The sequence below is a fragment of the Chitinophaga oryziterrae genome, from assembly GCF_009758125.1.
GTDB classification, from domain to species: Bacteria; Bacteroidota; Bacteroidia; order Chitinophagales; family Chitinophagaceae; genus Chitinophaga; species Chitinophaga oryziterrae.
The window spans coordinates 1-922,746 of record NZ_WRXO01000001.1 but is presented as its reverse complement, the minus strand read 5'-3'; the positions used below and the strand labels follow the sequence as shown (position 1 = coordinate 922,746).

The following is a 922,746-nucleotide window of genomic DNA, read 5'->3' as shown; positions in this document are numbered from 1 at the left end:
AATCGAAAAAGGCTTTGTTGATTATAAAGCATATGGTAAGTCTCACCAGTATTTTTCCCTTATCAGCAAAGACGATTACAGCCGGAATACCATGAAGCATTTTGTAAAAGGTTATTTCGCCGGTTCCTTCAGTGAAATGGTATCCTTTTTTGTAAAAGAAAAAGATATCAGCGTGAATGAACTCGAACAATTACTGGATCAGATAAAGGACGCTAAAAACAAAAAACAATGATGTTGCTTAGTATTTATTTTATCAAGGTATTTATCTGTTCCGGCGTATTGTATGCCTATTATGCGCTGGCATTGAGAGACAATCATTTTCATCAGTGGAACAGGTATTACCTGTTGCTGGCGCCTCTTTTATCACTGGTACTGCCGCTGCTTAAAATTCCTGTGTCATTGTATCCTTCTGCAGATACCCCGGCGCCACTGATCACCATGCAGGAATTTATTATTAATAATAAGCCTGTTGCTGACTTCTTTGTAACTCCGGGTCTGCTTATAGGTATCCTTTACGGACTGGTTGCAACCGGATTGTTATGCAGAATAGCATATAACTGCCGGCGCGTGTACCTGCTGCTTAAGAAGAGCCGTGTGAATAAACTTACAGGCTATCAGCTGGTAGAAAATCAAGAGATAAAGTCTCCTTTTTCCTTCTTCAGGAACATATTCCTGCATAATGATTTTAATACAGACAGCAAAGAAGGACAACAGATCCTGCGTCATGAACTGGCGCATATAAATGGTCATCATACTACAGATAAACTGTTGATGGAGGTACTATGCGCTATGTGCTGGGTGAATCCTTTCTTTCACCTGTTTAAACGGGAACTGAGTATGGTGCATGAGTTTATAGCCGATAAAGCAGCGGCTGAAAAGGATGCTGCGGATTATGCAGAAACTATCCTGTATATGACCCTGGATAGTAAGCTGCTGGCCACCGTCAACAATTTCACACACAAGCCGGTTAAGCGGCGCATCAATATGCTTTTTAACACTCATAAAAACCACTCACTTATGAAGAAGATGATTGTCTTTCCGGTGCTGACCGCACTCGTTGTATTCATCAGTTGTCTGCAGAAAAACGATAGCGTTGCACAAACAACTGATAAAAAGGATACCACTGTATACACTTTCGTTGAGAAACCACCTACCTTTCCCGGCGGAGAAAAAGCACTGATGGAGTTCCTGTCGGAACAAATACATTATCCCAAAGAAGCTGTAAAGAAAAATGTAAATGCCACTGTGTTCGTAAATTTTGTAGTAGCCGCTGATGGTAGCATACAGCATGTAAAAACAGTTGGTGCGGCTAAAGGCTATGGCTTCGAAGATGAATCTATCCGGGTGGTAAAAGCTATGCCCAACTGGATACCTGGTACGCAGGAAGGAAAGTTTGTAGCGGTGGAATTTAACCTCCCTATAAGATATCAGATAACGAAATAAAAGTACCCTGTTCTTTATCTCCTTATTGCTGGCTTAATTAGTTTATTGCCAGCCCGTTAACTCATACTCTCATTATTTATTTCACACTGTTTTACTACGGACTGAAATCCGAAGGGGCTTTGTGCAGGGTATACCAGAGGTATATAAGGGTTGTATGGGGGGGATAAAAAGAGAAGAGGCCGGTATGTTACGGGCCTCTTCTCTTTTTATTTAATGATATATAAATTCTCCTTTTTCGCTTTTCACCGTCACCTGTTTCTTCTCTGCTGCTTCTACCCTTCCTACTATCTGCGCATCAATATTAAAACTCTTACTGATCTTAATGATCTCCGCTGCTATGTTCTCAGGTACATACAACTCCATGCGGTGCCCCATATTAAATACCTGGTACATTTCCTTCCAGCCGGTACCGGACTGCTCCTGGATCAGGCTGAATAAAGGAGGGACCGGGAACAGGTTATCTTTGATTACATGCAGATTATCTATAAAATGCAGCACTTTCGTCTGCGCTCCACCACTGCAATGTACCAATCCATGTATCCGGGAACGGTAGCCTTCCAGTACTTTCTTAATCACCGGTGCGTAGGTACGTGTAGGTGATAATACCAGCAGCCCCGCATCAATAGCGCCAAAACCAGGCACCTCCACCTTATCTGTCAGGGATTTTTTACCGCTGAATACCAGGTTAGCCGGAATACCGGGATCAAAACTCTCCGGGAACTTTGCAGCCACCTCTTTATTGAATACATCATGACGGGCAGAGGTAAGGCCATTACTGCCCATACCGCCATTATAAGACTTTTCGTAAGTAGCCTGCCCTGAAGAAGACAACCCAACGATCACATCACCTGCCTGGATAGTATGATTAGAGATCACCTCAGATTTCTTCATCCGGCAGGTAACCGTAGAATCTACGATGATAGTCCGCACCAGGTCACCCACATCAGCCGTTTCACCACCGGTGGAATAAATACTGATACCATAACTGCGCAACTCTTCCAGGATCTCTTCCGTACCATTGATAATGGCAGCAATCACTTCTCCGGGAATCAGTTGTTTATTACGGCCAATAGTAGATGATAACAGGATGTTCTCAGTAGCGCCCACACATAACAGGTCGTCCAGGTTCATGATGATGGCATCCTGTGCAATACCTCTCCAAACGTCCAGGTTACCGGTTTCTTTCCAGTAAGTGTAAGCCAGGGATGATTTTGTACCGGCACCGTCTGCATGCATAATATTGCACCATTCGTCCTGCCTGCCCAGTATATCGGGTACTATTTTACAAAATGCCTTCGGAAAAAGTCCTTTGTCGATATGCTTAATGGCATTGTGTACATCCTCTTTTCCTGCCGAAACACCGCGCTGCGCGTAGATATTCTGATCCACTGAGTAATTTTAAAATGAACAATCAAGTGCAAAAGTAACAGATTAGTGTCTATTTTGGACGGGTAGCGCGTAAACCCGGACTATTCTCACACGTAAATGTTGTATTTTGCATATGAATACAGATCGTTTTTAAGGCGTTTTATGCAGATACACAGGGACCTGGCCCACTTGCCGGCTTTAAGGCGGGCAGTTATTACTATCGGAACTTTTGATGGTGTTCATACAGGACACCGTTATATTATACAGCAGTTACAGCAGGCAGCAGCAACATGTGAAGGCGAAACAGTGATCATAACTTTTGATCCGCATCCCAGGGAAGTACTGCAACCCGGTACCAATCCCGTACGCCTGCTTACTACCCTCGGCGAAAAGATTGAACTGTTATCCAAACATGGCATAGACCACCTCGTCATCGTTCCTTTTACAAAAGCTTTTTCTGAACTGTCTGCCCAGGCCTACCTGGAAGACTTCCTCATAGAAAGATTCAAACCACATACCATCATCATCGGCTATGACCACCGTTTCGGGCATAACCGGGAAGGCGGACTGGAACTGCTGGAAGTGGAACAAAGCCGCTATGGCTTTCAGTTGATAGAAATCCCCCAGCAGGTAGTACATGACCTCTCCGTAAGCTCTACCAAGATCCGTAAGAGCTTACAGGAAGGAAATATTCACCTGGCCAACGAATTACTGGGATACGATTATTTCCTGGAAGGCACTGTGGTGCATGGGGATAAAATGGGCCGTCAGCTGGGTTACCCTACGGCTAACATGCTGTTGCCTGATCCGCGCAAGCTCATCCCGGCGCATGGTATTTATGCTATCCGGGTACATCTGAAAAAGCATGCGCTTCCTTTAAAAGGCGTAATGAGCATAGGCACCCGCCCCACTTTCGATGGTACGGACCTCAGACTGGAAGCGCATGTGTTTGATTTCAGTGAAGACATCTACGACCAGCTGATAAGGGTGGAAATAATCGGCTTCATCCGCGCCAGCCAGAAATTCGATAACATAGAAGACCTGATCGTTCAGATGGATAAAGACAGCCTGATCGCCAGGGAAATGCTGGCTTAATACATCATCTTATATACCAGCTCCTTCATCAGCTCACCATCCTCTACCCCACTGTCATTGATACCAATGCTGCGTAAGTTATAGGCATGCAGTAAAAGGATGGCCTTTTCAGCCCCTTCCGCCCCATATTGCTGGGCAGCCTTTATATAATCCTTTACAAAGAACGGATGTACCCCAAGGGCAGCGGCAATCTCTTTTTCACCCCCTTTTACGCCAAACACCATATTCATCTTGCTAAAGAAATTATACAAAGCAGGGAGGACCATTTGTATAGGGCCTGCTTTAGGATTAGAGGAAAAGTAGTGGATGATACGCATTACTTTAGTGATATCCTTCTGACCTATAGCATTTTGTAACTCAAATACGTTGTATTCTTTACTGATACCTACATACTTCTCGATATCATTCTCGTCTATCTTTTTCCCTTCCGGCAGGTTTACCAGCAGTTTATCTATTTCATTGGCCATACGGGCCAGGTCGTTCCCGATATGATCTACCAGCAGGATACCTGCTTTCTGGGAAATAGCCCTGCCTAATCCATGCACATAAGCTTCAACCCAGGCAGGCAGCTGGTTATCGTACATCTTCTTGGTACTCAGCAGCACCCCCCTGTCTTTAATCAGCTTGGCCATTTTGCTGCGGCCATCTATTTTGCCTTGTTTATGGGCCACTACCAGGATGGTAGATTCCAGGGGTTTATCTATATAGGACTCCAGTTTGAGGATATCCTTCATTGCCTGCGCCTCTTTGATAACGACTACCTGTCTTTCTGCAAACATGGGATACCGTCGGCAGGCATTCACAACGGTACTCCAGTCGGTATCTTTACCGTATAGAACGGTGAGATTGAACCCTCTTTCGGATTCATCCAGTATATGTTCCTCCGCATAGTTACTTACCTGGTCTATAAAAAAGTCTTCTTCACCTTCCAACCAGTACAGAGAGCGGAACTTCTTTTGTTTCCATTCTTTTATAATATCCTGATAATCCATCCTTTATTACCTATTTAATATATACTACATCGTCTGGTTGCAGCAGGGGTACGCCCTTAAAACGTGTTAATAACTGTGCAACGGCTATTACATCCTTCTGACAATAACTGGCGATCCGCTCCAGGTCCCGCTCCTCCCAGTATACTTTCCCTACCATGCTGCCATCTATATCATCCTTGGGTGTTGGAATGTCCAGGACAGCGGTCAGCAGTTTCAGTGAAGTATAGTTCTTAAAGTCCCCAAAACGCCATAAGTGCATGGTATCCAGCATGGGGAGTTCCCAGGGTTTGAAGCCATGTACCTGTAAAGGAAGGGGCAAAGATAGTTGATGAATAACAGACCTCCTGCAAATAAAAGGAATATCAAACTCCTTTATATTATGTCCGGCAAACTGGAAACGGGGGAATTTTATATGAAATTTATTTATCAATTCTAAAAAACTGTTTAATACAACCTTTTCATCATCATCGCAGAAAGATTTTATACGTAATTGATAACGATTGTTTTCCACACTGAAGTATCCCGCTGAAATGCACACTATCTTGCCGAATTCGGCATAAAGTCCGGCCCTGTCTGCGTATGCTCCTTCCATATCAGTTGAATCTGGCGCAGTTTTTGCAATTTTGTCCAGCCATAGTGCTTTCATCCTTTCCTGCAGATGGTCGAAGGAGGAAACACCCGGAGTTGTTTCAATGTCCAGGAGTAAAAGTTGATCTAGCGATATATTTGGTAACACAGTTATTAACAGTTTATAATTTTTCTAAATTAAACAATTCTAACCTTTAACTTTGTATAGCAAGTTTTAACCATATAAGAATTTAACTATAAAAAACAAAACAACTATGACTGAGAACACTTTTAACAAGCCTGCTCCGGGATCTCCCGGATCTGAAAAACCAAGAAGCCGTAATGGCCTCATATATGGTATTCTGATCGCAGCACTGGCCGGTACATGGATCTACATGTTGTATGATAAGAACAAGACCACTGATACCATCGCTCAGCAAGGTATGCAGATAGATTCCATCTCTTCTTCCAGGGATGCATTACAGCAGGAATACAATGCTGCCAACGCACGTCTGGATGATCTGATTTCTCAGAACAGCCGCATGGATAGCCTTGTTAAAACAAAAGACAAGGAACTGGCTGATATGAAGTCCAGGATCCAGAGCATCCTGAGCAACAAGAATGCAACTCAGGCAGAACTGGCACAGGCACGTAAGATGATTGAACAACTGAAAGGTAACATCGAAGGCTATACTCAGACCATCGAACGCCTGGAAGGTGAAAAGATCGTCCTCACCGGTGAGCGTGATTACGCACGTAAAGAAAGGGATTCCCTGGGTGTACAGAAACAAAACCTGGATAAGAAAGTTAGCCTGGGTTCCGTACTGCATGCTTCCAACATCCACTTACTGCCGATCAATGTGAAGAAGAATGGTAAGGAAGTAGAAACGACAAAGGCTAAACGTGCAGATATGATGCGTATTACCTTTGACCTGGACGAAAACAGGATTGCTGAAACCGGCGATAAAGAACTGTATGTAGCTATTTCTGCTCCGGATGGTTCTCCACTGGCTGTTGAAGCACTGGGTTCAGGCAGGTTTACATTGTCTGACGGTACAGAAAAATTATATACCGCTAAGAAGACTGTCAGCTATACTCAGGGTGAAAAACAAACCGTTAGTATGGACTGGAAACAGAATTCCGACTTTAAACCAGGTGATTACAGCGTTGAGATCTATCATGATGGTTATAAAATAGGTTCAGGTAAAGTTACCCTGAAGAAAGGCGGACTGTTCTAGTAGTCTCTGCCGGATCTCAGATCCACCTCCCAGATTCTTTATCCCTTGTGGATCAGGAATCTGGGATTTTTTTTGCCCGGGCATGTTAGGAATCCTCATTATCTGCAACTATTAAATAGACAATAATAAAGTCATTTTGTTAATGATTAGTTATTGTGAAAAACTCATATATAAAAATATGTTTAATTAGTGTTTCTTTGCATGTAACTTTATTACAGGGATGATCATCCGCGCATCTGGAAAGTTCGTAGTTATGTGAATCGGGGTATGCATACGTTTGCATATACTAAGTGACCCCTTGCTCTTTTGAATGTTATTATCAGAGATAAAATACAGGAAGCAAATTATGCAGGAAAACTCTAAGCAGGTGTACGTTGTAGACGACGATGAAATATTTCATTTCATCCTGAAAAAGATGCTTGAACAACAGACCGAGCATCTGGAAGTGACTTCATTTCTTTGTGCGGAGGATGCTATAGAGCAACTACAACATCTGCCATTGTGTTCACTTCCCTCACTGATCATCCTCGATATGAATATGCAGCGGATGAACGGATGGGACTTTATTGATGCCTACCGGGGCATCAAAGGCACCCTGCAGCAACAAATCCCTATCATAATGTGTTCTTCTTCAATGGATATGAGGGATATGCAAAAGGTGAAACGTACGCCAGAACTGATGGCATACATTACCAAACCGCTGGACCCTGTTAAAGTGAAACAGATCACCGACTGCCTGGTATAAATGAAAATGGCCAGTTGCATTGCTGCAATTGACCATTTAGTATTTTGTTTTACTGAATTATTGTACCGGTACTCTCTCTCCGTACATTTCCTCTCTCAGGGCCCTTACTCTGTCATCAGCCAGGTATTCATCAAATGTGGTCAGCCTGTCTATCACCCCTTTCGGCGTAATTTCTATTATACGGTTAGCCACAGATTGCATAAAGGTATGGTCATGCGTTGTAAACAGCACCACCCCTTTAAAGTTGATCATACTTTCGTTGAATGACTGGATAGATTCCAGGTCAAGGTGATTCGTAGGTTCATCCAGGATCACTACGTTAGGGTCCTGCAGCATCATGCGGCTGGTCATACAACGTACTTTCTCACCACCGCTCAGTACGCTGGTCTTCTTCATGATCTCTTCCCCGCTGAACAGCATCTTACCCAGGAACCCACGCAGGAATGGCTCATCCACATCGGTTACGTGTGGCGGAACGAACTGGCGTAACCAATCCATCAGGTTCACTGACTTATCCTCGAAGAACTTCGCATTATCATTAGGCAGGAAAGCAGTCGTTACGGTAGTTCCCCACTCGTATTTACCGCCATCAGCCTTTTGTTCGCCATTGATGATTTCAAAGAAAGTGGACAGCGCCAGGTGATCTTTGGACAGGAAAGCGATCTTATCGCCCTTGTTCACGCTAAAGCTCACATTGCTGAACAGCTTCTCCCCATCTACTATCTTTTCCAGTTTCTCCACATTCAGGATCTGGTTACCTACTTCACGCTGTTGCTTGAAGATGATACCAGGATATTTACGGTTGGAAGGCTGGATATCTTCAATAACCAGTTTTTCCAGGGCTTTCTTACGGGAAGTAGCCTGCTTACTCTTGGAAGCGTTGGCACTGAACCGGGCGATAAAGTCCAGCAGATCTTTACGCTTATCTTCCATCTTCTTGTTCTTATCAGCTACCTGGCGGGCCATTAACTGGGAAGTTTCATACCAGAAGGTGTAGTTACCGGAGAAGATCTGGATTTTGGTACGGTCAACGTCTGCTACGTGCGTACAAACAGCATCCAGGAAGTGACGGTCATGGGATACAACGATCACGATGTTCTCATAATCTGCCAGGAAGTTTTCCAGCCAGCCGATGGTTTCCACATCCAGGTGGTTGGTAGGCTCATCCAGCAGCAGGATATCCGGGTTACCGAACAGGGCCTGTGCCAGCAGTACACGCACTTTCAAACTACCACTCAGGTCCTTCATTAAAAGCCCGTGCAGCTCCTCACTTACGCCAAGGTCACCCAGCAGCACTCCGGCATCACTTTCGGCAGTATAACCGCCCATTTCGCCGTATTCTGCCTCCAGTTCACCTGCACGCATCCCGTCTTCCTCTGTAAAGTCCTCTTTTGCGTATATAGCGTCCTTTTCGTTGGCTATATCCCACAGTTTTTTATTACCCATCAGCACGGTATTGAGTACCGTAACTTCATCGAATTCAAAATGGTTCTGTTTCAGTACGCTCATACGCTCACCGGGGGTGATTTCCACACTACCTTTACTGGGTTCGATTTCCCCTGATAAAATTTTCATGAAGGTTGTCTTACCGGCGCCATTGGCTCCGATAACTCCATAACAATTGCCTTTGAAGAAATTGAGGTTAACTTCATCAAACAATACCCTTTTTCCGAAAGAGAGCGATACGTTTTTAACACTGATCATGCTAGCTAAAGAAATTTAAGGCGCAAAGTTACGAAATGTTTACTAGTTTATAGATAGCTTCCATATTCCTTATCTTTAACATATTGAATGTTCACTAAATCACACCCATGACCGATTATAACGAGATTTTTGAGAATAATAAGCGCTGGGTAGCTACCAAAACAGCGACAGATGAGAAATTCTTTGAGAAACTGGCCCTGGAACAAAAACCGGATTACCTCTATATAGGCTGTAGCGACAGCCGGGTACCGACCAATGAGATCATGGGACTGGATGCAGGGGAAGTGTTCGTTCACCGGAATATCGCCAACCTGGTAAATAACGTGGACCTGAATGTAATGTCTGTGATCAATTATGCCGTCCGCCATCTGCAGGTAAAGCACATTATCGTGTGCGGACACTACAATTGCGGTGGTGTAAAGGCAGCCATGGAATCTGCAGACCTCGGCCTGCTGAACCCCTGGCTGCGAAATATCCGGGACGTTTACCGCCTGCATAAGGAAGAACTGAATGCCATCGAAGATGAGCATGCCCAATACAACCGCCTGGTAGAACTGAACGTACAGGAACAATGCGTAAATGTGATCAAAACAGCTGCTGTACAGCAGTCATACCTCGCTGACCACTATCCTACCGTACACGGCTGGGTATACGATATTCATAACGGAGAACTGATAGACCTGAAGATCGATTTTGAAAAGATCCTGCATGAAATACAGGAAATCTATGATCTGACAGGCACAGGAAGACTCATGAAGAAAAAAGGCAGCAAATGACAGGATTAAAGTCTGAACAATTGACCGGACCCATTGGTGTATTTGACTCCGGTTATGGTGGATTGACAGTTTTGAAAGAGATTATTGCGGAACTTCCGCAGTATGATTATATCTATTTAGGGGATAATGCCCGTGCGCCTTATGGCAACCGGGGGTTCGAAACCATTCATTCGTATACTTTAGAGTGCGTGCAGCATCTTTTCCGCATGGGCTGCCCATTGGTAGTACTGGCCTGTAATACGGCCTCTGCCAAAGCCCTGCGTACTATTCAGCAGAAAGACCTGCCGCATATTGCGCCGGACAGACGCGTATTAGGCGTGATACGCCCTACTACCGAAATGGTAGGTACACTGACACAGACGGGAGAAGTGGGCATTCTGGCGACCCAGGGGACTGTTACCTCCGAATCTTACCCTATAGAGATCCGGAAATTCTTTCCGGAAGTAAAAGTGCATCAGCTGGCCTGCCCTATGTGGGTACCTTTGATTGAGAATAATGAAGCGGATAGTGACGGGGCGGATTATTTTGTAAAGAAGTATTTAGATCAGATACTTACTGAGGCTCCAAATATAGATACACTGGTATTAGCCTGCACACATTATCCTATCCTCACTAAGAAAATAAAACAGCATTTACCGGGTGGTATTACTTTACTATCTCAGGGTAAAATAGTAGCGCATAGTCTGAAAGACTATTTACACCGACATCCTGAAATGGAAACACGTTTAAGTAAAAACGGGGAACAGAAATTTTATACGACTGATGATCCGCAGATATTTGAGAAGCTGACGAATATATTCTTCGGCGCTACTGTGAAAACAGAAAAACTGGATGTAGCGGGCGGAGTTAATTGCTGATTAAAACTTTTTTATGATGGTGCTTCGCACCATCATAAAAAAGTATAGGTTTTTGCAGGGCTTCGCCCTGCACCCAGATTATTTTCCTTCCAATGTTATCAGGAATGCATACTGCATCGCTATTTCTTCCAAAGGCTTAAACCTTCCGGAAGCCCCGCCATGCCCGGCTTCCATATTGGTGTGTAATAACAGCAGATGATGATCTGTTTTTACTTCACGCAGCTTCGCTACCCACTTTGCAGGCTCCCAGTATTGCACCTGTGAATCATGCAAACCTGTTGTTACCAGCATATTCGGATATGCCTGGGGAGTGACGTTATCATAAGGGGAATACGACTTCATATAATCGTAATACTCTTTCTTCTTAGGATTACCCCACTCATCAAATTCACCGGTTGTCAATGGGATACTTTCATCCAGCATGGTAGTTACTACATCCACAAAAGGTACCGCTGCAATCACCCCATTCCATAAGGTCGGACGCATATTCACTACAGCCCCCATCAGCAGGCCACCGGCGCTGCCTCCCATCGCATATAAATGTGCACTGTCTGTATAATGCTGTGCTACAAGGTAATCAGCACAATCAATAAAATCAGTAAACGTATTCTTCTTTTTAAACAGCTTGCCATCCTCATACCACTGTCTTCCCATTTCCTCTCCGCCCCTGATATGCGCAATAGCATAAGCAAATCCCCTGTCTAACAAACTAAGGCGGTTAGAACTGAATACAGGATCTATACTATGCCCGTAAGAACCGTACCCATAAAGCAATAAAGGCATCTTGCCATTCTTCTCGAAACCTTTTTTATACACAATTGATACCGGTACTTTGGCTCCATCTCTTGCTGTTACGTATATGCGTTCCGTTATGTAGTTCTTAGGATCATAACCACCCAGTACTTCCTGTCTTTTACGCAGTTCGTTTTGTTTCGTATCCATGTTATAATCATAAGTGGACACAGGCGTAGTCATGGAAGTATACGAGTAACGCAGCACCTTTGTATCAAACTCAGGATTGACAGAAGTAGACGCCACATATGCCGGTTCGTCGAAATGAAGGTAATGGTCTTCATGTGTGCGGGTATTGATCACACGCAGTTGTGTAAGACCTTTTGAACGTTCACTCAACACCATATGGTCGCGGAAAAGGTCCAGCCCTTCCAGTAATACGTCCGGACGGTGGGCGATCACTTCCTTCCAGTTACTGCGTTCTGTTTTATCCAGCGGACATTGCATCAGCCTGAAGTTCACAGCATCCCAGTTGGTAACAATATAAAACTGGTTATCCTGATGATCGATATGATACAGCATATCCTTCTGCCGGGGTTGAAATACCTTAAACGCGGCAGTAGGTTTGGAAGCATCCAGTATGCGGTATTCAGAAGATAAAGTACTGCCGCTTTCTATCATGATGTACTTCCCGGATTTACACCTGGTAACACCGGCAGAATATGTTTCATCCTTCTCTTCATACACCAGCTGATCATCGCTGGCTTTAGTGCCGGTCAGATGTCTGAAGATCTTATTCTCACGTAAAGTGCTCGTGTCTTTCGTTGTGTAGAAGAACGTTTTATTATCACTGGCCCAGGCAACATTACCGGATGTTTCGCTGATCAGTTCCGGTTGTAATTCACCTGTCTGCAGGTTCTTGATATGGATCACATACCTGCGGCGGCTCACTGTATCCACGCCATAAGCGAGCCATTGTCCATCCGGGCTCACCGTCATTCCACCTACCTGGTAATAAGCATGTCCTTTAGCAAGATCATTTACATTGAGAATGATCTCTTCCGCAGCTTCTGTACTTCCTTTCTTACGGCAATAAACAGGATATTCCTTTCCCTGCTCATAGCGGGAGTAATAGTAGTATCCTTCCTTCAGGTAAGGCACGCTCACATCAGTTTCCATGATGCGGCTTTTCATTTCCTCGTATAGCTTTGTACGTAATTTTGCGGATGAGCGGGTCATCGTATCCAGATAGGCGTTTTCAGCCTTCAGATAAGCGATCACTTTCGGATCTTCCCTGTCATTCATCCAGTAGTAATTATCTGTGCGGGTATCTCCGTGAATCGTTAATTCCTTATTTACTTTATCCGCCACAGGGGGCGCAATCGTTACAACTTCCTCTGACATAACTCGTTTTTTTTCCTTACAGGCAAACAGGCTTACGCCTGACAGCATTATGCAAAATGCAGCGGATCTCCTCATAGGTGCTTATTAGTTAAGGTTACGAATGTACTACACTATCTTCATTTTAACAGGGTCCCAGTCAATTGCTTTCTTTCTGAAATAACTTTCATTGGTAAGTAATGCCGGTCCTGCTGCACGCAACCCGAAAGAAGCATCTTCCACAATGGGTTTACCACCGCGCATGGCCTCAAAGAAATTGACGAAATGGTCGTAGCGGTCATCATAACCATTAGGCGCCGCATAACTGCTTTCAGATACCTGTGCCGGTTTACGTTGTTCCTCGGTATACTTCGCGTTGTATTGTTTTACATATTCTTCCTGCATCGTCTTTGGAAAGGTATTGTAGGTATCCCAGCCACCATAACCGGGAGCAGCAGACAACTTATGTTTTTTGATCCTGAAATCATTCCAGCCCAGTTCCATCACACCATCGGTACCTATCAGGCGGGTAAATTCACCACCACCGCCACCATCTGCGAAATTCACGCGAAGGGTCATCTGGAAGGCAGCGTGTTGTTTGGTTTCCGGGTAATCGAAAATAGCGACAACGACATCCGGTACGTCCCGGCCATCTTTCCATTGCACCAGGTTACCACTGGCATACACACGTTCCGGCCCCATAGAACCAGTGATGAAGTGCAGGCCGGAGATCAGGTGTACGAACAGGTCGCCCGGAATGCCGGTACCATAAGCCCGGTAGTTACGCCAGCGGAAAAAGCGGGTAGGATCAAAAGGCACTTTGGCCGTATCTTTCAGGAAAGTATCGAAATCAATGGTTTTAGGTGAAGCATCCGGAGGGATAGAGTATTGCCATGCACCCAGCGCATCGTGACGGTCCATACGGGCCTCTACGATGTTCAGCTGCCCTATTTCACCAGCCTGGTACCGTTTACGCGCTTCTGCCAGCATTACACTGCTTACGCGCTGGCTGCCTACCTGGAATACGGCTTTAGTACGCTGCTGGGCGGCTATCACCTGATGTCCTTCTTCTATCTGCTGTACCATAGGTTTTTCGCAGTAAACGGCCTTTCCTTTTTCCATGGCAGCAATGGCAATCGTATCATGCCACAGGTCGGGCGTTGCGATGATCACAGCGTCTATATCTTTCCTGTTCAGCAGTTCGCGGTAATCGCGGGTAGTAAAGACCTTATCGCCATACAACTCTTTTACTTTTGTAAGATGCCCATCATAGAGGTCTGCTGCAGCAACGAACTCCACTCCCGGGACTTTAATGGCGGTCTGTACATCGCCAAAGCCCATGATACCCATGCCTATACAGCCCAGGCGGATATTATCAGTGGAAGAAGGTGGTTTGCCGGGTTGCAGGATGTGTACCTGTTCTTTGCCTTTTCCTAAAGCGGCCAATGAGCCGGCACCCAGCAAAGCTGCAGTACCGCCTAGATTGCGGATGAATTTTCTACGGGAATTATTTGTCATAACGTTATGGGTTGAGAACTGTGGGTTTTTATAACAATATAAACACTTTAACGCAAAAAGCAGAACGCCCGATGCGGTTTGCATCAGGCGTCCTGCTTTCAATATATTGTGTTCAACAACTATTTCTCATATGTGAACCCGGCGGAGATAAACTCGCGGTTCAGACGTGCGATGTTGGTGAGGGAGATCTCTTTAGGACATTCCGCTTCGCATGCACCGGTATTGGTACAGCTACCGAACATTTCCTTGTCCATCTGTGCGATCATATTCAGTGCACGGCTCTTTCTTTCAGGCTGTCCCTGTGGCAGTAAAGCCAGCTGGGAAACTTTAGCAGATACGAACAGCATGGCAGATGAATTCTTACAGGCAGCTACGCAGGCACCACAACCGATACAGGCAGCAGCAGCGAAAGCTTCGTCCGACTGATCTTTTGGTACCAGAATGCTATTAGCATCCTGTGCATTACCGGTATTTACAGACACATAACCACCCGCTTCGATGATACGGTCAAAAGCGCTTCTGTCTACGGTCAGGTCCTTTACTACCGGGAAGGAACCAGCTCTCCATGGTTCTACGGTAACAGTATCACCATCCTTGAAAGCACGCATATGCAGCTGACAGGTAGTAGTACCAGCCCATGGACCATGAGCACGGCCATTGATGTGCATGGAACATGCACCACAGATGCCCTCGCGGCAATCATGATCAAATGCGATAGGCTCTTTGCCTTCATTGATCAGTTTTTCATTCAGCACATCAAACATTTCAAGGAAAGACATTTCTGATGAAATTCCCGAAACCGGGTATGTTTCAAACTTTCCCTGAGCATCTGTATTTTTCTGCCTCCACACCTTGAGTGTGAGATTCATATTATAATGTTCCATAGTTGGACAATTATTGTAGTGAATAAACCGGTATCTTATTTATAACTGCGCTGTGTTGGCTTACATTCTTCAAACACCAGCTCTTCTTTATGCAGCTCGAACTGGCTTGGGCCTTTATATTCCCATGCAGCTACGTAGCTGAATGCTGCATCGTTACGTAAAGCTTCTCCTTCATCGGTCTGAGACTCTTCACGGAAGTGACCACCACAGGATTCGCGGCGGTTCAGTGCATCTACGCACATCAGCTCACCCAGTTCCAGGAAGTCAGCCACACGGCCGGCCTTTTCCAGTTCAGGATTGAATTCGTTGGCAGTACCTGGTACGCGCACATCTTTCCAGAATTCTGCACGCAGTTGCTGGATTTCAACGATGGCTTCTTTCAGGCCTTTTTCGTTACGCGCCATACCGCACTTGTCCCACATGATCTTACCAAGCGCTTTATGGAAATGGTCTACAGACTTGGTGCCTTTGATGTTCATCAGCTTGTCAATATCTGCCTGCACCGCTTTCTCTGCTTCCACAAATGCAGCGTGATCGGTAGGGATATCCTTTGTCTTGATATCATCTGCCAGGTAATTACCCATAGTGTAAGGGATAACGAAGTAACCATCTGCCAGCCCCTGCATCAGCGCAGAAGCACCCAGGCGGTTTGCACCGTGATCAGAGAAGTTAGCTTCTCCCAGTGCGTACAGACCGGTAACAGTTGTCATCAGTTCATAATCCACCCACAGGCCACCCATTGTATAGTGCACTGCAGGATAGATACGCATTGGCACTTCGTAAGGGTTCTCACCGGTGATCTTTGCGTACATATCGAAGAGGTTACCGTATTTCTCAGCTACCACTTCTTTACCCAGTTTCATGATATCTTCATGAGACGCGTTGGAGATCTGTCTTTTGCTGACTTCAATCTTACCATAACGTTCCATGTTGAAAGCGAAATCCAGGTACACCGCCTGTTTAGAGCTACCTACACCATAACCGGCGTCACATCTTTCTTTAGCAGCACGGGAAGCCACGTCACGTGGTACCAGGTTACCAAAGGCAGGATATCTCCTTTCCAGGTAGTAATCCCTTTCGTCTTCAGGAATATCAGAAGGCTTGCGGTTGTCGTTTTGTTTTTTAGGTACCCATATACGACCATCGTTACGCAGTGACTCAGACATCAGCGTCAGCTTAGACTGGTGATCACCGGAAACAGGGATACAGGTAGGGTGGATCTGCGTAAAGCAGGGGTTACCGAAGAAAGCACCTTTACGGGTAGCTTTCCAGGCAGCTGTTACGTTAGAACCCATCGCATTGGTAGATAAGTAGAATACGTTACCGTAACCACCGCTGCATAATAACACAGCATTACCGGAATGACGTTCCAGCTTACCGGTGATAAGGTCACGCGCAATGATACCGCGGGCCTTACCATCTATCTTAACGATGTCCAGCATCTCATGACGGCTGTACATTGTTACGTTACCCAATGCGATCTGGCGTTCCAGTGCAGAGTAAGCGCCTAATAATAACTGCTGACCTGTCTGGCCTGCAGCATAAAACGTACGCTGTACCTGTGTACCACCGAAAGAGCGGTTACTGAGTAATCCGCCATATTCACGGGCAAAAGGAACACCCTGTGCCACGCACTGGTCTATAATATTGCCACTTACCTCTGCCAGGCGATGCACATTGGCTTCGCGTGCGCGGTAGTCGCCACCTTTTACAGTATCGTAGAACAAACGGAACACGGAGTCTCCGTCGTTCTGGTAGTTTTTAGCAGCATTGATCCCTCCCTGTGCAGCAATACTATGTGCACGGCGGGGACTATCCTGAAAACAGAAAGCTTTTACTTTATAGCCTAATTCTGCAAGAGAAGCTGCAGCTGAAGCACCTGCCAAACCTGTACCCACAATGATTATTTCCATGTTGCGCTTGTTAGCCGGGTTTACCAGCTTACAATGCCCCTTATAATCTTCCCACTTCGACCCTAATGAACCTTTAGGAATTTTTGAGTCCAACATATATCCTTACTTTACTGAATTATTTGAAATAGATTACCACGGGAATAATAGCAAAACCTACAGGGATAAGTATCCCGAACAGCCATACTCCTACAAAACTGATAAGACCATTGTACTTTACGTGATTCAGACCAAATGTCTGGAAAGCACTCTTAAAGCCATGGATCAGGTGAAAGGACAGCGCTATCATACCGATCACATACAGTACAACTATCCACAATTCTTTAAAAGCTACCTGTACGACAGTGTAGAGATCTTTCAAAGGTTCTTCTCCGCCATAATTTTGTGTTGGGATCTCTCCAAAGTGGAATTTCCACCAGAAATTAGCCAGGTGGATAACAATGAAGATCAGCAGGATACTGCCCATAATAGCCATCTGACGGCTGAACCAGGAAGATGTCTGATTACCGGGATTAACAGCATACTTTACAGGACGTGCAGCCCTGTTGCGGAAGGTAAGCTGTAAAGCGATGAAAGCGTGGAGAAGGATCGCGATCTTAAGGCCCCAGGCAATAAGCTGGATAAGCTCATTATGCCCCATGAAGGCAGCATACGTGTTGAAAGCCTTACCACCATCGTTGTAAAGCAGTTGGAAATTACCAGCAAGGTGTACAATTATAAAACTACAAAGGAACAGGCCGGTAGCACCCACTAATAATTTCTTACCGATAGAGGTATTAAAAAACTGTGACCACTTCATAACTAAAATTCTAAGCTTCCTAAAAGATGATATGATAATATTTCGAATATATCGGGCAAATTTAACGCAGGAAAAGTAAAAAGCAAATGATATTTCTCAGTTTTTCAACACATGTAACTACTCTAACCTTCTTATCATAAGGTTATCTACCAGGTTATATAGGTGCTGGGGCTGGAAAGTACGCCATTTATCAACATCCAGCAGATTTACATAATTATCGATACGTGCCCTCTCGAATTCCTGCCGGGTGTGTTCCGGCATGTTCAAACTGACAATCCATCCGCCTTCATCGCGGATATCATCCCACCACTCCTCATAATAACAATCATCCGAAGAGTGAAAGTTCATTACATTCTCAGTAATTAATATAAACTTATTGATGCCGCTTGCAGTCATGATATCAATAACATCCCTTTTCAGGGTCATGATATCATTCTCTATACAATCATTCCACTCTCCCAGTAATTCAATAATGGCAAAATTGAACTGATAGTCTACAAACAGGATCTTACTATACAAGGTACGGGAGCCAAACTCATCCCACTGAGGATGGATATAATAATTATAAACAGTATTGACATACTGAAACTCACTGTACTCTCTCCCAAAGAAAGGTGATTGCTCATCTTCCTCCGATGTATATAAATGACGCCAGTTATAAAATGGTTCTATATTATGCATGAAAATCATATTTATCCGGGAAATCGGCCTCCCCGGATGTATGTTTTCACAAATTTCAATATAAAAATCAAAAAATAGTAGTGCGGCGTTTCTGAAAAAATTCGTACCTATATATAAGCTTCGATGGCCTTTCTCACACTGCCCGCTTTCAACAGCATATTTTTCGCTTCTTCATAATCTGTCAGTGACAGTTTCTCCATCAGCATCTTCACACCTCTGTCTACCAGTTTATCATTACTCAGCTGCATATTCACCATCTTATTATCCTCTACCCTTCCCAACTGTATCATCACTGCCGTAGAGATCATATTCAACACCAGCTTCTGTGCAGTACCGCTTTTCATACGGGTGCTGCCGGTAATGAATTCAGGACCTACCACCACTTCTATCGGAAAATCTGCTTCATCAGACAAGGGTGCTCCCGGGTTACAACAGATACTGCCGGTGATAATGCCTTCCCTTCTGCATCTCTTTAAGGCCCCTATTACATATGGAGTGGTACCGCTGGCAGCAATACCCACTACCACATCCTTTTCGGTAATGTTACATTCCTGCAGGTCTTTCCAGCCCTGCTCCCGGTCGTCTTCCGCAAATTCAACTGCCTTACGGATGGCAGCGTCGCCACCGGCAATCAGGCCTATTACAAGCCCATGAGGTACGCCAAAAGTAGGCGGGCATTCAGAGGCGTCCACAATGCCCAAACGGCCACTGGTACCTGCTCCCAGGTAAAATAAACGGCCACCGGCCAGCATTTTATCTGAAATGGCGGATACCAGCTTTTCTATCTGAGGCAATACTTTTTCTATCGCCTCCGGTACGGTTTTATCTTCTTTATTGATATTGCTCAGGACTTCCTGCACACTCATTTTCTCTAAATGACGGTAGTGTGAGGTTTCCTCGGTTACTCTCGTGAAAGACATCAGGTATAAATTTGGATTATTGATGATATGCGATCAATCCTTCCATGGGGCTGCGCAATATCTTGCCCAGCTGCAGTTCATACAGTTCACATAGTTCTTTCAATACGTCCCGGAAATTCCAGGCTATGCTACCGGTAAAGTGCAGTGGGTGCGTCCAGCTTTCGCTGTACTTATAAATATGGTTAAAGAAGAATTCATTGAAACTGTCTTCCAGGATATTTTCGATCAGATAATGTCCCCTGTTTTCCGAAAGAAAAGGCGCAAAGCTTGCCAGATAACGGTTCGCCATTGGCTTACGGTACACATTCTCCAGGATTTCGTCATTATTGGTATTGTACTGGGCGTCAAAACGGGCTCTCAGCTCTTCGTCGAACGACTTATACATATACAACTGCAGCAGTTTTTTACCCAGATAAGCGCCACTGGCCTCATCCCCCAGGATAAAACCCAGTCCGGGATTGTTCTTCACGATCTCTTTCCCATCATAATAACAGGAATTACCACCTGTGCCCAGGATACTGGCTACACCTGGTTCCCGTCCGCACAATGCCCTGGCAGCTCCCATCAGATCGTGCTTTACGTCCACTGCGGCCGATGGCCACACTGCTTTTAAAGCCGATTGTACGATCTCTACGCTCTTGGGCTGCAGGCAGCCGGTACCATAGTAAAATATTTCTTCTATCTGAAATGCCGGGGGTAATTGTGGCAGGAGTTCCTTTTCCAGGAGTTCCTGTATCTGCTTTGCATTCAGGAAATAGGGACTTATTCCCAATGTTTTATAGTGCCAGCTTTGATCGCCTGCCACCAAACACCAATCCGCCTTACTGCCTCCGCTATCCGCTATAAGTTTAATTTTCATGACACATCTGTTGTAGGTGAGGTTTAACCCTTAAATGTTCCGTATTTGCAATTTGAAGATACGTTATTCAAACATCCAATGTCAAACTTCAATCCATAAACTTATTATACTATTTTTGCCACAAGTTAAACAAAACGGGATTACATATACAAATGCTGCCAAAATTAGCCACAGGTTACTTATTGCAGGCTATTTTTCAATACTGATACTATGTTGAACAGGAAACTGAATGTTTTTTTACCTCTTTTATTTGCAATAGTGCTGGCGCTGGGTATGTACCTGGGACATCAGATGCCCGGTTCCAACTCAGGTGCGCAGACGCTGCTGTTCAGCAGAGCTCCTCAGGGTCCCCTGCAGGAAGTGATGGACCTCCTGAAAGTGAAATACGTAGATACCTTAAAGGTAGCAGACCTCCAGCAGGAAGCCATCGAGGGCCTGTTAGGTCATCTGGACCCTCACTCCATTTACATCCCGCCTTCCAACGTGGAAGAAGTGAATGAAGACCTGGACGGTGCTTTTCAGGGTATCGGCGTAGAATTCAATATTACTGCGGATACCGTGAACGTGATTTCTGTGATAGCTGGCGGCCCTTCAGAAACCGCTGGTGTAAAAACAGGCGATAAGATCATTAAAGTGAACGATTCCCTGGTGGCCGGCAATGGCATCACTGCTGACAAGATCCGCAAATTGTTACGCGGACCAAAGGAATCTAAAGTGATGATCAGCATGTTACGCCAGCAGAAAATACAGCAGATAGAGATTACCCGCGGCGTCATCCCTTTATACAGCGTAGACGCCAGCTACATGATCACGCCTGAAATAGGTTATATCAAAATCAGCAAGTTTGCAGGTACTACCTACCAGGAGTTTATAGAGGCAATGCGTAAACTGCAAAAGACGGGCATGACCAAACTCGTGATAGACCTGCGGCAGAATCCCGGTGGATATCTGGATGCGGCTACCCGTATTGCAGATGAACTGCTGGACGATAATAAACTGATCCTCTACACCAAAGGTAAAAGCTATCCACGTACAGACTACGATTGCGAAAAACCAGGTCTCTTTGAGAAAGGTGCATTGGCCATTCTAGCTGACGAAGGTTCAGCCAGCGCCAGTGAAATATTAGCCGGTGCAGTGCAGGACTGGGACCGTGGTACGATCATCGGTCGCCGTACTTTCGGAAAAGGACTGGTACAGGAACAATTCGATCTCAGCAACGGCGGTGCATTACGCCTTACGGTAGCGCGTTACTACACCCCTTCCGGCAGAAGTATTCAGAAGTCTTATGCAAATGGTCGTGTAGCATATGATGAAGACATCATGAACCGCTTCAATCACGGTGAGTTTGTAAACAAAGACAGTATCAAACAACTGGATACCGTACGATATAAAACTGCAAATGGCCGCGTTGTGTATGGTGGTGGTGGTATCACACCGGATATTTTTATTCCTTTTGACACCAGCCGCTTCTCTAATGTAATTGCTAACATGTATGCACGCAGTACTTTCAGCAACTTTGCTTACCAGTACTATAACTCACACAGAGATGAGTTCAAATCATATAAAGATGCTACCGCATTCACCAAAAAGTTTGAGCTGAACAACGATATCTATAATGCGTACAAAACCTTTGCGGCAAAAGATAGTGTACGCGGTATTGAATCTATCAAACCGCATGATGAAGTAGAAATCAGGACCCGTCTGAAAGCATTATTAGCTCGTCAGATATGGAGTTACGAAGGTTTTTATGAATCGATGAATAAGGATGACGAAATGGTGAAGAAAGCTGTAGGGATTTTACAGACAGAGAAATAATAAGATATCAAAATAGAAAGGGGCTGGTCAGATGATCAGCCCTTTTTTTTATTTCATACTATGAAAAAAACTACTGATCGGATACATACATAAAATAAAAAAGCCGCACCGTATAAAACGGTGCGGCCAATAACTTGACAAAACAGATTAGTGTTTTGCTTCAGTAGCAGGAGCAGCAGTAGTATCAGCTACAACAGCAGCTGAATCAGCTACAACAGATGCAGTATCAACAGCTGGAGCAGCAGCTACAGTGTCAACAGCAGGAGCAGTAGCAGTAGAATCAGCAGTTGATTCTGAAGAACCACCGTTACAAGCTACAAAGAAGATACCAGCAGCAGCTGCTAAGAAGAATAATTTTTTCATGCTTTAATGTTTTAAAGAAGCGCAAAGGTATATAGATATTTTTAATTATGAAACCCCTGGCGCTGACAATATGGCAATATTTTTATTTTTTCCTGAAAAACAGCCTCACAGGCACTCCTTCGAAGTCAAAATTCTCACGAAGTTTATTTTCCAGGTAATTTTTATAAGGTTGTTTTACATCATCTGGCAGATTACAGAAGAATGCAAAGGCAGGTGTATGCGTAGGTAACTGCGTTACATACTTGATTTTAATAGCGATACCTCTTACTACCGGCGGATGAAATGCTTCAATTGCTTTCAGCATTACCTCATTCAGTTTGGAAGTAGCTATTCTGCGCTTCCTGTTCTCATATACACGCAACCCTTCTTCAATAGCTCTGAATATGCGTTGTTTTTCTGTAACAGAGGTAAAGATGATAGGTACATTACTGAATGGGGCCAGCCGGCTTCTCAGTTCCTTTTCATAATCACGGGCAGTGTTGGTACCCTTATCATCTATCAGGTCCCATTTGTTCACCAGTACTACCAGTCCCTTTCCTTTGCGGCCTGCCATACTGAAGATGTTAAGGTCCTGCCCGGTAATTCCTTGTGTAGCATCCAGCAGCAACAGACATACATCTGCTTCATCCATTGCCTTAATGGCGCGGATAACGGAATAAAACTCCAGGTCTTCATGTACTTTCGCTTTACGGCGGATACCCGCTGTATCTATCAGTATGAATTCTTTCTGGAATAATTTATAGTGGGTGTGAATGGTATCGCGTGTAGTACCGGGAATATCGGAAACGATGTTACGTTCCGCTCCTATCAGTGCATTCAGCAAAGAGGATTTCCCTACGTTCGGCTGACCGATGATCGCGAATTTTGGTACTTCATCATCACCAGGTAATGCCTGTTCGTCTTCAGGGATAATGGCAGCTACTTCATCCAGTAATTCGCCGGTGCCACTGCCGCTCATAGAGGAGATAAAGAATACTTTGTCGAAGCCCAGGCTGTAAAACTCTGTTGCTTCCAGCATGCGGTTGCTGTTATCTACTTTATTGATCACCAGGTAAACCGGTTTGGAAGAACGGCGTAATACATGTGCCATTTCCTGGTCCAGATCAGTAATACCTGTAGCCACATCACAAATGAAAAGCAGCAGATTGGATTCCTCCATCGCTGTCTGCACCTGCTTGCGTATTTCGCGTTCAAATATTTCTTCGCTTCTCGGCACAAATCCGCCGGTATCTATTACGTTGAACGATTTCCCGTTCCAGTCAGCAATACCATACTGCCGGTCGCGTGTTACACCGCTGACATCATCCACAATTGCCTTACGCTGTTCCAGCAAACGGTTGAACAGGGTAGATTTACCCACATTAGGACGACCAACGATTGCTACTGTAAATCCTGACATAAAATTTAAAAATTGCGAATGATCAATGACAGGCATTGATCATTGAAAATTGACTAATAACCGTATTCCTTCAAATAAATATCATTGTCGCGCCACTTGCCGCGCACTTTCACAAACAATTCAAGGAATACTTTCTGACCCACAAACTTTTCGATATCCTGGCGGGCTAAGGTTCCTATCTTTTTAATAGAAGACCCTTTATCACCAAGTATAATTGCTTTCTGTGTTTCTCTTGTAACGATAATTTCTGCTGTTATTTTGATCAGCGTTGTTTTCTCCTGATACTGTGTAACGGCTACGGCAGTATGGTAGGGAATTTCTTCATCAAAAAGATGAAAGATCTTCTCCCGGATCATCTCTGCAACAAAGAACCGTGTAGACTTATCAGTTAACGTATCATCCGGGTAAAACGCTTCGCTTTCCGGTAACAGACCTACTATGCGTTCGAGCAACGCTGGTATTCCGTCTTTCTTTAGTGCAGAAATAGCCACCACTTCGGCTTTCCCCCATGCTTCACATTGCTTTACCACTTCATCCAGGGCTTCTTTTTTCAGAAGGTCCGCCTTGTTTACAACAAGGATACAGGTAGCTTTTAATCTTAATGAGCTAAACAATTCCAGGTTCTCTGCAACGTTGTCCCTCGCGTCCATTATCAGCATGGCGATATCTGCATCTTCCAGCGCAGATTTTACCGCACCCATCATCTTTTCGTGTAGCCTGTATTTGGGATCAATGATACCGGGTGTATCAGAAAAAACGATCTGGTAATCTACTGTGGATACCACTCCGGTAATACGATGCCGCGTGGTTTGCACCTTTGGAGACACAATAGCCAGCTTCTCACCCACCAGAGCGTTCATCAGGGTGCTTTTGCCTGCATTAGCCTTACCAAAAATATTTACAAATCCTGCTTTGTGCATGTATTCTACCTTTTATAGCAACCCTCACAAATTTCCGGAACTTCCTGAAATAAAAAAAGCCGAATCACTTCGGCTCTTTTAGTGCTATGTTTTTGTAGCGAGGAGGGGATTCGAACCTCTGACCTTCGGGTTATGAGCCCGACGAGCTACCTCTGCTCTACCTCGCAATGAGGGTGCAAAGATAAGGGAAATAATATTCCCACCAAATCTTTTTAAGAAAAATTAAAAGCAGGCCCCGCTATCAGCCACCACAGCAGCTGTAGCGAGGTCTGCCTGTTTTTGAATGGAAGGTCCTCTGTCTCAGAAGCAGTTTCATTTGTCACGGCCATGTCTTGCCGAGGCGTGAAATCTGCTGTTTCAGAACGGTAAATCCTCTGCAGCATTCTCCCCGGTCACCTCATCGGGCTTTTGAGATTCGTCGTTTGCCCTCCCTAACAGTTCCAGTCTTGTTACATGCAGTTTTAATCCTGCCATAGGTTCCCCTGCATGACTAACATAAGATTCCACACTGGGTACCCCTTCCAGATACACCTGCTTGCCTGTAGTAAGATAAGGAGCCACATTTACCTGCTTCCAGCAGGTACAATCTACCCAGGTAGTATGTTCATGCTTTTCTCCCTGTAGATTTGTGAACCTGCGCGTATGCGCAGCCCGGAAACTTAACAATGGTGTGCCGTTTACTTCCTTCCGGACAGCATCATGCCCCAGATAACCGATGAACTGAAGTTTGATCATACTGATTAAATTGAATAATGGTTAACGATAAAAAGCGGAAGTTCGAACGGGGAGATATAGATGGATCAATAAATCCATTTGCATATGGAAATTAGATAATTTTTTACACCCGCAAAAATATTTTCTCTTTTTAACAGCAGCAGCTATACCTTTGCATTGGAAACCGGAGTTGCGTACGTAACGCAAATATTACTACTGCCGGCTTCACCTCGGGGTGCCTTACTATCAGGCTGAGATCAGACCCGTTGAACCTGACCAGGTAATGCTGATCAGGAAAGGTAAGCGAACAATCTCTTCCTTACCCGGAAAATAAATAAGCAACAAGCCGCCGGCTATAAGCATGTTTCATTGCTTACAGTCTGCCAATTGCTGCCGATAATTTGTAGCTATTAAATTACAATAGTCCATGAGACAACTTCTATGCTTATTGCTGCTATGCAGCACCGGGATGCTACACGCACAAACCATTCTTACCGGTACCGTCACAGATAAAAAAAGCGGCCATCCGCTGGAAGGCGTATCTGTTACCCTGCTGCCCAATAACACAGGTACACGTACCAATATCAACGGACACTACCGCCTTGCCCTGCCAGCTAAAGGTCCCTATACACTACAGGCAAGTTATCTGGGATATAAAACGTTCAGCACTGCTGTCAACAGCGATACCCATATTGATATCATACTGGAAGAAACCGGACTATTCGTGAAGCCAGTTGAAATCACCAGCTTACGCGCCGGTGAACACGCTCCCTTTACACAGTCTACGCTGACAGCTGAAGAAATCAAAAAACAAAACCTCGGACAGGACCTTCCCATGCTGCTCAACCAGCAACCAGGAGTAGTTGTAAACTCCGACGCCGGTACCGGCATCGGTTACACCGGTATCCGTGTAAGAGGTTCTGATATTACCCGTATCAACGTTACCGCTAACGGTATCCCCGTTAACGATGCGGAATCACAAGGCACTTACTTCGTAGACATGCCCGACTTCGCCTCTTCCGTTAGCAGCATCCAGCTACAACGTGGTGTTGGTACTTCTACCAATGGTGCAGGGGCTTTCGGAGCTTCCCTGAACCTCAGCACCAACGATTTCAGAGATAAAGCCTACGGCGAAATCAGCAGCAGCTTCGGCTCTTTCAACTCATGGAAGAACACCGTAAGAGCAGGTTCCGGTTTGATTAACGGCCACTTTACCATAGATGCAAGACTCTCTAAAATATCCTCCGACGGATATATAGACCGCGCTTCTTCAGACCTGAAATCCTTCTATACCTCCGCTGCTTACATTTCCAAAAACACAGCTATCAGGTTTAATATCTTCTCCGGTACGGAAAAGACTTACCAGGCCTGGAACGGCGTGCCACAGGATTCCCTGAAAACACACCGTACCTATAACTCTGCCGGCCAGCGTTCCGACGGGACCTACTACAATAATGAAACGGACAACTACCAGCAGGATAACTACCAGTTATTCCTGAACCAGTCCCTCAGCAGTAAATTAAACTTCAACGTTGCACTGCATTATACCCGTGGTAAAGGTTATTACGAACAATACAGGGAACAGGATACCTATGCAGCTTACGGTATAGCAGATCCTGTTATCAACGGCACTCCTGTGACCAATACAGATCTTATACGCCAGCTATGGTTAGACAATAATTTCTACGGTAGCATCTACTCCATCAATTATAAAGGAGATCGCCTCAACTGGAGTTTAGGTGGCGGCTGGAACCGTTATGAAGGCGGCCACTACGGTAAAATTATCTGGGCACAATATGCCATAGATAAAGACCATAAATACTATGACCTGAATGCAACAAAAAGAGATGTGAACGTATACTGGAAAGGAGAATACAAACTCACCAGCGCATTACGTTTATTTGCAGACCTGCAATACCGCAATGTGAAATATAACATCGATGGTTTTGAAGATAATCCTACCCTCATTCAACACAACAACTATAACTTCTTCAATCCTAAAGCAGGTATCACATACTCTCTCAACGATCAGCAGGAAGTATACGCTTCTTTTGCTATCGGTAATAAAGAACCTAACCGTGATGATTTCGAAGCTGCTTTACAACAAACACCTAAAGCAGAAACATTACGCGATGTAGAAGCCGGTTATACCTTACATGGTAATAATGTAGTATTATCTGCCAATGTATATTACATGGATTACAAAAACCAGTTGGTACAAACCGGTAAGCTCAATAATGTTGGTGCATACACCCGTACTAATATTCCTAAGAGCTACCGCACCGGTATAGAGTTACAGGGCAGTACACGTTTAGGGAACATTTTTGTATTAGGATTGAATGCAGCGCTGAGTCAGAATAAAGTAAAAGACTTTACTACCTATATTGATAATTATGATACAGGCTTACAGGATACTGCTACCTATAAGAACAGTACCATCGCCTTCTCTCCTTCTTTCGTTGGTGGATATACCTTAACAGCGAAGCCTGTTAAACATCTAGAAATCAGCTTACTGGGTAAATATGTAAGCAGACAATACATGGATAATACAGGAGTGAAAGAACGCAGCCTCGATGGGTATTATACCAATGATCTTCGTTTCAATTATGTAGTACCTCAAAAACTGTTTAAAGAGTTAGGATTATCCTTTATGCTTAATAATATTTTTGACAAGAAATATTCTCCTAACGGATATACTTATATGTATACAGAGAGTGGGAAATTAGTGAATAGCAATGGTTATTATCCAATGGCAGGAACGAACTTCTTTGCAGGGATTAATATCTCCTTCTAAACCAAAAGAGGTAGTATCAAAAATAAAAATAGGGACTGATAATCGTTTAAACGATTATTAATCTCCACCAGGTATCCGAAAAATAGCCTGTATCGTACTTATGATACAGGCTATTTTTCATTTAAAATACTATCTGTGAGGCACCTTAAGAACTAAACTAATAGCTAAAACTACATGCATAAGAAGCGTTACAGCAATTAACCATCTATATACATTTTCTTTATTGCTTTTAATACTGAATAAATAGATGGTGTAAATAATATTTAAACCAAGCACATATAAAATCAAAAAAGGCAACATAAAAAAGTTTACAGATGCACTGTTAAGCTGCTTCATTATTACTAAGCATACAATCATACCGACTATCACAACAAGGTTATATAAAAACCTTCTACCTTCCCACCACCGTATAATCTCTTTTCTTAAAATTTTATACATGTTCATACTTTAAGCTTATTAATCAAATGGTTTTAATGGCAAGTAATGATAATTCCCTGCTCCCCTAATTTCCGTGGTTCCAACCTTATAAAAGAAACCAGTTTTAATCGCTTGTTGATCGGCAGCCGCATCCTTGAACCATTCATGTCCATCTGATCCAAGTTTCCCACTTGAATAATCAAAACCTAATATATTCATTGTGTTAGTAGAATGTTACCGCACTGTTACGCACTCTATTTACGTAATAAAAAAGAGAGGAATACCATATAAAAACAAAAGGCTGCATCAATGTGCAGCCTTTTCTAACTTACTAATTTCTCTATCGCCTTATCCACTTTCTCAAAAGGAAAACCTGCAATTACCTCTTTCATCATCCTGCTCACTTCTTCATTACCAGGATTACCGATACTTCCTTCATGCGTATGTTTCACCTCTTTTCCCGGAGTAAAACTACCGCGTTCAATATCCAGCCCTACCTGCTTATAAGCCTCTCTGAAAGGCACACCGGACAACACTAAATCATTCACCACTTCCACACTGAACAAATACTGGTATTTCGCATCATCCAGAATATTCTCTTTAATACGGATATTATCCAGCATCAATCCCGTCATGCGTAAACAATCTTTCAACGACTGAAACGCAGGGAATAAATTCTCTTTCAGCAACTGCAAATCCCTATGATAACCACTTGGTAAATTAGTGATCATCATCGCGATCTCATTCGGCAACGCCTGTAACTTATTACCATGAGAACGGATCAACTCCCATACATCAGGATTCTTCTTATGCGGCATAATACTGGAACCTGTTGTCAGCTCATCAGGGAATGTAATGAACCCAAAATTCTGGTTCATGAACAGGCATGCATCCATCGCCATTTTAGCCAATGTAGCCGCAATACCCGCTAATCCAAATGCAACGATCTTCTCCGTCTTACCACGTCCCATCTGTGCATACACCACATTATAATTCAGGTCATCAAAACCCAACAACGCTGTAGTCATGGTACGGTTAAGCGGGAAGGAAGAACCATACCCCGCAGCAGAACCCAGGGGATTTTTATTCACTACTTTATACGCACTCTGTAATACCGTAAGATCATCCACCAGGCTCTCTGCGTACGCACCAAACCACAATCCGAAAGAGGAAGGCATCGCTATCTGCAAATGTGTATACCCCGGTAAAAGATGGTCTTTATATTCAGCGCTTTTCTTCTGTAATAATTCAAACAGTACATTCACTTCCTGCACCAGCGTCTGTAACTCATGACGCAAAAAAAGTTTCAGGTCTACCAAAACCTGGTCGTTCCTGGAACGGCCACTATGGATCTTCTTACCCACTTCACCCAGTCGACGGGTCAGCAACAATTCCACCTGGGAGTGGATATCCTCTACCCCTTCTTCCAGCTCAAAATCACCGGCAGCGATCTCTTTATAAATCTGTTTTAATTCTTTCTGTAAGATGACCAGTTCATCTGCAGTCAGCAGTCCAATGCTTTCCAGCATAATAGTATGCGCCAGGGACCCCAGCACATCAAACGGCGCCAGGTAAGCATCCATCTCGCGGTCTTTTCCCACTGTGAACTTATCCACCTCAGCCAGCGCGGCTTTATCCTTTTGCCAAATTTTCATAATTACAAGATTTCTTCCAGCAATTTAATATAACTGTCTATACCCTGACGAATTTCATCCAGGTAAATATATTCATCTGCTGTATGTGAACGGGCAGAATCACCTGGCCCCATTTTAATAGAAGTAGCAGGTATCAGTGCCTGATCTGAGGTAGTAGGTGAACCGTAACATGTTTTACCATGTTTAATGCCACCCAGTACAAAAGGATGATCTAAAGGAATACCGGAAGGACGCATACGCATAGAGCGTGGCTTCACTTCACATTGTACATGCTCCTTAATGATCTCCAATACCTGTTCTAAAGTATATTGTTCCGTTACCCGCACATCCACCACGAAGGTACAATCTGCCGGTACTACGTTATGTGCTTTATTGGAAGTATTGATCACCGTCACACTCATCTTTACCGGTCCTAATGTTTCAGACACCTTAGGATAACGGTAAGTACGGAACCACTCAATATCCGGTAATGCTTTATACAACGCATTCTCTCCTTCATCACGTGCAGCATGCCCCGCTTTACCATGCACCGTACAATCCAGCACCATCAGTCCTTTTTCAGCGATCGCCAGTTGTGTTTGTGTAGGTTCACCTACAATAGCAAACTCAATAGCCGGTAAAGAGGCAAGGATACTTTCTATGCCATTTACACCACTGATCTCTTCTTCAGCGGTAGCTGTAAGGATGAGATTATACTTCAGGTCATTACGTTCGTAGAAATGCAGGAAGGTAGCGATAAGGCTTACCAGGCATCCCCCGGCATCATTGCTGCCAAGGCCATACAGGCGGCCATCCACTACATCAGGAGAAAAAGGGTCACGGGTGTATTGCGGATTAGGCTTTACAGTATCGTGATGAGAATTGAAAAGGATTACGGGTTTGGCAGGATCAAAATACTTGTTCTTTGCCCATATGTTGTTTAAGTGCTGCTGGTACGGGATGTCTCTTTCTTTAAGGAAATTGCCAATCAGTTGTGCCGTACCCTGCTCTTCCCTGCTGATGGAAGGGGTAGCAATCAGCGACTGTAAAAGTTTTACTGCATCATCATACAATTGTTGGTTCCACATAGGTCAGCGTATTAAAGTACCCGCTACTGTATCAGAAGTATTACTCAGTACATCATCTGCATGTCCTATCAGCACTTCTTTTACCCCACTTTCAATAGCAGCAAAAGCGTTTTCCAGCTTAGGCAGAATCCCATCTGTCAATACCTTGTCTTCCAGCAGCTCCTGGTATATTTGACGATCGATCAGGTTAATCACAGCATCATCATTGTTCGCATCATGCAGTACTCCCTTCTTCTCAAAACAATAGATCAGTCTTACTTCATAATATGCTGATAAAGCTGTTGCTAACGAAGAGGCAATAGTGTCTGCATTCGTATTCAGCATCTGCCCTTTACCATCATGCGTAAGCGGAGCAAACACAGGCGTAAGACCTGCTTCCAGCAATGCTTTCAGCGGGGCTGCCTGCACAGTGGAAATATCTCCTGCAAATCCATAATCAATCTCTTTCACCGGGCGTTTCACCGCCGGGATAATATTCGCGTCTGCACCGGTTAATCCAATAGCATTACAGCCATTCGCCTGTAATTTAGCTACCAGTTGTTTGTTGACCAGGCCACCATATACCATCGTCACTACGTCAATAGTTTCCGCATCTGTAATACGGCGTCCATTCACATATCTGGATTCGATACCCAGTTTATCTCCTATGCGGGTAGCTATCTTGCCACCTCCATGGATCAATATCTTCTTACCGGGAACTGCTGCAAAGTTCTTAAGGAAACGTTGCAGCAGTTCCGGATTGTCAATTACATTACCACCTACTTTAATAACAAAGATCATAAATTGCTTTTTAGGATCTCGCTCAACACGGCCTGTGCGGCCCATGTACGGTTACCTGCTTCTTTGATAACGATGGACTGTGGTCCGTCCAGCACTTCATCCGCTATCACCACATTCCTTCTTACCGGTAAACAGTGCATTACTTTTGCCTGGTTAGTACCACGGAGTTTCTCGTTCGTCACCATCCAGTTACTGTCTGTACAAGTGATTTTACCATAATCTTCATAAGAAGACCAGTTCTTCACGTATACAAAATCAGCTCCTTCCAGCGCTTTATCCTGGTCGTATTCTATCGGTGCATTACCGGTGAATTTTTTATCCAGGTCATACCCTTTCGGATGTGTAATCACAAAATCTGCTTCACCCCATGCATTGATCCACTGTGCAAATGAGTTCGGCACTGCCTGTGGCAATGGCTTCACGTGCGGGGCCCAGGTCATTACCACCTTGGGACGACGGGCCTGCTGCCACTGTTCTTTGATAGTGATCACATCTGTCAGGCTCTGCAACGGGTGCAGGGTAGCGCTTTCCAGGCTCACCACCGGAACGCCGGCATATTTAATGAACTGATTGATATATTTCTCCGTATAATCAGCTTCTTTATCTTTTAATCCCGGAAAAGTACGGATCGACAGGATATCAAAATACTGTCCCATAACAGCAGCTGCTTCCTTTACGTGTTCCGTCGTATTTCCATTCATTATAGCGCCATCATTCATTTCCAGCTGCCAGCCTTCCTTATCTATATTAAAGACCACAACTTCCATCCCCAGGTTTTTAGCAGCCACCTGCGTACTTAATCGTGTTCGCAGGCTTGGGTTCAGGAATATCATGCCCAGGGTTTTGTTTTCACCCAAAGTTTTGTCTTTGAAAGGTTGCTTTTTGTAGTCCAGTGCAGTCTCCACTAAACGCGGGACACTCGGTACATCATCTACGGAAATAAATTGTTTCATTGTATATATAGCGCTGTAATGATGAATTTAATTGTTTTCCAGTTCCTTTTTGAATGCTGCCAGGAACTCATCTGCATGCTCCCTGGTAAGCGCCAGTGAAGGTAACAGCCTTATTACATTTGGCTTCGCTTCCCCGGTAAAGATCTTATGTTTGAACAGCAGTTCCTTTTTCACATGGGCCAGTGATTCCGGTAACTCAATACCAATCATCAGTCCTCTTCCTCTTACTTCCAGTACCTGCGGGAATTTCTTCAGCTCTTCCATCAGGTAAGCGCCTACTTCAGCCGCATTCTCTATCAGGTTATCTTTTTCAATCACTTCCAGTACTGCCAGAGCGGCGGCGCAGGCCAGGTGATTACCACCAAAGGTAGTGCCCAGTAAACCATAAGAAGCCTGGATATGTGGCGCTATAATGATACCACCTATAGGGAAACCATTACCCATACCCTTGGCCATCGTATAAATATCCGCATTTACATCTGCATAGTCATGAGAAAAGAATCTGCCGCTTCTGCCATAACCGCACTGTACGCTGTCTGCAATGAATACTGCCTCATATTTATTACACAGTACCCTGATCTTTTGCAGGAAAGAGAAACTGGCTACCCTGATACCACCTACACCCTGTATACCTTCTATGATCACAGAGGATATGTCGTTTTCTTCAAATGCTATTTGCAGCGCTGCTTCATCTTCCCATGGAAGAAATATCACATTATCTGTTTCATTTACCGGCGCTACGATCTTGGGATTGTCCGTCACCGCTACTGCCAGAGAAGTTCTGCCATGGAATGATTTCCTGAAGGCAATCACTTTCTTCCTGCCATTATGGAAAGAAGCCAGTTTTAATGCGTTCTCATTGGCTTCTGCACCGGAGTTACACAGGAATAACTGGTAATCTTCCTTACCGGAGATCTTACCCAGTTTTTCTGCTAACTGCTTCTGTAAAGGAATATGAATAGAGTTAGAATAAAATCCTACTTTATGGAGCTGGTCTGTCAGCCGTTTTACGTAATGGGGATGTGTATGACCGATAGAAATAACGGCATGACCGCCATACAGGTCCAGGTATTTGGTACCTTTATCGTCCCATACATTAGAACCCAGGGCTTTCTCTATAGTGATATCGTTAACGGGATATACGTCAAATAGTTGCATTTGTTATTAAGTTGCGGGACCATCCTGAAGATTATTGGTCCATCTTGTGATGAAAGAGATACTTAAAATACGATCGACTTCAACTTAAGTCCTGCCGTTTCTTCCAGTCCGCACATGATGTTCATATTCTGCACCGCTTGTCCTGATGCACCTTTCAGCAGGTTATCTTCTATAGAATGAATCACCAGTTTATTACCTGTTTTTTCCAGTTGGATCAGGCATTTATTAGTATTCACTACCTGCTTGAGGTCTATTTGTCTGTCGCTTACATGTGTGAACGGATGACCGGCATAATATGCTTTATACAGTTGTTGTGCTTCTTCCAGGGAAAGATCACTTTCCAGGTAGGAAGTCACCCAGATCCCTCTGGCGAAATCCCCGCGTACCGGTATAAAGTTGATATCGGCGGCAAAAGAAGGCTGCAACAACTGCAGGCTTCGTCGTATCTCTTTCAGATGCTGATGAGTGAGTACTTTATAGGTGGATACGTTATTGGCCCTCCATGTAAAATGGGAAGTAGATTGCAGGCTCTGACCAGCGCCTGTAGAACCGGTGATACCGGTCGTATGCACTTCTTTCAGCAGCCCTGCTTTGGCCAGTGGTAATAATCCAAGTTGTATAGCTGTAGCAAAACAACCCGGATTGGCAATATTTTTCGCTGTAGCTATCTTTTCACGTTGCATCTCGGGCAATCCGTACACAAACTCCCGGCCCTTCACGCTTTCGCCCAGTCTGAAATCCTGACTCAGATCTATCACCTTCACAGCCGCTGCGATCTCATTGGCTTCCAGGAATTTCTTTGCTTCCCCATGTCCGAGACACAGGAAGAGGACGTCTATCTCATTACTCAGCTCACCTGTAAAGGTCAGCTCTGTTTCCCCTAATAAATCTGCATGTACGGCATACAGGGGATTACCGGCATTACTCCGGCTATGAACAAAAGAAATAATTACATCAGGATGATTTAATAAGATACGGATCATCTCTCCGCCTGTATACCCTGCACCACCGATGATCCCTGCCTTTATCTTTTTATCGTTTGCCATTTTATAGTCTATTTAGCGCTTTCAGATACCTGGTGCCAGATCATGGTCTGGTTACCGAATATCTTGCTGAAGCCTCTTACGTCTTCACCACTCCAGCCGTTATTCATTTCCCCGTACTTACCAAATTTGCTGCTCATCAGATCATAAACAGACTCGATACCTGTTACCTGGAACCGGTATGGCTGTAATGTTACAAACACATCGCCTGTAACATGCTGCTGGCTATTCTGCAGGTAAGCTTCAATGTCGCGCATTACCGGGTCCATAATCTGACCTTCATGCAGCCAGTTACCGTAGAACTGTGACAGCTGATCTTTCCAGCTTAACTGCCATTTTGTAAGTACGTGTTTTTCCAAAGCATGATGTGCTTTGATGATCACTACAGGAGCGGCAGCTTCAAAACCAACGCGGCCTTTAATACCAATGATGGTATCCCCCACATGTATATCACGGCCAATAGCAAATGGTCCTGCCAGTGTTTGTAAATACTGGATAGCGTCGGTAGGATGTGCAAACGTCTTATCATTCACACCGGTCAATTCACCTTTCCCGAAATGCAGTTTCACCTGTTCAGCATCCGTTCTGGATAACTGGGTAGGCCATGCTTCTTCCGGCAGGAAACCGTTGGAGTTCAGTGTTTCCTTACCACCTACAGAAGTACCCCAGATACCTTTATTAATAGAGTATGCAGCTTTTTCAAAGTTCATCTGTACCCCTTTACCCTTGAGATAGGAAATCTCTTCTTCACGGCTCAGTTTCAGATCACGTATAGGAGTAATAATTTCAACACCGGGGATCATGATATGAAAGATCATATCAAAACGCACCTGGTCGTTACCCGCACCGGTACTGCCATGCGCCACCGCAGTAGCACCTACTTCCTTCACATGTTCGGCAATGGCAATTGCCTGGCTCATACGCTCAGCACTTACGCTCAACGGATAAGTATTGTTTTTCAGTACGTTACCGAATACCAGATACTTAATTACATTATCATAATAAGAGTGTACTGTATTTACAGCTTTGTGGCTCTTTACTCCCAGGTTATAAGCGCGTTTCTCGATTTCCACCAGTTCTTCTTCTGTGAAACCGCCGGTATTTACAATCACGGAATGCACTTCATATCCTTTCTCTTCTGTCAGATATTTTACGCAGTATGATGTATCAAGACCTCCGCTAAAACCCAGTACTACTTTTTTCATTTATGATAATATTTTAAAATTAAAACAGATTGAATAAAAAGAACTTCTTCCTGCTGGAAGAAGCAGCGCCACCGCCATTGTCTTTTCCACTTTTCAGCAGCACATACCTTTTAAAACGGATCCACCGTTCGAATAACTTAAAGTTTCCTTTAAAGGTCCTGTCCTTCTTTTTATGATGCATCTGCCCGTTGGCAGCTACCAGCATCTGAGGTTGTACGTCTGTCAGCAGGGTGATAGAAGATGCTCTCATATTAGCGGCCTTCTCTTCAGCTTCCTTCGCTTTCTCTGCCGGATCGTACAGCATAGCAGTACAGAGGCAGTTCTTACGACCTTTGCTGGTTAGTACGTCGAAGTTCACACAGCTTCTGCATCCTTTCCAGAATTCTTCGTCATCTGTCAGCTCTGAATAGGTAACCGGCTCATAACCAAGCTCTGAGTTAATCTTCATTACTGCAAGACCGGTCGTTAGACCGAAGATCTTGGCATCAGGATATTTTTGTCTGGATAATTCGAACACACGCATTTTAATAGCCTTGGCCACACCATGCCCCCGGAAAGCCGGGTTTACGATCAGCCCGGAGTTTGCCACGAACTTCTCATGACCCCATGCCTCTATATAGCAGAAACCTACCCATTCGCCTTTGTCTGTTACCGCAATTACGGCCTTACCTTCTTCCATTTTCAACTGCACATATTCCGGAGAACGTTTGGCAATGCCTGTTCCACGTGCCTTGGCAGAAGATTCCATCTCATCGGTGATGGTTTTACCGTAATGCTGATCGTCAGCGGTCGCAACCCTGACAATGATATTTGGATTTTCCAATTTTGTCAATTGAAAATGTAAATCAATAAATAATAAGTCTAGAAATCCATCGCTGGATAAAATCACCATATGTGATAAAGGAGTATCACGGTGCGATAGCGTGCATTTTGTAAGCGGACACTATCAAATACGAGGTCGTCGGGAAAGGAATCTACAGACGTTGAAGGCAACAGAGTACACACCTTCCGTTAAGGAAGGATGATAAGCGGAAACGTTAGTATGATTTGAAAAGTTTTCCAACTTCTGTTCAACATTAAATTGTTAAAAACTGTCTAAATTAAATTCAAACGCAAAGTTATAATATTATTTTTTTATAACGCTGAAAAAAATTAAGACGATACGTTAAATTATAATCACCTATTTGCAAATTATGGGCCAAATATTGAATAGTATTCATTATCAATGACTTAAATATGAAAGGCTCACTACCAGCCCAACGGAGACCCTCAAATGAGTATCCGGCCTTCCATCACTTTTTGCAGAAATCATTATAAAAGAACAATCTAATTCTCTATTTTTAAACACCAGCTACTCATACACCACCAGCAATCACGTTATCGGCAGGAGTAAACCAAACAAAGCATGAAAAAGCAGCAATTACACAGGAGAAACTTTCTCAAAACCACTGTGGCCGCAGGTGTAGGACTTTCGCTCCTGAACACGCCGGCCCGGCTATTCGCTAATGTCAAAAAAGAAAAGGTAAGAGTAGGCCTTATCGGGGTAGGCGCCCGTGGCCAGGGTCATCTCAGCCTCTGCCTGCATCGGGATGATGTAGACGTTGTTGCCATCGCGGACCCCGACGTAAACTTCGCTATTCCTCAATGCCGCGAACTGATCACAAAGATCTACGGCGGCAAAAGAAAAGTGGCAGAATATACCAACGGTCCGGAAGATTTTTACAACCTGTTAAAAAGAGATGACATTGATGCTGTCATCATTGCTACCCCCTGGGAATGGCATACCATCCAGGCCGTTGCCGCTATGAAAGCGGGTAAAACACCTGCCGTGGAAGTATGCGGCGCATCAGATGTACAGGAATGCTGGAACCTCGTAAACACCAGTGAGGACACAGGCATTCCCCTCTTTGGTATGGAAAACGTTTGTTACCGCCGGGATGTGATGGCAGTGCTGAACATGGTCCGCCAGGGCTTATTCGGAGAAATCACCCACTTACAGGGCGGTTATCAGCACGATCTTCGCCCTATTAAATTCAATAACGGGAAACAGATTTCCGGTGGTGGCGTGGAATTTGGCGACAAAGGCATCTCCGAAGCCAAATGGAGGACCAATCACAGCGTACACCGCAATGGCGACCTCTACCCTACTCATGGCCTGGGACCCGTTTCCAACATGATCAACATCAACAGGGGCAACCGCCTGCTGTCACTTACATCCGTAGCTACCAAAGCACGCGGATTACACAAATACATCGTTGAGAAAGGTGGAGCAGACCATCCAAACGCAAAAGTGGAGTTCAAACTGGGCGATATCGTCACCACACTGATTCGCACCAACAATGGCGAAACCATTATGCTGTCTCATGATACTAACTCTCCCCGCCCTTATTCACTAAATTTCCGCGTACAGGGGACTAATGGACTTTGGATGGACGATAAAGCATCCGTTTATGTAGAAGGAAAAAGTCCTTATGATGAATGGGAAAAAGCAGGCGATGAAAAAACTGCCGGCAGCTATATGGAGAAATACGACCATCCGCTGTGGAAACGCTTTACAGCAAGCGCTGCAGGTGCAGGGCACGGCGGTATGGACTGGTACGTGATGAATTCATTTATTGAAAGCGTAAAACGGGGAGCACCATATGCACTGGATGTATATGACCTTGCTACCTGGTACGCCATCACCCCACTCAGTGAACAATCTGTAGCCGAAGGCGGTAATGTGCAGTACATCCCGGACTTTACCCGTGGCCGCTGGATGAACAGAAAGCCGATCTTTGCGCTGGACGACCAGTATTAATATTTTATCAATGTATAAAAAAGGGGCTATCTCAGTATATGAGGTAGCCCCTTTTTAATGTATGGCATAAGGTACTGAGATCCTGCTCTTAAAAAGGTATAAGCCCCCTATAAGTCCCATACAATCTCACCTTATTTAGAGGGGCTTGTATAGAGGTTATTATCAGTTTAAGTATATAAAAAAAGGAGGGGCTCTTCTGGTGAAAAGCCCCTCTTAAGTATAATAAGATATTTAAGATTATCGTAACCCTACTTTATGACCTGCCATAGCATAATACAGGATATAAATATAACCGGGGATCATACAATAAAAGAACGCATGTGTGAAGTTAATGTGATTTGCCAGTGCACCATAGATCTGAGGAAGAACACCACCACCTACGATACCCATTACCAGCATGGCAGAACCGATCTTGGTAAAACGTCCCAGTTTGGAAATAGCAAGTGGGAAGATAGCAGGCCACATCAGGGAGTTTGCCAATCCTAATAAAGCGATAAAAGTAATAGCTGTGTTACCTGTTGTAAGAAATGCACCGGTAGTAAAGAGAAGGCCGAGTATCGCACAAATCCTTAAACTTTTTTCCTGAGAAATATATTTAGGAATAGTGACGATGCCTATTACATAACCTACCAGCATTGCGACCAGTGTAAATGAAGTAAAGTACTTTGTTTTATCCAGGCTCATACCCAGTGATTTACCGTAGATACCAATAATGTCTCCAGCCATTACTTCAACACCTACATACATGAAGATACAAAGTACACCCAACAGAAGATAAGGAAACTGGAAAATGCTGGTACGTTTAGTAGTAACAGCAGCACCTGTTTCCGCCGGCTCTTCAGTTGTATCTATTTCAGGAAGCGAAGAACGGTTGATCAGGAAAGCGATAATAATAAGAACAATAGCCAATACCAGGTAAGGCATAATTACTCTTGAAGCAAGATTATTCAGCAATACCGTTTTCTCTGCCAGATCTGTAGTTTTGTCTATCTGAGTTTCCAGTGCAGTTGCATTTTTCAATACAATAGAACCTATTACATAAGGGCTGATAGCCCCGGCAATTTTATTACAGATACCAAGAATACTAATACGCTTTGCAGCACTTTCTATAGGACCAATTATACTGGCGTAAGGATTAGAAGCTGTTTGCAGTAATGCCAAACCGGCACACTGTACGAAAAAACCGGTAAGAAACAGACCATAACTGCGGCTGTTAGCAGCAGGAATAAAAATCAGGCATCCAATAGCAACTATTGCAAGGCTCCATGCCATACCTGCTTTATAACCTGTTTTATTAATTACCACAGACGCCGGTAAACCGAAAACAAAATAGGCAACAAAAAACGCCAGTGTAACCAGCAAAGCCTGAGAAGTGCTCAGCTCACAAGCTATTTTCAGAAACTGGATCATTGTCCCGTTCACCCACGTAATAAATCCCATCAAAAAATAAAGGATACCAAGAATACTCATGGACTGCACGAAACTGGCCTGCTTAGGGATGGCAAGTGACGATGACGCGGTGTTTGTCATACTGCTGCTTTAATGTTTTTTACTGATTTGATTGATACTTGCGAACATACTCAACAAATTCCGCATTTCATAATGATTAACGATCAACTAACACTTAATAATAGACAGATGCTAATTTTATATGGTAAATAGCTCAAAAAGTACACCTTAAGAATGCCATTTTAGGATTTAATCAAATTTCATTTGGTTTAGATAGAAATTTTACAACATATTAGCTAAAACGTTTTTGCATCAGAAAAATACTCAATAATTATTTGAAAATTTAGGAATTGTCGAAAAATAATTTATACATTTAACACGCAAAAATTACAGTAATTTAACACGTTTATGGCTCAACAAACAAAGCAAAGTACACATCCTTCTTTCTTTGTACTGATACTTGTATTTTTTTTCTGGGGATTTGTTGCTGCTTCCAACAGCATTTTCATCCCCTTCTGTAAGGCCCACTTTCATTTGAATCAGCTGGAATCCCAGTTGATCGACTTCTCATTCTATGGCGCTTACTTTATCGGCTCGTTACTGCTGTATCTTTTCTCAGCAATACGTGGCGTAGACATTTTAAACAAGATCGGCTACCAGAAAGGAATTATTTACGGCCTGCTCATTTCGGTGGTAGGTGCAGTTGCGTTAATCGCAGCAGTGAATATCGGTAACGGCATGGCCAATACCACGTATGCCTTCTATCTTATTTTAGGAGCCTTCTTTATTGTAGCACTGGGCTTTTCCCTGCAGCAAACCGCTGCAAACCCTTTCGCCATCTTATTGGGAGATCCGGCAAAAGGTACACACCGCCTCAACCTGGCGGGTGGTATCAACTCTTTCGGTACAACTATCGGTCCGCTGGTAGTAAGTATCCTGCTTTTTGGCAGCGCCAAGAATGCCAGTGATGCTGCACACACAGACATCAGCAAGATCAACAGTCTGTATATACTGCTGATCGTACTGTTCCTCATCGCTGCAGTGATCTTCTGGTTCTCTAAAATGCCTAAAGAAACTTCCGACGAACCTTTCGAAACCTCTTCCAAAGCCAGCGGTGCCCTCACAGCTATATCAGCTATGTTCATCCTGATCCTGGTAGGTATCGGTCTGCACCAGGAACTGCCATTCTTTATCACCGGTATTGTAGGTATCCTCGGTATCCTGTTCTATGCAAAGCTCACTTCACAGAAGAACAGCGAGGGCTGGGGCGCTATGAAGTATCCGCAGCTGGTACTCGGCATGATCGCCATCTTTGTATATGTAGGCGTGGAAGTGACCATTGCCAGTAACATGGGCGCCCTGCTGAAACATCCCGGTTATCTTACACCATCAGGTCTGTCTGAATCAGAGATCGACCCTTATGTTTCCCTCTTCTGGGGAAGTATGATGGTGGGCCGCTGGACAGGTGCTATCACCGTATTCAACTTTTCAAAAAGAACCAACAAACTGCTCTCCGTTATAGTACCATTCGTGGCTTATGGGGTAGTATTGGGGGCAAACTCACTGAAAGGGACTGATGTAAGTGTGTTATATCCTTATGCCGGCGTATTGGTTGTCCAGATCATCGGCTTCTTTGCCGGTCAGGATAAACCAGCTAAAACATTAATGATATTTGCGCTGTTAGGTATATTGGCAATGGTAACCGGTTTATTGTCTACCGGTTCTGTTTCGATTTTTGCTTTTATCAGTGGTGGTTTATTCTGCTCTGTAATGTGGTCCTGCATTTTCGCATTATCCATCGCAGGTTTAGGCAAATATACCAGCCAGGGATCTTCTTTCCTTATTCTTATGATCCTCGGTGGCTCTCTCATTCCTCCCGTACAGGGCGGTCTGGCAGATATTCCTTTCATAGGAATTCACCATTCTTATATAATACCGGTCGTATGCTTTGCGTACCTGGCATTCTTTGCATTTAGAGTCAAAAACATATTAAAATCACAGGGCATTGATTATGAGTCAGCAATTAGCGGTGGGCATTGATATAGGAGGCACCAATACGAAGTTCGGCATAGTAGATCGCAGAGGTAACATTCTGTGTGATGGGCGTATGTTGACAAACCAGCATGAAGAAGTAGATGCTTTCCTGGACGAATTACACGGACATCTTTCCGTACTGATCAACCAGGTAGGTGGTATTGAAAACATCAGAGGTATCGGCGTAGGCGCGCCTAACGGTAACTTTTATACAGGTAACATTGAATATGCTCCTAACCTTCGCTGGAAAGGGGTTGTTCCCCTGGCAAAATTGCTGGAAGCCAAATTTGGCGTACCGGCTATTCTTACCAACGACGCCAATGCTGCTGCATTGGGTGAATTCATGTACGGCGCAGCAAGAAGCATGAGAGACTTTATTGTTATCACCCTGGGTACAGGCGTAGGTAGCGGTATCGTTGCGAATGGTCAGCTGATTTACGGACATGACGGTTTTGCAGGTGAACTGGGTCACTGTATCGTGATCCCCGGAGGTCGTCTGCACACCGGCACCGGCGCACACGGTTCCCTGGAAGCATACGCTTCCGCTACCGGTGTTACCAACACAGCATACGAATTCCTGGAAGCCCGCCCTGATACCAAAAGTATCCTGCGCGAATACGCGAAGGAAGATATCAACTCCAAAGTAATATATGAGGCTGCCATGAAAGGCGATCCGCTGGCCATGGAAGTATATGAATTTACCGGTAAGATCCTGGGTGAAGCCCTGGCCAACTTCGTTATGTTCTCCAGTCCTGAAGCAATCGTGCTGTTCGGTGGTCTTACAAAGGCCGGCGACCTGATCATGAAGCCGGTACGTGAACATATGGAAAAAAACCTGCTTCCGATCTTCCAGAATAAGGTAAAACTGGTCTTCTCCGAACTGCAGGAAAGCGATGCCGCCATCTTAGGCGCCAGCGCCCTCGCATGGGAGATGAAAGACTAAAATCATAAATAAAAAAATTATGCAAGATCGCAGACATTTTTTAAAAGCAGCGGCCCTCAGTGCCGCTGCTTTATCTTTAGATGGCGTTAGCAAAGCTGCTCCATATGTAAAGCCAACCAAAGCCAAACCAATGGTCCTCTCTACGTGGGACTTTGGCCGTGCTGCCAACCTTGCTGCCTGGGAGATCCTGAAGAACGGCGGCCGTGCACTGGATGCAGTGGAAGCCGGGGTGAAAGTACCGGAAGCAGACCCTAACAACCATACCGTAGGGTACAGTGGTTTCCCCGACCGTGACGGTCGTGTTACACTGGATGCCTGTATTATGGACGAACTGGGTAACTGCGGCTCTGTAGCTGCCCTGGAACACATTACCCATGCGATCTCCGTAGCCCGCCTGGTGATGGAGAAAACGCCACACGTTATGCTGGTAGGCGATGGCGCTTTGCAGTTCGCACTGTCTCAGGGATTCAAAAAAGAAAACCTGCTGACACCGGAATCTGAAAAGGCCTGGAGAGAATGGCTGAAAAAGTCTGAATACAAGCCCGTAATGAACATAGAGAACAGTTCCTACGGTGCAGAGAAGGAAACCACCTTTAACCCGCTTAAACTGCCGGGTAATGTGTACAACCACGATACCATCGGCATGGTGGCAATGGACGCAGAAGGTAACCTTTCCGGCGCCTGTACCACCAGTGGTATGGCGTTTAAATTACATGGCCGCGTAGGAGACTCCCCTATCATTGGTGCAGGATTATACGTAGATAATGAAATAGGCGCCGCTACCTCCACCGGTGTAGGTGAAGAAGTGATCCGCATTGTAGGCAGTCACCTCGTTGTAGAACTGATGCGTCAGGGTTACTCTCCTGAAAACGCCTGTAAAGAAGCGGTTACCCGTATCGTGAAAAAGAACCCTGCCAGGGCCAAAGGCTTACAGGTAGGTTTCCTGGCAGTGAATAAGAAAGGACAACACGGTGCTTACTGCCTGCAGAAAGGCTTTAACTATGCCGTATTATCCAACGATTCCAACAACGTGCTGATAGACGGTAAAAGCTACTTCCCCGGATGATAACACTTGAAATATGCGCAAGCTCTGTTGCGTCCTGCATAGCGGCGCAACAGGGTGGCGCAAAACGGATAGAACTGTGTGATAACCTGCTGGAAGGCGGTACCACACCCAGCTATGCAACCATCGCGCTGGCCAGGGAAAAGGTGGATATTGATATCTACCCTATCATCCGCCCCCGTGGGGGAGACTTCCTGTATGACGACCTTGAATTTGCCATCATGCAGAAAGATATCGCCATGTGCAAACAACTGGGATGCAATGGCGTAGTGATCGGTTTACTTACAGCAGACGGACAGGTGGATGTCGAAAGGACCAAAATACTGGTGGAGCAGGCCTGGCCTATGGGCGTTACCTTTCACCGGGCCTTTGACATGACAGCAGATCCTATACAGGCGCTGGAAGATGTCATCAGTACGGGCTGCGAACGCATCCTCTCTTCCGGACAGCGGAATACCGCTCCTGAAGGCACAGAGCTGCTGAAAACACTGGTACAACTGGCGGAAGGACGTATTATCATTATGGCGGGATCCGGCGTAAGGGCTAACAACATCACAATGTTGGTACAGGAAACCGGCGCTACCGAGTTTCACACCACCGCCAGATCATATGTGGAAAGTAAAATGGTCTATCGCAACCCCCATGTTAGCATGGGTGGTATCCCCGGCGTACCGGAATATGGCATCTCATTAACACAGGTTGATGACGTAAAACTCATTCTTGAACTGGCCCAACAGGCAAAAGGCTGAATATCAATTGATATTCAGCCTTTCAGCATCAAGCATTCATCTTCTATTTTCTACATCATCAAATGTCATTTGTTATTATCCCCTTCACATCTCTACTATTATAAACGTTATTTAACCCTCCCCGGTTTTCATTCTAAAGTGAATGTTTTGTTAAACGTACCTTATACATTTATAGGAATTTCTGGTTTATTCTTAACCAAAGTATAAAGTTCTATTAGATTAGAGAGATTTTTTTTAATTTTCCGTTTCGTTTTTAAACCGCATCTAATTCAAAACACTAATCATGACGCTTAATCATCAGGAAATTGAACTGATTGACAGTTTCGAACAGATAGCCGTGGATATACATCCTACAGCTAAAGAGGGTTCCAGAGCAGTTGCGCAGGAAATAGCAGCACTAATTAAATCAAGACAAGCCACCAATCAGAAAGTGGTTTTAGGTCTTGCAACAGGCTCAACTCCCAAATACCTCTACGCAGAACTGATCCGGTTACACAAGGAAGAAGGGCTAAGCTTTAAAAACGTAGTTACCTTCAATCTGGATGAGTACTATCCCATTGAACCAGATGCGCTGCAAAGCTACAACCGGTTCATGAGGGAACAGTTGCTGAACCACATCGACATTCCTGAGGGTAACTATTTTATCCCGGATGGTACTGTGCCAAAGGAAAAAGTAAAAGAATACTGCGCAGATTACGAGCGCCGTGTGGAAGAAGCCGGTGGTATTGATATCCAGATCCTGGGCATCGGTACGAACGGGCATATCGGGTTCAATGAGCCGGGCTCCAGCCTTAGCTCACATACCCGCCTGGTAACCCTGGACAACTCAACCAGGATGGCAAATGCATTCGAATTTGCCAATATGAGCCAGGTTCCCCGTCTCGCTATCACAATGGGTCTCAGCACTATCTTCAAGGCTAAACGCATCGTTTTGCTGGCCTGGGGTACGCACAAAGCCAAGATCGTTCGCAGAGCAGTAGAAGGACATTCTACCGACCAGGTACCTGCTTCCTTACTGCAACAACATCCCGACTGCAAATTTGTAATCGATGAGCAGGCGGCTGAAGAGCTGACACGCTTTAAAGAACCATGGCTCACCGGAGATTGCGAATGGACGCCTAAAATGCGCCGTAAAGCAGTAACCAGCCTGGCGCTGAAACTGAATAAGCCCATCCTGATGCTGACCGACAGCGATTACAATGAGAATGGTTTAAACGACCTGATCGTTCAGTACGGTTCTGCATATGAACTGAATATCGAGGAATTCAACGGCATCCGCGATACCATCACCGGCTGGCCCGGTGGTAAACCAGGCGCTCAGTTACCCAGTCACCCGGAACGCTCCGAACCGCAACATAAACGTGTTATCATCTTCTCTCCCCATCCTGATGATGATATCATCTCTATGGGCGGTACTTTTATACGCCTGCACGAACAGGGCCACGATGTACACGTTGCTTACCAGACTTCCGGTAACATCGCCGTTACAGACGAATTCCTGCTCCGCTTTATCGACTTCGCCGTAGGTTTTGAAGGGATGTTCGACATCGACCGCAGCAAAAGCTCTCAGATCCTGGAAGACGCTAAAGCCTTCCTGAGAGTGAAAAAGCCAAGTCAGAAAGATACCCCTGAAAACCGCGCTATTAAAGGTCTGATCCGTCGCGGTGAAGCTAAAGCTACCTGCCGCTACGTGGGTATCCCGGAGGAAAATATCCACTTCCAGAACCTGCCTTTCTATGAAACAGGACTGGTAGAAAAGAAACCAATGAGCGACGCGGATGTTGATATCACCGTAGAACTCCTGCGCCAGGTGAAACCTCAGCAGATCTTCTGCGCCGGTGACCTCGCAGATCCACATGGTACCCATAAAGTATGTCTGGACGTTATCTTCGCGGCACTCGAAAGACTGAAACACGAAGATTTCATGAAAGATTGCTGGGTATGGCTGTACAAAGGCGCATGGCAGGAATGGAACATCCATGAAATCGAAATGGCTGTACCAATGAGCCCCGACCAGGTATTACAGAAACGTCTCGGTATCTTCATTCACCAGTCTCAGAAAGACGTTATTCCATTCCAGGGTACCGACGTCCGTGAGTTCTGGCAGAGGGCAGAAGACCGTAACGCTAATACCGCTCAGATGTACGACCACCTTGGATTACAGCAGTATGCTGCGATGGAGGCTTTCGTAAGATATCATTTCATTTAGCATTACAATACTCACAAAATAATTATACCGGGATGAGTACAATCATCCCGGTATTTTTTTTAACCCCTACCTATGAATATGAGTACCCAAATATTGTAATCAAAATATTCGTTACATTTATAACTTATAAAGTTTCAACCAATATCGTTAGCACGTTTATCAGTGTGATTGTCAAACCTCAATTTTCTTCATACTCATTTTTAGTAAACCCGATAATTTTATGAAAATGGTCACCGCCAGCAAAGCTGCGGCCTATCTGGCACTGCTACGTGCAGTTGCCTCAAATGTTCCACTCAAAGAAAGGTTGTTTTATGACCCTTACGCTAAGCTATTTCTCCCACCCCATCTGAAACTGGTAGAATGGCTGTCGAGAGTTACTTTTCTCAATCGCATCATCTCCTGGTACATCGATCAGCGCTGGACCGGCGCCCTTACTTCCTGTGTAGCCCGGAACAGGCTCATAGACGTGATGACCACCAATCTAGTCAAAGATGAAGGCATCAACCAGGTCATCATATTCGGCGCAGGATACGATTGCAGGGTACACAGGCTCAAAATGAAAGAAAGAGTGATGTTTGTAGAGATAGATGATCCTGTTAAACAGGAAGCCAAACTGGCCATCCTGGAAAATTCTCCGCTTAAACCTGTTATACACGTGGATTCTATCTCGGTAGATTTTCACAAACAACGCCTGGAAGATGTACTGCCAGGCCTGTTCCATAACACACATTATAAAACCATGTTCATATGGGAAGGCGTTACCAATTACTTTACCGCTCCCATAGCAGACAAAATCTTCCAGTACTTTAAATCATTCCTGCCCGGTACCTTCATCATCTTTACCTATGTAGATGAAAAAGTATTGTCCAATCCCGAACTCTTTGTAGGCGCGGCGAACGTCACCAAACTCCTTCAAAGTAATAACGAGTTCTGGAACTTCGGAATAGACCCCGCAAAAATCAGCGAATTCCTGGCAGGTTATAACATGAAATTAATCTATGATGAAGGGGCCGATGCCTATCGCGAAATATACTTCGGAAAAGAACGCGCCGCTAAAATGAAAGGATATGAATATTACAGGGTAGCAATGGCCGTTGTTCAATGAGAATAGTAAATACGAATGATCATTCGTATTTTTATAGCCATGGAAACATATGATATACTGATCATCGGGGCCGGACCAATTGGATTGGCATGTGGACTTGCAGCACAAAAAGCAGGACTGAATTACCTCATCATTGAAAAAGGTTGCCTCACCAACTCTCTGTACAACTATCCACTCTATATGACCTTCTTCTCTACTTCAGAAAAGCTGGAAATAGGTGGTGTTCCCTTTGTATCCATCAGCGCTAAACCGATACGCCCGGAAGCCCTGGAATATTACAGGCGCGTGGCTGTTTCCAACCACCTGAATACACATCTTTTCGAAGCCGTGGAAACAATAAAACAAACAAACGGTTCATATACCGTCACAACAACAAATACCTCTTACACCACAAAACATGTCATCATCGCCACCGGCTTCTATGACATTCCCAATATGCTGAATATACCCGGCGAACATCTTCCTAAAGTAAACCACTATTACAAAGACCCTCACTTCTACGCCATGCAGAAAGTACTGGTAATAGGAGCGAATAATTCTTCTGTGGACGCTGCCCTGGAAACATATCGCAAAGGCGCAGCCGTGACCATGGTCATCAGGGAAGAAGGGATCGGTAAACGCGTAAAATACTGGGTGAAACCGGATATAGAAAACAGGATCAGCGAAGGAAGCATCAAAGCCTACACACATTCCACCGTACAGGCCATCAGAGAGCATGAAGTAGATATTCTCACGCCTGATGGTATCATAACCCTGGAGAATGATTTTGTACTGGCGCTCACCGGTTATCAGCCTAATTTCAGCTTCCTCGAAAAAGCAGGGATAAAACTTTCTGAAGATGAAAAGAAACATCCCTCCTATAATCCGGATACCATGGAAACAAACATGCCAGGCATATACCTGGCCGGAGTCGTTTGCGGTGGGATGGATACCCACGTATGGTTTATTGAAAACTCAAGAGATCATGCAGATAAGATCATCGCACACATAAAGGCTACACGATATTAACCTCTCTTTCCAGGTCTACCCCGAATTTTGCATGTACACTGTCCAGCACCTGCTGCGATAAGCGGTAGATGTCCTCTCCACTGGCATGCCCGTAATTCACCAGTACCAGGGCCTGTTTGGCATGCACACCTGCATCTCCCTCACGGTAGCCTTTCCACCCGCACTGCTCTATCAGCCAGCCTGCGGCCAGTTTATAATGACCACCCTCTACAGGATAGGCAACAATATGCGGGAACGCTGTTTTCAGACGCTCATAGGTAGTAGCATCAATGGTCGGATTCTTAAAGAAACTGCCGGCATTGCCAATCTCTGCGGGGTTAGGCAGTTTGGAAGAACGGATATTGATGACGGCCTGACTGATTGCCTGAATAGACAATTCATGCACGCCCATCCTTTTCAGTTCCTCTTCAATAGCTCCGTATTTAATATTAAAATGAGGGTTTTTATTCAGCTTAAATGTAACTGACAATATCGCGAACTGTCCTTTGTATTTCCTTTTAAACACACTCTCCCGGTAACCAAACTCACACTCCGGGTTATTGAACGTCACCGTCGTAAAGTCCTCCAGGTTAAAAGCCTCTAATTCATAAAATGTATCCCTGATCTCTACCCCGTACGCACCTATGTTCTGCATAGGACTGGCCCCCACATTACCCGGAATCAGCGACAGGTTTTCCAGTCCTGCACGGTTATGTCCGATACAGTCCATTACAAAGCCATGCCAGTTCTCTCCTGCCCCTGCTTTCACGTACACATGAGCATCATCCTCTTTTACCACCGTAATCCCCTTTATTTCATTCTTCAGGATGATCCCGTCAAAGTCTTTCGTGAACAGCATATTACTGCCTCCACCCAGAATCATATGCGCTAATCCCCGCCGTTCCGGAGCAGACAAGATCTCCTGTAGTGCTGCCGCAGATGAAAATGAAGTAAAATAACGGGTATGGGCTGCGATACCAAACGTATTATAGGGCCGGAGTAAAACATTTTCAGATATCAGCATATGATCGGACAAAACTTTAGTAAATTTATCAAACAAAGATAATAATAAAAGCATGCCGCTAACAGCTGTTGTATTAGGAGCCACCGGTCTTACAGGCAATAGCCTGGTAACACTGCTTTTGCATGATAACCGTTTCAGCAAAGTAAAAGTACTGCTGCGCTCACCATCGCTCAAACAACGCCCGGGACTGGAACCCATAATCGTTGATTTTGACGATGAAGAAAGCCTTGCATCAGCACTGCATGGCGATGTATTATTCTGTTGTATAGGTACTACCATCGCAAAGGCCGGAAGTAAAGAGAGCTTCAGGAAAGTGGATTTTGAGATACCCGTTCGCTGCGCTACCATTGCCCACCGGCAAAATATGCAGCAGTTCCTGCTCGTCTCTGCTGTTGGCGCCAATCCTTCATCAATTAATTTCTATGCACGCACCAAAGGAGAAACAGAACAGGCGATAGAAAAAATCGGTTTTCCTGCGTTACATATTTTCCGCCCTTCCGTATTGCTGGGTGCCCGGGAAGAATTCCGGCCGGGCGAATGGATCGGTAAATTCCTGATACTGGTATTTTACTACTTTTTGCAGGGCCGCTGGAAGAAATACCGCCCCATAAAAGCCGTGAATGTAGCCAGGGCGATGATCAAAGCCGCTATCAACATACCTTCCGGCACACACGTTTATGAATTAGATGCCATTAAGGAGTTGGCTGGTAAATAATTTATGAGAGTACCTATATGCACCTTGCTGTGCCTTCTATGCTGTACGTTAGCCTTCTCACAGATAAACCGTTATGTAAATAACACCTGGGAGACACAGCCACAACTTCATCATCAGACAGACACCAGCGTACCCGTTACCCTGCTTAAATTCATCGTGGCCAGAGACTTTAACCGTCCTACATCAGATGGTTCCCATTGCCGTACCATCTACAAACGGATACATATTAACACCCAAAAAGCAGCAGACAGTATTTCTCAGCTCATCATACCACTGGAGCCTTACGAAAGTATCAAATCCGTAGATGCAAGGGTCATCTATCCTGATGGTCATATACAGGGAGTGCCCGTATTAAAAATATATGCCGGCGGCAAAGCGGAAACGATAAGAATAGCGCCGTTAAAACTCGTGCCCGGTTGTGAAGTGGAATACGATATGCTGATATACGAAGCCACTACATGGGCAGGCTTTGAATACATGCAAAGTACTACTCCCTGCAATGAAGCTACCTTCATGCTGGTATTACCACCGAACGTACTGTTCCGCACAAGGGGAAGCAACGGCTTCCCCGATGTAAGGGACAGCATTGCATCAAACGGCATACACTATTTTCATGCTACCGCATACCATATCCCGGCCCTCCTTCCCGGCGATCTGTTTTACTATAATACATGGTTGCAACGCACGGAATTTTCCCTGCGCGAAACAACCTGGGAACAACCCGCTAAAGATCAGTTCCTGCAATATGTATATATAGAAAAACCGGAGTATAAAAAACTGGAAAAAGAAGTAAGCAGATGGGAATTCCTGAAAACCCGTTCGCCCCTTCCGGTACTTATCTACCAGGTAGAACAACAGATAAAATCACAATATAAACTGATAGACGATCCGGATAATTCTGACCTGTCTGATATCAATGCTATTCTAAGAACAAAGACATGCAATGAAACAGGCATCGTAAAGCTGATGGCATCCGTCTATTACCTGCTGGGCATTCACACCCAGATCCTCTTTACATCGGGTAAAGAATCGGTTCCGCTGGACAGCAGTATTGTGAATATAGAACTGGCCAGTAACGTACTCATTTACTTTCCTGAACTACGCCAGGCATTAGCACCCGCTGCTGCCGATACCCGTTTCCCCTTTTATCCTGCCTCCTGGACAGGCATAATGGCGCTGCGTTGCCGCGATACACTGATAGATAAAAAAGCAGAAGTGCTGGTCGACTTTATCCGTACACCTGTCTCCGATTACACAAAGAATAATATCAGCCTGGAAGCAAATATAGATATCAATAACCTGGGCGTTAACGATGTAAAACTCAAACAAACGGCAGGCGGCTATCCGGGCATGGCCATTAAGACCATTATAGGCAATACGCTCATTGCTTCCCTGGACGAACAATATAATTCCATGTTGCCTACAGGCCCCATCAGGGTATCCGGCCTTACGCATAAAATGCAGAATGGTTACTGGGACCAGCCGGTTGCTGATGCCCCCTTTATCCTTGAATCTTCTTTTAAAACGGACTCTATCAATATAGGTATGCTGATAAACGGACTGGTACAGCAATACGTATCTATGCCGCCGGTGAACATACCCGTTGAAATGGCCTTCCCTTTTTACCAGGAAAGCAGGATTTACATTACAGTACCTGAAGGGTATAAAATGGCGAACACGGCCGACTATATAGTGGATATTCCCGGTACTTCCCTGGGGTATAAAATCACCTGCAAACAGGAAGGTAATAAGATCACTATCTACGCGCTGAAATGGTTTAAGAAAAGCAGTTATAATAACGAAGAAAAGAAAGTATTCGGGATGATCCTGCAAGCAGATAATGAAATAAAAAACAAAAGACTGTACATCTCTAAAAGCTAACACTACGTTCAGTACTATCAGCACAGAACAATAACATGTCTCTGCTACACCGGATCTACGTCCGGTACTATCAGCACGGAACGGTACTGTTTCTCTGCCTGTAACTTAGTGAAATGTTCACGCAGCAGTTGCTTTGTTTGCGCAATGACTTTCGTATCCCGGGGTAACTTGATCAGCATCTCCTGCAGGTAATAAGTACGCACGCGCCCTACCAATGGGGCCGCAGGCCCCACCAGGTTAGCGCCTATATGCGGCCTTAACCAGTTACTGAGGATATGCGCTGCCTGTTCCACCACCTGTTGCTGCTTATGCTTCATCGTGATCTTTAACAGCCGGTAAAAAGGAGGATAACCAAAGCGCTGCCGCTCTGCTACCTCAGCGGCATACATGCCTTTATAATCGTGTGTAGTGACAAAATGCAATATAGGATGACGGGTATTACTCGCCTGTATGATCACCTTCCCCTGCCCGTCACGGCGACCGGCACGCCCTGCCACCTGTTCCATCAGTTGGAACGCACGCTCATTCACCCTGAAATCAGGAAAACTCAGCAAGCTATCCGCACTTAAAATCCCGATGAGGTTTACATTATCAAAGTCAAGTCCTTTCACCACCATCTGCGTTCCCACCAGTATATCTATCCCCTGCTGTTCCAGCAGCTGTATCATCTTATTATGACTATCCTTATTCCTTACGGCATCCATGTCCATACGGGCAATACGCGCCTTGGGAAACACCTGTATCAGGTCATCCTCTATCTTCTCTGTACCAAAGTTTTTAGGGACCAGCGTATTACTGCTTCCGCAGGCAGCACAGGTATGTACGTAAGGATAACGCGTACCACAGTAATGGCACTGTAATTTATCCTGGTTACGGTGATACGTCAGCGATACATCACAGTTCTGACAGTTAGGGATCCATCCGCAGGTAGTACACATCAGGAAAGGCGCATAACCACGTCTGTTCTGGAACAGGATCACCTGCTTATTATCGGCCAGGCTCACACCGATAGCATTACGAAGCTGTGGTGTAAAGTTCTCCTGCATCGTCTTTTCTGCCTGCTCCTTCTTCAGATCTATGATCTCTATGGCAGGCATCGCCACTCCTCCAAAACGTTCTGTTAACTCTACCAGTCCATACTTCCCCTGCTGCGCATTAAAATAAGATTCCAGCGCAGGTGTGGCGGAACCTAGCAATACTTTAGCGCCAAACAACCCGGCATAATAAATAGCCGAATCCCGCGCATGATAACGCGGGGCGGGGTCCTGCTGTTTAAAGGACGCATCGTGTTCCTCATCAAGGATAATCAGCCCTAAATCCCTGAATGGCAGCAACAGGCTGGAACGTGCGCCCAGTACTATCTGTAACTCGCCGGTCTTTACTTTATTCCATATCTCCACACGTTCATTATTACTGAACCGGGAATGATAAATACCTATTTTCTTACCGAAATGTTTCTGCAGGCGTCGTATGATCTGTGCTGTCAACGCTATTTCCGGTAACAGGTACAATACCTGCTTACCGCTGTTCACATGCTCCTCTATCAGCTTCATGTACAGCTGCGTTTTACCACTGGAAGTAATCCCGTGCAGCAACGTTACCTGTTTGCTTTCAAAGCAGTGATGCAGCTCCGCTAAAGCCTTCTCCTGGGCAGGACTCAGCACAAAATCCACCTGTGCATCTGCTTTCCCTGCACCTGGTACACGGTCTACCGTCCTCTTTTCTATCCACACTACGTTTTTATCTACCAGTCCTTTCAACTGTGCGGCCGAAGCACCTGATTTCTTCAGTAATTCACTCTGCAATACACTGCCCTGCGTTTTTAACAGGTGCAGGTACGCCAGCAGTAATTCCATCTGCTTAGGCGCTTTCCCCAGCTCATTGAATAACCCTGCCAGTTGTTCTTCCGCTGCATAGTGCTCATGCAGCTGCACATAATTTTCCTTCTTCTCTTTGTATACTTCTTTCAGTTCCTCATATACCAGCAGCACATTCTTTTCTATCAGTTTTTTTATCACGGAATACACGTCCGACTTATCGAGGATCAGCTGTACTTCCTCAATGCGTAGTTCCTTGCGTATATGTAATGCTTCTGCTATGAGATATTCGCTATCATCCAGCCCGGTGAAATCATCCCCGAAAGCATCATTGAACAACAGTAACGTTTCGCTGGACAATTTAAGGTGGGCAGGTAAAGCCGCATTCAGCACTTCCCCTTCGGTACACATGTAATAAGACGCCAGCCATTGCCATAATAAAAGCTGGTTGGGATATACGACCGGGTCTCTATCCAGCACGTCCAGCAGGGGTTTGGTCTTATATTCCAGCGGAGCCATTCCATGCACCGCCTTTACAATACCGGTATATTTTTTTTGCTTGCCCAGTTGTACGGCAACACGGCTTCCCACCTGCACGGCATCTTCCATTTCCGGAGGTACAGCGTAAGTGTAATTCTTTGGCAGCGCCAGTGGCAGTATAACATCGGCAAATTTCATTATTTCCAGCTTATCAGTTCTTTCTCCATAATATCAAACACCTGTTGCTTCAACGCCGGCAAATCATCCATTCCCAGTCCTTTTACAGGCACAGGAGGCAGGTACACGATCCTGCAACGGCCCGGATTGATCTTAAAAAAACCGGTATGTGGTAAACGGGCCCCGTTATCCAGATATAATACCGGCTGAATAGGTGTCTGTGTTTCTATCGCTATCCGGAAAGCCCCGTTATGAAAAGGCTGTAAAGGTCTGTCAGTATCGTTGGTAGTCCCTTCCGGAAATATCAGGATAGACACTCCTTCCTTCAGGGTATTCATCATTTCACGTACACTACGGGAACGTGCTTTGGCATTGGCCCTGTCTACCAACACCACAGAGTTTTTATAAATAAACCCGAATAATGGCACCTTCTTCAGTTCTATCTTCCCCAGGGGACGGAACGGCAAACGCATTACACCCACGGCGAGGGCCGCATCCAGGTAGGAACGGTGATTCACCACATAGATACAGGGCTCGTTATCCCTTTCACATTTGTAGATCCTTTTCACCCGCATACCCACCAGTGGGAACCAGGAATTTGACCAGAACCAGAGAAAGTAGAAGATGATATTTCCACCCTTTATCCTGCCAAAGAGAGAGGCCAGGAAAATAGGCGGAAGAATAAGCAACATGATGCCTAAGAATAAGATAGAAGCGTATATAGCGTATACGAATTGTAATGGTTTCAGCAGTAACTTCATAAAATAACGACGGTAGCAAACCTGAAAATTACTGCAAGTGACCGTAAATACCTAATAAGTGCTAATTACAGTTGCAACTCCATTCCTTATCGAGGTCGATACAGGTAACTACCCGGGTGGTACCATCACAGGGGGCAAAAACAATACGAAGGTGTTGCCCCTCTTCGGAATAACCTTCCAACGCAAATGTTGGACAAGGCTGGTCGCGTGGATTGGACTTCTCCGTGTTTATACGGCCATCTGCCAGTATTTCACTCACCTCTGCCTCGGTAATATGACGGCATTCCATCCGGCAACGGGCATGAACAGTATATTCCAGCCGGGCATGACGGTTCAGGACAGCAGGATCATTCACCGTGCTGCGTGGACTATGACCTGTTTTGGTATATGGTGGTGTTACTGGCCGTGGTCCCTTCCACCACTGCTGGCGCCAGGCCATGAATAATAATAAAGCCAGTAATATGACAGGTATGTACTTACCCTTTGATTTCATAGTGGTTACTCAGTATAACACGTTAGTATTGCTCAAGCGACGGCAATCTATGTAATTTTGCCAATATAAGCGGTATTAAATTAGCATATGAAGGCACATTGCAAAAAGATGTAACTTTGCGGACTTTATGACAACAGGTAAAACAGTAGCATTTCATACCCTCGGCTGCAAGCTGAACTTTTCAGAAACCTCCTCTATCAGCAGGTTACTGGAACAGGATGGTTTTGTGAAAACAGATTTTGACGGACAGGCCGATGTGTACGTAATCAACACCTGCTCTGTTACAGATAATGCCGACAAGGAATGCCGGCACCTGGTACGCCGTATCCAGCGGCGCGCACCGGAAAGTATGGTAGTGATCACCGGTTGTTATGCACAGCTGAAACCAAAGGAGATTGCCGAAATTGAAGGAGTAGACCTCGTACTGGGCGCTGCGGAAAAGTTCAACATCGTTGAACACCTCAAAACCCTCACCAAAGGAGACAGTACCAAAATATGCTCCTGCGATATCGAAGACGTCAATACCTTCCATGCGTCTTATTCCATGAACGATCGTACCCGCACCTTCCTGAAAGTACAGGATGGCTGCGATTATACCTGCTCCTTCTGTACCATTCCCATGGCCCGCGGTAAAAGCCGTAGCGATAGTGTTGCCAACGTAATACAGCACGCTAAAGACCTGGCAGCTACGGGAGTCAAAGAAATCGTATTGACCGGCGTAAACCTGGGCGATTTCGGAAAAGGATTCGAAGGGGGTAAAAAGAGAGAAGAAAGCTTTTATGAACTGATACAGGAACTGGATAAAGTAGAAGGCATAGAACGTTACAGGATCTCTTCTATCGAACCTAACCTCTTAACGAACGAGATCATTGAATTCGTAGCCAACAGCCGCAAATTCATGCCTCATTTTCATATTCCCCTGCAAAGCGGCAGTAATGATATCCTCGGATTAATGCGCCGCCGTTATCGCCGTGAATTATATGCAGAGAAAGTAGCATTGATCCGCCAGTTCATTCCGCACTGCAGCATAGGTGTGGACGTGATCGTGGGCTTCCCTTCTGAATCAGAAGAGCATTTCCGCGAAACGTACGATTTCCTGCACGCGCTGGATGTATCGTACCTGCACGTATTCACTTACTCAGAACGACCCAATACAGGCGCAATAGAAATAAAACCGATCGTACCTGTTCACATCCGCAACGAACGTAATAAAATGCTGCGCAACCTGAGCCTTAAAAAGCTACAGTATTTCACAGAACAACACCTGGGACAAACCCGTAAAGTATTGTTTGAGATACAAGGGAAAGATGGGATGATGGAAGGTTACACAGATAATTATATCAAGATTACCACTCCCTTCCGCCAGGAATGGGTCAACAGTATTGTTGAGTGGGATTTAAGATAAAAGACATGCTCAGAGGATAACTCAACAAAACAGTTAAAAGTACCACTCTATAAGCTAGCGGAGCTTTACAACAAAAAAAAAGGACAAGTGCAGTATTACCTGACTTGTCCAATTTACTGTGGGAGCTACTGGATTCGAACCAGTGACCCTCTGCTTGTAAGGCAGATGCTCTGAACCAGCTGAGCTAAGCTCCCTTGAAAAAACCAATAAAGTAAAAAGAGTGGGAGCTACTGGATTCGAACCAGTGACCCTCTGCTTGTAAGGCAGATGCTCTGAACCAGCTGAGCTAAGCTCCCTTTTTACATTTTCATCAAACCGTTTGTCTGATGGGATTGCAAAGGTAAAAACTATTTTTATTCCACCAAATTTTTTTCAGAAAAACTCATCCGTAAACCTATAATCGCCCGTCAGCACAGCATAAAATTATTTATTGCCTTTGAAGATGCGCCTCACGGCTTTACTTAATTTATTCAGATTCGCTAATTGTTCCTGTATAGGAGCCAATGTAAGATCTTCCGGTTGTAATCCGGCTTCCACATAATCGATCTCCGTTTGCTCAGGAAACAGCAGTATCACATTGTTATCACTGAAGTGCCTGTTTAACCTTGCAGACATCCCTTCGAAATAAGGCCTGTAGGAGATCGTTCCCTTACGTGCAGAAATCACTACGATCAGGTCATTCCCCGTGATCTCACGCGACAGTAACAGTAACTCCTCTATCTCATCAAACTGCTTGAAAACAATATCTACACTTTGTTTTGATTGTAACAGCTTTGCTTCTATCACCGCCTGCGTTTTATGATGACAACATACCAGCAACCTCGCTCCTACCTGTTTACTCAGCAGGATGATCTTTTGCAGGTAATGTGAAAACCCGATCTCGTACTCTGCATTCTTAGGCATCACCAGCACCAGTTTCCTCGTTGCATTCAGCGGATAATTAAAATCACATACATACACCGTTTCCCATACACTATGCAACACATTATCCAGCGTAGTACCAAAGATAGAACCGAATAAACGGTCTGTGGTGCTGGTCTTGTCTGTGCGTCCCAGTATCACATCCGTAATCATCAGCTCCTTTGCAGCACGTGCAATACCATCAGATACATTCAGGTCTATACGCGTTACCACCTGCACATTACTCTCCGTAGCAGCAGCATGCACCACTGCTTTTTCCATGATCCTGTTCGTCAATGGGATCTTCTCTTTCGCTTCTTCATCATCCTGTACAACTGCCAGCGGATAAATAGGCGTAGCCGATTTCGGGTCTTTCAGCATCACGGCAAAGTCCAGCATGGCTTCAATACGGTCTGCTCCCGAAATAGGTATCAGAATGCGCTCCTGGGTATCTTCTGCTGCGGGTTTACGCTCTGCTTCCACAATAGCCAGTTTACGGCCTGCACTCTCTGTTACGAAGGAACTTACCAGGCAGGTGATCAGTATCAATACCACAGTACCATTCAACACAGCTTCGTCGATGATCCCCATATTAAATCCTATCAGTATTACAGCAATAGTGGCGGCAGCATGTGCGCTGCTCAATCCGAATATTACATTCCGCTGTACGGGTGTATATTTAAAAGAGATCTGTGTAAAGTAAGCGGCCAGCCATTTACTGGCAATTGCCATGATAGTGAGAGAACCTGCTACCAGCAAAGCTTCCGGACCTTTCAGCAATACCCGCAGATCAACCAGCATGCCTACACTGATCAGGAAAAAGGGGATGAATAAGGCGTTGCCGGTAAACTGTATCCTGTTCATCAACGGAGACGTATGCGGAATCAGTTGGTTCAGTGCCAGTCCTGCCAGGAAAGCGCCGATAATTCCTTCCACTCCTGCCAGTTCTGCCAGGAAGGCGGCAAGAAATACAAGCGCCAGCACAAAAATAAAATGCGATGTTTTATCGTCCTTTATCTTCTTAAAAAAACAACGCCCTATCATGGGGAATATCCATAGGATAATTGCGGCAAATACCACCAGCGAAACGCTCAGCCGTATCCAGAAATCACGGTTAAGATTGCCCGCTGCGGCCCCTGTAATAATAGCCAGTATCACCAGTACCGCTGTATCGGTAATGATGGTGCCTCCTACCGCAACGGTGACCGCCTCATTTTTGGTAATCCCCAGTCTGCTGGCCAGCGGATAAGCCACCAGCGTATGTGTGGCAAACATACTGGAGACCAGCAATGTGGCCATAAAATTGAAATGCAGCAGGTACGTACATACAAAATACCCAAGTATCAGCGGGATGAAAAAAGTAAAGGCGCCAAACACCATACTCCGGTTCCGGTTCTTCCTGAATTCCGTCATATCCAGTTCCAGACCCGCCAGGAACATTATATACAATAATCCTGCTTTTCCAAAAAGATCAATACTCCCTTTTTCAATAATCTTAATTCCGTGATCTCCTATAAACATACCTGCCAGTATCAATCCGATAATACTGGGGATCCGGAACTTTCTTAAGATGATGGGAGCTAAAAGAATGATAAATAATACCAGTGAGAAGATAGGTACAGGGTCCTTCAACGGTAAGCTGATGTCTATTAATAATTTAATTCCATTCAATACACTCATAAGCTTGATTCTAGCAATTACAATAATAATGAATATCAGCCAATGGTTATAGAATATGTTAATTAAATGATTATCAAAACTATACTCTGACGTTTTTGTTAAAACTTTCCTATTTAATTTAACGATTATTAACTGTAATTTCGTGTAAAGTTTTTACCTGATATGAGCCAGCGGAAGCAAACAGGCACGCAAACTAAGGAATGGGAAGATGTAATGGTAGCCGAAGACGAACAATTCCCATTCAGTCTGATCGTTTGGAACGATGAAGTCAACACCTTTGATTGGGTTATCCAGTCACTAATGGAAGTATGTAGCCATACGCAGGAACAGGCCGAGCAATGCGCTCTTATTATTCATCACAATGGGAAATACGCTGTAAAACAAGGCGAGTTCACCAAATTACGCCCCCTGTGCGACGCGTTACTGGACAGAGGTATCAGCGCTACTCTTGAAGAAGCCATCGCCCACTGATGCCCGTTTCCCGCATTACTTCAAAATTAATGTTTCCACCCGTTGAGTCGGCAGAACCAGATGGACTGCTGGCTTATGGTGGCGATCTTTCTACTGAAAGATTACTGCTCGCTTACCGTGAAGGGATCTTCCCCTGGTATAACGAGCCACCAATACTATGGTGGAGCCCGGATCCCCGCTTTGTATTATTTCCCAATGAATTGCAGGTGACCGCCAGCATGAAACAGGTGCTGAAAAAGAACCTGTTCACTATTACTTTCGACCAGGACTTTCCCGGTGTGATTGCCGGCTGCAAAGAAACCTACCGCCCCGGACAGGATAGTACCTGGATCACAAATGAAGTGGAAGCGGCCTATACCAAACTGCATAAAGACGGCTGGGCACACTCTGTAGAATGCTGGATGGATGGCAAACTCGCCGGTGGATTTTATGGTATCCGGCTGGGAAAATGCTTTTTCGGAGAATCTATGTTCGCGAGAGTCAGCAACGCCTCAAAAGCGGCTTTTATTACGTTTGTACAACGTGCTGCAAAAGAAGGAATTGAAATTATTGATTGCCAGGTATATACAGATCACCTGGCTTCTTTCGGAGCAAGATTTATCACCAGGAAAGACTTTATCGATATTATTAAGAAATACCAGTTTTAACTACCCTGCTTCCACTCTCCGTCCTCTCTCCTTCATACCTGAAAGCATGGATGAAGTTCTTCGCGCTGGCAATCTACCCATTCAAACTGAGTTACTGCTTCTTCTTAAAACTGCCTTCAAAGAAGCATCTCACTCCCCTGTAAGCGCCACATCCCCCTATCTCTTTGATACTCAGATGCCCGGCTGAGAACTGAAAGGAAATACCGCAGTCTGAATCCTTATCCTTGTATTCTCCCTTATTAGCGCCTGTAAAATGACCTGTACCGGATAACTCTCCTTTACATCCACTTTCCTTGGCGAAAGAAATAAAGAACTGGAACGACTTTGCATCCTTACCATCCCTGACAGATACAATGCTCAGCTCACCGGCTTCATAATCGCCGGATAATTTATGTTTACGGGGCAGGGTATCTATCGGATTGAAGATCTGTCCTGCAACAGCATCCCCGCTGGAATTCGTCATTACCAGCATGGCCTTGCCATCTGCTGCCACATCATAGAACTCTTCTTTGGTAGCCGTACGGCCCGGGCCCAGTTGCTGCTCTTCTGTTATCTTAACGGCCCGCTTATTATCTATAGAAAAATACTTCGTACTATTTCCGTTATCAACCAGCTTGCCCACCTGTAACCGGTTCAGGTAATGGCCCTTTTTGTCTATTATACACAGATAGGCCATCCGGGTAGTTTTGCCCGTTGCCTTTACCACAAAGTAATTGATCTTATCCCCTTCCAGGTAAGCCAGTGGAAAATACTGCACGGCACTGCCTGCCTGAAAATCCCTGGTGGCCAGCGTATCCGTCAGGAATTGCTTCATCAGTTCCGGTTCAATGGCGCTGGAATCATCCTCTTCCGCCTTCAGGGAATCAAGTGTCAGCTTATAAGGCAGTTGGGTAGTGGTGAATAAATCACGAAAATCTTCAAATGTAAATTCATCCCCTGCTACCTTTTTATGTTTCGACTTACAGGCACCCAGTAAGCAGATGGCCAATAGCGCTAACACTATCTTATTCATGCGTATTTGCTTGTTTATTACGGCCGAAAAGTTAAAGAAAAAATTGATATGAAGTGTAAAAAATGTAAAGATGGTCACCGGCCCCCTCTCTCACACTTGCAAATCCGCCGATTATTATTTAGATTTACCTAAATATTATTTTAAGAGTTATGAACTTGTCTGTTTCAGAAGAGAATTATATAAAGTCGATATACAAGCTGGAAGAAGGACAGGATTCCGTTACCACAAATGCACTTGCCTATGAACTGGACACAAAACCAGCTTCAGTAACGGATATGGCTAAAAAGCTCAAGGAAAAGAAGCTCATTGCATATGAAAAATATCAGGGCATCAACCTCACGCCGGAAGGCAAAAAAGCGGCCCTGCAAATCGTACGCAGACACCGCCTGTGGGAGTGTTTCCTGGTAGAAAAACTGGCTTTCAGCTGGGAAGAAGTACATGAACTGGCAGAAGAACTGGAACATGTGCGCAGTGAAAAACTCACCAACCGCCTCAGCGAATTTCTTGGAAATCCGGCAATTGACCCCCACGGCGATCCTATTCCTGATGCACAGGGTAAAATGGGTAAACCCCGTACGCAAACCTCTTTACATAAATCTCAGGCTAAACGGCTGGAAGTCATGGCCGTATCAGATAAATCCGCCGCTCTCCTGGAATTCCTTACTGCCAAAGGTATCCGGCTCGGTACACAACTGGATGTTATAGAACGCTACGCATTCGACAATTCGATTGAAATCAAGATCCGTAATCAACCTGCCTTCACCATCAGTGAACAGGTGTCAAAGAATATAATGGTTAAAGCAATATGAATCATCAGCACACATCTCTTGGCGACGTTCATCAAAGTGTAGATATGACCGGCTCCGGCGGGGCCCGCTGGAGGAAACTCCTTGCTTTCTTCGGACCTGCATACCTCGTCAGCGTGGGATACATGGACCCGGGTAACTGGGCTACCGATCTGGCGGGTGGCAGCCAGTACGGTTACAAACTATTATGGGTACTGTTAATGAGCAACCTGATGGCGCTACTCTTACAAAGCCTCAGCGCACGCCTGGGTATCGTAAGAGGCCGCGACCTTGCACAGGCCAACCGTGAAACCTACCCCGCTCCCGTCAATTTCATCCTTTACATCCTGGCAGAAATAGCCATCGCAGCTACCGACCTTGCAGAGGTGCTGGGGATGGCCATCGGTATACAGTTACTGACCGGCCTGCCCCTGGAATGGGGCGTAAGCATTACCGTTTTTGATACCTTCCTGCTTTTAGTATTACAACGGTACGGTATCCGGAAAATGGAGGCCTTTATTATCGCTTTAGTGGCCATTGTAGGCATTTCTTTCCTCATAGAGCTGATCATGGCCAAGCCGGCCTTAAATGAGGTCGTAGTGGGCTTTATCCCCTCTATTCCGGATAACGCGGCGCTCTATATCGCCATTGGTATCATAGGGGCTACCGTGATGCCGCATAACCTCTATCTGCATTCAGCATTAGTACAGACACGCAAAATAAAACGCGATGATGCCGGCATTAAACAGGCACTTAAACTTAACTTTATAGACAGCGCCGTTGCCCTCAACCTGGCATTCCTTGTCAACGCGGCCATCCTCATCCTTGCAGCATCCGTCTTCTTCAAAGCCGGTCATACCGACATTGCAGAAATACAGGATGCGCATAAACTGATGGAAGGCCTGCTGGGCAGTAAACTGGCTCCTATGTTGTTTGCAATTGCGTTGATCGCTGCGGGACAAAGTTCCACCGTAACAGGTACACTTGCCGGACAAATAGTAATGGAAGGTTACCTTAGCCTGCGTATCAATCCATGGCTGCGCAGACTTATTACGCGCCTGCTGGCTATTATTCCGGCATTACTGGTCATCCTCATCGCAGGCCCGGACAAAGTAGGAGACCTGCTGGTATTCAGCCAGGTGTTATTAAGTATGCAACTCGGCTTCGCAGTGATCCCTCTCATTCATTTCGTAAGTGATAAAAAAACAATGGGTAAGTTCACCATTAAACCAATAGTGAAAGTGGCTGCCTGGATCATTACCATCATACTGGTATACCTCAATGGACGTATGGTATATACCGAAGCTGCCAAATACATCGCCGGTAACAGCAATGTATTCGTTGACATCATTATCATAGCTGCAGGAATTGGATTCATTACGCTGCTGTTCATCACCATCATTTATCCAATGATGAGCCGCTCCTGGCCAAAAGCTTCTGCACAGATCCATCATACCCACGAAATCACACTGGGAAAATTACAGGTCCCTGTGTACTACCGTATCGCCATGGCATTGGATTTCAGTAAGGATGATGAAAAGATCATCGCCAATGCACTGGCTCATGGTAACCCGCAGACGGAATATCTCCTGATACATATTGTAGAAAGCGCATCTGCCAAATACCTGGGCCGTGAATCAGACGATTTTGAAACACGGAAAGATCAGGAACAGATGGATAAATATGTCACCCTGCTCCGCTCCAGGGATATCCGTGCAAAAGGATTACTGGGCTACAGGCACAGGGCAAAAGAAATTGTACGTCTTGTAAAAGAAGAGAAAGCAGATTTCCTTGTATTAGGTGGCCACGGCCACACCGGTATTAAAGACTGGATCTATGGTGAAACTGCCAACCAGGTAAGACATCAGGTAAGAATTCCGGTACTGGTAGTACAATAAAAAGAAAGCACCTGCCAAACGACAGGTGCTTTTCTTCTATGAAAAAAGCAAAATATACTATAGTCCCAGTGCAGATTTTAATCTCGGATAGCCTGTCTTACTCACCGGTATTTTAGCCCCGGAACGCAATATCGCCAGGTGGTTTTCCTTTTCATAAGGCTCTATACGGGTTACCTGGTTCACATTCAGCATATAAGACCTGTGTACACGCGAAAACTGTTGTGCATCCAATGTCTGATCAAAAAAGGCCATTGTTTTATTTTTCAGGAAAGCCCCCTCGGAAGTAATGATTTTCACATAGTCATCCGCAGCTTCCAGGTAATGAATATCCGCCACAGGAATAATCTTGATCTTCCCGTTTATCTTCACTACAATACGGTTATTCTGTAAAGGAGAACCGGCAGCGGTTTCCAGTAAGGCCGTTGTTTCCGCTGGCGTATCGGCAGCATGGCGGTCCAGCCATTTCTGCAATGCTTTATCAAAACGTTCTTTAGAAAAAGGCTTTAACAGATAATCCACTGCGTTCACTTCGAATGCACGTATCGCATGCTCCTCAAAAGCAGTAGTAAATATAACCGCAGGCAACGCTTCCACCAGTTCCAGCATTTCAAAGCCGGTGATCTTAGGCATCTGCACATCCAGGAATACAATATCCGGCTGATGTTGCTGTATCGCTTTTAACCCTTCAAACCCATCATTACATTCCTGTAAAAGCTGCACCTGTGTATATGACTGCAGGTACTCTTTTACAATCTCCCTTGCCAGTGGTTCATCATCAATTATTATCGCTTTTATCATATAGTTGTGGCACTTTAATGAGTGTGGTATAAATGTTATCTTTTGCTGTGGTCTCCAGCAGATCATGCCGGGCAAACAGCAGGTATAAACGCCTGCGTATGGACGTAAGACCGAATCCTGTCCCCGTCTGGGGTTGCTGTAATGTTGAGTCAAACGGGTTCTGCACCTGTACATATAACAACTCATCCTGCACCCATGCTTCTATCGTAATGGTAATCGCATCCGTTGTATCATATAATCCGTACTTAATCGCATTTTCCACTACCGGTTGTAGTAACATGGGCGGAATTTTCAGATCAGCCGTAGCATCAGTAGCAGTAACGTTAGTGCTTAAACGGTGTCCGAACCTTACCTTTTCAATATCCAGGTACCATTGCAGGTATTGCAGTTCATCCGGTAATGCGATCCAGTGCTGGTCTTCTCTTTTCAATGTTCCTCTCAGGAAATCACTCAGCTTCAGTACCATCTCACGTGCCTGTTGCGGACGCAGCATGATCAGTGCATTGATAGAATTAAGACTGTTAAACAGGAAATGTGGTTGCAGCTGTTGTCTCAGCTTATATAACTCTGCTTCACGGGCCAGTCTTTCTGCTGTATCCTTGCGTAACAACTCTTCCCGCTGTGCTTCAATATCATGCCACCACAGGCTCCTGAAGGCTAAAAAACAGATGATCAGCCAGCCTATTACGAAACGCGCGGGTAAAGCTTCATGTGCCCAGTCTAAATATGCCTGTTCTCCCGGGAAATAGCACTGCATCATGCTGGTACTGATAAACAGCCATAGTGCAGCCTGAGCAATCGTATAAGTCAGCAGAAAGGTATACTTTCCCCTTGCCGGTCTGTAATACGCCAGACTAAAACTGGTAGCTCTTGAAGACAGCGCAAGCAATATAATATGTACCGCACTGTCTGTCCAGGCCACGCCATTACCCAGTTTGTACCAGTATAACAGTACCGCTGCATGCACCACCAGGAAAACATAAGTTGTTCCAATGAACGTCCGGCGAAAAGGTTTATCAGTGAGTAATTGTTTGGCCAATTAATGTTGGATTAAAAGTCAATGTTGTTTAGCTAACTAAACAATATTTTATTAAGAATGAATATCAATATACTCCTGACCTCTCAGACTGGCCGCTTTTACCTGCAGCCATGAGATATAAGCATCTGCATCACTGGGCTCTTCTATACGTGAATACAGTTCCATGCCATCTCCCAGCATTTCCAGTGTATTCATTTCCGGTACATTGATAAAGCGCCACTGCACCAGTTCCTGCCGTTGATTATTAAACGAATACTGTCCCTGTACACCTATCTCATAAGCTCTTTTCCAGGCTTCTTCTCTGTCTGAAGCGCTGATCAGGCGCAGTTGTTCATCGAACTGTGGGGCATGATTGCCATTTCCACAAATGATCTGGTAAACTATTTTGGTCACAAACCATTGCATATAAATAAAATTAATCGGGTTAATTATAACTTTTGATTTCTACTCCACCGAATACACAGGTGCCTTTAATAACAAGGACCTTGTCGGGATCGTTAGACATCATCTCTACCGGACGATTATCTTCCACACCGCCAAAGACGGTGTCCATTTTTACTTTTACATTCCAGTTGGCAGGCACAATAATTTCCACACCACCAAAAACACAGTTAGCCTCTATTTCAATGGTACCGTTAAAATCTGCCTGGGTCAGGTTGATATCAGAACCGCCGAAAACGGCCGTAGCTGTTCCTCCTTTAAATTCTTTGGAAACCACTACCCTGTTTACACCACTGAATATAGCCGTAACATCCAGGAAGTCATCAGATACGGATGAATAGGAAAATGCGTGGTACTTCTCATCTTTACGCATGGTGTCATCGGGGAAAGGAGTGGAATGAGCCGACCAATCTGATTTGTCCCTCTTCTTTTTGAATATCAGGGCAATACCAATGAATATAAGACACGCCGGCCATATAAAGCGTGACAGATCAAAAGGCCATGCGTAAATATCTTTTGCCAGGAAAGCACTACCGACCAGCATCAGTATTATACCTGCATTGTTTTTGAAATTACTGCTGAACCATATAATGGCACCTATCCCTATCATCAGCACTTCCCAGGAACCTGCCCATTCCGGAATATCAAGATCCAGACTTCTTAATAAAAAGAATGCTCCTACTATCAAAAAGATAAATCCTTTTCCGATCGTGGACCTTGAATTTCTTGTAATATCTTTCTTGCTCATTTGTATGTTTCATTTACGATACAATATTAGCAAGACCACACTGCTTATAAAAGCGCATTTAGGCTAAAAAAGGGAGTGTTCCGGTAAACAGCAGGAAACTGCCGGTAAAAACTATTTAATGGAGGATACCTTTGAGCGTATCGGCCAGTTTATGGGCCCAGAACGCCATTTCCTTGCCGGAATAATGCAGGCCGTCACTGGCTACCAGACTGGGGTCACTGGCTGCTTTAAGCGTACCGGGGGTTATATCAATATAATGGACTTTCATTTTCTTCGCAATCTTCCTGTTGGCGTTATTATACTCATCTATCTCCGCTGAGATCCCATCCCGGTCCCGCCCCTCCGCAAAAGGGACCTTGCTCCAGTCGGGGATAGACAACACCACTACCCTGTCGGAATGCCCGCCCGCAAAGGCAATAGCCTGTTGCAGCAACATTGTGAAACCGGGCTTGTACGCATCCACCGGCCTCCCCCTGTACTGGTCATTGACCCCTATCAGCAGGGTCACCACATCATAGGTGCTGCCTGTAATGCCGGCTTCCTGTATCCCGGTGTTCAATTCGTCGGTAGTCCAGCCGGTACGGGCCACTATTACGGGATCAGCCATGGCTACCCCACTTTCTCTCAGCAGCTTTGCTGCCTGCACCGGGTAACGGTCAGATTCGGGTACACTTTGCCCGATCGTATAACTATCTCCCAATGCCAGGTAAGTAAATCCTGTGTCTGTGCTCAAATTTGTACCGGGAATCATAGGGACCTCTTTATTTTTGCAACCAAAGAATATTGAGCAAATTAAGATTAATCTGAACATAGGAAAAAGTTTTTGCCGCGCAACAACTACCCACTTGGACTAATAATACGTACCTTTGCGCTCGATTATACTATAATTAATTACGAAATACGTAACGAAACTGTTTTTTATGCCGGCAGAAAAAATATCAATGACCAATGGCCAGTTACAGGTGCCAAACCATCCTATTATTCCTTTTATAGAAGGCGATGGCATAGGACCTGATATCTGGCGGGCCAGTGTGCGTGTATTTGACGCCGCTGTGGAAAAAGCCTATGGTGGTAAAAGAAAGATAGAATGGAAAGAAGTGCTTGCTGGCGAAAAAGCCTTCCAGCAAACCGGTGAATGGCTGCCTAAAGATACCCTGGATGCCTTTAAGGAATACCTGGTATCTATCAAAGGTCCGCTGTCTACCCCGGTTGGTGGCGGTATCCGCTCACTGAACGTGGCTATGCGCCAGGAACTGGACCTCTACGCCTGTATCCGCCCCGTACGCTGGTTCAACAAAGTACCTTCCCCGGTGAAACACCCGGAAAAGGTAGACATGGTCATCTTCCGTGAAAACACAGAAGATATCTATGCCGGTATCGAATATATGTATGGTACCCCCGAGGCTACCAAACTGCTCAATTTCCTGCAAAATGAAATGGGCGTAACCAAGATCCGCTTCCCGGAAACCTCTTCCCTGGGTATCAAACCAGTATCCAAAGAAGGTTCTGAAAGACTTATCCGTGCTGCTATCAAGTACGCACTGGAAAAGCAACTGCCTTCCGTTACACTCGTTCATAAGGGTAATATCATGAAGTTCACCGAAGGTGGATTTAAAACATGGGGTTACGAACTGGCGCTGCGTGAATACGGTGAACAGGTATACACCTGGGAACAGTGGGAAGCTACCAAAAAAGCAAAAGGTGAAGACGAAGCCAACAAAGAAATGAACGTGGCCATCGCTCACAAAAAACTCATCATAAAGGATGTCATTGCGGATAACTTCCTGCAACAGATCCTCCTGGCGCCACAGGACTACTCCGTAGTGGCTACCCTTAACCTGAACGGTGACTACATCTCCGATGCACTCGCTGCTGCCGTAGGTGGTATCGGTATCGCTCCCGGCGCCAATGTCAACTACTCTACAGGTTATGCTGTATTTGAAGCTACACACGGTACTGCTCCGCGCTTCGCCAATACAGATACCATGAACCCCAGCTCCGTTATCCTCAGTGGTGTAATGATGCTGGAATACATGGGCTGGAAAGAAGCCGCAGACATCATCGTACACGGCCTCAGTACCGCCATCGCACGTAAACGCGTTACCATCGACTTCTACAAGCTCATGGACGACGCTACCCTGGTTAAAACCAGCGAGTTTGCAGATGAAGTGATCAAACACCTCTAAACTATTCTACACCAAAAAGCTGAATGCATGTTAAAAACTGCATTCAGCTTTTTGTGTCTTATATTGTAAATTGTGACCCATTTTGTATATTTCACGTTTACAAGCAAGCATTTGTAACTTATTAAAACTCAAACCTGAAAATGGCTGCAAAAATTAAAGTCGCTAAACCGGTTGTAGAACTGGACGGAGATGAGATGACAAGGATCATCTGGAAATTCATTAAGGATAAACTGATACTTCCCTACCTGGAAGTGGATATCAAATACTATGACCTGGGCATGGAACACCGCGATGCTACCAATGACCAGGTTACAATAGACGCCGCTAACGCTATCAGAGAAGTAGGCGTTGGTATCAAATGCGCAACTATCACTCCCGATGAAGACCGCGTAAAGGAATTCAACCTGAAACAGATGTGGAAGTCACCAAACGGTACTATCCGTAACATCCTCGACGGTACCGTGTTCCGCGAACCTATCGTAATGAGCAACGTACCACGCCTGGTGCCTAACTGGACTGCCCCTATCTGTATCGGCCGTCACGCATTTGGCGACCAGTACCGTGCTACCGACTTCGTTACAAAAGGTAAAGGTAAACTCACTATCAAATTCGAAGGAGAGAACGGAGAAGTGATAGAACATGAAGTATACAACTTCAAAGGTGATGGCGTTGCTTTAGCTATGTACAATACAGATGAATCTATCATCGGTTTTGCACGCGCCTGCTTTAACCAGGCCCTGCTGAAAAAATGGCCTTTATACCTCAGCACCAAAAACACCATCCTCAAGAAATACGATGGCCGTTTCAAAGATATCTTCGAAGACATCTACCAGAAAGAATTCAAAGCTGAATTCCAGAAGAACGGTCTTACCTACGAACATCGCCTGATCGATGACATGGTGGCCAGCGCACTGAAATGGCACGGTAACTTCGTATGGGCCTGTAAGAACTACGATGGCGATGTACAGTCAGATACAGTAGCACAGGGCTTCGGTTCTCTGGGTCTCATGACTTCCACCCTGGTTACACCAGATGGTAAAACCATGGAAGCAGAAGCTGCTCACGGTACTGTTACCCGTCACTACCGCGATCACCAGGCTGGTAAACCAACCTCTACCAACCCTATCGCGTCTATCTTCGCATGGACCCGTGGACTGGAATTCCGTGGCCGTCTGGATAACAACCAGGAGCTGATCGATTTCTGCCAGGCCCTGGAACAAGTGTGCATCGAAGTCGTTGAAAGCGGCAAAATGACAAAAGATCTGGCTGTATGTATACATGGCAACAAAGTTGAACATGGAAAACATTACCTTTACACTGAAGAGTTCCTCACAGAACTGGACAAGGCTTTAAAGGTAAAGCTGAACAAATAAGACCACGATTGCAATACTGATATGAACAAAAATGTCCCGGACTTCCGGGACATTTTTATTATAATCTCATTAACTTCCTCATCACCTTATCCTCTCCGTAAATATCTTCATGAAACACGATCTGTCCGTCCTTCCCCTCTGCTGTAAAATACCTTAAAAAGATAGGTACCGGACGCTGTATATCCACCATCCTCTTCTCTCCCCTGCTCAGCCACGCACGAACGCTATCCCTCGGATGTCTTGTATCATTCTTTATAAGGTACATTGCCAAACTATCCCACTGCTGCAGTCTCACACAACCATGGCTCATTGCCCTGTAAGTATTCCGGAACAACCCGTGGTTATTCGTATCATGCAGGTATACGCTATACTTATTAAAGAAGTTAAACTTCATGATCCCCAGGGAATTCTCCATCCCATCCATCTGCCTTAACACATAAGGAAAGTAATTCTTACTCATCCTGTTCCAGTTAACACTATCCGGGTTCACCGCATTCCCATCCCTGTCTATCACTTCCAGGTTCTTCCTGGTCAGATATCCGGGGTCTTTCTTGATAGCCGGCAGCATCTCCTTGATAGTAATACTGAACGGTACTCTCCAGAAGGGGAACATCACAAAGTTCGTCATACGGGAGTTCAGCAATGGCGTACGTGTACGCGGCGCACCCACGATCACGCGGGATTCCAACACCACCCTTCCGCTATCCCACAACTCCATCCTGTACCCAGGTACATTCACCAGGATAAACCGTGGCGGCAGGGTATCCGGCAGCTTACGCCAGCGGTCCATATTCACCGCTCCCTGTATCATCCAGTCGCGAAACGGACGATTCAGCGTCTGCACCGTTTTCTTACCGGCAAGACCATCCTCATACATATTAAACTCCTTCTGAAAAGCAAGGATGCCTTTCTTCAGTAACGAAGTATCGGTGGCATGTCCTCCGGAAGTATCCAGGTGATGCGTTTGTACAAGACGGTTGATTAACAGCTGTCTGAAAGCAATCGTATCTGTATAGCTGGTAGGTAATGTATCCCATCTCAGGGGTGCGTACTTTCTTTCAAATGCCCGCATGGCTATTTTAAGCTGTACATACCCGGGATGTTGTGGTTCCAGCTGATGTAACACCTTCCCTACATTGTTTTCCTGCAAGGAAGTCCGTAACAGACTGGTCAGCAAAGTATCTGTGAACACGGAGTCTTTCCTGAAAGTAATACTGTCGCGCGGGGCTATTCCATAGTGCAGATCGGAAGCCATCTTCATAAAAGCATCCGTCATCATTATATCCAGCTGTGCCAGCAAAGCAGCATCTTTTTTCGCCGTTTCATCGGTTCTGAAAAGCTGGAAAGCTGCATTCAATGCAAGGAAATGATAATCGGCAGGTTGCAGTCCTTCCTGTTCCGCATTCAGAATGAAGTTGAACAGGGTATCTGCCGAAGGGGTCAATATTCCCCGGGACGACCATCCGGGGGCATTACCGGTTTGCTCATAAAAATATTGCAAAGCTGATAAACGTAATACCGGAATCTTATCTTCCATCTTACTATCATTATCAGCGATGTAATTTAAGCGCTCTGCAATATTTTCCGGTATAACTTCCTGTAATTCTGCTACATTCTTCACTACCTCTCTTTCCCGGAGTACTTTTTTTCTGTGACAAGCGAACAATACAAATAAAACCGCTATATATAGCAGATTGCCCCTTTTATAATTATACTTCATTGGCGATACAAAACAATTCCTTAAAGATAAGGATTTCGCCTTCACTTGCAGCAGTTCTTCTTAACAAAAAGTGACTGAATAAACTTTAATACGGTCACGACTACCTTTTTCATCTCTTCTTCTTTACAACATTAAAAATATTATGCTCAAACCTTACCATAAAAGTATTGAACACATTCCTCTGCATATTCCCAAACAACTGCGTCCTGTAAGACAGGTCCAGACGCGTAGCACTATTGAAAATGAACTGAATGGCCGGAGCGATATCCACGTAATGATTACGGCTCACAGCATCCGTATTCGATTTTCCCAGCAATTCCACATACAGATTCAGATTCGTTTGCTCAAAACTGCGGTAAGTACGTGGCAATAATAAATACCCTGCAGACAGACTGTAATTTACTGCATTTGCAGACATATTATCCGGCAGCTTGTCCTTCGTGTTGTTCATGTACCTGTTGTAACCCAGTGAACCGGAAACAGCCAGTTTATGAATTAACTGTGTGGCTATCACACCGGTAGTTATTCCGGACGTTCCTCCATCCAGGTCCATATCTGCATTATGATAACTTTCGGGGTAATAGGGATTGTTAATTAACGCTCCCTTCACATAAGCGGCCATACGAAAATGTGAATGCAAGTCATCTTTTGAGAAAAATCTGTATTTCGCATAAATACTCCCACCTTCCGGCTCTATGGATGGCTGCATCTGATTAGAAGCATATGCAGCCACATGTACCATCAGTTTTTTAGAAACACCCCACATCAGTTCCGGCTCAAAACGCGTTCCGGTAATCCCTTCATGTTCCATCTTAAAAAACCGGCTGCTCATCCTGATGCCCAGGGAATTAGCCGGCATATTACTTGCCGGCTCTGTAGATACATATAATTCCTGCGCTCCTGCGTACAAAGACAGCAGCAGCGGTATAAACAATATAATTCTTTTCATTATGATCAGATAGTTACGTGATAGATCCGGTGAGAAGTTGCATTCGCTTCCATCTTACAGCAATTCGCCATTACACCTGTCTGATAACAGGGCATAGCCGTTTGCGTACTGAACTTCTTAAACTGCTTCGCAGATACGAAGTCCTTGTCTATCACAGTAATATCTCTATCACCAGACAAAACCTGGTTCCGGGCATTGATAAAATGAAACGTGCTGCCGGCATAATTTATATGCGTGTCATTTTGCACGGACACCTTATCAAAATTGGCGGTAAGCACCAGTTTGGCGACAGAGAACCCGGCATCATCCACCTTCTGTTTTATCTGGTCGATATCAACAGGTACACCTGGTTTAAAGGAAAGGAGAAAAGTAGTGCTGTTGAGATCCGTATCGATCTTGTCTACAAAAGGAAGTGTCTTCAACGCTTCCAGCGTGGCCCTGGAACACATGGCACAGGTTAATCCTGCTGCCTGAAGAGATGCTTTTTTAATCTGGGAAAATGCAGAGAAATGCAGGCCGGTGGCCAGTAATATAATAACAGATAATTTCTTCATGATCTGATGAATTAAATAAATGTAAAAGATTGATTACAAGAGATGTAATTCAAATCAGATCAGATAAGTGCAATATTGAATATAAAGGGGATGATCTCCGGAAGGCGGAGCATGATCACGATAAATGGTAAATGGAGTAGAAATATTAACAGCAGGAACCGGTAAAATGATCACCGGTAAGCTAAGATCTTTGGACGCAGGGACAATGGTTTGCTGTACATTAACGGTTTCATGCTGCACAGTTACCTTGCAGAACCTGTACTCATCATGACAGCATTTGCCAGTCTTACCGCATTTGCCGCAAACATCAGAAGACGCTTTGAAATTTACCTCTGCCAGCTTGCCCATACAGTAATGCGCATGCAGGGTGAACCCGCTGGTCATAGCAGTATATAATAAGGCGATTATTATAGTGGTAAATTTCTTCATTTGTTACAGGATGCAAATTTACAACATTGTATCCTTTCAAAACTAACTTCTTTCGGTCTCTTCAATTTTATCCGCCAATGCCATCAATAAAGATGTACTTACTCCATTCGTCATTTCGGCACGTACATGACCATCGGTATCATGCTCAAAATACACCGCCGTTCCATCAACATCTACCTTAAATCTCTGAGAATGACCGCTTAGTGGTCTTACATCATATCTGTTTGCGTTATACAATACTGTGAAGGCCTTCATAATGTTTATGCTTTATACCAAACTTAAACAAATGCCACGCCAAAGGACAGCAGTTACAAGGCAAAAATTAATTGATGAACCACCAACGGATACCCAGTCTGAAAGAGAAATTGTTGTAAGGGTAGAGTGGTGCTGCAAAGTTGTTTTTCGAGAAGAAAGTATTCAGGTTTTCTCCTCTTATAAAAGCAGAAAAAGATTTAATTCTGAAATGCACATAAGCTGCCAGGTCCGGGAAATAATACTGTACTTTTTGGGTAGTCTGATACACAAACTGACCTGTTACCGGAGAGTAATCATCCGCATAATAACTCGTATTGTATTTAGCTTCAATACCGATCATTAAATTCAGATTATTAAACAGCCTGTTTTCATAAGCAAGCCTGTGCCTGGTCCACAAAGTAGGGATATTAATACGGCCATCCCCGTGTACCTGCTGGAAAGCAAAATCCGCGTACCAGTTATAATGCCCGGCCCGGAAATGTTTGCTCACAATCACCTGCAACAGGTTAAATACAGCAGGCGCCTGCGCACTCTGGTAATAATCCTTGAAGTAGGTATAATTGCCTATAATGAAATAGTTCACCGCGAAATTATATTTCAACTTTCTGTTGTCCGCCGCAAACTGTAACTGGGTGATATTTTCTTTCCCTAAAGTACTGTTGTACCAGGAGTCATACGTACTGCTGAAATACTTGTATACATACGATGCCTCACGGTTCACATTACTGAAAGACAAATGAATGTTACCCAGCGTTTCATTCAGGTAACGGCTCAGCATTCCGCTCACATTGTAATCCCCTATATTCTGCCCTGCTACATAAAACTCTCCTTTGGCAGAGAAGTCCCATAGCTTATTACGGGTCTTATTCCGGTATTCCCCATGCAGGGCAAGATTGTTAAAACTGATCTTAGAATCCAGGAATGTACCGCTGATATTATCATATCGTGCACCCACATTAATAAAATGCGCCAGATTACCCCTTATCGGGAACTGGATCAGGGAGAAATCATTGGATAATGTACGCCAGTTATGACGGGCGGCCACCGTATCTCCGTTAAAAGCCCAGCCATAATGTTTTGTATAGAAAGTAGTATCCGGCTGACCGTCCGTGAACCGGTAGTCGTCATTGGAATATTTAAACGTATACTGCACCCGGAACAGCGGATCAAACTTGTAATAGTCTGTAGTATCATTCACATGAATGGTATCCCCTTTGCCCCAGTCGTACGACTGCATCAGCAAAAAACCCGACCTGCCATAAGCCGTTTTCACCGGGATGGTAGTACTGAAAAGACTGGAGGTAGTAGTAGCACTGTTTCCCAGGTTCACGTCCAGCGTCTGACGCTGCTTGTACCGGGAATTCGTAAGGTCTTCCTCCCGCTTGATACCACCATTCTCCCCGTTCTGATCTTTATTATAGAAATAACTTAAAGTAGCATTATAGCGCTGGTTCTTACTGATAAACCGGGACGTCAGCCTGTAGATATCATGAGCCGCCGTCTGCGCACGGAAATATCCCGGAGCATAGATCTTCTGATACTCAAATCCGAAGTTAAAACGGTCGGTACGGTTCTGCGTATGCATCACGCCCAGCTGTTGTTCCTTCTGGCTGCCTACCATGTACAGCATTTCTGTATACGGACGGTTGGAATTGTAAATCCGTGCATTTTCATGGGAGAACCCATAGGCATCAAAGCTGTGAAAACCAGCATCGAAACCCGACTGCATCCTTGGTGCAAAAGTAATACTGCGCGCAGGAGACCCGTTATTACCCAGGAAAACATAGTTAGCAGGCAACCGCAGGAAACTACCATTAAAATCCGCGATGGAAGAATCTAACCTGAAATCAGTAGGCTCTCCCAGATGGCGGTAAGTAATGGTGATCGTGTCCACATCATGCGTGTGCTTGGCAGTATCCCTGGTCATCTTGGAGGACCCACCTCCGCCACTGCCAAAACTGTTCAGGCGGTTGCTGATCTGCGCATGTAGCTGTTGAACACCAAACAACAAACAACATATTAAAATAAATGACCTCATCCTTTGATATATTTCCTGCTTCTTTTCTTCTTATTATAAAACACTAATCAATTCCCTGAAAATAAGGGTTAATTTCGGTTCAGCAGCGTTTGCTGCCTCCAGCACCTCTTCATGGGTGATAACATTCTCCTCGTCTCTTATACCAATGTCTGTGATCACGCTCATCGCAAATACCTGTAAACCACTGTGTATGCCCACAATTACTTCCGGCACGGTACTCATTCCCACAGCATCCCCACCTATCGTATGCATATACTTATACTCCGAACGGGTCTCAAAGGTTGGACCCTGTACGCCCACATAGACGCCCGTATGTACTTTAATATTGTTGGCGGCCGCAATTCCTTTGGCTTTGACGATCAGTGCTTTGGAATAAGGCTCACTCATATCCGGGAACCGGGGGCCCAGTTCCGCAATATTAGCGCCCCTTAAAGGATGTTCCGGTTGCAGGTTAATATGGTCCCGGATAATCATCAGGTCACCCACCTGGAAAGCGGCATTCATGCCGCCCGCCGCATTGGATAACAGCAAAGTATGCACGCCCAACGCTTTCATCACCCGCACAGGAAAAGTCACCTGTAGCATGGAATACCCTTCATAATAATGGAATCTGCCTGCCATGGCTACCACGGGGCGGCCATTCATTTTCCCCAGTATCAGTCTTCCTTTATGCCCTTCTACAGAAGCAACCGGGAAATGCGGGATCTCCTCATAAGGGATCTCTATACTGTCTTTAATCTCACTGGCCAGATTTCCTAATCCGCTGCCCAGTATAATACCAACTTGTGGCGTTTCAGACCACAATTTCTTAATATGGTCCGCAGCAGCAGCTATTTGTTGTAACAGATCACTCATTATTATGTCCTTTAGTCAGGTTGCGCAAAGTTATTTTTAATTCACAAAACACTGCTGTTTTATATTTAAATCATAATGACCTATTTTAGCGCAAATTTTTATCAGATGAACTTACATGAATACCAGGCTAAAGAACTGTTGAAGAAATATAACGTACCGGTACAGGAAGGGATTCCGGTAGAAACTCCGGAAGCGGCGGCAGAAGCTTACAAGCAATTGAAAGTGCAATATGGTAATGAATATGCAGTGGTAAAAGCGCAGATACATGCGGGCGGACGTGGAAAAGGTACCATTCGTGGAAAAGATCAGAGAGGTGTCGCTGTTGGTAAGAATGCTGAAGATGTTAAAAGAATTGCCGGAAATATCCTGGGCGGTGTCCTGGTTACTATCCAGACCGGAGAAGCCGGTAAACTGGTAAACAAGGTACTGGTAGCACAGGATGTATACTACCCTGGAGCTCATCCCGTAAAAGAATTATACCTGTCCATCCTGCTGGACCGTGCAAAAGGTGAGAACGTTATCATGTACTCTACCGAAGGTGGTATGGACATCGAGGAAGTTGCACACAACACACCAGAGAAGATCTTTAAGGAGTGGGTACAGCCTAACACTACCCTTCAGCCATTCCAGGCAAGGAAGATCGCTTTTAACTTCGGTTTAAGTGGTGAAGCATTCAAAAACATGGTGAGGTTCGTAACCAACGTGTACAATGCTTACGTAGGATTAGATGCAGGTATGCTGGAAATCAATCCATTATTCAAAACCAGCGATGAAAAGATCATTGCGGTTGACTGTAAACTGAGCCTGGACGATAACTCCCTGATGCGTCATCCGGAACTGGAAGCGCTGCGTGATACTTCTGAAGAAGACCCTACCGAAGTAGAAGCAGGTAAACACAACCTGAACTTCGTAAAACTGGACGGTAACGTAGGTTGTATGGTAAACGGCGCTGGTCTGGCTATGGCTACCATGGACATGATTAAACTGAGCGGCGGTGAACCGGCTAATTTCCTGGACGTAGGAGGTAGCGCAAACGCACAGACAGTGGAAGCAGGTTTCCGTATCATCCTGAAAGATCCTAAGGTGAAGGCTATCCTCATCAATATCTTTGGTGGTATCGTTCGTTGCGACCGTGTTGCACAGGGTGTAATCGATGCTTACAACTCCATCGGAAACATTAACGTTCCTATCATCGTTCGTCTGCAGGGTACCAACGCAGAAGAAGCACAGCAACTGATCGCTGAAAGCGGCCTGAAAGTACAGTCTGCCATCCTCCTCAGCGAAGCTGCTGCACTGGTAAACAAAGCAGTTAATTAGATTTTTACAGATAGATATAGCGCCCCGGACCATGGTCCGGGGCTTTTTATTTTGGGTGCAGGGCTTCGCCCTGCAAAACCCCTTCATTTTTTTGTGGTGGTGCGAAGCACCGTCACAAAAAAATTGCTCTTTGATCAGAATAAATCAACCTGAATTTATCTGTCACTTTTTTCAGCCCTTCGGTCACTTTTCCCGTTTTTCTCAGGGGAAAAACCTACCTTCATAATCCATCCTTATTATGCACCTGCGGCCCGCGGGGACTACTTTTTTTATTATTTTAAAATGTATGCTGAAAATGAAGCGCATTCGCGATTTCTTCCTTTTTTGTTCGGGGGCTCATATTCCTATGCTTCGGCGCGCACCATCGGAAACCAATAAATACGGCGGTATTGGCGCCACTATCTTTTTTACAGGATTACTGGCCGCCCTCTCCGGCGGCTATGCACTATGGACCGTATTCGGGCAGATATGGGCCGCTGTCTTATTCGCTACCGTCTGGGGACTCATGATCTTCAACTTAGACCGCTACATCGTTTCCGGCATGAAAAAACGGGACGGTTTCGGGAAAGAATTAGCACTGGCCATGCCACGTATAGTCCTGGCGGTATTAATCGCCATCGTCATTTCCAAACCATTAGAACTACAGGTATTCAACAAAGAAATTCAGCAGGAACTGATCATCATGGAACAACAGGTGTTCAAAACCCAGGAAGACAAGGCTAAAGAACGTTATCAGCAACGCATCAACGAGCTAAACGCTGATATCGCCCTGCTAAACAATGGTATCCAGCAACAAGCCATTAAAAGGGATACCCTGCTGCGTATCGCCCAACAGGAAGCAGATGGTACGGGGGGCTCCCGTAAACAAAACCTGGGGCCTATCTACAAGGTTAAAAAAGCAGATGCTGACAGCGCCGCTGCCCTGCTGCTCACCATCAGCAATCAGAATGGTACGCTCATCAGACAAAAACAACAGGAACTGCACGCCATAGACTCTACCTTCAAAAGCACCATCCGGCAGATGGACCGCAGCCATATAGACGGCCTGGCCTCACGTATCGACGCCTTAGGGCATCTTACAGACCGGAGCGACTCCGTAAAATGGGCTAACTGGTTCATCACCCTGCTGTTCATCACAATAGAAACAGCGCCTGTATTTGTAAAGCTCATCTCTCCGCGCGGGCCATACGATGACCTGCTGGATGTACATGAACATAGCTTTAAAATCTATAAAAGGGAACGTATCGAGAAAATGGAAAGGGCTTATGAAGAAAGAATGGTGATAGGCCGTCCGGCCACGAATGCCTAAAAACTAATCAGAGGGCTACCTGCTCATAGCAGGTGGCCTTTTTAATCACCTACGCAGCTACTACTTCCACCTCATATACAGGACTGAACAGATAAACCCTCTTCGTCGCTACTTCCTCACACCGGTACCGCTTACGGATCTTTTCTCCTTTCCTGAAAACCCTTCCGTCCCTGGTCCGGAAAAGCTGATGCAAAGGTAACTGCTCCACCAGGTAATGATTCTCCTTTTGCAGGTCATACCTTTTCAATACCCGCATCAGGTCATCATCCGCACAGGAACTCGCCGCAGGGTTCTGAATACTCTGCCTTACGGCAGCTTCCACATCATGCGGTAAAAAGCCTTTGCCTACAAACTGTTTAAGGATACCTGAGAACTGTAATTTCCACTCCTTCCCATGAGAAGCCACCGTATTGCCGAAATGCATATAGGTAGTGAGATGGGAAATCTCGTGCAGAAGAGTAATAAGGAAAGCATACCTGTTAAGGTTGCCGTTAATACTGATACGATGCCCGCCTTTCCTGTCCGGATGGCGATAATCTCCCAGTATACTCTGCCGCTCACGTGTAACGGTAAGATGTACTTTATATTCTGTAAGGTAAGCCATCACCTGCTCAAAGGTTCCATCTGGCAGGTATCCGGACAATGCATGTAAAGGGGCCTCCTGCTTCACAACCAGTTCAACTTTTTTTCTTTGTCACCCGTTGAAGGCTTAACGTTTCTACTACCGTATAAGCCACATATAAAAACATCAGTATAAAAATGGTAACCCTGCTTGTATCCGCCCTGTTGATGATTACATACACAGCGATACCTACCAGGCACAACATCAGTTTGCTGAGCGTAGAAGCATATACCATTCGCACAAAGGCGTTATTATTGGAAGATTGTAACCCCTTCCGGTTCATATAATATGATAAACCAGAGATAAGGGCCAAAGCCAGGTTGCCAATAAGCAGCACATTATGATGAGCTCCCGTTTCCAGCAACCGGACTTTCAGAAAAATAAGAGTACCGTTAATTATGATAAAAAGGCCAATTAGCCTGATATAAAACCTGTCAGTCATTCCTGCGGGTGTCTTTGATGATTTGCCACAAAATTAGGGTTAATGCCAGTAAAGAAAAAATGATCATGAAAACAGGAAATTTCCAACCTGTTAACTTGTCAAGTTTATAACCGGCAAATACACCCAATCCTAATGCGGCCATCATCTGAAAAGCCAGGCCTGCATAGCGTAAGAGCTGATTAGGCTTCTTCTGTTGCTTGTGCTGTGATTGTGGATCTTCCATTTTTTTCTTTCTGACTGTCTGGAGCAGATGCTACATCTTCAGGCTCCATATAACAACGGCCATTGAATTTTGCAGATGGTTCCATCTCAAAATGAGCGGTGTATACGTCCCCTTTTACAAGCGCACTTGCCTTCAGGAAAAGCAAATCCTCCACTTTAATGATACCGGTCACTTTGCCCAGGATATCTGCACTGTTGCATACCAGGTCGCCGGTGATTTCTCCTTCTGGTCCTACTACGATCTTTGCTTTTGTAGATACCAGGCCATTTACTTGTCCGTCAATGCGAATGTCCCCTTCGCATACAATGTCCCCCTGAATAGATGTACCACTGCCAATGATGTTTACATTGGAAGTAGGCATTACTGATTTGCTTTCATTTCTGGCATTGCGGTTGTTGTTGCTAAACATAGGATTAAGGTTTTTCAGCGTTAGTGTTTACAAGATAGTATTAATAGTTTACATATTATTAAAGATTGGCTATCACTTCTTTCCAGAAGTTGTCCACATCCCCCATAACGGTAAATTGTCCCTTTTATTGAATCGTTAATTAATAAGTACTGTTATCTACTTTAGGTATTGGAATAGTCGTTGTATCTAATTTGCTTGTCGAAAATTCTCCGTTTATCACCTGTTTGATATTATTTAAATACTGATCACGTGCATTAATAGCGGTCTCCAGCGAATCCGTCCGCATCTTCAGCCGGATAAACTCCCGCCGTTGCTTCAGGTCACCATACCCCGGAATATAATATCGTAACGGCGTAAATACCACTGTTGCCACAGTAATTGTTACCAGTAACACAAAAAGAGTGCTCAACGCTACGTACACACTCATACGCGATAATTTGAAAGACGTTACCTCTTCATAGGTGTTGTCATTCATAATTACCAGGCGGTACCTGTTGCCGATCTGACCTATACTCCTGCCTTTGCTATCGCGCTTTTTAGCCATATCTGCTATAAAACTTAAAAAAGATTTCTGATTATCAACTGGCTAAAGTTAAACATTTATATTATTTCGTATTTAAAAAATTACAAGGCGCATTCTTACCCCTCTCCCTGCCCCCTCAAAAAATTTATCCTATCTTTAAAAATAAATTATCAACATATAAGTTATATAGGTAAGCCTATACACCCTGGCATCCATGAATCATTACAGATCTGTTTTTACACATATATCATATATCTGCCTGGTTAGTCTTTTTTTGTGCTGTACCGTCATTACCCGTGTTAATGCCCAGAAACGGGATACGACCAGTACCAACCGACCACGTGGTAATAGCAAGTTTCCTCAGCAGCGTACCATGCAAAAGCCGCTGGTCACTCCTGCGCCAGTTAAGGTAGACGACCGCAGGCCGCCTTCTGAAAAAATGCTGGAAAAAAAATGGACCATCAAACGACGGATCGTCCAGAATATCCTTGCCCGCTATAATTACTACTACCACGCCAATAAGAAATTACACGATATCAGTCATACAGTAAGCCGGCAGGGTATTGATAACTACAATTACCTGCTGCCCTTCTACCCTTACAGCCTGCAAAGCCTCGGCCTTAGCAAAGGCGACCTGGACTCTGTAATAGAAAAGGCTTCTATCAATATCCAGATCCGCGATCCCCGCAGCAAATGGATAGACGATAGTTATCTCGTGATTGGCGAGGCCTACTTCTACCAGGGTGAATGGGACAAAGCCAACAGGACCTTCCAGTTCATCAACACCACCTACGCGCCTAAAAAGAAAGACGATTATAAAGCAGTGGTAGGCTCCAGTCAGAACGACCAGCTATCCATCGCTTCCCGCGAAAAACGCAAAGGCATTATCGGCTTTTTCAAACATACCTACGCCCGTAACGACGCTTTCATATGGAGAGCGAAAACATTACTGGAACAAAAGGAATTCGATGAAGCCCGTTCCATGCTCAACATCCTGGAACATGACCCCTTCTTCCCGAAAAGACTGAACGGACAACTCGCTGAAGTACAGGCTTATACCCTCTACAAACAGGAACGTTTCGCGGAAGCGGTCGCTCCCATGCAGATAGCCCTGAAAAAGAAAAATAACCGCGATGAAAGGGCCCGTATGTCCTACATCCTCGGTCAGATCTATACCAACTACAATAAGCCGGACTCCGCCCTGCTGATGTTCAAAAAAGTGATCGCTGCCAAACCGGACCCCATGATGGAATTCCAGGCCCGCATACAGATCGCTAAACTGAACGTATCAATACCCGGCGGATCTCTCGATAAAAGCCTGGCCGTACTACAGAAAATGGCAAAAAAAGAGAAGTATATCCTTTTCAGAGATGCTATTTACTATACCATGGCTAACCTGGTACTGCCCAAAGACCCCGATGCGGCAATGGGATACCTGCACCAGTCCTTAAAAGCAGAAAGCAACAATACCCTTCAGAAGGCACTGACCTACAAAGCCATTGCCGATATTTATTATACCCAGCGACAGTACCGCTTTGCCAAAAACTTCTACGACAGTACCGCTTCCGTAATGCCCAAAGAATTCCTGGACACTGCCGTGGTAAATACCCGCAAACGGGTACTGACAGATGTTGTGGTGCGCGTAGAAGCCATCCAGCGCGAGGACAGCCTGCAAAGGATCGCTGCTATGCCGGAATCCGACAGGAACATATTCCTGGAAAAACTGGCGGCTAACATCCGTAAAGACGCAGAAGAAAAAGCGAAACAGGCTAAACTGAATGCGGCTAATACCGATCAGGGACTCGCCAACAATCCTTTTTCAACAAATAACAACAACAGCAACCTGGGCCCTAAAAAAGATGATGCAGGCGACTGGTACTTCTATAACAACGCCAGCAAAACATCCGGTTACTCAGAGTTCAAAAAACGCTGGGGAAACCGTACCCTTTCAGATAACTGGCGCAGAAGCCAGAACAGCACTGCCAGCCTCAATCAGGGTACTCAACCTGAAGATGATGAAGGCAATCCTTTAGGTGTAGCCGGTAAAGGCAAAACCAAAACAGTGCCTGCCGACAGCGCCACTGCCAAAACACTGGCGGCCGGTCTTCCGCTTACTCCGGACGATCTGCTCAAATCCAACATCATCATCGAAGACGCCCTGTTTGATCTCGGTAAACTCTACCACGACAAACTCGATAATGCAGTCCTTGGCATCGAAACATACGATACGCTCCTGCAACGATACCCACGCCATCCGCGCAAACCGGAAGTGATGTACTCGCTGTACTTATGGAATAACCAACTGAACCACACCGCATTAGCTAACAGCTACCGCGAAGGTGTGGTGAACCAGTACGGAGATTCCAAGTTCGCCAGCATGATCAAATACGGCGGCTTACAGGATGCCAACAAGGCGAAAAAGAAAGAGATTTCCGCGGCATACGGCGAAATGTACATGGCTTACCTCGACTGTAACTACATGGGCGCCCTGGCAATGAAGAAGGCGGCAGATACCACCTTCGGACTCAATTTTATGCAGCCGAAATTCGACCTGCTGGAAGCCATGATCCTCATGAAGATAGATACCTGCGAATTCGGACGCCAGGCTATCACCGATGTGCTGCATAAATATCAGCAGGATGAAGCCATCCATGCAAAAGCACAGTCATTACTCGACGCGCTGAACGACAGGCCGGCGCTGGTAGTATACCTCTCTATGCTGGAAGTGGACAAAAAGAAAAACAACCAGGATACACTGGATGAAAACATTTCCATCCGCTACCCATGGCAGAATCCGCAGCCCGCATTCGATTCCCTTAAACTGAAAACGGCTACCGCAGATTCTCTGAAACTCGTTAACAACAATCTCAAGATCGCTCCGCTGCCTCCGCCGCTGAAACCGGTCACGCTTTATAAACTGAATGCTGCCAACCCTCATTTCGTGGTACTCTCCTTCAACCGTGTGTCCAAAGCACTCACAGAAGAAGCGCTGAACCAGTACACCCGTTACAATGCGGAGAAACATGCAGGTGAAAATGTGCAGGTGGCCAGCTTTGTGCTCACACCAACAGAAGTGATGATCATCTTCCGCCTGTTCACCAATGAAGATAAAGCGCTCGACTATTTCGATGATATCAGAACATCGGCAGAGAAAATAGCGCCGAAGATCAGACCATCTGACTACAGCTTATTTATCATATCCAGGGACAATTTCATTCAGTTAAACAGCACAAAGGACCTCGACGGCTATAAAAAGTTCTTTAACGACAACTATATCACGCAATAATGAGACAAAAACATATTAATGGATTTGATCAAATTAATATGCCTTTTAACATTAATTGAAGGAATTCGCCGGGATTTTTTTAATATTTTTGCCCGGCTGTTACACTATGTATGGGCAATAAGGCCCGTAAATTGCTATAATCAGGAAAGCCAATTCAAAGGTAAGTATGAAAAAATCTGTTAAAATATTGTGGATCACGGTGTTGGGGGTGATGGGGATATTCATTTTAATGTTATTACTGATCAATTTCCGCATTATTGGCAATATGCCATCCATGGAAACCCTGGAAAATCCAAGGGCTGCCCTGGCTTCAGAAGTGATCGCGGAAGATGGGACCATCCTCGGTAAATATTACCAGGTAGACAGGTCCAGTTCTGACTACAATGAGATTTCAAAGAATGTGATCAATGCCCTCATCGCTACAGAAGATGTGCGGTTCTACGATCACTCCGGTATAGACCCTTATGGTACCATGGCCATTCCTTTTTACCTGGCCATCGGTAAAAAAAGAGGTTCCAGTACGATCACACAGCAGCTGGCCCTGAACCTTCAGGCAGATAATAACGGAACGCTCCGTGCTTCCAATATTATCAAAAGGGGCTTCCAGAAAATGCAGGAATGGCTCATCGCCATTAAGCTGGAACGCAATTTCACCAAACAGGAAATCGTTACGCTCTACTTAAATACAGTGCCTTTCGGCGATAATGTGTACGGTATCGAAAATGGTGCAAGGACCTTCTTCAGTAAAGATGCGGGTCATCTTTCCATTGAAGAAGCAGCTACCCTCATCGCTATGCTGAAGGGTACCAACCTATACAATCCCCGTCGTAATCCTGTAATAGCACGCGATCGCCGTAATACGGTGATAGAGCTGATGCAGAAGAACGACTTTATCACGGAAGCAGAGGCCAATGCAGCCAAGAGCAGCCCTATCGTACTGAGATATAATAAGATAGATCATAATAAAGGATTAGCGCCTTACTTCAGGGAAGTATTGCGTGATGAACTTAAAACCTGGTGTAAAGACCACAAAAAAGCAGATGGCGCAGAATACAACCTGTACCGCGATGGTCTGAAAATTTACACCACCATCAATCCACGCATGCAGATGTATGCAGAGGAAGCTGTAGATCATCACCTGAAAGACCTGCAGAAAACATTCTCCCAACAATCTAATATCAAATCCGGCAGCGCATGGAAGAACTGGCAACAGTACATCGACCGCTACATGAAGGAATCTGACCGTTATAAGGCGATGAAAGACGAGGAGCTCTCTGATGAAGAAATCACCAAAGCTTTCAATACCCCTACCAAAATGAAGGTATTTTCCTGGAGAAGTTATACTGAACCAGACCTGAACGAGATAGATACCGTGATGACGCCTATAGACTCCATCAAATACATGCGCGCTATCTTACAGGCGGGCTTTATGGCTGTGGACCCTGAGAGCGGTGAAGTGAAAGCTTGGGTAGGCGGACCAGATTTCCGTTATTTCAAGAATGACCACGTCATGAAAACAAGACGTCAGGTGGGTTCAACTTTTAAACCATTCCTGTACTGTTTCGCTATCATGAATGGTATGTCTCCAAACACTATACTACCCAACGAACCGGTTACTTTCCCTAAAGAACACTGGACACTTACGCATAACTCAGAAGGTAGTGTAGGCGGAAGTATTACCATGGCAGGCGCACTGGCCAAGTCCCTGAACCTGGTATCAGCTTACCTCATCAAGCAGTTAGGCGCAAGGGCTGTAGCCGATTTTGCAAAGAATAAAATAGGTTTCACCAGCGATATTCCTCCCTACCCTTCTATCTGTCTGGGTACACCGGAAATATCCCTGTATGAAATGTTACGGGCATACACGATGTTCCCTGCAAGGGGTATCATCTCCAAGCCTATATATATTACCCGTATAGAAGACAGGAATGGTAACATCCTGCAAACATTTGCACCGGAAAAGAAAGAAGTGATCAGTGAGAATGAGTCTTACACTATGGTGAAAATGATGCAGGGCGTAACAGGTCCCGGCGGTACAGCAGCCCGTCTGCGTTTCCGTTATAACATCACGGGTGAAGTAGCAGGTAAGACCGGTACGACCAACGATAACACGGATGGCTGGTTCCTGGGTTATACGCCACAACTGCTGGCAGGTGCCTGGGTGGGTTGCGAAAACAACTTCCTGCACTTTTCTACAACCGCAAACGGTCAGGGTGCCAGTACAGGCTTACCTATCTGGGCTTATTTCTTCCAGAAGGTATTTGCAGATAAATCGCTGAAGATTGATGAGAAAGCTACCTTTGCCATCCCTGCCTCTATAGAGAACAGTTATACTCCTTATGAGGATAACATCAAGCCTGGTGCTGAATCAGAAGATCAGGGGAACGGTGCTGCGAGTGATTATTATGATGTGAATAAACTGGAAGAAGAAGCGAATAAAGAGATGAAGGAAAAGGAGAAAGAAAAAGCGCCGGCACAACCGGCACAAACACCCAAAGCGGTGCTTCCTCCTAAGAAAGATAATTAAACAAAAAAATCCCCGAACGTTCCGTTCGGGGATTTTTTTGTTTAAGGGATTTTGCAGGGCTTCGCCCTGTACCCAAAAATTACTTCTTCTCTTCTCCTACATAATGTAACGAATCATACTTCATCGCATTCGCTACCAGTTTTATCCCCAGCTGTAATACCAGCGCTTCTTCCTTCGGTTCTAACTTATCCGCATCATCCGTAGGCTTATGATAATCATCATGAGGGCCTGTATGCAGGAATATTACCGGTATTCCGCTCATATAAAAGTTATGGTGATCAGATGCTCCTTTGCTGCCGCCATCCGTGAAATAGTGAATCCCCGGCTGCTGCACATCTTTAAACACGGCAGGCCATTCCTGCGCAGAACCATAACCACCGATACCCAATCCCCTCGTATCATTATAACGTCCTATCATATCCATATTCAGCATCAGGTGAACACTGCTCAGCGGAATAACAGGATGATCCACAAAATATTTAGATCCCATTAGACCCGGCTCTTCAGCCCCCATCGCAATAAACAGGAAGTTAAAAGGTTCTTTCTCCCCGTTCTGGCTATAATAACGGATAAATTCCAGCAAACCGGCTACACCGGAAGCATTATCATCTGCTCCGTTATGAATGACATTGAGCGGATATTTACCGTCATACAATGTAGCTAGCCCCAGGTGATCGTAATGTGCGCCTATGATGATCGTACGGGCAGCGCCATTATCTAAAAAACCGATCACATTACGACTGGGAACGTTCTTATGGGAGTTCTTGTCAAAAGTAAAGTCCTGGTAATAACTACCATTATTAACCGGCTTCAGTCCCAGTTTCTTAAACTGCCTGGCCACATATTTACCGGCCTTCATACCGCCTTTTTCATCAGATCCCCTGCCTTTCAGTTTCTCAGAGGCCAGGTAGTTCACCGTGTGCTGGATACGGCTGGGAGAAGGAATGTAATCCTGTGCATAGGAGGATAAATACAAAGTGCTGGCCGTTGCCAGTAACAACAATTGTTTCATGTTTACGATTAAGCCCTGTAAATAAAGAAGGCTCCCATCGTGGGAGCCTTCTATCAAATATAATAATAATAAGTTACTTCTTTTTCGGTTGTACACCCTGCTGCCTTTGCTGCATCTCTTCCAGCTTTTCCTGCCATTTGGATTTGCTCTTAGGTTTCTTCTTGTTCTCCTGGATCTGTGCGTGGATCTTGTCGTGGTTGATGATAAACTTCTGTATCACCCACTGTAACAGGATACTGATCACGTTAGACAGGAAGTAGTAGAATGTCAAAGCCGAAGCAAGACGGTTGAATATCCCTAACAGCATTACCGGGAATACGTAAGGCATATATTTCATTACCGGGTTGCTCTGATCGGCCATACCGCGGTTGTTGAAAGCCAGCATCAAACTGGTAGCCGTCATCAGCAAGGTGAAAAGACTCACGTGATCACCATAAAAAGGAATGGTAAACGGCAGATGGAAGATAGAATCGTAGGTCGAAAGGTCTTTCGCCCACAGGAAACTCTCCTGGCGTAACTCAATAGAGGACGGGAAGAAGCTGTACATCGCTACCAGGATAGGTAACTGCATCACAGCAGGTAAACAACCTCCGAGAGGGTTTACACCGGCGCTCTTAAAGAGTTTCATCTGGTCCATACCAAAAGCCTGCTGGTCATCACCATGTTTCGCACGCAATGCATCAATTTCGGGCTTTAACACCTTCATTTTAGCAGACGATACATAACTCTGATAAGTGAACGGCGCTATCAGTAAGCGTATAAATAAGGTGAGCAGGATGATGATGATACCATAATTGTGAATAAATCCACTCAGGAAGTTAAACACAGGGATGATCACCCATTTGTTCACATACTTTACGAAAGCAAAAATACCGGAACCCAGCGGGATGATATTTTCCAGGCCTATACCAAAAGATTTTAACGTCTTATAATGGTTAGGACCGTAATATATTTCTATCGGGAATTTGAAATCATGTGCGCGGGTGTAAGGGATAGACAGGGTGGTGAAGGTCTGTCCGACAATATTACCGCTTTCAGGCACTTTGGTATTGATATCAGCTCCTGCGAAGTTGTTATCTTTTTGGGAGATGAAGGTAGTGTTGAAGAACTGTTGTTTCACACTTACCCATTGCAGTTTGTTCTCCAGTTGCTGATGACTGGTACGCTGCAGGGTGAAATAATCGTGTTTACCCTCACCGGACTCATAATGGACCTGGTTGTTGAGACGTTCATTCTGCATATCCTGTTCCTGTCTGTCGTTCTGGTTATCCCATTGCAGGGCCAGCGTTTTCTGGGAAGCAGGCAGCACATTTTCAAGTCCTACCGCATGAATGTCAAAGTCAACCGCATAACCATCCTGTTTCAGTGTATACACATATTCCAGGAACTGTTCAGGATTAGAGGTAGAGAGGCGGTAAGTAACAGCCTGACTGCCATCTGCCAGTTTCTGAACGGAACCACCGGTGAAGAACAGGTCTGCAGTATTTAATAAGGTATTGTTATTAGCAGGTAACTGCATGGAAATACGGTTGAAAGAACCGTCTACCAGCATTAAAGGACCGCCATCAAAAGTTTTGAATTTTTTCAGCTGAACAGTAGCCGGCTGTCCACCCTGGTTGGTAAAAGTGATTTTTACAACGTCGTTTTCCAGTACAGCAGTTTGAGCAGTACCTTTCGCTGCATTCGCAAAGGCGCCATATTCACCTGCCAGACGGGAGGAATCCTGGGTACCGGTAGTGCCGGCAGCAGCATAACCTGTTGTATCTGTGGGTACTTTAGGCTTGTTGATGTTTGCGATGGAATCCTGACGGGCTTTCTCTTTCCGTGCTTCTACCTGTTGACCTTGGTTATAGAAGATATATCCTACCAGTAATACTCCCAGCAAGATGAAGCCAATGACCGAGTTTCTGTCCATGAAATTCTAATTGAAATTTAGGCTGCAAAGGTATGTAAAAGCCGCAAGCTTTTAGCTGTCAGCGACAAGTATCATCCCAATATTCTGTTAAGTTAATATTGAAATGTTGCTTGCAGGGTGCAACTAATAGCTTGCGGCTACTAATTATTTATTACTGGTGGGCGATTTTCTCTTCCGCCAGTTTTGCATTGTTTGTCTTAATTTCTGCATATTCTTTGGCAGCAGCTATGAAATGAACAAACAGCGGAGCCGGTCTTTCCACGGTACTTTTCAGTTCCGGGTGAAACTGGCATCCTACAAAGAAAGGATGATCAGGCAGTTCTACCACTTCTACCAGTCCACTTTCCGGGTTCTTACCGGAAGCTACCATACCTGCTTTCTCGAAATCTTCCAGGAACTTACTGTTGAATTCGTAGCGGTGACGGTGGCGTTCAGTGATGCTGGTCCCTTCATAGATAGAAGCAGCTCTGGAGCCTGGCTCCAGTTCGCAGGCATAAGAGCCTAAACGCATGGTACCGCCTTTAGCCGTAATTTTCTTTTGTTCTTCCATCAATCCTATTACCGCATGAGTGGTTTCAGGATTCATTTCAGTAGAGTGTGCATCCTTCCATCCTATTACGTTACGTGCATATTCCACTACGCTCATCTGCATTCCCAGGCAAATACCAAAGAAAGGCAGGTTGTTTTCACGCGCATACTGGATAGCCGTTATCTTTCCTTCTATACCACGATGTCCAAAACCGGGAGCCACCAGCAAACCATCCAGGTTGCGGAGCTTCTCAGCCACGTTCTCAGGAGTAAGGAATTCAGAATGAATATTTTGCACTATTACTTTACACTCATTCATCGCCCCTGCATGGATAAATGACTCCAGGATGGATTTGTAGGCATCCTGCAGTTCCACGTATTTACCAATGAGACCGATGGTCACTTTGGATTTAGGGTACTTCAGTTTGTCCAGGAATCCTTTCCATTTGGTCATATCCGGTTCCTTCTCAATAGGGATATGCAGTTTCTTCATCACAATGACATCCAGCTTTTCGCGCAGCATTTCCAGCGGCACTTCATAGATGGTACTCATGTCTGTTGCTTCTATCACAGCATCCACCGTAACATTACAGAACAGTGCAATTTTCTTCTTCAGATCATTGTACATAGGTTCTTCTGTACGGCAAACGATCACGTCCGGATGAACGCCGTTCTCACTCATCATTTTCACAGAGTGCTGTGTTGGCTTGGTTTTCAGTTCTTTAGCTGCACGCAGGTAAGGAATGAGGGTCAGGTGTACCACCAGGCAATCCTGCTCTTCCAGTTCCCATTGTAACTGACGAACCGCCTCTATATAAGGCAGTGATTCGATATCACCCACTGTTCCGCCTAATTCAGTGATCACGATATCATAATTACCATCTTTACCCAGCAGCAGGATCCTGCGCTTGATCTCATCTGTAATATGCGGAACTACCTGAACGGTCTTACCAAGGTAAGCCCCCTCACGTTCCTTGTTAATTACAGTCTGGTAAATACGACCGGTAGTCACATTATTAGCCTGGGACGTAGGTGTATTAAGGAAACGCTCATAGTGCCCCAGATCGAGGTCAGTTTCAGCACCATCTTCGGTTACATAACACTCTCCGTGTTCATAAGGGTTTAATGTCCCCGGGTCCACATTGATATATGGATCAAACTTCTGAATAGTCACTCTAAAACCGCGCAACTGCAATAATTTTGCCAGCGAAGCAGCTATGATTCCTTTACCCAACGAGGATGTAACACCTCCCGTAACGAAGATATATTTTGCCATAAGATCTAATTCTGTAGAATACTTGACCTAAAGAGGAAGTGCCGGACGACATAAATGGTGTAACCAGTCAAGTAAAAACTAACTTCCGAAGGTCAGGCAAAGTTACAAAAATTTGCTACCCGCCCAAAAGGCTTTTTAAGATTGTATATTTATTACATATATAAAGAAATAATATAAAAATATTTAACCCGTTTTTGAGGGCTTATAAATTTATCCTGAAGGCTGCCACATTTTATTTCTTACCAATAGCATCAAACTTCTTACTAATTTTGCCGCCGAACAAACAATAACATGACTATAACGCCCAAGCGCACGCAGGACTCGGTTATCCAGATGACGGAACTGGTACTGCCCAATGATACCAACACTTTTGGCAACCTGATGGGCGGCCGTTTAATGTACTGGATGGACATCGCCGCTGCGCTGGCGTCTATGAAACATTGCAGCGCACCGGTAGTAACGGCATCTGTAGACAATATCTCTTTCGAAAATCCCATTAAGCTGGGCAACGTCGTACATATTGAAGCAAAGGTGAGCAGGGCGTTTACTACCTCTATGGAAGTACACCTGCGGGTATGGGGCGAAGATCCTGTACAGCAGTACCGTTATAAGTCAAACGAGGCGTTCATGACTTTCGTGGCCCTGGACCCTAATGGCAAGTCCCGGATAGTACCTCCCATTATCCCCGATACAGAAGATGAGAAGAGCTTATATGACGGTGCTTTACGCCGCCGCCAGCTTCGTCTTATCCTTAGTGGCAAGATGAAGCCGCAGGATGCGGAAGAACTGAAAGCATTATTTGCATAAAAGGTTGCTGATGTGTGAAAGGATCTCTTTCACACATCAGGATATCCCCTCCCACTCTTTATAAAACCTTTCCAGGAACTGCTCCATAAACAAATGCCTTTCTTCGGCCAGCTTTCTGCCGGTAGCAGTATTCATCCTGTCTTTCAGCAATAACAACTTCTCGTAAAAATGATTGATCGTAGGGGCCGTGCTATGCTTGTACTGTTCTTTGGTCATCTGTAAATCAGGAGAAATCCCCGGATCATAAATGGCCCTGTTCTTAAAACCGCCATAGTTGAACGTCCGGGCAATACCGATAGCGCCCAGTGCATCCAGGCGGTCAGCATCCTGTACCACTCCCAGTTCCGGAGAGTAAAATTTACCTGCCTGGTGTCCGCCTTTAAAAGAAATGTGTTCGATGATATTAGTCACGTGTTGCACCACACCGGCCGGTACCTGGATAGATTCCATGAACTGGCGGGCCTTTGCCGGCCCTATGCTTTCATCTCCGCCATGGAATTTGGCATCTGCAATGTCATGCAGCAGTGCGCCCAGTTCAACTACCAGCATATTCACATCTTCCTGTGCAGCAATGTGTTTAGCCAGTTGCCATACCCTGTAAATATGCCACCAGTCGTGCCCGCCTTCGGCGCCTGCCAGTTCTTTTTTAACGAATGCTTCTGTTTGGGAAAGGATCATGGGGGCAAATATACAGCTACAAAAAACGAAGAAAAAGAGAAACGGTTAAGGACGCATAGCCTGCAATGAACCGTTTCCCTTCCCTGAATTCCGGCAGCATGCAAAGAATATTACAGGGGATCTGCTTCACTAGATTTTCTTCGTTTTTCTCTTTTATTAATCGACAGATTAGTTTGGTGCAGCTTAGTAATGGTTGATAAAATGAAATAGTGAATAGTCAGGATACAATTCAGATTTTGGTTGATAAACGGTCTTAATTCTTTATGATACCTCAGCGAGGCCCCTTTCAGGCCTCCGGCGTAAGGTATATACTTCAGGGAAGCGGGAAATCTCTTTGTAATTGGCGCGGCATAAGGCGGGGATACGATAACTATCCGAAACTGCGAGGTCAAGAACTTTGCTGGCCTTTGCTGACCCTAGCCCCGGAAGTTCCCCGCCTGTAACCGCTACTTACTTTATCTTCGGGCATATACTTGCTATATGCCTCAATATTTTAGAGAGCAGAGCCAGCTATTATCCGCCGATCATAGGTTGACACTGCTCCTTTGGCTGGTTTTATGACTGTGTGTGTTTTGATATCTGATGTATTGGATTTCGTGACAGAAACCGAATTAATATAGGGTGATTTCTTAATAACTACCCTGCTGAACCTGTTTTTCGAAACATTACGCATAACAAGAGACTAATGACACATTAAAAATAAATATATTTTAACCAGTAATCTGAAAATCTCTACCAAAACAGCAAATACCTTCTAATTTTCTATAAAAATAACAAGCCTTGTTGAATTTTTACATACAATGATACTAAATTATAAATATATTTTTATTAATCATGTAATATAAAAAGAAAATTAAGCACAAAATGAAAGATAATTTTATCCAGAGATGGTTAAAAAACTATCTATTTCTAAGAAAATATGCTGAATTATTCCGTTGGTGGGTGGAAAATGGGGCTGTTTTGCAGTAAAAATGGAATATATCGATAATTTATAATTTTTAGTCTCTCTTTACCAGTACCTCAGTAATCTGGTTCAGTTGTTTCACCTTCTCGGTAAAATCACCTTTCAGCCTGTCACGTATTGTCTGTAACTTATCCAGCACCTCATTAATGGATCCTGGTATGGCTTCCTGTAATACTTCTTTTAAACGTTTCGCAACGGTGGGAGATTTACCATTGGTAGAAATAGCTATTTTGAGATTGCCCTTCTGTACAACAGAACCTAAATAAAAATCACATAACTCCGGTGTATCAGCCACATTGATCAGCACCCGGCTGCCCTTCGCCTTTTCCCAGATGAAACCGTTCAGTTCTTTGTCGTTAGTGGCAGCAATAGCCAGGTCTTTACCCAGCATATCCCCGCAGGAGAAAGGTTTTTGAACTAATGTAACATTGGGCGCGGTTTTGGCCAGCGTTACCAGTTCCGGTAAGAACCAGGTAGCCACCACTGTTATGTTGGCGTCCAGGCAATTGCTGAGGATAGCGCTTACTTTTTCATGCCCGATATTACCGCCGCCAACTACAAGCAGTTGCAGACGGTTTACCTTGAAAAATACCGGAAACAGATTATTCTCTTCCATATGGGCACATTTATAAAAAAGACTGACTTAAAAGTTACTCAAATATCAGCAGATAAAAGAATCTCACTTTCAGGGACTCAGTTTGATTTATTTTGATCAAAGAGTAATTTTTTTGTGATGGCGCTAAGCACCATCACAAAAAAATTGAAGGGATTTTGCAGGGCGAAGCCCTGTATCCAAAAATCAAACTGATTATACGGCTATTTTAAATCCGGCGGCCAGCTTCTCCTTCACGGACTGGAACGCTTCATGGAAACGTACCACCTCTCCTACAACAATAATAGCGGGATTACGGAGGTCTCCCCTGCTGGCGATCGCTGCCAGTTCTCCCACGGTACCTACGCCCACTTTCTGGTTAGGCAATGTACCATTCTGGATAATGGCAGCAGGGGTATTACCTTTTCCCTGCGCAATATATGCGGAAGATATCTCTTCCAGCTTACTCATTCCCATCAATATCACAACGGTCGTTTTCACCTGAATAGCATGATCCAGGTCTCTTGCCAGGTTACCATTCTGTGTGGTACCGGTCAGTACCCAGAATCCCTCACTCACGTTACGCGCCGTCACCGGAATCCCGTTAAAAGCCGGCACCGATATCGCGCTGCTGATACCGGGAATGACTTCCGTATCTATATTAAACTGCTGGGCAAAAGCCAGTTCTTCCTGTCCGCGCCCAAACACAAAAGAATCTCCTCCTTTCAGGCGTACCACATTCCCATAAGTCAATGCGTACTTCACGATCATGCGGTTAATCTCATCCTGAGAGTACACATGCATACCGGCACGTTTCCCAACAAAACGCTTTAAGCAGTTGCAGGGTGCATGCTCCAGCAGTTCATTGTTAGACAATGCGTCGTACAGAATTACCCTGGCCTGTTGTATGGCTTTCAGCCCTTTTACAGTGATCAGCTCAGGATCACCAGGACCAGCGCCTACCAGTATTAATTTTGGATGTATATTTTGCATAGTGTACTCTTTTAAAGATTAAGACGCAGGTACTTCAGCGCTTGGCTGCTGCCTGAGGGCATGTGCCTGCTGATAAAAGTCTGCCGCCTGTTTGTGATATGCTTTCGCAAAGCTTTCTGATGGTTCGTGCTGATTGATTTGTAACACCAGTTCCTTGAAACCTCCGTCGATTGGCCACTTGCCTGTTTCTATGAAATGTTTGTCAAAGTCATTGATGATGCCGGTCTGTGTATTACAGTTTACGCCTTCTCCTAACAGTAACGCTTTCGCTGTCTGTATAAAAGTGGAGTAAGAATGATAGATACTGTCTGCGAACTGATTGCTTTCCAAAGCTACGATAGATGACTGCAGCTTTTCTTCCCCTTCAAATAACAGGGTAGCTACCAGGTCTATTACCACGCTTGCGCACTCACCCACACCAATAGCAGTCGCGAACTTGTCGCCCTGTCCCCAGTCGATGAAATCATCGTTCTGCAGGGTAGTCAGGTCTGTCAATGGTTTCAGCAGGTCGTAGAAGTATTTTTCTCCCTGACGATCGTAGTAATCATTGAATTTTTCGCTTTCCTGCGCATTGGCTTCGTAGTCGTTCAGCAGGGAGCGTAGTACATCCGGGCCACGTTTACTTGGCACCTTGATCACCTTATCTGCTACACGGCCCACGCCATCTCCAACAATACCACCACCCAGCAATACCTGCAGGGCTGGCAATACCTTACCGCCACTCTTCACGGAACTGCCATGGAAGCCGATAGCGGCAATACCATGCTGACCGCAGGAGTTCATACAACCACTTATCTTGATCTTAATATCTTTATTATATACCAGGTCCGGGAATTCTTCCTGAATCACCAGTTCCAGTGCAGTAGCAATACCGGTGCTGCTGGAGATAGCCAGGTTACAGGTATCAGTACCAGGGCAGGCCGTGATATCGGCAACACTGTCAAAGCCGGGTTCCGCAAAACCTGCCGTTTCCAGCACGCTGAACACGTAAGGCAGGTGAGCCGGTAATATATATTTCAGCAGTAAACCCTGGTTGGCTGTTACACGCACATCGTTGCCGATAGCTGGTTTCAGCCCTTCAATGATCTGGCGGGAAATAACGGAACTGATGTTACCCAATGGCACGCGCACATAAGCGGCATAATAATCTGCCTGCTTCTGACGGAAAGCGTTGGTAGCCTTCCATATTTCGTATTTCTTAGGGTCCTTAATCGTGTAAGCCGGTAATACTGCATCTGCTGCAGGCAATTCCGGTTCTTCCCATACATCAGCATCTACATGGAAAGTCTTCACTTTGTTGGCAAGGCGTTCTTCCTCTACCAGTCTGGAGAATTCTTCAAACCCGAGTTTCTGGATCAGGAACTTCATACGTGCTTTATGACGACTGGCCCTTTCACCATTTCTGTCAAATACACGCAATACGGTCTCTATATATGGGATCAGCTGATCTGCTTCCAGGAATTCGTAAGCAATGTGTGCCAGGTAAGGCTGTGCTCCCAGGCCACCGCCTATCATCACTTTAAAGCCGCGTACCTGCTGTCCGTTAATTTCGCGGATCTTAGGTATAACGCCTATATCATGCATGAAAGCCCAGGCGGTATCAGCATCACTGCTGGAGAAAGCTATCTTGAATTTACGTCCCATGTCCTGGCATACAGGGTTACGCAGGAAATAGCGGAACGCAGCATCAGCATAAGGGGTAATATCAAATGGTTCGGCAGGGTCTATACCCGCTTTATCAGAAGCGGTAATATTTCTTACGGTGTTACCGCAGGCTTCACGAATGGTAATATCATCGAGGTCCAGTTTGGTCCACAGTTCAGGTGTCTTTTCCAGACTCACGAAGTGGATCTGAATGTCCTGACGGGTGGTCAGGTGCAGGTTACCGGTAGAATATTCGTCAGAAACGTCAGACATACGTTTCCACTGTTCCAGGGTCATTTTACCGTAGGGCAGTTTGATACGTATCATTTGAACTCCCGGCTGTCTCTGTCCGTAAATACCTCTTGCGAGACGCAGACTACGGAATTTCTCTTCCGGTATCTGTCCTTCACGGAATAAACGAATCTTTTTCTCCAGTTCTATTATGTCCTTCTCTACAACAGGATTTTCCAGTTCTGTTCTGAAGCTTTGCATATCAATTATTTTCTTGGGTGGTGGTAAATTATCAGATTAAACACTTCCTTATTAAGCCTATATAAAGCACAAAACCTCCGTAAGAACGGAGGCTTTGTATATCTTGTTTGATTCTTGATTGATCATCAGTTGGTATACATCTACGCCTCCGCTTTTACCTTTGCATTACAGCAACGGCACTCAAAACTCGCTATCATCAGATTACTATCCATATTTCCCATCGTTTTTGTAGACTATAGCAAAGTTATAAATCTAAGTGAGATTTCCAAAGGAAATTTTCATAAAAAAAGGGGGTGAATATTAGAATTTATTTAAAGGTCAGGGGGGATAGATCCCGGATTTTTCTATTGTCATTGGAATGATAATGTAACTTTGCCGCGCAAAACAAACGAAAAGAGCACATGATCAATACGGTGATTTTTGATATGGATGGATTGTTGATTGACTCCGAACCCCTATGGGGGCGGGCGATGCGGGAAGTGTTCGCTACTGTTGGAGTGGAATTGTCAATGGAACAGGCTAGTCATACTACGGGCTTACGCACAGCAGAAGTGGTGGAATACTGGCATAATTTCTTCAAATGGGAAGGAAAAAATTCAGAACTGGTGACTTCCGAGATTATTGACAGCGTTACCGCCAAAATCGTGGCAGAAGGTGTGATAATGGAAGGACTGGAATACATTCTCGACTATTTCGAACAGAAGAATTTCAAAATAGGACTGGCATCCTCCTCTCCTATGCGCCTGATCCTGGCTGCGGTAACGCATTTCGGTATTAAGGACCGTTTCCAGGTGATCTCTTCAGCAGAGTTTGAGACACATGGTAAACCACATCCGGCAGTTTACCTTTCCTGTGCAAAGGCACTGGGCAGTACGCCATTGCAATGCATTGCCTTCGAGGATTCCGTTACCGGTATGACAGCCGCCAAAGCTGCCCGCATGAAGGTAGTGGTGGTCCCGGAGCCACATAACCGCAATAACAAGCGTTATGCCCTGGCAGATGTACAGTTAAACTCCCTGACCGAGTTCAACGACGGGATCTTGGCGAAACTATAAAACATCAACATACTATAAAACCCGGCCCGGAATGAGTTAAACTGATTCCGGGCCGGGTTTTGTATATCTGTATACGGGGCTTTTATATACCGGTACAGGCTCTTAACAAGGTGCGGACTAGTCCTCTTAAATTTATTTATTGCATTAATAAAACAGCTATAAAGCATATATAAAGCATACCTCTAGAAGTATAGCTTATATATGCTTCATATATGGTTTACATATGGCTTATATATGGATTATACTCCTGATCACAAGCCTGTTAAGGCCTTTCAGGGATCCTTCTTAAAAGGGCTATCAGTGATGGACTATGGAGTTTTTTACTTAATTGACTATAAATCAATTATATATACAAAGAAGGCCCCTGACGGAGCCTCATTAAATCTATGTATCTGATGAAAAAACAACAGGGGCCGTTCCTTTCGAAACAGCCCCTGTATTATTTCAACCTAAAAAAGTTATTACGCTTTTTTCTCTTCTTCACCACCTTCAGACTGCTTCAGTTTTTCTCTCAGTTCAGCTAAAGCACCCAGATCACCTAAAGTAGCTTTTTCTACTTTGCTCTGAATGGTTTTAACTGCTTTGCGAGTGTTATCAGCATCTGCTCTCTTTTCTTTCGCAACTACAGCTTTCTCTTCGTTCTTCACCTGTTCCCAAACTCTTGTATGAGAAACCAGGATACGTTTTTCGCTACGATCGAATTCAATGATCATGAATTCTTTCACATCTTCAACGCTGATTGGTTTATCATCTTCAGTGCGCAGGTGACGGGCAGGAGCGTAAGCTTCCAGACCATATTGTAACTGAACAGTAGCACCCTTGTCATCTTTCTTCACTACAGTACCTTCATGGATAGAACCAATCGGGAAGATAGTTTCAAAAGTGTTCCATGGATCTTCTTCAATTTGTTTGTGGCCCAGGCTCAGTTTGCGGTTATCCTTGTCAATACCCAGTATCACTACTTCGATTTCGCTACCTACTTTAGTGTACTCACTTGGGTGATTGAAACGTTTGATCCAGCTCAGATCAGAGATGTGGATCATACCACCGATACCTGTTTCCAGCTCAACGAACACGCCATAAGGAGTAATGTTCTTCACAATACCTTTGTGACGGCTTTCCAGCGGGAATTTAGTTTCGATAGTAGCCCAAGGATCTTCAGTCAGTTGCTTGATAGACAGGCTCATTTTACGCTCGTCTTTGCTCAGGGTAACTACCACTGCTTCGTACTCTTCTCCTAATTTGAAGAATTCCTTAGCATTGATCGGGGTGGAAGCCCATGAGATTTCAGATACGTGTACCAGTCCTTCCACACCAGGCAGAATTTCCAGGAATGCACCATAATCTTCAATGTTCACTACTTTACCTTTCACGCGCGCACCTTCTGTGATGTTAGCTGGTAAGGTATCCCAAGGATGGGGAGTGAGTTGTTTGTAACCAAGGCTGATACGTTTTTTCTCGTCGTCGAAGTCCAGTACAACCACATTGATCTTCTGATCCATCTGCAGTACTTCGCTTGGGTGAGAAATACGGCCCCAGCTGATATCGGTGATGTACAGCAAGCCGTCCAGACCACCCAGATCGATGAATGCACCGAAGTCTGTGATATTTTTGATAGTACCTTCCAATACCTGGCCTTTTTCCAGTTTGGAGATAATATCCACTCTTTGCTGTTCGATATCGCTTTCGATAAGCGCTTTGTGGGAAACAACTGCGTTTCTGATGGCTTCGTTAACCTTAACCACTTTGAATTCCATTGTTTTACCAACAAACTGATCGTAATCAGTAACAGGTTTAACGTCGATCTGTGAACCTGGTAAGAATGTTTCCATACCATAAACGTCCACGATCAGGCCGCCCTTAGTTTTGCTGGTAACAGTACCAGTAACAACTTCGCCTGTTTTGTACACTTCCACGATTTTTTCCCATGCACGCTGTTGACGAGCTTGTTTACGGCTCAGGTGCAGGTTACCATCCCGGTCTTCTTTTTCTACAACCAGTACTTCTACTTCATCTCCTACTTTCAGGCCCTGCAGATCGCGGAACTCGTTCAGAGAGATAAGACCATCTGATTTGAAACCAATGTTGATTACAACGTCCGTTTTGGTTAAGCCAACCACGGTACCAGTAAGCAAACCGTTTTCTTCAATCACCTTGAAAGTGCTGTCGTAAGTCTGGTCATACTTAACTTTCTCTTCCTGGCTATAAGAAGATACGTTACGTTTGTCCACGCTCCAGTCAAAATCATCGTGAGCGGTCTGTACTGCAACAGGTGCATTTTTTGTCGCTGTTTCTGCCTGGGCACTAACTGCCGCAGGAGCCTGCTGTTCAGCGTTTTGTTCGTTAATAATGTTGTTTTCTTCCAAAATTTTGTTATTACTTTTTGATAAAATATCCCCCGGAGATTAAGCCGGAAGTTTTAATTGGACGGCAAAGATACTGAATAATCATAAAAAAACCTTCAAAATCCTCGTCCCTGCCACTTGTAAAAATGTAGCCAAAATAGATTTAGGAATGCAGATTTTGTACTAATTTTCAAGTATGAACGGAACGTCTTTCAGATCTGATATTCGCTACTGGCTGAGACAAGGAAACACAATTAACCATTTACTTTTCTGGAACATTGTTGTATTCCTCCTGCTGGGAGTAGTGCATGTGGTGGGATGGATATCTCCTGCCGCAGGTTTTATACCTACCTTTTTATATGAGCAGCTGTCCCTGCATTCAGCATTACCTGCTTTTATAATTAAACCCTGGGGGTTATTTACCTATATGTTCACCCATGTTGCCATTTTTCATATATTCTTCAACATGTTGAACCTCTACTGGTTTGGTAACCTCTTCCGGTCATTCCTCGGCAATCACCGCGTACTGCCCCTCTATCTGCTGGGCGGTATCACAGGCGGACTGGTATTCCTCTTAGTCTATAATCTCATTTACCCCGGCCTCGATGGTACCCTTATAGGTGCCTCTGCTTCTGTAATATGTTTACTGGTAGCCTGTGCTACCAAGATCCCCAATTACGAAATAGGCTTGCTCTTCCTGGGTTCCATCCGCTTAAAGTGGCTGGCCCTGGCCATCGTGGTACTGGACGCTATTGCCATTCCCGATGGTAACACCGGTGGTATCGCGGCTCACCTGGGTGGTGCATTAATGGGTTTTGTATACGTGAAGCTCCTGGACAATGGTACCGATATCTGCCAGCCTTTAATATGGCTGTTCAACAGACGGGTACGTGTAGAAGCTACCACCAGACGTAAACGCATGTTCAAACCCAAGAAATCCCCGCTGAAAGTGGTGAAGAACGGACCGGAAGAAAACAGGCAGCTTCGCCTGGACCAGCTCCTGGACAAAATCAATGATAAAGGCTTCGAAAGCCTGAGTCCTGAAGAAAAAGCCTGGTTAAAGAGAATGAGCCAGGAATAACTGGCCTTCAAAATTTGTAACTTCGCCTCCAGATGAAAACATTCAACGTCCCTGTTATATATCGCAGTCCGCTGATCACGGCTATCAAAAACAGCCGCAAGCAACTGGACCGCATGAAGAAGGATTTTACACCGACCGTACTGGATTTCGGTCCGCTGAAAGTATTACTGGCCCGTCATTTCGGCTTCTGCTTCGGTGTGGAAAATGCTATAGAGATAGCTTTCAGAACACTGGATGAGAACCCGGACAAAAGGATCTTCCTCCTCAGTGAAATGATTCACAACCCGCACGTCAACAATGACCTGCTGGCAAGAGGGGTACAGTTCATTATGGACACAGCAGGCAAACAGCTGGTCCCCTGGGAATCACTCAACCCGGAAGATATCGTTATCATCCCTGCCTTCGGTACCACCCTGGAAATAGAAGCGAAACTAACATCCCTGGGCATTGCCCCCCTTCAATATAATACCACCTGCCCCTTTGTGGAAAGGGTATGGAACAAGGCAGAACAGATCGGGCAACAATCCTACACCGTCATCGTACACGGTAAACCTGGTCATGAAGAAACCAGGGCTACCTTCTCCCATAGTACCAGCAGTACACCTACCGTAGTCGTAAAAGACATGGCAGAAGCTCAACTACTGGCTACATTCATCACAGGAGAAAAACCTGCGGCGGAGTTCTACGAACTCTTTAAAGGACAATACTCCCCCGGTTTTGATGTGGTAAAAGACTTACAACGTGTAGGAGTAGTGAACCAGACCACCATGCTGGCCACTGAAACCCAGGCCATTGCGGACTATATCCGCAATGTAATGATGGACCGCTACGCATTGACCGCCGCCACTGCAGGTGAACATTTCGCAGATGCAAGGGATACCCTCTGCTATGCCACAAACGATAACCAGAGCGCCGTAACCGGCCTGCTCCAGGAAGAAGCAGATCTTGCCATCGTAGTAGGTGGCTATAACAGCTCCAACACCTCTCACCTGGTAGAACTCTGTGAAGAGAGGCTGCCTACCTTTTTCATCTCCTCAGATGAGAAGCTGGTATCAGCCAATGAAGTGGAACACTGGGATTTTCACCATAAGCAGGAATTACACAGCTTTACCTTTCTGCCTCAAAAAGAACAGGTAACTATTATGCTCACAAGCGGAGCTTCCTGCCCGGACGCATTAGTAGAAGCAGTAATACGGAAACTACTCTCCTTCTACGGACTGGAACATAAAATTGAAGAATTAGCGGCGAAATTCAAGTAGTCATAAAACACAAAAGACACCACGTGGTGTCTTTTGTCTTTGGGGCTAATCAATGCTAGTAATGCAGAGAAAAAAATTCATATATTGTAATAAGGTAGAATCTGATCCAAAAGTACTTTTTACCTTTTCAGCCAGCAACCAACAATTATTATCTGGTGGTCAATTTCCTGTAAGTGGCATAAAACACCTTAAATCTGGTTAGAACTGCATCGCCTTTTTCAGGAAATCTGCCTTACGTCTTCTCGAAACTTCTACCTGCGTTCCATCACTCATGAGTGCAAACCCACCTTCTCCCTGTATGTAAGATTGCATCTGCTGAAGATTAATAAGATGTGAGTTATGTACACGGAAAAAGTCTACATCAGTAAGCAGCTCTTCAAACTCTTTCAACGGACGGGATACCATCAGGTTTTTCTTGTCTGTAAAGAATATCCGGGTATAGTTACCGGTAGATTCACACCGTACGATATTCTGTACCGGCATAAATACCAATCCGTTAATGGTAGGCAGTGCGATCTTCTTATGCGTCTGATGCAGTGTTTTCATGTTCTGCAGGAATACTTCAATAGGGGAATGCTGTGTTTCACCCGCCGGTCCGTTACGCCTGCCCACACATTTCTGAATAGCATCCTGCAGCTCTTTTACACTAAAAGGCTTTAACAGGTAATCCAGCGCATTAAACTTAATCGCTTTTAAAGCATACTGTTCGTAGGCAGTAGTGAATATCACGTCGAAATTGATCTTATCAAACAGTTTCAATAATTCAAAACCATTCTGATGAGGCATTTCTACGTCCAGGAATACTACATCCGGCTGTAATTCGGAGATCATATCCTTCGCGTCTTTTACACTGTTCACGCTTCCCACTACAGTTACTTCGGGGCATTTCTTTTGCAGCATTGTATGAAGGGCTTCAATACAGTGCTGCTCATCATCAACGATGATGGCTCTTATTTCGCTCATGCTCTTAATGTGTATTAAAAAATAAATTCTACCGGTAAGACGAGTTTAACCTCTGTACCGGTGGCTGTTCCGGCATCGTCTTCCAGGTCTGTAATGTTAACGTTTGCTTCTTTTGTATTGTTGATCTTTCTGATCAGATCTATCCGGCCTTCCGTTACCTTCATTCCCATCGAACGGTGCGTTTGTCCCTTTTTTTCTTTTATTTCTATCGCTTTTTTCCTTCCTATTCCATTATCTGTAACGATGCAGGTCAATACACGCCCTTTCAGCGTTACGTTTATTTCCAATAGTCCTTTGCCGGATTTATGTACCAGCCCATGCCAGATAGCATTTTCAACGTAGGGTTGTATGATCATGGGCGGGATCATCGCTTCTTCTTCATTAATCTCTTCCGATACATTGATCTGGTAATCAAAAATACCATTACAACGCAACTTTTCAAGATCGAGATACAAACGTAACGATTCCAGTTCTTTATTCAGAGAAATAAAGGTGTACTGTGTATTATCCAGGATCATACGCATCAACCGGGAGAATTTGGTGAGGTAGTCTGATGCTTCTTCCTGGTTGTTGCTCCAGATAAAACGATGTATGGAACTGAGTGAGTTAAATATAAAGTGTGGGTTCATCTGCGCACGTAATGAGCGCAGCTCCAGTTGTAAGGTCTGTTTCTTGGTTTCCAGGTTCCTGTGGCGGATATAAAAGAAGCCACCTACGGTAAGCATCAATAAAAACCCTGCCAAGGATATGATATACACTACATTACGTTTGGTACGCAGTTCACTTAGCTGTTTATCATGTTCCAGTAGTTTGATCTGGTTGTCTTTCCGGTCTACTTCATAAATGGCCTGTGTCTGCGCCAGTGACTGGGCCGAGTTTTCATCCAGCAGGCTGTCTTTGTACAATAACGACTTATCCATTGCTCCCAAAGACTTTTCAAAATCCCCGCTGGCCTTATAATCCTCCGCCAATGCTTTATAGGCATCCTTCAGCATCAGCTTGAACCGCCATAAAAGGCTCAGATCGATAGATGCCTGGATATTTTTGCGTGCTTCCTCATGTTTACCCTGCAGGCTCCATAACTTGCCGATGCTCAGGTAACTCTCTGCCTCATGCACTTTATCTTCCACTTTGCTATTCACTGCCAGGGCTTTATGCAGGTATTCCAGTGCACTGGCATAGTCCTTCTTTTCCTTATAGGCGCCCCCCAGTGAATTATAACAGATCGCCAGTCCGGTACTGTTATTCAGTACCTGATTAACGGCCAGTGACTTCTTATAATATTCTATGGCCAGGTCAAGCTTACCTAATCCCTGGTAGGCATAACCTATATTTCCAAGATTGATGGCCGTACCCAGACTATTCTTATTCTCCCGTTCCAGCAATAAGGCCTTATTGAAATGGGCAATAGCCTCATCATACTTTCCGGAAGACAGCTGAATATTACCTATACTATTGATAGCCACGCAGATATTACGAACATCATTAATCTTTTCCGCCAGTTGTAATGCACGGAAATGATAGCCAAATGCTTTTTCCAGCTTTTCCTGCCGCCGGTAATCCACCCCTGTATTATTCAGGGCAATAGCCAGCATCAGGTCGTTTTTTGCTTCTTCGGCATATTTAACGGCCTTCTCATGGTAATCTGAAGCCAGGATATATTCTGATTTATTTCTTTTGGAGATGCCCAGTTCATTGTACACACTGAACAGGCCACGGAAATACCGGAGATGCTGGGAAGTAACGATGGCTTCCTGAAAGAAAGGGTTCTCTGCTTTATGTTTATCAAAATAACGGCCCATGGCCTTACCCTTGTCTATCAGCCAGTTCACCTTATTGGTATCGCCGGGCAATAGTCTGGCGGAATCCAGTGTATGGAAAACAAGGATAGAATCCTGTCCGTAAATGTCCCCTTTTGTTAAACAGAGCAGGATAAGTAATAAGTAACAGCCTTTAAACATGCATCAGCAAGGTATAAGCACAAGTTAGTTAAAAAAGCGAAAGGGCGAAAGAATTCGCCCCTTCTTCCTATTAACCGAATACACCTACTGAAAATATGGACAAGTACAGGCGAACCCGCCTTACCCACATTAAGTTTAAATATTACTAGCCACAACGCTATATATTAAGTGTCGAATGTTCTTACGGTTAATAGCAGGTTTCCGGATACAGCTATGATAAGACCTCAAAGATCCTACAAGATGTCTCTTGACCCCTTTGGGAAATATATATGTTGATTTTGAAAGTGCTTATTGGCAGTATTCAAAAAAATACGGTAATAATAAAATGCAGGAAATTCTGGAGGATGTGGAAAATTATAAGGGTCTCTCACCCGCAATAAAACCGGGAATTAAGCAAATTTAATAAAGGTTTTTCTGATATTAAAATAAAATCTGAAAGATTGTTCTATAATCGGGTCTTTTCCTGGTTAAGATTGCACCATAATCGCATCCTCAACCCATTGCATCACAAGTTTAAGTTGCTCATCCGTACTTAACTGACTGTTATCCAATATGATAGCATCTTCTGCCTTACGAAGGGGGCTAATCTCCCTATTGGTATCGATATAATCGCGTAATTCCAGGTTCTCTTTTATTTCGTGCAGGGTGATGTTTTTGTTCTTGGCATACAGTTCTTTGTACCTGCGTTCCACACGGATGGCAGTATCTGCCGTCATAAATATCTTCAATTCTGCATGGGGGAATACGGTGGTCCCTATATCACGTCCGTCCATCACAATACCACGCTGCTTTCCCATCTGCTGTTGCTGCGCCACGGCAAATTCCCGTACTTCTTTTATGGCTGCCACTTCGCTTACCTTTTCGGCTACCAGCATTTCGCGGATCATATGCTCTACGTTCTCTCCGTTCAGGGTCATCTCCGATACGTTGGTAATGGGGTTGTACACAAACTCCAGGGAAATATTACCCAGGGCCTCGTTTACCTCATCCGTATCGTTCCAGTCCACACGGTTCTGTATGAAATACAGCGTGATAGCACGGTACATGGCTCCGCTGTCTATATACACATAGTCCAGTTCTGCGGCCAGTTGTTTGGCCAGCGTGCTTTTCCCACAGGAAGAGTAACCATCTATTGTGATAATAACTTTTTTCAAAACCAGGTAATTAAATGAACAAGGGTAAGAATTGACGGTGTAAAGTTAAAGGAAAAATGGAAAAATCAACCCAGTAATTATGTTAAACTCAGTTGAATGTTATGAATGCGTAGATTGGCAGATGTTGTTGGCATAAATACACTGCATCTGACTGTTTAGCTCTCCGATTTAGCTTTGGAATATGGGTTCGGGATTTGTTTTCAATTTAACTTCACCTGATATTCACGTCAGATAAGGTGTATTTATGCCCAACAACATCTGGCGCGAAGATGGTGTAATCAAACTGAGGCACTACCTTAAAGTGGATTAGCTGTTGATATGATATACCAGTAAGTACCGTCCGATTGTACTGTAGCACTTTCACCATTGGTGAGGTTAAAACCGGTGTTACTGTCATCTCCGTCAAAACTGCTGCCACTGGCATTTACAACTACGTCCGATGCGCCTTTGGCCAGTTTTATGATGAATATCCTGCCCGTGCGGCCATTAGCCGCTGGTAGCGTAATGTTAACTGCTCCACTGCTTCCACTTCTTATCACAGTATAATCATCATCTGTGATGCCGGTGGAAGTCGTTACCACTCTTACAGGCAGTGTTTGTGCGCTGGCGCCTAACCGTTTCTTCCATACTTTCCCCTGGTCTACCAGCAACACAGTGTCTTTTGTGTCATCCACCTGGATATGCGGCAGGTACAGGTCCTGTGCAATAGTAGTCCCTGTAGCGCTTCCGATAGAGACCGATGTCCCATATATTTCAGTAATATCCCCACTGATCAGTTGTATAGGCTGAGATGCGGACGTAATAATATTCACGGCGCCAGTGGTGGATGTCATCCCGTTATTGAGGATGAAAGAACCATTGGCAATAACAGCGCTGTTGAATACTTTGCTGCCGGCGAATGTCTGGGCACCGGTGCTCATAAACCCGTTTGTAGTAGCAGTAGCGTTGGGAATATTGAGAGTGTGATTACCTGCTGTTGAAGTAATTGCATATGTGCCTGCCACGTTAGTTGTTTTCAGTAACTGCGTGGAGACCGTTTGCCCGTTGAGGGATGTGATGGTATTCCCTTCCGGCAACAGTTTTACCCATGCGTTGTTGGCATGGATATACAGACTTTTATTTGGTATAAAGTAGATGATCATCCCATCGGGTGAATTTTTAAGTGTGGTCTGTGTGGTATCTGCTATACGCGGCAATAATAATCCCTGGGATTTGCTTTCCAGTTCAAGTAAAGCAGACTTTTGTATGTTACCAGGATTATCTCCCAGTTTCAACTGGGCATATGTAAGCGTGGACATAAACAATAACAGTATGAATATTACATACAGTTTCAGTTGTGCATTCATGGGTAGGTCTCTTAGGTATAGGTATGGTATAACCAGGTTTGTATAAAGTTAACAGGAAAAAGGGGGAATTGGGAAGAGAGAAAAGTAGAATAGAGGGCTTGTACTCAAAGTTGTAGTAAAAAACCAGCTTCTTTTAAATGTTTTTGACATAAAACATTTAAAAGAAGCTGGTTTGAATAAATTAACTGTATTATTTAATTATAAATAGGAAGAAATAACATACCAATATGTACCGTCCGACTGAAATGTGTAAGTTTTCAAAGCAGTGGATGCCATCGTCATCGTAGTCGTGGCGGCGACACCTTCAAATCCACTGCCTCCGCCGTTAATTGTAACTGTTCCTGTTGCAGAAATTCGTTTTATCACAAAAATTCTTCCCTTACGGCCACTAGCAGAAGGTAGTGTTATTGTCGCAGTACCATTCCCTGTTTTAATAACTGTATAATCATTATCTGTCACAGTGTAACTGCCATTGGTAGATGTTATAGCCATGGAAATACCACCATCTATACTAACTGCTGCTACAGGAGTATTTGTTCCAACCCCTAATCTCAGGTTTGTATTATCCCAGAAAAGTTCGGCATTATTTTGACTTACCTCTGCTGATGCATCACTTGTCTTGTAACCAAAAAGTATAGATCCGACTGCAATATTGTTATTACCGTTTGTTGAGATCATCTTATACCAGCCATTACCTGTATTCGTGGCAAGCGGTGCTGTATTGCCTCCCCACTCTTTTACTGCCAGTGTATTCTTGTCAAAATACAACTGCGTAGTAAAACCACTACCTCTGAAGGCCAGCACGCTCCATGCATAAGCGGATGTACCTAAAGGACCGTTAACCACGGTACCAGTTGTTCCACTATTCCATATTTTCATACGGGTAGTAGAACCAGCTACGTCCGCAGTAGCAGCATCGTTTGTATTATCAACAGTACCATAAGTAGCGCCACCATCATTATCTGTATTGGACTCCCAGTTAGTACCGTTCCATTTTAACACTTCACCGGTAGCCGGTGCTTTTGGAGATACTGCAAGTCCGAGAATTCTGCTGGCATTCCAGATAGCCAGGGAGCTGTCGGCATATAATGTACCTGTTGTCGTCAGTTTTAAGGAATTATCAAGAGATACTTCCTGTGTACTACCTGCCGTTGCAGCATATCTTCCCAACAATTTCTGAGAGGTAACGTTCTGTATTTTAGCATAAGTAACTCCCTGATCAGGAATATCAGCAGTGACCATAGAACGGAAGGCAGGGGCCGCAGCTGCACCCGTACCAGGACCAGCAAAGAGCGTATTGGCAGTCTGTGTTGCCAATGTTGTAGCAATAGTACCATTCGCCGTTAACGGTGAATTAGTAACCGTAAAGATGGAAGGCATTGTTAAACCTACAGAAGACAATCCCGCGCTGTTATCATCCGCGGCAGGAGCCCATGTTGCTCCATTCCATTTTAATATCTGTCCTGTGGTTGGCGCAGTAGGAGATAATGATCTTCCTAAAAATTTACTTGCATTCCAGATAGCCAAAGAACTATCTGCATACAAGATCCCTCCTGTAGTTAACTTCAATGAATTATCCAGGGATACTTCCTGCACACTACCTGTACTCGCTGTGTATCTTCCTAATATTTTCTGTGTGGTTACGTCTTGTATTTTAGCATACGTCACCGCCTTTGCAGCAATTGTATTCGCTCCACTTGCACCGGTAACATCTCCTGCTAAGGTAACAGATGGCGCTGTATAAGTAAGACTCGTTCCGTTACTCGTCAGTACAGTACCTGCTGCACCTACAGCACTTAATGCTGTACCGCCCTGTGAAATTGGTACAACACCTGTTATCTTAGAAAAAGGCAGGCTGGGAATATCCGCAGCAGCTAAAGTACGGTAAGCAATTGAGGTACCATTACTGGTCAGGAAAGTACCGTTAGCACCAACAGCGCTTAATGCCGTTCCACCCTGTGCGATAGGTACAACACCTGTAATATTACTGAAAGGCAATGCAGGAATATCTGCCGCTGCCAATGCACGGAAAGCAGGTGTACCTGCGGCTCCGTCAGGCGCTGCAAATACGGTATTCGCTGTTTGTGATTGTAGTGTTGCCGTTATACTTCCATTTGCTGTAAGCGGTGAATTCGTAACTGTAAAAAGAGAGGGCAGTGTTAAACCAACAGAAGATAAACTGCCGGTATTATCATCCGCAGCAGGTGCCCAGGTAGTGCCATTCCACTTTAATACCTGTCCGGTAGTTGCGCCAGCCTGAGCCATTTTGGCTCCGGTTACCGCACCTGCGGCTATAACAGGGTTAGGATATGTTCCTGTAAGATCTCCACCGGCAGTGCCTGTTGGAGGCAGACCAGTTAACTGTTTCTTCCATACTTTACCACTGTTAATCAGCAGCACACTATCCTTTGTATTATCTACTGCAATGCCTGTCAGGTAGAAATCCTGATTAGCTGTCAGATTACCATTGAATGTTTTGTCGCCCGCAAAGGTTTGTATGCCAGTTCCCATAAACCCGCTGTAAGATGAACTTGCATCCGGCAGATTTACGAAATGATTACCAGCTGTGGTAGTAATCGATGCAGGTGCAGCATTACTGGTGGCAGTAATCGTTTGTACAGGAACGGTAGACCCGTTCATGGAGGTAATTGCCTGTCCTTCCGGAATCAGTTTTTGCCAGGCACCGTTTGCACGGATACATAAACTGTTGTTCAGGGTAAGGAAAATGATCATCCCATCAGGTGATGCTTTAATGGTTGCCAGCGTGGTATCTGAAATACGCGGTAATAACAAACCCTGAGATTTACTTTCCAGTTCAAGCAAAGCAGACTTCTGCAGATTACTTGGATTATCACCCAGTTTTAACTGCTGTGCAAATAATACTGTAGGCGTCAGGTATAAAAACAATGTAAATAATCGAATGTAAGATGTTGTCTTCATAAATATAACTTGGTTAGTCAGGACGGTATAAATGAGGGATGAAGAAGAGCGCAGGTGGCAAGTCCTGCGCTTTTCTTCAGTTTTTATTATATGTCCCTTTCTAATATTTCAAAAGTCGTCATCGTAATTATCAATGATCTATCACAATTACTTTGCACACATAGGCCTGTTTCCTGGAATCTTTATACGTTAATACCAGGAAGTAAGTGCCCGCCGGCATATCTGTTATCTGTACTTCTCCGCTCTTCACCACTACCTGTGAACGGACTACCTGTCCCCATGTATCGATCATCTGTAGTACCAACGGAACCTTGATACCCTTGATATCTACCTTGAACTGACCAAAGTTCGGGTTCGGATAAACAGTTACTTTTATCAGTGGTGGTACTTCTCTTACATCTGTGTACAGGTATTTACCTGATATAGACACTACCTTAATGCGATAGTAAGTCCATCCATCATAGCTGTTCGGATCTTCATAGAAATAATCCAGTCGGGAAGTACTGTTTCCTCCCGGTGCTTTTGTTGGTACAGTTGCAATTTTTGTGAATGAAGTTTCATTATCATACATCCGCTCTATCTCAAATACTGCGTTGTTGGTTTCACGGGAAGTTGTCCATACCAGGTCTGCCAGTGCATAACTTACGCGATAAGCATTAAAGTGTATGATATCAGCAGGCAGATAATATGCGATTGAAGCAAACTTGGTCAGATATGTGTTCATACCCAGGTCGGCAAAGGTGCGGGCATGCATAGTAGCACCGGTGAGTGCACCACTGTAAATCAGTGTACCGGGTCCCATATTATCATTCACACCTGTGCGTCTTTCCCAGTTACCACTTACAAACTGACTGATATAGCTGCTATCCCTGTTGGCCACATAATCCACTCCTTCCTCTGTATCCATATGTTGCAGGGTCATAGTCACAGGGCCCTGACCCGGGTTTTCCTGTCCTACATTCCAGGTTTTATACACTACGCTGTCGTTAATGGTGTAACCGGACATCGCAAACTGATAAACACTGTCAAACACTCTTGCTTTAAAATCATCTGCGGGACCACCATATACTACACCTGCGGGAGCATAGTTGGTAGCAGTAGTACCTATAGGAAATACGATGGGGCCTGTTGATGTTGTTAATTTCGAACGGTATAAAAAACCGCCTGAGCTACCGGTGCCGGTAACTACAAAACGTGACTGGTTATAACCGGTAATGTTGCCTGGGTTATTCTGGCCTACCTGCAAGTTCCATCCATTCAGGAAAATGCTGCCATTGGTGAATTTGAGGGTGTCCCTTACTTTCAGATCATTCAGGTCTGCCAGCAGTATACCGTTTGGGTTACTTACTTCCAGGTTGGGGAAACTGGCACCGGACCTGGATGCCACGTTATAACCACCTGCAACGGTTTGCTGACCGGTAATACCGGCAAAGCGGAAGATACCACCGATACCGTCCACACCTGAAGCACTTTCGTCTTTCAGTAAAGCAGCGAAACCATTGGTCCACTGCTTACCAATAAAATACAGAATGGATGAAGGATTTGAACCTAATAATCCGTCATTGGTAACATCACCAAAAAACGCAACGTTGCCATAACTCCATACCTTACCGTCCGAAGCGATGTAAGTCGCCTGCTGAGCGAAAGCATTTGTGAAAGAAATAAGGAAACATAATAAGAGTAAATATCGCTTCATGTAATTATTATGTTTTTACCATATTAAATCGATTTCTGTTATGTCAACATTTATAAAGTAGTTGATGTAATAATCCATCTGGCATCTGCTGCGGAATAGATCATTGTTACAGTACCTATTCCAGTAGTCACAATGTTAGCACCAGTAGTACTTATAATCCTGTTAGCTGCTGTACTCGATGCATTCTGATTTGCGATAGTCATATTACTAGTTGTATTATAGATGGTAATCATTTGCCCATCTACACCTGCCGCAATACCAGTAACTGTATAATTGCCGGTACTACTCGTAAGCCTGATAAAGGAATAATTTCCGATTGCCAGGTCATTATTAGTATTTGAAGAAATAGTTATAGAAGTACTTGCACCAGCTAATGTAGTAAACGCGCCTGAGGCCCTAGTAGTCGCTCCAACAGTCACACCATCCAATGCCGTTGTTTGTTTAATATCACCTGAAGAATTTATTACTAATGGATTACCTGTACCACTACTTGCCAGATTAACGATACGGATCGCATCGCTATTGGCATCAATATGTAAACGCTTCACAGGAGTAGCACCTGCGAGGCCAATACCTACGTTATTATTCTGCAGCCTCATTATTTCAGTGAATGTTGGGCCCGTATAATTATAACTTTTGAATACGATAGGCTCATCTCCATCATCTCCGATAATGAATTCAAAACCTCCGTTATTACTTGTACCTGTAGCGCCAAACTCAAAATAGTCAGTACCAGCGGAAGGTCCTTTCATTCTGAAATTACCATCTGAGGTAGTCCACATTTTAGGTTTATAAAAACTCACTGTTGCCGGTACTTCGAATTGTAGCGCAGAACGTACGTACGTTACTTTTTCATCCGGGTCGGTATAGTCTGTATAACTCTGAACAAGACCCAGAGTTTGTCTGCGTGCGAATTCCAGATAGGATAAGTTATTGGATTTGATGACCATTGCCTTGTCATCTGTGTTTCCAAGGAATGCAGTACTTGCATTACCGGTATTACCAGTGAGCAACCAGTTATTGGCAGCAGGATTACTAGTAACGATCACATCCCCGGTGGCGTTTACGGCCAATACATTCGGAAGTGGTGATTGCAATGTTGCGGCCCCCATTCCTGTAAGGCGCAACCCGGATAAACCGGAAGCGGCAACTGTACCCCCTACTTCCAATGTGTTGTTTGGACTGTTGGTACCAAGCCCTAAGCGGTTATTGGTATTATCCCAGAAGAAATTAGTGTTGTTCTGAGAGACTAACCCACTGGCACCTGTGAATAAAACAGAACCGGTAGTCAGTGATGGCAGGCTAAATGTTCCACCTACATTTCCGTTCCCACTCACAGCAAAACTGGCCGTTTGTGTGCCCGAGCTAATATTCTGAATATAATTCGTTGAACCGGAAGGGATATCCAGGGGATCTAATGCCCTGAAAGAAGGAACTCCGTTTGCGGCAACAGGTGCAGCAAATACGGTCCTTAATGTCTGTGAAGCAAGAGCTCCTGTTAATGTACCCGTTGATGTTACAGGACTACCACTTACAGTAAAAATGGATGGCAATGCCAATCCTACGGAAGTAACGGATCCGCTTCCGCTTGCAACAGCTTTGGGTAACCATGTGCTGGTGGCATTATCCCAGGAAAGCACATCGTTATTAGCAGGAGCATTGGTGGATATATTACGGCCCTGGAGCTGTGAAGCATTCCAGAGAGCGGAAGTATTTAAAGCTGAGATAACGCCTGCACCAGATAAGTTAATACCGGTACCTGCGCTGAATGCTGCTCTTGCCCTCGTATCAGTATAATAGAGGTTGACAGATTCAGAAATATTGTTAGTGGTTAAGTTAACAACCGGACCAGTTTGTCCGTTTACGGATGTAATGCCATTTGTTTCGTCTATCAATTTTCTCCAGATGCCATTCTTTCTTATATACAATAATTTATCAGTTACAGAGTAGATAAGCATGCCATCAGGGGCTGTACTTAAAGGCGCTACCGTGTAATCACTGACACGGGGTAATAATAAGCCTTGTTTATCACTGTTCAGATCTAATAAAGCAGATTTCTCAATTACATTAGGAGCCGTGCCCAGCTTAAGTTGCTGTGCGTTTACAAACGGGGTTAACAACAAAAACAGGCACATCAGCGCTCCACTGCATTTCATTGTTTTCATAGGTAATAATTGGTTTCAAGAAATATCATTTATAAAGATTAACAGGAGTGGTATAATACCACTCCTGTTATCTCATTTCTTATTATTTCTTGACGATATACCAATTAGCACCATCTGTCTGAACTGTAATATAAGTCCAGTCATTATAGATGATATAGCTGGCACCACCTTCAATAGTACCACCACCTGGCATTATAGTAACTGCATTATCAATATCACCAGTTCCGATTTTCTTAATAGTATAAATGCGGCCGGTAATAGCTGCTGAAGGAGCAGGTAAAGTAATAGTGAACCCTGCTGCAGTAGCATCAGCCAGAATTGTATTATCAGTAGCTGTGATCGTGTAAGCAGCAGTAACAGATTTGATCGCCATTGATACAGAACCCGCTACCTGTAAGGTAGAGTTGGCAACTGTATTTGCACCTACTGCAACATTTGCAGTGAAGCTCTTGTTACCGGCAAAAGTCTGGTCGGCAGAAGAAACAACACCTCGTTGAACAGCAGTGTGAGTAGCATCAATACCACTCGCATCCGGCAGATTGAAGGTTACTGTTTTAGCGGTACCATCGGCAACGATATTGAAATCTGCACCGGTAGTTCCACCCTGGAATTCAACACTTGTACCGCTTGTAGAAGCAGTTGCACCACCAGTAGTGATGAACTGTACAGCAGTAGTCAGTGCATCTAAATTAAATGCTTTCTTTTCAACAGCATTAGTTCCTGAGTTCTTAACCAACAGGTCGTAAGAAGGAGCAGTTGCAGTTGCCGCAACTGAACCTAAAGTAACAGCACCACCTAAAGTAGAAGCGCCAACTACATTCAATGTGCTGTTAAGGGTAGTAGCACCTGTTACACCTAATGTACTACCAACAGTAGTCGCACCGGTTAAGGTAGAAGTACCGGCAACACTCAGGTTATCTGCTAAAGTAGCAGCACCAGTCACACCCAATGTACCACCTACAGTAGTATTACCAGTTACATCTAATGTGCTGTTAAGCGTAGTAGCACCGGTTACACCTAATGTACCACCAACAGCAACCGCACCAGTAAAGGTCTTGTCGCCACCGAAGGTTTGTGCAGTAGTGGTAACGATACCAGCTAATGTTGCGCTGGCAGCTACTAATTCCAGTTTATAACTTGCAGTAGCGGCATTGTATGTAATCTGACCACCTCTGTTTTCCTGACCAGCAGCAATAGTGGTGATGAAATCTGCGATGGTGAAGTTACCACCAGCAGACAGTGCCTGTAATTTATCCCAGTCAGCTTTTGTTATAAAACCATATGGAGCGGTTGAAGACGCAGCCATAATAGGTGTGTTAATAGTGATCGCTTTTGTTGTTGGATCTTCTGTTACGTTCATGGTGGCAAAAGCAGAATCAGCTTTTACGGCAACATTGCTTAACAGAGAGCTAAAAGCGGTGATAGGTAATGTTCTTTTGGCAACAGTACCGGTAGTAGGATCAATCACCATTACATCAAATAAGGTAGCACTTGCAGCAACCTGTTTCAACTGTACGCTACCATCTGTCTGGATACTGATACCTTCCGTAGCATTAGAACGGAGAGACAACGGCATTGCGTCGGTAGTTCCAACATAATTAGCTGCCGTAGTACCGGTGTTACCAAGAAGGCTCCAGTTAGAAACCGCATCAGCAGCGCTGGAGATCTTTACCCAGGCACCCGCTTTACGCATGTATACCCCTTCAGTAGCAGGTACACCACTGGCGAGATAAACGATCATACCATCTACGATATCGGTTCCGATAGCCGCATCAATGGCTGTAAAATCTGCTAACCTTGGTAATAACAGACCCTGTTTGGTAGTTTCCAGATCCAGGATGGCTGATTTTTTAATTACAGAAGGATTATTACCTATTTTCATCTGGGCATTAGCCGCAGTTGCAGCCAGAGAAATAGCTCCGGCCATAATTAGTGTGCGCGAGACATTGCGTATAACTGCTTTCATAGTATAGGGATAGATAGATTTAATTGTTAATTGATTTATATAATATTTAACCGTTTATTAAAAAATATCAAAAGCGTCGGTTAAAAAAGAAGTGGATGTATATCGTTCACGTATTGTCATTGTCCACGAACCTGAAGTATCTGATTATAATTGTATTGTACAAATGTATAATATTATTAAACTTTATAAAATGACATCAATGTATCATTTTGGGAATCAATACATTTGTATATATAATTGATTATCATAGGTTAATAGTTATAATGCAAAAAAAGGGGGATAAGGATAGGATTGAAACAATACAATTTTTCATTGTAAATGATGGAGTTATGTAATATACTCCCTGAATTCATCTAACACATTAGTGCTATAATATGAATTGTAAATGACTTGTTAACCGATATTTTAGTACTTACAGATGTTAAAATAATACCATTATTGGTATTTTGAGTAAAGTAGAGTAACACGTTTGTAGAAATGGTACTACAAGGGAAATGGGATATTTTCTTTATTGCAGACTGGCGGGGATGCATGCACTTCTTAAAAGAAAAAGTTAAAATGAGCGGATAAGGTCAAAAACAAAAAAATAAGTTAAAATTTAAAACTATCTAAAATAACTGGTAGATCATAACACTTAAGGGTAAGCAAAACAACAAAAAAAATCCCGGGACAATGCCCGGGACCTTCTCAAAAACTATTTTATTGACTTAAATAAATTTCAGCACTTCTTCTCCCATTGCCGCCGTACCTAATATTTTGTCAGCAGGTGTTTGAGCATTGGCAATATCTCTTGTCCGGAAGCCTTCTTTTAATACATTCTCTACCGCTTTAATAACAGTTTCTGATTCGGCCTTCATATTAAAGGAGATGTCGAGTAACAAGGCTGCAGATAAGATAGAGGCTAATGGATTAGCCACTCCCATACCGGTAATGTCGTGAGCCGAGCCATGAATAGGCTCATATACACCCGTGCCATCGCCTATTGAAGCAGAGGCCAGCATACCCATAGAACCTGCTATCTGTGATGCCTCATCAGTGAGGATGTCACCGAACAGGTTTGCTGTAACGACTACATCAAAACGACGCGGATCTTTTATCAGCAGCATAGCTGTAGCATCAACGAACTGATGTTCAACTTCTACATCAGGATATTCCAGGGCTACTTTCTGTACTACTTCCCTCCACAGCCTGGATGTTTCAATCACATTGGCTTTATCTACAGAACATAATTTCTTTCTTCTGGTCCTGGCAGCGTCAAATGCCTTGCGGGCGATACGCTCTACCTCATAACGGCTGTATTCTGCAATATCATAGGCGGTATCACCATTATTCTTCCTTCCTTTTTCACCAAAATAAATATCGCCGGTCAGCTCGCGGAAAAATAAAATATCAGCACCTTTTAATATCTCCGGTTTGATACTGGAAGCTTCCAGTAATTCATCAAACAATTTGATAGGACGAAGATTCGCGTACAATCCCAGTTCTTTGCGCATTTTCAGTAAACCCTGTTCCGGTCTTACTTTAGCAGAAGGATCGTTATCGTATTTCGGATGGCCTACAGCGCCAAATAACACCGCATCAGACTTCCGCATTTTCTCAAGCGACTCGTCCGGTAAAGGGTTTCCTGTAGCCTCAATTGCCACATGACCGATCAATGCTTCATCGTAAGTAAATGTATGTCCAAATTTTACAGCGATTTTGTCCAAAACTTTTTTACCAACTGCTGTTACTTCCTGTCCTATTCCATCACCTGGAACAATTAAAATATGCTTGGTTGCCATCCGGTTATTTATTGAAATGAAGCGTGTTTTATATTAAATTAAGCATTTTTTGTGTGGCCTTTATTGCCGATACGGTCTGATCACTGTCAAGGCCTCTTGTTTTGAACTCTTTGTTACTATAGTTCCAGGTAATAATTGTTTCGCATAAAGCATCAGTTTTACCACCTGGGGGTATACGAACAGCATAATCCGTTAATGTGGGCAATTCCTGCTTCTTTTTCTTATACACTTTCTTCAGTGCATTCATAAAAGCATCATATTGCCCGTCACCTTGCGCATGTTCTTCAAACAGTTCACCATTAATAACGATCTCCACCGTTGCGGAAGGTCTGAGCCTGCTTGCATGAGTAAGCACATAGTTCTCTATCCTCACTTTGTTCTCAATCGTATTACTGTCCAATATATCAGAAATGATATAAGGAAGATCAGCCTGCGTAACGACTTCTTTCCTGTCTCCCAGTTCAATGATCCGCTGTGTTACTTTTTTCAGGTCAGGTTCGGAAAGCTGTATGCCCAACTGTTGTAAATTGTTTTCAATATTGGCTTTACCGCTTGTTTTACCTAAAGCATATTCGCGTTTACGGCCAAAACGTTCCGGCATCAGGTCGCTGAAGTACAATTTATTCTTTTTGTCACCATCAGCATGAATACCGGCCGTTTGTGTAAACACATTCTCTCCCACTACCGGTTTATTAACCGGGATACGGAAACCGGAAAAGGTTTCTACCAGTTTGCTTACAGTATATAATGATTTTTCCGCCACTGAAGTTTTTACAGAAGGCATAAAATCATTCAGTACGGCGATCGCACTGGCTAAAGGTGCATTACCGGCCCTTTCTCCCATGCCGTTAATGGTAAGATGGATACCATGCGCACCCGCCTTTACTCCTTCCAGCACATTTGCTGTACCCAGATCATAGTCATTATGTGCATGAAAATCGAAATGAATACCAGGATAGCGTTGTACAATCTCTGAAATGTATGCATACACTTCAGAAGGAATGAGTACCCCTAAAGTATCCGGTAGCATAATCCTTTTTACAGGCTGATGCTGTAAAAAATCCAGGTATTGAAAAACATATTCCTTAGAGTCGCGCATACCATTGCTCCAGTCCTCCAGATACACATTACACTCCAATCCCTTCTTCTTTGCCAGCGCAATAACGGCAGCGACTTCCTCAAAATGCTGTTCAGGCTTTTTCTTTAACTGGTGTGTTAAATGATTAAGGGAACCTTTCGTCAGCAGGTTCATTACTTTGGCCCCTGCTTTCTGCATCCATTGAACAGAAACATCCCCATCAACAAACGTCAGTACTTCTATCCTGTTTAAAAAACCGTTTGCCTTTGCCCATTTGGTAATAGCTTTTACAGCAGCAAATTCTCCCTCAGATACACGAGCCGACGCAATTTCGATCCTGTCCACTTTTACTTCAGTTAATAAAAGCTGGGCAATGGTCAATTTTTCGATCGGAGAGAAAGAAACACCGCTGGTTTGTTCACCATCACGAAGGGTGGTATCCATTACTTCAATATAACGCTGGCTAACTGACATAGTAGTTCTGAGCTGTTTTTTTAATACATGCTTTTTTCAGCAAATAATTGGATTTCGCTTTTCATGGCCTGCAGATAGTCAATATCATCATAGCCATTCGTCATGTTATGTTTTTTATAGGTATTGATATCAAATGATTCACTTTCCCCTGTTGTGAGGATGGTAATCTTCTGCTCAGGAAGGTTCACTTCAAGTTCTGCCGCAGGATTTGCTTCAATAGCCGTAAATATCTTGTCTAAAAATACAGCGCTTACCTGTACGGGTAATATGCCGATGTTCAGAGAATTGTTCTTAAAGATATCAGCAAAGAAACTGGATACCACACAACGGAAGCCATAATCATATATAGCCCATGCCGCATGTTCACGGCTGCTGCCACTTCCAAAGTTCTTGCCGCCTACCAGTATTTTGCCTGAATAAATAGGGTTATTCAGCACGAAATCTTTTTTCTCTGATCCATCTGTGTTATAGCGCCAGTCGCGAAAAAGATTATCACCAAACCCTTTACGCTCGGTTGCTTTTAAAAAACGGGCGGGAATGATCTGATCAGTGTCCACATTTTCAATCGGCATAGGAACCGCTGAACTTTTTAATACTGTGAATTTATCGTAAGCCATTTTTTAATTATATCGTCGTTTATAATTTTTTGTTTCACTATTATTCAGCCATTAATGCTCTCGGGTCTGTTACAACACCGGTTACGGCTGCTGCCGCTGCCACCAGCGGACTTGCCAGCATTGTTCTCGCTCCAGGTCCCTGTCTTCCTTCAAAATTCCTGTTGCTGGTACTTACTGCATACTTACCTGCAGGAATTTTATCATCATTCATTGCCAGGCAGGCAGAACATCCGGGCTGACGTAACTGGAATCCGGCTTCAGTCAGGATATCCAATATCCCTTCCTCTTTAATCTGTTGTTCCACGATATGAGAACCGGGTACTATCCATGCCGTAATGTGTTCGGCTTTTTTACGACCTTTTACTATAGATGCAAATGCACGGAAATCTTCAATACGTCCATTGGTACAGCTACCGACAAATATATAATCCACCTTTTTCCCAAGCATTCCGTCTTCTTCATGAAAGCCCATATATTCAAGTGACTTTTCATAACTGGCTTTACTACCACCGGTTTCCGCCGCAACAGGGATATGTCTGGTGATTCCCATACCCATACCCGGATTGGTACCGTAAGTGATCATAGGCTCTATATCTGCCGCATCAAAATTATATTCCAGGTCAAAACCTGCGCCTTCATCGGTCTTCAGTGTTTTCCAGTAGGCAAGCGCTGTATCCCAGGCAGCATCTTTCGGTGCTTTTTCCCGGCCTTTGATGTAAGCAAAAGTAGTTTCATCAGGTGCGATCATACCACCACGGGCCCCCATCTCAATACTCATATTACAAACAGTCATACGGCCTTCCATACTCATGTTCTCAAATACTTCTCCTGCAAATTCAACAAAATAGCCGGTAGCACCCGCTGCAGTCAATTTAGCAATGATATAGAGTACCACATCTTTCGGAACGATGCCTTTACCCAGCTTACCATTCACATTTATGCGCATTTTCTTTGGCTTGGGCTGCATAATACATTGTGAAGAAAGTACCATTTCCACTTCGGAAGTACCAATACCAAATGCGATAGCGCCAAATGCACCATGAGTAGATGTATGTGAATCTCCGCAAACAATTGTCATACCTGGAAGTGTGATCCCGTTTTCGGGACCAACCACATGTACAATACCGTTCTTTGGATTACCTAAGCCCCAGTGCGAAATACCATATTTTGCCGAGTTGGTTTCCAAAGCCTTCAACTGATTGGCAGAAAGCGGGTCCTGTACAGGCAGGTGCTGGTTGATGGTAGGTGTATTATGATCAGCCGTAGCAAATGTTTTTCCGGAAAACATTACTTTAAGTCCCCGGCTTTCCAAACCCAGGAAAGCTACCGGGCTGGTTACCTCATGAATAAAATGCCGGTCTATAAAAAGTACATCAGGGCCATCTTCAATTTTCCTGACCACGTGGGAATCCCATACTTTATCAAATAATGTAGTTGGTATCTGGCTCATTTGTCATAATTTAAAAGTGAGTGTAAAATTCTTAAAATATATCCAGATAATCACCATTTTATCTGAATTATTTCTAACAATAACAGAGATCCCTTACAAATCAAGGCCATAAGAATAGCCAAAATCCCCTGTCAGGCAGGTCATAATCATAAAATAAATATTTAATTTATTTTATAACTAATCTATAAACAGCAGAATATTAACACTAAAGTGCTACTTTTTAGGGCAAAAAAAATCCCGGGACGATGCCCGGGACTTTCTCAAAAACAATTTTTATCAACTATGGCTTACTGTTTATGCTTCTTTCTGATCAGAGATCGTGTTCTTTTCTTCTGAATTCTTCAGGGTGAAAGTCAATTTCTGATTTTCCTTGTCGAGGTCAGCGATCAGAATATCTCCGTTGTGAATATTCATATTCAGTATCTCTTCTGCCAAAGGATCTTCCAGGTATTTCTGGATGGCCCTGTGCAGCGGACGTGCACCGAATTGCTGGTCGTATCCTTTCTCTGCGAGGAAGCCTTTCGCTGCTTCTGTCAGTTCCAGGCTGAAGCCCAGGTTTTCAAGGCGTTTCAGCACGCTCTTCATAGTGATATCTATAATGGTATAGATATGTTCCTTGCTGAGTGAGTTGAATATGATCACATCATCTATACGGTTCAGGAATTCAGGAGAGAAGGTACGTTTCAGTGCTTTTTCAATCACTGATTTGGTGTTCTCGTCTTCATTGCCTGATTTAGCAGCGGTAGTGAAACCAACACCGGCTCCGAAGTCTTTCAACTGACGGGCCCCGATGTTAGAGGTCATGATGATCAGTGTATTCTTGAAATCCACTTTACGACCAAGACCATCTGTGAGGATACCATCGTCCAGCACCTGTAACAGGATATTGTAGATATCCGGATGTGCTTTTTCGATTTCATCCAGCAGGATCACGGAGTAAGGTTTACGGCGAACTTTTTCAGTCAGCTGACCACCTTCTTCATATCCTACATAGCCCGGAGGCGCTCCGATCAGACGGCTCAGGGAGAATTTCTCCATGTATTCCGTCATATCGATACGGATCAGTGCATCTTCGGAGTCGAACATGTAGCGTGCCAGCGATTTAGCCAGCTCGGTTTTACCCACGCCTGTTGGTCCGAGGAATATGAAGGTACCGATTGGTTTCTTAGGATCTTTCAATCCTACACGGTTACGCTGTATTGCTTTGGTTACTTTGCTGATAGCATCATCCTGTCCTACAACAGCACCTTTCAGGTCATCGCCCATGCGGCGCAGTTTCTCAGTTTCGGCCTGTACCATCCTTTTAACAGGGATACCGGTCATCATGCTTACTACTTCAGCAATCGCTTCTTCATCAATCGGGTAGCGTTTGTGCTTCACTTCTTCTTCCCACACTGCTTTTGCACGTTCCAGGTCTTCACCCAGTTTCTTCTCAGTGTCGCGCAGCGCCGCTGCTTCTTCGAAACGCTGGCTCTTTACAACTTTATTCTTTTCCTGCTTGATATCTTCGATCTGTTTTTCCAGGTCGAGGATGTTGGTAGGAACGTTGATGTTCTTTAAGTGTACACGGGCACCTACTTCATCCAGTACGTCTATCGCCTTGTCGGGCAGTAAACGGTCTGTCATGTAACGGTCGCTCAGTTTCACGCAGGCATCGATTGCATCCTGAGAATAGCTCACGTTATGATACTCTTCATAGCGGGGCTTGATGTTGTTCAGGATCTGAATGGTTTCTTCTACGGTTGGAGGTTCTACCATTACTTTCTGGAAACGACGGTCTAAAGCACCATCTTTCTCGATGTACATGCGGTATTCATCCAAAGTAGAAGCACCGATGCATTGCAGTTCTCCGCGAGCCAGTGCCGGTTTGAAGATGTTGGAAGCATCCAGCGAGCCGGAAGCACCACCAGCACCTACGATCGTGTGGATCTCATCAATGAACAATATCACATCCCGGTTCTTCTCCAGTTCATTCATGATAGCCTTCATCCTTTCCTCAAACTGGCCACGGTACTTGGTACCAGCCACCAGCGCTGCCAGGTCGAGGCTTACCACGCGCTTGTCAAAAAGCACGCGGGATACCTTACGCTGCACAATGCGCAGTGCCAGGCCCTCCACGATAGCGGTTTTACCCACTCCCGGTTCCCCGATGAGGATAGGATTGTTCTTTTTACGGCGGGACAATATCTGCGATACACGCTCAATTTCCTGCTCGCGACCCACGATCGGATCTAAGCTGCCACTCTCGGCCAGCTTGGTAATGTCCCGGCCGAAATTATCCAGCACGGGGGTTTTAGACTTTGTATTAGTTTGTTTGGCTTTCGAGGCAAAACTCTTGCGTTCATCTTCAAATTCTTCCTCTCCAGGATCATCAAACTCTGCTTTGGGATCAGCAGATTTTACAAAGCCCAGTTCGTTTTTAAAAGTGTCGTAATCCACGTCAAACTGTTGTAAGATTTGTGTACAAACGTTTTCTTTATTCTTGAGGATAGAAAGCATTAAATGCTCTGTCTCTACAGTAGGGCTTTTCAGCGCCTTTGCTTCAAGTACGGTTACCCGTATGACCTTTTCTGCCTGCCTTGTAAGCGGGAGACTATTGATATTGGCGATGTTTTTTCCTGTCTTGTCTTTGACGGCCAATTCAACCTCCTTACGCAGTTCATAAAGGTCTACATTTAAAGCCTGCAGAATTTTAACAGCTGTCCCTTCCCCTTCTCTTATAATGCCGAGCAGCAGGTGTTCTGTGCCGATGAAATCATTCCCTAAGCGAAGAGCTTCCTCCCTGCTGAACGAAATAATTTCCTTTACTTGCGGTGAAAAATTCTGGTCCATTGTGAGAATATTAAATTATTAAAACCCTTACGGGGACTTGCTTATACAATATTAGCAAATAATTTTGATTTACCTTTACCCTAACACTTTAATAGTATAGGTGAGAGCGAAGTAAGAAGAAGGCTGTTTTTCGGCAGGATTCCAGATTACTTATTTACTAATTTATAAAACAAAATCTTGCTAATGAAATTCAAAATTGATACCAAAGAAAAAATAGTGGTAATAAGTCCGGAAATTAGTGAGTTGAATGCTAATTTGGCAGCCCCCTTTATCACCGGCATCTCTGAATTACCTGAAATGGAAGGACGTAACCTTATACTGGACATGGCATTAGTGGAAAAGGCCGACGATATTGGGATTCAAGCCATATTAACAGTCTATCACCAGCAGTATGACAGCGCCCTCTCCTGCGCTATCACTGGCCTTAACAGCGCTTTAACACTTCTCATCAAGCAAGCAGACGAAACCGTGTATAACCTTGCTCCTACTATGACTGAGGCGATTGACCTGGTGATGATGGAAGATCTTGAGAGAGAGTTGCTGCAGGACGAAGAATAATTTCTCTGTGTATCAATCTGATGCCAAATGTTATTCCCAAATGTGGATTTATGTTCCATTTTACGGAAAATGATTTCTAATTATTTATTTTAGCGCATGTTTGCGGTAACCATCTTAGGTAATAATTCAGCTATCCCCACGTTAGACAGACATCCGACGGCACAGATAGTTACGTGTAATGATCAGTTGCTGCTCGTAGACTGTGGTGAGGGCACCCAGCTGCAAATGGCCCGTTACAAAATCAAAAGAAGCCGGTTAAGGTACATCTTCATCAGTCATCTGCATGGGGATCACTACTTTGGACTCATAGGGCTCCTCAACAGCCTTAGCCTGTTAGGCAGAACAGAGACTTTAACCGTATTTGCTCCTCCAGAACTGGAAACGATTCTCCTTCTCCAGCTCGAGTGCTCCGGCACTACCCTGCAGTTTCAGTTGCAATTTGTCCCCTTAACAGCAGAGAACCAGGGTGTTATCCTGGAAGATAAGGACCTGTGCGTCAGCTTCTTCCCTACCAGACACCGTATTCCCTGTTATGGTTTCATCTTCGAAGTACAGAAACGTAAACGCAAGATCATCCCGGAACAAACCAGGGCATATGAAATCCCGGCGGCTTATTTCTCCAAACTGCAGGAAGGTGCTGATTACCAGCGTAAAGATGGCTTGCTGGTGAAAAACGACTGGGTAACATTACCGCCTTTACCAGGCAAAAGGTATGTGTACTGTGCAGATACGATGTATACGGAGGAACTCCTGCCCCATGCTGAAAAAGCCGATCTTCTTTACCACGAAACAACTTATCTCCATAATCTGGCAGAAAGAGCCGCAGAACGTTATCACAGCACCAGTGTGCAGGCAGCTACCCTGGCGCTGAACGCAGACGCAAAACGACTGATAATCGGACATTTCTCCTCCAAGTATTCCGATCTGGAACCTTTCCTGGAAGAAAGCCGTCCTGTATTTGAAAATACAGACCTGGCCGAAGAAGGGGTAACATATCTGATTTAAAATATTTCTGTATAAAAAAATCCCCGTCTTTTGGACGGGGATTGATATTTTAAAAGGCAAATGCCCCATTTATTTGTAATTCTTAAAGAAAGCACTGATCCGGCTCTTTAAGCCATCACTTACCGGTACTACCGGTAAACGGAACACGTTTTCACTAATTCCGGCGTCATGTAAGAACGCTTTTACCCCGGCAGGGTTATTCTCTTCAAACATCAGATCAAATGCTTCCTGGAGCTTATAATGCAATTTACGGGCTAATGGCATATCGTTCCCCAGAGCGGCTTTAATCATACCAGATACATCTTTGGCAAAATAGTTCGCTGCTACTGAGATCAGACCATCCATACCGGCAGCTACCTGCGGCATTGCCAGTGCATCATCCCCGCTGATAACGAGGAAGTCTTTCGGCTTGTCTTTGATGATCTGCATACACTGCACCATATCCCCGCTGGCTTCCTTCATAGCTACGATGTTCGGCACCTCGTGAGCCAGTCTGAGCGTGGTCTGGGCACTCATATTGCGGCCCGTACGGCCGGGAACGTTATACAGGATGATTGGCTTCGGGGAAGCCGCAGCAATCGCTTTATAATGCTGGAAGATCCCTTCCTGACTAGGCTTGCTGTAATAAGGCGCAACGCTCAGGACCGCTACCGCCTGGTCCAGGGGGCAGGTTTCCAGTCGCTTCACCACATCACGGGTGTTATAATCACCGATGCCTACCACTACAGGAACACGCTTGCTTACTTTTTCGAATGTGAATTTCATAAGTTCCAGCTTCTCATCTGCGCTGAGAGTGGGTGTTTCTCCGGTGGTACCCAGGGGTACTACATAGTCTACCCCGCCGGTAATCACATGATCAATCAATCTTTCAAAAGCATTCCAATCGATGCTTTCATCCTTTTTAAAGGGCGTAACCAGCGCAACGCCGGTGCCTCTTAATTGTTCCATATCTTATTAAGTTCCAGATAACAAATTCCAAATTACCTCTTTCCGTTCCCCTAAGGAGCTGCAAAGATGATAATTTGAAATGTGATGTTGCAAATATTTTTAGCGCTCGTCGTAAAAACCCATGCGGCTGAACTTGTCAATACGTTGTTCAATGCGGGTTTCAGGGTCAATCTTTCGTAATTCTGCCAGCGTATCCTTAATGGTTTGCTTCAGAATGACCGCCATTTCATCAGGATTCACATGAGCACCGCCCAGAGGCTCCTTGATTACGCCGTCTACAAGGCCAAAACGGCTCATATGATCAGAAGTAAGCTTCAGCTCTTCAGCAGCCTTTTCCTTGAAATTCCAGCTACGCCACAGGATAGTAGAGCAGTTTTCCGGAGAGATCACGGTATACCAGCTGTTTTCCAGCATCAGGATCCTGTCGCCGATACCAATACCCAGCGCACCACCGGAAGCACCTTCCCCTATGATAATGCAGATAACAGGTACCCGCAGCTTCACCATTTCGAAGATATTACGGGCAATGGCCTCGCCCTGTCCCCTTTCTTCCGCTTCCAGACCCGGATAAGCACCGGGAGTATCAATCAGCGTAACGATGGGCTTATTGAACTTCTCGGCCAGTTTCATGAGGCGCAGGGCCTTACGGTAACCTTCAGGATTGGCCATACCGAAATTACGGATCTGGCGCATTTTGGTATTAATACCTTTCTGTTGACCAATAAACATCACTGTTTCGCCATCCAGTTCGGCAAATCCGCCTACCATGGCCTTATCGTCCTTTACGTTCCTGTCGCCATGCAACTCAACGAAATTGGTACACATCTTCTCGATATATGCCAGGGTGTACGGCCTTTCCGGGTGTCTGCTTAACAGTACGCGCTGATAACTGGAGAGGTGGTCATACACATCTTTCCGGGTATTTACTATCTTTTGTTCATACTCCCTAACAGTTGCGGTTACATCCACACCTGACTTCTCCCCGTTTTCTTTCAGTTTTTCCAACTGATCGTACAGGTCCGCAATAGGTTTCTCAAAATCCAGGAATTGCATATTTTAGTATAAATTGGTTAAAGAACGATGTAAAGATAAAGCTGTAAAAACTTTTTTTAAAAAGATTTGTGAAATTGCTTCGTCTTTCCCTATCTTTGCAATCCCAAAACGGGAAGGATCAGTAGTTCAGTTGGTTAGAATGCCGCCCTGTCACGGCGGAGGTCGCGAGTTCGAGTCTCGTCTGGTCCGCAAGAAAAGGGACAAATTATCGAAAGATGATTTGTCCCTTTTTCATTAAAGTTCGTGTTGCCTGACAGGTTTGGTATTTTTGGGATCAAGTTGAATACTTGGGGGGAATGATAAAAATTTGTTTTTTTGCAGCTGAATTAAGCAACATCAGCATTGGATCAAGACTATCGACAGTTAACAGAATTAAGAAACATTTGGATGACAGTCCAGTTAGCTCATTTCTTCCAACTAGATGGCAAGCAATTACAAATCAAACTGAATCACTACATGGTGATTGAGAAATCTCCTTCCGGTTAGATAATTAATAAATTTCTTCGCAAAGAAAGCCGTATTCTTCCAGTATGCTGATGACACTAACTGAAACGTTTGTTGTACTTTCAATCCGCAGAATATTGTCACAGTCTTCCAGATCAAAATTCCACGCGATGATGGTATGTAATTGATCCAGGTATGGCTTAATATTTTCTGCCTGTTCGCTGTTTATAACCGAGGTTTTAAATATGGCGATCATGGTATTATAATTAAGGTTGTTTTTTCTTTTTAAGCGAAGGGTTAAATGAAAGGCCAACACTGAAATAGCCGGCAGCTCCAGCTGTGGTGGAAAGAACGTAGTTTTTGGAAGACTCTCCACGTGCTGATAACCTTGAACTGAAAACATTAGATACACCGGTTTTGAAGGTTGCAATGATAAAACTGTTTAACTTATGTTCGTAGGTAATACCTGATCTGAGTTCAAGTTGCCTGTAATCATATACTTTCGATTTAAATAAAGAGGAATTCGGGTATGTATAAAAGTTGTCGTTAGCAAGTTCGGAACCAATAGATAAGCGGCCATTTTCAAATATGGGTCTTTTAAACAAGAGTCTTTGGGGAAGGATCAAGTCCATTGTCCAGACAGCGTTCCTAAACTGGTGTTCAATCATAATAATCGGCGCAAAAGGAATCTGCATGGCAGGGTCAATAAATGCCATTACTCCAACACCAATGCGTGTCTGCCGGTTGCGTTTGAGAAACATCGTTGCACTGACAAAACCATTGAGCCTTTCGATATCCTTTTCGCTACCATCGACTATAATACTGGCAGTATAAATCACTGGCTTTTTGAAGAGTACAGAAAAATAGGTAGCGCTTATTGCGCCGGAAAAATAATGGAATTCATGCTTATTATTATCTAACCCGGCCTCAGCGAAGTTGGGTGCTGCCTCGACATCTTTGAATTTAAATGCCTCATAGCGATAGTTTGCAGATCCCGTTATACGCCACTTTTTTGTTTCCAGCAATGGAATGTTAGCGGCAACCTTAAGTCTGTAATGGGTTTGAATTTTGGCCTTGCTAAAATGCCGGTCATATAGTTCCGAATCAAAATTACCTGGCAGGTATTGCTGGTACTGGATATCAAAAGTGCGGGTAACCGGAAACTTATCTGTGATAAGTGCCATTGCTCTTTTTTTGAAAGTTGCTGTATCCTGAGCATTCACAAAATGGCATAGCAATGCCAATGTAAAGAATGATAATGTTCTTTTCATGAGTGTTGTCTTATAGGTTATGCTGTTTTAGAGCTCGTTCAAACCCTTTTTACCGAGATATGATTCGAGGAATTTCTTCCTGTAGATATCTCCAATAGGAATTTCATTATTCCTGATGTATATGGTATGGTTATCAAATGAATCAATATGACTGTTGTTGACCAGATACGATTTGCTCACGCGAAGGAACTGATCAGGCGGCAGCTGCGCGGAGATTGTCTTTAAATTCATCGCTGTGATTCTACGTGTATCTCCGATGTAGATCACCACATAATCTTTAAGTCCTTCGATATAGAGAATATCATTGAAAAGGAGTTTATAGTATTTCCTGTCAGCCTTGATGAGCATATAATCATCGGACAGATTTTCCAATGTAGACTGGCTGGTCTTATTCTCCCGCAGTAGCTTATGATAACCGGATGCTTTCTTAACTGCTTTCTCCAGGCGTTCTTTTATGATAGGTTTTACCAGGTAGTCGATAGCATCTACCTCATAACTTTTCAGTGCATATTGCGAAAAAGCGGTGGTAAATATGACCAGTGTTTCTCCTGAAATGGTTTCGGCAAACTCAAGCCCATTGGTACCGGGCATCTCGATGTCCAGGAAAATGAGATCCACCATATTACTGAGCATAAAGTTTTTTGCTTTCCCCACGGTATTGAAAGATCCGGTAATGACCAGCTCCGGAATATCCTGTATCAGTAACAATATGCCTTCACGTGCTAATGGTTCATCATCTACAATGATACAATTCATAAGGGCAGTGTTAAGATTATAGAATAGGTTGTTTCAGTATCTTTAATATCAAGTACAAAAACCGTTGCATACAACAACTCAAGTCTTCGTTTTATATTGGTCAATCCAAGGCCACCACTTCCTGAATAAACAATAGGTTGTCCGGCTTTTGTATTGCGGCATTCAAAAATAAGCCGGTCGCGGTAGATTGTAAATACAACATTAGCCTGTGAAGCATGATCCGGATCAAAACTATGCTTTACGGCATTTTCCACAAATGGTATAAAAAGATTGGGTGGAAGCTTCAGTGTTGCCAGCCTGTCCGGATTGCCACTTTTATTATTGGTTATTATATCGAAGCTGAATTCATCCCGTCTGATTTTCTCCAACGCCATAAAATCACCCAGAAAAACGATTTCAGCAGAAAGTAATACCTCCTGTTGATTATTTCCGTAAAGCTGGTGGCGCAGGAAATCAGACAATTTCAAAATCACCTGGGAAGCTTTTCCGGGATCTTTCTTAACCAGCACATTCACATTATTGAGCATATTAAAAAGAAAATGTGGGTTGATCTGGTTCTTTAGTTCCCTTAGTTCTGATTGAAGCGAACTCTTCTCCAATTCATTGATACGGTTGCCATCTTTTGCCCAGCGCTGGAAAAGCTTGATAGATGTTGAGCTAAATACCATTAAGAAAATCTTGTGTACTGAAAGTAACAATTCGTTGATGTTATCAAAAGGGAATGACATCCCTTCTACAAACTTGTAACCATCGAGGGCGCTATTGGTAATTTTTGCTACAGCAAGGTAACAGCCCACCACCATAAAGATCATCACAAACAGATAGAACGCATATTTAGCCTTGTATAAAAATACAGGAATCAATACGTACATATTGATGTAGAACATTACCAGGAAATAACTATTCCAGACTAATTTCCTTAAAATAGTATTCCCCAAGGTTTGCTCAGGGTCTTTGGGGATTATTACAAACATGCATGCTATATAGAGGAGGACCAGCAAATGCCGGTAGACCCGGAATTTAGGTTCGATCAGAAATCTAATAATGCGGTTATTGTCTTGCGCCTTCTCCAATGACAAATGCTTTAATTGAATATCTGCTAAATAACACAAAACAAATAAAGCAGTTGGAATAATTATATCAAACAGGGGATATCCAAGACAAAAGGGGCAATCACCGGATTATTTTCAGTCCTCCTGCATCATTCTAAAACCAGCGTCGTTATGGCTAAATTAACCGTCTGCTAATACTATGTTAAAATAGATGGATATAGGTATCATTTTTCAACTAAGGTTTGACCTTTTGATTGAAGGGCTATTTTTGCAATATTACCTATGATCGTAAAAGATTTACAGTGCCGGCATCTTTGAGTATCTGTCATTCTCATAGATATCTGTCCTGAAGCCTGTAATTCAGTAAAGTCCAGGCATCAATAACAAACGGCTTGGTTTATCTATCCAGCCACGCCTTTAAGAGGGGCGCTTTTTCTCTACTCACAATTACCTCTCTGGTTTTATTTTTTTTTAAGATTATTTTCAGTTTTCCGTTAAAACTGTTCTGTATACTTCCGATGCTATTGATATGAACAATCAGTTGTCTATTCGCCCTGAAAAAAACATCGGGATCCAGTTCTTCTTCCAGTTCTTCCATACTTTGCGGAAGTATTTCAACTCTTCCATCTTTTAATACTACATGAGTTGTTTTAAATTCAGAATAGATAAATTCAATTTCTTCCGTGAGTAACGTCTTATACCCGTCGTAGCTTGGTAGCAGGAAACGTTTCCGAAACATCAGTGTACGTTGATTAAGAAGTTCCGAGAGTTGATTAACATTAATATACTGGGGAATATTATTGTTCACCTTTACTTTTCCTAATGCGGTTATCAGCTCATTCTTTTCTATTGGTTTCAGGAGATAGTCGATGCTGTTCACTTTAAATGCTCTGACCGCATATTCATCATAAGCTGTGGTAAAAATAATCGGACACTTTACGGTCACTTCTGAAAAGATATCAAAACTTAAGCCATCAGAAAGTCTGACATCCATCAATGCCACATCGGGGGCAGGATTATTCTTAAACCAGGTAATGCTATCCTTCATTGTTTCCAGTAGTCCCACCACATCAATCCTGGCGTCTATCTCCAGTAATATCCTTTGCAGTCTTGCCGCATTATGTTTTTCATCTTCTATTATTAAGATTTTCATTGTGGGCGGATTATAAATTTAAAACTGGTAGTGCTACATAAAAAGTAGTATCCGTTTCTGCAATTACGGGTTCACGTCCTGACAGAATCCGGTATCTATCTGTAATATTTCGTAGTCCCATTCCAGTAGATGGTATAGTATGCGCTATTCGCTGCAGGTTGTTAGTAATCGTGATATATCCTTCTTTACAGATAATATGTATGACCAATGGACTATTGCCTGTTGCTATGTTATGTTTGATGGCGTTCTCTGTCAGCATCTGTAATGTAACAGGCGGAATTGCACTATCCATGACATTTTCATCTAACTGAATGATTACCTGCATATTATCATCATGGCGAATTTTCATTAAATAGATATAGGATTTCAGGAACTCGATTTCTACTTTCAACTGTACCAGATCCTTTTTTAAATTCTGAATCATATAACGGTATACGCGGGAGAGATTATTCAGAAACTCCGAAGCAACAGCAGGATCTTCATTAATTAATTCAGATAATGTACTGAAATTATTAAACATAAAATGAGGGTCGAGCTGCAGTTTAAGCGACTGCAATTCAGCCTGCATAGCTATTTCCTTCAGCTCTGCTGTTTTTAGTTTAAGTGCTGTTGCTTCAGACATGGAAAGCTGCCATCTCTGCAGAAAAAAGTAGCCGGTATGCACGGCACTGACAATCACAGATACAAAAATGGAAACCCAGACGAACCGCCATACATTCATATTCTGACTCTCAGTTAACTCTACATCTCCATATATAAAATAGAATACCAGATGTTGAAGGTAAAGTACACATCCAACGGTTACGATAGTCAGAACGGTTTGCAGAATAAAACGCAGAACAGGAGATCTTGTCCACTGGAATCTACGTTCCAGCGCATGTGATATACCTACACTAATCTCTAAGATAGCCCAACTCAGGAGCAGGTCTATAAAGACTTCTAATAAGATGCATTTAACTTCTCCGTTTTCGAATTCACTCCATATATCACTATATGGATCTATCATATATGTAAAAGAATAAATTAATACAAGCACCACTGGTATAAATACCAGTTTTAACGAGAGATTATATCTTTTATCTAAAAGGCTCACCAATATTAAGTTTTAGCGTTTTTTCCCTGCGTAATGCAACATCTATTTCGGAAGATATGACATTACTTATTTTCCTCCTCCCAGCGCTCTGTAGAGTTCTATCTTTCCTCCTGCTATTTCTCGTGAAAGCTGAGATTCATTCAGACTGGATTGAAGATAATTATTCTGTGCCACTATTATTTCCAGGTAATTAGCCATACCGGTTTTGAACAGCGTGTTCGCCGAATTTACGGCCTGTTCCAGCGACTGATTCCTGTTTCTGGCGGCCTGATATTGCATAGCTAACTGCTGATTACTGATCAATGCATCCGATACGTCGGCATACCCTTGTAGCACCGTTTGCCGGAATTCTATCACTGCTTTCTCCCTGTCTATCTTTGCCTGTTCGTACTGTATCCTTAATTTGCGACGCTGAAACACCGGCTGTGCCAACCCTTCTGCAATATTACCGAATAATGAGCCGGGGATAGCAAACCAATTGGATGATTTAAATGAATTCAATCCTCCAGTACCGTTGATCGTTAGGGCCGGGTACATGGCTGTCTGCGTTATACCTACTCTGGCATTTGCAGCTCTCAACACCTGCTCAGCGGCCATGATATCCGGTCTTGATGCTAATACGGCCACCGGATAGGCCTTTTTTATCTCTTTATTAAAGTCGTTCCCATCATCTGCAGTACGTTCTATTTTGTGGGCGTAATGTCCGCAAAGCAGACTTAGCGCATTTTCCTGTAATGCGATACTGCGTTCCAGATCAGGCAATAACTGACGGGCTACTTCCAACTGTGCCTTTGCCTGCTGCAATGCAAGGTTATTGGCCTCTCCTACCCGGAACAGCACAGTAGTTATCTGTACGGTACTGTCACTAAGTAAAATGCTTTTCAATGCCACTTTCAGTTGTTCATCCAGCATCAACAGGTTGTAATAACCATTTGCTATATCAGCTATCAGCCTTGTCTGAATACCCTTTTTTATTTCCTCTGTCTGTACGAGATTGGCCAGACTCTCTTCCTTTTCTCTTCTGATGCGGCCCCACAGATCTATTTCCCAGGTAAGCCCCATCGATGCGGTATAATCCGGTATACCGTATGAACCTGCGAACTGTGAATTTCCGATTCCGGCCAGGCTATTATTGGACGATCGTGTATAGCTCCCTGTTACCTGCGCAGTTAGTTCCGGCATGTAATTGAGTTTTATCCTTTTAAATACCAATCTGGCAGACTCAATATTTTTAGCAGCAATCTGCATATCCCTGTTTTGAAACAGGGCACTATCAATCAGAGCGACCAGTTTTTTGTTATTAAAAAATGTTTTATATCCGGGTATCGTAGATGTATCATTTACCAGAACGGTGTCACCACGGTACTGCGCAGGCATACTCAGTTCAGGACGCACATAGTTTTTTCCTGTCCTGCATGCGGCAAATGATATAATAAATATTAACAGGACAATATATTGTTGTTTCATTGATTTTATTTTAGACAGTCTCATTTTCAATCTTACTGTTTTTTACACCACTGGCTTTTTCCTGCAAATGTTGAAAAACGATAAAAAGAACGGGGATGATAAACAATCCAAGCAGTACACCAGTGAACATGCCTCCGGCAGCGCTGATACTGATAGAGTGGTTACCTACTGCTGAAGGGCCTGTGGCGAACATCAGGGGTACCAGTCCTGCAATAAATGCGAGGGATGTCATCAGAATAGGCCTCAAACGCTGTTTAGCGCCTTCCACCGCTGCCTTCAGAAGCCCCATACCTGATTGCCTTGCCTTCAATGCGAACTCCACAATCAGGATGGCGTTTTTCGCTAACAGTCCGACGAGCATAATCAATCCTACCTGCACATAGATATTGTTGGTGATACCTGCCATACCAATAGCGAGATAAACACCCAGCAAACCTGTAGGAATAGAAAATAAAACTGCTAGCGGAAGTATATAACTTTCGTATTGCGCTGCCAGCAGAAAGTAGGTAAAGAGGATACACAAACCGAATATAAAAATCATCTGATCTCCTGATTTCTTTTCTTCCCGGCTTAATCCGCCCCACTCATATCCGTATCCGGCCGGCAGGGAGGTAGCCATAATCCTTTCCGCTGCAGCCATTACTTCCGAATTGCTTCTTCCTGGTTTTGCCATGATATTTATGGTGATGCTATTAAAAAGATTATAGCGGTTCACTACTTCCGGGCCATACACTTTATGCAGGGTAACCAATGTACTGACAGGCACCATTTCATTCCGGTTATTCTTCACATACACCTGGTTAAGGGATTGTTCATCCATACGATACAATCCTTCTGATTTGATGTTGACCCTGTAAAACTTCCCGAACCGTACAAAATCACCTGACTGTGCCCCTCCATAGAAAAGCTGTAGGGTATTCATCACATCCCTGGGTGTTGTTCCTAGCTGGCTGGCTTTATCTTCGTCTACCAGTACTTCAAACTGAGGAAAATCATTCCTGAAAGTGGTGAACGCGACTGATACCGCAGGCTCCTCAAACAATTTCCCTGTAAGCTGCTGCGCCACTCCGCTGAATTTATCAAGGCTGCCTCCTGTTTTATCCTGTAACACTAATTCAGCTCCATTCACTGTTCCAAAACCGTCCACGGGAGGATTCCGGAAGATCGTCAGACTGCCCTCTTTCACGTCTTTTAACCGTTCCGTCATCACTTCTATCAGCTGATTCATATCTTTGACAACTCCCCGTTCTTTTTCCGTTTTTAAGCGGATAAAACCCATGCCGTAAGATGGACCCGCACTGCCACTGAGCAGATTGAATCCGGATACGCTGGTAACCGATTCTACCTCCGGCATCTGTTTAAGTGCTTTATCCAGTTTTGCCATGGCAACTGTCGTGAATTTCAGGTTTGTACCAGAAGAGAGCCCGATGGCGTAAGTCAGAAACCTGTCATCTTCTGACGGCACAAACTCTTTCGGAGCACGATTCATCATCCAGAAAGCAATACCACTCATGAGGGCCAGTACACCAAGACTCCACCATTTTTTGGAGATCAGAAAACGAATACTGTATACATATCTTCTGGTTAAGTTGTCAAAGCCGGCATTAAAGCCTGTAAAGAAACGTTGTTTGAAGCCCTCCGTTTCATTTGTATGCGCATGATCATTTTTCAGAAACAGTGCACATAATGCAGGGCTAAGGGTCAATGCGTTTAATGCGGAGATAATAATCGCGATAGCCAGTGTAAATGCAAACTGTTTGTAGAAAATACCTGCGGGACCATCCATAAATCCTATCGGCAAAAATACAGCGGACATGACCAAAGTAATAGAGATAATAGCTCCCGTAATTTCACCCATTGCTGCAGTAGTAGCATGCTTTGCGTCAATATTAAAACGCTTCATCTTTGTATGAACGGCCTCCACGACAACAATCGCATCATCGACGACAATACCTATTGCGAGTACGAGTGCAAACAGCGTCAGCACATTAATTGTAAATCCAATAAGATTTAAAAAGAAAAAGGTACCGATGATGGCGACAGGCACAGCGATTGCCGGGATAAGTGTTGAACGGAAATCCTGTAAAAATAAATATACGACAACGAACACCAGGATAAATGCTTCTATCAGGGTGTGTTCGACCTGTTCAATTGACTGATCCAGCCTTTCCTTCACACTATAGATAATATGGGTACCAATTCCTTTGGGAAAAGTTTTATCTGATTCGGCCAGTGTACTACGTACCTGCTCTTCAATCTCATTAGCATTGGATCCGCTTGTTTGCTGAATACCGATGGTGACTGCCGGTTTACCATCTTCATTGCCATCGCCGCCATAAGAAGCGGACCCGAATTCGATCCTGGCAACATCTTTTAGTCTGAGGATGGAACCATCTGTATTGGACTTTACAACGATCTGTTCAAACTGCTGAGGTTCACTGAGCTTGCCTTTATATTTAATCACATACTGCATAGGGGCATCGGACTCCTCACCTAATCTACCGGGAGAAACCTCAAAGCTATTGTTACTAATTGCATTCTGGATATCCAACGGTACCAGGTTGTTTACTGTTAACTTCTGGGGATCCAGCCATACACGCATGGAATAATCCTTCTGACCAAATAGCTGTACATTACCAATACCCGGAATTCGCTTGAGCGTCGGTATTATATTTATCTTGGAATAATTCTGAAGGAACAGTTCGTCGTACTTCTCTCCATCCTCACTGATCACATTAAAAAACATAATATTCCCGTTCTGCTGCTTGCTGGTGGTAATACCAGCAAGCACCACTTCTGCCGGGATCTGACTGTTTACCTGTGCCACCCTGTTCTGTATATTAACGGCAGCCTGATCGGGGTTTACGCCCAGTTTAAAAACAACCTGTATCGAAAAGGAGCCATCACTACCGGCAGTGGATGACATATACTGCATGTTTTCCACCCCGTTGATCGCTTCTTCCAGCGGAGTAATCACTGAACGGGTTACGCTTTCGCTATTACCTCCGGGATAAGAGCCTGCCACACTGATGGTAGGTGGTGCAATATCAGGGAACTGTGTCACCGACAGTTTAGTAAAGCTGACAATACCGAGCAGGACCAGTACAATAGAGATAACCGTTGCCAGCACAGGCTTATTGATAATTTTCTTGAGCATGGCCTAGTTGGTTTTAGATTGTTGAATTGGCGCTACTATCGGTTGGATACTTTCACCTTCTATCACACTGCTCACTTCTTTCGCTATGATCCTGTCTCCGGCTTTCAATCCTTCTCTGATCACATAGTCATCACCGCTGGTAGCACTAACAACAACCGCCACACGTTCTGCTTTGTTATCCTTTGTCAGACGGTATACAAAAACTTTATTCTGCATATCCACAGTGGCACTAACAGGTACAAGTAATGCCTTTGATGTTGTTTCGGGAAGACTAATACGACCGGTATTGCCAGAGCGCAAAAGCAGCTTTGGATTTCTGAACATCGCCCGGAGGCTGATCGCACCGGTACCTGTATTAAATTGTCCGTCTACGATCTGTATTTTCCCAGGCTGCCCGTAACGATTTCCATCTGCCAGCAACAAAGACACATCCGGCAGCGCTGCAATGATCTGCGGAACTGTTTTTCCCGCATGTGTCAGGTTAAACTGCAGGAAGTCTTTTTCCGTCATTGAAAAGTAAGCATATACTTCGCTGATATCTGACAGGGTTGTTAATGCGGTAGCATCCGATTTGGAAGCCAGGTTACCTTTCCTTTTCGGGATCCTGCTGATCATACCATCTACCGGCGCTTTAATCAGGGTAAAGTTCAGGTTGATTCTCGCAGCCTCTACGATGGAGGTTTGCAGTGCCACATTTGCCTGTGCGGATTCAAATGCTACGCTGGCTGTTTTAAGAGGGAAGTCAGACGTCACCTTACTGTTATTCAGTTCTGTTTGTTTTTCTACTTCCAGTGCAGCAGATTTCATTGCTGCGCGGGCTATTGACAGGTTAGCCTGCGCATTGTTCAATTGCTGTATATACACAGCGTCCTCAATTTTAAATAAGGGAGCTCCTTTCTTCACCGCAGCACCTTCTTCCACATAAATCTTTTCTATGTAACCATCTACCTGTGGTTTAATATCTACGTTTACCTTCCCTTCAATATGAGCGGGGAAAACCACTTCACCAGTGACGGTCCTTTCTTCTAATGTAAGAATAGCCAGCTTCTTTACTTCAGTAGCAGCTACTGCTTCAGTATGATTAGATGAACAACTACTGATAAAAAAGGTGATAATTGCTACAGCGGAAAATGTAAAGATGTTTTTTGTTGGATACATTTTGAGTAATTAGGGCGCAAAGATGCAACGGGAATGGATTATCTGATTGAAATCCCGACCCAAACGGCATAATCCGGACCTGAAACGCTCACATACATTTCCTGAAAAGACTGGCCTGTCTATCCTGCCTGGAAAACAGCAGCAATATACTGTCAGGGCCGAAGACCAGAACGGGCACCCCAGCAGATCAATTTAGCGAATTGAAAGGTGTTGACCTCGTGAAGATGAAAGTGAAGCACCTGGTATGTATGGGAGGCAGATATCCGGCTGACCTGGACCCAAGGCCCTGGGGGAACTGACCATGCAACCGGTTGATTCCCTGAAGAAAAGTGGTCTCCACTGGGGTGAGTGTCATTGCTTTCCATTCATAATTTCCCGGCATACTATAGATAGAGGGTGTCAAATTACTTTTGACACCCTCTTGATTTTTATCATTTATTTCTCCGTAGTAATGTTGTAGAAAAATCAAGCATAAATATTCTTGCAGTCGGCCAAATACAATTGCCGGAAGAATATTGAATTGCTTTACAAAACTTCTGATATCTTCTTCGCTAAAAGGCTGCTGCTAATATTTTCACATCTTTATCTTACAACGTCCATCTTGTGACAGTAAAGTATATCTATACAGTTTTTTAAAACAGGTAGGTAAGATGCACCATTCCTCTGTTACCTGCTTTAATACGTTTATCCGCCAACTGTTGTGAAATAACCGGTTGAAAGTTACCTCCCAGAGAAATAGGACCAAAAGTTGCTTCAATACCTGTAGTAGCCATCAGCGAATGTCCTCCCGAGATATCTACTGCATACTTTTTATCTTCCTTGTCTTTTACAGCAGTTTCATATAGAATTCCGGCATTAGGTGCTACAGTCATTTTCTCTGCTACCCTGAACTTGTAATAAGCCAGGATGTTGGCAGAGAACTTATTGCCATAACGGTAATCGTATTTGTTAGCAGTATTGATTTTATAACTCATATTGGTGTTAACCCCAAAATCCATAAGCCTTACATCATACATAACGTTTAACGTAAAGTCTGTACTGGCTGTACCCAACTGAAAATTATTAGGAGTATCCTCATTTTCCTGCCTCTCAGTTGGTTCGTATTTACCGGTAGGCACCTTAATACCTCCGCCAATCCATAAAGATTGCACCAGCAGCTTACTGTTAAGTATGGTTTGCTGTTTATCCAGCAGCTGATAATATCCTATGATGGCGATATCACCAATACCTGATTTGCTCATGGTAACTCCCTGATTCTCCCGACTGTTAAAGTTAACGGGTACAAAGCCCAGTACCCGAAAGTGTTTGCCAATATTCCAACCTCCCCATAATTCAGTTGTTTGGTAAGTCTCATCCGTAGTAAGGTAAGAGGTTGTTCCTGCTGGTCCCAGGTGAGATCTTAATGTTTTATACTGGTATCGCAGTCCAAGGAAACGTTTTTTAAAATCCGGTAAGATGCCTATGTAATAACTGCCTACGCCACAACCACAAATATCGCAGGCATGTGCTTCATAGAGACCTGTTAGCAGAAATATCAATAATATCATTATCCTTTTCATATACATATACTACTGTGATTCTTCAGAGAATCTTTTATCGGTAATAAAATTCCTGTCGTTCAGGGTGTTCAGAAAAGCCAGCAGCTTTTGCTGTTCATTTGTAGTTAGCGCTATTCCTAACCGACCGTTTTGTTTTAATAAAGGGTCCAGCGTTGCGCCATCCTGTACTTCTGATGTGTAATGATTAAGCACGGCCTGCAGTGTGTAAAACCGCCCATCATGCATATAGGGAGCTGTATAGGCAAGGTTTCGCAGGCCAGGTACTTTAAACTTGTACTTATCGTCGGGATTAAGGGTGATTGCATAACGGCCTTTGTCATTATTGGGTCCTACACCGATACCGTTATTACGAAAAGAGTGATCCGTAAATAAAGGCTCTTTATGGCAACTGCTGCATTTTTGCTGATATAGCTCATACCCCTGCTCCTCTTCTGTTGTAAAACTGACGCCTTGTTTACGGGTGACACTATCGTACTTCGACTGATCACTGACCAGCATCAACATAAATTGCGATAATGCTTTCATCATATGAGCAGTAGTGATTTCATCCGAGCCAAATGCCTTTTTGAACATGGCAGGATAAGGCGGTGTATTACGTAACTTATTCAGCACGTTCTCCATCGTTTCATCCATTTCCACAAAGTTGGTAATAGGCGCTATGGGCTGCAAGTCCATGTCAAATACACCACCATCCCACATAAAAGTGGTATTCCATGCAAGGTTCATGATAGGTGGAGAATTACGACTGCCCAGCCGGTCATCTATACCATGACTAACATCATGTCCATGATGGGTAAAGGCAGAGGTCTGTAAATGACAAAAACCACAGGAGATAGTGTTATTACGGGAAAGCCGCGATTCATAGAACAACTTTCTTCCAAGTTCAAACCCTTCTTTTGTAACAGGGTTATTTGCCAGGTTATATGCAGGAGCCGGAAATGTTGCCGGTTGCTGGAAACCGATAAATCCTGCTATCTGTTCACTTTTGCTACAGGCAAAGATCAAGAAGATAAAACCTGATAATATCAGCCATTGTAATTTGCTCATAGTACTTAATTCTCTGTATGATCATGATGGAACATATTCACATAGTTATTAGCTATGTTCACACTGAAATCGCTGAACATGACAGTGGGGTTGGTCGCAATGCTTATATTAGTACTACCATTGAACATTTTCAGGATATCCACCATCAGGTGTATATTAGATTCACGTCCGGTACGTACTTTTGCTACGCCACCAGCTGTAAGATCTACTGTAATCGTTTTTATGTTATTAAGGGTAGGCGCATTATATCCGCCAAATCCACCAATATGATAACGAAACTTATTCTGACCACTGGGATCAACAGGTGCAACATTGGACGTACCTTCCATTTTAAAGAAAATATAGCCACTATTCCAGCCCCAGTACATCCCATCATCCATTCCGGCAGATGGGTCCAGTACGCCCGTCCTTTTGCTAATATCCATTGTACAGCGCAGACTGTCTACCCCCAATACAAAACTAACTGAACTATATTCTCCTTCAGGTACGCGCACTTTTACGAACTGAGAAGCTGCATCCGCCTCGGATACAAGAAAGTAACTACTATCCTGCGGTACAGTATACTCTACTCCTGCTGCATTCTTTACTTTTATATTACTTATGAAATACTGTAGCAGGGAGATATTGAATACTTCTCCAACAACATTGGTATAGCTTCCTGTATTTAGTTGTACATTCTTATCACCCGCGATGTTATCAAACTGAATAGATAAAGTTGATTTTATACTGGTATCTCCTGAAGGCGTTACAACATCCTTGCTACAGGAAGAAAAACAAATGATAATAAGTATTATTGCTATTATATTTTTCATGTTTTACCGTTAAGGGATCACTGGTTCGCTGAGATCCTTATTATGAATAAATGTGCTGTCTGTTAAAGTATGCAGGAAGGCGATGATAGCGGTTTGCTCATTTGCGCTTAACTGTGTGTTTCCCAGCAATAGTGTATCTGTTGTTGCAGATACTTTAATGCCATTGCTGTAATGTTCCAGCACACTTTTGAGATCTGGCAATCTTCCGTCGTGCATGTATGGTGCTGTTAAAGCAATGTTTCTTAAAGTCGGTGTTTTGAACTTACCCAGGTCTGCTGCGTTATAAGAGATACGAAAGCGGCCCTGGTAAATTCCCTGGAGGGCATCATTGCTGAAATCGTTATCAATACCGTTATTATGATAGTTATTATCTGTAAATAATTCTCCTGTATGGCAACTACGGCAACGTGTATTGAATAACACCAACCCCTGCAATTCTTTCTCACTGAATACTCCACCCGTTTCCTTACGTACATATTTATCATACCTTGAATTACCGGATATCATTGTACGCTGGAACTGTGCCAGCGCCCTGACAATGTAAGCAGCCTTGATGGTATCATTAAACATGCTTTTGAAGCGGTTTACATATTCAGGTACCTGGTTTAATTCGGACACCAGTTCTTCAAGGTTCTGATTCATCTCATCTGCGTTCGTAAGCGGGCCGAAAGCCTGTGATTCAAGGTTAGTAGCCCCGCCATCCCAGAACAGCCCATTATTTGCCCATGCAAGATTGATCAGTGCAGGAGCCGTACGGGGAAGCATTTTACCAGATGCGCCTTGGGTACTCAATGCAAGTCCGTCTGTAAAAGCCAATGACTGACCATGACAGCTTGCACAGGAAAGCTGATTATTACCGGATAATCTTTTATCATAGAATAACAATTTACCTAATGCGATACCCTGTTTCGTCTGTGGATTGTCTTTCATTACTGCTGGCACAGGGAAATTCCCCGGAACCGACAGACTATAATCCTGTGGTTCCGGAGAAAGATCTTTATGCTGGCAAGCATATAACCCCATTAATAACAGCAAAAGATATCTGTTAATGCCCATAATTATTTAGATGCGGTGGATGATGCAACAATTGCTTTTGTACTGTAATTATCTGCAACCATTGTCATCTGAGTAGCCTGTGCCGCACCGATAACTGGTGTAGTTGACAGATCCAGTCCATCAATGACCTTAGCTACATCTACATTAAATTTAATAGCGGTAGCTGCAGAAGCACCAATATTTACTGAAGCAGGGAAATCAATACTTAAAGTGCGGTAATTCTTATTCAGCCCTGTTTCAACAGTTATAGCTGTAGAGTCCACACCCACTTTCATTGAACCCTTCAGTGAAGAGAAGATATAGCTTGTATGCCACATCCATGAGATGTTGGTCATACCATTTAACTGAGAGAGTTCGCCTGCCTGCAGGCTCAGGTTATTATTATAGATCGAGTCTATACCAACTGAGAAGGTGATCCTTTTATAAGTACCAGCAGGTATCTCATTAATAATTACATCTTCTCTTTTGTGAGCAGGGTAAGTAAAGCTACCATCCTGTACCGCAATTGCGTTATTCTCTTCCAGCAGGAAATAAGAGTTTGGCACTTTATAAGCTCCCCCTTTATCATTGATCAATGATATGTTACTTACCCAATAACGCAACTGGGTGAAATTATATGTACTGCCATTAATGGTAAAGTCTTTATTAAGCGAAAAATCTGCTGTACCTACAGTTGAATTAAATGTTAAGGTTGTTTGTCCTCCAAGTTCAGTAGTGGATATCGCATTATTATCATCTTTGCTGCAGGAAGTCAGGAATAAGGCGGCAACAGTGGAAAGCAATAAAATATGTTTCATATGAGTAAATCTGTTTATCAGGCAATAAAATTTCATCTGCCTGCAATGATGCAGGCATGTTATAGCAATTAAATACATAGCAGTACTATATCAGTTGATAAAGCACATAGCTATCATTACATAAAAATGCATTGTAAAAAAGGTACGATATGAAACTTATGCCATTGGAGGGTGAAATACCGCAGAAGGCTGATCTATAGGAGTTCCTATACAGTGAGGATATTGATAATTTCTGATAATATTAATAAAAAGAGGAAGGATTGAATTTTGATAAAAGCTGGCAGCATAAAATATTTCACTTCTGTTATCTGTTCTACGTTCGGGGCTTTCCTGCTCTTTCTTCTCTTCTTCTGTTAATCTTCTTTTAAGCTGACAATGACCGTTACAATGCATACCGGGGTTATTCCGGTTAATACAAAGATTCTTAGCGATAAACTCCTGATTAATGTAAAAATCGAGCATAACAAAATAACGGCCTGACAGCTGGCTAAGCCAGATCAGCATTAAAAAAGCCATTATTAGTTGTTTGCGCATCCCTTTACAGCGGTTTATTAAATTCTTTGCAAAGTTATTAATAAAACCTGACTAATAATTTAAAGTGCCTCTATGTATTTTATCAGATAATTGTACCTACCTCAAACCTGCATCGAAATTTCCCTGTAACCAACAGCTTATTTTATCCAGATTATAAAATTCCGGCAGGATCGACATTTAATAAGGATCATTCTTCATTATGACGGCGGACATTGCAAGGAAAACCTGAATAACTCATCTTTATGATTGTGGGTTAAAAAACTGAAGCTAAACCCGACTGACCTGCAGCACTAAAAGTAAAGCTGTCGGTATTCCGGGAAAAGGATAACGCTTTGGTTCAATACTTTCCTATCAGATATTATAAACTAAATAAAAATAAAATCATGGCTATTCAAACAGTTAATCCTTTTAACAACCAGGTTGTTAAAACATTTGAGGAGATGACTCCACAGGCAGTTGATGCTGCCATTACCCTTGCTGAAAAAACGTTCGGAAGCTGGAAACATACCAGCTACGAAGAACGTGCTGCCATCCTCCACTGCGTTGCCGATCTCATGCGGAAAAAATCCACTCAATTAGCGCAGTTAATAACCCTGGAAATGGGTAAATTATTTGCTCAAAGCAAGGGCGAGATCTCATTGAGCGCTGATATCATAGATTATTATGCCACTAATGGTGCGGCCTTTTTAGCAGATAAAAAACTTGAACCGGAATATGGGGAAGCTTATATAACCAGTAGTCCCATAGGCGTATTACTAGGGGTTGAGCCCTGGAATTTCCCTTTCTACCAGGTAGCTCGTTTTGCCGCGCCCAATATTATGGTGGGAAATGTTATACTGGTAAAACATGCGTCTAATGTTCCGCAGTGTGCAGCAGCTATAGAAGAGTTGTTTAAAGAAGCCGGAGCGCCTGAAGGATTGTATACGAATCTTTTCCTTTCAGGAAGCAGTGTTTCTGCATATGTTACTGACGACAGGATCAAAGGTGTATCTCTGACCGGAAGTGAAAAAGCGGGCGCAAGTTTAGCCGAAGCTGCAGGAAAATCTCTGAAAAAATCAGTATTGGAACTTGGCGGAAGTGATGCCTTTATTGTGCTCGAAGATGCGAACATAGATCAGGCTGTGGAATGGGGAGTTATTGGCCGGATGAACAATACCGGGCAATGTTGTGTGGCCGCTAAAAGATTTATTGTTGTTGAGGCGGTTGCAGATGAATTCCTGACCAAATTCAAAGCAAAACTGACTGGTTTAAAGGTTGGTGACCCCATGGATGAAACCACCGAGTTAGGCCCATTAAGCAGCGAAAGCGCGGCAGTTGAGCTGGCAGACCAGGTTAAACGTTCCGTTGATGCAGGGGCAAAAATCGTATTGGGCGGAAAGCGTATCGACCGTCCGGGTGCATTTATGGAAACTACTATCCTGACTGATATTAAGCCCGGCATGGCGGCCTACCACGAGGAACTCTTCGGGCCTGTCGCTTCTTTCTACAGGGTTAAAGATGAAAAAGAAGCCATTAAACTGGCTAACGATTCACCTTTTGGCTTAGGAGGTTCTGTATTTACCTCTGACAAAAACAGGGGCAAAAACGTAGCTGCGCAAATTGATACCGGGATGGTATTTATCAATCACCCCACCTGGACACAACCAGACCTTCCTTTTGGAGGTACTAAACATTCTGGTTACGGACGTGAACTGTCAAGCCTGGGCATCGAAGAATTTGTGAATAAAAAACTGGTAAGGTTCAGTGAATATGCTGATCCGTTTTAAAAATAAGATTGTCAGATCCGCAAGCGTAGACCAAGCAATTCCGTCCCCACTGTAACGGACAAATCATTACAAGTATGATTTGTCCGTTTTTCATTAATATCCTGATTACCGCTTTCTCCCTACAAATCTCACTACAGAGCCATTCCCGGTATGATACCTGCCCTCATCTAAAAGAATTTCTTTCTCCTCCAGTATTGATACATCATAATTTTCAAAGTCAGCTTTTATTTCTGCTATAGAAAATAACATATCAATATCTTTTGGTCCACCGACTTTAGGATTAAGATTGATCAGGTGTAAATGTTTTTTACTGAAAGCCTCCAGAATAATTATCCCTCCGGGTTTGAGATAACTATCTAATTTTCTATGCAACAAAGACTTCTTATCAGCTGTAAAATGTGCGTAGATAAGTCCAATCGCGTCAAATGACTCTCTTTCAAACTCAAGTTGTTCCAGATCTCCAACAATATAATCTAAAGTAACATGGTTCTCTTTTGCCAGTTCCAGCGCCTTTGACTTTCCCTCTGTACTTAGATCAAATGAAGTTACTTCCCATCCTGATTTTGCAGCAAACACCCCATTACGCCCTTCACCATCTGCTGGCATCAATATAGACCCGGGTTCAGATTTCTGCAACCATTCTTTAAAAAACATATTAGGCTCTTTCCCATAGGCATGCCCCTCTTCTTTATATCGATTGTCCCACATATTTTTGTATTGTTCATCCCTCAACTGATTCATAGCTGTTTGTTTTAAATTGTTACGATTATAATGCAAAAATAATTGCTGCAGTAGACTGAAGGATGGGACAAAAATGTAGTTGTACAGGACTTATCTGAAGTTATATCTAAAGGTCTCAGGCGAATGCCCGGTATGCTTTTTAAAGAACCTGATAAAATAGGAAACATCTTCGTATCCCAAATGATCTGCTATCTGATTTATCTGATTAGATGTTGCCAGCAGGTATCTTTTGGCCTCCAGGATAATATGTTCATTAATAAGTTCTGAACAGGTTTTGCCCAGGGTTTCTCTTGTGATTGCATTAAGCTGATACATGGAAAGATTCATCATAGCAGCATATTCAGATACTGGCTTATGGTTAAACACATGCGTCTCCAAAAGTGATAATAATTCCTCAAGCCTCTCCTGCATATAAAGGTTGACATTTCCGGAAGGATCGCTGCTGTACTGCCGGGCAAGCTCTATAGAGAAAATATTCATATTTGCCTTAATAACCTCCCAATACCCTTCTTGTTTCTCTTCATATTCCTGAAAGATATAAGTCAATATAGTGAGCAACTTTGAAAACCTGTTGGCACTAAGTTGATAATGGTTGATTTTACTTGCCTTACGTAATAAGGGGTTTGAAAAATCATCTCTGAATTGTATCAGATATCCAGTACTTTCTGCCTTCAGTACAAGTTGGTGTACCTGCCCGGGACGCAGGAAGAAAACAGCATTGTCGCAAACCGTATAAGGAGTAAAGTCTATATCATGATTACCTGCTCCTTTTTCTAAAACCAGAATATAAAAAAAGTGGTGCCTGTGCAATTCCTGAACCATGTCTTTTCCAGCAAGTAAAGTCCCAATATCCCTTATGCTAAAGCTTTCAGAAAAATCCTGCTCTTTTTGTGTTCCGTGAATATGTCTTATTGGTATTCTGTCCATTTGGATAACTGTTATCCAAATCTAGTTACATTTTACACAACAATTGATTGGATTGTCCGGTATCTTTACATAAACTGTGCAGTATTCAAACAAATCCTGTTACAAATTAATTTACAGGTAAATTTGTGATTATTAAATAATAGGAAATGGATTTTACAGGCTACCAACTATACTTTCAGACCGTATTAAATGGCGAACAGACCATCCATCCATACGAAAATCCGGCATACGTGAACTATACCAGGCTTAATTGGGCCAGGCAGCAGCGTTGGTTTAAAGTGGGCGAATTAAATAATGAGCTGGCAGGATTAATTAAAAGTATTAAATCCGGGCAGCAGTGGGTTGTTATTACCGAACCCTGGTGTGGGGACGCTGCGCATACCCTGCCATTCATTCACAAGCTTATCCAACTGAATCCTTTCATCAGACTGGACCTTCAGCTTCGCGATACTCCACCACTCCTGATAGAACATTATCTCACCGGCCCAAATCAAAGCAGGTCTATTCCCAAACTGATCATCAGAAACGACGATGGTAATGATCTGTTGGTCTGGGGGCCCAGACCACTGGCCTGTCAGCAACTTTACAATCGCCTGAGGGCAGAACAGGCGGAGGACGAGGAAACAAAGCTGCAGTTGCAAAACTGGTATAATCATGATAAAGGAAAAAGTTTTCAGCAGGAACTGCTGACCGCACTCACTATCATCTCCCGCGCAGATGCTGACAGCACTTTATAGCCTTCGGCACTTACCCAAGTACCCATGTGGTGAGTTTTGAGAACGATCAGATAAAATTTTCTGATGGAGAAGTCATTGAAGCCCAAACACCGCGGTAATTAATCTAAATGTATACTATATGAAAAACTATACGTCTTATTCTGCGGCCTGCACCTGGGATGAACTTTATACTACCGGAGCCGGACCGTACAGGGACTGACTTAATTCACCCGCTTCAATAACTCACTGTTATAAATACTTACCGGTGAAATAACATTTTCATCAAGAGGGATATGGTCACCATATCTCTCTTTCATTTTTTGTTTTACCGCTTCACTACTCAGATCAAAATTCCTCAGTTTCTCTAACTGACCTACTTCTAATCCTGTTGTTTCTTTATATACTTTCCAGACTAATTCAGAACAATAGATATTGTCATCTGACCAGTCAAAATAAATATCATAATGTTTTCCGGCAAAGCGGTCCTCTACCTGTTTCATCTTCTCCAATACCGCAGGCGTCAGTATCTGCTCCCGTTTTTTCAACCGCCTTATTTCAAATTTACCTCCTTCTCCCCTGGCTATCCATTTACTTAAAGGTGTTAGCTTAACAGGTCCTACCGCTTCAAAAACAAACAACTCATTGCCCTTTTTGTACACGATCCCGCAATGACTGTACTTTGAATGCGTAGCCAACTGGATAGCCTTACTTTGCCCGGACGAAGATGTCTGGAAAATAATATCGCCATCCTTTATTTTATGATGACTCATCCTGTTGACAGCATATCCCGTTATACCAACAAGTAACAAAAAGACAATAACCAGTTTTGTTTTCAATGTTTCATCTTTTTAAGTACATCACACATCACTTCTATTTCCTCTTCTGTATTATAATAATGTACGGAAGCCCTTACAACATTACTCAGCTGATTTTTATTCATGTATATCAATGTTGACCTAGCTATTCCCACAGAAACATTAATATTATTTTCCGCCAGTTTGCTTTTTACAGTGCCACTCTCTGTTCCGTGTAAGGAGAAGGTCACTATCCCACATTTCTGGTCTCCAATATCATGCACTGTGACCCCTTCCATCTCCCCCAGCCTAAGACGCATTATACCAGCTAAATATTGTATACGCTGCCAGATTCTGTCTATACCAATGTTAAGCGCATACTCAATTGCCTTCCCCAAACCAAGGGTCAATGCGCGGCTCTTTTCATATAATTCAAACCTGCGGGCATCATCCCTTAATTTATAATCATCCTCACTTATCCACTCTATGCTATGCCCATCCATAAATAATGGCTTCACTTTATCCTGGGCCGCTTTCCTTATAAATAAAAAACCGGTACCCCGTGGCGCACGCATATACTTACGTCCTGTTACTGATAACATGTCGCAATCGATCTCCTTTACATCTATAGGCACATGCCCCGCACTCTGACAAGCATCTACCAGATAAAGGATATTGTTTTTACGGGCGATCTTACCGATTTCTACAATCGGCATCATACCACCCGCTGAAGAAGCGATATGGGTGATAGCGATCAATTTCGTTTGGACTGAAATCGCCTCTTCCAATGCTTTTAATGAGAAATTCCCCTTTGCATCATTCGGTATCACCTTAAAGACAATGCCATGCACTTTCTGTGCATGTAAAAATCCTATCAGGTTACTCACATACTCCATCTCTGAAGTAATTACCTCATCCCCCTTTTTAAAATCAATCCCGTTAAATAATATGCCCCAGCCCACACTGGCATTCTCGACAACAGCCACTTCACTCACATCGGCATTGATCAGTTTAGCGATCAGGGTATAAGTGTTTTCCAATGCCACACTGTACTTATTCTCAGCTTCATATCCACCCAATAAGGCTTCGTCTTTCAGGTATTCGATCACCGTGTCAACGACTATATCCGGGTTCAGGGAAGAACCTGCGTTATTAAAGTGGATTTTTCCGGCTGTTCCTTTAGTTTCAGCCCTGAATTGCTGTATTTCCCGGGGGTTCAATGCTGTAGTTTCCATACCGCAAAGTAAAACCATATATCCATATTAAAACAGATGCAGAATTGTTTTTTTTGACCAGATCAGATTTGGGCAGATTAGCCACTATGATACATTCCCCTTCAATTCCCCTCATGCATTACAGCCCTGAAAATTCATTAACAGGCCATTTAAAAAGTTCTCTGATGGCTCATTCTATCATCATTCCTTTATCACACCTATAGCACTCCTATATCATTCTACTGGCATTCCTATATCCAAACGATATAGGAATGATGAAAGAATGCTGAAGGAATGAGCTTTCAGCGATGAAGGGATATAGGATTTATACTCAAACCACAGTCTAATAAAGCATAGAGCACGATATTTTGAGACTTTTGTCTCAGGTAGGGTTTACAGACCTGCTTTACCTTTATGGAATGGAATGGTATCACTATTTATCCGGCTTCTTCGCAGGCGTTTTTTTGACCAATGCACTCCCTCATTTCGTGCATGGCATTTCCGGCAACAAATTTCCTACTCCCTTTTCCAAACCGGGAGGAATAGGATTATCGTCTTCCACGACGAATGTTATATGGGCTTTGTTCAATATGGTTGTGGGATATCTCCTGCTGACTGCCGGGCCTTTAAATATCCCCGTTTTCTTTGCAGGAATTGCGGTGATAAGCATCTTCTCAAGTATCCATTTCCAGCGCAAGCATAAAGAAGATTAAAACCACTACTATACGGTAATATTCCTTCAGTTCTTTCCGGAAGACGGAAAGCGCTAAAGGAATATTTTTTTTGATTCAGAAAAATTGTATAACCTTTGTATAGCAATTAAAAATAAAATGGACACTGATTCATTTAATCTTACAAAGTTTTTTTACCATCCCTTCACCATCTTTAACACTTCTCCTCCAAAGATCTAGTTAAACTACCTATACAACTCCTTGTACATGATTGTACATGGTCCAATACCTATTACTTCAACAAAATACATATGGAATCAACTGTTTTAATTAAGTGGCTGATAATCATCGGCCTGCCCATTCTATGCCTGGTTCTTTACCGCATTATCCTCCGTACTTTCTTCGGTGTTATTATTGTTCCTGAAGATAAGATCGGACTTGTTACCAAAAAGTTCGTATTAGTAGGTAACCAGTCGTTACCCGAAGGCCGTATCATCGCTACGGACGGTCAGGCTGGTTTCCAGGCACAGACACTTGCTCCCGGTGTTTATTTCGGGAAATGGTTCTGGCAATATGATGTTACTTTCCAGCCCTTCACCATCATTCCTACCGGTAAAATCGGTCTTGTACTGGCCAAAGATGGTACAGAGCTGCAACCGGGCGCCGTATTGGCCCGTCGCGTAGATTGCGATGCCTTCCAGAATGCCAAGCATTCCTGCGCAATGGCGGACAAAAAGGACGTCAGACAGCTATTATGACACCAGGTTCTTATCGTATTAACACGTTCATTTTTGAAGTGGAAATAACGGATATGATCAACGTACCTGATAATGCGGTGGGTATTGTGACCACCATGGAAGGTAAAGCCATCGAAAGCGGACAGATTGCCGGTAAGATGATCCCTAACCATAACAACTATCAGGATACGGATACCTTCCTTGCTGCCGGTGGTTACAAAGGTTTACAGGAACAGGTGATCCTCTCCGGATCTTATTTCTTAAATCCCTGGTTTGCGAAAGTGGAAATGCTGAAGATGACCGAGATCCCTATCAGCCATGTGGGTGTTGTGATCTCTTATGTGGGTAGTGACGGGGAAGACCTGAGTGGTGTTGAATTCAAACATGGTAACATCGTTGGCAAAAACCATAAAGGTGTATGGGCAGAGCCACTGGGGCCAGGTAAATATCCTATCAACCCTTATATCATGAAGGTAGAATATGTGCCTACTACCAACCTGGTTTTAAACTGGGCGGCATCACGCAGTGAAGCACACCAGCTGGATAAGAACCTTTCTACTATTACAGTACGTAGTAAAGATGGGTTTACCTTTAACCTGGATGTGGCACAGATCATTCATATTCCTGCCATAGAAGCGCCTAAAGTAATTGCCCGTTTCGGTAATATGGGTAACCTCGTCACACAGGTACTGGAACCTACCATCGGTAACTATTTCCGTAACTCCGCACAGGATTCCGATGTCATCGACTTCCTGAAAAGCCGTAAAGAAAGACAGGAATCTGCCAGAAGTCATATCGGCACCGTGCTGGAACAATACAACGTATTCGGTGTGGATACACTGATCGGAGATATCGTTCCACCTGAAAGTCTGATGAAAACACTGACCGACCGTAAAATTGCGGAAGAGCAGAAAGTGACCTACGAAACGCAGATGCGTGCGCAGGAAACAAGACAGGCGCTTGAAAAGGAAACAGCGATCGCAGAGATTCAGAAAGAGATTGTAAAGGCAGATCAGGGCGTATTGATCGCTGAAAGAATTGCAGATGCTACCGTGAAGAAAGCAACCGGTGATGCCAACAGTATGCGTTTACAGGCCAATGCGGAAGCCGACAGGATGAAGCTGATGGCAAGTGGTGAAGCAGAAAAAGTACGTCTGTTAGCAATCGCTGAAGCAGAACGTACAGAACTGGTAGCGAAAGCGGATGCAGAGAAAATCACTTTAACGGGTAATGCAGAAGCAGGAAAGATACTGGCTATCGGTAAATCCAGCGCTGAATCTTATAAACTGGCAGTGGAAGCAATGGGAGGAAATAACTTCACTCAACTGAAAGTGATGGAAGCGATAGGTGAACAGCATATCAAGATCATGCCTGATGTACTGATCAGCGGTGGAGATGGCGCTAATGGCCCTATCAGTGGCTTATTAGGATTAAAATTGCTGGAAGAGTTAGGGAATAAAAAGACCAATGAATCAAAAGCTGATAATCTTTAATGCTATCATAAAAAAGGAAAGCTGCCCCATAAAAGGGCAGCTTTCCTTTTTATATTAATACCGGTATAAGACTTATTTTTTAGGATAAACCGGGTTAATTCCGGCTGCTTTTAATTTTTTGATCACGCCTTCTGCCAGCTGCCTTCCCTGTGTTACACCATTCTCAATAGCATCGCGATAATGGATGCCACCATACAGGCGGGAAATAGCAGCTTCCTGTGAAGCCTGGTTAAAAGAGGTAAATGAACGTGCAGGGATTTCGAACATCTCTTCGGAATTATCAGTAAAGGAGAAGTTATCTCCCAGCATATAAGTTAATACGGTCGATTCCGCAGTAGATGCAATACTATGTCCGCTCACATACTCAGGGAATGGGGGTGTTTGCAGCAGTGGCTTCCATTTAGCATCAATATTCTTCTGGATGAACGTTTCAGGACGAACACGGTTAGTGGAATATTTCGTATCCCAGCAGGCAATAAAAGCATCCATCATGGTAGTAGCAGAGATAGCATGTAAGATGATGGTATGATCAAAATCAAGGTTTGCTTTTCGTGCAGCGATCCCTGTTACATTCATCCAGTGACCACCTGGCGTAATCTTCTTAAAACCAATGGCCATATGACCATAAGTGCTTACTGCAAAAGGATTACAATCCCAGAAGGAAGCAATGTTCAGATATTCCTGGTTATCTTTCAGTGCGGCACTGGTACGATATACTTCCATGTTTAACTTATAAAAATCACTGCTGGTATCTTTGCTGAACGGTGTAGGTGGCAAAGCCGGATACTGATTACAGGAATCAATGATCATAGGCCTGATGGTACGCCAGTGTGGCTCTACCGCATCCATGTAGGCAGGCGGAGTAGGATACCAGTATGCGTCTCCTTTTAACGGAGTATAACGTAAACGGGTACTTAACTTACCATAACCATCTCCTTTAGACCATTTCACAATCTGTGCAGCTACCTCTGTAGCTGCAGCCACAGAATGTTTAATGATACTATCAGGTACTTTATCTTTCTTAAATAACGCTATCAGTTTTTCCTCATCCTGTTGCAGCATAAAACCGGAAGGCAATAATTGTTTACCGGCTTCCAGAATAGCATATACCGCGGCAACATGGTAATCATATTTACCCACCGTATCGCTGATAGTGATAACAGGATATGATTTAATGAATCCTTTAGGCGAAGGAATGTCTTTATTATTCATGGCTACTATCTGGTAAGCAGCCAGGGTGGCATAACTATAAAAACGGGTAGCCGCCGGTGGATTGATTACATCATGCATCATCACCATCGTCAATGAAAAAACAGAAGGCTGAATATAATCAACGATACCCCGATTCTCTTTCTGCTGTGCGTATCCAAACTGACAAAATAATAATAGTCCTATGATAAATCTTTTCATGGTTTACTTTTCTTTATAGAGTGATACACCTTCATTATTAACACCTACGATCACATACTTCTTACCGCCAATCGTGATAGCGGTAGCTGACTTCACATCGCCCTTTACAGAAAGACCCGCATCCGGCTGATCAACATAACTGAAATCTCCTTTACCATTGCCTTTGAGCAGACAGCCATAACAGGCGTCTATACTTCCCAGTTTTAGTCTGTTATCGCTGTGATTACCGAACAATAAGAGGTCCGCTTTACCATCATGGTCAAAATCTCCTGTCACTATTTTTGAGACCACAGAGAATTGTGCCTGTGACGGTAACGGATCAGGAATAAATTTTCCGTTTTTATACAACAGGCATATTGTTCTTGTTTCATTGACCGTCAGCTTACCTGCTTTTGCAAGATCTTCCGGAGCGATAATTTCCTTCATGGTAGCATTCGCATAGTTCTTATAAGAACTGAATTTCCGGCGCATCGGATAAATCTGGTCATTTAGTTCATCCCGGCTAACAAAAGGATAACTCACTCCCTGTATATAAAAGTTCAGGAATGGATCGATAGAACCATTCTTATCGAAATCTGCATAGTATAATTCAGCAGGTTCTTTTGCAGACACATGGATCTGTGTATTATTACCCAGATTACCTGCGATGATATCATCATGCCCATCACCATCTACATCTGCCAATGATAAGCTGAACCAGAAGCCACCCAATGGCTGATCAAAGTATGCTGCTGTTTTATCTGTGAACCCGGTAGCCTTATTGGCAAATACCATTACAGGCATAAACTCTCCGCAGATCACGAGATCTTTTCTGCCGTCATTATCGAGGTCCGACCATTGTGCATCTGTGATCATACCTGCTTTGGCAAAAGGCACGTCCGCGACGGTAAACTGACCTTTGCCATTATTCACCAACAGGTAGGAAACCGGTGCTACAGGATACTGGCCAGGGATTACGCGGCCCCCTACAAAAAGGTCTATATCACCGTCATTATCAAAGTCACAGGGACGAACACAGGATTTACTATTGGCACTTAAATCGGGTAAAGCCTGCTTTGTACGGTAGAAGTTTCCCTTTCCGTCATTAAGGTATAGCTGATCCTGTAATGAAGGCGTATTAGGGTCTATAATGCCATATCCACCCATAGCCAGATAGAGATCAGGGAAACCATCCCCATTCGCATCAAAGAATGCCGCATCAGCTACCATCGTCTCCGTCTCATCTTCCAGTGTCACTTTATCGTTCGCAGCAAAACTGCCATCTTTCTGTTGCAGGTAAATCTTTCCGGGCTTCTCCGTATCTCCGCTGATAAAGAGATCTTCCAATCCATCCTTGTTCACATCTGCTTTTGCTATTACAGGTCCTGCTTTGGAATACATAAACATCATCAGTAACTGGCGTTTAAAATCGTTCCTGCCGTTATCAGTATGTTTATAGTCTATGATGCCATTTGTTTTGCTGAAGATGCCTTTTGGAGAAGGAGTAACGGTAAAGGTAGCATCAGGAGCATAATCTACTTTCAGCAATTCGTTGGCTGCCACTCCTTTCATGTGCTGCACCTTATTATCCGGCCATATGATACGAACAGAATCTATGGTAGTAGCATTGCCCAGTCCAAACAACAGTTGAGTAGATACAGCAGAGAGATACCCTCTGTTGGGATTTACTTCCTGGAATTGTGACAACCCGTTTGAATACACATATACTTTAGCGCCGATAGCATTGGTATTAGCACCGTTCCCTTTTAATTTAAAGGCGATATAAGAAGTATGATTGTTCTCCCGGCTCATATTCTGATAGATGGACGCTTCATCATCAATGTTATTCACTACAAGGTCCAGGTCTCCGTCGTTATCCAGATCGGCATATACAGCGCCACTGGAAATACCGGATTTATTCATGCCCCAGTCTGCCTGCATATTGGAGAAGGTGAGGTCATGTTTATTTTTGAAGATGTAGTTTTTAAGTGAGGTAGAAGGCATAGAAGAAACCAGCTCCATGAGCTTCACAGGCTCGCGGTCAATGGCCTTTTTCACTTTATAGTCACCCCAGTATTTAAGGAAATCTTTGTTGGTATAATCGCGGAGATAGCCGTTTGTAACGAATATATCCTTAAAGCCATCGTTATCAAAATCTGCTATCAGCGGGCACCAGCTCCAGTCGGTATTGGATATCCCGGCCATCTGCCCTATTTCGCTGAATGTACCATCTCCGTTGTTCAGCTGCAACATGTTGCGCATGTACTGCTTGTAGAGGTTCTGTGACTGCATCAGTTCAAAGGTTTCGTAGCTCTCCTGTAGTTGCAGGAGTTTCTGTCGCTGGTTGTCTTCGGGCAGCATATCCAGGGTCATGATATCCGGTAAGCCATCGTTGTTGAAATCTGCGATGTCCACGCCCATTGAAAACTGGGAAAGATGCCTGAAGCAGCTTTTGGAATCTTCGTTAAAAGTACCATCATGATTATTGATATAACAATAATCAGGTTCGTTATAATCATTGGTTACATAGATATCCTGCCAGCCATCCTGGTTCACGTCCGCAATAGCCACCCCCAGTCCAAAGGTGAGCGGGTTTTGTATAATACCTGCTTTCCGGGATACATCTGTAAAATGATTGTTATCGTTCCTGTACAATTTATTACCGGCCAGGGAATCGGTTTCATTCTTTAACTGGGCAAAGTCTATGTTATCGATTTTCTTCACATTATGGTTTAGCAGGAACATGTCCAGGTCACCGTCATTATCGTAATCAAAGAACACCGCATTAGTGCTATATCCCGGATCGTCCAAACCATAGGCTGCTGCTTTTTCTTCAAACTTCGCGTTGCCTTTATTGATGAACAATTGGTTTCTGCGCAGTTCATCACTGAATTTGCCGGAGTAACATACGTAAATATCCAGCAAGCCATCCCCATTCACATCCGCCATTGTTACCCCTGTTTTCCAGCCGCCCTGTTTGCCTTCAAGGCCTTTACCGGCCTCTTTGGTAATGTCTTTAAATTTCATGTTGCCCATGTTGAGATATAACTTATCGGGCATCATATTGGCGGTGAAATAAAGGTCCTGCAAGCCGTCATTATTAATATCGCCTACGGCAACGCCGCCGCCGTTATAGAAATATTCGTAAGCCAGTACATTGAGTTTTTCTGTCTCATTGAGTGTGTTACTGAACTTTACATTTGTTGTTTTGGAGGGGAGTAACTGAAAAAGCGCTTGTGCTGTAGTGATACCGGGAAAGATGAACAGCAGTAAAATAAGTAATCGTGTTGTGGTAGTGGAACAATTCATTGAAGGAAGTTTTTTTTAGAAACGCACTACAAAAGGAGAAGGCAAAAAGGTAAAAGTTAATGCAGCCGAAGCCACATTAACTTTTACACATGTTCAATAGTCAAAAAGCTCTTACAAATTATTTATTGTGCATCCCACCATATTCTGGAAGTCCATGTATCACCACCGGATAAACGGCCTACAGCAGTATTGTAGTTTACAGTGTTAAGCGTCGCTTCTGATGGTGGATAAGGCTGCCTTCTCGGAATAGTACCATTGGAGAAATTACCAGAGTATACTACCGGAGTCAGTACGGGATAATCTGATCTTTTCCAGTTAAGGTATGACTCAATATAATTAAACGCCAGTCCGGTAGTAGCCCAGTATTGCTCATTGATCTGTTTCAGGGAAGCAGTAGTAGAACTTATATCCAACGGATGTGCAGCCGCAAAAGCCGTAGCAGTTGCAGAGGAAATCGTAAGATCTGTACCAAGTGAGGCCAATTCGGTCTGCGCTGCCATTACACCATTTGCATAATGTACTGCAGCAGTACTACCCACATTCCATCCTCTTGCAGCAGCTTCAGCCAGCATCAGTTCTGTTTCTGCATAAGTCAGTACAAAAATGGGAGCATTGGTATTAGCGTATACCGTGTAACGTGGACGGGAATATTTGCCAATCGGGCTACCGGTAGTAGCACCCGGATAAGTAGGATTAGTAAGCAGATTACTGATATCTGTTGTGCTACCATTCAGGTCAAACCCATTGGGCATACCAATTTGTTTAGACGAATCTACGATACCAGCAACAGCATTTCCGTTTGTTTCTGCATCAGTAGATATTTCCGCGCATACAGTCAATCTGGGATCGTTATTCTTTCTAAGATAATTGATCAATGTTCTACTCCATTTTGTCTGATAAATATCTACACCATATACCCTGTTCTGTGCATTATCATGTCCGTTGGAATTTTGCACAGCCAGCACTGCATTATCAGCATTACTTGCGAAAGTTCCACCGGCAGCAGCTGCCTCTGCCCATTTCTGTGCAGTGGTGGCATCTATTTTAGTTAAGCGCATAGCCATGCGTAACATTAACGAATAACCGAACTTCTTCCATTTGGCAACATCTCCTTTATAATACATATCACCGGTAGCTACTGTTTTACTTGCATCTAACATAGCGATAGCAGCAGTCAGTTCTGTAAAGAAGGAATTATAGATATCCTGTTGTTTATCGTATACGGGCAGTGTGATCCCTTCTTTTCCCTGGAAAGCCTGGGAATATGGAACGTCTCCATACACATCTGTTACCTGCTGCATGATCATCAGTTTCATGATTGTACTAACAGCAGTTACATTTGCCTTGGTAGCATCAGCTGAAGTTAACTTGATCGCTTCAGCTACCAGGTTACCTGCACCGGTATAGTACTGGTCAGTAGCACCATAATCAGTATTCCATATACGGCCCTGGTAATCGGGGGTAGACCCTGATGCCACGTATTTATCCGGGTTGGACAAATAGTTGGACTGCAGAGAAGAAGTGGAAGCCAGTGTTTGCGCCCACATACTGGAGAACAGGAATAAATTATATCCCTGTGAAGAAAAAGCCATCTGACCACTTGTGATCAGGTAATTCGGATCGAGCAGATCTGCACTGGTTGCCTTTGGATCCGTATTAATTGCATTAAAATCTTTGGTACATCCCACCTGTAGAAGAGCAGAAGCAATACCAATATATAAGAGTATTTTTTTCATGTCTATACTTATTTAAATTTGATATTAACGTTCACTCCATAAGTCCTGGTAGAAGGAACACTTGTACCTTCGATACCTGCATATCTAACCAGGGTAGAGAATCCTGCTTCAGGATCGATGTTATCTGAATGTTTCATGATTGTCCAGAGGTTACGTCCAACCAGGGAAATCTGGGCACTGCGTATCAATGGTAAACCTGACAATACTTTTTCAGAAATAGTATAGCCAAGTGTCACCTGACGTAACTTGATGTAATCTCCGTTCAGCACACTTGTAGATGTGATACCGGTTGCAACCTGCTGGAAGTATGCTTTTGGCGTAACAGCTGTAGTATTTGTGGTACCATCTGCATTTACACCTACAGTTATCGCATTTGCATCCCTGCCTACCAGTGTTGATTTATTCAGACCACGTAAAATGGTGTATGCCTGGGTTGCGGAAAGGATTTTATTACCATAGTTATAATCGATCAGGAAAGACAGATTAAACCCTTTGTAGTTAAAATCATTGTTCAGACCACCATACAAAGTAGGTAATACAGAACCCCAGTTTTTCAGTGCACCTCTCACAGGTAAACCACTCGCTACAATCATCTCACCTTTTGCATTATAAGAGTAATCATATGCCTGGATCTGTGGACCTGCCATACCTTTCACGAATGCGGTTACACCGGATCCGGGAGCAGCACGGTAAGTACCCTGGCTTACGGTATTACCATTCTGATCGGTTTCCAGGATCTTATTCTTCACTGAAGTAAGGTTAAAGGAAACATTCCATCCAAAGTCTTTTGACTGTACAGGAGTACCGGTCAGCAATACTTCCAAACCTTTATTCTGGGTACTACCGGTAGGTACATATCCCTGGGAATAACCAGTTGAAGTACTGAAAGAAGACTGCATAATTTCATTCCTTGTTTTGCGGTCAAAGTAGGCGATATCCAATCCTAAACGGTTATCAAAGAATTTTACTTCCGCACCTACTTCTATTTCTTTCACCTTGAATGGTTTCAAAATACCACTTGGTAAAGAATTGCTGAATCTGGCAGTAGGATAACCATTAACGGTACCTTCCAGAGAATAATAAACAGAAGTTTTGTAAGCATCAGCAGGTTCACCACTTGTTTGTGCATAAGAAGCACGTACCTTACCATAACTCATATGAGGTATATGTGCTACTTCGGAGAATATAAAGCTACCTGATACAGATGGCGTAAATATGTGTGTCTGACTGCTTGGTATTCCAACACCTGCAAGAGTAGAGAATGCATCATACCTGCCTGTAGTATTTAATGTGAGGAAGTTTTTATAACTCAGATCCACTGTGTAATACCCGGAATGAGATTCTTTCTTATAATAATCATAATTCCTGTTATAGGAATACACGTTGGAAGGTGTATAAAAATTATCAATAATGAAAGGACCACCACTGATGGTAACATTATCAAATCCATTCTTCAGAATGTTAGCACCTGCTACAACATCCAGATGAAGGTCTTCAGTCAGCTTAGTACTGGAACCCAGGAAAAAGTCACCGTTTAACTGGTAATACTGAATCGTCTGCATGTTAATGCTACCTGAATGGCCCGGATAAGTAGAACCAAAAGTATAATCAGTTCCGGAAGGCTCAATTTTTAAAATACGGTCGTTTGACAGATCATATCCTAAACGTCCCTGTGCATATAACCAGCTTGTAAGGTCATAACGTGCAGTAATCGCACTGATAAAGCGTTTCCTGCTGATATTATTTACATACTTATTTATTACGAACCATGGGTTGGTAACATAGTTATCATCACTGAATACTATTTCACGACCAGTCGCTGGGTTGAAACCTGGCTTCAGGATGTCTTCGTTAATGTTAGGAGCGAGGAACAATCCATTATTTGCGTTCAGCGGTCCGTCACTCAACTGTGGTTTATTCTGTTGCTGTTCATCCACATAGTTTGCCATTACCTTCACATTCAACTTGTCAGTGATTTTCTGATCCACATTCAGGTTGATGCTTTTCCTGGTAAGACCACTGTTACGAACAATAGACTGGTTGTCCAGGTTCGACATTGACAAACGGAAAGTACCTTTTTCTCCGCCACCGGATACAGAGACTGTATTAGTGAAAGAAGGCCCTTTTCTATAGAAATTAGCAATATTCTTTTTATAAGGAGAGTAAGCATAAGATTTACCATCAAACTGGGTAAAGGAAGAACCATCCATTTTGCCACCGAAAGCAAACCTTGCAGCTCCCTGTGCATCTGCAGCATTCACTGGTTTCACACCGTTCAGGCCCTGACCATATGTATACTGGTAATCTGTATAATCTATCGCTTTATCTATTGCGTAGTTCATGTTATACTCAACAGTGAAAGCACCTTTTTTACCAGACTTGGTAGTGATCTGGATAACACCGTTAGCTGCTCTTGCACCATATAAAGCAGATGCTGCCTGACCTTTCAGTACAGTCATGCTTTCGATATCATCCGGATTGATATTACCGATACCATCACCGGCATCAGCACCACCCCACTCACCAGCAGCACCACGCTGTGTATTGTCCATAGGTACACCGTTAATTACAAATAACGGAGAACCTGCCTGGTTCATACTTGGCATACCTCTTAACAGGATACGGGCTGATGAACCCGGACCGCCGCTTGAACCATGCACACTCACACCGGCAATACGGCCTCCGAGAGAAAGTGCTACGTTACTTTCCCTTGCCTGAGTCATCAGTGATCCATCAATTTTAGAAACAGAGTAACCTACTTTACCTACATCTTTAGTAATACCCAATGCCGTTACCACCAACTCTCCCAATTGAGTGGCAGATTCGTCCATCAACAGATCGAGTGAAGATTGATCGGCAGTAACCTGCATAGATTTAGTACCATATCCTACAAGTGAAACCTGCAATGTAAAAACACCCAAGGGGGCATTTAATGTGAAAGAACCATCATTACCTGAAACTGTAGCGAGATTCTTTCCTTTAGCCAAAATAGTTACACCTGGAAGTGGTGCCCCTGATTTTGCATCTTTGACAGTTCCTTTCAACTGTCTTGTTTGGGCAAATGCTACTGAAGACAGTAGCAGCGCAATAACCAGCAAACGAAGTTGTCTCATTATCGATTTAGTTTTTGGTTTGAAAATAAACGAGCGCCTTGCACTCTCTCTGATTCACGGGCAAAGAGCTCCGGATTGGTCCTACATTTCATCATTGTTCCTGTTTTTCTGTTTTATAGTATTTAATGAGCAATACGATGTCAGCTCGCCTTTTAGGCAAGAATTTGGTTGAGTATTCTGAAATGATTATTTAATTAAGTAGAGCTATTTTTTCATTGTTTTTGTTTTATAGAATTAAAAAATGAGCAATACAAATCCTGCTCGCCTTTTAGGCAAGAATTGGTTGATCATCCTGAAGATGATTATTTATTAAGTGGTGTTATTTTTTTTCATTGTTCAACTGCTATAACACACACGAATTATCACTAAGTTCAAAACCAGATACAGGCTATCAGCCTGTTATATTTATCTCAATAAATTTTCCATAATTGAAGACGGCAAAATGAGGCAGTATATCTCTCAGATTACTAATGTCTCATACCGTATTATTCCAAAAAAATGAAGTGTTTTTCTATTACGTGATTAAAAGATTATTGGTTACTTCCCGAAAATTCAATTGTTCAATAATTCACAATGACAAGTACTATTAAATTACAATGTCCCACACACCGTATTATCCTAAAAAATGAAGTTTTTTCTGTTACGTGATTACAAGATTAATTGGTTGCTTCCTAATAAAAATTCAATAGTTCAATAAATCCAATGATAAGTTCTCTCGAGATAATACGTTTAACACAACAAGCTCTATTCTGCGTTCTTAATACATTCACTGTTTACGTTCACTGTTATTCTAACACAAAGTACTAAATTTTAACATTTTGTACAATAGCCAAGAAGTTCCACATAGTTATAACCTATTAAGAGTTAAAACAAATACTATTTTAACAACTACTGGCAGTATATACGCTTTACTCCATTTTTCTTTGTATCACCAGGGCTTTTCTTTACCCAATAGCTTAATTAACCAAAAAAAACTTGTGAAATAAAGGTTAAATTTTTAGTCTTATGCAAGTTAATATTATTAAATATTTATTCCACCCATATTAGTAATAAATATGTTATTAATTCCTATATTGTTTAAAGACCCAATTCACTAAATCCTTTAACCCATTATCATATAAAGGAATAAAACGCATTCTATGCTTCCTCTCCCTCATAAATAACACCTGACAGTACCCAAATGTTAAATGCTCCCGGGGGCAATTCAATACCGCACCATTCTTATTTTAGTTTATCTGCTTTTACGCCTTCTTTGGTAATCTTTACCGGGATAATAAACCCATTCTCATCAAAATGCATTTCATCTATACAGAGTACCCTGTTATTGGCAGCTGTCTCTGTTAAAGGCCGTCTGTGGTAAACAATATACCAGCGATCCGTACCTGGTACATTAATCACAGAATGATGCCCGGCGCCGGTTGCCACGGCTGTATCCTGTTGTAAAATCTTACCTATCCTCTTAAAAGGACCGGCAGGAGAATCTGCGATAGCATAGGCCACAGAATAATCCGGGCCACCCCATCCCCCTTCAGACCACATAAAATAATATTTACCATTCCTGATAAACATAAAGGGTCCTTCTACATAACCGGATGGTGTAATCTCATTAAAAACAGTATCTACCGTTTTAAAGTCAGCACTCAGTTTTGCAATGTTGCAATGCTGCCAGCCACCGTAAATGATATAATACTGTCCGTCTTTATCATGAAATACAAACTGATCTATAGGTTGCGCCCCATTGTGGAACTTATCTATCAATGGTTTACCAAGGTAGTCTTTATAGGGCCCGGCCGGACTATCTGCCACTGCTACGCCAATCCCGCCTTTAGCGTCATTATTCTGGATATCATTTGCTGCAAAGAAGAAATAGAACCTGCCTTCCTTTTCCACGATAGCGGGCGCCCACATAGCCCTGTTGGCCCATTTTACAGCAGCCGTATCCAGGATATGGTCGTGTTTGGTCCAGTTTACCAGGTCGCGGGAGGAGAAGGCATCAAAAAATACCTGTTTCTCATATCTGTCTGAAAAAGTAGGGTAAATCCAATATTGCCTGCCGAAAATAGCAGCCTCGGGATCGGCATACCATCCCTGGATAATAGGGTTGCCGGACCTCTTTTTTTGCTGTGCATCAGCAGAATACCATAAACCAATAAGTAGCAGCAGCATTAGTGCCTTCCTCATAATATTTCCAGTTTAGGCCTACAAGATAGTAATAGCAGTTTTCTTTTCCCAACACCGTCTGTCATTACAAATGCGGGCTGTATTGAAATTTGTGCTTAATTTTATTTCAGCATTCAAAAATAAGGACTATTGCCAGAGGAGCGGGAATTGATGAAGCAGATCGCCAGAGGGGATGAATCTGCGTATACACTTGTCTTTAATAAATACAGCAAACAGGTGTTTGATGTGGCTATGCTTTACGTAAAAGACACCATTACTGCACGTGAAATAGTACAGGAAGTCTTTCTTAAAGTATGGCTGAAGAGGGAAACTATGCCTTCTATCAACAATTTCGAAGATTACCTCTTTATCCTCACCAGGAACCATATATATGATTCCTTTAAAAAACAGGCCGTACGCAGTAAAGCCTATGATTACCTGTTCCATCACCAGCCTACCGCTGTAGATGATGCCGATTACCGCCTCCAGGACCATCAGTATGAAAATCTGCTGGATAAAGCTGTTTCCCATCTGCCCCCGGAACGTAAAAAGGTATATGTAGCCAGAAAAGAGGGTTTCAGCAATGAAGAGATCTCCCATCACCTTAATATTTCTATCCATACTGTAAAGAAACAGATGCAACTCGCGATGTCCTCTGTACGCACTTTTATCAAACAACGCCTTTCTTAAAAATATTTTCTGCCCCAATACTCCTTTTGATTTTACCGCTCGTCTTTACTCCGTATCTACCGCTGCCAAATGTATCGTTTATGACAACGTCAGAAATTAAGCTATTACTTGAAAAGTATAAGAATAACGAGATCAGTGAGGAGGAATGCCTTCACCTGCTGCGGGAAGTAGCAGATGATGAGCATGCGGAAGCTATTAAAGCAGACATCCTTGCTGCTTTACATAGTAAAGTACCTGATGCAGGCTGGAATGAAGAAGGGATGTTAATGTCCATCTTCAGGGCGGAAAAACCGCGTAGCAGAAAAAGGGGTTACATCGCCCTTGCTGCCGTACTGGCAGGGGGAATGATCATCGTGGGGATCTATACTTTGCCGGAGAAGAAACCGGTAGTTACAGCCAGGGTTGAACACCATGCTTTAACTCCCGGAGCCACAAAAGCAATGCTGACCCTGGCAGATGGTACAGTCGTGCCCTTAGACAGCGCCAGTACAGGCACCCTCGCCCAACAGGGTAATACACAGGTGTTGAATGCCAATGGCCACCTTAGTTATAAGACACAGGGCAATACAGCGGAAGTGATGTATAACAAAGTGATGACGCCTCATGGTGGCCAATACCAGCTTACGCTTGCAGATGGCAGCCGGGTATGGCTCAACGCCGCCAGCAGCATCCGCTTCCCTACAGCCTTTACCGGTAGTGAAAGACAGGTAGAGGTGACTGGTGAAGTGTACTTTGAAATTGCGAAACAGGCTAGTCAGCCCTTTAGTGTGCGGGTGAATGATATAGACATAAAAGTACTGGGGACCAGCTTTAATATCATGGCGTACAGCGATGAACAGGCGGTGAAGACAACCCTGGTGGAAGGCGTCGTACAACTGACACATAACGGTCAGAGCAGCGTACTTAAACCAGGATTACAGGCAAGCCTGTCGGTACAGGACAAACAATTTGTGATTACACCGGCAGATATGGAACAAACCCTGGCATGGAAAGACGGAAAGTTCCGTTTCAGGAACACCAATATCAAAACCATCATGCGGCAGTTATCACGCTGGTATGATATGGACGTGACTTACCAGGGAGATGTTTCTGATATAGACCTTACCGGTGTGATATCCAGGCGGGAAGAGGCAGACAAACTGCTGAAAGCTCTGGAAACCACGCAAAGGGTACATTTTGAAGTGAATGGGAATAAAATTACAGTAATACCACATTAACAATTAAAATTTTCCAGTTATGACCACGTAAGAAATAAATCCACGGCCTGGAAAAAACCGGACCCCGACTGCAATCAGGGCCCGGCAAAAAATGGCTCCAATTTCCTTAACGTTTGAAAATCGATTATTAAGCCAAGAACACAAAAGTATGGAACTACGCGTTACATGCAAATCCCCTGAAAGGAGTGGATTTGTACACAGTAAACTATTGATGGTTATGAAATTAACTGCCATTCTCACGCTGGTATTCTCATTAAACCTGAGCGCCAGATCTTTTTCTCAAACAGTTACCATTACTGGTAAAAACCTTTCCCTCTATGAGGTGTTCAATACCATCAGTAAACAAACAGGATACGAGTTTGTTTACGACGAAAAACTCCTGCAGGGTACCGGTACAATCAGCCTTGACGTAAAAAGCGCTGCTTTACAGGAAGTACTGGACAAATGTCTGAAGAACAAGCCTCTCGCCTATTCTATTGTAGACAAAATAATAGTGATCAGCCCCAGGGCGGTGAAAAAGGAAGTAGCCGCAGTACAACCTGCTGCCCCTGTACAGGGTAAGGTGACAGATGCTGCCGGTCATCCGCTGGCTAATGTAAGCGTGCAGGTAAAAGGGACTACCCGCGGTGCGCTGACAGATGATAATGGTAATTTCTCTTTACAGGCTGAAAGTACAGATATACTGGTGTTCAGCTACCTGGGATTTGAAACGAAAGAAGTACCGGTAGGCAGTAATACCACTTTGTCCGTTGCACTGACCGAATCCAACAAACAACTGGGCACAGTGGTAGTAACAGCACTGGGTATTAAACGTTCTGAAAAATCCATCACCTACGCTACCCAACAGGTAAGCGGTGTGGAACTCACCAAAGCAAAAGATCCCAACCTGATCAATACCCTGAACGGTAAAGTAGCAGGTATGACGATCTCTTCCAGTTCTTCCGGTGTGGGAGGTTCTGCGAAAGTAATTCTGCGTGGTAATAAATCAGGATTAGGAAGCAACCAGGCCTTATACGTGATAGATGGCGTGCCGATGAACAATACGCTCAGTACTCAGCCTAACAGTGCTTATGGTGGTAGCGGCTCTTACGATGGCGGAGATCCTATCTCCAACATGAACCCGGAAGATATCGAAAGTATCTCTGTGTTAAAAGGTGCTTCTGCGGCAGCATTGTATGGCAGCCAGGGTGCAAACGGTGTAATCCTCATCACTACGAAAAGTGGCAAAGCAGGTCGTACGCAGATCAATTTCTCTTCCAGCCTCACCCTTAACCAGGCGGCTTATAAACCTTCTTTCCAGAATAGCTACGGACAAACGGATATAGGTAAAACACAAAGCTGGGGAGCTAAAATTTCCGGGGCCCAGGATAACCTGTCTTCTTTCTTCCAGACAGGTTCAACCCTTACCAACTCTATCAGCCTGGCCGGTGGTACAGATAAAATGCAAACGTATTTTTCTTATGCCAATACGGCTGCCAAAGGCATTGAACCAAAGAATAAACTGGGCAGGAACAACCTTAGCTTCAAAGAAACCGGACATTTCCTGAATGATAAATTAACGGCTGAAGCGGATGTAAACTATGTGACACAGACGATTGATAACACCCCGCTTACAGGTCTTTACTTTAATCCGTTAACAGGATTGTACCTGTTCCCACGCGGACTGGATATGCAACAGTATAAAAATAATTACGAGGTGGCAGATCCTGCCCGTAATTACCTGAAAGTGCAGAACTGGCCTTTCAATGAAGACGTACAGCAGAATCCATGGTGGATCGTAAACCGTAATCCTAACTCATTAAACAGGAACCGCCTGCTGATGAATGCCAGTCTGAAATATGAAGTGACCCCATGGTTAAGCATTCAGGCAAGAGGAAGCATAGACAGGATCAACGATGTGTACGAGCAGAAAATATATGCCGGTACCATCGCGACCCTCTCTCCTGCCAATGGTGTATATGTGTACAGTAACACAACTACCAATCAGCAGTATGGTGATTTATTGGCCAACTTTAATATACCCGTAAATAAAGATATCAGGGTTACCGGTGTTTTAGGCGGTAGTATCCGCGATGTAAAAACCGGTGGTGAGAAATTCAATTCCGGCCAGGACGGGCTTTACTACGCTAATATCTTTACCATCCAGAACTTCAAAAATATCAATGCCGCCAATTCAGGCACCTTACAGGAAAATCATAGTCAGTTCCAGTCTGTTTTCGGTAGTGCAAACATTTCGTATAAAGAATGGGCATTCCTCGACCTGACTGCCCGTAATGACTGGTCTTCCAACCTGGCGTATACGCCTAACAAGTCGTACTTCTACCCTTCTGCCGGTCTTAATGTCATCCTGAGTCAGTTAGCCCATCTGCCTTCAGCGATCAGTTTTGCCAAAGTACGTGGTTCTTATGCACAGGTGGGTAACTCCCCACTGGCCTACCAGACCTTCCCTGCGCAGAATACTATCGGTGCAGGTGGTGGCATCATAGGTAATAATGTAGCGCCTTTTACCGACCTGAAACCTGAGAAAACAGTGTCTATAGAATTTGGTACAGAATGGCATTTCTTTGAGAACCGCCTGAGTGCAGATGTTACCTACTATAAAACCAATACCAAAAACCAGACGTTACAGATCGCGGCCAGCAATGCCTCCTTCTATGATTCTTACTACATCAACGCAGGTAATATCCAGAACCAGGGTATTGAAGCTGTCATCAAATATGATGTGCTGAAAAACACTAAACTGAAATGGAATACCGGTATTAACTATGCGATGAATGATAATAAGATCCTGGAACTGGCGCCTGGTATCAACAGCTTTACATTAAGCGGTGCTTCCGGTTCCAACTATGCTTCCAAATTCTCGGTAGGTGGTTCTTACGGTGATATTTATGGTACCGTATTACAACACGATGCACAGGGCCGTGTGAAGATAGATGCCAATGGCAACCCTATCAAACAGGGTGGTGACTTCGTATATCTCGGTAATGCCAACACGAAATGGCAACTGGGATGGAATAACAACCTGGCTTATAAAGATTTCACCTTGTCATTACTCATAGATGGCAAATTTGGTGGTAAAGTAATGTCTGTCACCCAATCCATGATGGACCAGTACGGTGTTTCCAAAGTAACCGGGGATGCCCGTAATGCAGGTGGTGTAAAAGTAAATGGTGTAGATCCTAACGGTAATGCAGTAAGTACTGTAGATGCGCAGAAATGGTATACTACTATCGGCGGACGTGAAGCGGCTTCCAGTGAATACATGTACAGCGCAACCACGGTACGTTTACGCGAAGTAGCACTGGGTTATACCATACCGGTAAAGAACACCTTTGTGAAAGCATTAAAGCTGTCTCTTGCAGGACGTAACCTGTTTTACTTCTCCAAGAAAGCACCATTTGATCCGGAACTGACCATGTCTACAGCGAACGGACTTTCCGGTGTAGACATCTTCATGCCACCGGCTACACGCAGTTATGGACTGACACTGAATGCTACTTTTTAATTTGCTAAAACGAGAAAAATGAAACGCTATTATATATCTCTTTGTGTTGTAGGACTGGCCTTGCTGCTGGGTGCCTGTACAAAAAACTTTGAACGATACAACACGGATAACACCGGTCTTTCCAATGGTCAGCTGGGTGCTGATTTTAACGACCTGGGTGCTTATCTTAAAACTGCGGAAATGTCTATCATTAACTTCTCCGGCGGTGGTGATCCCAACTCTTACCAGTTACAACAGAATCTGAATGCTGACTGCTATTCAGGTTATATGATGTCTCCTACTCCTTTTAACGGTGGGTTGAACAATCTGAATTATTTCCTGGTAAACGGATGGAACGGGGAACCGTTTAAAGTAGGTTATCTCAATATCATGTCGCCTATCCGTAAGCTGCGGAACAATGGAGTAAATAAGAATTTCCCTGCGGTATGGGCAGTGGCACAGATCGTACAGGTGGCAGGCATGAGCCGTCTTACAGATATCTATGGTCCTATTCCTTACAGCCAGGCTGGTGGCTCCAAAACAGATGTAGCATATGACAGTCAGCAGGATGTTTACAACCGTTTCTTCCTGGAACTGGATTCTGCTACTACTAATCTTCGTACTTATCTCAGCGGAACAGATACCCTGCCTTTCAATTTTGCCAACTTTGATCTTGTTTACAGTGGTAATTTCAATAAGTGGTTACAGTTCGCCAACTCATTACGTCTGCGTTTAGCCATGCATATTGTGAGGGCAGATCCTGCCACTGCTAAAGCTCAGGCAGAGAAAGCGCTTGATCCGGCTAATGGTGGTGTGATCACATCTAACGATGGTAACATGACAGTTAAAATGTCCGGTGCCGGCCTTACCAACCCATTGGTATTTATAGCGCAGAACTGGGCTGATACCAGGATAGGCGCTTCTATTATATCTTATATGACAGGATATAATGACCCGCGTACCAGCAGGTATTTTGATAAATCTACAGATGCTGCCTTTCCTGCTCAATATATAGGGATCCGTATCGGTAGTATTACGGGATCCAATTCCAAAGATGATTATGTAGGTTACTCCAGCATCAATTATAAAAATGGAAGTCCTTCTTTTTCGCTGACAACTCCAGTGCAGATCATGACAGCAGCAGAAGTATATTTCTTACGTGCAGAAGTTGCGGTGCGTAACTGGGCGAATGCAGGCAGTACAGCACAAACACTGTATGAGCAGGGTATTAATACTTCAATGACCCAGTGGGGTGCTACTGTTGGTAATTATGTAAGTGATACCACCGGTAAACCTGCTGATTATAAAGATCCGAAGAATGCAGCGAATGATATCAATGCGCTCTCTGATATCAGGATCCAGTGGGACGATGCGGCTGATATAGATCATAAAATGGAACGTATCATTACACAGAAATGGATCGCGATGTTCCCTGAAGGACAGGAAGCCTGGACAGAATATCGCCGTACTGGTTATCCTAAACTGTTCCCTGTTGTAAACAACAACAGTGGTGGTACGATCAGTACTGATGTACAGATCAGACGTTTACCATTCCCACAGAATGAGTATAACACGAATGCAACTGAAGTGAATAAAGCGATCCAGTTACTGGGTGGTGCAGATAATGGAGGAACGAGACTGTGGTGGGATAGTAAACAATAGTTCCTCCTTATATCATAATAGGCTCCGTTAGGAGCCCCGTGTTTGTAGAAAACATTGATATTCTCCTTAATTGACTCCGTAGGAGTCCCCTATTATTCGCGATTTAGGGGACTCCTGCGGAGTCTGTGTTTTGTTGGATAAATTGTTGACTACAAACACGGGGCTCCTGGCAGAGCCTTTTTATTCTACTACCAATGTAGCTATTGAATGCGGTAAACTAACGGTAGGCGCTGCCTTGCCTTTAATCCACAACTGATAAGGTATTTCCTTATCTGTAAGATTTAATACAACTACCGCCAGTTTTCCGTCTTTATTGAGGAAGGCTGTAGTCTGTAACTGTGTTCTGTTGGAAGAACTGATCACACGTTTTGCACCAGGACGGATGAACTTTGAAAAGTGTCCCAGATAATAATAAGCGTTTGTATAAATCAACTCACCGGTTTTAGTATCTGCATGTACAGGTGCAAAACAGAAGTTACCTACGTGATTAGGGCCTCCATTTTCATCTAATAGAATATTCCAGTCAGTCCACGCAACTGTACCACTATTAAAGTCATTCACCATCGAATAACCATATCTCTCACCTATAAACCATTCATTGATACGGTCCCGTTTAAAAGATTCTATACAACCTTCTGTAAATAAGAGGTTCTTGGCAGGAAAAGATTCCTTTACTTTTTGTACGTTACCGAATTGCATATCGCTGCCTGTCCAGGTTTCATACCAGTGATAACCAATTCCCCATACATATTTAGCCGCAGCAGGATCTTCGAGAATCGTGCTTGCACGCTGGAATACCAGGTCCCTGTTATGGTCCCAGGCAATGAGTTTCTTGCTGCTCATCCCCTGCTTCTGCAAAGTAGGGCCAAGATAACCTTTGATAAAATCCCGCTCTTCTTCCGCGGTATAGATACAGGACTCCCATTTCTGTTTGGCCATCGGTTCATTCTGCACAGACAAACCCCATACAGGAATACCCAGTGCCTCATATGTACGGATGAACTTCACGAAGAAGTTAGCCCAGGCCTGGTAGTACTTAGGCAGCAGTTTACCACCCTGCAATACGTTGTTATTGTCTTTCATCCAGGAAGGAGGGCTCCAGGGACTCACAAACAGCGTTAATTTACCCCCTGCTGCAGCAATAGCAGCCTTAATGAAAGGAATGCGGTATTGCTGATCATGTTGTACGCTGAAAGTCTTTAACAGGCTGTCATGCTCTGCAACATAACTGTAAGTATCACTGGAGAAATCACAACTCTGGATGTTGGTCCTGGCCAGTGTATACCCTATACCTTTTACCGGGTTATAATAAGCCTGTAATAATTCCTGTTGTCTGTCCTTTGGCAATTTGGCAAAGGTTTCCGCAGAAGCGTCTGTCAGCGCACCACCAATACCGGTTAAGGTCTGAAAACTTTTAGCAGGGTCTACAAAGATACAGACCTCCGTTTCCATAGGTTGTTTAGAGGGTTTGAAATGCAGTTTACCTGTTTCAGTGAGTCTTAATTTGGTATTCTCCGCGGTTGTAAAAACGGTGATGGTCGTATCTGCCGGGTTCATGCCTTTAGCAGCAGAGGAAGCGAGCAACAGCCCTAAAACAATCTTTCTCATAATAATTACCAGATATATGTGCCTACGGCACCGTTATTCAGTGTAGTGGTTACTATCTTACCGTTAGACTGGATATTAAACGTTTGCGGAGCAGCAGCGCTGTTTAATACGATCAGTACTCTTTTTCCGTCTGGTGTTTTGAAAGCAACGTTTTCCAGCTGGCTGGTAAACTCCGATCCAATCCTTACGGAACCAGGACGAACAAATTTAGCGGCATGCGCAATGATGTAATAAGAAACATTGCGGGAAACAGCGCCGGTGATTGTCAATGCACCCAGACAGGTACTGCAGCCTCCATCTGTATGTGGTTTATAAGCCGGGTCAGCAGCGAGGTTCCATTCCAGTACGTTTCTGCTCCAGTTGCGGGTTGCTCCAATTATTAATGTGCTTACATGCCATTTCAGGTCGCTGGCAAATTCGCCGGGCCCACCTACCCATTGCTCTGTAAAATACACATTCTTGTCAGGAAATGCATTATGGACCTGTGTTAATGCGCTGATATCGCCTCCGTACAGATGGAAAGCAGAGCCATCCACAAAAGGATAGGCAGCTGCATCACCCAGCACAGCTGCAGGGTAATCCGGACGATCTGCATTATGATCGTAAGCGATGATCTTTGTGCCGATACCTGCTGTTTTAAAAGCAGGCCCCAGGTTATTTTTGATAAAGGCGGCCTGTTCAGCAGCCTGCATCACCATACTGGGGTTATTACCGCCATGTAAGGGCTCATTCTGCGGAGTGATGGCATCTATTGTAATACCTTCCGCCTTCATCGCCTGTATGTACTTTACAAAGTATTGTGCATAGGCCGCATAATATTCGGGCTTCAGGCTACCACCTATAAAACTACCTCCTGTTTTCATCCATACCGGAGCAGACCAGGGAGAGCCTAGGATTTTAATATCCGGCGCCAGGGCAATGATCTTTTTCAGTATGGGTATCAGGTCGGTCTTTTCTTTTTCAATACTGAATTGTTGCAGTGTAGTATCTGTTTGCCCGGAAGGTATATCATCATAGGTAAAAGTCGTTGCACTCAGGTCGGAAGCGCCGATACTGATGCGCAGGTAACTAACCCCAATGAATGTACTGTCTGCCTGAAAGAGTTCTTTCAGCAAAGCATCCTGAACGGCAGGCGCCAGGGAATTTATTAAAGAAGCGCTGCCACCGGTGAGTGTATATCCGAAACCATCCATAGACTGAAACGTTTTTGTTTCATCTACTTTGATAGTAGGGTAAATATTCACCGTGTCTTTAAATATCAGGCTGACCGTTTGTTTTTTTAATAGTGCTGATTTATCAGGGTTGGTTAACCAGAACGCTACATCAGAAGCTTTTGCCGGTGGGTCTATTGGTGTAACAGGTCCATTACTACCACCTTTAGAACTACATGCTAAAAACAGGGTTGCTATGCAGGCGATGAATTTATTGTTCATTTATCAATCATTTTATAGACTCTTACATAATCTACCTGCATAGTGGTAGGGAAAATCGTATCATCCACACCATTAGCACCACCCCAGTCTCCTCCTACTGCTACATTCAGCAACAAATGGAATCTTTTATCAAAAGGCCATACTGTATATCCTTTGCCTTCATTGGCAAACTGAAAAATCAACTGATCGTCTATGTATCCGCGCAGGGCATAAGGCGTCCAGTCCATCCGGTATAAATGGAATTCAGTAGTAGCGTTTGCTATCTTCTTAGTACTTGTTTTCTGTGTATTGATCTTGAAGTAATATGCTTCAGTGTGAGAGCTGATATGGATCACATCCGGATCATATCCTACATGCTCCATGATATCTACCTCACCGGACCTGGGCCAGTCTCCGTATGCCCAGTCCGTAGGCAACATCCAGATAGCCGGCCATGTACCTCTGCCTGCCGGTAATTTTGCTTTTACCTCTATACGGCCATAGAGGAAATCGCCTTTGTTCGTTGTTACTAATCTTGCCGAAGTATAATTCTTTCCTTCTTTCGCTTCTTTTTTAGCAGTGATGGTCAATACTCCATTCGCTACTCCTGCGTTATCTATGCTATTGGTATAATATTCCAGCTCATTATTTCCCCAGCCACGACCGCCTATATCATACCCCCATTTTGTACTGTCAGGTAAACCTGTATAGTTAAATTCATCCGCCCATACCGGCGTAGTTTCAAAGGTCCAGCCTTTATCTACAGGTCCTTGTGGTGCTATTGTATCAGTACCGGTAGCACTGCCGCCACCTTTACCTGAACAGGATGTTATTATGCTCAATCCCAGCAACAGAAATAATACTCTCATATTGTATCTTTTAAAAAATGAAGCTGACCACAATATTAGTGATCAGCCTCATAAATGTTGTGAAAACTATTGTTCTTCCATGAACTTCACATTATCCAGGGTAATACCTGTTCCCATGTTACCACCGGCACTGCCCGCTTTGATCACCATGTAAACCGTGGTATCGCTGCCAGCGAATACCATTGTACCACCTTTTCCCTTACCATCGCCATCGCAACCGATCTCTGCCAGGTTACCATCAAATGGTACCAATCCGCAACCAGACCAGGTATTCAAAGCAATGTACTTGGTTACACCCGTACCGGAATAATCAGAACCCTGTGCAGGAGCCTTTGTACCGAAGTATACTTCAAACCAGGTGTTAGTAGCGCCGGTACCTTTTACATCACCGGAGAAAGTGTATTCCCTTCCAGGGATTACCTTTAATTTCTGGTAGATCGCACCGTTAGAATCGCCTGTATTACCAAACTGCATCACACCATTTGTAACCTGGATAGATGTTTGCGTACCACCGGTATTTAATAATGTCCAGTATTGTCCGCTGCCGGCTTCCATATCACCCCCTTTCAGGATATCAGCCACAGGAGCATCTGCGGTAACGGTCACATTCTGGGAAGTAGTAGCATAACCACCATCTGTAAATACAGTGAACTGAATAGGATATTCACCTTGTTTAGCAAAACTCAGAGTATCCGTTTCACGGACTGCTACTTTTGTATCGCGATAGTTCCAGCGCCATAAGAATCCGCCATTGGTAGTGCTTTTTACAATCATCTTGTAAGGCTTACCTTCCATCGGCGTTACTGTAAAAGATGCCGTTGGCAAAGGGCCCAGTTGTTTGGATGAAGACTCCGGTGAACAAGATGATATGATTGCAGCTATTGCCACGAAGCAAATATTTTTCATTCTGAATGCATTAATTGTTAAAGACATTATTTAGTTCCACCCCACTCCTTGCTCTGTTCCAGCTTGGTATTTTCCAGCTCTAATAATGGAATAGGCAGGATTTCATTTTTACCGGCAACGAATCCTTTAGCTGCCAGTACGGTCGCAGCTCTTCCTGTACGTACCAGGTCGAACCAGCGGTGTCCTTCACCTGCCAGTTCCAGGCGTCTTTCATTGAAGATGTTATCGTCTGTAGCCAGTTCCGGTGTAAGTTTAACACGAGCCCTTACTGCATTCAGCAATTGATAGGAACGGGTACCCGGAGCGCCGCTTTCTCCGCCTTTTACGAGGGCTTCGGCTTCCATCAGGTAAGTATCCGCCAGGCGTATTTCATAAAGGTTCTGCGGATAGTTGAGTTCCTTAGTACCGCCACCTGTCGTTGTGTTAGCGGAATGTCCTGCAAATTTTGCCAGGAAATAGCCGGTATTTTTATACCCTTCTTCATAGGAGGCTATACCATTTGCCTTCAGGCTGTCCAGGTTAAGGACGGTCGCATTATAACGGGGATCAAAATGGATAGCATTAAACAGGGATGGTGTCACCACCAGGAAGCTCCATCCGGATACCAGATCGGGCGCAGTAGGTTTTAAGATCTTGTAACCTCTTGGGCCAGTCATGATGTTCAGTACATTACCTTCTGTACAGGACACGCAATCCCAGGTACCCGCAGAAGTAGAGGTGAATGCTACTTCCAGGATAGATTCGCTGTTGAATTTGCTGGCATTATCAGATCTCCAAAGATTAGGGAAGCTATCCAGTAATTTATAACCGTACTGCGCATTTGTTTGTCCGGGTGTTGCTCCATTCACCAATGCCAGTTCAGCTGCTGCTTCAGAATGTTTCTTTTCATATAAATATACCTTACCTAACAAAGCATGTACGGCGCCTTTTGTAGCACGGCCACCTTCTGTAGCTACCGGTACCTGGTCCGGCAGATTGGTTTCTGCAATCGCATCTTTCAGGTCTGTTTCTATCTGGGCATATACTTCTTCAGGTGTTGCCTGTAAGACATTATACATATCAGCAGTAGAAATAGTGGTAGTAGTCAGCGGTATATTTTTAAACAAACGTACCAGGTCGAAGTAAAAGAAAGCACGCAGGAATTTAGCTTCCGCAACAAATCTCTTCTTCTGATTTTCATCCATAGGAACATCGGGGAGTTTTTGCAGCAATACGTTTGCGCGGAAGATACCTGAATATCCTTTTGACCATAAGTCGCCCTGCGGGCCAACATCCGGTGTTAATGTATAATTGGAGAATACCTGGAAAGCGGTAACATCACTTTGTCCGCCGCCACCTGCCAGATGATCATCTGAACCAGCATCCATGGCGCCTACTTTTGTTACGTAACCATTACTCTGCCATCCCATCACATCATATACTGCTACCAGGCCATTAAAGGCTTCTGTAGCATTCTTGTAATAGTTTGTTTCGAGGTCTGTACCTTTTGGTTTTACCTCAAGGAATTTATCACTGCAACCACCTGCAAGCTGTAAGCCTGTAGCAAGGGCTATTATATAAATGTGTTTTCTCTTCATTTTAATCAGCTTTAAATTGTTAGAAACTGGCGTTTACACCCAACATGAAAGAACGTGCCTGAGGATAGATCCCCCTGTCAATACTAAATACGCCACCACCTATTTCAGGATCATAACCGGTGTATTTGGTGAATGTCAGCAGGTTTTCGCTCATCAGGTAAACGCGGAATCTATCTACACCTACTTTCTTTGTGAGGGTGTTGGATATGGTATATCCCAGCTGCAAAGATTTGATTCTGCAATAGCTGCCATCTTCCAGATAAAAATCAGAAGGGTTAGTGAAGTTTCTGTTCTTATCATCAATGGTTAACCTTGGATAGTCATTGGTAGAACCGGCGCCAGTCCAGCGTCCCAGTGCTTTTGTCTGCCAGTTGGCATTCTGGATATCCAGACGGCGCAAGCCCTGGAATATTTTATTACCGGCAGCGCCCTGTATGAATACTACCACATCAAATCCTTTGTATCCTGCATTGGCAGTAAAACCGTATGTCCAGCTTGGCGTTGGGTTACCAATGAACTGACGGTCTGTTTCTGTGATCTGACCATCTCCATTTGTATCTTCCCAACGGAAATCACCAGGTACTGCATTCGGTTGAATCTTCTGACCTGCCTTATTTGTATAATTATCTATATCTGACTGTGTCTGGAAAATGCCTTTTGTCTTCCATCCAAAGAAGCTGTTCAGCGGCTGATTCAGCGCTGTACGGGTAATAGGATAACTGGTTGACTGGAAGTTTTGTCCACCTGACAGGTAGCTCACTCCTCTACCTAAATTTGTCACTTTATTCTTCAGATAAGAAACGTTACCATTCAGGGATAACGTTACATCCCCTAAAGTTTTATGATATCCCAGTTCCAGTTCCACACCGGTATTATCCATATTGGCTACGTTGGCAGCAGGATTGGAAATAGCGCCTACATAAGCAGGGATACGCGGGTTCTGCAGAATGTCTTTGGTCGTTTTCTTAAACCAGTCGAAAGCTACGATGAAGTCGCGGTAAACAGTAGCTTCAAAACCGACGTTGGTCTGACTGGTAGATTCCCATTTAAGGTCCGGATTGGAAGGTGCATTAGGACTGTATCCTATCTGGTAACTACCGGAGTTGCCGAAAGCATAGTTTCTGCCACTGCCTATGGTTGACAGGTAGGCGAAGTCACCGATATTATCGTTACCAACCACACCATATCCACCGCGGATTTTCAGGAAACTCACGATGTCTGTCTGCGGGAAGAATTTCTCACGGGAAGCAACCCAACCCATGGAGAAGGAAGGGAACACACCGTATTTGTTATTGGCACCGAAGCGGGAAGAACCATCACGGCGCATAATACCTTCAAACAGGTATTTCTCATCATAGTTATAATCGATACGACCGAACAGGGAAGAAATCCTGTGGTCAGCACCTTCACTACCATCAGAGACACGTTTGTCTGATGCCACTTTAAAGTTAAGGGAAGCATCATCAAAATTATCTGCCGGAACATCATTGAAGGTAACGTTGATAGCCTTGGTACGGTTATCCATGTACGCACCCTGTCCTAACAGTAAAGTAAAATTATGTTTCCGGAATCCTTTTGTATAGGAAACGATATTTTCCAGGTTCCAGTTGTAACCCTGGTTCGTACTACGGTTAAAAGAAGTACGGGAAGAGATCGTAGATGAGTTAAGGTAAGAGATGGGAGTATATGATTCACCACCCCAGAAAGCGATCTTGGAGCCAATGGTGGAACGCAGTTTCAATCCTTTGACAGGCGCTATTTCAAGGTAAGCATTACCTACGATGTTGTGCGACCAGTTATAGTTGCCCAGGCGGGTAGAAATATAGGCCAGGGGGTTAGTGATCTCCTGTCCTACTGCACTGGAAATACCATAAGGATTGCCATTTGCATCCCTGCGAATGCCTGCATTGTTATAAGGAGCCGCTGCCGCAACAGCAGGATCAGTGACTACTACCGGCGTAATAGGATCGAGGTTGATAGCGGAACTTAAAGGGCCACCAAACTCACTGTTGGTGTTACCTACACCTAATGCCTTATCATAAGCGTATCCTACATTCTCACCGAAAGTAACGTATTGCGACAGTTTATGCGTTGAGTTCAGGCGCAGGTTTACTCTTTGATATTTAGAGATATCAGTAGCTACGATACCATCCTGTTTCAGGTAACCGAAAGAGCTGTAGAAGGTAGATTTATCATTACCACCACTTACGCTCACTTCATGGTTCTGTCTCATGGCACTGTTGTTGAAGATTTGTGCCTGCCAGTCGGTCCCCTTACCGTATGACTTTGGATCTGCATAAACGATGCCACCACCGCCGGCAACAGAGGCTTCATTCCTCAGTGTAGCGTACTGGGTAGCATCCAGCAGTTTCAGTTTACGGGCAGGTTCGGAAGTACCGTAGTAGCCATTATAGCTTACGGTCAATTTACCCGCTTTCCCTTTTTTGGTAGTCACCAGGATAACACCGGCAGCAGCACGTGCCCCATAAATAGCCTGGGAAGCAGCATCTTTCAGTACTTCTATAGATTCGATATCGTACTGGTTCAGGTAGCCTATACCGCCATTATCAACCACCACACCATCTATCACCCACAAAGGATCGTTATTGTTAAAGGTGGTAATACCTCTTACCCTCACGGAAGAACCGGAACCTGGCTGGCCGGAGCTGGAAGCAATGGTCACGCCGGAAGTACGGCCCTGCAATGCCTGTTCCAGGCGGGTAACGGGCTGACTTTCCAGGTCAGAAGCTTTTACGCTGGAGATAGCGCCGGTCACTACACTTTTCTTTTGCACACCATAACCTACCACAACAGTTTCTGTTAAGGCGGTCTGGGAGATTTCTAATTTAACGTTGATAATACGGTCATTTACAACGCGGGTGAGGGTGGTGTACCCTACCGCGCTGAACACCAGTTCAACGCCGGTACCCGCTACCCTGATGCTGTATTTACCGGCAACATCGGTTACAGTACCGCTAACGCCACCTTTTATACGCACGGTAGCGCCGGGTAATGCCCCACCGCCTTCGTCCGTGATACGGCCGGTAATCGTGATGGTAGTATCAGCAGCCGCTTTCCTGTCTTCCGCCAGGCGCTGTACAATGATCCTTGAACCGTCTATAGAATAAGATAAAGGCAGATTTGAAAGACAAAGGTCCAGTACCTCCTTCACACTTGCATTTTTCACATCTATAGTTACAGGACGGGCGCCTGCCAGTAAGGTCTCATCATATATAATAGAAACCCCGGCCTGACGGGATACTTCCCTGAGAATCTTTCTGATAGGCACCTTTTTCTCAGAGATAGAGATTTGCTGTGATACTCCTTTTGCGCTGATTTGCAAGCAAACTGCAAGCAACAAAAAGGTTGTCAGTTTCATAACGTGGACAATTTTGGTTGATAAGCACTTCCGGTAACAGGAAGTCCTACCACTAAAGTTTAAATACATACTTTTGTAGTGTTTGGGAATTAGAAGATCAATAATTCTAACGGGTTGTGGGTTTTCAGTATGACCAGGCTATTACGCCGGAAGTGTTGCAAGCGCTTCCGGTTTTTTGTGGACACACTGCTCCTTTAATTTGTATCAGTTGTTTTTACCATAACGTTTTACTTTTTTATTAATTAATATCCCTGCCCCCGCCGTACGTGGATCCAGCGTAGTACAGATTTTATTTCACAATAAGTTTTCTTCCTGACAATAAGAATTTAGGTCCGTTTGCTTCCAGCATATGCAGAATATCGGACAGCGGAAGGCTTCTGCTGATACGCCCCCCAAAAAGCCGGCTATCATTCGCCTGATTATAGTTGACATCGATATCGTACCATCTTGAAAGCTGACGCATAATATCTGACAGCGGTGCATTATCAAACTCAAAGAAGCCTGTTTTCCAGGCAATCACCTGGTCTACATCTGCCGGATGCACGGTGATAGCCCCTGTAACCGGGTCTAACACGGCCTGCTGACCAGGCTGTAAGCGCTGGGAGATACTCCCCTGGTGTACATTTACGGCTCCTTCCACAAGCGTAGTATTTATGCTTTTCTCATCGGTGTAGGCCATTATGTCGAAGCTGGTACCCAGCACCTGCACTTCCATATTGTTTACCCTCACAAAGAAGGGTTGTTTTGTATTTTTAGTCACTTCAAAGTATCCCTGCCCCTGTATTTCCACCTTGCGCTGTGTACCATTAAAAGCAGTAGGGTATTTAAGGCTGGAGGCTGCATTTAACCATACATGGCTGCCATCCGGTAATACGATATTAAACTGGCCGCCCCTTGGCACTGTCAGCGTATTATATACCACCGCATCTCCATTGCTCTGTGCAGCATATTGCAACTGACCGTTCTTCTGCCTTACAACTGTTTTCCCCTGTGTAATCACCCTGTTACCGGTACTGTCCAGCGTAACCACATCCCCATTGGCCAGGGTGAGTATAGCTTTATTGGTACCCGGGGCCACATCTTTAGATGTATTTAATGCAACAGGGGGAATTTCCGGAGAAATAGAAGTAGTGGAGCGTAAAAAGTAAATCCCCCCTATCAGGAGAACGACTGCCGCAGCAGCGACCCAGCGCCAACGGTTGATTTTGACGATCTTATGATGGGTGATTTCTTCCAGCAGGCGCTTTTCAATCCTGTCACTCAGTTCCGCCGGTATTTCATGACGGTTGTTCATGGCCTGTTCAAATTCGCGCTGCATGGTAACCAGCAGGGAACGATGGGAGGAAGAGGTCTGCAGCCAGGCGTATAACTCTTCAGTTTCAGCCATACTACATTGACCATCAAGGTACTTCTGCAATAATTTTTCGTAATGCTCCGTGGATTGAGACATAGGTGACAAGTATCTGTATATATAATATCCGGAAATAAGGAGATAGGGTACCCTCTTCTTAAAAAAAAGTTAAAAAAACTTTCTGACCAGGTATACGGCCAGGAGGATATCACCATAGCGGTGTACATAATCGTATATAAAACGCATACTCAGGACCATGTGTTTTTTGATGGCATTGCGGGAAACGCCCAGGATTTCAGCGGCCTCCTCATAACTTTTTCCTTCCTGCCGGCAGAGGGTAAATACTTTCAGGCGTTGGGGAGGCATATGTGTAAGCGCTTCATGAAAGAGGCGGTCGTATTCTTTCGCTCTAATGAGTTGTTCAGGATGAGCATCAGCAGGTTCATCGAGCTGACTAAACAGTTGTTCTCTCAGTAGCTGGTCGGTAGCGAGTTTATCGATCGTTTTAATGACATGATTACGCGCAATGCGGTACAGGTATCCCGTAAAGGACAATTCAGGGTTAATGCGGTCCCTTATCTCCCATACTTTCAGAAAAACGTCATGAACAAGATCTTCTGCAAGGGAAGGGATCTTGCAAAACCGTAACAGGTATATATAAAGCGAAGAGTGATAATGCCGGTAAATAGTTGTGAATGCTGACTCATCCCCCTGCTTCATCCTTAACAATACCTCTTCCTCCAACGGCATACGATCCATATCAATTGAACATTTAAGCTACCCCAGGCTGTAAAACTAAAGAAAATGTCCCTTACAGCTGCTTTTCCCATAACTGCATGTATTATAAATGTACAGTTTTGACCTTGTCAATTACAATTTTTACATGCTCTTTTAAAAGGAAATAAATTTATTTGCGTGATTGAAATATTTATCCAATATTTGCAATCCCAAAACGGGAAGGATCAGTAGTTCAGTTGGTTAGAATGCCGCCCTGTCACGGCGGAGGTCGCGGGTTCGAGTCCCGTCTGGTCCGCAAGCTTTAAGCCTTCAAGTCGAAAGATTTGAAGGCTTTTGTTTAGTCTGATCGGATTATCACTTTGTTGGATCAAGTTGAAAGCGGTACACTATAATGTCAGAAATATCTAAAAAACGCTGAGCAACTGGCAGCTATTTCAATGTTCACCGCAGAAGTAAAACTTGGAATTTATACTGTGTATTTGATATTCGAACTCGAAAGCAGTGACCATAAGAAAGAGTATAATAAGCATTTATTACTGTCACTGTCATGCGAAAAGAGTTATAGTATATGACCCTGTAAAAGATTTTGCAAAGTAAATCAAAATCAGAGGCTTATCCGACCATCATAAACGAATGTGTTATTGCATTCATCAGGAAGGATAAATATTTTTGCCCTGTTGGCTATGTACAACTTTTAGATTGACAGTTTTGCCCTATATTCTAATCAGTATGTTCCTTATTATACCTGCATTGTTCGTTGCCTATATCTTTTTATGTGTAACTCATCATGTCACTTCAATTAAGAAGAGAAATTTTCCAATTTCAATAACTGCTGCATTTCATCATAAAGATGATCAAAAGGCTTCGCGTATAAAAATTTCAATAATGATAATTAACAGAAAATATAAATTGGCATGAAGACATTTGGTTTAATGGTTTTTAATATACTCATCATAGCCATTTATAGTTATGGTCAGAAAGGGGATGATGGTACTCCTAATAATATAGTAGTAGTTCCCCCCACTCCTGATGTAGCAAAGATTGCGGAATATGGAGATATTCAGTCAAATCTCTTTAATGGGGTGCCTAATATAGGTATACCCATATATACGATATCAGTTGATAATTTTTCATTGCCGATATCACTCAAATACAATGCATCGGGGTTTAAGGTAGATGAAATGTCAAGTGCTGTAGGACTAGGTTGGTCATTATTCGCAGGCGGTAATATTGCAATAAGTGTGAGAGGAAGATCCGATAACCTCGCTAACCGTTATGTCCTCGCGAATTATAATGATTTTTCTCCTGATGATCAGACATTACCCACAGGTGGAGGTAGAAGTGATTATGAATGGGCCAAATTTATGATTGACAACAATTATGATACAGAGCAGGATATTTATTATTACACGGTAGGTGATTATTCGGGAAAATTCTTCATGAACAATGATCTTACAAGAATAATTCAGGTTCCTTATAGCAACCTAAAAATAACAAAACAGAATGGATACCGTATCCGGGATACTAAAGGTGTAGAATATGTTTTTGCTGATCCGGAAACGATCTCTACTACACAACGTTGCTCTGTAGGAGTTAGTAATTTAAGGGGCTCCAGCACTAATAATATCACTGGCAGCAGTCTATCTCAGATTACAACTGCAAATGGCAGGAAGATTAACTTTTCTTATGAATCTATTGATCTAAAATATCCGGTAGGCATGGATGAGACAAGATATGTATCTCCTGCCAGCCAGCCCAGTGGTCAATGTTCCCTGCTTGATTCTAAAGACAGACTATGTCAAATGATCAGCTTAAGTCAACAGCGTCGACTTAAGACAATTACATTTGATGATAGTTCGCTCGTTATAAATTTTAATTATGATATAACAACAAGAGAAGACATCGCTCTTGACAATATAAGATATGGTAACAGGCTGAAAAGTATTGAGGTTTATTGTAATTCCGTATTGCAAAAACGGTTTACATTGAGTCATGATTACTTTAGAACTCAGGCTTATAATACTACTCAGTCAATTGACGATCAGTCTCTAAACTCAAGATTGAAACTCACTAGTGTGAGCGAAGAAGGTGTAGGAAGCTATGTTTTTAATTATAATGAACGCGAGTTGTTACCTGCACGTTTGTCTTTTGCACAGGATTTATGGGGATATTATAATCAGAAAAATGCAAATACCTCTTTAATACCCAAAGAACTTTATCCCGATGGAAGGGGAGCCAACAGAACATCTATCAGCAACTTCAAAACTGCATTTTTACTTGAGAAAATGATGTACCCTACAGGGGGAAGTACATCATTTCGTTATGAGCCTCATACCGATTCTCAGTTTGTACAGCATACAGCCGCGGTGACAAAAACGCTATACCTCGGGTATACTGGAACAGGGCTGGGAAGGTCTTTCAGAGATACTGTCGTACTTAGTGGTATCAGCAGAAATTGTACTATATCCTACTATGTTTCCGAAAGCAGTACAGATCGTTCTACAGGCAGTATTCAATACCCTGATGGTACGATATTATCTTTAACAACCCCAGGGTTTAATAGCCTTTCCCGGGCACTTAACAATGGTACTTATATAATTGCTATCAACAACACTAATGCAAATGTTGTTAAATCAATTGGCATCAGTAGCACAGTTGATAGTACTTATAACACGAAAGAAGTTGTTATTGTTGGTGGAGTCAGGATTGCCAAAATGACAGATATAAGCACCACCGGAGCTGAAAAAAGTACTTTTTATGATTATAATATTCCCAACACGACTAAGTCAAGTATAACCTATACACATAAATCGCCAGGTCTTATTAATTCTTTTTATACCAGGACGGCGAGTGCTTCATCTTTTACAGAGTGCTCTTATAATGTGCTGTCTTCCTCCTCTTATCCGGATCTTGGAACTGATCTCAATGAAAATCCTATTGGATACCAATACGTAACGGTGAAAAAAGATTCATTGGGATTGGTAGGCAGGAAGAAATATAAATTCTCTATTAAACCATCTGACTTAATTGGAGATATTTCTGTACCTGGAACTCCTGAATGGTGCAGAGGGAAACAAATTGAAAGCATAACAGAACAGTATAATCCAGCTACAACCAGCTGGATCGTAGTAGAAAAAGAACAAGCTGTTTATAAAACAAATTTTCATCCACAGGCAATGTTAACACCAGGGTATCCCCAGGAACATGAAGAATTAGTGCCTAATTTCAGATTAAGATACCTTAAGACGGAATTATCAAATGCGGGACTTACATTTCCGGCAGAATTTATTTATGAGACTTTTGAGTGTAAAAGCACATGGGTAAGGCTGGACCAGCAAAAGAAGTTCTATTATGGCGGTAATAATCAAACTTTAATTGATAGTGTTCAATATTCCTATGCCAATCTTGATCATGTACAGCCAACTACAATTGCATCTTTGGACAGTAAAGGAAGATTAATTCAACTATTGAGAAAATACCCCCAGGATTTTGCAGGAACGCCAGTTTATGATACTATGGTCAGCAGAAATATACTTCCAATTATTCAGGAGGATCAATATCGAAGCAATCAGTTCGTTAAAAATGATAAAACAAATTACTTACTTTTTGGGCAGCTTCCATTACCTTCTTCCGTAGAAGAAAAGTCAGGTACATCTAATTCTATTATTAAAACAACTTATCAGAAATATGATACGTTCGGTAATCTTCAGCAACTTGTAAAAGCCAATGGAGTAGTCGAATCCTATATATGGGGATACAAGAACAAATATCCCATAGCGAAGGTGGTAGGCGTGAACTATGCAGACGCTATATCTTATCTCAATACTAACCTGGTAAATAGTGCACTACCCTCAGATCAGACAATTAAAGATGAAGTGACCAAAGTGCGTAACGGCCTTGTAGGCAGAGGCTTTGTGAATACCTATACTTTCATACCGTGGATAGGAATGACAACTTCTGTAAATTCAAAAGGAAGAGCACTTTATTATCTATTTGACAGCCAGGGCAGACTGAAGGTCGTCAAAGACAATGACGGCAAAATCCTTAAGTTTTATGATTATCAGTATCAGGTTCCTGTCAATCAATAATTGAAGATTATTTTATGAGATATCATATGTTATTCAGGCTTACAAGCACTCTTATTCTGTACAGCCTTTCTATTGTTACTTATGCACAGATTAAGCCCAGAGATACGGTAAAGATTTCGGCTGCACCTGTAACGCTTCCTTCCCCCTATACTAATACAACCGTTAACTATGTAAGGACATGGACTCCATATAAGCCGTTGACCGATACCTCTACTGTAAAATCAGCGGGTACAACTGTTGCGGATGTAAAACAATTGACGCAATATTTTGATGGATTGGGACGGATATATCAAACAGTTTCCAAGGGTATAAGCGCAACAGGAAATGACCTGGTAGAAACTGTGTTATATGACACTTACGGACGGATACAATATAAATATCACCCATATGCTCAACAGACAGGTAATACAAACGATGGGAAATTCAAATCCACTCCATTTGTTAATCAACGTTCCTTTTATAAAGACGCTGGCCTTAATCCAGGAATGACAGGAGACAGCATTTTTTATGAGGAAACAGAATACGAACCATCCCCGCTAAACAGAGTATCTAAAGTGTATTCACCTGGGAACAGCTGGGCAAAAACAGGCGGAAACCGTCCAGGAACGAAGCAGTATCTCATAAACGATGCCTCAGACTCTGTAAGAGTATGGAACATTGTTAGTAATACGATTAGTGCGGGAGGAATTTATGCTGCAGGAACATTATTTAAGAATGTGATAACTGATGAAGCAAATAACCAGGTGATAGAGTATAAGGATAAGGATGAGCATGTAGTACTAAAAAAAGTGAAATTATCTAATACCCCTGGTAACGCTCACGTCGGCTGGTTAAATACTTATTACATCTATGATGATATAGGAGAGTTACGTTTTGTAATTCCACCTCTTGCAGCTGAGAAATGCATGGTAGCAGGATGGGTTGTAAGCGCAGCCATTATATCCGATCTGTGTTTCGAGTACCGGTATGATGACCACAGGCGTATCAACTGGAAAAAATTACCAGGAGCAGCAGAAAATTATATGGTATATGATACACGCGACAGATTAGTATTTGCACAGGATGGTGTACAAAGATTAAAAAATCCCCAGGAATGGATGGTTAATTTCTATGATGATTTTAACCGGCCTACAATGACTGCAATTTACAAATCAAATACTACGCAGACGGCATTGCAGACGAGCTTAAATACAGTTAATTCCGGTACACAGAATATTGGTTATACATTTCCGGGAATAGCGGACCTGGTCCTTGCAAATTATGATGGCGGTGTAGCTTATACAGCTACCTCAAGTATTACTTTCCAGGACGGATTTGATTCAGGGGAAGGAGCCTCATTTACTGCTACAATTGATCCTGCCAGTACACAGGGAAGCACTACACTAACTGTCACAAATCCTCTACCAGCACTGGACCCTAACTTACTTACTCCTCTTACTTATACATTTTATGATAATTATAATTATGCCGGGGTTTTCAGCTATGAAAATGGAGATATTAACAAGCCTCAGGCGGGTAATAATCCATATCCAGAGTATCTGTCTTCTGCTCCAGGCAATTTAACAAATGGTTTGTTAACGGGAACAAAGGTGAGGGTACTTGACTCGGATCAATGGATAACGACAACAACTTATTATGATGATAAGGGTCGTGTGTCGCAGGTTATTGCGGACAATATTGCCGGAGGCAAAGATATTGTAACTAATCTGTACGACTTTAACGGAAAGCTACTTAGTAGCTATCTGCGCCATAAAAATCCGCGCAGTGGAGTAACCCCCCAGACAACCCTATTAAGCATGATGTCTTACGATTTTGCAGGACGATTGCTAGAAACAAAAAGGCAATTGAATGATGATTCTACTCAAAGGAAAACAATTACATCAAATTCCTACTATGAACTTGGTCAACTTAAGCAAAAACGAATAGGAGTGATAGGTAGCTCCCAAATAGATTCACTAACTTATGTTTATAATATGCGGGGTTGGTTACTTGGTATAAACAGACCATATGTAAATACACCAGGTAGCAGTACAAACTGGTTTGGCGAGGAGCTGAACTATGACAATGGATTTACTTCGAATCAGTACAATGGTAATATCGCTGGTACTAAGTGGAAGAGCAGGGCTGATGATATAGCCCGTGCATATGGTTACAACTACGATAGTACCAATCGAGTAGTAATAGCTGATTTTACCCAGCAAAATACCAATTCAATTGCCTGGACACGGGATACAATAGATTTCTCCGTAAGCAACCTTCAATACGATGCTAACGGGAATATAAAAAACATGACTCAGAAAGGAATGAATGGAATCAGAATCAGCGCAATTGATCAACTCACTTATTCTTATTCATCCGGAAATCAGTTAACAGCTGTAGCAGATTCAGATACAAGTAGTACAGCGGCAACAAAACTTGGAGATTTTTTAGATCTGAATCGTAGTGCCAACGATTATAAGTACGACGTAAATGGAAATCTTATTCAGGATTTGAACAAGGGAATCGGTAATATTACCTATAACTATCTGAACCGGCCAACAACCATCAGTTTTATTGGTAAGGGTAATATTAGTTATCAATATGATGCTATTGGGACTAAATTAAAAAAGATTGTTACTGACAGCACATTTAGTGTTCCTAAAGTCACAGTTACAAATTATATAGGAGGGTTTGTCTACGTACAAGACAGTTTACAATTAATTGCCCAGGAAGAAGGACGAATAAGGCCCGTTTATAAAACAGGGCTGCCATTAAGTTTTACTTATGATTATTTTGAAAAAGATCATCTGGGTAATACCAGAGTCGTGTTAGGAACACGAAGTGATACCAGCCTGTACGCCGCAACCATGGAAACAGCTGTGTCCGGAATGGAAAATGCACTATTTAGTAACATTGAATCAACAAGAGTACCATTACCTGCAGGTTACCCAGCTGATAACACAACAAGTTCTAATCAAAGTGTGGCTTTATTGAATGCAAATAATGGCCAGAAAATAGGACCTTCACTGGTATTACGTGTAATGGCCGGAGATACTATTCAGATAGGTGTTACTTCTTTTTACAAAAGTGGAGGTACACAGAGTAATGCCTATGCAACACCTGAACAGATGCTGAACTCTCTATTACAGGCTATAAGCCGAACAGGCCTGAATGATGGTGCACATAATGCCACAGGGGCCAACTCGGCTATCAACTCCCGTTTTAACAGTAGTATTTATCAGGCAATAAAGAATAATAATGCAGATCAGAATAATCCGTTGAAACCTAAAGCTTATTTGAACTATGCCATGTTTGATGATCAGTTTAATATTGTGAATGAAAACAGCGGTGTGAAACAGGTTCAGCAATCTCCTGATGTTTTGCAGATGCTTGGGACATCGAGAATGGTGATGAAAAAGACAGGATTTATTTATATTTATACCAGTAATGAAAGCGGAGATAATGTATATTTTGACAATTTGTTAGTTGCGCATACTACCGGACCGCTACTGGAAAACACACATTACTACCCCTATGGATTGACAATGGCAGGTATCTCTTCAAAAGCGCTTAAAAGTGCCACTTATCCTGAAAACAAAATTAAGTATAACGGAAAAGAATTGCAGATTGGAGAGTTTAAAGATGGGAGTGGTCTGGAATTATACGATTATGGCGCAAGAATGCAGGACCCTCAGTTAGGCCGTTGGTGGGTATTAGATCCATTAGCTGACAAAATGAGAAGGTTTAGTCCGTATAATTACGCTTTCGGTAACCCTATCAGGTTTATTGACCCGGATGGTATGGATCCTGGAGATTTTTATGACATGAACAATACTAAACTGGGGTCTGATGGAGTTGATGATGGTAAGATATATGTGGTTACATCGGAAAAAGATAAGGCAGTCATTAGTGTTAGTAACAGAGAAAATGGTGAAGGACATGTCAATAAGGGTTCACTTAATTCAGCTGTAGAAATTCCGGGAGAAAATGTAAGAGAAGAGATGAAAGCAGCTATTAAACGATCATCCTTGCCAAGTAAAGATGATAAATATGGTGGGTTTCATGAGGAAGGGGGTATGTATGGCAAAAGACTTGGTGTACAGATTGCTATCCCGGCAAAACCAGGGGCTTATGCCGATATGTTAGTAGCGAAAGAGGCCAACGTGGATCCATATAGTGGAGAAGATCCCAATGGTTTATTTTTAGATGAGGTTGAAGGAACGTACCATGTACATCCTGAAGGTGTAGTCTACCATTATAATTCAGATCAAGCGGAATTCAAGATATATCGTTTTGACCAAGAGCCAAGTAATATTCGCGATGAGGATGCTTCAAAGCCTAATCATGGAGACCTGCCTACTGCAAAAGACATGGAAAATCGATCGGGAGCCGCTGCAGTAAAAGGGAATCATTTTGTGCTAGGTGCCAGAGATCAGCATGTAAGAATATATAACAGTGGGGGAACGATTCTCACTATTTCATTTGAAGTATTTTTTAAAATTGGTATAAAATGAGACTTACAGAAATGATAAAATTTTTACTGGTTTTCATTATTTTATTCAAGGCTGTTCCTTCTAGGGCAGTTTCGCCTAATGATTCAAGTATTATAACTCGTCATCCATATAAATTGATGATAAAAGACATTCAAGTGTTTGTAGAGCAGCGCTTCAACCAAGTTGACGAAATCCGCTTTCTCAAAACAGGGTTTCTTCCTAAAAGAGTTAGGAGTAAAAAGAACCAGGCACGGGTAAGATTTATAAATGGAGATTTTATTGCTTCCCATTCATTGATTGGTCATCATGTAATTGAATTTCTTCCTATCCAGGAAGTAGACGGAAATTATCGGATTGGTGTAATATGTAATAAAATTGAAAAAGTAACTAAAGGTTCCTTAGAATTCCAGTATGTATACGGTTTTTCGTATACTTTCCGGAAAGTACCTCAAGGTTTTCTTGTTGTGAAAAAACAGATGGGACTTCCCGCGGATTTCCAATAGATAGGTTAAAGCTCCTGGCTAAGTCAGGAGCTTTTAACCTGTTTTAAATCAATTTCTCCAATAAATACCTGAATTTCAGATAAATCATCTACAAACCGGTTCGAACTTCGTCCCCGGTAGCCCGCAAGCTTTAAAGCCTCTAAGTCGAAAGATTTGGAGTTTTTTTTGTTTAGCATTAAATGAAGTTGGGATCATAAAAAACTTTCCGAAACGCAGCCATTAATCTTTCTTTTCATATAAAAAGTATTCTCCCATGTTCATCTCGTTAGAATACCATCCAACTATCTTTTCTGCTATTAATGGATACCCTCTCCTGATCAACCTTACATTCTTATTATCAATAAACCTTCGTCCGGTCTGACCTCTTAATACAATAAATGTCAATGAATCCGGCACATTTCCATTAAGGGAAGTAACCGATGAGTCATTCAGGATGATACTTTTTATATGTGGATTATAATAAAAGGACTGGCTCAGAAATGAAAAAGGCTCGTAAGGATTTTCTTCTTCCATTCCCAAATGGAATAACCTGATATTCTTATTTCTATAATTATCGTATACAAATTGGGTAATCCCGATTCTTCCTCCGGATGGAGGGGTATAAGTCATGACTATAAGCGCTGTCAGATTTAACATTAATAATGCCGACCCAACTGTTATCAGCGGCTTACGATAATGATGAATAAATGATCGATAGATCCTTTCAACCGCCTCCATTCCCCTTACAATTATAAAAGGTAACAGGTTCAGAATAGGAAAGATAAAACGTAGTTCCTTATGCGGGATCAATAAATGGATCAGTACAAAAGGCAGCGTTATCCATAAGAACATCGCACCCGGATAAACGGCTGCATAAAGTATATAAAAAATAATAACAAAGATTCCTACTGGTATTACAGAAGCATATACAATATCCTTCACATACAATAACCAGAAGGTGGTGCCAAACTGGGAAGCTACATCGTTAATAATATTTGCCCTCACATAGTTCCATGGAGCAAAGGTCCATTGATTGTAATAAAGTTTATCCAGAAAAGTTCCTCCCGCAATGATCAATAAAAAGGGAAGGTAAAAAATGAAGATATACCCTGGTTTGATCTTATTTAAAACAAGCCAGATGGATAAGGATAATACGATAATACCACATTGGAATCTGCATAAGAAGGATATTCCGCACAGTAAACCACATCCCACTATATTCAGGTGCTTCATTTCACGATCGGGTGGGATAAGAGATACTCCCAGCAGGATAAAGATGCCAGACCAGCTTTCGGAATTAAACCTTACATTAATATAGGGCAGAAACCACAGGAACAGGAATAACAATAGGAACACATCTGCCCACTTACCTTTAAATACTGATTTATACCGGTTAAAAAATAATGCAATGGCTGTTAACGAAAGGGTTGCAGTAAAGACACGCAATATTAATGTTATCAGATAAGGATCGCTTACATGAAAACTACGGCATACTACGATCAGGCAATAAGCGATCCATGGCTGAAAAGAAGAACGCATCATTTCCAAATGTTCCCAGGGCATTCGTTCTATTCCATTTCCCGGTATTTTTAAAGCTGCAAACTCAAAAATCTGGAAATGTTCATCAGGATTATAATAACCTGTGGCATTGAACGCCGTTATGTAATAAATGATGGCAGCTATTATAAAATAAAGAGTTCTCCTTTGAACAGTATTCATTTTCGGGTTAATTAGCGTTTAAGAGATATTTATGTGTTACTTCCTCCATGGCCACTTTAGGGAAGAACAGATCTTCCAGTTTCTCGGTCTCATCTATCTTAAAAAAGAAAGAAATTTTAACCCGTTCAATATTAACAGGAAGATCTCTGAGAAGAACAATGGAAACAGGTAGATACGCATCTATTAGCTTTATCTGTTTTAAAAAATCAGCGGAAAACTTATCAAGCAGAACCGTAATCTTTCTATTAGAATGGATGATTTCATCTAATAGTTGTTTTGCTAACACGGTGTCCTGCATATTTGCTCCAAAATGACATCTGAAAAATAATATATCCCTTTTATGAAGTATGATACTATCGTCTACCCCTATCTCTGCAAGAGTTCCATTATCCAATGTAACCCTTCTGCTCCCAATTACAAGATCTGGATAATTATCCCATAACTTCTCATTCTTTTTGACCAGATCAGGGCTTAAGGTATCCTGTGACATTCTCACTACAACAGGAGCAGTAGCTCGCCCCCTCCCAAGAAAACCAGCAACTGCCATCATAGTGGCGATAATGGATATACCTGACAAAACAGTGATTAGCTTTTTATCTTTACTCATTTTACAATATTGAATTGTGACCAGTTAAATACCAACTGCTCACTGTATGTAACAAAAAAGAAAAAAAGGATAAGTACAAACATCAGAAGCAACCTTTTGGGAAGAAAATGGTGAATCTTCTTGTACAAGCTGTTTACACTCCAGGAAACAGCCAACAGGATGAGGCTAAAGGATGGCAGGTACATATATCTGTCTGCCATGATAGCTGGCCTTGTCATAGGAATGATCTGTAATTCCAATGACAGTTGTATCAGTAATATTCCTACACAAAGAAAAATGAATGGAAAATTTTTGCTTTTCCAGATATAAAGAATAAGGCATATAAAGAACAGTACAAACATCAAAGGGAAGGCGTAAAAGCTTAGTGGCACTGGATCGTAAGGTCTTATAGGAAATGGATAATGATAATGAAGATTAACAGGAAAGATCAGATTAACCAGGTAAAACCTTAAACAAAAGAAACATAATAAGATCCGCTGAAGCAACGGATAAGTAGCGATAGGTTTGAAATTGCTGGTCTCAACTTCATTAACCTTGAAGACGGTGAACAAACAAAATGTAACTGACATAACAATCAGTATGAAATAAACCGGATAAGATTTGAATAATACGCTCCATTGCTGATCGGGAAATCTCAATTTATAGGCCAGGATAAAAAGTATGAACATGTAAGGAGTCATCATTCCTTGCTCCTTTATGAACATGGATATAATGAAACAGACTATACAAATCAGCCAGTGTATAGACTTTCCACGGGAAAAAGCCAATAGGAAACCATAAAAAGAGAGCAGCGAAAATAAGGTACACAACAGAATCTTGGAACCTGATACCCATATCACTGGTTCTACATTAATTGGATGTATACACCAAATCATAGCTGTGATAATGCTAATGATTTTACGATGATCTATATCAAACAATTGAAGGATTCTTTCAGACACTAATAAGATCATCAAAGCATTGCACAGATGGAGAACAACATTAAATAAATGAAAAAAATAAGGATCAAACTTATTAACGCGATAGATCAGTGCATAGTACAACGTATTAACGGGAGAATATTGTATATCATTAATCCTTGTAAAAACCGCCTTAAAATACTGTGCTCCGAAGTCAGCAGGATGCGTATATTTATTTACCAATAGCATCCAGGGGTCATCAATGATCGAGAAACTCATATGCATGATGGGATGATATATGTATGCAACAGCCAGAAAAAAAATGCAGCAGCAGGCTACTTTAAGAGGTGGCATATAGTTCATGGTCGGGTTATTTATAATGATCATTTTCCAAACTTCCGTGGGAAGTAAGAAACCGTTAGCATAAAATATTGTTGAAGAACGTTATTAACTGTCTGGGTTACAGTATAACTATTACCATAGTTAGCAACATTTTTATTCTGACCTAATATGTCCAGGGCTGCCAGTTTAAGTTCAAGGTTACTCCCCTTCAACAATCGGTAACTTGTACTGGCATTCCAGATATTAAAATTAACAGGGGCCGCCGCTGAAGAAGAGAACCTGTTACTGGTTAAATTACTGCCGATATACCATTTCTTTGTCAGGTTATAGCTGGCACTTAGTACAGTATTCAAAGAAAGGTTTTTTATCCTCGCATTATCTAAGCCTTGCTGGACAGAAGTATAATGAGAAACATTCTGAGATAAATTAAGCGCGAGTTTATCCAGATGACTGAAATAAAGTGTCACCTTGTTGCTTAACATATCCGTAATGGAAGTATTTAATACATTATTCAGATAATTGGGTATACGATCATTAGAATAAACAGCTTCATCAGAGACCTGTAACTGGTTAAGTTTACTTAATTTAAAATTCTTTTTCGCTACCCCGTTCACTTCAAGTCTCCTTCTTCCATTTAAATTGACTGTTTTATTGACAGTCATACCACTCTCATTGACATAGGAACTACTACCCAGGTAATTGCCGGTCACAGTCTCTGTTACATTGAATGTATAATCAATTTTCTTACTGGTGTGATCATACTTTAATGACAGTACATTATTATCTGCCGGCTTAAGGGATGGATTTCCTTCGGTACGGTAATAAAAATTAGTGCTATCTACTATAGGGTAAAGCATATCAGTCGTAGCATATTGATAACTACGCTTGATGTCCATGTTAATACTGTTTCGGTGCCGCCCAAACTGATCATTTTCATAACGAAATCCTAAGTAAGGTACAAATGCGTTATAATCCCTTTTATATTCCTGGAACGAATGGGATGAGTGATTTTGTTGAATATAGAATTGCACTGTAGCAATTAAAACGACTTCCAAAGACTTTGAATACCTATCGGCTAATATCCTGCTAAAAGTTTTGGCTATCCTGATGTTTGGATTTTCATTAATAACATTAAGCCTGTTATTATAAGTCAGATAGGTATTTGCCAGGAAGTTCTTCGTCAGTGTATCTTTATCATTTACATGGTTATCATTGGACTCAGTTGTCTGGTATAGTTCATTATACAGATCAATATTTACTGTAGACATAAAATGTCCATATCCGAAAATAAGCGGTGAAATGTTTTGCCAGGTTACATTCAGTTGCTGCTGCAAATTGGATGTAATGTATTTTGCACTACGATCAATCTGCTGATTGGCAGATTGATTAGTGTAAGATTTAAATGATGATAAAGAGGATAGTGTATTATCACTATGCTGATAATTGACAGAATGATATACCAACAGCTCTGAACCATTTTTCAGTTTGTCATTAAACTGAGTGTTTGCTGTATAGCGGCCGGATCCGGTATGGGTGTTCGACGTTGTATTGCTGATACTTAGCAGATCATTCTTATTCGACGTACTGGAAGCCGAAGTATTGTAAGTATTATCATTCTGTGTAATTGAAGCGCTGGGAGTAAATTCCAGACCAATCTTATTTCCTTTATGAATCTTCAGCTTATGTAATGAAAGGTCATGTGTGATCTGCAGGCTTTCATTGGTTCCATTTGATTTTTGGGTGAGCGTACTATCAGCGCCAAACGTCATCAATGTGGTACTTGCGGACCGGTTGTTGGTGCGGTTATCTCTGAAGGAATAATCTCCCCCAATGTTATCCATCAATATATGAGGTTTATCAGTAAGTATGTGCGTAAAATTATGGTTATATGTTAAACCACTGGCGATTGCCTTATTAACGCCACTTCTACTGAAATCCGGCTGATAGTCGATGTTCGCCTGACGTCCTTTGAAAGTACTGTTCTCCATTAGCTGTCCAACACTACCTGCTGTTTTATTGGTATTATTGGCTGCTCCTATGATCCCGAATTGCGTAGCAGGCGAAAAGAAATTCATACTTAAGTCACCTTCGTAAGTATCTCTGGTTCCATACCCTGCTGACACTTTTCCAAACCGTCCTGCTTTCTTATCTGCTTTAAGCTGTATATTCATTTCTGTAACAGAATCAAAAGGATTAGGATTGTCTTCACGTTTATTTTTCTGATAGACCTGGATTTTATCAATCGCATCTTTAGGTATATTCTGGGTTGCAACAACGGTACTCCCACCGAAGAAAGGTTTTCCCTCTACCAATACGTGGGATACAGTTTTACCATTTACTGTGATTGTACCATCTCCCCACAAGGTTACACCAGGTAAACGGGTGAGCAAGTCTTCTGCCACTGCGTTCTTGTCCAGGTGAAATGCATCTGCACTGAACTCCAGGGTATCTCCGTTCATTCGCACAGGGGGAATTCCGGCGATGACTATTTCATGCAGGTTGTTATCGCCTGGTATTACATTTAGATAGTGAAGGTCTATAGTATCATTTTTCCTATTCAGAAACATTTCCTTTATAAAAGGTTGATATCCGACATAAGAAATGACAAGCCTGATATTTTGATTAACGGGTAATTGTTGCAATACGAATTCACCCAGGTTATTACTCATTGTAAAGGTAATAAGTTCCTTATTGCTATTGTAAACAGCAATACTGGCGTTCTTCAGTACATAGTTATGAGAAGAATCAAAAGCAATCCCTGAGATCTTTCCTATATGCAGGGAATCTTTGCTTTGCGCATGCACAGCACAGCTAAATAATATTCCAACAATAACCCACTTTATAGATTTCATTCTAAATGCCTTGTTTGGGTTTAAGTCTGATTATTATTGGATTGTCATAATTCCCAAAAGATGTATATAAGCGCCTAATTTTATCCGGATAGGCCGCCTTTCTGTTCTTCAGGTTATCGTTGTAGCCTGATTTAAAATAATAAACTGGTATATGTGAATAGAAATAATTCCTATCTGCTGCATAAATATTACCTCCATCAGAAATAACAGGTAGGAAATAATGTGCACTGTCTGTATTTATATTCCCCATTGAATAAATATTCTGCGAAGAGGCGCTATAAATATAGGAAGGGTGTCCAAACCCTATATGCATCAGGCTGAATGTAAGGAAATTGCCGGAAGTGTGTATATCTAAAAAGCCCATTAGCATTTTAGGGTTCACCTCATGAGTGTATTTTATCTGGTTTTCATAACTGGTACCATAGATTTCTTTTGGAGGAGTATAGATAACAGGAAATATAAATTTAATCTTATTTTCAATACCTGTTATACCTATTTTATAAATAGAAAAGTCGAATGCACCCGCATAAATTACTTCTTTTTCACCTGGCACTTTATCTACTACCTGCCCTGAGCCCATCATGCCAGGCACAATTTTCACCAGGCTTTTTTTTATGACTTTTGTCGAAGTATCAGTGATTAAACAATTGGCCCGTAGTCCAGAAGCGCTATCAAGTATATCTCCATTTGCTGCCATCAAATAATTGTGTTGATCGAGATAACCAAAATTACTCCATTGTTTCCCTACAATGGTCTTTACCAGATTTCCCTGATAGTTAAAAAAGTACAATACGTCAGGTTTCGTATCGTTGTTCACGATCACCCACTTTTTGTCCTCATCTACCATAAAGCTACTGATCCCCTGCTGCGTCGTAGACTTTACATATCGCTGCATCTGTATCTTTGACTTATATTTTCCATCCTTCTTAAAGATCAGGACCTGATCGGAACTCCTGTCAAGTATAAAAAAGAGGTCATCGGCAACCTGCAACCGGTCAATCCTGCCAAAAAGGCTTTCCTTTGTCGTTTGCAGGGGAATATACTCTACTGAATCAAAGAGCTGAGAAACACTTCCTCCCAGTACGTTATCAGGATCCATACGTATCGTTACAGAATCCTGAGCGTACAATGCTCCTGATAAAAAAATGATGAACAATATGATCTTAATACTTTTCATTGTCAAAATATTTATTTCCTATAGCGTACAAATATTCTCTTGTTCTTAAAGGATTTTCCCTAAGGGGAAAGAAAAGGTCATTTAAGGTGTTTCTTTTAGGAAGTAACACAAATAAATAAGGAATATTATAATTCTCAAAATGACCCAGTGAATCATATTGCGGTATGGAATAAGTTCTATACGCAATATTGTTCACGTGCTCGAACCTGTTTAAATTCTCGATATTGTCGTAGGTCAGCAGCAATATAATATCCTCTTTTTTTATGCCTCCTTTTATTCCCTTTAGCACATTCAGAATTGTATCTACACAAACGTCGCAGCTAATATAAGAGAAACGCAATATCAGTTTAGGAGAGGTTATCTCTTCTGCATAACGAAACAAACTGGTAGTTTCACTACCGTTTGTCAACGCTACGTCTTTTCGAACAGGAAGATTTCCAAAAGTGATAGCAGATGCATTTAATTTCCGTTCCTGCTCTACATTAGAGGCCGCTATGTTATATAAGTCTATCTGGTCCTGTAACCCGCTCAGGGATTGTTGTTGTGCCTTTAACCGGTAAGACAAAAAAAAGAACATGCCAATCACCGACAAAGTAATAATGATCGTTATGATATAATAAACAGACTTCATTTTATTGTAATTTGGGCCAGAATGGGATTATCCAGCTTCTTCAGTTTTTTACACAATGCTAATAATTCTTTAACATATTTATTGTTTGCTGCATCTTTATGTGCAGCGGCCCATTCCATTAGCAAATAAGGATAATAATATACAAGCGCCTTATCCTTTCCTATTTGCTGTATAGTATTCATCGGAATTTCCAGGTCCAGGTTATGTAGTTTACACCGGGCCGCATTTGTAACCATTTTGTTGGCCTGTTTATCCCATATACCATAAAACTTTATACCACTGACAATATCTCCAAAAATAATGTTTGATCCAAATTCCATGAAAGGGCCCATAAAAAAAGAATATCTATGATCACATGCGGAGATCAGGTAATACACGATATCCGGATCATTAATATAATTCTTTGGAAGAGGGTTGTCAGTAAAAGAGATATAATATTTCGGGTAAAGGTCTGTAGTTTCCTTATCATGGAATAAAGTAAATATAGTATCGCACAAAGGAAAACATACATTCAACTGATCAGGAGCAATAGCATAAAAGGGATACATGTTCAGGGTTCCCGTATTCCCACCTATTTTGGCAGTTATCGGGAAGAATCCATCGCTGAGCTCATTAAATCTATCGTACACCAGCATCCTGTAATAGCCATCTTTATTCAAAGTAGTACCGGACCAGAAAGCATAGCTCTGATTATCCAGATGTTCCATCTTTGTTGCCAACAAATTCCTGCTAAGCATCTTTGACTGGATGAAATGGCCTGTCAGATCAAATATATCTATCTTTCTGTCCAACTCCAGATACACTTCTAACTTATCGTTATTTACTACAAAATCGGTGATCTTTTTCTTTTCCTGATAAGTAATGGTTTGTAATATTTTTCCTTTATCACTAATAATTTTTATACTACCATTGCCCAGATTATCCAGCAATACAAACTTATCTCCTGCTATTGATATCTTTTCAATGTTCCCAATCAGATTGGTATCACTTGTTCCTATAGGGATGAACTTAATGTCTGATATGATATTATCAATTGAATCCATTGACCTATAAGAAGATGGTTCTATCTTTATTGTTACAGCCTTACTATGAATATGCGCTTTTTTCTCTTTACAGGATGTAATCGCCAGCAACGCCAGGCTTATAGTTAATAGATATTTCATTGGTAAAAGTAAATTGGGAAACCTGCTTAGAAGAATACCATCTCTTACACTCATAGTCTCCAAATGTTAATAATGATCCTTACAGCACTTTACAAGGCTTAAAGGAATCTCCTGGTTTTAATGATTAAAAAATTGTTGTTACAGATGAGCTAGTGCTGGTACCAGGATCTGCGCAAGTGTAAGTTTGTAAATTGTTGCCTTTACAATCGATGGTGGCACAAGCTTGTCCTCCTGAAGTTGCTGTTTTGCAAACAATTTGATAACTACTTCCAATGGTAATTGTAACGGTATAAGTTGACCCGTTTGAGTCTGTCACAGTAGTAGTAGTTTTTCCGGATCCTACAGGTATAGTGATTTCCTGTCCAAAAAGCGAGATCTTAAATCCACCATTGGCAGTTGGGGTCAGCGCAACTGTCTGACTAGAGGAACCTGTAATAGTTACAGTAGCTGTCGTCTGGGCAGGACAAGTCATGCTATAATTAGGAGTATAGCAAGGTGCTGTTACCGCCGCTGTGGCAGCGTTGGCTGAACCATAAGAAGAAAAGGAAATGCTCACTCCGATGAGGAATGCAGCAAGGCCTAAACCAATGGTAATGTTTTTGAGATAGTTCTTTTTCATGATTTTTTTGATTCAATGGCTGAAAATTATCAGTGTATAGTGATGGTATCCTATCAGATTAGTATTGCATAGGTTAAACTGTGTGCAGGTGTAGAACAGGGAAGCGTGCCATGATCACGGGGTATGGGTTGCAACACTTTAAGATTGGATTATGATCTTATTTTACAAAAATATTGTCGCAAGTGTAACGCCGGTTATTCTTACTTTAATAGTGGTTCTTTTCATATTGCTTTATTTAAAAATTGGTTTGATACAATTCAACGTAGCAGGTCATATATTGAACTAAATAGCTAACATTCTCAATAATAGTCACTTTACAAACAATTACATTATGTATGAGTTTCCTCCCTTCATTCAGATTTCGTTATCGGTTCGGGTTATTGGATTAAACGCTACATCGTCCGATTGTTTGTCTAAAGTAAAGCTAAATTTTAAAAAAAAGGAAAAAAGATTCATGGATAATTTCATATTCTAAAACGTTAAATGAACTGTTAATAGCAACGTTAAATCTTAAACGAAATGTTAACATTGCTCATACACTTTAACTGTAAATTTGGAAATCAGTTTGGAAGAAATCATCTCTTACGTGGATAATTTCCAAATGTTAATTATAAGTCTTACCATATAATAAAAAAACTGTTGTTACAGATGAGGTAGAGTTAGTGTCTTTTTTTGCAGAAGTAAGTCTGTCCATTCAATCCTTTACAATAGACATAGATACACGATTCTCCTCCTGAAGTTGCAGTCGATAGTTAATTGAATAATTAATTCAATTCAACATGCATCTGGAAGTTACTCCAGGCTAATTTACTTTTACTCTTGAGCTCATTTATGCAGTTTTTGTGCATCAACAACTCAAGTTATCCAACTATCTAAGGCAATTGAATGATAGGCCGACAGTCGCCATTTGAAACAATGTCCGTAAGTCCTGCAATCTAAAACGGGAGGTAAACGCTAAAGACTAACTCACATTCTATTTTCCAATTGTACCAACCTCGAACTTTTTGCATACTAAATTCACTCATTCGGCCTAAACACCTCCCAAACCCATCCAATCCTGCATAATCTGGTTCGAGTTTACGATACCTGGGGCCGCAAGTTGAATGGGAATAATTAAGTATGATTATGCTTGATTATTCCCATTAGTTTTATGTAAACTTGATAATTATCCCTCTTTAATTTTTTCATAGTCGATCTGGATCGAGTAGATCTTCAATAAAACAGATCGAGCTGAACTTCCTGGGAAGACACCACGGTATTTAGTCTTTAAATAAAGCCTCCATAGTAATTTCTTTCTGTATAAGATTAATGTAGTTATTGTTTTTTTTTGCGCCATAGGTGGTGATAAGTGTAAGAAAAAGCGTTTTACGGGTTTGGGTTCTCTCACGAAATATAGCTTCTTTTTGTTTTAATACCGCAGCGTAGTTTTTATCTATAATAAATTCGGAAAGAGTAAATTTAATCTCACATAGATTGATACAATTATCTTTTCTGTCAAACAGAAGATCTATTTGGGCCCCTTGCTCCTTCTTTTTGGAAGCATAACGCCATGGAGATACTTCGGTATACACATCAGCTATTCCTATTGCTTTTTTAATCTGCTGAGCGTGTTTAAGACATATACTTTCGAATGCAAGGCCACTCCAGCTTTTCCATGATGTGCTTTCTGATAGCCTTAACCAGGTACCGGCCCCTTGCGATTTGATATTTTCTATGAATTTTATGTAGAAAAGTGAATATTCATCCGTAAGCTTATATATGCTGTCCCTGACAGTTTTATCAAAAGGTATATAGGGAGTTATAAATCCTGATTCCGACAGTTCTTCCAATAATTGTGTGGTTCCCCCTCCGGATGTAAGCGAGCAGGCTTCAATTATTTCATTTCTTGTAAGCCCGCCGGATTTAGCCGCCAATGCTCTGACCACTTCTATATGATATATGGCTTTTTCAAATAATGAATGATAAAGTATTTTGAATTCATCATGCAACAAACCGCTCTTTTTAAAACATGTTCTATCTAATACCTGTGCTGCGCTTTCTCCGGTATTCACTTCTTTAAGATATAAAGGAACACCACCCATTGCCATGTAAAGCTGCAGCAATTGATATTGATCCAGGTTTATCTTTCTACTTTTCAGATAGGCTGCCGTTTCACTAAGATTAAAAGGTAGCAGGCGAATTCTTTTTGTTACCCTGTTATGAAGTCCACCGCGGTTGTTAATTACTTTCTGAATCATCCAGGACGCAGCAGATCCGCAGATTACTACGACCAGATTTTTTTGCCGGGAGGCCCACATATTCCAGAAATATTCAAATGCCTGCATAAACCCTGATCTTGGTGTTTGTATCCAGGGAAATTCATCAAAGAATAAAACTCGCTTTTGCTTTTTTATAAGAGGACCTATACATTTTTCCAGCATGTTAAAAGCCTGCCGCCAATTAACCGGGGTTTCTACAGGCAAACTTTTCATAGAGAGTGTCAGCGCCTGACCGAAATTGGCCAGTTGGTCACTCAGCGTTGCATTATGGATGCCCGAAAATTCAAAAATTATTTGCTTCTCAAAGAACTTCCTGATTAGAAAAGTTTTCCCTATTCTTCGACGGCCGTATATGGCCACCAATTCAGCTTCATTAGAGTCCAAGGCCCTCTGTAATAGTAGCTTTTCTTCTTCTCTTCCTATAAGTTGTTCCATCTAGGTATAATTTATATTTCGCCACAACTGTTCAAAAATAAACACTTGTGGCAGAATATAAAAATTTATATTTCGCCATAACTGCTGGTAAATAATGCATTATGGCAGCTTATGCTATGCTTATTATAAATGAGCCTGCCTAATAAATGAGTAAATACCAGATAAATCATCTGTAAACCGGTTCGAAAGTTGTAACCTACACCCCGCAAGCTTTAAAAGCCTTCAAGTTCAATAACTTGGAGGCTTTTAAGTTTAAATAATTAGATGATCAAAACCGATCAATTCTACACAAGAATTAAGATTACATATAACGAATCGGCATTTGCAATGACAGGATATTCATGAGAAAATTATGCCCCATTTATTCAAACCCTCTGAACCTTTTCTGAGCCGGTTCCTGGTCATCCGGTACATATGTAGGCATGATGGGCTGGACTGTTTCTCCATTATCACCAGGATGTTTTAATCCAAAACTAGACCACCCCGAACTCCAATACAGCATTAATTCCTTCCAATAAGGAATATCTTTACCTGGTAACTTCTGTTTCGCAAGGTCAAATACTTCCGTTAATTCATCTCTGTACTCAGCATAATAGCATTGATCTTCTTCGTCAAAAACCGGTACGTAGAGATCTAGATGGTCCGTGATCTCATTCAGCAAATATAACCGGAGATCCCATCCATACACAATGGTATCAGACCCATAAACAGATAACACAGGACGGTCGGCCAGATCATCCCGACTAACTAAAAATCTATGTGAAGTAAGCGGCAGTAATTTAGGTGCCTTCGCATACCAGTCTGCAAAGATACGCTCCTTCTCTTCTACGGACGATGGTCTTGTGCCCCAGGACTTTAGCCATACGCCCTGAGGTGGTGATACATCCTCAAACACGGTCCGGTAAGGCCAGTTCAGTCTAGAAACGATTTCATCCTCATCTTTCAGCCAATTATAGAAGAAAGATGTTTGATAAGTTTGGGTTTCTCTTTCTTCTTCATACTCACTTACCTTTTTCCTGTCTATAGTATGCAGGATACGTAAGAAGGCTCTATGCTCCGGCATAAACTTGATGTCATACTTTGCCTCGGTGGCATCAATCTGTTCATCGGTCATTCCGATCCATTTTGCCCCCTCTACCCATTGAGGACAGGGATATGCCTCAGTATTGCTGGAGGATTTGCTTTTGCTCCAGAATGTTTCCGTTCTTTCCTTCACCCAGTACAAAAACTCGGTATAGTCTTCAGGGATGAGCAATGTTTGCTTTTTGTGCATAAAGGACTTAAAAAAGGCTAGGATATTGATAGAGATCAATTTAGTATAGCTGCAAATTAATATATTATCCTGAATAGCAATGTTTTTCCCTCCGCCTGTTTTCTTTATGCTGACGGTATCGGGCAATTTAATCCAACCACATAAAGTATTCTGGTTTGAAAAATCCGCCTATCTGATTCCTTTGAAGAATGGGGGGAAATGCTGATTACCTTGAACGAGATACTATATGAAATGCAATAATTGATAGATTAACTACGTAGTATAACCATAGTGTTCAAACATTTAAAAAATAGTCCCAAAACGGAAATCCATTTCATTTCATAATAAAGGACAGAATTGCAGATAATCGAGTAGACCCAGGGAACCTCCCCCTGAGTCCCTCACAGATCCGTACGTGATACTTGCGCATCATACGGCTCCTATTATTCAGCCCCTACGGTGTGTTTCAACCATAGGCGGTGTGATTCCAAACTTCCAGTGCGCAAATAAGGTCGGATGAGCCTGCATTGATTATTGTGGGAGATAAAGATACCAGTACACCTGTTGCCTCAGTCTATGCGCTTGCAGAAGCATTAAGAACAACAAACGTTCATATCATTATCATTCCGGATGCATCCCCATCTTACAAATTTAGAAGCACCAGAAGCTGTAAATAAATTGTTGATAAACTTCCTGTAAGAAAGGCTGCCCTATCGGGTAGCCTTTCTTACAGGAAGTTTATCTGATAATTCTTTAAATACACCTGCATCTTTCCATAAGTTGCGATTGCCCACCACATACATCACTTCCTTCGCTCTGGTGACTGCTACGTTAACAAGATTTGGCTTACCACCAGCCCATGCCTATCAATACCCGCAATCATGATATTCCAAAACTTCCCACTCTCCGTGTTCGTAATTATACCATGATAAAGTCCTTCTGCAGATTCTTCCACTGTTAATGGCGCATGTTCACCACCTGATTTCGCCTGCAAGTAACCTTTATATTTTTATTCGCTACTCTTGTTCCTAACATTGCTGCATACATATTAACTGCGGCCTTTGATAAACGATAACCGGAGCCATTCTATGCAGCATTACGAAGCAATCCCATATTGCTGGAAATAAAAATTACCTGTCAGCCATCATTGACACGTTTTAACAATATTTGTATTAATCTTTTCAGTGATAGAAACAAACATTATCAATGAAATGAATACCTATTTAAAGTAAATTGCCGGGATTTTTGTTCAGGAATAAGACTGTTCAGTGGCAGATAAAAGTAGCAAATCCGAAACACACCAACACGTATAAATAAGATTTTATATTATAAAATTATAACTAAAGCTCAAACTTCATGCTATACCAACCTCGAACTTTTATTATATTATATTCACCTTCCAGGCCCTAAACACCTCCCAAATGGATCCAATCCTGCATAATTTGGTTCGAGGTTCCGATACCTGGGGCCGCTAAGAAAAGGGACAAATTATCGAAAGATGGTTTGTCCTTTTTTCATTGGTGCTTATCTCGCCCGAAAGAGGATCAAGTTGAATTGGATCAAGTTGAATTCTTGGGGATTGAGTTTTGTCATGTATTAAGTTTAGTTAGTCTAAAAAGAAAGAATTGGATATCTCTTACTCCTCTCATCACATTTCTAAAAGCCTTACTTTTGAGTATAAAATATTCTGTTGCGGCATTTTAAATGTTTATTCCCTGCTGGTATATACACGGTATAGTCTCCTGATCTGAAAGATAATTGAGAAGCCTCCTTTTTTGCCAAATGGCAAATCGTATCATTTTTTTATAAGAGACCTTTGCCTTATTCTTTAACTTTTAAAATCGAAGAAATGACAAAGACAGTGTTAGTTACAGGTGCGTCTTCAGGGATCGGTCAAGCAACAGCTATATACATGGCCCAAAAGGGTTACAAAGTTTATGGTGCAGCGCGCAGAATTGAAAAAATGCAGGAATTGAAAGAATACGGTATACAGCCTATTGCGCTGGATATTATCAGTGATGACAGTGTCGTTGCCTGTGTTGATAAAGTATTAGATGAGACAGGGAGCGTAGATATCCTGATCAATAGTGCAGGACTTGGTTCTTATGGTGCACTGGAGGACGTACCAATAGCCGAAGCAAAAAAACAGCTGGAAATAAATCTGTTCGGTGTAGCGCGACTGATACAATTGGTGTTACCCGGAATGCGGGAAAAAAAGTATGGAAAGATCGTTAATATCTCCTCTGTAGGAGGTAAAGTTGGCTTGCCGATGGGCAGTTGGTATCATGCCAGTAAATTTGCTATAGAAGGCTTGAGTGATTCACTACGAAATGAAGTAAGACAATTTGGCGTTGATGTAATTGTAATTGAACCAGGTGGTACAAAATCTGAAATGACTACTATAGGCGCCGACGATATGATGCGTGTTTCAGGCAATACAGTTTACGGTAAACTAGCAGCCGCCATTGGAAAAATGTATTCATCGATGGAAAAGAATGCTGTCGATCCTATTGTTATTGCTAAACTGATTAAAAAAGGTATCGAGGCGAAACATCCGAGGACAAGATATATTGGTGGTACTATGGCAAAGCCAATGTTATTTATTAGAAAAGTGTTATCGGACAAATTATTTGATAAGATGTTGATGAGCCAGATGAAATAATGTATCCATGGAACAACTGATTAATTATTTACTCCAGTTCGGGCAACTGAACCAGCAACAGATCGATCTTATCAAAAGCAAAGCTGCGATAAAGACCATAAAAAAAGATCAATATTATCACGAAGCCGGAAAGATATCTCGTGCAGTCATTTTTCTGACCGAAGGGGTCATGCGGGTGTGCTATTATAACAATAAAGGCGACGAAATAACTAAGTACTTTTTTGACGAGAATCACTTTATTGCAGATATAAACAGCTTAAATCTGGCTATTCCATCAGTCGAATATGTTCAGGCTGTTACTGATTGTCAATATATTGTGTTGTCAAAAAATGTTTTGGAAGAATTGTCGATGACGATCATCGGTTGGGATGCCATAGTTGCGAAAATAACTGCCAAAGGTATGATAGATAAAGTCAATCGAATCAGCCCGATGATGGCACATGATGCAAAAGAGCGGTATCTTAGTTTTTTGGCTAATTTCCCTGCCCTGGCAAACAGGATACCCCTGTCATATCTGGCGTCTTATCTTGGCATCACTCAGTCGTCACTGAGTAGAATAAGAAGGGATATTCGCGGATAGGGATCGTTATGAACGAGCGTCTGATGGAGTAGACCCAGGGCCCCCCTGAGTCCCTCACAGATCCGTACGTGATACTTGCGCATCATACAGCTCCTATTATTCAGCCCCTACAGTGTGTTTCAACGATAGGCGGTGTGATTACTCAAAATTACGGAAACCAAGCGCCTGGTCGACATCACTTGCAATCGCGCATCCAATGGGATTTACTACATTGGGGCCACGATTATTGGAAGGCTTTCCGCAACCATAAGTAGTTAATAAGCCACACAGCAGTAAGGTGGCAAGCGTAGATTTGTCAATGCTTATGCCGGATTTTTCTACAATAAGTTTTTGTGATGTACTACCTCGAACTTTTAGTATACGCTATTCACTCATTTACCCTAAACACCTCCTAAATCTATTCAATCCTGCATAATTTGGTTCGAGGTTACGATACCCGGGTCTGCAAAATCCGACTTCTTGAGAGTAATCTGAGAAAGTCGGGTTTCTTTTTTCTCCGAAACACCTGTTAGCTCTGCAACGAAGGCGAACAATTTATTCATGTATGCGTTTTCTTGTTATAAAAAATCCTCAATTGTAATCTTTGTTTTTCTACGTAGTTACTGAGAACCCACATCGACGTGGGTTCTGTAACACGGATAGCCGCCAGTTCAATGTACATTACGGGAACATTTACTTCCATTAAATTAATAACTTTGTCAGGACCAAATGAATTGTCATGCATGCACAAATCACCCCATTCCTGCTGTTCAATACCGAAGCGGAAAAAGCAGCCCACTTTTATGTGTCCTGCGGCTGGCTGAAAGATAAATACGATTTGACCTGGCAGGTTGCGCACCAAATGCTTCCGCGTCTGATGAACGATCCGAATTCCCAAAAGGCATCTGCGGTTATGAAGGCCATGATGAAAATGAAGAAAATTATCATTAAAGATATACAGGAAGCTTATGACAAAGCCTGAAATTGAACCTTATCATAAGTTTTATTTGTATCGTCGTATTGTGCAGGCCAAATTGTTCATCGACCGGCACTATGCACAGCCGATCGATCTCCATCAGATTGCTGATGAAGCATACTTCTCTAAGTTTCATTTTACGAGGCTTTTTAAACAAGCTTATGGCAAAACTCCACACTATTACCTTACACAGGTACGCCTTGATCAGGCCAAACGCCTACTCGCAGATGGTGAACCGGTGACGCAGGTCTGTTTTAGTGTGGGTTTTGACAGCTCCACGTCCTTTGCCGCTTTATTTAAAAAACACGCGGGTATGGCTCCATCAGTTTATCAGGCAAAACAGTTGCAAAGGAAGGCGCTTTTCAACCACAATCCGCTACATGCGGTACCTAATTGCTTTGCCGAAACTTACGGCTGGAAAAATAGCAATATCCGATAGGTTAATTTGGCGTGATGCAATTAGTTTTGAATAAAAATAATCGCATGATTACTAAAGTCACCCACATGTGCATTTATGTTCTTGACCAGGACAGTGCCTACGATTTTTATATTAACAAGCTTGGCTTTAAGGTACATACCGATGTACCTATGGGAGCAGATTCCCGCTGGCTGACTGTCACCCCACCCGATCAGCCTGAACTGGAGATCACGCTGTTTCCGGTCAAAGAAGGCAGCATGTTCAATGCGGAAACTTCAAAGACTATGATTGAACTGATAAAGAAAGGCACTTTCGGCGCAGCCGTATTTACCTGCCAGGATTTGATGGTTACTTACGAAGAATTGAAAGTCAAAGGTGTGGTATTTAAAAAGCCGCCAACTAAAGAGTTTTACGGTTTTGAGGCTTTGTTTAGTGATGATTCCGGCAACTGGTTTTCCCTTTCACAGTTAGATATCGAAAAATGAAGACACTATTTGACACCGCACAACGCCAGAAGTTTGTACAGCGGCTAGAACAACTAACACCCGACAGCCAATCATTATGGGGACAAATGACGGTAGCACAAATGCTCAGACACCTTCGCCTCTGGGAAGAAATGATTCACGAAAACAAAATTTATAACCGCACGCTGATTGGTAGGCTCATTGGCCCGTTAATCCTAAAACAGGTATTAAAAACGCCCAACTTCCGCCGCAATAGTCCAACTATATCCGAAATGCGGATCACGGAAACCGGGATTGATATGACCGAAGAGCGGCGCAAGCTGATCTCATTGCTTGATCGCTATGCAAATTACGATAAACCTGATTACAGTTTTATTCATCCTTTTTTTGGTCGCATGAGCAGGGAGCAGATCGGCCAACTGGCCTATATACATCTAAATCATCATTTACAACAGTTCGGTATCTGATGTGAATAACCAGCTTATGATCGACTAATGCATTGAATCTGCAAACCAAACAAAAAAGCGTGCATTTGTGGAAATGCAATTCGATGCAATTGTTCTCAATAAAAGTTATACCAACCTCGAACTTTATACATACCAAATTCGCTTTTCTGACCTAAATAGTTCCTAAATCCACCCAATCCTGCATAATTTGGTTCGAGGTTATGATACCTGGGGCTGCAAGCTTTAAAGCCTCTAAATCGAAAGATTTGGAGGCTTTAAAGTTCGAAGAAGCTTAATGAAAGCTTCTAACAAATCCTTTTATCGTTTGTCGCCAATGACACTATTGGAGAAAACAGAAGTTGATTAAGAATTGTCCTTTTTTCTGCTCTTAGATGATATAGTAATTTTTTGTATCTCTTTATCAAAATCGCTTTCGAAATTTTCATCTTGTGTTATCCGGAACTTTTCGTATTCTTTCTCTGCTAATTTAATAGCTACTGCATGGCTTACTGTGCCGGCATCCTTGAGTATCTGGTATTCGTTAAATTGCAGGAAGGCATCCAATCGACTAATCCAATCTGTCATTTTCATAGATATCTGTCTTGATGCCTGTAAAACCTTTAACAATAAACTCCCGTAGACTTTTGGTAGCCCAAATTCTGAACTGAGTAGCCTGCATCGAATTTACTCTGTAACCAACCGCTATTATTGCATCCAGATTGTAAAATTCCAATTTACGTTTTATCTGCCGTGCTCCTTCCTGTTGAACTGTTTCCAAAATGGAAATTGTTGAATCTTTATCCAGCTCCCCAGACTCATATATATTATTCAGGTGTTTACTAATCGCAGGTACTTCTACCCCAAATAATTCCGCCATCCGTTTCTGAGTAAGCCAAAATGTTTCATCATTAAAGATTACTTCTATCCGTATATCTCCGGCAGGTGTATTGTAGAAAACAAACCTTATGATCGCCGAACTGTTTTTTCTCCTGCAGCTAACTTGCGACCTGTTGATAAGGTCGTTTCTTTCCCTGAAAGCACGCTTTTTACAGCTTTCAATTTTCCCTTAATACTATACTTCATAAAAAAGCCCCCAAAAAGTGTCTAACTTTTTGGGGGCAGGCCAAAAGGAACGGCTCTCATAATAAATGTTTACAGAACTACAGCAAATGGCGAACAAACAGGAGGGCATGGCATCCCACCATCTATAATCGGTGGATCAACGAACAGCATGCCTGCGCTTGTTGTCAACTGACATTTGCCAATTGCATTTTGTGCAGCATCCACAGGTACCAGCACAAATTTATGATCTCCATCTTTAGCAATACCATTGAACAAACGAATGCCTGCACAACCAGGAGCACTCAGTAATGTCTCAAAAGCTTCTCTGCCATATAAATTTGACTTGATAGTACCCGGGTTCAGATCCTGGTATGCTTTGATCATATCAGTAGCAACATCTTTACTGATAAAGTCACCTGTTTTATCAACGATATAATTACTCTCCCAGGGGTTATAATAAGGACTGATGCTTCCCTTACCTGCTATCACAGTAGTGATGTTTACGTTGCGATTGTCTACAGCTACCAGCACTATTGAGTGATGACCTTCATGCATGGCATTTACTAAACGTATGCCTGCACAACCTGGAACGTTTAGTAACTTATCAAACAGTTCCCTGCGGTATAGAACAGCTCCGATACCATCGGGTATCTGATGTTGATAAGTTGCCATCATTTCAAGGGCTTCGGTCATCGTAATGATTCCGCCGATTTTTTCAATGTTGGACAAGAGGAGTTTCCTTTTCTGTGTAATCATAATGAGGATGTTTAGGAGGGTAAATAATAATTTGTCTTCTTCTTGGCATTTCCTTTATAGGGGCAATTACAGGTATCACCATTCTTTCGAGGAATGGTAATATGTTTATCTCTTTGGGATAAGATACTTATTTTCCTTTATATAAGCAAAAAGAAATCCCAGAATTGTTTGTTAAACAACTCTGGGATGATCTATAATAACGTAATACTAGCTTTTTCGCTATGACTCATCTTACAAACATACTTACCTGTAATGGTATGTTTGCTGTATTTAAGATTCTAACTTACTCCATAAACATCGTCTGTCTTTTTAACAGGATTGTATCCTACAGAGTCTGTACTGGAGTAGGTGTAAGTCTGGCCATCGGCCAGAATCATGGAGTCGAGGTGAATATATACCTGACTGGCAGTACATGTAAAAGTACTCGTTACGGCATCTGAAAAGATAAATTCATTTGAATATTCACTTCCGAGAGTAGTAACTATGGTGGTATCACCCTTGCCTTCACCCATTCACCCATAGTGAATGACTTAGTTTTTTTAAACCAGCGCTGAAAATTAATAGTTGACCCTAAAGAAAGCTATTCAGGAATACCTATCGAGACAATCTAAACAAATTGCCATCGTATCAAACCCTGCAAACGTTAAAAAAGGGTATCAGGTGTTCGATTGTAAAAATCACCTGTAATTAATTCTATTCCCTTCTGCATTCTTTAAATGAGCCACCACACTGACAGGAAGCTCCTTGCTTTCCATGAGAAAGCTTACAGAATCGGCAACAAAGTTTTTTGTATTTTTCACCTTTTGGAAAATTTCAAACAGAGCAATAGGTTCCTGGTTAAAACTGATACAGGTACTGATAAAATGCATCTCACTTAATTTATAATCCGGTTGTTTGAGTTTTTCATTAATATCTTTCAGACGCGAAATAAAATGCCGTTGCCGGATAAAGGTATTGCTATTCATAATAATGAAAACATAATCCGCATAAGCTGTTATTTTGCCATAATACTTATGATTGTCTCCTCCACTTCTCTCTATCAGATATTCGCCTGAAGCTTCTGATTTGTATATTTCCACTGATGAGCGCCAGATTCGTTCTTCATTAATTTTGTCCGGGTTATCGGGCAGGTTGCGGTTAAAGGAATACCAAAATCCAATTAATTCATCCAATAGTTTAGTATTCACCGCTACCTTCGGAATTTCGATTTTTAAATCATTAAAACTGAATGTCTCTTTATGTGAATTAATAAAATCAAAGTAGTTATCATACCCTAATACCTGGACAATCCGGCTTAATTTACTCAGGTTAGGTTTACTGGCCCCAGCCATGTTTTCTTTCCCTTCGTATGCTTTTAACTTATTAATAATAAGATGTTCGTAAAGATAGTTTGTACCCAGTAAATCTGCGTCCTTCCTTATTTTATGCCTCCTGTTCTGTTCCTCCAACAGTCTGTTTAGCTCCTCAGCAATATGCGTCCACTCCGATTTTGAGACATCTTTCCAGGCATTCTTCCTGACAAAATGAGCAGACAGAAAATTCATCAGTTTTTCAAGATGTACTAAATCCTCTTTCTTCATAAGACGAATATAAGATAAAAATAGAGTCAAATAATACTAATATAAGACTTTTATATTTTAGCATTTTTAGAAGTTTACTATTGAAAAAAAAAAGCGATGAAACCTCTACATTCAAATATTCTGCTAACTGACGAACATATAAATTACCGGGAAAACGCGCTTTGGATACGGATTGAGAATTATGCTATTGACGATGCCAATGCTGTCATTCCGTTTTCTAAAAAAATTGCACAAACAGAGAATTGGACTGATGATTTTACCAGAGATGCCATTCAGGAATATAAGCGCTTTGTTTACCTCTGTTGCATAGCTAAAAACGGAGCATCCCCATCTGTTGTAGTAGATAAGGTATGGCATATGCATTTATTGTATACTACCGAATACTGGAAAAAATTTTGCCCCAATATCCTGCAACGTGAACTTCATCATTTCCCCAACGTAGGTGGCATTATAGATTATAAAAAACATCATGATTGGTACCTGGAAACTCTAACCTTATACATACAGGTGTTTAAGCAAAACCCACCTGCAAAATTCTGGCGCATTCCTCCGGCATTAACACCTTTCTTATACCCTGATAAAATTTATGCCACAAAACAAGCACTCAGTGCTTCCGGCAGCAAAACAGCTCCAGCGGCTTATTATCTGACAATAGTGATCCCATTTATAGTCACCTGGTTATTATTTGGTGAATTGCCACTTTCCGATCTTTCCGTATTCCAATACTTTGTTCTTTTTACACCATTGCTCTTTATCATCAGGAAGCTTGTCGCAATGAATGAGGAGCGGCATCTAAAACCCGTCATCAGGAATTTGCCACTTTACAATCGCTATCAACTGGCCTATTTATCCGGTGGCTATAACAATGCGTTTTTATTATTGACAAATGATCTCGTAGAAAATAACTGGATTAAGATACGCGATACCAAAAAAGAGTTCTCAAAAAAATACTTTTCACTTATAACAGATCAAACAAGTGCTTTCGAAGATCAAAATTTCATCCAGCCTGAAGTGTTGTTTCAATCAATGGATCACCTCTACAATAAATCAAAATTCAGTCTTCCCCAGTTGGCATCTGCACTAAGTGAATACCTGCATCCCATTTCCACCGTACAAACAGCGCCTCCTGAAAAAGATGCCATACTTTATCCTGTTTGGCTGGCGTTTTCGGCAATGATCATCTATTGTTTTCCTGCTGAAGAAGTTAATTTGATTAGCGGTTTTTTATATGGTATATTTTTCTTCCTGTGCCTGATTTCAATCGTTTCCTGGCAGACTCCGGACAGCGATCATACTATTATGGGAAGAGCACTAAAAAAACAGATGGGTGTTCTTAACGACATCAGGACCTTACACCAGCAGGCAATCATTCTGAATCGTTTCAACGGTGTTTCTGATATTCCCTTATTCCAGAAAACAGCCAACTTTTTCAGCGCCGGAGATGGTTGTGGAGCTGCCCGTCCAAGCTGTGGCTGTGGTTGCTGATAAATCATCTTATAAACAACCGGATGGAAAATAGATATATAAACTTCACATTTGAAGCCCTTCTGAAAAATTTCCTTTTTTATCTCTCCAGTTTCATGACTTCGGCTAATTTATTTCTGAAATTAGTTAACTGCTCCTTTAATGTGGTATTGTGAACCCCCGAAAATTCCAATATCATTTTGCTGTTGAAGACTTCCCTTATCAAGAATGTCTTACCTACCCGCCGTCGTCCAAAAACTGCAATTAATTCAGCTTCATCTGACGCTAAAGCTTTTTCCAGAAGATTCTTCCCATCTTTACGACCTATAAGCGGCTTCATTAATATGCCCATACACTGGAACCTATTATAATGGCCCTTCCAGCGGCCTCGGGAGAAAGGGCTACTATAGGAATACATAGCGCCGCCATAGGGGGCCTGGAACGAAGTAAAATAGTTGCAGAAGTTATCAGCGGGAACGGCGAAGTTCTACGATCAATGATAGATATACCATCCGGATACATGCCAACGGTTACTTCTTCGATAGAGATCGTTTCCAGGGCACTGAACGGAAGTTATAAAACTGGATTTCAGTCTCCGGCTTCTGCTTATGGCGAAGAATTACTGGATACATTATTAGATATCCGCATTACAGATTATTAAAATTAGCCGCAATTCGTGTACGAGTTCCAGGATGCAACACTGGTGTTTTCTTCGCCCAACGTGATATATGGATGGGAACAGTTGGGCGTACAGGATACCTGCTATTTGTGGAGTTAATGTTACCGTTTAAACCAATAAAATTTCAAATGATAAATCTTCAGGAAACCGCAGACAAATTTGCCGTTATTGAGACGCTCTACCGTTTCGCCGCGGGCATTGACCTACGCGACAATGATCTTCTTTCATCTGCTTTTGCAGCTAATGCCATATCTGATTTCAGACCTGCCGGAAAAAAAGCCGGCTTTGAGTATCCGGTATTGGAAGGCAGGGAAAATATCATCGCAGCACTTATGGGTTCATTAAACCAAATTGACACTACTCATTCCGTAAGCAATCCGCGGGTAAGTATCGATGGAGATAAGGCAGTAATGGACGCGCTGGTAGAAGCGCAACATTTGCCTTTAAACAACCACTCTCGTCACTATCTCATGAAAAACAGGTATGATGTCGAACTGGTAAGACAGGACGACGTCTGGGTTATTCAAGGCGTCACAATCGACAATGTCTGGCGTACGGGAGATCCAACAGTCCTTACTGGTATCTAAAACGTTGGCTGATACCTCGCAGAGATGCATCTGTATTAATAACTAAGAGGGGCCGCAAAGGGACAAATTATCAAAAGATAGTTTGTCACTTTTCATTTGCATCTGTCTTACCCGTATACTACAGTAAATTAAAAGAGAGACTCCCCAATTAAAAACTCATTCCAAAATCGCTTATTAAAAAACCTTGAGCGTTGTTACCTTATATGTTGCCTTTGAGACCTCCACGTACACACCACCCGTATTCCCGATATTTCCATTCGTTGCCAACCGCTGGATTAATACCAGACTATCATTCTCAATGATCTCAGTTTTAAAGTAGCCATCTGGTATCTTCTTTCTTTTATCCTTTTTTAAGACAAGTTCACTTTGCTTTCTTATTGAATAAATATCACATCCTTTTGATTTTGCCTGGCCATGATTATTTCTCTTTATGATAGTTTACTATTTCGTTAACTTCTATTCCTCTAATCTCCGTCCAAATATATATTGACCATGTTCGTTGGTGGGAATTGGCTTCTCGTGAGGAGTAAACACCAGCCTGTAAGATTGGTCCAGGTCATATTTCATATAATTGCATTACGAGTTAAATAATAACATGCCTGTTTTTCAACATTTTAAATTGAACTAAAGCATAATTATATTGATACATCTATTGTTGCAACGCCTGTGCAGGAAGGCTTTCTGGGAAAATACCTTTTTTCAGGGATATAGAGAATAAAATACATCTGTTACTTTTGTATCGAAATGATGAATACAACTAAGCAATAACACACAACTATTTCAATCAACATTATTAAGAGAGCGATGCAGGAAACCTGCAAAACTATTTCCTATTATTTTAGCCCTATCTTTATTGAAAACCTGAATGTTAACCCCCCTTTTTTTCTTTCATTTACATTATCAATAAACACACTTTATATTTTCAGAGATAGTTCTTCGCACCATCTCTGAAAAATAGGGGAAGATTCCCATACCAAAAATTCAAACTGCAACTATTAAGAATTATTACATAGCTTTGATTTGCCAGTAACAACTTTAGTTCAGTCATGTAACTGAGAAAAAATTCACGTGAGAAAATCTCTCCCATATAATTCATTGAGTGATCTGGAATTGATGGATTTGCTGAAATCCGGCAATCAGCATGCGTTTGCTGAAATATATGAGCGCTATTTCGGACCACTTTATTTACATGCCTATAAGAGAATAAGAGATAAAGATGAAGCCAGGGACCTGGTTCAGGAACTCTTTTCTCATCTTTGGTCTAAACGCGACACCCTCGAACCCCGGACCAGCTTCTCCAATTACCTTTATACCTGGGTAAGGAACAGTATACTAAATATCATTGCACATAAGGCCGTTGAAGAAAAATACCTGTCATCATTGCCTGGCTGGACCAATGATGCAGAGTCCCTTACAGACCACCGCGTGCGTGAGCGGCAATTAGCAGCCATCATAGAGAAGGAAATTGATGCTTTACCCCCCAGAATGAGAGCCGTCTTTGAACTGAGCAGAAAATCAAACATGAGCTACAAAGAAATTGCAGAAAAATTAGACCTGACTGAACAATCAGTACGGAGCCATGTAAAGAATGCCCTTAAGATATTAAGAATGAAACTCGGTGTGCTGGTATACCTCTTTTATATTTTTTATAAATAATTTAGATTTTTATTACCCCCATGACCTTTATCTTCCTTGTCTATATATAAATGGACAAGCTAAACATACAGGATTTATTACAAAAATACAGGGACGGTAGTATAAACAGCGAGGAACTGGCCTTGCTGGAAACCTGGTATCTGCAATGGCAACCGGAAGATCTGGACGTATCATATGAAGAATTGCTGGCGGTTAAGGAGGAGGTCTGGCAGGCTGTGGCTCCGTTGCCGGCAAATACTACCAGGATCAGGCTATGGCCGGGAATTGCAGCAGCAGCATCCCTACTTCTGTTGCTCTCCGCATCTACCTATTATTTATTACGCACACCAACCAGGAAACCTGAAACCGCTATAGTAAATAGTCCCGCTTCCGACATCAAACCCGGCAGTAACAAGGCTTTGCTAACATTGTCCAATGGAAAACAAATTGCACTGACTGACGTACAAAATGGTACAATAGCTAATCAGGGTTCTGTAGTAATCAGTAAAAAGACTAACGGGCAACTGGTATATGGCACCTCCAATACCGGAAGTACAGCGGATGAAATACTTTACAACACGATCACTACCGGCAGAGGAGGCCAGTACCAGATTGTCCTCTCAGACGGTACACAGGTCTGGATGAACGCTGAATCTTCTATCACATACCCCGTGAGGTTTTTACATGAAGAAAGAAAGGTTGTAGCCAGTGGTGAAGTATATTTTGAGATTGCCCACAACGAAAACCAACCTTTTAAGGTAATGAGTGCCAATCAGGAGATTACGGTATTAGGAACCCGTTTCAATGTGAATGCATATGCAGATGAAACCGCAATCAGCACTACCCTGCTTACCGGTAGTATTAAGATCAGGAATTTAATATCCGGAAAATCAAGTTTATTAATCCCGGGGCAACAATCCACCATTATTAAAGACAAGGACCAGATCAGTATAAAAAAAGTCAACGCCGAAGCTGCCATTTCCTGGAAAAACGGGTACTTCCTGTTTGACGGTCAGGACATCAAAAGTATAATGAAAACAATGAGCAGGTGGTATGATGTGGATGTAGAATACAATTATCACAATACAAGCGAAAGATTTGGCGGAACCTTCTCGCGTTCCTCAAACCTATCGGAAATCTTACACAATTTAGAACAGGTGGGACATATACATTTCAATATTCAGGCTAAGAAAATCACAGTAACAGATTAATGTACGTTATGGAATCTTTATATCACCAATAATCAAAAAGGAGGAATATATCAACAAAAAATTCAGGCAATCCAGTATCTAATGCCAATCGGAAGTGTCCCTGGTATTCTGCCGTACAACAGGCCAGGTAATGTAGCTAATCAACAGATTTAATTAAACATAACAACCAAATGCACAAAAAAATTCTTGAACCACGTTTCAGGGGGGATACCTATGTACATTCCAGTTTCTTACTAAGAATGAAGCTCATCCTTCTTTTATTGACCATCCTCTTTCTACAGGTAAAAGCCGAAACTTTTGGACAAAAAGTTACTGTGATTGCTGATAAGGCAACGCTGGTGGAGATCATTGCACAGATAAGGAAACAAACAGACTATGATTTCCTTTATAACAACCAGACACTGAAGGATGCTAAACCCATCACTTTACAGGTCAGAAATATGGATATTATTAAAGTGCTGGATCGTTGTTTCGAGGGTCAGCCTTTTGAATATACCATAAAGAATAAAACAGTCTTAATCCTCGCAAAAACAAATGAACGGTCAGTAAAATCTGCCGGCGGGCATCAGACAAGAAGAATATTGGGATCGGTCAGAGATGGCAGCAACGGTGAGCCTTTGACGGGTGTAATCGTTGGTGTTGAGGGTACAGCGACGGGGACCAGTACAAATGACAAAGGAGCATTCTCTTTAGAAGTGCCGGGACCAAATTCAATATTGGTATTTTCCTATATCGGCTTCTCAACTCAGAAAATAACGGTGAATGACCAGACAAATATTGAAGTAAAAATGGTGAGGACGGACACGAAACTGGATGAAGTGGTAGTGGTGGGCTATGGCACTAAAACAAAAGGAGCTATTACAGGCGCTATTTCTACCGTGAAGGCGGACGTCTTTGAAAACAGACCATTAAACAACAGTTTCGATGCATTGCAGGGGACCATACCAGGGTTAACTATCACAAAGGGTAGCGGACAACCCGGCAACCAAAGTTATGGGCTGCAGGTTCGTGGCTATTCTTCAATAAACGGGAGTCAGCCATTAGTATTGGTGGATGGTATACCCGGTGATATGAATACCATCAATACAAATGATATTGCGGAAATCTCTGTGCTAAAAGATGCGGCAGCTTCCATTTACGGTGCCCGTGCCGCAAACGGGGTGATTATTGTAACAACTAAAAAAGGTAAAAAAGGACCACCTGAAGTTGCTTATAGCGCTAATGTCGGTATTAAAAACCCTACTTACCTTAGAAAGATACAGAACACCTTGCAATTTGCGGAATTTATGGATGAGGGACTTCGTAATGCCGGCATTGCAGGGTTCTCGCCCGATGTATTTGACAAGATCAGGGCCAATGCGGCAGCTGACCTTAGCGGAGGATGGAATTATGGTATCACAAACTATCCGGGCTTTTACGGGTATACCAACTGGAATAAGGTCATATACAAAAATTCAGTGCAGCAGATGCATAATGTGGCTGTTTCCGGTGGTAGTGAAAATAATAATTACCTGATATCGCTTGGATACAATCGCGATGAAGGTTCCCTCAAATTCGGAGAAAACAAATCTGAACGATACAATCTCCGGCTGAATTATGATTTCCGGCTGAGTAAAAAGTTAAGTATTGAAACCCGCAACAGTTTTGAGAGCCAGGCCACTGTAACACCAACAATGATTGGTAATGCTTTAAGTAATGTAACCCGGCAATTTCCATATCAGCCGGTATATAACAGTGTAGGTAAGTTTTATGGGTATCAGGGCTATGAAAATCCGGCGCAGTCGCTGGAAGAAGGCGGCTCACAATTGAGTAACTTTTCAAGGATAAGCACCAATTTCAAAGTGGATTACAGCATTATACCTTCATTGAAATTAACAGGACAGGCTGCGATCCGAATGGATTATAACAATGACAATGGTAATACCCGTACGTTTACGCGTTATAATTATGTGGGTGAAATACAGGACGTCCGTAATACCCCTAATTCGGCTTTTTATGCGAATCAAAGGCTCTTAAATAAATTGTACCAGGTGTACCTGGACTATAACAAACAATTTGGACAGGATCACAGTATTAACTTTACAGGTGGTGCATCACTGGAACAAACTAAAGTAGAAAGACAATCCACCACCGGATACAACTTTATCGGGAATAATATATTTACACTGAACCTTGCAGATCGTACAAAAGCAGCATATGCTGACTTTACAGGGAATCTCAACAACCAGGCGCTCGGTTCCTATTTCGGCAGGTTAAGCTATTCTTATAAAAACAAACTCATATTAGACCTGACCGCCCGTGCAGATGGCAGTTCAAAGTTTGCTCCCGAAAAACGCTGGAGCGCAGTGTTCCCATCCGCAGCGCTTGCCTATAATTTATCTGAAGAAAGTTTCATCAAATCTTTGCACACATTTGAGTTATTAAAGCTCAGGGTATCATATGGGAAAATGGGTAACCAGGAGCTTGGAAATTTAGGTCTTTACGATTATATTCCACTGATATCTATCGACGGCAATTATCCGCTGGGATCTCCCAATGTAGGGGTAACCGGTGCGAATGCCAATCCTGCATCTGCCAGTCGTACATGGGAAACCATTGAGAACAGGAACATTGGTATCGACGTATCTGTATATCGGTCAAGACTAAGTTTCTCATTTGATTATTTCAACAAGATCAACAATGATATGTTGGTCAATATAGCAGTGCCTGCAACTTTTGGCGCTACGCCGCCATCTACCAATCAGGGTAAAGTGTTCACCAAAGGCTTTGAAACATCCCTGACATGGAAGGATCAGATCAATGATTTCAGATACAGCATTTCCTTACAGTTAAGTGACAGCAGGAACAAACTGGTGGAATTGAAAAACAATGATAGTTATGGTGAAGGGCTGAATTATACCAGACAAGGATATCCTATCTACTCTTACTTTGGGTATGTATATGATGGAATCATCAGAACTCAAAAGCAGCTGGACGATTACAAACAGTTGCAGGGAATACCGTCCAGAATTGGCATCGGAGATGTGATGTATAAAGACGTTGACGGAGATGGTAAGCTCACTGCTTTTGGAGATAAATCAAAAGGGCTTGCAGGTGATATGACTTACCTGGGCAATCTGACACCAAGATATACGTATTCATCAAATATCACTGTTGGCTATAAACAATTTGACCTGCAGGTATTTCTACAAGGTGTCGGAAAAAGAGATGTTATCTATGAAGGTGCAATCAGCAGACCTAATGCATTTTACTGGCCAACATTAGCCTACTATTCAGGTAAGACCTGGAGCCCGGAAAGACCGGATGCACAATATCCAAGATACCTTCCCGGTAGTGTTGGGTACGATGATATCAGAAGCTATGATTACCGTGCATCAGCATTGACGATGCATAATGTAGCTTACCTGAGATTTAAAGTCATTACGTTAGGCTATAACCTGTCTGCAGGTATGCTCTCCCGTATCAGGATCAAATCAGCAAGAATTTTCTTTAGCGGACAGGATCTGTTCACTATATCCAAAGGAACATTGGGTGGAAACTTTGATCCGGAAGACGGTTATCGGAATGAAGGTACTTATCCGTTTAACAGAGTTTTTTCACTGGGTCTGAATGTTAAATTTTAAATGAACTTACGATGAGAATTATATATCTTTTATCATTATCCATAATCTGGACCAGTTGTAAAAATGATCTAAACCTTGTTTCCAAAGATAGTATCACCGATGCTACCTTCTGGAAAACAGGCAGTGATTTTAAACTGGCTGCTAACAATCTTTACAACGGATTGGACAGGTTTGGATCTGAAGATACAGAATCTGACATTGCTTTCAATTTTCCAAACTCTGTCAGCAATGGTAACTTACAGCCTTCAGAAATATCCGATCAGTGGAACAGCAGTTATGGCTATATCAGGTCTGCCAATAACATCCTTGAAAAAGGTGCAGCCAGTACAGATGCAGAAATCAAAAGGTATATGGCTGAGGCGAAATTCTTCAGGGCCTGGTATTACTGGAAGCTGTTAAGAATTTACGGAGGAGTGCCATTGATCACAAAAGTTTTATCTGCTGATGATCCTGCTTTGTTTACAGCAAGATCCAGCCGTACTGAAACCGCAGACCTGATACTAAAAGATCTTGATGAAGCAAAGAATGATCTGCCGGTTCAGTCTGATTTGCCGTCTTCTGATATCGGAAGAATTACGAAAGGTGCAGCGCTTGCGCTTGCGGCCAGGGTTGCCTTATTTGAAGGAAGCTGGGAGAAATCAAGAGGCGGCGCCAATGCAACCATATATCTTGACATGGCTATCACAGCATCTTCAGTGTTAATTAACAGCGGCACCTATGATCTTTATACAGGAAGTGCTTCACAGAGTTATCGCTATTTGTTCCTGGAAGCCGGTGATGACTCCCGGGAAACAATACTGGACAGAAGATACGCCCGAAATATCATAGGTCATGATACACCTTATCAATATGACCAGGACGGGTATAATCCAACCCGGAAACTGGCAGATTTGTACCTGGATAAAAATGGTTTACCTATCACTTCAACAGGTACCCTTTTTCAAGGTTACAATACTTTTAGTTCTGAATTCCAGGACCGGGATCCAAGAATGACAATGACGATGATTATACCAGGTACATTGACTAACCGTGTGTTTTTTCCGGTTACCAAAGTAGCCAATTGGCCAGATAAACCTCAGCGTAACTTTAACACCGGTTATATTCTTTATAAGTACATGTCTGAAGACCCTGTAGCAAACAACTCCGGACGCTTAGGTGACGAAAGTTTATTTGATTACGACAGACACTTAATCCGTTACGCAGAAGTTTTGCTAATTTATGCGGAAGCAGTGTATGAGAAATCCGATGCTATCAGTGATAATGACCTCGATCTTTCCATTAACAGACTGAGAGACAGGGTGAACATGCCACATCTGACAAATACTTTCGTTACGGCAAACGGCCTCAATATGCGGACTGAAATCAGAAGGGAAAGAACAGTAGAACTGGCGCTGGAAGGATTCAGATACGATGATATAAGACGGTGGAAGACGGCTGAGACCGAATTGCCACAGGATGTTAAAGGTATTAAAATAACCGGCACGGACTGGGCTACAAGAGCCCCGTACAGTGATCCCAGTTATCTGAATAAGGTAGATGCAAATGGTTTTCTGATTGCTGAAACAGGAAGGAAATTTGATCCAAACCGGGATTACCTGCAACCACTGCCTACAAAGGAAGTCGCATTCTATAGTGCCAATGGTAAAACATTGGAACAAAATCAAGGATGGTAGTGACTGGAGTTTATGTAGAATTTATCTTATCGTAAATTGCCGGATGTTGCTGATTATATAATTAGATTGAGTTAGTAGCTAAAATTTCGTACAAATGAATAAAAGTATAAGGGTATCGGTTTTTATGATGGCAGGCTTGTCATTCATGATCCTGTTTTCTTCGGCTAGCTATGCTAAGGACGGTCCTAAGATCGTAAACATTGTGAACTTTATCCGCTTACTTGAACCAAGGGACCCTAAAATCACAGAAGATGTATTATATCAGACTGTTGTAAAACAGGTGGAGATCATGAGAAAATACAAGCTCCCGGGAACATTCCTGTTACAATATGATGCTTTGATAGATTCAAGATATCAGCAACTTTTAGCCGGGTTGCCCAAAGACTCATTTGAGATTGGCGGATGGTGGGAAATACCACAGCCGCTGGTTGAAAAGGCCGGCCTTCCATGGCGGGGCCGCTATCCCTGGGACTGGCGGGCGAATATTGGATTTTCAACCGGTTATACTCCTGCAGAACGGGAAAAACTGATAGATGTTTATATGGCCGACTTTAAAAAGGTTTTTGGCTATTATCCTAAATCAGTGGCTTCATGGTTTATTGATGCGCACAGTCTGAATTACATGTATGAGAAATATCATATCATAGCCTCCGCTAATTGTAAAGATCAATACGGAACAGATGGCTATACGCTATGGGGTGGTTACTGGAACCAGGCCTATTACCCGAGTAAAATCAACTCTTATATGCCCGCACAAAATGCGCAGAATCAGATACCTGTTCCCATCTTCAGAATGCTGGGAAGCGATCCCATCAGACAATATGATAATGGATTAGGTACAAACCGGCAGGGAGTTGTTACCCTCGAACCTGTTTACGAATTCGGCGGCGGAGATTCACTTTGGGTAAACTGGTTCTTTAAAGTTTTTACAGATGACCCCTCTTTAGGTTTCAATTATACGCAGGCCGGACAGGAAAATTCTTTTACCTGGGATCCAATGGCTAAAGGTTTTGAGATTCAAATGCCGCTAATAGCGAAATTACGTGCAACAGGAAAACTCAGGGTTGAAACATTGGAGCATTCAGCTCTCTGGTTCAGGAAGAACTATAAGGTAACACCCGCTACTTCTTTCTCTGTTTCAAAGGATATAGCAGGCAGTAACCTTAAAACGGTCTGGTATAACAGCAGGTTTTACAGGATTAATATGTTGTGGGAAAACAATCATCTGCGGATTCGTGATATTCATTTATTTGATGAGAGTTTTCCGGATATCTATACTACACAAGTGGCAACCTCCAACGAGTGCTCATTTTTCACACTTCCGGTGGTTGATGGGTATATCTGGAGTAAACAGGATCAAATAGCCGGATTACGTCTAAAAGCAGTAATAGATGGCAAAGAAATCTTACCGGAGGGGAAAGATCCAACATTTACACAAAATGGTGTAAGTAATGTGCATATATCATGGCCACTCACTTCTGTAAACGGTTCATTGGAATTTGATCTGGATGAAAAGACCGTTAACATTAAACTGATCAGTAAAACGGCTGTTAACTGGTACCTGGACTTAAATACAGCCAGCGGTGCTAAACTGCCTTTTAATCAGATTAATTTAAAGCAAATTGATTGTAGTTTTGAAGGGATGAATTATAAGTTACAAGCGACGAAGGGTTCGTTTTTAAAACCGGATACCGGAGCTGTTTTACGGTTAAAACCGCAGACGAATGTTATTGCTCTAAACCTTGCAGATATAAAAGTTCGTTAAGATTGCATGTAAAAACAGACCCGCTACAGAAGCGGGTCTGTTTTTAAAATCTATGGATTACGGCTGTACGGCCATAAATCTACTTTTCATTGTTTTATTCAAATGTTGATTAAAACGTCCATTTCCTCCTTACTCAGTCAGCGGATCCTGCCCCAATAACTTTGTTCCCATTTCGGCTGAGTGACGAACAACATTAAAGCCATATTCAGTCATTTCCCTTTCATAGTCTGCCAAAGAATTGACTAACTCTTTTTTGCCCAAGGCTACTTCAATAAGCTCCTTTCCAAGAAGCACGGCATCCTTTAGGGCTACATTGGCCCCCCTTCCCAAACTGGGTGTCATATTATGAATGGCATCTCCCAAAAGAGTAACATTATGGTGAGGTTTTAAATCAAAAGGAATGCTGGAATTCATTTCAATATAAAAAAAAGAACCTTTTTCACCGGCTGCCGGAACAGATGATGCTTCGCTTGGCCAGTCACTTAAAAGTTCAATAGCCATTTGTTGTAACTCGTCGCTTGTTTTCTTTCTTACTTCTGTATCATCAGAACCAAAAAATTCTTTACGCCCCGAAATAATACATCCTACGTAATCGTGTTGTTCGTTTAATGTTCTATCAAGACCTAAACTTTGAGCTGCAGATTCCGGACGTACTGGAAAAATGATCGGCCCTACACCTAAAATCAATTTACGGGCATCTGAGGCTGCAGTGAAAACATCTGCAATACATAGTTGTGGTAATACTTTTCTCGCATCCTCTAATTTAATACGTCCATAGATAGCTCTGGCACCCGAGTCCATAAGTTTTGCTTCAGGGGCTCTTTGTTTCCTTACGACAGATCCTGCTCCATCTGCACCAATCAGCAAATCTCCTTTTATAATTCTTCCATCTTCAAAAAATGCTGTTATTCCTTTCTCATCTGCCTCATAATGATCTAATTTAGCTCCATAATAGCAAATGTCATCTAATCCAGTCAGTAATATTTCCCTTAATGTGGCTCTATTTACATTGAGGTGTCTGGCAACTCCCCTCTCAATATGGTGTTCTGTCTTACTGTATTCATCAATGGGGAATCGTCTCTTCAATTTTAACGCCGTATCCAGAATTGTTGTATATGCTAATGGATTTGTTGATGTTAGCTCAAACAATTCAAATAGCTTTTCAGGTAATGATTCCTTAATAGCTGAAATACCGTCTGCATCAAGGTGAAGCCGATAACCTTGAGGCCTGTCAGAAGCATTTGCATCTCGTTCAAAAACCTGAACATTCATTCCATTTTTCTTCAACATTTGTGCAAGACATAATCCTCCAATACCTGCACCAATAATTATTATCGTCATTTTATTCTGTGCTAATTTTTTGTAAAAAATAGAATTCACCGCTAAGATTAAGCGATATAACTTTCTTGATCGGTAGAATAATTATGGAGGAACTTTCTGTCGAAGAATAATAAAGGCATATAAAGGCATCACATGATCTTTTAGATTATGATAGCCGTTTATGCCCGCAAAAAGATTTGCTAAAACATCGTTACGGAAGACGTAGAACTATCTATAGATATAGATAATTCAATATGCACAAATATAGCTTTTTTGTATAAAATGTCGCGTAAATTATTCTTTTATTAGTGGTTAGCATATACAATAACCCCTGGGAATAACTACCCTAAAAAATCAATCAGTAGATACAATAGTTAATGCTACAGTCATTTTTTGTAATTTAGTCCTCCCTCATTAGTAAAATTATTTTCCCGAACTAATACATATAACATGAAAGCAAACACAATAGATACTGAAGCTATATACAAAGCTATTTTTGATGTAGTGCGTAGCATACCCAGGGGCCGGGTTAGCAGTTACGGCGCGATAGCTAAGGCCGTAGGCCTGAAATCGGGGGCAAGAATGGTAGGTCGGGCAATGGGTCATACGATGGGCCTGAAGCCCGCTGTACCCGTCCAAAGGGTAGTAAACAGTACGGGGGGCCTGAGTGGAGATGATGGGCGACGGCAAAAAAAACTCGAAGCAGAAGGTATAACCGTAAATGCCGGCAAAATAGCAGACTTCAAAAGAATATTCTGGGACCCGATGAAAGAATTGTGATTTTAAAGAATGTTCTTTGCTAAGTATCAGTTGATCATCTGCTGCGTAAAATATGGGTATCAAAAATCTGTTTAAAAATGAGTTTGCCCAATGAATACGTGAATTTCAGGTAAATTATCTGCAAACCTGATATCGGTTCCTTACTCAGACAATGGCTTTCTTCTGCAGATATTTAGTGAACCAGCCAACAGCCAAATCCATCACTTCGTCCATTGCGCCTTCTTCCTCAAACAGGTGGGTAGCGCCTTCCACGATTGCCAATTTCTTGGGACATTCAAGCCAGTCATAGGCTTGTTCATTTAAACGCAATACCTCAATATCAAGCCCGCCGACTATCAGCAGTGTAGGCGCCTTCACTTTATCCAATGCTTCCATTGCCAGGTCAGGACGGCCGCCCCGGGATATTACCGCCGATATCTGCGGCAGACGGGCTGCTGCTTTTAATGCCGAAGCCGCTCCTGTGCTGGCGCCAAAATATCCTAAAGAGCAATCTGTTGCCGGCGCGAACCTTTCGAGCCATTTCGTTACGTGCACCAATCGAACAGTCAGCAATTCTATATCAAAGCGATTCTCATATTCCTGATCTTCCAGGGGTGTTAGTAAATCAAATAGTAAAGTGCCGATACCAGTCAATTGCAACCGTTCTGCCACCGCCTGATTGCGCGGACTAAAGCGGCTACTTCCGCTTCCGTGCGAAAAAATAACAATCGGGGCTGCTCTTTTAGGAAGCACAAGCCTGCCTTCCAGGACAACCTTGTCCAATGAAATTCCTATATTATCTTCGAAATAGTTGTTCATTTCTGTCTTTTTAATATCGTCATCGACTCTCCAGCTATACGGATCTCCGGTTCTTTTGGTACCAGTTGCATACCACATTCAGGGCATATACCAGGTCTGTCCATTACAACTTCCGGATGTATTGGACAAGTGTATAGCAGCCTTTCGTTTTGGACTACATGATCTATCATTTCATGCCGGATGTAAGTTGATATTTGACGCCTTTTACTATGCATATTCCCTTTCTTTTTATGCTGCTTGAAATTTAATCAATCACATAGAATTATTTTTGACAGAGTCGCTTTCAAGAACTTTCTTAGACTCCTCATACTCTGCTTTGGTTATTTGTCCTGAGGCAAATCGCCTCTTCAGAATGTCAAGCGGAGATTCGCTTTTTTTATTTCTACGCTCACCGGGAATATCGTATGGCAAAACGAAAATCCAGAATAAAAATATAAACCAGATGAACCACCACATTGCGTGCATTCCCCAAAAGTAATAACCGTAAAACATGGTTTTAGTATTAATTATTGATAATTGCGTACATCCCGCGTTTTTCTTTATACTACTACATATACAAAGGATGTAAAGCCTTTGTTCGATCCAGGCAAATAAAGGGACTATAACGCCTGATAAGACAAATTCCGCTTCTTTCTCCTGCCGGTAGTCATGAGGCGGAATGATGATTTTTTTACCCAAATTTCCCCATTCCATTTTGCTGTTAAAAGAGGAAAGAAAGGATACGAACTCTGCGCTTACAGCGCACAATTGTCGTACCAACACCCATATCACCTGGCCAAAAACCCATTATGCAGCATGATCTCTTGCATTCAGCTCTTTTAAAAGCACCATCACTTCTTCATCAGTAGTCTGGCTAAAATCAGTATAAAACTGGCCTACACCATAAAAAACAGAAGGTATATAAAGACAAATAAAATCATCCACTTCCTGTTTAATACGCAAGGCCGCTTCCTCGGAAGCAACCGGAACAGCTACCACCAACTTTGCGGGATGCCTGCTCCTGAGCATTTTTATGGTAGCTAAGATCGTTCTCCCGGTTGCTACACCATCGTCTACAATGATCACTGTTTTACCCCGGAGGTCCGCTGGTTGTTTGCTTCCCATAAATTTTTTGTATCGTTCTATTAATTGCCGGCGAATGTGTCTGATTTCCCGCTCAATGTATTCCGGCGGTATACCTGCCGATTGTTCTACTATACTGTCTTCAATCCCAACAGCGCCGATGGCATATTCCTTCTGTGAGGGATGCCCCAATTTTTTTGTCATTAACAGATCCAATGGCAAATCAAGATGTTTGGCCAGGTAATAGCCAATCGGGACTCCGCCCCGGGGCACCGCGAGTATTACCCCTTCTTCATGTTTGTATTTTTCTAAAGGTATTGCCAGTTGCCTGGCAGCATCATACCGATCTAAAAAGTACATAATTACAGATTTTATAATTCGTTTTAAAAATCATCCTGCTTTACTTTGGACTACAGCAGCCACACCCGGAACCCATAAAATGATCTGGTAAGTAAGAATGATAGAGAATGAGCCTTTTCAGAAACTTCTTATTTGAAAGCCTAAAAAATCATGCCGATGTTACACATGCTTCCCGTCCTCACCAGCTGAAAGTTATGACGACGTGGCCTGCTTTATTTAACCTTTTTACCTGTGGCCTGATCTGTCTTTTAAGATCCAATACAACCCTCTTACGTCTGCTTTCCATTCCCGCAACAACAGTACAAGTACAATTTCTTCGGCCAGATCAAGGGCAGTTAACACAACCGCTGCATAAAAAAGCAATCCCGAAACCGCCGGCCAAAAAAAGAAGGTGAGCAGGAATGCCGCCTGGAGAATGGCCGCTCCTTTAGCCAGAACAGTGTGAAAGGCCGTCATCTTACCATATCGGTACAGGGCTAGTACCAGTTGCAGAAGATAAAGCCCTCCCAGCAGTAGCAGCAGGGTGAGTTCCTGCCGCACAAAGCCGGGATGAAAAATCAGCATACCGACAAAAGCTGCAAAGACGGTCAGGTCATCTCCGATGGAGTCTAGTTTCGCCCCCATCTTACTGGAAATATGATACCGCCTTGCCAGTATTCCGTCAATGGCGTCAGTCAGGAAACTAATAGCAAGGAACCATTTGAACAGCTCCCCATCACCACGTATAGCCAGAAAGATAATCACCGGCGCCATCAGGATCCGCCATAGAGTAATACCATTAACAATATAATAGGGTATTTTTCGCATGAACCGCCGTTTCTGTTGGTAAAAGCAAGCGAGCTTCGCTTTTGCTGTCCCAACCATTTAAAGCAAACCATAAGCCAACACCGTACTTTTCTAGCGCCCATTTCGTCTTGTCAGAAATGATTTATTTATTTATATTTGAAATACGTTGAATACATTATATCCTTAACCCATGCGAACAATCTATTAATGAACGCTTGTATTATAACCCGTCTTCCCTCATCATTCTAAATCATGTAAACATGAAAAAAAGGCTAGTTTTTATTGGTATTGCAGTAACAGCAGTTGTCCTCTTTGTATCAGGAACTTCCCAGGGAAGTGCTTGTGCAGATGATCACCACGGGCTGCGTGGAAAATGCAGAATCACGCTTGTTAACGGTGTGTACCACTATGATTGCGTGTCCGCCATTGACCCGGAAATTACTGATTGTACTTATTATGTAGAGTAAATTAATAAACAGGGCAAATGCCCTGTTTTTCATTACAGCCATTATCCATTTGCTTATGCCGGAAAGAGTAGTGTTATTGTTGATAACAATAATCTGTTTCAGTAGCTGCCATAACGGAACAGCACCTCCTTATTCAAACTGTACAACTACCCATGATACAGCCTCTCCATTAATGATAACACAAAGCGATACGCTCAATCTTTATCTGGATAGCCTGATGGTAATGGGCATATCTACGCCTGTTGATTATCACGAAAAAGACAACAAGTTATATGCGTTTGATAATTACAATAACCGCTTACTGGAGTATCCCCTCAGTGTTACAAAAGAAATAATACATCCGGGAAATATCCACCCGGTTAAGATTAAAAAGAAGATCTCCTATTTCAGGTATCTATCTCCGGATAGTCTGATATTGTATTCCTATACAGGCGCAGAATTGCTGTATTATGATATCACCAGTGATCAGATCAGCAAAAAGCTGACGTTTATAAATAAGACAACCGGTAACCATGCAGCTCCTCCATATGCGAATGCGGCATCTCCTCTCCTTTTCAATAGCAGTACCATCATCGGCTTTGGATTCCTGATAGGAGAAAGTGATAATGAAAATCCCGTTGGTCGTACCATCTGTTCTGTCATTCATCTTCCTGAAGAGAATGTCCGCAACCGGATACCTTATTCGCGTCTGTACTGGTCTCATAACTGGGGAGGATCGCATATGCGGACTCCTTATACAACCTACAATGAACAAACAAAGAACATTCTGTTAAGTCTTCCGGCAGATCACCATATTCTCGTAATTGATACGAACTGGCAGGTAAAGGAAATATCCGCAGCTACCAGAAAAAATATCTGTATTACATCCATGGAGTTGTCAAAGAATAACAAGAAGGTATCAGATGCAGAGTATACACTACAATACTTTATCAATACCCCCTCCTATCGCAATATTATTTATGATCAATATCATGACCGGTATTACAGAATATTGGAATTACCACCAGCAGCACATCATCAAATGGCTGACAAAGAATCCAGTCTGATCGCCTTTGATAAAGACTTTAAATATCTTGGAGAGGCTTCCCTTCCTAAAGCCCTGGCATTAGATAATTTCTTCATTACCGCTAATGGGATCTATTTTCTAAATGCACATAACAAAGATCAAAACATCGCCCAGTATGTACAATGTAAGATTGAACTATAGCCTGCTTTTCTTATGTCTGTTTTTTTTCAACGCCTGCGCTGAAGATCATGCATCTCTGCGTAAAAGCATTCATTCACTGGACGCCGATATGCTTTCAACAGGAACTTATGTAATAATCCCTAATCAGGGTTGCGAAGGATGTATCAGTCAGGCTGAAGCTTTTGTAAAAAAGAATATAACGAAGGACAATATCAGATATGTATTTACAAGAATACAATCCACTAAATTATTGAAGATAAAATTAGGGAATGATATTATGAGCAGCAGAAAAATATTGCTTGATACGGCAAATACTATTGAATATCCTGATAAAAAAAATGATATATATCCGATGATTGTAACCGTCTCTGATCATAAGGTTAGCAGGATCACTTATCAAAGCCCCACCACCGGTGGACTCACAGAGTTGTTGAATGATAAATAGCTATAGTATAGGAGACATCGGGGAGTGTTATGGAATTGGCGATACTTTGAACATGGGTTGAACATACCTGGGGCATTTCCGAAGCATCAAAGTATGTTCAACCTATCTCCCAGCTATGTTCAAAGTATGTTCTACTCTCAGAGACTCCCCGAACTCTCCCCGAACATTCTCTAAAAACCGATTAACAAAGAGCGCCCATTTCAATTTTCACTAACTAGAAAACATAATTATAAAAACTATAAACTTCTTTTTGAAGTATTAAATGCTACATTTTCTCAGCAGCATCTTATATATTGACGCAATTCACCCTGTAATTTGGCGTATTTAGCACCTATGATATTAAGTGTTTAGATGTAAGTTTGTCCCGGCCATTAAGTTGTCTTATTTCCAACTATAGGGGCAATAAACATTTTACTATGCAAACATCTAAGAAGTCCGCAATCGGCTTTATATTTATTACATTATTGATTGATGTTATGGGCTGGGGATTGATTATCCCGGTAATGGCCGATCTGATTGCCCGGTTAAAAGGGATACCAGTTAACCAGGCCAGCACCTATGGTGCCCTGTTATTATCAGTATTTGCTATTACACAGTTTTTATTCTCACCTGTAATCGGGAACCTGAGCGACAGGTTTGGCCGCCGCCCTATCCTGCTGTCATCCCTGTTAGGCTTTGGTATAGATTATATTATCCTTGCACTGGCCCCCACTTATGGATGGCTGTTTGTAGGACGCATTATCGCCGGCATTACAGGCGCCAGCTTTACCACCGCTACCGCCTACATTGCTGATATCAGCACAGATGAAACTTCTAAGGCTAAGAATTTCGGTATGATAGGCGCAGCCTTCGGTCTGGGTTTTGTACTGGGACCTGCTCTTGGTGCATTACTGGCCACCTGGGGCATCAGAGCGCCCTTTTATGCGGCAGCAGCACTTTGCCTGCTCAACTGTTTATATGGCTACTTTTTACTGCCAGAATCCTTAAGCAAAGAAAACCGCCGGGCTTTCGACTGGAAACGTGCCAACCCATTTGGCTCACTGAAATTCTTAACCCGGCACAAAGAGATAGGCGGACTCGCAGCCAGCTTCTTCCTCATCTATCTTGGCAGCCAGGCTGTACAGGGTAACTGGAACTTCTTTACCATTTACCGCTTTAACTGGAGTGAGAAAATGGTAGGTATTTCCCTGGCAGTAGTAGGTGTGCTGGTGGGAGCCGTTCAGGCAGGGTTAACCAGAGTGATCATCCCGAAAATCGGGAATGAAAAAAGTATATACCTCGGTCTCTCACTATATACCATGGGCCTGGTACTATTTGCTTTTGCCACTCAGGGCTGGATGATGTTTGCTTTTCTGATCCCTTATTGCCTGGGAGGTATCTGCGGCCCTTCGCTCCAATCTGTTATATCAGGTCATGTACCACCCAATCAGCAGGGAGAACTGCAAGGCGCACTCACAAGCCTGATGAGCCTTACTACCATCATCGGCCCACTGATCATGAACAGTACATTCAGCTACTTTACTACAGATAAAGCACCCTTTTATTTCCCCGGAATACACTTCCTGATTGGAGCTGTATGTATGTTGTCAAGTGTCATTATTGCCTACAAAGTATTGAGCAGGGAAAAGAAAGAACACCCTGAATTATTGGAAGTAATAACCAGCACTCCTATGCATTAAAACTAATACATGGAAGTTACACATACGACACATTTTTTAATTCTTTTGATAATACCCGGGTAGTAATACCCGGGATATTCCGTTGCAGGTCCCTAAACCTGCATTATAATAAATTATTACCCCCAGGCAACCCTTTCCCACATTCTCCGTATTAAGGTATTGATACAACAATAACGTGCTTTAAATAAAACCTTAAGAAGATGAAATATCAATTTAAAATTGCGGCATTTGTCGCGATGTGCTTTATCGTGTCTGTACTTTCAAGCTGTTCAAAGGATGATAACCCTTCGGTAGATAATACGCCCAAAGGAACGACTGTCAAGCTGGCTAACACCACTAAATTCGGTAGTGTAATGACAGACAGTCTGGGACAAAGCCTGTACTTCTTTTCACTGGACGCAAATGGTACATCCGGTTGTACAGGAGGTTGCCTTGCTGCATGGCCTGTGTTCTATAAAGAACATCTTACTATCGACACTTCACTGAAAGCTGCTGACTTCGGAGTAATTACCCGTGCTGATGGTTCAAAACAAACTACCTATAAAGGATGGCCCCTGTATTATTATGCAGGTGATGTAAAAGCAGGAGATATTAATGGAGATGGTGCTAATAATATCTGGTTCATAGCTAAACCCGACTATACTGTAATGCTCGCTAATCAGCAGTTAACCGGTAATGACGGTGTGCAGTACAACAGTCAGTTGCAACCAGGACAGGAAGTAACACAGTACATTACAGATGCTTATGGCAGAACGTTATATGCATTCTCTCATGATCATAACAATACCAATGTTTATACAAAAGCAGACTTTAGTAATAACGCCACATGGCCTATTTACGAAGTAGATAGTATTAAAAGCATTCCGTCCATACTGGACAAAGCATCGTTCGTAAAAATCAATGTTTTCGGAAAATCACAGATCACTTATAAAGGATGGCCTTTATATTATTTCGGTCCTGATGCACAAACAAGAGGTAATACAAAAGGTGTAAGCGTACCAACACCTGGCGTATGGCCATATGTAAACCTGAGCACAGCGGCTGCTCCTATGCCATAATCAGTGAACAGTGAATATTGCCTGCCTGTATTATTTACAGGTGGGCAATATTTCTATCATCAGGATAATAGCATTGTTCGATAACGCCTCCAGCTCTACTTCCTCGATCTCAGATAACCCCAGACTATCCCCTGCATGCAACAACCGGTACTGCACTTCAAATACGCCCTCTATTACAAAAGCAAACATACTGTTTCCGGGGCCTGAAAGCTTATACACTGCTTCTTCTCTGCCTCCGAACTTTCCTATCATTACGCCCTTACATAATTCAAGGAGCTGATTTTTTTCTGCATCCAGATCAAAATCAATCAACCTTGAGGAGGTCGTGCCCTTAATCCATATCTGCAGAAACTTAACCAGCTCCGTTTCATAAGGATTGGCTACTGAAAAAGAAGTTCCGGCTTTCATACTTAACAACTGTATCTGTCCGGCTGTAATAACATCATTATCACAGGCAATGGCCCCCACTACAGGAATTAAAATAATATCCGAATCTTCTTCCACATTCATCGTAATAACATGCCCTCCGGCAAGGGTATCTTCATTTAAAACATATAAGGCTCCAAATGGTGTTTTATGTTCATTATAATATCTGCCGAAATTAAAGGTATTGTAACTCCTGAACCAGGATAGTTCATTCAAACCACGTTCTGCTGCCAGGAATATTTTTCCTTTGGATTGAGGTACCATGATTATTTAATTTCCTTTAATGAACAGATGCTGAGAAAAGGTTGCATCGCAAACTGCTCTGTCAGTATTTCATCATTTACAGGTGTTGTATCAAGAGCAACCAGTAACTGGTTACCTATAGTATCATACCATGTAAGCGGCTCTGACATGAAGTTAACAGCCACCTGATGTTTACTCTTATCCTTAATATCAGAATTGATGATCTCAAACTTATAATTTGAAAAGGGCAGAAAAAGTTTCCCTGAATTATTCAGGATATCTGGCACTTTCCTGTTCAGTTGTTTCAAATATCCAACCACAGATCCGCTCACAAGAAAATGTAATTTCTCTGCATTTGGTACATACGCGATCAGCTCACCAAATGTGATGTATTTCTTCTCCTGGTTATATAGCTGTGCCTGCATTATGAACTCAGTATAGGAGTCATTGAATACCAGTTTCTCCCAGGCGGACTGGGAGCTGGCATCAATGATCTTCCTATACAATAAGCGAATAACTCTCATCAGGCACTTACATAAATAGTGTGAGTAAGGGTATAGCCCGCAGACACACTGCCTGTAACAGTAGACAATTCAGTCGCCAGTGAATCACTGAAAACCATGTCTGCCGTATTGGCCGTATCCTGTGTACCATGTGCCTTATAATCTGTTGCAGTTGTGTACACTGTATTACAAACATCCGTAGGGAATGCGATCTGTGTTACCAGTAAAGAGGTACCTGCAGAATTGTAAACATGCACATGAATATGCGGAGCTCTGGGAGAATACCAACCAGGGAAAATACTGGTAAAAGTAACCAGTCCATTCGAATCGGTCGTTTGTCTGCCACGCAGGAAATGCGATGCTGTATAGTCTATACTGGCATAACTGCCGCCGGGCGTATCTACATACTCTGAATAATATCCCACGGCAGTACAATGCCAGATATCCACCAGTGCGCCGGAAAGCGCCGCGCAACTGTTGTTTTTATTATTAATCGTGATCTTAATGGTTAATGGTACCCCTGATTGTCCGTCAACAATATTGCTTCTTACATAAGAAGAAGGCGTTATTGTAGGATAAGGGCCTGCCGTTTCAGAAGAAGTAGCCGTGCAGGAGCCGGAACTGGAACTCCCGGTAGAAGTACTATCGGTAGTGGTGTTAGTGGCAGCGGTTGTATCATTGTCCTTGCCGCAGGAACCTGCCAGTGGGGCTATTGCGGCAAGCCCTAAAGCTGCCAGTCCGCTTTTCAAAAAATGTTTTCTTTCCATTGTTCGCCGTTTTTAAAGATGAGTGGTCGTTGCATATAAATTAACCGTACTATAAATATATCGCCGGAAACAGCCCTTTATTGTATTTAAGCGGTAAATCGCCCTTTTGTTGCGGTGAATATTCTTTTTTACCGGTAATCCGTTTTTTTTGCAGCCGGAAGGTAAACGTATGTAAATTTGAATTATATTCGGTTTGTAAACCCGATCCTCTGGAGTCTATCAATCTCTCTCCCGGTGAAATCAACCCTCAAGATAGATGCATGAGTCAACTCAAATCTGTAACAAATGAAAAAGCTATCAATTTTATTAGCCTGCGGAATTATCTTTATTACATCGTGTTCCAAACCAGACAAAAATTCATCTGAAAAACCTGTAACGGGCAACACGACTACCGCTGTAAGAGAGAGACATTGCGGCACTATGGAAGTATTAAATGAGCAACTAAAAAATGACCCGGCCCTGGCATCCCGGATGGCTGCAATAGAAGCCAATACAAACCGGATCATGGAAAACAAATCACTTTACCGTCTCCTGCCGGATGGTAGTATTATGATCCCTGTTGTTGTAAATGTGTTGTATAAAACGACCGCACAGAATATTTCAGCGGCACAGATACAGTCACAGATCGACGTATTAAACAATGATTATAACGGACTTAATTCAGAATTCAGCACTGTACCTGCCCTGTTTTCATCTGTAAAAGCAAGCGTAGGGGTGCATTTCGTACTTAAATCAGTAGTACGCAAGTCCACAACAGTAACCACCTGGTCTACCAACGATGCCATGAAGAAAAGCACGTCGGGTGGTATCAATCCAACTACGCCCGACTCAGTGTTAAACCTCTGGGTAGTAGGTGCTATGAGCGGCGGCGTAATCGGTTATGCACAATTCCCCGGTGGCGCCAGCGCTACCGATGGAGTAGTGATTGCATATGACTGTTTCGGTAATACCGGTACTGCAACAGCTCCATTTGGCCTGGGCAGAACCGCCACACATGAAATAGGTCATTACCTGAACCTCCGCCATATATGGGGAGATGCGACCTGTGGTGATGATCTGGTGGGCGATACCCCACTGCATAATGCCGCTAACTTTGGTTGCCCTTCTTATCCGCACCTCAGTACCTGCACAGGTACTCCTGTGGAAATGACCATGAACTACATGGATTATTCCGATGATGCCTGTATGTATATGTTCACAGCCGGACAAAAAACCAGGATGCTGGCTACCTTTGTTTCCGGTGGTGGCCGTTATGGCTTTGCACATTAAATAAAAACTCCGGGAGAGAGTTTTATTTGTATTTTTCAGGCATGAAAATAAGGGGATGTTTACTAACTATAATGATCGTATTTATTGTATGTCAGCTACATGCACAAACGATCTTATCTGCAACAGAAACAACTGCAATCTTCACAGATAGTATTAAAGCTAAAAACGGCATTAAATTCCCTATCCGCAGGACTTACAGCTACAGCGATAAAACAGGGAAATACTACCTGGCATTGTCAGAAAGCATTGATTCAATAGCAGCCGGTAACGACACTTTACATTATACCATTAAAGGGACCTGTTTGCAGGAAACACGGGAAGGACTTGTAAAAAAATGGGAACTGAATGATCATAAAAGACCAGATAAAGATGAAGAATCTTCCATCTGGTTCTGGACAAAATTCTGTGAAGTAAAAGATCTTGACGGTGATGGTATCGCAGAACCTCTTATTATATACGGTAGCGCAGGGTTAAATGGTACCGATGATGGAAGAATAAAAATACTGCTCTATTATAAGGGACAAAAAACAGCTATCAGACATCAGAATTCTGTAATGGACGGTGCAAGAATTACCGATATAGATGCATCCTTTTATACCTTACCTCTCCCCATACAACAACATATCAGGAAACTGATTAAAACCATCACAGATAAAGGCTTCGCCATTTTCGCCACAGATTATGAGGTAAAGATGAACAGAAAAGCAGTACATATAGAATAACTGATCGATACTGATAAAAAATACCTAATTATGTTTTAATTTCAGCAAAATTTATCACTCATGATCAGTAAGCCACAACCCGGCGAATATGTAGATTACCAGGGAACATACATTAACATGGTAGGTGACCTGCCTGTGCTGGATGTATTGACAGCATCAAAGTCAAACACACATGCACTGTTATACAGCATCCCTTTAGAGAAGGAAGAATATGCTTATGCACCAGGTAAATGGACCGTTAAAGAAGTCGTGAATCATATGATAGATACAGAGAGGATCTTCGCATACCGTCTCTTAGCTTTTGCCCGTGGTGAAAAACAGGGATTACCCGGATTTGAACAGGACGACTACGCAAAGCAGTCCTTTGCCAACGAACGCCTGTTGCATGACCTGGCCGACGAATTCAGGGCCGTACGTGAATCCTCACTGTACCTTGTACGCAATCTGAATGAACAGCAACTGGCTAATATCGGCAAGTCCAATAACAACCCGCTTTCAGCAAGAGCATTGGTATATATGATGGCAGGACATGAACTGTATCATATCAAAATCCTGAAAGAAAAATATCTATAATTTAAAAAATATCTGCTTCTTATATAACCAGTAGCACAGGTACCATTCCAGGAATAAGGTAACCAGCGCGGATAATATTTTTATTGGTACAAAGATCGCTACCACACCATTTACCCATTGTCCTCCGACTGTTTCAAAAAACAGGTACAGGAATATAGCGTTCATTCCTACCACTACGGCTATCCAGGTATACCTGCTGTGTTCCTTTACGTCTATCCACCAGTACAGCGCTGCCAGGATCAACAATACCCATCCTGCAGAGGCGAGTACAAAACCTGCGGTACTGATACGTTTGATGATAGGCGAAATATTACTGATGTCTGCGCCAAAACCAAGTATCAGCGCAATCACTCCTGCTATTAACAGCACCCCCGTTTTCTTATTACCACTACTGGCTGTCATCAGGAATTTACCTGCTGTCATCCCCCATATTGTATGGGCGGCAGTAGGAATAATGTTAATAGCTACCCAGCCATCAGGATTGATCTTTCCCATCAGCAACGTATCCATGTAGGCTCCAAAATTATGGTACTCAACAAAGGGTTGATCATATCCCGGCATTAATACTGTTCTGTATAATACATCGCTCAGAATAATTAATAATAACCCTGTTACAATCTGAAAAGTAATGGAGCGGTCTATGATCAGGTAAGCAATAATAGTGGTAACAGATAACTGTGTTAATACATTCCATAGTTCCCATACCATCTTACCGGAATAGATACAATGTAAACCGGTGCCTAATAAGAATAGTTTAGCACTTCTTATCAGGATATGTTTAAAGTTCTGTTTCCAGGTAATGCCTTTCTTTCTTTTGCTCTCAAAAGAGATGTACATGGCCGTTCCTGCCATGAACATAAAGGCTGGCTGTACAAGGTCCCAGAAATGTAATCCGTGCCAGGGATGGTGGAAAAACTCATTAATGAGAATGTTATTATCCAGATGTCTCAGGGATTCATATACCAGGCAGCTTTCTCCTGCCAGCAGGATCATGATCACACCGCGCATTACATCCAACGACAATAAACGTTTGTTACTATTTAACAGTGATTGCATAGTTGAGTTTGTTATAACCTGTTGTTTCTTCCCATACATTCTCATTGGCCAGTCGCACACTATACAGAGGTTTCGTATTTAAAGACGTGTATTTATCCGGTAAGTTCAGCAGCAGATCGTAAGTACCTGCGGGTGGCAGGACAAATGATTGCTGTAAGGTAACAGCGCCTGTTAACCACTTGCGTATTTCTGTGTTGAACGTATAGGGATATACCTGTTTGGTAGCCGTATTACGTAATAACAGTTGCACAGGTCTTGGATTATAGGGCGCAGCATACCCGGTATTTTGCAGGTGTATCAATACGGAAAGGGAATCGCCCTGCTGGAAAGAAGCATCCTTTAATACCAGCCGGTAGCCCAGTTTACGTTTGATATTATCCAGGCATCCACCGGTTTGCCAGTCGTTGTTTACATCAGGATTGTAATCGGCATTCAGGAAGCTGTAATGCATATCACCGAATTCCTGTTCTGCATGTCCGGCAGGTTCACAATCATTCTGCGGACTGTACTCATCGCTACAGGTCTCTCCTCCTACTACTACGTATTTGCTGTCCATGCTGTAATAATTACGGAAGGCGGTAGTGGCTTCTTTGGGTGAAGAGGAAGAGTTACCATAGTCGGCATAAGTGCCATAGTCATTGGCACTGGCCAGAAAGCAGTCGTTATGAAATCCTATCCTTGCCTTATCTGTACCCAGTGCTGCTTCGTCCTGTGTTAAAGCAGCTGAAGAAGCAGGTGCATTCACACCGTACACAAAGCGCTGTTTGATCTGCGGATAACGTACCTGCACCATCCTGTCGGCAGGCAGTGCATCCAGCATGGCTTTTAGCACTTCTGCCCTGTCATTCCAGTTATTATCATACAACAGTTTTTGCCCGTTGGAAGAAGCATCGCCGAAGTAATCGGTATAATAGTTCTCTCCCCAGGTACCGATGAAACCCAGTTGTACACAGGCAATGACATCTGCATTTGCCTGTAATACAGGTTTTAACTGGCTGATATGATTCAGCACAATACTTTTAGGGGCATCTCCGTAAGGAGTACAGATAAACTGCTCAGGACAGCTACCTGCTGTTACAGAAACGGTATACGTAAAACGGGGTATGAGTTTGAAACCTGCTGCCCGGGCGGTAGCACAATCTTTGGTTATATTAGTAAGGAAAGATGCAGGTAATGCTTTTCCTGTATATCCATCCAGGATAAAATACCGGAACACCAATGTGCTAAGGACATTATAAACTGTACCGGAGACGCTTTGACCCGCGCGGAAACCTGCAAGCGTTTGTGCATCCAGTGGGTCATAATTATCTACAGTTGTTTCGGAGTATCTGTAGAAACCACGTTCCGGGTTGGGAAAATCGGTAGTACTTTCAGTATAGGTAACTTTTGTGGCGCTTTGCTGTGTGGAAGCAGTATTATCACTGCTGCTGGTTTTGCCACAGCTCATTATTACCAGCGCGGATATTAACATTAACCAGGGTCGCATAGGTGTAATTTTATAACAGGAGACCCCTGCATGAAGTCTCCTGTTTATAATACTATTCAAAATTAACTAAAATAGATGATTGATTTGCATTTGGCATGTTTCCCAATGTAGCAGACCAATCGCTCTTCGTAGTCTGTATACCTACCCTGAAGGCCTTAGTAGCCGCCAGTCCTTTGATCTTCGAACGGACTAACCTCATTTCAAATTTCAGCGTAGTACCGTCCTGTACGACCGTACCCACCGTATAAAATTCGGCCACACCGGTGGGTTGAAAGCTAAACGCATCCTGCGCACCGGAATGATTGTATACATCAAACCAGTTTGCCAGCACTCCACCTTCCAGTAACACATCGTATCCTCCATCAGGAAATGTACCTGTCAGCAATCCGGTAGTCGCATCATTATCAGTATCCAGATAAAAATCGAAGATGTCCCCATTATTCTTATTTGAATTCATCTCGAAATAAAAATAAATATAGTTCGCATCGTAATCGATCTTCGACTTCTTAAAATAGGTCTCACCTGCACCGGAAATCGTTTCAGAGGTGGTTACATTATCCCAGTCAGACAACGTACTATCATCCAGTTTTACAGGTGATGATTTAGCAATATACACTACGGTAGATGCTTCTGTTACGCGTCCTTCTTTGGTTGTAGCATACAGTGTAGGCACATACTTTCCCTTACCGGGATAAGTATGTACAGGACTGGCTTCCGTAGAGGTAGTACTGTCCCCGAAATCCCATTTATAAGATACGGCACCTGTAGTGGTATTCGTGAATGTAACATCATATCCACTAATGCTTACAGCATAAAAGACATCCGCTTCCGGCGTATTGTTATCTTTTTTACAGGCAGCTAATACCGTTACCAGTAAAAAGAAAGAAAATATATGTTTGAGTTGCATGATTGTACTGCATTAAAAGATGAATAAATAACTAATCAGGGATTCTGCTGACATAACTTATTTGTCTGCACTTCATCTATCGGAATAAAATAGATGATCCTGTTGTTATCCCAGTTAACGATCTCGTTCGCATAGTTACCAGGCTGCGTACTCAGGTCTATATCAGATTCCTTTAATCCGGGAAGATGATAACCCCAGTAAGTACGGTTCATCGACAGCTTATTGCGGTATACATCTGCAGAACGGTGTCCTTCAAATGCCAGTTCAAGACGTCTTTCTTTCAACACGGTTTCCAGTACTGTCTTACCGGCCGGTGCAGTTCCCTTGTACAGGTAATCTTCCAGTCCCCGGTTCTTACGGATCATATCCACATCATTCAGCGCGGCTGTTGCATTATTTGCTTTCGTTTCTGCCTCTGCTTTATTCAGGTACATTTCAGACAAACGGAACATGATGGGTGAACTAAGTGTAGGTTTACCATCCTGGAAAGAGAACTTGGTGATATAATAGATCTCTATACCGTTCTTCTTTTGCATGTTACCATCTGCATCTTTCAATGGTACAATATAAGACCAGCGCAGATCTTCCGGATGTTCAGACATCGTATCCCTCAGTGAGGCAGAAGCATATTCTTCTCCCCAGCCGGAGTTACCATCAGAATAGATCATAGAAGCAATAGAGCCTCCCTTACCATAATCATCTACCTCTGTAAAAGCTACACACAGAATTGTCTCCGTACTGGTTGTTGCATTGGCAAACATGGCAGGATAATTAGCAGCGGTCGCAATACTGAACTTCCCTGAGTTAATTACTTTGTCTGAGTAGTAAATAGTGCTGTCGTTATCTCCTTTATACAGGAACACCCTGGATAACAAAGCCCAGGCGGCTTCCTGCGAAGCATACTGCACGCCACGTGAAGCTGTCATCAGTGCGGCTCCTTTCTCTGCATCTGCAATAACAGCCGCATATACTTCTGATACGCTGGCCCTGGCTTTATCTGCAGGATCGCTGGTGGAAGTACGTAATATAACACCACTGGCAGCAGGGTCCTGCGTATAAGGCCTTGCATAAAAACGTGCCAGGTTAAAATGACAGAAAGCACGCAGAAAATAACACTCCCCTATCAGTTGCTGTATATTGGCATCAGGATTACTGATACTTTGTGCAGCTTCAATCACGGTATTCACGTCATTGATGATCTTATAGGAGATATACCAGAAATAACGGCTATTGGTCTGTGTAGGCGTATGATTCAATGTGAAGCTGTAATACAGCGGATCGGTAGTACTTTGCCCGCATACAATATCATCACTGGCAAAATCACTCATCTGGAAGTACTGACGCAGGTACATATTGTTAAGGTCCGTGGTACCGTTAAACTCCGTATGATCTTTAAACAGGGCATATGCACCATTCAGTGCATTCTTCAATCCCTGTGTCGTATTCGTTAAAGTACCGGTGGTTAATGAATCGCTTGGCGTCACATCCTTTAAGCAACTGGTAATAAGCAGCGGCAAGGCTAGTATGATGATGAAAAATCTTGTTCTCATGGTCTGATCGTTTTAACTAAAACCTGATGTTGATGTTAAACAGAAACTGGCGGTTGTTCGGATATTTGAAATCCGATACACCGGGCATTACATAATCACCGGCAGTGATCGTTGTACCGGGGTCCTGTCCCAGGAATTTCGTGAACGTGTATACGTTGTCCGCCGTGAGCGCAAACGTAACACCATCCATATGCCAGTGACTGATCAATGTTTTAGGCAATGCATACGATAATGTAATATTGCGGATAGACAGGAAACTACCATCCTTTAAATAACGGGTAGATGTTTCTGTAGAGTTGGCAGCATTCTGCGGACTAGGCTCTGTTGCTATATCTCCTGGTTTTGTCCATATCGAATATCCCTTTGGTAATACGATCTGGTTATAGTATGGTTCATTACCATCGTTCATCACAAAACGTAATGTATTACTGAACACTTTGTTACCTGATAAGAAATAAGCATTCACACTCAGGGAGATATTTTTATACGTCCACGCTGAATTAAATCCACCCTGGAACTTTGGCAAGGCAGATCCTACTTCCTGGTAAGTAGCTTTTGAATAGTCAGATGTGGCTTCCCTTGAGGTTACTTTACCGTCTGCGTCCTTATTCACTATTTCCCACTGTGGTGCGCCTGTTTGTGTATTTACGCCCAGCCATTTAGGCATATAGAATTCATACAGGTTTCCGTCATTGCGATAGATCTGTGAAATGCTCCATGTCGGCTGTGTACGGGTAATATCAGTGGGTAACTGCTTTAACTTGTTGCTGTTAAAGCTGATATTGAAATCTGTGGTCCACTCAAAGTCTTTCCTTTTTATATTCACCGTATTAATACCCAGCTCTATACCATTATTGATCACCTGACCCACATTTTCCCAACGCTGTTCAAACCCTACAGACAAAGGCTGAGGTACCTGTAACAACAATTTCTTCGTTACGTTATTATAAGCATCCACGGTAAAATTGATCCTGTTTTTTAATACAGTAAGATCTACACCCACATTGGCCTGCTGCTTGCTTTCCCAGGTAAGGTCAGGACTGGGCAACTGTAAAGGAGTAGCCACTGTTCCACCGTTATACTGGCCATTCAGTGAATACAATCCCAGGTAACGGGAAGAGCCTATATCCTGTGTACCGGTTACTCCGTAACTGGCTCTCAGTTTCAGCGTATTGATGAACGGATTATCCTGCAGGAAACCTTCATTGCTTATCAGCCAGGCTGCTGATACCGCAGGGAAAGAGCCATACCTGTGACTGGAAGGAAATGCGGTAGAACCATCCACACGATAAGACCCTGTAAGGAAGTAGGTCTCCTTATAACCATAACTCACCTGGGAAATAAATGACTGGATGATAGCGGCATCCGTAGAGCCAAATACCAGTTTATTATTAGACGCTACATTCAGCACCGACAATCCTTCCGGTAATCCTTTACCTGACCCTCCCAATACTTCTGTCTTGCTGTTTTCTATGGCAATACCAGCCAGACCGCTAATGCTATGATCTCCTTTTTTGAAATTAAACTTTAACAGATCGTTGGAGATAATACCATAAGATAATGTACTCTGCTCATTCAGGTAACCAGTACCACTGTATTGCCCTGCTACTACCGGAGAATAATATTCTTTAGACTTGTTATAATTTGCAGCTACACGATTGTTACTGGAAAATGACAGCCAGTCAGTGATTTTTACATTCAGTCCCAGGTCATAGTTCACATCAAAACTCTTGTACGGATGACTGGAATTTTTAATAGTATGGATAGGGTTCGTTTTATCCCGGGACCACCACTTGAAAGTAGAATTCCCATCTACGTATACCGGCTGACCTTTACTATCATAAGGATTATCCCAGGGCAGATTCAGGTACGCATAATATACATCTTCATAGTTATAGCTCTTTCCTGAAGATCCGCTGAGGTTGATATTGTTGGTAACACTCACACTCTTTGAAAAATGATAGGTAGAGTTCGCACGCAGATTCACCCGCTGGTAACCTGTATTCATGAAAGTACCTTTCTCATTGTAATAAGAGATACCGGTATAATACTCGTTCTTCTCGGTACTGCCGCTGGCAGACAGATAGACATTCTGCATAGGAGCTGTCTGGAACATGGTGGTTAGCCAGTTGTTATTCTGACCCTGTAATGTCTTTGGACGTTCGCTATAAAACTTCAGGATATCTATCTTGTAGGAGTTATTGGTAGTTCCCGGAATATAATCACGGTAATATTCTTTCTGGCGGTCGTACAACTGGCTGCCATTCATCATCTGCATCCTGCCAAAATCAGGTGTACGGAAACCGGTGGTTACTTTTGCTTCAAAACGGGTCTTACCCAGCTTTGCTTTTTTGGTAGTAACGATGATCACCCCGGCATTAGCCTGCGAACCATACATAGCGGTAGCGCCTGCATCTTTCAGTACGGTTACGCTTTCCACATCATTAGGATCATAATTGCCACCGATGATACCATCTACGACAAACAGCGGGCTTTGCGAGGCATTTACGGAAGAAACACCACGCAACCTGATCTCTGAAGTAGTACCCGGTACACCGGAGCTGTTCACTACCTGCAAACCGGCTACCTTTCCCTGTAACATGGAACCCACATCGTTGGTGGTCACATCTTTCAGTTTATCAGCAGAGACCACACTTACGGCGCTGGTCAGTTCACTCTTCTTTTTATCACTGTATCCCACCACAACCACTTCGTTAAACTTGCGGGTATCTTCTTCCAGCGATATACTGAGATTATCCCTTGCAGGCATCTCTCTGGTAGTATAACCGATATTACTGATCACCAGGACAGCTTTACTATTCAGGCCACGCAATATAAAGTTACCCTGTGCATCCGTCTGCGTACCCTTGTGTGTACCTTTTACAATTACCGTAGCTCCGGGTAACGGGGTACCGCTGGCGGTACTCACTTTTCCACTGATAGTGATCAATGTATCAGCCGGGGCCGTTACAACTACTGCCGGTTTAATAACAAAGTTATTCCCTTCATGAGAATACATCACCCGCTGGTTCTTTAAGCAGAGGTCCAGCACTTCCTGTACACTGGCATTTTTTACGTTTAAGGTGACAGGGCTGGTGTTGGACAATGCTTTCTCCGAATACACAATAGACACGCCTGTTTGTGTAATAATCTCTGCAAACACCTGTTGCAGCGGAACATCTTTCACGGCTAAAGTAACCTTCTGGGAATAACCTGCCGCACATACATGCAGACAGGTGACTAACAGAACAAATGCGGTCAATTTCATAACCAGGCAAATTTTGGTTGTTAGCCCGCGCGCACGACGGGCCATTACATTACAATCGAAATGCATACTTTTGTAGTGTTTGGTAGTACTAAAATGGTCTTACAGCGATTATTAAAGGATACCAGATAAATAGCCGGAGGTGTTGCGAGCATCTCCGGTTTTATACAAGTCCTTTTTCCCCCTGATAGAATTGTCTGATTGAATTGCCGGTGCTTACCGGACAGCTGCTTAAATTCTGGTTTAATTAATTTCTACTGATTTTGATCTTCTACTACCCTTATGGCAGAACTATTACTTTTCTTCCTTCTATTCTGAAATGATTATAGCCATTGCCTTCTAACAGGTCCAATACGCCGGAAAGGTTCAGGTTCCTGCCTATTCCACCGCCATAAAGTTCTTCACTGGGTTTGGCAGCATATACGATGTCTACATCGTACCAGCGTGCTACTTCCCGGAGGATAGCGGGCAATGCCATATTATTAAAAACAAAAAGACCGTTTTTCCAGGCTGTTACTTTTTTAAGGTCAGCATTCCTTACCGTAATCGCATGATGCTGGTTGTCCAGTACCGCCTGCTGACCCGGCTGTAACAATTGCAGTGCAGGTCCTTCCTTTACCTGTACACTACCTGCCAATAACGTGGTGTTCACCGTAGTTTCATCCGGGTAGGCCATTACGTCAAAGTCGGTACCCAGTACCTGTACTTCCATATTGCCAACCATCACCCGGAACGGTTGTGATGCATTTTTTGCTACTTCAAAATATCCCTGTCCTTCCAGCTCCACGGTTCGCTGTTCCCCGGTAAATGTGGTCGGATACCGGAGTGTGGATGCTGAATTTAACCAGACTTTCGTACCGTCTGGTAATACTAATTTGAACTGCCCTCCCCTGGGCGTAGTTAACTTATTATAATGTACGCCGGCCCCGTCTCCCTGGGCGGCATACAGTAATTGACCGTTCTGTTTGCGGATAGTGGTATGCCCCTGGCTGATCACCTGATTACCGGCACTGTCCAGTGTTACTGTAGAACCATCTGACAAAGTAAGGATGGCCTTATTAACCCCCGGTGCTATATCGGTATGCGATTTTTCCTGTAAGGCAACAATAGCCTTCTCAGGGGCCTTACGCTGCAGGAAGAAATAAGCGCTGCCGGCCAGCAATAATACAATGGCTGCCGCTGCCATCCGCCGTAATGAAAAAATCCCTGCACGGGCAGCGGGTGCCGGTGCAAGGATCTGTGCATATATTTCGTTGAAATCTAAATCCGGTGCAGTATGATCTCCCTCATAAACGGTTGACATGAAGTGTTGTAACACTTCGCGGTTGCGTTCTTCTCCTATGTAGCTGAATAATTCCTCCAGTTCCTCACGGGTGCAGGATTTATTCACATAACGTTCCAGGAGATATTGTATTCTTGATGGATAATCAGGCATATTATTATAAAGACGATTGCTACGGCAAATAGGACCGTCAAAAAACAATATTTTTTTTAACCTACGGTTTTAGCCATCTGTTGATAGTATTTTGACTGGTTTCCAACACAATTTTATACATTTCAGCGGGTAATTGTTGTACATCTACCAGGGCATGTCCCATTTTCACCGGTACCTCTGCCAGTAATTTATAGGTATCAGTTCCCCCATTCTTAAATTCATTGGTGGTCGTTACCCATATTTTAACTTTCCCGGTATCCTGCAAAGGCTGCCATTTGATATCAATATTGCCCTGGATATAGTTCACCACAGCATTGGCTACTGCTACTTTACCGATTAAAGGCACCCCATCGACCTCACGGGCAGTGTTTACAGGAATCGTCACATTCAGGAACCTGGCCATGGTGGGCATAATATCCACGATAGCCGGTTCATAATACCGGGCATAATTGTTCAGGTCTTTGTAATTGGTCACCATCCAGGTGCCACGCTGCCTGGCTGATTGACCTCCATGATTTCTGCCGGTCTTTTCATCACGGCCATGATCCGTAGTGATGATGATCATCCAGTCCTCGGGGAAGTTCTTCTGACGATAGGTGATCGCATCCCAGAGTTTACCCATCTGCTTGTCCATCATCTTCACCGCAGTATAAAACTCCGGACTGTCACCATGCATATGCCCCATATCATCCGTATACTCCAGGTACACCCAGGAAAGATCGGCCGCGTCGTTCAGCATCCCTGTCACCGCTTCCGACACAACTTTCTCATCAATGGCATGCATGAAATCCCTTTCTTTATCATGTTTGAACTGAACGGTGTCCAGTTCATAGCCATCTGCATAAAAATTCACATACGCATTTCCTGCCAGTTTAGTACGGTTATCCTGCCAACTGGAATAGATGGCCGTTCTTTTAGCCGGATACTGTTCTTTAAACAGTCTGAAAATATTGAAGTAATGATAGTCAGGCGCAGTAATATCGTTATCCGGTACATTGTGTTTGTTCACCCATACACCGGTCAGCAGACTATTATACCCAACCGCTGAAATAGTAGGCGTCTCAGAGTAGGTACCTTTATCACCGCCTACATGCATGCGGGTATAATTACCCACCGCTTTGATCTTATCTATATTAGGCGTAGCCAATTTCTCGATCACGTCAGCAGGTATCCCGTCCGCAATAACAAATACCACCTTTTTAGTTCTCTGTGCAGATAAAGAACCTGCTATTAAAAGGCATCCGGCAAATACAATAAATCGCTTCATACGTTCAGATTAAAAAGCTCCCTGTTTAATGAATAATAAACAGGGAGCCAATATACAGATAATTATTATTCAGCTTTCAGTAACCACATCAATGCATTGATATCATCCCCGGCACTATACTGACGGGAGATCGCTTCATTCACATGCTGCTGGTTATTCTGCAACTCCGTTTCCGGGTACATCCAGCGTACAGGGATCTTTTTGTTGTTCAAAACACCTGCTCCTGATACATCAAATACCGGCATACCTGTACGGCGCTGCTCATAAAACATCTGCCATCCGCCACTCAGGAAAGAAGACAGGTATTTTTGTGTCATCACTGTTTGCAGGCTGTTGGTAACAGGATAAGGATTCAAGGTAAGATAGGCATCAATGGCAGTCTGACTAATCCCGTAAAACTGCATGGACGCTGTTACTCCTTTGTTGTAATAGTCGGCAGCATTACCGCCTGTCCAGCCACGGATCACCCCTTCGGCAAGGATGAATTGCAGCTCAGGATACCCCAGCGCCACACTTGGCTCGTTCACCGGGTTATTGAAATAACGGGACTTGATTTTAGATGCTTCTCCGGCTACTACGCGGTCGTTATTTTCACTGATAGGCGCACTTCCTTTTACGCCACCATAAGCACTGAAATCATTATCCGGTAATGAAGAATACTTAGGCGCTTTCTCTGCAAAGGTGAATAACCTCGGGTCTTTTAACCCTTTCAGTAAATCGATGAAGGTCTCTTCCATATAATAAGCCGTTTGCAGATCATTATCATTATAATGCGTGTAACGGTTACCCTGCAGATCATAAAACGTCAGTTGCCCTGCATCCGCATTTCCTGTCATCAGGGGATAAGTATCAGGATTGTTGACAATATTGGCAAACTTCGCTTTTATGTTCAGTGTCGTATTACTTTCTTTTAATGATAAACTCATTAATACACGCAGAGAAAGGGAATTGATCAGTTGTTTCCATTTGATCATTTTACCACCGAATACAATGTCACCCTGTACAGCGGCAGTACTGGAAGTAATTGCGGCATTGGCATCATCCAGATCTTTCAGGATAGCGATGAAGATATCTTCCTGTTTGTCATATACCGGTGATGAAACACCCCCATCCCCTTTCAACGCTTCCGTATATGGAACATCCCCGAAAGTATTGGTTAGTTTCAGGAAGTACCATGCCTTAAAGAACTTTACAAGAGGAAGATATTCCGGCTTGCCCAAACGGTTCGCTTCCTGTTCCATTTTTACAACCTGACGCAGGTTCGAATAAGTATTAAAAGTTGCTCTTGTCCATCCATAGTACTGTTCGTTGGAAACAGAGTTGGTAAATACCATTTGTCTTGTTGCCAGTGCAGCACTCAGGTCTAATACAGAAAAGGCGTTCTGTTCAACGGTATTAAGCAACAGGTCTGGTGTAGCTGTGGTGGATTTATTTGGATCTGTCTGAAAATCTTCGAATTTCTTACAACCGGCGGCCATTATCAGCAGCAGGGTTGCTACAGTATATATCTTTCTCATGATTAGAATTTAAGATTGACATTGAATCCCATACTTCTGGTAGAAGGTGTCTGTAAATTATCTGCACCTGCATCCGGATCAACGTTGGGCATTTTAGAAAACAGTAACAGGTTTCTGCCAACTGCTGATACATCTGCACTATGGAAGAAGGTACCTTTCAGCCATTTACCGGGTACTTTCCAGGTAAGCGTTACTTCTCTTAACTTCAGGAATGTCTGTGAAAAATAGTTATAGTTATTGTTGGCACCATTGCTGGTATTGGTCATGTAATCAATGTAGTTAACAGCCTGCGTGTTGGTGGCGAAGGTGCGTGTATCACTGGTGATATCACCGTTTGCATCATAGGTAGCAGCTCCTCCGGTTACCACTACTCCCTTACCTACGTACGTAGATTTACCTGCATTGGCATCATCCCTGAATGAATTTACTGTACCTCGATTGGTTCCTCCCCACCACATTTTCTGGTTGGTTGTTGAATAGATCATACCACCAATACGGCCGTCTACTAAAAAACGTAAACTGAAATTCTTATAGCTGAAGCTGTTCTCTATACCATAGATCCAGTCGGGGTCCTGATTGCCTACAAAACGCTGGAAGTTATCCGCTAAAGGGAATCCGTTCGTATTATAAATCACATTACCGGAAGGGTCCTTCTGATAAACGTCTGTAAAGATGCGGTCAGTTCTGTCGCCTGCTTTCAGATAGTTCAAACGGCTTGCACCGCTTGTAATTTTTTTCAGGTAACGGCGATAAGTACTCAGGTTCAACATAATATCCCATCTGAAATCACCTTTACGGATAGGATTTGCATTCAATACTATTTCCACACCTCTGCGCTGGTATACGTTGCCATTTTTTAATATGCTTCCAAAACCACTACCTAATGAAACAGGCACGGAGTCAAGGTTGTTATAATCCTTTGTCTGGAAGTAAGTAAATTCAACGCCCAACCTGTTACCAAAGAACTTGGTATCCACACCTGCTTCCCAGCTGTCTGATGTTTGCGGACGCAGAGAGGCATCATAGATTTTATCTCCGTATGTCAGGGATGGCGTATTATTCCAGATAGTTCCCTTGCTGTAAGATGGCAGGTAACTATAGGTATAAGTATTATCATCCAACGTTCCACTGGATACTCTTGACAACGATCCTCTTGCTTTCAGGAAAGAGAACCAGTCTGGTAATTTAACCAGTTGAGAAATAACCACTGCACCAGTTAATGAAGGATAGAAGAAACTGTTGTTAGCAACGGGTAATGTTGAGATCTTATCATTACGTCCTGTTACAGAGAAGTATAATGCGTTATACAACTCAACATCTACCAACCCATAGAAACTCCTGGTCCTGCGTTCTTCTATTCCATTGGTAGCTAATACAGGACTGGCCGAATTGCTTAGGTTATAAAAGCCGGGAATAGTTAAACCATCTGTATTGCTGGTGCCATATTTAAAGTTGCGGTAGTAGTTGGAACCCCCTACCTGTGCACGGACCTTAAATTTGCTGCTGAAAGTATGGTTATAATCAACCACAAGATCAGACACAATATCAAAGTAATTACCTGTTGATACCGTATACTGTCCTCTTGATTTATTACCATAACCGATATAACTCTTAGGCTCGTTATAATTGCGGTTAAGTCCGTACTCATTAATACCGTTACGGAATTTCGCACTAAAAGATGGACTGAACTGGTAATTCAGGTCCACCGATCCGAAGGTATTATCTTTATTATAACCACGCAGATATTCATATGCCTGGAAATAAGGGTTGTTATAATAAGAAGTATTATAATGTCTTTGCTGTACACCTTCTTTTCCTGGTACCCAGTAATTACGCAGGTCACGTACATCAATATCCGGCCCTGTCCACAGGATCAGGTTATACAGGTAATTGGTAGGTCCATAACCCGTTTCCGGGAAGTTATGCGTATACTCTTTGTTATAGCTGATCCTCGCATTCATGCTGAATGCATCGCTGAGATTGTAATTACCGGCCATGTTAAAAGAAGTATTCTTCAGATCCGTATTAGGAACAATACCCTGCTGATAAATATGCGATGCAGATGCTCTGAAACTTCCTTTCTCACCGGACTTGGTAAAGCTGATATTATTACTGGAGATAACACCGGTACGGAAGAAGTTCTTCACGTTGTCCTTCCCTCTTGATAAAAATGGTAATGGCACCAGTTTACCCGTGGTAGGATCAACAGGGCTATTGAATTGTGGTGTTTCAAAATAACCACTTGGGGTTGTAGGATCTTTTTGATCCAGTTTAGGACCCCAGATCCAGCCGGAACCTTCCGGACCGCTACCGGAACCATCAATATAGGTATACTGACCTTTAAATCCATTACCATAAGAACTTTGCACTTTAGGTATACGGATAAAGCTGGTCTGGAACTGTGTGGATGAATTAAACTCTACACTCAGGTCTTTTGAACCACCTCTTTTAGTAGTGATCATGATAGCGCCGTTCTGTCCGATAGAACCATACAGTGCAGAAGCAGAAGCACCTTTCAGTACGGTCATGCTTTCCACATCATCGGCATTGATCTTAAAAAGGTCTGCCGACTGATCGGGAATACCATCAATAACGATCAATGGTTTTCTGCCACGTAAGGAGATCTCAGGGTCCTGGAAAAGGTCTGTGGTATTATGGATAGTTAAACCGGCAACCTTACCCGTCAGAGAACTGATCACATTTGATTCACGGGCTTTTACAAGATCTGCACCTTTTACCTCCTGCGCAGCATAACCCAGTTTTGCTTTTTCTTTTTTGATACCTAAAGCGGTTACTACTACTTCGGATAATTTCTTCTCATCTTCCAGCAGTGTTACCTGGAAGTTAGCGGTTTTGCTGACTGCAATCTGTTGTTGTACATAACCTGTAAAGGAGATGGTGAGTATATCACCTTCCTGCACCTTTATCTGGAAATCCCCGTTATCATTGGTGACAGTACCTCTCCTCGTTCCTTTTACCATAATAGATACACCTGGTAATGGTTGTTTCTTAGCGTCCGTTATTTTACCGGAGACCGTTCTTTCTTCAGGTGCTTCTGCTGGTTGTGCTACAGCCGCACGAATGATAATATTATTGTCCAGGCATTTGTAATTAAAAGTAGCCTGTGTAGCCAGTAGCTGCAATACTTTCTCTAAAGTGGCATTGGGTGCATTTACATTTACTTTTCTGCTCATAAGGCCCGACTGGTCCATACAAACAATAGAATAATGTGTTTGTTTTTCTATTATTTCAAACACTTCTTCCAGTGGTTTATTCTGTACAGAAAGTGAACAGGGTACCTTTTGAAGATCTATTCTTGCAGGAGCTGCAAAGCCCTGCAGGAATACATGACAGAACAGGATACATAGCAGTATCTTGCCATGTTTTGGCATTAAATTCTTGTAAAAAAGAAACATATATAGGTGTTTAGCGTGAACGAGTTCTGGTTAATTTTATTTTATTCCTGAGATATATACAGTCTTTCCTTTAATAGTATAATCAAGATTATCTGATGCTTTAATTACATCCAGCACATAGGTCAGCGGCTTATTGCTAAACTTTGCAAACAGCCTGTGAGTTGCAGTTTCAGGGTCAGAAAAAATGATCTTTACATCATACATCTTCTCTATTTTAGCGGCTGCCGACGCAAAACTTTCGTTCCTGAATACGAGCAATGCAGACGCCCATCCGGTTACATCATCTACATCATATACCTGCTCATAATAACGGCCATCTTTATAACGCAACTGACGGCCCGGTGTTAACGTATAGGCTTTTTCATCTACGGTTACCTGTACTTTACCATCTACCAGTGATACAGCGGTATCAGAAACATTAAATCGTGTGCCCAGTACATTTACAGACAGCTTGCCTGCGCGTACAGAAAACGGGTGATGTGCATCTTTGTTTACCTCAAAAAATGCTTCTCCTTCCAGGATGATTTCCCGGCCTGCTTTCGCAGGATAACGGATCGTACTTTTTGGTGCCAGGTGTACCAGTGTACCATCTGGTAAACGCAGGTGTAATACCTGTCCTGCCAGGCTGGTCTGCGCTATATAACTACTACCCGGTCTGTAAAACAATAACGCACAGGAGATCACCATCACCGCTACCATGGCGGCGGCAGCCATATACCTTACTCTTCTCCGCGAAGCGGTTATCTTATATTTAACCTTCTTTAACCCGGCAGTAATTATTTCATTATCCTGCACTTTATCTGTTGTCCATATTTCCTGCAATACAGAAAAGGTCTCCCTGTTCTCTGCTGACTGCTGTAACCAGTCTGTTAAAAAAGTCTCTTCTTCAGTAGTGGTTTCCGCATTAAAATGGCGTGCGATCAATAAATAAATGTCCTGCTGTTCCAATCAGTTCGTTGTTTAATAGCAGTAAGACGTATTTCAGGAGAAGGATCGTGACAGGGAAAACGGAGTTAACAGTTTGGTAATATTGGAGGGTAATTGCTTAACAGTTTGGTAATATTGCATAGGATGCTTTCAGTGATTTCATCGCGCGGAACATATGTGTTTTTACAGAGTTTACGGATATATTCAGCAATCCTGCAATCTCTTCATAACTGAATCCCTCATAGCGGTTCAGTTGAAATACCAGTCTCATTTGAGGGGGGAGCTGGCTGATAAGATATTGAATACGATGAGTGACATCTTTGTACATCAGCAGATGGTCCGGTTGCTGGTAACCCGCAGCAACAGTATCATTCTCTTCAGGAATATGAAAGATAATTTTACGTTTACGGAAATAATCAAACACCCTGTTTTTAACAGCAGTATATAAATAAGCGCTTAATGTATTATTGATAGTGATATGTTTGCGGTTATGCCACAAGGTGCAGAACATCTCTGCAACAATATCTTCTGCTTCATCAGTGGGATAGGGTATTAAGACCTTCGCAAAGTTCAGCAGCCCTTCATAATATCTTTTGAAGATAGTATCAAAGGCATCTTCACTGCCGGAGATGAATAATTGCAGGTATTTGTCTTCATCAAAATGATCCTGGGCCATTACAGCACGAAACTAAATAATAGGCCCCGCTTTGAATGTTAGCTTTTCATTAAGGATGTTACTACGAATAATACACCGAGAGGCCCGGCATATTGTGCAAGAAATTGTCTGATATAGCGGAGTGTTTCTACCTGTACATTCTTTACCCTGCTTTTGGAAAGACGCAGTTGCTGTGCAATCGCTTCATGGGTCATTCCTTCCTGGCGGCTTAATCTGAAAATAGTCTGTTGCTGTTCAGTGAGTTGTGAAAAAGCCTTATTGATCAGTTGCTGGCTTTCCCGGGCATCCAGTTGTTGCTCAATACCATCTGCGGGTGCGCTGATATTTGCCCATACACGGTCCAGCAGTTTTTGTTGCTGGGCTATTTTGCGCAGGTGGTCCAGTGTTTTATTCCTGGCTATCATAAAGACATAGTTACCGATATTGTCTATCGGGGGGAGTTGTTCCCGGCTGGTCCAGAGCTTTAAAAAGGTATCCTGTAAGATATCCTCGGCATCTACGGCAGAATGGGTAAGGTGATATACAAATGCAGATACCGTCCTGCTATGCCGGTCATATAGCTCCCGGAAGGCTGTTTCATCCCCTTCCCTAAGCTTTTGTAACAATTCGGTATCGGTAGTTGACTGCATGAGTTTTCTCCTCAGGTCTCCCCTTTAGCTGCTTTTTGGTGAGTGTTCTGCTAAAAATACAAAAAAAAGGTTTCATGAAACCCTGATAGTGCTTAATATACTTAAAATACTTATAACCAATTAATTAAAGTAAACATTCCGTAAAAATTCTTTTAGGAATAAATGTATAACTGACACTAAAGTAGTATTAGAGATATGGAAACAGAAAGATACATTTATAATATAGTCATTGTCATGTACCATAAAAAAGACAGACTCTAATATAATAAGTTCTACATGTGTTCGTAAGTATTGTTCCTTTTATTTGTTGAAGGCATATTATATTCCTGCACATTGATTGCATCACAAACATCCCCACGTAAATAACTGTTGAAATAATATATATGAAGCTATTTTTTAGTGTAGTCATCTGCTGTTTTTCGGTATTGAATGTTTTTAATGCAGGGGCACAGGATAAAGTCTTTGATTTACCAATCGTAATCCCCCCATCCCCAAATGCAGCATCCCTGGGCAAATTTGGAGATATATCGATTGGCGGATATACAGGCATCCCGGATATCTCAATTCCCATATATACGGTTAAGTTAGGCTCATTCTCTTTACCTATCTCTTTGCGATATCATTCACAGGGATTAAAAGTGGAAGAAATCTCAAACTGGATAGGTCTGAACTGGTCACTCAGTACCGGAGGTGTCATCACAAGATCTGTTCATGGCAATCCTGATGAAGGGGGGACCAGATCGGGCTACTGGAACGCTGCAAACTGGACCATGGATAGCGTTATGACAGACTTTCCCAAGTTGATCAACTTTTGCGACGGGGTGTATGACATGGAGGTCGATATGTTTTATTACAATTTCGGCAATAAAAGTGGAAAGTTTATACTGGACCCCAAAGGGACACATGATGCACATCTTATCCCTTTTGATAATCTTAAGATCACTCATAGCTCAAAGCTGGAACAATTTGAAGTAACAGATGATCAGGGAATCAAATATTTATTTGATGCAAAAGAAACAACTGTATCTGATAATGTGGCTCCGGCTATCAGAACGTTCACGTCTTCATGGTATTTATCAAAGATAACTACTCCTGAAGGTGATATCACATTTACGTATGCTTCTGAAACCAATACCTCCATTCAGCTTTCAGAAGCGCAGCATTTGCCATCAACATACTACGATCCTGTTCACTGTGCGGACTTATATAATTCAAGTTCGCTTACCTCTTATATTGATGTCGATTCAAAAGTATTAACAGAGATCAATACACCATATGAGAAAATCGTATTCAATCTTACGGGTAACAGAACAGATATGCCATCTGCCAATATGCTGGAAAGTATTGAGGTAAAAGATCTGAACAATATAACAAGAAATAAATGGAAATTAATCCATAGTTATTTTGGTAACACCGCCTCTTCTGCTCCGGAAGATGTAAGATTAAAATTGGATGAACTTAGACAGGTATCTATATTAAATGATAACGATTATGTCCGTCATCTGTTTGAATACTATGATCCAACCCTTGTACCTTCTCTAAAGTCAAAGTCCCAGGATTACTGGGGATTTTTTAACGGAGTATTAAACTCTTCTCTGCTTGAATATGTAGATCCGACAATTTACGGAGACTATGCAGCTAACAGGGCCAATTCTTTTTATGGAAACAGGCAACCGGTATTTGAAAAGTCGAGAGTAGGTACAATAAAGAAAATAACATATCCTACAAAAGGTACTTCGGAATTCATATATGAGTCTAATGATTATGGGAATGTTGGAGGGACATCTGTAAATGAATTAAAGCATATTCAGAACACTTTCATGGTGCAGGCGGTACCATCAGCTCCCAGCATGACAAGGGCATTTACAATTCAGAGCCCTCAGTCAATTACCGTTGTTATCCAGGGTAGTTATGGAAGTCCACCGCCAGTAGATAATGGACCATCTATATTGCTGAGAAAAGTAAATAGTGACGGTACTTATACGACCGTTATTCAGCAATATATGATTAGTGTTACTTCTACTCAATATCCTGCGCTGGCTGTGGGGAACTATGAAATCATAGCAAGTGTGGATGGAACAGGTCAGACAGCTACCGCCAATGTAACTTATTTTTCACTGGGAGATTCGGTTAAAACGAAGATTACTGGTGGTGTACGCATAAAGCAGATCATTGATACTGACCCGGAAACCGGGTCCCAGTACTTTAAGAATTTTAAATACACGGCCGAACTGGACTCTACGCGCTCATCAGGTTCTTTAGGTGCACTGGTCTCTTTAATCTATTCTATACCTACTGGTAAGCAGGATTGTAACTGTGGTGCCGGACTGGATAGAAGTTCCAGTTCTAATAATTATCTTGGTTTAACACAGGGTAGTCATATCGGATATACAAAGGTGATAGAAACCGATAGTAATAAAGTAAGCTATCTGGGGCAAAAGGTATCTTATTTTACTTCGTCACAATGGGGAACTCCGGATAATCAATATTATTCTGATGAGTATTATTTTAACGAGGTATCTTCTACCAATAACACTGTTATTGCGATATTAAATGGCAAATCCGGCAGGTATCTGACTGCATATGACTTTTACAGGGGAATGCCATTGAAGGAAGTATTTTATACCGCCTCCAATGTTAAAATTAAAGAAAAAGATATCTCCTATAACTATCCTGCACTATTAGATGTCAGTTCCGGCAATTATTTTGAAATCAATTGTAAAGTCGGTTACAAACATCCTGTTTGCACAGTGGGAAATACTGATGGATCTAATACCACCGTATTTGAATACAGGCTTGCCAATTATAAAGTAATTTGCCCATGGGTATATAAAACAAACACTGTGGATAGTGTATTTGATAGTGAAGGCCTTAATCCCATTACGACTACTACCAACTTTTATTATGACAATCCGGCACATGGCTTACTTACAAGAACAACTAACTTAAACAGTAAGGGAGAACTGATCACAGTCGTTAATAAGTACCCAAATGATAAAAGCCAGATTACGGACCTTTCTTCCTCTGCTGGTATTGCATTGGATACAATGGTTGCTATTCATAAAATCGGACCTGTAATACAGGTTGATCAATACAAAAATCAAACTTTACTCAGCACTACCCGTACAGATTATAAAGTTTGGGATACCCAACAGAAAATCGTTAAGCCAGAATCTGTGAATTATCAGACCACAGGTGGTAATATGGAGCGGAGATTATCTTTTTACCGGTATGATGCGGCATCGAATATTCTTGAAATGTCGAAAACCAATGATATGCATACTACTTACGTGTGGAGTTCAAAAACAGCTTCTCCAACAGCCGAAGTAAAGAATGCTAATCTTGCAGATGTTGCATACACTTCATTTGAAATTGATGGAGATGGTAACTGGACTATCGCATCCTCTGTAAGAGATGCAACCCGGGGAATCACCGGCAGCAGCTCATATGCATTAACAAATGGGGCAATCAGCAAGTCCTCGTTAAATACGACTAAAAGTTATATCGTTTCCTACTGGAGTAAATCCGGTACGGCTACGGTAAATGGTTCAACAGCTACATCTACACTCAGTAAAATGGGCTGGAATTATTATGAACATAAAATCCCTGCAGGAACGTCTGCTATAAATATCAGTGGAAGTGTAACTATAGATGAACTACGACTGTATCCCTCTGATGCACTGATGACCACTTATACTTATAGTCCGCTTATTGGTGTAGCTGGCCAGTGTGACGCCGTCAATCATATCGTTTATTATGAATATGACGGGATAGGAAGACTGAAGACTGTCCGGGATCTGGATAATAACATCATCAAGACATTTGAGTACCATTACAAAAATTAATCTGGCCCCTTATTCTATGATTATGCAAACAATTATTCATTTTATATATACATTAAATAAGGCTTGCATCACTACTATGCGAAAGGGAAAGGTTGTCTTACCTGTTGCTATCATGTGTATGTTTTGTCAAACAGTTTTTTCAGCTACTGCCATCCGTTTATTTACCACAGGGAGCATCAGTCCGCAAACTCAGAGTGTTTTTTCTGGTACTTCTGCAGCCACGATCTCCTTGGTTGGGCCAGATGTTACCGGTTACCGGTATCAATGGCAGATCTCTACTAATGGTTCCACTTTTTACAATATATCCGGTGCCACCAGCATTTCTTACTCACCCGGAGCTATTTCGCAGACGCAGTATTACCAGGTATATATGACCAGCACTACTACTGGTCAAAGCGTTTATAGTCCTATCGCCACAGTAAATATAAGTGCGCATCTGGCTGCCGGAACAGTGACTCCTGCATCATTAACGATTAATTACAATATCAGTCCCGGGCAACTCACCAGTACTACTCCAACAGGGGGTATTGGCAGTTATGTGTATCAATGGCAGCAAAGCGCTGATAATTCTACCTTTACGGATATCTCGGGCGCGACGGCCCTGACTTACACACCAGGGAGTTTAACAGCTAATACCTATTATAAACTGAAGATAACCTGTGGTACAGAGGTGGTATACACAAATAGTGTATTAATAACTGTTTATCCGCAATTAGTTGCCGGTAGTATCAGTCCAACAGCTATTACAATTAACTATAGTAGCACTCCTGGTCAGCTAACGGGTACTGCAGCCACAGGTGGTAACAGTACTTATGCATATCAATGGCAAAGCTCTTCAGATAACAGCACGTGGACTAACGTCAGTGGGGCTACTTCACAGAACTATACACCAGGGAGTTTAACGGCTACGACTTATTACAGGCGAGCTGTTACCAGCAATGGGGTTACATCTTATACAGCAAGTAGTAAAGTGACAGTATATCCTCAACTGGTTATGAGTGTAAGCCCTTCTACTATCACTATTAATTACAACGCAAACCTGGGTCAGTTTGTAACTACCACCAGCGGTGGCGATGGAACCTATACTTACAACTGGAAAAGCTCAACAGACGGGAGCACCTGGACAACTATCAGTGGGGCCACATCATCGACATATTCACCAGGCAATTTGACCATCAGTACTTCTTATCGTGTTACTGCTATAAGTAACAATGCGTCGACTAGCATTTTTGCGGTAGTAACCGTATATCCACAAGTGATCGCCACTATCAGCCCTGTAAGCTCCAGTATTAATTACAATAGCAGTCCTGGTCAGTTGACCAGCACAGTGAGTGGTGGTAACAGTAGCTATACCTACCAGTGGCAAAGTTCAGTGGATAATAGCACCTGGGTAAACATTAGTGGCGCTACTTCTCAGAATTATACGCCGGGTAGTTTAACCGCGACTACTTATTACCGGGTCGTTACCACCAGCAATGGAGCATCTGTTAATAGTAATACAACTACTATAACAGTGTATCCGCAATTGACCTCCAGCATAACTCCAACAAGTACCACTATTAATTATAATACCAGTCCCGGTCTTTTAACAAACACAAGGAGTGGTGGTAATAGTACCTATACTTATCAATGGCAGAGTTCTGCGGATAATAGCACCTGGACAGCCATCAGTGGTGCTACTTCCCAGAATTATACACCAGGTAGTTTAACCGCCCCTGCTTATTACAGGGTGATTACCACTAGTAATGGTGTATTTGTTACCAGCAATACAGTTACTGTAACAGTGTATCCACAATTGACCACCAGCGTAAGTCCAACAAGTACCAGTATTAATTACAATACAAGTCCGGGGCTTTTAACAAATACCAGGAGTGGCGGTAGTGGAACTTATACCTATCAATGGCAAAGTTCAATTGATAACAGTACCTGGACAGCCGTGAGTGGGGCCACCGCACAAAATTATACACCAGGTAGTTTAACAGCTACTACTTATTACCGGGTGGTTACAACCAGTAATGGTGTATCTGTTACCAGTAATACAACTACCATAACAGTATATCCTCAATTGGCCACCAGTGTAAGTCCAACCAGCGCTAGTATTAATTACAATACGGGCCCCGGACTTTTGGCAAATACCAGGAGTGGTGGTAATGGGACCTATACTTACCAATGGCAAAGCTCAGTTGATAACAGTACCTGGGTGAATATTAGCGGGGCTACTGCCCAGAATTATACACCGGGTAGTTTAACCGCGATTACTTATTACAGGGTGGTTACCACCAGCAATGGTGTATCCGTCACCAGTAATATAAGTACCATAAGCATTTATCCGCAACTGGTTGCCGGTAGCATTAGTCCTGTATCCCTTAATATTAATTATAATACCAGTCCAGGCCAGTTAACTGGTACAACCGCAACAGGTGGTAATGGCACTTATACTTACCAATGGCAAAGTTCAGCGGATAGTAGTACCTGGACGAATATCAGCAGCGCCACAGCTCAGCAGTATACACCAGGAAATTTAACCAGTAAAATTTATTACAAAAGGGTAGCTACCAGTAATGGTGTAAGCCTGAACAGCAATGTAATAACGATCTTTGTTTATACGCAGTTAGTAGCTGGAACTGTAAGCCCAACTGTTCAAACGCGTAATAATTACGGAGCAATATCTGATAGTTTAACAGCATCTCCGGCTACCGGTGGTAACGGCATTTATACTTATCAATGGCAAAGCTCTACAGATAACAATAGCTGGACTAATATCAGTGCAGCTACCTTACTTAGTTACCTCCCTGCAACCGTTACCTACAATAGCTATTACCGATTGTCAGTAACCAGTAATGGCGTCATTGCGTATAGTAATACAAGTATAATATACGCGCCGTTAAATGGAGGTGAAATCAGCGCCAGTGCAGCGATTGTAAGTAGTGGGAGTGCTGCTACATTGAATAGCGTAAGTGCGGCAACTAATGGTAACTGTACTGTGTATAGTTATCAATGGCAAAGCTCTCCGGATGATTATGACTGGACAAATATCCCAAGTACCAGTATTACCAATCTTACTACAACTACTTACTTCAGAAGACAGGCATCCTGTAACGGGAATATAGCATATTCCAACATCATAAGAGTGAAAGTACAGGCTACTGTCACTTCCCAGTTACCCGATCTTACTACAGCACCGGCAGCGGGTACGCAACAGGTAATAACCATGCCTGCATACAGTAGTAGCCTCGATACCACAAATATGAACTATATCAGGTTAAGGATTTATGCAAAGCCAGGTATTACAGATACAGCTCTTGCTCGTACTGAAGCAAATGTATATGGTGTACAACAGGTGACTGATTATTTCGATGGATTGGGAAGACCACTGCAAACAGTTGCGAAACATGCATCTCCCGATATGTCTGATATGATCGGCACTAATTTTTATGACTCATACAGCAGACAAACACAGGTATACCAGCAATACTCAGATGCTAAAGCCACCGGTAACTTCAGAATAGATCCTGCTACAAAACAACCGGCGTTTTATAACGCTTTCTTTAGCAACCAGGAGAGTTATTATTACTCGAATAATACTTTCGAAAATTCTATGCTGAATCGTGTACAGAAAACAACAGCTCCTGGAAAAAGCTGGACAGGCCACAATGTTGGTATAAAACAAAAAGACCGGGGAAATACGCTGCAGGACTCTGTCGTGATCTGGAATATCGATACATCCATGAGTAGCCTGCCACAGAAAGCTGGTTACTATTCACCAGGTACTTTATACGTTCATGAAACAACCGATGAACACGACAATAAAATCATCGAATACAAAAATTTTGATGAAATACTGGTATTGAAAAAAGTGCAGCTTACAGATGCGGGATATCCTGCTTATGACAACTGGACATCTACTTATTATGTATATGATGATCTGAACAACCAGCGATATATATTATCTCCAAAGGCGGTACAATATCTTAGCCATAACAGCTGGATAATGACACAAGGTATATCAGATGAACTCTGCTTTAAATACAGTTATGACAAACGGAAAAGGCTGATACAAAAGACAGTACCAGGAACTGGTGTAGTAAATATGGTATATGATGGAAGAGAACGACTGGTAATGACACAGGATTCATCCCTTCGCAAAAATGGCCAGTGGCTGGTAATGACGTATGATAGCCTTGACAGAGCGGTGAAAGTGATCTTATGGAATAATACCGGTACCATAGCATATCATCAGGGGATTGCCTATAATAGCAATGCCTATCCCGTGCTTAGTGGTACTTACAGTGTTCAGACAGAAGTATTCTATGATGATTACAGCTGGCAGAGTAATTATACTGATATAGGTACTACACATACTTTTAGCAGTACTTTTAATAATGCAACAGATCTGCCCATCATACAGGATAATAATTATGCATTGACCGCGTCTGCCGTGAGTCCGCAAACAAGAGGGCTCGTAACAGGAATGCGAACAAAAGTACTTGATCCGGACAACGCAAACCTCTACCAGTATGCTGTCAACTGGTACGATGATCATAACAGAATTTTACAGATGCAGTCTAAGAATATAACTGGTGAATGGGATACATTAACCATCCGTTATGATTTCGGGGGCAAAATATTAAGTACCTGCGAAACACATTCTATAGCAGCTATTGCCGGAACTGTTAAATATAGTAAACTTGTTACTGCTCATAATTATGATGCAAATGGCATCGAACTACTGGTTAAAAAATATCTCAATGGCTCTTCCTCAGGCACAACCATTGTTTCCAAAACATATGATCAGTTAGGACAGTTAAAGAGTAAAGTGCTTGGCAATTCCCTGGAAACCCAGAACTATACTTATAATATCCGCGGATGGATGAAGAGTATTAATAAAGATTTTGTAACAACTTCTGCTAGTAGCAGCAATTGGTTTGGACAGGAAATGAGTTATGATTACGGCTTTAGTAAAAGCCTGTACAATGGGAATATGGCTGGTATAAAGTGGAAGAGCCTGTCAGATGGAATAGCCCGTTCATACGGATATTCCTACGATCCGGTGAACAGGATTACGTCTGCTGTATTTAATCAGCAAAATAGTGGAAGTACTGCCTGGACGCAGGATAAAGTTGACTTTTCAGTAGATGGACTTACCTATGATGTAAATGGAAACATCAGTACCATGACTCAAAAAGGTATGATAGGTATTACTCCAACAGTGATTGATAAATTAACTTACAGCTATCTTACCAACAGCAATAAACTATCTGCTGTAGCTGATACCGCTAATAATGCGGCCGCCAAACTGGGAGATTTTATCAATGGTGTCAACAGTGGTAATGATTATAGCTATAATGGAAACGGAAGCCTCATATCAGATCAGAATAAAAAAAGCACTGTTTCCTATAATTATCTCAATCTTCCCGATACAATTAAAATAAACGGTAAAGGAAATATTCATTACATATATGATGCTGCCGGTATTAAGTTAAAGAAAATAACAACAGACAGTACTGTTACTCCTGTTAAAATAACCACTACAACTTACACTGGCGCTTATGTTTACCAGAATGATACTTTACAATACATAAGCTTTGAAGAAGGCCGTTTAAGAGCAAAACGTATTGATACCAGCGCTGCCTGGACGTCTGCGAATACCCGGTATTATTATGATTATTTTGTGAAAGATCATTTAGGTGATATTCGTATGATATTAACAACACAAACGGATACTGCAGTGTATGCAGCCACTATGGAAAATGCGGCCACAGCAAAAGAAAATGCATTATTCAGTAATATTGATAATACACGAACGGCTTTACCTGCAGGTTATCCCGTGGATAATACCACAAACCCCAATGAGTATGTAGCTGGGTTGAATGCTTCAAATGGACAGAAAATAGGCCCTTCACTGGTATTACGTGTTATGGCTGGTGATACGATTCAGTTAGGTGTAAAAGCATTCTATAAAAGTACGGGGGCCAGTACATCCACTACTACCAGCAGTAATATGCTAATTGCTTTATTACAGACATTTAGTGGTACAGGAGTAAGTGAAGGTGTTCATGCTGCCACCGGCACAGCTTCTCCTATCGCTACGAATTTTAGTAGCAGTGATTATGATGCCTTAAAACAAAAAGATCCAACACAAAATCTTTCAGATAAACCCAAAGCATACCTGAACTATGCATTGTTTGATAACAGCTTTAGTATGGTAAATGAGAATAGTGGTGTTAAACAGGTGCAGGGTAATCCGGATGAATTACAAACACTTGCGACAGATAAAATGGTAGTAAAGAGGACCGGTTTTTTGTATATTTATACAAGTAATGAGAGTTCGGAGAATGTATACTTTGATAATCTTGTGGTAGTACATAATAATGGGCCATTACTGGATGAAACACATTATTATCCATTTGGGCTCACTATGGCAGGCATAAGTTCTTCAGCGCTTAAAGGTTCAGATTATGCAACTAACAGGTTGAAGTATAATGGTAAAGAGTTACAGAGCGGAGAGTTTAAAGATGGAAGTGGATTGGAACTATATGATTATGGTGCAAGGTTTTATGATGCACAAATTGGTGCATGGCATACGATAGATCCACATAGTGAAAGATATAACGCTTATTCCCCTTATGTATATGTTGGGAATAATCCACTCTTATTTACTGATCCGGATGGCAGAGATTGGTTTTATTATTCTAAAGATGGGAAAAGCCCTCCTACCTGGAACTGGCATGATGGCAGCGAATATAATACCGGCGTAAAAGATGAAAATGGTGAAGATATAGTTTTACATGGTACCGAAGCTGTGGTCGTTTTTGAAGGCTCAAAATCAGAGCATTTAGGAACACTAAATAAGTCGCCGGGGTTTATCAATGGAGAAGAAGGACTTATTGCTAATGTTACCGTATATGGACCAGATGGAGAAGATGATATACATCATTACAATGGATACACAATGAGTTCAAACCCAAAAAAATATGGTGTTGTAAGAGATGGTATCTATGATGGAAATTTTGATGTGGCTGGAAAATCAGGAGCTTTAAAGTCTCACTGGACTATTAATAAAAGGGGCCATGTACCTGATGATGATGGATGTGATCCATTAACAGGAGAAGGTTATCTGGAAGGTGTTTTTATTCACTCAAGCAATCAGAGTGGATTCGCAGGCGAATATTGGAGCAAGAAGTCAAAAAAGATGGAAGGTATTTCTGAAGGTTGTTTATTAATACATCCTAACGACTGGTCCTCCTTTAATAAGACAATGCAAGGCGTTCAAAATTTTAAAGTGCAGGTATATAGAGATACCTTCGCTATTCCACAATACCTGCAACCGCCAAACAGCGGAGGGTATTATTATCTGGGAGATATACTTATGATAAATATAAATTAAGAATATGAAATTTACTTTTTTGTTATGCCTGTTTGTTCTGAGCTTAAAATTACAAGCTCAGAACATTTATATAAGATCAAACTCAGAACAAAATAAATCTGCTACAGATTTCATCATAAAGAATCTGCAGACTAATCAGAGTAAAATAGTTAATTGCTCTTATGCCATTCTGAAGGGAACAATGATAGACTTCCTGACAAAATGGGGAGTAGGAGATGATCATACGATTTATTGGACAAACAATGAGAACATTTATAAATTCAATCCTGCAAATGGAAAAAACACAGTGGTTACTACCGGCCTGTATTATATACTTGAATTTGTAGTACGGGATAGCACTATATTTGTTGCTTATAATAATGAGAAGAACGTTGTTAATGAAGCTGATAAACGATATTCTAACAATGGAATAAAACTGATCAAAATCAATATTCACAATGGATCTAAAGAAAATATCCATCTTCCTTTCAAAGTAAATATCACGAATTTAAATTTATCTGATAATTGTAATCAGATTAGCTTTGTTGATACAAAAAATATCGATAATGAAAAGCTAACGAGTTTTTTTTTAAGAGTCTATAATTTAAAAAACAAGACGATAAAAACTATTGATAGTGCTAAGTTAATAAATTATGGATTTTTAGGAGATGCAGATAAATTTAACGTCAGTCAGTGGACTGATACAAACATATTAGTGTATTATAAGCATACAACTCTCAATGACAATGGTGGTATCTTCGAATACGATCTCAAAACGAATGAACGAAAATTGCTTTTAAAAAAGATACCCGAACGCGATTTCGACTGGTTTATTTATTATAAAGAAGCTTTCTTTTTCTCTCATCGTGGCGTATTGTATTCTACAAAAGATGGAATAGAAAAGAAAACAATTTATTCAACCACAGATAAGATACATAGTTTCATAAATGAGGCAGTATTGAAATAATTACAAAGGCCTGGCTTCCAATGATGGAAGCCAGGCCTAAAAGGTAATATAAATGTGATTTAATTAGCCGTTTCATCAGCGCCTATATCCACACGACCACCCTGTTTGCGGGTTTGTTTATCAATATCAAGCTCCTGGTATCCAAGTACAAAGGCAGGGTCTCCGGTATTAATACAGGCAGAACCACTGGCCAGATGCAGGTTAGGTGTTGTACTGCTTACAAATGAAGGAATTCCGTAAGTAGAATGGGCATCCAGTCCTGTGGCGGTCGTGAAATCAGCGAGTGAGCCATATCCGGTCCCGGTAATACCACCCCAGTCGAAAGCAACATTGGTCGCAACACCTGAAACAGAATAATACCGGTTGTAATCCATAGACAGATTAGTAGTAGTATAACCGGATAATGCAAGCACCTCTAAATTATTAGCATTCCCGGATTGCATGATATTGTTCTTAATACTTAAATAATCTGTATTCTGAATATGGATTTCGGCTCCCCATCCACCTTTTGTATAATTATTAAAGAAAGTATTATTCATAATAGTTGAATAGGTTACTTTACTGTTAGCCGCGTTGGCGCCAACATAAATGCCCGCATCAATATTATTATAGATAAAATTGTCGCGGATATTAATACCGTTTGCAACAAATCCATTGTTCTCACAACCAACACTTACCCCTACACCATTCTGATAAATAGTGTTCCCTTCTACATTCACGTACTGTGCACCATCCACATAGATACCTGCACTGACAGCCGCCAGCGATACGCATTTATATACAATATTATATTTCACATTTCCATTGCGTGCATAGTTCACGCTGGCAGGTGCGCCTGTCCAGGAATAATGACCGGCTATATCTATTCCGATATTCCTTACGTTGTGAATAATATTGCTTTCAATCAGGAAGTTTTCAATATTACCATTCAGTGTCATTGCCTCACTATAACCTGTATTACAACTATATACCTGGTTACTGCCGATATAGATCTTATTGTAGGAAGAATCCAAAGAACCAACCACCACAAAAGGATTTGCATTTTGTGAGGAAGTAGGGATAGCGGTAGAATCGGTGGTATAACCTACATTATAAATTTTGCAGGATGTTACCTGTACATCTGTACCGGCGCCACTTATATAAATACCGGACGCATTCTGACGGATGTTGTTAGCAATGCTGATGTTGTTGATGCGTATATGACTTTTGCTGGCCACAGTGATCATTGCATTTGCTGTACTGCCGGTGGTAGTGCTGCCATCAAGGATAACGGTACCGCCGGCATAATTTGTCAATGTAATAGGCGCGGTGGAATCGGCGCCGGAGTTGGGCCATGTAAGCCTTTCACCATAAGTACCTGCAGCTACATAGATGGTACTGCCTGCACCGTTCGTGGTCTTATTGAGGGCTGCCTGGATGGTTTTCAGTGCCGTAGCTGAAGAGGTACCTGCATTCGTGTCATTACCTGTAGGGCTTACATAATAATTCGTGATGGTCAATGTGGTAACGGCCAATGCATCTTTGTTGGTAAGCTTGGTTACATTTTCTTTATTACAGGCCGTGGCCGCAATAATCAGCAGGCATGCTGCAAGGGTGTTTTTCATCGCAAAACTACATTTAAAGGTGAGTGGGTTTGGGTATTTCATATTAAAGACGAACGCGCGAAGAAGTAGGACCGTGGAAAACTGTTTTTTTATAATAATAAAAAAAGCCGCTCCTGATAAAAGAGCAGCTTCCTATAATAAGAATTAACTATTATGCCGGTAAGACCTTCAATACAAGTGCAATATCATCCTGTTTACCTTCCGGCAATTTCACCACCAGGCCATTACTGTTACGTTCAACGGTCAGCCGCTGACCCAATAACTCCACTCCTGCAATCTCTCCCGGATAATGTTTACTACCGGCAGCAAGGGACTTCACGACTACCTGCCCGTTCGCAGGAGATCCCAGCACAATACAGTACAGCACATCCCCTTTCAGCGTAAAGCGTATATCTTCCGCACCAAAAGGTTTGCCCTTTCCTTCATTGAATCCCTGTGCGGACAATGGCGCTGCTTCTTCCATGGCTGGCCCTTCCCCAAAAATCTTCCAGGGGGTAGTGTCATAGATCGCCTCACTGTATTGAGACATCCAGGCTGTAATACCGGCTACTACCGCCTGTTCATCACTGTCTATAGTACCATCTGCACGCACCGGTACGCTTAACAGGAGATTCCCGTTTTTGCTCACTACATCTGCGAGTGTATGAATGACTGTCTTCGCACTCTTATAATAATGATTATCATAGATAGAGCGGTCGTAGTGCCAGCTACCTATACAAGTGTCTGTCTGCCATACAAAAGGTTCTATACGGTTGCTTTGCCCTCTTTCTATGTCCCATACCATACACTTGCGCTGTTCTTCATCCAGTATTTTCCCATTCAATACTGCTTCCAGCTTGCCATGTTTTTTAATGCTGCTGTTATACAGATGCGCAGCAATACGCAAACCTGCATCGCTGATAGGATAGAGCGGCAATACCGTATCGTCAAAATAAATAAGGTCAGGAGAATATTTATTGATCAGATCTGCAGTGCGGTTATAAAACTTTTCACAATATTCCTTATCAGGAATACTGGCTCCCTGTGCGGCGTCCCAGCCCCATATTTTATGAATGGTACCATTGTCTTCTGAATTCTTACTAAGCGCGTGGTCCTGTGCATACAGCGCCTGAGGGTCCATGCCATCCCACCAGGTACCTTTACCGTCTGCTTTTGTCAATTTACCATCGTAGGGGATACCTGCCATAGGGCCTGTTTTATCCGCACGCTGCGCCACCTCGTACCAGGTCCAGGCATGCGCAGCATGCACGCTTACCCCAAAATGCATTCCCTGCTTACGGGCTGCTTTGGCCCATCCGCCGATGATATCTTTTTCAGGTCCCAGTTTAGTGGAATTCCATGGCTGGTACTTACTATCGTAATTATCAAAGTTGTCGTGGTGATTGGCCATTGCCACAAAATACCGGGCGCCTGCTTTTTTATATAGCTCCAATAGATGATCAGGGTCCCATTTCTCCGCTTTCCATTTAGGAATAATATCTTTAAACCCTGATTTGGAAGGATGTCCGTATTCTGCTATATGCGACTTATAATCCCTGCTCCCTTCCTGGTACATTTCCCTGGCATACCAATCCCCATGTTCCGGTTGACATTGTGCCCCCCAATGCGCCCATATACCGAATTTTGCCCGCTTATACCAGTCGGGTACCGCATATTGCTTTAAAGAGTCCCAGGAAGGCTTAAAAGGGCCTTTTGCAACAGGTTCTCCCGGCTGCAATGTTTCTACCAGTCCGGCGCCCAACGCCCGGGATAACCATAGTGCAGGTAAGGTACCCGCCAACCCTTTTATGACTGTTCTTCTTTCCATGATTAATAATTGTCATAAATACAATAAAAAAGGAAGATAATAAAAAAAAGCGGATGGAGATCATCCGCTTTTTTTTATTATCTTCTATCTATAGTATACTTCGGCATCACCAGGTAGCGTACAATGGTATGTGCTGTGAAAGACAGTAACAATACTAGGCCGATAATCAGCAATTGCTTTACCGGTGTATCAAATACGTCCACGATACCTGATACCTGTTTCCCTGCATACAATGAAGCCAGTAAAAAAAGAAGGCCCCCGCAGATCCAGAGGGTAATGTGCGAATACAGATATCTCGTTTTCTGATACCCGTTTTTTCCGAATGAGGTAAACAGCAATACTACGTGTGCTAAAAAAAAGACCAACGCCAGAATGACAAGGGAGTTAAATGCGGTCATAACAATCAATTTAAGTTGTGGTTCTAATGATTATCTGATAATATAGTGGAATTCTATTATTATAAAGATAATTTTTTCCTCCAAAACGAGAAAAAAATATCATTCTCTCCACTCCTTAATTAATGGTCATGTGGCGCATCTCCATGAGGAGCCCCTTCCGGTCCGCCCACCGGCAGCTTCTTTGGCTCTGCTTCTCCGTTGTGACAAGTATAACAGGATACCGTCATAATACGCTGACCACTCTCATCTTTACCTGACCTGAAGAACTTCTTATTGATCCGGTTGGTCATCTTCATCATCTCCCTGGTCGTTTCCTTCTCTTCCTTCTCATCACTGGCAAAATCCATCTTCTGCGGATTATCCTTGGACTTTGCATGGCAAAAATCGCACTTCACACCTAAAGCCTTGTTATAGAAGTGCATGTTTTTCATCAGTTCTTCGTGACTGATATTCTTAGGTAATACCTTAAGGTTCTTCGCCTTTTCTTCCTCTGGGGGTAGGGCTAGGGAACACAGCATCGCTGCCACTACCAGTGACAACGGTACAGCAAGTGACTTTTTAAATTGCATTGACCATGGGTTTTGTAATAAATAATAAGCTCCTCAGATTATAAATTGAAACTTACAAAAAGAACATCAGATATTGCTCTTCGTAACCTTTATTTTATATAAACGGCATATCAGACATGCAAACAGCCCGCTCCGGATAGTTGTAAAACAGGAACAGGCTGTCGCTCAGTTGTAGGTATAAATAACTTTCAACCGTTAATATAGTGCTTTTAAACATTTCATCACCATACATTCTTTGGACAGGAATCATCATACCTGTTCCCGATAATAAAACCAAGAATGATCTCATGTGTCCCTTTCCCATAGGTGGCCAGTGCTGTAGTGGAATTGTCGTAAGAATACCCGATATTAAATTTGTTTGAAATATTTACGCCCATCATCCCGGCAAAGCTGTCTTTATGCCGGTAACTGGCCCCTACCCATATCAGGTCCCTGTATTGCAACTTGGTATTTACCTCTGCCTGCACAGGTAATGGGTTGATATATTTCACCATCAGGGAAGGGATCAGGTTAAAATCTTCTGTAATCAGGAAACGGTAACCACCCGTAAAGAACAGATGTGGCACCGTCTTTCCCGTTTCGGCAGTTACCGCATGATTGGAAAAGTTAAGCCGCGACGGTACGATCTGTTGTGCAGATACTCCCACAAAATAATCTGCTGAATAGAGATACAAACCTGCCGTCATATCAAACTTCGTCGTATTGACGATACCACTGGAATACACCACCGGATCGATGGTGGTATTCTCAAAATCCAGGCCCGAACTCTTCAGACTGAAACGACTGAAACCTGCTCCAAAACCTGCGGATAAACTGGTACGGGGTGTTAGACCTATATGATACGCATAGGTACCATACACACTTAGATTACTTAAAGGCCCCGTTGCATCATTGATGACCTGCAGACCTACTCCATGATGAGGTTCCGCAGCCGTATAATCTTCCCAGTAACGATGCCCTCTCGGGTTCTCTCCGGGTACCGCAAAGGAAGTGGCGGTAGTACGGTAGTCCTTTTTACCGATAGGCCCCTGTATAGTAAAATACGTGGTAACAGGTGAACCACTCAGTCCTGTCCACTGGTGCCTGTGACTGAGCTTGATATCCCAGTAGTTCTCTATACCGGAAAGAGCAGGATTGATGATATACTGGTTAAGGATATATTGTGTGTAATGCGGCTTCTGCTGTGCATAAGAACCGGCAGTAACGAATACGCACGCACACAGGATTATTACTTTATTCATCGTCTGTATTTTTATCGCAAAATCACTACCCAACCGGTAGGATTTTTTCCGAAACCGGTTTTGAGATCTATCACATAATAATAAGTACCTACCGGTAATGGCTTGCCATCATAAGTTCCCTTCCACTCATTGGCATATCCCCTGCTCTTGAATACCAGTTGGCCGTAACGGTTAAACACAGAAACATCTGCATCAGGATAGGTGTCCAGCTTTGCGATATGCCAGGTATCATTAATTCCATCGTTATTGGGAGAGAATGCATTTGGAATGATGATCTTCTTATACACCCTGATAAACACTTTATCAGATGCCGTCCCGCATCCGTCTCCGGATACTACCGTCAACGTATAAGTGGTATCACTGTCTGGTGTTACAATGGGATTTAAAATAGTGGCGTCCGTGATATTATATACCGGCGTCCATGCATAAGTGACATCTGTGCCTCCTGCAATACCGGCTAACTGTGCAGGGTCTCCTTCAAAGATCTTCTGATCAGGGCCCGCATCGGCTGTAGGTTTCTTCCATACAAATACTGACACCTCATCGTATGCCTTGCATTGCCCGTTGCTGACCGTTAATAAGTATGTGGTAGTATCAGCGGGAGAAGCAACCGGTGATGCGATAGATGAATCGGATAAGCTGGAAGCCGGAGACCATAAATAGGTACTGCCACCACTGCCCTGCAAAGTAACCGTACTGCCTTCGCAGATATTCACATCACTGCCTGCATCTGCTACAGGTGCAGGGTTTACATTCACCACCGTAGAATCTTTATTACTACAACCCAATGCAGTTGTCAGTGTTACATAATATGTCCCATTACCCGCTGATGTAATACCATTGATCACAGGGTTCTGAGATGTACTGGTAAATCCGTTGGGGCCTGTCCAGCTATAGGTAGCTCCGGTAGACGAGCTTAGTTGCAACGTATCGCCTTCGCAGGAAGGATTATTACTGCTGGCGGCAGGGTCCGGATTATCATCTACTGTGATAGTGATTACATTAGAGGCAACACGGCATGCAGAAGAGCCGATGTTGGCACTCTGTGCGGCAGCCATCCTGTACAGATAAGTACCGGGACCCGTAGGCAAACGTGCATAGGTGGTGCTGGTAGCGCCGGCAATATCCGTCCAGGTAGTTCCTGAATCCGTACTTACCTGCCACTGATATGCCGGACTGCTATATCCGCTGGAAACCGTTCCCGTTAGATTAAATACCGTTGCATCGCCTTTACACACTTCGGCAGATGTTGCGCCGCTGGTAATAGCTGCGCTTACACTGGGGCCACAGGGACGAAACGTAATGTCATCCAGCGCCAGGTCATTGGCTGGTGCGCCACCCGGACTGCTATTACTCATTTTGATGATCACGTCCGATGTACCGGCAGGTGTGGTAAAGTAAAACCCGAACTGCCGCCATACAGGGCCACTGCTGGTCCTGGCAATACTACCAGTGGTATAGGACTGAATAACAGTACTGCCATCTGATGTTAAAATAGAGAATGTAATATTGGGAGGGTTGTTATCAGAAGACCGCAACAGGTTCACTACCCAGGCGGCGAATTCATATGTTGTATTGGGACATAATCCTGATACTGATTTCTGATAGAAATAATCCGTTACAGAGGTACTGGCATTCACCACCATCATATAACCACCTGTATTCCCGGTGTGGTCTGTAGCAGACCACCAGACATTCCCCGCCCCCGCAGTAGTATTTTCTACGGTGTAAGACCCATCATAAGGGAAGCTCTGTGCCACATAAGAGTAAGTAGTGATACCAGTGCCTAATGCGCCGGCAAAGGTGGCCGTACCTGCGCCAAAGTTTAAACTTACAACGGGGTCACCCAAACTGCCCGTACATAACTGCGCCTCTGAGGTATATGAGATACACAGGAATAGCACAAGAAGGCAGCAATAGCCTTTAATGATTTTCATTGTTTCGATTGATAATGACAGGTATAGTGCTTCGCGTATGCTCTAGTGGGGAATAAAGGCTGACTGGTACAACAAAAATATCCTAATAGGGTAATTGGGGCAAAATAATATGCGAACGGGGATTATTTATAGACAGATAGCAATAAAAAAGAGTTGCACCGGCGGACCGGCACAACTCTTTCTCAAACAAACCTTCTTTATATATTAATACGCAGGATCGGTCGGGGTATTAGTATTCCCGTTACGTTCAACAAACGGGAAAGGGAAATAAGTGCGTTTGCGCTCCGCTACAGGGCGATCAAATCTGCGCTCGTCTTCCAGTGCCAGTCCTGCCATAAATAACTCAATACGACGGTGTTTGTAGATCTGTAAAAGCAGGTCTGCTTCTGTAGCAACGACTACTCCCGGTAATGCAGCGCCTACACCAACAGCATCAGTAGTCTTGGTTACTACCTTGTTCAGTTCAATCAGTCCGTTAGGTACATCATGCATACGAGCATAACACTCTGCTTTAATCAGCGTGATTTCTCCCGGCAGGAATACAGGTATTGACTGTGTGGTAGAAGCGTAAAAACCTTTAATTTTAAAGCGTGGACTGATGCCGCTACCTACATAAAAAGGCACCCTTTTGTCTGCTGCATCAGGCTGCAATCCTACAGGTAAACTCATTGATGAATCTACTACCTGGTAAATATTATTAGTAGCAGTTACCAGTGCAAAAATAGGATTAGTAGTAAGACTATTATAATTAAAAGTAGATGCCGTTAGCGTTGTACTGTTTGCAGCATCAAGTGCAGTTGCATAATCACCTGCAAATAATGCATAACGTGCTTTCAGCGCGTTCAACGTATTTACAATATCAATACCTCCTGGTATATTCTTCGTAAAAGTAGTACTGATAGGATTCGCAGATACTGTCGTTAATGCATTGTTCAGAACACCCACAGCTTTGGTATAGGCCTGCTGACTAGTAATAAACGGAACGTTTGTACCAACTGTATCCGGCACATGGTCCCAGAACATCGCCATATCACCAATCGCCAGTGCCTTGAAGATAGATGTATAGGCAATAACACCGCTGGCATAAGTCTTATCCGTTACTACCGCATTCGTATTATTCAATACGTTGTTGGCATCATAGATAATCTTGTTGGCAACAGTCCACATACCTGTCACTACTGTATTGGTATTCTGCACATTCACTCCACCCAACCCCAACTGGTTTTCATCTGTATTACCTGCATTCACTACATATGTTTCTCCCGTTAGCAGGCTGCTGGCAGTAACGGTGGTGTAAATAAGGCCGGTCCTGTTTGCGGTATAAAGATTCTGTAACCCTACAGCAACATCAGTCAATGCATTAGGAGAACTGAATGCTTTATCAGAAGAAGGCCCGGAAGGATCTGTATAATCCTTTTTACAGGAAGTAACAGAGAACAACAGCAATACCGCCATCATCGAACTGTTATATTTATTGATATACCTTTTCATAAATTTCTTTTTGATAGTTTAGAATTTGGCACGAAGAGCCACATTGAATGTTCTTGGAGCAGGCACCGTACCGAAATCAATACCACGAAGAACTGTACTCTGTCCGGCTGCATTCACCTCAGGGTCATATCCTTTGTATTTATCCCATGAATAAAGGTTTCTACCGCCTACACTTACTGTAAGATCACTGATGCTTTTTACCTTACCTATATTATAGCTTAATGATACTTCTCTCAGTTTCACAAAAGAGCCATCATCTATTCTCCATTCCTGGATACCATATACACCGGCAATGTAACCACGTGGAATCAATCCCCTGTCTTCCTGTTCTGCTACTTTTCCATTATCAACACCTTGTCTTGTTCTGAAGTCAGCATTAAATACACTAACACCCTGTACAGCATCTAACTGTGTATGCAGACTGAATTTTTTATAGTTAAAGTCATTTGTTAAAGTACCGGTCCACTCTGGATTAGGATCACCTATTTTCTTCTGTAAAGAAGCTCCTGTAGGTAACCCGTTTGCATCACGCTTTGTGGTATAACCTAAAGAACCGTTCTGTGTCCCCATTTCCGTTAACGGAATACCTGCAGCATTCTTCACTTCATTACCATTCGCATCACGTGCAAAGAAAGTACCGTAGAAGAACCCAATAGGCTGACCTGCTGCAATAGCAACAGGAGCGCCACTGTTAGTAGGATACAGTAAAAACGACTGTCCTATGCTGAGTGCTTTATTTCTGTTGCGGTTAAAAATTGTGGTCAGCTCCCAGCTGAAATCTTTTGTTTTAACAGGAGTAATGCCCAATACGACTTCAATACCTTTATTAGAGAGAGTACCCACATTATCCTGGCGTACTGAAAAACCTTGTGTAGGAGCAATGGCACTTTTTATGATAAGATCTTCTACTTTCTTAGTATAATAGTTTACGGATAAGTTAATTCTGTTATCCCAGAATGCCATATCTGTACCAAATTCAAATTCTTTCTGTTTTTCCGGTTTTATTTCCGGATTTGTATAGACAGTAGATGACAGGAAGGAAGCACTACCTATAAAAGCACTTGCCATATAGGTATTGTATCTGTCATATGCACCTATACCAGTAAGGTTACCAGACTCTCCATAAGCCGCACGCAGTTTAAAGAGGTTCCACCATTTGGATACACCTAAACGTTTCCAGTAATCAGTACCAGAAACAACATAACTACCACTTAATTTAGTGTATACCTGATTACGTTCATGTGTTCCGAATACAGAAGATCCATCCACACGCAATGCACCGGTAACAAACAATTGATCCCGGTACTTAAAATTCTGTTGAATGAATTCACCTGATATAGATAACTCTGTGCGCTGATCAGCACCTGTGATAGGCGTAGCTGCTCCGCTTACTACCTGTACAAAAGGAGGTAATCCACGACCTTGCTGCAATGAGTAATGCTGACGCTGATACTGCAAAGAGTAACCTACCTGCGTAACAGATGATAATGACTTACTGATCTTTGCATTATAGGTAGCATTCAGGTCATGATTGATCAGGAAGGAGTTATTATTACCTGCACTTGCATAACCATTCTGGGTAGGATCAAGTGTTGCACCACCGCCAAAGAAACCTAAGCTTACATTATAGGCATAAGGAGGAATGAAAGTAGTACCATCCTGGCTATAATTATCTATACCCATGTGATAATCTACTGTCAGGTTCTTTGTAGGCGTCAGTTTGATACCTGCACCTGCAATAATCCTGCTGGTTTGCTGACGTTGTTTGATATCTTCAATAACTGAAACAGGGTTCACACGTCCGCGTTCACCCACTGCCAGCAGATTACCCAATGCATCACGTTTCTGGATATCATAATAGTTACCAATAATAGTGACAGCATTTGTAGGAGAATAGAAGGTGTTGCCATCCGGTTTCTCGTTAGACTTGCTATATACATAGTTCATGGTAGCATTAAAGCTGATCCATTTATTCAATTCCTGGTCCAGGTTTAAACGGAAACTGTAACGGTTAAAATCAGTATTCTTTACAATACCCTGATTGTATAAATAACCGGCTGAAGCGTAATACCTCGTTTTATTCTGCCCCCCTACTACAGATACGTTATTATCAGAACCTACACCGGTACGGAAAATATAATCCTGATAATCGTACCGGTTTACTGCTGTCGTATTAGTAATGGCAGGACTCAGTATCGTTTGTGTAGATACATCCGGAGTACCACCAAATTTGGTAGGCGCCTCGTTTACATCCAACTTCTTACGCAGTGAGTTCACATTAAAGCTGGTAGAGAAACTTACTACCGGCGCGCCACCTTTCCCTTTTTTGGTAAAGATCTGCACCACACCGGCATTCGCTCTGGAACCATAGATAGCAGCGGCGGCCGCACCATTCAGTACTTCAATACTTTCTATATCTGCGGGATTGATATCTACCATACGGTTCTGCCCTACAGAACCTACCGAGTTACCACCATTATAACTCGCATCAGCATTTGTTACACGTGTAGTAGAGTTATCAATGATCACACCATCTATAATATATAATGGATCTGTAGAACCAGAAATAGTACTGATACCACGCAATTTCACAGAAATACCACCGGCAGGATCACCGGAGTTCTGTGTTACCTGCGCACCTGCAGTTTTACCCTGTAAAGCTGCCAGTACGTTACCGGTAGCGCCTTTTGTCAGTTCATCCGCTTTCACTGTGCTGATATAAGTACCCAGCTGTTTACGCGTTGTTCCTGCCGAAGTACCGGTGATCACCACCTCATCCAGTTTGGATACCGATGTACTTAGTGAAGCATTCAGTGTATAACTGCTTGCACTTGTAATAGTCAGCGGATTTTCTTTTGCAGAAAAGCCGATACCGGAATATACGACCGTATAATTACCCGGCTTCAGATCTGCATTCAGCACATAATTACCATCTACGTTTGTCTGCGTACCAAACTTGGTATTTTTAACAGCAACAGTTATACCTGGTAGTGGCGCACCTGTTTCATCAGTTACCTTACCTGACAGTTTAACCTGTGCAAAAGCAGCAGCCGTTAAACAATGCATGACAAGCAAAAGTAACAGATACCTGCACCTGACGCGCCGGAATAATTGATACATTCTCATAACTAAATTTTAAATAATTGAAGTTGATAAATGATGGCAGTATACTTCCCGAACTCTAATTGGTGTATACACCTATACTCTAAATAGTCCCTTTACGAATTAATTAATTACGATGTCCTTTAGCTAAGCTCCGTTAGGAGTCTGTTATGTTTTGTTATAAAAAACATTAAGCTTAACTGAACAATATTGAATTTATTACTGCTATTTGTTTGGCTGATAGGCAATAAGATACCCTAAAGCCCTGTGGGTACTTTATTCCCACCGATGACTTCAAAAATTATATTGGCTGTTATTTATAGTATTTGTATTCCCTTTTTCTTATACGGTTGTAACTTCTTAGAATTAGGTGGTAATTCGGTGATTAAAATATCTATCTCATTCACATCACAAATCTTTAATTGTTCAGAGGCATCAATCTTTTCTGAAATAGATAACACGATAACTTTCTTGGAAGTACTGATCATAGCGCGTTTCACCTGTACTACGTCCCAGTCGTTATCTGTTAACCCATCTTCCACATCTATGGCATTGTTGCCCAGAAAACAAAGATCTGCCTTGATCATTTTTATCTTAGAGATAGCTTCTCCACCTACTGTAATCTTAGATCCTTTAGATAACTTGTCTCCTATTACTATTACTTCTATATTCGGATGATTCGCATATTCAAAAGCGGCCGGTAAACTTACCGTGATAAATGTGGCCTGCAGGTCCTTTGGCAGAATACGTGCCAGTTCAGCGATAGTAGTTCCTCCCGTGGTCAGTACGAACATCCCGTCCTGTATAAGTTGTACGGCCTTTAACGCAATTGTTTTTTTGTCCTCTACTGCATATACGTCCTGGGAAGTAATGCCCAGATGAAATGAGTTTGATAACGCCCCTCCATGTACCTTTATGATCTTTCCATCCTGTGCCAGCTCCGCAAGATCACGCCTGATCGTATCTTCAGACACCTGTATCTGTTCACTCAGATGAGAGGACAACACCTTATTATGCAGGTTTACCTGATGTAATATATATGCGTGGCGTTCTTCCTTTAACATCTGATTTTGGTTGAATCTGATTGAAAATTGAATTTCGGCAAATAAACGCAGAAAACAAAATATAAACCCGCATTTTCTTGCTGTTTTTAGCAGATTTATGCGGGAAATGAAATCTTACCCATAGTAATTGCCGGCATACCCGGTTTTCCAAAGTCTATCCCCTCTCCTGCTATCGCCTCATTAGCCAGTATTGCAAATAATACGGCTTCTTTTGCATCTCCTGCTATTCCTATCTCTCCGGTACTGCGGATCTGTAAACGTGGCATCCGTTGTTTTATCAGGCTTATTAATAAAGGATTATGTGCGCCACCACCGCTTACATACACCGCATAATCTTTATCTTTATCTAATACACTTAATAACGCGTCCGTAATAGTATCCGCACTGAAATGCGTTAAAGTTGCCATAACATCGTAAGAAGAAATACCCTTCGTATTACTGCGCTCCTGCGCTTTTTCCACATATGTTTTATTGAATAACTCAGGGCCGGTGGTTCTGGGAAAAGGCTCTTTGAAAAAAGGATGGTCCTTTAATGCTGCCAACAGCGCTTCACTTACCTTCCCCTGTTTTGCAAACAAAGCATCCTTGTCGTATTCTTCATTGAAATAAACACGTGCAAAGGCGTCCAGTAAAGTATTGCCCGGCCCCGTATCCGTTACGTACACCGCAGAAGCATCTAATGTAGCAGGTAAAAAGGTGAAGTTGGAAATGCCTCCCATATTCAGCATGATCCTGTCTTCGCCATGCTTTGAGAAAAGACAGTAGTCGCCGTATAAAGCCAGCGGCGCCCCTTCTCCACCGGCAGCAATATGCTTCTGCCTGAAATCGCTGAGGGTGATGATACCTGCATCAACAGCAATATGATCTCCATCTACGATTTGTAAAGTAGCATTAGGGAATCCTTCCCGCTGATGTAATATCTTAGGACTGTGGTACACCGTTTGTCCGTGAGAAGCTATTAAATCAACTTCCTGCGGTTTTATGCCCCATTTATGCAGGCATTCCAGTATATAAGCAGCATGCAGGTTTGCCAGCCAGGGATTCAGTAAGCATAACTGCTCAAAACTGACCATCTCTTTCGCAAAGACTTTACGTATTTCATCTTTTACAGTAACAGGATAAGAGACCGTATCAAAATGCTCCAGTGTTACTTTGGTTTCCATCCCACTGCCACTGACAGCACATAGGGCCACGTCCAGCCCATCCAGTGATGTACCAGACATTAAGCCGATAATACGTCTCACCGGTTTATTGGAAATATCGAAGAGTTTACGCAGATTTTTATTCATGACTTTCCACTTTCAATTGCTGATCTGATGCTACCCTTTTCCTTTATCAGTTGCTTTGCAGTTTCTTCATCTACTGCTAATTCCGTCATCACCATCTTCACTGCGCGGCTGATCAGTTTTTTATTACTCAGCTGCATATCCACCATCTTATTCCCTTTCACATGTCCCAGCTGTATCATCACTGTAGTAGAAATCATATTCAGGATCAGCTTCTGTGCAGTCCCTGCTTTCATACGCGTACTACCGGTCAGGAACTCTGCGCCTACTTCCGCTTCTACAGGATATTCCACGGCAGCAGCCAGCGGACTGCCTGTATTACAGGTCACACATCCCGTAAGGATACCCTGCTTACGCAATGTTGTTACGCCTCCGATCACATACGGAGTAGTACCCGATGCTGCAATACCTATCACTGTATCTTTATCCGTGAGTGAGAACTGCGCCAGGTCTTTTACGGCCTGCTCCGCATCATCTTCAGCAAACTCCACCGCTTTGCGGATGGCGGTATCACCCCCGGCAATGATGCCCACTACCAGTTCATGTGGTACGCCAAACGTTGGCGGACATTCAGATGCGTCCAGGATACCCAGCCTGCCACTGGTCCCGGCGCCTATATAAAAAAGGCGGCCACCCTGTTTCATGCGTTTGACAATGGCAGTTACCAGCGGCTCTACCTGGGGAATGGCTTTTGCAACAGCCAGCGGAACAGTCATGTCCTCGCTGTTAATACCTTCCAGTATGGCCGTCACACTCATTTGCTCCAGGTTGTTAAAACGGGAAGACATCTCTGTAGTTAACATATCAGTATTACATTAAGATTATAGTAGCTTTTTTTCTGCCGGTTTTGAAAACAGTAATAACCCGGTAAACATCAGTAAACCATTTATTACCAGTAATTCCAATCCTATTTTATAATCGCCCAGTACCTTTGCCTGGTAAGTATCCAGGAAAAGACAGATCAGCGGTGCTGCCACGGCCAGCACCGGTACCACGGCATCATTCACCCTGCGCCGGGTAAGAATCCCGAAAGAGAATAATCCCAGCAACGGGCCATAGGTATAACTGGCCACCACAAGGATGACACTGATCATACTGGCGCTGTTGATATATTTAAACAGCAGCACGAACAGCAAAAAGATAAAGGACACCACCAGATGTACCTTCTGTCTGGTCTTTTTCTGCTGTGCTTCCGTAAGGTTGCCACGCTGGCGTATATCCAGTATATCTATACAGAAGGAAGAAGTTAATGCGGTGATAGCACCGTCTGCACTGGGGAACAGTGCGGAGATCAGTGCAATGATAAAGATGATGGACATATAGGCAGGCATATGCTCCAGCGCCAGTACAGGGAAGATCTTATCCCCTATGGCAGATACATGCAGGAAGTCGGCATACAGGTATAATAACCCACCCAGGAAAAGGAATAACAGAATAACCCCCAGCAACACGAATGACAGGGTTACCACATTCTTCTGTGCACCTTTCAGGGTCTTCACGGAGATGTTCTTCTGCATCATTTCCTGGTCCATGCCCGTCATGGTAATCGTAATGAACATCCCGCCTAAAATCTGTTTCAGGAAGAAGGACTTATCATCGGGATCGGTGAAAAATATCTGCGTCATATGCTTGTTGATCATAGCCGTAAAACTATCACCCAGACTAAGATTCATGGTATGCAGGATATAGATCACACAGATAACAAGGCCCAGCAGCATACAACTGGTTTGCATGGTATCCGTATATACGATAGTCTTTACACCACCTTCAAAAGTGTATAATAATATCATAATGAGGATGACCAGTGTAGTTACCCAGAAAGGGACATTAAACTGATTCATGATCGCTTCCTGCAGGATGTTTACTACCAGGTACAGGCGGGCAGTGGCCCCCAGCGTTCTTGATAATATAAAGAAAGAAGCACCTGTTTTATAAGAAGCTTTCCCGAAGCGGTCATTTAAATAATTATAGATAGAGGTAAGATGCAGCTTATAATATAAAGGCAGCAATACATAAGCGATCACCATGTATCCCAGGAAATATCCCAGCATTACCTGGAAATACGAGAAGGCTGTGGTGGCCACTCCACCCGGTACACTTACAAAGGTGACACCACTTAACGAAGTACCTACCATCCCAAATGCTACCAGCATCCAGTTACTGTTACGGTTGCCAATAAAGAAAGATTCATTACTGGAATTACGACCGGTATACCACGCTACCAGCAACAATACGGCAAAATAAATGATAACGATAGAAAACAGGAGGATTGGTGACATACTAGCTATTTGGTTGTTACAGTTATTAAAACTGCATAAAAACGCACATTCTTTCTTAAATGTAAATACAAAAACGCAGAAAAACTAAAAATATATGCAGAAAACCGAATAAAATCTTATTTTAGTACTGCTGCATATTCCACTAATTACAATCTTAAGTATGAAAACACTGCTCTTATGCTTGTTGTTTGCTTTTATTAATATTACTGCATCCGCCGACTGGATCCGTATTAACCAGATGGGCTATACTCCTGCTGGCAGTAAGGTAGCGGTATGGTGCAGTAAAGAACAAGATACATTAAAATATTTTGAGCTGATAGATGCGCGTACGCATAAAGTAGTGTACCATCATACGGCAGGTACTGCCTTTGGCGCATATGGACCATTCCGGCAAACTTACCGCCTGGACTTTTCTGCATTCCGGCAGCCGGGGCAATATTACCTGCAAACAAAGGTGATAAATGCCATGGGCACTACGACTACAGCCGGACTTAAGAGTTCGGCCATTGCTATGGGCATAACGGTATCCCCTGTGTTTACTATCAGCGACACCGTATATAAAGGGGCTGCGGATTTCTGCCTGCGCTATATGCGTCAGCAAAGAAGCGGGTTCAATCCTTTTTTAAAAGATTCCTGCCATACACACGATGGTTTTCCGGTTTACGGACCGGATAGCGTTTTTGTGCCGGTTTCAGGTGGATGGCATGATGCGTCTGACTATTTACAATATGTCACTACCTCTGCCAATGCTACCTGGCACCTGCTGGCAGCGTACCGCGATTTCCCGGGCGTTTTTACGGACAGCTTACAGGCAAATGGTCTCTCAGGCAACAACGGGATGGCAGACGTGCTGGATGAGGCTAAATGGGGCTTAGACTGGCTGATGAAAATGTACCCTGCGGATGACAGGATGTATAACCAGATCGGAGACGACAGGGATCACCAGGGTATGAGGATCCCTAAACAGGATACCAACTTTTATAATCACGGACTGGAACGCCCGGTTTATTTCTGCACAGGAACTCCACAGGGCTTATTGAAATATAAGAACAGGAGTACCGGTATTGCTTCTACTGCGGGAAAATTCAGCAGCTCCTTTGCACTGGGCTACCACCTGTTATCGCCATTACAACCGGCCTATGCGGATTCTCTGTTACACAAAGCCCGCGCGGCCTGGCAATTGGGAATAGCAAAACCAGGCGTTTGCCAGACAGCGCCGGGAAGATCTCCTTATTTCTATGAAGAAGACAATTATACAGATGATATGGAACTGGCAGCTGCGGCCCTGACCAATACTGCTGATGCGCTCTCCTTTGCCAGACAGGAACCTGTTACTCCCTGGCTGGGCAAAGACACCGCAAAACATTACCAGTGGTATCCTTTTATCAACGTAGGTCACTTTGAACTGGCCAGACAATTAAAAGGTCATAACAGGGATACCATTATCCAATATTATAGATCAGGCATCGAAAAAGTATGGAATAAAGCCTCCCACAACAGCTTCTACAGAGGTATCCCTTACATCTGGTGCAGTAACAACCTGACAGTCGCCTTCGCTATTCAATGTTACTGGTACCGCCAGTTAAGCGGTGACCAGACTTACATACAATTAGAGCAGGCCTGCTTCGACTGGATCTTTGGCTGCAATCCCTGGGGTACAGGCATGGTCTATGGATTACCCGCCAATGGTGATACGCCCTCAGATCCTCATTCTTCCTTATCACATTTAAAACATTATCCACTGGATGGCGGATTGGTTGATGGTCCCGTTTACACCAATATCTTCAGGAATCTCATAGGCATAAAATTAGAAGATGCAGATGAATATGCAGACTTCCAAAGCGATCTTGCCGTATATCACGACGACTTCGGAGATTACAGCACCAACGAGCCAACCATGGACGGTACCGCTGTAATGATTTACTTATTAGCTGCTAAAGAAGCAGAAGGAAAAACAATTACACAAGGTGCAATTACAAGAGCAGACAGCACCAAAAAAGAAATCGCATTAGTATTTACAGCGGATGAATTCGGAGATGGATTAACAACAATATCCAATACATTACAACAACAAAAAGTTAAAGCATCCTTCTTTTTCACAGGAAGGTTCTATAATACAAAAGCATATCAACTCCCTGTTAAAGCCCTGTATAAAGCCGGTCATTACCTGGGCCCTCATTCAGATAAACACCTGTTATACTGCGACTGGCAAAACCGGGATAGCCTGTTAGTGACACAACAGGAATTTGAAACAGACATGTCCCGGAATTTATCTAAAATGAAAAAATCAGGTATAGATACAACTGCTGTTAAATACTACATTCCTCCCTATGAATGGTGGAACAACGCTATCGCTACATGGTCTTATAAAATAGGGTTACAACTGGTAAACTTCACACCCGGCACGGGTAGCAATTCGGATTACACCTATCCCGGTATGAATAATTATAAAAGCAGTAAAGAGATTTATAACGGGATCATGCAATTTGATAAAAACAGAAAAGGGAATTTAAACGGAGTGATATTACTTATACATGCAGGTACTGATCCCAGAAGGACAGATAAGTTTTATAACAAACTCAATCAACTGATCAGCGAATTAAAAAAAGAAGGCTATCAGTTTAAAAAGATAAATGAGCTGGTAGGGAACTAATTCCTTACCTGCCCATTTCCTCTTATAAACCATTTCTCTGTTACCAGTTTTTCTAATGCAAATGGTCCGCGTGCATGCAACTTCTGAGTAGAGATACCAATCTCCGCACCTAGTCCAAACACGCCGCCATCTGTAAAACGGGTAGAGGCGTTGATATATACGGCTGCTGCATCTACTTCATTCAAAAACCGCTCACTGATAGCGGTGTCCGCAGATACAATAGCTTCAGAATGTTTGGAAGAATATTCCTGTATATGCTGCAAGGCTTCATCTGGCCCGGACACTACTTTCACGGAACATTTGAAGTCCAGGAACTCACGACCGAAATCTTCAGGAGCTGCATGTTGCAGTAAAGGATAATCCAGTTTTTTCAAAATAGCATATGCTGTTTCATCTGCAAAGATCTCTACATCATATGCTTTCAATGAAGGCGCTAATAAGGATAACAGCGCTTTCGCTACTTCTTTGTCCACCAGCACTGTATCCAGTGAATTACATACAGAAGGACGGGATACTTTTGCATTGGTAACAATAGCGCTGGCCATATTTAAATCTGCCGTCTTCTCCACATAAGTATGACAGACACCGGCCCCCGTTTCTATTACAGGCACACGGGAATTAGCACGTACATATTCTATCAGTTGCTGTGATCCGCGGGGAATAATGATATCAATATATTTCACCGCAGTAAGCATGTCTCCTATCAGCGCACGGTCTACCGGTAATAACTGTACAGCGTTTACATCTACATTAAACTCCCTTAATACATCCTGTATCAGGCTTACCAGTATGGTATTGGTAAAGAAGGCATCTGATCCTCCACGCAGTACACATACATTACCAGAGCGGATGCATAACGCAGCTACATCTAAAGTAACGTTTGGTCTTGATTCATAAATCACACCTACTACTCCCAGCGGAACAGTACGTTTCTGCACATGCAGCCCATTATCCAGCGTTCTTTCCAGCATGATCTGGTTAGCAGGATCAGGTAACAACGCTATCTCATTCAGGCTATCCGCCAGTTGTTTAATACGGGTTTCATTCAGCACCAGGCGATCCATTTTCGGGTCCTGTGCGGACATCTTCTCCACGTCTTTTCTGTTCTCGGCCACAATAGCAGCCGTATTCTCCACTACATGCACGGCCAGCCGCTGCAACAACTGCTGCTTCTGCTGATCAGGCAATCCCTTTACTGAACGGGTGGCTGCCTGTGCCTGTTCCAATAAACCCTGTATAGATTCCATGTTACTTTTTTCGTACTACTATAACAATACAATATCATCTGCATGTGCAATCTCTAAATTCTGCACTTTCCCATCTTCAGTTAAAATCTCTGAAGATACTTTCGCACGTGCCACGGCAATCACATTATGCTCTTCATCCACTATTTCAAACACCTCTCCGCATTCAAATTTCTCTAACACCGTCAACACACCTACTGCCAGCAAGCTACGCCTTTTCTGCAAGGCAGTAAGGGCACCTTCGTCTACCAGCACCCTGCCGGTTACCAGGCTGCCACTGGCCAGCCATTTTTTACGGGCGGGCATACTGCACTCCTGCGGTAAACACAGGGTACCCGTTTTCTCTTCGATCGCGTTGATAATACCATCAGGCGTATGAATGCCAAAGATCACCACTTTAATGCCCATGCGGGTGGCCAGACGGGCAAAGGTGAGTTTGGAGACCATACCACCTAACCCAAGACTTGATTTCTTTGTATCTGCCAGTGATAAGATGCTTTCATCGATCTGTTGTATCAGCGGCACTACCTTACCATCCTTATCCAATACCCCACCTACTGAAGTACTGAACAGCAATATAGATGCACCAAAGCCCACCGCGATCAGGGTAGCCAGTTCATCGTTATCGGAGAATTTCAGCTCCAGATCACTGACTACGTCATTTTCATTAGCTACCGGAATTACGCCGCTCTCCCACAACTCTTCATATGTTTTCTTTAACTGCAGGAATTGCGCACGGTTGCTGAAATGTCTGCGCTCGCACAAACTTTGGGCAATCGCGATATCGTAAGGTGCAAAATACCGTGCGTATTTACTCAGCAGCAAGGGGTTACCGATGGCTGCTGCGGCTTTACGCTCGCTGATAGTGCCGTTATAGTGCTTCAGGTATTTCTTGCCGGCGGCTACCGCTCCCGAAGACACCAGCACAATATTGTACTCCTGCTGCAAATCCGCTGCCTGCCTGGCTATAGATGCCAGTATCGTCTCATCCAGCTCACCATTTTCATGTGTAATAGATGCCGTCCCAAATTTTATAACTACAATCGGTTTGTTCACTGTTCACTGAATTTGCTGCCAAAATATTGAAAAAACAGCGTTTTTTCATGAAAAACACTATATAATAATCAATAAGAAAGCAATATTTTTAGTAGTAATTAAAATACAGCGCAAATCGTATGGTAATTTTAAATATCAGAACAGCAGTAATTGTAGTTAGTACCACGTTATTAAGCCTTGTTGTAAAGGCACAGGAATATTCCTGGTGGAACCCCGCCACTAACAGTTTCCCGGCTATAGAAGGCCAGGCATGGCCCAAAGAAGTGGGCTTGCCTTACGACCGCCTGCCGGCACGGGCGGAGAAAACCGTACAAACGAACGTATGGAACATTTCTCACCAGACAGCAGGACTGTCTATCCGTTTCAGAACACCTGCCAAAGAGATCATCGTCCGGTACACCGTATCCGGTAAATTCGAAATGCCCCATATGCCGGCTACTGGCGTTAGCGGGGTTGACCTCTACGCCATAGATCCCAACGGGGCCTGGAAATGGGCTTCCGGCAGGTACACCTTTGGCGATACGATCACCTATAAATTCTCCAATCTCAGCGACGAAGCAAGGGAATACCGGCTTTACCTGCCGTTGTACAACAATGTAAAGTGGATGCAAATAGGCGTACCGGGTAATACAGCAGTAGTTCCCCTGCAAACACGCAAAGAGAAACCTATCGTAGTATATGGTACTTCCATTGCCCAGGGTGGCTGTGCTTCACGTCCCGGCCTTGCCTGGACTAACCTGCTCGACAGGCAAATGGACAGACAGGTGATCGACCTGGGTTTTTCCGGCAATGGTAAACTGGAACCTCCGGTAACTGCGCTCGTATCTGAAATAGATGCGAAAGTGTATGTCTTGGATTGCCTGCCCAATATCAGTGAACTACCGCCTGCAGAAATACAGGAACGCGTCATTACAGCGGTTCATACACTTCGTAAGAAAAGAACGGCTCCTATATTACTCGCAGCAAATTCGGCAGCCTCTCTGCAATCACTCAATGGGAATGCGAGTAATGCTATCGCCAATAAAGCCCTGCAGGATGCTTACGAAAAGCTGCAATCAGAAGGCGTTAAAGAAGTATACATTTTAAACGCGGCCCAGATCAACTTCGACCTGTCTGCTACTGTAGATGGTGTTCATCCCGGTGATGCCGGTATGCTGGAATATACAAAAGCGTATGAAACCAGTCTGCGTAACATCTTACACGAACCTACCGGCACTATCAACACCACTATCCCCTGCCGCCAGTACCGGGAATTACACCGTTATGATTGGGACGCACGTCACAATGAACTCCTGACCATGAACGCTGCCAAAGCACCTAAAACAGTACTGATGGGTAACTCTATCACCCACTTCTGGGGAGGATTGCCCGCTGCTCCTATCGCAAGAGGCGCTGATTCATGGAAAGAAGTGATGGACCCTGTTGGCGCCAGGAACTTCGGTTTTGGATGGGACAGGGTGGAAAACGTATTATGGCGTGTATATCATGATGAACTGGATGGCTACAATGCGAATAAAGTGTATATCGCCATCGGCACCAATAACCTGGACATGAATACGGATGAAGAGATTATCACAGGATTAAGGGCTTTAGTAAAAGCCATCCGTCAGCGTCAGCCAAAAGCAGGTATATTACTCAGTGGTATACTGCCCCGCCTGAACATGGAGAAAAGAATAGTGGGTATTAACCAGGGCATTATGCAGATGGCAGGAGAGGAACAGGTGCAGTTCATTAACCCGGGAACAGTGTTGTTAAAACCTGATGCTACCATAGATGCCTCCCTGTTTACGGACGGATTACATCCCAATGAAACAGGCTACAACAAACTGGCGCATTTCCTGCAACCTTACCTGCAATAAGGGAATGCCCCCAAAGGGTCTAAACTTGTAGCAAATCAAAAGCTCCCATAGGAGTTCCCTGTTTGCAACAAAACATAATAGGCTCCTGCCGGAGCCTGTTATCGAGTACTTTTAATTGGTTTTTGGGTTACTCCTGCAATAAATTACTCTAATTTAAAATCCATTTAAACTCTTTTACCCAACGGTGACACTGGAAACCATATCGGGCCTGTATCTCATTAAATTTCGTTTATTTTTGACCGTCACAAAATCCGAACGCTTAAAATCACTTTAGACAATGGGTGTACGTTTCGCTTACCACCTTTCACTCTTTACCTTCATTGCATTATACGCAAATGCACAGGAGAAAAACCTGGTGCCATATGTAAAGCCTATCATCGGTACAGAAAAAATGGGACATACCTATCCCGGCGCTACCGTTCCTTTCGGTATGGTGCAACTGAGTCCTGAAACCGATACCATTCCCTACGAAGAGAATGGACACTATAACCCGGACGTATACAAATACTGCGCAGGTTATCAGTATGCAGATAAAACCATCACCGGCTTCAGTCATACCCACTTAAGCGGTACCGGTCACTCTGATCTGGGAGATTTCCTGATCATGCCTACCACTGGTAAACTGATGTTAAACCCCGGCACCGCTGCTCATCCTGAAAGCGGTTACCGTTCAACTTTCTCTCACGATAACGAAGTGGCAGAAGCGGATTACTACAAAGTAAAACTCGATAAGTATAATATCACTGCCGAGTTGACGGCCAGTAACCGCGTGGGTTTCCACCAGTACACATTTGCAGAGGCTACAGACCAGGCGCATATTGTACTGGACCTGATGGCAGGTATCTACAACTACGGTAACAAAGATGTGTGGACATTCGTAAGAGTAGAAAACGATACACTGATCACCGGTTACCGGCAGACTAACGGCTGGGCACGTACGCGTGTGGAATACTTCGCGATGTCTTTCTCCAAACCATTCTATCAGTATGGTCATCAGACCTATGCCAACGATGTATACAGAGGCTTCTGGCGCAAGTTTGATATCAATCATAACTTCCCGGAAATGGCAGGCCGGCAGGTCCGCGCCTGGTTCGACTTTAAAGCCACTGCAGGTGAAAAGATCAAGATCAAATTTGCCCTCTCTCCTGTAAGTACGGAAGGTGCATTGAAAAATCTGCGTAGTGAAATACCAGGATGGGATTTTGAAAAAGTGAAAGCTGATGGTCAGGCACAATGGAACAAAGAACTGCATAAGATCAATGCACAACTGAACAGCGAAGATGAAATGGTAAACTTCTACACTGCCATGTATCACGCATTCATCAGTCCTACTACCTATATGGACGTAGATGGCGGCTACCGTGGCCTGGACCAGAACAATCACAAAGCTGAAGGGTTCACCAATTATACTACTTTCTCTCTCTGGGATACTTACCGTGCATTACATCCGCTGTTCAATATCATACAGCCTAAACGTAATGCAGATATGATACAATCAATGGTAGCACACTACGATCAGAGCGTACAGCATATGCTGCCGGTATGGTCGCACTACGCCAATGAAAACTGGTGTATGATCGGCTACCACAGCGTATCTGTCATTGCTGATGCAGTAGTGAAAGGCAATGCTCCGTTTGATGCCGGTAAAGCGCTGGAAGCCTGTGTAACCACTGCCCGTCACCGTAGTTATGATGGACTGGGTTACTACATAGACAAAGGTTATGTGCCTGAAGATAAAAGCGGTGCTTCTGTTTCCAAAACACTGGAATATGCTTATGACGACTGGTGTATCGCACAGATGGCAAAGAAGCTGAACAGACAGGATATTTACGATGAGTTCATCAAACGTTCAAAGAACTACAGTAACGTATATGATGCAGCCAGCGGATATATGCGTCCCCGTTTGGATAACGGCACTTTCCGTAAGGAGTTCGATCCGCTGAAAACAGACAACCAGGGCTTCATTGAAGGGAATGCATGGAACTACAGTTTGTATGTACCACAGTATCCTGCAGAAATGATTGAACTGCGCGGCGGTAAAAAGAGCTTCTCCAAACACCTGGATTCCCTGTTCACCATGCATCTGCCGGACGAATTCTTCGCAGAAACAGAAGACATTACCCGCGATGGTATCATTGGTAACTATGTACACGGTAACGAGCCCTCCCATCATGCGGCTTATCTGTACAACTGGACCGGCGAACCATGGAAAACACAGGAAAGAGTGCGTATGATCCTGAAAAAGATGTACCGTCCATCCTCAGACGGATTAGGTGGTAATGACGACTGTGGCCAGATGAGTGCCTGGTATATCTTCACTTCCCTGGGCTTTTATCCTGTTTGTCCTGGTTCCGATCAGTACATCCTGGGCAGCCCTGCCGTAAAGGAAGCGACTTTAACACTGGAAAACGGCAAAACCTTTACCATAGAGGCTCCCGGACAAAGTGACAAGAACGTATATGTACAGAAAGTAACGTTGAACGGCCAGCCTGTAACGACGAATTCCATCACACATGCAGATATCATGAATGGCGGAAAACTGGTTTTCTATATGGGAGCCAAGCCAAAAAAATAAGTAAATACCAGGCTACGCAGAAGGTCAGCAGCGAATGGTTCATCCCATTTGTTGCTGACCTTCTGAGTTTTATGTGTACATTTATATATACTAACGTGTATATATGAAACCCACACCGCAACAGCACAGTTTCAGGTTTAACCACCTGGGCATTGGTGATATACAGCTGGGCAAAAGACCGGAACAACTATACGGCATGTTACCCTTTGATCATTTCATGGGTAGGCATACCTTCGACGTCTTTCCTGCCACTTCCCTTTACCATGTATTTGACGGCGATCTGAAATGCACCATAGAAAGCAGGGACACAGGTTTAGAGCTGCGTCACCTGTTTGCATCTACGAACGAAGAAGGCTTTATCAACCGCATTTTTCTTTATCCGAGAGAAGTGAACAAACACCTTGTCAGCAGGCTCAGTCAACTTTACGGAGAGCCTGAAATCTGTAAATCCACTGTTGCAGGAAAGCTGGTTGGGACCCAAAGCCTATGGGTTACAGAAGGCGAAACAGAAGTCTCTCTCTTCAGTCCTGTATACGAAACTTCCATCAACACTGTCATCTCTTTCCGCTTCTTCTACGACGTTCCTGCACTGAAAGATTACCTCATTGCTGTGAGTATATAGCAAAAGAAAAGGCCTGCTAAAAAGCAGGCCAGTTATGGTACTTTGGGGGGGACAATACAATTATAGGGTTTTCAAAGGGTACAATATTTTAAATCAGCATTCAGGCTTATTGCCTGCATCAATATTATTAAAAATATAGTTGCTGTAGTGCGGTGAGAAAAGTAAACGGACTGGACAAACGTAAACGGCAATATGCAAGTTACAACATCTTATTTGGGTCAAAACAGCCAAAACCCCTGTGCCTCATGGTAATAGCGTCATTTCAGCATGTAAATAATTGATAATTAATCCTCAGATCACAGGTTAGCAGGTGGAAAAAACCGGCAATAAATCAAGAGGAAATGTAGCTCTATGTGACAACAAACTGCGTGAATCACGGTATGTATTATCCCGGTATTTCACGGTAGGTTTTAGTCGCTCATTATAAAACACACGTGCGGGTATCATTATTCCGTCCAGGCTTGTCAGAAAATAGGATATCCTTCTCAGAATATTAATTTATGCCGATAAAATACGGCAAAATAGTACCGTTATTTACGCAGTTTTTTATTCATATTTACATGAATATTTATCAGGAAAGACCGGTTTTTAGATTAAAGAAAATTATATATGAACTGATTAGCTAGTAATTATGAATTTATCATGTTTGTAATGTTATGATTATTAATAACTTAGGGTAATTTATGTCCTCACATTAAATGTAGTTTTAGATTGTTAATGAGATCTAAAAACCTAAATTAATATCTTATGTCTGCCATTAAAATCATGAAAGCCGGTCAGTTTGTGAATGATAAGCATGTTACAATGCTGCGCGATAATTATAAAGAAAACAGGTGGAAAGCTAACTCCGAACGCCTGGGCAAAATGGATTCCCTGAGCGTATGGTATAGCCTTGAAGAGCTGAAGCAATACATAGAAACGGCTGAAACAGCTGGTGCAGATGGTATAAGGGTTTACTTTGGTGTGTATCCTTCTTCTTTCCCTGAAAACATCCTGCTGGAAGACAGACAAACAATTGTTTTTGTTGCTACCCAGCAGAAAACGAGCCAAACCGGTAAAACCGAAAATAAAGATCTGTATGTTTCTACACCTAAAGGAGCTGAGATCATAGCCTTTAATTATGGACTTCCTTGCCCTCCTGCGTGTGGCCCAGATGTAAAATCAACACCAAAACTCGCTCAAAAAGAAACCATCAATATATAAACATTTGCCCCATTTATATAAATGTCATCTAAACTGCCGGATACATATCCGGCAGTTTATTTTTAAACAAAAATTATTTAACCCCCAGTTTTCTTAATTTGCCATCCACTATAAATATCCTTGTGTCAGTGCTAAATAGTTGTTTTCAATATTCATCGTTCTGTGTAGGCCTACATGTCCTTGCTTTCGCGCATAATTCACTGTACAAACTACCTTTACATGTGGTCATTTATATTCTTTGTTTCATCATTGCCCTGTTTTCCAGGATAAAAAACCAACGTCCTCATTACTTCAACTCTTTCATCCTATATATACTACTGACGATCACTGTAGAGGTCATTGGCTGGTGGTACAGTCTGCATTGGAAAAACAACCTGATCTTCTATAATTTTTACACCATCATCAACTTTACCTATCTTATATACCTGATGAGATCTTTCCTGCAAAACAGGAAAGTGATGTCTATCCTCACCTGGGTAGCTGTTATATACCCTATCCTGGCGCTGATAAATGTGGTGTTCATACAGGGATTACACACTTTCAATACTTATTCGCTTATATGTGGCTGCACTTTAGTAGTAATGGCCAGTATTTCTTACTTCTATGAACGTATTAAATATCCCAGCCCTCAAAGCCTTTTGCATGATCCTACATTCTGGATATCAACAGGCATACTATTCTATAATACCTGCAGCCTGCCAATAAACGGAATTTTAAATGTTATTGCCAACATGCCACCCTATGTTTATAGGATTATTTATCCTATTAATGTTGTGATGAATATTATTCTATATTTATTATTCAGCATTTCGTTTGTATGCAATCTAATTTTCAGGAAGTCTTCATAGTTATTTTCACATCCATCTTCCTGCTTGTTTTGCTGGTAGGGTTCATCGTAATTATGTTGATACTCAACCAGAAAGGCAGACAGGCACAAACACAGGAATTACACCTGATGAAAGAAAGATACGAACAGGAGCTGCTGAAATCCCAGCTCGAGATACAGGAAAACGTGTTTGGACATCTTTCTCAGGAGATTCATGATAACATCGGGCAGTCGCTCACCTTCGTAGCCTTGTCCCTGTTAACAGTACCGGTGGAAAATAACAGCGAAGCACAGGAATATATTGAGGAAAGCAGGAAAGCTTTGCAAAAGGCCATTACTGAATTAAGAGATCTGTCCCGCAGTCTGCATACCGACCGCGTTACGGAAGTTGGATTGGCCAATTCCATCGAATTCGAACTCGAAAGACTGAAAAGGACCAATTTATACGAAACTTCTGTTAATTTTGTTGATATCCGGAACCTGCTTGACCATCAGACAGAGATCATCCTCTTTCGTATTGTACAGGAAATGCTGAACAACATTGTTAAACATGCCCGCGCAAGCAAAGTAGAGGTTAGCCTGTCCCGTAATGCCGACATCATCGTACTGGAAATAACAGATAATGGTATTGGGTTTGATCCCGAAGCATTATTTGCTGAACAGGAAAATCAAAAAGGTTTAGGACTAAGAAACATTCGTAAAAGGGCCTCTCTGATAGGTGGCACTTTCCATATCCATAGTGTAAAAAATAGTGGTACTGCTATCAGGATCACTATCCCAGTAAACAAACAGTCATTCCATGAGCATAACGAGGAAATCGAAATATAGTGTGGCCATTGCCGACGACCATGTACTGGTAAGAAAAGCACTCAGCAGGCTAATTAATACCTTCCAGGATTACTTCATTTTGTTTGAAGCCAGCAACGGAGAAGAAGTAGTGAAGATCATTAATAACCGTGAACTACAGCTACCGGATATCCTTATCCTGGACGTGAATATGCCCGGTATGAACGGATACGAAACTGCTACCTGGATCAATAACCACTTCCCTCAGATCAAAGTACTGGCCCTGTCTATGCTGAATGATGAATCTGTGATCATCAAGATGCTGAAATCAGGCGCTAAAGGCTATATCATGAAAAATGTGGAGCCGGACGATTTGCAGGAAGCATTTGATTCTATTATCAAAAAAGACTTCTATCTCCCTGATTATATCTCAGGGAAAGTGATTTCCGGCCTGCAGAAGGATGTATTATCACTCAATGAGAAGATAGAGCTGACACCTAAAGAGAAAACGTTCTTACAGTATCTCTGTACTGAATTATCCTATAAAGAGATCGCGCAGAAGATGTTCGTAAGCCCGCGTACCATTGATGATTACAAAAGCAGTCTTTGTGATAAACTGAAAGTAAAAACAAGGGTAGGACTGGTGATTTTCGGGATCAGATATGGTTTGATCGATATCAATACTGATTGATAATAAATAGCATTGATTCATTACAATGCATGGTCTTTAAAGACGGTCTTTCCTTTCCAGGCTCTCTGAGCTGTCCATTCCTCCGGCTTTCCCGCCCAGAAAGCATGTTCAGGAGGTAACCCAAGGGCCAGAAACCCGGTAGTGCATAGATATAAGCTACCGGTTGCTGTATATACATCTGCGATCTCCGGCTGATAACCACAAAAACCAGGTTGCAGCCAGCCTTTGTCATCAAAGGTCCCTTTTGTTTCAAAGATGTTCTTCATCACTGCTGTTAAGGCACAACGTACCTGTGCCGGGGACAATACTTCCGGTAGCTGCTCATGTAATGCAAGCTGTACCAGCGGCTGGAATGCCGCATTCCGGTATACCATTGACCTTCCGACTACAGGGAAGGTCCCCTCCGGAGAAATCAGTCTTTCCTGGATAACACCGTAACGTTGCATTCTTGTAATAGCAGTATCGTATTCCTTTTTATTGATTTTTCCTTTATCTGATAATACTTTCAGTATATCAGTCAACATGGGATGGATAACGAAAGCATTGTAATAATCGAAATGGAAGTCCGGCCCATCTCCATACATCCCATCTCCTTTATACCATTCTGCATGTTTCTTAACAGCGTAATCTACACGCATACCATCCCATTCCTCTCCGAATAATAATAAAGCAGCTTCTATAATAGCAGAGAATAATAACCAGTTGCTATAACCGGGGGTAATGCTGCGCAAACTTTTAAAACTACTGATCACCTGTTGCTTTACAGTGGCCGGCAACGGCGCCCATAACTGCTTTGGGGCGCGGATAAAGGCATGCGCCAGGAAAGCGCCATCTACTAATGGCTGCCCGTCATATTTACCTGTAAAGTTCATGTAATCCGGGCCATCCGGGTTCACTGCCTGCGCGGTTGCTTCCAGCGCATATTTTGTTAAGGTGGCCCGCATACTGCCTTCCATCGTATTATCAGCACCCAGTTCTAACCAGGGAGCAATACCTGCCATAGTACGGCCGAAGGCTTCCAAATAAGTGACCTTTTCTACCGGTTTGTTATACCCGGGTGCTGTCACCAGCGGCATCACCTGTTTTAACTGCCCTTTGCTGAGGTTCAGTAAAACAGGTGTTGCAATGCGGTTTAATAAGGAAGCCCAGTAGGCTCTGTCTGTATTTACAGGATCTGTGCTGGTATTTATCGCCTCTCCTTCGTTATCTGCTACAAAAACACGTTCTCCTTTTTTTACCACACCAGCCATGCCTACTAATGGAATAGCTTTTATGAAATTACGTCTCTGCATTATTTAGCCCATTGTTTATATCGTAACAATGCTTCTACAAAATAATAATCTGCATAAGTAAGTGGCACATCTACCTCTGAATTGTGGGGTAAAGAGCCTACACTATGCATCAGGATAAAATCATTATTCTCTCCTGCTTTGGCCAGATAAGCAGGGCTGCATAAACTCTCTAACATCTTCTCTCCTGCATTCCAGTAACGGGCAGAGCCGGTACCTTTTGTATAACGGCTTAACTCCAGTAAAGCAGAAGCTGCTACAGCACCGGCAGAAGCATCTCTCGGAGCAGACGGGATATCCGGTGCATCATAATCCCAGTAAGGGATCAGGTCTTTAGGCAGCCTCGGATGATTTAAGATAAAATCAGCAATATGCTGTGCCTGATCAAGATATCTCCTGTCCTTCGTTTCGCGGTACATCATGGTATAACCATATAATCCCCATGCCTGTCCTCTCGACCATGCAGAGCTGTCCGCAGCGCCCTGGTGCGTTTGTCTTTTCAGCACCGCACCGGTAGTGGAATCATACGCTACCACATGATAAGAGCTGTAGTCCTTCCGGAAATGGTGCAGCATAGTCGTATTCGCATGTGTACGGGCAATATGTGCAAAAGAAGTATCGTGCGTAACCCTGCTGGCCCAGGTAAGCAGCTCCAGGTTCATCATATTATCAATGATCACAGGAAACTCCCAGGCGCCATGGTCCCATGATTTGATACAACCTACTTTAGGATTAAAACGGGTGGAAAGGGAACGCGCACTGGTCAATAGCACTTCTTTATAAGCAGGATTATTAGTGAGACGATATCCGTTACCAAAACTGCAATACATCATAAACCCGAGGTCATGTGTATGCTTGTTATTCTTCTCTTTCTCTACAAGCGCATCGCGTTTAACGGCTTCCTCTTTTAAAGTATTGTCTTTAGTATATTGATATAAATACCATAAAGTACCGGGATAAAAACCAGCCGTCCACCAATCAGACTTCGCAGTGACCAGGCTACCTGTTTTACTGGTAGAGCGGGGTAACACGGTATCTGGTAAATGCTGCATCATTAACTTATACTGACTGGCAGCAAAATCAAGTGTCTTATCTGCCAGGGCTATCATCTGTTTTTTACGGGCAGGGGTCTGGGCAATTACCTGCATCACAAAAAGCAACACAAATAATGTGAAACTGAGTTTTTTCATCCGTGTATTTTTTAAATTATTACTTTTTCTTTCCGCGGACTTTCACTACAGGACCTTCCGTAGAAGCGCGGGCAATTAATTTAATGGGAATAATCTCTTCGTTATACTTCTGCTGCACAGGCTTAGACTGCTGTAACAATTCCAGCAGGGCCGCCGCTACCTTCTCTCCCATCAATGCAGGGTACTGATCAACAGAAGTAATGGAAGGCGTAATGATCTCCGTACGCGGGTCGTTGGAATAACCCGCTATTTTAATATCCTCCGGCACACGCAGCTTTATTTTCCTGCAATACTCCAGGATAGTAATGGCGGTGGTATCATTGGCAGCGAAAATGCCATCCGGGTACGGCTGCTGCGCGAATATTTTCTCGCAGGTCTGTAAGGCATTTTCGCGGGTTAGTTCATGATAAAAGATCCGCGATTTCTTAAAGGGGATCTTATGCTGCTGCAAGGCGCTTTTATACCCTGCCACTCTTTCTATATACAGGTTACAGGTAAGCGGACCTGAAATATGTACAATGTCCTTACATCCTCTTTCTATCAGGTGTTTGGTAACAGTAAGCCCACCCAGGTAATCATCCCCCTTAATCACTTTCACATTGTAATCTTTCGGTACCCTGTCGAAGAATACCAGGGGGATATTGTTCTCAATGAATACATCAAAATGAGAGAAGTCGGTGGTATATAAAGTAGTAGATACCGCCAGTGCGTCCACACGCGCGGAATACAATGTATCTGCCAGGGCTATCTCCTGTTCGTACGAATCATTGGATTGACAGATCAGCAGGTTATACCCATGCTCCTGCAATTTGTTCTGGATAACGGTGCTGATAGTAGCAGGGAAGAACATGGAGATACGCGGTACTACCAGGCCAATGGTCTTGCTTTTATTATTGCGCAATCCGGCAGCCATGGTATTTGGACGATAACCCATTTTACGGGCCATCTTCTTTACCTTTTCCTTTGTCTTTGCACTGATGTTGGGATGATCATTCAATGCCCGGGAAACGGTGGAAACGGAGAGATTTAACTCTTCTGCAATGTCGACAATTGTCTTTTCTGTTCTTTTGCTCATATATCAGTATTCAGGTGGAATTTTATCGTCCCATCCATCCCCCGTCTACTGTTAAGATGGTACCATGCACATAGTCCGATGCTTTGGAAGCCAGGAATACGGCCGGACCTTTAAAATCGTCCGGACTACCCCAGCGTCCTGCCGGTATGCGGTCCAGTATAGCAGCACTTCTTTTTTCATCTGCACGTAATGCTGCTGTATTATCCGTGGCAATATATCCGGGTGCAATGGCATTTACATTGATGCCTTTGCCCGCCCATTCATTGGCGAAGGCTTTCACCAGTGAACCTACTGCGCCCTTGCTTGCGGCATAACCAGGTACATTAATCCCCCCCTGGAATGTAAGTAACGATGCAGTAAAGATAATCTTTCCGCTGCCATGAGAAAGCATCTGTTTACCTATTTCACGGGTAAGTATAAAAGGACTATTCAGATTGATATCCAATACTTCATCCCAGTATTCATCCGGATGTTCGGCCGCGGGCTTTCTCAGAATAGTACCTGCATTGTTCACCAGTATATCTATAACAGGAAATCGTCCGGTTACTTCTTTAATGAAATTATATAAAACGGTACGGTCGCTAAAGTCGGCCTGGTAGGCATGAAATTGTCTGCCCAGCGCTGTTACCGCCTTTCCTATCTCACTGCCTTCTTTTTCCAAAGTAGCTGAAACACCGATGATATCGGCGCCCGCTTCTGCCAGCGCCAATGCCATCCCAAAGCCGATACCTCTTTTACAACCTGTTACCAGCGCTGTTTTTCCTGTAAGGTCAAATGATTGTAATACCATGATTGATGAGTTTATCGCAGGTCAGGAATTGCACATACATCCATATCTCCATAGTCCAGGTTCTCGCCGGCCATCCCCCATATAAAGGTATAGTTGCTGGTACCGGCGCCGGAGTGTACAGACCATGGCGGAGAAATGACTGCCTGCTCGTTCTGCATCCAGATATGCCTTGTTTCCTGTGGCTGCCCCCAGAAATGGCAGACAGACTGCCCCTGTGGTACTTCAAAATAGAAGTATACTTCCATACGCCTGTCGTGCGTATGTGCCGGCATCGTGTTCCATACACTGCCTGTTTTCAGCTCTGTCATACCCATCTGCAACTGGCAGGTAGGCAGTACGGTGCTGACTATCAGCTTATTGATGGTACGGTGATTGGATGTTTCCAGGGCGCCTAAAGTAACCACCTCTGCGTCTTTGCGGGTAACATGACGGGTAGGGAATTCTTTATGTGCAGGTGTGGAGTTCAGGTAAAACTTAGCAGGAGAACCGGCATCTTTACTGCTGAACAGCACTTCCTGTTTACCTCTTCCTACATACAATGCTTCTTTATAGCCTATTTCAAATACTTCTCCGTCTACGGTCACAGTGCCTGCACCACCCACGTTAATGATGCCCAGTTCACGCCTTTCCAGGAAGTATACAGCCTTTAACTGGTCCGGCGCTTCCAGCTTTACAGGACCGGCCACAGGCATGATACCACCGGTAATGAAGCGGTCGTAATGGCTGTATACCAGTCTTACATTATCCTTCTCAAACAGTTTATCTATTAAGAGTTCATTCCTTGTTTCTTCTGTATTCCAACGCTGCGCAGCAGCCGGACTGGAGGCATACCTCGTTTCTGCGGTCATAATCTCGACATATTAATTTTAGAAATGATGAAGGTATTCTTCATAACGGGATGGAAAGATAGAATATAATGCCGAAAATTGCAAACGTTTGCACTATAAATACAGCAAGGGCAAAAAAGGTAGGACAGTATAGGACACCCTCCCTTTTTAATGTTAAATTTTCCGCTAAACGGATTTAGCAAAGAAGTGAAGTCAAAATCTCATCATGGATTAAGATTTTAGTATTAACAGCGGGTTGTCTTATTTCATACTTTAGCCACCATGAATACGTTTCTACAAATACATCCCGACGACAATGTTCTGGTAGCCTTGCAGGATCTGCAAAGCGGCACTGAGATCGGGTTTAATGGTTCCACGATCAAACTGCTGAAAAACGTCCCTGCCAAACATAAATTTATGATCGCCGATGTACAGGCCGGTGACCCTATCATCATGTACGGTGTACTGGTGGGTAAAGCCAATGAGCCTGTTCACAAAGGAGAAGTGATCACTATATCCAATATCAGGCATGATGCCAATGCTTTCCACGAAAAAGAAGGCAATATAGAATGGAAAAAGCCTGATGTAAGCAAATGGAAAACACGCACCTTCAACGGTTTCCATCGTAAAGACGGACAGGTAGGTACTCGTAATTACTGGCTGGTAATTCCACTGGTATTCTGCGAGAACCGCAATGTGGGCGTGATTAAGACCGCTTTTGAAAAAGGACTGGGCTTCGCTCCTACTGAAGTTTACAACGAGCAGGTGCAGGACCTGGTTTCCTTATATAAACAAGGCAATGTAGCTGCTATTAAGGAATACAAGGCAGAAGCAATGGCTGCTGCCGGCAAACGCAACACCGTATTCTCCAATATAGATGGTATCAAATTCCTTACACATGAAGGTGGCTGCGGGGGTACCCGCCAGGATGCAGATGCGCTTTGCGCCCTGCTGGCAGGTTATATCCATCACCCCAACGTGGCAGGCGCTACTATCCTCAGCCTGGGTTGCCAGCATGCACAGGTATCTATCCTGCAGGCATCCCTGCAAAGACTGAACCCTGCATTCGACAAACCTTTACTGGTATTCGAACAGCAGAAAAGCGCTTCTGAATACGCCATGCTGTCTGACGCCATCAAAGAGACTTTCCTGGCGCTGATAGAGGCGGATAAAATAACCCGTCAGCCTGCTCCTTTATCCAAACTGGTAATCGGACTGGAATGCGGTGGATCTGACGGCTTCTCCGGTATTTCAGCTAACCCGGCCGTTGGTCATACTTCCGACCTGCTGGTGGCGTTGGGTGGCACCTCTATCTTATCAGAATTCCCCGAACTCTGCGGTGTAGAGCAGGAACTGATCAACCGTTGCGTGGAAAAAGATACTTCGGATAAATTCATCCGCATCATGCGTGCGTATGAAAGTAAGGCAGAATCTGTTGGCTCCGGTTTTTATATGAACCCTTCTCCGGGTAATATCAAAGACGGTCTGATCACAGATGCGATCAAATCGGCAGGCGCGGCTAAAAAAGGTGGTATCTCCCCTGTTACTGACGTACTGGACTATACGGAATATGTGAAGAAACCGGGGTTGAACCTGCTGTGCACTCCTGGTAATGATGTGGAATCTACCTCTGCGGAAGTAGGGTCCGGCGCTAATATCGTACTGTTCACAACGGGATTAGGCACGCCTACCGGCAATCCTATCGCTCCTGTAGTGAAACTGGCTACCAATACCAAACTGGCACAACGCATGCCTGATATCATCGATATCAATACCGGTACCATCATCAGTGGAGAAAAAAGTATTGAAGAGATGGGTGAAGAGATTATGGAGTTTGTGATCAGGACCGCTAATGGAGAAGTACATACCAAAGCAGAACTTTTAAACCAGGACGATTTCATTCCGTGGAAACGGGGTGTAAGTCTTTAGTACTATTCAAAAAGCTCCGTGTTTGTAGCAAATAAAAGAGAAGATTATTTTTGCTATAAACACGGAGCTGACGGAGCTTTAAATTTGCTACAAACAGGAAGTTTGGTTAGGCCCCTCCGGCCACCCCCATCTTTCCTCAGATGCTTACTCTTTCCATCTTCGGTGCGAACAGGTGCATCATACCCCATGCAATGAGATACGCGCAACCGCAGATAATGAACAGAATGTTGTAACCTGCGCCGATATTTCCTAATAATTTATAATGATTCAGTAACCAGCCTACTACCAGGGGAAACAAACTACCGCCTATGGAACCTGCCATGCCACCAATGCCTACGACGGAACTTACCGCGTACTTGGGGAACATGTCAGATACCGTTGTAAAGATATTAGCCGACCATGCCTGGTGAGCGGCCGCGGCCAGACCGATAATAGCCACTACTACCCAGATATTCCCGGTTTGCTTTACAAATATCACCGGCACTATGCACACCGCAAATAACAGCATGGAAGCTTTGCGGGCTTTAAACACCGGCCATTGCTTCGATTTGATCAGCCAGGAAGATAAGTATCCCCCGCCGATACTGCCAATTGTACTGGCGGTATAAATGATGATCAGCTGTATATTAGGCTTTGTAAAATCGAGGTGGAACGTAGTAGAGAAATAAGAGGGTAACCAGAAGAGGAAGAACCACCAGATAGGGTCTGTGAGCAGTTTCCCGAATACAAATGCCCAGGTCTGGCGGATCCCTAATAATTGCATCCAGCCGATACGTGGTTTTTCATCGGTGATATCCTTCACTTCATCATGATCGCTATGGATATAATCAAATTCTTCCGAGCTAAGCATTTTATGCCGGGCAGGGATTTCATACATGAAGATCCAGAAGATGAGCCATATGAAACCAAGCACGCCAGTCCAAATAAACGCCTGTTGCCAGCCATAAGTACCTGCCAGCCAGGGTACTACTATCGGGGCAACTACGGCCCCTATATTAGCCCCTGAATTGAAAATACCGGTAGCCAGGGCACGTTCCTTTTTAGGGAACCATTCTGCTACTGATTTAATGGCTACCGGGAAGTTGCCGGATTCACCCAGGCCCAGTAATACGCGGGCCATACCAAAGCCAATGGTGGATTTTGCCAGGGCATGTGCCATAGCAGCCACGCTCCATACGATAATGGAAAGGATATACCCCATTTTGGTACCGATCTTATCTACCAGGCGGCCAAAGAGTAACAGACCTATTGCATAGGAAGCGGAGAATGCGGTAACGATATGACCATAATCAACTTCAGTCCAGTTGAAATCCTTTTCCAACATAGGTTTCAGGAGTCCGATCACCTGCCTGTCTATATAGTTGATAGTAGTTGCAAAGAACAGGAGGGCACAAATGCGCCAACGATATCTGCCAATTGTTGTGGTATCCATGCCTTTCATTTTGGAATTTATAAAGTATAGTCAATTTACAACACTACGACCAATAATGCAAACGTTTGCATTTATTAATGCTTTCTAACACCTTAATATGATCGTTCTTTTATTTATTGATAGTTTTTGCAATATCCACTGCTTTGGATAACTGGGCTTTCAGTCCGGCCCAGTCTTTCTTTTCTATCAGGTCTTTTTTTAATAATCCTGATCCCATCCCTACACATACGACCCCGGCATCGAACCAGGCCTGCATGCTTTCTTTAGTTGCATCTACCCCACCTGTTGGCATAAACTTCATATTCGGGAAAAGGGGTTTGATGGCAGTCACGAAACCGGTGCCCAGTACATTGCCGGGGAACAATTTAGCAAACGAAGCCCCTGTTTTCTCTGCAACAGCGATTTCCGAAGGCGTCATACAACCGGGTATCCAGGCGATTTCTTCCTTTTTACAGGCGTCTGCGACAGACACGTCGGTGATAGGGCTTACTATAAAATCTGCGCCCATACCGGCAAACAGCTTTGCATCTTCCGCGTTTTTAATGGTGCCTATTCCCAGGAACATGTCCGGCATAGCAGCCAGTTTCTTATCGCGCATATAAGCAAAATTACGGCGTGCATTATCTCCCCTGTTGGTAAATTCAAATACACGGATACCTGCCTCATAACAGGCTTTCATCACTTCATAACATACCTCTTCTTCTTCGTGATAAAATACAGGTATGAGCTTACTTTTTTCAAATGCAGCAATGATCTCTGCGGTTGCTGGTGCCATATCTATATTAATTTTTGAATGTCTGCTTTAGCTGTTAGATTAAAATCTCCTTTCAGGAATAACTTGGACCAGGCGGCGGCGGCGGCAAATGAAACGGTTTGCTGTGCATTCATACCTTCCAGTTGCGCATGTATCAATCCCGCCATGAAACAGTCGCCACTCCCTACTCTGTCCACTACGGCATTTGTTTCATACTGCTTTGATACCACGTCTCCTTTTTCATCATGCCAGGTAGCGTAATATAAATTATGCGTAGGCGCATTTGAAAAGCGGAATGTAAAAGCTACTTTTTTGCAACGCGGATATTTCTCTCTTATTTCTTTCGCTACTTTACCGGCCTCCTCCAAATATACATCCTTTGTATCTGCGGTTAATGCGGCAGTGTTTAACGTGGTGTCCAGCATCTGGTGAGCGGCCCAGATATTGCCCATGATCACATCGCAGTACTGCGCCAGTTCAGGCATTACAGCACCAGGTTGTTTTCCGTATTGCCATAGTTTACTGCGGTAATTGAGATCTGTGGAGATGGTCAGTCCCTTTCTTGTAGCTGCTTCCAGTACTTCTTTGCAGATGATGGCCGCGTCTTCGTTCAGTGCGGGGGTGAGCGCGCTCCAGTGGAACCACTCCGCATCGCCCAGCAGGCTGTCCCAGTCTACGGTCCCGGGTTGCAGTTGGCTGAAGGAAGAATATTTTCTGTCGTACACTACACCGGCGTTTTTCAGGTCTTTCCCCTGTTCCAGGTAGTAGATACCGATACGGTCCCCGCCTTTCAGCATGCGGTCCGTTTCTACGCCTATCTCTTCCAGCTGTTGCAGTACCTGCGTTGCGATACCATTGTCCGGCACCCGGCTGATGTAAGTAACGGGCGTACCCCAGTTCGCCAGTGCAGCAGCTACATTTGCTTCTGCACCGCCTACATATATCGCAGCGCTATGTTGTGCGAACTCCGGCGACAGCCGAAGCAGAATTTCTCCGAATGAAATAACTTTAACTGGCTTCATTATCCTCAAACTTAAAATATGTTTTCGCATTATTGTAGCAGATATCCTGCACCATCTTTCCCAGCCACTTAATATCTCCCGGCAGTTCTCCGTTCTCCACATCGTTGCCGATGAGGTTACACAAAATACGTCGAAAATATTCATGCCGGGAAAACGACAGGAAACTTCTTGAATCCGTGAGCATACCTACGAACCTGCTCAGCAGGCCCATATTGCTTAAGGTATTCAGTTGTTTTTCCATGCCATCTTTCTGGTCCAGGAACCACCATCCGGAGCCGAACTGCATTTTACCGGGCACTGTACCACCCTGGAAATTACCGACCATCGTAGCAAATACCTCGTTGTAAGCGGGGTTTAAATTATACACGACTGTCTTGGCCAGCTTCCCTTTTTTGTCCAATCCATCTAAAAATGAGGACATGGCCTGAGCCACCTGCCAGTCGCCAATGGAATCTACCCCCGCGTCTGCCCCTACGGATTGTAATAAGCGGCTGTTATTATTGCGGATGGCGCCTACATGGAACTGCTGTACCCAGTTGCGTTCATGGTTCCACTCGCAGATAAAATGCAGGGTGCCTGATTTGAATTCTTCCGCTTCGGCTGTGGTGATGGTTTGCCCTGCACGCAGTTTAGTGTAGATCTTTTCCAGTGAAGCAGCCGTAAACGGGCTGCCGTAAAAAGTACTGATACCATGATCTGATAAGCGGCCACCTGCAGCGTGGAAATAATCATGTCTGCTACGCAGTGCATCCAGTAATTTGCTGTAAGTACCGGCTTCTGTATCAGCAGTGATGCTTAGTTTATCTACATATGCATTGAATGCAGTAACATCTTCTACCGCCAGGATTTTATCCGGCCGGAAAGTCGGCAATACCTTTACATTGAAAGCCGACTGCTGAATATTCTTATGGTGTTCCAGTGCATCGCAGGGATCATCTGTTGTGCATAAAGCATGCACTTTAAAATGTGTTAAAAGCGATTGTGTTCTCCAATGAGACAACTGCTCATTGCACTGGTCATATATAGCGGAAGCACTGTCTGCATCCAGCAATTGCTTTATACCAAAGGGGTTGAGCAATTCCATGTGCGTCCAGTGGTATAAAGGATTGCGCATGGTATAAGGTACCGTCGCCGCCCAGTGTTTAAATTTGGTAAGATCATCGGTATCGCCGGTGATATATTTTTCATCTACACCGTTAGCCCGCATGGCTCTCCATTTGTAATGGTCGCCTTTCAGCCACATAGCGCTAAGACTTTCAAATTGTCTGTTGCCCGCTATTTCATCAGGAGCCAGGTGATTATGATAATCGATGACAGGCATCTCTTTAGCATAATCGTGGAATAGTTGTTTTGCTGTTTCTGTACGTAACAGGAAATCAGCACACAGGAATTGCTTCATAATCTATAGTTCCATTAATCTAAATACGTTCCTGATCCATCCTGCAGCATGTTCTGCAAGTGCGTTGTTACGGATTCGCAGAAATTGGGAATAGCGCTCAGGTCTATCTCCCATAAGCGTTTATCTGCACAAATCTCTTTCACCATTTCTGCTGTATTTTTATTCTTCCAGCAGGCCGCAAAAATAGCCGCGTTATCATCTGTGATCGTGTAGTATTCTGTTCCGCGTAAACCGGCATACACCCCGTTCTCTTCCTTTGCAGGACGCAGGAAAAGCAGCATAGCGGCAAAGCCCAGCGCCATATGTGAAGGCACGATATGTTCGCGTTCGTAATAGCGGGCGATGGTGCGTACGTTCCGGGCGTTCATCTTGGAGCTTTCCTGGAAGGTAATGCTGATCAGTTTATGCGCGATGTAGGGATTGGCGAACCTGTCCAGTACATCTTCTGCAAAAACAGGCGCCTGCGGGCAGGTGTCTTTTATGGTAGGTACTATTTCTTCTGTGATCACCGTTCTGAAAAACGTGCGCATGTATTCATTACTCATGCTTTCATACACGGTGTTTAACCCTTTCAGGAAAGCCAGTGGTACGGATATCGTATGACTTCCATTCAGGATGCGCAGTTTCTGTTCTCTGTAAGGGGTGATATCCGGCGTGATGAGCATGCGGTCATCTGCCTCACAGAAACACAATGTATTACAGATGGTTTCATCTCCTTCGATAGCCCATAACAAGTAAGGTTCTGCATCTATCCATAACTGATCTGTATACCCGGCTTCTTCTTCCAGCGTCGCTAATTCTTTAGGCTTACCGGGAACGATACGGTCTACCAGCGAATTGCAGAACTGGTTATTGGCAGTGATCCAGTTGATGAAGGCTTCGGGCAGTTCGTTATAAGCAGCCAGTTTTAATATGATCTCCTGTAATAAGCTGCCGTTATTGACTACCAGTTCTGTAGGTACGATGACAAAACCGCTATGTGAGGCCCCTTTGAAATGAGTGTAGCGCTCGTGGAGGATTGCCAGCAATTTACCGGGGTAAGAAGCGGGTACGCCTTTGTCTATTTTCTCTGCAACATATTGAATACCAACCTCTGTTGTATTGGAAATGATGATTTGCAGGTCGGGTTGATGAACAGCTTCCAGTATTTTTGTCCATTCTGCATTCGATTGCAAAACCCGGCTAACAGAAGCATTGATTATCCGTTGATTCACCAGCTCTCCCTGGGCTACGCCTTTGATACTGGTAGTATACAGGTTATCCTGGGAAGCGAAATCCGTCGTTGGCCCGTCCGTAGATTTTACGATCACGATCCTTCCTTCGAAGAGGCCCTGTTTGTTGGCCTTATCAACCAGGTAATCTACCAGTCCTCGCAATAATACTCCTGTCCCGAACTGTAAGATCTTTTCAGGATAGTTTAAATAACGCTCTGTAATGCCAAAATCGGGATGCTTCAATACATGAGCCTTATTTAGTATAGGTAACATGTTAGTAATTTTAGTTATTCAGTGAAATTTGATCAATAAATATATAACTCCGGAAGAACTTTCCTCAATAATTTTTTACCCTTTCCTGCTATAATAATTTCTCTTATATTTTAATTCATTGTTAATCAGTAGTAAAAAAGCATCAAGATAATAGTTACTACTTACAACTAATTGATATTCTACCCTTTAGGATATATAACCCGTATATAAGCCCTATATAAGCCCTATTTAAGCTGTATATAAGCTGTACTTATATAGATAGGGCTTATATAGGGTTTATAAAGCAGTTATAAAGAATTTATGGGAGTGTTTCTGCTGGCAATCCCATACTTTCCCTCTTATTCAACCGGTTATCTCCCACGTTCGTAACACCCCCCGTTTGGTGATTTTTCAGTAATTTTGCAGCCTTAATAATATGCAACAATGAGCAGACATGGCAAAGTACTGGTAGCGATGAGCGGCGGTATAGATAGTACGGTAACAGCGCTGATGTTGAATGAACAAGGGTATGAAGTGGTGGGTATCACCATGAAAACCTGGGATTATGCGTCAGCTGGTTCCAGTAAAAAAGAGACGGGATGCTGTAACCTGGACTCCTTTAACGACGCGCGTGCGGCGGCTGTTCACCACGGCTTCTCACACTTCGTGCTGGATATAAGAGATGAATTCGGGGATTTTGTAATTGAGAACTTTGTAGACGAATATATAGCAGGACGTACACCTAATCCCTGTGTATTGTGTAACACACACATTAAATGGCGGGCGCTCATGAAAAGAGCGGACGCACTGGATTGCGCATTCATTGCCACCGGCCACTATGCACAGATCAGGGAAGAAAACGACCGCTTTGTATTAAGCAAAGGCATCGACGAACTGAAAGACCAGAGTTATGTGCTCTGGGGTTTACAACAGGATGTATTAAAACGCACCATGCTTCCCCTGGGTGGATACCGTAAACCGGCTATCCGCCAGATGGCAGAAGACTTCGGATATCCTGAACTGGCGAAAAAGGCAGAAAGCTATGAAATATGCTTTGTGCCGGATAATGATTACCGAGGATTCCTGAAACGCCGGGTAGACGGACTGGAAGAACGGGTAAACGGTGGCAATTTCGTACTGCGTGACGGCACGATCGTAGGTCATCATAAGGGTTACCCCTTTTATACCATCGGGCAGCGTAAAGGGCTTGAAATTGCCCTGGGCAGACCGATGTTCGTTACCGAGATCATTCCTGAAACCAATACCGTTGTTTTAGGCGGAGAAAATGAGTTAGACCGTAGCGAAATGTTCGTAGGCGGGATCAACATGATCAAATACGATCATATTCCTGAAGGCATGGAAGCTTTAACCAAGATCCGTTATAAAAGCACTCCTTCACTGAGCAACCTCTATAACGAAGAGGGTAAAGTGAAAGTGAATTTCTACGAACAGGTGAAAGGGATTGCACCCGGACAATCTGCCGTGTTTTATGATGGAGATGATGTGATCGGCGGCGGAATTATCCAGAGAGCAGGGATAAAATAAGTAGTTAAATAAAAAGCAAAGCGGCGCTGTCAGGATCCTGACAGCGCCGCTTTGCTTTTATTCCCATTCTTTTCATCAAACAGGCCAGATACGAATATTAAAATTTCACCATGTCATATGAAGTAAGTTTTTTTATCATTATATTACAAGAAGCCTTTAATAAATATTATATAATTTTTATTTACATATTACAACAAGCTGAACAATGTGATCCTTACATGGCCAACGCAACCTTTGACTTAAATAATTTACACGAAGATCAGGCCCTGATAACACAAATAAAATCAGGAAATTATGACGCGTTCACTCATCTCTACAATAAATATGTGCGGCAGTTAACACAATATGGACTTAAGTTCAATGTTGATCTCCCGGTTATACAGGATTGCCTGCATGATGTATTTGTATGGCTATGGACAAACCGGTATAAGTTAACGATTCATCACTCTGTCAAAAGCTATCTTTTCAAATCTGTCCGTACCTCCATTCTCCACACACTCGAGAAGAAAAATAAATTAAGACCGTTGCACCCCGAAGAAGGAAATGAATACAGTTTTGAACTGGAACTATCACCGGAAACCCTCATGCTGCAAAATGAAGACAGGAAGCAAACCAGAGAACAGATCGAAAGCCTCCTGCATAAACTCACCGCTAAACAAAAAGAGGTCATTTACCTACGCTATTACGAAGGACTAAACTTTGAAGACATTGCCCAAAACATGAATCTTTCTGTGAAAGCATCCTACAAATTAATGGGACGGGCTATTGCCACTCTCCGCGAAAACATGCCTGGTTCCCGGGTACTGCTGCTTGTATTACTTCACCTCCACTAAAGAAATACCGGATAAAAAAAGTTTTAAACTCATGGGGTAATTTCCGGGGCTTCCTCCTCTTGTATCTGATCCGCTGGTAATAATGGGTTGATGCAGGCCTGCAAACCATTACAATATACACTTGCGGTTAAAAAAAGCAAGCCCTCAAGGGGATGCCTGCTTTTTCGTTGTAAATACTCTTAACCAGAATCTATCTAAATTCTAAATCGTATGAATAAGTTCATTTATGCCATCCCTGTGATGGCTATACTGCTGCATGTCTGCACGTCTGCAGTTTCGCAGGGCATATTAAAGGGAACTGTAAAAAATGAAAAAGGCGAACCGCTGGAAAATGTATCCATCACCATCTCCGGACAAAAAGGCGGAACGTCTACAAATACCGGTGGCGCTTACCAACTATCACTCGCTGCCGGCTCCTACAAAATTTCCTTCACCAGTATAGGCTACACCCCTTCTTCCCTTCCTGTTAAAATAGAACATGCAGATATAACAAAGGATATTATCCTGAACACTGCTGCGGTCGACTTAAGCGAAATAATAGTAGCGGTGGGTAGCCGTGCCTCACAACGAACATCCACCAGTTCACTGCTTCCTGTTGACAATATCAGTGCATCAGAACTGCAGACCACCGGTCAGTTATCATTTGATAAAGCATTACAATTAAGAGTACCTTCTTTTAATACTGTGAACACACCGGTGAATGATGCATCTTCTTTACTGGACCCTTATGAGATCAGGAACATGGGCCCCAGCCGTACGCTGATATTGGTCAATGGTAAGCGTAAGAACCCCAGTGCCCTGGTATATATTCAAACATCGCCGGGACGTGGTGAAACAGGCGCCGACCTTGCAGCCATCCCTACGGATGCCATCAAAAGAGTAGAGATCCTGCGCGATGGCGCCTCCGCGCAATATGGCTCTGATGCCATTGCCGGTGTTATGAACATTATCCTGAAAGATAAGTTCGAGTACACCAACTTTAAAATAGCCAGCGGTATTACCCATAAAGGGGATGGTTTTTCACTATCAACAAGTCTGAACAGCGGCGCCAATATTGGCCGTAAAGGCTTCATCAATTATACCATTAATTTTCAAAGAGAGAATAAAACCAATCGCCCTGGTAAAGTAGATGCAGAACAGGATAACAAAGACCTGAGCGATGGCTCCGAAGCAAGTCTTGCGAATGTAAAGGCTTTCCTGGCACGCTTTCCGGATGCAAAGAATATCAATGGCACACCCACCAATACGGCTGCTAAATTCCTGGTGAACACCGGCCTTCCCTTAAACGACTATACGACCTTTTATGCCAATGCGGCCTATATATACAAGAAGGTGCAAAGCTATGCCAATTACCGTACCCCTTACTGGAAACAGGATTATGGATTGCTGCATGCTGCAGGAACAGAATACCTTGGCTATGGACCTACCTTTCAGGGCGATCTGAATGATTACAACGCCACCGTTGGATTTAAAACAGAAAAAGATGGATGGACACATGATATAAGCTTTACTACCGGAGGTAACAAGCAGTTATATACAGTAGATAATACCGTGAACCATTCTTTAGGCGCAAATAGTCCTATTTCTTTCAAACCCGGTGGTTTTTCTTTTAACCAGATGGTAGGGAATATTGATATCACAAAAGCGGTGGGTGATAAACTGTCTGTAGGTTTTGGCAGCGAGTTCCGGAGTGAGAATTTCCAGATCATTGCAGGGGATACTGCCTCATACTCCGGTGAAGGTGCTAACTCTTTTCCGGGTATCAGCCAGCCCAACGCACTGAAGGCAAACCGTTTTAATATGGGCGGATATCTGGACCTGAGCTATGATCTTTCCCAGGCCCTGCTTTTCAACGGCACCGTCAGAGAGGAATATTACAGCGATTTTGGTAGTGCCTTTGTATGGAAGATAAGCGGAAGAGCCAAATTAGCTGATGATATGCTCACCCTGCGTTCATCCATATCCACAGGTTTCCGTGCACCCAGCCTGCACCAGATAAACCTGCAGATTGCACAACAAAGTTTTGTTCCGGGCCAGGGGATCCAGACAAAAGGTATTGTAAATAACCACAGCCCCCAGGCACATCTGCTGGGAGTACCCGCTCTGAAGCCGGAGAAATCCGTAAACTTTACAGCAGGTTTGGGCTTCAAGCCATCAAGGAACTTCAGCCTTACTGTTGATTACTATAATATTGATGTTAAAGACAGGATCATCCTGAGTTCTAACATTACTCACACTGCCAGCGGAACTGCAGCGCTGGACACTGTATTGACCAACAACGGCATTGTAGGCGTTAGTTTCTTCACCAATGGTATCCGTACAAAAACGCAGGGAATTGATGTGGTGGCCACTTATAAGAACCTGTTGATCGGGACCTCCGGCAGACTTACCCTTAACTTTGCCGGTAACTATACCATTTCCAATAAACTGGATGGAGCCCCTACAGATCCAAAGCTCATTAGCGAAGCGGGGCAGTCGACCTTTGACTATATACAGGAAGCGCTGCTTTTGACCAGCAGGCCAAAATACAAAGCTATATTGGGTGGTGACCTGGATATCAACAAATGGAGCTTCAGTTTGAATAATACATTGTACGGGCCAGCCACTTTCCGCAATGACGGGCTGGATAAGAACCTGAAACTGGTTTTCAAAACCAAAGTGCTGACGGACATTAATATAGGCTACCGCTTTGGTAACCGGGTAAGTGCTTCCATAGCAGTAAATAATATCCTGAATATAACGCCGGAATATCAGTTGAAAGCATTAAACAGTGACGGACAGGCCGTTTTAAACGATCCTGTACAGTTGAAGAACAATATCAATGCCATCACTTTTAATGGCCGGTACAGCATGGTTACCTACGATGCTTCGCACTTCAGCCAACTGGGTACGACCTTCCTGGCCACATTGAATTTCAGATTGTAAAAGTGGTTGACCGGTGCAGTTGGTAAAAGGGGGCGGTAGTATCGCAAAATGCCGTCCCCTTTTAATAATTTTATAACTATATGATCATTTATACCACATCAAAAACGGACAAAGACCTGTTACAGGTACTGGAGCTGCAAAAGAACAACCTGCCGGCCGGCTTAACAAGTGAACAGATTGCAACACAGGGCTTTGTAACAGTATCCCATAGTTTTGGGGATCTGCAAAAAATGAATAGCATAGAAGAAAGTATCATTGCCAAAGACCATGACCACGTTATAGCCTATTTATTGGCGATGACGGAAAAGTCGAAACTGGATATACCTATACTAATCCCTATGTTCGAAGCCTTTGACAACATAGCATTTCGCAATAAAAAAATATCTGATTATCAGTATATCGTTGTCGGCCAGGTCTGTGTTGCAGCGGGGTACCGCGGGAAAGGCATTCTGGACACCTGTTATGCCGAATATAAAAAACACTTTGAAAATAAGTATGACTTTGCCATAACAGAGATCTCAAACCGGAATCAGCGTTCCCTGAATGCTCATAAACGGATCGGGTTCGACACCATTTACGAGTACCAGGCACCCGATGGTGAAACATGGAGCATTGTATTATGGGACTGGAAAAAGTAAACGCAATGTTATTAGCCGGAATGGAGTAATTTTTTTGTATTTTCCTCCTAACAATGGAACTGTAATGAAAAATGCTATGGACAAGTACCGGCTTTATCAAACCGAAGATTTTCTTCAGGATGAATCGTTTATCAACTGGGTACTGAACCCGGAAGAAGCGAACAACAAATCATGGGCCGCCTGGGTAAAATCCAATCCATATAAAAAAGAAACAGTCCAGAAAGCAATAGATATTATCCGCTCTTTTGATTTTAAGCAGGAACCGGTAGCGGAAAATTTTTATACTGATCTCAAACAAAGCATTGATCAGACAATCGGTTATCAAAACCAGGCGACTACCAAAGCGGCTACCTTATTCCCAAAATGGCTGAGCGTAGCTGCCGTTGTTACCGGTATACTATTGGGTGGCGCTCTGGTATACTATTTCATGAAACCTTCTTATACCGTTGTTGCTACTCCTTATGCAGCAACCAAAACGATATGGCTGCCTGATAGTTCTGAAGTAGTGCTGAATGCCCATTCAAAGATCAGGTACCTCAGCAGCTGGCAGAAGCATAAAAGAGAAGTATGGATAACCGGTGAGGCATTTTTCAAAGTAAGACATATCACTACTGCCGGGGAAACACCGCACTTTAAAGTATATACGGCCAATGCGGAAATTGAAGTACTTGGAACCGAATTCAATGTAAAAAGTACTGATAATACTACAGGCGTAATGCTGCAGAGAGGGAAAGTAAAATTCAGCGTTCCGGCGCTGAAGAAGCAAACGATCATGCAACCTGACGATTATTGCCAGTATGATGCATCACTTGGAAAAATTACTACCAGCCCTATAGATCCTGAGTTGTATACATCATGGATGAAACACAAATACAGGTTTGAAAAAACACCAGCCAGGGAAGTATGCCAGACCCTTACGGCCTATTTTGGTTATAGTTTCATTTTCCGGCGCGCGGAACTGTCAGAACAGCATATTTCCGGAACATTGGAGTTACAAAATGAACAATTGCTGCTGAACACTCTTTCTGAGTTGCTGAATGCTTCTATCACCAAAAATGGAAAGGATATTATTATAGAGTAAGTCACCTTTTTAGCAAGAAACTGTTATGAGCATATGATCCAAAACATGCTACGGGAATGGTTTATTGTGATAAGCCTGTTGACCTGTGCAGTAAATACACTGCAGGGGCAGGACTTTGTACAACTGATTAAGAAAGATAAGATCTCAACCTCCTCTCCTGACAATAAACAGGATGACAAAGTTCCGTTGAAAAATGTACTGGCAGCATTCGAAAAAAAATACAATATCAATATCCTGTACAGGGAAAGTCTTGTTCAGAATAAAATGGTGGATGTCCTCAAAACGGACAACTACAATACTGATACGGCCCTCTATATCCTGCTTACCCCTCTTGGGCTAACATTCAAAAAAATTACGGCCACACAGATCATCATTTCAGAAACGTCCGGATCAAAAACAGGAGGAGAAAAAGGACCCGGCTACATCAATGACCAGCAAAACCTGTTAAGAGGAACGGTGAGAAATGAAAAAGGCGAACCGATGCCAAATGCATCTGTGATCATCATGGGCATCCCCAAAGGAACTGTTACAGATGCCTACGGAAATTACCGGCTATTACTTGGTAGCGGGACGCATAAAATTCTCTTCAGCAGTGTTGGATATAACAGTCACGCCACTACGGTTAAAATTGAAAATGCGGACATAAGAAGAGATATAATGCTCAACAATGCTGTGGCGGACCTAAGTGGGGTAGTAGTAACTGTCGGCAGCCGTGCATCGCAACGAACGTTTACCAATACGCCACTTCCGGTTGACAACATCAATGCTGCCGAGTTGCAGACTACCGGTCAGTTGTCATTTGATAAAGCGTTGCAGTTGCGGGCTCCTTCTTTTAATACGATTAACATGCCTGTACATGATGCCACGTCTTTGTCAGATCCCTATGAGATAAGGAATATGGGGCCCAGCCGTACACTGATATTGATAAACGGCAAACGAAAGAATGCAGGTTCGCTGGTGTATATACAGACCTCGCCGGGACGCGGTGAAACAGAAACCGATCTCTCCGCCATTCCTACCGACGCCATTAAACGGGTAGAGATCCTGCGTGACGGCGCCTCTGCCCAATATGGATCGGATGCCATTGCCGGTGTCATGAACATCATTCTTAAAGACAGGTTCGAATACACAAATTTTAAAATAGCCAGCGGCATTACGCATGAAGGCGATGGTTTTTCGCTATCCACCAGTCTTAACAGCGGCGCCAATATCGGGGCCAAAGGATTTATCAATTACACGATTAATTTTCAAAAGGAAAATAAAACAAACCGTCCCGGTACAGTAGATGCAGAACAGGATAACAAAGATCTGGGCGATGGCACTGCTGCGGGTCTTGCCCAGGTAAAAGCCTACCTCGCACGTTTCCCCGATGCCAATAATATCAACGGAACACCCATCAACAGGTCGGCAAAATTCCTGGTCAACGCCGGCATTCCTTTAAAAGACAACACCACCTTTTATGGCAACGCAGCTTACGTGTATAAAAAAATTCAAAGCTTTGCCAATTACAGGACCCCTTACTGGAAACAGGACCCCTATAATTTATTACATGCAGCCGGAACTGAGTATCTCGGTTTTGGGCCTACGTTTGCAGGAGACCTCAATGACTATAATGCAACCCTTGGCTTAAAAAGTGAGGTAGGCAGCTGGAATACTGATATCAGCCTTACAGTTGGAGGGAACAGACAATTATATTCAGTGAACAATACCTGGAACCCTTCACTGGAAGGGCAAAGCCCCGTTTCATTCAAGCCTGGTGGTTACGCTTTTAATCATGTAGTAGGAAATATTGATATTACAAGAGCGGTCAGTGACAGGTTATCCATTGGTTTTGGCTATGAATTCCGTAATGAACGCTTCCGGATCATTGAAGGAGACACGGCCTCTTCTTCCGGCATTGGTCCCATTTCCTTTTTCGGCATCAGTGCAGCGAATGCCATTAAAGCGTATCGCTTTAATATCGGCGGCTACCTTGATGTAAGCTATGATCTTTCAAAGTCGGTACTGATCAACGCAACAGCACGACAGGAATATTACAATGATTTTGGGAGTGCTTTTGTGTGGAAGGTGAGTGGCAGAACTAAATTGATGGGAGATAAACTAACCCTGCGTTCATCTCTATCCACCGGCTTCCGTGCCCCAGGCCTGCACCAGGTAAACCTGCAGATCGCACAACAGATCTTTGTTCCGGGGCATGGCATCCAGACACAAGGAGTAATAAGCAATAAAAGTGTGCAGGCCCGTTTACTGGAAGTACCCGCCCTGAAACCGGAGCGGTCGCTCAACTTTACCGCAGGATTTGGTCTGAGACCATCAAAGGACTTTAGCCTTACGCTGGATTATTACAATATTGATATCAAAGACAGGATCATCCTGAGTTCCAACATCGGGCATACTCCCGGCGGTAATACGCAACTGGACGAAGTGTTAAGTACCAATGGCATTGTTGGTGTCAGCTTTTTTACCAATGGTATAAGGACCAACACACAGGGCATTGACCTGGTGGCTAATTACAGGAACATACAGATAAATACAGGTAGCTGGCTAACGGTTAATCTTGCAGGTAATTATACTATTTCAAACAAGCTGCTTGGTATGGTCTCAAACCCGAAACTGATCGCAAATGCAGGGCAGGCTGTTTTTGACTATACACAGGAAGCGCTGTTGTTAACGAGCAGACCAAAATACAAAGCCATATTGGGTGGGGACCTTACGCTGAACAGATGGGGCTTTTTCCTGAACAATTCACTATTTGGCCCTGCCACTTTCCGCAGCGAAGGGCTGGACCGGAACATAAAACTGGTTTTCAACAGCAAAGTGGTGACAGACATCCATATAAGCTACCAGTTCAACCACCGGCTGGGTGTATCGCTGGCTGTAAACAACATTTTGAATATCCTACCTGAATATAAGCTGAAAGCATTAAATGCAGAGGGCCAGGCTGTTTTGAACGATGCAGCCCTGGTTAAAAGGAACATCAATGCCATCACCTTTAATGGCCGGTATGGCATTGTAACTTATGATGGCTCACACTTCAGTCAGTTAGGCACTACCTTCCTCGCTACATTGAATTTTAAGTTGTGATCATACTTTTGTCAGCCTCACGGCAAACATACTGTCAGCCTTCTCCTCATAGCCCGTTATCACTCCTCCCTCCTGCTTTTTCAATCCTGTCTTTTCTTCTATGTACTGTACGACCTCTTCATTCTCCTTCTTAAAAACAGAACAGGTGATGTAGATCAATGACCCTCCGGGTTTTAATAACTGCACCACATTCTCCGCGATACGCTTTTGTAAATCCTGGTAAGTATCAATGCTTTCTTCACTGAAGTAATACAGGTTCTCCGGAGAACGGCCCCAGGTGCCGGAACCGGTACAGGGGGCATCGAGTATGATCTGGTCGAATCTACGGTCAGCGACCGGGGAATTGGTGACAGGGGATGTAAGGTCCAGTATAACATCCTCATAACTGCGGATATTAGCCTCTTTAAAGCGCTGATGTAAGTTTTGAAGGATAGAGGAGCGTACGTCACTTACCAGCAGCTTTACGCCCGGTTCCTTGTCCATTAACATGATAGATTTCCCACCACTTGCGGCGCAGCAATCCCACCATGTTTCTCCTGCTTTTGCATGGAACAGATTACCCACTTTCTGAGAAGAAAGGTCCTGGATCTCATACCAGCTTTTATCAGTGATAATAGTATCTATTTTGGTACTGTTAGACAAAGCAATCGCATCATTGCTGACTGCGGTGAATGTGGTATTTGCTGCTTCCAGCAGTTTGATAACGGCTCCTTGTTTTTTATTCCTTGTACGGATAAAAAGATACGGCTGTGTGAAGAAAGAATAAGCAAATTTATCTGCATCAATATCTTCAGAAATCAAAGATAACAGCGGAAAGATATCTTTTACATCCCCATCAAATGAAAGTATAGATAACTTCTCTGCCAAAGGCAGTTGTATCTTTTCATTCCATTCCGGGCGGAAGAACTGTAACAGTTCATTGGCGGATGATTCACATAAAAAAGTACCTTTTAATATTCTCTCCGGCACGGCCCTTTCATCTTTCCACAGATGTCCCAGGCGGTAATAATGATATACCAGTTGTGATACCCAGCGACGATCGCGGCTACCCATAAAAGGACGTTGTTTAAAGAACCCTTTCAGGAAATGATGCAAAGGCAGTTCTCCGTCGTAAACGAGTATGATTTCTTCTGCAGTAGATAAGTAATTTTCCCAGCGGGTCATACTAATAAGTGATGCTAAAAGCAAAACGCCCAATGTAACATTGAGCGTTTTACATTTACTATTAAAGCAACTTTTATAATTTCAATAATGCTTTCATCGGGTCCTTACCGAACAACAGTTGTTCAGGATTTTCCAGCATTTCTTTTACACGTACCAGGAAGCTGACAGACTCACGACCATCGATAATACGGTGATCGTAACTCAGTGCTACGTACATCATCGGACGGATCACTACCTGTCCGTTCACCGCCATCGGACGCTCCTGAATTTTGTGCATACCCAGGATAGCAGACTGCGGGATGTTGATGATAGGTGTACTTAACAGGGAGCCGAACACACCACCATTGGTGATAGTGAAAGTACCGCCGGTCATTTCTTCCATTTTGAGTTTGTTGTCGCGGGCTTTGGTAGCCAGTTCAACCACCTTTTTCTCGATACCGGCCATATCCAGGCTTTCTGCATTACGTATTACCGGTACTACCAGTCCTTTCGGAGCAGATACGGCAATAGAGATATCGCAGAAATCGTGGTACACCAGTTCTTCCCCATCTATATAAGCATTCACGGAAGGGAATTCCTGTAAACCAAAGCAGCAGGCCTTGGTAAAGAAGCTCATAAAGCCCAGGTTCACTTCGTGTTGTTTCTTGAATACTTCTTTGTATTTAGCACGCAGTTCCATGATGGCAGTCATGTCCACCTCGTTGAAGGTAGTGAGCATAGCCGTTGTATTCTTGGCTTCCACCAGGCGGCGGGAAACAGTCTTACGCAGGTTGCTCATTTTCTCACGACGTTCTGTACGGCCAAACAATTCCTGACCGATAGCCACGCCCGGGTTCTGCAATGCCGCGAATACATCATCTTTCAGGATCTTGCCATGAGCACCGGTACCTTTAATAGAGGACGGATCAACGTGTTTGTCGGCAATAACGGCCGCCGCTACAGGAGTAGCTTTGATATCGTTAGGGATAGCCGTAACCGGGGCCTGTTGTACCTGTGGCTGAGGAGCAGCTTCCGCTTTAGGGGCAGCCACTGCCGCAGCAGGTTGCGCTTTACCCGCAGGACGGGCAGCACTGGTATCTATTTTACAGGCGACATCGCCTATTTTTAATACGTCTCCTTCTTTAGCAAGGGTTTGTAACACACCTGCTTCTTCTGCATTCAGTTCGAAGGTGGCCTTTTCAGATTCCAGTTCACAGATCACTTCATCACGCTCTACGTAGTCACCATTGTTTTTGATCCATTTGATCAAAGTCACTTCACTGATAGACTCTCCCACAGTAGGCACTTTCATCTCTATTGTTCCTTTGTTGGGAGCAGGAGCAGCGGCTGGTGCAGGTTCCGCAACAGGTGCCGGAGCAGCAGTTGCTGGTTGAGCGGCCGGTGCCGGGCTACTGGTGGCTGCAGGTGCTGCAGCATCAGTGTCAATAGTACAAGCCACATCGCCTACTTTCAAAGTAGCGCCTTCAGGGGCCGCAATTCTCAGGATACCCGCCTTCTCTGCATTCAGTTCAAAGGTGGCTTTTTCAGATTCCAGTTCACAGATCACTTCATCCTGCTGCACATAATCTCCGTCTTTCTTCAACCACTTTGCAATTGTTACCTCGCTAATAGATTCTCCTACCGTAGGAACTTTGATTTCGATAGCCATATTTCTAATTTCTGTGTGCAATGTTAAAAAGTGAAATCATCCTTCACTTTTGTTCCTTTCTTAAATGTTAAAAGCTGTTTCAATGATCTCCAGCTGCTCACGTCCGTGAACCTTTGCATACCCTGTAGCCGTAGCTGCACTTGGATTACGGCTGATTACACCATAATTGATCTGCTTTAAGTTCATCTGAAGGTAAGACGCTGCGCCCATATTTAAAGGTTCTTCCTGAACCCAGAACCAGGTAGCAGCTTTATATTTCTGATTCAGCGCCTCCAATTGTTGTACAGGTAAAGGATATAATTGTTCCAGTCTTACGATCGCCACATCTTTCCTGTTATCCTTCAGTTGTTTCTCACTCAGGTCAAAATACATTTTACCGGTACATAACAATACTTTCTTCACTTTTGAGGCATCCTCTACAAATTCATCATCCAGTACTTCTTTAAATCCTCCTTCTGTGAAAGCAGATAAAGGAGAGTAAGAACCGATATGACGTAAGTTAGCTTTTGGAGCAAAGTTCACCAGCGGTTTGCGGAACGGCCAGGTTAACTGACGGCGCAACGCGTGGAAGAAGTTGGCAGAAGTAGTGATATTGGTAACAATGATGTTCAGTTCAGCACATGCCTGTAAGAATCTTTCAGGACGGGCATTGGAGTGGTCTGGTCCGCCCCCTTCATACCCATGTGGCAATAACATTACCAGCCCGTTTTGTGTCGCCCATTTCTGTTCTGCACTGGTCACGTACTGGTCTATTACTGTTTGCGCACCGTTGGCAAAGTCGCCGTACTGCGCTTCCCACAACACCAGGGTGTTGGGATTGGCCATTGCGTAGCCGTATTCAAAACCCAGTACTGCAAACTCGCTCAGTAAAGAGTTATAGATGCGGAACTGGCCTTGTTTTTCCTGTAAGTTGCCTAATCTGTTATAGGTAGCGTTCGTATTTTCATCGAACAGGATGGCGTGACGGTGAGAGAAAGTACCTCTCTTCACGTCTTCCCCGCTCATACGAACGTCTTTACCTTCTGTTAATAAAGTAGCATAAGCCAGGAGTTCACCGGTAGCCCAGTCGATCTTGCCTTCTGCTTCGAATAACTTGATCTTTTCCTGGAGCAGTTTCTCTACTTTACGTAAAGGCACGAATTCCTTCGGCCATTGGGTGAGGGCGCCAAACAGGCGTTTGATATCCTCTTCTTTTACGGCAGTAACAGGGGATTTTTCGAAATCCTCTGATTTGGATTTACGGAGGGAAGCCCACCATTCTTCCGGTTTCTGGTAAGTATAAGGAAGCGGGTGCTGCCTTACATCGTCCAGGCGTTCCTGGAGATCTGCCCAGAAACTCTTCTCCATTTCCTTGGCCATTTCCTGTGCAGCGGTCTCACCGTTGTTCAGCAGGTACTGGGTGTATACTTCCCTTGGATTAGGATGTTTATCTATCAGTGCGTACAGGCTTGGCTGGGTGAACTTAGGTTCATCACCTTCGTTATGGCCATGTCTGCGGTAGCATAGTAAGTCGATGAATATATCTGAATTGAACTCCTGACGGTAGCGGGTAGCTATCTCAGCCACTTTCACCACTGCTTCTGCATCATCTCCATTTACATGGAATACAGGAGCCTGTACGGTAGAAGCGATAGAAGTACAGTAGTCGGAAGAACGGGCATCGTCGAAGTCGGTGGTAAAGCCTATCTGGTTATTGATAACCAGGTGCATGGTACCGCCGGTGTAGTAACCTTTGAGGTTACTCATCTGCAGCAGTTCGTAGATCACACCCTGACCGGCAACCGCGGCATCACCGTGGATGAGGATAGGAAGGATCTTATCGTAGTCGCTGTTGTAGATGACGTCTGCCTTGCTGCGGGCGTAACCGGTCACCAGGGGATCTACCACTTCCAGGTGGGAAGGGTTAGGGATCAGCTGGAGATTCACTTTGTTACCGGCAGGGGTTTCTACGATAGAGTGGAAACCCAGGTGATATTTAACGTCACCGCTACCCATGGTAAGGTCTGGTACGGCATGACCTTCAAATTCGTTGAAGATCTGCTCATACGTTTTACCAAGGATATTTGCCAGTACGCTCAGACGGCCACGGTGAGCCATCCCGATAACCGCTTCCTGAACGCCTGCGCCGGCAGCGGTATTGATGATAGCATCCAGGGCAGGGATGGTGTTTTCACCACCTTCCAGTCCGAATCTTTTCTGACCTATATATTTAGTGTGGAGGAATCTTTCGAACATAACACCCTGGTTCAGTTTCAGCAGGATGCGCTTACGTTGTTCCAGGCTGAGTGGTTTCTGGAAAGTGGTTTCCATTTCACGTTGCAGCCATTCCACCTTCTTAGCGTCGTTAATATAGGTGAATTCGAGTCCTACAGGACCTGTATACACTGTTTTAACGCGGTTTACGATGTTTTCCAGGCTGGTCTTTCCAAGACCCAGTACCTGGCCGGCATAAAATTCGGTTTTGAGGTCGGCCTCAGATAAACCATAAAAAGAGATATCCAGGTTGGCTTGTCTGTCCTTCCTTTCACGGATAGGATTAGTTTTAGAGATCAGGTGGCCCTTTTTACGGTAAGCCTGTATCAACCGGTAAACATTCAGCTCCTTTGTTAACTGATCACTGCTCACTGGTAGCCCGGCCCCGGCTGCTGCCGGTGCCCCTGCCTTTCCATTAACGTTGTTTACCGCAAAGTCAAACCCTTCAAAAAACTTGCCCCATTCAGGGTCTACTGCCCCAGGGTCTTTACGGTAATCCTGGTATAAAGATTCTATGTAGGCAGGATGTGAGTTGGTAACAAATGAGAAGTCCTTCATTTACAACGAGTTTTGCTAAAGCTTCGATTCAAATTGCTATTCTGATGAATGGCCCCCACAATATAATATATGGGATTGCAAATATCGTTCGTTTTTTGATAAAGGAGAAGAGGAAAAAAGGATTTCATAGGTTGAATTTGTTAATATATGTTTAGTTGATTGTTAGCAATACACTTAAAGGAGTTTTTGATTACATTTGTGCTTTAGGCAAAATGGGATTATTTCGGAATTTTTTGTTTTCTAAGAAAGTAATAGTTACCTTTGCCGTCCGAAACTTGAAATTACAAAAATGGCAAACCATAAAGCAACGAAAAAAGACGTCCGTCAAAGCAACAAACGGAATGAGCGTAACCGTTACCACGGTAAAACTACCCGTAACGCGATCCGTGATCTGAAGAAATTGACTGAGAAGGCGGCTGCTGACGAGAAGTTGACTGACGTGATCTCTATGATTGACAAGTTGGCTAAACGCAATATCATTCACAAGAATAAAGCAGCCAACCTGAAAAGCAAACTCACTAAGAAAGTGAATGCTATCGCTTAAGCAGCTTTTGAATTAAAATATTTGATGCAATTGCTCTTCCTGTAACTGGGAAGGGCTTTTTGTTTTACCTATGTTAATAGGTTTGAATGTTATGACAACATAGATTGCCAGATGTTATTGATAAATACACTACATCTGACTGTTTAGTTCTCTGATTTAGCTTTGGAATATGGGCTCAGGATTTGTTTTTCAATTTAACTTCACCTAATATTCACGTCAGATAAGGTGTATTTATCAATAACATCTGACACGAAGATTACGTAATCAAACTGAGGCACTACCCTAACGGAGCTTATTGTGTCCTATTATTCGTTCTCTACAAACACGAGGCTCCTACAGCGCCCGGTTATGAGATTACAATATGCCAAAATCTTAGTCGCTCATTTCTTTGTTTATCTATTTTCCTCTATGAAACAGCTTATAAAGATAACTCTGCTGGTTTTGCTATGCTCTCCCGCTCTTGCACAGGACCTTACTACCCGGTATGAAAAGACGCAGGGGAAAGAAACCGTTACCTACACTGAATGCATTGCCTATTATCGTCTGTTAGTAAAGAAATTCCCTCAGATTCATATGTTGAAGATCGGGAATACTGATAGTGGCTATCCGCTTAATCTTGTGGTGTATTCTCCTTCCAAAGATTTTAATTTCACCAGCCTTCGCAGTAAAAATAAACGCATCATCCTCATCAATAACGGGATTCATCCTGGTGAGCCGGATGGTATCGATGCCAGTATGATGCTCTTACGCGATCTTGCACTTGGCAAAAAGAAGTTACCGGACAATGTTGTGCTGGCCGTTATTCCATTGTATAATATTGGTGGTGCATTAAACCGTAGTACGGATTTCAGGGTAGATCAGAATGGTCCGGATGCTTTTGGCTCCCGTGGCAATGCGAGGAATCTTGATCTTAACAGGGATTTTATTAAGGCAGACTCCAGGAACGCACGTGCTTTCCAGCAGATTTACCAGTTAACGGACCCGGATGTATTTATTGATAATCATGTGAGCAATGGCGCTGATTATCAGCATATCATGACCCTGTTATCTACTGAATATACCAAACTGGGCGGCCCAATGGGCGCCTTTCTGCATTCCACATTTGAGCCAGGTTTGTATAAACTGATGAAGACGAAAGGATATGATATCGTTCCTTATGTGGATTTTGAAGGAGAAACACCTGAGAGCGGCTGGATGACATTTGATGATAGTCCCCGGTTTTCCAGTGGGTATACTACCCTCTTCCATACTTTTGGATTTGTTCCTGAAACTCATATGCTGAAAGCATATCCTTTACGGGTACAGGCTACTTATGCGCTGATGGAATCTTTTATACAGTTTGTAAGCGAACATAGTGAAGAAATTAAATCGTTACGTGCGCAAACCAAAGAGCAAGTGAAAACACAGGCTACTTTTCCGCTGGCCTGGAACCTGGATACAACCCGCTATAGCTATCTGACTTTTTCCGGCTTTGAGGCAGAGCATCATCCCAGCGCCGTTTCCGGTTTACCTCGTTTGTATTATAACCGTTCAAGACCTTATACCCGTCAGGTAAAGTTTTATAATTACATGATTCCGGGGAATTTTGTGCAAAAACCAAGTGCTTATATTATCCCGCAGGGATGGTGGACCGTACTGGATATCCTGAAGAATAATAAAGTGGTGATGATACCGCTCTCCCATGATACTACCATCTTTGTAGAGACTTATCATATAGCTGATTTTAAAACGGCGCTTCGTCCTTATGAAGGACATTATCTGCATAATAGTGTGCAGGTGAATACCAGCGCTGATAGTATCCATTTTAGAAAAGGGGATTATTATATTCCTTTGAACCAGGTGGCGAACAGGTATTTAATAGAGACTTTAGAACCTACCGGTGGAGATTCTTTCTTTGCCTGGAATTTCTTTGATGCGATATTAGGCAGAAAAGAAGGGTATTCTGCTTATGTGTTTGAAGATGTGGCTGCGGAGTATTTATCTACTCATCCTTCTTTACAACAAGCATTAAAAGATAAGAGAGCAAGTGATAGCACGTTTGCTAAAAGTGCAGATGCACAGTTAAGATTTGTATATGAACATTCTGTTTATGCAGAACCAGGATATTTACGATACCCGGTTTTCAGGGTGAAATGATCTTCAATTTGTAATAAACTTATATCATAAAAACACAATAGGCTCATAACGCAGCCAATTGTGTTTTATTCAAATGGAGTGAGGGAATATCGAAGTGGTTTGTGGAAGATTTTGTGTGATTATGCACACATTAAATCTTGTAAAGAGATATCCACTCTAGTTCTCTCAGTACTCATTGTCAACACTGGCCATAACAATTACACAACCCAATTGGGTTAAAATCAGTATTTTTCACCTATTTAGCTAATTTGACTTTTCAAATATCAACTAATTAACTAATTAACAGTTAAAAATAATTTACTTATTTAGTTACTATTAAAAATTACAAATGAATTCTTGTTACCAATTTGAGGAAATTAGTAACAAATTTGTTACTAATTTGAGGATTCCAGTAACGAAACTAACCGCATTTAGCCTTATCTTTGTATCGGCATGAGTATACAAGACCATATAGAAAAAAAATTGCGGCATTATAAGAAAGGTACCATTGTTATCCCCGAAGATTTCAGGGGGATAGGTACGGCTGCGGCTATTAAAATGTCTTTGTCTCGCTTAGTCCAAAAAGAAAAAATTAAGCGCCTAGCTCATGGCATTTATTATATACCTAAAAAAGATCCATTATTTGGTGAAGTATATCCTTCCATTGAAAAAATTGCCATCACGATTGCTCAAAAGCATAAAGTAAGAATAAAACCTACTGGTGCTAAAGCCTTACATCAACTTGGACTTACGACTCAAGTTCCCACCAAACTTGTATATCTAACTGACGGAGAACGACGCCAAATCAGAATCGGCAAAACCCTTATCCAATTTAAACCTACTACTCCTAAAAAAATGTCATTGATGGGGCCATTGAGCACACTTGTCATATTAGGGTTGGATGATATTGGAACGCTTCATCTGGATGCAGAAATGAGAAAAAAAATCAAGACAGTGTTACTTACAGAGGACCCAGTGCTACTTAAAAAGGACCTAAGTATAGCACCAGCTCATATTTATGATTTTTTAATAACACTTCTAAACTCAGACAATGATAGGATGGCTTCAACTAACTCCGGAGCAAAGACGCATCGCAATTAACCAGGCAGCAATTCAAAGTGGCATTACGGCAAAAGCCATTGAAAAAGATTGGTGGGTCACATTGGTGTTGAAAGCATTATTTGAACTCCCCATATCATCTCACTTTGTATTTAAAGGAGGCACCTGTTTAAGTAAAGGGTTTAAACTCATACAACGTTTTTCGGAAGACATTGATATATCACTAGATCCACAAGCATTGGATCAGGAATATACAGTACAACCTTCAAAAACCTTTGTCAAACGATTGAAAAAACTAGGCTGTAGGTTTACAACCAACGAAATTCAACCAGCTTTGCGTCAACAACTGGCTTCTTACGGTGTAGGTGCCGATCTCGTAACAATTACCGCCAAACCTATCCCTGAAAAGATGCCTGATACTGACCCACAAACACTGTTTGTAAAATATCAGTCACTATATCTTGCCAATCCCTATCTGGCGGACGAAGTAAAAGTTGAATTTAGCATTAGGTCTTTACATGAACCAACGGAGCCAGTTGTTATTTCGTCCCTGTTATGGGAACACTTTTCCAACAACGCCTATCAAGAGACACCTTTTACTATCACTGCCGCCCACCCTCTTAAGACCTTAATGGAAAAAATATTTTTATTGCATGAAAAGTTTATAGCCTTAGGAGACAATCCCGAACAAACAGATCCTGCTTTGGCAGAAAGACAATCCAGACATTTGGGAGATATCATTTCATTAAGCCGGCAGGGATATGGAGAGCAGCTTTTACAAAATCCAACGTTATATCAACAAATAGTTGAACACCGTAGACATTGGATCTCTTACAGAGGACTAGAATATGATACTCTTTATCCAGCCTCTGTTTCTTTTTTACCACCACCCTCCTTACTAGAGAGATATAGATCAGATTACACTGTAATGCGCACTGAAATGATCTACGGTGAGTCGTTAGATTTTGATGAAATTCTTGAAGAAATTGCAGAACTTAATAAACGTATTGCTCAAATGGCCTTACAAGCACCAGCAAAACAACTACCTGCTGATAACTAATCTAAAACGGAATAATATGCTACCCGTATGAGGCGGATATGTACCTAAAAGTTTAGCCATAGCGGAGCTTTCTTGTTTATATACCCTTTAGCAACATGAACACATGTTGCTCTCCAAAGAAGTTATTGTAGATGAGAATATTACGCAGCTTCGCTGGTGTCTGATGCTGCATAGGGAACCACTGCAGCGGTAACTGTTGTGTTTTCAGCAACTGCGCTCCCAGCCATAAAGCAAAAGCGCCGGCAGTATCATATTCCCCGCACAGGTGTTTGAATGGTAATTGTGGTATACCGGATAACTGCTGATCTACTACCTGGTAGTATCGGTCGTAATTAATATCTGCATTACGGCCGGTCAATACCATATCAATCTCTTCATGGGATTGAAGGAAAGTTTGTAAAGAAGCCGCCAGTTTTTCCTGACTTGGTTTGTACAACATTTTCAATCCGGCCAGCTCTGCATAAGTGTTAGCTGTAGCTTCCGGGCCTAATACAAAAAACGCAGCACCTTCTCCTGAGATAGTGCCCGGGGAAAAATGCTGGTATAAAGTATCGTTAGAGATATCCTCTGACTTCCACTGCCCTACGCGGCTTTTAATATAAAAATGCTCTGCTGTAATTTCTTCAAAAGCACCAGCTAGTACATTCTCCTTTCCCTCATGTAGTAACAGCATACTATCCAGCAGCGCGTTCTCAAAAGAAAAACCACGATGCACAAAGGTGTTATTATACTGAGTACACTTCTGCTGTAAGGCTATCAGGCCATTCACTGCATTATAGGTAGATTGTATAAACGGAGTGGGATTGAGTGCAGTCTCCTTATAATCAAGGATCTCCTTAATAAATTTCTCGGTATCCTGTAAGCTGCCTTTGCCTGTACCGGTAACAATAGCCCCGGGCGTTTCAATACCACTGTCCTGTAAACAACGCAGTGCAGTAGTCAGCCCAATCTTTAAAATGCGGCTCATACGGCGCAGACTATTGCCGGGAATAAAGGCTTTATAATCCGGTTCCACGCAGGAAAGCATATTGCCGCTGCTGATCACCATAGGCTGCACAGAAAGATCTCCCTCAAACGTATGCTGAGGAGAGATAGCCGCCATACCTTGTATGTAACATTTACCCTTCATATTTGCTGATCATCAGGGAGGCATTATTACCCCCGAAACCGAATGAATTTGAAATAACATGGTGTACAGGATATCCTTCCTTCAACTGTGTTTCCGGAGTGATATACAATTCCTCCATCCCTTCTGTAAAATTGAGATTGGGAAACACCAGTTCGTTTTGAATAGCCAGTACAGAATAAATAGCTTCTATCGCTCCTGCTGCAGCCAGTGTATGCCCTGTGAAAGGCTTGGTACTGCTGAATGGCGGGACCGTAGTGCCAAACAAACGCTGCAATGCTTTCCCCTCGGACACATCATTGCTGAGTGTGGCCGTACCATGCACATTCACATACTGCACATCTGCAATCGTACGTCCGCTCATCGCCAGCGCATCCCGCATCGCGGCAAAAGCGCCATCTCCTTCCGGAGAGGGTGACGTAGGGTGAAAAGCCTCGTTGGTATTCGCATACCCGCTCAGCTCCGCTATCACTTTACTATTATTCTCTCTTACTAAAGACTCACTTTCCAGCACCATATAAGCAGCGCCTTCTCCGAGATTTAACCCGTTACGTTGCTGATCAAAAGGCCGGCAGGGCCGCTTGTCTATATTCTTGAGTGAATTAAAACCATTTAGCGTAAACCGCGTGAGCGCTTCCGTTCCTCCGCAGATGACCCTGCGTGTAAGTCCGGCCCTGATAAGACGGGCGCCATACATCAGTGCATTGGCAGAAGAAGAACAGGCCGTACTGATAGTGGCAATATGTTCTGTAATACCTACTGTATCAGCAATCCGCTGTGTACAGTCCGCACAATCAAGGGTATCAATAAATTTGAGGAAGTCGCCCGTTTTCTCCGGGTCTACGATATCGAAATAAACGTTTTCGGTATCACACATACCACCAACGGTAGATGCATTGATAAAGCCGGTAGGCTCCTGCTGCACGTCGGTGATACCTGCCTGTGCCAGCGCTTCACGCATGGCGATCAGTCCCAGTAAAGTGGTACGGGTATAACCGTCAATACCGGCTACACCAGCCATTTCACTGAGCTGTTGAGTAGTATATTTTACTTCCGCTACCGGGAGTATCGTTTTGTAAATGGTATCGAGGTGGCTGGTAAAACCCAGTCCACTCTGCTGTGAGCGCAGGCTGCGAAGGTTCCCTGCTACATCATCACCAATGGCGGTAATCATCCCCATTCCTGTTATAAACACACGTTCCGCCATACCAGGTTATTCTTATGCAGGTTGTTTAGATTTGATAAATTCTGCCATGGATTGTACTGACTGCAATATCTTACGGCCTTCACGGGGATCTTCCACTTTAATATGATAAGATCTTTCCAGTAATACCATTAATTCCAGGGAATCAATACTATCCAGACCAAGACCTTCTCCAAACAATGGCGCATCGTCTTTAATGTCTTCCGGACGGGTATCCTGCAGATTCAAAGCTTCGATGATCTGTTCTTTCAATTTCTGTTTTAATTCTTCCATATGTGTGTTGTAGGTTTATACTCTCCTTTGTTTATCCAAGAAAGCAAAGCCTGCCTTTTTGTGGCCAAACGGTCATAAAAATACAGTTTTACCTTCAATAGTCAATATCAGCTGATCCTTCTTTTCTCTATCCCTGCTGCTATACATAGCATCACAGCGGCACATACTACCAGCTTACTTACATCTGCGAGGATATGTTCCAGCCCCATATTGCGCAGATAGATATTATTAATAGCATCCAGTCCCCAGCTTAACGGCGACAGATGCCCTATATACTGCAATGTTGGCGGCATGATCTCCAATGGTATCCAGATACCGCCAATGGCAGACAGGATGACGATGGAGATAGCCCCGAAATTCAATGCCTGGTTGGGCGTTTTGAATACAGTACCTACCAGTATGCCGTATGCCGTGGCTGCCAGTCCTATGCAGGCAGCTACTATGAAAGTAGCCACATGACTATGTCCCAGTAATAGTTCAGGCAAGCCAAACAGCGGTAACAGGTAAATGCCCACCAGGATCATCAGGTAAAACTGTACCACGCAAACGCCTACAAAGAACAACATCTTGCCCGCCAGTATAGCGAGATAAGAACCTGGTATCAGTTTCATTCTCAACAAGCTACCGTCCTCTCTTTCACGGATCATATTCCCTCCAATCGGTATCACTATAAAGAACATCGCAAAAATGCTCCATGCCGGTACATTATGCTGAACAGAATTAGAGATCACATCTACCTGTTTTGATTCACCGGCAAACTGCTCTTTCAATCCTACAGCCTTTAACTGTATCTGCATGGTATCCGTTTCCTGAACGTCCTTTCTCTTTAACTGTTGTTTTATACGGTCCATCAGCAGATCTGTTTCCACCTGCGTAAGGAAATTATCCAATGCCTGGTGAATAGCGCTTTTGAACGCTTTTTTGGCTGCAGGATCAAAATAGACCGTTACATGTAACGAATCCGTACGTGTACTTACCGGTAGTGCAATTGACATGCCCATTCTGTGGGAAATGTCGTTCACTATTTTGTTAGCATTGCTTACAATAGCGCCGGTAGCCCCCTGCGGGATGATGATACAGATTTTGTAGTCGCCGGCATTCACCATTTCTTTGGCTGCCTGTTCTGTAACAGGATGGCCTTTCACGGAATCAACAATGTTGAACTGTCCGCTGGATTGCAATCCGTCCTGGATATATCTTCCTAAACGTCCATGATCATTATCTACGGTAAGAATATCAAACTTTACTTCCTGGTAATCCCTGAACGGTGCATCTTCTATCAGCGCCATCACGGTGATCAGCACCAGCGGCATTGCAAACAGCAGGGTGATCCCTGTTCTGTCGCGCAGTAACAACAGCCATTCTTTCCTTATGGTAGCCAGTAATCTTAACATGAATATTTTATAATTAATCCCTCACCGCATAACCGGTATAATGCAAAAACACATCTTCCAGGTTGCGACAATTGCTGTGTTTAGCAATCAGTGCATCCGGAGTACCCTGTACGATCAACCGGCCCTCATCGATGATGGCTACCTCACTGCAGATGGTCTGCGCTTCTTCCAGTAAATGTGATGTGTATACAATGCTCACCCCCTGCTTGTTGTATTCCCGCAGGAATTGCAGGATCATGCTGCGCGACTGTACATCCACACCGGCAGTAGGCTCATCCAGGATCAGCAATTGTGGCTGATGCAGGATGGCTGCTATAATATTTGTACGGCGTTTCATTCCTCCGGAAAAGCGGTGCACTTCTTTGTTACCGTTCTTTTCCAGTCCGAATAGCTGTAAGTATTCATCTATGCGGGACCGCAGTCCTTTTCCTTTTAATCCGTAGAGGTTGCCGAAATAAACGAGGTTTTCTATAGCGGTGAGTTCCGGGAATAAAGCGATCTGCTGTGGCACTACGCCTACCAGTCGTTTAATCTCTTCCCGGTGAGCGGCGTCCTGCGGCATATCAAATATTTTCACCTGCCCGCTGTCCGCTTTTACCAGTCCGCATAAAATAGAGATCGTCGTCGTTTTCCCTGCACCGTTAGGCCCTAACAATCCTACAATAGCATCCTTCTGAAAGCTAAAGGACAGTCCTCTGAGAGAAGGTTCCAACGCACCTTTGTATGTTTTATGCAGGTCCTTTACCGCGATGCTCGTCATTCTTTATAATTTTACTTTGGACAGGCGTTTGAACACCAGTTCTTCTTCCGCGGCACATTGCATCAGCATTTCACTCAGTTCTCCATAGGACACGTTATTCACGGCCCTGTTCTTGCATACCCTGCCGGCGTTGAAGGCAAAGTTGCGCCAGAGGTCTCCCACACGGGTAAGGTCCTGTGACAATACCCCCAGTTCCTCCTTCTGTAGCAGGTTAGCAGCTTCCTGTAAGAAAGCAGCATACATGAAACGGAATCCGGCGCCACCGGTACCTATTTCTTCCTGCATCCTGATGATATTTCCCAGGTATAGCACGGCTTTGCGTTCTCCTACTTTTTCAGGGTAATGCTTTAAACGTTTGGCAAGGTAGCGGATACCACTAACGCCAAACATAGGCAGGCGCAGTTTTAGCATATAATGACAAGACTGATCGATCCCTTCTTTAATAGGTTTCTGTAAGGATACCTGTTCGGGAACGCTCAGCGCATAATACATTTTACCTTTAGGAGCCGGAAAACCTTTCGCAAAGCGGGCTTCTGCCAGGCTTTTGGGGTCTATTTCCGTGATGTGGTCCATTACCGGATCACTGATCTGGTAGTTGTCCCCGCTCTTGCCAAATGCCAGAATATTATGAGCGTTGAAATGGAAACGGTAAGCAGCAGGTAAGTAGGGCAGGTAGTACACGCTGGATAACATGCCTACCGGTGTACCTTTTTCCAGTATACGGTCCAGCTCCAGCATGGCTTTTTCCGGTGTAGAGAAATTCTGCGACTGCATTTTAACTCCCAGGCGTTTACATACGCGCTGGAAGATAGCGCCCGGCCATATGCGGTAGGTAGTACCGGGAACACCGTTTACCTTCAGAAAAGGTAAATGCCCGAAGAAGATACCTGCACCAATACCGAAGGCCATTGGTTCGCTGATATGTAAGCCATAGTGACGGAAAATGTTTGAAATAACTCCGCTTTCACAATGCGCAGTTTGCACATGACTGAACTGTATATCGCTCATAATTACTATTCCTTAATATGCTTTAATTCATCAACAGTGATCTTAAACGCCGCAGCATAGCGCTGTAAGGTGCGTTCGCTCAGATTCTTAAATACAGCAGGTTTCATATGCCGTTTCACCTGCCATTGGAATTTGCTGACATAACTGGCCAGCAGTGCCAGGTCCATAATATTCTTTTCCATGTAGTAGCTGATGGGGCTTATTTCGCCGGACAGCACCAGTTGCCGCGCCTTTTCCACACGGGCATGTACCTCTTCCCAGGCCTGTTGCATGGCCACATTTTCGGGTTCCCAGCCTACACTGGTCACCGGTACATACTTTCCCTCATTATCTGTAGCATAGAATAACTGTTTGAAGGTACCTTCATGCATGTTATTACCATCCTGGGGAACTTCCTCTTTTTTCATGGTTTTTATTGTCTTTAAGTGATCTGCATCTTCACAAAAGCCAAATTTACATTAAAATAAAAGGAGCCGTGTAATAACACTAAGCTCCTTTATATAAGTTACAGGTTGCTCATTAAACAACCGTGAGGTATGCGTATGCGTATGTAAAACGGGCGCTTTCAGGCACCATCATTACAATGGTTTGTCCTTTTTTCAGCATCCCGGTATTCATCATTTCTTCCAGCATAAAATAAGGAGAAGCCGTACCGACATTCCCTACTTTCACCAGGTTGGTAAACCATTTTTCCTGTGGGATAGCAACGCCCAGACGGGTGATCTCTTCATCTATTTTAGCACGGAAGAATTCGGATGACAGATGAGGCAGGAAATAATCCACCTTATCAATATCTATATTATAGCGTTCTACCAGTTCTTTCCACATTTTAGCACCGGACGGAACAATGTTATTGCCCAGTAAACGGGTATCCTGTTTGAAAGCGAATACGCTTTGTTTCACCCATTGGTCCGGTTTCATGACGGACCAGCCGGTAACGGAACCATCTTCATTTTTCACAGAACCGGCATACATACAGGTTTCCAGCTCATGTGCATAGGAAGCGATCTCTACCCAGTCTACGCGCAGGGATAATCCGTCTTCATTAGGTTTATCCTGGAATAAAGCAGCGCAGGCACCGTCGGACAACATCCAGCGCAGGAAGTCTTTTTCAAAAGCGATGATAGGATTTTCATCCAGCAGTTTGAGGTTGTCTGTTTCAGGTTCGAATTTCTCTGCCTGCATCCAGCTGGACAGTTTTTCGGAACCTGTACTTACACCATTCTCAGAGTTACCACATTTGATGGACATCCAGGCGTATTTAAAAGCCTGCATTCCTGCAGCACAGGCGCCCGTAGCTGAAATCAGTTCTACAGGCTGGCATTTGAGCAGGCCATGGACCATTACGGCATGGTTAGGTAATAACTGGTCGGGAGAAGTAGTACCGCAAGCCAGCAATTGCAGCTTGCTGATAGGGAATTTATCGTCGAAAAGTCCTTTCACCGCCAGGGCTGTCATATCAGCATTGGTGTGGGTGGAGTTACCTTCTTTATCTAATGAGTAATAGCGGGTTTTAATTTTATTATTCCCCAGAATCCTCACACGCGCACGTGAAGGCTTTCCATTCACCATTCCCAGTATGCTTTCCATATCATCATTCCCGACTGGCTCGTTTGGCAAAAATTTAGAGAGCCTTGTAATATAAACTTCCTTCATTTGAATTAGGTTCCTATTTTTTTGTGTTTATTTTGATGCCGGACACCCTACCGGGCTGACTGGCGTTGTCCCTTCCCCCTTTTTCTAGTGCTATTTTAGCATAAAACTGCATACAAACGCCTGTAAATATAAAATACAATACGGATATAACCGTAAATAGCAGATAATACTTCCCCTCAATGTTAGCTAATTACATGACTGCCTGCGAAATTTAACGCAGGTGTATACCTTTAAAGTACTCAACGTCTTCCTGCAGTTTGGTTTTCCTGAAGGTTAACTTTATGATTGAAGATACCTTATCAATGGGTGTAAGGACAAAGATACCAGCTAATAACAATAAACGGTACATGGTTAACCGGCCCTTTCTTTCAGGTGCGCCCGGCCCACCTTTGGCACTTATGAATTTAGACCAGAAGCCAAAAGCACTGATCCCTCTCTGTTCAAGTAATATCAGGTTAGGTTTTAATTCAACGGCTTTGAGTTCCATCAGTTCAGGATGCAGGGCATCCCACTGTCCGGAATCCAGGGCTTTCTGCAAGGGTGCAGCAAAACGGGAAGATGCCATGATATCTTTCTCCTGTACACCGGCCGCGGGTAACCATTTAGTCGCTTCTTTCTGTCCTTTGAACTGCCAGCGTAATACGGTGAGCAACGCTATCAGGTTTGGAGAAGTATCTACCAGTACTATATTACCTACCAGTTTAGCACCAGCCTGCTGCAGGTAACCTTTTACCTTTTCCTGCGCGTTCAGCCACATGTTACGGCATCCCATCAGTGTAACTACCGGTTTATCTTTCAGTAAACGTTTCGCAGTTTCATTTTGCAGGAATGCAGCTGTTGGCTGTGACGGAGACAGGAACCAGGGTTGGTAGGCCAGTATAACAAGATCAAAATGTTCGTCCGGATCAACCTTTAACGGTTCTATTGCACGGGGTCTTCCCAATACTGTTTCAGGCATGGTATCAAAAAACACTTGCTTATCCCATGGGAACGTAAATGGCTGCACAGGCTTAATCTCCTCATACACAATAGTAGCCTTGTCTTGTAAAGGTCCTACCACATTATCGATGATTCTTTTCAGTTGCCCGGTTTGCGTATAATATACTACCAGGATCTTAGGTCGTTCAGTCATACAAGGAATAGGAGTTGAACAATTGTTCCTGTAAACATACAAAAAACAACTGTAGAGTAAAGATATTTTTTTGTTATATGATACGGGTATGGAGGTGTGATGGTGGCGGGAAGTAGTTCTTGTGCCTTAGCCAGGTACTGCTGCAATCCTCTGCATTTGTTTACAACAGTACCGTGGCCAAAGGACTTAATATTTTCCTTAAGAACTACAAAGATGCCGTTTGTATGATTAACCAAATGTTAAATACAACTTAAATTTTCACGCCCCGTATGCATATATTTTCCAGCTGCACCAGCCTGCTACCGTCAGCAGCCAGCTTTTCAGGCTCTATTGCACTGATGACTTCTGTTACGCGAAAACCATTTTCCTGTAGCAGTTTTGTGGCCGTTTCAATATCATACAATGTAAAACCGTTGTCGATAAAAGGCAGCAGTTGCATGGTAGCTTTAGAGCGGATCGCCAGTATCAGCTCTCCTTCCGGTTTTAGTACACGGGCAATTTCTTTGAGTGTAACGGCAGGTTGGTCCCAGAAGTACAATACGTTTACACCAAATACTTTATTGAAGCCAGCATCTTCTACCGGCATTTTTTCTGCTGTTGCGCAATGAAAAGTAATCCCTTCATTTTCACGGCGTGCTGCTTCCACCATTACATCGGATAAATCTATACCGGTGTAATGAACAGAAGGTTCTTTTTCTATCAGTTCCCGCACAAAATGACCATTTCCCATTCCTATTTCCAGAATGGCATCTTCTCTTTTCATCTGCAGGAAGTTCAATGTCATTTCGTATATCAGGCGGTTGGACTTATTCATCTGCTCCCCCATTTTCACGCCACCTTCACCTTCCGGCTGTCGTAGCTGTCGGGCCGCTTCCGCGAACTTCATATCCATATTTAACCTTTTTTGTGAACGTCACCGGATCCGGTCTTGTTGGAAGTCACCTGCGGATTGCCATAATAATTCACGTCTCCGGAACCGGTGGTATTAGCCTCCAGTTTTGCGCTGGCGTTGATGTCAGCATCGCCGCTGCCGGTGAGGCTTACTGTGGCATTCTCCGCCTTCAGTCCTTTTGCCCTGAAATCCCCGCTACCGGTACCTTCATACTCTATGTCCCTGGTTTCTCCGGTAATGGTCATATCGCCGGATCCTGTAATATTTGCCTTTACTTCCGGAGTATGGATATTTCCTTTGATTTCACCGCTGCCGGTTACGCTCAAAGTTACAGATTCCTCATTATCAATCGTATTTACCAGATGGATACTACCGGAGCTGGTCAGATTCAGCCCGGTGATATCAGGCGCTGTCAGTTTTATCTTAATGGGATGAGACGTACTATAAGAGGTATTGTTTTTTTGCCTGATAGACAATTCACCCCCATCCTCTTCAATTATGATATAAGGAATGATATTGTCCTCTGCCTCTATCACCACGGCAGCTTCCGGGCCCTGGGTCACGTATACGTCCACAGAGGAGTGTACTGACACTGTTTTATAACTTCCTACGTTTTTGGTTGCTGTAGTTACGTGGCCACTGCCTTTTATATGTCTTCCATCACAGGAAAACAGGGTCAGGGCAAACAGGATCAACGATGTAGCGTAAGATAAATGCTTCATTAGATAATATTTATGGGTCTTTAAAATGGCGGATAACGGCCCGAAAATACAAAACTGATTGACAATGCCATGCATAGTAATCATATTATTAAATTTTCGATTGTGTAAGACTATTCTTATTTTCAGACTTGGGATTTGATATTAGGCCTTTATCTTTGCACCACCATGACAGAAAAGATACTAATCCTCGATTTTGGCTCCCAGTATACGCAATTGATTGCACGTAGCATCAGGGAGCTGAATATTTATTGTGAAATCAAACCTTGTCTTCAACCGGTACAATGGGATGATACGATTAAAGGCATTATTTTATCAGGCAGCCCGTTCTCTGTGAACGATGCACAGGCTCCTTCGGTAGATATTGCAGCCATGGCGGCTAAAGTTCCGGTACTGGGGGTTTGCTATGGCGCCCAGCTGATGGCTAAAAATTTTGGCGGAGAAGTAGCTAAAAGTACTATCCGTGAATATGGCCGTGCTTTCATGGAGCACGACAACAGGGAAGAAAAGTTATTATACGATATCTCTCCCCGCAGCCAGGTATGGATGAGCCATTCAGATTCTATCGTGAAACTGCCGGCCGGTTTTGAAGTGATCGCCACTACGGATACCATTCCCGTAGCAGCCTTCAAGGCAGATAAAATAGCTGCAAATCCGCTGCTGGGCCTGCAGTTCCATCCGGAAGTAACACATTCCCTGGAAGGTAAGCTGCTGTTGCGCAACTTCCTGGTACATATCTGCGGTTGCAAACAGGACTGGACCCCTGCTGCTTTTGTACAGGAGACTATAGAAAAGATCAGGAACCAGGTAGGTGATAAGAAAGTAGTGATGGCCCTGAGCGGAGGGGTAGATTCTACTGTAGCGGCAGAACTGATCCACAAAGCAATAGGTAAAAACCTGTATTGCGTATTTGTGGATAACGGACTGCTTCGTAAAGATGAATATGCGACTGTACTGGACTCATATAAACATATGGGATTGAACGTAAAAGGAGTGAATGCACAAGAACTCTTTTACGGTGAACTGAAAGGGGTGAGTGATCCTGAAACAAAACGTAAGATCATCGGCCGCCTCTTCATTGAGGTATTCCAGCAGGAATCTACCCAGTTACAGGATATTTCTTTCCTGGGACAGGGTACTATCTATCCTGATGTAATCGAGTCTGTTTCTGTAAATGGTCCTTCCGTGACTATTAAATCCCATCACAACGTAGGTGGATTACCGGAAAAGATGAAGATGGGCCTGGTAGAACCATTACGTTTCCTTTTTAAAGATGAAGTAAGGCGTGTAGGCCGTGAGATAGGCATCAGTGAAGTATTCCTGGGCCGTCATCCGTTCCCGGGCCCTGGTCTGGCTATCCGTATTCTGGGTGATATCACGCCGGATAAAGTAGCGATGCTGCAGGAAGCGGACGCCATATATATAGACGGACTGCGTGATGCGGGACTCTACGACAAAGTATGGCAGGCGGGTACTATCCTTCTTCCGGTACAGAGTGTAGGTGTAATGGGCGATGAAAGAACGTATGAATTTACCATTGCATTACGTGCGGTAACTTCTACGGATGGAATGACTGCCGACTGGGCACATCTTCCATATGAATTCCTGGCAAAAATGTCCAACGATATTATAAACAGAGTGAAAGGTATTAACAGAGTGGTGTACGACATCAGCTCCAAGCCGCCTGCTACTATTGAGTGGGAATAGTTTTTGATATTACAAAGGAAGCTCCGGACGGGGCTTTCTTTGTAATATGTTTGTTGGGAATGATTTTTGTAATTTAATGATCGCTATGAGTAAATCCAAAATATGCAGCCATCTTATTGCTGCATGCGTGCTGGCTGTTTTGTTGTCTGCCTGTTCCACTACCAGAAAGAGCAGTAAAACGACAAATATGCCGCCGCCAACTGTATCGAAACCTGTTCAGGAAGTAAAGAAAGACAACGGTAAAAAAGAAGAAAAAGCAGCTCCGTTCAATGTGCCTGCTTTTGGTCGTGAAGTAAAAAAAGATGCCTACAACATTGCACTCTTTTCTCCACTGTATCTTGATTCCGTATTTTCCAATACGACCGAAATACCCGGGCGTACCCTGCCCCGTTATGTGTTACCCGGGCTTGACTTTTACGAAGGCGTACAACTGGCGCTTGACAGTCTGCAAATACAGGGTGTTAAACTGAATGTTGTTGTGTACGACAGCAAAGCAAGACAAAATAATCCCCAGACGTTATTTCATAATAAAGCACTGGATTCTACGGACCTGATCATTGCAGCTGTAGGAACTCCGGAACTGAAAGAGCTGAGCGATGTAGCCAGGGAAAAACAGATTAACCTGGTATCTGCTACCTATCCGAATGATGGTGGCATTAACAGCAATCCTTTCCTGCTCATTACCAACAGTCTGCTGAAAACGCATTGCGAAGCGATACAGCAGTACTTACAGGATGCTTTTGCTACTAAGAATATTCTGATACTCTCTCATAACACTCCGCTGGAAAAACACCTGGTAGCTGATTTCAAAGCAGACTATGAGAAGACCACCAATCCTAAGAAGTCCCGTCTGCGGGAAGTGATCTGGAGTGATGCAACAACGGACGCTGAATTAGCTCAGTATTTAATTGCAGACCGTCCGAATCTTTGTGTGGTGACCGCACTGGATGAAACCAGCGCTAAAGATATCATGCGTAAGTTAAGTGTGCAGATGCCCACTTACCCTATCCAGGTATTTGGTATGCCTACATGGGATATCATGAAGTTCAAAGAGCCTGAGTTTAAGGGTATGCAGATCTATTATTCCTCTCCTTATTTCAATGATAAAACCGATGCATACAGCCGTTATATCACTGATTATTTTAAGAGAGTGTATAAATCCCGCCCTTCTGATATGGCGTTTAAAGGCTTTGAGCTGACATGGTATTTTGTAAAACAGTTATCAGATAAAGGTGTTTATTTTAATAGCAATATCAATGATCCTTCAAAGAAAATATTCAGCGATTTTAATTATCAGCCTGTTTATCTGAAAGAAGGAGAACCAACTCCTGATTACTTCGAGAATAAGAATATTTACATTATTCAGAAGGGGGATAGCAATGACATCAAGATGAACGTGAAGAATTAATTATCTTATTATATTTTGAGAAGAGGGGCTTAGGTCCCTCTTTTTTTTTGCGCATGAAAATTGTGTGATTTATTTAAATCCTCCTAAAATTGCACAATTCTCCTCGGTAATTAGTATATTGTACTTATTTTTGCTTTATTATTGGAACATTATTCTATACTCTTATGAACCTGGGAAATAATAAAAAGGAAAGTACCACTGAGAACATCACACTGGACGAGAAGGACATTGCCATCCTGCAACTGCTGGAAGAAGATGCAAAAATGACGATCCGCGATCTGGCAGCACGTCTTAACCTGAGTGCTACTCCCGTTTATGAACGCATCCGTAAAATGGAACAGGCAGGCGTGATCCGTCAGTATGCAGCGATCATAGACCCCAGCAAGATTGATAAAGCCCTTACCGTACTCTGTTACATTTCCCTGAAGGAACATGGTAAAAAAGCAGGTGGAAAGTTCATCAAAGAGATCATTGCTTTTCCTGAAGTAATGGAATGCCTGAATATCTCCGGAGAGTTTGATTTCATGCTGAAAGTGCAGGTAAAAGACATGTATGCCTACCACGAATTTAACGTGAACAAACTGGGCGAACTGGATAATATCCGCCACATGGAAAGTGTGTTCGTGATGTCCGTGATCAAAGCTACCCACCGGGTAGTGTACTAGCGCTTTATGTATCCTTCATAACCCGGAAACTGGATATAAGTATTCATACTTTCTCCGCTTTCATGCACTGTTACTGCGGTACAAACCTTTCCCGCTATTTCAAACGCAATTCCTCCTTTAACATCATCATATAACTCAAGGCGTTTATGGCGCATTGTATCTTCATAAACAGCTGCACGGCTGATATGAGGGAATGCTTTCTTCACACTGGCATATGAGCTGCCTACTTTAATACCGGCCTTTGTTTTAAAAGAAGCGGTGTTAATACGGACCTGCTTTACGTGCATACCTTCATTACCACTACCTACTGCGCCTATCGATAAATATACCGCGAGGTAACGGCTGGAATCTAAACTATTGTCTGCTTTATGGCTATACCAGATACTCCATGCTTTTCCCATGGCAGCGTCACCACCGTCCGGGTGTCCCAGTTGTTTGCCTAATTCTTCTCCGGAAACCCCCAGTTTAGTGTTCCCTATGTATTTACCGGGTTCAATTCTCCACGCTGTTTGTGCAATGACCGGCTGTACGGCCGTTATCAGGAAAGTAAGTAAAAAATACAGGTTCTTCATGTAGGTATTAAGACAAAAAACAGGCCATTCATTTTTATATAAATAATGCTTACATTAATTGTATGAATCGTAAGTATTTCCTGTCTGCGCTGGCTGTTACGGGATTAGCATATCCTTCTTTTTCGAAAGTGCCTGCAATGGCAGCGCGTATAGGTATTCCCGAAGCAGCAGCCCTGATGCCCTCCTACCTGCAACCAGGTGACACCATCGGTATCACTGCCCCTGCCGGACATATTACACTGGAAGAAATCACACCGGCTATCCGCATCATGGAAAGCTGGGGGTTTAAAATACGTGCAGGCAGTACTGTGAATAAGCGCGATTTCTCTTTTGGCGGTACGGATACAGAAAGACAACAGGATTTACAGGCCATGCTGGATGACCCTTCCATCAAAGCGATCATGTGCGCCAGAGGCGGTTATGGCAGTGCGCGTATCATTGATCAGCTTAACTTCTCCAACTTTATACAATACCCTAAATGGGTGATTGGATTCAGTGATATTACAGTGCTTCATTGTCATATCAACCGCCTGTTTGGCATTGCTACTTTACATTCTAAAATGTGCAACAGTTTCCCGGATGATTTCAGCAAAGCAGAACCTATAGTACAGGAAACGATCTTATCTATCAAACAGGCCCTTACCGGACAGCGGATGCAATATTCCCTTCCTGCAGATCCCAACAACCGTATTGGCACTGCCAGCGGTATTTTAATAGGCGGTAATCTTTCTATGATACAAAGTATTGCCGCTACCAATTCCGAGCCGAATACCATTGGTAAAATACTGTTCCTGGAAGAAGTGGGTGAATATATGTACAACCTCGATCGTATGTTAAACAACCTGCAAAGATCTCACAAACTGGATAACCTCGCAGGACTGATCATCGGTGGATTTAACCGGTTGAGGCCAGATGATCCCGGAGAAGAATTCGGCAGGACTGTCGCGGATATCGTGATGGAAAAAGTAAAGGATTGTACATATCCCGTCTGCTTTAATTTCCCTGTAGGGCATCAGAAGAATAACTATGCACTGAAATGTGGGGTGATGCATAAACTGGATGTACAAAAGGATAATGTTATATTAAATGAGATAATAGTGTAGCGTTATTTCCCGCGCCACATCATATTGCTCGCTGATTTTTCATAATTTCATACACTGATGAAAAATAAAGCGCGCGGATGGCAAGTGATAACAGAATGGCTGGCTGCTCATGACAGGCAGCCCTTTGTATTCCAGGAAGAAGCCTGGGAACATTATATTCAGGGGCGGTCGGGCCTGGTGAATGCCCCTACCGGTTATGGTAAAACATTCTCTCTTTTCCTGGGTTCAGTGATCGACTGGATCAATCAACACCCAAAAGACTACAAACAAAAAACTAAGAATGGCCTGCAAATGTTATGGATCACCCCGCTGAGGGCGCTGGCCAAAGACATTGCACGTGCAATGATTGAAGTATTAGAGGAACTCGATATGCCCTGGCAGGTAGGTATACGCAGTGGTGATACACCTGTGTCTACCCGGCAACAGCAGAAAAAGCAGATGCCGGAGATCCTGATTATCACACCGGAAAGCCTGCACTTATTACTGGGACAGAAAGATTATCCCAAAGTATTTACAACACTGACCACTGTAGTGGCTGATGAGTGGCATGAACTGCTGGGTAGCAAACGTGGCGTGATGGTGGAACTTGGCCTCAGCAGGCTTCGGGGACTGGCCAAAGGCCGGGCGCCCTTGCGGGTATGGGGCATTTCAGCGACCATCGGGAACCTGGATGAAGCCCTGGACGTATTGCTGGGTAAACCTGATCCTACAGCAGTAATTGTGCGTGCAAGACTTGATAAGCAGATCGAACTGCAAAGCATACTGCCGGATGAAATTGAGAAGTATCCCTGGGCAGGACACTTAGGCACCAAATTACTGCCTAAAGCGCTGCCTATTATTCTCAACAGCAAGACAACGCTCATTTTTACCAACGTACGTTCTCAAACAGAAATCTGGTACCACGAAATATTACGGCAATGTCCTGAACTGGCAGGCGCTATCGCCCTGCATCACGGCTCTATAGATATGGAACTGCGGGTATGGGTGGAAGATGCCCTCCACGAAGGTATTCTCAAAGCAGTGGTATGTACTTCCAGTCTGGATTTAGGCGTGGACTTCCGCCCGGTAGATACTGTGATACAGGTGGGTAGTCCAAAAGGCGTTGCGCGTTTCCTGCAGAGAGCAGGGCGTAGCGGTCATCAGCCGGGAGCTGTAAGCAAGATATGGTTCCTGCCCACGCATAGTTTGGAACTGGTGGAAGCGGCAGCGTTGAAGGCTGCTATGAAGGAACAACTGGTAGAGAGCCGTATGCCGGTGCTGCTGGCGTTTGATGTGCTGATACAATACTTAATGACGCTGGGTATTTCAGATGGTTTTCATGGGGCTGAAATATGGGAAGAAATCACCGGCACCTTTTGCTTCCGTGATATGACGGAAGAAGAATGGCAATGGACCCTCTCCTTTCTTACTACAGGTGGAGAAGCGTTGTATAGCTATGATGAGTTCAAAAAGCTGGAAAGAGAAGATGACTTTTATATTTGCCGGAGTCGCCAACTGGCGTTGCGGCACCGCCTGCATATAGGGACAATTGTGAGTGATGCCATGCTGAAAGTAAAGTTCATCAGCGGTGGTTTCATCGGTGTGATAGAAGAAGGATTTATTGCACGGTTACAACCCGGAGATGCGTTTAGTTTAGCAGGGCATACGCTTGAATTTGTGATGATCAAGGATATGACTGCCCTCGTACGCAAATCCAAAGCCAAGCGGGCGATCATACCCAGCTGGATGGGCGGACGATTACCTTTATCCGCTAATTTAGGGAGTGTACTTCGCCGTACGTTTAGTGAGGCGATGTCCGGAAATACGACAGAGCCGGAGCTGAAGATCCTGCAGCCTTTATTTAATCTGCAGGAGAACCTTTCTCATGTGCCTAAAGATGATGAACTACTGGTAGAGAAGATTAATACACAGGATGGGTTCCATCTTTTTGTATATCCTTTTGAAGGGCGACTGGTACATGAAGTAATGGCTACTTTGCTGGCTTACAGGATCAGTAAACGTCAGCCGATTACTTTCTCCATTGCGATGAATGATTATGGATTTGAGTTGCTTTCTGATCAGGAAATACCGGTAACGGATGAAGATGTACATGAACTTTTCTCTCTGGAGAACCTGAGTACAGATCTGCAGACCAGTGTGAATGCGACGGAGATGGCAAGGCGTAAATTCCGGGATATTGCGGTGATTGCAGGATTGATATTTCAGGGTTATCCGGGTAAGCATAAAGCGAACCGGCATTTACAATCATCTGCATCTTTACTGTTTAATGTTTTCAGGGATTATGACCCGCAGAATCTCTTACTGCGACAAGCGTTTAGTGAGGCTTTCTTTTACCAGATGGAAGAAGCCCGTTTGCGGGAAAGCCTGGAGCGGATCTACAATAATAAAATTATCATTACAGAACCTGCGCAATTGACTCCTTTCTGCTTTCCTATTAAAGTGGATAGTTTAAGGGAGAGCCTGACCAGTGAGAAACTGGCGGACAGGATTAAAAAAATGCGGCCACAGTTTTAATATATGGAGGATGTGATTTACAATTTCCAGGAACAGACCTGGCATTTATCTGCCCACCGGGCCATCTTCTGGCAGGAAGAACAGGCGTTGATCGTATCAGATCTTCATCTTGGTAAATCTACCCATTTCAGAAAAGCAGGGATTCCTGTTCCTGCGAATATTGGTCAGGATGACCTTTATCGTTTGCAATTGCTGATTACCGCATATAATCCTGTACAGGTGATTATTGTGGGTGATATGTTCCATAGTTCCGAGAATAATGATGTGCCTTATTTTAAATTGTGGCGTCAGCAGTTTGCGCATATCAGTTTTAAACTGGTGAAAGGAAATCATGATATTTTAGGTGCGCATCTTTATGAGGCGATGAATGTAGAAGTGTACGATACGCTTTCTATCAGAGCAATACATTTTGTGCATGAGCCTTGCGATAGTTCGGATGGATATACTTTCTCCGGTCATTTACATCCGGGGATCGCAGTAGCTGGCGCCGGCAGGCAACGGTTACGGTTACCATGTTTTTATTTTGGCAGGAACTGTAGTATTCTTCCTGCTTTCGGGATGTTTACCGGTCTGGCTATGCTAGAACCGGAAGAAGATGAAGCGGTGTTTGTGATTGCTGAAAACACTGTTTTAAAAGTGAATTAATTTTATGCTGATAGCCTACGATCCGATATATGCACATCCTTTGCCTGAAGGTCATCGTTTCCCGATGGTAAAATATGAACTGATACCAGCACAGTTATTACGCGAAGGGATTATCACAGAGAATCAGATCATAAAACCCGCTCCACTGGAAGAAGATATTATTCTGCAAACACATACACTTCATTACTGGCGTCAGTTACAACAACAAACATTATCAGATAAAGAACAAAGACGGATAGGGTTACCACAATCCCCTGCATTAACATTACGTGAGATCACTATTTCCCGTGGTACAATTGACTGTGCATTACATGCACTGGAACATGGTGTAGCGTTAAATGTAGCTGGCGGCACACATCATGCTTTTGCAGACAGAGGTGAAGGCTTCTGCCTGCTAAATGATTTTGCCATTGCTTCCAATTATTTACTCTCTCAGCATCTTGTAAAAAAAATATTGATCATAGATTTAGATGTACATCAGGGAAATGGTACTGCGGCGCTTTTTATGGGTAATGAACAGGTGTATACTTTCAGTATGCATGGTGATCATAACTATCCTTTTCATAAAGAGGTTTCTGACTGGGATGTACCTCTCCCCGATGGGATGAATGATAATGATTATCTGAAAACTTTACAGGATTGCCTGCCTGTGTTGATTAATAAAGTGAAGCCTGATTTTGTATTTTATCTCTCCGGCGTGGATATTCTTGAAACAGACCGGTATGGGAAATTAAAAGTCTCTGCGCAGGGTTGTTTGCAAAGGGATGAACTGGTGTTTAACACACTGAAGAAGCATGGTATTCCCTGTGCAGTAGCTATGGGTGGAGGGTATTCTACCCGGATAAAAGATATTGTAAATGCACATTGTAATACGTTCAAAGCAGCGGGGGAGATATTTTAAGGAAAAGATTCAAAATCGGTGCAGGAAGTATTTATCCAGTTATGTCTCTTCTGGTTTTCGAACAAAAATATGTTGATTATTAATAAGTTAGGATCGTAAGATACATCAAACAACAATTATTATGATACAGTCTGTTCTATACCTTAACTTCTCCATTCCTTAACGATGTTTTCCGGTAACCCGCACTCGGCTAAAAGTGTTGAAAAGTCTTCAGGGCCTATGCTCCAATCTACTGAATAAGCCATAAATTTAGCGCCTGTAGTAACTTCATTATTCAGCTTACTGGCATTCAATAAACATGCTACTTTCCTGATCATAGATTCAGCCAGTGAAAAATCTTCGAGTTCTTCTACTTCTTGCATAAAAGCAACAAGTAAGCGTTCATGCGTATTTGCAGAAAGGTCGATATAGTAATCTCTTTCATCATTTGCAAGTAATTCCGTTAATCTGTCGGCTGATTTTTCTATTTTCTTTTGTTCTTTTTCTGAATAGATTGTCAACACAGGGCTATAATCCCCTATTTCCTGGTAGTTGATTTCTAAAATACCTAACGGTTCTTTTAAATCTTCATCTGCAAGTGTTTTAATAATATCCTCAGCAATTAATGAAGATACTTGCTCTGAGAGTTGCTGTAGTGTAATGTTTGATGGTATTTTTACATAATCATAAGAAGTACGTTTGTCACCAAATACATTTATTATTTCTTCCAGTTCGCCAGTAGAATTATAATTATATTTTTTACGCAGGGAATATTCACCTACGCCCGGCATGATATGCAGGCAATCAGCATTGATGATGCGGTCTTCTTTGTAATCATATGATTCAATTATACAGATTACTGAGGAGGCCTCTTTCAACAGTTTGGTCAGGATGGGCTTACCCGTCATTCCCGCGAACTGACGAGTATTTATATCATTCAGTATGATTGACTGAAAACCAACTTTTCTGTCACCTTCATATATCACGCGTTGTAAACTGGATGGAATGGGCGAATTCTGATTATACTCCACATACTCTATCAGTGAATCTGTATACGTGTAATAATTTTTCTGCTCTTCAAACATGGAAAAACAGGGCTTCCCTAATGCATCCAGTCCGTAAGCATAACTATGTTCCGGGCGCTCTTCTGCAGAAAGAGGGCCTTGTGCGGGGAATTTCTCTTTAGTATATTTATCTAAGCCAAATCGGATTGTTTCTGCATACACCATCTTCACAGATGTATCCTTCATCTCCTTTCTAAGTTCATATTCATCGTAAACAGTTAACCATCTGTCTATCAGATCTTGTTTCAGTGCAGGTAATGTCATTCCTAATATTTAAAACGCTAAAGGTAAGTTATTCCTGGCCGGAAATTATGACTACGATAAAAACAAGGAGGGGCAGTGCTTTTAATATATGGAAGAATAGTGTTTCTAATCGATAAGACACTTTAACAGGTATTCAGATTCTAAGAAGTATTGTTAAGAACAGGTATTGATAAGGTTCATCCTACGTTCATCCTACGTTGCGAACGTAGGATGAACCTTATCAATACCTGTTCAATGCTACTTTACATAGGGTTTTATTATAATCCGTGAAGGTGTATCATACTGTTCAACAGATCATCAACAACCTATTCTGTCCGGATTTTTCCTTTGGTGCACGGTGAATACAAGGAGGAACCTGACTTTCAGGATGATCAACCGCCAACCTCCATAAATGACCAAGGCCTAAGCTTATTGGACGTGCATTAGGTTTGGCCTGATAGTGTAGATCAAAGAAATTTTCACTTAAGAATGATTCAAATCCTTCATCTGCTCCATGATATAGCTTTTTGAGTTCATTACGTATTTCTGGAATAAGTACTTTCTTTTTGCCTTGTGAATTTGGCAATATTTCACTCGACTCGCCATAGTAAGTGCATAAAAAGGTATTGATTGGTATAGGAGAGCGATCTACATGAAAAGAATAAACATCGGTTGGAAAAAAAGGGTAGGTATCATCCCGATCATAGTATTTGATCACATTAAGGATTGGCGATGCGCCATGAGCGTTCAATACCTTCAGGTCATTTAAAAGAATTTCACGGGCAAGTTGCCCTTGTTCACTCAACTGAAGTTCACAAAGTTCCTCTGGTTCAATTGCCGTTATATTTCCGCTTAGGGCTACCTTTTTAACGATCTCAGAAAAATCACCTGTTAGTTTACGAGTCCAGCAAACCGCATTAATTTCTCCACTAAATGGCGTAGAAACAAGGTCTTGAAAATTCGTGACACAGTGAATTTGATTCTCAGCATGAGATAAATCTATCATGATAGTTAATATATCTTTCGCATATTTATGTAATTGCAAAGCTATGACATTTTACGAGGTCTGTGAATGTCGGCACTATGTGTCAGGTTGAACGACCCGCCAGATCTCCTAAGCAGTTGGCACTGATTTTTAACAAGTTATGTGACGCTGAGATTAAATTCACTGGTTAATGCGGCTATTATGTGGCGACAAACCAATTATGCAGGCCGTTAATTAAATCCTAAAGTTTGGAACACGATCTGGCAAGGCAGTTTGTAAAACTACCAGGTAGTTGGTATTTTTACAACTTCAGGGATTAAATGCTTGTCCAAAGTAAAACACCAGACGCTACTATTGGGTCTGCTTGTACAGCACTTATTTAATTCCTTTTTAACTAAATCTTATGAAGATGTACAAACTATTATGTGGATTCCTGCTGCTTTTCTGCCTGCAAACCAAAGCACAATCCAAAGATTCATTGAATGTAAAGCTGGCTGAAGCCAAACGTGAGATATTGGCGAATATCGTTATTAACGATAACGCGAATAAGGCGTTTGATTTCTTAACGCAGAAAGCAACAGAGGCGTACCAGCACGATGGATCAAGTAAAAATCTGGCTAAGATCCTTGAACGCTACCGGACATTGTTAACAGAAATCAAAGGTGCACAGACACCTAAAAGCAACAATACCGAAGAGTTTGAAGTTAGTTACGAATCTATCAAAAAAGCTAAGTTGAAACTCTGCCCTCTTTATCCTTTTTGCGATTAAGTTTGTAATAGCTCCGATTTGCGTCGACAGTCAGTTCAAACAATGGTTATGTCATAGAAAAATAAATTGGCTTATTGACCATTGATAAAATAAAGTAAAATAGCACAAAAAATGCAAAACCCGCTCTAAGAGCGGGTTTTGCATTTTTTGTGCCCGGTAGCGGTAAGTTTTCGAACCAATTGGTGTTGATTGAATGTGCAGGGTATGGTTAACCCATTAAAATAAGATCATACAAAAAACTAAGTAAGAGGGAGATATAGTGCCTCCTTTTTTTGCAATCAGGAAGTAAAATAACACAAGAGAATGTTCGGACTGTGAAGGATTTTTTTGCGGCAATGGGCCGCAGCGATAAGCAGGGTCTGCCGGCATTGTCTGCCGAAGATATTGCGCGGATCATTCCGGGCGAGGACTGGCAGATGTGCTTCCTTATGGGACGTTTAGTAGCCGGGAACCGGGGAATTAACCATAATACAGGCGTTGCCCAACCTGGATGGAAGTCTTCAAATATTGGCCAAATAGCTGATACGGGGTTGCCAGCAGCGATGGTTGGACGACACCCAATAAAGAACAAACATTATTTCCCGACAATTTTCTTTCGGTGTACATTTCCCCAATCTGTAAGATTGCTGATTATGGTTTGTAGCGTATTGCCGTGTTCCGTAAGTTCATACTGAACTGTTATTGGTTGAGTATCTAAAACGGTTCGTTTAACCAACTGGTTTATTTCTAATTCCTTTAGTTCTTTACTTAGCATTCTGTTGGAAAGTCCTTCTATATCATTCAAAATATCGGAAAATCGCCTTTTACCGTAACAGCAAATAGACGAAATAATCGGAATCTTCCATTTCCCGTTCAGCGCGTCCATTGAATCTTGTACGGCTCTCATTCTTTTCTTTTGTTCCTGTTGGAACTCTTCTATTTTACACCCCATAATGTTACCTGGTTACACCGATGTTACTGTTATTTTTCAGCACTAAGTTACTAAAAATAACCTTCAGAGACTACCTTCGTCACTCAATCTTAAAAAAAGAAATAATGAGTAGATTAAAAAATAAAGTAGCAGTTGTCACAGGTGGTAATAGTGGCATTGGGTTTGGCATTGCCCGGGAATTTAAAAATGAAGGTGCTAAAGGAGTTATTGTCGGCAGAAATCAGGAAACTTTGGATAGTTCAGTGGCTCAACTTGGAGATAATTTTATAGCCATAAATGCCGATGTAACCAGCCTTGCCGACCTGGAAAGAGTGTTTAAAGAAACATCTGAAAAATTTGGTAAAATAGACGTGATTGTAGCCAACGCGGGTGGTGGAGCTGTAGGAACTGTGGCAACTATTGGCGAAGCCGACTATGACAAGACAATGGATTTAAACCTGAAAAGTGTTTACTTCACTGTTCAAAAAGCATTGCCCTATATGAATGATGGTGGTTCTATTATTCTTATCGGGTCAAATGCTGCACATCGGGCATATGCGAATTTTACGCTTTATGGCGCTGCAAAAGCGGCTGTAATCTATTTAGCAAAAGGATTTTCAAGCGACCTTTTAGATAGAAAAATCAGAGTAAATGTAATAACACCAGGTACAACAGATACACCAGCATTTGAAAAGTTTGTTCCCGCAGAACAAATTGAAGCTGTAAAAACACACTTTGCAAGTGTAATGCCGACAGGCAGGATTGGGCAACCATCCGACATTGGTAAAACAGCAGTTTTCCTGGCCTCTGATGATTCCTCTTTTATGCTTGGTGCTGAGCTCCTCGTTGATGGTGGTATGACCTATTTGGCTAAGTAATTGAACCCACGCGGGGCACGAGTTTGTAACTCGAGCTGCTAATTAAAATAATTTTCAAAATGAGTAAAGCAGAAAACAAAGTAGCGAGCTACGCAATTGTCGGCTTCGGCAATATCGGCAAGGCGCTGGCCAAGGCGTTTGCCCGCAACGGCATCGAAGTATCGGTCGCAACCACGCGCGCACCGGAAAGCTTTGCATCCGCCGCGGCCGCGATCGGACCCGAGATCATTCCCACAACACTGGCGGAAGCTGTCAAGGCGGACGTCATCTTTTTGGCTGTGCGTTTTGAATCGCACCCGGATGTCGCAAAGGCACTGCCCACCTGGCAGGGGAAGACCATCGTCGATGTGACAAATGCCTACGGCGTACCCCCTGAGAAGCTGGGAGGACTGCCTTCTTCCAGGTTCGTCGCGCAGGCCTTCACTGGCGGTAGACTGGTTAAGGGCTTCAACCATTTAGTTGCTGCCGTCTTTGACAAAGATCCGGCCGTATACGGTGGCAGGAGAGTCGTGTTCCTGGCGAGCGACGATGACGGCGCAGCAGCGGAGATTGGTGCGCTTGCGGAAAATCTCGGTTTTTCACCAATCCAACTTGGCGGGCTTTCGGAAGGTGGACTGCTTGTGCAGGCGCGCGGAAACAGTTGGGGTCAACTGATCTTTAAGGACCTGGTCAAGTTCGGCTGATGAATAGTGATGAGCCCAGGTGTTTTTTCAAATTATAATACTTAGGTTAAAAGTCCCCGGACAGTGAGTGTCTGGGGACTTTGCTTTTCATAGCACATAATCAAAGAATCAAGTGCATTTTATGTCGTAACGCTCTTTAATAGAGGAGTAGATGGTACCTTGCGAACAGGACTCAGCCTAAAAGGGGGAAATCTTTTTATAGAATTAACGATAAAGAAATTCATTGTGGAATGATTAATTTAGAAAAATTGACGTTACAGAAATAAACAAAAAGCGAGCGCACAACAACGTGTATAAGAAATAGCGGGGGGCGTGGTAAATTGAAGGTCTTTACTCTAATGAAGTTTTGTACCAAACTAAAAGTGAAGTGCTTTTAAATCGCTACTTCTCATACATGAAGTAGTATGTTTTCAAACTAATTGATATTGATAATATGTAGATTAATATCTTCTTAGGAGTCCTGATACTATTTACTGGGTTTAACATCAAGTTAACTTACCGGAGTCAGCAGAGGATTATTTTTGCAGAATTCATCCAATTGTTTGACTATGAATAAAGAATATCAGGAATGGTTTTCGCAAATCAAATACAAGGTTCAGAAGGCTCAATTAAGAGCTGCTCAAAATTTCAACGTTGTTCTGATTGAACTTTACTGGGACTTGGGACGTGAAATTGTAGCACGCCAGAAAGATTTTAAGTGGGGAGATAACTTTCTTCAGCAGCTTGCAATTGACTTAAAATCAAGTTTTCCTCAAATAAATGGCTTCTCCCGGAGAAATCTATATACCATAAGGCAGTGGTACCTGTTCTTTTCACAACAATTTGAATTTGTGCCACAGGCTGTGGCACAATTACCCTGGTCATATCAAAGACTACTGATTTCCAAGGTTAAAGATATTGATATCGCTATTATTTACGCGAATTCCACTCATAAGAACGGGTGGTCCCGAGATACCTTGGAAGCAAATATAAATGGAAATTATCATTTGAGATTAGGTAAGGCAGATCATAATTTCGCGGCAACTCTTCCAAAACCACAATCAGACCTTGCAGTTGAAAATATAAAAGATCCTTATCATTTTGATTTTCTGGGATTGGAAGATGATGCACAAGAACGTGAAATCGAACAGGCCTTAACCCAAAGAATAACAGATTTTATGCTGGAGCTCGGAAAAGGGTTTGCATTTGTTGGCCGTCAGTACAAATTAGAAATAAACGAAGCTGATTATTTCCTTGATTTGCTCTTTTACCATCTGCATCTTCGGTGTTATGTAGTAATTGAATTGAAAGCGGGGAAATTTAAACCAGAATATGCTGGTAAATTGAACTTTTATTTATCTGGTGTAGATAGTCAATTGAGGCATCCTGATGATAGTAAGTCTATTGGTATTATTTTATGTCGGATGAAAGATAAGATAGAAGTAGAGTATGCTCTTCGTGACTTGAATAAGCCTATTGGAGTTAGCGCCTTTGAATTATCTGAGATTATTCCTGAAAATTTAAAAACGCAGCTTCCTACTATTGAGGAAATGGAGAATAGTTTGGTGGATTAATGTTAGATAGGATCAGAAAATTAGTATTCTACTTGTCATATCGAAAGAAGATCAGAAATATTTGTAAATGGAATAGCAGTCAATTATCTCCAAACAGAAATGCACTGAATCCTATAATAGGAGGAAGAAACCTTTTATATCTTGATACACGCAATTACACTAATAATTCCAGTGATATAGTCTTTTCAAAATCTGATAGTAACATTGCTGAAATCGTACGGATGTATTTGCAAATGAGAGTAAAGACCTTTATATGATTGAGGGGATCCGTTTTCCTGTAAATCAATTCCCCGTTTACAGTTTAAATCAACCAACTCATTCGAGTGAATTATTTTGTATAATTGCTTCATGAAAGTAACTATTATGAAACAATAAAGCGGTTGATTCGAAAGAGTGCTTATCAAAGTATTCCATTTTTTCAATACAGCTTATCTGTCGGGCAGTAAATCTGTACTTGGCAGAGATTGTCCGGTTCTTTCACCTATCTTGTATTAGTTCTGTAATCAAAGACCTATGCGTATACAAATAAAATGGAGTTTTTTTTTCGGCATGTTAATTTATGCAGTAACTGCTGCTGCGCAGCAAAAAGAAACTAATGCAAAAATAACTGCGGAGGAAATTGTACAGAGAGCTATAGACAATGCTGGAGGAGATAAAAAATTAAAAGCAGTTAAATCGGCTGAATTCATATCGCAAATTATAACCGGCGATAATGATACTTTATATTTTTCTGTAAAAAGAAAGGGATCTGATAAATACTATATCAGTGTTATGAGCTTCCGTTATGAGAATACAACGACCGTATTTAATAATGGCAATGCAGTTTTGATCAAAAACAATACTGCAGAAAGAATAACAGATCCCATAAAATTAGAGTCCCTGGCATTAAATTGCTATTCTTCAATTGATTATGGATACAAAAAATTGGGCTATAAGCTTAGTCGGATAGAAGACCTGCAGTTTTCTAACTTCAATTGTTACGGGGTACTTGCTGAATCACCATTAGGAAGTAAAACAGTCAACTATTACGATAAAGAGACGGGAAATTGTATTATGATCATGTATCCCTCCGGAAGCAGAACCATATTCAAAAGCTTTCTGCCTTACCAGGGACTTTTATATGGCAAGGACTTACTGCTAAGTGATGCAAAAGGTAATATCTCCACTTCCTTTCTTCGTGATATTAAAATTGATAAAAACCCAGATGATAATTGGTTCAACCTTCTGCCGATTGGTGATTGCAGACCTCCTGCTATTTTTAAAACGGGGCGTTTCCAATATGTTAACGGAAATGATATAACTGCTATCATGACCAGAGAGGAGAATAAACAGATCGAGTCAGACACAGAATATAAAATCGAATGGCTTTCGGACAGCGACTACCTGTTACATCGGCTAAAGTATGTATCAGCACCACCCATAAATGAGAACATAGAATATTTTAAAGTCAGGATAACATCGTGGCGTGGGAATAGGTACTATTGTCAATATATTACATCGGATAATCAAGCTGGCACCTGCGCATTTGAGAAGATTGAATAAACATAAATAGTAAACCCGCTCTATGAGCGGGTTTACTATTTATGTACCCGGTAGCGGTAGGTTTTCGAACCAAATGATATTGATTATAAAGATGTTATGTAGGAATTAAACTAATTTATTGGAATAAATCAATCATCTCTTTGTTTTCAGATGCTGCGGCCATCCTGTTGCCAAGCGCCCATATCTCTGCTTCCCATTTTTCCAGGAATCAGTATCAGGGTTATTGAGGCTTATAAATGTATCAATATTACGCCCGGATATTCTTACAGTATAACTTACTCCGTCTAAAGCTATTCCTTTGCTGCCTTCAAATAAATTGAAGTTGAAAATACCCCTTAAATCAGTAATACCGGGTTCAGTGTAGATTTGACTAATTTCATCTTTATAAATGAAAATCCCCTGTACCAGCCCTCCTGGATTTACCTTTTCACGAAATCTGCTTTCATTATACTTAATGGCAAAAATCCCGCCTTTCCCGAAATATAAATGGTCTACTGTTACCATCCAGATATAGTCGATTGAAATATCGTTTTCACGCCAGCCGCGTTCATTTCTTATTACCTGGGGACCACTCTTAAATGCTGCAAGGCCCAACTTGAGTGCAAGTGATTTTTCAAGTTTATGAAAATGTTCAGGACTACCAATCATTGGATTGTTTATTGGAAACGTTTAGGCTTTCTCTTAGTAAATAAATACCCGTTAATAAGAATTCCTTTATTTGTCACAGTGGCTACAAGCTGTCTTGTTCTTTTAACTTCCACCTCAGCACCATCGCTTTGCGTTATTACTTCTGTGGCACAATAATCACAACTAATTTCAGTGAAATTAATCGTTAATAAATCTTTGTTTCTGTTAAAGGCTCCTTTGTAATAGAAAAAAGCTCCATCCGATGCTGAATGCAAGGTGTCTTTTTTATAAACAGAAATGGGGCTTTGATCCCAGAATATACTGTCGCCATGAATTGTCATCTGCGTCAGGTGATACCACTTTCTTTCCGGATGTCCGGGATCGGTATAACATTCTTTAAGCCCTGCACTATCTGTTGAACACATTTCTTCCAATCCAATGTAGAAACCGTTTAACGAAGTTTGTGCAATAGATATTAATGGAAAGCAGCAAACCAGCATTATGAAAAGAATCTTCTTCATTAAGGAATTTTATTTTTAATCTCATCAATGCTCTTTTCAAAGAAATAACTCATCCAGTCGTGTAAGTCCGACTCTGACGTGACAGGTATACTGCGTCAGCCGGTTTGGGAAATTGCGCCGTGACTTTAATTTGTTTCAATCCGAATCCATTTGCTACAAAATGCCAGTTCCGAAGAACCTGTGTAATCAAAAAAATCTACAGCAACAGCTTTCCGTATTTTAAAACAAGTTACAAATCCATCACTGAGAATATCTATAACACCCTGGCCGTTTTTCAATATTTACTTTTATTTACAGAATTGCAGTTATTTTAGCATTTATTACCTGTAATTTAATCACAGTTCGCTTCTTGTTGTAATTGTCCATATAAGATACAATATATACGTCGTGCTTTTGGGCATCCTTACCTACAAACAATGTCCTTACCCAATCAATATCAGCATCCTGTGCATCTATAAAAGGATCACTATCCAGCTCTTCCTTATCTATTTTATTTAACAATTTAGCTGTACAATACCGCTTTTTGATTATATCCAGTTTTTTCTCCGTACCCTCGCTGCTTGCGACTTGAGTAATATAACTGGTATAAAACTGCTTTAACATAATAATGTTCTGATCCGGAGCTGCTTTGGTCTGCGCCTTACATGTAACGCTGAAAATAATTACTAAAAAGGAGATTAGAAGTTTTGATTTCATTCAATGCAATATTTGTATAAAAATACATATTATCTACTTTGCTGCCGCAGGTGGGACCTCCCCACAAGGAAATATAATAAAGGTCACCTCTGAAATTTTTGAATTTAGAATTAAATGTGATAACGGCTGCTGTTATTAATTTGCTTGTATATGAACAACTATAAAAATGTCTTTGGGTGACCACCCAATGAATCGTTTACGATAGTTAAATAAACGCAAATGTTCCGAGGTTTTTTGGGGTAGCAAACTATTTTTCTACTAATTTATCACCTCATCGGTTATTATTATATAATGAAGCATAGACAGCTTCCAAATTTAAATTAATTATGGCTATTAAAGTAAGCGTCCATTTTTAGGATGCTTCCCTTAAAGCCAGATATACAGATTTCATTATTGCGTCATCTATAGGAAATGATAGCTTATTCCTAGTGTTCTTTCTGATCTTAGGGTGGATCACAGGAGACAGGATCAAGGTGTCGGGAGGACTTCAATAAGTGCAGCATAAAAACAAAAAAGCCGGAGATAATATCTCCGGCTTTTCGCCAAGTGCCCAGTAGCGGTAAGTTTTCGAACCAATTAATGTTGATTATAAGTGCTTTGTGTAAAAAAGGTCTGTTAAAATAGTGAACATAGGAAAAGATCCTTTCCTATTATATCTTTGACGTATGTTTTCAAATCCTAAATTTCTCAGATCTATAGCACTGCTGATTATAATATTTGTAGCTGCCTGTGGCAAAGACAAAAATGATCACAGTGTTGATATCAGCACTAAACCTAATAGAGTATATTATGGTTTTTATCCAAATAATATAGCATTTTATACCTGGAGTGATAGTATTTATTACCTCTCTGATGGACGTATTGATAAGATAATATCTAAACGTCTGGATTACTTGTATGATAGTATTTATTCTCAGTTTGGATATAATACCAATGGGCGGGTAGAGACATTAACAATGAGATCACGTGGTGGTTTTTATAACGAGGATTATGATTTTCATTACGACGCTCTGGGCCGAATGGATAGTATGCACGTATTAGAATATGGTTCACTCACGGATACAATAAATGGCAAGTTTTTTTATGATAAAAATGGAAGGATCAGTGAAGTGAAGATGTTTGCGATACCAAAGGATACCCCTGTTGTATTTGCACATGTTTATTACTTTAGGGATGCTGCTGGAATATTGGATTCCAGCAGAGTTGTACGTGAGATTAATGCCTTCTCGTATACGGAGAGCTCTGCAACAATTACGTATAATAATGCTAAATCTCAGCAAAAAGCGTTTATAGACCATGATTATTTGTTGTTTCTGGCATTGAGAGATAACCCCCATTTGTTTTCCTCAAGTGGAGAGCAAAATATTAGCGATCAACTGTTGAATCCGGATCAGTTAATATTAAAGAGCTACTCCAGAAGTTGGCGCAATAGTGGTAATACAGCGAATAATGCGGTGGTCACTCCTTTTACGGCGGATTATTATTACTATCCTAATCAATTTGTAAAGACGCTCAGTATCTATTTTTCATCTAATGAACGGCTCAGGCTTGTGCTGAGATTTGAATATCCCGGGTACAAACTGGATTAAGAATGTTAGGGAGCCAACGGCAGGGCTAAAATGTTTAGTCATCACAACTTCGACATTCCCGAAAAAGCTGATTTTCTCAGAAAATAGCCTTCGAACTGTTCGTATAAAAATATCATGGCTGCAAATCTTTATAAACTTCAATGCATAACGGTTAATAAAAATGTATTTGAGGATTCGAACCTATTCTAAACATCAGAATGCCACATCAATAGTGTTGGCAAATTGTTACATGTTTGAGAATAATCACTAGATTAATATGCCCTATGCGAGATGACGAAATAAAACTAACAGTTCGCTTTACTACTGCAATGATCCGATGCCTGTTATATACCATGGCTTCAGTTTTAATATACATTTGCGGGGGACAAACGCGCTTAATGTGGATATTGCTAATTACTTCCTCTGTAGTGGCTTTATATAACTGGATTTGTTTATTAAGGGGAGAGGTGGTTTTACTCATCAGTAGCGATGGTATGAAATATGAAGGAAAGATGATGAGGTGGAATACAATAGTCGATTTTGAAACTGTTACTTATCATGATTCGGAAACTGGAAACTGTACCTATTTGATACTAAAACTTTCCAATAGTTATTTGAGTGTAAACATCGATATCAGTAGATTAAATGCGAATGAAGAGCAAATCAGAGAGTGGATAAAAATGTATACTACACTACCTGTTGATAAGGGGCATCATACTAACCCCATATGATATTCCTGTAATTTTAAGTGGGTTTTCCGATGATTCAAAGACGTTAGATATTTAAGAAAGCATCCCTTCCGCTGCGTTACGAGATCTTTATCATTCAACCGATATTCTGAAGGCCAATCAAGGATTCGAACTTACTTTGGGTTGATTAGGAAGGAGTTATAAGTTGAGTTAAACTGACTTAAATAGAAAATCCGCTAGTACAGCGGATTTTCTATTTAAGTGCCCAGTAGCAGTAAGTTTTCGAACCAATTATGTTTGATTATCAAACAATTAATAATCTCCCAATACACCAATCGCATCAAAATAACGACCTTTCTAAACTAATCGCGCATGCTCGTACAACGCTTTGCTTGGGAATATGCTATCAAGAGTTTACGACTACCTTGTCAGCAATCGAACTTGTATAGAATTAATGCTGGTTCTTCGTGAAGAATATGGATTATTTGGTGGGATAAAAACTATGGAACAGCTGAAGTAAAGGGAATGTTAGAAGATTGTTTTTATAGGAAAAATAAAAGCTGATTTTTTAGACCAGCTTTTATTTTTTGTCCTCGGGCTTGTTTTTCAACATATAGCTCAGACACTATTGCTGACCAATGATCAGCGGTTGCCTTTCTTTAGTTTTATCATATTCTATTTCTAAATAATAAACACCTGTTCTGAGTCCGCCGACATTAAGCTGCGCATTATTTACATTAGCGTATTTCTGTTTTCTTAACAGATTCCCCATCTGATCGTAAATACTTACGTTAGTAATCTGCGGAGCCACTGTTAGTTTTTGAGCCATTGGGTCTGTATTCGGTTTAGGCTGTATATTCAGGGTACTTACCGCAGGATTAGGGGATACAGCAAAAACCAGGGAACGCGGACAACTACTGTAAACCGTTACACCATCATGCACGGTCTCACCACAGGCATTCGTAGCTGTAATATTAACACCACCGCCACCATATACACTCACATAGGAGGATGGAGAAGTGGGACTATATACATTAATTGTACTGCCGGATGTAGTTGTGGTAGTCCAGACATAATTGTTAAGCGGCATATTGGGAGCGGTATTGACGTTCCAGCCCTGCCATCCACCGCTACATGATCCGCTCTGGTTATAGGTAACATTCATCATCGACATTGTACTTACAGCTTTTGTAGCAAAAATACAGTTCGGCAAACTGGCGGTAAGTGTAACATTGCCTGAGCCGGTCTTCGTTAAGGTTACAGAATTACCGGAAGGACTGATTGTAACGTACCCGGCAGGTGAGGCGGTCCATGTAACTGTTTGTCCGGCTGGTACACCACTTACTGTATAAGTGGAGGAAGAACAGAAGGCTGCCGCACCGGAAATTACCAGATTTGCATTAGGTGGCGCTGCACCTACACCTACAGCATACCAGGCATCGGTCACTGCTTTCACCTGACAACTACCCGCGCCATATAACTCAGTAGCGGCATTGATGGTAGCTGTCCGTGCATCAGCATATTGACTTTGGGGCTGTAGTTTACCGGTAGATTCTGCATTCCATATAATATTGGCAGCAATGGTTATTCCCTGAGCTGTTACGGAATAACTATTCCCAAGATCATTGGTGCCACTGCCACCCTGACTCAATAGGTAAAACCAGTGACTGATCACAGTACTGTTTTTATGTGGTTCATTATTGTAGTCCCAGTAGCTACCATGATAGGTATCGGGATAAGATAATGAATTTGGATCAACCATAGAGCGAAGGCAGGGTTGTCCGTTTTTCATGATTTCTTCTCCTATCAGCCAGGTTTGTTTGTAAGGCGATGCGTAGTATTCTATTACAGCTCCCCATATATCACTGAGACCTTCATTCATCGCCCCCGGTTCGCTGGCGCCACCTGCAAGACCGGCAGTATACTGACAGATACCATGACCTATTTCATGGGCGATTACATCAAGCGAGGTGACTGCTTTAAATTGAGTAGTTCCATCCCCGTAAGTCATACTATGCATGGTAGGGTCCCAGAATGCATTATCATTATTGGAGAACTGGCTGTTAATTCCATGCAGATCTGCATGTACATAACCAAATAATGTAGCGCCCAGATTATCATAACTATTCCGGCCTCTCACAGAGGCCCAGTAGTCAAACACTTTCTCAGTACCCCAGTGTACATCCTGACCGGCATTGGCGGTAGTCCAGCTGGTAGCTGCATTACTGAAGTCAACTGCTGCCGAATAGTTGCTTCCGTTTTGCATGTTCAGTGTCTGTATCTGTGCACTGAGTGCACCAACAGACCTGGTTTCCCTAAGACGGAAACCGCCGGTGTAAGAGTCGAGGGTAACACTTTGCGAACCGCTGTATAATGTTGCGACGGTTCCGGCGGTATTCGCGTCCAGGATCAGTTGCTCCCTTCCAATCACATTTCCGGTGATAGCATCTATATATACGTTGTTATCACTCAACGGCACTACTGCATAGATGTGAAATTTGTAAGCCAGCCGGAAGGAGTGAGTAATACTGTCATCCCTGCTGATTACCAGTTCTCCTTTAGGGTAAAGGGTTGCTTTGGGATCTTTAGTTACTTCCTGATATCTTTTTTGTGTGAATTCATCTTCCCATCCGTAAGTTCTGGCATGAATGAAATTAAGTGCATTTTTCAGGGCAGTTTTTTCATCCACTTTCACCTGGACAGACGGTTTGCCAATGTTCTGAAAGAAGCCATTTGCTGATTCGATGATACCGTTCTGTGAATGTACAGCATAGGTACCGGTGGGCACTTTGTACCCCTTATAATACTGCTGATACAGGAGATGATCACGGTCTTTGTCTGTAATCACCTTATCCAGCCGCAGACTATCATCTGATGACATTTTCAGGGTTTGCTTCATAAAACCCTGAGCATTGGCGACCGGTTGAGGACGTTGTTTTGTGTCCAGGCGCATAAATTTCACCTTACCGTTGCTGGCGGTATCAGTTTGCAGGATAACCTGTTGCGCCCATAAACTTGACTGTAACAGCATGAGGCATGCGAGGAGTGTAAATTTGCTCTTCATAAGTGGAAATATTCATTGAGGGTTAAAAAATACGCAGATTAAAAAGTGTGTTGAATATAAGCTACAAACAATAAGGTCCTAAGGCTTCATAAAAAGGTATAACAACAATCGCTAACGTGGCATAACACAACTAATATAACCGAATAAATCGGAATTACAATTTATTTCAATGGCTGGCACGGCGAGTAATAGAGTAATAACGACATCAATATATAGATATTTTTGTATGCCGTTACCATAGTGATTTCAAGAACCTGGCTGCATTAATTGCTGAACCTTTATAAAGACGATTTGTCTGGCAAGAGCAAGATTTTGAAGATACATTCCTGTTCTAGATTCAAACTCAACTCCCTGCTTCAAGCAGATTAAAACGTGTTTCACTAAAAGGATACGGGTTGAGTTAAATGATAAGAAATCTCACAATTTTGTGTGTCATTCTGTATGTCAATAATAGAGATAAAACCGCGACACAAATTTAACAACCCAGAAACAAAAAAGGTTGACTATCTATTGATAATCAACCTTTAAGTGCCCAGTAGCGGTAAGTTATCGAACCAAATGGTAATGATTGTTAACAAGTTAAATCTATTGCATATATGATTTAAGAGTATCGGTCCGGGAAGAACTGTCATCTTGAAATTGTCTTTAGTTAGATAAGGACTGCGTTATTTACTAACTCTTGTTTCGGAGACGCTGAGCAATTGAATGTTATTTGCAAAATATTCCAGTGCTTTTCTGAATGATCGGTTCATAAATGGCCTTCTTTAGATTTTTAGTCACCCCTAAAATATCGGAAAGTAATTATTTTGCATGTTTAAACATACAGAATTCGCCTTATTTTGTCGGATGCAACAGACAAAATGATTAATTATTGTACCTTTAAACTAGCAAACATCAATTATGGAACCACTATTTCAGTATCAGGATAACTTATTAAGAGGGGTAGACAACAAATTTAGGCGCTACCTGCATTCGGAAATAAACTGGAAACAAAGAATGATTGCCATTAAAGGACCAAGAGGGGCCGGAAAAACAACCTTGATGCTGCAATACATGAAATTTGATTTAAAAGAAGAAAAATCAAAAGCATTGTATGTTACTGCTGATCATACCTGGTTTTACAACCATACTTTGTTGGATACAGCTATGGATTGGTTTAAACATGGAGGTAGAATTTTATTCATAGATGAAGTACATAAATATCCTGCATGGTCCAGAGAGCTTAAGAATATTTACGATGGCCTGCCCGAAATGCGTGTTATTTTTTCTGCTTCATCGGCATTGGACATTTACCGTGGAGAAGCAGATTTAAGCAGAAGAGTGATCAGCTACTCCCTTGCCGGATTATCTTTAAGAGAATATCTTTCCTTTACAGAGGGGCTTACTTTTGATCCTGTAAGCTTAAATGATATACAGTCTAATCATAGGGATATTAGCAACAATATCCTGGAAAAAATTCAACCGTTACCAGCATTCAATAGATATTTAAGAAATGGTTATTTACCCATAATTGCAGAAGGTGAAGCAGAATATTTGCCTAAGCTGGAGCAGGTGATCAATGCTATTGTAGATACAGACCTCGCATATATTGCCAGTTATAATGCAGGTACTGCTGTAAAAGTAAAACGGTTGTTGGGTGTAATTGCAGAATCGGCTCCGTTCAAGCCTAATATGTCTGCACTGGCACGTAAGTTGGAAATAAATAGAGAAGCCCTGTATGAATATGTTTACCAGCTTAGAGATGCAAGATTATTAAATATCCTTTCTGCAGAAGGAAAGGGGGTTTCGAGGCTGCAAAAACCGGATAAGATTTTTCTGGAAAATACGAATCTTGCTTATGCAATAGATACCCACCCGGATAAAGGGAATATCAGAGAAACTTTTCTCCTGAATCAATTATTGAATACAGGAATAGATGTTACATCACCAGTAGAAGGAGATTTTTCAACTTCAAACCTTATAATAGAAGTTGGAGGCAAATCAAAAACTTCTAAACAGGTAAAAGATGCAGAAAATTATCTGGTTGCAGCTGATGATATTGAAACGGGCTTTGGTCCAAAGGTTCCTCTTTGGCTCTTCGGTTTTCTGTATTAATGCACTGCTATTTCTATTATAGGTTTTTAAATCAATTTTTGTGCTTATTCTCAGTAATGGTTCCGATCTTACAAATAAGGATGTGTATGTCAGAAACCTTTATATGAATGGAAAGCAGAAAGCAAGTCCAATAGAAAGGAATGATCTAAGTAAAGATGAGCGAAAGTTATATGGTGCGGCCAGGTCATCTGGAAGTAATGACCCAGACGTGGATAAGATCTTCTATGATTTTACTGATCAACGAAATGGGGCAGGGATAGTTTCAAATAAATTTGATGGGCAAATATTTGAATATAGGGAGGCCGAAAAAAGAATTCCTGTGATTAAAGATTTGCACCAATCTTTTTCCGGTGGTGTCTTTGCATTTACAGGTATAGCTGATATTGTTGGCAGTGGTGTTAAAAATGGGACATTGACACTTGATTATCCTGGTGGAGAAAAAATACTTAAGCTATTAAAAGATATAAAGGAGGATGGCGGTATTAAAACTGCGGAAATTACATTGACATCAAGTGTATCAGGAGCAAGTTTGGAGGAATTTGCAGCATATAAGCGAGGGTTAGAGTACGCCGGAAAGCAGTATCAGGCATTATTTAATAAAGCAGGTGTGAAAAATGTGAGAATTAATGTTAATGCGCTTCGTGATCAACCAGGAGGTTCTGGAGGAATTGATATAAAATTAAAACGTTAATATTTCAAGGATATGTGCAGATTAAATCCATCTTTTATGATAATAGTAACAGGCATACTTTTTACTATATCTTCTTTTGCGCAAGCTAAAAGATCAAATCAACGTGAAGCATTCTATATGCCTGAATATCATTGTTATTTCGAATCAGATAGCTGTTCCGGTGAAATAACAATGATTATCCGGGATATGAGATATGTGAGAATTAAATTACTTAATAACTGTAATGAAATAGATGTTCAATGCTTTAACCGGAAAGACAGTTCATTGATTGAATGTGGTAAGTATAAGAATGTTAATAACATAATAATCCAAAAAGCACTTGCCAGGGATGTCTCATTCAGCAAAAGCAGAATAGTCGAAACTAAAAGTAACCAATTGCAACGTATAGGGCAATGGAATATTTATAGTAAATCCGGTGAATTGATAAAGACTGAGCAATATTAGGAAGGTATGGCAAGAATAGTAATGGTTTTAAGTGTTTTCTTCTTATTCAACAATACCTCTTATGGGCAGTATTCTTCTAAGGAAATTTATGAAGAAGCATTTTTAAAAATTAGTTTGTTGTTGCAAACAAAAGATCCGACCTGTTTTAAAAAGGCGGTATTTATCACGGAAAACGTTTATTTAAATAATAGTATTACGTATGATGAATTTGAAGATGAAATTCAAACTCTTGTTAACCTTGCGTGGTTAAGGGTTAAGAATAACAGACATCTCCAATATAAAATGGAAGACAGTCTAAATCTGATAAAGAATCTAGCAATTTTCAATGTAATTAGCGATACTACAAGATTAAGTAGTATAATGGGGAAAGATTTAATTGTTTATCCATGTAGATATAACTTCCAGGATCCTCAAGGTGATAAAGATTGGACAAGTACATTTGTTATTTCTCTTCTGACAACGAATGAAGGTAATTGTCGTTCCCTGCCTTACTTATATAAAATTCTTGCCGATGAATTAGGCGCAACTTGTTGGCTTTCTTTTGCTCCTTATCACATTTATATAAAAAATCGTTGTAAACAAACAGGGTGGTATAATACAGAGCTTAGCAGTGGTCAGTTTCCTGTAGATGCCTGGATAACAGCATCGGGGTATATCTCAATGGACGCAATAAGAAGTGGTATTTATATGGATACCTTAAGTAACAAGCAGGCACTTGCAAATTGCATGTTGGATCTAGCTAAAGGGTATGAGCGAAAAACTCATAATTATACAGATAGCTTTATTGTGCGTTGTTGTGATTTGGTTTTGAAGTACCACCCTAATAATATTAACGCAATAGTCTATAAAGCGGAAGTCTTGAAAAAGGTCTATCAAATTTCTAAAAATTCCGGCGCGGAATTGGCCGTCAGTCTTTACCCCAGTATGGAGACTTTATATCTAAAAGCCATGGATTTGGGCTATAAGGAGATGCCAGAAAGAATGTATCAGGAATGGATACAGTCTTTATCCGATCAGAAGGAAAAATATTCGGATAAAAACCATATTCGTAACAGCCATTTGTAATTTTTTTTTCGCTGAAAATAAGATATAAAAGGCTATTCCACTTTTGGGATAGCCTTTTATATCTTATAGGACTTACACAAACGAAGTTATATCAGAATACGGCAGATGACTAATTGCCGCAGATTGATCTTTGGGTTTATGCCTTTTATATGTCTGCTGTACCTGCCTTGTAGTGGTATGTCCCATTAGGTAAGCAATGGTTACATCGTCCACATTCTGATCTTTCAATAAGATTGAAAAACTCAAACGGGCGCAGGACCAAGTAATATGCTTACAGATCTTTGCAGGTTTTACCCATTCATTAAGCACCTTATTACAGCCATTCGCCGTTGGAAGATTAAAAGCCTTGCTGCTTGCCCCGAACTTGCCCAGAGATAACCTTTTGATTTCTTCCAGGATGGCCAATGCAATAGGATGAAGGGTCAAGGTTACTGGCTTCCCAGTTTTCTTTTGGATAATCCGTGTTATCAATACACCTCCCTGAATATCCTTCCATTCCATTTTTTTGACATCTACCCATCTTAATCCTGTGTAGCAACTAAAAAGGAATGCCAACTTAACTTGCTGATTAAAACACGGTGTATTTAACAGGGCTATATATTCTTCTGCTTCCAGATGTTCTTTTAAAGATACACTAGGATTACTTACCGCTGGTATATCTTCGGTAGGGTTTATCCTGAAATAACTATCCCTGGAGGCGGCCTTTATCACCCATTTAAAACGAGCATAATAATTTGCTGGTGTTTCGCCTGTAAGTTTATCAAGGAGGTATCTACGGAACCGCTTACAGAAGTTCTCCGTGATATCAACCGGGGAAATGAAATCACTTTTTATGAACTCTTTAAATTTGGTAAGGCAGCAGGTTAGATGCCTGTTTCCTTCTCTTTTATTTAATTTGATATACTCCTCAAAATATTCGATGAAATTGGCCTTGAACTTATGGGTAGGAATAATGGACGTACCTATAGCTTGTTGCTCTATGGTTAACTGGCTTTTCTTTGTTTCCAGGATTTTTAACGCCTCTTTGTTGAAGTTTTTCTGTTCCTGGCCATTGGGCCTGGCATAAATAAAGATACCAGTAGAAGGGCGTTGTCCTGGTCTCCGTCCAAGGTCATAAAAGAAATGAATTTTATCTCCTTTCTTGTTTAGCTTTTCTCCAATGTTCATAAAAGTGTTTTTTTAATGGTGACAGCAGAAAGGCTCAATGAATGTGCCATGCCAATAAAAAAAGACCCTAGAGAAACAACGTCTAAGAGCAAACGAGAGTTCTTGTGAAAAGGTGAGAAAAAGAAACTTGAAATTAATTTTTGCAGCCAGCCTATAACTCTTGTCAGTACTGACATTACGGCTTTCGAATGACTGCCAAAACGGAGTGTCATTTGGAGTGTCAAATCGGGTGTTTTAGCCACATTTTTAAACATAATTCCCCTTGAATAGTGCCGGAGGTATTCCGGTTGGATGCCTGCAAAACTGAGTGTCATTGCGAGTGTCATTTGAGTGTCGTAAATAGTGGTAGAAAGGGTTAAAAAGCGTGATTTTTGACACTCAGCACATAAAAAAAACTCTGTAAATCAATGATTTACAGAGCTATAAAGTGCCCAGTAGCGGTAGATTATCGAACCAAATAATATTGATTATCAGTAAATTAGTGTTAAATGATGGATATTCTTAAGCGTTAATAAAAGCTAAAAACAATATTAGATACAGAATCAGTAAAGTCTATAATAGTAAATACTTTTTTCTCACAATGTCTACGACTGGCATTTTCCCAATATTTTAGAATAATTCGAATCTAATTGAAACATGCCGACAAATAACAACATTAGATAGTTCTTGATATTAATTCCAGTAGTTAACATATTTACAGATGTTAGTATTTGAGGACCATTATATGAAACACCTCGACATTATCTGACAGGTAACCGATCTACTCTGACAAGCTGTAAGCATTCACAAACAGGATAGGATATCCAAGATGTTATTGGACCTGTGATCCGATATAAGAAATTAGTTTACGGTGTTGCGGATTGATTAAATATGAGGTTGGCCATTAATCTTATAATTCTGTAGTATACTTTGTGAAAAAGTATGATAATAATAGCTACTAAAGCTTCCCCGATTGGTGTGAGAGTTTTAATAACTGGAGAACTCGTCGACTAATCATAATATATTTTTACACAAGCATGGCGGTAACGGAAGATGTAATTCACTTCTTGTCCAGTCAATTTAGCAACTTTACTTTAAGAGAAACGATCTAAAAATACAAACTTGTTGGTATTTTTAGGAAGGGGATAGATGACTAGCTTTGGCTTTTAGCTTAATCTCAAAGTATTATAGATGAATATTTATAATTTATCCCCTAGTTTTTTATTGCTTTTTGCATGTCTCTTGTTTAGTGAAATTGCGTTAGCGCAGAATCAACCGGTAGAACCTTCACCGCAACAACAGGATTCAATTACTGCACTGCGAAAAGCGGACAGTGTGTTGCAAAAAAGTCAGGCATCTATAAACGCGCAGCATACCACCGAACAAAACAAGCTTGATACCCTTCAAGCTGAGATAAAAAATGCTTTTCGTTTATTTGAAGTTGCAACTCAAAAGAAAACGGCTGCTAAATCAGAGTTAGACGCGTTGAGAAATAAAATTGACACTCTTAATAAAATAGCCGAAGAATATAGCAAAAGGAAGGATGAACTTGCGAGTGACGCAGCCCAGAAACAAAAGAGCTTGGATTCGATAAATGCTGTTATAACGAGTGTAGAAGATAAGAAAGCTAAACTTGATTCAGATCTTAATAAAACCAATGCAGAAATAGAAGCAGCAAATGACGAGTTGAGTATCAGAAAGGCTGAATTGTCGAAAGTTGAAGATTCACTGGAAGTGATTGCAAAAATCGAACTGGCTCCCAAAAGTTATATAGAGTTTGATCTTAAAAGAGCAAAGGCAGAACTAGTCAATATAAATCGAAAGACTTCACCGGATGAACAACGGGAAGCAAGAGCGGAAGTCCTTAAAGCATTAGATTCGACCGGATTTAAATGCTACCGCAGTACTTTACTGGATTCTATAATTAATACAGGACAATTTTTGGATTCTTTGTGCAAGCCTTGCAGGACGAATGCAAAAGTATATGAAGTTAATATAGATGTTAATGAGGGGATTATAAGAGAACTCATTGTCAAAACCAGTTGGGGAGTGTTTCGAAATCTGCAAAGTCCTATCGATCTGGTGCATATAGGCCGGAGACTAGATGATAGACTTTACAGGGATGGAGAAAATGTTTACAAACATGAATACATCAAGATTAGCCGGATCATCAAGTATACACCAACCAGGTCCTTTAATGATCTTCCTTACACTCAGTTTAATATCACACTTTTCAGGGATTCATCTCACAAGAATGAAAGTTATTGGATCAGAGAAAGTACATCTATTAATTCCTACTTCGATGTTGCATTGTTTACTGATCTAAAAGGAATTTCCGGAGACGCGAATGGTCTTGCACAACTAACTGGAAGTGCGAGGTTCATTACCAATACTGCAAATATAAAGGGCAGCGCGTGGATATTGTTTAACTATGTTGCCTTTAATGGAAATATCGCCAAATTCGATAATGAATTCAAAGGTACATTGCTTTTGCCGGGAGATAGTATCAATAGAAGAGATCTGCTGCAGAGGGCGAAGTATACATTAGGCATAAAAGCAAACCTTATTCATGGGGTTTTGTCTCCCTTACCTAAACGCCTTATACAGGATATGCAGCTTAATGCCGGTTATTCTTTCATTGGTTCGCAGGTACTGATAATCAAACCTAAGGATCCCTCTGCGCCTGCCATAATGGATTCTTCTTATCATACTGTTACACACAATCAACTATTTATAGAACCGCTTGTTTCCTTTACCCGCTACAGAAACTTTAATATGGCGTTGAGCCTACCCTTTTATTTTATTAATCTGAAGGAAAGTTCAGGCATTTCTAATCATGGATGGGAGCCGTGGGTTAAACCTTCAATTGAGTTAATGTATTACGCAAAAAGAACTTCGTCCAGCAAAATATTTTTCAGATATTGTCACTGGATTAATCTTAAAACTAAAGTAGATGCATTTACTCAGTTTCAGATGGGATATTCGGCGAATCTTACAGAGTTGTTTCAAAGTCATTAAAGATTGAAAAGGCAATTGAAAAACTTGGTAGATTAACGGATACTTTTTGAGGCCATAGATATTTACAAATTGAAATAGTATAACTGGCGCATCTATCAATACGTGAACACAGTAGTGTAAAACAGACGAGTATGTTCTGTCTGAGTATCTTTTCTATACCTAAACTACTTAAAAAAAATTCTTACTAATGAAAATAAATAGGTTGTACGCTTACCTAATCTGCTGCTGAGTACTGTGATCCAGGAATGGATGATAGAGATATGCCGTACTTGCTTTTCCGGTAGCTGGCACCTCAATTCTCCCCGACAATTCCGCCAACTTCATAGCTAGCTCCATAAAAGTTAGTCCGGCATCACCCTCCGGTTTTAGTAACCGGGCAATATCGACATGTGACTCCTTCAGGATTTTGTTGGCGCATCGAATTCAGTCACATCAGAGAAGAGAAAGAGCATCAGAAACGCTCGTCCTTTTGAGTTGATATTAAACCGCCAGTTGAAATAATTGTTGGGATCAGTTCCGAAAAAACTGGCATCTACATGCCAGCAGGTATCTCGGGATCATCAGTTGAAAGAAAACAAACAGGAAAGTACCCATGCTCATGCAGGGTATCCATTTGCCTTTCCCACTAACTGAACAAAAGCACCTGGAGTACATCTGTGTTAGCTGCTTCGATAAAAGGTAAATGATTGTACATACCTAGTTCTCTACATGCTGTTTCCATATTGCAGGGGCAAAGGTATTTATTTCCATTAAAATTCTTTGCAGCCCTTTCGGGTAAGTTATTGATGCAGCTTTGTAAGAGTAGTAGAAGATGTATGGAAAATGCCTGATACATGTTATCTGGTACAGTTACAGGGAAAAAAGTTCTAAACTTATTGTTATTTAATTTGTTATACAATGTGTTGCCTCTGCTATTTATTAGAAACCTCTTAATTATTAGTTTTTGCAAAATGAAGCTATGTTTTATTATTTGACTACCTAATAGATTAATTACAGTGTACCATGCACTTCTGTAATTAAGGTTAGTAATCAATAATATGACCTGAAAGCAACAAAAAAGGATAACCAATTTTCTGCAGTTGAGCTTTATGGGTAGTAGTCGATCTGTTGGTTGGTGAAAATAAATAAGAATTCGGCAGCATCTTCCTTAGCTGCAATAAGGATCGCTTGCGATCTAACTCAAAATCAAATCTTCTTACTTAGTTACTGTTAATATTTAATTTCACAAATGAATAATGGCAAAAGCAACAAGAATAAAAAAGATTGATTTGGAAAAATCACTGATGCTCCGGATACAAGGAGAAGCAGGAAAGTATAATACATTGCCATGGGATATGTTAAAGAAGGTAGGTGATTCATTGCAGGAATTGATAAGATCAATAGCAAAAAATGAAATTAATAATGACCAGGCTATTGATTTGGCAAATTTCGATATTGAACTTGCAGATTTCTTTAAAGGAAGCGCTGTTCCTAATTTTAAGCTGACTCCGCGAGTTAAACCAACTGTAAGTGATGTTTATGCTCAAAGAGAAGTGGTTAGCAGGCGCTTTTCTGTGTTGATGAATATTGCTGGCAGCGGTAGCTACTTGGAATTAAAGAAGCAATATACAAGTATAGTAGTTCGGAATGATATTGCAGAGAAAGTGTATGATTTTGTTTCCAGTTTTGGTAATTCTCCTGTTGAGATTGTTAACAAAAAAGGAAAGGGATTTTCGTCACTATATTCGATCAAAAAATTTAATCCCAAAATAAAAGAGGAACTTATAAGTAAGGTAGTAGAGTTGGAATTACCCAATTCAGCCGATGAATTATTAAATGGTGTGGCAACTGTGAAAGTGAAAAAAAATAAAAAAGGAAAATTAGTGCCAAAAATTTCTGAATATTACATTTCTAAAGAAGCCAGCTTGTCATTTGCTCCGGATATTATTAATGTGCCAGGGAGGCAGTATATATTGGATTTTCCTTTACGATCTTCCCTAAGTAAGGAAGATGGACATTTTATTATTGAATGCGAAATGCTGGATATTGTAGCAACTGGGCAAACTGAGGAGGAAGCTGAGAATATTTTTAATCAAGAATTTGATTATATATATACGCGTTATAATTCACTTCCAGAAAATCAACTATCAGTTCGCCTGCTCAAGGTAAAGAAATTTATCAATCTTCTCGTTAAACAAGTTATTGAAGTATAATATGTCTATATTAGATCCTAAAAGCACAATTTCAAATCTTTGTAAAAAAGGATTTGTAAAAGTTGATTCCCATCACCATGTCCTAGAATTTTGGTATGAAGAGAAGATGATTTTACACACTAGGACTAGTCATAATAATCAGGATATTAATGATTATCTTATTTCTCAAATGAGCAAACAATGCAAATTGTCAAAAAAACAATTTATGGATTTGGCGAATTGCCCATTATCTCATGATGAGTATGTGAAGATATTAAAACAAAATGGTCTAATTATATCTTCAAGTGCAGTGCTGGCCGGAGATAAAAAGGAGAATTGATGATTCAGAAGGTGTGATGTGTAAAAGTTAAAATTTGATAATACAGCTTTGTGTCCCTGGTTCAAACTTAATCTTACAAATCGCCCTCTTTGTTCCAATAAGTGGCGACCATATGTTTTAAAAGTCCGGTGTAAGCCTTTACCTGTGAAGGCTGGCTAAAAGCATAGAATTGGTCGTGAGTAGTATGAAAGCCCATGTAGAAAAGCCAGAATCCCAGAGAAAGGTAAGGTACGACAACCAATTCCTGATCATTTATAGGACGGTGTGTTCGATATCCATCCAGAAAAATGGAATAGGCGTCATCGGCATCCTGCTGCGTCATCCTTCCAGTATATACATCCAGGATAAGGTGTTGCCAAAAGGACATAATATCGTTCGCCAACCAGCCATAGCCCATAAAATCAAAGTCAAAAAAGGTAATCAAATCACCTTCAAAGTGAAAGTTTTTGGGGAGGAAGTCAAAGTGACAATAGCCTTTTGAGAAGTTGGATGTATTTAATTGCGACAACTTGTTCTCTACCTGCCTCGCCGCCTGTAGCAGCCAGCCATGCCCTTCAGGATCTTCTGCAAAAACGGGTTTCAACATTTCCAGGGGTTTAAATAGGGTTGTTTTGAGATCAAGATTCCACCTTTTTTCTCCCAGTCTGATTTCAGACGATACATTATGAAAGCGGGCCATTTCATGGCCCAGGAGACGAAGTTGATCTTTATTCAGCAGCTTTACAGCCTGGCCGGGTGCATAGCTAAATAGCACCGCATGCCTTTCTCCTTCAACTGCTTCAAACTGCTGAATAGCCTCTCCCCAAATATCGAAAATAGGATAAGACACGGATACATTCGCCTGCTTCAACGCCAAAAGCAATTCCACTTCCTCTTTTATTTGAGGCAAACTTCGATGTGATGAGCGATAAACCCGAAGTATAAAGCGGGCTTCGGATGATTGAACCAAGTAGGTATCACCTACTCCCCGAACCAAAAGTTGACATTTAACACTGCCTACTCCGTATTTTTCCTGGATCACCGAGGATAGCGCTATAGGGCAAAGGGTAGAGTAAGTTGCAGGGAAGACTGGTTTCATGTGATAAAGATATGATACCAAATATTTATTGTAAAATAAACTCGTAACCACCAGCAATCAATTGTCCGATTAAGTAGTAGCTATTACAAATCCAACTCTGTGATCCCACGGCGACTCACTAATGAAATGGTGCATGCGGTTATAGTCAACATCTGTTGTCTGTTCTGTCAGTCGCTCTATATTTCTTTTACGGCTTTGAAACAAGCTTCTGATATATTCAATCCCAAAATCCATCTTATCGTGAGTAAGGGTTTTAAAGACGGAACGGTTTCGCCGAATATATTTTTCAAGCCGATTGTTGTCGGCTGGTTGTGTCGGCGTTTGACCATGTTCTATATTTATATCATTGATTTACATTCTGCTAAGGTCTGATTTTTTCCCTATTTTAACATGCCAAAGTAGAATTAATAAGATATGTTTAATGGGATAAACAAAATAAATAATAACATGTATTAGCGAAACTGGGCACCTATTCTTTTGCCCAGTACAATATTTTCAATAAGCTCTCATATTGTGATTTGACAAAATCGGTAACACTTTCTGAATATTTCTCTGCCGTAGGTGTTACATTGATCACCAATGTCATCACGAAGGGATCTTCAACATTAAAGTGCAGAATTTGCTAGGGGCTATTTAAGCCGATTATTCCTCCATAAAAAACACCCGCCGGATTTCAGCTAAATTTGCTGCGGATCGTTGTTGTTCAACAACAAGTTCCTAAAGCTTTTGTAGAATGATGCTCCGGTCATGATCGCATATTCGTAGTAACCCTTTTGAATATTGAGAGACTCGATGGCTGACTGAATATCCTTGTTACCGAGTAAAAGAGTATAAAATTCTGTGAAGTTCGCAAGCAATGTTCTATTGGGAATTGGGTTTTTCGGGCCTACAATCGCCCACACTGGCGTTAGTTGGTAAAATCAAACATTTTGAAGCCATAGATGCCTTTGCAGACAGCAAGGGTTAAGAGCAATTAATTTTTCATTGAAATATTGATTGGCTCGAGAAGACTAGCGAGTTCGTCCCATTCTACCAATTCACCGCTGACTAAGCCAAGGCCATTATGGTTTACATGGATTTCGAAGTGAAGGATCGGCATATGTTCCCGCTTATTTACGCCTCAACGAGTTCCTTCAACAGAGAAAAGAAGTCGTGACGGTTGTCAGGGATTTTAAAGTATGCTAAAATTCCATCCCGGCCGCAAAACCGGGCGATGATGTCCTCATATAATTTCTGGCCAGTTTGTGGCTCCTCTATAGGCAACGACTGTACAACAATCAATGCATTATATTCTAAGTTGACTTTTATCAGGTAGTCCTGGTCTCTATTCATATTTGGCGTATACTTACTTGAAAACATTATTGCAATAGATTTTTTGCATTGACCTATTGATGATATTTATTTAAAATATTATCAATATTCCCTTGTTGCTCAAACATTTTTTTGCCATTCTCTCTTTTGTACATATTCACCATCGCTTCTTCATAAAACTCTGTTGGTTTTTTACCTAGAGTGGCAAGATCAAGGGGTACATTTTTAATGAACCGGTATTGGGTGAAAAGCTGGCTCCATTCTTCTTCGAACCACGTGGTCCCATTATAGAAAAGCATAAGTTGCTCATGATCGCTAAGCTGGGCTCTTAATGTTTTTAGATAGTTAAATTTCTCTTTTTCTCCTATTAAAGATGTGTCTCGAATATATTCAGCTGTCTGGAACAAATGTCTATAATAATGACCGAGTTTGTCGGAATGTCCTCCACATGGTTCAAAGTCTTGTTCCCGATACCATTCATCGAATTCAGGAATGCCTTGTGCAACACTATAGCCACTTTGAAAAAGGCCCAGGCGGATTGAAACTGCATTCTTATAAAATGCCTCTTCTTCAGTATTAAAGTCGTCCAGGTAACTAGCTTCATTTGCCAACCCATAATAGAAGGCAGGATATGCGATATTAAGAAGATTTACATTTTTGAGAGTTACACCGGTTTCCTGTTCTGTTTTGATTTTTGCTTCCTCTATGATGGCATAAATCATTTTGAGTTCCGCGAACATGGAAAAAAAGCAGCGCCTTCCTTTGGTCAACTGGTTGCGCAGATCCATTTCATTAACGTTTTCTTTATGGAGACGTAAAAGCTCAAAGAAGCGGCTTTCAAATCGCTCTCGATTGGCTTGTTTTTTCTGTTTTTTACTGGCATCGCGTTGTTCGGACATCGTCTGGTTGAATTGTCTTGCCTGTGCCCTAAAGGACGCTTCAAACTGCTCACGTTGGAGGAGATTGGCGCGGTATTGCACCATAAATGCCAGAAATGTAAGGATCGCTGCTATCAAAGCAATCCAAGGGCCGATCAACCCACCATAAGTATCGCCAATTACACCTGTCTTTGAGAATTTGTTATAGTAGTCATCACCCATTCGTAACATTCGATCCGGAGCTTCCATAATCCATATAGAAGCTCCAATGATTAGCATACCAAGGACAATAAAAATAATAGCATGCCAAATATTTCGCGTCCTTCTGCGGTTCTCATAAAAAAGATCTTCGGCCAGTTCTACAGCTTTCGGATCTTCAAGCCGGGATGTCATTTTTTGGCCGGCATTTTTAGTAGCTAACCATGCCCGTATTCCCCCAACGACGAGCGTAAGAACAATGCCGACAAGCAGGGAGATCAGTGGTAACCAATCGGTGAATAAGATGCTTTCTTTGTAATCTGTTTCCTTTCTTCGAATTCTTCTTGTAGAATCCCTTGACGAAAGCATCACTTCTTCAGCTCTTGCCTTTAGGTTAATTTTACCGGGGGCTATCTTATTTAGTGCCAGTTTTATGCTGTCAGCGTGGATAAGAAGGTAGTGAGATTGGTCTCTGGTAGCCCCGACAGGCACTTGTTGCGATGAAGCAAAGGATGGGACTAATATTACAATGTAAATGAGAAAATATTTCATAAGTATTAGAGAATAAACGAAAATACGGGAAAATTGTTCGTAATGTAATTGAGCCAAATGAAAAACTTAATAGATTTTGGCTGATATCCTCAACAAGCAATAGAGATTTTCCAAATTTCGAAGCCGGAAGGACAATTATTAGATTAATAGGTTACCTTTTTCCGCATAAAGTAACATACTACTGTTAAGGTCTAACATATTAGGAAAATGTCGAGTAATAATAGCGTGTGTATTTATTGCAGATTAAGGCCAGCTGGAAATTCGGAACATGTATTCCCGAAAGGGCTTGGAGGCCAGGATATCTACATGAGTAACATTTGTGACTTTTGTAATAACTACTTTTCGGGGCTTGAAGGGGAGCTGTTCCGGAATTCGCCGATTGCTTTGATGCGTAGTTCAGAGAATGTGTCCGGGTACGGCGGAAAGAAGCTGCGCGAAGGAGCGCTGACCTTTCCAGAAATGTTTCAGTACGTGGAGGCAGACAACGTAATTTATGAAATTGGTGTAGTACAGAGTACTCGAGGTTATACTCGGCCGCAGCTTATTCAGATACAGGGAGACATTTACGCTGAAGGGGCAAATCAGGGTGAAATGACAAAATTTATTACGGCAATTGAGAAATGGCGGCAGAATTGTGGTATCGTTGTGACTTACGTCAGCGAAGATAAACCGCCGACTTTAGGGATTGTTACTTTCAAATTGATTGATGGGCGGTATATATCGGAGATCGGCACCGCCCCCAAAGTAAAAGATGGGATTTCACTTATTCTTTTGCAGCCAGGTCATGAGTATTGGGAGGCCTTTGAGCCAAGGCTATTTTTTAGTGAAGAGCAACGACTAGTCTTACGATCAAGATCAAAGCAAGAGGCTTTGAAATTCCTTTGGCGGCTGCTCGATGGGTTTACTAAAGATAAGATGTACATCAAATCTTTTTCCGGGAAGGGAACAAAGGACAGGCTCAAACTTACAATGAAGGTTAATGTTGAGAAGATGCAGCAAGCTTTGGTAAAGATAGGTCTGAATGCTTTGCTGTTTTACTACCCTACGTCTAGCAAATCTCCAATGATTGACCCGGCGATTGAATACGTTATGAAAGGAGGAACCACATCCGGTTTGAAGATGGCCTTCGGTACGCCAATGGAGATGCTTGATACCGGCGAATGTAAACACCTTATAGTATTTACACAGTTAGAAGGTTATACACAAGTAAGGGTTAGCTTGTTTACGGGGGGATTTATTTTCGAGTTCTATCTGGATAATCTGATAATTTCTGACCAGAAAAGCCATTCCGCTATACTCCTGGTCGACTATAAGAACAGACGGCAAAAATTTTATGCAGATATGGCTGAGTTTATCGTTGATAATCTGCATTTGGGTGGAGAGCGCAGCCCTTCGGGTTTTTAGTGGTGGACGCTTGGGGAGTTACGAGAGCTGGAATGTATCATCGATTTATTTTCTGGAATATTTAAGGATAGAATAAGCTTTACCTGTCATAGCTAGCTCAATAGGTTTTGATCCTTCTGGTAGGGGGCGAAAAGCATGCACCAGCTGTAGCTTTTGCTAGTCCGGAATTTAGTTTACAGGGTAAAACAACCATTTATCAGAAAATCCGACAAGATTCGAGTATCTTTTTGAGAAAGCAAGCATTTCCGTGTAAATGAGGGAGAGTGAATTTTTGAGTGGCTGTATATTGACTTCTTATTTAATCATATGAGACATGAAGTCCAACGTCAGTTACTCACAAAGCCCTCAATCGAGGAAGCAAAACAAATCCCCCAGGCAGATCAATACGCTTATACAGACAAGGAAATTACCATAATAATAAACTTCATAGATCGTTTGGCTGCTACTGAGCTAAATATCTATGAACAATTACGATACAGGCGTAAAAGACATACTTTTTCAGTTGATGAAAATATTACATTTCAACCAGTTCTACCAGCATTGGAGGGCGCCGCCATACGATAACTGATTTTTCCGAAGGTGATTTTATTACTGTTTCAAAGGTGCACGTTGCCCTTGTGAAGGTTTGAGTAATTTTTTAATTTAATATTTTTCAAATGGGTAACGACAAAAAAATATTACTGGACATTCAGGATAGGCAGAAGACTTTTGAGTCTATTGCTAATCGACTGGAACTGTTAGACGAAGGTTTTCGAGCTCTTTATGCAGATTATTCGCATCATATAGAAGTTACAAATGGTAAACAACATGATATACTCAGGCTAAAGGAGAATATAGACTACAGGCTGTTTAGCTCTAAATTTCATCTTGAACTTTTGTTGAGGCAACATTTTGCAATTGAGGGTAGAATACAAGAAATTTTTCGAGATGATCCGGGGAAAGTTTTAAACCCCGTCTATCCTTCACATCCCTTATTTGATTATTGTGAAAGAGAAATAACGTCAGTATTTGATAGTATTATATTCCATTTAGCATCAGTTTATGACTATTTAAGTGCCGCCATAAACTTCATTTGTAATAAAAAAGATAAGTCGATAACGAAATGGTCACAACTGGCTAAGTCATGCAGGGACAGAGAAAATACTTATTCCGGGAAAAAGATTGCATCAGTTATTATTTCTGAGAATGAAAATTTCGTTGATAAGCTATATAGATATCGTTCGAGGGTTATTCATGAAAGGAGTGAGATAAATGCTATTTCACTTAGTTTGAAAATCGCTTCCAGCAAAGCTGTTGTGAAATTCATATCCACTGATGGTTTGATCAAGTCTTTTCCCAGTTTAAAGGAAAAGGCGAAAACTCATAACTTAACGGTGGCATTTACATCAGAATGGCTGATTCATGCTACCATTGATTCTATTGTAAACATTCTTTTTTCAATGAAAGAGGAAATGGAACAAATGTCTACTTTTCCTGATCACATTGCAGATGCCGATTTTATCCTTTTGTATACTGATCCTAAAACAGGACATGCTGGGCCTGCTTCTAAACCATTGTGGGAGAATCTAAAAAATAATATTAATAAGCGCTGAGGTATTGGAAATGCGACCTGTTAAGCGACTATTTCAAAAAGTGGGTAAGTTTTAAAAATCGAGGTTGGTAAAAATTAGATTTAACCGAAGATAGTCAAAAACTGATGGAGGATTTATATAGTAAGAGCCCAGGATTAAAGTTAGATAAAACAAAACAGCCGGAGATATAAAACCGGGTATTCCCTCATTGGATTGCCTTCTCGCCGATTCTGGAGTTGATGCCTGTGAGTCCGGTTTTCATGTATATGATTCTATTCAACTTATCTTAGGGAACTGCAGGATAAACAAGTATGTTCCAGCCTTTATTTTTCAAGTCCATGATCTGCAATTTGGACAAGAGAGTAACGTCGGAGACACAAAGTTTTTTTATACCTGAAAGATCATATAATTTCGGTTTATGGAGTCAACCATGTAATTTCTTCTCTATACTTTTCGGGCAAACAATGCTAGTCAACTATCACCAGTCAGGGCCGGCGACCTAGCTTGCCATTATTTCTCCCGTCAAATATCTGTATATCTCCCACCAGCTGTAAAGGATCTTCCTTTACAGCTGGTGGGTTAAGAGAGTTTCCGGAATTGACAGAAGCTTTAACCTGGCAGATAACAAACAGTAGCGTTACAGGGTATTGCACACAACGGCCTGAATAAATGAAGATAAGGATATTGAGTTCATCGTCTCTTGAAGTTCAAGGCAATCACCCAACGTACGGAGTGTACAAGATTATATCTATTCCAATTTAAATCATTTTTTAAATTTACTATATTCCCATTATCACTTATAAAATGACGACAACTGCTGTTTCAGATCCTGCAATAGTTGTTCATTTACTTTAGCCAGTCCTTCCATCAATCCGATATCTCTTTTCAACCTTTCAATTTCATATCTACTATAGGCGCCCTCTCTTTGTTGACTGTCTTGCTCTTCTGGATCACCAGCAAGCATTTGCAGCACCTGGATATCAACACTGTCAGGTATTGTTTCACTTGCGTTCAGAAATTGGCGAGTATGTTCATCATCTACAAGTTGCGCTGCCCGGTGTGACAGTTGTTTGATACAGGCCTTGGGGCCTTTATCGACAGCTGTAATTGCATTCGCATACTTCTGACCTTCGTCTTCTTCGGGTTCCTGAAGCTTTTTAGATACCCAATCAACGTCGAAGTATATAGAATAAAATGGCTGGCTGGCATCGGGCTCTAGTCTTTCCAGGACGGCGAGTATATGATCAAAATTTCTGAGCGGCTGTTTCCCTTCCGGATAATGCCACCGCTGTTCCCATAAGTTTAAAATGAGTTCAAAACATTCTTTACGCAATGCTTCTCTGTGCTCAACTGTGGTAACGGATTCCAACAATGTCATCTTTTCCGCCAGATAATGAGCCATCCAGCGGGAAAGCATATCGTTGTCATCATCGGCATCAAGCTGTTTCACAATCAGTTTCCCCAGTGTAAGTATCTGTTGTTGTTCTAAGTATTCCATCTTGAGAAAGTATAAAAATCTTTGCTAATGGTGATCTGTATTCTGCTTCGGAGGTCCTATACTCTCGGAGCGTATCTTTTCTAATTTCCACCTCGAATATGATATCGCATGCAAAAGTTTGACATACAAGCTGCAAAAAGGGAATGGAAGCCCTCAAACGCATCCCCGACTGACTGGGCTCTTTATCTCTCGTATCACGCCCACTACTCCATGCCTCGCAATAAAGAACTAACTCCCCAGTAGTTGGATCATGCCATTGGTGCTCTTTCTTTCCTGGAACTAATGCACAGGCAGTTATGATACTATCCGCCAATTGAAAGAATGGGTAATCTATATGATCTGCATACGGATCCTGTTCATCGATACCTTTCGAAATATTTCGGTCCAATATCCATCCTTTTAGAGAGAATGGCTCTGCATTGAAATCCATCGGGCTATCCTCATAAGCTGGAAGATGATAAAGATATGGGTTTGAATAAGTTGATAACGCCCTCATGAGCGCAGAGGATGTTTTGGGTGATACCAGCGCAGATGTAATGGATACCGATTGAGAGAAGGATTCAAAGCCTTCCTTCCATCCAGCTTTTACATTCAGCCATACGTCGTTCAAGTCCCCTCCTTTTATGCAGGTGACAAACTCCGTTTCCAACACATGGCCGAGCCAACGTTCGCTCGGCTTAGCTTCTAAGACAGTTTTTATAGGTAACGCCGTTCTGCCATCTGCAAGCCAACTACCGTTATTTCGCGTTAGCCAATGATGAGATAACCAATCGAGCCAGGTATCGCCATCGTATTCCTCTTTAACTACAGGCATCGTTTTGAGTAATTTGGCGGCTACAACTAACATTGAATGATACGATAGATAAAATGAAAGTGTGTCCGTCCGCGGGTATTCGCCATGGTGATGCCACACCTCTTCCTGATAAGAATGAGACTTCCAAACTAACCTACGAGGATCATCTTGAAAAGCCTTTTCATCACCCTTTGCCCAGTCGTTGATAATAACTTCTGTTGCTATTTGTTCCACCTGGGCTTCGGAGATGCAGAAAACATCTGCCAGTGGATCGAACCAGTATCTATCGAAGTCCCAATCAAAGTCAAATTTTAATGTTGTGTCAATGCTACCTTCTTGATGCAAAACGCTTTCGGTCATATAACCGCGCTCTACTATTTTGACTTCTACAGGTTTTCCAACATCGTTCAAGGACTGTAGCACAGGCAGGTCTATACTCCCCGGGAAGTACATTTCTAATGTTAACGCAGTATCTTTTGCAGCAGTTTGGATTAATATATGCTCCTGTGTAAGAGCTATATTTGAAAATATGCTGACATGCTGCTTAAGTTGGGCCGGGTATTTATGACTAATGCTGGCAAAAGCCATCAGTAGAAATTGCTTGGCATGTAAATGATAAAAAATGTAACCTTGCCCACCAAATGCACCGATGTTTTCCCCTGGGAGACATTGTATCAATTCTTCCAATTCGCTGGTGCAATTGAAATCAGCCAGTGTCCGCACGCAGTGGGCTGCACACCATCGCTCACTGGATTTTGGTGATCCCAGTACAGACCATATTAAATTAGCAATATTTCGTATGGGCGTACTATGAGGATACAACCATTCCGCCCATGGCCCATCTCCAAATTCTGCTTCCATATGCAATTCAAACCGCTCCAGGCAATAAGAGGCAACCTGTACAGCCTGTTGGGCTTCCAGCAAGGGAGTTATGACCTCAACGAAACCAAACAGCACGGTAGCATCATCCATTTCGGTTCCTGCTGCCATCCCATTTATTATACCAATTCTCAAATGCGCCTTTAATTCATCTGTAAGGGCTAACTCGCGGACAAATGACTTGAAAGCATAATTACTACATAGTTCTCGCGCATAACAACTACCACATTCTTGAATCAGTTGTTCCCATTTGTTTTTGAAGCTCACTCTTTTTTTCCAAGCCGTTGGAATGCCTGATAAAAATACTGATATCTCATAATAGTTGACGTCATCAGATTCCAACAGTATTTTGCTAACATCCCATAACTGCGTTTCTTTAATTCGGTTTATCAGTTCTTTATAAAAATCCGCTGGTGAAGTATAATTATTAGTTTCTTCCGCCGTTTCGTTTATACTTAGAAACCAGTCCAGTAATTCTGAGCTATTCTTAATTTCTACCCCCGAAAACACCTTATTCCAGTAATCCTTATTCGCATTCTCTTGGGCATCGTTTTGTCTAACATCGCTTGTAGTAAATACTCTAGGAGACTTTTGTTTTACAAAGTCTGTAACAGTCAAATTACATTTTTCTCCCAACATCAACATTTTCTGCCACAATTTTTCATTGGCGCCTTGTCGTGCTAGCTGTTCTATTGCATCATCATATATCTGTTGCTTTACGGCAGGCAAAAGATCCTGGCTCAGGCAAATGCCAAGATACTTTTCGATATCATAACCTGGAAGCAGACGGACCAATGACCAGCCTGTTACCGGAGCCATATATCCAGACTGTGTTAATTGTTTTAATAATGACATTAAATTATAGGGAAACCCGTATACGGCTCTATCCCTCCACCTGCTTAAGGCAGCGATAGCAATATCAGGCGAAATTTTTGCGCAAATACGCACTGCATCACTTCTGTCCCAGTGTTTCTCTCGACTGACATTGGCGCCAACAAGTTCCGCGCAACGAATAAACCGGTATGCCAGCTCGTGCATATGGTAATTTGTAGCCGATTGTTCGGCAACTTTACTTAGCGCTTCCCAACGCTGAATTAGTTCTTCACCAAACTTGGAAACGCTGGTTACCGCCTCGTTAAAATAAATGCCTGCATCATCAACGGATGTATTGACAACTGCACGGGCCAACGTTAGGTAATCGTCGGATATTTCATTGGGTCCTCGATCGTGCCCGGTTTTGAGCATTTCAAAGGTAGACAATTCCATTTCCTGAACAACATTACTAAGATGTGGTAACCGGTTGGCAGCATGAATGGTCTGTAATCGTATTTTAATATCAAATGCCGTTGCGTGTTGAAGAAATTTCTGATAAAATTGAAAAATCTCTTCTGATCGCCCCTGTTTAAAGTTTACTAAAATGTTAGATTGGACTGTAGCAATTTCCGTAGGCAGTGTATCATAGCTTCGGTAGCGATGCTCGATCCCTTTTTTTGACGCCGAATCCACATCAGTAACTAGCTCCAATACAGCAGTATTCGACTCATTAATTAACTGGGCTCTAAGGATGTACCAAGGCATTAGACCGTCAACTAACTCTGTAAACTCACCATAAGTCTGGCTATCGTACCCATCCATTTTCTGTAACCATTCCACTGGCTGGAGGTCTCTACTTGATATTGTTGAAATCTGTGACAATATACTCCTAATAGCTACTGCTTTAAAAAATACTGTTCTATCGTGTGTGTAGCTAGCACTGGCGACCATTGTGGAGGCTCTTGTAGGGACATATGCGCGCAAAACCCATAGTATTTTAACACTGGAAAGATGTGCCGCAAGGCAAGCTTCTAGAAAAGAAACAATTGCAGGCACGATTCTGTCACGGATAACAAAACCTGGTTTAATAATTCTTGTTGCTGAATGGCACAGCAGGTCTAAACAAGGAATTAGAGCGACCGGTTCTGGCTGGTGACCTAAGTCCATTAGCACTGCTGTAATCGCCACCGTGATATACGGTTCGCGTTCACAATAGAGAATTAATTCTTCTATTTCTGTATACCGCTCAAGGTCAATCAACTTTTTGGCCAAATCTTGCGATATTTGGAAACGGGCTTGCTCCGGAGTGATGCCGGATAAAAAATTCCAGCACGCATTAACACCATGAATATTCAAATACGCATAAGCAATTTCGAGTATATCCTTTTCTGAGACTTCCTGCTCTCGATTATATCCATCATCTTTGTCTCCGACTTGTTCATAGTGAATTTTCAACCACCCGCGCGCCGCCCGTAGAAAACCTGAAGCTTCACCGTGAAACTCCTTAATGCCTGACAACAGTGCTGCTGCATACACATTCTCGGAGCCGTTCCATGCGCCTCGCAACAATCGCTTAAACGCAATTTCCTGTATCTTCTCTTTGCTCTGTAGGCATACTAGCAAATCAATATTGTCACGCATGAGGAGGAATTGACGGTGATCCCCAGCCACTTCCTCACCCGCACGCATCGCCAACTTAGGAGCATCCTGATAGCGAGATAGCCTTAAAGCAGCCTTAAACGCGAATTGTAGACGATAAACACGCACATTTCGTGTATCAATTGGATTAGCCAAAGGCAGATATTGATCAGAGAGCGCTACTTCAATCAGTTTGCTATATTGCTTGGCGTTCAGGTATAGTTGCGGCAAAACGCTGGCGACGTAGGTGAATTGAGTGGCTATCGGCTCAAGTAACTGTACATACATCTCGTATGCTTTTGGGTCAGCCGTGAATGAGTTACGAAACCATGTTTCGGTTGGCTCATCCCTGAACTGCACGGAGCTATCTGTAATCCACAGAGGCCTTCCTATATCGGCAACAAAGCTGCGTATATCCTGCACGCCAATTCCAGAAACCGTGGCCAAAACTTCTATAGGAATATATGGAGGAAGACTGGCAAGCCCTAGACAAATCGCATTGACATTCTCATGGTACTGATGCGGCAGGCTATTTTTCAGCCTGCCAATGGCCTGATGCAATTGGTGGGCGATCTGTTCATCTACTGATACACCCGAGGGGCCAAGCGATTTAAGCAACGCATCCACACTTTCGAATCCTGTCTCTAAGGCATTGGCCTGCACACGCGGATTTCCAGATGTTAAACGATGAAATTCAGCGCCTTCAATTTCCTCGCAATCGGGAAACTGTTTCCGCAAATTTTGCAGAGATTCTGCCTGACTAAAGGAAACAAGTGATAATAAATGTATGGAATTTCCAGGCTGCAGCAAATGCACACGTTCAGTTCGACAAGAAAAAACCAACTTACATCCATCCGGCAAAACTTCTCTAAGTAGCTCCTTAGCAAAGCATGAGTCTCCAAGTTCACTGGCTGCCATTTCAGCATTGTCGGCAGCATCGAAGATAATAACCAGTTGTGCTTCTTTATGAGATCTACGCAGTGACAAAACGCTCACCTCTATTCTGGCAATAAAGGTTCTCATAATGTCTTTATCCTGACTACCGGAATGAACAATCATTGGAGCGCATAATCCGTGTGAAGCCAGTTCATTGGCGACCTGTACCAGTGCATCGCGATGTCTGTGCCGAGATGTACTCCGATTCCTGTAACCACCCGCGCCAAAGCAGTCATAGGCAATCCCAAACCAACCTTCGGGCAACATACGCAATAACTGTTGACAAAATACAGATTTTCCGATCCCTCCACCCGCATGGATGACTATTGGTTCGGAAGCCATTTGGATTTGAGGGATCAGTGCACTATATGCCTCCCTAACAATGATATTTTCGATAAGACTGAATACGGCAGGTGCAGGATACAGATCCCGCTCAGAGGTCACGCCGAATCTCAACAGTACATCCTCCCTTTTTATAATACCATCGGAGTCGGGCATTACCTTGTCTTGCATCAGTGTTGTCAGGTTGTTCATTTGCGCATTTTCAATACTACCTACTATGAGCTGATTCATCTCTATTCTCAGTTCATCCCGTTGCACGTTATAATTTCCATGACCATCTTCCAATCGCAACCTGCTACAAAACCTTCGCAAATCATCTTCGTTTAGCCCTTCGCCATATCTCCGTATGGCTTTTATAGTACGAAAATTAACGGTACGCCCCTCCGATATTGCCGTAATGTTATTCTTTACTGCAACCTCAATCGGTCTGTTAGTTAGAATCGTAAAGGTGATGTTACTTGGAATGATGTCGCCGTTAACAAGATGTTGTGCAAATTTTTTTGCAAAGCCGGTTAACGTTTTACTAAAATCTCCGAGTGTAAAAGGAGACTCAATCTGTACAGTAGTATGTTTGAGCTGATAATAGTGTACGTGTTCTACACCGTTAATAGTGGAATACTCAGCGAGATCAATGACATATTCCCCTTGGTGCACGGTTTCGGATGGCATTGCGCCTTCAATGACAATGCTATGTAAGACGGCATTTGGATAAATCAGGTGTAGACAACGTCTAGCAGCCCATCGATAGTGAAAAACATCTCCTGCTCTGGAGTAGGCAACTAAATCATTTGACATAACAACGTATCAGTTGATGAAAAAGCTGAACTAGTCTTTATATAGGTATTGCATAAAAATGATGCTCCAATTGTTCTCTACATGTATACGACCCACGAGTGCCTTGACACATAAGATACAATTATTTTCGGACCACATTTAGCTGCAATCTAATAATCATGACTTAGTTAATATTGAAACTTCCCAATAATCAATAAAATAAATTAGGCTCAGATTATAAAATACAACTTTTGCTATTGACAACAAGGGGTTGGTGGTCAATAACAATTTTATATATCGACTAAACATCGCCATCAAGAATTTCAATGCCCATTAGATTCTAAAAATTAGGAGGTAGAAAGTCATCCCATACTATTGAACGCAGTTTTGCTTTTCATCTCATAAACAGAGATGGCATGAAGAAATTCCATTTTTAATTAGTTTTTCATATACCATTTGGAACTAATGATTTTATTTAAATAATACAATACATATTTAGAATTCTAAATAAACAGACAATAATTTTGAAGGATAGCATAATATGTAATACCAATAGCCTTAAATAGCATTTAATTTAATCTTGATCAACTAACAACGTTGATGCCTTGACCCCCAGAAATTTCGCAATCTTAAACAACGTCGCTATATTGGGCTGACTATCATTAGTACACCAACGTGAAACCGTCTCGGGTTTATTTTTCAAGTAGGTCGCTAATTCCTTATTAGTCTTTTTCTTCTCGACCAGCACAATTTTTATCCTATTATATTCAACTTTTTTCATTTGCTATTAGGCTATAAGCAAATTTAACTAACTGATTTTTAGTCATTAAAGTGACTTTATTATCATTATAGTGATTTTATTAATCAAATAAATAACAATAAAATCAATAAATATGACTATTATTGTTATAAATAATAATAAAAAAGAAATATTCGCCTGTTTACTTAATTGAAAAAACAATAATATGAATATCGTTCTATTGAATAACACTTGTTAAAAAAGAAGTGTAATTTGCGAACACATAAAATATTATAAGCGTGTTTGCTTTATGTTCGGTGCTGAAAACTACGACCTTTCAACGACTCCGGATAGTAAGGTAAATCGCTCACATCACTGGTGTGGGCGTTCTTATTTGGAGTCACGGGGTGTCGTAGCCCTTCAGCACCAGTGAGAATAGCCTGCACCTTTTATTTTTGCCCGTTCCCACCCTGGATACTTCTCCAACAATTCCCAAGTATTTATCCTCTTCAAATTATCCCTCAAATGGGATACGGCAAATCTATGTCATTTACTCTCTAAATCCTTTTTATGTTAGCAGTACCCAACAACCCATCTAAAGCTATCCCTGCGGCTGATAGTCAAACAATGCAAACCTTTATGGGAATGCTTGCCCATGAGATGCGAACTCAGATAGCCGGTATCTGTACAGCAAGTAATCTACTCTTGCATGAGACAGAGAGCCGAAAGAATAAGAACTTCTATCTATCACACATTAAGTCAATGAGTATAAATGTCTTGCATGTTTTAAATAATATGATGGCAACAAGTACCATTGAAGATGGGAAACTGGCAATAAAGGCGTTACCGAAACGTATCCAAATTCGCGATTGGTTAAAGGAGCAGATTCTACAATATAAGCTCATTACCGCCATCCGTTCCGTAAAAATCAAAACCAATTTTCGACGTAACGTACCAGAATACATTACAACAGATGAAGTAAAGCTGGGGCAAATTTTAAAGAATTTAATAGACAATGCTTTGAAATTTGCCCCGGCTAACACGAATATTTGCATTTACATCTGTTCCCTGAGAGAAGACCGTTTGTTTCTCCAAATATCTGATTCTGGTCAAGGTATTCCCGCTGATAAGATTCCCTTTTTATTTCAACCGTTTCAATCTATTGATGAAGGGTTAGGTGGTATGGGATTGGGGCTATACATCAGTAAGTTATATGCCGCATCATTAGGAGGAGACCTTATGCTTGCTAAGAGCGATACCAGTGGCACCTCCTTTTTAGTCCTGATAAATACACAAGGATAAGCCTAACTCAATAACTAAAATTTAACTCTTTTATATGGATGCAACGGCTTTACAACATCTGCCCAAACAACAGGTAGCACAACTTGTACAGTTAATACAGAGGATAGTGCAAGCTATTTATCCAGTCAAAATTATATGTTATGGTTATCGCACCTGCACTATGGATGACTGGAGTTGTTTTTTTGATGGAGATACCCACAATAAAAGGATAAATCCTACCTATGACTTTTTGATTATAACGAATGACGAAGAAAAAAGAGCCCATTATGAAATAATTGAAATTGCAGAACAACAAGCGTTCCCAATGGGTTGTGATACCACTATTATTGTGCAACAACTGAACGAGGCTAACAAAGCATTGGAAAATGGTAGCCGTTTTATTTCTACTGTGTATCGTAAGGGCGTAATGCTATATAATGGTAACGGTTTACCCTTATCTACGCCTCCCGACGAATCAGATATATCTGTGTTGAAAAATTTATTGGAAGATAATTGGCACAGACGTTTTGGTATGTCACGTCGCTTTTTAAAGACAGCAAATTATTGTTTTGACAATGGTTGGAATGAACAGACAATCTTTGACTTACACCAGTCAGTAGAACATGCCTGTGTCGCAATAATAAGGGTATATACGGGCTTCCGGCCAACAACACATAATCTTTCCCGCTTATTGGACTTAATATGTAATTTCTCCCAGGAACTGGTAACGCTCTTTCCCCGCCAGACAAAAGAGGAAACAGACCTCTTTAATACATTGAACAGGGCTTATTCAGAGGCTCGATACAATGAGAAGTACACAGTAACTACTGAGATTGCGAAAATATTACTAGGTAGGGTCACGACTTTATTAGACTTGGCTGAAAAGTTTTACGACAGGAAGCAGCTTAGCCTGGAATCCAGTCAACCTATTAGCTTCCCTTTAAAAATAAATAATAAATGAGCCAGTCTGAATTTAATAAAAGTAATCTTAAGCAGAAATTGGACAATTTCCTGCAATGTATCGGGAAGGAAATGTCTGAATTGCGGAAAAGCCATAATAAAAGTTTAAAGACGGTCGCGAAGGCTACAAAAATGTCTCCCGGTATAATCAGTAAAGTGGAAAAGGGCCAATACGATAACCTTTGTTTAACAAGACTGCTCCGACTTTGTAAGTATTATGAGGTGCAGATAGCAGATGTAATAACGCGTGGTGAGAAATGTAATACTATTTAAACCTGCTTTCAAATGAAATTGAATAGAACGTAAATATTTTCAAAGATTTTCAACAGGTAATCAATGTGTAATCAATATGTAGGCCAATAGGTACACCTGGGTGGAGTCTCGTCCGGCTATAGGTTTACACCCTTGGTTAGATAATCCTGGTTTTAGTTTACAGTTTTGTCAATCCTGTTATTAGTTTACATTTCAAACATACGGCTAATTATTCGGTAACTATGTTTTTACACAATTTCTCATTATTCTGCACAACTGCGCACAAGTCTGCACAATTCTACATAAGTCTGCATAACTGGTAATTGGGCTTATTAGGCTGTAATATATTGCAGTAAAATAAATCTCATGTTGACAGTAGGCAGTAAATTTTGCATAAAACAACATTTCTTTGCAACTTTTGGAAACATTCGTACACGTTCGGGCACGATTGAGCACAAGTGTGAAAGTGAAATTTTACGTTGTTATATCTTCGTTTTATATCCAATTATATGAAACATGAAATCCAACGTCAGTTACCCGCTAAGCCATCTATGGAGGTATCCAAACGCTTACTGCAAGCAGATAAATATGATTATACAGATGAAGAAGTCTCCCTGATAATTGACTTCTTACATCGTTTAGCAGCTATTGATCTTAACATTTACGAAGACGCAATAAGAAAAGATACGCCAGTCATTCAAATTAAAGAGTATAAAGATGATCACTCAGCGAAAAGCATTCCTATATCCCAGGGTCAGCACAGACGAACAGGCTGACGGTTATAGCCTTGCCCATCAGGAAGATGTATTGATACGTTACTGTGAAAAAGAGAATATACAAGTCGTCGGTATTTACCGGGAGGATCACTCTGCCAAAACATTTGACAGACCTGAATTTCAGAAGATGTTGAATGTGGTAAGCAAGAATAAAGGCATTGTTAATTTGATTCTGTTCTCCAAGTGGGATCGGTTCTCTCGTAATGTAGCAGCAGCCTATGAAATGATAGGCAAGTTAAAGAAGTATGCTGTAGAACCCCAGTCTATTGAGCAGCCTTTAGATATGGAGATTCCAGAGAGTAAGATCATGCTGGCTATCTACCTGACTACACCCGAAGTAGAAAACGACAGGAGAGCATTAAATACCTTACATGGTATGCGACGGGCAAAGAAGGATGGCCGTTACCTGGGCATTGCACCAATAGGATATAATAATGGCAGGGATGCCCATAATAAACCTTTCCTCATTCCTAATGAAAAGGCGGCAACCGTGCTATGGGCATTTGAGGAACTATCAAGAGGTATATGGGATATAGATGCTCTCAGACGTATGGTAAACCGTATGGGGATTAAGGTTGGTCGTAGTCAGTTCTGGAGCTTAGTACGTAACCCTGTCTATTGTGGTAAAGTGTTTCTGGCTGCTTATAAGAACGAAGCCGCACATTGTGTAAAGGGTATTCATCAATCAATTGTATCGGAAGAGTTATTTGATGATGTGCAGGACGTATTAAAAGGTAAGAAGCGTAAGGTAAGAGTAAACTCCTTTACAGAGATTGATGAATACCTGCCACTTAGAGGTTTCTTGACTTGTCAGCGCTGCGGTAAGCCATTAAGTGGTAGTGGCTCCCGTGGTAACGGAGGAGTATATTACTATTATCATTGTCAATCAGTGAAATTATGTAAAGAGCGTTTCCGGGCTGAAACCGCCAACGAGGCGTTTGTAAAACAATTAAGCCAGATCGCAGCTAATGCTCCGATCATTGACTATTACTGTCAATTGATACGCACCTCTCTACAGAAAGATAATAAGAGGCAAGAGCAGGAATTAAAAGAGATACAGACCGAAATAGATAAGTTCTACCACAGAATACAAAACGCCCGGTCTATGAGGCTAGACGATGAATTTACAGCAGAAGAATTTAAAGACATAAAGACTGACCTTTTAAAAAAGATAGAAGCGCTTGAAAAGGAGAAAACGAAGTTACTATCCGCCAAAGATGATTACCAGGAATATCTGGCCCAAGGAGGGGAGATCATGAAAAACATAGCCACCCGCTATATCGCAGCTTCCCCAATCGGCAAAAAACAAATCATTGGTTCGATCTTCCCGGAAAAACTGATTTTCTCAGAAAACAAACTTCGAACCGCAGAACCGAATGTAATATTAGAATTGATAAGCAGGCCCGTAGCGGGCTCAGAAGAAGACAAAAAAAGAAAGGTCGGAGAATTCTCCGACCTTTCCACTAGTGTGCCCAGTACCGGATTCGAACCTGCACTTTTAATCTGGTATAAAATAATTTCAATAGGAGTTTTATTCACAAAACAAATAAATGATCTAATTCTTAATCCGCTTCTTCAGTAAACTTACCTGATCCTGTAAATGGCTGACCATATCTGCCAGGTGGTTTACGCTAAGGCGGCTCTGCTGCCCTGATTTGCTGATGACAGCATCTGACTGCCAGAGTTCCAGTACCTCGTCCATACCCACCGCATAAGGCTCAAACTGGGGGTTATCGGATACCAGGGTGATCTTTCCTTTAGTACGGTTACTCTTGAGGATACGTTTGTACACAATCCCTTCACGGGTAGTTACCACCACATACGCCTCGTTATTGCGGATCTCTTCCCATCCATCTACCTTATGACAAACGATCACAGAACCGGAAGGTGTAGGTAACATAGAGTCTCCGGCTATTTCAAAAGCACGGTAACTGCCTGCACCCATCATCGGTAAGGTAAATGTGTTCAGTTCCTCAATGAACTCATCATCATTATATCCCGCCAGGTAACCTGCAGCTGCTTTTACCGGTACAAACTCTATCTGCTGCCTGTCGTTAGACATTTTCAGCTGACGGCGCTTTTCCAGAAAATTTTCTTTCTGAGATCCCACATCCCGACGTAATAAATCGTCAATGGATACACGGAACATATCACTTACCAGTTCCAGTACTTCCGTACGCGGCTCTGCACGCTCTTCTTCATAAGCTCCAAGCAGGGAACGTTTAATCCCTAATTTATCAGCAAACTCTTGCTGAGTCCATCCTTTCTGCTTACGCAGGAACTTCAAATTGCGGCACACTACTGACATAATCTAAATATTTTAGTACATTACTAACAAAATTAGCATATAATTTTGGTAATAACCAAATATATTCCGGTTGGGTAGTACATCAGTTTGATTTATTAACCCCATCCGGGAGAGTTATGGAATTGAACATACGTTGAACATAGGTCGAACATACTTTGATCGTTTCTGAAGCATCATCAAAGTATGTTCAATCTATCTTCTGGCTATGTTCAAAGTATGTTCAACTCTCTAACTCTCCCCGAAGACATTCTTAAGAAGTATAAGTCCTGAATAGTACGGAGAGGGAAGCCATTATATCATGGCAAAACAGGTATACTATTCAAAAATCAACTGATTTACAATTATTTGGGATATACTTTCACGAAAAATCAAAACGGGTGCACTACCTTCGGTCAGGTGACTTATTTTTGCGCGGTAAATCCAACTCAATATTTATGCATAACACTTTGTTACTTATTCACTCGCTGTTAAGATGGGCTATTTTGCTGGCCGGCATCTGGGCCGTTCTTCGTGCTTTTATGGGCGTTAGCGGTAAAACACCTTTTACAGGCGCTGATAAAAAAGCAGGTCTTTTCTATATGATCTTCTTTGACCTGCAGTTAGTCGTGGGCCTGGTGCTTTACTTTGTAACCAGCCCCGTAGTACAAACGGCATTGCAGAATATGAAATTTGCGATGAAAGATAGTGTACTCCGCTTTTATGCTGTAGAACACATTACAATGGCAGTCATTGCCTTTGTACTGGTGCATATTGGCTATTCCAAAGTGAAAAAAGCATCTACTGATGCACAGAAACACAAAACTGCTCTCATATTTTTCGGCATTGCGCTGATCCTGGTATTCCTGCTTGTTCCATGGCCGTTCCGTATGGCAGGTGCAGGCAGAGGCTGGCTGTAATAAACCAGCACTAAAAGGGTGTATACTTTGAGGTACTTCAAAGTATACACCCTCTTTTATTTTACCCCTTGTCCGTATTAAATAAACGGTAAGAATAGATATAAGGCAATGCGGCCAGTATTGCCCCTAAGAATATCAGCAGGAACACGCCCGGTACCACCGGCATGAAGAACCCGGCGATAACGCTTGCAGCACCTGCACTGATCCACAGCGTACCTGCCATCTGATGCGTTTGCCGCCAGATATCAGTACTCTTTAACGTCCACGGTGTTCTTACTCCTACAAAATAATTAGGCTGTAATCTCCTCAGATAAAACCCTATCCCCACTATTAAAACGCCTACCCCGGGAAATACCCATCTCTCCATTACAAACGGCCTTCCCTGACTGACCATAAAAATGATCACACTGGTAAATACTGCCAGGTAAATATGGATCTGGAAACGGATCCGGTAATACTTAGCCTGCAATATCTTCAGCGGTTCGATACTGAGCGTAGGTTCTTCCACATGAGGAATATAACGGAAAAGGAAATATAACATCAGATTGGTCAGGAAAAGGAAAATCATCAGTAACAGGAAATCACTCTTGAGACCTACCCGTTCAGGAACACCTTCAATATTGAAATTTGTAGGGATGGTAGCAGGTAGTGATGGCCATATAACACCCAGGTAAACCATGGGCAAAAGTAATAACAACAATAACAGCAGCTCTTGGCCAATATCAGGCTTTTTCATGGAAAAGTGTTTTTGTGTAAGTAGATGAGATCAAATACTATACCCGCATCTATACCTGATTGTTCTAATCAGTTTGTTATTGTTTAGTTATATTACTAATATTTTTAGTTATTGCTAATAATATTAGTAGTTTTGACAAAAAGAGCCCCATCCCGGTTACTTGAGAAAGAACAGTAGAAACCATTTGAATCGCTTAACGTCTTCCCTGAAAAAACCGGGTGCTGGCCATATTTTACTTATGATCACTTTACAACACAGGTCCATCGCTCATTTCGATATGGATAGCTTCTTTGTGTCTGTAGAATGCAGGGAAGATAACAGTCTGAAAGGGAAACCACTGCTTGTAGGCGGCCTGGGCGACCGTGCAGTAGTAGCTGCCTGCAGCTATGAAGCCCGGCGATATGGAATTCACTCTGCCATGCCCATGAAAACGGCACTTAAATTATGCCCGCATGCACTGATACGCAGGGGCGATATGGAATTATACAGCAACCTCTCCCGGGAGATTACCGATATTATTGCGGAGAAGGCTCCTTTGTATGAGAAGTCATCCATCGATGAATTTTACCTGGACCTTACCGGCATGGATAAATTCTTCGGCTCCATGAAATGGACCATAGAACTAAGACAGCATATCATCCGTAAAATGAAACTCCCTGTTTCATTCGGACTGGCATCCAATAAAATGATTTCCAAAGTGGCTACCAACGAAGCCAAACCCAATGGACAAAAGGAAATCATTTTCGGTGAAGAGAAGTCATTTCTGGCGCCTATGCCTGTAGAAAAACTGCCCATGGTGGGAAAAGAAACTGCCGGACAACTAAGACGACGTGGCGTGGAAACAGTTAAAACGCTGAGTGAAATACCGGTAGCCCTGCTGGAAGCATGGCTGGGGAAAAACGGGATCTCATTATGGAATAAAGCGAATGGCATCGATGAATCCCCGGTAGTACCCTACCATGAACAGAAATCCATCTCTACAGAAAGTACCTTCCCTACAGATACGATAGACATGAAATTCATGCATGCAGAACTGGTACGCATGACAGAAAAGATTGCTTTTGAACTACGGCAGCAGGATAAACTGGCGGGATGCGTTACCGTCAAACTCCGTTACTCCGATTTTGAAACAGTGACCAGACAAATGACTATTCCCTACACAGGATCAGATCATATTTTACTGGAAAAAGTAAAAGAACTGTTCCATAAACTGTATGATAAAAGATTGCTCGTACGACTGATAGGCGTACGTTTCAGTCATCTGGTACAAGGGAATTACCAGATTAGCCTGTTTGATGATACACAGGAGATGATTGCATTATACCAGGCAATAGATCATATTAAAAACAGATTTGGATGGCAGTATCTGATGAAAGGGACCAATGCCATTCCTCCTGCAAAACAACCTAAAGCCGAAGTCACTCCATTCCCCAGGAAAACGAAATAATTATGTTCCTGAACTGTAAAACATTCTTTAGCCTGCGTTATGGTACTATCAGTACTGATAACCTTGTAAAACATGCCCGTGAAAACGGCATCACTTCCCTTGCGCTTACCAATATCAATATCACTTCTGATACCTGGAACTTCGTAAAAGAATGCCGGGATAATGCTATTAAACCTATCATAGGATTAGAGTGCCGCAATGAACATGATTTCAAATACATCCTCTTAGCACGTGATATGAACGGATGGTTTCATATCAACCGTTTCTTATCTGATCATCTGCATAAAAAAGAACCCTTCCCGGACCGCGCTCCTTTCTTCCCGGGAACATTTGTCATCTATGCCTGGGGCCGCATTCGTTTACCAGAACTGGCAGAGAACGAACTGGCAGGTATACGGCCGGGAGAGATCAATAAATTGTTCCGTGTAGATACACTCACACACAAAGATAAACTGGTGATCCTGCAACCAGTTACTTTTCAGGATGAAGCACATTATCAGCTACACCGGGTATTACGTGCGATAGATCAGAATATACTCATCAGTCAGCTATCTGATCATACTACTGCTAAACCGGATGAATGCCTGATCACTCCGGGAGAATTATTTGATAAGTATGAACAGTACCCTCATATTATCGCTAATACATTAAAGGTGATGGATGCCTGTGAAATAGACTTTAATTTCAAAGTACCACGGAATAAAAAATACTTCTTAAACAGTGAGGCAGAAGACCAGGCGAAATTACGTGAGCTGGCTTATGAAGGAATGCTGAAACGTTATGGTCCTGATAATGACGAAGCAAGAGAACGTATTGAAAAGGAATTAAAAGTAGTACAACAGCAACACTTTAACGGCTACTTTCTCATCACCTGGGATATCATACGGTTTGCACAGAAGAAAGGGTTTTTCTATGTAGGTCGTGGTAGTGGCGCCAACTCCATCCTGGCTTATTGCCTGGAGATCACAGACGTGGATCCTATCGAACTAAAACTCTATTTTGAACGATTCTTGAATCCATACCGCAGCTCTCCTCCCGACTTTGACATAGACTTTTCCTGGCGCGACAGGGATGAGATCATCGACTATGTATTTAAGACCTATGGCGATGAACATACTGCCTTATTAGGTACTGTTACTACCTTCCAGGAGAATGCGACTATCCGTGAACTAGGGAAGGTATATGGCTTACCTAAACATGAAATAGATAAGATACTGGATACCCCTTTTGCCATTGATCTGAAAGGAGATAATGTGCAGGCGCAGATTTTAAAATTCAGTCAGTTAATGGCTGGAAAAAAAGCATTCCCGAATCACCTGAGTATTCACGCAGGAGGGATACTGATCAGTGAAGCCCCTATCCATCAGCATTGCGCCACTTATATGCCACCCAAAGGGTTCAGCACGGCACAGCTGGATATGCACCAGGCAGAGGCCATCGGGTTATTTAAATTTGATATTTTAAGTCAGCGCGGGCTGGGACATATACGCGATGCCATTGGTATCATCAAAGAGAATCATGGAGCAGATATAGATATTCATGATGTAAAATCTTTTATGCGCGATCCGCTTATTAAAAAACAATTAAGCACCGTTAATACCATTGGTTGTTTCTATATAGAATCTCCTGCCATGCGGCAGTTGTTACTGAAACTGCAATGTGGGGATTACCTTACACTGGTAGCTGCCAGTTCCGTAATACGCCCTGGTGTAGCACAATCCGGCATGATGCGGCAGTATGTACATAATTTCCGCAACCAGGATAAAGTGACATATTTACATCCTATCATCAAAGATGTATTGTATGAAACATTTGGTATCATGGTATACCAGGAAGATGTGATCAAGATCGTACATGAATATGCAGATATGGACCTTGCAGACGCGGATATCCTGCGCAGGGCCATGGCAGGGAAATACCGGGGACAGGGAGATTTTCAGAAGATAGAAGACCAGTTCTTCGATAACTGCACAAGACTGAATCGTCCACCCGAAGTAACGAAAGAATTATGGCGGCAGATCGCCAGCTTTTCAGGCTTTTCCTTCTCCAAGGCACACTCCGCCAGTTTTGCAGTGGAGAGCTATCAGAGCCTCTTTTTAAAAACATATTATCCTGCAGAATTCATGGTAGCGGTGATCAATAACTTCGGTGGTTTTTATAACCGGGAATTATATTTCCGCGAACTGCAAAAGACGGGTGTTTCCATACAACCACCTTGTATGAATAACAGCGATTATTATACAAGAATAACAGGTAAAACAGTATATACAGGTTTCATACATATAGAAGGACTGGAACAAAAATGGATAGAGGATGTACTGGAAGAACGCGCTGCCTACGGTTTGTATAAAAGCCTGGAAGACTTTACCACACGTATCGCTCCTCCTCCCGAACAACTGGATATCCTCATCAGGATTGGTGCGTTTGGTTTTGATACCTATACCAAAAAAGAATTGCTGTGGAAGAGCAGCCTGCTGCTGAGGAGTAAAGTACCTGATCATGTGCAGCCCCTCTTTGTGGAACAGCTGCCCGACTGCCAGTTGCCTATGCTTTCTTATTACGAACATGAAAATGCTTTTGATGAAATTGCATTACTGGGATTTCCTTTATGTTCTCCTTTTAGTCTGCTGCATCATGAGCAAAATCATTATATCCCTGCAAGCGATTTTAAACAGTATAAAAACGAAACGATTTCCACTCTTGGTTACTTAGTATGCACAAAAGGTATTCATACCGCTAAAGGCATTCCTATGAGCTTTGGTACTTTCATGGACGCAAAAGGAGACTTTATTGATACGGTACATTTTCCGGATATACTGAGAACGTACCCTTTTCAGAAAGGCGGGTTTTATATACTACAGGGGAAAGTAACAGAAGAATATGATGTGTATACGATCGAGGTAAGTTATATGAGGAAGATCGGATACTTTGAGGATAAATGAAAAAGGATGGCAGATCGCCATCCTTTTTCAATATGATTATTCAAGATCAAACAACCCTTTGTTCAGGAGTTGTAATGTTTTGATTTTATGTTGTCCGCCTATCAGGATAGAAATGTTATGACGGCTGCCACCATAAGAGATCATTCTTAAAGGCACTTCATTCAGTGCATCAAATAATCTTTTCAGGATAGATGGTGTAGCAGCTACTTCATTACCTACAATCGATACGATTGTCTGGTGATGGTCCAGTTCTACTGTACCAAACGGCTGCAGTTCTTTCAGCAGCTGGTCCAGGTGCAGGGTACTTTCTATCGTCAGGGAAACAGCTACTTCTGAAGTAGTGATCATATCGATAGGAGTACGGTATTTTTCAAACACTTCGAAGATCTTACGCAGGAAACCATATGCCAGCAGCATACGGCTGGATTTGATTTTGATAGCAATGATACCGTCTTTTGCAGCGATGGCTTTTACGCCATCACCGTTAGGTAATTCGGTAATGATAGTACCTCTTGCTTCCGGCTGCATCGTGTTCAGCAATTTAACCGGGATGTTAAAATGCTGAGCAGGCCATATAGAAGCAGGATGTAAGATTTTAGCGCCGAAGTAAGCCAGTTCTGCCGCTTCATCAAAAGACAACTGCTCAATCGGGAAGGTTTTGTTCACTACCCTTGGATCGTTATTGTGCATGCCGTCGATATCTGTCCAGATCTGTATTTCGCTGGCCTGTATGGCAGCGCCGATCAGGGAAGCAGAGTAGTCGCTGCCACCACGTTTCAGGTTATCTACTTCACCTCTTGCATTACGGCAGATGTATCCCTGTGTAATGAAGATGTTCTGGCCGGGATGCTTTTCCAGCATAGTACCCAGTCTGATCTTAATACGGGGAATTTCCGGCTCTTCAAACTCGTCTATGCTCATGAAGTCGAGCGCAGGGATCAGCACAGCCGGAACACCGGCTTCTTCCAGGTATACGCTGAACAATTTGGTGGATAATAACTCACCCTGTGCCAGGATGTCTTTATTAAGCGCCTCGTTGAAAGAGATCTTAAGAATGATGTTCAGGAACTCAAAATGTTCATCTACAACAGCATTGGCTTTAGCACGGAAGGATGCCTGTTTCACCAGTGCTTCACAGAATGTTCTGTAATGTGCCTCCAGCTTATCTATCCGTTCCTTGGCCTGTTCCTTTTTTCCTTCAGACAATGATTGTCCAATCTCTACCAGTGAGTTGGTAGTGCCGGACAATGCAGACAATACCACTATTTTAGGGGAATTATCGGCAGTCACCAGTTCGGCTACGGCATGCATCCTTTCAGGTTTACCTACAGAAGTGCCGCCAAATTTTAAGATCTTCATTTGCTGTTGTATTGTTATGTTTACTGGCTTAAAAAGCCGCAAGTTCGGTGTTTAACCTTATTTTAAAAATTCAATTTAAATTTCCCGGCTACTTCCTGCAGATCTTTTACTACAGCTTCCAGCAATGGAATACCTGCTTCCCTCCTCTCCGTTTCCATTTCACGCTCCGGATCTCCCGGGATCAGCACCTTTTCTCCGGCTACCGGGGTAGCATTTCTGAAACGGGTGATCCAGTTGTCCATATGCGATTTAAACTCATCTGCCGGCCGGAATGCGTCAATGCGCATAGCGCCCAGGAAATGCCCGAGGCCCTGCCCTACAGGGTCTGGAGCCAGTGGTAAAAAGCTCACGAACGGAGGAGCCCAGGGGCCATAGTTGGCGCCCGAGAGAACAGCCGAGAATATATCCACGATGGAACCCAGGCAATATCCCTTATGACTCCCATGATCACGGTCGCCACCCAGGGGCAGCAAGGCTCCGCCATCTTTCAGTTCATGCGGGTTGGTGCTGGACTGTCCGTCTTTGTCCTGTATCCAGCCGGTAGGAGCTTCCTCGTGCTTGCGCTGCAGTATCTCCAGCTTGCCATTGGCAGCGGTAGTAGTGGCAAAGTCAGCCACGAAGGGCGGCTGCTCATTGGCAGGGATGGCTACCGCAATAGGGTTGGTTCCCAGCATACGCTCTGTAGCAAAAGTAGGCGCTACCAGCGGGCTGGCATTGGTCATGGCCATACCGATCATGTCCTTTTCGAGGGCCATCATCGCATGCTGACCAGCAATACCGAAGTGATTGGAATTCTTAACGCTTACCCAGCCGGTGCCTACAGCAGTGGCCTTCTGAATGGCGATGGCCATGGCAAAAGGCGCTACTACCAGTCCCAGACCGCTATCGCCATCTACAACTGCCGTGCTGGGCGTTTCGTGTACAATACGGATGTTGGGCTTTGTGTTGATACGTCCGGCTTCCCATAAACGCACATAACCGGTTAACCGGGCTACTCCGTGGGAATCGATGCCTCTAAGGTCGGCAGACAATAATACTTCGCTGGCTGTATCCGCATCTGCGGGAGAACAACCCATACGCACAAAGACTTCCCTGGTAAAATCCCGCAGGTGTTGATAGGAAACTATATGACTCATGATCCGATTATACGATTATGCCTGTGCTGTAGGTCCGCCAAAATTCATGGGCAGGTTTACCGGTTCCTGGTCCTGGATAGCGCCATGGACAGACTCATACTTCTTGATATTATCCACCATGGCTCTCATGAAGCGCTTGGCATGCTGTGGCGTCAATATAATACGGGACTTCACCTTTGCCTTTGGCAAACCGGGCATCACATTAACAAAATCCACTACAAACTCTGCATTGGAATGTGTAATGATAGCCAGATTGGCATACACACCTTCTGCTATTTCTTCACTTAATTCAATATTAAGCTGGCTTTGTTCTTCCTGCTGATTTTCCATATTATTTTGCTTTTGCGGTACAAATGTAAAAAAGAGACCTCAATATGAAAGGTCTCTTTTTTATAAGTATTGTATTATGTTCCCCTTAATTTACTCTACATCCCACCATACCCGGCGTGTGAGCGTAGTATTGGCCGGGGTATTTTTGTTATAACGGACCTCACTGCTGGGATAATATACGGAGCGGGGCAGCGCTCCGTTCAACGAATTGTTAGCAGGGGCCGTTAATACAGGATAGCCCGTCCTGCGCCAGTCTGTCCATACTTCCGGGTCCAGAAACAAAGCAATATATTTCTGTACCATAATATCCTTTAAAGTGATAGTAGCGGACGTTTTCATTACCGTGGCCAGATAAGTAGTGCTGCCTACCGTTCTTTGCAGGTTTGCCCTTACCGCTTCATTGTAGGATGCAGCAGCCGTTGTTTTATCACTGTTCCTGAATGCCACTTCTGCCTCAATGAACTTCAGTTCATCATAAGACATGAAATATACAGGGGAATTGGCGGAACCATACAAGGACCCCAACAGGGTACCGTCTGAAGGGTCATAATAAACACTGTACCGCGGATCTTCACTGTTAAGCAACAGATCATTCAGATATCCGTCAAATGTAATATCCGCGCGCTGATCGTTAAACTGAAACCAGGGAGCCTGGGTAGTGGCTGCACTGCTTCCTACAAACTTTACAAATGCACCTTCCCCATCGGCAAATCCGTCAGCGATCTGTGCCTTTGCTTTTGCCAGCGCAGTACCATCGACCTTCACCACATGCAGATAAAATTTGGCTTTTAGTGAATGCGCAAATCTGAGCCACAGCCCCAGATCTCCGTTAAATAGAAGATCATCCGAACTGCCGGGCTGGAAAGCACTGCCATCATCTGAGGATAAAGCTGTAATTGCCTGGTCCAGTAAACTCTGTAAAGTGTCGTAAAGCGCTTTTTGACTGTCGTATTTTGGTTGAGTGTTGTTTAACCCCTGGAATGCTTCTGTATAAGGAACATCTCCCCAGTAATCAGTAACCTCTCCCAGATCATTGGCCATCAGGATTTTACCCACTGCTGCATAATGTCCCTGTCCTTTGCTCTCAGCGATTCTTATGAGGGTATCTACATTGGTCATAATGGCTCCGTAAAAACCGGCATACCACATATTATCCACGTCATCCGGTGTTAATACATAGCTGTTATAACTGGCCGACTGATTAGCGGCACCTGTAACCTGCTGCATAAAGATGGAAGCAAAACGGGAGGCATCCCCACCCCAGGTGTAAGCGCTTGATAGAATGGCCCCTGGCAGTATGGCAGATGGTGTAGGCGCTTTTAACTGGGAAGGATCGTCATTAATGCCATTATAAAAGTATGCTTTCTTACAACCCTGCGTAACCAGCAGCAGGGTCAACATTGGTAGTATATATTTTATAGTACGTAACATGTCTTACTTTTTAACGGTTTAGAATTTAAACTTCAGGTTCAATCCATAACTGGAGGTGCCGGGCATATTAAAATAATCGATGCCCTGTGCATTGGTAGCTCCTGTAAGACTGGTTTCCGGATCTATCCCTTTATAGGGGGACCATAACAGGATATTACGGGCAAATGCACTGACGGATATCGTTTTAATGAATTTCCCGTTATCAAATTTTGACAGGTTAAAATCGTAAGCAAGACTTACCTCGCGCAGTTTAATATAAGAAGCATCATCTATAAATGATTCTGTCTGTGCGCCAAAGCCACCACCATTACCCTGGTACCAGGCCTGATCAAGAGGTACCGCTGTGGTATTGGCTGCTCCTGTCCCCGGTTTCTCTGCAGCGCCATCATTATGTACAATCTCGCCGGCATCATTCAGATGCCCCAAAACACCCTGGAAAAGATTGTTAGTACCACGGTTCAATGTATAGGCTGAAGTACCGATCGCCATTAAAGAACCACGGGTACCATTCCACATGTCACCCTTGTGTTTCCAATCTAACAATGTATACAGTGACAGCCCTTTATAGGTGAAAGTATTACCAAATCCCAACAGGAACTTAGGGTTGGGGTCCCCTACCTGTGTCTGTTGTGTTGATACTACAGGGTAGCCAAAATCTCCGCTCTGGTCACTAATCACGATGTTGCCATGACTATCCCTCAACCATCCATAAGCATAGATGATACCGGCAGGTTTACCCGGCAGATGTGAAATTGTAGTACCGGTAAACCCATTTACGGTGATCTGATTGATACCTGGTGCCAGTTTCAGGACCTTGCTCCTGTTCATGCTGTAGTTAACCACCATGTCCCAGGAGAAAACCTTCCCAACGATTGGTTTTGCAGTGAGCGACATTTCCAGCCCCTTGTTCTGAATAGAACCTGCATTAAGCGTAACATACTGGAACCCGGTAGACCCTGCTATAGGAGAGCGTACCAGCAGGTCCGTACCCTTGGAATAATAATAGGTTGCATCCAGTCCCAATCTGTTCTGTAAGAACTGTAACTGCAAACCGATTTCGTAAGAAACTGTTTTCTCTGGTTTCAGGTCAGGATTACCCAATACATTATTTAAACTGAAACTACCTTTGCCATTATACGGGAAAGTAACACCGGTAGTATATCCATCAGGATAAGTTGTAGGTGTAAAGAAAGAGCGGATATTGAAAGGACCAGGGTCTTTACCTACCTGAGCAGCTGATAAACGGAGCTTACCCATACTTAACACATCTCCACCCTTTAGACCTTCCAGCTCTGTAAACACAAATCCAAGGCTGGCAGAAGGATAAAAGAATGAATTGCTTTTTTTAGGTAAAGTGGAAGACCAGTCATTACGTCCTGTTATTTCCAGGTACAGCATTGACATGAAGTCCAGGTTAATATCAAAATAACCGGACGCTCTTCTGTATGGAGTGACGAAATTATATGACTTCTGTGCGGTTGCATTACTGATATTATCATAACCGGGAGAGGTTAATCCATCTCCCTGAACATATAATTCATCCAGTTTACGGGAGTAATAGTTGTTACCCACCTTGGCGTCCAGACGGAAATTTTTAGATAGCTGCTTACTGTAGCCAAGGATCAGATCAGAGTTCACACTTTTATAGGTGTACCTGTCATCAAACACTCTACCTCCAGAATAAGCACCAGACTGTATTTCATAATACTGGTGACGGTTATCACTATAGATATCCGTTCCTACGCGGTAAGTAAGGGTAAAGTCCTGCGAAATACCCCAGTCCATTTGCACATTCCCTATAATACGGTTCACCGCTGTAGTGTAAGGGTTCTGGTTAATTGTCCAATAGGGATTATCATAGATACCATTGCGGTAAGACCTTTGTAATCCATTGGAGAATAAATAGGTCTTAGGATTATCGGCTTTTAGTCCGCCATTGGAATTGTCAAAGGTAATAGGCGTTCTCGTTAATCCCAGCATGATACCGGAGAGGTTACTACCATTCTGAGGCATATTACCACCGGATGTCGTAAAGTTAACATTGCTGGATACTTTCACCTTTTCAGAAACCTTCAACTGACCTGCAAATGCCACAGAACTGCGTTGCAGGCTTTGCGTAGGTACAATGGAGTTCTGATAAAGATGGGATACGGACATCCGGTAGGTGGCAACGTCCGAACCTCCGGTAAAAGAAAGGGAATTATTGTAGGTAGTCCCTGTTCTCCAGAAGTCTTTTGTATTATTATAAGGACGGAAAGGTATTTTAGCGGAAGGATCAGACCTTCCCACTACATCTCCATGCTGATCATATTCATTTGGTACACCTGTCCAGGACAGCGTATCTGCTCTTGGTCCCCAGGAATAACGGTTGGTTGATGAAAATGGCAACAGTTTTCCTCCCGTACCTCTGGCGTATACCAACTGTATTTTGGGCAACCTGTTTACCACATCGAATGAAACGCCGGTACTGAATTCTACCTGTATTCTGCCGGATTTCCCTTTTTTAGTGGTAATGATAATAGCGCCGTTAGCAGCATCAATACCATAAAGAGCCGCAGCAGCCGGCCCCTTCAATACAGAAATACTTTCTATATCGTCCGGGTTAATATCTGCACCACGGTTCGTATTGGTAGCCCCCTGTAATACATTATTGGTACCATCCGAAGGGTCTCCTGAATAATTCTGTGAGTTATCTATTGGAATACCATCAATCACAAACAGCGGCTGATTATTGCCTGTAAGTGAATTGGTACCCCTTAACTTAACGTAGGTAGCTGCACCTGGTGTACCACCGGAACCTACTACCTGCAATCCGGCCACTTTACCCGACAATGCTCTTAAAGCATCGCCCTGACTGGCCTTTACCAGATCATCCCCCTTTACATCCTGAACAGCATATCCCAACGCTTTTTTCTCACGCCGGATACCCAACCCCGTTACGATTACTTCCTCCAGGTTGGTATTATCCTGAGCAAGCGTAACATTCAGATTGGAATTATCTCCTACGGCAATTTCCTTAACGGCAAAACCTATACTTCTGACTTGTAAAACAACATTATTGCCGTCCACCATTAAACGGAAGGTCCCGTTCTGACCAGCGGTAGTACCCCTGTTGGTACCCTTGATCTGTATAGTGGCATACGGTATTGGTGCACCATCGTTACCGGTCACCTTTCCAGTAACTTCACGTTGCTGGGCATAAATGTTGAGAGTAAGAAGAAAGAACGAAAACAGGATTAGTAGTTGTTTTAGCATAACGGTTCTGAGATTTATGCAAATGATTAAATGCACTGTAGTTGTATATAATAAAGTCCATTTATAAGAGTCCCATATACACTTTTAGCTAACATGATTCCGATTGTATTGTTCCTTTATTTGGGTCGGGTCTGTAGGATTAACAAAAAAAACTACTAAGGGTTCTATATTTAGAAAGATATTTTTGGGAAATGAGCGTTCAACCGCATTTTTAAGTGTACCAATAACAAAAAAGGCCCCGGCATATGCCGGGGCCTTTTAACAATTATTGTCCTGTTCAGGTTAGAATCTATCCCAGAATAACTTGGTAGTTACCTTATCTCCGCCTATTGCAGCTGCGGCTGCGTCATATTGTGTTTTATTCAGGTTCTGTTCACTGACAGGGTATGTCAGTCTTACAGGGATATTACTATACGAAATATCTACCGGAGCGTTTAAGATAGGATAATCCAGTCTTCTCCATTCCAGCCAGGCATCATATCCCCTGTTATATAAGGCGATATATTTCTGCATACCTATTTTTTGCTGCCAGGTGCCGGTCAATGTAGCGTAATCTACGGTTGGCTGTGCAATGAAAGTAGCTGCATCTGCCGCAGAACCACCCCAATAGGTAATAGAAGCTGCAATACCTTTGTTATAGTGATCAGCAGCTGTACCTGACACGGAAAATCCGCCGCGGGCAACTGCTTCTGCCAGTGCAAATTCTACTTCTGCGTAGTCCATCAGTATTGCTTCAAAATCGGGTGCGGTAATCTTTGCACTTACATGTGAGTAGCTGGAATAAACATTACCTGAGCCATACACACCACCAACATACGCACCTGATCCTGTTGCGGTGTAATAGAAAGGGCGTCTTGGGTCATTGGTAGCGTTCATTGGATCTACCAGTGTGGTAGGTATCACATAGTCTTTACGTTTGCTCTTTACCAGGTCCACCCAGATAGGGTTTGTATTTGGTTCAGAACTCAGGTATTTCAATATCGCATTGTCTGCATTGGAGGTAAAGACGTTTGTTGCTGCGTCATTTATCACTTCCACAGCTTTGGCATTGTCTATATCAGCAATCACCAGCCCCATTTTTAATCTCATGCTGTTGGCTAACTTAATCCAGGAAGCCACGTTACCCTGGTATATGAGGTCGGCGGTACCGAAACTACCCTGTGACACATCCAGTGCGGCAACGTCTGCCTTCAGACGGTCCAGCAGATCATAATACACCGTTTTCTGATCATCAAACTTAGGGTCCAGTTTATTGATATCCATTGTTTCGGTATAAGGGATATTACCATAGCAGGTTACCAGTATAAAATTGGTATATGCTTCTGTGATATCGATGATAGCCAGTTTATTCTTTTTAATGATCGCATCAGCGGGCAATAAAGCAGAATCAGCTTTGATGAGCGCTTTACCGGCAGAGAGATCTTTTAACACGTCTCTGTATAATGCCTGCCAGAAAGCCTGCGGAATGTTACGGGTACCCAGGTCATAACGGCTTTCGTCTATGTAGGTTACCTGTGCCTGATACTGTGCCAGCAACCTGAATACGTTCAGATTCACGCTGTTGGACGTCAGGTTATCATAGAGGTTTTTTTCTGCGGAAGAGAACAGCATCTCTCCGGGAACAACGGCAGCCTTTTTAGGATCGTCATTCAGACTGCTAAGTTTTGTACATGAAGTAGCAAAAACAAGCACTGATGATATAATTACGAATATCTTTTTCATGTCGAATATTTTCTTAACTGATAATTAGAACCGGAACCTTAAGTTCGCACCAAAAGTGCGGTAAGTAGGATACACACCACTCTGATAACCCTGGATGTTACCTGCGCTGAGGTTTTCTTCAGGGTCAGCCATTGGTAAGTTTTTATGAATGATCCAGAGGTTCCGACCTAACAGGCTCACATCAATTCCTTTAAATGCCTTTATATGGCTGATGAGGCTTACAGGCAAAGAATAAGTAAGAGATACTTCACGTAATTTTATAAAGCTGGCATCATAAATAAATGCTTTAGCGGGATAACCATTTACGCCTAAACCACGGGTACCACTTACACGAACTCTCTGGGTATTTACTTTTCCATCAGGAGTTACACCATCGAAAATGATACCACCACCATCTTCAACTGCGTCTCTGATAGATTTACCTTTGTCGTTCAGTCTTACGCTTTCAGCATAGATACCGGTAGACTGGCCATAATACTGATCGAGAGAGAATACATCTCCACCTTGTTTCATATCTACCAGGAATGCTAAAGACAGATCCTTATATCTTAAGGTATTGGTAATACCACCTATCCAGTCCGGAGTATAGTTACCGATTACATTGTTGGCAGAACCGGTTTTCTCATAGTAACCAGGACTGTCCCCATCTGCATCATACACTACTTTTTTACCTGTTGTTTTGTCATATATATAGTCTGTACCACGGATTACACCATATGCATCGTTCTTAGCATGACCAATGGTGATACCACCCTGTAAGGTGAAAGAACCCAACTGGATGAAGTCTACACCAGAAGGCAGGTCAAGTACTTTACTCTTGTTCTTAGACCAGTTTACACCAACAACCCAGGAGAAGTCGCGTGTTTTTACTGGTGTTACATTCAGGCTTACTTCCACCCCTTTATTGCTGATGGTACCTGCATTTATATAAATCTGATCATAACCGGTAGCCCTTGAAACGGGTAAACGCAGGATCTGATCAATACTTTTTGAAGTGTAGTAAGTAACGTCCAGGCTAACGCGGTTCTGGAAGAAAGATGCTTCCACCCCTGTTTCAAAACTCTTTGTCTGTTCTGGTTTCAGGTGAGCATTTGCTTTAGTAGCCGGTACTGAGAAAAGAGGAACGCTACCGAAACCACTTGGTTTGTCGTAAGCATCGATCAACGCCTGTGCAGGTGCACTGTTACCTACCTGTGCATAGTTCACACGTAATTTACCATAAGATAACCATGGAGCGTGTACTACTTCAGAGAACACGAAACCGAGTGATGCAGATGGGTAATAGTATGCATTATTCCCTTTAGGTAAAGTGGAAGACTGATCACGACGACCGGTCAGATCCAGGAATAACATTTTCTTATATCCTAATCCCACGCTGGCAAAAACTCCATTCACCTGCATTGCGCTATCCGCTTCAACTGGTGCCTGTATAGGATTTACAGAGTTAGATAAAGAATATAATTTAGGTACTACCAGTCCACCGTTCGTTTCTTCGCGAACATATTTTACGCGGGTGTTACGGACGTTACCACCTACCAGTCCTGTAAACTTGAAGTTGTTATTAATTTCCTTATCGATATTCAGTAACAGGTCGTAGTTATATTCACCAAACGTACCGTCATATCTTGAATAGGAAGAGGTGTTTTTACTACCTACAGCGTTTCTTTCTTCCTGAGACTGGGAGTAAGTATCCATACTCACTCTACCCAGCAAGTTCATCCAGTTAGTGATTTTATAGTTCAGCGCAACATTTCCGAAATAACGAACACGGTTATCTTTTTCGTAGTTTTCGTATCTCATGAAATACATGTTATCTGTATAGATAGGAACCGGATTGTCCGGGTCCTGCAGGTTCCAGCTTTTATTCAGTTTGGTTCTCTGATAATCTTCTTCCTGTTGTTTCATGTCTACGTTCATCTCCCACCACTGGCGGAAGCCCTGCATAGGGTTGTATTCGTCATAACCGGTACCATAACGGCCTTTACCATCTATCTTAGACATATTCACAGCAGCGCTGGCCGTTAATTTGCTGGTCAGATTATAAGAAGCACCGAAGTTCAGCATGTCCTTTGCCAGTTTGGCATTAGGGATCATACCGTTCTCAATGGTTTTTGTATAACCGAGTTTGAAATAACCCTGATCTCCGCCACCATCGATAGTAACACTGGTATTAGAAGCGGTTGTATTTTTGAAGAAGTAAGATGGATCGTGTTGTGCAGCCACCCAGGGGCTTGCTTTTTTATACTGGGGAGAGGTTGGATCGAATGAACGGTAGTTGTATACCATCAGGTTTGGATCGAATTTAGCACCGAAAGAAGCATCTTCTGACATTGGTACAACCAGATCGTTCTGACCGTCACCGTTAACATCCCTGTAAAGGAAATGGCCATCCGGAGATTCGTATGTATAATCGTCCTGATCGTAGTAACCAGCACCGTATTGTTTCTGATATTTAGGGAAGGTACTCTTGTCCATAGTACCTATTGTACCGCCTACATTGACAGTTACGCCCAATCCTTTTCTGCCTTTTTTGGTAGTGATCATGATCACACCATTTGCAGCACGGGAACCGTACAATGCAGCAGCAGCAGCTCCTTTCAGAACGTTGATTGATTGTACGTCATCAGGATTGATATCTGCAGCAGCATTACCGTAGTCGAAACCACCGCGGCCGGAAGCCTGGTCAGAGGTGTTGGTAGTAGAGTTATCGATAGGTACTCCATCTACTACAAACAATGCCTGGTTTGAGTTTTGAAAAGATTTATTACCACGCAGCACGATGTTGGTAGAACCCCCCATTGTACTGTTTCTGCGTACTTCCAGACCTGCAACTTTACCTGATAAAGAGTTTACAACGTTAGGATCACGAGTCCTGTTCAGCTCTTCTGCACTTACTGTTTGTGCAGAGTAAGCCAGCTCATTCTTTTTTCTGGCAATACCCAATGCAGTCACTACTACTTCCTGAAGATTTTTGTCTTCCTCTTTCAGTTTTATGGTAACAGCATTGCTACTTCCAAGGGTAATTTCCTGTGAGGCAAATCCTACACTTCTAATGGTGAGAACAGGATTACTTCCTGTTACTGTCAGTTTAAAACTTCCCTGCTGATCTGTTGTTGTCCCTGTTGTTGTCCCTTTAAGTTGTACTGTTGCGAAAGGTAAAGGAGATCCGTCTGCGCCGGTAACCTTACCCGTAATCTGACGCTGTTGGGCAAACGCCAGAGTTACGCTCACCATAAGCATAGTGAGAAAGAGTAACGCTCTTTTCATAAAACGATTTAGATTTAGTTGACAATAAAAAATTAAAATGAGTTACGCTCTTGCCGCAATAGCCAACCAACAGCCATTACAGCAAAAGCCTCATAAGCTTAAACCACAGTTTTTATAATAATAACTTTTTTGCTAAAAAAACCATCCGGGGTGAAGGCGGCAAGAACCTGGATGGCTGTGTGTGGCACAGTACATAACTCATTCCCTGCTGCGAAATGCATAGAACAGAACCGCTGTAAAAAGGTTGACAAAAGGTAATTCACAGCACAGCAGGAAAAAGAGATGTTGGCCTCTTTCATATTACGATTTAGATTTTGGTTGAGAAGCACAATTTATAGATTTTTTTTTCTCACTACCAAGAATATTTTAACTTTTTTTTAGGAGCAGATAAATTTTAAATATGTAATAATATTATTCACAATATTATAAGTACAAAAAAAGTGTTAGTTCTTTAATGTTATTTGTCCATTATATCTCTAGAATAACTGTTGCATCTGTAACGTGATAACATTTTTATTACTTTGTTCTGATGCAAAGGCTGAGTAGACTGTCTGCTGAAACCGCGCCCATAGCGATAACCGGGGCATTAAACGCCATCGGGTACAAAGTTGGTACTGGCATCCTCTACCATATAATTGAGACAACATATACTCATATAAGATACCAGATGTTATAACATACATTGTTGTTGCGGTACCTCCGGTGACGAATGTTATATATCTGCCTGAAAATGTAAATGATGTTTTTGGAAGTTGGTAAGCAGCGTCAAGAAATAATAAAAAACCTTGTTGATTGGCAGATCTGTTTACTTCTACCCTGCTCTTTATAATTAGTCCTTCTTTTAGCTGCATGGTTGTCTGGCATCGCCAGCTTTGTTTTTTAACCTGTACAGGCCATTTGATAAAGTTGTTATCGTTCTCTTTTTGTTGTTTGGTTGAATAGCTGTAACGGATAAATGCCTCGGTGTGTTTGTCCGGGGTATAAGTGAGGGAGAGCAATACTTCTTTTCCGTTAGCAGGTGTATTTATACTGTATGATAACCAGGGAAAACTGAATACATCTGCATAACCGTTTACTATTAAATACGGAGTGATTTTTAATGCAATAGCGGTATATAATCCACGTTCATTTACGGCTTTGTAATATTCTCCGAATGCATTGTTGTACATAGATTGGTAGGCCTGGTTGTAATGGCGGTATAATATACTGATATCTGCATTTTTTGCCACACTGGCCAGTATTCCGTGTACCATCCCTGTTTTGAGATTATCACTGATGGCTATTTCTCCGAAGAAATGCAGGTTCTTCCAGGTAGCGGCGTAGTCTATGCTGGCGTTGGTTAATTGTGTACCTGAGAATGCAAAAAGATTGTAGGGTTTGTTATCTTTTTGTAGCGGAACAGAGTAGTGATGCCGGATGATGTTAATACCTGCATGCCAGTTTTGTTTTATGAAGGAGAGATTGCCGCCTGTTGTAAATTGCTGTATCGCATTCCTTTTTTTCCGTTCTGTATCTGTACGATGATAACCACTGCTGTAAAGCGATGCCAGTAATGTATCTATTGTTCCATCTAATTGTCTTAATGAAATAAATGCTGTTCCCTGCCAGTTGTCGTGTTGTATCGTAATACCGGCACCTCTGTAGAAATAAAATTCTCCAGCCGAAGCATAGGGACGTAACAAATCGCTTTCTCTTTTTATCTGCATTACAGCGGGGCCTTTACCCAATGCCAGTGTTTGCCAGTTGATGAGGCCCTGCCCCATGTTTACGGTAAAATCTCCCAGTGCCAATGCTTTAATGTGTTTGTAGTTTTTTACGAACAGGTGCGCGCTGTTGAAATCGAATAGTCTTTCTCCTGCATCTTTTTCTGTCAGCATACCCCAGCTTATGTAATTAGGGTAATTATACCGGTAGCGGAGTAATAGTTTACCGGGATTGTTGTAGCGGCACAGGAATGCATGATCCCCATTGTGCGTATAGTCTTTTAAAGTATGGTGTGGTTGCAGGTCTTCACCTACCTGTACATAGGGCAGTAAACTGCGGATGAGGGCCGCATCAAAGCCTGGTATTGCCTGTAATTCATAGATACTTAACAGCTTACCCAATAACTGGCGGTATAACATGAAATTAGTGATCTGTAAAGGGCTTAATAAACCCAGCGATTGTAAGGCGGCAGCATCCGCAGTGTTTAAAGAAATCTTATGACGGGTGTAACCGTTTAGTAGTTGTAGCTGTGCATCATCATCTGGTATTGCCATATGATTTTCCAGCTGATTTTCTGCTGTTGCAGTTAATTCCTGTGCGTGTATATACTGGCTATATAACAGCAACAGTATTAAGCTTTTTTTAATTGCCATACAATGGATGTATTGGGTGTAAAGCCCAGTTGAGGATGATGAGAAGCGGAGAAGAAAATGCGCATTCTGCCAAGTGTAAAACTGGCGGCAGCATTGGTCGGAGAAGTGCCTAATTGCAGTGATAACTGCGGAATGATACGGTATTCACACATGACTTTTGTGACAGGTGATACATCATTTTCCTGTACTACTACAGTGCTGATCAGGAAGTCTTCGGAGACTTCGTAACCGATGCCTGCGGTGTAGATAACGGATAATGGTTCATCGCCCAGTTTTCTGTTAACAGGATTGAACAGGTGCAGCCCTGCGTGTAATTGTGGTGTGATATGCAGCAGGCATCCCAATTCGAAAGTAATGGTGGTTGCGCTGCCATATTGCCGGATGGCGCTGGAGAGGTAATCTATCTGCATACCTATGCTTAGTTTATTCCCTAACTGTCTGCCATAGGCAATGCCCAGTTGTTGCTGCTGGTAAGCGCTGTACCCTGCCTGCTGAATATTGAATGCAAAAGTTCCTGGCGGGGCTGGTAATGTGACCACAGCGCTGTATAAACTGAGCGCCTTTAACATGAACCTTCTTTCGGTATTTATACCGGCGGATGGCACAGTTATATAAGCCAGTGCAGCCTGGTTTTGCACAGCAGTAAATACCTGCTGAAAATGGCGGCTGTATGTGCCCGGGTACTGTTGCTTTTCTGCGGAAAGCCATAAATTTTGTGCGCACGAAAGCACACTGCACATTGTACAAACAATGGAAACAAACATCTTTTTCAAAACAACCGGTATTCGTTAACAAACAAAAAAAACTCCTCACCGGGAAGTGAGGAGGCAATATTAGGAAATTATTTTAATATCGATTAAAAAAGTCCGTGCAACTGAGAATCAATACGGGAGATAATCTCTCCCAGGTCTTCATCACTCTCAGGAAATTTATTCTTATCGATATCGATAATGAGTAGCGGTCCTTCTGTATATTTCTCTATCCAGTTGTTATAATATTCGTTCAGTCTTTTCAGGTAATCCAGGCGGATATTCTCTTCGTATTCACGTCCTCTTTTCTGGATCTGTGCAACTAAGGTAGGCACGGAAGCGCGCAGATATATCAGCAGGTCGGGTGGTTTTACCATCGACTTTAATGTTTCAAAGAAGTTGAAATAGTTATCGAAGTCCCTTTTGGTCATCAATCCCATTTCGTACAGGTTAGGTGCAAAAATGTGTGCATCCTCGTAGATAGTTCTGTCCTGTATAACAATATCCTTTCCGTTCTGGATTTCCAGCAGTTGTTTTAAACGGCCATGAAGGAAATATACCTGCAGGTTAAAAGACCAGCGGGGCATATCTTCGTAGAAGTCATTCAGATAAGGATTATGTTCTACATCTTCAAACTGGGGTGTCCATTTGTAATGCTTTGATAACAGTTCAGTAAGGGTGGTTTTCCCTGCACCAATATTACCGGCTATCGCGATATGTTTAATCTTATTTAGTTTTGCCATGACATTATCAGGGTCGTTAATCGTTCTTTTCGGCGGGGCCGGTTGTGGTAATAAGTAGCAGACTACAATCCCATAATTTACATAAAATTATTTGATTATCAATCTAAAAAACTTGTTACAGCAGGTAATTAATAGTAATTAATACCGATAAGTTTTCTGGCTTCATGCAAAGTCTGTGCCGCACTTTCCCTTGCTTTCTCTGCCCCTGCTTTCATTATACGGTTTAAATAAGCATGATCTTCCTGAAGCTCAAGGGCTTTCTCACGGATAGGTGTGATAAAACGCACCATATCTTCACCCAATTGTTTTTTCATATCACCGAAACGGATACCCTGATTCTGATATTGATCTTCAAAGAACTTAATTACATCCGGGGTAGATACCTGTTGCATTAACAGGAAGAGGTTCTGCACAGATTCGGGCATGGGAGCTCCTTCTACAGCAACACCGCTGTCTGATTTCGCTTTTTTTATCTTATTGAGGATCAGTTCATCACTATCAGAAAGATACAGCGTAGCCATCTGATTTTCGCTTTTACTCATTTTACCTGTACCGTCCAGACTAGGGACTTTTATCAGGTCATCTCCGAAGTTAAACGCTACCGGTTCGGGGAAAAGGTAACCATAACGGTTGTTGAAGCGCTGTGCAAAATTGCGGGCCATTTCCAGGTGTTGTTCCTGGTCTTTACCTACAGGCACTTTTACGCCGCGGTGAATGAGTATATCTGCACTCATCAGCACGGGGTAAGTGAGTAACCCGGCGTTCACGTTTTCCGGTTGCTGGCGTACCTTATCTTTAAAGGTAGGTACCTTTTCCAGTTCGCCTTTGTATGCCAGCATGTTGAGTAACAGGTATAATTCTGCTATTTCAGGCACGTCACTCTGTGCGTACAATGCTACCTTCTCAGGATCTAAGCCGGAGGCTATATTTTCTGCCAGTACGCGGAACACGTTGGCTCTAAGGTCTTTCGGATCAGGATGGGTAGTCAGCGAATGCCAGTCAGCCACGAAAAAATAGCAGTTAAAAGTTTCCTGCATCTTAATGTAGTTGCGGATAGCGCCAAAATAATTGCCCAGGTGTAAATATCCGGTAGAGCGAATACCGCTTACCACTATCTCTTTTGATGTAGCCATAATGGGGTGCAAATTAATAAATTCCTGCATGTTCATCTACCTTCATCATCTTTTGACTCTGGAGTATTTAAGCTAACTTTAACGCGAGCTATAATAAATATCACCTATATTTTATTATCTTTTCATCTAATTTGAATTATGGAAGTGAATGAGAAGCTGGTACAGCAACTGGCAGACCTGGCAAGACTGGAATTCAGCGAACAGGAAACAACGGAAATAAAAGGCGATCTGCAGCGGATGATCACCTTTGTAGAAAAACTGAATGAGCTGGATACCACTAATGTGAAACCATTATTACACATGACCGCAGACGGCAACGCGCTCCGTGAGGACCGGGTAGTGCCTTCCATAACCCGGGAAGAGGGTTTGAAGAACGCGCCTGCTGCGAGTGACCAATATTTCAAAGTTCCTAAAGTTATTAAGAAGTAACCCGTAATCTATCAATCTTATGCACCCACAGGCTGTCATCCATCTGGAAGCAATCCGTAAAAGCTACTTTATCGGCAAAAATGAGTTGCCCGTTCTGAAAGGTATCAACATGGACATTTTAAAAAATGAATATGTTGCACTGATGGGGCCTTCCGGTTCCGGTAAATCTACACTCATGAACATGCTGGGTTGCCTGGATACCCCTACCAGTGGTAAGTATATCCTGAGCGGCCATGATGTAAGTACCATGAAAGATGATGAACTGGCAAGGGTGCGTAACCAGGAAATAGGGTTCGTTTTCCAGCAGTTTAACCTGATGCCCCGTCTCAGCGCCTTAGAAAATGTAGCGGTTCCCCTTATTTATGCGGGTGTCAGTAAGAGAGACAGGGAAGACAAGGCCAGGGCTATGCTGGAAAAAGTAGGACTGGGAGATCGTTATAAACACAAACCGAATGAATTATCAGGTGGACAATGCCAGCGTGTGGCTATTGCCCGTGCCCTGGTCAACGACCCTTCGCTGATCCTGGCCGATGAGCCTACCGGTAACCTGGATTCCAAGACTTCTATAGAGATCATGGAAATCTTCGGTAAGATCCATGCCTCCGGTAATACGGTGGTACTGGTGACGCACGAAGAAGATATAGCCGACCATGCACGCCGTGTGATCCGTTTGCGTGATGGCCTGATAGAATCAGATAAACTGAATGCACATCATGCCGTAATGGTATAAAGCTGCTTCCAATGTCATTTAAGATTTACACCAAAACAGGGGATAAAGGTAAAACCGCATTGATCGGCGGTACCAAAGTATCCAAAAGTAATCTGCGCATAGAATCCTATGGCACTGTAGATGAATTAAACTCCTATATAGGGCTTGTAAGTGATTATCTGACTGATACTCCCACTATTAACTTTCTGAGGGAAATACAGGACCGCCTGTTCACTATAGGCTCCTCCCTGGCATGTGATCCTGAGAAGGAAACCAAAATGCGTATCCCGGACCTGCATGCAGGAGATGTTACTATACTGGAAAACAGTATGGACCAGATGAATGAGGTATTACCGGAAATGAAGTCTTTCCTGCTGCCGGGAGGTCATGTGGCAGTATCCACCTGCCATATTGCCCGCTGCGTATGCCGCCGGGCGGAACGCCTTTGCGTGGGCCTGCAGGAGCAGAACCAGTTTATAGACCCGCTGGTATTACAATATATGAACCGCCTGAGCGACTATCTCTTTGTATTGTCCCGTTGGATAGGACACCAGTTGCAGGTAGCGGAGATCCCCTGGAAACCGCGTATTTAACTGATGGTCTTCGCCGTCAGTTCTTCCGAAATTATTTTGCCATCCCGCATCACCAGCTGCCTGTCGCTTAATGGCGCCAGTTCTTCGTTATGGGTAACGATGATAAAGGTTTGCTGAAATTTATCTCTCAGTTCTATGAACAGGTGATGTAATTCCCGGGCGTTTTTTGAATCCAGGTTACCGGTAGGTTCGTCGGCCATAATGATGTCCGGAGCATTGATTAATGCCCTTGCCACGGCTACGCGTTGCTGTTCTCCACCAGACAACTGGTTGGGTTTATGCTCCATCCGGTCTGCCAAACCGAGTGTTTCCAGCAAAAAGGCAGCCCTTTCCCTGACAGCCGCTTTCTTTGATCCGGCAATAAAACCGGGAATACAAACGTTTTCCAGGGCAGAAAACTCGGGTAAAAGGTGGTGAAACTGGAAAATAAAGCCCATATGACGGTTCCTGAAATCAGCCAGTGCGTTCCCTTTCAGGGTCCCCAGATTTACATCACGAAGCCATACTTCGCCCGATGATGGCGTATCCAGGGTGCCAAGGATATGTAATAAGGTACTCTTTCCGGCACCGGAAGACCCAACGATAGTAACGATTTCCCCTTTACCTACTGTGATGTCTACACCCTTCAGTACGTGTAAATTGGAATAATTTTTGGTAAGATTGCGTGCGGTTAGCATACTCAAAGAAAAGTAATTAACCGATAAAATAGTAATAGTTGTTTATTTCAAATTAAATAATACTTTTGCGGAAATTTCAGAAAGTAAAAATTTCGATAACATGTACTGGACATTAGAATTAGCTTCATACCTGGAGGACGCTCCTTGGCCAGCTACGAAGGACGAATTAATAGATTACGCCATCCGCTCCGGTGCGCCAATTGAAGTGATTGAGAACTTACAGGAACTGGAAGATGAAGGGGAAATTTACGAGGGCATAGAAGATATTTGGTCTGATTATCCGTCGCAGGACGACTTCTTCTTTAACGAGGATGAGTATTAGATCAGACTATTTTCCATTGTAGCCTCAGCAATTCGCCTATGCTTAAAAAACTTAGCCGCTCCTTTTAATAAAAAGGAACGGCTTTTTTTGTGGCATATCGTCCGGATTATGGACCCGGGATTCCATAAAACACTGACTCCGTTAGAAGGTTGCCCTCTAACGGAGTCAGAAATAATATTACTACAGATCTATTTTTCCATCTGATTGATCACATCTGCTGTAACACCGGTAGCTGAGAAACCACCATCATGGAACAGGTTCTGCATCGTTACCATCCTGGTAAGGTCAGAGAACAGTGTTACACAATAATCTGCGCACTGGTCAGCTGTTGCATTGCCTAAAGGGCTCATTTTCTCTGCATAAGTGATAAAGCCATCGAAGCCTTTTACACCACCACCTGCGGTAGTCCTGGTTGGGGACTGAGAGATCGTATTCACACGCACTTTGTTCTTCATACCATAGTGGTAGCCAAAGCTGCGGGCAATAGACTCCAGCATGGACTTGGCATCTGCCATTTCGCTGTAGTCAGGGAATACACGCTGTGCTGCAATGTAAGTGAGTGCCACTACTGATGCCCACTCATTCAGTGCATCCAGCTGGTAAGCAGTCTGCAATACGCGGTGCAGGGACATAGCGGAGATATCCATTGTCTTGTGAGAGAAGTCATAGTCCAGTTCGGTATAAGACTTTCCTTTACGCATATTGATACTCATACCTACAGAATGAAGTACAAAATCAATCTTGCCGCCAAAATGCTCCATGGATTTAGTGAAAAGATTTTTCAGATCATCCATATTAGTAACATCAGCAGGTATTACAGGTGCTTTACACTGTTCTGACAGCTTATTGATCTCTCCCATACGTAAAGCAATAGGAGCATTGGTAAGCACTATCTCTGCGCCTTCTTCAACACAATGTAATGCGATTTTCCAGGCGATAGACTTTTCGTCCAACGCGCCGAATATGATACCTTTCTTTCCTTTTAATAAGTTATGAGCCATTGGGTTCAAAAATTAATTTTGGCAAAAATAGTTGTTATAGTTGAAAAAAAAAGATTAATTGAATAGCGGTTATTTTACCAGCTCTCTTGCATTCTCCAGCGCTGCTGCCGTAGGCTTCTCTCCACTCAGCATCTGTGCGATATGGTTGATACGCTCTTCCCTGCTCAGAATCCTCACGTTGGTGGTCACTTTACCGTCTTTGCTCTCTTTGTACACAAAGTAATGAGCATCTGCTTTACCGGCTATCTGTGGCTGGTGCGTGATACAGATTACCTGGTGTCTGCGGGCCATCGCCTGCATAATGATGCTCACCTGGCGGGCCGCTTCCCCAGAGATACCGGTATCGATCTCATCGAAGATCATGGTCGGTAATGCTACCGATTGTGCTACCAGGGATTTGATGCACAGCATCAACCTGCTTAACTCACCACCGGATGCCACCTTGCGGATAGGGCCAAAATTGCCGCTCTTATTGGCATCGAACAGGAATTCTATCGTGTCCTGACCATAAGGGTTCAGTCCACCCTGCATGATGGATGCCTTTAATTGTGCGTTGGGCATGCCTATCTGTGCCAGCAGGCCGTTCACATCCTTTTCGAATGGTATGGCCGCTTTTGCACGGGCAGCCGTAATAACTGCCGCCTGCTTCCGGAGTGATTCGCGCAAAGTTTCCTGCTCTTTTTCCAGCTGTGCCAGCTGTTCATCCATATTGAGCGCCCCTTCTACCTTAACGGAGAGGTCTTCTTTTATCGCTAACAGTTCAGCGGTGGTTTGTACACCGTGCTTTTTAAGCAGCTTATATCCTGTGGAGATACGCTCGTTCACAACTTCTATACGGGCACCGTCAAACTGAACCTGGTCGTTTACCTGTTCAATCTCTGCTGTGATATCCTGTAGTTCGAGGTAGGCTGACTGGAGCCTTGCAGCGATGGCCGGTGCTTCCTTATGGAAAGCGGAAAGTCCCTGTACAGAGGTCTGTATCTGCCTTAACTGGGATAAGATAGGCTGCTCATCTTCCTTTAACTGGAAATAAGCACGGGTGAGGGTGGTCCTGATCTCTTCCGCATGACTTAATATCTTCAGCTCTGCATCCAGTTCTTCTATTTCATTGGGTGCAAAGGCAGCATCGTTCAGTTCATCCAGCAGGAATTTATTATAGTCCAGCTCTTTGTTCGCGTTATTGCGTTGGTCCTGTAGCTGTTTAAGCTGTTTCTGTACCTGTACATAGCGTAAGAACAACTGGTGATATTGCTGATGCAGGGCTGGCTGATTCACCAGTGCATCCAGCACTTCTCTCTGGAAATCTGATTTTTCCAGGTCCAGTGTGTCAAACTGCTGATGAAGGTCTACCAGGTACTGACTTAGTTCTCCCAACTGGGAAAGGTTTACCGGCGTATCATTGATGAATGCACGTGATTTCCCGGCGGTACTGATCTCCCGGCGGATGATGAGCTGATCTTCCAGGTCCAGCTCATATTGCTGGAAAAAGCCGGCCACCTGTGTCTTCTTCACTTTAAACGCCCCTTCTATTACGCACTTTGACTGCTTATCATATAACACCCCCGGATCTGCACGCTCTCCCAATATCAATGACAATGCCCCCAGCAGGATAGATTTACCTGCCCCTGTTTCCCCTGTAATTACATTCAGGTTACCTGAGAAGTCCACTTCCAGGTGATCGATGATAGCGTAATTCTTAATCGTTAGTTTTTGTAGCATAAGGAGTATTGGAAATACGAATATATGACTTCGGATTATCCCGCAAATTAATACATGCAGCACGAACTGTATCTGCGTATTGACAACTCAGCTTCCATTTACCCGTTGAATACCGGCTTTGGCCCGCTGATCAAGTGAATTTTTGTAATCGTGTTCTTTCATATCCAGACAAGCCTGGTAACATTCAATGGCTTTTGCCTTCTCTTTACGTTTTTCATAAATATACCCCATTTGCAGGGAAGCCCTTGCTGCAAAATATTCAGGACGGCTGGCGCCTGTTCTGACAGTTACCTGGTACATAATGATGGCGTTATCATCCAAGCCTGTTTCGTCATAGATACGGCCCAGGCGGTAAGCGTATTCCAGCTTTTCTTCCATACGGTCGAAATCTGCTGCCTTTTTAGCCTGTAATAATCTCAGCGCTTCTGTAAAGAACCCGCCATCGCTTAACAGGCGTGCTTTCAGCAATAAAGGGTTCGGCCATTTGCCGCTCTTTGCATCTTTCAATGCCTGTTTATCTGCATCCGTTTCCGTGTTACCACGGGTGAGGATCATGTTCCGGTATTTATTGGCAGCATCCATATTTCCATGCAGGAAATAATACCAGCTTAAACGCTGCAAACATTCCTTCACAAAAAACCTGCCTTTGAATTTATCCAGGAATTTCTGGAGATAGATATTAGCATCTTCATCCTGCCGGGATAATTTCAGCTCTCCCATTAAATAATTACAATAAGGAATATCTGTGTATTGCACGCTGTCATTCCTCTCCGTCAATATTTTAATACCGATGGCAGCCTTCTGGTTATTCATGGAGATATTGGCGATCATCAATGCAAACAGGTAGTTATTTTTTGTATCTAACTGATGTTGCTGGACAAATCCCCATACGTCTTCCGGTTTGTTTTCTATGTATAATTTGAGGTAGCAGTAGTAATAATAGGCTTCCGGTTTAAATAATACAGCCACATCGGAGTTACTCTCTATTGCCTGCTGTACCTGTTGCATACCTTGCCGGATACTACCTTTCAGGCCCAGGATATTCGAGATCCAGCGGTAGCCTTCGGGGATGGTACCGAATACAGTTTGCATGGCGCCCGCCAGCATGTTGTTGGGCATAAACTGCGGAAACCTTTTCTGGTTATCCTTCAGCATAATATATGCCTTACGGACTTCCCATACGGCATCCCATTTCTCACTGAACTTCACTCTTACCATTCCCCACTGGAAGCGGATAGCGGCCTGTGTATAAAGGTAATACGGAGAGTTGGTGGGGCCTTCTTCCATCATGGCAAGGCGTTGTGCCCGCTGATCCTTACGCTGTGCATACAGGGAAGGATCTTCATTAAAGAACAATGTAAAAAAGTCAGCGTAATTATCCAGAAAGTAAGGGATCAGGTTATCCGGGTGTTCTTTTTTCTCCTGATCCAGTAAAGCTGTTCCGGCAGCAATGCGCAGCTGCATAATAGCTGCATATGCCTGTTGGCAGCGCGGGTTAAAGTCGTAGACTTTTTGCCGGCCAGTCACTGAAAAAGAGAAAGTCAAAAATAATCCCAGCAGAAATAGTATACGCATATCAATTTTAGATTCCGGGCCTAATCACCAAATTCCAAACCAAACTTTCCGCCGGCCCATCTGCTGAATATAAAAGTCCCGGGTATTTGCCCGGGACTCAATACATTATACAAGAAATTAAGCTTAGTGAGATCAGATGGTTACGGTAGCATCCAGATCGTTGTCCACCAGAACACGTCCGCAATGTTCGCAAACGATGATCTTTTTACGCTGGCGTATTTCAGCCTGGCGTTGTGGAGGGATGGCATTGAAACAACCACCGCAGGAGTCACGGGCAACAGTTACCACGGCCAGACCGTTACGGTAATTTTTGCGGATCTTTTCATAAGCGCCAAGTAAACGGGGCTCTACTTTAGTACGGGCTTCGTCACTCTGTTTACGGAAAGCTTTTTCTTCCTTGTCAGTTTCAGCAATGATCTTTTCCAGTTCACCTTTCTTATGTTTCAGGTTAGATTCCTTTTCTGCAATCGCTTTTTTAGCGGATTCCAGTAAACGGCTCTTATCCTTTACTTCTTCATTTGCGTCCTTGATATGCTTCTCTGCCAGTTTGATTTCCAGGGATTGCATTTCGATTTCCTTGGTGATAGCTTCAAACTCGCGATTGTTCTTCACGTTGTCCTGCTGCTTCTCATATTTCTTCATCAGGGCTTCTGACTCTTTAATTGCCGCCTTTTTATTGGTGACAAAGTCCTGAATACCACGGATTTCATCTTCCACATGGGCAAGACGCGTATTCAACCCTTCGATCTCGTCTTCGAGATCTTTTACTTCCATTGGCAACTCCCCTTTCAGCACCTGGATTTCATCCAGCCTGGAGTCCATCTTCTGTAGCCTAAGTACAGACGCCAATTTTTCTTCTACGGAGTATTCTTTTACAGTAGCCATGTATTTATAAATAATTTACCGGGTTTGTACGAATTGTAGATTTAAGAGGCGCAAAATTACGGAATTTCTCGGTCAATATATGATAAAATAATTCAACCGTGAACTGCTCGCTTTCAAAATGCCCTATATCCGCTACAACTATTTGATTATCAGCATCAAAAAACTCATGGTATTTAAAGTCGGCAGAAATATAAGCATCTGCTCCTGCTGCTATCGCCTTTTTTAAGAGGAAACTGCCTGCTCCGCCGCATAAAGCCACCTTTTGTACGGGCTTCCCCCTTAAAGGGGTATACCGGACGCAACCGGTGAGGAACTGTTCTTTTACCAGCTGCAGGAAGGCCAGCTCGTCCATGGGTTGAGGCAGATTGCCTATCAGCCCGGAACCGACTTCTTTATTTGCATTCCCGAGTTTTACCACATCATAAGCCACCTCTTCGTAGGGATGGCTTTCCAGTAATGCCTGGATCACACGCGATTCCAAATATAGGGGAAAAATCACTTCCAGCTTTGTTTCGGGTTCCAGATGGCGTTGCCCTACCTGCCCGATATAGGGTTGCGCGCCTTCTTCCGCTTTATAGGTGCCGGTACCGGTAACATTGAAGCTGGCCTCACTATAATTACCGATATGGCCGGCTCCGGCAGTAAATAAAGCATTCAGTACCGTTTCTGCCTGGGCATGAGGCACAAAGGTGTAGAGTTTACCCAGCAGTTCCCGTTTGGGGTCCAGTACCCTGCAATCTGTAAGTTTCAGCCTGCTGGCCATCATATCGCTTACTCCATTGCGCACATTATCCAGGTTGGTATGTGCGGCATATACCGCAATATCATTTTTGATAGCTTTGATAGCCACCCGCTCTACATAGTTATTGCCATTGATCTTTTTCAGTCCGCCGAAAACAATGGGATGATGGGCCACCACCAGATTGCAACCCTTTTCTCTGGCTTCTTCAATTACAGCCTCGGTAGCATCCAGTGTTAACAACACACCGGTCACTTCCCAGTCGGCATTGCCAAACAGCAAACCGGCATTATCATAGCTCTCCTGGTACTGGAGTGGCGCAAAGGCGGCAATAGCGTTAGTGATATCCCTGATCTTCATATTATTAACAAATATGAAAGGTTTTATTTAATTTTTAAAATCAGTGTTTGTTAACAACCATATTCGGTAGAATGCCCGGATCTAAAAAGCTAATCCAATCAGAAAGAACACTCATTGGTTTTAAGCAACAGGAAGAATAACTTTACCTTTGCAAAAAATCAATAGCATGGTACTTGCACAATCCACCGCGGAACTTTACGACCAATACAAAGCCAAAATGCAGCAGATAGCTGATGTTCGCAACGCTATAGCCGTATTGGGCTGGGACCAGGAAACTTATCTTCCCGAGAAAAGTGCCAACTTCCGCGGTCAGCAAATTACCACGCTCAGTTCCATTGCCCATGAAATGTTTACAGAAGAACCACTGGGGCATTTGTTGCAGGAATTGCATTCCAGGGGTGATTTAGACCCTGTATCTGCGAAGAATATCAGTCTTTCACTGGAAGACTATGAAAAGAATAAAAAGTATCCGGCCAGCTTTGTGGCAGAGATGTCACAGACTACCAACGAGTGTTACCATGCATGGATAAAGGCACGTAAATCCGGTACTTATGCAGACTTTGAGCCTGTGCTGGCGAAGATGGTCGCTTTAAAAAGACAGGAAACTGCCTTGCTGGGTTTTGAAGGACATTGCTACAATGCTTTGCTGAATGAATACGAGAAAGGCGCCACTACTACCATGCTGGACGCTGTATTCACCGATGTAAAGACCGCCCTCACCCCACTCCTGCGCCAGATAGAACAAAAGCCACAGGTAAATAAGGACTTCCTGCACCTGCATTACGACCGTGACCGCCAGTGGGAATTTGGTATCAACCTGCTGAAAGCGATGGGCTATGATATGAAAGCAGGACGGCAGGATATTTCCGAGCATCCGTTTACCACCAGTTTCAACCCCCAGGATGTACGTGTCACTACCCGCATAGATGAAAATGACTTCGGCAATATGACCTGGAGCTGTATTCACGAAGGTGGTCATGCTCTCTATGAGCAGGGACTGGATATCAGTGCATATGGATTACCTGCAGGAGAAGCAGCCAGTTTAGGTATCCATGAATCACAATCACGCCTATGGGAAAACAACGTAGGCCGCAGCCTTTCTTTCTGGGAGTCTCACTATGTCCCTTTACAACAGGCATTCCCCGAAAACCTTCAATCCGTTCCTTTACAGGACTTCTATAAAGCTATCAACCAGGTAAGGCCATCCCTTATCAGAACTGAGGCTGATGAACTCACCTACCATTTCCACGTGATGATCCGGTATGAAATTGAAAAGGGATTATTAGATGGTACTTACAGTACAAAAGACCTTAAAGAGATATGGAACCGATATTACAATGAGTATCTGCATGTTACTGTTCCCAACGATGTAGAAGGCGTATTACAGGACATTCACTGGTCGCATGGCAGTTTCGGTTACTTCCCTACTTATTCCCTCGGCAGTTTTTATGCTGCACAATTTTTTGCAGCTGCAGAACAGCAGATCCCGGGTTTAGAAACAGATATTATTAAAGGGAGTTATACAAATTTATTAACATGGCTGCGTGAAAAAATCCATCATTTTGGCCGTTTTTATACCTCAAATGAGCTGTGTGAAAAAGTAACAGGTAAACCCTTGGATTTCAAATATTTCCTCGATTACTCCACTAAAAAATACGGGAACATCTATACGTTATAATTTCTCATAACATATTGATATACTTATATCTATGCAGTTATCCAAAAGCGAAGAGTTTGGAATAACTTTTGTGTGATTTTGAATCCTGATAAGAACTATAGCCAAATTGATTACGTTTAGTTAATAAGACGTGGCATTAATAATCAAGCTTAATATATTATATTTATTTTTTTATCATTTTATTTCAACCTATGCTATATGTCCTCAATCAATGACATTTAGCCATATCGGAAATGAGACACCAATACCACCTACGCCGCAACTTATTAACCTGGCATACTATTTTATGCCTTCTTGGATTTTTGTTCTTTACAAGCACAAAAGCTCAGGCTCAGAATGTTACCGATTTTACAGCTGACAACTGGACCGGTTGTGGAACTGCTTATGTGCAGTTCATGAACAAGTCTACCCCTACGGGGGGAACTGCCTCCTGGGACTTTGGAGACGGAGGGGCTAAATCCACGCTGTGGAATGCTACCCGCTCTTTTAGTAAACCAGGTGTGTACGTAGTGACCCTGACGGTTAAATTCCCTGATGGGAAAACAGGAACAGTCAGCCATACAGTTAACGTCTACAAGAAGCCGGACGTAAAATTCGCTACCACCCCACTGGATGGATGTACTCCGTTGCAGGTAACTTTTACGGACCAGTCAACCGCAGGAGATGGTACCATTTCCAGTATTAACTGGGACTTTGGTGATGGTAATGGTGGCACAGGCCCAACAGCCTCGTACACTTACAACCAGGGTATGGATGTGATAGCCACCTCCATTGTTACTAACAGCTTCGGTTGTACAAACAGTGCGGAACAAGCAATAAAAGTAAAAGCTACCCCCCAGGTAGCTTTTACCAGTAATAACCAGGGTGGATGTAAATCTCCGGTAACTGTCAACTTCACCAACAATACTACGCTAAACACTACCTCTCCTGTAGCTGTTACCTATGCATGGGACTTTGGAGATGGCAGTACCAGTGCGGCCCAGGACCCTACCCATGTGTATACCACACAGGGGAAATTTACTGTTAAACTAACTGCTACTACTGCCGACGGATGTACGCAAACACTCACTCAGGCTGATTATATACAGGTCGCTACCATGCAGGCAGATTTTACCATACAGGAGAAACTCTGTAGTGGCGCCAATCTGACTTTCACCAATACGACAAAACCGGATCCGACTTCAGCTACCTGGACATTCCCTGATGGTGATGTACAAACTACCATCAATGCAGTAAAATCATTTCCTGCTGCCGGTGATTACCAGATCGTGATGAATGCTATTACGGTAGATGGTTGTCAGGCTACTGTTACAAGAACCATTCATGTTACAGATCCTCCAACAGCCAGTTTCACCATATTACCGGCAACTGCCTGTACCGTACCTGTGAACGCTACATTCAATACTAATACAACAGGTGCTATCGCATGGCAATGGGACTTCGCAGATGGAGGTACCTCTACCCTGCAAAACCCTGCTCACAAATACACTGCGGAAGGTACATATCCGGTAGTGCTGGTCGCTACCAATGCAGCAGGATGTACTGCTACAGCGAGAGATACCATTGCCATTCAGAAACCAATATTAACTATTGACGGCCCTACAGCAGGTTGTGTACCACTGGATGTTACATATACGCCTACTATCGGAAGTGCAGATCCTGTTGTTAAATACGCCTGGGATTTCGGAGACGGTGGTACTGCGACGACCAAAATACCTACACATACATTTGCTGCCCAGGGTAACTATACCGTAAAACTGACTATCACCACACTGGGAGGATGTACACAAACTGCTACACTGGCTGTGAGAGTAGGTGTGCCTGTAAAAGTGGATTTTACTGTTGATAAAACCAGCGGATGTCAGCCTACGGTATTCAACTTTACCAATAAATCCGTACCTGCAGGAGATGAATGGACCTGGCTGTTTGAAGAAAACGGCGCTGGTGTGGGGAGCTCTGCACTGGAGAATCCACCGTATGTATTTGCTACTACCGGTAAACATGATGTAACACTGATAGTTAACAATAACGGTTGTACACAGCAGCTTGTAAAAACAGACTACATTGAGATCTTCCCGCCTGCAGCTTTTTTTACTGTAATGTCTACGGATTGTGCAAACATCTTACAACGTGTTTTCACGGACCTATCGGATTTCGGCAGCAGCACGACCAGGCTATGGTCATGGGATTTTGGAGATGGTACCACTTCTAATCTGCAATCTCCTTCTCATACTTATGCAGCAGGGGGCGTGTACCCGGTGACATTAACTGTAGATAACGGAAGCTGTCAATCCAAATTCGCGACTACCGTAAATATTATTACAGACAAGCCGGTGATCTATCCCAGCAAAACGGTGATCTGCCGTGGTGATACCATTAAGTTCGCCATGGACCCTGTACAGACTAACAACTTTCAAACTTTTATATGGAGCTGGGGAAATGGCAGTACAACCCCTGTGGCTGGTAATTCAACAACAACCAATATTTATACTGTACCGGGTGTGTATACAGTAAATCTGACGCTCACGGATATTTATACTTGTCAGCATGTTTCCGATAATGCTACGATTACCGTGAATGGTTCTGTTGCCGGTTACACGATCAACCCAAAACAATGTAAAGACGAGCCGATCTCCTTTACAGATATTTCTACCACCCGCGCCGGTAATACGATCGTTTCATGGGTATGGGATTTTGGAGATGGCAGTGCGCCGGTTACCGTTACTACCAAACCTGCGAATGTTACACATACTTATAGTGTTATCAAGGATTATCCTGTAAAACTGACGGTAACCGATAATACAGGATGTACTGATACTTATACTGATATCGTTCATATTGCCAACATTGTGGCCAGCTTTGGCGCTAATGATTCTATCGCTTGTTTGAATACGCCATTCCAGTTTACGAATTCTTCCACAGAAGATCCGCTGACTTACGCATGGACATTCGGCGATGGCGGGACCAGCACCGATAAAGAACCTTTACATACTTATAATACACCGGGAGTATACAGCATCACACTGGATATTGTAGGCAGCACCGGTTGTACTTCTCATGCTGAGATCAAGAATTTCCTGCGCGTACCTAACCCGATAGCTGACTTCTCAGTTCCTGCCGTAGCAGCAGATGTTTGTCCGCCGGTAAAAGTCCAGCTGACCAACAACTCTTCTGATTATGTACGTTCTGTATGGACATTCGGAGATGGTAGTACCTCTACAGAAGATAATCCGCTGCATAACTATATAAGACCTGGTACCTTCCCTGTCAGCTTAACTGTTTATTCTGCCGGTGATTGCGCAAGTGCCCCTGCCGGTCCGAAAAATATAACGATTGCTGGTCCTGATGGTACATTCAGCGTTACACCTGAAACAGGTTGTTTCCCACTGACGACTACCATGACGGCTGTATCTCCGAATGCACAGAAATACATCTGGGATTTTGGAGATGGATATTCCGTTACGACCACTACGCCTACTTCTCCTGCTTATACCTATCCTCAGGAAGGCATTTACTTCCCGGTAGTATTACTGGAAGATAACAGGGGATGTAAAGTAGCGGCAATAGGTAATCCCAAAATAGTAGCCGATAAGATCCATGCAGACTTCAGTACGGACGTGAGCCAGGCATGTGATGGCGGTACTGTTTTATTCACAGACAAAACTACCGGCGTATCTGTAGATATGGGATCAGCCCCTTCTTTTGCATGGGATTTTGGTATCACCACCCGTACAGATGATGTAGGCACCGGCGCCACTCCTACTTTCGATTATCCAACACCGGGCACTTATAGCGTAAAACTCACCAGTACCAGTGTGTATGGTTGCGTGGACGATACCACTATGGATATCGTGATAGAACCTAAACCAGCTGCGGAGATAATAGCGGTTGCGCCTATTTGTGCAGGAACAACGGTACAGCTCCAGGGACGTGATAACAAGAACCTGCCTGGCACCAAATGGGTATGGACGGTTGCAGGTAAAGATTATAATGCAACAACTCCACCTCCTGTTGTCTTTAATAATGCCGGCAGTCAGCCGGTACAACTGGTGATTACAACCGCCAGCGGCATCTGTAGCAGTACAGATAACAAAACGGTAGAAGTATCGGCATACCCGGCACTGAAGCCAACACCTGCTACTGCCAGTATCTGCTTAGGAACTTCGGTGCAATTGCTGGCCAATTCAGATGCAGACGCCACCATTACCTGGACAGACTATAAGATATCAGATATACATAGCGCAAGTCCAATGGTGAGCCCTGAAAAAGACACCATTTATCATGTTACAGCAGTAAATGCTACCGGTTGTACAAGCAATGCAGATGTAACAGTGAAAGTTTCGCAGCCGTTCACATTAACAGTAAGTGATGTAGATATATGTGAAGGAAAATCAGCACAGTTACAGGCATCCGGCGCCAGTCATTACAGCTGGTCTCCGGCAACGGGGCTGAATGATGCTACAGCCGCTAATCCGATCGCTAATCCTACGGTAACTACCACTTACCAGGTAACGGGTACGGGTAATGATAATTGTTTTACAGATACAAAAGATGTAGTGGTGACGGTACATACGTTACCGGTCGTGAATGCAGGAGAAGATGTTGAACTGCCTGTAGGCTCTTCTATACAGATAGCAGCAACAGGTAGTGCTGATGTAACCAAATACGAATGGTTCCCGCCAAGCTGGCTGAGTTGCGTAGACTGTCTTACACCAACTGCTACTCCGAAACAAACCACTACTTACCGTTTAACGGCTACCAACCAGTATGGCTGTATTGCTTCGGATGAGATCAATATTAAGATGGTGTGCGAATCCGGTGTGGTATTCCTGCCGAATACATTCACCCCTAACGGAGATGGACAAAACGACATTTTTTATATCAGGGGTAAGGGTATTAATACGGTGAAGTCTTTCAGAATTTATAACCGCTGGGGACAACTGGTATTTGAAAGGTCCAATTTCAATATTGAAGACCCGGCTTTCGGATGGGACGGAAAAGCCAAAGGGGTACTGGTAAATCCTGATGTATTTATTTATGTGGCCGAATTGGTTTGTGATACCAACGAGCCATTCACCCTCAAAGGAAACGTAATGCTGTTGAGATAGCATTATCATTAAACATTGCCGCCATGAGAATGATTTGTAGAAAACTGTTATTGGCACTTAGCATCTGTAGCGTAGAGCAATTAGCAGCACAGGATATTCACCTGTCGCAGTTTGATGCGACGCCTATTTTGCGCAACCCGGCACTGATAGGTATTTTTAACGGCGACTATCGCGTACAGGCCGTTTACCGAAATCAGTGGAACAGTGTGACGATCCCGTATCAGACGGGAGCATTGAGCGCGGAACTTAAATTCCCGGTAGGAAAGAGTGAGGATTTTGTGACAACGGGTATCCAGTTTACATACGACAGGGCAGGTACTGCCAGGCTGCAATCGGTACAGGTATTACCGGCCATTAACTATCATAAATCCCTTAGCCAGAACAGGAACATGTTCCTCTCCCTGGGTTTTACGGGGGGCGTTGTGCAGCGTCAGTTTGATGCGACCAAGCTAACGTTCAACAACCAGTACATGAACGGGCGTTATGATCCTACACTGGCAACCGGAGAGGAAGGTCGCCTGGCATTGCGGGGGTATACTTACCTGGATGCAGGCGTAGGTATGAGTTTTAACAGTACGATCGGAGAAGATATTAACTACTTTATAGGGGCAGCGCTTTATCATTTTAACAGACCTAAAGTATCTTTTTATAAGGATAACAGTATTACGATGGACCGGAAGATCACTTTTAATGCAGGGATCACGATCCCGGTGGATGAAAGGGTAAAGATCATCGGTCAGTACAACGAATTGCATATGGGCAGCTATTCTGAGTATATTGGCGGCGCGCTGGTGGGTTACAGCCTGCTGAACCAGGGGCTGGAAAGTACCCATGCTGTATACGGGGGCGTATTTATGCGCTGGAATGACGCGATCGTACCTTCTTTCCGTATAGATATGGATACTTATGAAATAGGTATGAGTTATGATGCCAATATCTCTAAACTCAAAACTGCCAGTCAGAGTTTTGGAGGATTTGAGATATCACTGGTATTCAAAGGTTTCCTCAACAGCCGGAACAGTACATTAGAAAGCGTACATTGCCCGCGGTTTTAAACTTTTCACTAAATTAACCATCTAAAAAAAATATATGAGCGTAACAATTGGCAGTAAGGCACCGGCATTTACATTGGTAAATACAGAAAAACAGAAAGTTTCTTTGGAAGATTTTAAAGGACAGAACCTGGTGATCCTGTTTTTCCCGATGGCATTTACAAGTGTCTGCACCGCAGAGCTTTGCAGCATCAGGGATAACATTTCAACGTATAATGGTCTGAATACAGCAGTGGTTGGTATTTCTGTAGATTCACCATTTACCCTGGGTAAGTTCAAGGAAGAGCAAAAGCTGAACTTCCCTTTGTTATCTGATTTTAACAAGGAAGCATCCCAGGCTTATGGTGCTTTTTATGAGAATTTCGTTTTAGATCTGAAAGGAGTATCCAAAAGGGCTGCTTTTGTCGTAGATAAAGAAGGAATTATCAGATATGCCCAGGTTTTGGAATCCGCTGGCGATTTGCCTGATTTTGAGGCAGTTAAGAAAACCTTAGCTGGCTTATAATAAAACCAGGTTCAAAAGCGTTAAAATTTGTACAAAACTAGTGGCATGCCAACTTATTTGGCTTGCCATTTGTTATTTTTACAAGAGACATTTAGAAATAAAAATCAATTGATATTTGAAAAAATCTTTATCTTTATAATATGTGGAAAACCTTTACACTATTGCTAACATGCTTTATTTGTCTGATGATCTTCCAGGGGAAGGCACAGAGTAATAAACTCCCATTCACTGATGGTGGTAATAAAATCGTAAAGTTATATCCCAACCCTGCTACCAGCAGAATCAATTTTGAATTGCAACATGCTAATAACGATGAGGTTTATGATCTTATTGTATTTAATTTTTTAGGAAAGCGGGTTGATCAGATAAAGAACGTGAGTGCACGCACTACAGTAGAACTGGATAATTATTATAGTGGCATATATATCTTTCAGTTGCGTGACAGACAAGGTACGCTGATAGAGTCCGGCAAATTCAACGTGGTCAAGTAATTTTATACTTCTTCTCTTAACATAACTAAACAGGGCGAATGATAATCATTCGCCCTGTTCTTTTTTATATCTTACTGAACTTCTACTATTAAGAACTTCAGGTAGGTAGTATTTTCAATATTCCACATGATAGGATGGTCCTGAGCCTGGGTCTGGAAGGTAACCTGGCGTAGTTTCTTTTTGGCATCTTTTGCCGCCATATCAATGATTTCCAGGAACATAGATGGTGGTACCAGGTTAGTACAGGAGGCTGTTACCAGGAATCCACCCGGTTTCAGCAGCTTCATCCCTCTCAGGTTGATCTCTTTATAACCAGTGATAGCTTTATTGATGTTTTCCCTGCTTTTGGTAAAAGCTGGTGGATCGAGGATCACTACATCAAACTTCTTCTCTTCCCTTGTCCACTGTTTCAGTACATCGAAGGCGTTTACAGCCTGGAATTTACAGATATCATCCAGTTTGTTCAGTTGTGCATTGCGACGCGCAGTGTTTACGGCATGTTCGGAGATATCCAGTCCCATTACACTTTTAGCACCATAATGACCTGCATGGCAGGAAAAAGTACCGGTATAACAGAATGCTTCCAGCACGTCCGCTCCTTTTACTATATTTTTTATCTCGCGGCGGTTATCCTGCTGATCCAGGAAATAGCCGGTTTTCTGACCATTTTCTATATCTACATGAAATTGCAGGCCGTTTTCCCTGATGATAATATTGGTATCAAACGGGGCCGTAAGGAAACCTTTCTGCTGAGGCATGCCTTCCAGTTCACGAACCGGAACGTCGTTACGCTCATAGATCCCTTTTGGAGAGAAGATCTTTTGCAGGGCATCCACGATAGCGCCTTTCCAGCGGTCCATCCCTAATGCCAGGGTTTGTATAACGAAGTAGTCATTGAATTTATCTACTACCAGGGCGGGCATTTCGTCTGCCTCCCCGAATACCAGGCGGCAGTTTTCCACGTAGCCCAGTTGCTGACGGTATTTCCATGCTTTCAGCAACCGGCGGTAAAAGAACTGCTCATCGATGGTCTCGTCTTTATCGCGGGTAAGCAGGCGTACCAGGATCTGTGACTGTGGATTGATATATCCCCGGCCTACAAAAAAGCCCTGATGAGTGAAAACATCTACGATATCTCCTGCATTTACATCACCGTCAATCTGCCCTACTTCATTTCCAAATATCCAGGGATGACCCTGCAGCACGCGGTTTTGTATCTTTTTCTTTAAAAAAACTTTAGTCATTATCAATGTTTCGAGGCCGCAAAGGTAAGAAAAGCTCCTCTCTGTTCCTTAGATTTGTGTCAATTTGTCTTTTGAGAGTTGGTTGGCAGGCTAATTGACTATGTGACAACATTACATCATGATAGAAAACGATACTAATATGCAGACAAACGGACAGGACACCGAAAATGGTAAAGACATGCCGAATATAAATGCTGATGAGAACATGGCCGGCACCAATCACCTGAACGATGCCTTGGCTGATGATAGTGCTCAGGATAAAAAGCAACAGGAGCTGGATGAGATGAGGGATAAATACCTTCGCCTGATAGCGGAATTCGATAACTATAAGAAACGCACTGCCAAAGAACGTATAGAACTAATGCAAACGGCCAATAAGGAAGTAATTGTTTCCTTGCTGGACGTGCTGGACGATAGCGAAAGAGCAGCAAAACAACTGGAAACCGCCGCAGACCTCAATGCTGTAAAAGATGGCGTCATGCTGGTTTTCAATAAGTTAAAATCAACCCTGCAAAACAAAGGCCTTAAACCTATGGAGAGTTTGCACACGGACTTTAACCCGGACCTTCACGAAGCCATTACTGAAATACCCGCTCCTTCCAAGGACTTACAGGGTAAGGTAGTGGATGACATGCAGAAAGGTTATTATCTTAATGACAAATTGATCCGTCACGCAAGGGTGATAGTGGGGAAATAAGTGACTTTCTGACAGAAATGTTTTTCATTAACCGTGCCGGCACTATTGCCGGCTTTAGTGTGATATATGTCTACCAAAAGAGATTATTACGAAATACTGGTAATTGCCAAGACCGCATCCCAGGATGAAATTAAGAAAGCCTACCGTAAGGTGGCTATGCAATACCATCCCGACAGAAATCCTGATAATAAGGAAGCGGAAGAAAAATTCAAAGAGGCTGCTGAGGCCTATGAAGTTTTAAGTGATGCTGATAAACGAGCTCAATATGACCGTTTCGGTCATGCTGGTGTGAACGGTAACCGCGGTGGCGGCGGATACAGTGGCGGCAGCATGAACATGGACGATATCTTCTCCAACTTCGGGGATATCTTCGGGGATGATATTTTCGGCAGCTTCTTCGGTGGTAACCGCGGTGGCGGTGGTGGTGGTGGCGGCAGACGTACAAGGGGGACCCGTGGTTCCAACCTGCGTATCAAGATCCGCCTTACCTATGAGGAGATCGCAAAAGGTGCCAACAAGAAGATCAAAGTTAAAAAATACGTACCCTGTCAGCATTGTGGCGGACTGGGCGCTAAAGATAAAAACGCATTCCAGAATTGTGGTACATGCGGTGGTTCCGGCCAGGTAAGAAAGGTTACCCAGACTTTCCTTGGACAAATGCAAACCGTTACGACCTGCCCTACCTGTCATGGTGAAGGCCAGATCATTACCAGCAAGTGCGGACACTGTAAAGGTGAAGGCCGTATGTATGGTGAGGAAATGGTGAACATAGACATTCCGGCAGGTGTACAGGAAGGCATGCAACTGAGCCTTAGTGGTAAAGGAAATGCCGGTGAAAGAGGTGGCGCTCCCGGGGATCTGCTTATTCTGATAGAAGAAGAGCCACATCCGGAGTTACAGCGCGACGGACTGAATGTTGCTTATGACCTGTACATATCCTTCTCGGATGCTGTATTCGGTATGCAGCTGGAAGTGCCTACCATCGATGGTAAAGCGAAAATCAAGATCCCACCCGGAACACAGAGTGGCAAGATTTTCCGTCTGAAAGGAAAAGGGTTCCCTTCTGTTAACTCTTATGAGAAAGGTGACCAGTTGATACATGTAAATGTATGGACACCACAGCAGGTGAGCGCAGAAGAAAAGGCATTCCTGGAGAAAGCACAGTCTTCTGAGAACTTCAAGCCTAATCCTGAGAAGTCAGAGAAGGGATTCTTTGAGAAAGTACGGGATATTTTCAGCTGATAAATCATCTTATAAGATAGATATAAGAGGTAGTCAAATTAAAGCTCCTGACGGAGCTGCGTGTTTGTAGAAAATATTTATATCCTCTTTAATTGACTCCGGAGGAGTCCCCTTCTATTAGCAATTCAGGGGGATTCCTCCGGAGTCTGTGTTTGTTAGTACAAATAATACGGGGCTCCTAAAGGAGCCTGTTATGTTTTATTGAAAACACGTAGCTAATGGGAACTCCCCTTTTAATTTATTGATTATTTTTACAGGTTACATGTTCGATCCTTCCAAACTACAAATGCTAGAGAACAGGCTGGTAAAGGTGTTTAAGCATCTCCGTAAAGCAGCCCGCCGTCAAAATATCACCTGTTACCGGGTATATGATGATGATATCAATGAGTTCCCATTCAGTGTGGAACTGTATGAAGATCATGTGTATGTGGCAGAGTACCAGCGTCCGCATGGGATGGATGAAGATGCGCATGAGGATTGGCTGGATAACAGCCTGCTGGTGATCTCTAAAGTGCTGGAAATCGCGCCTGAGAAGATATGGGTGAAGCAACGGCAGCGGAAGGCCAGCCGGCAGGACCAGTACGAAAAGCTATCTTTTGAGAGTCATGAGATGATTGCACATGAGTCCGGGCTTTCTTTTAAAGTGAACCTTTCTGATTATTTAGATACCGGGTTATTTCTTGATCACCGTATTACAAGAGGGATGGTACGCGATGAAGCTGCCGGGAAAAAAGTACTGAACCTCTTTTGCTATACCGGGTCTTTCTCTGTGTATGCGGCGGCCGGCGGAGCTTCGCAGGTGGTATCCGTAGATCTTTCCAAAACCTATCTTGCCTGGGCGGAAGAAAATATGAAACTAAATGGGTTTGATGCCGGGAAACATCCTTTTGTACATGCTGATGTGTTGCAGTATTTAGATACGTTACCTGAAGATGAGTTTGACCTGGTTGTGCTGGACCCTCCTACTTTTTCCAATAGTAAACGAATGAAAGAGTTCCTGGATATTCAGCGGGACCATGTGAGCCTATTGAACAAAGTACTGCGTGCGACCAAACCAGGCGGGACGGTTTATTTCAGTAATAATTACAGGCGGTTTTCGCTGGAGGCTGATCAGGTAAATGCCACTGCGATTAAGGATATAACGGCACAGACGATGCCTTTCGATTTTCAGCAGAAACTGATCAGGAAATGTTATAAGATCACTAAATAACTATTCTTCCAAATGCCCTGATTTCTTCATCTCTTTTACCAGCTTCAGGAATTCTTTTCTATAATCTCCGGGGTCATCAGCCAATGATCTTTTAGCAATATCCAGCACCATTTTACTGTTGCCATTGCCTTTGTAGGCAGACTTTCGCAGTAACATGCCCAGCAGGGCTACGGCGCTGGAAAAGCGGAAGTCGGAACTGGCATCTGCGAAGGGAACGAGTTTACCGGGAACTTCATAATTGACCATATGTGATACCGTATCCACTTCTTTATAGTGCAGGGTGACCTCTGCCAGCGGGCCATCAACAATCGTTTTGGGAATGATATCCGTACCGGGCTGTGGTATGATCTCGTAAATGGCTACAGCGCAGTGACCAGGGCCAATGATACCCCCGGAAACCTTATCTCCGGATGTTGCCTCATCTTTTATTACTTTATTCTCATATCCTATCAGCCGGTAAGCTTTTACACGGGCCGGGTTGAATGTTACATCTGCTCTTACGTCCTTGGCAATTGTGAACAAAGTGCTGCCAAATTCCCTGGCAAAGATCTTACTGGCTTCTTCCAGGTTATCTATATAGGCGAAGTTGCCATTCCCCTTACTTGACAAAGTTTCCAGTTTTGAATCTTTATAATCTTTCATACCGAAGCCGAGGCAGGTTAATAAGACGCCGGTTTCCTTTTTTCCGAGGATTAGTTGCTCCATGTCCTGATCACTGGTTTGCCCAACGTTAAAATCGCCGTCTGTAGCCATGATAACACGGTTATTACCGCCTTGTATGAAGTTCTCGCCTGCTATCTGGTAAGCCAGTTTAATGGCGGCTTCTCCGGCGGTGGCGCCGCCGGCGCTGAGATAGTCGATGGCATTCAGTATTTTTTCCTTCTGATTGCCGGGGGTGCTGGGCAGTACTACTCCGGGAGTACCGGCATAGGCAACAATGGCCACGTGGTCATTTTTCCGCAGATTGTTGACCAGTATACGAAAGGCAGCCTGCAAGAGTGGCAGTTTGTTAGGCGTACCCATAGAGCCGGAAGCATCTATGAGGAATACGAGATTGCTGGGCGGAAGGCTGTCTATGTTTACAGCGGCGCTGCGTACTGCTATCTGTAGTAACTGGTGAGCCGGTTCCCAGGGACAGCCGGCGAAGCTGCTGTAGATGGCCAGTTTTTCTCCGGAAGGAGGTAATGGATAGTGATACTGGAAATAGTTCACCATCTCTTCTATGCGGACAGCATCTACGGGGATGCGTTCTTTTAGTTTTACAAAGCGGCGGATATTGCTGTAGGCAGCTCTGTCCACATCTACAGCGAAGGCGGAAGTAGTTTTGTTTTCTGTTTGGATGAATTTGTTCTCATAGAGGATACCGTACGTTTCATCGAAGAAGGCGCGGATCCCCATTCCTGAGTTACCGTAGTTGGGATTGGAACTGTTGGAAGAACGTTCTCTTGCAATGGCTTTAGCTTTGGAGATAGGATCATCTGTTCCATCCTGCATGTCCATGTCAACGAGCATACGGTCATAACTTCCCACTGCCACCTGTTTGGGGCGATATTTATTGTGCCTGAATAACAATACAGCATCTCTGGAGGGTACCGGGATACGGAAAAGACCATATTGATTGGTGGTCACTTTAGCCGTGTCATTGATCACTTCGACAGTTACTCCTGGTAAGGGGTTGTGGGAGATACTATCTTCAACAGCTCCGGTTATCCAGATTTTTTGTGCAATTGCAGGTACAAGGAATATTACGCTGACGAGCAGCAAAAAGAGCCTTTGCATTTAGTTATATCATATACGCGTTGTATAAATATAACAAAAAAGACTGTTATTTTTTAATAACTGACGGGGGAGTGAAGGGATCATGCTATTAAGATCCAACTCTTTATCTTCCTGGTTATCAGATTTAAAGATGCATTTTTTATTCTACCAACTGGTAGATCTCCGGCAGATTGCGTCCCAGACCATCATAATCCAGGCCATATCCCAGCAGGAACTTGTTGGGTACTGAGAAGCCCAGGTAATCGATGGGTATCTTGTATTGCAGTGCTTCCGGTTTGGTGAGCAGGGCTGCGATTACCAGCTTTTTAGGCTGCTGGTGCTCTAATTGTGGTAAGAACTGGCTGAGCGTTTTACCGGTGTCTACGATATCTTCCAGTATCACTACTGTACGGCCGTAGAGGTCTTCGTCCAGACCTATGGAGGTTACGACGTTACCGGTGGATTTAGTGCCTTTGTAGGAGACTAATTTAATGAAAGAGATCTCTGCTTCTATGGTGAGATATTTGAAAACATCTGCGGCGAACATGAAGGAGCCATTCAGGATAGCGATAAATAAAGGGCGTTCGCCCTGTAAGTCTTTGCTGATTTCAGCGGCTAATTCCCGGATACGCTGTTGCAGCTCAACAGCGTTTATGTAAGGTTGAAATTTCTTGTCGTGTACCTGTATAACAGACATGTGAGCTGGTTTACTATTTTGGATATATTCCTGTTAAAGCTGTGGTGGTTTTAGAAAGGCCCCGTCTCTGAAAGTTCTTGTTTGTTCTTTCAGATATCTACATTTTTCCTACTAAAAGGCGTTGCCCGATTTTAATATCAAAGGCGTCGATGTGGTTCCACTCCTGCAGTTGCACGATCGTTACATTGTATTGTTTTGCAATACCGTATAATGTTTCTTTAGGCTGTACTTCGTGGTAAAGGGGACCTTCACCGGTTTTTACAGGAGCAGGGGTATTATTTACCACCGGAGGTTTTACAACAGGGGCAGCCGGAGCCGGATTGTTCTTTACAACAGGAGCCGCCGGTGCAGGCGTTGTATTGCTTCCCGCTGGCTTCACGTCCGCTACTTTCTTCAGGTCATCCATCATACCGGCCGGCAGGTTATTCTGTGCCGGGGCAGGCGTTGCAGCCTGTTGTGCGACTTGCTGCTGTGCGGCTGCCTGCTGGGCAGCTTCCATCTGATCTTTCACATCCTTTACTATCGCTTTGGGAGAAAGGTCTCCTACAGTAGGATCTTCTTTGGGCGCCTGTTTAGCAAGACGTGGCGTGCTGCTGGCATATCCGCCAAGGGCGAGTTTCTCGCCGGCAGCAGGTTCCTGGCCTTCGTCCATCCTGTTGCGGCGACGCAGCCAGCGCAACTGGATACCTTCCGCCTGTGCAATGTCGTACATGGTTTCGCCCTGCTTTACGATGTGATAATCGTCCTTACCCTGTTTGCCTTTCTTCTGCAAATAGACGAACATATCTTTCGGGAGCGGATTATCATCCGGTAAATCATTATAACGGACCAGGTTACGGAGTTTTATATCACGGTCATTAGCTACCTGTATCAATGCAGTACCTGCCGGCAGATAAATTACTTTACGGCCATTGATCTCGAATACACCTTTGGGAATACTGGCAGTACCGGTAGCAGGTGATGGGGAAGAAGGATTGGCTGCAGTGGCACGGCCAGGCTGATAATCGCGGTTCTGAGCATCTTTCTCTGCACGGCTATCTTCAAATGTACCTGCTTTGGCTACACCTTCTGCCTGCAACGTATATTGCTGTAAGTTATAATCTTCAATGATCTTGATCAGTTGCTGAGGGTAGGTTTTGCTGGTAGCATAACCCGCCTGTTTAAGGCCATAGGCCCAGGATTTATAATCCTCTGACTGGAACTGGAACAGGAATGCATAACGCGGATTTGCTTTCAGGAATACAGAGTGATCGCGATAAGATTCTGCCGCATTATTGTATTTACGGAAACATTCCTGGCGGGCATCATCATCATAATTAACCGTAGCGCCCGTCCAGTTGTTCTTGCATTTTATACCGAAGTGATTGTTGGAATTCTGCACCAGCCAGCCATTGCCCGACTGAGTTTCCAGGACTCCCTGCGCCAGTGTAATGGAAGCAGGTATGCCGTTTGCCTTCATCTCATTAATAGCTACGTCCTTGTATATAGCTATATACTGCTCCGTACTCATGGTTTGAGCTTTCAGTAATGGCAAGCTGCCAATAAGAAAACTAACCACTAAAAAGCATCTCTTTAGTTGCATGTATATGAATTTAATGGGGATCAGCCAAGTTTTCTGATTATCAGGAGTCCGTCCCTGATCGTTAATAATAATTGTTCCGCTCTATCATCTGCGGCTACTTTTTCGCAGAAGCGGACCATTGCTTTGGCATTGTTGCTCTGCTGTGAACTTTCCAGCAATGTTTCCCCGTGATACAATACGTTATCTGCCAGTATAAATCCGCCCGGGCGTAATTTACTCCACACAAGATCATAATACTGTTCATAGCCTGCCTTATCAGCATCGATGAACACCAGGTCAAACACTTCATCCAGCTCAGTGATAATGCCTGCGGCTTTACCAATGTGCATTTTTATTTTATGTGATAGCCCGGCTTCTTCGAAATAACGCCGGCACATATCTTCCCGTTCTTCGTTGATATCTATCGTATGCAGGATCCCATTTTCTGTAAGGCCCTGCGCCAGGCAGATAGCAGAATACCCGGTGTACGTGCCCAGTTCCAGTATACGTGAGGGGCGCATCATATGACTTACCATACTCAGGTACTGACCCTGCAGATGGCCGCTTAACATATGCGGCTGCTCTATCTTTAAATACGTTTCGCGGTTCAAACGCTGTAACAGCCCGCTTTCCGGACTGGTATACTTTTCTGCGTATGCTTCTACCGCAACAGGTATTAGTTCCATGAGCTAAATTTGTGCAAACCTACGAATATTCCTCAACGCATAACACAGGTTTCATATTGCGCAGATCAGTTATCAGAAATTAGGCCGTAACTTATTGGTGGTATAAAATACTCTGAAATATTCTACTACTTCATCCGCGGTATCAAATAGTTTTAACAGTCCAAGATCTTCCGGGGCAATGTTGCTCTCTTTCTCCATCATAGTGCTGCGGATCCAATCCAGCAGCCCGCTCCAGTACTCCTTACCTACCAGTACCATGGGCGTTTCCGTCATCTTCTTGGTTTGTATCAATGTGGCTACTTCAAAGAATTCATCCATTGTTCCAAAGCCCCCGGGCATCATAATAAAGCCCTGGGAATATTTGGTGAACATTACTTTTCTTATGAAGAAATAATCGAAGTTGAGGTTTTTATCGTAGTCTACGTATGGATTAGGGTATTGTTCGTGAGGCAGTGTGATATTCACACCTACAGATTTCCCCTTCGCTTCCTGCGCCCCCCTGTTGGCCGCTTCCATTACTCCGGGACCACCACCGGTGATGATACCGAATCCTTCGTCAGACAGTCTGCGGGCGATTTCATGCGCCAGCTCATAATATTTGTTTCCCTGTTTGGTACGAGCAGAACCGAATACAGATATGCAGGGTCCCATTTTGGCAAGGGCCTCAAAACCGTCTACAAATTCTGCCATGATCTTGAAGATCTGCCAGCTTGAATGTGCTTTGGTCTCGGTCCAGTCTCTTTCCTTCAGATGCTTTAAACGATCATTCATTGCCGAAAGTTATTTGTTCGCTAAAATAGTGAAAAGAGCGCTGTGAACAACCTGTAAATTCCTAAAAGAAGCAGGTAACTCAAAAGAAACCTGCTTAACATTTAACACGTTATGAACATGCAACTGCCGTTTCCAGACAGCCGCATAATTTTAATCCATAGCATAACGTAACTTCAAAATATAGTTTTGAGAAATGTAAGCAGGGGCTTTCATTTAACGTGGATTATCATATGATTGCTCAGGTGACCATTGTAATATACAAAAAAAAGGCTCCATAAGGAGCCTTCTGTTTATAAGAATTTATAGATTTTATATCAATATCATTAAGTTAAGGCTTGCTTTAACAGGCATTGATCAGCCAATGTATCATATCAGGTAATCTGGCTCCTGACGGAGCAGGATTATATAGAATACTTGGTTAGCTTAACTTAATGACATTGGGGCGCAGTACAGCACCCAGCGTTTAACTTAATAACCCTGATTTTGTTTGTTGATACCGTTTGCGTCAAGTTTCGGATTATTATCAATCTCCTGCTGAGGTAATGGTAATAATTCATCCCTGTTCTTTCTGAAATAACTGATCGGCTCTGTTATGAAATAGTCTTTTTTGCGCCATCTCAGGATATCACGATTACGCACCTGTTCATCTCCGAGTTCGACTGTCTTTTCATGCATAATAGCTTTGGTCACCTGGTCTTTATTGGACACAGGGAATTGTGCAGTAGGATAATGTGGCATGGCAACAGAAGGCCTGTCCCTCACCTCATTTAAGTAATCTACGGCGACAGCAGTATTCCCCAATTCATTCTCACATTCAGCAAGCATCAATAACACTTCCGCATAACGGATCATGCGTTGGTTATTGCCTCCCGGATGATAGGAAGCAGTGGAAACACTTTGCTTATAGATAAGCATAAATTTACGCCAGCTCACCTTTTTTGTTACGCCATTCACGGTAGAGGCATTCCCGTTTTGCATACCATCTGTCAATACATCTGCATCATTATTGAACTTATCACCTGTTTCATAAACGGTTGCCTTATAACGAGGATCTGTTTTGGCAGCACCGGTTGCTGTATTCTCAAACTCATTCAGGAATTTGTCTGACGGAATAAGATTCCTCCACGAAAGCGGACAATACTCCTGATTGCGTATAGTGGATTGGGCAATACCCGCACCGTCATTTGTACCATTCCAATCAAAAGCGTTATCGCCTTTATCAATATAAACTGTTTCCCAGATGGATTCCGCATTGAATTCAGTTTCTTCCAGAAAATTATCACTGAAATTATCTATAAGATGATAAAGACCCGAGCCGGTTACCTTTAGCAATGCTTCTTTTGCTGCTGCATAATCTCCTTTTTGCATATATACTCTTCCAAGCATTGCATTAGCTGCACCAGCAGTAACCCGGCCTTGTTCTGCAGAAGAATAAGTTGTGGCTAACACAGCTGCTGCGTCTTTAAAATCCTGTATGATTTGTTCATAGACAACATCTTCTGCTGCTCTTGGCTGATATTCGTCAGACTTCTTTACTACCTCTTTATATAGTGGCACAGGGCCCCAAAGACTTACCAGTTCAAAATAAGCCCATCCTCTTAAGAACTTTGCCTGAGCAGCACACTGATCACGAACAGCATCATTGTCTGTAACATTCGGAGCACTACCGATTACTGTATTAGCGCGATGTATAACAGTGTAAAGACCATTCCAAACGCTATTCATAACCGAATTGTCAGCCGTGATGGCACCATTCAGAATTTGTGCACGGGGCACTTCAAGCTGACTACCCCCGGAACTTACATCATCACTTCTGAGGTCTTCCAGGAAAAACCACTCCCGTGCTACCAGGTAACCACCATGCACTGTAGAATAGATAGCATTGGTGCCACTCAGCAATTCATTGCTGTTCTTAAAGTAGTTATCAAGCGTAACATAACTTGGGTTTGTTTTATTTAAATCTTTATTACAGGCAAGCACCATTATTAAAAAGCCTGCTATAATTATATTATTTTTCTTCATGATTGTTCTTTTTTAAAAACCTACCTGCAGGCCAAACTGAAAAGACCTTGCGGACGGGTATTGTCCATAATCGATACCATTTGTAAGCGTTGTATTCTTCGAACCTATTTCAGGATCCCAGCCTTTATAGCGGGTAAATGTGAGCAGGTTCTGAGAAGAGATGTACATCCTGAAACTATTGATCGTCCCCTTTGTTAACGAACGCAAAGCCGACTGGGGGATGTTATATCCGATGATCACATTCTTTAGTCTCAGGTAGGAACCGTCCTCTATCCAGCGGTCTGATACACGGGCATTCTGATTAGGATCTCCGCTTATAGCTCTTGGAATATCGGTATTGGTATGATCAACCGTCCATGCATTCAGTACTTCTGTTCCGGCACCAAACAAGCGTGCCATTCCTTCCCGCAGTACTCTTGTACCGTTATATATTTTATTGCCCTGTACACCCTGAAAAAAGAGCGATATATCGAAATTTTTATACGCACCGCTGTAATTGAGTGCATAAGTAAAGTCGGGGACATAAGAACCCAGGAAAGTCCGGTCGTCTGCAGTTATTTTTCCATCTTTATTCAGGTCCTTGAACCGGATATCTCCTGCTGAGGTTGATTTTGCAGGATTAGTACCTGATAATTGCACAGGGGCTTTATTGACCTCATCCTGACTCTGGAAGATACCGTCTACTACGTATCCATAAAAGGACTGAATGGGCTGTCCTGCAATAGTACGTGTAATATTTCCATTGCCGAAATCTGCGTCTGATCCCGCATCAATGGTCGCACTGGATGTATTAAGGCTTAAAATTTTGTTTCTGATGAAGCCAATGTTCCCATTAAGATTCCATGTAAAGGCACCTGATGTTTTGTTATAACCCAACTGTATATCAATACCCGTATTTCTCATCGATGCAGCATTCTGATCTGAACCTGTGCCGGCAAAGCCAAAACTACCAGGTGTGGGAATCGTGAGGATAAGATTATCTGTTTGCCTGCGATACCACTCAGCCGTTAATGTTATTTTGTTATTGAACAAACCGAGGTCAAAACCAATATTCACCTGCTTCGTTTTTTCCCATTCGAGATCGCTGCTGGCCAGCTGGTTATAATACGAAGCATTTCCTGTGGTGAGGGTATTACCAAAAGGATAGCTGGCTCCATTGGCCTGAACGACTCCCTGCCATGGATATTCATTGTTAAGAATGGAGTTTTGCAAGGCAGGGAAAACGCCAATCGCATTTAAACCGGTAACGCCCCAACCGCCTCTTAACTTTAATTCAGATATAGCAGTAACAGGTTTGATGAAAGCCTCCTGGTCCAGTCTCCATCCTGCAGAAAAGGAAGGAAAACTTTGAATTTTACGACCTGGCGCCCATATGGATAAACCATCACGGCGGATTGCACCACTCAACAGGTATTTCCCGGCAAAGTCATAATTCAGTCTGCCGATATAAGACTGAATAAGCGATGCTGTTCTGGATGAGTAGGAAGACACATTGGTTGCACCCACAAATGTTTCTATATCATTTGTACTTTGATTTCCTTTTTGTGATTCACCGAAGTTCTGTGCACCTTGTCTTTCAAAAACAGCCACCGCATTTACATGATGCTTTCCAAATGTTTTATCAAAAGTTAATTGCTCCGTGAATAATAAGGTAGTTCTGTTAGCCCGCTGATCAGTGATGGTAGCAACGGTGGAACTCCTTCCCTTGTCATTATAGATAGGGAGAAACTCGTGCTGGAATTGTGTTACATAATCAGTACCGAAGGTGGATCTGAAATTAAGCCAGGGCGTGAAGTTTACCTGCGCATATACAGTTCCCAGCAGTTTAAACACCTGACGGTGTGCATCTCCTAAAAGCAATGCATCTTCAACGGGATTGGTGGGGTCAGCACCATCTACACTGTTCTCCGCATTCCGGTAACCACCCAGTGTGGTTGGATCATGCACCGGCAGGTAAGGAAGCGCTCTTACCACGTTTGCGATACGGGTTCTGTTACCCGAGGTATTATCATAGCGTTGTTTCGAATAGGACAGTAAGAGGTTCTGTCCTAATGTAAACACCTTGCTGAGATTATGTTCGGAATTGATCCTGAAATTACCCCGTTGGTAATTCACGCCCTCTGTGATACCATCCTGTTTAAAGTAACCACCGGAAATATAATAGCGGGACTTTTCATTGCCTCCATTCACGGATAAATTGGTTTGTGCAATAAGACCGCTCTTAAAATAGGCATCCTGCCAGTCGGTATTTGTTTGCGCATATGTTTGTGAAGCGCCCGCGTAAATGGGTTGATTAAAAGCAGCATCTTCCAGCCTGGGTGGTTTAGCAATACCGGCAGCACCATTCAGCGCTCTTTCATACAACAGGTACTGTTGTGTATTCAACAGGTCTACCTTTTTCCAGGCAGACTGCACACCGGTATAAGCATCAAAATTGAAATGTGGCTTACCATCCCTGCTGCCTTTTTTTGTTGTAAGAATAACCACCCCATTGGTAGCCCTTGAGCCATAAATTGCGGCGGCACTTGCATCTTTCAATACTTCAACAGACTGTACATCCTTGCTGTCGAAATTGGCAAGATTGGAAGTAGGAAAGCCGTCAATCACATACAGCGGATCCGATGCATAACTAATAGAACTGATCCCCCTGATTCTTACGATAGGGTCTGAACCCGGTGTACCGTTATTGGTAACGGTTACACCTGCTACACGGCCCTGCAATGCCTGTTGTACACTTGCTACAGGAAGTTCATTGATGGTTTTGCTACTTACAGACGCAACAGAACCGGTTAATGAACTTTTCCGCTGGCTGCCATAACCGATTACTACCATCTGCTCCAATAACTGAGACTGAGGTGCAAGACTGATATCATACTGAGAACCGGTGCCTACCGTGCGTTCACCCGTTGTATGCCCTATAAAGGTAAAAGTAAGTGTCTCACCGGCCGAAGCATTGATCTTATAAGTACCATCAGCAGTCGTAACGGTACCACGATTGGAATTTTTCACGGCTATCGTAACGCCTGACAGTGGTTGCCCGGTATCGTCAGTAACCTTACCCTGTATGGGTTTACTGCTTTGAGCGTTTACAATGATAAAGACCGGAAATAAAATTACGGTAAGCAAAAGTTTTTTGGGAGCCGAACAGATTCGAAAAAAGGCTCCTGGCAAAGGCTTCATAACAAGGGGAATTAAGAGTTTAAAAATAATCATGGAATCACGCAACCGATTGTATTAAAAACGGCATTATTACTCTTCTGTCTGGAAGAAAATATTGTTTTCAAACTGGAATATTATTAAATTCTGAATATGATAAAATACAGGCGTATTATCATATACTGGGCCTGACAAACTAGTCGCACTATTCTTTCGGGGGCTAAAGTAAGGACATTTTTGAAAAACGCAACCGATTGTGTAGATTTTTTTTAAAAAAAGTTTAGTTTAGCTTTATATGCGTCTAAATTCCAGTTATGACAAACGAGCGGGAGGTTACCATTTATGACATTACTAAAAATCTGAATCTCTAAAAAACACAACATATGAATTCCTTACGTTATCTATTTACCTTTATTGCAGCAGGCACAATTTACAGCTGCAATCAATCCGCTCCAAAGCAGACGACGGATACAACAACCGTCAAAAGCCCGGAAAAAAAATATCTTTCCCAACCGCTTGTCACGCATATTTACACTGCAGATCCATCTGCCCATGTATTTAACGGAAGAATTTATATCTATCCCTCACACGATACTGCTACCGGCGTACCTGAAGACGATCTTGGCAGCCATTTCGATATGAGAGACTTCCATGTGCTTTCTATGGATTCAGTTGGTGGGCATGTTACAGACCATGGAGTAGCGCTTGATATAAAAAATATTCCATGGGCACACCGTCAGTTGTGGGCACCGGATGCTGCCTTTGCCAATAATACTTACTACCTCTTTTTTCCTGTGAAGGACAGTCAGGATATTTTTCATATCGGTGTTGCCAGCAGCTCCAAACCGGAAGGCCCTTTCAAGGCAGAAAAAACACCCATTAAAGGCAGCTATAGCATTGATCCCTGTGTGTTCCGCGATGACGACGGGAAATACTATCTATACTTTGGTGGTATCTGGGGCGGACAACTACAACGTTGGAACAATAATCAATATGACTCATCAAAAGGCAACCGCAAACCCAATGATCAGGCCATATTACCCCGTATGGCTCAACTTTCGCCTGACATGAAAAGTTTTGCCACCCCTGTGAAAGAGATAAAGCTGGTCGATGAAAAGGGTGATCTCTTTAAAGAGAAAGATAATGATAAACGTTTTTTTGAGGCATCATGGGTACACAAATACAAGGGTAAATATTACTTCTCCTACTCCACAGGAGACACTCATCAACTGTGCTACGCCATTGGCGATAATCCTTATGGACCATTTACATATAAAGGCGTCATACTAAAACCTGTTGAAGGCTGGACCAGCCACCACTCTATTATTGAGAAAGACGGAAAATGGTACCTTTTTTATCATGATGTTCAGCTGTCCGGTAAAACGTACCTGCGTAATGTAAAAGTCACTGAGTTACATTATAATGAGGATGGCAGTATAGAGACGATTACTCCGTAAACTTCTTTACTGTGTTTTATTGTGATGGTGCGATGCACCATCACAATAAAATCAGGAATTGGCAGCAGCACTTCATGCACCGGCATCCGGTCAAACACGGGGCCTGTTATGTGTTGTTACTTAACTAAACAACATTGGATTTTATATGCCTAAACTGGCTCCTATCCTTAATATTAGTCCGTTCTGGTAAGGAGATCTGCTATCCTGCAATACATCATACAATGCCATGATGCTGAAAGCTGCACGGCCACCTACCGGTTGTGAATAACCACCACCCATCAACAGACTGGGTACACCGTAGTGATCCTTAACTACAGTCTTGGGATCGTAATAAGTGCTTTTCAGGCTTACTGCATTATACTCAGGTTGTACATGTATGAACAGGAAATCAACCGGGTATACACGACCCCATACACCTCCTCCAAAGATCGTATACTGGTTGCGTTGAATGGTTACATTGTTGTAATTGCTTAAGCGTTCTGAACCAAACTGTGCATTAATATTGATACCTGCAGCGAATAACTGGGAAATGCGGTATCCGATTAATGGAGAAATATTGATATTAGTATAATCTCCGAATGCCAATCCAAGTGATCCTCCTATGATAAGACGGGATGGATCGATTTTTTTCTTGCTGTTTGTAGTAGTAGTAGTAGTATCTCCTGTTTTATAATACTGAGCCTCTGCGAGATGTACTGCAGTTAACAATAACAAACATAACAATAAACGTTTCATACTTCTCCTTTTAAAATGGTTTTATTTCTTCTTTAATGCACGTTGTTAAAATGAAGGGCACAATGCAGCTCTCTTCGCATTGGAGAAACTGCGGTTAGGATAAATCCCTGTGTATACGATGCCTATTTCATAAGCACCACGCCGGTTATTGGCCTGGGCTATTGAGGAGGTGGTGACATCATAACTGAACATCAGTTTTACATTTGATAACTGGTAACCCACCAGGAATACTGCGGCGTCATGCATACGGTAATAGAGACCACCATATAACTGTTTATCGCCGTCTCCGGAAAGATTGTAGGCAGCATTACCACCAAATACTGTTTCATTGGAGTTGGCCTGTCTTGAGTAATACGCAGAAGGATTCAGGATCACTTTATCACTTACTTTCAGACTTGCGTTCAGAAAAACAATACCGCGACGTGATATCTGATTATCAGAAGCATAAAATGTTTCTCTTGGTTTGTTGATATGCTGTACCGACACACCGGCATTGATATAAATGTTTTCCGTAGGGAAATATGCGTAGTTCATCCCTACCTGCATATCGAAATAACTGACCTTTGTCTGGTCGAAAGGTTCTGCCGTAGGCACCTGCGCATCGAAGAACTTTCCATTCCACTGGTCGCCGAATGTGAGTTTTGTAACGTCTACCCTTTTACTGGCGGACCCCACATTAAAACCTAATGATAACAAACTGCTTTGTCCCAGCAACTGGTGATAGGCAACAGAGCCATATACCTTGGTGGAAGTAAGATTACCGGTACCCGCCACATCGCGCAGGATCACACCCCCAACACCTACCCAGCCATATTCCAGTCTGTCGCGGAACAACTGGAAATCTCCGAATGCAGACATCGTTTTATAAGGTACAGGAATGCTGGCCCACTGATCGCGGTAGTTGATACCGATCCGGTAATTACCATCCGGGATAAATCCTGTGTTGGCAGGATTGGTAGTAAGCGGCGAGTTGAAGTACTGCGAGAAATGCAGATCCTGGGCGCTGCCCTGCAATGCTGCAATGAGCAGCATTGAACAACCGGCTATGTATTTTACAATCTGCTTCATGTCCGTCATCTTAACAAGGTTACACTTCCGTTTTTGGTAGCTGTAGTGCCGTCACTAAACTCTACGTTGATTACATAGGCATATGCATCCATAGGCTGAAGGGCTCCCTTGGAGATCCCATTCCATCCTACAGCAGGATCATTTGATTCAAACATCAGCTGACCCCAGCGATTAAATATTTTCATACTAAACTTGGCAATACCAAAACCCTTCACCAGGAATACATCGTTCACTCCGTCCCTGTTTGGTGAGAAAGCGGAAGGGATATCGAACAAAGGTATTACAATTGCACTTACCTGTTTGTGTACGGTGTCCGTACATCCGGTACGGTTAGTAGCGATCAGGTATACATCATATACGCCTGTTTTGTTATACTGGTAAACAGGGTTGGTTTCGTGAGATCCGTTACCATCACCGAATTCCCAGATGTAGCTGACTGCATCAGGAGAAGACTGGTTAAGGAAACTTATTGGCGTATTCTCTACCGGCTTGGTCGGTGAATAGTTGAAGTCGGCCGTTGGTGGCGGGAATACGTTTATCACCTTCTTGATACTGTCTATTTTGTTACAGGTATTATTATCTGTTACGATCAGACTAACAGTATAAGCATTCGCATTCATGTAAACATGCGTAGGGCTTACATCTGTAGAGGTACTGCCATCACCGAAATCCCAGGCAAAGGTTTCACCGCCTTTACTGGTATTCTCAAATGTAATGGTGGCAGGTACGCAGGAACTGTCCGGTGCTACAAAGGAAGGGACCACATTAGCGGCTACACGTAAGGTAACCGTATCTGTTTGCGGTGCATTACAATAATTGCTGTCCACCAGTGTCAGCGTGGCATTGTATACTCCTTCCACTGCATATTGGTGTGCATATGGGAAGTTGGCAGGGCCTACTGTAACAGGCGCTGTATTATCCCCAAAATTAAGTACAAATGAATTGGACTGATAAGGTTTTGGCGGTGTACTGATAAGATCAAATAAGTAACTCAGCGACTGGCAGGGTGGTTGCCTGGTAGCCGTCATATTGAATTTCGCTTCGTCTGTACGGATACGCAGCAACAGTCTGGATGTATCACAACCATTACAACTGGCAGGATCACATTTTACCAGCATCACCGTATAATCCCCTGCAACAGCATAAGTATGTTTGATAGTATCGCTGGTACCGGATACAGGGGCAGAACCGTCCCCGAAATTCCATGTCCAGGTCACTGCAGGTGTTCCCGTAGTATCTATAAAAGTGATATCGGCAGGTACGCAGTAATTCGTTTTCCTGTCTATTGTTTTGATACCTGCTTTTACACCATCCAGGTTAAACGCAATTTTCAGACAGCCCAGGTTACAATCTTTAGGCTGGGTAGTAGAATACGCACCCGGTGTAGTCGGGTAACGGGGCCTGAATTCGGAGTTACCACTTGGACACCATGCACAGATTGCCTGGTATATTACACCGTTACGGTCAAAACGGCTCGTACCACCATCCACGTGTTCGTAAGTACCATTACCACCAAAGTAACTGGCAAACAGCACATCGGTAGCATCGCGCTGTAATACGAAAAAGTAGAAGTCCTGACTATCAGTTGTACTCTGCAAAGCGTTCTTTGTACGTAAACCGGCAGTATTGGAATTAGAATAATGTAAAGCAGTATTGATACCCCCACCCCATCCGGATACATACACGTTCTCGCAACGGTCTACCAGAAAGGCTACCGGAGAGATACTTGGCGTGGATGCTACCTTACCGAAGGTAGTGGTATATACAAATGCAGACAGGTCGGGTTGCAACTTGGCAATGAACTGTTTGGAATTATCGTTGTAAAAAGTAGTTGTGCCGGTAGGCTGCACACTCGGCCAGGAGCCTTCCGTTGTACCCATGATATAAACAAAGCCTTTGGCATCCATCTGTACGCCATATACCTGGTCTGCCGCAGCACTGCTGGAACCCATATAGGTACTCTGCAATAACGTTTTACCATCTGTAGAAATATGAGCAACAAAACCATCACAAACACCTCCGCGGTAACTGTTGTATATTGGACTGCCTTTTATCGGGAAGTCGCTGCTGGCAGTACCTCCTGCCACATATAAGCTGTTCATGCCATCCAAAGCAAGCACATAAGCCGCATCTTCTTTGCTGCCTCCGATATAACTGGCCCATACCAGGTTATTACAGGTAGGATCTATTTTCATCACTACACCATCCTGTGAACCACCAAAAGTTGGCTGGAAAACACCCGATGTTACCGGGAAATTAGCAGAACGTGTGCAACTGGCTACATAGATATTACCGGCACCATCGATGACCACTTCACTGCGGGCGTCATCCCCGTAGTTACGCAGTAATACGGAAGTACCTGTTTTACGGTCTTCGTTGATATTTACGGCATCATCATCCGGACTGGCAATAATCAGGGAACCGACAATACCGGAACCTGCTGCATTCAGTTTAGTGATGGCTATATCCCAGCGGCCCCTGGTACCTACAGTATTAGTAACCGGATAATTAGTTGAAGTTGTTCTTCCGGAGATCACTAACTCGCCTGCGGCATCCACGAACAGGCTATGCGGCTGTTCTGCGCCGTTACCACCTACGTAGGTAGCATAGAGCAGACTACGTCCGTTGGAAGAGAATTTGCTGATACCGATATCGAAACTGCCACCCTGATAAGTAGTTTGTAAAGCACCGGTAGTAGTAGGATAACCAACGTCAAAGACGATACCACCTCCATAGAGGCAGCCTTGTCCGTCATAAGTAGCGGTAAAACCCCAGTTATCCGCTTTGGAACCGGATACGGTGGAGAAGATATAAGAAGGATCTATGACCAGCGGATAGGCGTCATTATATTTACCAGACACCTTAAAATGCAGTTTATTACCACTTAACGCATAAGAAACCTTTACGGATACACGTTGATTATCAATATACTGGTAAGCAAAAGGCATTTGTTCCGTGATTGTACCTACAGAAGTAGTGATGACCAGCTGCTCTTTTTTGATCTCCATTTTATCTACACCTGTGTATTGCAGCAGGATCCGGGAAGGATCTGCACCAGGTTGCACGATGAGGTCATACTTCAATACAGATGATTCTGAATACACCTGCATATCTATACCAGGATATAATGATTTGTAATTAACGAGCTGATAAGATTTTACGTTAGAGGCCCATTTGGATTTATCATTTCCGATGAGATAATTGGCATAACTATCTGCCGCTTTATCAGGTATTATCTGCGGATTGGCAGCCGCGTTCAGGAATGTTACTTCATAAGCATGCCCTTTTACGTTTGGCATCACACCCGGCTGGGGAGCGGCTGCAGAAGCGGCAGTAGTAGTGACAGAACTGGCAGCTTTAAAGGAAGAACCACCTGACGGATCGAGGTGAATGATGGTATCGCTGAGATTTGCGTGACCATGTACTCTTTCTGTCAGCTTTTCAAAGTCGGCTTTATCCTGTAGTACAAATACAAAACCGGTACGCTTTAAAAAAGCGGCGCCGCCTCCCATATCTGTCTTGTATAAAAAGTCACCGCTCCACTGCCCTTTATTCTCTGTGAACTGCAAAGGCGTATTATCATAAAACGTCTGCGTTTGCGCCTGTGCCACAGCCTGTTCGCTGGTAAACAGCGAAAAAACGAAAGCTAAACAGCCTATAGGGAAAGTAAAATTCAACGGAATAGATTTAATTTTTGTCCTGGAAAACAAGTTATTATTACTTATAAACGCAGATGATGGTACAATTGTTACCGCAATAACAGCGCCAACCTTAGCATTATTTACGATTTAAAGACCCTGTAACCGGCCACCTGATTTTTAGATGCTTAAATCAGGCCGGAGTTTAAAGTTTGCGCTTTTATTATACCAGTTAACCGGGGTGGATTATATAATAAACGTAAAAAGAGGTTAGGAAATTTTACTCCACTGAGATTTTCCCAGCTGTGCAGCCAAAAATTGTTGTAAGGGCTGATTTTCCGGCATAGTAAGATCAGGATCTTCCTGTAAAATTTTCTCTGCGCTGGCTCTGGCGGCTTCCAGAATGGCCCTGTCGGCCACAATATCAGCCAGTTTCAGATCAAGTAGTCCACTCTGGCGGGTGCCTTCGATATCTCCCGGTCCACGTAATTCCATGTCCTTTTCTGAAATCAGGAAACCGTCGTTGGTTTGCACCATTACCTGTATACGTTCTTTACCATCATGACCCAGTTTGTTGCCTGTCATAAGGATACAGAAAGACTGTTCCGCTCCCCTGCCTACCCTGCCCCTCAGCTGGTGCAATTGGGAGAGGCCAAAACGTTCGGTACTCTCAATCACCATCACGGATGCATTGGGTACGTTTACACCTACCTCTATCACGGTGGTAGCCACCATGATCTGCGTATCTCCGGTCACAAAACGGTGCATGTTGGCTTCTTTCATGGCCACGGGCTGGCGTCCGTGTACCATGCTGATATAAAACCTGGGTTCCGGGAAGAAGGCTTTCACTTCTTCGTATCCTTTCATCAGGTTTTCGTAGTCCAGGGTTTCCGATTCTTCAATTAACGGGTATACGATATATGCCTGGCGACCTTTTTGAATTTCTTCCCTGATGAAGTCCATTACCTGGGGGCGTTGGAATTCTGTACGATGTACGGTAGTAATCGGTTTACGGCCGGGTGGCAGCTCATCGATCACGGAAACATCGAGGTCTCCGTAGACGGTCATGGCCAGTGTTCGCGGGATAGGCGTAGCCGTCATTACCAGGATGTGTGGTGGCATGACGTTCTTTTGCCACAGCCGGGCACGCTGTGCCACACCAAAACGGTGTTGTTCGTCCACAATTGCCATTCCCAGGTTACGGAATTCCACCTGGTTTTCCAGCAGGGCATGTGTACCTATCAGCAAGTGGATTTCTCCGGATGCCACGTCTTTGAGAATCTGTTTACGTGCTTTTCCTTTCACATTACCGGTGAGCAATGCCACTCTTACCGGCATTTTCTCCAATAGTTCTGAAATGCTTTTATAATGCTGCTGTGATAATATTTCCGTGGGGGCCATGAGACAGGCCTGGAAGCCATTGTCTACTGCCAGCAGCATGGTTAACAATGCTACCATTGTTTTACCGCTACCCACATCTCCCTGTATCAGGCGGTTCATCTGCCGGCCTGTTACGGTATCCTGCCGGATCTCTTTCAGTACGCGCTTTTGCGCACCCGTGAGTGTAAAGGGCAGGTGTTCGTTATAGAAGGTATTGAATGTATCGCCGACGAGGTTGAAGAGAAACCCGTGAGACGACTGCTGCCTTCTTATTTTAAGGCGGCAGATCCTGATCTGTGCCAGGAAGAGTTCTTCGAATTTCAGGCGACGCCTGGCCTGCTGTGCATCTTCTTCTCCCGCAGGAAGATGGATTTTGAAGTACGCCTTTGAGCGGTCCATCAGCCGGTATTGCTCTAATACCGGTTTGGGGATGTTTTCCTGGATTTCATTCGGCGACATCTGCTCCAGCAGGTTTTTGGAGAGCTTACCGATCGCTTTGGCGGTAAGGCCGCGGGCTTTCAGTTTTTCGGTAGTATAATACACCGGCTCCAGGAACTGTTTGCCGGTCACGGTTTCTCCGGTTAGCAGTTCCATTTCCGGATGGGACATCTGCAGGTAACCATTAAAGAGAGAGAGCTTACCAAACACAAGATAGGCCACATTCAGCTGTAATGATTTCTCCATCCACTGCCATCCCTGGAACCAGATCAGTGACATCTCCCCTGTTTCATCTTTGAGGGTAGCAACGAGTCTTTTAGCACGGTTCTCTCCCATCACTTCCAGACGGGTGATACGTCCTCTTATCTGTACGTAATCCATCTGCGCATGCAGACTGATGATCTTTTCCACTTTGGTACGGTCTACGTACCTGAATGGAAAATAATCCAGCAGGTCTCTGAAAGTATGCAGGTTGATCTCTTTACGCAGCAGTTCTCCTTTCTGGGGGCCTACGCCTTTCAGGTACTCTATCGGATTGGATAATATGGAAGTGACGGTTGTGATGATCGTATTATTCGGGTACAAAAATAAAAGGTAAATAGCATATGCCATTTACCTTTCTATAATTTGATAGTATATCAGTTATTCTGCTTCTACTTTTCCTTCTACGAACTGTTTCATCCATTCTGTAGTAACGGATTTAGGTCTTTCGAGAGAGAAACCTAATGCACGGTCCCAACAGAGGGAAGCCAGTACGCCCAGTGCGCGGGAAACGCCAAACAGTACGGTGTAGAATTCGTATTCTACCATTCCGTAATGTACCAGCAGGGCCCCGGAATGTGCATCTACGTTAGGCCATGGGTTCTTTACTTTACCCAGGTCTTCCAGGATTGGTGGTACTGTTTCGTATACCAGCCAAACGATGTTCACGAGTTCATCGTCTGCGAGGTGTTTTTTTGCGAACTCCATCTGAGCAGTAAAGCGTGGATCTGTTTTGCGCAGTACGGCATGACCATAACCTGGCACTACCTTACCTTCTGACAATGTTTTCTTTACGTAATCAGCGATCTGTTCTTTGGTAGGGATACCGCCGCCCAGTTCTTCGCGCATGCTAAGTATCCACTTGATCACTTCCTGGTTAGCCAGACCATGCAGCGGACCTGCAAGGCCGTTCATACCGGCTGCGAATGATAAGTAAGCATCGCTGAGGGCAGAACCTACCAGGTGGGTGGTGTGTGCACTCACGTTACCACCTTCATGGTCTGCGTGAATGGTCATGTACAGGCGCATCAGTTCTCTGAACCCTTCGTCTGAGTAACCCAGCATGTGAGCAAAGTTACCAGCCCAGTCCAGCAGCCCGTTTGGCTGAATATGATTACCACCTTTATATTTACGACGATAGATATATGCGGCTACACGTGGCAGACGGGCAATGAGGTCCATTGCATCGTCGTACATATAGCTCCAGTAGTCTTTTTTATTGATCCCTTCTCCATAGGCTTTTGCAAAAGCAGATTCTGTTTGCATGGCCATTACCCCTACTGTGAACATGGTCATAGGGTGAGTGGTTACAGGCAATGCTTCGATAGCATCAAAAACGTGGTTGGGTACATGTGAACGGCGGCCCCACTGGCTGGATAAATGCTGAACGTCTGCTTCAGTAGGTAATTCACCTATCAGCATCAGGTAAAATAAACCTTCCGGCAATGGTTCTGCACCATTTGGCGCCTTTGGCATTTTTTCACGTAATTCAGGAATGGAGTAACCACGGAAACGGATCCCTTCATTGGCATCCAGTAAGGATGTTTCTGTAACCAAACCTGTGATACCACGCATTCCCTGGTAAACCTGTGCAAGCGTAACGTCTTCTATCTTCCTGGTGCCATGGTTCTTCACGAGGTCTTTTACTTCAGCGTTGAGCTCATCAGCCTTTACCTTGAATTTTTCTTTTATATACCCCATTTTAAACTGTTGATTTGGTAATAGTAACAAAAAATCGATCGATTGTCAAAAGTAATGATTTGTTAATGAACTTAACAGTTCCCGATCATGTAAAAGAGGGATTGTACAGTCTGATAAAATCATAAGCAATTGGCTATCAAATTATTAAAAGATATGTTTATTGCGTAAGCAATGTATTAAAGAAATGTGAATTTTTATTTAGGCGCCCTGAAATACAACCAGAAAGCCAAGATCCCGAACATCACATTAGGGATCCACACTGCCAGCAGCGGGTTCAGCGAGGCCTTAATAGAAAACACCGTGGAAAACTGTAAAAAGATGATATAGCTGGCGCTGATCACGATCCCTACTGCCAGGTGCAGCCCACTTCCTCCCCTTACTTTCTTGGATGCGATAATGGCACCGATGAGGGTGAGGATGACTACGGCGGCAGCAGAAGAGGTACGGCGGTAACGTTCTACGTACAATACATTGAGGCCTTCAGCCCCTTTCAGTTCTTCCCTGTGGATGTATTTGTTGAGTTCCGGAGTGGTCATTGACTGCTCTTTATTCTTCTCTTCCTTCATTTCTTCCGGCCGGAGAGGGATCTTTATAGCCGTATCCGGGCTGTTGATCCAGTGTTCTTTCAGTCCGTTGATGGTACGGATGGTCACTAAGCTGAGTTTCCATTTTCCTGCGACGGAATCCCAGGCGATACGCTCGGCCTTCATTTTCAGGTCCATCTCCTGCCCGCGGATATCTTCCAGTAGGAAGTTTCCTCCGCTTTTATAGTTAGGATCGTAGGAACCGAAAGTTACATACGTGAAGCTGTCTATACGCATGGTTTTGTCATACAGGTTTTCCTGGGCCTTTTTCCTGTCTACATATACGTTTTCGAATTTGTTCCTTATACGGTTGGCGGTGGGTACGGTCCAGCGGTTACCGGCCCATAATAATCCACCGAATAAAAAAGCACCTACCCAGTAAGGGCGTAAGAAGCGGCGGAAGCTGACGCCGCTGCATAAAATGGCCACGATCTCTGTACGGTAGGCCATTTTAGAGGTGAAGAAGATCACTGATATAAAGATGAACAGGGGGAATAACAGGGCAGCTATATATGGGATAAAACCAAAGTAATAGTCTACCACTATCCTGTAAAAGGACAGGTTACTGTTCATGAAGTCATCGATCTTTTCAGTTATATCTATCACGATAGAGATAACCAGCAGGATTGACAGTGAATAAATGAAGGTACTTATGAACTTGCGTAATATATACCAGTCGATCTTAGTCATAATATATAGGCAAAATAATAAATAATATGAAAGGGTGGCCCTGAAATGCTATAAAGAAGAAGCTATTAGCAATTCTATAACATTTGGCCGGATGCCTACAGCCTTGTTTTCAGCTGGGGCACCATTTTTTCCTTCCATGGTGCAAAAGTACCTGCCAGTATCTGTTTTCTTGCTTCTTTCACCAGTTCCAGGTAAAAGGCCAGGTTATGGATGCTGGCCAGTTGCATACCCAGGATTTCCCCGGCAGCAAACAGGTGACGCAGATAGGCTTTTGAGTACTGGCGGCTGGCAAAGCAATCGGTACTTTCTGCTATCGGGGTAAAGTCGGTAGCAAATTTCTTATTCTTGATGTTGATGACACCTTCCCAGGTGAACAACATACCGTTACGACCGTTACGTGTTGGCATTACGCAATCGAACATGTCTACGCCCAATGCAATGTTTTCCAATATGTTCCAGGGGTTGCCCACTCCCATGAGGTAGCGGGGTTTATGTGCCGGCAGGATATCGCATACGAGGCCGCACATTTCGTACATATCTTCTTCCGGTTCCCCTACGCTAAGGCCACCGATCGCATTCCCGGCGCATTCGCGGGCAGCGATCTCTGTAGCAGAGATGGTACGGAGATCTTTATAGGTACTACCCTGAACGATGGGGAACAGGGTTTGTTCATGCCCATAGGCCGGTTCTGTTTCGGCCATGCGTTTGATGCAGCGGTCTAACCAGCGGTGGGTCAGCTCCATTGATTTTCTTGCATAGCGGTATTCGGAAGGGTAAGGCGGGCATTCATCGAAGGCCATAATGATATCGGCCCCGATGGTACGCTGGATATCCATTACATTTTCCGGTGTGAAAAGGTGACGGGAACCGTCTATATGCGACTGGAACATGCAACCTTCTTCCTTTATTTTACGGTTGGCAGCCAGGGAAAATACCTGGTAACCACCGCTATCGGTTAAAAGGGGACGGTCCCAGCCATTGAATTTATGTAATCCACCGGCTTTGGAGAGTACTTCCAGACCGGGTCTGAGGTATAAGTGATAGGTATTACCCAGTATAATCTGAGCATTGATGTCTGTACGCAACTGTTCCTGCGTTACAGCCTTCACGCTGCCTACTGTACCTACCGGCATAAAAATGGGTGTTTCGATAACGCCATGGCCGGTAGTGATCACTCCTGCACGCGCTTTGCTGCCGCTGTCTGTTGTTTTCAGTTCAAAAATCATCTCTTTACAAGTTCGGTAGTGTTCATTGCCCACCCTCTGGTGGGGTAAAAATGAAACACGCCCCTGTTTTCAGGGGGCAAAAATAAGGGAAAAGAAGTGGAATGCTGAATAGCAGTTACAACCTGCATTCCGCAATACACCTTTTGTGCATAATCTTTTTTTTCCACAGACACATACAGATAATCAAAATCATATATATTTGCTATGCTATGTTGTATAACTTGGGCTTAATGGCCTTTTACTGTTTTGCTACTATTGCAGGCTTACAGATACTGTATTACCTGATATTTTTCTCCCGGGTAGCCTTTTATCGCCGTACCTTCGATAATGACCACGAACCGGAGCAGAAATGCTCTGTTATCATTTGTGCAAAAGATGAAGAAATGAACCTGCAGCGGAATCTCCCTTCCGTATTGCAACAAAGGTTCCACGGTGTTAAAGACCCTGCCTTTGAGGTGATAGTAGTCAATGATAACTCGGAAGACGATTCCAAATATTACCTGCGCTCTATAGAACCCGGCTACCCTCATTACCGGCATATTGAGATCAAGCAACCTGCTAAATTCATTCCTGGTAAGAAATATCCGTTGTCTATGGGGATAAGGGGCGCCAATTATGAAAACCTGTTGCTGACGGACGCCGACTGCAAGCCTGCCAGTACTTACTGGTTGTCTTTTATGAGTCAGGGCTTTACTGATGGGAAAGAGATCGTACTGGGTTACAGTCCTTATACCAAGAAACCGGGCCTGCTGAATAAGGTGATCCGTTATGAGACTTACTTCAGTGCTTTACAATATCTTTCTTTTGCCCTTAGCGGGGTTACCTATATGGGTGTTGGCCGTAACCTGGCTTACAAACGTGAGTTGTTCTTCCGTTTGAAAGGGTTTACTGCCCATCACCACCTGGCTTCCGGCGATGATGACCTTTTTGTGAATGCTGCTGCCACCAGTAAGAATGTGGGTGTGGTGATCGACAAAAAGGCATTTACCTATTCGGAGCCTAAGACCAGCTGGCGCAGCTGGTTCCTGCAGAAAACAAGGCATATGTCTACCGGTAAGCATTACCGTTTCAGTCATAAGTTCCTGCTGGGCATGTTCTCTATGAGTCACTTCTTATTTTATCCGCTGTTTATTGCTGCGATGTTCTATCATCCTTTATGGATGTACACACTCGGCGTTTTCGTGTTTAAATTCCTGGTGCAGTCTGTGATCACTTTCCTGGCAATGCGTAAACTGGATGAGTCTGACCTGTTCAAGTTCAGCTGGTTCATGGACCTGTTTATGTTATTGTATTATCTTATCTTCACGCCCGCTTTATTGTTCAAATCAAAGAACAAGTGGTAAATATAGATGGAGATCGTACTTAAATACTTTTCGGATTTTACAGAGAAACAACTGCAGCAATTACAGGCATTAGGTGAGCTGTACAAGGAATGGAATGAGAAGATCAATGTGATATCCCGCAAGGATATTGATGCCCTGTACGAAAAGCATGTATTACATTCACTCAGTATAGCTGCAATAGCAGATTTTCCCGCCCGCACCCAGATCCTTGATTTAGGTACGGGCGGTGGCTTTCCCGGCATTCCCCTCGCTATCTTCTTCCCGGAAGTAAAGTTTCACCTGGTAGATTCTATTGGTAAAAAGATCAAAGTGGTGCAGGGAGTGGCAGAAGCCATTGGTTTACAGAACGTCACCACCGCCCATACCCGGGCAGAGGAGATTAAAGACCGTAAATTCGACCTGGTGGTATCCAGGGCAGTAGCACCCCTTAAAGATTTATGGTTCTGGAGCAAACCCCTGCTTAAAACCGCGCCGGCCCATGAACAACAACCCGGATTGATCTGCCTGAAGGGCGGAGACCTGACCCAGGAAATAGCTGATAGCACAGTAAGACCCAGGATCACCAATATATATAAGCTGTTCCCGGAAGAATTTTTCCAGGAAAAACATATTGTGGTAGTAAATAAATAACTGATTTTCAGCCCTTACACAGAAATAGCGAAAAAAATCCCACAAAAACTTCGTAAACTGTAAAATATCAGGTTTGTTTTTTCGTCTCCATAACTAAGATGAAAGAAATGCTCCTAAATAAAACACCACTGGCTATGGCTGCAGAACAAAACGAGCGCATACAGCAAACGGTGCAGCAGGAGCGTAAGCGCTTACTAAACTTCATCAAAAAAAGAGTTAATAACGTAGCGGACGCGGAAGATATTTTACAGGACGTGCTCTACCAGTTTACTGAATATTCAAGGGTAGGCAGCCATATAGATTCCATCACCGCCTGGTTGTTTACTGTTACCCGCAATAAAATCACCGACTGGTTCCGTAAAAAGAGGGAAACTACCTTCAGCGATCATACCCGGGAGTATGAGGGGGAAGAAACGATGTTCCTGGCTGAAATCATTGCAGATCCCTCTGCACAGAGTGATGCCCCCATGACCCGCAAAATCATGGCAGAAGCGATCATGGAAGCGATAGAGGAATTACCGGAAGATCAGCGGTATGTTTTTCTTCAGCACGAGATAGAAGGGAAATCATTCAAGGAAATGTCTGCCGAAACCGGCGTATCCGTTAATACCTTATTGTCGAGAAAGCGATATGCAGTGCTGTATTTACGGGAACGGCTGGCAGAACTATACCAGGAACTTTTAAAAAATTAAAAACATTAAGATATGCGTAGTAAATCAAAGATTTTTCATGTATTTAAGTTCCTGCTGCTGGGACTTATCTTCCTTACAGCATTGGGCTTTGGGGTAAGAGAATTATGGAACTGCCTGATACCAGACCTTTTTCACGGACCTGTAATTACCTTCTGGCAGGCACTGGGCCTTTGCCTTCTTGGCAAACTCCTGTTTGGCTGGCATGGTGGCGGTCATAAATTCGGACCAAGAGGGCCGGACGCATGGCGCCAAAAGTTCAAGGACCGTATGCAACATATGACCCCGGAAGAAAAGGAAAAGATGCGCGAACGCTTTAAACGTTGTGCAGGTGGCAGATTTGCCCGCTGGAACGACTGGAACGAAGAAGAAAAAGATGATACTCAAACCAAACCGGAAACTAATATCTAGCTGTTATGCTCTCTGCTGCTATTAACCATTCAACATTTTATGCTATGATAGGGATATTCAAAACTAATATAGCGACTCTTGAAGACAGACAAAACATTATCCATGCTATCCGTAACAGGTTTGAAGTAGGCAATTGCCACGTAGACCTGGAAGATTGTGATAAAGTACTGAGGATTACGGAAATGAAAGTAGAAGAAAAAGCTGTGATCAATTTTGTACAACAGCAGGGGTTTGACTGTGAGGTATTGGATTAAACAGGTTCAAAACAGATTCTGATCAGCTTATGAACAGGTTCCGATCGGCTTATGAACAGGTTCATCCTCCGTTTATCCTTCGTTCATGAACGAAGGATAAACGGAGGATGAACCTGTTTTGTTCCTGCTTTATTCTTGTTTTATTCCTGTTTCATTCCTCTTCAAAGACTATTTACTCAGTTCTAATTTATTGTTGCTCCTGTTTATATCTGCCATCCTAAGACTTGGATCTATTTCCAGGGTTTTAATCTCACTCACAGGCAGGTCTACTTCCACTTCATAAGTAGGGTTCGTCCAGGCCCAGTAATCATGTATTACCCGTGGCGCACTATCTTCTGCCGGTTTTGACCCGTACATCAGGGATAGAGGTATATAATGCATCACCTTTTTACCGTCTTTTGCAGTTACCAGCAGATCAATGGGCATAGGCATACGTTCTACACAGCGCAGTCTTACAATTGTTTTGCCGTTATTTTCATATACACTATCTATTCCATAATCGATATGTTTGGTGGTGTATACCAGGTATTGTTTGTACCAGTCCAACTGCAATCCGCTCTGCATTTCCATCTCTCTTACAAAATCATTCGGATTAGGGTGTTTGAAACGCCAGTTACGGTAGTAGCGTAACAGTCCTTTGTCACGGTTTTCCGTACCGATGATATAACCCAGTTGTTCCAGGAATACGGCTCCTTTGGCATAAGCAGTTAAGCTGTATCCGTAGTTGGTGTTATAATGGTCCGAATGGGTACTCATAGGTTCTTCGTAGCCGCTGTTCACGAGGGCGAAGTAGCCACCGTAAGCGCCTGACTGGGCAGAAGTATGGGTAGAATCCAGTGTATGGAAGATGATATTGTTCTCAGCGAAAGTGGTGAAGCCTTCGTCCATCCATGGATAGAGGCTTTCGTTGGTGGCCAGCATTCCCTGGTACCAGCTGTGCATCCATTCATGAGCTGCCAGGCCGTATAAACCTTCCAGCTTACCGTTACCCATGATTAAAGTAGCCATCGGGTATTCCATACCGCCATCTCCGCCTTGTATAAAAGAGTAGCTTTTATAAGGGTAAGGGCCGTAATGGGATTTGATAAAGGCATACATGCGGGGTATCATCTTTGCAAACTCCGGCCAGGTGTTCTTTGTGATATCATTTTCTATATAGAAGAAGTGGGCCCTGAAGCCATCTACTTCCTGGGTGATATGTTTATAGTCCGGATCTGCGGCCCATACAAAGTCGTGGACGTTTGGCGCATTGAAGTGCCAGGTGAGCTTCTCCCCCTTCGGGCGAACAACGCGGGTACCGGGCATTTCATAGCCATACCCTATCTGGTTGGGGTTTTGCAGGTAACCGGTAGCAGCTATTACGAATTTTTTATCAATAGCTATTTTAACGTCATAGTCTCCCCATACGCCGTAGAATTCGCGGGCAATATAAGGGGTCGGGTGCCATCCTTCATAGTCGTATTCACACATTTTAGGATACCACTGAGCCATGGAGTAGTCCACTCCTTCGGAATTATTACGGCCGCTGCGGCGGATCTGTACGGGCACCTGGGCTTCAAATTCCATATCAAACACGGTGGTACTGTGCGGAGGGATGGGCTTTTTTAGCGGCACTTCCAGGATGGTACCGATTACGTTATATGCCTGGGTAACGCCGTCCTGTTTTAAGGACAGGATTTTCTGATAGCCGATCTGGTCTGGCTGCAGTTTTGAGATACGATCGGTAACACGGGCATCCCAGTCATGTTTCTCATTACCGTTTTTATCCTTGTACAGCACGGTTTTCCCCAGCTCGCGGCTGCGGACGTCCATCATGCTGCCAGGCTGGAAAGCGTTCCAGTATAAATGATAGAATACTTTATACAGTGTATCAGGGGAATTATTGATATACTCTAATTTCTGTTTACCGCTGAAACGGTTGGTAGCTGCGTCCATATTGATATCCATGGCGTACTTTACTCTTTGCTGCCAGCGGTCTGACTGTGCCTGTGTGCCCTGCCAGCCGGTTGCCAACAGAGATACCAACAGGCATTTTATGACTGTCAATTTCTTCATTCAGAATATGCGTTTTATGATTAATTACCTTTAAGATACTCCTTCTACGATCAATACGATCTCTCCCTTAACACCTTTTTCTTTAAAGTAGTCATGTACTTCCTGTAAGGTGCCTCTTTTGTTCTCTTCGAACATTTTGGTAAGTTCCCTGCTGACGCAGCAGTTCCTTTCAGCCCCAAAGTAGCCGATCATGTCTTCCAGTGTTCGTACCAGTCTGTGGGGAGATTCGTAAAACACCAGTGTACGCTCGTCTGTAGCCAGTTGCGTAAACAAGGTATGACGGCCTTTTTTAAGGGGAGGAAAGCCTTCGAAGGAGAAGCGGTTCATGGGAATACCGCTGTTTACCAGGGCCGGTACGAAGGCTGTAGCGCCGGGCAGGCATTCTACCGGAACCCCGCCACGTATGCATTCACGTACCAGCAGGAAACCGGGATCAGAGATGCCTGGAGTACCGGCATCGGTGATGAGGGCCATGACTTTGCCTGACTGCATCTGTTGTAACAGGTGCTGTACAATTTTGTGTTCGTTATGTTGATGGTAGGGAGTGATGGGTTTGTTGATATTATAGTGCTTTAACAGCACTCCGGATGTGCGGGTATCTTCCGCCAGCACCAACGCTGCTTCTTCCAGCACTTTAACTGCGCGGTATGTGATATCGGCCAGATTGCCAATGGGAGAAGGAACGAGATATAGCTTCGACATGATGAATATTTAGCAACAGCCGCAAGCTACAAGCTACGTAGAAGCTATAAGATGACAAGCTACAAGATGCAATACACCTTGTAGCTTGTAGCTTGCAGCTTATTGAATGTGTACTTCAAAAGACTCCATTACCTGGTTTGCCAGTAATTTCTGACAGGCGTCAGACGCCAGTTTTTCTGCTTCCTCTTTGGTAGCAGCATCTATCTGCAGGGTAATGTGTTTACCTATTCTTACGTCTTGTACATGGCTGATGCCCAGGTTTTTTAAACCACTCATAACCGCTTTGCCCTGCGGGTCCAGTAATTCTTTCAGCGGCATCACATTGATATGTGCAGTAAACGTCATTTCCTAAAAATTTTGACGCAAACCTAATACTTTAATCCCAAAAAACAAGTCATTTTCCGGTGTTTCCCGTTGCAGGACGTGCTATTACGGACAGTAAAACATAACAAACGAACACTACCGGTACAGTCGCAAATCTGAGTAAAGGAGCGCCGGCTATGGCCAGTATGATCAACGCAACACGGGGCCAGTTCTCTGACATCGAGAGCGTTTTGAACTTAAGGCTCAGCATTGGTATTTCTGCTACCATCAGGTAGCATAATACCAGGATGATCGTGTACAATATCCAGAGATTCTGCAGCATGGGCGCCAGGTTAAAGGGATTGTACAGGACGATGAGCGGGAAGGAAGCTACCAGCAGTCCTACTGCCGGAGTAGGCATCCCTATAAAGTTTTCTGACTGTCTTGTATCCAGGTTGAACTTTGCCAGGCGGTAGGCCGCAAAGCAGGGTATTAATAACGCGGGCGCCAGGTTAATGTAAGAAACATCGAATACATCGGGCATGCGCATGTACGCACTACGCAGCAGGCGGAAGAAGATCATACCTGGTACGAGGCCGAAGCTGATTACATCTGCCAGGGAATCCAGTTCTTTCCCGAAGGGGGATTGCAACTTCAGCCAACGCGCAACCAATCCGTCCAGGAAGTCGAACAAACCTGCCAGTACTACCAGTGCAGAAGCCCAGTAAACGGGTTCCGGGTTGGTAATAGTATATTCTACCCCATTGAATTCCGCGATGTATTGCGGAGCATGCAGGATAAAGATAATGGCCAGTGAGCCACAGAACAGGTTGCCGAGCGTAAGGATATTTGGAAGTTGTTTCATTCTATTTTTATATGCAAACAGATTGTTGGCTTTGCTATCAGACGAAATTAATATTATAAATCCTTGTTATAAGCAGTTGGCTCCAATTATAATGGAACTTTAATCAGCCTTTAATATTAAGTAAATATATATACTATTTCTTCATCAATGTTTCAATCTCATCTGCGGTAATGGGAATATTTTTCATCAGGTCGATATTGCCTTTGGCAGTGATCCAGATGTTATTCTCTATACGAACGCCCATTTGTTCTTCTTCTATATAAATACCCGGTTCTATGGTCATTACGGAATCTTTCGGGATAGGCTGGAAGAAGGATGGTCCCAGGTCATGCACGCCTACACCCAGGTGGTGAGAAATTCCATGGTAGAGGTATTTACGGTAAGCAGGGGTTTCGGGGTCCTGATTTTTTATATCTGCTTCGGTAATCAGTCCCAGTTTTACGAACTCCTTCCCTGCTTCTATACCCACCATTTCATGGTATTTAGCGATGGTGATGCCTGGTTTGAGGATAGATCTGCAATAGTTATGCAGGTGCAGGCAGGCATCATATACCTGACGCTGACGGGCTGAGAATTTGCCGTTTACAGGTACAGTACGGGTAAGGTCTGCATTGTATCCGCCATAAGCAGCGCCAAAGTCCATCAGCACCAGTTCCCCGTCTTTACATTCCTGGTTGTTACTGATGTAGTGCAGGGTACGCGCACGGTCGCCACTGGCGATAATAGAAGTATATGCTTCCCCGTCTGAGCGGTTGCGGAGGAATTCGTGTACGATTTCTGCCTGGATCTCATGTTCCCACACGCCGGGACGGATGAAGGTCAATAACCGGCGGAAGGCTTTTTCTGTAATATCCATGGCCACCTGCATGATCTTTATTTCTTCCGGGGTTTTAACGGCACGGAGTTTTTTGAAGATCACGGCTGCACGCAGGTAAGTGTGCAGCGGGTAGCGGGCGCGCAGCTCTTCCGCATAACGGTAATCTCTTACCGGTACCAGGCTGGCCTTGCGGTTATTTTCATTTGAGTTCAGGTAAATGTTGGTGGCTTCATGGATCCATTGCTGTAACAGGGCATCCAATGCATCCAGCCATACTACGGTAGCAATACCGGAAACTGCCAGGGCTTCGTCTTTGCGCAGGCGATGACCATCCCATTTTTCTTTCAGCTCGTTAGGGCGTACCAGTACCAGTACTTCGCGGTATTTAGGATCCGGGTTATCAGGATATAAAATCACCATCGTATCTTCCTGTTCTACACCTGTAAGCCAATAGAGGTCTGCATTCTGTTGAAATTTATAGAGTGCATCGCCGTTCGCAGGCAGTTCATCATTGGAGTTGATGATAGCGATAGAGTGTGGCTGCATTTCTGCAATAAAGCGCTGACGGTTCTTAATGAAAGTCTGAGAGTCCAGAGGCAAATTTTTCATGTGCATGTTTTACGGTGGTGTCTTATATAAATGCGCGTCAAACCTACTGAAATTTCGCAATAAAGTGCGCGGTTAATATGGCTGAGATATGCTTCATCCATGCTTCAGGTATGACGGAGACATGAAGGAGACATGAAGGAGCTATGCATCAGGCATGGATGATCTCCCCTCTCGGGGTTATTTATTAAGTGTATTTATACCCTTTTATTCCTTGCTGTTTTCCATAGCTCATGCAGGCGCATTTTAGAAATATACTAAACAAACAACCATTTAGCATCGTGAAATTCTAAATTTATGTTAATCCGGGGCTAATAATTTGATAATATCAAAAAAGCACTAGATTTGCTTTTACACACCAAAACAATCTTACTATGCAAGCTAGCAGCGTAAGGGATTTCGTTGCCGACCTTTCAGCACTAGGTATCAGGCAGCCAGCTAATGTATACTACCAACTGGAACCTTCCGTGCTGGTATCGCAAACTTTATCACGCAGACAAGGGGCACTCACCAGCAGTGGTGCCCTATCTGTGAATACTGGTAAATTTACAGGCCGTTCTCCCAAAGACAAGTTTATTGTAAAGGACCATCTGACAGCAGATACTGTGAACTGGAATGATTTTAACATCCCTGTTTCTGCAGAGACCTTTGACAATCTTTATAAGAAAATCACCGGGTATTTTTCCGGGAAGGATGTATGGATAAGGGATTGTTATGCCTGTGCAAACCCGGCCTACCGGATCAATATCCAGGTGATCACCGACACCCCCTGGGCCAATCTCTTTGCCTATAATATGTTCCTGCGTCCTGCAGAGGAAGAACTGGAATATATGCATCCCGAATGGACAATCATACAGGCTCCGGGTTTCCTGGCAGATCCTGCTGTGGACGGTACCCGTCAGCCTAACTTTACGATGGTGAGCTTTACCCGCAAGACCATTATTATTGGTGGTACCGCTTATACCGGGGAGATCAAGAAAGGCATTTTCACTATACTTAATTATATACTGCCGCATGAGCATGGGGTATTAAGCATGCACTGTTCTGCCAACCAGGGAAAAGATGGCGATACGGCTATTTTCTTTGGTCTTAGCGGTACGGGCAAGACCACGCTGAGCGCCGATCCGCATCGTAAGCTGATCGGAGATGATGAGCATGGCTGGGCTGCTGACAGTGTCTTCAATTTTGAAGGAGGCTGTTATGCGAAATGTATAGACCTGAGCGAAGAAAAAGAACCGCAGATCTACCGTGCGATACGGGAAGGCGCTTTGCTGGAAAACATCACCTTCCATGAGAATACAGCTGTGGTGAACTATGCGGATAAAGTCATTACAGAAAATACGCGGGTATCTTATCCGCTGCATTACATAGATAATGCGATGATCCCTTCTGTAGGGTCAGTTCCGCAGAATATCTTCTTCCTTACCTGCGATGCGTACGGCGTATTACCACCCATTTCTAAATTAACGCCGGAACAGGCCATGTACCAGTTTATTTCAGGCTATACTGCCAGGGTAGCGGGTACGGAAGCGGGCGTAACAGAACCCAGCACTACTTTCAGCACCTGTTTTGGCGCCCCTTTCCTGCCATTACATCCTGTACAGTATGCTAAGGTACTGGGCGAGAAACTGCGTAGTCATAAAGTGCAGGTATGGCTGGTGAATACCGGCTGGACAGGTGGAGCTTATGGCATCGGACAACGTATTAAGCTGGGTTATACCCGGGCCATGGTAGCGGCGGCATTGAACGGGCAACTGGAAAAAATGTCTTATAAACATGATGTGGTATTTGGCTTTGCCATCCCTGAAGCATGCCCTGGCGTTCCGGAGCATATCCTGGATCCGCGCAATACATGGGAGGATAAAGAAGCATATGATGTACAGTCAAGGGAACTGGCGGCCCGGTTTGTGAAAAACTTTGAAAAGTATGCTTCCTTTGCCGATCATGAAATTTTATCTGCATCTCCGAATATTTAGTCTATATTAGGGACTCAATTCCTGCCTTTAAAATTTCCACTACTATTACAAGTTCTATCCTATACAGGTTTTGCCTGTAGCAAAACAAGTGACCTTATTCATATTTGAAAGCAGGAAACTTGTTTTGCAGAACTTGCACTCTCCCATTTTACAATTTTTACTGTACCTTTGCGCATGCAAATTTTAGACGGTAAACTTGTTTCAGCGGCTATCAAGGCCCAATTAGCAGATAAGGTAACTGAATTGAAGGCGATGGGCCAGAAGGTGCCTCACCTGGCGGCTATACTGGTGGGCGACAGCGCCGCCAGCGAAACGTATGTGGCTTCCAAGGTAAAATCCTGTGCCGAAGTCGGGTACCATTCCACACTATTGCGTTTTGATGCTCAGATTTCTGAAAAACATCTGCTGGATAACATTATCCTGCTGAATGAAAATCCGGATGTAGACGGAATCCTCGTACAACTTCCTTTGCCTAAACATATTAACGAAGAACTGGTGATCAACACTATTGATCCCAGTAAAGACGTGGATGGTTTTCATCCGGTAAATGTGGGTAAAATGGTGAGTGGACTGCCTACTTTTATTCCTGCTACTCCTTATGGTATTATGCTGATGCTGGAACATTACAAGGTCCCGACCAAAGGCAAACATGCTGTAGTAATAGGCCGCAGCCATATCGTAGGTACGCCGATGAGCATACTTCTGAGCCGTAACAGCTACCCTGGTAACTGTACGGTTACATTATGTCACTCACAAACGCCTAACCTCACAGAGATGTGCAAACAGGCGGATATCATTGTGGCTGCCATTGGCCGCCCTGAATTTGTGACGGCTGAAATGGTGAAAGAAGGAGCGGTGATCATTGACGTGGGTATCAACCGTATACCGGATGCGAGCAAAAAGAGCGGATTCAGACTGGTAGGTGATGTGAATTTTAATGATGTGGCTGATAAATGCAGCTATATCACTCCGGTACCGGGTGGTGTTGGTCCCATGACCATCGCAGCATTGCTGAAGAACACGTACCACGCTTCTATCGGACAAAAAGTAAATTTGAATTAATGACGACATCAGTAACATCTCTTTCAGGCACTCTCCAGCTGCCGGTAATGGAACGCTTTTACACCATACAGGGTGAAGGCTACCATCAGGGCAGAGCTGCGTATTTTATACGCCTGGGGGGCTGTGATGTAGGTTGTCACTGGTGTGATGTAAAAGACAGCTGGGATGCTTCCAGACATCCGTTGTTATCTGTAAATAATTTAGCACGCGATGCGGCCGAAAATCCCGGCCGCATTGCGGTGATTACCGGCGGAGAGCCGTTAATGCACGATCTGGACGCGCTGACTGAAGCGCTGCACCAGGAAGGATTTCATACACATATCGAAACATCCGGTTCCTCTCCGCTGAGTGGACACTGGGACTGGATTACTTTATCTCCCAAAAAATTCAAAGCCCCTTTGCCGGAAATATGTACGCTGGCGAACGAGCTGAAAGTAGTTATTTTCAATAAGTCGGACTTTGCATGGGCAGAGAAATATGCAGCCCTGGCGAACGCTCATTGCAAGCTCTACCTTCAGCCTGAATGGGATAAGGCGGCAGAAGTTACACCGCTCATCATAGATTACATTAAAGCGAACCCCCAGTGGCAGCTTTCCCTGCAGATCCACAAGTACATACACGTCCCTTAATACTCATTTAACACCTTACATTTACAGATTTTTTCATATATTGTCCAGCGATGACAATAGTATGTTATGAATAAAGTCTTATTACTCCTGATCTGTCTTGTGACGTGTGCCGGTTTGCATGCCCAGGTAGTGACATATGAAACTGCGAAAAAAAAGGCCCAGAAAAGTTTTGATGAAGCACAGATGGCTGTTCGGGAATATAAGCTGGAAGATGCGGTTTCACTCCTGCAGGATGCCATTAAAACTGAACCCGGATTTACTGATGCTTACGGACAGATGGTGATCACCTCTGTTGAAATGCGAAAATATAAGGAAGCTATCAATAGCTTTGAAGTACTGGTACGCCTGGACAGCGCTTCCACCAGACCGGCTATGTTGGCCTATTGTAAGGCATTGTCCGGGGTAGGTCGTTTTAAAGAAGCACTGGAACTGGTGAATGCTTATATCGCTACCAATAAAGTAAAAAGCGCCAAGGCCGAAGCCCTGAAAGTGAATTTGGATTTCGCGGTAAACATGGCCCAGCAGGCTGTTCCCTTTCAACCACATAATATGGGAGACAGCATCAACACTAAAGATCCCGAATACTTTCCTTCTCTTACAATTGATAATAAAACACTCATTTTTACCAGGCGTGTGAATGGCAGGAATGAGGATTTTTATGTGTCTGAAAAAGATGATAGTTCCAGATGGGGACCAGCAGTGAGTATTGGTCAGCCTGTGAACTCCTCTTCTTTTAATGAGGGCGCGCAGAATATTTCCCAGGATGGAAAAATGCTGGTATTTACCGGGTGTGATTTCCCCGGAGGCAGAGGTAGTTGTGATATCTATTACACATTAAAAACACAGGAAGGCTTGTGGATAGAACCGATTAACATGGGAGCGCCAATAAACAGCCGTGACTGGGAATCCCAGCCCTGCTTATCTCCTGATAAACAAACACTCTATTTTGCTAAAGAGACACCGGATGCCGGGTCTGATATTTTTATGAGTCAGTTGCAGCCAAATGGTAAATGGGGCGTACCGGAAAGGTTAGGCCCTAACATTAATACCAAAGGCAGGGAAACGACCCCTTTTATTCATGCGGATAACCAGACCTTATACTTTGCGTCCAATGGTTTGCAGGGGTATGGAGGCATGGATATATTTTACTCACGCCGTCAGGCGGATGGTAGCTGGGGACCGGCAACCAATCTTGGTTACCCTATCAATACGATTGATGAGGAAGCTAGTCTGGTAGTAGCTTCTGATGGTAAGACCGCCTATTATGCTTCTGACCGTGCGGACAGCAGGGGGGAACTGGATATTTACAGCTTTGAGTTGTATCCTGCTGCAAGACCTTTGAAGACGTTGTATGTGAGAGGTTTTGTGCATGATGCGAAAAATATCAACCGTCGTTTAATAGCGAATATAGAACTGACGGATGTGGCTACCGGCTTTAATATTGCCAATATTAAGAGTGATGAATATGGTAATTACCTGGTGACATTACCGGTTGGAAAAGACTATGCTTTTAATGTGAATAAGAAAGGGTTTTTGTTTTACTCTGATAACTTCTCTTTGAAGAACGCAGGGGACCAGGATTCTTCTTATGAGAAGAATATTCCTCTTCAGACGATTGATTCAGCAGCGGTACTGGTGTTGCATAATATCTTCTTTGACAGCAAGCAGTATGTGCTGAAACCACAATCCTTCCCTGAGCTTGACAGGGTTGTAGCGTTGATGAAAGATAACCCTATGATGACGACAGAAGTGGGTGGACATACAGATGATGTGGGGAGTGATTATGATAATATGCAATTGTCTGAACGCCGTGCGAAGGCGGTGGTACAGTATATGGTAAGTAAGGGAATTGAAGAGTGGAGATTGCAGCCGAAAGGTTATGGAGAGACGATGCCTGTAGCGCCTAATACTACAGAAGCCGGAAGAGCGGAGAACAGGAGAACAGAGTTCAAGATTTTGTGTTTTACTTATTAAGATCCTGATAAAGATTTTTATAAAAGGAATGGCCCGCAACTGCGGGCCATTCCTTTTATAAATGATAAACGTTCTCTAATAATCTTTCAGTTTGCTTTTTAATATTGAATCCATTTCCGGAGTGCTTCTTTTATAGTTGTACTGGAACATTGCCGGTAGCCAATCTCCGTACATGGGGTTGGGTAATACTATAAAGCGGTTACCAAAATCAGCTGCTGATCGTTTTGTTACCTGTTCCCTCTGATCTGAAGGCAATTTATCAAATATCACTGCAAAATCGCTGAGATTATCTCCCATCAGCAATGCAATATCATGTGTTGCTGCTACCTGTTGCCGGCGGCTTTCTTTGCCGGAAGTAGTCGTTTTTAATAACAGGTGTGCATTATCAGCATCCGGGAAATGCCAGTGCTGCAGGTTCTTTAAGGTAACTTCACGTTCTGTTTCTGCACGGTTGGTAATGTAAAATATATGCACTCCTTTTGATGCTGCAAACTGTAAAAAAGACAGCGCGCCAGGAACAGTATCAGCAGCAGTTTTTGCAGTCCATTCAAACCATGTTTTATCTGAGTATGATTGTCCGTGCAGAGAAGTATGCACCGTATAAGGACTGTTATCGAGAATGGTTTCATCAATATCTGTTACGATTGCCAGTGGCTTTTCATGTGCCTGTTGCAGGCGCTCATTCAGGCGTAATTCAGCGATATTATATGCCTGAAAACAGAGTGCTTTATACTCGGCAGACCGTTGTTGCCATAAAGCTGCGAATGCAGGCCCATAGGGAACTAACGTAGTTTTCGACACAGTTGGTTTTACTATTTTGCAGGCTGGCGTGGAAGCGAGCAGAACAAATGTTAATAAAAAGGTGAACTTTTGCATGGAAGACCGGGGGTAAAGTGATAAATTTGGAATGTTGACCACAAAAGTAAGGAATATGCAAGATGAGTTACGTTACCAAATTGCCCTCACTCAAATTTCACAGATAGGAGATGTTATTGCGAAGAAACTGCTTACCTGTTTTGGTACTGCCAGCGCTATTTTTTCGGCCGGCAAGCGGGAGCTTGCATGCATTGAAGATGTAGGCAGCAGCAGGGCACAGGCAATTAAATCATTTAATGATTTTACGAAAGCAGATAAAGAGATCGCTTTTATAGAGAAGTATAATATTCAACCGGTTTTTTATACAGATCCCAAATATCCGCAACGGTTGCAACAGTGTTATGACAGCCCGGTAATGCTGTATTTTAAAGGGACTGCCAATCTCAATGCATCCAGGATCGTAAATGTAGTTGGCACCCGTGCACCGGGAGAATATGGGAAACAGATGTGTGCCAGGTTAGTAGCAGCACTGGCGCCTTATAATGTGACAGTTGTAAGCGGGATGGCTTACGGCATAGATATTATTGCGCACAGAACTGCTGTTGAAAATAATATGCCTACACTTGGCGTGATGGCACATGGACTGGACCGTATTTACCCGGCTATGCATAAATCCACCGCCATGCAAATGATTAACAATGGTGGACTGATTACGGAATTTATCAGTGAAACAAATCCGGATAAACAGAACTTTCCCAGAAGGAACAGGATAGTGGCAGGGATGGCGGATGTCACTATTGTTATAGAGAGTGGCACTAAAGGTGGTTCACTGATTACGGCAGATATTGCCAATAGCTATAACAGGGATGTAATGGCCCTTCCGGGACGTGTAGGAGATCCTAACGCTGCGGGCTGTAATGAGCTGATTAAGGCGAACAAGGCCATGCTGATCACCAGCGCCAGTGACATATTGGATGTTATGGGATGGGCACCGCTGGTAAAACCCCTCCCCAATCCTCAAAAGGCTTTTTTTGTTGAGTTAAGTGCGGAAGAACAGCGGATCCTGTCCTTGTTTGCCGGACAGGAAGAGAAACATATAGACGAGATCTGCCGGCAGATACCCCTTCCGGGCAGCCAGGTAAACAGCCTGGTGATGCAGATGGAAATGCAGCATATATTAAAGAGTTTACCGGGTCGAAAATACCAATTGGTATAAAATTAGGCGGCATTGTCCTTTTTTTATCGTACATTTGCGTGCAATTATTTAATAACTGACAAATAGTTGCAACATGCCTGCCGGAAAATCAAAACCGAAATTTGTTGAAGAAGGACTCACCTTTGACGACGTGCTGCTGGTTCCAGCCTACTCTGAAGTATTGCCCAGAGATGTAAATCTTACAACGCAACTTACTAAAAACTTACGCATAAATCTGCCAATGGTATCTGCTGCCATGGATACTGTTACCGAAGCTGAACTGGCCATTTCACTGGCCCGCCAGGGGGGTATTGGTATTCTGCATAAGAACATGAGCATTGAAAAACAGGCAGAACAGGTGAGAAAGGTGAAACGCAGTGAGAGCGGCATGATCATCGATCCCATTACCCTGCGTGCCAATGCCACCATCGCTGAAGCCCTGAGGCTGATGAAAGAGAACAAGATAGGCGGTATTCCCATCGTTGACGAAAAAGACAAGCTGGTGGGCATCCTTACTAATCGTGATCTCCGTTTTGAAAAAGACCACAAACGCCTGGTACACGAGGTAATGACCTCTGAAAACCTGGTAGTAGCGCCTGAAGGGACTGACCTCAAGAAAGCAGAAAAGATCTTACAACAGAATAAGATAGAAAAACTGCCCGTTGTGAATAAACACGGTAAACTGGCAGGACTGATCACATACAGGGACATCCTTCAGCTTACCAGTTACCCGAATGCGGTTAAAGATGCATTTGGCCGTTTACTGGTTGGTGCGGCCTTAGGTATCACTCCGGATGTAATAGAAAGGGCACAGGCACTTATTAACGTAGGTGTGGACGTGGTTTGCCTGGATAGCTCTCACGGGCATTCCATCGCAGTACTGAACACCCTAAAGAAGCTGAAAAAGACCTTCCCTAAATTACAGGTGATAGCAGGCAACGTAGCCACTGCCGAAGGTGCACTTGCACTGGTAGAAGCAGGTGCAGATGCGGTGAAAGTAGGTGTAGGACCAGGTTCTATCTGTACTACCCGCGTTGTTACCGGTGCTGGTTTCCCTCAATTGTCTGCTGTAATGAATGCAGCGGAAGCATTGAAGAAAACAGGTGTACCCGTTATCGCTGATGGTGGTATCCGTTATACCGGTGATATGGTGAAAGCCCTGGCAGCAGGCGCTTCCTGCATCATGGCAGGTTCTATCTTCGCCGGTGTGGAAGAAAGCCCCGGAGAAACTATCATCTACGAAGGACGTAAATTCAAGTCTTACCGTGGTATGGGTTCCCTGGAAGCGATGATGGAAGGTAGTAAAGACCGTTATTTCCAGGAAGAAGATGATATCAGGAAACTGGTACCGGAAGGTATCGTGGGCCGTGTTCCTTACAAAGGCATGCTCGCAGAAGTAATCCAGCAATTTGTTGGTGGGTTGCGTGCCGGGATGGGGCTTACCGGTTCTAAAGATATTACTACCCTGCAGGGCGCTCAGTTTATCAAAATATCTCCGGCTACTGTGAAGGAAAACCACCCCCATGATGTGGTAATTACCAACGAAGCGCCGAATTACAGCAGATAATTATAATTAATTATAAATTAATAGGGCCTCTTGTCTATGACAAGGGGCTTTGTTATTTAAGGGATTATATATAACAGGCCGTGTTCGCTGTATGGAAGGGATATGGAGTATTGGTTGTGAAGTGTTATTTTTGGAAACCCGTCTTATCGGACGGGATTAATTAAGCTCATATAATATACCTAGTACAATAGAAATGGCAAAAAGAAGTGCGCAAAGATGGGTTCCGGTATTATTAAGTCTTATTGGCGGGGCCCTATTATGGGCAGCATGGCCCACCTCTCCCCTTACCTTTCTTATTTTCATTGCATTTATTCCCCTGCTGCGCCTTGCGGATACGGTGGAGTCTACCGGAAAATACTACGGCTGTATCTATCTTTCTTTATTTATCTGGAATGCGGGCAGCACCTGGTGGGTAGGTAATACGACCGTACCTGTCAGCGGACTGGCAGCCAATCTTATTAATACCACGGTGATGAGCGTCCCCCTGCTGGGATATTATCGTATACGCAAACGATTAGGTACGACCGCCAGCTATTTTGCACTCATCGTATATTGGATAACGTTTGAGTATGTGCATCTGAACTGGGAGTTCAGCTGGCCATGGCTGAGCCTGGGCAACGCTTTTGCTATGCATCCTTCCTGGATACAGTGGTATGAATATACCGGTGTAAGCGGTGGCACATTATGGGTACTGCTGTGCAATATTTCCATTTATCACGCCTGGCTGTTACGCAAACGCTATCCTGTACCCATCTCTACCTTTATCTGGAAAACAGGATGGATACCGGCAGCCATCATCATCCTCCCATTACTCTTAAGTTCCCTGGTACAATATACTTTCAAAACACCGGAAGGCCCTTCTACCCCCGTAGTCATCGTTCAACCGAACATTGATCCCTACGATAAATTTGCGGAGAACAACGCATCCATGCAACTGGATAAATTATTACAGCTCTCCAAACAAAAAACTGATAGCCAGACGGCGTATATCATCTGGCCGGAAACAGCCCTGTTCACCAATGGCGCCTGGGAAAATAACCTGGCTACCGAAGGTAGTACGCAAAGCATCCATTATTTCCTGCAGCAATATCCAAAAGCTACGCTCATCAGCGGCGCCATTACCCTTAAACATTACGGGAAACCGGATGAGATTCCATATACGGCACGCAGTATGGATGATAACTCTTCGTATGATGTATTTAATTCAGCGGTACAGATAGATACTTCCGGGACCGTACAGGTGTATCATAAGTATAAACTGGTACCTGGCGTGGAAATGGTGCCTTATGCCCGTTATATGTTCTTCATGAAATACCTGGCATTGGATATGGGTGGGATCACAGGTAGTTATGGCCGTACTCCAGATGAAAATATACTGACCAGTACAAACAAACATATTAAAGTATCTGCTGCTATCTGTTATGAATCTGTATATGGAGAATATGTGGCAGAGCATGTGCGTATGGGCGCCAATCTCCTCTTCATTATTACCAATGATGGCTGGTGGGGAAATACAGAAGGGCACAGGCAACATCTGCAATACGCCCGTTTACGGGCGATTGAAACAAGACGCTGGGTAGCGCGCAGCGCAAACACCGGTGTCTCCTGTATCATAGACCCTATGGGAAGGATACAGCAACCCCTGCCCTACTGGAAAGAAGGAGTTATTAAAGGAAATGTAACACCCGGTTACATTTTGACGTTCTATGTAAAATATGGTGATCTTATCTCAAAGGCTGCATCAGCTTTTTGTATATTGCTGATCATATATAGTTATTACCTGCGGTTCAGGCAGAAGAAGATATCATAACCCGTTTGGATAGTAAGTGATTGATTGCGGTTTACGCATATATATAATCTGAGTTACATTATTCGTTACTTGTCAGAGGCCTGTCAGCTATCTGGCAAGTTAACCGTGTTTTAAATAAATAATTTATAATGCAGACTAAACTTTCTGCCGGAAATAGTACTCTAAACAAAGTAAAAGAGCCCGCTGTCGTATTGATTCATGGGTTTGCAGAAAACAACCGGATATGGGAACAACAGCAGGCTTACCTAAGCGAACAATTCTACGTGATAGCTCCGGACTTACCCGGCAGTGGGCAAACACCGCTTACTGAGCCACTTAGCATTGAGAGTATGGCCGATTTTGTTCATTCTACTTTACAGGCGGACGGAATTGAAAGCGCGGTGATTATCGGCCATTCTATGGGTGGTTATGTAGCCCTGGCACTGGCTGAAAAATATCCGGCCATGGTAAAAGGGTTGGGATTATTCCACTCTACAGCGGCTCCTGATAGTGAAGAGAAAAAAGAAGGTCGTCTTAAATCCATCAATATTATAAGACAATACGGAGGAGAAGCGTTTATAAAACAAGCATTGCCGAATATGTTCAGTCCTGTTTATAAACAGCAACATCCCGAACAGGTGGATGCCTATGTGACAATGGGAATGCAATGTCCGCAGGCATCACTGATATCATATTATCACGCCATGATCGACCGTCCCGATCGTACGGCTGTGTTATCATCCCTGCAGGTACCGGTGTTGTTTGTAATAGGGAAAGATGATACGGCAGTTCCGCTGAAAGGTGTATTACCACAGGTATCTATGCCCTATACCAGCAGTATACATATATTCCCTGAGACAGGACATATGGGTATGTGGGAAGTCCCTGAAGCCAGCAATGGCCTGTTACAGGAGTTTATTCTTTTTTGCCAACAATACTGATTGTGAAACGAACCCTCATACTGCTTTTTATCCTTTCCTGCGGGCTCATATCCCGGGCTTCCCATATTATTGGGGGCGAGATGTCATACAAATATATAAGCGCTACCTCTACAGGTGTCACCTACCAGATAACGCTGAAATTATTCCGTGTATGTACGCATGCAGATAATTTAGCAGAATTACCAGCTTCGGTATATTTCGGGGTCTTCAGTAAAACAGATGGAAGCCAGCCGGCCGGATTTCCGGTGCTGGTGCCACGTGCCAGCAAAGAAGAAAAGACATTGGCGCAGGTAGATCCCTGTATAGTAAACCCTCCAACAGTATGTTTCCAGATAGGTATTTATATTACAACGATTACAGTACCCATTAACACAGCAGGATATACCGTATCCTTCCAGAGTTGCTGCAGAGATAACTCTATGGCAAATATAATTGATACACACAGAGCTGATGACCAGGATAATTATCCGGGTAATGGCGCTTCTTATTTTACAGAGTTACCGGGATCTAATCCTACGGGTAATTCAAGTCCCGTATTTGCAAAAGATGAAGCTGTACTGGTTTGTGCGGGTAAGAAATTTACGTATGATTTTTCTGCTACTGATATAGATGGTGATAGTCTTTCTTATGTATTCTGCGAGGCATATGGCGGCGGACAGGTAACAAAAAGCAATGATAAAGAAGCTACTCCTCCTGCTGCTGTTGCTCCTCCTTATACGTCCGTACCTTATAAAAGCCCTTATACCGGTGGAGGCCCGTTGGGAACAGGTGCAAACATAGATCCTAAAACAGGCGTTATTTCAGGGATCGCTCCGCCGGCAGGTAAATATGTAGTAACCGTATGTGTGTATGAATACAGGAACGGGGTGCTGCTTGGTATCCATCGTAAAGATTTTCACATGAACGTTACTACCTGTGTGAAAGAAGTAGTAGCTGCAATGCCTGATAAATACAATGACTGCTCCGGTTATACGATTACTTTCCTCAATAACAGCACAGAGGGTAAAACGTACGACTGGAACTTCGGAGATGGTTCTACACTTACTACCACAAGCACAGATCCGATTCAGCATACTTATGCTGCGGATGGTGTGTATACGGTGAAATTATATGTTGATAGTTTAAGTAATTGCGGAGACAGTGCAACAGCGACCGCCTATGTGTACCCATTATTGAAACCTGCTGTCAGCATCAGCGGATTTTGCAGTAATACGATTACTACTTTCGGGAATAACTCTACCACATCCGGGCAGAGTGATGCGATCAATTATTATCGTTGGGACTTTGGCGTTAGTAATGTCAGTGATGATACCTCGTTGTTAAAAAGTCCCCAGTATAAATATCCCGGACCGGGTAATTACCAGGTAGTACTCTTATTGAGAACACTCAAAGGATGCGAGCGGTATGATACAAGTAATATCATTGTGTACAATAATCCTCCACTTTATACTACCGGTGATACTTTGCTGTGTATACGCAACTCATTATCACTTTTTGCAGAAAGTAATGTAGATGGTAATGTGGTCAATGGTTCTTATGCATGGACGCCCAATTATAATATCACCGGCGCCAATACGGCGACTCCGGTTGTTACACCAAAGGTGGATACCACATATACCGTTACATTCACTGATGCCACCGGTTGTACAAATACAAAAAGTGTAGCCGTTGATGTACGAGATAAACTGACCGTAAAAACGAGTGCAGACAGTACTATCTGTACAGGAGATGAAGTACACCTGCATGCGACTGTAGATGGAGACTATCCGCTTACATGGTATAACCTGGGCAACAATGCACAGGTTGGTGATAGTGCGGACCTGTATATTACACCTGATCCTCCTTCCGCTACATATTCTGTCGTAGGAGAATTAGGCGACTGCAGTGGCAGTGATACGGTGCAGCTCACGCTGATAGATCCTCCTGTTCCTGATGCAGGAGCTGATAGTACGATCTGTTACGGAGACCAGATACTGTTACAGGCGTCAGGCGGTACTTATTACCAGTGGTCCCCCACCTTTACATTACTGACACCACAGCAGTCCAGTACGATTGCCAGACCAACAGATACCACGATGTACATCGTTACTGTTACAGATACAAAGGGTTGTCCAAAAGCAGTAACGGATACCGTATGGGTATCTGTAGTGCCGAAGGTACCGGCCTTTGCAGGCAATGATACGATCGCTATACTCAATCAGCCATTCCAGTTGCATGCCAGCGGAGGCGTGTCTTATGTATGGACGCCTGTAGATGGCCTGGATGATCCTACTGTTTATAATCCGGTCACTATTATCAATCATGATGTTACGTATACTGTTACAGCCTATACGATAGAAGGATGTTCCGGTAAAGATGATATTCGTATACGCTTCATTGCCGGCCCGGATATTTATGTTCCAACGGGCTTTACTCCTAATGGTGATGGTACGAATGACGTATTCCGTCCTTTGCCTGTAGGTATTCTGCAACTTGAGTTTTTCCGGGTATACGACCGCTGGGGAAAACTAATGTACAGCACCAATGAATACATGAAGGGATGGGATGGATACTACAATGGAGAACCTGCTGCCATAGGTACTTACGTATGGGTGGTACAGGGGAAAAACATCAATAATGAAACTGTTTTGCGAAAAGGAACAGTTACACTTTTGAGGTAAGTGATGATTACCAAACGGCTGTATATACTGTTTTAATTGATGTTGCAGGGGTATTTTTTTTTCAGTAAATTCCTATAGGAAATTACCATTTCTATTACTGTACCCCTGTTAATGCGCAAATCTTTCATTCTGGCCCTTTGCTGCATTCTAATCCACGTTACTGCAGCTGGTTACCATATTATTGGCGGCGAGATTTACTATGAGTATGCAGGAATAACTCCGGAACGTGATAAATACGTATACGTTATCACATTAAAGCTATACCGTAATGCAGACTTTACCTGCGGAGATATTCAGGGTTGCCTGGACCACTTTGAGAACCCGGTACCTATAAACATTTATAATGCCAGGGGAGAACGTGTTCAAAATGCTATCCTCATATATATCAAAGAAACAAAGCCCCTGCGTGATACCCTGAAGAATCCCTGCCTTGCACCACGCACTCAAAACCTGGAAGTAGTTTTTTATCGTGATACGATTGCACTGGCCCCTATCAGAGGTGGTTATTACATTACTTACCAGCGTTGCTGCCGCGGGCAGAAACTGGCTAATATCTACGATTCTGAACATGAAGGTTCTACGTTTTATACGATGATCCCCGGTACGGAAAATCGCCCTACCAATAACAGTGTACACTTTAATAAAGATGCGGCTATCGTCATCTGCTCCAATCTTCCTTTCAGGTATAATTATGCTGCTTATGATGCCGATGGCGACAGTCTTACCTATAACCTCTGCGATGCCCTTACCGGCGGAACTACCCGCAATGAAGTAGCATCTGCCGATCCTCCGCCTTATAATACTACCGTGAGCTATATTGCTCCTTATTCAGGCAGCAACCCCATGGGTGGTTCCCCGCAGATAAGTATTGATGAAAACGGGCTATTGTATGGCACCCCTACCAAAGAAGGGCAGTTTGTTGTATCTGTATGTGTGAGTGAATATGACCGTAAAAGTAAAATGCTGATAGGCACCCATCATAAGGACATCCTGCTTACTGTATTCAATTGTTCTACCAGTATCAAAGCAGGTTTCCCTTCGCTCTTACAAAATTGTGTGGCAGATGCTGACCTCAGTGTACTGATTCCCAATTCCAGTAATGCCGGTTTTACCTCTGCTTATTACTGGAGCTTCAGCGATGGTACAGATACGATCACCTATAACAAAACAGTATTCAGGCATCAGTTCCCTGATACCGGGATGTATAAAGTAAAACTGGTGGTGAACCCCGGCCTGGCGTGTACGGACAGTACTACAGGAACTATCAGTAATTATCCCGGGCTATCAGCAGATTTTAGTACTTCCGGCTTTTGTAAAGGGAGCCTGATACAATTTGATGACCACTCTTCCTATACCTATGGAAAGATAACAGACCGGCGCTGGGATATGGGCCTGGAAGATGATAGTATGCTGAACCGCGCCTATGGTCCGCATGTAGACTTTATTTATGATAAAGGCGGCTTATACACCGTGGCGTTAACACTGTATACCAACCATGACTGTATGACAACGCTTACCAAAGATGTAAGGATCTATGAAGTACACCCTTTTGCCGGCAACGATACCATCATTGCCAAGGGACAGCAATTCCAGTTACATGCCACGGGCGGGGATTTTTACAACTGGTATCCACCGGAAGGACTGAGTAATACCGGCCTGCCGGACCCGATGGTCAACTGGAACCAGGATATTACGTATACGCTGAAAGTAGCGGATGTACAGGGATGTGAAGGGTATGACTCTATACATGTTAAGTATTATACCGGGCCTGATATCTATGTGCCATCAGCTTTCAGTCCTAACGGGGACGGGCAGAACGACCACTTCCGCTTTATACCGGTGGGCATCACCGAATATAATTTCTTCCGCATCTTTAACCGCTGGGGGCAGCTGATCTATTCTTCCACTGATTTCCGTACCGGCTGGGACGGCACTATCAAAGGCGCTCCTGCGCCTGTAGACACCTATATCTGGATACTGGAAGGAAAAGATTTCACTGGTAAAACAATTTTACGCAAAGGCACTGTAACTTTGGTAAAGTAAATATTCATTAAATGGCTATAGTTCTGATTACAGGCGCAACATCCGGGTTCGGTGAAGCATGTGCAAAAAAGTTTGCGGCTAACGGTTACGATCTTATTATTACCGGACGCCGTGCCGAAAGATTACAACTCCTTCAGCAACAACTTGAACAACAACATAATATCAAAGTATTACCCCTGTGTTTTGATGTAAGGGATGAGAAAGCGGTAACGGCCACACTGAATGCCATACCCGAACAATGGAAGGCTGTGGATATACTGATCAATAATGCCGGCCTGGCAATGGGCGCCAGCAGTATTGACCAGGGTGAATTCTCTGACTGGGATGTCATGATAGACACCAATGTAAAGGGACTGCTGTATGTATCCCGCACTGTGATCCCCTGGCTGAAGGCACAGGGCAAGGGGCATATCATTAACCTGGGCTCTACCGCTGCCAAACAGGTATATGCCAACGGAAACGTCTATTGCGCTACCAAAGCGGCGGTGGATTCTCTTTCCCAGGCCATGCGTATAGACCTGCTGCCATATCGTATTAAGGTAACTGCGGTACATCCCGGGGCCGCACAAACGGAGTTTGCAGTGGTCCGTTTTAAGGGAGATGCAGAAAAAGCAGGTAATGTTTACAAGGGCTTTACTCCTTTAAGAGGAGAAGATGTGGCAGACACAATTTATTATTGCGCCACCCTGCCGGCACATGTTTGTATTAACGATCTGGTGATCACTTGTTTACAACAAGCCAACGCGTACTACTTTCAAAAAGAATAAAAAAATGTCAAAATACCACATAGATGTTATGTCATAGTCGATATAATTAACATATATTTGGATTGGTGATTTACATGTGAAATATTGGCGGATGATGCAGTTATTTTTATTGAAAACCATATTATCCCGGGGGAAAATGAATGCCGACTAACTAACGTATTGATGATGCTAACTATCTATCCTAAAACCGATAATCCTAATCCCTATGCTTACATTTGCAACACTGTATTTGTTGCGCCTTTACTATCCCAAGTGGAAAGCAGAATGGCGCTTCTACGCTGACAAATCCAAAAGGAATAACTACGGTCGCTGGGCTACGCGCCAGGAATGGGCCGGAGCTTTTAGCTACTAAGCAGAGAAATCAAAGTCCCAGGCAAAGCCCGGGACTTTTTTTATTTGAACCTGTATACTACTTCTTCCAGCTCCCCTGCCTTCTTTGTATAAGCTACCAGCACCCTGCTATCATCCATCGCCTTTATGACCGGGAATGTACTGTATGAGGAATCTGAGGTGAGCAATCCTGTTTCCAGCACTTCCCCTTCTTTGTTCCGTTTCTGGAAACCGATACGGTAGTTAAAGTTATTAACCACTTTCACCGGCTCGTCCCATACCATCATCACACTTTTATCTCCCAATGCCGTTATCTGCGGATGCTTTGCCATGGGAGCCGTACTTACAGGTTCCTTTTGCGTATATGTTTTTCCGTTATCCAGAGACCTGCAATAGAATACTCCTTGTCCTCCCCCCATAGTAAACCAGGCAAAATGCATGGCCGTACCGTTCCTTACCATAGCCGGGCCTGTGTGCGGACAACCACGCACTACCCAGTTATCGGCACTGATGCGGCTATGTGTACTGAAAGAAGCACCTCCATCTGTAGATACCATATGCACCATATCACGGATAGAATCGTTGATGATATCCCGGAACGCAATATGAATATCTCCTTTTGTATCCGTATACAGGGCGGTACGGCAACACTGACAAACTGTTTCTGCCAGCGGCTTTTCCTGCTTAAATCCATCATGACCATCTGTTACTGCATAATACAATGTAGAGCCTTCATCATTTGTATGTTTGCGGTTATCCAGCCATATTGCAGCGGCTTCTCCATTGGGGAGTATCGTCATATCAAAATAACGCTGATCGTAACTGCCGGTATCAGCTACCAGTGACTGTGGCGTCAACCATGTTTTACCACCGTCAGGAGAACGGGTGTACAACACCCGTCCTGCATATTTGTTACGTGCATCATTCTGCTCTACGCCATACATCGCTATCACCTCTCCATCGGGCTTAAATACCATCTTGGGCATATTCTCTGCATGTGGTAACACACCTGTTGACGTTGTTACCGGCAGCGGTGCTGAGAAGGTATCATTTGCGGATACTGCATAATACAACATACCTGTTTCCGCTCCCTTCTCTGTTTCTATCCAGCTGATGACTGTTTTTCCATCTGCCGTTCCCGTTATATGTGCACACGATGCATCTTTGCCTTTATTGGAAAGTATATGTTCTGAAACATCCTGTTGTTTACAGGCTGCTATCAGCATCATTGATAATATCCATCCTCTCATCATTATCATTTTTTACCTGTAAATGTATATGCCAGGCCAATATTAAAAGTGCGTTTAGGCCCTGGTCTGTAAGTAGTGCCGTAAGCGGTTTTCTCTGATGTAGTTGAATAGATAATGTCTCCGATATTGCGGCAGTTCATCCAGCATTCAATATTTCTCCAGGCATATCCTGTGCGTGCATTCAGCAGGTTGTAACCTTTGTAATATCGTGTATTCTGCGGGTCCATATAATAACGGCTGATGTGCTGCCACTCACCACTTAAACGGAACCCTTTTAATTTCCATGTGAGTTCCGTATTCATGATTACTTTAGGCGCACCGCTCATCTGGTTACCATCATATACGACTCCTTTTTCTATGTACTTATTGAAGAAGTGTTCTGCATAAGTACCACTGCTCCGAATCCATAAAGAACGTAAAACCGCATACCGTACATTCCATTCTATACCTCTGTGAGTAGTACCTCCGGTGTTACGGTTTTCATAAGAACCATCATTCAGTTTTACACTGATGATTTCATTGGTGCCATTCATTTTGTATACACTTACATCTGCATATCCTTTATCATTCGCAAAACCAAACCATCCACCTGCCTCATAGTTCCGATAAGTAGCAGGTTTTAATACAGGCACTTTCACACCATCGTATAATTCCGAAATGTTAGGTGGTGCAAACCCTACGCTGTAATTGGCATATAAACCGCGGCTTCTGCCAAAGTCGTATGTAAGGCCCAGCTTGGGCGTAAGCGCATTGAAATTATTACGGTCGTCCGGAGCACCGGTATATGCAGACGGGGGAAGATGATTATCAAAATTATAATCCATCCTGTCGTAACGTACTGCTGCCAACACTTTTAATCCCTGTACCAGTTCCATATCCAGTTGCGCATAAGCGGCTGTGTTTAGCAAGCCTGCATTATAGTCTGTTAATACGGAATCTGTTTTAGTGTAACCGGTAAAATAACCTGCGGAATTTTTAGTAACATCGATGTAATTAGCAAGGTAAGTAGCAGGGCTGTAATCTGCACTGACACCAGCTATCAGCGATGCATTTTTCCATGCGAACTGTTTCTTATGCTGTATAATAAGACCATAACTGTTAAAGCTGTCATCATTGATCTCACCGGCCGCTTTTAACGGATCTGTTGCTGAATTCTTAAGTGCATAAAAAGGATTCTGTCCTATGCTGTTATGCCGGAAGAATGCAGTAAGCGTAGTGTGATTCGTATTATCCCAGGTATGTTCCAGAGTACTTCTGTATCGTAGTGCATTTACTTTACGGTAGGAGAAGGTTTGAAAATTGCGATAATCCTTGTTGTAAAAATGTGTGCTGTCTAAACCGCCTACCTGGTCTGTATAATAGTTTACCAGTGTGGCTGCGTTGATCCATTTATTGCGTTCGTTGATCTGGTAATCTGCACGCAGTGTTAATGCCAGTTTATGAAAATCACTGTGGTCCATGTAACCGTTGCGCTGATCAGCATAATATCCGCCGATGGTAATGCCTGCTTTATTAAAAGTGTTGGATATATTGAAGTCGGTACGTTTGTACCCGCGGTCGCTGGCCTCTGCCTGTACTTTTACGGCAGGTTGTAAAGACGGAGCAGCCGTAATGAAATTAACTGCGCCACCTACTGCTTCGCTACCATATAAAGAAGATGCAGGACCTCTTATCACTTCAATATTTTTCAATGCAGCCATATTGATCTCTATCAGTGCATTGTGGTTAAAGTCGCCTATTGTACGGATAGGAATACCATCTTCCATATACAGGAACAAACTCTTATAGCCAATAGGCTGACGGATAGCCATAGTATGCTGTTCATTGCCCAGGTCTACCATGTATACACCACTTACCTTGTTCAGCAATTGTTCCAGTGAGGTAGCTTTTGTATCTCTCATTTCCTGTGTGGAAATAGTGCTGATAGCTACCGGTGCATCTGTACGGTTTTGCCTGTCGCGACTGGATGTTACAATGATCTCGTTCAGGCTGGCAGTTTTTGGGGTTAATGAAATGATGAAAGGTTGTTGTAATGTGAGTTTTCTTGACTGGTATCCGATGAAGGAAACCTGTACGGAATCTTCTGTTTTGCCGGTTGATAATATAAAATGCCCGCGAGCGTCTGTACTGCTGCCTTTTGACTGGTGCAGTAACTGAACGTTTACGCCTGGTAATACTTCTCCTGTTTGTGCATCGATTACGCTCCCATTTATTTGCGCGCGCGATTGCATGAACAGGAGTATGCCTGTTACAATTAATATAAATCTCTTCATGTTGATAGATCAGTTGTTGATAGTCGTGAGTGCACCCGCCGATATCGTTATCAGCGAATGAACATTATTCATCTGTATATCAACTAAGCTTGTGGGGGGCGAAAGAAAGAGAAGGAAGGGTTGTGCAGCGCAGGGTCCTGGTAAAAAGCGGTTACCCGTGTAAAAGGAGCTAAAGGCTCGAAGCTAAAGGTGATGAGATCGTCTATGAAGACTATCTGTTCCTTTGCTGAAGTGCTGTTACGCTCCTGTTGCTGATCTTTTTCCAGTTGCTTCCTGAGGTGACATTTACCGTTACAGTGCATTTCAGGTTTATCCCTGTTTTCGCACAGTACGTTCGCAACGTAGCTGAAATTGATTTTGTATTCCAGCATAATCACGAACTGGTTGAAGTTTTGCAACAACAACCCGGTCAGGACGGATATGAGGAAAAAATATTTCACGGCGTAAAGTTAGGGAACATCAATTAATTAGAAATGATAATTATCAGTGTAAAAAATGACAACTATCAGCATAAAAAAACTCCGGAGTTTTTTGCTCCGGAGTCTGATATTTATTGTGCCAGCATAAATCGTAGTGTGAGGCCTCCCCTTGTATTCGTAATCGGATAAGCGGTGGAGATAACCGGTATCGTCTGCCTTCGGTCATAGAAGAAGCGAAGGTTGAGCCGGTTATTGACCACATAATCTATAGATGGAGAGATACCTATTACTTTCTGTCCGCTGGTAGGGATTACCAGGTCGGCATCGAGCCTGTTGTTTACGGTCTTATCATCACGGAAGCTCATATCCAGTCTGAAGTTCATATCGTTCTGTACCTTCTTGCCATCTTTAGGTGGCCCCAGGAAGGCGAATTTAACGTTGCGTAAGCGGTAGCTACCGCCGATGGTGATTTCACTGGAGCGTAATTCCGTCAGCTGATAATCTATCAGACTAAGACTGAGGGAGCGGCTCTTTTTGAATTCTACTCTTAAGTTCAAACTGTTGGTAAGCGTCACATCCACACCCAGCAGCGGCGCAAACTGTTCTGTCATGGTGATGTTCGGTAACATGAAGTATGGAACATAGTTACCGGATACTGTATCCACGAAACCAGGATAACCAGCCAGGCGAGGATCTTCATACAACAGGTTGGTATTGTAAGAACTCATGCTCAGTGAACCTACATAAGCATGTGTTAAAGAGACATTGGTAAAGATACTTTTGAATGGTTCCAGTTTGGTGAGCCCATTATAAGTAATACGCCAGTTTGGTCTTGGAATATAGTTACTGAAAGGATTACTGCGTACGCTGGCTGCACCGCCATTCTTCAACAGGCCAATCTTCTCCGGGTCTTTACCGGTGTAGGCAGCCAGGAAGGCAGGAACCAGTACATCCTGTGCATAACGGCCATAACCATAGCGGTAGTTCGGATCTTTGGGATCATTAATGGGAACTCCCGGGTCTTTGTTATAAGGGTTTAGTGCACCAAGACGGGAAGAGATCGTCTGACGGTAACGTTGGAAATCCGAGAAGGTTTTCGTGGTCCCTGTTTCTGAATCTATTTTTCCGAAGATGGTTTTTACTGCCAGGTAAGAGATTTCAAATCCACCGGCGTCGTATGGACTAAGATGTTCAAAGCCGTCACCGCTGAGGTTCTTGAACAACTCTGTATGTGTTTTAGTAAATGATTTGGTAACATTCAGGTCTATACGCAGATCTGTTGCCGGTTCCAGTTGTGCCTGGATCTGCAGACGCTGTGTAAATTGCTGTTGATACTGAACGTTAAACAATGTATCCGGTGTGATCAATCCTCTCTTTGCAAAATTATCCAACCAGGCTTTGTCCGGCTGTTTACCTGCCACAAATGGAATACCCGGTGCCATGCTGGCCCAGTTCATACCCAGTATTTTGGTACTGTCTATATAACCCGGCAATCTTGTACCACCATTTTCAGAGTAGTCAACATTAATACGTTTGATAGACAACAACGGTTTCATTACAGCTTTCAGGATAGGAGAAATCTCCGGTGTAGTTTCCTGTTTGGCCGGTTGCTTGTTTGGCGGTTGTTTGTTGCCATTCATGCCTTGCTGGTTCTGTTGCTGATTAGGTTTATTCTTATTACCGGAGTTGTTGATCGCTCTTAAGAACTTAGAACGGTTGTACAGGTCAGAGAACTTAAACTCTGCCATGATCGTTTTCTGCTGGGTATTCTCTATGGCATTACCAAGGTATTGTGCCAGCAGGGAAGCGCCAGTCCAACGGTATTCCGCAGAGTAACCCAGTGCTATGTTCGTCCAGCTTAACAGCGGGAATTTCGAAGTAGGCAGTGTGTAGGTTGCGTTAAGCGTATGGAAGTAGTTGGTGGTCCTGCCCAGTTTGAAGAAGTTACTCCAGAGAGAATCTTTCTTCGCTTTTGTATTGAGTCTTCCGTTAGGTTCGTCGATACGGGCATTGTTCACTGCGTTGAAATCTATGCTCAGGCTGCGGGTAAGGTCCCATTTAAGGCCGTAGTAACGATCGAACGTAAAGTACTTATTATAGGTTTCCGGCAGTTTAAAGGTACCATCCCCACCCACGTTCCTGATACGGGTAGCACCAAACTGGCGGGTAACGTCTGCGCGGAAACTGATGAGAGAAGGTACATAGTTCACGTTAAAATCGCGGATCAGGTCCAGCCAGTGGGTTTTAGTTTTGAACAGTTTCTTGAACGGCTGATAGAATTTGCTCTGGCCGCTGAAATTGTACCCCAGCCCACCGCGATGTTTGGTGAGTACGTCGTTTTCTATAATAGGGCTATGCGTCAGTGTTTGAGTATATGAATAGCTGATATCGAAGTTTTCGATATCCCAGAGGTGGCTCTTTTTACGGTTCAGGTTCAGCTTACGTACGTTGGTAAAGTTCAGGCTTTTGATAGAGGTAAAGTCTTCTGCCGCTCTTCTGATAGAATCTCTTTCGTAGGCGCTTCTTGCCATTCTCAGTTTATCCTTCAGTTTAATATCCAGGTCGTAAGGATCGTATTCCGGACGGCTTACAGCCTGGGAATACCCGGCGTATACAGGGATGCTCAAGCCTGCTTTCTTAGGTAACAGTTTACCCAGGTCCAGGTTAGCAGCAGCATCGTATTGCAGGTAGTTATCGCGGAAGCGTTCATTCACGCGCTGGTCCAGGTTACCGAATCCGGCGGTGTGCATATTACCGGAGACGCTAACGGTACCCAGGTCGGCCAGTTGTACATCCACACGTCCCAAACCGGCATAACCACCTTTCTCATCCAGTCCGGACAGGCGCAGTTCATTGAACCAGACTTCACCACATTTGGGTAGTCCGTCATTTTTAGGATTGGTGATACCCAGCAACATGGTCCTTACATCTCCGAGATTAGGGTTACCAACCACACTAATAAAACCACCATTCGCATTCTGTTCGGTGTAAGGTTTTAAAGGGGAACAGGTATCGCACTGGTTACGGCGTTGTTTCAGTTGTGTAAGCGTTGACAGGTCCAGGTCTACATTATTGGCATCCGGCCAGATTACCTGGTTGTTAGTGCTACCCCATGGAGTCACTTTCAATGGTACCTGGTATTCGTAGTAGTTTTCAACGAAGTCACTACCCATGCGGATCACTGCACGCAGTTCACCGTCTTTCAGGGAGTTAGCATCATTCGCAGCCTCTGCGTGCAAATCTAATTGCAGTCTTTTATACTGGCGGAGGTCCATGTTCAGGTTTTTGGAAACACCGCGGGTATCGCCATCTTTCAGGTCGCATACCTGTAAGGACATGGATTGTTCATTCAGTTGCAGGGTGGTATTGTTGGTACTTACTGTATTCTGACGTACTACACCCGGAGGCAATACATATGGTATAGGCTTGCGGGAAGAGTTCTCTTCGATGTTTACAGCGGAAGTATTAAAAGAAGTAGCATCATCGTTTGGAATAGGATCGCCTGCCTGCAATTTATAGTTGTACTGGCGCCACTGGTTACGTACCAGTTGCAGTTTGGCGAAACGAACGACTACGGAATCTTCGAAACCGGTCAGGAACATACGCATGAAGCGGATGGATTTGAAATCCGGAATGCTGCCTACTTTTTTGTCGAAGCCATTCACCGGCACTTTGAACTGGTACCAGTTTTCGGTAGTCTTGGTACCGTTGGCCAGGGTCACATCTGCAACGATCTTGTCCACGATGTAGTTAGTACCCACCACCATGTTTGGTTTCAGGTTCACGCGGTACTGGAAGTATTCTTCTGTTTCGTTGAGGGTGTTATCCCTGTTCAGGTCTTCTGATTCCGGAATATTTGTAGCAGCGGTAGAATAAGCAGCATTGGTAGAAACCGGGGAGTTGCCTTCCGGATTGCTGTATTTCTTGTAACGCTGCAGAATAGGCGTGTTTGAATAATCCCGGTAATGTTTGTAATCGTCATTGGACGGATCCGCCTGTGCTTCTCTATAGATCTGGGAACCTATACCGAAGTTGGCAGCCAGTCTGTCCAGGTAACTCTTACGGAACACAGCCTCATCATTATCCTGTAAACCATCATAACCAATGTCCTGGTACTTACGGATTTCAGGGTCATTATCAAAGGCCTGGGTAATCTGCTGCTGGAATTTAGGAGTACGGCCCCAGATGGAAGTGTCTACTTTAGCCAGGTCCGTAGTAGGATTTGGCATCCCGTTCTCGAAGAACTTCTTGGAATCTTTCAGGATATCTTCAGAAACGTTACCAAGGTTAAAATAGAGCTGCCCACCGTTACTGTTAGGTTCTTTAATGAAAGGGTCCTGTATCCAGAATTCGATAAACTCTACGTTTTGTGTTTCAAAGTCACTGTTATCGATGGAGCGCATGATACCCGCCCATTTCTTTTTAGGCGAACGCAGTTTACCGTTTGCATCTATACTATCTGCGCCGGCCGTAAAGTTATAAGGGCCCCGTTCTGTTGGGTAATAGGCAAGGTCCAATGTACTCAGCTGGCTTTGTCCGAAATCGGTAGAGCGGTTGGCAAATACCTCTGTCTGGTATACCAGGCGTACACGGGGATCCGACTGATCATCCTTACTGATACCTGCCGGCAACCCTCCTGAACTGGGGATCTGTAAGGTAGGTTCAATAATATACCAGGCCAGTTTGGCCCTGTTTGTGCCGTAGGTAAGCTGGTCATTGGCATTCGCTTCCGGGAACAAAATGGTACCGGTGCTATCGGACGCATCTTTTGGAGTAGAAGCCAATGCCCAGCTGGTAGCCGGGAATTTGAGGTCGTACCCACTCTGCGATCCTTCAAAATCATCAATATAGATCTGTCCCTGGTTACTACCGGATGCATTTACCAGTTTACTGTGCCCCGGGAACAATTTCGCCACCTCACCGGTGAACATGATATTCGACGGAGTGGTGCTCTTATAGTTAGGTAATTTATTCAGTAAGCGGGTAAGCCCTTTCCACTGAGAGTTATAGTTTACGTCGAAACCTACCACGGTGTTCTTGATGGGGTCTTCCCCGTAGTTCACTTTCTGGTAGTAAGGACGTTCACTCATCCTGGCGATGGTAGATCCTAAGCTCAGTTTATCATTCACCACATAATCCAGGCGGGTACCAAAGTAATTTCTTACCTGTGTACCAAAGGCCGCATTATTTTCAAACTGTACGTTGATAGCCTGACCGGAGTTCAGGATACCTGAGTTGATGATTTTGATACGTCCCAGGTTATAATCTATCACAAAGTCCACATTCTCACGGAGTTGCTGCCCACCTGCTGTTACCGTTACGGAACCGGGAGGGATGTTATAACCTCCCAGTTGTATTTCAGAGGAGTTGCTGGATTTATAGGAACCTTTGATGATATATCTGTTCAATTGCGGGAACTGCTGCGCCACTACTTTGATGGAGTCGTACAACACTCTGAAGAGGTATTGTTTCTCAAGGGTTGCATCTCCTTCAAAAGCTTTTTGCACTCCACCGGCGAATGGTTCCAGTTGAGGGAACATGAGACGGCCGGTTTGAGAATTGATCGTATACCCTTCCACATAGTCAAATACCCCATCCGGTTGCGGGTCGTTCTGGTTATTCAGACGGTCCAGGTTCAGGATGGTAATCAGCGGCGCCCCGGTCCACTGACCTTTGGCATCCGGCAGATAACGTTTATCACTGGGAGCACGTGTTTCTGTACCCGGATCTTTATAATATACGTCCATTTTAAAGTCGGCCCGGTTAATCTGGTAGGCACCTGTAGAATAGATGTTCTTCATCATCAGGTCCCAGATGGGCAGATTAGGACGGGCAGAAGTAGCTTTCAGCAATTTCAGGAAGAGGATCTTCTGATTGGCGCTGTTATTCTGATCGGGCGGCACGTCCTGTGAGAACTCTCCCACATTATGTACACGTCCGTTATAAGTATACTGATACGCAACAGCCAGTACCTCATCGGCCTGTAGCTGCTGATTGAGGGAGATAAAACCTAATTGCCTGTTAACAGTATACTCTGAGGAGTCCAGTTTACGGGCAAATGTTTTTTCATAGTCCTGTACACCCTGGAAACCGTTGGCTTGTAACTGGCTGACTACCGTACCTGTATACCGACTGGCTGGACTGGCGGCCATAATACCATACAGGTTATTGGCACGGTTGTCTGTCAAGTGGTCGCTTGCGGATCCAGACGGGGTTACATTAGGACTATATGGTTTGTATTCACCAAGGTCCATCAGACCCACCACGTCTCTTGTATTGGTAGTAGCACCTGTTTTATTGGTTACCCATACCTCTATGCGGTTAATATATGCAAGGGAACGGATCACCGGCAGGTTGCTCATGGAGTAGTTGAAGGTATCGCGGAAGAACTGCCCCAGTAAGAAGTGGCGGTTATCCTCATATTCGTCTGCTTTTATGGAGTAATCCTGTACCTGGCTACCGCCTTTAATGAGCAGGTTTTGTTTCTGGGATTTCTGATTGGACAGTACGCTGGTCACTGTTAAACGGCCAAACTGTAACTGTGTTTTGATACCAAACAGGGATTGCACACCCGAAATAAGTGAACTGCGTAAAGGGAAACTCACGTTCCCCGCTTCTATCTTTTTAATGATTTCGTCGTCGTAACCGGTATATTCCAGTTTTACCTGGTTTTCAAAGTCGAAGGTAGATTGTGTATTATAATTGGTGATCAGTTTCAGTTTGTCTCCGATCTTACCGGTTACGTTCATATTGATATTCATATCGAACGCAAAGCCGCCGGTTTTACGGGCCTGTTCTGTCAGAACCGGGTTCTTGATGTTCTGGCCTTCGTAGCCGAAGGTCAGTTCCAGGCTACCTTGTGGTTTGATATCCACTTTGTTACCACCAAAGATCCTGTCGAACAGTTTACTTCCCTTGTAGAGTTCCGGACCATCACTTTTCTGGTTCAGGGAGCCTAGTGTGCTGGCCCTTTTCTGCCAGTAGTCCTGTTCACTTTTCTGGGATTGCAGTTTGTAAAACTCGTCGAAACTCAGGTAGGTAGGATTGCGGTAGTAGTGGTCTCCTATTTTTTCTGTGACAGTATATTCTTTGGTAATCGGATCGTAATCAACTGTTTTTGAGATACCGGCAGGATCTTTCAGGTCCATTTTATTTTGCACCGGATCTGTGATACTGGTACCATAGCGGTCTTTGATAGGATATTTCAAAGTATCCTTCTTTACAACGGTATCTTTAGCCGTGGTATCAGTCTTCAGTTTTGGTTGCCAATTGGTACGATCATTGTTGGTGTAACCCGAACGATTCCTTGCTGCAGTGTCAACAATAAAAAAAGATGCAACTCCTATTACTGCTATAGCACCGAAATATGTCTTTCTTGACAAGAGAAATAGGTTTTTATAGAGGTCAGGGTAAAGTTTTAAAGACCTTTCAGGGATTTTTTAATCAGCCCTTCCAGATCTTCCAATAGTGGTTCTGCTTTAAGTACTTTGGAAATAGCCTGTTCCGCTACATTTCGCGCAATTCCCAGTGTGACTAATGCATTTAACGCATCTTCCTGCATTGTATTGTTTGATGTAACAGATATTTGATATCCAATATCTTTTTGTTTCTTAAACTTATCCTTTAGTTCCAGTATTAAGCGTTTGGCCGTTTTAGCCCCTATCCCCTTAATGCTTTCCAGCATCTTTTCATTTTCCATTGTAATGGCCCGCTGGATATCTTCCGGTTGTAAAGAAGACAACATCATACGGGCGGTATTGGCGCCAATACCGGATACGCCCATGAGTAACAGGAACATACTACGTTCCGCTTCGTCAAAAAAGCCATACAGCGTATGGGCATCTTCCTTTATGTGGAGGTAAGCCAGCAATTTGCAGCTTTCCAGCGCCTGTATGCGTGAATAGGTGTTAAGACTGATCTGCACTTCATATCCCACGCCCTGCACATCGAGATGTACCATGGCAGGGGATTTATAGGACAGTTTTCCATTGAGGTAAGCAATCATACGGGTATAAAATGTTTGGCAAACCTAGTAAAAATTTAGCAAGAAGGAGGCAGGAACTACCCCCCTCTTTATTTCTTATCCTACGATTTCCAAATTCTTATGTATTTTTACGCCCTCGTTTAAAACATCTATATTTCTAATATGACTAAAATAACGGCCGCTATTACGGCGGTAGGTGGCTATGTACCCGACTACGTGCTTTCTAACAAAGAACTGGAAAAACTGGTTGATACTACAGACGAATGGATTATTACCCGTACAGGGATAAGCGAAAGAAGGATATTGAAAGGCGATAAGATGGGGACCTCTGAGCTATGTGTACCTGTTGCGCTGGAAATATGCCGTAAAAGGGGGATTAGCCCGGAAGAAATAGACCTGCTGATAGTAGCTACTGTTACGCCAGACATGGTATTCCCCGCAACTGCCAACATTGTAACTGATAAAATAGGCGCTAAAAATGCCTTTGGATTTGATATAGCTGCTGCCTGTTCAGGTTTCCTGTATGCACTGGACACCGGCGCAAGATTCATAGAAAGTGGCCGTTATAAGAAAGTAATGGTAATAGGAGCCGATAAAATGAGTTCCATTATTGATTACACCGACCGTACTACCTGTATCATTTTCGGGGATGGTGGCGCCGGCGTACTGCTGGAACCAAACGAAGAGGGATATGGCTTAATAGACAGTATCCTGAAAAGCGATGGTCATGGCCGCGAGTACCTTCATATGAAGGCGGGCGGTTCTGCACAGCCAGCTACCCTTGAAACTATTGCCAACAGGGAACACTATGTGTACCAGGAAGGTAAAATGGTATTTAAATATGCGGTAGGCAATATGTCTGAAGCAGCTCATGACATTATGAAGCGTAACGACCTGACTCCTGAAGATATCGCATGGCTGGTACCACACCAGGCCAACAAACGTATCATTGATGCTACAGCACACCGGATGGGACTGCCAGATGAGAAAGTGATGATGAACATCCAACGCTATGGTAACACCACTGCGGGCACACTTCCTCTTTGCCTGTGGGACTACGAAAAACAGCTTAAAAAAGGTGATAACCTGGTATTGGCTGCCTTTGGTGGTGGGTTTACCTGGGGAGCCAGTTATGTAAAGTGGGCATACGACAGTAAATAATCATCTGTATATAATTTCAAGCCGGCCTAGTAAGGAAACCCGCAATGAGAGCTACCATCTGGACACATTTTTTTTTCTATTTTTGAAATAAAATGTGTCCAGATGGTAGCTCTCATTGCGGGTTTCCCATTTGTCGTGCCCAGAACAGGTATGTGTTCTAGCCAGTTGGTATCGATTTTTAAGAAATTAGTATCTGATAGAGCAAAATTTCGTTTAAACAATTCTCAAAGTCCTCAGGCTAGTTTTGAAAGACAGCCTCCCTTTTATAAAGGCACTTTTTAAGCCTTCTTATAATGCATACATACGCCCCCATTGGCGAAGATCTTTGAGCCTACCAGTGTGAGCTGTGTTGTTTCGTGTGCATTTTTGAAAAGAGGCATACCCTTGTCCAGCAGAACAGGGTTTACAAACAGCCATAATTCATCTATTAAATCGTATTGCAACAATGAGTGTGTTGCTGAAGGGCTGCCCAATATAAGCATCTCTTTATCGGCCTGTTGCTTTAGTGCTTGTATGTGATGTTCTACTTCTTCACTAATGAAAACATTATCGGGCAACTGCTTGCCCTGCATGCTTTTAGAATAGAAACACATCGATACAAAATCTGTTCAATGAAAAAAAATATCCATATATTCTTATCCGCCGGCTGGCTGTGAATTTAAACAAAAACTCGCTACATATTTAGGCGATCAACAACAAGATTATATTCCTATAGACCCTCTAAATATAGATGGATAGGGCTTCATATTTTGGAGAAAACGAGGACATAGGTGAAATCAATAAATTGAACACCGGGAAACAATATTCAATCAACTCAATCGGTTATATTATCAATACACTGTATAATCTGATGATGAAGATTTTTATAAAGTAACGTGATATGTAAATATTGAGTTAATGAGCAGATCTGTAGCGGCTCAGAAGAGATAGAAAAAGGAAAGGTCGGAGAAATTTGAGGTGCACTAAAATCTTAGACAAAAGTTTAATAATTTAAGCGGTTTAAGTTCAGTATTGTACTGGGCTCAAGCCGTTTAGTTTTAATTGAGAGAGACTATAAAACATATTGTGTAAAAAAGTTTTCCGGTATTCGGATCAGCGCACACTTTTCTATCTTCCTGCCTTTCGCCAACTCATCCACTAACTATCCAAATATCGAACTTGTTCTGGTTAAAGGATCCTCGATTTCTTCTATACGATAACCACAAATACCCTGGTAATGAGATTTGCATTAGGGATTACCGATTGCATATATGCATTTGCCCGGAGGCTTACGTCATTTCCATTAACAGGAAACGAATATCATCGTTATTTGTAGTACTGTATTCTGTGAGGTATTTTTGATGTCAGCAAATGCAGCGACTTCATATTCTCAATCCTGCATATTAGCATGGTAAGTGTATCCGATTTTTTTACAAGTGCCTGAATGGCGTTATAGATTATACATCTGAATTGAGGTGTCTTAATGGCTCGCCTAAATTAAACAAACTTAATGTAGCTAAATGAAAATATTTCCTACATTTGATTGTTGTTTAGTATACCCAGAATGAAATAGAATAACCCGGTAATGATATTCCTTTTATTTTTTAACCCAGTTTTAAAATTCCTCATGCCATACCCATGTTAATTATTCACCTTCAAAAATAGACACCCTATGATTAGGAAAATTACCCTTTTACTATGCTTTTTAATTCCCTTTTTAATGCAGGCTAAGGCTCAGGATAATATCGCTGAAGTAGATGGCCCGCTCTCTGTTTGTGCTAATGTCCCCATAACATATAGGGTCATTTTCAACAATACCTGTTCAAATCCAAATGTTGTTGATATCAGGAAGTACAACCAGAATATGGGAGGTGGCAACCTGATCTCTCATACCTTTGTTACCAGTGGGACCCTTTCCGATGGTCGACTTTACCAGGATTTTAATCTGACCTTTAACATTAACTTTGGTTCCTTTCCCAATGGTGATTTGATCGGCATTGTGTTTCAGTCTGTCTGCAATGCAGATAATAATACAGGGCAACTAAAACCTCTTTCTATCAGCATTATACCTCCACCCACGGTAGAGATCACCGCAGACAATAATGTAATAATTACCCGTCAGATCTTTGCAGGTGTTTACTCAGGTAGTAAAACACTCAACGGTTATGTATCAACAGCCACAGCAAATACTACTTATAAATGGTCTGTAACTGGTAATTCATTCTCCGTTAGCGGAGCGGATAATCTGTCTACAGTAAGTATTTCTTCCAATACAACTGTTCCCACTTCAGGAACTGTTATGCTTCAAGCCGGGGTGAGTGGTTGCGGTACATTGAGCGCCTCTTTCAGTATTACTGCCAGGTCTGGCACTGCAAGGCTATCAAATGCCACAGCTACCAGTGCTTCCACTAAGCTATCTGCTGATGATCCAATACAGCTGGTGATTTATGGCAACCCTGTAAATGATAAAATAGTAGCAAAGATTACAAACATTCATGATCTTATGAAGAAGGATGTACTGATCTATGATGCCAATAACCACCTGGTTAAAATATATCGTGGTTATACGAATAACAGCACTATTAATGTAAATATCAGCGATTTAAGTAATGGTGTATATTTCCTTAATGTTGTTTCTCCCGGAACGGCTCTTTCACTTACTAAAAAATTCGTAATTCAGCGGTAATGCTGTAGGATTGATTTGAACAAGTGTGATCCAGTGGTCTCGCTACGTGTCGGCGCATGTTTTTGTCCAACACCAACACGTAGCCCGGGCAGCTCTTTTGATTTTTCATGCAATGTTGAATACCGCGAGTGCTTTCGTTAACCGGCATAAAAAATCCAACCGCTGCCCATTTCGTCCGCCACCTGCCAACTGACCCCGGTCTTCATCTAATTCTTTGTCCTTGCGCTGCGCTCAAGACTAAGAAAAATGACGAAGATGCGACTTGCTACAGCGGGGCCAGAATGGCGGCGGTGGCGGAAGACCTTTATGTTAAAGACCCTTTTGTTAGATGCCAGATAAGCAAATTGAAGAGAAAATATTAGTCAGTAACTTCCTGACACTTGTATTTATCCTGAAAGATGGTTAAACCAATTACAAGTAATCCAAATTGAACTATTTAATTCTTTTGAGAATTATAAACAATTATCAGGCTCAGGTGTAAAAGATAGAGAAACTTTGAGTTTCAACAATCCAAATCAGTGCAGTAAAGATCGATTAGTGCGTAAGTTCCCAGAGGAAGCCCAAAACCAATTGCATATTAACGGATAAGTCGCGTCTTTTTGAACATCTTTCCAGCCAACCACGGCAGGGAACCTACCAGGTTAAAATAGAGGGAGACAAAAAACGAAATACCAAAACCAGAACAACTACTCTTGAAGTACGTTTTAGCAAAGTTGAAATAAACAAACATTAATATTCGGCCCGAGAGCTTCCACATAAAGTAAGTTTATATGGTATTGAAGCTAAAGAAGAAGGCGATCAAATCCCCAATCCCATTCACTGGAGATTATTGACCACTAAAAAAGTAGAAGACTTAGAAGCCGCCCTGCTTTGTATAGAATGGTATACCTGTCGGTGGATCACAGAAGTATTCCGAATTTTAAAGAAGGAAGGCTTTGATATAGAAGCCAGTGAACTTTCTCAGGGTAAAGCTATCAGAAAGCTTTGTTTGATGATGCAGGAAACGATCATCAAGCTTTTTATTGTGCAAATTGCCTATGCAACAGAGACTAAAACAGACTCGCAAAGTTGCTTTTCAAGGGAAGAAGTGCAATGCATGGAATGGCAGGCCCCACAACTCGAAGGCAAAACTGAGAAACAGAAAAACCCATATAGATCGCCCGATTTGAAGCGATATATATGGGTTATTGCCAGATTGGGAGGATGGAAAGGTTATAGCTCCCAAAGAAAACCAGGTATAACCACCTTTGGGATAAGGCTACAAAAATTCTCTGCCATTATGCAAGGATGGTTGCTTTTTAGAGATGTGTCCACACGGTAGGATTATGGCCGGCTTTTTTAATTAAAAGACGGTAGTGTATATATCAACTGTAACTGCGTTCCTGTTTTTTCTGCCCATATCTGCCCTCCCATCTTATCCATAAAGTCTTTACAGATGACCATTGTGATCACCTCCTGATGTACGAATAAACGTGCCGCCATCTCTGCCGTAATCTGCGGAGCTGTAGAAGTAAACACGACCTTCACCCGGTGTGCTTCCTTTATAGCCATGATACCAATTGTATGATTATCAGGTGAGAACGAAACGACGTATTGTAAGAGGCTGCGGTTCACAAACTGTAACATTTCCGGCTCTCCTGCCAGCAGGATATCACCGGCAACATCGAGTCCGGCCGAGATCTGCCTGTTTATCAGTACCGGCGCCATCCCCTGTAGTATCTCTTCGAAAAACAGTAACAGCGGGCAGGCCATGGGGCTGTAAACGAACCCGGACAACTGGGACTTTATCCACCTTAATATGTTATCAAAAACAACCAGGGTATTACGGGAAGAAATATCTACCTGGTCTATCACTTCCTGCAATGCTTCCTTGCCGGCATTATTCCGGAACATCACCGCCACCTTTATAATGTTGTTGAGCGGCTCTCTGAAATCATTGGCAATGATAGCGATCAGTTTATTCTTAAAATCATCGTTGATCTGTAGTTGTTTGTTCTTTTCAGAAATGACTGCGTTCATATCTGCCAGCATCAATTCCTGCTGCCGCAGGTTGCGGTAAGAGCGGTAACGGGAGAATGTAAATCCACCCAATAATAAAAGCACGCCTGATAAAAGCCCGATCAGTATCTGCCGGTGCTCCTTTTTCATGTTGGTTTTTGCGATCTTCTCCTTTTGTACTTTATTGCTCAATTGCCATTCCGTCAATGCCTGTTCTTTAAGGAAGTAGTCGAGGTGATTCACCTGTATATTACTTTTCATTTCCTGGCGGCGGCGGACCAATTCGTACAGCACTTTTCCATAGGCGGCTGTTTTTGCCGCGTCTTTTTTATCTGCATAGTAGCGATATAAACTGGTAATGGTAGGTAACATCAGCTCTGTATACCCTGCCTGTTTCGCCAATGCGAATATCTTTTCTTTATAGGGTATTACATCTGCATAATGCCCGTTCTTAGTATAGGTTTCAATATGCTCCAGCATATCAATCCCAACGAAAATCAATCCTTCACCGATAGCCCGGTTGGCCAGTTGATTGATCTTTTTCACGGCTTTATCAGCTTCTCCCCTCTTCATCCATCCATCTGCTTCAAACGCTTCTATGTAATAATGATTCCTGCTTCCCGGATATTTTGCCAGTATCTCTTTTGCTTTTTGGATAGCCCATATTACGGAATCCTGCCGGAGAGTATCTCCGCCAAAATGGATAGCATAATTGATCAGTACTAATCCGTAGATAGAATCATTGGGCAGATGTTTGCCAATGTTCATCGCCTGTTGCAGGAATATTCCGGCAGCAGGTTTCGTGCCTTCATAGTTGTGATATATACTACTGTTCATCAGCACCTGGCAGACGTTAGCGGAATCACCTAAATAACGGTATAGTAACAAGGCTTTATAGTCGTATTCAATAGCCAGTTTCATGTTGGCCTTCAGTGCATAAAAGATACTGAGGTTATTGAGCGCATCGGCCATACCTTTTTTGTATCCCAGGCGGGTAGCTATATCACGGGCTTTTACGGTAAACAGGAAACAACTGTCTGCGTTGCTCAGGTGATACTGCATACCCAACTGGTTCAACACATTTACATAACCGATACTGTCTTTCTTTGCGGCAAGGGATTGTTTTAGTTCATGAATTACCTTGTCCTGCGCAGAGAGCGAACCGGCGAATATCAATAACAGGATCGATATGTAATGGAATATTCTCACCGTTTCTTATGTTTTATAACCGGCAACGTGTATGAAAATGTACATCCCTTATCCGGGTTATTAACAGCCTGTATCGTGCCATTCATCTTATCCATAAAATCTTTACAGATAATCAATGCCAGACCAGCGCCACCGTTGTTTTTCAGGGTGTCCTGATATTCGAATAAATGTGACAGTACTTCTGGTCGTATACCTTTCCCTTCATCTTTAAAAGATACCGTGAGTGTTCCGTTTTGCATTGTTGCATAGATGTAAATAGTACCTGAGGCAGGACTAAACTTTACAGCGTTATGCAACAGGTTACGATGTACAAATTGCAACATTTCCCTGTCTGCCAGCAAAAGGATTTCTTCGGGCAGTTGCATGTTTATCTGCAACGATTTTTCTTCACAACCCTCTTTCAATGCCTGTAACGCTTCCCTGATCATTGTTGCAGGGCGGCATGGCACAGGTGTATATACAAATCCACTTAGCTGGGAGCTTATCCAACGTAAAATATTATCAAATACGTGCAGTGTATGTTGTGAATTACCTTCCAGTCTTTTGAATAGTTTCGCTGCTTCATCAAATGTCAGCAACTCATCTTTTAACAGGGAAGTGATATCCGTGATATGGATCAGTGGCGCGCGGAAGTCGTGTGCTATCAGGGTTATCAGTTTATTTTTAAAGTCGTCATGTGTACGCAGCAGTACATTTTTCTCACTGATCTCCCTGTTCTTTTCTCCCAGGTCTTTTGCATTTTTTCCTGAGCGACGATAAGAGCGGTTGATATCCGCCAGTAATAAAACCGTTAACAGGAGCAGTAGGATGAGGGTGATAATGATGATGTATCTGTCGCGGTCCCCGGTCGTTTTTTTGTCCAGTAATTGCTGTTGATAATCATGTTGCAGTTGCAGTTCCCTTAACTGTTTTTCCTGCATATAGTAATCTACATAATCCAGTTCCCCTTGTGTTTTGCTCTTCTCCTGTTTCTCCATGATTTCTGCTATCACACTGCTGTAATGTGTAGCGGAATCTGCCGGACCATATTTCGCATAATATGCGTAGAGCTCCAGCGCCTCCGGCAATACCAGCTCCCTGTATCCTGCTGTCATTGCTATGTTTACCATATCCCGCCGATAATACAGGGAATCAGCCTGATGCTGTAAACTTTTATATTCTGCCATTTGCGACAGCCCGTATATAGCATGGTAGGCATATCCTCTGAGAAAAGATGCTGTTATCATGGCAGACAGCTGATCTATCGCTTTAGTGGTATCTCCTTTATCCATCAACTCATCAGCTTCCAGCATACCGGTATAAAGGATCATACTTATATCCCCGTATTTATGAGCCAGCCTGCCAGCAGTAAACAACGCATTTATAGCATCATTAGCATGTATACTGTCGGAGCGGTATATAAAGTAGTATCTGGCAAGTACGGAGAGATAGAGGCTGTCCTGGTGCATACGGCGACCAATATCCATCGCCTTCTTTATGTACGGCAGTGCCTCGTTGTGTTTGCCTTCAAACTGGTAATAAGTACCTATATCCATGTTCAACAGGCAGATACCGGCGCTATCGCCCAATGCTTCATAGGTTTTCAGTGCATCCTGGTAAAAACGGAAAGAGAGGTATCTGTCATCGCGGTAAGCATAATAACTACCCAGTGTGCGGAAAGCCTGCGCTTCTCCTTTTTTATATCCGCACTGGCGGGCGGCATTCCTGGCAGCAGACAGGTAAGAGAAACAGGTATCCAGCTGGCGATGCAGGTATTGCGATGCGAGCTTATTCAGGCTATCAATTTTTTGCTGCGCGTACAGATCCGGGCTCCGGGCAAGGCACCCGGAACAAACTATCAACCAAAAGAATAGTACGGTCTTTTTGATGCCTGACGTATTTGAAGTTAAATCTCAAAAACCAATCCTCTTCTTTTCAATTCTTCGTACTGTTGCTTATCGAAACGGTAAAGATAGGCCCCTTTCTTGGAAGTGGTTTTATCCTTCTCTTCCAGCTTTTCCAATATGTTCATAGATAAGATCTTCTTCCTGAAGTTACGTTTATCCAGTTCATGCTGATAAATTTCTTCATACAGACTACGTAGCTGTGAAAGGGTGAACTTTTCAGGCAGTAATTCGAAGCCAATGGGATGGAAATGGGCATTTTCACGGAGCTTTTTTAGTGCATCAGCGATCATTTGGCGGTGGTCAAAAATCAGTTCCGGTATCTGGTGTAATTCCAGCCAGTGGGCTGCATATTGCTGTGCAAGGAAGTGATCGTGCTCTGTGATGCGGATCAGTGCATAATAAGCCATGGAAATAACTCTTGCACCTGTATCGCGCCTTACATTTCCGTAACAGGCCAGTTGTTCCATGTAGATATTCTCCAGGCCGGTCGTTTGTTTCAGCACCCTTGCAGCTGCTTCATCAACGCTTTCTTCATTTTGTAAAAAGCCTCCCATCAAAGACCATTCTCCCTGCATAGGATCTACTTTCCGTTGCATGATCAATAGTTTCAGCTTTCCATTTTCAAAACCCAGAATTATACAATCTACTGCTACCAGGTGCTGAGGGACATTTGCATAAAATGATTGTGCACTCATTGAAATATTATTGTCTGCGTAGTTACAGTTTCCTGTTCTTCGCGAATTCACTGTAATCCGTAACGGGAATCTTGTTAATACCGGCCTGTCGTAACATAGTTACCAGCTGCCCCCGATGATAAGTGGCATGATTAAACACCTGCATCAGTATTTCTATAACGGTTGATTTACCATATTGTTTCCGTGTATCATAATAAGCTACCACATGTTCCAGCTTCAGCGGGGTTGCTTTTTTCACCCATTCCAGGAACAATTGTGATTGTTCCTGCCATAAGTGACAGGCATCCTGAAAAGATCCTTCAAAGCTGTCTGTAGGTTTTACAGCCTGCTCTGTAAGATGTAAGCGCTGGTACCAGAGGCTTTCCGCATCCCACATATGATAGGCGGTTTTGCGCAAACTACCAAAGCTATTACCTGTTTCATGATCCAGTTGGGACTCCGGTAACTTCTTTAGCACCTCTATCATCTTACCGTTTGCCCAAATATTATAAGCTGCATAACTAAGCAGGATATCCTTCATGGATATTAGTTTTGTTTACTACCTTCAACAAAATACCAAAAATTACTCACATACAAATAATCAAAAGAATATGTCAGCTGTTACCATCAGGGATGTACGAAGAGAAGACTGTCCCCGGTTACTGGAACTTATACAGGAACTGGCGGAATTTGAAAAGGCACCACAGGCCGTTACTGTGACCCTGGAACACTTTGCCAATGCTGGTTTTGGTGAAAAACCGGTATGGAAAGCATTTGCAGCCGTTAACACAGAAAACGGCATTGAAACCATTATCGGCTTTGCCCTTTATTATATCCGCTATTCCACCTGGAAGGGCAGCCGTATGTACCTGGAAGACATTATAGTAAATGAAAACTATAGAGGCAAAGGGATCGGCAGTCTGCTGTTTGAAAAGCTGATCGAAGAGGCCCGTGAAAAAGAATTAGGCGGGATAGCCTGGCAGGTGCTTGAATGGAATGAACCTGCCATCAATTTCTATAAGAAATACGGTGCAACATTCGACCCTGAGTGGTGGAACGCAAGTATTACAGTATAAAAAAAGGCTCCGGTACATGGAGCCTTTTCTATTATTAGCTGATTCCGCTTACCACGGCATCTTTCTGAATCTTACCGATAAGTCCCTGTAATACTTTTCCAGGACCCGCTTCTGTGAAGCGGGTAGCACCATCGGCCACCATGGCCTGTACAGACTGTGTCCATCTTACAGCACCTGTCAACTGATCAATCAGGTTCTGTTTGATAGCAGCCGGCTCGCTTACCGCTTTCGCTACCACGTTCTGGTATACCGGGCAGGATGGCGTACTGAAGGTAGTCTGCTCAATAGCTGCTTTCAGTTCTTCCTTTGCAGGAGCCATCAGAGGGCTGTGGAAAGCACCGCCTACAGGCAATACCAGGGCTCTTTTAGCACCCGCGGCTTTCATCCTTTCACAGGCTATTTCTATCCCTTTGACTGTTCCTGAAATTACCAGCTGACCCGGACAATTATAGTTAGCGGCAACCACTATTTCCCCTGTCTCCTCACTTACTGCGGCGCAGATCTCTTCTACCTTAGCATCTTCCAGTCCCAGTACAGCAGCCATCGTAGAAGGCTGTTTCTCACAGGCTTTCTGCATGGCTGTAGCCCTGATAAACACCAGGCGCAGTGCATCTTCGAAAGTAAGTGTACCATTTGCTACCAGCGCCGAAAACTCTCCCAGAGAGTGACCTGCCACCATATCCGGTTTAGCAGCGGGTTCTGCACATAAAAAAGCGATTATGCTATGCAGGAACACAGCTGGCTGAGTCACCTTTGTCTGCTTCAGGTCTTCCTCAGTACCGGTAAACAGGATATCCGAGATACGAAAGCCGAGGATTTCATTGGCCTTTTCAAAGAGTTCCTTTGCTTTAGGATTGTTATCATACAGGTTCTTTCCCATTCCGGTAAACTGGGCACCCTGCCCCGGGAAAACGTAAGCGTGTTTCATCTGGATTGATTTACGGTTGCCAATCAGACATATGCATTAATGTTTCTACATATATCTTCGTGATTGGATTGCAAATATTCATACTCTTTGTGATATATCAAAATAAAAAACCCGACGCTGTCAATAACAGCACCGGGTCTATAGTTCTGGTATGTCTTAAATTTTACTTGCCGATCAGATTAGCGCTGATCAACCGTAAAAATTCGCTTCTTGTGGTGTTGTCCTGGAATTGTCCGGAAAAAGCAGAGGTGGTAGTCGTAGAATTCTGTTTCTGTACACCACGCATCATCATGCACAGGTGCTGTGCTTCTATCACCACTGCTACACCTTCCGGCTGCAGGGTTTCCTGTATGGCATCCAGGATCTGGTGCGTTAAACGCTCCTGTACCTGTAACCTGCGGGAAAACACATCTACCACACGCGCCAGCTTGCTGAGACCTGTGATATAACCATTGGGAATATAGGCAATATGTGCTTTACCAAAGAAAGGCAACATATGATGCTCGCACATGGAATACAGCTCTATATCTTTTACAATAACCATTTCACTGTATGATTCAGTGAATTTCGCCCCTTCCAGTATCGCCTTTGCATCCTGCTGATAACCTACCGTCATGTACTGCATGGCTTTGGCTATGCGTTCCGGCGTCTTCAATAACCCTTCCCTTTCAGGATCCTCTCCCAGTAAATGTATAGCGTTTTTGTAATTCTCAATAAGCCCGGAAGTTACCTTCTCGTCATATGATTCTGTTTTACTATATGCCATCTTGGTTATTAAACTTGATTAACAAATCCTTACTTACTATTACCAAAATACTCCACATAAATGCGGGGAGTCTCATATAACTTGATACAATGCAAATGCACGCCAGCAGGTAGATGTGGCGTCAATTGCTCCCAGATGCCAATAGCCAGATTTTCGGCAGAAGTAAACTTCCCCGCCATGAAATCCACATCCATATTCAGATTCCGGTGGTCTATCTTTTCTGTTACCTCGTCTTTGATGATCACGCCCAATGTTTTAGCATTGAACACAAAGCCGGTCTCAGGATCAGGATCTCCCTTCACTGTTACGTGTAGCTCATAATTATGGCCATGCCAGTTCTCATTAGCACACTTGCCAAACACCTCTTCGTTCTTTTCCTTGCTCCAGGCAGGATTGGACAACTTATGCGCGGCATTGAAATTCTCCACACGCGTTAAATAGATCATTATTATCCTTTAATTTTCCGCAAAAGTACGACAATTAGACCAATAGTGGTTTGTACACTATCCCCCCTTACTAATCAAAAACCCCTAAATTTGCACCATGAAAATACTGGTTACGGCAGCCACTCCTTTTGAAATACAACCGTTTCTGGATCACCTGGCCAAACAAAACTACCCTGATTGTCAGATCACTACGCTCATCGGAGGCATTGGCATGATGCATACAGCTTTCCAACTGGGACGGCAACTCACAAAAATGCGTCCGGATATAGCGATCCAGGCCGGTATTGCCGGCTGTTTTGACCATTCCTGGGAAATCGGCAAGGTAGTGATCATTGATAAAGAACAGGTTGGCGACCTGGGTGTGGAAGATGATCATGCCTTTAAAGACCTGTTTGACATACAGTTATGGCAACCCGACATGCCTCCTTTTACCAATAAACAATTGGTAAATCCCCTTGATAACCTTCCTTTTATACCGGAATTACCCAGGGTATCAGGTGTTACTATTAATACCGTAAGCGGCAGCGAACGTACCCGTAACCTGCTGGTAGAAAAATATGCACCGGAAGTAGAGAGTATGGAAGGCGCCGCCTTTCATTATGCCTGCTTACTGGAGAAAATTCCTTTTTTACAGTTCCGCAGCATTTCCAACTACGTAGAAGTAAGGGATAAAAGCAAATGGAACATTCCACTTGCCGTCAGAACATTGAATGAATCATTGATTAAATATATTGAACAATGGAACTAACACTGGGTTTTTCACCATGTCCTAACGACACATTCATCTTCGATGCCATGGTGAACAAAAAGATCGATACGAAAGGCTTAACATTCAAGACACAGCTCGAAGACGTGGAAACACTGAACAAGCTGGCTATGCAGGGAAAACTGGCTGTTACCAAACTGAGTTTTGGTGTATACGCAAAAGTAAAAGACCAGTACGAATTGCTGAACAGCGGCAGCGCATTGGGAAGAGGTTGCGGACCATTACTGATTGCCAGGGAACATATTCCTGAAGAGAAGATCAAGGATTGCAAAATTGCGATTCCAGGTGAAAACACTACCGCGAATCTGCTGTTCTCTCTTGCCTATCCTGCGGCAAAAAATAAAGAGATCCTGGTATTTTCCGATATTGAAAATGCGGTGCTGGACGGACGTGTGGATGCTGGTGTAATCATTCATGAAAACCGGTTCACGTATCAGCTGAAAGGGCTGGTAAAGATCATTGACCTGGGTGAATACTGGGAAAATACTACAGGCAGTCCTATTCCTCTTGGTGGGATATTTATACGCAAAGATATTCCTGATCATATCAAACAGGAAGTTGATCAGCTGATTCACGACAGCTTACAATATTCCTATCAGCATTATCCTGCTCTTTCTTCTTATGTAACTGAACATGCACAGGAAATGGATGAAAAGGTGATGCGCCAGCATATAGATCTGTATGTAAATGATTTTAGTCTTGGACTGGGTGAAGCTGGTAAAGCAGCGGTAGACAGGCTGATGTCAGTTAATAAATAGACTTTTTAGTGTCTCCTGATACCCGAAAGAGGTTCAGAACGGCTTCAAAAGAGCAATATCCAATACTTGCCCGTCACTTAAATGCGAAGGGCAAGTATTGGATATTGCTCTTTTGAACCTTACCAGTTGTTGTTTTATTCCTCTTTGCGTAAATCAGATTCCCATACGCTATATTTATTTTTGTCCCTTTTGCATTGGTCTGTCCAATGCTTTTTTATATACTTCCAGTACCCGCTTCCGCGCATCTTCATGCACAACGATTGGTTTCGCATACGTAAGTTCTTCAAATTCAGGCACCCATGTTCTGATATACTTCAAATCCTTGTCGAACTTTTGTGCTTGTAATGCAGGATTGAATACCCGGAAATAAGGTGCTGCATCACAACCACAACCTGCGGCCCATTGCCAGTTTCCATTGTTTGCAGACAAATCGTAATCAAGTAATTTCTTCGCAAAATAGGCCTCTCCCCAGCGCCAGTCTATCAACAGATGTTTTGTTAAAAAACTGGCGGTAATCATTCGTACGCGGTTATGCATAAAACCCGTTGCATTCAGTTCTCTCATGCCAGCATCCACAATCGGATACCCTGTTTCTCCATTACACCAGCGTCTAAAATCCGCCTCATTATTGCGCCATTTGATGTTGTCATAATCCTTATGGAACGACTGATGCACTACGTGCGGGAAATGCCATAAGATCATCTGAAAGAAATCCCTCCATATCAATTCACCCAGGAATGTATCGTTCAGATGGGTTGCTCTTTCAGCCAGTTCGCGCACACTTACTGTTCCGAAACGCAGATGCAATCCAAGATGGGAAGTACCTGGCAGTGCAGGGAAGTCGCGCGTCTGATCGTATTTCTCTATCAGGCTATCCTTTACTTTTATTGGAGGGAAATGCCGTTCACCAGCCTGAAAACCGAGTGTACGCAATGCCGGGATTTTTTTAATTTTCTGTTTATAGAAGTTGCGGAAATATTTTTCTGTAGGATAAGGACGAAGGTAAAAATCGTTTAATAAGGTTTTCCATTTTTTACTGTAGGGTGTAAAAATTGTATAGGGATCTCCATTATCTTTCAATACCTCATTACGGTCAAATATTACCTGGTCTTTATACTGATGAAAAGAGATCTTCTTTTCTTTCAGCATTTTAGCGACAGCTGCATCCCGCTTAGTAGCGTAAGGTTCGTAATCTATATTGGTGAACACGGCCTTTACATCATACTGTTTTATATAATATTGAAAAGCTTCTGTGGGAGTACCGTAAAATACGTCCATTGTACTTCCTAGTCTGGCCAGTTGTTTCTGCATTTCCTCCAGGGTATCATGGATAAATGTGATCCTGCGGTCATGTTTATCTTCAAGATCATTAAGGATATCGGAGTCAAATATAAATACCGGCACTACAGGATTGCCGGACTTTAAAGCATGGTATAGCGCGGCCTGATCAAGCAGACGCAGATCACGGCGCAACCAGCATAAATTTACTGTTGCAGGCATAAAGTGGTTAGTTTTGCAGTTCTCGGTTACACGTACACAATCAACAGCAAGATAAGTCGGAAAAAATTAAAATAGTGGTACTAAAAGAATGCCACTGCGGCGCGTTTTCAGTCTTTATCAGTAGTCAGATTACGATATCCCTTCGTGTAATAATTCGTGGATAATTACTGCCGAAGCATTACCGTAACTACTGTCGCGAAACATTCCTACCCAGCGGATACCTGAGATGGCATTGGTGAGGAATATTTCATCCGCATTTTCAAGGTCTTCTATTGTTAATGGTTTTTCTATAACAGGGAAGGGCAGGTCCATCTGCAGCAGGTGTTTACGCATCACACCACAAACACCTCCTTCAGACAAAGGTGGCGTTATAAGTTGTCCGCGATGTACAATGAACAGGTTGGCGATTGTTGTATCAGCCACACGTCCATAAGGGTTCAGCAGAATAGTTTCGTTAATACGGTGTTGTTTTGCATACATGGCTGCCATTACATAAGGCAGGCAGTTATTTGATTTGATAGAAGAAAATTTATCACAGCTTATTTTTACGTCGGGGAAGACATCAATTTCCAGTCCTGTATCATTCAGCTCTAACACTTTTTTGTCAAGGTCCCAACTTTGAATAATGAAACAGGGTATATTATTAACCGGATCATATAAACCTCCATCTGACCGGAAAATGGTCAATCTTACCCTGGCCAGCTGATCGTGGTTATTCCTGGCACATAAGTCCATTACCAGCTTTGTAAAATAAGATCTGGTGAAATGTAAAGGAGGTGTAAAATGCAGGAGGTGCAGGCTGGCCATTAGCCGTTCAAAATGAAGATCTGCGAGTAATACTTCACCCTGGTATACCCTCATAGTTTCAAAACAGCCATCTCCATAACGAAAAGAGCGGTTATCTGCCGTTAAAACGGTCTCTGAGGCCGGCACGAATTTCCCATTGTAACATAAATACCCTGGTTGCACATCGAACACTTTAACTGTGAAAAGTACTGTTAAGTTACGGAAAATTAATGGGTTAAAAACAGGTAGCGGTCATCCCGGCAAGAGTCCGGGACAACCGCTTTTTTTAACATAGGACAGGGGTCCTTCCCTGGCCATGGCCGGAGATGAACACTTGTCCTTATCAATTATCTTTTAGCGCTGTACAATTGTCCAAATCTGAAACCGATGAATACATCAGCCTGTTGGGGATCGCCCATCAATGCACTCAGCACACTGCCTGCCCCCTCATACAACGGATCCGCCCATAAGCTAAATCCTGCATTGAATTTTGATAGGCTGTTATAACTTAGAGGAAGGAAGAAACCATATTTACAACCTTCATAACGCGAGGTTATTGCCCCCCCTGAATAATACGGTCCATTGTAAGGTTTGTTGGTCCCTTTGGTCAGTGCTATCTGACCGTCAGCATTAACATGCAAATGATAATCTACATCAATATCTAAAGTCGATGGCAAACTTACTGAATATTTAGTGGACACAGTTTTGGTCATATACACAGATTAAGGATAAATAGGACAAGGAAGGAGCAAAACTATTATATAATTTATATTTTAATAATATAAAATCCTATAATAATTTATTATCTTTTTGTCCCTTTGCTATAAAGGATAGATAGACACACTGTGTCGTGTCGCTAAAACGCTGTAAGATAATTCATTTGTTCACTGACGATCCAGATGCATTATGCATCATTAATATTTTAGTTTGGCCTTTGGTCCCCTTAGATACAATACTCCCGAATGCCCCTGATGACGATAGAATAATCCCTGACAACTGTTGACAGAACAAAGATGCTTTATTTGTAGCTTAATACAATAACCACTTATGGGTATTGCTAATTTCAAGCAGAATGCTTATAGGTGTAACAAAGACACTTGTATAAAAAAGGGCTGAATTAATTTCAGCCCTTAAAAAAGTCAGCGTTGCATTTCGGGTATGTCCCCTTCCACTATCAGCCGGCCGGCGGTTTTAGCGATGATCTCTTCCACGCTTACGCCTGGCGCACGTTCCAGTAACCGGAATCCCTCGGGAGTGACGTCAAGTACGGCCAGTTCTGTTACTACCTTTTTTACGCAGCCAACACCAGTAAGAGGCAGGCTGCATGCGGGCAATAATTTACTTTCCCCTTTGGGATTTGTATGCATCATGGCTACAATAATATTCCTGGCAGCAGCTACCAGGTCCATTGCTCCACCCATTCCTTTTACCATTTTTCCAGGGATCTTCCAGTTGGCAATATCTCCTGCTTCAGAAACTTCCATCGCTCCTAATACGGTCAGATCCACCTTTCCTGCCCTTATCATTCCAAAGCTTTCGGCAGAATCAAAATAACAACCACCTGGCAGTAATGTTACTGTTTCCTTGCCTGCGTTGATAAGATCAGCATCTATCTCATCCTCTGCCGGATAAGGCCCCATACCTAACAGTCCATTCTCGGACTGCAGCATAATGGAAATGCCCTGCGGTATAAAATTAGCTACCAGCGTAGGAATGCCTATACCTAAGTTTACATACATACCGTCACGCAGTTCCTGCGCTATTCTTTTAGCTATACTATATTTATCTAAAGACATATTGATTCTGAGGTTTAAGGTTGGGAACCGTTAATTCATTTTCACCGTTTTCCGTTCAATACGTTTTTCATAATCACTGCCCTGGAAAATGCGGTGTACATAAATACCGGGAACGTGTATATTATCGGGGTCCAGTTCTCCGGGTTGTACCAGGTGTTCTACTTCTGCAATGGTGATGGTGCCGGCTTTTGCCATTGAAGTACTGAAGTTGCGGGTAGTTTTACGAAAAACAAGGTTGCCCATTGTATCTCCCTTCCAGGCCTTCACCATTGCAAAATCGGCATGTAGTGCCAGTTCCATCAGGTAATGCTTGCCATTGAACACGCGTGATTCTTTTCCTTCGGCGATCTCCGTACCATAACCTGCAGGTGTAAAAAAAGCGGGGATGCCCATACCTGCCATCTGTATACGGGTGGCCAGCGTACCCTGGGGTATCAGTTCTACTTCCAGTTCACCGGAAAGCAGTTGTCTTTCAAATTCGGCATTCTCCCCTACATAAGAAGACATCATCTTTTTGATCTGTCTTGTCTGCAGCAACAGCCCCAGGCCAAAATCATCAATACCAGCATTGTTGGAGATGCAGGTTAACTGTTGTATACCTTTGCGTACCAACGCAGTTATACAGTTTTCCGGAATTCCGCAAAGGCCGAATCCACCCAGCATCAGTGTGGCCCCATCCCGGATGTCATGCAATGCTTCATCGGCATTTGCTACAACTTTGTTCATGTTTTGGTGTTTTGTGCAGAGAGCTTATCGTTTGAGTTCCACCCTCTTATTTTTCTTAACAAATGGAATAATAGTATCGCGTACGGCTGAAATTAGCACATTCTTACCAAATGGCAAAGGTGTCTGCGGATTGTTGATATACTCCTTTACCAGATTGCCATTCTCTATTGCATCCTTGTCTGCTGTGACTACATCTTTCATCATGTCATAGACCTCTTTAAACCTGTCCGGATGACTTTCATAAAAATCATAGCTTTTCCTGAACTGTTTTACAGTAATCTTATGCAGCTGTAATATCTGGGTATAATATATTTTCACTTTGCCCTGGCGTACAGAATCCAGCAACGGCATACCATGATCTCCGCTCTCACTGCTGTATACATCAGCCAGATTCATATCTATCAGCACATCCCTCATTTCTTCCTTGGAAAGGACTCCTTCAGGAACCCTGTCCGCCTGTCCGCAGGCAATAGTAAACAGCAAAAGAAAAACGATAACGGTCCTATACATAAAATATTTTCCTCTTAATACAGTACAAAGCTATTTCATCTGCTGGTATTTTGCAGCATTGGTTACGTCCATTTGTGCAAGTAACTGTGCTGCACGGGATTTTTCCTGTGGGGGAGCTTTGGAAAATATCTTCTGTAATTCGTCCGATTTGGAAGTGAAGAACGTTGCCATCAGCATAGAGTTAGGAATATCCTGGTACACTGCGTATAACATGTTCAGGCAGTTCATGATCGCTCCACGTCCTTTTGTCATATCATCATACATCACATCCAGCCCCTGCCTGTGGTATTGATACATCACATCATGAAAACGGCTAAATTTTACATTCAGCAGGTTATCCTGCAGCCAGTAGCGGTTACGGTTACCTTCAAAAGGTTTCCATCCGGCTATATCCTTGCCATCCGGTGCATTGCTTACAATGTTCAGTGCCTTTTTGAAAAACGCATCACCTCCACGGGGAGAAAAAGAGTCGTTATCCAGTCCCAGGATGATGTAAGCATAATAGGCCAGGGTAGCCGTTAAATTAGATGCCAGCGGATCATTCCCTACTACGCGGTTATCACTGAATTCCAATGGCTGGAATTCTACATAACGGAATACGATGTTATTATCCTGCATGTTAAGCAGGCTGCTTACATACCCGGAATTAAATACCGGACGTGTAGCCTGTATGGTGAGCGTAGCTTTGTATTGGTTCCCTCCCATGTCTCCTGTGATGTTGAGCAGGAAATTGCATTCTATCCGTTCAGCAGGTGTATATACATCATCAGACCAGCGACGGCCATTCAGGAACTCTTTGATAGAATTTTGCAGGGTGGTGAACATCTTCTTATCTGAACCGCTTATCTGGTTACTGTTAACGGTAACATTTACACGCAGTTCCTGTGCCTGTACGAACACAGTAGCAAACAGTATTATCAGAAATAAGAAGCCTGTCTTCAATTGTAGATTATTTACCATTATACAGATTTTCATACGTTCCGGCTTTGGAGAATGTCTGTTATTGCAGTAACAATGTCCTTTGCCACTTCCTGTTTGGATTTCAGCGGCAGGTCTTTTGCTACACCGTTACGATCAAACAGGGTTACTTTGTTGGTATCATAGTTAAACCCGGCACCCGGATCATTCAGGGAATTCATCACGATCAGGTCCAGGTTCTTTTCACGTAACTTCTTTAACGCATATTCCTGCTCATTATTCGTTTCAAGGGAAAACCCAACCAGTACCTGTCCTGCGGGACGGTCGGTCCCCAGGGTGCGCAGGATGTCCTGTGTTTTCTCCAGTTCCAGTGTCAGCTCATCTCCTGCTCCTTTCTTGATCTTCTTATCTTCCACGAATTTAGGCCGGTAGTCAGCTACTGCTGCGGCCATTACCACCACATCAGATGTATAAAAATGTGCCTTGCTGTTGTTTAGCATATCCTCGGCCGTTACCACCCTGATGGTGTTTACAGTAGAAGATAAGTGAGTAGGTCCCAGCACTAATGTTACTTCTGCACCGGCAGCTGCCAGTGCCTCTGCAATGGCAATACCCATTTTCCCACTGGAATGATTGCTTATATAACGTACGGGATCTAATGGTTCTTGTGTAGGACCGGCAGTAACCAGGGCTTTTTTCCCGGTTAATGGTTTTTTATCTTCAAAATGGGCATGCAGGTAGGTGATAATATCTGCCGGTTCAGCCATACGGCCTTCACCAAACAACCCGCTGGCCAGTTCTCCTTTCTCTACCGGCAGTTGTTTATGCCCGTAAGACAGGAGTTTTTCAATATTATGGCGGGTAGCAGTGTGATGCCACATATCTTCATCCATCGCCGGCGCAAAAAGCACGGGACATGTAGCAGAAAGATAAGTAGCGAGTAACAGGTTATCGCAGAAGCCATTAGCCATTTTGGCAATTGTGTTGGCAGAGGCAGGAGCTATCAGCATTACGTCTGCCCAGCGACCCAGCATGACATGGTTATTCCAGCTCTGGTTATCACTGATGGTGACAGGTACTTCGTGCTTTGATAAGGTAGCCAGTGTAAGGGGCGTAATAAAATCACAGGCGGCCGGGGTCATGATCACTTTCACATCAGCACCTTCTTTTACCAACAGCCGGACAATGGTAGCTGCTTTATAAGCCGCAATACTGCCTGATACGCCGAGTAAGATCTTTTTTCCTTGAAGCATATAAATAAAATGGCGGCAGAATGTTATTTCTGCCGCCATGAAGTTAGATATTTTTCAGTCATTACTTAACTATACAGGTCGTCATCATTTCTTCTGAAATAGATCTTGTCTTCCAGGAATTCCTGTGTAGCCTGGATAGCAGGATTAGCCATTCTTTCGTAAAAACGGGAAATCTCTATCTGCTCTTTGTTCTCGTGCACTTCTTCCAGGTTATCTGTATGGCTGGCAAATTCTTCCAGTTTGGAGTGCAGCTCTTCCTTTACAGATATGTTAATCTGATTGGCGCGTTTGGCTATTACGGCAATAGATTCATACAGGTTACCAGTTTTGCTTTTAATCTCGGTAGTACTTTTGGTTTCCACCATTGGATTAATACTACTGGTCAGGCCTCTTTTTATTTTGCTCATTCTCCAGGGAATTATATTGTTTATTAATTGATGTTGTCTAAGCTTGATCTTTTATGCTCGGGCTTGGTATAAGACTCGAGTGTTTTGATATTGCTTTGTGCTAAGTTATAGTATTTTTCGGCATCAGGCTTCAAATGGCTGTCCGGGTAGTGGTCTGCAAAGTCCAGGTATTCGGTTACAACGTCATCGTAGCGTTCTTTCTGCTTGTCCATGATGCTATGTTCTGCATATTTGAAATAAGCTTTGATAGCCATGTATTTATAATCATCACTCTTATCAGAATCCGGGTAGTTACGCATCAGGCTTTTGAATGAAATGGCAGCTGATTTGTAGTATCCCAGGTTATAATAGAGTTCTGCACTGTTAAATTCTTTCCTTTCCAGTTTCTTGCGGCATAATTCGATCACCAGGTTAGCTTCTGCCACTTTATCGGAAGTAGGATAGTTATTGATGAAGGTCTGCATAGCAGCAATAGCCTTTTGTGTATTGGTCTGATCCAGCGGTATTTTAGGAGATTGCTTATAGTAGCAATAAGCCTGCATATAGTCCATTTCGGTAGCGCGCGGGCTGTTCGGGAAGTTATCCAGGTAGTTCTTAAAATAGAACCCAGCCTGTACATAATCCTTTAATTTATAGGAGCAGTAGCAATACTTATAATATATAGGTTCGTACTTTTCAGTACCCTTATATACCTGGAACAGCGATTCGTATAATCCCTGAGCTGATGTATACTTCTTTTTTTCGTAAAGTTTATCGGCATAAGCAAGCTTGGCCTCGTAGTCCTTACTTTTTTCAATTCTGCGCAGCTCCACATTACAGGAAGAAGCTATAACCACTAATAAAAGACTGATGTATAAGAGAATTTTCCGCATAAATGTGGGCAAAGTTAAGAATTAAATGTAAATGTAAGATAGGGAAGGAATTGAAGCTGTTAAAATTTTGCAAAAACCGGATACCCCACTTTTTACCACAAAAGGTCATTTTCGATCTTTTATGCCTCTTCTTACATAATAGAGGGGTACTTTAACCGCGCATTTTTTGTCTTTAAGTGACGGGATATACCTGATGAAAGCAGCGAGCAATGAATCACATAGTAGTTTATAAACAAATTAATTACTGTTTTGAACAATTTGTCCACATTTACATTCACACTATCCACATTCAACACTGAAAAAAGCTGTCAGAACCCACTCCTATGGGCATAAAAGTGCTGTGGAAAAAATATATATTCCAATTCCTCGTTAGAGAGTGGGAAAAAGTGTTATTTTGTGTTAGGAAATGGAATTTAAGGACTTTCTCCCCCAAGTATGACAGGTTTTCTGGGTGAATACGAGGCTACGCTGGACGCAAAGGGGCGCTTTTTACTACCTGCTGGATTTAAAAAACAGCTGGCAGAAAGCGCCGGAGACCAGTATGTCATCAACCGGGGGTTCGAAAAATGTTTGTCTTTATATCCCATGAGTGAATGGCAGCCAATTTTTGAGAAGATCAGCAAGCTGAACGACTTTGATCCGAAAGTTAGGGAATTCCGCCGCTATTTCCTCAATGGGGCGACCATCGTTGAACTGGACAGTGCAGGAAGGTTATTATTACCCAAAGGCCTGATGTCGTATGCCAACCTTGAAAAAGACATTGTACTGGCAGCGGCTTCAAATAAAATAGAGATCTGGGATAAAGTAAAATACCAGGAGTTCTTTGAAAATTTTTCACCAGGATCGTTTAGTGATCTTGCTCAGCAGGTAATGGGAGGTGGAGATAACAATATTTCGATTTAAGAGTATGGGAGAACCTTCACAATATCACCTGCCCGTATTGCTGCAGGAAGTGATCACGCAGCTACAGATCCGCCCGGATGGGGTGTATGTAGATGCCACTTTTGGCGGAGGCGGCCATTCCAGGGCAATACTGGAACACCTGAATGAGAACGGGCAGCTCATCGTGTTTGACCAGGATGAAGATGCATATAAGAACCGGATAGATGACCCCAGGGTCACTTTTGTACAACATAACTTCCGGCATATGCAGCGTTTTCTGAAACTCTATAAAACAGCCCCTGTAGATGGTATACTGGCTGATCTGGGGGTATCCTCCTGGCAGTTTGATACTGCGGAAAGAGGGTTCAGCACCCGGTTTGAAGGTGCGCTGGATATGAGAATGGACCAGCGGGCAACCCTTACGGCGGCCCAATTGCTGCAAACCTATTCAGAACACCAGCTTCACCTGATGTTCCAGGATTACGGAGAAGTCACAAACGCAAAAACCCTGGCAAAAACAATTGTACAACAACGCAAGGCCCGGCCCATGCGCACCATCAATGAGTTTAAATCAGTTATACAACCTATAGTGAAAGGAAATCCGCAGAAATACCTGGCACAGGTGTTCCAGGCACTCCGGATAGCAGTGAATGATGAATTGGGAGCATTGAAAGATTTACTGGTACAGTCTGCCGAAATACTAAAACCTGGAGGCAAACTGGCAATAATCACTTTCCACTCTCTGGAAGACAGGCTGGTGAAGAATTTTATGAAGGCAGGACAATTTGAGATACAGGATGATCAGTATTCATTTGAAACTCCAGCCAAATTGTTCAGACTAATTACCAAAAAGCCGGTAACCGCCAGTGAGGAAGAACTGAAACGTAATACAAGGTCCCGGAGTGCGAAACTAAGGGTAGCCGAAAAGATATAAGACAGATTATGAATCCGCTATGCCAATGTGCTTGTTATGCGACAGGTACATTGGCTTATTAGCTAAATAAAAGACCGTGTTGCAGGAAGAGAATATACCAGACGAAGTAATGCCGGAGGAACCGGAACAAAAAAGGGAATGGCGCCTGCGCATCAATTACAGGGCCATCACACAGAACATGCCCTTCATATTGTTCCTTGCAGTACTGGCACTGATATATATCGCCAACAGCCATCTGGCGGAGAAAAAAGTTCGCCGCATCAATAAGCTGGGCAGGGAAATAAAAGAACTGAAGTGGGAATACCTGAATGTGAAGAGTGAACTGATGTTCCGCAGCAAGATGAGTGAAGTGAGCAGAGCTGTAGAACCGCTGGGACTGAAAGAACTCAGCATCCCACCCCAAAAAATAGAACTACAAAAAACAGAATAATCAGATAGTGGAAGTAAAGAAGGACATATTGTGGAGAGTGTATCTATGCTTCATCGGCATGGGGCTGTTTGCTGTGGCAATACTGGTGAAAGTGTTCTTTGTTCAGAATGTACAGGGCAACTACTGGCGTAGCATGGCAGACAGCCTGCACACCCGCTATGTATCCCTGGATGCTGACCGTGGTACCATTTATTCTGAAGAAGGCAGGATGCTCTCTACTTCCATCCCCTATTTCGATGTACGGGTGGATTTTGCAGCTGATAACCTGCGCGAAAAAAACGGAAAAGTTTTCAGGGACAATGTAGACTCGTTGTCCATTTATCTTTCCCGCCTGTTCAATGATCATACACCGGAAGAATATAAACAGATATTACGGGAAGGCTTCAAAAGCAAGGACCGTTATTTTCTTTTAAAACGTGATATACAGTTTAATCAGTTTCAGCAACTCCGCAACTTTCCCATGTTCCGGCTGGGCAAGAACAAAGGTGGGCTGATAGCTGAAACAAAGAATAAACGCATTAACCCTTTTAAACTGTTGGCCAACCGCACAATAGGACTGTCAAGGGAAAATGCACAGAACGTAGGGCTCGAAAGAACTTATGACGATTTCCTGAGAGGGGTAACAGGGAAAAGATTAATGCGCCGCATAGCAGGCGGCACCTATATACCGGTAGAAGGATATGATATCGAACCGGAAAATGGCAGGGATGTCATCACCACCATGGACGTGAATATGCAGGATATCGTTGAAACAGCCCTCATGAACATGATGGTGAGCAACGAAGCAGAACATGGCAGCTGCATCCTGATGGAAGTGAAGACCGGCAAAATAAAAGCTATCGCCAATCTGGGCAGACAACCGGACGGCAGTTATTTCGAAGATATGAACTACGCACTGCAGGTAGCAGAACCGGGTTCTACTTTCAAACTGGCCACCATCATATCTGTACTGGACGATAAATATGCAACCATGGACGATATGGTAAACCTGCATGAAGGTGAATGGCAGATAGGCAAAAGAACTGTATTCGATTCGGAACCACATCCCGGACAAACAAACGTGACTATCAAACACGCCTTTGAACTGAGTTCCAATGTGGGAATGGCTAAACTGGCTTACCAGTATTATTATAAAAAGCCGAACGATTTTGTTGCACATCTGAAAAAGTTAAAGCTGGACCAGCCTACGGGCATAGACCTGGTAGGTGAAGGAAAGCCAGTTATAAAATCTACCGCTTCTAAAACATGGAGCGCAACCAGCTTACCCTGGATGGCCTTTGGTTATGAGGTACTGGTTAGTCCGTTACAAACCTGCATGCTGTACAACGCTGTAGCTAACAACGGAAAAATGATGAAGCCTTACCTGGTGAATTCCATTGTGGAATATGGCAAACCTGTAAAGGAATTTGAGCCTACCGTTGTAATGGATAGCATTTGTTCCAGGAGTACTTTGAAACAGGTGAAACAGATGCTGGAAGGTGTGGTAATGAACGGAACTGCTAAAGGGTTATGGACACGCTATTACAAATTTGCCGCTAAAACCGGTACGGCCCTGGTAGCCAATGGCAACCGGGGTTATGCAGATAAGATATACCAGTCATCATTTGCAGGGTATTTTCCGGCAAATGATCCGCAATTCACCTGCGTGGTCGTGATCAAGAACAAAGCACATGCCGCTAAGTTTTATGGTGCAGCAGTAGCAGGACCAGTATTCCGTGAAGTAGCAGACAAGCTGTTTGCCATAGCAGTAGAAAAGCAACTGCCTATCAAAGCCGGCCTGCAAATGGATACGCTGATGGCTTTCAAGAACGGACAGGGCCATGAGTGGAAAGAAATACTGAACACATTGAACATCCCTATGCAGGGCAGTGTGAACAACAACAGTTGGGTAAGTGCAAAAGTGGATGACAAGAAAATCGCCTTTGCACAGGTGGCACAAAATAAAGGTGCTGTACCCAATGTAACAGGAATGGGATTAAAAGATGCGCTGTACCTGCTGGAAAATGCAGGTTTGCGTGTGGTTATAAAAGGTGCCGGCAAGGTAAAGAATCAATCTATACCCGGCGGCACTCAGTTATCAAGAGATCAGACAATCGTAATAGAACTTAGTTAAGAGATGAGGACACTGAGTGACATATTATACAACGTGAACATCCAGGCGGTGCATGGTAGTACAGATATTACTGTGAACGCACTGAGCATAGACTCCCGCGCCATTGGTGAGGGAGATGCCTTTATTGCTATCAGGGGAGTACACGCCGATGGTCATCTCTTTATTGATAAAGCATTGCAATTAGGCGCTACGGTAATCATCTGTGAAGAACTGCCTGCGCAATTATCCGAAACTGTATGTTATATACAGGTGGTAAACAGCGCTATTGCAGCTGGTACCATTGCAGGTAATTTTTATAACAACCCGTCACAGAAGCTGCAACTGGTAGGAGTTACCGGCACAAATGGTAAAACGACCATCGCTACTCTCCTGTTCAAACTGTTCAGCGAACTGGGATACCATTGCGGATTGCTGTCTACTGTGCAGAATCAGATCGGTGAGAAGATCGTTCCTGCTACACATACAACACCGGATGCCATTCATCTGAATGGATTGCTGGCGGATATGGTAGCGGAAGGATGTGAATACGTGTTCATGGAAGTAAGCTCGCATGCAATACACCAGCAACGCATTGCCGGGCTGAAGTTCGCAGGCGGCATCTTCAGCAACATTACACATGATCACCTCGATTACCATAAAACGTTCGATGAATATATAAAGGTGAAGAAAGCCTTCTTTGACGGACTTCCCAATACAGCGTTTGCACTCACTAACCTGGATGATAAGAGAGGTAGCGTGATGTTGCAGAATACAAAGGCAAAGAAAACGACTTACAGCCTGCGTACTGTAGCTGATTTCAAGGGTAAAATCCTTGAGAACAATCTCACAGGGCTGATTATGGTAGTGAATGAAAAAGAAGTACACTTCCGCCTTATCGGAGAGTTCAATGCTTATAACCTGCTGGCAGTATATGGTGCAGCCATTATGCTGGGTCAGGAAAAAGATGCTGTATTGCAGGCGCTTAGTGGCTTGTCCGGTGCAGAAGGACGCTTCGATTACATTCTGTCCGCAGAACAGAAAATCATTGGTATCGTTGACTATGCGCACACACCGGATGCATTACTGAATGTACTGGCTACTATTAAGAACCTCCGTAAAGGTATTGAACAGGTGATTACTGTAGTAGGCTGCGGAGGCGACCGTGATACAACAAAACGTCCTGTTATGGCAGAAGTGGCAGCGGAACGCAGCGATAAAGTGATACTCACTTCAGATAATCCACGCTCGGAAGATCCGGCAGAGATTATCCGTCAGATGGAAGCAGGTGTTCCTGTGCATCTTAAAAAGAGAGTATTGTCTATCGTAGACAGGAAGGAAGCTATTAAAACTGCGTGTAGCCTGGCCAACCCGGAAGATATCATCCTGGTTGCGGGTAAAGGACATGAAAAATACCAGGATATCAATGGGGTAAAACATCCTTTTGATGATAAACAGGTATTACGTGAGATGCTGGAACTGATGGGAAAATAAGGAAATCTGAAACAACAAAACAGTCACGTGGACTGTCGATCCGAGACTAACTAACTATATGCTATATTACTTATTCAACTATTTGAAAACTTTGAATTTCAGCGGAAGCGGAATGTTTCAATTCATTACGTTCCGTATTACCATGGCACTTTTGTTGTCACTGGTTATATCTTTATTGTTGGGTAAGAGCATTGTAAGATTCCTGCAACGTAAACAGATTGGAGAAACGATCCGTGATCTGGGACTGGCAGGTGAGAATACAAAAAAAGGAACTCCAACTATGGGAGGTCTTATCATATTGTCTGCGATTGTAATTCCTACTCTCCTTTTTGCACAGATAAAAACGGTATATATATGGCTGATGCTGTTATGCACAGTATGGCTTGGCCTTATAGGCTTCCTGGACGATTACATCAAGGTATTTAAAAAGAACAAAGAAGGTTTAGCTGGTAAGTTCAAAGTCCTCGGGCAAATCGGCCTGGGCATTATTATCGGCAGCACCTTATACTTTAATGAGAACGTAGTCATCTCCCGGGAGATAATAGGTGCAAAGAAACTGGCTCCTTATGAGAGAATGATCAGCAGCAGTGAAAGGGTCACCAAAGACGGTCACCGTTTCGCAGATGTAAAAACGCCAATCACTACTATTCCATTTGTAAAGAACCATGAGTTCAACTATGCAAAACTCATTTCCTGGATGGGACCTGGCGCTGAAAAATACACTTACATTCTGTATATATTCATCGTGATCGTTATCATCACAGCAGTATCCAACGGGGCAAACCTTACGGACGGGCTGGATGGACTGGCGACGGGAGTATCGGCAGTGATCGGGGTATGTCTTGGGGTATTTGCTTACGTATCGGGTAACATACAGTTTGCAGAGTACCTGAACATCATGTACATACCCAACCTGGGGGAGCTGTCCATTTTCATTGCCGCCTTCGTAGGGGCATGTGTGGGTTTCCTCTGGTACAATGCCTACCCGGCACAGGTATTTATGGGAGATACGGGCAGTCTTGCACTGGGTGGTATCATTGCTTCCCTGGCCATTATTGTAAGGAAAGAATTGCTGATACCTATTTTCTGCGGGGTATTCCTTGTAGAAAACCTGAGCGTGGTGTTGCAGGTCTCTTATTTTAAATACACAAAGAAGAAGTACGGAGAAGGAAGACGCATTTTCAAAATGTCTCCGCTTCATCATCACTATCAGAAACTGGGATATCATGAAAGTAAGATTGCCGTGAGGTTCTGGATCGTAACGATCATGTGTGCAGTAGTAGCGATCGCAACATTAAAAATGAGATAAGTATGCAGAAAAAACTCGTCATACTAGGTGCCGGCGAAAGCGGAATTGGTGCTGCCCTATTAGGCAAGCAGCAGGGGTATGATGTATTCGTATCTGACGGTGGCGTGATCAAAGATATTTACAGGCAGGAACTGGCGGTAAATCATATTCCTTTTGAAGAAGGACATCATTCCTGGGATATCATCCTGAACACAGATGAAATTGTGAAAAGCCCGGGTATTCCGGAGAAGAATGAACTGATGAAGAAAGTGAGGGAGATGCAGGTACCTGTTATTTCAGAGATAGAACTGGCATACCGCTTCAGCAAGGATAAAAAGATCATTGCTATCACAGGCAGTAATGGCAAAAGCACCACTACTGCGCTGACGTTTCACATTTTTGAAACGGCAGGGCTCAATGTAGCCATGGTAGGCAACATTGGACTTAGTTATGCCAGGCAGGTTGCTACTGCCCCGGTAGATTACTATGTAGTGGAAATAAGCAGTTTTCAACTGGACGATATAAAAGAATTTAAACCTAACGTAGCTATTTTACTAAACATAACACCAGATCACCTGGACCGTTACGATTACAAAATGGAGAACTACGTGGCATCCAAATTCCGCATAGCGATGAACCAGGGGCCGGAAGATTACTTCGTGTATTGCAAGGACGATCCTGAAATCATCAAACATTTAGAAAAACAAACAATTTACTCAACAACAATACCCTTTACTATCATGGAACCATTAAAGCAAGGAGGATTTATGGCAAACGAACAAGTGAACATCCAGGTAAATGACGAGCCGGTGATCGTATCAATGTATGATCTTGCTCTTAAAGGCAAACATAATTTATATAATTCAATGGCAGCGGGTATTGCAGGACGCACCATGGACATCAGAAAAGAGAAGATACGCGAAAGCCTTACTTCCTTTAAGAGCCTGGAGCATCGCATGGAGTATGTAGCTTCTGTGCGCGGGATTGATTTCATCAACGATAGTAAAGCTACAAACGTAAACTCTCTCTGGTTTGCGCTTGAAAGTATGGAAACACCAGTGGTCCTTATCATGGGTGGAGTAGATAAAGGCAATGACTACAGTGCTATCAGGGAACTGGTGAAAGAAAAAGTAAAGGCGATTGTTTGTCTGGGTGTTGACAATGCTCCTATCAGGGAAGCATTATCAAATGATACCCCGCTGATGATAGACACACGCAATATGAAAGATGCCGTACAGGCAGCTTTTAAGCATGCGGCTAAAGGAGATGTGGTATTGCTCTCCCCTGCCTGCGCCAGCTTTGACCTCTTCAAAAATTATGAGGACAGAGGCAGGCAGTTCAAAGAGGCAGTAAGGGAGCTGTAACAATTAAAACAGATAAAATGGACGGTATACTTCAAAGAACTAAGGGCGATAAAGTGATATGGACCATCGTGGTCTTCCTGTCACTTGTGAGCCTGTTGGCTGTTTACAGCGCAACGGGATCACTGGCGTACCGTGAGCAGGGAGGGCATACCGAGTATTACCTGTTTAAACAATTGAGTGTGCTGGTAATGGGTTTGCTGATCATCTATTTTGCCCACCGTGTAAATTATACAGTCTACTCACGTGCGGCACAGATAGGGTTTATCATCTCCATTCCTCTTCTGATATATACATTGGCATTTGGGTCCAATCTTAATGAAGCAAGCCGGTGGATCCGGCTTCCGGTGATTAATCTGACGTTCCAGACATCCGATGTAGCCAAGCTGGCCATCTTTATGTATGTAAGCAGACAGTTATCCAAACGGCAGCATGTGATCACTGATTTTAAGAAAGGCTTTCTGCCTATTATTATTCCGGTGGGTATCGTTTGTGTACTGATCATGCCAGCTAACATGTCTACCGCATTGCTCCTGGGCGCCAGTTGCATGCTATTGTGCTTTATAGGCAGGGTGCCGGTTAAGTACCTGTTATCAATGATAGGCGCTGGTGTGGGATTAATCCTGCTGATGTTTGTTTTTGCAAAGATTACAGGCATAAAGATGCGTACAGAAACATGGGCGAAAAGGATTGAACATTTTACAAATAATGAAGATTCTGAAACACCCTACCAGGTGCAACAGGCAAACATCGCAATAGCAGGCGGAGGTCTATTGGGCAAGGGGCCGGGTAACAGTACACAAAGAAATTTTCTTCCTCACGCATATAGTGATTATATATATGCAACTATTATTGAGGAGTATGGTATCTTTGGCGCCTTTTTGATATTGATGGCCTATATGTTATTACTCTTAAGGAGTATACGCATATTTCGTCAATGCCCATACGCATTTGGTGCTTTTCTCGCAGTAGGACTGAGCGTCACACTTGTAATACAGGCACTTACGAATATGGCGGTGAACGTAGGGCTATTCCCTGTTACAGGGGTTACACTACCACTGGTAAGTATGGGAGGGTCTTCAGTAATATTTACCAGTTTTGCCATCGGTATCATATTGAGTGTATCACGAAATGTGGATGAACTGGAAGGCAAACGTATTGAACAGGAAAGGATTGCGAAAGTGATGGAACAACAAAATATGCAGACAGCTTAAAATTAAAAAGGATGCAACGCAAAATTATCATAGCAGGCGGCGGTACAGGAGGACATATCTTCCCGGCTATTGCTATTGCCAATGCGTTGAAAAAGATAGATGCCAATACGGAGATCCTTTTTGTCGGGGCCAAAGGCAAGATGGAGATGGAGAAAGTGCCGCAGGCAGGTTACCAGATAGAAGGATTGGAAATAGCGGGTTTTAACCGCAGCAATATGTTGAAGAACCTTTTGCTGCCGTTCAAAATATTAAAAAGCCTGGGGCAGGCACGCAGCATTATCGATCGCTTCCAACCACATGCAGTGGTAGGCGTTGGTGGTTATGCAAGTTTCCCCATGTTGCGGAAAGCACAAGGTAAAGGCATTCCAACATTGATACAGGAGCAAAACTCTTTTGCCGGAAAAACCAATATGATATTGGGAAAGAAAGCAAAAAAGATCTGCGTCGCTTACGATGGTATGGAAAAATTCTTTCCGGCAGACAAGCTCGTGGTAACCGGGAACCCTGTTCGCGGAAACATCACACAGTCGTCTGTTACAAAGGAGGAAGCATTGCAACATTTTGGTTTGCAATCAGGCAAAACGACTGTGTTTGCTGTAGGTGGCAGCCTGGGTGCAAAAGCAATCAATGAAGCATTACATCCTTTACTGCCTGCTTTTGTTGAAAAAGACATTCAGCTGATATGGCAAACAGGCAAACCATATTTTGATACTGCCAAAGCAGCAGCGTCTGCATATAGTTCGCATGTAAAAGTGTTTGACTTTATTAACCTGATGGACTTTGCCTATAAAGCGGCAGATGTGGTAATATCCCGTGCAGGTGCGCTGGCCATTGCTGAACTATGTGTAGTGAAAAAGCCAGTGATATTTGTGCCCTACCCTTTTGCGGCCGAAGATCATCAGACTTTCAACGCACAAAGCCTGGTAATGAAGAATGCTGCTCTTATCATCAAAAATGATGACGCAGCCGCCCAGTTAGGCAATACTTTATTCAGCCTTGTGCAAAACAAAGCATTGCTGGAACAACTGGAGCAGAATATCGGTAAGCTGGGAAACAGCAATGCTGATATGGTAATCGCAAAACAGGTAATGACATTAATCGGATAAATAATAAAATGGATCTGAATAACATACAACGTGTATACTTCGTCGGCATCGGCGGCATTGGCATGAGCGCCATTGCACGGTTCTTCAATGAAAAGGGCGTGCATGTGAGCGGTTATGACCGTACCGAAACAGGGCTTACCCGCCAGCTGACAAAAGAAGGTATGCGGATCCATTATTCGGAAGATATAACACTGATAGACAAAGATGTGCAACTGGTAGTGTATACCCCCGCTATTCCGTCTATACATGAAGAATTGAAATGGTATAAGGCAAACAATTATGAGGTAGTAAAACGCAGTGATGTACTGCAGGAAATTACCCGCGAAATGTTTGCTGTTACAGTAGGCGGTACACATGGTAAAACAACCACCTCTACCCTTATTGCGCATATACTAAGAGATAGCGGTTATGGTTGCAATGCCTTCCTTGGTGGCATTAGTGCCAACTACAATCAGAATTTCTGGAGCAGTGACAGAAATGTGGCCGTGATTGAAGCAGACGAATACGACCGTTCTTTCCTGAAACTGCACCCGGATATTGCTGTATTAACAGCTATGGATGCAGACCATCTGGATATTTACGGTACGGAAGAAGAAGTACAGGATGCATTTGTACAGTACTCTGCCAACATAAAACCAAATGGGACACTGGTGGCCAGACTGGGACTACAACGTGCAGCTGATCTGAAAGGTGATAACAAATTATGGTACCACCTGCAGGACAACAAAGCAGGTGTATATGCTGCCAATATTAAGCTAGAAGATGGTGGGTACAGGTTTGATGTAATAAAAAAAGACTGGACACTGCATGATATACATTTACCAATTGGAGGTACGCACAATATAGAAAATACGGTAGCGGCAGTGGCAGTGGCTCACCTGCTGGGTATTGGAGATGACAAAATAAAAGCAGCTATAGCTGACTTTAAAGGTATCAGGCGCAGGTTCGAATACCTTATCAGAAACGATTACCAGGTGTATATAGACGACTATGCACATCATCCTGAAGAGTTACGCGCACTCATCAGCAGCGCCCGTGAACTGTTTCCTGGTAAAAAGTGTACCGTCATATTTCAGCCGCATCTGTACACACGTACACGCGACTTTGCAGATGGGTTCGCAGAAAGCCTCTCGCTGGCAGATGAAGTATTACTTTTGCCGATTTATCCGGCCAGGGAATTACCGATCGAAGGTGTTAGCAGTGAAATGATAGCAGCGAAGATCACGAAAGTACCAGTGCAGGTGATAGAAAAAGAAAATGTGCAGGACTGGCTTAAATCTCATAATGTACCCCTGTTTATTACGGCGGGTGCAGGAGATATCGATCAGTTTAGAGAACCGGTGCAGGAGATCCTGAATGGAGAAAGAATTATTACAAACGAAAATTAGATAATGCAACCCAAAACCAAAAAGGCATTAAAACGGATAGGCACAACACTGCTATGGATGGCAGTGATGTGTGGTTTCGTGGTATTGCTGATGGCGGCGGTGCAGGATAAAGAAGCCAGCAAATGCAAAGGCATCGTCGTGAAACTGGCAGGTGATGAAAGCAATTTCTTTGTAGAAGAAAAAGATATTAAAGCCCTGATAGCATACGACAAGGCATTAAACCCTGTGGGAAAGCCTATCAGCAATATCAACATTGCCAACCTGGAAAAGATCGTATCACGCGATCCCTGGGTAAAGAATGCTGAGATATACATCGATAATCAGCGCAAGCTGAATATCAAAGTAACACAGCGGGAACCGGTAGCACGTGTATTTACTGTATCCGGCAGTAGCTTTTACTTTGATAAGGATGGAGACCGCATACCGGTATCTACCCGTTACGCAGCCAGGGTACCGGTGTTCACGGACTTCCCTACTGATGCAGTTAAGCTGCAAAAGGCAGACAGTGCGCTTGCATCACAGGTGATAGAGATGGGCAGCTTTATTATGGCAGATCCATTCTGGTTAGCGCAGGTTGACCAGGTATTAATCACACCACAACGTGAATTTGAACTGACACCAAAACTAGGCGATCATGTAATCGCATTTGGTGACGGTACTGATATAGAAAAGAAATTCAGCAAACTGTTGGCGTTTTATAAAGAAGGATTGAGTAAAGTGGGCTGGAATAATTATTCACGCATAGATGTTGCTTATGAGAACGAGGTAGTATGTACACGCAGAAATGCTGCAGAACAGCCTAAACCGCTGACAGCTGCAGACAGTGCAATGCTTGCGGCAGCGCATGACAGCACTGAACATGTACAAACACATGCGAAAGAAGTAAAGCAACCCGAAACAACAAAGGCAAAGACGAAGGTGGCAACACCCAAATCCGCGCCAGCAAAACCGAAAATACAAAAGGAAAAGGTACCCCATACGAAGGAACCGAAAGCTGTGTATAAGCCGGTGAAGAGATCTGTTAACACAACAAAAAACAATAGAACGCCATGAATCAGGAAGCTCCCATCATTGTAGGTCTCGATATTGGAACTACAAAGATTGCTGCCATTGCAGGAAGAAAGAATGAATACGGGAAATTGGAAATCCTGGGATTCGGTAAAGCCCCATCTTTTGGTGTTCAGCATGGCATGGTGCTGAATATCGACCAAACTATCAAGGCCATACGTCAGGCCCTGGAGAACTGCTATGCGTCCAATCCTAACCTGGAGATAAATGAAGTATACGTAGGTATTGCAGGACATCATATTAAAAGTTTGCAGACACGTGGCGACATCGTTCGCAGCGATACTGACGCAGAAATTTCTCAAAAAGATATTGATCAGCTGATCAATGACCAGTATAAAACAGTGATACCCGCCAGTGATCAGATCATTGACGTAATACCACAACAGTATATCGTGGATAGCCTGCAGAACATCACCTATCCTATCGGGATGTCTGGTGTGAAAGTGGGTGCTAACTTCCACATTATTACGGGCGATAAAAACGCCATCCGTAACATTAACCGCAGTGTGGAGAAATCCGGACTTAAAATACATGATCTGGTATTGCAGCCACTGGCGTCTGCTGCCGCTGTTATGTGTGATATGGACTTTGAAGCAGGAGTTGCCATTGTGGATATAGGAGGCGGTACTACCGACCTGGCTGTTTTCTACGAAGGTATCCTGAAACATACAGCGGTGATTCCTTATGGTGGAGAGAACATTACCAACGATATCAAAAACGGCCTGGGCGTATTAAAAACACAGGCAGAACAAATGAAGGTACAGTTCGGATACGCACTGGCTGATGAGGCTAAAAACAATGCCTACATCACAATACCTGGTCTGCGTGGTCAGAGCCCGAAAGAGATCTCTGTAAAGAACCTGGCACATATCATACAGGCACGTATGAGTGAGATCATGGACTTTGTAGTGTATCACCTGAAACAGATCGGTATGGACAATAAAATGCTGAATGGCGGCATTATCCTTACCGGTGGAGGATCACAACTGAAACACCTGATACAGTTAACAGAATATACTACCGGTGTAAGCGCCCGTATAGGTTATCCGAACGAGCATCTTGCCAATGGTCATATTGATGAACTTACAAGACCAATGTATGCAACATGCGTTGGTCTCATTCTCAAAGGCTACAATGATTATGAGAACGATCGCAGGGCATTAGAAGAAAACTATGTTAAAATAAATACCAGTTACCTCGCCAAAGAACAGGCCGCAAATGCAACTGTACAGGAGGAAAGTGGCTGGGAGCAAGAGCCTACTGTTGAACAGGCACAGGAAAAGAGAGTAAGGGAAAGAAACGCTTCTCTGAAAACATTCCTGGACAGGATGAAAACAAAGATCATTGATATGTTCACGGAAGAAGAAGATGCAAAGCTTTAACCCGTTTTTTATAGTATGTGGCTTAATTGTTGCAGCTTCAAACGGTTTTAAAATCAGGAATTAATACGCGAATAATTAATAACATAAGATAGACCATAGGATAAGTTGTTGTGGGCATTATTAATTATAACTAACTAACCCATAAAAGAATTAGAGTCATGATACATTTTGATCTTCCTAAAGAAAAATCCTCCATCATTAAGGTGATAGGCATTGGTGGTGGAGGAAGCAATGCGGTGAACCACATGTTCAACCAAGGCATTGAGGGTGTGAATTTTATCATCTGCAATACCGATGCACAGGCTATTGCTAACAGTCCCGTGCCCAACAAAATTCAGCTGGGACCGCACTTAACGCAGGGACTAGGTGCAGGTGCTAATCCGCGCATCGGAGAACAGGCGACGGAAGAGTCCTTTGAAGAAATCAAAAAGATACTGGAGGTAAATACAAAGATGGCCTTCATTACGGCAGGCATGGGTGGTGGTACCGGTACCGGTGGCGCTCCTATCATTGCTAAAATATGTAAGGAACTCGGTATTTTAACCGTGGGTATTGTTACCACTCCTTTCTCTTACGAAGGTAAAAAAAGGATGGCACAGGCTGATGAAGGCGTGAACAGGTTGAAAGACTATGTTGATACTTTACTTATCATATCCAATGATAAACTGCGCCAAAGATTTGGTGACCTGAAATCCAGAGCAGCCTTTGAAAAAGCAGATAACGTACTCGCTACTGCGGCTAAATGTATTACTGATGTGATCAACTCTACCGGTCAGATCAACGTAGACTTTGCCGACGTATGTACCGTTATGCGTAATGGTGGCGTGGCTATACTTGGTTCCGCTGTTGCAGAAGGCGAAGGCCGTGCACAGAGAGCTATCGAGGAAGCTCTGACATCTCCGTTGCTGAATGATAACGACATCCGTGGTGCTAAATGGATCCTTATCAACATCTCATCTGCTGAAGGCGACTTCGAGCATACACTGGATGAAATGGACTCTATACAGGCTTACGTACAAAGCCAGGCTGGTGAGGATTGCGATGTTATCCTGGGTATTGGTTATGATCAGTCACTTGACCGCAATCTGGGTGTAACCATCATTGCGACAGGTTTTGAACAGAGACCCATCCAGCAGCTAAGGCTCCCGCAGGATGCTGTGGAAGAACAACCTAAGATCGTAATGGAACTGGGTCGTGATGGTGATGAAAAAAAAATGAGTCAAAAGCCTAACCTTACGGTAGAGCCTACAGACCATATGGCACCACGACTGGTAGAACCGGTTGTGACACAACCTGTTACCTCTTATACTCCACCACAGCCAGAGAGGCAAAACTATACGCTCAATATTGAGCCTGTATCTGCTCCTCCATCTTCCCAATCTGCTGGTGGTATTAATGTGATTCAGCCAAATCAGTCTGCCAGGCCTTCACACATCTTCATAGAACCAGGCAATACGCCTCCTTCTGCAGATGATGCTCCAGCCATGAAGATGGTATTCCGTGAAGAAGACCAGCAGGCTCCTGATGCACATGCCGATCATCATCCTCAGCTGCATTACTTTGATGAGCAGATGGAAGAACAGAAAAGGAAGCAGGCTGAAAGAGTCGCAAAACTCCGTAGCATCAGCTTTAATGTGAAAGGCATAGACAATGCAACTGAATTAGAAAACGTTCCGGCTTATATCCGTCGCAATATCGATCTCGATAACGGCTCGGGTTCCGCGGAAAGTTTTTACTCTAACTATACTGTAACCGATAGTCATAATAACCAGGCAGAAATCAATACGATTAATACCTTTTTAGACGGGAAAAAACCCGATTGATCTATTCGATGTTTGATTGTTTTTTAGTTGTGTTAAAAAAAGTCCTCCGGTTCCCCGGAGGACTTTTTATTATCCTATAATTCTCCTCTGTTTATTCCTGAAATCACCTTCTCTTTAAAACTACTGCTTATCGGAATACTTATATTTTTCAGCCATACCTGCGTGGGTTCGATAGCAGTAACTTTCGCTTTGTTTATTGCAAAGCTTTTATGTGTTCTTACAAACATTCCAAGCGGCAACTCCCTGATTATTTCCTTCAGTGTACTTCTGCTTAAAATGAACCTGTTTGCAAAATATAGTTTAACGTAATTTCCTGCAGATTCAAGGTACAGGATATCCTGTGCATCTATTTTGTGTATAGTATTTCCTTGCTTTACCAATAATTCTGTGCTGACAAGCTGTGCATACCTGCTTAAAAACTTATTACATGCTGCTGCAAATCTTTTATAGCCTATGGGTTTTAACAGATAGTCCACTACATCCAGGTCGTAGCCCTGTAACGCATAATCAGTATGAGCAGTCGTAAAAATAATCGCATATTTATCCTTTAAAGAATTAGCAATGTCTACACCGGAAGCTTCTTTTAAATGGATATCCAGAAATATTAGTCTGATATCATTCACTTCTAAAAATGAATACATATCAACAGCATTAGTAAAACAAGCCGTCAGTTCAACTCCTTTAAATTCCTGGAAATGGTTTTTTATAACTTCCAGAGCAAGAGGTTCATCATCTATTGCTATTGCCTTAATCATTGACTAAATCTATTTCCAGCGAGACAATATATTTGTTGTTATGCCACTCATTCTTTAGTGCAAATTTTCCGGGATAAAACAGGTTCAGTCGTGCTCTGGTATTCTTTAGTCCGATACCTGATCCTTTGCCGGTTGCAGCCTGAATATCATTCTCAATATGCAGCAATAATTGCATGGACTTAACACGAAGATCAATCCTTACTTTAGATGGCTTGTTTGTTGCCAGTCCATACTTAAAAGCATTCTCAATAAACGGCAATAAAAGCATTGCATAGATTTTGCAATTATTGGCATCAAGGCTTACATCATACTCCAAAATATGATCGGCAAGCAAGCGTGTTCTATGAAGATTTACATAATTCGTTATAAAATCAAACTCCTGTATGATATCTCTTTTTTTATCATTATCATCAATGGAATATCTTAACAGATCAGAAAACATTTCGATGAGATGAGATGTTTTTCTGGCATCTTCCTGCAGGGAAGTACTGTAAATGCTATTAAGTGTATTGAACAGGAAATGAGGATGTATCTGTGCCTGCATAGCTTTTACCCTGGCTTCTGCCAACGCCTTCTCCATCTCAGCTCTGATTGTACGCTGGCGGATCCGCGAAATGAGTAAGGCATATACAAACGTTGCAGGATATACAATAATAAACTGTTGCATCATATTACTCCCGGTATCATCATAAATCAGGTAATCAGTTATAAAAAATGCAATGGATAATAAAAAAGAAAACAAAAGGTACTGTATCCACTTTTTCCTGCTGGCATATTTACTAAAAATAAACGCGTAATGTACATGGATAATTATGGCAAACAATAACGTAAAAGCGATAGTATCGCCATATAAATAATCCTGGTAAGAAAATGTAAACTTTCTTGTTATGACGCAAAAGGAAAGTATATAACCAGCGTATATAAGTCCGGTAATGGTTAACAGTTTCTTTAAATGATAAGTTAGCAAGGTTAATGGTTTTAATAGATTACGTCTCTATCCCTGCAAAATTGTGGCTTCATATAATAAGATATCTTTTTATGTGACCACCCATCCCCTTTTTGTGATAAAATCATCCATAAGAATCTTATAATAGTCCACCGCTCTTCAGCTGGACTCATTGTACCTTTATACTATGCAAAAAACAGTTAACAAAATCATAAATAATCATCCTGTCAGTGGTTCACTAAAATCTTATCATTTCTTTAATGCTTTACCCATGAAGAATGGTGATACCATAGATCCTTTTTTGCTGTTGCATCACCATGGACCAATGAACTTACCTCCGCAGAACAGCGGCATGCCTTTCGGACCTCATCCGCACAGAGGATTTGAAACAGTTACCTGGATAGTAAGCGGCCATCTTGTACATAAAGACTCTCATGGATTTCATAGTAAGATAGAAGAAGGTGGTGTACAATGGATGACTGCCGGGCGTGGATTAATTCACAACGAATTTGTAGAGCAATCTTTTAAAGAAAATGGCGGAGAACTGGAGTTATTACAACTCTGGATTAACCTGCCGGCAAAGTTAAAAATGCAGCAACCCCATTACACAGGATTACAGAAAAAAGATATTCCTGTGATTACTTCTGTTGATGGAAAATCAGAAGTCGCTGTTGCAGGTGGTAACTGGAATGGGAATAAAGGTGCGGTCAACTCACTTACCGGTATAAATGCCTTTTTGATAAAAGTAAAAGAAGGTGGGAATGTTGATATTGCTGTAGAGGAAACAAGGAACGTATTATTCTATGTTTTGAGAGGAAATGTAACAGTAAACGGGGCAGCCGCCGGAGACAGAAGCCTGGTACTCTTTAACAACGGAGGCGATGCGATCAATATAAAAGCCAGCAGTGATGCAATAATATTGTACTGTGATGGATTGCCTTTGAATGAACCTGTGGCCTGGCATGGTCCGTATGTGATGAATACACAAACAGAAATCATGGAAGCAATGCGGGATGAAAGAATGGGAAAATTCGGTTTTTATATAGACTAAATAAACAGGCAGGCTTTATAAGCCTGCCTGTTCTAATATCAGAATTCATTTAATCCCGCCTGTGCCTTTTGCACCATATCAGCCGCTGATCGCGTTTTTAGCGTATCCAGCTGAAAGGATGACAACAACGTTTCCAGTTGCTGCAGCTTTGCGGTATTATTCTCTTTAATAAACTGCTCCCGCAGTAGGCGTATCTTTTCATAATCCTGTATGCCTTCTTTCAGACGTTCAAAACGGATAGACGATCTCACACCGGGATATACAAAGTATGTGTCTCCGGCGGACCAGCTCCGGAAGCGGGAATCATGCAGGGGGTCTTTCACCCAGCTGTTATATGCCCAGCGCAGGTAACCATCAAAGCCTTTCATTGCTGCGTACCAGCTTAACCAGGTGGCTTCAGCAGGTGGAGAAAATGTAAAGGTGTTTGGATGTCCTTCGTGGCAATAAGTATAATAAGTGGTGATATCGCCACGCTTTTTTCTTTCAGCCAGTACTTCCGCAGGCATCACTTCCGCAGAAGCGATACAGAGGTCTACCAGGCCACTTTCTATTTCAGCATGATAACTACCCGCCAGTGATACTTTGAAGTCCTTATCAACGCTCTTTATAAGCGCAATAGTCCATTTCATATCTTCCATCGTACGCTCGTCCATCGCGATAGTAGTAATATTGAACCAGCCCTTTGTTTTAAGATGTTTTACAAAATCTGTAAGCATAGGTCGCCAGTGGGCATCATATTCTGCAGAACCCGGTTTGGCCACAATAAAGGTATCCTTCCCTGTTGCTGCATCATAATACCAGAACTTAAGATTCCAGGGTATCATGCTATAACAGTTTACTTCCTTACGAATTCCCAGGTCCAGCATAAATTGTACCCATTTGTCAAAAATGGTATAGTCATAGGACCATTTGCCATTGGACTGCCTTGTCCATTTGATCATGCTGCCATAGATATCTTCTGTTTGTCCATTCCAGGGATCATATATCAGCGTGGTGGTAATCACCTTTTGTCCTGCATCTGCCAACATTTTCATGTAAGGCTTCATTGCGGCAAAATGCGCGGGGCTCCAGTCTTTCACTTTGTGCATCCGGCTGATGGCATACGGGCTTTGCCACAAATCCAGGTGGTACTGCCATTTAGATGCCGGAGGGAGGGTATGCGCTGATACCTGCACCTGGTAAGGCAGGGTTATCGTCCCTATCTTCACCACGCCATGATAAATGCCCGCAGGAGCACCAGCGGGTACTTTTATACTTAGCCATACCGGCTGTGTAGTATTAGCTGCTATGTCCTGTTTCTTTACAATGTCTATAGCATCTTCCACCAGCGATGAATCATAATCGGTTGACTTCCGGTAACCGCAACCCGTGCCATCCTTATTTAGGCCGTCCGTCATCACATAACGTACAAAACTGGCTGTAGCAGGGATGGTATGCCCTTTGCCATCCTGTAAGGGTTGCGTGTTCACAGTGACCCCGGTCAAAGGCTTTGTGGTCCATATCAGCAATTGTGTATGTACCTGCTCCCCTTTCCAGGCTTTTGTCTTCCATTCAGATTGTAAGCCTGCATCCGGGGCTCTGCCCTTCTCATAGCGGATATCAGCACTGGCAAAACTGACGTGCAGGCCGGTAACGGTTTCCCAGGAAGTTTGGGGTGCCGGATCTGGCAGATCCCGGTAAGGCAAATTTACCTGTTGCGCATAGGATGCACAGGTTAGGGCCATTGGTATGGTGGCCCAATAAAGTTTACTGAACATAAAGTGGTTTTGGTTTTAGCTGCTTTCGACAGATAAAGTACAAACAATAGCGGGAAAAGTGAAGAAAAAAAGCAGACGGTAAACCGTCTGCTTTTTTAAGAGTGTATAATCCGCTTTAGCTGCAGATTGGTGACCGGCGCCACCACCAAAGGATATTTTTCAATTGTCACATAACTGGAATCCAGACCGAAGCCTCTTTCTTCCGAAAGACTAATCTTTTTCAGGAAGAAGTACATCCGCATAACCAGGCGCTCATATAGCGGAAGGTCATTATCATGGGAAAGGAATTTTTCCATTACAATAAACTGGAAGTCGCCTACCACGTTGTTCTTGCTCAGTGACTCGTAACGACTGGTGATATTCACTTCCTTGTTACGCACCATATCTTCCACCACCATGCGGAACATCAGGTTAATACGCTGTTCCACTTTAAATCCCAGCCTGAACTCTACACGGATCACTTCATTAGGAATGATTGTCTGCACAGAATATTCACTAAGGTAAGGCTCATCTACTACGTCCACATGCACAAACCAATAGATATCTGCCCGTTTAGGCTTCTTATTTAATATGGAGTAAATGATCTTATGTTCAATTTCTTTCGGGTTATCCGCACTACTCATATATACAAGGTGAGTAGCATACTTGGGGATCGTAGTATCGTTACTGAGTTCCTGCATGATAGGCAGATGATCTTCCAGACGCACAAATTCCACATACCGGTTTTTGATCTTACGGGATTTAAACCATACGATCATAATCAGGAAGAGGATGCCTGCAACTATTACCGTTACATAACCACCATGCATGAATTTCACCAGGTTGGCAAAAAGGAAGGAAAACTCGATAGTAAAATAGATAATGAGGTAGATGAGTATCAGGCTTAGCCGTACCCGTCGCGTATATAAATAGAACGCAAACAGGCAGGATGTCATGAGCATACAGATCGTTATGGACAATCCATAGGCCGCCTCCATCGCACTGGACTCTTTGAAGATCAGGACTATCGCCACACATCCCACAAAGAGCATGGTGTTAATACCGGGAATATATAATTGCCCACGCATTTCTGTGGGGTAATTGATCTTTAATTTAGGCCACAGATTCAGACGCATTGCCTCGGAGATCAGTGTAAAGGATCCTGAGATCAATGCCTGACTGGCGATGATAGATGCCAGCGTAGCGATGAGTACCCCAAAGATGACAAACCATTCAGGCATAATAGTGAAGAATGGGTTCTGATCTTTAGGGATGATCTGACCACGTTGTGTAAGTAGCCATGCACCCTGTCCTAAATAATTAAGGATCAGGCAGGTTTTTACAAATATCCAGGAAACCCGGATATTGCCTCTTCCGCAATGCCCCAGATCGGAGTAAAGGGCTTCGGCCCCGGTAGTACAAAGGAATACTGCACCTAATATCATGAATCCGCGTGGATAGGTAGTCAGTAACTCAATAGCGTAATACGGACTGAACGCCTTTAATATAGAGAGGTCATCAGCAAGATGCGACATCCCCAGTATACCAAGCATTGAAAACCACACGACCATGATAGGACCAAACAGTTTTCCGATGGATACGGTACCAAACTGCTGTACCACAAACATTCCTGTTATAATGGTAAGTACGATCTTAATAATTGTCCACTGACTAAGGTCCTTAAATATTTCCAGTGTACGTAGCCCTTCTATAGCGGAGGTTACCGTAATAGGAGGAGTGATGATGCCATCAGCCAGCAGAGCTGCACCTCCGATCATACCAAATATTACGGCCCATTTGGCATGTCTTCTTACGAGAGCATATAATGAAAAAATCCCGCCTTCGCCCTTGTTATCGGCACGAAGTGTCAGAATTACGTATTTGATGGTCGTCTGTAAAGTTAACGTCCAGATGATACAGGAGATACCACCTATTATAAGCAGATCGCTTACGGGGTTATTACCTACTATAGCTTTGAAAACGTATAACGGAGAGGTCCCAATATCACCGTAAATAATACCTAGTGCTACTACTAAGCCGGCAAGGCTTACCCTGTTAATGTCTTCTTTTCTCACAAGTATGCAATTGATTAAAAAAGCGACCAAAGGTAAGTCGAAATGTGGATATCTACAAATGAGTCTTTGACAGGATATACCCAAGTGAAAACCCCGTCCCGGCTAGCTGCCGGGACGGGGTTTTATATCTTCACCAGTGAAACACTTATTAGTTAGCAGGAGCTAAATCTACAGTGCTGGACTCACCAGGAGTGTTTTGTTTGATGAAGCGACCGCGATCGATACCTTGCTTGTCAGCCAGGTAATCAATAACTGCATCTACTCTTCTGCTGCTCAGATCAACACCACCTTTCTTACCCTTAGCACCAGCGTGACCGGTAACCAGGATATTACAAGATGGGCTAGTTCTCAGCGTGTTAGCTACGCTAGACAGAATTGCTTCGTTCTCTGCAGAAATCTTGGTAGAGTTACCTTTGAAAGAAGCGCTTGGCAGAACCAGGCTATTGCAATCAGTTTTAGCAACTATGTTCTTGCAACATTCAGGATCTGGGCATTTACCAACACCATCAGCATCAACTGGCTGGCAATAAGTAGGCGTGATCAGCTGTTTGTCTTTGAAGTCAGGAACACCATCACCATCGGTATCTTTAGCAACACCGTGTACATCTACAGGAGCACCTGCCGGAGTGTTAGGCTCACGATCGAATTGATCAGTTACGCCATCACCATCAGCATCAGGCAGTACCGGAGTAGGCAGCTTCATGTGACGAGGAGCGCTCAGTTCGTTGTAAGCGTAGTTCAGCGGGTTGATCCACCATAATGGTTCAACACGTTTAGCAGGGTTACCCAGGTTGAAGTTCAGACGAATGCTGGTGTAGCTGAATGCATCTTTGTGGCTGGTGTAAGGAGAGGAATAACCGTCCAGATAGTCATCAAAGTACATTGTGTATTTTTCTTCAACACCAATGTTGAAACGTTTAGACACTCTGAATGCAACACCAGTACCGAAGTCAGCACCGTGACGCAGCAGCTGGTTGTCGCTTTTACGACCAATGTTAGCCCTGTTACCCTGAGAAGGAGCGTTAGATTCATAATCTCCATCCTGCAAAGATTTCAGTTGACTGCGGATATCTTTACGGCTGCCACTAAAATTTATACCGCTATAATTGTAAGCAGTAGTACCGTTCAGTGCATCAACGTCAACGTCGATCAGACCGAGGCTATAACCACCAAATACATACCAGTTTACTTTAGGCTGGGCCTTGTAAAACAGAATGTTACTCAGAGAAGCTATCATGTCCAAAGACAGCTGGTGAGTTGCTGTTTTGTAGTTAGGAACGATCATACCACCATTCGCAGCAGCTGTTGCAGCCCATGCACTACTACCGGTAGTGATAACTGGTCTTAATCTGTAGTCCTGTCCTTTATCGAAAGAACCAGTGTATTCAGCTCTTACAGAAAAAGTGTGACCGAGTGATTTTCTCAGAGAGATACCACCACCAAATCCTGGTCTGGCAGGAACGGTACCGTTGATCACATGCAATCCACCGTGGAAACCTAATTCCCACATGTCGCGTGGTTTCGCAGGGAAATCATACTGGTGGTTGGAGAAATTGTTCTGTTGGGCCTGTCTTGAAGCTGGAACTTTGGTTGAATCCAAAGCGTCATAAACAGGGGTAACTTGTGCAAAACTGGTAGACGCCGCCAAGAGCATAGCGCCGCCCAGTAATAAGTACTTTTTGCTTGCCATAATTGTTTTCTATTTAAAAACTGTTAAAAATTTACTAATAACCCGTTTTTTTACCCAGCAAAGGTAAAATTCTCAAACGATAATTCAAATTTTTGTTGCAATATTATTTTCATTGATAACTACTTAACTATTAGCGCTTAGGCAAAACAAATGTCATACCTTAATTTGGTTTGGTATATAACGAATAAGCATATTTGTTATAACTAAAACAAAGTAATGTTAAAGTTATGTTACTCCCTTATATACAAATTAGGGGCCAAATTGTTAAAATTTGACTTTTAAAGCATAGCTTAGCAATCTTTTTAGTACACCTATGGACGAAATTAAACACCTGATCAGTAAGGAATTACGCGATTTTGAAAGCAAATTTGCAGACTCTGTAAAAAGTCATGTCCCCCTGCTGGACAGGATCATGCATTACATCGTTAAACGCAAAGGAAAGCAGATCAGGCCCATGTTTGTACTCCTTTCTGCAAAACTATTCAGTAACGACATACAGGAAGCTACCTACAGAGCCGCTGCACTTGTAGAACTTCTTCATACAGCCACTCTCGTTCATGATGATGTTGTGGATGATGCCAATGAAAGACGTGGATTTTTCTCTATCAACGCTTTGTGGAAAAATAAGATCGCAGTGCTTGTAGGAGATTATTTACTATCTAAAGGATTGTTATTGTCTCTTAATAATAATGACTTCAGATCTTTACAGATACTCTCCGAAGCCGTAAAGGAAATGAGCGAAGGCGAATTACTCCAGATAGAGAAAACACGCAAGCTTAATATTAAAGAAGATATCTACTTCGAAATTATCCGCCGTAAAACAGCCTCCCTGCTGGCATCTGCCTGTGCTGCAGGCGCATGGAGCACCACTGCAGATGAGGAAATCACAGAAAAGATGCGCCTGTTCGGGGAAAAGGTGGGAGTCGCCTTCCAGATCAAAGATGACCTCTTCGATTATGGTTCTGACAAAATAGGCAAACCTACCGGCATAGATATCCGGGAAAAAAAACTCACACTACCTCTTATTTATACACTCGAACATGCCACTACTGAAATCAGACGCCGTATTATCAATATTGTGAAGAATCACAACACAGATAAAGAACGTGTAGCTGAAGTCATAGAACTGGTGAAAGCATCGGGAGGTATTGAATATACCAGAGATAAAATGTTCGAATACAGGGACGAAGCCCTTGCAATCCTCCACAGTCTTCCCGAAAATGACATCCGGGCAGGGTTAGAAACGCTCGTTAGATATACAACAGACCGTACTTTTTAAAATATAAAACCTATCTTCCGACAAAAGAGACAATTTAACCTTCTTTAGATACTACAACTAATACGCCTTGATGCAAAAACGCTGGACAGTAAGATCTTATCAACCTAAACAGGAAACATTGCTACAGTCCCTACTGCGCATACACCCCCTGTTATGCAGGTTACTGGTACAGCGGGGAATGCATACGTATGAAGAATCCCGGTTATTTTTCCGCCCTACCCTGGCCGATCTTCACGATCCCTGGTTAATGAAAGACATGGACAAAGCGGTTTCCCGCATTGAACATGCCTTTTTCATGAAAGAAAAAATACTGGTATTCGGAGATTACGATGTGGACGGTACCACTGCCGTGGCTACTGTATATGATTTTCTGCACGCCTTATATGATAATATAGAATTTTATATCCCTCATCGCTACCGCGAAGGATATGGTATATCCACTCAGGGTATAGAATATGCACGTGATAATGACGTAAAACTTGTGATAGCACTGGATTGCGGCATTAAAGCCGTAGAACAGATCACCTGGGCAAAAGAAAATGGGATTGATTTTATAATATGTGATCACCACCTGCCGGATGCTATACTTCCTCCGGCTGTAGCGATATTAAACCCTAAACAATACGACTGTCCTTATCCATATAAAGAACTGAGTGGCTGCGGTATTGGCTATAAGCTGATCTCCGCTTTTGCACAGAAACAGAATGTACCTGAACAAAGCGTTCACCGTTATCTTGACCTGGTAGCTACCAGCATTGCAGCGGATATCGTTCCCATGACAGGTGAAAACAGGGTGCTGGCTTTTCATGGACTTAAAAAGGTAAATGAATCCCCCCTTCCCGGTATACAAGCCCTGATACAGCTGAGTGGACTGAAAGAACAACTCACCATCTCTAACCTGGTATTCGTAATTGCACCACGTGTAAACGCTGCCGGTAGAATGGATGATGCCCGTAAAGCCGTTAACCTTTTCGTAGAAACAGATATGGAAAAGGCTATGGAAATTGCGAAAGTATTACACGCAGATAACTTCGACCGTAAAGAAGTAGACAGCACTATTACTAAAGAAGCAGTTGCCATTATAGAAAATGATATAGAATTACAAGGACGCAAATCAACAGTACTCTATAAACCGGACTGGCATAAAGGTGTGGTGGGGATTGTTGCCTCCCGTCTTATAGATAAACATTATTACAGACCCACTATCATTCTGACACTCAGCAATGATAAAGTTGCGGGCTCGGCCCGCTCTGTGACCGGATTTAATGTATACGAGGCTATCCATAAATGTAAAGATCTTCTTGAAAACTATGGTGGTCACTTTTATGCTGCCGGCATGACGCTGAAGCCCGAAAATGTTCCTGCCTTCCAGGAACGGTTTGAGCAGGTAGTTGCTGAAAGCATAGACCCCGAGCTGCTGAAGCCGGAAATAGTGATCGACACAGAGATCACATTACACGATATTACACCCAAGTTTTTCAGAATACTCCAGCAATTTGAACCACTGGGACCCGACAATCTCCGTCCGGTTTTCCTGGTAAGAAATGTAATGGACAGCGGGTATTCCCGTCTCGTAAAAGATGAACACATAAAATTTTCTGTAAAACAGGGTAGATCATCTATCTCTCACACAGGTATCGGATTCTACATGTCCGAAAAATTCCCCATTGTATCCGGTCATCAACCATTTGATATGGTTTTTACCATTGATGAAATAGAATGGAATGGTAAAATGAATCTGCAGTTAAAAGTCATCGATATCAGAAGTTCGAATCCCTGAGATTGTAGAGCTATTATCACAATTTGCTTATCATTCATCATTTTGGGTAATTCTCACTTTCTCACATAAAAAATCCCGTCCGGGTTATATACCACAGACGGGATTTATACTTATACATTTATTATCTAGTTCCTTTTCTCACCTTCCATTAATTCCACACTTCTGTTCACAAAAGCAGTAAGGTCCGCACCTGTCAACAGGTTTTGTGATAACAACGCCAGATCGGCCAGGTTACGCACTTTCTTCTGTTGTCTTTCCTCATCACCTTCATTCAGGATCTGCAAATAAATAGGATGATTTGCGTTTACTGTCATATTGATCTCATCAGGCATACTGGCATACCAGCTCATTCCACTACCACCGGCTGCTGCCATATCTTTCATACGACGCATTAATTCCGGACGGGTTACGATTACCGGCTGTGCTTCTGCACTCAGCCCTTTGAGTTCTACTTTAACATGCAGCTGTGGCAGGTGACCAAACAACTCTTTCAGTTTTGTTTCCTGGTCCTGCGTAAGTACGCTGTCTGCTTTCTCATTCTGGTCAATCAGGTTATCAGCGATATCTGCATCCACACGGGTAAAGGATACTTTTTCCCATTTAGATTCCATTGTGTTGATAAACGCGGCGTCCACCAGCGTATCCATCTTCACAATTTTATATCCTTTGTTTTTAGCAGCCTGTATATAACTATCCTGTTGAATAGGATTAGTTCCGTACAGGATTACCAGGTTACCATCTTTATTAGTTTGCAAAGCGGCAGCTTCCTGTTTGTATTCTTCCAGTGTATAATATTTGCTGGCATCCACATCCTGCATGATCAGGAACTTGTTCCCTTTTTCCTGGAACTTGTCGTCTGTCATCATGCCATATTTGGCAAACAAACCGATAGATTCCCATTTTTCTTCAAAACCAGGACGGTCATTGCGGAATATTTCATCCAGCTTATCCGCTACTTTCCTTGTAATGTAAGCACTGATCTTTTTCACATTTGGATCTCCCTGCAGATAACTTCTGCTTACATTCAGTGGAATATCCGGACTGTCAATAACACCATGCAGTAACATCAGGAATTCAGGGACGATATCTTTTACTTCATCAGTTACAAATACCTGGTTGGAATAAAGACTGATCTTATCCTTCTGTATTTCGTAGCTCTTATTGATCTTAGGGAAGTAAAGAATACCTGTAAGACTGAAAGGATAATCCACATTCAGATGAATCCAGAACAGTGGTGGTTCTGAAAAAGGATATAATTCCTTGTAAAAACTCTGATAATCTTCAGTAGTTAATTCACTCGGCTTTTTAGTCCAGGCAGGACTTGTATTATTAATCTGTTTGTCGCCAAACTTCACAGGTACGGGCAGGAACTTACAGAATTTTTCAAGGATGGTCTGTATGCGATGCTCATCCAGGAACTCCTCACTCTCTTCATTGATATGCATCACGATGTCAGTACCGCGATCTTCTTTAGTCGTCTCTTCCAGTGTATATTCCGGACTGCCATCACATTCCCAGCGAACAGCAGCAACGCCTTCCTTATGAGATTTGGTAATGATCTCCACTTCATTGCTCACCATGAAGGAAGAATAGAACCCTAAGCCAAAATGGCCGATTATATTCGTTCCGTCACCCTGACCTTTATACTTAGTCAGGAACTCTTCTGCACCTGAAAAAGCTACCTGGTTAATGTATTTATCTACTTCTTCTGCCGTCATACCAACCCCACGGTCGGAAATAGTCAGCGTTTTTTTCTCTTTATCCAGTTTTACAGTTATTTCCAGGGCGCCCAGCTCGCCTTTGAACTCGCCAACACTGGCAAGGGTTTTCAGCTTTTGGGTCGCATCAACTGCATTGCTCACCAGCTCGCGGATAAAGATCTCATGATCCGAATAGAGGAATTTTTTGATAATGGGGAAAATGTTCTCTGTTTGAACACGTATTGCGCCTTTCTGCATGGGTGTCAATTTTTAAAGAAGGGGTTCCAAAGGACATGCCAGCAGACAGATAGCTGACAAACTGTCCGCCTTATCTTAACAAATAATTCATGCACAGACCTTTAGAACTCTAACACAAATATTGTAGTTTTAATGACCATTATTAGCTTGAATACATTATAGTCATTACCCACCCCTGATAAACTGTCTTTTTACATGAAGAAAACTCTACTCCCGTTTCTTGTGGTTATCGGTTTTTCCCACGCCTATGCGCAGACACAGCCGTCTCCACAACCGTTGCCTTACCAGCAGACATTTGATGCCCTGCCCTCCTCTTCCACCACCTACCCGGATGGCTGGCAGGGATGGACACTCACTGGTTCCCCTTCTGCCGTTTTTAACACCGCCACTCCGTCAGCAGATAAAGCGCTGGCTACCGGTACTGCTTCCAGCACTACCAATGGGGTATATAATTACAATGGTAAACTGGGGTTCCTCAATAGTGGCAGTGCAGACAATTCCCTGGTATTGGCCATTAATACAAGCGGACAGGTAAATATCTCTTTGCAATATGATGTGATGACACTGCGCAATCCCTACGATGGCACCAGTAATACCCGCATCAATGAGGTGATCCTGCAATACCGCATAGGTAGTACCGGCAGTTTTACCAACATCACCGGTACGGAATATCAGAATACGACAACCACGCAAACTACTTCCGGAGTGACAACTCCGCTGGACCCTGCGACTAAAACACTGGTATTACCGGCTGACTGTAACAACCAGTCTCTCGTGCAGCTCCGTTGGGTAAACAGGCAGGTAAGCGGTGCCGGCTCACGTCCTTCCTTTGCTGTAGATAACATAATAGCAGGAGGCAGCGGCGCGGATACAACTCCTCCTGCCATCATAACACTGCTGCCGGCAAATGGCGCTACTGACATCGCTCCGACTACACAGCCTGTTATTACCTTCACTGAGAACATACAGGCTGGCAGCGGACAGCTTATGCTACATGATGTTACGACAGGTACACAACAGGCATTTCCGGTAAGCGGCCTTACTATCAGTAACGCTGCCCTTACTTTAACAACAGCCCTTCACCCTCTGCACACCTACTTTATTACATTAGACAGCGCTGCCATACTGGACCTGAGCGGTAATGCCTTTGCAGGTATTACAGACAGCACAACATGGCGGTTCAGCACCGGCGCTCAACAACTTATTTTTGATTTCAATAACTGCACTTCCGGTACCGGTACCCTTAGCGGTTTCACCCAATATAGCCTGAGCGGCGCTCAGGTATGGGACTGTACCACATTCGGACAAAACAGCACTAATGGCGTACAGATCAACGGTTATAGTGGCGGACCGGTTGAAAATGAGGACTGGCTGATATCTCCGGCATTTGACCTCACCGGGTTCGATTACCCGCTGCTGGGTTTTGCCAGCCGGACTACCTTCGCCGGCCCTACCCTGCAACTGCTGGTATCTACCAATTACAGCGGAACCGGCAATCCTCACAATGCCACCTGGACTGCCATTAACGGGCGCTTCCCCCAGTTGCTGTCTGATGTATGGAAAACATCTGACAGTATAAATTTAGCCGCCTATAAGCAGGCCAGCGTGTATGTAGCGTTTGTATACACTGCTTCCCCTGCACTTGGCGCCGCCCGCTGGACAATAGATGACGTACATATTGGCAACAGCGCTACCGCACCGCTGCCTACAATCGATAAAAGCCCTGCCAGCATTGACTTCGACTATATACCTGCCGGACAGCAATCAGCTCCTCAGTCGTTTGCCTTCCAGGGCAACGACTTCACAGGTAACCTGACAATCACCGCTTCCACAGGATTCCTCCTGGCCAAAGACAGCAGCGGTTCCTACAGTCCGTCGCTGACTTACACCGCGGCACAGGCAGACAGCCTTCAGACTGCCTGGGTGAAGTTCCTGCCTGCAACCGCCAACCAGGCTTACAGCGGCAGTATCAGCTTCTCAGGCATCAGCACTCCTGATATTACACTTTCCGGTACTTCCCTCCGTTCACTGAAAGTGGTGAACTGGAACATAGAATGGTTTGGCAGCCCGGTACAGAACCCGGCCAACGATAGCCTGCAACAGGCCAATGTGACCACTATCCTCAAAAAGCTGGATGCTGATATTTTCGCCCTGGCAGAAGTTGTGGATACTGCCCGGTTCAGAACGGTAGTAAGCCAGTTGAACGGATATAGTTACATACTCTCCGACTTTGGCTCTTATGCAGACAGCATCGCAGATCCTGACTATATCTCTGCCCAGAAACTGGCCTTTGTCTATAAAACGTCCATTGTCAGCAGCCTTCGCGCTTATGGCATATTAAGAAAAGGGGGTAGCAGTAACGCCTATTATAATTGGTCTTCCGGCCGCTTCCCCTTCCTCATGGAAGCAAAAGCGAAGCTGAATGGTGACAGTGCGCTGATCAATTTTATACTGATCCATGCGAAAGCCAATACAGGCACCGCAGCAGAAAAGATCACTTCCTGGCAGCGCCGGAAAGACGGCAACCTGGAATTAAAGGATTCCCTGGACGCACAATACCCTTCCGGCAACTTCGTGGTCCTTGGTGATTTCAATGATGCACTGAATAAAACCATCACCACGGAAAAAGCACCGGATACTACGACCTCTTACATAGATTTCATGAATGATACCATTCATTATAAACCACTTACGCTGCCGCTCGCCCTGGCCGGACAACAATCCACCACCTCTTATAATACGGTGATAGATAATGTGTTAGCCTCAGATGAAATGGGAGTATCTTATGTACCTGGCTCTGCCCGTGTGCGTAAGGAAGTGGAAAAGCTGGTAGGCAGTTACAGTACCACCACTACAGACCACTACCCGGTACAAACCAGTTACAACCTGCATACCCTGGCGAATCCGTTGCCTGTTAATAACTTCACTGCTGTTGAAGATTCAGGTAATGTGAAAATCAGCTGGCAGACGCCGTACGAGATCAATGCTGCCTGTTTTGTGGTGGAACGCTCCCGTAATATGCGCAACTTTGACGCAATAGATACGATTACAGCACATGGTACTGTTAACCTGCCCAGCAGTTATCTTACTTATGATACCCGTCCGTGGCTGGGATTATCTTTTTACCGTCTCAGAATAGTTGGAAAAGATGGTACTGTTACTTATAGTGATACACAAAGAGTTGTAGTGACACTCAGGGATATCTGGAAAAAACTTTTCTGGTGTATCTTTGGTCACCAGTTGCAGATATGGCTGGACATGGAAAAATACGGACCGGCTCAGTTACAACTGATTGACTTACAAGGTCATATCAGGTATCAGTCTCAGATTACGGTCAACAAAGGCAGAAATTTTAAAACATTGGATATCAATAATTTACCAACAGGCATATACTTCCTTCGCGTACAAAGCCTGGAAGGGTCTCAGGTAAGTAAGGTTTTTGTAAACCACTAATCTTTTTTGAAAACCAAAGAGGCCGTTTCCATTCCGGGAACGGCCTTTTATTTGCTCGTCTCCACATTTTGAGTATCTTTGCACTCCAAATTTTTTTATTAACAATTTTCTAAAATCAGGGAAATTATGAACTACGAATTGATGGTGATCTTTACCCCTGTGCTTTCTGAGGAAGACTACAAAGTCGCCCAAAAGAAATTCGCCGATATCATTAAAGATAATGGTGGCGAAGTTACGCACGAAAATCCCTGGGGATTAAGATCACTGGCGTACCCTATTCAGAAAAAGACTACAGGTATGTATCTTGTTCTGGAATACACTGCGCCATCCGACCTCAATGAGAAGCTGAAAATTCAGCTCAACCGCGACGAAAATGTATTACGTCACATGGTTACCGCACTTGACAAATACGCTGTTATCTACAATAACCGCAAAAGGCATGGCGCGAACACTGATTCTAAAACCGTAGAAGCTTAAAATTATGGCAGTAAAACAAGAAATTAAGTACTTAACGGCCGTAAAAACCGAGAAACGTCAGAAGAAATACTGCCGTTTTAAGAAAATGGGCATCCGGTATGTGGATTACAAAGACGGAGAATTCCTGAAGAAATTCCTGAACGATCAAGGTAAAATGTTACCTCGCCGTATCACAGGTAACTCTCTGAAATTCCAGCGCAAAGTAGCCCAGGCTATTAAAAAAGCCCGTCAACTGGCTTTGTTGCCTTACGTTACTGACCTTTTAAAGTAAACCTCAGCGAATCCTGATGTAAATCGGGAAGTAAAAGGTGCTTAAAACCGACTAACAATGCAAGTAATCTTAATACAAGACGTAGATAACCTGGGCCAGAAGAATGAACTGGCTGCCGTGAGAAACGGTTATGCCAGAAACTTTCTGATTCCGCAGAAATTTGCGGTAGAAGCCAGTCCTTCCAACATGAAGCAACTGCAGGAACGCCTGAAGGTGCAGAAAGCCAAGGAAGAGAAAATGTTGGCTGAAATCGCCAAAGTGGTGGAAGTGCTGAAAGCAGGCCCTGTTAAAATTGGCGCTAAAACCGGTACATCCGGTAAGATATTCGGTAGCGTAACCGGCGTGCAGATTGCACGTGCTATTAAAGAGCAAAAAGGTTATGAAATCGACCGTCGCCGCATCCACATCCTGGATGATGTAAAAGAATTAGGTACATACAAAGCGAGACTGGATTTCGGTAAAGGCAATGAAGCTGAACTGGAATTTGAAGTAGTAGCTGAGTAAGACTCAAATATCTTTAGTTTAAAAGGTCCCGGGCTCCGTCCCGGGATTTTTTTGTTCCCCCCATGCCCACTATCTTTGTTCCGTCATATGAAAAAATACCTGCCGCTCCTACTGCTAACATTATCCATCGCTGCCTGCCATCAGAAAACGGCCAGCAATACCTCTATCGATTCTACAGCACGACCCAAAGCTCAACCTGCCGATATTGCTACAGACACATTTCAGATGGGGAATAAAAACTTTCTTGTATATGACATGGATCCGGCTGAATCCCCCTTTACCGAAGAACCGGCAATAGAGTCTGATAGTGCAGAACTTACCCTCCTGCGTCATGATAAAAACGGACATGTAAAGCGGCTCGGCGATTCATTAATCATTACACTGGAGAATGGACGCCATATAGTATTGGCCAGTAATGCACATCCTAAACATGATGACAGCTATACGGAATATACTTATACCGGTTACCTCCCGGATATAAAACAATACGGCATATTCGGTACTTATTATGAATCAACAGATTTCTTACTGGTAGATCAGACCACAGGTGTAACTACCCATACCTGGGGTGCTCCTATTATCTCTCCTGATAAAAAATACTTCCTCTGCCCTTCTTATGACCTGGAAGCCGGTTTCACTGCCAATGGTTTTCAATTGTATTCTTACGTGAACGGTACGATCACACCTGTAGGAGAAATAGAACTCGATAACTGGGGTCCCGGCCAGGTAAAATGGATAGATAATAACACATTCGTTGCCGAACATATCAGTCTGGATTCAACTATGAATAAGGTGATTAAACCTGTTAAAATAGTAATGCAGTAACTACGCTATACAGAACAAAATATTTTTGGGATGGGGTAAATAAAGTAACTTCCTGATAAAGTCCTTTTGTATGAAAACTATGTGGATCTCTGCCCTGATTGTATGCATTTTTGCGATCATTACCCCGGCGCAACAGAGTTTTGCCCAGGCGCCTATGCAGAATATTGAGGGAAATGTCAATGCCATAATGAGCAAACTCAATACAGCACTGACATTTACAGATGTACAAAAAACGAAGTTACCGGAAGTGATAACCGCTTTTCTCAACCAGCGCTCCCTTATTCTCCCGCTGGCCGGCAGCAATCCCAAAACCTACGATACAAAGCTGAATAGCATGCATAACGGGTTTTACAGGAAGCTGAAAAGTATTTTAACCGCAGATCAGTATGCCAGATTCCTGACATTGAAACCGGCAGATAATGATACTACCAATGTATTATCGCAATTGTATTACTGAGCCCAGGCCTTTCTCAAAAACCGCAGCCAGTTACCATGCATCACATTCTCCACATCGGTATCAGTATATCCTCTTTTCTTTAAAAGATCCGGGATCTTCTGCAGGTCTGCAATAGTTTCCAGGTCATAAGGACATTGCTCTTTCCCAAAAGCCCCGTCCAGGTCCGATCCAATCCCTACATGCAAAGTATTACCCGCCAACTGGCAGATATGGTCCATATGATTGATCACCACATCCAGAGAAGCTCCCATTGCCTTCGGCTCTGATACGCCTCTTACCCAGCCAGGTACCATCATCCAGGCATCCATCGCACCGCCTATCACGGCTCCCCGGCTAACCAGTTCTTTTATCATGTCATCAGAGAACTGGCGGTTATGGTTCACCAGCGCCCGGCAATTATTATGACTGGCCCATACTGGTCCGTTAAAATGTTTCAGTGCTTCCCAGAAACTATCATCGCATAAATGCGTAGCATCCAGGATAATGTTCAGGCGTTCCATTTCCTTTAACAGGGCATGTCCACGCTCTCCCATAAAACCGGTAGCATCCGTTCCCTGTGCATAACGGCCAGGGCCATAATGCGCGGGACCTACTGCCCGTAAACCATTCTTATACGCCCTTTCAAGATAGCTGACGTTCACGATAGAATCAGCTCCTTCCAGGCTGAGAATATAACCGATAGGTTTGTTGGTATTAGGTGTTCCATCATTCCATAATGCCAGGTGTTTTTCCAGAGATGCCAGGTCGGTGACAGGTGTAATCTCCCCTTCCTCTTCCATCGTTTTATACCAGGCAAGCTGTCCCTGCGTCTGTGCCCAGGCCTGCTCAGGAGAGAACCAGCCCGGTAATGGATTGTCCGGAGCTACATAGCGCGCGATTTGCGTTCCTGCTACCAGCCCGATATTACCTTTGCGCAACTCCGGGAAGGATACCACTCCTTTGGCCCTGTCCGGCTTATCTGTCATTCCCGCTTCACGCTTCCTGATATCATTTACAGGCAACCGCAGATCACGGTTCCATTCCATTGCATTCATACTAAGATCCAGGTGCGCATCTATAGCAAACATGTTATTATTTTTAGATCATGATCTTCCTGTCCCTCGCTACAACTTTCCATTGTGCAATGCAGGTATTGTTTTCGATTACATTTGCCCGTTCGTATAAAGCAACGGTAGGACAGATATGATAAGGTACCCCGTAGAAAACGGTACCTATCTGGTATAACGATGTATCTGCTACTTTCACTACCAGGTGTTCTTCACTTTGTGATACAATCTCTACACCCGGCACATTCAGAAAATGTACACGTGGCTGCGGATTTTCCGCTGCTATAGATTTATGTCCCAGATCCAGGCATAAACGTTCCTGATCTATGACAGAGATTACTCTTGTTATTACCAATGCAGCATATTCAAAACCCTGTTCCGGTATATGCTGACGGTATCCCCAGTCCCAGAAGATAAATGTACCGGGACTGCATTCCACACCGGGGCGTGCCGCATGAAAAAGATAGGTCGGTGTTCCTCCTGCAATGATTAAAGGGGCAGGTGATCCGCTGTCTGTGATAGCCTGCGCTAACGCCTGCACAGGCGTAAATGCGGCGTCGCATTTTTCCTTGCGCACAGCAGCATCCTCATCATGCAGATGACCATCATATGCATGCAGGCCCAGGGGATGGATACCCGGCAGATGCTCCAGTTCCTGGTATAATGCCAGGGCAGCTTCTCCCGGAACAATGCCGGTCCGGTTCATACCCACGTTCAGGTCCAGGTACACCGGCATCACCAGTTCCGCAGTTGCAAAACAGGCAGCAATAGCAATTGCAGCGGTACTGTTATCTGTTAAACAGGAGAATTTAGTATCCGGATATTGCTGTACAATATCCAGCAGCCTGCTTACTTTAGGCCCTACCGGCTGATAGGCCAGTAATACATCAGTTGCACCCGCAAGGCCAAGCATTTCTGCTTCGGCAATAGTGGCGCACTTGAACTTATGAATTCCCTCTTCCATCAACAACTGCACGGCCTCTGTCATTTTACTGGTCTTTACGTGAGGTCGTAAACGCTGTACATCATTTACTGTTGCTTTCAGCGCCAGGATGTTGTCGCGCATACGCTCTGTGTAAACCAGTAACGCAGGGGAGTCTACAGTGTTGATGTTATGAACTTCGTACCAATGCATAATTGTCAGATTAATATAACTCAAACAACGCTTCTACTTCTACCGGTATATTATCGGGCAATGAACCCATACCTACCGCGCTACGCACGCCTATACCATTCTCTTCACCCCATATTTTTGCAAACAGTTCACTACAACCATTTATTACATACGGATGGCGGCCAAAGTCAGGTGTACAATTCACCATTCCCAATACTTTGATCACTCTTTTGATTTTATCAAGACTGCCAATGTTGGCAACAATCGTAGACAACATCGTCAATCCTACCTGACGTGCAGCCAGCTTACCCTGTTCAATATCCATCTCGCTACCGATACGACCAATAATCAGGCTCTTATCATCCTGTACCGGACCATGTCCTGATAAATAAAGATATTTACCGTCTACCAGACATGGCTTATATACACCCAGTGGTGTTGGTGCAGGTGGTAATGATAATCCTAATGCTTTAAAATTTTCTGTAGCTGACATATAATTCACTGTTTTATAGACTAAAGATATAATTATACAAATAAACTAAGTAGCAGACAAACACCCAGCCCTACCACAGATACAATCGTTTCCATCACTGTCCAGGTTTTAAAAGTATCCTTTACTGATAAATTGAAATATTCCTTGAACATCCAGAAACCACCGTCATTCACATGAGAGAACATAAGACTTCCTGCACCTGTTGCCAATACCATCAGGGAAGGATTGATAGAAGAACTCGCTACAATAGGCGCTACAATACCGGCTGTTGTTAACCCTGCTACCGTAGCAGAACCTACACTTACACGGATCAGTGCAGCAATACTCCATGCCAGTAACAACGGATTCATATGCATATTCCGAAAGCCGGTTTCTATCACCTTACTCACGTTGCTGTCCAGTAACATCTGCGTCAGTGCACCGGAACCACCTATGATCAGGATGATCACAGATACATCCCTGATCGCTTCATCCAGCAAGCTCATTACTTTTTTTACAGGTGTGCCTCTGCGTAATCCCAATATGTAGATACCATTAAATACGGCCAGCAACATCACGATTACAGGATCACCGAGCCAGGTCGCTACTTTGAAGCAGACGCTACCGGGTGCTACCACCAGTTTCAGTAAAGCAGTACCCGCCAGCAAAATCACCGGCAGTAAGGCTGCAAGGATACTATTCAACATGGAAGGCAACTGCTCTTCCGGTAATGCGGCAATGTTAAAAAGCGGTGCAGGCTCCTGTGTATATTTCTTAAGAAAGCGACTGAATACCGGCCCTGCAAGTATAATGGAAGGAATGGCCACTACCATGCCAAGTAATAATGTGATACCCATGTTTGCATGAAAGGTACCTACCAATGCAGTGGGAGAAGGATGGGGAGGCAGATAACCATGCGTAACCGATAAGGACGCCAGCATAGGAATACCGAGATATACAGCCGGTAGTTTTGTACGGGCGGCTACCGTAAAAATAAGCGGCACCATCAACACAAAACCAATATTATAAAACAAAGGAATACCTACGATAAACCCTGTCAGCATCAGCGACCACTGCACATATTTACGGCCAAACACATGCATCAGTCCATTGGCTATACGCTGTGCTGCTCCGCTCTCTGCTACCAGTTTGCCGAGCATACTGCCAAACACAATAATGATCACCAGTGATCCCAGTGTTTTACCAATACCAGTCTGCACAGACTGGGTAATATCTGCGATCTTCATTCTCAACGCCAACCCCATGAACAGACATACGACCAGGAAGGCGATAAACGTATTTAGCCGGAGATAAGCAACGAGGAATACCAACAACAAAATTGAAAGCAGAACAACTAATATGGCCATGAATAAGTATTAAGTGTTGGTAACTGTTTTTATTCGTAACGTAATGCAACAATAGGATCCAGCCGGGAGGCTTTAATAGCAGGATAAATACCTGAAATCAATCCCACCGCGGCACAGGTAATAATACCAAGGAATATCCACAACCAGGGCACAATAAAGCTGGTTTTCAATAATACAGAAACAAGATTTCCTACCAGCATTCCCAGGAATACCCCCAGCATTCCCCCTAAAGTACTGATGATAATGGCCTCATATACAAATTGACGGCGAATAGTAAAACGGGTAGCTCCCAGCGCTTTATTAACCCCTATTTCACGTGTACGTTCTGCTACAGATACCAGCATGATATTCATCAATCCGATAGCTGAACCCAACAATGTAATAACACCAATTGCACCGGCAGCAAATGTCACTTTGCTTAAACTGCTGAACAGCATTTCTGCAATACTGTCACTCTTACTGATATAGAAATTATCATCTTCATTAAGATGCAGGTGACGGATGATCCTCATCAGACCCGTAGCTTCGCCCACTGCGGCATCCATCCTGGTAACATCTTTCACGGAAACGCCTACGTTGTAGGACATATTCGGCCTGTTAAAGATCCTGCGTGTATTATTCACCGTAGTGATCACTACATTATCTGCACTCATAAATCCACCGCTTCCCTTGACTGCCAGCAAGCCTACTATACGGTAACGCACATTCCCTACCCGTATACTGCTGTTAATAATGTTCTTTCGATTATCCCCAAATAGCTTTTTAGCTACATCTTCCCCTATGATGACCACATTACGGCCCGACTGCACATCCAGCTCATTCAGGTTACGTCCTTCCTTCAGCCCGTAACTGGACGATTCCAGGTAATTCTCATCCCCTCCTATCATGCGCACATTGGGATTTGTCTTTTTCTCTCCCCTGTATACAGTAGCGGAAGTGGTCGCCACCGTGGAAAGACTTACCGAGGCAGGGAAAGTAAACCGCTCTTTAAAATCCCTGGCTTCCACATAGGTAATAGGAATATTACTGTTGGAGGTTTTCACCTTCTTTACGTTCTTATTCCCTTTGGTAGGACCATCGTCCCTTCCCATACGGATCCTCAGAGCCCTGCTCTGTATGGAAAAGCTGTTAGCTCCCATATTGGCAAAGCTGCTGTAAATGCTGCCTTTCATACTGTCAATGGCAGTTAATATGCCCACCAGGGCCATAATACCAAAAGCTATAATAGCAATGGTAAGCCCTGCGCGCAAACGATTTGCACTTACAGAGCGGTATGCGAGGGAAAAGATGTCACGGGATTGCATGATTTAAAGTTAATAAAAACTTTTTTTCCGCTACTTTTATTACATAAAAGGCCCGACAACCATAAAGGAGATTGCAAAAAGGCTCAACCTGGCTAAATCTACAGTCTCAAGAGCGCTGCACGACCACCCAAGTATTGGGCTGAGGACCCGCATGCAGGTACAGGCACTGGCCAAAGAACTACATTACGAGCCTAACCAGACCGCCATCTTCTTCCAGCAAAAAAAGACGTTCACCATAGGTATTGTATTGCCAGAGCTGTCAGAAGCTTTCTTTTCCGCTGCCATCAGCGGTATAGAGGATACGGCAAACAAACATAATTACATGGTCCTTCTGGGGCAATCCCATGATGATGAATCCCGGGAAAAAAAGATCGTGGAGATAATGAAAAATCACCGGGTAGATGGCCTCCTGGTATCCATCGCCAAGAATACAGCGGATTATTCCCACTTTGAGATGCTGAAGCATTATGATATCCCGGTAGTATTTTTCGACCGTATCCCCAATCTTACTGATATTCACTACGTTGCCTGCAATATGCAGTCAGGCACACTGCAGGCGGTCTCTTTATTACTCGAACAGGGACACCGGGTAATAGGTATGATCAACGGACCGGAAAAACTGATTGCCAGTCAGCAACGCACCAGCGGCTATCAACAGGCCTTACAAAAACGCCGGTTAAAATTCGACGCCAGCCTGATCGTATCCTCAGACCTCACCAAAGAAGGCACCCGTGCTGCCATGCGGCAATTGCTGGCGCATAAAAGAAAGGTTACGGCCATTGTTGCCTTTAATGACTATGTGTCTCAGGATGCCGTGCAATATGCCCTGGAACAACACCTGGAAATCAACAAAGACATCACCTTTGTCAGTTACGCCAATCTTCCCCTCAGTAGTTACATGGCTTACCCTCCCTTCGCTTCTGTAGAACAATATCCCTATCAGCAGGGACAGAAAGCCACTGAAATATTACTGGAACTACTGGCGGCACCTGGTAAAACGGACACTTTCCACAACATTACCCTCGACTCCCGTCTGGTACTTGCTCCAGGGAGATAAAATTTGCGCAACCGTTTGCGTTTACTTTCTATCAATCTTCTTCATAAGTTTGGGATATCAGTAATCATTTCAACCAAAAACATGCAGGCTACGATACTAGCAGCTTACGGATTAGTGGAGGACGAATGTAATATTCAGCCTTTCGGAAGTGGCCTTATCAATACCACGTGGAAAGTAACGTGTGGAGACCGCTCTTATATCTTACAACGTATCAATCACCAGGTATTTAAAAAACCTGCGCTGATAGCACAGAATATTCAAAACATAGGAGACCACTTTAGCCTTCATCATCCCGGCTATTTCTTTGTAATGCCAGTACAAACACTGGACAACAAAGGGCTGGTAATTACAGAAAATGGGGAGTATTTCCGCTTACAGCCCTTTGTTTCAGACTCTGTGAGTTATGATGTGGTGATGAGTGAGGACCTGGCCTTCGAAGCTGCCCGTCAGTTTGGGAAATTCACCCGTCTGTTATCAGCAATAGATATCAATACGATACAGGTGACCTTACCGGATTTCCATAACCTCACCCTGAGATACGAACAGTTTGAACAGGCAGTAATAAATGGTAATCCCGAGAGAATAAAAGAGTCAGCGGCACTCATCCAGGCCATACGCCGGTATCAGTTCATCACAGCTACTTTTGAAACGATCAAGCAGCATCCTGGTTTCAAAACTAGGGTAATGCATCATGATACCAAGATAAACAACGTACTGTTTGATAAAGCTGGTAATGGCCTTTGCGTGATTGATCTGGACACTGTGATGCCTGGTTATTTCATCAGTGATTTCGGAGATATGATGCGTACGTACCTGTCGCCGGCGAATGAAGAAGAAGCGGATTTCAGTAAGATAGAAGCCAGAGAACCATATTTCAAAGCAATAGTAGACGGATACCTGGGAGAGTTGAAAGAAGAGTTAAGTCATGAAGAGATAAGACATATGATTTACGCAGGCCAGTTCATGGTATACATGCAGTGTATCCGTTTCTTAACAGATTATCTGAATAATGATGCCTATTACGGCGCAAAATATGAAAAACATAACCTGGTAAGAGCAGGGAATCAGCTCACGTTATTGGATAGAATCACAGAAAAAGAAGCAGAATTTTTTCAAGCGGTCGCCATGCACGGCAGCTCTGTTGCATGATAATCTTACAACGACCGTGTCGTTTGAAAAGCAGCACCACCAAAGAACAAAACCGGCCATGTGGCCGGTTTTGTCGTTTTATAACAATCAGGTTATAATCAGATAAGCTGTAATAATAATCCAGGGAATACACCCAGAATGATCACGATGGCAGCAGTCACCACCAGCATGAATTTAAACCCGCCGGTAATCTCCGACGTCTTCGGTTCGCCCTGTTTAAAGAACATGGCAATGATCACCCTGAAATAATAGTATACACTGATAGCCGCACAAAGCACCGCAACAATCACCAGCCAAAGCAGGTTACCCTGTTGTACGGCGGCTGTCAGCACAAAGTATTTCGCAAAGAACCCTGCGGTAAGCGGAATACCTGCCAGTGAGAACAGGAATATAGTAGTGGTAACAGCCAGCAGCGGTTGTGTACGTGCCAGGCCATTGAAACCATCAAAAGTATAATCTTTTAATTTGATCAGTACTGCAAACACACCGATCGTCGCTACGCTGTAAGCAGCAGCATACAGAATGATCCCTTTTGTAGCCATGTCATTCAGTGCAATAACAGACAGCAGCATAAATCCTGCCTGCGCGATACTGGAATACGCCAGCATACGCTTTACACTCTGCTGGAACACAGCGGTGAAATTACCAATGATCAGTGTTACAGCGGTAATGATAGACAACAGCAGTTGCCAGTGTGCGCTGAGGGCCCCTCCTGCAAATGCGACATGGAAAATGCGGATAAAAGCGATGAAACCACCTGCCTTCACTACAGTTGCCATAAAGGATGTGAATACGGAAGGAGAACCATCATATACATCCGGTGTCCAGAAATGGAATGGGGCAGCAGATACTTTGAAGGATAATGCAAAAGCCAGCAGAATGATACCACAAAGTGCCAATGGGCTCACTTCTCCTTCTCCCAATCCGAGGTCACTGATATTAAATGTACCTGTAGCACCATAGATGAGCGTTATACCCATCAGCAGGATACCGGTAGAGAAAGAACCCATCAGGAAGTACTTCAGCGAAGCTTCATTACTTTTCGGGTTCTTCTTATCGCTGCCTGCCAGTATGTACTGCGGAATAGACATGATCTCTATTGCCAGGAAAAGCATTAATAAACTGCTGAAAGAAACCGCCAGTGTAATACCGGACAGGATAAAAAAGATCAGCGCAAAATAGTCGGAAACATGTTCTCCTACTTTCTCAAACGCGCTACCAGATAACATGAAGTATAACAAAGTAGCACCAAATGCCACAGCATTAAACAATATGCTGAAATTACTGATAGTGATCATACCATATACGGTGCGGCTGCCTGCTGCGATGGTAGATAATTCTGCCAGGTTAGCGCCGAACGTAATGAGCAACGCCGCTATGGCAATAAACTTAATGTGCTGCTTATTGCGAACAAATAAACCCGCAAACATCATTACAACACCCGATAAAGCAGTAAATATTAATGCATTCATATTCCTGTGTTACGAAAACAACTTTTTAATAAACCTTATTAACCAATTCCGTAGTGCTGCTTACCAGATCCAGCATGGGTTTGGGATATACTCCCAATGCAATGATGAGTACTACTATTACAGTTAATACCAGTAATTCATTTCCCTTCAGATCTGTAGTAGTTTCTGTAAGCTGATTGCTCTGCCCGAAAATTACTTTCTGCACCATGTTGAGCGTATATACTGCTGCCAGGATAATACCGAGTCCGGCTACAGCCATAAACCAGGGATTAAACTGGAATAAACCGCTGAACATCAGGAACTCCCCAACAAAACCATTGGTAAGTGGTAAACCGATATTTGCAAGACTGATGATCACTAAGAAGATAGCCATACGGGGTGCATATTGTGCAATACCTCCCAGGTCGTTCAGGTTCTTTACCTTCAGACGGTCCTGGATGATCTCAACAATGATCCACAATCCGATAATGTTGATACCGTGATTGAACAACTGGATCAGCACACCCTGTAAGCTCTGTTCGTTATTGGCAAAAATAGCAGCACTCATTAAACCGATGTGCGCAATAGATGAATAAGCGATCAGGCGTTTGAAATCAGATTGAACGATAGCAATACAGGAGGCATAAACAATACCGATAATAGACAGTACGATCGCTGCATCTGACCACATATCAGCGCCTTTCGGCAATACAGGCAACAGCCAGCGCATCACCCCGAACAATCCCATCTTCACCATGATACCGGAAAGTACCATCGTAACAGGGGTCGGTGATTGTTCGTATGTATCTGGCTGCCAGGTATGGAATGGGAATACCGGCATCTTGATCGCAAAAGCGGCAAAGAATAACCAGAATAACCACGACTGTGCATGTGCATCAATATTACCGGCCGTGAAGCTGGCATAACTGAAAGATTTATCCGGCGATTGCAGGTAGATGTAAATGATACCTACCAGCATCAGCAGGGAACCTGTAAAGGTGTATACAAAGAACTTGAAAGTAACAGGAATACGTTTTTCCCCACCCCAGAGAGAACAAAGGAAGTATACCGGGATCAGTGCCAGTTCCCAGAAAACGTAGAACAGCATGGCATCATAAGCGGTAAATACGCCTGTAAGACCCGCCTGCGAAAGCAGCATCAGACCATAGAAGCTATTGGAACGCTCGTAATTCCGTCCATAAATAACAACAAAAATCAGCAGGAAAGAGATGGCTGTGAGTAAACAAAGCATCATGCCCATTCCGTCCAGACCTACACTAAACCGGGCTCCCAGCTGCGGTATCCAGCAGGCAGAAAACTGTACGCTTTCCGGAGCTGTCCGGTACTGGAATAAGGCGCCAACTGTTACTGCCAGCGAAGCCACAGATGCTATCAAACCCAGCGTTTTAGGGCCCGACCCCTTCAGACCAAATGTGACCAGGCCCGCAACCAGAGGAATTAATATGAGTAATACTGTCAACATAATTTATCTTACGCTTAGATCCTTTTATTTCAATAAAAACCCGATCACAAATAATACAACCATCCCTATCACCATGGCAAAGATGTAGAAACCAACCTGGCCGCTCTGTAACAAACGTACCTGCTGGCTGCTCCAATATACACTGCGCCCTACGCCATTTATCAACCGGTCTATTCCTGATTTTTCTATTGCCTCTTCAAAGAAACGGCTCAGTCCCATCAGGGGTTTTACGATGATAGCATCGTATATCTCATCCACATACCACTTGTTTTCCAGCACTTTGGCAAAACCGGTACGTTGTACACCGGTATCTTCATAGTTACGGAACCAGCTACGGGCAAGGAAGATGGTAATGATCACCAGTACGGAACTTAATCCCATCAGCAACCATTCAGTATTATGTTCCAGGTGATGCACTTCCGCAAATGGTGCAGAAGGTGCAAATACAGGAGCTAAGTATTCTGCAAGTAAGTTCTTTGCACCAAATACTTCCGGTAATCCAATGTATCCTGCAAATACGGCAAGAATAGCCAGTACGATCAGCGGGAAGGTCATTGCACCCGGACTTTCATGCAGGTGATGTTCCTGTTCATGCGTTCCACGGAATTTACCCTGGAAGGTCATGTAGTATAAACGGAACATATAGAAGGCTGTCATCAGCGCAGTGAGTAAACCAACCACATACATGATCTTATTTACTTCAAATGTGCTGGACAAAATTTCGTCTTTGGAGAAGAATCCTGATAAACCAGGTACACCGGCAATTGCCAGGCAACCGATCAGGAAAGTAATGTTGGTGACGGGCATGTATTTTTTCAGACCACCCATCTTGCGGATATCCTGTTCTCCACCCATTGCATGGATCACAGAACCGGAACCCAGGAACAATAATGCCTTAAAGAATGCATGTGTCATTACGTGGAACACAGCAGTGGTGTAAGCCCCTACACCCAGCGCCAGGAACATATATCCCAGCTGACTTACTGTAGAATAAGCCAGTACTTTCTTGATATCATCCTGCTTTAAAGCAATAGATGCTGCAAGTACGGCTGTAACCAGACCAATCACTGCAACAAAAGTTTGTATGCATGGGGCCAGTGTATACAGGATGTTACTGCGGGCGATCATATAGATACCTGCTGTTACCATCGTAGCAGCATGGATCAGGGCAGATACAGGTGTTGGACCCGCCATCGCATCCGGTAACCAGGTATACAAAGGCAACTGTGCAGATTTACCCATCGCACCTACAAAGAGCAGGATAGCGATAACAGGAATCACAGCGCTATGTGCGCCCAGGGCGGCGGCCTTTTCAAATACTTCAGGGAAAGTAACACTACCAAAATTCACGATCATCATAAAGATACCCAGCAGGAAGCCGAGGTCACCGATACGGTTCATGATGAATGCTTTCTTGGCAGCATTATTATAATTAGTGTTTTTATACCAGAAGCCGATGAGCAGGTAAGAACAAAGTCCTACACCTTCCCAGCCAATGAACATCATTACATAGTTAGCACCGAGTACTAATATAAGCATGGAGAAGATGAACAGGTTGAGATATGCAAAGTAACGTGCAAATCCTTCGCTGGTTTCATCATGCATGTATGAAGTAGAGTAAATATGGATCAGCGTACCAACGCCGGTAATAATCAGGAGGAACAAAGCGCTCAGCTGGTCTACCTGGAATGCAAAAGGTATATGCAGACTACCCGCTGAAATAAAATCGAACAGATTCACCACCTGGGCCTGGAATCCTGGCTGCCTTACTTCAAGGAAGATTAGCAGACTTATAACAAAGGCCGCCAGTACAGCCCCGCTTCCTATAATACCCGACAGAGATTTGGAGAGGTATCTTCTTCCCAATCCATTCACCAGGAAACCTAATAATGGTAAAAATGGTACCAGCCAAACGAGATTCATCATTTATACAATCTGATTTACGACGATTACAAGTTACAGTTACAATTAGCAATGAACTATGCTGCTAATTCTTCAGTCTGTTCATTATATTAATATCCACTGAATGGGAATTCCTGTACACCATCACGATGATGGCCAGTCCTACCGCTACTTCCGCAGCAGCTACCACCATGATAAAGAATACAAAGATCTGCGCGGAACCAGCATCCACACGACCGGCATCTGCCCACATTTTAGAGAAGGCGACCATCAGCAGGTTCACAGCATTCAGCATCAGCTCCACACACATGAATATAATGATGGCATTCCTGCGCATCAGCACACCCATAACACCTATACAGAACAGTGCAATGCTTAAGAAAATGTAATATTGAACAGGCATCTTATTTTGATTGTAAATTTCTGATGATAGAATTAGTTCTCTTTCTTTCCTATTACTACTGCACCTACCATGGCACTCAGGAACAGGATGCTACTCACTTCGAAAGGAACAACATACTGATTGAATAATGTTTTACCAAGATTGGATATCAGTCCTATTTCATTGGAACCTGGTAACAAAGCAGGCATACTTGCCTCACGAAGAGCAGCCAGTAACACTACCAGAAAAGCACCGCCGCTGATCGCGCCGGCATACTTCAGCCAGTTACGTTTCTGAGGTTCTATCTCAGCATTCAGGTTCATCAGCATGATCACAAAGAGGAACAGTACCATGATAGCTCCTGCGTATACAATAATATGTACCACTGCCAGGAACTGTGCATTCAGCATGATGTAATGCCCCGCGATGGTAAAGAAGGTTACTATAAGGCAAAGAACGCTGGTTACGGGATTCTTGCTAAGTACTACCCCCAGGGCAGATACAAGCGAGATAACTGAAAGAACCCCGAAAATTATTTGTTGTAAACTCATTCCCATTGCTATAATTGACTAGTAAGTTTTACTTTTTATGCTTTCTTCTTTTCACCAGGCATAGGGATCAACAGGTCCTCTTTACCATAGATAAAGCTTTCACGCTTGTAATTGGAAGGCGCAAATGTCTCTGTAAGATAAATAGCGTCTTTAGGACAAGCCTCTTCACAAAAGCCACAGAAAATGCAACGCAGCATATTGATTTCATAACGGGCTGCATATTTCTCTTCACGATACAGGTGTTCTTCCCCTGGTTTCCTTTCAGCACCTTCCATTGTAATAGCCTCTGCAGGGCAGGATACGGCACACAAACCGCAGGCAGTACAATTTTCACGTCCTTCCGCATCCCGGTTTAATACGTGCAGACCACGGAATACCGGGCTGAATTCACGTTTTTGTTCCGGGTAGCTCACTACTTCTTTCTTCTGGAAGATATGTTTGAATGTGATGGCCATCCCTTTAGCAATAGCCGGCAGATACATTCTCTCCACGAAAGTCATCGGCCTCCGGTCTACTGGTTTTGCCCTGTTAGTTAATGCTTGCATATAATGCGGTTATTTAAAAGTCTTTAATCAATGTCCCTGTTTCCATAAAATAGCAGCTCCTGTGAGCAACATATTTGCCAGTGCCAGGGGAATCATCATGTTCCATCCCAAACGCATCAGTTGATCATAACGGAACCTTGGAATGGTCCAGCGTACCCACATGAAGAAGAAAATAAAACAAATGGTTTTGAAGAATAATGCTGCGGTACCGAGTATTGTGAGCAGATTATGATCCAGTCCCAGCTTATCCATGAACGGAAAGCAATAACCACCGAAGTATAAACTGGCCATTACTGCAGAACTGATGAACATGTTGATGTATTCAGCAAACAGGTAGAAGCCCAGTTTCATGGAAGAATATTCCAGGTGATAACCACCATTCAATTCATTCTCTGCCTCTGGTAAGTCAAACGGAGAACGGTTACATTCTGCAAAAGAACATATCAGGAATAAGACAAAGCCAAGTGGCTGATAAACAAAGTTCCAGTAACCGTGGCGTTGCTGTTCCACAATCTCTTTCAGACTCAGCGTGCCGGTCAGCATTACCAGGGCAATCAGTGACAGCCCCATTGCCAGTTCATAGGAAATGATCTGGGAAGCAGCACGTACTGATGCCAGCAGGGAGTATTTATTATTGGAAGCCCATCCACCCAGCATGATACCATATACACCAAGGCTCACTACGCCGAAAATGTATAACATACCAATGTTGATGTCTGCTATCTGCAATGAAACGGTATGCCCTGCGATAATAAGGGTATCACCCCATGGGATCACAGCGCTGGTCATACACGCCACCATCATAGCGAGGGAAGGCCCTAATATAAACAGGAAGCGGTTAGAGCTTCCGGGAATGATCTCTTCTTTAAAGAACAGTTTACCACCATCCGCCAGTGGTTGTAATAAACCTATCCATCCGGCCCTGTTGGGACCCAGGCGGTCCTGCATAATGGCAGCTACCTTTCTTTCACCCCAGGTAGAATACATCGCTACTACCAGTGAGATTACCAGCACTCCTGATATCAAAAGGATCTTTTCCAGAATAAGCACCCAGTCTATTGTCATCTTTTAAAATATTGCTCGTTAATTTTTAAAATCATCAGAGTGCGCAGGGCCCTCTATTTTAGAAAGGTCTATTTCCGGGCGGTTCACCTGGCTGATACTGTGAATGTTCATCAGCAGTTTAGGCTGACGTCCCTCCAGTACATCAGGTAATGCATCATGTGGTTTCACCACACCTACATACTGACCCTGAGAGATAACGCTGTGACGATCGATCTTACGAGGTCCTTCCACGATCCAGTCTTTCGTTTCCTTCTTATCAAAACGGCAGGTATCACAAATGAACGCTTCCACTTCACCGTATTTGTCCTTGCGGGCAGTTACACGGAACACTTCATCACCACGCAGCCACAGTACTGTTTTACCACAGCATTTATCACAGTCGCGGTGAGCATCTACCGGTTTCAGGAACCATACGCGGTTTTTGAAACGGAAGGTTTTATCGGTCAGTGCGCCTACAGGACAAACATCTATCACGTTACCAATGAATTCGTTATCCAGTGATTTATGGATATAAGTACTGATTTCAGATACTTCACCACGGCCAAGGATACCGTGTTCGCGTTTTTCTGTCAGCTGATCTGCTGTATACACACAACGGTAGCAGAGTATGCAGCGCGTCATGTGCAGTTGTATCTTATCGCCGATATCTATCTTTTCAAACGTACGGCGTTTAAATTCGTAGCGGGTACCATCTGCACCATGTTCATAACCTAAGTCCTGAAGGCTGCACTCTCCTGCCTGGTCGCACACAGGGCAATCCAGCGGATGGTTCAGCAACAGGAATTCCACCACGCCTTTACGTGCATCCAGCACTTCCGGAGAGGTGATATTGGCTACTTCCATACCATCCATTACGGTAGTACGGCAACTGGCCACCAGTTTAGGCATAGGGCGGGGATCTGCTTCAGATCCTTTGCTTACTTTTACCAGGCAGGTACGGCATTTACCACCACTTCCCTGCAGCTTGGAATAGTAACACATTGCAGGTGGCACGATATCTCCTCCTATCTGGCGGGCAGCATTCAAAATAGTAGTGCCCGGCTCCACTTCCACAGGGATACCATCAATCTTAACCTTAAAAAGTTTCTTTTCTTCAGCCATTTTGCTTCGCTTAAACTTTGCTTACAATTACTATTGATTCTTACACTGCGGCAGGAGCAGCAATTTCCAGCGGATCTGCATAGTGTGCCAGCCCGAAGTTGCGCACCTGGCTCTCTTCCGGGTTCAGCACATGCCATTCAAATTCATCGCGGAAATGACGGATAGCAGCAGCTACCGGCCAGGCAGCAGCATCTCCCAGCGGGCAGATGGTGTTACCTTCTATTTTGCGTTGAATATCCCACAGCAGGTCTATATCACTCATTTTACCCTTACCCTTCTCAATGTTCTTCAGCACTCTTTCCATCCAGCCGGTACCTTCACGGCAGGGACTGCATTGTCCACAGCTTTCGTGATGGTAGAAGCGGGCGAAAGTAAGGGTGTTTTTTACGATGCACTGGTCTTCGTCCAGTACAATGAATCCACCGGAACCCATCATGGTACCGGTAGCAAAACCTCCGTCGGACAGGCTTTCGTAAGTCATCATACGGGTTTCGCCTTTGGCTGTTTTCAGCAGCAGGTTAGCCGGTACGATAGGTACGGAAGATCCGCCCGGGATACATGCTTTCAGGCGTTTGCCATTAGCTATACCGCCGCAATATTCTTCAGAATAAATAAACTCTTCTACCGAAATGTTCATTTCTATCTCATACACCCCTGGTTTGTTAATATTACCACAGGCAGAGATCAGTTTGGTACCGGTAGATTTACCTGTACCGTATTTGGCGTACTCTTCACCACCAATGCGCAGAATAGGCACAATGGCAGCCAGTGTTTCCACGTTGTTCACCACGGTCGGGCAATCCCACAGACCTTTGATAGCCGGGAATGGTGGTTTGATACGTGGATTACCGCGTTTACCTTCCAGTGATTCTATCAAAGCCGTTTCCTCACCGCAGATATACGCACCAGCACCACGCTGCACATATATTTCAAGGTCGAAACCGGTACCCTGGATATTCTTACCCAGCCAGCCATTCTTCTTGGCATCAGCAATGGCTTCTTCCAGGATATCAGGGATCCAGGCGTATTCACCACGGATATAGATATAACAGCTATTAGCACCCAGTGTATAACTGGAGATCAGTAAACCTTCTATCAGGAGATGCGGGAGGAACTCCATCAGGTAACGGTCTTTGAACGTACCTGGTTCAGATTCATCCGCATTGCATACCAGGTAGCGGGGTACGCCTTCCGGTTTTGCAATAAAGCTCCATTTCATACCGGTAGGGAAACCAGCGCCACCACGACCTCTCAGGCCGCTCTTCTTCACTTCGTCCAGCACCAGTTCAGGAGTCATTTTCAATGCCTTTTCAGCAGATTCATACCCTCCGTTGGCCCGGTACACATCGTAGTACCGGATATTTTCTATATGAGCCTTGTCCAAAAGTAGTTTGCGTCCCATCTTACTTTTATTAATTAGCGTTTACCCTGCATTCGTTAATAATCTCATCTACTCTCTCAGGAGTGAGGTGTTCACGGAAGTGTTTACCCAGTTGCATCATTGGTGCGTAACCGCAGGCGCCCAGGCATTCCACTGTTTTGAGGGTGAAGAGTCCGTCTTTGGTGGTTTCACCCACATTGATGTCCAGCTTCTTTTTGATATAGTCTACGATATTATCTGAGCCACGCAGCATGCAGGGACCTGTATGACATACTTCAAATACATATTTGCCTACAGGCTTCATGTTAAACATGGAGTAAAAGGTAGCCACCTCATACACTTCGATTGGCGTAATCTGTAACAGGGATGCCACGTAATCCATGGTTTCTGCACTCAGCCATCCGCCAAACTCTTCCTGTGCCAGGTGTAATACCGGCAGCAAAGCGCTCTTCTGCTTCCCTTGCGGGTAGCGGGCAATGATCTCTTTTACTTTATTCAGTTTCGCTTCAGAAAACATAACTATGAGAGAAAAAATTAAAAATTAAGCATCCAGTTCACCTGCAATCAGGTTCAGGCTACTCATACAGATTATTGCATCACTAAGCATGGCCCCTTTTACCAGTTCGGCATACGCCTGGTAATATATAAAGCAGGGACGGCGGAAGTGCAGCCTGTAAGGGCTACGGCCACCATCACTGATCAAATAATAGCCAAGTTCTCCGTTAGCGCCTTCTACCGGGTTGTATAATTCACCAGGCAGTATATCAGATTCACCCATGATTATCTTAAAGTGATAAATGAGCGCTTCCATTTTTGTGTATACATCGCTTTTTTCAGGCAGGTAGTAAGCAGGTACATCTGCATGCCATACATCAGATGGCAGCGTTTTCATCTTATCCAGCGCCTGACGGATAATGCTGAGGCTCTCCCACATTTCGGCGTTACGCACCAGGAAACGGTCGTAGCAGTCGCCGGTGGTTCCTACAGGAATAGTGAAGTCAAAATCCTCGTAAGAGCTGTACGGCTGCGCCACGCGCACATCGTAATCCACCCCTGCAGCGCGCAGGTTAGGACCCGTAAAGCCGTAGTTCAACGCTCTTTCGGCGCTGATAGCGCCTACACCCTGTGTTCTTTCCATGAAGATGCGGTTGCGGGTCATGAGTGATTCGAACTCTTTCAATGCAACCGGGAACTCTTTCAGGAACTTTTCTAATTTCTCAAATACGGCTGGTGTGAAGTTTCTTTCAAAACCACCTACACGACCAATATTAGTAGTCAGACGGGATCCGCATATTTCCTCATACACCTCATACGCCACTTCACGGTGCTTCATGAGGTACAGGAAACCTGTAAAGGCGCCAGTGTCCACACCAACCACACCATTACAGATCAGGTGGTCCGTAATACGTGCCAGTTCCATGATGACCACACGCATGTAGTCTACCCGCTTAGGTGTTTTCACGCCCAGCAGCTTTTCTACGGTCAGGTGCCATCCCATATTATTGATAGGGGACGAACAGTAGTTCAGACGGTCTGTTAAAGGAGTGATCTGGTAGTAGGGACGGCGTTCCGCTATTTTCTCAAATGCCCTGTGAATGTATCCTACTGTAGACTCTGAACTCACAATGCGTTCCCCGTCTATTTCCAGGATATTCTGGAATACACCATGCGTAGCAGGGTGGGTAGGACCCAGGTTAAGGGTTTGCGTTTGCCTTTCTATTGAGCCTTCCGGCAGTGTTATATGTTGCTGCTCTGACATGTTCAACGAATAATTTATTAAATGCCAATATGCCCGCCGCGGCCGAACATTTCATCGTCTTTATCTACACGGGATTGATCTTCCAGTGGGAATTCCTTACGCATGGGGAAATAGGTCATTTCGTCCACGTTCAGGATGCGTTTCAGGTTAGGATGTCCTACAAACTCTACCCCAAAGAAATCATATGTTTCTCTTTCCATCCAGTTGGCAGATTCATAGAGTTTGGTAGCTGTAAACACCTTAGGGTCTTCCACGCTGGCGTAAACCTTCAGACGAAGTCGTACCCTTTCCCTGAAATTGTAGAGGTGATAAACTACAGCGAGTTCCTCTCCTTTCCTTTCGGGGTAGTGTACAGCCGTCAGATCCGTTAAAAAACGAAATTGCAGTTCCTCATCATCGTACAGGAACTGCATTACTTTCAGGTTCAGGTCTTTAGGTGCTGCAAATGATAGCGTCCCAAAGGATTCTTCTACCTGGGAGATGGACTCCCCAAACTTTTCTGCCAATCTTTGCTTTATATAGTCGCTTGTCAAAGACATTACGATTTCAGATTTTCGATTTTTAAGGGATACTAGGTTACTGGATTCCGTAAGAGTTCAGCAGGTCCTTATACTTTTCAGAATTGCGGCGGCGCATACTTTCCTGGCCTATCAGGTCCTGGATACGCATAAAGCCATCAATGATAGCTTCAGGGCGTGGAGGACATCCCGGTACATATACATCTACCGGAATCACCTGGTCTATCCCCTGCAATACAGAGTAAGTATCGAAGATACCACCACTGCTGGCACAGGCGCCTACAGCAATTACCCAACGGGGTTCTGCCATTTGCAGGTATACCTGGCGTAATACAGGGCCCATTTTCTTGGAAATGGTCCCCATCACCATCAACAGATCACACTGCCTTGGCGTGAAAGCCATTCTTTCCGCACCAAAACGCGCCAGATCGTAAGTAGATGCCATCGTTGCCATAAATTCGATCCCACAGCAGGAAGTTGCAAAAGGCAACGGCCATATAGAATTTTTACGGGCAAGACCTATCACTTTATCGAAAGAGGTAGCAAAAAAACCTTCTCCGGAATACCCCTCAGGTATATCCACAGACTTCACTTTTTCATTATACTGAACCGGACGAGACATACCATTTCAGATTTAAAGATTTCAGAATCAGATTTGACTTACAAATTTTTGTATCAGTCTTCCCATTTTAGCGCACCTTTCTTCAGGATGTAGACAAAGCCACCCAGGAAGAAAGCAACAAAGAGCAACATAGCCATAAAGCCTTCCCAGCCCAACTCTCTGAAATTCACGGCATAAGGGTAGAAAAAGATCACTTCCACATCGAACAGAACGAACAAAATGGCGGTAAGAAAATATTTAATGGCTACAGGCTGGCGTGCGTTCCCTTGCTGCTCGATACCGCTTTCAAAGGTAACAAGTTTGTCGCTCGTTTTACGTTTTGGGCCTAAAAAGTGTGTTGCGAACATAGTAATGCCCACAAAGCCGAGGGCTGCAATTAGCTGTAACACTATAGGAAAATAGCTAAAAGGAGTAGTCGCCGACAATAATACTGTGTCTGTAAACATAAGCTTCCCTGATAAGATGAACATTTCTCCGAATGCGCAAAAATAGGCTAACTATACCAAATATCAAATCTATGAGTGATTAAAATATTATCTTTTTTTGCCAACCGGAAATAAAAAAACCCCAGCAGTTGCCGGGGTTTCCATATAAAGAACTCTTTATTTTATTTTTTATTGCCTGAAGCTGCCGGCTTAGCGGTTTTGGACCTGTTTGCCAGGTTTTCCTGTATCGCCTTCACAGTAGCGTTGTTAGGATCCATACTTACTACTTTATCCATCCAAAGCTTCATATTGGTCATATCATCTTTGTTGTAGTAGTAAATCATCAGATACTGGTAAGGGAACATCAGCAACGGAGTTTTTACCTTATCCTCTCCCTTGATTTCAAAGAAATGCTGGAAGTAAGGTAATGCCAGTCCCTGCTTAGCATCCGGGTCCTTAGCCATGTTTGCACGGCCTCTCCAGTAAGTACCTAATGCTTCCTGAGCAGGATATTTAGCTACGAAAGCACCAAAGGTAGAATCTGCCATATCGTACTCATGAGCATATATTTCCCAGGTTCCTTTGAAGAACTGGTCCTGGATTTTACTGCCGTTCTGCTCGTCAGTAAAGTCTGTTACCAGTTTACCATACCATTCTGCAGCACGTTTGAAATCGCGCATGCTTTTGAATGATTCAGCTACATTTCTGTATTTTTCAACATCCTTGGTAGTATCAGACAATGCATATTTCTCCAGATATAAAGATGCAAGAGAGTCATTGATAGCTGCCTGAGCTGCATCCGGAGTTTTAGCCTGGTAAATAGCGCTTAACAGTTTGTAATCGTTAGGCCCCAGTTTAGCTTCACCCACGCTCTTCACATAATCTTCAATGATTTGTTTACCGGTAGCAGTATCACCTTTCTGCAGATAGGCATCTGTCAGCAACAGGGTGAATTTATCTTTATAACCTTCTGTAGCAGTTGGCAATACAGCCTTTGCTTTAGAAATAGCTGCATCATAGTCTTTCTTGTAGAAAGAGATAGCTGCCAGGTTATATTCGTTTTCCAGTTTACCTGCACCTTCACCTACGATAGCCATGTAGCTTTCGAGGTATTTAGCTGCATTTTCCAGGGAAAACTGCGCTTTGGTTTTGGTGATATAGAACTGATACAGTTCATAGAAAGCAGGTGCATACTGAGGGTCCATGTTGGTAGCTTTGGTGAAATCATTCACCGCATCCTGCAACAGTTTGGCATTATAGTTAACCAGACCTTCTTTCATTACTGCTTCTGCCCTGTTTGGTTCCAGTTCCAGTGCTTTATCATAGGTTGCAATGGCTTTACCTCCATTTTCACCACCCAACTGACGGTAAGCGTCACCCAGTTCAATATAGTCGACCGCCTTAGGCGTGTATACCTCTTTCTTCTTACGACCTTCGTTATTCAGCAGTTTTTCCATTACGCTGAGTGCGTAACCGCGGTCACCACCTTTAATATCCGCACTTGCATCAGCAATTGCACGGGCAACATCACCATCACGGCCCTGAGTGGCAGCGCTGGCAGCTTCAAATTTTTGTTTGGCAGCAGCAGCATCCCCTTTCAGTAAATCCAGGCGGCCTAAACCTACCTGTAATAAAGCAGAAGTAGGAACTGCCTGTAATCCTTTCTGGAAAGCAGCAGCAGCGGCAACCTGATCGTTCATTCCCAGGAAAGCAATCCCCTGGTAGTAATATGCTTTGTCGTCAGTAGGTTTAGCAGTAATTACCTTGTCAAAAGTTTGTTTGGCTGTTTCATACTTGCCATAATACAGGTCTTTCAATCCATCATCTACGGATTGGGCCATTGCGCCGTTTGCGGCGACACATAACATGGCTACGATTAAACTTTTCCGTCTGGTCATGAGCACTCCGGTTTTAAAATTTTAGTTGTGTTAGTTTTTTCAATCCTTACTTTAAATTAGCCTGCCTGAAAACGATGTTCAACCTCGCGGGGAACAATCTGAATTTCCCGATTAATGTCTGTCCTTCATAACTTCCCAGGAAGGTGGCAAAGCCTGATCCCAATCCGGAGTAAGGTTCTTTTAAACAAAAGAAAAATCCTCTCTTCAACGGGTATGATCCCAAAGCGATATATGCCTGATATGGTTTTACAAATTCCGAACCATAATCTGCACGCACTTTCACCACGTTCACTTTACTATTAAATTCTATAGAGGTGGAATCATTTGGATCAGAGATCCAGCTTACCCCAATTACTCCCAGTGCATTTGGCATTTTAGCTACATAATCAACCACTTCGGGATTGGTTTTCGCAGCCATTACACTGGCCGGCAATGGTTTTCCCTGGTTGATTGAGTCGCGGATAAATCTTACAGTACTTGAATTCTGATTGTCAAAAACAATCTGCCATTTCTTTTCTGTTTCGCTACCGTCCATAATTTTACGTAACTGGTCCATCGTGAGGATAGAATCGGGATTACTCTTATTAGTAATCAACGCTACCCCGTCCCATGCCAGTAACATACTCTGCGGCGTTATTTTCAGCTTCTGCATGAACCCTTTCTCCTGCTCATTGAAGTCCCTCGTTACAATTATCAGGCGGGCACTATCTGCCAGCAGGTCCTTAAAGCAATCTGCTTCAGGTTTGTATTCCGCAATAATGTGGGCCTTCGGATATAATGATTCGAATACTTTTATCTCTGATGTTAAAAGTGGCTTATAGGTCTCGTCTACACTGATACGGACAGTTCCGGACGTTGGCGTGTCCCTCTCCGCTTCTGATTTAGACTCTCCGCATGATGCCAGCATAGTTGCGGTTGCTAACAGTGCGATATAAGCCCTGTTCCGTTTAATTAACCTGGTAAACATAGCTCTTCGGTTAGTCCTTGTTAAAAAATGTATTCTTCACTCCTCTATATACACGGAAAAGGCCATAAGCGATCAGTACCCCTCCCAAAACATTTAAAATGGTTTGCGATACTTCAAAGTGTCCCATATTGAACCTTTGAGCAAAGCATGCATACAGTCCAAAGAGTATAAAAAATATACCTCTTAATAATTCTCCCAGCGGCCGGTAATCTATTCCTTTCCGCCTGTTTTCCGTTCTTTCGTGTTCCATCTGCATTGTTGCGAATTACAAGTATACAAAAAAAAATTTCTAAACAAATACCTGTTCTTTTAGAAGAATATTAAAAAAAACAAGTCCCCTGTGTAAACATAATCTCCTAAATCCGCTACTACAGCAGATTCCATAACCGTCACCCTCACATATATTAATCAAATCAATCTACAGATTATTATCCACTAACTTGTTAAAGGCATGTTAAATACTATAATTCCGCCCCTTGCATTGTAGTTATATACGCATAAAGTGAGGGTATAGTATCACTATATAGATGCAAAAAGTAAAAATTTCCATAAAGGGCCGGGGTGGCGAATCTGCCCAAAATCCTGTAGGTTTGCGCAAATTATGAAGGTTTTAATGGTATGCCTCGGCAATATTTGCCGCTCGCCGCTGGCAGAAGGTATTTTAAGGCAACTGGCCCCTGACTGGGAAATAGATTCCGCCGGCACAGGCGGCTGGCATGTGGGAGATCCTCCGGACAGACGGTCCGTAGCGGTGGCACGCCGCCATGGTATTGATATTTCCGGACTCAGAGGCAGACAATTCCATACAGATGATTATGACGGGTTTGACCGCATTTACGTAATGGACCTGGATAACTATCGCGATGTAATACGTAAAGCTCGTACCGATGTGGACAAAGCCAAAGTACAGCTGCTGCTTGACAACCAGCAACCTGTGCCTGATCCATGGTATGATGATGCACTGTTTGAACCAGTGTATGATATGATCTACAAAGCCTGCGAAAAAATAATTAATAATACTGAACGATAATGATAAAACCCAGTATACCAAAAGGTACCCGCGATTTCGGCCCTGTTGTGGTAAGAAAACGGCAATACATTTTCCAGACGATCCGCGAAACATTTGAACTGTTTGGATTCCAGCCACTGGAAACTCCTTCCATGGAAAACCTGGATACGCTTACAGGAAAATATGGTGAGGAAGGTGATAAACTGATCTTCAAAATACTGGATAACGGAGATATATTCGGCCGCTCACAACAAGCTAAAGACAGCCGTGAACTGGGTATTTTATTATGCGAAAAAGCATTACGCTACGATCTTACCATTCCTTTTGCACGTTACGTGGTAATGAACCAGAATGAACTGGCATTGCCGTTCAAACGTTACCAGATGCAACCGGTATGGCGTGCGGATAAGCCACAGAAAGGCCGTTACCGCGAATTCTATCAGTGTGATGCTGATGTGGTAGGAAGTAATTCTCTTTTAAATGAAATAGAATTACTATTGATATACGACCGTGTATTTACCAAACTGGGAATGAACGGTTACGAAGTGCGTATCAATAACCGTAAGATCCTGAGCGGATTAGCAGAAGTAATTGGCCAGCCATCTTTATTAACAGATATCACCATTGCTATCGATAAACTGGATAAAATAGGCATCGAAAAAGTAAAGGTTGAATTACAGGAACGTGGACTTTCCGACTCAGAAATTACCACTATCGAGAGCTTCCTGAAAATTGACGGCAGTAATGAGGAGAAATTACAACAGCTTGGTGTATTATTACAGCAATCTGCCACAGGTCTTAAAGGTATTGAAGAAATATCTTATGTCCTGCACACTCAACCTGCTGCATTCAAAACAACACCCATCCTGGATGTAACACTCGCCCGCGGTCTGAACTACTACACAGGTATGATCGTGGAAGTGAAAGCGCCTGCTACCGTTAAAATGGGCAGCATCGGCGGCGGTGGCCGTTACGATGACCTCACCGGCTTATTCGGATTACCGGGCCTTTCAGGCGTAGGTATCTCCTTCGGTGTAGACAGAATCTACGATGTACTGGAAGAACTGCAACTGTTCCCTGCTACTGCACAACAAAGCACCCAGGTATTATTCTTCAATCTCGACGCCAACACATCGGCTACTGCATTCACCATGCTGATGCAACTGCGCGAAAGAGGCATCGCCTCTGAATTATTCCACGAACCGGCCAAGATGGATAAACAAATGAAATACGCCAATAAGCGCGGTATTCCATATGTAATCATCATGGGTGAAAGTGAAATACAGGAAGGTATGCTGAGTGTAAAGAATATGATAACAGGAGAACAGACAAAAATTAAAAAAGAGGAATTAACAACATATTCATTCTAAACAAAAAGCCGCGGTCAATCCCTGACAGCGCAGATTGGCAGATGTTGTTAATCATAAATACACTGCATCTGACTGTTTAGTTCTCTGATTTAGCTTCGGAATATGAGCCCGGGATTTGTTTTTCAATTTAACTTCACCTAATACTCACGTCAGATAAGGTGTATTTATCGATCAACAACATCTGGCGCGAAGATTATGTAACTGATGCACTAACCGCCTTGCAGATCAGGTGGTGCATCAGTTTGATTTATTAACCCTACCAAGGATACAAGCTAGTGTCTTCGGGTAGAGTTCGGGGAGTGTTATGGAATTGGCTATACGTTGGAGATAGGTTGAACATACATTGGTCATTTCCGAAGCATCAAAGTATGTTCGACCTATCTCCAAGCTATGTTCTACGTATAGCCAATTCCATAACACTCCCCGAACTCTACCCGAAGACACTGTTAATTTGTATAAGTACTGAATAATAAGGAGAGCAAAGCCATTATATCACTTTTAGGAAAAATCGAAACTGGTGCACTACCCCAGATGGGAACATACTTCCAAGAGCCTAAACTTTCCTGCAAACTCTTTATAACTGTTCATAGACTACTATATGACCTGTATATAAGCCCTATCTATATAAGTACGGCTTATATACAGGTTATATACCAGTTATATAGGGCTTATATACGGGTTATATATGCTAATGCACAGAGTCTCAGTAGGTTATTAGTAGCAACTAATATTTCAATGCTTTTTTACTACTGATTAGCAATACATTAAAATATAAGGGGAATTATTATATCAGGAAAATAGTAGAAAATTCAATGTCATTTAGCCAGGCTCCGTAGATTCTCCTGATATGACTGATATAAAAAAGGGGGGACTTTTTTAGCCCCCCCTTTTTATTTAAAAACTTACTTACTTGCTTCTCTTCGCAAATTCAGCTTTCGCACTTTCCAGATAAGCAATAAATGCATCTGCATCCTCTTGAGGATCATAGCCGTATCCCTTGTCTACCAGCGCTTTCCCTTCATTATCAACCGGAATATAATAAGGTTGGGAATTACGGGTAAAGTGAGTCACTTCAAAGTCCTGGTTCTTCTGACCTACATTAGTAACCTTGCTGTTATCAAACTTAGAAACATATTGCTCCATCTCTGGCAGCGATGTTTTCTCATCTGTATATAAAGAAGCTACCACAAAGTCATTACGCAGGATCTTCATTACCGCAGGATTTGATAATACAGACTTTTCAAACTTGCGGCAATTCACGCAGGTATGACCTGTAAAATCCAGCATCAAAGGCTTATTAGCTGCTTTGGCGGCTGCCAGCGCTTCATCAAAATCAAAGAATAAATTCTCTACTCCCGGAATCTCCGAATGCAATATATCCGTATACTTCTTAGGTCTGATCGTATTAGCATTCTTATTGCCTGTAGATACGCCACCATCCAGGGATGCTGCAATATCCGTCAGAGAACGGCTGATATTGAAATCCTGAGAACCTTCATGTGGCAGGAAACCACTGATACCTTTCAAAGGTGCACCCCACATACCCGGCACCATATATACAACAAATGCAAATGCAGTTACCGCAAAACAAAGCCTGCTTACAGAAACATACGGTACATCACTATCATGACTAAACTTGATCTTACCCAGCAGATAAAAACCTGTCAGCGTAAACAACACGATCCACAACGCCAGGAAAATCTCCCTGTCCAGCAGGTTCCAATGGTAAGCCATATCTACATTAGACAGGAACTTCAATGCCAGTGCTAACTCCAGGAACCCTAAGGTTACTTTCACTGCATTCAGCCAGCCACCGGACTTGCCGATTTTATTCAGCCAGCTTGGGAACAACGCAAACAGTGAGAAAGGAATTGCAAGGGCCAACGAGAAACCAAACATCCCTACCAGCGGACCGGAATTACCACCTTTCGCTGCCAGCACCAACAGGTTACCAATGATAGGCCCTGTGCAGGAGAATGATACAATAGCCAGCGTGAGCGCCATAAAGAAGATACCTATGAAGCTACCTTTACTGGCCCTGGAATCGGCTTTATTTGCCCAGGCACTCGGGAGATTGATCTCGAATGCTCCCAGGAATGAGAAGCCGAATAATATGAAAATAACAAAGAAGATCATGTTAGCGATACCATTACTGGCCAGTGAATTCAATGCGCTGGCTCCAAAGATCTTTGTAATGGCAAAACCAAGGAATGTATAAATAACAATGATAGAGAAAGAATACTGGAAAGCATTTTTGATACCCTGCGCACGTGTTTCACTACGTTTGGTAAAGAAGCTCACCGTAATAGGAATCATTGAGAATACACAAGGAGTAATCAATGCAATAAATCCTCCGCCTAAACAAGCCAGGAAAATCCACCATAAAGATTTATTGGAAGCATCATCTGCTGCCACACCGTCCTTTGCCACTTCTTCACCGGCTTTCACTGCTTTCGCCGGAGTGCCGCCCAGCACTATATCAAATGTTGCTTCTTCAGGATTGATCTCCTCTCCTTTCAACACCATCGCAGTGATCGTACCTCCTAACTTACTGACTGGTGATTTCAGCTTTACAGTAGCCAGCAATTCCACATTGTTCTCCAGGTATTTGATATCAGCATTATCCAGCAAAGGTTCCTTACGGGTCTGTACGGTCCCCTGCTCCTGTACACTGATCAACGTTGCTTTTGCAGTATCTACAACAACACGGGTATTAGCCTCATCATCCTTCATAGAAGTTGAAAATATCAGCCATCCCTTTTCTACTGTTCCTTTCAGATGTAATATATATTCCTGTTCCCCTTTCTTTTCAGCACTATATTCCCATTTTACAATTCTGGACTGTGCCTTTACGCCAAAGGTTGCGGCGATAAGTACAATAAACGTAAGCAACTGCTTCATATATATAATAGGCTTTAGAGACTTTGCATTCTTCTAAACAATAAACGAGTTCTCCGGGAGAACTCGTTTATTGTTTAGAAGAATGTTATGTTAAATTATTTTCCTCCGACACTGATAGCAAATTCAAGCTCTTTAGGTGGCAGACACTGGTGATCATCACATGTCATGAATTCTACCGTACCTTTTACCTTTGTAGCAGCTTTACCTTTTACAGTCACTTTCTGTATAAAGTCTACTTCGCCTTCGTAATATTTCAGTTCAGAATCAAAGTTCTTGTCAAATGCCTTGTGCAGTTTACCCACTTCTTCAATTTTACCGGTAGGTACAACTAAAGGGTTTTTACTGAGTTTGAAAGAAGTTGGTACCGGACCTTCACCTGCTACCTGCGCATACAGATGCCAGCCGCCGTCAATACTGGCTGTCATGTGCAACTCATATGTAGTCGCATTAATCTTCTTGGAAGTAAAGCTCCACTTAACCGGGTTCTCTATTTGCGCACTCGCCAATACCGGCAGAGCAAACAATAAGAATGCTGTCAATACTTTTCTCATACTCGTTTTTTTAACTGGTTGGTTGATTGATTGATTATTGGTGTAGTAATCTTATCAGTTATTGTTGTTGATCAGACTCTGGAAAATCAGCTGACCGTCCGTATTCCCCAATACAGAGCTGGTAGCTCTTTCCGGATGCGGCATCATACCAAATACGTTACGCGTGCTGTTGCAGATCCCTGCAATGTTACGCATCGCTCCATTTGGATTGGCAGCGTCTACTATATTACCGAACTCATCGCAATAACGGAAAAGAACCTGATTGTTGGCAAACAACCCTTCCAGTGTAGCATCGTCAGCATAATAACGGCCTTCACCATGTGCTACCGGAATCATCAACGGACGACCGGTTACATCTTTGGTCATGGCAGCGACAGTATTTTCACTCTTCAGGAAGATATTCTTGCATACAAACTGCTGGTCGCCATTCTGTAACAGCACTCCTGGCAGTAAACCGGCTTCACAAAGGATCTGGAAACCATTGCAGATACCAATCACACGACCACCCTTATTTGCGAACTCTATCACACTCTGCATCATCGGACTGAAACGTGCAATTGCACCACAGCGCAGATAATCACCATAAGAGAACCCACCCGGAAGTACAATGCAATCTTCTTTGCTGAACTTACTCAGGTCCTTGTCCTTATGCCATAACTCTATTACTTCCTGACCAAGGTCATTACGTAATGAATCTATCATATCATGGTCACAGTTAGAGCCCGGGAAGGTGACAACGCCAAATTTCATACCTAATTAATTGAATTTTATGATCTAAAATATTAATTCCAGCTTCTATCCGGTAATATAACGGTTTAAACCACTGGACGAAATTACCGGAAAAGCTACAAAATTACTGCGCCGTCCGCATATTTCAATGGCCGTTCATCCGGTTTTAACAAATGGTACAAGAGGTTATCGGCTGAAATACTGCATTACGATCACATATCCCAGCGTAATGAAGTGGATAATGTTAGCTACAGTGTTGTTCCTGATAGACCAATACACATTAGCTACGAACAAAGAAAGCGGCAATATTGCCATTAACCAGTATAAGGGAGAAAAATGTACATTGAAGAAAGGTACCACCATCGCTACAAACACATATACGATCAGCACACTCCAGATCTTCCTGCCCTGAATCAGCATCTTTTTGATAGTACTCTGCAATAACAGCCAGCCCAGGATAAAGAAGAAGATACTCGCCACCATAGCTCCCCAAACCTTATAATCGGCTATTACAGGGAAATTGATACCTATACGGGGGATCTTTGTAAACAGGCTCCATTGATCAGTAAGATACAGGTAAGTACCCAGCAGGTACAACGGGCAAATCAGCCCCAGCACTGCAATAATCCACTCTGCCAGCCTGAACGGCCGCATAATAAGCAGACTCAATAACAGCAGCAGGCAGAAAACCACAGAAGGGAAGTAGAACAATCCACATACCCCCAGTGCAAACCCTATATTAAACACCACATCCCTGGCAGACGTACGTGTATACAGCAATGTGATACTTGAAAACACCCATAACATTACCAGGTTTACCAGCAAAGCAGGAGAAAACACATTCCATCCTTCCAGCAGGGAAGTAAAGAGCATGTAACTCATAGCCGGTAAATAGGTAGGTTTGGCAAAGAGCCGCTGGTGGTTAACGATCTTGGTAACGAGCAATGCCTGTAACAGCAGTAGCAATATAGCAAGACTGGTAAACAAATAGGGGCTGTTCCCTATCACCCGCTGTATCCATTTCACAAAAAGGTCATATAATAACCCTTCTGAGCCGTCTGCCACAAAGGTGGACGGGTGCAACAGGTAATAGAACTTTACCAGTAACGTATATATTAACAACAGCAAAACCGTCAGTGGGTTGCCGGAGCGGAAAAATTTTACCACAATCTGTTATCTCTTTATTCAACTTTTGAAAGCGTTCCAAAGGTATTTTAAAGCAGGAGAAAATCAAAATATTATGATAATCATGTATAAATTGATGATTATCCCTTGTTAAGCATCCTTTTCCTGATCCTGCTTAAAGACGGTCCCTGGATCCCCAGGTAAGACGCTATATGATAGAGTGGTATTGTATTGAAGATGCCCGGGTGCAGCTCTAATAACTCCACATACCGCTGTTCGGGGGTTTTAAATAAAAAATCCTCCGTATGATTCATTACCAGGTTGAAAGCGATCTCTGCCACATGTCTGCCAAACCTTTCCCACTGATGCGACTGCTCATACAATTCCTGTAAATGGTCTATATGAATGTATAAAATGGTGGAATCAACCATACTCTCTGTGTAATAATTACAAGGGGTCTGGCTGATAAAGCTCTTATAGGCGGAAACGATCTGGTGATCGGAATAAAACAACATATTCTTCTCCTCTCCGGTCGTCTCATTCATATAGTAAGTACGGAAAATACCGTTGATGACAAACCCCAGATGCTTACAAACGTTCTTATATTCGTTGTAATACTCCCCCTTCTTATATTGCTTTACCTGCCAGAATGGAAGCGATAAAGCAAATTCCTTTTCATCCATCCCGGTCAGTTTCTGTAAAGCCTTTTCCAGTAACTTGATCTCACTCATACTATTTATGTTTAAAATTCCAGGCATCCAGGATACTATCTGCCTGCTGGCGGGTAACCGGGTAAGGCTTTTCATGCGTCAGCCGGCTACTGAGCGCATAGTTCCATGTGGTATCGGTAAAACGGTAACCGATCGTCAGTTCCTCCTTATCCGGCACAGGTTTCAGGATAAAATCATTTTCATATTTTATCCTGTCATTCTCCACTCCTACTACTTTCATTTCCCTATGTACTGCTCCGGTATCAACAGCAGGCGGGAACCACACTTTAGTCTCCTTCTCTCCCTGCTCTGTTGTCCAGTTATCAGGTAATGGCAGAATGCCCAGGCGTGTTCTTTCCTTATTGAATTTTACGCCAAAAGAATCAGCAGTTGGGAAAATTGCATACCACATTGTTTTGCCAAAACAGATTCCTATAAACAAAACCACTAACACTCCCAGTTGAATAATATCCTTTTTATGCTTCATATCTACAATAAAAACTGCTTTGAATCGATAAGGGAAAATATGACTTTTTAATGAGCTAATTAAAAAAGCCGTCACGATCAGGTGACGGCTTTTAAACGCTGGGAAAAATTCACATGTTACTTAACAGTGTATAATCCGTTGAACAGTAGTTTAAATGTACCATGGGATTGTCCCCGGAAAGTGATCTCAGGACCAAAAGCATATAATGTGCCCTTTCCTACCGGCGCTACAAATGCAGCTACTCCGTCTTTCAGATAAGCCTGTCCCCAGGCCCAGCCACTGCGCAAAGGTTTGTCGGTCGTAAACCAGGCAAGCGGTTTTACACCTTTTTCTGCGGCAGTAGCATCCAGTTTAAATACCGGACTGTTATCGAAGTTAATATCCCCGGTAGAAGGCATTCCCCATGCAGCCGTCTGGGTGCTGTCGAATGCTACCTGCAGGATACTGCCGGGAACAAAATATTTTGTACCGGGCAAAGGCTTTTCTGTTCCTGCTTCTACCAGGGCATTATGCACCGGTAAACCCAGGTGATAGGCAAGATTGGTACTGGTACCAATAGTGATGATAGTCCCTCCTGCTTCCAGGAATTCTTTCAGTTTAGGAACAGAAGTATCTTTTGTGATCTTGCCCAGCATATGCCGGTATTGTTCAGGAATTTCTTCCGGCGCAGGTGGTTTTAAAGAAAAACCATAACGGTTAGGCTCCTCTCCTTTCACAGGCGGAATAGCACGGGTTACAAAGATGATGGCATCATACTTCTTTCTCAGATCACCGGAATCTATATCCTGTGGATAAATAACAGTTATCGGGAAATGATATTGCTCCATTATCCAGCGAATCCATCCCGATGGAATAGAGCCGCCGTAATTATCCCAGAGGGCAATGCGCATGGAAGTGATGGCTGCCAGCCCTTTGGGCTTTTTGCTAACGCCGGCAGGCTTTACGCCCAATGTTGCTATTACCTGCTGTAACTGCGCCGTTGCATTACCAGGAATATAAAAAGTACCTGCGGGATAATCTGCTGTACCGCTTGTAAGCCGGTATACTTTTACGCCTGCTTTCAGCAGGTCATTCACTGCAATGAATGAATTGTTCGCATGGGCACTTAACAGGTAACCGTTAGCAACTGTAACAGAAGTCCTGGACGTCTGCTGTAATTCTCCATAAGGAAGGCGCTGAAAAGGACCGTCAAAGGCATCCAGCTGCCTGTCGTACTGAATCCCCATCTGAAAAGCCAGCGTCCATCCTGCTGCATCATAAGGACGAATAGGAGGACCACCAGGATACTGGAAATCATTAGGATGGTCCTGTGGTTCGAACATATCCAGTACATGCGGACGGAAAGCCTGCGCTGTTTTAACGATATAAGAACCGGTTGGATAATGCTTACCTGCAACAGTGAATGAATCAGTTGCCTTATATACACTAATACCTGCTTTGATCAATGCATTAATGAACTTCACGGCTGTTGCAAAATCCGGCTGATCAGCAGAAATAATATATCCACGGGGATCTCTTAAAGCAGGATTTTTATATATGGCATCGTAATAAGACATGGGGATATTACTGCCTCTTTTCATCCAGCCGTAAGGATCACTGCCATCGTCTTTTGTCGTGTCATTCTTATCTTTTTTATACGCAGCCGTAATAGCATCTGCACGTTTGGGAGAAAGTGTCCAGGAATCTTTATTGCCTTTATCTATCCCATTCTTTCCCATTTTATAAATGTTATACAACACTTCATCCCGCTGACGCGCTGCATAATCCAGTACAGAATAATTCAACGATACAGAATAATCAATAGATCTCCTGAAATGCCAGTTGTCCTGTGGTATTACAGGGTTAGGTGTAGCTCCGTTAGGGACCAGGCGGGATGGTACGACAGGGATTTTTTCAGGAGTAGGATTACCGATGATTTCTGTGAGCAGCCCAATCATATTGTGATATTGCGTGGTAGTACGTAAACCACCATTATACCAGGTAGAAAAACTGGAGCCGTTCAAACGGGTATAGCCTGGCTTGTCTTCTACATTAAGGCGGTTATACATAGCTGCGCCCAACGCATCAATACCGGTAATCATTAAAGGATCAAAAACATAATTGAAGGGATCGCGGTAAGGAGGCCCTGCCAATACAGAACCTTCCGGCCCCCGCTGGTGATGATTATACATGATCTGCGGCATCCATTCCAGGAAAAGTTGTTTCCCCATGTTGCTGCTCTCCTTCATGTTCATGATGTAGAAGTCGCGGTTATTATCATGACCAATATATTTTTCATACAACACCGGTAATTGCTCTGTAGATCTTTTTAACGTATCTGCATTACGCATATACCAGTTGGTGGTAAGTTCCTGTCCATCCGGATTGGCGTGCGTCATCAGAATAACTACGTTGTCCAGGATACGCATTGTTTCCGGGTCTTTGCGGCTCACGAACTGCCAGGCTGTTTCTATCAGCTGATGTATACCTACTACTTCTGTCGCATGCAGTCCGCCATCTATCCATACAATCGCTTTGCCTTCCGCAGCAAGGGCATGCGCCTGTTGATCCGAGAGTCCTTCCGCTCTTGCCAGCTGCTGGGAGATTTTTTTATATTGATCTAAATGTTTGAGGTTTTCAGGAGAAGAGACGATTAACATGTATTGATGCCGCCCTTCTTCTGTTAAACCGATATCCACTAATTTCACCCTGTCTGAAGTAGCTGCCAGTTTTTCAAAATAAGCGGCTGTCTGGGTATAAGTAGCCAGTTTATAATCATCCCCTATATTAAAACCAAAATGTTCTTTGGGAGAAGGTACTGTTTGCGCCACAGCTACAGAAGTATATAGCAAAACGATCCATAAAATATTTTTCATGCGATGGGTTATTTTTTACGGTAATCTAAAGCCGGTGCACGGTTGCCCAGCATAGCCTCATATTTGAAACCGGGGCCTTGTCTCTGTTTCAATTCCTGTTTGGCGGCTGTTAAACTCGCAGGACTGTTAAAAAGATCATAGGCCGTAAGCGCTAATGTTTTTGCGGCGACCATCATCCCCTTTGCACCAATAGTACTACCCGCAGCGGCTACATTTTGCCAGCTGTGCCCTCCGGAACCAGGTACAAAGGTGGCAGTGGATAAACCAGCAGTAGGCGCTACCCAGCTCACATCGGCTACATCTGAAGAACCGATCCCCCCTTCTTTCTCCATCTTAAATGGTTGTATGGTAGCAGTAGCTTTGTCCAGATCAGGCAGATGTGTTTTGTCTATTAATGTAGACTGGATCTTCTTCGCAAACTCCCTTTCACTGGCAGTATAGGTAAACCCACCAACGGTATGCAGGTTAGCATCCATCAGCTTAGATAAAGTTTCATTCGGCAGCATATTGTATACGCCTCCTATCACTTCATAATCCATACGTGTACCCGTTCCCATAGCGGCTCCTTCTGCGGCTTTCACCATCCTCTCCCATATATCTTTCACTACCTGCATATCGGGATGACGCACATAATAATACACTTCCGCAAATGCAGGTACTACATTCGGCGCGTCTCCACCTTTAGTGATCACATAATGGATACGCGTTTCCTGAGGTACATGCTCACGCATCATGTTTACCATATAATCCATCGCTTCTACTGCATCAAGTGCAGAACGTCCTTTTTCGGGTGCACCGGCAGCATGCGAAGCCACCCCATAAAATCTGAACTTTGCATTCTTGTTGGATAACCACGGAAATATAGCGGCAGAGTTGTCATTACCGGGATGCCAGTGCAACACAGCGCTGACATCATTAAACAATCCCGCTCTTACCATGTATACTTTACCGGAACCTCCTTCTTCAGCAGGACAACCATACAAACGGACCGTCCCTTTTCCTCCGGATTTCTTTAACCATTCTTTTATACTGATAGCTGCTGCTACAGAGGCCGTACCAAACAGGTTATGACCACAGCCATGTCCTGCGCCTCCATCTATGATGGCCTTTTGTTCAGGGTCTTCTGTCTGAGATAAACCGGGCAGAGCATCGTATTCGGCCAAAATACCGATCACTGGTTCCCCGCTGCCGTAGCTGGCCATAAATGCGGTAGGGATACCGGCTATACCCGCTTTTACAGTAAAGCCCTGCTGCTCCAAAGTAGCCTGTAACAACGCAGAACTCTTTTGTTCCTGGTAACCTACCTCCGCAAATCCCCAGATCTTTTTTGCGATCGTATCGTATTCGGATGTATGCTGATCCAGATAAGATATCAGCGCTGCTTTATCTTTGTTCTGTGCTATGGTCAGTGACGACAGGCAACAGAGTACGGGAAGAATGAATTGTCTCATTTGTACAATTGATTAAATAACAATTTGAAAGTACTGTGTGATTGACCTCTGAAAGTGATCTCCGGACCAAAGGCATATAGCTTGCCTGTGCCTACAGGTACAGAGAATGCAGCAACACCATCCTTCAGGTATTTTTGTCCCCATGCCCAGCCACTATGCAGCGGTGTGCCGGTAGAAAACCACATCAGTTGTTTTATGTTACTGCCAGGTAATATTTTGAATACAGGGCTACGCTCGAAATAAACATCATTCTTCGCATGCATACCCCGGTTCTCTGCCGCAGTAGTATCGAGATCTGCTGTTAACAGACTACCGGGAATGTAATATTTGGCGCCCGCCAATGGCTTCAATTCTCCTTTGCCGTTCTTTTCCACTAAAGCATTTTCAACAGGTAATTTCAGATGATAAGCAAGGTTGGTACTGGTGCCAATAGTAAATATCTGCCCGCCTGCTTCCAGGAAAGTTTTTAACTGAGGAATAGACGTATCTGCACTGATTCTTCCCAGCCATGGCTTAAATTCAGCCGTCAGCTCTTCCGGTTTAGGTAATTTACCAAACCAGTAATCTGACTTCTTAGGTTTCCCTGTATCAGGAATAGCACCAGTGACAAAGATGATCATATCATACTTCTTACGCAATGCACCTGCATCAATCTCCTGGGAATATATTGTTTTGTAATCGTAGTGATATTGTTCCATTAACCAGCTTACCCATCCGGCAGGAATAGAACCACCATAAGTATTCCAGATAGCAATTCTCATGGGGGCAACTGCTTTCATGTCTTTAGAAGAACCGGTAGCCGCATTTACGGTAATACCTAATTCTGCCACAGATCTCGTTAATGATTCCTGTGCTTTGGAAGAAGCCGGAATGTAAAAATCTCCATTAGATAAACGATAAACTTTCGCACCTGCCTTCAGCAGATCATTCACTGCAATGAACGAATTATTCACCGCAGGACTTAACAAATAACCTGTCCTGGAAACTGCAAAAGTATGCGCAGGTGCAGACTCTATCTGCCCGTAAGGCAACTGTGTAAATGGTCCGCCTACACTATCCAGTACACGGTCAAACTGCACACCCATCTGAAATGCCAGCGTCCATCCTGCGGCATCATATGGCCGCACGGGAGGGCCGCCTGCATAATGAAAATCATTCGGATGGTCCTGCGGTTCAAACATATCTATTACATGCGGACGAAATGCCTGCGCTGTTTTAACAACATAAGAACCGGCCGGATAGGTCTTCCCTGCTACTGTGAAATCTGCTGTGGCTTTTTGTATTGTTATACCGGCACGACTCAATGCATTGATGAATTTAACGGCGGTAGGGAAATCCTGCTGATCAGCAGGAATAATATAGGCGCGCGCATCCCTGTATGCAGGGTTTTTCAAAATATTATTATAATACTTTGCCGCAATCGTATCTTCTTTACCTAAAGTATATTCCTCTGCAGATTCCTTAACAGTATCCTTTTTACCGGATGCCAGTAATGAATCCTTCTTATCTTTCTTATAAGCTGTCTGTATAGAATCTACATACCTCGGATAAAAGGTCCAGTGGTCTGCATCTCCACGGGCAATCGCATTCCTGCCCATTCTGTAAATGTTATATAACAACTCACTACGGTAACGTGCCGCATAATCCAGTACCGCATAATTCAAGGATACAGAATAATCTATCGACTGCCGGAAATGCCATTCCTGAGGAGCAACAGGATTAGGTGTTGCACCATTAGGGATCAGCCTTTCAGGTACCAGTGGTACTGTTTCTGGTGTGGGGCCACCAATGATCTCTGTTAACAAACCTATCATATTATGAAAGTAAGGCGCTGTACGCAGACCACCATTCCACCAGGTAGAAAACTGTGATCCTGCACGCTGTGTATATCCCGGTTTACCTTCTGCATTCAGTCGGTTATTCATTGCGGCACCTACCGCATCAATACTTGTTACAATTAAGGGATCAAATACATGATTAAAAGGATCGCGGTATGGAGGACCTGCCAATACAGAGCCATTGGGGCCGCGCTGATGATGGTTGTACATGATCTGCGGAATCCACTCAACATATAACTGCCGGCTGATATTCTGAGACTCTTTCATATTCATCATATAAAAGTCCCTGTTATTATCATGCCCTACATACTTCTCATACAAACGCGGAATATTCATCGCACGTTTTTTAGGGTCCGCTGTCCGCATATACCAGTTGGTCACCAGCTCCTGTCCATCAGGATTTGCATGTGCAAACAGAATGATATCATTCTTAAGGATCTCCATTGTTTCAGGATCTGTTCGGCTCACCAGCTGCCACATTGTTTCTATCAGCTGATGTGTACCCACTACCTCTGTGGCATGTAAACCCCCATCTATCCATATCACGGATTTCCCTTCTGCCGCCAGGCTCTTTGCCTGTTCATCCGTTAATCCGGTGGCATGTGCCAGTTGCCGGGAGATCGCTTTATACTTTTCCAGTTGTTTCATATTCTCCGGAGAAGATACGATCAGCATATACTGATGACGCCCTTCTTCCGTCATACCAATATCTACCAGTTTTGCCCGGTCTGATGCGGCCAGCTTTTTAAAATAAGCTTCCGTTTGGGTATAGGTAGCCAGCTGATAATCGTCACCAATGTTAAAACCGAAATGTTCTTTAGGAGATGGAATTGTCTGGGCCTGCGTTGTTGCCATGGAAAGCAACAACGCTAACATACTATAGAGTTTCTTTTTCATAAAACAGAATTATTATTTTGCGATACCAGCTTCAGCTAATAAAATTAACAACGCCTGTTGTATTGCCACAGCACCTTTATCATTTACCCACCATTCTTTTAATGCATGCGGATTACCACCAGTACCTCCACAACCAATAGTCATGGAAGGAATACCTCTGGAAATAGGAATGTTCGAATTAGTAGAACCGGCTGTCAGTTTGGGTGTTGCGCCTTCGAATTGTATAACGGCCATCATGCGCTGTATGATCGGCAAAGTTGAATCAAGACTACCAGGTGGACGGTCACCTATCAGCTTTACTGTCACCGTCAGGTCTGATCCGCTATGTTTCATTTTATTTTCTTCTGCCAATGCTCTTCTCACCGCCTGCTGTAATAAAGTATCCATACCAGCTACCCGTTCAGGGCTTTCAGAACGCATATCCACTTCCATCCACGATTCGAAAGGGATAGAGTTGACAGAAGTTCCTCCGCCTATCACACCCACATTATAGGTAACACGTACCCCGGGGACCAGTGACAATGAATCAGCTGCAGCAGACCAGTAGTGAATGGCCCGGCCCAAAGCATTATGTGGATTCGCAAATCCAAAATTATAGGAAGAATGACCACCGGTGCCATTAAAGCTGATCCGGTAACGGTGAGAGCCTAACGCTCTGTGCGTAATACCCTGACTCTCCCATCCATCCATTGCAATGTAACTGTCTATTTTCCCGGGTCCCTTTTCACTGAACAGATTCTTCACGCCTCTCAGATCACCCTGTCCTTCTTCACCAACCGTACCGATAAACAATACATCTGCATCCGTTTCTATTCCTGTTTTCTCCAACGCTTTAACCACAGTTAACACAACAGACAGCGCCCTTGTATCATCTGCCACACCGGGTGCATACAGCGTATCTCCTTTGTGTACGATCTTCGTATCAGTACCTTCCGGGAACACAGTATCCATATGACCTTCCAGTACTACTGTTTTCTTCCCGCCTTTTCCTTTACGCAGACCAATGACGTTGCCCACATTATCGATCCATACAGAATCAACACCGGCTTCTTTCAGCATCGCTGCAAACTGCGTTGCCCGTACAGATTCTTTGTAAGGAGGCGCCGGAATTTCAGTGAGTAAGATATGGTTACTCAATGTTTGCGGTTCAAAGTCGATAATCGTTTGTAGTGCTTTTTTTACTGCCGGTTTATCTGCAATAGTTTTAATCTCGGCCGTGTACTTTGGGGCGGGCTTGTCCTGGGCACGAATGCCCAGGCCCGCCATTATCAGAGCGAATGAAAGTGAAACCTTTTTCATAATATTTTTTTTCGGACTGGAACTATAGATTCTTAAACCGTACACCTACCCTGCAATCACCAGGCTCTCCACGTGCTTCATCACAAATGTTATTATAGAAACTTACGATCCTGCGGCCATCACCTAAGTTGAGAATGAATTTAAACAGGAAGTAATCATTCACGCCCACTGTACTAAGGTCAACATTATTGATAGTAGCCAGTTGTGCCGCAGTAAAAGAAAAGGTCTTGGGAAAAGTAGTCACCGTTTCATACAACAGTTCACCGGAGCCCACAATACTTGGCAAAGGGAATTGTGCAATATTGGTGTATTGGTTTCCCGGAGATGAAATAACTAACGGATAAGCAGGCACGCTTGATTCTGCTTTATTATAGGTCGTATACACTTCTATAGAAGTAACCGTTTCTTTATTAAACCCGGCCCAGTCGAGCGTAAAAGCAAACTCCTGACTGGCAACATCCGGTCCTTTCAGATTAAAGAATGCTACCTTACCGGCCTGTCTTGTAGGCAGCGCTGTTTTGGTAGTATCTATCGTTACTACAGGAACAGCCGTATACTGATAATCTTCCCACTCATAATGTGCCTTCTTACAACCAAATAATACTATGATGATAACTAACAGATATTTCATAATGAGTATTTTAATTTATTTGTCCCAAAAAACAGGTGTGATCTGCTGCGCAATTTGTAACGCACTTACATTGTCTCCTAAACTGGTATTTGCAGATAATTCTGTCTGAGAATAATACAGGCGCAAAGGGAAAGTAGTGAGCGGAGATAAGGGCGTACGTAATACCGGTAATGCTGTTCTGCGGTAATCATTGTATGATTCCATTCCATTGCCATAAGTGGCAATGTATTTCTGTGTCATTACCATATTCAGTTTGCCGGCATCATCCGCGGCATCATATGATACCAGTAGTTTATCCTTAAACGCCGTGATCGTTGCCGCAGATAATGCTACGCCACCATTCGCAGCGCCAAATGCGCTCACACTGCTTAAATTAGCCACCACCCCATCACTGAAGTTCTGCCTGGCATCGTCACCGGTAGCCAGCGTAAGCGCGGCTTCTGCCCGGATAAACTTCACCATTGCATTTGTGATAAAAGGAATGATACCCGCACCTGTTCCATCAGTAGTGGCCACTACCTTTAATGTAGAAGTAGCGCCGGTATTCGTGAGGAATACATTGGTAACAGGCAGGTTATTGATAGGAGCATTGTCATACAATCCACCCGCAGGATACACCCCAAACGTAGAACGCCTGTTTAAATCTGCGGGAGCTGCTGTACCATCTCCAGGATTACGTCCGTAATAACCATTGCTGTTGGTAGAATTATTCAACCCTGCTGTTGCATTCTGACGATAAATAAAATAACGTAAGCGCGGATCATCATTATTGAATAAAAGATCAATGAATGCCTGACACATATAAAACGTCTTGGCCGACTGATACTCTATTCTATGCCACGGATGCCTGTTGTTAGGATTCTGTGCACTACCGAACTTAAAGGTATAATCAGTTGCATTGCTTGTGATCAAAGTAGTGGGATCACTGATCAACGCTTTAATAGCTGTAGCAGAACGGGTAGGGTCCACCAGTCTGATCTGATTATACAATTTCAGCTTCAGCGAATTACCCATACCGATCCACGATGCTTTAGTACCGCCATAAATCATATCTGCCGAAGCAGGTACCAGTGTAGACGTTGTTACCTTACCGGCATTCACCAGTGCAGAGTCTATCAGCACCAGCACACTTTCATAGATAGGTGTGCCTTTGTCAAACGCAGGACTTACCGATTCCTGTCCTTTCTCAGATTCAGAATAAGGGATATCTCCCCACAAATCTACCATCAGACTTACCAGGTAAGCTTTTTCCAGTCTCGCGATAGCAACATAGCCCCAGTCGCCCTGTGCAGAACCTGTACTGATAATAGATTCCAGGTCGTTCAACGTCTGACTGTAAAATCCATTCCAGGAATCGTCAAAGCTGGTCCCCTGTTGCTGATACCGGCTAAGATCTGCGGAGAAAACGGCCTGCTGCATAAAAGTGGATGTACCACTATTTATCAGGTACATATTCGCCGCCATGGATACCTGTGTAGAAGGCAACAACAAAGAGCGTTGTGCAGTAGTAGGATTATTAGGGTCGGTGTTGATATCTACAAACTTCTTACACCCACCGGCCACTAAGGAAATAATTAATATCGTTATGTATGTATATCTCATAATAATTATTTAGAAAGAACACCTTAAATTGACACCAAACCTTTTGGTAGTAGGTACTGCCAGGTTATCATAGCCTTGTGAGTTACCTACGCCCAGTGAACTGACTTCAGGATCGAAATTGGTATACTTCGGAAAGTTGGGCGCATCATACCAGAGGTTACGTCCGGAAAGAGAAATGGTAGCAGAACCAAATGGTGTTTTCCCTAACAGGCTTTTAGGTAAGTCATACGCCAGAGAAATTTCACGCAGTCTGAAAACAGTGGCATCAAATATAGACCCTTCATTCAATCCACCGGGGCCAATACCTGAGTTAAAGAAGAGATCTTCATAAGACATTGCTACATTATTTTTGATCTTCTTTCCATCAGCACCACGTAATGCCGTCAATGTTTTCGCATCTCCCAGTACACCGGCAGATACTGTCTGGAATTCACGGTTCTCTGTGTCTCTCGTCACACCACGGGATAACATCTGACCTACTGTATTAGAATACATCTGTCCACCCTGTTTCCAGTCGAACAGTATATTCAGCGACAAACTTCTAAACCTGAACGTATTCGTCAATCCTACCATAAAATCGGGGTTCGGATTACCAATAGCTTTTAAAGCGCCGGATACAAGAGGCTTACCACTGCTGGGGTCTATCAATACATTCCCTTCTTCATCACGGGCATAAGCAGTTCCCTGGATCAATCCATACGGCTGTCCTACAATGTGCACACTGCTGGTGCCACTGGTACCACCATAGCTGAATTTCTCATACCCTCCCAGGTTTTTGATCATGTTCCTGTTACGGGTGAAGTTGGCATTGATATCCCAGTTAAACCCGTTGTTGGTCTGGACGGGGGAAAGGTTCAGTCCTATCTCTATCCCTTTGTTGGTAGCTTCTCCCAGGTTCAGGATCTGTGTAGTATAACCGGAAGAAGGTGCTGCCGTAACCTCAAAGATCTGCGAGGTACTACGTTTGTTATAATAAGTGAAATCGATACCGATGCGGTTATTAAAGAACTGTAATTCTGTTCCCAGTTCCAGTTCCGTAATGAACTCAGGTTTTAAGTTGGCGTTAGTCAGTAAGTTCGACTGCGTAACAATATTGTAGGTACTTCCATTTGCCGGCGTAAAAGGCAGGCCCACATTAGAAGGAGTAGTAGAGCCACCAAGAATGGCATTGATCTGATAGAAGCCTGCAGTCTGATAAGGAGACGCTTCATTACCCACCTTTGTATAACCGGCCCTTACCTTACCAAAGTTCAATACATTTTTAGGCAGATGTAATGCTTCTGTAAATACTAACGATCCATTCACACCACCGTAGAAATAACTCCTGTTGTTGGCAGGTAATGTAGAAGAAATATCATTTCTTCCTACCAGGTTTAATGAAGCGAAGTTTTTATAATCAAGGGTGATATCTGTAAAGAAAGCGTAGTAACGTTGCTTCAGCAGATTCCTGTTATTGGTCAGTTGTACACCGGTAACAGAGCTGGTATTATTCATATCATGCAGATCAGCTACAATGATATTATCTCCATAAAATGCTTTGCGGTCCGTGAAGCGCTGGTTCACGTTATTACCAAGGATAGCACGGATAGAGAGATCAGGACGGATAGCATGTGTTGCTGTCAACAGCAAGGTATTATCCAGTTCCTGCCTGTAAATATTATCCGTAGTAATACTACCATTGGAATAAGAAGCAGAACCCTTTCCGCGCACACTCATACGTCTGTCTGTATAAGCATTAAAACCAATGGTGTTCTGCACATTCAGCCAGGGCAACGGATCAAACCCGAGTATCAGGTTACCGTAGTAACGGTCCACATCACTGGTATTCGGACTATGTTTAACAGACCAGTAAGGATTATCCACCCCGGTATAATCATACACGTTACTACCATCTATAGGATTCTCGTAAGGATAATGCGTTAAATCATAGCTGGTAGGAACGTACATCAGTGTAGACATGATAGAGCCGGTCAACCCGCCCACAGGTGGCGTTTTCTGCCGGGTAGTTACATAGTTGATGGAGCCGCTGGCATAAAACTTATTCTCCAGGCGGATATTACCACCTATATTAACGGAGGTACGTTTGATCTCATTTTCAGGTACGACTCCTTTATTCACGGTATTGGAAAACCCTGCATTGAAATTACCTTTCTCACTACCGGAGGAAATAGACAATGCATTTTCATATACACTACCTGTTCTGAAAAAGTTCTTTGCATTTTCTTTAGCATAAGACTTGTAAGGCACCTGTATGGGTGTTACGCCATCTGCCTGATAAAACTGTGGGAATACAGCAGAACTGAATTGCCTTGTTAACTGATGAGGTACAGTAGACCTTGTAGGTAACATACTCGGTACCCCTTCAAATGGTTGTCCCCAGGAAGCATATACACCCTGACGATAATCATTATTTGTACCCTGACCGTATTTAGTCTGGTAATCCGGCAGTCCAGCTACATTCTCGATCGCATAGGAAGTATTGTAAGTGATCTCCGTACCCTTCCTGCTTTTTTTCTTACCGGCTTTGGTCGTGATAATGATAGCCCCGTTTGCTGCCCTGGAGCCATACAATGCCGCCGCAGCGGCACCCTTGAGTACTGTCATACTCTGGATATTGTTAGGGTCCAGGTCAAATGCGCGGTTGGTAACACCAGCGCCACCCACCGTAGCAGAACCTACATTTGCAAAACTGGAGTTATCGAAAGGCACCCCGTCCACTACAAACAGGGGCTGGTTATTTCCATTTAAAGAAGAGTTACCACGAATAGTGATATTGGTACCACCACCCGCCACACCACCGGCAGATTGTATATTCACACCAGCTACTTTTCCTGTTAATGCACGTACCGGGTCCGGTTCTGATTTCTGTGCCAGTTTATCAGAATTAACCGTACTAACGGAGTAGCCTAAACTGTTTTTCTGACGTGCGATACCTGCTGCCGTTACTACGATATCGTGCAATTGTTTCACTGCAGCTTCCAGTTTAACAGTACCCGCATTCGCTGCTTTTATTTCTATAACGTGATAGCCAACTGCGGTGATCATCAGTGTGGCATCCTGTTTTACTTTTAATACGAACGATCCGTCCCCTGCAGAAGTAACACCGTTCGATGTTCCCTTTTCCACGATCGTACATCCGGGAAAAGGTTCTCCGTTCTCACTTATTATTTTACCCCTGATGATCGTATCAGCAGCGGGAGCCGTCATAACCGGTTTATCTTTTAAAATGATAAAACCATCGTTCACCACGAAATTGATATCCAGCTTTCCCAGTAATTTATCCAGTACTTTGCCAAGTTCTTCGCCATCTGCATTAGCAGATACTTTTTTATCCATGGCAATACGGTTGGAACTGTAAACAAACTTTACGTCTGCTTTATCTTTGATCTGGTTTAACACCAGTTTCAGGCTTACATCATCCGCCTGCAGGGAGATTTTTTTGCTCAGAATACCTTGTGAATAAGCGCCACTGACGCAGGAAATAGCGGATAATAATAAGACTATCATACTCCCGGTTGCTCTCTTCATGAATTTGGTGATACAGGCATTTGTCTTTACATTTATGTTCATAGACCTATTTACTTTGTTAGATTTCTGGTTGAATGAGACAAAGGAATTCCATTACCACGCTGTCACGTGGTTATTACATGGGCTATAATTCTTAGCAGGGGGCTGTCACCTCCTGCTTTTAAATGTTATGTAGTTTCTGTTTACGCATAGGCTTACTCTATTTTAGTTTTTTGGTTGAAGCAAAATAATATTCCCTTTAATCTGTACTTCCAGGTTGAGTGCCTGGCTGATCATTTCCATTGTTTTTTGTAAAGACTGGTCGGTCATGTCCGCTGTAATTAAATTGTTGGCAATAGCGGTATCCTTTAGCTGAATGTTTACGTCAAACTTTTGCTCTATTCTGTGAATAACATCACGCATGCCTGCGTCGTTAAATGACATATCGTACTCTGTTCCTTTGGTCAGCTCATGTGTGGCTGTACCTTTTGCTTTTGTTATGATAGCCTGTGGCTCTGAATAAACGGCATTTTCATTAGCCGAAAGAAGGATCTCTTTTGATTGTCCTGCTGTCAGGGATATCTTCCCGGTTAGTACTGACACCGCTGTTTCGCGGCCATTATTACGAATATTAAAACTGGTACCCAATACTTTTGTAGTCAATGTACCGCAATAGATCATGAAAGGGTGTGCCGCATCTTTTGTCACTTCAAATAGGGCTTCTCCTTCCAGGGTTACGGTACGGTTGCCGCTTCCGAATGTTACGGGAAAGATGAGCTTACTGTTACCTTTCAACCATACAATAGAACCATCCGATAAGATCTGTTTTCTGATCCCTCCTGTTGTTCCTGCGATGGCAACATTCCTGTGCGGAGCAATTGTATTCAACAGGCTTGCCCTGAATAAATACCCGGTTATGAAGATCACTAAAACAGAAGCAGCGATCTTTAAGAAGCTGAAACTTCTACGGTTTATCCGCGCTGTTAAACGACCGTACATCGCCTTTTTGGCTTCGGTCAGTTCCTGTGAGGACAGTTTATTAAATGCATCTTTATCTTCCAGAGCGTCCAGCCATTTCTCTACCTGCTCCATTTCCTGTTCACTCAGCTGTCCTTTTAAATATCTGTCGATTAAAGAGTCAAAATTTTGGTTGTTCATCAGCTTCTCAAACTTTCTATATAAGATAAGTAAACTGATAAAGGGCATACACCTACTCTATCCTAAAAAATATTTTAAAAGAACCAGAAGTACTCACTGAAAGCCAGTCTAAGCTGGCGGAGAGCCTTCGTCAGGTGGTTTTCCACTGTTTTATGAGAGATGTTCAGGGTTTCGGCTATATCATGGATAGACCGGTGTTCATTGCGGCTCATTCTGAAAACCTGCTGGCATTTTTCAGGCAGGCGGGCTACTTCTTTTTCTACTGCATTGGCCAGGTCGGATAATTCAATATGCTCCTGGTTAGAGTTATCTGTCATTTTAAACTGGGAAATCTGGCTGGCATAGGTTTTCCTTACTTTATCGGCTTTGATATAATTGAATACCTGGTATTTTACGGCGGTAAACAGGTAGGCAGAGAGAGAATGAGTGAGGGATAATTCTGCACGCCTGGTCCATAGGGAAAAGAATACTTCCTGGATGATTTCCTCGGCAGCTTCCTTCGTTTTCAGGCGGTTATATACAAAAGCGTATAATCTGGACCAGTAATCGTTGTAAATACATTCGTAAGCATCCCTGTCACCTTTTATTAATAAGGCAATGAGTTCGGCTTCACTATATGTATTTATTTTTTTAATAATATAGTCCTTTTTAGTCTTTTTGGTTGGTTGATCATATAAAAAAACAAAAAATAATCAAAAAATCATAGCTATTTTATGATAAAATGGGAATTAGTCAAGAATAGTTTGATATTTCTGAGGGGTGCCTAATAAAAAAGGCTCCTCAAGGGAGCCTTTTTCTATCAAAAGTTATTTTCTTTAGAAATCTACTTTAGCAAAACAGATGTAATTCCTGTACACGCATGGTATCAGTATGGAGCGTCCGCTTATCTGTTTACCATATCTTGGCATCCACACAAACCCCTTATCCAGGTTACGTAAAGTAGGCTTACGGTTGCTTTGTCCGTCCGGTTCCACCCCTACGTCTGTCATGATGTAATTACGCCTGTCCAGTTCATTATAAAGGAAGCGCAGTTCACTGCCGATGTTTACCATCATATAAGAGAGGTACAGGTCTTCCCCGTCATCATACTGATCTTTATGTATAAAGTTGCTCCACAGCAGGTTACCTTCATCATCCAGGGAAAGGATGGCTACGTTGTCGTAATGATAACGGTTTGCCTGGTTATTGTTGTTATTGTTATACCAGGGGTTGTAGTACCAGGGAGAATAAGGAGAATAGTAGTAGGGAGTATACATGCCATAAGGGGCTCCGTACATATAATTCCACCGGTTCCAGGGCTGGTAACGCGAAGTGGTATAGAATGATTCCGCCGTAACAATGAACCCACCATTTTTGGTATTAATGATACGCCTGATGAAATAATCGTTAAACGCAGCATTGGTAGAGGATTCCCCTTTTGCATTGCCTTTCAGTTCCGGAGAAAAAGGTACTTCTTTTTCATACAGCAGCTGGTTTTGCGCATAGTCGTATTTACTAACGTATAAACCTTCTACGTTACCCCGTTTCTGTTTATAATAGAAAGCAGTGACAAGTACCTTATGATTGTTGTTATCCACCTTCATCTTCACTTCGTCCAGCAGTTGCGTTTTCAGTTGCAGTACTACCTGTTCAAAGGAGTCTACCACGGCACGTTTGATGACCAGGGCACCACTGATGATATAATCCCGGTTGCTGGTACGTTCCAGTTTATTAAACAGCAGGTCGCCGTTGTTAGTGAGGTTAAAATTGCTCAGGAAAGACTTCTTTGTTTCCATTGGCAATGATACGCGGCTATTATTGATAAGATGGAAGGTACTGTCGTACAGGAAGGTGTAGAACACGTTATCGTTCTCTTTATCCTGGTTGATCTTGTACACCAGGATCTTGCTCTTGTCTTCAGAGAATTCTACGGAGTATACTTTATTTTCTTTTGTGTAATTACCGATGCGGGTAGAATCTACCATGGTAGGAGCGTCGTTGAACTTCCCTTCACCGTTCATGGTAGCGCAGAAGCTGTATACCGCATCCTTACGCTGGAACTGGTATAACATATAAATCTTATCTGCATAAGACACGAAATCAACGCTGATAAGTTTTCTGGGCAGGAAGTCGAGTTTTACGCGTTCTTTCAGCTGCATGGTATTATCGTATACAGATACTGCATAATCTCCCCTGTCGCTTTTGTAAACAAGGATATTGCCTGATACTTTACCCAGGATTTCGAATTCTGTGCTTTTGTAATCGTCTTTTTCAGGATCGGTATAGCTTACCTTCTGTGCGATGGCAGCTCCGCTCCATAAAACCAGTAAAGCATAGAGAAATAGAATACGCATTGCTGTATATTTTAAAAAATGTAGTTAAGGATATATTAGATATAAACGGTAAACGGCTGTAATTCATTGCGAAAGCCGCTAATTAACGTGGAGGGTCTTTCTTTTCTCCATTCTGTTACCAAACCTACACGAAAATTTGCTTACTGCAAAACCAGTGTAAATAAAAGATTGGTGCGATCTTGGCTGTATTTCATTCATCATTTATTTGTGTACTTTTAGTTTATTTCTTACAAAACGCATTTTTCAAACCTCCATGGATACGGTATTAATAACCGGCGGTACCGGATTGGTAGGCCGGGCGCTTTCCCAACTACTTACTGAGGTTGGCTACAGGGTGATTATCCTGAGCCGCCAAAAGGCCACGGCTTCAGACAATGAGCTTATCAGCTATGCACAATGGGATGTATCCCGGCAAACAATAGATATAGAGGCCCTTCAACAGGCTGATTACATTGTACACCTGGCAGGTGCTAACGTTGGGGACAAGCGATGGACGACGTCCCGTAAGAAAGAAATAGTGAACAGCCGTGTGCAGAGTTCCGGTCTGTTATACGACTCCCTGGAGAAACACCCCAATAAAGTAAAAAAAATCATCAGCGCTTCTGCTACCGGTTACTACGGAGAAGACCAGGGCCATGCTTTTGTGGAAACAGACCCTCCTGCAATCGATTTCCTGGGAACTACCTGTGTGGCCTGGGAAGAAAGTGTGCTGAAGATGAAACAACTGGGTAAGAAAGTAGTGATCCTGCGCACCGGCATTACACTCAGCAAGGAAGGCGGCGCGCTCAAAGAATTCTACAAACCGCTGAGATTCGGTTTTGCCACCATCCTGGGTAACGGAGAACAATATATCAGCTGGATTCATATTCATGACCTGGTAAGACTTTATTTAAGCGCCATCGTTAACCACGAACTACATGGTATCTTTAATGCTGTTGCACCTAATCCTGTGCAGCATAAGGAGCTTGTAATGACCATGGCCCAGGTAGCCAAGGGCAAGAGCTTCATTTCTCTGCATGTGCCTTCTTTTGCCTTAAAAATAGGGCTTGGTGAGATGAGTGTGGAAGTGTTGAAGAGCTGCAATGTTTCTTCAGCTAAAATCCAGCAAACAGGATTTGTGTTTTCCTATCCGACTATTAAATCGGCGATGGAGAATATATTTGCGCCGAAGCAGGATTAAAATGAAGGGTTTTGCAGGGCTACGCCCTGCACCCAAAAATTCTTATTCAAGAATTTTCTTCATGGAGGCTGCTTTCAGCAGGCACTCTTCCCATTCTTTCCCCGGATCTGCATAATAGGTAATCGCAGAACCGGTTGGGAAAGACAGGTATCTGTTTTCTTCATTATACAGGATACTCCTGATCACTACATTAAAATCGAAATCCCCCTCCGGGGTGATATATCCCAATGCGCCGGAAAATAATCCCCGGCGGCTTTTCTCATATTCTTCTATCAGCTGTAACACCCTCAGCTTGGGCGCGCCTGTCATAGATCCCATCGGAAACGCCTGCCGGATGATCTCTGTAAAGGGAACCCCCGCTTCAGGAATAGCCGTTACCGTAGAAATCATGTGATGTACATGGGCAAAAGAATAGATGCCGAACAGCTCCGTCACTTTCACACTCCCGGGAGAAGCCGTATGTGACAGGTCATTGCGTACCAGGTCTACCACCATTACATTCTCTGCCCTTTCCTTGCTGTTCTGCTGTAATGCCAGTCTGTTAAAGGCATCTGCTGCGGCGTCTTCTTCCCGTCTGATCGTACCTTTAATAGGCTGGGAAATCACCAGGGGGCCTTTTTTCTGCACAAAACGTTCCGGACTGCTACATACCAGGTATTTATCATTTACGCGGTAATAAGCCGCAAATGGAGCTGGTGAAAGGGTATTCAGCCGTTGAAACAGCGTTAAGGGATTCACCACTGCATCCGTTATATAATTCTCCCGGCAGAAATTCACCTCATAACAATCTCCCCTCAGAATATGCCTTTGTAAAGCTCTTACAGATTCCAGGTAAGCTTCTTTATCCAGATAAGCAGCGGATGCGGGAGCCGAACGATGAGCTGAATGAGATACCGGCATTGCTGCACACTGATCATAAATCAATGCAGCACCGGCATGATCTAAATTCCAGCCACCAATCCTTACCCGCCCTTGTTCCAGCTGCATAATAAAGCGGGGCCTGAAAAAGAACAGGTCGGGGAAATTAATGTGATCAGGATGTAAAGACTGAAGAGAATTAAAAGTTTCGTTCTTGAGGTCGTATCCCAGATGTCCGAAAAGCCAGTCTGGCTGTTTATCATAGTACTGCTGCAATGCAGAGAAGGCATTGCCGGCGTTGCAAGACAGTGTATCCAGCGCGTCAGCGGCAAGGATGGCTTCGTTTTGGTGGTATATTGAAGCGTAATTGTTATTGTCCAAAAAACAACAAATGTTGAACGTGTTACCCAAGTTCAACATTTGTTGTTTAAATAGCGTTGGATCATTAACCGGAAAATCGTGAAATATCCTGATAATGCGTGCATTTAATGCTTAAAAATCATCGTCGTCATCGTCAAAACCGCCACGGTCATTGAACAGGCCCATATCCTTGAACTCATCATCAATGCTCAGGTCATCGTCATCATCATCCGCACTCTTTTTACCCGGGCGACCGCGTTTGTTCTTAGGCTTAGGCATATCAAACTCCTCAAAGTCAGGATCATAGTCCTCGGAGTCTTCTCCCTTTTCCCAATTATCATCGTCTTCGTCCTCTACTTCATCTTCATCATCCAGATCGTCGTCATCTTTCCGTTTTGATTTAGAGGCCGGCTTATCTGATTTTTTTGAAGCAGCAGACTTACGGGGAGTTTCCTCCTCATCCAGCTCATCATCATCCTCCTCATCCTCGTCCTTCTTGGGCTTACTTGCAGCTTTAGGCGTGGCTTTAGTAGTCTTTGGAGAACTCGTCTTTTTTGTCTCTTTTTCGTTATCAGATTTTGATTTCATAATAGGTTCACTTAAGTCTTTAGCGTATTTCTTTGACGTAAAGTTTTAACAGTTTTTTGTATTAGCCAAATTTTTTTTGCCGATTTTTTGTCGTACTTTTTTGCAATTTACTGTTGCAGTATCTGATCGCGCCCTGGACCGTTGGATACGTATTTTACAGGCACTTCAAGATATTTTTCCACAGCCTTCACAAAAGCTTTCATTTCTGCAGGTAACTCACTGAACTGCTTGCTCTTAGCCGCTGTTTCATCACTCCAGCCTTTATGTTTCTCCCAGATGGGTTTCACCTCTGCATCATTCAACTGGAAAGGCATTGCTTTCGTTTGCTTTCCATTTATTTCATACGCTGTACATGCATATACCTCATCAAAGGCATCCAATACATCGCTTTTTGTCATTACCAGCTGTGTTACACCACTCAGCATACAGGTATACTGAAGAGCAACCAGGTCAATCCATCCGCAACGGCGTGGACGGCCTGTAGTAGCGCCAAATTCATTTCCTTCAGCACGCAGCTTCTCGCCGGTAGCATCATGCAGTTCTGTAGGGAATGGTCCGCTACCTACACGGGTACAATACGCTTTTGTTACACCAATCACCTCTCTGATCCACTGCGGAGCAACACCTAAACCGGTACATACGCCGGCAGAGATAGTATTGGATGATGTTACGAACGGATAAGTACCAAAGTCAACGTCCAGCATACTTCCCTGTGCACCTTCTGCCAGTACTTTTTGTCCGGCTTTCAGCTTTTCGTTCAGGAAGTATTCTCCATTCACGATATTCATCTCTTTAAGGTACGTAACTCCATCGAAAAATTCAGCTTCCCAGTCAGCAATATCTTTGGCTATTTCATTTCTTACCTCAGCAGAGAAATCATATCCTGCCAGCAGGTGCTCATGTTTGTGCTTTAGGTTCTGGTAGCGGTCTTTAAAGTCCGTACGCAGTAAATCCCCTACTCTCAGACCGTTACGACCGGTTTTATCCATATAGGCAGGACCGATACCTTTCAGGGTAGAACCGATCTTCTCGGTTCCCTTAGACAGCTCGGAGGCCTTGTCCAGCGCACGGTGCGTTGGTACAATGAGATGTGTTCTTTCAGCAATGTAGAGATTCTTTTTCAGATCCACACCCAGGGCAGTGATCTTATCGCATTCCTTTTTGAAAGTAACAGGGTCCAGCACCACTCCATTCCCAATCAGGTTGGTGGTGTTACGATGGAATACACCGGATGGAATGGTATGTAATACTACCTTTTCACCCTCTACGTATAAAGTGTGCCCTGCATTAGGTCCGCCCTGGAAACGGGCAATGACATCATATTTACCTGCAAAGTAATCCACAATCTTTCCCTTGCCTTCGTCGCCCCACTGCAGGCCCAGCAAAACATCTACCATAGGTGTGTTGTTATTGATTTTTAAAAAGAAGTGGCAAAATTACGGGTAAAAAGGAAGAAAGCAAGCGAGTTTGAAAGATTGGCTAATCAATTGAAAGAATATATAACGATAAAAGGCCCCTTCACGGAGCCTTTTACAAATATATTGAAGGTAGGGCCTACTCATCTTCCAGCCTGCTAACAGACTGTATACCATCCAGTTTCTTCAATCGTTCGAACAACTCGTCCAGCTCTTCCTTGTCATGCACGAACACCTTGATAAGCCCTTCAAACAGGCCTTCCTTGGACTCGATCGTTAAACCGGCAATATTTACCTTCAGCTCTCCTGAAATAACGTTGGTGATCTTGTGAATAACCCCCACATCGTCCATACCGATAATCCGCAGCCCTGTAAGGAAGGATATCTCCCTGTTCTTCACCCACTTGGTCTTTACTACCCTATGCCCGTAATTAGCCAGTAATTGCGCTGCATTCGGACAATTAGTACGATGGATCTTCAATCCTTCACTGGCAGTAATGAACCCGAATACATCATCCCCGGGAATAGGACGGCAGCAATTGGCCAGTTTATAGGCAATCTTGTCTGAACTTTCTCCAAAGATGATCAGCTCCGCATCCTTCTTGGAAGGCAACTGGTGCTTGATATGGTCTTCCGCAATATGCTCCGGTTGTTTTACTGCTACCGGCCTTGGCGCTTCCAGCTTATCTCCCAGTACATTGAACTGTTTTAACTCTTTCAGGTCAATGTTCTTGATTGCAATCTGGTAGTAGAGGTCCAGCGGGGACGGCTGTTTATAAAACTGTACGAGTTCGTTAATGTTATACTGACTGGCAGTGATCTTCAGATGGTCCAGCTTACGCTCCAGCACATCCTTCCCGTCCATGGCAATGGTACGCTTTTCTTCCTTCAGTGCATCTTTGATCTTGGACTTGGCCTTAGCAGTTAATACAGAATTCAGCCAGTCTTCCGAAGGCTTCTGCTTATTGGAAGTAATGATCTCCACCTGGTCTCCGCTACGCAGCTTATGACTCAGAGGTACCAGCTTATAGTTCACCTTAGCGCCTATGCACTTATTCCCTACCGCACTATGGATCGCATAGGCAAAGTCCAGCGCAGTAGAGCCTACGGGCAGTATTTTAAGGTCTCCCTTAGGCGTATATACATAAATCTCTTCCGTAAACAGGTTGCTCTTAAAATCGGCCAGGAAGTCCAGTGTGTTGGAATCCGGGTTATTCAGGATTTCCCTTATCTGAGTAAACCACTGATCGAATTTGGATTCCGTATTCGTATTCTGATTACTGCCTTCTTTATAACGCCAGTGAGCAGCCAGTCCTTTTTCCGCATAATCGTTCATGCGTTTGGTACGGATCTGTACTTCCACCCATTTACCCTGTGGCCCCATTACGGTTACGTGTAAAGCCTCATAACCATTGGATTTGGGATTACTGAGCCAGTCGCGGGTCCTTTCCGGACTGGGATGATAAAAGTCTGTAATGATGGAGTACACTTTCCAGCAATCCGACTTTTCCTTATCCACCGGAGTATCTAAAATAATACGGATGGCAAAAAGGTCGTATACCTCTTCAAAGGTGACGCCCTTCTTCTTTATTTTATTCCAGATAGAGTGTATGGATTTGGGCCTGCCGAATATTTCGAAGGTTAGTCCCTCTTCCTGTAATACCTCTTTGATAGGTTTGATGAATTCGTTGATATAGCGGGTACGCTCGCGTTTTGTCTCTTTGAGGCGTTTGGCAATATCCCGGTAGGTCTGCTGCTCGGTATATTTCATGGCCAGGTCTTCCAGCTCGGACTTGATATTATACAAGCCCAGGCGGTGAGCCAGTGGCGCATAGATAAATACTGTTTCAGAGGCTATTTTCAGCTGTTTTTCCCGGTTCATGCTGTCCAGGGTACGCATGTTATGCAACCTGTCTGCCAGCTTGATGAGTATTACACGCGGGTCATCTGCCAGCGTAAGGAGTATTTTCTTGAAATTCTCTGCCTGAGCAGTACTGGTACTGGAATCTATTACGGTAGAGATTTTGGTAAGGCCATCTACGATATGGGATATCTCAGCACCTAAAGCCCTTTCAATATCTTCCAGGGTTACTTCTGTATCTTCCACGGTATCGTGCAGGAGCGCACAAATAGCGGAACGTACCCCCAAACCTATCTCATCTACGCAGATCTGCGCTACTGCAAGAGGATGTAAGATGTAAGGTTCACCAGATTTACGCCGCATTTCCTTATGCGCATCGGCTGCCATTTCAAAGGCAGTGCGCACCAGTTCGCGGTCTCCTTTCTTTAAGCGTGGTTTAAGAGCGCGTAATAAGGCACGGTAATGTCGAACGATCTCTTTCTTTTCCTGTTCCTCGTCCAGGTCATATTTTTGAACGGCCACTGTTTCCATTGCCTTAAAGTTACGATTTTATTGCATAGGAAATACGGGGGTGGCCTTACTTCGGGGAACCCAGCCGGCACTTCTGTAATACTTCCCAGGAAGTACCTGTATGCCTGAAAATGTAGAGGTTATTTACACGGAAGGTCGCTTCAAAAGGCTTGTTATGGTATTCTTCCCAGGCTGCTTCCAGTTCCCGGTTCTTCAGGTCATCCACGGCCACCGAAATATGCGGATTGTACCCATAACGTGCCAGCATACTGCTGAACCCGAATTCCTTTCTCAGAAAACCCATCAGTTTGGTATGCAGCTCTTGCAGGGCAGGGTCTTTTTCCACATGGATATAGAGTACCCGTCTGTTTTTGAGGTGAATAGCACCAAAACCTTTCAGGTGAATGTCAAAAGGGGATTGTGCTGCGGCAAAGTCTGCCAGTTCCCGGCATAGTGCATTTTCTATCTCCGGCTTAGCCGTAAATGGCACCTGCAAAGTGATATACGGTAACACACGCAGAGACTGGCGGGCATCGTAGTTATCTGCGAATTCCTGTTTAATGCGTATGATCTCCTTTCCTGTTGCTGCATTGGGCAGTAAAGCAATAAAGTAGATATTCTGCTCTTCTTTCCGCGGGCTGGCCCTGGGACGAAAACGTTGTTTAGGTCGGGGATCGTGCGCAGGAGACTGAGGCTTTCCTGGCTGGTTACGTCTATAAAAGTTCATTTTGAACAATTAGGGGTTTAACATGAAATTGGGGTGGTTAAAGTAAGCGCTGCTGTTGTTGGTTATTGCCGATTGTTTTCTCTTGGAGTTGCTGTCTCTTCCGGTATATTTAATCTTATTCCGATATTATGTAATGTTTCCAATTCAATGCCTGCTTCCAGTTTAAAATGTTTTCTCAGGCGTGTGATAAATACGTCCATACTTCTGCTGGAAAAGAAGCTGCTGTTACCCCATACTTTCAGGAGTATTTCATCCCGCTTTACCAGCTTATTACTATTCTCCACCAGGTATTTCAGCACCTTCGCTTCTTTTTTGGTCAGTGATGCGAATACTTCTTCACTGTTATCCCTCGTCAGTTCTTTTTCTTCATAATTGAACCTTACATGACCAATTTTATAAATGCCATCACAGGGTATGTCTTTCGGCAAAGTTCTTTTCAGGAATACTTTTACACGCATTACCAGTTCCTTGATACTAAACGGTTTAACCATATAATCATCCCCGCCTATTCTGAACCCGTTCAGGCGGTCTTCATCCAGCCCTCTGGATGAAACAAAGATGATAGGTACCATGCCATTCCTTTTACGTATCTCCTGCGCCAGTGTGAAGCCATCTTTTTTGGGCATCATGATATCAAGTATGCACAGATCAAAATCATCCCGCTGAAACTTCTTCCACGCAATTTCTCCGTCCAGGCAGTGCGTTACTGTGTAACCTGCCGCTTCCAGCTGTTTTTTAATGATATTTCCATAATAGTAGTCATCTTCTGCCAGGAGAATTTGCGCATTACTTTCCATGCAATAAAGTTTATCTGGTTCAATTTTAAGTTAACAAAACAAGATACTCACTACGATAGCATTGCAATATTGCCGAATAAAGCGACGCACTTTAGTTAATAAGAAGTTATTGATTTTAGAATTTCGCTTTAAATGGCACTAACGATCAGAATGACATCAATACAGTATTAATGATATTCGTAGGTTTGCGTTCAATAGTTTTATATACAACAAAAAAAAGGGCTGCCTGTTCAAAGGCAACCCTTTTTTTTTATTGGCAGTCTGTTCATTGTTCACTGCCTTTTCACTGTTAAATGCTATTCTACTGCGGGGATCTGTATAGCCACGGCACATTTCCAGTCTTTCTTCTGTAATGCTGCAGGTATACTGATCTGTGTGCCGTCCCCTATCACTTTCCATGATAATTTATTTTTTGCACCCAGCATAGTCAGCTTAGCTCCCTTTGCGGGTTTCAGACCACTGAAAGAAATTGTGGCGGGTAATTTTTCTCCTTTATCCAACAAATAAATCGCATATACATTCCCGTTCTTCTTACGGGTAAAACATACTTTACCATCTTTATACGGAGCAACAGATTTTGTTGCATAGATAGCTTCTCCATTCACATTCATCCATTCACCGATGGCAGTCATCGTGGTATAGGCTTCATCGTGCAGTTGTCCATCTGGTCCGGGCCCTACATTCAACAGGTAATTACCACCTTTTGCAACAATATCCACCAGGTTGTGAATGATCTTCTCAACAGGTTTGTAAGTATCGTTCGGTACATACGACCAGGAGTTCGCCATTGTCATACAGGTTTCCCATGGATAATCCAGTGGTTTGGCAGGGATCTGCTGTTCCGGTGTGCGGTAGTTCTCGAAAGGACCATGTACATCGCGGTCTACTACGATCAGACCTGGCTGGTGTTTGCGTGCCATGGCTGCAATGCCGGCCATGTCGATATCTTCATCCTGTTTAAGTGGTCTGCCATCTGTTTCTGCGGCAGTAATATCTGCGGCTTTCTTTTCAGACTGCTTGCGTGGGCGGACCCATCCACCATCCAGCCATAGAATATCTATCTTACCGTAATCACTCATCAGTTCTTCTATCTGGTTGTAAGTATATTCTTTATACTTTTTCCAGCGATCAGGATATTTGGTGATATCGTAGTTCACGTGCCTGTCTTTAGGCGGAAAATAATTCCACCAGTAATCCTGGCAATGCCAGTCAGGTTTTGAGAAATAAGCGCCGGCATGTACCCCTTCCTTACGGAATGCTTCAAATACTTCTTTAGCGATATTGGAACGGGGATCTTTGCTGAAAGGACAATCCGGTGCTGTTACGCGGTAGTCTGTCTGTTTAGTATCGAACATACAAAACCCATCATGGTGTTTCGTAGTGAATACTACGTATTGCATACCTGCTCCTTTAGCTGCTTTCGCCCATTTTTCAGGATTGAATTTAGTAGGATTGAACTGAGATTTTAATGCCTCATACTTCTTTACATACTCGTAGTAAGGAATGCCATAAGGCTGACGCTGTGTCCAGCCTTCATCTTCCGGACAAATACTCCAGGATTCCACTATACCCAGTTCTGAGTAAGTACCCCAGTGGATCAGCATCCCGAATTTCCAGTCGCTCCATTCATCCAGTTTCTGCAATACGGCCTTGTCCGTCTCAGGGATGTAAGGAGGCATTTTCTCCTGTGCGCTGGCCGTGGAAAATGCCATTATCGCACCACTTAATAACATTAGTAGTTTTCGCATGATTATTTTTTAAATGTATCTAATAATTTCAGTTGATGGAGGTATCTACAAAGTAATGCACATTATCACTCAGGAACTTATTGTCCTTTACCTGTTTCATGTATAATATTACCTTTCCGCAGTTATCTTTGTACCATGAAAAGTATATGGCAGCAATTTCTGCGTTATCTGTATATAGGGAAGAAGGACCCAAATGCACCAAAGTCACGGTATGTATCCATGATGCATGGCATGAACAGGATATCTATTATCGTGTTCCTGATCGCTATCATCATCATGTGTATCCGCTTATTTACGAAGCGGCACTGATAATCACTTCTGCTGCACGGCGACTGGCATTCTTTTCGCCCAGTTTCGTCCAGAGAGCAGTATAATCTGCCTGCAACTGTACACGCGTCGCCTCGTCCTTCAGCAATAATGTGAGTTCCTTCAGCAAATTTTCTTCGGTCAGATCATCCTGGATCAGTTCATGCACCACCAGTTTATCCATGATCAGGTTTACCAGGGAGATATATTTTACTTTGATCAGTCGTTTCGCTAAAAAGTAGGAGATCGCACTCCCTTTGTAACACACTACTTCCGGTACACCAAATAACGCGGTTTCAAGTGTGGCGGTACCGGACGTTACCAGCGCGGCTTTTGCCTGACGCAGTAAGGGGTAAGTTTTTCCTTTAACAGTGCAAACGTTCGTATGTGCACCTGTGAGCCCCTGCATGAAATCGTCATCCAGACTGGGAGCCTGTGCTACTACAAACTGGTATTCCGGGAAATGTTTTGCCATCGTGAGCATAATAGGCAGCTTCACACTTACTTCCTGGCGACGGCTACCCGGCAATATAGCAATCACCGGCTTATCAGAGAAAGGCAATACCTTTCCTTCTTTTGCTTCTTTTATCACTTCTATCAGCGGGTGTCCCACATACTCTACTTCGTAATCCCACTTTTTGTAGAAGTCCTTTTCAAAAGGCAGGATGCACAACATCTTATCCACACTCTTTTTAATCTTCTTTACCCTGTTCTCTTTCCAGGCCCATACCTGCGGAGAGATATAGAAGATGATCTTATAACCGAGCGGTTTTGCCCATTCGGCGATACGCAGATTGAAGCCTGCATAGTCTATCAGTACGAGTACATCGGGTTGGTATGCCTGTATATCTTTCTTACAGAACTCCAGGTTGCGGAGTACGGTGCGCAGGTTCATCACTACCTCGATAAAGCCCATAAAAGCCAGATCTTTGTAATGTTTTGCCAGCGTACCACCGGCCTGTTGCATCAGGTCTCCTCCCCAGCAACGAATGTCTGCAGAGGGGTCCTGTTGTTTTAACTGTTTGATAAGATTGCTGCCATGGAGGTCGCCGGAAGCTTCCCCCGCTATGATGTAATACTTCATTTTTTCACATTAAACCCGCAGCAAATATACTTAACCATGTAATAGCTTAAGTAATATGATAGTGATCGCATATAACATGGTAACGAGGAAGATCCCTTTAGCTGTCAGATCTTTTCTTTTCCGGGTATATAAATAGAATACAGCGCCATTGAACAGCAGACAGATGCTGATTATTTTGGGGAGCATTTGCCGGTTGCCAAGCAGAATCTGTACAAATTCACTCAGTCCCCGGTGATAGGGCATATATACTGCCAGGAAGTAGTAAATAAAAAAAGTAACAAATGGTGTCAGCAAACCTAACACGATACCTAATACCAGATTATCCTTCTTTAACATATTGTAGTTTTGAGCCGTCAGAACGTCCATTCGGCCTCTATTTGTTTTTTCAGCTTATGATTTGTCAGATCAAACTGCACCGGTACCAGTGATGCATAATTGTTGGCTAATGCCCACACATCCGTATCCTCTCCTTTGTCTCTGTTTACGAACTCTCCTGTCAGCCAGTAATACTTCTTCCCACGTGGATCTCTGCGTTCATCAAAGGCTTCTACCCATTTGGCATCTGCCTGACGGGCAACCCTGATCCCTTTAAAATCTTCTTCTGTGGCAGCCGGGATATTTACATTAAAAAGCGTCCCTACCGGCAAAGCTGTTTCCAGCATCTTCTTCGCTACGGCAAACGCTACTTTCTTTGATAAAACAAAATTCTGTTCATAGCTGTAATCCAGACTGGAAAACCCTACAGACGGTACGCCTTCTATAGCGGCTTCCATTGCTGCAGACATCGTACCGGAATAGATCACATTGATAGAATGATTGGCGCCATGATTGATCCCGCTTACACAGATGTCCGGCAGGCGGTGTAATATCCTGGCACGGGCCAGCTTCACGCAGTCTACCGGTGTACCGGAACATTGCCAGGCTTCTATCCCCTCAAAAATAGTAACAGGCTCTAACCTTAACGGTGTTCCTATCGTAATCGCATGCCCCTGACCCGACTGCGGACTATCCGGTGCTACTACCACTACTCTGCCCAGAGGGCTCACTGCTTCTATCAGCGCACGGATACCCGGAGCTGTTACACCATCATCATTAGTTACCAGTATGATCTTTTCCTCTGCCACTTTGTACAAATTTAATATGTATTGAATATATTACGTTGATAAAGAATGTTAAATTAATTTAATAGTCTAAAGGTCGGCCTTCAGCAATCTTCTGAATATCAGCCACAATGCTACTGCAATATATCCTAATAACGCAATCAGGTACACCATATTGTCATATTGCTGCACACCAGGCAACATCTTACCTATCAGCGGAAAAGGCAGCAGTTCATCTGCGGTTTGCAGGGGCAGCAGGCCTCCCACACTTCCCCAGAAGCGTTTGAGCGTTACCACCAGCAGTTGTTCGAAGATCATCACATAACCTAAATACAATACGATGGCAAGCCCGGCCCTCTTTACCAGTATACCTGTCAGTAAAGCCAGACAAAGTGATAACAATATCTGCAGGAAATAATATCCCAGGTAATAAAAGCCTTCCATATTAAATGCGGACGTACCATAAAAGAACCCGAAAAACAGGGCTGTTAATACGGATACAACAAACGCGAGCACAGATAATGCCAGTACCCAGAACAGTTTGGAAAACACGAAATCCTTTCTTTCCCAGCCGTCAATGACGTTCTGCCGGTGGGTTTTAAAGGTGAATTCGTTGGTGACAAGCGTTAACAGCAGTAACGCAAAAATAGCAGAGGTGTATGAGTTCACATTGGCTACAGACTGCCATACCAGCGGGAAATCATAGGCAGAAGTACCCAGCAGGCTTTGTACCTGTTTAGGGATCCGGCTGGTAATATCCTGTACCAGAAGGTTAGATGCCGGGATAATGATTACCGCCAATCCCAGTAAGATCCAGAAAGTACGATAGGTCTTTACTTTCAGCCATTCTATTTTAATGATTTGTAACATAGGGATTGTTAGTTATTGGTTAACTCCAGGAATGCAGTTTCCAGGCTCTTTCTTCTTACCTGTAAATGACTCAGCCAGATACCCTGCTGCGAACACCAGTTGTTCAGCGCTGCAGGATCTACCGGTTCTTTAAAGATCACCTGAAGCAATCCTTCGGGCGTGACAGACAATTGCAGAAAAGCAGGATGCTTTTCAATGACCCCTTTCAGCGCTTTATTATCCGCACTGCCCACTTCCAGGAAATCATCCCTGGTAATCACTGCATTCACAGGTCCGGATAACAGCAGTTTCCCCTTTCTGAGAATAGCTACATGTGTACACACCTTTTCCACTTCATCCAGCAGGTGACTGGCCATGATGATCGTCTTACCTGCCTGTGCCAGTTGTTTCACCAGGGTCCTCACTTCAGATATACCTACCGGGTCCAGTCCATTGGAAGGCTCATCTAAAATCAGCACATCAGGATCTCCCAGCAAAGCAGATGCAATGGCCAGCCGCTGTTTCATCCCTAATGAATAGGTTTTAAAAGCAGAATGCTGACGGGCGGTTAACCCGGCCAGTTCCAGTACTCTCGGAATATCTTCTTCGCTTCTTTGTTTGATCCCTGCTACTACCTGCAAATTCCTGTAGGCAGAGAGGTAATGATAGAAGTTAGGCGTTTCCAGCAGCGTACCTATGTTCCGGCGCTGCTTTGCAGAAGGTTGCTGGTCGAACAAAGTAAAAGAACCCTCGTCGGCACTGAGTACATCAGTGACAATACTCAGCAGGGTAGTTTTTCCGCTACCATTGGGGCCAAGTATACCGAATACGCTACCGGGAGGAACATCAAAAGACACCTGTGAAAGCGCCTGTACAGGACCATACTTCTTGGAGATGTTCTGAAGGGAAAGGATAGGCATATTTGGGTGTTTTATACGGGAGGACAAAATACCACGATCTACCTGCTAGTGAACGCTATCAGATACTTGTATTTTGTCCCCCCTGTTATTAATTTCTTATTGGCTTCCCTGTTTTCAGAACGCTTTGCAGTCGCTCTAATGTTTTACGCTCTCCTGCCAGGCTAAGGAAAGCTTCTCTTTCAAGATCCAACAGATACTGCTCACTTACGATCGTGGATTCTGATAAATCTCCCCCACACATTACATAGGCTAATTTACCTGCAATTTTCGCATCATGATCTGATATATAATTAGCAAAGCGCATACTGTGAACGCCTGTCAGCAACATTCCCAGGCCGGTACGGCCCAGCACTTTAATATCTTTTCTTTCTACCGGACGGCTATACCCTTCATCTGCCATCAGCAGCACACTGCGTTTGGCATCTGCTATCTGCCTGCTCAGGTTCATGGTAATTTCATCATGACCTTTTCGCAGAATACCCAGTTCATAAGCTTCGTGCGCTGAAGTACTCACTTTCGCCATCGCCACGGTCATAAAGCGATCTTTCAACGGCTCTTCTTCTATGCGCCCTTCCTTAAATTCATCGCTGGCACGTACCGCCATTTCTTTGGTACCACCACCACCGGGAATCAATCCAACACCCAGCTCCACTAAACCTATATAAGATTCGGCTGCTGCCTGCACTTTATCTGCATGTAAACACATTTCACAACCACCACCCAGCGTCAGCGCATGAGGTGCCACGATTGTTGGTATGGCTGAATAACGTAAACGCATAGTGGTTTTCTGGAATAAACGTACGGCCATATCCAGCTCGTCGTACTCCTGCTCTGCGGCCAGCATGAAGATCATCCCTACATTGGCACCGGCAGAAAAATTAGCGCCATCATTCGCTAATATCAATCCACGGAAATCTTTTTCCGCGCGATCAATTGCTTTATTCACACCTTCCAGTACCTCACCGCCAATTGTATTCATTTTAGTTTTCCAGTCGAGGGAAACGATACCATCGCCTAAATCGTACAGGTTACAGGCACTGTTCTTCCACACTATATTTCCCGAAAGGTTTTCCAGTATGATAAATGTATCAGCACCAGGCAGGAGTTTGTAAGCCTGACTGCTAATATCATAATAGAACTTCTTACCGTTATCAATTTTGTAGAAATTTTTGATACCCTTAGCCAGCATATCTTTCACCCAGGCAGCTACGGTATGTCCTTTTTCTTCCAGCAGTTTCACACTGGCTTCCACTCCTAAAAGGTCCCATATTTCGAAAGGACCTATTTCCCATCCGAAACCGGCTTTCATGCCATCATCTACTTTGTAGATATCGTCTGCAATTTCAGGGATACGGTGAGAGATATATGAAAACAGGTAAGAGTGGAACTGCTGATAGAATAATCCCGCTTTATCGGTAGCTGCTCCCAGTATCTTCATACGCTGTTTCAGGTCTTCTACCGGCTTCGCAGCTTCTATACTGGCGAATTTGGATTTTTGGCGGGGGCCATATTCCATCGTTTGCAGGTTAAGCGTAAGGATTTCCTTACCGCCTTCCCCTTTGGTCTTTTTATAAAACCCTTGTCCTGTTTTATCGCCCAGCCATTTGTTCTCTACTATTTTCTGCAGGAAAGGAGGTATTACGAAGATATCTTTTGCTTCATCCGCAGGGCAGTTCTCTGCCACTCCATTTGCTACTCTCACCAGTGTATCAATACCCACTACATCGGCTGTACGGAAAGTAGCCGATTTAGGATGGCCTATTACCGGCCCGGTGAGTGCATCCACTTCATCTATATTCAGGCCCATTTCCTGCATGATATGGAAGATAGCCATGATAGAGAACACCCCTACCCTGTTGGCGATGAACGCAGGCGTATCTTTACAGAGTACCGTGGTTTTACCCAGGTAAAGATCACCGTAGTGCATCAGGAAATCCACGATTTCCTGATCTGTATGCGGAGTGGGAATAATTTCTAATAAACGCAGGTAACGCGGCGGGTTGAAGAAGTGTGTACCACAGAAGTGTTTCTGAAAATCTTCACTGCGGCCTTCGGCCATGAGATGAATAGGAATGCCGGAAGTATTGGAGGTAATGAGTGTACCGGGTTTGCGGTATTTCTCTACCTCTTCGAACACTGTTTTCTTTACCGCCAGGTTTTCTACCACTACTTCTATGATCCAGTCATATCCGCCTATTTCTTTCATATCATCCGTAAAGTTGCCTGTGCGGATGTTTTTGATCACATCTTTTGTGTAAACCGGGGATGGGTTAGCCTTCAACGCGGACTGTAAGGCATCATTTACAATGCGGTTCTTAACGGCTTTACTGTCCAGCGACAGGCCCTTTTTGATTTCCGCTTCATTTAATTCTTTAGGGGCTATATCCAGCAACAACACCTGTACGCCTATTCCTGCAAAATGGGCTGCAATACGGGAACCCATTACTCCTGAACCTAAAACGGCCACCTTATTGATGTGTCTTTTCATAGAAAGTCTTAATTAATCGAGAAATGAATTTAGCATTTTTTGCGGGACTTACAGAGTTTTTAGAACCTGATAGAAATCTTTCATATGCGGCGAATAATGGCTATATTCACCGCATAAATGCGGCGAATATGTATATATATGAGCTAGATAATTGGCCTCAATTCACCTGGGATTACGAAAAACTGGCAACGAAACTGGCCGAAGTAAGATACCGGCAGGGTAAGATACTTGGGCAGATGAATGCCGTTGGATTTAATCTGAAGGAAGAAGCTATCCTGCAAACGCTCACGCTGGATGTATTGAAATCAAGTGAAATTGAAGGGGAGATATTGAATCCTGAACAGGTTCGTTCCTCTATTGCTAAACGTCTTGGAATTGATATTGGAGGCCTGATACCGGCAGATCGTCATGTTGAGGGCGTTGTTGAAATGATGCTGGATGCTACTCAAAAATATGATGCGGCTTTAACAGAAGATCGTCTTTATGGATGGCATCATTCCATGTTCCCTGCCGGGCGAAGTGGTGTTTACCAGATAACAACAGGTGCCTGGAGAAATGGCCCCATGCAGGTCGTTTCCGGAATGATGGGGAATGAAAAAATACACTTTGAAGCACCAGCCGTTCATCAGCTTCCTAAAGAAATGTCTGCTTTTTTAACCTGGTTCAATGATAAACAGGAAATAGATCCTGTTATAAAAGCAGGTATTGCCCATTTATGGTTTGTAACTATACATCCTTTTGAAGATGGGAATGGCAGGATCACACGTGCCATTACAGATATGCAGTTAGCCCGTGCAGATCAGACTGCACAAAGGTTTTACAGTATGTCTGCTCAGATACAGAAAGAACGAACGGAGTATTATAACATATTGGAGAATACTCAAAAAGGATCTCTGGATATAACAGGATGGTTAAAATGGTTTCTGGATTGCCTTTACAGGTCTATGGATAGTACAGATCAGATACTCGGAAAGATTATGACAAGAACTGAGTTCTGGGAAAAAAACCAGGAAACTCAATTTAACGTCAGACAATTAAAAATGGTGAATGTATTGCTGGATGATTTCTTTGGTAATCTCAATGTATCCAAGTGGGCTAAAATGAACAACTGTTCTACCGATACAGCATTAAGGGACATCAATGATTTAGTCAATAAGAATATTCTGATGAAGGCTGATGGAGGAGGAAGAAATACCAACTATACGTTAAAAGGTATATCTTAAAATCATTACCCTTTTTTAAACGTATACGCTTAAAAAATCAGAAAATTTAAAGGTATCCCTTTAAAAAAGTAGTCTATAAAGTGTCCTTCCGGGAAATTAAAAAGGCCGTTCCTCTTTAGAAAGAAGAACAGCCTTAAATTTCTCAGCGTTTTATTGAGAATAAGCCATCATTTACTCTATGTTGGATATAGAAATAATAAAAACACGACAGTACAAGGTTTCATTCAATTTTTATAAGTCCCAATTGCTTATACTTATCATTCTCTATTAAATCCATTAATTCAGGATTATTCAATTCTACCTGAACTATTTTATAAGGCGCGCTGAATTTATTCGGCACCGGAGATGATATGAGTGTATAAATAAATAATGTATCACGCTGTATTTTGTAAAACATCTCAAAAAGCCCTTCATAAACATATTCATTCGATTTTGGAGCTTTGAAATTTTTATTGTCAGTGTTTGAAATAACTATTACTTGCTTATCACCTGTTAATCCCCATACCATCCTCTTAATAAAGACCGATGGATATCCCTTTTTTGAAGGCAATTTTGTTATAGTTGTTTGAAAATAATCATTCTTATTATCCCAATTAAAATAAATTGCAATTGCAGCCAGAATTACTACAATAGAAATCGATAATAAAAAAATTCGCCTCTTTTCCATAAATCGCAACTTAATCATAAACTATATTTAGTTATTCTATGTTGTTAGGTGTTAAATTAATCCTCTTATCAGGGTTAGACTTAAATAAATTCGCTCCCCCTTGCCAGCCATTTTGTATTTGCCTTCCTGAATACTCATCTTCTCCATACCAAGGAGCAGGTCCGAAACTCGTTCCGAACGTTACGATTCTAAATGCATTCCACTTGTTAAATTCCCCTACATTCAACGCACCTGCCAACTTCATATATGTTTCATAACTAATATGCACGCCTCCCAATTCACCCTGCCTACCATTAAAGCCTGCCAAGAAATTACCTGCCGATCGAGCAGATGCATAATAACCTAACAATTTCTTACCTGTCATTGGACCATATGGAGCCACATCTCTTTTAGTTTTAATGTCAAAATCCTGGTTATTCTTTGATTTATTTGCAACTTCTCTCAGATCATATTTCATTGCTTCTTCATGATAGCCTGCAATTGTAGAAGCCCAGGATTCGCGAAATAATATTCTGCCTTCTGCCCTATTGGTATTTGGAACAATAAACTCATTCCAATAAAGCGTTTCCCCCATTTTCTCACCTCCACCTGAAGCAGATTTAGTTTTTCGTCTGCTTTCATCAACATCTTTTGCTGTTTTCGCATCATTGTGTTTATATACTCCTAAATCTCCATCATTATATACAGCGAGTACCTTACCAGCCAAATCTGTATGGGTAGAAGTACCTTCCATGCCATTGGGATCCACCATACTTAATGGATTATTCAATACATAATTGTATGGGGAATAACCGGCATATTTAGTTGCCATCGGATCTTGAACATGCCACCTTCCAATCTGCGCATCATACATCCTTGCACCATAATCGTATAACTCTAATCCACTGTCATCCTTAAACTCACCACTCTGCAACTCCTTCCCATTATACTTGAACTTGTTCTCCGCGTAGCTTGAACCCTTTAATGCTTTAGAAGAAATCCCTGCCATCGTCAACCCAAAGGGATAATAATGCGTCTCTTCTAGCAAAGGCCCAGTATTATGCGCAACTATCAGATTATCAAAGAACATATCCTCTCCACTCTCATTACTTGTATAAATATACAGAAATCCGGTTTTCTTTATCACAATTCTGTCTGTACCGAGAGTCTGCAATTGATCCGGGCTACCCTGAACCTGTTTCGCACCACTGTTTTCATTTACCATGCTAAGCCTATCATCAAACAGTGCATAATTCAGGTAGGATTTGGGTTTGTCTGTTAGATTCTGTGTTGGATCTTTCTGTTTTAATGCATCATAATCTGTACTGCTAAAACTCGTAGAAAGAGGGGAACCAGTTCCTGTAGCGGTATGTGCCCCCTCACTCACACTAGAACCACTGAACGCCTGTAACAAAGCTGCAAGCATATTAGCGGACGTAGTACCAGATGTACTGGTACCTGTACTTTTATAGAAAGCTTTTACCCCCAACTGGATAGTATCACCAGCCATTACGCGCAATACTAATGATGGCCCAATCTTCTGTCCATTGACTGCATTCAACCTCGCAACATAAGTATTAGGATTGGTTGTATTATCGGCTGGATAACCGGCCGGCAGAGCTGTACGCGTATTATCAATATTACTAAACAACGCATTCTCAGTAGCGGTAGCTCTTGTTTCCATAGTAGCTGCATACTTACTGCTTTCACTTCGCGTACCCAATACTACCCGTACATTACCCAGATGATCTTTCTCAAAATAGTCGTAGGTGAAACTCACCGGCTGGCCAGTATTATATACAAGGCGGATGCGCCCTTCCTCTTGAGATAAAAACTGTAAAGTATCCTGCTGGTAAACAAAACTACCGATATAGTCTGTAACTGTTATTTTAGGAGTACTTGTTGTATTATCTGTTACTGTCTTTTTCAGTTTATTACCAGCAGCATCATATTGGTAACTTATACTGCCTTTACCTGTGATCGTAATACTGGATGGTAGGTTCAAGTGATTATAAGTAATAACACTGATCCCTTTATTCTGGTCCGTTAACAGGTTTCCATTTCCATCATAGCTATAATCATCTCCTGTATTGCTACCATTATTAAAATCGCCCAGTTTAGCAGATGAAGTATTGCTGGCATCCAATACAGCAGACAATTTGTTACTTCCTGTAGTTAGGTAGGAATAAGTAAGCTGATCTATTGTACTGGGAACAGCACCTACCATTCCTTTTTGTGTCATGGTCTTAATATTACCATTCGCGTCGTAAGCAAGGTTACTTACTGAAAAATCCACCGTATTCTGAGTCCAGGCGGCACCAGTGCTATTCTGCTGTGTAAAATTGGCGGCCGTCAGGCGATTTACCTTATCATAGCTATAGCCAAATGCACGTGTTATTCCGTCAGACTTACTTTTCCATTTAACACCGGCAATATTACCATTGTACTGATTGGTAGTGAATCCATAGTCATAGTTTAATTCCTGTCCAAACCAGTTGTCAGTACTCGTAGTATTTACAATAGCTTTGTTAATTCCCTGGAGCCATCCCTGAATATTATAGGTATAGTTAAGTGCATCCAATTGTGAAGAGGAACCTGTTACTCCCAAACGTTTTTGTTTAAGTTGCCCTAATTCATCATAGCTGTTTGCTACCACAATCTTATCCTGGTTGCTATCATTATTCAACCTTTTCTTAACATTGAGTACACGTCCCGCAGCATCATACTCCATCATTGTAAGCAGGGTAATTTTCGGCGTTTGTCCACTGCGTGGATTGGTATGCCGGAGATAACTGCTTAATACTTTCCCGCTAAAATCATAGAGATTCGTAGTAATGTCTTTTCCCCCTGCATTATTATTTGATGATGTTTGGATCACACGTCCCTTATCATTATAATAGACTGTTGTTGTTAGCCATTGGTCAGTACCCAACACTCTGATCTTAGTACCTGTTACCAATCCTATTGTTAGATTACCAGAGGTAGAAGACAATGCTTCCGGATAAGGATTATTAACGGCTAGTGGCTTATTTATATCTCCAGTCTCATAAGGTAACCTACCCGCATAATTATAGTTATCATAAAAAGTATAACTAAGAGGAGTAAGCTCACTGGAAGATATTCCGGGCGAAGGGTTGGTGGCAGTGATCGTAGTAGTCCCTCCTGTACCGGCAGGATTGATCTCTGCAATAAATTCAGCACCCGTACCGGAGTCGAAGCTGTCCTGAAAGATAATACTATTGGAAGCAGTAATTATACTGCTTCCATCATAACTACCCAATACCAGATCGGCAGTACCCGGGAATACATAACTGATAGTCTGTGTAGTGGACGTAGCAGTATTCAAACTTGTCTGAAGCGCAGTCTGCGTTGTATTTGCTTTGTAAATGGCCGTCATGGAGGGACGGTTCAATCCATCATAGAAAGTAACCAGCCATTCCTGTGGCGACTTTAACCGTTGCACTGCATCCTGCGTAAACACCAACCGGTCCCTGATATCATAAACAAGGTATACAGGTCCGGCACCAGGCATCTTTTTCACGATCATTCGGTTACGATCATCTTATTGATACTGGAAACATAACTCATCAGCAACGGCACTTACATTCCATCCGGCTATCATACTTCTTTCAACAGCCAGTGGTGGAATCACAAAGCGAAGATTATTCAGGTCATCATATACATAATAGGTACATAACCAGCCTATATGTGCAGTGCCGGGAGTAGTGGCAGACTGTACCTTTTTTAACACAATCTGGTCTTCTACATCCTTATAGGTTACTACCTGGTTACCTGCTTCATTAATCGTTACATCCTTAAATAAAGTACCGGGCGCATAAGTACTACTACTTGCCGGCAGACCAGCTCCGATAGTCCATATCCGAACAGAGTCAGTCAATGCATTTACCAGGTATTTATTTTCAATGGGATGATTGCCACCTTCCTTTGCCCAACTGTTACCAGGAGAAAAAGTTTTCATTACCCTGTTTAAAGGAGAAGCCTCAAACTCTGTCTGGTTATAATATATAGATTCTCCGCTGGCACCGGGATTCAAAACAGCATCCTGATAAAATGCTTTCTGATCATTAAAAGGATTAGTTTTAAACTTACCATCACTTGCATTACCCGTTTGAGCTACATAAGGCAGGTATTTATATTGCTCCTGTCCAAAGGCATCGTATACCACCGGAGATACAAGATCCTTTCCAGTAGTACTGATTCCTTTGGAAACCATTTGCAAAGGACGAGCCAACCCATCAAAATATTGCGTTGTTTGTGTTACTTCAGATATTGTTGTGCTGGTAGCGCTAACGGCGGTTGCATCTGTTAGCGGCTTATTCGGCACCCATGTGCGGATATAATTAGTTGTTGTATTCGTATATGCGGCAGGAACAGTAACTGCAGTAGCTGTTACGCGTGTTGGTTCGTTTGGAGTTTGTGCATATATATAACCAGATACAATCAACAGGAGCATTATTAGGAAGACGCGCAATGTATTTATCATTGGGATTAAAATTATTGAGTGATTGGTTTTTGATATTGATAATCATATTGCTTCAATATCATACGGTTTTGATCTCTGATCAATTTCAAGCGGCCAAAATCATCATATTCGTAGTATGTAATCTGACTTTTAGCATCACATTGATGTGTTAAGCCAATTAGGGGATTCCAGGTATAAGTGGTCATTTGAGCATTTTCAGGGTATGCCCTTGCTTCATCTATGAGCCCTGTTCCACTGATTGAGATAACACTTTGGCCCGTAATGTTGTGTTCATAATAAGTCCAACCGTTAATAGTCTCGCTCTTTACCGGATAACCATTTTGAGTTCCTGTAATATTAAACGGAACACTATTTTTTGTCCAGTAGGACACCTTATAAGTCATCGTAGTTGTTAATCCTGATCTGCTAAGATTACCACTTGAGAGATTGTAACATTTATTACCAGTAGGTGAAGTGTCATCCTGGACTGGAACTCCTGAGAATTCCCAGTTGCCTTTACCATCTGATTCGAACGATGTATACGCGATGTCATTATAACGTGCATTTCTGGTCTCTGAAATAAGGTGTACACCGGTATAGTCATATATATACGAAGAGAAGATGTCATCGCTTTTCTGCTGTTCTAACAAATTACCATAACTATCATATCTTGAAAAATAAAATTTGGACGCCGACAGGTTTCCTATTTTCAATTCACTGCTTTCAGGAACAAACAGGTTACTAAGCTGTATGTAATTATTTTTTATACCTTTAGTGATAACATCTTTGTGATAGATATTTTTTTCAATAACAGCATCCAGGATGTTATTAGTTTTCATACTGCCGTAAACAGGTATGGATGGATAATCACCTGGATATTTGTATTCTGTCTTAACAGCATCACCTTTGCTATCCAGGAATGTTTCCGTTTTTAACTGCAGATCGCTATTAATGTCATTATATTGATATTCATTGACCAGACTCAGGTAAGTGGAACCGCTAACATCATATGTACGTTTTTCCGCCTTTGTGAGTTTAACATATCTCGATGGTACAAAATAATATTGAACGATCAAAACAGGTTTCGGTGTCAGTTGTGCTTGTGTGGGAACTCTTAAAGCCCAGTCGACTTTGGCTCCAAGTACATCAAATAAAGGATTATAAGTATCCCAGATCCCCTGGAAATCGTCTTTATAAGTATTAAAAGTTTCGTCTACCTTGACGAAAGAGTTGTTCACATTCTTATAGTTTATTTCCTGCAATACATATCCGCGTGCCCAGTCCACAGAAACAGGTGTGGCAAATGGAAATAAGCTGGTTTGTCCTATTCTTCCAGGATTATAACAAACATTCTGTGGTTGGTTAAGTGTTATTCTAGAAGGCAAAAAAGAAAAATCCGTCCTGGAATTATAGTAATATTCAGATTTACCATTTGTACCTATATTTCCATTACCATCTTTTCCATAATATACAATAACCTTGTCGTATCCCACATTACCACCTTGCAGAGAAGTAAGAGGAGCATAGGAAGATGAAGAATATACTGTATACTCAGGAACGAATACATCCGTACCTCCAGAGGCATTGGTACATAACTGGGCTTCTCTGAACTGATACTTATAAGTAGGGATATAATTAATTATTCCGGAAGACGTGGTATCATCAATATTATACTTATACACTTTTATAATCCCTTTGTCCGAAACGGGATCATAATCTGTCATTTGGGCTACACGAAGACCACCAACTTTTTTAGTTCCCTTCCTTGTAATTATATCTCCTTCCAGTCCAAATGTATACATGCCATCCACATTTACTCCTGACTGAATGAGGGGACCTGATGCACTACCAACCCTCGCCTGGATTTGATATTTACCTGCCGGCAGAACGATAGTTGTGGTATAGTTTGCGCTTGCATATCCAATAGTGATTGGTCCCACTGAACCATTCCCTAATACATCCATATTTACAGGATTAGCCGGATCATTGACTTTAAAAACATTAAAATACACATAAGTCGACGGTTGGCTCGGATTGAAAGGTTGGTTGGTACAACTACCGGATACGGCTACCGGCCATTTAGTTCCGGTAAAAGAGAGTTTAAAAGTTGTCGGATACAAAAGCTCAAATACCTGGCCTGGTGTAATATGGCACATCCCACCTCCTCCAATATAATTTGCTTTTTGAACGTCGTCCCAATAAAAAGGATTGTTAGTTTCATTCGACTCATATTCAAACAGAGTAGACCCTCCGGTTGGATATTTTATTTTCTTCAATACACCTGCCTGAGCATAAGGTTCAACTGTTTGCCTGAACGCACCAACAACATAAGTTCCCGTATTACTTGTATAAGAAGGTATCAAAGTTGTATTCCCTGTTTGCCCATTATAATATCCCCAGTGGTCCACTGCTTTTGAAGTTACCCGGTTCGGTAAATAAATACTATTTTCATACGTAAATTCGTAGGATTGTCCCACCAGGCTATTTGCAGACAATTCCTGTATTCCTTTTAACGATAGCCTGTAAGAAGTATTAGCCACCGTATTAGAGCCCGCATCAGGTAAGCTTGCAAATTCAACCATACTGGTTGAAAAATAGTTATACAGTAAAGTATAACTTTTGATCGTATCCAAAGTATTCTTGATAACAATCTTATCCAAAACCTGACTACCTTGTAAGTCGTGCCTGTATTTTCCAGCTACAAACTCTACACTACCAGTAGGAAATATGATTTTTGAAATTTTCTTGGCATCCTGGATGATCGTCTTGTTTATTGAATATGATCCATGAAGAACACAACCTAAAGGGCTGGCCGGATCCCAATCATATTTTGTTTCAGATGAAGGCATCTCATATTCATAGCGGTCAGAGGTATACTCAAAGGAAATTTTCTGGTTGGTCCTGGGCGATCTGATTTCCTTTAAATACCAGCTGCCAATATAGGAAGTCGCTGATGCTCCCTGATCACTACCGAAAGTATTGGTAACCGTTTGCATAGTTTCTGTTACGTTAAAGTAAAAGATGGTACCATCTTCGGTAGTTATTTCCCATTCAGTCAATCCTGTTGCAGAAGGATTTGAAGGATTCTTTTTTATTTTTATTTTCTGATAAGGAATGGTATGTACGTTTCCACTTTTGTCAAATACAAATTTTCCGGATTTTCCGCAAAAATTAAAGTAATACATATCAGACTCCGTATCGTTGCTTTGCCTGGTTACTGCTTCAAAATAATCATACGCAGCGTCTCCGCTTCCCAGGGAGCTGGTACATTCCGGTAAAGGTAAATTCGGATTTACCAGAAAACCACCATTCCCATCATCTGGTATGCCTTGTATAGAAAACGGGTTATTACTCCTCCTGCATTTAATGTCCAGCCTAATCCTACCCATGATGGAACTTCCGCAACTTGTATTCCTCCTGCATGATAGCTCAAAGACACCGGTACTTTCATTCCCCATTGATCAATTGTCCATATTGGAATATCTATTTGTGGTACCCCATTATATAAGTTTACCGGGAAGTTTGCAAATTTTCCCAAGGAAGCAGCATTGGGGGATGGCGGCAATACCTGTTTTAGCAAACTTTGTGAATACAACAGGTTTAGCCTTGTTATAAAGAGAAAGATTATAAGTATAGTTTTCGCAAACTTCATCTTAGGAAAATTTATTTAGAAAATGTAATTCGTATTATTTAGCTTAAAAATTATAGCCCATCCGCACTTTCAATGCACTCATCGGAGGTACATTCCTACTGGTCATTCCTGTAAAGAGGGTTACAAATAATCCGACTGGAATACGAAATCAGGTCAGCCAGTTCAACCCGTACTTACCTTTACTCTACGAGCCTTCATAGAACCTTTCACCGCCAACATATGAGCACCAAAGGTTGTTGTACCTATGTCTACATTTTCAGGAAATTCAGTGAATTTTGCAGGGTATCCAGATCAACATTACCCCCTAATGGTAAATTACCAAGTACTTTATTCTTCAGACCTGGTTTCAGACTGTTCAGTTTGTGTGAAACCTTATTTTAGCAGTTATAGAGTTCTCCAGTCAGTATTGGAAGGTGCTTCATGGATGATTGACCTCCCTATTTCAACAGAGGTAGCTACATTGTTATCATACCCCCCATTATAAAATGAAACAGGGTAAAATTTGGTAGCATCGCCCTGAACTGTAAAAGTGTCGGTAATCTGGGAAAACACATTATCGCTGAAACAAAAAGCCGATAACAATAGCAATAGGATCCTCGTAATTCGCATTAGGTATATTTTTAATTATTGATGGAACAGAATGAACAATGCAATGTGTACAGAATGATAATTATATAGGGGGTAACAATGCTACTTGTAATACTATAGCCTGTTTAACATATTGAATAATAAAAGACTATAAGGATAACTTACCATTCAATCATAAAAGTATTCTATACTTTTATGATTTCTTATCACACATTCATAACATTCGGGTACAATATTATAGCTTTACTACGCAGCTTATCTGCGCAAAACGGGGTATCATTGGAATTTTTAAAGAAAAAAGGAATTTGATCTTTATTATCTATGGAATAAAAAGCTATGATTGATGCCCAGGAATGAGTTGTATTTGAATACTTCTTTTCTATCAAGGTTTGAAAATCATATATCAATTCTATTTTCATAACCCTTCCAAAGCCCATGCCTCAGAAGGGTTACGAAAAATAGAATATTATACGTTATTACCTTACCTCACTACCGGCATCCACTGCCGCGTCCGGGTTCACAAATACCAGTTTACCCGCCGCATTCTCTGCCATCAGGATCATTCCCTGGCTTTCAATACCCCTCATTTTGCGGGGAGCCAGGTTAGCTACCAGTGTTACCTGCTTGCCTATTACTTCTTCCGGAGTGAAATGCAAAGCTATACCGGAAACTACGGTACGTTTTTCAGTACCTATATCTACCAGTAATTTCAGCAGTTTATCCGCTTTAGCTACTTTCTCCGCTTCCAGGATAGTACCTACCCGCAGGTCCAGTTTTGCAAAGTCTTCAAATTCGATCGTTGCTTTAGGCTCTGCGGCCGGTTTAACTTCTCCGGATGCAGTGTGACCAGCAGCGGCAGCTTTCGCAGCTTCTGCCTTAGCACGTCTTTCATGCAGTCTTGCCACCTGCGTAGCCACTTCCTCGTCTTCCACCTTCTTGAACAACAATTCCGGCGGACGCAGTGAATACCCTACACTCACCAGTTTCAGGCTGCCCGCATTTTCCCAGTCCAGAATACGGTCTACCACTTTTAACATGTGACAGATCTTCTTCGCCGTAAAAGGCAGGAAAGGATTGGCGAAGATGGCCAGGTTGGCAGTCAGCTGTAAGCAAAGGTGCAGACAGTTGTCTATCGCCTGCTGGTTAGCCGCCTGCAATTCAGGTGTTTTAGCCAGCAGCCATGGCGCCTTTTCCTGTAAGTATTTATTCCCTTCACGGGCTACATTGATCACTTCTGCCAATGCCTCACGGAAACGGTAGTTTTCCAGCGACTCTTCAATGTTTTTCCTGCCCTGCTGAATAGCGGCAATCAGCGCATCGTCAGTAGCATCTTTAATCTCCTGATGGAATACGGGCACTTTACCGCCGCACAACTTGTGCATCAGCACCATCGTACGGTTGATGAAGTTGCCAAAAATAGCTACCAGCTCATTGTTATTCCTGTCCTGGAAATCCTTCCAGCTAAAGTCGTTATCCTTGGTTTCCGGAGCCGTACTACATAATACGTAACGTAATACATCCTGCTGATCAGGGAAATCTTTCACATAGTCATCCACCCATACCGCCCAGTTACGGGAAGTAGAGATCTTCTCCCCTTCCAGGTTCAGGAACTCATTGGCAGGTACGTTCTCCGGGAGAACGAAGTTGCCATGTGCCTTTAACATCGCCGGGAAAATGATACAATGGAAAACGATATTATCCTTTCCGATAAAGTGTACCAGTTTGGTATCGTCCTTACACCAGTAATCCGCCCAATCCGGGGTCAGTTCTTTGGTAGCAGAGATGTACCCGATAGGGGCATCGAACCAAACGTACAGCACTTTTCCTTCCGCATCAGGCAAAGGGACTTTAATACCCCAGTTGCTGTCGCGGGTCATCGCACGGCTCTGTAAACCATTGTCTATCCAGCTTTTACACTGGCCGTACACGTTATTTTTCCACTCTTTATGACCATCCAGCAACCACTCCTTTAAGAAAGGTTCGTAGTTCTGCAGCGGCATATACCAGTGTTTGGTTAATTTCTTCACCAAAGGAGCATCACTCAGCGCAGAGCGCGGGTTAATCAGCTCATCCGGGCTCAGCGTTGTTCCGCAACGTTCGCACTGGTCGCCATATGCATTCGGGTTGCCACAGTTAGGGCAGGTACCAATGATGTAACGGTCGGCCAGGAATACGTTGTTGGCGGTATCGAAATATTGTTCTGATTCATGTTCTTCAAACAGGCCATCATCATACATCTTTTTGAAAAAGGCAGAAGCCGTTTCATGATGCACGGGATTGGTAGTACGGGAGAAGATATCAAAAGAGATACCCATATCAGAAAAACTATCGGAGATAATTTTGTGGTATTTGTCCACTACATCCTGCGGTGTCACACCCTCCCTCATCGCGGTAATGGTGATAGGAACCCCATGTTCATCCGTACCGCCGATGAACTTAACATCCGCCTTTTTAGCACGCAGGTAGCGTACATAGATGTCGGCAGGTAAATAGCAACCCGCCAGGTGACCGATGTGGACCGGTCCATTGGCGTAAGGCAGTGCCGCCGTTATTAGATATCTGTTAAATTTTGCCATGTTCGCTTAAAGAATACTTAAATAATCGAAATTCTGTTTTGTGCTTTTGGAAGAGCCGAAAGTATTTATCAACTTAGCCCCGTCGGGTATTAATCGACAAAGGTAACTTAAAGCATAGAAGAATGAAAATTCCACCATATCTCAAAAAAGGAGACCTGATAGGGATCACCTGCAGCAGCAGTAAAATGGAGCTGCAGGCGGCAGAATATGCCGCAGGCGTATTCAACTCCTGGGGATTCCGTGTACACCTGGGCATTACGGTAGGCACCAGTTTCTATAATTTCTCTGCCCCGGATGAACTGCGGCTGGAAGAACTGCAGGATATGCTGGATGATACCGAAATGAAAGCCATTGTGTTTGGCCGGGGAGGTTATGGAATGGTCTGTATCCTTGATCAGCTGGATTTTACCAAATTTAAGAAACATCCCAAATGGCTCTGCGGATACAGTGATGTGACCACCTTACACAACCATGTACAGTCATTATACGGCATTCCTACCATACATTCCATGATGTGCAGCGGAATTACCCCCGAAACCGTCGACAACGAATATGTGGCTAGTCTGAAACAGGCGCTGAAAGGTAAAGCGGCGAAGTACAACTGCGCTCCCCACGAATTAAACCGCAGCGGTAAAGCCAGTGGCATACTGATTGGTGGTAATTTATCCTTACTGGCCAACCTGTCAGGGACCAATTCACAGCCCAGCACCAGGGGCAAAATATTGTTACTGGAAGATATCGGGGAATACCGGTATAACGTAGACCGTATGATGTATAACCTGAAAAGGGCCGGCTGGCTGGATAAACTGGCCGGATTAGTCGTAGGCGCCTTTACAGAAAGCAAAGAAACTCATATCCCTTTCGGGCAGACAGAATACGAGATTATCCGCGATATCGTGAAAGAGTACAGGTATCCTGTTTGCTTTGGTTTCCCTTCCGGACATACGCCAGAAAATTATGCACTGAAGTTAGGCATGGAACATGAGCTGACAATCACTGAAAAACAGTCGAAGTTATTCCAGTGCATTGTCTAATGCCTGGTGATAACGGGTGTATTTATTCAGATTAGTATGATCAGCGCCGTCAATAGCGATGAACTTATCTCCGGGCTTAAATAACGCTTCCAGCTTTTTACCGGAAGACATGGGCACGGTATGATCATCTGTGCCATGAATAATCGTTACGGGAGCCGTTACTTTCTTCAGATATTCATTGGTAGGGAACTTATATTCCAGCATCAGACCATAAGGATAAATCGGGGCAAACCGGTTCGCCATATCCGTCATGCTGTAATAGGGAGCTTCCAGGATCAATCTCCTGCAATCCCTTATGCTGGCCAGTTGTGCGGCTACACCAGAACCTAGGGAACGACCATAAATGATAATGCTGTCAGGAGGGAAACGCTGACGCGCCATCTCATACATATGCAACGCATTGGCATAAATCTCAGATTCCACTAATGGACCGGTACTCTTTCCGAAGGAAGGGTAATCCATCATCAGCACATCATACCCATGATTGATAAAATCAGGCGTTTTTGAGGCATATTTAGAGATGTTCCTGGCATTGCCATGGAAATAAATAACGATGCCTTTAGGAGCGGTTGCTTTAAATAATACAGCGCTCAGTATCTCATCCTTTTTCACCGGAATTTTTATCTCGTCAAATGGAATATCAAACTGGAATTTGTAATCTGCCGCCAGTACATCCGGATGAAAGATCAGTTTCTTCTGCAGCATGTATAAAGCAGCAGCAGGCACCAGGTAAATCACCAGTATCCAGAAAAGTACAGGGCGTATTTTTTTACGGTACATTCAGTTTGTTTTAAGTTAGTCTTCGATGTCAGGAACGATATCAAGCCCGTATTCTTCTGCAGTCAGCAATCCTTTTTCCAGTGTATCCGCAATTACAGCGGCATTGGAATAAATGGTATGCGACAGATAAGCATTATGCAGATAATTCATGCTGTACAGCTTGTTGGCAAGACCATCCGGTACACCTGCAATATATTTCAGGATCTCATTCACCATCATCATACCCGTAGCGCCGTGAGTAACACCAATGATGCCCGCATCAAAGTTGCGGTACTCATCAGTAAGTTCTAAAGAGCAACGGTAAGAAGCCGCTGCATCCCCGCTGGCAGGAGCGATATTGTACCCTGCCCACCAGGATACCCAGTTATGCACTTCCCCTATCATAAAAGGTTTGCCCTGTGCCATACATGCATCATTAATCACCAGATGGGTGGCTATATTTTGTGAACAGTCTATCACAAAATCCATCCCTTCCAGTAACTGCAATATATTCTGCGGTTTCACCTGTAACAACAGGGGATAATGTTTTGTAAAAGGATTACTTGCCCATAAACGGCTGGCCGCCATTTTAGCTTTGTGTTTACGCAGGTCCTGCACCTGGAAGATAGGCTGACGATGCATATCCTCATCATTGATCACGCCATAATCAGCAATACCGAGTACGCCTACACCACTACTGCTCAGGTACTGAATGACAGGGCATCCCAATCCGCCCGCACCGACTACCAGTATCCTTGTATCCTTCAGTTTTTCCTGCATGGCAACACCCATGCCCGGAACAGCTATCGCGTGTTTAAAATGCTGTAGTTCCTTTTCACTTAACGCCATAAGTTGATCTTTTTTTATTCCTGTGGAAACTCCATTGTAAATTTACTACCCTTCCCCGGTGTGCTCTCTACTTTTATCTTACCCTTGTGTGCATCAACGATCGCTTTTACATAACTCAGTCCTAAACCAAATCCTTTCACGTTATGTACATTGCCCGTATGTGCGCGGTAAAACTTTTCAAAGATACGGGAAATCGTATCGCGGCTCATCCCGATGCCGTTATCGGTAATTGTAATGACCAGGCTCTTTTTTGTATTGTAGGTAGAGATCACTACTTCAAGGTTGTCTTTAGAATATTTGATCGCATTATCCAGCAGGTTAAAGATCACATTGGAGAAATGCACATCATCTGCCTGGATGATAGGATTGATAGCATCCAACCGCACTTCGGCACGACCATTCTTCGCTGTTAACTGTAACTGAATATTATCTATCGTATGCTGGATCACTTCATGCGCATCTGTTACCTGGAGATTTAATGAGATCTCATTCTTCTCCAGCAGCGCAGATTGCAGGATGCTTTCCACCTGCTTGTTCATACGTTTATTTTCTTCTTTGATGATACCGGAGAAGTACTGGATTTTCTCTTTGTTGTTCATCACCTTTTCATTACCGATCGCATCAATAGCCAATGAAATAGTAGCCAGTGGTGTTTTCAGTTCATGCGTCATGTTATTGATAAAGTCAGATTTGATCTCGGAGATCTTCTTCTGATTTAACATGGTGCGGATAGTAAGGATAAACGCTGTGATGATAACAACAGTAAACAACAACCCGATACCCATCATTTTACCCAGAGATAACAACAGCAAGAGGTTGTTTTTAGGCTGAATGATATACAGGGTTTCCGTCTCTCCGGTCAGGTTTTCGAAAGTAGATAACAGGGGAATATAATGGATGTTATAACCGGCACTGTCGTAATTGGCTTTGGTAACCATTTTACGCAGGCCTTCCGATTGCATTTTCACCCCGTTATTATCAAAATCTCCTTTGCCTATGATGGCAAATTCGAAGGTGGTGTCCAGGTGTTCCTTACGTAAGCTGTTGTATATCAGCTTCTGTACTTCATCTGTAGTAAAACGGTCACTGATGTTCACGTTAAAGAACCCGTTAGCCAGTTCATATTTATCAATGGCCAGTCCTTTTTCCGTAGGGCGAATCGTAGTGCCATTCACTTTAAACCGCATAGGGGGACCCTGACGGGCTATCATCTGTTCCCTAACGTTATTAAAGCTGCTATTGGTTTTTTCTTCGATCTGTTCCCGGCGGACGAGTAAGGCATTATACATCCAGTTTGCCTGGATATAAATGACCCCAAGCAGGGATAGTGTAATTAACACCACAATTACGGGAAATACTTTCTTCAGTGGTACCATGCTACATCAAGTGTAAAACGCACAAGATACTTACAATCATTGAGGCTGCCATCGTAAAAATTGTTAAAAATAAATATTTGCTATAGCAACGTTAATACAAAATTAATACGCTGGAACCTTTTACTGTATTGAGTTTAACAATAAAGCATCACTTTAACGTAATTTTAACTGGGTAATTACACTTGAAATTGATCTTCTTTATGTACATTTGCCTTATCAAACTGGTATCAAATTTGATGTACAGATTGATAATTAACAAGTAAAATTTTAAATTTCTACATACATCGAAATGGATTCGACTCCATAAGCGATTTAGATTTTGGTTGATAAAATGGTAAGGAGGCTTTCTAGCCTCCTTTATTATTTTTGATATACTCCGCCAAATTTTAAGGTTTCTATAGCAACAAATACTATTCTACTTGCGCTCAATTAGTTAAATTTGACTCAGTGATAAAATTGATTGTGTATGGTTTCATTATCGCCTGGTACATTACTGATAGCAGACCCATTTCTGAAAGATCCGAATTTTGCACGCACGGTTGTATTGCTTTGTGAACATCAGGACACAAAAGGTAGCTTTGGCTTTGTTCTCAATAAATTATTCGATCAGCAGCTCAATGACCTGGTACCGGAAATACTGATAAACACAATTCCTGTGTTTTATGGCGGACCTGTGCAAATAGATACCATTCATTTTATTCATCAGCAACCGGAATTGATCAAAGGTGGTTTTGAAATCATTAAAGGTGTTTACTGGGGAGGAGAATTTGATACTGTTGTATCATTAATCAACAACGGTAAACTGGACCTTACAAAGATCAAATTCTTCATTGGTTATAGCGGATGGAGCAGCGGACAGCTTGAAAATGAGATGAATGATAAATCCTGGATCACTTCTACAGGCGATATATCCATCATTTTTGAAGAAGAAGAACAAAACATCTGGAAGCAGGCTTTAAAGAATTTAGGGAGCAACTTTGCCATCATGGCCAATTTCCCGATAGACCCACTCCTGAATTAGTATCGTATATACTCCACCGTACGTCAAACATGGCCTTACTAACAGGCTGTGGAAAAAAAAGAAAAAAAATAATTTACTGCCTACACTTTGAGGTCCAATGACTAACGTCATCGCCTGCGCATTCTTGTCCAAAACAGTCGTGACACAAGAGGATATTTAAAAAAAATCGAATATCTTGCCTATGCAAAAGAATCATTGGATACGGACAGTCTGTTGTTATAACCCTGTATATCAGACATATGAGGAATTAGAGAGAAAACTATTTAACCGAATATATATACCTATGAAGGGCAAATTTGATTTCAGATTTTGCAATCCTTCCTGGACTAAGACTTTTTAACAACTAAAATATAAATGGCTGAAGCCCTTTCTATGGGGGTTAGAGCTGTGCTTTGATTGAAAGGTTTACGACAAAAAATCATTCAGTACATAAGACATTCATTTTCATAGGAACGGGCCCAATTGCGGCTGCAGGATTTTATTATCCTGTGCAGCGTGGGTCTGATTTGTAAGACGCCTTAGCCGGTAATCCTACTGCGCTTTGGCCATTAATAATTAGATTGGAATAGTTAGGACAAAACGAAGGCCGGGTAATCATACCCGGCCTGTTATTTTATGCTAAAAATGTAAGCTGAAAACTATTGCGCAACGGCACCTTCTACAAGCACTGTAGCTTTATTCCTCAACACTTCAACAAACCCGCCTTCTATCGTATAGAACTCATTGCTTGTTTTATCTTTCAGCACTTTCATCTTGCCTTTTCCCAAGGCTGCGATTAATGGTGCATGCTTGTCCAGCACTTCGAAAGAGCCGTCTATACCAGGCAATTGTACGCCGTACACTTCGCCGGAATAAATTTTTCTTTCAGGTGTTAATACCTCTAATAACATACAATTAGTTTTTAGCTGATTCAAGCAGTTTCTTACCTTTTTCTATTGCCGCTTCGATATTACCTACAAGGTTAAACGCAGCTTCAGGATACTCATCTACTTCACCATCCATGATCATGTTAAATCCTTTGATAGTTTCTTCGATAGGTACCAGTACACCTTTCAGACCGGTGAACTGTTCTGCTACGTGGAATGGCTGAGATAAGAAACGTTGTACACGACGTGCACGCGATACCGTTAATTTATCTTCATCACTCAGTTCATCCATACCAAGAATCGCAATGATATCCTGTAATTCCTTGTAACGTTGTAAAATCATTTTCACTCTCTGTGCACAATTGTAATGTGCTTCACCAACGATAGACGGGCTAAGAATACGTGAAGTAGATTCCAGCGGACTCACTGCAGGATAGATACCAAGATCGGAGATCTTACGATCCAGTACGGTAGTAGCATCCAGGTGAGCAAATGTTGTAGCCGGAGCAGGGTCAGTCAAGTCATCCGCAGGTACGTAAACCGCCTGTACGGAAGTGATTGAACCATTTTTAGTTGAAGTGATACGTTCCTGCATCAGACCCATTTCTGTAGCCAGTGTTGGCTGATAACCCACCGCTGAAGGCATACGGCCTAACAGTGCGGATACTTCAGAACCTGCCTGTGTGAAACGGAAGATGTTATCTACGAAGAAAAGGATATCACGACCACTACCTGCAGTACCATCACCATCACGGAAATATTCCGCCATCGTAAGACCGGATAATGCCACACGTGCACGTGCTCCTGGTGGTTCGTTCATTTGTCCGAATACGAAAGTTGCCTGAGATTTTTTCAGTTCTTCCATATTTACAGCGCTGAGGTCCCAACCACCATGTTCCATGGATTCGTTGAATTTCTCACCATATTTTACGATACCTGCTTCGATCATTTCACGCATCAGATCATTCCCTTCACGGGTACGCTCTCCAACACCTGCGAATACAGATAACCCTTCATATCCTTTTGCGATATTATTGATCAGCTCCTGGATAAGTACGGTTTTACCCACACCAGCACCACCGAACAAACCAATCTTACCACCTTTTGCGTACGGCTCGATCAGGTCAATTACCTTGATACCTGTAAACAATACTTCTGTATCTGTTGCCAGATCTTCGAATTTTGGCGGCTTACGGTGGATAGAATAACCATTGGTGGTATCGATATCACCCAGACCGTCGATCGCCTCTCCTACCACGTTGAACAAACGTCCTTTGATATGATCGCCTACCGGCATTTTAATTGGAGTACCCTTGTCTATTACAGACATTCCCCTAACGAAACCGTCTGTAGAGTCCATTGCTACGCAACGAACACTGTCTTCTCCAAGGTGCTGCTGCACTTCCAGTACTACTTTCTGACCATTTTCGCGGGTAATTTCCAGTGCGTTGTAGATTTCGGGCAACTGTCCATCGAAGTGGACGTCCACCACTGCACCGATAATTTGCTTGATCTTACCTGTGTTAGGCATATTTTAAAGAGGTTTATAAATGCTAAAATGAGCGATTTGTTAAATTTGCGCAAAGGTAACTGTTAATAGGGGAAATTCAAAATAAGCGCAAAGAATCGCCTGCGGTATTTGCTCACCTGCAAAGAACCGCCACCAGAGAGATGTATCGCACAAAGGTGGTTGAAAGGACCTTTCAAATATACAAAATAAATAATACCACACCTATACCCCTTCTCTCAAATCAGCTTTCTTTAAAATAAAAGGTTTTGTTAAAAATACACCCATATTTTCGGTTAAATCAGCCACTACGGCAGTTTTAAATGATCAGGCACAATAATTGTCTTACTTAAGTCAAGCTAACATCTGACACCGTTCCATCACAAAGAGATGCGCCAGGCCAGCCTTAAAAGCCTACAGTATTCACAATTAAAATTTATAATCTTCAACAATCTGCGTACAACTGTACAAACTCAGGGACAATTAAACAATATAGCAACTACGACCTTAAAACAAACGACAATGAAAAACATAAAAAATTATATCACTTTCACCATCATAGCAGCGTCTTTCAGTGCATTGCCTGGAATCACTTCCTGCGTGACAGCAAGGGCGCCGCAACAGCAGTACCAGCAGGTATCTAACGACGGCGGGTTCTATTCCGCACTGAGTCCTTATGGTAACTGGATAAATTACGATGGCTACGGCGAAGTATGGCAACCTAATGTAGGCCAGGACTTCCAGCCCTACGCTACGGCGGGTCACTGGGTGTATACCGACTATGGCTGGACATGGATGTCTGACTATGACTGGGGATGGGCTCCGTTCCACTACGGCCGCTGGACATTTGATAACAGCTATGGCTGGTTATGGATACCGGGTACCGAATGGGGCCCTGCATGGGTGAGCTGGAGAAACAATGATGATTACTACGGATGGGCGCCTCTTGGCCCCGGTATGACCATCGGCATCAGCTATAACATACCGGTTACCTACTGGTCATTCGTACCTTGCCGGTACATCACCAATCCGTACATAAACCGTTATTATGTAGACCGTGGCAGCCGTGTGAACATCTATCATAATACAACTATCATTAATAATACGACCATCATCAATAACCGCACTTATTACCGCGGTCCTGCTACCAGGGATGTGGAACGTTTTACCAATGCACCTGTACGTCCTTTACGTGTTACCAATGACAGCCGTCCGGGCAGAGCCAGTGTGGGTAGCAACCAGGTAAGGATCTATCGTCCTCAGGAAACGACCCTTCGTCAGCCTTCACGTGGTAATAACAATAACTTTACCAACGGAGACAACCGTCCTAATAACGGATCTGACAGGCCTAATATGCCAGGCAGGGTGAATCAGCCCAATCCCGGTACGAACAGGCCTACGCCTGGGAATAATAATGAGGGACGACCTAGTAACAATTTACCCGGAAGAATAAACAACCCTGGTAATAACCAGCCTGTTACCAACCCGGTGCCTAATAATAACAATGTACCTGGCCGTAATCAACCGGTGAACAATAATAATAACCCTGGTCGTACTGTTACGCCAGATAATAACAACAACTACGTCCCCGGCCGTACACAACCGGTGAATAACAATCCTGGTCGTCCGGTAACAACTCCGGCGCCCGGCAATAATAACAACAATTTCCCCGGACGTACGCAGCCATCGAACAACAATAACAACTTCCCCGGACGTACACAGCCGGTGAATAACAATAACAACAGGCCACAGCCTATTACACAGCCAAGGGTAATGCCTTCACAGCCTGACAGGCCGGTACAACAGCCGCAGCAAATGCAGCCACAGCGTGTACAGCCGCAACAGCAAGCGCAGCCCCGTCCTGTTCAACAGGCCCAACCTCGTCCTCAGCCAGCGCAACAGCCACAACGTGTACAGGAACAACCTGCACGTTCTCAGCCAGCTCCGGCCAGAGAGCCCCGTGAGGGACGTGACAGGAACTAAGGTTACCATCAACTCTCATATATACATTTCAAAAGGCGCGTCCCTCGGGGGAGCGCCTTTTTTACGTTTACAGGATCCCCTACTGGCAATGATTTTCATTGAAATCCTATATCCCTTTATCACTGAAAGCTCATTCCTTCAGCATTCTTTCGGCATTCCTATATCGTTTTGATATAGGAATGCCAGTAGAATGCTATAGGAATGCTATAGGAGTGATAAAGGAATGATGATAGAATACCGATAGAATGTGCCAGCAGAAAGGGTTTCAGCTGTTGTCCAGAACCCGCTAAACTGCTTAAAGATTCACAACTCCTTAAATACCATAGACTTCCCTGTAAATCTCACTACTGATCCCTGAGAAAGCATCTTCTCCGGCGGGCATGCCTGTTTGCATTAATAACATCTCTAAAGGTTCTCCCCCGGCGAGGTAAGAAGGTTGCCGGTATGAATAAGGGTAAGATTGAAAGCCCAGGCCTTCGTAAAACCTGATACGCCTTCCGGCGTCTGTAGAATGAGGAGGTTCTACTTCTAATACTATCCGGGGGTATTGAGACTGCAATAAAGTGATCACCTTACTGCCTATCCCGCCACCCCGCTGACTGGCATCAATGGCAAAATGCTCTATGAATATAAAATCTGTTAATAGCCAGCAAAAGACAAAACCGGCAAAGACATCATCATTCTTTACTATCTGCAACTGTAAAGTACCAGCTTCCAGCAGTTCCTGCTGGGCAGATAAATTACGCCTTTCCTCTACAGGGAAAGATAACTCATAGAGTAATACTACTTCAGCAGGAATAACTTGTAAAGTACAGATAGCGATCATGCATGCACAAAGGTAAAATAACTGTTCCAGTGTACATATGATCAGAATTATTGAGAGGACTGATAATAAATCCCTAATTCGGTACACACATATAAGGATCATCATTTCCTGCAGGTGCCGGCTTATTTACCGCCCAGCAAAAATTCATTGGCTGACTGGTAATACTAACCAGCGTAATCTCCACTTTCTGCCCCTTCCTGCTATCCGCAGCACTCACCGACTGTGCACCCTTAGCCGGTACATTATTGACCGTATACTGCTCCGTTTTGAACACATCTCCATTCCCCTTCAGGTACTGCACGGAAACCACCACATTATCCAGCGGATACTCCGTCTGATTACGTACAATTACCTTTAAATCCTTAATCCCTCCCAAAAAACGGGTATGATAGTCACCCGTGCTCACCGTAATGAATTGCTTCCAGTTCTTACGGAAATACGTACGCCTCTCCACAAAGGTCCCCTTCTGTGCTACGTCGGTACGCTCCTGCACCTCATGGCGGTTCTCTATCTGCTGGGTAGTCTGGCTGTTGATATCCAGAGATTCCTGCAGATGACGGTTCTCATTCTGCAAGCGCTCATTCTGAGCCAATACCTGCTTAATACGTTTCTGGTCCCTGGAATAACTCATCACCAGAAAAATAACCAGGAAAATGATCACAATAGAATACCCTATATGTCGCTTCATATCAGCGAGATAGAAAAAATAATGCCAGAAGCTATTTTGTACGCTCTACAAAGTCATACTTAATCTTGTCCTTTTTCTCAAAATCATACAAAGTGAGCAAACGCACCGTATAATAAGCATTCCAGAAAGCACGCAGCGCATCAATATAATTCTGACTTGCCTGATCTTTTTCCTGCTGTGCAAGGTTCAAATCGGTAATAGAGATCTTCCCTATAAAATACCGCTGTTTGGTAATCTCATACCGTTGCGCCGCGATCGTATCTGCTTTGGCCGCACTGGCAAACAACTTCTGCTGGATATTGAACTGTTGTGTCTGCAAATAGATCTCCTGCTCAAAACTACGTTCCTGCTGCTGCACATCTATCTCCACCAGTTCCTGATTGGCCTTCGCCTGCCGGATCTTATTACGCGCCTTGCCCCAGTCTACAATAGGAATAGCTACCCCTACAGATAATAACTGGTTCTGCTGCAAACTATTGCCGGTATACGCCTGTTTAAAAGTATTCCCCTGCCTGGCCTGACCAAAATTGGCGGAAAGATTCAGCTCATACCCGTTATTCCCCTTTGCCTCTGCTACCTGTTGCTCTGCCTGCAAGCGCTGCCTGCGAAAAGACAATACCGCCTGACGGTTATCCAGGGCTTCCTGCTGCGCAGAATCCACTGCGATCTGTAAAGTAGGTACATTGGAAGGCGGAGCCACATCCACCGCACTGTTCTTAGGCATATTCAGAAACTGTGTAAGCCCGCGGTAAGCGATCTCTTTATTCAGTGTAGCCTGTTCCAGGCTATTACGTGCATTCAATAAATTCAACTCTATCTGTAATAATTCATTTTCCGCAATCTTTCCCAGCTCATATCTACCCCTGGAAATTTTATACAACGTATCCGTATTCGCTACATTCTGCAAAAGGATCTTCTCCCGTTGCTGGGCGGCTAATGCATCAAAGAAATATCCGTTGGCCTGCAAAGCTGCACGCTCCAGATCTTCTATGTATTGTTTTTTGGATTCTTCATACAACAGCGGCTGAATCTTCTTATCCCAGCGATAAGGATTATACAGGATCATCGGCTGAGAATAATTCACAGAAAACGGTACGGATAAATAACTCACATCACTGCTGGGATCAAATACATCATTCCGTTGTAAGTTAGTCGTCAGCGATAACTGACCACCGGTAAACGGTATGATCTGATCTGCTGATAACCCTGCAAAACTATAGGAATAAGAACTGCGGCTAAAAGCATACGTGCCATCCGGCTGCTGTATACTTTGCGTACTACCCAGGAAACTGCTGCTGTTACTGGCCGTCAGCTTCAGTTGCGGACGACGGCCCGCTGCATAATAACGATATGCATACAGGCTGTTAAGCGCATTACTCCGCGCTTTGTAATAAGAAGGTGAATTCTTTTGCGCCTGTTGTACCACATCATTTAATGATAATGTCTGTTGCGCAAACGTAGTAGAACAAACAAGCAAAAGAGGCAATAATATTTTAGTCATGGCGTAAGCATTCAATAGGATTCTTTTGAGCCGCCTTGCGGGCAGGAGAAATACCAAATATCAGTCCCACGGCAGACGCCAGCAGGAAAGATAAAACGATAGAAATACCCGAGATCAGCGTATGAATATCCGCCAGTTTATCTACCAGGTAAGCGCCGGACACGCCCAGCAATACGCCGATGATACCACCGGAAAGACTGATCAGCACCGCTTCAAAAAGGAACTGCATCACGATATCACTTTTCTGTGCGCCCAATGCCATACGGATACCTATTTCACGAGTACGCTCCAGTACAGAAGCCAGCATGATGTTCATGATCCCAATACCCCCTACCAGTAATGAAATACCGGCAATCGCACTTAACACAATATTGAATACATCTTTTGTTTTCTGTTGTTGTTTCAGCAGTTGTTCCGGAATAGTGATCTCAAAATCCAGCACATCATTATGCCGGCGACGCAGCATACGGCTTACTATAGATGCGGATGCAGACAAGGCATCTGTTTCTGATACCTGTATCACTAACTGGTCCAGCTGATGAAAAATGATATTGGAAGAAGGGCCTTGTTCCTGGAAACCTTCACCGGCGCCCAGGTAAAGAGAAGGGTTCTTAAACCTCACAAGAGAGGTTTGTATAGGAATATAAATATCCAGGTTATAGTCACGGATACCAAGGTTTTCTTTAGTAGCACTACTGATCATTTTCTCCTCAGTAACGCCTATAATTTTCAACCACTGATCACCGCATTTAATCGTTTTACCTAAAGGATCTTCGGAAATGAAAAACTTACGTTTTACATCACTGCCAATGATGCATACTGCTTCACCGGATTGTTGCTGCCGTTCATTAAATATAGTACCTGCGCCCAGTCTGATATTATTGATACCAAAGAAAGCCGGCTGGATACCGATCACTTTCAGCTTACTGCTTTTACTGCCGTAAATGATGTTTTGTTCAGAGATCATCTCCGGACTGATAGCAGATACGGTAGGTAACATTCTACGGATGCTTTCTGCATCGGCCAGACTTAATCCTTTGGAGAAACGGTTCTTACCTGCTTCTTCTTTTTTGGAAGATGATTGAGAGGACGATGATTGCTGTTGTTGCTGGTCATCTTTTTTCTCCTGTGATTTAGGTTTGATCACAATATTATTTACCCCCACCAGTTTCATCTGGTTCATGATTTCTTCCTTCGCACCTTTACCGATAGCCAGCATGGCTATCACGGCAGATACACCGAAAATAATCCCGAGGGCGGTCAGAAAAGAACGCAGTCTGTTGGCCCCGAGGGAATCCAGGGCGATGTACAGATTGTTGAAATTACGGTCTAACATGTTCGGGGATTATTTTAACATCGTTATTTTCCTGTCCTTTGCCTTTTCAGGTAAAGACAGATACACTACATCTCCTTCTGCCAGTCCTTTTTCAACAATCACTTCCTCATCATTTGATTTACCCAGTTTCACTTCCTGTTTGTCGATATTGTTCCCTTTTTTCAGGTACACGAAACTCGTCTTGCCTTCGGCAAAAACAGCTTCCAGCGGGATGATGAGCTTATTGGGAATTTCATTGATTAAGATGTTGTTGGAAGTAGTCATACCTGGTTTGAGGATAGAATCAACTTTATTCAGTTTGATATTCACCTCAAATACTTTAGCGGTAGCACCGGGACGGGTCTCACCTATGTTCGCCACTGTTTTCACGACGCCTTCCATTTTTACTTCCGGAAAAGCATCCAGTCCCATCGTCACTTTCTGGTCTTTATGTATTTTGCTGATATCAACTTCGTTGATAAATACTTTTGATAACATGGAGGAGAGGTCTGGCAACATGGCCACACGCGGGTCCCAGGAGCGGACCACAGAGCCTGATTTTTTCTTACCGCCACTGGCCCAGTCGTTAATATATACCAGCAGTCCGTTCGTAGGCGCTTTGATCACAAAGCGGTTTCTCAGGTCTTCCAGTTTACCAATGTCGGTATGCAGGACCTGTACATCCCGGTTAGCCGCAAATATTTTGCTGGCAGCCTGCTGTTGTTTGATCTTGTAGTTCTCCTTCATCTGTACCAGGTCGCGTTGCGATTTCTCCAGGTCGATTTCTGCCTGGCGGATAGTAGCAGGAGGTTCGTATTTACTCAGGTCCAGCGCCAGCTTTTTCTGTTCCATCTGAAATTGCAGGTTGGCCATCTGATCGCGGGCATCTCTGAGTGTAAGTGCGGTATCCAGGGAGGTTTGTATGATCAGGGAGTTGGCTTTTTCCAGCGCCAGCTGCATATCCCCTATCTTCTTGTTCACAATGGCAGGATCCAGGGTAGCAATGTACTCCCCCTGTTTTACATGAGAGCCTTCCGGCGCCATGTCCTGGATCTTGATCTCCTCATAAATCTGGTTGGATTGCAGATCAGCAGGCGCAGAGATATACACGGTATTTTCTGCCTGCAATTCACCGGAGTTATTCACTACATCACGGAAACTGCCTTTACGCACTTTAGCGGAGATACTGCTATCTGCTGTTTTATTGGCCAGGAAAAAATAAAGTATTACAACAATAGGAATTACAAGGGCTAACCAAAGCCACCTTCTGTTTTTGAACATAACGGTATAATGGATTTATGATATCAGGTTGAGTACAGTAACGGCATAAAAGTATACGTCTATTTGAAAAATAAATGTTAAAACATAAGACAAACATTATTTTTACATTTATAAATGAGCCTATGGAACTGGTAATCGTTAATAATGAGCAAACAGCAAAGCAATTCCTGGAAGTGCACGTTGCTATCAACAAGCAATTTCCCGGATGGATACGTCCTCTGGATAAGGATATAAAAATGGTTTTTGATCCTGAGAAAAATAAAGCATTCCGTAACGGAGAGATCATCCGCTGGTTGCTGAAAAATGAAAAGGGAGAACTGATAGGGCGTATAGCTGCCTTTGTAAATAAAAAATATAAAACCAAAGGGGATGAACAGCCAACAGGTGGTGTCGGCTTCTTTGATTGTATCAATGACCAGGCCGCGGCCAACTTCCTGCTGGATGCGGCTAAAGCATGGCTGGAAGAGAGAGGCATGGGCGCTATGGATGGTCCTATCAACTTCGGGGAACGTGACCGCTGGTGGGGATTACTGGTAGAGGGTTTTTACGAACCGCTCTATTGCATGAACTACAATCCTCCTTATTATCAGCAATTATTTGAAACATACGGTTTCCAGGTATTCTTTCACCAGATCTGTTATGCTACCCGTGTAGACCATAACCTGCAGCCTAAATTTATCGAGCGGCATGCAAAGCTGGCCCAGGACCCTGGTTATGTTGCGAAATACATCGATAAGAAACACCTGGCAAAATATGCGGAAGACTTCTGCACTGTTTATAACAAAGCCTGGTCTAAACATGGGGGAGGCAAAGACATGACCAAACAGCAGGCTTACCTGATCTTCAAAACCATGGCTCCGGTAATGGATGAAAGGATTGTGTGGTTCCTGTATTATAATGACGAACCGATAGGCTGCTGGCTGAATCTACCTGAACTTAACCAGTTCTTTAAGCATATGAACGGGAAGTTCGGACTGTTACAGAAATTACAGTTCCTCTGGCTGAAAAAGATAGGCGCTTCCAAGAAATTTGTAGGGATCGTATTTGGCGTGATACCGGAGTTCCAGGGGAAAGGAGCCGATACTTATATGATCGTGGAAGGAGCAAAGATCATTCAGCATAAACTGCCTTATACAGAGTACGAGATGCAGTGGATAGGCGATTTTAATCCCAAGATGATGAATATTGCGGAAAGCCTGGGAACAAAGCGCAGCCGTAAACTAACTACTTACAGGTATCTTTTTGACAGAACGAAAGAGTTTAAGAGACATCCGATATTAGGTTAAAAATAAAATCCGGCTTCTGTAAAAGCCGGATTTTATTTCTTTACAGGTTCTATCACCTGTTCATTATTATAAGGCAGATGCCGGATGATCACATTATAAATATCTCTTTCCCTGAAAGGTTTTAGCAGGTAATCATCAAAGCCTACTTCCAGGAAGGCATCATTATCCGGCAGGGTGGTATCTGCTGTTAAAGCCAGTACGGGAACATTCGCTTTCAGGGAATCTTTATCAGCCCTGATCCTTTTCACTACTTCAATACCGCTCATACGGGGCATCTGCAAATCCAGCAGCACCATATCATATTTGTTTGCACAAAACAGGTCATAGGCTACTTTACCGTCAATGGCCTTATCAAAGCGGCATTTCCAGCGGGAGAGTATCTTTTCTATCAGTATCAGGTTCATTTCCTGGTCGTCTGCCACCAGTACATACCGGCCTTCCATAAAGTTGCCGGTCATCTCTTCTACCTCTCGCTGCGTGATCAGTATCGTTTGCCTTGCGGGGACCACCCTGTAATGAATGTTACAGGATACGGTACTACCGGAGCCTTCAATGCTGCTGATATTGATATTTCCGTTATGCAGGTCCAGCAGGCCTTTGGTAATGGCCAGCCCCAGTCCGGCCCCATTGACGGCAGCGACATAAGGTACCCGTCTACGGGAAAAATGTTCGAATATAAAAGGAAGTGTTGTTGCAGGAATGCCTCTACCGGTATCGTTCACCACGATGCTGACAACCGCCTTTTCATCCGGCGTCTTATCTACCTGCATTTTCAGGGTAACGATGCCACTATCTGTATAGCGGATAGCATTATCTCCCAGGTTGATCAGGATCTGTTTCAGCCGGGCGTTATCGCCTGTTATCTGTATCTGCCGGTTGCCTTCATAGATGGCGTTCAGCTGTAGTTGCTTACGGGAGGCCTGTACCCGCAGTATAGTTGTAATTTCAGTAAAAGTCTGATAGAGAGAAAAGGGCTGTTGTTCCAGCTGAAGTTCGTTCTTCTCCAACTTACTGAGGTCCTGCACGTTATTCACCATTTTCAGCAGCATACTCCCTGCATTTTCAACGGTTTTGAGTAGTTCCCGCTGATCTTTTTCCAGAGAGCTGTGCGACAATTGTTCCGTGAATCCAACGATCGCATTCAGTGGTGTACGTATTTCCTGGTTGATATTGGTAAGAATGTCTACCCGGGATTGTAGTTGCTGAGCGATGATCTCATCTTTCTGCTGCAATATTTTCTTCATCTTGCCGATACGCAGTAATGCCAGTACCAGGAACGATAACAGACATAGTACGACAATAGCTACAGCCAACTGCACCTGGGTTAACATTAATGTGATTATTTTAATAACAATCAACTGAAACATTGCGAGCATTTGAAGTTAAAAAAACATTAGTGCTTCTTATTAAGAATAACAAACGCGCCTAAAGCTGGTGGATGATTGATAAAGTTTGTTGATTATCAAAATGATAACTACAACTAAATTATATAAAACTGATGAGAAAGAAAACTTTTTACCCTTTTGTTATTGTCCGGAGAACCATAACAAAAGGGTACATCCCTGCTAAAATAGAATTATATTTAACCTCTTTTTGTTTCTGTTCGATGCAAACCAGATAATAACTATGTCCAACGTGTTTCCTGCCGGTGCCAACCCAGCAGAGGAGTCCTATATGCAAAAGACCACTTTTTTAAGAATGCAGATGATTAAAATGGTGGTGGGTATATTTTTATTCTTTGTGTCCTACTGTGTATTGCTATCCCTTGCAGTTATACTGGCTGCGGGATGTATTGCAGGAGGCATACTGATGATCGTCCGCGTACCTGATTATACCCGTCATATCGCTATACCGGTAGGTATTGCCATGATGGTACTGGGTATAATGCTGGTGGTATTCCTGGTAAAATTCCTGTTCCGCAGGCAAAAACCGGCCAACCCTTACCGGATGGAAATCTTTGCAGAAGAACATCCCGGATTATTCGCATTCATCCATGAGCTGGCGATTGAAACAAAAACCAGGTTTCCTAAACGGGTATTCCTGATACCGGATGTAAATGCCGGTGTTTTCTATAATTCCAGTTTTTTGAGCATGTTCTGGCCTTCCGGTAAAAACCTGGAAATAGGGATGGGACTGGCAAACAGTTTGAATATCAGCGAGTTTAAAATGGCACTGGCACATGAATTCGGTCATTTTACCCAGCGTAGCACGGCCATAGGCAGTTATATATATTCTCTCAACAAAGTCGTCCATAATATATTATACGAGAACGACAGCTGGAATACCGCCATCATGCGCTGGTCGGGCTTCGGCGTGTTAAATATCTTTTTTGCCAGGGTAACGATGTATCTGGCCAATGGTATCCAGTACCTGCTGCGTAAAATGTATACCCTGCTGAACCGCCAGTACATGAAGCTGCGCAGGGAAATGGAATTTCATGCAGATGCTGTGGCATTGTCTGTATGCGGTACACAAACCGCGATATCCACCATGCGCAGAATGGAAATGAGCATTTTCTGTTTTGAGAACTGTTTGCAGCAACTACCTGAACTGGCTGAAGATCAGCTGAAGTTCTTCAATATCTATGAAGCACATCTGGCCATGATACGTCATTATGCTATCCGGAACAATGTACCATTGGATGAAGATCAGTTGCCGGTGATTACGGACGAGTACTTTAAGACGATCTTAACCAGCCAGGTAAAGTTAGGCGACCAGTGGGCCACTCACCCTACCCGGGAAGAGAGGGAACGCCGGTACCTGGCAGCAGACATTCCCTCTCAGACGGTCCACGGCAGTGCCTGGACGCTGTTCAATAACGCGGAACAACTACAGGAAGCCATGTCTGCCCTTATTTATGAGCTGGAAGTACCGGACTCCGGGCTTTGCGATTTATACACTGCAGACGATTTCATTTCAGACATGGAAACAAAGCAGGTGGTCTTTGCACTCCCCCGGAATTTTCATGAATACTATGATAACAGGCCTTTTCCAACTATCAGTCATCCGGCAAGACTGCCAGATGACGTAATGGAAAATCTCTCATTTTATGTATTGTATAATCCTGAAAACAGCCTGCGTATACGTCGTTACTTTATGAACCGGCAGGATGCAGAAACCCTGCAGACAATAGCAGACGGGAATATCAAAGTGAAATTTTTCGAATTCCGGGGAATACAGTATCCTGTATCACAAGCCCGGGCACAACTACCTGGTTTACAGAAGGCCATTGAGGTAGACGGTGAATGGCTGAGGAAAAACGATCAGTTAGCTTTTGGTTATCACTATACCCTGGCGATCATAAATGGTAATGATCAGGCCCCCCGGCTGCTGGAACAGTATCATTTAGTACATCTATATGAAAACCAGGCAACCTGGCTAAGTAATATTGCGGTAAAGATCATGGAGAGCATTACTTTTATTTTTGGTTCCGGTGGTATCAGTGTTAAAAGGTCGCTTCCCTATTTTGATCAGCTAAGAGCCGCCAGCAGGGAATTGCGGGATTTTCTGGCTCAATATTTTAACGATAATCTTATTGCTGCATACTGGGAGCCTGCATTAGATGAACAGATCAGTCACTTTTTATCTTACGATTATGTTTATCTGCTGGAAAATGAACCGGTAAATGTAGAAATACAGAATATACATGCCATCGTTTCCGGAGTACTGGAACATTTTAACAACAGTGTACTGCTAATGAAAAAGGAGTTACTGGAGATGATGCTGCCAACCTCGCCATAGTAGCCGATCCTTGTTTTGCGCTATCGCCTATGGACAATTTTCTGTACTTTCGGCCTTGCGAATGAAGATGACATATGGAGAATTTTATAGTTTCTGCCCGTAAATACCGCCCACAGAATTTTTCTACCGTAGTAGGACAAGCACATATTACCACCACGCTCAAGAATGCTATCCGTAATAACCAGCTGGCACATGCCTTTTTGTTTTGCGGTCCGAGAGGGGTAGGTAAAACTACCTGTGCGCGTATATTGGCCAAAACCATTAACTGTGAGAACCTTCAGCCTGATGGGGAAGCCTGTAACCAGTGTCATTCCTGTACATCATTCAATGAAGGCAGTTCTTTTAATATTCACGAGCTGGATGCGGCGTCTAACAACTCTGTAGATGATATCCGCACCCTGGTGGAGCAGGTACGTTTTGCTCCGCAGGCAGGCAAGTACAAAATCTATATTATAGATGAGGTACACATGCTCAGTTCCTCCGCTTTTAACGCGTTCCTGAAAACGCTGGAGGAGCCACCTCCTTACGCCATTTTTATCCTGGCAACAACAGAAAAACATAAGATCTTACCAACGATCCTCAGTCGTTGCCAGATCTTTGATTTTAAACGCATTACTATTCAGGATACGGTAGATCACCTGCTGGAGATCTGCCAGAAAGAAAATATTGAAGCCGAAACAGACGCCCTGCACCTGGTAGCCCAGAAAACGGACGGCTGTATGCGCGACTCCCTGAGTACACTGGATAAGATCGTCAGCTTTACAGGCGGGCATCTGACTTATTCCAATACGCTGGAACACCTGAACATCCTGGACTATGATTACTTCTTTAAAGTAATGGAAGCCGTGATGGTACAGGATGTAGCTACTGCCCTGCTGATCTTTGACGAAATTCTGCAAAAAGGATTTGAAGGAGATAATTTCCTGAACGGCTGGGCAGAATTCCTGCGTAACCTGCTGATGTGCAAAGAAGAAAAGGTGATGCACCTGGTAGAAGTATCGGGTAACCTGAAAGACCGCTACCGGCAGATGTCCGGCAAGGTGAGTCCTTCTTACCTGATCACCGCCCTGCACCTGCTGAACGAAACAGAGATCAACTACCGCATGGCGCGGAATAAACGGCTGCATGTGGAGATGGCGCTGATAAAACTGTGTTACCTCCAACAGGCGGTAAACTTAGTGAGTGATGAACAGACCGGTGAGGTAGTAAAAAAAAAATTAGTAGCTGATGGCGCGGCGCCCCAGCGTTTAAGAGCGCCTTTTGCCACTTTGGCTAAAGGAAGTGCCGGGCAGCCAGCTACTACGGCGTCTATTGCAGCCAGTGAAGCAAGGCTGACGATAGAAACACCGGAACCGGTAAAGACGGTGCCGGTAGCCCAGCCCAAAACCGGCGGGCTTACTTCTATGAAGGAAGCGCTGGTGGCGAATGGCACAATACCGGCAGCTACTACCACCGCCACTTCGAAGCCCGCTACCCCACAGCCTAAGATGACCGGCCTCGCCGCCATGAAGGAGGCCCTGGCAGCAAAACAACAGACAGGTCCGGTAAAACAAGCGATCCCTATCACATTGGGCGCTTTACACGTTTACTGGGAAGAGTTCATCGACCGCTTCCGGCAGGCTAACAAAATGACAGTCGTAAGTAATCTTCAGTTAGCAGCTATTACACTGCCCGCTCCTGAAGAAATAGCGATTACCAGCCGTAATATTGTGCAGTTCCGTTTTATGGAAGAAGAAAAGCTGGCCATTTCAGCCTTTTTCAAAGACAAATTCCATAACCTGGGCATTGTGCTGACCTTGCTGCTGGATGAGACACAGCAGGCCGTGGATATAGGCCCTGCCCCACTTTCCAGCAGGGAGCAGTTCCAAAAAATGACGGAAAGCTACCCGCTGATAAAAGAGCTGAAGGACAGACTTAATCTTGAACTTGATTTTTAATAAGGATACCGGAAGTATATCTTCCGCAATCCGACTTTTACAATTCGCTTTTCTTTTGTAGGTTTGAGCAAAATTTGGAAAAAGACTATGGCAGAAGTTATCAGAATGCCCCTTTTGAGTGACACAATGACTGAAGGGGTGATCGCGGAATGGCATAAAAAGGTAGGAGATACCGTAAAAGCAGACGATGTAATTGCTGAGGTGGAAACTGATAAGGCCACCATGGAAGTAATTGGATATGTTGAGGGTACACTTTTATATATCGGTGTGGAGAAAGGTAAGGCTGCTAAAGTAAATGGAATTATAGCTATTGTAGGTAAGCCAGGTGAGGACTATAAGTCTTTGCTGGAAGGCGGTAATAATAATGCACCGGCAGCTGCTGCTGCTGCTCCTGCAAAGGAAGAAGCTAAGCCTGCTGCAGCTGTTGCTGCCCCCGTTGCAGATAACGGCGCAGCAGCGGAAGCGCTGAAAAACGCTACTGTTATCCGTATGCCACTGCTGAGTGATACGATGACAGAAGGTAAGATCATTGCCTGGAACAAGAAAGTGGGTGATACTGTGAAGAGTGACGATGTACTGGCAGAAGTAGAAACCGATAAGGCAACTATGGAAGTGATCGGTTATGCAGAAGGTGAATTACTGTATGTAGGTGTGAAAGAAGGTGAGGCCGCTAAAGTAAATGGTATCATCGCCATCGTAGGTAAAAAAGGAACAAATGTAGATGCTATACTGGCTGCTGAAGGTAAACCTGCAGCACCGGCAGCGAAAGCAGAAGAAAAGCAGGCTACTCCGGTAGCATCCGCGGCTCCGACAGCTACTCCTGAGACATCTACTTCAGATAACGGCCGTATCAAAGCCTCTCCGCTTGCCAAGAAACTGGCAGAAGAGAAAGGGATCGATATCAAACAGGTAACCGGTTCCGGCGACAGCGGCAGGATCATTAAGAAAGACATTGACAATTATGTACCGGCAGCAGCGCCTGCACAGCAGCCTGCGAAGGCCGCCGGAGCGCCGGCAGCGAAAGCGGCAGCATTCGTACCTGCAGGTCAGGAAGGCTTTACCGATATTCCGCTGACACAGATGCGTAAGGTAATTGCCAAACGCCTCAGCGAAAGCAAATTCTCGGCGCCTCACTTCTACCTGAAAATAGATGTGAACATGGATAAAGCCATGGAGGCCCGTAAATCAATCAATGAAATCTCTCCGGTTAAAATCTCCTTCAATGATATGGTGATCAAAGCATCTGCTTTGGCACTGCGTCAACACCCTGCTGTAAACAGCAGCTGGTATGGTGATTTCATCCGTCAGAACCATCATATTCACATCGGTTCCGCTGTGGCTATCGAAGAAGGCCTGATCGTTCCGGTCGTTCGTTTCGCAGATCAGAAAACACTTAGCCAGATTGCTGGTGAAGCAAAAGACCTGTACGACAAAGCGAAGAACAAGAAACTGCAACCACAGGATTTCTCCGGTAATACCTTTACCGTTTCCAACCTGGGAATGTTAGGTATCGACGAATTCACCGCTATTATCAATCCTCCGGATTCTGCAATTCTGGCGGTAGGTAATATCAAGGAAACTGTCATCTCTGAAAAGGGCCAGTTCAAAGCAGTGAACATCATGAAGTTAACCCTCAGCTGTGACCACCGTAGCGTGGATGGAGCAGTAGGCGCACGCTTCCTGGCTACACTGAAAGGCTACCTGGAGAACCCGGTAACGATGCTGGTATAACCTTTAAACTATCTAATTATTATAATAACAGGCATTTCGTTTTGAACGGAATGCCTGTTTTGTTTTTAGGATATTATTGCAAACTGAGTATTTGGGATTTGCCATATAATTATTTAAATTTAGGTAGCCCCATAACAATGATACCACATATGGAAATTCCTAAGAATGCATTAAACTGGTTCGAAATCCCTGTACATGATTTTGACAGGGCAAGGAAATTCTACAGCCAAATTTTCGACTATGAAATGCCTGAAAGTAACACTGGTTACAAACGAATGGGCTTCTTCCTTTATGATCATCAGAATGGCGGCGCAGGCGGCGCTATCGTACAGGGAGCAGAATACCTCCCCAGCCAGCGCGGTGCATTGATCTACCTGCACGCCGGTAATGATCTTATCTCCGTACTAAACCGTGTAGAAGAAGCAGGCGGTAAAATAGAACTGGGTAAACGCCTCGTATCCGAAGAGCAGGACCTTGGCTACTTCGCTATCATCTATGATATAGATAACAACAGGGTTGCCCTCCACTCTATGCATTAAGCATACTTTCAAATACTTTTGAAAGTTCAGTAACTATATATATCTTTGTGTTATGAAGTTAACAGAGGCAAAGGCACAATTTATCCAAACCTGGGGTTCCCTGGGTGCCCAGTGGGGTATTAACCGCACAATGGCCCAGATCCACGCGTTGCTGATGATTATGCCAGATCCTTTAAGTGCAGAGGATATTATGGCGGAACTCAACATCTCCCGCGGTAATACCAATATGAACGTACGGGAACTGATTAACTGGGGACTGGTAGAAAGAGTGCTGATTCCCGGCGAAAGGAAAGAATACTTCAGTGCAGAAAAAGATATCTGGAAAGTAGCCACCGATATTGCCCGTGAAAGGAAACGCAGGGAACTGGACCCTATCATCAAAACACTCAACCAGTTACAGGAAGTAGAAGGCGATACCAAAGACAAACATGTCAAAGCGTTTAAAGATTCCATCCATAACATCAACAAATTCGCTCATCAGACGGATAAAACGATCAGCACCTTCATTAAATCAGAAGAAAGCTGGTTTTATTCTACTCTGCTAAAGCTATTCAAGTAGCTTTTTTTTGTTTATGTATTTCAGTGTTTATTGAAAGTTCTGAATTAATATCCCAACTGCCAAGGAGGCGGTATCAGCTTCTTTAGCCATTCTGGTTTAATGTTTGTGTTTTAAGATTGAAGGATGCGGGGCCGGCACTTGTCGGCCCCGCTTAATTTAAAACAAAGATTATGAGCGATAAGAAACTTACGGTAGTACTGGGCGCCTCTCCTAACCCGGGCAGGTATAGTTACCTGGCAGTAAACCGGTTGGTAGCGAAGGGACATCCCGTACTGGCTATCGGCAAAAGAGACGGACAAATAGGCGATATCCCCATCACAAAAGATCATCCTCTTCCCGGAAATGTAGATACGGTAACGCTGTATATGAATCCCGGATTACAAAAGGAATACTACGATTATATCTTCCAGCTGCATCCCAAAAGAATCATCTTCAACCCCGGTACGGAGAATGATGAACTGGCAAAACAGGCTGAGAGTAAAGGGATAGAACCCGTGGAAGCATGTACGCTGGTGATGCTGAGCACCGGACAATACTAGTTATCTGAATATTTTGTATATTCGGATATACCAGATTCATAAGACCGGCATTACTACAAGACTGGCATTAATGTAACTGCGAAGCCTATTCACTCTAATCATATATACAATGATGAAATGGAGAAGATTCAACGGCGAACCAATTCATTTGCCCATTAAGGAAGAAGTGCGGGAGGCCATTATCCGGGAAACCGGTAAGGGCTTTCACCTGAAAGTATGTATTGGCACAGACTCACAGGTAAAAGGTGCTGACACGGAATTTGCTACGGTGATCGTTTTTCTGCGCGAGGGACATGGAGGTTTCATGTTCATTCACAATGAAAAAACCAAAGATGTGTATTCCATTAAAGAGCGTATGCTCATTGAAGTGGCCAAAAGCATTGAGATCGCTTACGAACTCTGTGACATGTTCACCGACTACGATGTAGACATGGAAGTACATGCAGACATTAACACCAATCCCCAGTTTAAAAGTAACCTGGCCTTACGCGAAGCAATGGGTTATATACTGGGTATGGGATTCGCCTTTAAAGCCAAACCGGATGCATTTGCCAGCAGCTGCTGTGCAGATAAGATGGTGAACTAAAAGGCTGTTAACCTTACTATTACCCCCCCTTTTTTGGACGTGCTTCGCACATCCATAGGAATCTATCCCCCTTAACTTTCCCGTTTTTGCAGTTCTAGTGGTTCAAATATATCTCAGGGTAAAATTGTAACATTAAAAAGGTGACGCCCGTTTTAAAGGCAAATCTGCTTCATGTATATCCGTATCTGTACTGTATTGCTATTCTTACTCTGCTCAGCTTCTCAATGTAAAAAGGAAAGTTTAAAAACGCTGCGCGATAAATTAAAGGGTAGCTGGAAACTGGAATACTATACAGGAGGATTTACCGGCAGGGGTTCTAAACTAACTCCGGGACGGCTTTCGATTACAAAATTTGATAAAGTTATAGAATGGAAATATGAGCATGATACCATGGTTTCATCACTTCCATACACCGTTGTAATGCACAATAACCAACCCTGTATCAGGATAAAAGATCATCAGCAGACCATCAATTATTCCATTGCTATCAGCCATGATACACTCTTCATGCAACAGATGGATGGCGCAGACATGTTTGGAGAAGTATATACCCGTTATTAGGCTATCGCCCTGAACTGCATATTCATTTCATCAATGAATGTCAGGATCTTATCCCTTCCCATTTTCTTTTCAGTGCTGGTAACGTAGTTTGCCGGCAGGAATTCCCATGTTTCCTTTAGCTTATTGAGGAAGGCTTTTACATTACGGCTCACATTCAGCTGTGTACTCTTATCAGCCTTGGTAAATACCAGGCTGAATGGTACGCGCCATTCACCCAGCTGGTTAACAAAGTCAAGGTCTAACTGCTGAGGCGTATGACGGCTGTCTATCAGTACAAATACATTTACGAGGTTCTCCCGTTTACGCAGATAATCTTCTATCATCTTCTCCCATTTCTTCCGTTGCGCCTGGCTTACTTTGGCAAAGCCGTAACCGGGCAGATCGACAATATACCAGTCCTTATTGATAATAAAGTGATTGATTAACTGGGTTTTACCCGGTGTACCGGATGTTTTTGCCAGTTTCTCGTGGTTGGTCAGCATATTTATCAGGGACGATTTTCCCACGTTGGAACGCCCTATAAAGGCATATTCCGGCAGGGTTGCCGGCGGGCACTTGTCATATTCCACATTGCTGATAAGATATTCTGCTGATTTAATAATCATATTCTTGCTTATAGTTCGCGCCCCGGAGGCCGCAGAATGTTTTAAAATACAAAAGTACTTCTTATCCCCCTCACATTATCATATTTACACCCTAACTTTGCGGGCTATGTCAGATAAGAAGATAGTGCCATTTGCTACGTCAAATTTAAGCAAGAAGGAACAAATAGCGGAAATGTTCAATGACATTGCTTACCGCTACGACTTTTTGAACCACTTTATGTCCATGGGGATAGATATCCAGTGGCGTAAAAAAGCATTGAGAAAATTAAAAGATCTGCAGCCAAAAAAGATGCTGGATGTGGCAACCGGGACCGGGGATTTTGCCATTATGGCTCATAAAATGTTGCAACCCAATAGTGTTACGGGTATAGACATCTCCGAAGGGATGCTCTCCCATGGCCGCGAAAAGATCAATAAGCTGGGCCTGTCCGATAAAATAACCCTTGAATTGGGCGACAGCGAAACAATAAGTTTTCCCGACCAGACGTTTGATGCCATAACGGTGGCGTTTGGCGTGAGGAACTTTGAACACCTGGAAAAAGGACTGTCAGAAATGTTACGTGTACTGAAGCCGGGAGGTAAATTAGTGATACTGGAATTTTCCAATCCCACTGTTTTTCCTATTAAACAATTATATAATTTGTATTTTCGCTATATTACACCCCTGATAGGGAAATGGGTTGCACGAAGCGAAGCAGCATATAGTTATCTGCCGGCATCAGTAAAAGCATTCCCACAGGGTAAAGAAATGTGTAATATTTTAACTAATACCGGTTTCCAAGCAGTAACATGCAAAAAACTTACATTCGGCATCAGCTCTATTTATTGCGCATCCCGCTAGTACTATTCATCATCCTATGGAATTCAGGTGGTGCGAAAGCACAATACCAGATGAATATGGAAGAACACGATGCCAAACCCTATTACTTTGGTATTACCCTCGCAGGGAATAACTCCAACTTTAAGTTGTTTCATGACGATATCTTCCTGAAACAGGATTCTATCGTAGTGGCAGAACCATTAAAAACCTTTGGGTTTAACCTGGGCCTGCTGGGCAACGTACGCCTGAGTGAGTTTTTTGACCTTCGTGTCAATCCTCAGTTGCTATTTGCGTCCAAAAACCTCTTCTACAAAGAGAACTATCCATACCGGGAAACGACCAAGAACATTGAGTCTATTCTCGTCAGTTTTCCTATACAGATCAAGTTCAAATCTGACCGTATCGGCAACATGCGTGTATACACCATTGCCGGTCTGAAGTACGACTATGACCTTGCTTCCAATGCCAGGGCCCGCCGTGCGGAAGAACTCGTTAAGATCAGAGCAGGCGATTATGGCTATGAACTGGGAGCTGGCTTCGAGTTCTATTTCCCCAGCTTTATCTTCTCGCCTGAATTCAAAATCAGCAATGGTTTGGGGAATGTACATGTGAAAGACCCCAATCTGCGCTACTCTAATGTCATCGATAAACTGCAATCCCGCATGCTCGTGTTTTCTATACACCTGGAAGGATAGTATAAACGACAGTTTATTATCTTTGCGGCTATGCAGAACTACTTAATCCGTAATATATCCGTGGTAAATGAAGGCCAAACCACGGTGCAGGACGTATACATCAGGAACGACCGCATTGAAAGGATAGCCCCTCAGCTACAGATTACAGAACAATACACTGAAATTAACGGGGAAGGTAAACACCTGCTGCCAGGCGTCATAGACGACCAGGTACATTTCCGTGAACCAGGTCTTACCCATAAAGCCAGCATCTATACGGAAGCCCGTGCAGCCGTAGCCGGTGGTACTACCAGCTTTATGGAAATGCCTAATACAAATCCTGCGGCCCTCACCCAGCAATTACTGGAAGATAAATATATCATCGCTTCCCAACATTCATTAGCCAACTACTCCTTCTTTATGGGTGTGGCCAATGATAATACAGAAGAAGTGCTGAGGACCAATGAAAAGAAAGACCGCATCTGTGGCGTTAAGATCTTTATGGGATCTTCCACCGGCAATATGCTGGTAGACAATTTCATTACGCTGGAACGCATTTTCTCCGGCAGTGAGCTGCTCATCGCGACCCACTGTGAAGAAGAGAAGATCATCAAAGCCAACATGGAGAAATACAAACAGGAAGTAGGAGCTGATAATCTTACCGTGGCCTATCACCCGCTGATCCGTAATGAGGAGGCCTGTTTCGAATCATCCCTGGTTGCTATACAGTTCGCCAAGAAACATAACTCCCGCCTGCACATCCTGCATATCTCCACAGAGAAAGAATTACAACTGTTCAGTAATATGCTGCCCTTAGCAGAGAAACGTATTACCGCAGAAGTATGTGTGCATCACCTCTACTTCACCGCAGATGATTATGCACGCTATGGCAACCTCATAAAATGTAATCCTGCCATCAAAGCAGAACATAATAAACACGGCCTCTGGAAAGGACTGCTCGATGACCGTCTGGACATCATTGCGACCGACCATGCTCCGCATACCTGGGAAGAAAAACAGCAGCCTTATTTACAGGCACCATCCGGTGTTCCTTTGGTGCAGCATAGTCTGCTGATGATGCTGGAACATGTAGCGCTGGGCAATATCTCTATAGAAAAAACAGTAGAGAAAATGAGCCATGCTCCTGCTATCTGTTTCCAGATCAAAGACAGAGGATATCTCCGGGAGGGCTACTTTGCCGATTGTGTGATTGTAGATCTGCAACAGGCTACAATGGTAGATAAAAGCAACGTGTACTACAAATGCGGATGGTCACCTTTTGAAGAACATACCTTCCCCGCTGCGGTTACACACACTTTTGTAAATGGCCACCTGGCCTACGAGAATGGTACTTTCCATGAATCAGTGAAAGGGCAGCGTTTGCTGTTCAACCGCTAATTATGGAAACTGCGGCTTTCCACATCTATATAAAAATAAAATATACCTGTGCATGGAATTGGATAAAACGACCTACTATGATCTCTCCATTTTTAACCGTGAGGAAGAGTTTTCGCTTTTTCATAAGCTGGACTTTACCACTACCACCGGTGGGAGGGATTATTTAAGGCAACTGTATAGTACGCCTTTGAAGGATATTCCATCCATTCAGAACAGGCAGCAGGCCTTGCAATATATCCTGAAACAGGAAGACAGCTGGCCGGTGGAAATCACCAACGGCACTATCGTGGTGATGGAGAATTACCTGGAAGCACAGATTGCACCTATCAGTAATCCTGAAGGCATTGCTTTAATGGTGAGCGCTGTACTTACACGCACCATGTATGCCCCTGATTATGGCTTTATCCAGTTTTCCTTTACACAATTACTGCATCTGCTGAAAGGCTTCCGCGGACTGGTGCACGGGTTCAATACAGATCAGACACCGAAGATCTTAAAGCAGTTATTAGACAGGGCACATCATCTCTTATATCAGAAAGAATTCAACGACATCATTGCTGCAGATGAACAGGGTGCTATCTCCTTTGTGCAAATCCTGCGTTATGATCATTATATCCGTAAAAAACACCGTAAAACAATTTCTGAATTACTGGACATCTACCGTAAGCTCGATGCCTTTTATTCGATGGCGAAAGCCGTGCGGCACTTCAATTTACAGTTCCCTGTTTTTGATGATCAGCCTAAACCTTTTGTTGAATTAGAAAAACTGTACCATATTATCCTGCCTAAACCGGTATCCTATGATATTGCACTGAAACCGCAATCTCATTTCCTATTCCTGACAGGTGCAAATATGGCGGGTAAAACTACCTTTATTAAAGCGGTGGGTGTTGCCGTGTTCCTTGCTCATATAGGTATGGGCGTACCGGCTCAAAGTATGCGTCTCAGTTTCTTTAACGGTATCTTCAGTAATATCTCCGTTACAGATAATATCTTTAAAGGAGAGAGCTATTTTTATAACGAGGTACAACGTATCAAGAATACGATTGTTAAGATATCTGATAACAGGAAATGGCTGGTGCTGATAGATGAAATGTTCAAAGGTACTAATGTGGAAGATGCCCGGAACTGTTCCCTGGCGGTGATTAACGGGTTATTACAGAGTACCAGTTGCCTCTTTATTCTATCTACACACCTGTATGAAATTGCGGATGAATTAGAGAAGGCACCTAATATCCGGTTTAAATATTTTGAATCAGAAGTGATAGATGATAATCTGTATTTTACTTACCAACTGAAAGATGGTATTGCAAAAGAAAAGATTGGATATCTGATCCTGAAGAGAGAAAAAGTTTTAGATCTTTTGAAAGAGATTAGATAAATTTCTACTTATAAGCACAATGCTTATTGGATCTTTTTGAAGAGATCTGATAAGCATTGTGCTTTTTTATTAACTTAGCGGATATAATTTTTTTCATCCATGATTGTTAAAACCTTTGGCAGCGCCGTTCAGGGCGTAGAAGCCATTTCCATTGTCATTGAAATCAATGTAGCACCTAAAGGCACTAAATTCTATATCGTCGGGTTACCCGATAATGCCGTTAAGGAAAGTGAACGGCGTATAGAATCTGCTATTACCAATTTAGGTTACCGTTTCCCCCGCTTCAGGACCGTCGTTAACATGGCTCCGGCAGATATCCGTAAAGCCGGTTCTGCTTACGATCTTCCCATCGCACTTTGTTTAATTGCTGCCTCAGGACAGATTAACGGTGAACAGTTACAGCACTATACTATTATGGGTGAATTATCTCTTGACGGGACTATCCTGCCCGTACGGGGTGCTTTACCAATGGCTATTCAAGCCAGGCAGGAAGGCTTTAAAGGGCTGATATTACCGGCCCAGAATGCCCGTGAAGCTGCGATGGTCAATAACCTGAATGTATATGGGGTTACTCATCTTCGCGAAGTGATCACATTTTTCCAGGAACCGGGTACTTTACAACCCGTACAGGTGAATACACGCGAAGAATTCTTCTCTACAGAACATCATTTTGATATAGACTTCAACGATGTAAAAGGACAATATACCATTAAACGTGCGATGGAAATCTCTGCTGCGGGTGGGCATAATGCTTTGCTAATAGGCCCTCCGGGAGCCGGTAAGACGATGCTGGCCCAAAGATTATGTACGATACTCCCACCTCTCAGTTTGCAGGAAGCACTGGAAACAACTAAAATCCATTCTGTCGCCGGCAAATTACCCATACATGCTTCTTTAATTACACAGCGGCCGTTCCGTGCACCACATCATACTATCAGTGATACTGCATTAGTAGGTGGTGGAACTATTCCCCAGCCAGGGGAGATTTCCCTGGCACACAATGGTGTGCTGTTTTTAGACGAACTCCCGGAGTTCAGGCGTAAGGCACTGGAAGTAATGCGGCAGCCCATTGAAGAGCGTAAAGTCACCATTTCAAGGGCTAAAATGTCGGTAGACTTCCCCGCAGGCTTCATGCTGATAGCGTCTATGAACCCCTGCCCCTGCGGTTATTTTAACCATCCTGAAAAGGAATGCACCTGTCCTCCGGGCATGGTACAACGTTACCTGAACAAGGTATCCGGACCATTGATGGACAGGATAGATTTGCAGATAGAAGTGACGCCCGTACCGGTGAATTCCCTACTCGAACATACCACCGGTGAACCCAGTGAGATTATCCGTCAGAGAGTCATTGCAGCAAGGGACATACAGATACTACGGTTTGCCGGACACCCGGGTATTCATTGCAATGCACAGATGAGCACAAAATTGATGAATATATATTGCAAACTGGATACTCCCTCAGAAACCTTGCTGCGGAATGCCATGAATAAGCTGAAACTCTCGGCCAGAGCATATGACAGGATATTAAAAGTAAGCCGTACGATTGCGGATTTAGCTGCCGGGGAAAATATACAGCCTATGCATATTGCGGAGGCTATACAGTATAGAAGTTTAGACAGAGAAAATTGGTGGGGATAGTTGATACCCACACAGTTGTATTCCTGCCAGAAACATTCAACAAAAGCAGATAAAATTTTAAGTAATTTCATGTCCTTCACAAGTTGCTGGCTATACTTTAACTAAAATAAATAGCCAGAAACTATTAATAATATCGACATGAAGTATCTGATCTTATTTTGTTTTACACTATTAGTAACAAATTGCGATGCTCAGACAAGTCCCGTAAATGTGGTAAAGGAATACCTTTCTGCTATTGACAGCTTTGATTATGTAAAGGCAAAAAAATTGCTTATTCTAAATGACAACAACCTTAAATCATTACAAAATATTAAAAAAGCTTCGGACAGTATGACACCGTCTAAAAGAGCTAAATACCTCAGCAACAAAAAGGTTTATCATTTTAAAGAAGAAAAGGTTTCAGCTGAAACAGCCAAAATTATTGCAACCAACAACCAGGGGGATTTTACTGTTGCCATAGTATTTAATTTGAAAAAGGTTGGAAATAAATGGTTGATTAATGATTATACAAGCGATATTTAATACCTTCCAGTGCAGGTATTAAATATTAATCCGAGCAACAACATCCCTATAAATAGCAAGGCTCTCTTTATTAATGAGTATATCAGTCAGGGGATACCCCTACAACAACCGGCGATTGCTTATAGTCTTTGTCTATCGCCTTTCTTACTATAAAACGGTAACAATCTTCCGGTTTTGTAGCCCATAAGGTTGTCTTATTTAATTGATCATTGACAAATTTTCGCCACTTCTCAAAGGCTCCCTCCTTTTTGTTAATTATAACCTCTTCGGCGTAAACGCTATTCATTTGCTGCCGCCCTGCTTTGGTATCTTTTATAACGGTTGAATACATTAGAAGCAAACTCCCGTATCCTTTCATTGTATCCTGGTACATAGACAATTGTTGTCTCGCCCACCTGGCCCAGATCTCAGCAATATCAAAATAAACCTGATGTATCGCTATCTGCATTGTATCATTTGTAATAGCAAAAGATGCTGTCTTGTCAAAAGCAGGTACGATATATACTTTTTCTAATTTCCGTCCCCGGTCTTTCTTTTTTTTGGGAATATCAAGGATTGACCATATTCCAATGTAAGCCTCCATCTGCAAGCCAACTTTTTTGTACCATTCTGTATACTTTCCACCAACCGTGTCTCCTCTATAATCATTATAAGTTAATGTGATACCAGGCTGCCAAAAAATATAGGCACTGTCCTGCGTTGGGTAGTTAAACTGAGCAAAAGAGTTTAAGCTTACAATTAATAAAATAAAAGTAATAGTCAACTTAACCATATTATTTTAATTTAGCAGTAATCAGTTAAATGTACATCTTATTTTCTAACTGAAATCAGTGTCTGTAACAGGACAGAAGTCATCACAAAAAGTAACCCAACGTAAAACGACAGATTCAATTCCTTACTCTCATTAAAGAATATAAAAGCCAGTATAATCGCATATACAGGTTCAAGATTAAAACTCAGATTCACTGTAAAAGCGGATATGCGTTTTAAAGATTCGGCAAACAAAATGTAAAGAACTACAGTACAAAAGGAAGATAACAAAATCAGGTATCCTGTATCTTTCAGACCTGGAAGTATGTTTTTTACAGGAAAGAAATAAAGATATACAGGAAGTAAAACGCCCAGACCTACTGTTCCTCCTATCATTTGATAGTAATTGATTAGTCTACTGTCATATGCTCTAACCAGTCTCTCATTATATACGGTGTAGAGTGCCGCAAAAGCTGAAGATATTACCCCCAGAGCTATACCTAATTGATATGACGAATCGAAATGGAAAATTAAACCTATGCCCAGCAATGTGATTGCACTTAACAATAATTCGGATAAATTAAGCCTGCGCCGGTTTATCAGTGGGCTAAAGATTGCAGTGAAAAAGCTGGTTAAACAATAGCAGACTACCCCCACCGAGATGTTCGAGTATTTGATGCTGGCATAGAAAAACACCCAATGCACAGTAATGAACATCCCAATTTTCGCAATATCAAATTTCTCTTTGAATTTGATATTTGTTGCTACGCTGAATAGTTTAACAACAAGCGATAAAATAATAGCAGAGAAAAATACCCTATACCAAACTAAGAGCCCTTCGTTGAGTGATATGAGCTTGCCAAATATACCGGTAAAGCCAGCAAGAATTACGGCAATGTGTAAGCCAAAATATGATTTTTTCATATAGGATCATCTGCCCGTTCTTAAGAACAAGAAATTAAAGATTAATAAATAAACTGGCTTGTCACTGAAGTTAAAATGACGATAACCGGATCGCCCAAAACATAGGTTACAAGATGTGTTAATTATTAAACCCTGGAGGGGGAAGACAACTCTTTCTGTCCATATCTGTAATTTGAGACCAAAATAGTAAAACTAATGCGGATAACAAGAAATGAGCAAAGTATTATACTAAACCATATTCAGCATCCTGAACGTCTCTTTGAGGATAACTTTTATATTTTCACTCATCTCACATAGTGTGCATCCAAGTGTGTCTAAAACAGTATCCAGCCCTTGCTCATTAGTTGCCATTAACTCCAGTCGCAATACTGTTCTACTCATTGCTATACTATTACCATTGAGTTGCGCAAACAATTCGGAGGCTTCCTCTTTATCGTGTCCAACGAAAAAGCTTCCTGTTTGAACGTAGCCGTTTCCTACATACATGTTAATAGTAACACTGTAGCTTGTTGCCTCCAACATAACTATACTTTTAAAAAATGGAATAAAAAACCCGCCCTGTTGGGCGGGCTTCGATTATTCTACTGCAATTACCCGCGGAGCACTCTGTTTGACTTCTTCCTTTTTAGGAATCGTCAGATACAGGAGCCCATTTTCATAACGGGCATTGATCTTTTCTGGGTCCACAACGTTTTTGGGTAGTTCAAAACTGCGCTGAAATGACTGATAGCTAAATTCCCTGCGGATATAGTTTTCTTCCTTTTTTTCATCCTCGTGCTCCCTGGATGAAGAAATCGTCAGCAGGTTGCCATTCAGCGTAATATCAAAGTCTTTTTTGTCCATACCTGGAGCTACTACTTCCACCTCAAAATCATTGGATGTTTCTTTAATGTTTACTGAAGGCACGGTAGTACTGGTAGCAGAAAAATTATTGTTTCCCCAATTAAAAAGTTCGCGGCTGAAAAGGTCGTCGAACAACGCCGGGAATGGAGGGAATACATTCCCGCTCCTTTTGATGAGAGACATAATAACCTCCTTTTTAATAGTTGAAGAATAAATTTAATAATCCGATTGAAGAGGTCGGCCAACCCTTTCTCTTAAAAAATCATCAAAGGTTATGCCACCAAAAGCGGACTGATTTTTTTTCAGAAAATCTGACATTTTTTATGCTTGATCTTAAAAAATGACAGTTCTGTATTTTCCCTGATTATAATTCTGGCAAGCCGATCATATATTTAAGGCTGTGCCTGCAAACCAGCTCTTTTCTGCGTTCCTTTATCAGGTTTAAACAAAAGGCAGAGGCAGCCAGACTTGTTGGTGGGCTTACAATGACCTTATTTGCAGTTTTATTACCTTTAAAGGAAAAAATGGAAAACAGAGGGCTACCTGGGAGAACCTGGAACCAATAGTAATGCAGATGATATTACCATTGGAATTTTAATGCAGCAACAGGAAGGTCCGTATACTACTGAGTATAATGCCCGGAAATACCCCCAGCCAACACAACAGACCTGCCATGATCACTAATGTTATATAAGTGGAGATATGAAAAAACGGATGTATCGTTTTGGGCATACTTTCGGTTGACACTGTTGAAGAAAACAGGGTAGTGATGATACGCAGGTAATAATATAAACCAATCACGCTGGTCAATACCAGGACGATCAGCGGTAGCCAGACGGCTTGTTGTACACCGGCAGAAAGTATAAAGAATTTTGCCAGAAAACCGGCAGTCAACGGGATGCCCGCCAGGGAGAACAATGCAATAGCCAGTATAGAGGCAATAATGGGTTGTTTCCAGATCAGTCCTTCATATATATTGAGATTATCCGCTTCCCGCTGCCTGGAAGAGAGGAGAATGATCACCCCAAAGGCAGTTAATAATGTAATTGCATACGCGATCAGGTAAAAAATGGCGGCTTCTGTTCCCGCTTCATTGCCGGGGAGAAATGCCACGAGTAAGTACCCGAAATGTGCAATGGAAGAATAGGCCAGCAGGCGTTTAAGATTTTGTTGCCGCAGTGCCAGGATATTCCCTGCTATCATGGAAGCAATGGAAATGACGGAAAAAATGATGATGACCAGCGGATAATGTTGCAAATGAATGATCTGTGAAAAGCGGAGCAGTACCGCAAATGTCCCGATCTTTGAAATGGTGGCAATAAAAGCCGTAACAGGGGAAGGGGAACCCTGATAAACGTCTGCCGCCCAGAGATGGAATGGTACAAGGGCCAGCTTAAAACCAATCGCTACGACGATCATACCAAGTCCCATCAGGAACAATGGAGAGGCCCCTGCCTGCCCTAACACTGTTGCTATGCCGGCAAATTTCATACTACCTGTTTCCATATAGATAAGTGCCATTCCAAAGAGAAGGAAAGCAGATGAAATAGCTGCCAGTATAAGGTACTTCATGCCTGCTTCCACCGCATTATTACGGTTTCGCAGGTAGGCGATCAATGCATATAAGCTTACGCTTAATAATTCCAGTCCGATGAAAAGTGAGATGAAATGCTGACTGATAGTAAGTATGGCTGCTCCCAGGGTGGCCAGGAATAAGAGTATATAATATTCTTTGGGATTCTCTTCCCGTTCTTCAAAGTAGATGTATGAAAACAAGCCTATCACCAATACGGAGAAAATGATGAGACCTGTGAATAAAGCTGCCTGCCCATCCACTATAAAAAGTGGTGCTATCTCCTTCGGTAATGTATCTTTTACATACCATGTTGCGAAAACCACCAGGCACATCATCAGGAACCCAACTACCTGGATGACAGTATGGCTCAGCCGGAAAGCAATCAGTAATATCACAATGACAGATGCCATTGCCAACACAATAAAAGGAAGCAGTGCTAAAAGTTGCAGTTCATTCATGGATTGAAGGATGAATCGTAGATAAATGGCGCACGGTATCTATTACAGGCTGCGGGAATAGCCCCAGTATCACAATACTGATGCTTAGCGCGGCCATAATGATAAATTCTCTGGTACTGATATCCTTTACAGGTACTGTAACGGTCTGTTGTCCCATGAATACTTTCTGCAGCATGCGCAGCGAATACAGGGCTGAAAGAATTAACCCAAGCGTGGCTATCACACTGAAGACCGGGTTACCCGCAAATGCACCCAACAGGATGAAGAACTCCGCAATGAAGTTACCCAACGCAGGAAGTCCGGCAGAAGCCATTGTAAACAGAATGGCAACTCCTCCCAGCGCCGGCATGGAAGTCCATAAGCCGCCCATCTGTGTAATATCCCTGGTATGCAGTCTTTCCTTGAGCATACCGGCCATCACGAACAGCGCTCCGGTACTGATACCATGCGTAAGGATCTGCATCACTACTCCCTGCATCGCGATATTACTGAAAGAGAAAATACCCACCAGCACAAAACCCATATGGCTCACGGAAGTATATGCGATCAGACGCTTCAGGTCTGTTTGTGAAAAAGCCAGTAAGGCTCCATAGATAATACCTGTAACACCAAGGAATATCATCCATGGGGCAATTGAAACAGATGCCTCAGGGAAGAAAGGCAAAACAAAACGAATGATCCCGTAAGCCCCTGTCTTCAATAATAAACCCGCCAGTAAAAGACTGCCCGCGGTAGGTGCTTCACTATGCGCATCCGGCAACCAGTTATGAAAAGGTACTACCGGCAGCTTAATGGCAAATGCAAAGAGGAATCCCAGCATGATCCATTTTGCTGTGGCGCCATCTGTTACTGTATGTAGCAGACCGAAATAATCGAAAGTGTAGTTGCCTGTCTGCCGCCCATGAATGAAATACAGGGCCAGGATAGCTAATAACATGAGCAGACTGCCTACCTGTGTAAAGATGAAAAATTTATACGCGGCATAACGGCGGCGGGCATCGCCCCATATGACGATCAGGAAAAACATGGGGATCAGCATGATCTCCCAGCAGAAATAGAACAGGAAGAGGTCCATCGCAATGAACACTCCACTGATACCTGCCAGTGACCATAACAGGCAGAAAAAATAGAAACCCGTTTTTTCGCGGACCTCTTTCCACGAACAGAGCACGGATAAGATGCCAAGGAAGAAAGTCAGCAGTAATAATAAATGACTGAATCCATCCAGGGCCACGTGGAAACTGATACCCACTGACGGTATCCAGTTCGCCTGGTAATTGATGAACCAGGATGTATTATCCGGAAATGCCTCGTAGACACGGAAAAGCCAGCATGCGATCAACATGTCCGCGATGACAGTGAGCAAGGCTATCCACTTTGCAAGTAAGGGTAGTCTTTGCGCTGTCAGCCAGCATAATATGCCACCGCTAAGTAATATGCATATCATCCAGATCAGTATCATAGCAATAATTGTAAGGTGATGATAAAGAGGATACCAATCAACACTCCGGCAACATACCATCTTAAAGAACCATTCTGGAAGAAGGAGAACAGTTTATTGAGCTGCAGGTGAATATCAGCGATGCCGGTATATAGTTTGTCTGTTACATCGGATTTATTAATGCGGGTGATGAACAGGAAAGGTCTTACCAGCAAGGTATCATACAGCTGGTCAAATCTCCATCCGTTCAACAGGAAGTTTCGTACCGTCATTACATTTGCTGACTGCCGCCACAGTGTCATCAATTCACTTTGCCTGTAGTATAACGCATAGCCGGTATAAATACCGAAGAGAGACACAACTACTGCTATCAGCTGGAATACTATTTCCTCCGGCAGATGGGGTTTCAGTTGGGTAACCGGCAATACCTGTTGCACCTGTTCGGAAAAAAGAGAGATGTGCAAAAGATTATGCGGCCATTCTATCCAGCCGCCTGCTATTGAAAAGAAAGCCAGGATGATCAGCGGGACAGTCATAATACCTGAGGGAAGATGACCGGGCGTTGTTTTCATGTCTCCCCAGAATACAACCAGTATCAGCCTTGTAGAATAAAATGCGGTAATAAAAGCTCCCGACAGTGCTAATGCCCAAAGTGCGGGATGTCCGCCGCCGGCACTCCACGCATACCAGAGGATCTGGTCTTTACTAAAAAACCCTGCGGTGACCAATGGTAATGCTGCTAATGCAGCCGCACCGATGGTAAAGGTGTAGTAGATGACCGGCATCTCCTTTCTCAGACCGCCCATTTTAAAAATGTTATGTTCATGGTGTAATGTTTCAATAACAGCACCGGCGGCAAGGAATAACAGCGCTTTAAAGAACGCATGTGTAAAGAAATGAAAGATAGCGGCACTCCAGGCTCCTACGCCCATGGCCAGGAACATATACCCGATCTGGCTGATAGTAGAGTAAGCCAGTACTCTTTTTATATCGGTCTGGACCATGGCACTGCAGCCTGCCATGAAGAGGGTAACCGCGCCGATTACTGCTGTGACATGCATCGCCAGCGGGGATAGTTCAAATATCGTATGCATCCTTGAAATGAGATACACACCCGCAGTTACCATTGTTGCTGCATGGATTAAGGCACTTACCGGAGATGGGCCAGCCATTGCATCCGGCAACCAGGTCTGCAGGGGAAGTTGTGCCGATTTACCAATGCCGCCCGACAGCAATAATAATGCGATGAGCGTAATGGTAGCGGAACCACTGTTAAAATGTTGTGTTGACTGTATAAGTATATCCGGGATGTACAATGTCCCCAGCTCTTTAAAAATAAGAAAGAGACCAATGATCATAGCAGTGTCCCCGATACGGGTGATCACAAAAGCTTTATTCGCGGCCCTGTAATTGGCCGGCGTTTCATACCAGAACCCGATGAGCAGATAACTACATAATCCTACTCCTTCCCAACCCAGGTACAACAATACCAGGTTGTCCGCCATCACCAATAACAGCATGGCACAAACGAAGAGATTCATGCTGGCGAAAAAGCGTGCATAATCCCGGTCATTACGCATGAAGGCAATAGAATAAATATGGATCAGCGCTCCTATGAAAGTAATGATGCAAATAAAAATAAGTGATAGCGCATCTATGCGCAGACTTAAATCTGCCGATAAATGCCCTGTAAGAAACCAATGCCACAATAGCTGGGTATATACTGTACCTGGTGGTGATTGGAGGAAACGGACACCTAATATGATAGTGATAAGTGCAGACACACAAACACTGCCGGCCCCTATCCCTGCAATGAAATTACGGGACAAATATTTCCCTGCCAGTGATAACACCAGGAAGCCGATGAGAGGCAGTGCAGGTATCAGATACAGGTATTGTTCCATATAAAATTTAATCTTTTAATTCCTTTAGTTGTTCAATATCCAATGTCTTGTGCTGATGATGAATCTGTAGTACCAGCGCCAGTGCTACGGAGACTTCTGCGGCTGCCATGGCCAGGATGAACAGGTACATGATCTGTCCGTCCGGCTGCTGCCATCTGGCCCCGGCAACTACAAAGGCTAGTCCGGCTGCATTGAGCATGATCTCAATGGAAAGCAGCATGAAGATGACATTCCTCCTGATCAATGCTCCTGCCAGCCCCAGTACGAACAGTATGGCGGCAACTATTAAGACCGTATGTGCGTGAATAGATGACATCGTTTTATGTTTGCAGGAACCTGTGCAGGTTCTTCTTTTTATGTTTACCAATATGTGCAGCCCCTACAATTCCTGTCATCATCAGAAATCCCACCAATTCCACAGCAATGATATATTCTCCGTACAGCGACATTGACACCTGCCGTGGGGTAACAACAGCAAATGGCATAGCAACGGATTCTGGCCGTAACAGCAATATGATCATCTCTGCAAGTAATGCAAATGCCATTAAAGACGGGCCGATCCAGACTTTCGGTTGTAGCCATTCTTTCTCCTGAAGCGCGGTTTGCTTACCGAGGTTAAGCATCATTGTCACAAAAAGGAACAGCACCATAATAGCACCTGCATAAATGATCACTTCCAGTGCAGCTGCGAAAGGAGCTCCCAGCGAGAGGAATATAACAGCAATGGCCAAAAAAGAAACGACGAGATATAATAATGCATGTACCGGGCTATAGCGGGTGATCACCATAATAGTGGCGAGGATCGCAATGACTGATGATATGTAAAAAAGAAGGGGCATGTTCTTTAGTTATTTCAGGGTAATAAACTTTTTATATCCACCGGTTCTTCTTCATTGCTTCCTTTTCCTTTTTCTTTCACGCCTGCATCCAACCCGGCCACATTGTAAAAGTTGTAACCAGGATATTTTCCCTGACTATCAATGAGCAGGTCTTCCTTTTCATACACGAGGTCCTGGCGTTTATATTCTCCCATTTCAAAGTCCGGAATAAGCTGGATGGCATAAGTCGGGCATGCTTCTTCACAGTATCCGCAAAAAATGCAGCGGGAAAAATTAATGCGGAAGAATGCCGGATATCTGCGGCCATCTTCATCTTCTGTAGCCTGTAACGCGATACAATCCACCGGGCACGCAGCAGCACACAGGTAACAACCCACACAGCGCTCTCCTCCATCCGGATCTTTTGTCAGCACAATACGTCCACGCCAGCGCGCTGCCAGCGGCGCTCTTTCTTCCGGATATTCAATAGTGACCTTTTTATGAAAGAGGTGGATGAAGACCAACCACATTGTACGCAGGTGACTAATCATGATGATGTTTTTATTTTTTTTAAGATCTGAGCCAAAGCGCTATTGCGCCGGTTACTAACAGGTTTACCAGTACCAAGGGCAGCAATATTTTCCATCCATACCCTAACAGCTGATCATACCGCGGACGAGGGAGTGAAGCCCTCAGCAGGATGAAAAGTGCGATGAATACAAACGTCTTCAGGAAGAACCATACTACCGGCGGCAGAAATCCGGGGCCCAGCCAGCCACCGAAAAACATGGTAACCGTCATTGCCGATATCAGTGAAATGCCGAGGTACTCTCCTATAAAGAACATCCCGAATTTCATCCCGGAATATTCTGCATGGAAACCTGCGATCAATTCACTTTCAGCTTCCGGTATATCAAAGGGAAGACGATGCGTTTCTGCTATCCCTGCGATAAAGAAAATAATGAAACCGACGGGCTGCGTAACAACAAACCAAACGTGCTGCTGCGCTGTTACAATAGTTGTCAGATTAAAAGACCCGCTCAACATTACCACCCCCATCAGGGAAAGTCCCATAAATACTTCATATGCTATCATCTGTGAGGCTCCGCGTAAGGCGCCAAGCAGGGAATATTTGTTATTGGATGCCCAACCTCCCAATACAATACTATATGCACCCAATGATGACATGGCCAGAAAAAACAACAGCCCGACATTCAGATCTGCGACTACAATGCCTGGTGCGAAAGGAATAACTGCAAGGCCCATCAATACACTGGCTACTACTATGGCAGGCGCCACGATGAATACCAGTTTGTCTGCGAATGGCGGGATCCAGTCTTCTTTAAAGAAAAGTTTCAGCGTATCAGCCAGCACAATAAAAAGCCCGAGCGGACCGGCACGGTTAGGTCCCAGCCTGTCTTGCCAAAGGGCCAGCAGTCTGCGCTCTACCCAGATAAGACCTGCGGCAATATTCAGGAATACGAAGAGTACGCCTAAAACGATCCATATGTGTTGCATGACCGTCATACTATTTCTGTTGAGATGTTTACCCATGATCCCCAGCTCAATGCGTCCGTACCTCTTAGTCCTGCCGGTACCAGTACAATGCCATCCGGTAATGATTCCTGTATAGAAAGTGGGAATGTGTATGTTTTATTATCAGCTTTAACAGAAACCATATCCCCGTTCCTTACATGGTGCCTTTCCGCATCGTGTTTAGACAACGATACATAAGGTCCGGAAGAAAGAGATGCAATTCCCGCTGTGTATACACTCAGTTCGCCGGATCCGAAGAGATGGTACTGTGGTAGCAGCATCCATTTATCCGGACGGGGTACAAATGCTTCCGGTGCATCCTGGTAGAAAGCGGGGAGCGTGGTCGTCTTTTCAAACAAGCGGATACCCGGATCTCCGCCTTTTAACATGCCACCAACTTCCTGCTGGTACTTGTTTACCGACTGCCCGGAGTTCCATCCCGGTGACCAGAAGAAGGGGATCAAAGGAGCAGGAGGTAATCCTCTGTATCCTTCCATGGTATATGACAGGGAGGAGTCATCATCCTGCAGCGGTTTGGGCTCGCTTACGGCCATATTGGCCGTCATAGCTGTACGACCACTATACCGGTGTGCTTCCCGGGGAATACGGGCCCCATGAATGCGAAAATTGTGGGGTGGCGCCACTTTACTGATACCCGCAAATTTTGGGAACCTGTTTTCAAATGCCAGTAGTAAGTCGTCAGGATTTCTTTCATGCCCATTGCCGGCAGTTGTTTGTAATGTTCTGATATCCGAGAGCCATTTAAAGCTTTCCCTGATCTCCTTATTGGCTGGCATAAATACCTGGCAGCTGCGCTGTGCGCGGCCTTCGTTATTCACGAAAGTACCATCCGCTTCGGCGAAGGTAGCTGCCGGGATCAGGACATGCGCCTTTTCAGTGGTACGGTTATGTAATGTGTCGAGTACGATGATATGTTTACACTTGCTGAAAAAAGTATCTGCTTCGATGGCGGGGATACAACGGTAGAGATCATTTTCCAGGATAATAGCAGTGATGTTTGTTGTCTCCTCTGCATAAGCGGCCGCTTTCTCAAAGGAAGGCGCGCGCATCATGGCCAGTCCCAGACTATTGCATTCCTGCAGTACGAAGGCCAGTCCCGCATTCAACGTTGCGGCAATGTCAAACGAGGCCCGGATCAGGGCATTGCTCCAGCAGGATGTGCCGGTAATGATCACAGGATGCCTGGCTTGTTGCAAGGCTTTACCAATGATTGCAGCCTGGGTGTTGATCATTTCTCCTGCATCAGGAACTTCAGGCAGAGACGGGTTGAGTACATGCGCTATCGCAAAGCCCAGTCTTGCCAGATCATCCGGCGCTGCCCGCATCGAGACGGCTGCTATTTCGTCAAGTGGCGAAGGCACTACCGTCACATTTGCCAGGAATCCTTTGGTCTCCTGTACAAGTTCTTTAATGGCCAGATCCTGCCAGGAAGGAAGAGGGATCTGTTCCGTTGTATGGTTTGCAGCGGTCTTCATCACTGACTGACGCACTGCCAGCGCCATAACAGATGCCGTATTCCAGATATCTTCACCCAATATCAGCACGGCATCTGCCTCTTCGATCTCTTTCAGGGAAGGCGTGTGGATAGCGCCGGATTCCAGAATGTCCACTATTTTTTGTTCAACATATGCCAGGTCATCCGGTATGCCCTGATAGAAGTTTTCTTTACCTACCAGTTCAAGGAGGGCATAGTTGCTTTCGAGAGAAGCCCTTGGCGAGCCAATACCAACCAGGGTATGTCCGGACAACAGTTTGCCTGCATGTTGTATCAGCTTATCATAGGCTGTTGCTTCTATTGTTTGGTTACGGATAAGTGGCTGTGTGATACGATTTTCACTATTCACAAATTCATATCCGAAACGTCCTTTATCACAAAGGAAATAGCCGTTCACTTCACCATTATACCGGTTTACGATATTGCGCAGTTTACCATAACGTTCGCCGGCAATTACGTTACAGCCAAGGCTGCAGTGCTGGCAAACGGAAGGCGCATTGGTGAGGTCCCATTTCCGGGTATAATGTTCTTTTAATGTTTTATCTGTAAAGACCCCCGTGGGACATACTTCTGCGAGATTCCCGCTATAGGGGCTTTGTAACACCCCGTCTTTTTCCCTGCCGAAATAAACATGATTATGTGCGGAGAAAACATTGAGATCCTTCCCTCCTGCATAATCCTTGTAAAAACGTACACAGCGGTAACACTGTATACAACGGTTCATTTCGTGATTGATGAGGGGGCCGAGGTATTGGTTGGTATAGGTCCGTTTCTTAAACTCGTAACGCCGGTAATTATGTCCTGTCATCACAGTCATATCCTGCAGGTGGCAGGAACCGCCTTCATCGCATACCGGACAATCATGCGGATGATTGGTCATCAGCCATTCTACCACCTGTGAGCGGAAAGCTTTGGCTGTTTCATCGTTTATGGATACACGTAATCCGTCTTTCACACCTTCCATACAACTCATCACGATCCGTCCACGTGTGTCTTCTTCGTCTTTAAATACTTTTACGGCACACTGCCGGCAGGCGCCAATGCTGCCCATGGCAGGATGCCAGCAGAAGTATGGGAGATCAAGGCCCAGGCTCAGACAGGCTTCCAACAGGTTCTTACCTGTTTTTACATCGAAGGGTTTATTATCAATATAAATTGTAGGCATTGTGAATATTGTTAGTCATACGGACATTTTTTATGGTCAATATGTTTTTCAAAATCATCCCGGAAATATTTTAAGGCACTTTGTAATGGTTCCATAGCACCGGGAGCCAGTGCACAGAAAGTATTACCTGGTCCCAGTAATTGCGTATGCATTTGCAGCAGTTCAAGATCTTCTTTTCGGCCTTCCCCTTTTTCCATGGCCAGGAGGATCTTTTCTACCCAGGGTAGCCCTTCCCGGCAGGGAGTACACCATCCGCAGCTTTCCTGTGCAAAAAAATGCTGCAGGTTATGTACAAAGCCAACAGGACAGGTGCCATCATCCATTACGATCATAGTACCGGTACCTAAACGGCTACCTGCTGCTGCAACAGATTTGTAATCCAGTTTGATATCCAGGTGCTGTACCGTCAGAAAATCTGTAGATGCTCCGCCCGGTAATACACCCCTCAATTGAAAACCGGATTTCATACCTCCTGCGTGTTCTTCGATCAGTTCGCGCATAGTAATCCCCATAGGCAGTTCCCAGGCGCCCGGTTTTTTCACTTTACCACTCACGCCATATAGTTTTGTGCCACCGTCTTCACTATAACTCAACCCCTTAAACCAATCGGCTCCATTGTTTACGATATGTGGAATACAACAAAGTGTCTCTACATTATTCACGATAGTAGGCTTACCAAATAATCCGCTGATTTGCGGAAAAGGAGGTTTGGCCCTGGGGGTAGCCCGTTTGCCTTCCAACGCATTCAGTAAAGCGGTTTCTTCTCCGCACATATAGCGGCCTACTCCGGTATGGAGGTGCATGTCCAGATGGAAACCGCTTCCCAGGATATCCTGGCCCAGGTACCCGGCATCATATGCTTCCTGAATACTTTTACGCAATAGTGCTGCTGCCTCATGATAAGCCCAGCGTAAGAATACATAAGCGGTGTCTGCCTGGATAGCATAGGCCGCCAGGATCATTCCTTCTATCAGTTGATGCGGGTTGCCTTCCAGTAACACCCTGTCTTTGAAAGTGCCTGGCTCCATTTCGTCAGCATTGGCAATAAGATATTTAGGATGAGGTGCCTCATCTCCCATTGGAACAAGACTCCATTTTATACCAGTGTTAAAACCAGCTCCGCCACGCCCTTTCAGATTACTGTCCTGTACCAGTTTTTGAAGGGCAGCCGGTGACATACCACTACATACTTTGCGTAGCGCAGCATATCCGCCAGCTTGTTCATACTCCTTCAGATTGAGTGGCGGGCGGTCGGGGTAAATATTACTGGTAAGCGGACGTTCCATTTATTATGTGTATTTTTTTAAAATGTCATCCAACAGCGCCGGTTCCACATCCCTGTATAAATCTTTATCTATCATCAAAGCAGGAGCGTGATCACAGCAGCCGAGACATACATTTGGTAACAGTGTAAAACGGTTATCCTCACTTGTCTGGCCCATGCGTATATGCAGTTTTTCTTCCAGCGCCTTATGTAACAGCCGGTATCCCATTACATAACAGGAGATACTGTCGCACAGGAGAATGATGTGTCTGCCTACAGGCTTACGGAAGATGAGGTTATAGAAGGTAGCCACGCTATCTACTTCCGCAGGACTTATTTCCAGATAATCGGCAATTGCTTCAATGCTTTCATCACTGATCCAGCCGCGGTGCTGCTGCACGATCTTCAATGCTTCAATCACGGATGCTTTCTTATAAGGCACCAGTTCTATTTCGTGATCTATTGCTTTTTTTTCTATTGCTGTAAGCATAAAAGTTTTATTTCACTATCTGTCTATATCTGCCAGTACATAATCCACACTTCCCAGAATGGAAAGCAGGTCTGCCACTGTATAACCTTTACTGATATACGGTACCATCTGCATGTGTGCAAATGAGGGGGTGCGTATGCGTGTGCGATAGGATGATGTATTACCATCACTCACCAGGTAATAACTGTTCGCTCCTTTGGTAGCTTCTATGCAACTCATTGCTTCTCCCGGGGGGATAACGGGGCCCCAGCTTACGCTCAGGAAATGGGTGATGAGGGTTTCTATATCCTGCATAGTATGCTTTTTAACAGGAGGTGTGGTTAGGGGATGGTCTGCCTTGTAACTCCCTTCGGGCATATTATGCAGACATTGTTCTATGATCCGCAGGCTTTGCCGCATTTCCTCTACTCTCACAACAGAGCGGTCATAGCAGTCGCCGTGCTGTGCAATGGGAATATCGAAATCAAACATTTCATAACCGGAGTAAGGGCGTTTTTTGCGGAAGTCCCATTCGAAACCACAGGCTCTTAGTCCGGGGCCTGTTACGCCCCATTCAATGGCTTCTTCCAGGGTATATATACCAATGCCTTTGGTACGGGCCTTTATCAGACTGTTGCGTAATACCATATTATTGTATTGCTTCAGCTGCTTCGGAAAATTGTCTACAAATTCACGTACAAGTCTATCCCATCCTTTGGGCAGGTCCTGGACCACCCCGCCAATACGGAACCAGTTGGGATGCATACGGTCGCCACAGATGGCTTCAATGATATCGAATATTTTTTCTCTTTCGGTGAACATATAGAAGACGGGGGATAGTTGCCCGAGATCCTGTGCAAATGTTCCAAACCAAACGAGGTGACTGTTAATACGGAATAATTCACATAACATGATCCTGATCACTTTGACCCTTTCCGGCACTTTTATACCTGCCAGTTCTTCTACTGCCAGCAGGTAGGCGAGGTTATTCATAACGCCGCCCAGGTAGTCCACCCGGTCCGTATAAGGGATGTAGGTATGCCAGCTCTGGCGTTCTCCCATTTTTTCTGCTCCGCGGTGATGAAAGCCGATCTCCGGTATCGCATCAACGATCTCTTCCCCATCCAGTTGCAGGATGATACGCAGTACACCGTGGGTGCCGGGGTGTTGAGGCCCGATGTTCAGAAACATAAAATCGGAGTCTTCACTATATGATTGCAGGCCCCATTCTTCCGGTTTGAAGCGCAGGGCTTCCTGTTCAATGTCCTGTTTTTCATTCCATAGGCGAAATGGGCCCATTTCTGTTGCTCTGGCCGGATGTTCTTTGCGGAGTGGATGACCTTCCCAGGTAAGGGGCATCAGGATACGTTGCAAGTGGGGATGGCCTTCAAAGCGGATACCAAACATGTCATATACTTCCCGTTCGTACCAGTTGGCATTTTTAAAAACAGCTGTTATGGAGGGCATCGTGGGATATTCGCCAACCAATGCTACTTTGAGTCGTATGAAATTATTCTGCTTAAATGAGAACAGGTGATAAACAATGGTAAAGTCGGCAACGGGGAGCTGCTCTTTTCCTGCCCGGTCCCGTTCGTCTATACCGCATAGATCGTACAGGAATGGAAAGGAGTTTGATTTAAGGTATTCAATAACAGACACAATAATGTCCTTACTGGCCCATAGCGTAAGTATCCCGTCGGCAGTTACCTGCTGTTGAAAAGCGTCGGGGCCGAAGTGTTGTATTAAATATGAGGGAATATGATCAACAGTCTGCATATCTATACCAATTTTATATTTCGTCGATTCCTCTGAAAGAGGTCATCTTTGTCCGCTCTTCACGTTTTTTCTCTTTCATTGAAAGCATGTCTGGTTTTATTACCCCCTGTTCACCAATGGCCCAGCTAAGCGGACGGGCTTCTTTACCTACCGCATCAGCCAGGAGCATCAATCCCTGCATAAAGGCATCTGGTCTGGGAGGGCAGCCTGGCACATATACATCTACCGGCAGGAATTTGTCCACTCCCTGTACCACACTATATATATCATACATACCACCACTGTTGGCACAGCTTCCCATGGAAATAACCCAGCGGGGTTCCATCATCTGTTCATGAAGCCGTTTGATGATAGGTACCATTTTAATAAAGACCGTCCCGGCAATGACCATCACATCTGCTTCCCGCGGTGTACCACGGATCACTTCCGCACCGAACCTTGCTACATCATATTTGCTGGTGATACTGGTAGCCATTTCTACAAAGCAACAGCTCAAACCAAAATGGAATGGCCACATGGAATTTTTGCGTCCCCATGCAAGCAGGTCTTGTACGGTGGTCAGCATAATACTTTTGCTAACGGCATCTTCCATACTGCCGGTTCCCGAGATATGGCCCGACTGATCACCTGTTTTACTTAGCCACCATTTCATTTTGCTGTTGTTTTAGTTTGTGAGCCTTTAATATTTTTTTTGCGTCTGCACCAATGTCAAGTGCACCAATGCCCCATTCATAGATCAGCACAACTACCAACTGTGCAATGAACAGGCCGGCACCAATATAACCAGGCCATCCCAGGTCATATAACCCCAACGCCCAAAGCATAATAAAAACAGCCTCAACGTCGAAGATGACAAATAGCATGGCAACCAGATAGAATTGTGTAGAGAAGCGAATGCGTGCGGTCCCGGTTTGCTCTATACCACCCTCGTAGGGTTTACCGGTAGCACGGTCGTTATGTCGTTGTCCTAACACATAGGATAACGCAAGTATGGCAGCTATCAATACTACCACCAGGCTTGTATAGAGCAAAAGAGGCCACAGGGGAATACTTAGTATTTCGTTTCCCATAACGTAAATTTTTTCCTGAAGAGAATACGATACGTATTCTTCTTTTAATAAAAAAGAAAGATGGTGTTTAATCCAATCGACATACCCAATAATGGCGCAGAAGGATCCTAGCTAACGATGTAATGTTCGAGATTCTGAATAATGAAGTCTTTGTTGCTGATGACATATTTGAGAATGTCACCGATGGAGATAAGGCCAGTCAGTTCATTGTTTTCAATAACGGGGAGATGGCGGATGAACTTATTCGTCATCAATTGCATGCAATACTCAATCTTTGTATCAGGAGTAACGAATACCGGTCTGTTATCCATAATGTCCCTGACTAGTGTTTCCTTAGAAGAACGTCCTTTGAGGACAACTTTGCGTGCGTAATCCCGTTCAGTGAATATGCCTATCAATTTTCCACTTTCGTCCACTACTACAAGTGCGCCTAGATTTTTTTCTTCAAGTACTTCCAATGCTTCGTACACAGAGCAGGTGATGCAGATTGTGTACACCATATTTCCTTTTATTTGCAGGATATCTCTTACAGTATCCATAAAACAAATATTTAAGGAGGTTTATATACCTTTAAGTTAATCTTTTTTTAGCTAAAAAAACGGAAAGAGGTATTTTTAATTTAGACAACTCCACTAAAATTGCCTGTAGTCTTTTGGCAGAATCCCGGTAATATTCCTGAAAGTTCTGGTAAAGTGGCTTTGATCAGTAAAGCCACATTCGTAAGCTATTTCCGTAAGGCTGTATCTTTTATTTCTGACCAAAGCCAGTGATCTTTCAATTTTAATCCTCCTTATATATTCTCCTAATGTGCAGTTGAAATATTTTGAAAAGTATTTTGAAATATTTACCGGATGAATCTGCACTTCTTCAGACAGCTCACTCAGGCTAAATGGCGTATTCCATTTCTCGTGCAGGTATTCTTTCAGCAATGATGACCAGTGATTGTTCTTTTCGGGTTTAGGCTTCCCCCCATCCTGCTGGCAGAGCAATACGCATAATTGTTCTATTGAAAGTCCGGAATCGGTATCATTCAATAAATACTCCTTTAATATCTTTATTACCAATACCTTTTTTAAATGCTCATCATAATATGACCAGTAATTATCTGCTGCAGAATATTTCAATTTGTTCCTGGTGAAAAATCCGGGCTGTAATTCAAGGTTAAAAATCCTTGTATTCTCTTTGTAGTCCGTGTTTTTATGCAGCATGCATGGGTTATAGAACAACGAGTCCCCTTCTGTCTGACAGACCGTATTGTATTCCCCTACCTCAATACTTCCACCATTAAGTATATGTGAAAAGTGCGGGTTCTCATGGTAATGCCATACGGATGAAATCCCTTCGGCATATTCATTTTCACTGGCTATGATGTCTCCGAAATGTAACTCCTTCTTAGCAGGACCTACATAACGGCCATTTGAAAAGCACTCCGCATTTTTTGAGTCATCAGTCATTAACATATATAAAAATAATAAATAATCACTATTTTAAGCTAATCTCATACAATTTTAAACCTTACAGACCCGCTAATTTTACAGCATCAAACAAGCTCAGATGCAATATATAATCAGATGTATGCTGATAACAAGCAGCCTTTTCATTACACGAAATGGCATTGCGCAGCAAAAGGACCTTCAACAGTTATTTGAAAATTACTACCGGGAATCTCTAAAGCTCCAACCGCTGGATGCTACCTTTTTAGGATACCATGAATATGATGATCAACTGGCCAATGACATTTCAGCCCCATATATTGCTGAAGTTTCCCGGTTTGATGAGAAATACCTCAGATCGTTGTCATCTTTTGATAAAGAACAGCTAACACCGGCTGACCGTATTTCCGTTGATGTTTTAAAGAAGATATTAACCAGAGATCTGGAAAGCAGAAAACTCCACCTGGAATACCTTCCTTTAAATCATTTCAATTCTATCCCTTTATTTATTGGTCAGTTAGGTTCGGGTAGTTCGGCCCAGCCTTTTAAAACGGTACAGGATTATCGCAACTGGATAAAGCGTATTGCAGCTTTTAAAATATGGGCAGCCACCGCTATCCTTAATATGAAAAAAGGTGCCGAAGTTGGGACCGTACTTCCCAAAGTACTGGTAATGAGAATCATTCCGCAAATGGAAGCGCTTGGAAAAGATGATTCCCTGAACGCATTTTATACCCCGCTGAAAACACTGCCGGCTGAATTTACATCTGTACAAAAGCAGGAGGTCAGCGCCGAACTGGGAAAAGCTATTCGTGAACAATTATTGCCCGCTTACAAACATCTGGCGGATTATCTTAAAAATGAATACCTGGCCCAAGCAACAGACTCCTCAGGTTTATCAGGCATCACGGGCGGAGCTGCAATGTACAGATACTATGTAAAGTACTACACCACCACCAATTCCAGTCCGGAAGAGATATACCAAAAAGGACTGGATGAGGTTTCACGTATCAGGGCAAAAATGGAACTGATTAAAACCCGGACTGGCTTTTCCGGTACGCTGAATGAGTTTTTCGCATTTCTGAAATCAGATCCTCAGTTCATGCCTTTTAAAACGCCCGAACAGGTATTGCAGGCCTACCGGGATGTATACGCGAAAATAAAGCCACATCTGCCCGAGCTGTTCAGTGTATTCCCCAAGGCAGATTTCGAGATCAGAAGAGTAGAGTCTTTCCGGGAAGCCGGCCAGAACGGTCCTTCTTATACACTTGGTTCCATTGATGGCAAAAAACCAGGCGTCTTTTATGTGCCGGTGCCGGATGCAACTAAAATCAGTACTATAAGTCCGGCCCTGGAAGCAACTTTTATTCACGAGGCCATCCCCGGACACCATTTCCAGATATCCCTGCAACAGGAAAATACGACACTGCCTACATTCAGAAGAAGTATTTCCTTTAATGCATTTACGGAAGGGTGGGCACTGTATATAGAATCTTTAGGAAGCAGATTGGGGTGTTATACAGATCCTTACCAGGAAATGGGTGCGCTTAACAATGAAATGATGCGGGCTATCAGACTTGTTACCGATGTCGGTCTTCATACCGGTAAGATGACACGCGAAGGAAGTATTGCTTATATCATGGCTAATCTGCCTACCAGTGAGGCAGATGCGACCAGTGCTACCGAGAGGTATATGGCCATACCCGGGCAGGCGCTTTCTTATAAGACCGGAGAATTGGAGATCCTACGTCTGCGCGCGATGTGTGAAAAACGACTGGGGAAGAAATTCAGTATCATTAAATTTCATGATGCCCTGCTGGCTCAGGGAGATATGCCACTGACCGTACTTGAAAAGTATATCAATGACTGGTGTGCCAGGCAGTAAATTCTATCCAGCCTCCGCAAAATGCGGAGGCTGGATAGAATTTACACCGCCACTTCTTCTCTCTTATATTCTTCCATTAATTTCTTTTGTAAATCTCCGGGAACAGGGGCATATTCAGCAAACACCGCTTTGACCTTTGCCTTACCCTGGGTAACATTCCGCAGTGCTGCATATAGCTTGTCCAATTCAGCCTGTGGCGTGCGGGCGCGGATCACCTGGAAACCATTCAGCGTATCCATCCCCGTAATAATGCTGCGCCGGGTTTGCAGCTCACCCATAATATCTCCCATCATACTGTCCGGTGCAGTCGTTTCTACATCAAAGACCGGTTCTAAGAGCTGAGGATCCGCCTGATGGAAAGCCTCTTTGAATGCCATCATACCTGCTATTTTGAAAGAGATATCATTACTGTCTACCGGATGCATTTTGCCGTCATACACGCTCACGCGTATATCACGTACATAAGACCCCGTTAGCGGTCCTTCCTGCATCTTTTCCATGATCCCCTTTAAAATAGATGGCAGGAACCTGTTATCAATCACGCCTCCGACAATACAATTGTTGAACACCAGTTTACCCCCCCAGGCAAGGTCTATGGTATCCGTATCCCTTACAGGATAATCCTTTAGCGCAGGCATCCCATCATAATAAGGCTCTATCTTCATATAAACCTCTCCAAACTGCCCTGCTCCGCCCGACTGCTTCTTATGCCGGTAATTAGACATCGCAGACTGACGGATAGTTTCCCGGTAAGGGATCTTAGCCGGAAGAAACTCAACAGGCATTTTATAGACATGTTCCAGCCGCCAGCGGATCAATGAAAGGTGCAGTTCTCCCTGTGCATGCAGAATAACCTGCTTCAGCTCTTTGTTGTATTCTATCTCCAGGGTAGGGTCTTCCATGTGAATCTCTGCCAGCACTTCTCCCAGTTTCTCATCATCTGCCTTATTGATCACTTCTACAGCTACCCGTACTTTAGGTAACGGGAACACGATAGGCGCCACCTGTGTACCGGATTGCTTATCACTTAAAGTATGATTTGTTAACGTATTCTTCAGTTTGAGCGTACACCCGATGTCTCCCGATCGTAATAATTCCACCGGGTTACGGTTCCGCCCATCAGCAATGAACAGCTGGTTGAGGCGTTCGGAGGTATTTCCTTTCTCATTATAGAGTTCGATACCTGGTCTTATCTCACCGGAAATCACTTTAAAGAAGGATAGCCGGCCGATATGAGGTTCCAGCAGGGTCTTAAAAACAAATAACACCGGAGGACCAGCAGGATCACAAGGAATAGGTTCCCCGTCTTCGGTCTGTTCCGGTGGCATCTCTATTGCCGCAGGGGCAACATTGTCTATAAACCCCATCAGGCGGCCGCTACCCATGTTATTTACGGCGGACAGGCAGAATACAGGGAATACCTGGTGTTTCAGCATCCCTATCTTCAATCCTTGCCTCAGTTCGTCCTCGTCCAGGTTCCCTTTTTCAAAATACTGTTCCATCAGGGTATCATCATTCTCGGCTGCTTTTTCCACCAGTTCATTATGCAGGCGTTCCGCAGTTTCCTTTTCGCTGTCGGGAATAGGTAGTTTTTCCGGTTTCCCTCCGTTTTCAGGGAAACGGTATAAAGTCATTTTAAGCAGGTCTATTACGCTGTTAAAACCAATACCCTGGTTAACAGGATATTGCATGACGGTAACAGCAGAACCGAATGCCCGGCGGGCATCATCCACAGTAGCCGTAAAGTTGGCGAACTCTGTATCCAGCTGGTTGACAATCAATATAGTAGGTTTCCGGTATTTATCTACATAATCCCATATCAACTCTGTCCCTACTTCCACCCCATGCTGGGCGTTGAGCAGTAAAAGAGCTGTATCGCATACACGGATAGAAGCGATTACTTCACCGATGAAGTCTTCCAGTCCGGGTGTATCGATAATATTGATCTTGTAATTACGCCATTCGGTGTGCAGGCAGGTAGCATACACGGAGCTACCTCTTTCGTGTTCAATATCATGATAATCAGATACGGTGTTTCGTTCTTCTACCGTACCGCGGCGGGGAATAATGCCGGCTTCAAATAACATGGTTTCGCACAGGGTAGTTTTGCCGCTCTTGGCGGCACCCAATAGTACGATGTTTCGGATGTGTTTTTCATCGTAGTCCTTCATAATGAAAAGATTAAGAGATGATGCGCAGATAATTTGGGAAACGTGGAAATTGCCGTTTTGGTGAGCTTTGCCGTTGCGAAGTAGCTGTGTGACCTGTTCTTCCTATTAAGTTACTGCATTTTTCTGAGTACAACTATCATTATAATATGTTGCAACATCAACTTAATGTACCTTTGCAACCTAGACCATATTCAAGCATGAAATTGTTTTTGCATTATTTAAAGAGTTATAAGTGGTTGATCGTGCTGGCACTATTTCTAGCCACCATTAACCAGGTATTTTCCTTACTGGACCCATATATCTTCGGCAAGATCATAGATATGTTTGCCTCGCATCCGCATACCGATGCCAAGGCATTGCCGCGTAATCAGTCGGGTTATATTAATGGAGTGTTGTGGTTATTACTGGCATCCATCGGTGTGGCCATGATTTCCCGTATTGCCAAAGCCTTCCAGGACTACTTTGTGAATGTGATCATTCAGAAGTTTGGGGCCAGGGTGTATACGGATGGGTTACGTCACTCATTAAGGCTGCCTTACCAGCAGTTTGAGGACCAGCGAAGCGGCGAAACACTGGCCGTTCTGCAGAAAGTAAGGGTTGATTGTGAGAAGTTCATTACTTCTTTTGTGAATGTACTGTTCGTGGCCCTGGTAGGAGTGGTATTCGTGATGGTATATGCTTTCCGGGTACATTGGAGCCTGGTATTCGTATACTTCGGCGGATGTCTGCTACTGGGCTGGCTCATGAATGTACTAAGCCGTAAAATCAAGACCATTCAGAAGACTATCGTAAAGGAAACGACCATGCTGGCAGGAGCTACTACAGAATCGCTCCGTAATATAGAGCTGGTAAAAAGCCTTGGGTTGACCAACCAGGAGATCCGCAGGCTCAACTCTACCACCATCCGTATCCTGATGCTGGAACTGAAAAAGGTACGCAGCATCCGTAGTATCAGCTTTGTACAGGGAACATTTGTGAACCTGCTACGCCAGGTGATCCTCTTTATGTTATTGTTCCTGATTTACAAAGACACCGTAACCGTAGGGCAGCTCTTTACCTTACAGTTATACTCCTTCTTTATCTTTGGCCCGTTACAGGAACTGGGAAATATTATCCTCTCCTACCGGGAAGCACAGGTATCCCTGCTGAATTTTGAAGGCATCCTGAACACCCCGGTAGAAGAAATGCCGGCAAATCCTGTGACAATAAATCACATCGATACGTTGTCATTCGAGAACGTAGGTTTTCAACATCTGACCGCCTCTACCAAGGCCCTGGACCATATCACCTTTAAGGTAAGGACCGGTGAAACAATTGCCTTTGTAGGCCCGTCGGGTTCCGGTAAAACCACCCTGGTAAAACTCCTGGTAGGTTTATACAACCCACCCGAAGGAACTATTAAGTATAACGGGATAGAAAGCACGAAAATTGATATCGAAGAATTACGTTACCAGATAGGTTTTGTAACACAGGATACACAGTTATTCTCCGGTAGTATTAAAGAGAACCTGTTATTCGTGAATCCCCGTGCCACAGATGCAGAGATCCTGCATGCTATGAGACAGGCCAGTTGTGACACCCTGCTAGCCAGGGCAGACCATGGACTTGATTCTGTAATAGGTGAAGGCGGAATGAAGATCTCCGGTGGAGAAAAGCAACGTTTATCCATTGCGCGGGCATTACTCCGTCACCCGCGTTTGCTGGTATTTGACGAGGCTACTTCCGCACTGGATTCCATCACAGAACAGGCTATTACCACTACTGTAAGGGAAATTACTTCTACCCGTGAGCATATTACCGTGATGATCGCACACAGGTTATCTACTATTATGCATGCAGACAGGATTTATGTGCTGGAAAAAGGACGCATCATAGAAACAGGTACGCATGCAAACCTGCTGAATGAGAAAGGATTGTATTACGCTATGTGGAGACAGCAAATAGGAGAACGGGAAGTACAACATTAACAAGAGGAAAACCCCGGTTTTCCTCTTTATCTTTGCATCATGAGTAAAAAGCGTCCGAATTATCTTCTCAGCCTGTTGGGTATGAAATGTCCCCATTGCCGTAAAGGCCATATGTACAAGGACAAAAACCCTTTTCACTGGCGTTTATCCAAAATTTTCGATATGCCGGAGCGTTGCCCGGTTTGTGGTCAGAAATTCGAACTGGAACAAGGCTTCTGGTTTGGTACCGGTTATGTGAGTTATGCATTAAGTGTAGCCCTCTCTGTAGCTACCCTTGTTGCCTATTGGGTATTGATCGGCATCTCCTGGCAGGATAACAGCATCTTTATATGGCTGGGGATAAACGGCGTATTACTGGTTGTATTACAACCATGGCTCATGCGTATCAGCAGGGTTATCTACCTGTACTTCTTTGTTTACTACGATGAGAGTACAGCAGACCTTCCTGAAAAATAATCATTGCACGACTTTTGTAATACTCATCACAAAAGATCTATCATGCAACCATCACACCTGTTGTACATTCTGTCTGTAGTATTGTTAAGCAGTTGCGTATCTGCCTCGCAGGAAACCAGGGCAGATACTTCGGCCATTAAGAATATAGGCGCAGATACCGCGTCTATAGTCCCCACTTCAGATACTTTGCGGCCACAGGCGGGGTATTATCCCCCCGAATGTTATAAGGCTATTTCTGATATCGTCCTCAGTTCCAGCTTTGAATCTGATGGTACTAAAAAGGAAAATATCAAAGTGAGGATAGACCGTGAGGAAAAAAGTAAACTGTTCATACAACTCTTTTCCAGTGAGAAAGATCATGAATCTACTATAGGATGGTTAAGACTGGATAAGGCTAATGAGAAACTGGAAGATATTACAATAGATCCGGACAAGCCAAACCTCCTTACTTACGATAAAACACTGATCAGTGCTTTAAGACAACATTGTCCATAAAAAAAGGGAGACTTTAAAAGCCTCCCTTTTTTGTTATTATTTGAAATCAATTGGTATCGTCACTTTCACACTGAAGTTCCTCCCCATATTAAATACGCCATACCGACCCGTTACGTCGTTCTCAGGCCCATATTTCAAACGACTTAAGTGATTCTGATAAGCAACATCCGTGAGGTTGTTGGCAGCCAGGTGTAATGAGAATAATACCTTATTGTTCTTATTCACAAAATCAGTTCCCAATCCCGCATTGAACAAGGTATAACCAGGTGTAGCAGTCTCTGTCTGGTAGGCAGAGAAAACATCATTTTGTGCAAATGTCATGTCCATTCCAACACTGATATATGCATTCTGCATCACTCCACCTACTTTCTTAAACCTTCCCTTTAATTCTGATAACCAGCGGCCAGCAGGAATATTAGGCAAATACTTCGTAGAATCCGTGCCATCAGGGATTACAGCTCTTACATAAGAAACCGTGTTCTCGAAATGTAGCCAGTCGATCGGATGAGGATGAATATCCAGGGTAAATTCTCCCCCATATAAATTGGCGGTAGTCTGCTGGTATTTAAAAGCGCTGTATCCTTCAGCATTATCCGTAGAAGGAATAGAATCGCTGCCTGCTGCATTGAATAATTTACGACTGAAGATAAAATTGGTAATATGATTGTAGAATACGCTGGCAGCAACAGATACATGCTCAGAACTGAAATCAATACCGGCATCTCCCTGGGTACTTACTTCAGGCTTTAAATCATTATTTCCGTATTCATATTTGATAGTACCTTCATGCACACCATTCGCCGCCAGTTCTGAAATATTAGGCGCCCTGAAACCACGGGCCGCGTTTAATTTTAATGTTACCATATCACTGGCGGCATAGCTGATACCCACACTTCCGGAGATGTTGGAGAAGTTCTTATCGAAGGCGGTGAATTTAGCATCTCCACCAGTGCTGACAGGCTTCCCTTCACCATCTAAAGAAAGTGCTTTTACACTCATGGAACGGTTATCAAACCTTAATCCACCACTTAATGTCAGTTTGTTGAACGTCTTACTGGTAACAGCAAAAACACCTGCATCAAACAAATCATACCCCGGGATCAGGAATTCCTTGCTGGAAGAGATATCATTATGCTGCTGCATACCATTTACCCCAACAGTCGTTTGCCAGCCTTTCATTTCCGGCAGATAATATTTCAGTGCATAGTTGAATGTATTCAGTTTAAGATATAAGCCTGCTTCATTGGGCGCAAGTACATCCCCGAATTCCTGGCGACGGTTTAACTGGTAGCCTAATGTTAACCCTAAGCGTCCACCATTATTCAGGTAAATATTATTATCCCAGACAATCTTCTGGTGATTGATTTGCTGACGGGGTAAGCCCAGGCTGTAAGATTTAAAATCACTGTTGGTAGCTACGGCTTCATCTGCCACTCCATTATTATTGACAGGTTTGATGAACTGCCCTTCTGCATTACGATCTCCTTCTACAATACCTAAATGTTGATTGAAAGAAGTAAAGCTTAAAGTGGATGATCCCCAGCTTTTACTGAGACCTATAGCTGCGCCGAAGTTAGTGTTATTAAACCCTGAGCCATATACATAACCATCATATTTATTCTGGTAATCGTGTGCCCATTTCTGTGTACCGTAGAGGCTCCAGTTGAAGCCGTTGTGATTACCGGCGATATCAGCATGGTAAGCAATCTGACCGTTATTGGAAAGATAGTTGGCGGCCACATTTCCTTTGATATGCCCCTCTGATACCGGACCGGGAGGAACGATATTCACTACACCTGCCAGCGCATCGGATCCGTATACTAAAGAAGCAGGACCTTTCAGTACTTCTACTTTACTTACATTATAGTCATCTATTTCAATACCATGTTCATCCCCCCATTGTTGTCCTTCCTGTCTTACATCATTACTTACCACTACAACCCGGTTGTAACCTAGTCCGCGGATAAAAGGTTTAGAAACAGCAGGACCGGTAGTCAGCTGACTAATACCCGGTAATTTGGCGATAGCATCTATGATATTGGTAGAGATATTAGCATCCAGGTAATCCCGTCTTACAATACTAACCGGTGTGGGCGTTTGTTTGAGCGTAGTGGCCAGGTTCACACCTGTGATCACTACTTCGTTCTTTTCTATCAGTGTTTCTGACAGGGAAATATCCAGTCTGGTATCGCCGCTGATGAGTGTTGATTGTGTAAAAGCAGCATACCCTATGTAATGTACTTCTACCAGGTATCTTCCTTTAGGCAGATTTTTAATGGAGTAATGGCCCTGTGCGTCTGCAGAAGCACCTACGTGCAGGTCTGGCAGATATACAGTGGCTCCGGGTAAAGCAGCTTTGGATGATTTATCAGTGATGTTTCCGCTTAATGAATTATCGGCATCGTTGGCAAATGCAGATGAGAATATTAAAACAGCGATGGCGCTGAATATAGAGACACGTAAATAGTGCATAATAATTTCTTAATTATTCAATAATGATTTGTGAGAGAGTAGTATGGGCTTATGCTACCGGAGGCGCACGAAGGGATAATGCCCTGAAGGGAGTATACCTGATAACAGGCATGTACGGGGAAGCGTAATTCCAGATGATATTTTGTATCAGTGCATGATAGAAGGCAGTAACGTGTACGTATGGTTCTGGTTCTATCTGCAGGAAGGCGCAGTGCTGGTGTTTAACGGAAAATGCAGGACCATCATGTGATACAGGGATATCTTTTGTATCGTGATGGTCTAGGAACTGGTGAATAAACTCCCTGGGGATGGTATTAAATGTAAATACACCCAGGAGCGTTATCGCTAATATTTTATATAGAAACTGTTTTTTCACCTACGAAGGCAAAGATAAAAGAATTTGCAACACCGTTTAAAAAAAGATGCTCCTGGTTAAACCAGGAGCATCTTTTTTATTTCACTTTCAGCATTGTTCTTACCTGTTGGTAAGGCCCATTCTGGAGTCGGGCGTAATATGTTCCGGTGGCCAGTTGTCTGGCATCAAAAGAAGTGGTGTACTCCCCTACTGCCAGTACTTTATTTACCGGCACGCCTATCAGGCGGCCCATGGTATCAAAGATCTGGATCATGGTATGACCGCCTTTGGACTTATATTTTAATGTGGTAGTGTCCACAAAAGGATTCGGGTAATTGGTGATGAGGTGTGTGCTGCCGTTGTTGACATCATCGATAGCCGTGATGGTACCGCAGGCAATACCGCTGATGATTGGCAGGCGTTGATAATCCTTTAGCAGGATGGTCTGCAGGGTGGTATTATCCACGCAGAACCATTGTTCCAGCAGGGACGCGTATACAGAACGGAAGTCGTACTGCATAGGCATGTTATCATTCACGGAAGTAGCATCCGGGATGGTAGGAGAAGCACCCAGTACGCCTTGCAGCACATAATCCCCGAAGAGGATCATAGGAGCAGCAGCACCATGGTCTGTACCCATACTACCATTGGATTTGGTACGACGGCCAAACTCTGAGAAGGTCATACCAGCCACGCGGCGGGATACTTTCAGGTTGGTGAGGTCGTCCATGAATGCTTTGATAGAAGTAGACAGGCGGCCCAGCAGTTCTGCGTGGTAACCGGTGGTATTATCTCCACCCTGTGTCTGACTCGCATGTGTATCAAAATAACCCAGACTTACCATGTAGAGGCGGGTTTTGAGTCCGCCGGCGATAAGGCGTGCTACTATTTTAAGTTGTTCAGCCAGACCGTTATCAGGATAAGGGCTTTGGGAAGTCACTTTAGACGCAGCCGCTTTGATGGAATCTGCAAACTTGTTGGTCTGACGGGCGATGGTACGGATATATTCCAGTTCTAAACCAGCATGGGTATTGGGAACGGGGTCCTGTACACCATCAATCAGGTTGTAGAAGTCTGTAGCGCTGGTGATGGCGATACCCATGTTAGCATTGGTACCGTTGAAGGCTGGCGATACGATCGAACCAATCTGGATAGCCAAAGGATCAGTATCCTTATCGTTCGGATAGTTATCCGGGAAATCGGGATATTCGGTAGACAGATAACGTCCTGCCCAACCGGTAGTTAATACCTGATTCTGATCGGAACCGGTTAACCAGATATCGGTAGCGCGGAAGTGGGAGTAATCCGGAGAAGGGTATCCTACACTCTGTACGATACATACTTTCCCATCATCGTATAATTCCTGTATCCCTTTTAATGCAGGATGCAGGCCTGTTTTAATATTATTAACGAGTGGCAGCACCTTGCCTTCGGCGATGGCAATGTTGGGGCGTGCAGCCTGGTATTTACCATATATGTCCAGTGGCACCACCATGTTAAGGCCGTCATTACCACCTGCCAGCTGGATCATTACCAGTACGTGGTCATTATCTGTGGCAGAAGCTTCCAGCGCAGCCAGAAGCGATGATGATGAGCCAAAAGCTTTTACGGCAAACCCATTTATAAAAGTGGGTAATACGGTGGCCGGCGCGGTATATTTAAGAAAGTCTCTGCGTTTCATAGTAATAGGTTAGGTCTTTCTAAGATCAGGCTAATTGATATTCAGACAGGTCCATCAGGTACTTGTAGAGCGATTGTAAACGGCTTTCTACTATCTGACGCGAAGCGGCATCACCGGGATTTGCTTTGTAGGTATTCCAGGCATCGGTCCAGTAGTAATCACTATCCGGATTTTGTCCGCTCAGCAGCAGGGTATTTTTCAGGAAAGCACGGGTAGCATCAGATACTTCGATACGGTACATCAGATCCAGAGAATCGTTTACGAGTGTAACGGGATTAGAAGGATCGGACAGTTTATCTGCGAAGGTCAGTACATCTATTTTCAGGTTAGCAAAACCACCGTTGCTGATGAGCATATCGCTCAGCATGTTACGTTTAGGCAGCGTATCGGTGTTGATCCACAGTTCATGGTATTGCGGTTCCTGGTAGTAAGCGTCCCAACCAGCCACCAGCGGAGGCTGACCAATGTCCTGCAGCATATTCTTCATCGTATCACGCATGGTATCCCAGGCGGTATATGCGTCCATGTAAGCAGAAGGGAATTGCACACCAAATTCGCGGCACATTCCTATGGTAAAGTCTACCGGACTTTTGATCAGGCAGGCCATGTTTAACGGATCGTAGAAATGTTCGCTTTTGAATAATGCCCTGAGTACGGGAGTGATATCATAGTTGTTGGCAACGAAGATAGCAGCTAATGGGGTGATTACATTCGCTTCAACAGCATCATCTATCAGGTAGTAAACGAAGAAGCGGTAGATTTTCCGCACGATGTGTTTAGCCACTTCGTTAGAGGAGAAAATAATCGCTAACAGATCGTCGAGTTCTGTAGCACCATCAGGTCCTGTTTTTCCTGATACTTTTTTATTGAGATAGAAATCAGAGAATTCTTTGTTGGTGATGTCGTGCTGAGTGGTTTCGAAGTAGCTGGTCATGGTAACCGGGTCTACTCTGAAGCCGGTCAGGACGCGGGCAGCGGCTCTTACATCGTCTTCCGTGTAATGAGAATCCGGGCCTTTACCTACGGTGAACAGTTCCTGTAATTCGCGGCCGTAGTTTTCGTCTGCCGCTTCTTTACCATTGAGGTTACCGTTGAGATAGATCAGCATGGCGGGGGCCAGTGTAACTTCTTTTACGAGTGTTTTGAAGTTACCGAGAGCGTTCGCGCGCAGCATATTATTATATCTGTATACGAGGCGGGCATCCAGTACCTTATCGGTTTCTATAGAAAAGTGATTGGCCCAGAAGAGCATCATTTTTTCCTGAATGCTGCGTCCCTGGGAGAGCATGATGCTCACCCACCAGGCCTGGTAGGTAGGCCGGCGCATTTTGTCCAGGTCGAGATCGTCTGTTGCCACAGGAGGAGGAGTTGAGTTTACCCAGGTAGCGCCGGGGGCGATACCAGTAACATCATCGCCGTAGGTATTTAACGGAGAAGTAGCTATTGTGCTTGTAGTGGTGATAAGGGCTTCAACTGCCGCGTCCATACCCAGTCCTTTGGCCCATGCAATATCTGCGGGGGTAGCACCGAACATGGTACGTTTGAGCAGGTGTACGACCTGAGCGGTATCAAAAGCTCCTGTGTAGGCGTTAGTACCGGAATCTGTACGAGCGCCGGTGGTAGTCGCTTTCACTGTTTGCCTGCTTTCAGGAGAAAGCGTAAGGAATTGTCTGCGATCCATAAAAATGATATGGTTATATAATTATAGGGATGAATTCTGGATTGATATAGGCTTTTGCACAGGGTCCCCCCAAAGTTTTACGGTAGCAAATTAGTAAAAAGTTTAATTCATTGGGATTATTTTATTTGTAATTCATTGAGTTTAGCCGGAATGAGATGATTATCAACATTATTGATATCAGGATACTGGATTTTGATAGCAAGATCTTTATTCTCTGTATATCTTTCCTAAACTAATCAATTACTTGTCATTTTGATACGCTTTTTATCATTTTAAGACGCATATATTCACTATAACATCCTATTTATCAATTTATAACATAGTTAACTTTATTTGCGAATTGTATTTCAAATACAGTTATTTTTACAGAGAAATATTATGATAATCAGATTGAGCATCTCATTATTATGTTTTATCATAATATGATATAAAGATAAATAAATCCCCCATTTCCAATCCGTAAATTAAAATATATGGTTACTCCGTTATTAATGGTACGTGAACTATTAGGTGTAAGCGTAATGAGAATGTATAAATATCTGAAGGTCCCGGCATCTACGTATATTGCTTATGAAAGTAATCAGTATAATATCAGTGCATCCTTCCTTCAACTATACAGGGATAAATTAGGTGTTAACCTCTCCGCCTCCATCAGGAAAAACAAGATCTGTTATGATAATTTCTCTAAGATGCAGCAGGCATTGAAGGACCCTGCATTGCATTATAATATCCCTGTGTATATGTATAACACTATACAAGATGTAATTTATGGAGAGTTTTATGTTGAGCCTGCGTTTAAGATTATTTACGCAGGAGTACCCGTGAAATCTATCTGCCTGCGTGTGAAAGACGGGTTTATTATTTGCAGGGCGACTTCCAACCTGATTGCTGGCAATGAGTACCTCGTAGTGACAAAAGATGGTAAGGATTTGTTTACAACAGATCCGCTATTGCTTGAGGATGAGATTCATAGAATGTATGTGATCAGTAAAAGGCTGACAGAGGAAGAGGTGTTTGACAGGAGTATTGGGTATACACGGCAGGAGACTTTTGTTTATTAAGGGACCATTTCCCAGACTGAGTACTGATAAGAGTCGTTTAGCTGATACAACTAAACGACTCTTTATTATTAAAATCTTTCGATTACGCCTGCAATGCCCTGGCCACCGCCTACGCATGCTGTTACGATACCGTATTTCTTATTCAGTCGTTTCAGATCACCTAAGATCTGTACCGTGAGTTTAGCCCCGGTACATCCCAGCGGATGCCCCAATGCGATAGCTCCGCCATTAATATTTACGATATCCGGGTTAATCCCCAGTTCTCTTATCACAGCTATTGACTGAGAAGCGAATGCCTCATTCAGCTCTACCAGGTCTATATCGTTCAGTGTCTTACCTACCTGTTGCAATACTTTAGGAATAGCAGCCACCGGCCCTATACCCATGATACGCGGGTGAACGCCTGCTGAAGCGCAGCCTATCAACCTGCCAATTGGCTGGAGCCCCAGTTCCTTCATCATCGTCTCGCTCATTACTACCACGAAGGCAGCTCCGTCGGATGTCTGGGAGGAGTTACCTGCGGTGACACTGCCGCCGGCAGCAAATACCGGTTTCAGTTTGGCAAGGGCTTCTGCGGAAGTATCTGCACGCGGACCTTCATCAGTATCAACAACATATGTGCGTTGTTGTTTCTTACCTCTTTCATCTACATACACTTCGTCTACTGAGATAGGCAGTATACCTTCTTTGAAATACCCGTTTTGGATGGCATTTAAGGCCTTCTGATGAGATCTGAAGGAGAATGTATCCTGGTCCTCTCTGGAGACGTTATATTCACGGGCAACGGCTTCTGCTGTCAGTCCCATGCCCAGGTAATACTCGGGTGTAGTGGTAGCGACTTTATAATTGGGAACGGTTTTCCAACCGGCTACCGGCACCAGGCTCATACTTTCAGTACCACCGGCAACGATACAATGTGCCATGCCCGACTGGATCTTAGCAGTGGCAATGGCAATTGTTTCCAGCCCGGAAGCGCAATACCGGTTTACGGTCATGCCAGGAACTTCTATTCCCAAAGCTCTTACGGATATCATGCGACCTATCTGCAAACCCTGCTCTGCTTCGGGGACGGCATTACCTACAATGAGGTCATCCACCCGTTTCGGATCGAGTTGCGGGACACTTTTCAATAATCCTGTAATTACTTCTACGGCCAGATCATCAGGCCGGGAAAAGCGGAATCCGCCACGCTTGGCCTTGCCCACGGCGGTTCTATACCCGGCTACTATGTAAGCTGTTTCCATTCTTAAGACTCCTTTTCCGGGCGTTTTGCCCGATTTTTTTTATTTAAGTTAAAGAAGTTTTGCGAATTATAAAACAAGGTGTTAGATTTGCAGCCCGTTCAACGGTAAAACGATGACTCCTTAGCTCAGCTGGTTAGAGCTACTGACTCTTAATCAGTAGGTCCAGGGTTCGAGTCCCTGAGGGGTCACACTAAGATCATCAAACAGTATCAAAGCCGCATAAATCGCATGATTTACGCGGCTTTTCTGTTTTTAAGCTACAATGTTGATCTAATTCAAACCACTCTAAATGGTTACAAAAAGGGTACGGCAAAATTTCTACTTTTCCGTAACCTTTTTAAAATGCGTCACTATGCATTATACAGATAGACTAAACTGTATTAATCAAATTACAATGACACCTCTCCAACCATTTAACTTACATTTTCTTTCAGAAAACAATCAAAGCATCACCTTCTCTGATTCTCAGCAATCATATATATATATTTTAAAGAATGCTCTTTGATAGTTTCTGAATAGTCCCATAAACAATATAACAGGCCTACACCTTAATATAATAAACTTCACTGCTATAACACTTGTTAATTACTAGTTAATAAGATAAAGGTGACATTACTTTTTTCATAAAAGTAACTTAGTTATCATGACGTGATCCAACTTTATTATAATAAACAATTCTTCAGTTAATAAAACTAACGTGGTAGCTATTCCATATATTTAGAAAAAGATGAATATGATTTTCGATATTAGACCAATTACGTTCAAATTTACTAGAGTATTGATTATGAAGATGGAAGTAGGAACATATGTAACATCGTGAACAATGGATTAACGTGAAAGTAGTTATGAAGTATGTAATTCAAACTAATTAAAAATTACAATTGTTAAAGGACCATAATGACATTAAAAAAGAAAGACATAAAAGCTTCAACCGTTACTAAAGTAACACCTGAACCCCTCGTTTCTAACACTCAACATCCCTTAGTATTTATCAGTCATGACACTAGAGATGCAGAATTGGCAGAGGAATTTAGTAGTTTATTAAAAAGCGCCAGTGCCGGAGCTTTGAAATCATTCCGTTCATCAGATAAAAAGGGAACGCAAGGAATAGAATATGGGCAAGAATGGTATCCCGCAATTATGGATAAAATTGACGAGGCTTCCGATGTAGTATGTTTGTTAACAAAGCATAGTGTCGACAGGCCTTGGATATTATATGAAGCGGGGGTTGCGAAAGGAAAGCTTGATAAAAAAGTAATTGGTATTGCTTTAGGTATTCCTTTAAGTTCTGCAATAGGTGGACCTTTTGCCCAATTTCAAAACAATGATGGGGATGTAGAATCCATAACTAAACTTGTACTTGAGTTAGTTAAGAAGGTTCCTGGATTAGACCCAGATCCACTACTCGTTCGGCAATTGGTTGAAAATTTTGTAAAAAAAGCTGCAGATATTACCAACAAAATCAAAAACACTAAAAATGAGAAGGTTGATAAAGATGATGAAAATTCTGTGGCAAAGCTGTTTGAAGAAGTGAAAATAATGTTTGATAGTCTACCAGGCAGAATTGAGAACAGGTTAGATCCTGAATCTAGAAAAAGGAAGAGACGATTCCATCCAATGTTAATGGAGGATATGTTTCATCTTAGCATGTCGGACGATGATCCTAGTATTGGTTTTCTGATGATTATTGGATTATATAAAGAAGACTTTCCATGGTTTTACGAAATTGGAATGGAAACATATCGGGGGCTAAGAACTTCAAAAAGTTCTATAGAAAAGGAGAAGTTAATTAGAAGCTTTGAACATGCAACTGATATGTTAGGTCATCCTATGCTTAGAGATCTATATGGGGAGTCAAAGGAGTCTTTTATATTAATTAAAGAGACAAGATTTCTAATAAAGCGAATATTGGAGAAATTTATTAAAGATAAGAAGGAATAACATTGTCTTAAATCGGTAAAACATTAGATGCAAATTGTTCAATCTAATCATAGTAATAAATGAGGAAATGACCTTACCAATTGAGACTAATATGCTGCATGAAATGCACACACAGACAATTAAACTAAGTAACGTGTTCCGTGATGTTATATGCGTGAGTGCGGTTACTCAATACCCACATACTACAGGAAAGCAAGGCCTAGTGATAATAAACTGAGCAATGCGGAGAAAGAGAAAATAGCAGAATGCTTCGATACCTCAATAGGAAAAATAAAGGATTCAATGAAGAAATGCCTCAAATATCGTTTTTATAGACAATGTGACAACATCAACTATTAAGTAATGACTCAGTTTGGATTCCAATACATGGGGCACAAAAAGTCCGGCTTTTTTTAGAAGCCTGACTTTTTGTGTATGAAGTTCCCTCCAGGTCTGCAACGAACTATAACAAAGGGTCTATTTTGCTGCTCAAGGTTGGTCTTTTGTAAAATATCCCTCCGAAAATGAGATAGAATAATTTTAATTTTTAGATTAAAATTTAATCTAAATTATAAGATTAAATCCCTGGCATTTCAGCTGGCTGCATGAAGTGCGCCTCTATGGCGCTACTGATCGACATAAAATTTTCTATCACATAGTTGATCATATTTTTAGAATCATACAACGAATTGATACCGTCCAATGATGACTCCCATCTATTATATGGCTCCCTGAATCTGAACCACCAGCCAGCTCCTGTTTCTTTTCCTTTTATTGCAGAATTGATAGCGGAGAAAATAGTACTCCTAAAATCGTTATCAGTTTTTACATAGAAGCATAATCTGTCTATATCATCAAAATCACGCCAACCAAACTTTACATTACCAGGCCATTTTCTATTTCCTATCATAAATTCGATCAAATTCCCAGGAGGATTCTCTGGTAGTATCCAGTCATCACCTACGTATACTTCCCCCACTCTTTTACTTAGCTCACTGTGAAACTTAAAAGCTAGGTCTTTACAAAGTAGGCTATAAGACTGATGCGCTAAGAAGGTTAATTCAAGATTTTCTCTACTTTCGAGAGCAAAATTTACAACAGCCTGTTGTTCCTGTATCATGCAATTTCCGTATTAAAATTGTTGAGTAAATAAAACTTAAAGTCTTGCAAAAATTGTTTTATATTTTGAGGCTTACATTTTTCTAAACATTTTTCGATCCATGCAACCAAATCCTTATCAAAGGATATCTGTAAAAACTGATTTTTAACTATCAATTCATTCAGCTCAACTTCCGCAATACTCACCTCTGAAGGTTTCCTATTATTAGAAGCCAAGTAAATGATGATGAATTTTTCCCCATAGTCCCGGTACAGATGCTCCTTGTAATGTGATAGCTGTTTATATTGATCCGCCGCCCAGGGTTTATTTTCGATCATAACGGTTTGATTTTCGAAATTAATCACGATGTCCATTCTCCGTTGTGTTGGATTGATTAACCTAGTAGAGACTTCCCTTCTGATACTCACAAATTTATTATGATCAATATTTTCGAGGTTGATTAGTTTAAGAAATTCTAGTAGAAACACATTGCCCTGTCCATGTTTACCTTTTGGATTCAAAAAATCTGCAATTATATCAGATAGTTTATTTTCATCAATGTCAATGTAATCAAACACGCTAAACCTCGGTGCATCACGCAATTCGATTTCTTTATTAACATTGCGGATAATATTTATCTTATCTCTTATACTTGAGAAGTAGGCCTCTATCTTTTCTTTCATTTAATTATTACTTTAGTAATGGGGTATATGTAAATTAATAACATGTCGATATTGTAAGGCAATAGTTCGGTAAGTTTTTACTAACAAAATAAATACTGAAACGGCTGTTAGTAAATAAAGAGATGTAAGGTTTGAACTGAAAATAAAACTTACATGTACCGGATTCACAAACGAATCTTAACCAAAGCGGCTTAACTACGTGTCCGAATTTCTAGGTCAAGTTCATACTTCTTGTGTTTATTATTTAATCATGTCCATCATCAATTTACTTAATTCTTCATAAGATATAACCATCAGACTTGAAATCCTTACTACCAGGTTCACCAAAAGTCGATATTACTCCCAGCCGTTTGCGTTTAGGGACATTTATGTCTGCTATGTTTGATAAATCAAACGTCTAATAACTTCTTCAATGCACTCTCTAATTGCGTCTTATCCGGAAGATACAGTTGATATTTTGCCAGCAATATTTTGTTTGTTATACTGCTGGTAGCATATTCTACCAATATATGGTCTTTATAAGCCCCCAGTAATATTCCAACTGGTTCATTATCTCCCTCAGTCGCCTCCTCTTTCTTAAAATAATTAAGGTATAAGTTCATTTGGCCCACATCATTATGATCGATCTCTCCTCTTTTTAAATCAATAAGAACAAAACATTTCAGTATGCGATGATAGAATAATAAGTCTAACCGAAAATGTTTACCCCCAATACTGATACGATATTGTCTGGCAATAAAAGCAAATCCTTTTCCTAGTTCAAGTAAAAAATGTTGTAGGTTATTAATCAACTTTTCTTCCAGCTCATTCTCATGATATTGATGTTGCTCTGGTATATTTAAAAATTCCAGCACAAACGGATCTTTAATTAAATCTTCAGGCTGCTGAACTTCATGACCTTTATTCGCCAGTTTTAATACGCCTTCTTTATCAGTGCTTAAAGCCAATCTGTGAAACAACATACTTTTCATTTGCCTTTTTAGTTCCCGTACACTCCATTTCTCCTTTTCAGCCTGTTTGGCATAAAAGCTTATTTCCAGTTCATTGTCGGCTTTAAGAATCTCAAAATAGTGGCTCCATGTCAATTTGTGAGACACTGTCTCACGTTTTTGGAAAGTGATATAGAATTTCCTTATATATAGTAAGTTGGACCGACTAAAACCTTTTCCATAAGCTTGAGTCAGGTCGCGGGAAAGACGCTCGAATAATTGACTTCCATATTCGGACTTCTCGTTCCCTCCCTGTTCATATTCTACAATATACAGGCCTATTGTCCAATAAGTTTCAACCAAAATGGTATTCACCTGTTGAGCCGCCTTCTGTCTTCCAGAAATAAGCAAATCTCCTATTCCGGTAATAAGCTCTTTATAATCCTGATTTTGTAAATCCATTGATGGTATTTTCAACAATTGTTGTCTATAACAAATATAAGTCAAAAGCCCTTTATGATTTACTGACTCGGTTCAGGAATAATTCTCTTGGGCCTAAGCGGATTGCATAAGAAGATCTCAGTGTTGTAAACAAGAAACTTTTTCCTGACAAATACAACTTATATATAGATAAGGATTAAGGAATCAATATGCGTATGTGTATTATTCAGCACTCCCTTTATTTTATGTATAGTTATGTCCATTTTTACCTCCTGCCTTTTATATCCGGCTTGCTTAATTTTCCCAAATATTTAACCACCTGGTTTGAAATCCGCACCTGCGGGGGCACAAAACTAAAAAGCCTTCAGATCAAAAGATCTGAAGGCTTTTTAGTTTTAGTATGCCTCCGAACAGGAGTTTTATTTAAGGCTTTGCAGTCAAGAAAAATACAGCTCAAGAGAGCCCCCTATAGGGCACTCCCCTATGCTTCAGCTCTGGTAACTGTTAGTTATATAAAAGACTCGACAACTGCGTCTCGAACCCCGGCAGCGCAGCTTGAGAAAAACGTTAAGTTTGGATATACAACTCTCTTAAAATGCTAATTGACCAACATTCATAACGGGAGATATGATCGGCAAATGGCAATGCACTGAAATCGGTAATTAGTAATACACAACTTCGGAACCAGCCAGGTGTTAATGTTGATGGCTGTTTCACCTAAAATGAAGTAATTATATAGCTTTGTAGCTTTCCGAATACATGATCGTTAAATAGGTTTCAATACATGGATGATAACTGGCAATTAAAACTGTACAATGATATTGAGTTGTATTTGCAGAAGATAAACGTAGATGCTGAAATTATACAGGATATCAGGCAGGACATTTTTGTAAAAGCGCATCAACACATCAATACACTGAAAAGTGATGAAAAGTTGTTATCCTGGCTAAGGGTAATTGTATATAACACCGTCATCGATCATTACCGGAAGAAGGATAAGAAATTTCTGTTGCCGGATCAAAATGAAGAGGAATATAATGAAGGAAATGTTTATTTACTAAAGTGCATCTCTTTATTGATAAAAACATTGCCGGAGGAACAGAAGGAGGTGATGGAAGCCATTGAATTAAATGGGATAAGTCAGACGCAATTTGCAAAAATGCACAATTTGCCATTGAGTACCGTTAAATCAAGGGTACAAAGGGCAAAGAAGAAGATAAACGATACAGTGAAAAAAAGCTGCTTCCTGAGGGTAGACAAATATGGGAATGTAACGGATTATGTACCGCCGAAAGAAATAATGTATCCCCGCAAATTAGCGCATTGAACAATCCATTATAGCCTGTAGACACTTTGTCGACACTTTATCTTCTTATTTAAGCACATCTGGCCCTGCCTTGAAGAACATACCACCAGATCTGCCTGCCATTTTCATACCGAACACCGGCAGGGCAGCCTGGGAAAAACGTTAAGTAAGAATTAAATAATCAGACGGTGATAATTCTATCTGTATCGTTCTGAAAACACCCTGCGATCTGCTGCGCGTCTGAAACGTTCCCCGCCTTGCCAGAGGGAAGAGGACTTCCCATTCGCTACCTTCGGAATGGAGATTCTTATCCACCACAACATCGACTACTACCCCTCTTTCTGTATTGGTATTCGCCAGGATTAACACTTCTTTGTCGTTCAGCACGCGGGAAAAAGCAATAAGACCGCCTTTATACGGTGAATGTCCAAAATTGACGCCATCGCCGCTACAAGGGCGGAAATACTGCCGGCCATAGCGGAGTGCCGGCACTGCAGCGCGTAATTTGCTCAGTTCACCGATGAACTGATACAAGTCTTCCTGCTCATTAAAAGCATTCGCCAGTCCCCACAAGGCCTCTCTGGCATACTCCCGCATGTTACCCGCGCCATCGAGCCCTTGCTCGGTGCCATAATAAATGCAGGGAACGCCTTGCATGCACAACAGACAGATTAAGGCCAGTTTTGTCTGCTCAGGAAATTGTTTATTGTGAAAGCGGCGATCCAGATCATGGTTATCGAGAAAGGTTACGTAGCTCTTGCCGGCATCACCGTGCGAGCTCACTATTTGCCGAAGGATTTTAAGCCGGTAATCAAAGTGATCAGCAAGGTCCTTCGGGGGTGCTACACCTTTACAAACATCAACCAGGCGTTTGCGCATCGGGAAATCGATGGCAGCATCCACACCAATGAATTCCTCATCTTTTTCAGTATTGCGGCCAATAAATTCAGCAATCCTTGCTTCGTCATCGTCCTGCCACACTTCACCGAAGGTGAAGAAATTCTTTTTGCCGATTGATAGCGCGAACTCACGCATAGCATTGCCAAATACGCGGGCAAAATCAGCTTCTATGTATTGCAACGTATCTATGCGATAGCCATCAAGGTCAAACCTTGCCATAAGATATTGATAAGCCCTGATCAGGTGATTGCGCACCGGGTAGATCATTGTATCCGGAATAAGATATTCAGTAACCAGTTCTTTCATACGGGAGAAATCACCGCGTAACCCGCCATCACCGCGTCGCCGAAAGAAGTCGTTCTGTTGTAATTCTTTGGGCCAGACCACGCCATCACCAGGCCGGTCCGGAATGTTGCTGATATCCGTCCACTCCCCCCTTGCCTGCCCTTGTCCGTCACGCCAATAGATGGTATATTCCCCGGTGTCATTCCATGGCGCCTCATCACGCATGCCTTCGTAATTAAACACATCACCCGTGTGGTTAAGCACAATATCCAGAATCACATACATGCCATGGGCATGCACCTCATCTACCAAACTCCGAAATTCAGCATCGCCCACCGTAGGGTCCTGCAATGCTGAAACAGGATCATCACAAAACCGGGGCTCGATGCGCAGGAAGTCAAGAGTACCGTAACCACCCCAGTAATTTTTGAACCACTGTGGGTTTATCAGCACCGGCGAGATCCATAGGGCGCCAACACCCAGTTTTTTAAGATAAGGCAGCTGTTGTTTGATACCGGAAAAATTACCCCCCTGGTATACAGCGCAGGGATACTCGCCCGGTGATGGCGGATGGGAAGGGTTGTTAAACCGGTCTACCAATAAAAAATAGATCCAGTGATCGCGCCAGTCTTCAGGCGAAGGAAATGGATAAGGAATTTCAGTTCCCGATGTGGTTTGTGTGGTGGTCGGCTGTGCATTAAACACATCCTGTATAACGGGGTCATTTAATGAGCGGGGCATTTGATGAGTATTGTTTGGTAAACAATAGTATTGATTTGCACGTGTCTATTAAGTTAAGGAAAATTTGTAAATTATTGTGTAGATAATAGATCCGGCTGTGTGTCAATGTCAATTCTTCTGATTTATTATATAGGTTCTTTTGTCCATACCCACGCCGGAAATTTTAAGAGATTTCCAATTTCCAGGTAATGAGCTATGGATCTGCACAATTCCTTTATCCGAAATTTCCAATCCTCCGAAGCCCATCAGTACGCTTTGCAGAATACCTCCTGCACCTGTTGCAAAGTAGGGATTTGTGCCACCTTTAGTTTCTGCGATTACCCTGAATGGTGGATTTAAGTTAGGTTCATAGGCTTCTTTAAAAAATGAATAGGCTTTATTTTGGTTACCTGTTCTGGCATAAAGAAGTGCAAAAATAGCATGAGTCATTGCAGGTGTTCCTTCTTCAGGTATTCTGGTTTCATAGTAAGCCAGATCTTTTTCAATCTGATCTTTAGCCCTTATGATATTTAAAGGGTAAGCCAGTAAATTAACATCTGCCTGCTTAATTCCCTCACCATTATAAGATGCATGTTCCTTTGTTACGCCGTTATCAAATTTCAAAATCGGAATATTCTTTTCAACCAGTTCCCAATCTTTATTCAGAGGAATCCCTAAAATTAATGCAGCCGAATTTGCATTATGCAGGTTCACTTTTGCTGCTGCATTTGTAAACGCATTATTATCTACATTTTCTGCCCATTCATCCGCGGCTACAACATTTTTAATATCATACTGATTTAATCCGTCTCTCTCCACTCTACTTGCCCAAAAATCGGCTGTCTGCGATAAAATCGGCCACCCTTTTTCTCTAAGCCAGGTTTTATCTTGTGTAACACAATAGTAGTTCCAGGCAGCTAATGCAACATCGGCGGAGATATGGTGTTCAAATGGCCCGCTGAGAGCCCATACAGGTGTTTCTTCGACCCCGCTATCTGCACTTTCCCAGGGATACATAGCACCTTTATAACCATGAGAAAAAGCGTTTTTTTCAGCTTGTCCCAGTCGTTCAAAACGATATTCGATTAAAGATTTTGCGATTTCCGGATGAAGGACCAGCAGTGCAGGAAACATCCAGATATCAGTATCCCAAAATATATGACCATTGTAACCCAGACCTGATAACCCCATTGGTGAGAGTGAATAAGAAGTGCCTGATCTTGAAAAAGAGGTTAAATGATATAACATGCTATGTACATCCTGCTGAGCCTGCGGATCACCCTCTATTGTAATATCCGATTTCCAAAGTTCATCCCAGGCGGCATTATGAAATTTAATTAACCTGTCCCTTCCTTCGAGTTTCGCAAAAATGGTCATCCTTTCTGCTTCATTGAGCGGGTCGGCATGCTGTGCAGAGCTAATTGTACTCCCGATAACCGAGTAGGTATAACTTTCCCCAGCCTTTAAGGTTTTACTAAATTTCATCAGATGACTATTATTATCCCACATTTCATGGATAATCTTAGGTTCATTTCCATGTTGCTCAGTAAACAGAAAACTGTTCGACGCACAGAGCTGCAGCTTTCCTGTAGGACTTTTGGCAGTAGAAGTAAGTAAGCTCAGGGTAACATGCGGCCTGTCAATTTCATTATAATAATTTTGAACATCACGCAAAGCTTCAGGGGTTTCCATGATACTGGCAGCAGTTATACTTACATCTTCTTTTGCTATTATGGTCACATCCATTAAAACTGAAAAAGGAAGATGCCTCAACGCATAATAGGTGTATTTTACTGCTGCCTTTTTGCCATATAGGAGTTGTGTCGTAAATGAGGCATGATGCATATCCAGTTCCTGTTGCAGTTGTTGCGTATTTCGCTCATCAAGACGTATACCATCAATTTCAAGGTACATATTAAGCAGGTTAAAGCCATTTAAGAAATTACTTACACGGCCGCGCCCGTAAGTATCATAAGCACCGGCTAAAACCACGTTTTTAACTTTAAAAGGTTGAGGTGACGATACGACACCAATAATGCCATTTGCCACGGTTACCCCATAATAGTTATTGGGATCTATTTTTTCAGCCTTCATCTTCCATGGGTCCTGGGCATTGGTACGTACCGCGAAGCAGGTAATCAGGAGAAAAAATAATTTCATTTTCATACTAATCGTTTTTCTGATATTAAAGCAAAGTAAGCCGGAATTTTGAATAATGACATTACCTGAATATGGATGTGTACGATTTCGAAATGACCTCAGAAGAGGATCCGGCTAGTTATTGATCATATTGCTCCTTAATCCAGGTGTATTTCTCCGATCAGTTAACAGCGTATTTTCACTAATTCCGCATTGGGCAGGTATATAAATAGTGGTCCGCTAAACAAAGCAAAATAGGCCTTTTAAACAAAGTTGCAGGGAAATACATCCTCTACATTTGTATCAACAAAACGATAAATGACAATGATACAAACTAACAATCAGGGAGCACTTCAGCACCCGCTCGGCACGAGTTTTAACGCCCAATCCACAGCTTCAGACGTGATCAAAGGAATCGACCTCACCGGTAAGGTTGCTATCGTCACAGGTGGTAATACAGGTATCGGCCTGGAAACCACAAAGACCCTGGCTGCTGCCGGCGCTATGGTGATAGTAGCAGCAAGAGATGTGGAGAAAGCCTGGAAAAACCTGGAAGGCATAGCCCGTGTGGAAGTTGAGGCACTGGATTTCATGGACCCTGCTTCTATCGATGCTTTTGCAGAAAAATTTCTGTCATCCGGCAGACCGTTACACCTGCTCATCAACAACGCAGGTATCATGTGGGTGCCACTGCGCAAAGATGCACGTGGCATAGAATCACAACTAGCTACCAATTACATCGGACAATTTCACCTGACTTCCAAACTTTTTCCTGCACTGAAACAGGCAAACGGTGCACGTGTGATTAATGTTTCTTCACTGGGGCATCACATGGGAAACTTCAATTTTGAAGATCCTAATTTTCAACATCGCGACTACGAAACACTGCAGGCTTACGGCCAATCCAAAACAGCCAGTAATTTGTTCGCCCTGGAACTGGACAACCATGCAAGCGCCTATAACGTACGTGCCTATTCAGTACACCCCGGGTCCATCGCCGGTACTGAATTAGGCCGCGAAGCACCGGTGGAGTTGTTCCAGCAAATGGGCTTCCTCGATGAAAACGGAAATATGCGTCCGGAAGTTCTCGCTTCGTTGAAAACAATCCCTCAGGGCGCTGCTACTACCGTATGGGTTGCTACCAGTCCGCTTCTGGACAACATTGGCGGCGTATACTGCGAAGATGGCGACATCGCTGAACTGTTTTCCTCTGACCCTGCCGTTCAGACCAGCGCAAAACTTCATCAAAGCGGCGTGATGCAATATTCACTGGATGAGACCAGCGCCAGGCACCTGTGGGCACTCACTGAAGAGATGACAGGAATCAAATTCAATATCAACTAAGAGGATATGATGTATTGAACGGTTCGGCTATCTGACCGGCAGAAGCTTAACCACACCGCAGAGGTGGCATAAATTAATTAATTTTATGCTTAGATAAGAGCGGGAATATGACTTCCTGAGCAAAGCAAATCCGGCCTGACTTTGCCAGGCATTTTCAGACAGCACCGGAACCCATCTTAAACTATTGGATATGGAATATAATGCTAAATATATAACAGAGGATATCAAGCTGTCCTGCTATGAAGATAGGTTCTTCAAATCTGACATCATGTTTGAACACCATATGCTTATTTGGTTTATCTCCGGAGAAACAAAGGTTGTCCAGGCAGAAGGGACTTACCTGTTTAATAAGGGGGATATATTCCTGATACCAAGAAATCAGCTCGCCACTATTATCAATTATCCCAAAGACGGGCTCCCTCATAAAACGGTGGTTATGCACCTGACCGCTGATTGGCTATGCAATTATTATGATAAGGTCGGTGTGAAACCCCAGACAGTGGTTTCGGCGCAGATCCGACATTATAATAATCATCCATTGCTGGAAAGCTGCCTGCAATCGCTCATTCCGTATTTTGAGATGACAGAGCTACCCCCCAATATTGCCCATCTGAAAATAACCGAAGCGGTCAGTATACTTAGATCAATCGATCCTGATATCGACAGCATGCTCGCTAATTTCGAGGAGCCTGGAAAGATTGACCTGGCCGGGTATATGGAAAAGAACTTTATGTTCAATATGCCCCTGGAAAGATTTGGCTACCTCACCGGCAGAAGCCTGACAACGTTTAAAAGGGACTTCAGGAAAATCTTTGATACCACGCCACAGAGATGGTTGACCCAAAAACGACTGGAGCTGGCGCACTATCAGTTCGTGGAAAAGAAAAAGAAACCCGTTGACGTTTGTTACGAAGTTGGATTTGAGAATCTTTCCCATTTCTCCTTCGCATTTAAAAAGCATTTTGGTTATGCACCTACTGAATTATTAGCATCGGGGAGTTAGCCGGGTATAAAGCCAAATTTTACTCCATAATCAACCGATTCGCTTTTATACTCGTTATTAAAGTGAATCGGTTTAATATATCGTAACTGGCTTCGAACAGGTCAATGTCTATTACCACATGAAACATGAAAAACAGTTAATTCAGTTTCCGATGAATAAATAATTAACTTATAATAGCTACCTTTTGCTTAGTCACAATAGTAAAAATGTCACAACAACTAAGCAAGGCAGAGCAAAGCAGGCGATTTGCTGCGGGCTATCATCTGGCCTTTGAAACAAAATCCAATAAAAAGAAATGGATCGAGATTTTTAATCTCTGGTATTCGGCTGCATCTGGCGGACATTTGAGGGCCCAATTTTATTTGGCGACTTGCTATGACAACGGCTATGGAGTACAAAAAAATGTAAAAGAGGCTTTCGAATGGTTTCTCAAAGCAGCCAAACGTGGGCATATGGATTCTCAATACAATATTGCACTTTTTTATAGAGACGGGGAAGTTGTAAAACAAGATTTGAAGACGGCTGTACATTGGTTTAAATTGGCTGCGTTGAAAGGCGATATTGAAGCCAGAAGAGAGATGGGATACTGTTATTTTCACGGCAAGGGTGTGAAAATAAATTACCTGAAAGCTATCTATTTCTATAGACTGGCCGCAAGTAAAAACGATCAAATGGCTATCTACAATCTTGGTTTATGCTACAAAACCGGAGACGGTGTTATTTATTCTAAAAGATGGGCAAAATATTACTTCGAAAAGGCAGCTGCACTGGGTCACAAAGCGGCTATGGTACAATTAAAGGATTTAAGGAGGCTTGACAAATAGTATATAAAGGGATTAACAATGGATTTCTAACTTGCTATAAAACCTGACTGTATGAAAAGTTTTATTTTCCTCGCCGTAGTATTGTTGTTGTGCAGTACTTTACCGGCTGTTATGGCACAGGAGATCAAAGGCGATTTTGCCATTAAAAACGTTCAGCAGGGGCTGCTGCTGCGCGTAAAAGATGCAGGCAGCGCCAATGGTACACCACTGGTAGTATATGAACCGGAAAACTGGAAATGTATGACCTGGAATTTTGAGCAGGTGAACGGGCAGGTGTACAAGCTCAAAAACCTGTTCACAGGCAAAACCTTTGAAGCCGCTAAACCAGCCGCAGGAGAAGCTTTTACAGAACAACCGCTGGTACAGCAATCTACCGCACAGCAATATGAATTTGTGCCGCTGCGCAAAAATGTATACCTCATCAAATTACAAGGGACCGATTTATACCTTACACCTGCAGGGGCCGATGCCAAAATAAATACGCCGGTAATACTGGCAAAGAAAAACGGTACTGCTGCACAGGAATGGACTATTTACGAACAGCATCCAACCATGTAACAACAAACCCCGCTGCTCCACGGCACCGGGGTTTATTCTATGTTTTACTTAGCAGCAGGTGGGGGCGGTGGTGGCAGCTCGCGTACTTCGGCACTACCGCCGTATTGCAGCAAAGGCGTTTGCCTGGCCAGCGCAACCGCTTCATCCATATCAGCGGCTTCAATGGTAATCACACTTACCACGCGCCCTGTTTCGGCGTATATGGCGCCTTTTTCAGCACCTTTGGCTGTAACCACCATGCCTTCGGCTACAATAGGATTGCCCTGCAGGTAAATGCCTTTGGCTTTCCATGCAGGCACCAGCGCATCCCATTTATCATGTATGTCTTTTGTTTGTTCGGGTGTAATGCCTGCCGGATTGATGCGCATCACCAGTATGAATTTTTTCATCGTTTTGTTTTGTGTAGTGGAAGAAATAGTGTTGACTGTCGGATTATGCTGTGCGTTCAGCTGCATGCTTAACAGCAGCGAAGCAATGAGCAGTAATGGTTTCATGTGTATTGTTTTTACAACACAAAACTACACATCCGCCTGCGGCAGAAATTGTAAAAAATCATTGATTTAAATAAGCTGCCACCAGTAAGTCGGTAGTGATCCTGATATTATCAGGTTAACTATTCTGAAAATCCGGCCTGGGATCGGATAACAGTTGGTATTATCCAGAATTGGTGAGATGCAATTACTAATCATGGAAAGTAATTATATAGGATTCTTTATATAAAAACCATGAAATTCAGATCAGGTAGTTTTCTAAGAATCCTCCGGTTTGAAATCCGCACCACCGGGGTCACTCTAAGATTGAAACCTCTCGCTAGTCCCGGGGTTTCTTTTTTAGTCGGGTGTTTAGTTGAGTTCCTTTTGTTAAAGCGTTACTTTGAATACCAACCGAAAGGCCGTTCGTGAAACTGTAAACTGATGATCCTCGATGACAGGATCGGTTACACTGATATAATACGAGTTACAATTATCGTTCCTTTTCTCTTCCAAATTAGTATAAGATAGCGTAGCACTACCAACATTTGGATTGTCTATTTTATATTTGAACATACCTTTTTCCGTATCAGAAATAGGAAACATCAGGGCGCCATGCATGAGAGAGCTTGTATCTTTTACAATCACACCTCGTTTTAAATAAAAATCTGTTGGCGCTGGCGTAATTGTTATAGTAGCCGTATCAATATTCTTTGACAAAAGAATATTCTCCCCCGTTTGTCCATCCACAAATATCAGCCCTACCTGGGTCGGCATCCCCTCATTAAGTAAGCCTTCGCAAGGATTAGATTGTGATGTTTTTTGGCATCCTGATCCAAAAGTTGCTGCTAATAGCAATATCAGAGACAGATAATAAAATTTCTTTGTAAAGAAATAGGTTAATAGTTTCTTTTTCATAAAGGATTTCCTTTTTAATACAGTTCAGATTATTTATCAGTTATCGTTGCCATTCTTTATTGAACTTTTCCAGCTCGGGTTTTGAGGGGGATGCAATTGCAATAATCTCTCCGGTTCCATTATTTAATATAAAGAACTTTAATGGACTGAATTGTTCCGCACTTTCCAAAATTGCTTTATAGTATAAGTCCCCATTTTTTACGCTTCGGTCGAATTTAAAGAAGGATGCATATGGTGCCAAACCAAGCCTATACATGGTACCTGTGTCCAAGGATATACTACTTGCCGCGGTTACAAGAGAATAAGAATTGTCAATAATAGCAGTATCAGGTTCAGGCAAACCAGAGGCAGTTACAGAACTTTGTTTTTTACAGGCAACTACAAGTGGAAACAATAGATAACAAAAAAAAAGCTTATTCATAAATGAATCTACAAAAAATCTGTGAGACTAGGAGTTGCTTCAGGTTCGTAAATAAGTTGTACTACTCCCGATTTGAACACATTGGTCTTAATTAAGTTCAATCTTATCCGTTCTTTTAAGTTATCAAATAACGGCTTTCCACTTCCTAAAGCTATTGGGTGTACCGATACTCTGTATTGATCAATAAGACCTAAATTGATGAACGTCCTGATAAGGCTTGCTCCACCATACAGCCAAATATCTTTTCCTTCCTGCTCTTTAATTTCAACTACTTTATTAGCGATGTCAGTACTTATGAAAGTAGCTTTTTCATCCTGTCTGTTCTGGCTGGAAAAAACAACTTTATTCTTTGAATGTACTCCCTGCCATATCATTTGTTCCATTGGGCTGGCATTTGCTTCTGGTTGGAAATTCCCCCAGGCGTCATAACTCACCCTGCCGTAAAATATCGTGTCTATACCTGATATAAAATCATCCAGGTTCATATCATCGTCCATAATACACCAATCAATTTCTCCATTTGGACCTTCGATAAATCCGTCTAAGGTTACTGCTAAATCTAAAATTACTTTTCTCATAAGATAAATTGTTACAATTTCCGTTTGCCATATTTTGAAAAAAGAGACAAAACTAAGATGTTTTATTTCATTAGTAAGGATTATATAAACACATTCAAAGGCTATTTCTGATAAACTTTTCCTGAGGAAGGTTGTTACATAGACAGGACATATTGGAAGTGAAAAACATATTACTGATAAGAGTCAGCAACACCGTTAACCATTCTCATTTTTCATTAGCTACTTTATCGAGATCTTCATCCAAAAAAAATAAATCATGCAAAAGAAAATTCCCGGCCATGCGCCTCACAGTGCTATATATGGAATGGGCTTTATTGGCGCAGCCATATACTATATTTCTCATGCCACAGGTTTCTGGCCTGGTGTCCTCGGTTTTCTGAAGGCATTGGTATGGCCGGCATTACTTGTATATGAAGCGTTGAAATCATTAAATGCCTGATGAACAAGATTGCTTATTTTCAAATACAAAAATGATGCTTCGCCCCCTCCTGTTCCTGATTATAACCTCGCTATGCGCCTCTTACGCTTCCGCACAATCCGTACCCGTGGAAGACGTCTCCAAAAGCATGCTCAACTGGACACAACACCTCAATGCAGACGTAGATAAATACTTCACCCGAGAAAAACGAGACGAACTTATCCGCAATCTGGATGCTTTTAAACAAGCTCTTACGCTTTACGCGAAGACAAGAAAAAACCTTTCTGATAGTATCTTTCGTAAAAACATCGCTCCGGGGAACAAGGACCCGAAAAACCTGGAGCTACTGAAGGGCCAGATGGGAGAAGTGATCCGGCAGATGCGCAATGTTACGGACCTTACGAATAATGAATTAAGGGAGGAGGGAGATCGCCTGAACGATAAGATTTATAACGTGCTGAACGGGGATGGAAACCAGTTCCTGTCCTACCTTGAAGCCTTCCTGAGCGGTTTGGCCGTGACTAAAAAAGAGATGGCTCTTGACAACGGCACGACATATGACCGCCTGCAGCAATCTATCAACCTCCTTACTTCCACGCAAGAAAAGATTCGCGGTAAAATGAAATGAATAATAGAAAATGATGCAGCAGCGCTAAACATACTGCATCATTATGGAATGATCTTTAGTTGCCTTCGAAGTATTCGAAGCCATCTATAATATCGAGATAGACACCATCGAAATGACCGTTCAGCAGCTTTTTCGCATAAGAAGTGTCATTACCGAAAATGATACTTTTCCAATCGGTGTTCCAGTACTGCACTTTATAATTACCGGGCCAGTCAGGATTCTCTGCTACGATAAACGGTGGGTTGCCAACTTTCCAGGTACTCTTCCAATAGTAACGGTAATCTTCGGCCTCTCCGATAGACATATAACAAATGACCAGGCGTTTACCACCATTGGCCTTTGTTTTAAGCTGATCAATCTCCGCTGCGGTAAATTCAGTATCGTTCAGGAACAGGTCCATCAGGATCACATCATAGTTCGTGGCCTTTACAGCGTTGATGAACTGCGTCTTGGTAGAATAGTTCTCCGGATTGATCATGTACAGGAAATTCTTTGCCTGGGACAAGCTGGTGATATTATTACTGTTCACCCCATATGGCGTGGCAGGGTAAGTCGGGATGTTATTCAGCTCCCGGTGATTCGCGGCAAAAGAAATATATCCGTTGGTGTTATTGGAGCTGTAGGATTTGTCCATGTTCGTCTTACTGGAACAATAATCCGTTACCAGCACCTTTTTGCTGGTCTTGATCCTGTCGAGGTATCCCCTGATGTACAGGTTATCCGCGGAAGGTGTGGCCACATTGTCATCATTATAGCCATAGAACAGGTCTTCCTGTCCCACGGCGTCAATGGCATTTATGTAGGTCTGTGCCAGGGTACCATTGGATTCCCCGTTGGTGGTAATCAGTTCTATCCCGTTCTGCGGGATAATTGCAAATTGTGAATTCTGTGCTTTCGCATACTGGCTGATGCCGATCACAAAGTTCCGCATCTCGGCCCTGTAATCAATAGCAGCCTGGACCTGTGCCTGGGCCAGTTTTTCCGGTTGTGACAGGTTAGATTTTTCGGTTTTGGAGCAGGATAAAATGCTCAGTAGCATGGGTAATGCAAACAGTACTTTTTTTCTGGTTCTCATAGAATTGAATATGGTATTATCAAAAGAACGAAATATCCTATCTGAGTAACAGGACAATCGCATTTTTCGACGCCAAGTTACTAACTTGAGAGAGATTAAAAAGATGATAACGCATTCAAAGTTGCTGGCTTGTTCAGACAACAAACAGTAAAACATTGACTCATATACTTCATAGGAATCAGGTTATCGTGAAAAGATAGAGGTTTCCATGATGGAATAGTGCGTTTAGATGCGGAAGATATTCAGCAGATAATGCAATAGCACTCATTCCGGAAACCGAACAGCTCCTGCATACTTGCATTTTTCTTGCATGTCATTGTACTATCTTCTGACCGACAACCTAAGTTAGCCTTTATGCAATAACAGATGATGAATCATAAAATGATATTTCCGTATCCCTTGTCATATCAAATGTCCATAAGACATTTTATTTATGCAATGGTATGAACACATTATACGAGGTTTTGAAATTGCAGGATTCCCTATCAGAGTAACAACTGCGACTAAGCCAGTAACTGTTTCATCTTCACATCATGCAGCCGCCGGATTGATCAAAAACTAATAGATTATTATTTATTCGAATCTAAAAAAATCGGGGTACTTTTAATATTGAATACTTTAAAGTATTGAATATTAAATCTTTTTCTTTGCAGACAAACGCGCTACACGAAAAATTCCGGCTTGTTTTCGAGCAACATTACAATGCTCTTTGTAATTATGCATTAACATTTGTTAAATCAGAGGAGGCCAGTGAAGATATTGTGCAGGATACTTTTATAAAAGTATGGGAGAAACGGCCGGACCTGATAGTATCTTCCGATATCCGGTATTACCTGTTTGTTGCCGTCCGCAACAATAGTATCTCTTATCTGCGCAAGGAGAGAAAGAACCCGCAGGTGGAACTGAATGACTATGATGCTGCCGAAGATCAGATAGTTTTTGCAGGGGAGGTTTATCAGGAGACTGACTATGACGCGCTGCTGGCAGTCGCGCTGGCACGGCTACCTCCCAGATGCCGGGAAGTTTTCGTCATGAGCCGTATGAGCAAGCTCACCTACCAGCAAATCGCAGACAGCCTGGGAATATCCGTTAAAACAGTAGAAAATCAAATGGGGACGGCATTAAAGCGCCTGAGGGCCTTTATGAGACATGCCCTTTATTGGTGGTGGCCAATTATCTTTTTTTTGATAAATAGATAGACAAAGATAGGGGTATATCATTTTTTTGCATTTTATTATATGAATGAATCGCATGGAGCCAAATATTAAAATAGAAGAGATCATTGGCAAATACCTGAAGCAGGAGGTTTCCGCAGAAGAGGAAGCATACCTGCAGGAATGGTTACAGGCGGACGCATCTCATCAACAGGAATACGAGGAGATGGCGGAGATATGGCGGGCCAGCGAAGGGGTATTGCTTCAACACCAGTTTAATACCTCCAATGCCTGGACCTCCATAAATGCACGCATCACAGCGTTACCGTCTGCTACCCGCGTACGCACCTTTAAATTGCTTCCATGGACAAAAATGGCTGTCGCTGCCGCTATTATCGGGCTTATTGCTACGGGCGTATGGCGGTATTACAGTGTAACAACCGCCGGCAGCATGCAACATATTACCGCACGGTATAATAACCAGCAGGTGAAGCTACCGGACGGCTCCGTTGTATTTTTACGGAAAAACGCTGTTCTGAACTATCCCCGTTCCTTTAGTGAAAAAGAGCGTATTGTGCGGCTTGAAGGGGACGCCTTTTTTGATGTAACCACTAATGCGAAAGCACCCTTCCGTATCAATGCTTTTCATTCCATAGTGGAAGTACTGGGCACCTCATTTATGATAAGCGCAACATCAGCTGCAGATAAGATATGGGTAGCCAGCGGTAAAATAATGTTTACGGAGGAAGATAAAGCCGGCAATCATCTTATCCTCTCCGCCGGTCAGAAAGCGGTATTTACCGACGGACAATTTACGCAGGGAGGGGTTAAAGACAGCAACTATCTGGCCTGGCAAAATGGGGTGCTCAATTTTAACAATACACCATTGCAGCAGGTGATAGAAACGCTAAACGATTACTACAATGCATCGGTTATCCTATCACCGGAGATCGCGGCCAAAGCGGACCATATTATGGTAACCGCCCGTTTTGACAACCAGGATTTGCCATATGTGCTGGAAGAAATAAAGCTGACAACAGGCCTGGAGCTAAAGCGTGATGCGCAAAAAAACTTCATGCTGTATGAACTGCAGCCGGCAGCAGGAAAATAATATTTTTTTAAACCAGACAACTATATTCTGTATTGTATCTTATTGTCAGTACCTGCATGAAAAATATAGGTATAACGGTCTTGTTGTTCCTCACCTTATTGGCTATGCCGGTAAAAGGACAGCAAGGCCCATTGCTTTCCCGTTCCTACCACAGTAAGTTAAAAAAAGGTACAATCAGGGAATTGCTGCAAACTTTCATTGATGAAAGTGGTATTGTTGTGGAATACATTTCCAACTTTCTGGAAACAGACAGGGTGGTTTCACTTACCGGAAATGAAACTACTGTGAGCGTCTTTCTGCAACACGTATTACAGACCCAGCGGGTAACGGTACTGGAAAAAAATGGTAAACTGATCCTGGTGCCCATCAAACCGCCGGCAGGGGATCAGGATGCATTTGCTTCTACCTATGCCATATTTGGTTTTATCAAAGAAGAAGGTAGCAAAGAACCACTTATTAATGCCACGATACAGGAGCCTTTAACCGGCAAGGGCACCCTTACAAATACCTTTGGTTATTTTACACTTTCTTTACCCGCAGGGCCACATACCCTACGCATTTCTTACGTGGGGTACGCTACAAGGACCATCGGGATCACGCTTAATGAAAACAGCCGTACAGATATCTCCCTTTCCCCTGGCACCCCTGTTCCAGAGATAGTGGTTGCCTCCGGTAGCAGGCTTAAGAAATATGCAGCGAAAAATATTAATGCAGAACAGGCAAACCAGTATCCGGCAGGTAATGAGCTGGTAGGAGAAAATGATCCTATACGTTCCCGTAACCTGCTACCCGGGGTCATCAGCGTGCAGGACTATGCAGATGGCTTCCTGGTAAGAGGGGGTAGTCCTGATCAGAACCAGTTCCTGCTGGATGGTAATGAAGTTTTTAACCCCACACATCTGTTAGGCTCCCTTTCTATTGTGAATAAAACGTCCTTCAAATCCATGCTGTTGCATAAAAGCGATTTCCCTTCACGATTTGGAGGCGGCTTATCTTCTATAATGGACGTATATACCAAAGACGGCAATATGGAGCAATGGCAGGGAGAAGCCAACCTGGGCTTCCTGGCGGCATCTGCAGCAGTGGAGGGGCCTGTCAGAAAAAATAAAACAGCGGTAATGTTTTCTTTCCGCCGCAGTCTGACCACGCCGGCTGTCCGGTTGCTGGATGAAAAATTCAATGCCCGCTTCTATGATGTTCATTTTAAAATAACGCACCTGCTAAACGAAAACAATAAGCTGATGCTGAATGTATATACCGGCCACGACCGTATGAAGTTACAGCAGAGTAACAGTAACAATCTGCAGAAATGGGGGAACAAACTTGGTTCGCTAAACTGGAACCATCTGCTGGGGGCACGCTCCTTTATGAATACAGCTTTTAATGTAAGCCATTATAACAACCTCGCCGGCTATCAATATCCATTATATGATGATTCCTCGGATGTACCTGTTATCATAAGTACTTTCAATACTTACTCTTCCATCTCGCATTATGATGTTAAGACACAATTTGAAGTACAACCGGCCAATAACATCAGATTCAATTTCGGAGGAAAAATAGCTTATACTATGATAAAACCCTTCAGTACAAACCTATCCGATGGATTCATAGAAAATGTGGATGACTATAACCTCGTAATGACATTACCTTTTAAGGAATATACGCTGTATTATGAAAATGAGATCAATATTGATAACCGTTTACTGATAAGGCCCGGTGTCCATTTTAATCATTACAGATTCCGGAATTTCCATTTCAATTCCATTCAACCCCGCTTCTTTGCCTCATATAAGCTGGATGACAGGCAACAGTTATATGCCGCCTATAACAAAATGACACAGTATCTGCACATGGTGAGCAATCCATTCATGGGCGTTAATAATATGATATGGGTGCCCAGTACCCGGCTTGTTAAGCCGGAAGAAAGCACTTCCATGAGCCTCGGTTACTCGCTGCGGAATACCACTGGCGTATCGCTGTCTGCCGAAGCATACTGGAAAAAAATGAACAACCTGACAAGCTACATAGAGGGTGGGAACATTTTCTCCAATGATAACACCTGGGAACAAAGTATCCTTACTGGCAAGGGATGGAGCTATGGACTGGAATTCCAGGCAGAAAAGAAATTCCTGCACTGGCAAATTATGTGTGCTTACACACTGTCCTGGAACTGGCGGCAATTTAATAACCTTAATAATGGGCGCAGGTTTCCATTTAAATACGACCGGCGACATGTATTGAATATCACTGTTGCTTATAAGCCGCGCAACAACTGGAGCGTTTCAGCAGTATGGAACTTTTCTTCAGGGGATGCATTTACCCTGCCGGAAAAGATATATCCGGACTTTGATAACGGCCAGCATATTGTTGACCCCGGGGACCCATTGGCTGCATACCGTTTCATCTATCATTATTCAGCGCTTAATCAGTTCCACACGCGGCCCTATCAGCGACTGGATGCCGGCACTGATTATGCTGTTCATACCGGCAAAAAGGTCAGTCATAAATTATCCGCAGGCGTCTATAATGTGCTGGGTACTGCCAGTAGCTATAACTATGACCTGCAGGCTTCGTTAGACGGGAAGTTTAATATATCTTTATCCAGGAACAGGTTATTCAACATCTCACCTTATATTTCTTATACAATTATTTTTTGATAACTGATGCACATATTGCATACCATATCCCGTAATAAACAGATAATCTTTTTGCTCATAGTGACAGGCTTACTACTGCCAGCCGCCTGTAAAAAGAACCCTTATTCTACCCATAAATTAAGCAACACATTAGTGGTGCTTACAGAATTGACTGCCGGTGATTCAGTAAAGATACCTATCGGGAAAAGCACATTGATAGAGAATAACAATACGGTTTCTTTTGGAACAGTAAATAATGCTATTGTGCATTTACAGGATACCCTGGGACATTCATGGTTAATACCATTAAATACCGCTCCTGAGTTTTCCGGAGGGGCCACTTCAGTCTATTCCAATTCGCAAATATTACAACCCAACACCACCTACACTATTGAAGTAAGCGATCCGGAACTGGGAACAGCTAAAGCAAGTACGCATATACCTCCGGCATTTGTTATAACGGAAGTGGATACACTGCGGGAAATATATAATGACCAGGAAATGCTCACTTTTCATTTCACTATTAATGATGTGCCGGATACAGATAACTATTACATCATTGAAGCATTGAAACAGGTAACCAAAATATACAGGCATTTCATTTACAGGAATGTTACTTACAATTATGATACACCGGATGGACAGGCACTTTATAACAGGATAAAAAATGAACAACCACCTGTTCCCTTGTTAACAGATACAATTCCTACTAATAATTTCATCCGGCTGAACCTGCTTACGTTTGATCCGAATGCAGATAACACTTTATTAAACAGCACAACAGGTTTGTTCCGCCGGGTGTTCCTGCAAAGTTCTGTTTTCAATAATCCTTTATACAGTACATCTGTTTCCGTTATCACTAAAAACTTTATTTCCGACAGCCCGCAAATGAAAGGCAAAGTATTATTTATGGTAAAATCTGTCAGCAGGGAATTGTATGATTACCTATTCCTGTATGAAAAATACAAAATAGATTTTGGCACTTTTCCTTCCAGTCAGCTAAGCCTTCCTCCAGGTAATATAACCAATGGTCTGGGGATATTCGGAGGTTCTTTCAGATATGTACTCACCTATTATTTTGACACTTTCTAATACCAACTCCCCAATAAAAAAATCATCTGCTTATAGGGGAACTCCTGCTTTTTGTGTTTTATAATAAATGCATGTAACAATATACGCATGCTTTATAATATGAAAAGTAAAACAGCAAAACTGTTACTGCAGGTAGCGTTATGCCTCACCTCCGTACCACTATCTGCACAACTGATAAAAGTAGAAGGCGGGGTAGCACTGTCCAAACAGGTATTGAAGGAACATGACAAAACAGATATAAGTGATATCATCATCGGCTATCAATTCTGCGTAAAAGCAGACATCCCGGTATCAATGACACTGTGCCTTCAACCGGGAATATCGCTTAAGCAAATGGGATCAACCTTCTTTACTACCGGCAACCGCAATAACATCATATCTGATATTACAACTACTACCAGGGTCACTTATCTGCAAGTACCTGTTTCATTAATATTTCGTTGCGATATCAATCCCGATATGAAAGTACTTTTTGGCACTGGTACCTATGCAGCGTATGCCTTAAAAGGCCGGCGACAGGTACTGGAGAGCAATTCCCGGATGGAAGCAGTCTCCGTAACTTCCCCGTTGGCGGGTAATGATGCTGCAAATAGTATAAGACGAATGGATTATGGACTTGTTTTTACCAGTGGATTAGACTTTGCCAATGGTTTAAGCATTAACGGACAGTACCAGGCAGGCTTATGCAACTTAACCCCCTCCGGTGTTACCGGAAAAAAAATAACAAACCAGTCATTCATGATGACATTGGGTTACTACATTAATCGCAAAGCATTTACAAAAATGCTATCCTCCAGGTAAGTCTCATTTTATAACATATATATTATCAAAGTAAAAAATCACAACATGAAAAAAGACCTGTTTCTGTACAAAGGACTGTTAGTATTGGTATGCGCATCTTCCATGCTGCTCTCCTGCAAAAAGAACAACAATGATTCCCAGGCGCCGGCTCAATCAAACCTGGTTATTGTAAACGTTGCGCCTAAAGCTGGCCCGCTGGATATAACACTGGCCGGTAAAAAACTGGCAGATAAACTAGCTTATGGCAGCTACTCCGGGCAGCCTGGTGCTCCTTATTTATCAGTTAGTGCCAATGCAGCCAGTTCCCTGAAAGTAGCAACAGGCAGCGGTACTGTAGTTATAGATGATAAGCTGAAGCTGGAAGCTAATAAACGCTATTCGCTGATCGTTTATGATACTTTAGCTAAAACAGGTACATCAAAATTGTTGTATACCTTATTGCCGGATGACATTACTCCCCCCGCAAAGGGCAAAAGCAACATACGCTTCTTTCATTTATCGCCTAATACACCGGCTGTACATATTGATATTATCAAGGATAAAGACAGCCTTCGCCTGACCTCCACGCCTGCCGTTTATTTAACAAGCGCTACTGCCGTTGCTGAAGCTGCCAGGTTCAGTACGATCAACAGCGGTACATATGTGATAAAGGTAAAAATAACAGATAGCGGTAATAAGCTGAAAACAATTCTGGTGATTCCGAATGTAGTACTGGCAGATCAAAAGATATTCACCATTTCGCTGAAAGGATTAAGCGGACTTACTGATGCGAACACACTCGGTATTCATCTGATACAACACAAATAGGAGATCAGAAGTATCCCGATCAGGTAAAATTAAGCGCACCGGTTATAAAAGGGCTACACGCTCTTTCATAACCGGTGCGCTTTTTATTTTTACGATCAGCAGACTCAATCCCCGTGTGCTATTTATCTGTACAGAAAATACCTAAAACAAATATCCGTCCCATAATCAAACGGGACGGATATTGTAAAAACGGGAGAAAGCTTCCTATTGCTTTTTAGCGGACTTCCTAACCTTAGGGCTCTTAAGATCATCTGTTTTTTGTACAGGGAACAAAGCTACCTTTGCAGTTTTTTTACTGGTATCGGTAGCGATTTTTTTCTGCGCCTGTTTAGCTACTACCGGCTGTTGAGCCATTACAGTTGTTGTAGCCATTGTAGCAGCTGTAAAAGCCAGCATTCCCCATTTTTTGTTTTGCATGTTGATCATTTTTTTGTGTTAAGAAAGTACGTTTGTTAAATCAGCAGGTCTTATTGCTGTAGTATACATGTAAAACGGGGAGCAGTCACCTACCCCTAGCAGAAGGCAATCCATTATCTGTTAAACCACTGTTAAAAGCTTTTTCAATAAAGGCAACAGTAAAAAAGCGATGGAACGGATAATGTATCCGTTCCATCGCCGTACCTGTTATCGATAGAAAATGTATCAGAAATCAAGCCTGAAACTTCCAAACAGGCCAAACGCTTTTCCACTTCCCTGTGTTAATGGTGGTGGTGTAAGACGCCAAACCAGATCTACCCGAAAGAATTTGAAAATATTATCTACACCCGTTCCTACTTCTACGTAAGGTGCCTGTTCCAATGTACGGAACATATATCCCCGGTTAAAATTCAGCATCTTATTTCCGGCAGACAAACTTCCTATCACACTTTTGGCATTCCAGAACTGTCGAAGCTTAAGTTTCTTTATCAGTGGTATGTAATTGAATAACCCTCCACCCAGGTTGTGCTCCAGCGAGAAGCCGGCATACTGATCGCTGATGAATTCAAAACGGTTCATCATATTAAATCCATGATCATTATAGTAATAGATCTCATTACCAGGATGAACCGCCAGCAGATAGTAAGGTAAGGTGCCCCATATTTTTCCTGCATACACATTAAAATCCAGTTTTCCCCACATACCTAATGGCAAATGCTTTTTAGTGATACTTGCAGATAATTTATGAAACGTTCTCCCATACTGTCCCTTACCGGCAACACCGGTCTCATATTCCATCGTTAAAGCAGGATATTTGCTACCGATCAGCACCCTGTCAAATTTCCCCTGAACAAAATGCTCCCCTGGTGCATATTGCAGCTTTATTGAGCCGGAAACCGCATCGCTGAGTATAGCATCCTGTTTTCCATCCTTCATGATGTCAATAACCGGCAATGGCGCAAAAGGATAGTAATGCAACTGAGCACCTTTGAACTGCACCGAGAAACCACTGTTCCATTCCTTATAATACTCCAGACGCTTTTCATCCCGCAGCAGGAATTTTTGCCTGATGCCCGGCTTACGGAGCAGCATAATGAAAATATTATCTGTGCCCACTTCTTCTTTCCCTTTGTCCTGTATAACCCCGTTGTCAAGTTCATGTAAGTAGGTAGCCTGCAGATAAGAACGCGGAGACCTGGATAACAGCCACAATGCGGAAATATGCCCTTTAAAGGCTTCATCATTTATACCATAGGCCAGGTGACCTTTAAAACGCAGATATTGGCTAAAAGCAGAGGTAGTGGCAAGATCAACACGCAGCCTTTTGCCTTCCAACTGATTCATACTAAACATGCGGTATACAGGACCTATCTCCAATGGTCCATATTCTTTTTTACCAGTAGCCAGAAATTTTACCGTATTGGTATAAGTACGGAATAATGGAATAGTTTTGAGCGTATCCATCATCGTGTAGAGCATTCGTTCATGTTTACGAAGAGTGTCCATACGTAAACTGTCCCAATGTTGCTGCACATGTCCCCCCTGCCGCAATACAGTTTCTACCACTGCGTCCTGCGCCTGCCCTGCTACAACACCGGCTATTGCCGGGTTATTCAGGAATACACTGTCATACCATAAGCTCCTGCGTCCTATTAAATGAGGCATTTTTTTGCCGGGGGGACTTATATCCGCGATCATTTTATCTTTTGAGAGGAACCATACAGTACCTGTTTGCTGTGTGAATTCCTGTACTACCGACAATCTGTTTATGAAATTGATATTAGCCTCCTTGCCCGCCAGAAGCGAAATCCTGCTGATTGCAAAGGAAGTATCATGCACCCACATTTCTCCGTTAAATACAAGTTCTGCCGGTCTTTTGGGTGTAAATTCAATCCGGAAATACCTTTTCCCAAGAATGTATTGGGTATCCAACAGCTTGTAATTGTAAAAGAAAGGACCATTGTCATGAACCGGGCTTACAAATTGTTTACCGAACAGGATGATATAGTTATCATACACATTTACCTGCTGGTACATACCTCCCAGATACTCCTGTACAGCGTTCGTATTGATACCAGATGTATGATGTGCACTGATCACCTCCTTCTGCTTTGCCGATGAGCGTTGACGATAGAATGATGAATACGTTTCCGATAGGAACACCGGCAGAAATGGCTTATCTTCAGATGTGCTGTCAATATTATTCAATAAAAATGCAAACGGTTTCAACCACCTGTTGCCTGCTATGCTTTCCTTCTTGAAATTGGCAATATCCAACTCTATCTTGTTATAGATATTACATGAATAATCTCCGAGCGATCTTATATTATGTACTGGCTTCTCCCGGATCACTTTGCGCAGGATGATCAGCGCAGGGTTCACGCCGGCATTCACTACAAATTGTTTCATATTCACCCCTCTTCCCAGTTCAAAGTCTATGACCAAAACTTTTTTATCCCTGTCTATCCGCTTCATCACAGCCGTGTAACCCAACAAGGAGGCCGAGAGGCTATCTGCAGGTAATTTAGCGAGCCTTAGTTCAAAATAGCCCTTTTCATTGGTACGCGTACCTGTTGCAGTCCCTTTGAAATAAACATTGGCAAACGACAATGGTGCTTCTGTCTGCAGGTCTTTTACCATGCCCGAGATCATCCATTGTGCACTTAATCCATCTATCCTGACAAAGACCAGCATCAGCAGAAATAAGAAATGTGTTTTATAACAAAGGATACAGGTTAGTCTTTTCCTGTGAAATTCTAACTTCATGATTCCAGTACAGCGATATAATTTAAATAAAAAAGGCATCAATAGTAAAACGATATATTACCGCGTACCCCTATAGTAAGATTTTACAGGACCAGACAAACCTGCTTTTTTTTACTATATGAAGAAATCATCTGTTTTAATTTGCAAGTCTATTGTTTGTAATAAATTATACCAGCCTGAAATAAATTTATGAAAAGAGTTAATTTAGAGTAAACCCATCTGCAGAAACCCGATGACAGAAATCTTCGACAACATCCGGAAAATATACCAGTTTCATCCTCCCTGTGATGAATTGGCGGCCTATGTCGAATTCTTCTCGGAATCTTCCCCTGACGCTACCAGCTACTACATCGGGAATAATACCTTTACAGTGAAAATGTTCCCCAGTTGGACACCTACTTTCTGGTTCAATCTCGGTGCGGCCTATTACTTAAATACAACCCTTATTCCTCCGGGTAAAGATGTTCTCCTTATCAGGGACTGCACAGTAGAAAGGTATAATCTTCCTGCAGATCACATATTCAGCATCAAGTTTTTTCCCGGCGGACTGGAAGCCATTTTCGGCATCGACCAGTCCCGCATGAAGAGCCAGGTGATCGACCTTCGTCAGGTCCTTCCTGCCGGCTTGATAATGCGGATCAGGACAGTACAGCGGTTTGAACACCGCATGAATTTATTACAGGACTATTTTCTCAGTCAGTTAATAAAAAGAAAAAAAAGGGACCATTATTTAAAATTCGTAAATGACACTATCGCCAGCTACGAAACCACGGGTATGCAGTATAATGTGAACGACCTTTCCGCCAGATTATTTACTACATCAAAAACTATCAACAGGTATTTTAACCAGGTTATAGGTATTAGTCCTAAAAACTATTTTTCGATCCTCAGGGCAAGAACGGCGCTGACTACCTTTGTAGCTGACAAAAAAGCTTTCCTTCCGACAGATTTCGGGTATTATGATATGAGTCACTTCCATAAGGAAATATTCGGATTTACAGGTAAAAAGCTGACACTGCACACGCACTAAAATTGTCCGTTTTTTACAAAACTTTGTTCCGGAATCCTTTATAGTTTCGTATAAACAATTAAAATGAAACGTATCCTGGTATTCATTATCTCAGGCATTATTGCTTTCTCCTCGTTATCCCATGCACAGGTAATAGAGCCCTGTGATTGTCCTGTGAAAGTAGACAGCACGTTTAAGACCCGATGCGGATATCTTGTTGTGCCGGAGAACAGGAAAAAGAATAACGGCAAAATGATCAAACTGCCTTTCATTATCGTTAAAAGCAATAACCCCGGCAAAAAACACGACCCTCTCCTTTTTACAACAGGTGGCCCCGGCGGCAGTTCGCTGGGCTGGGTGAATGGCGCCATCAGGAACGGATTCACAGACGACAGGGATTGTATCGCTTTTGAACAACGGGGCACCCGGTTTGCCATACCCAACCTGTGGAGTGAGGAACTGCCCCTGAGCATCCAGGAATCCTACCGGAAAAATCTGCCCAAAGACAGTATGGTGCTGGTGGGCGTCAGGCGGTACAAAAAAGCGTTGGAAGCCCGGGGAATTGACCTGTCAGGCTACAATACTGATGAAACGGTGAATGACATTCACGACCTGTTAAAGGCGCTGAAAATAGATTCTGTTAACCTTATGGGCGGTTCCTACAGCGGCGGACTAATGCTGGCCGTATTGGCCAAAGATCCATCAAGGATAAGGTCCCTGATGCTGGACTCTCCCCTGCCCACCTTTGTTCCCATAGATGAAGACGAACCTGCCAACTTCAATGAAGCGCTGAATGTCCTGTTCCGGCATTGTGAAAAGGACTCCGTCAACAGAGAATTATACGGCGATCTGAAAAGAAAGTTCCGGGAGTATTTTTCATCTATAGAGGGTAAGATATTCTATATGCCCTACGTCGGGAAAAATAAACAGGACACATTGAGTATACAGTATACAAGGAACGACCTGCTGAACGTGATAGAGAACAGGATGGTGGATTATCCGAAAATAAAGGAAGTCCCTTATGTCATTACTGAGCTTATCAAAGGGCATCATGATATTTATATTAAAGAAATACTGGATGATATTTTCATGCAGAAACCTGGTCCTTCCGGCATGAGAATATCCGTCTACTGCGCAGATCAGACAGCCTATCATGATGAAGCCGTTCTTCATCAGCTGAATGATCCTTACCCCTATATGAAAGGGTATCATATTAATGACGTATACCGGGAGATGTGCGACTGCTGGAAGGTACCGCCCATAGCAATACGGACGAAACAACCCTATTATTCCGCCAAGCCTGTACTGTTGGGCGATGGAGAAATGGACCCCGCCTGCAGACCTATATATATCGACATGATCCATCATTATATGCCTAACAGCCAGCGGCTGCTATATATCAACAAGTCCCATATGGTGTTTGGCGGAAAAGAAAGCTGCAGGATAATGAAGATGTTCCTGGATAACCCGTTCAGGAAGATTGAGACGGAAGATAAGGATATAATTGTGTACTAGCTTTACATCGCGGCATAGAGACTTACACTATTGAGATAGAATAATTCATGGCTTTGTTCATTTATGCATAGTTATCAATATCTTCATATTCCAAATCTATATGGATAAATTACCTGAAGTCACAGACCGACAAACATTCATCAAATTTATATCCCTCCTTCTCAAAAACTATTTACAGAATAAAGAGGGCTGGGAAAATGCTGATCTGGGATCCTTTTTGGAAGCAATGGCGCGTTATGCAGAAGATATCCAGGGATACTATGATAATACAAATCAAAACATAAATGCGGACACCCCCACATGGAAGGTATTTGCTGATATTTTGTCAGGAGCTAAATTCTATGAATAATTGGGGGAATTGTATAAGCTACAGGAAGGATCTTCGACATACCACATTAAAAAATACCACCTGGTTTATACAGCCTTGCATAAATAGTATTCTGGCTTGTTATGAAAAAATATCAAATCTTTATCTATAGATAGATAACACCAACCTATTCCTTATTGAGTTTTCTTGTCCAAATGTTAGCTACCCTGTCTACCTGAACATTCGTCATGCCTTCAGTTTGAATTTTTGTCCTTACTCCATGAATCATCACCATTGAAGCACTGCCTGTTTCAATAAAATATTTTAACTCATTACCGTTATTCAGTTGAATTAATCCAAAAGTTAACGGTTCTCTTTTGTATTCATTGAACTTTACGTATCCTTTGAAATCTCCATATCCTTTGTCAATAGCATTATTGAAATCCCCAGAACATAATATCCCGTTTTCTTTTGTAATTAGTTTTTGTGTTGTCAAGACACTGAAGTTATCCTTATCAATTACAGTTGAGCAAATAACTAATTCGCTGTCTGATAGTTCAATTTCTATTTCCGGAAATGAATTTTTGAAATCTGCGCTTTCTTCATAAAATCTTGTCCACTTAAAGTCGTATGGTTTCCTTGTGCTTCTCTTTATAGAAGCAATGCAAATATTATGAATTGATTGGTCAGACTTTTCCATTTAAACGGCTTTTTTATAAGAAAACTGTTTCATAACAATTATCATAGTGATAAATATATAAAAATCCACAGACAATAGCAGTTTCGTGTATATCCCCGTACTATGATTTGGTAGATCAAAAAAGAAAAAGTTTAAGTAGAAATGGAGAGATAAGCAAGCAATGACATACAGATAAGATTTTTCATAGTAAACGTGGGTTACATATCATATAATGAATACTTCGTGCTATAACTATAAATATATCATCTTCTGATGCATTACGCATAGCAATGGAAAAATTCAGCGACCGTGCTTCTAAAATAATCACTCCCTTTTTGCCGACAGACCTTTTAGATGGTAAAGCACGACCAGGAAGTACTACAGGGCTAACTGCTACAGAATCTGCGTCTTCGTCCGCATTCGTAGAACAACCGCCTGTTTTTGAGGATTCCTACTTCTCCCCTGGTGTAGACCTGTATGTATACAAAACAGCTGATAAGACCTGGAAGGTGGCTTATGAATACCGTAAAAGGAAGAATGTACCGGGAGAACAACTGCCTCCTGTCTATGAACTGAATGGGTACGATTCTGTGGAAAAGTTCTACTACAGCCCATCCAGCAATCCCAAAGCTTTGCTTAAAGTGCGAAAGTATGGAAAGGTTGGACTGATAACACTTAATAACAGCGAAGTACTGCCATGTACATACGATGACATAGAAAACAATGGTGACTTCTACAAAACCATACAGGATAAGCAAGAAGGGGTGATCTCGACCGACCTCAAGCAGCTGAGGCCTCCTGTGCTTAAACACATTTTAGAGGGAGATTATCAGATAAGAGCCTGGCATATAGAAATGCCTGATGGCAAACAGGGATTTATGGATATGAAAACCGGAAAGATCTATATACCGTGTGTTAAAGACTAATTTGTTCTTACGAGAGGAAGATAGACTTCCTCTCGTAAAACTTTCATTACACTATCTCAGTCAACTTTTTCTCAAAACAAACACTGTTTTCTACATTTTCATATTGCCCGTAATTAGGTATTATGTTGTAATTACTCTTCTTATAGAGTGCTATTGCTTCCGGTTGTTTTTTCCCCGTTTCCAGCACACACTTACTATAATTTAATTCTACTGCCCATTTTTCCAATTCTTTTAAAACGGTTGATGCAACTCCCTGCCCTCTTTTATTTTCTGATACATACATCCGTTTAACTTCCATTGTGTCCCTGGAATAATCTTTTATCGCCCCGCAACCAACGGCTGTGTCATCATCATAAGCAACAATCACATACTTTAATGCATCTATTTTGTTGAATTGCGCATAAAATGAATGTTCTTCTCCATCACGGATCCTTAAATCCGCATCAAGTGCTTTTACTAGTTGTTGAAAGTCCTTATTGTCCGAAGTAGTTCGTATGCATTTAATCATTGGGAGAATCGTTTATAAAGGATAAGACAAAGATAGAAATTAGTTCCATGCAGAATGACAATTCCAGATATAAAAATCAATGCTTTGCAGCGTTTCACCGAAAGATGTATCACTTTAGGAAGTCAGCAGAAAGCTAATCTGATGAGTAATTATCAGCCTTTTAAAAATGATTATGCCGCAAAAAAATATCAATAAAAGTTGTGTTAGATTTACAGGGTTTAACGCAGGAAACCCACAATAATATCTGTTAATCATGAAAAAAACATTTATAATTTCTTTACTGACTATTCTTTTAATATCCTGTAGAGGAAAAGTAGAAATAGAGGTAAATCCTGAATACCATGGCTGGATTCATATTATGGAAGCGAGGAAAATAAAGACAAGTACCTACCGTCTTAAACCTGATAAGTATGGAATAGTTTATTTACCAAGTGAAAATTTTGATAAGAAATCCAATGTATTATTGTTCTCGAATGGAAAAAAAATAACTGATAATCTCATGATTACCAGTTATCCGGGAGAATACTATCCATCAAGCGCAACACATGTAATCAGGTACCTGAAGTTTTATTTTCCGCTGGCAGGGGAAACATCTCCTGCCCCTTCTAAAAACATACCTGATAATCAGATGAAGTCAGATATTTCCCTTGAGGACTTGCAGAAAAAAGGCAAGCTGAATACAGCATTGCTCTGGTAATTACTAAAAGAGGGCGTAATTTGCCCTACATCGCTATGATCGACCTCAAGTTGATCTTACATATACACAGGAAGACGCCGAAAAAGATCCGAACACCTCCCTGTAACGAAGCAGCAAGAATGCTATTGAATACGGGTAAAAATCGACACAGGAGTGACCCCGTCAGGCCGGGGCGGCACCTGCCATCTCAACGTATCTCCTTTCAACGTAAAAGGAGACATACGCGAAGTCTGGTCCCAATTGGGATAAGAAGCATGGTCAATGTTAAATGTAATGCTGCCTTTATCAACGTTTACAGCATAAGTACCGAAATGGCAACTGTTACCTAACACTGCATTCCTGTATTCCTCAGGTGTACCCTTGGAACGATCGCCTGTTGCAAACTTCATACGATCTCCCCGGAAAATTTCCACAACATAACGACCGTCTTTGGTAAAAATGGCAATGCCCCCCGGATTAGTTCCCATATCGGGGACCTGCCTCCCATCCGGAAGGATCTTGTCTGCAGCGATAAGACGCCAGGAGCCAATCAATTGGTTTGATTGCCCTAAAGCTGGTATCGTCATAATTGCGGTAATGCCGGCTAACAAATAGTTTTTTATTATCTTTTTCATGAGGCAAATCTGCGATAACGGCTCCTTACAGGAAATTGTATTCAACGAAAACCCTTTTTGCCTCAACATTCTACTTAAAAAGTTCGTTTTCGCACCAGTTCCATCAGCCCTTCTCTGAACTTATCTCCTATCGGTATCCTTTTTTCGCCGATATGTATGTGATTGTCCCGTATTTTAACCAATTGGCTTAAATTGACAATATAGGATTGATGAACGCGTACAAATGACGATGGAAGCTGCGCCTCTATGTCCTTGAGCCGTCTGTAAGTAAGAATTTCGAAAGACATGGTAACAACCCCCACATACTCCTTCCGGCTTTCAAAAAAAAGGATTTCACTCAACAGGATTTTCCTTAACTCTGAACCAGATTTTACAAAAAAATATTCGTCACTGATATTTTCATTTTTGAAGTAATTCTCTACTTTCTGAACAGACGCAAGAAAGCGGCTAAGGACGATTGGTTTAAGCAAATAATCAAGCGTATTGAAAGTATAACTTTCCGCTGCATATTCGCTATATGCAGTAGTGAAAACGATCCCGTTTTTCTTAGGCAGCAATGTAGCTAGTTCTATGCCGTTGATCAATGGCATATTAATATCCATAAATACCAGATCAACTTCGTTATTCTTTAAGAAAGAAATAGCCTCCAGTGCATTATAACATTTCGACATCAATTGCCAACCGGTAGCCTGCCGGATCAGTACTTCCAGCAGATTGACCGCTCCGGGCTCGTCATCCACGATCATACAACGTAACCTCATGTTAATGGGAATTTCAGACTGGCTATAAAATATTGGTCGTCTTTCTCAGTATGCATTTCAAAATCCTTTCCATAAAGGATTGTCAGGCGTTGTCGCAGGTTCGTTAAGCCTAATCCTTCTCTTTGCCGGGAGTCTGCATACCTGTTTATGAGATTCTTTGTCTGAAAGAAGAGATAACCGTCTTTTTCACATAGCAAAAGATCTATCTTATTGTTCCCGGTAATTTTATCAATACCATGCTTAAAGATGTTCTCTACGAATGTCATCAGCAGCATAGGCGGAATTTTCCGGTCTTCATCAACACTCCTGTGAAATATGATTTCAGGTTCGGGCTTTATCCGTATCCTTTCAAGAGCAATATAATTGTTGATAAAATTTATCTCTGTAGCTAACAGCACAGACTCTTTTGTACTTTGATCTACAAAATAACGCATGATATCAGAAAGCCGTTCGATAAGAAGCGCTGTTCGCGGGGATTCCATGTATGCTTCATAGTACATGGTATTCAATGTATTGAACAGAAAGTGGGGCTGCACCTGGGCCTTTAGCAGCCGAAGCTCGGTCTCGCTTCGCTGCAACAATATTTCTTCCGATTGTCGCTTTACCGTAAAATACGCCATTGCAAGCCGGAATATAAAGCTGAGAATAAAGACGGTGGTTATGGACAGTAAAAAGGTGAAATGAGCCTGGACTTCCAGCCAGTGAGGTGCCGAAGCGAAGGACGTGTTACGTATATACATTGACAGGTATCCGCGGCCAAGTCCTCCAATAAGCAACAGCACTATAGCTCCCAGAAAGTATTGGACATATTTTTTCTTTTCATACAGCCGGGGGTAGAGGATGCTGATATTACCATATATGATAAAGGCATAAAAAATACAACTGATACAGGCAGACATTGCGGAACGTTCTACTCCGTCCGCTGGTAACATTGAAAAGAAGCTAATGATGAAAATTAATGCCCACACCAGGGAATGCAACCAGATCATCAGCTAAATTTAGGTCATTTCCTACATTTCTTCTAACAGGTTCAATGTAACGGGCATAATTCTCAACCAACGTCTGATTTTAGCCTGCTGCCAGTATTTTCTTTTGTAAGCGGAGAGACCCGATATTCCCTCCAGGGATAGCCATGATAAGGGGGGGAAACAAGGTTAAATTATACTGTAAATAAAAAACCGTAGCTACAGCAAATATAAACCCTATATAACCCATATCTTTATATACGGATAACACACCCTAAAGAATAGAATATCAATAGGTTAAAAAAGCTATTAAATATCCAATCTGTTTACTAATAAATTATACATAATGATAAAATAAAGCATTAATCATTCCCCAATATTTTCAGGTACCGGGACAAGTTAACAGGATCAAAAAGTAGATTGTAAGTATCCCCAATATGAATAAATCATCTGTTGTAAAAAATGCGAAATCCCATTAGAAGAAATAGAAATATCGGGACCTCAAAACAAGGTCACGGGAAAAATAACAGACTTACTATTCCCTCCCCCTGTCTTGTCTCCAGGAGCTTCTTTGAGCGCCTGGACGATTACAAAAAAGTAGAGAAGGTTATAAATGGTCATGAATTTACTTTTATAATCGAAAGAACACGGTCGTCAACCCGGCATGCCTGTTCAATTGAGGATATTGAAAACATGATCAAACTTGTCCCCACTAAAGATTATGGTCTTTTAAAATTAATAGTTTTAAGACAGCCTAAAAGAAAAGAAGAAATTATCTCTCCGGTTTGGGGAAGATTAATATATTCTTATGAGTTTGAAAATGACTATTCTCCTGCTATCATTCTTGAAGCTATAGACTGTAATAAAAAAATCCATTGGAAAAAAAGCCTTATCCCCGATGACCAGGCAGAATTAGAACGTCTTAAGGCTGATGGACATCAATTTATAGTTGATAAACGAGGTTATACTGCAAAATTCAAAATGAATACTGTCAGGAATACTCAGTTGTATCGAACGTTATTACATGAATTTGGACATTATGTACATTATTTTGAAGTCGTTGAACGACCTGCTAAGGAAGAAGAAGAGTTTGAAGAATGGGAAAAACGTCACGACTTCTACTCCAAAATTCCGGTGGATGTTAAAGAACGCTATGCACACAGGTACGCAGATCTTTTGTTGGCGAAATTGAAAGAACAAAACCTTGTACCCTTCGAAAGAACTGACTGAGAGTATCTCAGCGCGTATTTGGAAAAACCGGATTTAATTACCTGCTTGAAATACAAAAGAGACGCGATTACCCGCGTCTTTTTCATTTATATGATCAGAATCCAGATAAACTCCGGGAATGAGGAATTCTTCATACCGTCTGATCATCTATAATTGCAACAGGGGCATTCGTCTTTACAGATTCAATACCATTATCCCTTCCGGAACTACCCGCATACATTTGACTCGTCCCGATAACCTGTCCGTTTGCAGCTTTCAGGTTAAAATAAAATTTGTCATTAGTGGACATCTTCTTTTCATACCGTTCTTCATGTGGCGCATTGCTTTTTACAGAATCAATACCATTCATACAACCGGACTTGGCTGAATAACCTTCACTGGTAAGAATGGTTTCCCCATTACCAGCATTGAGCTTAAAACGGTATTCTCCGTTTGAGCTTTTTGTAACAATGAATTTACTCATAATGCAATGTTTTTTTAATGTATGTTAACTATAACAATATTGCAGACAATTGGTTCGAATACTAAAGTGGCAACATCCCTGCCTTGCACTCATCTCTGCAAGCAGGGCAACCCCAAGGTTCACTAATGAACATTTATTGTATCAAAACCGGACAGTCCAACTGATTAATCTCAAACTAAATGAAAAACTGGTTGCAAAAATATGAATACCGCATTGATATAAGCTGATGGATATTTGCCGGTGCAGGGATACTTGCAATTGCCATTGCCCTGCTAACAGTAAGTACACAGGCTATTAAAGCGGCAGTTGGCAACCCCGTAAAAAGATTAAGAACAGAATAAGTCTTCTGTTCTTATTTTACCCTGCCGCCAGGATCTTCGCACATCCTACATACTTTACTGTGTCTACCACAGTATTACTCACAGGCATGCCCATTTCAATCCCAACAGACAGGATCAGCGTTTTATCTTCCTTCCAGTTGTCTATGGCCAGCTGAAACGTTTCTTCGCTATAAGACTGCTGCGCTGTTAACCATTCCGAATACACTGCCGGCGTACCGCCCAATTGCCCAAGAGACAGGCCGGGGTAGTTATAATGCACGTCTGGAATACCCTGCAGGGAAACAACAAAGCGGTAAAGCGGATATTTCCAGGGCAGGAACAGGTTTATATCCGGGCGAATATTAGGCAACACCACTTCAGCACTGCCTTTAGACCTGTTGATACTTCCTCTCAGCGGATAACGCAATACATTGTCAAAAGTATGCTTCCTGTTCAGATGAAAGCCTTCCAGCATGTAACGGCATTCAGAGATGAGTACAGACCGCTCTCCTCTTACACTTACCGTATCCTGCTTCTGCATTAGCTTAGCCAGTTTCGTTAGTGAGTAGGTAAAGTTATAATCTGCCAGGTGTCTCACATCTTTCAGTGCCCATCTGATGATACCGGACGCTTTTCCACAACCGGTAAACTCGCTGTTATTCTCTCTGGTACGTACAAAAGCAGGGGAATTTTTAATCCTGCTTTTTGATGCGCCTCCTTTACTCCGGACGATGGTTACGTCCATATCTTTTCTTTTGTAAGCGGAGAGGCCGCTAAGACTTCCGGTGAAGTCGATATTTCCTCTAAGTATAGCCATTGGGGATGGGTTTTTAAACAATGTTAATATCTACTGTAATTTAAATAAAAAATATAATTACAACAAATACAACCCCTATATAAGCCGTATCTATATAACTACAGCTTATATACCGCTTATATAGGGGTTATATAGGGCTTATATACGGGTTATATACCTGAAAGCTCAGTGTATCAATAGGTTAGCATAAGCTATTAAAATAGTGATGCAATATTATACCTGTTTACTAATAAATTATACATAATCAATCATTAAACTACTTTTGCGGATAGCAGAGAGGGATGAGAAAGCTTACCTGCTCAGATGGGCAACCGGAGTAGCATGATCTCATCATTGATCCCGGATTATTGTCCTGTTGTCAAAAGACATCGCATAGATATTCAAAGAACTGTAATTTCACGTTCAACAAAATATCGCTATGCAACAGTCCCGTACAAATTACCTCGATCATATTAAAGTAGCCCTTACCATTCTCGTAATCCTCCACCATGTTTGTGTTTGCTATGGAGCACCCGGAGGATGGTATTTCAGACAACCTACCAACATTGAAGGTGCATTGATTGCGATGACGGTTTTCGTAGCAACTAACCAGTCCTTTTTCATGGGGTTTTTCTTTTTACTATCTGCTTATTTCACAGAGCCTTCTTTACAACGAAAAGGAACGAAGAAATTTATGCAGGACCGGTTAATAAGATTCGGGATACCACTTGTATTTTATTCCCTGCTGCTATCTCCGTTCATGAGTTTTCTTGTCTATCACCACAATCATCCAATCAGTTATCTGCAATACCTGCAAGGCTATGATAACTGGATAGAATTTGGTGTGTTATGGTTTGTTGCTGCGCTTTTAGTATTTACGTTTTTATTCATAGCATTGAGAAATATAAAAACAGGTGATAGTCCGTTGCCGGGAACAAAGCGGATATTGTTATTCGCAATTGGCCTTGGATTAATTAGCTTCCTCGTAAGATTAGTATTCCCGGTAGGCTGGGTATTACATCCTGTAGGTTTTCAGTTCGGGCATTTCCCTCAATATATCGCATTGTTTATCATCGGTATCATAGCAAGGCGTAATAACTGGGCAGAACAATTACAGCATAATACTGCAAAGAAATTCAGATGGATCGCCGTGTTGATGATCATTATAGGCTTCCCTGCCATGTTCTTCCTCAGTACCACCTGGCACAGCCCTGTTGCCAATTTCCAGGGTGGATGGAATATGCTTTCCTTTATGTACAGCATCTGGGAACAGGTAACCGGGGTCTCTATTATCGTTGCTATGACAGGCATCTTCAAATATAAATGGAACGGCCCCTCTACCCTGTTATCCAGAGAAGCATTTGCCATTTATATCTTTCATCCACTGCCCTTAGTTGTGTTCTCATTACTGCTGGCCGACTGGAATGCAGATGCTGCCTTGAAATTCCTGATTGTGGCGCCACTGGGTGTTATAAGTGCGATATTATTGGGTAAGATACTTGTAAAAATTCCGGGGGTTAATAAGATCATTTAATTTTAATTTCATCAGGGGATCATAAACAAAAAGTCGCGATTAATCGCGACTTTTTGTTTATGTATATTTCCGCTGGAAAACTTACCTATGAAAACATCCCGGGATGATCATACGTTATACTGGTTACCCTGAATTTAGCATAACTGAAATCTCCTTTTTCTAATCTCCATACAGCCTCAATTGCGGTGGGTATCAATACCCCATTGATCTCCTTATAATCATTTACTTTACCTATCCACGTTTCCAGCTTCTCTTTATCCATATACCGTTTCGTTTCCAACTGTGTAATCTCTCCGGTATCGTTAAAGGTTACAATGTAAAATAGTGACAGACCGTTATAGTTAAATGTAAGCCTTGCCGTATTTTCATTAATGGCGGTCCAATGTAATTTTTCACCGGGTAACAGATTCGTCGGGAACCACACACCTTCAGCAAGCCAGCGTAATAATTCTCCCTGGTCAAATGTTTCCCCCCGGCCATCAACTATATTATAAAGTGAGAAAAGCGACACGACCAACCTTCCTTTACCGGCAATATAACTATCACGGGCTGTAAACATCCGGGTCGTACCTTTCCATATAAAACCGGGCTTTTCAGTAGTGAAGTATTGCTCACCTTTTATACTTACCCAGTCTTTATCCAAGCCGGTTTTAAACTGTCCGTTGTGTAATAGTCTTATATAGCTGATGTAAGGTTGCCCGTCTTTTAAGACAAGCTTAAAATATCGTTGAACAGGTTCAGGTAAGCCGGTTAATTGTGCGTAACTAAAGTTATTGCCTGAAATAGATGTTGATACAGCAAACAGGTCCTTTACTTCTTTACGAAACTGCATGGACAAGTTATATCTGCCAATGATGAGTATTAGTAAAAGAATACCAATTATTATTACCGTAGTTATCATGGGTTTTTTATTGTAAAACAGCCATCTTTATAAAAATGATAAAGAATTACCAGCCGGTACATGTGATGTTTTAATCTGCGGGAATTTCTCCCTGAGCCATTGCGCCATAAATACAGATCCGGGTTCTTCACTGGCAATATGCCCTAATACCACTAATGATAATTGCTGTCCTTGGGCGCGGGCATCCCTCACATATTCTGCGGTTTCCCATTCGGATATTTCTCCGCACACCAGTACATCCGGTTTCATGGTACTGATACTTTCAATTTGTGTTGTGCCACCGGCCGCACCAGGTAATAACAGGATCTTTTTGCACAATTGATCAGGGTTTCCAATATAACGTACTGTCTGAATATGCAATTTCGTCTTCAAATGACTGATCATTGCTTTGAGCGTTAAGGCAGCAGGTAAATTATAGATCACCTGATTAGCGTCCTGATATTTTTCCCATCCCAATTGACCGGCCACTCCTTCCATTACACCATCCGGTTTTGTGCTGTGAATGTAATCATGATTACGCCATACGGCAATATTATGCTGTTTTAACAGATCTGCCTTATAACGATATACCTCATCATTCTCCAGCCATTTGGTATCATCCCGGTGATTGTAAAAAGTAGGTTCATGGGCAATGATAAAGTTTGCTCCCAGCGCAATGGCCTTTCTGATCACTTCTATAGTAGCAAACATGGTTGTTACAATACCGGTCACTACAATGTCCCTGTTACCGGCCTTTAAAGTATCCACCGTGTCTTTCCCCATTTCATGAGACACTTCTTTCTTAAATAGATCAATGACCTCCCCTACAGTAACAGGCTCTCTCAGAAAACCGGAGGCAAAACTTACCAATGGCGATGATAATATCATGGTAGCGCCAACACCTTTTGTAATATTGGAGATGAATTTCCGTCTGTTAACTTCATTTTGCATAATGCTGAATTTACCTGTATTCATAAATATAAGTATAATCTCATTTATTATCAGGATCGGTATTGGGTCATAGATGCGCATTCATGTATCTTTACGATACGCTTCAAAACCCATTTACACCATGAGTATAAATATTCCCTTTCAAACGATCGACTGGTCTGAAATCCCCAAAACAGTACATACCGGAGAAACCGGTACCGCTTACTGGCAAACACTTCAGTTCCCGGGGTTAAGAATCCGGATAGTGGAATATTCACAGGGATATATTGCTGACCACTGGTGTCAGAAAGGACATATCGTACATTGTTTAGAAGGGGAATTCATCAGTGAATTACAAAATGGGGAAAGCGCGCGCCTATCCCAGGGAATGACATACATTGTTTCGGATGAACTGAGTTCTCATCGTTCCGTATCTGCCAATGGGGTGAAACTGATGATTATTGACGGGGATTTTCTAAAGGTATATAATGAAAAAAGACACGAATAATCGCGTCCTTTTTCATCTATGTATAATGGATGATGATCAGAATTGAGATCAGGGTTGAGAGATATCCAGCACAATACGGCCATCTATTTCCCCCTTTTTCATTTCATCGAACACAGCATTAATATTTTCCATTTTAGCGGCATGAACGGTGGCCTTAACTTTACCTTCTACCGCAAAAGCCACAGCTTCCTGCATGTCCTTCCTCGTCCCCACAATGGAACCCCTTACGGTGTAACCATTGATCACAGTGTCAAAAATGGGCAGGTCAAAACTGCCGGCAGGCAGACCATTGAGGGAAATGGTACCTTTGCGTCTGAGCGCAGATAACCCTTGTCTGAAAGCTATCGGAGAAGGTGCTGTCACCAGTACACCATGCATACCACCCACTGCTTTTTGCAGGTACTTTCCGGGATCCTGTTCCCTGGCATTGACGGTCAACTCCGCCCCCAGGCTTTTTGCGAGTTTCAATTTATCATCCGACACATCAATGGCCGCTACATGTAATCCCATGGCTTTGGCATATTGCACAGCCAAATGCCCCAATCCGCCTACACCTGAAATAGCTACCCATTCACCGGGTTTGGTATCCGTTTCCTTCAAACCCTTATATACGGTCACTCCCGCACAAATGATAGGGGCCATCTGCAGGAAATTAATACCAGCAGGAAAATGAGCGACATAACGGGCATCAGCCACTACATATTCAGCATATCCCCCATCTACACTGTAACCACCATTCTGCTGGCTTTCACACAAGGTTTCCCATCCTGTTATACAATATTCACAACCACCGCAGGCGCTGAACAACCACGGAACACCAACGATATCCCCTTCTTTCATATTTGTTACCCCACGTCCCAGGGCAGCCACATAACCGATCGCTTCATGCCCCGGAATCAACGGGGTTTTAGGCTTCACAGGCCAATCGCCCTCGCAGGCATGAAGATCTGTATGACATACCCCACAGGAGACAACTTTCACAAGGATCTGGTTTTCGCCTGGTTCTTTTACAGGCATCTCTTCAATCTTGAGTTCTCCGCCAAATTCATAGAGAACGGCTGCCTTCATTTTTTTTGGTAACATGGGAAATATTTAAAAATGTAAAAATTTGTTGTTGTAAGGCAAAGATATTTACCTCGTGTATGGGAAAGATTAATGCTGATCAGCACTGCGCATGATTTTTGTCATGGACGTTAATTCATCTAATCAGGAACGGAAACCGAAAAATTGTTACATTTATCAAAACACAAATAATGAAAAAAGCCCCTGATCCATCGCTGGCTTCGGTTTTACAAAACCGTGCAAAAAAAGAAACTGACAGGCCTGCAGATGAAAAAGTCATCATACCTGATGAATGCGGAGATACCTTATGGGATGACGTGTTGGCCCAGGACGAAGTAAAAGACAAACACGCTCATCCGGATAAAGAAAGTTAATATTTAGAACATGGCAAAGAATTACCCTTCGATAGCGTTTACTGCCGCAGTAAAAAAAATGCAGGAAAAACTGGGTAGCAGGGCCAGTTATGCAAGGCTGGAAAAAGATACTTATGTTGACGGATTAACGCAAAATGAAATCGCGTTTATCGGTGACCGGGATAGTTTTTATATGGCATCCTTTGGAGAGAATGAATATCCTTATATACAACACCGGGGAGGGCCTAAAGGATTTGTAAAAGTGCTTGATCCAAAACGAATCGGGTTTATAGACTTTAAGGGAAACATGCAATATATTTCCGTTGGGAATATTCAAACCAATAACAATGTTTCGCTTATCATGATTGATTACCCATCAAGAGCCAGGTTAAAGATCCTGGCGAAAGCGACTATTGTAGAACTGAACGACGATCCTGCACTATACGGGCTGCTCAATTTACCCGGATATAAATTTAAGCCTGAGCGTATGATCGTATTAAATATTGAAGCCTATGACTGGAATTGTCCACAACATATTATCCCCAGATATACTGTGGAAGAGATTGAGGAGGCGCTTGCTTCTCAGATAAATCAAATCAGCCAATTAGAGGATGAAATAAGAACACTAAAAGCTAAGCTAAAAGAAGTCTGATAATTGTCAAAACTGCTTATTTATATCTGTAAGAAATGCTTCTACATCTTTACTCATTAGCATAATAGCAGCCTGCGTCTGTTTTAATAAGTTATACCTGGTCTGCAGATCATCCGAAGTAAAAGCACCTCCATGGGCAAAAAGTAATTTTTCAGTTTCCGGATCTATTGATCCCTTATTAAACTCCAGATTCATCCAACGCTTCTTCATATTCTCCCTGACAGATATTTGCTGGTCATGATTAAATTCTTTCTGTGTTAACATTAACCAGATGAATTCCGGGAAAACAGTTGATTGGTTTGGACCATACCATATATCAGACAAAAGGTTACGTTCGTAGGTTAATTTAACAATATTAGGATTCGGTTTTAATGCAGCAATACCAATTAATAAAGATATGCCAGCCCCTGTAATTACCGCCGCATTCTGAGGCCTGCTGCTTTTGATAATTATCGGGATCAATGTGGTGACAGATCCTGTAATTATTGCGGCTACTGTAAGTCTGTTCGTCCTCTTACTACCCTTATTATTCAGATAATTAATAATCCTGTTCGTTCTTTCTGCCTCACAGTCCAATTCTGCGGAGATGCTTTCAATTTCCAGCCTGGCAATGGCCATTTCCTGCTGCAATTGCTGCTGCATTTGCATTCCTCTTACTCTCCCTTCAAGGGAAGTGTCTTTTATATTGGTAAGTAATCTCTTTATAAGTGGCAAAGTCCCTGTAACATTCGACATCATAATACTATGAACAGACAGGCTTCTGCTTAAGACTGTATCATTATTTAAAAGAGAATCCGCATTGTGATAATCTGACTGGTGAAAATTTACTAAAGTAGTTGCAGGCTGGCAATAGTCATTCATTAATGTCAATGGATGATTGGTTGAGTGATGTGTTATTCCGCAAGAACTAAATATAATAAGCACTATAAGAACAACAACCATTCGTGATTCACATGCATTATATAATTTCACCATAAAGTCTTTTTTACTCCCTATGTCTAAAATATCAATTTTATTCGTCATTCTGATTAAAAACACATCATTCCAGGATCTGACGGGAACGTTCCGGAAGATTGTTCAGTTCCCCGAGGATAATCTGTAATAATTCGGTTTGCAGCAGACGGGCATCAACAGCAATATCCGGTGCAGTACCGGTAGATATAAGAACATCTTCTGCTTTGTTTACCACATTACGATGTTTCAGTAAATCATAGCAGTGATTGCGTACGGCAATATATAAAAAATGATTTTATAGCATTGAAATGGGAGAACTGTTGCCTGCGTTCCCATAAGCTCGCAAATGCAGTACTGAAGATATCTTCGGCCTCTTCTTTCTGGCCTATTAACTTATGGGCGAAGTAACAAAGGGGACGTAACTGTTCATTAAATATCATACGGAACGCGGCATCATCACCCTGCGAAAAGCGTGATATGATATTCGGATCACTATAAAGCTGATTAGTATCTGAAATGCCGTTATTGGCCACCCCCTTGCGTTTGAGCCAAATTTAATCAAAAACATTTATAAGTAAAAGGTAACTCCTGTGTGAGAACTAAACAGCTTTCTCCATTTCTACCAGTTCCAATGGCGTTTTAGGATTACCAACATTAGTCGGAAAGGGCAGCAATTTCCCCGACTTAATAAATCCGCGGCGTTCATACCAACTAATCAGTTCAGTCCTCACACTGATTACGGAGATAGTGATCACATTACGGTGATGTTGTTTCGCAAAATTTTCTGACTCTTCCAATAAGATCCTCCCTACTCCCTTATTCTGAACAGAAGGTGATACACTTAACATACCCAGGTACAGTTTGGACGATCCTTTAGTTTCGAGGTATACTGAACCAATTATTCTATTTGTCTCATCTGTTAACTTAAGGATCGTTACATCTTTGTTATCCAGATACTTTATGATCATTTGTTCATTAACTCTTGATCCTTCAACAAGATGACCTTCAGATGTCCATCCATTCTCTGAATCTCCCCCCTTATATGCGCTGTTAATTAAATCAGTCAATTCAGGAATATCAGTCAGGCCGATTTTTTCTATCTTCATTTGTTTAGTATGGCTATAGTTTTAAATGAGCGCTAAGTTAAGATGTAAAAATCTTAATTTCAGAGGCTTATTCTACAACAATCAAACCATTCACCTGTATCTGTTTCAGGAAATATTCATCATGAGATACCACCAGCAGCGTTCCCTTACATTGATTAATAGCAGCCGTTAAGATCTCTATATTTTGAATATCCAGGTTGTTTGTAGGCTCATCCAACACAATGATGTCCGGGGCCTGATTACTGATCGTTAAGCAACAAAGTATCAATCGCATTTTCTCTCCACCGCTCAGGGTTTCACATGGCTTATCCCAATACTCTTTTGTGAACAGGAACCGGTTCAGGCGGATCTTGATCTCATGTTCCTGTAATGCACCGGAATTAAACTGTTGCGCCTGTTCGTAAACGCTGCGTGTATTATCAATTAGTGAATAGTCCTGGTCGATATAAATCGCCTTAACAACAGCTCTCTCAATAGTTCCTGATCGGGGTTGGAGTTCCCCCAGCATCATTTTTATCAGTGTTGTTTTACCTGAGCCATTCACTCCTTTCACAACAATGCGTTCCCCGCTCCTGATTTGAAAGCTCAACGCCTGTTTCCAGAGCAACTGATCATCATATCCAATATTCACATCCTTTGCCGTAATCAGTATTTTCCCATTATGCAATGCTGAATTATCAAAATCCATCTTCATCTTATCCATATCCGGCAGCTCTTTCCGCAATTGATTCAGTTCATCAGCAATGGATGTTACTTTTTCATCATGAACACCTTTCAAGCGGGAAGTACTTTTCTCCGCATTATTTCTGAGGGTATTCATTGAAATAGTAGGCAGACCCGCCTTTTCCTGCTTCTTCTTTCCACGGGCATCCAGCTTTTGTTGTCGTTCCAGAGATTCTCTTTCCGTTTCTTTCGCTTTACGCAATGCTTTTTCTTTGCTCTTCAGGTCCTGGTTCAACGCATCACTCTCAATCATTTTCTGTTCTGCATAGAAATCATAATTACCGCCATAGATGGTGATACCACGTTTACTGAGTTCATAAACGGTATTCAACAGATTTAATAATGTTCTGTCGTGACTGACCACTACTAAAGTGTTTGTCGTTGAATTTATATAATCGTACAGCATGTTTCTGCTGAGTGTATCCAAATGGTTACTTGGTTCATCCAATAAAACGATATCAGGCTGGTGTATGTGAATACCTGCAAGGAAAACTTTCGTTTTCTGTCCACCACTAAGGGTCCCCATCTTCTGATCAAGGTCTGATCCGTTTAGTTGCCAATGCGCAAAGGCTTCTTTGCACCGCTCTTCAATGGCCCAGTCATCATCCAGTAATGTCAGGTTTTCATCTGTTACATTACCATCCAGGATTTCCCTTAATGCGTTTAGTTTCCCTGCAATCCGAAGGGACTGAGCGATACTATGATCATTAAACTGGCCGAAAATCTGCGGCACATAATAAGGCGTTGAATCAGCCTTTACAAGTCCATGCGAAGGCTGTAAATTTCCGGCCAGGATTTTCAAAAGCGTAGATTTCCCCACACCATTATTGCCTATTAAGGCAATTTTATCTTGTTTATTAATGCTAAGATTAATATCAGTAAACAGTAAATCTCTGTTGGGATGGAGGTACGTAATACCTTGAAGAATAAGCATAACTTCTTTCTTTGAAGAGTGAATAATTACGAGGTCCGCTGTGCAGACCCTGTTTATTTTCCTGAAAGAAATTATATCTTACATTGAAGAATGAGTTTTTGGTTTAGCGTTGCAAAAATAAGAAATTTTGGAAAATAACGAAGTCTGTTACAGAATTCTTACTTAATCGAGTAATAATAAACACATTAAGATCCTGTAACTTAGTTAAGATTGTAGTCCTCCAGCTGATAATAAGAGTCATACTTAACCTCTAATTCCCCGGTTATGCACAATTTTACACTTCTGTTATTTTTGTTGCGAACACATTTTCCTCAAGCTGTGAGCTAAGTCTATAGCCAATATTTTCATGTACCCCTAATAATCTTCTCTTTATGAAACCATCACTACTTTTAGTGCTGCTATTTGTATGTAGCAGCATATCTGTATCTGCCGGTATTACCCACTGGTCTTTCACTACTGCGGACTTCCGTCATCAACTGGAACGATCTGTCCGTTTTGCAGGTTATCAAATTTCATTCAGCAATATTAAAGATGCAACAGAAAATGGAGCAGATGGCAGCTTTACTATTAATGTAATTGCCGATGGAGCTGTAACAGATACCGTGACCCTCACATATTCCGCAACAGGAAAGGCAAAGGCAGGAGTGGATTATGTAACCATTCCCTTAACAGTTACAATCCCTGTTGCTGCAGGAAGTGGCAGTATCACAATACCGGTACATACCATTAATGACAACATACTGGAATATACTGAAGCTTTCGCTGTTGAAATTCAAAGCGCCATTTAACAGATATTACTGTTTCCATTGAAGATAATGATCGTAGATCCACACATTGCAGGCCCGACAGACTCTTCATCCCGAATGTAATTACACCTGACGGAGATGGTAAGGATGATAAATTTGTGATCCGCGGACTGGAAAAATACCCGGATTCAAAGTTATTCATCTATAATCTGCTGCGAGGCGGAACATTGGTTTATCAGTCAAAAAATTATACGAATGACTGGGATGGACAAGGATGTTATCAGGGCTTGTATAGTTATATACTGGAAGTAAAAGAAGAAGGAAGGATAAAAATATATAAAGGGCCGTTGGTAATAATACGGTAAAGACATAATATCAGGGTGTCAAAAAATTTTGACACCCTGATATTATCATTCCTTCCCTATGGAATCAATTATATCCTCTGCGGAATCAGATTTTGGATTCGGCCCATATTCATTCGGTCCTTCATCCCCCCCCTTAAACAACAACAACAAAACGTAAAACGGAATGATCTGCCACCAACCGCTTTTACCTACATCATGGCATCTTTTAGCTCCCTGAGCATAGAGCATCCAGATCATAGGTATTAACAGGAGAGCATATATCATGGCTAATATAACATCAGAGTCGCTTCCTGATTCAGGTAAAATCTGGACAAGAACTAAGAAGATTAAATAAATAATCAGAGAAATGCCGTATTCGGTTCTTCTGATACGTCCCTTAAACGAAAATAGTTTTTTAAACATGTAGATTGATTTTAAACGAAATAGAAGATATTTTGGGTATAGGTATGTTTTGTCATATACAAAACAAAGTAAAATAATATTTTTTTATTGAAATAACCTAAGCCCTGAAAACATCTATTTTGTAGAAATTTACCTATTTTTGTAGTGAACAACACAAAATTGTGACACACTGAATATGAGAGGCAGACCAACCATATACGATGACAAGGACGTTCTGATGAAAGCACAGAAAGTCTTTTGGACAAAAGGCTTTACCGCCACTTCTTTAGAAGATATTCTCGGAGCCATAGGTATGGGTAGCGGAAGCTTTTATAATGCCTTTAAAGGGGGGAAAAAGGAGTTATTCAGAAAAGCAATTCTCCAACGCAGGGAAGCATTTAACCAGTTCAAAGAAGAATTGAATAAGAGTGAATCTCCCATAGACCTGATCAAAGACTTTTTCCGCAGTATTTCAAAAGATGACAGGCAAACCCATTTACAAGGTTGTATCATCGTTAACACGGTGGTAGAAATGGCATCTCTGGATGAAGACCTGGAAAAAGAAGCCGTCACGATCTTAAAAGAAGTGGAGCAAATGTTTACCGCCGCCATTGAGAAAGCACAGAAAAAAGGAACGTTAAAAAACCAGACAAACCCGGCGGTCCTGGGCCGTTATCTGATTACATTCTGGGGTGGTTTAAATATTTTAAGACGCATGTATCCGGATCACAAACAGCTGATCAAACAGATTGAAATGCAGCTCGAAATCATCAGTTAATTTTTTTACCAAATTTTGTAGTAATCAACACAAAAATAAAAACTCTTATGGATTTACAACTGAGATCAAAGACTGCCTTTGTCAGCGGATCAACACAGGGTATTGGCTTTGCCATTGCCAGACTATTACTTATTGAAGGGGTAAAAGTTATTATCAATGGAAGAACACAGGAAAAAATAGATACTGCTGTAGAAAAATTAAAGCAGGAAATACCAGCTGCAACAATTTCCGGAATAGCGGCAGATTTTGCCAATGTTGATGAGGTGAATAAATTATTAGCAATACTTCCTGAGATCGATATTCTAATAAATAATGTAGGCATATTTGATCTCAAGCCATTCGCAGATATCCGCGATGAAGAGTGGACAAAATTCTTTGAGGTGAATGTATTAAGTGGTATCCGGTTGTCCAGGTCTTTATTGCCTAAAATGCTGGCAAAAAACCAGGGCAGAATTATTTTTATCAGCAGTGAATCCGGCATCAATATTCCTGAACACATGATCCATTATGGCATGACTAAAACCGCGATGCTGTCTATCAGTCGTGGCCTGGCGCAGCTTACCAAAAACACTGCGGTTACCGTAAATACTATCATAGGTGGGCCTACTTACTCCGAAGGTGTAGCGGGTGCGGTCGGGCAAATTTCAGCAGCACAAAAGCAGCCTGTTGAACAGGTGAAAAAGGACCTGATGAAAACGTTAAACCCCACTTCACTATTACAACGCTTTATTGATCCTTCTGAAATTGCCACGCTGGCAGTATATCTTGCCAGTCCACTGTCAATAGCGACAAATGGCGCTGCGCTGCGTGCAGATGGTGGTGTTCTCAATACTATAATATAAGCTTAGCAGCCGTCTCAAATGAGACGGCTTAATTATCCATAACTGTCATTATTTCTCTATCTGTTTCTTCAATATTTCCAAAGTAACATTCCAGTAAAAAGCTAAATGTCTGTATATTTCTTCTGTTGGGAAATTACTAATTGTTAACGTAAGGATTGTCTGATTTTCTATTGGCGATAATATAAATTCAATAATGGAATAATTCTTCAAATCATCTGGAAGTTTTGATAATGAACTCAGATGATTGTATTGAAGTTTCTCCCCCTGTTCAAATGCTAAGACGGTCCCGTTATTCTCAAAATACATTCCATGTAAATCACCACGAATAATTATCGGGCTTCCTGTTTTCCAGTCTGTAATTACATCAATATCTGTTTCGAACATCCATTTCTTCATTAACACCGGAGTTGTCAATATGTCCCAGACTTCCGGGGCTGAAGCCTGAATAGTAACAGCTTTCTTAAATATTTCGTTGGGTTGCATATTACAAATATAGGTAGTGGCTCAGTTTGATTACATAATCTTTGCGGCAGGTGTCGTTAATCGATAAATACACCTTATCTGACGTGAATATCAGGTGAAGTTAAATTGAAAAACAAATGCTGAACCCATATTCCAAAGCTAAATCAGAGAACTAAACAGTCAGATGCAGTGTATTTATGATTAACAACACCTGACAATCTATGCTGTTATAATATTCAAACTGAGTCACCACCCATATATATTAGAAGGATTTCCCAAAAGAATTAAAGTAACTTTGCCCCCGCTTAATCATCTGGGATTTTATTTAACTACTATGCCTGTCTCTTTTTTTGATAATTCCCCGGAGGTATATGCATTGGCCGAAGGACTTACTTTTTCATTGGAGAATGAACGTCACCCGCTCTGTCTGCTTGCCGCGGAGCAGCTACAATTACACCTGCAGCATCAACAGGAATGGAATCACAACTTCGGTTTATCATCTGAAGCAGAAGGGACCGTTATTGGAAAGATGTTTGGCGTGCTGGTAGTACGAACAGAACAACAGGGACTGGGGTATCTTGCTGCCTTTTCGGGTAAATTAGCCAACGGGAATTACCATGCTAAATTTGTTCCGCCCATCTTTGATGGAATGGCAGAAGGAGGATTCCTGAATGAAGGGATGACAAAACTGACTCAGATTAACGGAGAGATCAATACACTGGAATTAGTTGAAAATGAAACGTATAAAGAAGAAATAAGGTTACTGAAAATATTAAGGAAAACCCATTCGCTCTCTTTGCAGAATAAGATTTTTGATCAATATCATTTTCTGAATAAAGATGGCGAATCAAAAAGTTTAGTGGAGCTTTTTGAAAGTGCCGGTTATAAGAGTCCGCCTGCAGGCGCAGGGGAATGTGCAGCGCCAAAGCTGTTACAATATGCCTTCCATAACAGAATGGAGCCATTAGCCCTGGCGGAATTCTGGTGGGGATTATCACCTAAATCAGCTGCGTGGAAACATGGGCAGTTTTATTCGCCCTGCAAGGAAAAATGCGCACCTATACTGGCACATATGCTTACGCGATGATTAAGGAATTCTTTACCGGAGAAAGCAGGAAAGATCGTAAGGCCAATCCATTTGAAGGCCTATATCTCCATTGAACTTTTTCAAATCGGCCGTGTTACTTTCCATGTATGATAAAAAACTTCATGAAACGATCTTTATTAATACTCCACGGTGCTATTGGCGCCTCTTCTCAGCTGAAAGCTATTGCAGGAAAGCTATCAGTAAATTATGACGTACATCTTTTCGATTTCCCTGGTCATGGTGGAAAAGAACTGCCAGACAAACCGTTCTCTATAGCACTTTTTTCAGCGGCGGTATTGAGTTATATACAGGAGAATAAGCTACAGCAGCTAACTATTTTTGGTTATAGCATGGGTGGATACGTAGCTATGCATCTTGCTAAATATTATCCGGCGTTCATCAACAGGATCATTACACTTGGTACCAAATTTCATTGGGATGAGGCAACTGCCTCCAAAGAAATCAAAATGCTGGATGCTGCTGCCATCGTTGCTAAAGTTCCGGCATTTGCGGCGGCCCTGGAAGAAATGCATGCACCCAATGACTGGAAAGATATCCTGCAACGGACAGCAAATATGCTGATAGAAATGGGCAGAGATAATCCGCTGAAACCGGAAGATTACAAAGAAATAAAAATCCCTTCTTTGATCATGCTGGGCGATAGGGACAGGATGGTTACGCTGGAAGAAACTGTGGCTATATATAAAAGCCTCCCGGATGCACAGATGGCAATGTTACCCGGCACACCTCACCCGGTAGAACAGGTGAATCCGGCATTAGTGAGTTATTTAATTGAAAGAACGTAAAGTATGGAAATGGTTATTTTAAAATCTTGCCAACACCCTCTAGTGGTTCACCCTTTTCAACCTCTTCTGATGTTTTCTTCAGCAGGCCCCACCAGCCGGCAAAACCTAAATCCTTATCAGGCGCTTCATTGGTCAGTGCGATCATATCTTTCCAGGCTTTGCAGTACAGGATGAATTTATTGAGGATATGCAAACGGGAATCTAACGAGGTAGTACTGGCAAAATGTAATCTGATACCTTTTTCCTTTGATAAGGAAAGAATGACCTGCTCTCCCCCTTTTGTAGTAAAAGCATATGCCTGAAGCTCCTCCGGCAGTTCCGTTCTAAACATCCCTTTCTCTATCAATCCTAATGTTTCTAACAGATTGGCGGTAATATAACTCCAGTAGTCTTTTGTAATACTATAAACCTGTGTCCATTTTTCGGTAATAGGCGAGGCCGCAAACTTAGCATCCTGATCAGCGGGAAGCCACATAGCGTATTCAACATCCTTTAAACTGTCCCATTCTATCAGATTCAGCTCCTGTTGAAACTCAACAATAAACCTGGCAAGGGTCTTCCCTGCCGGTTGATTGATGGTTTCCGGTACATGTTTGCTAAAAATCTTTTTGAAAAAGCTCATTGTGCAGGTGTAAAGCGTTTGTAGTATAAATATAATAAATATTCCATAAGTTTCATACTATTAACTGATTTAAACCATTGCTGAGATGGGTTGATTTTAATGAATCAGGCTCACTGCCTTCTTTATATCAAGATCTGTTTTATTCACAATATCTTCTGCACTATACACAACTGTATAAGCAGGAATAACGCCATGCCCCAATACCGGGTGTTTAGCGACCGAGACAAGACGCATCCAGGGAAACTCTACAACAACCCCTGTGTTTGGTAATGTCAAATGCTGGATAGTCCCACCACTGCAACCATCCTCACTCCCGGCAGTTTCCCTTCCGATAAAGACGGCGTTTTTACATTGCGCGGCAATGGCCGTAGCAGAATGTGCTCCTGCAGAGAACGTAGCACCATCAATTAAAACGAATAACTGACCTTTAAAATGATCTGCGCTATCAATGGCGATAGTACTAAGCAAATCTCCAAAGGCAGGTTTAAAATTGATATGATAATAGCTGCCTTCCTTCTCACCGGCACTAAACCCTTCATTAAAACTGGCAGTCCGGGAAGTATCAAAATATTTTTCAAAATGGTTTATCGCAGGATTGGGTATCCTTGACCTTACATCACTGACAATATGAAAAGACGAATCCGCCAGGTAAGTCAATAACTTAGTCGCTATCCTGATATCACCGCCTGTATTATGCCTCAAATCAACGATCAGGTTTTTAATTCCTTTTGTATGTATCTGCTTAAAAGCTTCTTTAAACACAATCGTATCACTATACTGATAACTCTTCACTTCCAGCCATGCAGTGGAAGAGTGCTTTAAGAACCGAAGTGGTAAATCAGCTGCTTCCATCCAGCTTGTATCAATATCAGCTTGTTTTTCAGATATGCTGTTATCTGTTGATCTTTCAAGCTGAATATTTTTCAAAAGACCTTCCTTTGTACGAACAGCGATATGATAAGGGGCTTCCCAGTGATAATATTTATTACAGACATCTTCAAACCCATCATATTCGCTCAGAAATAATTCCTTGAAAGTTTCATTATACCCGTCTCCTGCATACAAATCATATCCATGATCAATTATCTCTGCAACAGGCGTATTATTCATACTTAATATTTCATCACCGGTATTAAGCTCTTTTGCCTGATGAGTAGTGACCCAGGCATGATGGTCCCGCACCAACACTTCAAAAGGCAAATGAGGCTCTTTCATATTTTTATACCCGGCAGAGTGCCTGAGTTGTGTATGTCCGCAACGCAGATGACTCAGCAAAGGATAAACATGACTGATAAAATCAGTTTCGGACATAGGTGCATTGATAGACCTGACGGTTTCCTCATATACTTTCTGTAAACTGTCTACAGGCGTATAAAGACCATAAGCCGGATGTATTTCCTTAATAGACATCCAGAGGATGGAAAGATCATCCTGCATACCTTTTACAGATAATTCCTGATTGGTAGTCCCGGCTGGTCGATGACAGCCTGCGACAATAATAGCTGCCAGTAAATAAAAGATGGTTCTCATTAAGAGTAAAATACAAAAAGTATCTTACTTCTGACAGCCTGTTCCCTGTACTTATTTTACAGGAATTATCATTCCCTCTCCGGTAATATCCAGTAAATGTACATTAGGATGCAACGTGAATACCGCCTGTCTGATCGATTGCATAATTAAAGATAGAAAAGATCGAATAAAAGTGAACATCAACAGATGGAAACAGGGTATACACAGAATAAATGGCATCTATGGGGAAATAAGCGCGTTATTTTGCTTATGAGGAAGATTTTGTTGATATGTATTAACTTAACTTTAACGTTACTGGCATACTCACAGGTGAAGATCAGCGGCACCGTAGTGTCAGAAACCGATGGTAAACCATTGGGGTTTGCCAATGTATTTATCAACAATACAATGAAAGGGGCCACTACTGCCGAAAACGGCACTTTCACGATTAAAGATGTAGCGGCAGGCAAATATCAGCTCATCGCTTCTTATGTTGGGTATGAAACGATCTCTAATGATGTGGAAGTGATCAATGATAATATCAGCATCAGGATCACGATGAAACCCAAAGCAACTGTCTTAAAAGCGTTTGAAGTAAAGCGCGATCCTAACAGAGAGGCATATATCAAGAAGTTTAAAGAAACATTCATCGGAAAAAGTGTCAATTCCAAACTTTGTAAACTAATGAATGATGAAATCCTGGATATAGGATATAATAAGATGGATGACGCATTAGAGGCAACCAGTGATGATTATCTCATCGTAGAAAACAAAGCACTGGGATACCGGGTAAGATTTCTGCTGAAACAATATACGAACTCTGAAAAACATAACTTCATTTCTTACTACGGATATGCATTTTACGAAAACCTGCCTACCAAAAAGAAAGCACAGAAAAAACTATGGATGGAGAATCGGGAAAAAGCATACCATGGGTCCTCTCTCCACTTCTTCCGTACGCTGATTCAGGGAGATACACAAGAGGAAGGATTTACGATGAATGAGATCATCAGGAAAAAGAGGGTATCAGGATATATAAAAGACTCTGCAACATCCGAAGCGAAGATCATGCTAAGCAGAGATGCTTATGCAGAAGATGATAGTTACGCCAACTATAGAATGCCCGCGCAATTGAAACCATCAGAGTTAATCAGCCAGTCGGATTCTATACCTGAAAAATACATCCTTCACTTCGATCATTTCCTGCTGGTGACTTATACCAAAGAAGAGGAAGAAGCAGGATATGCTAAAACACAGGGCAGAAGACCCCGCTACCAGGAATCAATGATACGGTTTCAAAAACCCTATTGTATTTTCAGTAAAGAAGGATTGTGCGAAGACCCGATGGCTATGATTTTTAGCGGATACTGGGGATGGGAAAAAATAGCTGAACTGGTACCATATGATTATAAATCTAATTAGTGTTTATTATACAACTCAACTACTAATTACCTATATTTAGCCCCATATGTTATTCGAATTTGTAGCCAATCATGATTTCAACTTTCTAAGCAGCTTTGCACAGAAGTTTAATATTCCTTTTGATGGGGAAAAACTCATAATCCCAGCTTCTCTGGGAGAAGGCAGTATTCGTAAAATTGACCTGGGACCGGAGTTTAAACTGCTCCTGCATCAGTATACGTTTAAAGAAGAGTTTGTACTTAAATGTGTAGCACCTGATGATAATCATGACATCATTACTATTCTCTTTCATTGTAATGAAGATCTTGCCAAATTATCCATTGACGGCCATGCACAAATTCAGTTTTCTAAAAACACAGATGCGGCAGTACAGATTACTTCCAGTATACTGGACTCAGAAACCCGCTTCCCTGCTAATAAAGAAATCAACTTTACCGTGGTCGGTATCAGGGCATCACTCCTTAGCTCCCTGTTAAGTACCGACAAGCCCAATAACGCGATACAAATGGTAACAAGCGGTTCCCCTGATTTCCTGTTTTATGAAAGTATGAGTCAGGATATGAGAAAGTTATTACATCAGTTAGCCGATACAAAAGAAGAAATCAATTTAAGCCCCTTTTATTATAAGATCCGGGTACAGGAATTACTATACCTGCTATTTGAAAAGCTGTTAAAGCGGCAACAACGACCTGTTCACAAAGCTGATATAGAAAAGTTGTTCGTTGTGAGAGCAGCCGTGTTATCAGACCTTAGTAATCCTCCCCGTTTGGAGGACCTAGCCAAAATGGCCGACATGAGTGAAACTAAAATGCGTGATTTATTCAAACAGGTATTTGGTAACAGCATTTACAACTATTTCCAGAAAGCAAGAATGGAAGAGGCCGCGTTTAAATTAAAACAAGCAGGCTATTCTGTTTCTGAAGTCGGTTATCAGCTTGGCTTTTCTAACCTGAGCCATTTCAGCCGCTTATTTGAAAAACACATTGGCGTAAAACCTAAAAAATACGCTTCCGGCAAATAGGGCTATTTTTCAGTTGATCCGGGCTATTTTCCCTTTATGCATTGTCAGACATTTGTATCATAAAATTATAAATTATGAACAAGGTACTTACCCCATACGCAAAACTCGGACTCAAGAATCACCTGGTAATGGCCCCTATGACACGTAGCAGAGCTATCAACAACATTCCTAATGAATTAATGGCCGAATATTATGGTCAACGCACAGGCGCAGGACTTATTATAACAGAAGGTACAGCCCCTGCTGCGGAAGGATTAGGATATCCACGCATTCCAGGTGTATTCTTACAGGAACAGATCAATGGCTGGAAAAAAATAACATCCGCTGTGCATGCCGGTAACAGCAAAATCTTCGTACAATTAATGCATACAGGCCGGATAGGTCATAAAGACAATCTGCCTGAAGGAGTGGAACTGGTAGGACCTTCTGATATCAAAGCAGCAGGACAGATCTTTACAGATACTAAAGGGATGCAAAATCATTCCACACCCATAGCCTTAACAACCGCAGGTGTAAAGGAAGTGATCAAACAACATATCACCGCTGCTAAAAACGCTGTTGAAGCAGGCTTTGATGGTATAGAACTGCATGGCGCCAATGGCTACCTGATAGAACAGTTCTTAAATCCTAACGTCAATAACCGTACTGATGAATATGGGGGAAGTATAGAGAAACGTGCAGCGATAGCAATAGAAATGGTCAAAGGCGTTGCAGCTGCTATTGGTAAAGATAAAACAGGCATCCGCTTTTCTCCGTTTAACACATTGGGAGATTTACAACCCTATGAAGAAGAAGAAGTACACCAGACTTATATTTACCTTGCACGGGAAATGGATAAAACAGGCATCGCCTACATCCATATTGGCGTATCTGCAAAGATCCCTCAAAAAACACTTGATGGAATACGTGCAGCATTTAAAGGCACTATTATACTTTGTAACGGACTTACTCCTGCCACTGCCGAACAGACTTTAAACAATGGCTTCGCTGATCTGATTGCCTTTGGAAGGGCTTTTCTCGCCAACCCTGATCTGGATAAACGTATTGCAGATAATGCAACATTAAATGCTCCGGATTTTGCAACGGCTTATACACCAGGGGCAAACGGTTATACAGATTATCCGGTATTGAACAGGCTTTGAAACAGGTTCTGAACAGGCTTATCCTCCGTTTTTAAACGTAGGATAAGCCTGTTCAGAACCTGTACTTCCTTATCTGATCTCTATATCTCTATATCTCTGCGCTGTTTGTACTATATTCGAACCTTAATACACTCAATTATGCCAAGAGATTACATGTTAGATATGGTGGAAGAATTTGGACGTACGCTCAGGGCAGTCCTTGATCTGAAGAACGAAAATCCTGTAAAAGCTATGGAGATCATCGCTACTGCTTTTCATGGAACAAAGTTCAGGGATAAAGCATTCTTTGATAGTCTGAGTGCAGATCAACTGGGAAAGTTCATAGAAGAGAACAATATAGATTACAGATCACTGGACCTGTTCATAGATCTTCTTTTAGAAGAGATAGATATCATTGCAGATAAAAAGCTATTAATATCTAAAGTTGATTTCCTCATTCAGTACACCTATCAGAAGGAAAGAGAGCACAAGATATTTTCACTCAAACGCAACCAGCAGCAGGAAAGATTAAAACATCTTTTACAACGTTAACCCAATACATTAAAATTCTCTCTATGTTGTTTTTTTGTTAAATCTGGTTGAAAAAATATAGTATCTTGTATATGTTGTTAAAGATTGACCGCCCGATTGTTTAAGTGTAGCCATTAATCACCAATAATATAAAGATGTATCAACCAAATCTAAATCTAAACAAGATAGTCTTGTGCTTTCTGGTCTATTGTTTCCTTTTTGCAAAAACCCAGGCCCAGGTAACGACCGCCACCCTGAGCGGTATTGTGAAAAATGAAGCAGGACAAGCACTTCCCGGCGCTACGGTGAGAGTAGCCTTCAACGATGCCGGTATTAATAAAGGATTGGTTACCAAATCTGATGGTAGCTTCCTCGTCCCCAACCTTCGTGTAGGCGGCCCCTATACGGTTACCGTTTCTTTCACAGGCTTCGCTACACTCACGGCCTCCAACATATACCTCAACCTGGGGCAAAACACCGCCCTCGATCTGCGCCTGAATGAGGCAGCAGGTAAACTCAATGAAGTAGTCATCAGCGGACGCTCCACCATTTTCAACGATCAGCGCACCGGCGCCTCTACCAATATCAGTGCTACACAAATCCGTCAACTGCCTACTATCTCCCGCTCTGCGGATGATTACCTGCGCCTGACGCCATCGGCTTCCCCTACCTATAACGGGATCTCTTTTGCAGGTAGAAACGGGCAGTATAACAACTTCTCCCTGGACGGAGCCGTGTTCAACAACCCGTTCGGACTGGATGCCCCTACTCCCGGTGGACAAACAAACGCACAACCTATTTCCCTGGACGCTATTGACCAGATACAGATTAACATCGCTCCTTATGATGTGACACAATCTGGTTTTACCGGTGCAGGTATCAACACCGTTACCAAAAGCGGTAGCAACAAATTCGCAGGAACAGTATACGCCTTCTACCGCAATGATGCCATTTCAGGTAATAAAATAGATGGTCAGAAACTGACCGTACCTACACTTGATCATTTTCAGGGAGGATTTTCACTGGGCGGAGCCATCAAAAAAAATAAACTGTTCTACTTCGTCAACTTCGAAACAGAACAACGAAAAGACGGAGCCAGCGCTTATGTAGCCAGGAATAATTCCAATGCAGGGGATGTAACGACTTCCCGCGTTCTACAATCTGACCTGGACGCTGTAAGCAAACTGCTGTTCGATAAATACAGTTATGTAACCGGTCCTTATCAGAATTATGACCTCAAACGCAGCAACTATAAATGGCTGGCTAAAATCGACTGGATCATCAGTGATAAACATACCCTCTCCTTTACTTATAACGGACTGGATGCCAAACAGGATAAACCAGCGCATCCTAACGCTATTAACCGCCGCGGACCGGATGCCATTACCCTGCAATTCAAAAACTCAGGTTATGAAATGGTCAATAAGCTCAACTCATTCGGCCTGGAACTCAAATCCAACTTCAACAGCACCTATTCAAATAAGCTAAGGGCAGTATATACCTCTTTCAGAGATAAGCGTAACCCTTTTTCTACCCCTTTCCCGGTGCTGAATATCACTAAATACAACACGCCTTATATAGTAGCCGGTTATGAACCGTTCTCCATTAATAACGTACTGAACCAGGACGCTTTGCAGTTAACTGATAACTTCAATATCGTACTACCCAAACATACACTCACCATAGGCGCTTCCTATGAACAGTTCAAATTCGGCAACTCCTTTAACCTTACCGGCTTCGGATTTGATGTGTTTACACCTGTAGATATCAGTACCTTCCTCACCAACGCTGCTGCCGGTGCTTACGATGCCACTGTGGCCTATGATAAAAACCGTGCGGCGGCAGACCAGTGGACCTGGTATTACCTTACTGTTGGTCAGGCTTCGGCATATGCACAGGACGAATGGACCCCTGCCAGCAACTTTAAACTGACTTACGGTGTTCGTTTTGATAAAGCACTCTATTACCCGGGCAAAGCCAGTTATAAAAGCCCGAACGTAAATACAGACGGGACCTTCGCAGGAACCTATGTAACCGGCTCCCCTACCGTCCCCAATTCTGATAACTTAACATTATACGATGAAAACGGAAACCCTGTAAAGAACGGCCCCGGACAGGAAATAGATAATACCCGTATGCCCAGCGGCAAGATCCTCGTATCTCCCCGCTTAGGTTTTAACTGGGATATAAAAGGAGATAAAACAGTGCAGCTGAGAGGTGGTACAGGTCTGTTCACCGGCCGTTTCCCTTTTGTATGGGTGGGTAATGCCATCGGTAACCCATTTACGGGTTATTACAATGTAACAGCGCGTAATTTCAAATGGCCACAGATATGGCGATCTAATATCGGTCTGGATTACAAACTGCCAACAGGGACCATCTTAACAGCAGATGTGGCTTATTCCAAAGATGTAAACTCAATGATGGTGCGTGATTACGGATTAGGTACCCCCACCGGTGTATTGAATTCCAGTACTGGTGATAACCGTAACGTATACCTGGCAAGCGATAAAGGCAATACATCCACCTATGTGTTCACCAACACAAAAATCGGCTATTCCTTCAACACCTCATTCCAGGCCCAGCAGACATTCAGAAAGGGCTACTTCCTGATGCTGGGATATAATTATCTCATCGCTAAAGATGCCAGCTCTATCTCCGCAGAGATTTCAGGGGATGCTTTCGACCGTAACCCTGTAATTGGCAATGCCAATAAAGCGGTAGAATCTACGTCCCTGTATGGCAACACTCACCGCATCGTACTGGCAGGTATCAGGAAATTCGAATATGGCAGCGGCAAATATGCGACTATCATTTCCTTTTTCAGCAACTGGACCAGCGGTAACCGCTTCTCTTATGTATATGGAGGAGACCTGAACAATGATGGTTCTGCTGCCAATGACCTGATGTATGTGCCTACCAGGGCAGAAATCGGACAGATGAACTTTGCCCCTTTAACAGATGTTGAAGGAAATGTACAGGATGCCGCTGCACAAGGTGCTGCGCTGGAAGCCTTCATCGGACAGGATAAATATCTGAGCAAACACCGCGGACAGTATACCGGCAAATATGCAGGGGTAACCCCATGGTTCAGTCAACTGGACCTTCGCATTCTGCAGGACTTCAAGTTCAAAAGCAGCGGTAATACATTCCAGGTAAGCCTGGACGTGGTGAACCTGGGTAACCTGATCAGCAGTAAATGGGGATTACGTAAATATGCCAGTACTACCGGCTACTATCAGCCCCTTACCTATGCCGGCAAAGACACCAATGGCAAAACCATCTACCAGTTCGACCCTTCCCAGAAAAACACCTTCACGACCAGCCCCGACCTGCCTTCCAGATGGCAGCTCCAGCTGGGACTACGATATATTTTCTAGTTGTAGAAAAGCCGCCGGAAAAACCTGGCGGCTTTTTTATTAGCTTTACACGACCGACCAAAATGGAATGCATCAGCTAGAAAATGAGAAGGAGTTGCTTCAACGCATAGCCGGCTCCAGCCAGGAAGCGTTTAAAATATTGCATGATCACTATGCCAGACATGTGTATGGACTGGCACTCCGTTTAATGAAATCACCGGAATTAGCGCAGGACCTTACCCAGGAAATCTTCGTAAGGGTATGGGTAAAACGGGAACTACTCTCTGATATTCAGCAATTCAGACCATGGCTGAATACCATCTCCAGGAATATGGCGCTGGATTACCTCCGTAAAAAGGTGGCCGCTCCTTCCAATGAGGAGTACATGATCAACTTCTTCAGCGACCTCACTCCTTCTGCAGAAGAGAATCTTGCATTGAAACAACTGGAAGGCGCTATCAGACAAGCCGTAGACCAGCTATCACCACAACTGAAAACAGCATTCACGCTCAGCCGCTTCCAGGGACTCACACATATGGAAATAGCGCAACGGATGAATATTTCACCCATCACTTCTAAAAGTCACCTTGTCCGGGCACTGGCAATTATTCGTAAATACCTGGAAGAGCATTATCCTGACATTGCATTGGTGGTCATTTTATACCTGACGCCATTTTTTTTCAATTAGCATGCATTACCCCCCTATATATATTTCGTCTTATGAGTATGTACATTTCTGACGAGGATTTTAAGGTCTTGTTTCAAAAGTATGTCGATGATACGATGACACCGGAAGAATTCCGGCAGTGGCGTATTATGCTATTGGATGAAGCCAATACGGCCCGGCTGGATGAGATGCTGGAAGCACTGGCAGCAGTGGACCAGTCGGAATACGGAAAGGATGCTTTCATATATGGGCCACAGAAGGTACGCAGCCTGCGCATCTGGTGGGCCGCCGCCGCAGCTTTACTGGTAGTAATAGGTATAGGCTTTTTGCTCAGACAACGGCCTGTTTCCCATCCGCAACTGGCAGAGAAATACGATATAGCACCTGGCAGCAAGAAAGCAGTATTAAAACTGGCAGACGGATCAGTGATCACGCTGGATAGCGCGTCAAAAAGAGAAATACACCAGGGAAATACCACCGTGCAACAGGTACACGGACAATTAAACTATACCGGCACAGAGGACGTAGGTATCAATATACTCACCACTCCCCGGGGTGGACAGTTCCAGGTAGTATTACCTGACGGGACCAGGGTATGGCTGAACGCAGCCTCTTCCCTTACCTATCCTACCGCTTTCAAAGGAGCCGTAAGACTGGTAGAAGTAAGCGGGGAAGCCTATTTTGAAGTAGCAAAAGACGACAGGAAACCATTCAGGTTAAAGATCAATAAGCAGGACAATTACATAGACGTATTAGGGACACATTTCAATATAAACGCATATACCGATGAAGATGCCATCCGGTCTACATTACTGGAAGGACGTATCAAATTCAACACAACATTATTATCTCCCGGCCAGCAGGGCGTTTTACAGGCCGGAACAGTACGCGTACTGAACACCGTAGATACAAGCGCTGTAATGGCCTGGCGCAACGGAATTTTCAATTTTGAGGGACAACATCTGAAAGAAGTAATGCGTCAGTTGTCCAGATGGTATGACATCGATGTAGTATATGAGCAGGATGTGCCTGATGTTGTTTTCGGAGGTAAAATATTACGTAATATAAGTCTTACACAATTACTCAAGATCCTGGAAGACGCAGACATTCATTTCAGACTTGATAAAGGGGGGAAATTAATTATACAGCCAAAATAGAGGACCAACCATCATTAAAAAAACGAAAACCGGAAGTGGTTCGAAGCACTTCCGGCTATTAGTTCGGACTCAAATTAAATTTCAACTACGAGAATTTTATTATCAACCAAACCAAACGCAATTTATGCAAAAAAATGCTTGCTGTGGCCACCTGCCCTGGTGGAGGCATCGTTACATTACCAAAATCCTGTTCGTAATGAGGCTCACTTTTTTACTGCTGACCGTTACTTTTTTAAGTGTTCATGCGTCCGGTGTTTCGCAGAGTATCACACTTTCGGGTAAAGAATTATCCCTTAAAAAGATCTTTTCTGCTATTGAACAGCAAACCGGCTATGTCGTTTTCTACAACAGTGAATTGTTGAAAGAAGGAAAACCCGTTACCGTACAGGCCGAGAACATGCCATTATCAGCATTCCTGGACGCCATGTTCAAAGATCAGCCACTGACATATAAGATTACAGACAAGGTGATTGCATTGTCGGCAAAACCTACGCCTGTCCTCATTTATTTCAGTCCGAAAATACAGAACGAAGTAAGCGGTAAGATACTGAATGCAGTGAACAATGAGCCTATTGCATCTGCTACCATAAAGGTAAAAGGACAAGCCACAGGCGTGATCTCTGATGCCGGCGGTAATTTCAGATTAAACGCCACACCTGGAAATATACTGGTCATCTCTTCTTTACAATATGAAACACAGGAGATAAAAATCATCCCTAATCAGCCTTTCCTTACCATCATGATGCATCCATCTGTGACCAAACTGGAAGAAACAGTGGTAACAGCATTTGGTATAGAAAAGAGCGCTAAAGAAATAGGGTATAGTGTGGCTAAAGTGAGTGGTGAGGATATTAACCGCGCCAACTCCGGGAACCTGCTGACTGGTCTTGCAGGTAAAGTATCCGGATTGAACATCGCCACTCAGAGTGCTGACATGAATCCACAGATGCAGGTTCTGATCCGTGGGATCCGCTCTTTCGGAGCATCCAGCAATAACCAGCCGCTGTTCATCCTGAATGGCACCCCGCTTTCATTTGGTTCTGATCAGGCTTCTGCCAGTCTGATTATGGACTTTATCAATAACATCAATCCTGCTGATATAGAGAACGTAACAGTATTGAAAGGCGCGAATGGTACGGCCTTGTACGGACCGGAAGGGGTGAACGGCGTAATCATTATCAGTACTAAAAAAGGACAGAAAGGAAAACCTGTTATCAATTTCCGCAACAGCATCAGCTTCCAGCGCCTCGATTTCCGTAATGATAAAAGCAAACAACGCCGCTTTGGTACCGGTACCGGGCTCACAGATACTGATGGTAATGGTATATTCAGCGCTACAGATGTAAACGGATGGGGGCCTGCTTATGATGGCCATCTGGTGTCTATCGGAAGACCAGATGAAAACGGGAATTTTCAACAGGTGACTTATTCTGATAAAAAAGATGCCAGACGTTTCTTCAATGTAGCCCGTACTGTACAAAACAACCTTTCCGTATCACAATCAGATGCAAACTCCGATTTCTATTTAGGCTTAAATGAAGCAACCCAGACAGGCCTGGTCCCTGGCGATAAACAGGATGCTACCAATATCTTTTTCAGCGGAGGCAGAAAGATGGGGAAATTCAGTGTACAGATCAATCTGAATTATTCCCGCGTCAGTTCTGTAAAAGGACCATCATTCGATAATTTGCTCAGTACGCCTACCTATATTCCTTTACTGAGTTATAAAGACTATAATAATAATGAATGGGCTGATAATAATCACTACTGGTCGGATAATGATGTAATGAGCCCTTACCAGAGAGCCGCCAATTTTAAGAAAAGGTCCACAGATAATGCAATCGTAGGAGGGCTTGTACTAACTGCCAAACCTCTCCCATGGTTAACGATAACGGACAAACCGGGTGTAGTATACGACGGTATTTATCAAAAGGCTACAACTGCTCCCGTTAACTTCTCAGACTTTGCTAAATTATATGGAGGCTACAATCGTTACAGGGACCAGCTGGCAGGTCTGCAGGAACAAACCCGTACTAACAGTACATTGAATAATGACCTGTTAATAACAGCGCTGAACCATGCTGGTAACTTCAACTTCCGTACAACTATCGGCAACTCTGTAAAAGAGAACTATTACAAGCTGCTGTCAGGATCCGGTAATCCAATCGTTCCTGTATATAACCTCGGTTTCTCCCGCGATATACCATATGGTAGTGAAGAATCTTTACTCACCCGTAATTATTCTTTCTTCGGTACTTCAGGTATTGGTTATAAAGACAAGGTATTCCTGGAACTGATGGCACGCAACGACTGGGATTCCAAACGTGCAAGAGTGGGTCGTGGAAAGGACCTCTATCTGGGAGGTAATACATCTGTGATACTGAATGAAGTAATTCCTTCATTAAAACAATACCGCTGGTTAACACGTCTGCAGGTGCGTGCTGCAGTAAATACCACGGCTAACATGAATATAGAGCCGTACCAGTCAGAACGCACATTGATGCTGGCATATTCCAACAATTTCCCTTATCCGGGTACATCAGACCAGGGAGTACTTAGTTATATGTACATGGAAGGTAATCCCAATCCTTTCCTTAAACCGGAAAAGATCCTCAGTCAGGAGTACGGAGCCAGTGTAAGTTTATGGAAAAACCGGGCATCACTGGACTTCACTTATTATACACAACGTAATAACGGGGTGATCATGAAAGTGAAAATTCCATGGTTAAGCGGTGGTAGTACGATAGATAACCTGGGAGTAATGAGAAACTACGGATGGGAAGCAGATTTGAAATTCGCTCCCATCATCCAGACAAAAAGCGGATTCGTATTCAGCGCTGATGTAAGACTGGCAATGAATGATAACAAGGTAATATCTATCAGTAATGCCTACGATGGTTCATTCCCGCTGAAAACAGCCTACTATGGCAGTAACTATGGTATTGTTGCCCGTACAGGACACCGTGCCTTTGAATACCAGGTATACGACTTTAAAAGAGATCCGAATGGAAGGGTGATCGTGGACAAGACTACCGGTATGCCCGATACAGATATGGATAAGGATATCTATTCCGGCAGAACACTTCCCAAATATACCGGTGGTATGAACCTCAACTTTTCATACAAAGGGTTTTCACTGGCTGTACTGGGAGAATTTAATACCGGCGCGATGCATTATTCTGACCTTGGCCAGTACGATGTTCAATATGGTATGAGTGTATATACTACCTACAACGACCGTAAGCCTTTTATCTTCCCTAATTCTTCTTATGATGATGGTACAGGTAAATACATCCCTAACAAAGATGTATATACGACAAATACGAACCAGGAACTATATAGTCATTATACCAACTCTTCCGTCAACTATCTCACTAAAGCAGACTTCTTTAAAATAAGAGAAGTAGTAATCGGTTATGAACGTTACTTTAAAACTAAAACGATCAGGAAGCTTAACCTAAGTATATACGGCAGAAATGTATTCAACTTCTATTCAAAGGATAATATCTATGGTGATCCACAGTTGATTAAAGGTCCTGGTGACAGAGGTTACAGAACTATTCCGGATAACCTTACAGGTTCTGCCGGCGGCGTTTCTACTGTTCCCGGCGTTGCACAATATGGTTTTATCACTACAGTAAGTTTCTAAATAATAATCCTACTACAATGTTTAAAAGATATAAAATTATAGCCATCATCCTTTGCTCCTTTTCTGCGACAAGTTGCAAAAAAGGCTGGATCGATATCAATTATAATCCGCTTCAGCTAACTGAAACGAATGCTACACCAGACCTCATGTTACCAAATATGCTGATCAACAGCATGTCGGCTGTGAATAATGATATGATAGCCGAATGGATGGGATACTGGGCTTACGGACAATATCCCTCAGGGCAGTCTTATCTGACTTATTACATGATGGATAACAGTCAGTTTGGAAGTTCTTCTCCTGATGTAACACTTTTTCTTTTTGAAAAAAATGCACAGCAACATGGTCAGCCTTATTATTCAGGTATCGCCAAGGTGCTGAAAGCGCTGCAATGGAGCCGTGCAGTTGATAACAACAACAATATGCCCTACCAGGATGCGGGCAATATAGAGATCAGGAAACCACGTTATGATAATGGTCAGTTCATTTATGAAGACCTGATGAAACAGCTGGACTCTGCCATCATACTTATTCACGATGCACAACAGGACAAAGCGCTTCATATAAGTGTAGCAGACATCATGTTCCATGGTAACAAAGACAAGTGGTTCAGATTTATCAATACCCTGAAGTTACGTCTGCTCATGCACCAGGCATGCAGATCAGACAGGGAGACCTATATCAAAGCAGAACTGGCTAAAATCGTGGCACAAGGTTCAGGCTTTCTGGCCAGTGGAGAAGATGCTGATATGAACCCAGGGTTTACAGTAGATAAACCCTCAAAATATTACGCAAGATATTCTGCATATGATGTTTACAACCGTTATAGTCTTAACATAGGTAACATCTGGATTAACAACTGGGAAATTGCATCTGCCAATGTAACAGCGCTGAACATGCTGAAGGAAAACAATGACCCGCGTCTTGGATTCTTTTATGGCCCCGCACGTGTGCCATTACCCGCAGGCGCTCCCGAACCATTTACCCAGCCCGGCGATCAGCAATACAGGGGGAATAAATACGGACTACCAATTGATGAAGCAATATACCCTTATCAGCGCACAGAATATGTATCTCAGGTAGGAGGAGTAAGGACTTACCGTACAGCCGTTTCTCCCGTATCTACCGGTATTGTAAAAGGATATGACATGGACTGCTGGATCATGACCAGCATAGAAAGCCTTTTCTTACAGGCAGAAGCTATCCAGAGAGGCTGGATGACAGGTGATCCTGAAACCGCTTATAAGAACGCAGTGAAAGAATCTTTCCGCTGGTTGAATGTTGGCGGTAACAGCAATACACCTTCATTATCAGATGCGGCTTTTGATAACTGGTATACATCCGAAGTATCTAATGCAAAAGTCAACTGGGCTGCTGCTACAGATAAATATAAACTCCTGATGTTCCAGAAATACATGGCCTTTAATGGGATCGAACCATTTGAATCATGGGTAGACTATCGCCGTAATGGCGCATTCCCTGACATCCCGTTGTCTTATGATCCGGGCAGAGTGGGTAACACAATGCCTGTAAGGGCTCCTTATCCTGTGCAGGAATTAATACAGAATAAAGAGAACCTGTTGGCACAGGGAACAATAGACATATTTACCAGTAAGATCTGGTGGATGCCATAATCATCTTTCAAAACAACTATTTATTATGATAAAATTTTGTTGCAGCATCGCAACATTGGCGATACTATTGTCTGGCGTGGCCAATGCACAGGTAGTTCCACTGGACCCCGGGGTGACAGTAGGCAAACTGCCAAACGGATTCACCTATTATATCAGGAAGAATAATACGCCCGAACAAAGAGCCGTCATGTACCTCGTGAACAAGGTAGGTTCAATACTAGAAACTGATGAACAGCGTGGGTTAGCACATTTCCTGGAACATATGGCATTTAATGGTACCGCCCATTATCCAAAGAATGAACTGGTAGATTATTTACAAAAGGCAGGTGTGCGCTTCGGCGCAGACCTCAATGCCTATACTGGTTTTGATGAAACAGTATTTCAATTACCGGTATCTACTGAGGATAAAACCGTTTTCCGCAATGCCATACAGGTAATGCGCGACTGGGCACAAAGCGTTACCCTCAGTGATGAGGAGATAGATAATGAAAGAGGGGTGATCCTCGAAGAGAAACGCCAGAAGTTAGGCGCTTCCCAACGCATACAGGCAATGACAATGCCGCTGGCGGTGAATCAGTCTTTATACGCAGACCGTCTGCCTATAGGCACTGAAGAGGTACTCCGCAATTTCAAACATGAAGAGTTGCGTGAATTCTACCACGACTGGTATCGTCCGGACCAGCAGGCATTGATCATTGTCGGAGATGTAAATGTGCAGCAGGTGGAAAAAACAATTAAGTCCATGTTCTCCGATCTGCGTGTACCCGCCCATCCACGGGAAAGGAAACATGTGACTATTCCGCTTACCGGCAAAAACCAGTTCCTTACGCTCACTGATCCGGAGCTGGTGACCACACGTTTTCAGGTAACCATGAAACGCCCTGCACTGGAAATGAAAACCAGGGAGCAGTTTACAGAAAGCCTGAAAAGAACACTGTTCAATATGATGATCAGTAACCGTCTCAATGAACAGGCACAGTTAGCAGCTGCGCCTTTCTTAAGCGCAGGTGGCAGTGTGGGCCAGATGATGGCCAACCTCGATGCTTTCAGCGGCCAGGTGGTCTTAAAACCAGGTCAAACCGAAAGGGGTATCAAAGCCTATTGGACAGAACTGGTACGTGTACAGCAGTACGGTTTTACGGAAACCGAACTACAACGGGCAAAAATCAACTTCATGAGTAGCCTGGAGCTGAATTATAAAGAGCGTGAAAAAACACCTTCCGAAGCTTATGTACGGGAATATGTGGACCATTTCCTGCACGATGTCGGTAGCCCGGGAATCGCCTATGAATATGCATTGTATAAGTCTGTAACGGATACACTGACGGTAAAAGGTATCCCTCAATACTTCAGCGATATCAACCGCGACATCGTCATTACAACGAATGATAAACAAAAAGACTCACTGCCGTCAGAAGCGATGGTTTCTTCCTGGTTAAAGGAAGCGGCGTCTGCACCGCTAACTGCTTATGTAGATAAAACAATCAACAGAACGGCATTACTGGATAAAGCACCGGTACCAGGTACCATTACCAGCGAGACTTTTATAAAAGACCTGGGCATAACAGATATCGTGCTAAGCAATGGCATGAGGGTATTATTGAAACCTACTACTTTCAAGAAAGACCAGGTTGCATTCCAGGGATTCGGTCCGGGTGGCTTATCACTGGTAAGCGATGCTGATTTTTACGCAGGCAGTATTGCTTCAACATTGATTTCTGCCAGCGGAGTAGCGGATATGTCCCAGCAGGAATTACGTAAAATGCTGACAGGCAAAAACGTCTCTATATCTCCTTTTATAGGGGAAATATCCGAAGGCATTTCAGGAGGCGCTTCTACCGAAGATCTGGAAACTGCATTGCAACTGACATACCTGTATTTCACCAGTCCGCGTAAAGACCCTGTTGTATTTAATAACATGATAGAACAGGCCCGTTTGTCCTATTCATCTAATAATAACTCTCCCAGGAAAATATACGGAGATACGCTCTCTGCTATATTAGGCAATTATCATTTCCGTAAAGTACAAATGCCACTGGAGCAGTTGAATGCATTAGATGCTGATCAGGCCATGGCTGTTTATAAAAGCAGGTTCAGTGACGCCAGCAATTTCACTTTCACCTTTGTAGGTAATTTTGATACGGCCACCATTAAGCCACTGTTAGAAAAATACCTGGGGGCGTTACCTGCATTGTATAAAAATGAAGCATTAAAAGACCTGCAGCTTGATTACCCCCAGGGAAGGATATCCCGCAAGATAGTGGCAGGTAAAGAGCCACAGTCTATCGTAACACTGGCATTCAGTGGCACGTTCAAATACGACATGACAACATCCGACCAGATGAAAGCCCTGGCAGGTATATTAACCATAAGGCTTACGGAACGTTTACGCGAACAGGAAGCAGGTGTATATAATGTGAACGTTAATGCCAACACACGTAAACTTCCTACAGGAGAATACATCTTCATGATCAATTTTATCTGTGATCCACGTAATGTTGAATCGCTGATCCTTAGTGCAAACAGTGAGATCATGAAATTGAAAACAGAAGGACCTGCAGAAGATGATATCACAAAATATAAAGCAGGATATAAATCCAGTGCTGAAAGAGCTTTGAAAGATAACGGTTTCTGGTTAAACTATATTTCTTCTTCACTGATGAACCAGGAAGCTTTACAATTACCGGACATAAAGAACAGACAACAGAAAATTACCGCAGAAAGTCTACAACAGACTGCCGTGAAATACTTAAACAACTCGAATTACATCCGGGTGATTCAAATACCAGTCAATTGAAAATAATATTCCTTTTACTAATAACTTTTTCCTGTGCAGCATATGCACAGGAAAAAGTTTCAGACACCGTTAAGACCGTCAATCTCAAAAGTATTGAAGTAAAGGCATCCAAAGCCGTTTTTTCCATACGTCATGATACCCTGGTATTTGATGCGACCGCATTTAAGTTATCTCCCAATGCAGCAGTAGGTGATCTTTTAAAGAAATTACCCGGAGTAGTGATAGACAAAGACGGCAATATTACCGTGAACGGTAAAACCGTTAATAAGATACAGGTAGATGGCAGGAATTTCTTTGGAGATAATAAAGATGCTGCTACCAGATACCTGCCAGCCGACATTATAGACAAGATAGAAGTAGCGCCCACAAAAACCATCGCACAACAACGTTCTTTATCCGTGAAGCCCCCTTCTGAAGATGTTACCATCAACCTTACCCTGAAGAAAAATAAGAATACCGGTATAATAGCGAATCTGACCGCCGGCGCAGGTACCCGCAACAGATACAATGCAGACGGAATGATCAACTCCTTTCAGCAACCTGTTCGGGTTAGCGTAATGGGAGCCGTATCCAATGTGGAGGGTGGTTCCGGTAGCAGAATAATGATGGCGGGCCCGGGTTCAGGCAGCAGCGGACTATCCACACGACAAACAGGAAGTATTAATTTAAATATGGGCCGCGCTTCTGATCTTACTTATAGTTATAATGGAAGAACAAACACCAGTGAACAGCAGACAACACGCCTTAACCTGATACCGGGAAACAGCTTTACCAGCAACAGTAATGACAGGACTCAAAATCGTTCTGATCAGCACCAGGTATATGCTGGTATTACCTATGAAAAGGACACCCTTACTGTATGGAATTTCAGGCCAACATTTGGCATAGGAAAAACAAACAATGCCAGTGTCAGTAATGAGATATCAACTACTGCCGAAGGTAAAGTGTTGAATACATTATTCTCTCAGATGGATACGCATGGTAATACGCTAAGCGTAGGAAGTGACATCTCATTCAATAAGACCAGTCGTAATAAAAAAGTGAATCTCAATACTTCATGGCGGTTCGGGTTAAATAATAAAGATGAAGATCAGCACAATTTTAATGTGATCAGTCAGCAGGATTCCAGTAATCAATATGTACATGTACGCGAAAATGATCTCAACAATAACTTTACTTTTAATTTATCTGCTGATATAGGAAAGGGTTTTGTAGCTGCGCTGGATTATACATTGGATGCGATATATAATAATCAACTCCGGGATGTAATGAATGATAGTACATTATCCGGCAGTAGTAAGAGTTACAGTTTTGCGCATGCACCATCTGTTCAAATTGCCTGGAAAAATGATCGTATGAGCATTGCACTGAATTCAGGTATGCGCTTTACGCAACAACAAAACCGTTTAAAAGATTCTGTCATCAATATTCATCAGCAGCAGTTCTCTCCTAATCTTCAGTTTAATTATAATTTTAGTCAGAGCGGTCACCTGTCTACAGGCTATGCCGTTTCTTCTTCCGCACCTTCTGCAGAACAGTTATCATCAGTAGTGGACAACTCCAATCCTTTGTTTGTAAAGAAAGGTAATCCCGGACTTAAAAGTTCCTTTACGCAGAACATCTTTAGCAATGTATTTTATTATAATCCTGCCAATGCGATCAGTTTAAATGCAATGGGCAATGCATCCTTCTTCCGTAACCAGATCGTGAGCGACCAGTATTATGATTCTATTGGAAGGCAAACCAGTACTTATCAGAATGTGAGCGGCGCCTGGATGTTTAATGTGAATGCCAATTTCAGTGTACGGAAGCAGTTGAATAACTGGAATATCAGCACCAGTGTAAGTGCCGGTAGTGGCAGGACCAATAACATAGGTTTTGTATTAAGACAGAAAAATGTTTCTGTAGAATGGAAGAGCAGGGGTAGTATCTATTGCTCTATAGATTTTAAGAAACTGTTCACCTTATCTCCTTCTTATAATATAGAGTTGAATAAAACGACTTATTCCCTGCCGGGCATTGACGATATAAGTTATACCACTAAATCTGTTCGTTTGGACTGGCTGTTAACGCCTCTGAAAAGAATAGAGATCTCAGGAGATATGAATTATACTAATCATTCCCGTCTTCCCGAAGTGTTTATCTGTAATAGTGCAGCAGCCTGTAAATTCTTTAAAAAAGAGCAATTGGTATTGAAGTTCAGTGTGAATGACATTTTCAATAACAACAGGAACATTTCCCGAACGACAACAGCCACTTATATAGAAACAAAACAGGTGAATGCGTTGCAGCGCTATATGATGATCAGTTTACAGTTTTTCTTCGGACAGATGTCCGGAGGAAGAGGAGTTATTACCCGGGCGATAGCGCTTTAACGATATTTCCAGCAACAGTATGCACATCAAAGATGTGCATACTGTTTAGTCTACCAATGATGCTTTTACAGGTTGTTGCAGCACATATCCTTTACTGCCTCCTTTATACACATATCGTTCTTCAGCCATGAATTTACCTTGTTTCTTACCCTTTATCAATGCCGTAACTTCCTCCGGCAGACTTTCCACATCTGTAGACCGGTACGTTCCTTTTATGGTAATGACGATATCACGGAAGAACCTTTTATCACTTGGCGGGACGCTATATTCACTTGTCCATACAGATCCTTCTTCTTCGCCCCCTTCCGTGCGTTCAATACCATAAGCAGCCAGTACCTGCTGATAAGCGCCATTTGCGCCTGCAATCAGGAAAAAGGCCCCATCGAACGGCCCACCGCCGCCCCCGTTGCTATGTTTTAACATAAATGCGTACTGATCATGCCCTATCAGCAAAGCCGTCGGCTTAGGGCATTGGGAGAATGCGCCGTAAGCAGCAATAGCCGGCTGAAAGAATTTCAACACCCATTTACCATTTACCAACACAAACTTGGCTAATCCCAGTACTCCACCGGTAAAACGTGACGTTTGCGCGCCATCAGGATCAAATGCAGAATGATTGAAACTAATGACTTTATACCTTGTCCCCGAAGAGTCACTGTAACTCATAATATTGATCAAACGTGTAGCCACGCCATCCTCAAAGGGGAAAGGAGAATTGCTGTCTTCGTTTACATCCGTATAAGGTTTTGCAACGCAAGTCTTACATTCCCAGTTGATCATATCATTGATATACTGGTCCTTAGACAGGTTAGCATATTTCCCCGGAAAGAGTTTCAACAATGCTTTGGTAGCATCAAAAGGGTCCGGCATTTCAAGCGTACGATTCTGCTGTAGAATAGTATCGCTTACATTTTTCATTTTTAACTCATCCTGTGCGAAGCAGGTCGTTACAAGGAAAAGAGGCAGTAGGAGGCAGGTATATTTCATCTATTCGAACAATTCTGAATATGAAAGTAGTGAAATTTAAATATTATTCACTTACAACCTGGCAGCTTTATGAATGCGTCAGCTGAAATTCGCCGACATCTTCTCCAGGTACTCCTCAACAGGCACAGAATTCCTCAACGCCATTAAATTATTCCCCATCTGCCCGATCACTGTGCGGAACTTGTTACTCTTTCCCGTTGCCAGATCAGCAATTGCATTCACAATCATCCCCGGATCATCCACGAGGCTCGCATCTCTGCTGGTCATAAGTCCTTTTAACTTATTGGTAAGCTCATCATAAGCCGTAATGGAAGAACTTTCATTCCAGGAAATATTTTCTACAAAGTTATTCCCTGTTGAGCCGCCCTGTTCAATCAGCCGGAGAGAGATATTCAGTGGTTTTAACTCGTAATAAAGCCCTTCTGTTAAGCCTTCCAGTGCAAATTTGGACATATTATACAATGACCCCAGCGGTACAGCTGTAGTCACCCCCATAAACGAACTGATATTAATGAACATACCGCCCCCGTTCTCCCTGAAATGGGGTAAAAATGCACGGATGACATTAATAGGGCCACGTGTATTCACCGCAAACTGCCAGTCAATATCAGCCTCTTTCGCCAATTCCAGTGCTCCGTAAGTGCCCATTCCGGCATTGTTTACCACAACATCTATCCGGCCAAAGGTGTTTATTGCTTCGGAAACAGCGTTTTTTGTCTGTTCCACATCGGTTACATCCTGTTTAATTATTTTAATGTTATCATACTGCGTAAGTTCCGTCTCTTTTTCAGGAGTACGCATGGTAGCGGCTACATTCCAGCCTTGCTCCGCAAAATATCTGGCAGTCAGTTTCCCCAGGCCACTGCTTGTGCCCGTTATAAAAATTACTTTTGACATGATTTTTGTTTTAAGACAGCACAAAGGTATGAGCAGAATGGTATAACTTTGTAACCAGTATAACAGAGTATACCAGCTATGATAAGAAATCAGCAAGAAGAAGTACAGGCGTTACAGGATACCATTTATGTGATCGGAGGTAAATGGCGATTACCCATTATCAACTCTATCTGTAATGGCAACAAACGTTTCCGTGAGATAGAAAGGAGTATTCCGGGTATTACCACCAGGATGCTCTCCAGGGAGCTGAAGGATCTTGAGATGAATAAACTTATTACCAGAACAGTGTATGACGAAACTCCTGTTCTGGTAGAATATGAATCTACCGATTACTGTAAATCATTTGGCCCCGTTATCCTTGCAATGATTGCATGGGGTAAGGAACATAAGAAAAAAATAATTCAGAAATCATGATCAGCAAGAAACATATCTCCGGATATAAACCCGCCAGCCCTTATACTACTTCCGTTGCTTATTTCTCTATGGAATTCGCAATAGATCAGGCACTGAAAATTTATAGCGGAGGACTTGGATTTCTCGCCGGTTCACACCTGCGCAGCGCGTATGAGTTGAAACAAAACCTCGTAGGCATTGGTATCCTCTGGAAGTTCGGATACTATGATCAGGCCAGGGATGTCAACGCCCTGATGAAGCCGGTATTCGTGCAAAAAGATTATTCTTTCTTACAGGATACAGGCATTACCTTCCAGATAAACATCCACGATTCACCCGTACATATTAAAGTATACCTGTTACGCCCTGAAACATTCAATACCGCTCCCCTCTTCTTATTAAGTACTGACATTCCGGAAAACGATTTCCTTTCCCGTACTATCACGCACCGGCTATACGATCCCAATGAAGCTACCCGCATTGCACAGAGTATTCTACTGGGTACAGGCGGCGCTACATTACTGGACCTGTTATCCATGACACCTGAAGTGTACCACATGAATGAAGGACATTCCGTTTCACTGAACTTCTACCTGTATGCCAAACACAAAAGCCTGGAAGAAGTAAAGAAGAGAGTGGTCTTTACTACACATACCCCGGAAATGGCCGGAAACGAAGAACACGACTTCGGATTGCTAAAAGACATGTCTTTCTTCTATCACATGCAGGACCATGAAGTAAAGCACCTGCTGGGCATGGATGGGGACCGCTTCAACTATACACTGGCTGCGCTTAAATTCTCCCGCAAGGCGAATGGCGTATCTAAAATACATGGGGAAGTCGCCAGAAAAATGTGGGGGAATAACCCAGGTATCTGTGAGATCACTTCTATCACCAATGCGCAGAATAAAACTTACTGGAAAGATGAAATACTGGATAATGCCATTACAGCAAATAATGATAAAGGTATTACAGCAAGAAAGAAAGAACTGAAGAAACAACTGTTCAAAGTTGTAGCTGATCAATGCGGAAAACTGTTTAGCGAGAACGTACTTACCATCGTATGGGCCAGGCGTTTTGCAGGTTACAAACGCGCAGACCTCATCATGCAGGACTGGAACCGCTTCATCAGTTTAATGAGCAACACCGTATATCCTATCCAGATCATCTGGGCAGGAAAACCTTATCCGGAAGACAGCACCGCGAACGAACTCTTTAACCAGATCCTCACAAAGGCTGCTCCGCTCCCCAACTGTGCAGTACTGACAGGTTATGAACTAAGTCTGTCTGCCCTGCTCAAAAAAGGTTCTGACGTATGGTTAAACAATCCGCAGATGTACAGAGAAGCCTCCGGCACCAGTGGTATGACCGCCGCCATGAACGGCAGTATCAATTTCTCTATTCCTGACGGGTGGGTTCCTGAATTTGCGAAAGACCAAAAAAACTGTTTCATCATACAACCTGAAAATGCAAACAGTCAGCTCATGGATACGCTGGAAAAAGTAATCCTCCCCATGTATTACAAAGACCAGCAGCAATGGCTGAAGATCCTCAAAAAAGCAGCCACAGACGTAGTACCTGCTTTTGAATCTGCAAGGATGGCGAAAGAATATTACGAGATAATGTATAAAGGGGATTTGCCTTAATAAATTACCTATAACCTTTTGAACAAATAGTATGCAGGAACAAAAAGGGGAATATGAGGGTTTACAGAATGATGAGCTGGGAATAAAGATCCGCTCAAACGACAATCCTTATCTTTCTGTTGATAATCAAAAAAAATTGCTGCAACCTCGCAGATTATCTTCTTATTTTATTGTATTAATTGAAAGCGGTTCAATTACATACAATTTAGACTTACAGGACTTTACGCTTACTGACGGGCACTTGCTTTTTGCAATGCCCAATCAAATTTTTACGCCACCCGCTAAAACAGACGATCTTAAATATTTCAAACTGCTGTTTGATGAAAATACATTGGCATTGCTGCCACAACAATTTACCTTTCTGGTCAACCCTTCAAATGCACAAACCATCGTTCTTGACAGTGCTGCAAAAGAAAGAGTAATAAAGGTTTTTGGAATTTTAAATCAGATACTTTACTTAGATAAATATGAGACCGACACTGAAATAATATTAGCTTACCTGAACTTATTGTTATCAGAATTAAACAGCGCTTATTTCAAAAACAAAGAATCCGTCAATATCTTAAACACTAACCTTTCAAAGTTTATCGAGTTCAAGCTAGTCGTGGAAACGCACCTTACAGAGCAACCTTCTATCAACGTAATTGCCGAAAAATTAGCTTTATCTACAAACAGTTTATATCGGATTGTAAAAGAATATGCCGGAACATCGCCCAAAGATTATTTTACTAACCGTTTGATGGCGGAAGCTCAAAGAAAATTGCGTTATTCTAATACTTCTATCAAAGAATTGGCCTATGAATTGGGCTTTAATGACCCTGATTATTTTTCAAGGCTCTTCAAAAAAAGCACAGGAAAAAGTGCAAGTGATTTTTTGCCCAGGCAAGATTTGTCGGGGAAATAAATTGAATTGTCCATTTCCGCTATTTTTCGGCTCTCTACTTTTGCTTCATAAAATTCACACAAGAAATGAAATTTGCATTGGTAACAGGAGCTAACAAAAGCATTGGATTCGAAGTTGCACAGCAACTTGCTCAAAAAGGGATTTATGTCTACCTCGGCAGTCGTAATTTAGAAAATGGTGTTGAAGCCGTTGCTAAATTAAAAGCGAAGGGATTCAACAATGTAGAAGTTATTCAGCTTGACATTACAGATGACGAATCAGTAATTAAAGCCAGTAGAGAAATAGGCAAAAAAACAAAAGTGCTGGACATACTTATTAATAATGCGGGTATTTATGGTGGTTACCCACAAACGGCACTTGACGCAACTATTGACCAGTTTAAAGCAGCTTATGATGCAAATGTTTACGGTGTGGTGCGGGTTACACAGGCATTTATTGATTTATTGAAAAAGTCGTCAGCACCTCGTATTGTAAATGTAAGTTCAAGTCAGGGTTCAATTACCCTGCACAGTGATCCAACATATAAATACTATGACTACAAAGGCGTTGCATATCTTTCTTCAAAATCGGCCTTGAATATGTACACTGTTGTTTTGGCATATGAATTGAAAAATACCAACTTCAAAGTAAATGCCGTTTGCCCGGGATATACAAAAACAGATTTCAATGGACATCGTGGGCCCGGAACTGTTAAAGATGCCGGAAAACGGATAGTAAAATATGCGCTGATTGACAATGATGGCCCAACAGGAAAATTTTTTAGTGAAGAAAATAATCCTGAAACAGGAGAAATACCCTGGTAACAAAGATGAAGCACCGCTAACAGGGTATTTGCCATATGGCCGATAAAGCCCGAAACAACCAATGCATTTTAAACGCATGCCTGGGCTTGTGGTAACGGGTTTATTGCAACGCTGCCTGAGCTGTCGGTATTGGTGAGGCTTAGTAGCAATCCAGGTAGCCGGCTCTATTCGTAGAGCCGGTTACCTGGATCGCACAATCGTCTAAGCTTTCCGGTCTATCACCTTGTCCAAATTTTCTGGATACCGGCCGCCCCTGGCTTCGATGCTATCTGCACCCTCGGTGATCGTGCTTAGCTCCGTGGGAGAAAGCTCCAGAGCCACCGCGCCGATATTTTCCTTCACGCGTTCCGATTTCGTGGTACCCGGGATCGGAACGATCCATGGCTTCTGTGCCAGGATCCAGGCGAGCGCCACCTGCGCGGTGGAGGCTCCCTTCGCCGTCGCAACGCGGTTGAGAACATCCACAAAGGCTTGATTAGCTTCCATGTTCTCTTTCTGAAAACGTGGGAAGTAACTCCGGCCATCCTCTTTCTCAAAGCGCGTGTCGGCATTCATTTTGCCGGTCAGAAAGCCTCTGCCGAGTGGGCTGAAGGGCACAAAACCGATCCCGAGCTCTTCAAGCACGGGAAAGACCTTTTCTTCGGGTTCGCGCCACCAAAGGGAGTACTCGCTTTGCAACACCGTCACAGGTTGCTCAGCGTGGGCTTTACGGATGTTTACGCCCCCAGCCTCTGATAGCCCGAAGTGCTTCACCTTACCCGAGGCAATGAGATCCTTCACGGTGCCAGCCACATCCTCAATGGGAACGGTCGGATCCACACGGTGCTGGTAGAGGAGATCGATCGTATCGATGCGCAGGCGCCTGAGTGATGCGTCCACCACTTTGCGGATTGTCTCCGGGCGACTGTCGAGTTCCGCGTTCGATCCATTCTTGAATCCAAATTTGGTGGCGATCACCACCTTGCCCTTGAACGGTTCCAGCGCCTCTCCCACGATGTCCTCGTTGGTGTAAGGGCCATAAACCTCTGCTGTATCAAAGAAGGTGATACCTTGTTCCACGGCGTCGCGTAACACGCGAATGGCTTCATTCCGGTCCGGCTGGTTAGCGTAACCATGGCTTAATCCCATGCAGCCGAAACCAAGTTCGGACACTTCTAATCCTGAGGTTCCTAATTGTCGTGTTTTCATTTTGTATGTTTATTGCTGCAAAATTGCGGAAGAAGGGCGAGCCGTTTTGTATATAGATTACGGGCTTCCCTACCAATATTACTGATTGGGAAGGCCGGTATCAAAAAGGGATTGCCGGAACCTGTACTTTTGTAACGACAAAAGAATAAGGTATGGAAGAGATCGTAAAAATTGACAGCATCGCGCAATACAATACCATGCGGGGCGTAACTACCAAACATCCTCTGGTTTCGGTAATTGACCTCTCGAAAGCGCAACCGATGCCCGCCATGTCATTCAACTTTGGTTTGTATGCGGTGGGTCTGAAAGAACTGAACAATGGTCAATTGCGCTATGGAAGAAAGCACTATGACTACCAGGAAGGAAGTATGGTATTTGTAGCACCCGGACAGGTGTTAGGTGTGCAACCCGGCGTTGAACCATTTGCTCCGAAAGGCTGGGTATTGCTCTTTCATCCCGACCTGATAAACGGCACTCAGTTGGGCAAACACATTCAGGATTATTCTTTCTTTTCGTATGATGTAAATGAAGCGCTTCACCTGTCGGATAAAGAGCGGAGTATTGTGATTGATTGCTTCTCAAAAATCGAGTATGAACTCGATCAAAATATAGACAAGCACAGCAAACGACTGATTGCATCCAACATCGAGTTGCTACTCAATTATTGCATCCGTTTTTACGACCGCCAGTTCATTACGCGCGACAATGCAAACAAAGGAATCCTGGAACGGTTTGAATATTTATTGAAAGGCTATTTTTCATCCGATAAACCGCAGCACGAAGGCTTGCCTTCCGTAGCTTACTGCGCCGAAGCCCTACATTTATCATCTAACTATTTTGGCGACCTGGTAAAGAAAGAAACCGGCAGATCTGCTCAGGAATACATTCAATCAAAAGTGATAGATATGGCGAAAGAGAGAGTGTTTGACATGAATAAATCTGTGAGTGAAATTGCCTACGAACTGGGCTTTAAATACCCGCAGCATTTCAGCCGTTTATTCAAACAAAAAGTAGGCGTTACGCCGAATGATTACCGGATGATGAATTAAATTTTGAAACTTCCGTGCCAGCCCGGTCATTACTCTTCAATCTTACAGGCAAACTGATACTCACCCGCTGCCGCCGTTACAACACTCCATTTATTTGCAAGCGCAGCAGCGGAGGATTAAATTTATGGATGAAAGTGTTACATTGTAACCAGTGAAATCAATCCACTTCCACATGTTTCATTTTTCATTCAAACGAATCGGGTGTTTACTCCCTGTTTTGATACTGCAAGCCTTGGTAAGCGTTGCACAACACTCGTCCACAGGCGAAGCCGATTATCTTAAAGCACCTACATGGACAGCTGATAATGGGAATGGAACGTTCACCAATCCGCTTTTTTATGACGAGTTCTCTGACCCCGATGTGATCCGGGTGGGAGACGATTATTATCTTACTGGTACCACCATGCACGCCATGCCCGGACTGCCGGTGTTGCATTCACGCGACCTGGTGAATTGGGATTTTGTAAGCTATGCGGTTGACCGTTTGGATCTGGGAGCTGCGTTCCGCCTGGAGAACCAAAATAATATATACGGACAAGGTATTTGGGCGCCCTGTTTCCGCTATCATAAAGGCATCTATTACATCTTCAGCAATGTGAATCACTTCTCTACACAACTCTTTACGGCTACTGATCCCAAAGGTCCCTGGAAGCACACCAGGATGAACAAAAGCTTTCATGATCTTTCCGTGTTGTTCGATGACGATGGAAAGGCATACGTGGTCTGGGGTTATGATGAGGTCCGGCTGGCCGAGTTGAATGATTCGTTAACCGACATTAAACCAGGAAGCGAACAGGTCATCGTACCAAGTGGAAGCGGCGCTGGCGAGGGCTCGCATTTTTACAAGATCAACGGGAAATATTACATCACCAGCACCAATTACGATCCGGTTTGCTACCAGGTTTGCCTGCGGGCCGATAATCCCAGTGGACCTTATGAAATAAGGGTCATGAGCGCAAAGGAAAGTCTTGGAGAGGGTAGCGGCTGGCGGCTGGCCAATGAACGTGAGGGACCACCCTTCAAACTGGTTCCACCGGTTGAGAACTACGTAGGCCGCATGCCTATGCATCAGGGCGGCATCGTACAAATTCAGTCAGGCGAATGGTGGGGATGGTCCATGATGGATAACAATTCCGTGGGAAGGCTGGTTTGTCTCTCACCCGTAACCTGGCAGGACGGTTGGCCATACTTTGGATTGCCAGGAAACCTGACCCGCAGCCCGCGGACCTGGGTAAAACCAAATACAGGTTTTCATTCCTTGCCGAATGCACCTTACCGAAGGAGTGATGATTTTACATCCCTTAGCCTTCAACCGGTGTGGCAATGGAATCATGTATCAGTAAACAGCAAATGGTCATTGAAAGAAAGAAAGGGATACCTGCGGCTGCATTCCCTGCAGGCAACGGATTTCTGGTCGGCGAAAAATACACTCACCCAACGGGCCATCGGGCCCGAGTCGGTTGTATCTGTTGAAGCCGATCTGGCCAAAATGAAGGAATGCGATGTGGCAGGACTGGCTTTACTCAACCTGCCTTATGCCTGGATTGGCGTGACCAAAAAAGCAGGCGGTTTCGAGATTCAGCAATTTGACCAGCAGACAGGAAAATTGAATGTCGCAAAATTAAATGGCACTCGTATATGGCTGCAAGCTCACTGCAATTTTGATAGTGAAAAGGCGCTGTTCAGCTATAGCATCGACGGGAAAAATTATACCCGCCTTGGCGATGAATTCATAATGATCTTTCAGGGGCGAACCTTTCAGGGGGTGCGCTATAGTTTATTCAACTACAATACGCTTAACAAAGAAGGCGGTTATGTTGACTTTAATTCATTTATCGTGGATGAACCGCGGCCGCATGGCTTGACAAAACCTATACCTTACGGAAAAATCATTACACTCACCAGCCTGGCCGATAGTACAGTGCTGGTGAATTGGAAAAATTTTATCAGACCGGTTCCATCCAGTGAAAAACCAGCGCAGGGAGATAATGCGAAGTTCAGGGTGGTTGACCGCGGCAACGGCCGGATCGCTTTGCAGTCTGTAGCCAACGGCGGATGGGCAACGGTGACTGGCATAGGCACAATGGCGGAGGTGCGTATCGAGAAAGATGAAAAAGGCGAAGACTCTCAGTTCCAATGGCAAGACATGCTTCGTGGCGACTTAATGCTCATGTCGCTCTATACACATAAGTACCTGTTTGCCGACCCCAATGCTAAAAGTCTTTGTTCGGCGGATGCACCGGGTACAAGACCCGACCGTAAAGACGGTGCCTGTTTTTATTGGACAATAGTAGAAGACAAATGATGAAGCGGCAATATTTACATGGCGAAAACCTGAAACCCTTATCGCTGAGAAATAGATAAACGTCATCCAAATATTGGCGATAGAACATTGGAATTTCACCTGATCCAAAAGAATGGCTCAAAATGTTGCACCTATATTTGACGAAATTAAAAAAGCTTTCAGACGTTACGTCTGAAAGCCTTTTTAATTCTGTAGCGAGGAGGGGATTCGAACCTCTGACCTTCGGGTTATGAGCCCGACGAGCTACCTCTGCTCTACCTCGCAATAAGGGCGCGAAGGTAAGCGAAAGATTTAATATTCAAAATTTATTTTTTGCGGAAGTATTTAATCTGTTCTAATCTCACGATCGCCTGCTCTTCATTAAACTCATCTTTACTCAACTGTTCCACCCATCTGTAATTACCAAATCTCAGTTGTCGTATATGCGGCCCCTTATTGAGTAAATTAAACTCATTACAACTATCACACTGAATAATATCCCAGCATAAATCGGGAATCTCATTTCCCCTCTCCAGTATAAAAGTATCCAGCGCCGTTTTACAATTACTGCATTCCTGAGATAACGTTTCTATTACTTTCCTGGGACGCTTAAACAATGTACTGATCTTTATCAGCGTACCTAATACAATACCGTACATCCAACTGTTAAGTGCATATTTAATATCCACATCAACGATCGTAGAAAGCTTGTGAAAAGTATCCGCAATAAACTCTCTTTCTTCTGTATCGTATTCCGACTTATCGAATGCTGATAAATGCTGAGATAATAACGACTTCAACTGCCTGGAAGAAGCATTGTTCTCTACCGCTGTGATTAAAGCATCCAGCGTATCATTAAACTGCATATCCAATTGCAGACAACATTCTGCTCCTGAAGGACTCAGCCCTCTCTTCTCCCATTCCGGAGCAGAGAATTTATCTTTCTGTCTGAGCGCGGATAGTCTATTTATCGTATGTAATTTTTCCATCTGATGAGTAAATATAAATTTTCTTAATCATGATTAAGTTTTTTTCCTCCGCATCCATAGAACTTTGTTTAAAATTCAATGATATGGACAACAGAATGAAACTAAAAGAAGTAATCCCGGATGGCTATAAAGCCTTATATCCGTTAGAAGAATTTCTTTCAAAAAGCGAATTAACAGCTACCCATAAAGACCTGATTAAAATAAGGGCATCACAGATCAATGGCTGTGCTTTCTGTATTGACATGCATACCAAAGAGGCACGCAAAGCAGGCGAAACAGAACAACGCATTTATGCCCTCAACGCATGGAGAGAAACGCCCTTCTTTACAGAAGAAGAACAGGCCATACTGGCATTGACAGAAGAAACCACACTCATACAACATCATGTAGCGAGTGAAACATACAATAAAGCAGTTGAACTGTTAGGCGAAAAATATACCGCACTGGTAATTATGGCCATTATTTCAATCAATGCATGGAACAGGATCGCTATCAGCACACATATGATGCCCCCGCTGAACTAAAATGAAAAGGCTGGCCCTTACGGAGCCAGCCTTTTTTGAGTACCCTCTGAGTAATAATAATCCCCTGGATATACTAATAAATGATTGTGAACCCATTACGCAAAAACCTTATTAATCTTTCTAATACCTATATAATAATTATTGATATTAAATAATAATATCACTTGTTGAAGTGTTATATATTTGTCTGGTTTTGTCAGCAGCTATGGGTTAGCTGAAGCCATCGAACCGATTTTTATTGAAACCCATTATCCTATGAAGAGAAAGACCAGCCAGGTACCATTGAACCAATTCAATTGTGCCCGATTTATTGATCTAACAAATGTCAGACTGAGTTTTCTCTTACTACTGATATTCAGTTGTTTAACCATCATTCACCAGGTCAGCGACGCTCAGAAAATTAGTCGTACGGACGACTTATTTGCCAAAGACATTGAAGATACCATCCCACTCATGCTGGTAAACCTTGTTTCCATCAATATCAGGTGCAGTGAATCAAAAGACGGACAGATAATCATGTCCGCAAGCGGGGGCAAACCACCCTACACTTACAGTATCCCAGGGTATATCGTACAGTCAGACAGTGTCATAAAACACCTGGAAGCGGCTAAATACAATTGCCGTATTACAGATAGTAAAGGAGATTATGTGGAAGGGATTATTACCGTAAAAAAGGAGTGGCGCTATTGTTCCATCTTTGTCCCTTCAGCATTTAGCCCTAACGGAGATGGATTGAATGATATATTCCGGGTAAAGATACAGGACGATATCTCCCAATTTCATATGCTGATTTATGACCGGTGGGGACACCTGGTATTTGAAAGCCATGACCCTACTAAAGGATGGGATGGTACACATGGCAGCTTACAGGCGCCTGCCAACACTTACCTCTGGACAGTAACCTACCTGGATAACAAAAAACAAGACACGAAACAACAGGGCGTTTTAACCCTGGTAAGATAGATCAGTACCGGCGATTTATGCAGTACCGCCGGTACCGTCATTAATTACTGATTATCAACCGTAGCTTCTACGACCGACTGCACACTTGTTGGTAATGCAGACAAAATATCATACCCGGTAGCAGATTCTATTGCATCTACTGATGTACGATAAGTTTTCCAGTCGCTATTGGTTGTATTAATATTAGGGGTGTTCACCGCTATTACACGGGTAGAGGTCGTTACACGGGCTAAGTCACCGTTACCATCCGGAATCACCACTACCACTTTCCAGATATTAGAAGGTACTGTTACATGCCCCCCATCAATGGTATTGGCAGCACCACTGGAACCTGTTCCACCCGTACCATAACTTCCCATCACAACATATACCTCATTACCGGCAGTTACCAGTGTTCTGATATAATTTTCCATATTCGCCCAGGTTTGCTGATTATTCACCGGCGCCTGCGGGATCATGTTATCCATCAGGAAAGTAGCGCTGTTGGCTGCTACAGAAGCAGTGCGGTCGCCGGACGGACAATTATGCCCTCTGTCGAATCCTGAACCGGAATAAGAAGTAGATCCTACTTCATACCAGCCGGAAGGCAGCGTAACATCTGCGCGGAAATCATCCTGACGGGCAGTACTGCCAATATCAGAAGAATTAATGTGCCAGCTTACCCAGTTAGGCGTACCACGTGTACTGTTGTAAGAAGAAGTGTAGTAAGTTTTGTCCATCAGGTAATTAGTAACCAGTACAACAGAGGTGGTTGCATTACTGGGATTCCCCATCAGCAGGTTACTGTTATCGCCGGTCGTACCGCCACCTCCACCAGTGCCGGTACCTGTAGTAACCGTGATATCATCAATGTTGATCCTGTTGGTACCGCCACTGATCTTGCGGATGGATAAACGATAACTACCGGTTACAGCAACTGTAAAAGTAGCTGTTGACAGGGAAGTAGCAGATGAAGTAACCGTACTGCCAACCTGGGTATACGAAGACCCGCTGTTGGTAGAGATCCATAACTGCCAGGTACTGCTGCCGTCACTACCGAACACACCATGAGAAATGGTGATGGTAGTCGCTCCGCCGGTAGCGTCAAAATTCATGTTCAGAGTACCGGTGTTACGGATCCTGGCAGATTGAGTGCCGTTTTTAAGGTCTGTAGACAGATTGCCAATCAGCGCATCGTTCAGTGTCCAGCTGCCGCTGCCAAGGGTTACACTGGCGGAAGCGTACGCCGTTTTAGTGCCGGACTCGAAGGTTTCAGATAAAGTAGTTGTTAATTCTGAAGTAGCTTTCCTCGTAATTTGCTCATTAACAGGGGTTGTGACAGCATCTTTTTTACATGATGCGAAAATGGCTGCTGCACACAGCACTAACAGGAGTTTTCCAGTGGGTTTCATATAGATGGGTTTTATGAACCCCAATTTATGAAGTATACATGCAGTGTGTGGTCAAGGAAAGAATAATTATTGTAAAGTTAAAATTGAACTTATATTCCCATATATGCTTCGCGCCATAGATAATTCCCCTAACGGAAGTACTTGCGCCTTACCGGGATGATCAAATATCTCTTCCAACTGTTATGATGAATATGTTTCTGGTACACCATAAATACAAAGACGATCAGGATACCGGCAATACCTTCTCCGAATACTACCATATTTACACCAAGATAATGCGCCAGAAAACCTATCAGTAAACTACCTATAGGCAATATACCCTGATAAGCCATGATGTAATAACTCAATGCTCTTGCACGCATTTCTGAAGACGCATGCATCTGTATGTAAGTATTGATCGCAGAGTTCTGTACCATCAGGCCAATACCTGTAATAGCAGTAGATACCAGCGCCAGGAATAAAGTAGAGGATATGGATAACGCGATCAATGAAACAGCGAAAATAGTTCCTGAAACGATCGTAAGCGTATTCAGATCTTTACCTGGCCGGAGCATTGCCATATACACCGCGCCAATCAACGCTCCAAAACCGGCAGCACTTTCAAACCAGCTGAAAGTAGTAGCATCTCCATGAAAAACATCCTTGGCAAATACAGGCAGCATCGTTGTGAAAGGTATCACCATTAAACTGGACGCTCCTAATACCAATATCAGGGAAAGCAGATCGGGAGATTCTTTCAGATAATCATATCCTTTGCGCAGATCTATCCAGATATTCTCCTCTGACTTTGCCGCCACGGTGATGTTCAGCTTCATCATCATCAGACAGCATATTACAGCAATGAAACTTAAGAAGTTAATCAGGAAACAGACATCTTCACCAAAAGAGCTCAGTATAATCCCGGCAAAGGCAGGACCTACCAGCCGGGCCGCGTTAAACACAGATGAGTTCAGCGCAATCGCATTAGGGAGATCATCATGATCATCTACCAGGTCTACCATTAACGACTGCCTTGCCGTTGTATCAAAAGCACTGATTACACCCTGTACAAGGCTTAGAATAGCGATCAGGGTAATATCATAGCGGTTCAGCCATACCATGGCCGCCAACGCTCCAGCCTGCAACATCAACGCTATCTGGGTAATCTTAACCACCCGGAACTTGTTGTGTCTGTCTATAAAGCTACCGGCAAAAGGGGACAATACAAGAGAGGGAATTAAACTAAGAAAAGTCACTAACCCAAGTAATAAAGCCGATCCGGTAAGCCGGTACACCAACCAGCTGATGGCAACTCTTTGCATCCAGGTTCCGATAAGAGAGATTGATTGTCCTATGAAATGTAAACGAAAGTTATAATATTTAAGTGAACGAAAGATTAACATTGCCGTAAAGTAAATTAGTAAAGTAACTTTACAAAGTTAGGGATTTTGCAGATAATAGACAGGGAGAAAATTAATTTTATTAGTTAAATAAATGTAAAGTAACTTTGCTAATATTGTCTAAATCTATATGTCCACAAATACTTATGAGGTAGCAGCCTCTCTACGAAGCACTGTCACCCGTCTTATCCGGCAGTTGCGAAAGCAAAACATCTTATCGGACTTTTCCAATGCAGAACTGCTCACTATGGGACTGCTGGACCAGCACGGTAAACTGCTGCCTTCAGAACTGGCCGAAATGGAAAGGATCTCTGCCCAGGCGATCTCCCAGATCGTGAACCGACTGGCGGAAGCTGGCTGTGTAGACCGCGTACCCGACGAAACAGACCGCCGCAAACTCGTGATCTCCCTTACAGAAAAAGGGACACAACACCTCTACGAAACCCGCCGCATAAAAGAAGAATGGCTGGTAAAAGCCATGGATCACCTGTTCTCTGCCGAAGAACTGGTATTAATAGAAGCATTCCTCCCCCTTTTACAAAGATTGGCAGAATATAACAGTTAATATATCCTTATTTAATTATATTTGTCTACAGGCCAGATCTTTATACTGGTCGCTCCTAACTACGTGATGGACAGTTATTCCTATTAGAAAAACGATTATACCCTTTATCTATGAAAAAATGGTGGTTATTAGTCATGGCGGGCTATGTAATGAATACTACCCATGCCCAGATACTGACGAAAGTAGCAGATAGCATCAGGATAAAAAACGGTATCCCCGAAATGAGTTACGCTATCATTGGTCCTACCGGTATCCTCGAACTACATACAGGCGGCCACCACAGGATAGATGATCCCAATACAAGAACACAGTCCGATATCCGCGACTACTTTCATCTTGGCTCCAACACAAAAGCAATCACTTCTTTTATAGCAGCTATCCTTGTAGAAGAGAAAAAGATCAACTGGGATACCCGTTTCTTCGACATCTTCCCTACCTGGTTATCCATGTCTAATCAGGCTTACGAAGATATCACCCTGCAAAATCTTTTATCCCACCAGGCTGGCATTCCCGCTTATACAGACGGAGCAGAATTTGCCATCCTTCCCGCTTTTGAAGGAGAAAAAGAACAGCAAAGAAAAGAGTTTGCACAGCATATTCTCAGAAGCACCCCTTTGGGCCCTATAGGCTCATACCACTATTCCAATGCTGATTATACCCTCGCGGCCAGCATGCTGGAAAAAGTAAGCGGTCAGTCCTGGGAAGCACTGGTAAAAGATATCATCGGAGATCAGTTAGGCATGCAATTCAAATTCGGCTGGCCTAATTCAAACCATGATACCACACAGCCTTACGGACACTGGATAGAAGATAACAGGATCAAAGCACTGACACCGGATAATCCCTATAAAATAAGCTTCATTCAACCGGGCTCAGATCTTAGTATGCCTGTAACAGATTACGCTAAATTTATACAGCTGCATTTGAATGGATTGTTAGGACAGGACAATGAGTTGAAATCAAGCACCTATAAGTTCATGCATTTTGGTATTAAAGATTACTCCATGGGATGGAGTAATGGACTGATAGGAGAAAAATCAGTCTCCTTTCACACTGGTTCCGCAGGTACTTTTTTCACCTACGCAATGATAGACAGTACAGAGAAAAGAGCCTATGTAATTATGATGAACTGCGCACATCCACTGGCTAAACAGGCTGCTACCGCTTTCATGAATATTATGATGAAAACAAAGCTGACAGACTAAATAAAAAAACCTTCCAAGACATCGCTCAGAAGGCTTCATTGTAAAATAGTTTGTAACAGTGCTGCTATTTGATTGCCTGCAATAAATTGCAGAATTCAATCTTCTCATCAGACGTTAAGAACACATTTGCTATTGTTTCATTGATCAAATCGCTGGTAAGCGAAAATTCATCATACAGATCATGTTGCTCTACGCCATACTTTTTTGCTGTGGAAAAACGTACGGCAACCAGGATGTCTTTTGAGGGTACTTTCTTTTCAACTAAGAGTGGTCTGATAGAATATAACATTTCATTGTTAGCGGTTTCTATCTTCTTACGATACTCCGTTTTGTCTCGCTTTGAAAAAAAATAACTAGTCACGAGAAAAACAATCAAAGAAAATAACAATCCAATAATAGCTGTTAACAGAGTGTTGTCTTGTAAGTGTATCATAGGTATAAGTAAAAGCGCAATTGTTATTCTAATACATTCAAGATATACACAATATATATACAAACAATTTCCGGAAAACTATATTTTCAGGATGATTATATATAACAATAATATGATTGTATATTAACTCTCTGTATATCAATACTCCGCAAAATGATGTTACAACTGTTACTAAGGCACAAATATTTACCGATATGAGTACTTATACTGCATGACCTGAAGCACAAGGCCTGCTGTACATTACTACAGCAGGCCTTGTATGAAGAAAAGCAGTACTCTTTATTTTTTATAATCTACGACAATCATTACAGGAAAGTGATCAGAAGGTTCACGCGCAGTATATTTTTCCATAGATACTTCTTTAGGGAAGTTATCTGTATTTGCATTACCACTCTTTCCTTCTTTATTACGATAGGTATCTGTTAATATACCGTATTTCTCTACCTTAAACTGATTAGTTAAAAAGATATGATCTATACGGCTATCCGTTTTACCGTTCGTGTTAAAGGCATTGAACGTACCATTGGTGGCGTATCTGAAAGCAGTTGTTTCATAGGCGTCTTTCAATAAACCGGAGTTATTGATCAATGCATAAGATTCATTATGCTGATCTACGTTAAAGTCGCCGGTTAAGATAGCCGGTATATCACCTGCCATTGTCTTTACTTTTTCCAATACCAGCTTAGCGCTTTCAGCACGGGCTTTTACACCTACATGGTCCATATGCAGGTTGAAGAAATAAAACGTAAATCCTGTTTTGATCTCCTGGAATTTACCCCATGAACAGATCCTTGGCAATACTGCATCCCAGCCTTTATTGGGCTTGTCTGTGATAGCAGATAACCAGAAATTCCCGTTCTCCAGCAACTTAAACTTTTCAGTATTGTAAAAGATAGCGGAATGCTCACCGGCATCTTTTCCATCATCACGCCCTACTCCGATATAGGAGAATCCGGGTAAGCTGCCTTTGATATCTTCCAGCATATTTTGCAATCCTTCCTGTGTACCAAAAATATCAAATCCATGAAAGCGGATCAGCCCTGCAATTACCGGGTAGCGCTGTTTCCAGCCATTGCCTTCTTTTTCATCATCCTTATTATCATAGCGCATATTGTAAGTACCCACGGTAAATTGCTGCGCCTCCGCAGTATATACCAGTAAAGCAAAACAAGCCATCAGAAACATCCATCTTTTCATATAACTATCATTTAATTATTGCCAAATCGGATTCTGTCCCAGTTTAGGATTCAGTTGTAAATCCGTATATGGGATCGGGTACAGGTATTTATAATCTGCCCATTCTTTTGCCACATTATCCAGCCAGTGAATTTCTCCGGAAGTACCGTTAGACAACTGCAAAGGATTTGTAACACCATTCAAAGTGGAAGATACATTGATATACGTAACACCTGTTACCTGGTTTGCCGGTAAGGTCTGATAGAAACATACATCATACACCCCGTCTCCGTTCAGGTCCATTGGTACATTCAGGGCCGGTACGTACATACCATGCCATGATCCTGCCAGTAAATCCCCACGTTTCCATCTGATCAGGTCCGCAAAACGGAAGCCTTCCAGTGCCAGCTCTATACCTCTCTCCCTTCTTATTTCCAGCAATGCAGCATCTGTGATACCCGGGAAATAATTCGTCTGCAGGTAACTGTCTGCAACAGCTGGTTTGGCTGTAGTTCCGCCGGTAATACCTGCCCGTGCACGTAACGCACCAATTGTTTTTGTCCAATCGGCATCAGACAGCTTACCCAGTTCTTCCATCGCTTCTGCATAGTTCAGCAGTATTTCTGCATAACGCATCAGGCTGACAGAAGTAACGTTCGTAGTTCCGTTATCAAAATACGTATCATCCACACTCCACTTAATAGGCATATACCCGGTGTAAGTATAAGAAAATACAGGTGGAGCTGCAATAACTTTTCCATTATCGGTCCTTGTATAGCTTCCCATACGGATAGTCTGCTGCAGGCGTTTATCGCGGCCCTGTGTTTCTTTTACGAACGGTAAGGTATCATAACCCGCTTTACTGGTAAATGGGGTTCCGTCAATATCCAAATAAGTATTGATAAACGTTTTGGTAAAGCTGAGACGGGAACCGTATGTGGCACTGGTGAAATACCAGTTGGCATCATTATATACAGCCAGCGTACTGCTGGCTACATTTGCCAGCATGATTTCCGAAGTAACAGGCGCTGCACTTGTAAACAACTGGCGGTAAGACAAGCTGGTACCGGTTGCCTGATTCAGACTAAATCCTCCTTCATCCATCACTCTCTTCGCGGCATCTGCTGCCAGTTGCAACAGCGTGTCTGCGCCGCCGGCTACACCCTGGTATTTCCTGAAAGTACCTTCAAACAAACATACTCTCGATTTGAATCCGCAGGCTACATATTTTGTGATCTGGCTGCCGGTGGCATCCGTCTTGAGGGTAATGTTATCTATAGCGAAATTCAGGTCTGCAATGACAGAGTCCATCACTACTGTGCGGGAATCCCTCCCAGCATACAAAGTAGCATTATCATCAATTGTAATAGGCTTACCTATCCAGGGCACATCCCCGAAACGTTTCACTTTATCATAGTAAAACCATGCCCGGAAGAAACGTGCCAGTCCGATGTAATTATTCCTTACTGTAGCCGATATCGCCGGATTATTACAGTTGGCAATAAAATAATTGATATTGCGCAGTGTACTCCATGTCCAGCCATCACTCACGCGTGAATTGTAAGCGCCTGCTCTTAAAAAATCAGGTACGGAATTCACAGCGCTATAATCTGCCATTGCATCTGTTTTATAGACGTCACTGATACCGGGCAGCCCGTCATAAAACGAATTGGAATATAATTTCAGTCCGTCTTCGCTCCCAAAAACAGCCGCATTACCTGCTGTTGATTTAGGTTGCTGGTCCAGGTTCTTGGAGCAGCCTGTCAGTATCAGGACCGACAACGCTACCATCACCAATATATATCGTTGCATAATAGTATGTTTATATTTTTTCATTAAAAGGTTGCACTCAAACCAAGGGTCACACTCTTTAAAATCGGGTAGTTGTTACCATTACCAAAGTTGCTGGTTTCCAGCACGGCATCTGATCTGCCGATGCTTTCCGGATCAATGTCCTTCGTTACTTTATACAAAGGCGACCATGACCACAGGTTCTCTGCTGAGATATAAAAACGGGCAGCAGATAATTTAGCCCTGGATACCAGCGCCTTTGGTACATTATAACCTATCTGGATATTCTTCATCCTGATATAAGCTGCATTCTGCAGGTATTTGGTTTGTTTGGCATACAACTCTCCGGAACCATTCTGTGCTACATAACCACGGTAACGGGGGAAGTAGGAATTAGGATTCTGTTCAGACCAGATCTTACCTATCTGTGATTTAGGCATATAGTTGTAAGGCCTGTTATACTGTCCCCAGAATGCATCTGCTTCGCCACCTGGCCACCAGTCCTGCTTAGCTACTCCCTGGAAGAAAGCGCCTAAGAAGAAGTTATGCCAGTCGGCATTCAGGTTCATGCTATAAGTATAACGTGGAGTGCTGTTACCGATGATCTTCATATCTCCGTGATCCGCCAGTGTATTAGCACCGTTGTTGATCACACCGTTCCCATCCCTGTCTTTGAACCTGATATCACCTGGCAGCCATTGTCCGCTGGTGGATGCTTTGAATAATGCCTGTGCTTTGGACGCACCTGCTACATTTGCAGAAGTCCAGTAACCATCATTTTCATAACCCCATATCTCACCGTACTTCATACCGGCATAATAATCGGAGAGTTTTGAATTTGTATTATTATAACGGGTAATAGTAGCCTGATAATCGGCCATTGATGCAGTAACACTGTAGTGCAGTGGTTTTGTGCCTACCGTAAACTGATCTCTCCAGGTGACAGATGCTTCCCATCCTACCGTTTTAAGATCGGCATAGTTACCTTTTGGTACATCTGCACCAAATACAGCAGGTAATGTTTGTCCTACGGTGAACATGTTATTTGTTCTGCGGATATATGCGTCTCCCGTAAAAGTTAAATGATCATTAAGCGCAGCTATATCCAAACCTATGTTACGGGTAGTGGCAGTTTCCCAGGTAAGGCCATTCGGAATTACGCCTGGCTGACTGGTTTGCTGCTGCCTGATACCATTAATAACACGGCCGGATTGTGTAATAGCAAACTGTTCCCTGAAAGCATAAGAGTTAATGTTACCATTACCCAGTGAACCATAAGAAGCACGGACCTTCACATCGGAGATAGCGCTGGCCGGTACTTTCCAGAAAGGCTCTTTAGACACTCTCCATGCAGCAGATACTGAAGGGAAGAATGTATAACGCTCATTCGGCAGGAACTTGGAAGACCCGTCATAACGGCCATTTACTTCCAGTAAGTAACGGTCTTTATAACCATAGTTCAGACGGAAAAATTCTCCCATAAATGCCCATCTGTCATATCCGCCGGCGGTAGAGATATTACTTCCCAACGCCAGGTTCAGGTCACCTGCATTACTGAAGATCAATCCATTCCTGGTAGTAGTATACCCGTTATAGGTAGATTGCTCATAGTTAAAACCTGCCATTGCTTTGAAAGCATGTGCAGTGCCGAAATGAGTCTCATATTCTGCATAAAGATTGGTAGCCAGGTAATTGTTGGTACTGTCTCTCATCTGCAGGTCATTGGTAGAGGTTCCTACATAAGCAGTTACACCAGGAGCTGCACTATAAGGCACCTGTACTCTTTTACGTTTCTGACCGTCTCTCAGCATCTGGAAAGTGAAATCCCCTTTCAAACGCAGCTGGTCTTTATAAATCTTAGCTGCAAAACCTGCCGTGTTTTTGAACAACTGACGGGTCATATCAATACCATTCTTGCCATAATAGAAGTCACCCACAGTATACGCAGCCGTATAGGTAAGGGTTCCATCAGGGTTAAATAACATAGAAGAAGGATGGGCCTCATCTGCCATATTCCTCCAGATACCACCACCTTCACCTGTGTTCAGGGGATTGTGATACTGCCTGTTGGCATATTCCACGTTATCGTAGATCTGCAACCAGGGAGTAACCTCTATAGAACCCTTGGCCCTCATATTATACATCTTATAATCATCAGAGTTATAGCGGAACAAACCGTCCTGTCCGTTATACCTGCCGGTAATATAATAACTGGCCTTGCCACTGCTGCCTGAAACAGACAGGTTCTGGTTAGTGGATGTAGTGTGGTTCTTATATAAAAGGTGATACCAGTCGGTATTACCATAATACACATAATTACCGTTTGCATCCAGCGCTGTCTTTGGCAGGGAAGGATCATCATTATGTGCTTTCAGAGCCGCCAGGTAAGCTGCGGAGAACTTCTGTGTTTTGTTGATGTTCTGCGGAGTCTGGGCATAATCATTCCATGCAGACCATGCCTCATTAAAACCAGATGCATACTGGTAACCGTTAGAGACCATATCCGGTACTGTAGTAGGGCTCTTAATGGAATAATTAGAGCTGTAAGTGACCGTTACCTTGTCCTTGGCGGGCGTTTTTGTCGTGATCAGCACCACCCCAAAAACACCTCTTGCACCATAAATAGCAGCGGAAGAGGCATCCTTCAGTATTGTAACGGTAGCAATATCTGCCGGATTCAGCATGCTGGGATCTCCTTCCACTCCGTCTATAATTACCAGGGCGTTTCCACCCTGACCAATAGAAGTAGTTCCGCGGATGTTATAAGCGGGCGACTGAATAGGCTTACCATCCCCCATTACCAGGTTCAGGTTGGGAAGCAGCCCCTGTAAACCCTGGCTAAGGTTGGGAATAGCCCGGTTATCCAGTTCTTTGCCTGAAACCTGCGCAACAGCGCCTGTCAGGTTCGCTTTCTTTTGTGTACCATATCCTACCACGATCACATCGTTAAGAGCAGATACATTGTTCTTTAATACAACATTCACGGATGCTTCTCCGGCTACAATAATAGTATCTGACTTGTAACCGACAGAACTAAATACCAGCGTAGGGGTACCTCCGCTGGTAAGATTAAAATTTCCCTTTTCATCTGTACCGGTACCAGTCACGGTACCCAGTATTTTAACGGTAGCGCCGATAACGGGCTGTCCGCTTTCATCAACCACCCTGCCTTTTACAAGGCGCGTTTGCGCATAACTGCTAAAAAAGCAACATGTAAGTACAAGGATGCTTAGCCATCTTTTCATTTGGGTATAATTTTTTTAATGGGCACAAAGGACGTCCCACAGGGTGAACAAAGGGGTTAATTAGCGATTAACACAGGGCGTTAACCGGCATTGTTAAAGTTAAGTTAACATAGAAGGATTAAGTTTGCAACGTCATGTATTACAGCCGGAATATGCCAGGGCTTGCCACATCTTTATTCATCTTCCTGACATTAATATGTTTAATGCCATTGCCCACTACCGCCCAGGAGAAGTATGGGCTGGAATTTGCCAGCAAAGGAATTGCACAGGAATACCGCACCACACTGGAGCTCTTCCCCGGTACTGCTATGGATGTGAAAAATGAGTTTTCCCTGACATTTGATCTCTCGCTTACTCCCAATGCACCTTCTTATTTTGGCTATGTTTTCCGCATGGTTGATAATAAAGACCAGAATATAGATCTTGTATATGATGTACATAACCAGTCGTTCAATCTCGTGACCGGAAATGAATTCTCCGGTATCTCTTTTAAAGCCGATTTCGATAAGATATGCCACCAATGGCAGCATGTACGGCTGGACTTCAACATTAACAAGCGCTTAATTAAGCTCTCTTTAAACGGTCAGACCATCGATAGCGCCATTACAGCTCTCTCCCCGGGGCATCAGCTAAAGATATTCTTCGGCGTTAATCATTATAAGGAATTGACATTCTTCGATCTTCCTCCTATGCGCTTAAAGGATATAAAGATTTATCAGGAAGATCAATTACAATATCACTGGGCGCTTAATCAAACGAACGGGAACACCGATACTGACCTGGTAAATAAAAAGGTTGCCTTCATCAATAACCCGGTATGGCTGGCACATACCTATCATGAATGGAATAAAACCCGCGACTTTGTAATAAAAGGAAATGCAAGTGTCGCCTACGACCACCGCACCGGTACCTTATATATTAATGGCAGCGATTCCATCTACATCTCCAATAACAATAACCTTACAACCAGTAAACTGGCCCGGCCCAGAGGGCTTTCTTCCGGTAACATTGCCGTTTTTGATGAACAGACGCACCAGATATGTAATTTTTTAGTAGATGAGAAAAAAGTGGCCCGCTATGATTCCACTCACCACACGTGGGATAATGTTACCAATGCAGAAAGTGTAACCCGCTACTGGCATTCAAACAGGTTCTTCTCCCGTTACGACAGCTCCATTTATATCTTTGGCGGGTATGGCGACTATCATTACAAAAATGAAGTGCAACGCGCCGGTAAGACCTGGGAAACTCTCAAAGTCACAGGAGATCACTTTACGCCCCGGTATATGGCAGCTTTAGGCGCTAATATCAATGGAGACTCCGCTTATATCATCGGTGGGTACGGCAGTTTAAAAGGAGATCAGCTGCTCAATCCGCATAACCTCTACGATCTTACCCTCTTTGATGTAAAGCATAAAACATTTAAGAAGATATACGAGTTACCGGAACCCGCACAACCATTTGTCTTTGGGAACTCCATGATCATCGATACACATCAGCAGTGTTATTATGCACTTACTTTTGCGAACGACCGCTCTCAGTCATCTCTTCAACTCATAAAAGGATCTTTAAGCAAACCGGTATATACCCGGCTGGCCAGTTCCATCCCTTTCCGGTATTTTGATGTCAAATCCAGGGCAGAACTTTTCTATGATCAGCAAAATGAGAAACTAATAACGGTTATATTATTTTCAGAGAACAACACCACAAGAGTACAGATTTATACTATCCTCTTTCCACCTTCTGAACTGACCCCACATACAGTATCTGAAAAAAACTCTTATTTGTGGACGCCGCTGGCCTGCCTGCTGCTGGGGATAGTCGCCTTTTTAAGTATTATCAAAAGAAAGAAAAAAGTGGTAGTGAAGCCTGCATTTATTGCCATCAATGTACAGGAAGAAATCCCTGTTCCGGAAATACTGCCTAAACCTGCCATATTACTATTCGGGGACTTCACCGTTATAGATAAAACCGGGGAGGATATCAGCAAACTATTCAGTCCGCTTTTAAAAGAACTGTTCCTGTTGTTACTGCTTCATTCTGTGACAAACAAAACCGGTATCTCATCAGAAAAGATCAATGAAATACTATGGGCGGGAAGATCAGTGAAAGACGCCAAGAACAACCGTTCTGTAAACATGGTAAAGCTGAAGAATATCCTCGATAAAATAGGTGAATACACCCTTATTAAAGAAAATGGGAAATGGCTGTTATTATTTAGCGAAGGTACCGTTGATATAGACCTGCAAAATTTCTATCACTTACTATCCAATAAAGACATTGAGGAGTTAGTCAGGATTACCGGCAGAGGCATCTTCCTTGGCGAAACAGAATACTCCTGGCTGGATAAATTCAAATCAGATATCTCTGCAGACATCATTCCGGTACTGACACAGTTCCTGGAAGATCAGGCCCCTGACCCGGGATTCATCATCGCCGTATGTAATTGTATCCTCCACTTCGATTCACTCTGTGAAGAAGCCATTATGTTCAAATGCCGCGCACTGGTAGCCCTTCGTCAGCATTCCACCGCCAAAGCCCTCTACAGCAATTTTACAAAGGAATACCAGGCCATTTATGGCGAAACATTCGAAAAAGATTATATAGCTGTACTGGAACAATAAACTTTTTAAAATCCTACTGACATACTGTTGTCACTTCCCCATCGTTTCTTTGCTATATACAAAAACATATAACCATGGATATCATCAAATCATTGTTAGCAGAACTTGAACAGGAAGCAGCCACCACCCGCAAAATGCTTTCCCGTATACCCAACGACAAATACGATTGGCAACCTCATCCCAAAAGCATGACTATCATGCAGCTATCCAATCATATTGCAGAATTACCAGGCTGGGTAAGTATGGCACTCACTACAGATGAACTTGATTTTTCAAAAATGGATTATAAACCTGCTGGGATTAAGGATACCTCCGGCGTACTCGAATTATTCGATAAGTCATTTGCCAGTGGAAAAGCCGAACTGGAAAAAGCAAGCCTCTCACAACTGGACGAACCCTGGGTATTACGCAATGGCGACTTCATCATCAGCGAATCCACAAAGGGAGAAACGATCCGTATGGCCTACTGCCAGACGGTGCATCACAGGGCTCAGTTAGGCGTTTTCCTGCGATTGCTGGACGTTCCCATTCCGGGAAGTTATGGACCAAGCGCAGATGAAGACAGCTCTGTATACAAGGCATAACCTCATAAATAATTACCAGGACTGGCCCATAAGCCAGTCCTGAACTTTATCAGCAGGTTAAGATATCTTTGTATTACCTGCGTGCTATGGAAAATGAAGAAAATAACAAACAGCGTAAAATCATCCATATTGATATGGATGCTTTCTACGCGTCCGTCGAGCAGCGGGACAATCCCGAATACCGAGGCAAGGCCATTGTAGTAGGCGGTTCTCCTGAAGGCAGAGGCGGCGTTGTGGCTACCGCCAGTTATGAAGCACGCAAATTCGGCATCCGCTCTGCGATGCCATCAAAACGCGCACAACAACTCTGTCCGGATGTTATTTTCATCCGCCCCCGCTTCGATGCCTACAAAGAATCTTCCCGCAAAATCCGTGAAATATTCAGTCGTTATACAGACCTGATAGAACCCCTGTCATTAGATGAAGCATTCCTGGATGTTACCGTAGATAAACTGCAGATAGGTTCCGCCATTGAAATTGCCAGGCAGATCAAACAAGCTATCAAAGATGAACTGCAATTAACAGCATCCGCCGGTGTCTCCATCAATAAATTCGTAGCCAAAATAGCGTCTGATCTCAACAAACCGGACGGACTTACATTCATAGGTCCTTCTTCCATAGAAGAATTCATGGAAAAATTACCCGTAGAGAAATTCTTTGGTGTGGGAAGAGTAACCGCGGATAAAATGAAAAAGATGGGGCTGCATACAGGGGCCGATCTGAAAAAACTCTCAGAAAATGATTTACGCCAGCACTTCGGAAAAGCAGGTGGATTTTATTATAAGATAGTGAGAGGGATTGATAACCGGGAAGTACAACCTCATCGCGAAACCAAATCGCTGGGCGCTGAAGATACCTTTGCCTATGATCTCACAACGATAGAAGAGATGAATCCGGAGTTGGATAAAATTGCCAGAACGGTACACGAACGTTTGCTGAAATATGGATTAAAAGGCAGGACTATTACGCTTAAAATAAAATACAGCGACTTCAGGCAAATTACCCGCAACCAGTCTTTCCCATACCCTGTTAACGCACTTGACATCATCACAAAAACAGCTAAACAATTATTATTAGCTACTTATCCGGAAGATAAAAAGATCCGTTTACTGGGTATCTCTCTTTCTAATTTCAATGAGATAATACAGACTGAGAAACCCAATAATCAGCTATCATTATTTGATGAATAAAAGTCAGAATAAATGCTGTATAACGCGAACGGTTACATGTAACTGACCCGTATGCCGCATAGTATGTTCTGCTGCGTGAAAAAGCAGCCCTATCAGGGTTGTTGGCAGTTTTTTACGGCCTACTGTTCTGGCATCTGTCAAACTACTTTCTTCCGTTGTTTTTAACTGATCAATAAATGTTTGCAGTCTTGTATCGAGTGCGGTTAACAATGAGCTCAGATCTCCCGCAGGTTTTCCCTCTGCAGATAAACAGGCCAGTTGAGTTTCAGATAAAGCCTCACCGGCAGCATATGTATACATGCGGTCCAGTACGCCCGTAATATGTTGCAGATGGAAGCCGACAGCAGCTACTCCGGCAGGTTGCTGCCACAGCAATTCATCAGGAAAGCCAGCCACCAATGCATGTATTTCTTCCTGTGCCTGTAATAAAGCATGTGCTACTGGTTGTAATAAAGCAGGGACATCAGCAACGGGTCCCCGCATCCATACTTCTGGCATATTTACATCTTTTTTAATTTCAACACTACATGTTTAATATTCTGCCGGTTATAAGTATAAGTTATATGCAGCAGTCCGTCTTTTGTTTGTATAACAGCCGGATAACTGAATTCTCCTTCAGGCTGTTTTTCCAGTTCATATACATCACGCCAGTTCTCTCCGTCTTTAGAAACCGCTACGCGTAATTCGTTACGGCCGTCAGACCAGTCTGCCCCCATTTTCGCAGGATTATAAATTAATACCTGCAACCCGCTTTTAGTGGTAACGGCATCAATCCCTGAATTAGGGTTCAAAATCGTCTGTCTGGTTAATGGAGACCAGGTTTCCCCGTTATCATCGGAGAATGTCTGTACAATTACGTTCTGCCGGCTCCTGCACAGCAATTGCAGGCGACCGCCCGGATAGAACAATGCAGAAGGCTGGATCACCCCAAAGGTATCGCAGTTGATGGGAATACTTCTCCAGTTATGCCCGTTGCTGTCCGACAATTCCACATGGATATGCCATTGTTTTTCGTCTTTGCTTTCGGTACTGGAAGGATGTAAAATAGTACCATTGGCCAGTTGCACCGGTTTATTCTTGATAGGGCCTAAGATCCCTTCGGGTAATTTTTCTTCTTTAGACCAGGTACGGCCTTTGTCGGTACTGTATTTCATCAGTCCCCACCATTCCCTGGGATTGGGGCCAACTTTATAGAACAGGATCAGTTTATGCGCCCTGGTGGTAATCAGTACCGGGTTCCAGGCAGCATAGCGTGTTTTGTCATCCACTATCCCTGTAGCAGCTATAGCCGGGGCAGACCATTTCCCTTTTGTAAACACAGAAGTGTAGATACATACATCAGGAGCGCTTTCACGACTGCCGCCAAACCAGGAGGCCACCAGTTGCCCGCCGGGCAGTTCTGTGATAGTAGACGCATGGACCGCCGGTACAGGCGGATGCTGCATCAGGAATTCCTCTTTTACCAGACTAACTTGTGCGTAGGAGAACAGGAAACTCCCTACCAGCATGCATGACAATAATACGCTCTTCATAATCAATAAATAGACAAGGCCACAAAGATAACAATGTCTCGCATTGTTAGCTTTGTGGCCTTGTTCCCATCTAAATTATAAATCCTGCCTTATAGCCTTTAATCACCTTATCAAGGCTGTGGTACGTCCCAGAATATTTTAGCGTCACGGGTATCTTTTGCCTGAACATCTTTATAACTGGTGTTATAAGCAGTTTCGCTAAGAGGATACCTGAAACGGTTAGGAGCATTTTCAAACCCGGGCAATGTAGAAACAAACACTCTCTGGAATTTCGGATAATCGGTTCTTCTGGTCTCAGACCATGCCTGAGTAGCCTGGAGGATATTAAAGTGGAGCCATTTCTGTACCCATATCTTTTCCAGTTTTTCCTGAGAAGTACCGGTGTAAGCAATTGTTGGCTGAGTCATGAAAGCATCTACTGTCGCAGTAGAAGGTTGATTCAATGCCTCATATTTAGTTGAATTCGTAGTGTATAAGTAATATATGAATGCAATTGCCTGACGAACACCCAATTCATAATACTGAGCAGCAGATAATGCTCCTGGTCCTGTAATACCCCAGCGTTCTACCGCTTCTGCTTTCAGGAAGTTTACTTCGGCAGCAGTCATCATGATACCTGGTAACTTAGAGTTAAAACGGAAAGTAGTAGAGTCATAAGTAGCAAAATAAGATAAACTGTCTAACTGGGTAGAACTACCCCAGTCACCAGGCATAGCCCTATACGTTGCATTTGGGACAAAAGTATTGCCTACTTTTTTACCGTATTTATCAAACATGAAAGGTATCCTTGGGTCATTTGCCGGGCTCATTGCTACATTCAACATATAATCGGGTGCACCCATCGGAGCCTGCAAGTCACTGAATGCACTACCCAGGTTATCTGTGTACACAGTAGGCTGCATGATCATTACGTCTGTATTGGCCGGACTGTAATTATCTCCAACGTTAGCACCATCAATCAGTGGATACTGGAGCGGAGTTGCAAACATCTCCTGTACAGCAGCCTTTGCAGTGGCTTCATCTACAAATGAAGTACGCATCAGTAAACGCAATCTCAATGAATTAGCATATCTGCGCCATTTATCAAGACTGCCATGCAAAGCATAATCCTGCACGGAAAAAGAAGCCGCGGCATTCGTATTCAAAGCAGTACCTGCAAAGTAATCAGCACAATCCTTCAAGCCAGCCATGATAGTATCATATAATGCTTTCTGGTCCTGGAATTTTGCATTAGAGATAGTATTGGAAACGTCCAGTGATCCGGCTTCAGTATAAGGCATGTCTCCAAACAAGTCTACCATCTGTGAAGTCTGGTCCAGCAACAGTGTTTTCGCAGCTATCGTAAATACCTGCACATTTAAACGGGATTCAATAGGCGTTTCATTATACAAACGCATAATGGTGCGGTACTCAGCCATAGGACCAGAACCGGAGTTTACATCTCCCTGGTTATTGGTAAAGTTATTTGGAACGTAGTAGTCATTCCAGCGCTGTCCCTGATAAGTCAGGTTACCCTGGTACACTGTAGATTCATTTAAAGACGTACTCACCTGACTATAAACACCTGTATGTACAAAAACTATTGTTCGTATATCCCAGTATTGTGGACGTACCCTGTTATTATCCATCATGCCGGAAAACAATTTCTCGATAGATGGATTAGTAGTTTTGTCAGGGTCGTTATATTTATCTTCCAGTTGGCTCTTCGAACAGCCGGCCAGAGCAACTGCCAGCATCATAAAGCAACTTATATTTTTTAATGTCTTTTTCATAAATAACTGTTTGTACCGATCAATTTAAAAAAATTAAAAACTTGCATTTACACTAAAACCATAGCTACGTGTAGCTCCGGTTGAACCTTCATCGATACCTTGTCTTAACCAGCTACCTCCCAATGGGGCTTCGGGATCAAGATTCTTCATGGTTCTGTAAACATACAGCAAGTTTCTGCCGATCAAAGAAACACGCAGGTTCTGGAAGTGCAGTTTGTTGGCAAATGTTTTAGAAACATTGTACCCCAGCACAAGCTCTCTCAATTTTATATAATCGTTCTTGTACAAGAATGCCATTGGTTCACCATTATCGCTGGAGTCGAAGTTGTAGATGTAGTAAGTAGCAGCCTGAATGATTCTGTCATTCTTTGTACCATCTGCTTTTACCCCATCAACAATAACACCATCATGATATACTGGTCCGTTTGGAGAAGCGCTGGTATGACTTGGGAGTCTTACAAAAGTGCCAGAAGCGTCTACATAATAAGGAATGCCACCATTCGCTTCGTCTCTGTACTTCAGTGTGTTCTTATACAAACCAGCGCTTGTTGCATATTTCTGTGGAGGAGAAACGATCTTACCACCAAAACGGTAATCCAGCATGAAATCTATAAACAGGTTCCTGTAAGAAACAGTATTGGAGAACCCACCTACAACCTTAGGCAATACGTTACCTGCTTTTATATACTTGGTCTTATCTGTCATCATTACGCCATCAGGTCCGACTAAATCATTCCCTTTAGCATCTTTCTGATGAGGATAAACATAAATGTTACCGATAGGCTGGCCTTTTTCAGCTACCACCATTGCTGATTGGGAATCGAAACCAGCAAATACGATCCGGTCTACACCTGGCGCCAGTTCTTCTACAGAAGAAGTATTCGAAGCAAAGTTCAGACGTGTATTCCATTTGACTTTACGGGATACCGGGGTAGCAGTGAAAGCAACCTCAAGCCCCTTACTATGCAAACGGCCCACGTTCGTGATCCTGGTATTTGCACCGTTACTTGCAGCAACAGACAAGCGCATTAACAGGTCAGTTACGATGCTGTTATAATAAGAAACATCCACACCAATTGCACTGTTAAACATCTTTGTTTCAAATCCAAACTCAGTTTCTGTTTTTCTTTCAGATTTCAGATTTTCATTACCATAGGCACTCTGTGAAACCAATACAGGTACGGAACCGGTAGTAGTTGGCAGAGGTCTCTGTGTATAAGTTACGTTAGACTCAAATGGCGGAGGAGCATTACCCACTAAACCGTAAGAAGCACGCACTTTACCATAGTTAATGAACCTTGGCAAATGGAAAGCTTCTGTAAATACAAAGCTCGCATTCGCTGAAGGATAGAAATACCCATTGTTAGCAGGAGGTAATGTAGAAGAATACTCCTGACGCGCAGTTGCTTCAAGAAACAGATAATCCTTGTAGCCTAAGTTCAAGATACCCAGGTAAGCATATTTCAGCAAACCACTACGTTTTTCAGAGGTTGACTGTGTTTGGTAAGAGTTATTGATACTGAACCAGTTTGCAGTAACCAAACCACCATTGGTACCAGACTTCTGATCACTGAAGTTTTCTTTACGGCCCTGGTAACCACCACTAACAGAGTAAGTAAAGTTTTTAACCGGATCACTTGCATAAGTTAACAATACGTCTCCATATACAATGCTGTAACGCCCTTTCATAACATTATAAGCACCGGTACTTTGTGTAGTATTGAACGCAACCGGATATTCATTGTATTGTTTAGCTTCCGTATTGATACTGGTAAAGTCATTACCAACCCTGGTACGGAATTTCAACCCTTTGGCAACATCAATATTAAGGGTCACACTAGACAACAAACGGTCCTGTGCTTCCGTCTCAGTATTACGTAACTGCATCCAGAGGAGATTCATCAGCTCATACTTAACAGGATAAGCCAACGCTTCATCAGGATTTTTCTGAGAGTCATTATAAGGTACATACTTATAACCCTGAGATGTTTTGTATTTATCAAATACAACCGCCATATCTTCAGCCCTGCTATAAAAGCCATCATATGCGTCAAAAACACGGTTCATAGAATAAGGCCGGTTAACAATAGTCGTGTTCACATAACCACCCACAACGTCCAGGCTGATCTTACTGTGTAATTTGATAGTACTGTTCAGGTTAAATGTATTACGCTTCTGGCCACCACCAATTTGTATACCCTTGTAATCGCTACGGGTATAGGAGAAACGGTAATTTGCCTTCTCGTTCATATTCGAAAGGGATACATTCAAATTTGAATTGTATCCCTTCTGGAACATCTGTTTAAAGTTATCAGGCTGTGGTGAATATGGGTGCATAGAACCATCCCACCATGGAACCATCTGGCCTTCCATTTTAGGGCCGAAATCCCTTGAGTCCTCAAACCTGGGGCGAACGGTGCCATCTGTTCCTACAGGGACCCAACCATCTGCCCGTGCGCCATTAGCTAAGTTCATTGCTCTGTCCCTACCAGGGCCATAAACATTCTGGTACTGGGGAGCGAAAGCTATCCTTTCCGCAGTAGCTGAGTAGTTTACGTCAACGCCAAGTCCTCTGCCTTTAACACCTTTCTTAGTAGTGATAACAACCACACCACTAGATGCATCCGATCCGTACAAAGCCGTTGCACTGGCTCCTTTCAATACCGTCAGATTTTCAATATCTGTAGGGTTAATATCGAGGATACCATTACCACGAATACGCTGATCAGACCAGTAGTCGCCTGTGTTACCACCAGCACCGCCTGTCTCATTATTATTCCTGATCTGCACACCATCCACTACATACAGTGGCTGTGTGTTATAGTTCAAAGAGTTAACACCACGAATCTGAACATTCACAGCACTGGTAGCACCACCGGGAGCGGTGGTGATCTTAACACCAGCCGCCTTACCATATAAGGCAGAGGCAAAGTTGGTGTTACCAGAAGCGTTGATCTGTTCAGATGTTACAGTACTAACTGCATATCCAAGCGCTTTTTGTTCTCTTTTAATACCCAGCGCCGTTACAACGATCTCATTCATCATCTTCTCATTCGGCTGCATGGTAATGTTCAATGTAGTTTTTCCGGCAACAGGAATTTCCTGTGTCTTAAAACCTACATATGATATGATCAGCACAGCATCATCCGGAACATTGATAGTGAACGCTCCATTTTCATCGGTAGTTACACCTTCAGAAGTTCCTTTGATCTTTACTGAAGCACCGATCAGTGTTTCACCCGTCTGGTCCAGAACCTTACCTGTTATTTTAACAGAGCTCATTCTTGCACCTTTTGGCATGATCACAATCAGGTTGTTGGCCAGCTCCTGGTAAGTATACCCGGAATTGTCCAGAATCATATCCATCACCGTAGAAATCTGTGCATCTTTTACAGAAATATCCAGTTTGTTATTACTTGGAATATTCCTGTTGCTGAACATAAAACGGTAATCGCTCTGGCTTTCTATTACAGAGAGTACCTGTTTAAATTCTGCGGAACGGAGATTTAATGTGATTTTGGTTTCAGAGGAAACATTAGCGCTAACAGACAGGCTCATAAAAAGAATGAACCCGAAAGTTAATTTCATAGTTAGTAATGGCTTTAGGAGCCCGTAGGGGATCTTTACGCCCTTGGGGCGTAGGAAAAAATTCATAACTTAGATGTTAAAGGTGATTAAACTATTTCTGGTATAAGGCATCTTTTCTACGTTGATTATTACGGTAATCCCCGTGCTGTCAGTAGTCGCGTTTTTCTCCCATAGACAAAATTTTAAACGTTAATACTTTGTTTCTGGTGAAATGAATAGGCGAATACATAGGAATACATAGGCATCGTCATAGGATCTTCATCTCACCTTTCACGATTATGAAAGGATATTTTTTTACTGATTAATTACGTTCTCTTCCTTCTTAGTATATAACTATCGTCGAATCTTCTATTCTGTAATTGAAATTCTCGGTCATGTGCAGCGCATGTAATGCTTCTGCAATGGTTTCGCCCTCCAGGATACCTGTAAATCTTAACTGCCTGGAACCTGTTTTACTGAAGCGAATGCTGATATTGTACCACCGTTCCATTCTCTTTGCCAGACTCTCAAAATCTTCGTCCTGGAATACCAGTTTATTTTGCAGCCATGATGTTTCCATGATCATCGTATCACGCTGCTGGAAATAACTCAGGGTAGTTAATGCCGGATATACATTTTTAACTGCTACCGATTTGGTTTTGGTTGAATCATGATTCTCAGCATTATGAATAACTAACTTTTGGGATGGCTTCAGCAAAATCCTTTCAGAAGGATTGCTGGGTACTGTCACCTCTATAGATCCTCTTAGCAGTGTAGCTTCTGTAGACGCTTCATTAGGATATGATTTTATATTAAATGCTGTCCCCAATACTTTCACATTCATGTTCGCCGTATGAATAATAAACGGCTTGTTCGCATCCGAATGCACATCAAAGAATGCCTCTCCGGTCAAATACACCTCACGATTCTTTTCTGGAAAATTAGCAGCATATTCCAGCTTGCTGTCCGCATTCAATGTAACCCTGGTACCATCCTCCATGATAAAAGTTGATTTCTCTCCCCTTACCGTAGATTTAGCTACCAATGTATTTCTATGACTATAGAAATAACCACCTGCAGTAATCAATAGTGCCACTGTTGCCGCCACTCCTGTGATCCAGCCCAACCGTCTTATATTGCGAACTGGCTGCATAAGCGGCTTCATTGCTGAAATACCCGCTTCCTTCTCCAGCTCATTGATACGTGATTGCACATTCTCAAATAACTGCCTGCCATCAATATAATCATGATGATTCTGGGCCCAGTACATGCGGAACAGCTCATACTGTCGTGCGGAGACAGTATCCTCACTCATGATATGTTGCAGTTCCTGGCCTTCTTGCGGTGAAATATCACCTGCCAGGTCCTTAATAACAATTTCAAAAAAACGTTCGCTCATTGTCCGATGGAATAACCCTTTATATATAGGACAACTTTTAAGAGGCGATATGCGTACAAGCTTTAAAAAAAATTTTAACATATACATCGGCAACCTAATTACTCATAAATATTATTAATATAAGCAATGTGGTAATTATATTGTCTGGAGCCGTGTTCCCGGTCTTTGTCAGATAGGGGTCCATGGCTTTCGTCATCTTTTTCATAGCACGTAACATCTGTGTATGTACCGTGCGGTGGGAAATACCCAAAATTTCACCTACTTCCTTGTATTTCATGCCGTTCTCTTTCACCAGGCGGAAAATAATCCCGCACTGCTTCGGTAAAGACGCAATAGCCTGATCCATCTGGAAAAACAACTCTTTTTTCTCCAGTTCCATTTCCGGAGAACTGCTATTTATAAGCTGTGCCCCTCCCGAATGATCGTCAATATTGACGATTTGCATACTGGAAAAGCGCTTATTATAGTTCAGAGCGTGGTTCTTAACTGCAATAAAAAGATATGTTTCAGGCTTCAGAACTTCCTTCATCTGTGCCCTGTCCATCCAGCATTTCACAAATACATCAGATACAATCTCTTCTGCAACTTGTTGATAATGAACGTACAGCGTGCAAAACTTGATGAGTCTGGGGTTTAATTCATGGAATAAAACCTCAAATGATTTAGAGTCGCTATCAACTGTGATGCGCTCCCATAGATCATTTATATTAACCTCTTTTTGCATTCTAAATTTTCATTATATTTCAGACGGCAATGTAATAAAAGTATATGTCAAATAAAAATAATAAATGTTTCTGGATTAATTATTTATAATATATATTATATACGTTAATCAAGGCAAAATGGATATATAAACCGATAAAAAAAGGAGAAAGGACGACCTGTTGAAATACAACAAATCGTCCTTTCTCCTTTTATATTTTTTTACCCTCTTATCCTGATTTCAGGAAAAAAATTATTCATCTTCTATCATACTCATTCTCTCATTGTCATAATGTCCTGTCAAAAAGAGACAATCCCTCCTATTTAGGTTGTAAAGATGTGAGTGCTATAAATTTACGAAATCTTTCCGGCTGGGATTAAACACATCGATCAACACGCCCGCTTCCAGGCAAACGACCCCATGTACCAGGTCAGAAGGTACATAAAATGCATCCCCGGCCCGCAAAATTTTCTTCCGCCCGTCAATCTCCACCTCAAAAACACCTCGTTCCACATGCGAGATCTGGGTATGGGAATGATGATGCAACGTTCCTACGGCTCCCTGCTCAAAATCCACCTTTACCAGCATCAACTGATCATTATACGCCATTACCTTGCGCCGGATTCCCGGATCAGGGAATTCCCAACTGATATCCTTATCCTCTATAAATACTTTTTCCATATAGGTTGATTTAAAAAAGCCGCTTCCCAAAGGAAACGGCTTTTATATAATGTGAATATAGTATTAGTTAGGTAACAACTCCGCCAGCTTTTTATCCAGCGCTTCCCCTCTCAGGTTCTTCGCTACGATCTTACCCTGTGGGTCCAGCAGGAAATTCTGCGGTACAGATCTTACTCCATATAACTTAGCTACGGCATTATCCCAGTATTTCAGGTCAGAAACATGTGTCCAGGTAAGACCATCCTTGTTGATGGCTTTCAGCCAGGCATCACGACCAGCAGGCTGGTCCAGGGATACACTCAATATCGTAAACTGCTTCTCCTTATACTTATTAAACGCAGCCACTACATTAGGGTTTTCTGCACGGCAGGGACCACACCAGGAAGCCCAGAAATCTACCAGTACATATTTACCCCTGAAATCCGACAGGTTCACCGGCTTGCCCAGTGTATCGTTCTGGGTAAAAGCAGGCGCTTCTACGCCAACCTCTGTTTTCTTCCAGCTACTCAGCAATGTGGCATATTCCTTTCCACCCTTACTGCTCCTTACATCAGGAGACAATTTATTAAAAATAGAATCGAGCTGTTTCAGATTGTCCGGTACACCGCCGCCATAACGCTGCAGAGCGTCCAGGCTGATCAAAGATTTAGGATTTGCTTTGATAAATGCCAGGTATATCACTTTCTCATCAGCATAGATCGCTTCGCTCTTTTCTTCCAGGCTTTTCTGGAAAGCCTCTGACTGGCGTACTTCCTCAGTAGCACCATAGTACTCTGCACTCAGGGCCTTATTCCTGGCCATGATTGGCTCCAGTTGCTTAGTCAGACGCTGGTTATCCTCATTGATAAGAGAGCCGCTGAATTTGGCTTTCTGCAGGGAATCAGGACTGTTCAATACAATAGTACCCTTATCTACATAAAAATACATGGCATCACGCTGTCTTGGATCAGGCCCCGGTAACGGATGCTTTAAGATCAGCATCGCATTGGAAGGGCCATCTACCTTTCCTTTAATTTCAAATGCACCATCCTTCAGTTCAGAAGAATCCTGTATCTGCGTAGCCCCATCACGGTACATCAGGTATATCTTAGCAGGCGCATTCAGACTACCAATCTTCCCTTTCAGTACAAAATCACCCTTCTGGGCGAACAGTACCGCCGGAGAAAGCAGCATCGTAAATAATAATGTTTTGGTCATGTTGGTTTTGATTTTACGTTGTGCCTAAAAATAGGATTTTTAAATGAAGTGGGAATGCCATTCATAAAGGCGCTCTCACCATTCATCCCCCCTACTCTATACCCAGGTCTTTCTGGATCTCCTCAAGAGACCGCCCCTTTGTTTCCGGCATCATCTTCCAGATAAAGAGCAGTTGCAGCAACATCATACCACTGTAAAACACGAAAGAGTAAAACCCGCCATGTGCACTCCCCTCAACAATTACAGGGAATGTCCAGGAAATAATGGCCGCCATGATCCAATGGGTAAAACTACCCAGTGAACCTCCCTGGGAACGTACAGAATTAGGGAATATTTCAGAGATAAACACCCAGATAACCGCTCCCTGGGAGAAGGCAAAGAAAGCAATGAACCCGATCAGGTAAATCAGCACATTACTATTAGCACTGTGTGCATCCCTGAATGCATAGGCAGTCAGCGCCAGGAAAACGATCATCCCCACAGATCCTATGAGCATCAGCGTTTTACGGCCAAATTTATCAATCACTGTCATCGCCAGCAGCGTAAACAGTAAATTGGCCGCGCCTATATACACCGGTTGCAGGTAAGCGGCACTTTTATCAAAACCGGCCATTTCAAAAATACGGGGAGCATAATAAAGAATGGCATTGATACCGGATAACTGGTTGAACATCGCCAGTAACACCGCATACAATACCGGTTTGGCATATCTTTTCTGAAACAGTGATTCCTGGTGCGACTTCACCGATTCACGGATCGCACGTACAGCTCCAGGCACATCTATCTCCTGTAGTTTACGCATCACAGGTATCGCTTCTTCTTCCCTGTTATTCAGAATCAGCCAGCGCGGACTTTCAGGAATGGTACGCAGTAAGATCCAGAACAGTCCGGCGGGAATCACCATCACACCCAACATCCAGCGCCAGGCTTCATCACCCAGTCCTGCAAACAGGAAGTTAGTGAGGTACGCAATGAAAATACCTCCTACAATATTCAGTTGAAAAGACCCTGCCAGCCTTCCGCGCAAATGTGCCGGAGCTATTTCAGAGATATACATTGGGCCTACCACCGAGGATGCCCCTACTGCAATACCTCCGGTAAAACGGAAAAATACGAACAGCAGCCAGGTGGAAATAGAAGCACATCCTACAGCAGATAACAGGTAAATAACCGCAATCGTGAGCAGTACTTTTTTACGGCCGTAAATCTTCGCAGGAGTACCAACTACCAATGACCCCAGTACAGTGCCGATGAGACTGGAAGCAACTGTAAAGCCATGCCAGAAAGAACTCAGCGACCATAACTTTTCTATTATTTTATCCGCTCCGGATATGACAGCGGTTTCAAAACCGAATAAGAAACCTCCAATGGCGGCGATTAATGCTATTCTAACTGGGTAAGAGAACATGTTTGATTGATTATTGATTATTGATTGTTCGTGGATATTTGCGACGTGGACTAATTGACGAAAAAAGTAAACATAAAAAACTACATATGCAATAACTGGTTATATTTTCTCTCCTGAATTGACCGGGCAAAGAGACAAGCAGTAAATTAAAAGAGCCTGTATCGTACGATACAGGCTCTTTTAATTTACTACACTATGAATGATTAAAACGGACTAAAAAATTCAACAATCCAGTATGGGTCCCATGTCGCATGGTGCAATAAAACTGATGAGATACCGGTTGCACTTTGCATACCGGTGAATGTATAAGTGTTGACACCATCATAGGTGGAATACCAGGTACCAACTGTAGTAGCCCCCAATTTAAAGGTAATTGAAGAAGTATAAACAGTATAAGTGTAGGTACCACCTGATCCATCTACGGTACCTGTAAGAGGCAGATCGACGAATTTTGCAACATTCTCTTTAACATTTACGAAAGGTGCAGGCTTGAAGCCAGACATACTAAATAATGTGCACAGCAATAGTGCAACAGGCAATAATTTCTTCATAGAATTGAATGTTTAAAGGGTTTGAAAAAATCTTTGTGTGTTTTAAAAATGATTTATAATAACGGGTACTACTACGTAATTGGCCATGAAGGAACGGTCAGGGAAACTTTCACTGCCTTTTAGCAGGAAGATTTACAACAGTAAACCGGACATTGAGAAATACAATCGAACAATGCGGAAACAAATGGCTTCATGAGGAAGTGGGTTGGGTCAAAAATTAATACCGTATTAAAGTTATACTTTATAACCACATCCTGTTATTCCAAAATAGCTATTATAAAAAAGGTTGATCTTTTTAAGACCAACCTTTATAACACATCAAACATTAATTATTTAGACAACTCTGCAAATTCTTCTTCTGATAATTCAATCCTGGCTGACTGTAAATTCTCTTCCAGGTGATCTATTGATTTGGTACCAGGGATCAACAGTATATTGGCGGAACGTTTCAACAACCACGCTAATGCGATCTGCGACGTTGTAGCGCCATGTTTAGCTGCAATCCTGTCAATCTTTTCTGCTAATTTATCAGGTCCTGAAGCCAACGGGAACCAGGGAATAAATGCCATGTTACGTTTAGCCGTATAATCCAGTATTTCTTCCCATTGCCTGTTACCCAGGTTGTATAAATTCTGAACGGAAACAATCGGTATCACTTTTTCCGCACGCTCTATCTGTTCTATATTTACCTCTGATAAACCTACATACCTGATCTTTCCGGCCTTCACTGCTTCTACTACAGGACCCAGTGTTTCTTCTACAGGAACTGCAGGATCAAACCGGTGCAACTGCCACAGATCAATCGTATCTACTTTTAAACGCTGTAAACTGCCTTCTATATTTTCCCGGATATAATCAGGACGACCGTTAGGTACCCACTGGTTTGGACCAGGACGATTAAACCCGCCCTTCGTGGCAATCACGAGGTCCTTCTTATACGGATACAACGCATCAGCTATCAGGCTCTCATTTAATTTTGGCCCATATGCTTCTGCTGTATCAATGAAATTCACGCCGGATGCTACCGCACTTTGCAATACTTTTTTCGCATTTTCCCGGTCTGCTACTTCTCCAAACACACCGGTTCCGGTCAACTGCATAGCGCCATAACCAAGACGATTGATTTCCAACTGACCTCCCAGTTTGTAAGTCAGTGATTGTTTAGTTTCCATCTTTATTTATTTAAGCAATGAATTTAAAAAGACTTTTCAGTCTTCATTGCCGCATTATACATGCCAACTTTTCTAAAGTAGCCCTTGTAATTCCTGCTCACTAACTGTGAAAATCGTCCCGTGGCGGATTCCCTCAGGCAAACTGATTTTATCCGACACATCGGTCCATTTCTGCCTGTCAGACGACAGAATGACACCGTAACGATGGTCCTTATAACGGTCGAAATAGATGAGCCAGTCCTTTCCCAGCTGTAATGTAGTAGGCCCCTCTGCCCAGTAATTACCGGTAATAGGGAGACCCGCTTTGCTGTAAGGCCCTGTAAGTTCGTCACTGTATGCCAGACGCAGGTTCTTCTTCGCAGGTTCTACTGTCTCATCCTTCATCACCATCATGTATTGCCTGCCTGCTTTCACAATAGTTGCATCTATCACATTAAAGCCAGGTTCGTACAGCAACTGAGCGGGAGAATATGTTTTGAAATCTTTCGTTGTCACATAATACAGGCGATGATTATAACTGCTTTCCTTACCGGATAAGGTCTCTGTGTATTTACCCGTGACCGTTGTAGCCCAGTAGATCATATAAGTGCCGGTTTTCTGATCGTAGGTGATCTCAGGAGCCCAGCAATTCCTGGCGCCGGCTTCCTTTTCCATTACAGGCACATACTCCTGCTGCGACCAATGGACCAGATCTTTGGAACTGGCATATCCTATCCCCTTATCATTCCAGCTCACTGTCCACACCATATGAAACAATCCATCCCCTCCCCTGATAATACAGGGATCGCGCATCAGCCTATCCTTACTCACCACAGGCGTCAGAAACGACTGATCATTCTTCAAAGCAGCCCATTTATACCCATCTTTACTATATGCAAGATGTAACCCATCTTCCCCATTCCCCTTGAAATAAGCAAACACATAAACATGCTGTGCCGTGCAGGAAATTACGGTGATCAGTATCACCAGCATACTTAAAAAACTTCTTTTCATTTCGCTAAGTTACTTTATCAGGAATGTATATTCTTTCCCTTTTTGTGCAGCCACATCATATAAAAATGTTTCCGGTAATGTAAACGGTTTCACCTTCGCCGAATCTGCAATTAACGGTTGTGTGACCACAGGTGTCTGGTAAAAAGGATTCGGATTATCCCCCACAGCAGCCTTCAATACAACTCCCTGCAACTCATTAGGGACACGTAAGCGGCAATTGCCATCTAAGTTAGCCCTGATCACCACCTTCACGACCTTCCCCTCTTTCCATTCAAGATCCGTAATTTCAAACCCGCCTCTTGCCCTCAGGCCTTTTATACTACCGCTTTTCCATGCCGCCGGTAAAGCCGGCAATAACTGTATAGCACCATCATAACTCTGCATCAGCATCTCCGTAATCCCTGACGTACATCCAAAGTTCCCATCTATCTGGAACGGTGCATGTGCATCAAACAGATTGGTATAAGTACCACCACCGCCTTTAGTCCCTACGGGGCTCAGCTGGTTGGTAATTAATTTCAGCGCATGTTCTCCATTCAGCAAACGCGCCCACCAGTTTACTTTCCAGCCCATGCTCCAACCGGTAGAGATATCTCCGCGCTGTAATAAAGTGGTATTGGCAGCGCTGTATAATGCAGGTGTACGGTATGGAGAAATCTGTGAAGAAGGAAACAATCCATACAGATGAGAAATATGCCGGTGATGATCTTCCGGATCATCCAGGTCCTGCATCCACTCCTGCAACTGTCCATACTTCCCTACCTGCATAGGCGGCAGTCTTTTACGGATGGCCTTCAGCGTATCCGTAAAGGCAACATCTTTCTGTAACACGGCTGCTGCATTAATAGCAGCCGTCAGCATATCAAATACGATCTGGTTATCCATCGTTGTACCGGCATCAAAAGAAACGCCTTTCCTGAAAGCAGGTGCATTCTCCGGAGAAGTACCGGGATTTACGACCAGCCATTTATGTACAGGCTCTTCCTGCAGGTCATCTACAAAAAACATCGCAGCTCCTTTAATAGCAGGATACACCTCTTCCAGATATTTCTTATCTCCGTTATACAGATATCTCTCCCATAAATGCTGACTCAGCCACGCGCCTCCCATACTCCATATACCATAGAAAATATTATCTACCGGCCCTGTAATACGCCAGATATCTGTGTTATGATGTGCCACCCATCCCCTTGCGCCGTATACGGTACGGGCTGTACCCTGCCCCGTAACAGATAATTCTTTCACCATCTGTATCAACGGCTCATGCATCTCCGGCAGGTTGTCTTTCTCTGCCGGCCAGTAATTCATTTCAGTGTTAATATTGATCGTGTATTTACTATCCCAGGGTGGTTTCACTTCGGCATTCCATATACCTTGCAGATTGGCTGGCTGCCCACCTGGCTGAGAAGAAGAGATCAGCAGATAACGGCCATACTGAAAATAAAGCGATACGAACTGCGGATCATTTACATCCGCAAATTTCTTCAATCGTTCATCTGTAGGTGCAACTGCTGCATCAGACGTACCCAGATCTATTTTCACACGATTAAAATAATGCTGATAGGCAGTGATATGTTCCTCCAATAATTGCGGGTATGTTTTCTTCAATGCAGCGGTGAGATAAGCGGAAGAACGTTTCACTTCATCTGCACTGATATCCTTATAGTTTACATAGTTCGAAGCAATGGAAATATAGATCAGCGCTGTAGTAGCATTGCTGATAGTGACAGCAGTATCAGTAGTCATGATTTTCCCGCCCGGAGCCATAATCCTGGTAATCCCGTTAAATTTCACCTTTCCTTCCACGCCTTCATGACCAGCCGTTGTTCCATGAATAACCAGCTCATTGCTCTTTGCTTTGATACTAACATTCGTTTGCGGAGTAGATAAAAATGCGGTAAAGGCTAACGCTCCCGGTACACTGCTGGTCAGTTTTACAATAATAGCCTGTGCAGGCACGGACGCAAATACTTCTCTTTTATAATGCACCCCGTTTACGGTATAAGTAGTAGTGGCCACGGCTTGTTCAATATCCAGTTCCCGGTAGTAATCAGTATATTTCTCATGCCCGGGGAAAGTCAGGTTCAAACTTCCCACCGGCTGGAACATCTGCCCATTGGAAGCACGGCTTTGTACTTTCTCACGGGCCAGGTCCTGAGCCTCTTTCTGTTTACCCGCAAAGATCAGTTTTCTTATTTCCGGTAAAGCTGCCAGCGCATCCGGGTTATCGTTACGGTTAGGACTTCCGGTCCATACACTGGATTCATTCAACTGAATACATTCCTGTGCAGGATTGCCGTATACCATGGCTCCCATACGACCATTACCAACAGGTAAAGCTGCTGTCCATGTATTACCGGCAGGCTGCCGGTACCATAACTTCAGGGGTTGTTGTGCAAATGTTTTCAGTGTGAGCAGACTCACAAGCAGAAGGGTTAATCTTTTCATAACTGGAATAGTTGCTTATAATAAATAAAGCCACCCCTCCCTGATGCCGTTAAAGCAGCAGACGAGAGTAATGGCGAAGACTATCAGCACAGCCTCTGTAATCGTTATTTTATTTTACCTCATCTATCAACACTACATCCCATGATCTCAATGTCATTCCCACCTGCAATATCCCTGTCGTACTGGCCAGGATCTGCGCTTCTTTCACCGCCATTGCCATCTGTTGTAATGTCTGTATCTGATCTTTTGCAGGAGATTCCGGGCTACCTGCATCTTTAAAAGCTTTCAATGCATTCCCGTTATCACGGTCCAGTATCTCCACATTAAAGCGTGCATCAGGATGCGTACCCGTGAGCTTAAAGTTAAAAGCCTTGTCCTCGCCTACACTAAAAAGCGCATCTGCCGCACCCATCGGAACTGTCTTTATTGCAGCCGGTAAATTATATAAAATAGCGCTTAATCTTTTAGAATCCTTATGTCTTGTAACGACAATTCCATCTTTATTATATAACAACTCATCCCCCATTGCATGCAACATGCGGTAAGCATGGAAAGACGGTTTGGGAATACTAAAATTGTTTACCAGTCCTACTCCGCCATGAAAAGCATCGCCTGCACCTGTTTCATCATACCCGTCGGAGAATGAGGAATAAGCCAGGGAGTCCACTAATCCTATACTGTCTGCATTTACTTTCACAATGTATGCCGCCACCGGTAATCCATCATGCATAGCATCATGGACAGATGCACTGGAATTCCATTCTGTACAATGGATCTCTGCCTGCGGGAACGGACTCTTACGCACCACGCCATTCAACCATAACAGGTCTTTGGAAGTTGCATCCAGTTCTCTTGGCTGACCGCCATTGGCCGGATAAGGATGCGTGGACACAAAGTCTACCGGTAGTTTCTCACCCGCACAATATGCCAGGAACTCCTCTATCCATACACCTTTCCCATCTGCGCCAAAGCTGCCCGTAGCAGGGCCGCCTACGCGCAAACGCGGAGAAACTGCTTTCAGGGCAGTCGCCGACGCTTTATACAATTCAAAGTATTGCGCTTTGGTACCATCCCAGAATGCACGCTGATCAGGTTCATTCCACACTTCAAAATACCAGGTGCTTACTTCTTCTATTCCAAAACGTTCTATACAATGTTTGGCAAAACTGGTCACCAGGTCTGTCCATTTCACAAAGTCTGCCGGTGGGGTAACATGTGCTTTCCACCACAACTGTGAAGATTGTCCGCTACTGATGTCTTTTGGGAAAAAGCTGAGTTCCACAAAGGGTTTCACGCCCGATTTCAGCATCTTATCATAGACCTCATCCACATATTGCCAGTTATATACCGTCGTTCCGTTGTTGTTTTTTATGACAAACATATCATCATGGAATATTCCATGCAGACGTGCATATTCAAATCCACAATGTTTTTTACTGAATTGTAACTGCTCCAGCCAGTTTGCTCTTAATCCCTCACTTGCCCGGCCTGCGCCTACTGTTTTGGTCCAAAAATTAGTAAATCCTTTCCCTGGTCCCTTTCCATCAATAACAAGCGGTGTGTCCTCCCAAAATGCACCTGCTTTCGTAATCCCAGGCAACAACGCACTACCTGCCGCTGTAACTATTGCCTGTTTTAGAAAATTTCTTCTTTCCATATATATAGGGTTCGTTTAATAGTATAGTTAGTATAGTGCTTCATCCCTTTTTTGTTTTTCATAGTCGGCGTGGGAATATTGGCTGATTATATAATACCACTACATGCGAAAAATGTATTACAATGTACACCTTTTTATGAAACATGCAAACGTTTGCGCAAGTCATTGATAATTACTAATATATGACAAAAATTTGCTACGGTTCCTAAATTACTCAATCTATTCAATAAAATCAACATATTTATACATCTATTTTAAAAATAGTTTCCAAATGCCTTATTTAAGGGGGGCATACAATTTGTATTATCCCTGTTAAAGACCTACAATGGAAAAGCGAATACTCGGTATTATCCTCAGTTTATTAGGCGTGGCAGGCCTTATTATGGCAGCCGTCAACTTCATGAACACCAGCGGCGGAGCCCGGAGTGTGAAGTCAATTATCATCTTCGGCATACTCGGCGCGGTATTCTTCTTTGCCGGCATCGGACTTATCAGGAACACAGCAGACAAACCGTCCTGACACCCGATAGTGGTGTAGTTTTTGCGCACTTTGCGGCATGAAGATCTTCTGGAACTACATGCGTCCCCACCGCTGGCTGATACTATTATCGCTATTGCTGGCAGGGACAGGACAGATAATGACGATGATAGATCCTATGATCTTTGGGAAGATCATCGATAACTACGCCCTGCATCCAAACGGCCGCCCGGAGAATGAACTGGTAAAAGGAGTTTCCTTCTGGCTGGCCGTGGCAATAGGCGTTGCCATGGTTGCCAGGCTGGCAAGGTCCTTACAGGATTTCGTCATGCGCAAAATCGTTCAGCGCTTCGGCATGCAGGTATTCAACGACGGACTCAAACAAACATTACGCCTCTCTTTCCAGGAATTTGAAGAACAACGCAGCGGAGAAACCGTTGCCCTTTTACAAAAAGTACGTACAGACACTGAACGCTTTATCAACTCCTTTATTAATATCCTTTTTTCTTCCGCCGTTGGCATCGGCTTCCTCATCTGGTACGCCATCAATAAACACTGGGCATTGGTGCCGGTATTCTTTTTTGGCGTAGTGGTACTGGGGACCCTCACAGGTATGCTGAGCAGAAAAATGAAAAAGATCCAGCGGGCCATTAATAAAGAAACCCTCAAAATGTCGGGCTCTATTACAGAATCGCTGAGGAACATAGAGCTGGTGAAAAGCCTGGGCCTTACCTTTCCTGAGATACGCCGCCTGCGCACATTTACAAAGAATATTTATGACCTGGAGATGAAAAAGGTAAAGCAGGTACGTACCCTTTCCTTTTTACAGGGTACTACCCTCAACCTGCTGCGGCAATCCATCCTTTTCATCCTCTTATGGCTCATCTTCCATAAAGTATTAAGCACCGGGGAACTGATCACCATGCAGTTTATCTCCACCACCATCTTTAGCCCCCTGCAGGAGCTGGGTAGTATTATCCTCTTTTACCGGGAAGCAGAAGGCTCCCTGCTGCTATTTGACCAGCTGATGCATAAACCGGTGGAAGAACGCCCTGTTAGTCCTACAGAACTGGGAACCCTGGACCGTATCCGGTTTTCCAACATCGTATTCCGGCATCAGACGGCTACTCAAAATGCCCTGGACGGCATCAGCTTCAGCGCGGGCATGGGCGATACCGTCGCCTTTGTGGGGCCCTCCGGCTCCGGGAAGTCTACCCTGGTAAAACTGTTGCTGGGGTTATACCAGCCGGTATCCGGCGAAATCTATTTCAACGACGTTCCTTCCAGCGAAATCCGTTATAACCAACTGCGGCGCCAGATAGGATTCGTTTCCCAGGATACCCAGCTCTTTGCAGGTACCATCAAAGACAACCTGCTGTTCGTAAAAGCAGATGCTACCGATGCCGAAATGCTGGAAGCCCTGGACAAAGCCTCCTGTACCCAGTTACTGGCCCGCTCTCCCAACGGATTAAATACCGTACTGGGTGAAGGCGGATTAAAATTATCAGGGGGAGAGAAACAACGTATTTCCATCGCCAGAGCACTTATCCGCCACCCGCGACTGCTCATTTTCGACGAGGCTACGTCTGCACTGGATTCCCTCACAGAAGAAGCCATAACCGATACGGTACGCAGCATCTCCGCCCGCCGCGAACAGATCAATATCCTCATCGCCCACCGCCTGTCTACTATCATGCACGCAGATACTATCTATGTGCTGGAAAAAGGGAAAGTAGTGGAAACCGGTACCCACGAAGAACTCCTGGAAATTAAGGGGTTATATTATGCTATGTGGAGACAGCAGATAGGCGAAAGACGCAATATATCAGCAAACTGATTATTTTTGTACGATGCCAACTATTCGTAAACGCCATATTCTGGGGATCATCCTCATATTGTCATGCCACTTACTGAAAGCACAGTCTATTCTTACAGATTCCCTGAAAGATGTACTTGCACGGAAGGAAACGACCGTGGAGAACCGTATCATGGCCACCGCACTACTGGCTAAGATCGCCGGCAACAGGGATGTTAAAACGGGCATAGGACTCGACCAGCAGGCGCTCGTCATGAGCAGCACTGTCAAAGATCCCCAATACCGCTCCTTCATATATGGCTGCCTGGTACACCTCTATGAACTTAACGACAGTACTCAACTGGCCCGCAAAGCAGTAGACAGTGCTATCTGGTATGCCGATAAATCTGGTAATAAGGCCTCCAAAGGATTTGCCATGTATCGCAAAGGATGGTTACAGGTGATGGAAGAACAGCCCGACAGCGCCATGAAAAACCTGTTAGAAGCACTTCGCTACCTGGATGGACAAAAAGCATATAATTATGAATGCGGTATTTATTATTTTATTGCGGGTATTTATGGCGACTGGAATGATCCGGAGAATGAATTAAAATATGCCCGCCTCTGTTTACAGAAAGGACTACAGGCACAAACACCAGACGAGATCTGTATGGGATATCAGTCGCTGGGCAGTTACTTCATCATACAATACCGCAAACAATCTAAAAGCATACAACTCGACTCCGCATTATATTATAACAGGCAGGCGCTCTCAATAGGGCTGCAACAACACGAACGCTTCGTTATCAGCAGCACACTGGCATTGGTAGCATTGAACACCGCCAATATTTATGCAGAGTTTTATCCTGATAAAAAAGACAGTGCCATCAAATATATCAACACGGCCCTTTCATTAGCAAAGGAAACCACACAGCAGGAAATCGTGGCCAGCTGTTACGGTATGCTAAGCGATTATTCCGTGGCGGCAGGTGATTATAATCAGGCAGAATTCTTACTCCATATGAGTTTGGAAGCCATAGAAAGATTCCCTTCCGGCAGCAGCGTTACCAAAGCCCGTATCATGCAGGCACTGTCAAAAGTAGCAGAGAAAAAAGGGGACAAAGCCCAGGCTTTAGAATATTATAAACAATACATCGATTTTTATAAAACGGCTTTTGATGCACAACAACAGGCCACTGCAAAAAAATTAGAAGCACAATATCAATCCGAGAAAAAAGAAAAAGAACTGGCGCTTTTACAACAACGTGCCGACTTTAACAGAAAACTGAACTTCTTTTATATTTGCCTGGCAGCGGCTGCCCTGTTTGCATTAATTTTCTTTTTCCGTGCTTATCATTTTCGTTTAAGAGCTTCTCTGCAACAATCATTATTAAATGAAACAAAAGCGAAGCAACTGGAACTGCAATTACAATTACAGGCAGAAGCAACAGCAAGATTAGAAGCAGAACAACAACTCTTGCAGGAAAGACAGGAACGCCTGCAGAATGAACTGCTGGCAGGCGCCTTACAGGTGGAAGAAAAGAATGAATTATTGCAGACGCTGCAAAAGAAAATCACCACACATAACAGCGCAGATCCGGTATTAAGACAGATGGACCGCATCATTACGGATAGCCGTAAAATGGATGAGGACTTTGAATCTGCCAAATCAGACTTTGCAGATTTACATCCCGAATTCAGTACACGCCTGCAGGAAAAAGCAGCAGAAAGTCTTACCCGCCTCGATCTTAAATACTGTGCCTACATCAGGATGGGATTATCCAATAAAGAAATCGCCAGCCGGCTGGCAGTAGAAGCAAAAAGTATCCGCATGGCACGCTATCGTTTAAAACAAAAACTAAACTTACAAAAGGAAGAAAGTCTGGATACTTTCCTTAGCACAATTGTGTAGTCACATTCATTCCCCCCACAGGGCATGGTTTTTGGGCCTTCCATTATAAACAAAATCATTGTTTTATGGAAATGAGGCAAATCACGCTGAATATCCCGGATACGCAAAAACCCAGGGTAGTTATCATCGGTGCCGGCTTCGGCGGTCTAAATGCTGCAACCGGTTTATCAGATGATAAATTCCAGGTAGTATTGTTTGACAAACATAACTATCACACCTTTCAACCCCTGCTCTACCAGGTAGCGTCTGCGGGCCTTCAGGCCGATTCTATTGCCGGCCCACTCCGCAATCTCTTCCATAAAAGAAAGGACTTTCATTTCCGCATGCTGAAAGTATTGTCCATAGACCCTGTTGCGAATACCATTAGTACCAGTGCAGGGAATTTAAAATATGATTATCTCATCATCTCCGGCGGGGCCAAAACAAATTATTTCGGCAATGAGAATATGAAGAAATTTGCGTCTTCATTAAAAAGTATACCGGATGCGCTGAACCTGCGCAGCCAGCTCATGCAACTGTTCGAATGGGCCAGTCTGAATTCAGATCCGGCTATAGAAGATCATATCCTCAATATCGTTCTGATTGGCGCAGGCCCCACTGGTGTGGAAATGTCAGGCGCCTTATCTGAACTCAAAAAGCATATTCTTCCTAAAGACTATCCCCGGCTGGACTTTAATAAAATGCGCATTTACTTACTGGAAGGATTGGACAGAGTATTACCGCCCATGTCTCCCAAAGCCAGTGCGAGAGCACAAAAAGACCTTGAAAAGATGGGGGTGAACATCCGTCTGAAAACGATGGTGCAGGACTACGACGGGGAAACAGTTACCATCAGGGACGGCGAACCTATCAAATCATTTTGTGTGATCTGGTCTGCCGGAGTAACCGGAGAAACAATGCCCGGATTGCCCGCAGAATGGGCAGAACGTGGACGTTTGTTAACAGATCTCAATTGCCGTATCATTGGCAGCTATAACATTTTTGCCATAGGGGATATCTCCATGATGAAATCAGATACATATCCCAAAGGTCATCCCGGTGTGGCACAACCCGCCATACAAATGGGGAAATATTTAGCGAAGAACCTCTGGGCATTACACCAGCAGCAACCCGTAAAACCATTCAGATATTTTGATAAAGGATCTCTGGCCACCATTGGCAGGGGCAAGGCCGTAGCAGACCTGCCGGGAAATATTATGATCGGAGGCAGGATTGCATGGTATATCTGGCTCTTTGTGCATATCACCTTCCTCTCTACCTTCCGTAATAAAATACTGGTACTGACAAACTGGATCTGGAACCTTTTCACATACGACAAAGGAAACAGGCTGATCATAAGACCTTATATCCGCAAGGGAGATGAGAAAGCCAGAGCAGTATACGCGGAGAACGAGGTCGGCAGTTAATTCCATTAACGAATTGTTTAACCAGTTATTAACCTTATTACGCAGGCAATCGCATAATTTGCTGCTATATAAAAAGTAGCTACCGCAGCTTTTTAGGATTTGTTTTCATAACGTGGAAGTATATAACGATTGCCTGTTCAGGCGGTCGTTTTTTTTGTGCATGCCTTATAAAACGTACCTTTGTTGCCGTACGTGAATACAAATCCATACATAACATTATCGCAATTAACAGCGGCTATCCAGGGCACTATCAGAAATGCCTTTTCCGGAAAATCTTTCTGGGTAGTAGCAGATATTACCGGCCACTCTTATTATCCAGCCAAAGGATTTCACTTCTTTGACCTGGTAGAAAAAGATCCGCAAACGCATCAGTTAACGGCTAAGGTCCAGGCCAATGCCTGGAGCCAGGGTACCCTGCGCATTAAAGAATTTGAACGCGCCACCGGCCAGCGCTTCGGGAACGATCTGCATGTGCTGATAAAAGTAGCCGTAGAATACCATCCCCTCTACGGATTAAAATTATCTTTACAGGATATTGATACCAGCTTTACAAAAGGACAACTGGAACAACAGAAACAGGCTACCCTGCTGCGTCTCGTAACAGAGTGCGGAGATATCGTCCGTAAAACGGCAGATGGTTATCACACCCGTAACAAGTCCTTACAACTGCAATCCGTTATCCAGCGCATCGCTGTGATCACCTCTTCTTCTGCTGCAGGTTTTGGGGACTTTAAAAAATCACTGAAGGATAACATCCATGGATATACTTTCTACATGGACAATTATTTCACTACCGTACAGGGAGAAGCAAATGTAGCACAGGTATGCGCTCAACTGGACGCCATCAAAGCATCCGGTAAAATATACGATACAGTAGTGATCATCCGCGGCGGCGGCGCACAGACAGACCTGCTCTTATTTGAAAAATTCGAGATAGGAAAAGCAGTAGCAGGTTTTCCTATTCCCATTATAGCAGGTATCGGGCATGAGATCAATGAGACCATTACAGACCTCATGGCGCATACTTCCGTAAAAACGCCTACCATGGCTGCGGAAATGATCATCACGCATAACCGCTCTTTTGAAGATGCCCTGCTGAAAGAGCAACGCAATATCATCATCCGCATGCAGCAGACGGTGTCCGGCCGGCAGCAGCAGTTAACATCCCTGCACGCGCATATTGTAAACCGTTCCCGCGACTTACTCTCCGGTTACAAAGAAGGGCTCAGCCAGTGCAGGCAAACCATCCCCCAATCCGCCAGACACCTGCTGTTAAAACAACGTTCCGGTATGGCGCAGCTTTCGGGGCAACTACTGGCCAAACCCGGACAGGTAACAGCCAGCCGCTTACAGGAATTAATACACATTCGTCAGAATATACAGTCCTTTGCCCGTAAACTACTTCAACAGCAACAGCAGGAATTACAACATCACGCTACAGTGATAAGGATCTTAAGTCCTGCGGCCTTATTGAAAAAAGGCTTTGCCATGGTATATCACAACGGGAAGGTAGTCACAGGGGCCTCCTCCCTTTCAACAGGAGACACTATCACGGTACAACTGGCAGATGCCGCTGTACATGCTACAATCACATCAAAAACGATCATCGATGGAAACGAGTCTGACATATGAAGCAGCCTATAAGGAACTACAGGAAATAGCCAGGGAAATAGAAACAGAATCAGTATCTGTGGACGTACTGGCCGCCAGAGTAAAACGGGCATCTGAACTGATCACTTTTTGCCAGACAAGGTTAAGGGCTACAGAAGCAGAAGTAGAAAATATTATCCAGCAAATGGAGCATAAAACTATCTGATCCGGAAAGTCCTCTTTTCAGTCCCCAAAACCTCTCTTTTTTTTTAAGCCGCCAGCGCCACATCCCTCATGTGGCGCCAATACCCAACTTGCTAGAAATCAAACATTTCTATCTTATTCTTGTTTATACTTATACTATCAACCCATCATGAAGTTTAATATTTAAATTAAAAACTGGTTAAAATCATGCCGGCATATTCTGTTGCTTATCAGCATTGTTAACCTTTGTGTTGGAAATTTAATAAAACTGCGGACAAACAGCATCTCATGAAGCGAACGATCGTCCTGGCTGTAGCAACATTGATACTTTCCTGTATACGATATGTTGCTACCGCCCAAACCACCTACACGCTGGCAGCGGCAATAGATACTGCCAGAGTAAGCAGCCCGGTGTTAAAAGCCCAGTACATGAATATTGGCGCGTCACAGGCAGATGTTATTACCGCTAAACTGCGGCCCAATCCCAATCTGAACAATCAGACCATGCAACTGGTCAGTTCCGATCGGTTTGCCCCCGGTACCAGGTGGTCCTCTAAAGACAACAGGCAGGTATGGTACCAGGTAACCAAACCAATCCAGTGGCCCAACCAACGCAAATACAAGATCGAAACGGCCAACAAGAACGTGACCCTCGCCAGTAATGTCTACCAGGAAAATGTAAGGAACCTTTCCCTGCAGGTAGGTAATAGCTGGATCACATGCTGGGTCTTAAAAAAGCGACTGACATTACTGAATGACAGCAGAGGCAATCTGGATACCCTTGTAAAGATCAATGAGCTTCGGTACAAAAACCAGGTAATCACGCAAACGGACCTCACGAGGACCCGCGTATTACTGGACCAGTACAACCTGCAACTGAGCGTATTTATGCAGGACTATAAAAATGAATTACAAAACCTACAACTGCTCACTGGTACTACCGATAGCGTAGACATCGACACCAGCAGCCTGGTTCAGTCAATAGAACCTACTGCTACCCTGGACAGCCTCATTACGCTGACCATGGAAAACCGTACGGATGTGGTCCTGGCAAAAAGCAACATTGATGAACGCAGCAGCAACATCAAGTTCCAGCAGGCCATGGCCGTACCTCAACCTCAGCTGGGAGTGATCTATAACCCGCAAAACTCGGTGCCTTACATCGGCTTCTACGGGGCTATAGACCTCCCTTTCTTTAACCGGAATCAGGGCGAGATCAAAAAAGCACATATCCAGGAACAACAGGCCGAACAGGAATTGGCCGCTACCCGCCGTCAGGTAATGACAGATGTAGCGACTTCCTACAAAACCTACCAGCTGCAAAAACAAAATCTCAAAAAGTATGAAGGTATCCTCCAACAATCACAACAGATCCTGGACAACGTGAAGTATGCCTACCTGCGCGGTGGCACTACCATCATCGACTTCCTGGATGCCCAGCGCAACTGGTACGATACCCGCCTGCTGTATTATGATGCACTGCAGGCATACTACCAGAGTTATGTACAATTATTATTCGCCACCGGCCTTATAAATCAATTATAATATGCAACGCTATTTTTTAATCGCTACCCTCCTGCTGGCGGGATGTGGGGCTAAGGAACACAAAGCTGCTGTAACAGACAATCCGGGTCCTGCCATTACAAATAACGGACAGGTTATCACCTTTGATGATACCGCCTCTGCCAATACCTTCATCACAGAACCGGTAGGCGACTCTACTCTCAGCGGTACTTTACACGCGCCGGGAAAAGTAGCCGCTACTGTATTACGCTCGGCCGAAGGCGGACAAAATATCGTATTATTCGATAATCCCGACCTGGAAAGCGATTACTCCCAGTTAATACAACATAAAGTAAACATCAATCATATCCGGGAAGTCAATATCAAACAACGTAAAATAGAACTGGACCGTACACAGGACCTGTACGACCATGGTGCTGCCAGCGGAAAAGATATCCTGGAAGCCAGGTCTAATCTCTCCATAGAACAGACCAACCTGGCCAACGAAAAAACACAGCTGATAGAACATGAATCCGACCTTAAAGCAGCGGGGTTCGACCCTGAAGTGCTCCGCGCTACTGCTCCCGGCAATGCCTATGTCATCTGTGATATCCCGGAAAACCAACTGAATAATGTCAGCAAAGGCTCCCCTTGCACCATCACTTTATCTTCTTTCCCTAACACACCCTTTACCGGTCGTGTGGAAGGTATTGCCGATGTGATAGACAACATTACCCGTATGGTAAAGATCCGTATCCGTCTGGCTACTCCCAACAGCGATATCCGCGCAGGAATGTTTGCCATGGTCACCTTCGATGTAAAAGGCGATAGTAAAAACATCAACGTAAGCAGGGATGCCCTGTTGACTTCAGACGGACAGAACTATGTGTTCGTAAAAACATCCCCCACCGCTTTTACAAGGCGTGAAGTACGTACCGGTCAGCAGATCGGCGATCGTATCGCCGTATACAGCGGCTTGCAGAATGGAGATAAAGTAGTTGTGAGAGGCGTCATGCAATTGAAAGGTCTAAGCTTCGGATATTAAAATCTACAACATGTTACAAGCGCAGATATTTATAGATAAAGATGAAGTATTCGGATCACAACCCTTATATGAATTCATCGTACAGTTCTTACTTAAACATAAGGTAGCAGGAGCTACCGCCTTCCGCGGACAAATAGGCTTTGGTGAACATCACCAGGTAAAACGCCCGGATAGCCTGTTTAGTTTCGATGAACCACCGATGCTCATCACCTTCATAGATGAAGAGGAAAAGGTGCTGCACGTATTAAAAGAACTGCGTAAGCGGGTAAGCAGCGGGTTCATAGTTACCGGTAAAGTAGAACGATTCTAGATTTTGATTGAAACACACACGCAATGATTCGTAACCTATTAATATTCTCTTTAAAGAACAGGTGGGTAGTTATACTGATGGGGCTTGGCCTGATGGGCATAGGCTACTGGTGTTTTACCATGCTGAAAATAGAAGCCTATCCTGATATTGCAGATACTAATGTGATCATTGTAGCGCAATATCCCGGTCGCGCTGCTGAAGAGGTAGAGCAACAGGTGACCATCCCCATCGAAAGGGCTTTGCAGAACACGCCCAATGTACTTGACCGCAGAAGCCGCACCATCTTCGGCCTCAGCGTGGTACAGCTTACCTTCACTGATGGTACGGACGATTACTTCGCCCGTCAGCAGGTGAATGAACGACTGGCTACCGCGGAACTGCCGGATGGCGTAGCGCCTGAACTGGCGCCACTCACTACCGCCGTAGGGGAAATCCTGCGTTACGTTGTTGAAGCACCGCCCAATTATACGCCTACAGAGATCAGGGACCTGCAGGACTGGGTCATCAAACCCTACCTCTTACAGGTGCCGGGCATCGCAGATATTACCACCTTCGGGGGGCCGCTCAAACAGTTTCATATCCTCACGGCTCCGGATAAACTGCGTAAATACAGTTTAACCATTCAGGATGTAATAGAGGCCGTACAGAAGAATAACCAGAATACCGGTGGGAATATCATCAACCGCGGCGAACAGGGCTTTGCAGTACGTGGTCTTGGTGCGGTGAAAACAGAACAGGATATCCAGAACATCGTGCTGAAAGCAGCCAACGGCATGCCCATATACCTGCGCGATGTGGCTACCGTAGAAGTAGCGCCACCACCGCCCAGCGGTGTAATGGGCTATACCATCAACGAGACCAAAACAAACGCTAACAACGGTGTGGAAGGTATCATTCTGCTGAGGCGTTATGAAAACCCCAGCGAGGTCCTCAAAATCCTGAAAGAAAGAGTGAAAGACCTGGAACGCGACGAACTGCCTAAAGGCGTGCATCTGCGCACCCTTTATGACCGTAGCTTCCTGATAGACCACTCCCTGGAAACCGTAGGGCATACCCTGCTGGAAGGGGTGTCTATCGTGGTGATCATCCTTATCTTCTTCCTGGGTAGCTTACGCAGTGCACTGGTAGTGGCGCTCACTATCCCGTTCTCCCTGCTGTTCGCATTCATACTCATGCGCCTCACCGGTATTCCGGCAAACCTGTTATCACTCGGCGCTATCGACTTCGGGATCATTGTAGACGGCGCCTGCGTAATGGCAGAGCATCTCATACGAACGTACCGGACGGCGCCACCGGAAGAAAAGAAGCGGGGGATTATTGCCCTCACCCTTCGCTCTTCACAGGAAGTAGGCCGTGAGATATTCTTCTCCGTTACCATCATCATACTGGCATATATGCCTATCCTGCTGATGACCCGCGTGGAAGGAAAGCTGTTCTCTCCCATGGCCCTTACCCTGGCATTCGCGGTAATCGGTTCCATGCTGGCAGCATTGACATTAATTCCGGTGCTGATCTCCTTCGCCTTTAAGAAAGCGTTCAACAATACCGATAAACCCATGAAAGAGCACCGTAACGTGGTGCTTGACTTCCTCAGCAAGCAATACGGCAAGGTGCTGGGCGGCACGCTTAAACGGCCTAAAATGACCGTTATTGTGGGCTTCGGTGTAGTGATCATGCTGGTATTGTTCGGCGCTAAACTGGGAACGGAATTCCTGCCCGAACTGGATGAAGGCTCTATCTTCCTCCGCGGGAACTTCCCGGCGGGTATTACCATCCAGGAGAACGCGCGTTACTCGCCGCTCATCAGGCAGGTAATCGCCAAATATCCGCAGATCTCCTTTGTAATCACACAGGCAGGACGTAATGACGATGGTACGGACCCGTTCCCGGCCAACCGTAATGAAATCCTGGTTGGTTTAAAAGAATATAAACTCTGGAGCGATACCATCTCTAAAAAGACACTCGTTACCAATATCCGTCACGATCTTGAAAAGGCGATGCCATCCGTGAAGTTCTCTTCCGGCCAGCCTATCATCGACCAGGTAATGGAAATCGTGACCGGTAGTGCGGCGGATCTGGCCATCTCCATTGTAGGTGATGACCTCACCATGATGCGGGCGAAAGCAGATACTATCTCCGACATCGTGAAACATATGCAGGGCTCCGAATCCGTGAACATCGAACAGGAAGGCCCGCAGGAACAGATAGCCATTAACATCAACCGGGAAAACGCTGCCCGCTACGGCATCAATGTGGCAGATATCCAGGCGATGATCGAAGCTGCCATCGGAGGTAAAACCATCTCCACTCTTTACGATGGTACCAAACGTTACGACCTGGTCATCCGGTACCTGCCCGGCGAACGCAATACCATCGAATCTGTAAAAAATCTGCAGGTGCCTTCTGCTACCGGTGCACTCATTCCCATGAATGAGCTGGCAGATATCTCGTACGTACGCGGACAAACAAACATCTACCGCTATAACAGCAAACGTATGGTGACTGTCCGCACAAACATCCGTGGCCGCGACCAGGGTGGTTTTGTAGCTGAAGTAAACGATAAGATCAACGCAAAACTGCATATCCCTAAAGGATATTCCATTGTGTATGGCGGTCAGTATGAGAACCTCCAACGTGCGGGCAAACAGCTGTCCATGACAATACCACTTACAATTGTTATGGTTTTCCTGGTACTTTTCATCCTATTCCGTAACATGCCGCAAACCCTTGTTACGATTAGTTGTATCTTGTTTGCACTGGCAGGCGGTATCGTTGCACTGCTTATCAGGGGATACCATTTTAACGTATCCGCAGGTGTTGGTTTTGTGAGCATATTCGGGATATCAGTGATGGCAGGAGTACTGCTTGTCTCAGCCATTAACAGGGTCAGGACACGGCCGGACCTCTCCCTGCAACAGAGCATCTTCCTGGGAGCCAAAGAGCAACTGAGCGCCATCCTCTCCATCCTGATCGTTGCCATTGCTGGTCTTATACCGGCGGCGACTTCCTCAGGTATCGGTTCGGATGTACAAAGGCCCCTGGCAACCGTTATCATCGGTGGTTTAACCAGCACACTGATCTTCGCCCCGCTATTGATACCTGCACTGTACTGGTGGGTAGAAAGAAACAGGTCAGTGAAACATGCTGTTAAAGATGAAGAAGATATAGAATAGGGAACAATACAACAAGGTAAGCCGTCTCAGAAGCAATTTTGAGGCGGCTTTTTTATATGCTTATACAATTGATATACAGCCGGATTCGCTGCTCCATCTACAGTAGTCTCCTGTTAATCATCGCCAGCAACTGCGGACGGCAGGAACTACTCACCGGTAATTTCATATTACCGATCATCACATGATTATCTACGATCTTCTCTAAATGCCGGATATTGATAATATAGGAATTATGTATCCGGATAAAATTCTCCGGTAACTGTTCTTCAAGATCCTTCATCCTTTTATACGCCAGTACTTTCCCATCAGGCAAAACAATGTTCACATATTCCTTCAGTGCCTCAATAAATAAAATATCGATGTAGGCTATTTTAATAATCTGCTTCCCCGACTTGATAAAAATGTAATCAGGTAAATTCTCAGCAGGCGCAACCGGCATAACAGCCGGAAACGATAACACCGCTTTATTGATCGCCTGTACGAAACGTTTAAACGTAACAGGCTTTAAGAGATAATCTATCGCATTATATTCATATCCTTCCAGTGCATAATTAGCAAAAGCGGTCGTAAATATGATCCGTTGTTCCTTGTTTAAAAAAGTAGCCATCTCCATACCCGATAACCCTGGCATCTGTATATCCAGGAACAGCAAATCAGCCTGGTCCGATTGCAAAAACGCCAGGGCTTCAAAAGCATCATAACACTTTTGCTTTAATACCAGTCGCGGTACTTTTCGGATATGATCTTCCAGCAATTGCACCGCATTCGGTTCATCATCCACTATAAGACAGGTAATAGTATTCACAATGGGATATTTAAATGGGCATAGAATAAAGCATCTTTCTCACTTGTTTCAAATATATAACGATTCCCGTACAGCAACTGTAATCTTGAAGTAAGGTTCATTATCCCGCTACCACTTTTCAATTCCGATCTGTAAATCCTGTTAGAGATAACGGCATCCAGCGATTCCTCCCTGATGGTGATAGTCGCCACCAGGAAATTGTTCTCATATCTTTTATCAATACCATGCTTAAACACATTCTCTATCAGGGGAATTAACAACATCGGAGGTATCAGCAGACTATCCGGCTCTCCATGAATATCAAACTGCACCTGTAGCGGATGACGCATCCGTAACTTCTCCAGATGAATATAATCGTGGATAAAATTGATCTCTGTCGTTAACGGTATCAGGTCTTTTGTTCCTTCATCTACAAAGTACCGCATGATATTAGACAACCTCTCCAGCAACACCGCTGTATCCGGGGATTCCCGTTGTGCAACAAAATAAATATTATTCAGCGTATTAAATAAAAAGTGGGGTTGCACCTGCGACTTCAACAGCTTCAACTCTGCTTCTGCTGTTCTTTTTTGTAATAGCTGTTGTTGCTCGCGTACACGGAAATATTCAATGGACAAATGAAATGCGATACTGAAGATGAAGATCAGGATACTGGAAAGAAAATAGGACAGATAATACATCACAAAATAGCTGGAATTCTTATCAGGCATAGGCTTTCCCTTTGAAAAGAATTGAAGGTACAGGGCATTCTGTAATTGCAGCCTGCAAATGGACACCACTATCAGGAAAAGTATGATCAATATGATATAAGCAGTTCTTCTCTCCTTTTCATACAAACGGGGAATAAGCCACATCGCATTCCCATAAATAACGATGGCATAAAACAGGGTAGTTGTAATAGCATAAGTAGCTGCTTCTGCAAAAGAATCATTCTGTAAATATATCCCAAACAACAACAGCAATACAAAAGACCATACGATCCATTGTACTTTGGGAAAAGAGATATGAGAGCTGAAGGAAATCATACCTTCAAATATACTGGTTATCAGCGCCTCGTTACAGCATTTTAAATACTTCCCCTCTTTTTTTCAACGGTTGAGATCTTGAATATTCTCCCCTGAATATTTAAAACTCACCCCTATGCATAGAAATCAATTGTTTACAGGAGATAACAATCGCAATTTCATTTCATAAAACAGATATTTATGAACAGAACTATTGCCCGCATCCTGATCCTGTTTTGCTTCATGCTCCGGTTTTCATTCTACCCATTGCTATATGCACAATCAATACTCAGACCCGGCGACAAAACAATTAACTATGCCCTGTTAAAATCATGCTCCAATACTTATAAAGGCGTGATTTATGATTCTCTTGGAAAAAAAATCATGGAGATGATGGTTATAGACATGATTACCATAGACACCGTAAAAGGCTTGCTGACCAGGTCACAACACCAATACTTCCCGGGTGGTTTTGAAAGGTATGACTCTACTGTTGCCGACCTGAAAACATTGTCTCCCATACGTATGCGTATGGTCACTAACCCTCCCGTTATGCAAATGGACCTTGCATTCAATAACATTGCTGTGCATGCAGTCGTACATAAGAATAATACCTATACAGATACTACCCACAAGATAGATGCAGGTTATTTTGATTCCAACCTCTTTGAATATCTCATAGGATTTTTACCGTATAAAGACGGGTATGCGGCATCAATAAACCTTTACACCTTTGAAAAGAATGGCGCAGATCCGCACCAAATAGAATACGTGGGAGAAGACTTCCTGCCTGGCAGCACCAGCTTCTCTCATATCGTAAAGGTTACCCGCAATGACAATAATAAAAAAGTCACCGAGTATAGCTGGTATGATTCATTAACCGGCACCTTCCTCCGGTTTATCATGCCTTTCAGGAACGGGTTATTTGTAATGAATAAAATATAAGCGCGCTCATTTTAAAACCAGGTAAGCCGTCCCGGGAGTCATTCCCGGGCGGCTTTTTTGTGAATCTCTACTTATTCCTGCAACTGCGTGGAATCTGAAATATCCTTCCACTGTTCCAGTTGCCCAACCATTGCATTCAATTTAGCGGAAGCCCGCATATAAGCATCGCTGCCCAAAAACAGCAATACCGGCGGCTCAGGCATCAATGAGACCTTAATAAGCGCTTCTGCAGCCTTTACAGGGTCACCCATCTGCTTACCATCCATCTCCAGGTACCTGGCATGTGAAGCCCTGATATCCTGATAGTCATCGATCTTGTTCTCCGAAAGCGCCAGCGACTCCTGGGAAAGGAATTGCGTACGGAAAGCACCAGGGGCAACAGCCGTCACTTTAATACCTAACGCCTTCACATCCTGTGCCATCACATCCGACAAGGCAATCACCGCATTCTTCGCGGCAGCATATACCGCCCATCCGACAGCGCCGGCTATACCTGCAATAGAAGCGATGTTCATGATATGACCGGAACGCTGCGCACGCAGGTAAGGCATCGCCTTCTGCATAACGGTGATAGTGGCAAATACATTCACATCAAAGCTGTCTGCAACCTCTTTGCGGCTTAATTCTTCCACTGCGCCCCCAATACCATAACCGGCATTGTTCACGACCACATCGATACTGCCAAATTTCTCATGCGTTGCCTTCATGGAAGCGGCGACAGATGCATCATTACCAAGATCGACTTCCAGGGGAAGGAAATTCTCTTCTGTACCCACTGCCCGGGTCAGAGAAGCAATATTCCTGGAAGTAGCAGCTACCCGGTATCCCTCAGATAGCAGTTTCTTAACCAGGGCAAGCCCCAATCCTTTGGAGGCCCCGGTAACGTACCATACTTGTTTGTTATTCATATAGCAAAGGTAGATAGTCCGGATACACTGCCGGCTATATTTATCAAACAAATAAATATAAAAATCAAACAAAAAGGGCCGTATCATGTCTGATACCGCCCTTCCATATATAAGCATTTTAATTTACTCGGTGATCATCTCACACTTGATCTTTGCGCCTTCTTCCACCTTCTTCGCAATCTCAATTCCGCCTTCCTGCACTGTGCAAACAGAGAAATTCTCATCCTCTACCTTAGCTACGGCTATTTTACCCAGCGTCTTCTTACGGGTCATCTTCTTGCCGTCAACGGTCAGTTCCGTCAATTCGTATACCCGGAACTCATCCAGTTCCTTCACGCCCAGCAGGCTGCCCGCTACAATTAACACCTTGGCCGCTCCGCCGTTACTATTCTTTTCCTCTATTTCCGCAATAGAGACGGTCACCTTAAAATTGTCCTTAATAAACTTCTCTATCTGGGGTTTAAGGTCTTTCAGGGCATCTTCAAAAGCGATCTTCCCTCTGCCATTACCATTAAAAGTACTGGTGGCAACCACTTCTGCCCTTGCCACATCTATCACGCTCATGGTAAAGGATATTTCTGCCACATTGGCCGTAGTAACCCCGATAACAGGAATATTCGTCTGTTTGATCTCAACAGCGGCTTTGGAAACATTTCCGGTGATAACATACTGAGCCCCTGTAGCTTTTGCCTGTTCCAGCAGCAGCGGGTCCACCGCATCTGCCGCTTGTACAGAGTCGCCCTTCACCTGGGTCATCTTATCCTTCTCTACCAGGGTAAGCCGCTTATTGCGGGAAAATACATCTGAAACCGTTTCCTGTAAGGAAACTACGTTATTACTATTTTGAGAAGCACCGCTTTTAAAAGGGGCGATACCTATTACAGTTTTGCTTTGTCCGAAAGCAGCAGTAGAAACAGCAATGCTAATAAATACTGAGAGCATTCTCCTTATCATAATCAGGGATTGTTTAAAGTGGCATATAAAATAATGCGCAAAATTAAGGAAAATTACCCTGCTACCTGTTCCTGTTTTACAGGTAGTATAATCGTAAATGTAGCGCCTTCCTTTTCACGGCTATGTGCTGTAATCAGTCCGTTGTGTTTATCTACGATCTTGCGGGTAACTGCCAGCCCGATACCGGTGCCCTCAAATTTGTCCTTCGTATGTAAACGTTGGAACAACACAAATATTTTATCGAGATATTTCTCATCGAAGCCAATACCGTTATCGGAGATCGTAATACAGAGGTAAGGGCCGTCTAAATCAGCCGGACTATCAAAACGTTTGTATTTAAGACGGGTAGCCGAGATGCTGATCACCGGCTGTATATCTTTACGGGAGAATTTAAATGCATTACTGAGAAGATTCTGAAAAACCTGTCTAAGCTGCCCTGGTACTGCTTCTATTACAGGTAACGGGCTCACGGTCACAATCGCATTTTTCTCCTGGATAAGGACTTCAAGGTCTGATAAGATCTCTTTAATAATTATTTCCAGGTTCACCTGCTCAAAGAAATTCACCTGCGATAAGCGGGAGAATTTTAACAAATCATTAATGAGATTGGTCATACGTGAAGAGGAGCTGATAATGCGATTCAGGTAATCTATCGCCTTCTCTTCCATATTTTCCTGATACCGCTCCCTGAGCATATTACCAAACATATGGATCTTCCGCAGCGGCTCTTTCAGGTCATGAGAAGCGACAAATGCATATTGCTGCAGCTCTGTATTACTGGATTCCAGTTCCTGATTGGCCTTACGCAGGCGGTCTTCCGTATCTTTCTTCTCTGTAAGATCATTACAGGTGATCACTATACCATCCTGTGTTTTAACGGCTGCCAGTTCAAACCACGTATCCATCCCATCCAGCTTCGTTTTAAATTCCGTATGCAGCACGCGGCCTTTCGCTACTACCTGATTATATTTATCAAATAATCCGTTCTGTGTTAATTGCGGAAAAGATAACATAGACACCTGCTTCTTCCTCATCGCGTCCCTGCCCAGCAACCGCTCTGCCGCTTTATTAGCTGTCTGCAACATGAAGTCGCCGGGGACCGCTTTAAAGGCCATGATCATACTCGTACTGGCATTAAACACGCCCTTCAGCAGCATATCCAGTTCCTTAATGGCCGTAATGTCCACAAAGGTGATCACCGCGCCATCCGTTTGTTTATCCTGACGGATATATGGCATGATCTTCATCAGATGCATATTACCATTACTCAGCATCAGCTCCTTTTCTACCGTATGCTTGTTATGGATTACGGCATTGATATCATCAACGAGATTGTCCTGTTGAATATTGGTAGAAATATGATTAATAGGGCGACCTATATCTGTAGGAATAAGATTGATCATCTTCACCGCTGCAGGATTGAACTTCCGGATGCGCAACCTTACATCCACAAACACCTGTCCTATATCCGTACTCCGGAAATAGTTGTCCATATCATCATTCAGCTCTACCAGCTCTTTTATTTTCAGCTGATGTTCCGTATTCAGTGTATGCAGCTCTTCATTGAGAGATTGCAGTTCCTCATTGCTGGACTGTAACTCTTCATTGGCAGATAATAATTCTTCATTGCTTGACTGCATCTCTTCATTGGAAGTTTCCAGTCCTTCAATAGCCATCTGCAGATTCGTCCTGGTTTCTCCCAGCTCGGCTTCCAGCGATAAAATATGATCATTCACACCAATAGTATGTGCATCAGAAGAGGCCACATAATGATCCGATACACTGATCCTTTCCGGTTCCTCTCCAAATACGATCAGTGTATACTGATGCCCGCTGTTAGTTCCGGGTTTCACCAGCATATTCACCACCCGCACTCCGTCTTTGTTATTCAGCTTCACTCCTTTTACCGGCACTTTCTGTTCTGTTTTCCAGGCCTGGCGTAATGCCATATTCAATACCATGGAAAGGTCCGGCGGGATCATTTTTAACAGGTTCAGGTTTAATTTCTTTTCAGGAAGAGAGAGGTATTTTTTATAGTTACCGATCGCTTCACGGATCTCGTAATTCTTATCGATATATACCGCTGCATAACCATAATCATCCGCCATTACTTCCCTGAATTCTTCCAGCAATTCTGTTGCTACCCGTTTCTCAGGAACGCCATTGGCCCTCATTTCACGCGCCTGCCGGATATACTCCAGGGGACTGGACAGGTTTTCCGGCATGGCAGCCCTCGAAGTATTGTTCTTTCTGTAAATCTTCCACTTAGGACTGATCTCTTCCAACCCTCCCCGGATGACAGCGGCAGATTCACTGGGTCCCAGGAACAGGTATCCTCCCCCATTCATGGCAAAATGAAGAGAGGCCAATACCTGGCGTTGTAATACATTATCAAAATAAATGAGCATGTTACGGCAGGTAACCAGATCATTTTTTATAAATGGAGGGTCTTTAAGAATATTATGCCGCGCAAATACGATCTGTTTGCGTAAACGCGGAACGATCTGGTATTTATTACCCTCCTTAATGAAATATTTTTTAAGGATTTCCGGTTCTACCTCTTTCACTATACTGGCAGGATAACAACCTTTGGAAGCGAATTCGATCGCGTTACTATCAATATCCGTAGCAAAGATCTTTATGTCCAGCCATTTGTTTCTTTTATGGAGCGCCTGGTCCAGCATAATAGCAATAGAATATACTTCTTCGCCGGTACTACAGGCAGTGACCCATATTTTGAGGATAGCCCCTTCTTCCTTACTCTCTAACAATTTACCAAGCACCTGGTCTTTCAATACTTCAAACGCCGCTTTGTCCCTGAAAAAGCGGGTCACCCCGATCAGGAAATCCTGTGCAAGCAATTTATTCTCTTCCGGATTTCCCCGCAGCAACTGCAGGTAATCATCCACGCTTTTTATATTGGACTGGGCCATGCGCTTTGCAATGCGCCTGGTAATAGTAGGAGATTTATAATGATTGAAATCCTGACCGCTATTTTCTTTTACCAACTGGAATATTTCAGGCAACAGCGCTTCATCTATCTTTCCATCAAATACCTGTACAGGCATATCCTGGATATAATTGTAGATCTCTCCGGGCATGAACTCCGGCGACAGCACATAATCGACATTTTCTGAATTGATGGCACTCCTGGGCATGCCATCGAACTTGGCAGTCTCCGGGTCCTGTACCATCACCATACCTCCGGCTTTCTTAATAGCGCCGGCGCCACGGGTACCATCCGTACCTGTCCCTGACAGGATAATGCAGATGGCATAACGGCCTTTATCTTTAGCCAGAGAAAATAAGAAGGTATCTATCGCAGTATTGGGCGCTTTTTCCAATGGCTTTTGTTGTAACTGCAGGCGACCATGATCTATAATGATCTCTTTATTATTAGGAATTACATAGACACAGTCATTCTCTATCAGCATATCTTTCTCCACTTCTCTTACCTTCATGTTCGTATGCTTGGAGACGAGTTCCACCAACAGGCTTTTATAATCAGGGGATAGATGCTGTATGATCACGAAAGAGAGATTGCCATATTCCGGCATATTATCAAAAAATTCATGAATTGCCTCCAATCCCCCGGCCGAAGCCCCAATTGCTATTATGTAATTCGCTTTCTTCATTAAGGGTACTTAATCTAAACCATTTTCATACCAAAAGATGCACTTATTTAGCAGCGGATGCCCATAATTTGAATTTGAGGAAGGTATCAACGGCAGATTGTATCAGTCTTGCTTTTTGAACATCCGTACCATTATACCCGTCCAGATAATGTTCGAAACTGTCCCACATGGCCTGACTGTTAGTCCCGTACCCTTCAAAAAAGGTAAATGCTTTGGCAACATCAGGAACATTATGAAGAAGCTGGCTGATCACCTCTTCGCCCAAAGCAGCTCTTTCCAGTCCATATAAAGCGCCCAGGGCCTGCCCGGCATCTGCTATTTCAGGAATATCCGTACATAGTGGAGGAGGCTCTACAGGAGCCCCGTTTATAGCTGCCATATCCTGCAGCAACAGGGATGCCTTACGCCGTTGATCAAAGCCTCCGGGGAAAGTGGTATCCAGATGAGCAGCAATATACTGTTCTAACGGGTAGTAGTATCCGTAAAACAATTGTAAAAGGCTGATATATGCGGCTTGGGTATTGGTTTGCTTTATTCTGGGAATAAGGACCTGCTCCAGTTCCTGGTGCAAGGGTTCCGTACTTTCCCGTAAATACTTGATCATCATCTTAATTACAGATTTTCAGACTGATGATTAAAATTACGGCGAATAAATGTCCTTATCGTGTGGAATAATCTCTACGGCAGTTGCACCACTGTGAACCAGTAGGTATAAAGCATGCGGGTGAATGCCACTAAATCTGAGAAATTAGCGGGTTTAATCGTATAACTGTTCACCCCCAGTTCGTAACATTTAGAGATGTCCTTTGCTTCGGTAGAAGTAGTAAGAATAATGATAGGTAACCATTTAAGATTAATATGCTCTTTGATCTCACGTAATGCTTCTCGGCCATCCTTACGGGGCATATTAAGATCCAGCAGGATAATACTGGGGAAGGGGTATTTTTCCACATCAGCATATTTTCCCTGCCTGTTGAGGTAATGCATCAATTCTTCTCCGTTCTCAACAAAATATAATTCTGTTTCTGCGCCGCTTTCTTCAAATGCAACCTTAATCAGCTCTCTGTCGTCTGCATCATCATCAGCCACCAGTATACATTTCCGCGTACGTTGCACCTTTCTGATCATCCAGTTTTTAAATTTAACGGCTAAAATTACTTAAATAAAATCGCAAAATAACAAGGAACCGTGGAATTGTGCCTCCGTAGTCCCGGGATTAAATCCCGGGACTACTTTGAAGGACTTGTACTTTTAAGAATTATATTGTTGAAGTCAAAAATCAGGGGCAACAAGCATTTTCTAAAGGAAGCTACGCAAAGCTACCACCTGAGACTCCAAAAAGCAGATCGGATCGGGAAAAAACATTGCGCAAACGGGAATTATCAACGGAATTTTGCCCTGTTCTCAATCATCCCATTGAATGATGACGGCCCCATGTGTACCAGTGGTGTTACAACGCTACCGGTACGGCCACCCGGATTTCCACTGATATAAGCCAGTGCGGAAGCCAGGCTGGTTTCCGCAGGATCTCCGAAATCGTGCGTCACATCATCACCTGCCGAATAATCCGGTGTCATACCATGAAAATAATCCCCTTCCCCACTGGCATTCCGCATAGAAAAACTGGACATATACACCGTATAAGCATCTATTTTAATACCAAAGAAACCTACCGGTTTTCCATAAGTCTGTTGCCCTACCAGCTTCACGGGAAGATAAGGTTTCAGACTGTTGATGGTCAGCTCACTGGCAGAGGCCGTATTACCTGTCACAATAAATACCACCTGCTTCACTGTCTGTAAAGCGCCTTTTTTATTAAATGTATACGTATTCCCTCCTACAGAATAATCGATATCCGCATAGGTGGCATTACGCCCCTGATAACTGACCGGTTTCCCATTCGCATCCAGGTACAACTGCTGCTGCAGGATGGGCGCCTTTCCGTTCTGTAATAAGGTATTAAAATACTCTGTATACATCGTTTTCCCGTTCAGTGAAGAAGGAGCTGCCAGGTTCACCAGCTCTTCCGCGGCGGTGGTATACCCCCCTCCGTTGTACCGGAGATCTATCACCAGCGCAGTTACACCAGCAGTAGCAAACGACGAGAACACCTGTTCCAGCGCAGGGGTAAAACTGGACGGTGTTGAAAACCGGCTAACTGCCACATATCCAACCTTCTGCGTACCTGCCGTTAATACTGCCTGTTTAAACACCGGATTAGTAGTATATGCACTTTGCGTCAGCGTTATAGTACTGGTATTGCCACTGCTGTTCTTCTTCACATTCAGTGTAACAGTTGAGCCTTCAAGCGCCGCATTCACAAAAGAAGAAGACCCGGAAGAAATAGTAGTGCCGTTTATACTCAGTATACGGTCACCTCTTACCAACCCCGCCAGATCTGCCGGTGATGCCGGATTTACATAGCGGATACGGATGTCAGCATCTGCCGCCGCTGTAAGTGCAATACCGTAATCATTGCCTTTATCAGCCAGGGAGACTGTCGCCTTTCTTCCTCCGGCAGTGACATTCCCTTCTTCCATAAAGGAATATTTTGGCACACCCGGATAACCGGAATACTCATAAGGATTGCCCGTTGTAGGGTTAATTTTGTATTGGGTGATAAGGTATAATTCCCTTTTGTAGTTACTTAATACATCCCCCCCTGTCGCATACTGGCGGGGATTGAAAGTAGCATAATCCGGTAACGCATCATACCAGAGGTAAATTTCTTTTGCATACAAATAAAGGGAGTCAAGTGTCAGTTGTTCACGGGTACCTTCGGCAGGAGATACAGGAGGGGCCGGCTTATCATCCTTTTTACAGGCGAGGGCAAGAAGCACAATCAGTATGAGGGAGGCATAAGTTTTCACCGGGTATAATTTATAGACGAATTTAAGAATATATGAATATACAAAAACCCCGGTAAATACCGGGGTTTCTGATGTGGTTAACCGTATAATAATGTGAGGTAGCCGATGGCTGTTTAACTAAATTTCTTTGTACCGGAAGTGTAAATAAGGATAGTTGCTCGGAGTTTTGTAGGCATTCGGTGTACGGTTGCTGTACAGATCCTGCAATTCTATGATAAAGGTACGACCACCTGCAGTTGTTGCCTTTACCGTCAGATACTTACCATGCTCTATTACCGGTAATGCCTCATGCCTTACGATGTTATAATTATACCATCCTGATACTACGGTATAATTAACAGTATCAATACTGTTTAATCCGATCTTTTTAGTAGTAATGTTTGTCCAGGCAGGAGACACCAACCCTGTAGCAATAGAGTCAAAAGAGGTACGGGCAAATGCAAGTGTATAGGCTGTATACACGCTTACATCTGCATTGGCAGTACCACTAAAGACCAGGTCTGCATTGACAGAATCAGTACCATCATTGGATCTCAGACTATAATAATACTTTGAATTCGCGATGTGCGGTGGATTACCCGTATTATTAACAGTCCCCTGTAGGAAGTTCTTAACGGTATAAATCTCATTGGTTGAACTTCTGAACAACTTTCCAAAAGTATTGGCATAAGTAAAGGCGGCAGAATCTCCCGGATTGCCGATAACAACTGCTACTTCATTACCTGGACGCAAACCTGCATTATTCTCCTTCTGACATGCAACAGCAAGTACAGCCAGTACGCCTGCTGCTATACCAAGAATTATACGGTTGGTTTTTGTACTTTTACCTGCAGTTGCAGGGGTGACATTTAAATTTTTCATTTTTGTGTTTTTAAAATGTTAGGATTTTAGGTGTCCTTCTGTAATCATTTGCAGGACCGGACAATGCAACTGTCCGGTCTTTTTATAACAACATCAGGCTACCCTTTCATATTTAGGTTAACTTCTATTCTGTAACGGTAAAGCTTTGCGGGATATCCACATAGCTGTCATATCCGTCTGTACCTACATAGGAGATCTGCAATTTACTATACGATCCCAACGGATAAGTACCCGGTATACGAACAGTTACACCATTCGGAGTACGACTTACTATTTCCAGATTATAATACGTGAACTCCGGCGCATAACGCGCTCTTATAAATGTAAGCTCAGGCAGAAACTTCCCGGGGAAAGTATGCGTATCCCCTCGTTTCAATGTAAATGCATCCGTTAAAATTAATTCAGGTACACCAGGAGCCACATACACAAAATACCGGTTGCTGGTAATACTGCGTATTCCACTGTTGATCTTTATTTTGTACCAGCCTGTATCCACCCCTTCTTCCGGAACATTCGCCTGCAACCAGTTGGCGTAGCCTCCATATCCCAGTCCGTTTATGGATAAACGTGTTATTACGCCTGTTTTGGATATCAGGTAAATACTGGTTTTAGCAGTATCAGTGATCACGTTGTACAGATTACCTAAATCAAGCGTACTACCAAGTGAAGACAACACATCCGCATTCTCATTCAGCAAAATATCCGGTTGGTTGATGTTAAGATGTAATACATATTTTGCGACACTGCCACTCTGTGAAGTAACTATATAAATAACACTGTCTTTCAGTGCTATCTTCTGCCCGGACGCAGGTGATACCGTTGCATTTTCGGATACGCTGATAACAGGTGAAATAGAATCTGGTAACACTTCGGATGAAGGCCAGTAAAGAATAATGTTCCCATCATTGATAGCCCCTTCTAAATGATCGTTTACAGTAAATGAGGTGATCTCATTATAAGGATAAGGCGCATTGACTGTTTCCTTTTTACAGGCACAGATGAATAGAATGAACGCTATTATTAGTGTATAATTGAATCGCATTTTTCAGGTTGTATTTAGTTAACAGGGTATAATATCCGGATGGTCTTTTCTAACAGTACTGCTCTGCTGTAATTCACCACTTTTATCTTATAAGTACCTTCAGGAATTGTTGCAGCATAAGGCATATATACAGAGAAAGAACCATCAATACCATTCGTAGTACTAAAATCCGTAGTCCCTACAGGTTTATATTCTTTCCCATCTGCTGCAATAAATATCACCTGCGGTTTTACTGTTAAACTACTATTGACAATAAAATTCTTTCCGGTGATGGTATACGTCACCGGCCTGTCGTACGGATAGGTATCAGACACACTGCTGGTCATCCAGCTATCTTCTGTTATTTCATTTACTGATAATGCAGGTTGCTGTGTTTCTACTACCAGATTATAAGAAGCCACACTACCATCTTTAGCAGTCACTTTGTATTGCAGGTTCTCTGCAAAGAATAAACTATCCAATCCTGTGATCAGTGTATTACTACCGGGAGTAATACTCGCGCCATCAGAGACTTTAATTTCCGCCTGCAATGAAGTGAGATAATAGTAATAAGGGATATACGCTGTAATCGTTTTATTTTCATCATTAATCACTCCATAAATAGGATCTCCCGATACATTCGTTACCTTATATTCCAGTACACGATTGGTAGCAAGAGAGGGAGGATTGATGGTTTCTGTTTTTGTACAGGCAACTGCCATCAGCAGTAATGCTACTAATTTGATCTTCATTTTATATCCAGATTTTTGGTGCCGTCTTTTTGTATGGCATATTTAAATGTGATAAAGCCCGGTTTGTATGAGCGTGTAGGAATAACAGGAGCATCCTTATAAATACTATAGATGATCACCTTTGCATAATTCCCTTTCGCAGTTCTTACTACCAGTGTACGTGGCATATTATAACATACGTGTGTAACGGAATCATAAGGCTGATCAGGAAACTGCTGACCATAAAAATCATAGAAAGCCCAGCCATCTCCGCTACCACTGAAATGGTCCAGCCCTATGGATTCATTTGTTTTAAACAGGCCCTCATTCACCGTTTTTACCAGGGAAAAGGCGGAATCAAATAAATTACGTGACGGGATCATGGTAAAGGGTTTTCCTTCTCCGTTATAATAAGTCCCATCTATGCCACTGTTCATCTCCATATAAATCCCTCCTTTACCCGGGCCACCATACCCTGGTGAATACTGTGCCTTCCCGTTATTTGCATAAATACTGCTGTTATAAGTGCCGGTAAATGCAAGGTCCCAGTTGGATGTCTGTGCCTGCGATGCAGGAATTACTTTCTGATCTTCCAGACTGTAATAAAATGCTTTGGCCGCATTGGAAGAGTTAGCGGCCGTATCTGCGGCAATGTTATATAACATAAATACACCGGTATTAATCGTAGTGGTATCTACAGGTGTTACCTTTTCCGGTTCTGTATCGGAACCTTTTGAGCATGCGATTGCCAGTATGGCCAGGGCCACGCATAAAATGCTGATCTTTTTCATATAATCTACTTAAGGTGTCTTCAGATTTCTACTACCATCTTCCTGTACAAAATACCTGAATGTGAAATAAGGCGCCGGCCAGTAAAGATCCGTTACTGCAGGAGGATTTCCCTGGTATACATTGATCAGTTCCAGCTTGGCATATTTACCTTCTGCTGTACGTAAAATGAAAGTCCGGTTCCTGATAGGTATAGCCAGATGTGTACTAAGCGAATAAAAATACCATCCTGTATTATATGCCTGCGGATAACCATCCCAACCTACAAAATTCAGGTTACTGTCTGTAACAGGAGCCATCGTTACTGCGGAATAAGGAGAATCTACTGCGATGATCGTTCCCTTACCAGGGCCACCAAAACCAGGGCCTGCCACACTGCCGTTATTCACGTATACCAGCGCATTATAGACCTCCGTAAAAGCAAGGTCCCAGCTATTACTTTTCCGGTTGGCAGCAGAGCTGTCCCATGATTGTAACTTTGTTCCCAGCTTAAAATAAAATGTTTTAAAAGGACGTCTCTCCTTTCCTTCTACACCATCTGCTACAGAAGCCTCCGTATCGCCGGCAAGGTCTCTGATCACCGTGCTAATGCCATCTTCATAATTTGTTTTGGCTACATTGTTATCCTCCTTCTTACAGGAAGATAACAACAGTATAAGGGCCATCATTCGGATATACATAGTTATTTTTTAAAGAACCGCCATTTTACTCCGGCCATCAGAATGCGCCCTGGTTGTCCGGGCATCAGCATATCCGTATAGTCCATCAGGTTATCGGCAGTGAGTTGTACAGATAAATGTTTATTACATAATTTCTTTTCCAGAGAAGCATACAGCAGGCAATTGCCATCAATGAACGTATCATACCTATCTAAAAAACGGTTATTATTAGCATCATCATAACCAGAACGACCGCGATAATTAGCACGAAAAGTAGCACTGATCCCCCATGGCGTGTATTCATAAAAGATGCGCAGGTTACCCATATGCCGCGATCTGTTTTCCAGTCCTATATAATCTCCCACAACAGCGGCACGTGTTTCTCCTGTATTACTGTTGCGCATTTTATTATAAGGATACCGGCCCAGCTTAATAGAATCCATAATTCCCCTGTCTTTTGCATACAGCAGCTGATAACCTATGGATATATCCAGCCCTGGCAGCGGATTTACAATAACACCTCCTTCCAGTCCTGCAGTATAAGACCTGTCAAGATTTACATAAGAATATACTGGTTGATAATTAGTACGCGTGGCTATTTGTACTGTATTGATAAAGTTGCGCAGGTTATTATAAAAACCATTCACATCAACCCTGATCTCTTTTACCGGTTGATAAGAAACCCCCACATTATAAGAAAGAGAAGTTTCTGGTTGCAGATTAGCATTGATATCTTTTGCAATAGGTCTTATTTCACTGATCAATCCTGCGGACTGCATTTCTGCCAGTTTACCGGACACTTCTTCTACACCCAGTACAGTATATCCGGCCTGTGGATTCGTAAACACCTGATAACGCTTTTTGAAATCAGGTGTTTTATAACCGGTACCTACAGCTGCTTTAAAAGTAAGTTGAGGAAGCGGACTATAACTGATACCTATACTGGGGTTTATTCTTCCCCCGTAAAAATCATGATGATCATATCTTAATCCTGCACGGGTGCTGAAATGAACATCAGGTTTCCAATCGCCCTGAAAATAGGCATACTCACTGTGCATGTTGTTTCCGCTGCGAAACTCCGTATCATCCATCACTTCTATATTAGCGCCTGCCCCACCTATAAAGGAAAGCTGGTTCGAAGGCTGGAACGTTATCTGCTCTTCCAGCCGATGAAAATATTGTGTAAAGTCATTCTCTTTCAGAGATACCTGTTTGCCGGTATTCACATCCTGTCCTGAGCTATAGCGTGTCAGGTAATACTGACTATTCAGTCGCCATCCCTTTTTAAAAGATGTTTGTAATGCCGCGGCAGCATTCACATCACTTTCGTGTAATACATCGCGGGTACTGTTCTGTACCTGCCCTGAACTATATACAGATTCATTTACAGAGTTACGTAATGCCCATCTACCCGAAAGGTTCAGCATATTTTTATCACTGAAGCGATAACGCATTCGTCCCTGTAAACTATAACTGTCATAAGGAGGAGCGGTAGCCCCTTTACTCAGGTATGAATTCACATTATATCCATCCGTATGATAAAAGTTACCGGAAAGCGAAGCCGATGCTTTCCCCTGTGCAAAGGGAGTTTCTCCTTCCAGTGTAACATCCTGAGTATGCTGAGACCCATATCTCACAATGGCTTGCCCCTGTGCATTCGCTACATGCTGGCGGGTAATGATGTTCACTACACCACCCAACGCCTCACTGCCAAACAAGCTGGAAGAAGCGCCTTTCACAATCTCAATACGTTCTATATCCGAAACAGTGATCCTGGACAGATCGAAGTTACCCATGTTACGCCCTACCATCGGTTGTCCGTCAATCAGTATTAATATGTAATCGGAACTAAAGCCCTGCATCTGCATACCAATAGCGCGGGAACCTGCAGCCACATCATTCACAATAGCAATTCCTGTTTGCTCACGCATGACTTCGTCCAGTCGACGGCTCCCCATCATATCAAGCGTTTTCCTGCTGATGACAGTAACAGGCATGGCCGCTTTACTGGTGAGTGTTTCCAGACGCACCGCTTTTACCTCTACCCCATGCAGATGATGACTGCTATCCGATTGAGCCAGTACAATATGGGAACTGAAACATAAAATAATAAACGGGTACCTGCTGATTCGCATTTTTGTTTATAGGTTCTATTACATGATGATCCGGTAATGGGTTATTACCAATATGGGGCGGAGTAGTTTTGCAAAATTATAATAACGGGTCGAAAGCCACATGACGAAACGGGAAAACAATTTACGCAATCAGGAAAAAAGAATAAAGCAGGAATAAGTAAAAAAACGAACTCCGTCAGGAATGTTATTCCTGACGGAGTTCGTCTAAATAATTACATTATCAACCCGCAGCTTTCACCAGTTTATATTCCACTACAGGATAACCTCTGCTACCACCATCATTTAATCCCATGCTGATAAATTTCAGCTTGTAATAATTACCTGCGGGATCTTTTACCACAAAGAAATAGTTATATAATATCCCTACTGTAGTACCGCTGGTCACTCTCCATTTACTGCCAATGGCATCACGGGTAGATGTAAAAGTTAATGCAGACAGATCTGCTGCTGCAAAGTTACTATAGCTCACCGTAGCAGAATCTACTCTTGCGGCCTGCACACCTGCCAGGTTATTGATCACTACAAAGTCTGAGAAGAAATAAGGGATGGTCGCCGTATAATAAGCAGCGTAAGACCATGCAAAATCCCACTCCGCTTTTTTAGGTTCTACTGTTACATTGGCGCCGCTTTCCAGGGAGAAGAAAACAAAGTTATAATCAGAAGACTTTGCAATCGTTGCTGTCTTAATAGTTGTCTCAGTCAGTTTAGCATATTGTAAGGTATATCCGTTGCTGCTACGTGTAACACGGACCTTGTACCAGGTACTTGAATCTGTAGCGCTGGCAGTTTCCGGTTTTATCAGATAGACCTTATTGTCCGCATCAGTAGCAGATACTGCGGCAATCACCGTTTTAGTGATATCTCCGAATACATCATCTATCATGGATAACGTACCTGCACCCTGACCAACAGCCAGGCTAACACCTGCTGCATCAGCACTGCCTACCTGTGTAATATCTGTTTTAGCAGTAGCCACTGCACTCATAGAAGTAAATCCATTCAGGATAACACGGTAATCAGTACCACTGTAAAAACCTAACGACCAGCTGGTGCGTACCACATCGGATTGCTTATCTGTACTCATATCTACATATGCCGTATTAGGTGCGCCGGTCCCCCCACCGCCCTGCAATGTCAGCTGAGATCCATCAGAAGGTGGGATCACTACAGTAGTATCATCATCATTGTTAGAACACGCACTAAATATTCCCGCGATAGAAAGTACAAGGAAAAGTCTGCTTAATTTCATTTTATATTATTTATTCCAGTTAAAACTCAATCCAAGAAAATAAGAACGGCCATAGAACATCGGTAACAAACTACCTTCACTATGCGCCTGCCCACTATTCAATGTCGTATTCTTTACATTCGTCGTATTAAGCAGGTTACGTGCACCGGCATTAATCGTTATGTATTTTGCTATCTTTTTAGTCGCTCCCAGCTCTGCACTATGAAATGCAGATGTATTGGCCAGATGGATAAAAGTACTGCCATCTGTATTGGTCACCTGTTCATATGCAGGTCTTACACCATTGTATTTATAAGACAAATTTAACGTAGCGCCAACCCGTGTAAACTTATAAGTAATGCTACTATTCACTTCCGGTGTCCATACAAACTCCGGAGAAGAAACACGTTTATCTTCCGCAAAAGCGTTATACCTGCCTATATAAGAGAATCCCACGCCAGCCTGTATCTTTTTCCAGTTAAGTGTACCACTCAATGTACCACCAGTCGTTTTAAACTTGCTGATGTTCACATACGTAGCTGTATCCGAATTAGCCGGATAAGCAATATCAATGCGGTTATTAAACTGGTTATAAAAACCGGCAGCAGTAACGCCTACGCGTATATTACTTTTCTGCAATGCCTGCCATGATACAGAACCTGTAAAGCTGTTAGAGTACTCTGCTTTTAAATCAGGGTTTCCCTTAATGGAATGACTGGCATCAAAGAAATGAAAGTATAATTCACGTAATGCGGGCGCTCTGAAACCACGTGCATAAGATAAACGGAGATCTACATTTTTAGATAAAGAAAACTTTGTATTGATAGAAGGTATTACCGGTGGTGCGTCGTACAGCGAGTTCTTATTTAATCTTACACCCGGACGAATATTAATACCTGCAGTTGGTTTTATTTCTGAAGAGAGGAATACAGAATAATCATTGATAACCGGCGTTCCTTCAATACGTTCTCCTGTAGAAGCATCTCTTTTGAATTCAATACCAGGTTGAAAAGATAGAACGGACGATAGTGTATACTGTGCGGTTCCGCGGAAGAACAATGTATTAAAGGTAGAAACGTCCTGTGCTCCCTCATCGGTAGATAATACTTCCGCACCTGTATCAAAAGATTTTATAGTTGTACGTGTACGACGCTGGTATTGCTGATAAGAAGCCGTTCCGTTTATACTCAGATCTTTATTCAGCTCCCATACCGCCTGTGCCTGATGCGTATATCTTTCTGTAAAATAATGCTGATCTGTTGCCTTCCCGTTGCCATAATTCACATCTCCTTTACTGATCAGATCTTCATTCAGATAATCAAGCCTGTACCATATTTTAAAGTGCTGATTACCATATCCGAAAGTTCCGTATGTCATCAACTGGTCCTTCGGCTTCCATGCTTTTTTACGGCCTGTAAGCGTATCCGCCCATCCCCCAAAATCATTACGGGAAACCCCTGCACCGGCAAAGAATCCTTTATGTCCCCAGTTAAGACCCGCACTCTCATTGTGTTGTCCTTTCCCTTTAAACGCAGCATATTCTTTACCTGTTGATTCTTCCTGTACCCTTGCGTATACAGAAAGCGCACTATTGTTATTCTTCTTCGTAATAATATTTATCACTCCGGCCAATGCATCTGTACCATATACTACAGACATTGGGCCTTCTACTATTTCAATACGCTCTATTGTATTTACATCTATCTGCGTAAGACTCTGACGTGTACTACCTCTGTCTACCAGCGGCACACCATCCAGCAGCACTTTTACACTGGCGCCCGACATTCCCATTAACTCCACATCGGTTTCTCCCAAAGTGGCGTCATTGGAAAAGCGTACTCCCAGTTCATAATCCAGCACTCCAGGAATGCTGGTAGCGCCCCGCTGCTGAATATATTCACGGGTGATGGTCCTCACCTGGTAAACAGAATTTTTTAATGACTGTGGCTTATATTGTCCTGTTATCACCACATCATTTAATAACACAGAATCCATCTTCTGTGCATCAGAGCGGCTATAAAGCGCAACAGCAAAGAATAGCACAATAGCTTGTAGCTTCATAAGTAGGTATAATGCATGCACATACATCACCGCTACGCTTATGAAAGCATAGCAGCAAAGGCTGGCATAGCCTGTGGCAATAATGATCTTTCTGTATCGTGCTAACTGTTTCGGAGTTAACAGCTGCTACACAATACTGATTTTAGCGGAGTAAATTGTACATGCAAAGAAAGCATGTTATCAGCAATTGGCTTTATCTGATCAGGAAAATGATTTACGCAAAAGGGAAAATAAAAAGGGGACCATCTCTTACAGAAATGATCCCCTTTTTATTATTGATCTGCTAAGTTATTTCACGAAACGTTTCACGAACTGCTGCCCATTATGCATAATCACCAGATTATACACACCGGAAGGCAGATGTGATACATCTATACTACCAGCACTGCTGCGGGTAAGCATCACCACTTTACCCGCCATATCCACGATCTGTATTTTAGCATCTGCAAGATCAAAAGGCGCTTTGATCCTTAACACATCATGCACAGGATTTGGATATAATGTTAGCGTAGTAGTTGTTTTTGCAGGAGCTACAGCTACCCTTGCCCCACTGGCTACCGGTGTAATCCTTAACCAGTTGATATTCCAGCCACCGCTTTGTGCATACACTCCCAGATTATAAGTACCTGCTGTAACAGTTACATTATGAGAGATAGTGGTAAAGGACTGCCAGGCACCAGTAGAAGGAATATCCAGGTAGCCGAGAATAGTAGTACCGGCATTTAAGTCGATAGACAACCTGCCACCGCCACTTAAACTGGAAACGCGGTATTCCACCTTATAAGTACCTGTAGTAGGGAAATAGATGCTGTTATATGCCATCCAGTCGCCCGTATCAATAGCGCCTACATTTTGTCCGCCATCAGTATCTGTGGTGGTTTCTGTAATGATGCCGGACATACTGCTGTAATTCTCTGCCTGTATCAGCGTACCCGTTGCGCCAACAGGTGCTACGATCAGTGAAGAGATACTGTCATTCCAGGCTCCGCCTATCCATGAGCTGTTGCCGGTTACAACCATACTGCCACCAGAGAAGTTATCATTCTTGTAGAAAGTAACCTGGTAACCCGCAGGAATAGTATAAGCTGTGATATCATTATCCTTAATACCTTTTGCCACCAGCGCTGCAGTATTATAACTACCCGCTGCCAATCCCCAATATGCGCCGCCATAGTTGATATCTTTATAGAAGAAAGACTGGTCCAGGGTAGCTGCGGCCTCCATTAACATCACACCGCTTAATTGTGTGGCATAATCTGTTGTAGTAGGAGGAACTGTCCAGTTAGGTCCCACCAGATTTGAACTGCTGATACCACTGGTCCTCAGTTTCTCTGCATTAAACCGGATGGCCTCATTATACCGCGCCCTGGTATCCGCAGGAATATTCCCTTCTCTTGCCAGCAGGGCAAAATAACGGACAAATATCCCATTGAATAATCCGCCGTCACCCATACCGGTGGCACCCAGGAAGAACATTCCGTTGGTGATCCTGGATGTCATTACATACTCTGCGCTTTTCACGGCGTCATTCAGATAGGTAACATCACCGGTTACTTTGTATAATTCCAGACCGGCTCCTATATAAGTCCCTACGTTATAGGAAAACACAGCCGCGCCAAGAGCGCCGGTGCTGGGATTGTAGTTATCCCATACAGCCCCGGTAGTCGCATCTACCAGGTGAGCCTTTACAAAAGCGTAAATATCCTTACACCTTTGCAGGTCTGCCGCTACCCCGGTCATGCGGTATAAACGCACGCCCATAATTACAGCGGGCGTATTAGCACAGGTATTCTTACAATTTGGACAGTTCTTGTTCCAGTCAAGCGCTCCATTCGAATACCCGGTCTGAATATCCGTCCATAGCTGATTCGCTACAGCCAGGTAATCCGCATCACCAGTAGTCTGATAGGAACGTAAACTGGCAATCCCCAGCCACTCCATATCATCATAAAAAGTGTTGATATACGTATTTCCGTTAAAACTTTTAATGCCAAGCAACAGGTTCTTCATACGGGTTTTATAGATATCCTGCCGGGTACGCAGGTATCCATCCAGTAATACATCAATGCCATGAGCGCACCACCAGTAATTAGATGTTGGAACGCCAAATGTGTTATAAGTACTGGTCTGTAAATTGTCGGCTACCGGGCCGTAAACATTGAGCTGGCCTACACTGCGCAGTTGTAACAGCAGTAGCAGCATGGTTAATTGAATGAGGGATTTCATGGTGTTGGGTTTTATTGATAAAAAATAACGTGTAACAGGCTAACGGGTCTGTCAAATGTACTATCTGTAGGGCAATAGAAAAATTATTAAAAAAATATCTCCCGGGCATCAATGTTTAACCTTTTTCAGATGTCTTTATGATAGGCAAATGAAAAAATGGCCATTTTAACCGGAAGCCTGAAATAACCTTTAAACCAATTTTTATGAGAAAAACGATTGCCTCAAGCATTCTCACCTGTTCTGTTACCGCTTTGGTAAGCTTAACCAGCTGTACTAAAGACAACAATAAAGTAGATCAAAAACCAACAATATCCACAGAAGCTGTAGTAAATGTACCCGCTACAGGTATCTGCGACTACGACCAGACCGATTCATTCATCCTGGCGCAAGGCTATACAAAAGTATTCGGTGAAGAATTCACAACCTCAGATCTCAGTAAATGGCAAGTATGGAATAGCGGGGCCTATAACAACGAGTTACAACTTTACAAACCGGCCAATGTTACTATAGCAGATGGTAAACTGGTACTGACGGCTAAGAAAGAGACCATGAAAGGAGCCACTGATCCGGACAACGCTACCAAGAAGACGTTCAACTACACTTCAGGCAGACTTGAAAGCAACAATTATTTCTCTGCAAATACCACTACACCTAAAGTACGCTTCTCTGCACGTATCAAACTGGCAGCGGGTTATGGTATGTGGCCTGCTTTCTGGACATATGGCGAAGACTGGCCTACCAATGGTGAAATAGACATCCTCGAATCGCAGGGCCAATATCCTAAAGTATATACTACCGACTACTGGTACGGCGCTACATTCGAAGAACCGGAAGAAATTACGGCTAAAGATGGGGCAGTAATCACCTCTACCGTTGATCTTACTACCTGCTTTCACGTATATGAATCTATCTGGCAGAAAGATACCCTGCAGTTCTTACTGGATGGTAAAGTAGTAAACACTAAATACACCGGCGATGCTACCGGCGGTGGCGGATTCATTCACAGCATGTTCGGTAAACTGCAACGCATAGCGCTGAACGCTGCTGTAGGCGGAGATAACTTTGATAATCTCGATACTTCAAAAATACAGGTAGGTACTACCTATATCGACTGGGTAAGAGTGTATACTAAATAATTAAAGTCGCTTTAATAGTTCATGTTAAGGTTAAGGTAGACGAAGGCCCGCTTGAGGAAGCGGGCCTTTAATTTTCTAACCCTCACTTATGATAATTTCTTTGTCAACGTGCGCCAGTCTTCCAGTTCAGGAGATCCCGGTTTACGCTTTCCAAAAAACTGTACGATCATTTCTCCTGCGGCATCAAACACTTCTACTGAAGTAACGACTCCATCTACAGAAGGTTTTTCTACTACCCAGCATTGTGCGATACCATCTGTTTTTAAATGCAGATTGAAATCAGGGTCCATCACATTAATCCAGGAAGGAATTTCCAGTATCTTATTCACCGGCCCAGTATGAATTTCAATATTACCGGGATTACCTACAAACACCATAATCTCTAATCCGCTTACTGCAGCATCCTCCAGAATCGTTTTCACACAATCATTCGCTACACGACGGGTAAACTTACCTACAGCCAGTTCCAGCGCATGTACACGGGATACTTTATACTTCATCAGTAATGGAAAGAAATCGTGTGTATCCTGTAATGATGACCAATCCTGCAGGAAAGCAGTTGCATCAACATCCTGTGCATATACAGATGGTGCAGCAGCAGGACTAACAGTGATACTACCCGGTTGTTCCGCAGCAGCAAAATCCTTCACTAATGAATCCCATGCAGCAGTATCAGTAAGATCTGTAGGATATATTTTGATCACCGCATTTCCCTGTGCATCAAATATCTGCCATGATCTTTTAAACCCTGTTGCTTCATCATCGTTCACCGCAAAGCCAAACTTCCAGCGGGAGAAAAACATACGCAGGTCAATATCTTTACCCAGTACAGTACCTACATGTTTATTTTCTGTATTGATCATTTCAAAGATCCCTTTGCGTTCTATCACACAATTTTCATTGCGTGTAAGCACCATCACTTTTCCCGGCTCCTTCATACGCTGAATAAAGGCAGGAAATTCGTTTCTCAGATGCTGTACGGCTGATCCTGTGCAGGCAGCCACCAGTTCGCCTTCACTCACCTTTAGCTGAGTCGCCGCATCACGTATCCTTGTTTTAGGGTTTTGTTCCCGGAAAGCGATCCATTGTTCTTTTAATGTTGGCGTTGCAGTTACGTTCATGTTTACAATTCGTTTATTGCCATAACGGCTGGTGATTGAAATAACCCGGCGGCAGCGGCGGAAACTACCAGCGGATAGTTACAGTGCGGGTGTTGCAGTACCGCAACATCCACACCGAAACAATGTTTTATGTGTTGTGGTGTAAATACTTCTTCTACACTACCAGTCGCATACAAACTCCCGTCTTTCAGTAAAAAAAGACGCCGGGCATATGCAGCTGCCAGTTGAAAATCATGTAAGACAGCTATTACCAGTACTCCCTGTGCAGCCAATGTAGTGGCCAGTTGCAGGGCTAACTGCTGATGAAGGATGTCCATTCCGGTCACCGGTTCATCCAGTAATAACATCTTTTTTCCTGCATAGTTTGCAGCATACAAATCCGGCTCTTCCAGCAGTTGCGCCAGTACACGTGCCATTTGTACCCGTTGCTTCTGCCCGCCTGATAAAGTAGGATAAGCGCGGTCTTTTAAGTTGTATACCTGCATCGTCTTTAATGCGCAGGTGATAATTTCTTTATCCGGTACAGATAAGTATGAACCGTAAACAAAACGTCCCATGCTCACTACATCTATCACCGGAAAAGGCTGATTTAAACTGAGCTGCTGGGATAGTACTGCACGCGTACGTGCCTGTTCAGCGACCGGCATATTCCGTAATTCATTGCCGGCTATGTTCACGCTGCCGCGATAATGCGCATACTCTCCCGCTATTACTTTTAACAGAGAGGACTTACCAGCTCCGTTGGCTCCCATGATCACACAAAGCTCTCCTGCCCCGGCTTCCAGGGAAACCTTGTTCAGGATACCGGTTTTACCCAATGTGAGTGATATATCCTTTACACGAAGCATTATGCAATGATTGTTCTTTTCTCTTTAATAATAAGCCATATAAAAAAGGGCGCGCCGATAATAGCCGTAATAATACCTACCGGTAATTCTGCCGGCGCTACAATAGTACGGCACAACAAATCTGCTACACTCAATAATACCGCCCCTGCTAATGCAGCGCCTGGTACCAGTACCCTGTAATCGGGCCCGGTGAACTGCCGCACAATATGCGGCACTATCAACCCGATAAACCCGATGATCCCGGCGACTGCCACTCCTGCTGCTACGGCCATCGTTGCCAGTACGATCAGCTGCGTTTTAAGACGCTGTACCTTTACTCCGCTATGCATTGCTTCCCTTTCCCCCAGCGATAATAAGTTTAATGCAGATGCCAGTCGTGGTAATAATATCAATGGTATAACGATGAAAGGCAATACGCCCAGCACAGTTTGCCAACTGGCGCCACCAAGACTGCCAAGCGACCAGAAAGTAATACTACGCAACTGTTCATTGTTTGCCATATAGGTCATCAGTCCTGTTACGGACTCACACAATGCTCTTACCGCAATACCCGCCAGCAGCATAGTAGATACAGCGGCCTGGCCGCCGGTACGTGCCACACGGAAAATAAACAGGGTAGTAATAACAGCGCCTCCGAATGCAGCCAGATTTAAGGCATAGAAATTCAAAGCAGGTACACTATGAAAGACGGGCAATGCATTTTGTATAATGATCATGACCACGGCAGCCATAGATGCGCCGGAGCTAATACCTATGAGCCCCGGATCTGCCAGGGGATTACGGAAAAGTCCCTGCAAAGCAGCTCCCGCTACTCCCAGTCCTGCTCCTATCAGTACTCCCAGTATTACCCTCGGCAAACGTATCATCCATAATACGCCGGACATATTCTCTTCATATACCACCGGCAGATGAATCCCCGTACGTTCCAGCAATATGGCCAGTACCTGAAGGGGGGACATATGCATAGCACCGGTACCCGTAGCGATCAGTATTACTAATACAAGTAGTATCGTTAAAAAGGAAATACTCAGACTTTTAATCACGCGGCAGCCTTCAGTTTTTCAGATAATTCCTTTACGGCCTGTATTACTCTCGGCCCAAAGCCCGTCAGGAATTGTCCATCCATCACGATTACTTTTTTCTGCTTACCCGCATTCGTTTGTGGGATACCCTGAACTTTCAGCAGGCCATCTACTCCACCCATACTTTTCAGACCATCGTCAAACATCAGGATCACATCAGGATTAGCTGTTACCAGCGCCTCGGGGGTCAACGGCTTGAAATCATTAAAGCCGGCAGCAGCATTCTTTGCACCTGCCAGCCCTATGATCTTATCCAGTGGTGTTTCTTTACCGGCTACCATCATCGTCCCGGCTCCGCGGGCATATATAAATAATACTTTCTTGTCCAAAGTAGCAATATGCAGCTCCTTCTGTTCTTTATCCAACTGTTTACACAAGGCAAGACCTTTGGCAGGGACCTGCAAAGCAGCAGCGATCTCAGTAATTAGTTTTTTTGTGCCTTCTATGGAAAACTCCTGTTTTAACAGGACTGTCTTCACGCCTACATTTTTAAACTGGTCAATGACAGTTGGCTGTATGAAGTTATCTGTTGCCAGAATAAGGTCCGGATGCAGAGCCAGCACCGGTTCTGCAGAGATATTACGGTTATGCCCTACTTTAGGCACCTGCTGCATGGAAGCGGGATAAGTGCTGGTAACATCCACACCCACCAGTGTTTTTTCAAATCCAAGAGCACAAACAATTTCTGTTACAGCCCCATTAAGGGATACGATGCGTTTCTGTGCATCTGCATTCAAAGACAACAAAGAAAATAATATGATCAGGTAACGGTTCATTATTAATATAGTATTGACAGATGAGAAAAATTAATGGCTGACCTTACCCGGGGTTAGGGCCAGCCATCGCTCACCGGAAGCATTTTTACTCCGCCATGCTCCGGCAAGTATCTTGATAAATGTAGTCCAGACACTAAAAGGTCATAAAGTGCTGCATTGGCACAATAGCGTTCCCTTACGGAACTTTATGACATTCCGGTGCTGTTACTTGTCGTAAATAAATGGATCAGCAATCTCGTAAAGGCATGCGGATCATACCTTACAAAGGACTGACGGGTGTGGCGGAGTAGTTGAGTAGTGTAAAGCTACGTCATAGAAATGTAATGTATTTATCAAATCGGGAAAATTTCATGACAATCTTTACGCAAAAGGAAATATAAATAGGCAGCAGTTAAACCAAACCCTTTCAATAGTTGTTAATTCATAAATGCTTTACCTGATCATCTGAAAAAATAATACCCATGGACTGGGATGAATTACTGAATCCACTATCGCCCTACTATCAGGATGCGATGTGCGAACAACAAAGACTGGTCAACCTGCAGGATGGGTTGATCACTGCTACAAAAAGACTGATATCTTCTATCTATCCCCAGATCTATCATCTGGAGTCGGCGGGGTATACAGAACTGGACACAACTATTATTGCGGAGTGCGTGAAGTTGTCATGTAAACTGAATGAGATCATAGCGAAATATTATGTAGAAGAGTAGGCTTGTCATTCCACCTTAAACGACAGCGCTCTTGCATTTACACCAGCTACAATGCCATAGCCATTCTGCACATTAGAGTAGACATTAACAGGATCAAGAGAAACATCGGGCTTATCATTTTGCCGCTGGGAATATGTGGCCTGGAGATATTTATATGCCCCTTCAGTAAGGCCTCTCACCTCTACAATAATATGTGAGGATGTCATTTGCTTTTCTGTCTGTAATACAAATACTGTCTCCTTTCCATTAATCCGATCATCGGCAATGTCAATCTCACCATAATAATTATTGCCTATAATATCGACAAAGTTATTTTCGAAACTGGGGTCCAGCCGACATCTCAAGGTATCAGTCCTGTTAACGACCAGCGTTCCGTTCACACTGTCTGCATTAAAGAAGCGGATGCTGTAATAATTTGTCTCAGCAGCATTGTCACTCAATGTAAAACGCAGACGGCTGTTGCTCCGCTGTGCATGTGCATCTTTGATTACCGGACGCGCCGGCGTACTGTCTGCTCCACTTACAGAAGTAAGCCCCTTGTATTCCACACCAATGCTATACTGTTTTCCTTCCTGCGCCACACCAGCCGACACATAATAACCAAAGCCATTAATTACCTGCCACTGAGGTGTAGGTAACTCAATTCCATTTTCGTACAGCGTTACCATAGCATTGCTCAATTCAGGAAATTGCAGGTTCCCGTACACCCGCACTTCCTTGCTCTGTGTTACACGGATATAAATAAGGCTATCCGGTTGAATTAAACTGTTCAACACAATCTTATCTCCATCATAAGGAATATACATTTTAGATTCCTTTTCACAGGCACCGAAAATTATTACTAACAATATGGAATACACGAAACGCATAACTTTAAAATTTTATCGCGTAAGTAACACTTGGCAAAAAAGGAAGAATACTCACCTCTGCGATATAACGTTCCTGTTTAGCCCTGTCCGTTACAACAGTATAATAAAAAGGGTTCTGTTGATTATAGGCATTAAATAAACTGAATGTCCAGCTCTTCACCCATAACCTTTTCTTCTTCGTATAAGTAGCGCTCAGGTCCAGCCGGTGCAGGTCCCTGCTGCGAAACTGATTACGCCTGCTCATATGGTCCAGGATGGGTGTATTGGGGTTAGCCTCCCAGGGAGACGAACCATCTATCCCTTCATAACTGGCAGTAGGTAAAGTCAATGGCAATCCCGATGTATATTCCCAACTGGCAGATACTTCCCAGCGCTTACCCAGTTGCCTTGTAACCACTACTTCCACATCATGCCTGCGATCATATTTATAAGGGAATGCCTGTCCATCATTTACATTTGCAAATTGCCTGTTGGACCACGCCAGTGTATATCCTATCCATCCTTTCAGTTTCCCTTTTTTCTTTTCCAGCAATACTTCTCCTCCATAACTACTACCTTTCCCTACCGCTACCTGCTCGTCCCATTTCTTGCCTGATGTATTAAACACGGAATAATTATCTTTATATTCTATCACATTATCCATCGTCTTGTAATACGCTTCTACAGAATATGAAAACATATTATTCGGGCTTGTTTTGCAGATACCCACAGATGTTTGTTTAGAAAACATGGGCTTTACCTTGCTGGTAGATGGCACCCATAAGTCCGTTGGCAAACTGGTAACACTGTTCGTTAACAGGTGCAGGTACTGGTTCATATGCGTATAGGACATCTTCACGGTCCAGCGATGTGGCAACTGGTAACGGAGACCCAGTCTCGGCTGCACAGAATTATACCAGATTTTATCTACTACAAAACCGGAAATATGTAATCCTGCATTTACCTGCAGCGAAGAAGTAATATTCCATTCATCTTCTGCATACAGCAACATCTCTTTCCCATTATATACCTCATCATTATAGGAAGTATCCAAAGGGGCCTGCGTCCCTGAATAATTTTTCAAGATAGATTGTCCGGGATTAAAAGTATGTGAGATCCTTCCAAATCCAAATTTCACTGTATGAGCAGGATTGGGTCTGTATTCAAAATCCAGCTTGCCAACGGCATCCCTTATCCTTGAATAATATTTCCCATACAGATAAATAGCGTCACTACTATTATCAGCAGCATAATCATAACTATAAGAAGTAGAAAAAGTATACTGGGAATAATTCAGTGTAGCATTGGCAAATAAACGTGGATTAAATATATGGTTCCAGCGCAATGTACCGGTCGTATTGCCCCAGTCGAAATGGGTACGGGTATTATCTGCATTATCATATCTTCTCAAAGAGAACTTATCCTGCCCCATATATCCGCTAAAATAAATCCTGTCTTTGGCCGAGAAAATATGATTGAGCTTCACATTCGCATCATAAAAATAAATGTTGACAGTATTTCCCTTTTGTTTATTATCATCACCCTTAACAATTAAATTATTCAACAGGAGATCTGTATACGAACGACGGAAAGAGGCTACAAAAGATGTTTTATCTTTTACGATAGGGCCTTCTACCATTGCTTTGGCTGCAATCAGCCCTATGGCAGCTTCTCCGTGTACATGCTGCATATCCCCGTCCTTCATGGTGATATCAACCACAGATGATAACCTTCCGCCATAACGTGCAGGAAAGGCGCCCTTATAAAAATCAGCACTCTTCACGATGTCAGGATTAAACACAGAAAAAATACCAAGAAGATGAGAGGTATTAAATACAGGCGTTCCGTCCAGCAGGATAAGATTCTGATCAGGGCTACCCCCTCTTACATTTAATTCACCCCCACCTTCAAGCCCTCCGGATACTCCCGGCAGCGCCGCAATCGTGCGCATGACATCTGCCTCTCCTAATAAACGGGGCATAGACTTTACATCAGATACCGGCACATTGATCCTGCTCATCTGCATTTGCCCCGGTTGCCTCTCCAGTTGCGCTTCCGTAACAACTACCTCCTGTAAACTATTCAATGGTTGTAAAGAGACAATGACCTGCTTCTTATTTAAACCGGCTACCGGCAAGCGGAAAGGACCATACCCTATATATGTTATCTGTAAACTACAGGTGTCCTTCGGCAATGTAAGACTGAAAAATCCATATTGGTTAGTGGTCGTTCCTAACCGCTGTACAGGCGAATAAACCGTAGCCCCTATCAGCCGCTCGCCGGTCCGTACATCCTGTACATATCCGCTGACAGTACGCTGCGGGTCTTTTTTCACGGTTAGTACGATCTGTCCGCCTATGCGTGCAAAGTAAATATCAAAAGGAGTGAATATCTCATCCAGCAAATCCTTTAAAGGTTTCTCCTGTGCACTCACGGTTACCTTGCGCGACAGGTTCACAATATCCCTGCTATATGAAAAATGAATTCCATACTGCTGTTCAAGCAGTTCACATACGGCCTGTAAAGGCTGTTCATGTATGGCGACAGTTACCTTTGTGTGCCAGTCCCATGCAAACACCTGCCCCGGTATGCCTGTCAGCATCACCCACAGCAGTACTTTTCCCATCATAGACGACTCTTTATTCTTCATGCTTCTTCAACTCAATACCCGAAACATGCTGTATAATTATTGTATTGGTCATATAGGCTATGGCCGACAGTACATTTTCTACCGGTTCCCCGGTAAAAGTAGCTGTAACCGGTAAACCCAGTAACATACTATCCGCAGTTACCTGTTTATTATATACTACACCGATCGTTTGCAATACTTCACTCAGTGGCGTATCAGTGAATACCAGCTCCTTCTTTTCTGCATTCATCACATGCCCTGCTACTTTCACAGATTGCCCTGCCTGATGTTCCAGCAACATGCCGGTGGATAATATCACGCTGTCCCTGTTATCCTTCACCATCACCCTGCCACTGTTCACATGCACACGTAAAAACCCTTTATCGGTACAATCTATAGTAAATTTTGTTCCCAGTACCTTTACTTCCCGCTCTCCCAGTTTCACTATAAACGGATGAACCGCATCCGGCGTTACATCAAACACTGCTTTACCCGTCAATTTTACCAGGCGCTGCCTGCTGCCAAAACCAGGCAGTACCTCTAACTGAGCCAGGCTATCCAGCTGTATGGTGGAACCATCCTTCAGTTGTGCCATCACCGGCCCGGTAAAAGTCTGTGCCCTGTTATTCCTTGCAGCTATCCACCATAATCCCGCTCCTGCAGCCAGCACAAATATAGCTGCGGCCATCCACCAGGTATTACGCTTTGGCTCTGTCCGAAGGCTCTCTTCCACCGGGCTGTTTCCCTTCCGGTTATCCTTTATCGGGCTCTCTTTCACCTGGTCATCTTCCATTTTAGCACTCAGGCGTTGCCAGGCGATCTCCGTATCCGCTGCATCTTCCCTGTACGGGATCTGCCTCAAAACCTTTTCCAGGGCCGCCAGGAGCTGCGGATGCCGAGCGTCTGTCTGCAGCCACTCTTCCACCCACAGGCGTTCTTCCGTATCTGCTTCGGAAAGCACATATTTGCATAACAAGGTATATAATGCTTCATCAGAATAGAGCATAGTCAAGTCAGTGTGGTTTAAACGATATATATCGGACGCGGGTGGAAGGAGGATTCCCCTATGGGGATAGAAATTTGTGGGAAATTTTCAAAACAACAATACACTATTCAGGTACTCCCGTAACTCCTTATGCAGGATCTTTAACGCCTTTCCCATCTGGTTCTCCACTGTTTTCACAGAGATATTCATTACTTCAGCAATTTCAGCATACTTCAGCTGCTGCTGCCGGCTTAAGACAAACACTTCCCGGCAACGTTCCGGCAACAGGTCCAACGCCTGCTGATACAACCGTTCCAGCTCCCACACAGGAGATTGCACTGACAAATCCGCAAAACGGAAAGTCCCCGCAGCATTCTCCTTTTCCAGTCGCACCGTCTCCTTCCGCCAGTTACTAATCGCCGTATTCCGGATCGCAGCAAACAGATAGGATTTGGTCCCCCCTGTGATCTCAATGGTGGCCCGCTTTTCCCATAACCGCAGGAATACCTGCTGAATCACCTCTTCGGCGTCATGGGCATCACCGGTATAATGCACGGCAAAAGCCAGGCAATGTGCATGATGTTCTTTAAAGATAGCTTCTAATGTATGGCGGTCGAGCATGGTTACAGATACAAAAATAATACTCCGGCGTAAAGATCAATGCGATTATAAATAATAAAAAGTTAATGTTTATGATATCCTGCTTTTTTCACAACCCAAAATCCTTATGTATTATATTTGTGCCCGCATGTACAACCTTATCAAAAACTTATTATTCCGCTTCCCGCCGGAAAATATTCATTACCAGGTAATGAAAGGCCTGCAAATTCTGCATAGCCTGCCTATGGGACGAAAACTGGTACACACATATTGTATGCCTGCACGTAAAGACCTGGAAAAAAAGCTCTGGGGACTTACATTCAAAAATCCGGTAGGACTCGCAGCTGGTTTTGATAAAGATGCTAAATACACAGATGAACTGGCCAGCCTGGGATTCGGGTTTGTGGAAATAGGTACTGTAACGCCTGTGGCCCAACCGGGTAACGATCAGCCCCGTTTATTCCGTCTTCCGAAAGACAAGGCGCTCATCAACCGTATGGGCTTCAATAACGGCGGAGCCGTAGCAGCAGCCAAACGCCTGCAGAAACGCCGCTCGGATATCATCATAGGCGGTAACATCGGCAAGAACAAGATCACGCCCAACGAAGAAGCCATCAGTGATTATGAGAAATGCTTCCATGCCTTATTTGATGTGGTAGATTATTTCGTAGTGAATGTCAGCTCTCCCAATACGCCCAATCTCCGCGCATTGCAGGAAAAAGAACCGCTGAAACAATTGCTGCACCATCTGCAAACATTAAACTCCCTTAAAACCAAACCTAAACCCATCCTGCTGAAGATCGCACCGGATTTAACGGACAGCCAGCTGGATGATATCATAGAAATTATACAGGAAACCAAACTGGCAGGTATCGTAGCTACCAATACCACCATCAGCCGGGAAGGGCTCCAGACACCTGAAGCAGAAGTAACAGCTATCGGCGCGGGTGGATTAAGCGGTCTGCCTGTAAAGGAAAGGGCAACTCAAGTGATTAAATACATCCATCAGCATACTAACGGGAGCATCCCTATCATTGCTGTAGGGGGGATTTTTACTGCGGCAGATGCACAGGAGAAATTAGATGCAGGCGCCTCTCTGGTACAGGTATATACAGGATTTGTATACGAAGGCCCTACTATCGTAAAGAAAATCTGCGCGGGACTTAAATAACATTCACCGCATTCATCATAGTACAGGCTACTACCCCGGCTGTTTCCGTACGCAGCCGGGTATTGCCCAGCGACACCGGCCTGAACCCCTGTCCCAGCGCTGCCTTTATCTCTTCCGGCGTAAAATCGCCTTCAGGGCCAATCAGCATCAGGCTATCTTTCCCCGCCTGCATGGCCTGCCATAAATGCGCCTTCTCTTCGGGTAAACAATGCGCTATAAACAACTGCTCAGCACCCGGTTGTTGTATCAGCTTATCAAAAGAAACCGGTGCTGCCAGCTCCGGTAAATAATACTGCTGCGATTGCAGCATGGCCGATACCAGTATATTCTCAAAACGGTCTGCCCTGAATTTTTCCTTCTCCGTACGCTGGCTCACCAACGGGAACACCGTTTGCACCCCTATCTCCGTGGCCTTTTCCAGGAACCACTCTATCCGGGAAGTATTCTTGGTAAAAGAGATCGCTATCCGTACAGGACTGACAACAGGAGGTATCAACGTATATAAGGTGATCTTCAGCACACACTTCTTCCTGTTATCATCTGTGATCACAGCCGTATAACGGCCCCCACGGCCATCCGTCAGTAATACCTCATCCCCGGCAGTATGCCGTAACACCATGATACAATACTTGGAAGTCGGTTCATCCATCGTATAACTATCTGCCTGCGGAGAAACATCTTTTGCGTAAAACATATCTTTAAATTGCTGCAAAATTATCATTTTCAAGAATAGCCTTTCTCGTCTTATGCTGGAATCTGAAAAACAACAGGATAGATGCAGTCAGCAACCCTAATAACAATCCCCACCAGATCCCCTGTACACCAAAACCCAGATAGATACCCAGGAAATAACCGACAGGCAACCCAAGTACCCAGTAAGCCAGGAATGTAATGATAGTGGGCATCTTCACATCGCCAAGACCACGAAGGATACCCAGCCCCAACACCTGTGTCCCGTCAAATAACTGGAAGAACGCTGCAATGATAATCAGGTGCGCCGCCAGTTCCACTACTGCCACATCGCTGATATATATCAGAGGCAGCAGCCGGCAGAACACCATAAATATCAGCGCTGTAGTACTCATCATTATCAATACCATATGATAACTGGCAATGGCAGACATACGCAGCTCCCTGAACTGCCTGGCCCCGAAATAGTTCCCGCTCTTAATGCCCGCAGCCGCAGAAATCCCGCTGGCCATCATATAAGTAATGGAGGCCAGGTTGATCGCTATCTGGTGGGCAGCCTGTTCTTTCGCACCTATCCATCCCGCCATAATTATAGCCCCGCTAAAAGCGCTGATCTCAAAAATGTATTGCATGGCCACCGGCGCACCAATCCCTAATATTTTCTTAATAGCGGCTCCGGATAAATTCCAATGTCCAAACTGATGAATATACTTCTTAAAGCGGTTGCCCTTCAATACATACCAGGCCATGGCTAATCCCATCAAAAGCCTGTCGGCAAACGTTGCGATCCCTACCCCGATAACACCCAGATGAAATCCATATACCAGCGTGATCCCTATCACAATATTGATCACATTACCTATAATACTGATGTTCATTGCCTGACGTGTAAATCCCAGCCCTTCTGCAAACTGCTTGAAGCTCAGAAACACCATCAGCGGGAAAAAGGAAGCGCCCAGGCATTGCAGGAAGGGACGCGCCTGTGCCTGTACATCAGGCTCCTGATGCAATAAATGCAGGTAATTACTACCAATAATGATAGCAGTAGATAATATCAGGCCCAGAATTAAATTGATAAACAAACTATGACGCAGCAGGGAGCCACAGGCTTCGATATTACCACGTCCATGTTCCTGCGCAATCAACGGTGTAAGTCCGTAAGACATCCCAATACCCATCACCATAAATACAGAAAACAAACTACTGCCCAATGCAACAGCAGCAAGAGGAACGTCCCCGGTATGACCAATAATAACGGTATCTGACAGGGCAACCATCGTGTGTCCAAGCTGGGATATCACTACGGGATAAGCTAAACGGAAATTATCTCTGTAATACTGTTGATACTTCTTCCACATAAAAATATAAAGGGTGTCCCGTTATTAGCGAGACACCCTGTTACCTTTTAAAAATATTATTTAAAAAGGAGCGTCTTCTTCAAACTCCATATCGTTCATCTTGGAACCTTTCTGGATAAAGAACTTAGCTTCATTATTACCACCATCACCAGGATTGGGGAATCCTGCATAAGAGTTACCGCTGGTGCTGGCCGGGTTCTCCAGGCTACCATCGTCTTCAAAACGCTGGAACTCCAGTACCGCACGCAGCTTGATAGTATCCAGCTGACCGTTACGGTGTTTCGCTATACGCACGTGGGTCTCACCTTTATTGGATTCTCCCATCTCATTTGTATTGATCTCATAATACTCAGGACGGTACAGGAACAATACCATGTCCGCATCCTGCTCGATCGCACCGGATTCACGAAGGTCACTCAACTGTGGCATCTTGTTACCGTCTTTACGTTTTTCCACGTCACGGCTCAACTGGGACAACGCAATAATGGGTACTCCCAATTCCTTCGCCATCCCTTTCAGGTCCCTGGAGATCTTACTGATTTCCTGCTCACGGTTACTACCCTTACCATCCGAAGAACCACTCATCAGCTGCAGGTAGTCGATGATGATCAGACCTACGCCATGATTATGCACCAGCCTTCTTGCCTTTGCACGTAACTCAAAGATATTCAACGCCGGCGTATCATCTATAAAGATAGGGGCCTTTGCCAGCCGTTCAATACCATGGGTCATCAGCTTCTTCATCTCATACTCTTCCAGCTTACCACGGGAAATCTTTTCCAGCTTTATCTCAGATTCCGCGGACAGGATACGTTGAACGATCTGTCCGGACGACATTTCAAGGGAGAACAATGCAGCACCTTTAGGGAAACGGGGATGCAAGGCCGCATTCCTGGCAAGGTTCAGCGCGAACGCGGTCTTACCCACCGCGGGACGGGCAGCCAGGATAATTAAATCCGTTGATTGCCAGCCATAAGTCACTTTGTCCAGTGAAGGGAAACCGGAAGGGACCCCGGTAATATCATCCCCCCTGTTACGCAGGTCCTCGATCCTCTTCATGGTATTTACAAGGATCTTATCGATACTATCGTAGTTCTTACGAAGGTGATTATTCGTTACTTCAAAAAGTTTGCTTTCTGCAGAATCGAGCAGGTCGAATACATCAGCAGTATCCTCATAGGATTCACTGAGGATTTCTCCGGAGATACGGATCAGCTCACGCTGAATGAATTTCTGAAGGATTATACGGGCATGTGCCGCAATATTGGCAGAAGACACCACCATGTTGGTGAGTCTTGTTATATAATAAGGTCCCCCTACCATTTCAAGCTCACCCAATGATTTGAGCTCCTCTACTACAGTAAGAATATCGATAGGCATGGATTTACCCGCCAGCTTGGTCATTGCCGAATAAATCTTCTGGTGTGCCTCTACGTAAAAGCACTCCCCCTTCAATATTTCAATAACAGAATCAAACGCGCCTTTCTCAAGCATGATTGCACCCAGTACCGCTTCTTCCATTTCTTTAGCCTGCGGCGGTATCTTGCCATACATCATAGATGAAATGTCAACGGACGGCTTACGGCGCACATTGCGGTCTTTCTTAAGATTCAGATCCATTTATGTAATTAATGCCTATTAAAAAAGTTTGTGAAATAATATGGGCTATTCCTTAGTTTCTACAATTTTATTGTACCAGTTTCATTATGATGTCCTTACCAAATTGTAAACTTTTTAGGGCCTGAAAAACTAAGGTAACCGCAATTTCCCACTTATTAAAGATTGATTCCTGATATAGTTTATAAGACCACTTTCACATGTTATCCACCCGCAATTTGTCAGTTATCCACTGACTGGGACACACTTATTCACCAAATCGATTTTCAATCCCCAGACAAAGGTCAGCATATTCACAAACTTTGTGTAAAAAGATTTTCCACATAACATTTGGGAAAGACGGATGTGCAGTTTTTGTGCATTATGCAATCTCCTTTTTACCCTTTGTCCTTATTTATTAACTTTACGCCACTTATAAACTTACAAATGACTATTTCGTACAATTGGCTGTGTGACTATTTGCCGGTAAAACCATCACCGGAGGAACTATCTGTTATCCTGACGCGTATAGGTCTGGAAGTGGAAAGCCTGGAACAATTTGAATCCGTTAAAGGTAGCCTGGAAGGGCTTATCATAGGAGAAGTGCTGACCACCGCACAACATCCCAATGCAGATAAACTGAAGCTGACAACTGTCAATATCGGTAACGGGGAACCCCTCAACATCGTATGTGGAGCCCCTAATGTTGCCGTAGGACAGAAAGTAGTAGTTGCCCCCATCGGCGCTACTATCTACCCCGCCAGCGGTGAACCCCTCACCATGAAAAAGGCCAAAATCCGCGGCGAAGAAAGCCATGGGATGCTTTGCGCCGAAGATGAGATCGGTTTAGGCGGAAGTCATGCCGGTATATTGGTGCTGGACCCTTCTTTAATACCAGGTACCCAGGCGAGGGAAATCTTTCAACCCGTTCAGGACTGGATCTTCGAAATTGGCCTGACCCCTAACCGTATGGATGCCATGAGCCACCTGGGTGTGGTGAAAGACGTATGTGCTTACCTGAATAATGCAGAGAACACCCTGCAATACAAGGCGTTAGTACCGGCAATCACTCCTTTGCCCCAGGCAAAAGAAGCCTTTCCGATCACGGTGACCATAGAAAATACAGATGCCTGCCTGCGTTATGCGGGTATCACCATCTCAGGGGTAACGATCAAACCTTCTCCCGACTGGCTGAAAAACAAGCTGTTAGCAATAGGTGTAAGGCCTATCAACAACATAGTGGACATTACCAACTTCATCCTGCATGAAACAGGGCAACCCCTGCATGCTTTTGATGCCAACGCGATCAAAGGCGGGAAGATCATTGTAAAAAACCTTCCCCAGAACACGCCTTTTGTAACACTGGATGAAAAAGAAAGGAAACTGGATGCGGCAGACCTCGTTATCTGTAACGGCGATGGGGAACCAATGGCTCTTGCGGGTGTATTCGGCGGCCTTCACTCCGGCGTTACCGATACAACCAGGCACATCTTCCTGGAAAGTGCCTGCTTCAGTCCTGCCAGTATACGCCCTACCTCTTTCAGGCATGGCCTGCGTACGGACGCGGCTGCCCGTTTCGAAAAAGGGGTGGACGTTTCCGGCACCGTATACGTACTGGAACGTGCGGCTGCACTGATCTGCGAACTCGCAGGCGGTCAGGCGGCTTCTGTCATCACAGATGTTTACCCCAATCCAAAGGCACAGACAGAAGTGGAAACCACCTGGGCTTATATCAAAAAGTTAAGTGGTAAATTCTATCCTGCGGATAAGGTAGAACGTATCTTAACCAGCCTGGGCTTCACCTTCCTGCTGAAAACAGGGGAAAAGTTCAAAGTAGCAGTACCTTACAGTAAGCCCGATATCAGTATCGCACCGGATATCGTGGAAGAGATCATGCGTATCGACGGCCTGGATAATATCGAAATACCTTCACAGGTAACGATCACACCAGCTGCTGCCGCAAGACCGGATAAAGAGAAGGTCCGTGAAAAGGCAGCTAACTATCTCGCTGCTAATGGTTTCAACGAAATCTTCACCAATTCTATCACCAACAGTAAGTACTTCTCTCCCGAAGTACTGGCCCATACGGTGAAAATGATTAACAGCCTCAGCGCCGATCTGGACGTGATGCGCCCTTCCATGCTGGAAACCGGACTGGAAAGCGTGGCACATAATCTTAACAGGCGGAATGACAACCTGTTATTCTTCGAATTCGGTAATACATATGCTTCTTACGAGAAGAACGTGTATGAGGAAACGCCTCACTTATGCCTGTACCTGACCGGACAGAAAACAATGGAAAGCTGGCTGCATAAAGCGCAACCGGTCGATTTCTACTTCCTGAAAGGGTATGTACAGAACCTGTTGCAGTTACTCGGCATCACCGGCCTGCAATGGAAAGAGCCCGAAACTGACGGCCTGTGGCAAATAACCGTTCGTAATAAGACAGTTGTGACCCTTGGAGCCATCTCTTCCGGTAAACTTAAACAGTTCGATATCAAACAACCAGTGTGGTTTGCTGACTTCAACTGGACGAATGTGTTGGGATTGCTGCAAAAAAGCAATAACTTCTACAAAGAAATACCAAAGTTCCCGGCCGTACGTCGCGACCTGGCACTGATTCTCGACAGGAAAATACAGTTCGTAGCAGTAGAAGCAGCCGCGAAAACGGTAAAATCGCCACTTTTGCAACAGCTGAACCTGTTTGATGTTTTTGAAAGTGAGAAGCTTGGCGCAGATAAAAAATCATATGCAGTGAGCTTTACATTCCAGGACGCACAAAAGACCCTTACGGATAAGGAGATCGATAGTGTAATGGAAAAGCTGGTAAAAGCATTTGAAGGACAGCTAAATGCTGAAATAAGGAAATAATTATTATGGCTTTAGAGCAATACATACAACGCATTGAGGATAAACTGCAATTGCTGGTAAGGAAATTACAGCAGGTGCAGGGAGAAAATGTATTGCTGAGAGAGCAGATCCGATTAAATGAAGAAGAACTGAGTGCGCAGAACGATGCCATTGCTACCCTGTCTAACAAACTGCAAATGACCAAGATTGCAGGGAATACACAGGGAGCTCCATCAAATAAAGAAGATGATGATGAGTTTAAGAAGGAGATGCGGACAAGGATCAATGACTATATCCGGGAAATTGACCGCTGCATCGCCTTACTGAACAGCTAGTAAAGCCGCCTACAACCAAGAACAACATGGAAAATCTCATCCCTATTAATATAATAGTGGCCGACCGGTCCTACCGTATTAAGATCAAACCGGAGGAAGAGGAAGCAGTGCGTCGCACCATGAAGGAAGTCAACGAGAAGATCGTGGAGTTCAAAACCGCTTATGCGGGTAAAGACCTCCAGGATTATATCGCGATGGCCCTCATTATGTACGCCACCCATCCTGTTACCAGCGGAGGAAAGGAACAGGCCGGAATGGCGCCCTTCCTTCAGGAAAAATTACAACACCTGGAAACATTGCTGGACGAACACCTGAAATAATCTGCTTCTCAGCGCATTATCTCATCATTTCGCACATCTTTTTGTATTTTCGCGAATCAAGTTCTAACCCTCTACCTTTTCCACGGAACGGGAATGTGGCCAGGAATGCAACATAAATCAAGTTTAAATTTTTTGTATGGATTCTACTTTAATAACGACAATAGCCGCAGTGGCGGCTTTGATCATAGGCATTTTGTTAGGTAAGGTGATTTTTGCCAAAAGCACACAGCAAAAGATAACGGATGCAGAATTACAAGCCCAGAAAATAATAGCAGAAGGTCAGATGACCGCAGAAAACCTGAAGAAAGACAGGTTACTCGAAGCAAAAGAGAAATTTCTCCATCTGAAGAGTGAACATGAGAAAGAGACAATGCAGCGTAACCAGAAACTGGCCGATGCAGAAAACAGGATCAAACAGAAAGAACAGGGCGTAGTACTGAAGGCAGAGAGCCTGCAGAAACAATTGCAGGAAAATGAGGCGATCAAGGAAAACCTGAACCGCCAGATGGAATTAGTAGCTGTGAAGCGTACAGAACTGGAAAAACACCAGGAAGAACATATCCGCCGCCTTGAAAAAGTGGCTGCCCTCACCGCAGATGAAGCACGTCACCAGTTAATAGAAAGCCTGAAAGATGAAGCCCGTAACCAGGCGATGTCTCATATTCAGGAAATTATCGAGGATGCGAAGCTGAAAGCAAACAAAGAGGCAAAGAAAATCATTATTCAGTCTATCCAGCGTACAGCGGCAGAACATACCATCGAAAATGCCATTACTGTATTTAACCTGGAAAGCGATGAGATCAAAGGCCAGATCATTGGCCGTGAAGGTCGTAACATCCGCGCTATTGAAGCGGCTACCGGCGTTGACCTGATCGTTGACGATACCCCTGAAGCAATTGTACTCTCCTCTTTCGACCCGTTACGCCGTGAAATTGCACGTTTATCGCTGCAGCGTCTGGTACAGGATGGCCGTATCCACCCTGCACGTATCGAGGAAGTAGTTGAAAAGACGAAGAAACAACTGGAAGAACAGGTAATGGACATCGGTGAGCGTACCGTGATTGAACTGGGTATCCATGGCCTGCATAAAGAACTGGTCCGCCTCGTAGGTAAGATGCGTTTCCGCTCTTCTTATGGTCAGAACCTCTTAATGCACTCTAAAGAAACTGCGAACCTTTGCGGTGTGATGGCTGCAGAACTGGGCCTCAACCCTAAATTAGCAAAACGTGCAGGTCTGCTGCATGACATCGGTAAAGTGCCGGATGAAGAAACAGAACTGAGCCACGCACTGTTAGGTGCCAAACTGGCTGAGAAATATGGTGAACATGCCGCGGTAGTAAATGCGATCGGTGCTCACCATGATGAAATGGAAATGCAATACGTGATCTCCCCGATTATACAAGCCTGCGATGCCATCAGTGGTGCGCGTCCCGGTGCCCGTCGTGAAATCATGCAGAGCTACTTACAGCGTATCAAAGACCTCGAAAACCTGGCGCTTGCCCACGATGGTGTGGAAAAAGCATATGCTATCCAGGCAGGTCGTGAACTGCGCGTGATCGTTGAAAGTGATAAGGTGACCGATGCTGATGCAGATCGCCTCTCTTTTGAGATTGCCACTAAAATACAGACAGAAATGCAATACCCCGGTCAGATCAAAGTAACCGTTATTCGTGAAAAACGTGCGGTGAACGTGGCCAGGTAAAAGTATCATGATAGTTAAAAAAAGGCGTCTTATTTGAATAGGACGCCTTTTTTTTATACTTTTTAAGTCTAAAAATCTCCAGATTATGAAAAAACTCATTTCCGTTTTATTTGTGGCCCTGTTTGCTTCTCCTACATTTGCCCAATCTTTATTCAACGGTAGGAACCTCGACGGATGGAAAATTTATGGTACCGAGAAATGGTATGCGGAGAATGGCACACTCGTATGTGAAAGCGGTCCTGATAAAGAATACGGCTACCTTGGTACTGCCAAAGAATATAAGAACTTCGAACTTACTGTAGAATTCAAACAGGAAGCCAATGGTAACAGCGGAGTCTTCTTCCACTCTTCCATAGAAGGTACTAAAATTGCCGGCTGGCAGGCGGAAGTGGCGCCTCCGGGACAACATACCGGCGGTATCTATGAATCTTACGGACGCGGATGGCTGATACAACCTGCGGCGGAGAAAGAACAGTATTTAAAAATGGGGGAATGGAATACGATGAAAGTGAGAGTAGACGGAGATGATGTCACCACCTGGCTGAACGGTCATGAGATGATTACGCTGAAAGATGCGAAGATCGGAGAGAAAACAGGACAGATCGCTTTGCAGATCCATGCTGGTGGCGGCATTAAAGTACGCTGGAGAAATATTGAGATTAAACAACTTAAATAAAGATGCATAAACTGGAAGAACAGATTAACACGGCTGTCAATTACTTACAGGGATTTAACTACCATCAGGCGCGGGTAGGTATTGTACTGGGAACAGGTTTAGGTCAGCTGATCCATCACATACAGATAGAAAAGAGTATTCCGTATAATGAGATCCCGCATTTTCCGCTGAGTACTGTGGAATCTCATAAAGGCCAGTTGATCTACGGCAAAATCGGCGATACCCCTGTTATTGCCATGCAGGGCCGTTTTCATTATTATGAAGGCTACTCCATGCAGGAGATCACTTTCCCTATACGTGTCATGAAAGCATTGGGCATTCGGCATCTGCTGTTAAGCAATGCTGCCGGCGGCATGAACCCGGCCTTTAAGAACGGAGATATGGTACTGCTGGATGATCATATCAACTTACAGCCGGAGAACCCGCTGCGTGGACTTAATTCATCTTTTTTTGGCACCCGTTTCCCCGATATGAGCCAGCCTTACGACAAACAGCTGGGCTCCCTGTTACAATCAGCCGCTGCGGATAAAGGCTTAACCTTACATACAGGTGTATACGTATCTGTAACAGGACCTAATCTGGAGACAAGAGCGGAGTATCGTTTCTTAAGGCTTATCGGGGCTGATATGGTGGGGATGAGTACTGTGCCTGAAGTGATAGTAGCGAATCAGTTACAGTTGCCCTGTGCGGCTATATCAGTGATTACTGATGAATGTGATCCCGATAATCTCAAAGCCGTTTCTTTGGAAGAGATCATTGCTGTAGCAGGCACTGCTGATAAAAAACTAAGTGAGCTGTTTGTTTCAGTGATCAAACACTTATGACCATAAAAAAACTCCTGACGGTTAACCGTCAGGAGTTTTAAGTTATTTTTCATATTCGTCGTCCTCGTCCTCATCATTATCTTCATCTTCACTGTCCTCATCCTCATCGATATCATCTTCGTCCTCTTCATCACTGTCCTCATCATCCTCGTCCTCTTCATCTCCGGGGCCAACACTGGCAACAACAATTTCCTGTATTTCTTCCGTAACTATTATCTCTTCTTCAATATCAGCAATCGCTTCAGGGGCTTCTATGATATCCTCAGAAACAGGTTCTTCTTCCGCAACAGGTTCATCATCAACACTTATATGTTCAATTCCTCCCGGCACGTCGATATCCAGTCTTTCCAAAGTCTCATCACTTACCACACCAGCTATCACAGGAGATAACGCCTCTCCATCCGGTAACTCTATCTGTTCTACCAGCTCTCCCGTTTCAGAAACGATCATATTCAACGGTTCATCAATGGTATTACCATTCGCATCCAGATCAAGCATCAATGTAGGAGCAACATCCTCTTCAAATACTTCTTTCAGCTTAGGAAGGTCCTTAGGGGAATTCAGTCCAAAGTAATCCATAAACGCCTTGGAAGTACCATATATCAAAGGTTTACCGGGCAATTGTTCACTACGGCCGGTAATAACGATCAACTCTTTTTCCAGCAATTTCTGAATAGAATAATCAGTAGCCACACCACGGATATGTTCTATTTCCCCTTTAGAGATAGGTTGTTTATAAGCAATGATCGCCAGGGTTTCCAGTGCGGCAGTAGACAGGCGTTTCAGGAACTTCTCTCCGTTCAGTTGTGCCACTGTCTGGTAATAATCTTTTTTAGTCAGGAACTGATAGCCACCTCCGCTTTCTCTTACTTCAAAAGCGTAAAACTCAGAAGAATACTTCTCCCTTACGGCTTCCAGTGCAGCTTCCACCTGGTCTAAAGTAGCCCTGTCTTCGAGGAAAGCCATTGCATTATTTAGTAAGTCAGTAATTTCCAGCGTAGGCAGGGGCCTGTCTGCTGCAAATATCAACGATTCAACATGCGGTATTATCTGTGAGATCTCCATTGTCCGGTTTTCTATTTGCAGGGAAATATCCGGCCTGCATCCTTTAAAGAAAAAAGTCAAAGACCGAAAATACAGCCTTTGACTCTTAGAAAGAAATCAAAATATTTTGATGTTAATTTGATGTGTATAACTTACCTGGATCAACCATTCAAAGCAGCTGCACCACTCACAATCTCAGTGAGTTCTGTAGTAATTGCTGCCTGACGCGCACGGTTGTAGCTGATCTTGTAATTGCGTAACAATTCGTTCGCATTTTCAGTGGCCTTATCCATTGCAGTCATACGTGCACCATGTTCAGAAGCATTTGCATCCAGCATGGCTTTATATAACTGAGTGTTCAGGATTTTCGGCATTAACTCAGCGATGAGTGCTTGTTTCTCAGGTTCAAAGATAAAATCTGCACGGGTTGCTTTCTGTCCTGCCTGTGTTTCCACTTTGGCGATAGGAAGGAACTGTTCAGATACAAAACGCTGGGTAGCAGCATTTTTGAATTCGCTGTATATGATTTCCACTGCATCGTAGTCCCCTTTGGTAAAACCGTCCATGGCTACTGCTGCAGCTTCCTTAACATGTTCAAAATCAAGATGACTGAACATATTCCAGTAAGCTTCGTTTTGTTTATAACCGCTCTTGCTGAAATGTTCCCATCCTTTTTTACCGATAGGCAGGATTTCTACCTGTCCTTTAGCAAACTGTTCTGCGTATTTCTCGCGGATCACCTGTTTTGCCAGCTTAATTACATTGGAGTTGTAAGCACCACATAATCCCCTGTCTGAAGTGATCGCGATGATCAGTACCTTCTCTACCGGGCGTTGGGCAGCCAATGCAAGTTCAATACTACCTTCACTGTTAGAAACGATATTTTGTAACATTTCCTGCAGTTTCACAGCGTAAGGGCGCATGAGCAGGATAGCATCCTGGGCACGACGCAGCTTTGCAGCACTTACCATTTTCATGGCTTTGGTGATCTGCAGATTGGACTGAGTAGACTTTATACGGTTGCGAACTTCTTTAAGCTGACCGGACATAATGTTTTATGTATTACTTTATTTTGTACGATAATAAAGCCCTCAGGGCCTTTTGAATTTGGCTGCAAAGGTAAATAATTTCTTCCTAAGTAAGAATCAATACTCAGTTATTCTCTTCTTTTACGGCTGTTTCTGTTCCGGGAACGGATTCTGTCCAGGATTCATTACCCGCTTTATCTACATAACCTACTCTGCCATTGAGCTGTATCAGGGCCTGACCTTCTGAGAAGATATAGGCATTATCGTACTTCTGGGGAATAACAACATGGTTCATTTTATCGATAAACCCGTATTTTCCTCCTGAGCTCACAGCAGCCAGTCCGTCATTAAAGTCGCGGGCTCTGTCATATGTAACAGGTATTACCAGTTCTCCTTTTGTATTAATGTAACCATATTTCTTATTGAGGCGAACCCAGGCGAGGCCATCCTTAAAGACCCCGATTTTCTCATAAACCGTCATCACCACATTCCCTTTCTTCAAATCTGCCCGGCCGCACTTGCCATCCATATATACAATGGTACTTCCGTTAGAAACGATCCCAACCACATCATAAACAGGCTTCAGTACCGCTTTCCCTTTCTGATTAACCACCCCGTATTTATCATTAAGCTGCACTGTGGCAAATCCTTCTTTAACCCTTACCACTTCGTCATATACAGGGGGAACAAACTCCCTTCCACTGGTATCCATCGCTCCTTTCTTCCCTTTCAGCCCTATCCCCGGGTACAACGGATCTTTAACCCATACAGTATCGTACTTCACCGCAGATACCCGCCCATTCTCAAAGGCATACCCAAACTTATGTTTCTGCCGTACCACCGCATATCCGTTCTGAAAACTACCTACAGAGTCGTACTTAGCAGGAATTACCACCTTCCCGGCTGCATTACTAAAGCCGAATTTCCCGTCCTTTTCAATCTTTACCAATTGTGCATTGGTAACGGTCACCGCAAAAAACAGGCAGATGGATAATAAATAAGTCTTTTTCATAGGATGCTGATTATTATACCAAAAATAGCAAAAAAGCGGGTTATTTCCCTATAACTCGATCTTTGTTCCCAGTACTTTCAAAAAAGCGGCTATCCATTGAGGATGGGCTGGCCAGGCAGGTGCTGTTACCAGGTTCCCATCTGTAACTGCCTCATATACATTCACAGCTTCAAAATGCCCTCCGGCAATGGTTACTTCCGGTCCAACAGCAGGATAAGCTGTCAGCCTTTTTCCTCTTACTACGTCAGCGGCGGTCAGGATCTGTATACCATGACAAACAGCTGCAATTGGTTTATTGGCAGTTGCAAAGTGCTTCACCATCTCGATCACCTTTGGGTTTAAACGCAAATACTCCGGAGCTCTTCCTCCTGCAATCATCAGGGCATCATAAGAAGCTACCTGTACATCGGCAAAAGATGCATTTAAAACAAAATAATGCCCCCGTTTTTCACTATATGTCTGATCGCCTTCAAAATCGTGAATGGCCGTGATTATTTTATCACCTGCTGATTTTTCCGGGCAAACAGCATGCACAACGTGTCCTATCATCTGCAGCATCTGAAATGGGACCATCGTTTCATAATCTTCGGCGTAATCGCCTGTAAGAAAGAGAATTTTCTTCTGTGCCATGGAGTATTGTGTTTTTGGGTGAGTATTAAAGTTACGATATCCTTGTCAGGTTTCGGTTCCTGGCATTGCCGGTCTAACATATTTCCTGGTACTTATTAGAATATAAAAGAGATTGTATCGTCAATGATACAATCTCTTCTATATTCTATAATTAAGGTATAAATTCCTTCAGCCAATCCTTTACATTAAACGACGGACATGCCTTATGTACATTCGGGAAATCCCTGTGCCCCTGAATAACAGCTGCAGGATACTTTTCTCTCAGTACACAAATTATATAGTACATAGCCTCTTTCTGTTTCATTGTCCGTGTATCCTGAGGATTATTATCCCCGTCAACACCACCAATGTAACTAACATGAATGCAAACATTATTATATCCCGCAACTCCATTTGCAACCAGCTCTTCATTCAGCAACTGCTGTATGATACCATCTGCAGATATGATGTAATGATACCCGGGATTCTTCCAGCGAAGTTGCGTTCTCCAATAGTTCTGTATAGCCGCAACCGGTGTTAAAGGCGGCGTTGCCGTACAATGAATAACGATATATTTTATGTTTCGCATAATCAGAATTTTATAAATGAATATTGTAATGAGATGCCAATAGAAGGCGTAAACGCTTTTCCGTTCCATCCGTAACCGGCGTATGGTCCAATTGTAAAATGTTGCCTGTTCACCATCCTCAGCGCAGTAATACCTGTCAGGTGAACATTTGGATTCAGACTATAAGCATCTATGTAAGTTTTTCTATGCTGCTGATAAGCGGTGATAATAATCGAATCCGTAAACCGGTAATTAATAACCGGCTCTTTTCCGATTTCACCGTTAAGATTCAGCCACTGGTCTTGAAAGCGTAATTTGTATGCTGTAGTAGAATCCGGAAGGTATACGGTGTCTACCGTTGGATGGAGGAAGCCGGAAGCTGTAGCGCCAATGGCTGTTGCTTCCTGGACGTCCTTCTGTTTCATCTGGTTCTTTATATCGTTTAAGAACGCGGAAGGTTGTTGTATACTGCCGGCCATTTTCCTGATATGCTCCGTATTGTATTTGTCCTTCCAGTATACGGCACTGTCTTGAATAACGTTGATATGTCTTTGTTTATGGAAACATGTTCTTATCGTTATAAAAGTGAAAAATATGAGTAAAATAATGATGATAATATGTGTTTTCATTTTCTTTTGTCTTTATTGTCCGGTGAAAAATTGATCAGATGTTCCTCGATGAACAGATCATAACGATGATTTTGTTGTTAAAAGCCATTTTGAAGCCACTGCCTGCCATCTTCTAATGGGATGCTTACCTATCATCCAGCCATTGGCTGAATAGTGATGAAAAAAGGCGAGGGCTATTTCTTCGTTTGCATGTTCTTTATCAAACCAGCTTAAAATCTCTTGCAGGGTTGGATACTTTTGCCCGTGTGTCTCACACTCAATTGTTTTGCATTGTTTAGAAGATTGTATTTTATTGTCTACCTGTGCAGGTACTGCTTCGGTAGTAACACTGGCATAGGTTGTGCCTACATCTGGTGTAACTCCGTTCACGTCTGGTACGCCCCCTGATACAGAGGAAGTACGACCTTCAGTATCAGGACGGTTACTACTCCCGGGGAAGAGATTCAACTGATTCTTTACAATCTCATGATCCGTTAACCGGATGATCGTTACTTTCGGGTAATCCCCTTTGTCCAACTCCGGCTGATAGATGATGTAACCGTATTCATTCAGTTGTTTAAGCGTTTGGGCAAACGTATTCTTACTGCCTATACGGCTGGCATTCATCAGTAAGCCACGCGAGATCCTGAATACAGGTGTAAAATGGTACTTGTGCCAGGTATTGAACAGTGCGATGTACAAGCTAATGTGCCAGGGTTTCAGACGGTTATCCCTTTCTACGAGATAATGAAAATTTTGCATGTGAATAATGTAATTCATCATTTAGTTTTTTGTCCTTTAAGAATTCGTTGATAGTTCTGCTGACGTAGTATTCTACGGTTTGGCAGGTTTGTCTTTTTGAGAGGAGAAATAAATTTCCTTACTTGTTGTTGCCCATTCTGAGCAATGGGAATGTTTGTTTGCATACTTTGAATGTTTTATGCAAATCAAAAAAAATAATCAATACAAGAACAGCTGCACAGGGGTTTGTACCCCTGTGCAACAAGTTCATTATCAATAAATTGAAGGAAAATAAATATTTATAGATTTCTAAGATAGCTGATCATCCGGGTAAGAAACCCGATTGCATCTTTAATAGCGTCAGGTTTAGGACCCTGATAATTTTTCTTAAACGTTGTAATTGCCAAATCATCCGTTTTTTTTGAACTGAAATTCGCAACTATATAGGGTACAAGTTCCTCCTGAGATTTACTGGGGATATGCGACGTTGTTTTCACAAGCGCTTTTGTAAGAGCAGCCATTCCTCCTGCGGAGATATCCAGTTTTATTTTTTCTATCGCAGTAAAGTGCTGGTCGCTGGCTGACGAGCTTTCCGCTGAAACTTTTGAAGTCTTCGAAAAATGATAGCGTACGAAATAATTAAGTACTCCGGTGTGAGATAAGACTTCTTTCAGCAATTGTGTGGTGAAAGAATATTCGTTTTCCTTTTGGGAAATAGCATCTTCCAACAGACTTTTAAGTACTGTTAGTATACGATATTTATGCGCGATAAACTGCTGGTATTCCTGTTCGTTAACAATGGAAAGGGCGTTTATTACAATGGCTTCCCTGATAGTGTGGATTTCCGCTAAGAGCGCGGCTTTCTGAGCTTCGTATTGTTTCTTGTCTCTAAGGTTATCTTCTTTTACATTGCAAAGGTGGTAAACAATACTGGTCAGAGTAGTAACTGACATCGACATAATGATCTTTTGTACGATTAAAAATTCCTGTTTCAGACCTGGTTGTTAAGGGCCTTGCAAAATCTATCTTCATTTTGTTAATTTTTATGATAGCTAATTTACGTAATCTAATATTTTGGCGAAATTTTTCTTTTGTCCAATTTAGTAAGTGGAAATGTATGATACATCACCCTGGCCGTTAATTTGGATCAACAACAGGGCATTGCAACCTGCTGTCTTTAACCGATATAAAATACCGTTAAACGCCCGATAAAATTCAACTCTCAACACCAGAAATAATGGAGCTGCATCATTCGCAGGCTGATTATGCATGAGTCTTGCGACAGACATTTCCTATTTGTCAGCGAGAAGAATTTAGAATCATATGAGATGCAATGTAGCGGGGAAACATTAAAGCCTTCCAAATTATCTTAACTAAGAAATTCCAGGTCAAAATAATAGTTATCCTTATTTTCCCGATCTACGTAAATTGAAATATTTTTTTTTTGCTCTAATAAATAATGGATTGTAATACGGTCTTTATAAATTGGAGGGCTAGCCATTTTAACCCGTTTCCCATCAACTTCATAGCAGTAAACAAGATAGCACACATTCATACTTTGGGTATCTGCTGTTTTTTTCCCTATTAAGCCGTCCAACATCTGTACCTCCAGTGAAGCATTATTTTTAATTTCATCAGTGTATTTTATTGTACTGACAATTTCAAATTGCTCAGACTCTATAACCATACACTCCCCTGTTTGCTTAAGAAATCCATTAGGATTAATTTTCTCACCTTTATTAAATAGCTGTGCTAGTATATTTTTTAGAAAGCTCATCATTTCATAGTTTCTTTCCTGATCAAATTGCCCAATGTATCATAATATTCCCATACTCCTACATTTCTTCCTTTTTTTTATGTCTCAATTGTAGATACCTTGCCATTAGGATAGTATATAGTGAAAATCCCATCCTTTTCGTTCTCTACAAAGGTTCCTTCAAATGACAAGTTTCCATTATCAAAATACCCCACCCATTTGCCATCCTTTTGGTTATGATAAAAGTATGATTTAGCCTAGACAGCAGAGATTGATAAGCTCGTATAACAAAATCAGAATTTCATTAATATCGATTGATGAAATCCTGATTTTTATTCTATGCGATTTTATAGTTCTCTAACATAAAAGACTCTTTTCCATTCATAAGAAAATTTCAATCTTCCATCAGGTAATATTTTAAAAATAGTTTTCTTCTTTTGAAGAATACGACCATGACTTTATTATTAAAAGCATAAATATCACAATTAGCACATAGAAGATTATGTAGAAGATATATAGATTATTAGCCTATATCTTCTTTTAAATTACCAGTTGCCAAATATTCCAAGAATTCAGCAAAATTCTTACCCAGCTCTGTTGTATCTTCTTCTGACATATCTATAAAGGGAACTTCTATAAAGGCACCATCTGACTTCCTTATTCCATAACCAGTATCGCTACCATTGGAGCCAAAGAAGAAAAAGCCCTTCGAGTATCCATCATCAACATCTTCTTCGTAGTAGGGATTTAAATTTATAATCTCCTGTACCGACCAGAAGAGGATATACGAATCCTCCCCGACAAAGCCTTCTGCGCCATCATATGACTTTAAAAAGTCTAGATAATCTGGATCAATATTAAAATCCATTTTATTGATTAGATTAGTTATCAAACTGTCCTCTGCCTTCGCTTTCTTATTTAGCTTTTTTAATAATTCATCAATCTTGGCTGCCATATGAACCTATTTTATGAACTTCATAGTAATAAGCCAACATCAATTTTGGCCCTGTTGTATGTTTTATAACTTTCATTCTTCTGTTTGAATGTATAAATAGCTAAAGAATTCTGTAAGAGTTGTACCACAAAAAATTGGATCATCATCTATTAACATACCCATAAATTCAAATTGCACGATTGATGAATCTATTTTATTAAATGCGTAAGCGGTACCACCTAAATTCGTTGCAAAAATAAAATAAACAGGAGCATAAATATCAACTTCATAATCTTTATTATTTTGAATCAGTTCCCCTACCTGCCAAATCTGTAGATATGAATTTTCGCCAATTGTACCTTCCGCGCCATTTGCTATTTTCATAAAATCAATATAATCGGCAGGGGGAGTAAAGTCTATTTGTGATAAAAATATGCTTAATTCATTATGGTCACATGGAGCATTCCTTTTTAAATGTTCTATATGTTTTTGCATATAATCTCAGTTATTATTTTTGTTGTTTTTTAATCTCCCACATCTTGCTATTCCACCATGCAGTATACTGTTTGTGTACTTCGGGTGCAAGAGGAATTTTGTTAGCAGGATCGGTGGGACTTCCTCCAAATTTCACCGGATGAATTTCATGGACTTTCATACCAAGTTCCATCGTAACCTGACATATCGCGAAGGTTACAGAGCAAAAACCCTTTTCTTCTTCGACTTGATGATCTGGCCTCATTAGGCGAGGCGACCAACCTCGAAATTCAGAGACAATTCCATTCAATGTAAAAAATAGACCACCAAAAAGGCAGCCTATTTAACATAAGACACATTACTCATATTTTTCAAGTTCACTATTTAAAGCCTCCTTGAACATTGACATGTCTATAGCCATCCCTTTTCCAGTCGGCAAAGACAGTCAAGACAGCTTGTATTTGCTTTTTTCAAAATCTGGTATAAACTCATTCAAGAAGTCATCAAGACGTCCAATTGCAAGAAAATAATAAGGGTAGTTTTAATTTATGACGGGAGTATATCAACTGTATTCATGCATTTAATTTGATTTGTTTCATCGCACACTCTCTATCTAAAGTGTCAAGAATCAGATTATGGAAACTAAGTCACATTTGATACTTATTATTAAAATCTGATTCTCAATTTCACTTTCTCCCCATCCTTTAAATTGTATATCTGTTTAGCAATATCAGCATTATAAGACAGATAAGCAGGATAATTGTTGACATAAAAATTATCTAGTTTATACTCTCCTCCTATTACAAATGGAATTTTGGGTTGTATACGTTGATCTAAACATAATTCATATTCTCCTTTCCACATTTTTTCATAAGTAATTCCGGCATAATAATCAATATCGTTAATCAATATACTTAAAGACTCTTTGAAGTTCTGTGCAACAATCTCACAACTACCCGATTCAATATTAAATAATAAAATTTGACCTCCATTATTAAAAACAAATTGATTTCCAAAAACGTCTTGTGCGAACGAATATAGTCCTCTAAATAAAAAATCAAATTCTTGAATCAATAGCTCATTTACTGATATTATGCTCCGGAATGATTTCTCACTTATCAAACTATAGAATTGTAGGGATTGACCAAAGAAAAATCCACCGTTTCCGATTGAAGAAATGAATTCCAAATAGTCTTTACTTTTTGTAGTCGACGCGCATTTCCTCAAAACGAAACTATCAACTTCAAAAGAAATTTGATCTTTCATCTTATTTTCTAGAAAAAATTCATATTCCTTAATCATTGTTTTGTTATTTTCTGTAAATTAATAACTTTAATTTCTACCCTAGTATTATCGGGTACATTTTTAAGCTGTTGACCAATAGATGCTCCTGCGCCTCTATTATCTCCTGATAAAATTGTTTTTACGCTGGTTGCTCCGTTGGGCTTTAATACAGCAGGAGGAAATTCATCACGATCTTTACCTGTCTTCCGTGCAACGTTTTTTATATTTGCCCTTTACGAGGAGTCATTATCATTATCATATTTCTTCTCTCAGCATATGTAAAACCTCTTTTATACTATTTTATATTTTAGGTATTCATTACTATTAGGAACAAATTTGCATAATTTAATTGTCTTATTGAGGCTATAAAGATATTATTTAAGTTTCTCGAAACATTGGATGAACTGAAATTTTAGGTAGCAATGCCTCTGCTTCCCTCACTAATAATTACAAAACAAATTATCATGAATACTGCGGAGCAATTTTGGGACTGGTTTAAAAAAAATGAAGCTCAATATTTTTTTATTAATCAAAATAATGATTCAGTAAAAAAGGAAAAGCTTTTAGATGATTTATTACTTCACTTACATAAGTTTTGTAACAAACTGTATTTTGAAATAGGAGGACATCCCAATGCTAACCATCAAAATCTAATTATTACAGCGGAGGGAAATATAGATTTCTTCGAGCAAGTAGAGACACTTGTTGGTCTGACCCCACATTTAGAATACTGGAATGTAATAGCTTTTAAGCCTCCAATGAAAGGTTACATCATCAAATACGCAGGGCTTGAATTCAATCCGAAAACGATTTGGTTTAAACCATTATACAGTCCAACAGTAAACAAATTTGGTTTAAAAGTTTACTTTGAAAATTACGATGCTCTAAAAAGTGAAATCTACCGTAGGGGTACTTACTTAACATTAGATAATGTTTTAGGTGAAAAGTCAGCCGTACTTGATATTGATTATATAGAAATAGCAAATTTCTCTACCGACGTCAATCGCGAAGAACTTTTTGCATTTGACACTCTTGAAAGTTATATCGAACGAATTAAAAATCACCGCAATTTATAGGGGAGGATGCATCCTCCCCTATAATTAGTGAACAAGCGTATCGTGAAGTACAACTAATCTTTAATCCGTAACTGTTCCAACCATTTGTTAGGCTTTCCTGCATAATAATCGCATAAACGATCTTCTACGTGGTGAGCCTCCCATGACGCAGTTGCTTCCAAGCCCGGCATTCCTCTTTGGTCGATGGTTTTATCTCTCCTGTATTGGGATTATCCATTTAGCCCCTGCAATGTTATCGTTCAACTCTTTATTGCCGAACCCATAATCATAAATAGGCTCCTATCCAAACGAGATTACTAACTTTTTTCTGTTCACTATTCGATTTTGTTTAGTTCACTGTTTAATGCTTCTCTAAACAGGGAAATATCCATGACTTCTCCTTTTTTAGTTGGCAATGGCAAAAGTGAAAGCTTATAATTCTTGTTTTCATAATCAGGCAGATATTCCTCAAGAAAGTCACTAAGCTCAATAACCATAGGTGTATAGTTTGCAAAATCACCGGTACAATATAACTGCGTAAACTCTTTGAAAGGCCATATAGGAAATATGACATTTTGAACTTCATCAGTTAACATGCCTAAGGCTCCGGCTTCATCTACAATAGTCCATAATGTTTCCCAATCAGCAATTCGCTTAATAGTATATTCAAATCGCTTTTCTGGCGACTCACTAAGTACGGAATCTATTTCCCTTTGACTAATTTTATAATATTCTGCAGTCATAATTATTATTTTTTCTTTACTTTTTCAGTAGAATGTTGTAGTTTATGTACAGTAATCGGAGAAATACCTAAATCACTTTATATCAATAATTCGGCACTAAATTTTTCTTCTTAACTTTATCATAAATCAATATTGTGTATGGCAATAAAAGAGTTTAACACATTATCAGAATTAAATTTTCAAAAGCAACTTGTGTTTGCTTACCTTACTTGCGCTCGTCTTTACCCTAATTATGTGTACTTTTCCGCAAAGTATAATTTTGGCAGTCCGGATATACTTGAAAAATCTATAAACTATATTCATCAAAATATATTTCAACACAAGATCGATATACCGACAATTAAAAACTTTCTTGAAGAATTAGACAAAGCGACTCCTTATCCTGAAAATTACGATACAGTTTTAGTATCTGCTAGTTTGGATGCATGCAATGTAATTTTTGAAACACTTAACTTTTTAGTTGATAAAGACGTTAAAAGACTTAGTGACATTTCGACGATGGCAACGGATACCGCGGATATGTACATTCAAGAAATAGACGATCTTGATTTCAATACAGATAAAGATTTCCAACTGAAGATCGATCGTCATCCTATAATGAAAAGGGAGATAGCAATGCAACAAGGAATCATTACATATCTATCGCAAATTACTGAACTAGAACCATCTGACTTACAAACACTTATACGATTGCAGGAAAATAACAGGGGCAGTTTGAATTTATAAACCGTTCTGCTATTTTTCACCTAAAAATTTAGATCATTATCCGTTAAATAATAATCTGATTTATTTCCATCCTGTTAAATAAAATATTTCAGCTAAAAATGGCTGTGGTGTAAGACGGATAAATTGGTCTATATCCACAGCCATATTGTTTTTACGCCGAATTCATCATTATTAATTTTTATTCAGCATATATTCTTCCTGTTATTGAAAATTTCTGTTGCTTCATTTCAGTATTCTACGCAACTTAATTTGGTTTAATTGGAGCTAATAAGTTTATTCTCTTTAATTCTGACGCAGGTTTAGCTCCTGAATTATTAATAGCTGCAGCACACGACGGACAAATAGGCCTGCTTGCCGCCACTTCGTTGACCTTCATTCCATTTGCATTAGCGTGATTTATGATAGTCTGTTCAGCATGTCCCATTCCTTTTACTTCTACTTCACCTGGTCTCAAAGCAGCGCGTTGGGCTGGTCTTAATCTGGGTTCGCTGGAAGCAACAAGAGTTACATTTTCGCCTTCCGAAGTTGTTGCTGATGCGACTGCAGTAGTTGTTCTAGATTGTGTTTGTAAAGGTAACGCATCATGAACATCTTTTGCTCTTGTTGCGAGACTTTCAGTAGCACCTACTTCAGTAGCCATTTTAGAAGTTCCCGCTACTATATTTGCTGCTGCAGAACCTGGCGCGCCTGGCGACGGACCGCCAAATAATGCGGCAGAAATTATAATTTGAGCGTCAACAGGATAGGTAAATGATAATACGACAGATCCTCCAGCGATTAGTCCACCTCCAACGGCAATTAAGTCTGCTTTACCCCGAATATCTATTCTATTTGCAAGTTCCTCACCAGTAATTTTACCTGATGATACATCTCTCAGGTCTCGTTCAATTCTAAAATCTGCAGCTTCTAGACCTTCTAATTCTACATGAGAAGTTACCTTGTTTTCTGAAAAAGCGTAAGGTGAATTATAATCATACTTACTTGCCAGTGGGTCTATTTCAATAAACCGTCCTATCTGAGGATCATGATTACGCCATTTAAACTGATACCAGTTTAAATCCAAGCTATTATCAAATTCCTGCCCTTGGAATTTCTTCTTATTCTCCGGATAGCTGGCACTTTTCAGCGCATTCGAACTAATGCCCGCCATGGTGAGGCCAAATGGATAGTAATGCGTCTCTTCCAACAATGGCCCTGTATTATGGGTAACGATCAAATTATCAAAGAACACATCCTGGGCACTCTCATTGCTTGTATAAATATACAGAAATCCTGTTTTCTTTATTGGGGTCTTATTTAGTACTAATGGGACTAGTGAATCAATTGGCCCTTGTACCTGCCGAACACCTGAGTTCTCGTCTACGAGGTTGAACTGGTCGTCAAACAGTGCGAAGTTGAGGTACGCTTTGGGTTTGCCAGATAAGTTTTGTAAAGAATCCTTTGATTTAAGACCGTCGTAAACACCGCTGGTGAGCATGTTAACAGGTGCTGATGCGCCAGTACCACTATGCACCCCGTCTGTAATTCCCCCTCCACTAAATGCCTGCAGAATGGAAGTGACCATACTGGAAGATGTTGTATATGGAGTACTAGCCCCTGCATTCTTATACAAGGCTTTTACCGCGATAGTGATACTATCTCCTGCCATTACCCGCAGAACCAGCGATGGCCCTATCTTCTGTCCATTGGAAGCATTTAACTTAGCTACATAGGCATTCGGATTAGTGGTATTGTCGGTCGGATACCCGGTAGGTTTGGCGGTACGTGTATTATCGATATTAGAAAACAGGGCGTTCTCAACTGCACTCGCTGCTGTTTCCATTGTGGCCACATACAGGGCTGTATCGGTTTGAGTGCCTAATACCATCCGCACATTGCCCAAATGATCTTTTACAAAGTAATCATAGACATAACCG

General features: G+C 43.1%; 743 protein-coding genes, 7 tRNA genes, 2 pseudogenes and 1 riboswitch (1 of these 753 only partly in view). Of the genes and pseudogenes, 291 read left to right on the top strand and 461 right to left on the bottom strand.

Annotation, left to right across the window (positions count from 1 at the left end):
• Positions 1 to 232, top strand: the 3' portion of a protein-coding gene (locus GO495_RS03735; protein ID WP_157298341.1) for a BlaI/MecI/CopY family transcriptional regulator. The gene continues 149 nt to the left of window position 1, outside the view; only the last 232 of its 381 coding nucleotides appear in the window; its start codon lies off the left edge, out of view; it ends in the stop codon at positions 230 to 232.
• Positions 229 to 1,443 (top strand): TonB family protein, encoded by a 1,215-nt coding sequence (locus GO495_RS03730; protein ID WP_157298340.1) that lies wholly within the window; start codon positions 229 to 231, stop codon positions 1,441 to 1,443. The genes GO495_RS03735 and GO495_RS03730 overlap by 4 nt, the downstream gene beginning before the upstream one ends.
• Before the next feature lie 210 nt (positions 1,444 to 1,653).
• Here the strand turns inward: GO495_RS03730 and GO495_RS32505 are convergent, their stop codons facing one another.
• Entirely contained in the window at positions 1,654 to 2,832 is a 1,179-nt protein-coding gene (locus tag GO495_RS32505) for an AIR synthase related protein (RefSeq protein WP_338075354.1), read from the bottom strand.
• Between the two features lie 141 nt (positions 2,833 to 2,973).
• Between GO495_RS32505 and GO495_RS03720 the strand changes: the two genes are divergently transcribed.
• Positions 2,974 to 3,906: a bifunctional riboflavin kinase/FAD synthetase gene (locus tag GO495_RS03720; RefSeq protein ID WP_157298339.1), complete on the top strand. Its 933-nt coding sequence runs from the start codon at positions 2,974 to 2,976 to the stop codon at positions 3,904 to 3,906.
• On the opposite strand, the gene holA is transcribed toward GO495_RS03720, so the two are convergent.
• The gene (gene holA, locus GO495_RS03715; RefSeq protein ID WP_157298338.1) at positions 3,903 to 4,898 is read right to left on the bottom strand and encodes a DNA polymerase III subunit delta; all 996 of its coding nucleotides are present in this window, start codon (positions 4,896 to 4,898) and stop codon (positions 3,903 to 3,905) included. The genes GO495_RS03720 and holA overlap by 4 nt on opposite strands.
• Positions 4,899 to 4,908: 10 nt before the next feature.
• Positions 4,909 to 5,634 carry a ribonuclease H-like domain-containing protein gene (locus GO495_RS03710; RefSeq protein WP_338075353.1) on the bottom strand — a complete coding sequence of 242 codons (726 nt, stop codon included), beginning with the start codon at positions 5,632 to 5,634 and terminating at the stop codon, positions 4,909 to 4,911.
• Between the two features lie 106 nt (positions 5,635 to 5,740).
• Between GO495_RS03710 and GO495_RS03705 the strand changes: the two genes are divergently transcribed.
• Together GO495_RS03705 and GO495_RS03700 are read left to right on the top strand one after the other, a co-directional pair.
• Complete coding sequence (locus GO495_RS03705) at positions 5,741 to 6,703, top strand: hypothetical protein (RefSeq protein WP_157298337.1); 963 nt, start codon at positions 5,741 to 5,743, stop codon at positions 6,701 to 6,703.
• Between the two features lie 346 nt (positions 6,704 to 7,049).
• Complete coding sequence (locus GO495_RS03700; RefSeq protein WP_157298336.1) at positions 7,050 to 7,448, top strand: response regulator; 399 nt, start codon at positions 7,050 to 7,052, stop codon at positions 7,446 to 7,448.
• 57 nt (positions 7,449 to 7,505) lie between these two features.
• Here GO495_RS03700 and GO495_RS03695 read toward each other — a convergent pair whose 3' ends face one another.
• On the bottom strand, positions 7,506 to 9,152 hold the full coding sequence (locus tag GO495_RS03695; RefSeq protein ID WP_157298335.1) for an ABC-F family ATP-binding cassette domain-containing protein: 1,647 nt from the start codon (positions 9,150 to 9,152) through the stop codon (positions 7,506 to 7,508).
• A gap of 107 nt (positions 9,153 to 9,259) precedes the next feature.
• On the opposite strand from GO495_RS03695, the gene GO495_RS03690 reads away from it, so the two are divergent.
• Positions 9,260 to 9,928, top strand: a complete 669-nt coding sequence (locus GO495_RS03690) for a carbonic anhydrase (RefSeq protein ID WP_157298334.1) — start codon at positions 9,260 to 9,262, stop codon at positions 9,926 to 9,928.
• Positions 9,925 to 10,785, top strand: a complete 861-nt coding sequence (murI, locus tag GO495_RS03685; RefSeq protein WP_170302624.1) for a glutamate racemase — start codon at positions 9,925 to 9,927, stop codon at positions 10,783 to 10,785. The genes GO495_RS03690 and murI overlap by 4 nt, the downstream gene beginning before the upstream one ends.
• 78 nt (positions 10,786 to 10,863) lie before the next feature.
• On the opposite strand, the gene GO495_RS03680 is transcribed toward murI, so the two are convergent.
• The 8 genes from GO495_RS03680 to GO495_RS03645 all read right to left on the bottom strand — a co-directional run bounded on the left by GO495_RS03680 (position 10,864) and on the right by GO495_RS03645 (position 20,468).
• A complete protein-coding gene (locus GO495_RS03680; RefSeq protein WP_205691194.1) occupies positions 10,864 to 12,921 on the bottom strand; it encodes a S9 family peptidase in 2,058 nt (685 codons plus the stop codon).
• Positions 12,922 to 13,026: 105 nt separating this feature from the next.
• Positions 13,027 to 14,415 carry a Gfo/Idh/MocA family protein gene (locus GO495_RS03675; RefSeq protein WP_157298333.1) on the bottom strand — a complete coding sequence of 463 codons (1,389 nt, stop codon included), beginning with the start codon at positions 14,413 to 14,415 and terminating at the stop codon, positions 13,027 to 13,029.
• A gap of 119 nt (positions 14,416 to 14,534) precedes the next feature.
• Positions 14,535 to 15,299 carry a succinate dehydrogenase/fumarate reductase iron-sulfur subunit gene (locus GO495_RS03670; protein WP_157298332.1) on the bottom strand — a complete coding sequence of 255 codons (765 nt, stop codon included), beginning with the start codon at positions 15,297 to 15,299 and terminating at the stop codon, positions 14,535 to 14,537.
• 35 nt (positions 15,300 to 15,334) lie between these two features.
• The gene (locus GO495_RS03665; protein WP_157298331.1) at positions 15,335 to 17,308 is read right to left on the bottom strand and encodes a fumarate reductase/succinate dehydrogenase flavoprotein subunit; all 1,974 of its coding nucleotides are present in this window, start codon (positions 17,306 to 17,308) and stop codon (positions 15,335 to 15,337) included.
• Positions 17,309 to 17,327: 19 nt separating this feature from the next.
• Complete coding sequence (locus tag GO495_RS03660) at positions 17,328 to 18,008, bottom strand: succinate dehydrogenase cytochrome b subunit (RefSeq protein ID WP_157298330.1); 681 nt, start codon at positions 18,006 to 18,008, stop codon at positions 17,328 to 17,330.
• 117 nt (positions 18,009 to 18,125) lie between these two features.
• Positions 18,126 to 18,689: a hypothetical protein gene (locus GO495_RS03655; protein ID WP_157298329.1), complete on the bottom strand. Its 564-nt coding sequence runs from the start codon at positions 18,687 to 18,689 to the stop codon at positions 18,126 to 18,128.
• Positions 18,690 to 18,796: 107 nt separating this feature from the next.
• Positions 18,797 to 19,609: an N-acetylmuramic acid 6-phosphate etherase gene (gene murQ, locus GO495_RS03650; RefSeq protein ID WP_157298328.1), complete on the bottom strand. Its 813-nt coding sequence runs from the start codon at positions 19,607 to 19,609 to the stop codon at positions 18,797 to 18,799.
• A 16-nt stretch (positions 19,610 to 19,625) separates the two neighbouring features.
• Positions 19,626 to 20,468: an N-acetylglucosamine kinase gene (locus tag GO495_RS03645; protein WP_157298327.1), complete on the bottom strand. Its 843-nt coding sequence runs from the start codon at positions 20,466 to 20,468 to the stop codon at positions 19,626 to 19,628.
• A gap of 210 nt (positions 20,469 to 20,678) precedes the next feature.
• Between GO495_RS03645 and GO495_RS03640 the strand changes: the two genes are divergently transcribed.
• Positions 20,679 to 22,283: a S41 family peptidase gene (locus GO495_RS03640; RefSeq protein WP_157298326.1), complete on the top strand. Its 1,605-nt coding sequence runs from the start codon at positions 20,679 to 20,681 to the stop codon at positions 22,281 to 22,283.
• A 147-nt stretch (positions 22,284 to 22,430) separates the two neighbouring features.
• Here GO495_RS03640 and GO495_RS03635 read toward each other — a convergent pair whose 3' ends face one another.
• From GO495_RS03635 to GO495_RS03615, 5 genes are all read right to left on the bottom strand, one after another.
• On the bottom strand, positions 22,431 to 22,646 hold the full coding sequence (locus GO495_RS03635) for a S8/S53 family peptidase (protein WP_157298325.1): 216 nt from the start codon (positions 22,644 to 22,646) through the stop codon (positions 22,431 to 22,433).
• Between the two features lie 82 nt (positions 22,647 to 22,728).
• Positions 22,729 to 24,045: a ribosome biogenesis GTPase Der gene (gene der, locus GO495_RS03630; RefSeq protein WP_157298324.1), complete on the bottom strand. Its 1,317-nt coding sequence runs from the start codon at positions 24,043 to 24,045 to the stop codon at positions 22,729 to 22,731.
• A gap of 53 nt (positions 24,046 to 24,098) precedes the next feature.
• The gene (gene era / locus GO495_RS03625; protein ID WP_157298323.1) at positions 24,099 to 24,965 is read right to left on the bottom strand and encodes a GTPase Era; all 867 of its coding nucleotides are present in this window, start codon (positions 24,963 to 24,965) and stop codon (positions 24,099 to 24,101) included.
• A gap of 95 nt (positions 24,966 to 25,060) precedes the next feature.
• Positions 25,061 to 25,132: transfer RNA gene (locus GO495_RS03620), tRNA-Met, on the bottom strand.
• 190 nt (positions 25,133 to 25,322) lie between these two features.
• Entirely contained in the window at positions 25,323 to 25,700 is a 378-nt protein-coding gene (locus tag GO495_RS03615; RefSeq protein WP_157298322.1) for a single-stranded DNA-binding protein, read from the bottom strand.
• A 200-nt stretch (positions 25,701 to 25,900) separates the two neighbouring features.
• Positions 25,901 to 25,993: riboswitch (TPP riboswitch) on the top strand.
• A gap of 113 nt (positions 25,994 to 26,106) precedes the next feature.
• Here GO495_RS03615 and GO495_RS03610 point away from each other — a divergent pair.
• On the top strand, positions 26,107 to 28,473 hold the full coding sequence (locus GO495_RS03610) for a TonB-dependent receptor (protein ID WP_157298321.1): 2,367 nt from the start codon (positions 26,107 to 26,109) through the stop codon (positions 28,471 to 28,473).
• A gap of 456 nt (positions 28,474 to 28,929) precedes the next feature.
• On the opposite strand, the gene GO495_RS03605 is transcribed toward GO495_RS03610, so the two are convergent.
• The 9 genes from GO495_RS03605 to GO495_RS03565 form a co-directional block, all read right to left on the bottom strand.
• Positions 28,930 to 29,109, bottom strand: coding sequence for a hypothetical protein (locus tag GO495_RS03605; protein ID WP_157298320.1), 180 nt, complete (start codon positions 29,107 to 29,109; stop codon positions 28,930 to 28,932).
• Between the two features lie 104 nt (positions 29,110 to 29,213).
• Positions 29,214 to 30,545: an argininosuccinate lyase gene (gene argH, locus GO495_RS03600; protein ID WP_157298319.1), complete on the bottom strand. Its 1,332-nt coding sequence runs from the start codon at positions 30,543 to 30,545 to the stop codon at positions 29,214 to 29,216.
• A 2-nt stretch (positions 30,546 to 30,547) separates the two neighbouring features.
• On the bottom strand, positions 30,548 to 31,612 hold the full coding sequence (locus GO495_RS03595; protein WP_157298318.1) for a M20 family metallo-hydrolase: 1,065 nt from the start codon (positions 31,610 to 31,612) through the stop codon (positions 30,548 to 30,550).
• Positions 31,613 to 31,615: 3 nt separating this feature from the next.
• Complete coding sequence (gene argB, locus GO495_RS03590; RefSeq protein ID WP_157298317.1) at positions 31,616 to 32,392, bottom strand: acetylglutamate kinase; 777 nt, start codon at positions 32,390 to 32,392, stop codon at positions 31,616 to 31,618.
• Positions 32,389 to 33,345, bottom strand: a complete 957-nt coding sequence (locus GO495_RS03585) for an N-acetylornithine carbamoyltransferase (protein WP_157298316.1) — start codon at positions 33,343 to 33,345, stop codon at positions 32,389 to 32,391. The genes argB and GO495_RS03585 overlap by 4 nt, the downstream gene beginning before the upstream one ends.
• Before the next feature lie 27 nt (positions 33,346 to 33,372).
• A complete protein-coding gene (locus tag GO495_RS03580) occupies positions 33,373 to 34,503 on the bottom strand; it encodes an aspartate aminotransferase family protein (protein WP_157298315.1) in 1,131 nt (376 codons plus the stop codon).
• A gap of 62 nt (positions 34,504 to 34,565) precedes the next feature.
• Complete coding sequence (gene argC / locus GO495_RS03575) at positions 34,566 to 35,549, bottom strand: N-acetyl-gamma-glutamyl-phosphate reductase (protein ID WP_157298314.1); 984 nt, start codon at positions 35,547 to 35,549, stop codon at positions 34,566 to 34,568.
• A gap of 8 nt (positions 35,550 to 35,557) precedes the next feature.
• Positions 35,558 to 36,751 (bottom strand): argininosuccinate synthase, encoded by a 1,194-nt coding sequence (locus GO495_RS03570; RefSeq protein ID WP_157298313.1) that lies wholly within the window; start codon positions 36,749 to 36,751, stop codon positions 35,558 to 35,560.
• A 19-nt stretch (positions 36,752 to 36,770) separates the two neighbouring features.
• Positions 36,771 to 37,574 carry a GNAT family N-acetyltransferase gene (locus GO495_RS03565; protein WP_240915142.1) on the bottom strand — a complete coding sequence of 268 codons (804 nt, stop codon included), beginning with the start codon at positions 37,572 to 37,574 and terminating at the stop codon, positions 36,771 to 36,773.
• 582 nt (positions 37,575 to 38,156) lie between these two features.
• Between GO495_RS03565 and GO495_RS03560 the strand changes: the two genes are divergently transcribed.
• Positions 38,157 to 39,551: a Gfo/Idh/MocA family protein gene (locus tag GO495_RS03560; RefSeq protein ID WP_157298312.1), complete on the top strand. Its 1,395-nt coding sequence runs from the start codon at positions 38,157 to 38,159 to the stop codon at positions 39,549 to 39,551.
• Positions 39,552 to 39,788: 237 nt separating this feature from the next.
• Here the strand turns inward: GO495_RS03560 and GO495_RS03555 are convergent, their stop codons facing one another.
• Complete coding sequence (locus GO495_RS03555) at positions 39,789 to 41,081, bottom strand: sugar MFS transporter (protein WP_157298311.1); 1,293 nt, start codon at positions 41,079 to 41,081, stop codon at positions 39,789 to 39,791.
• Positions 41,082 to 41,408: 327 nt separating this feature from the next.
• Between GO495_RS03555 and GO495_RS03550 the strand changes: the two genes are divergently transcribed.
• From GO495_RS03550 to GO495_RS03520, 7 genes are all read left to right on the top strand, one after another.
• The gene (locus GO495_RS03550) at positions 41,409 to 43,040 is read left to right on the top strand and encodes an MFS transporter (protein ID WP_157298310.1); all 1,632 of its coding nucleotides are present in this window, start codon (positions 41,409 to 41,411) and stop codon (positions 43,038 to 43,040) included.
• On the top strand, positions 43,012 to 43,977 hold the full coding sequence (locus GO495_RS03545) for an ROK family protein (protein ID WP_157298309.1): 966 nt from the start codon (positions 43,012 to 43,014) through the stop codon (positions 43,975 to 43,977). The genes GO495_RS03550 and GO495_RS03545 overlap by 29 nt, the downstream gene beginning before the upstream one ends.
• A gap of 19 nt (positions 43,978 to 43,996) precedes the next feature.
• Positions 43,997 to 45,043, top strand: a complete 1,047-nt coding sequence (locus GO495_RS03540) for a glycosylasparaginase (RefSeq protein WP_157298308.1) — start codon at positions 43,997 to 43,999, stop codon at positions 45,041 to 45,043.
• Complete coding sequence (locus GO495_RS03535; protein ID WP_157298307.1) at positions 45,040 to 45,789, top strand: copper homeostasis protein CutC; 750 nt, start codon at positions 45,040 to 45,042, stop codon at positions 45,787 to 45,789. Before GO495_RS03540 ends, GO495_RS03535 begins: the two co-directional genes overlap by 4 nt.
• Before the next feature lie 283 nt (positions 45,790 to 46,072).
• The gene (gene nagB, locus GO495_RS03530; protein WP_157298306.1) at positions 46,073 to 47,998 is read left to right on the top strand and encodes a glucosamine-6-phosphate deaminase; all 1,926 of its coding nucleotides are present in this window, start codon (positions 46,073 to 46,075) and stop codon (positions 47,996 to 47,998) included.
• Between the two features lie 220 nt (positions 47,999 to 48,218).
• Positions 48,219 to 49,103, top strand: coding sequence for a class I SAM-dependent methyltransferase (locus GO495_RS03525; protein WP_157298305.1), 885 nt, complete (start codon positions 48,219 to 48,221; stop codon positions 49,101 to 49,103).
• A gap of 15 nt (positions 49,104 to 49,118) precedes the next feature.
• Positions 49,119 to 50,111: a YpdA family putative bacillithiol disulfide reductase gene (locus tag GO495_RS03520; protein ID WP_240915141.1), complete on the top strand. Its 993-nt coding sequence runs from the start codon at positions 49,119 to 49,121 to the stop codon at positions 50,109 to 50,111.
• Here GO495_RS03520 and murB read toward each other — a convergent pair.
• On the bottom strand, positions 50,098 to 51,114 hold the full coding sequence (gene murB, locus GO495_RS03515) for a UDP-N-acetylmuramate dehydrogenase (protein WP_157298304.1): 1,017 nt from the start codon (positions 51,112 to 51,114) through the stop codon (positions 50,098 to 50,100). The genes GO495_RS03520 and murB overlap by 14 nt on opposite strands.
• Before the next feature lie 52 nt (positions 51,115 to 51,166).
• On the opposite strand from murB, the gene GO495_RS03510 reads away from it, so the two are divergent.
• A complete protein-coding gene (locus tag GO495_RS03510; protein WP_157298303.1) occupies positions 51,167 to 51,829 on the top strand; it encodes an oxidoreductase in 663 nt (220 codons plus the stop codon).
• 3 nt (positions 51,830 to 51,832) lie between these two features.
• Positions 51,833 to 53,710: a DUF3857 domain-containing protein gene (locus GO495_RS03505; RefSeq protein ID WP_157298302.1), complete on the top strand. Its 1,878-nt coding sequence runs from the start codon at positions 51,833 to 51,835 to the stop codon at positions 53,708 to 53,710.
• A 44-nt stretch (positions 53,711 to 53,754) separates the two neighbouring features.
• Here GO495_RS03505 and priA read toward each other — a convergent pair whose 3' ends face one another.
• The 3 genes from priA to GO495_RS03490 all read right to left on the bottom strand — a co-directional run bounded on the left by priA (position 53,755) and on the right by GO495_RS03490 (position 57,438).
• Positions 53,755 to 56,205 (bottom strand): replication restart helicase PriA, encoded by a 2,451-nt coding sequence (gene priA / locus GO495_RS03500; RefSeq protein ID WP_157298301.1) that lies wholly within the window; start codon positions 56,203 to 56,205, stop codon positions 53,755 to 53,757.
• Positions 56,205 to 56,945 (bottom strand): lysophospholipid acyltransferase family protein, encoded by a 741-nt coding sequence (locus GO495_RS03495; RefSeq protein ID WP_157298300.1) that lies wholly within the window; start codon positions 56,943 to 56,945, stop codon positions 56,205 to 56,207. The genes priA and GO495_RS03495 overlap by 1 nt, the downstream gene beginning before the upstream one ends.
• Before the next feature lie 61 nt (positions 56,946 to 57,006).
• Complete coding sequence (locus GO495_RS03490; RefSeq protein ID WP_157298299.1) at positions 57,007 to 57,438, bottom strand: DUF4258 domain-containing protein; 432 nt, start codon at positions 57,436 to 57,438, stop codon at positions 57,007 to 57,009.
• A 127-nt stretch (positions 57,439 to 57,565) separates the two neighbouring features.
• Here GO495_RS03490 and mtaB point away from each other — a divergent pair, with 127 nt between their 5' ends.
• Positions 57,566 to 58,843 (top strand): tRNA (N(6)-L-threonylcarbamoyladenosine(37)-C(2))-methylthiotransferase MtaB, encoded by a 1,278-nt coding sequence (gene mtaB / locus GO495_RS03485; protein WP_157298298.1) that lies wholly within the window; start codon positions 57,566 to 57,568, stop codon positions 58,841 to 58,843.
• Positions 58,844 to 58,962: 119 nt separating this feature from the next.
• Here mtaB and GO495_RS03480 read toward each other — a convergent pair.
• The 3 genes from GO495_RS03480 to GO495_RS03470 all read right to left on the bottom strand — a co-directional run bounded on the left by GO495_RS03480 (position 58,963) and on the right by GO495_RS03470 (position 61,423).
• A tRNA-Val gene (locus tag GO495_RS03480) sits at positions 58,963 to 59,037 on the bottom strand.
• A gap of 27 nt (positions 59,038 to 59,064) precedes the next feature.
• Positions 59,065 to 59,139: transfer RNA gene (locus GO495_RS03475), tRNA-Val, on the bottom strand.
• 127 nt (positions 59,140 to 59,266) lie between these two features.
• On the bottom strand, positions 59,267 to 61,423 hold the full coding sequence (locus GO495_RS03470) for a cation:proton antiporter (RefSeq protein WP_157298297.1): 2,157 nt from the start codon (positions 61,421 to 61,423) through the stop codon (positions 59,267 to 59,269).
• A 162-nt stretch (positions 61,424 to 61,585) separates the two neighbouring features.
• Here GO495_RS03470 and GO495_RS03465 point away from each other — a divergent pair, with 162 nt between their 5' ends.
• Both GO495_RS03465 and aat read left to right on the top strand, forming a co-directional pair.
• Entirely contained in the window at positions 61,586 to 61,894 is a 309-nt protein-coding gene (locus tag GO495_RS03465) for an ATP-dependent Clp protease adaptor ClpS (RefSeq protein WP_157298296.1), read from the top strand.
• A 29-nt stretch (positions 61,895 to 61,923) separates the two neighbouring features.
• Positions 61,924 to 62,541: a leucyl/phenylalanyl-tRNA--protein transferase gene (gene aat / locus GO495_RS03460; RefSeq protein WP_240915140.1), complete on the top strand. Its 618-nt coding sequence runs from the start codon at positions 61,924 to 61,926 to the stop codon at positions 62,539 to 62,541.
• A gap of 91 nt (positions 62,542 to 62,632) precedes the next feature.
• Here the strand turns inward: aat and GO495_RS03455 are convergent, their stop codons facing one another.
• A complete protein-coding gene (locus GO495_RS03455; protein ID WP_157298294.1) occupies positions 62,633 to 63,553 on the bottom strand; it encodes a hypothetical protein in 921 nt (306 codons plus the stop codon).
• Between the two features lie 149 nt (positions 63,554 to 63,702).
• On the opposite strand from GO495_RS03455, the gene GO495_RS03450 reads away from it, so the two are divergent.
• Both GO495_RS03450 and GO495_RS03445 read left to right on the top strand, forming a co-directional pair.
• Positions 63,703 to 64,362 carry a metal-dependent transcriptional regulator gene (locus GO495_RS03450; RefSeq protein WP_157298293.1) on the top strand — a complete coding sequence of 220 codons (660 nt, stop codon included), beginning with the start codon at positions 63,703 to 63,705 and terminating at the stop codon, positions 64,360 to 64,362.
• Positions 64,359 to 66,236: an Nramp family divalent metal transporter gene (locus GO495_RS03445; protein ID WP_157298292.1), complete on the top strand. Its 1,878-nt coding sequence runs from the start codon at positions 64,359 to 64,361 to the stop codon at positions 66,234 to 66,236. The genes GO495_RS03450 and GO495_RS03445 overlap by 4 nt, the downstream gene beginning before the upstream one ends.
• Before the next feature lie 57 nt (positions 66,237 to 66,293).
• Here the strand turns inward: GO495_RS03445 and GO495_RS03440 are convergent, their stop codons facing one another.
• From GO495_RS03440 to GO495_RS03420, 5 genes are all read right to left on the bottom strand, one after another.
• Positions 66,294 to 67,034, bottom strand: coding sequence for a LytR/AlgR family response regulator transcription factor (locus GO495_RS03440; protein WP_157298291.1), 741 nt, complete (start codon positions 67,032 to 67,034; stop codon positions 66,294 to 66,296).
• A complete protein-coding gene (locus tag GO495_RS03435; RefSeq protein WP_240915139.1) occupies positions 67,012 to 68,073 on the bottom strand; it encodes a sensor histidine kinase in 1,062 nt (353 codons plus the stop codon). Before GO495_RS03435 ends, GO495_RS03440 begins: the two co-directional genes overlap by 23 nt.
• Before the next feature lie 51 nt (positions 68,074 to 68,124).
• The gene (locus GO495_RS03430; protein ID WP_157298290.1) at positions 68,125 to 68,478 is read right to left on the bottom strand and encodes a DUF4288 domain-containing protein; all 354 of its coding nucleotides are present in this window, start codon (positions 68,476 to 68,478) and stop codon (positions 68,125 to 68,127) included.
• 19 nt (positions 68,479 to 68,497) lie between these two features.
• On the bottom strand, positions 68,498 to 69,262 hold the full coding sequence (locus tag GO495_RS03425) for a LiaF transmembrane domain-containing protein (RefSeq protein WP_157298289.1): 765 nt from the start codon (positions 69,260 to 69,262) through the stop codon (positions 68,498 to 68,500).
• Between the two features lie 115 nt (positions 69,263 to 69,377).
• A complete protein-coding gene (locus GO495_RS03420; RefSeq protein ID WP_240915138.1) occupies positions 69,378 to 70,013 on the bottom strand; it encodes an SGNH/GDSL hydrolase family protein in 636 nt (211 codons plus the stop codon).
• 169 nt (positions 70,014 to 70,182) lie between these two features.
• On the opposite strand from GO495_RS03420, the gene icd reads away from it, so the two are divergent.
• The gene (gene icd / locus GO495_RS03415) at positions 70,183 to 71,448 is read left to right on the top strand and encodes an NADP-dependent isocitrate dehydrogenase (protein WP_157298287.1); all 1,266 of its coding nucleotides are present in this window, start codon (positions 70,183 to 70,185) and stop codon (positions 71,446 to 71,448) included.
• A 140-nt stretch (positions 71,449 to 71,588) separates the two neighbouring features.
• Entirely contained in the window at positions 71,589 to 72,821 is a 1,233-nt protein-coding gene (locus GO495_RS03410) for an NADP-dependent isocitrate dehydrogenase (protein ID WP_157298286.1), read from the top strand.
• 58 nt (positions 72,822 to 72,879) lie between these two features.
• Here GO495_RS03410 and GO495_RS03405 read toward each other — a convergent pair whose 3' ends face one another.
• From GO495_RS03405 to GO495_RS03375, 7 genes are all read right to left on the bottom strand, one after another.
• Complete coding sequence (locus GO495_RS03405; protein WP_157298285.1) at positions 72,880 to 74,541, bottom strand: L,D-transpeptidase family protein; 1,662 nt, start codon at positions 74,539 to 74,541, stop codon at positions 72,880 to 72,882.
• A gap of 109 nt (positions 74,542 to 74,650) precedes the next feature.
• Positions 74,651 to 75,490, bottom strand: a complete 840-nt coding sequence (locus GO495_RS03400) for a transporter family protein (protein ID WP_157298284.1) — start codon at positions 75,488 to 75,490, stop codon at positions 74,651 to 74,653.
• Positions 75,491 to 75,495: 5 nt separating this feature from the next.
• A complete protein-coding gene (locus tag GO495_RS03395) occupies positions 75,496 to 76,044 on the bottom strand; it encodes a heavy-metal-associated domain-containing protein (protein WP_157298283.1) in 549 nt (182 codons plus the stop codon).
• A 54-nt stretch (positions 76,045 to 76,098) separates the two neighbouring features.
• Complete coding sequence (locus GO495_RS03390; protein WP_157298282.1) at positions 76,099 to 76,473, bottom strand: HYC_CC_PP family protein; 375 nt, start codon at positions 76,471 to 76,473, stop codon at positions 76,099 to 76,101.
• Between the two features lie 42 nt (positions 76,474 to 76,515).
• The gene (locus GO495_RS03385) at positions 76,516 to 76,728 is read right to left on the bottom strand and encodes a hypothetical protein (RefSeq protein ID WP_157298281.1); all 213 of its coding nucleotides are present in this window, start codon (positions 76,726 to 76,728) and stop codon (positions 76,516 to 76,518) included.
• 67 nt (positions 76,729 to 76,795) lie between these two features.
• Positions 76,796 to 78,766, bottom strand: coding sequence for a putative porin (locus tag GO495_RS03380; protein ID WP_157298280.1), 1,971 nt, complete (start codon positions 78,764 to 78,766; stop codon positions 76,796 to 76,798).
• A 33-nt stretch (positions 78,767 to 78,799) separates the two neighbouring features.
• Positions 78,800 to 79,621 carry a purine-nucleoside phosphorylase gene (locus GO495_RS03375; protein WP_157298279.1) on the bottom strand — a complete coding sequence of 274 codons (822 nt, stop codon included), beginning with the start codon at positions 79,619 to 79,621 and terminating at the stop codon, positions 78,800 to 78,802.
• Between the two features lie 105 nt (positions 79,622 to 79,726).
• Here GO495_RS03375 and sucC point away from each other — a divergent pair, with 105 nt between their 5' ends.
• Positions 79,727 to 80,938: an ADP-forming succinate--CoA ligase subunit beta gene (gene sucC, locus GO495_RS03370; RefSeq protein WP_157298278.1), complete on the top strand. Its 1,212-nt coding sequence runs from the start codon at positions 79,727 to 79,729 to the stop codon at positions 80,936 to 80,938.
• A gap of 295 nt (positions 80,939 to 81,233) precedes the next feature.
• Entirely contained in the window at positions 81,234 to 82,247 is a 1,014-nt protein-coding gene (locus tag GO495_RS03365; protein WP_157298277.1) for a DUF4407 domain-containing protein, read from the top strand.
• A gap of 49 nt (positions 82,248 to 82,296) precedes the next feature.
• On the opposite strand, the gene GO495_RS03360 is transcribed toward GO495_RS03365, so the two are convergent.
• The 5 genes from GO495_RS03360 to GO495_RS03340 form a co-directional block, all read right to left on the bottom strand.
• Positions 82,297 to 82,917, bottom strand: a complete 621-nt coding sequence (locus GO495_RS03360; protein ID WP_338075350.1) for a SprT-like domain-containing protein — start codon at positions 82,915 to 82,917, stop codon at positions 82,297 to 82,299.
• Positions 82,918 to 82,924: 7 nt separating this feature from the next.
• Positions 82,925 to 83,311, bottom strand: a complete 387-nt coding sequence (locus tag GO495_RS03355) for a hypothetical protein (protein WP_157298276.1) — start codon at positions 83,309 to 83,311, stop codon at positions 82,925 to 82,927.
• The gene (locus tag GO495_RS32605; RefSeq protein ID WP_157298275.1) at positions 83,304 to 83,534 is read right to left on the bottom strand and encodes an AtpZ/AtpI family protein; all 231 of its coding nucleotides are present in this window, start codon (positions 83,532 to 83,534) and stop codon (positions 83,304 to 83,306) included. Before GO495_RS32605 ends, GO495_RS03355 begins: the two co-directional genes overlap by 8 nt.
• Entirely contained in the window at positions 83,491 to 83,943 is a 453-nt protein-coding gene (locus tag GO495_RS03345; protein ID WP_157298274.1) for a bactofilin family protein, read from the bottom strand. Before GO495_RS03345 ends, GO495_RS32605 begins: the two co-directional genes overlap by 44 nt.
• Before the next feature lie 139 nt (positions 83,944 to 84,082).
• Positions 84,083 to 84,487: a hypothetical protein gene (locus tag GO495_RS03340; protein WP_157298273.1), complete on the bottom strand. Its 405-nt coding sequence runs from the start codon at positions 84,485 to 84,487 to the stop codon at positions 84,083 to 84,085.
• A 193-nt stretch (positions 84,488 to 84,680) separates the two neighbouring features.
• On the opposite strand from GO495_RS03340, the gene porW reads away from it, so the two are divergent.
• Positions 84,681 to 87,752 (top strand): type IX secretion system periplasmic lipoprotein PorW/SprE, encoded by a 3,072-nt coding sequence (gene porW, locus GO495_RS03335; RefSeq protein ID WP_157298272.1) that lies wholly within the window; start codon positions 84,681 to 84,683, stop codon positions 87,750 to 87,752.
• A gap of 166 nt (positions 87,753 to 87,918) precedes the next feature.
• Complete coding sequence (locus GO495_RS03330; protein ID WP_157298271.1) at positions 87,919 to 90,279, top strand: transglycosylase domain-containing protein; 2,361 nt, start codon at positions 87,919 to 87,921, stop codon at positions 90,277 to 90,279.
• 79 nt (positions 90,280 to 90,358) lie between these two features.
• On the opposite strand, the gene GO495_RS03325 is transcribed toward GO495_RS03330, so the two are convergent.
• From GO495_RS03325 to GO495_RS03315, 3 genes are all read right to left on the bottom strand, one after another.
• A complete protein-coding gene (locus GO495_RS03325) occupies positions 90,359 to 91,291 on the bottom strand; it encodes a M20/M25/M40 family metallo-hydrolase (RefSeq protein ID WP_157298270.1) in 933 nt (310 codons plus the stop codon).
• A gap of 73 nt (positions 91,292 to 91,364) precedes the next feature.
• A complete protein-coding gene (gene yidC / locus GO495_RS03320; protein WP_157298269.1) occupies positions 91,365 to 93,206 on the bottom strand; it encodes a membrane protein insertase YidC in 1,842 nt (613 codons plus the stop codon).
• 151 nt (positions 93,207 to 93,357) lie between these two features.
• Entirely contained in the window at positions 93,358 to 95,010 is a 1,653-nt protein-coding gene (locus GO495_RS03315) for a CTP synthase (protein WP_157298268.1), read from the bottom strand.
• Positions 95,011 to 95,301: 291 nt separating this feature from the next.
• On the opposite strand from GO495_RS03315, the gene GO495_RS03310 reads away from it, so the two are divergent.
• A complete protein-coding gene (locus GO495_RS03310; RefSeq protein WP_157298267.1) occupies positions 95,302 to 95,817 on the top strand; it encodes an acyl-CoA thioesterase in 516 nt (171 codons plus the stop codon).
• 36 nt (positions 95,818 to 95,853) lie between these two features.
• Here the strand turns inward: GO495_RS03310 and GO495_RS03305 are convergent, their stop codons facing one another.
• The 4 genes from GO495_RS03305 to GO495_RS03290 all read right to left on the bottom strand — a co-directional run bounded on the left by GO495_RS03305 (position 95,854) and on the right by GO495_RS03290 (position 101,180).
• Positions 95,854 to 96,495, bottom strand: coding sequence for an HD domain-containing protein (locus tag GO495_RS03305; RefSeq protein WP_157298266.1), 642 nt, complete (start codon positions 96,493 to 96,495; stop codon positions 95,854 to 95,856).
• Between the two features lie 998 nt (positions 96,496 to 97,493).
• Positions 97,494 to 98,075, bottom strand: a complete 582-nt coding sequence (locus tag GO495_RS03300; protein ID WP_157298265.1) for a precorrin-2 dehydrogenase/sirohydrochlorin ferrochelatase family protein — start codon at positions 98,073 to 98,075, stop codon at positions 97,494 to 97,496.
• Positions 98,076 to 98,267: 192 nt separating this feature from the next.
• Positions 98,268 to 99,044: a uroporphyrinogen-III C-methyltransferase gene (cobA, locus tag GO495_RS03295; RefSeq protein WP_157298264.1), complete on the bottom strand. Its 777-nt coding sequence runs from the start codon at positions 99,042 to 99,044 to the stop codon at positions 98,268 to 98,270.
• A gap of 18 nt (positions 99,045 to 99,062) precedes the next feature.
• Positions 99,063 to 101,180 (bottom strand): nitrite reductase, encoded by a 2,118-nt coding sequence (locus GO495_RS03290; RefSeq protein ID WP_157298263.1) that lies wholly within the window; start codon positions 101,178 to 101,180, stop codon positions 99,063 to 99,065.
• Positions 101,181 to 101,581: 401 nt separating this feature from the next.
• Here GO495_RS03290 and hxpB point away from each other — a divergent pair, with 401 nt between their 5' ends.
• On the top strand, positions 101,582 to 102,235 hold the full coding sequence (gene hxpB / locus GO495_RS03285) for a hexitol phosphatase HxpB (protein ID WP_157298262.1): 654 nt from the start codon (positions 101,582 to 101,584) through the stop codon (positions 102,233 to 102,235).
• A gap of 461 nt (positions 102,236 to 102,696) precedes the next feature.
• On the opposite strand, the gene rpsA is transcribed toward hxpB, so the two are convergent.
• Positions 102,697 to 104,601: a 30S ribosomal protein S1 gene (gene rpsA, locus GO495_RS03280; RefSeq protein ID WP_157298261.1), complete on the bottom strand. Its 1,905-nt coding sequence runs from the start codon at positions 104,599 to 104,601 to the stop codon at positions 102,697 to 102,699.
• 175 nt (positions 104,602 to 104,776) lie between these two features.
• On the opposite strand from rpsA, the gene GO495_RS03275 reads away from it, so the two are divergent.
• Together GO495_RS03275 and GO495_RS03270 are read left to right on the top strand one after the other, a co-directional pair.
• Positions 104,777 to 105,661 (top strand): rhomboid family intramembrane serine protease, encoded by an 885-nt coding sequence (locus tag GO495_RS03275; RefSeq protein WP_157298260.1) that lies wholly within the window; start codon positions 104,777 to 104,779, stop codon positions 105,659 to 105,661.
• Between the two features lie 32 nt (positions 105,662 to 105,693).
• Complete coding sequence (locus GO495_RS03270; RefSeq protein ID WP_157298259.1) at positions 105,694 to 106,920, top strand: 4-hydroxy-3-methylbut-2-enyl diphosphate reductase; 1,227 nt, start codon at positions 105,694 to 105,696, stop codon at positions 106,918 to 106,920.
• Positions 106,921 to 107,118: 198 nt separating this feature from the next.
• Here GO495_RS03270 and GO495_RS03265 read toward each other — a convergent pair whose 3' ends face one another.
• The 13 genes from GO495_RS03265 to GO495_RS03205 form a co-directional block, all read right to left on the bottom strand.
• A complete protein-coding gene (locus tag GO495_RS03265) occupies positions 107,119 to 107,883 on the bottom strand; it encodes a LytR/AlgR family response regulator transcription factor (protein ID WP_157298258.1) in 765 nt (254 codons plus the stop codon).
• 14 nt (positions 107,884 to 107,897) lie between these two features.
• Positions 107,898 to 109,844: a tetratricopeptide repeat-containing sensor histidine kinase gene (locus GO495_RS03260; RefSeq protein ID WP_157298257.1), complete on the bottom strand. Its 1,947-nt coding sequence runs from the start codon at positions 109,842 to 109,844 to the stop codon at positions 107,898 to 107,900.
• A 467-nt stretch (positions 109,845 to 110,311) separates the two neighbouring features.
• On the bottom strand, positions 110,312 to 110,998 hold the full coding sequence (gene cmk, locus GO495_RS03255) for a (d)CMP kinase (RefSeq protein ID WP_157298256.1): 687 nt from the start codon (positions 110,996 to 110,998) through the stop codon (positions 110,312 to 110,314).
• Positions 110,999 to 111,294: 296 nt separating this feature from the next.
• Positions 111,295 to 112,344 (bottom strand): hypothetical protein, encoded by a 1,050-nt coding sequence (locus tag GO495_RS03250; RefSeq protein WP_157298255.1) that lies wholly within the window; start codon positions 112,342 to 112,344, stop codon positions 111,295 to 111,297.
• A gap of 198 nt (positions 112,345 to 112,542) precedes the next feature.
• A complete protein-coding gene (locus GO495_RS03245; RefSeq protein WP_157298254.1) occupies positions 112,543 to 115,284 on the bottom strand; it encodes a beta strand repeat-containing protein in 2,742 nt (913 codons plus the stop codon).
• A 130-nt stretch (positions 115,285 to 115,414) separates the two neighbouring features.
• On the bottom strand, positions 115,415 to 116,980 hold the full coding sequence (locus GO495_RS03240) for a T9SS type A sorting domain-containing protein (protein ID WP_157298253.1): 1,566 nt from the start codon (positions 116,978 to 116,980) through the stop codon (positions 115,415 to 115,417).
• 50 nt (positions 116,981 to 117,030) lie between these two features.
• On the bottom strand, positions 117,031 to 119,145 hold the full coding sequence (locus GO495_RS03235; RefSeq protein WP_157298252.1) for an autotransporter outer membrane beta-barrel domain-containing protein: 2,115 nt from the start codon (positions 119,143 to 119,145) through the stop codon (positions 117,031 to 117,033).
• A gap of 82 nt (positions 119,146 to 119,227) precedes the next feature.
• A complete protein-coding gene (locus GO495_RS03230) occupies positions 119,228 to 121,111 on the bottom strand; it encodes a beta strand repeat-containing protein (RefSeq protein WP_157298251.1) in 1,884 nt (627 codons plus the stop codon).
• 707 nt (positions 121,112 to 121,818) lie between these two features.
• Complete coding sequence (gene leuB / locus GO495_RS03225; RefSeq protein WP_157298250.1) at positions 121,819 to 122,892, bottom strand: 3-isopropylmalate dehydrogenase; 1,074 nt, start codon at positions 122,890 to 122,892, stop codon at positions 121,819 to 121,821.
• A gap of 28 nt (positions 122,893 to 122,920) precedes the next feature.
• Positions 122,921 to 124,444, bottom strand: coding sequence for an alpha-isopropylmalate synthase regulatory domain-containing protein (locus GO495_RS03220; RefSeq protein ID WP_157298249.1), 1,524 nt, complete (start codon positions 124,442 to 124,444; stop codon positions 122,921 to 122,923).
• Between the two features lie 20 nt (positions 124,445 to 124,464).
• Positions 124,465 to 125,061, bottom strand: a complete 597-nt coding sequence (leuD, locus tag GO495_RS03215) for a 3-isopropylmalate dehydratase small subunit (protein WP_157298248.1) — start codon at positions 125,059 to 125,061, stop codon at positions 124,465 to 124,467.
• Between the two features lie 40 nt (positions 125,062 to 125,101).
• Positions 125,102 to 126,511 carry a 3-isopropylmalate dehydratase large subunit gene (gene leuC, locus GO495_RS03210; RefSeq protein ID WP_157298247.1) on the bottom strand — a complete coding sequence of 470 codons (1,410 nt, stop codon included), beginning with the start codon at positions 126,509 to 126,511 and terminating at the stop codon, positions 125,102 to 125,104.
• A 294-nt stretch (positions 126,512 to 126,805) separates the two neighbouring features.
• Positions 126,806 to 129,343: an ATP-dependent Clp protease ATP-binding subunit gene (locus GO495_RS03205; RefSeq protein WP_157298246.1), complete on the bottom strand. Its 2,538-nt coding sequence runs from the start codon at positions 129,341 to 129,343 to the stop codon at positions 126,806 to 126,808.
• A gap of 183 nt (positions 129,344 to 129,526) precedes the next feature.
• On the opposite strand from GO495_RS03205, the gene GO495_RS03200 reads away from it, so the two are divergent.
• The gene (locus GO495_RS03200; RefSeq protein ID WP_157298245.1) at positions 129,527 to 129,901 is read left to right on the top strand and encodes an STAS domain-containing protein; all 375 of its coding nucleotides are present in this window, start codon (positions 129,527 to 129,529) and stop codon (positions 129,899 to 129,901) included.
• A 96-nt stretch (positions 129,902 to 129,997) separates the two neighbouring features.
• The gene (locus GO495_RS03195) at positions 129,998 to 130,906 is read left to right on the top strand and encodes a ribonuclease Z (RefSeq protein ID WP_157298244.1); all 909 of its coding nucleotides are present in this window, start codon (positions 129,998 to 130,000) and stop codon (positions 130,904 to 130,906) included.
• A gap of 69 nt (positions 130,907 to 130,975) precedes the next feature.
• On the opposite strand, the gene dapA is transcribed toward GO495_RS03195, so the two are convergent.
• Positions 130,976 to 131,854: a 4-hydroxy-tetrahydrodipicolinate synthase gene (gene dapA, locus GO495_RS03190; protein ID WP_157298243.1), complete on the bottom strand. Its 879-nt coding sequence runs from the start codon at positions 131,852 to 131,854 to the stop codon at positions 130,976 to 130,978.
• A gap of 99 nt (positions 131,855 to 131,953) precedes the next feature.
• On the bottom strand, positions 131,954 to 132,907 hold the full coding sequence (locus GO495_RS03185) for an acetyl-CoA carboxylase carboxyltransferase subunit alpha (RefSeq protein ID WP_089779042.1): 954 nt from the start codon (positions 132,905 to 132,907) through the stop codon (positions 131,954 to 131,956).
• A 115-nt stretch (positions 132,908 to 133,022) separates the two neighbouring features.
• On the opposite strand from GO495_RS03185, the gene GO495_RS03180 reads away from it, so the two are divergent.
• Positions 133,023 to 133,096, top strand: a tRNA-Asp gene (locus GO495_RS03180).
• 301 nt (positions 133,097 to 133,397) lie between these two features.
• Here the strand turns inward: GO495_RS03180 and GO495_RS03175 are convergent.
• From GO495_RS03175 to GO495_RS03105, 15 genes are all read right to left on the bottom strand, one after another.
• Complete coding sequence (locus GO495_RS03175; protein WP_157298242.1) at positions 133,398 to 133,607, bottom strand: hypothetical protein; 210 nt, start codon at positions 133,605 to 133,607, stop codon at positions 133,398 to 133,400.
• A gap of 10 nt (positions 133,608 to 133,617) precedes the next feature.
• On the bottom strand, positions 133,618 to 134,622 hold the full coding sequence (locus GO495_RS03170; protein ID WP_157298241.1) for a hypothetical protein: 1,005 nt from the start codon (positions 134,620 to 134,622) through the stop codon (positions 133,618 to 133,620).
• 27 nt (positions 134,623 to 134,649) lie between these two features.
• Positions 134,650 to 135,378: a LytR/AlgR family response regulator transcription factor gene (locus GO495_RS03165; protein WP_157298240.1), complete on the bottom strand. Its 729-nt coding sequence runs from the start codon at positions 135,376 to 135,378 to the stop codon at positions 134,650 to 134,652.
• Positions 135,375 to 136,352, bottom strand: coding sequence for a sensor histidine kinase (locus GO495_RS03160; protein WP_157298239.1), 978 nt, complete (start codon positions 136,350 to 136,352; stop codon positions 135,375 to 135,377). The genes GO495_RS03165 and GO495_RS03160 overlap by 4 nt, the downstream gene beginning before the upstream one ends.
• A gap of 475 nt (positions 136,353 to 136,827) precedes the next feature.
• Positions 136,828 to 137,583 (bottom strand): LytR/AlgR family response regulator transcription factor, encoded by a 756-nt coding sequence (locus GO495_RS03155; RefSeq protein ID WP_157298238.1) that lies wholly within the window; start codon positions 137,581 to 137,583, stop codon positions 136,828 to 136,830.
• Between the two features lie 10 nt (positions 137,584 to 137,593).
• A complete protein-coding gene (locus GO495_RS03150) occupies positions 137,594 to 138,589 on the bottom strand; it encodes a sensor histidine kinase (protein ID WP_157298237.1) in 996 nt (331 codons plus the stop codon).
• A gap of 153 nt (positions 138,590 to 138,742) precedes the next feature.
• Positions 138,743 to 140,143, bottom strand: a complete 1,401-nt coding sequence (locus GO495_RS03145) for an efflux transporter outer membrane subunit (RefSeq protein WP_157298236.1) — start codon at positions 140,141 to 140,143, stop codon at positions 138,743 to 138,745.
• A gap of 10 nt (positions 140,144 to 140,153) precedes the next feature.
• Entirely contained in the window at positions 140,154 to 143,300 is a 3,147-nt protein-coding gene (locus tag GO495_RS03140; RefSeq protein ID WP_157298235.1) for an efflux RND transporter permease subunit, read from the bottom strand.
• Between the two features lie 3 nt (positions 143,301 to 143,303).
• On the bottom strand, positions 143,304 to 144,458 hold the full coding sequence (locus GO495_RS03135) for an efflux RND transporter periplasmic adaptor subunit (RefSeq protein WP_157298234.1): 1,155 nt from the start codon (positions 144,456 to 144,458) through the stop codon (positions 143,304 to 143,306).
• A gap of 632 nt (positions 144,459 to 145,090) precedes the next feature.
• A complete protein-coding gene (locus GO495_RS03130) occupies positions 145,091 to 146,017 on the bottom strand; it encodes a transporter (RefSeq protein WP_157298233.1) in 927 nt (308 codons plus the stop codon).
• Positions 146,018 to 146,026: 9 nt separating this feature from the next.
• Complete coding sequence (locus GO495_RS03125; protein ID WP_157298232.1) at positions 146,027 to 147,064, bottom strand: cytochrome-c peroxidase; 1,038 nt, start codon at positions 147,062 to 147,064, stop codon at positions 146,027 to 146,029.
• A gap of 5 nt (positions 147,065 to 147,069) precedes the next feature.
• The gene (locus GO495_RS03120) at positions 147,070 to 147,876 is read right to left on the bottom strand and encodes an MbnP family protein (RefSeq protein ID WP_157298231.1); all 807 of its coding nucleotides are present in this window, start codon (positions 147,874 to 147,876) and stop codon (positions 147,070 to 147,072) included.
• A 9-nt stretch (positions 147,877 to 147,885) separates the two neighbouring features.
• On the bottom strand, positions 147,886 to 148,932 hold the full coding sequence (locus GO495_RS03115; RefSeq protein WP_157298230.1) for a cytochrome-c peroxidase: 1,047 nt from the start codon (positions 148,930 to 148,932) through the stop codon (positions 147,886 to 147,888).
• A gap of 2 nt (positions 148,933 to 148,934) precedes the next feature.
• Complete coding sequence (locus GO495_RS03110) at positions 148,935 to 149,729, bottom strand: MbnP family protein (RefSeq protein WP_157298229.1); 795 nt, start codon at positions 149,727 to 149,729, stop codon at positions 148,935 to 148,937.
• A gap of 156 nt (positions 149,730 to 149,885) precedes the next feature.
• Positions 149,886 to 150,263, bottom strand: coding sequence for a hypothetical protein (locus GO495_RS03105; protein ID WP_157298228.1), 378 nt, complete (start codon positions 150,261 to 150,263; stop codon positions 149,886 to 149,888).
• A gap of 383 nt (positions 150,264 to 150,646) precedes the next feature.
• On the opposite strand from GO495_RS03105, the gene GO495_RS03100 reads away from it, so the two are divergent.
• Positions 150,647 to 152,029, top strand: coding sequence for an NAD-dependent succinate-semialdehyde dehydrogenase (locus tag GO495_RS03100; RefSeq protein ID WP_157298227.1), 1,383 nt, complete (start codon positions 150,647 to 150,649; stop codon positions 152,027 to 152,029).
• 105 nt (positions 152,030 to 152,134) lie between these two features.
• On the opposite strand, the gene GO495_RS03095 is transcribed toward GO495_RS03100, so the two are convergent.
• Together GO495_RS03095 and GO495_RS03090 are read right to left on the bottom strand one after the other, a co-directional pair.
• Positions 152,135 to 152,770: a class I SAM-dependent methyltransferase gene (locus GO495_RS03095; RefSeq protein ID WP_157298226.1), complete on the bottom strand. Its 636-nt coding sequence runs from the start codon at positions 152,768 to 152,770 to the stop codon at positions 152,135 to 152,137.
• Positions 152,771 to 152,860: 90 nt separating this feature from the next.
• On the bottom strand, positions 152,861 to 153,697 hold the full coding sequence (locus GO495_RS03090) for a helix-turn-helix transcriptional regulator (RefSeq protein WP_157298225.1): 837 nt from the start codon (positions 153,695 to 153,697) through the stop codon (positions 152,861 to 152,863).
• Between the two features lie 146 nt (positions 153,698 to 153,843).
• Here GO495_RS03090 and GO495_RS03085 point away from each other — a divergent pair, with 146 nt between their 5' ends.
• Positions 153,844 to 154,434: a thioredoxin family protein gene (locus GO495_RS03085; protein ID WP_157298224.1), complete on the top strand. Its 591-nt coding sequence runs from the start codon at positions 153,844 to 153,846 to the stop codon at positions 154,432 to 154,434.
• A 200-nt stretch (positions 154,435 to 154,634) separates the two neighbouring features.
• Here the strand turns inward: GO495_RS03085 and GO495_RS03080 are convergent, their stop codons facing one another.
• Both GO495_RS03080 and GO495_RS03075 read right to left on the bottom strand, forming a co-directional pair.
• A complete protein-coding gene (locus GO495_RS03080; RefSeq protein WP_157298223.1) occupies positions 154,635 to 155,249 on the bottom strand; it encodes a YiiX family permuted papain-like enzyme in 615 nt (204 codons plus the stop codon).
• Positions 155,246 to 156,460 (bottom strand): aminotransferase class V-fold PLP-dependent enzyme, encoded by a 1,215-nt coding sequence (locus GO495_RS03075; protein ID WP_240915136.1) that lies wholly within the window; start codon positions 156,458 to 156,460, stop codon positions 155,246 to 155,248. The genes GO495_RS03080 and GO495_RS03075 overlap by 4 nt, the downstream gene beginning before the upstream one ends.
• 380 nt (positions 156,461 to 156,840) lie before the next feature.
• Between GO495_RS03075 and GO495_RS03070 the strand changes: the two genes are divergently transcribed.
• The 3 genes from GO495_RS03070 (at position 156,841) to GO495_RS03065 (ending at position 159,322) form a co-directional block, all read left to right on the top strand.
• Positions 156,841 to 157,134 (top strand): hypothetical protein, encoded by a 294-nt coding sequence (locus tag GO495_RS03070; protein WP_157298222.1) that lies wholly within the window; start codon positions 156,841 to 156,843, stop codon positions 157,132 to 157,134.
• Positions 157,135 to 157,403: 269 nt separating this feature from the next.
• Positions 157,404 to 157,850: a hypothetical protein gene (locus GO495_RS32115; protein ID WP_240915135.1), complete on the top strand. Its 447-nt coding sequence runs from the start codon at positions 157,404 to 157,406 to the stop codon at positions 157,848 to 157,850.
• A complete protein-coding gene (locus GO495_RS03065) occupies positions 157,847 to 159,322 on the top strand; it encodes an SPFH domain-containing protein (protein ID WP_240915134.1) in 1,476 nt (491 codons plus the stop codon). Before GO495_RS32115 ends, GO495_RS03065 begins: the two co-directional genes overlap by 4 nt.
• Before the next feature lie 72 nt (positions 159,323 to 159,394).
• On the opposite strand, the gene GO495_RS03060 is transcribed toward GO495_RS03065, so the two are convergent.
• The 5 genes from GO495_RS03060 to GO495_RS03040 all read right to left on the bottom strand — a co-directional run bounded on the left by GO495_RS03060 (position 159,395) and on the right by GO495_RS03040 (position 171,050).
• A complete protein-coding gene (locus GO495_RS03060; protein ID WP_157298221.1) occupies positions 159,395 to 160,732 on the bottom strand; it encodes a vanadium-dependent haloperoxidase in 1,338 nt (445 codons plus the stop codon).
• Between the two features lie 3 nt (positions 160,733 to 160,735).
• A complete protein-coding gene (locus tag GO495_RS03055) occupies positions 160,736 to 164,020 on the bottom strand; it encodes a VCBS repeat-containing protein (protein ID WP_157298220.1) in 3,285 nt (1,094 codons plus the stop codon).
• Between the two features lie 122 nt (positions 164,021 to 164,142).
• A complete protein-coding gene (locus tag GO495_RS03050; protein ID WP_157298219.1) occupies positions 164,143 to 165,756 on the bottom strand; it encodes a SusD/RagB family nutrient-binding outer membrane lipoprotein in 1,614 nt (537 codons plus the stop codon).
• Between the two features lie 8 nt (positions 165,757 to 165,764).
• The gene (locus GO495_RS03045) at positions 165,765 to 168,869 is read right to left on the bottom strand and encodes a SusC/RagA family TonB-linked outer membrane protein (RefSeq protein WP_157298218.1); all 3,105 of its coding nucleotides are present in this window, start codon (positions 168,867 to 168,869) and stop codon (positions 165,765 to 165,767) included.
• A 1,221-nt stretch (positions 168,870 to 170,090) separates the two neighbouring features.
• Positions 170,091 to 171,050 carry a glycoside hydrolase family 43 protein gene (locus GO495_RS03040; RefSeq protein WP_157298217.1) on the bottom strand — a complete coding sequence of 320 codons (960 nt, stop codon included), beginning with the start codon at positions 171,048 to 171,050 and terminating at the stop codon, positions 170,091 to 170,093.
• Between the two features lie 129 nt (positions 171,051 to 171,179).
• Here GO495_RS03040 and GO495_RS03035 point away from each other — a divergent pair, with 129 nt between their 5' ends.
• The 4 genes from GO495_RS03035 to GO495_RS03020 all read left to right on the top strand — a co-directional run bounded on the left by GO495_RS03035 (position 171,180) and on the right by GO495_RS03020 (position 178,082).
• On the top strand, positions 171,180 to 171,719 hold the full coding sequence (locus GO495_RS03035; protein ID WP_157298216.1) for an RNA polymerase sigma factor: 540 nt from the start codon (positions 171,180 to 171,182) through the stop codon (positions 171,717 to 171,719).
• Positions 171,720 to 171,799: 80 nt separating this feature from the next.
• Positions 171,800 to 172,936, top strand: a complete 1,137-nt coding sequence (locus GO495_RS03030; RefSeq protein WP_157298215.1) for a FecR family protein — start codon at positions 171,800 to 171,802, stop codon at positions 172,934 to 172,936.
• 217 nt (positions 172,937 to 173,153) lie between these two features.
• Positions 173,154 to 176,441: a SusC/RagA family TonB-linked outer membrane protein gene (locus GO495_RS03025; RefSeq protein ID WP_157298214.1), complete on the top strand. Its 3,288-nt coding sequence runs from the start codon at positions 173,154 to 173,156 to the stop codon at positions 176,439 to 176,441.
• An 18-nt stretch (positions 176,442 to 176,459) separates the two neighbouring features.
• A complete protein-coding gene (locus GO495_RS03020) occupies positions 176,460 to 178,082 on the top strand; it encodes a RagB/SusD family nutrient uptake outer membrane protein (protein WP_157298213.1) in 1,623 nt (540 codons plus the stop codon).
• A gap of 180 nt (positions 178,083 to 178,262) precedes the next feature.
• Here the strand turns inward: GO495_RS03020 and GO495_RS03015 are convergent, their stop codons facing one another.
• From GO495_RS03015 to GO495_RS02980, 8 genes are all read right to left on the bottom strand, one after another.
• Positions 178,263 to 179,690, bottom strand: coding sequence for a glycoside hydrolase family 30 protein (locus GO495_RS03015; RefSeq protein WP_157298212.1), 1,428 nt, complete (start codon positions 179,688 to 179,690; stop codon positions 178,263 to 178,265).
• A gap of 5 nt (positions 179,691 to 179,695) precedes the next feature.
• On the bottom strand, positions 179,696 to 181,123 hold the full coding sequence (locus tag GO495_RS03010) for a glycoside hydrolase family 30 protein (RefSeq protein WP_157298211.1): 1,428 nt from the start codon (positions 181,121 to 181,123) through the stop codon (positions 179,696 to 179,698).
• Entirely contained in the window at positions 181,120 to 181,971 is an 852-nt protein-coding gene (locus tag GO495_RS03005) for a glycoside hydrolase family 16 protein (RefSeq protein WP_157298210.1), read from the bottom strand. The genes GO495_RS03010 and GO495_RS03005 overlap by 4 nt, the downstream gene beginning before the upstream one ends.
• A gap of 66 nt (positions 181,972 to 182,037) precedes the next feature.
• Positions 182,038 to 182,877, bottom strand: coding sequence for a hypothetical protein (locus GO495_RS03000; protein WP_157298209.1), 840 nt, complete (start codon positions 182,875 to 182,877; stop codon positions 182,038 to 182,040).
• 26 nt (positions 182,878 to 182,903) lie between these two features.
• Entirely contained in the window at positions 182,904 to 184,454 is a 1,551-nt protein-coding gene (locus tag GO495_RS02995; protein ID WP_157298208.1) for a RagB/SusD family nutrient uptake outer membrane protein, read from the bottom strand.
• Between the two features lie 19 nt (positions 184,455 to 184,473).
• Positions 184,474 to 187,833: a TonB-dependent receptor gene (locus tag GO495_RS02990; RefSeq protein ID WP_157298207.1), complete on the bottom strand. Its 3,360-nt coding sequence runs from the start codon at positions 187,831 to 187,833 to the stop codon at positions 184,474 to 184,476.
• 289 nt (positions 187,834 to 188,122) lie between these two features.
• The gene (locus tag GO495_RS02985; RefSeq protein WP_157298206.1) at positions 188,123 to 189,283 is read right to left on the bottom strand and encodes a FecR domain-containing protein; all 1,161 of its coding nucleotides are present in this window, start codon (positions 189,281 to 189,283) and stop codon (positions 188,123 to 188,125) included.
• A gap of 69 nt (positions 189,284 to 189,352) precedes the next feature.
• Entirely contained in the window at positions 189,353 to 189,943 is a 591-nt protein-coding gene (locus tag GO495_RS02980; RefSeq protein ID WP_157298205.1) for an RNA polymerase sigma factor, read from the bottom strand.
• Between the two features lie 200 nt (positions 189,944 to 190,143).
• Here GO495_RS02980 and GO495_RS02975 point away from each other — a divergent pair.
• The 4 genes from GO495_RS02975 to GO495_RS02960 all read left to right on the top strand — a co-directional run bounded on the left by GO495_RS02975 (position 190,144) and on the right by GO495_RS02960 (position 198,985).
• Positions 190,144 to 190,217: transfer RNA gene (locus tag GO495_RS02975), tRNA-Asp, on the top strand.
• 619 nt (positions 190,218 to 190,836) lie between these two features.
• Entirely contained in the window at positions 190,837 to 194,010 is a 3,174-nt protein-coding gene (locus tag GO495_RS02970; RefSeq protein WP_157298204.1) for a hypothetical protein, read from the top strand.
• Positions 194,011 to 194,024: 14 nt separating this feature from the next.
• Positions 194,025 to 198,503, top strand: a complete 4,479-nt coding sequence (locus GO495_RS02965) for a DUF6443 domain-containing protein (protein WP_170302623.1) — start codon at positions 194,025 to 194,027, stop codon at positions 198,501 to 198,503.
• Positions 198,500 to 198,985, top strand: coding sequence for a hypothetical protein (locus GO495_RS02960; RefSeq protein WP_157298203.1), 486 nt, complete (start codon positions 198,500 to 198,502; stop codon positions 198,983 to 198,985). The genes GO495_RS02965 and GO495_RS02960 overlap by 4 nt, the downstream gene beginning before the upstream one ends.
• A gap of 219 nt (positions 198,986 to 199,204) precedes the next feature.
• On the opposite strand, the gene GO495_RS02955 is transcribed toward GO495_RS02960, so the two are convergent.
• From GO495_RS02955 to GO495_RS02915, 9 genes are all read right to left on the bottom strand, one after another.
• A complete protein-coding gene (locus GO495_RS02955) occupies positions 199,205 to 200,683 on the bottom strand; it encodes a glycosyltransferase family protein (RefSeq protein ID WP_157298202.1) in 1,479 nt (492 codons plus the stop codon).
• A gap of 7 nt (positions 200,684 to 200,690) precedes the next feature.
• Entirely contained in the window at positions 200,691 to 201,290 is a 600-nt protein-coding gene (locus GO495_RS02950) for a hypothetical protein (protein WP_157298201.1), read from the bottom strand.
• A gap of 1,282 nt (positions 201,291 to 202,572) precedes the next feature.
• Entirely contained in the window at positions 202,573 to 205,383 is a 2,811-nt protein-coding gene (locus tag GO495_RS02945; protein WP_157298200.1) for a TonB-dependent receptor, read from the bottom strand.
• 1 nt (position 205,384) lies between these two features.
• Positions 205,385 to 206,560, bottom strand: coding sequence for a 6-bladed beta-propeller (locus tag GO495_RS02940; protein ID WP_157298199.1), 1,176 nt, complete (start codon positions 206,558 to 206,560; stop codon positions 205,385 to 205,387).
• Complete coding sequence (locus GO495_RS02935) at positions 206,547 to 207,191, bottom strand: hypothetical protein (protein ID WP_157298198.1); 645 nt, start codon at positions 207,189 to 207,191, stop codon at positions 206,547 to 206,549. The genes GO495_RS02940 and GO495_RS02935 overlap by 14 nt, the downstream gene beginning before the upstream one ends.
• The gene (locus GO495_RS02930) at positions 207,188 to 208,354 is read right to left on the bottom strand and encodes a 6-bladed beta-propeller (protein ID WP_157298197.1); all 1,167 of its coding nucleotides are present in this window, start codon (positions 208,352 to 208,354) and stop codon (positions 207,188 to 207,190) included. The genes GO495_RS02935 and GO495_RS02930 overlap by 4 nt, the downstream gene beginning before the upstream one ends.
• 124 nt (positions 208,355 to 208,478) lie before the next feature.
• The gene (locus GO495_RS02925) at positions 208,479 to 208,973 is read right to left on the bottom strand and encodes a hypothetical protein (RefSeq protein ID WP_157298196.1); all 495 of its coding nucleotides are present in this window, start codon (positions 208,971 to 208,973) and stop codon (positions 208,479 to 208,481) included.
• A gap of 1,259 nt (positions 208,974 to 210,232) precedes the next feature.
• Positions 210,233 to 211,666, bottom strand: a complete 1,434-nt coding sequence (locus GO495_RS02920; protein WP_157298195.1) for an AAA family ATPase — start codon at positions 211,664 to 211,666, stop codon at positions 210,233 to 210,235.
• Between the two features lie 361 nt (positions 211,667 to 212,027).
• Positions 212,028 to 212,939 carry a hypothetical protein gene (locus tag GO495_RS02915; protein WP_157298194.1) on the bottom strand — a complete coding sequence of 304 codons (912 nt, stop codon included), beginning with the start codon at positions 212,937 to 212,939 and terminating at the stop codon, positions 212,028 to 212,030.
• A gap of 1,828 nt (positions 212,940 to 214,767) precedes the next feature.
• Between GO495_RS02915 and GO495_RS02910 the strand changes: the two genes are divergently transcribed.
• The 6 genes from GO495_RS02910 to GO495_RS02885 all read left to right on the top strand — a co-directional run bounded on the left by GO495_RS02910 (position 214,768) and on the right by GO495_RS02885 (position 218,464).
• Complete coding sequence (locus GO495_RS02910; RefSeq protein ID WP_157298193.1) at positions 214,768 to 215,580, top strand: oxidoreductase; 813 nt, start codon at positions 214,768 to 214,770, stop codon at positions 215,578 to 215,580.
• Positions 215,581 to 215,587: 7 nt separating this feature from the next.
• Entirely contained in the window at positions 215,588 to 216,160 is a 573-nt protein-coding gene (locus GO495_RS02905) for a Crp/Fnr family transcriptional regulator (RefSeq protein WP_157298192.1), read from the top strand.
• 718 nt (positions 216,161 to 216,878) lie between these two features.
• Positions 216,879 to 217,121, top strand: coding sequence for a hypothetical protein (locus GO495_RS02900; protein ID WP_157298191.1), 243 nt, complete (start codon positions 216,879 to 216,881; stop codon positions 217,119 to 217,121).
• Entirely contained in the window at positions 217,108 to 217,554 is a 447-nt protein-coding gene (locus GO495_RS02895; protein WP_157298190.1) for a helix-turn-helix domain-containing protein, read from the top strand. The genes GO495_RS02900 and GO495_RS02895 overlap by 14 nt, the downstream gene beginning before the upstream one ends.
• Before the next feature lie 44 nt (positions 217,555 to 217,598).
• A complete protein-coding gene (locus GO495_RS02890; RefSeq protein WP_157298189.1) occupies positions 217,599 to 218,018 on the top strand; it encodes a VOC family protein in 420 nt (139 codons plus the stop codon).
• Complete coding sequence (locus GO495_RS02885; RefSeq protein ID WP_157298188.1) at positions 218,015 to 218,464, top strand: DUF1569 domain-containing protein; 450 nt, start codon at positions 218,015 to 218,017, stop codon at positions 218,462 to 218,464. Before GO495_RS02890 ends, GO495_RS02885 begins: the two co-directional genes overlap by 4 nt.
• A gap of 342 nt (positions 218,465 to 218,806) precedes the next feature.
• Here the strand turns inward: GO495_RS02885 and rhuM are convergent, their stop codons facing one another.
• The 5 genes from rhuM to GO495_RS02865 form a co-directional block, all read right to left on the bottom strand.
• A complete protein-coding gene (rhuM, locus tag GO495_RS32030) occupies positions 218,807 to 219,034 on the bottom strand; it encodes a RhuM family protein (RefSeq protein ID WP_205691193.1) in 228 nt (75 codons plus the stop codon).
• Positions 219,012 to 219,320, bottom strand: coding sequence for a virulence RhuM family protein (locus GO495_RS32025; RefSeq protein ID WP_205691192.1), 309 nt, complete (start codon positions 219,318 to 219,320; stop codon positions 219,012 to 219,014). Before GO495_RS32025 ends, rhuM begins: the two co-directional genes overlap by 23 nt.
• Before the next feature lie 275 nt (positions 219,321 to 219,595).
• Positions 219,596 to 220,261 (bottom strand): hypothetical protein, encoded by a 666-nt coding sequence (locus tag GO495_RS02875; protein WP_157298187.1) that lies wholly within the window; start codon positions 220,259 to 220,261, stop codon positions 219,596 to 219,598.
• 278 nt (positions 220,262 to 220,539) lie between these two features.
• A complete protein-coding gene (locus GO495_RS02870; protein WP_157298186.1) occupies positions 220,540 to 220,773 on the bottom strand; it encodes a hypothetical protein in 234 nt (77 codons plus the stop codon).
• Positions 220,774 to 220,938: 165 nt separating this feature from the next.
• Positions 220,939 to 221,841, bottom strand: coding sequence for a hypothetical protein (locus GO495_RS02865; protein WP_157298185.1), 903 nt, complete (start codon positions 221,839 to 221,841; stop codon positions 220,939 to 220,941).
• A 96-nt stretch (positions 221,842 to 221,937) separates the two neighbouring features.
• On the opposite strand from GO495_RS02865, the gene GO495_RS02860 reads away from it, so the two are divergent.
• Positions 221,938 to 223,326 (top strand): glycine-rich domain-containing protein, encoded by a 1,389-nt coding sequence (locus tag GO495_RS02860; RefSeq protein ID WP_157298184.1) that lies wholly within the window; start codon positions 221,938 to 221,940, stop codon positions 223,324 to 223,326.
• Positions 223,327 to 223,405: 79 nt separating this feature from the next.
• Here the strand turns inward: GO495_RS02860 and GO495_RS02855 are convergent, their stop codons facing one another.
• The gene (locus GO495_RS02855) at positions 223,406 to 223,657 is read right to left on the bottom strand and encodes an ATP-binding protein (protein WP_157298183.1); all 252 of its coding nucleotides are present in this window, start codon (positions 223,655 to 223,657) and stop codon (positions 223,406 to 223,408) included.
• An 18-nt stretch (positions 223,658 to 223,675) separates the two neighbouring features.
• Here GO495_RS02855 and GO495_RS02850 point away from each other — a divergent pair, with 18 nt between their 5' ends.
• The 7 genes from GO495_RS02850 (at position 223,676) to GO495_RS02820 (ending at position 234,478) form a co-directional block, all read left to right on the top strand.
• Positions 223,676 to 223,966 (top strand): hypothetical protein, encoded by a 291-nt coding sequence (locus GO495_RS02850; protein ID WP_157298182.1) that lies wholly within the window; start codon positions 223,676 to 223,678, stop codon positions 223,964 to 223,966.
• A gap of 146 nt (positions 223,967 to 224,112) precedes the next feature.
• The gene (locus GO495_RS02845; protein WP_157299084.1) at positions 224,113 to 224,571 is read left to right on the top strand and encodes a nuclear transport factor 2 family protein; all 459 of its coding nucleotides are present in this window, start codon (positions 224,113 to 224,115) and stop codon (positions 224,569 to 224,571) included.
• Positions 224,572 to 225,639: 1,068 nt separating this feature from the next.
• Positions 225,640 to 226,227 (top strand): RNA polymerase sigma-70 factor, encoded by a 588-nt coding sequence (locus tag GO495_RS02840; protein ID WP_338075347.1) that lies wholly within the window; start codon positions 225,640 to 225,642, stop codon positions 226,225 to 226,227.
• A gap of 50 nt (positions 226,228 to 226,277) precedes the next feature.
• Positions 226,278 to 227,417: a FecR family protein gene (locus GO495_RS02835; RefSeq protein ID WP_157298181.1), complete on the top strand. Its 1,140-nt coding sequence runs from the start codon at positions 226,278 to 226,280 to the stop codon at positions 227,415 to 227,417.
• A 170-nt stretch (positions 227,418 to 227,587) separates the two neighbouring features.
• A complete protein-coding gene (locus GO495_RS02830) occupies positions 227,588 to 231,040 on the top strand; it encodes a TonB-dependent receptor (protein WP_157298180.1) in 3,453 nt (1,150 codons plus the stop codon).
• A gap of 11 nt (positions 231,041 to 231,051) precedes the next feature.
• The gene (locus GO495_RS02825) at positions 231,052 to 232,713 is read left to right on the top strand and encodes a RagB/SusD family nutrient uptake outer membrane protein (RefSeq protein ID WP_157298179.1); all 1,662 of its coding nucleotides are present in this window, start codon (positions 231,052 to 231,054) and stop codon (positions 232,711 to 232,713) included.
• 94 nt (positions 232,714 to 232,807) lie between these two features.
• The gene (locus GO495_RS02820; RefSeq protein WP_205691191.1) at positions 232,808 to 234,478 is read left to right on the top strand and encodes a hypothetical protein; all 1,671 of its coding nucleotides are present in this window, start codon (positions 232,808 to 232,810) and stop codon (positions 234,476 to 234,478) included.
• A gap of 129 nt (positions 234,479 to 234,607) precedes the next feature.
• Here GO495_RS02820 and GO495_RS02815 read toward each other — a convergent pair whose 3' ends face one another.
• Positions 234,608 to 235,858, bottom strand: a complete 1,251-nt coding sequence (locus tag GO495_RS02815; RefSeq protein WP_205691190.1) for an FAD-dependent monooxygenase — start codon at positions 235,856 to 235,858, stop codon at positions 234,608 to 234,610.
• A 390-nt stretch (positions 235,859 to 236,248) separates the two neighbouring features.
• Between GO495_RS02815 and GO495_RS02810 the strand changes: the two genes are divergently transcribed.
• On the top strand, positions 236,249 to 236,578 hold the full coding sequence (locus GO495_RS02810; protein ID WP_157298178.1) for an MGMT family protein: 330 nt from the start codon (positions 236,249 to 236,251) through the stop codon (positions 236,576 to 236,578).
• A 144-nt stretch (positions 236,579 to 236,722) separates the two neighbouring features.
• On the opposite strand, the gene GO495_RS02805 is transcribed toward GO495_RS02810, so the two are convergent.
• The 5 genes from GO495_RS02805 to GO495_RS02790 form a co-directional block, all read right to left on the bottom strand.
• A complete protein-coding gene (locus GO495_RS02805; RefSeq protein WP_240915133.1) occupies positions 236,723 to 237,454 on the bottom strand; it encodes a dienelactone hydrolase family protein in 732 nt (243 codons plus the stop codon).
• Positions 237,373 to 237,546, bottom strand: a complete 174-nt coding sequence (locus tag GO495_RS32600; RefSeq protein WP_420808906.1) for a heavy metal-binding domain-containing protein — start codon at positions 237,544 to 237,546, stop codon at positions 237,373 to 237,375. The genes GO495_RS02805 and GO495_RS32600 overlap by 82 nt, the downstream gene beginning before the upstream one ends.
• Positions 237,547 to 237,628: 82 nt before the next feature.
• The gene (locus GO495_RS32110) at positions 237,629 to 238,069 is read right to left on the bottom strand and encodes an SHOCT domain-containing protein (RefSeq protein WP_240915132.1); all 441 of its coding nucleotides are present in this window, start codon (positions 238,067 to 238,069) and stop codon (positions 237,629 to 237,631) included.
• A 93-nt stretch (positions 238,070 to 238,162) separates the two neighbouring features.
• Positions 238,163 to 238,798, bottom strand: coding sequence for a phosphoribosyltransferase (locus GO495_RS02795; RefSeq protein WP_157298177.1), 636 nt, complete (start codon positions 238,796 to 238,798; stop codon positions 238,163 to 238,165).
• A gap of 225 nt (positions 238,799 to 239,023) precedes the next feature.
• Entirely contained in the window at positions 239,024 to 239,605 is a 582-nt protein-coding gene (locus tag GO495_RS02790) for a CDP-alcohol phosphatidyltransferase family protein (RefSeq protein ID WP_157298176.1), read from the bottom strand.
• A gap of 239 nt (positions 239,606 to 239,844) precedes the next feature.
• Between GO495_RS02790 and GO495_RS02785 the strand changes: the two genes are divergently transcribed.
• From GO495_RS02785 to GO495_RS02770, 4 genes are all read left to right on the top strand, one after another.
• A complete protein-coding gene (locus tag GO495_RS02785) occupies positions 239,845 to 240,051 on the top strand; it encodes a hypothetical protein (RefSeq protein ID WP_157298175.1) in 207 nt (68 codons plus the stop codon).
• Positions 240,052 to 240,106: 55 nt separating this feature from the next.
• A complete protein-coding gene (locus tag GO495_RS02780; RefSeq protein WP_157298174.1) occupies positions 240,107 to 241,258 on the top strand; it encodes a DUF4221 family protein in 1,152 nt (383 codons plus the stop codon).
• Positions 241,233 to 241,682, top strand: coding sequence for a hypothetical protein (locus GO495_RS02775; RefSeq protein WP_157298173.1), 450 nt, complete (start codon positions 241,233 to 241,235; stop codon positions 241,680 to 241,682). The genes GO495_RS02780 and GO495_RS02775 overlap by 26 nt, the downstream gene beginning before the upstream one ends.
• A gap of 416 nt (positions 241,683 to 242,098) precedes the next feature.
• Positions 242,099 to 243,361, top strand: a complete 1,263-nt coding sequence (locus tag GO495_RS02770; protein WP_157298172.1) for a TCR/Tet family MFS transporter — start codon at positions 242,099 to 242,101, stop codon at positions 243,359 to 243,361.
• A 16-nt stretch (positions 243,362 to 243,377) separates the two neighbouring features.
• Here the strand turns inward: GO495_RS02770 and GO495_RS32595 are convergent.
• Positions 243,378 to 243,452: pseudogene (locus GO495_RS32595) on the bottom strand (hypothetical protein); the annotation flags it as partial.
• Positions 243,453 to 243,561: 109 nt separating this feature from the next.
• On the opposite strand from GO495_RS32595, the gene GO495_RS02760 reads away from it, so the two are divergent.
• The gene (locus GO495_RS02760; RefSeq protein ID WP_170302622.1) at positions 243,562 to 244,419 is read left to right on the top strand and encodes a hypothetical protein; all 858 of its coding nucleotides are present in this window, start codon (positions 243,562 to 243,564) and stop codon (positions 244,417 to 244,419) included.
• A 30-nt stretch (positions 244,420 to 244,449) separates the two neighbouring features.
• Here GO495_RS02760 and GO495_RS02755 read toward each other — a convergent pair whose 3' ends face one another.
• From GO495_RS02755 to GO495_RS02745, 3 genes are read right to left on the bottom strand one after another with little or no spacing between them, the layout of a single operon-like run.
• On the bottom strand, positions 244,450 to 245,109 hold the full coding sequence (locus GO495_RS02755) for a pirin family protein (protein WP_157298171.1): 660 nt from the start codon (positions 245,107 to 245,109) through the stop codon (positions 244,450 to 244,452).
• Between the two features lie 2 nt (positions 245,110 to 245,111).
• Positions 245,112 to 245,612, bottom strand: coding sequence for a hypothetical protein (locus GO495_RS02750; protein ID WP_157298170.1), 501 nt, complete (start codon positions 245,610 to 245,612; stop codon positions 245,112 to 245,114).
• Positions 245,612 to 246,358 carry a dioxygenase family protein gene (locus GO495_RS02745; protein ID WP_157298169.1) on the bottom strand — a complete coding sequence of 249 codons (747 nt, stop codon included), beginning with the start codon at positions 246,356 to 246,358 and terminating at the stop codon, positions 245,612 to 245,614. The genes GO495_RS02750 and GO495_RS02745 overlap by 1 nt, the downstream gene beginning before the upstream one ends.
• A gap of 285 nt (positions 246,359 to 246,643) precedes the next feature.
• Between GO495_RS02745 and GO495_RS02740 the strand changes: the two genes are divergently transcribed.
• The 3 genes from GO495_RS02740 (at position 246,644) to GO495_RS02730 (ending at position 248,922) form a co-directional block, all read left to right on the top strand.
• Positions 246,644 to 247,627 (top strand): zinc metalloprotease, encoded by a 984-nt coding sequence (locus GO495_RS02740; RefSeq protein WP_157298168.1) that lies wholly within the window; start codon positions 246,644 to 246,646, stop codon positions 247,625 to 247,627.
• Positions 247,628 to 247,698: 71 nt separating this feature from the next.
• Entirely contained in the window at positions 247,699 to 248,349 is a 651-nt protein-coding gene (locus GO495_RS02735) for a M949_RS01915 family surface polysaccharide biosynthesis protein (RefSeq protein WP_157298167.1), read from the top strand.
• A 60-nt stretch (positions 248,350 to 248,409) separates the two neighbouring features.
• Positions 248,410 to 248,922: a DinB family protein gene (locus tag GO495_RS02730; RefSeq protein ID WP_157298166.1), complete on the top strand. Its 513-nt coding sequence runs from the start codon at positions 248,410 to 248,412 to the stop codon at positions 248,920 to 248,922.
• Here the strand turns inward: GO495_RS02730 and GO495_RS02725 are convergent.
• From GO495_RS02725 to GO495_RS02670, 12 genes are all read right to left on the bottom strand, one after another.
• On the bottom strand, positions 248,917 to 249,978 hold the full coding sequence (locus GO495_RS02725; RefSeq protein ID WP_157298165.1) for an acyltransferase family protein: 1,062 nt from the start codon (positions 249,976 to 249,978) through the stop codon (positions 248,917 to 248,919). The genes GO495_RS02730 and GO495_RS02725 overlap by 6 nt on opposite strands.
• Positions 249,959 to 251,464, bottom strand: coding sequence for a DUF4832 domain-containing protein (locus GO495_RS02720; RefSeq protein ID WP_157298164.1), 1,506 nt, complete (start codon positions 251,462 to 251,464; stop codon positions 249,959 to 249,961). Before GO495_RS02720 ends, GO495_RS02725 begins: the two co-directional genes overlap by 20 nt.
• 52 nt (positions 251,465 to 251,516) lie before the next feature.
• Positions 251,517 to 252,371, bottom strand: a complete 855-nt coding sequence (locus tag GO495_RS02715; RefSeq protein ID WP_157298163.1) for a PKD domain-containing protein — start codon at positions 252,369 to 252,371, stop codon at positions 251,517 to 251,519.
• A 35-nt stretch (positions 252,372 to 252,406) separates the two neighbouring features.
• Positions 252,407 to 253,921, bottom strand: coding sequence for a RagB/SusD family nutrient uptake outer membrane protein (locus GO495_RS02710; protein ID WP_157298162.1), 1,515 nt, complete (start codon positions 253,919 to 253,921; stop codon positions 252,407 to 252,409).
• 16 nt (positions 253,922 to 253,937) lie between these two features.
• Positions 253,938 to 257,189, bottom strand: coding sequence for a TonB-dependent receptor (locus GO495_RS02705; RefSeq protein WP_157298161.1), 3,252 nt, complete (start codon positions 257,187 to 257,189; stop codon positions 253,938 to 253,940).
• A gap of 277 nt (positions 257,190 to 257,466) precedes the next feature.
• Positions 257,467 to 258,621: a FecR family protein gene (locus tag GO495_RS02700; protein ID WP_157298160.1), complete on the bottom strand. Its 1,155-nt coding sequence runs from the start codon at positions 258,619 to 258,621 to the stop codon at positions 257,467 to 257,469.
• A gap of 61 nt (positions 258,622 to 258,682) precedes the next feature.
• Entirely contained in the window at positions 258,683 to 259,888 is a 1,206-nt protein-coding gene (locus GO495_RS02695) for an alkaline phosphatase family protein (RefSeq protein ID WP_157298159.1), read from the bottom strand.
• Positions 259,889 to 259,953: 65 nt separating this feature from the next.
• Complete coding sequence (locus GO495_RS02690) at positions 259,954 to 261,405, bottom strand: SusD/RagB family nutrient-binding outer membrane lipoprotein (RefSeq protein WP_157298158.1); 1,452 nt, start codon at positions 261,403 to 261,405, stop codon at positions 259,954 to 259,956.
• A 2-nt stretch (positions 261,406 to 261,407) separates the two neighbouring features.
• Complete coding sequence (locus tag GO495_RS02685) at positions 261,408 to 264,821, bottom strand: SusC/RagA family TonB-linked outer membrane protein (RefSeq protein ID WP_157298157.1); 3,414 nt, start codon at positions 264,819 to 264,821, stop codon at positions 261,408 to 261,410.
• A 36-nt stretch (positions 264,822 to 264,857) separates the two neighbouring features.
• On the bottom strand, positions 264,858 to 265,769 hold the full coding sequence (locus GO495_RS02680; protein WP_157298156.1) for a FecR family protein: 912 nt from the start codon (positions 265,767 to 265,769) through the stop codon (positions 264,858 to 264,860).
• A 97-nt stretch (positions 265,770 to 265,866) separates the two neighbouring features.
• A complete protein-coding gene (locus GO495_RS02675; RefSeq protein ID WP_157298155.1) occupies positions 265,867 to 266,424 on the bottom strand; it encodes an RNA polymerase sigma factor in 558 nt (185 codons plus the stop codon).
• 38 nt (positions 266,425 to 266,462) lie between these two features.
• The gene (locus tag GO495_RS02670; RefSeq protein WP_157298154.1) at positions 266,463 to 267,053 is read right to left on the bottom strand and encodes an RNA polymerase sigma factor; all 591 of its coding nucleotides are present in this window, start codon (positions 267,051 to 267,053) and stop codon (positions 266,463 to 266,465) included.
• Between the two features lie 383 nt (positions 267,054 to 267,436).
• On the opposite strand from GO495_RS02670, the gene GO495_RS02665 reads away from it, so the two are divergent.
• From GO495_RS02665 to GO495_RS02655, 3 genes are read left to right on the top strand one after another with little or no spacing between them, the layout of a single operon-like run.
• Positions 267,437 to 270,898, top strand: a complete 3,462-nt coding sequence (locus tag GO495_RS02665) for an RHS repeat domain-containing protein (RefSeq protein ID WP_157298153.1) — start codon at positions 267,437 to 267,439, stop codon at positions 270,896 to 270,898.
• A 22-nt stretch (positions 270,899 to 270,920) separates the two neighbouring features.
• Positions 270,921 to 278,285, top strand: a complete 7,365-nt coding sequence (locus GO495_RS32020; RefSeq protein WP_157298152.1) for a DUF6443 domain-containing protein — start codon at positions 270,921 to 270,923, stop codon at positions 278,283 to 278,285.
• Between the two features lie 4 nt (positions 278,286 to 278,289).
• A complete protein-coding gene (locus GO495_RS02655; protein WP_157298151.1) occupies positions 278,290 to 279,231 on the top strand; it encodes a hypothetical protein in 942 nt (313 codons plus the stop codon).
• Between the two features lie 59 nt (positions 279,232 to 279,290).
• Here the strand turns inward: GO495_RS02655 and GO495_RS02650 are convergent, their stop codons facing one another.
• The 12 genes from GO495_RS02650 to GO495_RS02595 all read right to left on the bottom strand — a co-directional run bounded on the left by GO495_RS02650 (position 279,291) and on the right by GO495_RS02595 (position 296,009).
• Positions 279,291 to 280,835 carry a choice-of-anchor Q domain-containing protein gene (locus GO495_RS02650; protein WP_157298150.1) on the bottom strand — a complete coding sequence of 515 codons (1,545 nt, stop codon included), beginning with the start codon at positions 280,833 to 280,835 and terminating at the stop codon, positions 279,291 to 279,293.
• A gap of 151 nt (positions 280,836 to 280,986) precedes the next feature.
• Positions 280,987 to 282,642 (bottom strand): alpha-L-fucosidase, encoded by a 1,656-nt coding sequence (locus GO495_RS02645; protein WP_157298149.1) that lies wholly within the window; start codon positions 282,640 to 282,642, stop codon positions 280,987 to 280,989.
• 77 nt (positions 282,643 to 282,719) lie between these two features.
• Positions 282,720 to 283,040, bottom strand: a complete 321-nt coding sequence (locus GO495_RS02640) for a hypothetical protein (protein ID WP_157298148.1) — start codon at positions 283,038 to 283,040, stop codon at positions 282,720 to 282,722.
• 119 nt (positions 283,041 to 283,159) lie between these two features.
• Positions 283,160 to 283,609, bottom strand: a complete 450-nt coding sequence (locus tag GO495_RS02635; RefSeq protein ID WP_157298147.1) for a c-type cytochrome — start codon at positions 283,607 to 283,609, stop codon at positions 283,160 to 283,162.
• A 221-nt stretch (positions 283,610 to 283,830) separates the two neighbouring features.
• Entirely contained in the window at positions 283,831 to 284,850 is a 1,020-nt protein-coding gene (locus GO495_RS02630; protein WP_157298146.1) for a PorP/SprF family type IX secretion system membrane protein, read from the bottom strand.
• An 11-nt stretch (positions 284,851 to 284,861) separates the two neighbouring features.
• Complete coding sequence (locus GO495_RS02625) at positions 284,862 to 286,787, bottom strand: T9SS type B sorting domain-containing protein (protein ID WP_157298145.1); 1,926 nt, start codon at positions 286,785 to 286,787, stop codon at positions 284,862 to 284,864.
• A 204-nt stretch (positions 286,788 to 286,991) separates the two neighbouring features.
• Positions 286,992 to 288,278 (bottom strand): RagB/SusD family nutrient uptake outer membrane protein, encoded by a 1,287-nt coding sequence (locus tag GO495_RS02620; protein ID WP_157298144.1) that lies wholly within the window; start codon positions 288,276 to 288,278, stop codon positions 286,992 to 286,994.
• Between the two features lie 18 nt (positions 288,279 to 288,296).
• Positions 288,297 to 291,344, bottom strand: coding sequence for a SusC/RagA family TonB-linked outer membrane protein (locus GO495_RS02615; RefSeq protein WP_170302621.1), 3,048 nt, complete (start codon positions 291,342 to 291,344; stop codon positions 288,297 to 288,299).
• Between the two features lie 353 nt (positions 291,345 to 291,697).
• Positions 291,698 to 292,444, bottom strand: a complete 747-nt coding sequence (locus GO495_RS02610; RefSeq protein ID WP_157298142.1) for a DeoR/GlpR family DNA-binding transcription regulator — start codon at positions 292,442 to 292,444, stop codon at positions 291,698 to 291,700.
• Between the two features lie 95 nt (positions 292,445 to 292,539).
• Positions 292,540 to 293,733, bottom strand: a complete 1,194-nt coding sequence (locus GO495_RS02605; RefSeq protein ID WP_157298141.1) for an anhydro-N-acetylmuramic acid kinase — start codon at positions 293,731 to 293,733, stop codon at positions 292,540 to 292,542.
• Positions 293,730 to 294,533 carry an N-acetylmuramic acid 6-phosphate etherase gene (gene murQ / locus GO495_RS02600; RefSeq protein ID WP_157298140.1) on the bottom strand — a complete coding sequence of 268 codons (804 nt, stop codon included), beginning with the start codon at positions 294,531 to 294,533 and terminating at the stop codon, positions 293,730 to 293,732. Before murQ (GO495_RS02600) ends, GO495_RS02605 begins: the two co-directional genes overlap by 4 nt.
• An 18-nt stretch (positions 294,534 to 294,551) precedes the next feature.
• Positions 294,552 to 296,009, bottom strand: a complete 1,458-nt coding sequence (locus GO495_RS02595) for a sodium:solute symporter (protein ID WP_157298139.1) — start codon at positions 296,007 to 296,009, stop codon at positions 294,552 to 294,554.
• Positions 296,010 to 296,169: 160 nt separating this feature from the next.
• Between GO495_RS02595 and GO495_RS02590 the strand changes: the two genes are divergently transcribed.
• Positions 296,170 to 298,662 (top strand): bifunctional glycoside hydrolase family 9 protein/polysaccharide deacetylase, encoded by a 2,493-nt coding sequence (locus GO495_RS02590; RefSeq protein WP_157298138.1) that lies wholly within the window; start codon positions 296,170 to 296,172, stop codon positions 298,660 to 298,662.
• Here GO495_RS02590 and GO495_RS02585 read toward each other — a convergent pair.
• Entirely contained in the window at positions 298,659 to 299,909 is a 1,251-nt protein-coding gene (locus GO495_RS02585; RefSeq protein WP_157298137.1) for a glutamate-5-semialdehyde dehydrogenase, read from the bottom strand. The two genes, GO495_RS02590 and GO495_RS02585, sit on opposite strands and share 4 nt — an antisense overlap.
• 18 nt (positions 299,910 to 299,927) lie before the next feature.
• Positions 299,928 to 300,962 (bottom strand): glutamate 5-kinase, encoded by a 1,035-nt coding sequence (gene proB, locus GO495_RS02580; protein ID WP_338075344.1) that lies wholly within the window; start codon positions 300,960 to 300,962, stop codon positions 299,928 to 299,930.
• Positions 300,963 to 301,081: 119 nt separating this feature from the next.
• Between proB and GO495_RS02575 the strand changes: the two genes are divergently transcribed.
• The 7 genes from GO495_RS02575 (at position 301,082) to GO495_RS02545 (ending at position 309,524) form a co-directional block, all read left to right on the top strand.
• Positions 301,082 to 302,821: an SGNH/GDSL hydrolase family protein gene (locus tag GO495_RS02575; protein ID WP_157298136.1), complete on the top strand. Its 1,740-nt coding sequence runs from the start codon at positions 301,082 to 301,084 to the stop codon at positions 302,819 to 302,821.
• A 277-nt stretch (positions 302,822 to 303,098) separates the two neighbouring features.
• Positions 303,099 to 305,396: a GH92 family glycosyl hydrolase gene (locus GO495_RS02570; RefSeq protein WP_157298135.1), complete on the top strand. Its 2,298-nt coding sequence runs from the start codon at positions 303,099 to 303,101 to the stop codon at positions 305,394 to 305,396.
• A 103-nt stretch (positions 305,397 to 305,499) separates the two neighbouring features.
• A complete protein-coding gene (locus tag GO495_RS02565; RefSeq protein ID WP_157298134.1) occupies positions 305,500 to 306,018 on the top strand; it encodes a hypothetical protein in 519 nt (172 codons plus the stop codon).
• A 747-nt stretch (positions 306,019 to 306,765) separates the two neighbouring features.
• Positions 306,766 to 307,221 (top strand): hypothetical protein, encoded by a 456-nt coding sequence (locus GO495_RS02560; RefSeq protein ID WP_157298133.1) that lies wholly within the window; start codon positions 306,766 to 306,768, stop codon positions 307,219 to 307,221.
• A gap of 221 nt (positions 307,222 to 307,442) precedes the next feature.
• Positions 307,443 to 308,069, top strand: coding sequence for a hypothetical protein (locus GO495_RS02555; RefSeq protein WP_157298132.1), 627 nt, complete (start codon positions 307,443 to 307,445; stop codon positions 308,067 to 308,069).
• On the top strand, positions 308,039 to 308,875 hold the full coding sequence (locus GO495_RS02550; RefSeq protein ID WP_157298131.1) for a sensor histidine kinase: 837 nt from the start codon (positions 308,039 to 308,041) through the stop codon (positions 308,873 to 308,875). The genes GO495_RS02555 and GO495_RS02550 overlap by 31 nt, the downstream gene beginning before the upstream one ends.
• Positions 308,847 to 309,524: a response regulator transcription factor gene (locus GO495_RS02545; protein ID WP_157298130.1), complete on the top strand. Its 678-nt coding sequence runs from the start codon at positions 308,847 to 308,849 to the stop codon at positions 309,522 to 309,524. The genes GO495_RS02550 and GO495_RS02545 overlap by 29 nt, the downstream gene beginning before the upstream one ends.
• A 20-nt stretch (positions 309,525 to 309,544) precedes the next feature.
• Here the strand turns inward: GO495_RS02545 and GO495_RS02540 are convergent, their stop codons facing one another.
• The 5 genes from GO495_RS02540 to kduI are packed head-to-tail and all read right to left on the bottom strand — an operon-like array spanning position 309,545 to position 314,716.
• Complete coding sequence (locus tag GO495_RS02540; protein ID WP_157298129.1) at positions 309,545 to 310,816, bottom strand: DUF2264 domain-containing protein; 1,272 nt, start codon at positions 310,814 to 310,816, stop codon at positions 309,545 to 309,547.
• On the bottom strand, positions 310,816 to 312,003 hold the full coding sequence (locus GO495_RS02535) for a glycoside hydrolase family protein (protein ID WP_157298128.1): 1,188 nt from the start codon (positions 312,001 to 312,003) through the stop codon (positions 310,816 to 310,818). Before GO495_RS02535 ends, GO495_RS02540 begins: the two co-directional genes overlap by 1 nt.
• A 19-nt stretch (positions 312,004 to 312,022) precedes the next feature.
• Entirely contained in the window at positions 312,023 to 313,078 is a 1,056-nt protein-coding gene (locus tag GO495_RS02530; RefSeq protein WP_157298127.1) for a LacI family DNA-binding transcriptional regulator, read from the bottom strand.
• Positions 313,079 to 313,100: 22 nt separating this feature from the next.
• The gene (gene kduD, locus GO495_RS02525) at positions 313,101 to 313,868 is read right to left on the bottom strand and encodes a 2-dehydro-3-deoxy-D-gluconate 5-dehydrogenase KduD (RefSeq protein ID WP_157298126.1); all 768 of its coding nucleotides are present in this window, start codon (positions 313,866 to 313,868) and stop codon (positions 313,101 to 313,103) included.
• Positions 313,869 to 313,879: 11 nt separating this feature from the next.
• Complete coding sequence (kduI, locus tag GO495_RS02520) at positions 313,880 to 314,716, bottom strand: 5-dehydro-4-deoxy-D-glucuronate isomerase (RefSeq protein WP_157298125.1); 837 nt, start codon at positions 314,714 to 314,716, stop codon at positions 313,880 to 313,882.
• A 261-nt stretch (positions 314,717 to 314,977) separates the two neighbouring features.
• Between kduI and GO495_RS02515 the strand changes: the two genes are divergently transcribed.
• The gene (locus GO495_RS02515; protein ID WP_157298124.1) at positions 314,978 to 316,624 is read left to right on the top strand and encodes a UxaA family hydrolase; all 1,647 of its coding nucleotides are present in this window, start codon (positions 314,978 to 314,980) and stop codon (positions 316,622 to 316,624) included.
• A 136-nt stretch (positions 316,625 to 316,760) separates the two neighbouring features.
• On the opposite strand, the gene GO495_RS02510 is transcribed toward GO495_RS02515, so the two are convergent.
• From GO495_RS02510 to GO495_RS02490, 5 genes are all read right to left on the bottom strand, one after another.
• Positions 316,761 to 318,065 carry an MFS transporter gene (locus GO495_RS02510; protein WP_157298123.1) on the bottom strand — a complete coding sequence of 435 codons (1,305 nt, stop codon included), beginning with the start codon at positions 318,063 to 318,065 and terminating at the stop codon, positions 316,761 to 316,763.
• A 100-nt stretch (positions 318,066 to 318,165) separates the two neighbouring features.
• On the bottom strand, positions 318,166 to 318,831 hold the full coding sequence (locus GO495_RS02505; protein ID WP_157298122.1) for a beta/alpha barrel domain-containing protein: 666 nt from the start codon (positions 318,829 to 318,831) through the stop codon (positions 318,166 to 318,168).
• Positions 318,832 to 318,833: 2 nt separating this feature from the next.
• A complete protein-coding gene (locus GO495_RS02500; RefSeq protein WP_157298121.1) occupies positions 318,834 to 319,832 on the bottom strand; it encodes a sugar kinase in 999 nt (332 codons plus the stop codon).
• Complete coding sequence (gene uxaC, locus GO495_RS02495; protein ID WP_157298120.1) at positions 319,819 to 321,231, bottom strand: glucuronate isomerase; 1,413 nt, start codon at positions 321,229 to 321,231, stop codon at positions 319,819 to 319,821. Before uxaC ends, GO495_RS02500 begins: the two co-directional genes overlap by 14 nt.
• A gap of 14 nt (positions 321,232 to 321,245) precedes the next feature.
• Positions 321,246 to 322,718, bottom strand: a complete 1,473-nt coding sequence (locus GO495_RS02490; RefSeq protein WP_157298119.1) for a tagaturonate reductase — start codon at positions 322,716 to 322,718, stop codon at positions 321,246 to 321,248.
• Between the two features lie 423 nt (positions 322,719 to 323,141).
• On the opposite strand from GO495_RS02490, the gene mnmA reads away from it, so the two are divergent.
• From mnmA to GO495_RS02460, 6 genes are all read left to right on the top strand, one after another.
• On the top strand, positions 323,142 to 324,242 hold the full coding sequence (gene mnmA, locus GO495_RS02485; RefSeq protein ID WP_157298118.1) for a tRNA 2-thiouridine(34) synthase MnmA: 1,101 nt from the start codon (positions 323,142 to 323,144) through the stop codon (positions 324,240 to 324,242).
• A 218-nt stretch (positions 324,243 to 324,460) separates the two neighbouring features.
• Complete coding sequence (locus GO495_RS02480; RefSeq protein WP_157298117.1) at positions 324,461 to 325,075, top strand: RNA polymerase sigma factor; 615 nt, start codon at positions 324,461 to 324,463, stop codon at positions 325,073 to 325,075.
• 210 nt (positions 325,076 to 325,285) lie between these two features.
• On the top strand, positions 325,286 to 328,000 hold the full coding sequence (locus GO495_RS02475; protein ID WP_157298116.1) for a TonB-dependent receptor: 2,715 nt from the start codon (positions 325,286 to 325,288) through the stop codon (positions 327,998 to 328,000).
• 80 nt (positions 328,001 to 328,080) lie between these two features.
• Entirely contained in the window at positions 328,081 to 328,638 is a 558-nt protein-coding gene (locus tag GO495_RS02470) for a GNAT family N-acetyltransferase (RefSeq protein WP_157298115.1), read from the top strand.
• Positions 328,639 to 328,702: 64 nt separating this feature from the next.
• Positions 328,703 to 329,719: a FecR family protein gene (locus GO495_RS02465; RefSeq protein WP_170302619.1), complete on the top strand. Its 1,017-nt coding sequence runs from the start codon at positions 328,703 to 328,705 to the stop codon at positions 329,717 to 329,719.
• A gap of 33 nt (positions 329,720 to 329,752) precedes the next feature.
• On the top strand, positions 329,753 to 332,803 hold the full coding sequence (locus GO495_RS02460; RefSeq protein ID WP_240915131.1) for a TonB-dependent receptor: 3,051 nt from the start codon (positions 329,753 to 329,755) through the stop codon (positions 332,801 to 332,803).
• On the opposite strand, the gene GO495_RS02455 is transcribed toward GO495_RS02460, so the two are convergent.
• From GO495_RS02455 to GO495_RS02445, 3 genes are all read right to left on the bottom strand, one after another.
• Positions 332,804 to 333,967, bottom strand: coding sequence for an RsmB/NOP family class I SAM-dependent RNA methyltransferase (locus tag GO495_RS02455; RefSeq protein ID WP_157298113.1), 1,164 nt, complete (start codon positions 333,965 to 333,967; stop codon positions 332,804 to 332,806).
• A 73-nt stretch (positions 333,968 to 334,040) separates the two neighbouring features.
• On the bottom strand, positions 334,041 to 335,615 hold the full coding sequence (gene odhB / locus GO495_RS02450) for a 2-oxoglutarate dehydrogenase complex dihydrolipoyllysine-residue succinyltransferase (RefSeq protein WP_157298112.1): 1,575 nt from the start codon (positions 335,613 to 335,615) through the stop codon (positions 334,041 to 334,043).
• Positions 335,616 to 335,675: 60 nt separating this feature from the next.
• Entirely contained in the window at positions 335,676 to 338,426 is a 2,751-nt protein-coding gene (locus GO495_RS02445; protein WP_157298111.1) for a 2-oxoglutarate dehydrogenase E1 component, read from the bottom strand.
• Between the two features lie 289 nt (positions 338,427 to 338,715).
• On the opposite strand from GO495_RS02445, the gene rpsT reads away from it, so the two are divergent.
• The 4 genes from rpsT (at position 338,716) to GO495_RS02425 (ending at position 343,204) form a co-directional block, all read left to right on the top strand.
• Positions 338,716 to 338,970 carry a 30S ribosomal protein S20 gene (gene rpsT, locus GO495_RS02440; protein ID WP_089779335.1) on the top strand — a complete coding sequence of 85 codons (255 nt, stop codon included), beginning with the start codon at positions 338,716 to 338,718 and terminating at the stop codon, positions 338,968 to 338,970.
• Between the two features lie 408 nt (positions 338,971 to 339,378).
• Entirely contained in the window at positions 339,379 to 341,106 is a 1,728-nt protein-coding gene (locus tag GO495_RS02435) for a M14 family metallopeptidase (RefSeq protein WP_157298110.1), read from the top strand.
• Positions 341,107 to 341,538: 432 nt separating this feature from the next.
• Positions 341,539 to 342,186, top strand: coding sequence for a DUF6088 family protein (locus tag GO495_RS02430; protein WP_157298109.1), 648 nt, complete (start codon positions 341,539 to 341,541; stop codon positions 342,184 to 342,186).
• Positions 342,137 to 343,204: a nucleotidyl transferase AbiEii/AbiGii toxin family protein gene (locus tag GO495_RS02425; protein ID WP_157298108.1), complete on the top strand. Its 1,068-nt coding sequence runs from the start codon at positions 342,137 to 342,139 to the stop codon at positions 343,202 to 343,204. Before GO495_RS02430 ends, GO495_RS02425 begins: the two co-directional genes overlap by 50 nt.
• Positions 343,205 to 343,280: 76 nt before the next feature.
• Here the strand turns inward: GO495_RS02425 and GO495_RS02420 are convergent, their stop codons facing one another.
• From GO495_RS02420 to GO495_RS02370, 11 genes are all read right to left on the bottom strand, one after another.
• The gene (locus GO495_RS02420) at positions 343,281 to 344,333 is read right to left on the bottom strand and encodes a beta-ketoacyl synthase chain length factor (protein WP_157298107.1); all 1,053 of its coding nucleotides are present in this window, start codon (positions 344,331 to 344,333) and stop codon (positions 343,281 to 343,283) included.
• Positions 344,323 to 345,537: a beta-ketoacyl-[acyl-carrier-protein] synthase family protein gene (locus tag GO495_RS02415; RefSeq protein WP_157298106.1), complete on the bottom strand. Its 1,215-nt coding sequence runs from the start codon at positions 345,535 to 345,537 to the stop codon at positions 344,323 to 344,325. The genes GO495_RS02420 and GO495_RS02415 overlap by 11 nt, the downstream gene beginning before the upstream one ends.
• 12 nt (positions 345,538 to 345,549) lie before the next feature.
• Positions 345,550 to 345,807, bottom strand: coding sequence for a phosphopantetheine-binding protein (locus GO495_RS02410; protein WP_157298105.1), 258 nt, complete (start codon positions 345,805 to 345,807; stop codon positions 345,550 to 345,552).
• A 107-nt stretch (positions 345,808 to 345,914) separates the two neighbouring features.
• A complete protein-coding gene (locus tag GO495_RS02405; protein ID WP_157298104.1) occupies positions 345,915 to 347,201 on the bottom strand; it encodes an ABC transporter permease in 1,287 nt (428 codons plus the stop codon).
• A 13-nt stretch (positions 347,202 to 347,214) separates the two neighbouring features.
• On the bottom strand, positions 347,215 to 347,961 hold the full coding sequence (locus GO495_RS02400; RefSeq protein ID WP_157298103.1) for an ABC transporter ATP-binding protein: 747 nt from the start codon (positions 347,959 to 347,961) through the stop codon (positions 347,215 to 347,217).
• 3 nt (positions 347,962 to 347,964) lie between these two features.
• Complete coding sequence (darH, locus tag GO495_RS02395) at positions 347,965 to 348,969, bottom strand: BtrH-related acyltransferase DarH (RefSeq protein ID WP_157298102.1); 1,005 nt, start codon at positions 348,967 to 348,969, stop codon at positions 347,965 to 347,967.
• A 5-nt stretch (positions 348,970 to 348,974) separates the two neighbouring features.
• Complete coding sequence (gene DarG, locus GO495_RS02390; protein WP_157298101.1) at positions 348,975 to 349,376, bottom strand: flexirubin biosynthesis protein DarG; 402 nt, start codon at positions 349,374 to 349,376, stop codon at positions 348,975 to 348,977.
• Between the two features lie 112 nt (positions 349,377 to 349,488).
• Complete coding sequence (gene darB / locus GO495_RS02385; protein ID WP_157298100.1) at positions 349,489 to 350,625, bottom strand: dialkylresorcinol biosynthesis protein DarB; 1,137 nt, start codon at positions 350,623 to 350,625, stop codon at positions 349,489 to 349,491.
• 211 nt (positions 350,626 to 350,836) lie between these two features.
• The gene (locus GO495_RS02380; RefSeq protein ID WP_157298099.1) at positions 350,837 to 351,757 is read right to left on the bottom strand and encodes a dialkylrecorsinol condensing enzyme; all 921 of its coding nucleotides are present in this window, start codon (positions 351,755 to 351,757) and stop codon (positions 350,837 to 350,839) included.
• A 250-nt stretch (positions 351,758 to 352,007) separates the two neighbouring features.
• The gene (locus GO495_RS02375) at positions 352,008 to 352,649 is read right to left on the bottom strand and encodes a class I SAM-dependent methyltransferase (protein ID WP_157298098.1); all 642 of its coding nucleotides are present in this window, start codon (positions 352,647 to 352,649) and stop codon (positions 352,008 to 352,010) included.
• Between the two features lie 2 nt (positions 352,650 to 352,651).
• Entirely contained in the window at positions 352,652 to 353,371 is a 720-nt protein-coding gene (locus tag GO495_RS02370; RefSeq protein ID WP_157298097.1) for a head GIN domain-containing protein, read from the bottom strand.
• A gap of 165 nt (positions 353,372 to 353,536) precedes the next feature.
• On the opposite strand from GO495_RS02370, the gene guaA reads away from it, so the two are divergent.
• The 3 genes from guaA (at position 353,537) to GO495_RS02355 (ending at position 357,148) form a co-directional block, all read left to right on the top strand.
• Positions 353,537 to 355,075, top strand: coding sequence for a glutamine-hydrolyzing GMP synthase (gene guaA, locus GO495_RS02365; RefSeq protein ID WP_157298096.1), 1,539 nt, complete (start codon positions 353,537 to 353,539; stop codon positions 355,073 to 355,075).
• A gap of 85 nt (positions 355,076 to 355,160) precedes the next feature.
• A complete protein-coding gene (locus GO495_RS02360) occupies positions 355,161 to 356,483 on the top strand; it encodes an ABC transporter substrate-binding protein (RefSeq protein WP_157298095.1) in 1,323 nt (440 codons plus the stop codon).
• A gap of 164 nt (positions 356,484 to 356,647) precedes the next feature.
• Entirely contained in the window at positions 356,648 to 357,148 is a 501-nt protein-coding gene (locus GO495_RS02355; RefSeq protein WP_089779360.1) for an Lrp/AsnC family transcriptional regulator, read from the top strand.
• On the opposite strand, the gene GO495_RS02350 is transcribed toward GO495_RS02355, so the two are convergent.
• Positions 357,145 to 357,720: a hypothetical protein gene (locus GO495_RS02350; protein WP_157298094.1), complete on the bottom strand. Its 576-nt coding sequence runs from the start codon at positions 357,718 to 357,720 to the stop codon at positions 357,145 to 357,147. The two genes, GO495_RS02355 and GO495_RS02350, sit on opposite strands and share 4 nt — an antisense overlap.
• Before the next feature lie 62 nt (positions 357,721 to 357,782).
• On the opposite strand from GO495_RS02350, the gene GO495_RS02345 reads away from it, so the two are divergent.
• The 4 genes from GO495_RS02345 to GO495_RS02330 are packed head-to-tail and all read left to right on the top strand — an operon-like array spanning position 357,783 to position 362,883.
• Positions 357,783 to 358,823, top strand: coding sequence for a S66 peptidase family protein (locus GO495_RS02345; protein ID WP_157298093.1), 1,041 nt, complete (start codon positions 357,783 to 357,785; stop codon positions 358,821 to 358,823).
• Positions 358,824 to 358,880: 57 nt separating this feature from the next.
• The gene (locus GO495_RS02340; RefSeq protein ID WP_157298092.1) at positions 358,881 to 361,337 is read left to right on the top strand and encodes a ligase-associated DNA damage response DEXH box helicase; all 2,457 of its coding nucleotides are present in this window, start codon (positions 358,881 to 358,883) and stop codon (positions 361,335 to 361,337) included.
• Positions 361,338 to 361,340: 3 nt separating this feature from the next.
• Entirely contained in the window at positions 361,341 to 361,982 is a 642-nt protein-coding gene (gene pdeM, locus GO495_RS02335) for a ligase-associated DNA damage response endonuclease PdeM (RefSeq protein WP_157298091.1), read from the top strand.
• A 4-nt stretch (positions 361,983 to 361,986) separates the two neighbouring features.
• Complete coding sequence (locus GO495_RS02330) at positions 361,987 to 362,883, top strand: histone deacetylase family protein (protein ID WP_157298090.1); 897 nt, start codon at positions 361,987 to 361,989, stop codon at positions 362,881 to 362,883.
• 143 nt (positions 362,884 to 363,026) lie between these two features.
• On the opposite strand, the gene GO495_RS02325 is transcribed toward GO495_RS02330, so the two are convergent.
• Both GO495_RS02325 and GO495_RS02320 read right to left on the bottom strand, forming a co-directional pair.
• Positions 363,027 to 364,190: a hypothetical protein gene (locus GO495_RS02325; protein WP_157298089.1), complete on the bottom strand. Its 1,164-nt coding sequence runs from the start codon at positions 364,188 to 364,190 to the stop codon at positions 363,027 to 363,029.
• A gap of 286 nt (positions 364,191 to 364,476) precedes the next feature.
• Positions 364,477 to 365,175 carry a hypothetical protein gene (locus GO495_RS02320; protein ID WP_157298088.1) on the bottom strand — a complete coding sequence of 233 codons (699 nt, stop codon included), beginning with the start codon at positions 365,173 to 365,175 and terminating at the stop codon, positions 364,477 to 364,479.
• A gap of 388 nt (positions 365,176 to 365,563) precedes the next feature.
• Between GO495_RS02320 and GO495_RS02315 the strand changes: the two genes are divergently transcribed.
• On the top strand, positions 365,564 to 365,923 hold the full coding sequence (locus tag GO495_RS02315; RefSeq protein ID WP_157298087.1) for a hypothetical protein: 360 nt from the start codon (positions 365,564 to 365,566) through the stop codon (positions 365,921 to 365,923).
• 574 nt (positions 365,924 to 366,497) lie between these two features.
• Here GO495_RS02315 and GO495_RS02310 read toward each other — a convergent pair.
• Positions 366,498 to 366,854: a winged helix-turn-helix transcriptional regulator gene (locus GO495_RS02310; protein ID WP_157298086.1), complete on the bottom strand. Its 357-nt coding sequence runs from the start codon at positions 366,852 to 366,854 to the stop codon at positions 366,498 to 366,500.
• Positions 366,855 to 366,958: 104 nt separating this feature from the next.
• Here GO495_RS02310 and GO495_RS02305 point away from each other — a divergent pair, with 104 nt between their 5' ends.
• From GO495_RS02305 to GO495_RS02290, 4 genes are all read left to right on the top strand, one after another.
• Positions 366,959 to 367,711: an SDR family NAD(P)-dependent oxidoreductase gene (locus GO495_RS02305; RefSeq protein ID WP_157298085.1), complete on the top strand. Its 753-nt coding sequence runs from the start codon at positions 366,959 to 366,961 to the stop codon at positions 367,709 to 367,711.
• Between the two features lie 59 nt (positions 367,712 to 367,770).
• A complete protein-coding gene (locus GO495_RS02300) occupies positions 367,771 to 368,394 on the top strand; it encodes an NADPH-dependent F420 reductase (RefSeq protein WP_157298084.1) in 624 nt (207 codons plus the stop codon).
• A gap of 548 nt (positions 368,395 to 368,942) precedes the next feature.
• The gene (locus GO495_RS02295; protein ID WP_157298083.1) at positions 368,943 to 369,947 is read left to right on the top strand and encodes a PDDEXK nuclease domain-containing protein; all 1,005 of its coding nucleotides are present in this window, start codon (positions 368,943 to 368,945) and stop codon (positions 369,945 to 369,947) included.
• A gap of 513 nt (positions 369,948 to 370,460) precedes the next feature.
• Positions 370,461 to 371,489, top strand: coding sequence for a hypothetical protein (locus GO495_RS02290; RefSeq protein ID WP_157298082.1), 1,029 nt, complete (start codon positions 370,461 to 370,463; stop codon positions 371,487 to 371,489).
• Between the two features lie 132 nt (positions 371,490 to 371,621).
• On the opposite strand, the gene GO495_RS02285 is transcribed toward GO495_RS02290, so the two are convergent.
• The 3 genes from GO495_RS02285 to GO495_RS02275 all read right to left on the bottom strand — a co-directional run bounded on the left by GO495_RS02285 (position 371,622) and on the right by GO495_RS02275 (position 373,333).
• Positions 371,622 to 372,137 (bottom strand): hypothetical protein, encoded by a 516-nt coding sequence (locus GO495_RS02285; protein WP_157298081.1) that lies wholly within the window; start codon positions 372,135 to 372,137, stop codon positions 371,622 to 371,624.
• An 8-nt stretch (positions 372,138 to 372,145) separates the two neighbouring features.
• On the bottom strand, positions 372,146 to 372,637 hold the full coding sequence (locus tag GO495_RS02280; RefSeq protein ID WP_157298080.1) for a hypothetical protein: 492 nt from the start codon (positions 372,635 to 372,637) through the stop codon (positions 372,146 to 372,148).
• 291 nt (positions 372,638 to 372,928) lie between these two features.
• The gene (locus GO495_RS02275; protein WP_157298079.1) at positions 372,929 to 373,333 is read right to left on the bottom strand and encodes a DUF3828 domain-containing protein; all 405 of its coding nucleotides are present in this window, start codon (positions 373,331 to 373,333) and stop codon (positions 372,929 to 372,931) included.
• A gap of 665 nt (positions 373,334 to 373,998) precedes the next feature.
• On the opposite strand from GO495_RS02275, the gene GO495_RS02270 reads away from it, so the two are divergent.
• Together GO495_RS02270 and GO495_RS02265 are read left to right on the top strand one after the other, a co-directional pair.
• Positions 373,999 to 374,922 carry a hypothetical protein gene (locus GO495_RS02270; protein WP_157298078.1) on the top strand — a complete coding sequence of 308 codons (924 nt, stop codon included), beginning with the start codon at positions 373,999 to 374,001 and terminating at the stop codon, positions 374,920 to 374,922.
• 377 nt (positions 374,923 to 375,299) lie between these two features.
• A complete protein-coding gene (locus tag GO495_RS02265) occupies positions 375,300 to 375,632 on the top strand; it encodes a hypothetical protein (RefSeq protein WP_157298077.1) in 333 nt (110 codons plus the stop codon).
• 583 nt (positions 375,633 to 376,215) lie between these two features.
• Here GO495_RS02265 and GO495_RS02260 read toward each other — a convergent pair.
• Positions 376,216 to 378,654 carry a M4 family metallopeptidase gene (locus GO495_RS02260; protein WP_157298076.1) on the bottom strand — a complete coding sequence of 813 codons (2,439 nt, stop codon included), beginning with the start codon at positions 378,652 to 378,654 and terminating at the stop codon, positions 376,216 to 376,218.
• 900 nt (positions 378,655 to 379,554) lie between these two features.
• On the opposite strand from GO495_RS02260, the gene GO495_RS02255 reads away from it, so the two are divergent.
• From GO495_RS02255 to GO495_RS02240, 4 genes are read left to right on the top strand one after another with little or no spacing between them, the layout of a single operon-like run.
• Entirely contained in the window at positions 379,555 to 380,748 is a 1,194-nt protein-coding gene (locus GO495_RS02255) for an ATP-binding protein (protein ID WP_157298075.1), read from the top strand.
• 40 nt (positions 380,749 to 380,788) lie between these two features.
• Entirely contained in the window at positions 380,789 to 381,439 is a 651-nt protein-coding gene (locus GO495_RS02250) for a hypothetical protein (RefSeq protein WP_157298074.1), read from the top strand.
• Positions 381,440 to 381,475: 36 nt separating this feature from the next.
• The gene (locus GO495_RS02245; protein ID WP_157298073.1) at positions 381,476 to 381,883 is read left to right on the top strand and encodes a hypothetical protein; all 408 of its coding nucleotides are present in this window, start codon (positions 381,476 to 381,478) and stop codon (positions 381,881 to 381,883) included.
• Positions 381,884 to 381,889: 6 nt separating this feature from the next.
• On the top strand, positions 381,890 to 382,948 hold the full coding sequence (locus tag GO495_RS02240; protein WP_157298072.1) for a hypothetical protein: 1,059 nt from the start codon (positions 381,890 to 381,892) through the stop codon (positions 382,946 to 382,948).
• A gap of 72 nt (positions 382,949 to 383,020) precedes the next feature.
• Here the strand turns inward: GO495_RS02240 and GO495_RS02235 are convergent, their stop codons facing one another.
• Entirely contained in the window at positions 383,021 to 384,115 is a 1,095-nt protein-coding gene (locus tag GO495_RS02235) for a site-specific integrase (RefSeq protein WP_157298071.1), read from the bottom strand.
• A complete protein-coding gene (locus GO495_RS02230) occupies positions 384,112 to 384,441 on the bottom strand; it encodes a hypothetical protein (RefSeq protein WP_157298070.1) in 330 nt (109 codons plus the stop codon). The genes GO495_RS02235 and GO495_RS02230 overlap by 4 nt, the downstream gene beginning before the upstream one ends.
• Positions 384,442 to 385,285: 844 nt before the next feature.
• Between GO495_RS02230 and GO495_RS02225 the strand changes: the two genes are divergently transcribed.
• The 3 genes from GO495_RS02225 to GO495_RS02215 all read left to right on the top strand — a co-directional run bounded on the left by GO495_RS02225 (position 385,286) and on the right by GO495_RS02215 (position 389,623).
• Entirely contained in the window at positions 385,286 to 387,112 is a 1,827-nt protein-coding gene (locus GO495_RS02225; protein WP_157298069.1) for a coiled-coil domain-containing protein, read from the top strand.
• A gap of 1,235 nt (positions 387,113 to 388,347) precedes the next feature.
• Complete coding sequence (locus GO495_RS02220; protein ID WP_157298068.1) at positions 388,348 to 389,304, top strand: hypothetical protein; 957 nt, start codon at positions 388,348 to 388,350, stop codon at positions 389,302 to 389,304.
• Position 389,305: 1 nt separating this feature from the next.
• Positions 389,306 to 389,623, top strand: coding sequence for a hypothetical protein (locus tag GO495_RS02215; RefSeq protein WP_157298067.1), 318 nt, complete (start codon positions 389,306 to 389,308; stop codon positions 389,621 to 389,623).
• Positions 389,624 to 389,696: 73 nt separating this feature from the next.
• On the opposite strand, the gene GO495_RS02210 is transcribed toward GO495_RS02215, so the two are convergent.
• The 3 genes from GO495_RS02210 to GO495_RS02200 form a co-directional block, all read right to left on the bottom strand.
• A complete protein-coding gene (locus GO495_RS02210) occupies positions 389,697 to 390,701 on the bottom strand; it encodes a phosphotransferase enzyme family protein (protein ID WP_157298066.1) in 1,005 nt (334 codons plus the stop codon).
• Positions 390,702 to 391,814: 1,113 nt separating this feature from the next.
• Positions 391,815 to 392,033, bottom strand: a complete 219-nt coding sequence (locus GO495_RS02205) for a hypothetical protein (RefSeq protein WP_157298065.1) — start codon at positions 392,031 to 392,033, stop codon at positions 391,815 to 391,817.
• A 53-nt stretch (positions 392,034 to 392,086) separates the two neighbouring features.
• Positions 392,087 to 393,697, bottom strand: coding sequence for a putative phage abortive infection protein (locus tag GO495_RS02200; RefSeq protein ID WP_170302618.1), 1,611 nt, complete (start codon positions 393,695 to 393,697; stop codon positions 392,087 to 392,089).
• 150 nt (positions 393,698 to 393,847) lie between these two features.
• On the opposite strand from GO495_RS02200, the gene GO495_RS02195 reads away from it, so the two are divergent.
• Complete coding sequence (locus GO495_RS02195) at positions 393,848 to 395,044, top strand: hypothetical protein (RefSeq protein ID WP_157298063.1); 1,197 nt, start codon at positions 393,848 to 393,850, stop codon at positions 395,042 to 395,044.
• A gap of 656 nt (positions 395,045 to 395,700) precedes the next feature.
• Entirely contained in the window at positions 395,701 to 396,636 is a 936-nt protein-coding gene (locus tag GO495_RS02190; protein WP_157298062.1) for a hypothetical protein, read from the top strand.
• A 772-nt stretch (positions 396,637 to 397,408) separates the two neighbouring features.
• Here GO495_RS02190 and GO495_RS02185 read toward each other — a convergent pair.
• The 3 genes from GO495_RS02185 to GO495_RS02175 all read right to left on the bottom strand — a co-directional run bounded on the left by GO495_RS02185 (position 397,409) and on the right by GO495_RS02175 (position 405,069).
• Positions 397,409 to 398,113: a hypothetical protein gene (locus GO495_RS02185; RefSeq protein WP_157298061.1), complete on the bottom strand. Its 705-nt coding sequence runs from the start codon at positions 398,111 to 398,113 to the stop codon at positions 397,409 to 397,411.
• Positions 398,052 to 404,309, bottom strand: coding sequence for an ATP-binding protein (locus GO495_RS02180; RefSeq protein ID WP_157298060.1), 6,258 nt, complete (start codon positions 404,307 to 404,309; stop codon positions 398,052 to 398,054). The genes GO495_RS02185 and GO495_RS02180 overlap by 62 nt, the downstream gene beginning before the upstream one ends.
• A 553-nt stretch (positions 404,310 to 404,862) precedes the next feature.
• Entirely contained in the window at positions 404,863 to 405,069 is a 207-nt protein-coding gene (locus GO495_RS02175; RefSeq protein WP_149694600.1) for a helix-turn-helix transcriptional regulator, read from the bottom strand.
• A gap of 528 nt (positions 405,070 to 405,597) precedes the next feature.
• Between GO495_RS02175 and GO495_RS02170 the strand changes: the two genes are divergently transcribed.
• From GO495_RS02170 to GO495_RS02150, 5 genes are all read left to right on the top strand, one after another.
• Positions 405,598 to 406,329, top strand: a complete 732-nt coding sequence (locus GO495_RS02170; protein ID WP_157298059.1) for a sensor histidine kinase — start codon at positions 405,598 to 405,600, stop codon at positions 406,327 to 406,329.
• Between the two features lie 34 nt (positions 406,330 to 406,363).
• Positions 406,364 to 407,269: a HEPN domain-containing protein gene (locus GO495_RS02165; RefSeq protein WP_157298058.1), complete on the top strand. Its 906-nt coding sequence runs from the start codon at positions 406,364 to 406,366 to the stop codon at positions 407,267 to 407,269.
• Entirely contained in the window at positions 407,266 to 407,541 is a 276-nt protein-coding gene (locus tag GO495_RS02160; RefSeq protein ID WP_157298057.1) for a helix-turn-helix domain-containing protein, read from the top strand. The genes GO495_RS02165 and GO495_RS02160 overlap by 4 nt, the downstream gene beginning before the upstream one ends.
• 488 nt (positions 407,542 to 408,029) lie before the next feature.
• A complete protein-coding gene (locus GO495_RS02155) occupies positions 408,030 to 408,296 on the top strand; it encodes a hypothetical protein (protein WP_157298056.1) in 267 nt (88 codons plus the stop codon).
• Positions 408,238 to 409,878, top strand: coding sequence for a recombinase family protein (locus GO495_RS02150; protein ID WP_157298055.1), 1,641 nt, complete (start codon positions 408,238 to 408,240; stop codon positions 409,876 to 409,878). Before GO495_RS02155 ends, GO495_RS02150 begins: the two co-directional genes overlap by 59 nt.
• On the opposite strand, the gene GO495_RS02145 is transcribed toward GO495_RS02150, so the two are convergent.
• Entirely contained in the window at positions 409,852 to 410,604 is a 753-nt protein-coding gene (locus GO495_RS02145) for an XRE family transcriptional regulator (protein WP_089779385.1), read from the bottom strand. The two genes, GO495_RS02150 and GO495_RS02145, sit on opposite strands and share 27 nt — an antisense overlap.
• A 434-nt stretch (positions 410,605 to 411,038) precedes the next feature.
• Between GO495_RS02145 and GO495_RS02140 the strand changes: the two genes are divergently transcribed.
• On the top strand, positions 411,039 to 411,500 hold the full coding sequence (locus tag GO495_RS02140; protein ID WP_157298054.1) for a hypothetical protein: 462 nt from the start codon (positions 411,039 to 411,041) through the stop codon (positions 411,498 to 411,500).
• 61 nt (positions 411,501 to 411,561) lie between these two features.
• Here the strand turns inward: GO495_RS02140 and GO495_RS02135 are convergent, their stop codons facing one another.
• Positions 411,562 to 412,236, bottom strand: a complete 675-nt coding sequence (locus GO495_RS02135; protein ID WP_157298053.1) for an SdpI family protein — start codon at positions 412,234 to 412,236, stop codon at positions 411,562 to 411,564.
• A 238-nt stretch (positions 412,237 to 412,474) separates the two neighbouring features.
• Between GO495_RS02135 and dinB (GO495_RS02130) the strand changes: the two genes are divergently transcribed.
• The gene (gene dinB / locus GO495_RS02130) at positions 412,475 to 413,683 is read left to right on the top strand and encodes a DNA polymerase IV (RefSeq protein WP_157298052.1); all 1,209 of its coding nucleotides are present in this window, start codon (positions 412,475 to 412,477) and stop codon (positions 413,681 to 413,683) included.
• Between the two features lie 2 nt (positions 413,684 to 413,685).
• Entirely contained in the window at positions 413,686 to 416,625 is a 2,940-nt protein-coding gene (locus GO495_RS02125; RefSeq protein ID WP_157298051.1) for a DNA polymerase III subunit alpha, read from the top strand.
• 36 nt (positions 416,626 to 416,661) lie between these two features.
• On the opposite strand, the gene GO495_RS02120 is transcribed toward GO495_RS02125, so the two are convergent.
• The 11 genes from GO495_RS02120 to trpS all read right to left on the bottom strand — a co-directional run bounded on the left by GO495_RS02120 (position 416,662) and on the right by trpS (position 434,107).
• The gene (locus tag GO495_RS02120) at positions 416,662 to 417,984 is read right to left on the bottom strand and encodes an aspartate kinase (RefSeq protein ID WP_157298050.1); all 1,323 of its coding nucleotides are present in this window, start codon (positions 417,982 to 417,984) and stop codon (positions 416,662 to 416,664) included.
• Positions 417,985 to 418,046: 62 nt separating this feature from the next.
• A complete protein-coding gene (locus GO495_RS02115) occupies positions 418,047 to 419,120 on the bottom strand; it encodes an Ldh family oxidoreductase (protein ID WP_157298049.1) in 1,074 nt (357 codons plus the stop codon).
• 15 nt (positions 419,121 to 419,135) lie between these two features.
• On the bottom strand, positions 419,136 to 419,450 hold the full coding sequence (locus tag GO495_RS02110; protein WP_157298048.1) for a DUF3467 domain-containing protein: 315 nt from the start codon (positions 419,448 to 419,450) through the stop codon (positions 419,136 to 419,138).
• Between the two features lie 90 nt (positions 419,451 to 419,540).
• Positions 419,541 to 420,881 (bottom strand): SusD/RagB family nutrient-binding outer membrane lipoprotein, encoded by a 1,341-nt coding sequence (locus GO495_RS02105; protein WP_157298047.1) that lies wholly within the window; start codon positions 420,879 to 420,881, stop codon positions 419,541 to 419,543.
• A gap of 18 nt (positions 420,882 to 420,899) precedes the next feature.
• Entirely contained in the window at positions 420,900 to 424,136 is a 3,237-nt protein-coding gene (locus GO495_RS02100; protein ID WP_157298046.1) for a SusC/RagA family TonB-linked outer membrane protein, read from the bottom strand.
• Positions 424,137 to 424,418: 282 nt separating this feature from the next.
• Positions 424,419 to 425,858 (bottom strand): SusD/RagB family nutrient-binding outer membrane lipoprotein, encoded by a 1,440-nt coding sequence (locus tag GO495_RS02095; protein ID WP_157298045.1) that lies wholly within the window; start codon positions 425,856 to 425,858, stop codon positions 424,419 to 424,421.
• Between the two features lie 24 nt (positions 425,859 to 425,882).
• On the bottom strand, positions 425,883 to 429,125 hold the full coding sequence (locus GO495_RS02090; protein WP_157298044.1) for a SusC/RagA family TonB-linked outer membrane protein: 3,243 nt from the start codon (positions 429,123 to 429,125) through the stop codon (positions 425,883 to 425,885).
• A 476-nt stretch (positions 429,126 to 429,601) separates the two neighbouring features.
• Positions 429,602 to 431,482 (bottom strand): ComEA family DNA-binding protein, encoded by a 1,881-nt coding sequence (locus GO495_RS02085; protein WP_157298043.1) that lies wholly within the window; start codon positions 431,480 to 431,482, stop codon positions 429,602 to 429,604.
• On the bottom strand, positions 431,461 to 432,255 hold the full coding sequence (locus GO495_RS02080; protein ID WP_157298042.1) for a hypothetical protein: 795 nt from the start codon (positions 432,253 to 432,255) through the stop codon (positions 431,461 to 431,463). Before GO495_RS02080 ends, GO495_RS02085 begins: the two co-directional genes overlap by 22 nt.
• 83 nt (positions 432,256 to 432,338) lie before the next feature.
• Positions 432,339 to 432,974 carry a deoxynucleoside kinase gene (locus GO495_RS02075; RefSeq protein ID WP_089779413.1) on the bottom strand — a complete coding sequence of 212 codons (636 nt, stop codon included), beginning with the start codon at positions 432,972 to 432,974 and terminating at the stop codon, positions 432,339 to 432,341.
• A 128-nt stretch (positions 432,975 to 433,102) separates the two neighbouring features.
• A complete protein-coding gene (gene trpS, locus GO495_RS02070; protein WP_157298041.1) occupies positions 433,103 to 434,107 on the bottom strand; it encodes a tryptophan--tRNA ligase in 1,005 nt (334 codons plus the stop codon).
• A gap of 138 nt (positions 434,108 to 434,245) precedes the next feature.
• Between trpS and gatC the strand changes: the two genes are divergently transcribed.
• From gatC to GO495_RS02055, 3 genes are read left to right on the top strand one after another with little or no spacing between them, the layout of a single operon-like run.
• A complete protein-coding gene (gene gatC / locus GO495_RS02065) occupies positions 434,246 to 434,536 on the top strand; it encodes an Asp-tRNA(Asn)/Glu-tRNA(Gln) amidotransferase subunit GatC (RefSeq protein ID WP_157298040.1) in 291 nt (96 codons plus the stop codon).
• 19 nt (positions 434,537 to 434,555) lie between these two features.
• Entirely contained in the window at positions 434,556 to 435,266 is a 711-nt protein-coding gene (locus tag GO495_RS02060; protein ID WP_157298039.1) for an ABC transporter ATP-binding protein, read from the top strand.
• 11 nt (positions 435,267 to 435,277) lie between these two features.
• Positions 435,278 to 435,838, top strand: coding sequence for a cob(I)yrinic acid a,c-diamide adenosyltransferase (locus GO495_RS02055; RefSeq protein ID WP_157298038.1), 561 nt, complete (start codon positions 435,278 to 435,280; stop codon positions 435,836 to 435,838).
• Here the strand turns inward: GO495_RS02055 and GO495_RS02050 are convergent.
• On the bottom strand, positions 435,835 to 436,515 hold the full coding sequence (locus tag GO495_RS02050) for an ABC transporter ATP-binding protein (protein WP_157299076.1): 681 nt from the start codon (positions 436,513 to 436,515) through the stop codon (positions 435,835 to 435,837). The genes GO495_RS02055 and GO495_RS02050 overlap by 4 nt on opposite strands.
• Before the next feature lie 100 nt (positions 436,516 to 436,615).
• On the opposite strand from GO495_RS02050, the gene GO495_RS02045 reads away from it, so the two are divergent.
• Positions 436,616 to 436,837: a DUF2795 domain-containing protein gene (locus GO495_RS02045; protein WP_012794455.1), complete on the top strand. Its 222-nt coding sequence runs from the start codon at positions 436,616 to 436,618 to the stop codon at positions 436,835 to 436,837.
• A gap of 188 nt (positions 436,838 to 437,025) precedes the next feature.
• Here the strand turns inward: GO495_RS02045 and GO495_RS02040 are convergent, their stop codons facing one another.
• The 5 genes from GO495_RS02040 to GO495_RS02020 all read right to left on the bottom strand — a co-directional run bounded on the left by GO495_RS02040 (position 437,026) and on the right by GO495_RS02020 (position 443,116).
• The gene (locus GO495_RS02040) at positions 437,026 to 437,838 is read right to left on the bottom strand and encodes an enoyl-ACP reductase FabI (RefSeq protein WP_157298037.1); all 813 of its coding nucleotides are present in this window, start codon (positions 437,836 to 437,838) and stop codon (positions 437,026 to 437,028) included.
• 69 nt (positions 437,839 to 437,907) lie between these two features.
• Positions 437,908 to 439,557: a DNA repair protein RecN gene (gene recN, locus GO495_RS02035; protein ID WP_157298036.1), complete on the bottom strand. Its 1,650-nt coding sequence runs from the start codon at positions 439,555 to 439,557 to the stop codon at positions 437,908 to 437,910.
• Between the two features lie 87 nt (positions 439,558 to 439,644).
• Positions 439,645 to 441,132 (bottom strand): tetratricopeptide repeat protein, encoded by a 1,488-nt coding sequence (locus GO495_RS02030; protein ID WP_157298035.1) that lies wholly within the window; start codon positions 441,130 to 441,132, stop codon positions 439,645 to 439,647.
• A gap of 132 nt (positions 441,133 to 441,264) precedes the next feature.
• Positions 441,265 to 442,017: a zinc ribbon domain-containing protein gene (locus GO495_RS02025; protein ID WP_157298034.1), complete on the bottom strand. Its 753-nt coding sequence runs from the start codon at positions 442,015 to 442,017 to the stop codon at positions 441,265 to 441,267.
• Between the two features lie 4 nt (positions 442,018 to 442,021).
• Positions 442,022 to 443,116, bottom strand: a complete 1,095-nt coding sequence (locus GO495_RS02020) for a Nif3-like dinuclear metal center hexameric protein (RefSeq protein ID WP_157298033.1) — start codon at positions 443,114 to 443,116, stop codon at positions 442,022 to 442,024.
• Between the two features lie 166 nt (positions 443,117 to 443,282).
• Here GO495_RS02020 and GO495_RS02015 point away from each other — a divergent pair, with 166 nt between their 5' ends.
• The 5 genes from GO495_RS02015 (at position 443,283) to GO495_RS01995 (ending at position 451,950) form a co-directional block, all read left to right on the top strand.
• Positions 443,283 to 444,794, top strand: a complete 1,512-nt coding sequence (locus GO495_RS02015; protein ID WP_157298032.1) for a carboxypeptidase M32 — start codon at positions 443,283 to 443,285, stop codon at positions 444,792 to 444,794.
• Between the two features lie 233 nt (positions 444,795 to 445,027).
• Positions 445,028 to 449,902, top strand: a complete 4,875-nt coding sequence (locus GO495_RS02010; protein ID WP_157298031.1) for a PKD domain-containing protein — start codon at positions 445,028 to 445,030, stop codon at positions 449,900 to 449,902.
• 23 nt (positions 449,903 to 449,925) lie between these two features.
• A complete protein-coding gene (locus tag GO495_RS02005) occupies positions 449,926 to 450,957 on the top strand; it encodes a PorP/SprF family type IX secretion system membrane protein (RefSeq protein WP_157298030.1) in 1,032 nt (343 codons plus the stop codon).
• 34 nt (positions 450,958 to 450,991) lie between these two features.
• The gene (locus GO495_RS02000; protein ID WP_157298029.1) at positions 450,992 to 451,459 is read left to right on the top strand and encodes a peroxiredoxin; all 468 of its coding nucleotides are present in this window, start codon (positions 450,992 to 450,994) and stop codon (positions 451,457 to 451,459) included.
• A 140-nt stretch (positions 451,460 to 451,599) separates the two neighbouring features.
• Positions 451,600 to 451,950: a T9SS type A sorting domain-containing protein gene (locus tag GO495_RS01995; protein WP_157298028.1), complete on the top strand. Its 351-nt coding sequence runs from the start codon at positions 451,600 to 451,602 to the stop codon at positions 451,948 to 451,950.
• A 71-nt stretch (positions 451,951 to 452,021) separates the two neighbouring features.
• Here GO495_RS01995 and GO495_RS01990 read toward each other — a convergent pair whose 3' ends face one another.
• Positions 452,022 to 453,194 carry a class I SAM-dependent rRNA methyltransferase gene (locus GO495_RS01990; protein WP_157298027.1) on the bottom strand — a complete coding sequence of 391 codons (1,173 nt, stop codon included), beginning with the start codon at positions 453,192 to 453,194 and terminating at the stop codon, positions 452,022 to 452,024.
• A gap of 118 nt (positions 453,195 to 453,312) precedes the next feature.
• On the opposite strand from GO495_RS01990, the gene GO495_RS01985 reads away from it, so the two are divergent.
• The 3 genes from GO495_RS01985 (at position 453,313) to GO495_RS01975 (ending at position 456,343) form a co-directional block, all read left to right on the top strand.
• Positions 453,313 to 453,891 carry a nucleotide exchange factor GrpE gene (locus GO495_RS01985; protein WP_240915130.1) on the top strand — a complete coding sequence of 193 codons (579 nt, stop codon included), beginning with the start codon at positions 453,313 to 453,315 and terminating at the stop codon, positions 453,889 to 453,891.
• 66 nt (positions 453,892 to 453,957) lie between these two features.
• A complete protein-coding gene (gene dnaJ / locus GO495_RS01980) occupies positions 453,958 to 455,133 on the top strand; it encodes a molecular chaperone DnaJ (RefSeq protein ID WP_157298026.1) in 1,176 nt (391 codons plus the stop codon).
• A 286-nt stretch (positions 455,134 to 455,419) separates the two neighbouring features.
• A complete protein-coding gene (locus tag GO495_RS01975) occupies positions 455,420 to 456,343 on the top strand; it encodes a class I SAM-dependent methyltransferase (RefSeq protein ID WP_240915129.1) in 924 nt (307 codons plus the stop codon).
• Here GO495_RS01975 and GO495_RS01970 read toward each other — a convergent pair whose 3' ends face one another.
• The 7 genes from GO495_RS01970 to GO495_RS01940 form a co-directional block, all read right to left on the bottom strand.
• Positions 456,344 to 458,122 carry a YfbK domain-containing protein gene (locus tag GO495_RS01970; RefSeq protein WP_157298024.1) on the bottom strand — a complete coding sequence of 593 codons (1,779 nt, stop codon included), beginning with the start codon at positions 458,120 to 458,122 and terminating at the stop codon, positions 456,344 to 456,346.
• A 139-nt stretch (positions 458,123 to 458,261) separates the two neighbouring features.
• Positions 458,262 to 458,798, bottom strand: a complete 537-nt coding sequence (hpt, locus tag GO495_RS01965; RefSeq protein WP_157298023.1) for a hypoxanthine phosphoribosyltransferase — start codon at positions 458,796 to 458,798, stop codon at positions 458,262 to 458,264.
• Positions 458,799 to 458,895: 97 nt separating this feature from the next.
• On the bottom strand, positions 458,896 to 460,380 hold the full coding sequence (locus tag GO495_RS01960; RefSeq protein ID WP_157298022.1) for a glucosaminidase domain-containing protein: 1,485 nt from the start codon (positions 460,378 to 460,380) through the stop codon (positions 458,896 to 458,898).
• Between the two features lie 20 nt (positions 460,381 to 460,400).
• Positions 460,401 to 461,045 carry an O-methyltransferase gene (locus tag GO495_RS01955; protein WP_157298021.1) on the bottom strand — a complete coding sequence of 215 codons (645 nt, stop codon included), beginning with the start codon at positions 461,043 to 461,045 and terminating at the stop codon, positions 460,401 to 460,403.
• A gap of 72 nt (positions 461,046 to 461,117) precedes the next feature.
• Complete coding sequence (locus GO495_RS01950; RefSeq protein ID WP_157298020.1) at positions 461,118 to 461,816, bottom strand: LOG family protein; 699 nt, start codon at positions 461,814 to 461,816, stop codon at positions 461,118 to 461,120.
• Positions 461,817 to 462,284: 468 nt separating this feature from the next.
• Entirely contained in the window at positions 462,285 to 463,838 is a 1,554-nt protein-coding gene (locus GO495_RS01945) for a RagB/SusD family nutrient uptake outer membrane protein (protein WP_157298019.1), read from the bottom strand.
• A 12-nt stretch (positions 463,839 to 463,850) separates the two neighbouring features.
• The gene (locus GO495_RS01940) at positions 463,851 to 466,964 is read right to left on the bottom strand and encodes a SusC/RagA family TonB-linked outer membrane protein (protein WP_240915128.1); all 3,114 of its coding nucleotides are present in this window, start codon (positions 466,962 to 466,964) and stop codon (positions 463,851 to 463,853) included.
• A gap of 413 nt (positions 466,965 to 467,377) precedes the next feature.
• Here GO495_RS01940 and GO495_RS01935 point away from each other — a divergent pair, with 413 nt between their 5' ends.
• Complete coding sequence (locus tag GO495_RS01935; RefSeq protein ID WP_157298017.1) at positions 467,378 to 468,451, top strand: glycoside hydrolase family 43 protein; 1,074 nt, start codon at positions 467,378 to 467,380, stop codon at positions 468,449 to 468,451.
• Positions 468,452 to 468,592: 141 nt separating this feature from the next.
• Here the strand turns inward: GO495_RS01935 and GO495_RS01930 are convergent, their stop codons facing one another.
• The 7 genes from GO495_RS01930 to tgt form a co-directional block, all read right to left on the bottom strand.
• Entirely contained in the window at positions 468,593 to 469,186 is a 594-nt protein-coding gene (locus GO495_RS01930) for a hypothetical protein (RefSeq protein ID WP_157298016.1), read from the bottom strand.
• Between the two features lie 45 nt (positions 469,187 to 469,231).
• Entirely contained in the window at positions 469,232 to 470,254 is a 1,023-nt protein-coding gene (locus GO495_RS01925) for a PorP/SprF family type IX secretion system membrane protein (protein ID WP_157298015.1), read from the bottom strand.
• Between the two features lie 5 nt (positions 470,255 to 470,259).
• On the bottom strand, positions 470,260 to 473,931 hold the full coding sequence (locus GO495_RS01920; RefSeq protein ID WP_157298014.1) for a T9SS type B sorting domain-containing protein: 3,672 nt from the start codon (positions 473,929 to 473,931) through the stop codon (positions 470,260 to 470,262).
• Positions 473,932 to 474,162: 231 nt separating this feature from the next.
• Positions 474,163 to 476,322, bottom strand: a complete 2,160-nt coding sequence (gene recG, locus GO495_RS01915; protein ID WP_157298013.1) for an ATP-dependent DNA helicase RecG — start codon at positions 476,320 to 476,322, stop codon at positions 474,163 to 474,165.
• A gap of 30 nt (positions 476,323 to 476,352) precedes the next feature.
• A complete protein-coding gene (locus tag GO495_RS01910) occupies positions 476,353 to 477,672 on the bottom strand; it encodes a citrate (Si)-synthase, eukaryotic (protein WP_157298012.1) in 1,320 nt (439 codons plus the stop codon).
• A 194-nt stretch (positions 477,673 to 477,866) separates the two neighbouring features.
• Entirely contained in the window at positions 477,867 to 478,946 is a 1,080-nt protein-coding gene (locus GO495_RS01905; RefSeq protein ID WP_157298011.1) for an LptF/LptG family permease, read from the bottom strand.
• 95 nt (positions 478,947 to 479,041) lie between these two features.
• Entirely contained in the window at positions 479,042 to 480,172 is a 1,131-nt protein-coding gene (gene tgt / locus GO495_RS01900; RefSeq protein ID WP_157298010.1) for a tRNA guanosine(34) transglycosylase Tgt, read from the bottom strand.
• 230 nt (positions 480,173 to 480,402) lie between these two features.
• Between tgt and GO495_RS01895 the strand changes: the two genes are divergently transcribed.
• The 5 genes from GO495_RS01895 (at position 480,403) to GO495_RS01875 (ending at position 483,499) form a co-directional block, all read left to right on the top strand.
• Positions 480,403 to 481,515, top strand: coding sequence for a glycosyltransferase (locus tag GO495_RS01895; RefSeq protein ID WP_240915127.1), 1,113 nt, complete (start codon positions 480,403 to 480,405; stop codon positions 481,513 to 481,515).
• Between the two features lie 6 nt (positions 481,516 to 481,521).
• Positions 481,522 to 482,145 (top strand): 16S rRNA (guanine(527)-N(7))-methyltransferase RsmG, encoded by a 624-nt coding sequence (rsmG, locus tag GO495_RS01890; RefSeq protein ID WP_089779475.1) that lies wholly within the window; start codon positions 481,522 to 481,524, stop codon positions 482,143 to 482,145.
• A gap of 107 nt (positions 482,146 to 482,252) precedes the next feature.
• The gene (locus tag GO495_RS01885) at positions 482,253 to 482,837 is read left to right on the top strand and encodes an RNA polymerase sigma factor (protein WP_240915126.1); all 585 of its coding nucleotides are present in this window, start codon (positions 482,253 to 482,255) and stop codon (positions 482,835 to 482,837) included.
• 12 nt (positions 482,838 to 482,849) lie between these two features.
• Positions 482,850 to 483,245, top strand: coding sequence for a hypothetical protein (locus GO495_RS01880; RefSeq protein ID WP_157298008.1), 396 nt, complete (start codon positions 482,850 to 482,852; stop codon positions 483,243 to 483,245).
• Positions 483,246 to 483,289: 44 nt separating this feature from the next.
• Positions 483,290 to 483,499 (top strand): hypothetical protein, encoded by a 210-nt coding sequence (locus GO495_RS01875; protein ID WP_157298007.1) that lies wholly within the window; start codon positions 483,290 to 483,292, stop codon positions 483,497 to 483,499.
• Positions 483,500 to 483,667: 168 nt separating this feature from the next.
• Here GO495_RS01875 and GO495_RS01870 read toward each other — a convergent pair whose 3' ends face one another.
• The 5 genes from GO495_RS01870 to GO495_RS01850 form a co-directional block, all read right to left on the bottom strand.
• Positions 483,668 to 485,554, bottom strand: a complete 1,887-nt coding sequence (locus tag GO495_RS01870; RefSeq protein ID WP_157298006.1) for a M1 family metallopeptidase — start codon at positions 485,552 to 485,554, stop codon at positions 483,668 to 483,670.
• Between the two features lie 30 nt (positions 485,555 to 485,584).
• Positions 485,585 to 486,256, bottom strand: a complete 672-nt coding sequence (rsmI, locus tag GO495_RS01865; protein WP_157298005.1) for a 16S rRNA (cytidine(1402)-2'-O)-methyltransferase — start codon at positions 486,254 to 486,256, stop codon at positions 485,585 to 485,587.
• A 99-nt stretch (positions 486,257 to 486,355) separates the two neighbouring features.
• Positions 486,356 to 486,601, bottom strand: a complete 246-nt coding sequence (purS, locus tag GO495_RS01860; protein WP_089779483.1) for a phosphoribosylformylglycinamidine synthase subunit PurS — start codon at positions 486,599 to 486,601, stop codon at positions 486,356 to 486,358.
• 49 nt (positions 486,602 to 486,650) lie between these two features.
• Positions 486,651 to 487,424, bottom strand: a complete 774-nt coding sequence (locus GO495_RS01855; protein ID WP_157298004.1) for a CDP-alcohol phosphatidyltransferase family protein — start codon at positions 487,422 to 487,424, stop codon at positions 486,651 to 486,653.
• 133 nt (positions 487,425 to 487,557) lie between these two features.
• Positions 487,558 to 488,850 carry an aminopeptidase P N-terminal domain-containing protein gene (locus GO495_RS01850; RefSeq protein ID WP_157298003.1) on the bottom strand — a complete coding sequence of 431 codons (1,293 nt, stop codon included), beginning with the start codon at positions 488,848 to 488,850 and terminating at the stop codon, positions 487,558 to 487,560.
• A 371-nt stretch (positions 488,851 to 489,221) separates the two neighbouring features.
• Here GO495_RS01850 and pckA point away from each other — a divergent pair, with 371 nt between their 5' ends.
• From pckA to GO495_RS01830, 4 genes are all read left to right on the top strand, one after another.
• Positions 489,222 to 490,823 carry a phosphoenolpyruvate carboxykinase (ATP) gene (pckA, locus tag GO495_RS01845; RefSeq protein ID WP_157298002.1) on the top strand — a complete coding sequence of 534 codons (1,602 nt, stop codon included), beginning with the start codon at positions 489,222 to 489,224 and terminating at the stop codon, positions 490,821 to 490,823.
• A gap of 174 nt (positions 490,824 to 490,997) precedes the next feature.
• On the top strand, positions 490,998 to 491,885 hold the full coding sequence (gene folD, locus GO495_RS01840) for a bifunctional methylenetetrahydrofolate dehydrogenase/methenyltetrahydrofolate cyclohydrolase FolD (protein WP_157298001.1): 888 nt from the start codon (positions 490,998 to 491,000) through the stop codon (positions 491,883 to 491,885).
• Positions 491,885 to 492,514 carry a 7-carboxy-7-deazaguanine synthase QueE gene (locus tag GO495_RS01835; protein ID WP_157298000.1) on the top strand — a complete coding sequence of 210 codons (630 nt, stop codon included), beginning with the start codon at positions 491,885 to 491,887 and terminating at the stop codon, positions 492,512 to 492,514. Before folD ends, GO495_RS01835 begins: the two co-directional genes overlap by 1 nt.
• Positions 492,515 to 492,580: 66 nt before the next feature.
• A complete protein-coding gene (locus tag GO495_RS01830; protein ID WP_157297999.1) occupies positions 492,581 to 494,488 on the top strand; it encodes an OmpA family protein in 1,908 nt (635 codons plus the stop codon).
• Between the two features lie 75 nt (positions 494,489 to 494,563).
• Here GO495_RS01830 and GO495_RS01825 read toward each other — a convergent pair whose 3' ends face one another.
• The gene (locus GO495_RS01825) at positions 494,564 to 495,364 is read right to left on the bottom strand and encodes a 5'-nucleotidase, lipoprotein e(P4) family (protein ID WP_157297998.1); all 801 of its coding nucleotides are present in this window, start codon (positions 495,362 to 495,364) and stop codon (positions 494,564 to 494,566) included.
• A gap of 55 nt (positions 495,365 to 495,419) precedes the next feature.
• Here GO495_RS01825 and dprA point away from each other — a divergent pair, with 55 nt between their 5' ends.
• From dprA to GO495_RS01785, 8 genes are all read left to right on the top strand, one after another.
• Positions 495,420 to 496,520 carry a DNA-processing protein DprA gene (dprA, locus tag GO495_RS01820; protein WP_157297997.1) on the top strand — a complete coding sequence of 367 codons (1,101 nt, stop codon included), beginning with the start codon at positions 495,420 to 495,422 and terminating at the stop codon, positions 496,518 to 496,520.
• A 73-nt stretch (positions 496,521 to 496,593) separates the two neighbouring features.
• The gene (guaB, locus tag GO495_RS01815) at positions 496,594 to 498,066 is read left to right on the top strand and encodes an IMP dehydrogenase (RefSeq protein WP_157297996.1); all 1,473 of its coding nucleotides are present in this window, start codon (positions 496,594 to 496,596) and stop codon (positions 498,064 to 498,066) included.
• A 193-nt stretch (positions 498,067 to 498,259) separates the two neighbouring features.
• Entirely contained in the window at positions 498,260 to 499,876 is a 1,617-nt protein-coding gene (gene lnt, locus GO495_RS01810) for an apolipoprotein N-acyltransferase (RefSeq protein WP_157297995.1), read from the top strand.
• 128 nt (positions 499,877 to 500,004) lie between these two features.
• Positions 500,005 to 500,796 (top strand): alpha/beta fold hydrolase, encoded by a 792-nt coding sequence (locus GO495_RS01805; protein ID WP_157297994.1) that lies wholly within the window; start codon positions 500,005 to 500,007, stop codon positions 500,794 to 500,796.
• 80 nt (positions 500,797 to 500,876) lie between these two features.
• Entirely contained in the window at positions 500,877 to 503,456 is a 2,580-nt protein-coding gene (locus GO495_RS01800; protein ID WP_157297993.1) for a PKD domain-containing protein, read from the top strand.
• Positions 503,457 to 503,567: 111 nt separating this feature from the next.
• On the top strand, positions 503,568 to 505,499 hold the full coding sequence (locus GO495_RS01795) for a T9SS type B sorting domain-containing protein (protein ID WP_157297992.1): 1,932 nt from the start codon (positions 503,568 to 503,570) through the stop codon (positions 505,497 to 505,499).
• Between the two features lie 11 nt (positions 505,500 to 505,510).
• Positions 505,511 to 506,266, top strand: coding sequence for an SDR family NAD(P)-dependent oxidoreductase (locus GO495_RS01790; protein ID WP_157297991.1), 756 nt, complete (start codon positions 505,511 to 505,513; stop codon positions 506,264 to 506,266).
• A 205-nt stretch (positions 506,267 to 506,471) separates the two neighbouring features.
• On the top strand, positions 506,472 to 506,618 hold the full coding sequence (locus GO495_RS01785) for a hypothetical protein (RefSeq protein ID WP_157297990.1): 147 nt from the start codon (positions 506,472 to 506,474) through the stop codon (positions 506,616 to 506,618).
• A 40-nt stretch (positions 506,619 to 506,658) separates the two neighbouring features.
• Here the strand turns inward: GO495_RS01785 and GO495_RS01780 are convergent, their stop codons facing one another.
• The 5 genes from GO495_RS01780 to ruvA form a co-directional block, all read right to left on the bottom strand.
• Positions 506,659 to 507,846 carry a sialidase family protein gene (locus GO495_RS01780; RefSeq protein ID WP_170302617.1) on the bottom strand — a complete coding sequence of 396 codons (1,188 nt, stop codon included), beginning with the start codon at positions 507,844 to 507,846 and terminating at the stop codon, positions 506,659 to 506,661.
• 5 nt (positions 507,847 to 507,851) lie between these two features.
• Positions 507,852 to 510,119 carry a TonB-dependent receptor gene (locus GO495_RS01775; RefSeq protein ID WP_157297988.1) on the bottom strand — a complete coding sequence of 756 codons (2,268 nt, stop codon included), beginning with the start codon at positions 510,117 to 510,119 and terminating at the stop codon, positions 507,852 to 507,854.
• A gap of 83 nt (positions 510,120 to 510,202) precedes the next feature.
• Positions 510,203 to 510,559 (bottom strand): hypothetical protein, encoded by a 357-nt coding sequence (locus GO495_RS01770; protein WP_157297987.1) that lies wholly within the window; start codon positions 510,557 to 510,559, stop codon positions 510,203 to 510,205.
• A gap of 110 nt (positions 510,560 to 510,669) precedes the next feature.
• On the bottom strand, positions 510,670 to 517,920 hold the full coding sequence (gene sov / locus GO495_RS01765; RefSeq protein ID WP_157297986.1) for a T9SS outer membrane translocon Sov/SprA: 7,251 nt from the start codon (positions 517,918 to 517,920) through the stop codon (positions 510,670 to 510,672).
• Between the two features lie 35 nt (positions 517,921 to 517,955).
• Complete coding sequence (ruvA, locus tag GO495_RS01760; RefSeq protein ID WP_089779516.1) at positions 517,956 to 518,543, bottom strand: Holliday junction branch migration protein RuvA; 588 nt, start codon at positions 518,541 to 518,543, stop codon at positions 517,956 to 517,958.
• 141 nt (positions 518,544 to 518,684) lie between these two features.
• On the opposite strand from ruvA, the gene GO495_RS01755 reads away from it, so the two are divergent.
• The gene (locus tag GO495_RS01755) at positions 518,685 to 519,683 is read left to right on the top strand and encodes a beta-ketoacyl-ACP synthase III (protein WP_157297985.1); all 999 of its coding nucleotides are present in this window, start codon (positions 518,685 to 518,687) and stop codon (positions 519,681 to 519,683) included.
• 278 nt (positions 519,684 to 519,961) lie between these two features.
• Here GO495_RS01755 and GO495_RS01750 read toward each other — a convergent pair whose 3' ends face one another.
• Positions 519,962 to 520,255 carry a dihydrofolate reductase family protein gene (locus GO495_RS01750; RefSeq protein ID WP_240915124.1) on the bottom strand — a complete coding sequence of 98 codons (294 nt, stop codon included), beginning with the start codon at positions 520,253 to 520,255 and terminating at the stop codon, positions 519,962 to 519,964.
• Positions 520,256 to 521,382: 1,127 nt separating this feature from the next.
• Between GO495_RS01750 and GO495_RS01745 the strand changes: the two genes are divergently transcribed.
• Positions 521,383 to 522,348 carry a T9SS type A sorting domain-containing protein gene (locus GO495_RS01745; RefSeq protein WP_157297983.1) on the top strand — a complete coding sequence of 322 codons (966 nt, stop codon included), beginning with the start codon at positions 521,383 to 521,385 and terminating at the stop codon, positions 522,346 to 522,348.
• Between the two features lie 829 nt (positions 522,349 to 523,177).
• Positions 523,178 to 523,669 carry a hypothetical protein gene (locus tag GO495_RS01740; protein ID WP_157297982.1) on the top strand — a complete coding sequence of 164 codons (492 nt, stop codon included), beginning with the start codon at positions 523,178 to 523,180 and terminating at the stop codon, positions 523,667 to 523,669.
• Positions 523,670 to 523,686: 17 nt separating this feature from the next.
• On the opposite strand, the gene GO495_RS01735 is transcribed toward GO495_RS01740, so the two are convergent.
• From GO495_RS01735 to GO495_RS01720, 4 genes are read right to left on the bottom strand one after another with little or no spacing between them, the layout of a single operon-like run.
• Complete coding sequence (locus tag GO495_RS01735; RefSeq protein ID WP_157297981.1) at positions 523,687 to 525,555, bottom strand: sensor histidine kinase; 1,869 nt, start codon at positions 525,553 to 525,555, stop codon at positions 523,687 to 523,689.
• Positions 525,552 to 527,396 (bottom strand): ATP-binding protein, encoded by a 1,845-nt coding sequence (locus GO495_RS01730; protein ID WP_157297980.1) that lies wholly within the window; start codon positions 527,394 to 527,396, stop codon positions 525,552 to 525,554. Before GO495_RS01730 ends, GO495_RS01735 begins: the two co-directional genes overlap by 4 nt.
• A 44-nt stretch (positions 527,397 to 527,440) precedes the next feature.
• Positions 527,441 to 528,136, bottom strand: a complete 696-nt coding sequence (locus tag GO495_RS01725; RefSeq protein ID WP_157297979.1) for an NUDIX hydrolase — start codon at positions 528,134 to 528,136, stop codon at positions 527,441 to 527,443.
• 22 nt (positions 528,137 to 528,158) lie between these two features.
• Positions 528,159 to 528,656: a DinB family protein gene (locus tag GO495_RS01720; protein ID WP_157297978.1), complete on the bottom strand. Its 498-nt coding sequence runs from the start codon at positions 528,654 to 528,656 to the stop codon at positions 528,159 to 528,161.
• A 70-nt stretch (positions 528,657 to 528,726) separates the two neighbouring features.
• Here GO495_RS01720 and GO495_RS01715 point away from each other — a divergent pair, with 70 nt between their 5' ends.
• Positions 528,727 to 529,191 (top strand): GNAT family N-acetyltransferase, encoded by a 465-nt coding sequence (locus tag GO495_RS01715; protein ID WP_157297977.1) that lies wholly within the window; start codon positions 528,727 to 528,729, stop codon positions 529,189 to 529,191.
• Between the two features lie 34 nt (positions 529,192 to 529,225).
• Here the strand turns inward: GO495_RS01715 and fabD are convergent, their stop codons facing one another.
• From fabD to GO495_RS01700, 3 genes are all read right to left on the bottom strand, one after another.
• Complete coding sequence (fabD, locus tag GO495_RS01710; protein ID WP_157297976.1) at positions 529,226 to 530,119, bottom strand: ACP S-malonyltransferase; 894 nt, start codon at positions 530,117 to 530,119, stop codon at positions 529,226 to 529,228.
• 163 nt (positions 530,120 to 530,282) lie between these two features.
• Entirely contained in the window at positions 530,283 to 530,885 is a 603-nt protein-coding gene (folE, locus tag GO495_RS01705) for a GTP cyclohydrolase I FolE (RefSeq protein WP_157297975.1), read from the bottom strand.
• Positions 530,886 to 530,914: 29 nt separating this feature from the next.
• Positions 530,915 to 531,331 carry a 6-pyruvoyl trahydropterin synthase family protein gene (locus GO495_RS01700; RefSeq protein ID WP_157297974.1) on the bottom strand — a complete coding sequence of 139 codons (417 nt, stop codon included), beginning with the start codon at positions 531,329 to 531,331 and terminating at the stop codon, positions 530,915 to 530,917.
• A 97-nt stretch (positions 531,332 to 531,428) separates the two neighbouring features.
• Between GO495_RS01700 and mqnB the strand changes: the two genes are divergently transcribed.
• Both mqnB and GO495_RS01690 read left to right on the top strand, forming a co-directional pair.
• A complete protein-coding gene (gene mqnB / locus GO495_RS01695; protein ID WP_157297973.1) occupies positions 531,429 to 532,079 on the top strand; it encodes a futalosine hydrolase in 651 nt (216 codons plus the stop codon).
• A complete protein-coding gene (locus GO495_RS01690; protein ID WP_157297972.1) occupies positions 532,070 to 532,855 on the top strand; it encodes a 1,4-dihydroxy-6-naphtoate synthase in 786 nt (261 codons plus the stop codon). Before mqnB ends, GO495_RS01690 begins: the two co-directional genes overlap by 10 nt.
• 174 nt (positions 532,856 to 533,029) lie before the next feature.
• Here GO495_RS01690 and GO495_RS01685 read toward each other — a convergent pair whose 3' ends face one another.
• The 10 genes from GO495_RS01685 to GO495_RS01640 form a co-directional block, all read right to left on the bottom strand.
• Entirely contained in the window at positions 533,030 to 534,355 is a 1,326-nt protein-coding gene (locus GO495_RS01685; RefSeq protein WP_157297971.1) for a cryptochrome/photolyase family protein, read from the bottom strand.
• Between the two features lie 129 nt (positions 534,356 to 534,484).
• A complete protein-coding gene (locus GO495_RS01680) occupies positions 534,485 to 535,324 on the bottom strand; it encodes an aminotransferase class IV (protein ID WP_157297970.1) in 840 nt (279 codons plus the stop codon).
• 164 nt (positions 535,325 to 535,488) lie between these two features.
• Positions 535,489 to 535,854 (bottom strand): hypothetical protein, encoded by a 366-nt coding sequence (locus tag GO495_RS01675; protein ID WP_157297969.1) that lies wholly within the window; start codon positions 535,852 to 535,854, stop codon positions 535,489 to 535,491.
• A 426-nt stretch (positions 535,855 to 536,280) separates the two neighbouring features.
• Positions 536,281 to 536,937, bottom strand: coding sequence for a 3-oxoacid CoA-transferase subunit B (locus tag GO495_RS01670; protein WP_157297968.1), 657 nt, complete (start codon positions 536,935 to 536,937; stop codon positions 536,281 to 536,283).
• 30 nt (positions 536,938 to 536,967) lie between these two features.
• Entirely contained in the window at positions 536,968 to 537,663 is a 696-nt protein-coding gene (locus GO495_RS01665; protein WP_157297967.1) for a CoA transferase subunit A, read from the bottom strand.
• A gap of 24 nt (positions 537,664 to 537,687) precedes the next feature.
• Positions 537,688 to 538,173, bottom strand: a complete 486-nt coding sequence (locus GO495_RS01660) for a DUF4296 domain-containing protein (RefSeq protein WP_157297966.1) — start codon at positions 538,171 to 538,173, stop codon at positions 537,688 to 537,690.
• Between the two features lie 30 nt (positions 538,174 to 538,203).
• Positions 538,204 to 539,133, bottom strand: a complete 930-nt coding sequence (gene porD, locus GO495_RS01655) for a type IX secretion system protein PorD (protein ID WP_240915123.1) — start codon at positions 539,131 to 539,133, stop codon at positions 538,204 to 538,206.
• A gap of 11 nt (positions 539,134 to 539,144) precedes the next feature.
• A complete protein-coding gene (gene coaBC / locus GO495_RS01650; protein WP_157297964.1) occupies positions 539,145 to 540,344 on the bottom strand; it encodes a bifunctional phosphopantothenoylcysteine decarboxylase/phosphopantothenate--cysteine ligase CoaBC in 1,200 nt (399 codons plus the stop codon).
• A 65-nt stretch (positions 540,345 to 540,409) separates the two neighbouring features.
• The gene (locus GO495_RS01645) at positions 540,410 to 540,751 is read right to left on the bottom strand and encodes a DNA-directed RNA polymerase subunit omega (protein ID WP_089779550.1); all 342 of its coding nucleotides are present in this window, start codon (positions 540,749 to 540,751) and stop codon (positions 540,410 to 540,412) included.
• 23 nt (positions 540,752 to 540,774) lie between these two features.
• Positions 540,775 to 541,623 carry an outer membrane protein assembly factor BamD gene (locus tag GO495_RS01640; protein WP_157297963.1) on the bottom strand — a complete coding sequence of 283 codons (849 nt, stop codon included), beginning with the start codon at positions 541,621 to 541,623 and terminating at the stop codon, positions 540,775 to 540,777.
• 435 nt (positions 541,624 to 542,058) lie between these two features.
• Here GO495_RS01640 and mraZ point away from each other — a divergent pair, with 435 nt between their 5' ends.
• The 13 genes from mraZ to ftsZ all read left to right on the top strand — a co-directional run bounded on the left by mraZ (position 542,059) and on the right by ftsZ (position 558,082).
• The gene (gene mraZ, locus GO495_RS01635; RefSeq protein WP_157297962.1) at positions 542,059 to 542,526 is read left to right on the top strand and encodes a division/cell wall cluster transcriptional repressor MraZ; all 468 of its coding nucleotides are present in this window, start codon (positions 542,059 to 542,061) and stop codon (positions 542,524 to 542,526) included.
• Positions 542,527 to 542,530: 4 nt separating this feature from the next.
• Positions 542,531 to 543,439, top strand: a complete 909-nt coding sequence (gene rsmH, locus GO495_RS01630) for a 16S rRNA (cytosine(1402)-N(4))-methyltransferase RsmH (RefSeq protein WP_157297961.1) — start codon at positions 542,531 to 542,533, stop codon at positions 543,437 to 543,439.
• 76 nt (positions 543,440 to 543,515) lie between these two features.
• Positions 543,516 to 543,869 carry an FtsL-like putative cell division protein gene (locus tag GO495_RS01625; RefSeq protein WP_338075341.1) on the top strand — a complete coding sequence of 118 codons (354 nt, stop codon included), beginning with the start codon at positions 543,516 to 543,518 and terminating at the stop codon, positions 543,867 to 543,869.
• 7 nt (positions 543,870 to 543,876) lie between these two features.
• Positions 543,877 to 545,982 (top strand): penicillin-binding protein, encoded by a 2,106-nt coding sequence (locus GO495_RS01620; RefSeq protein WP_338075340.1) that lies wholly within the window; start codon positions 543,877 to 543,879, stop codon positions 545,980 to 545,982.
• Between the two features lie 3 nt (positions 545,983 to 545,985).
• The gene (locus tag GO495_RS01615; protein ID WP_157297960.1) at positions 545,986 to 547,452 is read left to right on the top strand and encodes a UDP-N-acetylmuramoyl-L-alanyl-D-glutamate--2,6-diaminopimelate ligase; all 1,467 of its coding nucleotides are present in this window, start codon (positions 545,986 to 545,988) and stop codon (positions 547,450 to 547,452) included.
• A gap of 112 nt (positions 547,453 to 547,564) precedes the next feature.
• The gene (gene mraY, locus GO495_RS01610) at positions 547,565 to 548,761 is read left to right on the top strand and encodes a phospho-N-acetylmuramoyl-pentapeptide-transferase (RefSeq protein WP_240915122.1); all 1,197 of its coding nucleotides are present in this window, start codon (positions 547,565 to 547,567) and stop codon (positions 548,759 to 548,761) included.
• 2 nt (positions 548,762 to 548,763) lie between these two features.
• Positions 548,764 to 550,104 carry a UDP-N-acetylmuramoyl-L-alanine--D-glutamate ligase gene (gene murD, locus GO495_RS01605; protein WP_157297958.1) on the top strand — a complete coding sequence of 447 codons (1,341 nt, stop codon included), beginning with the start codon at positions 548,764 to 548,766 and terminating at the stop codon, positions 550,102 to 550,104.
• Between the two features lie 17 nt (positions 550,105 to 550,121).
• The gene (locus GO495_RS01600; protein ID WP_157297957.1) at positions 550,122 to 551,315 is read left to right on the top strand and encodes an FtsW/RodA/SpoVE family cell cycle protein; all 1,194 of its coding nucleotides are present in this window, start codon (positions 550,122 to 550,124) and stop codon (positions 551,313 to 551,315) included.
• Positions 551,316 to 551,326: 11 nt separating this feature from the next.
• Complete coding sequence (gene murG / locus GO495_RS01595; protein WP_157297956.1) at positions 551,327 to 552,421, top strand: undecaprenyldiphospho-muramoylpentapeptide beta-N-acetylglucosaminyltransferase; 1,095 nt, start codon at positions 551,327 to 551,329, stop codon at positions 552,419 to 552,421.
• Positions 552,422 to 552,429: 8 nt separating this feature from the next.
• Positions 552,430 to 553,809 carry a UDP-N-acetylmuramate--L-alanine ligase gene (gene murC, locus GO495_RS01590; protein WP_157297955.1) on the top strand — a complete coding sequence of 460 codons (1,380 nt, stop codon included), beginning with the start codon at positions 552,430 to 552,432 and terminating at the stop codon, positions 553,807 to 553,809.
• Positions 553,810 to 553,812: 3 nt separating this feature from the next.
• Entirely contained in the window at positions 553,813 to 554,862 is a 1,050-nt protein-coding gene (locus GO495_RS01585; RefSeq protein ID WP_157297954.1) for a cell division protein FtsQ/DivIB, read from the top strand.
• The gene (gene ftsA / locus GO495_RS01580) at positions 554,859 to 556,259 is read left to right on the top strand and encodes a cell division protein FtsA (protein ID WP_157297953.1); all 1,401 of its coding nucleotides are present in this window, start codon (positions 554,859 to 554,861) and stop codon (positions 556,257 to 556,259) included. The genes GO495_RS01585 and ftsA overlap by 4 nt, the downstream gene beginning before the upstream one ends.
• Before the next feature lie 158 nt (positions 556,260 to 556,417).
• Positions 556,418 to 558,082 carry a cell division protein FtsZ gene (gene ftsZ / locus GO495_RS01575; protein WP_157297952.1) on the top strand — a complete coding sequence of 555 codons (1,665 nt, stop codon included), beginning with the start codon at positions 556,418 to 556,420 and terminating at the stop codon, positions 558,080 to 558,082.
• 74 nt (positions 558,083 to 558,156) lie between these two features.
• Here ftsZ and GO495_RS01570 read toward each other — a convergent pair whose 3' ends face one another.
• A complete protein-coding gene (locus GO495_RS01570) occupies positions 558,157 to 558,837 on the bottom strand; it encodes a LytR/AlgR family response regulator transcription factor (protein WP_157297951.1) in 681 nt (226 codons plus the stop codon).
• Positions 558,830 to 559,804 carry a sensor histidine kinase gene (locus GO495_RS01565; protein WP_170302616.1) on the bottom strand — a complete coding sequence of 325 codons (975 nt, stop codon included), beginning with the start codon at positions 559,802 to 559,804 and terminating at the stop codon, positions 558,830 to 558,832. Before GO495_RS01565 ends, GO495_RS01570 begins: the two co-directional genes overlap by 8 nt.
• A gap of 166 nt (positions 559,805 to 559,970) precedes the next feature.
• On the opposite strand from GO495_RS01565, the gene GO495_RS01560 reads away from it, so the two are divergent.
• On the top strand, positions 559,971 to 560,834 hold the full coding sequence (locus GO495_RS01560; protein WP_157297949.1) for a pirin family protein: 864 nt from the start codon (positions 559,971 to 559,973) through the stop codon (positions 560,832 to 560,834).
• A gap of 38 nt (positions 560,835 to 560,872) precedes the next feature.
• Here the strand turns inward: GO495_RS01560 and GO495_RS01555 are convergent, their stop codons facing one another.
• The 3 genes from GO495_RS01555 to GO495_RS01545 all read right to left on the bottom strand — a co-directional run bounded on the left by GO495_RS01555 (position 560,873) and on the right by GO495_RS01545 (position 566,335).
• Positions 560,873 to 562,591 (bottom strand): DUF4091 domain-containing protein, encoded by a 1,719-nt coding sequence (locus tag GO495_RS01555; protein ID WP_157297948.1) that lies wholly within the window; start codon positions 562,589 to 562,591, stop codon positions 560,873 to 560,875.
• A gap of 95 nt (positions 562,592 to 562,686) precedes the next feature.
• Positions 562,687 to 564,645 (bottom strand): KUP/HAK/KT family potassium transporter, encoded by a 1,959-nt coding sequence (locus GO495_RS01550; RefSeq protein WP_338075339.1) that lies wholly within the window; start codon positions 564,643 to 564,645, stop codon positions 562,687 to 562,689.
• Positions 564,646 to 564,793: 148 nt separating this feature from the next.
• Positions 564,794 to 566,335 (bottom strand): OmpA family protein, encoded by a 1,542-nt coding sequence (locus tag GO495_RS01545; RefSeq protein WP_157297946.1) that lies wholly within the window; start codon positions 566,333 to 566,335, stop codon positions 564,794 to 564,796.
• A 313-nt stretch (positions 566,336 to 566,648) separates the two neighbouring features.
• On the opposite strand from GO495_RS01545, the gene GO495_RS01540 reads away from it, so the two are divergent.
• Complete coding sequence (locus GO495_RS01540; protein WP_157297945.1) at positions 566,649 to 567,614, top strand: polyprenyl synthetase family protein; 966 nt, start codon at positions 566,649 to 566,651, stop codon at positions 567,612 to 567,614.
• Between the two features lie 70 nt (positions 567,615 to 567,684).
• Entirely contained in the window at positions 567,685 to 569,394 is a 1,710-nt protein-coding gene (gene recJ / locus GO495_RS01535) for a single-stranded-DNA-specific exonuclease RecJ (RefSeq protein ID WP_157297944.1), read from the top strand.
• 125 nt (positions 569,395 to 569,519) lie between these two features.
• Here the strand turns inward: recJ and htpG are convergent, their stop codons facing one another.
• Positions 569,520 to 571,352, bottom strand: coding sequence for a molecular chaperone HtpG (htpG, locus tag GO495_RS01530; RefSeq protein WP_157297943.1), 1,833 nt, complete (start codon positions 571,350 to 571,352; stop codon positions 569,520 to 569,522).
• Positions 571,353 to 571,547: 195 nt separating this feature from the next.
• On the opposite strand from htpG, the gene GO495_RS01525 reads away from it, so the two are divergent.
• The 6 genes from GO495_RS01525 to GO495_RS01500 all read left to right on the top strand — a co-directional run bounded on the left by GO495_RS01525 (position 571,548) and on the right by GO495_RS01500 (position 577,339).
• A complete protein-coding gene (locus GO495_RS01525; protein WP_157297942.1) occupies positions 571,548 to 574,805 on the top strand; it encodes an Ig-like domain-containing protein in 3,258 nt (1,085 codons plus the stop codon).
• A 126-nt stretch (positions 574,806 to 574,931) separates the two neighbouring features.
• Positions 574,932 to 575,282, top strand: coding sequence for a 30S ribosomal protein S6 (rpsF, locus tag GO495_RS01520; RefSeq protein WP_157297941.1), 351 nt, complete (start codon positions 574,932 to 574,934; stop codon positions 575,280 to 575,282).
• Positions 575,283 to 575,286: 4 nt separating this feature from the next.
• Positions 575,287 to 575,553, top strand: a complete 267-nt coding sequence (gene rpsR / locus GO495_RS01515) for a 30S ribosomal protein S18 (protein WP_089779598.1) — start codon at positions 575,287 to 575,289, stop codon at positions 575,551 to 575,553.
• Between the two features lie 57 nt (positions 575,554 to 575,610).
• Positions 575,611 to 576,057 (top strand): 50S ribosomal protein L9, encoded by a 447-nt coding sequence (gene rplI, locus GO495_RS01510; RefSeq protein ID WP_089779600.1) that lies wholly within the window; start codon positions 575,611 to 575,613, stop codon positions 576,055 to 576,057.
• A gap of 87 nt (positions 576,058 to 576,144) precedes the next feature.
• Positions 576,145 to 576,882, top strand: coding sequence for a hypothetical protein (locus GO495_RS01505; protein ID WP_157297940.1), 738 nt, complete (start codon positions 576,145 to 576,147; stop codon positions 576,880 to 576,882).
• Between the two features lie 70 nt (positions 576,883 to 576,952).
• A complete protein-coding gene (locus tag GO495_RS01500; protein WP_157297939.1) occupies positions 576,953 to 577,339 on the top strand; it encodes a hypothetical protein in 387 nt (128 codons plus the stop codon).
• Here the strand turns inward: GO495_RS01500 and GO495_RS01495 are convergent.
• The 5 genes from GO495_RS01495 to GO495_RS01475 are packed head-to-tail and all read right to left on the bottom strand — an operon-like array spanning position 577,333 to position 582,642.
• Positions 577,333 to 578,406 (bottom strand): dipeptidase, encoded by a 1,074-nt coding sequence (locus tag GO495_RS01495; RefSeq protein ID WP_157297938.1) that lies wholly within the window; start codon positions 578,404 to 578,406, stop codon positions 577,333 to 577,335. The two genes, GO495_RS01500 and GO495_RS01495, sit on opposite strands and share 7 nt — an antisense overlap.
• A gap of 10 nt (positions 578,407 to 578,416) precedes the next feature.
• Positions 578,417 to 579,520, bottom strand: a complete 1,104-nt coding sequence (locus GO495_RS01490; RefSeq protein WP_157297937.1) for a D-TA family PLP-dependent enzyme — start codon at positions 579,518 to 579,520, stop codon at positions 578,417 to 578,419.
• 10 nt (positions 579,521 to 579,530) lie between these two features.
• Entirely contained in the window at positions 579,531 to 579,992 is a 462-nt protein-coding gene (locus GO495_RS01485; RefSeq protein WP_089779611.1) for a RidA family protein, read from the bottom strand.
• 32 nt (positions 579,993 to 580,024) lie between these two features.
• Positions 580,025 to 581,338 (bottom strand): gluconate:H+ symporter, encoded by a 1,314-nt coding sequence (locus GO495_RS01480; protein ID WP_157297936.1) that lies wholly within the window; start codon positions 581,336 to 581,338, stop codon positions 580,025 to 580,027.
• A 29-nt stretch (positions 581,339 to 581,367) separates the two neighbouring features.
• Positions 581,368 to 582,642, bottom strand: coding sequence for an ABC transporter permease (locus GO495_RS01475; RefSeq protein WP_157297935.1), 1,275 nt, complete (start codon positions 582,640 to 582,642; stop codon positions 581,368 to 581,370).
• A gap of 43 nt (positions 582,643 to 582,685) precedes the next feature.
• Here GO495_RS01475 and GO495_RS01470 point away from each other — a divergent pair, with 43 nt between their 5' ends.
• Both GO495_RS01470 and GO495_RS01465 read left to right on the top strand, forming a co-directional pair.
• Positions 582,686 to 583,699 carry a LacI family DNA-binding transcriptional regulator gene (locus GO495_RS01470; protein WP_338075373.1) on the top strand — a complete coding sequence of 338 codons (1,014 nt, stop codon included), beginning with the start codon at positions 582,686 to 582,688 and terminating at the stop codon, positions 583,697 to 583,699.
• Between the two features lie 81 nt (positions 583,700 to 583,780).
• Entirely contained in the window at positions 583,781 to 584,848 is a 1,068-nt protein-coding gene (locus GO495_RS01465; RefSeq protein ID WP_157297934.1) for a phosphotransferase enzyme family protein, read from the top strand.
• Between the two features lie 98 nt (positions 584,849 to 584,946).
• Here GO495_RS01465 and GO495_RS01460 read toward each other — a convergent pair whose 3' ends face one another.
• The 17 genes from GO495_RS01460 to GO495_RS01380 form a co-directional block, all read right to left on the bottom strand.
• Positions 584,947 to 586,320 carry an NADH-quinone oxidoreductase subunit N gene (locus GO495_RS01460; RefSeq protein ID WP_157297933.1) on the bottom strand — a complete coding sequence of 458 codons (1,374 nt, stop codon included), beginning with the start codon at positions 586,318 to 586,320 and terminating at the stop codon, positions 584,947 to 584,949.
• Positions 586,321 to 586,345: 25 nt separating this feature from the next.
• The gene (locus GO495_RS01455) at positions 586,346 to 587,782 is read right to left on the bottom strand and encodes a complex I subunit 4 family protein (protein WP_157297932.1); all 1,437 of its coding nucleotides are present in this window, start codon (positions 587,780 to 587,782) and stop codon (positions 586,346 to 586,348) included.
• 24 nt (positions 587,783 to 587,806) lie between these two features.
• Positions 587,807 to 589,708, bottom strand: coding sequence for an NADH-quinone oxidoreductase subunit L (gene nuoL / locus GO495_RS01450; RefSeq protein WP_157297931.1), 1,902 nt, complete (start codon positions 589,706 to 589,708; stop codon positions 587,807 to 587,809).
• Between the two features lie 61 nt (positions 589,709 to 589,769).
• Positions 589,770 to 590,087, bottom strand: coding sequence for an NADH-quinone oxidoreductase subunit NuoK (gene nuoK / locus GO495_RS01445; RefSeq protein WP_089779627.1), 318 nt, complete (start codon positions 590,085 to 590,087; stop codon positions 589,770 to 589,772).
• 32 nt (positions 590,088 to 590,119) lie between these two features.
• On the bottom strand, positions 590,120 to 590,617 hold the full coding sequence (locus GO495_RS01440) for an NADH-quinone oxidoreductase subunit J family protein (protein WP_157297930.1): 498 nt from the start codon (positions 590,615 to 590,617) through the stop codon (positions 590,120 to 590,122).
• A 35-nt stretch (positions 590,618 to 590,652) separates the two neighbouring features.
• Complete coding sequence (nuoI, locus tag GO495_RS01435) at positions 590,653 to 591,162, bottom strand: NADH-quinone oxidoreductase subunit NuoI (RefSeq protein ID WP_157297929.1); 510 nt, start codon at positions 591,160 to 591,162, stop codon at positions 590,653 to 590,655.
• Between the two features lie 27 nt (positions 591,163 to 591,189).
• Entirely contained in the window at positions 591,190 to 592,227 is a 1,038-nt protein-coding gene (gene nuoH / locus GO495_RS01430; RefSeq protein WP_157297928.1) for an NADH-quinone oxidoreductase subunit NuoH, read from the bottom strand.
• An 18-nt stretch (positions 592,228 to 592,245) separates the two neighbouring features.
• Entirely contained in the window at positions 592,246 to 593,328 is a 1,083-nt protein-coding gene (locus tag GO495_RS01425) for an NADH-quinone oxidoreductase subunit G (protein ID WP_157297927.1), read from the bottom strand.
• A gap of 40 nt (positions 593,329 to 593,368) precedes the next feature.
• Positions 593,369 to 594,730, bottom strand: coding sequence for an NADH-quinone oxidoreductase subunit NuoF (gene nuoF / locus GO495_RS01420; RefSeq protein ID WP_157297926.1), 1,362 nt, complete (start codon positions 594,728 to 594,730; stop codon positions 593,369 to 593,371).
• Between the two features lie 10 nt (positions 594,731 to 594,740).
• A complete protein-coding gene (gene nuoE / locus GO495_RS01415; protein WP_157297925.1) occupies positions 594,741 to 595,226 on the bottom strand; it encodes an NADH-quinone oxidoreductase subunit NuoE in 486 nt (161 codons plus the stop codon).
• A 24-nt stretch (positions 595,227 to 595,250) separates the two neighbouring features.
• Positions 595,251 to 596,468 (bottom strand): NADH-quinone oxidoreductase subunit D, encoded by a 1,218-nt coding sequence (locus tag GO495_RS01410; RefSeq protein ID WP_157297924.1) that lies wholly within the window; start codon positions 596,466 to 596,468, stop codon positions 595,251 to 595,253.
• Positions 596,469 to 596,485: 17 nt separating this feature from the next.
• Positions 596,486 to 597,007 (bottom strand): NADH-quinone oxidoreductase subunit C, encoded by a 522-nt coding sequence (locus GO495_RS01405; protein WP_157297923.1) that lies wholly within the window; start codon positions 597,005 to 597,007, stop codon positions 596,486 to 596,488.
• A 37-nt stretch (positions 597,008 to 597,044) separates the two neighbouring features.
• On the bottom strand, positions 597,045 to 597,608 hold the full coding sequence (locus GO495_RS01400) for an NADH-quinone oxidoreductase subunit B (RefSeq protein ID WP_157297922.1): 564 nt from the start codon (positions 597,606 to 597,608) through the stop codon (positions 597,045 to 597,047).
• A gap of 53 nt (positions 597,609 to 597,661) precedes the next feature.
• A complete protein-coding gene (locus GO495_RS01395; protein ID WP_157297921.1) occupies positions 597,662 to 598,054 on the bottom strand; it encodes an NADH-quinone oxidoreductase subunit A in 393 nt (130 codons plus the stop codon).
• Positions 598,055 to 598,215: 161 nt separating this feature from the next.
• Positions 598,216 to 599,931 (bottom strand): tetratricopeptide repeat protein, encoded by a 1,716-nt coding sequence (locus tag GO495_RS01390; RefSeq protein ID WP_157297920.1) that lies wholly within the window; start codon positions 599,929 to 599,931, stop codon positions 598,216 to 598,218.
• 46 nt (positions 599,932 to 599,977) lie between these two features.
• Positions 599,978 to 600,898 (bottom strand): substrate-binding domain-containing protein, encoded by a 921-nt coding sequence (locus tag GO495_RS01385; protein WP_157297919.1) that lies wholly within the window; start codon positions 600,896 to 600,898, stop codon positions 599,978 to 599,980.
• A 10-nt stretch (positions 600,899 to 600,908) separates the two neighbouring features.
• Positions 600,909 to 601,154 (bottom strand): hypothetical protein, encoded by a 246-nt coding sequence (locus tag GO495_RS01380; protein WP_089779649.1) that lies wholly within the window; start codon positions 601,152 to 601,154, stop codon positions 600,909 to 600,911.
• Positions 601,155 to 601,499: 345 nt separating this feature from the next.
• Between GO495_RS01380 and GO495_RS01375 the strand changes: the two genes are divergently transcribed.
• Both GO495_RS01375 and hisS read left to right on the top strand, forming a co-directional pair.
• Positions 601,500 to 601,928 carry a low molecular weight protein-tyrosine-phosphatase gene (locus tag GO495_RS01375; protein ID WP_170302615.1) on the top strand — a complete coding sequence of 143 codons (429 nt, stop codon included), beginning with the start codon at positions 601,500 to 601,502 and terminating at the stop codon, positions 601,926 to 601,928.
• Positions 601,928 to 603,277: a histidine--tRNA ligase gene (gene hisS / locus GO495_RS01370; RefSeq protein ID WP_157297918.1), complete on the top strand. Its 1,350-nt coding sequence runs from the start codon at positions 601,928 to 601,930 to the stop codon at positions 603,275 to 603,277. The genes GO495_RS01375 and hisS overlap by 1 nt, the downstream gene beginning before the upstream one ends.
• A 906-nt stretch (positions 603,278 to 604,183) precedes the next feature.
• Here the strand turns inward: hisS and GO495_RS01365 are convergent.
• The 16 genes from GO495_RS01365 to GO495_RS01290 form a co-directional block, all read right to left on the bottom strand.
• Positions 604,184 to 606,178, bottom strand: coding sequence for a protein-disulfide reductase DsbD family protein (locus GO495_RS01365; protein ID WP_157297917.1), 1,995 nt, complete (start codon positions 606,176 to 606,178; stop codon positions 604,184 to 604,186).
• Between the two features lie 95 nt (positions 606,179 to 606,273).
• Positions 606,274 to 606,729 (bottom strand): protein-disulfide reductase DsbD domain-containing protein, encoded by a 456-nt coding sequence (locus GO495_RS01360; protein WP_157297916.1) that lies wholly within the window; start codon positions 606,727 to 606,729, stop codon positions 606,274 to 606,276.
• 54 nt (positions 606,730 to 606,783) lie between these two features.
• Complete coding sequence (purQ, locus tag GO495_RS01355) at positions 606,784 to 607,479, bottom strand: phosphoribosylformylglycinamidine synthase subunit PurQ (protein WP_157297915.1); 696 nt, start codon at positions 607,477 to 607,479, stop codon at positions 606,784 to 606,786.
• Between the two features lie 165 nt (positions 607,480 to 607,644).
• On the bottom strand, positions 607,645 to 608,625 hold the full coding sequence (locus tag GO495_RS01350) for a hypothetical protein (RefSeq protein WP_157297914.1): 981 nt from the start codon (positions 608,623 to 608,625) through the stop codon (positions 607,645 to 607,647).
• Between the two features lie 98 nt (positions 608,626 to 608,723).
• A complete protein-coding gene (locus tag GO495_RS01345; protein WP_157297913.1) occupies positions 608,724 to 609,314 on the bottom strand; it encodes a Crp/Fnr family transcriptional regulator in 591 nt (196 codons plus the stop codon).
• A 1-nt stretch (position 609,315) separates the two neighbouring features.
• Complete coding sequence (locus tag GO495_RS01340; RefSeq protein WP_157297912.1) at positions 609,316 to 609,780, bottom strand: hypothetical protein; 465 nt, start codon at positions 609,778 to 609,780, stop codon at positions 609,316 to 609,318.
• Positions 609,781 to 609,896: 116 nt separating this feature from the next.
• Positions 609,897 to 612,635: a M14 family metallopeptidase gene (locus tag GO495_RS01335; protein ID WP_157297911.1), complete on the bottom strand. Its 2,739-nt coding sequence runs from the start codon at positions 612,633 to 612,635 to the stop codon at positions 609,897 to 609,899.
• Between the two features lie 8 nt (positions 612,636 to 612,643).
• Positions 612,644 to 614,086 (bottom strand): amidohydrolase, encoded by a 1,443-nt coding sequence (locus GO495_RS01330; RefSeq protein WP_157297910.1) that lies wholly within the window; start codon positions 614,084 to 614,086, stop codon positions 612,644 to 612,646.
• The gene (locus tag GO495_RS01325) at positions 614,083 to 616,821 is read right to left on the bottom strand and encodes a M14 family metallopeptidase (protein WP_157297909.1); all 2,739 of its coding nucleotides are present in this window, start codon (positions 616,819 to 616,821) and stop codon (positions 614,083 to 614,085) included. Before GO495_RS01325 ends, GO495_RS01330 begins: the two co-directional genes overlap by 4 nt.
• 12 nt (positions 616,822 to 616,833) lie before the next feature.
• Positions 616,834 to 618,120 (bottom strand): M20/M25/M40 family metallo-hydrolase, encoded by a 1,287-nt coding sequence (locus tag GO495_RS01320; protein WP_157297908.1) that lies wholly within the window; start codon positions 618,118 to 618,120, stop codon positions 616,834 to 616,836.
• A 22-nt stretch (positions 618,121 to 618,142) separates the two neighbouring features.
• A complete protein-coding gene (locus GO495_RS01315) occupies positions 618,143 to 618,751 on the bottom strand; it encodes a hypothetical protein (RefSeq protein WP_157297907.1) in 609 nt (202 codons plus the stop codon).
• A gap of 15 nt (positions 618,752 to 618,766) precedes the next feature.
• The gene (locus tag GO495_RS01310; RefSeq protein WP_157297906.1) at positions 618,767 to 620,353 is read right to left on the bottom strand and encodes a SusD/RagB family nutrient-binding outer membrane lipoprotein; all 1,587 of its coding nucleotides are present in this window, start codon (positions 620,351 to 620,353) and stop codon (positions 618,767 to 618,769) included.
• Positions 620,354 to 620,362: 9 nt separating this feature from the next.
• Entirely contained in the window at positions 620,363 to 623,923 is a 3,561-nt protein-coding gene (locus GO495_RS01305) for a SusC/RagA family TonB-linked outer membrane protein (protein ID WP_157297905.1), read from the bottom strand.
• A gap of 162 nt (positions 623,924 to 624,085) precedes the next feature.
• Positions 624,086 to 625,018, bottom strand: coding sequence for a FecR family protein (locus tag GO495_RS01300; protein ID WP_170302614.1), 933 nt, complete (start codon positions 625,016 to 625,018; stop codon positions 624,086 to 624,088).
• A 74-nt stretch (positions 625,019 to 625,092) separates the two neighbouring features.
• Positions 625,093 to 625,617 (bottom strand): RNA polymerase sigma-70 factor, encoded by a 525-nt coding sequence (locus GO495_RS01295; RefSeq protein ID WP_338075372.1) that lies wholly within the window; start codon positions 625,615 to 625,617, stop codon positions 625,093 to 625,095.
• A 216-nt stretch (positions 625,618 to 625,833) separates the two neighbouring features.
• A complete protein-coding gene (locus tag GO495_RS01290; protein WP_157297903.1) occupies positions 625,834 to 627,351 on the bottom strand; it encodes a hypothetical protein in 1,518 nt (505 codons plus the stop codon).
• A 253-nt stretch (positions 627,352 to 627,604) separates the two neighbouring features.
• Between GO495_RS01290 and GO495_RS01285 the strand changes: the two genes are divergently transcribed.
• A complete protein-coding gene (locus GO495_RS01285; protein WP_157297902.1) occupies positions 627,605 to 628,531 on the top strand; it encodes a TIGR01777 family oxidoreductase in 927 nt (308 codons plus the stop codon).
• Between the two features lie 42 nt (positions 628,532 to 628,573).
• On the opposite strand, the gene GO495_RS01280 is transcribed toward GO495_RS01285, so the two are convergent.
• The 7 genes from GO495_RS01280 to GO495_RS01250 all read right to left on the bottom strand — a co-directional run bounded on the left by GO495_RS01280 (position 628,574) and on the right by GO495_RS01250 (position 637,395).
• Positions 628,574 to 629,770 carry an anthranilate synthase component I family protein gene (locus tag GO495_RS01280; RefSeq protein WP_240915121.1) on the bottom strand — a complete coding sequence of 399 codons (1,197 nt, stop codon included), beginning with the start codon at positions 629,768 to 629,770 and terminating at the stop codon, positions 628,574 to 628,576.
• Between the two features lie 111 nt (positions 629,771 to 629,881).
• Positions 629,882 to 630,337, bottom strand: coding sequence for a hypothetical protein (locus GO495_RS01275; RefSeq protein WP_157297900.1), 456 nt, complete (start codon positions 630,335 to 630,337; stop codon positions 629,882 to 629,884).
• Positions 630,338 to 630,444: 107 nt separating this feature from the next.
• Positions 630,445 to 631,734 carry an adenylosuccinate synthase gene (locus tag GO495_RS01270; RefSeq protein ID WP_157297899.1) on the bottom strand — a complete coding sequence of 430 codons (1,290 nt, stop codon included), beginning with the start codon at positions 631,732 to 631,734 and terminating at the stop codon, positions 630,445 to 630,447.
• A 157-nt stretch (positions 631,735 to 631,891) separates the two neighbouring features.
• Entirely contained in the window at positions 631,892 to 634,144 is a 2,253-nt protein-coding gene (locus GO495_RS01265) for a RelA/SpoT family protein (RefSeq protein ID WP_157297898.1), read from the bottom strand.
• Positions 634,145 to 634,190: 46 nt separating this feature from the next.
• A complete protein-coding gene (locus GO495_RS01260; RefSeq protein ID WP_157297897.1) occupies positions 634,191 to 634,850 on the bottom strand; it encodes a 2'-5' RNA ligase family protein in 660 nt (219 codons plus the stop codon).
• 62 nt (positions 634,851 to 634,912) lie between these two features.
• The gene (locus GO495_RS01255) at positions 634,913 to 635,647 is read right to left on the bottom strand and encodes a response regulator transcription factor (protein WP_157297896.1); all 735 of its coding nucleotides are present in this window, start codon (positions 635,645 to 635,647) and stop codon (positions 634,913 to 634,915) included.
• A gap of 296 nt (positions 635,648 to 635,943) precedes the next feature.
• A complete protein-coding gene (locus GO495_RS01250; RefSeq protein WP_157297895.1) occupies positions 635,944 to 637,395 on the bottom strand; it encodes an alpha-L-fucosidase in 1,452 nt (483 codons plus the stop codon).
• A 135-nt stretch (positions 637,396 to 637,530) separates the two neighbouring features.
• On the opposite strand from GO495_RS01250, the gene GO495_RS31940 reads away from it, so the two are divergent.
• The gene (locus GO495_RS31940) at positions 637,531 to 637,704 is read left to right on the top strand and encodes a DUF6728 family protein (protein ID WP_170302613.1); all 174 of its coding nucleotides are present in this window, start codon (positions 637,531 to 637,533) and stop codon (positions 637,702 to 637,704) included.
• Here GO495_RS31940 and lpxB read toward each other — a convergent pair.
• The 6 genes from lpxB to GO495_RS01220 all read right to left on the bottom strand — a co-directional run bounded on the left by lpxB (position 637,688) and on the right by GO495_RS01220 (position 644,142).
• Positions 637,688 to 638,785 carry a lipid-A-disaccharide synthase gene (gene lpxB / locus GO495_RS01245; protein WP_157297894.1) on the bottom strand — a complete coding sequence of 366 codons (1,098 nt, stop codon included), beginning with the start codon at positions 638,783 to 638,785 and terminating at the stop codon, positions 637,688 to 637,690. The genes GO495_RS31940 and lpxB overlap by 17 nt on opposite strands.
• A 30-nt stretch (positions 638,786 to 638,815) precedes the next feature.
• Positions 638,816 to 639,151 carry a hypothetical protein gene (locus GO495_RS01240; protein WP_157297893.1) on the bottom strand — a complete coding sequence of 112 codons (336 nt, stop codon included), beginning with the start codon at positions 639,149 to 639,151 and terminating at the stop codon, positions 638,816 to 638,818.
• Positions 639,139 to 639,909, bottom strand: a complete 771-nt coding sequence (gene surE, locus GO495_RS01235) for a 5'/3'-nucleotidase SurE (RefSeq protein ID WP_338075337.1) — start codon at positions 639,907 to 639,909, stop codon at positions 639,139 to 639,141. The genes GO495_RS01240 and surE overlap by 13 nt, the downstream gene beginning before the upstream one ends.
• A gap of 66 nt (positions 639,910 to 639,975) precedes the next feature.
• A complete protein-coding gene (locus GO495_RS01230; RefSeq protein ID WP_157297891.1) occupies positions 639,976 to 640,755 on the bottom strand; it encodes an ABC transporter permease in 780 nt (259 codons plus the stop codon).
• 8 nt (positions 640,756 to 640,763) lie between these two features.
• Positions 640,764 to 641,654 (bottom strand): ABC transporter ATP-binding protein, encoded by an 891-nt coding sequence (locus GO495_RS01225; protein ID WP_157297890.1) that lies wholly within the window; start codon positions 641,652 to 641,654, stop codon positions 640,764 to 640,766.
• Positions 641,655 to 641,742: 88 nt separating this feature from the next.
• Positions 641,743 to 644,142 (bottom strand): 3-hydroxyacyl-CoA dehydrogenase/enoyl-CoA hydratase family protein, encoded by a 2,400-nt coding sequence (locus GO495_RS01220; protein WP_157297889.1) that lies wholly within the window; start codon positions 644,140 to 644,142, stop codon positions 641,743 to 641,745.
• A gap of 23 nt (positions 644,143 to 644,165) precedes the next feature.
• On the opposite strand from GO495_RS01220, the gene GO495_RS01215 reads away from it, so the two are divergent.
• Positions 644,166 to 645,365, top strand: a complete 1,200-nt coding sequence (locus GO495_RS01215) for a Fic family protein (protein WP_240915120.1) — start codon at positions 644,166 to 644,168, stop codon at positions 645,363 to 645,365.
• A 220-nt stretch (positions 645,366 to 645,585) separates the two neighbouring features.
• Here GO495_RS01215 and GO495_RS01210 read toward each other — a convergent pair whose 3' ends face one another.
• From GO495_RS01210 to metG, 6 genes are all read right to left on the bottom strand, one after another.
• On the bottom strand, positions 645,586 to 646,032 hold the full coding sequence (locus tag GO495_RS01210; protein WP_157297888.1) for a hypothetical protein: 447 nt from the start codon (positions 646,030 to 646,032) through the stop codon (positions 645,586 to 645,588).
• Between the two features lie 31 nt (positions 646,033 to 646,063).
• Positions 646,064 to 649,543 (bottom strand): RHS repeat-associated core domain-containing protein, encoded by a 3,480-nt coding sequence (locus GO495_RS01205; RefSeq protein ID WP_240915171.1) that lies wholly within the window; start codon positions 649,541 to 649,543, stop codon positions 646,064 to 646,066.
• 30 nt (positions 649,544 to 649,573) lie between these two features.
• Positions 649,574 to 650,485 carry a DUF6443 domain-containing protein gene (locus GO495_RS01200; protein WP_170302612.1) on the bottom strand — a complete coding sequence of 304 codons (912 nt, stop codon included), beginning with the start codon at positions 650,483 to 650,485 and terminating at the stop codon, positions 649,574 to 649,576.
• A gap of 41 nt (positions 650,486 to 650,526) precedes the next feature.
• Positions 650,527 to 653,883: an RHS repeat domain-containing protein gene (locus GO495_RS01195; RefSeq protein WP_157297885.1), complete on the bottom strand. Its 3,357-nt coding sequence runs from the start codon at positions 653,881 to 653,883 to the stop codon at positions 650,527 to 650,529.
• Positions 653,787 to 654,146 carry a hypothetical protein gene (locus GO495_RS01190; protein WP_157297884.1) on the bottom strand — a complete coding sequence of 120 codons (360 nt, stop codon included), beginning with the start codon at positions 654,144 to 654,146 and terminating at the stop codon, positions 653,787 to 653,789. The genes GO495_RS01195 and GO495_RS01190 overlap by 97 nt, the downstream gene beginning before the upstream one ends.
• Before the next feature lie 1,064 nt (positions 654,147 to 655,210).
• The gene (gene metG, locus GO495_RS01185; RefSeq protein WP_157297883.1) at positions 655,211 to 657,310 is read right to left on the bottom strand and encodes a methionine--tRNA ligase; all 2,100 of its coding nucleotides are present in this window, start codon (positions 657,308 to 657,310) and stop codon (positions 655,211 to 655,213) included.
• Between the two features lie 122 nt (positions 657,311 to 657,432).
• Here metG and GO495_RS01180 point away from each other — a divergent pair, with 122 nt between their 5' ends.
• Entirely contained in the window at positions 657,433 to 658,344 is a 912-nt protein-coding gene (locus GO495_RS01180; RefSeq protein WP_157297882.1) for a S66 peptidase family protein, read from the top strand.
• On the opposite strand, the gene GO495_RS01175 is transcribed toward GO495_RS01180, so the two are convergent.
• The 3 genes from GO495_RS01175 to GO495_RS01165 are packed head-to-tail and all read right to left on the bottom strand — an operon-like array spanning position 658,324 to position 661,328.
• A complete protein-coding gene (locus GO495_RS01175; RefSeq protein ID WP_157297881.1) occupies positions 658,324 to 659,124 on the bottom strand; it encodes an alpha/beta hydrolase in 801 nt (266 codons plus the stop codon). The two genes, GO495_RS01180 and GO495_RS01175, sit on opposite strands and share 21 nt — an antisense overlap.
• Before the next feature lie 15 nt (positions 659,125 to 659,139).
• The gene (locus GO495_RS01170; protein ID WP_157297880.1) at positions 659,140 to 659,952 is read right to left on the bottom strand and encodes a HesA/MoeB/ThiF family protein; all 813 of its coding nucleotides are present in this window, start codon (positions 659,950 to 659,952) and stop codon (positions 659,140 to 659,142) included.
• 14 nt (positions 659,953 to 659,966) lie between these two features.
• Positions 659,967 to 661,328 carry a sensor histidine kinase gene (locus GO495_RS01165; protein ID WP_157297879.1) on the bottom strand — a complete coding sequence of 454 codons (1,362 nt, stop codon included), beginning with the start codon at positions 661,326 to 661,328 and terminating at the stop codon, positions 659,967 to 659,969.
• A 466-nt stretch (positions 661,329 to 661,794) separates the two neighbouring features.
• On the opposite strand from GO495_RS01165, the gene GO495_RS01160 reads away from it, so the two are divergent.
• Positions 661,795 to 662,349 (top strand): YqgE/AlgH family protein, encoded by a 555-nt coding sequence (locus GO495_RS01160; RefSeq protein ID WP_157297878.1) that lies wholly within the window; start codon positions 661,795 to 661,797, stop codon positions 662,347 to 662,349.
• A gap of 638 nt (positions 662,350 to 662,987) precedes the next feature.
• On the opposite strand, the gene atpC is transcribed toward GO495_RS01160, so the two are convergent.
• Both atpC and atpD read right to left on the bottom strand, forming a co-directional pair.
• Positions 662,988 to 663,239, bottom strand: a complete 252-nt coding sequence (gene atpC / locus GO495_RS01155; protein ID WP_089779730.1) for an ATP synthase F1 subunit epsilon — start codon at positions 663,237 to 663,239, stop codon at positions 662,988 to 662,990.
• A 4-nt stretch (positions 663,240 to 663,243) separates the two neighbouring features.
• Positions 663,244 to 664,746, bottom strand: coding sequence for a F0F1 ATP synthase subunit beta (gene atpD / locus GO495_RS01150; protein ID WP_157297877.1), 1,503 nt, complete (start codon positions 664,744 to 664,746; stop codon positions 663,244 to 663,246).
• A gap of 498 nt (positions 664,747 to 665,244) precedes the next feature.
• Between atpD and GO495_RS01145 the strand changes: the two genes are divergently transcribed.
• Positions 665,245 to 666,705 carry a DUF6600 domain-containing protein gene (locus GO495_RS01145; RefSeq protein WP_157297876.1) on the top strand — a complete coding sequence of 487 codons (1,461 nt, stop codon included), beginning with the start codon at positions 665,245 to 665,247 and terminating at the stop codon, positions 666,703 to 666,705.
• A gap of 313 nt (positions 666,706 to 667,018) precedes the next feature.
• Here the strand turns inward: GO495_RS01145 and GO495_RS01140 are convergent, their stop codons facing one another.
• The 5 genes from GO495_RS01140 to GO495_RS01120 form a co-directional block, all read right to left on the bottom strand.
• Positions 667,019 to 667,531 carry a GNAT family N-acetyltransferase gene (locus GO495_RS01140; RefSeq protein WP_157297875.1) on the bottom strand — a complete coding sequence of 171 codons (513 nt, stop codon included), beginning with the start codon at positions 667,529 to 667,531 and terminating at the stop codon, positions 667,019 to 667,021.
• A gap of 73 nt (positions 667,532 to 667,604) precedes the next feature.
• Positions 667,605 to 668,219 carry a hypothetical protein gene (locus GO495_RS01135; RefSeq protein ID WP_157297874.1) on the bottom strand — a complete coding sequence of 205 codons (615 nt, stop codon included), beginning with the start codon at positions 668,217 to 668,219 and terminating at the stop codon, positions 667,605 to 667,607.
• Positions 668,220 to 668,250: 31 nt separating this feature from the next.
• Positions 668,251 to 669,720, bottom strand: coding sequence for a TolC family protein (locus GO495_RS01130; protein ID WP_157297873.1), 1,470 nt, complete (start codon positions 669,718 to 669,720; stop codon positions 668,251 to 668,253).
• Positions 669,713 to 671,056 (bottom strand): ABC transporter permease, encoded by a 1,344-nt coding sequence (locus GO495_RS01125; RefSeq protein ID WP_157297872.1) that lies wholly within the window; start codon positions 671,054 to 671,056, stop codon positions 669,713 to 669,715. The genes GO495_RS01130 and GO495_RS01125 overlap by 8 nt, the downstream gene beginning before the upstream one ends.
• Positions 671,057 to 671,065: 9 nt before the next feature.
• The gene (locus GO495_RS01120) at positions 671,066 to 672,316 is read right to left on the bottom strand and encodes an efflux RND transporter periplasmic adaptor subunit (protein ID WP_157297871.1); all 1,251 of its coding nucleotides are present in this window, start codon (positions 672,314 to 672,316) and stop codon (positions 671,066 to 671,068) included.
• Positions 672,317 to 672,438: 122 nt separating this feature from the next.
• Between GO495_RS01120 and GO495_RS01115 the strand changes: the two genes are divergently transcribed.
• Positions 672,439 to 673,602 (top strand): hypothetical protein, encoded by a 1,164-nt coding sequence (locus GO495_RS01115; RefSeq protein ID WP_157297870.1) that lies wholly within the window; start codon positions 672,439 to 672,441, stop codon positions 673,600 to 673,602.
• A 32-nt stretch (positions 673,603 to 673,634) separates the two neighbouring features.
• On the opposite strand, the gene GO495_RS01110 is transcribed toward GO495_RS01115, so the two are convergent.
• Positions 673,635 to 674,933 carry a hybrid sensor histidine kinase/response regulator gene (locus GO495_RS01110; RefSeq protein ID WP_170302611.1) on the bottom strand — a complete coding sequence of 433 codons (1,299 nt, stop codon included), beginning with the start codon at positions 674,931 to 674,933 and terminating at the stop codon, positions 673,635 to 673,637.
• Positions 674,934 to 675,228: 295 nt separating this feature from the next.
• On the opposite strand from GO495_RS01110, the gene GO495_RS01105 reads away from it, so the two are divergent.
• The 8 genes from GO495_RS01105 (at position 675,229) to GO495_RS01070 (ending at position 683,795) form a co-directional block, all read left to right on the top strand.
• Positions 675,229 to 677,343 carry a M48 family metallopeptidase gene (locus GO495_RS01105; RefSeq protein WP_157297868.1) on the top strand — a complete coding sequence of 705 codons (2,115 nt, stop codon included), beginning with the start codon at positions 675,229 to 675,231 and terminating at the stop codon, positions 677,341 to 677,343.
• A gap of 74 nt (positions 677,344 to 677,417) precedes the next feature.
• On the top strand, positions 677,418 to 679,280 hold the full coding sequence (locus GO495_RS01100; RefSeq protein WP_157297867.1) for a DNA polymerase III subunit gamma/tau: 1,863 nt from the start codon (positions 677,418 to 677,420) through the stop codon (positions 679,278 to 679,280).
• An 87-nt stretch (positions 679,281 to 679,367) separates the two neighbouring features.
• The gene (locus GO495_RS01095; RefSeq protein WP_157297866.1) at positions 679,368 to 681,011 is read left to right on the top strand and encodes a pyruvate dehydrogenase complex dihydrolipoamide acetyltransferase; all 1,644 of its coding nucleotides are present in this window, start codon (positions 679,368 to 679,370) and stop codon (positions 681,009 to 681,011) included.
• A gap of 149 nt (positions 681,012 to 681,160) precedes the next feature.
• On the top strand, positions 681,161 to 681,550 hold the full coding sequence (locus tag GO495_RS01090) for a VOC family protein (protein WP_205691187.1): 390 nt from the start codon (positions 681,161 to 681,163) through the stop codon (positions 681,548 to 681,550).
• A 52-nt stretch (positions 681,551 to 681,602) separates the two neighbouring features.
• The gene (locus tag GO495_RS01085) at positions 681,603 to 682,109 is read left to right on the top strand and encodes a GbsR/MarR family transcriptional regulator (protein WP_157297864.1); all 507 of its coding nucleotides are present in this window, start codon (positions 681,603 to 681,605) and stop codon (positions 682,107 to 682,109) included.
• Between the two features lie 170 nt (positions 682,110 to 682,279).
• Positions 682,280 to 682,648, top strand: coding sequence for a CoA-binding protein (locus tag GO495_RS01080; RefSeq protein WP_157297863.1), 369 nt, complete (start codon positions 682,280 to 682,282; stop codon positions 682,646 to 682,648).
• 112 nt (positions 682,649 to 682,760) lie between these two features.
• Positions 682,761 to 683,234: a ribonuclease H-like YkuK family protein gene (locus GO495_RS01075; protein WP_089783572.1), complete on the top strand. Its 474-nt coding sequence runs from the start codon at positions 682,761 to 682,763 to the stop codon at positions 683,232 to 683,234.
• Positions 683,235 to 683,405: 171 nt separating this feature from the next.
• Complete coding sequence (locus tag GO495_RS01070) at positions 683,406 to 683,795, top strand: hypothetical protein (protein ID WP_157297862.1); 390 nt, start codon at positions 683,406 to 683,408, stop codon at positions 683,793 to 683,795.
• Here GO495_RS01070 and yihA read toward each other — a convergent pair.
• Positions 683,792 to 684,400, bottom strand: a complete 609-nt coding sequence (gene yihA / locus GO495_RS01065) for a ribosome biogenesis GTP-binding protein YihA/YsxC (protein ID WP_157297861.1) — start codon at positions 684,398 to 684,400, stop codon at positions 683,792 to 683,794. The genes GO495_RS01070 and yihA overlap by 4 nt on opposite strands.
• 106 nt (positions 684,401 to 684,506) lie before the next feature.
• Here yihA and ubiE point away from each other — a divergent pair, with 106 nt between their 5' ends.
• The 6 genes from ubiE to GO495_RS01035 all read left to right on the top strand — a co-directional run bounded on the left by ubiE (position 684,507) and on the right by GO495_RS01035 (position 690,836).
• Positions 684,507 to 685,241: a bifunctional demethylmenaquinone methyltransferase/2-methoxy-6-polyprenyl-1,4-benzoquinol methylase UbiE gene (gene ubiE / locus GO495_RS01060; protein ID WP_157297860.1), complete on the top strand. Its 735-nt coding sequence runs from the start codon at positions 684,507 to 684,509 to the stop codon at positions 685,239 to 685,241.
• Entirely contained in the window at positions 685,190 to 685,915 is a 726-nt protein-coding gene (gene porT, locus GO495_RS01055) for a type IX secretion/gliding motility protein PorT/SprT (RefSeq protein WP_157297859.1), read from the top strand. The genes ubiE and porT overlap by 52 nt, the downstream gene beginning before the upstream one ends.
• 30 nt (positions 685,916 to 685,945) lie before the next feature.
• On the top strand, positions 685,946 to 687,292 hold the full coding sequence (locus tag GO495_RS01050) for a dihydroorotase (RefSeq protein WP_157297858.1): 1,347 nt from the start codon (positions 685,946 to 685,948) through the stop codon (positions 687,290 to 687,292).
• A gap of 52 nt (positions 687,293 to 687,344) precedes the next feature.
• The gene (locus tag GO495_RS01045; RefSeq protein ID WP_157297857.1) at positions 687,345 to 688,673 is read left to right on the top strand and encodes a MutS-related protein; all 1,329 of its coding nucleotides are present in this window, start codon (positions 687,345 to 687,347) and stop codon (positions 688,671 to 688,673) included.
• A gap of 99 nt (positions 688,674 to 688,772) precedes the next feature.
• Positions 688,773 to 690,314 carry a YifB family Mg chelatase-like AAA ATPase gene (locus GO495_RS01040; RefSeq protein ID WP_157297856.1) on the top strand — a complete coding sequence of 514 codons (1,542 nt, stop codon included), beginning with the start codon at positions 688,773 to 688,775 and terminating at the stop codon, positions 690,312 to 690,314.
• Positions 690,315 to 690,452: 138 nt separating this feature from the next.
• Positions 690,453 to 690,836 (top strand): hypothetical protein, encoded by a 384-nt coding sequence (locus GO495_RS01035; protein ID WP_157297855.1) that lies wholly within the window; start codon positions 690,453 to 690,455, stop codon positions 690,834 to 690,836.
• 82 nt (positions 690,837 to 690,918) lie between these two features.
• Here the strand turns inward: GO495_RS01035 and GO495_RS01030 are convergent, their stop codons facing one another.
• From GO495_RS01030 to GO495_RS00940, 19 genes are all read right to left on the bottom strand, one after another.
• Complete coding sequence (locus GO495_RS01030) at positions 690,919 to 691,608, bottom strand: hypothetical protein (protein ID WP_157297854.1); 690 nt, start codon at positions 691,606 to 691,608, stop codon at positions 690,919 to 690,921.
• A 38-nt stretch (positions 691,609 to 691,646) separates the two neighbouring features.
• Positions 691,647 to 692,510 carry a DMT family transporter gene (locus GO495_RS01025; protein ID WP_157297853.1) on the bottom strand — a complete coding sequence of 288 codons (864 nt, stop codon included), beginning with the start codon at positions 692,508 to 692,510 and terminating at the stop codon, positions 691,647 to 691,649.
• A gap of 228 nt (positions 692,511 to 692,738) precedes the next feature.
• The gene (locus tag GO495_RS01020) at positions 692,739 to 693,032 is read right to left on the bottom strand and encodes a hypothetical protein (protein ID WP_157297852.1); all 294 of its coding nucleotides are present in this window, start codon (positions 693,030 to 693,032) and stop codon (positions 692,739 to 692,741) included.
• Between the two features lie 54 nt (positions 693,033 to 693,086).
• Entirely contained in the window at positions 693,087 to 693,536 is a 450-nt protein-coding gene (locus GO495_RS01015; protein WP_157297851.1) for an Hsp20/alpha crystallin family protein, read from the bottom strand.
• A gap of 411 nt (positions 693,537 to 693,947) precedes the next feature.
• On the bottom strand, positions 693,948 to 695,387 hold the full coding sequence (locus GO495_RS01010) for an NADH-quinone oxidoreductase subunit N (protein ID WP_157297850.1): 1,440 nt from the start codon (positions 695,385 to 695,387) through the stop codon (positions 693,948 to 693,950).
• Positions 695,380 to 696,849, bottom strand: coding sequence for a complex I subunit 4 family protein (locus tag GO495_RS01005; protein WP_157297849.1), 1,470 nt, complete (start codon positions 696,847 to 696,849; stop codon positions 695,380 to 695,382). The genes GO495_RS01010 and GO495_RS01005 overlap by 8 nt, the downstream gene beginning before the upstream one ends.
• Positions 696,846 to 698,732, bottom strand: a complete 1,887-nt coding sequence (gene nuoL / locus GO495_RS01000) for an NADH-quinone oxidoreductase subunit L (protein ID WP_157297848.1) — start codon at positions 698,730 to 698,732, stop codon at positions 696,846 to 696,848. Before nuoL (GO495_RS01000) ends, GO495_RS01005 begins: the two co-directional genes overlap by 4 nt.
• A gap of 7 nt (positions 698,733 to 698,739) precedes the next feature.
• Positions 698,740 to 699,048 carry an NADH-quinone oxidoreductase subunit NuoK gene (nuoK, locus tag GO495_RS00995; RefSeq protein WP_157297847.1) on the bottom strand — a complete coding sequence of 103 codons (309 nt, stop codon included), beginning with the start codon at positions 699,046 to 699,048 and terminating at the stop codon, positions 698,740 to 698,742.
• A gap of 4 nt (positions 699,049 to 699,052) precedes the next feature.
• Positions 699,053 to 699,571, bottom strand: a complete 519-nt coding sequence (nuoJ, locus tag GO495_RS00990; protein WP_157297846.1) for an NADH-quinone oxidoreductase subunit J — start codon at positions 699,569 to 699,571, stop codon at positions 699,053 to 699,055.
• Between the two features lie 14 nt (positions 699,572 to 699,585).
• Positions 699,586 to 700,101 (bottom strand): NADH-quinone oxidoreductase subunit NuoI, encoded by a 516-nt coding sequence (nuoI, locus tag GO495_RS00985; protein WP_157297845.1) that lies wholly within the window; start codon positions 700,099 to 700,101, stop codon positions 699,586 to 699,588.
• Positions 700,102 to 700,120: 19 nt separating this feature from the next.
• On the bottom strand, positions 700,121 to 701,068 hold the full coding sequence (gene nuoH, locus GO495_RS00980; RefSeq protein WP_338075336.1) for an NADH-quinone oxidoreductase subunit NuoH: 948 nt from the start codon (positions 701,066 to 701,068) through the stop codon (positions 700,121 to 700,123).
• Between the two features lie 5 nt (positions 701,069 to 701,073).
• A complete protein-coding gene (gene nuoG, locus GO495_RS00975; protein WP_157297843.1) occupies positions 701,074 to 703,767 on the bottom strand; it encodes an NADH-quinone oxidoreductase subunit NuoG in 2,694 nt (897 codons plus the stop codon).
• Positions 703,768 to 703,778: 11 nt separating this feature from the next.
• Complete coding sequence (gene nuoF, locus GO495_RS00970; RefSeq protein WP_157297842.1) at positions 703,779 to 705,053, bottom strand: NADH-quinone oxidoreductase subunit NuoF; 1,275 nt, start codon at positions 705,051 to 705,053, stop codon at positions 703,779 to 703,781.
• Positions 705,054 to 705,056: 3 nt separating this feature from the next.
• The gene (gene nuoE / locus GO495_RS00965; RefSeq protein WP_157297841.1) at positions 705,057 to 705,521 is read right to left on the bottom strand and encodes an NADH-quinone oxidoreductase subunit NuoE; all 465 of its coding nucleotides are present in this window, start codon (positions 705,519 to 705,521) and stop codon (positions 705,057 to 705,059) included.
• Positions 705,522 to 705,536: 15 nt separating this feature from the next.
• The gene (nuoC, locus tag GO495_RS00960) at positions 705,537 to 707,276 is read right to left on the bottom strand and encodes an NADH-quinone oxidoreductase subunit C/D (protein ID WP_157297840.1); all 1,740 of its coding nucleotides are present in this window, start codon (positions 707,274 to 707,276) and stop codon (positions 705,537 to 705,539) included.
• A 13-nt stretch (positions 707,277 to 707,289) separates the two neighbouring features.
• Positions 707,290 to 707,928 carry an NADH-quinone oxidoreductase subunit NuoB gene (gene nuoB, locus GO495_RS00955; protein WP_157297839.1) on the bottom strand — a complete coding sequence of 213 codons (639 nt, stop codon included), beginning with the start codon at positions 707,926 to 707,928 and terminating at the stop codon, positions 707,290 to 707,292.
• Positions 707,909 to 708,346 carry an NADH-quinone oxidoreductase subunit A gene (locus tag GO495_RS00950; protein WP_157297838.1) on the bottom strand — a complete coding sequence of 146 codons (438 nt, stop codon included), beginning with the start codon at positions 708,344 to 708,346 and terminating at the stop codon, positions 707,909 to 707,911. The genes nuoB and GO495_RS00950 overlap by 20 nt, the downstream gene beginning before the upstream one ends.
• Before the next feature lie 107 nt (positions 708,347 to 708,453).
• Complete coding sequence (locus GO495_RS00945; protein WP_157297837.1) at positions 708,454 to 708,885, bottom strand: CBS domain-containing protein; 432 nt, start codon at positions 708,883 to 708,885, stop codon at positions 708,454 to 708,456.
• 93 nt (positions 708,886 to 708,978) lie between these two features.
• Positions 708,979 to 709,800: a helix-turn-helix domain-containing protein gene (locus tag GO495_RS00940; RefSeq protein ID WP_157297836.1), complete on the bottom strand. Its 822-nt coding sequence runs from the start codon at positions 709,798 to 709,800 to the stop codon at positions 708,979 to 708,981.
• A gap of 100 nt (positions 709,801 to 709,900) precedes the next feature.
• Between GO495_RS00940 and GO495_RS00935 the strand changes: the two genes are divergently transcribed.
• Entirely contained in the window at positions 709,901 to 711,664 is a 1,764-nt protein-coding gene (locus GO495_RS00935; RefSeq protein ID WP_157297835.1) for a DUF885 domain-containing protein, read from the top strand.
• Between the two features lie 41 nt (positions 711,665 to 711,705).
• Here the strand turns inward: GO495_RS00935 and GO495_RS00930 are convergent, their stop codons facing one another.
• The gene (locus tag GO495_RS00930) at positions 711,706 to 713,835 is read right to left on the bottom strand and encodes an elongation factor G (protein WP_157297834.1); all 2,130 of its coding nucleotides are present in this window, start codon (positions 713,833 to 713,835) and stop codon (positions 711,706 to 711,708) included.
• A 197-nt stretch (positions 713,836 to 714,032) separates the two neighbouring features.
• Here GO495_RS00930 and GO495_RS00925 point away from each other — a divergent pair, with 197 nt between their 5' ends.
• From GO495_RS00925 to GO495_RS00915, 3 genes are read left to right on the top strand one after another with little or no spacing between them, the layout of a single operon-like run.
• Positions 714,033 to 715,802 carry an ABC transporter ATP-binding protein gene (locus GO495_RS00925; RefSeq protein ID WP_157297833.1) on the top strand — a complete coding sequence of 590 codons (1,770 nt, stop codon included), beginning with the start codon at positions 714,033 to 714,035 and terminating at the stop codon, positions 715,800 to 715,802.
• Between the two features lie 39 nt (positions 715,803 to 715,841).
• A complete protein-coding gene (locus GO495_RS00920; RefSeq protein ID WP_157297832.1) occupies positions 715,842 to 716,258 on the top strand; it encodes a DUF983 domain-containing protein in 417 nt (138 codons plus the stop codon).
• 42 nt (positions 716,259 to 716,300) lie between these two features.
• Positions 716,301 to 716,753, top strand: coding sequence for a hypothetical protein (locus tag GO495_RS00915; protein ID WP_157297831.1), 453 nt, complete (start codon positions 716,301 to 716,303; stop codon positions 716,751 to 716,753).
• A gap of 36 nt (positions 716,754 to 716,789) precedes the next feature.
• Here GO495_RS00915 and GO495_RS00910 read toward each other — a convergent pair whose 3' ends face one another.
• The 4 genes from GO495_RS00910 to GO495_RS00895 all read right to left on the bottom strand — a co-directional run bounded on the left by GO495_RS00910 (position 716,790) and on the right by GO495_RS00895 (position 722,942).
• On the bottom strand, positions 716,790 to 719,225 hold the full coding sequence (locus GO495_RS00910) for a TonB-dependent receptor (protein ID WP_157297830.1): 2,436 nt from the start codon (positions 719,223 to 719,225) through the stop codon (positions 716,790 to 716,792).
• Between the two features lie 49 nt (positions 719,226 to 719,274).
• Positions 719,275 to 719,601, bottom strand: a complete 327-nt coding sequence (locus GO495_RS00905; protein WP_143056494.1) for a hypothetical protein — start codon at positions 719,599 to 719,601, stop codon at positions 719,275 to 719,277.
• Between the two features lie 76 nt (positions 719,602 to 719,677).
• Positions 719,678 to 721,261: a DUF1501 domain-containing protein gene (locus tag GO495_RS00900; protein ID WP_157297829.1), complete on the bottom strand. Its 1,584-nt coding sequence runs from the start codon at positions 721,259 to 721,261 to the stop codon at positions 719,678 to 719,680.
• Positions 721,262 to 721,286: 25 nt separating this feature from the next.
• Entirely contained in the window at positions 721,287 to 722,942 is a 1,656-nt protein-coding gene (locus GO495_RS00895; RefSeq protein WP_157297828.1) for a DUF1800 domain-containing protein, read from the bottom strand.
• A 473-nt stretch (positions 722,943 to 723,415) separates the two neighbouring features.
• On the opposite strand from GO495_RS00895, the gene GO495_RS00890 reads away from it, so the two are divergent.
• On the top strand, positions 723,416 to 724,003 hold the full coding sequence (locus GO495_RS00890; protein WP_157297827.1) for a helix-turn-helix domain-containing protein: 588 nt from the start codon (positions 723,416 to 723,418) through the stop codon (positions 724,001 to 724,003).
• A gap of 68 nt (positions 724,004 to 724,071) precedes the next feature.
• On the opposite strand, the gene GO495_RS00885 is transcribed toward GO495_RS00890, so the two are convergent.
• Positions 724,072 to 725,247: a thiolase family protein gene (locus GO495_RS00885; protein WP_157297826.1), complete on the bottom strand. Its 1,176-nt coding sequence runs from the start codon at positions 725,245 to 725,247 to the stop codon at positions 724,072 to 724,074.
• A gap of 114 nt (positions 725,248 to 725,361) precedes the next feature.
• Here GO495_RS00885 and GO495_RS00880 point away from each other — a divergent pair.
• Positions 725,362 to 725,435, top strand: a tRNA-Lys gene (locus GO495_RS00880).
• 709 nt (positions 725,436 to 726,144) lie between these two features.
• The gene (locus GO495_RS00875) at positions 726,145 to 727,188 is read left to right on the top strand and encodes a toll/interleukin-1 receptor domain-containing protein (RefSeq protein WP_157297825.1); all 1,044 of its coding nucleotides are present in this window, start codon (positions 726,145 to 726,147) and stop codon (positions 727,186 to 727,188) included.
• 556 nt (positions 727,189 to 727,744) lie between these two features.
• Here GO495_RS00875 and GO495_RS00870 read toward each other — a convergent pair.
• The 3 genes from GO495_RS00870 to GO495_RS00860 form a co-directional block, all read right to left on the bottom strand.
• A complete protein-coding gene (locus tag GO495_RS00870; RefSeq protein ID WP_157297824.1) occupies positions 727,745 to 728,287 on the bottom strand; it encodes a hypothetical protein in 543 nt (180 codons plus the stop codon).
• Positions 728,284 to 728,949, bottom strand: a complete 666-nt coding sequence (locus GO495_RS00865) for a PDDEXK-like family protein (protein WP_157297823.1) — start codon at positions 728,947 to 728,949, stop codon at positions 728,284 to 728,286. Before GO495_RS00865 ends, GO495_RS00870 begins: the two co-directional genes overlap by 4 nt.
• Positions 728,950 to 729,338: 389 nt before the next feature.
• Positions 729,339 to 730,340, bottom strand: coding sequence for a PDDEXK nuclease domain-containing protein (locus GO495_RS00860; protein ID WP_157297822.1), 1,002 nt, complete (start codon positions 730,338 to 730,340; stop codon positions 729,339 to 729,341).
• Between the two features lie 763 nt (positions 730,341 to 731,103).
• Between GO495_RS00860 and GO495_RS00855 the strand changes: the two genes are divergently transcribed.
• Positions 731,104 to 731,646, top strand: a complete 543-nt coding sequence (locus GO495_RS00855) for a sigma-70 family RNA polymerase sigma factor (protein WP_157297821.1) — start codon at positions 731,104 to 731,106, stop codon at positions 731,644 to 731,646.
• Between the two features lie 141 nt (positions 731,647 to 731,787).
• Here the strand turns inward: GO495_RS00855 and GO495_RS00850 are convergent, their stop codons facing one another.
• Together GO495_RS00850 and GO495_RS00845 are read right to left on the bottom strand one after the other, a co-directional pair.
• The gene (locus GO495_RS00850; protein WP_157297820.1) at positions 731,788 to 733,551 is read right to left on the bottom strand and encodes an alpha-amylase family glycosyl hydrolase; all 1,764 of its coding nucleotides are present in this window, start codon (positions 733,549 to 733,551) and stop codon (positions 731,788 to 731,790) included.
• Positions 733,552 to 733,659: 108 nt separating this feature from the next.
• Positions 733,660 to 735,696: a kojibiose hydrolase gene (locus tag GO495_RS00845; RefSeq protein ID WP_157297819.1), complete on the bottom strand. Its 2,037-nt coding sequence runs from the start codon at positions 735,694 to 735,696 to the stop codon at positions 733,660 to 733,662.
• Between the two features lie 297 nt (positions 735,697 to 735,993).
• On the opposite strand from GO495_RS00845, the gene GO495_RS00840 reads away from it, so the two are divergent.
• The 4 genes from GO495_RS00840 to GO495_RS00825 all read left to right on the top strand — a co-directional run bounded on the left by GO495_RS00840 (position 735,994) and on the right by GO495_RS00825 (position 739,398).
• The gene (locus tag GO495_RS00840; RefSeq protein WP_157297818.1) at positions 735,994 to 737,013 is read left to right on the top strand and encodes an SDR family NAD(P)-dependent oxidoreductase; all 1,020 of its coding nucleotides are present in this window, start codon (positions 735,994 to 735,996) and stop codon (positions 737,011 to 737,013) included.
• Between the two features lie 190 nt (positions 737,014 to 737,203).
• Complete coding sequence (locus GO495_RS00835; RefSeq protein ID WP_157297817.1) at positions 737,204 to 738,016, top strand: AraC family transcriptional regulator; 813 nt, start codon at positions 737,204 to 737,206, stop codon at positions 738,014 to 738,016.
• A 206-nt stretch (positions 738,017 to 738,222) separates the two neighbouring features.
• Positions 738,223 to 738,840, top strand: a complete 618-nt coding sequence (locus GO495_RS00830; RefSeq protein ID WP_157297816.1) for a tetratricopeptide repeat protein — start codon at positions 738,223 to 738,225, stop codon at positions 738,838 to 738,840.
• Between the two features lie 51 nt (positions 738,841 to 738,891).
• Positions 738,892 to 739,398: an RICIN domain-containing protein gene (locus tag GO495_RS00825; protein ID WP_157297815.1), complete on the top strand. Its 507-nt coding sequence runs from the start codon at positions 738,892 to 738,894 to the stop codon at positions 739,396 to 739,398.
• 44 nt (positions 739,399 to 739,442) lie between these two features.
• Here GO495_RS00825 and GO495_RS00820 read toward each other — a convergent pair whose 3' ends face one another.
• The 4 genes from GO495_RS00820 to GO495_RS00805 form a co-directional block, all read right to left on the bottom strand.
• Positions 739,443 to 739,892: a YciI family protein gene (locus GO495_RS00820; RefSeq protein ID WP_157297814.1), complete on the bottom strand. Its 450-nt coding sequence runs from the start codon at positions 739,890 to 739,892 to the stop codon at positions 739,443 to 739,445.
• Between the two features lie 366 nt (positions 739,893 to 740,258).
• Positions 740,259 to 740,786 carry a hypothetical protein gene (locus GO495_RS00815; RefSeq protein WP_157297813.1) on the bottom strand — a complete coding sequence of 176 codons (528 nt, stop codon included), beginning with the start codon at positions 740,784 to 740,786 and terminating at the stop codon, positions 740,259 to 740,261.
• A gap of 40 nt (positions 740,787 to 740,826) precedes the next feature.
• The gene (locus GO495_RS00810; protein ID WP_157297812.1) at positions 740,827 to 741,207 is read right to left on the bottom strand and encodes a hypothetical protein; all 381 of its coding nucleotides are present in this window, start codon (positions 741,205 to 741,207) and stop codon (positions 740,827 to 740,829) included.
• Between the two features lie 8 nt (positions 741,208 to 741,215).
• Entirely contained in the window at positions 741,216 to 741,785 is a 570-nt protein-coding gene (locus GO495_RS00805; protein WP_157297811.1) for a dihydrofolate reductase family protein, read from the bottom strand.
• A gap of 256 nt (positions 741,786 to 742,041) precedes the next feature.
• Between GO495_RS00805 and GO495_RS00800 the strand changes: the two genes are divergently transcribed.
• Positions 742,042 to 742,224: a hypothetical protein gene (locus tag GO495_RS00800; protein WP_157297810.1), complete on the top strand. Its 183-nt coding sequence runs from the start codon at positions 742,042 to 742,044 to the stop codon at positions 742,222 to 742,224.
• Positions 742,225 to 742,258: 34 nt separating this feature from the next.
• On the top strand, positions 742,259 to 742,831 hold the full coding sequence (locus GO495_RS00795; protein ID WP_157297809.1) for a hypothetical protein: 573 nt from the start codon (positions 742,259 to 742,261) through the stop codon (positions 742,829 to 742,831).
• Between the two features lie 55 nt (positions 742,832 to 742,886).
• Here the strand turns inward: GO495_RS00795 and GO495_RS00790 are convergent, their stop codons facing one another.
• The gene (locus tag GO495_RS00790; protein WP_157297808.1) at positions 742,887 to 743,906 is read right to left on the bottom strand and encodes an endo alpha-1,4 polygalactosaminidase; all 1,020 of its coding nucleotides are present in this window, start codon (positions 743,904 to 743,906) and stop codon (positions 742,887 to 742,889) included.
• A 647-nt stretch (positions 743,907 to 744,553) separates the two neighbouring features.
• Here GO495_RS00790 and GO495_RS00785 point away from each other — a divergent pair.
• From GO495_RS00785 to GO495_RS00760, 6 genes are all read left to right on the top strand, one after another.
• Entirely contained in the window at positions 744,554 to 745,105 is a 552-nt protein-coding gene (locus tag GO495_RS00785; protein WP_157297807.1) for an RNA polymerase sigma-70 factor, read from the top strand.
• Between the two features lie 52 nt (positions 745,106 to 745,157).
• The gene (locus tag GO495_RS00780; protein ID WP_170302610.1) at positions 745,158 to 746,171 is read left to right on the top strand and encodes a FecR domain-containing protein; all 1,014 of its coding nucleotides are present in this window, start codon (positions 745,158 to 745,160) and stop codon (positions 746,169 to 746,171) included.
• 56 nt (positions 746,172 to 746,227) lie between these two features.
• On the top strand, positions 746,228 to 748,831 hold the full coding sequence (locus GO495_RS00775; RefSeq protein WP_157297805.1) for a TonB-dependent receptor: 2,604 nt from the start codon (positions 746,228 to 746,230) through the stop codon (positions 748,829 to 748,831).
• 60 nt (positions 748,832 to 748,891) lie between these two features.
• Entirely contained in the window at positions 748,892 to 749,902 is a 1,011-nt protein-coding gene (locus GO495_RS00770; protein ID WP_157297804.1) for a DUF4249 family protein, read from the top strand.
• Positions 749,903 to 750,001: 99 nt separating this feature from the next.
• Positions 750,002 to 750,703, top strand: coding sequence for a porin family protein (locus GO495_RS00765; protein ID WP_157297803.1), 702 nt, complete (start codon positions 750,002 to 750,004; stop codon positions 750,701 to 750,703).
• A gap of 45 nt (positions 750,704 to 750,748) precedes the next feature.
• A complete protein-coding gene (locus GO495_RS00760) occupies positions 750,749 to 751,510 on the top strand; it encodes a DUF4397 domain-containing protein (RefSeq protein WP_157297802.1) in 762 nt (253 codons plus the stop codon).
• Positions 751,511 to 751,714: 204 nt separating this feature from the next.
• Here GO495_RS00760 and GO495_RS00755 read toward each other — a convergent pair whose 3' ends face one another.
• Positions 751,715 to 751,927 carry a hypothetical protein gene (locus GO495_RS00755; RefSeq protein WP_157297801.1) on the bottom strand — a complete coding sequence of 71 codons (213 nt, stop codon included), beginning with the start codon at positions 751,925 to 751,927 and terminating at the stop codon, positions 751,715 to 751,717.
• 225 nt (positions 751,928 to 752,152) lie between these two features.
• Positions 752,153 to 754,693 (bottom strand): DUF5686 and carboxypeptidase-like regulatory domain-containing protein, encoded by a 2,541-nt coding sequence (locus GO495_RS00750; protein ID WP_157297800.1) that lies wholly within the window; start codon positions 754,691 to 754,693, stop codon positions 752,153 to 752,155.
• A gap of 232 nt (positions 754,694 to 754,925) precedes the next feature.
• Between GO495_RS00750 and GO495_RS00745 the strand changes: the two genes are divergently transcribed.
• From GO495_RS00745 to GO495_RS00735, 3 genes are all read left to right on the top strand, one after another.
• The gene (locus GO495_RS00745) at positions 754,926 to 755,723 is read left to right on the top strand and encodes a helix-turn-helix domain-containing protein (RefSeq protein ID WP_157297799.1); all 798 of its coding nucleotides are present in this window, start codon (positions 754,926 to 754,928) and stop codon (positions 755,721 to 755,723) included.
• A gap of 63 nt (positions 755,724 to 755,786) precedes the next feature.
• Positions 755,787 to 757,217: an alpha/beta fold hydrolase gene (locus tag GO495_RS00740; RefSeq protein ID WP_157297798.1), complete on the top strand. Its 1,431-nt coding sequence runs from the start codon at positions 755,787 to 755,789 to the stop codon at positions 757,215 to 757,217.
• Positions 757,218 to 757,317: 100 nt separating this feature from the next.
• Entirely contained in the window at positions 757,318 to 757,566 is a 249-nt protein-coding gene (locus GO495_RS00735; RefSeq protein WP_157297797.1) for a DUF7660 family protein, read from the top strand.
• A gap of 145 nt (positions 757,567 to 757,711) precedes the next feature.
• Here GO495_RS00735 and GO495_RS00730 read toward each other — a convergent pair whose 3' ends face one another.
• Positions 757,712 to 758,224: a hypothetical protein gene (locus GO495_RS00730; RefSeq protein WP_157297796.1), complete on the bottom strand. Its 513-nt coding sequence runs from the start codon at positions 758,222 to 758,224 to the stop codon at positions 757,712 to 757,714.
• Positions 758,225 to 758,493: 269 nt separating this feature from the next.
• On the opposite strand from GO495_RS00730, the gene GO495_RS00725 reads away from it, so the two are divergent.
• Positions 758,494 to 759,129: a hypothetical protein gene (locus tag GO495_RS00725; protein ID WP_157297795.1), complete on the top strand. Its 636-nt coding sequence runs from the start codon at positions 758,494 to 758,496 to the stop codon at positions 759,127 to 759,129.
• A gap of 46 nt (positions 759,130 to 759,175) precedes the next feature.
• On the opposite strand, the gene GO495_RS00720 is transcribed toward GO495_RS00725, so the two are convergent.
• Positions 759,176 to 759,637: a GNAT family N-acetyltransferase gene (locus GO495_RS00720; protein WP_157297794.1), complete on the bottom strand. Its 462-nt coding sequence runs from the start codon at positions 759,635 to 759,637 to the stop codon at positions 759,176 to 759,178.
• 253 nt (positions 759,638 to 759,890) lie between these two features.
• Between GO495_RS00720 and GO495_RS00715 the strand changes: the two genes are divergently transcribed.
• A complete protein-coding gene (locus GO495_RS00715) occupies positions 759,891 to 760,334 on the top strand; it encodes a hypothetical protein (protein WP_157297793.1) in 444 nt (147 codons plus the stop codon).
• A gap of 122 nt (positions 760,335 to 760,456) precedes the next feature.
• Here the strand turns inward: GO495_RS00715 and GO495_RS00710 are convergent, their stop codons facing one another.
• From GO495_RS00710 to GO495_RS00700, 3 genes are all read right to left on the bottom strand, one after another.
• Positions 760,457 to 760,948: a lipocalin-like domain-containing protein gene (locus GO495_RS00710; protein WP_157297792.1), complete on the bottom strand. Its 492-nt coding sequence runs from the start codon at positions 760,946 to 760,948 to the stop codon at positions 760,457 to 760,459.
• Positions 760,949 to 761,022: 74 nt separating this feature from the next.
• Positions 761,023 to 761,709 carry a LytR/AlgR family response regulator transcription factor gene (locus tag GO495_RS00705; RefSeq protein ID WP_157297791.1) on the bottom strand — a complete coding sequence of 229 codons (687 nt, stop codon included), beginning with the start codon at positions 761,707 to 761,709 and terminating at the stop codon, positions 761,023 to 761,025.
• Positions 761,706 to 762,698, bottom strand: coding sequence for a sensor histidine kinase (locus GO495_RS00700; protein ID WP_157297790.1), 993 nt, complete (start codon positions 762,696 to 762,698; stop codon positions 761,706 to 761,708). The genes GO495_RS00705 and GO495_RS00700 overlap by 4 nt, the downstream gene beginning before the upstream one ends.
• 438 nt (positions 762,699 to 763,136) lie before the next feature.
• Here GO495_RS00700 and GO495_RS00695 point away from each other — a divergent pair, with 438 nt between their 5' ends.
• Positions 763,137 to 763,904 carry a hypothetical protein gene (locus GO495_RS00695; protein ID WP_157297789.1) on the top strand — a complete coding sequence of 256 codons (768 nt, stop codon included), beginning with the start codon at positions 763,137 to 763,139 and terminating at the stop codon, positions 763,902 to 763,904.
• A gap of 130 nt (positions 763,905 to 764,034) precedes the next feature.
• On the opposite strand, the gene GO495_RS00690 is transcribed toward GO495_RS00695, so the two are convergent.
• A complete protein-coding gene (locus tag GO495_RS00690) occupies positions 764,035 to 764,367 on the bottom strand; it encodes a YegP family protein (RefSeq protein ID WP_157297788.1) in 333 nt (110 codons plus the stop codon).
• A 357-nt stretch (positions 764,368 to 764,724) separates the two neighbouring features.
• A complete protein-coding gene (locus GO495_RS00685; RefSeq protein WP_157297787.1) occupies positions 764,725 to 765,504 on the bottom strand; it encodes a hypothetical protein in 780 nt (259 codons plus the stop codon).
• A 418-nt stretch (positions 765,505 to 765,922) separates the two neighbouring features.
• On the opposite strand from GO495_RS00685, the gene GO495_RS00680 reads away from it, so the two are divergent.
• Complete coding sequence (locus GO495_RS00680) at positions 765,923 to 767,017, top strand: acyltransferase family protein (RefSeq protein WP_157297786.1); 1,095 nt, start codon at positions 765,923 to 765,925, stop codon at positions 767,015 to 767,017.
• An 85-nt stretch (positions 767,018 to 767,102) separates the two neighbouring features.
• Here the strand turns inward: GO495_RS00680 and GO495_RS00675 are convergent, their stop codons facing one another.
• Positions 767,103 to 767,849 carry a DUF6544 family protein gene (locus GO495_RS00675; protein WP_205691185.1) on the bottom strand — a complete coding sequence of 249 codons (747 nt, stop codon included), beginning with the start codon at positions 767,847 to 767,849 and terminating at the stop codon, positions 767,103 to 767,105.
• 96 nt (positions 767,850 to 767,945) lie between these two features.
• Positions 767,946 to 768,848, bottom strand: a complete 903-nt coding sequence (locus GO495_RS00670; RefSeq protein ID WP_157297784.1) for a Nif3-like dinuclear metal center hexameric protein — start codon at positions 768,846 to 768,848, stop codon at positions 767,946 to 767,948.
• A 121-nt stretch (positions 768,849 to 768,969) separates the two neighbouring features.
• On the opposite strand from GO495_RS00670, the gene GO495_RS00665 reads away from it, so the two are divergent.
• The gene (locus GO495_RS00665; RefSeq protein ID WP_157297783.1) at positions 768,970 to 769,335 is read left to right on the top strand and encodes a DHCW motif cupin fold protein; all 366 of its coding nucleotides are present in this window, start codon (positions 768,970 to 768,972) and stop codon (positions 769,333 to 769,335) included.
• A gap of 48 nt (positions 769,336 to 769,383) precedes the next feature.
• Here GO495_RS00665 and adhP read toward each other — a convergent pair whose 3' ends face one another.
• A complete protein-coding gene (gene adhP / locus GO495_RS00660) occupies positions 769,384 to 770,418 on the bottom strand; it encodes an alcohol dehydrogenase AdhP (protein ID WP_157297782.1) in 1,035 nt (344 codons plus the stop codon).
• Between the two features lie 170 nt (positions 770,419 to 770,588).
• On the opposite strand from adhP, the gene GO495_RS00655 reads away from it, so the two are divergent.
• Together GO495_RS00655 and GO495_RS00650 are read left to right on the top strand one after the other, a co-directional pair.
• On the top strand, positions 770,589 to 770,771 hold the full coding sequence (locus GO495_RS00655; RefSeq protein WP_157297781.1) for a hypothetical protein: 183 nt from the start codon (positions 770,589 to 770,591) through the stop codon (positions 770,769 to 770,771).
• A 10-nt stretch (positions 770,772 to 770,781) separates the two neighbouring features.
• Positions 770,782 to 771,402, top strand: a complete 621-nt coding sequence (locus GO495_RS00650; protein WP_157297780.1) for a pyridoxamine 5'-phosphate oxidase family protein — start codon at positions 770,782 to 770,784, stop codon at positions 771,400 to 771,402.
• Positions 771,403 to 771,408: 6 nt separating this feature from the next.
• On the opposite strand, the gene GO495_RS00645 is transcribed toward GO495_RS00650, so the two are convergent.
• From GO495_RS00645 to abc-f, 5 genes are all read right to left on the bottom strand, one after another.
• On the bottom strand, positions 771,409 to 772,263 hold the full coding sequence (locus GO495_RS00645; RefSeq protein ID WP_157297779.1) for a hypothetical protein: 855 nt from the start codon (positions 772,261 to 772,263) through the stop codon (positions 771,409 to 771,411).
• A 178-nt stretch (positions 772,264 to 772,441) separates the two neighbouring features.
• Positions 772,442 to 772,591 carry a hypothetical protein gene (locus GO495_RS00640; protein ID WP_157297778.1) on the bottom strand — a complete coding sequence of 50 codons (150 nt, stop codon included), beginning with the start codon at positions 772,589 to 772,591 and terminating at the stop codon, positions 772,442 to 772,444.
• A 19-nt stretch (positions 772,592 to 772,610) separates the two neighbouring features.
• Complete coding sequence (locus GO495_RS00635; protein ID WP_157297777.1) at positions 772,611 to 772,889, bottom strand: sigma factor; 279 nt, start codon at positions 772,887 to 772,889, stop codon at positions 772,611 to 772,613.
• A gap of 66 nt (positions 772,890 to 772,955) precedes the next feature.
• Complete coding sequence (locus GO495_RS00630; RefSeq protein ID WP_157297776.1) at positions 772,956 to 773,462, bottom strand: GNAT family N-acetyltransferase; 507 nt, start codon at positions 773,460 to 773,462, stop codon at positions 772,956 to 772,958.
• A 67-nt stretch (positions 773,463 to 773,529) separates the two neighbouring features.
• Positions 773,530 to 775,119: a ribosomal protection-like ABC-F family protein gene (gene abc-f, locus GO495_RS00625; RefSeq protein WP_157297775.1), complete on the bottom strand. Its 1,590-nt coding sequence runs from the start codon at positions 775,117 to 775,119 to the stop codon at positions 773,530 to 773,532.
• Positions 775,120 to 775,490: 371 nt separating this feature from the next.
• Here abc-f and GO495_RS00620 point away from each other — a divergent pair, with 371 nt between their 5' ends.
• Complete coding sequence (locus GO495_RS00620; protein WP_157297774.1) at positions 775,491 to 775,907, top strand: Calx-beta domain-containing protein; 417 nt, start codon at positions 775,491 to 775,493, stop codon at positions 775,905 to 775,907.
• Between the two features lie 5 nt (positions 775,908 to 775,912).
• Complete coding sequence (locus tag GO495_RS32590; RefSeq protein ID WP_420808905.1) at positions 775,913 to 776,230, top strand: T9SS type B sorting domain-containing protein; 318 nt, start codon at positions 775,913 to 775,915, stop codon at positions 776,228 to 776,230.
• A gap of 45 nt (positions 776,231 to 776,275) precedes the next feature.
• On the opposite strand, the gene GO495_RS00610 is transcribed toward GO495_RS32590, so the two are convergent.
• Positions 776,276 to 776,632, bottom strand: a complete 357-nt coding sequence (locus GO495_RS00610; RefSeq protein WP_157297773.1) for a DUF805 domain-containing protein — start codon at positions 776,630 to 776,632, stop codon at positions 776,276 to 776,278.
• Positions 776,633 to 776,807: 175 nt separating this feature from the next.
• On the opposite strand from GO495_RS00610, the gene GO495_RS00605 reads away from it, so the two are divergent.
• The gene (locus GO495_RS00605; protein ID WP_157297772.1) at positions 776,808 to 777,389 is read left to right on the top strand and encodes a TetR/AcrR family transcriptional regulator; all 582 of its coding nucleotides are present in this window, start codon (positions 776,808 to 776,810) and stop codon (positions 777,387 to 777,389) included.
• A 47-nt stretch (positions 777,390 to 777,436) separates the two neighbouring features.
• Complete coding sequence (locus GO495_RS00600) at positions 777,437 to 778,231, top strand: SDR family NAD(P)-dependent oxidoreductase (protein WP_157297771.1); 795 nt, start codon at positions 777,437 to 777,439, stop codon at positions 778,229 to 778,231.
• A gap of 48 nt (positions 778,232 to 778,279) precedes the next feature.
• On the opposite strand, the gene GO495_RS00595 is transcribed toward GO495_RS00600, so the two are convergent.
• Positions 778,280 to 778,714: an SRPBCC family protein gene (locus GO495_RS00595; protein WP_157297770.1), complete on the bottom strand. Its 435-nt coding sequence runs from the start codon at positions 778,712 to 778,714 to the stop codon at positions 778,280 to 778,282.
• Positions 778,715 to 779,027: 313 nt separating this feature from the next.
• Between GO495_RS00595 and GO495_RS00590 the strand changes: the two genes are divergently transcribed.
• Both GO495_RS00590 and GO495_RS00585 read left to right on the top strand, forming a co-directional pair.
• Complete coding sequence (locus GO495_RS00590) at positions 779,028 to 779,780, top strand: pseudouridylate synthase (protein WP_157297769.1); 753 nt, start codon at positions 779,028 to 779,030, stop codon at positions 779,778 to 779,780.
• A gap of 122 nt (positions 779,781 to 779,902) precedes the next feature.
• Positions 779,903 to 780,586, top strand: coding sequence for an alpha/beta fold hydrolase (locus GO495_RS00585; protein ID WP_157297768.1), 684 nt, complete (start codon positions 779,903 to 779,905; stop codon positions 780,584 to 780,586).
• 13 nt (positions 780,587 to 780,599) lie between these two features.
• Here the strand turns inward: GO495_RS00585 and GO495_RS00580 are convergent, their stop codons facing one another.
• Positions 780,600 to 781,208 carry a hypothetical protein gene (locus tag GO495_RS00580; RefSeq protein ID WP_157297767.1) on the bottom strand — a complete coding sequence of 203 codons (609 nt, stop codon included), beginning with the start codon at positions 781,206 to 781,208 and terminating at the stop codon, positions 780,600 to 780,602.
• Between the two features lie 96 nt (positions 781,209 to 781,304).
• Positions 781,305 to 782,738: a S41 family peptidase gene (locus GO495_RS00575; protein WP_157297766.1), complete on the bottom strand. Its 1,434-nt coding sequence runs from the start codon at positions 782,736 to 782,738 to the stop codon at positions 781,305 to 781,307.
• Positions 782,739 to 782,987: 249 nt separating this feature from the next.
• On the opposite strand from GO495_RS00575, the gene GO495_RS00570 reads away from it, so the two are divergent.
• From GO495_RS00570 to GO495_RS00520, 11 genes are all read left to right on the top strand, one after another.
• Positions 782,988 to 784,139 (top strand): carboxypeptidase-like regulatory domain-containing protein, encoded by a 1,152-nt coding sequence (locus GO495_RS00570; protein WP_157297765.1) that lies wholly within the window; start codon positions 782,988 to 782,990, stop codon positions 784,137 to 784,139.
• Positions 784,140 to 784,185: 46 nt separating this feature from the next.
• Positions 784,186 to 785,160 (top strand): helix-turn-helix transcriptional regulator, encoded by a 975-nt coding sequence (locus GO495_RS00565; protein WP_157297764.1) that lies wholly within the window; start codon positions 784,186 to 784,188, stop codon positions 785,158 to 785,160.
• 74 nt (positions 785,161 to 785,234) lie between these two features.
• Positions 785,235 to 786,302 (top strand): alkene reductase, encoded by a 1,068-nt coding sequence (locus tag GO495_RS00560; protein WP_157297763.1) that lies wholly within the window; start codon positions 785,235 to 785,237, stop codon positions 786,300 to 786,302.
• Positions 786,303 to 786,440: 138 nt separating this feature from the next.
• Positions 786,441 to 786,833: a hypothetical protein gene (locus GO495_RS00555; protein WP_157297762.1), complete on the top strand. Its 393-nt coding sequence runs from the start codon at positions 786,441 to 786,443 to the stop codon at positions 786,831 to 786,833.
• 170 nt (positions 786,834 to 787,003) lie between these two features.
• Complete coding sequence (locus tag GO495_RS00550) at positions 787,004 to 790,192, top strand: TonB-dependent receptor (RefSeq protein WP_240915118.1); 3,189 nt, start codon at positions 787,004 to 787,006, stop codon at positions 790,190 to 790,192.
• Positions 790,193 to 790,259: 67 nt separating this feature from the next.
• Entirely contained in the window at positions 790,260 to 790,859 is a 600-nt protein-coding gene (locus GO495_RS00545) for an RNA polymerase sigma factor (RefSeq protein WP_157297760.1), read from the top strand.
• A gap of 32 nt (positions 790,860 to 790,891) precedes the next feature.
• Complete coding sequence (locus tag GO495_RS00540; protein WP_157297759.1) at positions 790,892 to 791,995, top strand: FecR family protein; 1,104 nt, start codon at positions 790,892 to 790,894, stop codon at positions 791,993 to 791,995.
• A gap of 124 nt (positions 791,996 to 792,119) precedes the next feature.
• A complete protein-coding gene (locus GO495_RS00535) occupies positions 792,120 to 795,644 on the top strand; it encodes a SusC/RagA family TonB-linked outer membrane protein (RefSeq protein ID WP_157297758.1) in 3,525 nt (1,174 codons plus the stop codon).
• Positions 795,645 to 795,661: 17 nt separating this feature from the next.
• Positions 795,662 to 797,278, top strand: coding sequence for a SusD/RagB family nutrient-binding outer membrane lipoprotein (locus GO495_RS00530; RefSeq protein ID WP_157297757.1), 1,617 nt, complete (start codon positions 795,662 to 795,664; stop codon positions 797,276 to 797,278).
• A gap of 25 nt (positions 797,279 to 797,303) precedes the next feature.
• Positions 797,304 to 800,075: a M16 family metallopeptidase gene (locus tag GO495_RS00525; protein WP_157297756.1), complete on the top strand. Its 2,772-nt coding sequence runs from the start codon at positions 797,304 to 797,306 to the stop codon at positions 800,073 to 800,075.
• The gene (locus GO495_RS00520; RefSeq protein WP_157297755.1) at positions 800,072 to 802,450 is read left to right on the top strand and encodes an outer membrane beta-barrel protein; all 2,379 of its coding nucleotides are present in this window, start codon (positions 800,072 to 800,074) and stop codon (positions 802,448 to 802,450) included. The genes GO495_RS00525 and GO495_RS00520 overlap by 4 nt, the downstream gene beginning before the upstream one ends.
• 45 nt (positions 802,451 to 802,495) lie before the next feature.
• Here the strand turns inward: GO495_RS00520 and GO495_RS00515 are convergent, their stop codons facing one another.
• Both GO495_RS00515 and GO495_RS00510 read right to left on the bottom strand, forming a co-directional pair.
• Positions 802,496 to 803,437 carry a hypothetical protein gene (locus GO495_RS00515; protein WP_157297754.1) on the bottom strand — a complete coding sequence of 314 codons (942 nt, stop codon included), beginning with the start codon at positions 803,435 to 803,437 and terminating at the stop codon, positions 802,496 to 802,498.
• Between the two features lie 78 nt (positions 803,438 to 803,515).
• Complete coding sequence (locus tag GO495_RS00510) at positions 803,516 to 804,334, bottom strand: SDR family oxidoreductase (protein ID WP_157297753.1); 819 nt, start codon at positions 804,332 to 804,334, stop codon at positions 803,516 to 803,518.
• A 78-nt stretch (positions 804,335 to 804,412) separates the two neighbouring features.
• Here GO495_RS00510 and GO495_RS00505 point away from each other — a divergent pair, with 78 nt between their 5' ends.
• The 4 genes from GO495_RS00505 (at position 804,413) to GO495_RS00490 (ending at position 808,080) form a co-directional block, all read left to right on the top strand.
• On the top strand, positions 804,413 to 804,748 hold the full coding sequence (locus GO495_RS00505; protein ID WP_157297752.1) for a winged helix-turn-helix transcriptional regulator: 336 nt from the start codon (positions 804,413 to 804,415) through the stop codon (positions 804,746 to 804,748).
• Positions 804,745 to 806,373 (top strand): alpha-glucan family phosphorylase, encoded by a 1,629-nt coding sequence (glgP, locus tag GO495_RS00500; protein WP_157297751.1) that lies wholly within the window; start codon positions 804,745 to 804,747, stop codon positions 806,371 to 806,373. The genes GO495_RS00505 and glgP overlap by 4 nt, the downstream gene beginning before the upstream one ends.
• A 31-nt stretch (positions 806,374 to 806,404) precedes the next feature.
• Complete coding sequence (locus GO495_RS00495) at positions 806,405 to 807,277, top strand: helix-turn-helix domain-containing protein (protein WP_157297750.1); 873 nt, start codon at positions 806,405 to 806,407, stop codon at positions 807,275 to 807,277.
• Positions 807,278 to 807,342: 65 nt separating this feature from the next.
• Complete coding sequence (locus tag GO495_RS00490) at positions 807,343 to 808,080, top strand: SDR family oxidoreductase (RefSeq protein ID WP_157297749.1); 738 nt, start codon at positions 807,343 to 807,345, stop codon at positions 808,078 to 808,080.
• Between the two features lie 201 nt (positions 808,081 to 808,281).
• On the opposite strand, the gene GO495_RS00485 is transcribed toward GO495_RS00490, so the two are convergent.
• Positions 808,282 to 809,268: an aldo/keto reductase gene (locus tag GO495_RS00485; protein ID WP_157297748.1), complete on the bottom strand. Its 987-nt coding sequence runs from the start codon at positions 809,266 to 809,268 to the stop codon at positions 808,282 to 808,284.
• 152 nt (positions 809,269 to 809,420) lie between these two features.
• Here GO495_RS00485 and GO495_RS00480 point away from each other — a divergent pair, with 152 nt between their 5' ends.
• Positions 809,421 to 810,317: a helix-turn-helix domain-containing protein gene (locus tag GO495_RS00480; protein ID WP_157297747.1), complete on the top strand. Its 897-nt coding sequence runs from the start codon at positions 809,421 to 809,423 to the stop codon at positions 810,315 to 810,317.
• Between the two features lie 172 nt (positions 810,318 to 810,489).
• Positions 810,490 to 812,622 (top strand): glycoside hydrolase family 43 protein, encoded by a 2,133-nt coding sequence (locus GO495_RS00475; RefSeq protein ID WP_157297746.1) that lies wholly within the window; start codon positions 810,490 to 810,492, stop codon positions 812,620 to 812,622.
• 192 nt (positions 812,623 to 812,814) lie between these two features.
• On the opposite strand, the gene GO495_RS00470 is transcribed toward GO495_RS00475, so the two are convergent.
• Positions 812,815 to 812,886, bottom strand: a tRNA-Met gene (locus GO495_RS00470).
• A 41-nt stretch (positions 812,887 to 812,927) separates the two neighbouring features.
• Positions 812,928 to 813,590 carry a DUF4844 domain-containing protein gene (locus GO495_RS00465; RefSeq protein ID WP_157297745.1) on the bottom strand — a complete coding sequence of 221 codons (663 nt, stop codon included), beginning with the start codon at positions 813,588 to 813,590 and terminating at the stop codon, positions 812,928 to 812,930.
• 83 nt (positions 813,591 to 813,673) lie between these two features.
• On the opposite strand from GO495_RS00465, the gene GO495_RS00460 reads away from it, so the two are divergent.
• Together GO495_RS00460 and GO495_RS00455 are read left to right on the top strand one after the other, a co-directional pair.
• A complete protein-coding gene (locus tag GO495_RS00460) occupies positions 813,674 to 814,114 on the top strand; it encodes a carboxymuconolactone decarboxylase family protein (RefSeq protein WP_157297744.1) in 441 nt (146 codons plus the stop codon).
• Positions 814,115 to 814,369: 255 nt separating this feature from the next.
• Positions 814,370 to 815,077: a T9SS type B sorting domain-containing protein gene (locus tag GO495_RS00455; RefSeq protein WP_205691184.1), complete on the top strand. Its 708-nt coding sequence runs from the start codon at positions 814,370 to 814,372 to the stop codon at positions 815,075 to 815,077.
• Positions 815,078 to 815,121: 44 nt separating this feature from the next.
• Here GO495_RS00455 and GO495_RS00450 read toward each other — a convergent pair whose 3' ends face one another.
• Both GO495_RS00450 and GO495_RS00445 read right to left on the bottom strand, forming a co-directional pair.
• The gene (locus GO495_RS00450) at positions 815,122 to 816,468 is read right to left on the bottom strand and encodes a DNA/RNA non-specific endonuclease (protein ID WP_157297743.1); all 1,347 of its coding nucleotides are present in this window, start codon (positions 816,466 to 816,468) and stop codon (positions 815,122 to 815,124) included.
• Between the two features lie 128 nt (positions 816,469 to 816,596).
• Entirely contained in the window at positions 816,597 to 817,850 is a 1,254-nt protein-coding gene (locus GO495_RS00445) for an MFS transporter (RefSeq protein WP_157297742.1), read from the bottom strand.
• 127 nt (positions 817,851 to 817,977) lie between these two features.
• Between GO495_RS00445 and GO495_RS00440 the strand changes: the two genes are divergently transcribed.
• Together GO495_RS00440 and GO495_RS00435 are read left to right on the top strand one after the other, a co-directional pair.
• On the top strand, positions 817,978 to 818,412 hold the full coding sequence (locus GO495_RS00440; protein ID WP_157297741.1) for a MarR family winged helix-turn-helix transcriptional regulator: 435 nt from the start codon (positions 817,978 to 817,980) through the stop codon (positions 818,410 to 818,412).
• Between the two features lie 110 nt (positions 818,413 to 818,522).
• Positions 818,523 to 819,617 (top strand): serine hydrolase domain-containing protein, encoded by a 1,095-nt coding sequence (locus tag GO495_RS00435; protein ID WP_157297740.1) that lies wholly within the window; start codon positions 818,523 to 818,525, stop codon positions 819,615 to 819,617.
• Between the two features lie 64 nt (positions 819,618 to 819,681).
• Here the strand turns inward: GO495_RS00435 and GO495_RS00430 are convergent, their stop codons facing one another.
• The 4 genes from GO495_RS00430 to GO495_RS00415 all read right to left on the bottom strand — a co-directional run bounded on the left by GO495_RS00430 (position 819,682) and on the right by GO495_RS00415 (position 826,262).
• Positions 819,682 to 819,906, bottom strand: a complete 225-nt coding sequence (locus GO495_RS00430) for a hypothetical protein (protein ID WP_157297739.1) — start codon at positions 819,904 to 819,906, stop codon at positions 819,682 to 819,684.
• Between the two features lie 423 nt (positions 819,907 to 820,329).
• The gene (locus tag GO495_RS00425) at positions 820,330 to 821,247 is read right to left on the bottom strand and encodes an endonuclease/exonuclease/phosphatase family protein (protein ID WP_157297738.1); all 918 of its coding nucleotides are present in this window, start codon (positions 821,245 to 821,247) and stop codon (positions 820,330 to 820,332) included.
• A 15-nt stretch (positions 821,248 to 821,262) separates the two neighbouring features.
• The gene (locus GO495_RS00420) at positions 821,263 to 823,038 is read right to left on the bottom strand and encodes a RagB/SusD family nutrient uptake outer membrane protein (RefSeq protein ID WP_157297737.1); all 1,776 of its coding nucleotides are present in this window, start codon (positions 823,036 to 823,038) and stop codon (positions 821,263 to 821,265) included.
• Positions 823,039 to 823,061: 23 nt separating this feature from the next.
• Positions 823,062 to 826,262, bottom strand: coding sequence for a SusC/RagA family TonB-linked outer membrane protein (locus GO495_RS00415; RefSeq protein WP_157297736.1), 3,201 nt, complete (start codon positions 826,260 to 826,262; stop codon positions 823,062 to 823,064).
• 152 nt (positions 826,263 to 826,414) lie between these two features.
• Here GO495_RS00415 and GO495_RS00410 point away from each other — a divergent pair, with 152 nt between their 5' ends.
• The 3 genes from GO495_RS00410 (at position 826,415) to dinB (GO495_RS00400) (ending at position 830,660) form a co-directional block, all read left to right on the top strand.
• The gene (locus GO495_RS00410; RefSeq protein WP_170302609.1) at positions 826,415 to 828,886 is read left to right on the top strand and encodes a Kelch repeat-containing protein; all 2,472 of its coding nucleotides are present in this window, start codon (positions 826,415 to 826,417) and stop codon (positions 828,884 to 828,886) included.
• A 74-nt stretch (positions 828,887 to 828,960) separates the two neighbouring features.
• Positions 828,961 to 829,470: a DinB family protein gene (locus tag GO495_RS00405; protein WP_157297734.1), complete on the top strand. Its 510-nt coding sequence runs from the start codon at positions 828,961 to 828,963 to the stop codon at positions 829,468 to 829,470.
• 86 nt (positions 829,471 to 829,556) lie between these two features.
• The gene (gene dinB / locus GO495_RS00400) at positions 829,557 to 830,660 is read left to right on the top strand and encodes a DNA polymerase IV (RefSeq protein WP_157297733.1); all 1,104 of its coding nucleotides are present in this window, start codon (positions 829,557 to 829,559) and stop codon (positions 830,658 to 830,660) included.
• 3 nt (positions 830,661 to 830,663) lie between these two features.
• Here the strand turns inward: dinB (GO495_RS00400) and GO495_RS00395 are convergent, their stop codons facing one another.
• The 14 genes from GO495_RS00395 to GO495_RS00330 form a co-directional block, all read right to left on the bottom strand.
• Positions 830,664 to 831,158 carry a DinB family protein gene (locus GO495_RS00395; RefSeq protein ID WP_157297732.1) on the bottom strand — a complete coding sequence of 165 codons (495 nt, stop codon included), beginning with the start codon at positions 831,156 to 831,158 and terminating at the stop codon, positions 830,664 to 830,666.
• A gap of 2 nt (positions 831,159 to 831,160) precedes the next feature.
• Positions 831,161 to 832,192, bottom strand: coding sequence for a sialidase family protein (locus GO495_RS00390; RefSeq protein WP_157297731.1), 1,032 nt, complete (start codon positions 832,190 to 832,192; stop codon positions 831,161 to 831,163).
• Between the two features lie 110 nt (positions 832,193 to 832,302).
• Positions 832,303 to 833,964: a SusD/RagB family nutrient-binding outer membrane lipoprotein gene (locus GO495_RS00385; protein WP_157297730.1), complete on the bottom strand. Its 1,662-nt coding sequence runs from the start codon at positions 833,962 to 833,964 to the stop codon at positions 832,303 to 832,305.
• 33 nt (positions 833,965 to 833,997) lie between these two features.
• Entirely contained in the window at positions 833,998 to 837,552 is a 3,555-nt protein-coding gene (locus tag GO495_RS00380; protein WP_157297729.1) for a SusC/RagA family TonB-linked outer membrane protein, read from the bottom strand.
• 322 nt (positions 837,553 to 837,874) lie between these two features.
• Entirely contained in the window at positions 837,875 to 838,930 is a 1,056-nt protein-coding gene (locus GO495_RS00375) for a FecR family protein (protein ID WP_170302608.1), read from the bottom strand.
• Positions 838,931 to 839,024: 94 nt separating this feature from the next.
• On the bottom strand, positions 839,025 to 839,654 hold the full coding sequence (locus GO495_RS00370) for an RNA polymerase sigma-70 factor (protein ID WP_157297727.1): 630 nt from the start codon (positions 839,652 to 839,654) through the stop codon (positions 839,025 to 839,027).
• A gap of 324 nt (positions 839,655 to 839,978) precedes the next feature.
• Positions 839,979 to 840,314, bottom strand: coding sequence for a cupin domain-containing protein (locus tag GO495_RS00365; protein WP_157297726.1), 336 nt, complete (start codon positions 840,312 to 840,314; stop codon positions 839,979 to 839,981).
• Positions 840,315 to 840,377: 63 nt separating this feature from the next.
• Positions 840,378 to 841,511 (bottom strand): TlpA disulfide reductase family protein, encoded by a 1,134-nt coding sequence (locus GO495_RS00360; RefSeq protein WP_157297725.1) that lies wholly within the window; start codon positions 841,509 to 841,511, stop codon positions 840,378 to 840,380.
• Between the two features lie 91 nt (positions 841,512 to 841,602).
• Positions 841,603 to 842,919 (bottom strand): sugar porter family MFS transporter, encoded by a 1,317-nt coding sequence (locus tag GO495_RS00355; RefSeq protein ID WP_157297724.1) that lies wholly within the window; start codon positions 842,917 to 842,919, stop codon positions 841,603 to 841,605.
• A 203-nt stretch (positions 842,920 to 843,122) separates the two neighbouring features.
• The gene (locus GO495_RS00350; RefSeq protein WP_157297723.1) at positions 843,123 to 843,470 is read right to left on the bottom strand and encodes a hypothetical protein; all 348 of its coding nucleotides are present in this window, start codon (positions 843,468 to 843,470) and stop codon (positions 843,123 to 843,125) included.
• A gap of 329 nt (positions 843,471 to 843,799) precedes the next feature.
• Complete coding sequence (locus GO495_RS00345; RefSeq protein ID WP_157297722.1) at positions 843,800 to 844,642, bottom strand: aldo/keto reductase; 843 nt, start codon at positions 844,640 to 844,642, stop codon at positions 843,800 to 843,802.
• A 72-nt stretch (positions 844,643 to 844,714) separates the two neighbouring features.
• Positions 844,715 to 845,635 (bottom strand): glycoside hydrolase family 43 protein, encoded by a 921-nt coding sequence (locus tag GO495_RS00340; protein ID WP_157297721.1) that lies wholly within the window; start codon positions 845,633 to 845,635, stop codon positions 844,715 to 844,717.
• Between the two features lie 9 nt (positions 845,636 to 845,644).
• Entirely contained in the window at positions 845,645 to 848,083 is a 2,439-nt protein-coding gene (locus GO495_RS00335) for a glycoside hydrolase family 95 protein (RefSeq protein ID WP_157297720.1), read from the bottom strand.
• Positions 848,084 to 848,192: 109 nt separating this feature from the next.
• A complete protein-coding gene (locus GO495_RS00330; RefSeq protein ID WP_157297719.1) occupies positions 848,193 to 849,740 on the bottom strand; it encodes a GH39 family glycosyl hydrolase in 1,548 nt (515 codons plus the stop codon).
• A 325-nt stretch (positions 849,741 to 850,065) separates the two neighbouring features.
• Here GO495_RS00330 and GO495_RS00325 point away from each other — a divergent pair, with 325 nt between their 5' ends.
• The 10 genes from GO495_RS00325 to GO495_RS00280 all read left to right on the top strand — a co-directional run bounded on the left by GO495_RS00325 (position 850,066) and on the right by GO495_RS00280 (position 863,156).
• Entirely contained in the window at positions 850,066 to 850,260 is a 195-nt protein-coding gene (locus tag GO495_RS00325) for a hypothetical protein (protein ID WP_157297718.1), read from the top strand.
• A gap of 37 nt (positions 850,261 to 850,297) precedes the next feature.
• Positions 850,298 to 852,055: an ABC transporter ATP-binding protein gene (locus tag GO495_RS00320; protein ID WP_157297717.1), complete on the top strand. Its 1,758-nt coding sequence runs from the start codon at positions 850,298 to 850,300 to the stop codon at positions 852,053 to 852,055.
• Between the two features lie 13 nt (positions 852,056 to 852,068).
• Positions 852,069 to 853,925 (top strand): transcriptional regulator, encoded by a 1,857-nt coding sequence (locus tag GO495_RS00315; protein WP_157297716.1) that lies wholly within the window; start codon positions 852,069 to 852,071, stop codon positions 853,923 to 853,925.
• A gap of 65 nt (positions 853,926 to 853,990) precedes the next feature.
• Positions 853,991 to 855,331, top strand: a complete 1,341-nt coding sequence (locus GO495_RS00310; protein ID WP_157297715.1) for an NAD(P)/FAD-dependent oxidoreductase — start codon at positions 853,991 to 853,993, stop codon at positions 855,329 to 855,331.
• 192 nt (positions 855,332 to 855,523) lie between these two features.
• A complete protein-coding gene (xseA, locus tag GO495_RS00305; protein WP_338075335.1) occupies positions 855,524 to 856,963 on the top strand; it encodes an exodeoxyribonuclease VII large subunit in 1,440 nt (479 codons plus the stop codon).
• A complete protein-coding gene (gene xseB / locus GO495_RS00300) occupies positions 856,941 to 857,147 on the top strand; it encodes an exodeoxyribonuclease VII small subunit (RefSeq protein WP_090101636.1) in 207 nt (68 codons plus the stop codon). The genes xseA and xseB overlap by 23 nt, the downstream gene beginning before the upstream one ends.
• Positions 857,148 to 857,413: 266 nt before the next feature.
• Positions 857,414 to 858,670 carry a TolC family protein gene (locus tag GO495_RS00295; protein WP_157297714.1) on the top strand — a complete coding sequence of 419 codons (1,257 nt, stop codon included), beginning with the start codon at positions 857,414 to 857,416 and terminating at the stop codon, positions 858,668 to 858,670.
• Between the two features lies 1 nt (position 858,671).
• A complete protein-coding gene (locus GO495_RS00290; protein WP_157297713.1) occupies positions 858,672 to 859,673 on the top strand; it encodes an efflux RND transporter periplasmic adaptor subunit in 1,002 nt (333 codons plus the stop codon).
• 10 nt (positions 859,674 to 859,683) lie between these two features.
• A complete protein-coding gene (locus GO495_RS00285) occupies positions 859,684 to 859,983 on the top strand; it encodes a DUF190 domain-containing protein (protein WP_157297712.1) in 300 nt (99 codons plus the stop codon).
• A 23-nt stretch (positions 859,984 to 860,006) separates the two neighbouring features.
• The gene (locus tag GO495_RS00280; protein ID WP_157297711.1) at positions 860,007 to 863,156 is read left to right on the top strand and encodes an efflux RND transporter permease subunit; all 3,150 of its coding nucleotides are present in this window, start codon (positions 860,007 to 860,009) and stop codon (positions 863,154 to 863,156) included.
• A gap of 97 nt (positions 863,157 to 863,253) precedes the next feature.
• Here the strand turns inward: GO495_RS00280 and GO495_RS32500 are convergent, their stop codons facing one another.
• Positions 863,254 to 863,961, bottom strand: coding sequence for a response regulator (locus GO495_RS32500; RefSeq protein WP_157297710.1), 708 nt, complete (start codon positions 863,959 to 863,961; stop codon positions 863,254 to 863,256).
• Positions 863,958 to 864,986, bottom strand: coding sequence for a sensor histidine kinase (locus GO495_RS00270; RefSeq protein WP_157297709.1), 1,029 nt, complete (start codon positions 864,984 to 864,986; stop codon positions 863,958 to 863,960). Before GO495_RS00270 ends, GO495_RS32500 begins: the two co-directional genes overlap by 4 nt.
• A 180-nt stretch (positions 864,987 to 865,166) precedes the next feature.
• On the opposite strand from GO495_RS00270, the gene GO495_RS00265 reads away from it, so the two are divergent.
• On the top strand, positions 865,167 to 865,910 hold the full coding sequence (locus tag GO495_RS00265) for a DUF3108 domain-containing protein (protein WP_157297708.1): 744 nt from the start codon (positions 865,167 to 865,169) through the stop codon (positions 865,908 to 865,910).
• Positions 865,911 to 865,981: 71 nt separating this feature from the next.
• On the opposite strand, the gene GO495_RS00260 is transcribed toward GO495_RS00265, so the two are convergent.
• The 15 genes from GO495_RS00260 to GO495_RS00190 form a co-directional block, all read right to left on the bottom strand.
• Positions 865,982 to 866,818, bottom strand: coding sequence for an SDR family NAD(P)-dependent oxidoreductase (locus GO495_RS00260; RefSeq protein WP_157297707.1), 837 nt, complete (start codon positions 866,816 to 866,818; stop codon positions 865,982 to 865,984).
• 123 nt (positions 866,819 to 866,941) lie between these two features.
• Positions 866,942 to 867,772, bottom strand: coding sequence for a hypothetical protein (locus GO495_RS00255; protein ID WP_157297706.1), 831 nt, complete (start codon positions 867,770 to 867,772; stop codon positions 866,942 to 866,944).
• 53 nt (positions 867,773 to 867,825) lie between these two features.
• Entirely contained in the window at positions 867,826 to 871,407 is a 3,582-nt protein-coding gene (locus GO495_RS00250; protein WP_157297705.1) for a CheR family methyltransferase, read from the bottom strand.
• Positions 871,408 to 871,450: 43 nt separating this feature from the next.
• Positions 871,451 to 872,014 carry a biliverdin-producing heme oxygenase gene (locus GO495_RS00245; protein WP_157297704.1) on the bottom strand — a complete coding sequence of 188 codons (564 nt, stop codon included), beginning with the start codon at positions 872,012 to 872,014 and terminating at the stop codon, positions 871,451 to 871,453.
• Between the two features lie 71 nt (positions 872,015 to 872,085).
• Positions 872,086 to 872,535 (bottom strand): response regulator, encoded by a 450-nt coding sequence (locus GO495_RS00240; RefSeq protein ID WP_157297703.1) that lies wholly within the window; start codon positions 872,533 to 872,535, stop codon positions 872,086 to 872,088.
• A gap of 254 nt (positions 872,536 to 872,789) precedes the next feature.
• Positions 872,790 to 874,277, bottom strand: a complete 1,488-nt coding sequence (locus GO495_RS00235) for a S41 family peptidase (RefSeq protein ID WP_157297702.1) — start codon at positions 874,275 to 874,277, stop codon at positions 872,790 to 872,792.
• A gap of 117 nt (positions 874,278 to 874,394) precedes the next feature.
• A complete protein-coding gene (locus GO495_RS00230) occupies positions 874,395 to 875,138 on the bottom strand; it encodes a hypothetical protein (protein WP_157297701.1) in 744 nt (247 codons plus the stop codon).
• Positions 875,139 to 875,262: 124 nt separating this feature from the next.
• Positions 875,263 to 876,180: a hypothetical protein gene (locus GO495_RS00225; RefSeq protein WP_157297700.1), complete on the bottom strand. Its 918-nt coding sequence runs from the start codon at positions 876,178 to 876,180 to the stop codon at positions 875,263 to 875,265.
• A 14-nt stretch (positions 876,181 to 876,194) separates the two neighbouring features.
• On the bottom strand, positions 876,195 to 876,911 hold the full coding sequence (locus GO495_RS00220; RefSeq protein ID WP_157297699.1) for a hypothetical protein: 717 nt from the start codon (positions 876,909 to 876,911) through the stop codon (positions 876,195 to 876,197).
• Positions 876,908 to 877,681, bottom strand: a complete 774-nt coding sequence (locus GO495_RS00215; protein ID WP_157297698.1) for an HmuY family protein — start codon at positions 877,679 to 877,681, stop codon at positions 876,908 to 876,910. Before GO495_RS00215 ends, GO495_RS00220 begins: the two co-directional genes overlap by 4 nt.
• 9 nt (positions 877,682 to 877,690) lie before the next feature.
• Entirely contained in the window at positions 877,691 to 878,359 is a 669-nt protein-coding gene (locus GO495_RS00210; RefSeq protein WP_157297697.1) for an HmuY family protein, read from the bottom strand.
• Positions 878,360 to 878,361: 2 nt separating this feature from the next.
• On the bottom strand, positions 878,362 to 880,473 hold the full coding sequence (locus GO495_RS00205; protein ID WP_157297696.1) for a TonB-dependent receptor plug domain-containing protein: 2,112 nt from the start codon (positions 880,471 to 880,473) through the stop codon (positions 878,362 to 878,364).
• Between the two features lie 220 nt (positions 880,474 to 880,693).
• Positions 880,694 to 881,722, bottom strand: coding sequence for an HmuY family protein (locus GO495_RS00200; RefSeq protein ID WP_157297695.1), 1,029 nt, complete (start codon positions 881,720 to 881,722; stop codon positions 880,694 to 880,696).
• A gap of 6 nt (positions 881,723 to 881,728) precedes the next feature.
• Positions 881,729 to 883,762: a TonB-dependent receptor plug domain-containing protein gene (locus GO495_RS00195; protein ID WP_205691183.1), complete on the bottom strand. Its 2,034-nt coding sequence runs from the start codon at positions 883,760 to 883,762 to the stop codon at positions 881,729 to 881,731.
• 288 nt (positions 883,763 to 884,050) lie between these two features.
• The gene (locus tag GO495_RS00190; protein ID WP_157297694.1) at positions 884,051 to 885,988 is read right to left on the bottom strand and encodes a glycoside hydrolase family 76 protein; all 1,938 of its coding nucleotides are present in this window, start codon (positions 885,986 to 885,988) and stop codon (positions 884,051 to 884,053) included.
• Between the two features lie 203 nt (positions 885,989 to 886,191).
• Between GO495_RS00190 and GO495_RS00185 the strand changes: the two genes are divergently transcribed.
• Entirely contained in the window at positions 886,192 to 887,124 is a 933-nt protein-coding gene (locus tag GO495_RS00185) for a glycoside hydrolase family 16 protein (RefSeq protein ID WP_157297693.1), read from the top strand.
• A gap of 86 nt (positions 887,125 to 887,210) precedes the next feature.
• Here GO495_RS00185 and GO495_RS00180 read toward each other — a convergent pair whose 3' ends face one another.
• Genes GO495_RS00180 through GO495_RS00165 form a run of 4 tightly spaced genes read right to left on the bottom strand, consistent with a single transcriptional unit; the run spans position 887,211 to position 890,951 of the window.
• Positions 887,211 to 888,245 carry a hemin-degrading factor gene (locus tag GO495_RS00180; protein WP_157297692.1) on the bottom strand — a complete coding sequence of 345 codons (1,035 nt, stop codon included), beginning with the start codon at positions 888,243 to 888,245 and terminating at the stop codon, positions 887,211 to 887,213.
• A 2-nt stretch (positions 888,246 to 888,247) separates the two neighbouring features.
• Entirely contained in the window at positions 888,248 to 889,093 is an 846-nt protein-coding gene (locus GO495_RS00175; protein ID WP_157297691.1) for a heme ABC transporter ATP-binding protein, read from the bottom strand.
• Complete coding sequence (locus GO495_RS00170) at positions 889,093 to 890,136, bottom strand: FecCD family ABC transporter permease (protein WP_338075334.1); 1,044 nt, start codon at positions 890,134 to 890,136, stop codon at positions 889,093 to 889,095. The genes GO495_RS00175 and GO495_RS00170 overlap by 1 nt, the downstream gene beginning before the upstream one ends.
• Positions 890,133 to 890,951, bottom strand: a complete 819-nt coding sequence (locus GO495_RS00165) for a heme/hemin ABC transporter substrate-binding protein (RefSeq protein WP_157297690.1) — start codon at positions 890,949 to 890,951, stop codon at positions 890,133 to 890,135. Before GO495_RS00165 ends, GO495_RS00170 begins: the two co-directional genes overlap by 4 nt.
• A gap of 461 nt (positions 890,952 to 891,412) precedes the next feature.
• Here GO495_RS00165 and GO495_RS00160 point away from each other — a divergent pair, with 461 nt between their 5' ends.
• Entirely contained in the window at positions 891,413 to 891,664 is a 252-nt protein-coding gene (locus GO495_RS00160) for a hypothetical protein (protein WP_089780196.1), read from the top strand.
• Between the two features lie 5 nt (positions 891,665 to 891,669).
• Here the strand turns inward: GO495_RS00160 and GO495_RS00155 are convergent, their stop codons facing one another.
• The 4 genes from GO495_RS00155 to GO495_RS00140 all read right to left on the bottom strand — a co-directional run bounded on the left by GO495_RS00155 (position 891,670) and on the right by GO495_RS00140 (position 896,747).
• Positions 891,670 to 892,533 carry a DUF4249 domain-containing protein gene (locus tag GO495_RS00155; protein WP_157297689.1) on the bottom strand — a complete coding sequence of 288 codons (864 nt, stop codon included), beginning with the start codon at positions 892,531 to 892,533 and terminating at the stop codon, positions 891,670 to 891,672.
• Between the two features lie 4 nt (positions 892,534 to 892,537).
• Positions 892,538 to 895,141 carry a TonB-dependent receptor gene (locus GO495_RS00150; protein ID WP_170302607.1) on the bottom strand — a complete coding sequence of 868 codons (2,604 nt, stop codon included), beginning with the start codon at positions 895,139 to 895,141 and terminating at the stop codon, positions 892,538 to 892,540.
• A gap of 10 nt (positions 895,142 to 895,151) precedes the next feature.
• On the bottom strand, positions 895,152 to 896,147 hold the full coding sequence (locus GO495_RS00145) for a FecR family protein (RefSeq protein ID WP_157297687.1): 996 nt from the start codon (positions 896,145 to 896,147) through the stop codon (positions 895,152 to 895,154).
• Between the two features lie 87 nt (positions 896,148 to 896,234).
• Positions 896,235 to 896,747, bottom strand: coding sequence for an RNA polymerase sigma-70 factor (locus GO495_RS00140; protein WP_157297686.1), 513 nt, complete (start codon positions 896,745 to 896,747; stop codon positions 896,235 to 896,237).
• A 106-nt stretch (positions 896,748 to 896,853) separates the two neighbouring features.
• Here GO495_RS00140 and GO495_RS00135 point away from each other — a divergent pair, with 106 nt between their 5' ends.
• Positions 896,854 to 897,897, top strand: coding sequence for a quinone-dependent dihydroorotate dehydrogenase (locus GO495_RS00135; protein ID WP_240915117.1), 1,044 nt, complete (start codon positions 896,854 to 896,856; stop codon positions 897,895 to 897,897).
• Here the strand turns inward: GO495_RS00135 and GO495_RS00130 are convergent.
• Genes GO495_RS00130 through dnaB form a run of 3 tightly spaced genes read right to left on the bottom strand, consistent with a single transcriptional unit; the run spans position 897,890 to position 901,565 of the window.
• Positions 897,890 to 898,591: an RsmE family RNA methyltransferase gene (locus GO495_RS00130; RefSeq protein ID WP_157297685.1), complete on the bottom strand. Its 702-nt coding sequence runs from the start codon at positions 898,589 to 898,591 to the stop codon at positions 897,890 to 897,892. The genes GO495_RS00135 and GO495_RS00130 overlap by 8 nt on opposite strands.
• 4 nt (positions 898,592 to 898,595) lie before the next feature.
• A complete protein-coding gene (locus GO495_RS00125; protein WP_157297684.1) occupies positions 898,596 to 899,945 on the bottom strand; it encodes an MATE family efflux transporter in 1,350 nt (449 codons plus the stop codon).
• A gap of 60 nt (positions 899,946 to 900,005) precedes the next feature.
• Positions 900,006 to 901,565: a replicative DNA helicase gene (gene dnaB / locus GO495_RS00120; RefSeq protein WP_157297683.1), complete on the bottom strand. Its 1,560-nt coding sequence runs from the start codon at positions 901,563 to 901,565 to the stop codon at positions 900,006 to 900,008.
• Between the two features lie 423 nt (positions 901,566 to 901,988).
• Here dnaB and pheT point away from each other — a divergent pair, with 423 nt between their 5' ends.
• From pheT to GO495_RS00090, 6 genes are all read left to right on the top strand, one after another.
• The gene (gene pheT / locus GO495_RS00115; RefSeq protein ID WP_157297682.1) at positions 901,989 to 904,412 is read left to right on the top strand and encodes a phenylalanine--tRNA ligase subunit beta; all 2,424 of its coding nucleotides are present in this window, start codon (positions 901,989 to 901,991) and stop codon (positions 904,410 to 904,412) included.
• A 5-nt stretch (positions 904,413 to 904,417) separates the two neighbouring features.
• Positions 904,418 to 904,726 (top strand): hypothetical protein, encoded by a 309-nt coding sequence (locus GO495_RS00110; RefSeq protein ID WP_157297681.1) that lies wholly within the window; start codon positions 904,418 to 904,420, stop codon positions 904,724 to 904,726.
• Positions 904,727 to 904,752: 26 nt separating this feature from the next.
• Positions 904,753 to 905,046, top strand: a complete 294-nt coding sequence (locus tag GO495_RS00105) for a cell division protein ZapA (protein ID WP_089783586.1) — start codon at positions 904,753 to 904,755, stop codon at positions 905,044 to 905,046.
• A 136-nt stretch (positions 905,047 to 905,182) separates the two neighbouring features.
• Positions 905,183 to 906,748 carry a ribonuclease Y gene (rny, locus tag GO495_RS00100; protein WP_157297680.1) on the top strand — a complete coding sequence of 522 codons (1,566 nt, stop codon included), beginning with the start codon at positions 905,183 to 905,185 and terminating at the stop codon, positions 906,746 to 906,748.
• Between the two features lie 85 nt (positions 906,749 to 906,833).
• Positions 906,834 to 907,424, top strand: coding sequence for a 3-keto-disaccharide hydrolase (locus GO495_RS00095; protein WP_157297679.1), 591 nt, complete (start codon positions 906,834 to 906,836; stop codon positions 907,422 to 907,424).
• A gap of 2 nt (positions 907,425 to 907,426) precedes the next feature.
• Positions 907,427 to 908,248, top strand: coding sequence for a purine-nucleoside phosphorylase (locus GO495_RS00090; protein ID WP_157297678.1), 822 nt, complete (start codon positions 907,427 to 907,429; stop codon positions 908,246 to 908,248).
• Positions 908,249 to 908,290: 42 nt separating this feature from the next.
• Here GO495_RS00090 and scpB read toward each other — a convergent pair whose 3' ends face one another.
• The 14 genes and pseudogenes from scpB to GO495_RS00025 form a co-directional block, all read right to left on the bottom strand.
• Complete coding sequence (gene scpB / locus GO495_RS00085; protein ID WP_157297677.1) at positions 908,291 to 909,313, bottom strand: SMC-Scp complex subunit ScpB; 1,023 nt, start codon at positions 909,311 to 909,313, stop codon at positions 908,291 to 908,293.
• A gap of 140 nt (positions 909,314 to 909,453) precedes the next feature.
• Positions 909,454 to 910,341, bottom strand: a complete 888-nt coding sequence (gene atpG, locus GO495_RS00080) for an ATP synthase F1 subunit gamma (protein ID WP_157297676.1) — start codon at positions 910,339 to 910,341, stop codon at positions 909,454 to 909,456.
• Positions 910,342 to 910,444: 103 nt separating this feature from the next.
• Entirely contained in the window at positions 910,445 to 911,332 is an 888-nt protein-coding gene (locus GO495_RS00075; RefSeq protein WP_157297675.1) for a WG repeat-containing protein, read from the bottom strand.
• Between the two features lie 48 nt (positions 911,333 to 911,380).
• Positions 911,381 to 911,962: a DJ-1/PfpI family protein gene (locus tag GO495_RS00070; protein ID WP_157297674.1), complete on the bottom strand. Its 582-nt coding sequence runs from the start codon at positions 911,960 to 911,962 to the stop codon at positions 911,381 to 911,383.
• Positions 911,963 to 912,113: 151 nt separating this feature from the next.
• Positions 912,114 to 912,530 (bottom strand): N-acetylmuramoyl-L-alanine amidase, encoded by a 417-nt coding sequence (locus tag GO495_RS00065; protein WP_157297673.1) that lies wholly within the window; start codon positions 912,528 to 912,530, stop codon positions 912,114 to 912,116.
• Positions 912,531 to 912,532: 2 nt separating this feature from the next.
• Positions 912,533 to 913,138, bottom strand: a complete 606-nt coding sequence (locus GO495_RS00060) for a hypothetical protein (RefSeq protein WP_157297672.1) — start codon at positions 913,136 to 913,138, stop codon at positions 912,533 to 912,535.
• Positions 913,139 to 913,195: 57 nt separating this feature from the next.
• The gene (locus tag GO495_RS00055) at positions 913,196 to 913,879 is read right to left on the bottom strand and encodes a hypothetical protein (protein ID WP_157297671.1); all 684 of its coding nucleotides are present in this window, start codon (positions 913,877 to 913,879) and stop codon (positions 913,196 to 913,198) included.
• Positions 913,880 to 914,157: 278 nt separating this feature from the next.
• Complete coding sequence (locus GO495_RS00050) at positions 914,158 to 914,817, bottom strand: hypothetical protein (protein WP_157297670.1); 660 nt, start codon at positions 914,815 to 914,817, stop codon at positions 914,158 to 914,160.
• Positions 914,818 to 915,227: 410 nt separating this feature from the next.
• On the bottom strand, positions 915,228 to 915,635 hold the full coding sequence (locus GO495_RS00045; RefSeq protein ID WP_170302606.1) for a hypothetical protein: 408 nt from the start codon (positions 915,633 to 915,635) through the stop codon (positions 915,228 to 915,230).
• A 77-nt stretch (positions 915,636 to 915,712) separates the two neighbouring features.
• Positions 915,713 to 915,805, bottom strand: coding sequence for a hypothetical protein (locus GO495_RS32585; RefSeq protein WP_420808904.1), 93 nt, complete (start codon positions 915,803 to 915,805; stop codon positions 915,713 to 915,715).
• Positions 915,785 to 915,841, bottom strand: a pseudogene (locus GO495_RS32580) (hypothetical protein); the annotation flags it as partial. The gene GO495_RS32585 and the pseudogene GO495_RS32580, both read right to left, overlap by 21 nt.
• Before the next feature lie 296 nt (positions 915,842 to 916,137).
• Positions 916,138 to 916,569 (bottom strand): SMI1/KNR4 family protein, encoded by a 432-nt coding sequence (locus GO495_RS00035; protein WP_157297668.1) that lies wholly within the window; start codon positions 916,567 to 916,569, stop codon positions 916,138 to 916,140.
• Positions 916,570 to 916,641: 72 nt separating this feature from the next.
• A complete protein-coding gene (locus GO495_RS00030) occupies positions 916,642 to 917,043 on the bottom strand; it encodes an SMI1/KNR4 family protein (protein ID WP_157297667.1) in 402 nt (133 codons plus the stop codon).
• A gap of 645 nt (positions 917,044 to 917,688) precedes the next feature.
• On the bottom strand, positions 917,689 to 918,324 hold the full coding sequence (locus tag GO495_RS00025; protein ID WP_157297666.1) for an SMI1/KNR4 family protein: 636 nt from the start codon (positions 918,322 to 918,324) through the stop codon (positions 917,689 to 917,691).
• Positions 918,325 to 918,770: 446 nt separating this feature from the next.
• Between GO495_RS00025 and GO495_RS00020 the strand changes: the two genes are divergently transcribed.
• On the top strand, positions 918,771 to 919,382 hold the full coding sequence (locus GO495_RS00020; RefSeq protein WP_157297665.1) for a hypothetical protein: 612 nt from the start codon (positions 918,771 to 918,773) through the stop codon (positions 919,380 to 919,382).
• Between the two features lie 314 nt (positions 919,383 to 919,696).
• Here GO495_RS00020 and GO495_RS00015 read toward each other — a convergent pair whose 3' ends face one another.
• Positions 919,697 to 920,104 carry a DUF2750 domain-containing protein gene (locus tag GO495_RS00015; protein WP_157297664.1) on the bottom strand — a complete coding sequence of 136 codons (408 nt, stop codon included), beginning with the start codon at positions 920,102 to 920,104 and terminating at the stop codon, positions 919,697 to 919,699.
• Between the two features lie 138 nt (positions 920,105 to 920,242).
• On the opposite strand from GO495_RS00015, the gene GO495_RS00010 reads away from it, so the two are divergent.
• A complete protein-coding gene (locus GO495_RS00010; RefSeq protein WP_157297663.1) occupies positions 920,243 to 920,830 on the top strand; it encodes a DUF416 family protein in 588 nt (195 codons plus the stop codon).
• 244 nt (positions 920,831 to 921,074) lie between these two features.
• Here GO495_RS00010 and GO495_RS00005 read toward each other — a convergent pair.
• Positions 921,075 to 922,746: RHS repeat domain-containing protein (locus GO495_RS00005; RefSeq protein WP_276611787.1), on the bottom strand; the 1,672-nt coding region annotated here is incomplete at its 5' end.

Excerpts from the sequence above, each read along its gene's own strand:
- GO495_RS03730 (WP_157298340.1), top strand. The coding sequence starts at position 229 with ATGATGTTGCTTAGTATTTATTTTATCAAGGTATTTATCTGTTCCGGC.
- GO495_RS03720 (WP_157298339.1), top strand. The coding sequence starts at position 2,974 with ATGCAGATACACAGGGACCTGGCCCACTTGCCGGCTTTAAGGCGGGCA.
- holA (WP_157298338.1), bottom strand. The coding sequence starts at position 4,898 with ATGGATTATCAGGATATTATAAAAGAATGGAAACAAAAGAAGTTCCGC.
- GO495_RS03705 (WP_157298337.1), top strand. The coding sequence starts at position 5,741 with ATGACTGAGAACACTTTTAACAAGCCTGCTCCGGGATCTCCCGGATCT.
- GO495_RS03700 (WP_157298336.1), top strand. The coding sequence starts at position 7,050 with ATGCAGGAAAACTCTAAGCAGGTGTACGTTGTAGACGACGATGAAATA.
- GO495_RS03695 (WP_157298335.1), bottom strand. The coding sequence starts at position 9,152 with ATGATCAGTGTTAAAAACGTATCGCTCTCTTTCGGAAAAAGGGTATTG.
- GO495_RS03690 (WP_157298334.1), top strand. The coding sequence starts at position 9,260 with ATGACCGATTATAACGAGATTTTTGAGAATAATAAGCGCTGGGTAGCT.
- murI (WP_170302624.1), top strand. The coding sequence starts at position 9,925 with ATGACAGGATTAAAGTCTGAACAATTGACCGGACCCATTGGTGTATTT.
- GO495_RS03680 (WP_205691194.1), bottom strand. The coding sequence starts at position 12,921 with ATGTCAGAGGAAGTTGTAACGATTGCGCCCCCTGTGGCGGATAAAGTA.
- GO495_RS03675 (WP_157298333.1), bottom strand. The coding sequence starts at position 14,415 with ATGACAAATAATTCCCGTAGAAAATTCATCCGCAATCTAGGCGGTACT.
- GO495_RS03670 (WP_157298332.1), bottom strand. The coding sequence starts at position 15,299 with ATGGAACATTATAATATGAATCTCACACTCAAGGTGTGGAGGCAGAAA.
- GO495_RS03665 (WP_157298331.1), bottom strand. The coding sequence starts at position 17,308 with ATGTTGGACTCAAAAATTCCTAAAGGTTCATTAGGGTCGAAGTGGGAA.
- GO495_RS03660 (WP_157298330.1), bottom strand. The coding sequence starts at position 18,008 with ATGAAGTGGTCACAGTTTTTTAATACCTCTATCGGTAAGAAATTATTA.
- GO495_RS03655 (WP_157298329.1), bottom strand. The coding sequence starts at position 18,689 with ATGCATAATATAGAACCATTTTATAACTGGCGTCATTTATATACATCG.
- murQ (WP_157298328.1), bottom strand. The coding sequence starts at position 19,609 with ATGTCTTTCACGAGAGTAACCGAGGAAACCTCACACTACCGTCATTTA.
- GO495_RS03645 (WP_157298327.1), bottom strand. The coding sequence starts at position 20,468 with ATGAAAATTAAACTTATAGCGGATAGCGGAGGCAGTAAGGCGGATTGG.
- GO495_RS03640 (WP_157298326.1), top strand. The coding sequence starts at position 20,679 with ATGTTGAACAGGAAACTGAATGTTTTTTTACCTCTTTTATTTGCAATA.
- GO495_RS03635 (WP_157298325.1), bottom strand. The coding sequence starts at position 22,646 with ATGAAAAAATTATTCTTCTTAGCAGCTGCTGCTGGTATCTTCTTTGTA.
- der (WP_157298324.1), bottom strand. The coding sequence starts at position 24,045 with ATGTCAGGATTTACAGTAGCAATCGTTGGTCGTCCTAATGTGGGTAAA.
- era (WP_157298323.1), bottom strand. The coding sequence starts at position 24,965 with ATGCACAAAGCAGGATTTGTAAATATTTTTGGTAAGGCTAATGCAGGC.
- GO495_RS03615 (WP_157298322.1), bottom strand. The coding sequence starts at position 25,700 with ATGATCAAACTTCAGTTCATCGGTTATCTGGGGCATGATGCTGTCCGG.
- GO495_RS03610 (WP_157298321.1), top strand. The coding sequence starts at position 26,107 with ATGAGACAACTTCTATGCTTATTGCTGCTATGCAGCACCGGGATGCTA.
- GO495_RS03605 (WP_157298320.1), bottom strand. The coding sequence starts at position 29,109 with ATGAATATATTAGGTTTTGATTATTCAAGTGGGAAACTTGGATCAGAT.
- argH (WP_157298319.1), bottom strand. The coding sequence starts at position 30,545 with ATGAAAATTTGGCAAAAGGATAAAGCCGCGCTGGCTGAGGTGGATAAG.
- GO495_RS03595 (WP_157298318.1), bottom strand. The coding sequence starts at position 31,612 with ATGTGGAACCAACAATTGTATGATGATGCAGTAAAACTTTTACAGTCG.
- argB (WP_157298317.1), bottom strand. The coding sequence starts at position 32,392 with ATGATCTTTGTTATTAAAGTAGGTGGTAATGTAATTGACAATCCGGAA.
- GO495_RS03585 (WP_157298316.1), bottom strand. The coding sequence starts at position 33,345 with ATGAAACAATTTATTTCCGTAGATGATGTACCGAGTGTCCCGCGTTTA.
- GO495_RS03580 (WP_157298315.1), bottom strand. The coding sequence starts at position 34,503 with ATGCAACTATTTGACGTATATCCCGTTAACGATATCACTATAGAGAAA.
- argC (WP_157298314.1), bottom strand. The coding sequence starts at position 35,549 with ATGGCAAACGATAAAAAGATAAAGGCAGGGATCATCGGTGGTGCAGGG.
- GO495_RS03570 (WP_157298313.1), bottom strand. The coding sequence starts at position 36,751 with ATGAAAAAAGTAGTACTGGGTTTTAGCGGAGGTCTTGATACATCATAC.
- GO495_RS03560 (WP_157298312.1), top strand. The coding sequence starts at position 38,157 with ATGAAAAAGCAGCAATTACACAGGAGAAACTTTCTCAAAACCACTGTG.
- GO495_RS03555 (WP_157298311.1), bottom strand. The coding sequence starts at position 41,081 with ATGACAAACACCGCGTCATCGTCACTTGCCATCCCTAAGCAGGCCAGT.
- GO495_RS03550 (WP_157298310.1), top strand. The coding sequence starts at position 41,409 with ATGGCTCAACAAACAAAGCAAAGTACACATCCTTCTTTCTTTGTACTG.
- GO495_RS03545 (WP_157298309.1), top strand. The coding sequence starts at position 43,012 with ATGAGTCAGCAATTAGCGGTGGGCATTGATATAGGAGGCACCAATACG.
- GO495_RS03540 (WP_157298308.1), top strand. The coding sequence starts at position 43,997 with ATGCAAGATCGCAGACATTTTTTAAAAGCAGCGGCCCTCAGTGCCGCT.
- GO495_RS03535 (WP_157298307.1), top strand. The coding sequence starts at position 45,040 with ATGATAACACTTGAAATATGCGCAAGCTCTGTTGCGTCCTGCATAGCG.
- nagB (WP_157298306.1), top strand. The coding sequence starts at position 46,073 with ATGACGCTTAATCATCAGGAAATTGAACTGATTGACAGTTTCGAACAG.
- GO495_RS03525 (WP_157298305.1), top strand. The coding sequence starts at position 48,219 with ATGAAAATGGTCACCGCCAGCAAAGCTGCGGCCTATCTGGCACTGCTA.
- GO495_RS03520 (WP_240915141.1), top strand. The coding sequence starts at position 49,119 with ATGATCATTCGTATTTTTATAGCCATGGAAACATATGATATACTGATC.
- murB (WP_157298304.1), bottom strand. The coding sequence starts at position 51,114 with ATGCTGATATCTGAAAATGTTTTACTCCGGCCCTATAATACGTTTGGT.
- GO495_RS03510 (WP_157298303.1), top strand. The coding sequence starts at position 51,167 with ATGCCGCTAACAGCTGTTGTATTAGGAGCCACCGGTCTTACAGGCAAT.
- GO495_RS03505 (WP_157298302.1), top strand. The coding sequence starts at position 51,833 with ATGAGAGTACCTATATGCACCTTGCTGTGCCTTCTATGCTGTACGTTA.
- priA (WP_157298301.1), bottom strand. The coding sequence starts at position 56,205 with ATGAAATTTGCCGATGTTATACTGCCACTGGCGCTGCCAAAGAATTAC.
- GO495_RS03495 (WP_157298300.1), bottom strand. The coding sequence starts at position 56,945 with ATGAAGTTACTGCTGAAACCATTACAATTCGTATACGCTATATACGCT.
- GO495_RS03490 (WP_157298299.1), bottom strand. The coding sequence starts at position 57,438 with ATGAAATCAAAGGGTAAGTACATACCTGTCATATTACTGGCTTTATTA.
- mtaB (WP_157298298.1), top strand. The coding sequence starts at position 57,566 with ATGACAACAGGTAAAACAGTAGCATTTCATACCCTCGGCTGCAAGCTG.
- GO495_RS03470 (WP_157298297.1), bottom strand. The coding sequence starts at position 61,423 with ATGAGTGTATTGAATGGAATTAAATTATTAATAGACATCAGCTTACCG.
- GO495_RS03465 (WP_157298296.1), top strand. The coding sequence starts at position 61,586 with ATGAGCCAGCGGAAGCAAACAGGCACGCAAACTAAGGAATGGGAAGAT.
- aat (WP_240915140.1), top strand. The coding sequence starts at position 61,924 with ATGTTTCCACCCGTTGAGTCGGCAGAACCAGATGGACTGCTGGCTTAT.
- GO495_RS03455 (WP_157298294.1), bottom strand. The coding sequence starts at position 63,553 with ATGAATAAGATAGTGTTAGCGCTATTGGCCATCTGCTTACTGGGTGCC.
- GO495_RS03450 (WP_157298293.1), top strand. The coding sequence starts at position 63,703 with ATGAACTTGTCTGTTTCAGAAGAGAATTATATAAAGTCGATATACAAG.
- GO495_RS03445 (WP_157298292.1), top strand. The coding sequence starts at position 64,359 with ATGAATCATCAGCACACATCTCTTGGCGACGTTCATCAAAGTGTAGAT.
- GO495_RS03440 (WP_157298291.1), bottom strand. The coding sequence starts at position 67,034 with ATGATAAAAGCGATAATAATTGATGATGAACCACTGGCAAGGGAGATT.
- GO495_RS03430 (WP_157298290.1), bottom strand. The coding sequence starts at position 68,478 with ATGCAATGGTTTGTGACCAAAATAGTTTACCAGATCATTTGTGGAAAT.
- GO495_RS03425 (WP_157298289.1), bottom strand. The coding sequence starts at position 69,262 with ATGAGCAAGAAAGATATTACAAGAAATTCAAGGTCCACGATCGGAAAA.
- GO495_RS03420 (WP_240915138.1), bottom strand. The coding sequence starts at position 70,013 with ATGATTCCCGGTACAAATTTGAGCACAGACACAGGATTTACTTACCTG.
- icd (WP_157298287.1), top strand. The coding sequence starts at position 70,183 with ATGCCGGCAGAAAAAATATCAATGACCAATGGCCAGTTACAGGTGCCA.
- GO495_RS03410 (WP_157298286.1), top strand. The coding sequence starts at position 71,589 with ATGGCTGCAAAAATTAAAGTCGCTAAACCGGTTGTAGAACTGGACGGA.
- GO495_RS03405 (WP_157298285.1), bottom strand. The coding sequence starts at position 74,541 with ATGAAGTATAATTATAAAAGGGGCAATCTGCTATATATAGCGGTTTTA.
- GO495_RS03400 (WP_157298284.1), bottom strand. The coding sequence starts at position 75,490 with ATGAAAAGAATTATATTGTTTATACCGCTGCTGCTGTCTTTGTACGCA.
- GO495_RS03395 (WP_157298283.1), bottom strand. The coding sequence starts at position 76,044 with ATGAAGAAATTATCTGTTATTATATTACTGGCCACCGGCCTGCATTTC.
- GO495_RS03390 (WP_157298282.1), bottom strand. The coding sequence starts at position 76,473 with ATGAAGAAATTTACCACTATAATAATCGCCTTATTATATACTGCTATG.
- GO495_RS03385 (WP_157298281.1), bottom strand. The coding sequence starts at position 76,728 with ATGAAGGCCTTCACAGTATTGTATAACGCAAACAGATATGATGTAAGA.
- GO495_RS03380 (WP_157298280.1), bottom strand. The coding sequence starts at position 78,766 with ATGAGGTCATTTATTTTAATATGTTGTTTGTTGTTTGGTGTTCAACAG.
- GO495_RS03375 (WP_157298279.1), bottom strand. The coding sequence starts at position 79,621 with ATGAGTGATCTGTTACAACAAATAGCTGCTGCTGCGGACCATATTAAG.
- sucC (WP_157298278.1), top strand. The coding sequence starts at position 79,727 with ATGAACTTACATGAATACCAGGCTAAAGAACTGTTGAAGAAATATAAC.
- GO495_RS03365 (WP_157298277.1), top strand. The coding sequence starts at position 81,234 with ATGAAGCGCATTCGCGATTTCTTCCTTTTTTGTTCGGGGGCTCATATT.
- GO495_RS03355 (WP_157298276.1), bottom strand. The coding sequence starts at position 83,311 with ATGACTGACAGGTTTTATATCAGGCTAATTGGCCTTTTTATCATAATT.
- GO495_RS32605 (WP_157298275.1), bottom strand. The coding sequence starts at position 83,534 with ATGGAAGATCCACAATCACAGCACAAGCAACAGAAGAAGCCTAATCAG.
- GO495_RS03345 (WP_157298274.1), bottom strand. The coding sequence starts at position 83,943 with ATGTTTAGCAACAACAACCGCAATGCCAGAAATGAAAGCAAATCAGTA.
- GO495_RS03340 (WP_157298273.1), bottom strand. The coding sequence starts at position 84,487 with ATGGCTAAAAAGCGCGATAGCAAAGGCAGGAGTATAGGTCAGATCGGC.
- porW (WP_157298272.1), top strand. The coding sequence starts at position 84,681 with ATGAATCATTACAGATCTGTTTTTACACATATATCATATATCTGCCTG.
- GO495_RS03330 (WP_157298271.1), top strand. The coding sequence starts at position 87,919 with ATGAAAAAATCTGTTAAAATATTGTGGATCACGGTGTTGGGGGTGATG.
- GO495_RS03325 (WP_157298270.1), bottom strand. The coding sequence starts at position 91,291 with ATGAAACAATTGTTGTTACTGGCAACGGCCAGCACTTTGTATTTATCC.
- yidC (WP_157298269.1), bottom strand. The coding sequence starts at position 93,206 with ATGGACAGAAACTCGGTCATTGGCTTCATCTTGCTGGGAGTATTACTG.
- GO495_RS03315 (WP_157298268.1), bottom strand. The coding sequence starts at position 95,010 with ATGGCAAAATATATCTTCGTTACGGGAGGTGTTACATCCTCGTTGGGT.
- GO495_RS03310 (WP_157298267.1), top strand. The coding sequence starts at position 95,302 with ATGACTATAACGCCCAAGCGCACGCAGGACTCGGTTATCCAGATGACG.
- GO495_RS03305 (WP_157298266.1), bottom strand. The coding sequence starts at position 96,495 with ATGATCCTTTCCCAAACAGAAGCATTCGTTAAAAAAGAACTGGCAGGC.
- GO495_RS03300 (WP_157298265.1), bottom strand. The coding sequence starts at position 98,075 with ATGGAAGAGAATAATCTGTTTCCGGTATTTTTCAAGGTAAACCGTCTG.
- cobA (WP_157298264.1), bottom strand. The coding sequence starts at position 99,044 with ATGCAAAATATACATCCAAAATTAATACTGGTAGGCGCTGGTCCTGGT.
- GO495_RS03290 (WP_157298263.1), bottom strand. The coding sequence starts at position 101,180 with ATGCAAAGCTTCAGAACAGAACTGGAAAATCCTGTTGTAGAGAAGGAC.
- hxpB (WP_157298262.1), top strand. The coding sequence starts at position 101,582 with ATGATCAATACGGTGATTTTTGATATGGATGGATTGTTGATTGACTCC.
- GO495_RS03275 (WP_157298260.1), top strand. The coding sequence starts at position 104,777 with ATGAACGGAACGTCTTTCAGATCTGATATTCGCTACTGGCTGAGACAA.
- GO495_RS03270 (WP_157298259.1), top strand. The coding sequence starts at position 105,694 with ATGAAAACATTCAACGTCCCTGTTATATATCGCAGTCCGCTGATCACG.
- GO495_RS03265 (WP_157298258.1), bottom strand. The coding sequence starts at position 107,883 with ATGAGCGAAATAAGAGCCATCATCGTTGATGATGAGCAGCACTGTATT.
- GO495_RS03260 (WP_157298257.1), bottom strand. The coding sequence starts at position 109,844 with ATGTTTAAAGGCTGTTACTTATTACTTATCCTGCTCTGTTTAACAAAA.
- GO495_RS03250 (WP_157298255.1), bottom strand. The coding sequence starts at position 112,344 with ATGAATGCACAACTGAAACTGTATGTAATATTCATACTGTTATTGTTT.
- GO495_RS03245 (WP_157298254.1), bottom strand. The coding sequence starts at position 115,284 with ATGAAGACAACATCTTACATTCGATTATTTACATTGTTTTTATACCTG.
- GO495_RS03240 (WP_157298253.1), bottom strand. The coding sequence starts at position 116,980 with ATGAAGCGATATTTACTCTTATTATGTTTCCTTATTTCTTTCACAAAT.
- GO495_RS03235 (WP_157298252.1), bottom strand. The coding sequence starts at position 119,145 with ATGAAAACAATGAAATGCAGTGGAGCGCTGATGTGCCTGTTTTTGTTG.
- GO495_RS03230 (WP_157298251.1), bottom strand. The coding sequence starts at position 121,111 with ATGAAAGCAGTTATACGCAATGTCTCGCGCACACTAATTATGGCCGGA.
- leuB (WP_157298250.1), bottom strand. The coding sequence starts at position 122,892 with ATGGCAACCAAGCATATTTTAATTGTTCCAGGTGATGGAATAGGACAG.
- GO495_RS03220 (WP_157298249.1), bottom strand. The coding sequence starts at position 124,444 with ATGTCAGTTAGCCAGCGTTATATTGAAGTAATGGATACCACCCTTCGT.
- leuD (WP_157298248.1), bottom strand. The coding sequence starts at position 125,061 with ATGGCTTACGATAAATTCACAGTATTAAAAAGTTCAGCGGTTCCTATG.
- leuC (WP_157298247.1), bottom strand. The coding sequence starts at position 126,511 with ATGAGCCAGATACCAACTACATTATTTGATAAAGTATGGGATTCCCAC.
- GO495_RS03205 (WP_157298246.1), bottom strand. The coding sequence starts at position 129,343 with ATGGACCAGAATTTTTCACCGCAAGTAAAGGAAATTATTTCGTTCAGC.
- GO495_RS03200 (WP_157298245.1), top strand. The coding sequence starts at position 129,527 with ATGAAATTCAAAATTGATACCAAAGAAAAAATAGTGGTAATAAGTCCG.
- GO495_RS03195 (WP_157298244.1), top strand. The coding sequence starts at position 129,998 with ATGTTTGCGGTAACCATCTTAGGTAATAATTCAGCTATCCCCACGTTA.
- dapA (WP_157298243.1), bottom strand. The coding sequence starts at position 131,854 with ATGGAACAATTAAGAGGCACCGGCGTTGCGCTGGTTACGCCCTTTAAA.
- GO495_RS03185 (WP_089779042.1), bottom strand. The coding sequence starts at position 132,907 with ATGCAATTCCTGGATTTTGAGAAACCTATTGCGGACCTGTACGATCAG.
- GO495_RS03175 (WP_157298242.1), bottom strand. The coding sequence starts at position 133,607 with ATGATCGCCATATTTAAAACCTCGGTTATAAACAGCGAACAGGCAGAA.
- GO495_RS03170 (WP_157298241.1), bottom strand. The coding sequence starts at position 134,622 with ATGAAAAGAACATTATCATTCTTTACATTGGCATTGCTATGCCATTTT.
- GO495_RS03165 (WP_157298240.1), bottom strand. The coding sequence starts at position 135,378 with ATGAATTGTATCATTGTAGATGATGAACCATTAGCACGTGAAGGCATA.
- GO495_RS03160 (WP_157298239.1), bottom strand. The coding sequence starts at position 136,352 with ATGTTTGTAATAATCCCCAAAGACCCTGAGCAAACCTTGGGGAATACT.
- GO495_RS03155 (WP_157298238.1), bottom strand. The coding sequence starts at position 137,583 with ATGAAAATCTTAATAATAGAAGATGAAAAACATAATGCGGCAAGACTG.
- GO495_RS03150 (WP_157298237.1), bottom strand. The coding sequence starts at position 138,589 with ATGATAGATCCATATAGTGATATATGGAGTGAATTCGAAAACGGAGAA.
- GO495_RS03145 (WP_157298236.1), bottom strand. The coding sequence starts at position 140,143 with ATGAAACAACAATATATTGTCCTGTTAATATTTATTATATCATTTGCC.
- GO495_RS03140 (WP_157298235.1), bottom strand. The coding sequence starts at position 143,300 with ATGCTCAAGAAAATTATCAATAAGCCTGTGCTGGCAACGGTTATCTCT.
- GO495_RS03135 (WP_157298234.1), bottom strand. The coding sequence starts at position 144,458 with ATGTATCCAACAAAAAACATCTTTACATTTTCCGCTGTAGCAATTATC.
- GO495_RS03130 (WP_157298233.1), bottom strand. The coding sequence starts at position 146,017 with ATGAAAAGGATAATGATATTATTGATATTTCTGCTAACAGGTCTCTAT.
- GO495_RS03125 (WP_157298232.1), bottom strand. The coding sequence starts at position 147,064 with ATGAGCAAATTACAATGGCTGATATTATCAGGTTTTATCTTCTTGATC.
- GO495_RS03120 (WP_157298231.1), bottom strand. The coding sequence starts at position 147,876 with ATGAAAAATATAATAGCAATAATACTTATTATCATTTGTTTTTCTTCC.
- GO495_RS03115 (WP_157298230.1), bottom strand. The coding sequence starts at position 148,932 with ATGGGCATTAACAGATATCTTTTGCTGTTATTAATGGGGTTATATGCT.
- GO495_RS03110 (WP_157298229.1), bottom strand. The coding sequence starts at position 149,729 with ATGAAACATATTTTATTGCTTTCCACTGTTGCCGCCTTATTCCTGACT.
- GO495_RS03105 (WP_157298228.1), bottom strand. The coding sequence starts at position 150,263 with ATGCGCAAACAACTAATAATGGCTTTTTTAATGCTGATCTGGCTTAGC.
- GO495_RS03100 (WP_157298227.1), top strand. The coding sequence starts at position 150,647 with ATGGCTATTCAAACAGTTAATCCTTTTAACAACCAGGTTGTTAAAACA.
- GO495_RS03095 (WP_157298226.1), bottom strand. The coding sequence starts at position 152,770 with ATGAATCAGTTGAGGGATGAACAATACAAAAATATGTGGGACAATCGA.
- GO495_RS03090 (WP_157298225.1), bottom strand. The coding sequence starts at position 153,697 with ATGGACAGAATACCAATAAGACATATTCACGGAACACAAAAAGAGCAG.
- GO495_RS03085 (WP_157298224.1), top strand. The coding sequence starts at position 153,844 with ATGGATTTTACAGGCTACCAACTATACTTTCAGACCGTATTAAATGGC.
- GO495_RS03075 (WP_240915136.1), bottom strand. The coding sequence starts at position 156,460 with ATGGTTTTACTTTGCGGTATGGAAACTACAGCATTGAACCCCCGGGAA.
- GO495_RS03070 (WP_157298222.1), top strand. The coding sequence starts at position 156,841 with ATGGAATGGTATCACTATTTATCCGGCTTCTTCGCAGGCGTTTTTTTG.
- GO495_RS32115 (WP_240915135.1), top strand. The coding sequence starts at position 157,404 with ATGGAATCAACTGTTTTAATTAAGTGGCTGATAATCATCGGCCTGCCC.
- GO495_RS03065 (WP_240915134.1), top strand. The coding sequence starts at position 157,847 with ATGACACCAGGTTCTTATCGTATTAACACGTTCATTTTTGAAGTGGAA.
- GO495_RS03060 (WP_157298221.1), bottom strand. The coding sequence starts at position 160,732 with ATGAAAAGATTTATCATAGGACTATTATTATTTTGTCAGTTTGGATAC.
- GO495_RS03055 (WP_157298220.1), bottom strand. The coding sequence starts at position 164,020 with ATGAATTGTTCCACTACCACAACACGATTACTTATTTTACTGCTGTTC.
- GO495_RS03050 (WP_157298219.1), bottom strand. The coding sequence starts at position 165,756 with ATGAAAAAAATACTCTTATATATTGGTATTGCTTCTGCTCTTCTACAG.
- GO495_RS03045 (WP_157298218.1), bottom strand. The coding sequence starts at position 168,869 with ATGAGACAACTTCGTTTGCTGGTTATTGCGCTGCTACTGTCTTCAGTA.
- GO495_RS03040 (WP_157298217.1), bottom strand. The coding sequence starts at position 171,050 with ATGAGGAAGGCACTAATGCTGCTGCTACTTATTGGTTTATGGTATTCT.
- GO495_RS03030 (WP_157298215.1), top strand. The coding sequence starts at position 171,800 with ATGACAACGTCAGAAATTAAGCTATTACTTGAAAAGTATAAGAATAAC.
- GO495_RS03025 (WP_157298214.1), top strand. The coding sequence starts at position 173,154 with ATGAAATTAACTGCCATTCTCACGCTGGTATTCTCATTAAACCTGAGC.
- GO495_RS03020 (WP_157298213.1), top strand. The coding sequence starts at position 176,460 with ATGAAACGCTATTATATATCTCTTTGTGTTGTAGGACTGGCCTTGCTG.
- GO495_RS03015 (WP_157298212.1), bottom strand. The coding sequence starts at position 179,690 with ATGAGAAAGATTGTTTTAGGGCTGTTGCTCGCTTCCTCTGCTGCTAAA.
- GO495_RS03010 (WP_157298211.1), bottom strand. The coding sequence starts at position 181,123 with ATGAACAATAAATTCATCGCCTGCATAGCAACCCTGTTTTTAGCATGT.
- GO495_RS03005 (WP_157298210.1), bottom strand. The coding sequence starts at position 181,971 with ATGAGAGTATTATTTCTGTTGCTGGGATTGAGCATAATAACATCCTGT.
- GO495_RS03000 (WP_157298209.1), bottom strand. The coding sequence starts at position 182,877 with ATGAAAAATATTTGCTTCGTGGCAATAGCTGCAATCATATCATCTTGT.
- GO495_RS02995 (WP_157298208.1), bottom strand. The coding sequence starts at position 184,454 with ATGAAGAGAAAACACATTTATATAATAGCCCTTGCTACAGGCTTACAG.
- GO495_RS02990 (WP_157298207.1), bottom strand. The coding sequence starts at position 187,833 with ATGAAACTGACAACCTTTTTGTTGCTTGCAGTTTGCTTGCAAATCAGC.
- GO495_RS02985 (WP_157298206.1), bottom strand. The coding sequence starts at position 189,283 with ATGTCTCAATCCACGGAGCATTACGAAAAATTATTGCAGAAGTACCTT.
- GO495_RS02980 (WP_157298205.1), bottom strand. The coding sequence starts at position 189,943 with ATGGATCGTATGCCGTTGGAGGAAGAGGTATTGTTAAGGATGAAGCAG.
- GO495_RS02970 (WP_157298204.1), top strand. The coding sequence starts at position 190,837 with ATGAAGACATTTGGTTTAATGGTTTTTAATATACTCATCATAGCCATT.
- GO495_RS02965 (WP_170302623.1), top strand. The coding sequence starts at position 194,025 with ATGAGATATCATATGTTATTCAGGCTTACAAGCACTCTTATTCTGTAC.
- GO495_RS02960 (WP_157298203.1), top strand. The coding sequence starts at position 198,500 with ATGAGACTTACAGAAATGATAAAATTTTTACTGGTTTTCATTATTTTA.
- GO495_RS02955 (WP_157298202.1), bottom strand. The coding sequence starts at position 200,683 with ATGAATACTGTTCAAAGGAGAACTCTTTATTTTATAATAGCTGCCATC.
- GO495_RS02950 (WP_157298201.1), bottom strand. The coding sequence starts at position 201,290 with ATGAGTAAAGATAAAAAGCTAATCACTGTTTTGTCAGGTATATCCATT.
- GO495_RS02945 (WP_157298200.1), bottom strand. The coding sequence starts at position 205,383 with ATGAAATCTATAAAGTGGGTTATTGTTGGAATATTATTTAGCTGTGCT.
- GO495_RS02940 (WP_157298199.1), bottom strand. The coding sequence starts at position 206,560 with ATGAAAAGTATTAAGATCATATTGTTCATCATTTTTTTATCAGGAGCA.
- GO495_RS02935 (WP_157298198.1), bottom strand. The coding sequence starts at position 207,191 with ATGAAGTCTGTTTATTATATCATAACGATCATTATTACTTTGTCGGTG.
- GO495_RS02930 (WP_157298197.1), bottom strand. The coding sequence starts at position 208,354 with ATGAAATATCTATTAACTATAAGCCTGGCGTTGCTGGCGATTACATCC.
- GO495_RS02925 (WP_157298196.1), bottom strand. The coding sequence starts at position 208,973 with ATGAAAAAGAACTATCTCAAAAACATTACCATTGGTTTAGGCCTTGCT.
- GO495_RS02920 (WP_157298195.1), bottom strand. The coding sequence starts at position 211,666 with ATGGAACAACTTATAGGAAGAGAAGAAGAAAAGCTACTATTACAGAGG.
- GO495_RS02915 (WP_157298194.1), bottom strand. The coding sequence starts at position 212,939 with ATGCACAAAAAGCAAACATTGCTCATCCCTGAAGACTATACCGAGTTT.
- GO495_RS02910 (WP_157298193.1), top strand. The coding sequence starts at position 214,768 with ATGACAAAGACAGTGTTAGTTACAGGTGCGTCTTCAGGGATCGGTCAA.
- GO495_RS02905 (WP_157298192.1), top strand. The coding sequence starts at position 215,588 with ATGGAACAACTGATTAATTATTTACTCCAGTTCGGGCAACTGAACCAG.
- GO495_RS02900 (WP_157298191.1), top strand. The coding sequence starts at position 216,879 with ATGCATGCACAAATCACCCCATTCCTGCTGTTCAATACCGAAGCGGAA.
- GO495_RS02895 (WP_157298190.1), top strand. The coding sequence starts at position 217,108 with ATGACAAAGCCTGAAATTGAACCTTATCATAAGTTTTATTTGTATCGT.
- GO495_RS02890 (WP_157298189.1), top strand. The coding sequence starts at position 217,599 with ATGATTACTAAAGTCACCCACATGTGCATTTATGTTCTTGACCAGGAC.
- GO495_RS02885 (WP_157298188.1), top strand. The coding sequence starts at position 218,015 with ATGAAGACACTATTTGACACCGCACAACGCCAGAAGTTTGTACAGCGG.
- rhuM (WP_205691193.1), bottom strand. The coding sequence starts at position 219,034 with ATGAAAATGACAGATTGGATTAGTCGATTGGATGCCTTCCTGCAATTT.
- GO495_RS32025 (WP_205691192.1), bottom strand. The coding sequence starts at position 219,320 with ATGGCGGAATTATTTGGGGTAGAAGTACCTGCGATTAGTAAACACCTG.
- GO495_RS02875 (WP_157298187.1), bottom strand. The coding sequence starts at position 220,261 with ATGATTACACAGAAAAGGAAACTCCTCTTGTCCAACATTGAAAAAATC.
- GO495_RS02870 (WP_157298186.1), bottom strand. The coding sequence starts at position 220,773 with ATGGGTGAAGGCAAGGGTGATACCACCATAGTTACTACTCTCGGAAGT.
- GO495_RS02865 (WP_157298185.1), bottom strand. The coding sequence starts at position 221,841 with ATGAAGAAAGAGGATTTAGTACATCTTGAAAAACTGATGAATTTTCTG.
- GO495_RS02860 (WP_157298184.1), top strand. The coding sequence starts at position 221,938 with ATGAAACCTCTACATTCAAATATTCTGCTAACTGACGAACATATAAAT.
- GO495_RS02855 (WP_157298183.1), bottom strand. The coding sequence starts at position 223,657 with ATGGGCATATTAATGAAGCCGCTTATAGGTCGTAAAGATGGGAAGAAT.
- GO495_RS02850 (WP_157298182.1), top strand. The coding sequence starts at position 223,676 with ATGGCCCTTCCAGCGGCCTCGGGAGAAAGGGCTACTATAGGAATACAT.
- GO495_RS02845 (WP_157299084.1), top strand. The coding sequence starts at position 224,113 with ATGATAAATCTTCAGGAAACCGCAGACAAATTTGCCGTTATTGAGACG.
- GO495_RS02835 (WP_157298181.1), top strand. The coding sequence starts at position 226,278 with ATGGACAAGCTAAACATACAGGATTTATTACAAAAATACAGGGACGGT.
- GO495_RS02830 (WP_157298180.1), top strand. The coding sequence starts at position 227,588 with ATGCACAAAAAAATTCTTGAACCACGTTTCAGGGGGGATACCTATGTA.
- GO495_RS02825 (WP_157298179.1), top strand. The coding sequence starts at position 231,052 with ATGAGAATTATATATCTTTTATCATTATCCATAATCTGGACCAGTTGT.
- GO495_RS02820 (WP_205691191.1), top strand. The coding sequence starts at position 232,808 with ATGAATAAAAGTATAAGGGTATCGGTTTTTATGATGGCAGGCTTGTCA.
- GO495_RS02810 (WP_157298178.1), top strand. The coding sequence starts at position 236,249 with ATGAAAGCAAACACAATAGATACTGAAGCTATATACAAAGCTATTTTT.
- GO495_RS02805 (WP_240915133.1), bottom strand. The coding sequence starts at position 237,454 with ATGTGGTATGCAACTGGTACCAAAAGAACCGGAGATCCGTATAGCTGG.
- GO495_RS32600 (WP_420808906.1), bottom strand. The coding sequence starts at position 237,546 with ATGATAGATCATGTAGTCCAAAACGAAAGGCTGCTATACACTTGTCCA.
- GO495_RS32110 (WP_240915132.1), bottom strand. The coding sequence starts at position 238,069 with ATGGAATGGGGAAATTTGGGTAAAAAAATCATCATTCCGCCTCATGAC.
- GO495_RS02795 (WP_157298177.1), bottom strand. The coding sequence starts at position 238,798 with ATGTACTTTTTAGATCGGTATGATGCTGCCAGGCAACTGGCAATACCT.
- GO495_RS02790 (WP_157298176.1), bottom strand. The coding sequence starts at position 239,605 with ATGCGAAAAATACCCTATTATATTGTTAATGGTATTACTCTATGGCGG.
- GO495_RS02785 (WP_157298175.1), top strand. The coding sequence starts at position 239,845 with ATGAAAAAAAGGCTAGTTTTTATTGGTATTGCAGTAACAGCAGTTGTC.
- GO495_RS02780 (WP_157298174.1), top strand. The coding sequence starts at position 240,107 with ATGCCGGAAAGAGTAGTGTTATTGTTGATAACAATAATCTGTTTCAGT.
- GO495_RS02775 (WP_157298173.1), top strand. The coding sequence starts at position 241,233 with ATGTACAATGTAAGATTGAACTATAGCCTGCTTTTCTTATGTCTGTTT.
- GO495_RS02770 (WP_157298172.1), top strand. The coding sequence starts at position 242,099 with ATGCAAACATCTAAGAAGTCCGCAATCGGCTTTATATTTATTACATTA.
- GO495_RS02760 (WP_170302622.1), top strand. The coding sequence starts at position 243,562 with ATGAAATATCAATTTAAAATTGCGGCATTTGTCGCGATGTGCTTTATC.
- GO495_RS02755 (WP_157298171.1), bottom strand. The coding sequence starts at position 245,109 with ATGGTACCTCAATCCAAAGGAAAAATATTCCTGGCAGCAGAACGTGGT.
- GO495_RS02750 (WP_157298170.1), bottom strand. The coding sequence starts at position 245,612 with ATGAGAGTTATTCGCTTATTGTATAGGAAGATCATTGATGCCAGCTCC.
- GO495_RS02745 (WP_157298169.1), bottom strand. The coding sequence starts at position 246,358 with ATGGAAAGAAAACATTTTTTGAAAAGCGGACTGGCAGCTTTAGGGCTT.
- GO495_RS02740 (WP_157298168.1), top strand. The coding sequence starts at position 246,644 with ATGAAAAAGCTATCAATTTTATTAGCCTGCGGAATTATCTTTATTACA.
- GO495_RS02735 (WP_157298167.1), top strand. The coding sequence starts at position 247,699 with ATGATCGTATTTATTGTATGTCAGCTACATGCACAAACGATCTTATCT.
- GO495_RS02730 (WP_157298166.1), top strand. The coding sequence starts at position 248,410 with ATGATCAGTAAGCCACAACCCGGCGAATATGTAGATTACCAGGGAACA.
- GO495_RS02725 (WP_157298165.1), bottom strand. The coding sequence starts at position 249,978 with ATGCAATCACTGTTAAATAGTAACAAACGTTTATTGTCGTTGGATGTA.
- GO495_RS02720 (WP_157298164.1), bottom strand. The coding sequence starts at position 251,464 with ATGCGACCCTGGTTAATGTTAATATCCGCGCTGGTAATAATGAGCTGT.
- GO495_RS02715 (WP_157298163.1), bottom strand. The coding sequence starts at position 252,371 with ATGCAACTCAAACATATATTTTCTTTCTTTTTACTGGTAACGGTATTA.
- GO495_RS02710 (WP_157298162.1), bottom strand. The coding sequence starts at position 253,921 with ATGAGAACAAGATTTTTCATCATCATACTAGCCTTGCCGCTGCTTATT.
- GO495_RS02705 (WP_157298161.1), bottom strand. The coding sequence starts at position 257,189 with ATGAAATTGACCGCATTTGTTCTGTTAGTCACCTGTCTGCATGTATGT.
- GO495_RS02700 (WP_157298160.1), bottom strand. The coding sequence starts at position 258,621 with ATGCCTGATTATCCATCAAGAATACAATATCTCCTGGAACGTTATGTG.
- GO495_RS02695 (WP_157298159.1), bottom strand. The coding sequence starts at position 259,888 with ATGAAGCGATTTATTGTATTTGCCGGATGCCTTTTAATAGCAGGTTCT.
- GO495_RS02690 (WP_157298158.1), bottom strand. The coding sequence starts at position 261,405 with ATGAGAAAGATATATACTGTAGCAACCCTGCTGCTGATAATGGCCGCC.
- GO495_RS02685 (WP_157298157.1), bottom strand. The coding sequence starts at position 264,821 with ATGTTTCTTTTTTACAAGAATTTAATGCCAAAACATGGCAAGATACTG.
- GO495_RS02675 (WP_157298155.1), bottom strand. The coding sequence starts at position 266,424 with ATGGCCCAGGATCATTTTGATGAAGACAAATACCTGCAATTATTCATC.
- GO495_RS02670 (WP_157298154.1), bottom strand. The coding sequence starts at position 267,053 with ATGCAGTCAACTACCGATACCGAATTGTTACAAAAGCTTAGGGAAGGG.
- GO495_RS02665 (WP_157298153.1), top strand. The coding sequence starts at position 267,437 with ATGAAGCTATTTTTTAGTGTAGTCATCTGCTGTTTTTCGGTATTGAAT.
- GO495_RS32020 (WP_157298152.1), top strand. The coding sequence starts at position 270,921 with ATGCAAACAATTATTCATTTTATATATACATTAAATAAGGCTTGCATC.
- GO495_RS02655 (WP_157298151.1), top strand. The coding sequence starts at position 278,290 with ATGAAATTTACTTTTTTGTTATGCCTGTTTGTTCTGAGCTTAAAATTA.
- GO495_RS02650 (WP_157298150.1), bottom strand. The coding sequence starts at position 280,835 with ATGAAAAACACCCTTGCAGCATGCCTGCTGATTATTGCGGCCACGGCC.
- GO495_RS02645 (WP_157298149.1), bottom strand. The coding sequence starts at position 282,642 with ATGGAAAGAAGAACAGTCATAAAAGGGTTGGCGGGTACCTTACCTGCA.
- GO495_RS02640 (WP_157298148.1), bottom strand. The coding sequence starts at position 283,040 with ATGACCGCATTTAACTCCCTTGTCATTCTGGCGTTGGTCTTTTTTTTA.
- GO495_RS02635 (WP_157298147.1), bottom strand. The coding sequence starts at position 283,609 with ATGCAATTTAAAAAGTCACTTGCTGTACCGTTGTCACTGGTAGTGGCA.
- GO495_RS02630 (WP_157298146.1), bottom strand. The coding sequence starts at position 284,850 with ATGAATAAAGTAATAATCCTGTGTGCGTGCGTATTCGTTACTGCCGGT.
- GO495_RS02625 (WP_157298145.1), bottom strand. The coding sequence starts at position 286,787 with ATGAAAATCATTAAAGGCTATTGCTGCCTTCTTGTGCTATTCCTGTGT.
- GO495_RS02620 (WP_157298144.1), bottom strand. The coding sequence starts at position 288,278 with ATGAAAAGGTATATCAATAAATATAACAGTTCGATGATGGCGGTATTG.
- GO495_RS02615 (WP_170302621.1), bottom strand. The coding sequence starts at position 291,344 with ATGCATTGTTTAACGGCTGCTGCTTTTGCACAGGTTAAACTGTCAGGT.
- GO495_RS02610 (WP_157298142.1), bottom strand. The coding sequence starts at position 292,444 with ATGTTAAAGGAAGAACGCCACGCATATATATTACATCAGGTAAACCTG.
- GO495_RS02605 (WP_157298141.1), bottom strand. The coding sequence starts at position 293,733 with ATGAATAAAAATCTGCGTAAACTCTTCGATATTTCCAATAAACCGGTG.
- murQ (WP_157298140.1), bottom strand. The coding sequence starts at position 294,533 with ATGTTAACTACAGAGATGTCTTCCCGTTTTAACAACCTGGAGCAAATG.
- GO495_RS02595 (WP_157298139.1), bottom strand. The coding sequence starts at position 296,009 with ATGTCACCAATCCTCCTGTTTTCTATCGTTATCATTTATTTTGCCGTA.
- GO495_RS02590 (WP_157298138.1), top strand. The coding sequence starts at position 296,170 with ATGAAAACACTGCTCTTATGCTTGTTGTTTGCTTTTATTAATATTACT.
- GO495_RS02585 (WP_157298137.1), bottom strand. The coding sequence starts at position 299,909 with ATGGAATCTATACAGGGTTTATTGGAACAGGCACAGGCAGCCACCCGT.
- GO495_RS02575 (WP_157298136.1), top strand. The coding sequence starts at position 301,082 with ATGGTAATTTTAAATATCAGAACAGCAGTAATTGTAGTTAGTACCACG.
- GO495_RS02570 (WP_157298135.1), top strand. The coding sequence starts at position 303,099 with ATGGGTGTACGTTTCGCTTACCACCTTTCACTCTTTACCTTCATTGCA.
- GO495_RS02565 (WP_157298134.1), top strand. The coding sequence starts at position 305,500 with ATGAAACCCACACCGCAACAGCACAGTTTCAGGTTTAACCACCTGGGC.
- GO495_RS02560 (WP_157298133.1), top strand. The coding sequence starts at position 306,766 with ATGTCTGCCATTAAAATCATGAAAGCCGGTCAGTTTGTGAATGATAAG.
- GO495_RS02550 (WP_157298131.1), top strand. The coding sequence starts at position 308,039 with ATGCAATCTAATTTTCAGGAAGTCTTCATAGTTATTTTCACATCCATC.
- GO495_RS02545 (WP_157298130.1), top strand. The coding sequence starts at position 308,847 with ATGAGCATAACGAGGAAATCGAAATATAGTGTGGCCATTGCCGACGAC.
- GO495_RS02540 (WP_157298129.1), bottom strand. The coding sequence starts at position 310,816 with ATGCAGAGACGTAATTTCATAAAAGCTATTCCATTAGTAGGCATGGCT.
- GO495_RS02535 (WP_157298128.1), bottom strand. The coding sequence starts at position 312,003 with ATGAAAAAACTCAGTTTCACATTATTTGTGTTGCTTTTTGTGATGCAG.
- GO495_RS02530 (WP_157298127.1), bottom strand. The coding sequence starts at position 313,078 with ATGAGCAAAAGAACAGAAAAGACAATTGTCGACATTGCAGAAGAGTTA.
- kduD (WP_157298126.1), bottom strand. The coding sequence starts at position 313,868 with ATGGTATTACAATCATTTGACCTTACAGGAAAAACAGCGCTGGTAACA.
- kduI (WP_157298125.1), bottom strand. The coding sequence starts at position 314,716 with ATGACCGCAGAAACGAGGTATGCCTCCAGTCCGGCTGCTGCGCAGCGT.
- GO495_RS02515 (WP_157298124.1), top strand. The coding sequence starts at position 314,978 with ATGAATACGTTTCTACAAATACATCCCGACGACAATGTTCTGGTAGCC.
- GO495_RS02510 (WP_157298123.1), bottom strand. The coding sequence starts at position 318,065 with ATGAAAGGCATGGATACCACAACAATTGGCAGATATCGTTGGCGCATT.
- GO495_RS02505 (WP_157298122.1), bottom strand. The coding sequence starts at position 318,831 with ATGGCACCAGCAACCGCAGAGATCATTGCTGCATTTGAAAAAAGTAAG.
- GO495_RS02500 (WP_157298121.1), bottom strand. The coding sequence starts at position 319,832 with ATGAAGCCAGTTAAAGTTATTTCATTCGGAGAAATTCTGCTTCGGCTG.
- uxaC (WP_157298120.1), bottom strand. The coding sequence starts at position 321,231 with ATGAAGCAATTCCTGTGTGCTGATTTCCTGTTACGTACAGAAACAGCA.
- GO495_RS02490 (WP_157298119.1), bottom strand. The coding sequence starts at position 322,718 with ATGTTACCTATACTAAATAAGGCTCATGTATTGAAGCATCCCGATTTT.
- mnmA (WP_157298118.1), top strand. The coding sequence starts at position 323,142 with ATGAGCAGACATGGCAAAGTACTGGTAGCGATGAGCGGCGGTATAGAT.
- GO495_RS02480 (WP_157298117.1), top strand. The coding sequence starts at position 324,461 with ATGGCCAACGCAACCTTTGACTTAAATAATTTACACGAAGATCAGGCC.
- GO495_RS02475 (WP_157298116.1), top strand. The coding sequence starts at position 325,286 with ATGAATAAGTTCATTTATGCCATCCCTGTGATGGCTATACTGCTGCAT.
- GO495_RS02470 (WP_157298115.1), top strand. The coding sequence starts at position 328,081 with ATGATCATTTATACCACATCAAAAACGGACAAAGACCTGTTACAGGTA.
- GO495_RS02465 (WP_170302619.1), top strand. The coding sequence starts at position 328,703 with ATGAAAAATGCTATGGACAAGTACCGGCTTTATCAAACCGAAGATTTT.
- GO495_RS02460 (WP_240915131.1), top strand. The coding sequence starts at position 329,753 with ATGATCCAAAACATGCTACGGGAATGGTTTATTGTGATAAGCCTGTTG.
- GO495_RS02455 (WP_157298113.1), bottom strand. The coding sequence starts at position 333,967 with ATGACCCGCTGGGAAAATTACTTATCTACTGCAGAAGAAATCATACTC.
- odhB (WP_157298112.1), bottom strand. The coding sequence starts at position 335,615 with ATGGCTATCGAAATCAAAGTTCCTACGGTAGGAGAATCTATTAGCGAG.
- GO495_RS02445 (WP_157298111.1), bottom strand. The coding sequence starts at position 338,426 with ATGAAGGACTTCTCATTTGTTACCAACTCACATCCTGCCTACATAGAA.
- rpsT (WP_089779335.1), top strand. The coding sequence starts at position 338,716 with ATGGCAAACCATAAAGCAACGAAAAAAGACGTCCGTCAAAGCAACAAA.
- GO495_RS02435 (WP_157298110.1), top strand. The coding sequence starts at position 339,379 with ATGAAACAGCTTATAAAGATAACTCTGCTGGTTTTGCTATGCTCTCCC.
- GO495_RS02430 (WP_157298109.1), top strand. The coding sequence starts at position 341,539 with ATGAGTATACAAGACCATATAGAAAAAAAATTGCGGCATTATAAGAAA.
- GO495_RS02425 (WP_157298108.1), top strand. The coding sequence starts at position 342,137 with ATGATAGGATGGCTTCAACTAACTCCGGAGCAAAGACGCATCGCAATT.
- GO495_RS02420 (WP_157298107.1), bottom strand. The coding sequence starts at position 344,333 with ATGAAGGGTAAATGTTACATACAAGGTATGGCGGCTATCTCTCCTCAG.
- GO495_RS02415 (WP_157298106.1), bottom strand. The coding sequence starts at position 345,537 with ATGGCGGAACGTGTGTTTATAACAGGAATGGGGATGATTACCGCCATT.
- GO495_RS02410 (WP_157298105.1), bottom strand. The coding sequence starts at position 345,807 with ATGGAAGAATTAAAACAGAAATTGAAAGAACAGATCATCGAAGCTTTG.
- GO495_RS02405 (WP_157298104.1), bottom strand. The coding sequence starts at position 347,201 with ATGTTAAGATTACTGGCTACCATAAGGAAAGAATGGCTGTTGTTACTG.
- GO495_RS02400 (WP_157298103.1), bottom strand. The coding sequence starts at position 347,961 with ATGACGAGCATCGCGGTAAAGGACCTGCATAAAACATACAAAGGTGCG.
- darH (WP_157298102.1), bottom strand. The coding sequence starts at position 348,969 with ATGAGCGATATACAGTTCAGTCATGTGCAAACTGCGCATTGTGAAAGC.
- DarG (WP_157298101.1), bottom strand. The coding sequence starts at position 349,376 with ATGAAAAAAGAGGAAGTTCCCCAGGATGGTAATAACATGCATGAAGGT.
- darB (WP_157298100.1), bottom strand. The coding sequence starts at position 350,625 with ATGAAGGAAGTTTATATTACAAGGCTCTCTAAATTTTTGCCAAACGAG.
- GO495_RS02380 (WP_157298099.1), bottom strand. The coding sequence starts at position 351,757 with ATGACTGAACGACCTAAGATCCTGGTAGTATATTATACGCAAACCGGG.
- GO495_RS02375 (WP_157298098.1), bottom strand. The coding sequence starts at position 352,649 with ATGGATATGAAGTTCGCGGAAGCGGCCCGACAGCTACGACAGCCGGAA.
- GO495_RS02370 (WP_157298097.1), bottom strand. The coding sequence starts at position 353,371 with ATGAAGCATTTATCTTACGCTACATCGTTGATCCTGTTTGCCCTGACC.
- guaA (WP_157298096.1), top strand. The coding sequence starts at position 353,537 with ATGACAGAAAAGATACTAATCCTCGATTTTGGCTCCCAGTATACGCAA.
- GO495_RS02360 (WP_157298095.1), top strand. The coding sequence starts at position 355,161 with ATGAGTAAATCCAAAATATGCAGCCATCTTATTGCTGCATGCGTGCTG.
- GO495_RS02355 (WP_089779360.1), top strand. The coding sequence starts at position 356,648 with ATGAACCTGGGAAATAATAAAAAGGAAAGTACCACTGAGAACATCACA.
- GO495_RS02350 (WP_157298094.1), bottom strand. The coding sequence starts at position 357,720 with ATGAAGAACCTGTATTTTTTACTTACTTTCCTGATAACGGCCGTACAG.
- GO495_RS02345 (WP_157298093.1), top strand. The coding sequence starts at position 357,783 with ATGAATCGTAAGTATTTCCTGTCTGCGCTGGCTGTTACGGGATTAGCA.
- GO495_RS02340 (WP_157298092.1), top strand. The coding sequence starts at position 358,881 with ATGAAAAATAAAGCGCGCGGATGGCAAGTGATAACAGAATGGCTGGCT.
- pdeM (WP_157298091.1), top strand. The coding sequence starts at position 361,341 with ATGGAGGATGTGATTTACAATTTCCAGGAACAGACCTGGCATTTATCT.
- GO495_RS02330 (WP_157298090.1), top strand. The coding sequence starts at position 361,987 with ATGCTGATAGCCTACGATCCGATATATGCACATCCTTTGCCTGAAGGT.
- GO495_RS02325 (WP_157298089.1), bottom strand. The coding sequence starts at position 364,190 with ATGACATTACCTGCACTGAAACAAGATCTGATAGACAGATGGTTAACT.
- GO495_RS02320 (WP_157298088.1), bottom strand. The coding sequence starts at position 365,175 with ATGATAGATTTATCTCATGCTGAGAATCAAATTCACTGTGTCACGAAT.
- GO495_RS02315 (WP_157298087.1), top strand. The coding sequence starts at position 365,564 with ATGTACAAACTATTATGTGGATTCCTGCTGCTTTTCTGCCTGCAAACC.
- GO495_RS02310 (WP_157298086.1), bottom strand. The coding sequence starts at position 366,854 with ATGGGGTGTAAAATAGAAGAGTTCCAACAGGAACAAAAGAAAAGAATG.
- GO495_RS02305 (WP_157298085.1), top strand. The coding sequence starts at position 366,959 with ATGAGTAGATTAAAAAATAAAGTAGCAGTTGTCACAGGTGGTAATAGT.
- GO495_RS02300 (WP_157298084.1), top strand. The coding sequence starts at position 367,771 with ATGAGTAAAGCAGAAAACAAAGTAGCGAGCTACGCAATTGTCGGCTTC.
- GO495_RS02295 (WP_157298083.1), top strand. The coding sequence starts at position 368,943 with ATGAATAAAGAATATCAGGAATGGTTTTCGCAAATCAAATACAAGGTT.
- GO495_RS02290 (WP_157298082.1), top strand. The coding sequence starts at position 370,461 with ATGCGTATACAAATAAAATGGAGTTTTTTTTTCGGCATGTTAATTTAT.
- GO495_RS02285 (WP_157298081.1), bottom strand. The coding sequence starts at position 372,137 with ATGATTGGTAGTCCTGAACATTTTCATAAACTTGAAAAATCACTTGCA.
- GO495_RS02280 (WP_157298080.1), bottom strand. The coding sequence starts at position 372,637 with ATGAAGAAGATTCTTTTCATAATGCTGGTTTGCTGCTTTCCATTAATA.
- GO495_RS02275 (WP_157298079.1), bottom strand. The coding sequence starts at position 373,333 with ATGAAATCAAAACTTCTAATCTCCTTTTTAGTAATTATTTTCAGCGTT.
- GO495_RS02270 (WP_157298078.1), top strand. The coding sequence starts at position 373,999 with ATGTTTTCAAATCCTAAATTTCTCAGATCTATAGCACTGCTGATTATA.
- GO495_RS02265 (WP_157298077.1), top strand. The coding sequence starts at position 375,300 with ATGTGGATATTGCTAATTACTTCCTCTGTAGTGGCTTTATATAACTGG.
- GO495_RS02260 (WP_157298076.1), bottom strand. The coding sequence starts at position 378,654 with ATGAAGAGCAAATTTACACTCCTCGCATGCCTCATGCTGTTACAGTCA.
- GO495_RS02255 (WP_157298075.1), top strand. The coding sequence starts at position 379,555 with ATGGAACCACTATTTCAGTATCAGGATAACTTATTAAGAGGGGTAGAC.
- GO495_RS02245 (WP_157298073.1), top strand. The coding sequence starts at position 381,476 with ATGATAATAGTAACAGGCATACTTTTTACTATATCTTCTTTTGCGCAA.
- GO495_RS02240 (WP_157298072.1), top strand. The coding sequence starts at position 381,890 with ATGGCAAGAATAGTAATGGTTTTAAGTGTTTTCTTCTTATTCAACAAT.
- GO495_RS02235 (WP_157298071.1), bottom strand. The coding sequence starts at position 384,115 with ATGAACATTGGAGAAAAGCTAAACAAGAAAGGAGATAAAATTCATTTC.
- GO495_RS02230 (WP_157298070.1), bottom strand. The coding sequence starts at position 384,441 with ATGACACTCGCAATGACACTCAGTTTTGCAGGCATCCAACCGGAATAC.
- GO495_RS02225 (WP_157298069.1), top strand. The coding sequence starts at position 385,286 with ATGAATATTTATAATTTATCCCCTAGTTTTTTATTGCTTTTTGCATGT.
- GO495_RS02220 (WP_157298068.1), top strand. The coding sequence starts at position 388,348 with ATGGCAAAAGCAACAAGAATAAAAAAGATTGATTTGGAAAAATCACTG.
- GO495_RS02215 (WP_157298067.1), top strand. The coding sequence starts at position 389,306 with ATGTCTATATTAGATCCTAAAAGCACAATTTCAAATCTTTGTAAAAAA.
- GO495_RS02210 (WP_157298066.1), bottom strand. The coding sequence starts at position 390,701 with ATGAAACCAGTCTTCCCTGCAACTTACTCTACCCTTTGCCCTATAGCG.
- GO495_RS02205 (WP_157298065.1), bottom strand. The coding sequence starts at position 392,033 with ATGAATAGAGACCAGGACTACCTGATAAAAGTCAACTTAGAATATAAT.
- GO495_RS02195 (WP_157298063.1), top strand. The coding sequence starts at position 393,848 with ATGTCGAGTAATAATAGCGTGTGTATTTATTGCAGATTAAGGCCAGCT.
- GO495_RS02190 (WP_157298062.1), top strand. The coding sequence starts at position 395,701 with ATGGGTAACGACAAAAAAATATTACTGGACATTCAGGATAGGCAGAAG.
- GO495_RS02185 (WP_157298061.1), bottom strand. The coding sequence starts at position 398,113 with ATGGAATACTTAGAACAACAACAGATACTTACACTGGGGAAACTGATT.
- GO495_RS02180 (WP_157298060.1), bottom strand. The coding sequence starts at position 404,309 with ATGTCAAATGATTTAGTTGCCTACTCCAGAGCAGGAGATGTTTTTCAC.
- GO495_RS02175 (WP_149694600.1), bottom strand. The coding sequence starts at position 405,069 with ATGAAAAAAGTTGAATATAATAGGATAAAAATTGTGCTGGTCGAGAAG.
- GO495_RS02170 (WP_157298059.1), top strand. The coding sequence starts at position 405,598 with ATGTTAGCAGTACCCAACAACCCATCTAAAGCTATCCCTGCGGCTGAT.
- GO495_RS02165 (WP_157298058.1), top strand. The coding sequence starts at position 406,364 with ATGGATGCAACGGCTTTACAACATCTGCCCAAACAACAGGTAGCACAA.
- GO495_RS02160 (WP_157298057.1), top strand. The coding sequence starts at position 407,266 with ATGAGCCAGTCTGAATTTAATAAAAGTAATCTTAAGCAGAAATTGGAC.
- GO495_RS02155 (WP_157298056.1), top strand. The coding sequence starts at position 408,030 with ATGAAACATGAAATCCAACGTCAGTTACCCGCTAAGCCATCTATGGAG.
- GO495_RS02150 (WP_157298055.1), top strand. The coding sequence starts at position 408,238 with ATGATCACTCAGCGAAAAGCATTCCTATATCCCAGGGTCAGCACAGAC.
- GO495_RS02145 (WP_089779385.1), bottom strand. The coding sequence starts at position 410,604 with ATGTCAGTAGTGTGCCGCAATTTGAAGTTCCTGCGTAAGCAGAAAGGA.
- GO495_RS02140 (WP_157298054.1), top strand. The coding sequence starts at position 411,039 with ATGCATAACACTTTGTTACTTATTCACTCGCTGTTAAGATGGGCTATT.
- GO495_RS02135 (WP_157298053.1), bottom strand. The coding sequence starts at position 412,236 with ATGAAAAAGCCTGATATTGGCCAAGAGCTGCTGTTATTGTTGTTATTA.
- dinB (WP_157298052.1), top strand. The coding sequence starts at position 412,475 with ATGATCACTTTACAACACAGGTCCATCGCTCATTTCGATATGGATAGC.
- GO495_RS02125 (WP_157298051.1), top strand. The coding sequence starts at position 413,686 with ATGTTCCTGAACTGTAAAACATTCTTTAGCCTGCGTTATGGTACTATC.
- GO495_RS02120 (WP_157298050.1), bottom strand. The coding sequence starts at position 417,984 with ATGAAGATCTTAAAATTTGGCGGCACTTCTGTAGGTAAACCTGAAAGG.
- GO495_RS02115 (WP_157298049.1), bottom strand. The coding sequence starts at position 419,120 with ATGAGTCATATAGTTTCCTATCAACACCTGCGGGATTTTACCAGGGAA.
- GO495_RS02110 (WP_157298048.1), bottom strand. The coding sequence starts at position 419,450 with ATGGAAAATCAGCAGGAAGAACAAAGCCAGCTTAATATTGAATTAAGT.
- GO495_RS02105 (WP_157298047.1), bottom strand. The coding sequence starts at position 420,881 with ATGTTACGTACTATAAAATATATACTACCAATGTTGACCCTGCTGCTG.
- GO495_RS02100 (WP_157298046.1), bottom strand. The coding sequence starts at position 424,136 with ATGCTAAAACAACTACTAATCCTGTTTTCGTTCTTTCTTCTTACTCTC.
- GO495_RS02095 (WP_157298045.1), bottom strand. The coding sequence starts at position 425,858 with ATGAAAAAGATATTCGTAATTATATCATCAGTGCTTGTTTTTGCTACT.
- GO495_RS02090 (WP_157298044.1), bottom strand. The coding sequence starts at position 429,125 with ATGAAAAGAGCGTTACTCTTTCTCACTATGCTTATGGTGAGCGTAACT.
- GO495_RS02085 (WP_157298043.1), bottom strand. The coding sequence starts at position 431,482 with ATGGCAATTAAAAAAAGCTTAATACTGTTGCTGTTATATAGCCAGTAT.
- GO495_RS02075 (WP_089779413.1), bottom strand. The coding sequence starts at position 432,974 with ATGGCAAAACTAAATAAGATTAAACATATCGCGATAGCCGGTAATATT.
- trpS (WP_157298041.1), bottom strand. The coding sequence starts at position 434,107 with ATGGCTACATCAAAAGAGATAGTGGTAAGCGGTATTCGCTCTACCGGA.
- gatC (WP_157298040.1), top strand. The coding sequence starts at position 434,246 with ATGGAAGTGAATGAGAAGCTGGTACAGCAACTGGCAGACCTGGCAAGA.
- GO495_RS02060 (WP_157298039.1), top strand. The coding sequence starts at position 434,556 with ATGCACCCACAGGCTGTCATCCATCTGGAAGCAATCCGTAAAAGCTAC.
- GO495_RS02055 (WP_157298038.1), top strand. The coding sequence starts at position 435,278 with ATGTCATTTAAGATTTACACCAAAACAGGGGATAAAGGTAAAACCGCA.
- GO495_RS02050 (WP_157299076.1), bottom strand. The coding sequence starts at position 436,515 with ATGCTAACCGCACGCAATCTTACCAAAAATTATTCCAATTTACACGTA.
- GO495_RS02045 (WP_012794455.1), top strand. The coding sequence starts at position 436,616 with ATGTACTGGACATTAGAATTAGCTTCATACCTGGAGGACGCTCCTTGG.
- GO495_RS02040 (WP_157298037.1), bottom strand. The coding sequence starts at position 437,838 with ATGGCTCATAACTTATTAAAAGGAAAGAAAGGTATCATATTCGGCGCG.
- recN (WP_157298036.1), bottom strand. The coding sequence starts at position 439,557 with ATGCTACAAAAACTAACGATTAAGAATTACGCTATCATCGATCACCTG.
- GO495_RS02030 (WP_157298035.1), bottom strand. The coding sequence starts at position 441,132 with ATGCGTATACTATTTCTGCTGGGATTATTTTTGACTTTCTCTTTTTCA.
- GO495_RS02025 (WP_157298034.1), bottom strand. The coding sequence starts at position 442,017 with ATGGCTACTGTAAAAGAATACTCCGTAGAAGAAAAATTGGCGTCTGTA.
- GO495_RS02020 (WP_157298033.1), bottom strand. The coding sequence starts at position 443,116 with ATGAAGATCAGGGATATCACTAACGCTATTGCCGCCTTTGCGCCACTC.
- GO495_RS02015 (WP_157298032.1), top strand. The coding sequence starts at position 443,283 with ATGGTACTTGCACAATCCACCGCGGAACTTTACGACCAATACAAAGCC.
- GO495_RS02010 (WP_157298031.1), top strand. The coding sequence starts at position 445,028 with ATGAGACACCAATACCACCTACGCCGCAACTTATTAACCTGGCATACT.
- GO495_RS02005 (WP_157298030.1), top strand. The coding sequence starts at position 449,926 with ATGAGAATGATTTGTAGAAAACTGTTATTGGCACTTAGCATCTGTAGC.
- GO495_RS02000 (WP_157298029.1), top strand. The coding sequence starts at position 450,992 with ATGAGCGTAACAATTGGCAGTAAGGCACCGGCATTTACATTGGTAAAT.
- GO495_RS01995 (WP_157298028.1), top strand. The coding sequence starts at position 451,600 with ATGTGGAAAACCTTTACACTATTGCTAACATGCTTTATTTGTCTGATG.
- GO495_RS01990 (WP_157298027.1), bottom strand. The coding sequence starts at position 453,194 with ATGACTAAAGTTTTTTTAAAGAAAAAGATACAAAACCGCGTGCTGCAG.
- GO495_RS01985 (WP_240915130.1), top strand. The coding sequence starts at position 453,313 with ATGATAGAAAACGATACTAATATGCAGACAAACGGACAGGACACCGAA.
- dnaJ (WP_157298026.1), top strand. The coding sequence starts at position 453,958 with ATGTCTACCAAAAGAGATTATTACGAAATACTGGTAATTGCCAAGACC.
- GO495_RS01975 (WP_240915129.1), top strand. The coding sequence starts at position 455,420 with ATGCTAGAGAACAGGCTGGTAAAGGTGTTTAAGCATCTCCGTAAAGCA.
- GO495_RS01970 (WP_157298024.1), bottom strand. The coding sequence starts at position 458,122 with ATGCAAAGGCTCTTTTTGCTGCTCGTCAGCGTAATATTCCTTGTACCT.
- hpt (WP_157298023.1), bottom strand. The coding sequence starts at position 458,798 with ATGTCTGTTATACAGGTACACGACAAGAAATTTCAACCTTACATAAAC.
- GO495_RS01960 (WP_157298022.1), bottom strand. The coding sequence starts at position 460,380 with ATGCAACTAAAGAGATGCTTTTTAGTGGTTAGTTTTCTTATTGGCAGC.
- GO495_RS01955 (WP_157298021.1), bottom strand. The coding sequence starts at position 461,045 with ATGGAACTAATACCTGTTGCGGTAGAAGCATACGCAGAAAAGTATACC.
- GO495_RS01950 (WP_157298020.1), bottom strand. The coding sequence starts at position 461,816 with ATGAATGATCGTTTAAAGCATCTGAAGGAAAGAGACTGGACCGAGACC.
- GO495_RS01945 (WP_157298019.1), bottom strand. The coding sequence starts at position 463,838 with ATGAAGAAAAATAATATAATTATAGCAGGCTTTTTAATAATGGTGCTT.
- GO495_RS01935 (WP_157298017.1), top strand. The coding sequence starts at position 467,378 with ATGAATTCCTTACGTTATCTATTTACCTTTATTGCAGCAGGCACAATT.
- GO495_RS01930 (WP_157298016.1), bottom strand. The coding sequence starts at position 469,186 with ATGAAACGTTTATTGTTATGTTTGTTATTGTTAACTGCAGTACATCTC.
- GO495_RS01925 (WP_157298015.1), bottom strand. The coding sequence starts at position 470,254 with ATGAAGCAGATTGTAAAATACATAGCCGGTTGTTCAATGCTGCTCATT.
- recG (WP_157298013.1), bottom strand. The coding sequence starts at position 476,322 with ATGGCATATGCTATTTACCTTTTATTTTTGTACCCGAATAATACGATC.
- GO495_RS01910 (WP_157298012.1), bottom strand. The coding sequence starts at position 477,672 with ATGGGGTATATAAAAGAAAAATTCAAGGTAAAGGCTGATGAGCTCAAC.
- GO495_RS01905 (WP_157298011.1), bottom strand. The coding sequence starts at position 478,946 with ATGACTAAGATCGACTGGTATATATTACGCAAGTTCATAAGTACCTTC.
- tgt (WP_157298010.1), bottom strand. The coding sequence starts at position 480,172 with ATGATTTTTGAACTGAAAACAACAGACAGCGGCAGCAAAGCGCGTGCA.
- GO495_RS01895 (WP_240915127.1), top strand. The coding sequence starts at position 480,403 with ATGGCCTTTTACTGTTTTGCTACTATTGCAGGCTTACAGATACTGTAT.
- rsmG (WP_089779475.1), top strand. The coding sequence starts at position 481,522 with ATGGAGATCGTACTTAAATACTTTTCGGATTTTACAGAGAAACAACTG.
- GO495_RS01885 (WP_240915126.1), top strand. The coding sequence starts at position 482,253 with ATGCTCCTAAATAAAACACCACTGGCTATGGCTGCAGAACAAAACGAG.
- GO495_RS01880 (WP_157298008.1), top strand. The coding sequence starts at position 482,850 with ATGCGTAGTAAATCAAAGATTTTTCATGTATTTAAGTTCCTGCTGCTG.
- GO495_RS01875 (WP_157298007.1), top strand. The coding sequence starts at position 483,290 with ATGATAGGGATATTCAAAACTAATATAGCGACTCTTGAAGACAGACAA.
- GO495_RS01870 (WP_157298006.1), bottom strand. The coding sequence starts at position 485,554 with ATGAAGAAATTGACAGTCATAAAATGCCTGTTGGTATCTCTGTTGGCA.
- rsmI (WP_157298005.1), bottom strand. The coding sequence starts at position 486,256 with ATGTCGAAGCTATATCTCGTTCCTTCTCCCATTGGCAATCTGGCCGAT.
- purS (WP_089779483.1), bottom strand. The coding sequence starts at position 486,601 with ATGACGTTTACTGCACATATCAATGTGATGCCGCTGAAAGAATTACTG.
- GO495_RS01855 (WP_157298004.1), bottom strand. The coding sequence starts at position 487,424 with ATGAAACAACTTCCAAATATCCTTACGCTCGGCAACCTGTTCTGTGGC.
- GO495_RS01850 (WP_157298003.1), bottom strand. The coding sequence starts at position 488,850 with ATGAAAAATTTGCCTCTGGACTCTCAGACTTTCATTAAGAACCGTCAG.
- pckA (WP_157298002.1), top strand. The coding sequence starts at position 489,222 with ATGCAAGCTAGCAGCGTAAGGGATTTCGTTGCCGACCTTTCAGCACTA.
- folD (WP_157298001.1), top strand. The coding sequence starts at position 490,998 with ATGCAAATTTTAGACGGTAAACTTGTTTCAGCGGCTATCAAGGCCCAA.
- GO495_RS01835 (WP_157298000.1), top strand. The coding sequence starts at position 491,885 with ATGACGACATCAGTAACATCTCTTTCAGGCACTCTCCAGCTGCCGGTA.
- GO495_RS01830 (WP_157297999.1), top strand. The coding sequence starts at position 492,581 with ATGAATAAAGTCTTATTACTCCTGATCTGTCTTGTGACGTGTGCCGGT.
- GO495_RS01825 (WP_157297998.1), bottom strand. The coding sequence starts at position 495,364 with ATGCAAAAGTTCACCTTTTTATTAACATTTGTTCTGCTCGCTTCCACG.
- dprA (WP_157297997.1), top strand. The coding sequence starts at position 495,420 with ATGCAAGATGAGTTACGTTACCAAATTGCCCTCACTCAAATTTCACAG.
- guaB (WP_157297996.1), top strand. The coding sequence starts at position 496,594 with ATGCCTGCCGGAAAATCAAAACCGAAATTTGTTGAAGAAGGACTCACC.
- lnt (WP_157297995.1), top strand. The coding sequence starts at position 498,260 with ATGGCAAAAAGAAGTGCGCAAAGATGGGTTCCGGTATTATTAAGTCTT.
- GO495_RS01805 (WP_157297994.1), top strand. The coding sequence starts at position 500,005 with ATGCAGACTAAACTTTCTGCCGGAAATAGTACTCTAAACAAAGTAAAA.
- GO495_RS01800 (WP_157297993.1), top strand. The coding sequence starts at position 500,877 with ATGTCATACAAATATATAAGCGCTACCTCTACAGGTGTCACCTACCAG.
- GO495_RS01795 (WP_157297992.1), top strand. The coding sequence starts at position 503,568 with ATGCGCAAATCTTTCATTCTGGCCCTTTGCTGCATTCTAATCCACGTT.
- GO495_RS01790 (WP_157297991.1), top strand. The coding sequence starts at position 505,511 with ATGGCTATAGTTCTGATTACAGGCGCAACATCCGGGTTCGGTGAAGCA.
- GO495_RS01785 (WP_157297990.1), top strand. The coding sequence starts at position 506,472 with ATGCTTACATTTGCAACACTGTATTTGTTGCGCCTTTACTATCCCAAG.
- GO495_RS01780 (WP_170302617.1), bottom strand. The coding sequence starts at position 507,846 with ATGAGAGGATGGATATTATCAATGATGCTGATAGCAGCCTGTAAACAA.
- GO495_RS01775 (WP_157297988.1), bottom strand. The coding sequence starts at position 510,119 with ATGAAGAGATTTATATTAATTGTAACAGGCATACTCCTGTTCATGCAA.
- ruvA (WP_089779516.1), bottom strand. The coding sequence starts at position 518,543 with ATGATTGCTTACCTCAATGGAAAACTGTCCTATAAATCCCCTGCCATG.
- GO495_RS01755 (WP_157297985.1), top strand. The coding sequence starts at position 518,685 with ATGACTAAAATAACGGCCGCTATTACGGCGGTAGGTGGCTATGTACCC.
- GO495_RS01750 (WP_240915124.1), bottom strand. The coding sequence starts at position 520,255 with ATGCAGGGCAAGCAGTTGCCCGATAATGTTTTCATTAGTGAAGAAGTA.
- GO495_RS01745 (WP_157297983.1), top strand. The coding sequence starts at position 521,383 with ATGCAGGCTAAGGCTCAGGATAATATCGCTGAAGTAGATGGCCCGCTC.
- GO495_RS01725 (WP_157297979.1), bottom strand. The coding sequence starts at position 528,136 with ATGAGTGCACAATCATTTTATGCAAATGTCCCTCAGCACCTGGTAGCA.
- GO495_RS01720 (WP_157297978.1), bottom strand. The coding sequence starts at position 528,656 with ATGAAGGATATCCTGCTTAGTTATGCAGCTTATAATATTTGGGCAAAC.
- GO495_RS01715 (WP_157297977.1), top strand. The coding sequence starts at position 528,727 with ATGTCAGCTGTTACCATCAGGGATGTACGAAGAGAAGACTGTCCCCGG.
- fabD (WP_157297976.1), bottom strand. The coding sequence starts at position 530,119 with ATGAAACACGCTTACGTTTTCCCGGGGCAGGGTGCCCAGTTTACCGGA.
- folE (WP_157297975.1), bottom strand. The coding sequence starts at position 530,885 with ATGGCATATAGTAAAACAGAATCATATGACGAGAAGGTAACTTCCGGG.
- GO495_RS01700 (WP_157297974.1), bottom strand. The coding sequence starts at position 531,331 with ATGATCTATTTAACGCGTGTGGAGAATTTCAATGCCGCGCATAAGTTG.
- mqnB (WP_157297973.1), top strand. The coding sequence starts at position 531,429 with ATGAAAATACTGGTTACGGCAGCCACTCCTTTTGAAATACAACCGTTT.
- GO495_RS01690 (WP_157297972.1), top strand. The coding sequence starts at position 532,070 with ATGGAACTAACACTGGGTTTTTCACCATGTCCTAACGACACATTCATC.
- GO495_RS01685 (WP_157297971.1), bottom strand. The coding sequence starts at position 534,355 with ATGCCTGCAACAGTAAATTTATGCTGGTTGCGCCGTGATCTGCGTCTG.
- GO495_RS01675 (WP_157297969.1), bottom strand. The coding sequence starts at position 535,854 with ATGACCAAAACTGTGTCCACTAAATATTCAGTAAGTTTGCCATCGACT.
- GO495_RS01670 (WP_157297968.1), bottom strand. The coding sequence starts at position 536,937 with ATGTCTTTAGATAAATATAGTATAGCTAAAAGAATAGCGCAGGAACTG.
- GO495_RS01665 (WP_157297967.1), bottom strand. The coding sequence starts at position 537,663 with ATGAACAAAGTTGTAGCAAATGCCGATGAAGCATTGCATGACATCCGG.
- GO495_RS01660 (WP_157297966.1), bottom strand. The coding sequence starts at position 538,173 with ATGTATAGGACCGTTATCGTTTTTCTTTTGCTGTTTACTATTGCCTGC.
- porD (WP_240915123.1), bottom strand. The coding sequence starts at position 539,133 with ATGGTAAATAATCTACAATTGAAGACAGGCTTCTTATTTCTGATAATA.
- coaBC (WP_157297964.1), bottom strand. The coding sequence starts at position 540,344 with ATGCTTCAAGGAAAAAAGATCTTACTCGGCGTATCAGGCAGTATTGCG.
- GO495_RS01645 (WP_089779550.1), bottom strand. The coding sequence starts at position 540,751 with ATGAGCAAAATAAAAAGAGGCCTGACCAGTAGTATTAATCCAATGGTG.
- GO495_RS01640 (WP_157297963.1), bottom strand. The coding sequence starts at position 541,623 with ATGCGGAAAATTCTCTTATACATCAGTCTTTTATTAGTGGTTATAGCT.
- mraZ (WP_157297962.1), top strand. The coding sequence starts at position 542,059 with ATGACAGGTTTTCTGGGTGAATACGAGGCTACGCTGGACGCAAAGGGG.
- rsmH (WP_157297961.1), top strand. The coding sequence starts at position 542,531 with ATGGGAGAACCTTCACAATATCACCTGCCCGTATTGCTGCAGGAAGTG.
- GO495_RS01615 (WP_157297960.1), top strand. The coding sequence starts at position 545,986 with ATGAGGACACTGAGTGACATATTATACAACGTGAACATCCAGGCGGTG.
- mraY (WP_240915122.1), top strand. The coding sequence starts at position 547,565 with ATGTTTCAATTCATTACGTTCCGTATTACCATGGCACTTTTGTTGTCA.
- murD (WP_157297958.1), top strand. The coding sequence starts at position 548,764 with ATGCAGAAAAAACTCGTCATACTAGGTGCCGGCGAAAGCGGAATTGGT.
- GO495_RS01600 (WP_157297957.1), top strand. The coding sequence starts at position 550,122 with ATGGACGGTATACTTCAAAGAACTAAGGGCGATAAAGTGATATGGACC.
- murG (WP_157297956.1), top strand. The coding sequence starts at position 551,327 with ATGCAACGCAAAATTATCATAGCAGGCGGCGGTACAGGAGGACATATC.
- murC (WP_157297955.1), top strand. The coding sequence starts at position 552,430 with ATGGATCTGAATAACATACAACGTGTATACTTCGTCGGCATCGGCGGC.
- GO495_RS01585 (WP_157297954.1), top strand. The coding sequence starts at position 553,813 with ATGCAACCCAAAACCAAAAAGGCATTAAAACGGATAGGCACAACACTG.
- ftsA (WP_157297953.1), top strand. The coding sequence starts at position 554,859 with ATGAATCAGGAAGCTCCCATCATTGTAGGTCTCGATATTGGAACTACA.
- ftsZ (WP_157297952.1), top strand. The coding sequence starts at position 556,418 with ATGATACATTTTGATCTTCCTAAAGAAAAATCCTCCATCATTAAGGTG.
- GO495_RS01570 (WP_157297951.1), bottom strand. The coding sequence starts at position 558,837 with ATGATTAAGGCAATAGCAATAGATGATGAACCTCTTGCTCTGGAAGTT.
- GO495_RS01560 (WP_157297949.1), top strand. The coding sequence starts at position 559,971 with ATGCAAAAAACAGTTAACAAAATCATAAATAATCATCCTGTCAGTGGT.
- GO495_RS01555 (WP_157297948.1), bottom strand. The coding sequence starts at position 562,591 with ATGTTCAGTAAACTTTATTGGGCCACCATACCAATGGCCCTAACCTGT.
- GO495_RS01545 (WP_157297946.1), bottom strand. The coding sequence starts at position 566,335 with ATGGCAAGCAAAAAGTACTTATTACTGGGCGGCGCTATGCTCTTGGCG.
- GO495_RS01540 (WP_157297945.1), top strand. The coding sequence starts at position 566,649 with ATGGACGAAATTAAACACCTGATCAGTAAGGAATTACGCGATTTTGAA.
- recJ (WP_157297944.1), top strand. The coding sequence starts at position 567,685 with ATGCAAAAACGCTGGACAGTAAGATCTTATCAACCTAAACAGGAAACA.
- htpG (WP_157297943.1), bottom strand. The coding sequence starts at position 571,352 with ATGCAGAAAGGCGCAATACGTGTTCAAACAGAGAACATTTTCCCCATT.
- GO495_RS01525 (WP_157297942.1), top strand. The coding sequence starts at position 571,548 with ATGAAGAAAACTCTACTCCCGTTTCTTGTGGTTATCGGTTTTTCCCAC.
- rpsF (WP_157297941.1), top strand. The coding sequence starts at position 574,932 with ATGAACTACGAATTGATGGTGATCTTTACCCCTGTGCTTTCTGAGGAA.
- rpsR (WP_089779598.1), top strand. The coding sequence starts at position 575,287 with ATGGCAGTAAAACAAGAAATTAAGTACTTAACGGCCGTAAAAACCGAG.
- rplI (WP_089779600.1), top strand. The coding sequence starts at position 575,611 with ATGCAAGTAATCTTAATACAAGACGTAGATAACCTGGGCCAGAAGAAT.
- GO495_RS01505 (WP_157297940.1), top strand. The coding sequence starts at position 576,145 with ATGAAAAAATACCTGCCGCTCCTACTGCTAACATTATCCATCGCTGCC.
- GO495_RS01500 (WP_157297939.1), top strand. The coding sequence starts at position 576,953 with ATGAAAACTATGTGGATCTCTGCCCTGATTGTATGCATTTTTGCGATC.
- GO495_RS01495 (WP_157297938.1), bottom strand. The coding sequence starts at position 578,406 with ATGTTTGCTATAGATGCGCACCTGGATCTTAGTATGAATGCAATGGAA.
- GO495_RS01490 (WP_157297937.1), bottom strand. The coding sequence starts at position 579,520 with ATGCATTGGTACGAAGTTCATAACATCAACACTGTAGACTCCCCTGCG.
- GO495_RS01485 (WP_089779611.1), bottom strand. The coding sequence starts at position 579,992 with ATGTCAGCTACAGAAAATTTTAAAGCATTAGGATTATCATTACCACCT.
- GO495_RS01480 (WP_157297936.1), bottom strand. The coding sequence starts at position 581,338 with ATGGCCATATTAGTTGTTCTGCTTTCAATTTTGTTGTTGGTATTCCTC.
- GO495_RS01475 (WP_157297935.1), bottom strand. The coding sequence starts at position 582,642 with ATGCAATCCCGTGACATCTTTTCCCTCGCATACCGCTCTGTAAGTGCA.
- GO495_RS01465 (WP_157297934.1), top strand. The coding sequence starts at position 583,781 with ATGCAGGCTACGATACTAGCAGCTTACGGATTAGTGGAGGACGAATGT.
- GO495_RS01460 (WP_157297933.1), bottom strand. The coding sequence starts at position 586,320 with ATGAATGCATTAATATTTACTGCTTTATCGGGTGTTGTAATGATGTTT.
- GO495_RS01455 (WP_157297932.1), bottom strand. The coding sequence starts at position 587,782 with ATGTTGACAGTATTACTCATATTAATTCCTCTGGTTGCGGGCCTGGTC.
- nuoL (WP_157297931.1), bottom strand. The coding sequence starts at position 589,708 with ATGATGAATCTCGTTTGGCTGGTACCATTTTTACCATTATTAGGTTTC.
- nuoK (WP_089779627.1), bottom strand. The coding sequence starts at position 590,087 with ATGCCTGTTCAATATTACATTTTCTTAAGCATTGCACTGTTCTGTATA.
- GO495_RS01440 (WP_157297930.1), bottom strand. The coding sequence starts at position 590,617 with ATGAGTTTACAACAAATAATTTTCGGGGTTCTTTCAGTTATCTCGCTT.
- nuoI (WP_157297929.1), bottom strand. The coding sequence starts at position 591,162 with ATGCAAGCATTAACTAACAGGGCAAAACCAGTAGACCGGAGGCCGATG.
- nuoH (WP_157297928.1), bottom strand. The coding sequence starts at position 592,227 with ATGACAATAGACTGGGTGCTTATTCTGGAAAAGATCCTTTTGATATCA.
- GO495_RS01425 (WP_157297927.1), bottom strand. The coding sequence starts at position 593,328 with ATGGCTGAAGAAAAGAAACTTTTTAAGGTTAAGATTGATGGTATCCCT.
- nuoF (WP_157297926.1), bottom strand. The coding sequence starts at position 594,730 with ATGGGACGCAAACTACTTTTGGACAAGGCTCATATAGAAAATATCCGG.
- nuoE (WP_157297925.1), bottom strand. The coding sequence starts at position 595,226 with ATGTTTTCTGAAGCGAAACTGAATAAAGTAAAAGAGATCATTGCCCGC.
- GO495_RS01410 (WP_157297924.1), bottom strand. The coding sequence starts at position 596,468 with ATGTCAGAGCAGCAACATATAACACTGCCGGAAGGCTCAATAGAAAGG.
- GO495_RS01405 (WP_157297923.1), bottom strand. The coding sequence starts at position 597,007 with ATGTCTTTGACAAGCGACTATATAAAGCAAAGATTGGCAGAAAAGTTT.
- GO495_RS01400 (WP_157297922.1), bottom strand. The coding sequence starts at position 597,608 with ATGTCTCGTCCGGTTCAGTATAATGAAAAAGTGAAGTCTGTGGATATA.
- GO495_RS01395 (WP_157297921.1), bottom strand. The coding sequence starts at position 598,054 with ATGTTTACAGACACAGTATTATTGTCGGCGACTACTCCTTTTAGCTAT.
- GO495_RS01390 (WP_157297920.1), bottom strand. The coding sequence starts at position 599,931 with ATGACCAGACGGAAAAGTTTAATCGTAGCCATGTTATGTGTCGCCGCA.
- GO495_RS01385 (WP_157297919.1), bottom strand. The coding sequence starts at position 600,898 with ATGTTTACCAGGTTAATTAAACGGAACAGGGCTTATATCGCACTGTTA.
- GO495_RS01380 (WP_089779649.1), bottom strand. The coding sequence starts at position 601,154 with ATGCAGATGGAACACGAAAGAACGGAAAACAGGCGGAAAGGAATAGAT.
- GO495_RS01375 (WP_170302615.1), top strand. The coding sequence starts at position 601,500 with ATGAAGGTTTTAATGGTATGCCTCGGCAATATTTGCCGCTCGCCGCTG.
- hisS (WP_157297918.1), top strand. The coding sequence starts at position 601,928 with ATGATAAAACCCAGTATACCAAAAGGTACCCGCGATTTCGGCCCTGTT.
- GO495_RS01365 (WP_157297917.1), bottom strand. The coding sequence starts at position 606,178 with ATGAAGCAGTTGCTTACGTTTATTGTACTTATCGCCGCAACCTTTGGC.
- GO495_RS01360 (WP_157297916.1), bottom strand. The coding sequence starts at position 606,729 with ATGAGAAAAGTATTGACAGCATTCTTATTGTTTGCTCTGCCGGTATTG.
- purQ (WP_157297915.1), bottom strand. The coding sequence starts at position 607,479 with ATGAAATTTGGCGTTGTCACCTTCCCGGGCTCTAACTGTGACCATGAT.
- GO495_RS01345 (WP_157297913.1), bottom strand. The coding sequence starts at position 609,314 with ATGAGTGAGATCAAGTTACTGGAAAAGGCTTTACAGAAACTGACCGGG.
- GO495_RS01340 (WP_157297912.1), bottom strand. The coding sequence starts at position 609,780 with ATGAAGCATAAAAAGGATATTATTCAACTGGGAGTGTTAGTGGTTTTG.
- GO495_RS01335 (WP_157297911.1), bottom strand. The coding sequence starts at position 612,635 with ATGAAAAATATTTTATGGATCGTTTTGCTATATACTTCTGTAGCTGTG.
- GO495_RS01330 (WP_157297910.1), bottom strand. The coding sequence starts at position 614,086 with ATGAGACAATTCATTCTTCCCGTACTCTGTTGCCTGTCGTCACTGACC.
- GO495_RS01325 (WP_157297909.1), bottom strand. The coding sequence starts at position 616,821 with ATGAAAAAGAAACTCTATAGTATGTTAGCGTTGTTGCTTTCCATGGCA.
- GO495_RS01320 (WP_157297908.1), bottom strand. The coding sequence starts at position 618,120 with ATGAAAAAGGTTTCACTTTCATTCGCTCTGATAATGGCGGGCCTGGGC.
- GO495_RS01315 (WP_157297907.1), bottom strand. The coding sequence starts at position 618,751 with ATGAAATATCTGTTAGTTATCATCATAGTATTATTTGGTTGTAAGAAG.
- GO495_RS01310 (WP_157297906.1), bottom strand. The coding sequence starts at position 620,353 with ATGAGATATACATACATAACGATATTAATTATTTCCTTAGTGGCCGGT.
- GO495_RS01305 (WP_157297905.1), bottom strand. The coding sequence starts at position 623,923 with ATGAACATAAATGTAAAGACAAATGCCTGTATCACCAAATTCATGAAG.
- GO495_RS01300 (WP_170302614.1), bottom strand. The coding sequence starts at position 625,018 with ATGAACAACCAAAATTTTGACTCTTTAATCGACAGATATTTAAAAGGA.
- GO495_RS01290 (WP_157297903.1), bottom strand. The coding sequence starts at position 627,351 with ATGCGTATTCTATTTCTCTATGCTTTACTGGTTTTATGGAGCGGAGCT.
- GO495_RS01285 (WP_157297902.1), top strand. The coding sequence starts at position 627,605 with ATGGATACGGTATTAATAACCGGCGGTACCGGATTGGTAGGCCGGGCG.
- GO495_RS01275 (WP_157297900.1), bottom strand. The coding sequence starts at position 630,337 with ATGAAATCAAAATCTGATAACGAAAAAGAGACAAAAAAGACGAGTTCT.
- GO495_RS01270 (WP_157297899.1), bottom strand. The coding sequence starts at position 631,734 with ATGGTAGATGTTTTGCTGGGCCTGCAGTGGGGCGACGAAGGCAAGGGA.
- GO495_RS01265 (WP_157297898.1), bottom strand. The coding sequence starts at position 634,144 with ATGGAAACAGTGGCCGTTCAAAAATATGACCTGGACGAGGAACAGGAA.
- GO495_RS01260 (WP_157297897.1), bottom strand. The coding sequence starts at position 634,850 with ATGAACTTTTATAGACGTAACCAGCCAGGAAAGCCTCAGTCTCCTGCG.
- GO495_RS01255 (WP_157297896.1), bottom strand. The coding sequence starts at position 635,647 with ATGGAAAGTAATGCGCAAATTCTCCTGGCAGAAGATGACTACTATTAT.
- GO495_RS01250 (WP_157297895.1), bottom strand. The coding sequence starts at position 637,395 with ATGCGAAAACTACTAATGTTATTAAGTGGTGCGATAATGGCATTTTCC.
- GO495_RS31940 (WP_170302613.1), top strand. The coding sequence starts at position 637,531 with ATGAAAAGTATATGGCAGCAATTTCTGCGTTATCTGTATATAGGGAAG.
- lpxB (WP_157297894.1), bottom strand. The coding sequence starts at position 638,785 with ATGAAGTATTACATCATAGCGGGGGAAGCTTCCGGCGACCTCCATGGC.
- GO495_RS01240 (WP_157297893.1), bottom strand. The coding sequence starts at position 639,151 with ATGGACGTTCTGACGGCTCAAAACTACAATATGTTAAAGAAGGATAAT.
- GO495_RS01230 (WP_157297891.1), bottom strand. The coding sequence starts at position 640,755 with ATGTTACAAATCATTAAAATAGAATGGCTGAAAGTAAAGACCTATCGT.
- GO495_RS01225 (WP_157297890.1), bottom strand. The coding sequence starts at position 641,654 with ATGCCTATCCTTTCCCTTCAGAACATCTCCAAGAAGTATGGTCCTGTA.
- GO495_RS01220 (WP_157297889.1), bottom strand. The coding sequence starts at position 644,142 with ATGAAAAGACACATCAATAAGGTGGCCGTTTTAGGTTCAGGAGTAATG.
- GO495_RS01215 (WP_240915120.1), top strand. The coding sequence starts at position 644,166 with ATGAATTTAGCATTTTTTGCGGGACTTACAGAGTTTTTAGAACCTGAT.
- GO495_RS01210 (WP_157297888.1), bottom strand. The coding sequence starts at position 646,032 with ATGGAAAAGAGGCGAATTTTTTTATTATCGATTTCTATTGTAGTAATT.
- GO495_RS01205 (WP_240915171.1), bottom strand. The coding sequence starts at position 649,543 with ATGCCTGGTGCCGGACCTGTATACCTTGTTTATGATATCAGGGACCGG.
- GO495_RS01200 (WP_170302612.1), bottom strand. The coding sequence starts at position 650,485 with ATGCTCCTGTTGATTGTATCTGGTTATATATATGCACAAACTCCAAAC.
- GO495_RS01195 (WP_157297885.1), bottom strand. The coding sequence starts at position 653,883 with ATGGGTAGGATTAGGCTGGACATTAAATGCAGGAGGAGTAATAACCCG.
- GO495_RS01190 (WP_157297884.1), bottom strand. The coding sequence starts at position 654,146 with ATGAAGTTTGCGAAAACTATACTTATAATCTTTCTCTTTATAACAAGG.
- metG (WP_157297883.1), bottom strand. The coding sequence starts at position 657,310 with ATGGCAAAATTTAACAGATATCTAATAACGGCGGCACTGCCTTACGCC.
- GO495_RS01180 (WP_157297882.1), top strand. The coding sequence starts at position 657,433 with ATGAAAATTCCACCATATCTCAAAAAAGGAGACCTGATAGGGATCACC.
- GO495_RS01175 (WP_157297881.1), bottom strand. The coding sequence starts at position 659,124 with ATGTACCGTAAAAAAATACGCCCTGTACTTTTCTGGATACTGGTGATT.
- GO495_RS01170 (WP_157297880.1), bottom strand. The coding sequence starts at position 659,952 with ATGGCGTTAAGTGAAAAGGAACTACAGCATTTTAAACACGCGATAGCT.
- GO495_RS01165 (WP_157297879.1), bottom strand. The coding sequence starts at position 661,328 with ATGGTACCACTGAAGAAAGTATTTCCCGTAATTGTGGTGTTAATTACA.
- GO495_RS01160 (WP_157297878.1), top strand. The coding sequence starts at position 661,795 with ATGGTTTCATTATCGCCTGGTACATTACTGATAGCAGACCCATTTCTG.
- atpC (WP_089779730.1), bottom strand. The coding sequence starts at position 663,239 with ATGTTATTAGAGGTATTAACACCTGAAAGAAAAATTTATTCCGGCGAA.
- atpD (WP_157297877.1), bottom strand. The coding sequence starts at position 664,746 with ATGCCTAACACAGGTAAGATCAAGCAAATTATCGGTGCAGTGGTGGAC.
- GO495_RS01145 (WP_157297876.1), top strand. The coding sequence starts at position 665,245 with ATGAAAAACATAAAAAATTATATCACTTTCACCATCATAGCAGCGTCT.
- GO495_RS01140 (WP_157297875.1), bottom strand. The coding sequence starts at position 667,531 with ATGATCGCTATCTGTACTTTACAAGTTATTCCTGCTGAAGTAGTATTA.
- GO495_RS01135 (WP_157297874.1), bottom strand. The coding sequence starts at position 668,219 with ATGAAGCGACATATAGGGTATTCTATTGTGATCATTTTCCTGGTTATT.
- GO495_RS01130 (WP_157297873.1), bottom strand. The coding sequence starts at position 669,720 with ATGACTAAAATATTATTGCCTCTTTTGCTTGTTTGTTCTACTACGTTT.
- GO495_RS01125 (WP_157297872.1), bottom strand. The coding sequence starts at position 671,056 with ATGTTAGACCGTAATTTCAACAATCTGTACATCGCCCTGGATTCCCTC.
- GO495_RS01120 (WP_157297871.1), bottom strand. The coding sequence starts at position 672,316 with ATGTTCAAAAACAGAAGGTGGCTTTGGTTAGCCCTTGTAATTCCTATT.
- GO495_RS01115 (WP_157297870.1), top strand. The coding sequence starts at position 672,439 with ATGGAACTGGTAATCGTTAATAATGAGCAAACAGCAAAGCAATTCCTG.
- GO495_RS01110 (WP_170302611.1), bottom strand. The coding sequence starts at position 674,933 with ATGTTAACCCAGGTGCAGTTGGCTGTAGCTATTGTCGTACTATGTCTG.
- GO495_RS01105 (WP_157297868.1), top strand. The coding sequence starts at position 675,229 with ATGTCCAACGTGTTTCCTGCCGGTGCCAACCCAGCAGAGGAGTCCTAT.
- GO495_RS01100 (WP_157297867.1), top strand. The coding sequence starts at position 677,418 with ATGGAGAATTTTATAGTTTCTGCCCGTAAATACCGCCCACAGAATTTT.
- GO495_RS01095 (WP_157297866.1), top strand. The coding sequence starts at position 679,368 with ATGGCAGAAGTTATCAGAATGCCCCTTTTGAGTGACACAATGACTGAA.
- GO495_RS01090 (WP_205691187.1), top strand. The coding sequence starts at position 681,161 with ATGGAAATTCCTAAGAATGCATTAAACTGGTTCGAAATCCCTGTACAT.
- GO495_RS01085 (WP_157297864.1), top strand. The coding sequence starts at position 681,603 with ATGAAGTTAACAGAGGCAAAGGCACAATTTATCCAAACCTGGGGTTCC.
- GO495_RS01080 (WP_157297863.1), top strand. The coding sequence starts at position 682,280 with ATGAGCGATAAGAAACTTACGGTAGTACTGGGCGCCTCTCCTAACCCG.
- GO495_RS01075 (WP_089783572.1), top strand. The coding sequence starts at position 682,761 with ATGAAATGGAGAAGATTCAACGGCGAACCAATTCATTTGCCCATTAAG.
- GO495_RS01070 (WP_157297862.1), top strand. The coding sequence starts at position 683,406 with ATGTATATCCGTATCTGTACTGTATTGCTATTCTTACTCTGCTCAGCT.
- yihA (WP_157297861.1), bottom strand. The coding sequence starts at position 684,400 with ATGATTATTAAATCAGCAGAATATCTTATCAGCAATGTGGAATATGAC.
- ubiE (WP_157297860.1), top strand. The coding sequence starts at position 684,507 with ATGTCAGATAAGAAGATAGTGCCATTTGCTACGTCAAATTTAAGCAAG.
- porT (WP_157297859.1), top strand. The coding sequence starts at position 685,190 with ATGCAAAAAACTTACATTCGGCATCAGCTCTATTTATTGCGCATCCCG.
- GO495_RS01050 (WP_157297858.1), top strand. The coding sequence starts at position 685,946 with ATGCAGAACTACTTAATCCGTAATATATCCGTGGTAAATGAAGGCCAA.
- GO495_RS01045 (WP_157297857.1), top strand. The coding sequence starts at position 687,345 with ATGGAATTGGATAAAACGACCTACTATGATCTCTCCATTTTTAACCGT.
- GO495_RS01040 (WP_157297856.1), top strand. The coding sequence starts at position 688,773 with ATGATTGTTAAAACCTTTGGCAGCGCCGTTCAGGGCGTAGAAGCCATT.
- GO495_RS01035 (WP_157297855.1), top strand. The coding sequence starts at position 690,453 with ATGAAGTATCTGATCTTATTTTGTTTTACACTATTAGTAACAAATTGC.
- GO495_RS01030 (WP_157297854.1), bottom strand. The coding sequence starts at position 691,608 with ATGGTTAAGTTGACTATTACTTTTATTTTATTAATTGTAAGCTTAAAC.
- GO495_RS01025 (WP_157297853.1), bottom strand. The coding sequence starts at position 692,510 with ATGAAAAAATCATATTTTGGCTTACACATTGCCGTAATTCTTGCTGGC.
- GO495_RS01020 (WP_157297852.1), bottom strand. The coding sequence starts at position 693,032 with ATGTTGGAGGCAACAAGCTACAGTGTTACTATTAACATGTATGTAGGA.
- GO495_RS01015 (WP_157297851.1), bottom strand. The coding sequence starts at position 693,536 with ATGTCTCTCATCAAAAGGAGCGGGAATGTATTCCCTCCATTCCCGGCG.
- GO495_RS01010 (WP_157297850.1), bottom strand. The coding sequence starts at position 695,387 with ATGAATGAACTGCAACTTTTAGCACTGCTTCCTTTTATTGTGTTGGCA.
- GO495_RS01005 (WP_157297849.1), bottom strand. The coding sequence starts at position 696,849 with ATGATACTGATCTGGATGATATGCATATTACTTAGCGGTGGCATATTA.
- nuoL (WP_157297848.1), bottom strand. The coding sequence starts at position 698,732 with ATGGAACAATACCTGTATCTGATACCTGCACTGCCTCTCATCGGCTTC.
- nuoK (WP_157297847.1), bottom strand. The coding sequence starts at position 699,048 with ATGTCATCTATTCACGCACATACGGTCTTAATAGTTGCCGCCATACTG.
- nuoJ (WP_157297846.1), bottom strand. The coding sequence starts at position 699,571 with ATGCCCCTTCTTTTTTACATATCATCAGTCATTGCGATCCTCGCCACT.
- nuoI (WP_157297845.1), bottom strand. The coding sequence starts at position 700,101 with ATGATTAGTCACCTGCGTACAATGTGGTTGGTCTTCATCCACCTCTTT.
- nuoH (WP_338075336.1), bottom strand. The coding sequence starts at position 701,068 with ATGCAACACATATGGATCGTTTTAGGCGTACTCTTCGTATTCCTGAAT.
- nuoG (WP_157297843.1), bottom strand. The coding sequence starts at position 703,767 with ATGCCTACAATTTATATTGATAATAAACCCTTCGATGTAAAAACAGGT.
- nuoF (WP_157297842.1), bottom strand. The coding sequence starts at position 705,053 with ATGGAACGTCCGCTTACCAGTAATATTTACCCCGACCGCCCGCCACTC.
- nuoE (WP_157297841.1), bottom strand. The coding sequence starts at position 705,521 with ATGCTTACAGCAATAGAAAAAAAAGCAATAGATCACGAAATAGAACTG.
- nuoC (WP_157297840.1), bottom strand. The coding sequence starts at position 707,276 with ATGCAGACTGTTGATCATATTCCCTCATATTTAATACAACACTTCGGC.
- nuoB (WP_157297839.1), bottom strand. The coding sequence starts at position 707,928 with ATGAAATGGTGGCTAAGTAAAACAGGTGATCAGTCGGGCCATATCTCG.
- GO495_RS00950 (WP_157297838.1), bottom strand. The coding sequence starts at position 708,346 with ATGGGAAACGAAATACTAAGTATTCCCCTGTGGCCTCTTTTGCTCTAT.
- GO495_RS00945 (WP_157297837.1), bottom strand. The coding sequence starts at position 708,885 with ATGGATACTGTAAGAGATATCCTGCAAATAAAAGGAAATATGGTGTAC.
- GO495_RS00940 (WP_157297836.1), bottom strand. The coding sequence starts at position 709,800 with ATGACTGATGACTCAAAAAATGCGGAGTGCTTTTCAAATGGCCGTTAT.
- GO495_RS00935 (WP_157297835.1), top strand. The coding sequence starts at position 709,901 with ATGCAATATATAATCAGATGTATGCTGATAACAAGCAGCCTTTTCATT.
- GO495_RS00930 (WP_157297834.1), bottom strand. The coding sequence starts at position 713,835 with ATGAAGGACTACGATGAAAAACACATCCGAAACATCGTACTATTGGGT.
- GO495_RS00925 (WP_157297833.1), top strand. The coding sequence starts at position 714,033 with ATGAAATTGTTTTTGCATTATTTAAAGAGTTATAAGTGGTTGATCGTG.
- GO495_RS00920 (WP_157297832.1), top strand. The coding sequence starts at position 715,842 with ATGAGTAAAAAGCGTCCGAATTATCTTCTCAGCCTGTTGGGTATGAAA.
- GO495_RS00915 (WP_157297831.1), top strand. The coding sequence starts at position 716,301 with ATGCAACCATCACACCTGTTGTACATTCTGTCTGTAGTATTGTTAAGC.
- GO495_RS00910 (WP_157297830.1), bottom strand. The coding sequence starts at position 719,225 with ATGCACTATTTACGTGTCTCTATATTCAGCGCCATCGCTGTTTTAATA.
- GO495_RS00900 (WP_157297829.1), bottom strand. The coding sequence starts at position 721,261 with ATGAAACGCAGAGACTTTCTTAAATATACCGCGCCGGCCACCGTATTA.
- GO495_RS00895 (WP_157297828.1), bottom strand. The coding sequence starts at position 722,942 with ATGGATCGCAGACAATTCCTTACGCTTTCTCCTGAAAGCAGGCAAACA.
- GO495_RS00890 (WP_157297827.1), top strand. The coding sequence starts at position 723,416 with ATGGTTACTCCGTTATTAATGGTACGTGAACTATTAGGTGTAAGCGTA.
- GO495_RS00885 (WP_157297826.1), bottom strand. The coding sequence starts at position 725,247 with ATGGAAACAGCTTACATAGTAGCCGGGTATAGAACCGCCGTGGGCAAG.
- GO495_RS00875 (WP_157297825.1), top strand. The coding sequence starts at position 726,145 with ATGACATTAAAAAAGAAAGACATAAAAGCTTCAACCGTTACTAAAGTA.
- GO495_RS00870 (WP_157297824.1), bottom strand. The coding sequence starts at position 728,287 with ATGATACAGGAACAACAGGCTGTTGTAAATTTTGCTCTCGAAAGTAGA.
- GO495_RS00865 (WP_157297823.1), bottom strand. The coding sequence starts at position 728,949 with ATGAAAGAAAAGATAGAGGCCTACTTCTCAAGTATAAGAGATAAGATA.
- GO495_RS00860 (WP_157297822.1), bottom strand. The coding sequence starts at position 730,340 with ATGGATTTACAAAATCAGGATTATAAAGAGCTTATTACCGGAATAGGA.
- GO495_RS00855 (WP_157297821.1), top strand. The coding sequence starts at position 731,104 with ATGGATGATAACTGGCAATTAAAACTGTACAATGATATTGAGTTGTAT.
- GO495_RS00850 (WP_157297820.1), bottom strand. The coding sequence starts at position 733,551 with ATGCCCCGCTCATTAAATGACCCCGTTATACAGGATGTGTTTAATGCA.
- GO495_RS00845 (WP_157297819.1), bottom strand. The coding sequence starts at position 735,696 with ATGAAAATGAAATTATTTTTTCTCCTGATTACCTGCTTCGCGGTACGT.
- GO495_RS00840 (WP_157297818.1), top strand. The coding sequence starts at position 735,994 with ATGATACAAACTAACAATCAGGGAGCACTTCAGCACCCGCTCGGCACG.
- GO495_RS00835 (WP_157297817.1), top strand. The coding sequence starts at position 737,204 with ATGGAATATAATGCTAAATATATAACAGAGGATATCAAGCTGTCCTGC.
- GO495_RS00830 (WP_157297816.1), top strand. The coding sequence starts at position 738,223 with ATGTCACAACAACTAAGCAAGGCAGAGCAAAGCAGGCGATTTGCTGCG.
- GO495_RS00825 (WP_157297815.1), top strand. The coding sequence starts at position 738,892 with ATGAAAAGTTTTATTTTCCTCGCCGTAGTATTGTTGTTGTGCAGTACT.
- GO495_RS00820 (WP_157297814.1), bottom strand. The coding sequence starts at position 739,892 with ATGAAACCATTACTGCTCATTGCTTCGCTGCTGTTAAGCATGCAGCTG.
- GO495_RS00815 (WP_157297813.1), bottom strand. The coding sequence starts at position 740,786 with ATGAAAAAGAAACTATTAACCTATTTCTTTACAAAGAAATTTTATTAT.
- GO495_RS00810 (WP_157297812.1), bottom strand. The coding sequence starts at position 741,207 with ATGAATAAGCTTTTTTTTTGTTATCTATTGTTTCCACTTGTAGTTGCC.
- GO495_RS00805 (WP_157297811.1), bottom strand. The coding sequence starts at position 741,785 with ATGAGAAAAGTAATTTTAGATTTAGCAGTAACCTTAGACGGATTTATC.
- GO495_RS00800 (WP_157297810.1), top strand. The coding sequence starts at position 742,042 with ATGCAAAAGAAAATTCCCGGCCATGCGCCTCACAGTGCTATATATGGA.
- GO495_RS00795 (WP_157297809.1), top strand. The coding sequence starts at position 742,259 with ATGCTTCGCCCCCTCCTGTTCCTGATTATAACCTCGCTATGCGCCTCT.
- GO495_RS00790 (WP_157297808.1), bottom strand. The coding sequence starts at position 743,906 with ATGAGAACCAGAAAAAAAGTACTGTTTGCATTACCCATGCTACTGAGC.
- GO495_RS00780 (WP_170302610.1), top strand. The coding sequence starts at position 745,158 with ATGGAGCCAAATATTAAAATAGAAGAGATCATTGGCAAATACCTGAAG.
- GO495_RS00775 (WP_157297805.1), top strand. The coding sequence starts at position 746,228 with ATGAAAAATATAGGTATAACGGTCTTGTTGTTCCTCACCTTATTGGCT.
- GO495_RS00765 (WP_157297803.1), top strand. The coding sequence starts at position 750,002 with ATGAAAAGTAAAACAGCAAAACTGTTACTGCAGGTAGCGTTATGCCTC.
- GO495_RS00760 (WP_157297802.1), top strand. The coding sequence starts at position 750,749 with ATGAAAAAAGACCTGTTTCTGTACAAAGGACTGTTAGTATTGGTATGC.
- GO495_RS00755 (WP_157297801.1), bottom strand. The coding sequence starts at position 751,927 with ATGCAAAACAAAAAATGGGGAATGCTGGCTTTTACAGCTGCTACAATG.
- GO495_RS00750 (WP_157297800.1), bottom strand. The coding sequence starts at position 754,693 with ATGAAGTTAGAATTTCACAGGAAAAGACTAACCTGTATCCTTTGTTAT.
- GO495_RS00745 (WP_157297799.1), top strand. The coding sequence starts at position 754,926 with ATGACAGAAATCTTCGACAACATCCGGAAAATATACCAGTTTCATCCT.
- GO495_RS00740 (WP_157297798.1), top strand. The coding sequence starts at position 755,787 with ATGAAACGTATCCTGGTATTCATTATCTCAGGCATTATTGCTTTCTCC.
- GO495_RS00735 (WP_157297797.1), top strand. The coding sequence starts at position 757,318 with ATGGATAAATTACCTGAAGTCACAGACCGACAAACATTCATCAAATTT.
- GO495_RS00730 (WP_157297796.1), bottom strand. The coding sequence starts at position 758,224 with ATGGAAAAGTCTGACCAATCAATTCATAATATTTGCATTGCTTCTATA.
- GO495_RS00725 (WP_157297795.1), top strand. The coding sequence starts at position 758,494 with ATGGAAAAATTCAGCGACCGTGCTTCTAAAATAATCACTCCCTTTTTG.
- GO495_RS00720 (WP_157297794.1), bottom strand. The coding sequence starts at position 759,637 with ATGATTAAATGCATACGAACTACTTCGGACAATAAGGACTTTCAACAA.
- GO495_RS00715 (WP_157297793.1), top strand. The coding sequence starts at position 759,891 with ATGAAAAAAACATTTATAATTTCTTTACTGACTATTCTTTTAATATCC.
- GO495_RS00710 (WP_157297792.1), bottom strand. The coding sequence starts at position 760,948 with ATGAAAAAGATAATAAAAAACTATTTGTTAGCCGGCATTACCGCAATT.
- GO495_RS00705 (WP_157297791.1), bottom strand. The coding sequence starts at position 761,709 with ATGAGGTTACGTTGTATGATCGTGGATGACGAGCCCGGAGCGGTCAAT.
- GO495_RS00700 (WP_157297790.1), bottom strand. The coding sequence starts at position 762,698 with ATGATCTGGTTGCATTCCCTGGTGTGGGCATTAATTTTCATCATTAGC.
- GO495_RS00695 (WP_157297789.1), top strand. The coding sequence starts at position 763,137 with ATGCGAAATCCCATTAGAAGAAATAGAAATATCGGGACCTCAAAACAA.
- GO495_RS00690 (WP_157297788.1), bottom strand. The coding sequence starts at position 764,367 with ATGAGTAAATTCATTGTTACAAAAAGCTCAAACGGAGAATACCGTTTT.
- GO495_RS00685 (WP_157297787.1), bottom strand. The coding sequence starts at position 765,504 with ATGGCTATACTTAGAGGAAATATCGACTTCACCGGAAGTCTTAGCGGC.
- GO495_RS00680 (WP_157297786.1), top strand. The coding sequence starts at position 765,923 with ATGCAACAGTCCCGTACAAATTACCTCGATCATATTAAAGTAGCCCTT.
- GO495_RS00675 (WP_205691185.1), bottom strand. The coding sequence starts at position 767,849 with ATGCAGTTTCGTAAAGAAGTAAAGGACCTGTTTGCTGTATCAACATCT.
- GO495_RS00670 (WP_157297784.1), bottom strand. The coding sequence starts at position 768,848 with ATGCAAAATGAAGTTAACAGACGGAAATTCATCTCCAATATTACAAAA.
- GO495_RS00665 (WP_157297783.1), top strand. The coding sequence starts at position 768,970 with ATGAGTATAAATATTCCCTTTCAAACGATCGACTGGTCTGAAATCCCC.
- adhP (WP_157297782.1), bottom strand. The coding sequence starts at position 770,418 with ATGTTACCAAAAAAAATGAAGGCAGCCGTTCTCTATGAATTTGGCGGA.
- GO495_RS00655 (WP_157297781.1), top strand. The coding sequence starts at position 770,589 with ATGAAAAAAGCCCCTGATCCATCGCTGGCTTCGGTTTTACAAAACCGT.
- GO495_RS00650 (WP_157297780.1), top strand. The coding sequence starts at position 770,782 with ATGGCAAAGAATTACCCTTCGATAGCGTTTACTGCCGCAGTAAAAAAA.
- GO495_RS00645 (WP_157297779.1), bottom strand. The coding sequence starts at position 772,263 with ATGAATGACTATTGCCAGCCTGCAACTACTTTAGTAAATTTTCACCAG.
- GO495_RS00630 (WP_157297776.1), bottom strand. The coding sequence starts at position 773,462 with ATGAAGATAGAAAAAATCGGCCTGACTGATATTCCTGAATTGACTGAT.
- abc-f (WP_157297775.1), bottom strand. The coding sequence starts at position 775,119 with ATGCTTATTCTTCAAGGTATTACGTACCTCCATCCCAACAGAGATTTA.
- GO495_RS00620 (WP_157297774.1), top strand. The coding sequence starts at position 775,491 with ATGAAACCATCACTACTTTTAGTGCTGCTATTTGTATGTAGCAGCATA.
- GO495_RS00610 (WP_157297773.1), bottom strand. The coding sequence starts at position 776,632 with ATGTTTAAAAAACTATTTTCGTTTAAGGGACGTATCAGAAGAACCGAA.
- GO495_RS00605 (WP_157297772.1), top strand. The coding sequence starts at position 776,808 with ATGAGAGGCAGACCAACCATATACGATGACAAGGACGTTCTGATGAAA.
- GO495_RS00600 (WP_157297771.1), top strand. The coding sequence starts at position 777,437 with ATGGATTTACAACTGAGATCAAAGACTGCCTTTGTCAGCGGATCAACA.
- GO495_RS00595 (WP_157297770.1), bottom strand. The coding sequence starts at position 778,714 with ATGCAACCCAACGAAATATTTAAGAAAGCTGTTACTATTCAGGCTTCA.
- GO495_RS00590 (WP_157297769.1), top strand. The coding sequence starts at position 779,028 with ATGCCTGTCTCTTTTTTTGATAATTCCCCGGAGGTATATGCATTGGCC.
- GO495_RS00585 (WP_157297768.1), top strand. The coding sequence starts at position 779,903 with ATGAAACGATCTTTATTAATACTCCACGGTGCTATTGGCGCCTCTTCT.
- GO495_RS00580 (WP_157297767.1), bottom strand. The coding sequence starts at position 781,208 with ATGAGCTTTTTCAAAAAGATTTTTAGCAAACATGTACCGGAAACCATC.
- GO495_RS00575 (WP_157297766.1), bottom strand. The coding sequence starts at position 782,738 with ATGAGAACCATCTTTTATTTACTGGCAGCTATTATTGTCGCAGGCTGT.
- GO495_RS00570 (WP_157297765.1), top strand. The coding sequence starts at position 782,988 with ATGAGGAAGATTTTGTTGATATGTATTAACTTAACTTTAACGTTACTG.
- GO495_RS00565 (WP_157297764.1), top strand. The coding sequence starts at position 784,186 with ATGTTATTCGAATTTGTAGCCAATCATGATTTCAACTTTCTAAGCAGC.
- GO495_RS00560 (WP_157297763.1), top strand. The coding sequence starts at position 785,235 with ATGAACAAGGTACTTACCCCATACGCAAAACTCGGACTCAAGAATCAC.
- GO495_RS00555 (WP_157297762.1), top strand. The coding sequence starts at position 786,441 with ATGCCAAGAGATTACATGTTAGATATGGTGGAAGAATTTGGACGTACG.
- GO495_RS00545 (WP_157297760.1), top strand. The coding sequence starts at position 790,260 with ATGCATCAGCTAGAAAATGAGAAGGAGTTGCTTCAACGCATAGCCGGC.
- GO495_RS00540 (WP_157297759.1), top strand. The coding sequence starts at position 790,892 with ATGAGTATGTACATTTCTGACGAGGATTTTAAGGTCTTGTTTCAAAAG.
- GO495_RS00535 (WP_157297758.1), top strand. The coding sequence starts at position 792,120 with ATGCAAAAAAATGCTTGCTGTGGCCACCTGCCCTGGTGGAGGCATCGT.
- GO495_RS00530 (WP_157297757.1), top strand. The coding sequence starts at position 795,662 with ATGTTTAAAAGATATAAAATTATAGCCATCATCCTTTGCTCCTTTTCT.
- GO495_RS00525 (WP_157297756.1), top strand. The coding sequence starts at position 797,304 with ATGATAAAATTTTGTTGCAGCATCGCAACATTGGCGATACTATTGTCT.
- GO495_RS00515 (WP_157297754.1), bottom strand. The coding sequence starts at position 803,437 with ATGAAATATACCTGCCTCCTACTGCCTCTTTTCCTTGTAACGACCTGC.
- GO495_RS00510 (WP_157297753.1), bottom strand. The coding sequence starts at position 804,334 with ATGTCAAAAGTAATTTTTATAACGGGCACAAGCAGTGGCCTGGGGAAA.
- GO495_RS00505 (WP_157297752.1), top strand. The coding sequence starts at position 804,413 with ATGATAAGAAATCAGCAAGAAGAAGTACAGGCGTTACAGGATACCATT.
- glgP (WP_157297751.1), top strand. The coding sequence starts at position 804,745 with ATGATCAGCAAGAAACATATCTCCGGATATAAACCCGCCAGCCCTTAT.
- GO495_RS00495 (WP_157297750.1), top strand. The coding sequence starts at position 806,405 with ATGCAGGAACAAAAAGGGGAATATGAGGGTTTACAGAATGATGAGCTG.
- GO495_RS00490 (WP_157297749.1), top strand. The coding sequence starts at position 807,343 with ATGAAATTTGCATTGGTAACAGGAGCTAACAAAAGCATTGGATTCGAA.
- GO495_RS00485 (WP_157297748.1), bottom strand. The coding sequence starts at position 809,268 with ATGAAAACACGACAATTAGGAACCTCAGGATTAGAAGTGTCCGAACTT.
- GO495_RS00480 (WP_157297747.1), top strand. The coding sequence starts at position 809,421 with ATGGAAGAGATCGTAAAAATTGACAGCATCGCGCAATACAATACCATG.
- GO495_RS00475 (WP_157297746.1), top strand. The coding sequence starts at position 810,490 with ATGTTTCATTTTTCATTCAAACGAATCGGGTGTTTACTCCCTGTTTTG.
- GO495_RS00465 (WP_157297745.1), bottom strand. The coding sequence starts at position 813,590 with ATGGAAAAATTACATACGATAAATAGACTATCCGCGCTCAGACAGAAA.
- GO495_RS00460 (WP_157297744.1), top strand. The coding sequence starts at position 813,674 with ATGGACAACAGAATGAAACTAAAAGAAGTAATCCCGGATGGCTATAAA.
- GO495_RS00455 (WP_205691184.1), top strand. The coding sequence starts at position 814,370 with ATGAAGAGAAAGACCAGCCAGGTACCATTGAACCAATTCAATTGTGCC.
- GO495_RS00450 (WP_157297743.1), bottom strand. The coding sequence starts at position 816,468 with ATGAAACCCACTGGAAAACTCCTGTTAGTGCTGTGTGCAGCAGCCATT.
- GO495_RS00445 (WP_157297742.1), bottom strand. The coding sequence starts at position 817,850 with ATGTTAATCTTTCGTTCACTTAAATATTATAACTTTCGTTTACATTTC.
- GO495_RS00440 (WP_157297741.1), top strand. The coding sequence starts at position 817,978 with ATGTCCACAAATACTTATGAGGTAGCAGCCTCTCTACGAAGCACTGTC.
- GO495_RS00435 (WP_157297740.1), top strand. The coding sequence starts at position 818,523 with ATGAAAAAATGGTGGTTATTAGTCATGGCGGGCTATGTAATGAATACT.
- GO495_RS00430 (WP_157297739.1), bottom strand. The coding sequence starts at position 819,906 with ATGTTATATTCTATCAGACCACTCTTAGTTGAAAAGAAAGTACCCTCA.
- GO495_RS00425 (WP_157297738.1), bottom strand. The coding sequence starts at position 821,247 with ATGAAAAGATGGATGTTTCTGATGGCTTGTTTTGCTTTACTGGTATAT.
- GO495_RS00420 (WP_157297737.1), bottom strand. The coding sequence starts at position 823,038 with ATGCAACGATATATATTGGTGATGGTAGCGTTGTCGGTCCTGATACTG.
- GO495_RS00415 (WP_157297736.1), bottom strand. The coding sequence starts at position 826,262 with ATGAAAAGATGGCTAAGCATCCTTGTACTTACATGTTGCTTTTTTAGC.
- GO495_RS00410 (WP_170302609.1), top strand. The coding sequence starts at position 826,415 with ATGCCAGGGCTTGCCACATCTTTATTCATCTTCCTGACATTAATATGT.
- GO495_RS00405 (WP_157297734.1), top strand. The coding sequence starts at position 828,961 with ATGGATATCATCAAATCATTGTTAGCAGAACTTGAACAGGAAGCAGCC.
- dinB (WP_157297733.1), top strand. The coding sequence starts at position 829,557 with ATGGAAAATGAAGAAAATAACAAACAGCGTAAAATCATCCATATTGAT.
- GO495_RS00395 (WP_157297732.1), bottom strand. The coding sequence starts at position 831,158 with ATGCCAGAAGTATGGATGCGGGGACCCGTTGCTGATGTCCCTGCTTTA.
- GO495_RS00390 (WP_157297731.1), bottom strand. The coding sequence starts at position 832,192 with ATGAAGAGCGTATTATTGTCATGCATGCTGGTAGGGAGTTTCCTGTTC.
- GO495_RS00385 (WP_157297730.1), bottom strand. The coding sequence starts at position 833,964 with ATGAAAAAGACATTAAAAAATATAAGTTGCTTTATGATGCTGGCAGTT.
- GO495_RS00380 (WP_157297729.1), bottom strand. The coding sequence starts at position 837,552 with ATGAAATTAACTTTCGGGTTCATTCTTTTTATGAGCCTGTCTGTTAGC.
- GO495_RS00375 (WP_170302608.1), bottom strand. The coding sequence starts at position 838,930 with ATGAGCGAACGTTTTTTTGAAATTGTTATTAAGGACCTGGCAGGTGAT.
- GO495_RS00370 (WP_157297727.1), bottom strand. The coding sequence starts at position 839,654 with ATGCAAAAAGAGGTTAATATAAATGATCTATGGGAGCGCATCACAGTT.
- GO495_RS00365 (WP_157297726.1), bottom strand. The coding sequence starts at position 840,314 with ATGGAAAAAGTATTTATAGAGGATAAGGATATCAGTTGGGAATTCCCT.
- GO495_RS00360 (WP_157297725.1), bottom strand. The coding sequence starts at position 841,511 with ATGACCAAAACATTATTATTTACGATGCTGCTTTCTCCGGCGGTACTG.
- GO495_RS00355 (WP_157297724.1), bottom strand. The coding sequence starts at position 842,919 with ATGTTCTCTTACCCAGTTAGAATAGCATTAATCGCCGCCATTGGAGGT.
- GO495_RS00350 (WP_157297723.1), bottom strand. The coding sequence starts at position 843,470 with ATGAAGAAATTATTGCCTGTTGCACTATTGCTGTGCACATTATTTAGT.
- GO495_RS00345 (WP_157297722.1), bottom strand. The coding sequence starts at position 844,642 with ATGGAAACTAAACAATCACTGACTTACAAACTGGGAGGTCAGTTGGAA.
- GO495_RS00340 (WP_157297721.1), bottom strand. The coding sequence starts at position 845,635 with ATGAAAAGAAGTTTTTTAAGTATGCTGGTGATACTGATCACCGTAATT.
- GO495_RS00335 (WP_157297720.1), bottom strand. The coding sequence starts at position 848,083 with ATGAAAAGATTAACCCTTCTGCTTGTGAGTCTGCTCACACTGAAAACA.
- GO495_RS00330 (WP_157297719.1), bottom strand. The coding sequence starts at position 849,740 with ATGGAAAGAAGAAATTTTCTAAAACAGGCAATAGTTACAGCGGCAGGT.
- GO495_RS00325 (WP_157297718.1), top strand. The coding sequence starts at position 850,066 with ATGGAAAAGCGAATACTCGGTATTATCCTCAGTTTATTAGGCGTGGCA.
- GO495_RS00320 (WP_157297717.1), top strand. The coding sequence starts at position 850,298 with ATGAAGATCTTCTGGAACTACATGCGTCCCCACCGCTGGCTGATACTA.
- GO495_RS00315 (WP_157297716.1), top strand. The coding sequence starts at position 852,069 with ATGCCAACTATTCGTAAACGCCATATTCTGGGGATCATCCTCATATTG.
- GO495_RS00310 (WP_157297715.1), top strand. The coding sequence starts at position 853,991 with ATGGAAATGAGGCAAATCACGCTGAATATCCCGGATACGCAAAAACCC.
- xseB (WP_090101636.1), top strand. The coding sequence starts at position 856,941 with ATGGAAACGAGTCTGACATATGAAGCAGCCTATAAGGAACTACAGGAA.
- GO495_RS00295 (WP_157297714.1), top strand. The coding sequence starts at position 857,414 with ATGAAGCGAACGATCGTCCTGGCTGTAGCAACATTGATACTTTCCTGT.
- GO495_RS00290 (WP_157297713.1), top strand. The coding sequence starts at position 858,672 with ATGCAACGCTATTTTTTAATCGCTACCCTCCTGCTGGCGGGATGTGGG.
- GO495_RS00285 (WP_157297712.1), top strand. The coding sequence starts at position 859,684 with ATGTTACAAGCGCAGATATTTATAGATAAAGATGAAGTATTCGGATCA.
- GO495_RS00280 (WP_157297711.1), top strand. The coding sequence starts at position 860,007 with ATGATTCGTAACCTATTAATATTCTCTTTAAAGAACAGGTGGGTAGTT.
- GO495_RS00270 (WP_157297709.1), bottom strand. The coding sequence starts at position 864,986 with ATGATTTCCTTCAGCTCTCATATCTCTTTTCCCAAAGTACAATGGATC.
- GO495_RS00265 (WP_157297708.1), top strand. The coding sequence starts at position 865,167 with ATGAACAGAACTATTGCCCGCATCCTGATCCTGTTTTGCTTCATGCTC.
- GO495_RS00260 (WP_157297707.1), bottom strand. The coding sequence starts at position 866,818 with ATGAATAACAAACAAGTATGGTACGTTACCGGGGCCTCCAAAGGATTG.
- GO495_RS00255 (WP_157297706.1), bottom strand. The coding sequence starts at position 867,772 with ATGATAAGGAGAATGCTCTCAGTATTTATTAGCATTGCTGTTTCTACT.
- GO495_RS00250 (WP_157297705.1), bottom strand. The coding sequence starts at position 871,407 with ATGAAGAAAGCGAATTACATAATAGCAATTGGGGCTTCGGCCGGGGGA.
- GO495_RS00245 (WP_157297704.1), bottom strand. The coding sequence starts at position 872,014 with ATGATGATCAAGTATTTACGGGAAAGTACGGAACCCTTGCACCAGGAA.
- GO495_RS00240 (WP_157297703.1), bottom strand. The coding sequence starts at position 872,535 with ATGATCAGAAAGGTGCAACGTACGCGGAAATGTATACTGGTGGCTGAT.
- GO495_RS00230 (WP_157297701.1), bottom strand. The coding sequence starts at position 875,138 with ATGAAAAATTTAAATGTCACCCCTGCAACTGCAGGTAAAAGTACAAAA.
- GO495_RS00225 (WP_157297700.1), bottom strand. The coding sequence starts at position 876,180 with ATGCGATTCAATTATACACTAATAATAGCGTTCATTCTATTCATCTGT.
- GO495_RS00220 (WP_157297699.1), bottom strand. The coding sequence starts at position 876,911 with ATGAAGATCAAATTAGTAGCATTACTGCTGATGGCAGTTGCCTGTACA.
- GO495_RS00215 (WP_157297698.1), bottom strand. The coding sequence starts at position 877,681 with ATGAAAAAGATCAGCATTTTATGCGTGGCCCTGGCCATACTGGCAATC.
- GO495_RS00210 (WP_157297697.1), bottom strand. The coding sequence starts at position 878,359 with ATGTATATCCGAATGATGGCCCTTATACTGTTGTTATCTTCCTGTAAG.
- GO495_RS00205 (WP_157297696.1), bottom strand. The coding sequence starts at position 880,473 with ATGCGAATCAGCAGGTACCCGTTTATTATTTTATGTTTCAGTTCCCAT.
- GO495_RS00200 (WP_157297695.1), bottom strand. The coding sequence starts at position 881,722 with ATGAAATTAAGCAGACTTTTCCTTGTACTTTCTATCGCGGGAATATTT.
- GO495_RS00195 (WP_205691183.1), bottom strand. The coding sequence starts at position 883,762 with ATGAAGCTACAAGCTATTGTGCTATTCTTTGCTGTTGCGCTTTATAGC.
- GO495_RS00190 (WP_157297694.1), bottom strand. The coding sequence starts at position 885,988 with ATGAAATCCCTCATTCAATTAACCATGCTGCTACTGCTGTTACAACTG.
- GO495_RS00185 (WP_157297693.1), top strand. The coding sequence starts at position 886,192 with ATGAGAAAAACGATTGCCTCAAGCATTCTCACCTGTTCTGTTACCGCT.
- GO495_RS00180 (WP_157297692.1), bottom strand. The coding sequence starts at position 888,245 with ATGAACGTAACTGCAACGCCAACATTAAAAGAACAATGGATCGCTTTC.
- GO495_RS00175 (WP_157297691.1), bottom strand. The coding sequence starts at position 889,093 with ATGCTTCGTGTAAAGGATATATCACTCACATTGGGTAAAACCGGTATC.
- GO495_RS00165 (WP_157297690.1), bottom strand. The coding sequence starts at position 890,951 with ATGAACCGTTACCTGATCATATTATTTTCTTTGTTGTCTTTGAATGCA.
- GO495_RS00160 (WP_089780196.1), top strand. The coding sequence starts at position 891,413 with ATGGACTGGGATGAATTACTGAATCCACTATCGCCCTACTATCAGGAT.
- GO495_RS00155 (WP_157297689.1), bottom strand. The coding sequence starts at position 892,533 with ATGCGTTTCGTGTATTCCATATTGTTAGTAATAATTTTCGGTGCCTGT.
- GO495_RS00150 (WP_170302607.1), bottom strand. The coding sequence starts at position 895,141 with ATGATGGGAAAAGTACTGCTGTGGGTGATGCTGACAGGCATACCGGGG.
- GO495_RS00145 (WP_157297687.1), bottom strand. The coding sequence starts at position 896,147 with ATGCTCTATTCTGATGAAGCATTATATACCTTGTTATGCAAATATGTG.
- GO495_RS00140 (WP_157297686.1), bottom strand. The coding sequence starts at position 896,747 with ATGCTCGACCGCCATACATTAGAAGCTATCTTTAAAGAACATCATGCA.
- GO495_RS00135 (WP_240915117.1), top strand. The coding sequence starts at position 896,854 with ATGTATTATATTTGTGCCCGCATGTACAACCTTATCAAAAACTTATTA.
- GO495_RS00130 (WP_157297685.1), bottom strand. The coding sequence starts at position 898,591 with ATGTTTTACGCAAAAGATGTTTCTCCGCAGGCAGATAGTTATACGATG.
- GO495_RS00125 (WP_157297684.1), bottom strand. The coding sequence starts at position 899,945 with ATGTGGAAGAAGTATCAACAGTATTACAGAGATAATTTCCGTTTAGCT.
- dnaB (WP_157297683.1), bottom strand. The coding sequence starts at position 901,565 with ATGGATCTGAATCTTAAGAAAGACCGCAATGTGCGCCGTAAGCCGTCC.
- pheT (WP_157297682.1), top strand. The coding sequence starts at position 901,989 with ATGACTATTTCGTACAATTGGCTGTGTGACTATTTGCCGGTAAAACCA.
- GO495_RS00110 (WP_157297681.1), top strand. The coding sequence starts at position 904,418 with ATGGCTTTAGAGCAATACATACAACGCATTGAGGATAAACTGCAATTG.
- GO495_RS00105 (WP_089783586.1), top strand. The coding sequence starts at position 904,753 with ATGGAAAATCTCATCCCTATTAATATAATAGTGGCCGACCGGTCCTAC.
- rny (WP_157297680.1), top strand. The coding sequence starts at position 905,183 with ATGGATTCTACTTTAATAACGACAATAGCCGCAGTGGCGGCTTTGATC.
- GO495_RS00095 (WP_157297679.1), top strand. The coding sequence starts at position 906,834 with ATGAAAAAACTCATTTCCGTTTTATTTGTGGCCCTGTTTGCTTCTCCT.
- GO495_RS00090 (WP_157297678.1), top strand. The coding sequence starts at position 907,427 with ATGCATAAACTGGAAGAACAGATTAACACGGCTGTCAATTACTTACAG.
- scpB (WP_157297677.1), bottom strand. The coding sequence starts at position 909,313 with ATGGAGATCTCACAGATAATACCGCATGTTGAATCGTTGATATTTGCA.
- atpG (WP_157297676.1), bottom strand. The coding sequence starts at position 910,341 with ATGTCCGGTCAGCTTAAAGAAGTTCGCAACCGTATAAAGTCTACTCAG.
- GO495_RS00075 (WP_157297675.1), bottom strand. The coding sequence starts at position 911,332 with ATGAAAAAGACTTATTTATTATCCATCTGCCTGTTTTTTGCGGTGACC.
- GO495_RS00070 (WP_157297674.1), bottom strand. The coding sequence starts at position 911,962 with ATGGCACAGAAGAAAATTCTCTTTCTTACAGGCGATTACGCCGAAGAT.
- GO495_RS00065 (WP_157297673.1), bottom strand. The coding sequence starts at position 912,530 with ATGCGAAACATAAAATATATCGTTATTCATTGTACGGCAACGCCGCCT.
- GO495_RS00060 (WP_157297672.1), bottom strand. The coding sequence starts at position 913,138 with ATGAAAACACATATTATCATCATTATTTTACTCATATTTTTCACTTTT.
- GO495_RS00055 (WP_157297671.1), bottom strand. The coding sequence starts at position 913,879 with ATGCAAAATTTTCATTATCTCGTAGAAAGGGATAACCGTCTGAAACCC.
- GO495_RS00050 (WP_157297670.1), bottom strand. The coding sequence starts at position 914,817 with ATGTCGATGTCAGTTACTACTCTGACCAGTATTGTTTACCACCTTTGC.
- GO495_RS00045 (WP_170302606.1), bottom strand. The coding sequence starts at position 915,635 with ATGAGCTTTCTAAAAAATATACTAGCACAGCTATTTAATAAAGGTGAG.
- GO495_RS00035 (WP_157297668.1), bottom strand. The coding sequence starts at position 916,569 with ATGGCAGCCAAGATTGATGAATTATTAAAAAAGCTAAATAAGAAAGCG.
- GO495_RS00030 (WP_157297667.1), bottom strand. The coding sequence starts at position 917,043 with ATGCAAAAACATATAGAACATTTAAAAAGGAATGCTCCATGTGACCAT.
- GO495_RS00025 (WP_157297666.1), bottom strand. The coding sequence starts at position 918,324 with ATGATTAAGGAATATGAATTTTTTCTAGAAAATAAGATGAAAGATCAA.
- GO495_RS00020 (WP_157297665.1), top strand. The coding sequence starts at position 918,771 with ATGAATACTGCGGAGCAATTTTGGGACTGGTTTAAAAAAAATGAAGCT.
- GO495_RS00015 (WP_157297664.1), bottom strand. The coding sequence starts at position 920,104 with ATGACTGCAGAATATTATAAAATTAGTCAAAGGGAAATAGATTCCGTA.
- GO495_RS00010 (WP_157297663.1), top strand. The coding sequence starts at position 920,243 with ATGGCAATAAAAGAGTTTAACACATTATCAGAATTAAATTTTCAAAAG.